Annotated in this window: 820 protein-coding genes, 1 tRNA gene, 6 pseudogenes and 6 riboswitches (2 of these 833 cut by a window edge); of the genes and pseudogenes, 360 read left to right on the forward strand and 467 right to left on the reverse strand. The window is 73.6% G+C overall.

Annotated elements, in window-relative coordinates:
* The 5 genes in view from O7611_RS13470 to O7611_RS13490 are tightly spaced (at most 35 nt apart) and all read left to right on the forward strand, a layout consistent with a single transcriptional unit that may run on beyond the window.
* On the forward strand, positions 1-32 hold the end of the coding sequence (locus O7611_RS13470) for an ABC transporter permease (RefSeq protein WP_269696946.1). It extends 913 nt beyond the left edge of the window; the window shows 32 of its 945 coding nt (coding positions 914-945); its start codon lies off the left edge, out of view; its stop codon occupies positions 30-32.
* Positions 29-910, forward strand: a complete 882-nt coding sequence (locus O7611_RS13475; protein ID WP_269696947.1) for an ABC transporter permease — start codon at positions 29-31, stop codon at positions 908-910. Before O7611_RS13470 ends, O7611_RS13475 begins: the two co-directional genes overlap by 4 nt.
* Before the next feature lie 35 nt (positions 911-945).
* Positions 946-1,941, forward strand: coding sequence for an ABC transporter ATP-binding protein (locus O7611_RS13480; RefSeq protein ID WP_269698095.1), 996 nt, complete (start codon positions 946-948; stop codon positions 1,939-1,941).
* Positions 1,938-2,975: an ABC transporter ATP-binding protein gene (locus O7611_RS13485; RefSeq protein ID WP_269696948.1), complete on the forward strand. Its 1,038-nt coding sequence runs from the start codon at positions 1,938-1,940 to the stop codon at positions 2,973-2,975. The genes O7611_RS13480 and O7611_RS13485 overlap by 4 nt, the downstream gene beginning before the upstream one ends.
* 11 nt (positions 2,976-2,986) lie before the next feature.
* On the forward strand, positions 2,987-4,774 hold the full coding sequence (locus tag O7611_RS13490; RefSeq protein WP_269696949.1) for a gamma-glutamyltransferase family protein: 1,788 nt from the start codon (positions 2,987-2,989) through the stop codon (positions 4,772-4,774).
* 44 nt (positions 4,775-4,818) lie between these two features.
* Here O7611_RS13490 and O7611_RS13495 read toward each other — a convergent pair whose 3' ends face one another.
* Positions 4,819-5,898, reverse strand: coding sequence for an IS110 family transposase (locus tag O7611_RS13495; RefSeq protein ID WP_194802082.1), 1,080 nt, complete (start codon positions 5,896-5,898; stop codon positions 4,819-4,821).
* 391 nt (positions 5,899-6,289) lie between these two features.
* On the reverse strand, positions 6,290-7,693 hold the full coding sequence (sthA, locus tag O7611_RS13500) for a Si-specific NAD(P)(+) transhydrogenase (protein WP_194802489.1): 1,404 nt from the start codon (positions 7,691-7,693) through the stop codon (positions 6,290-6,292).
* An 82-nt stretch (positions 7,694-7,775) separates the two neighbouring features.
* Here sthA and O7611_RS13505 point away from each other — a divergent pair, with 82 nt between their 5' ends.
* On the forward strand, positions 7,776-9,254 hold the full coding sequence (locus O7611_RS13505; RefSeq protein WP_269696950.1) for a M1 family metallopeptidase: 1,479 nt from the start codon (positions 7,776-7,778) through the stop codon (positions 9,252-9,254).
* A gap of 45 nt (positions 9,255-9,299) precedes the next feature.
* Here O7611_RS13505 and O7611_RS13510 read toward each other — a convergent pair whose 3' ends face one another.
* On the reverse strand, positions 9,300-10,661 hold the full coding sequence (locus O7611_RS13510; protein ID WP_269696951.1) for a glycosyl hydrolase family 18 protein: 1,362 nt from the start codon (positions 10,659-10,661) through the stop codon (positions 9,300-9,302).
* A 142-nt stretch (positions 10,662-10,803) separates the two neighbouring features.
* Here O7611_RS13510 and O7611_RS13515 point away from each other — a divergent pair, with 142 nt between their 5' ends.
* Entirely contained in the window at positions 10,804-12,048 is a 1,245-nt protein-coding gene (locus tag O7611_RS13515) for an ROK family transcriptional regulator (protein WP_269696952.1), read from the forward strand.
* Between the two features lie 25 nt (positions 12,049-12,073).
* Here the strand turns inward: O7611_RS13515 and O7611_RS13520 are convergent, their stop codons facing one another.
* The 14 genes from O7611_RS13520 to O7611_RS13585 form a co-directional block, all read right to left on the reverse strand.
* Positions 12,074-13,486 (reverse strand): GH1 family beta-glucosidase, encoded by a 1,413-nt coding sequence (locus O7611_RS13520; RefSeq protein WP_194802493.1) that lies wholly within the window; start codon positions 13,484-13,486, stop codon positions 12,074-12,076.
* A 39-nt stretch (positions 13,487-13,525) separates the two neighbouring features.
* Complete coding sequence (locus O7611_RS13525) at positions 13,526-14,533, reverse strand: ABC transporter ATP-binding protein (RefSeq protein ID WP_194802494.1); 1,008 nt, start codon at positions 14,531-14,533, stop codon at positions 13,526-13,528.
* The gene (locus O7611_RS13530; RefSeq protein WP_194802495.1) at positions 14,530-15,576 is read right to left on the reverse strand and encodes an ABC transporter permease; all 1,047 of its coding nucleotides are present in this window, start codon (positions 15,574-15,576) and stop codon (positions 14,530-14,532) included. Before O7611_RS13530 ends, O7611_RS13525 begins: the two co-directional genes overlap by 4 nt.
* Before the next feature lie 3 nt (positions 15,577-15,579).
* On the reverse strand, positions 15,580-16,557 hold the full coding sequence (locus O7611_RS13535) for an ABC transporter permease (protein ID WP_269696953.1): 978 nt from the start codon (positions 16,555-16,557) through the stop codon (positions 15,580-15,582).
* A complete protein-coding gene (locus O7611_RS13540; protein WP_269696954.1) occupies positions 16,554-17,642 on the reverse strand; it encodes an ABC transporter ATP-binding protein in 1,089 nt (362 codons plus the stop codon). The genes O7611_RS13535 and O7611_RS13540 overlap by 4 nt, the downstream gene beginning before the upstream one ends.
* Positions 17,643-17,729: 87 nt before the next feature.
* Positions 17,730-19,406: an ABC transporter substrate-binding protein gene (locus O7611_RS13545; protein WP_269696955.1), complete on the reverse strand. Its 1,677-nt coding sequence runs from the start codon at positions 19,404-19,406 to the stop codon at positions 17,730-17,732.
* A gap of 117 nt (positions 19,407-19,523) precedes the next feature.
* On the reverse strand, positions 19,524-20,525 hold the full coding sequence (locus O7611_RS13550; protein ID WP_194802499.1) for a LacI family DNA-binding transcriptional regulator: 1,002 nt from the start codon (positions 20,523-20,525) through the stop codon (positions 19,524-19,526).
* Positions 20,526-20,753: 228 nt separating this feature from the next.
* The gene (locus tag O7611_RS13555) at positions 20,754-21,476 is read right to left on the reverse strand and encodes an FkbM family methyltransferase (RefSeq protein WP_269698098.1); all 723 of its coding nucleotides are present in this window, start codon (positions 21,474-21,476) and stop codon (positions 20,754-20,756) included.
* A 650-nt stretch (positions 21,477-22,126) separates the two neighbouring features.
* A complete protein-coding gene (locus O7611_RS13560) occupies positions 22,127-22,507 on the reverse strand; it encodes a YccF domain-containing protein (protein WP_175438877.1) in 381 nt (126 codons plus the stop codon).
* Between the two features lie 41 nt (positions 22,508-22,548).
* Positions 22,549-25,353 carry a DUF5682 family protein gene (locus O7611_RS13565; protein WP_269696956.1) on the reverse strand — a complete coding sequence of 935 codons (2,805 nt, stop codon included), beginning with the start codon at positions 25,351-25,353 and terminating at the stop codon, positions 22,549-22,551.
* Entirely contained in the window at positions 25,350-26,462 is a 1,113-nt protein-coding gene (locus O7611_RS13570; protein WP_120569954.1) for an ATP-binding protein, read from the reverse strand. Before O7611_RS13570 ends, O7611_RS13565 begins: the two co-directional genes overlap by 4 nt.
* Before the next feature lie 13 nt (positions 26,463-26,475).
* A complete protein-coding gene (locus O7611_RS13575; RefSeq protein WP_269696957.1) occupies positions 26,476-27,798 on the reverse strand; it encodes a vWA domain-containing protein in 1,323 nt (440 codons plus the stop codon).
* The gene (locus O7611_RS13580; RefSeq protein WP_269696958.1) at positions 27,795-29,192 is read right to left on the reverse strand and encodes a hypothetical protein; all 1,398 of its coding nucleotides are present in this window, start codon (positions 29,190-29,192) and stop codon (positions 27,795-27,797) included. Before O7611_RS13580 ends, O7611_RS13575 begins: the two co-directional genes overlap by 4 nt.
* Positions 29,192-29,662 (reverse strand): hypothetical protein, encoded by a 471-nt coding sequence (locus O7611_RS13585; RefSeq protein ID WP_269698100.1) that lies wholly within the window; start codon positions 29,660-29,662, stop codon positions 29,192-29,194. The genes O7611_RS13580 and O7611_RS13585 overlap by 1 nt, the downstream gene beginning before the upstream one ends.
* A gap of 225 nt (positions 29,663-29,887) precedes the next feature.
* Here O7611_RS13585 and O7611_RS13590 point away from each other — a divergent pair, with 225 nt between their 5' ends.
* From O7611_RS13590 to O7611_RS13610, 5 genes are read left to right on the forward strand one after another with little or no spacing between them, the layout of a single operon-like run.
* Entirely contained in the window at positions 29,888-31,048 is a 1,161-nt protein-coding gene (locus O7611_RS13590) for an FUSC family protein (RefSeq protein WP_269696959.1), read from the forward strand.
* Between the two features lie 10 nt (positions 31,049-31,058).
* The gene (locus tag O7611_RS13595) at positions 31,059-32,168 is read left to right on the forward strand and encodes a M24 family metallopeptidase (RefSeq protein ID WP_194802505.1); all 1,110 of its coding nucleotides are present in this window, start codon (positions 31,059-31,061) and stop codon (positions 32,166-32,168) included.
* On the forward strand, positions 32,165-33,307 hold the full coding sequence (locus O7611_RS13600) for an acyl-CoA dehydrogenase family protein (RefSeq protein ID WP_194802506.1): 1,143 nt from the start codon (positions 32,165-32,167) through the stop codon (positions 33,305-33,307). The genes O7611_RS13595 and O7611_RS13600 overlap by 4 nt, the downstream gene beginning before the upstream one ends.
* 9 nt (positions 33,308-33,316) lie before the next feature.
* On the forward strand, positions 33,317-33,532 hold the full coding sequence (locus O7611_RS13605; protein ID WP_269696960.1) for a DUF433 domain-containing protein: 216 nt from the start codon (positions 33,317-33,319) through the stop codon (positions 33,530-33,532).
* 59 nt (positions 33,533-33,591) lie between these two features.
* Positions 33,592-34,095: an Lrp/AsnC family transcriptional regulator gene (locus O7611_RS13610; protein WP_128138189.1), complete on the forward strand. Its 504-nt coding sequence runs from the start codon at positions 33,592-33,594 to the stop codon at positions 34,093-34,095.
* On the opposite strand, the gene O7611_RS13615 is transcribed toward O7611_RS13610, so the two are convergent.
* The gene (locus O7611_RS13615) at positions 34,028-34,639 is read right to left on the reverse strand and encodes a histidine phosphatase family protein (protein ID WP_194802507.1); all 612 of its coding nucleotides are present in this window, start codon (positions 34,637-34,639) and stop codon (positions 34,028-34,030) included. The two genes, O7611_RS13610 and O7611_RS13615, sit on opposite strands and share 68 nt — an antisense overlap.
* Before the next feature lie 160 nt (positions 34,640-34,799).
* On the opposite strand from O7611_RS13615, the gene O7611_RS13620 reads away from it, so the two are divergent.
* Entirely contained in the window at positions 34,800-34,994 is a 195-nt protein-coding gene (locus O7611_RS13620) for a CsbD family protein (protein ID WP_073829538.1), read from the forward strand.
* 64 nt (positions 34,995-35,058) lie between these two features.
* Here O7611_RS13620 and O7611_RS13625 read toward each other — a convergent pair whose 3' ends face one another.
* On the reverse strand, positions 35,059-36,465 hold the full coding sequence (locus O7611_RS13625; protein ID WP_194802508.1) for a KamA family radical SAM protein: 1,407 nt from the start codon (positions 36,463-36,465) through the stop codon (positions 35,059-35,061).
* Positions 36,466-36,608: 143 nt separating this feature from the next.
* On the opposite strand from O7611_RS13625, the gene O7611_RS13630 reads away from it, so the two are divergent.
* From O7611_RS13630 to O7611_RS13655, 6 genes are read left to right on the forward strand one after another with little or no spacing between them, the layout of a single operon-like run.
* The gene (locus O7611_RS13630; RefSeq protein ID WP_269696961.1) at positions 36,609-37,670 is read left to right on the forward strand and encodes a zinc-binding alcohol dehydrogenase; all 1,062 of its coding nucleotides are present in this window, start codon (positions 36,609-36,611) and stop codon (positions 37,668-37,670) included.
* Positions 37,671-37,674: 4 nt separating this feature from the next.
* Positions 37,675-39,246, forward strand: coding sequence for an amidohydrolase (locus O7611_RS13635; RefSeq protein WP_269696962.1), 1,572 nt, complete (start codon positions 37,675-37,677; stop codon positions 39,244-39,246).
* A complete protein-coding gene (locus tag O7611_RS13640) occupies positions 39,243-40,802 on the forward strand; it encodes a lysine 5,6-aminomutase subunit alpha (RefSeq protein ID WP_269696963.1) in 1,560 nt (519 codons plus the stop codon). The genes O7611_RS13635 and O7611_RS13640 overlap by 4 nt, the downstream gene beginning before the upstream one ends.
* Positions 40,799-41,554 carry an OAM dimerization domain-containing protein gene (locus tag O7611_RS13645; protein ID WP_030502414.1) on the forward strand — a complete coding sequence of 252 codons (756 nt, stop codon included), beginning with the start codon at positions 40,799-40,801 and terminating at the stop codon, positions 41,552-41,554. Before O7611_RS13640 ends, O7611_RS13645 begins: the two co-directional genes overlap by 4 nt.
* On the forward strand, positions 41,551-41,943 hold the full coding sequence (locus O7611_RS13650; RefSeq protein WP_194802511.1) for a hotdog domain-containing protein: 393 nt from the start codon (positions 41,551-41,553) through the stop codon (positions 41,941-41,943). Before O7611_RS13645 ends, O7611_RS13650 begins: the two co-directional genes overlap by 4 nt.
* Positions 41,944-41,957: 14 nt before the next feature.
* A complete protein-coding gene (locus O7611_RS13655) occupies positions 41,958-43,280 on the forward strand; it encodes a glutamate mutase L (RefSeq protein ID WP_442929345.1) in 1,323 nt (440 codons plus the stop codon).
* A 417-nt stretch (positions 43,281-43,697) separates the two neighbouring features.
* Here the strand turns inward: O7611_RS13655 and O7611_RS13660 are convergent, their stop codons facing one another.
* From O7611_RS13660 to O7611_RS13670, 3 genes are all read right to left on the reverse strand, one after another.
* Positions 43,698-44,480: an ABC transporter permease gene (locus O7611_RS13660; protein WP_194802513.1), complete on the reverse strand. Its 783-nt coding sequence runs from the start codon at positions 44,478-44,480 to the stop codon at positions 43,698-43,700.
* Positions 44,477-45,451 (reverse strand): ATP-binding cassette domain-containing protein, encoded by a 975-nt coding sequence (locus tag O7611_RS13665; protein WP_269696965.1) that lies wholly within the window; start codon positions 45,449-45,451, stop codon positions 44,477-44,479. Before O7611_RS13665 ends, O7611_RS13660 begins: the two co-directional genes overlap by 4 nt.
* Positions 45,452-45,519: 68 nt before the next feature.
* Positions 45,520-48,630 carry an ATP-binding protein gene (locus O7611_RS13670; RefSeq protein WP_269696966.1) on the reverse strand — a complete coding sequence of 1,037 codons (3,111 nt, stop codon included), beginning with the start codon at positions 48,628-48,630 and terminating at the stop codon, positions 45,520-45,522.
* Between the two features lie 110 nt (positions 48,631-48,740).
* Here O7611_RS13670 and lnt point away from each other — a divergent pair, with 110 nt between their 5' ends.
* The 3 genes from lnt to O7611_RS13685 are packed head-to-tail and all read left to right on the forward strand — an operon-like array spanning position 48,741 to position 51,737.
* The gene (lnt, locus tag O7611_RS13675; protein ID WP_194802517.1) at positions 48,741-50,330 is read left to right on the forward strand and encodes an apolipoprotein N-acyltransferase; all 1,590 of its coding nucleotides are present in this window, start codon (positions 48,741-48,743) and stop codon (positions 50,328-50,330) included.
* A 22-nt stretch (positions 50,331-50,352) separates the two neighbouring features.
* Positions 50,353-51,144 (forward strand): polyprenol monophosphomannose synthase, encoded by a 792-nt coding sequence (locus tag O7611_RS13680; RefSeq protein WP_194802518.1) that lies wholly within the window; start codon positions 50,353-50,355, stop codon positions 51,142-51,144.
* 53 nt (positions 51,145-51,197) lie between these two features.
* Positions 51,198-51,737: an FxsA family protein gene (locus O7611_RS13685; RefSeq protein WP_194802519.1), complete on the forward strand. Its 540-nt coding sequence runs from the start codon at positions 51,198-51,200 to the stop codon at positions 51,735-51,737.
* Positions 51,738-51,899: 162 nt separating this feature from the next.
* On the opposite strand, the gene O7611_RS13690 is transcribed toward O7611_RS13685, so the two are convergent.
* Positions 51,900-52,241, reverse strand: coding sequence for an RNA polymerase-binding protein RbpA (locus O7611_RS13690; protein WP_007070998.1), 342 nt, complete (start codon positions 52,239-52,241; stop codon positions 51,900-51,902).
* Positions 52,242-52,464: 223 nt separating this feature from the next.
* On the opposite strand from O7611_RS13690, the gene O7611_RS13695 reads away from it, so the two are divergent.
* Complete coding sequence (locus tag O7611_RS13695; protein WP_194802520.1) at positions 52,465-53,946, forward strand: peptide MFS transporter; 1,482 nt, start codon at positions 52,465-52,467, stop codon at positions 53,944-53,946.
* 6 nt (positions 53,947-53,952) lie between these two features.
* On the opposite strand, the gene O7611_RS13700 is transcribed toward O7611_RS13695, so the two are convergent.
* Genes O7611_RS13700 through O7611_RS13710 form a run of 3 tightly spaced genes read right to left on the reverse strand, consistent with a single transcriptional unit; the run spans position 53,953 to position 57,141 of the window.
* Positions 53,953-54,543 carry a pyridoxamine 5'-phosphate oxidase family protein gene (locus tag O7611_RS13700; RefSeq protein WP_194802521.1) on the reverse strand — a complete coding sequence of 197 codons (591 nt, stop codon included), beginning with the start codon at positions 54,541-54,543 and terminating at the stop codon, positions 53,953-53,955.
* 60 nt (positions 54,544-54,603) lie between these two features.
* Positions 54,604-55,776 carry a hypothetical protein gene (locus O7611_RS13705; RefSeq protein ID WP_269696967.1) on the reverse strand — a complete coding sequence of 391 codons (1,173 nt, stop codon included), beginning with the start codon at positions 55,774-55,776 and terminating at the stop codon, positions 54,604-54,606.
* 12 nt (positions 55,777-55,788) lie between these two features.
* Positions 55,789-57,141, reverse strand: a complete 1,353-nt coding sequence (locus O7611_RS13710) for an MFS transporter (RefSeq protein WP_269696968.1) — start codon at positions 57,139-57,141, stop codon at positions 55,789-55,791.
* A gap of 73 nt (positions 57,142-57,214) precedes the next feature.
* On the opposite strand from O7611_RS13710, the gene O7611_RS13715 reads away from it, so the two are divergent.
* From O7611_RS13715 to O7611_RS13730, 4 genes are read left to right on the forward strand one after another with little or no spacing between them, the layout of a single operon-like run.
* Positions 57,215-57,877, forward strand: a complete 663-nt coding sequence (locus tag O7611_RS13715) for a TetR/AcrR family transcriptional regulator (RefSeq protein WP_228532688.1) — start codon at positions 57,215-57,217, stop codon at positions 57,875-57,877.
* A gap of 54 nt (positions 57,878-57,931) precedes the next feature.
* The gene (locus O7611_RS13720; protein WP_194802524.1) at positions 57,932-59,239 is read left to right on the forward strand and encodes a flavin-containing monooxygenase; all 1,308 of its coding nucleotides are present in this window, start codon (positions 57,932-57,934) and stop codon (positions 59,237-59,239) included.
* On the forward strand, positions 59,236-60,108 hold the full coding sequence (locus O7611_RS13725; protein WP_194802525.1) for an SDR family NAD(P)-dependent oxidoreductase: 873 nt from the start codon (positions 59,236-59,238) through the stop codon (positions 60,106-60,108). The genes O7611_RS13720 and O7611_RS13725 overlap by 4 nt, the downstream gene beginning before the upstream one ends.
* A 10-nt stretch (positions 60,109-60,118) precedes the next feature.
* Entirely contained in the window at positions 60,119-60,628 is a 510-nt protein-coding gene (locus O7611_RS13730; RefSeq protein ID WP_194802526.1) for an NUDIX hydrolase, read from the forward strand.
* On the opposite strand, the gene O7611_RS13735 is transcribed toward O7611_RS13730, so the two are convergent.
* The 5 genes from O7611_RS13735 to O7611_RS13755 form a co-directional block, all read right to left on the reverse strand.
* Positions 60,625-62,802: a glycoside hydrolase family 95 protein gene (locus O7611_RS13735; RefSeq protein ID WP_269696969.1), complete on the reverse strand. Its 2,178-nt coding sequence runs from the start codon at positions 62,800-62,802 to the stop codon at positions 60,625-60,627. The two genes, O7611_RS13730 and O7611_RS13735, sit on opposite strands and share 4 nt — an antisense overlap.
* Positions 62,799-63,818, reverse strand: a complete 1,020-nt coding sequence (locus tag O7611_RS13740) for a LacI family DNA-binding transcriptional regulator (RefSeq protein WP_269696970.1) — start codon at positions 63,816-63,818, stop codon at positions 62,799-62,801. The genes O7611_RS13735 and O7611_RS13740 overlap by 4 nt, the downstream gene beginning before the upstream one ends.
* Positions 63,815-66,223, reverse strand: a complete 2,409-nt coding sequence (locus O7611_RS13745; protein ID WP_269696971.1) for a glycoside hydrolase family 3 C-terminal domain-containing protein — start codon at positions 66,221-66,223, stop codon at positions 63,815-63,817. The genes O7611_RS13740 and O7611_RS13745 overlap by 4 nt, the downstream gene beginning before the upstream one ends.
* 241 nt (positions 66,224-66,464) lie before the next feature.
* Positions 66,465-67,661, reverse strand: coding sequence for an ROK family transcriptional regulator (locus O7611_RS13750; RefSeq protein WP_269696972.1), 1,197 nt, complete (start codon positions 67,659-67,661; stop codon positions 66,465-66,467).
* A 47-nt stretch (positions 67,662-67,708) separates the two neighbouring features.
* Positions 67,709-70,072, reverse strand: a complete 2,364-nt coding sequence (locus O7611_RS13755; RefSeq protein WP_269696973.1) for a TIM-barrel domain-containing protein — start codon at positions 70,070-70,072, stop codon at positions 67,709-67,711.
* 115 nt (positions 70,073-70,187) lie between these two features.
* Between O7611_RS13755 and O7611_RS13760 the strand changes: the two genes are divergently transcribed.
* Positions 70,188-72,188: a beta-galactosidase gene (locus tag O7611_RS13760; RefSeq protein ID WP_269696974.1), complete on the forward strand. Its 2,001-nt coding sequence runs from the start codon at positions 70,188-70,190 to the stop codon at positions 72,186-72,188.
* Between the two features lie 49 nt (positions 72,189-72,237).
* Here the strand turns inward: O7611_RS13760 and O7611_RS13765 are convergent, their stop codons facing one another.
* Positions 72,238-72,888, reverse strand: a complete 651-nt coding sequence (locus tag O7611_RS13765; protein ID WP_269696975.1) for a LysE family translocator — start codon at positions 72,886-72,888, stop codon at positions 72,238-72,240.
* Positions 72,889-73,072: 184 nt separating this feature from the next.
* Here O7611_RS13765 and O7611_RS13770 point away from each other — a divergent pair, with 184 nt between their 5' ends.
* On the forward strand, positions 73,073-73,609 hold the full coding sequence (locus O7611_RS13770) for a GNAT family N-acetyltransferase (RefSeq protein WP_194802534.1): 537 nt from the start codon (positions 73,073-73,075) through the stop codon (positions 73,607-73,609).
* A 13-nt stretch (positions 73,610-73,622) separates the two neighbouring features.
* Here O7611_RS13770 and O7611_RS13775 read toward each other — a convergent pair whose 3' ends face one another.
* Positions 73,623-74,009 carry a YkvA family protein gene (locus tag O7611_RS13775; RefSeq protein WP_135240145.1) on the reverse strand — a complete coding sequence of 129 codons (387 nt, stop codon included), beginning with the start codon at positions 74,007-74,009 and terminating at the stop codon, positions 73,623-73,625.
* A gap of 133 nt (positions 74,010-74,142) precedes the next feature.
* Between O7611_RS13775 and O7611_RS13780 the strand changes: the two genes are divergently transcribed.
* Positions 74,143-74,613 (forward strand): J-domain-containing protein, encoded by a 471-nt coding sequence (locus O7611_RS13780; protein ID WP_194802535.1) that lies wholly within the window; start codon positions 74,143-74,145, stop codon positions 74,611-74,613.
* A 6-nt stretch (positions 74,614-74,619) separates the two neighbouring features.
* Here O7611_RS13780 and O7611_RS13785 read toward each other — a convergent pair whose 3' ends face one another.
* Both O7611_RS13785 and O7611_RS13790 read right to left on the reverse strand, forming a co-directional pair.
* Positions 74,620-75,186, reverse strand: a complete 567-nt coding sequence (locus O7611_RS13785) for a maleylpyruvate isomerase N-terminal domain-containing protein (protein ID WP_269696976.1) — start codon at positions 75,184-75,186, stop codon at positions 74,620-74,622.
* Positions 75,183-75,959, reverse strand: a complete 777-nt coding sequence (locus O7611_RS13790) for a class I SAM-dependent methyltransferase (RefSeq protein ID WP_269696977.1) — start codon at positions 75,957-75,959, stop codon at positions 75,183-75,185. Before O7611_RS13790 ends, O7611_RS13785 begins: the two co-directional genes overlap by 4 nt.
* Before the next feature lie 223 nt (positions 75,960-76,182).
* Between O7611_RS13790 and O7611_RS13795 the strand changes: the two genes are divergently transcribed.
* Entirely contained in the window at positions 76,183-77,115 is a 933-nt protein-coding gene (locus O7611_RS13795) for a TerC family protein (RefSeq protein WP_194802538.1), read from the forward strand.
* Between the two features lie 29 nt (positions 77,116-77,144).
* Positions 77,145-78,002, forward strand: coding sequence for an MBL fold metallo-hydrolase (locus O7611_RS13800; protein WP_194802539.1), 858 nt, complete (start codon positions 77,145-77,147; stop codon positions 78,000-78,002).
* Here the strand turns inward: O7611_RS13800 and O7611_RS13805 are convergent.
* Positions 77,999-78,595 (reverse strand): hypothetical protein, encoded by a 597-nt coding sequence (locus tag O7611_RS13805; protein ID WP_228532689.1) that lies wholly within the window; start codon positions 78,593-78,595, stop codon positions 77,999-78,001. The genes O7611_RS13800 and O7611_RS13805 overlap by 4 nt on opposite strands.
* A gap of 205 nt (positions 78,596-78,800) precedes the next feature.
* Between O7611_RS13805 and O7611_RS13810 the strand changes: the two genes are divergently transcribed.
* A complete protein-coding gene (locus O7611_RS13810) occupies positions 78,801-79,262 on the forward strand; it encodes a tetratricopeptide repeat protein (RefSeq protein WP_194802540.1) in 462 nt (153 codons plus the stop codon).
* A gap of 15 nt (positions 79,263-79,277) precedes the next feature.
* On the opposite strand, the gene O7611_RS13815 is transcribed toward O7611_RS13810, so the two are convergent.
* Positions 79,278-79,871 carry a TetR/AcrR family transcriptional regulator gene (locus tag O7611_RS13815; protein WP_194802541.1) on the reverse strand — a complete coding sequence of 198 codons (594 nt, stop codon included), beginning with the start codon at positions 79,869-79,871 and terminating at the stop codon, positions 79,278-79,280.
* A gap of 127 nt (positions 79,872-79,998) precedes the next feature.
* Between O7611_RS13815 and O7611_RS13820 the strand changes: the two genes are divergently transcribed.
* Positions 79,999-81,186, forward strand: coding sequence for a macrolide family glycosyltransferase (locus O7611_RS13820; protein ID WP_228532734.1), 1,188 nt, complete (start codon positions 79,999-80,001; stop codon positions 81,184-81,186).
* A gap of 43 nt (positions 81,187-81,229) precedes the next feature.
* On the opposite strand, the gene O7611_RS13825 is transcribed toward O7611_RS13820, so the two are convergent.
* On the reverse strand, positions 81,230-81,751 hold the full coding sequence (locus O7611_RS13825) for a DUF1062 domain-containing protein (RefSeq protein ID WP_269696978.1): 522 nt from the start codon (positions 81,749-81,751) through the stop codon (positions 81,230-81,232).
* Between the two features lie 348 nt (positions 81,752-82,099).
* On the opposite strand from O7611_RS13825, the gene O7611_RS13830 reads away from it, so the two are divergent.
* Together O7611_RS13830 and O7611_RS13835 are read left to right on the forward strand one after the other, a co-directional pair.
* Positions 82,100-82,708: an acyl-CoA-like ligand-binding transcription factor gene (locus O7611_RS13830; protein ID WP_194802544.1), complete on the forward strand. Its 609-nt coding sequence runs from the start codon at positions 82,100-82,102 to the stop codon at positions 82,706-82,708.
* A gap of 51 nt (positions 82,709-82,759) precedes the next feature.
* Positions 82,760-84,328, forward strand: a complete 1,569-nt coding sequence (locus tag O7611_RS13835; protein ID WP_194802545.1) for an MDR family MFS transporter — start codon at positions 82,760-82,762, stop codon at positions 84,326-84,328.
* A gap of 66 nt (positions 84,329-84,394) precedes the next feature.
* Here O7611_RS13835 and O7611_RS13840 read toward each other — a convergent pair whose 3' ends face one another.
* The 4 genes from O7611_RS13840 to O7611_RS13855 all read right to left on the reverse strand — a co-directional run bounded on the left by O7611_RS13840 (position 84,395) and on the right by O7611_RS13855 (position 87,202).
* On the reverse strand, positions 84,395-84,703 hold the full coding sequence (locus O7611_RS13840; protein ID WP_194802546.1) for a hypothetical protein: 309 nt from the start codon (positions 84,701-84,703) through the stop codon (positions 84,395-84,397).
* 135 nt (positions 84,704-84,838) lie between these two features.
* Complete coding sequence (locus tag O7611_RS13845; protein WP_194802547.1) at positions 84,839-85,657, reverse strand: TIGR04222 domain-containing membrane protein; 819 nt, start codon at positions 85,655-85,657, stop codon at positions 84,839-84,841.
* 13 nt (positions 85,658-85,670) lie between these two features.
* The gene (locus O7611_RS13850) at positions 85,671-85,898 is read right to left on the reverse strand and encodes a hypothetical protein (RefSeq protein ID WP_269696979.1); all 228 of its coding nucleotides are present in this window, start codon (positions 85,896-85,898) and stop codon (positions 85,671-85,673) included.
* Positions 85,856-87,202: an ArnT family glycosyltransferase gene (locus tag O7611_RS13855; protein WP_269696980.1), complete on the reverse strand. Its 1,347-nt coding sequence runs from the start codon at positions 87,200-87,202 to the stop codon at positions 85,856-85,858. The genes O7611_RS13850 and O7611_RS13855 overlap by 43 nt, the downstream gene beginning before the upstream one ends.
* A gap of 108 nt (positions 87,203-87,310) precedes the next feature.
* On the opposite strand from O7611_RS13855, the gene O7611_RS13860 reads away from it, so the two are divergent.
* From O7611_RS13860 to O7611_RS13875, 4 genes are all read left to right on the forward strand, one after another.
* Entirely contained in the window at positions 87,311-87,799 is a 489-nt protein-coding gene (locus tag O7611_RS13860) for a GNAT family N-acetyltransferase (protein ID WP_194802549.1), read from the forward strand.
* Between the two features lie 58 nt (positions 87,800-87,857).
* Positions 87,858-88,382, forward strand: a complete 525-nt coding sequence (locus O7611_RS13865; RefSeq protein ID WP_194802550.1) for a DUF2087 domain-containing protein — start codon at positions 87,858-87,860, stop codon at positions 88,380-88,382.
* Entirely contained in the window at positions 88,379-88,888 is a 510-nt protein-coding gene (locus tag O7611_RS13870) for a GNAT family N-acetyltransferase (RefSeq protein WP_269696981.1), read from the forward strand. The genes O7611_RS13865 and O7611_RS13870 overlap by 4 nt, the downstream gene beginning before the upstream one ends.
* Before the next feature lie 74 nt (positions 88,889-88,962).
* Positions 88,963-89,397 (forward strand): Hsp20/alpha crystallin family protein, encoded by a 435-nt coding sequence (locus O7611_RS13875; protein ID WP_013286325.1) that lies wholly within the window; start codon positions 88,963-88,965, stop codon positions 89,395-89,397.
* 5 nt (positions 89,398-89,402) lie between these two features.
* Here O7611_RS13875 and O7611_RS13880 read toward each other — a convergent pair whose 3' ends face one another.
* The gene (locus tag O7611_RS13880; RefSeq protein ID WP_194802551.1) at positions 89,403-90,416 is read right to left on the reverse strand and encodes a helix-turn-helix transcriptional regulator; all 1,014 of its coding nucleotides are present in this window, start codon (positions 90,414-90,416) and stop codon (positions 89,403-89,405) included.
* A gap of 83 nt (positions 90,417-90,499) precedes the next feature.
* On the opposite strand from O7611_RS13880, the gene O7611_RS13885 reads away from it, so the two are divergent.
* Together O7611_RS13885 and O7611_RS13890 are read left to right on the forward strand one after the other, a co-directional pair.
* Positions 90,500-91,489: a tyrosine-type recombinase/integrase gene (locus O7611_RS13885; protein WP_194802552.1), complete on the forward strand. Its 990-nt coding sequence runs from the start codon at positions 90,500-90,502 to the stop codon at positions 91,487-91,489.
* A gap of 31 nt (positions 91,490-91,520) precedes the next feature.
* Positions 91,521-92,366, forward strand: coding sequence for an LLM class flavin-dependent oxidoreductase (locus tag O7611_RS13890; protein ID WP_194802553.1), 846 nt, complete (start codon positions 91,521-91,523; stop codon positions 92,364-92,366).
* A 4-nt stretch (positions 92,367-92,370) separates the two neighbouring features.
* Here O7611_RS13890 and O7611_RS13895 read toward each other — a convergent pair whose 3' ends face one another.
* A complete protein-coding gene (locus tag O7611_RS13895; RefSeq protein WP_194802554.1) occupies positions 92,371-92,742 on the reverse strand; it encodes a VOC family protein in 372 nt (123 codons plus the stop codon).
* A 117-nt stretch (positions 92,743-92,859) separates the two neighbouring features.
* Between O7611_RS13895 and O7611_RS13900 the strand changes: the two genes are divergently transcribed.
* Complete coding sequence (locus O7611_RS13900; protein WP_194802555.1) at positions 92,860-93,318, forward strand: Rv0361 family membrane protein; 459 nt, start codon at positions 92,860-92,862, stop codon at positions 93,316-93,318.
* 3 nt (positions 93,319-93,321) lie between these two features.
* On the opposite strand, the gene O7611_RS13905 is transcribed toward O7611_RS13900, so the two are convergent.
* The 3 genes from O7611_RS13905 to O7611_RS13915 all read right to left on the reverse strand — a co-directional run bounded on the left by O7611_RS13905 (position 93,322) and on the right by O7611_RS13915 (position 96,280).
* The gene (locus tag O7611_RS13905; RefSeq protein ID WP_442929390.1) at positions 93,322-94,008 is read right to left on the reverse strand and encodes a thymidine kinase; all 687 of its coding nucleotides are present in this window, start codon (positions 94,006-94,008) and stop codon (positions 93,322-93,324) included.
* A gap of 92 nt (positions 94,009-94,100) precedes the next feature.
* Positions 94,101-95,492 carry an MFS transporter gene (locus O7611_RS13910; protein ID WP_194802556.1) on the reverse strand — a complete coding sequence of 464 codons (1,392 nt, stop codon included), beginning with the start codon at positions 95,490-95,492 and terminating at the stop codon, positions 94,101-94,103.
* A gap of 20 nt (positions 95,493-95,512) precedes the next feature.
* Positions 95,513-96,280 carry a glycerophosphodiester phosphodiesterase family protein gene (locus O7611_RS13915; protein WP_194802557.1) on the reverse strand — a complete coding sequence of 256 codons (768 nt, stop codon included), beginning with the start codon at positions 96,278-96,280 and terminating at the stop codon, positions 95,513-95,515.
* 88 nt (positions 96,281-96,368) lie between these two features.
* Here O7611_RS13915 and O7611_RS13920 point away from each other — a divergent pair, with 88 nt between their 5' ends.
* Both O7611_RS13920 and O7611_RS13925 read left to right on the forward strand, forming a co-directional pair.
* Positions 96,369-96,818 carry a helix-turn-helix domain-containing protein gene (locus O7611_RS13920; RefSeq protein WP_228532690.1) on the forward strand — a complete coding sequence of 150 codons (450 nt, stop codon included), beginning with the start codon at positions 96,369-96,371 and terminating at the stop codon, positions 96,816-96,818.
* Positions 96,811-97,179 carry a DUF4180 domain-containing protein gene (locus tag O7611_RS13925; protein WP_194802558.1) on the forward strand — a complete coding sequence of 123 codons (369 nt, stop codon included), beginning with the start codon at positions 96,811-96,813 and terminating at the stop codon, positions 97,177-97,179. The genes O7611_RS13920 and O7611_RS13925 overlap by 8 nt, the downstream gene beginning before the upstream one ends.
* Before the next feature lie 107 nt (positions 97,180-97,286).
* On the opposite strand, the gene O7611_RS13930 is transcribed toward O7611_RS13925, so the two are convergent.
* On the reverse strand, positions 97,287-97,859 hold the full coding sequence (locus O7611_RS13930; protein WP_269696982.1) for a transposase: 573 nt from the start codon (positions 97,857-97,859) through the stop codon (positions 97,287-97,289).
* A gap of 170 nt (positions 97,860-98,029) precedes the next feature.
* Between O7611_RS13930 and O7611_RS13935 the strand changes: the two genes are divergently transcribed.
* Complete coding sequence (locus O7611_RS13935) at positions 98,030-98,341, forward strand: transposase (RefSeq protein ID WP_194803493.1); 312 nt, start codon at positions 98,030-98,032, stop codon at positions 98,339-98,341.
* Entirely contained in the window at positions 98,338-99,264 is a 927-nt protein-coding gene (locus O7611_RS13940; RefSeq protein WP_194803492.1) for an IS3 family transposase, read from the forward strand. The genes O7611_RS13935 and O7611_RS13940 overlap by 4 nt, the downstream gene beginning before the upstream one ends.
* A 27-nt stretch (positions 99,265-99,291) precedes the next feature.
* Here the strand turns inward: O7611_RS13940 and O7611_RS13945 are convergent, their stop codons facing one another.
* The 3 genes from O7611_RS13945 to O7611_RS13955 form a co-directional block, all read right to left on the reverse strand.
* The gene (locus O7611_RS13945) at positions 99,292-99,534 is read right to left on the reverse strand and encodes a hypothetical protein (protein ID WP_269696983.1); all 243 of its coding nucleotides are present in this window, start codon (positions 99,532-99,534) and stop codon (positions 99,292-99,294) included.
* Between the two features lie 337 nt (positions 99,535-99,871).
* Positions 99,872-100,522: a flavodoxin family protein gene (locus tag O7611_RS13950; RefSeq protein ID WP_269696984.1), complete on the reverse strand. Its 651-nt coding sequence runs from the start codon at positions 100,520-100,522 to the stop codon at positions 99,872-99,874.
* Positions 100,523-100,584: 62 nt separating this feature from the next.
* Complete coding sequence (locus tag O7611_RS13955) at positions 100,585-101,352, reverse strand: lysophospholipid acyltransferase family protein (RefSeq protein ID WP_269696985.1); 768 nt, start codon at positions 101,350-101,352, stop codon at positions 100,585-100,587.
* Between the two features lie 209 nt (positions 101,353-101,561).
* Here O7611_RS13955 and O7611_RS13960 point away from each other — a divergent pair, with 209 nt between their 5' ends.
* Positions 101,562-102,974 carry a cytochrome ubiquinol oxidase subunit I gene (locus tag O7611_RS13960; protein WP_194803384.1) on the forward strand — a complete coding sequence of 471 codons (1,413 nt, stop codon included), beginning with the start codon at positions 101,562-101,564 and terminating at the stop codon, positions 102,972-102,974.
* A gap of 17 nt (positions 102,975-102,991) precedes the next feature.
* Positions 102,992-103,990, forward strand: coding sequence for a cytochrome d ubiquinol oxidase subunit II (cydB, locus tag O7611_RS13965; RefSeq protein WP_013286337.1), 999 nt, complete (start codon positions 102,992-102,994; stop codon positions 103,988-103,990).
* Positions 103,991-104,060: 70 nt separating this feature from the next.
* Here cydB and O7611_RS13970 read toward each other — a convergent pair whose 3' ends face one another.
* Both O7611_RS13970 and O7611_RS13975 read right to left on the reverse strand, forming a co-directional pair.
* Complete coding sequence (locus O7611_RS13970; RefSeq protein WP_194803383.1) at positions 104,061-104,750, reverse strand: hypothetical protein; 690 nt, start codon at positions 104,748-104,750, stop codon at positions 104,061-104,063.
* Between the two features lie 65 nt (positions 104,751-104,815).
* Entirely contained in the window at positions 104,816-105,280 is a 465-nt protein-coding gene (locus O7611_RS13975; protein ID WP_194803382.1) for a peroxiredoxin, read from the reverse strand.
* Between the two features lie 90 nt (positions 105,281-105,370).
* Between O7611_RS13975 and O7611_RS13980 the strand changes: the two genes are divergently transcribed.
* Complete coding sequence (locus O7611_RS13980) at positions 105,371-105,763, forward strand: YciI family protein (protein WP_194803381.1); 393 nt, start codon at positions 105,371-105,373, stop codon at positions 105,761-105,763.
* A 19-nt stretch (positions 105,764-105,782) separates the two neighbouring features.
* Positions 105,783-107,006, forward strand: a complete 1,224-nt coding sequence (locus tag O7611_RS13985; RefSeq protein WP_269696986.1) for an RNA polymerase sigma factor — start codon at positions 105,783-105,785, stop codon at positions 107,004-107,006.
* A gap of 6 nt (positions 107,007-107,012) precedes the next feature.
* On the opposite strand, the gene O7611_RS13990 is transcribed toward O7611_RS13985, so the two are convergent.
* Positions 107,013-107,846, reverse strand: a complete 834-nt coding sequence (locus tag O7611_RS13990) for a patatin-like phospholipase family protein (protein WP_194803379.1) — start codon at positions 107,844-107,846, stop codon at positions 107,013-107,015.
* A gap of 75 nt (positions 107,847-107,921) precedes the next feature.
* On the opposite strand from O7611_RS13990, the gene O7611_RS13995 reads away from it, so the two are divergent.
* On the forward strand, positions 107,922-108,650 hold the full coding sequence (locus tag O7611_RS13995; protein WP_269696987.1) for an SDR family NAD(P)-dependent oxidoreductase: 729 nt from the start codon (positions 107,922-107,924) through the stop codon (positions 108,648-108,650).
* A gap of 51 nt (positions 108,651-108,701) precedes the next feature.
* Here the strand turns inward: O7611_RS13995 and O7611_RS14000 are convergent, their stop codons facing one another.
* Both O7611_RS14000 and O7611_RS14005 read right to left on the reverse strand, forming a co-directional pair.
* Positions 108,702-108,827 carry an MFS transporter small subunit gene (locus O7611_RS14000; protein WP_255533244.1) on the reverse strand — a complete coding sequence of 42 codons (126 nt, stop codon included), beginning with the start codon at positions 108,825-108,827 and terminating at the stop codon, positions 108,702-108,704.
* On the reverse strand, positions 108,824-110,233 hold the full coding sequence (locus O7611_RS14005) for an OFA family MFS transporter (RefSeq protein ID WP_269696988.1): 1,410 nt from the start codon (positions 110,231-110,233) through the stop codon (positions 108,824-108,826). Before O7611_RS14005 ends, O7611_RS14000 begins: the two co-directional genes overlap by 4 nt.
* 179 nt (positions 110,234-110,412) lie before the next feature.
* Between O7611_RS14005 and pdxY the strand changes: the two genes are divergently transcribed.
* The 5 genes from pdxY (at position 110,413) to O7611_RS14030 (ending at position 115,103) form a co-directional block, all read left to right on the forward strand.
* Complete coding sequence (pdxY, locus tag O7611_RS14010; protein ID WP_194803377.1) at positions 110,413-111,264, forward strand: pyridoxal kinase PdxY; 852 nt, start codon at positions 110,413-110,415, stop codon at positions 111,262-111,264.
* Between the two features lie 99 nt (positions 111,265-111,363).
* The gene (locus tag O7611_RS14015; RefSeq protein ID WP_013286348.1) at positions 111,364-111,828 is read left to right on the forward strand and encodes a helix-turn-helix transcriptional regulator; all 465 of its coding nucleotides are present in this window, start codon (positions 111,364-111,366) and stop codon (positions 111,826-111,828) included.
* A gap of 5 nt (positions 111,829-111,833) precedes the next feature.
* Positions 111,834-112,247: a VOC family protein gene (locus O7611_RS14020; RefSeq protein WP_194803376.1), complete on the forward strand. Its 414-nt coding sequence runs from the start codon at positions 111,834-111,836 to the stop codon at positions 112,245-112,247.
* 3 nt (positions 112,248-112,250) lie between these two features.
* Positions 112,251-112,700 carry a pyridoxamine 5'-phosphate oxidase family protein gene (locus tag O7611_RS14025; RefSeq protein WP_269696989.1) on the forward strand — a complete coding sequence of 150 codons (450 nt, stop codon included), beginning with the start codon at positions 112,251-112,253 and terminating at the stop codon, positions 112,698-112,700.
* Positions 112,701-112,727: 27 nt separating this feature from the next.
* Entirely contained in the window at positions 112,728-115,103 is a 2,376-nt protein-coding gene (locus O7611_RS14030; protein WP_194803374.1) for an ATP-binding cassette domain-containing protein, read from the forward strand.
* Between the two features lie 82 nt (positions 115,104-115,185).
* Here O7611_RS14030 and O7611_RS14035 read toward each other — a convergent pair whose 3' ends face one another.
* Positions 115,186-116,994: a hypothetical protein gene (locus O7611_RS14035; protein WP_269696990.1), complete on the reverse strand. Its 1,809-nt coding sequence runs from the start codon at positions 116,992-116,994 to the stop codon at positions 115,186-115,188.
* On the reverse strand, positions 116,991-117,815 hold the full coding sequence (locus O7611_RS14040) for a hypothetical protein (protein ID WP_269696991.1): 825 nt from the start codon (positions 117,813-117,815) through the stop codon (positions 116,991-116,993). Before O7611_RS14040 ends, O7611_RS14035 begins: the two co-directional genes overlap by 4 nt.
* A 786-nt stretch (positions 117,816-118,601) precedes the next feature.
* Here O7611_RS14040 and O7611_RS14045 point away from each other — a divergent pair.
* Positions 118,602-119,588 (forward strand): tyrosine-type recombinase/integrase, encoded by a 987-nt coding sequence (locus O7611_RS14045; RefSeq protein ID WP_269696992.1) that lies wholly within the window; start codon positions 118,602-118,604, stop codon positions 119,586-119,588.
* Here O7611_RS14045 and O7611_RS14050 read toward each other — a convergent pair.
* Positions 119,578-120,612: a beta family protein gene (locus tag O7611_RS14050; protein ID WP_269696993.1), complete on the reverse strand. Its 1,035-nt coding sequence runs from the start codon at positions 120,610-120,612 to the stop codon at positions 119,578-119,580. The genes O7611_RS14045 and O7611_RS14050 overlap by 11 nt on opposite strands.
* A gap of 123 nt (positions 120,613-120,735) precedes the next feature.
* On the opposite strand from O7611_RS14050, the gene O7611_RS14055 reads away from it, so the two are divergent.
* Complete coding sequence (locus O7611_RS14055; RefSeq protein ID WP_269696994.1) at positions 120,736-121,755, forward strand: hypothetical protein; 1,020 nt, start codon at positions 120,736-120,738, stop codon at positions 121,753-121,755.
* Positions 121,753-121,834, forward strand: a riboswitch (ZMP/ZTP riboswitch). (Overlaps the previous gene by 3 nt.)
* Positions 121,835-121,847: 13 nt before the next feature.
* Positions 121,848-122,714: a bifunctional 5,10-methylenetetrahydrofolate dehydrogenase/5,10-methenyltetrahydrofolate cyclohydrolase gene (locus tag O7611_RS14060; protein WP_194803368.1), complete on the forward strand. Its 867-nt coding sequence runs from the start codon at positions 121,848-121,850 to the stop codon at positions 122,712-122,714.
* Between the two features lie 3 nt (positions 122,715-122,717).
* Here O7611_RS14060 and O7611_RS14065 read toward each other — a convergent pair whose 3' ends face one another.
* Complete coding sequence (locus O7611_RS14065; RefSeq protein WP_194803367.1) at positions 122,718-123,497, reverse strand: endonuclease/exonuclease/phosphatase family protein; 780 nt, start codon at positions 123,495-123,497, stop codon at positions 122,718-122,720.
* A 174-nt stretch (positions 123,498-123,671) separates the two neighbouring features.
* Between O7611_RS14065 and O7611_RS14070 the strand changes: the two genes are divergently transcribed.
* Complete coding sequence (locus O7611_RS14070; RefSeq protein WP_194803366.1) at positions 123,672-124,445, forward strand: sulfite exporter TauE/SafE family protein; 774 nt, start codon at positions 123,672-123,674, stop codon at positions 124,443-124,445.
* The gene (locus O7611_RS14075; RefSeq protein ID WP_269696995.1) at positions 124,430-125,233 is read left to right on the forward strand and encodes a GNAT family N-acetyltransferase; all 804 of its coding nucleotides are present in this window, start codon (positions 124,430-124,432) and stop codon (positions 125,231-125,233) included. Before O7611_RS14070 ends, O7611_RS14075 begins: the two co-directional genes overlap by 16 nt.
* Here the strand turns inward: O7611_RS14075 and def are convergent.
* The gene (gene def / locus O7611_RS14080; RefSeq protein ID WP_269696996.1) at positions 125,213-125,722 is read right to left on the reverse strand and encodes a peptide deformylase; all 510 of its coding nucleotides are present in this window, start codon (positions 125,720-125,722) and stop codon (positions 125,213-125,215) included. The genes O7611_RS14075 and def overlap by 21 nt on opposite strands.
* Before the next feature lie 21 nt (positions 125,723-125,743).
* On the reverse strand, positions 125,744-126,241 hold the full coding sequence (locus tag O7611_RS14085) for a MarR family winged helix-turn-helix transcriptional regulator (RefSeq protein WP_269696997.1): 498 nt from the start codon (positions 126,239-126,241) through the stop codon (positions 125,744-125,746).
* Between the two features lie 48 nt (positions 126,242-126,289).
* Here O7611_RS14085 and pip point away from each other — a divergent pair, with 48 nt between their 5' ends.
* On the forward strand, positions 126,290-127,255 hold the full coding sequence (pip, locus tag O7611_RS14090; RefSeq protein ID WP_269696998.1) for a prolyl aminopeptidase: 966 nt from the start codon (positions 126,290-126,292) through the stop codon (positions 127,253-127,255).
* Between the two features lie 43 nt (positions 127,256-127,298).
* Here the strand turns inward: pip and O7611_RS14095 are convergent, their stop codons facing one another.
* Entirely contained in the window at positions 127,299-128,492 is a 1,194-nt protein-coding gene (locus O7611_RS14095; protein ID WP_194803361.1) for a chorismate-binding protein, read from the reverse strand.
* Positions 128,493-128,615: 123 nt separating this feature from the next.
* Here O7611_RS14095 and O7611_RS14100 point away from each other — a divergent pair, with 123 nt between their 5' ends.
* On the forward strand, positions 128,616-128,816 hold the full coding sequence (locus O7611_RS14100; protein ID WP_013286363.1) for a DUF5999 family protein: 201 nt from the start codon (positions 128,616-128,618) through the stop codon (positions 128,814-128,816).
* Between the two features lie 94 nt (positions 128,817-128,910).
* On the opposite strand, the gene gcvP is transcribed toward O7611_RS14100, so the two are convergent.
* Both gcvP and O7611_RS14110 read right to left on the reverse strand, forming a co-directional pair.
* The gene (gene gcvP, locus O7611_RS14105) at positions 128,911-131,733 is read right to left on the reverse strand and encodes an aminomethyl-transferring glycine dehydrogenase (protein ID WP_269696999.1); all 2,823 of its coding nucleotides are present in this window, start codon (positions 131,731-131,733) and stop codon (positions 128,911-128,913) included.
* A 73-nt stretch (positions 131,734-131,806) separates the two neighbouring features.
* Positions 131,807-131,897: riboswitch (glycine riboswitch) on the reverse strand.
* Between the two features lie 56 nt (positions 131,898-131,953).
* A complete protein-coding gene (locus O7611_RS14110; protein WP_269697000.1) occupies positions 131,954-132,796 on the reverse strand; it encodes an NAD-dependent protein deacetylase in 843 nt (280 codons plus the stop codon).
* Between the two features lie 166 nt (positions 132,797-132,962).
* Between O7611_RS14110 and O7611_RS14115 the strand changes: the two genes are divergently transcribed.
* Positions 132,963-133,619, forward strand: coding sequence for an SDR family oxidoreductase (locus O7611_RS14115; protein WP_194803358.1), 657 nt, complete (start codon positions 132,963-132,965; stop codon positions 133,617-133,619).
* A gap of 50 nt (positions 133,620-133,669) precedes the next feature.
* On the opposite strand, the gene O7611_RS14120 is transcribed toward O7611_RS14115, so the two are convergent.
* From O7611_RS14120 to O7611_RS14190, 15 genes are all read right to left on the reverse strand, one after another.
* Positions 133,670-134,347 (reverse strand): DivIVA domain-containing protein, encoded by a 678-nt coding sequence (locus O7611_RS14120; protein WP_269697001.1) that lies wholly within the window; start codon positions 134,345-134,347, stop codon positions 133,670-133,672.
* A gap of 55 nt (positions 134,348-134,402) precedes the next feature.
* Positions 134,403-135,578, reverse strand: a complete 1,176-nt coding sequence (locus O7611_RS14125; protein ID WP_269697002.1) for a globin domain-containing protein — start codon at positions 135,576-135,578, stop codon at positions 134,403-134,405.
* A 2-nt stretch (positions 135,579-135,580) separates the two neighbouring features.
* Entirely contained in the window at positions 135,581-135,970 is a 390-nt protein-coding gene (locus tag O7611_RS14130) for a group I truncated hemoglobin (protein WP_194803355.1), read from the reverse strand.
* A gap of 436 nt (positions 135,971-136,406) precedes the next feature.
* Positions 136,407-136,994: a MerR family transcriptional regulator gene (locus O7611_RS14135; RefSeq protein ID WP_194803354.1), complete on the reverse strand. Its 588-nt coding sequence runs from the start codon at positions 136,992-136,994 to the stop codon at positions 136,407-136,409.
* A gap of 144 nt (positions 136,995-137,138) precedes the next feature.
* Positions 137,139-137,603, reverse strand: coding sequence for a bifunctional nuclease family protein (locus O7611_RS14140; protein ID WP_036311069.1), 465 nt, complete (start codon positions 137,601-137,603; stop codon positions 137,139-137,141).
* 211 nt (positions 137,604-137,814) lie between these two features.
* Positions 137,815-138,516: a transcriptional regulator FtsR gene (gene ftsR / locus O7611_RS14145; protein WP_194803353.1), complete on the reverse strand. Its 702-nt coding sequence runs from the start codon at positions 138,514-138,516 to the stop codon at positions 137,815-137,817.
* Positions 138,517-138,566: 50 nt separating this feature from the next.
* Positions 138,567-139,019, reverse strand: coding sequence for an oxoglutarate dehydrogenase inhibitor Odhl (gene odhI / locus O7611_RS14150; protein WP_107076656.1), 453 nt, complete (start codon positions 139,017-139,019; stop codon positions 138,567-138,569).
* A 216-nt stretch (positions 139,020-139,235) separates the two neighbouring features.
* The gene (gcvH, locus tag O7611_RS14155) at positions 139,236-139,616 is read right to left on the reverse strand and encodes a glycine cleavage system protein GcvH (protein WP_135240202.1); all 381 of its coding nucleotides are present in this window, start codon (positions 139,614-139,616) and stop codon (positions 139,236-139,238) included.
* Between the two features lie 54 nt (positions 139,617-139,670).
* Positions 139,671-140,603, reverse strand: coding sequence for a DUF881 domain-containing protein (locus tag O7611_RS14160; RefSeq protein WP_194803352.1), 933 nt, complete (start codon positions 140,601-140,603; stop codon positions 139,671-139,673).
* A 10-nt stretch (positions 140,604-140,613) separates the two neighbouring features.
* Complete coding sequence (locus O7611_RS14165; protein WP_007071104.1) at positions 140,614-140,946, reverse strand: small basic family protein; 333 nt, start codon at positions 140,944-140,946, stop codon at positions 140,614-140,616.
* A complete protein-coding gene (locus O7611_RS14170) occupies positions 140,943-141,935 on the reverse strand; it encodes a DUF881 domain-containing protein (RefSeq protein ID WP_269697003.1) in 993 nt (330 codons plus the stop codon). The genes O7611_RS14165 and O7611_RS14170 overlap by 4 nt, the downstream gene beginning before the upstream one ends.
* The gene (locus O7611_RS14175) at positions 141,932-142,570 is read right to left on the reverse strand and encodes a CDP-alcohol phosphatidyltransferase family protein (RefSeq protein ID WP_442929346.1); all 639 of its coding nucleotides are present in this window, start codon (positions 142,568-142,570) and stop codon (positions 141,932-141,934) included. Before O7611_RS14175 ends, O7611_RS14170 begins: the two co-directional genes overlap by 4 nt.
* Positions 142,571-142,877: 307 nt before the next feature.
* Complete coding sequence (locus O7611_RS14180; RefSeq protein WP_194803349.1) at positions 142,878-143,348, reverse strand: MarR family transcriptional regulator; 471 nt, start codon at positions 143,346-143,348, stop codon at positions 142,878-142,880.
* A 48-nt stretch (positions 143,349-143,396) separates the two neighbouring features.
* Positions 143,397-144,584: a PP2C family protein-serine/threonine phosphatase gene (locus O7611_RS14185; protein WP_194803348.1), complete on the reverse strand. Its 1,188-nt coding sequence runs from the start codon at positions 144,582-144,584 to the stop codon at positions 143,397-143,399.
* A gap of 99 nt (positions 144,585-144,683) precedes the next feature.
* Positions 144,684-145,430, reverse strand: coding sequence for an SAM-dependent methyltransferase (locus O7611_RS14190; protein WP_194803347.1), 747 nt, complete (start codon positions 145,428-145,430; stop codon positions 144,684-144,686).
* Positions 145,431-145,557: 127 nt separating this feature from the next.
* On the opposite strand from O7611_RS14190, the gene O7611_RS14195 reads away from it, so the two are divergent.
* The 3 genes from O7611_RS14195 to O7611_RS14205 all read left to right on the forward strand — a co-directional run bounded on the left by O7611_RS14195 (position 145,558) and on the right by O7611_RS14205 (position 147,207).
* Positions 145,558-146,391, forward strand: coding sequence for a universal stress protein (locus O7611_RS14195; RefSeq protein ID WP_194803346.1), 834 nt, complete (start codon positions 145,558-145,560; stop codon positions 146,389-146,391).
* A 136-nt stretch (positions 146,392-146,527) separates the two neighbouring features.
* Complete coding sequence (locus O7611_RS14200) at positions 146,528-146,737, forward strand: hypothetical protein (protein WP_013286381.1); 210 nt, start codon at positions 146,528-146,530, stop codon at positions 146,735-146,737.
* Positions 146,734-147,207, forward strand: coding sequence for a hypothetical protein (locus O7611_RS14205; RefSeq protein WP_269697005.1), 474 nt, complete (start codon positions 146,734-146,736; stop codon positions 147,205-147,207). The genes O7611_RS14200 and O7611_RS14205 overlap by 4 nt, the downstream gene beginning before the upstream one ends.
* On the opposite strand, the gene O7611_RS14210 is transcribed toward O7611_RS14205, so the two are convergent.
* Positions 147,204-147,404 carry a hypothetical protein gene (locus tag O7611_RS14210; protein WP_269697006.1) on the reverse strand — a complete coding sequence of 67 codons (201 nt, stop codon included), beginning with the start codon at positions 147,402-147,404 and terminating at the stop codon, positions 147,204-147,206. The two genes, O7611_RS14205 and O7611_RS14210, sit on opposite strands and share 4 nt — an antisense overlap.
* A gap of 127 nt (positions 147,405-147,531) precedes the next feature.
* Between O7611_RS14210 and O7611_RS14215 the strand changes: the two genes are divergently transcribed.
* Positions 147,532-148,188, forward strand: a complete 657-nt coding sequence (locus O7611_RS14215) for a hypothetical protein (RefSeq protein WP_269697007.1) — start codon at positions 147,532-147,534, stop codon at positions 148,186-148,188.
* A 3-nt stretch (positions 148,189-148,191) separates the two neighbouring features.
* Here the strand turns inward: O7611_RS14215 and O7611_RS14220 are convergent, their stop codons facing one another.
* From O7611_RS14220 to O7611_RS14265, 10 genes are all read right to left on the reverse strand, one after another.
* Entirely contained in the window at positions 148,192-148,374 is a 183-nt protein-coding gene (locus tag O7611_RS14220; RefSeq protein ID WP_194803387.1) for a hypothetical protein, read from the reverse strand.
* A gap of 66 nt (positions 148,375-148,440) precedes the next feature.
* Positions 148,441-149,718, reverse strand: coding sequence for a hemolysin family protein (locus tag O7611_RS14225; RefSeq protein WP_269697008.1), 1,278 nt, complete (start codon positions 149,716-149,718; stop codon positions 148,441-148,443).
* Complete coding sequence (locus O7611_RS14230; protein WP_030503909.1) at positions 149,718-149,915, reverse strand: hypothetical protein; 198 nt, start codon at positions 149,913-149,915, stop codon at positions 149,718-149,720. Before O7611_RS14230 ends, O7611_RS14225 begins: the two co-directional genes overlap by 1 nt.
* A gap of 45 nt (positions 149,916-149,960) precedes the next feature.
* Complete coding sequence (gene selB / locus O7611_RS14235) at positions 149,961-151,724, reverse strand: selenocysteine-specific translation elongation factor (RefSeq protein ID WP_269697009.1); 1,764 nt, start codon at positions 151,722-151,724, stop codon at positions 149,961-149,963.
* A 5-nt stretch (positions 151,725-151,729) separates the two neighbouring features.
* Positions 151,730-153,022, reverse strand: a complete 1,293-nt coding sequence (gene selA, locus O7611_RS14240) for an L-seryl-tRNA(Sec) selenium transferase (RefSeq protein WP_269697010.1) — start codon at positions 153,020-153,022, stop codon at positions 151,730-151,732.
* Positions 153,023-153,046: 24 nt separating this feature from the next.
* A tRNA-Sec gene (locus O7611_RS14245) sits at positions 153,047-153,142 on the reverse strand.
* A 45-nt stretch (positions 153,143-153,187) separates the two neighbouring features.
* On the reverse strand, positions 153,188-154,363 hold the full coding sequence (nrfD, locus tag O7611_RS14250; RefSeq protein ID WP_194803339.1) for an NrfD/PsrC family molybdoenzyme membrane anchor subunit: 1,176 nt from the start codon (positions 154,361-154,363) through the stop codon (positions 153,188-153,190).
* A complete protein-coding gene (locus tag O7611_RS14255) occupies positions 154,360-155,403 on the reverse strand; it encodes a 4Fe-4S dicluster domain-containing protein (protein WP_269697011.1) in 1,044 nt (347 codons plus the stop codon). Before O7611_RS14255 ends, nrfD begins: the two co-directional genes overlap by 4 nt.
* The gene (fdh, locus tag O7611_RS14260) at positions 155,396-158,719 is read right to left on the reverse strand and encodes a formate dehydrogenase (protein ID WP_269697012.1); all 3,324 of its coding nucleotides are present in this window, start codon (positions 158,717-158,719) and stop codon (positions 155,396-155,398) included. The genes O7611_RS14255 and fdh overlap by 8 nt, the downstream gene beginning before the upstream one ends.
* A gap of 299 nt (positions 158,720-159,018) precedes the next feature.
* Positions 159,019-159,609, reverse strand: coding sequence for a hypothetical protein (locus O7611_RS14265; protein ID WP_269697013.1), 591 nt, complete (start codon positions 159,607-159,609; stop codon positions 159,019-159,021).
* An 874-nt stretch (positions 159,610-160,483) separates the two neighbouring features.
* On the opposite strand from O7611_RS14265, the gene O7611_RS14270 reads away from it, so the two are divergent.
* Positions 160,484-160,810 (forward strand): hypothetical protein, encoded by a 327-nt coding sequence (locus tag O7611_RS14270; protein WP_135240221.1) that lies wholly within the window; start codon positions 160,484-160,486, stop codon positions 160,808-160,810.
* On the forward strand, positions 160,807-161,457 hold the full coding sequence (locus tag O7611_RS14275) for a nucleotidyl transferase AbiEii/AbiGii toxin family protein (protein ID WP_194803490.1): 651 nt from the start codon (positions 160,807-160,809) through the stop codon (positions 161,455-161,457). Before O7611_RS14270 ends, O7611_RS14275 begins: the two co-directional genes overlap by 4 nt.
* Positions 161,458-161,519: 62 nt before the next feature.
* Here O7611_RS14275 and O7611_RS14280 read toward each other — a convergent pair whose 3' ends face one another.
* Positions 161,520-162,422: an SDR family oxidoreductase gene (locus O7611_RS14280; RefSeq protein WP_269697014.1), complete on the reverse strand. Its 903-nt coding sequence runs from the start codon at positions 162,420-162,422 to the stop codon at positions 161,520-161,522.
* Between the two features lie 151 nt (positions 162,423-162,573).
* On the opposite strand from O7611_RS14280, the gene O7611_RS14285 reads away from it, so the two are divergent.
* Positions 162,574-164,364, forward strand: coding sequence for a bifunctional metallophosphatase/5'-nucleotidase (locus O7611_RS14285; protein ID WP_269697015.1), 1,791 nt, complete (start codon positions 162,574-162,576; stop codon positions 164,362-164,364).
* A 40-nt stretch (positions 164,365-164,404) separates the two neighbouring features.
* Here O7611_RS14285 and O7611_RS14290 read toward each other — a convergent pair whose 3' ends face one another.
* Positions 164,405-164,590, reverse strand: coding sequence for a hypothetical protein (locus O7611_RS14290; protein WP_269697016.1), 186 nt, complete (start codon positions 164,588-164,590; stop codon positions 164,405-164,407).
* A 95-nt stretch (positions 164,591-164,685) separates the two neighbouring features.
* Between O7611_RS14290 and O7611_RS14295 the strand changes: the two genes are divergently transcribed.
* Entirely contained in the window at positions 164,686-165,720 is a 1,035-nt protein-coding gene (locus tag O7611_RS14295) for an NAD(P)-dependent alcohol dehydrogenase (protein ID WP_269697017.1), read from the forward strand.
* Here the strand turns inward: O7611_RS14295 and O7611_RS14300 are convergent.
* The gene (locus O7611_RS14300) at positions 165,707-166,834 is read right to left on the reverse strand and encodes a geranylgeranyl reductase family protein (protein ID WP_269698103.1); all 1,128 of its coding nucleotides are present in this window, start codon (positions 166,832-166,834) and stop codon (positions 165,707-165,709) included. The two genes, O7611_RS14295 and O7611_RS14300, sit on opposite strands and share 14 nt — an antisense overlap.
* 143 nt (positions 166,835-166,977) lie before the next feature.
* Here O7611_RS14300 and O7611_RS14305 point away from each other — a divergent pair, with 143 nt between their 5' ends.
* Positions 166,978-167,214 (forward strand): hypothetical protein, encoded by a 237-nt coding sequence (locus O7611_RS14305; protein WP_013286401.1) that lies wholly within the window; start codon positions 166,978-166,980, stop codon positions 167,212-167,214.
* Between the two features lie 71 nt (positions 167,215-167,285).
* Entirely contained in the window at positions 167,286-168,740 is a 1,455-nt protein-coding gene (locus tag O7611_RS14310) for an MFS transporter (protein ID WP_194803485.1), read from the forward strand.
* Here the strand turns inward: O7611_RS14310 and O7611_RS14315 are convergent.
* Positions 168,713-169,270: a helix-turn-helix domain-containing protein gene (locus tag O7611_RS14315; protein ID WP_194803484.1), complete on the reverse strand. Its 558-nt coding sequence runs from the start codon at positions 169,268-169,270 to the stop codon at positions 168,713-168,715. The genes O7611_RS14310 and O7611_RS14315 overlap by 28 nt on opposite strands.
* 71 nt (positions 169,271-169,341) lie before the next feature.
* On the opposite strand from O7611_RS14315, the gene O7611_RS14320 reads away from it, so the two are divergent.
* Together O7611_RS14320 and O7611_RS14325 are read left to right on the forward strand one after the other, a co-directional pair.
* Positions 169,342-169,683, forward strand: coding sequence for a hypothetical protein (locus O7611_RS14320; protein WP_269697018.1), 342 nt, complete (start codon positions 169,342-169,344; stop codon positions 169,681-169,683).
* Positions 169,680-170,597 carry an alpha/beta hydrolase family protein gene (locus O7611_RS14325; RefSeq protein WP_194803482.1) on the forward strand — a complete coding sequence of 306 codons (918 nt, stop codon included), beginning with the start codon at positions 169,680-169,682 and terminating at the stop codon, positions 170,595-170,597. Before O7611_RS14320 ends, O7611_RS14325 begins: the two co-directional genes overlap by 4 nt.
* Positions 170,598-170,648: 51 nt before the next feature.
* Here the strand turns inward: O7611_RS14325 and O7611_RS14330 are convergent, their stop codons facing one another.
* From O7611_RS14330 to O7611_RS14350, 5 genes are all read right to left on the reverse strand, one after another.
* The gene (locus tag O7611_RS14330; protein WP_269697019.1) at positions 170,649-171,200 is read right to left on the reverse strand and encodes a hypothetical protein; all 552 of its coding nucleotides are present in this window, start codon (positions 171,198-171,200) and stop codon (positions 170,649-170,651) included.
* Positions 171,201-171,637: 437 nt separating this feature from the next.
* Positions 171,638-172,363 carry a hypothetical protein gene (locus tag O7611_RS14335; RefSeq protein WP_030275023.1) on the reverse strand — a complete coding sequence of 242 codons (726 nt, stop codon included), beginning with the start codon at positions 172,361-172,363 and terminating at the stop codon, positions 171,638-171,640.
* Positions 172,364-172,574: 211 nt separating this feature from the next.
* Complete coding sequence (locus O7611_RS14340; protein ID WP_269697020.1) at positions 172,575-173,675, reverse strand: DUF3626 domain-containing protein; 1,101 nt, start codon at positions 173,673-173,675, stop codon at positions 172,575-172,577.
* Positions 173,676-173,778: 103 nt separating this feature from the next.
* Positions 173,779-174,408 carry an MBL fold metallo-hydrolase gene (locus O7611_RS14345; RefSeq protein ID WP_194803479.1) on the reverse strand — a complete coding sequence of 210 codons (630 nt, stop codon included), beginning with the start codon at positions 174,406-174,408 and terminating at the stop codon, positions 173,779-173,781.
* On the reverse strand, positions 174,405-175,493 hold the full coding sequence (locus O7611_RS14350; protein WP_194803478.1) for an S-(hydroxymethyl)mycothiol dehydrogenase: 1,089 nt from the start codon (positions 175,491-175,493) through the stop codon (positions 174,405-174,407). The genes O7611_RS14345 and O7611_RS14350 overlap by 4 nt, the downstream gene beginning before the upstream one ends.
* 139 nt (positions 175,494-175,632) lie before the next feature.
* Here O7611_RS14350 and O7611_RS14355 point away from each other — a divergent pair, with 139 nt between their 5' ends.
* A complete protein-coding gene (locus O7611_RS14355; protein WP_013476735.1) occupies positions 175,633-176,046 on the forward strand; it encodes a hypothetical protein in 414 nt (137 codons plus the stop codon).
* 39 nt (positions 176,047-176,085) lie between these two features.
* Here O7611_RS14355 and O7611_RS14360 read toward each other — a convergent pair whose 3' ends face one another.
* The 6 genes and pseudogenes from O7611_RS14360 to O7611_RS14390 all read right to left on the reverse strand — a co-directional run bounded on the left by O7611_RS14360 (position 176,086) and on the right by O7611_RS14390 (position 181,377).
* Positions 176,086-177,369: an MFS transporter gene (locus O7611_RS14360; protein WP_194803477.1), complete on the reverse strand. Its 1,284-nt coding sequence runs from the start codon at positions 177,367-177,369 to the stop codon at positions 176,086-176,088.
* Complete coding sequence (locus O7611_RS14365; RefSeq protein WP_194803476.1) at positions 177,366-178,016, reverse strand: GntR family transcriptional regulator; 651 nt, start codon at positions 178,014-178,016, stop codon at positions 177,366-177,368. The genes O7611_RS14360 and O7611_RS14365 overlap by 4 nt, the downstream gene beginning before the upstream one ends.
* 69 nt (positions 178,017-178,085) lie before the next feature.
* Positions 178,086-178,262 carry an alpha/beta fold hydrolase gene (locus O7611_RS14370; protein WP_442929391.1) on the reverse strand — a complete coding sequence of 59 codons (177 nt, stop codon included), beginning with the start codon at positions 178,260-178,262 and terminating at the stop codon, positions 178,086-178,088.
* Positions 178,180-178,926: pseudogene (locus tag O7611_RS31995) on the reverse strand (alpha/beta fold hydrolase); the annotation flags it as partial. The pseudogene O7611_RS31995 and the gene O7611_RS14370, both read right to left, overlap by 83 nt.
* The gene (locus tag O7611_RS14385; protein ID WP_269697021.1) at positions 178,923-179,888 is read right to left on the reverse strand and encodes an SDR family NAD(P)-dependent oxidoreductase; all 966 of its coding nucleotides are present in this window, start codon (positions 179,886-179,888) and stop codon (positions 178,923-178,925) included. The pseudogene O7611_RS31995 and the gene O7611_RS14385, both read right to left, overlap by 4 nt.
* The gene (locus tag O7611_RS14390; RefSeq protein WP_269697022.1) at positions 179,881-181,377 is read right to left on the reverse strand and encodes a flavin-containing monooxygenase; all 1,497 of its coding nucleotides are present in this window, start codon (positions 181,375-181,377) and stop codon (positions 179,881-179,883) included. Before O7611_RS14390 ends, O7611_RS14385 begins: the two co-directional genes overlap by 8 nt.
* A gap of 116 nt (positions 181,378-181,493) precedes the next feature.
* Here O7611_RS14390 and O7611_RS14395 point away from each other — a divergent pair, with 116 nt between their 5' ends.
* Positions 181,494-182,174: a TetR/AcrR family transcriptional regulator gene (locus O7611_RS14395; RefSeq protein ID WP_194803472.1), complete on the forward strand. Its 681-nt coding sequence runs from the start codon at positions 181,494-181,496 to the stop codon at positions 182,172-182,174.
* Here O7611_RS14395 and O7611_RS14400 read toward each other — a convergent pair.
* Positions 182,149-182,604, reverse strand: coding sequence for a hypothetical protein (locus O7611_RS14400; RefSeq protein ID WP_269697023.1), 456 nt, complete (start codon positions 182,602-182,604; stop codon positions 182,149-182,151). The two genes, O7611_RS14395 and O7611_RS14400, sit on opposite strands and share 26 nt — an antisense overlap.
* A complete protein-coding gene (locus tag O7611_RS14405; RefSeq protein WP_269697024.1) occupies positions 182,604-183,080 on the reverse strand; it encodes a hypothetical protein in 477 nt (158 codons plus the stop codon). Before O7611_RS14405 ends, O7611_RS14400 begins: the two co-directional genes overlap by 1 nt.
* Positions 183,081-183,124: 44 nt before the next feature.
* On the opposite strand from O7611_RS14405, the gene O7611_RS14410 reads away from it, so the two are divergent.
* Positions 183,125-184,114, forward strand: a complete 990-nt coding sequence (locus tag O7611_RS14410; RefSeq protein WP_269697025.1) for a helix-turn-helix transcriptional regulator — start codon at positions 183,125-183,127, stop codon at positions 184,112-184,114.
* A gap of 54 nt (positions 184,115-184,168) precedes the next feature.
* Here O7611_RS14410 and pdxR read toward each other — a convergent pair whose 3' ends face one another.
* Positions 184,169-185,653 carry a MocR-like pyridoxine biosynthesis transcription factor PdxR gene (gene pdxR / locus O7611_RS14415; RefSeq protein WP_194803468.1) on the reverse strand — a complete coding sequence of 495 codons (1,485 nt, stop codon included), beginning with the start codon at positions 185,651-185,653 and terminating at the stop codon, positions 184,169-184,171.
* Positions 185,654-185,682: 29 nt separating this feature from the next.
* On the opposite strand from pdxR, the gene O7611_RS14420 reads away from it, so the two are divergent.
* Together O7611_RS14420 and O7611_RS14425 are read left to right on the forward strand one after the other, a co-directional pair.
* Positions 185,683-186,291, forward strand: a complete 609-nt coding sequence (locus tag O7611_RS14420) for a LysE family translocator (RefSeq protein ID WP_194803467.1) — start codon at positions 185,683-185,685, stop codon at positions 186,289-186,291.
* A gap of 35 nt (positions 186,292-186,326) precedes the next feature.
* Positions 186,327-187,034, forward strand: a complete 708-nt coding sequence (locus tag O7611_RS14425; protein ID WP_269697026.1) for a B3/B4 domain-containing protein — start codon at positions 186,327-186,329, stop codon at positions 187,032-187,034.
* Between the two features lie 95 nt (positions 187,035-187,129).
* Here O7611_RS14425 and O7611_RS14430 read toward each other — a convergent pair whose 3' ends face one another.
* On the reverse strand, positions 187,130-187,522 hold the full coding sequence (locus O7611_RS14430; protein ID WP_269697027.1) for a hypothetical protein: 393 nt from the start codon (positions 187,520-187,522) through the stop codon (positions 187,130-187,132).
* A gap of 93 nt (positions 187,523-187,615) precedes the next feature.
* Here O7611_RS14430 and O7611_RS14435 point away from each other — a divergent pair, with 93 nt between their 5' ends.
* Together O7611_RS14435 and O7611_RS14440 are read left to right on the forward strand one after the other, a co-directional pair.
* Complete coding sequence (locus tag O7611_RS14435) at positions 187,616-188,422, forward strand: SDR family oxidoreductase (protein ID WP_269697028.1); 807 nt, start codon at positions 187,616-187,618, stop codon at positions 188,420-188,422.
* Positions 188,423-188,479: 57 nt separating this feature from the next.
* Entirely contained in the window at positions 188,480-189,049 is a 570-nt protein-coding gene (locus tag O7611_RS14440) for a GNAT family N-acetyltransferase (protein WP_194803463.1), read from the forward strand.
* Here O7611_RS14440 and O7611_RS14445 read toward each other — a convergent pair.
* From O7611_RS14445 to O7611_RS14465, 5 genes are all read right to left on the reverse strand, one after another.
* Positions 189,038-190,159: an ABC transporter ATP-binding protein gene (locus tag O7611_RS14445; protein WP_269697029.1), complete on the reverse strand. Its 1,122-nt coding sequence runs from the start codon at positions 190,157-190,159 to the stop codon at positions 189,038-189,040. The two genes, O7611_RS14440 and O7611_RS14445, sit on opposite strands and share 12 nt — an antisense overlap.
* Entirely contained in the window at positions 190,156-191,220 is a 1,065-nt protein-coding gene (locus O7611_RS14450; RefSeq protein ID WP_269697030.1) for an ABC transporter ATP-binding protein, read from the reverse strand. The genes O7611_RS14445 and O7611_RS14450 overlap by 4 nt, the downstream gene beginning before the upstream one ends.
* A gap of 16 nt (positions 191,221-191,236) precedes the next feature.
* The gene (locus tag O7611_RS14455; RefSeq protein ID WP_269697031.1) at positions 191,237-192,226 is read right to left on the reverse strand and encodes an ABC transporter permease; all 990 of its coding nucleotides are present in this window, start codon (positions 192,224-192,226) and stop codon (positions 191,237-191,239) included.
* Positions 192,227-192,289: 63 nt separating this feature from the next.
* Entirely contained in the window at positions 192,290-194,038 is a 1,749-nt protein-coding gene (locus O7611_RS14460) for an ABC transporter substrate-binding protein (protein ID WP_269697032.1), read from the reverse strand.
* A 57-nt stretch (positions 194,039-194,095) separates the two neighbouring features.
* On the reverse strand, positions 194,096-195,103 hold the full coding sequence (locus tag O7611_RS14465; RefSeq protein ID WP_269697033.1) for an ABC transporter permease: 1,008 nt from the start codon (positions 195,101-195,103) through the stop codon (positions 194,096-194,098).
* Positions 195,104-195,511: 408 nt separating this feature from the next.
* Between O7611_RS14465 and O7611_RS14470 the strand changes: the two genes are divergently transcribed.
* The 4 genes from O7611_RS14470 to O7611_RS14485 all read left to right on the forward strand — a co-directional run bounded on the left by O7611_RS14470 (position 195,512) and on the right by O7611_RS14485 (position 197,619).
* Positions 195,512-195,913, forward strand: coding sequence for an SSI family serine proteinase inhibitor (locus O7611_RS14470; protein ID WP_194799429.1), 402 nt, complete (start codon positions 195,512-195,514; stop codon positions 195,911-195,913).
* Positions 195,914-196,026: 113 nt separating this feature from the next.
* Positions 196,027-196,929 (forward strand): pentapeptide repeat-containing protein, encoded by a 903-nt coding sequence (locus O7611_RS14475; protein ID WP_269697034.1) that lies wholly within the window; start codon positions 196,027-196,029, stop codon positions 196,927-196,929.
* A 138-nt stretch (positions 196,930-197,067) separates the two neighbouring features.
* Entirely contained in the window at positions 197,068-197,322 is a 255-nt protein-coding gene (locus tag O7611_RS14480) for a hypothetical protein (RefSeq protein WP_013286432.1), read from the forward strand.
* Between the two features lie 36 nt (positions 197,323-197,358).
* On the forward strand, positions 197,359-197,619 hold the full coding sequence (locus O7611_RS14485; protein WP_013286433.1) for a hypothetical protein: 261 nt from the start codon (positions 197,359-197,361) through the stop codon (positions 197,617-197,619).
* Here the strand turns inward: O7611_RS14485 and rnhA are convergent.
* Entirely contained in the window at positions 197,538-198,104 is a 567-nt protein-coding gene (gene rnhA, locus O7611_RS14490) for a ribonuclease HI (protein ID WP_194799427.1), read from the reverse strand. The two genes, O7611_RS14485 and rnhA, sit on opposite strands and share 82 nt — an antisense overlap.
* A gap of 70 nt (positions 198,105-198,174) precedes the next feature.
* On the opposite strand from rnhA, the gene O7611_RS14495 reads away from it, so the two are divergent.
* Both O7611_RS14495 and O7611_RS14500 read left to right on the forward strand, forming a co-directional pair.
* Positions 198,175-198,963 carry a tyrosine-protein phosphatase gene (locus O7611_RS14495; RefSeq protein ID WP_194799426.1) on the forward strand — a complete coding sequence of 263 codons (789 nt, stop codon included), beginning with the start codon at positions 198,175-198,177 and terminating at the stop codon, positions 198,961-198,963.
* An 89-nt stretch (positions 198,964-199,052) separates the two neighbouring features.
* A complete protein-coding gene (locus O7611_RS14500) occupies positions 199,053-200,168 on the forward strand; it encodes a serine hydrolase domain-containing protein (protein ID WP_269697035.1) in 1,116 nt (371 codons plus the stop codon).
* Here O7611_RS14500 and O7611_RS14505 read toward each other — a convergent pair.
* The 6 genes from O7611_RS14505 to O7611_RS14530 all read right to left on the reverse strand — a co-directional run bounded on the left by O7611_RS14505 (position 200,165) and on the right by O7611_RS14530 (position 205,528).
* Complete coding sequence (locus O7611_RS14505) at positions 200,165-201,349, reverse strand: lycopene cyclase family protein (RefSeq protein WP_194799424.1); 1,185 nt, start codon at positions 201,347-201,349, stop codon at positions 200,165-200,167. The two genes, O7611_RS14500 and O7611_RS14505, sit on opposite strands and share 4 nt — an antisense overlap.
* A 48-nt stretch (positions 201,350-201,397) precedes the next feature.
* Positions 201,398-202,645 carry an MFS transporter gene (locus O7611_RS14510; protein WP_269697036.1) on the reverse strand — a complete coding sequence of 416 codons (1,248 nt, stop codon included), beginning with the start codon at positions 202,643-202,645 and terminating at the stop codon, positions 201,398-201,400.
* Between the two features lie 43 nt (positions 202,646-202,688).
* Positions 202,689-203,360 (reverse strand): uridine kinase, encoded by a 672-nt coding sequence (locus O7611_RS14515; protein WP_194799423.1) that lies wholly within the window; start codon positions 203,358-203,360, stop codon positions 202,689-202,691.
* A complete protein-coding gene (locus O7611_RS14520) occupies positions 203,357-204,514 on the reverse strand; it encodes an RNA polymerase sigma factor (protein ID WP_194799459.1) in 1,158 nt (385 codons plus the stop codon). Before O7611_RS14520 ends, O7611_RS14515 begins: the two co-directional genes overlap by 4 nt.
* 8 nt (positions 204,515-204,522) lie before the next feature.
* Positions 204,523-204,930, reverse strand: a complete 408-nt coding sequence (locus O7611_RS14525) for a YciI family protein (protein ID WP_194799422.1) — start codon at positions 204,928-204,930, stop codon at positions 204,523-204,525.
* Between the two features lie 181 nt (positions 204,931-205,111).
* Complete coding sequence (locus O7611_RS14530; RefSeq protein WP_269697037.1) at positions 205,112-205,528, reverse strand: DUF6069 family protein; 417 nt, start codon at positions 205,526-205,528, stop codon at positions 205,112-205,114.
* Positions 205,529-205,697: 169 nt separating this feature from the next.
* Between O7611_RS14530 and O7611_RS14535 the strand changes: the two genes are divergently transcribed.
* From O7611_RS14535 to O7611_RS14550, 4 genes are all read left to right on the forward strand, one after another.
* Entirely contained in the window at positions 205,698-206,801 is a 1,104-nt protein-coding gene (locus tag O7611_RS14535; protein WP_194799420.1) for a sensor histidine kinase, read from the forward strand.
* Entirely contained in the window at positions 206,798-207,466 is a 669-nt protein-coding gene (locus O7611_RS14540; RefSeq protein ID WP_194799419.1) for a response regulator, read from the forward strand. Before O7611_RS14535 ends, O7611_RS14540 begins: the two co-directional genes overlap by 4 nt.
* A 243-nt stretch (positions 207,467-207,709) precedes the next feature.
* Entirely contained in the window at positions 207,710-208,192 is a 483-nt protein-coding gene (locus tag O7611_RS14545) for a hypothetical protein (protein ID WP_194799418.1), read from the forward strand.
* A gap of 73 nt (positions 208,193-208,265) precedes the next feature.
* Entirely contained in the window at positions 208,266-208,907 is a 642-nt protein-coding gene (locus tag O7611_RS14550; protein WP_194799417.1) for a class F sortase, read from the forward strand.
* Positions 208,908-208,910: 3 nt separating this feature from the next.
* Here the strand turns inward: O7611_RS14550 and O7611_RS14555 are convergent, their stop codons facing one another.
* Positions 208,911-209,912, reverse strand: a complete 1,002-nt coding sequence (locus O7611_RS14555) for a phosphotransferase family protein (protein WP_269697038.1) — start codon at positions 209,910-209,912, stop codon at positions 208,911-208,913.
* Positions 209,913-209,991: 79 nt separating this feature from the next.
* Between O7611_RS14555 and O7611_RS14560 the strand changes: the two genes are divergently transcribed.
* The gene (locus tag O7611_RS14560) at positions 209,992-210,390 is read left to right on the forward strand and encodes a YchJ family protein (protein WP_269697039.1); all 399 of its coding nucleotides are present in this window, start codon (positions 209,992-209,994) and stop codon (positions 210,388-210,390) included.
* Between the two features lie 18 nt (positions 210,391-210,408).
* Here the strand turns inward: O7611_RS14560 and O7611_RS14565 are convergent, their stop codons facing one another.
* The 9 genes from O7611_RS14565 to O7611_RS14605 form a co-directional block, all read right to left on the reverse strand.
* Positions 210,409-210,798: a DUF2267 domain-containing protein gene (locus O7611_RS14565; protein ID WP_194799414.1), complete on the reverse strand. Its 390-nt coding sequence runs from the start codon at positions 210,796-210,798 to the stop codon at positions 210,409-210,411.
* 81 nt (positions 210,799-210,879) lie between these two features.
* On the reverse strand, positions 210,880-212,742 hold the full coding sequence (locus O7611_RS14570; RefSeq protein ID WP_269697040.1) for a transketolase: 1,863 nt from the start codon (positions 212,740-212,742) through the stop codon (positions 210,880-210,882).
* Positions 212,743-212,822: 80 nt separating this feature from the next.
* Positions 212,823-214,019: an MFS transporter gene (locus O7611_RS14575; protein ID WP_269697041.1), complete on the reverse strand. Its 1,197-nt coding sequence runs from the start codon at positions 214,017-214,019 to the stop codon at positions 212,823-212,825.
* A 202-nt stretch (positions 214,020-214,221) separates the two neighbouring features.
* Entirely contained in the window at positions 214,222-215,238 is a 1,017-nt protein-coding gene (locus tag O7611_RS14580; RefSeq protein WP_269697042.1) for a mechanosensitive ion channel family protein, read from the reverse strand.
* A gap of 73 nt (positions 215,239-215,311) precedes the next feature.
* Positions 215,312-216,268 (reverse strand): hypothetical protein, encoded by a 957-nt coding sequence (locus O7611_RS14585; RefSeq protein ID WP_269697043.1) that lies wholly within the window; start codon positions 216,266-216,268, stop codon positions 215,312-215,314.
* 54 nt (positions 216,269-216,322) lie between these two features.
* The gene (locus tag O7611_RS14590) at positions 216,323-217,957 is read right to left on the reverse strand and encodes a serine/threonine-protein kinase (RefSeq protein WP_269697044.1); all 1,635 of its coding nucleotides are present in this window, start codon (positions 217,955-217,957) and stop codon (positions 216,323-216,325) included.
* Positions 217,958-218,241: 284 nt separating this feature from the next.
* Positions 218,242-220,029 carry a hypothetical protein gene (locus O7611_RS14595; RefSeq protein WP_269697045.1) on the reverse strand — a complete coding sequence of 596 codons (1,788 nt, stop codon included), beginning with the start codon at positions 220,027-220,029 and terminating at the stop codon, positions 218,242-218,244.
* Between the two features lie 43 nt (positions 220,030-220,072).
* The gene (locus O7611_RS14600) at positions 220,073-220,513 is read right to left on the reverse strand and encodes a DUF4395 domain-containing protein (protein ID WP_269697046.1); all 441 of its coding nucleotides are present in this window, start codon (positions 220,511-220,513) and stop codon (positions 220,073-220,075) included.
* Between the two features lie 114 nt (positions 220,514-220,627).
* Positions 220,628-221,074 (reverse strand): TlpA family protein disulfide reductase, encoded by a 447-nt coding sequence (locus O7611_RS14605; RefSeq protein ID WP_269697047.1) that lies wholly within the window; start codon positions 221,072-221,074, stop codon positions 220,628-220,630.
* Positions 221,075-221,297: 223 nt separating this feature from the next.
* Between O7611_RS14605 and O7611_RS14610 the strand changes: the two genes are divergently transcribed.
* The 7 genes from O7611_RS14610 (at position 221,298) to O7611_RS14640 (ending at position 230,498) form a co-directional block, all read left to right on the forward strand.
* A complete protein-coding gene (locus O7611_RS14610) occupies positions 221,298-222,431 on the forward strand; it encodes a peptidoglycan recognition protein family protein (protein ID WP_269697048.1) in 1,134 nt (377 codons plus the stop codon).
* Positions 222,432-222,689: 258 nt separating this feature from the next.
* Complete coding sequence (locus O7611_RS14615) at positions 222,690-225,875, forward strand: penicillin acylase family protein (RefSeq protein ID WP_269697049.1); 3,186 nt, start codon at positions 222,690-222,692, stop codon at positions 225,873-225,875.
* A gap of 98 nt (positions 225,876-225,973) precedes the next feature.
* Positions 225,974-227,161 (forward strand): DNA polymerase IV, encoded by a 1,188-nt coding sequence (gene dinB / locus O7611_RS14620; RefSeq protein ID WP_194799404.1) that lies wholly within the window; start codon positions 225,974-225,976, stop codon positions 227,159-227,161.
* A gap of 105 nt (positions 227,162-227,266) precedes the next feature.
* Complete coding sequence (locus tag O7611_RS14625) at positions 227,267-228,199, forward strand: hypothetical protein (RefSeq protein WP_194799403.1); 933 nt, start codon at positions 227,267-227,269, stop codon at positions 228,197-228,199.
* On the forward strand, positions 228,196-228,648 hold the full coding sequence (locus tag O7611_RS14630; RefSeq protein ID WP_194799402.1) for an ABA4-like family protein: 453 nt from the start codon (positions 228,196-228,198) through the stop codon (positions 228,646-228,648). Before O7611_RS14625 ends, O7611_RS14630 begins: the two co-directional genes overlap by 4 nt.
* Positions 228,649-228,657: 9 nt before the next feature.
* Positions 228,658-229,875 (forward strand): sensor histidine kinase, encoded by a 1,218-nt coding sequence (locus tag O7611_RS14635; RefSeq protein WP_269697050.1) that lies wholly within the window; start codon positions 228,658-228,660, stop codon positions 229,873-229,875.
* Positions 229,872-230,498, forward strand: coding sequence for a response regulator (locus O7611_RS14640; RefSeq protein WP_194799400.1), 627 nt, complete (start codon positions 229,872-229,874; stop codon positions 230,496-230,498). Before O7611_RS14635 ends, O7611_RS14640 begins: the two co-directional genes overlap by 4 nt.
* A 5-nt stretch (positions 230,499-230,503) precedes the next feature.
* Here the strand turns inward: O7611_RS14640 and O7611_RS14645 are convergent, their stop codons facing one another.
* From O7611_RS14645 to O7611_RS14655, 3 genes are all read right to left on the reverse strand, one after another.
* The gene (locus O7611_RS14645; RefSeq protein ID WP_194799399.1) at positions 230,504-231,217 is read right to left on the reverse strand and encodes an RraA family protein; all 714 of its coding nucleotides are present in this window, start codon (positions 231,215-231,217) and stop codon (positions 230,504-230,506) included.
* Positions 231,218-231,226: 9 nt separating this feature from the next.
* Positions 231,227-232,525 carry an FUSC family protein gene (locus O7611_RS14650; protein WP_194799398.1) on the reverse strand — a complete coding sequence of 433 codons (1,299 nt, stop codon included), beginning with the start codon at positions 232,523-232,525 and terminating at the stop codon, positions 231,227-231,229.
* Positions 232,526-232,589: 64 nt separating this feature from the next.
* Entirely contained in the window at positions 232,590-233,342 is a 753-nt protein-coding gene (locus tag O7611_RS14655; RefSeq protein ID WP_269697051.1) for a dienelactone hydrolase family protein, read from the reverse strand.
* 113 nt (positions 233,343-233,455) lie between these two features.
* Between O7611_RS14655 and O7611_RS14660 the strand changes: the two genes are divergently transcribed.
* Together O7611_RS14660 and O7611_RS14665 are read left to right on the forward strand one after the other, a co-directional pair.
* A complete protein-coding gene (locus tag O7611_RS14660; protein WP_135240288.1) occupies positions 233,456-233,854 on the forward strand; it encodes a DUF2267 domain-containing protein in 399 nt (132 codons plus the stop codon).
* A gap of 10 nt (positions 233,855-233,864) precedes the next feature.
* A complete protein-coding gene (locus O7611_RS14665; protein ID WP_194799396.1) occupies positions 233,865-234,125 on the forward strand; it encodes a hypothetical protein in 261 nt (86 codons plus the stop codon).
* A gap of 5 nt (positions 234,126-234,130) precedes the next feature.
* Here the strand turns inward: O7611_RS14665 and O7611_RS14670 are convergent, their stop codons facing one another.
* Positions 234,131-235,060, reverse strand: a complete 930-nt coding sequence (locus O7611_RS14670) for a diacylglycerol/lipid kinase family protein (RefSeq protein ID WP_194799395.1) — start codon at positions 235,058-235,060, stop codon at positions 234,131-234,133.
* Between the two features lie 115 nt (positions 235,061-235,175).
* On the opposite strand from O7611_RS14670, the gene O7611_RS14675 reads away from it, so the two are divergent.
* The 5 genes from O7611_RS14675 to O7611_RS14695 are packed head-to-tail and all read left to right on the forward strand — an operon-like array spanning position 235,176 to position 242,276.
* A complete protein-coding gene (locus O7611_RS14675; protein WP_269697052.1) occupies positions 235,176-236,882 on the forward strand; it encodes a sugar ABC transporter permease in 1,707 nt (568 codons plus the stop codon).
* 47 nt (positions 236,883-236,929) lie between these two features.
* Positions 236,930-237,499, forward strand: coding sequence for a hypothetical protein (locus tag O7611_RS14680; protein ID WP_269697053.1), 570 nt, complete (start codon positions 236,930-236,932; stop codon positions 237,497-237,499).
* A gap of 11 nt (positions 237,500-237,510) precedes the next feature.
* Complete coding sequence (locus O7611_RS14685; protein ID WP_269697054.1) at positions 237,511-238,059, forward strand: hypothetical protein; 549 nt, start codon at positions 237,511-237,513, stop codon at positions 238,057-238,059.
* 8 nt (positions 238,060-238,067) lie between these two features.
* Positions 238,068-239,486 carry a hypothetical protein gene (locus tag O7611_RS14690; RefSeq protein WP_269697055.1) on the forward strand — a complete coding sequence of 473 codons (1,419 nt, stop codon included), beginning with the start codon at positions 238,068-238,070 and terminating at the stop codon, positions 239,484-239,486.
* A 48-nt stretch (positions 239,487-239,534) separates the two neighbouring features.
* Positions 239,535-242,276 (forward strand): AAA family ATPase, encoded by a 2,742-nt coding sequence (locus O7611_RS14695; RefSeq protein WP_269697056.1) that lies wholly within the window; start codon positions 239,535-239,537, stop codon positions 242,274-242,276.
* Positions 242,277-242,281: 5 nt separating this feature from the next.
* Here the strand turns inward: O7611_RS14695 and O7611_RS14700 are convergent, their stop codons facing one another.
* On the reverse strand, positions 242,282-242,860 hold the full coding sequence (locus O7611_RS14700) for a TetR/AcrR family transcriptional regulator (protein ID WP_269697057.1): 579 nt from the start codon (positions 242,858-242,860) through the stop codon (positions 242,282-242,284).
* A 70-nt stretch (positions 242,861-242,930) separates the two neighbouring features.
* On the opposite strand from O7611_RS14700, the gene O7611_RS14705 reads away from it, so the two are divergent.
* Complete coding sequence (locus tag O7611_RS14705) at positions 242,931-243,476, forward strand: hypothetical protein (RefSeq protein ID WP_269697058.1); 546 nt, start codon at positions 242,931-242,933, stop codon at positions 243,474-243,476.
* 3 nt (positions 243,477-243,479) lie between these two features.
* Here O7611_RS14705 and O7611_RS14710 read toward each other — a convergent pair whose 3' ends face one another.
* The 7 genes from O7611_RS14710 to O7611_RS14740 form a co-directional block, all read right to left on the reverse strand.
* Positions 243,480-244,397, reverse strand: coding sequence for a carbohydrate ABC transporter permease (locus O7611_RS14710; RefSeq protein WP_194799388.1), 918 nt, complete (start codon positions 244,395-244,397; stop codon positions 243,480-243,482).
* Positions 244,394-245,347 carry a carbohydrate ABC transporter permease gene (locus O7611_RS14715; RefSeq protein WP_269697059.1) on the reverse strand — a complete coding sequence of 318 codons (954 nt, stop codon included), beginning with the start codon at positions 245,345-245,347 and terminating at the stop codon, positions 244,394-244,396. The genes O7611_RS14710 and O7611_RS14715 overlap by 4 nt, the downstream gene beginning before the upstream one ends.
* Before the next feature lie 6 nt (positions 245,348-245,353).
* Complete coding sequence (locus O7611_RS14720; protein ID WP_194799386.1) at positions 245,354-246,706, reverse strand: extracellular solute-binding protein; 1,353 nt, start codon at positions 246,704-246,706, stop codon at positions 245,354-245,356.
* Between the two features lie 69 nt (positions 246,707-246,775).
* The gene (locus O7611_RS14725; protein WP_194799385.1) at positions 246,776-248,002 is read right to left on the reverse strand and encodes a low temperature requirement protein A; all 1,227 of its coding nucleotides are present in this window, start codon (positions 248,000-248,002) and stop codon (positions 246,776-246,778) included.
* Between the two features lie 168 nt (positions 248,003-248,170).
* Positions 248,171-249,067, reverse strand: a complete 897-nt coding sequence (locus tag O7611_RS14730; protein WP_269697060.1) for an SIR2 family NAD-dependent protein deacylase — start codon at positions 249,065-249,067, stop codon at positions 248,171-248,173.
* A complete protein-coding gene (locus tag O7611_RS14735) occupies positions 249,064-249,351 on the reverse strand; it encodes a DUF1905 domain-containing protein (RefSeq protein WP_013476678.1) in 288 nt (95 codons plus the stop codon). Before O7611_RS14735 ends, O7611_RS14730 begins: the two co-directional genes overlap by 4 nt.
* Before the next feature lie 4 nt (positions 249,352-249,355).
* The gene (locus tag O7611_RS14740; RefSeq protein ID WP_194799383.1) at positions 249,356-249,997 is read right to left on the reverse strand and encodes a DUF998 domain-containing protein; all 642 of its coding nucleotides are present in this window, start codon (positions 249,995-249,997) and stop codon (positions 249,356-249,358) included.
* Positions 249,998-250,130: 133 nt separating this feature from the next.
* On the opposite strand from O7611_RS14740, the gene O7611_RS14745 reads away from it, so the two are divergent.
* Both O7611_RS14745 and O7611_RS14750 read left to right on the forward strand, forming a co-directional pair.
* Positions 250,131-251,414 (forward strand): sensor histidine kinase, encoded by a 1,284-nt coding sequence (locus O7611_RS14745; protein ID WP_269697061.1) that lies wholly within the window; start codon positions 250,131-250,133, stop codon positions 251,412-251,414.
* On the forward strand, positions 251,402-252,061 hold the full coding sequence (locus O7611_RS14750; RefSeq protein WP_269697062.1) for a response regulator transcription factor: 660 nt from the start codon (positions 251,402-251,404) through the stop codon (positions 252,059-252,061). The genes O7611_RS14745 and O7611_RS14750 overlap by 13 nt, the downstream gene beginning before the upstream one ends.
* Positions 252,062-252,069: 8 nt before the next feature.
* Here the strand turns inward: O7611_RS14750 and O7611_RS14755 are convergent, their stop codons facing one another.
* Entirely contained in the window at positions 252,070-252,492 is a 423-nt protein-coding gene (locus O7611_RS14755; protein WP_194799380.1) for an acyl-CoA thioesterase, read from the reverse strand.
* Positions 252,493-252,564: 72 nt separating this feature from the next.
* Between O7611_RS14755 and O7611_RS14760 the strand changes: the two genes are divergently transcribed.
* The gene (locus O7611_RS14760) at positions 252,565-253,308 is read left to right on the forward strand and encodes an N-acetyltransferase (RefSeq protein WP_269697063.1); all 744 of its coding nucleotides are present in this window, start codon (positions 252,565-252,567) and stop codon (positions 253,306-253,308) included.
* A 13-nt stretch (positions 253,309-253,321) separates the two neighbouring features.
* Here O7611_RS14760 and O7611_RS14765 read toward each other — a convergent pair whose 3' ends face one another.
* On the reverse strand, positions 253,322-253,627 hold the full coding sequence (locus O7611_RS14765; protein WP_013286485.1) for a DUF1330 domain-containing protein: 306 nt from the start codon (positions 253,625-253,627) through the stop codon (positions 253,322-253,324).
* Positions 253,628-253,790: 163 nt separating this feature from the next.
* Between O7611_RS14765 and O7611_RS14770 the strand changes: the two genes are divergently transcribed.
* The 3 genes from O7611_RS14770 (at position 253,791) to O7611_RS14780 (ending at position 255,589) form a co-directional block, all read left to right on the forward strand.
* A complete protein-coding gene (locus O7611_RS14770; RefSeq protein ID WP_269697064.1) occupies positions 253,791-254,753 on the forward strand; it encodes a hypothetical protein in 963 nt (320 codons plus the stop codon).
* Between the two features lie 39 nt (positions 254,754-254,792).
* Positions 254,793-255,131 carry a putative quinol monooxygenase gene (locus O7611_RS14775; protein ID WP_194799377.1) on the forward strand — a complete coding sequence of 113 codons (339 nt, stop codon included), beginning with the start codon at positions 254,793-254,795 and terminating at the stop codon, positions 255,129-255,131.
* Positions 255,132-255,229: 98 nt separating this feature from the next.
* Positions 255,230-255,589 carry a hypothetical protein gene (locus O7611_RS14780; RefSeq protein ID WP_194799376.1) on the forward strand — a complete coding sequence of 120 codons (360 nt, stop codon included), beginning with the start codon at positions 255,230-255,232 and terminating at the stop codon, positions 255,587-255,589.
* 42 nt (positions 255,590-255,631) lie between these two features.
* Here the strand turns inward: O7611_RS14780 and O7611_RS14785 are convergent, their stop codons facing one another.
* A complete protein-coding gene (locus O7611_RS14785; protein WP_194799375.1) occupies positions 255,632-256,477 on the reverse strand; it encodes a S1 family peptidase in 846 nt (281 codons plus the stop codon).
* Between the two features lie 382 nt (positions 256,478-256,859).
* On the opposite strand from O7611_RS14785, the gene O7611_RS14790 reads away from it, so the two are divergent.
* Both O7611_RS14790 and O7611_RS14795 read left to right on the forward strand, forming a co-directional pair.
* Positions 256,860-258,305 carry an endo-1,4-beta-xylanase gene (locus O7611_RS14790; protein ID WP_269697065.1) on the forward strand — a complete coding sequence of 482 codons (1,446 nt, stop codon included), beginning with the start codon at positions 256,860-256,862 and terminating at the stop codon, positions 258,303-258,305.
* A 116-nt stretch (positions 258,306-258,421) separates the two neighbouring features.
* On the forward strand, positions 258,422-259,357 hold the full coding sequence (locus O7611_RS14795) for a superoxide dismutase (RefSeq protein WP_269697066.1): 936 nt from the start codon (positions 258,422-258,424) through the stop codon (positions 259,355-259,357).
* A 42-nt stretch (positions 259,358-259,399) separates the two neighbouring features.
* Here the strand turns inward: O7611_RS14795 and O7611_RS14800 are convergent, their stop codons facing one another.
* Both O7611_RS14800 and O7611_RS14805 read right to left on the reverse strand, forming a co-directional pair.
* Complete coding sequence (locus tag O7611_RS14800; RefSeq protein ID WP_269697067.1) at positions 259,400-260,974, reverse strand: Na+/H+ antiporter; 1,575 nt, start codon at positions 260,972-260,974, stop codon at positions 259,400-259,402.
* A gap of 76 nt (positions 260,975-261,050) precedes the next feature.
* Positions 261,051-261,671, reverse strand: coding sequence for an L-threonylcarbamoyladenylate synthase (locus O7611_RS14805; protein WP_194799371.1), 621 nt, complete (start codon positions 261,669-261,671; stop codon positions 261,051-261,053).
* A gap of 96 nt (positions 261,672-261,767) precedes the next feature.
* Here O7611_RS14805 and O7611_RS14810 point away from each other — a divergent pair, with 96 nt between their 5' ends.
* Positions 261,768-262,112, forward strand: a complete 345-nt coding sequence (locus tag O7611_RS14810) for a hypothetical protein (protein WP_194799370.1) — start codon at positions 261,768-261,770, stop codon at positions 262,110-262,112.
* Positions 262,113-262,372: 260 nt separating this feature from the next.
* The gene (locus O7611_RS14815; protein WP_194799369.1) at positions 262,373-265,384 is read left to right on the forward strand and encodes a glycosyl hydrolase; all 3,012 of its coding nucleotides are present in this window, start codon (positions 262,373-262,375) and stop codon (positions 265,382-265,384) included.
* A 61-nt stretch (positions 265,385-265,445) separates the two neighbouring features.
* Here the strand turns inward: O7611_RS14815 and O7611_RS14820 are convergent, their stop codons facing one another.
* From O7611_RS14820 to O7611_RS14835, 4 genes are all read right to left on the reverse strand, one after another.
* Complete coding sequence (locus O7611_RS14820) at positions 265,446-266,312, reverse strand: SDR family NAD(P)-dependent oxidoreductase (RefSeq protein ID WP_269697068.1); 867 nt, start codon at positions 266,310-266,312, stop codon at positions 265,446-265,448.
* 659 nt (positions 266,313-266,971) lie between these two features.
* A complete protein-coding gene (locus tag O7611_RS14825; RefSeq protein WP_269697069.1) occupies positions 266,972-269,767 on the reverse strand; it encodes an FAD-binding and (Fe-S)-binding domain-containing protein in 2,796 nt (931 codons plus the stop codon).
* A gap of 46 nt (positions 269,768-269,813) precedes the next feature.
* Positions 269,814-270,584 (reverse strand): nucleotidyltransferase domain-containing protein, encoded by a 771-nt coding sequence (locus O7611_RS14830; protein ID WP_269697070.1) that lies wholly within the window; start codon positions 270,582-270,584, stop codon positions 269,814-269,816.
* A gap of 29 nt (positions 270,585-270,613) precedes the next feature.
* Complete coding sequence (locus tag O7611_RS14835; protein ID WP_194799366.1) at positions 270,614-271,555, reverse strand: diacylglycerol/lipid kinase family protein; 942 nt, start codon at positions 271,553-271,555, stop codon at positions 270,614-270,616.
* Between the two features lie 149 nt (positions 271,556-271,704).
* On the opposite strand from O7611_RS14835, the gene O7611_RS14840 reads away from it, so the two are divergent.
* From O7611_RS14840 to O7611_RS14855, 4 genes are all read left to right on the forward strand, one after another.
* Complete coding sequence (locus tag O7611_RS14840; protein ID WP_228531461.1) at positions 271,705-272,793, forward strand: hypothetical protein; 1,089 nt, start codon at positions 271,705-271,707, stop codon at positions 272,791-272,793.
* Positions 272,794-272,923: 130 nt separating this feature from the next.
* The gene (locus O7611_RS14845) at positions 272,924-273,586 is read left to right on the forward strand and encodes a hypothetical protein (protein WP_194799365.1); all 663 of its coding nucleotides are present in this window, start codon (positions 272,924-272,926) and stop codon (positions 273,584-273,586) included.
* A 147-nt stretch (positions 273,587-273,733) separates the two neighbouring features.
* On the forward strand, positions 273,734-276,046 hold the full coding sequence (locus O7611_RS14850; protein WP_194799364.1) for a transglycosylase domain-containing protein: 2,313 nt from the start codon (positions 273,734-273,736) through the stop codon (positions 276,044-276,046).
* A gap of 388 nt (positions 276,047-276,434) precedes the next feature.
* Positions 276,435-278,498 (forward strand): M4 family metallopeptidase, encoded by a 2,064-nt coding sequence (locus O7611_RS14855; RefSeq protein WP_269697071.1) that lies wholly within the window; start codon positions 276,435-276,437, stop codon positions 278,496-278,498.
* Between the two features lie 75 nt (positions 278,499-278,573).
* Here O7611_RS14855 and O7611_RS14860 read toward each other — a convergent pair whose 3' ends face one another.
* The gene (locus tag O7611_RS14860) at positions 278,574-279,023 is read right to left on the reverse strand and encodes a YbaB/EbfC family nucleoid-associated protein (protein WP_269697072.1); all 450 of its coding nucleotides are present in this window, start codon (positions 279,021-279,023) and stop codon (positions 278,574-278,576) included.
* A 185-nt stretch (positions 279,024-279,208) separates the two neighbouring features.
* On the reverse strand, positions 279,209-279,853 hold the full coding sequence (locus tag O7611_RS14865; RefSeq protein WP_194799361.1) for a LysM peptidoglycan-binding domain-containing protein: 645 nt from the start codon (positions 279,851-279,853) through the stop codon (positions 279,209-279,211).
* Positions 279,852-279,997, reverse strand: a riboswitch (cyclic di-AMP (ydaO/yuaA leader). It overlaps the preceding gene by 2 nt.
* 171 nt (positions 279,998-280,168) lie before the next feature.
* On the opposite strand from O7611_RS14865, the gene O7611_RS14870 reads away from it, so the two are divergent.
* Genes O7611_RS14870 through O7611_RS14880 form a run of 3 tightly spaced genes read left to right on the forward strand, consistent with a single transcriptional unit; the run spans position 280,169 to position 282,985 of the window.
* Entirely contained in the window at positions 280,169-281,731 is a 1,563-nt protein-coding gene (locus O7611_RS14870; protein WP_194799360.1) for an LLM class flavin-dependent oxidoreductase, read from the forward strand.
* Positions 281,732-281,778: 47 nt separating this feature from the next.
* Positions 281,779-282,255 carry a winged helix-turn-helix transcriptional regulator gene (locus O7611_RS14875; RefSeq protein WP_194799359.1) on the forward strand — a complete coding sequence of 159 codons (477 nt, stop codon included), beginning with the start codon at positions 281,779-281,781 and terminating at the stop codon, positions 282,253-282,255.
* A gap of 31 nt (positions 282,256-282,286) precedes the next feature.
* Entirely contained in the window at positions 282,287-282,985 is a 699-nt protein-coding gene (locus O7611_RS14880) for an SDR family oxidoreductase (RefSeq protein ID WP_269697073.1), read from the forward strand.
* A gap of 609 nt (positions 282,986-283,594) precedes the next feature.
* Here O7611_RS14880 and htpG read toward each other — a convergent pair.
* A complete protein-coding gene (gene htpG, locus O7611_RS14885; RefSeq protein ID WP_269697074.1) occupies positions 283,595-285,487 on the reverse strand; it encodes a molecular chaperone HtpG in 1,893 nt (630 codons plus the stop codon).
* Positions 285,488-285,624: 137 nt separating this feature from the next.
* On the opposite strand from htpG, the gene O7611_RS14890 reads away from it, so the two are divergent.
* From O7611_RS14890 to O7611_RS14930, 9 genes are all read left to right on the forward strand, one after another.
* Positions 285,625-286,353, forward strand: coding sequence for a FadR/GntR family transcriptional regulator (locus O7611_RS14890; protein ID WP_194799356.1), 729 nt, complete (start codon positions 285,625-285,627; stop codon positions 286,351-286,353).
* Entirely contained in the window at positions 286,350-287,177 is an 828-nt protein-coding gene (locus tag O7611_RS14895; RefSeq protein WP_194799355.1) for a sterol desaturase family protein, read from the forward strand. The genes O7611_RS14890 and O7611_RS14895 overlap by 4 nt, the downstream gene beginning before the upstream one ends.
* A complete protein-coding gene (locus O7611_RS14900; protein WP_194799354.1) occupies positions 287,174-287,848 on the forward strand; it encodes a lysoplasmalogenase in 675 nt (224 codons plus the stop codon). The genes O7611_RS14895 and O7611_RS14900 overlap by 4 nt, the downstream gene beginning before the upstream one ends.
* Positions 287,821-288,312 carry an SsrA-binding protein SmpB gene (gene smpB, locus O7611_RS14905; protein ID WP_194799353.1) on the forward strand — a complete coding sequence of 164 codons (492 nt, stop codon included), beginning with the start codon at positions 287,821-287,823 and terminating at the stop codon, positions 288,310-288,312. Before O7611_RS14900 ends, smpB begins: the two co-directional genes overlap by 28 nt.
* Before the next feature lie 42 nt (positions 288,313-288,354).
* Positions 288,355-288,903 carry a DinB family protein gene (locus O7611_RS14910; protein WP_194799352.1) on the forward strand — a complete coding sequence of 183 codons (549 nt, stop codon included), beginning with the start codon at positions 288,355-288,357 and terminating at the stop codon, positions 288,901-288,903.
* Between the two features lie 47 nt (positions 288,904-288,950).
* Complete coding sequence (locus O7611_RS14915) at positions 288,951-289,526, forward strand: helix-turn-helix domain-containing protein (protein WP_269697075.1); 576 nt, start codon at positions 288,951-288,953, stop codon at positions 289,524-289,526.
* On the forward strand, positions 289,523-290,803 hold the full coding sequence (locus O7611_RS14920) for an MFS transporter (protein ID WP_194799350.1): 1,281 nt from the start codon (positions 289,523-289,525) through the stop codon (positions 290,801-290,803). The genes O7611_RS14915 and O7611_RS14920 overlap by 4 nt, the downstream gene beginning before the upstream one ends.
* A gap of 115 nt (positions 290,804-290,918) precedes the next feature.
* The gene (locus O7611_RS14925; RefSeq protein WP_194799349.1) at positions 290,919-292,154 is read left to right on the forward strand and encodes a ricin-type beta-trefoil lectin domain protein; all 1,236 of its coding nucleotides are present in this window, start codon (positions 290,919-290,921) and stop codon (positions 292,152-292,154) included.
* 209 nt (positions 292,155-292,363) lie between these two features.
* Positions 292,364-293,011, forward strand: a complete 648-nt coding sequence (locus tag O7611_RS14930) for a GNAT family N-acetyltransferase (RefSeq protein ID WP_194799348.1) — start codon at positions 292,364-292,366, stop codon at positions 293,009-293,011.
* 30 nt (positions 293,012-293,041) lie between these two features.
* Here O7611_RS14930 and O7611_RS14935 read toward each other — a convergent pair whose 3' ends face one another.
* The gene (locus O7611_RS14935) at positions 293,042-298,816 is read right to left on the reverse strand and encodes a TIR domain-containing protein (RefSeq protein WP_194799347.1); all 5,775 of its coding nucleotides are present in this window, start codon (positions 298,814-298,816) and stop codon (positions 293,042-293,044) included.
* Positions 298,817-298,924: 108 nt separating this feature from the next.
* On the opposite strand from O7611_RS14935, the gene O7611_RS14940 reads away from it, so the two are divergent.
* Genes O7611_RS14940 through O7611_RS14950 form a run of 3 tightly spaced genes read left to right on the forward strand, consistent with a single transcriptional unit; the run spans position 298,925 to position 301,446 of the window.
* Positions 298,925-300,157, forward strand: coding sequence for an SLC13 family permease (locus tag O7611_RS14940; RefSeq protein WP_269697076.1), 1,233 nt, complete (start codon positions 298,925-298,927; stop codon positions 300,155-300,157).
* A gap of 10 nt (positions 300,158-300,167) precedes the next feature.
* Positions 300,168-300,491, forward strand: a complete 324-nt coding sequence (locus tag O7611_RS14945; protein ID WP_194799345.1) for a nuclear transport factor 2 family protein — start codon at positions 300,168-300,170, stop codon at positions 300,489-300,491.
* 55 nt (positions 300,492-300,546) lie between these two features.
* Entirely contained in the window at positions 300,547-301,446 is a 900-nt protein-coding gene (locus tag O7611_RS14950; RefSeq protein WP_194799344.1) for a GNAT family N-acetyltransferase, read from the forward strand.
* On the opposite strand, the gene O7611_RS14955 is transcribed toward O7611_RS14950, so the two are convergent.
* Positions 301,386-302,303 carry a helix-turn-helix domain-containing protein gene (locus tag O7611_RS14955; protein WP_269697077.1) on the reverse strand — a complete coding sequence of 306 codons (918 nt, stop codon included), beginning with the start codon at positions 302,301-302,303 and terminating at the stop codon, positions 301,386-301,388. The two genes, O7611_RS14950 and O7611_RS14955, sit on opposite strands and share 61 nt — an antisense overlap.
* 137 nt (positions 302,304-302,440) lie before the next feature.
* Here O7611_RS14955 and O7611_RS14960 point away from each other — a divergent pair, with 137 nt between their 5' ends.
* Positions 302,441-303,124 carry an SDR family NAD(P)-dependent oxidoreductase gene (locus O7611_RS14960; protein ID WP_194799342.1) on the forward strand — a complete coding sequence of 228 codons (684 nt, stop codon included), beginning with the start codon at positions 302,441-302,443 and terminating at the stop codon, positions 303,122-303,124.
* 8 nt (positions 303,125-303,132) lie between these two features.
* Here the strand turns inward: O7611_RS14960 and sigJ are convergent, their stop codons facing one another.
* Positions 303,133-303,999 carry an RNA polymerase sigma factor SigJ gene (sigJ, locus tag O7611_RS14965; protein WP_269697078.1) on the reverse strand — a complete coding sequence of 289 codons (867 nt, stop codon included), beginning with the start codon at positions 303,997-303,999 and terminating at the stop codon, positions 303,133-303,135.
* A 139-nt stretch (positions 304,000-304,138) separates the two neighbouring features.
* Between sigJ and O7611_RS14970 the strand changes: the two genes are divergently transcribed.
* Positions 304,139-304,915 (forward strand): SDR family oxidoreductase, encoded by a 777-nt coding sequence (locus O7611_RS14970; protein WP_194799340.1) that lies wholly within the window; start codon positions 304,139-304,141, stop codon positions 304,913-304,915.
* 14 nt (positions 304,916-304,929) lie between these two features.
* Here the strand turns inward: O7611_RS14970 and O7611_RS14975 are convergent, their stop codons facing one another.
* The 6 genes from O7611_RS14975 to O7611_RS15000 all read right to left on the reverse strand — a co-directional run bounded on the left by O7611_RS14975 (position 304,930) and on the right by O7611_RS15000 (position 309,839).
* On the reverse strand, positions 304,930-305,340 hold the full coding sequence (locus tag O7611_RS14975) for a VOC family protein (protein ID WP_194799339.1): 411 nt from the start codon (positions 305,338-305,340) through the stop codon (positions 304,930-304,932).
* 24 nt (positions 305,341-305,364) lie between these two features.
* A complete protein-coding gene (locus O7611_RS14980) occupies positions 305,365-306,267 on the reverse strand; it encodes an inositol monophosphatase family protein (protein WP_013286528.1) in 903 nt (300 codons plus the stop codon).
* A gap of 15 nt (positions 306,268-306,282) precedes the next feature.
* Positions 306,283-306,936 (reverse strand): hypothetical protein, encoded by a 654-nt coding sequence (locus tag O7611_RS14985; RefSeq protein WP_194799338.1) that lies wholly within the window; start codon positions 306,934-306,936, stop codon positions 306,283-306,285.
* Positions 306,933-307,934, reverse strand: coding sequence for a hypothetical protein (locus tag O7611_RS14990; RefSeq protein WP_091418084.1), 1,002 nt, complete (start codon positions 307,932-307,934; stop codon positions 306,933-306,935). The genes O7611_RS14985 and O7611_RS14990 overlap by 4 nt, the downstream gene beginning before the upstream one ends.
* Positions 307,935-307,989: 55 nt before the next feature.
* The gene (locus O7611_RS14995) at positions 307,990-308,766 is read right to left on the reverse strand and encodes a methyltransferase domain-containing protein (RefSeq protein WP_269697079.1); all 777 of its coding nucleotides are present in this window, start codon (positions 308,764-308,766) and stop codon (positions 307,990-307,992) included.
* 110 nt (positions 308,767-308,876) lie between these two features.
* The gene (locus tag O7611_RS15000) at positions 308,877-309,839 is read right to left on the reverse strand and encodes a TolB family protein (protein WP_269697080.1); all 963 of its coding nucleotides are present in this window, start codon (positions 309,837-309,839) and stop codon (positions 308,877-308,879) included.
* Between the two features lie 139 nt (positions 309,840-309,978).
* Here O7611_RS15000 and O7611_RS15005 point away from each other — a divergent pair, with 139 nt between their 5' ends.
* The 5 genes from O7611_RS15005 (at position 309,979) to O7611_RS15025 (ending at position 312,186) form a co-directional block, all read left to right on the forward strand.
* Positions 309,979-310,572, forward strand: a complete 594-nt coding sequence (locus O7611_RS15005) for an HD domain-containing protein (protein ID WP_135240342.1) — start codon at positions 309,979-309,981, stop codon at positions 310,570-310,572.
* Positions 310,573-310,654: 82 nt separating this feature from the next.
* Complete coding sequence (locus tag O7611_RS15010; RefSeq protein ID WP_194799335.1) at positions 310,655-311,296, forward strand: dihydrofolate reductase family protein; 642 nt, start codon at positions 310,655-310,657, stop codon at positions 311,294-311,296.
* 31 nt (positions 311,297-311,327) lie between these two features.
* Positions 311,328-311,807 carry a DUF2975 domain-containing protein gene (locus tag O7611_RS15015; RefSeq protein ID WP_135240344.1) on the forward strand — a complete coding sequence of 160 codons (480 nt, stop codon included), beginning with the start codon at positions 311,328-311,330 and terminating at the stop codon, positions 311,805-311,807.
* Complete coding sequence (locus O7611_RS15020) at positions 311,807-312,025, forward strand: helix-turn-helix domain-containing protein (RefSeq protein WP_013476639.1); 219 nt, start codon at positions 311,807-311,809, stop codon at positions 312,023-312,025. The genes O7611_RS15015 and O7611_RS15020 overlap by 1 nt, the downstream gene beginning before the upstream one ends.
* On the forward strand, positions 312,022-312,186 hold the full coding sequence (locus tag O7611_RS15025) for a hypothetical protein (RefSeq protein ID WP_269697081.1): 165 nt from the start codon (positions 312,022-312,024) through the stop codon (positions 312,184-312,186). The genes O7611_RS15020 and O7611_RS15025 overlap by 4 nt, the downstream gene beginning before the upstream one ends.
* Before the next feature lie 32 nt (positions 312,187-312,218).
* On the opposite strand, the gene O7611_RS15030 is transcribed toward O7611_RS15025, so the two are convergent.
* From O7611_RS15030 to O7611_RS15040, 3 genes are all read right to left on the reverse strand, one after another.
* On the reverse strand, positions 312,219-313,418 hold the full coding sequence (locus tag O7611_RS15030) for an RtcB family protein (protein ID WP_269697082.1): 1,200 nt from the start codon (positions 313,416-313,418) through the stop codon (positions 312,219-312,221).
* Positions 313,419-313,789: 371 nt separating this feature from the next.
* Positions 313,790-314,692: an IS5 family transposase gene (locus O7611_RS15035; RefSeq protein WP_269697083.1), complete on the reverse strand. Its 903-nt coding sequence runs from the start codon at positions 314,690-314,692 to the stop codon at positions 313,790-313,792.
* 117 nt (positions 314,693-314,809) lie between these two features.
* The gene (locus O7611_RS15040) at positions 314,810-315,202 is read right to left on the reverse strand and encodes a hypothetical protein (protein WP_194799332.1); all 393 of its coding nucleotides are present in this window, start codon (positions 315,200-315,202) and stop codon (positions 314,810-314,812) included.
* A gap of 147 nt (positions 315,203-315,349) precedes the next feature.
* Between O7611_RS15040 and O7611_RS15045 the strand changes: the two genes are divergently transcribed.
* On the forward strand, positions 315,350-316,123 hold the full coding sequence (locus tag O7611_RS15045; RefSeq protein WP_194799331.1) for an alpha/beta hydrolase: 774 nt from the start codon (positions 315,350-315,352) through the stop codon (positions 316,121-316,123).
* 27 nt (positions 316,124-316,150) lie between these two features.
* On the opposite strand, the gene O7611_RS15050 is transcribed toward O7611_RS15045, so the two are convergent.
* The 3 genes from O7611_RS15050 to O7611_RS15060 are packed head-to-tail and all read right to left on the reverse strand — an operon-like array spanning position 316,151 to position 318,539.
* Positions 316,151-316,657: a DinB family protein gene (locus O7611_RS15050; protein WP_194799330.1), complete on the reverse strand. Its 507-nt coding sequence runs from the start codon at positions 316,655-316,657 to the stop codon at positions 316,151-316,153.
* 44 nt (positions 316,658-316,701) lie between these two features.
* Positions 316,702-317,514, reverse strand: coding sequence for a M15 family metallopeptidase (locus O7611_RS15055; RefSeq protein WP_194799454.1), 813 nt, complete (start codon positions 317,512-317,514; stop codon positions 316,702-316,704).
* 59 nt (positions 317,515-317,573) lie between these two features.
* On the reverse strand, positions 317,574-318,539 hold the full coding sequence (locus O7611_RS15060) for an acetylxylan esterase (RefSeq protein ID WP_194799329.1): 966 nt from the start codon (positions 318,537-318,539) through the stop codon (positions 317,574-317,576).
* A 199-nt stretch (positions 318,540-318,738) separates the two neighbouring features.
* Between O7611_RS15060 and O7611_RS15065 the strand changes: the two genes are divergently transcribed.
* Positions 318,739-319,764, forward strand: a complete 1,026-nt coding sequence (locus O7611_RS15065; RefSeq protein ID WP_194799328.1) for a LacI family DNA-binding transcriptional regulator — start codon at positions 318,739-318,741, stop codon at positions 319,762-319,764.
* A gap of 16 nt (positions 319,765-319,780) precedes the next feature.
* On the opposite strand, the gene O7611_RS15070 is transcribed toward O7611_RS15065, so the two are convergent.
* The 8 genes from O7611_RS15070 to O7611_RS15105 form a co-directional block, all read right to left on the reverse strand.
* Positions 319,781-321,061: a D-alanyl-D-alanine carboxypeptidase family protein gene (locus O7611_RS15070; protein ID WP_194799327.1), complete on the reverse strand. Its 1,281-nt coding sequence runs from the start codon at positions 321,059-321,061 to the stop codon at positions 319,781-319,783.
* A 100-nt stretch (positions 321,062-321,161) separates the two neighbouring features.
* Entirely contained in the window at positions 321,162-321,884 is a 723-nt protein-coding gene (locus tag O7611_RS15075; RefSeq protein WP_194799326.1) for a polysaccharide deacetylase family protein, read from the reverse strand.
* Positions 321,881-323,044 carry an MGDG synthase family glycosyltransferase gene (locus tag O7611_RS15080; protein WP_269697084.1) on the reverse strand — a complete coding sequence of 388 codons (1,164 nt, stop codon included), beginning with the start codon at positions 323,042-323,044 and terminating at the stop codon, positions 321,881-321,883. Before O7611_RS15080 ends, O7611_RS15075 begins: the two co-directional genes overlap by 4 nt.
* A gap of 54 nt (positions 323,045-323,098) precedes the next feature.
* A complete protein-coding gene (locus tag O7611_RS15085) occupies positions 323,099-324,397 on the reverse strand; it encodes a D-alanyl-D-alanine carboxypeptidase family protein (RefSeq protein WP_194799324.1) in 1,299 nt (432 codons plus the stop codon).
* A gap of 101 nt (positions 324,398-324,498) precedes the next feature.
* Positions 324,499-324,915: a protein-tyrosine phosphatase family protein gene (locus tag O7611_RS15090; protein WP_194799323.1), complete on the reverse strand. Its 417-nt coding sequence runs from the start codon at positions 324,913-324,915 to the stop codon at positions 324,499-324,501.
* A gap of 99 nt (positions 324,916-325,014) precedes the next feature.
* On the reverse strand, positions 325,015-325,635 hold the full coding sequence (locus O7611_RS15095; protein WP_128138550.1) for a hypothetical protein: 621 nt from the start codon (positions 325,633-325,635) through the stop codon (positions 325,015-325,017).
* A 13-nt stretch (positions 325,636-325,648) separates the two neighbouring features.
* Entirely contained in the window at positions 325,649-327,433 is a 1,785-nt protein-coding gene (locus O7611_RS15100) for a DUF4012 domain-containing protein (protein WP_194799322.1), read from the reverse strand.
* A gap of 103 nt (positions 327,434-327,536) precedes the next feature.
* Positions 327,537-328,778: a glycosyltransferase family 4 protein gene (locus O7611_RS15105; RefSeq protein ID WP_194799321.1), complete on the reverse strand. Its 1,242-nt coding sequence runs from the start codon at positions 328,776-328,778 to the stop codon at positions 327,537-327,539.
* 144 nt (positions 328,779-328,922) lie between these two features.
* Between O7611_RS15105 and O7611_RS15110 the strand changes: the two genes are divergently transcribed.
* A complete protein-coding gene (locus tag O7611_RS15110) occupies positions 328,923-329,483 on the forward strand; it encodes an arsenate reductase/protein-tyrosine-phosphatase family protein (protein WP_194799320.1) in 561 nt (186 codons plus the stop codon).
* On the opposite strand, the gene O7611_RS15115 is transcribed toward O7611_RS15110, so the two are convergent.
* Positions 329,464-330,912, reverse strand: a complete 1,449-nt coding sequence (locus tag O7611_RS15115; RefSeq protein WP_194799319.1) for a polysaccharide biosynthesis tyrosine autokinase — start codon at positions 330,910-330,912, stop codon at positions 329,464-329,466. The genes O7611_RS15110 and O7611_RS15115 overlap by 20 nt on opposite strands.
* Positions 330,913-331,097: 185 nt before the next feature.
* Here O7611_RS15115 and O7611_RS15120 point away from each other — a divergent pair, with 185 nt between their 5' ends.
* Together O7611_RS15120 and nhaA are read left to right on the forward strand one after the other, a co-directional pair.
* Positions 331,098-332,945 (forward strand): nucleoside-diphosphate sugar epimerase/dehydratase, encoded by a 1,848-nt coding sequence (locus O7611_RS15120; RefSeq protein ID WP_269697085.1) that lies wholly within the window; start codon positions 331,098-331,100, stop codon positions 332,943-332,945.
* Positions 332,946-333,106: 161 nt separating this feature from the next.
* On the forward strand, positions 333,107-334,408 hold the full coding sequence (gene nhaA / locus O7611_RS15125) for a Na+/H+ antiporter NhaA (protein WP_194799317.1): 1,302 nt from the start codon (positions 333,107-333,109) through the stop codon (positions 334,406-334,408).
* A 60-nt stretch (positions 334,409-334,468) separates the two neighbouring features.
* Here the strand turns inward: nhaA and O7611_RS15130 are convergent, their stop codons facing one another.
* The 8 genes from O7611_RS15130 to O7611_RS15165 form a co-directional block, all read right to left on the reverse strand.
* Complete coding sequence (locus O7611_RS15130; protein ID WP_194799316.1) at positions 334,469-334,672, reverse strand: hypothetical protein; 204 nt, start codon at positions 334,670-334,672, stop codon at positions 334,469-334,471.
* A gap of 122 nt (positions 334,673-334,794) precedes the next feature.
* The gene (locus O7611_RS15135; protein ID WP_194799315.1) at positions 334,795-335,382 is read right to left on the reverse strand and encodes a TMEM165/GDT1 family protein; all 588 of its coding nucleotides are present in this window, start codon (positions 335,380-335,382) and stop codon (positions 334,795-334,797) included.
* Positions 335,383-335,609: 227 nt separating this feature from the next.
* The gene (gene egtD, locus O7611_RS15140; protein ID WP_269697086.1) at positions 335,610-336,575 is read right to left on the reverse strand and encodes an L-histidine N(alpha)-methyltransferase; all 966 of its coding nucleotides are present in this window, start codon (positions 336,573-336,575) and stop codon (positions 335,610-335,612) included.
* A gap of 32 nt (positions 336,576-336,607) precedes the next feature.
* On the reverse strand, positions 336,608-337,354 hold the full coding sequence (gene egtC, locus O7611_RS15145; RefSeq protein WP_194799313.1) for an ergothioneine biosynthesis protein EgtC: 747 nt from the start codon (positions 337,352-337,354) through the stop codon (positions 336,608-336,610).
* Positions 337,355-337,363: 9 nt separating this feature from the next.
* Positions 337,364-338,671 (reverse strand): ergothioneine biosynthesis protein EgtB, encoded by a 1,308-nt coding sequence (gene egtB, locus O7611_RS15150; protein WP_194799312.1) that lies wholly within the window; start codon positions 338,669-338,671, stop codon positions 337,364-337,366.
* Positions 338,668-339,903, reverse strand: a complete 1,236-nt coding sequence (egtA, locus tag O7611_RS15155) for an ergothioneine biosynthesis glutamate--cysteine ligase EgtA (protein ID WP_194799311.1) — start codon at positions 339,901-339,903, stop codon at positions 338,668-338,670. The genes egtB and egtA overlap by 4 nt, the downstream gene beginning before the upstream one ends.
* A 154-nt stretch (positions 339,904-340,057) precedes the next feature.
* Positions 340,058-340,801, reverse strand: a complete 744-nt coding sequence (locus tag O7611_RS15160) for a hypothetical protein (protein WP_269697087.1) — start codon at positions 340,799-340,801, stop codon at positions 340,058-340,060.
* Between the two features lie 19 nt (positions 340,802-340,820).
* On the reverse strand, positions 340,821-341,456 hold the full coding sequence (locus tag O7611_RS15165) for an RNA polymerase sigma factor (RefSeq protein ID WP_194799309.1): 636 nt from the start codon (positions 341,454-341,456) through the stop codon (positions 340,821-340,823).
* A gap of 507 nt (positions 341,457-341,963) precedes the next feature.
* Here O7611_RS15165 and O7611_RS15170 point away from each other — a divergent pair.
* On the forward strand, positions 341,964-343,349 hold the full coding sequence (locus O7611_RS15170) for a serine/threonine-protein kinase (protein ID WP_269697088.1): 1,386 nt from the start codon (positions 341,964-341,966) through the stop codon (positions 343,347-343,349).
* Positions 343,350-343,410: 61 nt separating this feature from the next.
* Here O7611_RS15170 and O7611_RS15175 read toward each other — a convergent pair whose 3' ends face one another.
* The 5 genes from O7611_RS15175 to O7611_RS15195 all read right to left on the reverse strand — a co-directional run bounded on the left by O7611_RS15175 (position 343,411) and on the right by O7611_RS15195 (position 349,429).
* Complete coding sequence (locus O7611_RS15175; protein ID WP_194799307.1) at positions 343,411-345,891, reverse strand: ABC transporter permease; 2,481 nt, start codon at positions 345,889-345,891, stop codon at positions 343,411-343,413.
* Between the two features lie 5 nt (positions 345,892-345,896).
* The gene (locus tag O7611_RS15180; protein ID WP_194799306.1) at positions 345,897-346,661 is read right to left on the reverse strand and encodes an ABC transporter ATP-binding protein; all 765 of its coding nucleotides are present in this window, start codon (positions 346,659-346,661) and stop codon (positions 345,897-345,899) included.
* Positions 346,662-346,809: 148 nt separating this feature from the next.
* Positions 346,810-347,472 carry a response regulator gene (locus tag O7611_RS15185; protein WP_194799305.1) on the reverse strand — a complete coding sequence of 221 codons (663 nt, stop codon included), beginning with the start codon at positions 347,470-347,472 and terminating at the stop codon, positions 346,810-346,812.
* A complete protein-coding gene (locus tag O7611_RS15190) occupies positions 347,469-348,683 on the reverse strand; it encodes a sensor histidine kinase (protein ID WP_269697089.1) in 1,215 nt (404 codons plus the stop codon). The genes O7611_RS15185 and O7611_RS15190 overlap by 4 nt, the downstream gene beginning before the upstream one ends.
* A 50-nt stretch (positions 348,684-348,733) precedes the next feature.
* The gene (locus O7611_RS15195) at positions 348,734-349,429 is read right to left on the reverse strand and encodes a DUF305 domain-containing protein (RefSeq protein ID WP_194799304.1); all 696 of its coding nucleotides are present in this window, start codon (positions 349,427-349,429) and stop codon (positions 348,734-348,736) included.
* Positions 349,430-349,567: 138 nt separating this feature from the next.
* Between O7611_RS15195 and O7611_RS15200 the strand changes: the two genes are divergently transcribed.
* Both O7611_RS15200 and O7611_RS15205 read left to right on the forward strand, forming a co-directional pair.
* Complete coding sequence (locus O7611_RS15200; RefSeq protein ID WP_194799303.1) at positions 349,568-351,019, forward strand: LVIVD repeat-containing protein; 1,452 nt, start codon at positions 349,568-349,570, stop codon at positions 351,017-351,019.
* Positions 351,020-351,130: 111 nt separating this feature from the next.
* Positions 351,131-351,574 carry a hypothetical protein gene (locus tag O7611_RS15205; protein WP_269697090.1) on the forward strand — a complete coding sequence of 148 codons (444 nt, stop codon included), beginning with the start codon at positions 351,131-351,133 and terminating at the stop codon, positions 351,572-351,574.
* Here O7611_RS15205 and O7611_RS15210 read toward each other — a convergent pair.
* Together O7611_RS15210 and O7611_RS15215 are read right to left on the reverse strand one after the other, a co-directional pair.
* A complete protein-coding gene (locus O7611_RS15210; RefSeq protein WP_269697091.1) occupies positions 351,528-352,520 on the reverse strand; it encodes a carcinine hydrolase/isopenicillin-N N-acyltransferase family protein in 993 nt (330 codons plus the stop codon). The genes O7611_RS15205 and O7611_RS15210 overlap by 47 nt on opposite strands.
* A gap of 48 nt (positions 352,521-352,568) precedes the next feature.
* The gene (locus O7611_RS15215; protein ID WP_194799301.1) at positions 352,569-353,042 is read right to left on the reverse strand and encodes a DUF1203 domain-containing protein; all 474 of its coding nucleotides are present in this window, start codon (positions 353,040-353,042) and stop codon (positions 352,569-352,571) included.
* Positions 353,043-353,164: 122 nt separating this feature from the next.
* Between O7611_RS15215 and O7611_RS15220 the strand changes: the two genes are divergently transcribed.
* On the forward strand, positions 353,165-354,040 hold the full coding sequence (locus O7611_RS15220) for a transglutaminase domain-containing protein (RefSeq protein WP_194799300.1): 876 nt from the start codon (positions 353,165-353,167) through the stop codon (positions 354,038-354,040).
* Positions 354,041-354,046: 6 nt separating this feature from the next.
* Here the strand turns inward: O7611_RS15220 and O7611_RS15225 are convergent, their stop codons facing one another.
* The 5 genes from O7611_RS15225 to O7611_RS15245 all read right to left on the reverse strand — a co-directional run bounded on the left by O7611_RS15225 (position 354,047) and on the right by O7611_RS15245 (position 359,365).
* Complete coding sequence (locus tag O7611_RS15225; RefSeq protein WP_194799299.1) at positions 354,047-355,657, reverse strand: asparagine synthetase B family protein; 1,611 nt, start codon at positions 355,655-355,657, stop codon at positions 354,047-354,049.
* 4 nt (positions 355,658-355,661) lie between these two features.
* Positions 355,662-356,618, reverse strand: coding sequence for a hypothetical protein (locus O7611_RS15230; protein ID WP_269697092.1), 957 nt, complete (start codon positions 356,616-356,618; stop codon positions 355,662-355,664).
* A gap of 102 nt (positions 356,619-356,720) precedes the next feature.
* A complete protein-coding gene (locus O7611_RS15235) occupies positions 356,721-357,515 on the reverse strand; it encodes an isocitrate lyase/PEP mutase family protein (RefSeq protein WP_194799297.1) in 795 nt (264 codons plus the stop codon).
* Positions 357,512-358,516: a cytochrome P450 gene (locus O7611_RS15240; RefSeq protein ID WP_269697093.1), complete on the reverse strand. Its 1,005-nt coding sequence runs from the start codon at positions 358,514-358,516 to the stop codon at positions 357,512-357,514. Before O7611_RS15240 ends, O7611_RS15235 begins: the two co-directional genes overlap by 4 nt.
* 105 nt (positions 358,517-358,621) lie before the next feature.
* Entirely contained in the window at positions 358,622-359,365 is a 744-nt protein-coding gene (locus O7611_RS15245; protein WP_269697094.1) for an ArsR/SmtB family transcription factor, read from the reverse strand.
* Between the two features lie 16 nt (positions 359,366-359,381).
* Between O7611_RS15245 and O7611_RS15250 the strand changes: the two genes are divergently transcribed.
* On the forward strand, positions 359,382-359,615 hold the full coding sequence (locus O7611_RS15250; RefSeq protein WP_269697095.1) for a hypothetical protein: 234 nt from the start codon (positions 359,382-359,384) through the stop codon (positions 359,613-359,615).
* 194 nt (positions 359,616-359,809) lie between these two features.
* Here the strand turns inward: O7611_RS15250 and O7611_RS15255 are convergent, their stop codons facing one another.
* The 4 genes from O7611_RS15255 to O7611_RS15270 form a co-directional block, all read right to left on the reverse strand.
* Positions 359,810-360,304 carry a hypothetical protein gene (locus tag O7611_RS15255; RefSeq protein ID WP_269697096.1) on the reverse strand — a complete coding sequence of 165 codons (495 nt, stop codon included), beginning with the start codon at positions 360,302-360,304 and terminating at the stop codon, positions 359,810-359,812.
* A 222-nt stretch (positions 360,305-360,526) separates the two neighbouring features.
* Positions 360,527-361,060 (reverse strand): 2'-5' RNA ligase family protein, encoded by a 534-nt coding sequence (locus tag O7611_RS15260; RefSeq protein ID WP_194799295.1) that lies wholly within the window; start codon positions 361,058-361,060, stop codon positions 360,527-360,529.
* Positions 361,061-361,104: 44 nt separating this feature from the next.
* Positions 361,105-361,710 (reverse strand): response regulator transcription factor, encoded by a 606-nt coding sequence (locus tag O7611_RS15265; RefSeq protein ID WP_013286580.1) that lies wholly within the window; start codon positions 361,708-361,710, stop codon positions 361,105-361,107.
* Positions 361,707-362,852, reverse strand: coding sequence for a sensor histidine kinase (locus O7611_RS15270; RefSeq protein WP_269697097.1), 1,146 nt, complete (start codon positions 362,850-362,852; stop codon positions 361,707-361,709). Before O7611_RS15270 ends, O7611_RS15265 begins: the two co-directional genes overlap by 4 nt.
* Positions 362,853-362,984: 132 nt before the next feature.
* Here O7611_RS15270 and O7611_RS15275 point away from each other — a divergent pair, with 132 nt between their 5' ends.
* Positions 362,985-363,812: a hypothetical protein gene (locus tag O7611_RS15275; protein WP_269697098.1), complete on the forward strand. Its 828-nt coding sequence runs from the start codon at positions 362,985-362,987 to the stop codon at positions 363,810-363,812.
* Positions 363,813-363,951: 139 nt separating this feature from the next.
* Positions 363,952-365,712 carry a DEAD/DEAH box helicase gene (locus O7611_RS15280; protein ID WP_269697099.1) on the forward strand — a complete coding sequence of 587 codons (1,761 nt, stop codon included), beginning with the start codon at positions 363,952-363,954 and terminating at the stop codon, positions 365,710-365,712.
* Positions 365,713-365,756: 44 nt separating this feature from the next.
* Here the strand turns inward: O7611_RS15280 and O7611_RS15285 are convergent, their stop codons facing one another.
* The 3 genes from O7611_RS15285 to lon all read right to left on the reverse strand — a co-directional run bounded on the left by O7611_RS15285 (position 365,757) and on the right by lon (position 369,240).
* Positions 365,757-366,221 carry an SgcJ/EcaC family oxidoreductase gene (locus tag O7611_RS15285; RefSeq protein ID WP_269697100.1) on the reverse strand — a complete coding sequence of 155 codons (465 nt, stop codon included), beginning with the start codon at positions 366,219-366,221 and terminating at the stop codon, positions 365,757-365,759.
* 32 nt (positions 366,222-366,253) lie between these two features.
* Complete coding sequence (locus tag O7611_RS15290) at positions 366,254-366,679, reverse strand: MarR family winged helix-turn-helix transcriptional regulator (protein WP_228531456.1); 426 nt, start codon at positions 366,677-366,679, stop codon at positions 366,254-366,256.
* Between the two features lie 239 nt (positions 366,680-366,918).
* Complete coding sequence (gene lon, locus O7611_RS15295) at positions 366,919-369,240, reverse strand: endopeptidase La (protein WP_194799290.1); 2,322 nt, start codon at positions 369,238-369,240, stop codon at positions 366,919-366,921.
* A gap of 234 nt (positions 369,241-369,474) precedes the next feature.
* Here lon and O7611_RS15300 point away from each other — a divergent pair, with 234 nt between their 5' ends.
* Positions 369,475-369,822 (forward strand): histone-like nucleoid-structuring protein Lsr2, encoded by a 348-nt coding sequence (locus O7611_RS15300; RefSeq protein ID WP_194799289.1) that lies wholly within the window; start codon positions 369,475-369,477, stop codon positions 369,820-369,822.
* 204 nt (positions 369,823-370,026) lie between these two features.
* Here O7611_RS15300 and O7611_RS15305 read toward each other — a convergent pair whose 3' ends face one another.
* Both O7611_RS15305 and O7611_RS15310 read right to left on the reverse strand, forming a co-directional pair.
* Positions 370,027-371,259, reverse strand: coding sequence for a hypothetical protein (locus O7611_RS15305; RefSeq protein ID WP_194799288.1), 1,233 nt, complete (start codon positions 371,257-371,259; stop codon positions 370,027-370,029).
* Between the two features lie 310 nt (positions 371,260-371,569).
* Positions 371,570-372,436 carry a DUF2726 domain-containing protein gene (locus tag O7611_RS15310; protein ID WP_269697101.1) on the reverse strand — a complete coding sequence of 289 codons (867 nt, stop codon included), beginning with the start codon at positions 372,434-372,436 and terminating at the stop codon, positions 371,570-371,572.
* 106 nt (positions 372,437-372,542) lie between these two features.
* Between O7611_RS15310 and O7611_RS15315 the strand changes: the two genes are divergently transcribed.
* Both O7611_RS15315 and O7611_RS15320 read left to right on the forward strand, forming a co-directional pair.
* Entirely contained in the window at positions 372,543-373,634 is a 1,092-nt protein-coding gene (locus tag O7611_RS15315; RefSeq protein ID WP_194799286.1) for a DICT sensory domain-containing protein, read from the forward strand.
* Positions 373,635-373,667: 33 nt separating this feature from the next.
* Positions 373,668-374,390 (forward strand): helical backbone metal receptor, encoded by a 723-nt coding sequence (locus O7611_RS15320; protein WP_194799285.1) that lies wholly within the window; start codon positions 373,668-373,670, stop codon positions 374,388-374,390.
* 24 nt (positions 374,391-374,414) lie between these two features.
* Here O7611_RS15320 and O7611_RS15325 read toward each other — a convergent pair whose 3' ends face one another.
* On the reverse strand, positions 374,415-375,113 hold the full coding sequence (locus O7611_RS15325; RefSeq protein WP_194799284.1) for a CBS domain-containing protein: 699 nt from the start codon (positions 375,111-375,113) through the stop codon (positions 374,415-374,417).
* 218 nt (positions 375,114-375,331) lie between these two features.
* Between O7611_RS15325 and O7611_RS15330 the strand changes: the two genes are divergently transcribed.
* Both O7611_RS15330 and O7611_RS15335 read left to right on the forward strand, forming a co-directional pair.
* Entirely contained in the window at positions 375,332-375,913 is a 582-nt protein-coding gene (locus tag O7611_RS15330; protein ID WP_442929348.1) for a hypothetical protein, read from the forward strand.
* Between the two features lie 152 nt (positions 375,914-376,065).
* A complete protein-coding gene (locus tag O7611_RS15335) occupies positions 376,066-376,434 on the forward strand; it encodes an FKBP-type peptidyl-prolyl cis-trans isomerase (RefSeq protein WP_013286592.1) in 369 nt (122 codons plus the stop codon).
* Positions 376,435-376,548: 114 nt separating this feature from the next.
* Here O7611_RS15335 and O7611_RS15340 read toward each other — a convergent pair whose 3' ends face one another.
* Positions 376,549-376,977, reverse strand: coding sequence for an STAS domain-containing protein (locus tag O7611_RS15340; protein WP_194799282.1), 429 nt, complete (start codon positions 376,975-376,977; stop codon positions 376,549-376,551).
* A gap of 155 nt (positions 376,978-377,132) precedes the next feature.
* Here O7611_RS15340 and O7611_RS15345 point away from each other — a divergent pair, with 155 nt between their 5' ends.
* Entirely contained in the window at positions 377,133-378,152 is a 1,020-nt protein-coding gene (locus tag O7611_RS15345) for an SMP-30/gluconolactonase/LRE family protein (RefSeq protein WP_194799281.1), read from the forward strand.
* 60 nt (positions 378,153-378,212) lie between these two features.
* On the opposite strand, the gene O7611_RS15350 is transcribed toward O7611_RS15345, so the two are convergent.
* The 4 genes from O7611_RS15350 to pdhA form a co-directional block, all read right to left on the reverse strand.
* Positions 378,213-379,484 (reverse strand): L,D-transpeptidase, encoded by a 1,272-nt coding sequence (locus O7611_RS15350; RefSeq protein WP_194799280.1) that lies wholly within the window; start codon positions 379,482-379,484, stop codon positions 378,213-378,215.
* A 486-nt stretch (positions 379,485-379,970) separates the two neighbouring features.
* Entirely contained in the window at positions 379,971-381,317 is a 1,347-nt protein-coding gene (locus tag O7611_RS15355) for a dihydrolipoamide acetyltransferase family protein (RefSeq protein ID WP_269698106.1), read from the reverse strand.
* Positions 381,318-381,427: 110 nt separating this feature from the next.
* Positions 381,428-382,432: an alpha-ketoacid dehydrogenase subunit beta gene (locus O7611_RS15360; protein WP_194799279.1), complete on the reverse strand. Its 1,005-nt coding sequence runs from the start codon at positions 382,430-382,432 to the stop codon at positions 381,428-381,430.
* A complete protein-coding gene (pdhA, locus tag O7611_RS15365; protein ID WP_269698108.1) occupies positions 382,432-383,631 on the reverse strand; it encodes a pyruvate dehydrogenase (acetyl-transferring) E1 component subunit alpha in 1,200 nt (399 codons plus the stop codon). The genes O7611_RS15360 and pdhA overlap by 1 nt, the downstream gene beginning before the upstream one ends.
* Before the next feature lie 72 nt (positions 383,632-383,703).
* Here pdhA and O7611_RS15370 point away from each other — a divergent pair, with 72 nt between their 5' ends.
* Positions 383,704-384,210: an Lrp/AsnC family transcriptional regulator gene (locus tag O7611_RS15370; protein WP_013286599.1), complete on the forward strand. Its 507-nt coding sequence runs from the start codon at positions 383,704-383,706 to the stop codon at positions 384,208-384,210.
* Between the two features lie 4 nt (positions 384,211-384,214).
* Here the strand turns inward: O7611_RS15370 and O7611_RS15375 are convergent, their stop codons facing one another.
* The 4 genes and pseudogenes from O7611_RS15375 to O7611_RS15390 form a co-directional block, all read right to left on the reverse strand.
* The gene (locus O7611_RS15375; protein WP_269697103.1) at positions 384,215-385,195 is read right to left on the reverse strand and encodes a DNA polymerase domain-containing protein; all 981 of its coding nucleotides are present in this window, start codon (positions 385,193-385,195) and stop codon (positions 384,215-384,217) included.
* A 34-nt stretch (positions 385,196-385,229) separates the two neighbouring features.
* A pseudogene (locus O7611_RS15380) lies at positions 385,230-387,235 on the reverse strand (hypothetical protein).
* A 9-nt stretch (positions 387,236-387,244) separates the two neighbouring features.
* Positions 387,245-387,712 (reverse strand): annotated as a pseudogene (locus tag O7611_RS15385) (VWA domain-containing protein); the annotation flags it as partial.
* Positions 387,711-388,301 (reverse strand): annotated as a pseudogene (locus O7611_RS15390) (ABC transporter ATP-binding protein); the annotation flags it as partial. The pseudogenes O7611_RS15390 and O7611_RS15385, both read right to left, overlap by 2 nt.
* Positions 388,302-388,501: 200 nt before the next feature.
* Here O7611_RS15390 and O7611_RS15395 point away from each other — a divergent pair.
* On the forward strand, positions 388,502-389,755 hold the full coding sequence (locus tag O7611_RS15395; protein WP_269697104.1) for a sensor histidine kinase: 1,254 nt from the start codon (positions 388,502-388,504) through the stop codon (positions 389,753-389,755).
* Positions 389,752-390,419 (forward strand): annotated as a pseudogene (locus O7611_RS15400) (response regulator). The gene O7611_RS15395 and the pseudogene O7611_RS15400 overlap by 4 nt, the downstream one beginning before the upstream one ends.
* A 26-nt stretch (positions 390,420-390,445) precedes the next feature.
* On the opposite strand, the gene O7611_RS15405 reads toward O7611_RS15400, so the two are convergent.
* Complete coding sequence (locus O7611_RS15405) at positions 390,446-390,775, reverse strand: hypothetical protein (RefSeq protein WP_135240406.1); 330 nt, start codon at positions 390,773-390,775, stop codon at positions 390,446-390,448.
* Between the two features lie 135 nt (positions 390,776-390,910).
* Here O7611_RS15405 and O7611_RS15410 point away from each other — a divergent pair, with 135 nt between their 5' ends.
* The 4 genes from O7611_RS15410 to O7611_RS15425 all read left to right on the forward strand — a co-directional run bounded on the left by O7611_RS15410 (position 390,911) and on the right by O7611_RS15425 (position 394,729).
* Entirely contained in the window at positions 390,911-391,642 is a 732-nt protein-coding gene (locus O7611_RS15410) for a histidine phosphatase family protein (protein ID WP_194799276.1), read from the forward strand.
* On the forward strand, positions 391,626-392,489 hold the full coding sequence (locus tag O7611_RS15415) for an NAD(P)H-hydrate dehydratase (RefSeq protein WP_194799275.1): 864 nt from the start codon (positions 391,626-391,628) through the stop codon (positions 392,487-392,489). The genes O7611_RS15410 and O7611_RS15415 overlap by 17 nt, the downstream gene beginning before the upstream one ends.
* Positions 392,490-392,637: 148 nt before the next feature.
* Entirely contained in the window at positions 392,638-394,122 is a 1,485-nt protein-coding gene (locus O7611_RS15420) for a S8 family peptidase (RefSeq protein WP_269697105.1), read from the forward strand.
* Positions 394,123-394,228: 106 nt separating this feature from the next.
* Complete coding sequence (locus O7611_RS15425; protein ID WP_194799273.1) at positions 394,229-394,729, forward strand: hemerythrin domain-containing protein; 501 nt, start codon at positions 394,229-394,231, stop codon at positions 394,727-394,729.
* 66 nt (positions 394,730-394,795) lie between these two features.
* Here O7611_RS15425 and O7611_RS15430 read toward each other — a convergent pair whose 3' ends face one another.
* Positions 394,796-395,602, reverse strand: a complete 807-nt coding sequence (locus O7611_RS15430) for an SDR family NAD(P)-dependent oxidoreductase (RefSeq protein WP_194799272.1) — start codon at positions 395,600-395,602, stop codon at positions 394,796-394,798.
* A 107-nt stretch (positions 395,603-395,709) separates the two neighbouring features.
* A riboswitch (ZMP/ZTP riboswitch) is annotated at positions 395,710-395,799 on the forward strand.
* Between the two features lie 18 nt (positions 395,800-395,817).
* Here O7611_RS15430 and O7611_RS15435 point away from each other — a divergent pair.
* Positions 395,818-397,254, forward strand: a complete 1,437-nt coding sequence (locus O7611_RS15435; protein WP_194799271.1) for a glycine hydroxymethyltransferase — start codon at positions 395,818-395,820, stop codon at positions 397,252-397,254.
* Positions 397,255-397,319: 65 nt separating this feature from the next.
* On the opposite strand, the gene O7611_RS15440 is transcribed toward O7611_RS15435, so the two are convergent.
* The 6 genes from O7611_RS15440 to O7611_RS15465 form a co-directional block, all read right to left on the reverse strand.
* Complete coding sequence (locus O7611_RS15440) at positions 397,320-397,571, reverse strand: hypothetical protein (RefSeq protein WP_013286617.1); 252 nt, start codon at positions 397,569-397,571, stop codon at positions 397,320-397,322.
* 27 nt (positions 397,572-397,598) lie between these two features.
* A complete protein-coding gene (locus O7611_RS15445; protein ID WP_194799270.1) occupies positions 397,599-398,942 on the reverse strand; it encodes an aminotransferase-like domain-containing protein in 1,344 nt (447 codons plus the stop codon).
* A gap of 1 nt (position 398,943) precedes the next feature.
* A complete protein-coding gene (locus O7611_RS15450) occupies positions 398,944-400,047 on the reverse strand; it encodes an alpha-hydroxy acid oxidase (RefSeq protein ID WP_194799269.1) in 1,104 nt (367 codons plus the stop codon).
* A complete protein-coding gene (locus O7611_RS15455; RefSeq protein ID WP_194799268.1) occupies positions 400,040-401,008 on the reverse strand; it encodes an alpha/beta hydrolase in 969 nt (322 codons plus the stop codon). The genes O7611_RS15450 and O7611_RS15455 overlap by 8 nt, the downstream gene beginning before the upstream one ends.
* Positions 401,005-402,228: a cytochrome P450 gene (locus tag O7611_RS15460; protein ID WP_194799267.1), complete on the reverse strand. Its 1,224-nt coding sequence runs from the start codon at positions 402,226-402,228 to the stop codon at positions 401,005-401,007. Before O7611_RS15460 ends, O7611_RS15455 begins: the two co-directional genes overlap by 4 nt.
* A gap of 67 nt (positions 402,229-402,295) precedes the next feature.
* On the reverse strand, positions 402,296-403,621 hold the full coding sequence (locus O7611_RS15465) for an SGNH/GDSL hydrolase family protein (protein ID WP_228531453.1): 1,326 nt from the start codon (positions 403,619-403,621) through the stop codon (positions 402,296-402,298).
* Between the two features lie 285 nt (positions 403,622-403,906).
* Between O7611_RS15465 and O7611_RS15470 the strand changes: the two genes are divergently transcribed.
* The 5 genes from O7611_RS15470 to O7611_RS15490 all read left to right on the forward strand — a co-directional run bounded on the left by O7611_RS15470 (position 403,907) and on the right by O7611_RS15490 (position 408,514).
* On the forward strand, positions 403,907-405,469 hold the full coding sequence (locus O7611_RS15470) for a class I adenylate-forming enzyme family protein (RefSeq protein WP_269697106.1): 1,563 nt from the start codon (positions 403,907-403,909) through the stop codon (positions 405,467-405,469).
* Entirely contained in the window at positions 405,466-406,686 is a 1,221-nt protein-coding gene (locus tag O7611_RS15475) for an MFS transporter (protein WP_194799265.1), read from the forward strand. The genes O7611_RS15470 and O7611_RS15475 overlap by 4 nt, the downstream gene beginning before the upstream one ends.
* Positions 406,687-406,770: 84 nt before the next feature.
* Positions 406,771-407,163, forward strand: a complete 393-nt coding sequence (locus O7611_RS15480; RefSeq protein ID WP_194799264.1) for an MmcQ/YjbR family DNA-binding protein — start codon at positions 406,771-406,773, stop codon at positions 407,161-407,163.
* Positions 407,160-407,792: an HAD family hydrolase gene (locus O7611_RS15485; RefSeq protein ID WP_269697107.1), complete on the forward strand. Its 633-nt coding sequence runs from the start codon at positions 407,160-407,162 to the stop codon at positions 407,790-407,792. Before O7611_RS15480 ends, O7611_RS15485 begins: the two co-directional genes overlap by 4 nt.
* 41 nt (positions 407,793-407,833) lie before the next feature.
* Entirely contained in the window at positions 407,834-408,514 is a 681-nt protein-coding gene (locus O7611_RS15490) for an SGNH/GDSL hydrolase family protein (RefSeq protein WP_194799262.1), read from the forward strand.
* A 247-nt stretch (positions 408,515-408,761) separates the two neighbouring features.
* Here the strand turns inward: O7611_RS15490 and O7611_RS15495 are convergent, their stop codons facing one another.
* The 13 genes from O7611_RS15495 to O7611_RS15555 all read right to left on the reverse strand — a co-directional run bounded on the left by O7611_RS15495 (position 408,762) and on the right by O7611_RS15555 (position 421,600).
* The gene (locus O7611_RS15495; RefSeq protein WP_269697108.1) at positions 408,762-410,111 is read right to left on the reverse strand and encodes a hypothetical protein; all 1,350 of its coding nucleotides are present in this window, start codon (positions 410,109-410,111) and stop codon (positions 408,762-408,764) included.
* A gap of 3 nt (positions 410,112-410,114) precedes the next feature.
* A complete protein-coding gene (locus tag O7611_RS15500; protein ID WP_194799260.1) occupies positions 410,115-411,080 on the reverse strand; it encodes an alpha-ketoacid dehydrogenase subunit beta in 966 nt (321 codons plus the stop codon).
* On the reverse strand, positions 411,081-412,052 hold the full coding sequence (locus O7611_RS15505; RefSeq protein WP_194799259.1) for a thiamine pyrophosphate-dependent dehydrogenase E1 component subunit alpha: 972 nt from the start codon (positions 412,050-412,052) through the stop codon (positions 411,081-411,083).
* Positions 412,049-412,846 (reverse strand): DUF3050 domain-containing protein, encoded by a 798-nt coding sequence (locus tag O7611_RS15510; protein WP_194799258.1) that lies wholly within the window; start codon positions 412,844-412,846, stop codon positions 412,049-412,051. Before O7611_RS15510 ends, O7611_RS15505 begins: the two co-directional genes overlap by 4 nt.
* A 2-nt stretch (positions 412,847-412,848) precedes the next feature.
* Complete coding sequence (locus O7611_RS15515) at positions 412,849-413,772, reverse strand: phytanoyl-CoA dioxygenase family protein (RefSeq protein ID WP_194799257.1); 924 nt, start codon at positions 413,770-413,772, stop codon at positions 412,849-412,851.
* Entirely contained in the window at positions 413,769-414,845 is a 1,077-nt protein-coding gene (hppD, locus tag O7611_RS15520) for a 4-hydroxyphenylpyruvate dioxygenase (protein WP_269697109.1), read from the reverse strand. Before hppD ends, O7611_RS15515 begins: the two co-directional genes overlap by 4 nt.
* Positions 414,846-414,907: 62 nt before the next feature.
* Positions 414,908-416,170, reverse strand: a complete 1,263-nt coding sequence (locus tag O7611_RS15525; RefSeq protein ID WP_269697110.1) for a beta-ketoacyl-[acyl-carrier-protein] synthase family protein — start codon at positions 416,168-416,170, stop codon at positions 414,908-414,910.
* On the reverse strand, positions 416,167-417,786 hold the full coding sequence (locus O7611_RS15530; protein ID WP_194799254.1) for a class I adenylate-forming enzyme family protein: 1,620 nt from the start codon (positions 417,784-417,786) through the stop codon (positions 416,167-416,169). The genes O7611_RS15525 and O7611_RS15530 overlap by 4 nt, the downstream gene beginning before the upstream one ends.
* Entirely contained in the window at positions 417,783-418,283 is a 501-nt protein-coding gene (locus O7611_RS15535) for a hypothetical protein (protein ID WP_269697111.1), read from the reverse strand. Before O7611_RS15535 ends, O7611_RS15530 begins: the two co-directional genes overlap by 4 nt.
* Positions 418,284-418,390: 107 nt before the next feature.
* Positions 418,391-419,521: a beta-ketoacyl-[acyl-carrier-protein] synthase family protein gene (locus tag O7611_RS15540; RefSeq protein WP_194799252.1), complete on the reverse strand. Its 1,131-nt coding sequence runs from the start codon at positions 419,519-419,521 to the stop codon at positions 418,391-418,393.
* On the reverse strand, positions 419,514-419,759 hold the full coding sequence (locus O7611_RS15545) for an acyl carrier protein (RefSeq protein ID WP_194799251.1): 246 nt from the start codon (positions 419,757-419,759) through the stop codon (positions 419,514-419,516). The genes O7611_RS15540 and O7611_RS15545 overlap by 8 nt, the downstream gene beginning before the upstream one ends.
* On the reverse strand, positions 419,759-420,022 hold the full coding sequence (locus O7611_RS15550; RefSeq protein ID WP_120569629.1) for an acyl carrier protein: 264 nt from the start codon (positions 420,020-420,022) through the stop codon (positions 419,759-419,761). The genes O7611_RS15545 and O7611_RS15550 overlap by 1 nt, the downstream gene beginning before the upstream one ends.
* A 180-nt stretch (positions 420,023-420,202) precedes the next feature.
* Positions 420,203-421,600: a class I adenylate-forming enzyme family protein gene (locus tag O7611_RS15555; protein WP_194799250.1), complete on the reverse strand. Its 1,398-nt coding sequence runs from the start codon at positions 421,598-421,600 to the stop codon at positions 420,203-420,205.
* 204 nt (positions 421,601-421,804) lie between these two features.
* Between O7611_RS15555 and O7611_RS15560 the strand changes: the two genes are divergently transcribed.
* Entirely contained in the window at positions 421,805-422,293 is a 489-nt protein-coding gene (locus O7611_RS15560; protein ID WP_228531452.1) for a GNAT family N-acetyltransferase, read from the forward strand.
* Positions 422,294-422,296: 3 nt separating this feature from the next.
* Here O7611_RS15560 and O7611_RS15565 read toward each other — a convergent pair whose 3' ends face one another.
* From O7611_RS15565 to O7611_RS15600, 8 genes are read right to left on the reverse strand one after another with little or no spacing between them, the layout of a single operon-like run.
* The gene (locus tag O7611_RS15565; RefSeq protein ID WP_194799248.1) at positions 422,297-423,544 is read right to left on the reverse strand and encodes a beta-ketoacyl synthase N-terminal-like domain-containing protein; all 1,248 of its coding nucleotides are present in this window, start codon (positions 423,542-423,544) and stop codon (positions 422,297-422,299) included.
* On the reverse strand, positions 423,541-424,812 hold the full coding sequence (locus tag O7611_RS15570; protein WP_194799247.1) for a beta-ketoacyl-[acyl-carrier-protein] synthase family protein: 1,272 nt from the start codon (positions 424,810-424,812) through the stop codon (positions 423,541-423,543). Before O7611_RS15570 ends, O7611_RS15565 begins: the two co-directional genes overlap by 4 nt.
* Positions 424,809-425,219 carry a cupin domain-containing protein gene (locus O7611_RS15575; protein WP_013286648.1) on the reverse strand — a complete coding sequence of 137 codons (411 nt, stop codon included), beginning with the start codon at positions 425,217-425,219 and terminating at the stop codon, positions 424,809-424,811. Before O7611_RS15575 ends, O7611_RS15570 begins: the two co-directional genes overlap by 4 nt.
* Complete coding sequence (locus O7611_RS15580; protein WP_269697112.1) at positions 425,216-425,923, reverse strand: SRPBCC family protein; 708 nt, start codon at positions 425,921-425,923, stop codon at positions 425,216-425,218. The genes O7611_RS15575 and O7611_RS15580 overlap by 4 nt, the downstream gene beginning before the upstream one ends.
* Positions 425,920-427,401, reverse strand: a complete 1,482-nt coding sequence (locus O7611_RS15585; RefSeq protein ID WP_194799245.1) for an acetyl-CoA carboxylase biotin carboxylase subunit — start codon at positions 427,399-427,401, stop codon at positions 425,920-425,922. The genes O7611_RS15580 and O7611_RS15585 overlap by 4 nt, the downstream gene beginning before the upstream one ends.
* Complete coding sequence (accB, locus tag O7611_RS15590; protein ID WP_194799244.1) at positions 427,401-427,886, reverse strand: acetyl-CoA carboxylase biotin carboxyl carrier protein; 486 nt, start codon at positions 427,884-427,886, stop codon at positions 427,401-427,403. Before accB ends, O7611_RS15585 begins: the two co-directional genes overlap by 1 nt.
* Entirely contained in the window at positions 427,886-429,607 is a 1,722-nt protein-coding gene (locus tag O7611_RS15595) for an acetyl-CoA carboxylase carboxyltransferase subunit alpha (RefSeq protein WP_194799243.1), read from the reverse strand. Before O7611_RS15595 ends, accB begins: the two co-directional genes overlap by 1 nt.
* Positions 429,604-429,957: a TcmI family type II polyketide cyclase gene (locus O7611_RS15600; RefSeq protein ID WP_194799242.1), complete on the reverse strand. Its 354-nt coding sequence runs from the start codon at positions 429,955-429,957 to the stop codon at positions 429,604-429,606. Before O7611_RS15600 ends, O7611_RS15595 begins: the two co-directional genes overlap by 4 nt.
* Positions 429,958-430,368: 411 nt before the next feature.
* Here O7611_RS15600 and O7611_RS15605 point away from each other — a divergent pair, with 411 nt between their 5' ends.
* From O7611_RS15605 to O7611_RS15630, 6 genes are all read left to right on the forward strand, one after another.
* A complete protein-coding gene (locus O7611_RS15605) occupies positions 430,369-431,211 on the forward strand; it encodes an AfsR/SARP family transcriptional regulator (RefSeq protein ID WP_269697113.1) in 843 nt (280 codons plus the stop codon).
* A 62-nt stretch (positions 431,212-431,273) separates the two neighbouring features.
* A complete protein-coding gene (locus O7611_RS15610) occupies positions 431,274-431,621 on the forward strand; it encodes a TcmI family type II polyketide cyclase (RefSeq protein WP_269697114.1) in 348 nt (115 codons plus the stop codon).
* A 250-nt stretch (positions 431,622-431,871) separates the two neighbouring features.
* Positions 431,872-432,780 carry a helix-hairpin-helix domain-containing protein gene (locus tag O7611_RS15615; RefSeq protein WP_269697115.1) on the forward strand — a complete coding sequence of 303 codons (909 nt, stop codon included), beginning with the start codon at positions 431,872-431,874 and terminating at the stop codon, positions 432,778-432,780.
* Between the two features lie 287 nt (positions 432,781-433,067).
* Complete coding sequence (locus tag O7611_RS15620) at positions 433,068-434,270, forward strand: low temperature requirement protein A (RefSeq protein WP_194799239.1); 1,203 nt, start codon at positions 433,068-433,070, stop codon at positions 434,268-434,270.
* Between the two features lie 108 nt (positions 434,271-434,378).
* A complete protein-coding gene (locus O7611_RS15625) occupies positions 434,379-434,585 on the forward strand; it encodes a hypothetical protein (protein WP_013286658.1) in 207 nt (68 codons plus the stop codon).
* 177 nt (positions 434,586-434,762) lie between these two features.
* Complete coding sequence (locus O7611_RS15630) at positions 434,763-435,722, forward strand: TIGR03557 family F420-dependent LLM class oxidoreductase (protein ID WP_269697116.1); 960 nt, start codon at positions 434,763-434,765, stop codon at positions 435,720-435,722.
* A 27-nt stretch (positions 435,723-435,749) separates the two neighbouring features.
* On the opposite strand, the gene O7611_RS15635 is transcribed toward O7611_RS15630, so the two are convergent.
* The 4 genes from O7611_RS15635 to O7611_RS15650 form a co-directional block, all read right to left on the reverse strand.
* Positions 435,750-437,846 (reverse strand): amino acid transporter, encoded by a 2,097-nt coding sequence (locus tag O7611_RS15635; protein WP_269697117.1) that lies wholly within the window; start codon positions 437,844-437,846, stop codon positions 435,750-435,752.
* 63 nt (positions 437,847-437,909) lie between these two features.
* Positions 437,910-438,347 carry a hypothetical protein gene (locus tag O7611_RS15640; protein ID WP_269697118.1) on the reverse strand — a complete coding sequence of 146 codons (438 nt, stop codon included), beginning with the start codon at positions 438,345-438,347 and terminating at the stop codon, positions 437,910-437,912.
* Positions 438,348-438,443: 96 nt separating this feature from the next.
* A complete protein-coding gene (locus O7611_RS15645) occupies positions 438,444-439,214 on the reverse strand; it encodes a DUF5995 family protein (protein ID WP_194799235.1) in 771 nt (256 codons plus the stop codon).
* Positions 439,215-439,331: 117 nt separating this feature from the next.
* Complete coding sequence (locus tag O7611_RS15650; protein WP_194799234.1) at positions 439,332-442,271, reverse strand: helix-turn-helix transcriptional regulator; 2,940 nt, start codon at positions 442,269-442,271, stop codon at positions 439,332-439,334.
* 267 nt (positions 442,272-442,538) lie between these two features.
* On the opposite strand from O7611_RS15650, the gene O7611_RS15655 reads away from it, so the two are divergent.
* A complete protein-coding gene (locus tag O7611_RS15655; protein WP_269697119.1) occupies positions 442,539-444,539 on the forward strand; it encodes an adenylate/guanylate cyclase domain-containing protein in 2,001 nt (666 codons plus the stop codon).
* A gap of 80 nt (positions 444,540-444,619) precedes the next feature.
* Here the strand turns inward: O7611_RS15655 and paaI are convergent, their stop codons facing one another.
* Both paaI and paaK read right to left on the reverse strand, forming a co-directional pair.
* Positions 444,620-445,027 carry a hydroxyphenylacetyl-CoA thioesterase PaaI gene (gene paaI, locus O7611_RS15660; RefSeq protein ID WP_269697120.1) on the reverse strand — a complete coding sequence of 136 codons (408 nt, stop codon included), beginning with the start codon at positions 445,025-445,027 and terminating at the stop codon, positions 444,620-444,622.
* A 1-nt stretch (position 445,028) separates the two neighbouring features.
* The gene (paaK, locus tag O7611_RS15665; RefSeq protein ID WP_269697121.1) at positions 445,029-446,336 is read right to left on the reverse strand and encodes a phenylacetate--CoA ligase PaaK; all 1,308 of its coding nucleotides are present in this window, start codon (positions 446,334-446,336) and stop codon (positions 445,029-445,031) included.
* Positions 446,337-446,549: 213 nt separating this feature from the next.
* Between paaK and O7611_RS15670 the strand changes: the two genes are divergently transcribed.
* On the forward strand, positions 446,550-447,032 hold the full coding sequence (locus tag O7611_RS15670; protein WP_194799230.1) for a FluC/FEX family fluoride channel: 483 nt from the start codon (positions 446,550-446,552) through the stop codon (positions 447,030-447,032).
* Positions 447,029-447,391, forward strand: a complete 363-nt coding sequence (locus O7611_RS15675) for a fluoride efflux transporter FluC (RefSeq protein WP_269697122.1) — start codon at positions 447,029-447,031, stop codon at positions 447,389-447,391. Before O7611_RS15670 ends, O7611_RS15675 begins: the two co-directional genes overlap by 4 nt.
* A gap of 9 nt (positions 447,392-447,400) precedes the next feature.
* On the opposite strand, the gene O7611_RS15680 is transcribed toward O7611_RS15675, so the two are convergent.
* Both O7611_RS15680 and O7611_RS15685 read right to left on the reverse strand, forming a co-directional pair.
* Positions 447,401-447,733, reverse strand: coding sequence for a hypothetical protein (locus O7611_RS15680; protein ID WP_120569611.1), 333 nt, complete (start codon positions 447,731-447,733; stop codon positions 447,401-447,403).
* Positions 447,734-447,821: 88 nt separating this feature from the next.
* Positions 447,822-449,081: an MFS transporter gene (locus tag O7611_RS15685; RefSeq protein ID WP_194799228.1), complete on the reverse strand. Its 1,260-nt coding sequence runs from the start codon at positions 449,079-449,081 to the stop codon at positions 447,822-447,824.
* A 118-nt stretch (positions 449,082-449,199) separates the two neighbouring features.
* Here O7611_RS15685 and O7611_RS15690 point away from each other — a divergent pair, with 118 nt between their 5' ends.
* The 17 genes from O7611_RS15690 (at position 449,200) to O7611_RS15770 (ending at position 465,572) form a co-directional block, all read left to right on the forward strand.
* On the forward strand, positions 449,200-450,189 hold the full coding sequence (locus tag O7611_RS15690) for a LacI family DNA-binding transcriptional regulator (protein ID WP_194799227.1): 990 nt from the start codon (positions 449,200-449,202) through the stop codon (positions 450,187-450,189).
* 371 nt (positions 450,190-450,560) lie between these two features.
* The gene (locus O7611_RS15695; RefSeq protein ID WP_269697123.1) at positions 450,561-451,025 is read left to right on the forward strand and encodes a nitroreductase family deazaflavin-dependent oxidoreductase; all 465 of its coding nucleotides are present in this window, start codon (positions 450,561-450,563) and stop codon (positions 451,023-451,025) included.
* 145 nt (positions 451,026-451,170) lie between these two features.
* Positions 451,171-451,998: an LppM family (lipo)protein gene (locus O7611_RS15700; protein WP_228531451.1), complete on the forward strand. Its 828-nt coding sequence runs from the start codon at positions 451,171-451,173 to the stop codon at positions 451,996-451,998.
* Between the two features lie 138 nt (positions 451,999-452,136).
* Positions 452,137-452,481, forward strand: a complete 345-nt coding sequence (locus tag O7611_RS15705) for a hypothetical protein (protein WP_194799225.1) — start codon at positions 452,137-452,139, stop codon at positions 452,479-452,481.
* A 13-nt stretch (positions 452,482-452,494) separates the two neighbouring features.
* Positions 452,495-453,103 (forward strand): glycine zipper family protein, encoded by a 609-nt coding sequence (locus O7611_RS15710; RefSeq protein WP_269697124.1) that lies wholly within the window; start codon positions 452,495-452,497, stop codon positions 453,101-453,103.
* The gene (locus O7611_RS15715; protein WP_194799223.1) at positions 453,100-453,780 is read left to right on the forward strand and encodes a carboxypeptidase-like regulatory domain-containing protein; all 681 of its coding nucleotides are present in this window, start codon (positions 453,100-453,102) and stop codon (positions 453,778-453,780) included. Before O7611_RS15710 ends, O7611_RS15715 begins: the two co-directional genes overlap by 4 nt.
* A 16-nt stretch (positions 453,781-453,796) precedes the next feature.
* Positions 453,797-455,044, forward strand: coding sequence for a phage tail sheath family protein (locus tag O7611_RS15720; RefSeq protein WP_269697125.1), 1,248 nt, complete (start codon positions 453,797-453,799; stop codon positions 455,042-455,044).
* Position 455,045: 1 nt separating this feature from the next.
* On the forward strand, positions 455,046-455,528 hold the full coding sequence (locus O7611_RS15725; RefSeq protein WP_013286679.1) for a phage tail protein: 483 nt from the start codon (positions 455,046-455,048) through the stop codon (positions 455,526-455,528).
* Positions 455,529-456,944: 1,416 nt separating this feature from the next.
* Positions 456,945-457,703 (forward strand): CIS tube protein, encoded by a 759-nt coding sequence (locus O7611_RS15730; RefSeq protein ID WP_269697126.1) that lies wholly within the window; start codon positions 456,945-456,947, stop codon positions 457,701-457,703.
* A gap of 49 nt (positions 457,704-457,752) precedes the next feature.
* Positions 457,753-459,324, forward strand: a complete 1,572-nt coding sequence (locus O7611_RS15735; RefSeq protein WP_269697127.1) for a phage baseplate assembly protein V — start codon at positions 457,753-457,755, stop codon at positions 459,322-459,324.
* Complete coding sequence (locus O7611_RS15740; RefSeq protein ID WP_269697128.1) at positions 459,324-459,662, forward strand: hypothetical protein; 339 nt, start codon at positions 459,324-459,326, stop codon at positions 459,660-459,662. The genes O7611_RS15735 and O7611_RS15740 overlap by 1 nt, the downstream gene beginning before the upstream one ends.
* Positions 459,659-460,099, forward strand: coding sequence for a GPW/gp25 family protein (locus O7611_RS15745; RefSeq protein WP_269697129.1), 441 nt, complete (start codon positions 459,659-459,661; stop codon positions 460,097-460,099). The genes O7611_RS15740 and O7611_RS15745 overlap by 4 nt, the downstream gene beginning before the upstream one ends.
* Positions 460,096-462,717, forward strand: a complete 2,622-nt coding sequence (locus O7611_RS15750; protein WP_269697130.1) for a putative baseplate assembly protein — start codon at positions 460,096-460,098, stop codon at positions 462,715-462,717. Before O7611_RS15745 ends, O7611_RS15750 begins: the two co-directional genes overlap by 4 nt.
* Positions 462,698-463,399 carry a phage tail protein gene (locus O7611_RS15755; RefSeq protein WP_269697131.1) on the forward strand — a complete coding sequence of 234 codons (702 nt, stop codon included), beginning with the start codon at positions 462,698-462,700 and terminating at the stop codon, positions 463,397-463,399. Before O7611_RS15750 ends, O7611_RS15755 begins: the two co-directional genes overlap by 20 nt.
* Complete coding sequence (locus O7611_RS15760; protein WP_269697132.1) at positions 463,396-464,316, forward strand: hypothetical protein; 921 nt, start codon at positions 463,396-463,398, stop codon at positions 464,314-464,316. Before O7611_RS15755 ends, O7611_RS15760 begins: the two co-directional genes overlap by 4 nt.
* The gene (locus O7611_RS15765; RefSeq protein WP_269697133.1) at positions 464,313-464,789 is read left to right on the forward strand and encodes a hypothetical protein; all 477 of its coding nucleotides are present in this window, start codon (positions 464,313-464,315) and stop codon (positions 464,787-464,789) included. Before O7611_RS15760 ends, O7611_RS15765 begins: the two co-directional genes overlap by 4 nt.
* Positions 464,790-464,807: 18 nt before the next feature.
* Complete coding sequence (locus O7611_RS15770; RefSeq protein ID WP_194799213.1) at positions 464,808-465,572, forward strand: hypothetical protein; 765 nt, start codon at positions 464,808-464,810, stop codon at positions 465,570-465,572.
* On the opposite strand, the gene O7611_RS15775 is transcribed toward O7611_RS15770, so the two are convergent.
* From O7611_RS15775 to O7611_RS15810, 8 genes are all read right to left on the reverse strand, one after another.
* A complete protein-coding gene (locus O7611_RS15775; protein ID WP_194799212.1) occupies positions 465,565-466,179 on the reverse strand; it encodes a bifunctional 4-hydroxy-2-oxoglutarate aldolase/2-dehydro-3-deoxy-phosphogluconate aldolase in 615 nt (204 codons plus the stop codon). The genes O7611_RS15770 and O7611_RS15775 overlap by 8 nt on opposite strands.
* Positions 466,176-467,171, reverse strand: a complete 996-nt coding sequence (locus tag O7611_RS15780) for a sugar kinase (protein ID WP_194799211.1) — start codon at positions 467,169-467,171, stop codon at positions 466,176-466,178. Before O7611_RS15780 ends, O7611_RS15775 begins: the two co-directional genes overlap by 4 nt.
* A complete protein-coding gene (locus tag O7611_RS15785) occupies positions 467,168-468,010 on the reverse strand; it encodes a PmoA family protein (protein ID WP_269697134.1) in 843 nt (280 codons plus the stop codon). Before O7611_RS15785 ends, O7611_RS15780 begins: the two co-directional genes overlap by 4 nt.
* The gene (locus O7611_RS15790; protein WP_194799209.1) at positions 468,007-468,651 is read right to left on the reverse strand and encodes a hypothetical protein; all 645 of its coding nucleotides are present in this window, start codon (positions 468,649-468,651) and stop codon (positions 468,007-468,009) included. Before O7611_RS15790 ends, O7611_RS15785 begins: the two co-directional genes overlap by 4 nt.
* On the reverse strand, positions 468,648-469,517 hold the full coding sequence (locus O7611_RS15795; protein WP_194799208.1) for a carbohydrate ABC transporter permease: 870 nt from the start codon (positions 469,515-469,517) through the stop codon (positions 468,648-468,650). The genes O7611_RS15790 and O7611_RS15795 overlap by 4 nt, the downstream gene beginning before the upstream one ends.
* Complete coding sequence (locus O7611_RS15800) at positions 469,514-470,494, reverse strand: carbohydrate ABC transporter permease (protein ID WP_269697135.1); 981 nt, start codon at positions 470,492-470,494, stop codon at positions 469,514-469,516. The genes O7611_RS15795 and O7611_RS15800 overlap by 4 nt, the downstream gene beginning before the upstream one ends.
* Positions 470,495-470,515: 21 nt before the next feature.
* On the reverse strand, positions 470,516-471,859 hold the full coding sequence (locus O7611_RS15805; RefSeq protein WP_194799206.1) for an ABC transporter substrate-binding protein: 1,344 nt from the start codon (positions 471,857-471,859) through the stop codon (positions 470,516-470,518).
* A 97-nt stretch (positions 471,860-471,956) separates the two neighbouring features.
* Complete coding sequence (locus O7611_RS15810) at positions 471,957-473,003, reverse strand: LacI family DNA-binding transcriptional regulator (RefSeq protein WP_194799205.1); 1,047 nt, start codon at positions 473,001-473,003, stop codon at positions 471,957-471,959.
* Positions 473,004-473,244: 241 nt separating this feature from the next.
* Here O7611_RS15810 and O7611_RS15815 point away from each other — a divergent pair, with 241 nt between their 5' ends.
* The 8 genes from O7611_RS15815 (at position 473,245) to O7611_RS15850 (ending at position 482,800) form a co-directional block, all read left to right on the forward strand.
* Positions 473,245-474,573, forward strand: coding sequence for a Gfo/Idh/MocA family protein (locus tag O7611_RS15815; RefSeq protein WP_194799204.1), 1,329 nt, complete (start codon positions 473,245-473,247; stop codon positions 474,571-474,573).
* Between the two features lie 17 nt (positions 474,574-474,590).
* On the forward strand, positions 474,591-476,024 hold the full coding sequence (uxaC, locus tag O7611_RS15820) for a glucuronate isomerase (protein ID WP_194799203.1): 1,434 nt from the start codon (positions 474,591-474,593) through the stop codon (positions 476,022-476,024).
* Positions 476,021-477,322, forward strand: a complete 1,302-nt coding sequence (locus tag O7611_RS15825; protein WP_269697136.1) for an enolase C-terminal domain-like protein — start codon at positions 476,021-476,023, stop codon at positions 477,320-477,322. Before uxaC ends, O7611_RS15825 begins: the two co-directional genes overlap by 4 nt.
* Positions 477,313-478,797: a mannitol dehydrogenase family protein gene (locus O7611_RS15830; protein ID WP_194799201.1), complete on the forward strand. Its 1,485-nt coding sequence runs from the start codon at positions 477,313-477,315 to the stop codon at positions 478,795-478,797. The genes O7611_RS15825 and O7611_RS15830 overlap by 10 nt, the downstream gene beginning before the upstream one ends.
* A 34-nt stretch (positions 478,798-478,831) precedes the next feature.
* Positions 478,832-479,998, forward strand: coding sequence for a Gfo/Idh/MocA family protein (locus tag O7611_RS15835; RefSeq protein ID WP_269697137.1), 1,167 nt, complete (start codon positions 478,832-478,834; stop codon positions 479,996-479,998).
* A gap of 28 nt (positions 479,999-480,026) precedes the next feature.
* Positions 480,027-481,370: a pectate lyase family protein gene (locus O7611_RS15840; protein ID WP_194799199.1), complete on the forward strand. Its 1,344-nt coding sequence runs from the start codon at positions 480,027-480,029 to the stop codon at positions 481,368-481,370.
* Between the two features lie 235 nt (positions 481,371-481,605).
* A complete protein-coding gene (locus tag O7611_RS15845; RefSeq protein WP_194799198.1) occupies positions 481,606-482,064 on the forward strand; it encodes an ATP-binding protein in 459 nt (152 codons plus the stop codon).
* Positions 482,065-482,071: 7 nt separating this feature from the next.
* Positions 482,072-482,800, forward strand: coding sequence for an HD domain-containing protein (locus O7611_RS15850; RefSeq protein WP_194799197.1), 729 nt, complete (start codon positions 482,072-482,074; stop codon positions 482,798-482,800).
* A gap of 178 nt (positions 482,801-482,978) precedes the next feature.
* On the opposite strand, the gene O7611_RS15855 is transcribed toward O7611_RS15850, so the two are convergent.
* From O7611_RS15855 to O7611_RS15880, 6 genes are all read right to left on the reverse strand, one after another.
* Positions 482,979-483,395, reverse strand: coding sequence for a barstar family protein (locus O7611_RS15855; RefSeq protein ID WP_194799196.1), 417 nt, complete (start codon positions 483,393-483,395; stop codon positions 482,979-482,981).
* A 61-nt stretch (positions 483,396-483,456) separates the two neighbouring features.
* Positions 483,457-483,897 (reverse strand): ribonuclease domain-containing protein, encoded by a 441-nt coding sequence (locus O7611_RS15860; protein ID WP_194799195.1) that lies wholly within the window; start codon positions 483,895-483,897, stop codon positions 483,457-483,459.
* Positions 483,898-484,083: 186 nt separating this feature from the next.
* Positions 484,084-486,993, reverse strand: a complete 2,910-nt coding sequence (locus tag O7611_RS15865; protein ID WP_269697138.1) for a M36 family metallopeptidase — start codon at positions 486,991-486,993, stop codon at positions 484,084-484,086.
* 251 nt (positions 486,994-487,244) lie between these two features.
* Entirely contained in the window at positions 487,245-488,498 is a 1,254-nt protein-coding gene (locus tag O7611_RS15870; protein WP_269697139.1) for a hypothetical protein, read from the reverse strand.
* Between the two features lie 164 nt (positions 488,499-488,662).
* Complete coding sequence (locus O7611_RS15875) at positions 488,663-489,508, reverse strand: alpha/beta fold hydrolase (protein WP_194799192.1); 846 nt, start codon at positions 489,506-489,508, stop codon at positions 488,663-488,665.
* 56 nt (positions 489,509-489,564) lie between these two features.
* Positions 489,565-489,804 carry a winged helix-turn-helix domain-containing protein gene (locus tag O7611_RS15880; RefSeq protein ID WP_064445718.1) on the reverse strand — a complete coding sequence of 80 codons (240 nt, stop codon included), beginning with the start codon at positions 489,802-489,804 and terminating at the stop codon, positions 489,565-489,567.
* 298 nt (positions 489,805-490,102) lie between these two features.
* On the opposite strand from O7611_RS15880, the gene O7611_RS15885 reads away from it, so the two are divergent.
* Together O7611_RS15885 and O7611_RS15890 are read left to right on the forward strand one after the other, a co-directional pair.
* Positions 490,103-490,378 carry a DivIVA domain-containing protein gene (locus O7611_RS15885; protein WP_194799191.1) on the forward strand — a complete coding sequence of 92 codons (276 nt, stop codon included), beginning with the start codon at positions 490,103-490,105 and terminating at the stop codon, positions 490,376-490,378.
* Between the two features lie 2 nt (positions 490,379-490,380).
* The gene (locus tag O7611_RS15890) at positions 490,381-490,686 is read left to right on the forward strand and encodes a hypothetical protein (RefSeq protein ID WP_194799190.1); all 306 of its coding nucleotides are present in this window, start codon (positions 490,381-490,383) and stop codon (positions 490,684-490,686) included.
* Here the strand turns inward: O7611_RS15890 and O7611_RS15895 are convergent.
* Complete coding sequence (locus tag O7611_RS15895; RefSeq protein WP_194799189.1) at positions 490,614-491,159, reverse strand: hypothetical protein; 546 nt, start codon at positions 491,157-491,159, stop codon at positions 490,614-490,616. The genes O7611_RS15890 and O7611_RS15895 overlap by 73 nt on opposite strands.
* 342 nt (positions 491,160-491,501) lie before the next feature.
* Here O7611_RS15895 and O7611_RS15900 point away from each other — a divergent pair, with 342 nt between their 5' ends.
* Positions 491,502-492,404 carry a hypothetical protein gene (locus O7611_RS15900; RefSeq protein WP_194799188.1) on the forward strand — a complete coding sequence of 301 codons (903 nt, stop codon included), beginning with the start codon at positions 491,502-491,504 and terminating at the stop codon, positions 492,402-492,404.
* 32 nt (positions 492,405-492,436) lie between these two features.
* Here the strand turns inward: O7611_RS15900 and O7611_RS15905 are convergent, their stop codons facing one another.
* From O7611_RS15905 to O7611_RS15915, 3 genes are all read right to left on the reverse strand, one after another.
* Positions 492,437-493,066 carry a VOC family protein gene (locus O7611_RS15905; protein ID WP_269697140.1) on the reverse strand — a complete coding sequence of 210 codons (630 nt, stop codon included), beginning with the start codon at positions 493,064-493,066 and terminating at the stop codon, positions 492,437-492,439.
* 77 nt (positions 493,067-493,143) lie between these two features.
* Complete coding sequence (locus O7611_RS15910) at positions 493,144-493,701, reverse strand: M23 family metallopeptidase (RefSeq protein ID WP_269697141.1); 558 nt, start codon at positions 493,699-493,701, stop codon at positions 493,144-493,146.
* A gap of 102 nt (positions 493,702-493,803) precedes the next feature.
* Entirely contained in the window at positions 493,804-495,594 is a 1,791-nt protein-coding gene (locus O7611_RS15915; protein ID WP_194799185.1) for an ABC transporter ATP-binding protein, read from the reverse strand.
* Positions 495,595-495,674: 80 nt separating this feature from the next.
* Here O7611_RS15915 and O7611_RS15920 point away from each other — a divergent pair, with 80 nt between their 5' ends.
* The 4 genes from O7611_RS15920 (at position 495,675) to O7611_RS15935 (ending at position 499,210) form a co-directional block, all read left to right on the forward strand.
* A complete protein-coding gene (locus O7611_RS15920; RefSeq protein WP_194799184.1) occupies positions 495,675-496,091 on the forward strand; it encodes a MarR family winged helix-turn-helix transcriptional regulator in 417 nt (138 codons plus the stop codon).
* A gap of 72 nt (positions 496,092-496,163) precedes the next feature.
* A complete protein-coding gene (locus O7611_RS15925; protein ID WP_269697142.1) occupies positions 496,164-496,532 on the forward strand; it encodes an SCP2 sterol-binding domain-containing protein in 369 nt (122 codons plus the stop codon).
* A complete protein-coding gene (locus O7611_RS15930; protein ID WP_269697143.1) occupies positions 496,525-498,612 on the forward strand; it encodes an amylo-alpha-1,6-glucosidase in 2,088 nt (695 codons plus the stop codon). Before O7611_RS15925 ends, O7611_RS15930 begins: the two co-directional genes overlap by 8 nt.
* 10 nt (positions 498,613-498,622) lie before the next feature.
* Positions 498,623-499,210: a cysteine hydrolase family protein gene (locus tag O7611_RS15935; RefSeq protein ID WP_194799181.1), complete on the forward strand. Its 588-nt coding sequence runs from the start codon at positions 498,623-498,625 to the stop codon at positions 499,208-499,210.
* 38 nt (positions 499,211-499,248) lie between these two features.
* On the opposite strand, the gene O7611_RS15940 is transcribed toward O7611_RS15935, so the two are convergent.
* The 8 genes from O7611_RS15940 to O7611_RS15975 form a co-directional block, all read right to left on the reverse strand.
* On the reverse strand, positions 499,249-499,875 hold the full coding sequence (locus O7611_RS15940) for a TetR/AcrR family transcriptional regulator (protein ID WP_194799180.1): 627 nt from the start codon (positions 499,873-499,875) through the stop codon (positions 499,249-499,251).
* 90 nt (positions 499,876-499,965) lie between these two features.
* On the reverse strand, positions 499,966-501,237 hold the full coding sequence (locus O7611_RS15945; RefSeq protein ID WP_194799179.1) for an ABC transporter substrate-binding protein: 1,272 nt from the start codon (positions 501,235-501,237) through the stop codon (positions 499,966-499,968).
* A gap of 52 nt (positions 501,238-501,289) precedes the next feature.
* Positions 501,290-502,435 (reverse strand): branched-chain amino acid ABC transporter permease, encoded by a 1,146-nt coding sequence (locus O7611_RS15950; RefSeq protein ID WP_194799178.1) that lies wholly within the window; start codon positions 502,433-502,435, stop codon positions 501,290-501,292.
* Positions 502,432-503,310, reverse strand: coding sequence for a branched-chain amino acid ABC transporter permease (locus O7611_RS15955; RefSeq protein ID WP_194799177.1), 879 nt, complete (start codon positions 503,308-503,310; stop codon positions 502,432-502,434). Before O7611_RS15955 ends, O7611_RS15950 begins: the two co-directional genes overlap by 4 nt.
* 13 nt (positions 503,311-503,323) lie before the next feature.
* Positions 503,324-504,040, reverse strand: a complete 717-nt coding sequence (locus O7611_RS15960; protein ID WP_194799176.1) for an ABC transporter ATP-binding protein — start codon at positions 504,038-504,040, stop codon at positions 503,324-503,326.
* On the reverse strand, positions 504,037-504,855 hold the full coding sequence (locus O7611_RS15965) for an ABC transporter ATP-binding protein (RefSeq protein ID WP_194799175.1): 819 nt from the start codon (positions 504,853-504,855) through the stop codon (positions 504,037-504,039). The genes O7611_RS15960 and O7611_RS15965 overlap by 4 nt, the downstream gene beginning before the upstream one ends.
* 141 nt (positions 504,856-504,996) lie before the next feature.
* The gene (locus O7611_RS15970; RefSeq protein ID WP_194799174.1) at positions 504,997-506,205 is read right to left on the reverse strand and encodes an RNA polymerase sigma factor; all 1,209 of its coding nucleotides are present in this window, start codon (positions 506,203-506,205) and stop codon (positions 504,997-504,999) included.
* Entirely contained in the window at positions 506,202-506,552 is a 351-nt protein-coding gene (locus tag O7611_RS15975; RefSeq protein WP_064445706.1) for a YciI family protein, read from the reverse strand. The genes O7611_RS15970 and O7611_RS15975 overlap by 4 nt, the downstream gene beginning before the upstream one ends.
* Before the next feature lie 122 nt (positions 506,553-506,674).
* On the opposite strand from O7611_RS15975, the gene O7611_RS15980 reads away from it, so the two are divergent.
* The 7 genes from O7611_RS15980 (at position 506,675) to O7611_RS16010 (ending at position 512,231) form a co-directional block, all read left to right on the forward strand.
* On the forward strand, positions 506,675-508,000 hold the full coding sequence (locus O7611_RS15980) for a flavin monoamine oxidase family protein (RefSeq protein ID WP_194799173.1): 1,326 nt from the start codon (positions 506,675-506,677) through the stop codon (positions 507,998-508,000).
* Between the two features lie 126 nt (positions 508,001-508,126).
* On the forward strand, positions 508,127-508,873 hold the full coding sequence (locus O7611_RS15985; protein ID WP_194799172.1) for a lysozyme: 747 nt from the start codon (positions 508,127-508,129) through the stop codon (positions 508,871-508,873).
* A 72-nt stretch (positions 508,874-508,945) separates the two neighbouring features.
* Positions 508,946-509,620, forward strand: a complete 675-nt coding sequence (locus O7611_RS15990; protein WP_194799171.1) for a peptidoglycan recognition protein family protein — start codon at positions 508,946-508,948, stop codon at positions 509,618-509,620.
* Positions 509,621-509,712: 92 nt separating this feature from the next.
* Positions 509,713-510,078, forward strand: coding sequence for an ArsR/SmtB family transcription factor (locus O7611_RS15995; RefSeq protein ID WP_194799170.1), 366 nt, complete (start codon positions 509,713-509,715; stop codon positions 510,076-510,078).
* Positions 510,075-510,716 carry an SRPBCC family protein gene (locus O7611_RS16000; protein ID WP_194799169.1) on the forward strand — a complete coding sequence of 214 codons (642 nt, stop codon included), beginning with the start codon at positions 510,075-510,077 and terminating at the stop codon, positions 510,714-510,716. The genes O7611_RS15995 and O7611_RS16000 overlap by 4 nt, the downstream gene beginning before the upstream one ends.
* Positions 510,717-511,090: 374 nt before the next feature.
* Positions 511,091-511,687, forward strand: coding sequence for an NADAR family protein (locus tag O7611_RS16005; protein WP_194799168.1), 597 nt, complete (start codon positions 511,091-511,093; stop codon positions 511,685-511,687).
* 34 nt (positions 511,688-511,721) lie between these two features.
* Positions 511,722-512,231 (forward strand): NUDIX domain-containing protein, encoded by a 510-nt coding sequence (locus tag O7611_RS16010; RefSeq protein WP_194799167.1) that lies wholly within the window; start codon positions 511,722-511,724, stop codon positions 512,229-512,231.
* A gap of 66 nt (positions 512,232-512,297) precedes the next feature.
* Here the strand turns inward: O7611_RS16010 and O7611_RS16015 are convergent, their stop codons facing one another.
* Complete coding sequence (locus O7611_RS16015) at positions 512,298-513,464, reverse strand: LLM class flavin-dependent oxidoreductase (protein WP_269697144.1); 1,167 nt, start codon at positions 513,462-513,464, stop codon at positions 512,298-512,300.
* Between the two features lie 143 nt (positions 513,465-513,607).
* Here O7611_RS16015 and O7611_RS16020 point away from each other — a divergent pair, with 143 nt between their 5' ends.
* The 6 genes from O7611_RS16020 to O7611_RS16045 all read left to right on the forward strand — a co-directional run bounded on the left by O7611_RS16020 (position 513,608) and on the right by O7611_RS16045 (position 519,531).
* Complete coding sequence (locus tag O7611_RS16020) at positions 513,608-514,576, forward strand: sulfonate ABC transporter substrate-binding protein (RefSeq protein WP_194799165.1); 969 nt, start codon at positions 513,608-513,610, stop codon at positions 514,574-514,576.
* Positions 514,573-515,409 (forward strand): ABC transporter permease, encoded by an 837-nt coding sequence (locus O7611_RS16025; RefSeq protein WP_194799164.1) that lies wholly within the window; start codon positions 514,573-514,575, stop codon positions 515,407-515,409. The genes O7611_RS16020 and O7611_RS16025 overlap by 4 nt, the downstream gene beginning before the upstream one ends.
* Entirely contained in the window at positions 515,382-516,107 is a 726-nt protein-coding gene (locus O7611_RS16030; protein ID WP_194799163.1) for an ABC transporter ATP-binding protein, read from the forward strand. Before O7611_RS16025 ends, O7611_RS16030 begins: the two co-directional genes overlap by 28 nt.
* Positions 516,108-516,123: 16 nt before the next feature.
* Complete coding sequence (locus O7611_RS16035) at positions 516,124-517,530, forward strand: selenium-binding family protein (protein ID WP_194799162.1); 1,407 nt, start codon at positions 516,124-516,126, stop codon at positions 517,528-517,530.
* Positions 517,527-518,165, forward strand: a complete 639-nt coding sequence (locus O7611_RS16040; RefSeq protein WP_194799161.1) for a hypothetical protein — start codon at positions 517,527-517,529, stop codon at positions 518,163-518,165. The genes O7611_RS16035 and O7611_RS16040 overlap by 4 nt, the downstream gene beginning before the upstream one ends.
* Positions 518,166-518,247: 82 nt before the next feature.
* On the forward strand, positions 518,248-519,531 hold the full coding sequence (locus O7611_RS16045; RefSeq protein ID WP_194799160.1) for a sulfite oxidase: 1,284 nt from the start codon (positions 518,248-518,250) through the stop codon (positions 519,529-519,531).
* An 18-nt stretch (positions 519,532-519,549) separates the two neighbouring features.
* On the opposite strand, the gene O7611_RS16050 is transcribed toward O7611_RS16045, so the two are convergent.
* The 3 genes and pseudogenes from O7611_RS16050 to O7611_RS16060 all read right to left on the reverse strand — a co-directional run bounded on the left by O7611_RS16050 (position 519,550) and on the right by O7611_RS16060 (position 523,400).
* On the reverse strand, positions 519,550-520,092 hold the full coding sequence (locus O7611_RS16050; protein ID WP_194799159.1) for an RNA 2'-phosphotransferase: 543 nt from the start codon (positions 520,090-520,092) through the stop codon (positions 519,550-519,552).
* 215 nt (positions 520,093-520,307) lie between these two features.
* Positions 520,308-521,357, reverse strand: a complete 1,050-nt coding sequence (locus O7611_RS16055; protein ID WP_194799158.1) for an aldo/keto reductase — start codon at positions 521,355-521,357, stop codon at positions 520,308-520,310.
* A 77-nt stretch (positions 521,358-521,434) separates the two neighbouring features.
* Positions 521,435-523,400: pseudogene (locus O7611_RS16060) on the reverse strand (ABC transporter ATP-binding protein).
* A gap of 244 nt (positions 523,401-523,644) precedes the next feature.
* Here O7611_RS16060 and pgi point away from each other — a divergent pair.
* Positions 523,645-525,279: a glucose-6-phosphate isomerase gene (gene pgi / locus O7611_RS16065; RefSeq protein ID WP_269697145.1), complete on the forward strand. Its 1,635-nt coding sequence runs from the start codon at positions 523,645-523,647 to the stop codon at positions 525,277-525,279.
* Positions 525,280-525,323: 44 nt separating this feature from the next.
* On the opposite strand, the gene O7611_RS16070 is transcribed toward pgi, so the two are convergent.
* Together O7611_RS16070 and O7611_RS16075 are read right to left on the reverse strand one after the other, a co-directional pair.
* Positions 525,324-525,734, reverse strand: coding sequence for a hypothetical protein (locus tag O7611_RS16070; RefSeq protein ID WP_013286745.1), 411 nt, complete (start codon positions 525,732-525,734; stop codon positions 525,324-525,326).
* Between the two features lie 38 nt (positions 525,735-525,772).
* Entirely contained in the window at positions 525,773-526,315 is a 543-nt protein-coding gene (locus tag O7611_RS16075; RefSeq protein WP_194799155.1) for a GNAT family N-acetyltransferase, read from the reverse strand.
* Positions 526,316-526,374: 59 nt separating this feature from the next.
* Between O7611_RS16075 and O7611_RS16080 the strand changes: the two genes are divergently transcribed.
* The gene (locus O7611_RS16080) at positions 526,375-527,709 is read left to right on the forward strand and encodes an SWIM zinc finger family protein (RefSeq protein ID WP_269697146.1); all 1,335 of its coding nucleotides are present in this window, start codon (positions 526,375-526,377) and stop codon (positions 527,707-527,709) included.
* Positions 527,706-530,255 (forward strand): hypothetical protein, encoded by a 2,550-nt coding sequence (locus tag O7611_RS16085; RefSeq protein WP_194799153.1) that lies wholly within the window; start codon positions 527,706-527,708, stop codon positions 530,253-530,255. The genes O7611_RS16080 and O7611_RS16085 overlap by 4 nt, the downstream gene beginning before the upstream one ends.
* 107 nt (positions 530,256-530,362) lie before the next feature.
* Here the strand turns inward: O7611_RS16085 and O7611_RS16090 are convergent, their stop codons facing one another.
* On the reverse strand, positions 530,363-530,815 hold the full coding sequence (locus tag O7611_RS16090) for a hypothetical protein (RefSeq protein ID WP_269697147.1): 453 nt from the start codon (positions 530,813-530,815) through the stop codon (positions 530,363-530,365).
* Positions 530,816-530,879: 64 nt separating this feature from the next.
* On the reverse strand, positions 530,880-532,157 hold the full coding sequence (locus O7611_RS16095) for a hypothetical protein (protein WP_269697148.1): 1,278 nt from the start codon (positions 532,155-532,157) through the stop codon (positions 530,880-530,882).
* Between the two features lie 408 nt (positions 532,158-532,565).
* On the opposite strand from O7611_RS16095, the gene O7611_RS16100 reads away from it, so the two are divergent.
* From O7611_RS16100 to O7611_RS16125, 6 genes are all read left to right on the forward strand, one after another.
* Positions 532,566-534,041: an NAD(P)/FAD-dependent oxidoreductase gene (locus O7611_RS16100; RefSeq protein WP_194799150.1), complete on the forward strand. Its 1,476-nt coding sequence runs from the start codon at positions 532,566-532,568 to the stop codon at positions 534,039-534,041.
* Positions 534,042-534,149: 108 nt separating this feature from the next.
* Entirely contained in the window at positions 534,150-534,800 is a 651-nt protein-coding gene (locus O7611_RS16105) for a hypothetical protein (protein ID WP_194799149.1), read from the forward strand.
* Positions 534,801-534,855: 55 nt separating this feature from the next.
* A riboswitch (SAM riboswitch) is annotated at positions 534,856-534,966 on the forward strand.
* Between the two features lie 33 nt (positions 534,967-534,999).
* Positions 535,000-535,125: a hypothetical protein gene (locus O7611_RS16110; protein WP_013286752.1), complete on the forward strand. Its 126-nt coding sequence runs from the start codon at positions 535,000-535,002 to the stop codon at positions 535,123-535,125.
* Positions 535,126-535,236: 111 nt separating this feature from the next.
* Positions 535,237-536,091 carry an ABC transporter substrate-binding protein gene (locus tag O7611_RS16115; RefSeq protein WP_194799148.1) on the forward strand — a complete coding sequence of 285 codons (855 nt, stop codon included), beginning with the start codon at positions 535,237-535,239 and terminating at the stop codon, positions 536,089-536,091.
* Between the two features lie 38 nt (positions 536,092-536,129).
* On the forward strand, positions 536,130-536,906 hold the full coding sequence (locus tag O7611_RS16120) for an amino acid ABC transporter permease (protein ID WP_194799147.1): 777 nt from the start codon (positions 536,130-536,132) through the stop codon (positions 536,904-536,906).
* Positions 536,903-537,643 carry an amino acid ABC transporter ATP-binding protein gene (locus tag O7611_RS16125; RefSeq protein WP_194799146.1) on the forward strand — a complete coding sequence of 247 codons (741 nt, stop codon included), beginning with the start codon at positions 536,903-536,905 and terminating at the stop codon, positions 537,641-537,643. The genes O7611_RS16120 and O7611_RS16125 overlap by 4 nt, the downstream gene beginning before the upstream one ends.
* 13 nt (positions 537,644-537,656) lie before the next feature.
* Here the strand turns inward: O7611_RS16125 and O7611_RS16130 are convergent, their stop codons facing one another.
* From O7611_RS16130 to O7611_RS16235, 22 genes are all read right to left on the reverse strand, one after another.
* Complete coding sequence (locus O7611_RS16130) at positions 537,657-538,577, reverse strand: carbohydrate ABC transporter permease (protein WP_194799145.1); 921 nt, start codon at positions 538,575-538,577, stop codon at positions 537,657-537,659.
* Complete coding sequence (locus tag O7611_RS16135; RefSeq protein ID WP_194799144.1) at positions 538,574-539,599, reverse strand: ABC transporter permease; 1,026 nt, start codon at positions 539,597-539,599, stop codon at positions 538,574-538,576. Before O7611_RS16135 ends, O7611_RS16130 begins: the two co-directional genes overlap by 4 nt.
* Positions 539,596-541,275, reverse strand: a complete 1,680-nt coding sequence (locus tag O7611_RS16140; RefSeq protein WP_194799143.1) for an extracellular solute-binding protein — start codon at positions 541,273-541,275, stop codon at positions 539,596-539,598. Before O7611_RS16140 ends, O7611_RS16135 begins: the two co-directional genes overlap by 4 nt.
* A gap of 107 nt (positions 541,276-541,382) precedes the next feature.
* The gene (locus O7611_RS16145) at positions 541,383-542,072 is read right to left on the reverse strand and encodes a RibD family protein (protein WP_194799142.1); all 690 of its coding nucleotides are present in this window, start codon (positions 542,070-542,072) and stop codon (positions 541,383-541,385) included.
* A complete protein-coding gene (locus O7611_RS16150; protein ID WP_135240544.1) occupies positions 542,069-542,698 on the reverse strand; it encodes a GTP cyclohydrolase II in 630 nt (209 codons plus the stop codon). Before O7611_RS16150 ends, O7611_RS16145 begins: the two co-directional genes overlap by 4 nt.
* A gap of 69 nt (positions 542,699-542,767) precedes the next feature.
* Entirely contained in the window at positions 542,768-543,664 is an 897-nt protein-coding gene (locus tag O7611_RS16155; protein ID WP_269698109.1) for a lysylphosphatidylglycerol synthase transmembrane domain-containing protein, read from the reverse strand.
* 141 nt (positions 543,665-543,805) lie between these two features.
* A complete protein-coding gene (locus O7611_RS16160; protein ID WP_269697149.1) occupies positions 543,806-544,615 on the reverse strand; it encodes a class I SAM-dependent methyltransferase in 810 nt (269 codons plus the stop codon).
* Positions 544,612-545,649 (reverse strand): glycosyltransferase family 4 protein, encoded by a 1,038-nt coding sequence (locus O7611_RS16165; RefSeq protein WP_269697150.1) that lies wholly within the window; start codon positions 545,647-545,649, stop codon positions 544,612-544,614. The genes O7611_RS16160 and O7611_RS16165 overlap by 4 nt, the downstream gene beginning before the upstream one ends.
* Before the next feature lie 4 nt (positions 545,650-545,653).
* Complete coding sequence (locus O7611_RS16170; RefSeq protein WP_194799138.1) at positions 545,654-546,052, reverse strand: 6-pyruvoyl trahydropterin synthase family protein; 399 nt, start codon at positions 546,050-546,052, stop codon at positions 545,654-545,656.
* 2 nt (positions 546,053-546,054) lie between these two features.
* Complete coding sequence (locus O7611_RS16175) at positions 546,055-547,074, reverse strand: zinc-dependent alcohol dehydrogenase (protein WP_442929349.1); 1,020 nt, start codon at positions 547,072-547,074, stop codon at positions 546,055-546,057.
* Between the two features lie 49 nt (positions 547,075-547,123).
* Complete coding sequence (locus O7611_RS16180; RefSeq protein ID WP_194799136.1) at positions 547,124-547,396, reverse strand: hypothetical protein; 273 nt, start codon at positions 547,394-547,396, stop codon at positions 547,124-547,126.
* A 95-nt stretch (positions 547,397-547,491) separates the two neighbouring features.
* Positions 547,492-548,547, reverse strand: coding sequence for an ABC transporter ATP-binding protein (locus tag O7611_RS16185; RefSeq protein ID WP_269697152.1), 1,056 nt, complete (start codon positions 548,545-548,547; stop codon positions 547,492-547,494).
* Positions 548,544-549,341, reverse strand: a complete 798-nt coding sequence (locus O7611_RS16190) for an ABC transporter permease (protein ID WP_194799134.1) — start codon at positions 549,339-549,341, stop codon at positions 548,544-548,546. The genes O7611_RS16185 and O7611_RS16190 overlap by 4 nt, the downstream gene beginning before the upstream one ends.
* Positions 549,338-550,120: a molybdate ABC transporter substrate-binding protein gene (gene modA, locus O7611_RS16195; RefSeq protein WP_194799133.1), complete on the reverse strand. Its 783-nt coding sequence runs from the start codon at positions 550,118-550,120 to the stop codon at positions 549,338-549,340. Before modA ends, O7611_RS16190 begins: the two co-directional genes overlap by 4 nt.
* Complete coding sequence (locus O7611_RS16200) at positions 550,117-550,521, reverse strand: TOBE domain-containing protein (RefSeq protein WP_194799132.1); 405 nt, start codon at positions 550,519-550,521, stop codon at positions 550,117-550,119. Before O7611_RS16200 ends, modA begins: the two co-directional genes overlap by 4 nt.
* A 94-nt stretch (positions 550,522-550,615) precedes the next feature.
* Positions 550,616-552,661: a heavy metal translocating P-type ATPase gene (locus O7611_RS16205; RefSeq protein ID WP_269697153.1), complete on the reverse strand. Its 2,046-nt coding sequence runs from the start codon at positions 552,659-552,661 to the stop codon at positions 550,616-550,618.
* A gap of 74 nt (positions 552,662-552,735) precedes the next feature.
* Positions 552,736-553,203, reverse strand: coding sequence for a macro domain-containing protein (locus O7611_RS16210; RefSeq protein WP_269697154.1), 468 nt, complete (start codon positions 553,201-553,203; stop codon positions 552,736-552,738).
* 30 nt (positions 553,204-553,233) lie between these two features.
* Positions 553,234-553,617 (reverse strand): DUF1622 domain-containing protein, encoded by a 384-nt coding sequence (locus tag O7611_RS16215; protein WP_194799129.1) that lies wholly within the window; start codon positions 553,615-553,617, stop codon positions 553,234-553,236.
* An 85-nt stretch (positions 553,618-553,702) separates the two neighbouring features.
* Complete coding sequence (locus O7611_RS16220) at positions 553,703-554,368, reverse strand: TcmI family type II polyketide cyclase (RefSeq protein ID WP_269697155.1); 666 nt, start codon at positions 554,366-554,368, stop codon at positions 553,703-553,705.
* Positions 554,369-554,420: 52 nt separating this feature from the next.
* Positions 554,421-555,647: a cytochrome P450 family protein gene (locus tag O7611_RS16225; RefSeq protein WP_194799127.1), complete on the reverse strand. Its 1,227-nt coding sequence runs from the start codon at positions 555,645-555,647 to the stop codon at positions 554,421-554,423.
* Entirely contained in the window at positions 555,644-555,964 is a 321-nt protein-coding gene (locus O7611_RS16230) for a putative quinol monooxygenase (protein ID WP_194799126.1), read from the reverse strand. Before O7611_RS16230 ends, O7611_RS16225 begins: the two co-directional genes overlap by 4 nt.
* Positions 555,961-558,228 (reverse strand): FAD-dependent oxidoreductase, encoded by a 2,268-nt coding sequence (locus tag O7611_RS16235; protein ID WP_269697156.1) that lies wholly within the window; start codon positions 558,226-558,228, stop codon positions 555,961-555,963. The genes O7611_RS16230 and O7611_RS16235 overlap by 4 nt, the downstream gene beginning before the upstream one ends.
* Before the next feature lie 194 nt (positions 558,229-558,422).
* On the opposite strand from O7611_RS16235, the gene O7611_RS16240 reads away from it, so the two are divergent.
* Positions 558,423-559,181 (forward strand): class I SAM-dependent methyltransferase, encoded by a 759-nt coding sequence (locus O7611_RS16240; protein ID WP_194799124.1) that lies wholly within the window; start codon positions 558,423-558,425, stop codon positions 559,179-559,181.
* Positions 559,182-559,246: 65 nt separating this feature from the next.
* Here the strand turns inward: O7611_RS16240 and O7611_RS16245 are convergent, their stop codons facing one another.
* Both O7611_RS16245 and O7611_RS16250 read right to left on the reverse strand, forming a co-directional pair.
* On the reverse strand, positions 559,247-561,961 hold the full coding sequence (locus tag O7611_RS16245; protein ID WP_269697157.1) for a helix-turn-helix transcriptional regulator: 2,715 nt from the start codon (positions 561,959-561,961) through the stop codon (positions 559,247-559,249).
* Between the two features lie 94 nt (positions 561,962-562,055).
* The gene (locus O7611_RS16250; RefSeq protein ID WP_269697158.1) at positions 562,056-562,958 is read right to left on the reverse strand and encodes an alpha/beta hydrolase family protein; all 903 of its coding nucleotides are present in this window, start codon (positions 562,956-562,958) and stop codon (positions 562,056-562,058) included.
* Positions 562,959-563,090: 132 nt separating this feature from the next.
* Here O7611_RS16250 and O7611_RS16255 point away from each other — a divergent pair, with 132 nt between their 5' ends.
* Positions 563,091-564,416, forward strand: coding sequence for an aminotransferase class V-fold PLP-dependent enzyme (locus O7611_RS16255; protein ID WP_194799121.1), 1,326 nt, complete (start codon positions 563,091-563,093; stop codon positions 564,414-564,416).
* Between the two features lie 13 nt (positions 564,417-564,429).
* Here O7611_RS16255 and O7611_RS16260 read toward each other — a convergent pair whose 3' ends face one another.
* The 8 genes from O7611_RS16260 to O7611_RS16295 form a co-directional block, all read right to left on the reverse strand.
* Positions 564,430-565,311: a YwqG family protein gene (locus O7611_RS16260; protein WP_269697159.1), complete on the reverse strand. Its 882-nt coding sequence runs from the start codon at positions 565,309-565,311 to the stop codon at positions 564,430-564,432.
* 47 nt (positions 565,312-565,358) lie between these two features.
* Positions 565,359-566,513, reverse strand: a complete 1,155-nt coding sequence (locus O7611_RS16265) for a glycoside hydrolase family 26 protein (RefSeq protein ID WP_269697160.1) — start codon at positions 566,511-566,513, stop codon at positions 565,359-565,361.
* On the reverse strand, positions 566,507-568,375 hold the full coding sequence (locus O7611_RS16270; RefSeq protein WP_194799118.1) for a glycosyltransferase family 2 protein: 1,869 nt from the start codon (positions 568,373-568,375) through the stop codon (positions 566,507-566,509). Before O7611_RS16270 ends, O7611_RS16265 begins: the two co-directional genes overlap by 7 nt.
* A 101-nt stretch (positions 568,376-568,476) precedes the next feature.
* Positions 568,477-569,583: a glycosyltransferase family 39 protein gene (locus O7611_RS16275; RefSeq protein WP_269697161.1), complete on the reverse strand. Its 1,107-nt coding sequence runs from the start codon at positions 569,581-569,583 to the stop codon at positions 568,477-568,479.
* A 149-nt stretch (positions 569,584-569,732) separates the two neighbouring features.
* The gene (locus tag O7611_RS16280; protein ID WP_269697162.1) at positions 569,733-572,057 is read right to left on the reverse strand and encodes a beta-glucosidase family protein; all 2,325 of its coding nucleotides are present in this window, start codon (positions 572,055-572,057) and stop codon (positions 569,733-569,735) included.
* 39 nt (positions 572,058-572,096) lie between these two features.
* Positions 572,097-572,963, reverse strand: a complete 867-nt coding sequence (locus O7611_RS16285) for a carbohydrate ABC transporter permease (RefSeq protein WP_269697163.1) — start codon at positions 572,961-572,963, stop codon at positions 572,097-572,099.
* A complete protein-coding gene (locus tag O7611_RS16290) occupies positions 572,960-573,961 on the reverse strand; it encodes a carbohydrate ABC transporter permease (RefSeq protein ID WP_194799114.1) in 1,002 nt (333 codons plus the stop codon). Before O7611_RS16290 ends, O7611_RS16285 begins: the two co-directional genes overlap by 4 nt.
* Positions 573,958-575,226 (reverse strand): extracellular solute-binding protein, encoded by a 1,269-nt coding sequence (locus O7611_RS16295; protein ID WP_269697164.1) that lies wholly within the window; start codon positions 575,224-575,226, stop codon positions 573,958-573,960. Before O7611_RS16295 ends, O7611_RS16290 begins: the two co-directional genes overlap by 4 nt.
* A gap of 177 nt (positions 575,227-575,403) precedes the next feature.
* On the opposite strand from O7611_RS16295, the gene O7611_RS16300 reads away from it, so the two are divergent.
* Both O7611_RS16300 and O7611_RS16305 read left to right on the forward strand, forming a co-directional pair.
* The gene (locus O7611_RS16300; RefSeq protein WP_269697165.1) at positions 575,404-576,408 is read left to right on the forward strand and encodes a LacI family DNA-binding transcriptional regulator; all 1,005 of its coding nucleotides are present in this window, start codon (positions 575,404-575,406) and stop codon (positions 576,406-576,408) included.
* Positions 576,409-576,618: 210 nt separating this feature from the next.
* Positions 576,619-577,812, forward strand: a complete 1,194-nt coding sequence (locus tag O7611_RS16305) for an endo-1,4-beta-xylanase (RefSeq protein WP_194799112.1) — start codon at positions 576,619-576,621, stop codon at positions 577,810-577,812.
* A 64-nt stretch (positions 577,813-577,876) separates the two neighbouring features.
* Here the strand turns inward: O7611_RS16305 and O7611_RS16310 are convergent, their stop codons facing one another.
* From O7611_RS16310 to O7611_RS16325, 4 genes are all read right to left on the reverse strand, one after another.
* Positions 577,877-578,437, reverse strand: coding sequence for a DUF5872 domain-containing protein (locus tag O7611_RS16310; RefSeq protein ID WP_194799111.1), 561 nt, complete (start codon positions 578,435-578,437; stop codon positions 577,877-577,879).
* 37 nt (positions 578,438-578,474) lie between these two features.
* Positions 578,475-579,002 (reverse strand): hypothetical protein, encoded by a 528-nt coding sequence (locus O7611_RS16315; RefSeq protein ID WP_194799110.1) that lies wholly within the window; start codon positions 579,000-579,002, stop codon positions 578,475-578,477.
* A 67-nt stretch (positions 579,003-579,069) separates the two neighbouring features.
* Positions 579,070-579,783 (reverse strand): hypothetical protein, encoded by a 714-nt coding sequence (locus tag O7611_RS16320; protein ID WP_269697166.1) that lies wholly within the window; start codon positions 579,781-579,783, stop codon positions 579,070-579,072.
* On the reverse strand, positions 579,776-580,387 hold the full coding sequence (locus O7611_RS16325) for an RNA polymerase sigma factor (protein WP_269697167.1): 612 nt from the start codon (positions 580,385-580,387) through the stop codon (positions 579,776-579,778). Before O7611_RS16325 ends, O7611_RS16320 begins: the two co-directional genes overlap by 8 nt.
* 40 nt (positions 580,388-580,427) lie before the next feature.
* On the opposite strand from O7611_RS16325, the gene O7611_RS16330 reads away from it, so the two are divergent.
* Both O7611_RS16330 and O7611_RS16335 read left to right on the forward strand, forming a co-directional pair.
* Positions 580,428-582,002: an FMN-binding glutamate synthase family protein gene (locus O7611_RS16330; protein WP_269697168.1), complete on the forward strand. Its 1,575-nt coding sequence runs from the start codon at positions 580,428-580,430 to the stop codon at positions 582,000-582,002.
* Positions 582,003-582,059: 57 nt separating this feature from the next.
* On the forward strand, positions 582,060-583,262 hold the full coding sequence (locus O7611_RS16335; protein WP_269697169.1) for a sugar efflux transporter: 1,203 nt from the start codon (positions 582,060-582,062) through the stop codon (positions 583,260-583,262).
* A gap of 6 nt (positions 583,263-583,268) precedes the next feature.
* Here O7611_RS16335 and O7611_RS16340 read toward each other — a convergent pair whose 3' ends face one another.
* A complete protein-coding gene (locus tag O7611_RS16340) occupies positions 583,269-583,919 on the reverse strand; it encodes a class I SAM-dependent methyltransferase (protein ID WP_194799105.1) in 651 nt (216 codons plus the stop codon).
* Positions 583,920-584,116: 197 nt separating this feature from the next.
* Between O7611_RS16340 and O7611_RS16345 the strand changes: the two genes are divergently transcribed.
* From O7611_RS16345 to O7611_RS16370, 6 genes are all read left to right on the forward strand, one after another.
* A complete protein-coding gene (locus O7611_RS16345) occupies positions 584,117-584,431 on the forward strand; it encodes a rhodanese-like domain-containing protein (RefSeq protein WP_194799104.1) in 315 nt (104 codons plus the stop codon).
* Positions 584,432-584,481: 50 nt separating this feature from the next.
* The gene (locus O7611_RS16350; RefSeq protein ID WP_194799443.1) at positions 584,482-584,826 is read left to right on the forward strand and encodes a rhodanese-like domain-containing protein; all 345 of its coding nucleotides are present in this window, start codon (positions 584,482-584,484) and stop codon (positions 584,824-584,826) included.
* A gap of 69 nt (positions 584,827-584,895) precedes the next feature.
* Positions 584,896-586,245 (forward strand): MBL fold metallo-hydrolase, encoded by a 1,350-nt coding sequence (locus tag O7611_RS16355; protein ID WP_269698110.1) that lies wholly within the window; start codon positions 584,896-584,898, stop codon positions 586,243-586,245.
* Positions 586,246-586,373: 128 nt separating this feature from the next.
* Positions 586,374-586,604 (forward strand): DUF2188 domain-containing protein, encoded by a 231-nt coding sequence (locus O7611_RS16360; RefSeq protein WP_013286814.1) that lies wholly within the window; start codon positions 586,374-586,376, stop codon positions 586,602-586,604.
* 235 nt (positions 586,605-586,839) lie between these two features.
* A complete protein-coding gene (locus O7611_RS16365; protein WP_269697170.1) occupies positions 586,840-592,305 on the forward strand; it encodes an ATP-binding protein in 5,466 nt (1,821 codons plus the stop codon).
* Between the two features lie 139 nt (positions 592,306-592,444).
* A complete protein-coding gene (locus tag O7611_RS16370) occupies positions 592,445-592,837 on the forward strand; it encodes an SCO5389 family protein (RefSeq protein ID WP_194799100.1) in 393 nt (130 codons plus the stop codon).
* A 39-nt stretch (positions 592,838-592,876) separates the two neighbouring features.
* Here the strand turns inward: O7611_RS16370 and O7611_RS16375 are convergent, their stop codons facing one another.
* Positions 592,877-593,281 (reverse strand): Fur family transcriptional regulator, encoded by a 405-nt coding sequence (locus O7611_RS16375; RefSeq protein ID WP_194799099.1) that lies wholly within the window; start codon positions 593,279-593,281, stop codon positions 592,877-592,879.
* Positions 593,282-593,509: 228 nt separating this feature from the next.
* On the opposite strand from O7611_RS16375, the gene O7611_RS16380 reads away from it, so the two are divergent.
* From O7611_RS16380 to O7611_RS16390, 3 genes are read left to right on the forward strand one after another with little or no spacing between them, the layout of a single operon-like run.
* A complete protein-coding gene (locus tag O7611_RS16380) occupies positions 593,510-594,103 on the forward strand; it encodes a copper chaperone PCu(A)C (RefSeq protein WP_194799098.1) in 594 nt (197 codons plus the stop codon).
* Positions 594,100-595,332 (forward strand): Dyp-type peroxidase, encoded by a 1,233-nt coding sequence (locus O7611_RS16385; protein WP_194799097.1) that lies wholly within the window; start codon positions 594,100-594,102, stop codon positions 595,330-595,332. The genes O7611_RS16380 and O7611_RS16385 overlap by 4 nt, the downstream gene beginning before the upstream one ends.
* Before the next feature lie 20 nt (positions 595,333-595,352).
* The gene (locus O7611_RS16390) at positions 595,353-595,958 is read left to right on the forward strand and encodes a copper resistance CopC family protein (protein WP_194799096.1); all 606 of its coding nucleotides are present in this window, start codon (positions 595,353-595,355) and stop codon (positions 595,956-595,958) included.
* A gap of 22 nt (positions 595,959-595,980) precedes the next feature.
* On the opposite strand, the gene O7611_RS16395 is transcribed toward O7611_RS16390, so the two are convergent.
* The 9 genes from O7611_RS16395 to araB all read right to left on the reverse strand — a co-directional run bounded on the left by O7611_RS16395 (position 595,981) and on the right by araB (position 608,254).
* A complete protein-coding gene (locus O7611_RS16395) occupies positions 595,981-596,970 on the reverse strand; it encodes a LacI family DNA-binding transcriptional regulator (RefSeq protein WP_194799095.1) in 990 nt (329 codons plus the stop codon).
* A 316-nt stretch (positions 596,971-597,286) separates the two neighbouring features.
* Positions 597,287-599,365 carry an RICIN domain-containing protein gene (locus O7611_RS16400; RefSeq protein ID WP_370584840.1) on the reverse strand — a complete coding sequence of 693 codons (2,079 nt, stop codon included), beginning with the start codon at positions 599,363-599,365 and terminating at the stop codon, positions 597,287-597,289.
* Positions 599,366-599,611: 246 nt separating this feature from the next.
* Positions 599,612-601,114: an L-arabinose isomerase gene (araA, locus tag O7611_RS16405; protein ID WP_194799094.1), complete on the reverse strand. Its 1,503-nt coding sequence runs from the start codon at positions 601,112-601,114 to the stop codon at positions 599,612-599,614.
* Between the two features lie 26 nt (positions 601,115-601,140).
* The gene (gene yjfF / locus O7611_RS16410) at positions 601,141-602,133 is read right to left on the reverse strand and encodes a galactofuranose ABC transporter, permease protein YjfF (RefSeq protein ID WP_128137185.1); all 993 of its coding nucleotides are present in this window, start codon (positions 602,131-602,133) and stop codon (positions 601,141-601,143) included.
* Positions 602,130-603,200, reverse strand: coding sequence for an ABC transporter permease (locus O7611_RS16415; RefSeq protein ID WP_194799093.1), 1,071 nt, complete (start codon positions 603,198-603,200; stop codon positions 602,130-602,132). The genes yjfF and O7611_RS16415 overlap by 4 nt, the downstream gene beginning before the upstream one ends.
* Complete coding sequence (locus O7611_RS16420; protein WP_194799092.1) at positions 603,197-604,738, reverse strand: sugar ABC transporter ATP-binding protein; 1,542 nt, start codon at positions 604,736-604,738, stop codon at positions 603,197-603,199. Before O7611_RS16420 ends, O7611_RS16415 begins: the two co-directional genes overlap by 4 nt.
* A gap of 72 nt (positions 604,739-604,810) precedes the next feature.
* Positions 604,811-605,806 carry an ABC transporter substrate-binding protein gene (locus O7611_RS16425; protein ID WP_194799091.1) on the reverse strand — a complete coding sequence of 332 codons (996 nt, stop codon included), beginning with the start codon at positions 605,804-605,806 and terminating at the stop codon, positions 604,811-604,813.
* A gap of 97 nt (positions 605,807-605,903) precedes the next feature.
* Positions 605,904-606,575: an L-ribulose-5-phosphate 4-epimerase gene (locus O7611_RS16430; RefSeq protein WP_269697171.1), complete on the reverse strand. Its 672-nt coding sequence runs from the start codon at positions 606,573-606,575 to the stop codon at positions 605,904-605,906.
* Positions 606,572-608,254: a ribulokinase gene (gene araB / locus O7611_RS16435; RefSeq protein WP_194799089.1), complete on the reverse strand. Its 1,683-nt coding sequence runs from the start codon at positions 608,252-608,254 to the stop codon at positions 606,572-606,574. The genes O7611_RS16430 and araB overlap by 4 nt, the downstream gene beginning before the upstream one ends.
* Before the next feature lie 638 nt (positions 608,255-608,892).
* Between araB and O7611_RS16440 the strand changes: the two genes are divergently transcribed.
* On the forward strand, positions 608,893-610,548 hold the full coding sequence (locus O7611_RS16440; protein ID WP_194799088.1) for a glycoside hydrolase family 27 protein: 1,656 nt from the start codon (positions 608,893-608,895) through the stop codon (positions 610,546-610,548).
* A gap of 59 nt (positions 610,549-610,607) precedes the next feature.
* On the opposite strand, the gene mmsB is transcribed toward O7611_RS16440, so the two are convergent.
* The 7 genes from mmsB to rph form a co-directional block, all read right to left on the reverse strand.
* Positions 610,608-611,855 carry a multiple monosaccharide ABC transporter permease gene (gene mmsB / locus O7611_RS16445; protein WP_194799087.1) on the reverse strand — a complete coding sequence of 416 codons (1,248 nt, stop codon included), beginning with the start codon at positions 611,853-611,855 and terminating at the stop codon, positions 610,608-610,610.
* Positions 611,852-613,390 carry a multiple monosaccharide ABC transporter ATP-binding protein gene (gene mmsA / locus O7611_RS16450; protein WP_269697172.1) on the reverse strand — a complete coding sequence of 513 codons (1,539 nt, stop codon included), beginning with the start codon at positions 613,388-613,390 and terminating at the stop codon, positions 611,852-611,854. The genes mmsB and mmsA overlap by 4 nt, the downstream gene beginning before the upstream one ends.
* A gap of 84 nt (positions 613,391-613,474) precedes the next feature.
* Complete coding sequence (gene chvE / locus O7611_RS16455) at positions 613,475-614,614, reverse strand: multiple monosaccharide ABC transporter substrate-binding protein (RefSeq protein ID WP_071094585.1); 1,140 nt, start codon at positions 614,612-614,614, stop codon at positions 613,475-613,477.
* 200 nt (positions 614,615-614,814) lie between these two features.
* Entirely contained in the window at positions 614,815-616,167 is a 1,353-nt protein-coding gene (locus tag O7611_RS16460; RefSeq protein ID WP_269697173.1) for an endo-1,4-beta-xylanase, read from the reverse strand.
* A 170-nt stretch (positions 616,168-616,337) separates the two neighbouring features.
* Positions 616,338-617,432, reverse strand: a complete 1,095-nt coding sequence (locus O7611_RS16465; RefSeq protein ID WP_194799084.1) for an oxidoreductase — start codon at positions 617,430-617,432, stop codon at positions 616,338-616,340.
* Positions 617,433-617,474: 42 nt separating this feature from the next.
* Positions 617,475-617,843 (reverse strand): MerR family transcriptional regulator, encoded by a 369-nt coding sequence (locus O7611_RS16470; protein WP_269697174.1) that lies wholly within the window; start codon positions 617,841-617,843, stop codon positions 617,475-617,477.
* 48 nt (positions 617,844-617,891) lie between these two features.
* Complete coding sequence (rph, locus tag O7611_RS16475) at positions 617,892-620,510, reverse strand: rifamycin-inactivating phosphotransferase (protein ID WP_269698111.1); 2,619 nt, start codon at positions 620,508-620,510, stop codon at positions 617,892-617,894.
* A gap of 293 nt (positions 620,511-620,803) precedes the next feature.
* On the opposite strand from rph, the gene O7611_RS16480 reads away from it, so the two are divergent.
* Together O7611_RS16480 and O7611_RS16485 are read left to right on the forward strand one after the other, a co-directional pair.
* Complete coding sequence (locus O7611_RS16480) at positions 620,804-624,949, forward strand: SpoIIE family protein phosphatase (protein WP_194799082.1); 4,146 nt, start codon at positions 620,804-620,806, stop codon at positions 624,947-624,949.
* Positions 624,946-625,245 carry an STAS domain-containing protein gene (locus tag O7611_RS16485; protein WP_194799081.1) on the forward strand — a complete coding sequence of 100 codons (300 nt, stop codon included), beginning with the start codon at positions 624,946-624,948 and terminating at the stop codon, positions 625,243-625,245. The genes O7611_RS16480 and O7611_RS16485 overlap by 4 nt, the downstream gene beginning before the upstream one ends.
* Positions 625,246-625,320: 75 nt before the next feature.
* Here the strand turns inward: O7611_RS16485 and O7611_RS16490 are convergent, their stop codons facing one another.
* Entirely contained in the window at positions 625,321-626,202 is an 882-nt protein-coding gene (locus O7611_RS16490; RefSeq protein ID WP_269697175.1) for a universal stress protein, read from the reverse strand.
* Between the two features lie 33 nt (positions 626,203-626,235).
* Entirely contained in the window at positions 626,236-628,896 is a 2,661-nt protein-coding gene (locus tag O7611_RS16495) for a cation-translocating P-type ATPase (RefSeq protein ID WP_269697176.1), read from the reverse strand.
* Between the two features lie 109 nt (positions 628,897-629,005).
* Between O7611_RS16495 and O7611_RS16500 the strand changes: the two genes are divergently transcribed.
* From O7611_RS16500 to O7611_RS16515, 4 genes are all read left to right on the forward strand, one after another.
* A complete protein-coding gene (locus tag O7611_RS16500) occupies positions 629,006-629,818 on the forward strand; it encodes a hypothetical protein (RefSeq protein ID WP_269697177.1) in 813 nt (270 codons plus the stop codon).
* A gap of 41 nt (positions 629,819-629,859) precedes the next feature.
* Positions 629,860-630,048 (forward strand): hypothetical protein, encoded by a 189-nt coding sequence (locus O7611_RS16505; RefSeq protein WP_013286843.1) that lies wholly within the window; start codon positions 629,860-629,862, stop codon positions 630,046-630,048.
* A gap of 34 nt (positions 630,049-630,082) precedes the next feature.
* On the forward strand, positions 630,083-630,556 hold the full coding sequence (locus O7611_RS16510; RefSeq protein ID WP_194799079.1) for a hypothetical protein: 474 nt from the start codon (positions 630,083-630,085) through the stop codon (positions 630,554-630,556).
* A gap of 79 nt (positions 630,557-630,635) precedes the next feature.
* Positions 630,636-631,856 (forward strand): MFS transporter, encoded by a 1,221-nt coding sequence (locus tag O7611_RS16515; RefSeq protein WP_194799078.1) that lies wholly within the window; start codon positions 630,636-630,638, stop codon positions 631,854-631,856.
* Here O7611_RS16515 and O7611_RS16520 read toward each other — a convergent pair.
* A complete protein-coding gene (locus O7611_RS16520) occupies positions 631,784-634,558 on the reverse strand; it encodes a helix-turn-helix transcriptional regulator (protein WP_194799077.1) in 2,775 nt (924 codons plus the stop codon). The two genes, O7611_RS16515 and O7611_RS16520, sit on opposite strands and share 73 nt — an antisense overlap.
* Positions 634,559-634,752: 194 nt before the next feature.
* Between O7611_RS16520 and O7611_RS16525 the strand changes: the two genes are divergently transcribed.
* Positions 634,753-635,274: an RICIN domain-containing protein gene (locus tag O7611_RS16525; protein WP_194799076.1), complete on the forward strand. Its 522-nt coding sequence runs from the start codon at positions 634,753-634,755 to the stop codon at positions 635,272-635,274.
* Between the two features lie 53 nt (positions 635,275-635,327).
* Here the strand turns inward: O7611_RS16525 and O7611_RS16530 are convergent, their stop codons facing one another.
* The 4 genes from O7611_RS16530 to O7611_RS16545 all read right to left on the reverse strand — a co-directional run bounded on the left by O7611_RS16530 (position 635,328) and on the right by O7611_RS16545 (position 641,775).
* Positions 635,328-637,541 carry a carbohydrate-binding module family 20 domain-containing protein gene (locus O7611_RS16530; protein ID WP_269697178.1) on the reverse strand — a complete coding sequence of 738 codons (2,214 nt, stop codon included), beginning with the start codon at positions 637,539-637,541 and terminating at the stop codon, positions 635,328-635,330.
* A 369-nt stretch (positions 637,542-637,910) separates the two neighbouring features.
* Entirely contained in the window at positions 637,911-640,187 is a 2,277-nt protein-coding gene (gene katG / locus O7611_RS16535) for a catalase/peroxidase HPI (protein WP_269697179.1), read from the reverse strand.
* A 23-nt stretch (positions 640,188-640,210) separates the two neighbouring features.
* Positions 640,211-640,639 (reverse strand): Fur family transcriptional regulator, encoded by a 429-nt coding sequence (locus O7611_RS16540; protein ID WP_135240611.1) that lies wholly within the window; start codon positions 640,637-640,639, stop codon positions 640,211-640,213.
* A gap of 134 nt (positions 640,640-640,773) precedes the next feature.
* Positions 640,774-641,775 carry a glycoside hydrolase family 11 protein gene (locus O7611_RS16545; RefSeq protein ID WP_194799073.1) on the reverse strand — a complete coding sequence of 334 codons (1,002 nt, stop codon included), beginning with the start codon at positions 641,773-641,775 and terminating at the stop codon, positions 640,774-640,776.
* A 525-nt stretch (positions 641,776-642,300) separates the two neighbouring features.
* Here O7611_RS16545 and O7611_RS16550 point away from each other — a divergent pair.
* Entirely contained in the window at positions 642,301-643,884 is a 1,584-nt protein-coding gene (locus O7611_RS16550) for a ricin-type beta-trefoil lectin domain protein (protein WP_269697180.1), read from the forward strand.
* 19 nt (positions 643,885-643,903) lie between these two features.
* On the opposite strand, the gene O7611_RS16555 is transcribed toward O7611_RS16550, so the two are convergent.
* The 5 genes from O7611_RS16555 to O7611_RS16575 all read right to left on the reverse strand — a co-directional run bounded on the left by O7611_RS16555 (position 643,904) and on the right by O7611_RS16575 (position 649,208).
* The gene (locus O7611_RS16555) at positions 643,904-644,383 is read right to left on the reverse strand and encodes a hypothetical protein (RefSeq protein WP_194799071.1); all 480 of its coding nucleotides are present in this window, start codon (positions 644,381-644,383) and stop codon (positions 643,904-643,906) included.
* Positions 644,384-644,427: 44 nt separating this feature from the next.
* Entirely contained in the window at positions 644,428-646,080 is a 1,653-nt protein-coding gene (locus tag O7611_RS16560; RefSeq protein WP_370584838.1) for a class I adenylate-forming enzyme family protein, read from the reverse strand.
* Positions 646,081-646,196: 116 nt separating this feature from the next.
* Positions 646,197-646,961, reverse strand: coding sequence for an ABC transporter permease (locus O7611_RS16565; RefSeq protein ID WP_013476421.1), 765 nt, complete (start codon positions 646,959-646,961; stop codon positions 646,197-646,199).
* A gap of 23 nt (positions 646,962-646,984) precedes the next feature.
* The gene (locus O7611_RS16570) at positions 646,985-647,962 is read right to left on the reverse strand and encodes an ATP-binding cassette domain-containing protein (RefSeq protein WP_194799069.1); all 978 of its coding nucleotides are present in this window, start codon (positions 647,960-647,962) and stop codon (positions 646,985-646,987) included.
* Positions 647,963-648,047: 85 nt separating this feature from the next.
* Complete coding sequence (locus tag O7611_RS16575; RefSeq protein WP_194799068.1) at positions 648,048-649,208, reverse strand: glycosyltransferase; 1,161 nt, start codon at positions 649,206-649,208, stop codon at positions 648,048-648,050.
* A gap of 71 nt (positions 649,209-649,279) precedes the next feature.
* On the opposite strand from O7611_RS16575, the gene O7611_RS16580 reads away from it, so the two are divergent.
* The gene (locus O7611_RS16580; protein WP_194799067.1) at positions 649,280-650,218 is read left to right on the forward strand and encodes a 3-oxoacyl-[acyl-carrier-protein] synthase III C-terminal domain-containing protein; all 939 of its coding nucleotides are present in this window, start codon (positions 649,280-649,282) and stop codon (positions 650,216-650,218) included.
* A gap of 15 nt (positions 650,219-650,233) precedes the next feature.
* A complete protein-coding gene (locus tag O7611_RS16585; protein WP_194799066.1) occupies positions 650,234-651,226 on the forward strand; it encodes a 2-hydroxy-acid oxidase in 993 nt (330 codons plus the stop codon).
* On the opposite strand, the gene O7611_RS16590 is transcribed toward O7611_RS16585, so the two are convergent.
* The 6 genes from O7611_RS16590 to O7611_RS16615 form a co-directional block, all read right to left on the reverse strand.
* Complete coding sequence (locus O7611_RS16590) at positions 651,131-652,156, reverse strand: histidinol-phosphate transaminase (RefSeq protein WP_228531443.1); 1,026 nt, start codon at positions 652,154-652,156, stop codon at positions 651,131-651,133. The two genes, O7611_RS16585 and O7611_RS16590, sit on opposite strands and share 96 nt — an antisense overlap.
* On the reverse strand, positions 652,156-653,430 hold the full coding sequence (locus O7611_RS16595) for an FAD-dependent oxidoreductase (RefSeq protein ID WP_269697181.1): 1,275 nt from the start codon (positions 653,428-653,430) through the stop codon (positions 652,156-652,158). Before O7611_RS16595 ends, O7611_RS16590 begins: the two co-directional genes overlap by 1 nt.
* A complete protein-coding gene (locus O7611_RS16600) occupies positions 653,427-655,127 on the reverse strand; it encodes a prenyltransferase/squalene oxidase repeat-containing protein (RefSeq protein ID WP_194799063.1) in 1,701 nt (566 codons plus the stop codon). Before O7611_RS16600 ends, O7611_RS16595 begins: the two co-directional genes overlap by 4 nt.
* Positions 655,124-656,161 carry a UbiA family prenyltransferase gene (locus O7611_RS16605; protein WP_194799062.1) on the reverse strand — a complete coding sequence of 346 codons (1,038 nt, stop codon included), beginning with the start codon at positions 656,159-656,161 and terminating at the stop codon, positions 655,124-655,126. Before O7611_RS16605 ends, O7611_RS16600 begins: the two co-directional genes overlap by 4 nt.
* A complete protein-coding gene (locus tag O7611_RS16610) occupies positions 656,158-657,177 on the reverse strand; it encodes a polyprenyl synthetase family protein (RefSeq protein ID WP_194799061.1) in 1,020 nt (339 codons plus the stop codon). Before O7611_RS16610 ends, O7611_RS16605 begins: the two co-directional genes overlap by 4 nt.
* Before the next feature lie 252 nt (positions 657,178-657,429).
* Positions 657,430-658,455 carry a methyltransferase gene (locus O7611_RS16615; RefSeq protein ID WP_194799060.1) on the reverse strand — a complete coding sequence of 342 codons (1,026 nt, stop codon included), beginning with the start codon at positions 658,453-658,455 and terminating at the stop codon, positions 657,430-657,432.
* A gap of 161 nt (positions 658,456-658,616) precedes the next feature.
* Here O7611_RS16615 and O7611_RS16620 point away from each other — a divergent pair, with 161 nt between their 5' ends.
* Positions 658,617-659,480 carry a TauD/TfdA dioxygenase family protein gene (locus O7611_RS16620; RefSeq protein ID WP_269697182.1) on the forward strand — a complete coding sequence of 288 codons (864 nt, stop codon included), beginning with the start codon at positions 658,617-658,619 and terminating at the stop codon, positions 659,478-659,480.
* 7 nt (positions 659,481-659,487) lie between these two features.
* Here O7611_RS16620 and O7611_RS16625 read toward each other — a convergent pair whose 3' ends face one another.
* Positions 659,488-660,699 (reverse strand): cytochrome P450, encoded by a 1,212-nt coding sequence (locus O7611_RS16625; RefSeq protein ID WP_194799058.1) that lies wholly within the window; start codon positions 660,697-660,699, stop codon positions 659,488-659,490.
* A gap of 157 nt (positions 660,700-660,856) precedes the next feature.
* Between O7611_RS16625 and O7611_RS16630 the strand changes: the two genes are divergently transcribed.
* On the forward strand, positions 660,857-662,020 hold the full coding sequence (locus tag O7611_RS16630) for a nucleotide disphospho-sugar-binding domain-containing protein (protein ID WP_269697183.1): 1,164 nt from the start codon (positions 660,857-660,859) through the stop codon (positions 662,018-662,020).
* A 10-nt stretch (positions 662,021-662,030) separates the two neighbouring features.
* A complete protein-coding gene (locus O7611_RS16635; protein WP_269697184.1) occupies positions 662,031-663,233 on the forward strand; it encodes a cytochrome P450 in 1,203 nt (400 codons plus the stop codon).
* Between the two features lie 16 nt (positions 663,234-663,249).
* Here O7611_RS16635 and O7611_RS16640 read toward each other — a convergent pair whose 3' ends face one another.
* Positions 663,250-664,659 carry a condensation domain-containing protein gene (locus tag O7611_RS16640; protein WP_194799055.1) on the reverse strand — a complete coding sequence of 470 codons (1,410 nt, stop codon included), beginning with the start codon at positions 664,657-664,659 and terminating at the stop codon, positions 663,250-663,252.
* Positions 664,660-664,724: 65 nt separating this feature from the next.
* On the opposite strand from O7611_RS16640, the gene O7611_RS16645 reads away from it, so the two are divergent.
* The 3 genes from O7611_RS16645 to O7611_RS16655 all read left to right on the forward strand — a co-directional run bounded on the left by O7611_RS16645 (position 664,725) and on the right by O7611_RS16655 (position 667,099).
* Complete coding sequence (locus O7611_RS16645) at positions 664,725-665,405, forward strand: 4'-phosphopantetheinyl transferase family protein (protein ID WP_269697185.1); 681 nt, start codon at positions 664,725-664,727, stop codon at positions 665,403-665,405.
* Positions 665,406-665,479: 74 nt separating this feature from the next.
* Positions 665,480-665,773, forward strand: a complete 294-nt coding sequence (locus O7611_RS16650; RefSeq protein WP_232236583.1) for a phosphopantetheine-binding protein — start codon at positions 665,480-665,482, stop codon at positions 665,771-665,773.
* A 12-nt stretch (positions 665,774-665,785) separates the two neighbouring features.
* Positions 665,786-667,099, forward strand: a complete 1,314-nt coding sequence (locus O7611_RS16655; protein WP_269697186.1) for a glycosyltransferase family 2 protein — start codon at positions 665,786-665,788, stop codon at positions 667,097-667,099.
* A 29-nt stretch (positions 667,100-667,128) separates the two neighbouring features.
* Here the strand turns inward: O7611_RS16655 and O7611_RS16660 are convergent, their stop codons facing one another.
* The 4 genes from O7611_RS16660 to O7611_RS16675 form a co-directional block, all read right to left on the reverse strand.
* On the reverse strand, positions 667,129-668,367 hold the full coding sequence (locus O7611_RS16660) for a beta-ketoacyl-[acyl-carrier-protein] synthase family protein (protein WP_194799052.1): 1,239 nt from the start codon (positions 668,365-668,367) through the stop codon (positions 667,129-667,131).
* Between the two features lie 65 nt (positions 668,368-668,432).
* A complete protein-coding gene (locus O7611_RS16665; protein ID WP_013286876.1) occupies positions 668,433-668,693 on the reverse strand; it encodes an acyl carrier protein in 261 nt (86 codons plus the stop codon).
* Positions 668,694-668,789: 96 nt separating this feature from the next.
* Entirely contained in the window at positions 668,790-670,043 is a 1,254-nt protein-coding gene (locus O7611_RS16670) for a cytochrome P450 (protein WP_194799051.1), read from the reverse strand.
* On the reverse strand, positions 670,034-670,996 hold the full coding sequence (locus O7611_RS16675) for a PaaX family transcriptional regulator (protein ID WP_194799050.1): 963 nt from the start codon (positions 670,994-670,996) through the stop codon (positions 670,034-670,036). Before O7611_RS16675 ends, O7611_RS16670 begins: the two co-directional genes overlap by 10 nt.
* Before the next feature lie 236 nt (positions 670,997-671,232).
* Between O7611_RS16675 and O7611_RS16680 the strand changes: the two genes are divergently transcribed.
* Positions 671,233-672,600 carry an extracellular catalytic domain type 1 short-chain-length polyhydroxyalkanoate depolymerase gene (locus O7611_RS16680; protein WP_269697187.1) on the forward strand — a complete coding sequence of 456 codons (1,368 nt, stop codon included), beginning with the start codon at positions 671,233-671,235 and terminating at the stop codon, positions 672,598-672,600.
* Positions 672,601-672,678: 78 nt separating this feature from the next.
* On the opposite strand, the gene O7611_RS16685 is transcribed toward O7611_RS16680, so the two are convergent.
* From O7611_RS16685 to O7611_RS16730, 10 genes are all read right to left on the reverse strand, one after another.
* Positions 672,679-673,434 carry a GntR family transcriptional regulator gene (locus O7611_RS16685; protein ID WP_194799048.1) on the reverse strand — a complete coding sequence of 252 codons (756 nt, stop codon included), beginning with the start codon at positions 673,432-673,434 and terminating at the stop codon, positions 672,679-672,681.
* Between the two features lie 88 nt (positions 673,435-673,522).
* On the reverse strand, positions 673,523-674,725 hold the full coding sequence (locus tag O7611_RS16690) for a dipeptidase (protein WP_198033260.1): 1,203 nt from the start codon (positions 674,723-674,725) through the stop codon (positions 673,523-673,525).
* Between the two features lie 30 nt (positions 674,726-674,755).
* Complete coding sequence (locus O7611_RS16695) at positions 674,756-675,745, reverse strand: ABC transporter ATP-binding protein (protein ID WP_269697188.1); 990 nt, start codon at positions 675,743-675,745, stop codon at positions 674,756-674,758.
* A complete protein-coding gene (locus O7611_RS16700) occupies positions 675,729-676,712 on the reverse strand; it encodes an ABC transporter ATP-binding protein (protein ID WP_194799046.1) in 984 nt (327 codons plus the stop codon). Before O7611_RS16700 ends, O7611_RS16695 begins: the two co-directional genes overlap by 17 nt.
* Positions 676,709-677,545, reverse strand: a complete 837-nt coding sequence (locus O7611_RS16705; protein ID WP_194799045.1) for an alpha/beta fold hydrolase — start codon at positions 677,543-677,545, stop codon at positions 676,709-676,711. Before O7611_RS16705 ends, O7611_RS16700 begins: the two co-directional genes overlap by 4 nt.
* Positions 677,542-678,723 (reverse strand): M24 family metallopeptidase, encoded by a 1,182-nt coding sequence (locus tag O7611_RS16710; RefSeq protein ID WP_194799044.1) that lies wholly within the window; start codon positions 678,721-678,723, stop codon positions 677,542-677,544. Before O7611_RS16710 ends, O7611_RS16705 begins: the two co-directional genes overlap by 4 nt.
* 2 nt (positions 678,724-678,725) lie before the next feature.
* A complete protein-coding gene (locus tag O7611_RS16715; RefSeq protein WP_262011951.1) occupies positions 678,726-679,607 on the reverse strand; it encodes an ABC transporter permease in 882 nt (293 codons plus the stop codon).
* Positions 679,608-679,668: 61 nt separating this feature from the next.
* Complete coding sequence (locus O7611_RS16720) at positions 679,669-680,622, reverse strand: ABC transporter permease (protein ID WP_194799043.1); 954 nt, start codon at positions 680,620-680,622, stop codon at positions 679,669-679,671.
* A gap of 34 nt (positions 680,623-680,656) precedes the next feature.
* Entirely contained in the window at positions 680,657-682,282 is a 1,626-nt protein-coding gene (locus O7611_RS16725; protein ID WP_269697189.1) for an ABC transporter substrate-binding protein, read from the reverse strand.
* Positions 682,279-683,481: a dipeptidase gene (locus O7611_RS16730; protein ID WP_194799042.1), complete on the reverse strand. Its 1,203-nt coding sequence runs from the start codon at positions 683,479-683,481 to the stop codon at positions 682,279-682,281. The genes O7611_RS16725 and O7611_RS16730 overlap by 4 nt, the downstream gene beginning before the upstream one ends.
* A 358-nt stretch (positions 683,482-683,839) precedes the next feature.
* On the opposite strand from O7611_RS16730, the gene O7611_RS16735 reads away from it, so the two are divergent.
* From O7611_RS16735 to O7611_RS16850, 24 genes are all read left to right on the forward strand, one after another.
* Positions 683,840-684,220, forward strand: a complete 381-nt coding sequence (locus O7611_RS16735; protein ID WP_194799041.1) for an ArsR/SmtB family transcription factor — start codon at positions 683,840-683,842, stop codon at positions 684,218-684,220.
* On the forward strand, positions 684,174-684,641 hold the full coding sequence (locus O7611_RS16740) for an SRPBCC family protein (RefSeq protein WP_269697190.1): 468 nt from the start codon (positions 684,174-684,176) through the stop codon (positions 684,639-684,641). Before O7611_RS16735 ends, O7611_RS16740 begins: the two co-directional genes overlap by 47 nt.
* On the forward strand, positions 684,634-685,059 hold the full coding sequence (locus O7611_RS16745; RefSeq protein WP_194799039.1) for a DUF6069 family protein: 426 nt from the start codon (positions 684,634-684,636) through the stop codon (positions 685,057-685,059). The genes O7611_RS16740 and O7611_RS16745 overlap by 8 nt, the downstream gene beginning before the upstream one ends.
* A gap of 136 nt (positions 685,060-685,195) precedes the next feature.
* Positions 685,196-686,326 (forward strand): ABC transporter permease, encoded by a 1,131-nt coding sequence (locus O7611_RS16750; protein ID WP_269697191.1) that lies wholly within the window; start codon positions 685,196-685,198, stop codon positions 686,324-686,326.
* On the forward strand, positions 686,323-687,048 hold the full coding sequence (locus O7611_RS16755) for an ABC transporter ATP-binding protein (RefSeq protein WP_194799037.1): 726 nt from the start codon (positions 686,323-686,325) through the stop codon (positions 687,046-687,048). Before O7611_RS16750 ends, O7611_RS16755 begins: the two co-directional genes overlap by 4 nt.
* 60 nt (positions 687,049-687,108) lie before the next feature.
* Positions 687,109-687,693 carry a TetR/AcrR family transcriptional regulator gene (locus O7611_RS16760; RefSeq protein ID WP_194799036.1) on the forward strand — a complete coding sequence of 195 codons (585 nt, stop codon included), beginning with the start codon at positions 687,109-687,111 and terminating at the stop codon, positions 687,691-687,693.
* A 474-nt stretch (positions 687,694-688,167) separates the two neighbouring features.
* On the forward strand, positions 688,168-690,195 hold the full coding sequence (locus tag O7611_RS16765; RefSeq protein ID WP_194799035.1) for an oxidoreductase: 2,028 nt from the start codon (positions 688,168-688,170) through the stop codon (positions 690,193-690,195).
* A gap of 63 nt (positions 690,196-690,258) precedes the next feature.
* Entirely contained in the window at positions 690,259-691,335 is a 1,077-nt protein-coding gene (locus O7611_RS16770; RefSeq protein ID WP_194799034.1) for a class I SAM-dependent methyltransferase, read from the forward strand.
* Entirely contained in the window at positions 691,335-691,646 is a 312-nt protein-coding gene (locus O7611_RS16775; RefSeq protein ID WP_194799033.1) for a hypothetical protein, read from the forward strand. Before O7611_RS16770 ends, O7611_RS16775 begins: the two co-directional genes overlap by 1 nt.
* Positions 691,646-692,032, forward strand: a complete 387-nt coding sequence (locus O7611_RS16780) for a nuclear transport factor 2 family protein (protein WP_194799032.1) — start codon at positions 691,646-691,648, stop codon at positions 692,030-692,032. The genes O7611_RS16775 and O7611_RS16780 overlap by 1 nt, the downstream gene beginning before the upstream one ends.
* A 99-nt stretch (positions 692,033-692,131) precedes the next feature.
* The gene (locus O7611_RS16785; protein WP_194799031.1) at positions 692,132-693,241 is read left to right on the forward strand and encodes an ABC transporter substrate-binding protein; all 1,110 of its coding nucleotides are present in this window, start codon (positions 692,132-692,134) and stop codon (positions 693,239-693,241) included.
* Positions 693,242-693,266: 25 nt separating this feature from the next.
* A complete protein-coding gene (locus O7611_RS16790; RefSeq protein ID WP_181726621.1) occupies positions 693,267-694,097 on the forward strand; it encodes an ABC transporter ATP-binding protein in 831 nt (276 codons plus the stop codon).
* Between the two features lie 12 nt (positions 694,098-694,109).
* Positions 694,110-694,970 carry an ABC transporter permease gene (locus tag O7611_RS16795; RefSeq protein ID WP_091417004.1) on the forward strand — a complete coding sequence of 287 codons (861 nt, stop codon included), beginning with the start codon at positions 694,110-694,112 and terminating at the stop codon, positions 694,968-694,970.
* 100 nt (positions 694,971-695,070) lie between these two features.
* On the forward strand, positions 695,071-695,817 hold the full coding sequence (locus O7611_RS16800) for an SDR family NAD(P)-dependent oxidoreductase (protein ID WP_194799030.1): 747 nt from the start codon (positions 695,071-695,073) through the stop codon (positions 695,815-695,817).
* Positions 695,818-695,852: 35 nt separating this feature from the next.
* Positions 695,853-697,217 (forward strand): M20/M25/M40 family metallo-hydrolase, encoded by a 1,365-nt coding sequence (locus tag O7611_RS16805; protein ID WP_194799029.1) that lies wholly within the window; start codon positions 695,853-695,855, stop codon positions 697,215-697,217.
* Positions 697,214-698,041 carry an alpha/beta fold hydrolase gene (locus tag O7611_RS16810; protein ID WP_194799028.1) on the forward strand — a complete coding sequence of 276 codons (828 nt, stop codon included), beginning with the start codon at positions 697,214-697,216 and terminating at the stop codon, positions 698,039-698,041. The genes O7611_RS16805 and O7611_RS16810 overlap by 4 nt, the downstream gene beginning before the upstream one ends.
* Positions 698,038-698,502, forward strand: coding sequence for an Ohr family peroxiredoxin (locus tag O7611_RS16815; RefSeq protein ID WP_194799027.1), 465 nt, complete (start codon positions 698,038-698,040; stop codon positions 698,500-698,502). Before O7611_RS16810 ends, O7611_RS16815 begins: the two co-directional genes overlap by 4 nt.
* Positions 698,489-699,478: an EamA family transporter gene (locus O7611_RS16820; RefSeq protein WP_194799026.1), complete on the forward strand. Its 990-nt coding sequence runs from the start codon at positions 698,489-698,491 to the stop codon at positions 699,476-699,478. Before O7611_RS16815 ends, O7611_RS16820 begins: the two co-directional genes overlap by 14 nt.
* A 45-nt stretch (positions 699,479-699,523) precedes the next feature.
* Positions 699,524-700,381 (forward strand): IclR family transcriptional regulator, encoded by an 858-nt coding sequence (locus tag O7611_RS16825; RefSeq protein WP_135240658.1) that lies wholly within the window; start codon positions 699,524-699,526, stop codon positions 700,379-700,381.
* The gene (locus O7611_RS16830; protein ID WP_194799025.1) at positions 700,374-701,573 is read left to right on the forward strand and encodes a CaiB/BaiF CoA transferase family protein; all 1,200 of its coding nucleotides are present in this window, start codon (positions 700,374-700,376) and stop codon (positions 701,571-701,573) included. The genes O7611_RS16825 and O7611_RS16830 overlap by 8 nt, the downstream gene beginning before the upstream one ends.
* A gap of 31 nt (positions 701,574-701,604) precedes the next feature.
* Entirely contained in the window at positions 701,605-702,444 is an 840-nt protein-coding gene (locus O7611_RS16835) for a cyclase family protein (RefSeq protein ID WP_194799024.1), read from the forward strand.
* A complete protein-coding gene (locus O7611_RS16840) occupies positions 702,437-703,843 on the forward strand; it encodes an MmgE/PrpD family protein (protein ID WP_194799023.1) in 1,407 nt (468 codons plus the stop codon). The genes O7611_RS16835 and O7611_RS16840 overlap by 8 nt, the downstream gene beginning before the upstream one ends.
* Before the next feature lie 22 nt (positions 703,844-703,865).
* On the forward strand, positions 703,866-705,329 hold the full coding sequence (locus tag O7611_RS16845) for a dihydroorotase (RefSeq protein ID WP_194799022.1): 1,464 nt from the start codon (positions 703,866-703,868) through the stop codon (positions 705,327-705,329).
* 12 nt (positions 705,330-705,341) lie between these two features.
* Positions 705,342-706,199: an HpcH/HpaI aldolase/citrate lyase family protein gene (locus tag O7611_RS16850; RefSeq protein ID WP_228531439.1), complete on the forward strand. Its 858-nt coding sequence runs from the start codon at positions 705,342-705,344 to the stop codon at positions 706,197-706,199.
* Between the two features lie 58 nt (positions 706,200-706,257).
* Here the strand turns inward: O7611_RS16850 and O7611_RS16855 are convergent, their stop codons facing one another.
* The 13 genes from O7611_RS16855 to O7611_RS16915 all read right to left on the reverse strand — a co-directional run bounded on the left by O7611_RS16855 (position 706,258) and on the right by O7611_RS16915 (position 717,505).
* Complete coding sequence (locus O7611_RS16855; protein WP_013286904.1) at positions 706,258-706,893, reverse strand: GntR family transcriptional regulator; 636 nt, start codon at positions 706,891-706,893, stop codon at positions 706,258-706,260.
* A 29-nt stretch (positions 706,894-706,922) separates the two neighbouring features.
* The gene (locus O7611_RS16860) at positions 706,923-707,672 is read right to left on the reverse strand and encodes an SDR family NAD(P)-dependent oxidoreductase (protein WP_269697192.1); all 750 of its coding nucleotides are present in this window, start codon (positions 707,670-707,672) and stop codon (positions 706,923-706,925) included.
* Positions 707,669-708,826 (reverse strand): CaiB/BaiF CoA transferase family protein, encoded by a 1,158-nt coding sequence (locus tag O7611_RS16865; RefSeq protein ID WP_269697193.1) that lies wholly within the window; start codon positions 708,824-708,826, stop codon positions 707,669-707,671. The genes O7611_RS16860 and O7611_RS16865 overlap by 4 nt, the downstream gene beginning before the upstream one ends.
* Positions 708,823-709,707: a hydroxymethylglutaryl-CoA lyase gene (locus O7611_RS16870; protein ID WP_194799019.1), complete on the reverse strand. Its 885-nt coding sequence runs from the start codon at positions 709,705-709,707 to the stop codon at positions 708,823-708,825. Before O7611_RS16870 ends, O7611_RS16865 begins: the two co-directional genes overlap by 4 nt.
* Positions 709,704-710,135 (reverse strand): GlcG/HbpS family heme-binding protein, encoded by a 432-nt coding sequence (locus O7611_RS16875; protein ID WP_013286908.1) that lies wholly within the window; start codon positions 710,133-710,135, stop codon positions 709,704-709,706. The genes O7611_RS16870 and O7611_RS16875 overlap by 4 nt, the downstream gene beginning before the upstream one ends.
* A gap of 10 nt (positions 710,136-710,145) precedes the next feature.
* Positions 710,146-711,354 carry a CaiB/BaiF CoA transferase family protein gene (locus tag O7611_RS16880; RefSeq protein WP_194799018.1) on the reverse strand — a complete coding sequence of 403 codons (1,209 nt, stop codon included), beginning with the start codon at positions 711,352-711,354 and terminating at the stop codon, positions 710,146-710,148.
* Complete coding sequence (locus O7611_RS16885) at positions 711,351-711,650, reverse strand: NifU family protein (protein WP_194799017.1); 300 nt, start codon at positions 711,648-711,650, stop codon at positions 711,351-711,353. The genes O7611_RS16880 and O7611_RS16885 overlap by 4 nt, the downstream gene beginning before the upstream one ends.
* Positions 711,640-712,680, reverse strand: a complete 1,041-nt coding sequence (locus O7611_RS16890; protein WP_151498808.1) for an amidohydrolase family protein — start codon at positions 712,678-712,680, stop codon at positions 711,640-711,642. The genes O7611_RS16885 and O7611_RS16890 overlap by 11 nt, the downstream gene beginning before the upstream one ends.
* Positions 712,677-713,774 carry an ABC transporter permease gene (locus O7611_RS16895; RefSeq protein WP_194799016.1) on the reverse strand — a complete coding sequence of 366 codons (1,098 nt, stop codon included), beginning with the start codon at positions 713,772-713,774 and terminating at the stop codon, positions 712,677-712,679. Before O7611_RS16895 ends, O7611_RS16890 begins: the two co-directional genes overlap by 4 nt.
* Positions 713,771-714,547, reverse strand: coding sequence for an ATP-binding cassette domain-containing protein (locus O7611_RS16900; protein ID WP_194799015.1), 777 nt, complete (start codon positions 714,545-714,547; stop codon positions 713,771-713,773). Before O7611_RS16900 ends, O7611_RS16895 begins: the two co-directional genes overlap by 4 nt.
* Positions 714,544-715,752 carry a substrate-binding domain-containing protein gene (locus O7611_RS16905; RefSeq protein ID WP_269697194.1) on the reverse strand — a complete coding sequence of 403 codons (1,209 nt, stop codon included), beginning with the start codon at positions 715,750-715,752 and terminating at the stop codon, positions 714,544-714,546. The genes O7611_RS16900 and O7611_RS16905 overlap by 4 nt, the downstream gene beginning before the upstream one ends.
* A gap of 269 nt (positions 715,753-716,021) precedes the next feature.
* On the reverse strand, positions 716,022-716,399 hold the full coding sequence (locus O7611_RS16910) for a metal-sulfur cluster assembly factor (protein WP_194799013.1): 378 nt from the start codon (positions 716,397-716,399) through the stop codon (positions 716,022-716,024).
* Positions 716,396-717,505 (reverse strand): amidohydrolase family protein, encoded by a 1,110-nt coding sequence (locus tag O7611_RS16915; RefSeq protein WP_269697195.1) that lies wholly within the window; start codon positions 717,503-717,505, stop codon positions 716,396-716,398. Before O7611_RS16915 ends, O7611_RS16910 begins: the two co-directional genes overlap by 4 nt.
* 336 nt (positions 717,506-717,841) lie before the next feature.
* Between O7611_RS16915 and O7611_RS16920 the strand changes: the two genes are divergently transcribed.
* From O7611_RS16920 to O7611_RS16945, 6 genes are all read left to right on the forward strand, one after another.
* Entirely contained in the window at positions 717,842-718,687 is an 846-nt protein-coding gene (locus tag O7611_RS16920; protein WP_194799011.1) for an ATP-binding cassette domain-containing protein, read from the forward strand.
* 44 nt (positions 718,688-718,731) lie between these two features.
* A complete protein-coding gene (locus tag O7611_RS16925) occupies positions 718,732-719,841 on the forward strand; it encodes a sugar ABC transporter substrate-binding protein (protein ID WP_194799010.1) in 1,110 nt (369 codons plus the stop codon).
* A gap of 61 nt (positions 719,842-719,902) precedes the next feature.
* On the forward strand, positions 719,903-720,829 hold the full coding sequence (locus O7611_RS16930) for an ABC transporter permease (protein ID WP_194799009.1): 927 nt from the start codon (positions 719,903-719,905) through the stop codon (positions 720,827-720,829).
* Entirely contained in the window at positions 720,826-721,845 is a 1,020-nt protein-coding gene (locus tag O7611_RS16935) for an ABC transporter permease (RefSeq protein ID WP_194799008.1), read from the forward strand. The genes O7611_RS16930 and O7611_RS16935 overlap by 4 nt, the downstream gene beginning before the upstream one ends.
* A 46-nt stretch (positions 721,846-721,891) precedes the next feature.
* Positions 721,892-723,097 (forward strand): CaiB/BaiF CoA transferase family protein, encoded by a 1,206-nt coding sequence (locus O7611_RS16940; RefSeq protein ID WP_194799007.1) that lies wholly within the window; start codon positions 721,892-721,894, stop codon positions 723,095-723,097.
* Between the two features lie 41 nt (positions 723,098-723,138).
* Entirely contained in the window at positions 723,139-723,558 is a 420-nt protein-coding gene (locus O7611_RS16945) for a GlcG/HbpS family heme-binding protein (RefSeq protein ID WP_194799006.1), read from the forward strand.
* Positions 723,559-723,611: 53 nt separating this feature from the next.
* Here O7611_RS16945 and O7611_RS16950 read toward each other — a convergent pair whose 3' ends face one another.
* Both O7611_RS16950 and O7611_RS16955 read right to left on the reverse strand, forming a co-directional pair.
* Positions 723,612-724,241 (reverse strand): enoyl-CoA hydratase/isomerase family protein, encoded by a 630-nt coding sequence (locus O7611_RS16950; protein ID WP_194799005.1) that lies wholly within the window; start codon positions 724,239-724,241, stop codon positions 723,612-723,614.
* 9 nt (positions 724,242-724,250) lie between these two features.
* Positions 724,251-725,018 (reverse strand): enoyl-CoA hydratase-related protein, encoded by a 768-nt coding sequence (locus O7611_RS16955; RefSeq protein WP_194799004.1) that lies wholly within the window; start codon positions 725,016-725,018, stop codon positions 724,251-724,253.
* Positions 725,019-725,234: 216 nt separating this feature from the next.
* On the opposite strand from O7611_RS16955, the gene O7611_RS16960 reads away from it, so the two are divergent.
* Genes O7611_RS16960 through O7611_RS17010 form a run of 11 tightly spaced genes read left to right on the forward strand, consistent with a single transcriptional unit; the run spans position 725,235 to position 736,966 of the window.
* Positions 725,235-726,389 carry an acyl-CoA dehydrogenase family protein gene (locus O7611_RS16960; RefSeq protein WP_194799003.1) on the forward strand — a complete coding sequence of 385 codons (1,155 nt, stop codon included), beginning with the start codon at positions 725,235-725,237 and terminating at the stop codon, positions 726,387-726,389.
* Positions 726,386-727,219, forward strand: a complete 834-nt coding sequence (locus O7611_RS16965; protein ID WP_194799002.1) for a cyclase family protein — start codon at positions 726,386-726,388, stop codon at positions 727,217-727,219. Before O7611_RS16960 ends, O7611_RS16965 begins: the two co-directional genes overlap by 4 nt.
* On the forward strand, positions 727,216-727,854 hold the full coding sequence (locus O7611_RS16970) for a TetR/AcrR family transcriptional regulator (protein WP_194799001.1): 639 nt from the start codon (positions 727,216-727,218) through the stop codon (positions 727,852-727,854). The genes O7611_RS16965 and O7611_RS16970 overlap by 4 nt, the downstream gene beginning before the upstream one ends.
* Positions 727,851-729,185 (forward strand): phenylacetate--CoA ligase family protein, encoded by a 1,335-nt coding sequence (locus tag O7611_RS16975; RefSeq protein ID WP_194799000.1) that lies wholly within the window; start codon positions 727,851-727,853, stop codon positions 729,183-729,185. Before O7611_RS16970 ends, O7611_RS16975 begins: the two co-directional genes overlap by 4 nt.
* Positions 729,185-730,351, forward strand: a complete 1,167-nt coding sequence (locus O7611_RS16980; RefSeq protein ID WP_194798999.1) for a thiolase family protein — start codon at positions 729,185-729,187, stop codon at positions 730,349-730,351. Before O7611_RS16975 ends, O7611_RS16980 begins: the two co-directional genes overlap by 1 nt.
* Positions 730,348-731,751: a 3-hydroxyacyl-CoA dehydrogenase NAD-binding domain-containing protein gene (locus O7611_RS16985; protein ID WP_194798998.1), complete on the forward strand. Its 1,404-nt coding sequence runs from the start codon at positions 730,348-730,350 to the stop codon at positions 731,749-731,751. The genes O7611_RS16980 and O7611_RS16985 overlap by 4 nt, the downstream gene beginning before the upstream one ends.
* Positions 731,748-732,593 carry an SDR family oxidoreductase gene (locus O7611_RS16990; protein WP_194798997.1) on the forward strand — a complete coding sequence of 282 codons (846 nt, stop codon included), beginning with the start codon at positions 731,748-731,750 and terminating at the stop codon, positions 732,591-732,593. The genes O7611_RS16985 and O7611_RS16990 overlap by 4 nt, the downstream gene beginning before the upstream one ends.
* Positions 732,590-733,384, forward strand: a complete 795-nt coding sequence (locus O7611_RS16995; protein WP_194798996.1) for a CoA transferase subunit A — start codon at positions 732,590-732,592, stop codon at positions 733,382-733,384. Before O7611_RS16990 ends, O7611_RS16995 begins: the two co-directional genes overlap by 4 nt.
* Positions 733,381-734,109, forward strand: coding sequence for a co-chaperone HscB (locus O7611_RS17000; protein ID WP_194798995.1), 729 nt, complete (start codon positions 733,381-733,383; stop codon positions 734,107-734,109). Before O7611_RS16995 ends, O7611_RS17000 begins: the two co-directional genes overlap by 4 nt.
* Entirely contained in the window at positions 734,106-736,220 is a 2,115-nt protein-coding gene (locus tag O7611_RS17005) for an acyl-CoA dehydrogenase family protein (protein WP_269697196.1), read from the forward strand. The genes O7611_RS17000 and O7611_RS17005 overlap by 4 nt, the downstream gene beginning before the upstream one ends.
* Positions 736,217-736,966, forward strand: a complete 750-nt coding sequence (locus O7611_RS17010) for an enoyl-CoA hydratase (RefSeq protein WP_269697197.1) — start codon at positions 736,217-736,219, stop codon at positions 736,964-736,966. The genes O7611_RS17005 and O7611_RS17010 overlap by 4 nt, the downstream gene beginning before the upstream one ends.
* Before the next feature lie 69 nt (positions 736,967-737,035).
* Here the strand turns inward: O7611_RS17010 and O7611_RS17015 are convergent, their stop codons facing one another.
* The 7 genes from O7611_RS17015 to O7611_RS17045 all read right to left on the reverse strand — a co-directional run bounded on the left by O7611_RS17015 (position 737,036) and on the right by O7611_RS17045 (position 745,622).
* Positions 737,036-737,935: an ROK family protein gene (locus tag O7611_RS17015; protein ID WP_194798992.1), complete on the reverse strand. Its 900-nt coding sequence runs from the start codon at positions 737,933-737,935 to the stop codon at positions 737,036-737,038.
* Between the two features lie 95 nt (positions 737,936-738,030).
* Positions 738,031-739,485 (reverse strand): argininosuccinate lyase, encoded by a 1,455-nt coding sequence (locus O7611_RS17020; RefSeq protein ID WP_194798991.1) that lies wholly within the window; start codon positions 739,483-739,485, stop codon positions 738,031-738,033.
* A 41-nt stretch (positions 739,486-739,526) separates the two neighbouring features.
* Complete coding sequence (locus O7611_RS17025) at positions 739,527-740,348, reverse strand: creatininase family protein (protein WP_194798990.1); 822 nt, start codon at positions 740,346-740,348, stop codon at positions 739,527-739,529.
* The gene (locus tag O7611_RS17030; protein WP_194798989.1) at positions 740,336-742,084 is read right to left on the reverse strand and encodes an ABC transporter permease; all 1,749 of its coding nucleotides are present in this window, start codon (positions 742,082-742,084) and stop codon (positions 740,336-740,338) included. Before O7611_RS17030 ends, O7611_RS17025 begins: the two co-directional genes overlap by 13 nt.
* Positions 742,081-743,154: an ABC transporter ATP-binding protein gene (locus O7611_RS17035; protein WP_194798988.1), complete on the reverse strand. Its 1,074-nt coding sequence runs from the start codon at positions 743,152-743,154 to the stop codon at positions 742,081-742,083. The genes O7611_RS17030 and O7611_RS17035 overlap by 4 nt, the downstream gene beginning before the upstream one ends.
* A gap of 61 nt (positions 743,155-743,215) precedes the next feature.
* Positions 743,216-744,268 carry an extracellular solute-binding protein gene (locus O7611_RS17040; RefSeq protein WP_194798987.1) on the reverse strand — a complete coding sequence of 351 codons (1,053 nt, stop codon included), beginning with the start codon at positions 744,266-744,268 and terminating at the stop codon, positions 743,216-743,218.
* 205 nt (positions 744,269-744,473) lie between these two features.
* Positions 744,474-745,622, reverse strand: a complete 1,149-nt coding sequence (locus tag O7611_RS17045; RefSeq protein ID WP_269697198.1) for an ROK family transcriptional regulator — start codon at positions 745,620-745,622, stop codon at positions 744,474-744,476.
* 524 nt (positions 745,623-746,146) lie between these two features.
* Here O7611_RS17045 and O7611_RS17050 point away from each other — a divergent pair.
* Complete coding sequence (locus O7611_RS17050; RefSeq protein ID WP_269697199.1) at positions 746,147-748,864, forward strand: sugar-binding protein; 2,718 nt, start codon at positions 746,147-746,149, stop codon at positions 748,862-748,864.
* A 94-nt stretch (positions 748,865-748,958) separates the two neighbouring features.
* On the opposite strand, the gene O7611_RS17055 is transcribed toward O7611_RS17050, so the two are convergent.
* The 10 genes from O7611_RS17055 to O7611_RS17100 form a co-directional block, all read right to left on the reverse strand.
* On the reverse strand, positions 748,959-749,537 hold the full coding sequence (locus O7611_RS17055) for a VanZ family protein (protein WP_269697200.1): 579 nt from the start codon (positions 749,535-749,537) through the stop codon (positions 748,959-748,961).
* A gap of 83 nt (positions 749,538-749,620) precedes the next feature.
* Positions 749,621-750,922, reverse strand: a complete 1,302-nt coding sequence (locus O7611_RS17060; RefSeq protein WP_228531437.1) for an MFS transporter — start codon at positions 750,920-750,922, stop codon at positions 749,621-749,623.
* Positions 750,919-752,184, reverse strand: coding sequence for a KamA family radical SAM protein (locus O7611_RS17065; RefSeq protein ID WP_228531436.1), 1,266 nt, complete (start codon positions 752,182-752,184; stop codon positions 750,919-750,921). Before O7611_RS17065 ends, O7611_RS17060 begins: the two co-directional genes overlap by 4 nt.
* Before the next feature lie 100 nt (positions 752,185-752,284).
* Positions 752,285-752,497, reverse strand: coding sequence for an MbtH family protein (locus O7611_RS17070; RefSeq protein WP_135240728.1), 213 nt, complete (start codon positions 752,495-752,497; stop codon positions 752,285-752,287).
* A gap of 94 nt (positions 752,498-752,591) precedes the next feature.
* Complete coding sequence (locus O7611_RS17075; protein WP_194798983.1) at positions 752,592-753,815, reverse strand: cytochrome P450; 1,224 nt, start codon at positions 753,813-753,815, stop codon at positions 752,592-752,594.
* The gene (locus tag O7611_RS17080) at positions 753,812-760,990 is read right to left on the reverse strand and encodes a non-ribosomal peptide synthetase (protein ID WP_269697201.1); all 7,179 of its coding nucleotides are present in this window, start codon (positions 760,988-760,990) and stop codon (positions 753,812-753,814) included. The genes O7611_RS17075 and O7611_RS17080 overlap by 4 nt, the downstream gene beginning before the upstream one ends.
* Positions 760,987-768,873 (reverse strand): non-ribosomal peptide synthetase, encoded by a 7,887-nt coding sequence (locus tag O7611_RS17085; RefSeq protein WP_269697202.1) that lies wholly within the window; start codon positions 768,871-768,873, stop codon positions 760,987-760,989. Before O7611_RS17085 ends, O7611_RS17080 begins: the two co-directional genes overlap by 4 nt.
* Positions 768,870-775,175, reverse strand: a complete 6,306-nt coding sequence (locus O7611_RS17090; RefSeq protein WP_332367421.1) for an amino acid adenylation domain-containing protein — start codon at positions 775,173-775,175, stop codon at positions 768,870-768,872. The genes O7611_RS17085 and O7611_RS17090 overlap by 4 nt, the downstream gene beginning before the upstream one ends.
* 606 nt (positions 775,176-775,781) lie before the next feature.
* On the reverse strand, positions 775,782-776,798 hold the full coding sequence (locus tag O7611_RS17095) for a cupin-like domain-containing protein (protein WP_269697204.1): 1,017 nt from the start codon (positions 776,796-776,798) through the stop codon (positions 775,782-775,784).
* The gene (locus O7611_RS17100) at positions 776,795-776,974 is read right to left on the reverse strand and encodes a hypothetical protein (RefSeq protein ID WP_194802816.1); all 180 of its coding nucleotides are present in this window, start codon (positions 776,972-776,974) and stop codon (positions 776,795-776,797) included. Before O7611_RS17100 ends, O7611_RS17095 begins: the two co-directional genes overlap by 4 nt.
* A gap of 279 nt (positions 776,975-777,253) precedes the next feature.
* Between O7611_RS17100 and O7611_RS17105 the strand changes: the two genes are divergently transcribed.
* The 4 genes from O7611_RS17105 to O7611_RS17120 all read left to right on the forward strand — a co-directional run bounded on the left by O7611_RS17105 (position 777,254) and on the right by O7611_RS17120 (position 781,525).
* Positions 777,254-779,209 carry a sensor histidine kinase gene (locus O7611_RS17105; protein WP_194802815.1) on the forward strand — a complete coding sequence of 652 codons (1,956 nt, stop codon included), beginning with the start codon at positions 777,254-777,256 and terminating at the stop codon, positions 779,207-779,209.
* Positions 779,206-779,883 (forward strand): response regulator transcription factor, encoded by a 678-nt coding sequence (locus tag O7611_RS17110; RefSeq protein WP_269697205.1) that lies wholly within the window; start codon positions 779,206-779,208, stop codon positions 779,881-779,883. Before O7611_RS17105 ends, O7611_RS17110 begins: the two co-directional genes overlap by 4 nt.
* A 417-nt stretch (positions 779,884-780,300) precedes the next feature.
* Positions 780,301-780,597: a DUF1540 domain-containing protein gene (locus O7611_RS17115; protein WP_135240735.1), complete on the forward strand. Its 297-nt coding sequence runs from the start codon at positions 780,301-780,303 to the stop codon at positions 780,595-780,597.
* A gap of 151 nt (positions 780,598-780,748) precedes the next feature.
* Positions 780,749-781,525, forward strand: coding sequence for a DUF2470 domain-containing protein (locus O7611_RS17120; RefSeq protein WP_194802814.1), 777 nt, complete (start codon positions 780,749-780,751; stop codon positions 781,523-781,525).
* Positions 781,526-781,703: 178 nt separating this feature from the next.
* Here the strand turns inward: O7611_RS17120 and O7611_RS17125 are convergent, their stop codons facing one another.
* Positions 781,704-783,119: an FAD-dependent oxidoreductase gene (locus O7611_RS17125; RefSeq protein WP_269697206.1), complete on the reverse strand. Its 1,416-nt coding sequence runs from the start codon at positions 783,117-783,119 to the stop codon at positions 781,704-781,706.
* Positions 783,120-783,193: 74 nt separating this feature from the next.
* Positions 783,194-783,520, reverse strand: a complete 327-nt coding sequence (locus O7611_RS17130) for an ArsR/SmtB family transcription factor (RefSeq protein ID WP_442929352.1) — start codon at positions 783,518-783,520, stop codon at positions 783,194-783,196.
* 172 nt (positions 783,521-783,692) lie between these two features.
* On the opposite strand from O7611_RS17130, the gene O7611_RS17135 reads away from it, so the two are divergent.
* From O7611_RS17135 to O7611_RS17155, 5 genes are all read left to right on the forward strand, one after another.
* Positions 783,693-784,076 carry an ArsR/SmtB family transcription factor gene (locus tag O7611_RS17135; protein ID WP_269697208.1) on the forward strand — a complete coding sequence of 128 codons (384 nt, stop codon included), beginning with the start codon at positions 783,693-783,695 and terminating at the stop codon, positions 784,074-784,076.
* A gap of 69 nt (positions 784,077-784,145) precedes the next feature.
* A complete protein-coding gene (gene arsB / locus O7611_RS17140) occupies positions 784,146-785,231 on the forward strand; it encodes an ACR3 family arsenite efflux transporter (protein WP_194802810.1) in 1,086 nt (361 codons plus the stop codon).
* 58 nt (positions 785,232-785,289) lie between these two features.
* Positions 785,290-785,697 carry an arsenate reductase ArsC gene (locus O7611_RS17145; protein WP_194802809.1) on the forward strand — a complete coding sequence of 136 codons (408 nt, stop codon included), beginning with the start codon at positions 785,290-785,292 and terminating at the stop codon, positions 785,695-785,697.
* A 68-nt stretch (positions 785,698-785,765) separates the two neighbouring features.
* Positions 785,766-786,128 (forward strand): ArsR/SmtB family transcription factor, encoded by a 363-nt coding sequence (locus O7611_RS17150; protein WP_135240741.1) that lies wholly within the window; start codon positions 785,766-785,768, stop codon positions 786,126-786,128.
* A 64-nt stretch (positions 786,129-786,192) separates the two neighbouring features.
* Positions 786,193-786,867: a pyridoxamine 5'-phosphate oxidase family protein gene (locus O7611_RS17155; protein WP_194802808.1), complete on the forward strand. Its 675-nt coding sequence runs from the start codon at positions 786,193-786,195 to the stop codon at positions 786,865-786,867.
* Positions 786,868-786,885: 18 nt separating this feature from the next.
* On the opposite strand, the gene O7611_RS17160 is transcribed toward O7611_RS17155, so the two are convergent.
* Complete coding sequence (locus tag O7611_RS17160; RefSeq protein WP_269697209.1) at positions 786,886-787,794, reverse strand: NB-ARC domain-containing protein; 909 nt, start codon at positions 787,792-787,794, stop codon at positions 786,886-786,888.
* A 315-nt stretch (positions 787,795-788,109) separates the two neighbouring features.
* On the opposite strand from O7611_RS17160, the gene O7611_RS17165 reads away from it, so the two are divergent.
* Genes O7611_RS17165 through O7611_RS17190 form a run of 6 tightly spaced genes read left to right on the forward strand, consistent with a single transcriptional unit; the run spans position 788,110 to position 793,198 of the window.
* A complete protein-coding gene (locus tag O7611_RS17165) occupies positions 788,110-788,490 on the forward strand; it encodes a cupin domain-containing protein (protein WP_194802806.1) in 381 nt (126 codons plus the stop codon).
* Complete coding sequence (locus O7611_RS17170) at positions 788,483-789,841, forward strand: class I tRNA ligase family protein (protein WP_194802805.1); 1,359 nt, start codon at positions 788,483-788,485, stop codon at positions 789,839-789,841. The genes O7611_RS17165 and O7611_RS17170 overlap by 8 nt, the downstream gene beginning before the upstream one ends.
* Positions 789,834-790,877 (forward strand): NAD(P)/FAD-dependent oxidoreductase, encoded by a 1,044-nt coding sequence (locus tag O7611_RS17175; protein WP_194802804.1) that lies wholly within the window; start codon positions 789,834-789,836, stop codon positions 790,875-790,877. The genes O7611_RS17170 and O7611_RS17175 overlap by 8 nt, the downstream gene beginning before the upstream one ends.
* Complete coding sequence (locus O7611_RS17180) at positions 790,877-792,136, forward strand: lysine N(6)-hydroxylase/L-ornithine N(5)-oxygenase family protein (RefSeq protein WP_194802803.1); 1,260 nt, start codon at positions 790,877-790,879, stop codon at positions 792,134-792,136. Before O7611_RS17175 ends, O7611_RS17180 begins: the two co-directional genes overlap by 1 nt.
* On the forward strand, positions 792,127-792,516 hold the full coding sequence (locus O7611_RS17185; RefSeq protein ID WP_269697210.1) for a hypothetical protein: 390 nt from the start codon (positions 792,127-792,129) through the stop codon (positions 792,514-792,516). The genes O7611_RS17180 and O7611_RS17185 overlap by 10 nt, the downstream gene beginning before the upstream one ends.
* Positions 792,509-793,198, forward strand: coding sequence for a LysE family translocator (locus O7611_RS17190; RefSeq protein ID WP_269697211.1), 690 nt, complete (start codon positions 792,509-792,511; stop codon positions 793,196-793,198). The genes O7611_RS17185 and O7611_RS17190 overlap by 8 nt, the downstream gene beginning before the upstream one ends.
* Before the next feature lie 44 nt (positions 793,199-793,242).
* Here the strand turns inward: O7611_RS17190 and O7611_RS17195 are convergent, their stop codons facing one another.
* The 3 genes from O7611_RS17195 to O7611_RS17205 are packed head-to-tail and all read right to left on the reverse strand — an operon-like array spanning position 793,243 to position 798,300.
* On the reverse strand, positions 793,243-794,766 hold the full coding sequence (locus tag O7611_RS17195; RefSeq protein WP_194802800.1) for a class I SAM-dependent methyltransferase: 1,524 nt from the start codon (positions 794,764-794,766) through the stop codon (positions 793,243-793,245).
* 34 nt (positions 794,767-794,800) lie between these two features.
* Positions 794,801-796,582, reverse strand: a complete 1,782-nt coding sequence (locus tag O7611_RS17200; RefSeq protein WP_194802799.1) for an ABC transporter ATP-binding protein — start codon at positions 796,580-796,582, stop codon at positions 794,801-794,803.
* Complete coding sequence (locus O7611_RS17205) at positions 796,579-798,300, reverse strand: ABC transporter transmembrane domain-containing protein (RefSeq protein ID WP_194802798.1); 1,722 nt, start codon at positions 798,298-798,300, stop codon at positions 796,579-796,581. Before O7611_RS17205 ends, O7611_RS17200 begins: the two co-directional genes overlap by 4 nt.
* A gap of 170 nt (positions 798,301-798,470) precedes the next feature.
* Between O7611_RS17205 and O7611_RS17210 the strand changes: the two genes are divergently transcribed.
* The 4 genes from O7611_RS17210 (at position 798,471) to O7611_RS17225 (ending at position 806,419) form a co-directional block, all read left to right on the forward strand.
* Positions 798,471-800,462: an acyl-CoA dehydrogenase family protein gene (locus O7611_RS17210; protein ID WP_269697212.1), complete on the forward strand. Its 1,992-nt coding sequence runs from the start codon at positions 798,471-798,473 to the stop codon at positions 800,460-800,462.
* A gap of 222 nt (positions 800,463-800,684) precedes the next feature.
* Entirely contained in the window at positions 800,685-801,917 is a 1,233-nt protein-coding gene (locus O7611_RS17215) for a cellulose binding domain-containing protein (protein WP_194802796.1), read from the forward strand.
* Positions 801,918-802,205: 288 nt separating this feature from the next.
* The gene (locus O7611_RS17220; protein ID WP_194802795.1) at positions 802,206-804,398 is read left to right on the forward strand and encodes a BTAD domain-containing putative transcriptional regulator; all 2,193 of its coding nucleotides are present in this window, start codon (positions 802,206-802,208) and stop codon (positions 804,396-804,398) included.
* Positions 804,395-806,419 carry a BREX system ATP-binding domain-containing protein gene (locus O7611_RS17225; protein ID WP_269697213.1) on the forward strand — a complete coding sequence of 675 codons (2,025 nt, stop codon included), beginning with the start codon at positions 804,395-804,397 and terminating at the stop codon, positions 806,417-806,419. Before O7611_RS17220 ends, O7611_RS17225 begins: the two co-directional genes overlap by 4 nt.
* Before the next feature lie 4 nt (positions 806,420-806,423).
* Here the strand turns inward: O7611_RS17225 and O7611_RS17230 are convergent, their stop codons facing one another.
* The 13 genes from O7611_RS17230 to O7611_RS17290 form a co-directional block, all read right to left on the reverse strand.
* Positions 806,424-808,904 carry a hypothetical protein gene (locus O7611_RS17230; protein ID WP_269697214.1) on the reverse strand — a complete coding sequence of 827 codons (2,481 nt, stop codon included), beginning with the start codon at positions 808,902-808,904 and terminating at the stop codon, positions 806,424-806,426.
* Between the two features lies 1 nt (position 808,905).
* Positions 808,906-809,541, reverse strand: a complete 636-nt coding sequence (locus O7611_RS17235; RefSeq protein ID WP_194802792.1) for a helix-turn-helix transcriptional regulator — start codon at positions 809,539-809,541, stop codon at positions 808,906-808,908.
* A gap of 119 nt (positions 809,542-809,660) precedes the next feature.
* Positions 809,661-809,981, reverse strand: a complete 321-nt coding sequence (locus tag O7611_RS17240; RefSeq protein ID WP_194802791.1) for a YbaB/EbfC family nucleoid-associated protein — start codon at positions 809,979-809,981, stop codon at positions 809,661-809,663.
* A gap of 32 nt (positions 809,982-810,013) precedes the next feature.
* A complete protein-coding gene (locus tag O7611_RS17245; protein ID WP_269697215.1) occupies positions 810,014-813,298 on the reverse strand; it encodes a right-handed parallel beta-helix repeat-containing protein in 3,285 nt (1,094 codons plus the stop codon).
* Positions 813,299-813,302: 4 nt separating this feature from the next.
* The gene (locus tag O7611_RS17250; RefSeq protein WP_269697216.1) at positions 813,303-816,356 is read right to left on the reverse strand and encodes a hypothetical protein; all 3,054 of its coding nucleotides are present in this window, start codon (positions 816,354-816,356) and stop codon (positions 813,303-813,305) included.
* A 7-nt stretch (positions 816,357-816,363) separates the two neighbouring features.
* Positions 816,364-817,719, reverse strand: a complete 1,356-nt coding sequence (gene eccB, locus O7611_RS17255; protein ID WP_269697217.1) for a type VII secretion protein EccB — start codon at positions 817,717-817,719, stop codon at positions 816,364-816,366.
* A 6-nt stretch (positions 817,720-817,725) separates the two neighbouring features.
* The gene (gene eccD / locus O7611_RS17260) at positions 817,726-819,135 is read right to left on the reverse strand and encodes a type VII secretion integral membrane protein EccD (protein ID WP_269697218.1); all 1,410 of its coding nucleotides are present in this window, start codon (positions 819,133-819,135) and stop codon (positions 817,726-817,728) included.
* Between the two features lie 13 nt (positions 819,136-819,148).
* Positions 819,149-823,108, reverse strand: coding sequence for a type VII secretion protein EccCa (gene eccCa / locus O7611_RS17265; RefSeq protein ID WP_370585013.1), 3,960 nt, complete (start codon positions 823,106-823,108; stop codon positions 819,149-819,151).
* On the reverse strand, positions 823,105-823,503 hold the full coding sequence (locus tag O7611_RS17270; protein ID WP_194802787.1) for a hypothetical protein: 399 nt from the start codon (positions 823,501-823,503) through the stop codon (positions 823,105-823,107). Before O7611_RS17270 ends, eccCa begins: the two co-directional genes overlap by 4 nt.
* Before the next feature lie 2 nt (positions 823,504-823,505).
* A complete protein-coding gene (locus tag O7611_RS17275; RefSeq protein ID WP_269697219.1) occupies positions 823,506-826,865 on the reverse strand; it encodes a hypothetical protein in 3,360 nt (1,119 codons plus the stop codon).
* 42 nt (positions 826,866-826,907) lie between these two features.
* Positions 826,908-827,744: a hypothetical protein gene (locus O7611_RS17280; RefSeq protein WP_194802785.1), complete on the reverse strand. Its 837-nt coding sequence runs from the start codon at positions 827,742-827,744 to the stop codon at positions 826,908-826,910.
* Positions 827,745-827,876: 132 nt separating this feature from the next.
* On the reverse strand, positions 827,877-828,179 hold the full coding sequence (locus O7611_RS17285) for a WXG100 family type VII secretion target (protein ID WP_194802784.1): 303 nt from the start codon (positions 828,177-828,179) through the stop codon (positions 827,877-827,879).
* A gap of 37 nt (positions 828,180-828,216) precedes the next feature.
* Positions 828,217-828,537 carry a WXG100 family type VII secretion target gene (locus O7611_RS17290; RefSeq protein WP_091416604.1) on the reverse strand — a complete coding sequence of 107 codons (321 nt, stop codon included), beginning with the start codon at positions 828,535-828,537 and terminating at the stop codon, positions 828,217-828,219.
* A 252-nt stretch (positions 828,538-828,789) separates the two neighbouring features.
* Between O7611_RS17290 and O7611_RS17295 the strand changes: the two genes are divergently transcribed.
* The 9 genes from O7611_RS17295 to O7611_RS17335 all read left to right on the forward strand — a co-directional run bounded on the left by O7611_RS17295 (position 828,790) and on the right by O7611_RS17335 (position 853,912).
* Complete coding sequence (locus tag O7611_RS17295) at positions 828,790-829,200, forward strand: YbaB/EbfC family nucleoid-associated protein (RefSeq protein ID WP_091416601.1); 411 nt, start codon at positions 828,790-828,792, stop codon at positions 829,198-829,200.
* Entirely contained in the window at positions 829,197-830,081 is an 885-nt protein-coding gene (locus O7611_RS17300) for a WXG100 family type VII secretion target (RefSeq protein WP_194802783.1), read from the forward strand. The genes O7611_RS17295 and O7611_RS17300 overlap by 4 nt, the downstream gene beginning before the upstream one ends.
* A 28-nt stretch (positions 830,082-830,109) precedes the next feature.
* Positions 830,110-849,729 carry a DUF6531 domain-containing protein gene (locus O7611_RS17305; protein WP_269697220.1) on the forward strand — a complete coding sequence of 6,540 codons (19,620 nt, stop codon included), beginning with the start codon at positions 830,110-830,112 and terminating at the stop codon, positions 849,727-849,729.
* 76 nt (positions 849,730-849,805) lie between these two features.
* Positions 849,806-850,129: a YrhB family protein gene (locus O7611_RS17310; RefSeq protein WP_194802781.1), complete on the forward strand. Its 324-nt coding sequence runs from the start codon at positions 849,806-849,808 to the stop codon at positions 850,127-850,129.
* Positions 850,130-850,188: 59 nt separating this feature from the next.
* Positions 850,189-850,554 carry a hypothetical protein gene (locus tag O7611_RS17315; protein ID WP_194802780.1) on the forward strand — a complete coding sequence of 122 codons (366 nt, stop codon included), beginning with the start codon at positions 850,189-850,191 and terminating at the stop codon, positions 850,552-850,554.
* Positions 850,551-851,051 carry a type VII secretion system-associated protein gene (locus O7611_RS17320; RefSeq protein ID WP_194802779.1) on the forward strand — a complete coding sequence of 167 codons (501 nt, stop codon included), beginning with the start codon at positions 850,551-850,553 and terminating at the stop codon, positions 851,049-851,051. The genes O7611_RS17315 and O7611_RS17320 overlap by 4 nt, the downstream gene beginning before the upstream one ends.
* Positions 851,048-851,962, forward strand: coding sequence for a hypothetical protein (locus O7611_RS17325; protein ID WP_269697221.1), 915 nt, complete (start codon positions 851,048-851,050; stop codon positions 851,960-851,962). The genes O7611_RS17320 and O7611_RS17325 overlap by 4 nt, the downstream gene beginning before the upstream one ends.
* A 121-nt stretch (positions 851,963-852,083) precedes the next feature.
* Entirely contained in the window at positions 852,084-853,016 is a 933-nt protein-coding gene (locus tag O7611_RS17330) for a hypothetical protein (protein ID WP_194802777.1), read from the forward strand.
* The gene (locus O7611_RS17335) at positions 853,013-853,912 is read left to right on the forward strand and encodes a GlcNAc-transferase family protein (protein ID WP_269697222.1); all 900 of its coding nucleotides are present in this window, start codon (positions 853,013-853,015) and stop codon (positions 853,910-853,912) included. Before O7611_RS17330 ends, O7611_RS17335 begins: the two co-directional genes overlap by 4 nt.
* A 13-nt stretch (positions 853,913-853,925) precedes the next feature.
* Here the strand turns inward: O7611_RS17335 and O7611_RS17340 are convergent, their stop codons facing one another.
* The 3 genes from O7611_RS17340 to O7611_RS17350 all read right to left on the reverse strand — a co-directional run bounded on the left by O7611_RS17340 (position 853,926) and on the right by O7611_RS17350 (position 857,200).
* Complete coding sequence (locus tag O7611_RS17340; protein WP_194802775.1) at positions 853,926-856,067, reverse strand: S8 family serine peptidase; 2,142 nt, start codon at positions 856,065-856,067, stop codon at positions 853,926-853,928.
* 258 nt (positions 856,068-856,325) lie between these two features.
* The gene (locus tag O7611_RS17345) at positions 856,326-856,757 is read right to left on the reverse strand and encodes a hypothetical protein (RefSeq protein ID WP_194802774.1); all 432 of its coding nucleotides are present in this window, start codon (positions 856,755-856,757) and stop codon (positions 856,326-856,328) included.
* Between the two features lie 41 nt (positions 856,758-856,798).
* Positions 856,799-857,200 carry a hypothetical protein gene (locus O7611_RS17350; RefSeq protein ID WP_194802773.1) on the reverse strand — a complete coding sequence of 134 codons (402 nt, stop codon included), beginning with the start codon at positions 857,198-857,200 and terminating at the stop codon, positions 856,799-856,801.
* Positions 857,201-857,709: 509 nt separating this feature from the next.
* On the opposite strand from O7611_RS17350, the gene O7611_RS17355 reads away from it, so the two are divergent.
* Entirely contained in the window at positions 857,710-860,397 is a 2,688-nt protein-coding gene (locus O7611_RS17355) for a CHAT domain-containing protein (RefSeq protein ID WP_269697223.1), read from the forward strand.
* 28 nt (positions 860,398-860,425) lie between these two features.
* Here O7611_RS17355 and O7611_RS17360 read toward each other — a convergent pair whose 3' ends face one another.
* Positions 860,426-861,697, reverse strand: a complete 1,272-nt coding sequence (locus O7611_RS17360) for an FAD-dependent oxidoreductase (RefSeq protein WP_269697224.1) — start codon at positions 861,695-861,697, stop codon at positions 860,426-860,428.
* 87 nt (positions 861,698-861,784) lie between these two features.
* On the opposite strand from O7611_RS17360, the gene O7611_RS17365 reads away from it, so the two are divergent.
* Entirely contained in the window at positions 861,785-862,414 is a 630-nt protein-coding gene (locus O7611_RS17365) for a TetR/AcrR family transcriptional regulator (RefSeq protein WP_194802770.1), read from the forward strand.
* 35 nt (positions 862,415-862,449) lie between these two features.
* Here the strand turns inward: O7611_RS17365 and O7611_RS17370 are convergent, their stop codons facing one another.
* Positions 862,450-864,483 (reverse strand): hypothetical protein, encoded by a 2,034-nt coding sequence (locus tag O7611_RS17370; RefSeq protein ID WP_194802769.1) that lies wholly within the window; start codon positions 864,481-864,483, stop codon positions 862,450-862,452.
* A 165-nt stretch (positions 864,484-864,648) separates the two neighbouring features.
* Here O7611_RS17370 and O7611_RS17375 point away from each other — a divergent pair, with 165 nt between their 5' ends.
* On the forward strand, positions 864,649-867,408 hold the full coding sequence (locus tag O7611_RS17375) for a matrixin family metalloprotease (RefSeq protein ID WP_269697225.1): 2,760 nt from the start codon (positions 864,649-864,651) through the stop codon (positions 867,406-867,408).
* Between the two features lie 13 nt (positions 867,409-867,421).
* Here O7611_RS17375 and O7611_RS17380 read toward each other — a convergent pair whose 3' ends face one another.
* From O7611_RS17380 to O7611_RS17400, 5 genes are all read right to left on the reverse strand, one after another.
* On the reverse strand, positions 867,422-867,886 hold the full coding sequence (locus O7611_RS17380; RefSeq protein WP_269697226.1) for a hypothetical protein: 465 nt from the start codon (positions 867,884-867,886) through the stop codon (positions 867,422-867,424).
* The gene (locus O7611_RS17385; protein WP_269697227.1) at positions 867,874-868,365 is read right to left on the reverse strand and encodes a GIY-YIG nuclease family protein; all 492 of its coding nucleotides are present in this window, start codon (positions 868,363-868,365) and stop codon (positions 867,874-867,876) included. The genes O7611_RS17380 and O7611_RS17385 overlap by 13 nt, the downstream gene beginning before the upstream one ends.
* Positions 868,366-868,401: 36 nt before the next feature.
* On the reverse strand, positions 868,402-870,033 hold the full coding sequence (locus O7611_RS17390) for a bifunctional 3-(3-hydroxy-phenyl)propionate/3-hydroxycinnamic acid hydroxylase (protein WP_269697228.1): 1,632 nt from the start codon (positions 870,031-870,033) through the stop codon (positions 868,402-868,404).
* Between the two features lie 188 nt (positions 870,034-870,221).
* Positions 870,222-873,320, reverse strand: a complete 3,099-nt coding sequence (locus tag O7611_RS17395; RefSeq protein ID WP_269697229.1) for a BTAD domain-containing putative transcriptional regulator — start codon at positions 873,318-873,320, stop codon at positions 870,222-870,224.
* A 31-nt stretch (positions 873,321-873,351) separates the two neighbouring features.
* Positions 873,352-873,891 carry a DUF1697 domain-containing protein gene (locus O7611_RS17400; protein WP_194802765.1) on the reverse strand — a complete coding sequence of 180 codons (540 nt, stop codon included), beginning with the start codon at positions 873,889-873,891 and terminating at the stop codon, positions 873,352-873,354.
* Positions 873,892-874,043: 152 nt separating this feature from the next.
* Here O7611_RS17400 and O7611_RS17405 point away from each other — a divergent pair, with 152 nt between their 5' ends.
* Positions 874,044-874,457 carry a DUF4260 domain-containing protein gene (locus O7611_RS17405; protein ID WP_269697230.1) on the forward strand — a complete coding sequence of 138 codons (414 nt, stop codon included), beginning with the start codon at positions 874,044-874,046 and terminating at the stop codon, positions 874,455-874,457.
* Between the two features lie 9 nt (positions 874,458-874,466).
* Here the strand turns inward: O7611_RS17405 and O7611_RS17410 are convergent, their stop codons facing one another.
* Positions 874,467-875,093: a M23 family metallopeptidase gene (locus tag O7611_RS17410; protein ID WP_194802763.1), complete on the reverse strand. Its 627-nt coding sequence runs from the start codon at positions 875,091-875,093 to the stop codon at positions 874,467-874,469.
* A gap of 185 nt (positions 875,094-875,278) precedes the next feature.
* Here O7611_RS17410 and O7611_RS17415 point away from each other — a divergent pair, with 185 nt between their 5' ends.
* Positions 875,279-876,535 (forward strand): hypothetical protein, encoded by a 1,257-nt coding sequence (locus O7611_RS17415; RefSeq protein WP_269697231.1) that lies wholly within the window; start codon positions 875,279-875,281, stop codon positions 876,533-876,535.
* A 24-nt stretch (positions 876,536-876,559) separates the two neighbouring features.
* Here the strand turns inward: O7611_RS17415 and O7611_RS17420 are convergent, their stop codons facing one another.
* From O7611_RS17420 to O7611_RS17430, 3 genes are all read right to left on the reverse strand, one after another.
* Positions 876,560-877,021, reverse strand: a complete 462-nt coding sequence (locus O7611_RS17420; RefSeq protein ID WP_194802761.1) for an HAD domain-containing protein — start codon at positions 877,019-877,021, stop codon at positions 876,560-876,562.
* Between the two features lie 47 nt (positions 877,022-877,068).
* Positions 877,069-878,016: a hypothetical protein gene (locus tag O7611_RS17425; RefSeq protein WP_269697232.1), complete on the reverse strand. Its 948-nt coding sequence runs from the start codon at positions 878,014-878,016 to the stop codon at positions 877,069-877,071.
* Between the two features lie 89 nt (positions 878,017-878,105).
* Complete coding sequence (locus tag O7611_RS17430; protein WP_269697233.1) at positions 878,106-878,963, reverse strand: SDR family NAD(P)-dependent oxidoreductase; 858 nt, start codon at positions 878,961-878,963, stop codon at positions 878,106-878,108.
* Between the two features lie 294 nt (positions 878,964-879,257).
* On the opposite strand from O7611_RS17430, the gene O7611_RS17435 reads away from it, so the two are divergent.
* Entirely contained in the window at positions 879,258-880,037 is a 780-nt protein-coding gene (locus tag O7611_RS17435) for a helix-turn-helix transcriptional regulator (protein WP_269697234.1), read from the forward strand.
* A gap of 18 nt (positions 880,038-880,055) precedes the next feature.
* Here O7611_RS17435 and O7611_RS17440 read toward each other — a convergent pair whose 3' ends face one another.
* Both O7611_RS17440 and O7611_RS17445 read right to left on the reverse strand, forming a co-directional pair.
* Positions 880,056-880,895, reverse strand: a complete 840-nt coding sequence (locus tag O7611_RS17440; protein ID WP_194802758.1) for an ergot alkaloid biosynthesis protein — start codon at positions 880,893-880,895, stop codon at positions 880,056-880,058.
* Positions 880,892-881,305 carry a nuclear transport factor 2 family protein gene (locus tag O7611_RS17445; protein ID WP_269697235.1) on the reverse strand — a complete coding sequence of 138 codons (414 nt, stop codon included), beginning with the start codon at positions 881,303-881,305 and terminating at the stop codon, positions 880,892-880,894. The genes O7611_RS17440 and O7611_RS17445 overlap by 4 nt, the downstream gene beginning before the upstream one ends.
* A 107-nt stretch (positions 881,306-881,412) precedes the next feature.
* Here O7611_RS17445 and O7611_RS17450 point away from each other — a divergent pair, with 107 nt between their 5' ends.
* A complete protein-coding gene (locus O7611_RS17450) occupies positions 881,413-881,961 on the forward strand; it encodes a TetR/AcrR family transcriptional regulator (RefSeq protein ID WP_194802756.1) in 549 nt (182 codons plus the stop codon).
* Between the two features lie 60 nt (positions 881,962-882,021).
* Here the strand turns inward: O7611_RS17450 and O7611_RS17455 are convergent, their stop codons facing one another.
* The 3 genes from O7611_RS17455 to O7611_RS17465 all read right to left on the reverse strand — a co-directional run bounded on the left by O7611_RS17455 (position 882,022) and on the right by O7611_RS17465 (position 885,414).
* The gene (locus tag O7611_RS17455) at positions 882,022-883,158 is read right to left on the reverse strand and encodes a hypothetical protein (RefSeq protein WP_269697236.1); all 1,137 of its coding nucleotides are present in this window, start codon (positions 883,156-883,158) and stop codon (positions 882,022-882,024) included.
* 147 nt (positions 883,159-883,305) lie between these two features.
* Complete coding sequence (locus O7611_RS17460) at positions 883,306-884,346, reverse strand: DUF4034 domain-containing protein (protein ID WP_194802754.1); 1,041 nt, start codon at positions 884,344-884,346, stop codon at positions 883,306-883,308.
* A 42-nt stretch (positions 884,347-884,388) separates the two neighbouring features.
* On the reverse strand, positions 884,389-885,414 hold the full coding sequence (locus tag O7611_RS17465; protein ID WP_194802753.1) for an acetylxylan esterase: 1,026 nt from the start codon (positions 885,412-885,414) through the stop codon (positions 884,389-884,391).
* A gap of 67 nt (positions 885,415-885,481) precedes the next feature.
* On the opposite strand from O7611_RS17465, the gene O7611_RS17470 reads away from it, so the two are divergent.
* From O7611_RS17470 to O7611_RS17495, 6 genes are read left to right on the forward strand one after another with little or no spacing between them, the layout of a single operon-like run.
* On the forward strand, positions 885,482-886,411 hold the full coding sequence (locus tag O7611_RS17470; RefSeq protein ID WP_194802752.1) for an ABC transporter permease: 930 nt from the start codon (positions 885,482-885,484) through the stop codon (positions 886,409-886,411).
* Positions 886,408-887,346: a carbohydrate ABC transporter permease gene (locus tag O7611_RS17475; protein ID WP_269697237.1), complete on the forward strand. Its 939-nt coding sequence runs from the start codon at positions 886,408-886,410 to the stop codon at positions 887,344-887,346. Before O7611_RS17470 ends, O7611_RS17475 begins: the two co-directional genes overlap by 4 nt.
* 42 nt (positions 887,347-887,388) lie before the next feature.
* The gene (locus tag O7611_RS17480; protein ID WP_269697238.1) at positions 887,389-889,032 is read left to right on the forward strand and encodes an ABC transporter substrate-binding protein; all 1,644 of its coding nucleotides are present in this window, start codon (positions 887,389-887,391) and stop codon (positions 889,030-889,032) included.
* Positions 889,029-890,555: a GH39 family glycosyl hydrolase gene (locus O7611_RS17485; RefSeq protein ID WP_269697239.1), complete on the forward strand. Its 1,527-nt coding sequence runs from the start codon at positions 889,029-889,031 to the stop codon at positions 890,553-890,555. The genes O7611_RS17480 and O7611_RS17485 overlap by 4 nt, the downstream gene beginning before the upstream one ends.
* Entirely contained in the window at positions 890,552-891,241 is a 690-nt protein-coding gene (locus O7611_RS17490) for a hypothetical protein (protein WP_269697240.1), read from the forward strand. Before O7611_RS17485 ends, O7611_RS17490 begins: the two co-directional genes overlap by 4 nt.
* The gene (locus O7611_RS17495; protein ID WP_269697241.1) at positions 891,238-893,349 is read left to right on the forward strand and encodes an alpha-glucuronidase; all 2,112 of its coding nucleotides are present in this window, start codon (positions 891,238-891,240) and stop codon (positions 893,347-893,349) included. The genes O7611_RS17490 and O7611_RS17495 overlap by 4 nt, the downstream gene beginning before the upstream one ends.
* A 10-nt stretch (positions 893,350-893,359) precedes the next feature.
* Here O7611_RS17495 and manD read toward each other — a convergent pair whose 3' ends face one another.
* The 8 genes from manD to O7611_RS17535 form a co-directional block, all read right to left on the reverse strand.
* Complete coding sequence (gene manD, locus O7611_RS17500; RefSeq protein WP_269697242.1) at positions 893,360-894,568, reverse strand: D-mannonate dehydratase ManD; 1,209 nt, start codon at positions 894,566-894,568, stop codon at positions 893,360-893,362.
* Positions 894,569-894,650: 82 nt separating this feature from the next.
* Entirely contained in the window at positions 894,651-894,821 is a 171-nt protein-coding gene (locus tag O7611_RS17505; protein WP_184686617.1) for a hypothetical protein, read from the reverse strand.
* 63 nt (positions 894,822-894,884) lie between these two features.
* On the reverse strand, positions 894,885-895,115 hold the full coding sequence (locus O7611_RS17510) for a hypothetical protein (protein WP_194802745.1): 231 nt from the start codon (positions 895,113-895,115) through the stop codon (positions 894,885-894,887).
* A gap of 207 nt (positions 895,116-895,322) precedes the next feature.
* Positions 895,323-896,483, reverse strand: a complete 1,161-nt coding sequence (locus O7611_RS17515) for an alkaline phosphatase PhoX (protein ID WP_194802744.1) — start codon at positions 896,481-896,483, stop codon at positions 895,323-895,325.
* A 109-nt stretch (positions 896,484-896,592) separates the two neighbouring features.
* Positions 896,593-897,444 (reverse strand): nuclear transport factor 2 family protein, encoded by an 852-nt coding sequence (locus tag O7611_RS17520; RefSeq protein WP_269697243.1) that lies wholly within the window; start codon positions 897,442-897,444, stop codon positions 896,593-896,595.
* 39 nt (positions 897,445-897,483) lie between these two features.
* The gene (locus O7611_RS17525) at positions 897,484-898,506 is read right to left on the reverse strand and encodes a sigma-70 family RNA polymerase sigma factor (RefSeq protein WP_370585015.1); all 1,023 of its coding nucleotides are present in this window, start codon (positions 898,504-898,506) and stop codon (positions 897,484-897,486) included.
* A 190-nt stretch (positions 898,507-898,696) separates the two neighbouring features.
* Complete coding sequence (gene metE, locus O7611_RS17530; RefSeq protein ID WP_269697244.1) at positions 898,697-900,946, reverse strand: 5-methyltetrahydropteroyltriglutamate--homocysteine S-methyltransferase; 2,250 nt, start codon at positions 900,944-900,946, stop codon at positions 898,697-898,699.
* A 116-nt stretch (positions 900,947-901,062) separates the two neighbouring features.
* Positions 901,063-901,281, reverse strand: a riboswitch (cobalamin riboswitch).
* A 111-nt stretch (positions 901,282-901,392) separates the two neighbouring features.
* Positions 901,393-902,985 (reverse strand): beta-1,3-glucanase family protein, encoded by a 1,593-nt coding sequence (locus O7611_RS17535; RefSeq protein ID WP_194802741.1) that lies wholly within the window; start codon positions 902,983-902,985, stop codon positions 901,393-901,395.
* A 167-nt stretch (positions 902,986-903,152) separates the two neighbouring features.
* Between O7611_RS17535 and O7611_RS17540 the strand changes: the two genes are divergently transcribed.
* Positions 903,153-903,593, forward strand: a complete 441-nt coding sequence (locus tag O7611_RS17540; RefSeq protein ID WP_194802740.1) for a hypothetical protein — start codon at positions 903,153-903,155, stop codon at positions 903,591-903,593.
* Positions 903,594-903,665: 72 nt separating this feature from the next.
* Here the strand turns inward: O7611_RS17540 and O7611_RS17545 are convergent, their stop codons facing one another.
* The 3 genes from O7611_RS17545 to O7611_RS17555 all read right to left on the reverse strand — a co-directional run bounded on the left by O7611_RS17545 (position 903,666) and on the right by O7611_RS17555 (position 908,297).
* Positions 903,666-905,369, reverse strand: a complete 1,704-nt coding sequence (locus O7611_RS17545) for a tetratricopeptide repeat protein (RefSeq protein WP_269697245.1) — start codon at positions 905,367-905,369, stop codon at positions 903,666-903,668.
* Positions 905,370-905,623: 254 nt separating this feature from the next.
* On the reverse strand, positions 905,624-906,949 hold the full coding sequence (locus O7611_RS17550) for a polysaccharide pyruvyl transferase family protein (protein WP_194802738.1): 1,326 nt from the start codon (positions 906,947-906,949) through the stop codon (positions 905,624-905,626).
* Between the two features lie 151 nt (positions 906,950-907,100).
* The gene (locus O7611_RS17555) at positions 907,101-908,297 is read right to left on the reverse strand and encodes an alkane 1-monooxygenase (RefSeq protein WP_269697246.1); all 1,197 of its coding nucleotides are present in this window, start codon (positions 908,295-908,297) and stop codon (positions 907,101-907,103) included.
* 129 nt (positions 908,298-908,426) lie between these two features.
* On the opposite strand from O7611_RS17555, the gene O7611_RS17560 reads away from it, so the two are divergent.
* A complete protein-coding gene (locus O7611_RS17560) occupies positions 908,427-909,026 on the forward strand; it encodes a TetR/AcrR family transcriptional regulator (RefSeq protein WP_269697247.1) in 600 nt (199 codons plus the stop codon).
* Between the two features lie 65 nt (positions 909,027-909,091).
* Here O7611_RS17560 and O7611_RS17565 read toward each other — a convergent pair whose 3' ends face one another.
* From O7611_RS17565 to O7611_RS17600, 8 genes are all read right to left on the reverse strand, one after another.
* Positions 909,092-909,676 (reverse strand): hypothetical protein, encoded by a 585-nt coding sequence (locus O7611_RS17565; RefSeq protein WP_269697248.1) that lies wholly within the window; start codon positions 909,674-909,676, stop codon positions 909,092-909,094.
* A gap of 91 nt (positions 909,677-909,767) precedes the next feature.
* The gene (locus O7611_RS17570; protein ID WP_194802734.1) at positions 909,768-910,835 is read right to left on the reverse strand and encodes a lytic polysaccharide monooxygenase auxiliary activity family 9 protein; all 1,068 of its coding nucleotides are present in this window, start codon (positions 910,833-910,835) and stop codon (positions 909,768-909,770) included.
* A gap of 185 nt (positions 910,836-911,020) precedes the next feature.
* A complete protein-coding gene (gene urtE, locus O7611_RS17575) occupies positions 911,021-911,713 on the reverse strand; it encodes an urea ABC transporter ATP-binding subunit UrtE (RefSeq protein ID WP_064446439.1) in 693 nt (230 codons plus the stop codon).
* Positions 911,713-912,489, reverse strand: a complete 777-nt coding sequence (gene urtD, locus O7611_RS17580; protein ID WP_269697249.1) for an urea ABC transporter ATP-binding protein UrtD — start codon at positions 912,487-912,489, stop codon at positions 911,713-911,715. The genes urtE and urtD overlap by 1 nt, the downstream gene beginning before the upstream one ends.
* The gene (gene urtC / locus O7611_RS17585; protein ID WP_269697250.1) at positions 912,486-913,619 is read right to left on the reverse strand and encodes an urea ABC transporter permease subunit UrtC; all 1,134 of its coding nucleotides are present in this window, start codon (positions 913,617-913,619) and stop codon (positions 912,486-912,488) included. The genes urtD and urtC overlap by 4 nt, the downstream gene beginning before the upstream one ends.
* A complete protein-coding gene (gene urtB / locus O7611_RS17590) occupies positions 913,616-914,503 on the reverse strand; it encodes an urea ABC transporter permease subunit UrtB (RefSeq protein WP_194802731.1) in 888 nt (295 codons plus the stop codon). Before urtB ends, urtC begins: the two co-directional genes overlap by 4 nt.
* Positions 914,504-914,580: 77 nt before the next feature.
* The gene (urtA, locus tag O7611_RS17595) at positions 914,581-915,825 is read right to left on the reverse strand and encodes an urea ABC transporter substrate-binding protein (RefSeq protein WP_194802730.1); all 1,245 of its coding nucleotides are present in this window, start codon (positions 915,823-915,825) and stop codon (positions 914,581-914,583) included.
* Positions 915,826-916,225: 400 nt separating this feature from the next.
* Positions 916,226-917,308 carry a substrate-binding domain-containing protein gene (locus O7611_RS17600; RefSeq protein ID WP_269697251.1) on the reverse strand — a complete coding sequence of 361 codons (1,083 nt, stop codon included), beginning with the start codon at positions 917,306-917,308 and terminating at the stop codon, positions 916,226-916,228.
* 96 nt (positions 917,309-917,404) lie between these two features.
* On the opposite strand from O7611_RS17600, the gene O7611_RS17605 reads away from it, so the two are divergent.
* Positions 917,405-917,833, forward strand: partial view of a MarR family winged helix-turn-helix transcriptional regulator gene (locus O7611_RS17605; RefSeq protein WP_194802728.1) — the 5' portion only. The gene runs 48 nt beyond the window's last position; 429 of the gene's 477 nt are visible here — the first part of the coding sequence; it begins with the start codon at positions 917,405-917,407; the stop codon falls past the right edge of the window.

A 917,833-nucleotide genomic window follows, 5' to 3' on the forward strand; every position in this document is an offset into this window, starting at 1 on the left:
CCCGCCTCGACCCGAGGATCACGGTCAAGTGAGCGCCACGACCGAGAGCACCGGACGCCGCGTCCTGGACGCGCTGCGCCGCGACCCGCTCGCCGTCGGCGGCACGATCGTGCTCGTGCTGCTCGTCGTGGTCGGCGTGGCCGGCCCGTGGCTCGCCCCGGCCGGCGTCAACGACGTCGACGTGGACCAGATGCTGCGACCGCCCAGCGGCGCGCACCCGTTCGGCACCGACGAGCTGGGCCGCGACGTGCTCAGCCGGGTGCTCGTCGCCGCCCGCGTGTCACTTCAGGTCGGCGCCGTCAGCGTCGGCATCGCGCTGGTCGCCGGCGTGACGCTCGGGCTGTTCGCCGGCTACTACCGGGGCTGGCTGGACAGCGTGCTCATGCGCTGCATGGACGTGCTGTTCGCGTTCCCGGTGCTGCTGCTGGCGGTCGCCATCGTGGCGGTGCTCGGCCCCGGCCTGCTCACCGCGATGGTCGCCATCGGCGTGGTCTACACACCCATCTTCGCCCGGATCACCCGCGCCGGCGTGCTCTCCGTACGCGAGCAGGTGTTCGTCCGGGCCGCCGTCTCCATCGGCGCGTCCGACCTGCGCATCATGCGCCGGCACGTGCTGCCGAACATCGCCGCGCCGCTGATCGTGCAGACGTCGCTGTCGCTGGCGTTCGCGATCCTCTCGGAGGCCGCGCTGTCCTTCCTCGGCCTCGGCATCCAGCCGCCCGCGCCGGCCTGGGGCCGGATGCTGTTCGACGGGCGCGGTTTCGTCACCGACGCGTGGTGGCTGGGTGTGTTCCCGGGCGCGGCGATCTTCCTCACCGTGCTGGCGTTCAACCTGGTCGGCGACGCGCTGCGCGACGTGCTCGACCCGCGCCAGCTCACCCTGGGCGAGGCCCGCAGGAGCACCGCATGAGCGAGCGCACCGAGCGGAGCGAGGGCCACGAGCGAATGCCCAGCCAGCGCAGCACGACCCTTTCGACAGTACTGTCCGTTGAGGACCTCACCGTGACCGTCGGCACCCGACGCGGCCCGGTCCGTGCCGTCGCCGGGGTGTCCTGGCAGGTGCGGCAGGGGGAGACGTTCGCACTGGTCGGCGAGTCCGGAAGCGGCAAGAGCATGACCCTGCTCGCCGCCACCGGCCTCGCGCCGCGCGCCGCCACGGTCACCGGCCGGGTGCGGCTGCTCGACACGGAACTGACCGCGCTGCCCGACGACCGCCGTCGCAAGGTCCGCGGCCGGCACGTCGGGTTCGTCTTCCAGGATCCGATGACCTCGCTCAACCCGGTGCTGCCGGTGGGGCGGCAGGTCACCGAGGCGGCCGAGGAGCACCTCGGCCTGACCCGGCGCGCCGCCCGCGACCGGGCGGTGGAGCTGCTGGAACTGGTGGGTATCCCGTCGGCCGCCCAGCGGGTCGACGCGTACCCGCACCAGTTCTCCGGCGGCATGCGCCAGCGTGTCGCCATCGCGATGGCGCTCGCCTGCGAGCCGGACCTGCTGATCGCCGACGAGCCGACCACAGCGCTCGACGTCACCACGCAGGCGCAGATCATCGAACTGGTCGCCGACCTGCAGGCACGGCTGGGCACCGCAGTCGTCTGGGTCACCCACGACCTGGGCGTGGTCGCCGGTATCGCGGACACAGTCGCAGTCATGTACGGCGGACGGATCGTCGAGCAGGGCCCCGTCGACGCGGTGTTCGACACGCCCACCCATCCGTACACCCGGGCGCTGCTGGCGGCCCGGCCGGACCCGTCCCGCCGCGGCGAGGACCTGGCGGCCATTCCCGGGTCGCCGCCGAGCCCGCTGGACCTGCCGGCCGGCTGCGCGTTCTGGCCGCGCTGCCCGGTCCGCGCGGACCCCCGCTGCGAGCACGAACTGCCGCCGCTGACGCCGGTCGGCGACGGGCACACGGTCCGCACCTTCTACCGTGGAGAGGCCGGATGAGCGCCGACACCCCGGACGTGGTCGCCGAACTGGACGACCTGAAGGTGCACTTCCCGACCCCGGCCGGCACGGTCCGCGCGGTGGACGGCGTCAGCCTCGCCGTACGCCGGGGCGAGACGCTCGGGCTCGTCGGGGAGTCGGGCAGCGGCAAGTCCACAGCCGGTCTGGCGCTGCTGCGGCTCGTCGATCCGACCGGCGGACGGGTCCGGGTGGCGGGCGAGGACGTGACCCGCTGGTCGCGCCGCCGCCTGCGCGCGACGCGCCGCCGCGTGGCGATGGTCTTCCAGGATCCGCAGGCGTCCCTCGACCCACGCCGGACGGTCGGTGACAGCATCGCCGAGCCGCTGGTCGTGCACCGGCTCGCCGCGTCCGCCGCCGCCCGGCGGGCCCGGGTCGCGGAGCTGCTGGACCTGGTCGGCCTGCGCGCCGACACCGCCGGCCGCTATCCGCACGAGCTGTCCGGCGGCCAGCGCCAGCGCGTCGGCGTGGCCCGGGCGCTGGCCGGGGAGCCGGACCTGCTCGTCCTGGACGAGCCGATCGCCTCGCTGGACCTGAGCGTGCAGGCGCAGATCATGAACCTGCTCCGGCACCTGCAACGCGACCTCGGGCTGACCTACCTGTTCATCGCGCACGACCTGGCCGCCGTCGAGCACATGAGCGACCGGATCGCGGTGATGTACCTGGGCCGCATCGTCGAGACCGGCCCACCGGAGCGGATCTACCGGCACCCGGCCCACCCCTACACGGCGGCGCTGCTGTCGGCGGTGCCGGTGGCCGATCCGCGCGTCGAGCGGGAGCGCCGCCGGATCGTGCTCACCGGCGACATCCCCAGCCCGGTCGACCCGCCGAGTGGTTGCCGCTTCCGTACCCGATGTCCCCAGGCCCGACCCGCGTGCGCCGAGACCGATCCGACGCTCGCCGAGGTCGGCCCGGGCCACCACGCGGCGTGCCTGTTCCCGCTCGACGCCGAGCGCGACGGCGGCCCGGGGGAGGAGGGCGCGACGACCCGCGCGGACGCCGCCGGCACCGCGTAGGCTCACCGCCGATGACGTTCACCACCCGGCCGACGCTGCGCGGCACGTTCGGCATGGTCTCGTCCACGCACTGGCTGGCCAGCCAGTCCGCGATGGGTGTGCTGGAACGCGGCGGCAACGCCTTCGACGCCGCTGTCGCCGCCGGGTTCGTGCTGCACGTCGTGGAGCCGCACCTCAACGGCCCGGCCGGGGAGGTGCCCGCGATCCTCGCCACCGCGACCGACCCCACCCCGCGGGTGCTCTGCGGCCAGGGCCCCGCGCCGGCGGCCGCCACTGTGGCGCACTTCCGGTCGCTCGGCCTTGACCTCGTGCCGGGCGCCGGCCCGCTCGCCGCCGTCGTGCCGGGCGCCGTCGACGCCTGGCTGTTGCTGCTGCGCGACCACGGCACCCGCACGCTCGCCGAGGTGCTGGAACCGGCGATCGGCTACGCCGCCGCCGGCCACCCGCTGGTCGGCGCCGCGGGGCAGACCGTCGCGCGGGTCCGGTCGCTGTTCACCGACCACTGGCCGACCTCCGCGCGCCTCTGGCTCCGCGACGGCCGCCCGCCCACGCCGGGGGAGATGGTCACCAACCCGGCGTACGCGGACACGCTGCGCCGCCTCGTCGACGCCGGACGGGCCGCCGGTACGGACCGCCAGGCGCAGATCGAGGCGGCCCGGCGCGCCTGGCGGGAGGGCTTCGTCGCCGAGGCGATCGACGCGTTCAGCCGGCTGCCGTTCCGTGACTCCAGCGGCCGCGCGCACGCCGGGCTGGTCACCGGCGACGACCTGGCCGGATGGTCGGCCACCTGGGAGGAACCGGTCACGCTGGACTGGCACGGGCACACGATCGCCAAGACCGGCTTCTGGGGCCAGGGCCCGGTGCTGCTCCAGACGCTCTCGATCCTGGACGCGCTCGACGACCCGGCCGTCTACGATCCGTCCAGCCTGGACGGCATCCACGCGCAGGCCGAGGCGCTGAAGCTCGCGTTCGCCGACCGGGAGGCGTGGTACGGCGACACCGACGTGCAGGGCTCCGCGCTGCTGTCGGCCGGCTACGCCCGTTCGCGGGCCGCGCTGGTCGGTGACCGCGCCGACACGTCGCTGCGCCCCGGCAGCCCGGCGGGTGAGTCACCCCGGCTGCCGTCGCACCTGCGCGACCACGCCGTCGGGCGGGCCGTCCCGCAGGACCCGAGCACCGGCGAACCCACGGTACGGGCCGACGGAGTGACCCGCGGCGACACCTGCCACGTCGACGTGGTGGACCGGTGGGGCAACATCATCTCCGCCACGCCCAGCGGCGGCTGGCTGCAGAGCTCGCCCACCATTCCGGAGCTGGGCTTCCCGCTCGGCAGCCGGTTGCAGATGTGCTGGCTGGAGGAGGGGCTCACCTCGACGCTGCGGCCGGGGCGGCGCCCGCGTACCACGCTCAGCCCGACTCTCGTGCTCCGCGACGGCGAGCCGGTGATGGCCTGCGGCACGCCCGGCGGTGACCAGCAGGATCAGTGGCAGCTGCTGTTCCTGCTGCGGCACCTGGCCGGCGGCCAGGAGTTGCAGGAGGCCATCGACGCCCCGACGTGGCACACCACGAGCTTTCCGGCGTCGTTCTATCCGCGCGAGGTCGAGCCGGGCGTGCTGGTGCTGGAGGACCGCATCGACCCGGATGTGCTGTCCGGCCTGCGCGCCCGCGGCCACACCGTCCGCCTGTCCGACCCGTGGAGCCTGGGCCGCATGTGCGCGGTGACCCGCGACCCGCGTACCGGGGTCCTGTCCGCCGCGGCCAATCCCCGAGGCGCCCAGGGCTACGCCACAGGCCGCTGACCCCCGCCCCGCCCCCTCTCCCCGTCGATCTGTGAGTGGGGTTGTCAAGTGGTGCGGTGGTGGTTGGTGATGGTGCGGTAGATCTGTCGGGCGATGTAGCGCTTGAGGCAGCGGGTGATTTCTTTGGTGGTGCGGCCTTCGGTGCGGCGGCGGGTGATGTAGTCGCGGGTTTCGGGGTGGATGCGGCGGCGGGTGAGGGCGATGGTGTGTAGGGCGCTGTTGAGGGTTCTGTCGCCGCCGCGGTTGAGGCGGTGTCGGTTGGTGCGGCCGCTGGCCACGGGGATGGGGGCGGTGCCGGCGAGGGTGGCGTAGGCGGCTTCTGATCGGACGCGGCCGGGGTGGGACCAGGCGGTGAGGGCGATCGCGGCGGTGACGGGTCCGATGCCGGGTTGGTCGAGCAGGGGTGGGCACAGTTCGGTGACGAGGGTGCGTAGGCGTTGGTGGTTGTCGGCGAGGGTGGCGTCGAGGGTCTGGATGTGCCGGGCGAGGGTGGTCAGTTCGCGGCGGCGGGTGTGTTCCTCGCAGGGCAGGTCGGTGTGCTCGGGTAGGTCGAGGGCGGCCAGGCGGGCGATCTGGGTGGTGGTGGATAGTCCGCGTAGCGCCTCGCGCAGGGTGTCGTCGGCGGTCAGGATCAACGCTTTGACCAGGTTGACTGCTGCGGTGCGGGCATCGGTGTGGTGTCGGCGGCAGATCAGCAGCAGACGCAGTGCCTCGCGTGGTCCGTCGCTTCGGGGCACGGCGATGCGCTCAGCGGGCAGGGCAAGCACCGTATGGGCGGCGGCGACCGCATCCAGGTGGTCGGACTTGCCGCCCCGACGACGGGACGCGGCGGGGGGTTTGGGTGCCTCGCAGACCGCTTCACCGGCAGCGTCCAGCACCCGGCACAGCCCTTGCCCGTGCGATCGGGTGCCTTCCACCGCCCACAACCGGCGCCCCTGCGGTGGGGTGTGCGCGACGGCGAAGGTCAGCAACCGGGCCAACCCGTCCGGGTCGGTGGGCACGGTGACCTGCGCCAACACGGCGCCGAGACGGTCGACCACGGCGGCGGTGTGCGTGTCGGTGTGGGTGTCGACCCCTACCACCACGTCGTAGCGATCCGCGACTCGCTCTACGATCCTTGTCATCTCGGATTGTTGCTCCTTTGCCAGCGACGACCGGGACAGTCGGCGTCGGCTCGGGAAGCAGTCACCTCGGCGGCAGATCTGTGATGGGCCACGTGTGCTCGCACGGGCAGGCTTCTGATCAGGCCAGCAGGGTGGGCCGGGCCGGCGCCGACGATCACCCGGGGACAGGTCTTGCACAAGGCACACCCACACCACGGGCAGCCGGATCAACGGAGAGTCACCCGAGTGATCACCAACGCCGAACCCTAACGGCAACCAGCCGAACCGATCACCACACACATAGAAGCGTCTTGCACTTGCTGCCCAGGCATAGCCGGCATAACGGGCGCGAACTGGGCTCAAAGTGCAAGATCAACGAAGGTGGGGCGGGACGGGCGGGGCGGGGGCGGGATCAGGTGTCGATGCGGGTGATGTTGCGGATCTTGTTGGCGGCGTCGAGGGCGGCCACCTTGTACGCCTCCGCAAGCGTCGGGTAGTTGAAGACGGCGTCGAGCAGGTAGTCGACGGTGCCGCCGCAGCCCATCACGGCCTGCCCGATGTGGACGATCTCGGTGGCGCCGGTGCCGAACACGTGCACCCCGAGCAGCCGCCCGTCCTCGGGTGAGACCAGCAGCTTCAGCATCCCGTACGAGTCACCGACGATCTGGCCCCGGGCCAGCTCCCGGTAGCGGGCGATGCCCACCTCGAACGGGACGGACGCCTCCGTCAGCTCCTCCTCGGTCTTCCCGACGAAGCTGATCTCCGGGATGGTGTAGATGCCGATCGGCTGCAGGTCCGACATGCCGCGCGCCGGTTCCCCGCAGGCGTGCTGGGCGGCCAGCCGGCCCTGTTCCATCGAAGTGGAGGCCAGCGCGGGGAAGCCGATCACGTCGCCGACGGCGTAGATGTTCTCGACGGTGGTGCGGTAGTCGGCGTCGACGGTGATCCGGCCCCGGTGGTCGGCGGTGAGCCCGGCCGCCTCCAGCGCGAGGTCGTCGGTCTGCCCCTGCCGGCCGGCGGAGTACATCACCGTGTCGGCGGCGATCTTCTTGCCGCTGCGCAGGACGCAGAGTGCGGCGCTGCGGTGCTTCTCCACGGCGGCCACCTCCTCGCCGAAGCGGAAGGTCACCGACAGGTCCCGCAGGTGGTACTTCAGGGATTCGACGATCTCCTCGTCGCAGAAGTCGAGCATCCGCGGGCGGCGCTCGACCACTGTCACCTTGGTGCCGAGCGCGGCGAACAGGGACGCGTACTCCATGCCGATCACCCCGGCGCCGACGACGACCATGCTGCGCGGGACGGCCTGGAGGTTGATGACGCCGTCGGAGTCGACGATCGTGCGGTCGTCGAAGTCGACGCTGTCCGGGCGGGCCGGGCGGGTGCCGGCGGCGATGACCGCCTTGTCGAAGCTGACCCGGGTCTCCCGGCCAGAACCGGCGTCGACCCAGACGGAGTGGGCGTCGGCGAACCGGCCGGTGCCGGTGATCAGCGAGACCTTGTTGCGGGCCAGCTGGTTGCGGATGACGTCGGTCTGCCGGGTGATCACGTGCTGGGTGCGGGCGGCCAGGTCGGCGACGGTGATGTCCTCCTTGACCCGGTAGCTGCTGCCGTAGAGGTCGCGCTGGCTCAGCCCGGTCAGGTAGAGGACCGCCTCGCGCAACGTCTTGGACGGCACGGTGCCGGTGTTTATGCACACCCCGCCGAGCATGTCGCGGCGGTCCACGATCGCGACGCGGCGGCCCAGCTTCGCCGCGGCGATCGCCGCCTTCTGTCCACTCGGGCCGGAGCCCAGCACCAGCAGGTCGTAGTCATACACGAGCGCCAGCCTCGCAGGGTCTCGCAACCTGTGCCAGCCGAGACGCCCCCACGAAGATCGAAAACTGCCGTAGGGTGCGCTGATGCGCCGCCCCGTAACCCTGATCATGGTCCTCGGACCGCTGCTCGTCGCCGGGTGCACCACCGCTCCCGCCGCCCCGGCCGCGACCCCCTCCGCCTCCACTCCGCCGAGCCCGGCCGCGCCCGCCGTCGACTACGCCGCCTGGCAGGCGGGGCGGTCGACGCCGGTGGCCGACCCGGTCTATCCGGCCCGGGGCACCGATGCGCTGGACGTCCTGCACTACGACCTCGCGCTGGAGTGGGCGCCGTCGACCACCACCCTCACCGGCACCGCCACGCTGCGGATCCGGCCGGTGAAGGACGCGCCGAACCTGGTTCTCGACTTCATGCCCTACCAGCTCGACAGCGTCACGATGAATGGCGCGACGGTTCCGGGCGTGGTGGCGAAGGAGAAGCTGACCGTGTCCGCCCCGGTGGTGGCGGACGAGCCGGTGACCCTGGTGGTCACCTACCACGGCCGGCCGAAGACGACCCCGATGCCGTCGCGCCGCAAGGACACCGAGGCCCTGGGTCTCACCGTCACCAAGGAGGGCGGCCTCTGGACCATGCAGGAGCCGTTCGGGGCGTTCACCTGGTATCCGGCGAACGACCAGCCGTCGGACGAGGCCCTCTACGACATCAAGGTGACAGTGCCGGCAGGCTGGTCCGCAATCGCCGGCGGCACGCCCGCCGGTCAGTCCGGCACCACGTTCAGCTACCGGAGCACCGACCCGGTCGCGACCTACCTGACCACGCTCGCGGTGGGGAAGTACCAGAAGCTGACCGCGGCGGGGCCGCGCGGCGTGCCGCTGGCCTACTGGTACCGCAAGGGCGCGGACGACAAGCTGCTGCCGTACCTGAAGAAGTCCCCGCAGTACCTGACCTGGCTGGAGAAGAAGTTCGGCCCGTACCCGTTCCCCTCCGGCGGCGTCGTGGTGGTGGACTCGGCGTCGGGCATGGAGACCCAGCAGATGATCACGATGGGCCGGAAGATCGAGAACACCGCGGCCCGCCGGGACCGCTGGGGCAGCGACCTGCTGCACGAGTACGCCCACCAGTGGTTCGGCAACTCGGTCACGCCCACCACCTGGACGGACCTGTGGCTCAACGAGGGCTGGGCGACGTACATCCAGGACCTGTACACCAAGGAGACGCTGAAGCTCAGCGAGGCCAGCCTGGACCGGTACCTGCGCGAGGGTGACGCCGCGCTGCGCAAGAAGCTGGGCCCGCCCGGCCGGCCCGACCCGAAGCGGTTCGCCGAGGGGAACGTCTACCTGTGCCCGGCGGCGATGCTGCGCGAGATCCACCGGACGGTCGGCGACAAGGCGTTCTTCGCGCTGGCCCGCGCCTGGGTCCAGGAGCAGCGCAACACGCCGCAGGACCGGGCCTCGTTCATCGCCTTCGTCAACAAGGAGACCGGCCGGGACTTCACCGCGCTGATCAACGCCTGGCTGGACTCCCCGACCACCCCGAAGAAGATCACCCCGAAGAAGATCGGCTGACCCGCCGCGGGGCCCCGCCCGTCCGGCGGGGCCCCACGCCGCGTCTCAGCGGCCCTGCAACGAGCGGACGTTGTCGGCGAACGTCCAGCCCTTCGAGCCGTCCCAGTTGACCGACCAGGTCATCAGGCCCTTCAGGCGGCCCTGGTAGGTGTTCCACGCCTGGGCCACCAGCGCCGGGCTCATGTAGCCGCCACCGGCGCCGACCTGCGCGGGCAGCCCGGGGACCTGCCGGTCCAGCGGTACGCGGACGGTGGTGCCGTGGATGACCAGGCCGGCGTCGAGGCAGTTGGTCTGCGCGACGAAACCGGCAACGGTGCCGGCCGGGTACGAGTCACCGGCGCAGCCGTACATCGAGCCGTTGTAGTACTGCATGTTCAGCCACCACAGCCGCCCGTTGTCGGCGTACTTCTTGACGATCGGCAGGTACGCGCCCCAGATCGAGCCGTAGGTGACGCTGCCTCCGGTGACGTACGCGGTCTCCGGCGCCATGGTGAGCCCGAAGCCGGCCGGCATCTGGGCCAGCACCCCGTCGATGATCCGGATCAGGTTGGCCTGCGAGGGGGAGAGCTGGTTGATGTTCCCGCTGCCGGTCAGGCCGGTCTCGATGTCGATGTCGATGCCGTCGAAGTTGTGCCGCTTGAGGATCGGCACCACTGTGGCGACGAACCGGTCGGCGACCGCGCTGGAGCTGAGGTCGATGCCGGCGGTGGCGCCGCCGATGGACAGCAGCACGGTGAGCCCGGCGGCCTTGGCCTGGCACACCTGCGCGGGGGTGGGCACCTTGACGCCGGCGTCCATGCCGTCCTCCCAGAGCACTGTGCCGTCGGCGCGGATGACCGGGAACGCGGCGGTCACCACGTTGTAGCCGTGGCCGGTGATCCGGGAGTCGGTGATCGGGATCCAGCCGAGGCCGGGGTGCACGCCGTTCGCGGCGCCGTCCCAGTTCTCCCAGTAGCCCTGGAGCACCTTGCCGGTCGGCCGGGACCGCAGCGCGCAGGTGTCACCACCGGGCGTCGTCGGACTCGGGGACGCAGTCGGCGTGGGGGAGACCGTCGGGGAGGCGGAGGCGGACGGGGAGGGCGACGGCGGCCGGGTGGTGGGGCTCGGCGACGGCGTGCCGCCGGTGCAGGCGCCGAGGTCGGTCCAGAGTGCCGGTACGGCAGCCGGGGTCCAGCCCGCGCCGGTCGGCGGGGTGTGCGTGACGAGCGCCTGGTAGAGCCGGCCGCCGTAGGTCACCCGGCTGCCGGCGGTCCAGGTGACGCCCTCGGCCCAGGCCGGCGCGTCACAGGCGACGAGCGCGCCGACGGTGCCGGTCGGTGTGGCGGCGGTGGCGGGCAGGGCGGCGGCGGTGGCGGCGAGCAGCGCGACGCCACCGAGCAGAGCGGTCATCCCACGTCCGAGTCGCATGACATACCTCCTCATCGATGCGCCGGAGGTTATCAGTTAACTTTGTTAAGTGTAAATGCGGCGTACCCTGTCACCACCCCGCTCAGGGCGTGACGCAGGAACGAAAGCCGCTCGCGGGCGGCCGGGAAGGACGGCGGCGGACGTGGACGCCAGACGCACCACGGTGCGCGACATGCGCCGGGCCAACAGGTCGGTCCTGCTGACCCGGATCTGGCTGGACGGCCCGCTCAGCCGGCACGAGCTGGGCCAGTCCACCGCACTGAGCCTGGCCAGCGTCAGCAACCTGGTCGGCGAGATGATCAACGAGGGCCTGGTCGAGGAGGCCGGCTCGGTCGAGTCCGACGGCGGCCGTCCCCGCGTGCTGCTGCGCGTCGCGCCCGGCTACGGCTACCTGGTCGGCGCCGACGTCGGCGAGACCCGCGTCCAGGTGGAGCTGTTCGACCTGAGCATGACCGCGCTGGCCAAGGCCGAGTACCCGATCGCCGCCGCCGACCCCGACCCCGAGCGGGTCGCCGCGCACCTGCGGCACGGCCTCGCCGCCGTCACCGAGCAGGCGGGCGTCGACCCGGCCGCGGTGCTCGGCTTCGGCGTCGCCGTCGCCGGAACGGTCGAGCGCGCCGCCGACGCCGTGGTGCACGCCCAGACGCTCGGCTGGGACGGCGTGCCGCTCGGCGCGATGCTGCGCGCCGGCACCGACGTACCGGTGCACGTGGACAACGGCGCGAAGACGCTCGGCCAGGCCGAGATGTGGTTCGGCGCCGGCCGCGGCGTCCGGCACGCGGTGGTCGCCCTGGTCGGCTCCGGCGTCGGCGCGAGCGTGGTCGCCGACGGCGTCGGCTACCGCGGCGCGCACAGCAGCGCCGGGGAGTGGGGCCACACCACCATCGTGTACGGGGGCCGCCGCTGCCGCTGCGGCAACCTCGGCTGCCTGGAGGCGTACGTGGGGGCGGAGGCGGTGCTGGACCGGTTCCGCCACGCCAACCGGGGCCGCCCGGCACCGGGCGCGGACGAGGAGACCGCCTTCGGTGAGCTGCTGCGCTCCACCGGCAGCACCGCCGCGAAGGTGATCGACGAGACGGTCGGCTACCTGGGCGCCGGGGTGGCGAACCTGGTCAACCTGTTCAACCCGGAGCGGGTGGTGCTCGGCGGCTGGGCCGGGCTGGCTCTGGGCGAACGGCACCTGCCCGCGATCCGCGCGGCCACCGCGCGGCACGCGCTGCGGCAGCCGTACGCGCAGACCTCGATCGAGCTGTGCCGGCTCGGACCGGACGCGGTCGCGATGGGCGCGGCCACCCTGCCGATGACCCGGCTGCTGCGCGACGGCGGCGTGCCCCGCGACCCGGCCGCCCGCCCGGGCCCGGCGTGGGGGCCGGGCCGCCGTCACTGACCGGGCCCGGCCCCACGCGGCGGCGTCAGCGCCGCCCGCGGACCCGCCGCACGGTGTCCCGGTACCACAGCGCGCTGCGCTTGGGGGTGCGGCGCTGCGTGTCGTAGTCGACCCGGACGATGCCGAACCGCTTGTCGTAGCCGTACGCCCACTCGAAGTTGTCCAGCAGCGACCAGGCGAAGTAGCCGCGCACGTCGGCGCCGGCCACCCGGGCCCGGGCCACCGCCCGCAGGTGCTCGGTGAGGAAGCCGACCCGGTCGTCGTCGTTCACGAATCCGTCGGCGTCCGGCTCGTCGTCGAACGCGGCGCCGTTCTCGGTGATCACCATCGGGGTGCCCGGGTAGTCGCGGTGCAGCCGCACCAGCAGGTCGGTGAAGGACTCCGGCACGATCTCCCAGTCCATCGCGGTACGCGGCAGGTCGCGGCGGACCACCCGGCGCACCGGCCTGCCGTCGTCGTCGCGGTCCCGGCCCTGCTCGTCCACGCCGGAGTGCAGCTGCCCGAAGTAGTAGTTGACCCCGAGCACGTCGATCGGGGTGGCGATGACGTCCAGGTCGCCCTCCTCGACGGGGATGCGTACCCCCTCGGCGGCCAGGTCCGCGATCACGTCCTGCGGGTACTCCCCGCGCAGCACCGGGTCGAGGTAGAGCCGGTTGGCCAGCCCGTCGGCGGCCCGCGCCGCGTCCCGGTCCGCCGCGCTGTCGGTGGCCGGGTCGGCGGTGGACAGGTTCAGCGTCAGGCCCAGCTCGATCGGGGACCGGGCCGCCTCGCGCAGCCGCCGCGTGGCCAGCCCGTGCCCGAGCAGCAGGTGGTGCGCCGCGGCGATGCCGTCGCCAAGGTTCCGCCGGCCCGGGGCGTGGTCGCCGTAGGCGTACCCGAGCATCGCCGAGCACCACGGCTCGTTGAGCGTGGTCCAGGTGCGGACCCGGTCGCCGAGCGCGGCGAAGACCAGCTCCGCGTAGTCGGCGAACCGGTACGCGGTGTCCCGGTTCGGCCAGCCGCCCGCGTCCTCGAGCTCCTGCGGCAGGTCCCAGTGGTAGAGCGTCACCCACGGCTCGACGCCCCGGCCGAGCAGCTCGTCCACCAGCCGGTCGTAGAAGGCCAGCCCGGCCACGTTCGCCGGACCGCGCCCGCCCGGCTGCACCCGCGGCCAGGCCACCGAGAACCGGTACGTGTCCAGTCCCAGGTCCGCGATGAGCGCGACGTCCTGCGGCATCCGGTGGTAGTGGTCGCACGCCACGTCGCCGTTGTCGCCGTTCGCCACCGCGCCCGGCACCCGGCAGAACGTGTCCCAGATGGACGGGGTGCGGCCGTCGGAGGCCACCGCGCCCTCGATCTGGTACGACGACGTCGCCACCCCCCACCGGAAGGTCGGCGGCAGCGTGTCGATCGGGTCCGCGCCGGCGACCGGCGACGGGCGGGTGAGATCGGTGTCCATGGTTCTCCTCGCGGGTAGCGGGTGGTGGTGTCGGGCGGGTCAGCGGGACAGGGGCGCGACGGCCGGGTGCAGCCGGCACGCGACGGCCCGCGCCGGGTCGTCGACGCGCGGGGCGCCGAGCACCGGCACCTGCTCGTCGCACCCGTCGAACGCCTTCGGGCAGCGGGGATGGAACGCGCAGCCGGACGGCATGGCGCGCAGGTCCGGCGGGGAGCCGGGGATGCCGGTCAGTTCGCGGCGCGGTCCGTGCAGCGCCGGGAACGAGTGCAGCAACCCCTCGGTGTACGGGTGCAGCGGTTCGGCGTACAGCCGGGCGGCGGGCGCCTCCTCGACGATCCGGCCGCCGTACATGATCGCGATCCGGTCGGAGAACTCGACAAGCAGCGACAGGTCGTGGGTGATGAACAGGACCGCGAAGCCGAGGCGTTCGCGCAGCTCGGCGAGCTGGCCGAGGATCTGCCGCTGCATCACCACGTCCAGCGCGGTGGTCGGCTCGTCCATGATGACCACCTGCGGTTCCAGCGCCAGCGCCATCGCGATCATGACCCGTTGCCGCATGCCGCCGGAGAGCTGGTGCGGGTAGCTGTCCAGCCGGTCGGCGGAGATGCCGACCAGGCGCAGCAGATCCTTCGCGCGGGCCAGCCGTCCCGCCGCCGTGCTCTTCGGCTCGTGTGCCCGGATCACGTCGAGCAGCTGGGTGGAGACCTTGTGGACCGGGTTGAGCGAGTTCATCGCGCCCTGGAACACGATCGACGTCTCGGCCCAGCGGAACTCGCGCAGCTTCGCCGGGCTGAGCGTGAGCACGTCGACCGGCGGGCCGTCGGCGGGGTGGTAGATCACCTGGCCGCCGCTGACCACGCCGGGCGGGGGCAGCAGCCGGGTCAGCCCGTACGCGAGCGTGGACTTGCCGCTGCCGCTCTCCCCGGCCAGGCCGAGCACCTCGCCGCGGTGCAGCGTCAGGTCGACGTCGCGGACCGCGCGGACCGCGTCCGCACCGACGCCGTAGTCGACGCACAGCCCGCGGATCTCCAGCACCTGGTCGCTCATGCGCTCGCGTCCTCTCCGATGGGGTCCGCCGTCCGCTGCATCGGGACCGGCGCCGGGTTCGGTGCGAGCACCGGGGTGAATCCGACGCGCATCGCGACGGTGCGGCCGTCGGCGGTACGGATCCGGGTCCGGCCGCCGGTGCGCAGCCGCGGGCTGACGAACTCGTCGATGCCGAAGTTGATCAGCGCGAGCGCGGTGCCGAGCAGCGCGATGGCCAGCCCGGCCGGGACGAACCACCACCAGGCGCCCTGCGCCAGGGCCTGCTGTCCCTGCGCCCAGAACAGGATCGTGCCCCAGTTCCACGACGACACCGACGAGACACCGATGAACGCCAGGGTGATCTCCGACATCACCGCGAAGATGACGGTGCCGACGAAGCCGGAGGCGATGATCGCGGTCAGGTTGGGCAGGATCTCGAAGCCGATGATCCGCCAGGTCCGCTCGCCGGTGGCCCGTGCCGCCTCGACGTAGTCGCGGCGGCGCAGCGACAGCGTCTGGGCGCGCAGCACCCGGGCGCCCCACGCCCACGACGTGAGGCCGATGATGAGCGCCACGAGCGTGTCGCTGGCCTGGTCGACCAGGGACGTGACGATGATGATCAGCGGCAGCGCCGGGATCACCAGGAACACGTTCGACACCGCCGACAGGCCCTCGTCGGCTGCGCCGCCCAGGTAGCCGGCGGTCACGCCGATGAGGACGGACAGGATCGTGGCGAGCACGCCGGCGGTCAGGCCCACCACCATCACGCTGCGCGCGCCGACCAGGATCTGGCTGAAGATGTCCTGCCCGAGGTGGGTGGTGCCGAACCAGTGCCGGGCCGAGGGCGCCTGGAGCACGTCGGCGCTGCGCGCGTCCGGGTCGTACGGCGCGATCCACGGCCCGATCACCGCCAGGAGCACGTAAACCCCGAGGACGGCGAGGCCGGTCGCGGCCTTGGCGTTTGCGACGAAGCGGAACCGGCGGCGGCGGGCCCGGGCCGACGGCTGCGCCATCGCTCCCTGGCCGGGGATGACCTGCTCGATGCTGGACGGGGAGAGTGTCATCGCTCAGCTCTTTCGGGTCCGCGGGTCGAGAAGCAGGTACGCCACGTCGGCGAGCAGGTTCGCCACCAGCACGGAGATCGTGATGATCAGGAAGATGCCCTGCATCAGCGGGTAGTCCTTCGATCCCACCGCCTGGAAGAGCTGGAACCCCAGCCCCGGGTACGAGAAGACGATCTCCACGAGCAGCGTGCCGCCGACGATGAAACCCAGCGACAGCGCGAACCCGGACACGTTGGGCAGCAGCGCGTTGCGGGCGGCGTAGCTCAGCGCCACCCGGCGTTCGGACAGCCCCTTGGCGTGCGCCACGGTGATGTAGTCCTCGCTGGCGACGGTCACCATCATGTTGCGCATGCTGAGGATCCAGCCGCTCATCGACGACACCAGGATGGTCGCCGCGGGCAGGATGCTGTGCTGGATCGCGCTCGGCACGAAGTACGCGTCGAACGCCGGCACCAGGCCCGGCTCGTAGCCGCCGGAGGAGGGGAAGAAGCTGCCCGGCCCGGCGAACAGGGCGATCGCGACCAGGCCCAGCCAGAAGTACGGGATCGAGGACAGGAACGTGGTGGCCGGCAGCAGCCCGTCGATCCACGAGCCGCGCCGCCAGCCGGCGCCGACGCCGAGCGCGGTGCCGAGCAGGAAGCTGACGATCGTGGTGACGCCGACCAGGCCGACGGTCCACGGCAGGCTGCTCCCGATCACCTCCGACACCGGGGCGGGGAAGAACGTGAACGACAGGCCCAGGTCGCCGCGCAGGAGCTGTCCCCAGTAGGCGACGTACTGCTCCCACAGCGAACGGTCGGAGTCCAGCCCGAACAGCACCCGCAGCGACGCGATCGCGTCGGCGCTGATCCGCCCCTGGTTGCGAGAGATCAGCGACTGCACCGGGTCGCCCGGCACCATCCGCGGGATGAAGAAGTTGAGCGTGATCGCCGCCCAGGCGGTGAACAGGTAGAAGGCCACCCGTTGCAGCAGGAACCTCATCGGGCCGCCTCCGTTCCGGCCTTTTGCGTCGCGACGGTCTCGGCGTCGAACAGCCAGCACGCGGCCCAGTGGCCGGGCGCGTCGTCAACCGGGATCGGCGGCGGCAGGTCGGTGGCGCAGCGCGGCATGGCCGCCGGGCAGCGCGGGTGGAACCGGCACCCGGCCGGCGGGCGGATCAGGCTGGGCGGCTCGCCGTGCCCCCGCTCGCCCGCCGCCGCGCCGTCGCCGCCCGCGCCGGTGATCCGCTCCGGGTCCGGCGCCGACTCGATCAGCAACCGGGTGTACGGGTGGGCCGGGCGCTGGGTGACCGTCTCGCTGTCGCCGCCCTCGACCATCCGCCCGGCGTACATGACGATCGTCTCGTCGGCGAAGTAGCGGGCCGAGGCGATGTCGTGGGTGATGTAGAGGATCGCCAGGTCGAGCCGGCCCTTGAGGTCCTGGAGCAGGTTGAGCACGCCGAGGCGGATCGACACGTCGAGCATCGACACCGGCTCGTCGGCGAGCAGCACCTCGGGGTCGGCGCCGAGCGCCCGCGCGATCGCGACGCGCTGGCGCTGCCCGCCGGACAGTTCGTGCGGGAACGCGTCCAGGTAGCGCTCCGGCGGGGTGAGCGCGACCCGGGTCAGCAGGTCGGCGAGCGCCTTCTCCAGCCCGTCCGGCCCGGTCCCGGCGTTGCCGTGGATGCGCAGCGACCGGGTCAGGTGGTAGCGGACCGTGTGCACCGGGTTCAGCGAGGCGAACGGGTCCTGCAGGATCAGCTGCACCCGGCGCACGTACGCCCGGAACCGGCGCCCGCCGCGTACCCGGATCGATTCGCCGTGCAGCCGGATGTCGCCGGCGGTGCGCGGGTAGAGCTGGGCCAGCAGCCGGGCCACTGTGGACTTGCCCGAGCCGGACTCGCCGACGAGCGCTGTCACCCGGCCACGCCGCAGCGCGATCGATACGTCGTCGACGGCGTGCACCACCGCCGGGGTGCGGGAGAGGAGGTCACGCAACCGCCGGCGGACGGGGAAGTGCTTGGTCAGGCCGACGGCCTCCAGCACCACCTCGTCGGCCGGCGCCGGTGCGCTCTCGGTCAACGTCATGCCGCATTCCTGTCTGGGGTTGCCGGTAGCGAGGGGCGAGTGCCGCCGGCCCGGCCGGGCGATCGTGGCCGGGCCGGCGGCACCGGGTCAGCCGTTGGCCGGCTCGAGGTGCAGCACCACGTCCACCGCGTTGGGCTGGGTGGGCTGGAGCGCGCCGTACGGGTTCGAGTCGTCCGGCCAGCCGGTCCAGTTCTTCGTGCTGTACGCGCCGCCGATGTTGTCCGCGCCGACCGGGATCATCGGCATCTGCTCGACGAAGATCTTCTGCAGGGTGGCCAGCGCGGTGGTGCGGGTGGCGTCGTCGGTGGCGTTGGCGTACGACACCAGCGCGTCGGTGGCCTCCTTGCTCTGGAACCGGCCGAAGTTACCCGCCGGGGAGGCGGTGCCGATCGGCTTGAGCACGCGGCCGTCCATGACGGTCCGGTAGATGTCGTACGGCGTGGCGCCGCTCTCGGTCCACCGGAACGTGGCCTCGAAGTTGCCCTGCTCGACGTTGCGGAACCAGGCGTCCTGGTTGGCCTTGTCGACGGTGGCCGCGATGCCGATCTTCGCCAGGTTCCCCTTCACGATCTCCAGGCTGGTCTGGTAGTCGGACCAGCCGGCCGGGTCGGTGAGGCGGATCGTCACCGGCTTGCCGCTGCGGTCCTTCAGCGTGGTGCCGTCCAGCTTGTAGCCGGCGCCGGTGAGCAGCGCCTTGGCGCCCTCGACGTCGACCTTGTGCTCCTGGCCCTTGTACTCGGGCGCGATGAACGAGTCACCGGCGGGGCTGGGCAGGCCGGTCACGCTCTTGACCTCGGGGTGGAAGTAGCCGGCCTCGGCGGTGGTGAAGATGTCCGCCCGGTCGATGACCATGTTCATCGCCTTACGCAGCGTCGGGTCGTCGAACGGCTTCTTCGTGGTGTTCAGGTAGAGGCCGTGGATGCCCAGCACCGGCGGCGCCCACATCTTGTGGTTCTTCTGGTCCTTCGCCACGAACACGGTCTGGTAGTTCGGGATGAAGACGAAGCTCCACTCCGACTCGCCGTTGGCGAGCGCGGTGGTCTGCGCGCTGTTGTCGGTGTACGACGTGTACCGCAGCTCCTTGACCTTCGGCGCGTCCTGCCAGTAGCCGCTGTCGCGTACCGCGAGCGTCATGCTCGCCGGGGTGAACGACTTCAGCGTGTACGGGCCGCTGCCGACGGGCTGCTTCACCGGGTCGGTGGCCGGGTCGGCGATCTTCTCCCACAGGTGCTTCGGCACGATCGGCACCCGCCACAGCACCTTCTGCTGGTTGACGAACTGCGGGCTGGCCATCGAGATGGTGACCTCGTTGCCGCTGGCCACGGCGTCGGTGTACGGCACGCCCTGGTCGTTGAGGGCCGGGAACTTCTTCACCAGGTTGTAGGTGAACGCGACGTCCTCGGCGGTGACCTTCTGCCCGTCGGACCAGGTGGCGTTCTCCCGGACGGTCACCTTGACCGTCTTGTAGTCCGACGACCACTCGGCCTTGGTGGCCAGCCACGGCTTGAACGGCTCGGCCGGCTTGACCGGGTTCCACATCATCAGCGGCTCGTAGATCTGCCACCGGTAGCCCAGCGACGCGGCGGCCGAGGTGGTGAGGAACGGGTTGTTGTTCTCCGCCTGCGGGCCGTTGGGCATGCCGACGTTCAGCACTGTCGCGGCCTGGCCGCTCTTCTTGTTCGCGTTCGGGCTGTCGCCGCAGGCGGCGGCGCCGGTGACCATCGCGCCGGCCAGCGCGAGGGCGAGGAGTTGCCGTCTTCTCATGGAGGTCTCCCTCGGTGGTCCCGCAGTCCTCGGGCGGGATGTGGTGGATGGAGGGTGTGCGGTGGTGCCACCGGCGGGCGGGTCCGCCGGCGTGGTCGCCGGTACGGCGGGGTGGGGTCAGGTGACGCGGGTCGAGTCGCGGGCGGTGAAGCCGGTCGGGATGACGGTCGGGGTGTCCGGCAGCGGGGTGCCGGTGAGGTGGCCGATGAGCAGGCGGGCCGCTGCCGTACCCATCTCCCGCAGCGGCTGGCGCACGGAGCTCAGCGGAGGGTGGGTGTGCCCGGCCAGCGGAAGGTCGTCGAAGCCGACCACCGCCACGTCCTGCGGGACGCGCCGCCCGGCGTCGCGCAGCGCCTGCAACGCCCCGGCCGCCGACAGGTCGTTGTGGGCGAAGACGGCGTCGAACGGTACGCCGTCGGCGAGCAGCCGCCGCACCGCCGCGCGCCCGCACTCGAAGGTGAAGTCGCCCTCCACCACCCGGTCCGGGTCGACCGGTACGCCCGCGTCGGCATAGGCGCCGGCGAACCCGGCGAGCCGTTCCCGGGTGCAGCCGAACCGGCGCAGGCCGGTGACGACGAGCGGCCGTCGCCGGCCGAGTGCCAGCAGGTGCGTGGCGGCGGCCCGTGCGCCCGCCTCGTTCGTGGTCCGCACCGACGGGAAGCCGGGCTGGTGGCCCCGGTCGTCGATGAGGATCACCGGCAGGCCGCGCCGGTGCAGCTCGGTGATGTAGTCGAGCGTCCCCTCGGGTTCGACCACGAGCAGGCCGTCGAACGACTTGGCCGAGACCTGGGAGGCGAACCGGCGCATCGACTCGTCGCCGTGGGTGCAGGTGAACAGCAGCATGCCGTAGCCGGCGGCCTCGACCACGTCGGCCGCGCCCTGGAGCACCTCGCCCATCCAGGGCCAGGTCAGCGCCGGGACCAGCATCCCGACCACCCGGGTACGGCCCCGGGCCAGCCCGACCGCGCGGGCGCTCGGCACGTATCCGAGGTCGCTGATCACGGCGCGGACACGGTCGGCGGTGCGCATGTGCACCTCGCCCTTGCCGTTCAGCACCCGGGAGACCGTCGTCTTGCTCACCCCGGCGCGGGTGGCGACGTCGGCGATGGTGATCGGCACGTGACGCTCCCGGGTCGCAGGGATGAGCGGGGTGTTTCGGAACCGGTTGCGGAAGCGGTTCCGTGGCAGTCAACCCAAGTGGCGCGGCTCACGTCAATCACAGATGAGTAACGATGCACTGCTAAGTTCGAGCCTTGAAAAAAGTGCCCGGGCTGCTACTCCGCCGATCACGGCGATGAGCAGGGTCGATGCCTTGTTTCCTCGTCTAGGACTGTCCGAAATGGACGCTCAGGGACGGGCGTACACGTCCCCTGAGTTGGCCTCGTCCGGCAGCGTGCGCAGGTACGCGGCCACAGCGGCGGCCTGACGCCAGCCGGGTAGCGCGAATTCCATCTCGTCACCGATCGCCACGGTGAACCGGGTGAAGCCGAGCGCGGTGAGCCGGTCCAGGCAGCGCGCCGCCGCCACCCGCGCGATGGTGGTGAACTCGAACGACAACGCGGGGACCGGCCGGCTCAGCCCGGCCAGCACGGCGTCCTCGAAGCCCTCCACGTCGATCTTCACGAACGCCGGTACGCCGTACGCGGCCACGAGCGCGTCCAGCGTGGTGCCGGGCACCTCGATCTGCGCGTCCCAGGTCTCGCCCGCCCAGCCGGGCGCCCCGTCGGCGGCGCGGACGAACCCGGGGGAGGCGGTGGAGACCGTCGGGTTGGCCGAGTTCACGTGCAGTCGCACCGGCCCGGCGGTACGCCCGCACGCCGCCTCCACCACTGTCACGCCGTCGTCGCCCGCGTACATCTCGCGCAGCACCCGGGCGCACAGCGGCTGCGGCTCGACCGCCACCACGCGCGCACCGAGGCGGCGGAAGCTGCCCAGCCGGTCGCCCACGTGCGCGCCCACGTCGAAGACCAGGTCGCCGGCGCGGACCAGCGGGGCGTAGAACGCGTCGAGGGCGGCCTCGCGTGCCGGGTCGCCGTGGTAGAAGTCCAGCGACCGGCGCAGACCGGACATCGCCGGGTCCGCCTTGAGCGCCTCGATCACTCCGTCTCGCACCCCCTCGACGCTAGCCAGCGCCGCGCTGGTGCGAGCCGCATTCGCATCCTTCCCGCCGCCGACGTTGCGAGATCACCCCACCCTCCTAGGATGCTCCAGAGGTGGTGAGGCCGCTCGCACGGTTAGCAACGCCGATCGCCCGCCGCGAACGGGGAGCTGGCCGCTGCGGTGAGGTGCCGGTCTCGCGGCGGCTGGGCCCTCGTCGCGGTCGGGGGGCCCGCGAGATCTTGGTACGAAACGGCCCTCAGAGGGGCCACTTCGTACCGAGATCTCGATGCCGTCCCGCATCGCAGGACACGGATCCTGGTTGCCGAGATGCTCGCGAGTGGTCCTCGGCCGCGAACGTCACGTCGCCGCGCGACTGTGGTGTGAGTGGAACGCCGTGGGTGTCAAACAGGGCGGGAGACACCCATGGCGTTCCAGTGGCCGGCGAATTCCCCGTGGCTGGGAAGGGTGGACGGCCGGGGCAGGGGATCGGCGGGCCGATCCGTCAGCCGCGCCGACTGGCGGCGACACCGCCGCCTGCCTGCAACTGGCGGTCGGCCCTTCGGCCGTGCCGGCCTATGCTGGTCAGTCGGCACGGTGAGGCGGGCGGCCCGACGGTGCGGTTACGGCGTTTCGACGACCTCCTGGCCGAGTGGCCACAGCGCCGCCGGGACCAGCTTGAAGTTCGCCACCCCGAAGGGGATGCCGATGATCGTCACGCAGAGCGCGATGCCGGCGAGGATGTGCGACAGGGCCAGCCACCAGCCGGCCAGCACCAGCCAGAGCACGTTCGCCAGTCCGGAGGGGAGCCCGGCACCCGGCTTCGACACGAGGGTGCGGCCGAACGGCCACAGCGAGTACGAGGCGAGCCGCAGCGAGGCGACGCCGAACGGGATGGTGACGACGAGGACGAAGCAGATCAGGGCGGCGATGCCGTAGCCGAGGGCCAGGACGAAGCCGCCGCCGAAGACGAGCCACAGGAGGTTCAGCAGAAAGCGGATCACCACTCCATGGTCGCCTGCCCTCGCAAACCCGCCGACGTCGATCAGTCCGCCAGCAGCGCCGCCACCGCGTGAGCCGTCGCCGGGTGCGCGGCGAGCAGCACCGACGCCCCGTCATCCGGCGATGTGCCGTCGTCGGCGAGCGGCTGCCAGTCGCCGGAGCAGCCGAGCAGCGCCGCCACCGCGTCGACCGCCTCCGGGTAAGCGACCAGCAGACCGTGTACCGGACCGGTTCCCGGGGACGGCGCGGACGCGGCGGACGGGGTGGGCGCGGCCGCCCACGGCGGTGACCAGGCGTCCAGCGCGGGCAGCGTGGCGGGGAATGTGCGTTCCGCCTCGCGGACCAGCAGCGGCACCAGCTCCGGACCGTGTTCGCGCAGTGTGGTGATCAGCGTCGGCAGCCAGGGCAGCAGCACCGGGTCGGGCAGTCCGGCGAAGGCGGACGACATGGTCTCCACCACGAACGGCGCGAGCCCCGGCACCGGTTCGAGCGCGTGCACGAAGCCGGACAGGTACTGCGGGAACGCGGGCACCACGAGCGGATTGGCGAGCAGTTCGGCGCATTGTTCGCGCAGGCGCGCCAGCGGCAGCAGGCCGAGCTGGTGGCGGGCGGCCCAGAGCAGCGCGAGCTTGGCCGGCGCCTCCGGGTGGGCCTGCGCGACGGCCAGTTCGAGCTGGGTGCGGTCGCACCCGAGCGACAACGCGAGGCTCTCCATGCTGAACAGGAAGCCGAGCATCGCGCCGACCTGCCGTACGCCGGTGGACTCGTCCACGAACGCGGTGGGCAGCAGCGTGCAGTAGTGGGCGTATCCGGTGGTGACGAACGTCCGGCACCAGGCGGGCAGCACCGGTCCGGTGGTGCGGTGGTGGGCGAGCAGCCGCCGGATGCGGCGCAGCACCTCCGGTGCGTCGTCCACTGTGCGTTCGGCGGCGAGCAGCTCCACCGCCCGCGCGCCGAGTTCGTCGACCAGGCGCGGGCTGTCCAGCAGCCGGATGGCGTCCTCGACGGCGGCGAGCGCGCGGGCGGCTGTCGCGTCGGGGCCGCGTACCGCCCGCCGCAGCCGTTGTTCCAGCACCTGCTCGACGGTGACGCCCTCGTAGCCCAGCTCGATCAGGGCGCGCTGGTTGCGACCGAGCGCGAGGTCCCAGCTCTCCTGTTCGGAGCGGTGACCGAGGCGGCGCTCGCCCATGATCGGGCGGACCGCGTCGGCCGGCAGCAGGTGCCGCAGCATCCACAGCAGGTCGGAGCAGGGTGCCAGCGCCGGGTCGGCCCGCAGGTCGAGCAGCGCCCGCTGCACGGTGCGCCGTTCCAGGTCGAGGCCGAGGGGGCGCAGCCGGTCCAGGACGTCGCGGGCCAGCGGCGGCAGGGAGTCGTACCCGACCTGGCCGACGCGGTCGCCGCCGAGGAGGATCTCGCAGAGCCGGCGGACGTCGCGGCGGCCGGGCACCACGTCCTTCTCGATGCAGGTCACGGCGGCGTCGGCGAAGTCGTACGGCGTGGGCCGTGCGCGGTTGCGCATGGTGGCGAGCAGGATCGACGTCTCGAACACGGCGATCGCGTCGGCGGTGCTGGCGAGGTAGCCGTTGCGGCGGGCGAGCCGGACGATGTCGACGCACCAGCCGCGCAGTTCGGCCTCGTCCAACTCGTCGAGGACGGGCGGGGCGGCGAGGAACCCGCTGAGCCGGTCGGTGGCCGGGCCCGCCGGGACCGGTGCGGCGGAGCGGGAGCGGCGGCCCTTCTTCTCGGTACGCTGCCCGGCCAGCCGGTACGGAGTGAGCCGGGTGCGGCCGACCGCTGCCGTCCAGTTGGCGGCGGCGATGGACACGGTGCCCGGGGCCAGCCCGAACTGCGCCTCGATGGCCGAGTGGCTGGACGGGATGAGGCCGTAGCGCCAGCGGGTGCCGGTGCGCGGGCTGATCGGGAAGTCCGGCGCGGTCGAGTCGAGGCCGAACTGTTCCACATGGCTGGCGGCGTGGAAGGCGCCGCAGACGTAGAGGCAGTCGGCCGGGTCGGCGCCGCTTTCGGCGAGGTGCTGCCGCATCCGGGTCCACATGTACCGTTCGCGGTCCTCGTCGCGTTCGTCGCGGGCGGACCGGGACGGGCGCAGCCGCCGGAACAGGCTGCCGATCAGCACCATGACCTGCCGGTAGGTGTCGTGGTCGGCGTCGGCGAGCGGCCGTTCGACGTACTGGTCCCACCATTCCGACCAATGGCGCACCTTGCCGTGGTGCAGCAGGTGGGCCTCCAGCTCGGCGAACCGGGGGCGCAGGTCGCCGATCTCCACGCCGACCGCGTCGCCGTGCAGTCCCGCGTCCTCATCCGAGGACGGAGCGCCGGAGCCCCACTCCGGGCCGGTGTCGTCGCGGTGCGTCCACTGGAACACGTGGTCGGTGGAGCGGTCCACGAGCACCAGCTCCACGCCGGGGGTGTCCAGGGCGTACGCGATGGCCTGGTATTCGGCGGACGCCTCGGTGACCGGCGCGACAACGCTCAGTGGGCTCCACTCGGCGGGGAAGCCGTCGAGTTCGGTGGCGAACGCCTGCACCGCGACCGGCAGGCGGCAGTTGCGCAGCTCGTCGAGCAGCGGTCGCAGGTCCTCGCACAGCTCCAGGTAGATCACCTTGGGTGGCCGGGCGCGCAGCCGTCGCGCCATGGCCAGCGCCGAGGCGGGGGAGTGGTGGCAGACCGGGAAGATCTCCAGCCGTTCGCGGAGCGCCCGGTCGACGTCGTTGACCATCCCGGCGAGGATGCCGGCGAGCGCGTCCGGGGAGCCGGCGAACGCGGCGGCTGCTTCGGTGAGCTGCTCGCGCAGCGGGCCGAACAGTCCGGTGGGTGCGGGCGCGGTCATGACAGCGACGCGATCGCCTGGCGGCCGCCGTCGAGGAAGCCCTCCCAGTCGCCACCGTCGGCCTTGGCGCGGGGTTCGACCACGCCGTGCAGGTACTTGTTGAGGATGGCCAGGTCCTCCGGGGCGCGGCGGGCCAGTGAGCCCATCAGCGAACCGGCGAGCGTCTGGGCGCGCAGGGTGCGGTCGCCGAAGAACTGGCTGTGCAGGATCGCGTCCTCCAGCACGCCGATCTGCTCGGCGGTGGACAGCGCCGACTCCAGCTTCTCGTCGTCGCTGGTGGCGGCGGACGCGGCGGCGCGCAGGTCGGCGAAGCTCTGGAGCAGGATGTCGAGCAGGGTGGGCGGCACGTCGAGTTCGATGCGGTGCCGGCGCAGCAGTTCCTCGGTGCGGAAGCGGACGATCTCGGCTTCGCTGCGCTTGTTGGTGACCACCGGGATGCGGACGAAGTTGAACCGCCGCTTCAGCGCGGAGGAGAGGTCGTTGACGCCCCGGTCGCGGCTGTTGGCGGTGGCGATGATCGAGAAGCCGGGCTTGGCGAAGACGATGTTGTCGTGGTCCAGCTCGGGGATGGAGACGTACTTCTCGGACAGGATCGAGATGAGTGCGTCCTGGACGTCGCTGGTGGAGCGGGTCAGCTCCTCGAACCGGCCGATCACGCCCTGCTCCATCGCGGTCATGATGGGGGAGGGGATCATCGAGTCGCGGGACTGGCCGCGGGCGATGACCATGGAGACGTTCCACGAGTACTTGATGTGGTCCTCGGTGGTGCCGGCGGTGCCCTGCACGACGAGCGTGGAGTTGCGGCAGATCGCGGCGGCGAGCAGCTCGGCGAGCCAGCTCTTGCCGGTGCCCGGGTCGCCGATGAGCAGAAGGCCGCGGTCGGAGGCGAGCGTGACGATGCTGCGTTCGACGAAGCTGCGGTCGCCGAACCACTTCTGCGGGATCTCCCGGTCGAGGCCGTCGGCGCGTTCGGAGCCGAGCACGAACAGCCGGACCATGCGAGGGCTCAGTCGCCAGGAGAACGGCTTCGGCCCGGTGTCGACCGATTCCAGGTAGGCGAGCTCGTCGGCGTACTTGACCTCGGCCGGGGCGCGGAGCATGTCGGACATCAGGGGTGCTCTCCTAGGTGAGGAAGTTCTTCAGCTCGGCGACGAGCTTGCGGATGTGGCCGGAGATGACGGGGGTGCCGAGGTCGGAGAAGCGCTGCCGGAACCAGGGGTTGACGCTCTGGTTGCCGGAGCTGTTGACCGAGCCGACCGGGATGAACTTCACCCCGGAGCGGTGCACGGCCTCGATGCCGTCGAACAGCGGCTGGGACCTGTCGAACTCGTAGAAGTCGGAGATCCAGACCATGACCGTGTTGCGCGGCTCGACGATCTTGGGGCGGGCCAGGGCCATGGCGACCGGGCCGTCGTTGCCGCCGCCGAGGTTGGTGCGCAGCAGCACCTCGAACGGGTCGTGCACCCACGGGGTGAGGTCCAGCGCCCGGGTGTCGTACGCGATCAGGTGCACGTCGACCTTGGGCAGGCCGGCGAAGATCGAGGCGAGGATGGTGCAGTTGACCATCGAGTCGACCATCGAGCCGGACTGGTCGACCACCACGATCAGCCGCGACGGGGTGGTCCGCCGGGCGGTCTGCCGGTAGTAGAGCCGGTCGACGTAGAGGCGCTCGTCGTCCGGGCTCCAGTTGGTGAGGTTCTGCCAGATGGTGCGGTCCAGGTCGAGGTTGCGGAAGACCCGCTTGGGCGGCACGGACCGGTCGACGGCCCCGACGGTGGCCTGCGCGACCTGGGTACGCAGCACCTCGGCGACCTGGTCGACGTAGCGGCGGATCAGCGACTTGGCGTTCGCGAGCGCCACTCCGGACAGGTTGGACTTGTCCCGCAGGAGCTGCTCGATCAGGGACATGCTCGGGGTCAGCCGGGCGGCCAGCGACGGATCGGCGAGCACCTCGCGCAGCCGCATCCGGGCCACCAGGTCCCCCTCCAGCCCGGCGAGGGTGGCACCCAGGCCGGTGCCCCCGCGGCGCAGCTCACCGGCCTGCGCGCCGCACGCCTGCTCGAACCAGCCGGCGTCGGCCTGCCAGCGGGCGAGCTGCCCGGCGCTGACCTCACCGCCGCCGGTGGCGAAGACGTTGAGCAGCAGCTTGGACGCCAGCGCGGCGCGGCGTACCTCGGTCTCGGCCGGCTGGAACGGCCCGGCGGCGGTGGTGTCGTCGCCGGGGGTGAGCAGGCCGCGCAGCTCGTCGGCGAGGGCCGGGAAGCGCTGGACGACGGTGTCGACGGAGACGGCCGGGTCGAGCAGCGCGGCGGGCAGGCCGAGGTCGTCGACGACGGCGACGCTCGCCGACTCCAGCCCGGGCTGCTCGTCGGGGCTGAACAGGCGGGCGAGCAGCCGCCAGTAGAGCACCTGGCGGCGGTTGGCGTGGGTGCGGTCGTCGGTCATCGGCGCAGCAACCGTCCCGCGCGTTCGCGCAGCACTGCCACGGCGTCGCCCGCCTTGGCCTCGGCCTTCGCCGTCTTCGGGTCGGTGACGCCGCACGCCCAGTCGCCGTTGTGCGCCTCGACGGTCTGCTTCCTGACGGTGGCCCGGACCGCGAGGGGTTGCAGCAGCCAGCGGCCGTCGTCCCAGCGGAGCAGGCCGAGGCAGGCGGTGGAGGCGGCGACGAGCGCCGGGGTGAGCGGCCCGGCGGCGGGCAGCCGGCCGGTGGCCAGGCGCAGGGACCGGCCGTCGAGGTCGAGCGCCGGGGCGCCGTCGTCGTCGCGGACAATGTAGCCCTCGACCAGGACCGGTTCGGCGATGGCGGCGGGATGGCGCAGCAGCGGTGCTGTCGCCGCGGCGGTGGCGCCGGTGAGCAGCACCCGGGCGGTGGCGAACGGGTCGGCCGGCTCGCCGAGCGTGGCCCGCTCCTCGGCCCAGCGCAGGTCCGCGCCGTGGGCGGTCAGGTCGGTGACGGTGATCGACCGCCGCTGGGCCAGGGCGGTGAGCAGGATCGGGTACGCCTCCAGCAACCGCCAGCCGGCCGGGCCGACGATGGTGGCGACCTTCGCCGCGACCACTGTGACCCGGACCAGCCGGACGGTGCCGCCGCCGGCCGGTTCGAGCAGCGCGTGCACCTGTGCCTGGAACGCGGTGTCGTGCTCGTGCACGTCGACGCCGAGGGGGAGCAGCCGTCCGGAGACCGGCTCGCCGGGCGCGGTCTCGCCGTGCGCACCGTGGCTGAGCAGGACGGCGCGGGTCCACAGGTCGGCCCACCGGCGGGTGGGCACCTGCGGCAGGGCCGCCACCGGCAGGGCGGCGCGCAGCTCGGCGGCGAGGCCGTCGAGCAGCACCGCGATGCGGCGCAGTGCCGGTTCGGCGAGCGCGGCTTCGACCGGCGCGGCGGCGCCGGAGAGCAGCTCGTGGTCGGCGCCGCGCCAGCCGGCGAGTGCCAGCTCGTGCAGCCAGGCTTGTGCGCCGGCCAGGGCGGGAGGAGGCGCCGCCGGGGCCTCGGGCGCGGCGGCCCACGGGGCGCGGAGCCGGCCGAGCGCCGTGTCGAGGCGGTCGAGCAGGGCGTCGTGTGCCGCGCCGAGCAGTGCGGCGCGGGCCCCGGCGAGGGCGGCCAGGTGGTCCTCGGTGAGCGCGCCGGTGCGCACCGCGCCGGCCGCCTCGGTGACGCGGGCGCCCAGCGGCGTGCCGCCGACCGCGCCGGCCAGTGCGGCCCAGGCGGCGGCGCCCGGCTCGTCGAGGCGGGCCAGGCCGGCGGTGAGTGTGTCGTCGGCACCGTCGACGACGGCGAGCGTCTCGGCCAGCGCGGGGATCGTCCCGTCGTGGAGCTGCGTGAGCTGTGCGGCGAGCATCAGCGCACCGCCGCAGTGGCCGGGAACCAGTGCAGCTCCGGCACCGCTGCCGTGTCGGCGGGTATCTCGAGGTAGGCCAGGTGGCGCAGGAAGCGGCTGAACACCACGGCGGCCGGGCCCGGCTCGTGCCGTGCGTCGGTGCGGGCCAGCAGGGCGGTGCCGCTGTCGACGCCGTCGCCCACGTCCACCCGCAGGTAGCGGGCGACCTGCTCGGCGCCGTACTGGAGGACCGCCTCGTCGGCCAGCGCGTGCAGGTGCTTGCAGAGCATGGTGCCGCGCAGGCCGCCGCAGGGCCGGTTGTTGTTGGTGCTGCAGTTGACCGCGTGCGTGCCGGCGGTCACCGAGGAGACGTAGACCCGTTCCACGTCGGAGCCGCTGGACACCACCCCCTGCAACCGCCCGTCGGCCAGCTCCACGAAGGGCACCTTGGCCAGCTTGCGGGCCCGCGCGGGCGGCGCCACCCGCAGCACGCTGCGCCGTCGCCACGAGGCGTCAGTCGCCTCCGTCATCTTCCCGACCTCCCCGCCGGCCGGCCGCCGCCGGGCACGCCGGGACGCCGTCGCCGGCCGTGATCCGTGCCGCTGTGACGACAAGGATCATGGACCACGGGTACGACAGGAGCGCCGTCGCGGGCGGCGCCGGGAATACCGTGCGGCCCGGCGGGTAGAGGGGGGCGTTATCGAGCCGGAGCCGTCGTGCCTGTGGCGCCCGGGCAGGCGGGTGGTGCGGTGACCCCGGTGGCTCCGGCGGCGCGCCGCGAGGTCCGGGAGGCGTACGAGCGGCTGCGCCGGTACTTCATCGTGGCTCTCCAGGCCGGTCTGGCCGCCGGTCTGGCCTGGTACGTGGCGAGCACGCTGCTCAAGAACCCGCAGCCGCTGTTCGCGCCGGCGGCTGCGGTGGGCACCATCGCGGCGGCGATCGGCAACCGGATCCGCCGTACCGCCGAACTGCTCGGCGGTGTGATCGTCGGCGTGCTGGTCGGCGACCTGATCATCAAGCTGATCGGGGCCGGTCCGGTGCAGACCGGCCTGGTGGTCGCGCTCGCCATCTCGCTGGCGGTGGTGATCCGGGGCAACGGCGCCGTGATGGTACAGGCCGGCAGCACCGCTGTGCTGCTGGGCACCGTGGAGCCCAACGCGCCCGACCTGGCCGTGCCGCGTACCGCGAACGCGCTGGTGGGCGGCGCGGTGGCGGTGGTGGTGGCGCTGCTGCTGTTGCCGCTGAACCCGGTCCGGGTGGTGCACCGCGCGGCCGGGCCCACGCTGGACCTGTTCGCCAACGAGCTGACGGCCACGGCGGACGCGCTCACCGCCCGGGACGCCGGGGCGGCCGAGGCGGCTCTGGGCCGGCTGGAGGCGGCCGAGGCCGAGCGGAAGCAGACCACCGAGATCGTCGCGGCGGCCCGGGAGGTGACGTCGCTGTCACCGTGGCGGTGGCGGCGACGGGCCCAGTTGCGCCGCTACGAGAACGCGGGCGCCCACCTGGAGCTGGCGTACACGAACAGCCGCAACATGGTGCGCCGGGTGGTGGCGTTGCTGGAGGCCGGGGAGCCGGTTCCGGCGGCCCTGCCGGCCGGGGTCGAGGCGTTCGGGCAGTCGCTGCGGCTGCTGCACCGGGACTTCCTCGCCGGGCGGCCGCCGGACATCGCGCGGGCGCGGGCGCGGGACGCCGCGCGGGACGCCGGCCGGGCGCGTGCCGCCGGTCTGGGTTTCTCCGGCACGATCGTGGCCTCGCAGCTGTTCATCGTGGTCGGCGAGTTGCTCCAGGCATCGGGCATGACCAAGATCGAGGCGGACCGGCTGGCCGGCGTCTGCGGGCATCGTCCGGACTCCCGCCCGGACCCAAACGACCGTTAAGCTTCGGGGTGTGGGAATCGAGGAACTGTACCCCGCCGGGCGTCTCGTCGCGGCCCAGCGCGCCACCGCCGCGGCGGGCCTGGACGCGCTGCTGCTCACCCCGGGTTCCGACCTGCGCTACCTGACCGGCTACGACGCCCGCGAGGGTGAGCGGCTGACCTGCCTGGTGCTGCCCGCCGAGGGGCAGCCGACGCTGATCGTGCCGGTGCTGGAGCGGCCGGACGCCGAGGCCGCGCCCGGCACCGGGTACCGGATCGTCGACCACGCCGACGGCACCGACCCGTGGCCGCTGGTGCGCGCGGCGCTGCCCGGCCCGGTCCGCGCCGTCGGGCTGGCCGACCGGATGTGGGCGCAGCAGGTCCTCGCGCTGCGCGACGCGCTGCCCGGTACGGCCCAGCGGCTCGCCTCCGACGTGCTGCGGGAGATGCGGATCCGCAAGTCGCCGGCCGAGGTGGCGGCGCTGGCCGAGGCGGGCGCCGCGATCGACGCGGTGCACCTGCGGATGGGGGAATGGCTGCGCCCCGGCCGCACCGAGCGCGAGGTCGCCGCCGACCTCGCCGCCGCGATCCGGGCGGCCGGGCACGCCGCCGTCGACTTCGTCATCGTCGCGGCCGGGCCGAACGGCGCGAGCCCGCACCACGGCACCTCGGACCGCCCGATCGGCGCCGGCGAGCCGGTGGTGGTCGACATCGGCGGCACCATGCCGTCGGGCTACCGCTCCGACTGCACCCGCACGTACGTCGCCGGCGGCCCCGCCCCGGCCGAGTTCGTGGACTACTACGCGGTGCTGCGGGAGGCGCAGCGCGCCGCCGTGGCCGCCGTCGCGCCGGGCGTGACAGCCGAGGCCCTCGACGCGGTCGCCCGCGACGTCATCGGTGCCGCCGGATTCGGCGACGCCTTCCTGCACCGCACCGGTCACGGCATCGGCCTCGACGGCCACGAGGAGCCGTACGTGGTGACCGGCAACCCCCGGCCGCTTCAGGCCGGCATGGCTTTCTCGGTCGAACCCGGTATCTACCTCGCCGGGCGGCACGGAGCCCGGATCGAGGACATCGTCGTCTGCACGACGGACGGCGGGCAACGGCTCAACACCACCCCCACGGAGCTCATCGCGCTATGAACGTCGACCGGATCCTGCCCACCGACGAGGCCCACGACCTGCTGGACCTCGCCACCGAACTCGCCGACCGGGAGCTGGCCCCGGCCGCCGCCGGTTTCGAGGCCCGCGCCGAGTTCCCCCGGGAGGTGCTGCGCACCCTGGGCCGGGCCGGCCTGCTCGGCCTGCCGTACGCGGAGGAGCACGGCGGGGCCGCCCAGCCGTACGAGGTGTACCTCCAGGTGCTGGAGATCCTCGCCAGCCGGTGGCTGGCAGTGGCCGAGGCGGTCAGCGTGCACACGCTGTCCTGCTACCCGCTGGCCCAGTTCGGCACCGACGAGCAGCGCAAACTGCTGCCGGACATGATCGGCGGGGAGTTGCTCGGAGCGTACTGTCTCTCCGAGCCGCAGGGTGGCTCGGACGCGGCGGCCCTGACCACGCGGGCGGTACGCGACGGCGACGCGTACGTGGTCACCGGCACCAAGGCGTGGATCACACACGCCCGGGTGGCCGACTTCTACAACATCTTCTGCCGCACCGGCGGGCCCGGCCCGAAGGGCATCTCCTGCCTGCTGGCCGACCGGTCCACGCAGGGCATCCACCCGCAGGCCGCCGAGCGCACGATGGGCCTGCACGCCTCGCCGATCGCGCAGATCGCCTTCGACGACGCCCGGGTGCCGGCGGAGCGGCTGATCGGCGGCGAGGGCGCCGGGTTCACCATCGCGATGTCCGCGCTGGACTCCGGCCGCCTGGGCATCGCCGCGTGCGCTGTGGGCCTGGCGCAGGGCGCGCTGGACTACGCGGTCGGCTACGCCCGGGAGCGCCGCCAGTTCGGCCGGGCGATCATCGACTTCCAGGGGCTCGGGTTCAACCTGGCCGACGCCGCCACCCAGATCTCCGCCGCGCGGGCGCTCACGCTCGCCGCCGCGCGGCTGCGCGACGCCGGACGCCCGTACTCGATCGAGGCGGCCAAGGCGAAGCTGTTCGCCACGGACGTGGCGATGCGGGTGACCACCGACGCGGTGCAGGTGCTCGGCGGCGCCGGGTACGTCGCCGACCACCCGGTCGAGCGGTACATGCGGGAGGCCAAGGTGCTCCAGATCGTCGAGGGCACCAACCAGATCCAGCGGCTGGTCATCTCCCGCGCGCTGGCGAAGGGCTAGCCTGTCGCGGTGACCTTCCCCCGGATCACCGTGGACCCCGACGTCATGGGGGGTGCGCCCTGCGTACGGCAGTCGCGCATCCCCGTGGCCACCCTGCTGGCCATGATGACCGAGGGCATGTCCGTCACGGACATCCTCACCGATCTGCCGTTCCTGGACGAGGAGGACATGGCGGAGGTGCTGAACTACGCGGCGGACGCGGTGCGCGACCGGACGGCGCGCTGAGCGTCACCGCGGCGGGCCGGGTACGGCGTGGGAGCGCTTTTCCGGCTACTGTGCAGCGCGTGGAGGAGATCGACCGTGCCATCGTCGCCGCGCTGACCGGGGACGGTCGGCTGTCGTACACGGATCTGGCCGAGCGGGTGGGCCTGTCGGTGTCGGCCGTGCACCAGCGGGTCCGCCGGCTGGAGCAACGCGGGGTGATCAAGGGGTACGCCGCGCGGGTGTCGTTCGAGGCGCTGGACCTGCCGCTGACCGCGTTCGTGGCGATCCGGCCGTTCGACCCGTCGCAGCCGGACGACGCACCGGAGCGGCTGGCGCACCTGCCCGAGATCGACTCGTGCTACTCGGTGGCGGGGGAGGACTTCTATCTCCTGCTGGTGCGGGTGGCCGGCCCGGCCGACCTGGAGCGGGTGCTGCAGGAGATCCGTACCGCCGCGAACGTCACCACGCGCACGACAGTGGTGTTGTCCACGCCGTACGAGAACCGGCCGCCGAAGATCAGTGGCGAGCTGACCGGCCGGGGGCGTCCCCGCCCGTCGGCGGAGCCGGCAGGTTCCACCGCCTGAGCACCCGTCGGCCGTGCTCGTGCCCGAGCACGCTGAGCGTGGCGGTGTCCAGCCGCAGCAGCGCCCCGGCCGAGGGCGGCAACCCGATCCAGCGCGCCCCGAGCACGCGCAGGCTGTGCCCGTGTCCGACGAGCGCGACGTCGCCCTGCTCCAGCAGCGGCGCGATCCGGTCCAGCACGCCGTCCAGGCGGGTGCCCACCTGCTCCGGTGACTCGCCGCCGGGGCCGCCGTCGGCCCAGATCGACCAGCCGGGCCGGTCGGCCTGGATGTCCGCGGTGGTGCGGCCCTCGTACTCGCCGTAGTTCCACTCGGCCAGGTCGGGCTCGATGGCGTCCACGGTGAGCCCGGCCAGGGCGGCGGTGCGGGTGGCGCGCTGCCGGGGGCTGGACAGCACCCGGGCGAATCGCCGGCCGACGAGCAGCGGGGCCAGCGCGCCGGCCTGCCGCTCGCCGTCGGGGGTCAGCTCCAGATCGGTGTACGAGGTGTGCCGGTGCGCGGCGCTCCAGGTGGTCTCGCCGTGCCGGATCAGCAGGATCTCGTTCACCGGCTCAGTCAACCACGCCGGGGACTTCCCGACCGGGCGAGGATTCTCCAACCTATTATCCTAGGACGCCCTACGCGATGTGCGCCGGTCAACAGCGTTTGACCCGACAGTCACCGGGGACGCGACAAGGGCAAGGCGTAGCCGGACGAGGGAGGGCGACATGAGCTTCACCGACAAGGCGAAGAACAAGGCCCAGGAGATGAGCGGCATGGCCAAGGAGCGGATCGGCGACGTGACCGACAACGAGCGGTTGCGGGCCGAGGGCGCCTCCGAGCAGAGCACGGCGCGCGCCCGGCAGGCCGGGGAGCACGCCAAGCAGGCGGGCCGCGACGTCAAGGACGCCTTCAACAAGTGAGTACGCGAAACGGCGGGCCACCTCTTGCAGAGGTGGCCCGCCGTCGTGGGTCTGGCGGCCGAGGTCAGTCGTCGCGGTGCGCCAGCCACCAGGCCTGGCCGGCCTCGGGCAGCGTGTCGATCGGGTCGTAGTAGGCGTAGCGCTTGTTCAGCGCCTCCAGGTCGGCCGACTCGATCGAGGTGCGGTAGTTCTTCGTCCAGTACGAGATGCCGCGCTCACGGTCGTAGTCGGTGAGCATGTGCACCCAGCGCTTGCCGACGAACGGCACGTCGCAGACGATCCGCGGGGTGGCGTAGCCGGGCAGGTAGCCCATGATGTCGTGCTGGAGCTGCTGGGCGTGCCAGACCGGGACGCGCCAGTGCTCGGCGTTGGGGATCATGTCGCACATGTAGAAGTAGTACGGCAGGATGCCCGCCTCGCCCTGGAGCGCGAAGCAGAGGTCCAGCAGGTCGGCGCTGGTGGCGTTGACGCCGCGCATGAGCACGCCCTGGTTGCGGACGTCGCGGACGCCGACGTCGAGCGCGGTCTGTGCGGCCTTGGCGACCAGCGGGGTCAGCGACTGGGCGTGGTTGACGTGGGTGTGGATGGCCAGGTTGACGCCGCGGCGGGCGGCGGTGCGGGCGACGCGTTCGAGGCCCTCGACCACGTCGGGCTGGAGCCAGTGCTGGGGCAGGCCCATGAGTGCCTTGGTGGCGAGCCGGATGTCGCGGATCGTCTCGATCTCCAGCAGGCGCATCAGGTACGACTCGAGGTTGCGCCACGGCACGTTGGCGACGTCGCCGCCGGAGACGACAACGTCACGCACACCGGGGTGGGCCTTGAGGTAGGTGATGTGGGCGTCGTAGCGGTCGACCGGCTTGAGGGTGAGCTTGAGCTTGTCGACGGCGGGGGTGGAGTTGCCGACGAGGTCCATGCGGGTGCAGTGGCCGCAGTACTGCGGACAGGTGGAGAGCAGCTCGGCGAGGACCTTTGTGGGGTAGCGGTGGGTGAGACCCTCGGCGACCCACATGTCGTGCTCGTGGAGGCTGTCGCGGCTGGCGTACGGGTGGGACGGCCAGTCGGTGCGCCGGTCGGAGGCGACCGGGATCATGTAGCGGCGGATCGGGTCGGCGAGCAGCGCCTCGGTGCTCATCGGCTCAAACGGCACCATGGTGTTGAGCATCTGCGGCGGCACCAGCATGGACATGGTGGCCAGCGCCTTCTGGTCGGCCTCCAGGTCGGCGTAGAAGGTCTCGTCGACGGTGTCGCCGAGGACGGCGCGCAACTGCTTGATGTTCTTGACGCAGTTGACCCGTTGCCACTGGGCGCTCTCCCACTGTTCGCGGGTGATGTGGCGCCAGCCGGGGAAGCGGGTCCAGTCGGGTTCGACGAGGGGCGCGCGGCGGTATTCGTAGGGCTGTCCGGCGGTCGGGACGGCGACCGGCGCGGGGCGGGGCGTCGGGATGGTCTCCACCGGTTGGGTCTGGGTCACGGCCCCTCCTCGTCAGCGTGCGGGTTGATCAACGGATGCGTAGGCTACTGGAAAATCTGCGGTGAAGAAATTAGTCTGCCGGAAGTTTTCCCGCGACGCGACCCCTGGCCGGGGGTTCGGGCGGCTGGACATAGGGGGTCGGCGTGACGTCACCGGTGGGTCTGCACCGAGTCGTGGAACCGGTGGGTGTGCTCCCGCAGGCGGCCTGGCGGCTGGACCCGGACCCGCGGATCGCGGCGAACGAGGTGCGGATCCGGGTCGAGCGGCTGAACCTGGACGCGGCGAGTTTCCGGCAGTTGGCGGAGAAGCACGGCGGCGACGGGGAGAAGGTCCGCGCCGAGGTGCTGGAGATCGTGTCGGCCCGGGGGAAGATGCAGAACCCGGTGACCGGTTCCGGCGGCATGCTGATCGGCACCGTCGAGGAGGCGGGCCGCCGCTCGCCGCTGGGGCTGAAGGCGGGTGACCGGGTGGCGACGCTCGTGTCGCTGACGCTGACGCCGCTGACGATCACCGACGGGCTGGCCCGCTGGGACGGGCGCAGCGAGCAGGTGCCGTGCGACGGGTACGCGATCCTGTTCGCCCGGTCGATCGCGGCGGTGCTGCCGCCGGACCTGCACCCCGAGCTGTCCCTGGCGGTGCTGGACGTGTGCGGGGCGCCGGCGTTGACGGCGCGGGTGGTGGCCGAGCAGGTGGCGCGGCGCTCGCGTGAGGGTGATCCGCGTCCGGTGTCGGTGGCGGTGATCGGTGGGGCCGGCAAGAGCGGGTCGTTGTCTCTCGCGGCGGCGCGGCGGGCGGGTGCCGCCCGTACCGTCGGGGTGGTTCCGGTGGACTCGGAGCGGGACGCGCTGACGGCGGTCGGGCTGGCCGACGTGGTGGCGCTGGCGGACGCGCGGGATCCGGTGGGGCTGTCGACGGCGGTGACGACGGCGCTGGGTGTGCCGGCAGACGTGACTGTGGTGTGCGTGGACGTGCCGGGGTGTGAGCACGGCGCGGTGCTGGCCACGGCGGACGGCGGTACGGTGATCTTCTTCTCGATGGCGACGAGCTTCGCGGCGGCGGCGCTTGGTGCGGAGGGCCTGGCGGCGGACGTGACGATGCTGGTGGGCAACGGGTACGTGCCGGGACACGCGGCGCTGGCGCTGGATCTGTTGCGGGCCGAGCCGGGGGTGCGCGGCCTGTTCGAGGCGCGTCTGACGGCAGACTGAGACCATGACGAACCCCTCGACGCTGTATCGCGGCGGAGTGCTGCACTGTCCGGCCGACCCGAGCGCGACGGCGCTGCTGGTACGGGACGGGCGGATCGCCTGGTTGGGAACCGACGCGGAGGCGCCGCGGGCGGACCGGGTGGTGGAGCTGGGCGGTGCGCTGGTGACGCCGGCGTTCGTTGACGCGCACGTGCACGCGACCGACACCGGGTTGGCGTTGTCGGGGCTGGATCTGTCGGCGGTGCGGTCGGCGGATGGGCTGCTGGAGGCGGTGTCGGCGTTCGCGGCGGGCCTGCCGGGTGACGCGGTGGTGCTGGGGCACGGCTGGGACGAGTCGGGCTGGGCGGACGCGACGTTGCCGGACGCCGCGGCGCTGGACCGGGCGGCCGGTGGGCGGCGGGTGTATCTGTCGCAGGCGTCGATCCATTCGGCGCTGGTGTCGGCGGCGCTGCTGGCTGCGTGCCCGCAGGTGGTGTCGGCGGCCGGGTACGAGGCGTCGGGGTGGCTGCGGCGCGACGCGCATCACGTGGTGCGGGCGGCGGCGTTCGCGTCGGTGACGCGGGCGCAGCGGGTGGCGGCGCAGCGGCGGGCCCTGGAGCACGCGGCGTCGCTGGGTATCGCGGCGGTGCACGAGTGCGGTGGTCCGGACATCTCCGACGAGGAGGACTTCACCGGGCTGCTGGCGATCTCGGGGGCGGGGGTGCCGGAGGTGTACGGGTACTGGGGTGAGCTACTGGGTGCGGCGAAGGCCCGGGAGTTGGGCGCGGTGGGCGCGGGTGGTGACCTGTTCGCCGACGGGGCGCTGGGGTCGCGGACGGCGCACGTGTCGGCGGCGTACCTGGACGGTGAGGCGGGGGCGTGCGGGCACGGGTACGTGTCGGCGGAGCAGGTGCGTGATCATCTGCTTGATTGTGCGGCGCACGGGTTGCAGGGCGGGTTCCACGCGATCGGGGACGCGGCGATCGGGACGGTGCTCGCGGGGTTCGGGCTGGCGGCCCGGTCGGTGGGTGTGGACCGGTTGCGGGCGGCCCGGCACCGGGTGGAGCACGCGGAGATCATGAGCAAGGCGTTGATCGCCGGGTTCGTGGAGTACGGGATCGTGGCGTCGATGCAGCCGGCGTTCGACAGGTTGTGGGGCGGCGCGGGCCGGATGTACGAGTCGCGGCTGGGGTTGGCGCGGTCGCTGGAGTCGAATCCGATGGGTGCGATGCACGGCGTCGGGGTGGCGCTTGCGTTCGGGTCGGATGCGCCGGTGACGCCGCTGGATCCGTGGGGGTCGGTGCGGGCGGCGGCGGCGCATCACAACCCGGCGCAGCGGATGAGTGTGCGGGCGGCGTTCGCGGCGCACACGCGCGGCGGCTGGCGGGCGGTGCACCTGGACAACGAGGGTGTGCTGGCGTTGGGGGCGCCGGCGACGTTCGCGGTGTGGGACACCCCGGCGGGCGTCGAGCGGGGGCTGCCGGTGGTGCTGGCCGAGGATCCGGAGTTGCGGGGCGCGGACGATCCGACGCCGCTGCCGGTGTGCCGGGCCACTGTGTTGCGCGGTGACGTGATCTATCAGGAAGGGTCTTCGTGACAGGGAAGCTTGGGCTGGATCCGGCGCTGGTGGCGCGGGCGCGGGAGTTGGCGCGCCGCGCCGGGCAGCCGGTGGTGGATCTGGCGCGTAGTCACACCACGGTGTCGGTGGAGCGGGCGGTGCTGCGGCTGGCCGGGGTGACCGGCGCGGACCCGGACGGTATTCCGTGGGTGAACCGGCTCGTGGACGCGGTGGTCGCGGACGTGGGGCTGGGGCACGGGGTGGCGGCGCCGGTGTTCGACGCGCTGGCGCGTGAGGGCATCACGGATGTGACGTTGCTGGCGCAGAAGGCGGCGGCCGGGTCGGTGCGGTTCGCGCAGCCGTCGGGGAAGGCGGCGACGGCTGCGCGGCGGGCGTCGCGTAAGGCGGTCGCGGCGGGGATCCGCAGTATCGACCGGCGGCGCGCGGAGCGGGACCGCCTCGTCAAGCGGTTCGGGGATCCGGCGCGGCGGCCGTGGATCTACCTGATCGTGGCGACGGGTGACATCTATGAGGACATTCCGCAGGCGCAGGCGGCGGCGCGGGCCGGCGCGGACGTGATCGCGGTGATCCGGTCGACGGGGCAGTCGCTGCTGGACTACGTGCCGGAGGGGGCGACCCGGGAGGGGTTCGCCGGCACGTACGCGACGCAGGAGAACTTCCGGTTGATGCGGGCGGCGCTGGACGAGTCGTCGCGGGAACTGGGCCGGTACGTGCGGCTGACGAACTACGCGTCGGGTCTGTGCATGCCGGAGATGGCGACGCTGGCCGGGTTGGAGCGTCTGGACATGATGCTCAACGACTCGATGTACGGGATCCTGTTCCGTGACATCAACCCGATCCGTACGTTCGTGGACCAGCGGTTCTCGCGGCAGGTGCACGCGAGGGCGGGGATCATCATCAACACCGGTGAGGACAACTACCTGACCACCGCTGATGCGGTGGACGAGGCGCACACGGTGACGGTGTCGCAGTTGCTGAACGAGTTCTTCGCGCACGAGGCGGGGCTGGCGGACTGGCAGCTGGGGCTGGGGCACGCGTTCGAGATCAACCCGGATGTGCCGGAGTCGTTCCGGTTGGAGCTGGCGCACGCGTTGCTGGCGCGGGAGTTGTTCCCGGACGCGCCGTTGAAGTGGATGCCGCCGACGAAGCACATGACCGGGGACGTGTTCCGGGGCAACCTGCTGGACGGGTTCTTCAACCTGGTGGGCACGATGACCGGGCAGGGGATTCTGCTGGTGGGGATGATGACCGAGGCGGTGGTGACGCCGTGGTTGTCGGACCGGGACATCGCCCTGCAGAACGTGCGGTACGTGCTGGGCGCGGCGGGCGGGTTGCACGAGGACTTCGTGCCGGCGCCGGGCGGGTTCATCCAGGAGCGGGCGCACCGGGTGCTCGGTGAGGCGGTGGACCTGCTGGAGCGCATCGGGGACCAGTCGTTGCTGACGGCGATCGCCGAGGGCACGTTCGGGATCATGAAGCGGCCGGCGGACCGCGGGAAGGGCCTGTCCGGGGTGGCGCGGCACGAGGCGGACTACTACAACCCGGCCACGGAGATCCTGGAGCAACCCTCATGAGCGAGAAGACGGTCGTGCGGCCGTACGGGGACACCACCGGTGACGGCATGGTGCAGGTGTCGTTCACGTTGCCGGTGCCGCACGACAAGCGGGCCGAGGGCGCGGCGGTGCAGCTGGCAAACAAGATGGGCATGGACCCGGCGATGCTGGTGCACGCCAAGCCGATCGGTGACGGGTTCACGTTCTTCGTGGTGTACGGGCGGGTGAACCACCTGGTGGACCTGGCGAAGGTGCAGGTGGTGGAGCGCGACTATCCGCTGCTGTCGGCCAAGGAGGTCAACGCGGTGGTGAAGCGGCAGTTGCGCCGCAAGCTGTCGGTGGTGGGCGCCTGCATCGGCACCGACGCGCACACCGTGGGCATCGACGCGATCCTCAACGTCAAGGGCATCGCCGGCGAGAAGGGCCTGGAGTACTACCGGGAGCTGAAGGTCACGAACCTGGGCGCGCAGGTGAGCGTGCCGGAGCTGGTCGAGGCGGCCCGGCGGGAACGCGCCGACGCGGTGCTCGTGTCGCAGGTGGTGACGCAGCGCGACGCGCACCTGCACAACACGCGGGAGATGTCGGCGGCGTTCCGGGAGGCGATGCCGGCCGGGCGGCGGCCGCTGCTGATCGTCGGCGGGCCGCGGTTCGACGAGACGATGACCGGTGAGCTGGGCGTGGACCGGATCTTCGGCCGTGGCACCACCCCGGGTGAGGTCGCCAGTTACCTCGTCCACGCTTTGATCACCTCCAGGAAGGCGAACGTCGCATGAGCGATCCGCGTGTCGGTCTGACAGTCACCCACCGCCGGTATGTGCCGTACTCCCACGCCCACTACGCGGGCAACCTGGTCGACGGGGCGTACGCGCTGGGGTTGTTCGGGGACGTGGCGACCGAGGTGTGCATCCGCACCGACGGCGACGAGGGGTTGTTCGCCTCGTACGCCGACGTGCAGTTCCGGGCGCCGATGAGGGCCGGTGACGTGCTGGAGGTGACGGCGACGGTGACCCGGGTGGGCACCCGCAGCCGCACCATCGACTTCGCCGCGACCGTGGTGTGCCGGGGCCGCCCGGACAGGGGCGAGTCGGCCGCCGAGGTGCTCGACGAGCCGATCGTGGCGGTCACCGCGACCGGCACGGTGGTCGTGCCAAGTCCGGCGTGAGCCCGAGGAGCGTCGTGTGCGCCGATGTCGGGTCGACGTACACGAAGGCCGCGGTGGTGGACCTCGACGGCGGCCGGCTGGTCGCGGCGGCGTCGGCGCCCACCACGGTGGGCACTGACGTCCTGCACGGCCTGGACGCCGCGGTCGGCGCGGCCACCGCGTCGGCCGGGGTCGCTGAGGTTCCCCGGTACGTGTGTTCGTCGGCCGGGGGTGGGCTGCGCCTGGCGGTGGTGGGTTACGAGCCGCTCGTGACCGCTCAGGCGGGCCGGCGGGTCGGTCTGTCGGCGGGCGCGAACGTGGTGCACGTGGCCGCGGGTCGGCTCGCCGGGGCGGACGTGGCGGCGTTGCGGGCGGCCCGCCCGGACGTGGTGCTGCTGGTGGGCGGCACCGACGGCGGCGACGCCGAGACGGTGACGCACAACGCGACGCGGCTGGCGAAGGCCCGCTTGCGGGTGCCGGTGGTCCTGGCGGGCAACGCCGACGTGCGCGACGAGCTGCACGCGCTGCTGGCCGGTGCGGGGGTGCCGGTGACGGTGGCGGACAACGTGCTGCCCCGCATCGGGGTGCTGGAGCCGACGTCGGCGCGGGCGGCGATCCGGGAGGTGTTCCTGCGGCACGTCATCGGCGGCAAGAAGCTGTCCCGGGGTACCCGGTTCGCGCGGCTGGTCCGCGCCGCCACCCCCGACGCGGTGCTCACCGGCGTGGAGGTCCTCGCCGGCACGCTCGGCGGTGACCTCGCGGTGGTGGACGTCGGTGGGGCGACCACCGACGTGTACTCGGTGCTCACGCCCGACGAGCGGGACAGCGGCCCCAGTCAGGAGGTCGCCGGGACGCTGTGGCGGGCCCGCACCGTCGAGGGGGATCTGGGCATGCGGTGGAGCGCGCCGGGTGTGGTGCGCGCCGCGGCCGAGGAGCGGCTGCTGGACGCGGCCGAGGAGGCGGAGCTGACGGTCGCGGCGGCGGTACGGGCCGCCGACCCGGGGTTCCTGCCCGCCGGTGACGGTGAGCGGGCCGTGGACCGGCGCATCGCGGCCCTCGCCGCGACTGTGGCGTTGCGGCGGCACGCGCGTGGTGCGGCGACGGGGGAGCGGGCCGGGCGGGACCTGCGGGAGGTGAAGCTGCTCGTCGGTTCCGGCGGGGTGCTGCGGCACGCCGACCCGGGCGACGCGGCGGCGGTGCTCGACGCGGTGCTCACCGACCACGCCGGCGGGTGGGCGTTGCCGCGGGCGGCCCGCCCGGTCGTCGACGTGGACTACGTGCTGGCCGCCGCGGGGCTGCTCGCCGACGACCATCCGGGTGCGGCGGCGGCCATGCTGCGGCACCACCTCGGCGCCTGAACCGGCCTCACGAATCGAGACGCGCCGACGCGACACGCCGTGTCGCAACACACGACAGGCCCGGGTGGGTTGACAGCGGCGGGGGTCTACGCCGTACCGTCTTTGAGTCCTACCACGGGAAGCGGCTGTTGTTCGCTTCGTCCCTTCGTCCGCTGGCCGAGCGACCGGAAGGTTGCGGCGGCCAGGTCCAGCGGGCGGGGGTCGGCGGGGCGGCGCGAACCGGCCGCGGTTACCGGTGTACGGGCAGGATGAGAGGCACGGCCAGTAGACAACGGCCAGGCGGGGGCAGCCAGTCCACGTCGGGTCGGTCCGAAGGTCGGCGCCGATCGTCTTCGCCCCACCGGCCGGGAAGGGCCTGGGAGCATCGGGGCGCGGCTTCGGCCGCGCCCCGATTTCATCCCCCCGATGGTCCCCGTGTCAGCGGCCCAGCCGCCGGTAGCGGCGCACCGCCGCGGGGGCGGCCACCGCGATCAGCGCCAGCGGCCAGGCGATCGCCAGTTCCAGCGCGTGCCGGGCCGGCCATGAGTCGCCGCTCAGGCCCGGGTTGCCGAACAGGTCCCGGGCCGCCGCCACCGTGGCCGACAGCGGGTTCCAGGCGGCGATCGCGCCCAACCAGTCCGGCATCAGCTCCGGCGCGACGAACACGTTGGACAGGGCGGTCAGCGGGAACGCCAGCGGGAACACCACCACCGCTACCGTGTCCGGGTTCGGCACGAGCAGCCCGAACAGGATGCCCACCCAGGTCATCGCGACGCGCAGCAGCAGGATCAGCGCCACCGCGGCCAGTGCCGGGCCGGCGCCCTCGCGCCACTGCCAGCCGACCAGCAGCCCGCACACCACCAGCGTGGTCATCTCCAGGCAGGCCCGTACCAGGTCGGCGCCGGCGCGGCCGGACAGCAGCGCCGAACGGGCCATCGGCAGGGACCGGAACCGGTCCACCACACCCCGGCCGGCGTCGGCCGCGATCGCCGACGCGGTCGCGCCGAGGCCGTACAGCATCGTCATGACGAACACGCCCGGCAGCAGGAACTCCCGGTAGCTGCCGTCGCCCGGCACGGACATGCCGCTGCCGAACACGTAGCCGAACACCAGCACGAACATGATCGGCAGGCTGAAGTAGATGATGATCTCCTCGGGGGCGCGGACCACGTGCCGCATGTTCCGCCCGGCCATCAGCCACCCGTCGGTCAGCGCCCTCACGACGCCACCCCCACCCGCTGTGCGTCTGCGTGGCCGCCGGTGAGCCGCAGGAACGCCTCGTCCAGTGTGGGACGGCGGACCAGGACGTCGTCCACGGCGATCCCGGCGTCGTCGAGGGCCCGCAGCACGGCGGTGAGCACGGCGATCCGGTCGGCCACCGGCGCGTCCACGCGCCGCAGCTCGACGTCAACAGTCGCGGTCGTGCCGGTGGCGCGTTCCACGACGGCTGCCGCCGCGGGCAGGTCCGCCGCGTCGCGGACCACCAGTTCCAGCCGGTCGGCGCCGATGCGGGCCTTCAGCCGCTCCGGGGTGCCCTCGGCCACGACCCGGCCGGAGTCGATGACGCACACCCGGTCGGCGAGATGGTCGGCCTCCTGCAGGTACTGGGTGGTCAGCAGCACGGTGGTGCCGTCGGCGACCAGTTCCCGCACCGCCGTCCACAGGCCGTTGCGGCTGCGCGGGTCCAGGCCGGTGGTCGGCTCGTCGAGGAACAGCACCCGCGGCGGCACCACCAGGCTCGCCGCCAGGTCCAGGCGGCGGCGCATCCCACCGGAGTAGCCGCCGGCCGACCGGTCGGCGGCCTCGGTCAGGCCGAACCGGTCCAGCAGCTCGTCGGCGCGGCCGCGGGCCCGGCGCGCGGACAGCCGGCGCAGCCGCCCGAACAGCACCAGGTTCTGCCGTCCGTTGAGCACCTCGTCGACCGCCGCGTACTGCCCGGTCAGGCTGATCGCCTCACGAACCCGGTCCGGTTCGGCGGCGACGTCATGCCCGGCCACCCGGGCCCGGCCGGCGTCGAAACGCAGCAGCGTGGTGAGGATCCGCACCGCCGTGGTCTTGCCCGCCCCGTTCGGGCCGAGCACGCCGTACACGGTGCCGGCCGGCACGGCCAGGTCGAAGCCGTCCAGCGCGGTGGTGCGTCCGTACGTTTTTCGTATCCCGTCGGCCAGTACGGCCGTCGCGTCGTCGGTCATGGCGGTCAGCGTCACCGGCGGCGCTGACCGGGCGCGTACCGCGCGCGCACCGGGCGGCGCCGCGCCGGTCAGCGCCCGTCGACCAGTGCCAGCGCCCGCTGCCGGGGCAGGTCCGCACCCCGGGCGTACGCGGTGGCGAACGCCGCCTCACCCAGGTGTTCCCGCAGCTCGGCGGCGGTGGGTGTGCCGGCCGGGGCGTCGGCCGCGCCGGTGCCGGCCAGCAGCGCCGCCGCCGCGCCCAGCAGCCGGGCCGCCGACTCGGGATCGCCGTCGCGCAGCAGCGGCCCGGCCAGCCCGTCCGCGGCGGCGGCCACCACCGGCACGTCCCACACCCCGACACCGGCGGTGAGGACCTGCCGGTAGTGGGCGCGGGCCCCGGCCGGGTCGCCGGTGGCGTCGGCGAGCTGCCCGAGCGTCACCAGCGCCGCGAGCCGCACCACATCGGCGCCGAACCAGCCCGACGGGCACTCCGCGACCGCCCGCTCGCACAACGTCCGTGCCCGCTGCGGGTCGCCGTCACGGCGGGCGATCTCGCCGAGCCCCAGGTACGCGGCGGCGACCAGCTCCGGCGCGCCGGCCGGCCCGGCGATGCGCCGCACCCGCCGGAAGTCCTCGGCCGCGCCGGTCAGGTCACCGGCGGCGAGCCGCCCGTCGGCGCGGGTCCGCAGCAGTTCCGCCAGGTCCAGCGTGGAGCCGAGCTGCTCGGCCAGCTCCAGCGCCTCCGCCATCGGCGCGGCCGCCGACGCGACGTCACCGGTGCGGTAGGCGGCCTCGGCGTGGGTGGACAGCGTCACGATCATGCCCCAGCGGTCGTCGAGGGCCCGGAAACCGGCGAGCGCGCCGTCCAGGTCGGCGTGGGCCTGGGCGTGACGGCCGTGCAGCAGACTGACCATCGCGGTGCCCAGGCGGCCCAGCGCCCGGCTCCACGGGTCGGTGCCGAGCAGCCGGTCCCGGACGGCCTGCTCGTGCAGCGCCGCCGCGTCCTGCGGCGACGGCGGGCCGCTGGCCATGCCGGACAGGTAGAGCAGGAACGGATGCCGGGGCGGCCGGGCCAGGGTCCACAGGATCCGCGACGCGGCGTCCACGTCGCCGCGCTCGCCGCCGCCGGCGAGCGTGGCGACCAGCAGGGCCAGCGCGTACTCCTCGGCCAGGCCGTCGGGCGGGCCGCCGAGCCGGTCGACCAGCCGCCGGGCCAGCGCCGCGCCCTCCCCGCGCAGGCCCCGCAGCCACCAGTAGAACGCCAGCGCCGCGACCAGCCGCAACCCGGTCGCGGTGTCCGCGTGTCGCAGCGCCGCGTGCAGGTCGTCGCGGGCGGCGTCGAGGCGGCGCAGCCACCGCTCCTGACCACCGCCGCGCAGCGCCGCGTCGCCGGCCTGTGCCAGATCCAGGAAGTACGCGGCATGCGCGTCGCGCACCCGCCCGGTGTCGCCGTGCTCGGCCAGCCGGGCCGCCGCGAACTCGCGGATCGTCTCCAGCATCCGGTAGCGCCCGCCGGTGGCCTCCACCAGCGACTTGTCCACCAGGCCGGTAAGCACGTCCAGGACGTCACCGGCGTCCGGCGCGCACACCGCCTGCACGGCGGCCAGGTCGGCGGCGCCGGCGAACACGCTCATCCGGGCGGCCAGCCGCCGCTCCGGCTCGTCGAGCAGGTCCCAGCTCCACCCGACGACCGCCTCCAGCGTGCGGTGGCGGGGCGCCGCGGTGCGGTCGCCGCGGCGCAGCAGCCGGAACCGGTCGTCGAGCCGGGCCGCGACCTGCGTCACCGGCAGGGCCCGCAGCCGCGCCGCGGCCAGCTCCAGGGCCAGCGGCAGCCCGTCGAGGGTACGGCAGATCCGCAGCACCGCCGGGGTGGTGGCGTCGTCGAGGGTGAACCCGGGCGACACGTCGGCGGCGCGGTCGGTGAACAGCCGCACCGCCGGGTACGCGGCAGCCGCCTGCGGCGCGGCCGGCCCGTCCGGGGCGGGCAGCCCACCGACCGGGCACAACGCCTCGCCGGTGAGGCCCAGCGGTTCCCGGCTGGTGGCGAGCACCCGCAGTCCGGGCGCGGCGGCGAGCAGCCGGCCGGCCAGCCGGGCCGCGTCGTCGATCACGTGCTCGCAGTTGTCCAGCACCAGCAGCAGCCGCCGGTCGGCCAGCGCCGCCACCAGCCGGCCGGTCAGGTCGGCGGGGCCGCCGGGGGTGCGCAGGGCGGCGTCGCGCAGGTCCAGCGCGGCCAGCACCGCGGGCGCGACCGGCGCGCCGGTGGCCACGGCGGTCAGCTCCACCAGGCACACCGGCCCGTCGCGGCCGGACGCGACGGTGGTGGCCAGGCGGGTCTTGCCGGCGCCGCCCGGGCCGTGCAGGGTGACCAGCCGCGCCGCGCCGAGCAGTTCGTGCACCCGCCGTAGCTCCGGTTCCCGGCCGACGAAGCTGGTGAGCGGGCTGGGCAGCCGGACGGCCGGCGCGGGCTCGTCGCGCAGCAGCGCCGTGTGCAGCGCGGCCAGTTCCGCCGACGGGTCGGTGCCCAGTTCCTCGGCCAGCACCCGGCGGGCATCGGCGTAGACGGCGAGCGCCTCGGCGCGGCGGCCGGCACCGTGCAGGGCCCGCATCAGCTGCCCGTACAGCCGTTCCCGCAGCGGATGCGCCGCCACCAGGTCCCGCAGCTCGGCGATCAGCGGCGCCCCGGCTGGCGCCAGCGCCAGCTCCGCCTCGACCCGGTCCTCGACCGCGGCCAGCCGCGCCTGCCGCAGCCGGGCCGCCTCGGCGTCGGCGAACGGCGCGCCGGTCACGTCCGCGAGGGGTTCGCCGCGCCACAGCCCGAGCGCGTCGCGCAGCAGCGCCGCCGCGCCGGCCGGATCACCGGCGGCGAGCGCCGCCCGCCCGGCCGCGGCCAGCCCGGTGAACCGGTGCACGTCGACGCGCTGCGGGTCGACCGCCAGCCGGTAGCCGGCCGGACCGAACTCGATGTGCGCGTCCGGCAGCAGCCGCCGCAGCCGCGACACCTGCGACTGGAGGGCGTTCGCGGCCTGTTCGGGCGGCCGGTCGCCGTACACGCCGTCGACGAGGCGCTGCGGCGCCACGGTGCGGTCCGCGTCGAGCAGCAGCAGCACCAGCAGCGCGCGCAGCCGCCCACCGGCGACGGGCAGCACGCTGCCGTCGGCCGCGTACGCCTGGGTCGCGCCGAGCACACCGAACCGCATGCGCCCGATTGTCGCCTGTTCCCGCCGCGCCGGTGGCACGCCCCACACCGGTTCGGCCGCCCGCCGGTACGGGCGGGTAGCCTTCGGCCCGTGATCGTGGGGAGAAGCCGGTGACGACGCTGGAGCAGGAGCAGTCGCGCACCATCGCCGAGGGGGCGCGTCCCCTGCCGCTGACGCTCGCCGTGCCGGCCGCCGTGCTGGCCGGGCTGGCGCTGCTGCTGGCGTTCCCACCGTACGGGATGTGGCCGCTCGCGCCGGTCGGGGTGGCGTTGCTGGCCGCCGCGGCGCACCGGCGCCGGCTGCGCGCCGGCGCGGGACTGGGCTTCCTGACCGGGGTGGCGCTGTTCGCGCCGCTGCTGGAGTGGACGAACCTGCACACCGGCTACCTGCCGTGGGCTCTGCTGTCGCTGCTGCAGGCCGCGTACCTGGCGCTGCTGGGCGCCGCCACCGCCTGGGTGTCGCCGCTGGCCGACCGGCACCGGGCGTCGTGGCCGCTGCTCACCGGTGTGCTGTGGGTGGGGCAGGAGGCGCTGCGTGACCGCACCCCGTTCGGCGGGTTCCCGTGGGGCCGGCTGGCGTTCAGCCAGGACACGTCGCCGCTGCTGAAGCTCGCCGCGCTCGGCGGCGCTCCGCTGGTCACGTTCGCCGTCGCGGTCGCCGGTGGGCTGCTGGTCACCGCCGCGTGGCGGGACTGGCGGCGTGCGCCCGGGCAGTGGCGGCCGGTCGCCGGGCTCACCGCCGCGCTGGTGGCGCTGCTCGCCGCCGGCACGGCCGTGCCGACCGGGGTACGCGGCGCGGGCGACACCGTCACCGTCGCGATCGTGCAGGGCAACGTGCCGCGCCTCGGGCTGGACTTCAACGCCCAGCGGCAGGCGGTGCTGAACAACCACGTCGACGCGACGCTGGAGCTGGCGCGGCGGGTCGCCGAGGGCGGCCAGGACCGTCCGGACGTGGTGGTGTGGCCGGAGAACTCCAGCGACATCGACCCGCTGCGCAACCCGGGCGCGGGGGAGCGGATCTCCCAGGCCGCCGACGCGATCGGCGCGCCGATCCTGGTCGGCGCGGTGCTGGTCGGGCCCGGGCCGGGTGAGGTGCGCAACGCGGGGCTGCTGTGGCGGCCGGGCACCGGCCCGGATCTGGACCAGGTGTACACGAAGCGGCATCCGGTGCCGTTCGCCGAGTACGTGCCGCTGCGCTCCATCGCCCGCAAGGTCAGCTCCCAGGTCGACCGGGTCCGGTCCGATTTCGTAGCCGGTGACCGTCCCGGCGTGCTGAACACCGGCCCGGCCGTGCTCGGCGACGTGATCTGCTTCGAGGTCGCCTACGACGGCATCGTCCGGGACACCGTCACCGGCGGCGCGCAGCTGCTGGTGGTGCAGACGAACAACGCCACGTTCGACGTGGCCGAGGCCCGCCAGCAGCTGGCGATGGTGCGGCTGCGGGCCGTGGAGCACGGCCGGGCCGCGTTGATGGCATCCACTGTCGGTGTGTCCGGGTTCGTTTCCCCGGACGGGCGGGTAGACGGTGCGACCGGGTTCAACACCGCCGCGGTGGTGGTGCGGCAGATGGAACTCGGTGACGGGCGTACCCCGGCGACCACGGCCGGGGTGTGGCCGGAGGTGGCGCTGACGGCGCTGGCGGTCGCGGCCCTGGCCGGCGCGGCCGTGCTGCGCCGCCGCCGGGAGGTCGCTCCCGGCTGAGCCGACGAGAGGCGGTGCGACGGTGGGCGTGGCAGCCGACAGGCGGACGGTCGGCCATCCCGGGGTGGGGCGGGTCCTGGTGGTCATCCCCACCTACAACGAGGCCGACAACGTCGGGCGCATCGTCGCCCGGGTACGCGAGGCGGCACCGGCGGTGGACGTCCTCGTCGCCGACGACAACAGCCCCGACGGCACCGGCGCGATCGCCGACACGATCGCCGACGGCGACCCCGGGGTGCACGTGCTGCACCGGGCCGGCAAGGAAGGACTCGGCGCGGCCTACCTGGCCGGGTTCGCCTGGGCGCGCTCCCGCGGCTACGACGCGGTGGTGGAGATGGACGCCGACGGCTCGCACGCCCCGGAGGATCTGCCGGCGCTGCTGCACGCCGCCCGCGACGCCGACGTGGTGATCGGCTCCCGGTGGACGCGCGGCGCGCGGGTGCTGAACTGGCCGTGGCGGCGGCTGCTGCTGTCCCGGGTCGGCAACCTGTACGCGCGGCTGGCGCTGGGCATGCCGGTCAGCGACGCCACCGGCGGCTACCGGGTGTACCGGTCCAGTGCGCTGGACGCGATCGACCTGGATTCGGTGCGGTCTCAGGGGTACGCGTTCCAGGTGGAGCTGTCGCGGCTGGCGCACCGCGCCGGGGTCCGGATCGTGGAGGTGCCGATCACGTTCGCCGAGCGGGAACACGGCGACAGCAAGATGAGCCCGCTGATCGTGGCGGAGGCGTTGTGGCGGGTCACCCGCTGGGGGGTGCGGGACCGCCTGGCGACCGCTCCTGCCCGCCCGGACGCGCTCGCGCGCTGGCCTTGAGCGAGGGCGTGTCATGCTTGAGGGGCGTGATGACCCCGGGCTGATGAGGTGAGATGCGCCGAGGACTGAAGTACGTACCACCGGCCCTGCTGCTGTTCGCGCTGCTGGAGCTGACCGTTTTCGTGCTGGTCGGCCGGGCCGTCGGGTTCGGCGCGGCGGTGCTGCTGGTGTTCGGGGCGTCCCTGCTGGGGCTGGTGCTGCTGCGCCGCGAGGGCATGCGGGCGTGGCGCGGTTTCCGCGCGGCGGCGCAGGCCGGCCGGCCGCCGGGTGCCGAGGTGACAGACGGCCTCGTCGGTCTGCTGGGTGCGCTGCTGCTGGCTATGCCGGGCCTGGTCAGCGGCGTGGTGGGCCTGCTGTTGCTGGTCCCGCCGCTGCGCCGGCTGGCCGGTGGCGGGGTGCGCCGGGCCACCGAGCGGCGGGTGTCGTCGATGGTCGCCGGTGACCTGTTCGGGCCGCGCCGGGTGCGTGTGTACCGGGGTGCGCCGCAGCCGACCCCGGAGCCCGCTCCGGCCCCGTCGCCTGGTCCCGTGCCGTCGCCGCAGCCGGTCACCGACCCGGGCAAGGCCATCGAGGGCGAGATCGTCGACCGCTGACGCGCGCCCCGCCACCCCGCTCGCTTGATCGACACCAGTTCGGGGAGGTGGCGGCATCAGAGCGCGTGCGATACCGCCACCTCCCCGAACTGGCGGGGCTTCGCCCGGGCAACGACAACGCCCCCGGGTGATCCCGGGGGCGTTTCGGCGCGTTACGGACGGTCAGGCACGACCGCGGCGGGTCCGGACCTCCTGGAGCCGCTCGGCGAGGATGTCCTCCAGCTCGGCGATCGAGCGCCGCTCCAGCAGCATGTCCCAGTGGGTACGCGGCGGCTTGGCCTTCTTCTGCTCCGGCTCGGTGCCGTCGACCAGGCGGGCGACGCTGCCGTCGAACTTGCACTCCCAGGTCGTCGGGACCTCGGCGTCGACGGCGAACGGCACCTCGAACTGGTGGCCCTTGGCGCAGAGGTACTCGCGGGTCTGGCGCGGCGCGAGCTCCGTGTTGCGGTCGGACTCGTAGCTGACCGCTCCCAGCCGGCTACCGCGCAGCATGCGCTCGCCCATGATCGACTTCCCCTCGTTCGTGGTGCTGGTCTTCAGGTGTAACGGCCGGTCACCGCTCGCCCATTCCCGGCCCACGCGGCAGGGCCGTACGCGGGTCGGGAGTGTCAAGGGTAACCGGCCATGACAGCTGCCCGGCGGGGTCGTCCCCGGCCGGGCCGAATCGGTGGAGTGTTTCGCCTGTCAACGGGGATGTTACCCACCTGTTTGCGTGCCGGAGGTGACGATGAGCAGTGACGCGCCGGTCGGGGCCCGACCACCAGCCGGGAAGACCTTCTTCGGTCACCCCCGCGCGCTGTCCACGCTCTTCCTCACCGAGATGTGGGAGCGGTTCAGCTTCTACGGCATGCGGGCGATCCTCGTGCTGTACCTGACCGCCGCGGTCGCCGACGGCGGACTGGACCTCGGCGAGTCCAGCGCCAACGCGGTGTACGGCACCTACAACGCCATGGTCTACCTGATGGCGCTGCCCGGCGGCTGGGTCGCCGACCGGCTGATCGGCGCGCGGCGCAGCGTGCTGTGGGGCGGCGTGGTGATCGCCGCCGGTCACTACGTGATGGCGATCCCTGCCGGGTGGAGCGTGTTCGCCGGCATGGCGCTGATCGTGCTCGGCACCGGCCTGCTCAAACCGAACATCTCCACCATGGTCGGTGACCTGTACGAACGGGACTCGCCGCGCCGCGACGCCGGGTTCTCCATCTTCTACATGGGCATCAACCTGGGCGCGTTCATCGCGCCACTGATCACCGGCTTCCTCGGCGAGAAGATCAACTGGCATCTGGGGTTCGGCGCCGCCGCGGTCGGCATGACCTTCGGCGTGCTCCAGTACGTGCTGGGCCGCCGCAACCTCGGTGACGCCGGCGCGCGTCCGGCGGACCCGCTGCTGGGCGCCGACCGGCGGCGCGCGCTGACCCGCATCGGCGTGGCATCGGTGGTGGTGCTCGCCGTCCTGCTGGTGCTGCTGGTGGCCGGCTGGTTCACCGTCGACACGGTGGTCAACCTGCTCACAGTGGTGACGGTGCTGGTCACCGTCGGCTACTTCGCGCGGATCCTCACCGACCGGGAGATCAGCGACACCGAACGCAGCCGGATGAAGGCGTACGTGTGGCTGTTCCTGTTCGCCGCCTCGTTCTGGCTCATCTACGACCAGGCCGGGTCGGTGCTGAACATCTTCGCCGCCGACCAGACCGACAGGTCGGTGGGCGGGTTCACGTTCCCGGCGTCCTGGTTGCAGTCGGTGAATCCGATCCTCATCATCATCGGCGCGCCGCTGGCCGCCGCGCTGTGGCTCAAACTCGGCCACCGGGTGTCCACGCCCACGAAGTTCGCCGTCGGCCTGGTACTCAACGGCCTGTCGTTCGTACTGATGGCCGCCGCCGCGCAGGCCGCCGTCGGCGGCGACCTGGTCTCACCGCTGTGGCTCGTCGCGGTGTACGCGGTCCAGGTCGCCGGTGAGCTGTCCCTGAGCCCGGTCGGCCTGTCCGCCACCACGAAACTCGCCCCGGTGAAGTACGCGAGCCAGATGCTGGGCCTGTGGTTCCTCGCCACCGCCGTCGGCGACGCCATCGGCGGCCAGGTGGCCCGGCTGGCCGGCACGTGGTCCCAGCCGGTGTACTTCCTGACCTTCGGGCTGGCCTCGGTGGTGCTGGGCCTGGCCGCGGTGATGTTCACCCGCCAGATCCGGCACCTGATGGCCGGCATCCACTGACCGCGCTCAGCCCGCCGGGGTCGGCGGCAGCGGCAGCGGCAGGCCGGGCAGCCCGTCGATGCTGGTGGCGACGTGGTCCTTGCCGGCGAAGTATGCGCTCAGCGACGCGTCGTCCTCCCGGGAGAACCGCCGTTCGTGCAGGTCACGGTCGGCGTCGTAGGTCATGAACGGCACCGCGTAGCCGCAGGTGTCGCGGACCAGCTCGGCGCGCACCACGATGATGGCCCGCAGGCCGTGCGGGCCCGGGTCGATGTCCGGGAAGCGGGTCAGCAGGCCGGGCCAGCGCGGGTCGTCGCGGAACACCGGCTCGCCTCGGCCGTGCACCCGCACGATGTTCGGCGGGCCGGCGAACGCGCACCACATCAGCGTGATCCGGCCGTTCTCCCGCAGGTGGGCGATGGTCTCGGCGTTGCTGCCGGCGAAGTCGAGGTACGCCACGGTGTGCTCGTCGAGCACCGCGAAGCAGCCGCGCAGCCCCTTCGGGGACAGGTTGACGGTGCCGTCACCGGACAGCGGGGCGGTGGCCACGAAGAACATCGGCTGCGCCTCGATGAAGTCCCGCAGCCGGCCGTCGATGCGCTCGTACGTCTTTCCCATGCCCCGATCCTCGCCGCCGGCCCGGGTGTGGCGCTGCCCCGTTCCCAGCCCGTGGCGGCATCAGCCGGTACGCGTACCGAGTCGCGCCAGCGCCGTCGCCAGATCGCTGACCTGGTCGGCGAGCTGCCCGGCCCGGCGCTGCGCGGCGTCCCGGTCGGCCTCGATCACCGCCGTCCGCGCGGCCAGGTCGGCCGCCCGGGCCTCCGCGGCGCTCGCCGCCCGCCGCGCGTCGGCCAGCTCCGCGGCCAGCGCGTCCCGTTCGGCGGTACGGGCGGCAGCCTGCTCGACGGCGGCGGCCACGTCGGCACGGGCGCGCTCGACGGAACCGGCAGCCTCGGCGTGGGCTCGTTCCAGTGCCGCCTCGGCGTCGGCGCGTGCCGCGTCGGCGCGGTCCCGCTCGGCGACTGCTTGCCGCGCGGCGGCGGCCTCGGCGTCGGCACGTTCGGCGGCGGCCCGGGCCGCGCGTTCCGCCTCGCCGGCCCGGGCCTGGGCGGCCTGCGCCTCGGCGCGGGACTGTTCGGCCCGGTCCAGGGCCTCGGTGGCGGAGCGGGTGGCCCGCTCGGCGTCGGCCCGGGCGGCGTCCCGTTCGGCGGTCAGCTCGGCCGCGCGGCGGCGTTCGGCGTCGCGTTCGGTGCGTACCGTGCGCAATTCGTGCCGGGCGGCGTCGCGGTCGCGTTCGGCCTGCACCCGCAGCGCCTGCGCGGCACCCGCCTCGGCGCGCGCGGCGTCGCGGGCTTCCTCCGCGGCGGCGGCCCGCTCGGCGGCGGCGGACGCGGTGGCCTGCGCCCGTTCGGCGCGGTCGGCGGCGGCGTCGCGGTCGGCGTATGCGGCTTGGGTCTGCTGCCGGTCGCGGGCCGCCGCGGCGGTCGCGTCCTCGGCCTCACGGCGGGCCTCGTCGCGTTCGGCGTGCGCGGCGGCGACCTGCGCGGCGGTCTCCGCGCGCAGGTCGGCGAGCTGCCGCTCCACACCGGCAGGGGACAGTTCGGCGTGCAGCGCCTCGGTGAGCGTCTCCACGATCTGATCGAGCCGGTCCACCGCCTCCCAGGTGCGCGCCACCTGCCCGGGCAGGCCGGGGGAGTTGCGGTGACGCATCCGCGAGTTGCGGGCGGCCCGCTGGCAGGCGCCGTCGTTGTCCCGGCAGTAGCGGAACGGGCGGCCCGCGCCGACGCGCTGCGGGACGTCGCGTCCGCAGTGGGCGCAGGGTCGGGTGTCGGTGGCGGGCTCGGCGTCCATCGGGGGCGAAGTCTAGTGGGCCGCGTCCGCGCGGGCCGCGCCGTCGAGGGTGTAGCGGCGTTGCAGCAGCACCGCGACCACCATCACGGCGGCGGGCAGCAACCCGAAGCCGTAGCGCAGCGCGTCCAGCGCGGCCGGGGACTGGGTCACGCTCTGCCCGGCGGTCGAGGCCACGAACCCGCCGGCGGCGAGGCACAGCGCGTACGCGTAGGGACCCAGCGCCGCACCGGTGGCCTCGGTGGCGGTCCACACCCCGGTGTACGTGCCGGCCCGCTCGGTGCCGCCGGCCGCGCGGATCACGTCGGGCAGCATCGAGAATGGCAGCAGTTGCATGCCGGCGAACGCCACCCCGAGCACCGCCACGGCGGCCACCAGCACCGGCAGCCCGGCGGGGCGGCCGATCGCCAGCACCAGCGACCCGGCGGCGAACGCGGCCTGCGCGGCGAGCAGGGCGCGTTGCTTGCCGATCCGCCGCGCCACCGCCAGCCAGCCCGGCGTGACGAGCAGCGCCGGTGCGACGAACGCGGCCACCAGCACCGTCGTGAGCCCGGGGCGGCCCAGCTCGTACTCGGCGTAGTAGGGCACCCCGGCGAGCACCAGGTGGGTGGTGGTGGACATGGCCAGGTACGCGCCGACCAGCCAGCGGAACTGCCGGTCCCGCAGGCTCGCCGCCAGCGCCCGCCACCCGCCCGGGCCGTGCGGCGGGGCCGTGTCGGCGGCGGTACGGCGCAACCGGCCGATCCCGGCGACGCCGACCAGCATCGCGGCGAGCATCCCGGCCGCCAGCACCACGCCCATCCGCAGGTAACCGTCGCGTGTGGCGTCGTCGCCGCCGGCCAGCAGCGGCGCGAGCAGTCCGGAGACCAGGATGCCGAGCGTCAGCACCACCATCCGGAACGCCATCAGCCGGGTCCGCTCGTGGTAGCCGATCCGCAGGTCCGCCGGGGTCGCCAGGTAGGGCACCTGGTACGCGGCGAACAGTAGGTTGCCGGCGACGAAGAACACCGCCACCCAGCCGGCCGCGGCGGCGCCGGTGAGGCCGCCGGGCACCGCGAACAGCGCGGCGAACGCCAGCGGCAGCACACATCCGGCCAGCAGCAGCCGGCGGCGGTGGCCCCGGCGGGCCTGCTCGACGTCGCAGCGGTGCCCGATCCACGGGTGCAGCAGCACGTCGGCGATCTTCGGCAGCAGCAGCGTGAGCCCGGCGAGCCACGGCGCGACGGCCAGCACGTCGGTCAGGAAGTAGAGCAGCAGCAGCCCCGGCACGGTGACCCAGACGCCCATGCCGAGCGAGCCGGTGGCGAACCCGACGAGCGGGCCGCGCGGCAGGGTGACCGCGTCGGAGCGCTGATCCAGCCCGGTCATGGCGGTCTCCTGTCCTCGGGGCACGCCGTCCCCAATCCAACGGTTGCTGGATTGTAGGGGGAACAATGGCCGGATGACCATGCCCCGCCGCCGGCCCGGTCGGCCCCGCCGCGACGACCAGCGGCCGACCCGTGACCTGGTGCTCGCCGCCGCCACCGCGTTGTTCGCCGAGCGGGGCTTCGACGCGGTGAGCGTCCGCGACGTCGCCGCCGCCGCGGGCGTGGACGCGGCCACCGTCGTGCACCACACCGGCACCAAGGCGCAGCTCTACGACGCCTGCTTCGCCCGGGTGTTCAGCGCCGAGCGGCAGGTCGTCGAGGCGGCGGGGGAACGCGCCCGGGCGGCCCTGGCGGCGGGCCCGCAGGACGCGCTGCGCGCGCTGCACGACCTGCTGGACGTGTTCGTCGACTTCCTGGAGGACCGGCCGGAGACGACAGCGCTGTGGCTGCGCCGCTGGCTGGAGCCGCAGCGGCACGGCGAACTGGACCGCCGCTACGCCGCCCCGCTGTACGGGCTGGTCGAGGAGCTGCTGGTGGCGGCGTCCGGAGCGGGCGCCCTGACCGAACCGACCCCGCACGTGACGGTGCGTTCCCTGGTCTGGGCGGTGCACGGGCACGTGGTGGCGCTCGCCGCCGGGACCGGCTCGGATGCGCGGGAGCGGCGGGAGTTCCGGGCGTTCGTGCACCGGTTCCTCGACGCGCTGTACGCCGGCGGCGCGGGAGGCACCCGCCCTTGACGCCGGCCCGCGCTCCGGGGATTATCCATCGGTCGTTGGATTAAGGAGGCGGGCATGGCCGCACCCAGGGTCGCTGTCGTCGGCGCCGGAGCCGCCGGCCTGGCCACACTCAAGGCGCTCGCCGACGCCGGTGTCCCGGCCGTCGCGTTCGAGACGGCCGACACGCTCGGCGGCCTCTGGGTGTACGGCGCACCCGGCTCGCCCGCGTACCGCACGCTGCACCTGAACACCAGCAGGGGACGCACCGAGTTCGCCGACCACCCGATGCCCGCCGACTGGCCGGACTACCCCGACCACACCCGGATCGCGGGCTACCTCGGCGACTACGCCGACCGGTTCGGGCTGCGCGAGGCGGTACGGCTGCGGCACACCGTCGACCGGGTCACCCGCACCGGCGACGGCTGGCGGGTGCGGGCCACCGGACCGGACGGCCCGGTCGCTGTCGACGTCGAGGCGGTGGTGGTCGCCAACGGGCACAACCGGGTGCCGAAGCGGCCCGAGCCGTACCCGGGCGAGTGCACCGCCGAGCAGATGCACAGCCACGACTACCGCGGCCCGGAACAGCTCGCCGGCCGCCGTGTCCTCGTGGTCGGCGGCGGCAACTCCGCCATGGACATCGCCGTCGACGCCTCGTACGCCGCCGCGCGGACGCTGCTGTCGCTGCGCCGCGGCGTCTGGGTGGTACCCAAGTACCTGCTCGGCCGCCCGTCGGACACGCTCAACGGCGCGCTGGCCCGCCGGCTGCCGTGGCGGCTGCGCCAGCGGATCAGCCAGACCATGATCACCACAGCGGTCGGGCCGCCCACCCGGTACGGGCTACCAGCACCGGCGCACGGCTTCCTCCAGGACCACCCGACGCTGTCCGACGCGCTGCTGTCCCGGCTCACCCACGGCGACATCCAGGCCCGGCCCGGCATCGCCCGCTTCGACGGCGACCGGGTCGAGTTCACCGACGGCCGCCACGACGACGTCGACCTGGTCGTCTGGTGCACCGGCTACCGGGTCGAGATGCCGTTCCTCGACCCGGCGCTGCTCGGCGACGGCGCCGACCGGCTGCCGCTGTACCGGCACGTGTTCCACCTGGACGCCCCTGGCCTGGCGTTCGTCGGGCTCATGCAGTCCACCGGCGCGGCGTTCCCCCTGGTCGAGGCGCAGGCCCGGCTGGTGGCCGCGCGCCTGGCCGGCACCTGGGCGCCACCGGACCCGGCCCGGCAGGCCGCCGCCTGCCGCGACGAGCTGCGCGCCGCCACCGCCCGGTGGGGGCAGCGCCGCCCGCACATGCGCGTCGACTTCGACGTCTACCTGGCCGAGCTGGGCCGCGAACTGGCCGCCGGTCGGCGCCGCGCGGGAGCGGGACGATGAGCGCGGCAGGCAAGGGGCGGGCCGGAGTGGACGCGTCGGTCCGTGGCAGCGGGCTGGCCGGACGGCGGGTGCTGGTCACCGGCGCCCGGGGCACGTTCGGGCAGCACCTGGGCGCGGCGCTGACCGCCGCCGGCGCGCAGGTGGTCGGGCTGGACCTGCACGCCGACCTCGACGCCACGCCGCCGGTGCTCGGCGTCGACCTGACCGACCCGGCCGCGACGCCACCGGCGGTGGCTGCAGCGGTCGACCGGCTCGGCGGGCTGGACCTGCTGATCAACAACGCCGGGGTGGGCGGGCCCGCGCCCGCCGAGCTGCCGCCGGACGAGGTGGTACGCCGCCAGATCGAGGTGAACCTGCTCGCCTCCTGGCGCACCACCGCCGCCGCGATGCCCGCCCTGGAGGCGGCCCGCGGCCGGGTGATCTTCGTGGCCAGCCGGATGGCGGTGCTGCCGCTGCCCCTCGCAGCCGCGTACGGCGTCAGCAAGCGGGCGCTCGTCGCGTACGCCGACGCGTTGCGCCACGAGGTAGGCACCCACGTCGGCGTCAGCGTCGTCTACCCGAGCATGGTCGCCTCCCCGATCCACGACAGCACGGTGGCGGCCGGACTGTCGCTGAGCGGGGTGTCCCGCCCGGAGCCGGTCGAGGGGGTGGTGGCGGCGATCCTGCGCGCCGCCACCGCCCGGCGCGCGCCACGGGACGTGGCCACCACCCGGCGCGGCCGGATCGAACTGGCGCTGGCCCGCCACGCTCCGGCCCTCGCGGACCGGATGGTGCGCCGTACCGTCGCCACCCGGCTGGCCGCCGGTGACCTGGACGGTGCGGCGCTGGCCGAGGGCATGGTCCGGCGGCACCGGCAGGACCGCCGGTAGCCTGCTCGGCATGGCCGTCTCGCCCTACATCGCCCGGCTGCGCCGCCACGTCGGCCACGACCTGCTCATGCTGTACGGCGTCAGCGGCGTGGTCACCGACGACGCGGGACGGGTGCTGCTGGCCCGCCGGGGCGACAACGGCCGCTGGTCCGTGCCGGCGGGCACCGTCGACCCGGGCGAGCAGCCGGCCGACGCGCTGGTGCGCGAGGTCCACGAGGAGACCGGCGTCAAGGTGGCGATCGACCGGCTCGCCGGCGTCGCCACCCACCCGGTGGTCTACCCCAACGGCGACGCCTGCGAATACCTGAACATCTGGTTCCGCTGCCGGGCGGTCGGCGGCGCGCCGACCGCCGACGGCGACGAGTCGCTGGCGGTGGCCTGGTTCGCCCCGGACGCACTGCCCGACCTGGACGACTGGGCACGGCTGCGGATCGGCACCGCGCTGACCGACGACGCCCCGCCCTGGTACGCCGCGCCGGGCGAGAGCCACCCGGCGCTGCACCAGCCCGACAACCTCTAGGCGAACAGCACCTCGTACGGCCGGTCCGGGGCCAGATCCACCGCACAGTGGCCGCCGGGCGCGTGCACCACCACGCGCTGCGCCACCGGCGACACCAGCCGCGCCCGGATCCGGCCCGGCGCCCAGGTCAGCTCCTCGACGGTGACCCGGCCCCGGCAGGTGATGCCGCGCAGCGTCCCGGCGGGCAGATCCGGCAGCGGCGCCGGCAGCAGCCGCAGCGTTCCCGGGCGCGACTGCACCAGCGACTCGATCAGCACCGCCGGCAGCGCGTGCGCGGCGTCGGCGTTGTACGTGGTCCGGCCCGGGTTGTGCGCGCTCATCAGCGACCGGAAGAACATGTCCGCGCCGACGATCTTGCGCAGGTTCGCCGCGACCAGGTCGCCGTCACGCAGCCGTGCCGCCGCCAGCGCCCGGTGCAGGCTGCCGTGCGCGGACCGGTTCTCGTCGCCGCGCAGCGTCAGTGCCCGGTGGGCGGCGACGGCCAGCTCCGGGGTGTCGTCCCTGTCGATCTCGTGCAGCGGCCACACCGGATACAGGTGGCTGACGTGCCGGTGGTCCTCGTCGCCGGTGCTGCCGGGCCACGCCCACTCGGCGAGCGCGCCGCGCCCGTCCACCAGGTAGTCCGGCGGTCGCACCCCGGCCCACCTGTCGTCGCCTGTCACCTCGGCGGCCAGCCGCAGCGCGTGCCGGGCCGCCGCGACGTCCATCGTGGCGTTCACCGCGACCGGCGCGATCCGGCGAGTGCCGTCGTACGGGCCGGTCTCCGGCGAGTACGACGGCACCAGCGCCGGCCGGCCGTCCACTGCGGTCAGCACGTCGGCGAAGAAGTCCGCCACCTCGGCCAGCCAGCCGGCCACCTCGCCCAGCGGCTCACCGGTGACCAGGTGGTGTTCGTGCAGCGGGTGCAGCAGCCAGTCCGCGCCGGCCAGCCACGCGGTGAACGGCCAGTCGGGGTGGACGTGGAACAGGTGCCCGTGCTCGCCGTCGGTGCGGCTGGGCGCCAGCAGCCCGCGTGCCCCGTACACCACGCGGGCGTTGGCACGCCAGTGGTCCACCTGGGCGGCGACCAGCCGGGCGTGCGCCGCTGTCACCTCCGGCAGCGCGCCCACGTTCGCGCCTGCCAGTTGGAGGTTCAGGTTCGCGTCGGTGGTGAAGTCACCGGCCCACGCCGCGTCCCAGGAGCCCAGCCACAGCCCGGTCAGCCGGGGCGGCAGCACCCCGCTGGCGCTGAACAGCAGGTACCGGCCGGCATGGAACAGCCGTTCCAGCAGCGCCGGGTCCAGCCGGTCCGGCGTTGCGGCCTGCCTGGCCAGCAGCTCACCGACTGGTAACGCCCGGTCGGCGGCGGGCACGCCGAGGTCCAGGCCGACCCGGGTGTACGGACCACGATGGCGAGGTACGTGCCGGGCCAGCAGCGTGCCGTAGTCGGCGGCCACCGCGGCGAGCCGCCGCTCCGAGGCCCGGGTCCGCCAGGGCGGCGCGTCGGGCCGGTCGACGAGCGTGGTGAGCAGCGCCGGTCCGCGTACCCGCACCCGGTCGCCGTCGACGGTCACGTCGCCGCGCAGCAGGGTCAGCCCCTCGAACCCCCACGCGCCGCCGGCGTCCGGGTAGCGTGCGCGTACGCGCAGGAACACCAACCCGTCGCGGCGGTACGCGGCGTGCTCGTAGACCACGTCGGCCGGCTTGCCGGGCAGCTCACCGGTCGCCCCCACCACGCAGTCGCCCTGGTCGAGGTGCAGCACCGCGACGCCGTCGGCGCGGGAGGCGAAGCAGCGCCGCCGCCCGCCCGACCACTCGACGGTCACCTCGCCGTTGGTGAAGTCGGTGTCGCGCCGGTAGTCGCATACCGGTCCGGGCGGCGCGTCGACCGTGAGCGCGTACCCGGGGTGGAACGACTGGGTCCACTTCAGTTCCCGGCCGCCGGTGAGCAGCCGGGCGGCCTCGGCCCGGCGCCCGGCGAGCACCAGCGCGCGGATGTGCGGCATCCGGTCGGCCAGCTCGGGCGCGCGGGCGTTCCGGGTGCCGTTGGGCAGGACGAGCCGGTGGTGGTTCACCACGATCCGTTCCGCGTGCGGCCGCCCGTGGACCATGAGTCCCAGCTCGCCGTTGCCGGTGAGGAACGCGTCCGTCCAGTCGCCTGCCGGTGCGGTGTCGTGGATGCGGTGCGCCGTCACCGGGCGGCGCTGGTGTCTCGCACGGTGAGGTGCGGCTCCAGCAACGTCACCTCCGGCACTCCCTCGCCGCTCAACCGCCGCATCAGCAGCGCCACCGCCTGCTTGCCGACCTCCTCGGCGGGCACCGGTACGCAGGTGAGTCCCGATTGTTCGGCCAGCTCGTCCGGGCAGATCGCGACCACCGACACGTCGCGGGGCACCCGGCGGCCCAGCAGCGGCAGCGTGGCGAGCACCGGCCCGACCGCCGACTCGTTCTGCACCACCAGCCCGGTGACGTCCGGGTGGTCGGCGAGCAGCGCCTCCAGGTCGTGGCGTACCGCGGCCGGTCCCTCCTCGCAGGGCCGGGTCACCGCGTCGACGCCGAGCCGCTCGGCGGCGGCGCGTACCCCGGCGCGGGTGCGGTGGGCGAACCCGGTGCCCCGGTCGTAGACCGCGGCGGGCGCGCCGAGCAGCGCGACCCGCCGGTGCCCGGCGGCGGCCAGGTGCTCCACGCACAGCTCACCGGCGCGCCGGAAGTCGAGGTCCACACAGGCCAGTCCGGTGCTGTCGGCGGGGTGCCCGATCAGGACACCCGGCAGCGCCAGGTCCCGCAGCAGCGGCACCCGGGAGTCCTCCAGCTCCACGTCCATCAGCAGCACGCCGTCGACGAGTGCGCTGCCGGCGATGCGGTGCAGCCCGGCCGGTCCCTCGTCGGCGGTGACCAGCAGCACGTCGTGGTCGTAGCTGCGGGCGGTGGTGACCACTGCGGTGGCGAAACGCATCACCACCGGCACCTGCATGCCGGTACGCAGCGGCAGCACCAGCGCGATCACGTTCGCCTTACGGCTGGCCAGCGCGCGGGCCCCGGCGTGCGGGTGGTAGCCCAGCGCGCGGACACTGGCGAGCACCCGGCCGCGGGTGGTGGCCGAGATGGTGCGTTTGCCGCTGAGCACGTACGACACGGTGCTGGCGGCCACCCCGGCGTGCCGGGCCACGTCGGCGATGGTGACCTGCTCACCCGGGGTGCGCCCGCTCACCGGGCCGCTCCGATGCGGGAGTCCGCCGGCTCGGCCGTGGCGTCGCCGCCGGTGACGGTCAGCGTGCCGGCCAGCCGGATGTCGCGCGCGGACCGGCCGACGAGCACGGAGTGGACGGCGTCCTCCACCACCATCGCGGCGCGGGTCTCGTCCCACCAGGCCAGATCGGCGGTACGCAGCCGCAGCGTCACCCGGGCGGCGCAGCCCGGGTCGAGCGTGACGCGGGCGAAGTCGCGCAACTGCCGCAGCGGCTGCTTGACCCGGGAGTGCCGCTGCCGGGTGTAGAGCTGCACGACCTCGGTGCCCGGGCGGCGGCCCGTGTTGGTGACCTCGACGCTCACCTCCACCTCCTCGCCGGCACGCGCCGTGGTGGTGCTCAACCGGAGGTCAGCGTAGTCGAACGTGGCGTAGCTGAGCCCGTGCCCGAACGGGTACAGCGGCTCACCCCGGTGGTACAGGTAGGTGGCGTCGGCGCCGATGACGTCGTAGTCGAGCAGGTCGGGCAGTTCGGCGGCGTCGGCGTACCAGGTCTGGGTGAGCCGCCCGCCCGGGTCGGCCGCCCCGAGCAGCACGTCGGCGAGCCCGTTGCCGTGTTCCTGTCCACCGTGGGCGCTCCACAGCACCGCCGGCACGTGTTCCTGTGCCCAGCCCGCCGCGTACGGGTAGCTGCTGGTCAGCGCCAGCACGGTACGCGGGTTCGCGGCGTGCACGGCCCGCAGCAGTTCGGCCTGGCCGGTGGGCAGCGCCAGGTCGGCGCGGTCCTCGGTCTCCCGGCCGTTGACCATCGGGTGGTTGCCGAGCACCACCACCGCCACGTCGGCGGCGGCGGCGAGCGCGGCGGCAGCGGCAGCTCCGTCGACGAGCAGCGTCACGGTGAACACGGCCGGGTCGCCGGTGGCGACGTTCAGCCGTCCGTCCGGTGCGACGCCGACGTGCCGGCCGGTGGAGAGGTGGTGCAGCAGCGCGGTGCCGTCGGGCCGGTGGTGCAGGCGGAACGTCTCGCGGACCACCCAGCCGCCGGGTCCGTCGCGGTCGGCGACGAGCGCTCCGGTGTCGTCGGCGCCGACGTAGCGGCCGGTGTCCACGGCGCGCAGCGCCACCACGTCCTGCCCCCAGTCGACCACGTCGAACTCGGCCGGGCTGTCGCCGAGCGCCAGCGGGCCCTCGTCGCCCTGGCGTACCGCCCGGTCGCCGACGTGCAGGGTGATCCGGTCGGTGCCGGGGTGGGTGGTCACAGCGGGCAGCCGCCCGAGCAGCCCGCCGTACGGGCTGATCGCGTACGGCGGGGTGCCGCTGTACCAGTCGGTGAGCACGGTGTCGGCGAGCGGGCCGAGCACGGCGACCCGGGTGCCGGGGCGCAGCGGCAGCAGGCCGTCGTTGCGCAGCAGCACCACCGACTGGCGGGCGGCCTCGCGGGCGAGTTCCCGGTGGGCGAGGCTGTCGAGCGTGTCCGGCGGCACGTCGTCGTGCGGGTCCGGGGCCAGGTCGCCCAGCCGCGACCGGACGGACAGGATCCGCCGCACCGCCCGGTCCACGTGGGAGGGCTCGATCAGCCCGCGCGCCAGCGCCTCGGTGAGACGCTCCACTGTGGGGGCGCTGTCCTCGTCGTCCTCGGTGAAACTGTCGATGCCGGCGCGCAGCGCAGCGGCGAAGCCGGCCACGTGGTCGGGCAGGTACTCCTGCACGCCGGCGATGTTGCCGACCGCCCCGGCGTCACCGACCACCATGATCTCGTCGTCGGCGTAGCCGCGCAGCTCACCCTCGATCAGTGGGCTCAGGTGCGCCGGTACGCCGTCGACCAGGTTGTACGACGCCATCACCGCCACCGCCGCGCCCGCCGCCAGGGGAGCGCGGAACGCGGGCAGCTCGTACTCGTGCAGCACCCGCGGCGGCAGGTCGCTGGAGGTGGTGGCCCGGTCGGTCTCGTTGTTGTAGCCGAGGAAGTGCTTGAGCGTCGGCGCGGTCCGCAGCCGGATCGGGTGGTCGCCGCGCAACCCCAGCGCGTACGCGGTGGCGAGCCGGCCGGTCAGCCACGGGTCCTCGGACCAGCCCTCCTCGTTGCGCCCCCACCGGGGGTCGCGCAGCGGGTTGACCACCGGCGCCCACACGTTGAGGCCGACGCGGTCCGGGTCGGCCCGGTGCTTGACCCGCACCTCGTCGCCGACGGCGGACCCGACCGCCCGGATCAGGTCCGGGTTCCAGCTCGCGGCGAGGCCGATCGCCTGCGGGAAGACGGTGGCGGTGCCGAGCCACGCGACGCCGTGCAGCGCCTCGGTGCCGGTGCGGAACGCGCGCAGGCCGAGCCGGGGCACCGGCGCCTGCCACTGGTGCAGCAGGCCGAGCTTCTCCGGCAGCGTGAGCCGGGCCAGCAGGTCGTCGAGACGGTGGGGGACGAGGTCGGTCATGGTGGGCGCCTCCGGTCGGCGTTCGGGCCGCCGCTCCTTCGTCGAAGCGCTTCGACGAACGAGCCGGTGATGCGGCGGCGCGTACGCGAGAAAGGGGTGGTGGTGGGGGTCGGCGGTGTCGGCCCGGAGCGGTGGTGAAGCGCTTCGACAATCGCCGAAAAATACGCCGCTTCGCAGGTTGCCCGGTCCCGGAACGCGGCGCTACCGAGGTTGACACCTTCCGGCGGGTGCGGTCAAGGGGTTATCCGGCGGGCAGGCGTCCCGCCTCCACGGTGGCCAGCGCGGCGGTGGCCCCACCCAGCGCGCCGGCCGCGGACCCGAGCGTGCTGACCTCCAGCCGTACGCCGGGCGGGACGGGTGTGCGGGCGGCGAGTTCGGCGTGGGCGGCCGGCAGCAGCCACGGCGCGAGCGCCGCCAGGTGGCCGCCGACCACCACCACCTCCGGGTCGAGCAGCCCGGACAGCACCGACACCGCCTGCCCGAGCAGCCGGCCGATCTCGGTGAGCCCGGTCCGTACCGGCTCGTCCCCGGCGCGGGCCACGGCCTGGATCCGCTCGATCTCCGGCAGGTGGTCGGTGACCGGCCCGGCGTCCGGCAGCAGCCGGCCGATCACCGCGTCCACGCCGAGGAGCGCGGTGAGGCAGCCGCGCCGCCCGCAGTCGCAGGGCGGGCCGTCGGCGGCCAGCGGCAGGTGCCCGATGTCGCCGGCGAAGCCGCGGCCGCCGCGCAGCAGCCGGCCGCCGCTGATCAGGCCCGCGCCGATCGTCGGGCCGCCGGTGAGGTGCACCAGGTCGGTGGTGGCGGCGTACGGGCCGTGCCGCCGCTCGGCCAGCACGGCGAGGTTGGCCTCGGTGTCGACGGTGACGGGGAAGCCCCTGTCGCGCAGCGCGCGGCGCACCGACGCGGCAAGCGGCACACCGCGCCAGCCCAGCGCCGGGGCGGCCGGCACGTCGCCGTCCGGATCGACCAGCCCTGGTACGGCAACGGTCAGGCCGAGCACGGTGCGGTCGGCGCCGATGCGGGTGACGGCCCGCCGGACCAGGGCGGCGAGCGCCTTCACCGTCTCCTCCGGACCGGCGGTGGCGGCGGGGAACGCGCGCCGCCAGGTGAGCACCGGGTCGCCGCCCAGCCCGGCGGCGACCGCCACCAGTTCGTCCGCGCCGACGCGCAGGCCGAGCCCGGCGTAGCGGGAGCCGTCGAGCACGAGCATGGTGGCCGGGCGGCCGACCCGGTTCTCGGTCAGCCCGGTCTCGCGCAGCAGACCGTGCTCGATCAGTTCGGCGACCAGGCTGGAGACGGTGGCCTTGTTCAGCCCGGTGCGCGCGGCGACGTCGGCCCGGGAGCAGGGGGCGTGCCGGCGGACGTGCCGGAGCACCGCGGCCCGGTTGGTCACCCGCACGTCGCCGAGATCGGCCGTCGGCCGGTCGATGCTGATCACGTACTGCCCGCCTCCTGCGCCCGGCCCGAGTTCGGCTACAGCTTAAACTAAATGGGCGAGATTCCGGCCGGCCGGTCTCCGCCGCCGAACCACGGCGCGAACGGCGTCACCGGGACCGGCTCGCCGCCGAGCACCACCCGGCGCGGCGGATCCTCCCCGACCACGCTGACCCGCCGCACGTCCAGCGGCCCGTCCACGCGTACACGCAGCGTGTCCCCGTCGCGTGCGGCGGTGATCGTGGTGTCGCCGTCGGGGTCCCGCACCACGCCCACGCCGTCGCCGCCGCCCCAGGCCACCAGCGTGACGTCCCGGAACGGGCCGGTACCGACCGTCGCCGCGGGCGCCACCGTGGGGATCAGCGCGCCGTGCCGCACGTACAGCGGCAGCCGGTCGATGGGTACGCGCACCCGCAGGTGCTGGCCGCCGGGGTGCCGCTGCCCGGTGTACGCGTCCAGCCAGTCGTCGCCCGCCGGCAGGTACACGGCGCGTTCGCCGGACGGGTCGAGCACCGGCGCCACCAGCAGGTCGGGGCCGAGGCGGTACTGGAGGTCGGCGGTCCAGGCGGCCGGGTCGTCCGGGGTGTCGACGAGCAGCGCCCGCAGCATCGGGCCGCCGGTGCGGGCGCTCGCCACCGCCGCCGACCAGAGGTACGGCAGCAGCCGGTAGCGCAGCCGCAGCGCATCCACCGCGTGCCGTTCCGCCTCGGGCGGGAACTCCCACGGCAGGCGGCTGGTGGTGCCGTGCAGCCGTACCAGCGGGGAGAGCGCGCCGAACTGGGTCCAGCGCACGTACAGGTCCGGTTCGGGGGTGCCGTGGAAGCCGCCGGTGTCGTGGCTCCAGAACGGCACGCCGGACAGCCCGTGGGACAGGCCGCCGCGCAGCGTGCTGGCCATGCCGGGCCAGGTGGCGTTGACGTCGCCGCTCCACTGGGCGCTGTGCCGCTGCCCGCCCAGGTACGACGAGCGCGCCCACACGGTACGGTGCCCGGCCACCTCCTCGGTGACGTCGGCGACCGCGTCGTTGAACAGCAGCGCGTAGACGTTGTGCAGTTCCACACCGGTCATGCCGTTGTGGGCGACCGCGTCGGCGGGTACGCCCTCGGCGAAGTCGGTCTTGAACACCGCGACGCCCTGCGCCAGCAGTGGCCGCAGCAGGCCCTGGAACCAGCGCACCGCGGCCGGGTTCGTGAGGTCCACGACGGCGCCAGCCGGGTAGCTGCCGTGCCAGGTGTCGGCGACGTACGTGCCGCCGTCGGGATGGCGCAGGAAGTACCCGGCGGCCTCGGCCTCGGCGTAGAGCGGGCTGCCGGTCATCAGGTACGGGTTCATCCACAGGCACACCCGGAAGCCCTGCTCGGTGAGGTCCTTGAGCATGCCGTCCGGGTCGGGGAAGGCGTCGGCGTCCCAGCGCAGGTCCGACCAGTGCCCGGCGACCTGCCAGTAGCAGTCCAGGTGCAGCACGTCGCAGGGGACGTCCCGCTCGCGGAGGCGCCGGGCCCGCTCCAGCACCCGCTGCTGGCTGTCCGGGAAGAAGCCGGACGAGATCCACGCGCCGAACGCCCACCGCGGCGGCAGGTACGGCCGCCCGGTCAGCGAGTCGAGCCGGTCGAGCACCCGCTCCGGGGTGGGCCCGGCCAGCACGTAGTAGTCGAGCAGGTCGTCCGGGACGAGGATCTGCACGCTGCTGTGGGTGCTCGCGCACACGTCGAACTGCACCGGCAGCCCGCTGTCGACGAGGACGCCGTAGCCGCGGTCGGACAGGTAGAACGGCACGTTCTTGTGCGAGCGGTCGGACTCGCCGCCGAAGGCGTCGAAGTTCCACATCAGCGGTCGCTGGCCGCGCTTGTCCAGCGGCGTGAACTTCTCGCCGAAGCCGACGAACCGTTCGTCGCCGGGTGCCACGAAGCTCTCGTGCCAGGCGACCGGCTCGCCGTCGACTGTGGAGCGGCCGAGCGGCAGCGTGCGGCGGCGGCCGCTGATGTCCCGCGTACCACCGTCGGAGGCCAGCAGCAGCCGCCCGTCGGAGGCGAGGAAGCGCAGCCCCCACGGGTCCAGGCGCACCTCGGCGACCACGCCGCCGGCGCCCACCCGGACGTGCCCGTCGGCCACGGTCACCGTCGCCGGGTGCGGCTGCGGGTGGACCAGCGTCAGCGCGGCCGCGGACCGGCTGCGGACGGAGAGGTCGTCGGCGAGGCGTACCCGGATGATCCCGTCTCCGGCGGCCTCGACGCGCGCGACCAGCGTGCGGCCGGACGCGCAGGTCGCGGTGAGCGTGACGCCGTGCGCGTCGGTCGCGGCGACCTCGGCCCGCAGCACGTCGTCGGCGCCCTCCTCGCCGGGGGCGCGGACCGGCAGGTCGGGCGGGTCGGCCACGAACGTCTCGTACGGGACCAGCGGCGGGCGGTACGGCATGGGCGTCTCCTCGCGGCGTCCACGGGCGGTCCCGCCAGTTTCTTTGGAAGCCCAACTAACTGTCAATGATCGACGGCATTGACTTTCCTTCTCACCTGTTCCTATTTTGGCCGGGATGCCAACTAAAACGCCGTGGGACGACGGCCGGCTCTGCTACGGCGGGGACTGGAACCCGGAACAGTGGCCGCCCGAGGTGTGGCGCGAGGACGTCGCCCTGATGCGCGCGGCCGGGGTCGACCTGGTCACCGTCGGCGTGTTCGCCTGGTCCCGGCTGGAACCCGAACCCGGCCGCTACACGCTCGGCTGGCTCGACGACGTCCTGGACCTGCTGCACGCGGCCGGCATCCGGGCCGCCCTGGCCACCCCCACCGCGTCGCCGCCACCCTGGTTCTCGCTGCGCCACCCGGACGCGCTGCCGGTCACCGCCGACGGCGTCCGCCTGACCCACGGCAGCCGGGACACCTACTGCGCCGCCGCGCCCGCGTACCGGCACGCCGCCCGCAGCATCGCCGAGGTGCTGGCCGCCCGCTACGCGCACCACCCGGCGCTCGCGCTGTGGCATGTGCACAACGAGTACGGCACCACCTGCCACTGCCCGCACATCGAGGCGGCGTTCCGCCGCTGGCTCACCACTCGCTACGGCGACCTCGACGCGCTGAACGACGCCTGGGTCACCAGCTTCTGGAGCCAGCACTACTCCGACTGGGCTCAGGTCGGCACACCCCGCGCCACCCAGTACCTCGCCAACCCCGGCCAGCTGCTCGACTTCCGCCGCTTCTGGTCCGACACGTTGCTGTCCGCGTACATCGAGCAGCGTGACCTGCTCCGCGTGGCCAACCCGGCGGTGCCTGTCACCACCAACTACGTGCTCGGCGACTGGGTGCCGGTCGACCACGCCCGCTGGGCGCGCGAGGTCGACCTGGTCGCGATCGACCACTACCCGTCCGCGACCGGCATGGGCGCCGAGGAGCAGACCGCGTTCGCCGCCGACGTGGCCCGCGGCTGGGCCCGTCACGGTGCCGGCCGTCCGGTGCCGTGGCTGCTGATGGAGAGCGCGCCCAACCAGATCCACACCGCCGGGCGGATGCACACCAAGGAACCCGGCCGGATGACCCGGCACAGCCTCGCCCACGTGGCACGCGGTTCCGCCGGGGTGATGTTCTTCCAGTGGCGGGCCCCGGCCGGCGGGGCGGAACGCTTCCACTCGGCTGTGGTGTCGCACGCCGGGGCGGATACCCGCGTGTTCCGCGAGGCCGCCGACCTGGGCGCCGCGCTGGGCCGCCTCGCCGGAACCGTGGCGGGCCGCGTCCGGGCGGCGGTGGCCATCGCGTACGACGCGGCGAGCGGCTGGGCGCTGCGGCACCCGGGGATGCCCCGCGACGCACTCGACCACCCCGGCGAGGCCGCCGCCGCGCACCGGGCCCTGTGGCACGCGGGCGTCACCGCCGACGTGGTGCCGCCCGGCACCCCGCTCGACGGTTGCCGGCTGCTCGTGCTACCCGCCCTCTACCTGGCCTCGGACGCCACAGTCGACTGGGTACGCCGGCACGTTCACGACGGTGGGCACCTGCTGGTGACCTGGCTCAGCGGCGTCGCCGACGAGCACGCCCGGGTACGCCTCGGCGGCTACCCGGGCGCGTACCGGGATCTGCTCGGGGTGCGGGTGGAGGAGTTCCACCCGCTCGCCGACGACGATCACGTGCCGCTGAGCGGGGGCGGGACCGGCCGGATCTGGTCGGAGACGGTGCACCCGGCCGGCGCGGAGACGGTGCGCGCGTACGCCGGGGGAGTGCTGGACGGGCGGCCCGCGATCACCCGGCACCGGGTCGGTGACGCGTACGCCTGGTACGTCTCCACCCGCCCCGACGACGACACCTACCGGCGGCTGCTCACCAAGGCAGCAGGGCTCGCCGGTGTGACCCCGGCCTGTTCCGGCGCGCCCGAGGGCGTCGAGGCGGTACGCCGCCACGACGGCCTGCTCTACCTGCTCAACCACACCGACCGGCCGCAGCGGGTGCCGACTGCCGGGTTCGAGCTGCTGACCGGCGCGACCGTCGACGGCGAGTTGACGGTGGCGCCCGGTGGCGTGGCGGTGGTACGCGAGGAGATCCCGTGACGCGCTCCGGCGGTGGGACTGCGGCGGGCGCTGACGCGCGTACCCCGGGTCAGGGGGTGGCGACGGCGGCGCGGGAGCGGTCGGCGGCGATCCGCACCGCGAGCGCCGCCAGCACCGTGCCCATCACCCACCGCTGCACGCGCGCCCAGCCCGGACGGCGGGTGAGGAACGCCGACACCGAGCCGGCGCTCAGCACGATGAGCGCGTTCACGGTCAGCGCCACGGCGATCTGGGTCAGGCCGAGCAGCAGACTCTGCACCGCCACGTGCCCCCGCGCCGGGTCGACGAACTGCGGCAGCAGCGACACGTACAGGATGGCGATCTTCGGGTTGAGCAGGTTGGTGACCAGGCCCATGATGAACAGGCGCCGGGGCCGGTCCGGCGGCAGCGGCGCCGGGGTGAACGCCGACGTGCCACCGGGGCGCATCGTCCGCCAGGCCAGCCACAGCAGGTACGCCGCGCCGGCCAGCTTCACCGCCGTGTACAGCGGCGGGACCAGCACGAACACGGTGGCGATGCCGGCCACCGCGGCGGCCAGGTAGACCAGGAAGCCGACCGCCACGCCGAGCAGCGACACCAGCCCGGCCCGCCGCCCCTGCGTCACCGACCGGGACACCAGGTAGACCATGTTCGGCCCGGGCGTGAGCACCAGACCAAGCGCCACCAGGGCGATTCCCATGACCGCGCCGACAGTGACCACGTCGCCTCCCCGTTGCCGCCTTCCCGGACCCTACGCCCACCCGCCGCCCCGCACTGTCCCCGCCCGCCCTCACTGCGTCGATCATGAAGTTGACTGCCGGCGGTGCCCGATTTGTCGCCGCCAACCTCATGATCGCCGGGGCGGGGGGCGGTGGTGCCGGTGCTGCGGCGGTGATACTTGCCGCATGTCGATCGTGCTGTCCGCACCGGCCACCCCGACCGCTCCCGCCCTGCTGCTGCGCCCGTGGCGCGACGGTGACGCCGACGCGCTGATCGAGGCGTACCGGGATCCGGTGCTGCGCGCCTGGACCAGGCATCCGGTGACCGGACCGGCGCAGGCGCAGGTGTTCCTGCGGCGCAGCCACCAGGGCTGGGCGGCCGGGCACCGGTTCATGTTCGCGGTGCTGGAGGAGGACCGGGTGGCGGCCTGCGTGGTGCTCAAGGACGTCCGTCCGGGACGCCCGTCCGCCGAGATCGGCTACTGGACGGCCGCGCCGGCACGCGGCCGCGGCGTCGCGCCACGGGCGGTCGAGGCGGTCACCGCGTGGGCGTTCGCCCGGTTCGCCGCCGCCGGCCTGACCCACCTGGAGCTGCTGCACCAGGTCGACAACCCGGCCTCCTGCCGGGTGGCGGAGAAGAGCGGGTACGTCTTCACCGAGGTGCTGCCGGCCCGCGCGCCGTTCCCCCGGGACGGCCACCGCCACGTCCGCCGCCTGCCCTGACGGCGGCCCGGTCTCAGCGGCCGAGCAGGCGCAGCAGCAGCCTTGGCTCGCCCGGCCACGCGTCGAGCAGCACTTGCCGGGGCATCTGCCGGGCGGCGTAGCGCAACGCGAGCGCGACCACCACGATGTCGTCGAGCGGGCCGATCACCGGCAGGAACTCCGGGATCAGGTCGATCGGGCTGGCCACCCAGATTCCGGCGACCACGATCGCGACGCGGGCGCGGCGCGGCACCCGCGGGTCGCGGCGCAGCCGTCGTACCGCTGTCACGCAGTCGGGCACGAACGCGGCCAGATCACGCAGGATCCCCGGTGGCAGGCGCCGGGCCAGCAGCACCAGCACCGCCCAGCTCCCGACCAGGCAGGCCGCCGCCACCGCGAGTCCGATGAGCCAGTCGCGCACGCCGCCACCCCTTTCGGTACCCGGTGGCACGCTACGCGGCGGACCCGCCCGGCGCGCGGGAACAGCCCGGCCCCGCGCGACGCTGACTCTTGTCGGACGGTGGCGGTTACCGTGGGTACGGGAGGTGACGGCGGTGACGACAGGCTGGGAGGCCGCGGTCGAGGCGCAGATCCGCTCGGCCCAGGAGCGTGGCGAGTTCGACAACCTGCCGGGCGCGGGCAAGCCCATTCCGGGGCGCGACATGCCCTACGACGAGGGCTGGTGGATCCGCAGCTTCATGGAGCGCGAACAGATCCCGTCCGACCTGCTGCTGCCCACACCGCTGCAGCTGCGCCGCCGCATCGAACAGCTTCCGGCCGAGCTGCGCGACCTGCCCACCGAGGACGCCGTCCGCTCGTACGTGGCGGCGCTCAACACCGAGGTGGTGGCCTGGCTGCGTACCCCGACCGGGCCGCGCGTGGTGGTCCGCCCGGTGAACGTCGAGGAGGCGGTGCACCGCTGGCGCACTGATCGGGAACGTGCCGCGCCGGTCGTCGCGGCACCGGAGCCGCAGCACGCCACCTCGGCCCGCCCGCGCCGTCGGTGGCGCTGGTGGCGTCGCTGAGAGCGTTCAGGGACGTGCGGCCTGCCAGGTCCACGCGGTCCGCCGCGGCCTGCCGCCGAGCGGCGCGCGGCCGGTCAGCCACAGCAGCACCGGCGCCGGGTCGCCGTCCGGCGCGTCGGGGAACAACCGGCGCACCACCCGCGCGCACAGCCCGGCGGGCGGCGACCAGTTCAGGTCGAGCCCTCGGGTCAGGTCGTGCGTGTGCAGCAGGATCTCGGCCACGCCCATCGCGGCGAACCCAGCCGGATCGCACGGGCCGAAGTGCCATGCCCGGTCGTCCGGGCTCGCCTCGTCGATGGTGGCGGCGAGCATCCCGGCCGCGGCCGCCGCGACGGTGAGCACCTCGGCGGGCGCGGCGTCGGCGCGTACCCGCAGGTCGAACGGGAGGTAGCCGCCGTCGGGCCGGCCGGACACCTGACCGGCGTACGCGACCAGGTCGTGCGCGATGTGCGCGGCCGTGGTCCAGCAGGACCAGTCCAGGTCGCCCGCGCGTACCGTCCAGTCCCGGTCGGCGGCGGGCCGCAGCACGGCGGTCATCGCGTCAGCGGCGGCGCGGACGTCGCCACCGTTCACCTGCGCCGAACCCGCAGTACGCAGGTGAGCATCGGCAGCGTGAACTCCCCGTCGGCCGTCTCCGGCCGGCTCGCCAGGTACGCGCGGATGCGGTCGAGCGTCTCGGTGCGTTCCCGTTCCGGCATGACGAGCATCCCGGCCCGGGTGGCGAGCGTCGCCACGAGCGAATCGGCGGTGCGGCGCTGCCCGTGCGGGAACTCCGCCTGCTCCGGCGAGCCGAACCGGGCCTCGCCGCTCTTCGGCAGGTGCATGGCCGCCGTCGCGGCGCGCCAGCTCGCGGGCGTGTCCCGGGGGCCGATGGCGGCGCTGCCGCTGACCGCCGCGAGCCCGGCGACCCAGTCGACCCGGTCGTCCACGACGTTCCACAGTCCGGCCAGGACACCGCCGGGGGAGAGGACGCGGGCGATCTCCGGCCCGGCCACGGACATGTCGAACCAGTGCATGGCGTTGCCGGCGACCACGGCGTCGACGGAGGCGTCCGGCAGCGGGATCGCCTCGGCGCTGCCGGACAGCGCACGTACGCCAGGCAGGGTGCGGCGGAGTTCGGCGAGCATCGCCGGGTCCGGCTCCACGGCCGCGACGTCGTCGCTCACCTCGGCCAGCGTGACGGTGAGCTTGCCGGTGCCCGCGCCGAGGTCGAGAACCCGCGCACCGGGTGCGCCGTCGAGCGCCCACCGCAGGGCGGCCCGCGCGTAGTCAGGGCGGTGTTCGGCGTACGCGGTGGCCGCCGCGCCGAACGAGGTGGAGTGCCGAAGTCGTGCGTCTTCGTCCATCCGGTCACCCTAGCGACGGCCCGGACTCCTTGACGTGCGAACACCACTTCGTGAATACTGGATCGTAGTTCGAGGGGGAGTACCCGACGTACCACGCACCGCCGTCAGTACGGGCCCGGCCCATCCGGATCCCGGCGGTGCAGCCACCGCCGTCAGTGGCCCGGGGAGACCTTCGTCCAGCAGCGCCGGCACCCGCCGGCCCGGGCGAGAGGTCTCCTTCGGTATGTCCGTGTCCTGGTGGATCTGGGCAGTACTCATGCTGGCGATCGCGGCGATGCTCGCCGTGGACCTGTTCCTGCACCGCGACAACCACGTCATCGACTTCCGTGAGGCAGCGGTCTGGTCCGGTATCTGGATCGCGGCCGGCCTGCTCTTCGGCGTCGTCCTGTGGGTCTGGCAGGGCGGCGACGTGGCGGGCACCTACTACGCCGGCTACCTGATCGAGAAGGCGCTGTCGATCGACAACGTCTTCGTCTTCGCGCTGATCTTCACATCCTTCGCCGTGCCCGCCGCGTTCCAGCACAAGGTGCTGTTCTGGGGGGTCATCGGCGCCCTGGTGTTCCGGCTGGTGTTCATCTTCGTCGGTGCCGAGCTGCTGGAGACGTTCTTCTGGACCGCGTACGTGTTCGGCGCGTTCCTCGTCTACACCGGCTACAAGATGGCGTTCCGCCACGGCGAGCAGACCCCGCCGGACCGTAACCCGGTCGTCCGGCTGGTCCGCCGGATCGTTCCGACCGACCCGGCCTTCCACGGTGACAGGTTTTTCACCCGGGTCGACGGGAAGCGGGTCGCGACCCTGCTGTTCGTGGTCCTGATCGCGGTGGAGGCCACCGACCTGATCTTCGCCGTCGACAGTGTCGCCGCGATCCTGGCGATCACCACCAGCACGTTCATCGTCTGGACCGCAAACGCCTTCGCCATCCTCGGCCTGCGCAGCCTCTACTTCTGCCTCGCCGGGCTGCTGCGCCGCTTCGTGCACCTGCACTACGGCCTGGCCGTTCTGCTCGCCTTCGCCGGCGTGAAGTTGATCCTCTCGGAGACGCCCGTCGGCAAGCTGCCCATCCCGGTCACCCTCGGCGTGATCGTGGTGACGATCGCGGTGTCGATCGTGTGGAGCCTGCGCAGCACCCGCGGCACCGCGCCGGACGGCAGCTGACGCGAGGACGGGCGCACTACCATCTGCGCATGGGCTCGGGCGGGGCGTCTGTCGAAGCCGTCTTCTTCGGCACCTCGACCGTCCACGTGTCCGACGGCAGCTCCGGAATCCTGATCGACGGTTTCCTGAGCCGGCCCTCACTGCTGCGCGTCGCGCTGGGCCGCGTGGCCCCCGACCTCGGGCGGATCACCGCCGCGCTCTCCCGGGCCGGCGTGACTCGTGTCGACGCGCTCTTCGTCTCCCACTCCCACTACGACCACGTCATGGACGCCCCCGAGGTGGTGAAGCACCTCGGGGGACGTCTGTTCGGCTCCGAGTCCACTCTCAACGTGGGACGCGGCGCGGGCCTCGACGAGCAGTCGATGACGCGCATCGCCGACGGCGACGAGTACCCCGTCGGCGCGTTCACCGTGCGCGTGTTCGTCGGCGACCACAGCCCGGGCAACAGGTTCCCGGGTGTGATCGAGGCGCCGCTCGTCCCGCCGGTCAGGGCGAGCAGATACCGCGACGGCGGGTGCTTCTCGTTCCTCGTCACCCACCCCGGCGGTTCGCTGCTGATCCACCCGAGCGCCAACTACGTGCCGCACCGGTTCGACGGGCTCGACGTCGACGTCCTCTACCTCGCGATCGGCGCCCTGGGGGTGCAGCCGCAGCAGTTCCAGAGCGACTACTGGCGGCACGTGGTGGACGCGACCCGGCCCGGCCTGATCGTACCGATCCACTGGGACGACTTCTTCGTCTCCCTGGACCGCGGGCTGCGGCCGCTGCCGAGGTTCTTCGACAGGTTCGCCGTGGCCAGGGCGTTCCTCGACCGCAAGAGCCGGGAGAGTGGCATCGCCGTACGGTTCCCGAAGCCCTTCGAGGTCGTCAGGCCGTTCGTACGCTAGGTGCTCTCGTCGCACGCGGCGCCGATCGCGAGTCGCACCTCGACCTGCCGTCCGGGCGACTTGATCACCAGCGGTACGCACGCCGGGCCCGCCACCCACGTGCCGCCGGTGTAGACCGACCATGCGGTCGACGCGCTCGCGGCCGGGCACGCCTCGACCTGCACAGTGGTCGCCGGGACGGCGCCCGGGCCCCACCCGATGCGGGCGCGGTCCTCCCAGCCGGGCGCCACCCGCACCTCCACGGCCGCTCCGGCCCGTACGAGCAGGCCCCATTTGGCGAAGAGCCGCGTCGGCCCTCGGTCATCGGACGACCCGGTCGGTTGCACCACAGTCGACGACACCGCCACGGTGTCAGCCACGACGCGGTACCCCTCACCCGGTTCCGGTGTCGTGGCGATCGAATCGGCGCACCGCAGGCGCTGCCCGCCCTCGGGCAGTGGTGGCAGCGGCGCGGCCTGCGCGCCGGGAGAGGAGGGGTCCGGCGCGGCCGGTGCAGGTCGCTCCGCATCGTCCTCGCTCGTACAACCTGCGGCTGCGAGCAGCAGGCAGGTGGTCAGGGCGACGTGCCCCCATCTCCGGTTCGCGGCGCGCACGCCTCGATCCTCCCAAACCTCGCCTTCGAGGCAAGCCCACGCGGGGATCTGTTTAACGGATTACCGGTAACAGCAATCCGATAAATCATGTGGTCAAACAGGACGAATCGACACCGCACCATAATGACAGTTATGTGCGCGCGGGTTCAGGAGGCCGCTGTCGGCGTACGATCAGGCCACCGCAGCCGACCCCAGAAAGCAGGCGATGGTGTTCGACGCGACGCTGACCCGGATCAACGACGGCGTGCAGATGCACCACCAGCACGGCCGACGGGAGGACGCCCGCGACCTGTTCGCCCGGATCTGGGACGAGATCGGCGGGGAACAGGGCGACCCCCTGCACGTCTGCGTCCTCGCCCACGCGATGGCCGACGTGCAGGACGACGCACGTCAGGAGCTTGCCTGGGACCGGCGGGCGCTCGCGGCGGCCGACCTGCTCACCGATGCCCGGGTCGCACAGGCCGGGGTGCCGATGTCGGTCGCCGGGCTGTACCCGTCGCTGCATCTGAACCTGGCGGAGTGCCACCGCAAGCTCGGCGAACTCGACCAGGCCCGGGACCACCTCCAGCGGGCCCGGGAGGGGATCGGCGCGCTCGGCGACGACGGCTACGGAAAGCTGATAAGGGCTGGACTCGATCGGCTGTCGCAGGAACTGGCCGCCGGATAGGCCGCAGACGACTGGCTAGCCGCTGGTGCGCGCTGACGGGGTGACGGCGGCGACGACCAGGTCGACGATGCCGTCGGCGTAGTCGTCGGTCAGTGGGCCGTTGCGCAGCAGCCAGCGGTGGTAGAGCGGGCCGAACAGCAACTCCACCACCTGGTCCAGGGCGGCGTCGGGGCGCACCTGGCCGGCCTCGCGGGCGGCCTCCAGGCGGGCGCGGACCGCGTTCAGCTGGGGACGGAGCAGCCGGTCGCGCGCCTGGCCGCCCAGGTCCTCGTCGGCGAGTGTCTCGATGGTGACGGCGCGGGTGGTGGCGGACAGCCGTGGATCGGCGAACTCGGCGACGGTGGCCCGGAGCACCTGGCGCAGATCGGCCCGCAGGTCACCGGTGTCGGGAAGGGTGATGACCTCCGGCATGTCGTCGGCGAGCGCGTCCAGGATGACCGCGCCCTTGCCGCGCCACCAGCGGTAGATGGTCTGCTTGCCGACCCCGGCACGGGCGGCGATCGCCTCGACGGTCAGGGCCTGGTAGCCGGTCTCGGTCAGCAGCTCCAGCGCGGCGGCGAGGATCGCGCGGCGGGACTGCTCGTTGCGGCGGGTGGGCTGCGGGGTCACAGCGAGAGCCTACAACGAGACGAGACGTATCGTCTTGACGGCCACGTCGAGCTGTGCTCTGCTTTGGCAAGCGAGACGGGACGTCTCGTCTCAACAGAGATCAGGAGATCACGTGCCGCACATCGCAATGGTCAGCATTCCGTTCCACGGCCACGTCAACCCGAGCCTGGAGATCATCAGTACCCTCGTGCGGCGCGGTCACCGGGTCACCTACGCCAACGATCCCGCCTTCGCCGAGGTCATCCGGGCCACCGGCGCCGAGTTGAAGCCGTACACGTCGACGCTGCCCGCCGACGGCGGCGCCGGCATCGACGACCCGATCGCGCAGCTCACGCCCTTCCTCGACGATGCGATCGCCATGCTGCCGCAGCTGCGGGCCGCCTACGCCGACGACCGGCCGGACCTGTTCCTCTACGACATCGCCGGCGCGCCGGCCCGGCTGCTCGGCGAACAGTGGGGGATCCCGGCCGTCCAGCTCTCCTCGACGTTCGTCGCCTGGGACGGCTACGAACAGGAGATGGCGCCCGCCGTGGAGGCGATGCGGGCCGATCCGCGCGGCGCCGACTACTACCGGCGGTTCACTGAATGGCTGACCGCCGAGGGTTCCTCGGTCACCGACAGCATGGCGTTCCAGGGGCGGCCGGTGCGCAGTCTCGTCCTGCCACCGGAGGCGCTCCAGCCGAACGCCGACCGGGTGGACCGGTCGGTCTACAGCTTCGTCGGCCCGGTGCTGGGCGACCGCTCCGGCCAGGGTTCCTGGGTACGACCGGAGCGCGCCGAGAAGGTCCTGCTCGTCTCGCTCGGCTCTGCCTTCACCCGGCAGCCCGAGTTCTACCGCCGCTGTGTCGCCGCGTTCGGTGACCTGCCCGGCTGGCACACCGTTCTCCAGATCGGCAAGCACGTCGAACCCGCCGAACTCGGTCCCGTCCCGGACAGCGTCGAGGTGCACCGGTGGGTGCCGCAGCTGGCCGTACTGGAGCAGGCGGACGCCTTCGTCACCCACGCCGGCATGGGCGGCAGCAGCGAGGGTCTCTACTGCGGGACGCCGATGATCGCCGTACCGCAGGCGGCCGACCAGTTCGCGAACGCCGAGCAGCTGGCCGCGCTCGGCGTCGCCCGGGTCGCCGACTCGGCCGGCGTCACCGCCGCGGAACTGCGCGAGACGCTGCTCGCCCTCACCTCGGACCCCGTCGTGGCCGCCCGCAGCGCGGAACTCAAGCGGCAGGCCCGCGCCGCCGGCGGCGCCGACCGGGCCGCCGACCTGATCGAAGCCGAACTCGCCGCGGTACGGGGCGGCGCCGCGAGCGGCGGGTGAGGCGTGGTCGCGGCGGCACCCGGCCGCCGCGACCACGCCCCGGTCAGTCCTCCGCCAGCACCGTGAAGGTGAAGGCGGAGCTCGTCGGACGCTTCAGCGGAATGTCGCACTTGACCCGGCGCAGCACCTCGGACCGGGTGAGCCCGAACCGGCGGGCGATGAGCCGGTCCGGGCGTACCGGCACCGGGTCGGCGAAGGTGACGTCCACCTGGACGGGCCACCGGTCCAGCGGCACCGTGGGCGCATCGAGCGTCCACGCGTCCGTCCAGTCCAGGGTGAAGCGGCAGCGCCGGGCGAACGCCGGATCCAGCAGTGTGGCAGCCACCAGGGCGGGGTCGTTGAGCTGGTGGCCGTGCAGCTCGGTGGGATCGAACGAACTGACGGCCGCCCGCTCCCGGACGGTGAGCTTGACGGTGCGGTCGCAGGACACGCACCGGACGAGCAGCCACACGTCCAGCAGCTTGCCGTTGGCGTTGACGCGGAACCGGCCCTTGGCGGCGGTGGCCGACTCGGCCCGGCAGACGGCGCAGCGCAGCGACAGCAGCGGAAGGCGGGTCCGGCGCACGACCCAGGGCAGCACGATATGCGGTTGGGATGACATGGAGACCTGATCTCTGAAGACCTGACGCGAGGCCGATTACGCGCGGCCTCGGACGCTGTGGCCGGGCGCGCGAGGGCAGCCCGGGGAGCCGGCGCGCAACGGCCGGCTACAGGCGTGGGGAACGTGTCAGGTTCTAGAGAGCAGGAGGGGTCACGCGAAATCGTCCTTCTTCGCTGCGGCAGGAGTGCGGGAAACGTACGGGACGTCCGGAACCGCTCTCAACCCGTTTTCCGGCGCCGCTGCCATGCGGCGCCCGTCACTTCACTCACTAAAAGTTTGCACTGTCTGCAAGATCACTCGTAGAGTCGGCGCGTGACCCCGGATCAGAGCCGCCCCGGCCTGCGTGACCGCAAGAAGCGCCAGACCCGCGCCGCCCTCAGCGCCGCCGCGCTGCGCCTGGTCGCCGAACGCGGCCTGGACCAGGTGACGGTGGAGGAGATCAGCGAGGCCGCCGACGTGTCGGCCCGCACCTTCTTCAACTACTTCCCCAGCAAGGACGAGGCGCTGCTCGGCGACCAGCCGACCGACCGCGAGGTGCTTGCCGCCCGCATCGTCGCCGCCCCGCCGGAGCTGTCCGCGTTCGACGCGCTGCGGCAGGCCTTCGACGACGTGGTCGAGGCCATCGAGGCAGATCGGGACGTGTGGCTGCTGCGCCTGCGGGTGATCGCGGCGAACCCGTCGCTTCTTCCGCGCCTGATCAGCGGCAACGCCGAGACCGAGCAGGTGATCGTCGCGGCGGTGGCCACCCGGCTGGGGCTCGGCCCGTGCCACGGCCACCCGACGCTCGTCACCACAGTCGCCGGCGCGGTCTTCCGCACGGCCCTCATGCAGTGGGTCGAGCGACCCGGCACGGCGACGCTGCGCGAACTGACCGCCGAGGCGTTCGCCGCCGTCGCCGCCGGCCTGCCCGACCCGTACTGACCCCTCCCGCCCGCGCACGGCCGCTCGCCTGCGCACACGACAAGGAGTTCGATGACCACCGCCACTGTTCCGCCCGCCGAGACGGGTACGCGGATGTCACGCCGGGAGGTCCTCCAGGCGTTGTCCGGCCTGATGGTCGGCATGTTCGTGGCGATCCTCGCCTCGACGGTGGTGGCGAACGCGCTGCCCCGGATCATCGCCGACCTCGACGGCAGTCAGACCGTCTACACCTGGATCGTCACCAGCGAGCTGCTGGCGATGACCGCGACGGTGCCGCTGTGGGGCAAGATGGCCGACCTCTACAGCAAGAAGCTGCTGATCCAGTTGTCTCTCGGCCTGTTCGTGGTCGGCTCGCTGGTCGCCGGCTTCACCCCGAACGTCGAGGTGCTGCTGTTCAGCCGGGTCATCCAGGGCATTGGCGCGGGCGGCATGACCGCGCTCGCCACGATCGTCATGGCGGCCATGATTCCGCCGCGTGAGCTGGGCCGGTACGCCGGAATCTTCGGCGCCGTCTTCGGTGTCGGCACCATCGCCGGCCCGCTGATCGGTGGCGTCCTGGTCGACACGTCCTGGCTCGGGTGGCGCTGGTGCTTCCTGATCGGCGTGCCGTTCAGCCTGCTGTCCATCGCGCTGCTGCAGAAGACGCTGCACCTGCCTGTGGTACGCCGCAAGGTCCGCATCGACTGGCTCGGCGCCCTGCTGATCACCTCGGGCGTGTCCACGCTGCTGATCTGGTCGTCGCTGGCCGGCAACAAGTTCGACTGGGCGTCCGGCTGGACCGCGCTGCTGGTCGGCGGCGGGCTGGCGCTGCTCGCGCTCGCCGTGTTCGTCGAGTCCCGCACCGAGGAGCCGATCATCCCGCTCGGCATCTTCCGCAACCGCACCGTCAGCCTCACCACGATCGCGAGCATCCTCGTGGGCGTGGCGATGTTCGGCGGCACCGTCTTCCTGTCGCAGTACTTCCAGACCTCGCTCGGCAAGTCGCCGACGGCGGCCGGCCTGATGAGCCTGCCGATGGTCCTCGGCCTGCTGGTCTCCTCGACGGTGGCCGGCCAGCTGATCACCAAGTACGGCCGATGGAAGATGTTCCTGGTCGCCGGCGCCGCGGTGATGACGGTCGGCATGCTGCTGCTGAGCACCATCGACGCGAACACGAGCGTGCCGATGCTGTCGGTGTACATGGCGGTGCTGGGTGTCGGCGTCGGCATGCTCCTGCAGAACCTGGTGCTGGCCGCGCAGAACGACGTACCGGCCGCGGAACTCGGCGCGGCCACCTCGGTGCTGACGTTCTTCCGCAGCATGGGCGGCGCGGTCGGCGTGAGCGCGCTCGGCGCGGTCCTGGCGAACCGGGTGACCTCGCTGACCGTCGAGCGGCTGGGCCCGATCGCGACCGGCGGCGGATCGGCCGAGGTGCCGGACCTGTCCGCCCTGCCGGAACCGGTGCTGCGGATCGTGCAGGACGTCTACGGCATCGCCACGTCGGAGATGTTCCTCATCGGCGCGCCGTTCGCGCTGCTCGCCCTGATCGTCGTGCTGTTCATCAAGGAGAAGCCGCTGAACACGCTCAGCGGAGACGAGCGCCGGGCCCGCGAGGAGGCGGCAGCAGCCGGCATGCACTGACCGCGTCCGGTCGAGCGTGACGGACCGCCCCCGGCCACACCGGGGGCGGCCCTTCCTCGCGTACGGTCAGCGTTCGGTGCGGTCGTTGATCTCGGTGCCGGACTCGCCGGGCATGGCGCCGATCGCCTCCTCGGCGGCCCGGCCGCCGGTGCTCTCGTCGCCCTGCGTCAGCGAGCTGCGGGGCAGCCCGGCCAGGTGCGCCGGGTCCTCGATCGGCTGGGGCGGCCACTGGTCCTGCGTACCGTTCGTCACCCCGGCGCGGCGTAGCGCCTCGACCAGTTGGTCCGGCGACAGGCGGTCGACCTCCTGTATGCCGGCCCCGCGCGCAATCGCCTGCAGTGTCTTCAGGTCTTCGCTCACGAATGTCTCGGCCATGCCCGAGCCTTCCCGGCCCCCAAGACAAGGAAACCGGCGGGCCTGCCCCGTCCGGGTCGATCATGAAGTTGTACCGGACAAACCGGGGCGCCGGACACCGTCAACCTCATGATCGACGCGAAATGGGGGGTTCGGTCAGCGGCGGGCGGGTTTGCGGTCGGGGCGAGGACGGTCCCGTTCCGGGTCGACGCCCACCTGCACGGCGAACGCCGGGTCCACCGCGAGCAGGGGACGGGGGCCGAACAGGGCCATTCCGGTGAGCAGCGTGTCGGTGTCCCGGCCCTGCCAGACCGGGCGGCGCTCGGGGTCGAGGTCGGCGTGCTCGCGGCGCAGCCGTCGCAGCAGCGCGCGGGCGGCGGCGCCGGTCTCCGGCACCTCGGTCAGCCACCAGCCACCGAGCGCGGTGGCCAGGCAGCACAACAGCAGCCCGGCGACCGACGCCGGACCGCCCGCCGAGCGCCCCTCGACAGCGCTGTCCACGAGCCGGGTCAAACCGACCGCGGCGACCGCGAACAACGGCACCGTGCCCAGCGCGATACGCCGCCGCTGCCCGGGGGTGAGCAGCCAGCCGTCGCGGACCAGCCGCCCGACCGTACGGCGCAGCGCCCGGCCCACCGCCGGGTCGGCGAGCACCGCCGCCCAGGTCTGCGGGCGGCGCAGCGCGGAGTGCAGGGCGCGCACCAGCGCGGGCGAGCCGGCCGGGGGCGGTCCCTGCGCGTGCAGGGTGGCGAGTTCGCCGACGTCGACCCCGCCTGCGCGGCGCAGCGCGGCCACCCCGACCTGGCAGGCCAGCAGCGCCCGGTCGGTCAGGTACGCCAGCTCGACCCGGTCGGGTGTCGCACCGCGGGTACGGCGGCCGGTCAGTTCGCGTACCGCCACGGCGATCACGACGGCCACGGCGACCGCGCCGAGGTAGTCGAGGAGGAAGATCGGCCCGCTGACTCCCCAGAGCATGGCGGCAATTATCTCAGGAGCCGTGGCGTACCTCGGTGTCCCAGATCTGTGACCACGGACGCCGCAGGCCCCGGGCGAGGAAGATCGGCTCGCCGTTCTCGTCGTTGTCGACGTCGACCCGCTGGTCGACCCGGCCCGCCTCGGTGAGCTCGGTGAACCAGGCACGCAACGGCTCCGGCCGGGACCAGCCGACGACGATCACCACGTCGGCGTCGTCGGGCGGCCGGCCGAACGTGGCCATGCTGTTGTGCCCGGAGTACGCGCGGGGCAGTCCCCGGGCCGGGCCAGCGCGCCGGCCTCGCCGTAGTTGCCGGTCAGCACCACCGCCCGGTCGCGCTCGGCCGGCGGCAGCGCGCGGTGCACGGCGGCCACCGAGTCGGCGAACTCAGGCCAGCCGATGGTCTCGCCCGCGTCGTAGTTGGCCGCGACCACGAACCCGGGCAGCCGGTCGGCCGGCAGCGTGGGCAGCAGCAGCACCGCGCTGCTCGCGGCCATCAGCACGGCGGCGGTGACCAGCAACGCCTGCCGGACCCGGGGCGCGCCCCGCCGCGCCCACGCGACGACCGGCACCACCCCGGCGGCGGCGAGTACCAGCAGCAGCGGCGCGTCGTAGTAGCCCTTGCCGCCGGCCACCACCACGATCGCGACCACCACCAACCACGCCCAGGCAAGCGACCGGTACGCCGCCCAGGCCGGCCGGCGCAGCAGCGCCACCAGCCCGGCGACCCACACCGGAACAGCGAACGGGCTGATGATCAGGAACTGGAGCACCACCGCGTCGATCCGGCCGCTGTAGGAGCTGTCCCCGTCGGCGATCGACGCGGCGACGTCGAGCTGCGGGAAGCCGTGCGCGGCCTGCCACGCCGCGTACGGCACGGCGAGCAGCGCGGCGACGCCCGCACCGGCGAGCACCCACCGGTCCCGCAGCAGCCCGCGCGGCCCGGCGATCAGCAACCCGGCGACCAGGCCGACGCCGAGCAGCGCGGGCAGCGGCTTGTTGAGCAGGCCGACACCGAGCGCGAGCCCGGCGCCGAGCGCCCACCGGGTGTCGCCGGTGCGCAGCATCCGTACCACGCACAGCGTGGCGGCCAGCCACACCAGCAGGTCGACGCTCGTGGTGCTGAGCAGATGGCCGCCGGCCAGCACGATGCCCGAGGCGGCGGCGAGCACCGACGCGGCCGTCTGGGCGGCGCGGCCGGCGCCGAACTGCCGGGCGGTCGCGGCGACCAGGACCACCGCCGCGCCGCCGATGAACGCCGACGGGGTACGCAGCACCACCAGGTTGCCCGGCGCGATCGTGTCGGCCAGCCGGGCCAGGGCCGGCACGAGGGGCCCCTGGTCGACGTAGCCCCAGTCGAGGTGCCGGCCGCACAGCAGGAAGTACAGCTCGTCGCGGTGGTAGCCGTAGCGGCCGGCCAGCGACAGCAGCACGACAGTGAGGACCGCGCCCACCACCAGGGACGCGGCGGTACGCGGACCGGCGGGCGGCGGGCCGCCGGGTGCGGCGGCCTCGCTCCGATCGATGTCGGCGACTGATTCGGCCACCCGTCCATGATGGCCCCGGCCGGTGGTCCGTCGATGCCCCGCCACCCTCGGCCGGGTGGACGGAAACCGGTGGCCGGACGGCCGGGGCGGCGGCTAGCGTGCGCGCCGATGCTGATTCGTGACTACACAGACGCCGACTGGGCCCCGGTCCGGCCGATCCTCGCCGACGTCATCACCGCCGCCGACACGTTCCCGTACGACCCGGACTGGCCGCCGGAGACGTTGCGGGAGGTGTGGGTGGAGCGCCCGCCGGGGCGTACCTCGGTCGCGGTGGACCACGACGGCGCGGTGTGCGGCACCGCGAAGATGGGCCCGAACCGGCCCGGGCCGGGCTCGCACGTGGCGACGGCGAGCTTCATGGTCGCGGCGGACGCCCGCGGCCGGGGTGTGGGCCGGGCGCTGTGCGAGGAGGCGCTGGACTGGGCCCGGCGGCAGGGTTTCGCCGCGATGCAGTTCAACGCCGTAGTGGAGACCAACGCGGCAGCCGTGGAGCTGTACCGGCGGCTCGGCTTCACCGTCATCGGCACCGTGCCGGAGGCGTTCGCGCACCCGACGCTGGGACGGGTCGGGCTGCACGTGATGCACCGGCGGCTGTGAGCCCGGCGGCCGGAAAACGCCTCGCCGGATCCGGCGGGTTGCTGACAGGCTGCCCGCCATGACCGCTCAAGCCCTCGCCGGGGCGCTCGCCGACGAGCGCCGCCGGACCGTGTTCGCCGCGATCGTGCTCGGCGCCCGGGACGTGCCGGCCGTGGTGGCCCGTACCGGCCTGCCCGCCCGCGACGCCGCAGTGGCCGTCCGCCGTCTCACCGACGCCGGGGTGCTCGCCGACGACGGCGGCCTGCGGGTCGACGCCGAGCGGCTGCGCGAGTTCGCGCGGGCCGGTGCGGCGGCTTCGGCGGCGCCGGCCGCGAACCCGCGCGAGACGATCCTGCGCACGTTCCTGCGCGACGGCGCGCTGACCCGGCTGCCGGCGCAGCGGGGGCGCCGCCGCGTGCTGCTGGAGCACATCACCGAACGCACCTTCGAACCCGGGCGGCGCTACCCGGAGCGGGAGGTGGACGACGCGCTGCGCCGGTGGTGCGAGGGCGGCGAGGCCGACCACGTGACGCTGCGCCGCTACCTGATCGACGACATGCTGCTCACCCGCGAGCAGGGCGTCTACTGGCGGACCGGCCCGTGACCGGCTGGAGCACGCGGGTCGTGCACCCGGACGAGCCGGACGCGGCGCTGCTGCTGCGCGAGTACATGGCGGAGATGGTGCGCCGCTGGTATGGCCGTCCGGAGCGGCCCGCTGAGGTGGACGCCGCGCTGGCCGAGGACCCGAGCGACGACCTGGTCCCGCCAGCCGGGCTGCTGGTGCTGGCCCGGCGCGACGGCCGCCTCGCCGGGTGCGCCGGGCTGCGATGGCAGCCGGACTGGGCCGAGCTGACCCGGGTGTACGTGCGCCCGGAGCACCGGGGTGCCGGGGGTGGGGCGGCGCTGATCGCCGCGATCGAGGCGTACGCGACCGCCGGCGGGGTGACGCGGATCCGGCTGGACACCCGCTCCGACCTGGTCGAGGCGCGTGCCCTGTATGCCCGGCACGGTTACCGGGAGATCCCCGCCTTCACCAGCGGACCGTACGCGCAGCACTGGTTCGAGAAGACGCTTGCGGGACGAGTTGACGAGGCGGCGCAGGCGCGCTAAAACAGAACCAGGAACTTGAGTCACTTAGACTCAACTTGAGACCTTGGGCCAGGAGAACCGAGGAGGCAAGAGCCATGTTGATGCGTACCGACCCGTTCCGCGAGATCGACCGGATCGCCGAGCAGTTCTTCGGCACCACCGCCCGGCCCGCCGTGATGCACCTCGACGCGTACCGCGACGGCGACCACTTCTACGCGGCGTTCGACCTGCCCGGTGTGGACCCGGACAGCATCGACTGCACCGTCGAGCGCAACGTGCTGACCGTCCGCGCCGAACGCCGCCGCCCCACCGGCGAGAACGTCGAGCTGGTCGCCGCCGAGCGTCCGATGGGCACGTTCACCCGGCAGCTGTTCCTGGGCGACACGCTCGACACCGACCGGCTTGAGGCCGGCTACGACAACGGGGTGCTGACGCTGCGCATCCCGATCGCCGAGCGCGCCAAGCCGCGCCGGATCACGGTGAGCACGCCCGCCGAGAGCAACGGCCACCGTCAGCTCACCACCGCCTGAGCACGTCACGCCGACGCGGGGGAGGCCGGAGCACCGGCCGACCCCGCGTCGCCGTAGAGCCGGGCCAACGCATGCGCGGTCGCGATGAACCGTTCGCGCAGGTCGGCCGGGGTCAGCACCTCGACCTCCGCGCCGAGCTTCAGCAATTCGGCGTGGGCGTGCCGGACCGACTCGATCGGCACCGTGGTCTCCAGCCATCCGTCCGGGCCGGGCTCACCGGCCGCGGCCCGGGCGGCGCGGCTCATCTCCGGCGGGAACACGTACGGCATGAACTCCAGCGCCGCCACGGTGAGCCGGATGCGGGCCTGGTCGCGGTATACGTCGCGTTCGTAGCGGGCGGTCCACTCCCGCCAGTACGCGGCCAGGTCGAAGTCGTCGGACCGCGCGTACGGCTCGTCGGTGACCTCGACGTCGAGCACCGCACCGACCCGGTAGGTGCGTACCTGTTCCTCGCAGCGGCCCACCAGATACCAGCGGCCGGCCTTGAGCACCACGCCCAGCGGGGCGACGAGCCGGGTCACCTCCCGCGGCGCGCGCCAGCGCCGGTAGCGCAGCCGCACGAGCCGGTCCCGCCAGACCGCGCCGGCCAGCGCCTCCAGGTGCGGGGTGGCTTCGGGGTGCCGGAACCAGCCGGGTGCGTCCAGATGGAATCGTTGCCGGATCCGGCCGCTGCGGTCGGCCAGCTCACCGGGGAGCGCAGCGCGCACCTTCAACTCGGCGGCGGCCACCACCGACGCCAGTCCCAGTTCGGCGGCCGGGCCGGGCAGACCGGCGAGGAACAGCGCCTCGACCTCCGGGCCGGTCATCCCGGTGAGCCGGGTCCGGTAGCCCTCCAGCAGTCGGTATCCGCCGGCCGGCCCCCGATCGGCGTACACCGGCACACCGGCGGCGCCGAGCGACTCGACGTCGCGGTAGACGGTTCGCACCGACACCTCCAGGGCGTCGGCGAGTTCCGGGGCTGTCATCCGCCCCCGGGTCTGCAGGAGTAGCAGCAGGGAGACCAGCCGGCTGGCACGCACCCGGTGACGGTAACCCGGCCCGGGCGGCCGGGAACGGGCGCGCCTCGTCGCCAAACCCCCCACTTACTGAGAACCTTTCTCACATGCTTCGCCCCGAGGTGCTGCCCCGCGCCCGCCCCGCCGCCCTGCCCGCCGGCCCGGCCGACGTCACCGAGGCGTGGCTGCGCAACCGGCGGCTGTCCGAGCACACCCGCGACGCGTACCGCCGCGACGTCACCGGCTGGCTGAGCTGGTGCGCCGAACACGGCGTGGATCCGCTGCGGGCGACCTTCCTCGACGTCAACACCTACGGCCGCGAACTGGAGACCACACCCCGCGGCCGGGCCGGCCGCCCGCTCACCCCGGCCACCGTCGCGCGCCGGCTGTCCGCGCTGTCGAGCTGGTACGACTTCCTGGTCAAGCTGGGCGCGGTGCCGGCCAACCCGGTGTCGGCGGCGGATCGTCCGCGCGTGGACCGGGACCACTCCGCCACCGTCGGCCTGACCCCCGAGGAGGTCGACGCGCTGATCGCCGCCGCCGAGGCCGACACCGGCCCGGCCGCCGCCCGGAACCGGGCCGCCGTCGCACTGCTGGCCGACCTGGGCCTGCGGGTCGGGGAGTTGGTCGCGCTGGACGTGTCCGACCTGGGCACGGAGCGCGGTCACCGCAGCGTCCGCTTCGTCGGCAAGGGCGGCAAGGTACGCCGGCGCGCACTCACCCCCGGCACCGCGTACGCGGTCGACGCCTACCTGGCCGTGCGGGCCGCCGCGCAGGTTGTCACGGTGCCGGAGCTGACCGGTCCGCTGCTGGTCACCTCCACCGGCGGCCGGCTGGACCGGCACGCCGTGTTCAGGCTGGTGCGCCGCCTCGCACAACGTGCCGGGATCGCCGCGTGGGCGAAGCTGTCGCCGCACTCGCTGCGCCACGCGTTCGCCACCACGGCCCGCTCCGAGGGGGTTCCGCTGGAGGACGTGCAGGACGCGATGGGGCACGCCGACCCGCGTACCACCCGCCGCTACGACCGGGACCGGCACAACCTGGACCGCGACCCGGCGTACGCGATCTGGGCCGCGCGGGCCCGCCGGCGCGGCTGAGCCCGTCGTAGCCCCGCCGTAGGGTGCCGGCATGCGACACGGACTGGAGATCGCCTGCGGCGGGGCGGCACTGACGGTTACCGACCTGGTGGCCCTCGGTGAGCTGGCCGAGCGGGTCGGCTGGGACGGGATCTTCCTGGAGGACTACCTCGTCCACCACTCCGGCGACGACCCACCCACCTGGGATCCGTGGCTGGTGCTGGCCGCGATCGCCGGGCGCACCGAACGGGTACGGCTCGGCACCACTGTCACCGCGCTGCCGCGGCGCCGACCGGCCAAGCTGGCGCGCGAGGTGCTCACCCTCGACCACCTCTCCGGGGGCCGGGCCGGCGTCGCGGTCGGAGTCGGCGACCCCGCTGACCCGGGTCTGGCCGCGTTCGGCGAGCCCACCGACCTCAAGACCCGCGCCGCGATGCTCGACGAGGGCCTCGACCTGCTGGTCGGGCTCCTCGGCGGCAAACCGGTCACGCACCGCGGCGTCCACTACCGGGCCGAGGGCGTGGCGTTGCGTCCGGCGCCGGTGCAGTCGCCCCGGGTGCCGGTCTGGGTGGGCGGCAGCACCCAGGCGAAGGCGGTGCTGCGGCGCGCCGCCCGGGCGGACGGGATCGTGCCCTACAAGCTGACCGACACCGAGGGGTGGTCCGACTTCACGCCCGACGAGGTGGCCGAACTGGTCGCCGCACTGCCGGCCCGCCGGGCGGACGGCCAGGCATTCGACGTGGCCCTCGGCGGCCGGCGGCGGAGTCCCGACGAGCGGGCCGAGCGGGCCTACCTGGCGCAGGTAACGCAGGCGGGCGCCACCTGGTGGCTGGAGTACGTCCCGGCCGCCGATCCGGCCGCGATGCGGGCCGCGGTGCTCCGCGGCCCGCTGCGCTGACCGGTCAGCCCTGCGGGCGGGGGCAGAGGCAGAACGGCTGGCCGATCGGGTCGAGCAGCACGGTCCACCGCTCACCGCCGGGCTGGAACCCGGGCCGGGTCGCGCCGGCCGCCACCAGGTCCTTCTCCGCGACCGTCACGTCGTCGACGTAGAGGTCGAGGTGGTACCGCTTTCCGCCGCTCTCGTCCGGCCAGGCCGGCGGCGCGTAGCCGGGCACCAGGCCGAAGCCGATCGACGTGCCGTCCTTGACGATCATCGCGTACTCGGCCTGACTGTGGGTGATCTCCCAACCGAGCGCGTGGGCGTAGAAGGCCGCGTGTGCGGCGGGGTCGGAGCTGTCCAGGTTGATCATGGCGATGTCTGCGTGCGTGGTCATACCGGGAGTCTGCCGCTCGTACCTGCCACCTGTTGTCAGGTACGAGCGCGAGGCCGGCTCGGCCGGAGCACCGCAAGTGCCTGCGCGCCGCTGCCCGGTTGCCTACCGTCGTCGGTGATGGGCAGGCAACGGGAGTGGCAGCACCCGGCCCGGCGTCGCCGCCCGCTACGCGCGGGCGTGCTGATCGCCGGTCTCGGCGTGGGCACCTGCCTGATCGGGGTGGCCGGTCTGGCGGCGTGGAACGCGCAGGTGGTGCTCCAGGCCGACGGGCCGGTGCGGGAGACCGCCGACGGGTTCTTTCGCGACGTCGCGTCCGGGGACACCGACGCGGCGTACGAGCGGCTGTGCGCCGAGGCCCGGGGCAAGTGGAGCAAGTCGGGCTTCGGCAGTTGGGTCCGTACGCCACCGCAGGTCAGCGGCTACGAGATCGTCGACGTGTCGGTGGCGACCCGGTCCGGCAAACCGACGGGGACGGTGATCGTGCGGATCAACCGCGACGGCGGCGGCAGCGAGGAGCGGGAGCTGCCCGTGGTGCCGGAGGGCGGCGGCTGGCGGGTGTGCGGAGACCCGTTCTGACGTTCAGCCGCGCGGGCCGAGGTCGCCGGAGCGGTAGTGGCGCCGGCACAGCACCTGGTAGCGCACGTCGGCGGTGTCGACGGTGTCGCCGATGACGACCTGCGCGCCCTCGCGCACCACCCGGCTGTCCACCACGCGGGCGTTGAGCAGCCCTTCCCGGCCGCACCAGCAGAGCACCTCGACCTGGATGCGGGCCACCTCGTCGGCCAGCTCGAACAGCCGCTGCGCGGCCGGGAACAGACAGGAGCGGAAGTCGGTGGCCAGGCCGAAGGCGTAGACATCGACGTCGAACCGGTCGACCAGCTCGGCCATCTGCTCGATGTGTTCGAGGTTGTAGAACGACGCCTCGTCGCAGATCAGGTAGTCCACGCGTACCCCCTCGGCCCACGCGTCGCGGACCAGGGCGCGCAGGTCGAGGTCATCGGTGACCTCGACCGCCTCGTGGGCCAGGCCGATGCGGGTGGTGACCTGCGGGCCCAGCGAGCGGTCGATACGGGTGGTGACCAGGCCGCGGCGGCCCTGCCGGGCGTGGTTGTGGTTCATCTGCAACGCCATGGTGGACTTGCCGCAGTCCATCGGCCCCCAGAAGAACTTCAGCGCGGCGGCGTGCAGCGGCCGGCCGTCGACGCCGCGGGCGGCGGCGCAGCCGGCGGCCCGGTCGTCGCCGGGCCCCGGCAGGGGGCGGGCCAGGCAGGTCTGGGCGGCGTCGTCGGTCACGTCGGGGCAGCCTAGTCCATCGACACCACCCGATCAGGCCCCCGATGATCGACGGGCACGGCGGGTCAGAGCACCCGGGGCGGGGTGTTGCCGGCGGCGATGATGGCCCGGCGCATCGGCACGGCGGCCAGCAGCGCGAAGCCGACCACGAAGAAGATCAGCAGAGACACCAGGCCCACCCGGTATGACGAGGTCAGCTGGAAGACCAGGCCGAACGCCAGCGGGCCGAGCCAGCTGGTGCCCTTGTCGCTGATCTCGTAGAAGCCGTAGTACTCGCCCTCCTTGCCGGCCGGGATGAGCTGACTGAACAGTGAGCGGCTCAGCGCCTGGCTGCCGCCGAGCACCAGGCCGATGCAGCCGCCGAGGATCATGAACGGCACCGGCGCCTCGGCGGGCAGCCGGAACGCGGCGATGATCACACCGGTCCAGAGCACCAGCGACAGCAGCACGGTCTTCCAGGCGCCGATGCGCTTGGCGAGCGAGCCGAGGGCGAGGGCGCCGCCGAAGGCGAGGAACTGCACCAGCAGGATGGTCACGATCAGGGTGCTCTGCTCCAGCCGCAGTTCCTCGGTGCCGTACTGGCTGGCGAGCGTGATGACGGTCTGGATGCCGTCGTTGAAGACCAGGAACGCGAGCAGGAAGAACAGCGTCAGCGGGTACGTCTTCAGTTCCCGCAGGGTGCGCCCGAGCTGCCGGAACCCGTCGGTGAGCACGTTGCCGCCCGCCTGCAGGGCTGCGGCGGTGGGGTGTTCGCGCAGCCAGCGCAGCGGGACCAGGGTGAACGCGGCCCACCACACGCCTGCCGACACGATCGACCAGCGGGCCAGGTCCAGCGTGCGCTGGGCGTTGCCCTCCTCGCTGAGCATCGTGACCGCGACCAGGTTCAGCGCGAGCAGCAGGCCGCCGCCGAGGTAGCCGATGGCCCAGCCGCGGCTGGAGATGCCGTCGCGTTCGTCCGGGCCGCCCAGTTGCGGCAGGAACGAGTTGTAGACGACCACGGCGGCGCCGAAGGAGATGTTCGCGATCAGGAACAGCGCGCCGCCGAGCAGGTAGCGCTCGCCGGTGACGAACGCGAACGCGATGGTCGCGCCGGCGCCGGTGAACGCCGCGGCGGCGAGCAGCCGCTTCTTGTGCGCCGACCGGTCGGCGATCGCGCCGATCACCGGCAGCACGAACACGGTGAGGAAGACCGACAGCGAGATCAGGTACGGGTAGAACGAGCCGGCGGCGACCTTGATGCCCAGCGGGTACACCGCGCCGTCGCAGCTGTCCGCGCCCAGTTCGCACCCGGCGGCGAGTTCGGTGACCGTGGTGAGGAACGGCCCGAGGAAGACCGTGATGACAGTGGTCTGGAACGCCGAGTTCGCCCAGTCGTAGAAGTACCAGCCGGTGCGCTCGCGGCGGGTGCTGCCCGGTCCGGCGGGGTCGGCGACGGCGGGGGTGACCGTATCGGCCATCGGGGGTCGTCCTCGGGGGCTCAGGCGGCCCAGTGGCCGCGACTGCGATAGACGTCACGGAGCACGCTGACGTGATCGGTCATGATGCCATCCACACCAAGATCAAGTAAGTGGTGCATCTGGGTGGGATCGTCGATCGTCCAGACGTGCACCTGCAACCCGAGCCGGTGGCAGTACGCGAGGAACCGCCGGTCGGCCACCGGCACCCGTCCGAAGGCGACCGGCACCTGCGCGGCCACCACCGACGGGGGCAGCCGTAGCGGCCGTCCGTGCAGCGAGGCCAGCCGCAGCCGGGCCACGCCGCGCATGCCGAGGCTGGTGGCGACCTTCGGCCCGGCCAGCGCCCGCAGCCGGGCCAGCCGGGCGTCACTGAACGAGGCGAGCAGCACCCGCTCACCGGCGCCGGTCCGGGTGACCGTGGCGACGGTGGGCGCCACGCCGCCGTCGGACTTCACGTCGATGTTGAAGCGCACCTGCGGCCAGGCGCCGAGCACCTCGTCCAGGCGTGGCACCAGGGCGGCACCGCCGACCCGTACCGAGGACAGGTCGGCCCAGCGCAGGTCCGCGATGCGGCCCGGCTCGCCCGTGACGCGGCGCAGCGTCGGGTCGTGGAACACCACCGGTACGCCGTCGGCGGTGGCGTGCACGTCGGTCTCCACGTACCGGTAGCCCAGGGCGACGGCACGGGCGAACGCGGTGGCGGTGTTCTCGTCGCCGTCGGCCGCGCCGCCGCGGTGGGCGAACGCCAGCGGCGCGGGCGCGTCGAGGTAGCCGTGACGGGGCTGCACGCGGGCAGTATGCCCGGCCCGGGTGACGCGCACATGGCCAGGCAGTGAAATTACCTATCGTTCCCTATCGTCGCTAAGATAGGGTGCGATGAGTAACGACATGTATTCGGTGGAGCAGGTTGCTGACCTGCTCGGCCTGCACGTGCGCACGGTGCGCGGCTACATCCGCTCGGGCCGGCTGCGGGCCACGCGGATCGGCAAGCAGTACCGGATCGCCCGCGCGGACCTGGACGCGCTGACCGGCCGGCCCACGGCGGCTGCTCCGGCGCCGGGAGCGGAGGTGTCCAGCGTCGTTCGCCTCGACGGCGTCGACCGGGCCGCCGTCGACCGGCTCGCCACGCTGGTGCTGGCGGGCGTGAACACCCACCACGACCCGGACCGCCCGCTGCGCGTGCAGACGGTCCACGACGAGGAGCGGCACCGCATGACCATCGTGATCCTGGGCGATCTCACCGCCACCGCCGACCTGCTGCGCCTGCTCGACGGCGTGCTCGACGGCGGCAACGGCCTGCTCGGCGGGGAACGCCGCGATGGCTGACCTGATGCAGGAGCGCGCCGGCGTGCCGGTGCTGGTCTGCGGCCCGGACGGCCCGCCGATCGCCACCGAGGCCGACGCGCTGGACCTGATCGGCGCGGCGTTCCTCGGTGCGACCGTGGTGGCGGTGCCGGCCGAACGGCTCGACCCCGGCTTCTTCACGCTCGGCACCCGCTTCGCCGGTGAGGTGATGCAGAAGTTCGTCAACTACCGGCTGCGCCTGGCGATCGTCGGTGACATCTCCGCGCACCTGGAGCGCAGCGGCGCGCTGCGCGCGCTGGTGGCCGAGTCGAACCGGCACGACCAGGTGTGGTTCGTGCCCGACCTGACCGCCCTCGACGAACGTCTGCGCGCTACCCCCTGACCCACCCTGCCCACCCCCGCCTCGCCGATCCTGCACTTGCGGCCCTCGTCGAGGGCGGTTGGCCGGATTTGCCGGGGCGCCAACTGCAAGATCTGTGAAGGTTGCTGTCAAGTGGTGGCTTCGAGGGTGCGCCAGATTTGGCGGGCTATGTAGCGTTTGAGGCTGCGGGTGATCTCGGCTGGGGTGCGGCCTTCGGTGGTGCGGCGGTTGATGTAGTCCTTGGTGGGCTGGTGGCATCGTTGGCGGGTTTTGGCGATGGTGTGCAGGGCGGCGTTGAGGGTGCGGTCGCCGCCTCGGTTGAGGCGGTGGCGGGTGATGCGCCCGGAGCTGGCGGGGACGGGGCTGACGCCGGCGAGTGAGGCGAAGGCGGCTTCGTTGCGGAACCGGCCGGGGTGTGACCAGGCGGTCAGCGCGATCGCGGCGGTGACGGGGCCGATGCCGGGTTGGTCGAGCAGGGTGGGGCAGAGTTTGTCGACCAGGGTGCGGATTTCGGTGAGGTTGGCTTTCAGGAGCCGGTCGAGGGTCTGGATCTGCTCGGCGAGGGTTGCCAGGTGAGTGCGGCGCAGCCGGTCGAGACCGCTGCCGCTGGTGGTGGTGAGGGTGGTGGCGTGCTGGACCTGTCGCAGGGTGCTCAGTCCTCGCATCTGTGTGCGGAGGTCGTCGTCGGCGGTGAGGATCACCGATTTGAACAGGTTGATGGTGGCGGTGCGGGTGTCGCTGTAGTGGCGGCGGCAGACGTGCAGCAGGCGCAGGGCTTCCCGGTCGCCGTCGGTGCGGGGTGAGGTGAGCCACCCCCGCTTTCATGGAGCTTCTTGATCATGGTCTTATGGCCGTGGGGAGGAAGTCGTCCGTGGCAGCACCGAAGAAGTACCCCGACGAGCTACGTCAGCGCGCCGTGCGCCTGTATCGCGAGTCGGACCCGAAGCCGGTGATCCGGCGCCTGGCCGAGCAACTCGGCGTGCATCACGAGGCGTTGCGGAACTGGATCCGCCAGGCCGAGGCCGACACGGGTGAGCGTCACGACCGGCCGACCAGCGAGATGGCGGACGAGAACCGGCGGCTGCGCAAGGAAGTTGCCGAGTTGCGGCGGGCGAACGAGATTCTGAAGGCCGCGAGTGCGTATTTCGCGGCGGAGCTCGACCCGACCCGGCGACGGTCATGAGGTTCATTCACGAACACCGTGACCAGTTCGCGGTCGCGCTCCTGCTACGGGTCCTCAACATCGGCGCTTCAACCTACTACGCGTGGGTCAAGCAGGCCGAGCAGCCCTGCGACCGGGACGTCGTCGACCTGGGGCTGATCTCCAACATCCACGAGATCTGGGAGACCTCCGGGCGCACCTACGGCGCTGACCGGGTCCACCGGCAGCTGCGCCGTGACGGCATCCGCGTGGGCCGCAAGCGCGTCGAGCGGCTGATGGCCGAGCAGGGCTGGCAGGGGGCGTTCCTGCGTCGAGGCTGGCGTGGTGGCTCCACGAAGCAGGATCCCCGGCACACGCCGGCGCCGGATCTGGTCAATCGGCAGTTCACCGCCGACGGGCCGAACCGGCTCTGGGTTGCCGACGCCACCCGCATCCCGTGCGGTGAGGGTGTGTTCTGGTTGGCTGCGGTCCGCGACGCGTTTTCCCGCCGGATCGTCGGGTGGAAGACGTCTGACCGCTGCGACACCGACCTGATCCTCGCCGCCCTCGAATACGGCATCTGGTCGCGCGACGTCCGCGACGGCCAGTTGATCCACCACAGCGACCGCGGGTCGAACTACACGTCGTTCCGCTTCGCGGAACGCTTGCAGGACAACGGGATCCTGCCGTCGATGGGCTCCGTCGGCGACTCGTACGACAACGCCCTGATGGAGAACTTCTGGTCCACGCTGAAGATCGAACTCGTCTACCGCACGTCCTGGCGGACCCGCGACGAGGCCGAGAACGCGATCTTCGCCTACATCGACGGCTGGTACAACACCCGCCGCATACAGAAGGAACTGGGCTACCTCAGCCCGAACGAGTACGAGACCGCCTGGCACACCCGCCAGCCGCAACCAGCCGAGCCACCTATCGCCACCCCTGCGCCAGCCGGCAGCAGGTAACCACCGCTCCATCAAAGCGGGGGGAACTCAACCGTGACAACGAGCGCCGTCCAGGGCCCAGGCCCGCCGGCCCGTTCCCAGCACGGCCGTCTGCCGGCCGGCCCAGGCCAGCAGGACAGCGGCGCCGTCGTCGGTGGCCGGCACGGTGATCTCCGCCAGCACGGTGCCGACCGCGGTGAGCACCGCGGCGGTGTGCGTATCGGTATGGGTGTCCACACCGACGACCGCGTCGACACGCTCGGCCAGACGTTCTGCCAGGATGGGAAACACGGACGGTTCTCCCTTGCACGGGACGACGTTCGGACGGCGTCGGCCCGGGAGCGATCATCCAGCGGCACATCTGTGATGAGTCACGCGACACGGGCTGCACACCCCTTCGCGGACAGGCTTCTGATCAGGCCAACAAGGTGGGCCGGGCCGACGCCGGCAACCCACGAGGACAAGTCGACGCCACGGCACACCAACTGACAGCGGCCAGATCTTGCATGAGTCACCCATAGATCACCAACGTCGAACCCTACCGATACCAACCTCCCGGAACCGGCCCACCTATAGAAGCGTCGACCGCGGCGGACGCGGCCAGCCGGAGTGGGTAGGGGGCGTCGGGTCAGCCGGGCCGGCTGCTGGGGCCGGTGGCCGCGTTGCGGGTTCCGGGGGGCGGGTAGGGGCTCTCCGCGAGCAGCCGGGCCAGGTGGGCGCTGTTGAGCGCCAGCGCGGCGGTGGTGCGGCCGGTCGTGTCGGGCTTGGGGCGGGCGTCGATGTAGTCGGTCTTGTGCAGCGCCTCCCCGACCCAGTAGGTGGCCCCGGCGGCCGGGCAGGTGAACCCCACCTCGTTGAGGGCCTGCTGCACCTCGGCGATGGTGTGGTGCGCGCCGTCCTCGTTGCCGACCACTGCCACCCCGCCGACCTTGCCGTAGGTGCACAGGCGGCCCTGGTCGTCGGTCTCGGACAGCTCGGCGTCCAACCGTTCGAGGACCATCTTGGTCACCGACGAGGGCTGACCGAGCCAGATCGGCGTGGCGATGATCAGGATCTGGGCGGCGAGCAGCTTGGCGCGGATGGCGGGCCAGCCGTCGCCGTCGCCCTCGTCGACGGAGACCCCGAAGCGCACGTCGTGGTCGACCACCCGGACGATCTCGCCGTCGACGCCCTGCTCGGCCAGCGCGTCGAGCACCTCCTGGCCGAGCACCTGTGAACTGGACGTCGCCGGGGAGTGCTTCAGGGTGCAGTTGAGAACGAGTGCTCGAACAGCGGTCATGACCGGGTCCTCTCCGCGTACGGGATGCGCGGCTTGATACCCGCCACCGCGCCCACGATGCGTCAGCCGGTACGGCGGCGGTGCGCGCGGCTGTCGTCCACCGGGCGGCCGGGGTCGACGTGCCGGGGCCGATCGGGCTCGTCGGGACGCAGCGGCACGAGGTCCTCGGTGATCGCGTCGATGATCCGGTCGGTGGCCTGCCGGGCCGCGCCGGGGGAGCCCGGCCGCAGGTCGTCCAGCGGCACCGGGGCGCCGAAGTGCACCCGGATGGCCGGTCGGCGCACGATCGCCCGGGCCACCGCACGCAGCATCCCCTTGGGCGCCCGGTAGGGCAGCACCTCGTGCGAGCCCCATTGGGCCACCGGTACGACGGCGGCGCCGCTGGCGAACGCGAGGCGGGCCGCGCCGGTCTTGCCCCGCTCGGGCCACATGCCCGGGTCGAGCCCGATGCGTCCCTCCGGGTAGACGAGCACCACCGACCCGCCGGCCACGGCCTGGGCGGCGACCTCCAGCGAGCGGTGCACCGCGGCGGTGCCCCGGTCGACGCGGATGTGCCCGGCGTGGCGCATCAGCGAGCCGATCAGCGGGGCGCGGAACAGCCCGCCGGTGGCCATGATCCGGGGTGCGACGCGCCGGACCTGGCAGGCGGCGGCGAGCACCACGGGGTCGAATGGGCTGATGTGGTTGGCGGCCAGGATCAGCGGGCCGTGGCGCAGCGCGTCGGGCACGTCGCCGGTGACCTCCAGCCGGCCGACCAGCCCGACGACGGCGCGGGCGAGCGTCTGCGCGCCCCGCCACAGCAGCGGCGCACGCCAAGGGGTGCTGTTCATCAGTGCTGGATGGTCGCACGTGCGGGCACGGGCCGGGGAGCCGGTGGGGGTCCTCCGGCAGGGGTGATCCCGGGACCGCAGGTCCTCCGGCAAGGGTGATCAGGGTCATTGGTCCCGGGCCGGGTGGGGCCCTGCGGCCCTGCTGCTTTCGCTACGACGCCGAGTAGTATCTACTACGTCTCGTAGTATGCACAGCTGGGGGTTTTCTGGTGGACGCGTTGGACGTCGCCCGCTGGCAGTTCGGTGTCACCACCGTCTACCACTTCTTGTTCGTGCCGTTGACCATCGGCCTGTCCGTGCTGGTGGCGATCCTCCAGACCATGTGGCACCGCACCGGCAACGAGCGGTACCTCAAACTCACCAAGTTCTACGGCAAGCTCTTTCTGATCAACTTCGCGATGGGTGTGGTCACCGGCATCGTGCAGGAGTTCCAGTTCGGCATGAACTGGAGCGACTACTCCCGCTTCGTCGGTGACATCTTCGGGGCGCCGCTGGCCATCGAGGCCCTGGTGGCGTTCTTCCTGGAGTCCACGTTCATCGGCCTGTGGATCTTCGGCTGGGACCGGCTGCCCAAGCGCCTGCACCTGGCCTCGATCTGGGCCGCCGCGATCGGCACCAACCTGTCGGCGTACTTCATCCTCGCCGCGAACTCGTTCATGCAGAACCCGGTCGGCTTCCGGATCAACCCGGAGAGCGGCCGCGCCGAGCTGACCGATTTCGTCGCCGTGCTCACCAACAAGGTCGCCCTGGTGACCTTCCCGCACACCCTGGCCGGCGCGTTCCTGGTCGCCGGGTCGCTGATGGTGACCGTGGGCCTGTGGCACGTGATGCGCAACCGCGACAGCGCCGACACCGGCGCGTACCGCTTCGCCACCAAGCTCGGCTCCTGGACGGTCCTGGTCTCCTCGGCGCTGGTGATCCTCACCGGCGACATCCAGGGCAAGATCATGACCGAGGTGCAGCCGATGAAGATGGCGGCCGCGGAGGGCCTCTACACCACCGAGAGCCCCGCCTCGTTCTCCGTGCTCACCGTCGGCAGCCTGGACGGCAGCCGCGAGCTGTTCGCCGTCAAGATCCCGTACCTGCTGTCGTTCCTCGGCACCGGCGACCCCAACGGCACCGTGCAGGGCATCAACGACCTGCAGGCCCAGTACGCCAGCCAGTACGGCCCCGGCAACTACGCCCCGATCATCCCGGTCACCTACTGGAGCTTCCGGTTCATGATCGCCTTCGGGCTGGCCGCCGCCGCGATCGCGCTGCTGGTGCTGTGGAGCCAGCGCAAGGGCCGCACCCCCACCAGCAAGTGGCTGCTGCGCGCCGGCCTGGTCATGCCCGTGCTGCCACTGCTGGCCAACTCCTTCGGCTGGATCTTCACCGAGATGGGCCGTCAGCCGTGGATCGTCTTCGGCGAGATGCTCACCCGTGACGGTGTGTCCCGCAGCGTCTCCCTGACCGAGGTGCTCACCTCGTTCACCGCGTTCACCCTCATCTACGCCGTCCTCGCGGTGGTCGAGTTCAAACTGCTGGTCCGCTACGCCCGCGCCGGCGTACCGGACGTCACCCCGCAGACCGACGACGACGACACCGACGACGCCGAGCGCCCGCTGGCGTTCGCCTACTGACACCCCGGAGCCCAACCGTGGAACTGACGACCGTCTGGTTTCTCCTCGTAGCGGTGCTCTTCACCGGCTACTTCATCCTCGAAGGCTTCGACTTCGGCGTCGGGATGCTGCTGCCGGTGCTCGGCCGCGACGACAGGCAGCGCCGCGTCCTGATCAACACCATCGGCCCGGTCTGGGACGGCAACGAGGTGTGGCTGATCACCGCCGGCGGCGCCATGTTCGCCGCCTTCCCCGAGTGGTACGCCACCCTGTTCTCCGGGTTCTACCTGCCGCTGCTGCTGATCCTGCTGGCCCTGATCGCCCGCGGTGTCGCCTTCGAGTACCGCCACAAGCGGCCCGAGGCGTCCTGGAAGCGCCGCTGGGACCAGGCCATCTTCTGGGGCTCCGCGATCCCGGCGGTGCTGTGGGGCGTGGCGTTCGCGAACATCTTCCGCGGCGTGCCGCTGGACGCCGACCACGAGTACGTCGGCGGCCTGCTCGACCTGCTCAACCCGTACGCGCTGCTCGGCGGCCTGACCACGCTGGGGCTGTTCCTCACCCACGGCGCGGTGTTCCTGGCGCTCAAGACCACCGGTGACATCCGGGAGCGCGCCGGCGCCCTCGCCGTCAAGCTCGGTGTCGGCACCGCCGTGGCCGCCGTGGCGTTCCTGAGCTGGTCGCTGAGCATCCGCTCCAGCGCCGCCGCCGTCGTGCTAGCCGTCGGTGCCGCCCTCGCCCTGCTCGGCGGTCTGGCCGCGGCCAAGGTACGCCGGGAGGGCTGGGCGTTCACCGGTACGGCGGTGGCCATCGCCCTGGCCGTGGCGACGCTGTTCGCCGCGCTGTTCCCGAACGTCATGCCGTCCACCCTCGACGCGGCCGGCACGCTGACCGCCACCAACGCCGCGTCCACCCCGTACACCTTGAAGATCATGACCTGGGTCGCAGTGGTGTTCACGCCGATCGTGCTGGCGTACCAGGGTTGGACGTACTGGGTGTTCCGCCGCCGGATCGGGGTACAGAACATTCCGCAACACTGATCGACCTGTGGGCGCAGGGGCGCGGGGCCGGTGCGAGGGGGTCGCACCGGCCCCGCGGGGCGTTCCGGGGTCAGCGCGCCTCGCGCAGTTCCGCCAGCCGCGCCTCGATCTCGGCCAGCTCGGCGCGCAGCTTCTCCGCCTGCTGTTCGGCCTCGGCCCGCTCGGCGGCCAGGATCTGCTCCACCGCCTCCTGCACCCCCGGCACGTCGACAAGCGCCACCATCCGCAGCGCCTCGGCCGGCTTCACCACGTACGGCCGGGCCAGCGCCTTCGTGCCCTGCTGCGCGGCCACCGTCCACTCGCCCTCGGCGTACGCGAGGGTGACGGTCAGCCCCGGCGGCGTCTTCGGCTTCGCGGCCTTCACCGCCCGCTTCGCCGGCTTCGGCTCCGCCGCCGGCTGCTCGGCCTTCGGCTCCTCCCGCCGCGGCGCCGGCACCCGCGGCGTGTCCAGCACGAACTCCGGCTCCGGCGGGGCCGCCGGTGGCTGCTCCGGTTCCGGCTTCGCCTCGGCGGCCGGACGCCGCCCGGCGCCCTTGGGGGCGATCGCCACGTCGGCGGGGGAGAAGGGCAGCTCGTCGCGGCCGAACCGCACCACCACGAACTCCTCCGACGCCGCCGGGTCGGTCAGCTCCACCACCTGCCCGAGCTGCCCGGCCATCTGCCCGGCCGCCTCGGTGAACACCACCCGGGGCTTGCGGCCCGCCGCAAGGGCCTCCCGGATTCCCTGAACCTCGTCAGTGGACAAACCCTGACCCGCCATCACGCCCTCTTCCGTACACCTGTTTGACGCAGCCTTGATACCAGCCGGCTGCGACACCGCGATGATCAGCCCCCGAGGGCCCGCAACGCCGCGTCGGCGTGCTCGTTCATGTTCAGCTCGTTGTGCACCACGGCGAGGACCCGCCGGTCGGTGCCGATCACGAACGTCATCCGCCGGGTGCTCAGCGCGCCCAGCGGCAACCGCCGCCGCACCCCGAACGCCCGCGCCACCGTCCCGTCGGCGTCGGACAGCAGCGGATAGTCGAACCCGTGCCGGCGGGCGAACTCGGCCTGCCGCTGCACCGGATCCCGGCTGATCCCCACCCGAGACGCGCCCACCGCCGCGAACTCCGCCGCCAGGTCCCGGAAGTGGCAGCTCTGCGCCGTGCAGCCCCGCGTCATCGCCGCCGGATAGAAGAACAGCACCACCGGACCGGCGGCCAGGAACTCCGACAGCCGCCGTGGCGTACCCGTCTCGTCCGGCAGCGTGAAATCCTCGACCAGGTCACCGACACCAACCGCGTCACTCATGACGCGAGGATATGTAGACATCGGCGATCCCGCTCCGTCGTACCGGGCGAGCGGCGGGGAGGCACCGCCGCACGACGCGAAGGACCGACAGTGAAGTACGTGATCATGATCCACTCCAACCCGGAGCCGTGGGGCCACCCCACCTCCGAATACCTCGCCGCCCACCAGGAGCTTCCCGCCGAGGTACGCGACCGGCTCAACGCCGACTTCGAGCAGGTGATGACCGAGCTGCACGCCAACGGGGAACTGGTCGTCGGCGAGGCGCTCGCCGACCCCCGCACCGCCCGGCTCTACCGGTGGCGCGACGGCGCACCGCTGGCCACCGACGGCCCGTACTCCGAGGCCAAGGAACACCTCGCCGGTTTCTTCCTCATCGACGTCGAGGACCAGGCCCGCGCCGAGGCCGTCGCCGCGAAGTTCGCCGGCCCGGGCGAGACCGTCGAGCTGCGGCCCCTGATGTGGCCGGGCGGCTCCGATCAGTGACGCCACGCCCCTCGCGGACGTGTGGCGCCGGGAGGCGCCGCACGTCCGCGCCGCGCTGCTGCGCCGCTACGGGCACCCCGACGCCTGCGAGGACGCCCTCCAGGACGCGGCGGAAGCCGCAGCCGCGCGGTGGCCGCTCACCGGCGTCCCCGACGAACCCCGCGCCTGGCTCATCCAGGTCGCCTCGCGGCGGCTGATCGACCGGATGCGCGCCGAGGCGGCCCGAACCCGCCGCGAGCGGCTCGACGCGGGCCGGCAACCCGGCGCCGGCGTGGTACCGCCCGTCGACGACGACACGCCCGTGACCGGCGCCGACGACACGTTGCGGCTGCTGTTCCTGTGCTGCCACCCGGCGCTGAGCCGCCCCTCCCAGGTCGCGCTGACCCTGCGCGCCGTGGCGGGACTGCGGGTGGAGCAGATCGCCGCGGCCTACCTGGTTCCGGCCCGGACCATGACGCAGCGGCTGAGCCGCGCCCGCGCGACACTGCGCGAGGCCGGCGCCCGGTTCACCATGCCGCCACCGGACGCGCTGCCCGACCGGGTGGCCGCCGTGCTGGACGTGTGTCACCTGGTGTTCAGCGAGGGCTACACCCGCACCTCCGGCGACCAGCTCCTGGACGTCGAACTCGCCGAGGAGGCGATCCGGCTCACCCGGCAGGTCCACGCCGCCCTGCCCGGCCACCACGAGGTCACCGGCGCGCTGGCGCTGATGCTGCTCACCCACGCCCGGTCGGCGGCCCGTACCGACGCCGCCGGTGACCTCGTACCGCTGGCCGACCAGGACCGCTCCCGCTGGCGCGGCGACCTCATCGACGAGGGCGTAACGCTGCTCGGCCGGGCCCTGCCCCACGGCCCGGTGGGCCGCTACCAGCTCCAGGCGGCCATCGCCGCCGTGCACGCCGAGGCGCCGGCCTTCGGCGACACCGACTGGCTGCAGATCAGCGTCCTCTACGACATGCTGAGCCGGGTCGCCCCCAGCCCGTTCGTCACGCTCAACCAGGCCGTCGCGGTGGCCATGGCGCACGGCCCCGCCGTCGGGCTGGCCCTGCTCGACCCGCTGCTGGCCGACCCGGCGATGCGCGGCCACCACCGGCTGCACGCCGTGCGCGCGCACCTGCTGGAACTCCGCGGCGACCCGCAGGCCGCCGCCGAGCACTACCGGCTGGCCGCCCGGCTCACCGGCAGCCTGCCCGAACAGCGCTACCTCAACCGGCGGCTGGCGCGCCTGATCAGCGGCTCCTGATCGCGGTCACCGCCACACCCCGGCCACCTCGGCGGCCACCGCGTCGGCCTGCGCGAACCCGGCCCGCGCCGACGCCGCCCGCCGCGCCGGGTCCAGCACGTTACGGCCGATCGCCGTCCGCGCCGCCCGGTCCGGCGACACCACCGCCACCCGCGCCCCCGCCTCCCGCAACGCCGCCACCTGCGCCGCCAGCCGAGGCATCGGCCCCACCGCCGCGCGCGTCGGCGCCAGCACCACCACCCGATCGCACCCGGCCGCCAGATCCGCGTTCACCGGCGAGCGGACCCCACCGTCGACGTAGCGCCGGCCGCCGACAGTCACCGGCGGCCACACCCCCGGCACCGCGCAACTCGCGCCGACGGCGTCCACCAGCGGCACCCCGCCATCCGCGTCGAACACCACGAACTCGCCGGAGGCCGCGTCCACGGCGGTGACCAGCAACCGCGCCGCCGGCCACTGCGGTGACGGCAACCGGGCCGCGATCACCGCCCGCCGCGACTGCTCCGACGGGGTACGCGCCGACAACGCCATCGCGCCGATACGCGCCCGGGCCCGCGCCGCGTCCCGGCCCCGCCCACCGGCCCACGCCCAGCGCAACAGCACGCCCGTCCCGAGCCGCGCCGGCACCTCCTCGCGGGGCGGCCGCAGCTGCGCCTCGTACAACTCCGCCAGAGGCGTACCCGAACGCACCTGCGCCCCGACCACCGACCCGGCCGACGTGCCCACCACCAGGTCCGCCTCGTCCAGCCGCAGGCCGTGCCCGGCGAGCCCGGCCAGCAGACCCAGCTCCCAGGCCACCCCGGTCACCCCGCCGCCACCCAGCACCAACGCGCGCCCCATGTGACAGTCCTCTCCACCCCGGATGGTCCCGCCCACGGTAACGTCGCCCCCACCGCACGACAGGGGAGAAGGGCATTGACCTCCGTCACCATCGTCACCGGGGGAGGACGCGGCATCGGCGCGGCCACCGCCCGCCGGCTCGCCACCGAGGGCCACGACCTGGTCATCGGCTACCGCGCTGACCACGCCGCCGCCGAATCCGTGGCCGCCGACGTGCGCGCCGCCGGCCGCCGCGCGGTCACCGTCGCCGCCGACACATGCGACCCCGACCAGGTACGCCGCATCTTCGACGCCGCCGACCGGCTCGGCCCGCTCACCGGCCTGGTCAACAACGCCGGCGTCACCAGCCCGATCGGCCCGTTCACCGACCTGCGCGTCGAGGACCTGCGCGAGGTCGTCGACGTCAACCTCATCGGGTACGTGCTGTGCGCCCAGCAGGCGGCCCGGCGGCTCACCCGCGGCGGCGCCATCGTCAACGTCTCCTCCGTCGCCGCCACGCTCGGCTCGCCCGGCGAGTACATCCACTACGCCGCAGTCAAGGCCGCCACCGACACCCTCACCGTCGGGCTCGCCAAGGAACTCGCGCCGCACGGCATCCGCGTCAACGCCGTCGCCCCCGGGATCATCCGCACCACGATCCACGCCCGCTCCGGCGTGCCCGACCGCCCGGACAGCGCCGCCGGGCGGATCCCGATGGGCCGCGCCGGCGAACCCGGGGAGGTCGCCGGCGCGATCGCGCACCTGCTCGGCCCGGACGCCTCGTACACCACGGGCGCGGTCCTGCGCGTCGGCGGCGGTCTCTGACCCGGCGGCGGCCCGGGGGTTTCCCGCCCCCAGGCCGCCGCGTCGCGTCTCCTACCGGGTGAACAGCTTCGCCGCCGTGATCAGCGTCTGCACCACCCCGTAGCCCAGCAGCACCGACACCACCAGCCACGACACCACCAGGCGGACCTGCTGCCCGCCTCCGCTGCGCTCGTTCACGATCCGCTCCTCTCCGTGGTCCCCTGCACCGTCTCGTCCCGCCCCGACGCGGGCTCGTGGTAGCGCTGCGGCACCGGCCGCACCAGCAGGTTCGCCACCAGACCCACCGCCAGCACCCCGACCATCGTGAACAGCGCCGGCCGGTACGCCGCCGCCGTCAGCGTGCCCGGCTCGCCCTGCGCGTCGAGGAACGCGTTGACGATCAGCGGCCCGGCCACGCCCGCCGCCGACCACGCGGTCAGCAGCCGGCCGTGGATCGCGCCGACCTCGAACGTGCCGAACATGTCCCGCAGGTACGCCGGAATGGTCGCGAACCCGCCACCGTAGAACGACAGGATCACGGCTGCCAGCAGCACGAACAACGCCGTCGAGGTCTGCCCCACCAGCGCCAGCAGCAGGTACAGCACCATGCCCACACCCAGGTACACCACGTAGATCGGCTTGCGGCCGATCAGATCCGACGTGGACGACCACACGAACCGGCCCGCCATGTTGAACAGCGACAGCACTCCCACGAACCCGCCGGCCGCCGCCACCGACACCGCCGAGGTCCCGTTGTCGCGGAAGAAGTCCTGGATCATCGGGCTGGCCTGCTCCAGGATGCCGATACCCGCCGTCACGTTGCAGAACAGCACCACCCACAGCAGCCAGAACGACCGCGTCCTCACCGCGTTGGCCGCCGACACGTTGGCGGTCGTCACCAGCGGCTTCTCCGCCACCGTCGCCGGGTCGAAACCGGCCGGCCGCCAGCCCGGCGCCGGGACCCGCACGTTGAACACCCCGAACATCATGATCACGAAGTAGCCGACGCCGAGCGTGACGAACAGCCACACCAGTGCCGAACCCGACGCCGTGGAACCGCTGTTCGACGGGTCGTAACCCGAGTCGAAGAACGACAGCAGCTGCCGGGACAGGGGAGAGGCCACCATCGCCCCACCACCGAATCCCATGATCGCGAGCCCGGTCGCCAGACCCGGCCGGTCCGGAAACCACTTGATCAACGTGGAGACGGGGGAGATGTACCCGATTCCCAGACCGATCCCGCCCAGCACCCCGTACCCCAGATACAGCAGCCACAGCTGCCCGGTCGCGATGCCCAGCGCCCCGACCAGGAACCCCGCCGCCCAGAAACACGCCGAGACGAACATCGCCTTACGCGGCCCGTTCGCCTCCACCCACGTACCGGCCACCGCGGCCGACAACCCCAGCATCACGATCGCGATGCTGAAGATCACCCCGATCGCCGTCTGACTCGTGTCGAAATGCGCAATCAGGGAGTTCTTGTACACGCTCGTCGCGTACACCTGCCCGATGCACAGATGGATCGCCAGCGCCGCCGGAGGTATCAGCCAGCGGCTGTACCCCGGCGGCGCGACGGTGTGCCGACGATCGAGTGCGGAAAGCATCAACGCTTCCTCCGTCCAGAAGGCGAGAACACCGGAGTTCATGCCCCCACCGCACGCTGCGCCCAAACCCGCCCCGCGCCCGGCGGTCGAAACCCTGAGCCGAACGGTCACCGCCGTCCCGGCCCGTCATCACCCCACCACCAGCGGTCACGCCCGTCCGGAGATGCGACGATGACCAGGTGAAGATCCTGTCCATCCAGTCGTCGGTCGCCTACGGCCACGTCGGCAACTCCGCCGCCGTGTTCCCACTGCAACGCCTCCGACACGAGGTCTGGCCGGTCCTGACCGTGCACTTCTCCAACCACACCGGCTACGGCGCCTGGCGCGGCCCCCTGCTCGCCCCCACCGACGTCGCCGACGTCATCGCCGGTATCGCCGACCGCGGCGTACTGGGCACCGCCGACGCCGTCCTCTCCGGCTACCAGGGCGACCCCGCCGTCGGCGCCGTCATCCTCGACGCCGTCGCCCAGGTCAAGGCCGCCAACCCGGCCGCCCTCTACTGCTGCGACCCGGTCATGGGCGACGTCGGCCGCGGCATGTTCGTCCGCCCCGGCATCCCCGAATACCTCCGCGACACCGTCGTCCCGCGCGCCGACATCGTCACCCCCAACCAGTTCGAGCTGGAGTTCCTCGCCGGCCGCACCACAGACACCATCGACGACCTGCTCGCCGCCGTCGACGCCGTCCGCGCCACCGGCCCCCGGCACGTCCTGGTCACCAGCGTCCTGCACGGCGACCTGCCCGCCGGCCACCTGGAAGTCGTCGCCGTCTCCGACGACGGCGCCTGGGCCGTCACCACCCCGCTGCTGCCGATCGCACCCAACGGCGGCGGCGACGTCACCGCCGCCCTCTACCTCGCCCACCTCGCCACCACCGGCTCACCACAGACCGCCCTGGAACGCACCACCAACTCGATCTACGCCGTACTCGAGGCCACACTCGAAGCCGGCACCCGCGAACTGCAGATCGTCGCCACCCAGGACGCCATCGCCGACCCACCCACCCGCTTCACCGCTCGCCGGCTGCGCTGACCGACAGCGCGGGTGCACCCGCCGCCCGGGTGCACCCCGGCGGCGACTCGCCGCTCGAACAGGTGGACGACCCCACCGCCCACCAGGCAGGATGCGGACGTGCCACCGCACCCGGCAACCGACGACCCCGCGTTCGCCCAGCGCCTGCGCGACCTCACCCGGCTACGCCGCGTCCGCGACCGCATCGACCGCGAATACGCCAAACCCCTCGACGTCGAAGCCCTCGCCCGCGGCGAACACATGTCCGCCGGCCACCTCAGCCGCCAGTTCCGCCAGACCTACGGCGAATCCCCGTACGCATACCTCATGACCCGCCGCATCGAACGCGCCATGGCCCTGCTGCGCCGCGGCGACCTCAGCGTCACCGACGTCTGCTTCGCCGTCGGCTGCCAGTCCCTGGGCACCTTCAGCACCCGCTTCACCGAACTCGTCGGCGAACCACCCAGCGCCTACCGCGCCCGCCACGCCCCCGACACCGCCGAACCACCACCCTGCCTCACCAAACAAGCCACCCGACCGATCAGGAATCGAGAAGCCCGCACCGGCCGACCACCACTAGCGTGACCACCATGACGATCACCATTCACTACGCATTCCTGCCCCACACCGACGCCGACACCGCCATCGCCTTCTACCGCGACACCCTCGGCTTCGAACTCCGCAACGACGTCGGCCAGGGCGACACCATGCGCTGGCTCACCGTCGGCCCACCCAACCAGCCCGAGACCGGCATCGTCCTGCACCCACCGGCCGTCGACCCCGGCATCAGCGACGACGAACGCCGCACCATCCTCGAACTCATCGCCAAGGGCAGCTACGGCGCACTCACCCTCGCCACCGACGACCTCGACGGCCTGTTCGACCGCCTCCAGGCAAGCGGCGCCGACGTCGTCCAGGAACCCACCGAACAGCCCTACGGCGTCCGCGACTGCGCCTTCCGCGACCCCACCGGCAACCTCATCCGCATCAACGAGCAGCGCTGACCCGTGACCGACGCGCCCCGCCCCCGCGCCCAGCGGCGCCACGACACCACCCACCGCCTCGACCACGACGTCGACTGCTGGGTCGCCACCGCCGGCCCCGACGGCACCCCGTACCTCGTGCCCCTGTCCTTCGACTGGGACGGCCACACCCTGCTCGTCGCCACCCCGGCCGACAGCCCCACCGGCCGCAACCTCGCCGGCGGCCGCGCCCGCGTCGGCCTCGGCCCCACCCGCGACGTCACCATGATCGACGGCCACGTCGAAACCCTCACCATCGACGCCCTGCCCACCGACCGAGGTGACCGCTTCGCCACCCGAACCGGCTTCGACCCCCGTACCCTGACCACGCCCTACCACTGGTACCGCATCACCCCACACCGCATCCAGGCCTGGCGCGAAGCCGACGAACTACCCGGCCGCACCCTGATGCGCGACGGCCGCTGGCTCGACTGACACCCGCACCACCGGACGGAGAGCACAATGAGCAAGGCCACCACCGGCCTGCACCACGCCGACAGCCACGACATCATCCGCGTCCACGGCGCCCGCGAGAACAACCTGCGCAACGTCGACGTCGAGATACCCAAACGCCGCCTCACCGTCTTCACCGGCGTCTCCGGCTCCGGCAAGAGCTCACTGGTCTTCGGCACCATTGCCGCCGAGTCCCAGCGCCTCATCAACGAGACCTACAGCGCCTTCGTCCAGGGCTTCATGCCTACCCTGTCCCGCCCCGAAGTCGACGTCCTCGAAGGCCTCACCACCGCCATCATCGTCGACCAGGAACGCATGGGCGCCGACCCCCGCTCCACCGTCGGCACCGCCACCGACGTCAACGCCATGCTCCGCATCCTGTTCAGCCGCCTCGGCGACCCCCACATCGGCCCACCCAACGCCTACTCCTTCAACGTCCCCTCCGTCCGCGCCGCCGGCGCCATCACCGTCGACCGCGGCCCCGGCAGGACCCAGACCAAGAAGGGCACCTTCAACCGCCTCGGCGGCATGTGCCCCCGCTGCGAGGGCCGCGGCGCCGTCACCGACTTCGACCTCACCGTCCTCTACGACGAGAAGCTCTCCCTCAACGAGGGCGCCATCACCATCCCCGGCTACAGCATGGACGGCTGGTACGGCCGCATCTTCCGCTCCAGCGGCCTGTTCGACCCCGAAAAGCCCATCCGCGACTACACCAAACGCGAGCTGAGCGACCTGCTCCACAAGGAACCCACAAAGATCAAAGTCGACGGCATCAACGTCACCTACACCGGTCTCATCCCCGCCATCAGCAAGTCGATGCTCGCCAAGGACGTCGACGCCATGCAGCCGCACATCCGCGCCTTCGTCGAACGCGCCATCACGTTCACCACCTGCCCCGACTGCGACGGCACCCGCCTGGCCCCCGAAGCCCGCTCCTCGAAGATCAACGGCATCAACATCGCCGACGCCTGCGCCATGCAGATCAGCGACCTCGCCACCTGGGTACGCGACCTCCACGAACCCTCCGTCGGCCCGCTGCTCAAAGCACTGGGGGACACCCTCGACTCCTTCGTCGAGATCGGCCTCGGCTACCTCAGCCTCGACCGCCCCGCCGGCACCCTCTCCGGCGGCGAGGCCCAGCGCACCAAGATGATCCGCCACCTCGGCTCGTCCCTCACCGACGTCACCTACGTCTTCGACGAACCCACCATCGGCCTGCACCCGCACGACATCGCCCGCATGAACAACCTCCTGCTCCAACTCCGCGACAAGGGCAACACCGTCCTCGTCGTCGAACACAAACCCGAGACCATCGCCATCGCCGACCACGTCGTCGACCTCGGCCCCGGCGCCGGCACCGCCGGCGGCACCATCTGCTACGAAGGCACAGTCGCCGGCCTGCGCGAAAGCGGCACCACCACCGGCCGCCACCTCGACGACCGCGCCACCCTCAAGGACAAGCTGCGTACGCCCACCGGCGCCCTGCCGATCCGCGGCGCCCGCACCCACAACCTGCGCGACGTCGACGTCGACATCCCCCTCGGCGTCCTGGTCGTCGTCACCGGCGTCGCCGGCTCCGGCAAGAGCAGCCTCATCCACGACTCACTGGCCAAACGCGAGGACGTCGTCAGCATCGACCAGACCGCCATCCGCGGCTCCCGCCGCAGCAACCCCGCCACCTACACCGGCCTGCTCGACCCCATCCGCAAAGCCTTCGCCAAGGCCAACGGCGTCAAACCCGCCCTGTTCAGCGCCAACTCCGAAGGCGCCTGTCCGACCTGCAACGGCGCCGGCGTCATCTACACCGACCTCGGCATGATGGCCGGCGTCGCCAGCACCTGCGAGGACTGCGAAGGCAAGCGCTTCCAGCCCGCCGTCCTCGACTACCACCTCGGCGGACGCGACATCAGCGAGGTCCTCGCCATGTCCGTCGACGAAGCCGAGACGTTCTTCAGCGACGGCGACGCCCGCACCCCGGCCGCACACACCATCCTCGACCGGCTCGCCGACGTCGGCCTCGGCTACCTCACGCTCGGTCAACCCCTGACCACGCTGTCCGGCGGCGAACGGCAACGCCTCAAGCTCGCCACCCGGATGGGGGACAAGGGCGGCGTGTACGTCCTGGACGAACCCACCACCGGCCTGCACCTGGCCGACGTCGCCCAACTGCTCGGCCTGCTCGACCGGCTCGTCGACGCCGGGAAGTCCGTCATCGTGATCGAGCACCACCAGGCCGTCATGGCACACGCCGACTGGATCATCGACCTCGGCCCGGGCGCCGGTCACGACGGCGGCCGGATCGTGTACGAGGGCACCCCGGCGGATCTCGTGGCGGCCCGGTCCACACTCACCGGCGAACACCTGGCCGACTACGTCGGCGCCTGACCGCCGTACCAGGAGCAGGGGAGAGGCACCGACAACACTCAGCGGAGGACCCCACGACGAGGACGCGCGGGCACACCTCCGTTCAGGGCTCGAGCTGGATGTTCACCGGATCGACGAACTCGACCCGCAGCCGATCATCGGACAGGATGTCGACAACCCGCTGCCAGTGCGCGGCACGCCGGCTGCAGACCGCGCGCAGGTGCTCGACGCCCGGCCGGTCTCCTTCCGCATCGACCCGCCTCAAGGTCGCCAGGCCGAACTCTGCGGTGGCGGCGCTCAGCTTCGCGGTCACGCGGCCCACCTGCTGGACGACCTCGTCCACGTGCCGGGTCAGCTCATCCACCCGGGCTTCGACGGATTCGTCGCGTCGAGACAGCGACTCCAGGCCGTCCGGCTTCTCGATGACCAACTCGTCGAACACCGGCACGGGTGGCGGGAAGCGGAGATCCGCGACGTACACAAGCTCCACCGCCTCGGTGACGAGGCGACAGAACTCCGCCCGGTGCAGCCAGTACCAAGCGCGGTCCTCCGCCATCCTCGCCAGCAGGCGCCATGTCCGGTCGTCCACGTCGAGCCACTTGATCAGATCGTGGACATCCCCTGGCCACGGTGGCTCACAGCGCTGGTGCCAGTTTTGCTCCAGCAGCGCCGCCCCGTCGTGGAGCAGCTTCTTGACGTACGCCGCGATCCGGATACGGGTGACGTTCTCGGGGCGACGCAGGACCGATCGCATCGGCTGGTACAGGTCCAGTTGAAGGAACCGGAACTCGTCACTGCCGCGGAGGCGACCGAAGTCCGGGTCACTGCTGGCGATCCAACTGCGCAGCCGTGAGGCCACACCGGTCTGCGTGGTGGCCTGCAGCGAGACCTGCCCGGCTACCTTGCTTCCAGCGCTGGCCAGAGCGGCCTGGAGTTCGATCACCGCGTACTCGGTCAGCAGGTGCTGACGCCGGTCCTCGCCGAGATCGCCGGGAGGAATCGGAGCCACCTCCGCCTCCGGGCTCGGTGGGGGAACAGGGAGATAGCCGTACAGGCCGTAGGCATAGGCAGTCGCCGCCTGGTAGTAGTCCAGGTAGCCAAGCCGTCCCGGGCCGAGCCGATGACGACGCTGCGCGCGGGCGACTGCGTCGCGAAGCAACACCGGCTGGACGGGCCAACTCCCCACCATCGTCTCGACTCGCCGGTACAGGCGTCGTGGCCACCAGGGTCGCAGGTTCCGCATCGCGACCAGCCTCTGCTCGGCGAACCAGCCGACCTCGACACCCGCAACAGTGAGCTGGTCCTGGGCCAGATCATGTACGGCGCGGGCGAGCCGGAGCGGCGCCCACACGTCCCGCGCGAAGCGAAGCGCGCCCCTGGTCACCTCGGAGCGGGTACCGGGGACCAACCACGCCAGCAATGCGTCCTCGTGCAGCCGGTGAAACTCCTGGAGCGCGGCCAGGTTGAGCAGCACCCGAGCGGTGGCCGGAGTGCCCAGCATCTCCTTGACCTGCCGCTGCGCCTCGGCACGGTCCGCTGCATCGCGAAAGGAAGACAACAACGGCCAGTACCGACCCACGAAGGCCGCGATCAACCGATCCTTGATCTGGTCACGGAGAACCTTCCGCTCGCCGACGGCATCGGTGGCGAGCGGAAGGTTCTCCACGGTGCGTTCCGAGTACGCCAGAGTCTTCGCGTACTGATAGCGCAGGCGAATGAGTTCCCGGCGCCGACGGATGGCCCACAGCATCGAGATGGGGTAGCGGAACGGGTGCCTCCACCGATCTCGTCTGCGGGTCCAGAGTGAGGCGGTGTAGCGGCTCTCCAACTCACCGAGGCAGAGCGCGCCGTGGTACGTGTCCAGGGCGGCGAGGAACAGACCCAGGTCCTCCTGAACGCTGGCCACCATCATGCGGATATCGGAGTTGAAGGGTCCAGGCGAAGGGCTTCCCGATACCACCAGAGCGCGTCGTCGAGACGCCGCTCGTCGTGCCGCTTCTTGGCCTCGTTGTACGCCTCGAAGAGTCCGGTCGGCAGGTCCCGGAGCCGCCACGTCCGCCACGGCGCCTCATCAGCCAGGCGGGTCACTGGCAGGATCTTGGCCATCGTCCAGTAGGCCGCCTTACAGGTTGCGTCTTCCCATGTCATGCCCCACTCGGTAGTCGTCGCACTGCCTGTGGCACCCGCGAACGACGTGACCGTGACCGAGACGCCGCAACAGGGCTCCTGCTTCCGCTCCTGGAGAGTTGCCCTGATCATGTAACCCGTCCGAGGCCAGAGCCGTGCCATGAACTTGGGCAGGACCGCCAACGGGTTCGTCAACGTTCCCGGCTCCTCGCCGAGGACATCGAGGAAGTTCTGCGCAGGGAGAGTCGTCGGGCCCGCATATGGCGGGTAGATGCTGGTGGTGGCGAGCTGACGGCAGAACCGGCTCTTCAGGTACGCCGCCCGGCCGGTGTCTTTCGCGTCCGCGGCATTCTCGAAGTCACGCACGTCGACCGCCCCGGGGCGGTGTGCGAGCCACTCACGGCGAAAGTTGCGCCACGCGACGAAGGCCGCCAGGAACAGGATCAGGATCCCGAGCCGTTGCCACAGCTCAGTGGGCGGGTTGCCGAAGGCACGAGCCACGCCGATCAGAAGAAGGCGGAACGGCTCCAGGAACCCCCAACCACTGTGATCCGCCGGGACGGCAGCGGACCGCGCAAGGCCACCGAGTGCCAGAAGCAGCGTCACCGTGCTGAGAGTTCCGAGGACCAGCCAGGGCACTGGTTTCGGGATCGGCAGGGGCGAGGGCGCGACTCGGGCTTTGCTGAAGATCCGATGCGGGGACCGGACCTTCCAGGACTCGGGGCGTGGGTCCCGCTGCTCGGCGTCATCGTGCCGGTTGTCCATCGAAACGCTCCTGACGACCGCCCGGGACTGCGGTTTCAGGCTAAGTGGTCGGCTAGCGAGCAACTGGAATTCGGCGGGATCGGTGTCGTGCCCGAACCTGACCTCACTGTTCGATAATGTACATTATGTCAAGTACAGCTGAGGCGGGAGCTCCCCGAGCGCCCGCGCGAGGCAGGTGACCGCCTTTGCGGGCTTTCGGGGGCGCCGGAGTGTCACGCAGTCACCCCCTGTCGTGCCGCCGGGCCGCGTGCTCAATGTGGCGCGCGTTGGCAGCGGCAGCGAGCTCGCCGCGAGCCGGCTCACGCCTCCAGACACGATGTCGCCGCCGTTGCGTCCAGGCACCGGTCATCGGGCCGGCCCATCCACCGGCCGACCCGAGCGCCCCCGCCGAATCCCACCTCACTCCACCCGCCGTCCGCCGATCATGAAGCTAGCGGCGACACATCAGACAGCACTTCCGGTCAACCTCATGATCGCTGGCGCGGCGCCAGTTCGCCGATGTGGCTGCATCGGAGCACTGGGGTTACCGCCATCTCGGCGAGATGGAGTTGATCATGGCGTTGGTCGCCCCCGCCCCCCTGTTGTGAACTCCTGGCGGGAACGCGAGAATCATGCATAATATCCCTTATGCATGACAAACCGGACGAAACGTTGGAGACCCTGATCAAGGAGTTCCTGACCGCCCGGGCCACCCGTAAGCCCTCCCCCCACACCCAGGCCGCGTACCGCAGGGATCTGACCACGGTGGCCGAGCTGGTCGCCACCGATGGTGATGCCTCTCCCCTGCACGTACCCGTCAGCGCCCTCTCCCCCAAGGTGATGCGCGCGGCGTTCGCGCGGTTCGCTGCTCCCCGGGCCGCCGCCTCGGTCCACCGTGCCTGGTCGACATGGAACAGCTTCTTCACGTTCCTGGTGGCCGAGGGTGTCGTACCGGGAAATCCGATGCCGGCGGTGGGGCGGCCCCGCACGCCGCTCCCCCGGCCCAAGCCGCTGCGCGGCGAGGACACCCCGGAGGAGCTGCTGTCGGCGGTGGCGCGCGCGGAGGGCCGGCAGCGCGATCCGTGGCCGGAGCGCGACCTGGCGGTGCTGGCGCTGGCGTTGTGCGCGGGATTGCGGCTGTCGGAGCTGCTGGCGCTGCGGGTGTCGTCGGTGGCCGGGCGCGACGGCGAGCGGCGGGTGGACGTGGCGGGTAAGGGTGGGCGGCCGCGTACGGTGCCGATCGAGGACGGCGTCGACCGGGTGCTCGCGGGTTACCTGGACAGCCGGCGGCTCCGGTTCGGGTCGCGCAGCGTGCGGCCGGATTCGCCGTTGCTGGTGGATCGTCAGGGTGAGGCGTTGCGGCGGGGCGGTCTGCAGTACCTGGTGGAGTCGTGTTACCGGCGGGCGGGCATCGGTGACCGGGTGCCGCGGGGTGCGCGGTTGCACGCGTTGCGGCACACGTTCGCGACGCGGTTGGCGGAGGACGGGGCGAGCGCGGCGGAGATCATGCGGTTGCTGGGGCATGCGTCGTTGGCGTCGTCGCAGACGTACATCGAGGTGACGGCGGGTCAGCAGCGGGCGGCGGTGGCGGCGAACCGTACCAACAGGGCGTTGTCGGGGTTGGTCAAGCGATAGCTGTCAGGCCGAGTTGGTCGGCGACGTACGACAGGTGGTGTGACGTTGCCCAGGCGATCCATTGGGTGGCGGTGCCGGGGCCGGCGTGGCGGGCGGCGCGCAGGGCGATCTGCTCGTCGCCCCAGGAGAAGTGACGCCCGGTGGGCGGCCAGTGGTCGGCGGATACGAGGGCCTGGCAGATGTCGTAGATGCCGGTGTTGCCGCTGTCCATGCCGTCGCTGGGCGCACGGTAGGTCCACCAGGTGTCCTGGTGGGTGTAGCGGATGTTGGGTGCTGGCCCTCGGCGTCCCGATCCGGCGCCGGGGTGAGTGACGCCGTAGTCGGCGAACTGGATGTCATGGTCCTTGAGCCGCTGCCAGAGGTCGAAGTCCCGCCTGCGGAGCGGGATGGCGGTGCCGGCTGGTACGTGGGAGATCGTGGCGGGCATGGCTCCGGCGGCGACGACGACCGCCTTCCAGGGGTGGCGTCCGGCCCACACGAGGTGTTTGCGAACGAGGGGTTCGGCTGTCGTGAGGTGCCGGTCGGATGCCACCTCGGCGACGTCGATGACGAGGGTGCAGTTCTCGGGTCGCAGTTCGGTGGCGGATAGGACTTGGCTCAGTCGTGCGTCGGTTTCGGCGTCGTCCGGTTCGGTGTGGTGGGCGGCGAGCCGGAGAACGCCACCGTAGGGCGCGGCGGCGTAACGGACGTCGGCCAGTTGTGCGGGGGTGTCGTTCAGGTGGGCGACGGGCAGCGCGGGGATCCCCCACGGGTGCAGGTCGTCGGCGATGTCGCGGAGTGGCCGGCGGGTGCCGGTGGTGGGTTCGGGGAGGTGGCGCACGTCGACGGCGATGGCCATGTCACGCGGGATGCTGTCCTGTGCGCGTTGACTGAAGGTGCATGCGTCGGTGATCGGACCGTGCTTGGAGGGTGGCAGGTCGAAGATCGGGAGGATGTGTGGTGCGAGTTCGTCGGGGACGTGGCTGACGGCCTGGAGTTCGGCTTGGCGTCCTTTGAGGATCGGGTGGTAGCCCGTCATTCGCATCGCCCCACACGATTTCGACGACAGTCACTTACGTCGATATTCCACGTTCTGTGCCCGATCGACAACCGTACGTATCCAGAATGGGGTCTGTCGGTGCGCTGCCGGGCTGGCAGGATCGGGCGGATGCGGGTGGATGCGGCGCGTGCGGTGGCGGTCGAGTGGGTGCGGGAGCGGATGCGGGCGGATCCGTCGATCGAGGGGGCGTTGTTCAGCGGGTCGACTGTGGGGTTGCCGGACGACGCGGTGCTGCCTGTGTGGTCGGACGTGGACGTGTTGCTGGTGCGCCGGGAGCCCGGTGTGAAGGTGGGCAAGTTCGTGCACCGGGGGGTGTTGCTGGAGGTCAGCACTGTCACGTGGGCGGAGTTGGGTGGCCCGGAGGATGTGCTGGGGTCGTGGGTGTTCGCGCCGATGTTCCGTACCGATGGGGTGATCGCGGATCCGTCGGGGCGGCTGGCGGCGGTGCGGGAGCGGGTGGCGGCCGGGTTCGCGGATCCGGTGTGGGTGCGGGCGCGGTGCGCCGGGGTGCGGCGGCGGATCGAGGGCGGGCTGCGGGCGGTGGGCGGTTCGGCGCCGGCGCCGGTGGCGGAGCAGGTGCTGGCGTGGGTGTTTCCGACGTCGTTGCTGGCGGTGTGGCCGGCGGTGGCGGGGCTGGCGGATCCGACGGTGCGGCGGCGGTATGTGCGGGCGGAGCGGGTGTTGTCGCGGTTCGGGTTCGCGGATCGGTACGCGGGCCTGCTGGACACGCTCGACGGCGGCGGTGTGGACGCGTCGCGGGTGCGGGAGCATCTGGCCGGGTTGGCGGTGGTGTTCGACGAGGCGTCGCGGCTGCCGCGGGACGGGTTCGCGTTCGGGGCGGATCTGGGTCCGGCGGGTCGGCCGGTGGTGTTCGACGGTGCGGCTGAGCTGATCGAGGCGGGGCGGCATCGGGAGGCGATGTTCTGGGTGCTGGTGACGTACGCGCGGTGTCATGTGGTGTTGGGTGCGGTGGCGCCGGAGCGGGAGCGGGCGTTCGGGGCGGCGCTGGCGGATCTGGGGGTGGCGTCGGCGGCGGATCGGCGGCGGCGGGCGGACGGTCTGCTGGCGGCGTTGCCGGGGTGGCAGGCGGTGGTGGATGCGGTGGCGGCGGAGGCTGTGGCAGGCTGAGGGGAACGCGACTGGCGGCACGGGGATGGGTGAACCATCGGGGAGCTCGTCGCGGGGGTCGACCGCCTGGGCCTCCGCGGGCGAGGTGTCGTATGTCTTCTGCGCGGTTGCTGCCGGGTGCTCCGGTGGCGGAGCGGGTGTTGTCGGAGGTCGCCGCGTCGGTGGCGGAGCTGCGTGCGGCGGGGGTGACGCCGGCGCTGGCGACGGTGCTGGTGGGTGACGACGACGCGAGCGCGGGTTATATCCGGATCAAGCAACGTCAGGCGGCCGACCTGGGTTTCGTGTCGCCGCACGTGCATCTGCCGGCGTCGGCGTCGCAGGTGGATCTGCACGCGGTGCTGGCGGATTTCAACGCGGACAAGACGGTGCACGGGGTGCTGGTGCAGTATCCGATTCCGGGTCATCTGGACTACGACCGGGCGTTGGCGGAGCTGGATCCGGACAAGGACGTGGACGGGATGCATCCGGTGAACATGGGCCGGCTGGCGTTGGGGTTGCCGGGTCCGTTGCCGTGTACGCCGGCGGGGATCGAGGCGTTGCTGGCGTTCCACGGTGTGCCGGTGGCGGGCCGGGAGGTGGTGGTCCTGGGCCGGGGTGCGACGTTGGGGCGGCCGCTTGCGATGTTGCTGGCGCAGAAGCGGCCGACGGCGAACGCGGCGGTGACCGTGGTGCACACGGGTGTGGCGGACTGGCCGCGGTACGCGCGGCGGGCGGAGATCCTGATCGCGGCGGCGGGGGTGCCGGGGATCGTGCAGCCGGAGCATGTGCGGCCGGGCGCGGTGGTGGTCGGTGGTGGGGTGCGGTACGAGGGACGGCGGTTGCTGCCGGACGTGGACGAGTCGTGTGCCGCGGTGGCGGGTGCGATCACGCCGCGTGTGGGCGGGGTGGGTCCGACGACTGTGGCGATGTTGTTCCGTAACGCGGTGGACGCGGCGCGGCGGCAGAGTGGGCTGGGCTGAGCGTCAGCCGAGGTCGACGACGAGGGGCCGGTGGTCGGAGATGGTGGCCAGCGGTGTGTGGACGGCGGTGACGGGCGGGAGCCGGTCGAGGCCGTGGCGGTCGGCGAGGATGTGGTCGAGTTGGACGCGGGGTTGCCCGGCCGGGTAGGTGGGGCGCCTCGCGAGGGGCCGCCAGCGGGTGAGTGCGGCGGCGGGTCCGGCGGGCAGGTTGAGGTCGCCGAGCAGGACCCGGGGCGCGGGCAGGGTGCGCAGGACGCGGACGACGCGGCGTAGCTGCCAGACGTTCCAGCCGGGGACGAAGGACAGGTGGGTGGCGGCGACGGTGAGGGGGCCGTGGGGGGTGTCGAGGACGGCGGCGAGCACGACGCGGGGTTCGTCGCGGAGCAGGACGAGTCCGCCGCCGGGGCCGGGTGCGTAGATGGGTGAGCGGACGGGGGCGGCGCGCAGGCGGGTGACCTGCCAGGAGCGGACGGGGTGGCGGCTGATCAGGCCGATGCCGTAGAGGGGTTCGCCGTGGCCGTCGTCGTCGTGGGTGAGGGGACGGAACTGTTCGCCGGGGGTGCCGACGACGGCGGCGGCGAAGCGGTGGTGGTCGGCGTGCAGGGCGCGGGCGGCCACGGCGGTGAGGTCGAGTTTGCCGCTGCGCGTCTGGTCGCGGTCGACTTCCTGGAGGGCGAGGACGTCGGCGTCGAGGTCGGTGACGGCGGCGGTGAGCCGGTCGGGGTCGACGAGCCCGTCGGTGAGGGATCGGCCGTGCAGCAGGTTGAAGGTGGCCAGGCGCACCTGGACACCCTACGTCGTCGTGGGAGTCTTGCCGGGTGCTGAAACTGTTGTGCTGTTCGATGCTGGTGTTCGTGGCGGTGGGGTCGGTGGGGGTGTGGTTGCGGCGTCGCCGGGGGCGGTGAGGCTGGCCACAGGGGGCCTTGTCGCTGGTGGTGGCGTGGGCAGAATGCGGCGGTGGATGCGCTGTCGTTGACGACGTTGCTGACTGCTGCCCTGCTGGCCGGGTGGGTGGACGCGGTGGTGGGTGGCGGTGGTCTGTTGTTGTTGCCGGCGTTGCTGGTGGCGGCGCCGGGTGTGCCGGTGGCGACGGCGTTGGGCACGAACAAGCTGGCGGCGATCTTCGGTACGTCGACGGCGGCGGTGACGTATGCGCGGCGGACGAAGCTGGACTGGGCGGTGGCGGGTCCGGCGGCCGGGTTGGCGGTGCTGACGGCGGGGCTGGGTGCGGCGTTGGCGGGTGCGGTGCCGGGTAGCGCGTACCGGCCGGTGGTGCTCGTGGTGCTGGTGGCGGTGGCGGTGTTCGTGCTGGCGCGGCCGTCGCTGGGTGTGGTGGCGTCGCCGCAGCGACGGACCCCTCGGCGGGTGGTGGTGGCGGTGGCGGTGGCCGGTGTGGGCATCGCCCTCTACGACGGGTTGATCGGGCCGGGTACGGGGACGTTCCTGGTGCTGGCGTTCACGGCGATTCTGGGTTCGGATTTCGTGCACGCCTCGGCGATGGCGAAGGTGGTGAACGCGGGCACGAATCTGGGTGCGCTCGTGGTGTTCGGGTTGACCGGGCACGTGTGGTGGGCGTTGGGTGCGGCGATGGCGGTGTGCAACGTGGTGGGGGCGGCGGTGGGCGCGCGGATGGCGTTGCGGCGGGGTGCCGGGTTCGTGCGGGTGGTGCTGCTGGTGGTGGTGCTGGCGCTGGTGGCCCGGCTGGGTTACGACCAGTGGATGGCGGGCTGATCGCGGTGGCGGTGCGGGCGGAGCACGACCGGGCGGTGCTGGCGGGTCTGCTGGGCCGGGATCCGGTGTTGCACGCGTACCAGTTGGGTGATCTGGACGATTTCTTCTGGCCGTACACGTCGTGGTTCCGGCGTGGCGACCAGGTGGTGTTGCTGTATCACGGGGTCGAGTTGCCGACGTTGCTGGCGTTCGCGGCGCCGGATCGGGTGCCGGACCTGGCGGGGTTGCTGGCGGAGGCGGCGCCGGTGTTGCCGGCGCGGATGTGGGCGCACCTGTCCCCCGGTCTGGAGGCGGTGGTGTCGCGCTGGTTCGTGGTGTCGGAGGCGGCGGCGCATCACCGGATGGCGTTGACGGATCCGGGCCGGCTGGCGGCGGTGCCGGCGGTGGGTGAGCCGTTGGGGCCGGCGGACGCGGCGGAGCTGGCCGGGTTGTACGCGGTGGCGTATCCGGGGAACTGGTTCGATCCGCGGATGCTGGAGACGGGCCAGTACGTGGGGGTTCGGGAGCGTGGCCGGCTGGTGGCGGTGGCGGGGGTGCACGTGTTCTCGCCGCGGTGGCGGGTGGCGGCGCTGGGGAACGTGACGACGCATCCGGACGTGCGGGGGCGGGGTCTGGGTGCGGGTGTGGTGGCGGCGTTGTGCGCCCGGCTGCGCGCGTCGGTGGATCACGTGACGTTGAACGTGCGGGCGGACAACGCGGCGGCGGTGCGGCTGTACGAGCGGCTGGGGTTCTCCCGGGTGGCCGGGTTCACCGAGTGCGCGTTGACGTCAGCGGCCGCGGCTGGGTGAGTCGAACCGGCCGGCGCGGATCTCGCGCAGGGCGCGGCGGCGGGTGTCGCCGCGCAGCGTGTCGACGTAGAGGCGGCCGCGCAGGTGGTCGGTCTCGTGTTGCAGGGCGCGGGCGAGGAAGCCGCTGCCGGTGACGGTGAGCGGTTCGCCGTGCTGGTCGTAGCCGTGTGCGGTGGCGTGCAGCGCGCGGGGGGTCGGGAAGTACAGGCCGGGGATGGACAGGCAGCCTTCCTCGTCGTCCTGGAGTTCGTCGGACACCTCCAGGGTGGGGTTGACCATGTGGCCGCGGTGGCCGTCGGCGTCGTAGACGAACACCTGGGCGTTGACGCCGATCTGGGGTGCGGCGACGCCGGCGCGGCCGGGTGCGCCGAGCAGCGTGTCCATGAGGTCGGTGACGAGGGCGCGCAGTTCGGCGTCGAAGCTGGTGACGGGTTCGCTGGGGGTGCGCAGCACGGGGTCGCCGATGATCCGGATCGGGCGCATAGTCATGTCCGGAAGGCTATCCGTTGCTTACCGTTCGCGGGTGTCCGGTGGGGTGTCCAGCAGCCCGGTGTCGGCGATGCGGTCGCGCAGGGGCCGGCGGCGCAGGGCGGCGAGGACCGCGTGCAGCTCGTCGGCGAGTGGTACCGGCAGTTCGGTGTCGAGGTGGCGTACGGCGGCGGTGGTGGCGGCCCATTCGGCTTCGACGGCGGGCAGCAGGGCGCGGGCGCGGTCGGTCAGGGTGACGATGCGGTGGCGGGCGTCGGCGCCGGGGCTCAGGTCGACGAGGCCGGCGCGGCGCATCTGGGCGACGGTCTGGCTGGCGGCGGAGTGGGTGACGCCGACGCGGGCAGCGAGGTCACGGATGGACAGCGGGCCGTCGGCGACGAGCGCGCGGACGACCGGCGAGTAGCGGGGCCGGTAGTCGGTGAGGCCGAGCCGCTGGTGGACGGCGGCGACGTCGCCGTCGAGGACGTCCAGGACGTGGCGCAGCAGGGTGCCGAGGGCGTCGCGGTCGGGGGCGGTCACGTCCACTAATGTAACAGCACTGTTGTATCTGCTCCGGGGAGGCCACTGATGTATCCACCGATCGAGCCGTACGCCCACGGCATGCTGGACGCCGGGGACGGGCAGCGCGTGTACTGGGAGACGTGCGGTGATCCGGACGGCCGGCCGGCGCTGGTGGTGCACGGCGGGCCGGGTTCGGGCGCGGGCGCGTCCTGGCGGCGGCTGTTCGACCCGGCCGCGTACCGGATCGTGCTGTTCGACCAGCGTGGCTGTGGGCGCAGCACTCCCCCGGCGTCGGATCCGTCCACCGACCTGTCGGTGAACACCACCGGGCATCTGCTGGCCGACATGGAGGCGCTGCGGGCGCACTTGGGGATCGACAGGTGGCTGCTGTGCGGCGCGTCGTGGGGGTCGTCCCTTGCCCTGGCGTACGCGCAGCGGCACCCGGGTCGGGTGAGCGCGCTGGTGCTGTTCAGCGTGGTCGCCAACACGAACCGGGAGATCGAGTGGGTGACCCGGGACATGGGGCGGGTGTTCCCGCAGGAGTGGGCGCGGTTCCGTGACGGGGTGCCGGAGGCCGACCGTGACGGTGACCTGTCGGCGGCGTACGCGCGGCTGGTGAACGACCCGGACCCGGCGGTGCGGGACAAGGCGGCGCGGGACTGGTGCGGCTGGGAGGACGTGCACGTGTCCCTCGCCGGCGGGTACGCGCCGAGTCCCCGGTTCGCCGACCGGGTGTTCCGGTACGGGTTCGCCCGGCTGGTGACGCACTACTTCGCGAACCGGGGTTTCCAGCCGGATGGGCAGGTGCTGCGCGACGCGGGCCGGCTGGCCGGCATTCCGGGGGTGCTGGTGCAGGGGCGGCTGGACGTCAGCGGCCCGCCGGACATCGCCTGGCAGCTGACCCAGGGCTGGCCGGACGCGCGGCTGGAGATCGTGGAGTCCGGCGGGCACGGTGGCGGGCACGGTATCGGCGAGCGGGTCGTCGCCGCCCTGGACGCGTTCGCCGCCGGCCGGAGCCCCGCCGACGGCTAGAGCCGCCGCCCGGGGCCGGGCAGCCGGGGCGGCGGACAGCCTGTCAGCCGGCGAGCAGGGCGCGGATCGGGGCGGCCTTGGCGGCGGCCTCGGCGACCTCGGCGGCGGGGTCGCTGTCCCAGGTGATGCCTCCCCCGGCCCACAGGTGCAGCAGGTTCCCGTCGGCGGCGGCGGTGCGGATGGTCAGGCCCAGGTCGAGGCAGTCGGGTCCGACCCAGCCGAGCGCGCCCATGCTCGCGCCGCGACCGACCGGCTCCAGCGCGGCGACCTGCGCCAGGGCGGCGTGTTTGGGTGCGCCGGTGACCGAGCCGCCGGGGCAGACGGCGCGCAGCAGGTCGGCCAGGCCGAGGCCGTCGGCGGGCGCCGCCGACACCGTGGACTCCGCCTGCCACAGGTCACACCAGCGGCGTACGGCGAACAGCTCGTCGACGCGCACCGACCCGGTGCGGGCGACGCGGGCCAGGTCGTTGCGTTCCAGGTCGACGATCATGACGTGTTCGGCGCGTTCCTTGGCCGAGGCGAGCAGGTCGCGGCGTCCGGCGGGGGTGGCGGGGCGGGTGCCCTTGATGGGGCGGGTGACCAGCCGGCCGTGCTCGACGGCGATGAGGGTCTCCGGGGAGGCGCAGCCGAGCGTCCAGCCGGGGCCGTGCAGGGTGCCGCCGTAGCGGGCGCCGGGCAGCGCGGCGAGGCGGGCCAGCGCGGGGCGCGGGTCGCCGGTGTAGCCGGCGGCGGCGTGGCCGACGATGTTGACCTGGTAGACGTCGCCGCGGGCGATGGCGGCGCGGACCGCGCCGACGGCGTCGGCGTGCGCGGCCTTGGTCCAGCTGTCGCGCCAGGGCCCGAGCCGCCACGGTGCCGGGGCCGGTGGCCGGGGTGCCGCCGGGCGGTCGGTGTGGTGGTAGACGACCACGACCAGGTCGGGCAGCGCCGGCGCGGGACTCGGCGCGCCGGGCGACACGCCGATGGCGTACGCGCCGGCGGCGGCGGACAAATACAGCGCGGCGCCGCACACCGCGGCGCCGGGGTCGTGTCGGCCGGGCCGGGCGAGGTCGCTGCGGTCGATGCCGTGTGCGGCGAGGAAGCGTTGTGCCAGGTCGGCGGGGTCGCCGCCGTCGCCGATCGACCAGTGCAGCCGGGCGGTCTCGACGAGCCAGCGGCGACATCCGGGCGGCGCGCCGGGTGCATCGACCTCCACCTGTGGGAGCGCTTCCACGACGTCCGGGCCGTTACGGGTCATCCGTTCAGCCCATTCTGGGTGAACAAGACGCATCCTTGCTCGTTGCCGCTCAGTTTTCCTTGGTACTGTGCGTCACTGGTCATGTGAACCATGACACAGTGCCCCCACAGTCCGGAGAACCCGATGTGTCAGCACCAGCCCACCTGCCCCTCCGCCGACGCAACCGACCGAGAGGCCGCCCGCGTCCTCGCCTGCTTCCCTGAGCAGGGCTGGAGCCTGCTCTGCAACGGTGTCATCGTCTTCGAGGACACCGGTGAGCTGCTCCCCGACGGGCGCACCATCGCCCCGCACCGGGGTCCGGCCCGCCACGCCCTCGTCGCCTGAGCGATCACGCAGCGTCAGTGAGCGTACGCGCCGGTCATGACCGGCGCGCGCACCGGCCGGGGCGGCGACAGCCCACCGCCCCGGCGTCAGCCGCTCAGTCCTCGAACGCCTCCGGCGCGGGGCACGAGCAGACCAGGTTCCGGTCGCCGTACGCGCCGTCGATGCGCCGCACCGGAGGCCAGTACCGGCCCGCCCGGTCCACACCCGCCGGGTAGGCGCCCACCGACCGCGGGTACGGGTGCGGCCACTCGTCGGCCGACACCATCGCCGCCGTGTGCGGCGCGTTTGACAGCGGGTTGTCCCCCGCCGGCCACTCCCCCGAGCCGACCTTGTCGATCTCCGCCCGGATCGCGATCATCGCGTCGCAGAAGCGGTCCAGCTCGGTCAGGTCCTCGCTCTCGGTCGGCTCCACCATCAGCGTCCCGGCCACCGGGAACGACATCGTCGGCGCGTGGAAGCCGTAGTCGATCAGCCGCTTCGCCACGTCGTCGACGCTCACGCCGGTGGCCTTGGTCAGCGGACGCAGATCCAGGATGCACTCGTGCGCGACCAGGCCCTTGTTGCCGGCGTACAGCACCGGGAAGTGGTTGCGCAGCCGCGCCGCCACGTAGTTCGCCGCCAGGACCGCCACGCCGGTGGCGCGGGCCAGCCCGTCGGCGCCCATCATCCGCAGGTACGCCCACGGGATCGGCAGGATCCCCGCCGACCCGTGGTTGGCCGCCGAGATCGCCGGCCGCCGGTCGGCGCGCGCACCGAGCGGGTCACCGGGCAGGAACGGCGCCAGGTGCGAACGCACCGCCACCGGCCCGACGCCGGGGCCACCGCCGCCGTGCGGAATGCAGAACGTCTTGTGCAGGTTCAGGTGCGACACGTCCGCCCCGAACCGGCCCGGCTTGGCGAACCCGACAAGCGCGTTGAGGTTCGCGCCATCGACGTACACCTGACCGCCCGCGTCGTGGACCCTCGCGCACAGCTGGGCGATGCCGGTCTCGTACACGCCGTGCGTCGACGGGTACGTCACCATGATCGCGGCGAGCGCGTCCCGGTGCTTGTCGATCTTCGCGTCGAGGTCGACCAGGTCGACGTTGCCGTCGGCGTCGCAGCCGACCACCACGACCCGCATGCCGGCCATGACGGCGGACGCGGCGTTGGTGCCGTGCGCCGACGACGGGATCAGGCACACGTCCCGGTGGGCCTCGCCGCGCTCCCGGTGGTAGCCGCGGATCGCCAGCAGCCCGGCCAGCTCGCCCTGCGATCCGGCGTTGGGTTGCACGCTGACCGCGTCGTAGCCGGTGACCTCGGCCAGCCAGCCCTCCAGCTGCGCGATCAGCTCCCGGTACCCGGCGGTCTGCGCGTCCGGCGCGAACGGGTGCAGGTGCGCGAACTCCGGCCAGGTGATCGGTTCCATCTCGGTGGTGGCGTTGAGCTTCATCGTGCACGAACCCAGCGGGATCATGCCGCGGTCCAGCGCGTAGTCGAAGTCGGCCAGGCGGCGCAGGTAGCGCAGCATCGCCGTCTCCGAGTGGTGGCTGTGGAACACCGGGTGGGTGAGGAAGTCCGACGTGCGGGCCAGCCCGTCGGGCAGGGCCGCGTCCACCTCCCCGTCGAACCCGTCGACGCCGAACGCCGCCCACACCGCGGCGAGGTGCGCGGGCGTGGTGGTCTCGTCGCAGGAGATGCCGACCCGGTCGGCGTCGACCAGCCGCAGGTTCACGTTGCGTTCGGCCGCGGCGGCGACCACCTGCGCGGCCCGGCCCGGCACGGTCGCGGTGACGGTGTCGAAGAACGCGACGTCCGCGACCCGCACGCCCCCGGCGCGCAGCCCGGCCGCGAGCCGAGCCGCCGCCTCGTGGGTACGCCGGGCGATGGCGCGCAGCCCGTCCGGGCCGTGGTAGACGGCGTACATGCCGGCCATCACCGCGAGGAGCACCTGGGCGGTGCAGATGTTGCTGGTGGCCTTCTCCCGGCGGATGTGCTGCTCGCGGGTCTGCAACGCCAGCCGGTACGCCGGGTTGCCGTCGGCGTCGCGGGACACCCCGACCAGCCGGCCCGGCAGCATCCGCTCCAGGCCCGAGCGCACCGCCAGGTAACCGGCGTGCGGACCGCCGAAGCCCATCGGTACGCCGAAGCGCTGGGTGGTGCCGGCGGCGATGTCGGCGCCGATCTCGCCCGGCGGGCGCAGCAGCGTCAACGCCAGCAGGTCCGCCGCCACGGTCACCAGCGCGCCCACGCCGTGCGCCGCGTCGACCAGCGCACGGTGGTCGCGGACCGCCCCGGACGCGGCCGGGTACTGCAGGTGCAGGCCGAAGAACTCCGCCGGCAGGTCGTCGCGCTCCACGTCGACCACGCGCACCTCGATGCCGAGCGGCTCGGCGCGGCTGGCGATCACCGCGACGGTCTGCGGCAACGCGTCGGCGTCGACCACGTACACCGGGCTCTTGCTCTTGGACGCGCGGCGGGCGAGCGTCATCGCCTCGGCCGCGGCGGTGCCCTCGTCGAGCATCGACGCGTTCGCGACTGGTAGCGCAGTGAGGCCGGACACCATGCTTTGGAAGTTCAGCAGCGCCTCCAGCCGGCCCTGGCTGATCTCCGGCTGGTACGGCGTGTACGCGGTGTACCAGGCGGGGTTCTCCAGCACGTTGCGGCGGATCACCGCCGGGGTGTGCGTGCCGTGGTACCCGAGGCCGATCATGGACACGGCGACGGTGTTGCGCGACGCGAGGGCACGCAGCTCGGCGATGGCCTCCCGCTCACCGGCCGGGGCGGGCAGGTCGAGGGTGCCGTGCCAGCGGATCACCTCGGGGATCGCCGCGTCCATCAGCTCGTCGACGGAGCCGTAACCGACGGTGTCCAGCATCCGGCGTTCGTCGTCGCGGCCGGGACCGATGTGCCGGTCGGCGAACTGCTCTGCGGTCATGCGCTGCGCTCCTTGGTGGGGCGAGGTCGACGGGTCGGCCTCCCCCTGAGTCGCGCTGACGCGCTCCACAGCGCCTGCCCACGTGGTCCTTTTGCCTGAGAGGTTCCGGGGAGAATCTGCCCCTTCGGCGCCGTCAGGTCGACGGTCTCTCCCACGTGGGTGGTACCGGCACCCCCAACGCTACCAGCGGGCGTGTTTCCGGCTCATGTCCCGGGGTTGGTCACACCGGCGCCGGAGCCGCCGCCACCCGGTCGGCCAGCGCGCACAGGGTGGCGCCCAGCGGCGCGTCCAAACGCAGCGCCGCGTAGGGGTCGCCGCGGGTGACGCCCTGGTTGACGATCGCCACCGGGATGCCGTGGCGGGCCGCCCGCAGCACGAACCGCCGGCCCGACATCACCGTCAACGACGACCCGAGCACCAGCAGCGCCCGGGCCCGCTCGACCAGCGCGAAACAGTCCGCGACACGCGGCGCGGGGACCGTCTCGCCGAAGAACACCACGTCCGGTTTCAGCGTGCCGGTGCCGCACAGCGCGCAGTCGACGGTGCGGAACCCGGTCACCGCCTCGTCGGGCAGGTCCACGTCACCGTCGGGGTTGACGCGCGCCACCCGGGCGTCGAATCCCGGGTTCGCCTCCGACAGGCGCCGGTGCAGCTCGTCGCGGCCGGTGGCGTTGCCGCAGTCCAGGCACGTCACCTCGTCGAGGCGGCCGTGCAGCTCGATCACGCCGGTGGCGCCGGCGGCGGTGTGCAGCCCGTCGACGTTCTGGGTGATGATGCCGCCGAGCAGCCCGGCCGCCTGCAGCCGCGCCACCGCCCGGTGCCCGTCGTTGGGCGCCGCCCGGGCGATGGTCCGCCAGCCCAGGTGGCTGCGCGCCCAGTACCGCCGCCGGGCCAGCGGATCCCGGGTGAACTCCTGGTACGTCATCGGGGTGTGCCGGCGCGCCGCGCCGCTGGGCCCCCGGTAGTCCGGGATGCCCGACTCGGTGGACAGGCCCGCACCGCTGAGCACCACCACGTCCCCGGCCGTCACCAGCCGCGCCAGTTCCTCGAACGCCTCACTCACCCGTCCATCGTCCCTCGCCGGCCCCGCACCTCCCACCCGCTCACCCGACCGATGCCGTCGATCATGAAGTTGGCGGTGGTCCGGCCCGGCGTGTCGCACCGCCAACCTCATGATCGACGAGGCCGGTCACCCGGCGGGGCCGCCGGGTCCGGGCTAGGTTGAGCCCATGCGCGTCGTCATCGCCGGAGGGCACGGAAAGATCGCCAAGCTGCTGGAGCGGGAACTGGCCGGACGCGGAGACACCGCGCTCGGGCTGATCCGCAACCCCGACCACGCCGCCGCGCTGCGCGCCGCCGGCGCCGAACCCGTCGTGTGCGACCTGGAACACACCGACGCCGGCACCCTCGCCGCCCACCTGGCCGGCGCCGACGCTGTCGTGTTCGCCGCCGGCGCCGGACCCGGCAGCGGCGCCGGCCGCAAGGACACCGTCGACCGGGGCGCCGCCGTGCTCCTCGCCGACGCCGCCACCCGCGCCGGCGTACGCCGCTACCTGCTGGTCTCCTCCATGGGCGTGGACGCCGCGCCGTCCGAGGGCACCGACGACGTGTGGGCGGCGTACCTGCGGGCCAAGAAGGCCGCCGAGGACGACGTCACCGCCCGGGACCTCGACGTGACGGTGCTGCGGCCCGGCCGCCTCACCGACGACGAACCCGAAGGCCGGATCACCCTGGCCCGGCACGTCGAAGCCGGCGCGATCAGCCGCGCCGACGTGGCCCGGGTCCTGCTCGCCCTGCTGTACGCCCCCGCCACCGCCGGGCACACCCTGGAACTCGTCGGCGGAGACACCCCCATCGCCGACGCGATCACCGCCGTCACCGCCTGACACCCGCCCGCGCGTCCCGGCCCGCGATCACGCGCGGGCCGGGACACCGCTCAACGCTGGTGCCGCGACAACGCCGGCTGCGGCGCTCCCCCGCCCTGCGGCAACTCCCGGGCGATCCGCTCCATCGTGCGCGACAACTGCTCACTGCCGTCGTCGAGGTGCCGGGCCGCCGCCTGCATGTGCGAGATCATCATCTCGCCGAAGATCCGCAACGCCTCACGCGTCGCCACCGAGTCGTCGAAGCCGCTCCCGGCCGCGCTGCGGTACTCCGTCACCGCCCGCTCGGCCTCCCGCTTCGCCTCCTCCGCCGCCGCCCGCATGTAACTCTCATACTGGGTACGGGCGTACTCGGCGACCCGGCGCGCGTAGTCGTGGGCCTGCGCGATGATCTGCTCGGCCTCCCGCTGCGCCGCCGACAACAGGTTGACCTCCTTCGCCGCCGGCGCCCCCGCCGCCTCCGTGCTCGGGATCACCCCGTGCCGGTGCAGCTCCAGATGATCGTTGAGCCGCTCGTTCTCCGCCCGCAGGTTCGCCACCTGCGCCGCCAGCAGATCCAGCTCGTCGGCCACCTGCAACCGGAAGCGGTCCACATCGGTCTGGTCGTAGCCGCGGCGGGTGAACGCCGCCGACCCGAACTCCCACCGCCGCACCCGGTCCGAGGTCAACCGCACCTGCACCGGACCGGACACCTGCTGCGCGTCGTAACTGCTGATCGGACCCGCGCTCACCGGCACACCTCCGTTCGCGACTGCGGGGCTCGCAACACCGGCTCACTCCTCGCGCTCACCGGCTCACCTCCGTCGTTCCCGGCCCGTCCGCGCCGGTCATCGTCCGCCACGCCGGGCCGTACCAGTGCTTGCCGTAACCCTCGTGATGCACCTGACCCGGCTGGAACCCGGCGCCGGTCAACGCCGCCACCGAATGACCCACCATCTCGTCCGAGCCGCACACGTACACGTGCCGCGACCGCCAGTCCCCGTCGGCCAGCGCCCGGTCGGCGATACGCACCGACTCACCCGGCCGGGCCGGATCCGCACCGGCCACGTACGACACCCGCAGCCACGGATGCGTCGCCGCCAGCTTGTCGATCGCCTCGCTGTCGTAGAACTCCGTCCGCGACCGGGCACCCACGTACAGGTCCACCCGCCGCCCCGAACCCTCCGCCGCGACCTGCTCCACCAGCGCCTTCACCGGCGCCCAGCCGGTACCACCGGCCAGCAGCAACAGATCCGACGCCCCGGCCTGCCACAACGTCAACCGGTCACCCACCGGCGACGCCAGGTGGATCTGGTCACCGGCCGCGCACCCGTAGACCAGACGCGACGACACCACACCACCCGGCGCGGCCCGCACGTGCAACTCCACCGTGCCGTCCGGACGGGGCGCGTTCGCCGGCGAGTAGTACCGCCACGACCGCACCGCCGGATGCGACACCCCGATCGACTGGCCGGGCGTGAACGGCAGCAGATACTGCGGACGTACGGTCAGCACCGCCACGTCGAACGTGCGCTGCTCATGTGTCAGCACCTCCGCCACCCACCACGGCGGCGACTTCGACTCCGCGGCCTGCGCGCCCTCGGTCATCACCTGCGCCACCAGCCCGTACGCGGCGGCCCAGTCGGCGGCCAGCTCCTCGGTCCACGCGTCGCCGCAGAAGTGCCGCAACGTCGCCAGCAGCGCCTCACCGACCGCCGGGTAGTGCTCGGCGCGCACCGCGAACTTCCGGTGATCCGCGCCGAGGTCCCGCAGGAACCCGACCAGCCGGTCCACCTGGTCCACGTGGGACACCACATGCCCCAGCGCGGCCACCAGACGGTCCCGCTGCCCGGCCATGTTCGTGGGGAACATCTGCCGGGTCTCCGGATGCGCCAGGAACAGCGTCGAATAGAAGTAGAGCGGCACCTGGTCGCCGTGCGCGGCGACCAGGGACCAGCTCTGCTTGAGCCGTGCGACGTCCACGCTCAGGCGTCCCCCGCCGACACGACCTGCTCCCGCACCTGCCCGAGCACGACCTGCACATCGGCGATCACGTCCGCCGGCACACCCAGCTCCACCAGCGTCGCGGTCAGGTGCTCACCGACCTTCGCGTAGTGCTCACCGGTGATGTTCAGCGGCTGGTGCGCCTCGTCCAGCCCACGGCCCGCGTACTCGTTGGGGCCGCCGAGCACCACCGCCAGCATGAGCGCCAGGTGCCGCCGCTGCTCCACCATGTCCACGTCGGCGAAGTAGCCCGCCAGATCCGGATCGGCCAGCACCTTGTCGTAGAACAGCTCCACCGCGGCCTTCACCGCGGCCGCGCCGCCGATGCGCTCGTAGTGGGAGATCGGGGTGGTCTCGCTCGTCACCGTCATGCTCGGTCCTTCCACCAGGGGTCCGCGGGCAGCGCCGCGGCAGGGGCTCGCCGTCCGGCGCGGGCGTCACACAGCGTTCCACCGTGACGTCGACACGCCGACGACCGGAACGGACCATAGCGCGCCCGCTGGCACACTTCACGACCACCCTGTGCCGATCCCGAGAACTGTCAATCACGGACAGTGAACGACACCGCGCCAATCGATGGACGCACCGCAGCCAGGCGGACACGCAACGTCAACGTGGACGACACACCGTCCTTTTCGGACATCCCGCACGCACGGGCCGTGACCTGCGACGACTCACACCCGCCCCGGCCCGCGCCGTCCACCCGCCCCGGCACGCCAGAAAGGACCACACCCCGTCACCAAAACACGAATCGCGCCACACCCTTTTCGGGCGCGGCGCGATCCCGTCACCGAGACGCGACGCAGGTCACCCGGCCCGGCGCCGCGCCCGCCGCGCCGCCAGCTCGTCACCCACCGAGTCCGACTCCGGCTCCGCCGCCGGCACGGCCGGCTCCTGCCCACCCACCGGCTCCGCCGGAAGATGCGACAACGAACCCTGGATCTCCTTGAACGCACCACCGATCGCGATGCCGAACACGCCCTGGCCGCCCTGCAACAGGTCGACCACCTCCTCCGGCGACCGGCACTCGTACACAGTCGTCCCGTCGGAGATCAACGTGATGCCCGCCAGATCGTCCACCCCACGCGACCTCAACGCCTCGATCGCCTTACGGATGTTCTGCAACGACACCCCGGCGTCCAGCAGCCGCTTCACGACCTTCAACACCACCAGGTCGCGGAACGAGTACAACCGCGACGTCCCCGAACCCGACGCGTCACGCACACTCGGCACCACCAGCGCCGTACGCGCCCAGTAGTCGAGCTGCCGGTAACTGATCCCCACCGCCGAACACGCGGTCACACCCCGGTAGCCGACCTCGCCGTCACCAGCCGGATCGAGCCCCACACCCGCCTGCTGTTCCACACCCGGACCAGGATCCCGCGGCTCGTGCATCGGACCAACCTCCCCGCGCCCGTGGCGGTGCCGCGTCGATTCCCCGTACGCGCACCACTCGACACGGCAACCCTAACGCCGCCCCCCGCACTTCACCCGCAGGAGACACCGCGACACGCCGCGCCACCACCCGGGCGGGACACCTCAACCCGCGAAGTCCTCCGGACGCACCTGCTCCAGGAACTCCCGGAACTTCTCGACCTCGTCCTCCTGCTCGTCCGGAATCACGATCCCCGCCTCGCTGAGGACCTGCTCCGCACAACGAATCGGAGCACCCACCCGCAACGCCAACGCGATGGAGTCACTCGGCCGCGCCGACACCCGCACACCGTCACCGAGGAGCAGATCCGCGTAGAACACGTTCTCCTTCAACTCGGTGATCTCCACCGCCCGCAACGGCGCCTGCAACGCCGTCAGCACATCCCGCAGAAGATCGTGCGTCAACGGCCGGGCCGGCTTGACCCCCTGCTGCTCGTAAGCGATCGCCGTCGCCTCGACCGCGCCGATCCAGATCGGCAGATAGCGGTCCCCCTCGACCTCCCGCAGCAGGACGATCGGCTGGTTGCTGGGCAACTCCACCCGAACTCCGACCACGCTCAGCTCGCGCACCGCCGCCTCCGTGTCGTCGTCACCTTGCACCGCGCCCTTCCCTGCACGGTACACGGACCAGGACACGGGAGTCCCACGCGCTACGTGCACCACGCCTCGCCGGACGGGCATACCCCGGCAAGCCTACGACACGCTCCGCGGACCAGATCTTTCCGCGCCCACACACGACGAAGGGCCGGGCGCACACCGCACCCGGCCCCTCGCACCGACCTCACCGGCCCAACGTCGACCGCAGCCCCACCCGCACCAACGCCGCGTGCAACCGCTGCGACAACGCCACCAACTCCCGCGCCGTCTCCGCCGCCCGAGCCCGCGCCGCCGGATCACTCTGCCGCGCCAACGGCGCCACAAGCTGCGCGAACAACCCGACCTCACGATCCGCCGCCGACCGGTACGCCCGCAGATGCCGAGGCTCCAGCCCGTACGCCGCCAGACCCGCCACCGCACTCGCGATGATCAACGCATCCGCGTCGTACCACCCCGGCGGATCCGACACCAGCACACCCAGCCGCTCCAACTCCGCGAGCGTCGACTCCTCCACACCACTACGGGCGATCAGACCCGCCCGGTCCAGCCGCACCTCCGACGACTCGACCGACTCCACCGGCTCCCGGCCCGGAACCTCACCACCCGGACCCACAGCCACCAGATTCGGCCGCCCCCGCCCCGGCGACGGACCAGACCCGTCCCACTGGGCCAACTGCTCCCGGATCACCCGCAACGGCAGGTACTGATCCCGCTGCGCGGTCAACACGAACCGCAACCGCGCCACATCGTCCCAGCCGTACTTCCGATAACCCGCCGGCGTCCGCTGCGGCTCCACCAGGCCCTCGGCCTCCAGGAACCGCAACTTCGAGATCGTGACGTCCGGGAACTCCGGCCGCAACTGCGCCAGCACCTCGCCGATACTCATCAGCGCAGGCGCCCGCGCCGCCCCGGACGGCGTCGAAGCCGCAGGCTCGTTCACCCCCGGCCGGCCTCCTCCTCCGGGCGCGGACCGGCGATGAACACCACCCGGAACTTGCCGATCTGCACCTCGTCACCGTTGCTCAGCGTCGCCGCCTCGACCCGCTCACGATTCACGTACGTGCCGTTCAGGCTGCCCACATCCCGCACCGTGAACGTCCCGGCGTCACGGTGGAACTCCGCGTGCCGCCGCGACACCGTCACGTCGTCCAGGAAGATGTCACTGTCCGGGTGCCGCCCACTCGTCGTCACATCGTGGTCCAACAGGAACCGGGCACCCGCATTCGGACCCCGGCGAACCACCAGCAACGCCATACCCGGCGGCAACGAACCGGACATCCGGCTCGGCACCACATCGGTGTCCGGGCCCTCCAGCACTTCGTCGAGCGAGCCGAGATTGAGCGTCGAAGTGACGTCGAGCGGGGGGAACTCGTCGTCTGGGCGCGTCATGGGACCACCTCACGGATCTGTTCGGTCGGCGTCAGGGAATGGCGGGTCTGGCCGCCGGGCAACACCACACCCGGCGGCTGGCTCCCCGTGCCCGGGAAGGCGCATTCCGCAACGCTCAAACTATTGGTTCTCGGTCGACTGGGCGAGCCTAGCCAGCGCCGAAATGCAGGGCAACCGGACGCGCGGAACCTCGCCGCCGCCCGGACAAGCACGAACTCAGCTCTCGGTGAGCTCGCGGTACGCATCGGCGGTCAGCAGACCCTCGACCGCCGCCGGATCGTCCGGAGTGATCTCCACCAACCACCCCGCACCGTACGGATCCGTGTTGATCACCTCAGGGGTGTCGGCCAGCGCCTCGTTGCGCGCCGTCACCGTGCCACTCAGCGGCGCGTAGATCTCCGACACGCTCTTCGTCGACTCGATCTCGCCCAGCGACTCACCAGCCGCCACCACGGCACCGGCGTCCGGCAGCTGCACGAACACGATGTCACCCAGGGCGTCCTGCGCGAAGTGCGTGATACCGACGCGGACGACACCACCGTCACCACCGACCACCCACTCGTGCTCGGCGGTGTACCGCAGATCCTCAGGAATCACCAACTGCGTCCTTCGTCATCGGTGCACCGGAGAAACCGGCGCGGCCGCGACCGGTCACGAGACCGGCCGGGCGTGGTCCAGCTTGATCGGCGCGTGCAGCTGCGAAACCTCCACAACCTCACGATCCTCGGAGGTCACGTTACCGCCGGCCTTCCCCACCGATGCGACCACCCCGCCGGGAATGTTCAACGCCGTACGCATCGTCGCCGGGTCACCGATCACCATGATCGTGAACGGACCCGTCAACCGCCGCCCGTCCACCACCAGCGCACCGTCCGGCCCGTCCACGAAATACGTCGACGCGATGATCCGCGCCGCCGTACCGTCCGCACCCTGGATCTGCATCGCCTCCGCGCCCGCACCCCGCAGCTCCTGCACCGCATCCAGGATCCCGGCCGACGACACCGCCTCGGCCGGCCCCGAGAACCGCACCTCAAGACCCGGACCCACCGCCGGCAACGTCCCCGCCAGAATGCCCAGCTCGTCCGCCCGCCGCGTCGCCTCCTCCAGCGCCGCCTGCCGGCCCTGCTCACCCGACCGCAGCTGCCGCTGGCTCTCCTCCAGCAACTCGATCTCCTGGCGCAGTCGCCGCTCCCGCGAATCCAGATCCGACGAGATCCGCACCAGGTCCTCCTCCCGCGCTGCCGCGAGCGTCGGATCCGTCGACGTCGTCTTGAACTGCACCACAAGCGTGAAACCCAGCAACGCCAGCAACACCGCGATCATCGCGCCCGCCGACGAGAACCGCCGCGCCAACGACGGCGCACCCGCGGCCGCACCCGGCTCCGGCTCGGACTCCGGCACCGCCTCCCGCTCCGCGGGCTCCACCGCCTCGTCCGGCACCGGCTCCGCCGGCGCCAACGGGCTCAACTCGTCCGGATCGGGCGCATCCGGGCGCGGATCCGGCTCACCCGCCGGACCCGACGGCCGCGCCGGCTCCCCCGGCCGCGGCCACCCGGTACCCGTCTCCCTGTGTTCCTCGCTCATCGCCACAAACCTACGCCCGGAACAGGTGCCGGCGGATCGCCGCCACGTTTCCGAAGATGCGCACCCCGAGCACGACCACCACACCCGTGGACAACTGACCGCCCACGCCCAACTGGTCACCCAGATACACGATCAGACCCGCCACCAGCACGTTCGAGATGAACGACACCACGAACTGCTTGTCGTCGAAGATCCGGTCCAGCTTCGCCCGCACCCCACCGAACACCGCGTCCAACGCGGCCACCACAGCGATCGGCAGATACGGCTGCAACGCCGCCGGCACCGTGGGGTCCAGATACACCCCGAGCACCACACCGGCGAGCAACGCCAGCACCGCGATCATCGGCCACCTCCCGAAGGGCTGGAAGAACCACCCGGGCCGGACGACCCGGGACTCGACGAACCGGCGGCACCCGAACCCGACGGGCGCGCACCCGCACTCGCACTCGCACTCGCACTCGCGCTCGGACCCGGGGTCGCCGGAGGCTCGGCGTAGCGTAGCCGCGGCTGCGGCGCCGCCGGCAGGGTGAGGTCACCGACCCGCTTCACCCCGAACGACAGACCCGTCTTCCGCGCCACCTCACGCATCAACGCAGCCGCCCGGCTCTCGTCGAACCGGTCCCGCATCGACCGCGGCCCGATCGCCTGCACCTCGTACGGACCCGTCACCGGCCGGTAGTCCACCAGGATCGCCTCACCCGCCGACCGGATCGTCGACGTCGCCGTCAACCGCTGGCCGTTCACCGCCACCGCCTCGGCACCCGCCGCCCACAACGCGTTCGCGACCTTCTGCAGATCCGAATACAGCACCCGTGACGGACCCGCGTCCCCGTTCGTCACACCGTCCTGGTCCGCCGCCGCGTCGGCCAGCCGCACCACCACGCCGTCCCCGCGCACCCGGGCCAGGCCGGTACCCGCCTCCAGCGTGCGCAGCCGGGACGCCTGCGAACCGCTCAACGTCGCGTCCCGCTGCCGGCTGACATCCTCGCGCAACTGCTCGGCCCGCTCGGTCAACCGGTCGGTCTCCGCCTCGCGCCCCTTGATCTCCGCGACCAGGCCCGCCCGCGCCGTCGCGCGGCTCGGCTCCTCCGCCATCGTCTCCCGGTACGCCACCGCGAACAGGAACCCGATCAGCGCCAGCACCAGCAGGCTCACCGGCCGGCCGAGCACCTCCCGCACCCGCGACATCGAGCCCGTCGCCCGACGCGCGGCCGCGTCCCCGTATCCCGGGTCCAGCGGATTGCGGAACAGCTCGGTCAGGAAGTCCGGCGCGTACACCCGGTTCGAGGGGTCGCGCTCGTTCTGAGCGTCCCGCGGCGGCGACGTGGTCATGCCGGTGCCTCCGTACGCCGAGCCCGCATGGCCCGCACGAGACGGCTCGCCTGCACCACGTACATCGCGCCGGCGACCCAGTAGAGGACCAGGCCCCACCAGGCCAGCCCCCAGCCGATCGCGCCGGCCGCGGTGCCGGCGTCCGGCACCGCGTCTGCGAGCAGCAGGATCGGGAACGCCGCGAGCAGCAGGAACGTCGCGGTCTTGCCGACGTAGTGCACCGGCGGCGGGCCGTAGCCGTAGCGGCGCAGCGCACCGAGGGACACCAGCAGCAGCAGTTCCCGGGCCAGCAGCGCCCCGGTGAACTGCCAGGGCACCACCTCGCGGGCGGTGAAGGCGAGCAGCGTGGCGAGGATGTAGAGGCGGTCGGCAAGCGGGTCGAGCAGCTCACCGAGCCGGCTCACCTGGCCCAGACGGCGGGCGATCCAGCCGTCCACCCAGTCGCTGGTGCCGCCCACGGCGAGCACCGCGATGGCGGCGACGTCGGCCCGGACCACGAGGAACAGGTAGAGGAAGATCGGCACGCCGACGAGCCGGACGAAGCTGATCAGGTTGGGCAGCGTGAGGACGCGGTCTCCCACGACCGTGGCGGTCCCGGAATCCGGTTCCTCCGCTGGAGCCGGCCGACGCGACACCGAACCCTCCCTTCGCAGCACGGTCCGGCAGCCGGATGAGCGGCCGCTGGAGGGACGTGCGCGTTGCCGGCCGGTCAGACGCCGGCGCCCTCTGTGATCCCGGGCTGGGACCTCCCCGACGCGGCCCGTCCTCGTGGTGATCACGGGCCGCCCAGTTGCGCTGCCACTATATCGGGCTCGCTGTTCTCGCCCGGATGCCCGCTGCGTGGTTGCTCAGTGGTGTCACGGTGTCGACCGTCACAACCGCTAAGGCATCCTAGGACACTAGTTGAGCAGTGGAAGGAAGGCCGGACGACGGTGCGAGTGGTCAGGCGGTACGGGCGGTCGAGTCCGAGCCGGCCTGCGGGGCGGTGGCCGTCGCAGCCTGGCTGAACGCCACCAGCGCCAGCAGCAGCTCGTGCTGCACCCGGTTCGGCATCCGGTCGAGCACGGCCTGCACCGCCCGGTGCCGTCTCTCCTGGAGGTCGCGCAGCAGCGTGTCGGCGGCAGCGGTCGGGATCAGCCGCACCTCCCGCCGGTCGCGCGGGTCGGCCACCCGGCGCAGCAGGCCGACCGCCTCCAGGCGGTCGCAGAGCCGGCTCGCCGACGACGGGACCACGTCCAGCAGCTCGGCCAGCCGGTTCACGTTGGTGTCCGGATGCGACACGATCAGCGACAGCACTCGCAACTGGGTGGGCGAAACGCTGACGGTGTGCCGGGAGGTCGCGGAGTCGAGCACACCGATGAGCGCCTCCGCAGCCGATTCGATGGCCGCGGCAAGATTCGGAGGTCGCTCCACTCGCTGTCCCCTGCGATCGTCCCGCTCGTGTCCGCTCCGCCGCCCCCGTCACTGCCCCGTCACGTCGTCGGACCGGCTGGAGCCGCGCCAGTCCAGGCAGACGACGACCGCGTCGTCACGGAGATCCGCGTCGGCATGGTACGCATGCAGTTCGCGCATCACCGTACCAACTGCCTCGGTCGCCGGCTGCAGCCGAGTCGACCGCATCGCGCGCGCCATCGCCCGGACACCGTACGGCTCCTGCTCGTCGGGCTCCGCCGCGTACACGCCGTCGCTGACCACGAAGAGGCGATCGCCCGGCTCCAGAGTGAACTCCTGCACGTCGTAGCGGGTCTCGGCGAACATGCCCAGCGGCAGTTGCTGCTCCAGCGCGATCGGTGTGACACGGCCCCCGCGCAGCCGCAGCAGTTGCGGCGACCCGGCGTCCACCGCGCGCATCACGCCCCGCCGGCTGTCCAGCTCCAGCAGCAGCGTGGCCACGTGCCGGCTCCCCCGGTGCTGGTAGTAGATGGTGTCCGAGGCCAGCTCCGCCTGTTCCACCAGGCTGCCGCCCGAACGCCGGGCGTTGCGCATGGCGTTCACCGTCATCGCCGTGAGCATCGACGCGGCCAGCCCGCTGCCGGTGCCGTTGAGCACGGTGAGGGTGAGGCGGTCGCCGTCCACCGACCAGTCGAAGTGGTCACCGCCCACGGTGTACGCCGGTTCGAGCTGCCCGGCGAGCAGCGCGTCACCGAGCCGTACGCTGCGCCCCGGCAACAGGTCCCACTGCATCTCGGCGGCCATGCTCAGCCGCTCCCGCCGCCGGGCGCGCCGGTAGCGGTCGGTCTCCCGGTCGGCCGCGCGGATCGCCACGGCCAGCTCACCGGCGGCGTCGCGGGCGGCCTCCACAGTGGCGGCGTCCGGGTCGCCGGGCAGCTCCACCATCAGCACGCCGAGCCGCTCCCCCCACACCGACAGCGGCAGGTAGGCGCGGCAGCGGCCCTCCTCGACGATGTCCAGCACCGGCTCCTGACTGCTGAAACAGCGCTGCGCGACGCTGTGGGCCAGCAGCGGGCCGCCGTCGGGCACGTCCGGGTCGAGCACCGGCCAGAGCCCGCTGGCGCGGTAGTCGGCGACGAACACCTCCGCCCGCGCGGCCCCGAGCGTCTGGCGCAGCACCGCGTCCGCGGTCTCCGCCAGCTGGTCGGGTGGCGCCGTGCGCAGGGCACGCGACACCGATCCGGACGCCTCCGGCATGCTCATCCTCCGATGACGACTATTGCTACAGGGCAAACATCATACGAAGGCCGCCCGACGGCGAACGCCCCGCCTCGGCCGGGCGTGACGGGGACCGGCTCAGCCGGCCGGGCGCACCGCCAGCGCACCGTGGAACGCGTCCGGCACCGGCTCGGGCTCACCGGCCGGCCGCCACCGCGCCACGGCCACGATGCCGTCGCCGGTCGGCTGCCAGCGGCCCAGCAGCGGCGCGAACCGCTCCGGCGCCCGCATCCGGAACGCCGGACCCATCATGGCCAGCGCCTCCGGGTGCCCGGCCAGTTCCTCGGTGTCGAAGTCGATCGCCAGCCGGCTGCCCGGCGCCACCGCCTGGTACAGCTCGTCGAGCGTACGGGCGAGCGTGTCGTCGTCAAGGAACGCCGCCAGCCCGAGGAAGACCACCCCCACCGGCCGTCTCCCCCAGCCCGGCACGAACCGGTGCAGCAGCGCCCGGTCGACGGTCCCGATGTCGGTGGCGTCGCCGTAGCCGTACCCGGCCCGGTCGCTGCCGTCGAGCAGGCTCCGGCCCAGCCGGACCGTCTCCGGGTCCACGTCGGTGTAGAGCACGGTCGCCTCCGGCGCGACCTCGTGCACGTTGCCGCAGGTGGGCACGCCCGCGCCGAAGACCAGGAAGCCGTCGATCCCGTCGGCCGTCATGGCCCGCACGGTGCGGCCGAGGAATCCGCGCAGCGACCGGAAGATCGCCGCGCAGGGCCCGTACGCCGCCTCGAACGCGGCGGCCGCGGCGACGTCCACCGGGCGGTGGTGCCGGCCGCCGAGCCAGTAGTCGATCATGCGGGCGGTGCTCGGTCCGTCCGGCTGATCCATCGACGGGGCTCCCTCCCCTGGGCGCTGCACGCCAGCGTACCCACCGGGCGACCCCGGGCGGTATCGCCCCGGGCCGCCGTCCGGGCCGCGATACTGGCCGCGGGAGCGCCGCCACGAGGAGGTACTGGTGAACTCGGCGAACGGGGCCGCGGTGGTGGTCGGGGTGGACGGCTCCGAACCGGCCACCCGGGCGGTCCGCCTGGCGGCCCGGGAGGCGCGGCTGCGCAACCGCCCGCTGCGGGTCGTGCACGGGTTCATCTGGCCGCTGCTGCGCGTACCGGTCTCCGCGCCGGCCGGCTCACCACCCGGCGCCGGGCTGCGCAACCAGGCCGAGCAACTGGTCACCGACGCGGTGGCGGTGGCCGAGGCCGAGTCGCCGGGGCTGCGCATCACCGGCGAGATCATCGACGGGGAGGCGGCAGCGGTGCTGCTCGGCGAGTCCCCCACCGCCGCTCTGGTCGTGCTCGGCGATCGGGGCCTGGGTGGCTTCGCCGCGCTCGTGATCGGGTCGGTGGCGGTGCAGGTCGCCTCGTACGCCGACTGCCCGGTACTGATCGCGCGCGGCACCGCCCACGACGGCGGCCCGGTCGTGGCCGGCCTGGACGGCTCGACGCCGTCGCGCGCCGCTGTCGAGTTCGCCGCCGAGACCGCGTCCGCGCGCGGCGCCGCGCTGCGCGCGGTGCACGCCCGCCCGCACGGCCGGGACGACGCCGAGGCGGAGCGGGTGCTCACCGAGGCGCTCGCCGGGATCGGCGAACGGTGGCCGGACCTGCCGGTGCACGCCGAGGCGGTACGCGCCAAACCGGTCGCGGCGCTGACCGCCGCGTCGGCCGAGGCCCAGCTGGTCGTGGTGGGCCGGCAGGGCCGGGGCGAGCTGGGCGGGCTGCTGCTCGGCTCGGTGAGCCAGGGGATCCTGCACCGCTCCGCCTGCCCGGTGGCTGTGGTCCGCGCGGCCGACTGAGCGGCGGCCCGCGCGCCCGGCTGAGCGGCGCCCGACCGCCCGACCGGCCTGGCGGGGATCCGCCCGGCAACGGTTGGTCCCGGCCCGGGCGGGTAGACGCCTACGGTCAGCCGACAGCGATCCGCAGGAGGCAGAGATGCCAGGACCACGGCCGGGCAGCAACGCGTACGACAAGCAGCGAGCACGCCTTCGCGACCTCGTCGAGCAGTCCGGACGGGCGTCCGACAAGGAGGCGAACCAGGTCGCCAACCGGATCCTCCAGGACGACAGGGGCCAACGCGGTGTGGTCCGGGGCGAACGGACCTACGGCCCCAAGGGGAACCGGGAACCGGGTGACCCGAAGTGAGGACGGCAGCGGTTGTCGACGGCGTCATCGCGGGCGCCGTCGGCAGCGCCGTCCTCAACGCGGTCTCGTACCTCGACATGGCGCTGCGGGCCCGGCCGGCCAGCAGCACCCCCGAATCGGTCGCCGGACGGCTGGCCGACGTCACGCACGTCGATCTGGGCCCCGGCGACGAGGCGGCGAACCGCCGCTCCGGTCTGGGGCCGTTGCTCGGCTACGCCACCGGCATCGCCGCGGGCGCAGCGTTCGGCCTGCTCGCCGCACGGCGGCGGATGCCGTTGCCGCTGGCCACGGTGCTGCTCGGCGGTGGGGTGATGGCCACCTCGGACGGCTCGATGACAGCGCTCGGCGTGACCGACCCACGCACCTGGCGGCGCAGCGACTGGATCTCGGACCTGATCCCGCACCTGGCGTACGGGCTGTCGGCCGCAGCCACCTGGCGGCGGCTGCGGCCGACGTCGGCTCGCGGTTAGCTCTCGTCGTCGGCCACCGGCTCACCGGCCGGGCCGTACGGCGACACCTGTCCCCTGGGGACCGGGCGTCCCGCGTCGGCGTTCGACGTGCCCCGGCTGCGCGAACGGCCGCCCGCCTGGGTGGCCGTCTTGCGGCTGTCCTGGCTGGTGGCGCCGAGGTCGTTCCGGCGCAGTTCCTCCTGCTGCGGCTTGACCACGGGTCTCTCCTTCCCGGTGGGGCGCACGGCCGTCGACCGCGCACCCGGCCCGCGTACCCGTCGCCGCCCGGCGCATTCCGGATCGGCTCGGGGGTCTGGCCCGGGCCGGGGCGGGTAACCCGGGTGGATGCCAGACGATCGCAACGTCGCACGGGCCCTGCTGGACCGGCAGTCCCGCACGTACGCGGAGGAGGCCGGCATCGCCCTCGCGGACCGGCCCGGCCCGCTCTACCAGCTGCTGGTGCTCACCACGCTGCTGAGCACCCGGATCCGGGCCTCGGTGGCGGTGGCCGCCGCCCGGGAGCTGTTCACGGCGGGCTACCGCACCCCGCAGGCGATGGAGGCGGCGACCTGGCAGGACCGGGTCGACGCGCTGGGCCGGGGCCACTACCGGCGCTACGACGAGCGGACCGCGACCATGCTCGGCACCGGCGCCCGGCTGTGCCTGGACCGCTGGCACGGCGACCTGCGCCGGCTGCACAAGGAGGCCGGCGCGGACCGGGCCGTGCTGCGCCGGCTGCTCACCGAGTTCCCCGGCATCGGCCCCACCGGTGCGGACATCTTCCTGCGCGAGGCGCAGTCGGTGTGGCCGGACGTACGCCCGTACGCCGACCGGCGCACGCTCGCCGGGGCGAAACGGCTGGGCCTGCCCGCGAGCCCTGGTGAGCTGGTCGGGCTGGTCGGCGAGGCCGACTTCGGCCGGCTCGCGTCGGCGCTGGTGCGGGTCGCCCTGGGCGAGGAGTCGGCGGGCGAGGTGAGCCGCAGCGCCGCCACGGCCCACTGAGGGCTACTTGGCCGGGCCGGGTTTGGTCAGGTTCCAGGCCAGCAGCGAGGCGAGCAGCGCGAGCAGCACCACGCCGCCGGAGACGCCGCCCTCCCCGCCACTGTCGCGGCTTCCGGTGAAGCCGAAGTAGATCACGGCCAGCCCGGCGAGCACGGTGATGAACGTCCGCATTCCTCGGTCCTTCACGCCCGCACCGTACGATCGGCGGCCGGGCGCGGGACGGGGATCGGGCGGTTGTCCCCCGTCCGGGTGTCAGTCCGGGCTGCGGCCGACGGCGGGGCCGCGCAGCCGGACCCGGCGGATCGCCCGTCCGGCCACCTCGACCACCTCGACGGTGAGGCCGGGCAGCCGCACCCGCTCCCCCGGGCCCTCGGGCAGCCGGCCCAGCCCGGCCAGCACCAGCCCGGCCACCGTGGTGTACTCCCGCGACAGCGGGAACGTCACGCGGACGCCCACGTCGGGCAGGTCGTGCAGCGGGAAGTCGCCCGGCAGCAGCAGCGCGCCGTCCGGCTCCCGCACGGCGCGGCGCACGTCCCGGTCGGTCTCGTCGTACAGCTCGCCGACGACCTCCTCGAGCAGGTCCTCCATGGTGACCAGGCCGTCCACGCCGCCGTACTCGTCGACCACCAGCGCGAGCTGCTCGTGTCGCTGGCGCAGCTGCCGCATCGCGTCGGCCACCGGCAGCGTGCCCGGCAGGAGCACCGGCGGGCGGGCCCGGTCGCCGACGCGCGCCCCGTCGGCGTCCACCAGGTCGCGGATGTGCACGGTGCCGCGGACGTCGTCGAGCCCGCCGGGTCCGATCACCGGCGCCCGGGACCGGCCGGTGGCCGCGAGGCGGCGCATCGCCTCGGCCGCCGGCAGGTCGGCGGGCAGCGTGGTCACGTCGCGGCGCGCGACCAGGATCTCCCGCAGCGTACGGCCGGCGATGTCGAACGCCCCGGCGAGGATCTCCCGCTGCTGGGCGGACAGGCCACGCTGGCTGACCAGCATCTCCCGCAGTTCCTCCTCGGTCACCTCCTCCCGGCTGGCGCGCGGGTCGCCGCCGGCGAGCCGGACCAGCAGGTCGGTGGAGCGGCCGAGCAGCCACACCGCCGGCCGGGACAGCCGGGCCAGCAGGTCCAGCGGCGCGGCGCTGATCAGCGCCCACCGTTCCGCCGTCTGCATGGCCAGCCGTTTGGGCGCCAGCTCGCCCACCACGAGCGTGAGGAACGTCAGCAGCAGCGTCACCAGGAACACCGCGACCGGGCGGGCGGCCCCGCCGAGGAGGCCCAGCGGGCCGACGAGCGGCTCGGCGAGCGTGACCGCGGCGGCGGCCGAGGCGAGGAACCCGGCGAGCGTGATGCCGAGCTGGATGGTGGCCAGGTAGCGGTTCGGTTCGCGGGTTAGGCGGCTCAGTCGCGCCCCGGCCCGCCCGGAGCGCGACAGCCGGCGCAGCTGCCCCTCCCGCAGGCTCACCAGCGCCATCTCGCTGCCGGACAGGGCGGCGTTCACGAGGATCAGCAACAGCACCAGCGCGACCTGGACACCCATCAGTCCGTCTCCAGGTCGTCCAGTGAGATCGCGTGGGTCATCAGCCAGCGGGCCAGCGCGGCCATCCCGAACAGCCACAACGGCGCCGACTCGGTGGGGCCGTTCGTGGCGTAGATGGCGAAACGCAGGTCCGGTGCCCGGTACGCCTCGATCCGCCACTTGTGGTTCTTGTCCCGCCAGACCGCGGAAGGGTCCATGGCGCCACGGTAGGTGACCGGGGCGGGCGGGCGACGCCTGTTGGCTCACCCGGGCGGGTGGACCACCTCGCGGGCGTCGTCGGGCAGCCGGCGGGTGGCGCCGCGCCGGTCCAGCAGCTCCAGCAGCGGCACCGCAACCCGGCGGGTGGTGCCGAGCGCCTGCCGGGCGGCGCTGAGCGTGAACGGCTGCGGCAGCCCGGCGAGTACGCGCACCGCGTCGTCCGGGGCGCCGGGCAGCAGCACCACGTTCTCGGCGAGCTTCAGCAGCGCGCCGGCGCGTACCGCGGCGCCGATCTCGCGCGGACCCAGCCCGAGGTCGGCCAGGTGGTGCGCCTCGGGGGCCTGGAACGGGCGGTCGCCGTACTCGGCCCGGACCCGGTCCACCGCCCGGGCCACCGGGTCCGGCAGCGTGCCCTGCGGGGCGGCGGTGACCAGGCCGTCGCGCAGCCGCAGCGGCGGGCGCAGCAGCGCCGTCACCAGGGCACGGTCGGGCAGGTCGAGCCGGTGCCGCAGCACGTCGACGGGTACGCCCGCGGCGAGCGGATGCTCGGCGGCGTACCGGGTCACCTCCTCGGTGAGGCGGCGGCCCAGGTCCCGCCAGTGCTCCGGGTCGGCAAGCCACTGCCCGGCCACCGGCGTCGCGACCGGCGCCACGCCCATCCGGGTCAGGTCCCCGGCCCGGATCAGCCGCCGTCGCCGCAGCTCGCCGGGCAGGTCCGGCCGCCCGTCCAGGCCGGCCAGCACCGCCGCGCGGGCGGCGGCCGCGCCCCGCCGGCGCAGCGGCGGCGGGTCCACGTCCAGCACCGTCACGCCGCCCGCGACGTGGTGCCGCCCGGGGTCGCGCAGCAGCGCCCGGTCGCCGATCAGCAGCGGCAGCGGACGGGCCAGGCGCAGCCGTACCGTGTCCGGGCCCAGCGGCCGGACCCGGGCGGGCACCGCCGCCGCGCCCACGTGCAGCGTGAGCGTGGCCGGCAGGTCGGCGGCCGGGTCGCCGGACAGCCGCACGTCGAGCAGGTCGGTACGCCCGAACCGGCCGGGGCTGAGCAGCGCGTCGCCGCGCCCGACCCGGTCCCGGGGCAGGCCGCGCAGGTTCACCGCGACCCGGGCCACCGCGTCGACCTCGGTATGCGCGACACCGAGGGAGTGCAGTCCGCGTACCCGCACCGCCTCGCCGGTGGCGGCCAGCTCCAGCTCGTCGCCCACACGCAGCCGGCCACCGCCGAGCGTGCCGGTGACCACCGTGCCGCTGCCGCGCACGGTGAACGCGCGGTCCACCCAGAGCCGCACCGGGGTGTCCCGGGCCGGGTCGGGCAGCCGGGCGGTCAGGCGATCGAGCGCGGCACGCAGCTCGGGCAGCCCGGCGCCGGTGACCGCGGAGACCGACACCGCCTCCACAGCGCCCAGCGATGTCGCGGCGATCTCCGTGCGGGCCCGCGCCGCCGCCGGCCCGGGATCGGCCAGGTCGGCGCGGGTCACCGCGAGCAGCCCGTACGACACGCCCAGCGCGTCCAGCGCGGCCAGGTGCTCGGCGGACTGCGGCATCCAGCCCTCGTCGGCGGCCACCACGATCAGCGCGGCCGGGACCGGGCCGACGCCGGCGAGCATGTTCGGCACGAACCGCTCGTGCCCGGGTACGTCGACGAACGCGATCGTGCCGCCCGACGGCAGCGTGGTCCAGGCGAAGCCCAGGTCGATGGTCATGCCGCGGCGGCGTTCCTCCGCCCACCGGTCCGGTTCCATCCCGGTCAGCGCCCGCACCAGCGTGGACTTGCCGTGGTCGACGTGCCCGGCGGTCGCCACCACGAACATGCCGGTCAGTCCTCCACGCTCAGCACGGCGGCGCGGACCCGCTCGTCGGCGCCGTCCGGCACGGCGCGCAGGTCCAGCAGGAGCCGCCCGTGCAGCACCCGGCCGAGGATCGCCGGGTCGCCGGTGCGCAGCGGCTCGGCGTACCGCTCGGGCAGGCTCAGCGCCCACGAGTCCAGTTCCACGCCCGGTGCCCCGCCGCCGCCGACGACCGCAGCCGACGGCACCACCTCGGCCTTGCAGCCGTCCTCACCGAGCCGGTCCCGCAGCCGTTCCAGCCGCTCCCGCAGCCGGACCGGGTCGGCGTGCAGCGCGTCCCGGGTGGGCGTGGACGGCGCGTACAGGGTCGCGGCGAGCGCGGCGAGGGTGAGCTTGTCGACCCGCAGCGCCCGGGCGAGGGGGTGCCGGCGCAGCCGCTGCACCAGGTCGGCGTCGCCCAGCAGCAGACCGGCCTGCGGGCCGCCGAGCAGCTTGTCGCCGCTGGCGGTGACCAGGTGCGCGCCCGCGCGCAGCGTGGTGGCCGCGTCCGGCTCGTCGGGCAGCAGCGGGTCCGGTGCGAGCAGGCCCGACCCGATGTCGGCCACCACCGGCACGCCGAGCGTGGCCAGCTCCGCCACCGGCACCGCCGAGGTGAAGCCGGTGACCACGAAGTTCGACGGATGCACCTTCAGCACGAACCCGGTGCGCTCACCGATCGCGGCTTCGTAGTCGGCACGGCTGGTGCGGTTGGTCGTGCCCACCTCGCGCAGCCGCGCGCCGGTGCTGGCCAGCAGGTCGGGCAGGCGGAACCCGTCGCCGATCTCGACCAGTTCACCGCGGCTGACCACGATCTCCCGGCCGGCCGCCAGCGCGGTCGCGGCCAGCACCAGCGCCGCCGCGCCGTTGTTCACCACGTGCACCGCCCCCGCGTCGGGCACCGCCGCGGCGAGCGCGTCCAGCGCCTCCCGGCCGCGCCGTGCCCGCCGGCCGGTCCGCAGGTCCAGCTCCACGTCGGTGTGCCCGGCGGCGGCGACCAGCGCATCCACCGCCGACGGGGCGAGCGGGGCGCGGCCCAGGTTGGTGTGCAGCACGACGCCGGTGGCGTTGAGCACCGGGCGGGGCGTACGGCCGGGCAGGTCCGCCAGCGCCGCGTCGCGTACCTGATCGGGGGTCAGCTCGCCGCGCCGCGCGCGGGTCTGCGCGCTGACGATCGCGGCCTTGACCCGGTCGCGGCCGAGCGTCGCGGCGGCGGCGGCCAGCGCGGGATCGGCGAGCAGCGCGTCGGTGCGCGGCACCCGCCGTCGCGGGTCGACCTCACGCATCGGCGCACTCCCGGGAACGGTACTTGGCGGAGACGGACGGGAATCGAACCCGCCTGGCCCGGGTCCCGGACCACACCGGTTTTGAAGACCGGGAGGGGCACCAGCCGCCTGAACGCCTCCACTCAGCAGTCAACCACAGCGCGGCGCGGGCCGCCCGGGGAGGTGTCAGACCTGGTCGGCGGCCCGCCGGTCGGCGCGTTCGCGCTGCGGCACGACCGTGTACCGCGGGTCGCGCGCCGACGCGACCCCACCGTGGAAGATCCCGAACCGGGTGCACACCGACGCGGCGATCAGCGCACCGCCGGACAGCGCGGACAGCATCCGGCTGCGCCGGCCGACCAGCGCGCCGACGACACCGGCGGCGGTAAGCGCCCGGCCCGCGCGCAACAGCTTGCCGGGCGTGCCCTGCGTATAGGGCTCGCTGAGCAGGCCGAGCCGGTTCTCCACCCGGTGCGAACCCCACAGCTCCATCGCCGCGCCCGCGACCGCGAGGCGCCGCGCCGCACCGGCCTGGGCGCAGGGCGCGGCCACCAGCCCGACACCGGCGCCGCTGGCCAGCGCGCTGCCCGCGAAGATGGCCGGCAGTTCCGGGTACGCCTCGTGCCACGACGGCACCGCCGTGTCCGCCAGCAGCACACCGGTGTACGTGGCGAGCGCCGGCGCGGTGACGGCGGCGACCACACCGGCGGCGTGCCCGGCCGGCGGCAGCAGCCGGCGGCTGAGCCCCAGCACGCCACGCTCGGGCAGCAGCGGAGCCGCCTCGGCGATCGCCGCGACCCCGGCGGCCGGGCCGAACACGCTGAGGATCCAGGTGCCCACCGACATCGGTGAGGTCACCTTCGCCACCCGCAGCATGTGGTGGAAGCGCGACGGCCGGCCCAGGTCGTTCACCAGGAAGTACGTGCTCGCGCCCACCGCCGCCAGGGCGGTGACCCGGCCGGCGCGGCGCAGCGCCGGGCGGCCGGTGAGCTGCCCGCCCGCGGCCAGCAGCGACGAGCCGGCGGCGAGGCCGCCGGTGAACAGGTACGCGGCGATGTCCCACCGCCACACCGGCGGCTTGAGGACGGGCCGGCCGTAGTAGGAGGTGAACTCGGCCGGCGGGACGTTGAGCTGCTCCCCGCCGCCCTTGCCGCCCCGGCGTCGGCGCGGGGCCGCGTCGCGGGGCGGGTGCGGGGCCAGGCCGGCGTCGCGGGAACCCGCGTCGGTGCGTCCCACACCGGGACCGGCGGCGGTGGCCCGGCTGCCGTTCTCCCGCTCGGCGGCGCCACGGTCCTCCGGTCCCGTGGACAGGCGCTCGCGGAAGCGGCGGAACAGGTCACCGACCGGGCGGTCCGGGCTCACGACGATCCTCCGACGAACGCGGCGACGGCAGCCGCCGCCATGGCCAGGGCGGCGAACCCGGCCCGCTTCCACATCTTCGGCAGGTCCCGGGTGGTGACCACCGGGTCCGGCGGCAACCCGTACACCTCCGGCTCGTCGAGCAGCAGGAAGAACGCGCCGTCGCCACCGACGCCATCGGTCGGGTCGTGGCCGTACAGCCGGGCCTCCGGCACGCCGCGCTCGTGCAGCGCGGCGACCCGCGTGGCGGCCCGTTCCCGCAGCTCGTCGAGCGGGCCGTACTGGATCGACTCGGTCGGGCACGCCTGCGCGCAGGCGGGCGTCATGCCCGCGCCGATCCGGTCGTAGCACAGCGTGCACTTCCACGCCCGGCCGTCGCCCTTGCGCTGGTCGATCACGCCGTACGGGCAGGCGGAGATGCAGTAGCCGCAGCCGTTGCAGATGTCCTCCTGCACCACCACCGTGCCGAACTCGGTGCGGAACAGCGAACCGGTCGGGCACACGTCCAGGCAGGCCGCGTGCGTGCAGTGCTTGCACACGTCGGACATCATCAGCCAGCGGAAGTCGGTGCGGGACTCCGCGCCGCTGTCCCGCCCGGGCGGCTGGGCGCCGGGCATACCGAGGAACTCCGGACCGGCCGCCATCCGCGCCGCCGCCTCCGGCCGCCCCGGCGGCAGACCGGGATTCGTACCCGTGTCGGGTGCCGTGCCCGCCCCGGCCGCCGCCGACGCCGGGCTGATCGCCGGGCCGGTCGGGTCGCCGGCGAACGGCGGCGTGCGGTGCCCGGCCGGGCGGGGCTGCTCGATGAACGCGACGTGCCGCCACGAGTTCGCGGTGAGCGCGCCGGTGTTGTCGTACGACATGCCGAGCAGGTCGAAACCCGAGTCCGGGACGCCGTTCCACTCCTTGCAGGCCACCTCGCACGCCTTGCAGCCGATGCAGACGCTGGTGTCGGTGAAGAAACCCATCCGGGGCGGCGCGTCGACCCAGCCCGCGTCCGGGGCCGGGTCGAGCGGGCCGTACAGGCTGTTGGCGTCAGGCATCCCGATCCCCGTCCTGGTGCGCGGCGGCCGACTGCTCGTCGGTGCTGCCGGCGGCGTCGTCCCCGCCTACGGCGTCGGTGGTCACCACCGGGATCTTCCGATCCGGCGTCATCCCGGCCCGCCGCTGGTAGTCGCCGACCAGGTCCAGCAGCGGCGGACCGGTGGGACGACGGCCGGGCCGGATGTCGCAGGTGCCGACCTTGCTCTCCTGGATGAGCACGTTCGGGTCCAGCGTGATGCCGAACAGGTCGTTCGCCGAGTCGCCGGTGACCAGGCCCTCGGTGCCGAAGTGGTACGGCAACCAGGCCTGGTGGATGATCCGGCCGTCCACCCGCAGCGGGGTGAGCCGGTCGGTGACCAGTACCCGCGCCTCGATCACCGCGCGGCCGCTGATCAGATGCGCCCAGCCCAGGTGGGCCAGCCCGAGCTCGCCGGCCAGCTCCGGGGACACCTCGACGAACATCTCCGGTTGCAGCTCCGCCAGGCGCGGCACGGTACGGCTCATCCCACCGGCCGTGTGGTGCTCGGTGAGGCGGCTGACCGTGAACACGTACGGGAAGACCTGGCTGTGCGGCTCCGGCGGACTCGGGTTCATCCGGTTGATCGGATGCTCGTAGATCTTGCGGGTCGGGTTGGCCTGCTGACCGTAGAGCGGGTTGCGCATCGGCGACTCGGCCGGCTCGTAGTGCGTCGGTAGCGGGCCGTCCAGGACGCCGCTCGGCGCGTACAGCCACGCCTTGCCGTCGCCCTGCATGACGAACGGGTCGTCACCGGCGAGCGCGGCCGGGCCGGAGGCGCCCTCGGGCGGCCGGTACGACGGCGGCTTCGTCTTCTCGAAGTCCGGCACGTCGTACCCGGTCCACTCGCCGGCGTCCGGATCCCACCAGACGTACTTCTTCCGCTCGCTCCACGGCCGGCCCTCCGGGTCGGCGGAGGCGCGGTTGTAGAGCGTGCGGCGGTTCGCCGGCCACGCCCAGCCCCACTCGGCGGCCACCCAGTCCTGCTCGTGGCGGGACCGGCGGCGGGCCGCCTGGTTCACGCCGTCGGCGTAGACGCCGGAGTAGATCCAGCAGCCGATCGCCGTGGAGCCGTCGTCGCGGGCCTCGCCGAACGCGTTCAGCAGGCGGCCGGTCGCCACCTCGTACCCGTTGATCTCCCTGAGCACCGCGTCGGCGCTCGGCTCCGCGTGCGGACCGTGCGTGGGGTAGTCCCAGGCCAGGTCCAGCAGCGCCCGGTCGCGGCGCGCGGTGGAACCGGCCAGCTTCTCCCGCAGCACCCGGCCGAGGTGGTAGAAGAACCACAGCTCGGAGCGGGCGTCGCCCGGCGGGTCGACGGCCTTCTCCCGCCACTGCAGCAGCCGCTGCGTCTGGGTAAAGGTGCCCTCCTTCTCCACGTGCGAGGCCGCCGGCAGGAAGAACACCTCGGTCCGGCACTCCTCCGGCACGATCTCGCCGGTGGCGACCTCCGGGCCGTTCTTCCAGAACGTGGCGCTCTCGATCATGAACAGGTCGCGGACGACGAGCCAGTCCAGGTTGGCCATGCCCAGACGCTGGGCCCGGCCGTGCGCGGAGCCGACAGCCGGGTTCTGGCCGAGCAGGAAGTAGCCCTTCACCTTGCCGTCGATCATGTTCAGGACCTGCTGGTACGTGCCGTGGTCGCCGGTCATCCGGGGCATGTACCCGTAGCAGAAGTCGTTCTCCGGCGTCGCCGCGTCACCCCAGTACGCCTTGAGCAGGCTCGCCGCGAACGCCCGCGAGTTGCCCCAGAAGCCCTTCTGGCCCGGGTGCCGGATGCTGTCCACCCACTTGTCGAACGTCGGGTGGTCGGCGTGGTGCGGCATCGGCAGGTAGCCGGGCAGCAGGTTGAACAGCGTCGGGATGTCGGTGGAGCCCTGGATGCTGGCGTGCCCGCGCAGCGCCAGGATGCCGCCGCCCGGGCGGCCCATGTTGCCCAGCAGCGTCTGGATGATCGAGCCGGTCCGGATGTACTGCACGCCCACGCTGTGCTGCGTCCAGCCGACCGAGTAGACGAGCGCGCCGGTGCGTTCCCGGCCCGAGTTCTCCGTCCAGGCGCGCGCCAGCTCGAGGAACTTCTCCTCCGGGATGCCGCACACGCGCGCCACCATCTCCGGGGTGTAGCGGGCGAAGTGCCGCTTCAGGATCTGGTAGACGCAGCGCGGGTGCTGCAACGTCTCGTCCCGCGGGGCCTGCGCCGGCACCGGCTCGCCGTGCGACTCGTGCTCCAGCCCGGAGGCCGAGTCACGTTCCTTGCCGGTGCCCCGGGCCTTGGCATTGTCCTCCTGGCCCTCGTACTGCCAGCTCGCGTGGTCGTACGAGCCGGTGTCCGGGTTGTAGCCGGAGAACAGGCCGTCCAGGTCCTCGGTGTCGGCGAACTGCTCGCTGACGATGTTCGCCGCGTTGGTGTACGCCAGCACGTACTCCCGGAAGTCCAGCTCGTTCTCCAGGATGTAGCGCACCACGCCGCCGAGCAGCGCGATGTCCGTGCCCGCGCGGATCGGCAGGTACGTGTCGGCGAGCGCGCTGGTACGTGTGAACCGCGGGTCGACGTGGAAGACCTTCGCGCCGCGCTTCTTCGCCTCCATCACCCACTGGAAGCCCACCGGGTGGGCCTCGGCCATGTTCGAGCCCTGGATGATGATGACGTCAGCGTTGGCGAGATCCTGCTGGAAGTCCGTCGCGCCGCCGCGACCGAAGCTGGTCCCCAGACCGGGGACGGTGGCGGAGTGTCAAATACGGGCCTGGTTCTCGATCTGGAGTGCCCCCATCGCGGTGAACAGCTTCTTGATGAGGTAGTTCTCCTCGTTGTCCAGCGTCGCGCCGCCGAGGCTGGAGATGCCCAGCGTCCGGTTCAGCGGGCGGCCCTCGTCGTCGACGTCCTCCCAGGTGTCCGCGCGGGCGGCGAGGATCCGGTCGGCGATCATGTCGAGCGCGACGTCGAGGTCCAGGTCTTCCCACTCGGTCGCGTACGGCCGGCGGTAGCGGACAGTGGTCTGGCGCAGCGGGCTGGTCACCAGGCTCTTGCTGGCCGAGCCCTTCGGGCAGAGCCGGCCGCGCGAGATCGGGCTGTCCGGGTCGCCCTCGATCTGGGTGACCTTGCCGCCGGAGTGGAAGACGCGCTGCCCGCAGCCGACCGCGCAGTACGGGCAGACCGAGCGGGCCATGCCGTCGGCGGTCTCGGTGCGAGGGCTCAGCTCCGCGGAGCGGGCCGACTGGGCGGCGGCGCCGCGACCGAGCGGGTCGGTGCCGGTGAGTTGCCGGTAGACCGGCCACCCCTGGATGAACGTCTTGAAACCCATCCGCGCACCCCCTCTCCGTCGAGAACGGCTCACCTCTGCCTGTAACCCTAGGCCAGCGACCAGGGGCGTGCGACTCGAGCCCACAGACAGAGCCGCCCCGGCCGGATGGCCGGGGCGGCTCTGGGCGTCGGTGTGCATGTCGCCTCTCGGCGAGTGGCGCGACGCGGCTCCAGCCGAACGGTATTCCGCGAAGGCAATTTAGGTGAGGCCCGGGGACACTGGACACACCGACGCTCTGCACAACGGTACCGGGGTCACGGTTCTTCCGCTCGCTCGTCGTGACCCCGGTCACCGCCGGGTCAGCTGTTCCAGTGCTGGGCGACCAGGTCAGCGGCCTGCTGCTCCCACTGGGCGTAGTGGTCCGGGTAGGCCGACACCTGGACGGTCTGGGCGGCGACGGTCAGCGGCATGTCGCGCCAGCCGTCGACCTGCTTCAGGCCCTTCAGGAAGGCGGTGGTGGAGTACTCGGGGTCGGTGATCTGCTCGACCGTGCCCCAACCACTGGACGGGCGCTGCTGGAACAGGCCCTGCGAGTCGTGGTCGTTGCGGTCACCGAGGTGGCCGAGGTTCTCCAGCTTCGACTCCTGCAGGGCGGTGGCGATGGAGACGACCGCGGCACGCTCGTCCATGCCGGCCTTCTTCGTCGCCGCGATGATCGCCTTGACGTTGGCGGTCTGCTCGTCGTTCAGGTCGATGTGGGACTGGGCGCCCTGAACACCGTGCGGGATGAGCGCGGCGCTGTCCAGCTTGCCGGCGGCCTGCGTCGTGGTGACCGCGGCGTCCCGGGCGGTGGGGGTGCTGGTGTCGTGGTTGAGCGGGCCGGCGGCGAGGCCACCGGCGACGGTCAGACCGGCGATACCGAGGATGCTCTTACGCAGGATGCTGTTCATGGTGGGCTCCGTTCGGGGGTCGACGCACCCGGGGGTGGATGCGTGGGCACCGTCAGGCGCTCAAGGAAGTCTTCGGGGGGATCCGGCGCCTTGCTCTCACGCGGCCCGCGGACGCCGGGGGTGGCGTGCGGGGCGCACTGGTCGCGCCGGAGACATGTCCAACGACCGCCGGCCCGGGATCATTCCCGGACGCTGCCGCCCGCGTACTCGGGGTGCGGGGGCCGCTGCTGCGGTCGTTCACCAGGTATAACGCCCCGGCCCCGCCGCCGATTCCGCCGCCCGGGTGTCCCCGACCACCCCGAAACGGACACCGGACTCACCCCGGACACCGCCCTCGACCCGCCCGCTCCCCCACTCCGCCGACGCACACTCCCGCCGTCCGCCGCCTGCTCCCGCCCCCACTCACGTCGCGCCCGACCCCCCGCCCCGGCTCACGTTGCGCCCGTCCCCGCCCGCTAGCCGACTCGCGTCGCGCCCGCTCACGTCGCGCCCGCTCGGCCGCCCCTGCCGCGTCGATCATGAGGTTGGCGGCACATGATGTCCGATCTTGGAAGGAAACGGCCCTCATGGGGGCCGAAATCCTCCAAGATCTCCGGCGGAGAGCCGCGCGAGGTGAACAAGCTGAAGGCACGACGGGCGATCATGAAGTTGGCGGCACGAGCTGACCGGTTTGTCCGGTCCAACTTCATGATCGACGGGGCGAGGCGGGACAGGGCGGGGCGAGGCCGGGGGCGGCGGGGCGGCGTGGGGCGGGGCAGAGTGAGGCGGGCGGGGAGCGGGTGGCGGGCGGTCAGGCGGGGCGGGGCGGGTGCTGTGGGGGAGCTACGCGGGAACGATGGGGGGAAAGGGGCCGGGTTGGGGTTACCCTGATGCCATGTCGGTCACCGCGCACGCGTACCTCGCCCGCCCCGGGCGACCCGCCGTGGTGGCGCGCACCCTGGACGAGCTGACCGGCCCCACCACCGGCATCGTCGAGCTGCCGGTACGCCTGATGTGGAGCAGCGAACGCGCGTTCGACCTGGGCGACCCGGACGAGTTGCTCTGGATGTACGAGAACGTGCTGCGCGAGACGACCCGGGTGGAGGATCTGCGCGAGCTGATCCACGCGGGCACGTTGCGCCGGTTGTGGCCGCTGCTCAACCTGCCCCGGGGCGTACGCCTGGCCTGGGAGGGCCGGCACCGGAGCCTGCGCGCCGCGTGACCCATCCGCACGACTTCTACCGGCAGGTGGCCCGGGTGGCGCTTGCCGCGGCCGGCCCGCACCGTTTCGTGCTCGGCGGCGGGGTGGCGTGGGCCGTGCACGGCCTGGTCACCCGCCCCACCGAGGACGTCGACCTGTTCGCCGACGTGGAGGGCGCCGCCGCGGCGGCGGCCGACGGTGTACGTGCGGCGCTGGAACGGGCCGGTTACCGGGTGGCCGAGGTTGACCCGGGCGGGCTGGGTGAGGTGTTCGACGGCTTCGACCGGGACCTGCGCGACTTCGTGGTGAGCCGGGACGGCCGGCAGATCCGGCTCAGCCTGGCCCGCCTGGACCGGCACCGCAGCCCGGTGGTGATGGACCTCGGCCCGGTGATGGACGTACGGGACCTGATCGCCAACAAGACCGCCGCGCTGGTCAACCGGCGGGAGGTACGCGACTACATCGACGTCTCCGCCGCGCTGGACCGGTACACGGTCGCGGAGCTGCTGGAACTGGCCCGGCAGGTCGACCCGGCGCTTGATGACGAGGACGTGCGCGCGGCGGGCCGCTACCTCGACGGGCTGGCCGACCGCCGGTTCACCCGCTACGGCCTGGACGCGTCGCGGATCGCCGAGGTCCGCCGCCGGATGGCCACCTGGCCCCGCTGAGCAGCGGAACCAGGCGGCCGAGGGCGGGACCAGAAGGCCACGACGGCACCAGCCGGGGCGGCTCACTTCGTCGGGCGGCCACCCGTGACGCCGAGGATCTCGCCGGTGACGTAGCTGGACTCCTGGGAGGCGAAGTAGACGTACGCGGGCGCCAGCTCGGCCGGCTGGCCGGGACGGCCCAGCGGCGTGTCGGTACCGAACTGCTTCACCTTCTCCTCCGGCATGGTGGCCGGGATCAGCGGCGTCCAGATCGGGCCGGGCGCGACCGCGTTGACCCGGATGCCGCGCTCGGCGAGGTTCTGCGCGAGCGCCTTGGTGAAGTTGGCGATGGCGGCCTTTGTGGTGGCGTAGTCGAGCAGCTGCGGCGACGGGTCGAACGCCTGGATCGACGACGTGTTGATGATCGTCGAGCCTTCCTTCATGTGTGGCACCGCGAACTTGCAGAGCCAGAACATGGCGTACACGTTGGTCTTGAAGACCCGGTCGAACTGCTCGGTGGTGATGTCGAGCAGGCCGTTGTCCTGCGACATCTGGTACGCCGCGTTGTTGACCAGGATGTCGACGCCGCCGAGGTCGCGCAGCGCCTGGTCGACGAGGGCGCGGCAGTTGTCCTCCTCGCGCAGGTCGCACCGGACCGCGACGCCGGTGCGCCCGGCCTGCTCGATCAGGGCGACCGTCTCCCGGGCGTCCTTCTCCTCCTCGTCGGCGAGGTAGGTGACGAGCACGTCGGCACCCTCGCGGGCGAAGGCGATCGCCACGGCCCGGCCGATGCCGGAGTCACCGCCGGTGATGATCGCGCGCTTGCCGGTGAGCCGGTCGCTGCCCCGGTACGACTCCTCGCCGTGATCGGGCTTCGGCCCCATCTCCTGCTCGTTGCCGGGCGGCGTCTGCTGTTGCGACGGCTGTCCCTCACGCTGTCCGTACTGCTCGGCCGGGTGCTGCTGGGTGAACTGGTCCTCGCTCATGGATGCGCCCCTACCCCGGTGGCTGCCGGGAAAACAGCAGCGCGTGACCGGAAGGGAAACAATTCGGGCCGGTGTGGCGCACGCGACATGTGGTGGTTATGGTGCGCAACGGCGCCCACGAAGCGCGCACCCCCCATTGGAAAGGCACCTCATGACTTCCTCCTCCGGCGCCTCCCGGCGCCAGGTGCTGGCCGTCGCGGCCGCCGCCGCGACCGCTCCCCTGCTGGCCGGCGCGCCCGCCGAGGCGAAGCCGAAGCAGCCGAAGACCTGGGACCTGACGATCCTCGGCACGTCGGACACCCACGGCAACGTCTACAACTGGGACTACTACAAGGACGCGGAGTTCGACGACAGCAAGCACAACGACGTCGGCGTCGCGAAGCTGGCCACCCTGGTCAACCAGATCCGCGCCGAGCGCAAGGGCAGGGCCACGCTGGTCCTCGACGCCGGCGACACCATCCAGGGCACGCCGCTGGCCACGTACTACGCCAAGCAGGAGCCGATCACCAGCACCGGTGAGACGCACCCGATGGCCCGCGCCATGAACATCCTCAAGTACGACGCGGTGACGCTCGGCAACCACGAGTTCAACTACGGCCTGCCGCTGCTGGCCACCTGGATCGAGCAGCTCGGCTTCCCGGCCCTGGCCGCGAACGCGCTCAACGCGAAGACCGGCAAGCCGGCGTTCCTCCCGTACGTGATCAAGGAGGTCAAGCTCGGCGGGCACGGCGCGCCGAAGCTGCGCGTGGGCATCCTCGGCCTGACCAACCCCGGCGTGGCCATCTGGGACAAGGGCAACGTCGAGGGCCGCCTGGTCTTCGCCGACATGGTCGCCACCGCCACGAAGTGGGTGCCGGAGATGCGCCGCCGCGGCGCCGACCTGGTCGTCATCTCCGCCCACGGCGGGGACAGCGGCACCTCCAGCTACGGCCCGGAGCTGCCGAACGAGAACCCGACCGCGCTGATCGCCGAGCAGGTGCCCGGCATCGACGCGATCCTGTTCGGCCACGCGCACAACGAGGTGCCGGAGAAGTTCGTCACCAACCTCACCACCGGCGAGCGCGTCCTCACCTCGGAGCCGTCGAAGTGGGGCCAGCGGCTGACCCGGATGGACTTCACGCTGACCCGGGAGAAGGGCCGCTGGACGGTGACCGCCAAGTCGGCCACCACCCTGAACACCAACACCGTGGTCGAGGACCCGGCGGTGCTCGCGGCCGTGCGCGGCCAGCACGCCACGACCGTCGAGTACGTCAACCGGGTCGTCGCGCAGTCGAGCGTGGAGCTGTCGGCCGCCGAGTCGCGGTACAAGGACACGCCGATCCTCGACTTCATCAACCACGTCCAGACCGAGGTGGTCACCGAGGCACTCGCGGGCGGCGAGTACGCGGGCCTGCCGGTGCTGTCCATCGCCGCGCCGTTCAGCCGTACCGCGGTGTTCCCGCAGGGCGACGTGCGGATCCGCGACGTGGCGGGCCTCTACGTGTACGACAACACGCTGGAGGCGGTCGTGCTGACCGGCGCCGAGGTGAAGGCGTACCTGGAGTACTCGGCGAAGTACTTCGTCACGCTGCCGGCGGGCGCGCCGGTGAACCCGGAGACGATCAGCGATCCGGCGGTGCCGGACTACAACTACGACGTGTTCTCCGGCGTCGACTACGACATCGACATCGCCAGGCCGGTCGGGCAGCGGATCACCCGCCTGGTGCTGGCCGGCACGGACACGCCGGTGGCGGCGGACGCCCGGTTCGTGGTGGCGGTGAACAACTACCGGCGCAGCGGCGGCGGCAACTTCCCGGGCATCGTGAAAACCCAGGTCTACAACGCCCAGCAGGAGATCCGCCAGCTGCTCATCGACTGGGCACAGGCCAAGGGCGTCATCGACCCGGCCGACTTCTTCGTGCCCAACTGGAAGCTGGTCCGCGACGGCGTGCCGGTCTTCTGATCGTCCGGGCGGCGGGGTCCGGGCAGGTGCCCGGGCCCCGTCAGCCGCCCGCGCGCAGGTGCCACTCCGACTCCCCGCCGACCGGGTCCGGCCGGTCCGGCGGGAACTCGGTCTCGGCGGCCTCGATCCGCTCCTCCGGGCGTACCCGGGCCGGCAGTTCGCCGAAGCGGACGTGCCGCAGGAACGCGTACTCCTCGTCGGTGAACGACTCGGCCGGCTCGCTCATGACCGCATTGTGCGCCTGCCCGTCCCGTCTCCGCATCAACCGCTACGGCAGGGGTATGCCGCCGCGACGACCGTGGGCGACGAGGTGGAGGAGACATGCGCGCAGTACGGATGACCGCACCCGGTGTGCTGGAGCACACGGAGGTGCCCACGCCGCAGGCCGGCCCGGGTGAGGTGCTGGTGCGCGTCGGCGCGGTCGGCGCCTGCCACTCCGACCTGCACATCCTCGACGCGCCGGCCGGGGTGTTCCCGATGCCGATGACGCTCGGGCACGAGATCGCCGGCACCGTCGACACGGTCGGCGCCGGGGTGGACGGCTGGTCGCCCGGCGACCGGACCGCGGTCTACGGCATCATCGGCTGCGGCTACTGCCGGGCCTGCCTGCGAGGCGAGGAGAACCGGTGCCGGGTCACCCCGGTCGGCGGTATCGGGCTCAGCCGCGACGGCGGACTGGCCGATTACGTGGTGGTGCCCGCGTCCCGGCTGCTGCCGGTCGGCGACATGGACCTGACCCAGGCGGCGCCGCTGACCGACGCCGGGCTGACCCCGTACCACGCGGTGGACCTGGCGCGGCCCCGGCTGCGGCCCGGCACCACCTGCGTGGTGATCGGCATCGGCGGCCTGGGGCACATGGGGTTGCAGATCCTGCTCGCCACCACCGCGGTACGGATCATCGCGGTCGACACGAACACCGCCGCGCTGGACCTGGCCGGGCGCCTCGGCGCCCACCACACGGTGCAGGCCGGCCCGGACGCGGTGGACAGGATCCGCGAACTGGTCGGGCCGGCGCCGGATGGCGCGGACGTGGTGCTCGACTTCGTCGGCGCGCAACCCACGCTGGACACCGCCCGGCAGGTGGTCGCCACCGGCGGCCAGATCCTGCTGGTGGGCCTGGCCGGCGGCACGCTACCGGTGCGGCCGGTCGCCGACGAGCCGCCGCCGGTGCCGCTGGAGACCGGCGTGGTGGTGCCGTTCTGGGGCACCCGATCCGAACTGCACGAGGTGATCGCGCTGGCCCGCGACGGCCGGCTGCACGCCGACGTGCACACGTTCCCCCTCGCGGAGGCGCCGCAGGCGTACGAGGCGCTGCGCCGGGGCGAGGTACGGGGGCGGGCGGTCATCGTCCCCTGAGCGGGGGCAGCCGGTCGAGCAGCGCCAGACCGGCCCGTACCGGCCGCCGGTCGAGCACCTCGGCGAAGCTCGCCCGCCCCTGGCAGAACCGGACGAACATCCGCCAGCCGAGCGGGCTCGCCAGCATCGCGTGGAACACGTCGGGCCGCCGCTCGAACACCTCCAGCAGCCGGTGCCCGGCGCGCATCTCCGGCGTCAGCCGCCGGTCGACCTCCCGGGCGTACGCGTCGAGGTCACCGGCGGCCACCGCCTCACCGGCCAGCCGGCCCGAGCGCAGCGCGTAGCTGATCCCCTCCCGGCTCCACGGCTCCAGCAGCCCGGCGGCGTCCCCGGCGACCAGCACCCGGCCGTGCCGCAGCGGGGAGTCCCCGGTGCGGCAGCGGGTCAGGTGGCCGGAGTCGTGCTCCGGCCTCACCCCGGACAGGCCGAGCCGATCGGTGAAGTCGCGCAGGTAGGCGCGGGTCCGGTCGCCGTCGCCGCGGGCGGATATGACACCGACGGTGAGACGGTCGCCCTTGGGGAACACCCACGCGTACGAGCCGGGTAGCGGCCCCCAGTCGAGCAGCACCCGGCCACGCCAGCGGTCCCGCTCGGCGGCGTCCACCGGCAGTTCCAGTTCCAGGCCGAGATCGACCTGCCGGAAGCGCACCCCGACGTGGCGTGCCGTCACGCCGGACGAGCCGTCCGCGCCGATGACGGTACGGGCGCGTACCGTCTCACCGCCGGCCAGGCGCAGGCGTACCTCGTCGGGGTCCTGCTCGATCGCGCGGACCGCGACGCCCTCGCGGACCTGTGCCCCGGCGGCTACGGCGGCGGCGCGCAGCCGGTCGTCGAACTCCTCCCGGCGGATCATGGTGACCAGCGGTGCGGGGTGCCGGCGGGTGAACGCGCGTCGCCCGTCCCGGGTGAACGTGATCCGGTCGACCCGGTCGTGGGCGGGCACCTCGACACGCTCGGCGACCTCGGCGAGCGAGGTGCCGATCAGGCCGCCGCCGCACGTCTTGTACCGGGGGTGGGTGGCCCGTTCCACCACGAGCGTGCGGACGCCGGCCCGGGCCGCGGCGTGCGCGGCGGAGAGTCCGGCGGGCCCGCCGCCGACCACGACGAGATCCATGATCACGGGTGCAGCCTAGGGCACCGCCGTGCCGCGCCGCCCGGTACGACAGTCGAACGGGTGAGCATCATCGGGGCTCGTCCGGGTAACCGCCGGTCGCCGGCCGTCCGCGGGTCGGGCGGTCCACGCCGAGGAGGGAAGCGATGCCTCAGGTCCAGCTGTCTGCGGTCGAGGAACGGGTCTACCAGGCGGTGTCCGCGCTGGAGGTGCAGGGACACGTCCCCTACCCGGACCTGATCGCCCAGGAGACCGGGATGACCGAGGAGGAGCTGCGCGAGCCGCTGCACTCGCTCACCGAGCGAGGGCTGCTGCACCGCGAGGACTCCCCGATGTCCGGCCTGGACTTCGGACCCCGGTGGTGCGCGCGCCAGATGGCGTGATCGAGTCGTTTGCCCCACCGGGCACCGGGTAGCGATCGGAGTCGGGTGATCGACGGTCAGCGGGGGGCACGATGAGCGAGGGCCGGTCGTCGACGCCGGTGCAGGACACCGGGTACGACGGCCGGCGTCGCTGGCGCGCGCTGAGCGTCGGCCTGATCGCGGCGTTCATGACGCTGCTGGACGTCAGCATCGTCAACGTCGCGGTGCCGTCGATCGATCGTGCGCTGCACGCCACGCCGAGCGACCTGCAGTGGGTGCTGTCCGGGTACGCGCTGACGTTCGGCCTGGTGCTGGTGCCGGCCGGGCGGTTCGGCGACGCGCGCGGGCGGCGTACCGCGTTCGTGGTCGGCGTCGGCCTGTTCACGCTGACCAGCGCGCTGGCCGGGCTGGCCCGCTCGCCGGAGTGGCTGGTCGTCGCCCGGCTCGTCCAGGGTGCCGCCGCCGGTGTGGTGAACCCCCAGGTCAGCGGCATGATTCAGGAGCTGTTCCGGGGCTCCGACCGGGGCCGGGCGTTCGGGCTTCTGGGCGCGACGATCGGTATCTCCACCGCCGTGGGTCCGCTGCTCGGCGGTCTGCTCATCCAGCTCGGCGGCGCCGAGCACGGCTGGCGGTGGGTGTTCTTCGTGAACATCCCGGTCGGGATCGTGGCGATGCTGCTCGGCTGGCGGCTGATGCCGTCCCGGCCGACGAATCCGGCCGGACGGGGCCGGCTCGATCCGCTCGGGGTCCTGCTGCTCGGCGCCGGGGTGACGGTGATCCTGCTGCCGCTGGTGCAGCGGGAGCAGTGGCGGGGCCCGGGCAAGTGGCTGCTGATCCCCGTCGGCCTGCTGCTGCTCGCCGGATTCGCGCTCTGGGAGCACCGGTACGGCCGGCGCGCCCAGCCGCTGTTCGACCTGCGGCTGTTCACGGTGCGCTCGTACACGCTCGGCGCGCTGATCGGCCTGATCTACTTCGCCGGGTTCACCGCGATCTTCTTCATCTTCACGCTCTACCTCCAGATGGGGCTCGGCTACAGCGCGCTCGTGGCCGGTCTGGCGATCACGCCGTTCGCGCTCGGTTCGGCGCTCGCCTCCGCGCTCGGCGGCCGGGTGGTCACCCGGTACGGCCGTCCGCTGGTGGCGATCGGGCTGGTGGCCGTGGTGGCCGGGCTGATCGCCACCGACCTGGTGCTGGCCGGCGGGCCGCACGAGAACGTGCCGCTGCGGACCGCGCTGCCGTTGCTCGTCGCCGGGCTGGGCAGCGGCCTGGTGATCGCGCCGAACCAGACGCTCACGCTGTCCGAGGTGCCGGTGCCGATGGCCGGCAGCGGCGCGGGCATGCTCCAGACCGGGCAGCGCATCGGGTCGGCCGCGGGCATCGCCGCGGTGGGCGCGCTGTTCTTCTCGACGCTGGCGCAGGACCGCGGCGACTGGGGTGCGGCGTTCCGCCACTCACTGCTGCTCGCCGCCGGGATAATCGTGCTGGCGCTCGGCGCCGCCGTGGCGGACATCGCGCTCGGTCACCGGCGCTCCGCGGGCCGCTCCTGATCGGCGGCGGGCAGCAGCACTGTGGTGAGCAGCCGCCGGGTGCGGCCGGGCCCGGGGCCGCGCGCCGCGTACTCGGCGAACAGTTCGCGGAACCGGGTGACGAACTCGGCGGTCTCGGCGTCGGTGGCGTGGAACGCGTTCTGCCGGTAGCCGGCCACGTCGCGGGCCAGGTCGGGGTCGCCGCGGTCGAGGTAGACGTCGAAGTCGGCGAGCAGGCCCGCGACGAAGGTGAGGAACGCCTGCCGGTGCCGTTGCGGGCTCATGGCCCGGGCCTCGTCCGGGTCCACCGACGCGGCTGCCTCGACAAGCCGGTAGCTGCGCTCGGTCGCGCCGCGGGCCCGCCGCTCCCCCACCGTGTGCAGCACGCCGTGGTCGGCGAGCGTGGCGACCTGCCGGTAGAGCGTGGCCGGTGGCACGTCGCTCAGCGCGGCGCGCAGGTCGGTGGTGGTGAGCGTTCGGCCGCCCAGGAACGCCTGGACGATGCGCAGCCGGACCGGGTGCAGCAGCAGCTCCACGGTGTCGAGTGCCACAGCGGCTCCCCTTTTTGTTATCGCCTCCGGTAATGTTCTCACTGACGATAACAGAAGCGAGGAGTCCGCCGATGGCCACCATCGACATCACCGCCGACCGCATCGACGTCCGGCTCACCACCGCCGAGAAGATCTGGGCCCTGCGCGGTGACCTGTCGTTCCCCCTATCCGCCGTCAGCGGCGCCGTCGTCGTACCGGACGGTGCCCGCGCCACCCGCGGCATCCGGGCGCCCGGCCTCGGCGTGCCCCGCACGCGCAACGTCGGCACCTGGCGCGGCAGGGCCGGCAAGGAGTTCGTCAGCGTCCGCGGCGGGCAGCCGGCCGTCCGCATCACCCTCACCGGCCAGGCGTACGACTCCCTGCTCATCGGCACCGACGACGCCGACGCCCTGGCCGCGGCGGTGCTGCCGTGACGATCGACAGTCCGCTCGCCGTCGAGTCGGCCGGGCAGCGGCTGTCCGGCACGCTCACGCTGCCCGACGGCGCCGGTCCGCACCCGGCGGCGCTGCTGCTGCCCGGCTCCGGGCCGATCAACCGCGACGGCGACCACCGCCGCCTGCCGCTCGGCATCCAGCGGCACCTGGCCGCCGCGCTGAGCGGGGCCGGGATCGCTGTCGCCCGGTACGACAGGCGGGGCGTCGGCGAGAGCAGCGGCGAGTTCCTGCGTACCGGCTTCCACGACAACGTCGACGACGCGGCAGCGGTGTTCGCGGCGCTGCGCGACGACCCGGCCGTGGACGCCGGGCGGATGTTCCTGGTCGGGCACAGCGAGGGCGCGCTCACCGCTGTCGCGCTCGCCGCGCGTGGCGTACCGGTGGCCGGTCTGGTCCTGCTCTCCGCGCCCGGGCGTACCGGCGCCGAGGTGCTGCGCCGGCAGGCCGGGCGGCTGCTGCCCACCCTGCCCGCGCCGGTACGCCTGGTGTTCCGGCTCACCCGCACCGACCTGGTGGCGAAGGTGGCCCGCAACCACGAGAAGATCCTCGCCACCGACAAGGACGTGGCGTGGGTCGGCGGGCAGCGGCTCAACGCCCGCTGGTTCCGGGAGTTCCTGCGCTACGACCCCCGCCCGGACCTGGCCCGGATCGACGCCCCGATCCTCGCGCTCACCGGCGACAAGGACCTCCAGACCGACCCGGCCGACCTGCCGGTCATCGCCGCCCACGCCGGCGGGCCGGTGCAGACCGGGGTCCTGCCGGACGTCACCCACGTGCTGCGCCGCCAACCAGGTCCGCCGTCGCTGCGGGCGTACCGGGAGGAGGCGAAGCAGCCGCTGGACCCGTCGGTGGTCGAGCCGGTGCTGTCGTGGCTCGCCGCGCACAGCGGCTGAGAGCACGCGAAAGGCCGGCACCCGGGTCGGGTACCGGCCTTTCGTCGGGTCTTACTTGTTCCAGTGCTCGGCGACGATCTCGGCGGCCTGCTTCTCCCACTGCGCGTACGCGTCGGGGTAGGCGCTGACCTGCACGGTCTGCGCGGCCTCGGTCAGCGGCATGTCCTGCCAGCCGTCGACCTGCTTGAGGCCCTTGAGGAACGCCAGCGTCGAGTACTCGGGGTCGGTGATCTGCTCCGGCGTACCCCAGCCGCTGGACGGCCGCTGCTGGAACAGGCCCAGCGAGTCGTGGTCGTTGCGGTCACCCAGGTGACCCAGGTTCTCCAGCTTCGACTCCTGGAGCGCGGTGGCGATCGAGACGACCGCGGCGCGCTCGGGCAGGCCCGCCTTCTTGGTGGCCGCGATGATCGCCTTGGCGTTGGCGAGCTGCTCGTCGTTGAGGTCCACGTGCGACTGCGCGCCCTGCGGGCTCACGCCCTGGACCGCGACGGCGGCCGGCTTGGTGGTCTCCGCCGCGTGGGCGGCGACCGGGCCGGCGAACACGCCACCGGTGAAGGCGAGACCGGCGATACCGAGGATGCTCTTGCGCAGGATCGTGTTCATGGTGGGCTCCGTTCGGGGGTCGACGCATCCGGGGGCGGATGCGTGGGCACCGTCAGGCGCTCAAGGGGATCTCGGGGGTTCGGCAGCGCGGGGCGTGCCGGGTGCATCTGCAACGACCGGCCACCCGGGGTTGTTCCCCCGGGGGCGCTCGGCGGCGCCACTCCGGTCGCGCACCGGGTTACAACGCCCCCCACCCGCCCCCGATTCCGCACGCGCGGTGCCGCCCACCACACCCGAACCGGACACCGCCACCCACCGGCCCGCCCGCCCCGCCCTCGCCCCGGCTCTGCCCCCTCGATCTTGGAGTTGTGGCGCCCAGGATGTCCCGTATCCGAGGTATGCGAGGCACCACAACTCCAAGATCGGCGGGGAGGTCGCTCCCACGCGAGAACGGCCGGCCCCACGAAAGGGCCGGCCGTTCTTCTACGGGTGTCGGGTCACCAGACCTGCTGGACGATGTCCGCCGCCTGCTCCTCCCACTGCGCGTACGCGTACGGGTAGGCGGACACCTGAACGGTCTGCGCGGCGGTGGTCAGCGGCAGCTCGTGCCAGCCGCCGACGTTCTTCAGCGCGTTGAAGAACGCCTTGCTGGAGTACTCCGGGTCGGTGATCTGCTCGGACGTGCCCCAACCGGACGACGGGCGCTGCTGGAACAGGCCCTCCGAGTCGTGGTCGTTGTACGCGCCGAGGTGACCCAGGTTGTACAGCTTCGACTCCTGCAGCGAGGTCGCGACGCCGATCACGGCGCCCCGCTCCCCCACGCCGGTCTCCTTGGCCGCCTCGACGATGGCCTTGGCGTTGTCGAGCTGCGCGTCGTCGAGCGGGATGCGCGACTGCGCGCCCTCGACGCCGTGCGGCACGAGCTTCTCCTTGGCCGGCCGGTCGGCCCGGGTCGGCACCTTGTCCAGGCCGGTGGTCTGGCCGGGCTTGACCGCCTCGGTGGAAGTCTTCTTGCCGGTCGCCAGGTCGATGGCGGCCTTGGCGCCGGCGTGCGGCCCGCTGGTCACCGGCGCGGCCACTGCGACGGGGCCGACGGCCAGCCCGCCCAGAACTGCCACACCCGCCACGCTCAGCGCGGCACGGCGGTTACGGGTGACAGCGGCGGTCTTCGCGACGGCGGTCTTCGCGATGGCGGGGAGCCATCGAGTGAAGTGCTGCTTCACGATGGTTGCCCTTTCGATCGTTACGACGCGCTCCGGGGTGAGCGCCCCTCGAGGGACTACCGCCGGGTAGGTGTTTGGGTTCCGGCGGTACGGGGGACACAACGAGCCCGCCGTGTCGGTCATTCCGGAAATGCCGGGCACGGCGAAGGCTGCGGTCCACGTCACCCGCGATTCCGGACAAGCACGCCGTTCAGCAGGCAGAGCGGGATGATCAGGCCGGACCGCCGAACCGGACCAACACGTGCCAGAGCTGTTTCAGGTGCTGCAGCGTCACCGCGGCCGGTCCCCGGTCGGCCCAGCGCTGCGGCTCGCGTACCACCGAGGCTGCGGCCCGGCCGACGAGCGCCGCGTGCAGCGGCTCCCCCGGGCGGGCGAACTCGGCGTGCACGCGCGCGGCGAGCGGCGGGATGTCCGGGCCCCGGAACTCGGCGTCGACGGCGTCGACCGGCAGCACGAAGCCCGGGTGGAAGCGCAGCGCCATGCCGTGCCGCGCGGCGATCCCCGCCAGGCGCCGTCCCACGTCGGTGCCCCGGAACGACGGGTCGACCACGAGCGCCTCGACGTCGCGGGACAGGTTGATCTCGCCGTGCACCTGCGCCTCGACGTAGTCGTCGAGCGCCCGGCCGACCCGGCCGGACTCCCGTTCCCGGCGGCGCAGCAGCGTCCGCAGCAGTGTGCCGGTGTCCATGCCCGCCACGCCCAGGGCGACGCCGGTGCCGGCGGTGGCGGTCAGAAGCGCCGCGAACACCGGCTCGAAGACGTCGACGGTGCCGAACTCGGTGGGCTCGAGGTGGCTGTCACCGAAGCTGAACGTGGCCCGGGCCAGCACCTCCGGGCGCAGCCGCAGATGGCAGGACCCGAAGCGGGGGCACGCGCCGTCGGCGTGGTCGAGCAGGTTCAGGCCGCCGTACTTCGGGCGCTGCGCCGGCGGCACGCCGGGACGCTGGTACGCGCCGCCGAACATCGCCTGCTCCCACACGTCCCGGTCGCCACCCGGGTACGCGGTCAGGCCGCCGTTGGAGATGCCGGTCTCGAACTGGCTGCGGTAGACGCCCTCCTCCTCGAGGGCCTCGACCACTGTGCGGCCGTCGCGCAGGACCCGGTCGGGGTGGAAGTTCAGCGTCAGGCGCCCGTACCCGGTGATCGCGGCGACGACCTCCTCGTACCGGTAGGTGGTGCCGGAGGCGGCGAGGTGGCGGGCGATGACGGCGAGCGCGGCGGGGCGGTCGCGCAGCGCGACGTCGCGGACGTGGCGCAGCGCGGCGGACTGGGCGTCGGTGAGGGTGGCGACGGGCACGGGCCCGAGTATCACGGGTCGCGCCGCCGCGCGGCCACACGGTTTCCGGGCCGGGCCGGGACGCGCGAGCGGGCCCGGACCGGATCACTCCGGCCGGGCCCGCTCGGGCGTACGGTCCTCAGTGGCCCCGGGCGATCCACTCGTCCAGGTGCGGCGCCTCGGCCCCGATCGTGGTGTCGTCGCCGTGCCCGGTGTGCACCACCGTCTCCGGCGGCAGCGTGAGCAGCCGGGTACGGATCGACTCGACGATGGTGCCGAAGTCGCTGTACGACCGACCGGTGGCGCCCGGTCCCCCGGCGAACAGGGTGTCGCCGGTGAAGACCGCGCCCAGGTCGGGGGCGTGGAGGCTGCAAGCGCCGGGGCTGTGACCGGGCGTGTGCAGCACCCGCAGCGTGGTGCCTCCGACGCTGATCGTCTGCCCGTCGGTCAGCTCGCCGTCCGGTGCCGTGTCCGGGTGCACCATGTCCCACAGCACCCGGTCGGCCGGGTGCAGCAGCACCGGCGCGCCGGTGGCCCGGGCCAGCTCGGGCGCGACGCGGACGTGGTCGTCGTGGGCGTGGGTGGCCACGATCGCGACCACCCGCCGGTCGCCGATCACCTCACGGATGGCGGCCACGTCGTGCGGCGCGTCGAGGACGACGCACTCGGCGTCGTCACCGACCACCCAGACGTTGTTGTCCACGTCGAACGTCTGGCCGTCCAGCGAGAACGTGCCGGAGGTGACGGCGTGATCGACGCGGGCGGTCACGGGAAGACCACCACCGAGCGCAGCACGTCGCCGTGGTGCATCCGGGCGAATGCCTCCTCGACCTGGTCGAGGGCGATCTCCTCGGTGACGAACGCGTCCAGGTCCAGCCGGCCCTGCCGGTACAGCTCGGTCAGCATCGGGAAGTCGCGGCTGGGCAGGCAGTCGCCGTACCAGCTGGACTTGAGCGCGCCGCCGCGGCCGAAGACGTCCAGCAGCGGCAGGTCGACTGTCATCTCCGGGGTCGGCACGCCGACCAGCACGACGGTGCCGGCCAGGTCGCGCGCGTAGAACGCCTGCTTCCAGGTCTCCGGGCGGCCGACCGCGTCGATCACCACGTCGGCGCCGAAGCCGCCGGTGGCCGCGCGGATGGCCTCCACCGCGTCGTCCTCGGAGGCGTTGACGGTGTGGGTGGCGCCGAACTTGCGCGCCCAGTCGAGCTTGCGGGAGTCGGTGTCCACCGCGATGATCGTGGTCGCGCCGGCCAGGGCCGCGCCGGCCACCGCCGCGTCACCGACACCACCGCAGCCGATCACCGCGACCGAGTCGCCCCGGGTCACGTTGCCGGTGTTCATGGCCGCGCCGAGACCGGCCATCACGCCGCAGCCGAGCAGGCCGACCGCCGCCGGCCGGGCCGACGGGTCGACCTTCGTGCACTGCCCGGCGTGGACGAGCGTCTTCTCGGCGAAGGCGCCGATGCCGAGCGCCGGGGTCAGCTCGGTGCCGTCGGTGAGCGTCATCTTCTGCTTCGCGTTGTGGGTGGCGAAGCAGTACCACGGTCGGCCGCGCCGGCAGGCCCGGCACTGCCCGCAGACCGCGCGCCAGTTGAGCACCACGAAGTCGCCGGGCGCCACGTCGGTGACGCCGTCACCCACCTGCTCCACGATGCCGGCGGCCTCGTGGCCGAGCAGGAACGGGTAGTCGTCGTTGATGCCGCCCTCGCGGTAGTGCAGGTCGGTGTGGCAGACGCCGCACGACTGGATGCGGACCACCGCCTCGCCCGGCCCCGGGTCCGGCACCACGATGGTGGTGACCTCCACGGGCGCGCCCTTGCGCCGCGACACGACTCCCCGGACTTCCTGGCTCACAGTGCCTCCCTTGTTGCGTGCTTCTGCACCCCGAACCTACCGCTGATCATGACCCGCGAACCAATGAAGCCCGGCGGATTGTCCTGGTCATGACCGGGTACCCGGTGTGCCGGTTCTACCAGGTGGGACGGGAGTGATCATGAGGCTGTCGCATGCGCCGCTGCGGGTCGCCATCGGCGCGTACATCCTGAACTCCGGGCTGGGCAAGCGGGGCCTGGAGGGTGAGGCCGCCGCGGGCATGCACGGCATGGCGGCCGGCGCGATGCCGCAGTTGCGGCAGATCCCGCCGGACCGGTTCGCGGTGCTGCTGTCGCGGGGCGAGGTCGCGCTCGGCGCGGCGCTGCTCGCCCCGTTCGTGCCTTCGCTGCTGGCCGGGGCCGCGCTCACCGCGTTCGGCGCCGGCCTGGTGCAGCTCTACCTGAAGACGCCGGGTATGCGTGAGGGCAGCAGCCTCCGGCCGAGTCAGGAGGGCATCGGCCTGGCCAAGGACGTGTGGCTGGTCGGCGCGGGGCTGACCCTGGTGCTCGACTCGCTGGTGCGGCACCGGCCCTGAGCGGCCGCGCGCCGACGCCGCGCCCGGCTGCCCGCGTACTCAGGCCGCCGCCGGCACCGCGGCGGCGGCCCGCTCGTCGGCGAGCCGGCGACGGGCGGCGTTGCGGTAGCGCAGCACCTGCGCCGCGCCGAGCGCCCAGAGCAGGAACTGGACGGCGAACGCCCAGCGGAACGCGGACAGCGGCGGCGCGTCGTACCCAGCGGGGGTGGCCAGGTCGAGCACCACGCCGACGCCCAGGATCAGCACGATCGAGGCGACGAAACCGCCGACGTTGACGATGCCGGTGGCACTGCCGATGCGGTGCACCGGGTTGAACGACCGGGCGTAGTCGAACCCGATCATCGAACCGGGGCCGTTCACCGCCAGCACCACCACGAGCGCCACCAGCAGCCAGTGCGGCGCGCGGCCGGGCCAGGCGAGCACCACCGCCCACATCCCGGCGGTGGCGGCGGTGATCGCGAAGACCAGCACCGAGCGGTGGAACGGGTAGCGGCCGCACAGGTGCGCGAGCACCGGCCCGCACACGAGCGTCACCATCGTCATCACGGTGAGCAGCCCGGCCGCCGCGGTGGGCGAGAAGCCCTGTCCCTGCACCAGGAACGGGTAGCCCCACAGCAGCGCGAACACCGCGCCGGAGAACTGCGTGACGAAGTGCGTCCACAGGCCCAGCCGGGTGCCCGGCTCGGCCCAGGCCTCGGCGAGCCGGCGGCGTACGGTGGCCAGGTCGGGGGCGAGCGCGGTGGCGTGCTCGGCGTGCGGGGTGTCGCGGACCGCGACGAGGACCAGCAGCACCACCGTCGCGCCGAGCGCGGCGGCGGTCAGGAACGCCGGGGTCCAGCCCGCGCGGTGCAGCAGCAGCACCAGGGGTACGGCGCCGAGCACCGCACCGAGCTGGCCGACGGTGCCGGTGAGCTGCACCAGCAGCGGGTTGCGGCGGCCGGGGAACCAGAACGCGACGATGCGCAGCACGCTGATGAAGGTCATGGCGTCACCGAGGCCGACCAGCACCCGCGCGGCGACCGCGGCCGGTACGTCGGTGGCGACGGCGAACAGGAGCTGTCCGGCCACCATCAGCGCGCCGCCGGCCAGCAGCAGCCGGCGCGAGCCGTAGCGGTCCAGCAGCACGCCGACCGGCACCTGCATGGCGGCGTAGACGGCGAGCTGGGCGACGGAGAACGTGGCGAGCGCCGCGGCGTTGATGTGGAAGCGGTCCGCCGCGTCGACCCCTGTCACGCCGAGGGAGCTGCGGTGGAACACGGCCGTCAGGTAGGCGGTGACGGCTACCGCGTACACCAGGGCGGCGGGGCGGCGACCCGCGTTCACCGCAGCGTCCCGAGCATCCGCGCGGCGGTGTCGATGTGCGCGGCGACCGCGTCGTGCCACGCCTGCGGGTCGTCGCCGTCGAGCGCGGCGAGCTGACCGGCGTGCTCGGCGAGGGCGACCTCGGCCCAGCCTGGCGAGAGCCGGAAGCTGGCCTCACCCATCCGCAGCTGCCTGTCGCGCAGCCGGTGGTACAGCTCCGCCAGGATCTCGTTGCCGGCCGCCTCGACCACCGCGGCGTGGAACGAGCGGTCGGCGGCCATCAGGGTGGTGATGTCACCGGCGGCGTGCGCGCGGCGCATCTCGTCCAGCCAGCGGGCCAGGTCGGCGCGCAGCTCGGCGCGGCGCGGCCAGACCCGGTCGGCGGCGTGCAGTTCGACCAGGCGGCGGGCCTCGATGACGTCGGCGATCTCCCGGGCCGACACCGGCCGGATCAGCGCGCCGCGTTTCGGGTAGAGCTTGACCAGCCCTTCGGTCTCCAGCCGCAGCAGCGCCTCCCGGACCGGGGTGCGGGACACCCCAGTCGCCTCGGCGATCTCGCCCTCGCTGACGAGCTGGCCACCCGGGTAGACCTGTTCGAGGATCGCCTGCTTGAGGTGCCGGTACGCCCGCTCGGCGGCGGACGGCGCGGTCCGGCTGGGATGCGTCATGTATCTAAGCTTGCTCCCCGGGCTCCCCGGGCGGTCCGGCGCGGGCCGGGACAGTGGCGCGGGCCACGGTCAGGCCCACAGCTCCCGCAGCAGCGCCTCCACCTCGGCGGTCCGCTCGATCTGCGGCATGTGCCCGGTGTCGCGGAACAGGTGGCTGCGCGCGTGCGGCAGCCGGGTGCGGGCGTACGCCAGGTGCGCGGCGGGAAGGATGAGGTCGCGCTCGCCCCAGACGAGCAGTGTGGGCAGGTCGAGCGCGGCCACCGCGTCGAGCAGGTCGGTGCGCCACTGCGGGCGTACGCCGCGCCAGGTGCCCAGGTCGCGGACCAGCTCCAGCATCACCCGGGCGGAGTGCGGCTGCCCGGCCACCGCGAGCGCGACGGCGAGCCGCTCCTCGGTGACGTACGCCGGGTCGTGGAAGATGGCCCGCTCGGTCCGGCGGATGATCCTCGGATCCGGGGCGCAGCAGCAGGCGGGCCAGCGGGCGTACCGCCAGCAGCCGCAGCGCCACAGTCACCTCGCGGCCGAAGCCGGCGCTGTTGAGCAACGCCAGGCTGGCGACGCGCTGCGGCGCGTCGGCGGCCAGCCGCATCGCCACCGCCCCGCCGAGGGAGTTGCCGACCAGGTGCGCCGGGCCGGTCACCCCGGCTGAGTCCAGGAAGCCGGCCACCGCGGCGGCCAGCGCCGGAAGCGTGTGCGGGCCGTCCAGCGGCGCGGAGCCGCCGTGCCCGGGCAGGTCCACCGCGAGCACCAGGTGGTCGCGCGCCAGCGCCGTGTGCAGGGCGGTGAAGTCGTCGAGGGTACGGCCGATGCCGTGCAGCAGCACCACGGGCGGCCCGTCGCCGCTGATCCGGCAGCGCACGCGCCGGCCGTCGACGGTGCGCTCGCCGGCCGGGGGCAGGACGAGCGTCACGCCCGGCGTCCGGGCTCCGGCGCGGTCTCCTCGACGGTCCGGGGAGACGGAACCGGCACGGCGGCGTCGGGCGCCCCGGCGGCGGGCCGGGCCGGGACGGCGGGCGGCGTTTGGGGTGCGGCGCCGGGGCGGGCGGGGCGCTGCCGCATGCCCAGGGCCAGCACCCTGCCGTATCCGGCCGGCGCGACGCGGGCGAGCAGGTCGGGCAGCTTCGCCGACCAGCCGATCAGCACCCGGCCGCGGCGTCGCTGCGCGCCGCGCAGGATCACCTCGGCGGCGGTGGCCGGGTCGATGGTGAGCAGCTTCTCGAACTGCTTGCGCCCGGCCTCGTACTCCTCCCGGGAGACGCCGCTGCCCACGCGGGCGCTGGCCGCGATCCGGGTGCGGATGCCGCCCGGGTGCACCGAGGTGACACCGATGCCGTCGTCGACGAGTTCGTGCCGTAGCGCCTCGGTGAAGCCGCGTACGGCGAACTTGCTCGCCGCGTACGCGGCCTGCCCGGCGGGCGCGATCAGGCCGAACAGGCTGGACACGTTCACCAGGTGGGCGCCGGGTTCGGCCTTGAGCGCGGGCAGCAGCGCGTGGGTCAGGCGGACCACCGCCCGGAAGTTGATCTCGATGACCCAGAGGAACTCCTCCACTGTGACCTGGTCGAAGCGCCCGCCCAGCGCCACACCGGCGTTGTTGATCAGCAGCCGGATCCGGGGGTGCGCGCGGTGGATCTCGGCGGCGACCCGGTCGGTGGCGTCGGCGTCGGCCAGGTCGACCACGTGGGTCTCCACCCGCCGGTCCGGATACGCGGCCCGGATCGCGGCGACGGTGGCGGCCAGGCCGTCGGCGTCCCGGTCGAGCAGCACCAGGTCGGCGCCGCGCCGGGCCAGCCCGCGGGCCAGCGCCGCGCCGATGCCGCTCGCCGCGCCGGTGAGCACCGCCGTGCCGCCGGGGAGGACGAGGTCACGCATCGGTTCCTCCCGAGGTGGTGGCCGCGGTGGCGGGTACGCCGGCGCGGTCGAACCGGACGCCGTCGGTGAGCGGGCCGTGCCGCATCAGGCGTACGTCGCGGGGATAGTTCTGGTGCAGCCGCCACGGCGCCTGCGGTCCCTGCTTGGGCAGCTGGTCGACGGCGCGGAGCACGTAGCCGGACTGCAGGTCGATGATCGGCACCAGGTCGTCGGTGTCCGGGGCGAGCGGTGTGACGATCTGCCGGCCGGTGTCGTCGAGGTGGCGCAGCAGCCGGCAGACGTACGTGGCGACGAGATCGGCCTTGAGCGTCCAGGAGGCGTTCGTGTAGCCGATGGTCATGGCGAAGTTCGGCACGCCGGACAGCATCATGCCCTTGTAGGCCACAGTCGAGGCGAGGTCGACCTCGGCGCCGTCGACCACCAGCGTCATGCCGCCGAGCGCGAGCAGGTTGAGGCCGGTGGCGGTGACCACCACGTCGGCGGGCAGCTCCTCACCGGAGGCGAGCCGGATGCCCCGCTCGGTGAACGTGTCGATGGTGTCGGTGACCACCGACGCGCGGCCCGCGCTCAGCGCGGCGAACAGGTCCCCGTCCGGCACCACGCACAGGCGCTGGTCCCACGGCTTGTAGCGGGGCGAGAAGTGCCTGTCGACGTCGTACCCGGACGGGAGCCGGCCCTTCGCGGCGCGGCGCAGGAACCGCTTCACCACGCCCGGGGCGCGGCGGCTGAGCTGGAAGTTCGCCACGCCGAGCGTGACGTTCTTCCACCGGGCCACCGCGTACGCGGCCTTCGGGGGCAGCCAGCGCCGCGCGGCGTCGGCGAACGGGTCGCGCGAGGGCAGCGCGATCACGTACGTGGGTGAGCGCTGGAGCATGGTGACGTGGGCGGCCCGCTCGGCCATGGCCGGGACCAGCGTGACAGCCGTGGCGCCGCTGCCGATCACCACGACCCGCTTGCCGGTGTAGTCCAGGTGCTCGGGCCAGTGCTGCGGGTGCACGAGCGTGCCGGCGTACTTCTCGATGCCGGGGAACCGCGGCGTGTAGCCCTCGTCGTAGCGGTAGTAGCCGGAGTTGGTGAACAGGAACCCGCAGGTGATGGTGACGTCCTCGCCGGTGTCGTCGCGGTGGGCGTGCACCGTCCAGCGCGCGGTGGCGCTGTCCCACTCGGCGCGCACCGCCCGGTGGTGGAAGCGGATGTGCCGTTCCACGTCGTACTCCCGGGCGGTCTGGCGCACGTACGCCCGGATGGAGTCGCCGTCGGCGATGGCCTTCGGGTCGGTCCACGGCTTGAACGAGTAGCCGAGGGTGTACATGTCGGAGTCGGAGCGGATGCCCGGGTAGCGGAACAGGTCCCAGGTGCCGCCGATGGCGCCCCGGGCCTCCAGTACCGCGTAGGTCTTGCCGGGGCATTCGCGTCCGAGGTGGACGGCGGCGCCGATGCCGGACAGGCCGGCCCCGACGATGAGGACGTCGACGTGGTCTGCGGCCATCGGTTTCTCCCGTTCGCACCGGCGGTGGACCGGACACTATCCATCGCCGTCGACCGCAGTCAACACCGTGTCGAGTCGAATCGACACGGTGTCGAGCGGGTGTAGCATCTGCCGACATGACTACCGCCCGTACGCCGACCGGCGCCGCGCCGACGCGCGGGCGGCGGGCCGGCCGGTCCACCGGCGACGACCGGGAGACCGCGATCCTGGCCACGGCCGAGCGGTTGCTGGCCGAGCGTCCCTTCGCCGACATCTCCATCGACGACCTGGCGCGTGGCGCGGGGATCTCCCGGCCCACGTTCTACTTCTACTTCCCGTCCAAGGACGCGGTGCTGCTCACGCTGCTCGACCGGGTCACCGAAGAGGCCGACGCCGCCGCCGGTGGCGTGTTCGAGCGGCTCGCCGAGGATCCACGCGCCCACTGGCGGGAGCTGATCGCCCGGTTCCACGCCACGTTCGGCGGGCACCGTGACGTGGTGCTGGCCTGCGCCCAGGTGCGCGGCACCAACGCCGAGGTGCGGCGGCTCTGGGCCGAGGTGCTGGAACGCTGGGTCCGCGCGGTGCAGGCCGCGATCGAGACCGAACGCGCCCGCGGCGCGGCCCCGGACGGGCTGCCCGCCCGGGACCTCGCCATCGCGCTGAACTCGATGAACGAGCGCGTCTGGTACGCCACGTTCGCCGGGGACGGCCCGGCGGTGGCCGAGCGGGACGTGGTGGACGTGCTGCTCGACGTGTGGCTCACCGCGATCTACCGGACCACCACGCCGCCGGTCATGCCGTCCGGCGGAACTCCATGATCCAGTTGGTCTCCCAGGTGCGCTCCCCGTCGGTGGAGAACGCCTGTTCCCAGCGGCAGGAGCCGGCGGTGATCGCCGACCAGAGGAACCGGCAGCGCACCGGCCGCCCCTCGTCGGTGTCGTCGGCGTGGAACTCGCCGATGCCGTCGGTGAACCGGCCCACCACCGGCGGCTGCTCCAGCACGCCCCGCGCGCTGTGCATCCAGTAGATCGACCACAGCCCGGTCGACGGGTTCAGGATGCGTACCGAGGAGCCGGAGAAGCCCCGGCTGGGGCAGCGCATCTCGTCGAAGCTGCCGGCGCCGTCGAAGAACGAGTGGGCCTCGCTGACACCGGCGAACTCGTCCCAGTCGTCGCCGCCGACGTGGCGCTGCCGCAGGCGCCGGTTTGTCACGTCCCAGGTGCCGACGAGGAAGTCGAAGTCGCCCATCAGAATCCCACCGGCCCTTCGGGCCGGGCGTCGGCCAGGTAGCCGGCCAGGTCCGGCCGGTCCGGCGCGAGCACGTGCCGGATCCAGGCGGTGCGCTCGTGTTCCAGCACGCCCAGTTCCCAGACGCATCCGACGCCGGGGCGGGTCAGGTCGACGAAGTGCGCCGGGTCGTCGTCCGGGCAGTCCAGCGCGGGCTGCCCGGCGATCGCGATGCGGCACTCGACCACGTTGTCGAAGAACCAGCTGTACGCCAGCAGGTACGCGCCGCTGTCCGCGCCCCGGTGCAGCACCACCCAGCTCGCCGGCGGGGTGGCGCCGTCGGGACCGGGCAGCAGCTTGGGAAGGTACGCGTACGCGGCGTCGACCACCCGCGGTTCGAGGCGGCGGTCCGGCTGGTCCATGTGGTAGCGCTTGACGTGCCGGCCGGCCACCTCGACGGCCCCCGGCACTGTGAGCTCCTTGTCGTGAAAAGCCATGTGGGCACGCTAGGACCGCTCCCCTGACAGCTAGTGTCAGTAGAATGCGGGCCAGTCGACTTCTGTCCATCCTCCTGCTCCTCCAGGCGCACGGCCGGCTCACCGCCGCCGACCTGGCCGCCCGCCTCCAGGTGTCGGCGCGCACCGTCTACCGGGACGTCGAGGCGCTGCACGCCGCGGGCATCCCGCTGTACGGCGAGGCCGGACACGACGGCGGCTACCGGCTCGTGGAGGGCTGGCGGACCCGGCTGACCGGGCTGACCGCCGAGGAGGCCGACCGGCTGCTCTTCGCCGGGCTCCCCGGACCGGCGGCCGAGCTGGGCTACCAGTCGGTCGTCACCGCCGTCCAGCTCAAGCTGCGCGCCGCGCTACCAGCGCCGCTGGCCGACCGGGCGGCCCGGCTGGAGCAGCGGTTCCACCTGGACACGCCGGGCTGGTACTCCGACGGCGACCCGTCGCCGTACCTGGCCGAGGCCGCCGAGGCGGTGTGGCGGCAGCACCGGGTCCGGGTGCGCTACCGGGGCTGGCGGGGCGAGACGACCCGGGTCCTCGAACCGTACGGGCTGGTGCTCAAGGGCGGCCGCTGGTACCTGGTCGCCGCCCGGCCGGACCGCGCCGATCCGGCCACCTACCGGGTCAACCAGATCCTCGACCTGACCCCGCTGGACGAGCCGTTCGAGCGGCCCGAGTTCGACCTGCCGGCCTGGTGGCGGGCGCACGTGGTGGAGTTCCGGGCCGGGCTGCACCGCGACGAGGCGCGTATCCGGCTGTCGCCGCACGGGTTCGCCCGGCTGCGCGAGGTCGGCAGCGACGTGGTGGTGGCCGCCGCCGAGGCGAGCGCCGGCCCGCCCGACGCCACCGGCTGGGTGCACGCGGTCATCCCGATCGAGTCGCTCACCCACGCACACGGCGACCTGCTCCGGCTCGGCGCCGACGTGGAGGTCCTCTCCCCCGCGCCGCTGCGCGCCCGCCTGGCCGAGACCGCCACCGTCCTGGCCACCCTCTACCACCCGCCCACCCCGCCCCTCCGTTGATGATCAAGGACTTCGTGTCCTTCGAGGAGATCGACTCGGACACGAACTCCTTGATCACCGGGGCGGGGTGAGGGTGCGGAGGGCCTCGGCCACCGTGGAGAGGGCTCGGTCGAGGTCGAAGGGCGGGGTCGCCGCGTAGCCGAGGACCAGGCCGGGTGGCTGCGGGCGCTGGCCGTGCCAGGACAGCGGGTGGACCTTCACGCCGCGGCGCAGCGCCGCCGCCGCGAGCGCCCGGTCGTCGACGTCGCCGGACAGGGTGACCATCAGGTGCAGCCCGGCCGCCGCGCCGTGCACCACCGCCCCGGGCAGGTACGCGCGAACCGCGCGGATCATCGCGTCCCGGCGGCGTACGTGCCGGTGCCGCAGCAGCCGCAGGTGCCGTTCCAGCGCCCCGGACTCCATCAGCTCGGCCAGCACGAGCTGCGCCAGCGCCGCGTTGCCGAGGTCGGCCGCCCGCTTCGCGGCCACCGTGTCGGCGTGCAGCGCGGGCGGCACCAGCAGCCACCCGATCCGCAGCGCCGGCGCGAGCAGCTTCGAGATGCTGCCGACGTAGCAGACCCGGTCCGGCGCCATGCCGCGCAGCGCCGGCACCGGCGGACGGTCGTAGCGGTGCTCGGCGTCGTAGTCGTCCTCCACCACCAGGCCGCCGTCGCGCGCCCACCGCAGCAGCCGCCGGCGCCGGTCGCCGTCGAGCACCACCCCGGTCGGGAACTGGTGCGCCGGGGTGAGCAGCACGGCGGGCGCGCCGGACCGCTCCAGCTCGTCGACGCGCAGGCCCCTGTCGTCCACCGGGACCGGCGGTGTCGCCAGCCCGGAATAGGCCAGGTGCTGCCGTACGCCGAGCGAGCCCGGGTCCTCCACCGCGACGGTGTGCGTACCCCGATCGCGCAGCACCCGCGCGAGCAGGCCGAGCGCCTGGGACACCCCGGCCACGATCACCACCTCGGCCGGGTCGGCGCGGACGCCCCGGCTGCGGGCCAGCCAGTTCGCCACCGCCGACCGCAGCGCGGGCGCGCCCGCCGGGTCGCCGTAGGCGAGCGCGGCGGGCGTCATCCGGTGCAGCACGGCCCGTTCGGCCCGCAGCCAGGCCGCGCGGGGAAAGGCCGCCAGATCGGGTACGCCGGGAGTCAGGTCCACCTCGGCGGGTACGGCGCGCAGCTCGTCGAAGGCGTCGAGTCCGGGCCGGCCGGCGAACACCTCCGCCGCTCTCCTGGGCCGGGGCGGCCGGGTGACCACGGCGGCCGGTGAGGCGACCACCACCGTGCCGGCCCGGCCGCGCCCGGCCACCTGCCCGTCCTCGGCCAGCCGCTGGTACGCCTCGGTCACCACGCCCCGGGAGACACCCAGCTCGGCGGCGAGCACCCGGCTGGCCGGCAGGCGGGTGCCCACCGGCGCCCGGCCGTCGGCGATGGCCGATCGCAGCCGGGCGGCCAGCCAGTCCGCGCGGCCGCCTGGGGGCGCCTCGCCGACGTCGAGCTGGAGGAAGTCCGCACCGGCCGTTTTGGACTTCTCGATGACGACAGCTTTGGCCCTGTCCATCGGACCATTATGGTCACAGGCTGGACCTTATGACAGTCGCCTTCCTGCTGACCTCGCTCGTCGTCGCGATCACGCCGGGCACCGGGGTGATGCACACGCTCGCCAACGCCGTGACCGGCGGACGCCGGGCCGGGCTGGCCGCTGCCGCCGGCGGCACGCTCAGCCTCGTCCCGCACGTGATCGCCGCGGTGACCGGCCTGGCCGCCCTGCTGCGCGCCGGCACGCCGGCGTTCCGCGTGGTGACCTGGCTGGGTGTGGCGTACCTGCTCTGGATGGCCTGGTCGGCGCTGCGCGACCGGGGCACGCTCACCGTCGGCGGCGACCGGCCCCCACGTCCGACGTCAGCGGTGTTCCGGGACGGGGTGCTGCTGAACCTGCTGAACCCGAAGGTGACGGTGTTCTTCGTGGCGCTGCTGCCGCAGTTCGTACCGCCGGACGCGCCCGCCGCCACCGTGCGCATGCTCGCCTGCGGCCTGGTGTTCATGGCTGTCACGCTGCTGGTGTTCGCCGGGTACGCCCTCCTGGCCGGCGCGCTGCGCCGCCGGGTGCTGTCCCGGCCCCGGCTGACCGGGCTGCTGCGGCACGCCTTCGCCGGCGGTTTCCTCGTCCTGGGCCTCGGCCTCGCGTTCACCGCCTGACCCGTACTCGCTCGCCCGTAGAAGGAGTCTTTCCCGTGCGCTTCCGGCACTCCCCCGAGATCTGGTCGGCCTATCCGGAGCTGACCTGCGGCGTCCTGCACGCCGGCGGCGTCACGCCGGACGTCGACGTCACACCACTGTCCGCCGGGCATCTCGGCGCCGCCCGGGACCGGCTCGCCGCCGGGCCGGAGGGTGGCTTCCCGGAGATCCAGGCGTGGCGCCGCGCGTTCGCCCGGATGGGTTGCCCGCCGACCCGCTACCGCTGCGCGGCCGAGTCACTGCTGCGCCGGTTGCGGCGCGACGGCGACCTGCCCCGGCTGCACCCGCTCGTGGACCTCGGCAACGCGCTCTCGGTCCGGTACGCGGTCCCGGTCGCCGTGCTCGACCTGGCCGGGATCGACGGCGACCTGACCGTCCGCGCGGCCGACGGCACCGAGTCCTACCTGGGCCTCGGCGGGGAGTCCGAGCAGCCCGCGTCCGGCGAGGTGATCTTCGCCGACCAGGGCGGGAACGCGCACGCCCGGCGCTGGTGCCACCGGCAGAGCGGCACGTCGGCGGTACGGGCCGGCACCGCCGAGGTGCTTATCGTGGTCGAGGCGATGCACGACGGGGCGGCGCCGACCGTACGCCTGATGCTGGACGAGCTGGCGGCGGCCCTGGACGAGCTGTGGCGCGTGCCGTCGCGGACGGCGCTGCTCACCGCTGACGCGCCCGAGTTGGCCGTGCCGGTCCGGACGGGCTGACCCGCCCTCGTAAGCGACGGCCGGTCGCGCGGCGTGCCGCCGGTGCGCAGGTTCCGGGCGTCCGGCGACGACGCCGGCAGGTGCCCGGCTCGTCGTCAGGCGTCGGGGGCGTCGGTGCGGTCGCGCGCCATCAGCTCGTCGAACTCGGCCGGGGTGATCTCGCCGGTGCGCAGCCGCCGGGCGTTGGCGGCGAACCGGGCGATCGCCGCGCCGCGCGGATCCGGCTCGGTCAGCACACCGGCGTCGGCGGTCAGGGCGCTCGCGGCACCCGCCACGTCGTGCGGATCGGCCAGGTCGACCGGCTCGCCGTGCAGCTCGCGCAGCGCGTCGGCGAGGCGCGCGTCGGCGGCGTCGCCGGTGCCCCACCAACGCCGGGCGAGATCGGCGGTGCGGCCGAGCGAATCCTCGCCCACCCGTTCGGCGCCCATCTCGGCACGCATCATGCGCAGGAAGCGGACTGTCACGGCATCGGAGTCATCGGCGATCACGCCCGTACCCTAGCGAGCGGGTCCGACGAAACCGCCGGGTGAGCCGGGGTCGTCCGGCCGGTTGAGGTGGCCGCCCGCGGGTAGTGCGCGGACATGCCCGAACGATACGAGGACTACGACCGCGTCGCGATCGTCACCGGCGCGGACTCCGGCATCGGCAAGGCGTGCGCGGTGGCGCTCGCCGAGACCGGTTACGACATCGGCGTCACCTGGTACGGCGACGCCGCGGGCGCCGGCCGCACCGCCACCGAGGTGCGTGCCACCGGCCGCCGTTGCGAGACCGTCGAGCTGGACCTGACCCGGCTCCCCGAGGCGGCGGCGGTCGTCGACGAGCTGGCCGACCGGCTCGGCGGCCTGGGCGTGCTCGTCAACAACGCCGGTACCGGCCTGTCCGAGCCGTTCGTGGACGTGAGCTGGGCGAAGTGGCGCGAGGTGCTGGCGGTCGACCTGGACGGCCCGTTCCTGTGCTCGCAGCGGGCCGCCCGGCGCATGCGCGCGGCCGGACGGGGCGGCCGGATCATCAACATCACCAGCGTGCACGAGCACGCGCCCCGGGTCGGCTCGTCGGCGTACTGCGCGGCGAAGGGCGGGCTCGGCCTGCTCACGAAGGTGATGGCGCAGGAACTGGCGGCCGACGGGATCACCGTCAACGCGGTCGCGCCGGGTGAGATCGCCACGCCGATGACCGGGCAGGAGGACGTCGACCCGTTCACGCAGGACCGGCCCGGCGTGCCGGTGGGACGTCCCGGTGACGCCCGGGAGGTGGCGGCGGTGGTGGCGATGCTCGCCTCGCCGGCTGCGGCGTACGTGACGGGCGCGTCGTGGGCGGTGGACGGTGGGATGCTGGTGATGGGGCCGCAGGCGTCTGCGCTGCCTTCTGATTCGTGGCGTTCCGTCTAGGCGGTCAGCCCGGCGCGGGGGCAGCGGGCGGCCCGGCCCGTCACTACGGTGCGGAGGATGCAAAGTTCCGATCCGCTGGTGGCCGGCGTCGTGCACAAGGCGCCCGGCTCGACCGTACGACTGCGCCCGGTGGCCGAGGACGACCTGGCGATGCTGCGCCGTTTCGCTGTCGAACCCGGGCTGATCGGGCTCGACTGGGCCGGCTTCCGGGACGCCGCCGCTCCGGCCCGCCGCTTCGCCGAGGACGGCTATCTCGGCGAGCAGGTGGGCGGCCTGATCGTCCAGGTCGAGCCCCCCGACGTCGCGGCCGGATTCCTCAGCTATCGCCAGGGCCAGCACGGCGGGCGGGCACCGTACTGGGAGATCGGCATCGTGCTGCTGCCCGAATGGCGCGGCCGGGGTCTCGGCTGGCGGGCCCAGGCGCTGCTCTGCGACTACCTGTTCAGCCACACCCCGGCGCAGCGCATCCAGGCCGGCACCCACCCCGAGAACCTTGCCGAGCAGCGATCGCTGGAGAAGGCCGGCTTCCAACTGGAGGGGGTCTTGCGGGCCTGTGAGTTCCGGGCCGGCGCCTGGCGTGACGGGTGGCTCTACAGCCGGCTGCGCGACGACCCGTCACCGCTGTGACCGCTCGGCGTCCCCTGGCCAACGTGCGGGCTCGGCTCCCATGACCGCATCGAATGGCGTGTGCCTCTCCGGGTAGTGGCAGGCGGTGAGCTGCCCGCCGTCGTCGCGGGTGGTCAGTGCGGGTTCTTCGGTGGCGCAGTGGTCGGTGGCTTTCCAGCAGCGGGTCCGGAAGCGGCAGCCCGATGGTGGGTTGAGTGGGGTGGGCACGTCGCCGGTGAGGCGGATGCGGCCGGCGGGTCCGAGGGTGGTGACGTCGGGGATGGCGGACAGCAGCGCCCGGGTGTAGGGGTGCTGGGGGCGGGTGTAGATGGTGTCGCGGTCGCCGATCTCGACGATCTTGCCGAGGTACATGACGGCGACGCGGTGGCAGAAGTGCCGGACCACGGCCAGGTCGTGGGCGATGAACACGAACGCCAGGTCCAGGTCGCGTTGCAGGCTGCGCAGCAGGTTGATGACCTGCGCCTGGATCGACACGTCCAGCGCCGAGACGGGTTCGTCGGCCACGATCAGTTTCGGCTTCAACGCCAGGGCGCGGGCGATGCCGATGCGCTGGCGTTGCCCGCCGGAGAACTCGTGCGGATACCTGTTGTAGTGCTCCGGGTTCAACCCGACGAGTTCGAGGAGTTCCTGGACGCGGTGTTTGACGCCGCCGGGTGGGGTGATCCGGTTGACCTGCAACGGCATCGCCACGATCCGCCCGACCGTGTGGCGCGGGTTCAGCGACGCGTACGGGTCCTGGAAGATGATCTGCAGGTCCTGCCGCAGCCCGCGCAACTCACCACGTTTCGCATGCGTGATGTCCCGCCCCGCGAACGCGATCGACCCGGCCGTGGGCTCCAACAGGCGGACCAGCATCCGCCCGGTCGTGGTCTTCCCACACCCCGACTCCCCCACCAGCCCGAGCGTCTCGCCCGGCCGCACGTCGAAGTCCAGCCCGTCGACCGCCCGCACCGCACCCGTGCTGCGCAGGCCCTGCCGGACGGGGAAGTGCTTCGTCAGACCGCGCACCGACAGCAGCGGCTCGGCCGCGAGCCGGGCTGCGTCGCCCGGGCCGCTTACCGCCCCCGAGGCGCCCACCACCGGCGCCTGTCCGTTCGCCACCACGTTCATCGGGCCACCCCCACCTGTGCGACCTCGTCGCGGTAGATCCGCTCCCGCGCGGCGACCGGCAGGTGACACGCCACCAGATGCCCGGCCGTGCCCGCCGAGACCAGCTCGGGCACCTCGGTACGGGACCGGTCGCCGTTGACGTCGGCCCACCGGCACCGCGGATGAAACGCACACCCCGACGGCAGATTGATCAGACTGGGCGGGTTACCCGGGATCGGCACCAGGTCCGCATCCGCGTCACCGTGCAACGACGGCACACTCGACAACAACCCCCACGTGTACGGATGCTGCGGCGCCCGCAACACCCGCTCCACACTCCCGTGCTCCACCCCCCGACCCGCATACATCACCAACACGTCATCAGCCACCTGACTGACCACACCCAGATCGTGAGTGATCAACACGATCGCCGACCGGAACTCCTCCTGCAAATCCGCCAACAGATCCAGGATCTGCGCCTGCACCGTCACATCAAGCGCCGTCGTCGGCTCATCCGCGATCAACAAATCCGGATCGTTCACCAGCGCCATCGCGATCATCGCCCGCTGCCGCATCCCACCCGAGAACTCATGCGGATACTGCTCGAACCGCTTCGCGGGCTGCGGGATACCGACCCGCCCCAGCATGTCCACCGCCCGGCTGCGGGCCTCGCGTCGGCCGGCCTTCGGGTGATGCACCCGATACGCCTCCGCGATCTGCCTACCCACCGAGTAGTACGGATGCAACGCCGACAACGGATCCTGAAAGACCATCGCCATGTCCCGGCCCCGCAGCCGCCGCACCTCCTCCTCACCCAACCCCACCAACTGACGCCCACCCACCGAGATCTCCCCCGAGATGGTCGTGCGCTTCGCGTTGTGCAAACCCAGAATCGCGAGGGAGGTGACGCTCTTACCGGAACCGGACTCACCCACGATCCCCAACGTGCGACCCCGCTCCACAGCGAACGACACCCCGTCCACCGCCCGCACCACACCGTCCTCGGTGTCGAACCGCACCCGCAGATCCTCGACCCGCAGGTACGGGCCCTCGCCGCGACGCGGCGCCGGAAGCTCCACCATGTCCGTCTCCTCCTCCTCAGCCCAGCCGGACCCGTGGGTCGATCACCGCGTACAGCACGTCGACGACGATGTTGGCGACCACGATGAACACCGCCGCCAGCAGCACCGTCGCCATCACCACCGGCAGGTTGAGGAACTGCACCGCCTCCACAGTCGCCTTCCCGAGACCCTGGAGGCCGAAGATGGTCTCGGTGATGAACGTGCCGCCGAGGCTGGTGCCGATGTCCAGCCCGGCGATCGTGACGATCGGTGTGATCGCCGCCCGCAGCGCGTGCCGGGTGTGCACCGTCCGGGCGGGTAGGCCCTTCGCCCGGGCGGTACGGACGAAGTCCTCCGACAACGTCTCCAGCATCTGGGCCCGGGACAGCCGGGCGTACAGCGCGGAGTTGAGGAAACCGAGCGTCATCCAGGGCAGCAGCAGTCCGGCCGCCCAGCGCAGCGGACTCTCGGTCAGCGGCGTGTAGCTGGGGAACGGCAGCAGGCCGGTGGAGTAGACGAGCAGGTAGAGCAGGATCAGACCGAAGAAGTAGACCTGCATCGACGCCCCGGCCAGGGTGACGCCGATGGCGGCGCGGTCAAACGCCGTACCCCGGCGCAGTGCCGACACCATGCCCAGCGAGATACCGAGGCCGAGCCAGAGCACGGCGCCGCCGAGGACGATGCTGAACGTCACCGGGGCGCGCTGGGCGACGATCTCGGTGACCGGCTGGTTGTTGCGGAACGAGTAGCCGAGGCAGGGCGCCGGGCAGTCCTGCCGGAAGTCGCCCTCGCCGTAGGTCCGGCCGGCGAAGACGCCGCCGACGAAATCGGCGTACTGCCGGGGCAGCGGCTGGTCGATGCCGAGGCGGCGCTCGACCTGGGCGATGTCCTCGGCCGTGCAGTTCTTGCCACACATCACCTTCGCCGGGCTGCTCGGCACCGCGAAGAACAGGCCGAACGTGACAAGGCTGATGACGACCAGGGTCAGGGCGGCGACGAGCAGCCGCCGTACGACGAAACGGAGCACGGGAGCACCTCCCCCGGGGTGGGCGCGGGGGCGACCGCCGTGACAGCCGCCCCCGCGCGGCTGTCACTTCTTCACATAGATGCCGTTGAGCGAGATGATCCCGAACGCGTCGCTGAGGAAGGCGTTGCCGACCTTCGAACCGTGCAGCTCGTAGGTGGCGTCGTAGTAGCAGGGCACCACAGGCGCGTACTTCTCCATGATCATGCGGTCGAGCGCCATCCAGCCGGCGTCCTGCTCCGCGGCCGGCAGGTCGCGAACCCGGTCGATCTCCGCGCTCACAGACGGTTCATTGAGGTACGACAGGTTCTGGTTGCCCTCGGCCACGATCTCCCGTCCGTCGTAGACCGGCGGGATGACAGTCGAGCCGGTGGGCCAGTCCGAGCCCCAGCCGGTGAGGTACATGTCGTACGGGTTGTCCTTGCGGCCGACCTCGTCGTAGTAGCTGCTGTTGTCGATCGGCTTCATCACGATGTCGAAGCCCATGTCGGTGAGGTTCTTGCGCAGTGCCTCGGCCTGCTGGGTGCGCAGTTCCAGGTTGGAGTGGGCGAGGACCAGCTTCGGCCGCTTGCCGGCGAGCAGCTCGGCGGTCTTGGCCTTGTCGCCGGTGACCGGGGCGTTGAACAGGTCGTAGGGGACGAAACCGGCGGTGGTGGGTGACATGAGCGTGGTCGCCGGGGTGCCGGCGGCCTGCCCGCCGAGCACCTTGAGCAGGGCGTCCTTGTCGACCGCGTAGTTCAGCGCCCGCCGTACGCTCAGGTCGGTGACCCGCTGGGTGTTGATGCTCAGCACCCAGTTGTACTGCGTCGGACCGCGCACCACCCGGTCGGCGACGCCGGATCCGGTGGTGCGGGGCAGCACCGACGGCGGCACGTCCGACCAGCTCAGCGCCGCCTGGTCGGCCGGCCCGTCGGCGACCAGGCGCTCGGCGATCTGGGCCTGCTCCAGGCCGAACGTCATCCGGATCGCGTCCGGGTACGCGTTGCGGATCGGGTCGGTCGCCGGATCCCAGTTCGGGTTGCGTTCCAGCTCCAGCGACACGTCGCGCTGGTAGGTCTTCACCCGGTACGGCCCGGACGAGAACGGCCGCAGGTCGTAGTTGGCGCGGGTGTCCTTCGCCGCGGGCACGGGCGCGCTGGTGGGCAGCGCCGCGGCGTACGGCAGGTCGCAGTGCGGCTGCGGGAAGGTGAACCGGATGGTCCGGTCGTCGGGGGTGGCGACGCCGTCGGGCACCGGCTTGCCACCGTCGTACGGTCCCTTGTAGGTCGCGTTGTACGCCCCGCCCGGGTAGAGCCACTGCTGGATGTAGTGCGGGCCCTCGTTGAGGTTCGCCGCGAACGACCTGGCGATGCCGTGGGCGACGTCCTTGCTGGACACGGGCGTGCCGTCCTCGTACTTCACGCCGTCGCGGAGGGTGAACTCCCAGACCTTGCAGTCGCCGTTGACGTCCTTGCCGGGGTTGGTGGCCAGGTCGCCGACGAGCAGCAGCTTGCCGGTGCCGTCCTCCTTGTAGCCGTTGAGCGAGCGGTAGAGCAGCCCACCGGCGACCTGCTGCACGTTGACGTAGTTGCGGGCCGGATCGAGGTGCTCGAAGTCGGCCGGCTGCATCACGGTGAGGGTGCCGCCGCGGGTCGCCCCGGCGACGTCCTTCGCCGGGCCCTGGTTGTCGGCGGCCTCGTACGAGATCGATCCGCTCTGGGTCTTGGTCTTCTGGTCGTCGCCGCCCCCGCCGTCGTCGGTGGTGGGGCTGCAGCCGGCGGCGGCCAGCGCCGCCGCGGCGAGGACACCTGTCAGTGTCCGGGTTCGTGCGCGCACGGTGTGCTCCTTCCTGCCCGGCGGCCCCCGCCGGCCGGGCACTGATGGCCGTGGGGACTACCGGGTGGAGCGGGGGTCCAGCGAGTCGCGCAGCGCGTCGCCGAGCAGGTTGAACGCCAGGACCAGCAGGAAGACCGTCAACCCGGGGAACAGGGTGTACCAGGGGTCGCTCGCGACGTAGCCGATGCTGTTGAAGATCATGCGGCCCAGGTCGGGCGTGGGTTCGGTGACGCCGATGTTGACGAACGCCAGCGCCGCCTCGATGGCGATGAACTGCGGCACCATCAGCGAGACGGTGACCAGGATCGGCGCCCAGATGTTCGGCAGCAGCTGCCGCAGCATGATGTGCGCGGTGCCGGCGCCGGCGGCCCGGGCCGCCTCGACGAACTCCCGCTCGCGCAGCGAGATCACCTGACCGCGGACCAGCCGCGCGGTGTACGTCCAGCTGAACAGGCCGAAGGTGGCGACGATCAGGGCCACCCGGAAGGCCGGCGACGGTGCCTCCCGGTCGGAGTAGAAGCGGTCCTGGAGGATCGGGATGACCGCGAGGGCGAAGATGAGGAACGGGAACGCCAGCGTGAGGTCGATCAGCCAGTTGACGACGCTGTCCAGCCAGCCTCTGGCCCACCCGGCCAGCACACCCACGGCGACACCGATGCCGGATGCCAGCAGCGCCGAGGCGAACGCGATGAACAGGGACGTCCGCAGGCCGTAGACCAGTTGCATCAGGATGTCCCGCCCGCTGCCCGGTTCGAGCCCGAGCCAATGGTCGGCGCTGATTCCACCGGCATACCCGATCGGCATTCCGAAATCGTTCAGGCGGTCGGCGAACTTGTCGGTCGGGTCGATTCCGGTGAGCCGTTCCAGCAGTGGCGCGCCGAGCGCGACAAGGGCGGCGACGGCGAGCGTGACGGCGCTGGCGCGGGCCGTACGGTCGCGTTTGAGCCGCAGCCAGGCGAGCCGGCCGGGTGACCGGCCGACGAATTCGCCGGGCCGGCCGGCAGGGCCAGGAACGGCCTCGACATCGGGGCCGGGAGCGGCCGGTGAGTACGACAGTTCGCTCATGAGCAGTCCTCCCGACGGGGACGAAAACGGCCTGCCACCCGACGGTAATGCGCTATGACGCACTGGAAAGAATCGTTCCGGTAACGGCCGTTCCGGTTGTCGTGCATTGACAACGATCCGGCGTACGGAATGCATCGGCGCAATAACGGCTCGATTCGGTTGTCAGCCTTTCAGGTGGCCGTTCCACGAATTCGGAATGCGTTGCCGCAAGGCACTCGGGCGGTTGTCAGCCGTTCGGGCATTCCCGTACGCCGATGTCACACCAGCCGGGCGGCAGCGTCGACCGGTGTAACACTTCGTGACTCTTCGCGTTCACACCGTCCACCTAGGGTTCTCGGCGGTCCGGTTCGCACGACGTGCCGGGCCGTCCACCGGCCCTCACCCGGGGCCCCGACGGAAGGACCACCCATGCCCTTCGCCCGACGTACCGCCGCTGCGGCCCTGGCCGCCGTGCTCGGCGGCCTCGCCGCGCCGGCCTCCCCCGCGCAGGCCGCGCCGCGCCCCGGCCCGGAGACCCCCTCGGTGCTGCTGCTCACCGTCGACGACGGCGCCGGCCCGCGCGCCACGGTGCTGACCTGCGGGCCCACCGGCGGCCTGCACCCCGACCCGATCACCGCCTGCCGGCTCGTCGCCCGCGTCGACGGCGACCTGGACGCGCTCGACGTGCACGGCGCGCCCTGCACGTCCCAGTACGCCCCGGTCGTCGCGCGTGCCGTGGGCATCTGGCAGACCCGCCCGATCTCCTACACCCGGACGTTCGGCAACGCCTGCCTGATGCAGCGCACCACCGCCTCCCTCTTCACCTTCTGACCCCCTCCTTGTCGCGTTGATCATGAGGTTGGCGGCGGTTCCGGTCCGATTTGTCGCCGTCAACCTCATGATCGACGGGGTGGGTCGGGAGGTGGGCCGGTGGAGTGGGGAGAATGGGTGCCGTGCCGGGAGGAGGACGGGTGGGTGACGGGCGGGAGTTGCGGGCGGACTGCTCGCGCTGCGCCGGAGTGTGCTGCGTCGCTCCCGCGTTCACCGCGTCGGCCGACTTCGCCATCGACAAGCCCGCCGGGCGGCCCTGCCCGAACCTGGGCGCCGACTTCCGCTGCGGCATCCACACCGAGCTGCGGCAACGCGGCTTCCCTGGATGCACCGTGTTCGACTGCTTCGGCGCCGGTCAGCACCTCACGCAGCACACGTTCGCCGGCCGCGACTGGCGCGCCGACCCGGCTACCGCACAGCGCATGTTCGGCAGCTTCGCCGTGCTGCGGCCGCTGCACGAGCTGCTGTGGTACCTGACCGAGGCGGTACGCCTGACCCCGCCCGGCCCGCTGCGCGACGAGCTGACCACCGCGCTCGACGAGACCGGCCGGCTCACCGACGGCACCCCCGACGACCTGCTCGCGCTCGACGTCGACGCGCACCGGGACCGGGCCAACCGGCTGCTGTCCCGTGCCGCCGAACAGGCCCGCGCCGGGAAGGCCGGGCCGGACCGCCGGGGCGCGATGCTGATCGGGGTGGACCTGCGCCGTACCCCGCTGGCCGGGGCGAACCTGCGCGGCGCCTGCCTGATCGGCGCCGACCTGCGGGGCGTACGCCTCGGCGCCGCCGACCTGACCGGCGCGGACCTGCGCGGAGCCGACCTGCGCGGCGCGGACCTGGGCGAGTGCCTGTTCACGCACCAGTCGCAGCTCGACGCCGCACGCGGCGACCACCGCACGGTCCTGCCGCCGGGCCTACGCCGCCCGTCCCACTGGTCCCTGACCCTGACCCCGACAAACCCCCAGCCCCGCCACCCCCACCCCCACCCCCGCTCCCGACCCCGACCTCGGCGTTGATCAAGGAGTTCGTGTCCGGTTCGGGGCCGGATCGGAACACGAACTCCTCGATCACGGCGTGATGGGGCGGGGGCGGTTTGGTGGGGGTGGGGTGGGGAAGGCGGTGCGGACGAGTGTTGCCGACGGGAGGGGCCCCCGGTGGGATATCGGGCACGCGACGGTGAGGAGCCGGTCGACCCGGCGCACGCCGAGGACGAGGCCGGGCAGGTGCCCCTGGTGCAGACGGCCGCGGACACCGACGTGCCGGCGCCCGCTCCCGGTGCGCCGAAACCGGACGAGGTGACCGAGGACGACGGATCCGGAATGGCTGGCGGCGCCTCCGGCAGCAGCTCGGGCGGCTCCTCGATGCCGACCCACCCGGACGCGGCCCGCGGACGGGACGCCGCCCGCTGAACGTTTGCCGTCACCCGCTGCGGGCAGGAGTGCGACATGACCAGTGAAGAGTCCTTCGGCCGCGCGGCCGGCGACGAACCCGACGGCGCGACCGCGTACGAGGCGTCCCTGCGCCCACCGGGCGAATCCCTGCACACCACCGACGACACCGGTGACGACTTCGCCGATCTGCCCGCCGAGGACCGGCGCTCTGCACGCGAGGTCAGCCGGGCCGGTTACGACGTCGACGCGGTCTCCGGCACCGGCGACCCGTCCGAGGAGCCGGAGGAGATCGAGGAGGGCCGGCCGCTGCGCTGACGCGCACGCGGGGTGGCGGCCGGGCCGGCGCCCCGCGCCTCGGTCATGCCCCGGTTCGCCAGCGCGTCCGCGCGCTCGTTCTCCGGGTGCCCGTTGTGGCCCTTCACCCACAGCCACGTCACGTCGTGCCGGGCGCAGGCCGCCTCCAGCGCCTGCCACAGGTCGGCGTTCTTCACCGGCTGCTTCGCGGCGGTCAGCCAGCCGTTGCGCTTCCAGGCGTTCAGCCAGCCGGTGATGCCGTTGCGCACGTACGTGCTGTCGGTGTGCAGCCGTACCGTGACCGGGCGGGTCAGGCTCTCCAGCGCCCGGATCGCGGCGGTCAGCTCCATCCGGTTGTTGGTGGTCGGGGTGGCCTCGCCGCCGCACAGCTCCCGCTCGTGCCCGCCCCAGCGCAGCACCGCACCCCACCCGCCCGGCCCGGGATTGCCGCTGCACGCGCCGTCGGTCCAGATCTCCACGATCCGGCCGGTCTCCGCCTCCGCCATGCCCGGCAACCTACCGGGTGCGCGGGCGCGCGGGACCACCCGACCCGCCGCGCCCGGCTAGCGTGCGAGCATGACCACTCCCCCGGACTTCGCCACGCTCTGCAACTTCCGTGACCTCGGTGGCTGGCGGACCGGGGACGGCCGCGCCGTCGCCCGGGGCCGCCTATACCGCTCCGACTCGCTGGCCAAGCTCGCCGGTGCCGATCTGGAACGGTTCGCGGCGCTCGGCGTGCGCACCGTGATCGACCTGCGGTACCCGTGGGAGATCGCCGACCGCGGCCGGGCCCCGGAGAGCCTCGGCGTCACCTGGCACAACCTGAGCATCGAGCACCGGCCGTACGTGCAGGCCGACATCGACCCCGACGTGGACCCGTGGCGCTACCTGGCCGACCGGTACGCCGAGGTGGCCGAGGACGGCGTGGCCGAGCTACGGCAGGCGATCGAGGTGATCGCGGACGGCGAGCACCCGCTGGTGTTCCACTGCGCGTCCGGCAAGGACCGCACCGGGCTGCTCGCCGCGCTGGTGCTTTCAGTGCTCGGCGTGGACGACGACCAGATCGCTGCGGACTTCGCGCTCACCGAGCACGCCACCGACCGTCTGGTGGCCGAGTGGCGGGACCGCAACGGCGGCGCGACGCCGGGCTGGCCGGCGTACGGGCGGGCACCGGCCGAGATCATCCGGCTGGTGCTGGCCGAGCTGCGGGCCGCGCACGGTTCGGTGCACGGGTACGTGACCGGCCGGCTCGGTGTCGGCGAGGAGACGATCGACGCGCTGCGCGCCCGGCTGCTCACCGGTGACTCCATCCCGCTGCCCACCCAGGGCACCACCGGCAGTACGCCGACGCCGGCCGCCCGGTAGAGCACCTCCGGCCGCCGATACCGGGCGCCGTCGCCGTTCCCACGAAAAGCAGACGACGCCGCTGCCACGGTCTGGCACGCTGCGGGATCGTGGACACGCGGTGGGACGGCCTGCGGGCCGAGGTACGGGCGACGCTCGACGAGCTGGTCTCCTCCGGCCGGGAGACCGGTGTGCAGGTGGCCGCGTACCTGGGCGGGGTCGCGATCGTCGCCGAGCAGGCCGGGCTCGCCGACACCACCACCGGCCGGCCGATGACCGCCGACACGCCCGTGCACGCGGTCTCCACCGGCAAGGGCCTCACCGCCACAGTGGTGCACGTGCTGGCCGAGCGGGGACGGCTCGACTACGACCTGCCGCTGGCCGCCGTGTGGCCGGAGTTCGCCCGGCACGGCAAGGACGGCATCACGCTGCGGCACGTGCTCACCCACACCGCCGGCCTGCCAGCGCTGCCCGCCGACGTCACACCCGAGGACTTCACCGACTGGACGCGCATGTGCGAGCTGCTCGCCGACGCACGGCCGCTGTGGGCACCCGGCGAGCGGCTGGCGTACCACGCCTGGACGTGGGGCTGGCTGGTCGGCGAGGTGGTGCGGCGGGTCACCGGCGCCCCGGTGTCGCGGGTGCTCGCCGAGGAGGTGTCCGGGCCGCTCGGCGTGGACCGGGAACTGTTCCTCGGCGTACCGGAGGCGGACCTGCCCCGGTTGGCGCGGCTGGAGGACGCCGGCCTGTCCGCGCTGATGACCTGGGCCGGGGCCAACCTGCCGCACTTCGACGCGGTCGCGCCACCCGGCGTACGGCCGGACACCGTCATCGGTTCCCGCCCCGACGTGCTGCGCGCCGACGTGCCGTCGGTCGGCACGATGAGCGCCCGCGCGGTGGCCCGGATGTACGCGGCGCTGCTCGGCCCGGTCGACGGGGTGCGGCTGATCTCCGCCGGGCGGATGCGGGAGGTGTCCGCCCCGGCGGTCCGCGCACCGGAGTGGGTGTTCGGGCAGGAGAGCACGTTCGGGCTCGGGTACGCGGTCGACGACGGATCGTTCGGCACCGCGGGTAGCGGCGGGAGCCTCGCGTTCGCGTACCCGAACCTGGGGTTGACGGTGGCGGCGGTGCGCAACCGGCTCGGCGCGGGCGACGGCGACCCGATGGAGAGGCTGCGGACGCTGGTACGCGACCGCGTCGCCGAGGCGACCGGCCACCGAGGCTAGCGGCGCAGGCGGGCCCGCAGCCGCCCGGCCGCGTCGCCGAGCACCGCGCCGGTCATCGGCAGCAGCGGGCTGGACCGCATCACCGCCAGGTCCTCGGCCGGGCTGGTCACGCCGTCGAGGAAGCGCAGCACCCGCTCCGGCGGGTTGCGGTCGAACAGCCGCTCGAAGAACTCCACCCCGCCGACGTGCCCGCGATCCAGTGCGCGCAGCGCCACCGCGTCCATCCACAGGTGCCGTCCCGGGTACGCGGGCGCCGGCACCGGCGGGCGGCCGGCGGCGAGCGCCAGTGCCACCTGGTCGGCCTGGCGCAGCATCGCGGAGAACGTGAATCCGGTGGACGGGCGGGTCGCCCCACCCGCGGTGCCCAGCCGCGCCACTCGAGGGCTGGGACGGGACTCGAACGGTCCGTCGGTCATCGGGATCACACCGTCCTCGACCTCCCGCACCCGCAGCGCGGTCAGGTCCAGGCCGAGCAGGTCGGCGTACCCGCGCAGCGCCGCGTCGTAGCCCGCGTCGTCGAGCAGTTCCGGCCCGAACTCGGTGTACTCGACCAGCGCGAACCGGTCGTCGACAGGCAACACGTACCCGAAGGAGACGCCACGCTGCGGCTGCGGCGTGCGGAAGTCCATCAGCACTGCCCGCTGCGGATCGAACGTCGGCCGGTCGGCGGCCAGCCACCAGCCCCGGAAGTGCTGCAACCAGCTGGTCCGCCCCGGCCGCCGGGGCCGCCGGGGCCGCGAGTCGAGCACCCACCCGGCCCGCACCAGGTCCCGCCCGTCCGGGTCACGGACCGTGACCCGCTCACCGTCGTCGTGCAACTCCCCCGCCGGGACGCTGATCCGGACCGCGTCCAGCCGCCGCTCGGCCGCGGCAGCCCGGTCGTAGACCGGGGCGGAGCGGAGCATGGCGTACCGCAGGGGGTCGAGCGTGAGGACGCGGCGGCCGGCCGGCGTGACCACGTCGACCCGCGACCAGCTCGCGCTCAGCAGTGGGTCGAGGTCGTCGCCGGGCAGACCCCAGAACGCCCAGGTGCGGTCCTGGCCGCGCTTGTGCACCGGGTCGACCACCGCGACCCGCAGCCCGGTCACGCCGTGGCGGTCCAGCGCGGCCAGGACCAGGGATGCGGCGCCGCCGCCGCCGACCAGCGCGAGGTCGACGTCGACCGGGAAGGAAGCGTGCATCCGGCCACGCTGCCACATCGGCGCATGCGGTCACCGGCCGACCCGCGCTCAGGCCACCGGCGCGGGCTTCTGCGGGGCCGGGTCGGCATAGGCGGCGGCCACCGTCGCCCGGTCGAAGACCCGCCACGTCGCGGCGATCACCGCGACCGCCACCGCGAAACCCACCCAGTACGGCGCGGTGATGCCGAACCGGGCCGCCACCACGCCACCGAGCAGCGCGCCGACACAGTTGCCACCAGCCGCGACGAACAACGTGGTGCTGCCGACCCGGCCCATCAGCTCCGGCGGGGTGAGCCGCTGCCGCAGCGAGTTCGCCACGATGTTCCACAACGCGCTGTGCGCCCCGAACGCGAACAACGCGAACCCGACCACGGCCGCACTGCGGGACGCGGCGAGCGCCAGGTGCAGTCCCGCCTCGACCAGCAGCCCGGTCCGCACCGTCCAGGTGGGCGTGATCGCGGCGATCAGCCGGTCCCCCACCAGCGAGCCGAGCACCCCGCCGACCGCCATGCAGGTGAACAACGCGCCGTAGCCGACCGAGCCGAGGCCCAGCCGCTCGGTGGCGAGCAGCACCAGCACCGCCACGGCGGCGGTGAGCGTGACGTTGAGCAGGCCGATCAGCACGGTCATGGTGCGCAGCAGCCGCTGCCGCCACAGCCAGCGGAACCCCTCCGCGACCTCCGCCCGCACCGACCGCCGCCCGTCCGGCGCCGGCCCGCCGCGGTACGTCCCGGCGAGCAGCCCGACCAGCACGGCGCTCAGCGCGTACGTGCCGGCGTTGAGGGCGAACGGCAGCGACGCCGCCAGCACGAACAGGAACCCGCCGAGTGGGCCGGCGATCATGTTCTGCATCACCTGGGTGCCGCCGCCCAGCCAGCCGTTCGCGCGTTCCAGCAGGGAGCGCGGCACCACCGCCGGCAGCACCGCCTGCGCGGCGGTCCGGAATACCACCTCACCGGTGTTAACCACGAACAGCACCGCGTAGAGCAGCGCGATCCCGGCCCGGTCGGCGAGCATCGCCGCGGCGAGCACCGCGAGCGCGCCGACGCGTACCCAGTCGATGAGCACCATCAGCCGCCGCCGGTCCACCCGGTCGGCCAGCACGCCACCGGGCAGCGCGAACAGCAGCCACGGCAGCCACGACACCGCCGCCCCGGCCGACACCACAAGCGGATCGTCGGTGATCGACGCCACGTACAACGGCGCCGCCACCGTCGCCGTCCCACTCCCCAGCGCGGACAGCGTGCTCGCCGTCCACAGTCGGGCGAAGCGCCCGCCGAGCCGTTCCCCCGTCACGGCGAGGCAACCTACCAGCGGCGATGAACCCTGCCGACCGGTTTTACGCCCGCCAGGCGAGCACCACCGGCGCGAGCGGGTCGGCCACGTCGAGCACCACGTCCGCGTGCCGCGCCGGGTTCGCCTCGGCCCGGTACCGCGCCTGCCCCGGCAGGTAGCGCGCCCGGTACCGGCGGCGCACCTCCTCGGCCGAGCCGAACACCTCCAGGTCGCGGATCAGTGCCCGGCGCAGCGTCTCGGCCGGCTCCACGTGCAGGTAGACCGTCACGTCCCAGTGCGACCGCAACTCCGGCCGGAGCAGGAACACCCCGTCGAGGAGCAGCACCGCGTCCGCCGGCGCGGTCACCCGCGCCGCGGGAACCGGCTTCTCGGCGCGCAGGTCGTACGCCACCCGCAGGTACCGCCGGTCACCGCCGGGTCCGAGCGGGCGCAGCACCCGCTCCACCAGCGTCTCGTGGTCGAACGCGTCCCGGTAGTAGCCCTCCGGCGACAGCGGCCCCCGCGCCCGGCGGACCGCGGCGGGCCGGTGGAAGCCGTCGACGCTCACCCGGAGCACCGGCCTCCGCTGCCCCAGCACCTCGGCCAGGTCATCGGCCAGCCGGGTCTTGCCCGCCGCATCAGGGCCGTCGACGGCCACCCGCAGCGGGTGCGGCGGACGGCGCGCGGCGAGGTCGTCGGCGAGCCGGGCCAGCACCCGCGCCCGCGTCCCGGTCATCCGTCGGCCCGCGCCGGGCGGCGGCTGTTGAGGCGGGCCGCCTGCCGGTTCAGGTGGTCGCGTTCGGCCAGGCTGGACGCCCGGCGGGCCGCCTCCGCGTACAGCGCGGCCGCCCGGTCCGGGTCGCCGTCGCGTTCGTGCAGGTAAGCGGCCACCGCCGTGTACCGGGGCAGCGTGTCGTCCAGCGCCGCGAGCGCCGCCAGCCCGGCGCGCGGGCCGTCCGCCTCGCCCACCGCCACCGCCCGGTTGAGCCGGGCGATCGGGCTGCCGGTCAGGCGGACCAGTTCGTCGTACCACTCGACGATCTGCACCCAGTCGGTCTCCGCCGCGGTGGGCGCGTCGGCGTGCAGCGCCGCGACGGCGGCCTGGGCCTGGAACTCGCCCAGCCGATCCCGGGACAGGGCGGTCTGGAGGATGCCCACACCCTCGGCGATCAGCGTCGTGTCCCACCGGCCGCGGTCCTGCTCGGCCAGCGGCACCAGGCTGCCGTCGGGCGCGGTCCGCCCGGCCCGGCGGGCGTGGTGCAGCAGCATGAGCGCGAGCAGCCCGGCCACCTCCGGATGGTCGATCGCGGCGGCGAGCTGCCGGGTGAGCCGGATCGCCTCGGCCGCCAGGTCCACGTCGCCGGAGTAGCCCTCGTTGAACACCAGGTACAGCACCCGCAGCACGGTGGCGACGTCACCGGGCTGGTCGAACCGGACCCCGGAGACGGTGCGCTTGGCGCGGCTGATCCGCTGCGCCGTGGTGGCCTCCGGCACCAGGTACGCCTGCGCGATCTGCCGGGTGGTGAGCCCGCCGACGGCACGCAGCGTCAACGCGACGGCCGACGACGGGCTCAGCGACGGATGCGCGCAGAGGAAGTAGAGCCGCAGCGTGTCGTCCACCGCCGGCACCGGGCCGGGTGGCGGCTCCTCGTCCACGAGGTCCTCACGCCGGCGCCGGGCGGCGTCGGCGCGGACCACGTCGAGGAACCGCCGCCACGCCACTGTGACCAGCCAGCCGCGCGGATCGCGGGGCGTGTCGGCCGGCCAGACGCGCAGCGCCTCGATCAGCGCGTCCTGCACGGCGTCCTCGGCCGCCGCGAAGTCGGCTCCGCGGCGGACGAGGACACCGAGCACGCCCGGGATGAGGCTGCGGAGCGCGACCTCGTCCATCGGACGGATCACTCGGTGATGGTCGGCGGCGCGGTCAGGAACGGGCGCAGCTCCAGCCACTCGTGGATCGGCTTGCCGCCCTGCCCCGGCGCGGCCGACAGCTCACCGGCCAGTTCGAGCGCGCGCTCGTAGCTGTCCACGTCGATCACCATCCAGCCGGCGATGAGGTCCTTCGTCTCGGCGAACGGGCCGTCGGTGACCGGCGGGCGTCCCTCGCCGTCGTAGCGGACGAACGTGCCCTCCGGGGCGAGCGCCTGGCCGTCGACGTACTCGCCGCTCTCCTGGAGCCGCGCCGCGAACTCCTGCATGTAGTTCACGTGCGCGGAGATCTCCTCCGGCGTCCACTTGTCGATCATCGGCATGTCGGTGACCGGAGTCGGGCCGCCGCGGTAGTGCTTCAGGAGCAGGTACTTCATGAGTGTCTCCTCGTGGAGTCGTGCGGCCCATTCTGGCCGCGTTCACTCCGGGGACGAAGCTGCCCGTCCGTTCTCGACATCGGTGGCGGAGGAATTTCGGGCGTCACCTCGTGTAGGGCATCCTAGGAGGCTGGTTCTGGTGGTCCGAGCCGCCCGCCCCCGTCGCGGCGGCCCGGACCCGTCAGCGGGCGGCGGTCCGGCGCAGGCCGGTGATCAGCACCGCGGCCGCGACCAGGTGCAGCGCCACCAGCGTCAGCGTCGCCGCGCCCCCCACTCCCCCGCCCAGCGGCCCGAGCAGCGACACCAGCAGCACCAGGCCCGCGACCACCGTCCAGGCCGTCCGGGCGCGGGCGGTGAGCCGCTCCAGCAGGGCCAGCAGCGCCCAGCCGGCCAGCCCGGCTAGCAGCGTGCTCACCACCACCGCCACCGGCGTCACCCGCTGGTCGGCGGAGCCGCTGCGCGTTATCAGCTCCACCCCGGCGACCGGTACCGCGACCACCCATCCCAGCAGCGCGGCGACGGTCGCCGCGAACACCGCGAGCAGACGGTCCCGGCGGCGGTTCGGGCGGGCGGCGACGGTCGGGATCGTGGTCTCCATCGGTGACTCCTCCACATCGGGACGACTGCCGGAAACGCTAGGTCCGGCCTGCCGCCGCGCGGATCGGGCCACGGAGCGGTTCCCGGCTCCGCCGCCGGACCGACCACCGGCCCGGATCTCCGTCCGGCGACCGATGAGAAGCGGTGGACCGGCGGCCTAGCATCCGGACATGAGGTGCGCGTCCCGGTCCCGGTTCCTGCTGCTGCTCGACGGCGGCATCGCCACCGCGAGCCTCGCCGTGTGCCTGCTCGCGCTACTGGCCTCCGACGCCGGCCCGGACACGCCCGGCGCGACCGCCGTCGCGGTCGGCCTCGCCGTCGCGCAGGCGAGTTGTCTGCTGTGGATCCGGCGCCACCCGGGGTACGCCGCCGGCGTCGCCGCGCTCGCGGGCGTCGGCCTGGAGGCGCTCTGCCCGCAGCTCGGCTGGCTCGGCCTGGTCGCCATCCCGATGGCGTACGTGGCCCGGCTGCGCCCGCCCCGGTACTCGCTCGTCGCACTCGGACTGCTGCTGGCGCCCACACCGTGGAAGCTGGTCACCGGCGGCTGGCGGGACCTGCTGCTGGCGGTGACCGCGCTGGCCCTGAGCTGGACGCTCGGCGAACTGCAACGGGGCCAGGCGCAACGGCGCTGCGCGTGGGAACGGCAGGTGCTGGCGGCCGAGCGGGAACGCATCTCCCGGGAACTGCACGACGTGGTGGCGCACCACGTCGCGGTCATCGCGGTGCAGGCCGGCGCCGCCGAGGACGTGTTCGACGAGCACCCGGCGCAGGCCCGGGCCGCGCTCGCCGCGATCGACACGGCGGCCCGGTCGGCGCTGACCGAACTACGGTCCATGCTGCACGCGCTCGCCGTCGACGACGGGTCCGAGCAGGGCGGGCCACAGCCGGGGCTGGCGCAGCTCGACGCGCTCGCCGACGCGGTACGGGCGGTCGGTCTGCCGGTGACGCTGCACCGGGAGGGCGACGGCGAGGCGCTACCCGGCGGGGTGCAGCTGTCGGCGTACCGGATCGTGCAGGAGTCACTGACGAACGCGCTGCGCCACGGGCACGCCACCCGCGCCGACGTGGACGTCCACTACCGCGACGGCGTACTGCGGCTGGAGGTCGTCAACGACGGCCCGGCGCCCGCCCGCCGGCCCGGTACGCCCACCGGGCGCGGCATCGTCGGCATGCGGGAGCGGGCCCGGCTGCTCGGCGGCACGCTGGACGCCGGCCCGCTGCCGGCCGGCGGGTTCCGGGTCCACGCGCGACTGCCGGTCGGAGCGGGCCGGTGACCGTGCGGGTGGTGGTCGCCGACGACCAGGAGCTGATCCGCGCCGGGCTGCGCACAGTCCTCGACGCGCGGCCCGACCTGAGCGTGGTCGGCGAGGCCGCCGACGGCGTCGAGGCGGTCGCGGTGGCGACGCGGACGAGGCCGGACGTGGTGCTGATGGACGTGCGGATGCCCCGGCGCGACGGCATCGCGGCCACCCGGGACCTGGTGGCCGCCGGCAACCCGGCCCGGGTGGTCATGCTGACCACGTTCGACCTGGACGAACACGTCTACGCCGCGCTGCGCGCCGGGGCGAGCGCGTTCCTGCTCAAGGACACCCGCCCGGCCGACCTCGCCGAGGCGGTACGCGTGGTGGCGCGCGGCGAGGCCCTGCTCGCGCCCACAGTGACCCGGCGGCTGCTGGACCGGTACGCCGAACGCCTGCCCGCGCCCGCGCCCACCGGCGACGTGCTCGCCGTGCTGACCGCGCGCGAGCGGGAGGTGCTGACGCTCACCGCGCGGGCACTGTCCAATGCGGAGATCGCCGCCCGGCTGCACCTGAGCACCGCCACCGTGAAGACCCACGTCTCGGCGATCCTCACCAAGCTGGGCCTGCGCGACCGGATCCAGGCGGTGGTGCTCGCGTACGACACCGGACTGGTCCGGCCGGAGCCGCCGGTCCGGTAGGCAACCGAACCGGACAGCGGACCCAGACGTACCGAACCGGGACGGTTCGCCGCCCGGCCTGGCCCGGCATGTCCGCCGTCTCGCGGCGGCAGGGAGCACACCGGACGGCAACGAAGATTTCTCAATTACCCCCAGTGACCGCCGCAACCCTCCTAGTGTTGGCCACACCGGTGCTCGTCACGGAGTTGGCCACCCGAACGACGTCCCACGCCTACAGCGGACGAAAAGTGAGGGAAGACGCGGATGAAGGCACAGTCATTTCTCGGATCGGCGGCGTTCGGCGTGGGCCTCGGCGCACTGCTGCTCCCGGCCGCCGCGCTGGCGGACACCAGAGTCTCACCCGCCACCACCCCGGTCGGCGGCACCGTCGTGCTGACCACCACGTGCAACCCGAACGCCGGTGACGCGATCTTCCGGGTCACCGGCCCGGACCGGGACCAGAACGTCCGGTCCACCACTGCGGCCGCGGGCGGTGGCCTGAGCGCCGAACTGTTCACCGCCGGGTTCACGCTCGGCACGTACACCGTGGCCACCACCTGCGGCGACGGCAGCGACGGCGGCAGCGCCACGTTCACCGTCACGCCGATCGGTGGTGCGCAGGCCGGTGGCGGCGGGCGCGACGGCGACACCGGAGTGCTGATCGCCGGTGGCGTGCTGGCCGCCGGGGCGCTCGCCGGTGGCGCGTACGCGGTCATCCGCCGGCGCCGCGCGGACGCCGTAGCCTGACCGGCTCGCCGGGCGGTCCGCCCGCGCCGGATGCTCCGGCGCGGGCGCCGCGTCTCCGTCGAACGGAGGTGGGATGCTGTCGGAGTCGCAGCGCCGGTCGCGCCTGCACACCGCCGTCCTGGTCACCGCCGTCACCGTCGCCGCCGCCACCGGCACCGGCCTGGTCTCGGCCGGGCTCGGCACCACATCGGCGTCACCACCGCAGCCCGGCGTCTCCGCCGCGCCCGCCACCGAACGGCCGGGTACGGCAGGTCCGGCGCTCCCCCGGTCCACGCCGGTCCGGGTCACCGTCCCGCGCATCGGCGTCGACGCCGAGATCGTCCCGGTCGCCACCGACGCGGACGGCGCGCTCGAGGTGCCACCGCTGGACCGCCCGGAGGTCACCGGCTGGTACCACCCCGGTCCCGCCCCCGGCCAGGCCGGCAACGCGGTGCTGGTCGGGCACGTCGACTCGCAGCACGGCCCGGCGGTCTTCTTCGACCTCGGGCGGCTGCGCGGCGGCGACACGATCCGGGTGCTGCGGGCCGACGGCCGGACCGCGACGTTCACTGTGGACGGCGTCGGGGCGTACCCGAAGGAGCGCTTCCCCACCGCGCGGGTCTACGGCGGCGACGCGGCGGCGCGGCTCCGGTTGATCACGTGCGGCGGGCGGTTCGACCCGCGCACCGGCAGCTACCCGGACAACATCGTCGTCTTCGCCACCGCGACCCGGTGACGCTCAGTCCGCCAGGTCGGCCAGCTCCGCGCCGAGGAGTTCCGCCAGCAGCTCCACCCGGCCCGGGTCTTTGTCGGCGGTGATGTTCCGGCTGGGCATCTCGACGGTCATCAGCAGGTAGAGGTAGAGCCGGTAGAGCCCGAGCCGCCGCCGCGCCCCGGCGTCGAGCGGGAACGGCGCCGCCGCCCGGTAGGCGCGCACCAGCGGGTCGTCCGGCTCGTCCTCGGCGCGGCGGAACAGCAGCGGCGACACCAGGTCCATCAGCGGGTCACCCCACAGGTACCGCTCGCCGTCGACCAGGCCGCTCAGGCGCGGCGTGCCGTCCGGCCCGTCGACGGCGAGCACGTTCCCGGCCCAGCCGTCGAAGTGCAGCAGCGCCGGGCGGTCGACCGCGTCGAGCACCGCCGCGTGCCGCGCCACCAGCTCCCGGATCCGGGAGGCGGGCACCGGCAGCGGCACCGCCCAATCCGCGGCATCGGCGAGCATGTCGTCCACCATCGCCGTGTACGCGTCCCGCCACGTCGCGCCGGAGGCCCGGTCGCCGTCGTAGCCGTACCGCTCGCCGGTGACCGTGTGCAGCGCGGCGAGCGCGCGGCCGAACTCGGCGCGCAGCGGACCGACGTCCGCGCCGGCCTGGCTCAGGTCCCAGAGGGTACGACCCGGTAGCCGCGCCATGAGCAGCCAGTCGCCCAGCTCGGGGTCGGTTCCGTGCCGCAGCAGCGCCGGCGTCGGCACCCCCGGTGCGCGGTCGGCCACCAGGCGCAGGTAGTGCGCCTCCGCGCCGATCATGTCCCGCTCGTAGCGCAGCAACGGCACGTGCGGCGGCGGACCGACCTTGAGCACCACCTCGCGGCCGTCGGTGAGGCGTACCCACCAGACGGCGGCGAAGCCGCCACCGGTCAGCGGCCCGCAGTCGGCCACCTCGGCGCCGGATCCGAGCGAGGCGGTGAGGTAGCGGCGGACCTGCGCGGGGTCGAGAGCACGCTGAGTAGGACTCACGCTCATGGTCCGGGGAGCCTAGTGCGTCGAGGTGCCGGGAAGGGCCCCTGCTGGGCACCGCCCCGGCGCTTGGGAGAATCGTGGCATGGCGAAACGGGGTCAAAGTCCGGCGGTGTGCCCGTGCGGCACCGGCCGGCCGTACGCGGACTGCTGCGCCCCGGTCCACCGGGGCGAGGCGACGGCGGCGACCGCGGAGGCGCTGATGCGGTCCCGGTTCAGCGCGTTCGCGCTCGGCGACGCCGCGTACCTGCGGCACAGCTGGCACTCCAGCACCCGCCCCGAGCGGCTGGAGCTGGACCCGGGCACCCGCTGGACCCGGCTGGAGATCGCGGAGACCGGGCAGGGCGGCCTGTTCGACAGCGCCGGTACGGTCCGGTTCCGGGCGCACTACCGCGAGAGTGGCCGGGCGGGCGTGCTGGCCGAGCACAGCCGCTTCGCCCGCGAGGACGGCCGCTGGGTCTATCTGGACGCACTGCCCGAGTGACGGTCAGGCCGGGCGCGGTCAGGCCGGGCGGGGGGTGGGCTGGGCAAGCTCGGCGATCTCGCGGGGTAGCTGGGACAGCGCGCGGTTGAACTGGGCCGGCCCGATCACCCGGTGCAGCGCCTGCAACACCGCCCGCGCGCCGCGCTCGGCGTCGGACGGGGTCGCGCCGGAGCGCTCGGCGACCCGGCGCAGGAACTCGTCGTACCCGAAGACCTCCGGGTCCTCGACCCGGGCGCGGGCCAGCAGCGGACGCAGCTCGTGCGCGAGGTGCGCGGACAGGTCGTCGGCCTCGCCGCCGCTGATCCGTTCGGCGAGCGTGCGCAGCGTCGCCTCGGTCAGCGCGCGGGCCGTCTCGACCGGCACGCCGGCGCGGGCGGACACCCGCGCGTAGAACTCCGGTTCGGCCATCGTCCGTCCTCCCGTCGCAACGGCAGCGTGGCTACCCGCCGCCGGCCGCCGCAAACACCGCCGGCCCCGGCGAACAGGCGCTCAGGCCAGGGCCCGCGCCGCCGAGACGATCGCGCCGACGCCGATACCGGCCCGGTCGAACTGCTGGGCAGGGGTGCCGGAACCGGGCAGCCCGCGTACCGCCAGGTGGTTGACCCGGGCCGGTTCGCCCAGGTCGGCGAGCGCCTCCAGCACCGCGGAGCCCAACCCACCTTCCGGGTAGTGGTCCTCGACCACTACCAGCCGCCCGCCGGTCTCCACGACGGTCTCGGCCAGGCGTTGCCGGTCCACCGGCTTGATCGAGTACATGTCGATCACCCGGGCGTCGATGCCCTCGCGGGTCAGTTCGTCGGCGGCGGCGAGGCACAGGTGCACCGTCACGCCGGTGCCGAGCAGCGCCACGTCGCCGCCGTCGCGCACCATCCGGCTGCCGCCGATCGGGAACGGCTCGGCGTCGTCGTAGAGCACCGGGTACTTGCCACGCGTGGTGCGCAGGTAGGTGATGCCCGGGTGGTCGGGCATCTGGGCGACGAGGGCCGCGCAGGAGACCGCGTCGGCCGGGCAGAGCACCGTGGAGCCGGGCACGGCCCGCAGCGCGGCGATGTCCTCCAGCCCCATCTGGGACGGGCCGTCCGCGCCGATCTCCACCCCGGCGTGCGACCCGACCAGCGCGATGTCGGCCCGGGACACCCCGGCCATCCGGATGAAGTCGTAGGCCCGGGACCAGAACGCGGCGAACGTCGCCGCGAACGGCCGGTAGCCGCGCACCGCCAGGCCCACCGCCGCAGCGGTGAGCTGCTGTTCGGCGATGAACATCTGGAAGAACCGATCCGGGTACGCGGTGGCGAAGCGCTCCGCCCGGGTGGAGTCGCTGACCTCGCCGTCGAGCGCGACCACGTCGGGCCGGGCGGCGCCGAGGGCGCGCAGCGCGTCACCGTACGCGTCCCGCGTGGCGACCTTCGCGCCACGCTCGTATCGCGGCAGCTCCGGCTGCCCGTGCTCGGCCGGGGCGGTGCGCGGCGCGGCCGGTGGTTTCGGTCCGGCGACCCGGATGCGCCGGGGCCCGCCGAGCGCCCGGACGGCCCGATCGGCCAGCTCCGGGTCGAACGGCTTGCCGTGCCAGGTCGGGTCGTTCTCCACCGCGGGTACGCCCTTGCCCTTGACCGTACGGGCCAGGACCACTGTCGGCCCGGTCGCGTCGCGGGCCTGCCCGTACGCCTCGTCGATCGCGCCCAGGTCGTGACCGTCGACGACTATCGCCTGGCAGCCGAACGCCTCGACGCGCCGCCGGTAGGTGTCCAGGTCCCACTCCAGTTCGGTGGGGCCGCGCTGGCCGAACCGGTTGACGTCCACGATCGTGGTGAGGTTGCGCAGACCGTAGTGGCCGGCCTTGTCCAGCGCCTCCCACACCGACCCTTCGGCGGTTTCGCTGTCGCCGCAGAGCACCCAGACGTGTGCTGGTGACCGGTCGAGGTACTGGGCGGCGAGCGCCACCCCGACGCCGACCGGCAGGCCCTGCCCGAGCGAGCCGGTGGCGACGTCCACCCAGGGCAGCACCGGCGTGGGGTGGCCCTGCAGGCGCGACCCGGATCGCCGGTACGTCTCCAGCAGCTCCTGCTCGCTGATCGCGCCGGTGGCGCGGAACACCGCGTACAGCAGTGGGGAGGCGTGTCCCTTGGAGAAGATCAGGTGGTCGTTGCCGGGGTTGCCCGGGTAGGACCAGTCGTAGCGCAGGTGCCGGGCGACGAGCACGGCGAGCAGGTCGGCGGCGGACAGGCTGGACGTGGGATGCCCGGAGCCGGCCATCGTGCTGCACCTGATCGCGTCCACCCGTAGCTGGGCGGCCAGGTCCGCCAGCCCGGTCAGCTCCTCGTCGCGCAGCGTGCGCTCTGCTTCCAACGTCACCGCGATCGTCTCCCGGGGTCGCCGAATTCCCGGACCAACGCTAGGCCGCGCACGCGACCATTGGTCCCCTTTCTGGCGATTCATGCTCGACCGGTGAGCAGCCAGAGCGCCACCAGCAGGTACGGCAGCACCGCGACCGCGAAGGCAGCCGGGTTCCCCACCGCGCCGGCGAGCAGCCCGTACCCGGCGTAGAAGGCGACGATGGTCAGGTCGGTGGCCATTCCGGCGGCCGAGGTGACGGTGGCCCGGGCCGATCCGGTGATCCGGGCCTGGAGCCGCACGTCGGCGAGCACGGTGGCCAGTTGGAACGCGGCGAACGCCGCCGCCAGCAGCACGAACCCCGCCGGGTGCCGCAGCAGCGCCCCGGCAGCGGTCGCCGCGGCCGCGAACACCAGCAGACCGGCGTACCCGCGGTGGGACAGCCGCTCGCCCAGCGGCGCGAGCAGCCCGCCCACAGTCATCCCGGCCCACACCAGCAGGAGCAGCAGCGGTACGCCCACCTCGGCCATGCCGGTGTCGGCGGCCAGCAGGCCGGTGTACTCGTCGAGCCCGCCCCAGATCGCGGTGACCGCCGCGACCAGCAGCACGGCGGCGCGGACGCGGCGGTCGGCCCGCACCTCGCGCAGGCCCAGGCGCAGGCTGTCCAGCCAGCCGGGCTCATCGTCGTCCACCGCCGGGACCGGAGCGGCCGGCGGCCGGCGGTGTTCCGGGAAGCGGGCCGCGACAGCAGCCGCCAGCAGGCACGCCGCCACGCTCGCCGCGCCGACGGCGAGGTAGCCGCCGAGCGCGAACACCGGCCCGGCGAGCACCCCCGAGCCGACCGCGCCGAGCACCTCGGCGGTGCGGGTCCGGCCGATCAGCCGGGCATACCTGTCGGCCGCGCCGAGGCGTTGCAGCTCGGTGAAGACGAGCGCCTCCAGCGCGCCGGAGCGCAGCGCGCCCCCGGCGCCCCAGAGCAGGAAGCCGGCGGCGAACGCCGGATAGGACGGCAGCAGCACCCAGAGTGCGAACCCGGCGGCGGCCAGCAGCGGCGCCAGGCAGAGCAGCAGGCGGCGCGACACCGCGTCGGCCCATACGCCGGAGGGCACCTCCAGCACGATGCCGGCGGCCGCCCAGAGCACGAACAGCGAGGAGATCTGCCCGACCGACAACCCGGTGTCGGCGAACAGCAGCACGTAGAGCGGGTAGAGCAGGACGAGGTCGGTGAGGAACGCGTACCCGTAGAGCGTCGCCGCCAGACGGCGGGTCGCTGGTACGCGGGCAGGAGCGACGAGCATGGAACCTTCCCACGGGGCGTGACGGACACCGGTCGGAAAGCACGGCGTCCGCGGCGGCCCGCGGGCTCGTCGTTCAGAAAGGCATCAACATCGCCAGGTCATGCCGGGATCCTATCCGCCGAGAGGCGGTCGGGTGGTCCCGGCGGGCACGCGATCGGGGCGGGACCGTGCGGTCCCGCCCCGATTCGTCGCCGCTGTCGGGTCAGCGGCGGAACTTGTCCACGTCGGCCTGCGGAATGACCATGGTGGCCTCGCTGTCCGCGGCCTGCTCGGCCGTCGGCTGGCGTGGCGTGGTCGGCTGGGTGCGGTCGGAGTCGGCGTACGCCGGAATGTGCTGCGTGGCCTCCGCGCCCGCCGGCGAGGGCACCGGCTCGGTGGCGTCCGCACCGGCGGCGGCCGGGGTGGCCGGGTAGGCCGGGACCGGCTGCGTGCGGTCCGCCTCGGCGTCGCGGCTCACCGGCTGGGTCAGCTCGGAGTCCGCGTACGGGCCGGTGGCGGCCAGGCGGGCCTCGACGTCACGCCGTCCGGCCTGGTACGCGCGGGCGTGCGTGGCGATCGTGCGCGACTCCTCCTCGGCCCGGGTCAGCCAGTTCTCCCAGCGGCTCTGCATCGGCCGGACCAGCCCGCCGCCGACGCCGACGACCAGGATGCCGCCCACGGTGGCGAGCACCGCGATCAGCACCGGGGTGGTGACCGTGGTGGCGACGCCGATCTGGTTGAGCGCGGCGATGACGCCGAGGCCCAGGATGAACACCGAGGCGAGGTTGGCAAGCACCCGGCCGTAGGAGAGGCCGCCGAGCGCGCTGGAGATGATGTCCTTCACCGCGCGGGCGATGGCCGCGGCGACCACCACGATGACGATCGCGACGAACGCCCGGGGCAGCCAGGCGATCACACCGGCGATCAGGTCGGAGATGGGGTTCGGGCCCCAGATGCCGAACGCGAGCTGCAGCGTCACCAGCAGCACGCCGTAGTAGGCCAGCTTCGCGACGATGTCGCTGGCGTCGTACTTCGAGCGGGCCAGCGCGGTCTTGATCCCGCCGCGCTCGACGGCCCGGTCGAAGTGGACCCGCTCCAGGACCTTGTCCACGAGCTTCAGCACGGCCTTGGCGATCAGCCAGCCGACGATCAGGATCGCGACGAACGCGACCGCCTTGGGCAGGAACAGCATCACCGAACGGAACGCGTCGCCCACCGCGTCCCCGAAGTTGTCTCTCATCGAAGGGCCTCCACGTACGTGGTCCAGGTTTGTTCGGGTGGGGCTACCCGGACCCGCGCGCGGGGAAACGCGGTCAGCCGCCGGGACAGCGGTAGACGACGCGGGTGCCGGCCTGCGCCGTCGACGGTTCGATGATGTTGACGGTGGCGATCCCGGTGGTGGTCCCGGCCCCGGTGAACGTCCACTTCAGGGTGAGCGCCGCCGTGTGCTGCCCGCTGCCGACCCGCTCGGTGAGAACGGCACCGGGTGGCGCGTCGGAGCGGAACCACTGGTACCTGATCGTCCCGCCGCGCCCGTTGGTGCGCACGGTGGCCACCACGTCGACTGTCACGTCGCAGGCGACACCCGCAGGCCGGGGCACCGCGACGGTGACCCCCTCGACCTCCAGCGGGCGCAGCCGCTGCCACAGATAGAGGCCGACAGCCAGCAGCAGCACCACGGTGAGCAGCGTGGACAGCACCGAGACGACGCGACGCCAGACCGGGCGCGGGCGGATCGGAGGCGCGGTGGGCCAGGGCGGCGCGGGCGGCGGCGTCGCCGGCACGCCCGGCCCGAAGCGCAGCTCACCGCCGGGGGCCGGCACGCCACTCGCCGCCCGCGTGTGGCCGCTCCGATCCGGGTACGCCCCGGCGCCCGTCGCCGCCGTCCCTGTGGTGTGACAGTGATGCGGTACGCCGGTGGGCTGCCAGGAGGCGGTGGGCTGCCACGCTGCGGTCGGTTCCGCGCCGGGGCGCTGGGCCGTTTCCGCGCTCGGACGCGGGTAGACGGTGGCCTGCCCCGCCCCGCTGTCCGAAGCGGCCGGAAGATGAACGGTCGCCTCGCCCGCGTCGTCTGCCCGGCCTGGGCGCAGGTGCACAGTCGGTTCGGCATCCGGCGGTGTCGGCGTGGCCGAGGCGGCGAGGTCTGCGGTGCGGTCGTCCCCGCCGGGGATCGCGGCCAGGTGGACCGTGGGTTCGGCGGCGTCCGCCTCGCCGGTGATCGGCAGGGCGCGGGTGGGCAGCGCCTCGGTGGGCTCGTCGGGGCGGGTCACGCCGACCGTCCCCGGGACGGGCTGCGGTGCGGGGCAGCGGGCACTGTCGTACTCCTAGCCGGGGGTGCAGTCGTGGTAGAGCGTCACGTACACCGGTGACGTCGAGGTGGTCGTGTTGCCGGCGGCGTCGGCGGCGGTGACCCGGACGGGGATGCGGGCGCTGCGCTTGGGCGTGGACAGCGGGCCGAGCGTGCCGGTGAACAGCCCACGCCCGGTGGCGGCCATCCGGATCGTGCCGGTGGCGCCATCGACTGTGTAGCCGAAGGTGACTGTGAGCGCGGCCGGGCCGCTGCGGTCGTCGGTGACGGTGGCGGTGACGGTGCTGCTCTTGGCGCCGTAGGGGCAGCCCTTCGGGTCCAGCTCGCCCGGGTCGGCGCTGACGCCGTCCACGACCGGCGCGGTCACGTCCGGTGGCGGCGGGCTGGTGGTGCGTGACGCGCTGGGGGTGGGTGTGCCGGTGCGGGTCGGCGTGCCGGTCGGGTCGGGGGTGGCCGACGGCGCGGGTGGTGGCGGCGCGGCGGACACGGTGGACGGGCCGGGTGTCGGTGACGGGCTGGGCGTCTCGGCGCCGGTCGGGTCCGGTACGGGTGCGCCGGTGGTGACGGGGGCGGCGCTCGCGGAGCCGGTCGGACCCGCGGCGGACGTGTCGTCGTGGGCGGCGTAGCTGTAGCCGGCGCCCCCGGCCAGGACGGCGGCGACCAGGGCGCCCGCCGCCAGGGCGGTACGGGTGCGGCCCTTGCGGAACCGTCCGCCCCGGCCGGTGGTGGTCGTGCCGAGTTCGGTGTGCGCGACGGCGGTGCCGCCCTCGGCCCGCTCCGGGAACGGCCACAGCGCGGCCAGCAGCACTGCCCGCCGGGCCAGCTCGCGCAGCCCGCGTTCCTCCCATTCCGGGCCGTAGCCGGTGCCGGCGACCCGTTCCAGCAGTTCCAAGAACGCCTCGGCGGACGGCGGGCGCTCGTCGGGGCGTTTGGCCATGCCGTGGCGCAGCAGTTCGTGCACCGGCGGGGGTGCCGCCTCGGCGGGGATCGGCGCGCTGGCGTGCTGGTCGCGCAGGGAGAGCAGGTCCGGTCCCTGGTACGGGGGACGGCCGGTGAGGCACTCGAAGAACGTGGCGGTGGCGGCGTAGACGTCGCACGCGGGGCTTGCCGGGGCACCGGTCCACTGCTCGGGGGCCATGTAGCGGGGCGTGCCGGACACCGTGGTGTCGGAGCCCTGGCCGATCGGCATGGCGATGCCGAAGTCGGCGAGCTTGCTCAGCCCGGCACCGGTGACCAGCACGTTCTCCGGTTTGTAGTCGCGGTGCACGACACCGTGGCCGTGCGCGGCGGCCAGGCCGGCGAGTGAGCCCTTGAGGACGCAGAGCGCGGCCTCGGGTGTGGTCGGGCCGTGTTCGCGCAGCATCTGGCGCAGTGAGACACCGTCGACCAGTTCCATCACGATGGCCGCGCCGTGCGGGCTCTCCACGTACTCGTAGAGGCGGCTGACGTGCGGGTCGTCGATCTCGCCGAGGAGCCGGGCCTCGGTGCGGAACGCGCTCCGGAACGCCGAGTCCTCGCCCAGGTCGCGGATCAGGTACTTGATCGCGACGGGGGTGCCGGTCGCGTCGTGGGTGGCGAGCACGACGCTGCCCGACGCGCCGGCGCCGAGCCGGCGGACCGGGGTGTATCCGGACAGTTCCCAGCCGCTCATGCGACAGACTCCACGGCGTCCCACGGGCGGATGTCGGACGCCGCCTCGCTCGTCATTCTCACCGTGGCGCAGCCACGGGCCATCGCCGCAACGGCTGCTTCCGGGCGCCGACCGGCGCTCGGGCGGCACGGCGCGGCACGACAGGTGGTCGGTATCGGACACACCGCCACGACTACCAGACCCCGGCAACCACAGTCAGCTCGTCGATCATGAAGTTGACAGGAACAAAAAGGACAGACATCGCCGCCAACTTCATGATCGACGGAGAGGTAGCGGGGCGCGGGTCAGCGGCGGCGGGGTGGGGGGATTCCTGCGGGTGGAGGGGTGCGGAGCAGCCAGAGCGGGTTGCTCGCGCCGACGATCTCGCCGTCGCGGTCGCGGACCTGGGTGCGGACGTACGTGCCGGCGCCGACGCGCACCGGCAGGTCGTACCAGCCCTGCCGCAACTGCCGCCAGGGCACCTGATCGACCCGGACCGCCGGTGTCGGGTCCGCGACACCGGCCCGGTCGACCTCACCGGTGACCGTCTCCAGCGTGGCCCCGGCGGGCAGGTCGGTGGCGCGCAGCCGCACCGTGACGGTGTCCTCGGTGAGCACGGCGAGCGCGCCCATCGTGCTGCGGCCGCCCAGTTCCAGGTCCAGCGCGCCCCGGTAGCCGGCCAGGTCGGCGAACCACGCCTGCCCGGCGCGCAGCGCCGCGACCAGGTCGTCCCGGCCGGTCGAGGCCGCCCACACCGACGTGACGTTGCGGTCCCGGCCGGCCCGCCAGTCGGTGCCGTCGTGGTCGTCGGTGACCCCCACGGCGGTGAGCGGGATCGCGTTGCGGGCCGCCACGTCGTACGCCCAGAGGTGGTCCTCGACCGGCCGGCGTCCGATCTCGATCAGGTCGACGCCGAGCGCGTCGCGGCTGACCAGCAGGCGGGCCAGGGACTCGCGCCGCTCCACGTCCAGCGGGTGGTTCCAGCACACCACGCCGCCGTGCGCGTGCAGGAACTCCACCATCCGCTCGGTGGCGTCGACGTCGTTGTCCCGGTACGGCGGGGACGGGAAGCGCGGCAGCGTGCCGTCGCCGCCGAACCAGTTGAGGTGCCGCACCATCGACACCTCGTACGCCCGGTGGTGGGTGACGCCGGGGTACGCGCCGTCGTAGCCGCGCAGCACCTCGGCGCGCATCTCCTCGCCCGCCTGGCCGGCGCGGCGGGCGCGGTCGAAGACGAGCCGGTCCACCAGGTAGGCGCCGCGCCCGCCACCGGCCACCGTCACGCCGAGGCGCAGTCCGCGCAGCGAGTTGTCCCCGGCGACGATGTCGGGCCAGAGCCGCCGTACGTCGGCGAGCAGGCCGAACGTGTGCCGCCGCCACGCGCCGGGCGGGGCGGGCAGCTCGACGGTGCCGTGCCGGCCGTCCACCGTGTGCCGGACCGTGTCGACGCCACCGAGGCGGTAGCGCAGCACGAGCTGCCCGGCGGGCCGCCCGGGTCCGGCCGGGTGGTGCGACAGTGCGAGTTCCACGGTGAGCGTGGCGTCCCGGCCGGCGGCTTCGGGGCGTACGTCGAGGTGCAGTGTGGTGTCGGAGATGTTTGAGGTGTGCGTCCAGTTCCACGCCTTGCCCGCGTACCAGTGGGTGCCGGAACCGGCGGCGGTCAGGCGCAGCGCGCGGCCCGGGCCGTCGGGGGCGTCCGGCGCGTCCACGAAGTCGGCGGCCGAGCCGGTCAGCCGTCCCTCGGTGGCGGGCTGCCAGGTCCAGGCCAGGCCGCCCTCGCGTTCCTCCGGGCCGTCGAAGTGGACGACCCGGCGGTGGTCGTGGGCGGCGACCCGGAAGTCGTGGTCGGTCCACCACAGCACGTCGACGCCGTTGCGCCGGGCCTGGTCGAGGTGGGCGGCGTAGCTGGCCACGCCCTCGCTGAACGAGGCGTGCAGGTGCATCGCCATGCTGACCGGCCGCCGGCCGCGCGGCGGGGGCGGCGGCCTGTCGTTCGTGGCGGCCAGCCCGACCGGCACGCCGATCCCGGCGACCGCCAGCCCGCCCGCGGCGACGAGCACGCTGCGCCGGTCCAGCCGCCCGCGACCCGCCATGCCACTCCCCCCGTCCGCCCGGGGCCAGCGTACGGGCGGAACCTCAGCGCGGGGGCACCGCCACCCGGGCGGCGAGCGGGCGCCCGGCCAGCCGCCGGATCGTCAGGTACGCCTCGCAGCCGAGGCAGAGCCCGAACGCGGCGTTGAGGAACGCGGCGGCCAGCGCCGCGCCGGTGGCGGCCAGGCCGAGCGCGGGCAGCCCGGCGAACCAGCCGGCCGCGCCGACGACACTGAAGGCCAGGCCGACGACCTGGGCGAAGCGAACCGGCGCGACCGGCTCCAGCTCCGCCGGCGGGTCCAGCCGGGGCGCCACCAGGGCGCGGAACAGCAGGCCGTACGGGCCGACGCGCGGGTTGACGGCGGTGCGCGCGAACACCAGGGCCTGGGCGAGCAGGAGCAGCCCGGAGCCGGTGACGAGGACGATCGCGAGGACGACTGTGGTGAGGACGGCGGCGAAGCGCGGTCCCCGGGGGTCGAGCAGCATGGGATGGGTCCGTTCGTGCGGGGCGGGTCGGTCAGGCGGGATGCGCCGCCGCACAGAGGCTCGTGGCGAGCCGGCCGTGGTCCACCACCCGGCGGCGGGTCAGCCGTACGCCGGTCATCGCGCCGCCCCGGCCGTGAGCGCGGCGATCAGGTCGTCGCGGTCGGGCACGCCGGCGGCCCGGCGCACCACGCGACCGGCGGCGTCCACCACCAGCACCGTCGGGGTACGCCACACGTCCAGTTCCCGGGCCGCGTCGAGGTGTTCGTCCACGCCCACCTCCCGCACCGCGACCCCGTCGAGGCGGGCGGCGACCTCGGCGAGCACCCGGCGGGCGGCCCGGCAGGGCGCGCAGACCGGTGCGGAGAACTGCACCAGCGTGACCTCGCCGGGGCGTACCCCGAGGGCGGTGAGGGTGGCGAGGTGCGGCGCGTCGGCGGCCGATGGGCGCTTCCGGACGGCGCGCAGCCGCCCGTCGTGGCGGCGGCGCCACCAGCCGAACGCGGTGGCGGCCGCGAGCACCGCGACGAGCACGAGGATCCCGGTCGGGCTGGGCGACTGCACCGGCCCAGGCTGCCACGGCGGGTCGCGGAAGACGATGGTCCGTCCCGGTCAGCGGACGTGAGATCGCCTACTCCGGCGGTAGGAGCAACCGGCTCACCGGCCGGCGAACGTCGCTTTTGTCCTCTGGCGCGCCGCGCGAGCTTGGCAATATTCTCCACCACGCGCGCAGTCGTTGCAGTTCCTTTACATCGCCCGGCGCCGGCCGGGCCATCGAGGAGGCGAGATGCACTTCGACCACCCCGAGCTGGACCGCCGTACGCTGCTGCGGGCCGGCCTCGGCGCCGCAGCGGTCGCGGTCGTCGGCAGTGAGCTCGCCCGGCCGGCCGCCGCGCAGGCCGCGCCGGGCGCGGACCTCGACTGGATCATCAGCTGTGACGAGTGGGCCGCCCGCCCGCCGGCCGACCCGCTGTCGGTGAGCGCGATCCCGACCAACAAGATCATCGTGCACCACATGGCGTTCCCGAACGTCACGGACTACTCCGAGGAGCACGCCAAGCAGCTCGCCCGCGACTGCCAGGACCTGCACATGGACGGCAACGGCTGGTCCGACACCGGGCAGCACTTCACGGTGAGCCGCGGCGGTCACGTCCTGGAGGGACGCCACGGCAGCCTGGACCGGCTGCGGGCCGGCGACCGGCAGATGATCGCCGCGCACTGCCCGGGCGAGAACGGGCGGGCCATCGGCATCGAGAACGAGGGCACCTACGTCACCGAGACGCCGCCGGAGGAGCTGCTCGACTCCCTCGCCCGGCTGTGCACCGCGATCTGCCGGCAGTACGGGCTGCACGCGCACGACATCTTCGGTCACTGGGACTTCCGCGCCACGCTCTGCCCCGGCGCGATGTTCTACCGGGAGTTCCCGGCGCTGCGCCGCGCGGTCTTCCAGAAGCTGGGCACGAAGCTGGGCGACGTGCTGGCCCGTCGCTGGCCGGACATCTGGCGTTTCGTCGGCGGCCCGGTGGTCCAGGTCGCGCAGTACCTGCTCACGTTCCGCGGCTACGCCGTGCCGGTGAACGGCGTGTTCGACGCGGCCACGGTCGCCGCGGTGCAGGACTGGCAGGCGCGCAACGGCATCCCGGTCGACGTCGACGCCACGCTCACGGCGCCGACCTGGGAGACCCTGGCCCCGGAGCTGGACCAGAAGTCGTCGGGCGTCCCGGTGGTGGCCGCGCAGTCCATGCTCGCCTCCAAGGGCTACGCCGAGGTCACCCCGACCGGCGAGTACGACCACGCGACCCGCACGGCGGTGAAGGACCTCCAGCGCCTGCACGGACTACCGCCCAACGGCAAGATCAGCACCACTACCTGGTGCGCGCTGGTGGGGGGTGTGGTGCGCCAGTCGTTCCACAAGCACTGACGGCGCACCGGCGGGGAGAGCGGTGGGGGTGGCAACGGCGCCACCCCCACCGCGTCGTTGCGGGACGGATCGCGGCGAAACGTCGGCATTGACGACTGGTGAACGACGGCTATCCCGGACGGCTGTGGTGCGCCGATCATTGCCCGCAGATAGATATGAGTCATTCTCACCTCCGGGCAGAACGCCCGGGCACGGAGGCCGAGACGCCGTCAGCCGGGCGTACCGAACGGCCCTACTCCGCGTCCCCGGAGGATCGCCATGCCATTACCCGCCATCCGTGCCCGCCTCGCGGCGCTCACCGCCGCCGCCCTCACCGCGAGCGTCCTGACGGTCATCCCGCCGTCACCGGCGCTCGCCGCCACCACGTTCACCCCCGACGACTACTGCCTCGGTCAGTGCGCCGACATCCTGCCCCCCGGGCAGAACGGCAACGCCACGCTGGCCGGCATCCTGGCCCACCAGGCGCTCGGCACCCGCCCCGCGCACTCAAGCGACCAGCTCGACGAGTACGCCAACCTGGTCTACAACTACGCCGGGTTGACCGACGAGCAGATCGCCCACTTCTACAACGACGCCTCGTTCGGCGTCCCCGATGCGCAGGTCGAGAGCAGGATCTCGCCGCGTTCGGACGTCACCATCGTGCGGGACAAGGCCACCGGCGTCCCGCACGTCACCGGCACCACGCGCTCCGGCACCATGTTCGGCGCCGGGTACGCCGGAGCCCAGGACCGGCTCTGGGTGATGGACCTGCTGCGGCACGTCGGCCGCGGCAACGTCAGCTCGTTCGCCGGCGGCGCGCCGGGCAATCGCGAGCTGGAGCAGAGCGTCTGGGCCAACTCGCCCTACACCGAGGCGGACCTCCAGGCCCAGGTGGACGCGCTGCGCCTCAAGGGCACCCGGGGCCAGCAGCTCTACACCGACGTCGTCGACTACATCGCCGGCATCAACGCCTACATCGACAAGTCGATCGCCGACGACAACTACCCCGGCGAGTACGTGCTCACCGGCGCCGGGAAGCCGAAGCACTTCACCATGACCGACCTGATCGCCACCGCCGGTGTCATCGGCGGGCTGTTCGGCGGGGGCGGCGGCAGCGAGGTGCAGTCCGCGCTGGTGCGGGTGGCCGCCCGGGCCAAGTACGGCCCGACCGAGGGCGACCGGGTCTGGGCGGCGTTCCGCTCCCAGAACGACCCGGAGACCGTGCTGACGCTGCACGACGGGCAGAGCTTCCCGTACGGCGCGACACCGCCCGGTGCCACCAGCGCGGTGCTGCCCGACGCCGGCACCGTGGTCGCCGAGCCGCTCGCGTACGACGCCACCGGCGGGGCCGCCGCCCGCACCGGCACCAGCGCCGCCACCAAGGACCTGGTCGGCGGCCTGTCCAACCTGCGGGCGCACGGCATGTCCAACGCCGTGGTGGTCTCCGGCCGGCACACCACCACCGGCAACCCGGTGGCCGTGTTCGGCCCGCAGACCGGCTACTTCGCTCCGCAGCTGCTCATGCTCCAGGAACTCCAGGGGCCGGGGATCAGCGCCCGCGGCGCGGCGTTCGCCGGGCTGAACCTCTACGTGCTGCTCGGCCGCGGCCAGGACTACGCGTGGAGCGCCACCTCCGCCTCGCAGGACCTGACCGACACGTACGCGGTGCCGCTGTGCACCACCGACGGCAGCGCGCCGACGCTGCGCTCCAACCGCTACCTCTTCCGCGGCCAGTGCGTCGCGATGGAGGTGCTGGAGAAGCGCAACTCCTGGTCTCCGACGCTCGCCGACTCCACCCCGGCCGGCGCGTACACGCTGCGCGCGCTGCGCACCAAGTACGGACTGGTGTCCTACCGGGGCCTGGTGAACGGGCAGCCCACCGCGTTCACCAAGCTGCGCTCCACCTACCGGCACGAGGCCGACTCGGCGATCGGCTTCCAGGCGTACAACGACCCGGCGGCGATGGGCAGCGCGGCGGCGTTCCAGGCGTCCGCGGCCAGCGTCGGGTACGCGTTCAACTGGTTCTACGTCAACTCGACCGAGGCGGCGTACTACAACTCCGGCTCGAACCCGGTGCGCTCCTCCACCTCCGACCCGAACCTGCCGATGAAGGCGGAGCCGGCGTACGAGTGGGCCGGCTGGAACCCGGACACCAACGACGCCACGTACGCCCCGGCGTCGGCCCACCCGCAGTCGGTCAACCAGGACTACTACGTCAGCTGGAACAACAAGCAGGCGCGTGACTTCGGCGCGGCCGACGGCAACTTCAGCTACGGCGCGGTGCACCGGGGTCAGCTGCTCGACGGTCCGGTGAAGGCGGCCATCGCCCAGCGCAAGGTAGGCCGCGCCGACATCGTGCGGATCACCGCCGAGGCGGCGGTGACCGACCTGCGCGGCCAGCAGGTGCTCGGCGAACTGCTACGGGTGCTCGACAGCACGCCGGTCACCGACCCGACACTGGCCGCCGCGGTGACAAAGCTGCGGGCCTGGCAGCAGGCCGGGTCGCGGCGGGTGGAGACGTCACCCGGGTCGAAGGTCTACCAGCACGCCGAGGCGATCCGGATCTTCGACGCCTGGTGGCCGCTGCTCGCCGCGGCGCAGTTCCGCCCCGGCCTCGGCCCCGACCTGTACGGCGCGCTCGTCGGCGCCCTCCAGGTCAACGAGGCGCCCTCGGGCGGCCAGAACGGCGCCCGCGACGGCACCGTGAGCTGGGCGGCGCAGGGCCAGGCGCACAAGGGCTCGGCGTTCCAGTACGGCTGGTGGGGTTACGTCGACAAGGACCTGCGGGCCGTGCTCGGCGACCCGGTGGCCGGCGGCCTCGGGCGCACGTACTGCGGCAACGGCAACCTGGGCGCGTGCCGGCAGGCGCTGCTCGACACGCTCGGCCAGGCCGCGGCGGCGCCGGCGACCACCGTCTACCCGGGCGACTCGTCGTGCGGTGCCGGCGACCAGTGGTGCGCCGACTCGATCGCCCAGTCCGGGCTCGGCGGCATCACCCACCCGCTGATCGCCTGGCAGAACCGGCCCACATACCAGCAGGTCGTCTCGTTCCCGGCGCGCCGGGGCGACGCGGTGACCAACCTGGCGCAGGGCCGTACCGCCACCGCGTCCAGCACGCAGTTCCTGACCAGCAACACCCCGGCGAAGGCGGTCGACGGCAGCCTCGGCACCCGGTGGGCCAGCAGCTACAACGACAACCAGTGGCTGCGGGTGGACCTCGGCTCGGCCCGGACGATCAGCCGGGCGGGGCTGCGGTGGGAGGCCGCGTACGCCACCGGCTACCGGATCGAGGTCTCCGCCGACGGCAACTCCTGGCAGCCGGTGTTCAGCACCACCACCGGCAACGGCGGCGTCGACAACGTGACGTTCGCCCCGGTCAGCGCACGATACGTGCGGATGTACGGCGTCACCCGGGCCACCTCGTACGGCTTCTCGCTCTACGAGTTCGAGGTCTACGGACGGTGAGGCGCACGCGACCGGCCGGCGGGTGCTCCCGTCGGCCGGTCGCGTGTATCAAGGCAGGTCAGCCGCGCTCATTCGAACATGTGTGCGAGTATGGCGGGGTGTCGAGCGAGGCCACCATCCTGCACGCCGACCTGGACGCGTTCTACGCCTCGGTCGAGCAGCGCGACGACCCCCGGCTGCGCGGCCGGCCGGTGATCGTCGGCGGCGGCGTGGTGCTCGCGTGCAGCTACGAGGCCAAGGCCCGGGGCGTGCGCAGCGCGATGGGCGGCCGGCAGGCGCGGCGGCTCTGCCCGGACGCCGTCGTGGTGCCGCCCCGGATGGCCGCGTACACGGCCGCCAGCCGGGCGGTGTTCGAGATCTTCCGGCACACCACCCCGCTCGTCGAAGGGCTCAGCATCGACGAGGCGTTCCTCGACGTGGGTGGGCTGCGGCGGCTCGCCGGAACGCCGGCCGCCGTCGCGGCCACGCTGCGGGAGCGGGTACGCCGAGAGGTCGGCCTGCCGATCACCGTCGGCGTGGCCCGGACGAAGTTCCTGGCGAAGGTCGCAAGCGGCGTGGCGAAGCCGGACGGGCTGCTGGTCGTGGAGCCGGACCGGGAACTGGCGTTCCTGCACCCGCTGCCTGTCGAACGGCTGTGGGGCGTCGGCCCGGTCACCGCCGCGCGGCTGCGCGACCGCGGCATCCGTACCGTCGGGCAGGTGGCCCGGCTGGACGAGCCGGCGCTGGTGTCGCTGCTCGGCGCGGGCGCCGGCCGGCACCTGCACGCGCTGGCCCACAACCGCGACCCACGGGCGGTTCAGGTGGGCCGCCGCCGCTCCTCGATGGGCGCGCAGCACGCGCTGGGACGCGGCCCGCACTCCCCCGCCGACCTGGACGCGGTGCTGGCCGGGCTGGTCGACCGGGTCACCGGCCGGATGCGCGCCGCCCGCCGCACCGGCCGCACGGTGACGCTGCGGCTGCGCTTCGCCGACTACACCCGCGCCACCCGGTCGCACACGCTCGACGAGCCGACCGCGCAGACCGGGCCGCTGCGGGCCGCCGCCCGTGACCTGCTGCGCGCCGCGCTGCCGCAGATCGCGGAGCGGGGCGTCACGCTGCTCGGCGTCTCGGTGGGCAACCTCGGTGCCGGGCACACGCAGCTCACCCTGCCGTTCACCGCCGAACCCGGCCCGGCGCTGGACGCCGCCGTCGACGCGGTGCGGGACCGCTTCGGCTCGCGGGCGCTGACCCGCGGGGTGCTGCTCGGCCGCGACCCGGGCGTCGAGATGCCCCGGCTGCCGGACTGACCGTCCGGCCTCCTCCCCGGGTAGGAGACGCCCTCCGACCCGTGGCCGCGAACGCGGCCTGCGGGCGGGCGCGATCGGCCCGGTCCGTCACGAGCATCTAGAGGCATGACTACCGTACGGAACCGGGCGGCCGGATGGCACCGCCCCCTGATGCTCCTCGTGTCCGCGATGACGGTGCTCACCGTCGTCGCCGCGGTCGGCGTCGTGGCCGACCCGCGCGTGTTGACCGGCGCGCCGATCTGGCTCAAGCCGCTGAAGTTCGCGATCTCGTTCGTCCTCTACGGCGTCACGCTGGCCTGGATGCTGTCCCTGCTGCCCCGCCGCAGCCGGGCGGCCGAGCGGGCCGCCACCGTGATCGTGGCCATGTCCGTGGTGGAGATGGTCGTCATCGTGGGTCAGGTGCTCCGGGGCACCACCAGTCACTACAACGAAACCACCACGCTGGACGCGGCGCTGTTCAGCGTCATGGGCGCAGCGATCACCGTCCTGTTCGCCGCCCAGCTCGTGCTGGCGGTCGTGCTGTCCCGCCGGTCCCTCGCCGACCGGGCCGGCGGCTACGCGGTCCGGCTCGGCCTCGCCGTGTCCCTGCTCGGCATGCTCGTCGCGTTCCCGATGGTGGCGCAGCAGCCGGCCGGCGCGCCCGCCGGGATCAGCGGAGCGCACAGCGTCGGTGTACCGGACGGCGGCCCGGGGCTACCGCTGGTCGGCTGGAGCACCACCGGCGGCGACCTGCGCGTCGGGCACTTCGTCGGCATGCACGCGTTGCAGGCGCTGCCGCTGCTGGCGATCCTGCTCGACCGGTTCCTCGGCAGGCGGCTGGACGAGCTGACCCGGGCCCGGCTGGTGCTCGTCGGCGGGGCCGCGTACGCGGCACTGACGCTGCTGGTGACCGCCCAGGCCCTGCGCGGGCAGCCGCTGCTCGCGCCGGACGGGCTCACGCTCGCCGCGGCGGCCGCGCTGGTCGTGGCCACGGCGGCGGCCACCGCGCTGGTGCTGGCCCGCCGGGCCCGCCGTACCGAGGTGGTGCTGGTCGGATGAGCACCGCGCTGTTCAGTCTGACGTTCGCGCTCGCGGCCCCGTTCTGGGCGCTGATGATCCTGGTGCCGCGCTGGTCCTGGACCGGCCGGATCGTCGGCTCGCCGCTGATCGTGGCGCCGGTGCTGCTCGTCTACGCGGCCCTGGTGCTCCCCGCGCTCGGCACGGTGCTGCCGGTGGTGACCGCGCCCACGCTCGACGGCCTGCGGGACCTGCTCGGCACCGCCGACGGCGCGGCGGCAGCCTGGGCCCACATGATCGCCTTCGACCTGTTCGTCGGCAGGTGGATCTGGCAGGACGCGCGGGAGCGAGGGCTGCCGGCCCTGCTCACCGCCCCGGTGCTGCTGCTCACCGTCCTGCTCGGCCCGATCGGGCTGGCCGTCCACCTCGGACTGCGCTCCGCGTGGCGGCGGCCGGCGAACGCGGTGGCTGCGGCCGCACCGGTTGCCTAGGCTGACGCGGTGAGCTGGGCCGGTCGGTTGTTCGACGCGCGGGACACGTTCGCGCGTGTCCTGCTGCTGGATCTCAGCGGCATCGGCTACCTGGTCTTCGGTCCGCACGGGAACTCGGCCGCCACCGGTACGCAGTGGGCGCTGGCGGTCCCGGCGTTCCTGCTGGCCCTGCTGTGCCACCGCCGGCCGCTGCTCAACCTGCTGCTCCAGTCGGCGCTGCTGGTCGCCGCGCTCGTGCTGGTCGACGACGTGGTGATCAACCAGGTCGGTGCGAGCTGGGCGCTGCTGGAGCTGACCATGCGGGCCACCCGGCCACGCACGATCTGGCTCGGCGCCGGGCTGCTCGCCGCCGTCGACCTTACCGACCTGATCGGGCTACCGGTCCGCGCGGCGTTCACCGGCCTGTTCGGGCTGGCCGTCACCGTCGGCCTGCCGCTGCTGCTCGGACTGGTCGTGCGGACCACCCGGGAACTCGGGCGGCAGGCCGAGGAGCGGGCCGAGGCGGAGCGGCGCCGGCGCGAGTCGGAGAGCCGGGCGGCCCGCGCCGACGAGCGCGGCGCCATCGCCCGCGAGCTGCACGACGTGCTCGCGCACCACGTCGCGTCGATGGTGCTGCGGGTCGGGGTGGCCCGGCACGTCCTGCCCGACCTGGATCCCCGGGTCGGCGAGGTGTTCGACGACGTGCACGCCACCGGCACCGCCGCGCTGACCGACCTGCGGCGGCTGGTGGCGGTGCTGCGCGACCCGGACGGCGTCCGCGGCGACGCCGCGCTGACCGCGATCGAGCCGTCGGCGCTGCCGGCCGCGCTCGGCGCGGCGGTCGACCGGGCCCGGCAGGCCGGCGTCGTCGTCGAGGCCGACATCGACCCGGCCGTCGGCACCCTCGACGCGGTACGCGGCCAGGCGGTGCTGCGACTGACCCAGGAGGCGTTGACGAACGTGGCGAAGCACGCCGGCGCGGCGGCCCGCGCACACCTGAGCGTGTCGGTCGAGGACGACGCGGTGCACTGGGCGGTCACCGACGACGGCCGGGGCGCCGCGCCGGCCGGGGTGCCCGCAGGCGGCGGCCACGGCATCGTCGGCATGCGGGAACGGGTCGAGGTGCTCGGCGGGCGGCTGGAGGCCGGGCCCACCGGGTCCGGCTGGCGGGTCCGTACCGTGCTGCCGGCGGCCGGGCCCGCCCGCCAGGCGCCCCGGCCCCGCGCGGGCACGCCGGAGCCGGCGTGATCCGGGTGCTGCTGGTCGACGACCAGCACCTCATCCGGGCCGGCCTGCGGATGCTCTGCGACGCCCAGCCCGACCTCGAGGTGGTCGGTGAGGCCGACAACGGCCGGGACGCGGTCGCCCTGGCCGCCCGGCTACGCCCCGACGTGGTGGTGATGGACCTGCGGATGCCCGGCGTCGACGGGATCACCGCGACCAGCCGGATCCTCGCCGACCGGCCCGTCACCCGGATCATGGTGCTCACCACGTTCGGCGACGACGACCACCTCTATCCCGCGCTGACCGCCGGCGCCTGCGGGTTCCTGCTCAAGGACGCGCCCCCGGCCGACCTGCTCGACGGCGTCCGCCGCGCCGCCGCCGGCGACAGCCCGTTCAGCCCGGACGTGCTGCGCCGGCTGGTCGACCGCGCGGTGCACGCCCGCGCCGGCGCGCCCCGGCGGACGGCCGACCTGACCGCCCGCGAGCGGGACGTGCTGGACCTGGTCGCCGACGGCCTGTCGAACACCGAGATCGCCGAACGGCTGCACATCGGGGTGACCACAGTGAAGACGCACATCACCAGCCTGATGACCAAGACCGGCAGCGCCAACCGGGTACGCCTGGCGCTGTGGGCGCGCGGCGGCTGACCGGGTCACTCCTCGATCGCGCCGCCCACCGTCCGCAGGTGCGCCCGGAACGTCAGCGCCGGATCCGCCTCCCGGGCCGCCAGGTAGGCGGCGAAGCCGACCTGCGACCGCAGCGACTCGCCGGCCCGGATCCGGTCCGCCTGCCGCCGCTCGGTGTCCCGGATGGACTCGGCTAGGTCGAACAGCTCCCCGGCCCGGTCGGCGGGTACGAACAGCACACCGTCGTCGTCGGCCAGCGCCAGATCCCCCGGGCCGACGGTGAACGGCCCGACCCGGGCGTGCGCCAGCGCCCCGTCCGGGCGCGGGTCCAGCTCCAACGGCCCGCTCGGGGTGGCGCCGAGGCTGAACACCGGCAGCCCGACCGCGACCAGGTCCGCGGTGTCCCGGTGCGCGCCCCACACCACCAGCCCGGCCAGGCCGGCGGCCCGCGCCTCCAGCACCACCAGGTCGCCGACGCAGGCCCGATCGGTGCGCCCGCCGTCGTCGACGACGAGCACGTCCCCCTCGGCGGCCTGCTCGATCGCCTCCAGGAAGACGTCCACGCTGCCGACGTGCCGGGCCGGGCGCACCCGGCCGGCCAGGCGCCGCCCGGGCAGCACCGGGACGACGGCGGCCGGGGCGCAGCGGACGGGGACACCGGCGCGCAGGCAGGCGTCGGCGACGTGGGCGGTGCTCAGCGCGGCGAAGCGCGCGGCCGGCGCGTCGTGACGGATGTCCATACGCCGACGCTAGCCAGCCGGACCGGCCCGGGCAGGTGCCAGTTGACGCCCGGTGGCCTTCGGCCGGTGCCGGACGCCGGACCGGCGCGGGACCGGCCGGCTCATCCGGGCGCGGGCCGGCGGGCGCGCCTCCGACTCCCCCGCGCCGGCGGCCCGGCGCACACTGCCGTTTGCGTCCTCGGGCCGGCAGCCGGTGGCCCGCAGCAGCTCGCTCTGCGCGGTCCGCAGGTCGCTGATCATCGCCTCGCCGAACGCGCGAACGCCCTGCGACCAGGCTCGCCCGGCCAGCTCGGCGCCGGACCGGACCAGTTCCCGGGTGCTTTCCAGGTCCGCACCGGACTTGCAGGCCCGCTTCATCTCCCGTACCGCCTGGCCGAGGCGGGCCACCGCGTCGGGCAGCGCGGGCGGAACCGGCTCGTCGTACTGCAGCGCGGTGGCGGAGCGGCGGGCGATCGAGCGGGCGTACAGCACCAGGCGTTCGAGGTGCCGGGTCGCTTCGGCGTACCTGTGGAACTGGGCGCGGCGGTGCCAGCGGGCCGGCGCGATGGTGACCACCTCCTCGGCCCCGCTGAGCGCGTCGTTGAGCCGCCCGATGTCCGGTTCGATCCCGCGCAGGTCCTCCAGGGCGCGCTGGGCCGCGTCGGCGTCGCGGCGGGTCAGCGCGTGGGCGACGGCGTCGAGCCGCTCGGTGAGCCGGGCGACCACCGGTTCCACCGCCCGGTCCAGCACCCGGATCGGGTTGACCGGCAGCAGCAGCGCCACCACGAACAGGCCGACCAGGCCGCCGACCAGCGCGTCGAAGATACGGGGCAGCTCCAGGCCGGGCTGCACCGGCGCGAGCGTGGCGATCAGCACCGCCGTACCGCCGGCCTGGCCGACGAGCGCGCCGCCGCGCCCGGCCACCAGCAGCGCGGTGGCGATGGCCAGCGTGACCACCAGGCCGGTCTGCCAGGATCCGCTGCCCAGCAGCGCGCGCAGCAGGTCACCGACCAGGATGCCGAGGCCGACGCCGATGAGCAGCTCGAACGTGCGCCGGGCACGCTGGCCGATGGCGGTGGCGATGGTGCCGACCGCGGCCGCGGGGGCGAAGACGTGCGCGCCGGAGCCGAGCAGCTCGTCGGCGAGCAGCGCGGCGAGCGCCGCGGCCAGCCCGGCCTGCACGGAGATCACCACGGTGATCTCCAACTGGCGCAGCCGGTTGCGGCCGGCCGCGCCACCCTCGGCCCGGGCCCGGGACAGCGCGAGACCGCCCCGCTCGACCGCCCGGTCCAGGGGCGAGCGGACGGTGTCGGCGCGGCGGTCGGCCATGACGGCGGTTACCCGCCTCCGGGCCGGTGAATCGTCCGCCGTGCTCCCGCGCGCCTTGTGCGGGTCAGCTGCGGAACGTGCGGTCGAGCAGGTCGAACAGCGCCGTCCAGTGCCGCTTCGTGGCCTGCTCGTCGTACATCGGGGTGTCCGACTGGGTGTAGCCGTGGCGGGCACCGGCGTACACCTCGGAGCGGTACGTCACCCCGGCCGCGTCGAGCGTCTTCTCCAGCGTGGCGATCTGCTCGGCGGTCATCGACGGGTCGGCGTCGGCGTGCCCGAAGTAGAGCTCACCGGTCACCGCGCCGAGCGCCAGGTGCGGGCTGTCCGGGGCGTCGGTGACCACCCGGCCGGCGTGGAACGCTGCTACCGCGGCGATCCGGTCCGGCAGCGCCTCGATCGCGCGCAGCGCGTTCGTGCCGCCCATGCAGTAGCCGGTGATCACCGCCGGTCCCGGCGCGACGTCCGGCCGGGCGGCCAGGAAGTCCAGGTAGGCAGCGGTGTCGCGGGCCACCGCGTCCGGCGTCAACGCGGCCATCATCGGCCCGATGCTCTCGAACAGGGCGCCGCGGCGGCTGTCGTCGGCGAGCGCGCCGAGGTCGATCAGCGGGGCCCGGCCGGCGCGGTGGAACAGGTTGGGCGCCAGCACGACGTATCCGCGCTCGGCGATCGTCGCGGCCATCTCCGCCACCCGGGGCCGCAGCCCGAAGGCGTCCATGAACAGCAGGACGGCCGGGAAGGGCCCGCCGGCCTCCGGCACGGCCAGGTAGGCGTCAGCGGTTCCGTCGGGGGTGGGCACGTCCACGGTCGTCGGCTGCACTGTCGGGGCCTCCTCGCTGCGGGTTCCGCGCTGCAGGCTACCCCCCGGCCCGGCGGCCGTTTGCGGAGGTCCAGCGTGGGAATCCGGCGATCCCGGCGGAGGAAGGCGGCGAGATGGACCAGGATCAGTTCATCGGCGCGGTGGCCCAGCGGTGCGGCGCGTCCGCGGAGCAGGCCACCGCGATCACCCGGGCGACCTTGACCACGCTGGCCGAGCGGATCGACGGCGGGGAGGCCCGTGACCTCGCCGATCGGCTGCCGGAGGCGCTGCGGGCGTACGCGTTCGGCCCGGCCGAGGACGCCGAACCGTTCGGGCTCGACGTGTTCGTGGAGCGGGTGAGCGGACGCGCCGACGTCGACGTGGACGCCGCCCGGGACGGCATCACCGCCGTGTTCGACGTGCTGCGCGACGCCGTCGATCCGGCCGCCTACGCTCAGGTCGTCACGCAGCTCCCGGCCGAGTACGGCGAGGTGGCCGACCAGAGCGCGCCGTACGTGCGGCGTACGGCGTGACGGGCGCGCGATGAGCGAGGACGCGCTGCGCCGGCCGCCCGCGGCCGACGCGCAGGAGCAGCGGCAGGACGAGACGCTCGTCGGCCCACCCGACACGGTCGACGCGGCGGTGCCCGAGGCGAGCGAGGCGGACCTGGCCGAGCAGGGTGTGCTGCGCGCGCCGAGCGACCGGGCGGGCCTGGGCGAGTCGGTGCGCGACGACCTCACCGCCGCCGACGCGGTGGAGCAGAACACGGAGATTCCGCTGCCCGACGAGGAGCACTGGGCCTGACCGCCTCAGTGGTCCGGGCTGTCGGAGCGGGCCATCAGCCGCAACGCGTTCGGATCCAGGCCGATGCGGACCGGCGTCTGCCCGTACGGCTCGCCGTCGACCTCGATGCGGGCCGGCCGGTCGGTGTCCAGCCACAGCTGGCGGACCGCCAGGAACGGCTCGTCACCGAGGGTGCGGCGGTGGCCGGCCGCCGCGTTGCGCGCCGTCTCGCGCAGCAGCCCGCGCCGGGTCGGCCCACCCACCGGGTACGCCACCAGCAGCCGGTCGTCGGCGGTGGCGTCGGCGGTGATCGGCCGGCCGGCGTGGAAACCGCCGTTCGCCACATACACCTGGTGCGTGGTGAACGTGTGCTCGCGGCCCTCGGCGCGGACCGTCACGGCCAGCGGCCGGTGCCGGGCCAGCAGCCCCAGCCCGGTCATCGGGTACGCGAGCCGCCCGACGACCCGCTTCAGCCCCGGCGGGGCGGCCTGCATGATGTCGGCGGACAGCCCGATCCCGACGTGGTTGGTGAACCGGGTGTCACCGATCAGGCCCAGGTCGACGTCGATCACCTTGCCGCCGGTGAGCACCGCGATCGCGGCGTCGAGATCGAGCGGGACGCCGACCGTACGGGCGAAGTTGTTAGTGGTGCCCAGCGGCAGCAGGCCCATCGCGATGTCCCGGTGGGCTAGCAGCCGGGCCGCCGCGCCGACGGTGCCGTCACCGCCGCCGGTCACCAGCAGGTCCGGGCCCAGGTCGGCGGCCTCGGCGAGCACCCGGTCCAGCTCGCCGGGCCGGTCGACCGGGTACGCGCCGAGCAGCACGAAACCGGCCGCCCGCAGGCGTTCGTGGACGGTGTCGTAGAGCCGCCGGCCCCGGCGGGAGTGGGCGTTGACCACCAGCGCCGCCCGCCGTCGTTCCCGGATCGCCGTCGACAGCTCCTGCTTGGTCCGCACGGTTGCGACCCTATCCGGCTGCGCCGGGTCGCCGGTCGGCCGCCGCGCGCTGGTGGACGGCATCGGTTATCGTCGCGACGGCCGTGATCGTCGATCTTCGAGGGTGGATGTCCCGATGAACCAGCCGGCCGCGCCGCAGGTGACAGCGTCAGTGCCCCCGCTCACGCCGCCGACCCGTCCGGGGAGGGCCCTGGTCGGGCTGGCGCTGATCGTCCCGGCGGTGATCGTCTGGGTCTGGTCGTACGTCCTGCCCACGCTGTCCACTGTGTCCCGCAGCTTCCAGGCCGACGGGCCGCGCCGCTCGGGTGAGTCGGCCGGTACGGCGAACTACGAGGCCGCCTTCACCTCCGGGTTCGCCGGGCAGGTCGGGTTCGCGGTGCTGCTCGCCCTGATCCCGCTGGCGGTGGCGCTGCTCGCCGCGCCGCTGCTCGCGGTCCTCGCCGACCGGGCCGGCCGGGTCACCCGCCTGGTCACCCGGGGCGTGCTCGCGCTGCCGCTGGCCGCGTACGCACCGGTCGCGGTGTACCTCGGCCGGCGCGCCGAGGGCATCGAGAACGGCACTCTCACCCAGGATCTGCAGTCCCCCCGGGCGTTCCTCGTCTCGGCGCTGGCCCAGGTGACGTTCGGACTGGTCGTCGCGGTGGCCGCGACGCTGTACCTGAGCGCCCTGCGCCGCCGCGAGCCCGACCAGCGGCCCGCGCCCGCGATGCTGGCTGCCGGCGGGCTGCTCGGCCTGGGCGTCCTCGCCGCCGGCCTGCAGACCTACACCGCCCCGTCCATCCTGACCGGCGGCGGGCCGCGCGGCGACTACACGGCGACGCCGGTGTTCACCGCCGTGCAGACCTCGTTCCGGACGTTGCGCCTGGGCGTCGGATCGGCCACGTCGACGCTGCTGCTGGTGCTGCTCGGGCTGCTCGGGCTGGCCGCGGTGGCGCTCATCCTGGCCACCCGGCTGCGCATCGAGTTCGACGGCTGGCGGGACGGCCCGGCCGCCCGGGAGGCGGAGTCCTTCACCGGCCGCCGGCCGCTGCTCGTCGGGTCGACCGTCGCCGCGCTCGTCGTGGTCGTCGGCGTGACCGTCTGGGCGTCGCTGCCGTGGCTGCGGAACTTCTCCGCCGACACCGGGCCCCTGCCGCGGGGGGTCGAGACCTCGAACCTGTTCGCCAACACCTGGGTGCCGCCGCTGCTGTCCACACTCGTCGCGGTGACGCTCGCCGCGCTGGCCGGATTCGGGATCGGCGCGCTGCGGCCGCTCGGACGCTGGAGCGAACTGCTGCTGGTGCCGTTCGCGCCGTGGTTGTTCGTCGGTGCCGGCCCGCTGGCCATCGCCAATTTCGAACGCACGATGGAACGCGAACAGCTGGGCCTGTTCCTCGGCCTGGTGCCGCCCACCTGGCTGTCGGTGCCCGCGCTGTTCGCGTTCACGCTGCTGTTCCGGGGCCAGCACGAGCGGTGGCGCTCCGGCGGCGGCATCGGCCGTACGCTGCTGCTGCCGGCGCTGCCGATGCTGGCCGTGACCGCGTTGCCGACCTGGCTGGCACACGCCCAGTCGCCACTGTGGGCCACGCTGGTGGGCCGGGGCCCGGACAGCCTCACCGCGCCCGCGCTGGTGACGATGATCGCGAACCGTGCTTTCGGCGGCGGCGGCGAGCTTCCGCTGGGCCTGATCCTGCCGCTGCCGATGCTGATCCTGTTCGTGGTGCTGTTCGTCGCGCTCCTGGTCGGCTACGTGGAGCGGCTCGCCATCCGGGTGGGACGGCGCAGCGGCACGGACGCGCCGCCCGCCGGGGCGGACGAGCCGGTTCGCAAGGTCATCGCATAGGGAAACCCCCGATTACGCGCGGTGACGACGCGCCTAGCGTCAGGGGCATGGCATCTGACGCGCTCACACCGGTCCGGACCGCCCGTTCCCGCCGCGACGGCGGGCTCCCGCTGGGGCTGATCCTGCCCCTGCTCCTGCTCGCCCTGCTCGCGCCGGCCGGGTGCGACTCCGGCGGCGGCGGGATCGTCGACGCCGGGTCGGCCGACACCGCGGCGGACGGGGACGGCGGCGACCCGGACGCGGGCGCGGTGGACGACGTGCGGCCGCCGTGCCCGTTCACCGCCGCCCAGGTCTCCGAACTGGTCGACCGGAAGCTGCGCGACGAGGGCAACTGCTCGTTCGGCGACGGCGTCGCCCAGCTGGCGGTCACCACCGCCTCGGCGACCGCCGGCAAGGCCACCTACGACTACCAGTACGACCAGGCCGGCCAGCAGTACGAGAAGGTCGTCGACCTGGACCGGGGCGAGCGGGGCTACCTCGCGGTCAAGGACGTGCGCGGCGAGGCGGTGCTGATCGACGGCAAGGGCACGTACACGGTGACCATCAGCAGCTTCGAAGGCGGCACCGCAGGTAACGAGCAGATCCTGCGCCGCACGCTCGACGCGATCCCGGCCTGAGCGGGGCAGGCATGCGAACCCGCCGACTGGTCGCGCTCGCGCTGGCCGCGGCCCTGCTCACCGCGTCCGCCGGTTGCGGCGGCGACGAACCGCCGGCCGCCGGTGGCGCCGTACCCGGTGCGGGCACGCCGGTCGCGGACCCAACCGGGGAGGCGCCGGCCGAGCCGAGCGCCGGACCGGTGGACGACGCCGCCGATGCGCCGCAGGCGTGCACGCTGGTGTCGAAGGACGACGCCGAGCGCCTCGCCGGCACGCCGCTGGAGGAACCGGTGGCGGCCGGGCAGTCCTGCACCTACACCGGCCCGGTGAGCGGGCCGACCGCCCAGGTCGAGGTGTTCGTGGGTGACGGCGCCAAGAAGTACCTCGACATCGAGCGGCAGCTCGGGCACGAGATCCGGGAGCTGACCGGCACGGCAGACGAGGCCCTGCTCACCTACGAGGCGTTCTTCCTGCGCAAGGGCGAGCTGTGGGTCGCGGTGCGGCTGATGCGGCTCAACGACCCGCAGGAGAACCGGGCGCCGCTGGAACGGCTCGCCCGTACCGTCGCCGGCCGGATGTGAGGCGGCCGGTGCGCGGCCGGCGGCTGCTCACGGCCGGCTTGGTGGTGCTGCTCGTGGTGACCGGCTGCGGCGGCCCCAGACCAGGCCCGGCCGACGCGGGCGACGGGGAGCCCCGGTACGGGCAGGCGCCGGTCCCGGGCAAGGACGTCACGCTGCAACCGGACGTGGTGCTCGTCGGCGGGGGCAGCCGCACCGTGCGGTCGGTGAGCCCGGACGGGCTGATCTGGCGGCTCGACCCCGGTGCCCGCGACGCCGACCGGCTCGCGCCCGGCCGGGTCATGTTCCTCACCGGACGCGGCGTGGGACGCGTGCTCGACCTGGCCGAGGAAGGCGGCGACCTTGTCGTCACGATCGGCCCGGTCACGCTCACCGAGGTGATCCGTGACGGCACGTTCGGCGGGGACGACGTCACGCTCGACCGCCCGACCGTCTACGTGGCCGGCGAGCCGTCGTGGACCCGGGACGCCGCGGCGGCCGGCGGCACGCTCGGCCGGGCCCGCCCGCTCGCCGTCGCGCCCGCGCAGCCGCCACCCGCGCCGGGCGGGCAGGCCGCCGCGAGCGCCCACGGCTACCGGGTCCGGACGTTCTGCTGCGCCGGTGGCGTCGGCACGCACTTCACGTACGACGACGGCGGCCTCCGGCTGGCCGGCACCGTGACGCTGACCGTGGGCCGACCGGCCGCGTCGTTCCACCTGGCCATCGGCGCCGGCAAGGTGACCCGGGCCGAACTGGAGATCGGTGGCGGCTTCGGCATCAAGGTGGACTTCACCGCCGGGATCGACGGCGGGCAGAACCACCGCCGGACGTTCCCGGTCCCGGTCGACATCGCGTTCCCGATCGGGCTGGTCGCCGGCCTGCCGCTGTCGTTCACGGTGAGCCAGACGCTTGAGGTGGCCACCGCGTTCGGCGCGAAACTGGGCACGTTCCGCGGCTCCGGCGAGTACGCCCTCGCCGGCAAGCTCGGGTTCGGCTACGCGGGCGGCCAGGTGGGCTCGCGCGTGACCGAGGGCTTCGCCCGCCGGGTGAGCCTGCTCGACTCGCTCACCGGTGTGCCGGTCGGCGTGATGGGGCTTGTCGTCCGGCACGGCGTGCGGTTCACCTTGGGCATCAGCGCGTTCCTGTTCACCGCCGGGATCTGGTTCGAGCTGGTCACCTCGTACGGCGCCACCATCGGGTCCGCGCTCGGCGCTCCGTACGCGCTGTGCCGGGGCGTCGGGCTCGGCGTGCGGGCGCGGTTCGGGATCGGCTACCGGATCCTGGAACCCGTCGTCCAGGTGATCAACAAGTTCCTCAGCCTGCTCAGCCCGTCCCGGGCCCCGCGGATACCGCCGATCGTGGCGTCCGCCGGACCGAGCTGGAGCGCCGACGTCTACCGCAACCAGGAGGTGATCCCGCGCGTCTCGATATGCGGACAGGTTCCCGGCTAGGCCGCGCCGACGCTGGGTCCACGGGCGCCGCTGTGCCACCATCCCGCCATGGACGCCGCACTGGTCGGCCGCGACGCGGTCGTCGAGCGGGTGTGGCGTGCCCTGACCGCCGGTGCGCCGGTGCTCCTCGACGGCCCGAGCGGCATCGGCAAGACCGCGCTCTGGCGGGCGGTGGTCGCCCACGCCGGGCGGACCGGCTGGCGGGTGCTGTCCGCCGCACCCACCGAGGCCGAGAGCGCGCTGCCGTACGCGGCACTCGCCGACGTGCTGCGCCCGCTCGCGGACGCGCTGCCGGGGCTGCCCGCACCGCAGCGGGCCGCGGCCGACATGGTGCTGCTGACCGGTGAGCACGACGGCGCGGTGGACGAACGGGCGGTGGGCGCGGCCACATACACGCTGCTCGACGCGGCGGTCACCGGCGCGCCCCGGGTCCTGCTCGCGGTCGACGATCCGCAGTGGCTGGACCCGCCGAGCGCCCGGGCACTGCGGTTCGCGCTGCGCCGGCTGAACCGGTGGCCCGCCGTCCTGGCCACGCACCGCACCGGGGACGACCCGCCGTTTCCGGTGCCGCTCGGGCTGGACGACGACCCGGCCGGACGGCACCGGCTGCTACGCGCCGACGTACCGCCGCTGGCCCCGGCGGACCTGCACCGCGTCCTGGCGGCCCGGCTCGGCGGCACGCTCAGCCGGCCGCTCACCGACCGGCTGGCCCGCGACGCCGACGGCAACCCGCTGCTCGCCATCGAGCTGGCCCGGGCGGTGCTGCGGCTGCCCCGCCCGCCCGCGCACGACGAGGACCTGCCCGTACCGTCGTCGCTGCGCCTGCTGCTCGCCGAGACGCTGCGGGCGCTGCCCGGCCCGAGCCGCGACGCGGTGCGGCTGGCCGCGCTGCTGACCGTGCCGACGGTGCGCGACCTGGCGTCGGCGGACGTGCCGGCCGGGGCGCTGGACGCGGCCGAGGACGCCGGGCTGGTCGCGGTCACGGCGAGCCGGATCGATTTCGCGCACCCCCGGTACGCGGCGGCGGTGCGCGAGAGCATCCCGCCGGGAGCCCGGCGGCGGCTGCACGCGCTGCTCGCCGGCGCGGTCGCCGACCCGGACGAGCGGGCCCGGCACCTGTCCCGGTGCACCGTCGCGCCGGACGCCGCCGTCGCGGCCGACCTGGCCGCGGCGGCGGCCCGGCAGCGGATGCGCGGCGCGTCCGCGCTCGCCGCCGACTGGTACGCCCGGGCCGCCGAGCTGACCCCGCCGTCGGCTGCCGCCGAGCGGAACCGGCGCCGCCTCGACGCGGTGCAGTGCCGCATCGACAGCGGCGACTACGCGGCGGCCGGGCGGGCTGCCGAGGTGGCGGCGGGTGAGCTGACCGGCGCCGAGCGGGGCGAGGCGCTGCTGTTGCGCGCGCTCGTCGCCTGGTGCGCCGACGACCTGGTCACCGCCGTCCGCGTCGCCGAGCAGGCGCTCGCCGCCGCCGGGCCGGACGGCGACCTGGCCGGGCGGATCCACACCCACCTGACCATGTTCCACGACCAGCCGGAGCCCGCCCGCCGGCACGCGCGGGCCGCGATCGCCCGCCTGTCCGACCGCGACGAGCACCGCCCGCTGCTCACCGCCGCGCTGCTGCTGCTGTTCTTCCACGAGGTACGCGCCGGCGGCCCGGCGTCCACCGAGCTGCTGGACCGGGCGCTGGCGCTGGAGGGCGGTGAACCGTCCTTCCTGGCCGGTTCGGTACCGGCGATCTGGTGGAAGTCGGTCGACGACCACGACCGGGCGCGGGCCCGGCTGCACCTGATGCTGGACCTGGCGGTGGCGCGCGGCGACGATCCGCTGCGGCACGAGGTGCTCACCCACCTCGGCGAGACGGAACTGCTGGCGGGACGCTTCGCCGAGGCCGGGACGCACATCGCCGCGGCCCGTGACCTGGGTGAGCAGCTGGGCACCGGGCTGGTGGGCGAGAGCTGGCTGGGCGGCGTGCTCGACGCGCACCGGGGACGGCTGGCTCAGGCCGGCGCGGCAGCGGCCGGGCTGCGCCGCGACGACGACCTCGGCGACGCCTGGAGCCGCCGGCTGCACCACCAGCTCACCGGGCTGGTGGCGCTTGCGTCCGGGGAGTGGGCCGCCGCCGCGGCGGCGTACGGCGCGCTCGCCGCCGACCTGGACGGATCGGGCATCGCCGAACCGCTGGGGCAGCGCTTCGAGCCGGACTGGATCGAAGCGTGCGTGGGCGCCGGTGACCTGGACACCGCGCACGCCGCGCTGGACCGGCTGGCCCGGCGCCACAGCCGGCTGCCGCGTCCGTGGACGACGCTGGGTCTGGCCCGCAGCCGGGTGCTGCTGGCCGGGGCCACCGGGACGGATCCGGGCACGGCGCTGGACGCGCTGACGCAGGCCCGGGCCGCGGTGCCGGAGGCGGTGCTGCCGCTGGACCGGGCCCGCTGCCTCCTCGCCGCCGGGCGCGCGTACCGGCGGGTGCGGCGACGCCGGGAGGCGCGGGAGGCGCTGGACGCGGCAGTGGCCGAGTTCGACGCGCTCGGCGCGTCCGCGTTCGCCGACCGGGCGCGGACGGAGCTGGGCCGCATCGGCGCCCGCACCCCGGCGCCGACGACGCTCACCGCGACCGAGGAGCGGGTGGCCCGGCTCGCCGCGCGGGGGCAGACGAACCGGCTCATCGCCGACGCGCTCTACATCAGCCCGAAGACGGTCGAGGCCAACCTGGCCCGGGTCTACCGCAAGCTGGGCATCACCAGCCGCGCCGAGCTGGGCGCGGCGATGGGCCGGCCGCCCGGCGACTGAGACGGTCAGGACGCGGCGAGCGCGTCCAGGTGCGCGCCGAGCAGTTCCCGGGCGCGCCGGGGCGGCATCCGGTCGGGGTGCAGCAGCGCGTGCAGCGCGAGCCCGTCGAGCACCGCGTGCAGCCCCGCGACCGCCTCGGGGTCGGCGACCGGTTCCCCGGTGAGCAGCGTGACGGCGAACTCGACGGCGCGTCGGATGCCGTCGTCCGCCTCGGCCGTCCGGGCGCGGGCGGCCGGGTCGGTCGGGGCGCGCGCGGCGAGCAGCAGCCACACCTCGGCCTCGCGGACGCGCTGGCGGTCGAGCGGCAGCAGTTGTTCCAGGATCCGCTGGGCGACCTCGCGCGGGCTGCCGCTGCGGTCGCCTCCGGTGATCCGCGAGGCCGCCTCGGCCTGCACGTGCTCCATGGCGAACACCAGCAGCTCGGTCTGGGTGGCGAAGTAGTGCCGCAGTGCGCTCGGTGACCAGCCCGCCTCGGCCGCGATGCTGCGGACGGTGGCGGCGCCGACGCCGTCGCGGTAGACGACCCGCCACATCGCCCGCGCCAGTTCGGCACGTCGCGCGTCGTGGTCGACGATCTTGGGCACGGGCCCCTCCGGAACCTGGTCGACGAGCGCTGTTACGGTTATCGCACAGCGTACTAAAAAAGGAGACCGCATGCTCGTGGCAGTGATCGTCGGATGCGAGGTGGCGTTCTGGGTGGTGCTGCTCGCCGGACTGATCGCCCGGTACCCGCTGCGCCGGCCCCGCCTCGGCGCCGCACTGCTGATCGCCGTGCCGGTCGTCGACCTGGTGCTGCTGGCCGCCACGATGATCGACCTGCGCCGGGGCGCGACAGCCACGTTCGCCCACGGCCTCGCCGCCGCGTACCTCGGGTTCTCGGTGGCGTTCGGGCACAGCATGGTGCGCTGGGCCGACCAGCGGTTCGCGCACCGGTTCGCCGGCGGTCCTCCCCCGAGCCGGGCGCCCCGGTACGGAATGGCACGGGCCCGGCACGAGTGGCGCGAGTGGGGCAAGGGCATGCTCGGCTGGGCCGTCGCCTGCGCGGTGCTGCTCGCCGGCATCGCCCTGGTCGGCGACACCGACCGGACCGCCGAGCTGTGGGCATGGACCGGACGGCTCAGCGTGGTGATGGCGGGCTGGCTGGTGTTCTGGCCGCTCGCGTACACCGTCTTCCCGAAACGGGCGCCGCGCGACGCGTGAGGCTCACCCCTTGCGCCCGCCCGTCGCAATCCCCTCCACGAAGTGCCGCTGGGCCAGGAAGAACAGGACGATCATCGGTACGGTGGCGATCACGCTGGCGGCGAGGACGACCTCCCACTGCTGCTCGCCGCCGTAGCCGAACCGGTCCAGGATCACCTTCAGCCCCCGGGGCAGCGTGTAGAGCTGCTCGTTGCGCAGATAGATCAGCGGCTTCACCAGGTCCGTCCAGCTCGCCTTGAACTCGAACACGAACGCCACCAGCAGGGCCGGACGGACCAGCGGGAACGCCATCCGCCAGAACAGCTGCGGATAGCTGGCCCCGTCGACCCGGGCCGCCTCGAAGTACTCCCGGGGCAGCGACAGGAAGAACTGGCGCAGCAGGAAGATGTAGAACGCCGAGCCGAACAGGTTGCCGGCCCAGAGCGGCACCTGTGTGTCGACCAGGCCGAGCCGGTTCCAGATCAGGTACGTCGGGATCATGGTGACCGCGAACGGCAGCATCATGGTGGCCAGCACCAGCCCGAACAGCACGTTGCGGCCGGGGAACCGGAAGTACGCGAACCCGAACGCGACCCAGGCGCTGGACAACGTAGCCGCGGCCGCCGCCGCCACGCCCACCACGACGCTGTTGAACAGCCAGGTGAACAGCGGCATCGCGTCCCACGCCCGGGCGTAGTTGTCCGGCGCGAACGGCGTGGGCAGCAGGCCGGGCGCGAAGACGTACTCCCGGGGTCGCAGCGACGCGCCGACCAGCCAGACGAACGGCAGCAGGAAGACCACGGCGGCGGCCACCAGGGCGAGCACGAACAGCACGCGCTGCCAGCGGGGCCGGCGGCCGTCGTCGGCCTGCCGCACCGGTCCGGGTACGGTCACCGGCGCCACCACGGCGCCGGCAGCCGGCGGCTGACTCGTGGTGGTCACCGGTCCTCCCCCTCGTAGTAGACGAACCGGTTGCCGAGCTTCACCTGTACCAGCGTGATCACCAGGATGATCAGGAAGAGCAGCCAGGCCATCGCCGAGGCGAAGCCCATGTGCAGGAACTGGAACGCCTCCCGGAACAGGTGGATCACGTAGAACGACGCCGCGTCGCTGCTGAACGAGCCCGCGGTCTGCCGGTTGCCGAAGTACATGGTGTAGACCTCGGTGAACATCTGCAGCGACGCGATGGTGTTGACGATCAGCGTGAAGAACAGCGCGCCGGAGATCATCGGCAGCGTGACGTGCCGGAACCGCGCCCAGGCCCCGGCACCGTCGAGCTGGGCCGCCTCGTACAGGTCGCGGGGCACGCCCTGCAACGCGGCCAGGTAGATGATCACGGTGGAGCCGAGGCTCCACAGGCTCATCAGCACGATGCCCGGCATCACCCACTCCGGGTCCGTGGTCCAGCTCGGACCGTCGATCCCGACCAGCGCCAGGCCGCGGTTGATCAGGCCGTCCTGCGTGTTGAGCAGCAGCAGGAACAGGATGCCGACCGCCACCGCCGGGGTCATCACCGGCAGGTAGAACACGGTACGGAAGAAGCCGGAGAGCCGGCCGACGCGCTTGAGCAGCAGGGCCAGCCCGAGCGAGATCGCCATCACCAGCGGCACGTGCAGCGCGGTGTAGTAGACGGTGTTGCCGAGGCTGCGCGCCACCTGCGGGTCCGACATCAGCTGCCGGTAGTTGTCCAGCCCGGTGAAGCGCGGTGGGTTGATCACGTCGTACTCGGTGAAGCTGAGCCACAGGCTGGCGAGCATCGGCCCGGCGGTGAACGCCAGGAACCCGACGATCCACGGCGCCAGGAACAGGTACGCCCAACGAGCCTCCCGCCGGGCCAGCGACGTGCGGCGCCGCCGGCCCGGTACGGCAGGGGTGACGGTGGTGGTGGCCATGGCGGGCTAGTCCGCGGCCTTGTCCAGCGCGGCGGTCGCCTCCCGCTGCGCCCGGTCGAGCGCCTGCGCGGGCTGCTCCTGACCGGACAGCACCCGGTTGACCGCGTCCGTCCACGCCTTGTCGAACTCGGCGCCGGCGGGCGAGGCGGGCATCGCGAACGCGGCGTCCTGCGCCTGGCGGATGGTCTGCACCGCGTCGTCGAAGCGCTTGTTGCCGGTGGGCTTGTACACCTCGTCGAAGATCTTCTTGTCGGCTGTCGTGTTGCCGGTCCAGAGGCCGGTGAAGGGCAGGTTGGCGGCCTTGCGCGCCTCGGCGCGGGCCTGGGCGGCGGCCAGCCAGGTGTCGGTGGCGGTCATCTGCTTGACGAACGCGCAGGCGGCCTCCGGGTTCTTCGCCCCCTTGGTGATCACCCACGCCTGCCCGGAGGCCAGGCTCAGCGGCTTGCCCTGCCGGTCGACGAACGGCTTGACCACCAGCTCGGCGTCCGGGCTGTTCTTCGCGGCCTGGTTGAGGAACCACTCCTCCATCGGCCACGCGGCGATCTGGTTCTTCGCGAGCGGGTTCTGCGCGCCGAAGAAGTCGAACGTGTCCCGGAACGACTTGAACTTCCCCCAGCCGCCCTGGGCCCGGATGAGCCCGACGCCGGTGGTGAGCGCCTCGACCACCTTCGGGTCGGTGAGGTTGGCCCGGGTGCCGTCGGCGGAGATCATGTCGGCGCCGTTGGCCTTGGCCCACATCGGCAGGAACTCGGGGATCTTCGGGTCGATGCCGATGCGGCTGAGCCGGCCCCCGGAGACGGCGGCGAGCCTGGCGTTGAGCGCGGGCAGGCCCGCCCAGTCGGCCAGGTTCACGTCGTCGGCGCCCAGCCCGGCCCGTTTGAGCAGCGCCTCGTTCAGGTAGAGCACACGGACCTGGGAGAACTCGGGAATGCCGTACACCGTGCCGCCGAGCGTCACCTGTTCCCGCGCGGACTGCCGGTACTGCGCCATGTCGATCCGCTGCTTCTCGACGCAGTCGGTGAGCGGCTGGATCGAGCCGCGCTCGGCGTACGTGCCGATGAGCTTGCGGTCCATGTAGACCAGGTCCGGTGGGTTGCCCGAGGCAACCGCCGACAGGAACTGCTGCTCGTCGAACGCGCCCTCGGTGATCGTCAGCCGGACGTCGCCGTGGTCACGCTTGAACGCGTCCACCCGGGTGGTGGCGATCTCGTCGGACAGGCTGAAGCCCATGGTGCTCAGCGCGCCGCTGCCCTCGGCGCCACCGCCGCCGGAGTCCCCTCCCCCGCCGACGCCGCCGCAGCCGCTGATCGCCAGGGTCAGCACCCCGGCCAACGCGGTCGCCCGCAGTTTCCGTGACATCGCCACCTCCCGTGATCGCGCCGGCCACTCTGCCGGGCGCGACCTGCACTTCTCCGGTGGGTGCGGCTTTCAAACCGGTTGATGCGCATCGGTTACCGTCGACCGCCCGGCGGCGGACGGCTCACCGCGCCGATCGACGGCGATCGCGACCAGCAGCAGCCCGGCCAGCGTCGCCAGCGCCAGCGCCGGCGGCAGTACCGTCCCGAGCGCGGCCAGCGGCAACGCCGCACCGGCGACGGCCAGCCGGGCCGCACCCACCGGCTGACCGGTCAACCGCCGGAACAGCAGCCGTCCGGCCAGGTAGACGGCCGCGCCGCCGAACAGCGCCACCGCCGCCGAGCCGTTCAGCCGGGGCCCGGCCTGCGGATCGGCGACGTGCTCCAGCACCTGTTCGACGCCGAGCGCCAGGAAGATGATGCCGGCGACGAGCAGCAGATGGGTCTGGCTGTAGGCGTCCGCGGCCATCCGGTCCCGCTGCGCCGCCGGTGCGGCGGCGAGCGTCCGGGCCGCCGCCGGGGACGTGCGGCGGAAGTAGAGCCACCAGAGGCAGACGGTCACCACGAAGGCGACGAGCGCCGCGGCGAGGACCGGCGGCTCGGTGACCGCCGAGGCCGCGCCCACCCCCGCGGCCACCAGCGACTCCCCCAGCGAGATGATCAGCACCAGGCCGTACCGCTCGGCGAAGTGCGTCGGGCTGCGCAGCGGCCAGGCGCCCCGGCGGGCGTACGACAGTCGTTGGCCGGCCACCTCGACGGCGAAGCCCAGCACCCACAGCGCCGCGTGCGCGGCACCGTCCATCAGCGCGCCGAGCAGCAGCGGCACCCAGCCGACGGCGCTGACGAACGCGAAGAACCGGATCCGGGCGCGCAGTTCCGGGTCACCCGCCGCGGCCCAGTGGAACAGCGTCAGGTGCACCACGCGCAGCACCACGTAGGCCAGCACGACGATCAACGGCCCGTCCAGCCCCGGACCGGACGTCCACGCCTCCGGCATGGCGAGCGCGGCCAGGAACAACGCGGCCATCGCGACCAGGAACCCGCCGCGCACCACCCCGACGTCGGCGGGCGTGTGGTTGCCCAACCAGGTGTACGACAGCCACGCCACCCAGAGCAGCACGAGCAGGAGCAGCCCCTTGGCCATCCCGGCCGGGGTCGGGTGCGGCTCGATCAGCGCCATGATCCGGGTGAGCGCGAAGACGAAGACCAGGTCGAAGAAGATCTCGAAGGGGGTGACCCGGCGCTGGTCCGGCCCCGGCCGGGGCGCGCGCAGCCGCCCTCGCACCCGTTCGCGTCCCACGTCCGCCGCCCTCCGCCGGTCCACCTCCTGCGCCGACGGTAGGCGGCCCCGGACGGTTGAATCGGGTGATTCCCGCGATCACGCCCGGCTCGGTCTGCCGACCGGTGCCCGCCCGGCGGTACGACGAGGCGGCGGCGCCGGGCTGTCCCGCCGGTCGGTGGCCGCAGCTCAGCCGGCGTCGGCGTCCGGCCAGGCGGCGCAGACCAACGCGGGCAGCACCTCGCCGGCCGGGCCACGCAGGTTCACCGCGCAGATCGCGTCCAGCGGCGTCGGCACCGGGTTCACCTGCACCACGGGCGCGCCGAGGCGGGCCGCCACGAGCGGGATCTCGGCGGCCGGGTGCACGAGCGCCGAGGTGCCCACCGTCAGCAGCAGGTCGCAGCCGGAGGCCGCCTCGACCGCCGCGTCGAGCGCGGCCGACGGCAGCGTCTCGCCGAACCACACCACTCCGGGCCGCACGGGCGCGCCGCATCCGGCGCAGGCGGGCGGGGTCAGCGGCCCGTCCTGCGATTCCGCCGCATGCGACACCGGCCCGCCGGGCGGTTCCGCCTCGTCATGCGCCTCCCGCCCGCCGAGCGGTTCCGCCTCGTCGTGCGCCTCCGGGCCGCCGGGCGGCACCGGCGCGCCGGAGGGTGGCGGCAGGTCGGGCGGCAGCGGCGCGGGCCGGGCGCAGGCCGAGCAGCGGGGCGCGAACAGGCTGCCGTGCAGGCGTACCGGGGCGGGCACACCGCCGCGCTCGTGCAGGTCGTCGACGTTCTGCGTGATCACCACGGTGTCCGGCAGCCGGGCCGCGATCGCCGCCACCGCCCGGTGACCCGCGTTCGGGAGCGCCCGGCGCACCCCGCGGCGGCGTGCCTCGTACCAGCCCCAGACCAGCGCCGGGTCGGCCCGGAACGCCGCCGGGGTCGCCAGCTCCTGCGGGTCGTACCGCTGCCAGAGCCCGGTCTGCGCGTCGCGGAACGTCGGCACGCCGCTCTCGGCCGACATGCCGGCCCCGGTGAACACCACCGGCCGCCGCGCGGCGGCGAGCAGCCGGCCCGCCTCGGCCAGCTCCGGCCCGGTCACACGTCCACCGTCAGCCGCACGTCGACCCGGTCACCCAGCTCGATCCCCTCCGCCCGGCGCGCCGCGACCCGCAGCGGCACCACGTACCGGCCGTCCTTGGGCCACAGCGACGTCCGCCAGCCGGTGTCACCGATGCGGACCGTCACCGGGATCATGCCCCAGCCGTAGGTGACCGACGCCGAGGCGGCCTCGATCGCCGCGCTCTGCTCGTCGGGCACCGTGACGAAGTGGTACGGCGCCGGGCCGCGCCAGAACCACACCTCGCCGCTGAACGCCAGCTCCATCCGGTCAGGATAGGGGCCGGGACCGACGCGACGGCAGCAGCCGCAGCCCGGCCACCGTCACCCAGGCGAACAGCGGGAACACGGCGACGCGTTCCATGCCGCCCACGCCGATGCCGGCGTCCACCCGGGACAGGAACAGCACGGTGCCGGCCAGGCCGAGCAGGCCCAGGAACGCGCTGACGATCCGCAGCTCGCGCAGCAGCGGCGACCGGCCGAGCGCGGCGGCCAGCAGCGCCGCGTTGCCGAGCGCGAAGACCAGCAGCGCGCCGAGCACGTGCAGGTTCTCGTCCACGTCGGCCGGGTGGAGACCGGCCAGCACGTACCCGGACCCGGCGGCCACCGCCGACGCCACGGTGACGGTCGCGGCGCGGCCCGGGCGCAGCGCCCGGTGTGCGAGCAGCGCGCCGACCGCGAGCAGCAGCCCGGCGCCGACGAGCACCGTGTTCATGGCCGGGTGCCACGGCGAGCAGACCGGACGCGGGCGGCTGCTGTCCCACACGCCGCAGGTCACGTTGCCGAGGTCGCTGATGTTGTGTTCGGCCCAGCTGAACCGGGGCTGGTCCCAGACCAGGCCGACGACCACGTTGGCGGCCAGGAACGACACGGCGGCGAGCAGCCAGCAGGCGCCCGCGAGGCGGTTTCTCATCCGCCGAGTGCACCGTCGGCGGGCGCCCCGGCGCACGGGGCGTGGCGGGCCGGTTCGGGGTAGGGCCAGACCTACCCGGGAAGCGGGGTCCAGCCGGCTGGGAAGCACGGTGTGGCCTGGCTAGCGTCGGGCCATGACCGTTGATCACGGGTTGGCCGGCGCGTTGCGCCGCCGCCGCTACCTGCTGTCCGCGTGGCCGTGGCGGGCCCTGGCGTACGCCGTCACGACGCTGCCCCTGGCCGGCGCGGCGGCGCTCGGCGCGGCGGTGGTCGCCGCGCCGCTGCTGCTGGTGGCCAGCGCGCTGCGGCGGGGCCGCCCGGTCGACGCCCGGGCGCTGGCGGTGCTGGCCGTGCTGGCGCTCGTGGTGGTGGCGCTCGCGCCGCTGGCCGGCGCGCCGGTGGCGGCGGTCGAGCGGTGGCGCCTCGGCCTGGTCGACGACCGACCGGTGACCGCGCCGCGGTGGCGCGGGATCACCGCCCGCCTCACCACCGCCGCCGGGTGGCGGGAGGCCGCGTACCTGGCCGTGCTGGGCGTGGCGGTGCCGCTGGCGTACGGGATGGTCGGTCTGCTCGTGCTGCTGGACGCGGTGCTGGTCGCCGGTCCGTGGCTGGCCGGCGGCGAGGACCGGATCGTGCTGATCTGGGCCACTGTCGACTCCCCGGCCGAGGCGGTGCCGTACGCGCTCGCCGCTCTGCTGGCGGTCCCCGCGCTGGTCTATCTGGCCGGCCTGCTCGTAGCGGTCCAGGCGACGGCGGCCCGCCTGCTGCTCAACGACGCACCCGCCGGGACGGCGCTGCGCGAGGTGACCCGTTCCCGGGCCCGCCTGATGAGCGCCTACGAGGCCGAGCGCCGCCGCATCGAGCGGGACGTGCACGACGGCGTGCAGCCGCGCCTGACCAGCCTCACCCTCCAGCTCGGGCTGGCCCGCCTCGACGTGCCGGACGGCTCCCCGGCGGCGGGGCCGCTCGCGTCCGCACACGAGCAGGCCAAGGAGCTGATGGTGATGTTGCGCGGGATCGTCCACGGCATCCGCCCGGCGCAGCTCACCGAACTCGGCCTGGCCGCCGCCGTCGGTGACCTGGCCGCCCGGTCGGTCGTCCCGGTCGCCGTGCACGCCGACCTGACCCGCCCGGTGCCGGAGCTGGTGGAGACCACCGCCTGGTACGTGGTCTCGGAGACGCTCGGCAACGTGGCCCGGCACTCCGGGGCCACCCGGGCCGAGGTGCGGCTGATCCGCGACGAACGGCTGCTGGTGGTGGAGGTACGCGACGACGGCCGGGGAGGCGCCGACCCGGCGCGCGGCACCGGCCTGACCGGGCTCGCGGACCGGGTGGCCGCGGCGGACGGGCGGCTGCTGCTGTCCAGCCCGCCCGGTGGGCCTACCCTCGTGCGGGTGGAGCTGCCGTGCCGTCCGTGACCCGGGTCGTCCTGGCCGAGGACGAGGTCCTGCTCCGGGAGGGCCTGGTGGGCCTGCTGACCCGGTTCGGCTTCGTGGTGGACGCCGCCGTGGGTTCCGCCCCGGAGCTGCTCGACGCGGTCCGCACGCACCGCCCCGACCTGCTGGTGACCGACATCCGGATGCCGCCGCAGCACCGCGACGACGGCCTGCGGGCGGCGGTCGCGTTGCGCGCCGAACGTCCGGACCTGGCCGTGGTGGTGCTCAGCCAGCACGTGCAGAGCGCGTACGCGGCTGCGCTGCTCGACAGCGGCGACGGCAACCGGGTCGGCTACCTGCTCAAGGACCGGGTGGCAGACGTCGCCGAGTTCGCCGCCACGCTGCGCCGGGTGGCGGCCGGCGGCACCGCCGTCGACCCGGACGTGGTGCGGCACCTGCTGCGCCGCCCCCGCGACCCGCTCGGCGCGCTGTCTCCCCGGGAGCGGGAGGTGCTGGGCCTGATCGCCGAGGGACACTCCAACAGCGCGATCGCGGCGCGGCTGCACGTCACCGAGGCGGCGGTGGGCAAGCACGTGGGCAACATCCTGGCCAAGCTCGGTCTGCCGCCGGACGAGGACACCAACCGGCGGGTGCTGGCAGTGCTGGCCTGGCTGCGCGCGGCGGGCTGACCGGGGCCCTACAGGTTCATCGGCACGGGGTCGGTGGCCAGCGCCCGGAACCGCTCGCGCGGGTCGGACACCAGCCGCCGCTCGGTGAGGTCGAGCAGGCCACCCACCCCGGTCACCGAGGCCACCGGGATGCCGTCGGCGCGGGTGAACTCCTGGCCGATCCGGAACGTCTTGCCCTCGCCCCAGTGGAACTCGCAGGTCACGTCCACCTCGTCGCCGCCGCGCAGCTCCCGCAGGTAGCGCACCGTCACCTCCAGCGCGACCGGCCCGACGCCGCCGGCGAGCAGCCGGTCCTGGCCGATGCCGGAGGCGCGCAGGCACTCCCAGCGGGCGTGCTCGGCGTACTGGAGGTAGACCGCCTGGTTGAGGTGTCCCTGCGTGTCGAGTTCGTAGCCGCGCACGGTGACGCGTACCCGGAACGGATCTGCCATGCCGGCAGCCTAACCAGGGGCGCAGCGGTAATCCGCGTGCGGTCCGGGCCGTGTGGTCCTAGCCTCCCCGGCGTGACCCTGGAGATCGTGACACTGGCGCAGCGGCCCGGCCTGGCGCCGCTGCTGGACACCGACTTCGACGGCGCCTGGCCGCCGTTCATGCTCTGGGATCCGATGGGCGCCCTCTACTACGGCGTCGCGCACGAGCTGTACCCCGAGTTCGTCTTCGCCGCCGTCGACCCGGCCGAGCCGGGCCGGGCCGTCGCCCGCGGGTATGCGGTGCCGCTGCGCTGGACCGAGGACGAACTGCCCGACGGCGGCTGGGACCGGGTGATCCAGCGGGCCACGCTCGGCCGCCTCACCGGGTCCACCCCCAACCTGGTGTCCGCGCTGGAGATCTGCGTGCGCCCGGACCGGCGCGGCGGCGGGGTGTCCGGGCTGATGCTCGCGGCCATGCGTGCGGCGGTGGCCCGCGCGGGCTTCGACACGCTGGTGGCGCCGGTGCGCCCGAGCGGCAAGGCCGCCGTCCCGGACGTGCCGATGGCCGAGTACGCGGCCCGGCGCCGCCCCGACGGACTGCCGGCCGACCCGTGGCTGCGGGTGCACGTCCGCGCGGGCGGGGTGATCGAGCGGGTCGCGCCCCGGTCGATGACGGTGACCGGCACCCTCGCCGACTGGCGGCGCTGGACCGGGCTGCCGTTCGACACCTCCGGCCCGGTACGCGTGCCCGGCGCGCTGACGCCGGTGCTCGTCGACGCCGGCCACGACCACGCCGCGTACGTCGAACCGAACGTGTGGGTGCGGCACCGGCTCTGAGCGGGCCCGCCGGTCAGGCCGGCCAGGCGTGACCGATCCCGTCGAGCAGCAGCACCACGCCCTCGGTGGCCGCCTCCCGGTCGCGGGAGATCTCCCGGTACTCCGGTGAGGTGGACCAGCGCTCGAAGTCCTCCCGGCTGTCGAACGACAACAGCACCGCCTTCTGGTGCGGCCACTCCCCCTCGACCACGCGGGGGGCGGTGTCGGCGGCGAGCAGCTTCCCGCCGTAACGGGCCAGCACCGGCGGGAAGGCGGCGGCATACCTGTCGTAGCGCGCCCGGTCGTGGATGGTGAGCTGTGCGAGGGCGTAGACGGTCACCGGCCCAGGCTACCGACGTCCGACGGCTGCGGCCTCGTCCGTCGGGCCGGATCCCGCGCCGCCGCGAGCCGGGCCGACTGTCCGGTGTGCTCTAGCCATTATGGCTCTGACCTGCGAATACTGGTAGCAGGACCGCGCGGCGTGGGGAAAGAGGTGGGGCACGATGATCGAGCAGGAGACCCAGCCGGAGGCCATACCGGAACCCCGGAACGCGCCGGAGGGCGCGCCGTCCCGGCCCGCGACGCCGGTTCCCGGCGCGGTGTGGCAGGTCCGCGTACGGACCAAGCTCGACGACCTGTACCAGCAGCTCGCGGTGCTGTCCCCGCGCGACCCCGAGCGGGCCGAGGCGCTGCGCGCGCAGCTGTCCCGGGTGGAGGTGGTGCTCGGGCGCAGCGGCGTGGTCGAGTGGTTGCGCGGCGGCAACCTGGAGTACGCGTGGCAGACGATCCACTCGGTGGAGCGGGCCACGGTGGCGCTGCGCTCCGCGGACGAGCTGACCGGGCTGCTGCCCGCGTACCGCAGCGCGGCGGCGCAGGTGCTGCCGGCCGACGACAAGGTGCTCACCGACCTCGACACCGTGACCGGCGGGGTGCCCGCGGACCTGCTGCGCGCCCGGGTGCAGGCGTTGCTGCTGCGCTACCACTCCGCGTCCGACGAGTTCCACGAGTCGGCGCGCCGGCTGCGCAACCGGATGCTGGGGCTGTCGGTGTTCGCGCTGGTGGCGGAGGTCCTCGTGGTGCTGGTGCAGTGGCTCAGCCGCGACGTCCGGCTGCTGGAGGCGCCGACCGACGCCGGTGGCGTACCGGCCTGGCGGCTGCTGTTCTTCGTGCTGATCGCCGGGGCCCTCGGGGCGTTCCTCAGCGCGCTGCCGTCGATGATCACCTCACGGTCCGGCGGGCTGCCCTACAAGCTGCCGTTCCAGCAGGGGCTGCTGAAGCTCGCCGTCGGCCCGCTGGTCGCGGTGGTCGGCATCATGCTGGTCATCGGCGGCCTGGTGGAGACCAGCGTGAGCAGCACGGCCGCGCTGCTGGGCCTGGCGATCGTGTTCGGCGCCGGGCAGCAGGCGGTCACCGCGTTCGCCGACCGGCGGGCCGCCGAACTGCTCGGGCCGGGGGCCAAGAGCTGATGCCGGACGGCGGCCACCCGGCCTGGGTAGCCTGATCCCATGATCTTCATTACCGCGAAGTTCCGGGTCCGTCCGGAGGACGCCGACAACTGGCCGCAGATCGCCGCCGACTTCACCGCCGCGACCCGGGCCGAGCCCGGCTGCCTGTGGTTCGACTGGTCCCGCAGCCTGGACGACCCGACCGAGTACGTGCTGGTCGAGGCGTTCCGGGACGACGAGGCGGGCGCGGCGCACGTGCAGTCGGAGCACTTCCGGACCGCCCAGCGCACGCTGCCGCCGCACCTGGCCGAGACGCCCCGGATCGTCAACGTGACGGTGCCGCAGCAGGACTGGTCGCGCTTGGGCGAGATGGCGGTGCCCGGCGACGCCGCGAGCTGAAGATTTCCCACGGTTTACCGCTCAGGGATTGAAGCTTGTTTTCAGCTCCCGCTACCCTCGGCGGAAAGATCCACCATCCACCGTGGAGGAGCTGAAGCATGCGCAAGCTGATGGCGGCGCTCGGCGCCGGGGCGATGACGGCCGCGGGCCTGCTCGCGGTCGCGACACCGGCCCAGGCCGCGGCCTGCACCCTGGTGCAGTCGGAGATCTACAACGGGGCGAACCTGATCGCCTGGTCGCGCGGCCTGGACGGCTGCTCGGGCGACGTCTACTGGGAGATCCAGTCCGGTGACGGCGGCACGTGGCAGGTGACCGACAGCGGCACCACGCACTACGACGACCAGGTGGTCAGCTACTACGGCGACGTGGACCTGCCGTGCTACCTGCGGGTGTACGCGGCGTACGGGGACCAGGAGCGGCTGACCCGGCCGGTGCGCAACAACAACTGCGCGGGCTGACCACTGGCCGGGGCGCGTCGGGCGCCCCGGCCGCACCGCCGGTCAGGGGATGGTCAGGCCGTACGCGGCGAGGATCTCCAGGATCGGCTGGTAGTAGCTGGTGCCGCCGCTCGTGCAGTTGCCGCTGCCGCCGGACAGGACGCCGATGACGGTGCCGGTCGCCGCCACGTAGAGCGGGCCGCCGCTGTCGCCCGGCTCGGCGCAGATGTTCGTGCGGATGAGCCCGGTGACGCTGCCCTCGGCGTAGTTGACTGTGGCGTTCAGCCCGGTGACGGTGCCGCACCGCACGCCGGTGGTGGCGCCGCTGCGGCAGACCGCCTGTCCGACGTACGCGCTGCCGGCGGCGGTGACGGTGATCTGCCCCGGGTAGGTGTGGATCGCGCTCGGGTGGGCGACGGTGCCGGTGTAGCGGACCACGCCGTAGTCGTTGCCGGGGAAGCTGCTGCCGGTCCGGCTGCCCAGCACCGTGGTGCCGGCGCTGTCGGCGTACCAGGTGGCGGCCAGGCGGGTGCAGTGCCCGGCGGTCACGAAGTACCAGGTGGTGCCGCGGCGCACGTTCGCGCCCAGCGAGCAGCGCCCGCCGCCGCCGTAGATCGCCTGACCGCCGGCGATCAGCGTGCGCAGGCGCCCGGGTTCGTGGCGCAGCACCGCGCCGGCCCGGTCGGCGGTCCGGCGTACCGCCGCCAGCTCGCGCCCGCGTACCGTGTCGTCGGCGGTGACCGTGAGCCGGCCGGTGGCCGGGTCGTGCTCCCAGGCGGTGCCGGGCGTGCGGATCCCGGCGAGCGCGGCGGGGTCGGGCGGCGGTGCGGCGGCGCCGGCGCGGGCGACCGCCGGGGCGCCGGCGAGCAGGGCGGCGAGGACGAGTACGACGAGCGCGGGTCGGCGCATGCTCCGGCACCTCTTCCATCGTCTACGGTCGATTCACCAAGCATCGGTCCGCAGGCTCGATCGACTCAACCGGCAGAACTGGCGACCCCCGAAACTTCCGGAGCCACGGCGGGCGGCACGGGCGCGCCCGCAGGCCGCGCCCACACGCGGATCCCGCCCGCCCACCCGGCACCGCGTGCCCCGATGTCGACATATCGAGGTGATTAAGTTTTCGGAACGCTTCCGGTAGGCTCCGGGCAGAGATTCGCTTCGATCACCCACGATGTGCCGGGGAGTCCCTCCCCCACCTGGCGCGGCCACCGGGCGGCCGCGCGGAGCCGACATCGTGGCGGGCGGTGGCCGAGGCGAGCCGATCCCATTGACAGGCTAGAGAGGCGTTCAGATGGACAAGGTGCTCGCCCGCGGCAGCGGGAGCGCGGCAGCCCGGTCACGCCCGCGGACCGCAGTGGTCGCGATGGTGGCGGGGGCCGCGGTGGTCGCCGCCACGATAGCGGTGGCGACAAGCGCCAGCGCCGGCACGACGCTCGGCGCGTCGGCGGCGGAACAGGGCCGGTACTTCGGCACGGCGGTGGCGGTGAACAAGTTGTCCGACAGCACGTACGTCGGAATCCTGAACCGCGAGTTCAACATGGTCACCGCCGAGAACGAGATGAAGTGGGACGCCACCGAGCCGTCCCGGAACCAGTTCAACTTCAGCGCCGGCGACCGGCTCGTCGCGCACGCTCAGGCAAACGGCATGCGGGTACGCGGCCACGCGCTGCTCTGGCACCAGCAGCAGCCCGGCTGGACGGGAGGCCTGTCCGGCAGCGCGCTGCGCGACGCGATGATCAATCACGTCACCCAGGTCGCCACCCACTACCGGGGCAAGATCCACTCCTGGGACGTGGTGAACGAGGCGTTCGACGACGGCAACAGCGGCGCCCGCCGCAACTCGAACCTCCAGCAGACCGGCAACGACTGGATCGAGGCCGCGTTCCGTGCCGCGCGCGCCGCCGACCCCGGCGCCAAGCTCTGCTACAACGACTACAACACGGACAACTGGAACTGGGCCAAGACCCAGGGCGTCTACAACATGGTGCGGGACTTCAAGTCCCGGGGCGTGCCGATCGACTGCGTCGGTTTCCAGTCGCACTTCAACAGCGGCTCGCCGTACCCGAGCAACTACCGCACCACGCTGCAGAACTTCGCCGCGCTCGGCGTCGACGTGCAGATCACCGAGCTGGACATCGAGGGCTCGGGCAGCAGCCAGGCCACCACGTACGGCAACGTGACCCGAGACTGCCTGGCCGTGCCGCGCTGCAACGGCATCACGGTCTGGGGCATCCGCGACACCGACTCGTGGCGGGCCAGCGGCACCCCGCTGCTGTTCGACGGCAGCGGGAACAAGAAGCAGGCGTACACCGCAGTGCTGAACGCGCTCAACGAGGGCGGCACCCCGCCGCCCACGACCGCGCCGCCGACCAGCACCCCGCCCACGTCGACGCCGCCGACCAGCACGCCGCCGACCAGCGAGCCGCCGACGACTCCCCCGCCGACCGGCGCCTGCACCGCCACGATCACCACCAACCAGTGGCCGGGCGGCTTCGTGACAAACGTGCGGATCACCGCGGGCTCCAGCGGGCTCAACGGGTGGGCCGTGTCGCTCACCGTGCCGTCGGGCTCGGCGGTCACGAACACCTGGAGCGCCCAGGCCAGCGGCACCAGCGGTGCGGTGACCTTCCGCAACGTCGACTACAACCGCCAGGTCGGTGCCGGTGGCACCACCGAGTTCGGATTCCAGGGCACGGGTACCGCGCCCTCCGGCACGCCGACCTGCGCGGCCGGCTGACCGTCGGCGCGACCCGGCACGGGACCACCGTGCCGGGTCGCGTCCCGGGCGGACACCGGCCCGCGACCGTACAGTGGGGCAGGTCCTGTTCCACCGTTTCGCCCGGAAGGACCACAGTGAACCGACGCATCAGGACCACCCTCGGCGTCGCCCTGGCCGCCACCCTCGTCACCACCGCCGCGCCGGCCCCCGCCGCCGCTGCCCACGACCGACGTCCCACGGTCATCGCGCTGCCGGACGGCTTCCAGCCGGAGGGCGTCGCCACCGCCGGCCGGTACGCCTGGTTCGGGTCGCGGGCCACCGGTGAGATCTACCGCGCCGACCTGATCACCGGGGCGGGCAAGCAGGTCAGCCCCGCCACCGGCACCCCGTCGCTCGGCCTGAAGGTCGACCCACGGGGCCGGCTCTTCGTCGCCGGCGGCACCGCCGGTGACGCCCGGGTCATCGACACCCGTACCGGCGCCGTGCTCGCGAGCTACCGGTTCGCCGAGGCGCCGACGTTCGTCAACGACGTGACGCTCACCCGCGACGCCGCCTGGTTCACCGACTCGAACCGGCCGGTGCTCTACCGCCTGCCGCTGGGACGCGGCGGCACGCTGCCGCCCGCCGGCGGCTTCACCACGCTCCCGCTGACCGGCGACTTCCAGCAGAGCGGCACCGGCGTCAACCTCAACGGCATCGTGCCCACCCCGGACGGGCGGGCGCTGATAGTTGTGCAGTCGAACACCGGCACGCTGTTCCGGGTGGACCCGGCCACCGGCGTCACCACCGCCGTCGACGTGCCGGGCACCACGTTCGTCAACGGTGACGGCCTGCTGCTGCTCGGCCGCACGCTGTACGTGGTGCAGAATTTCCTCAACCAGGTCGCCGTGGTCGACCTGAACCGCTCCGGCACGGCCGGCGTCGCGCGCGGCGTCATCACCGACCCGGGCTTCGACGTGCCGACCACGGTGGCCGCCGCGCTCGGCCGGCTCTACCTGCCGAACGGCCGGTTCACCACCCCGCCGACGCCGACCACCCCGTACACGGTCGTCGCTGTCGACGCGCGCTGAGCCACGCCGGCCGCCACCCGTCCGGGTGGCGGCCGGCCCGGTTCACTCCTCCATCTCCGGCCCGAGCAGCCGGATCTCCTCGATGTCGATGGCCGCCTGGAGCTGCCGCAGCACCGCGTCGTCGATCTGCCTGGTGTTGCGCAGCCGGGTGATCTCCTGCCGCTTGTGGTCGAGCACCCGCAGCCGCAGCCGCCGGGCCATCTCCCGCTCCGCCTCCGCGTCATCACCGCCCGGGTCGCGGGCGTCGGCCAGGTGCTCCTCGTAGTCGGCGCGCAGCCGGTCCACCGTGTCCTGCGTGGCGCCCACGTCGTCGGCGGCCCGGGGCAGCGCCTCCAGGGCGGCCTCGGTGGCCCGGATCCGGGCCCAGCGCACCTCGTCGTCGCGTTCCCGATCGCCGGTCAGGCCGGCCCAGCTCACGACAGCGGGCAGGGTGGTGCCCTGCACCAGCATGATCAGCACGATCACCACCACGGTCACGAAGATGATCAGGTCGCGTTCGCGCACGGCGCTGCCGTCGTGCATGGTGACCGGCACGGCGAGCGCGGCGGCGAGCGAGACGGCGCCGCGGAACCCGGCCCAGCCCACCGCGGTACGCATCCGGCCGTCGAAGTGCCGCGCGCGGCTCGACTCCCGCCGGTCCACCCGTTGCAGCGCCGACACCGACAGGTGCACCCAGACCAGCCGGATCACCACCACGACCAGGGCGACGAGCGCCGCGATGCCGAGCGACGCGGCCGGCGAGTGGCTGGTGATGCTGCGCAGCGAACGCGGCACCTGCGTGCCGAGCAGCACGAACAGGCCACCGTTGACCATGAAGGTGGAGAGGTCCCAGAACGCGAACGCGGTGACCCGGGAACGGGCCCGGATCACCCGGGGCGCGGCGTACGACAGCAGCAGCCCGGACACCACCACCGCGAGCACGCCGCTGGCGTGCACCGCGTCGGCGAGCAGGAAAGCGACGAACGGGGTGAGGATGCTCAGCCCGCCCTCGCGCATCGGATCGTCGACGTGTTTGCGGATCAGCACCACGACCGTGCCGACGAGCAGGCCGGCGGCCACCCCACCGGCCGACTTACCGACGAACTCGCCGGTGAGCGTCAGCGCTCCGGGCACCGTCCCGCCCGCGACAACGCCGGCCGCCACGGCGAACAGCACGAGCGCCGTACCGTCGTTGACCAGGCTCTCCGCGCGCAGTGTGGTGAGGATGCCACGCGGCATCCGCTTGGCCAGGCCGGCCACGGCTGCTGCGTCGGTCGGCGCCAGGACCGCGCCGAGCACCCACGCGGCGGCCGGCTGCACGCCGAGGGCCTGCGCGGTGAACGCGACGGCGGCCATCGTGACGATCACCAGCACGACGGCGAGGCCGATGATCACCACCAGGTTGGCCCGGATCTCGCGGAGGCTGATGACCAGGCTCTCCCGGTAGAGGATCGCCGGGAGGAACAGCACCAGCACGACCTCGGGTTCGAGGATCAGGTCGTCGAACGGCGGCAGCAGGCCGATCAGCGCGCCCATGGCGATCAGCAGGACCGGGGGCGCGACGCTGTAGCGACCGCCGATCGTGGTGCCGACGAGCACGGTGGCGCCCAGCACCGTGATCAGCACGAGTGCTTCCACGCCGTACCCCCGTCACCGTCCGCCGGGAATCACGGTGCCGTACGGCGGCGGCCGGGCGGGACGGAATCGGTGATCGCTACTCGAAGCGGGACGGATCTCCGGCGCCGTGGCGCAGGATCTCCGGCTCCGGGCCGGACAGGTCGACCACGGTCGTCGGCTCCAGCCCGCAGTCCCCGGCGTCGACCACCGCGTCGACGAGGTGGTCCAGCCGTTCCTTGATCTCCCAGCCCTGGGTCATCGGCTCGTCCTCGCCGGGCAGCAGCAGCGTGCTGGTCAGCAGCGGCTCGCCGAGTTCGGCGAGCAGCGCCTGGGTCACCGTGTGCCGGGGTACGCGCGCGCCGACCACCCGCCGCCGCGGGTCCTGCAACCGGCGCGGCACCTCGGCGGTGGCCGGGAGCAGGAACGTGTAGCTGCCCGGGATGACGGACTTCACCTGCCGGAAGACCGCGTTGCTGAGCTTGACGAACTGGCCGAGCTGGGCGAAGTCGGCGCACATCAGCGTGAACGGATGGCGGTCGTCGAGCCGCCGGATCTCCCGGATCCGCTCCACGCCGTCGCGGTTGCCGATCCGGCAGCCGAGCGCGTAGCAGGAGTCGGTCGGGTAGGCGATCACTCCGTCGGCGCGCAGCAGGTCCACCACCTGCCGGATCACGCGGGGCTGGGGGTTGTCCGGATGCAGGTCGTAGTACCTCGCCACGCCGGTCAGCCTATGTCCGCGCCCGGGCGGGCGCAGGTTTGGCCCGGGCGGTTTCCGGAAACAGGTGGGGGCCGTTCACGACAGGGGGACCGAATCATGTCCGAAGCCAGCACAGACCGCGTCGCCGACCGCCCCGCGGAGGTGACCGATCCGCTGCTGTGGGACCTGGCCGCCGCGGTGGCCGACGCGCACCAGCCGGACGACGAGCGCGTCTGCGCCAGCCCGAGCTGCGCCGGGGCGGCGTGGCCGTGCGCGGCCTGGAACAACGCGCAGGCGGGGCTGAGCGCCGCCCGGACGCCCCGGCAGTCCGCCGGCTCGCCGCAGTCCGCCTCGCGGCCGATCGCCGGGCAGCCGGGGACCGGCCGGGCCGGTGCCGCCGGCGAGCCGGGCACGGCCGCGGTACGCACCGACGCGCGGAGCCTCGCCGCCACCGCGGCCTGACTCAGCGTAGGCGCACACGTCCTCGCGCCGCCTCCGGTCGCCTCGGCCGGAGGCGGCGCTCGTGCGCGCCGTCGACGCTGGTCAGCGCGCTTCGCGAGGTGACCGGTGGAAGTTCCTCGCGCTTGGGAGAGCGCTCTCTTTGGTAACAAGACATTGACGGATCCGTAACCCGAACCTTACTGTCCCTTCTCAAGAGAGCGCTCTCACAACTGCCGGACCACCACTCCGTACCCCGCCTTCTCCTCGTGAAGGGGACCTCCATGACCCTCCTGCGGGACTTCTCCCCCGACCCCGTACCCCCGGCCCCGCCCGTCCCGTCCCCGGCCCGCCGGCGCGGCCTGCGGGCGACCGCCCTCGTCGCCGCGTCGGTGCTCGCCGCCGGCCTGCTCGGAGTCGTGGTCGGCGGTGGCGGCACCGCCACCGCCGGCGCCGTCGGCGCGGGCAGTTACACCGAGACCCGGCCGCCCGGCACCCTGCTGCCGAAGGGCTGCGGCGCGATCAGCACCGACCCGAGGACGTTCGTCACCGCCGACGCGCCGTCCGGCGCGATCCCCACGAACGACTGGTGGTCGTCGCTGATCTGGAAGCGCAACAACTGCACCGGCAGCGAGATCCTGCACGCGCACCCACTGGCCTTCAAGGCCGAGAACAACGGGCTCGGCCTGTCGTACACCACCACGCCGGCGATCAGCGGCACCGCTACCGGCGTCGGCGAGTTCCACTACCCGTACGGCGAGGACGTCCGCGTCGGGATGCCCGGGCTGTCCGCACCCGTGGTGAAGGCCGCCGGCTGGAGCGACTGGACGGTCACCGCCGACTGGAGCGACGGCAGCCGCACCATGCGCGCCACCATCGGCCACGGCCTGCCGTTCAGCTACTACACGGTCAGCGGCGGCACCGCGCAGCTCACCGCCACCGCGACGCCCACCGTGTGGCGCAACTCCGGCGCCACCATCGGCTTCACGGTCAACGGCCACGACTACGTCGCGTACGCCCCGGCCGGCGCGACCTGGACCGTCAACGGCGCCGGCATCAGCTCGACGCTGGCCGGCAAGGGGTACTTCTCCGTCGCGGTGCTGCCCGGCGGTGGCGACCGGGCGGCACTGGCCGACACGTACGCCCGGTACGCCCACGCCCACGTCACCGGCACCCGGATGAGCTACGCCTACGACCCGTCCGCCGGCACCGTGCGCACCACGTACGCGTTCACCACCACGCCCCGCGAGGGCAGCGAGACGAAGACAGTGGTGGCGCTCTACCCGCACCAGTGGCGCAGCCTCACCGGCGCCACCCCGATCAGCCCGACCTACGTCTCGGCGCGCGGCGCCATGCGGGTGCTCACCGGCGTGCCGTCGTTCACCACGTCCATGCGCTTCACCGGTGTGCTGCCCGAGGTGCCCGCCGTGGGCGACTCCAGCGGCGCGGACCTGTCCACGGTCACCGGCTACCTCAACGCCGAGCAGGGCAACCCGGAGGGCGTCAGCGGCACCGACACCTACTGGGCCGGCAAGGGACTCGGCCGGGCCGCCCGGATCGCCGAGATCGCCGACCAGCTCGGGCAGACCTCGGTCCGCGACGCGGCGCTGACCGCGATGCGGAACCGGCTGACCAACTGGCTCACCGCCGGCTCCGGCGAGACCGGGCAGCTTTTCTACTACGACCGCAACTGGGGCACGCTGATCGGCTACCCGGCCTCGTACGGCTCCGACGAGGACCTCAACGACCATCACTTCCACTACGGCTACTTCATCGCGGCCGCCGCCACGCTCGCGAAGTTCGACCCGGGCTGGGCCGACGACAGCCGCTACGGCGGCATGGTCGACCTGCTGATCCGCGACGCCAACAACTACGACCGCGCCGACAGCCGCTTCCCCTACCTGCGGGACTTCGACATCTACGCCGGGCACGACTGGGCCTCCGGGCTGGCGCCGTTCTTCGCCGGCAACAACCAGGAGTCCTCGTCGGAGGGGATGAACTTCGCCAACGCGCTGATCCAGTGGGGCCAGGCCACCGGCGACACCGCCGTCCGCGACGCCGGTGTCTACCTGTGGACCACCCAGTCCGCAGCGATCTCCGAATACTGGTTCGACGTGTACGACCAGAACTTCCCGGCCGCGTTCGGGCACAAGACGGTCGGCATGGTCTGGGGCGACGGCGGGGCCTACTCGACCTGGTTCTCCGCCGCGCCGGAGATGATCCAGGGCATCAACATGCTGCCGATCACCGGCGGTCACCTCTACCTGGGTGACTTCCCGGAGTACGTCAAGGCCAACTACGCCGAGCTGGTCACCAACAAGGGCGGCCCGCCGACCGTGTGGCAGGACATCGTCTGGGAGTTCCTGGCCCTCGGCGACGGCGAGCAGGCGCTGCGCAACTTCCGCGCCAACAGCGGGTTCACCAGCGAGGAGGGCGAGAGCAAGGCACACACGTTCCACTGGATCCGCAACCTGGCCGCGCTCGGCACCGTGGACACCACAGTCACGGCGAACCACCCGCTGGCGAAGGTGTTCGTCAAGAACGGCGTCCGCACCTACGTGGCCTCGAACATCACCGCCCGGCCGCTGACCGTCACGTTCTCCAACGGCACGACGCTCGCGGTGCCGGCCGGGAAGACCGCGACGTCCGGGGCGTACACGTGGAGCGGTGGCAACGCCACCGGCGGCGGCACCGTGCCGACCGGTCCCCCGCCGACCACGACGCCCACCCCGACCCCGACGGCGACCACCGCGAGTCCCACGCCGACCACCGCGAGTCCCACGCCGACCTCCGCGAGCCCCAGCCCGACGAGTACGGCCGGCCCGCTGACGCCGGTGCGGTACCTGCGGTCCGGCGGCGGGCTGGACGGCACCGCAGGCACCGCCGGCACGGTGAACGTGGCGGCGGCGACCGGCAACTCCGACGGCACGCCGACCAACCCGCAGGTGTTCACCGCCACCGGGCTGACCGGCACGTACACCGGCGGGGCGACCGCCTTCGACCTGGCCGTCGACGCGGGCACCGCGGTCGGCAACGGCGTCCAGATCCGGGTCTCCTACGACCTGACCGGCAACGGCAGCGTCGAGCGGGTGGAGACCTACAGGTACTTCGCCACCGACCCGATCCCGGGTGCGGAGCGGTACCGGCAGACCCAGGGCCTGCTCTCGTCCACCGGCACGCTGGGCAACCTGGCCGGCGGCACGGTACGCGTCGAGGTGTGGAACGCCATCGGTGGCGCACCCACGATCGTCGGCGTCGGCAACGCCTCGACGGTCACGCTGCCGTACGGCTCCTGACCCACGGTTCCGGCGCCCCGGCCCTCGCGGCCGGGGCGCCGGCGGCGGCAGCCCGGCGAGGTCAGGCGGTCACGTGGGCGCTGTCGCCCGCCGTCGCGGCGAACGACGTGCCGCTGACCATCCGCGCGGCGTCGGAGGCGAGGAACACGACGAGTGGCGCGACGTCCTCCGGTTCCACCCACGGCACGCCCAGCGGCGTCTTCGACCGCAGCGCCTGAATCGCGGCGTGTTCCACCTCGGCGAGGTCACCGGAGGCCGGCTTCCCCGCCTCGACCAGCGCCTGCACGTACCGGTCCCGATGCCGGGTCAGCGCGGTGTCGACCAGCCCCGGGATGACCGCGTTCACCGTCACGCCGTGCGGCCCGAGTTCCAGCGCGGCGGACTTGACCAGCCCGATCAGCCCCCACTTCGACGCCGAGTACGCGGACCCGTTCGTGGTGCCGTGCTGCCCCTGGGTGGACGACGTGACCACGATCCGGCCGCCGCCGCGGCGTACCAGCAGCGGCGCGAAGACCCGCAGCACGTTCGCCGCGCCCGTGAGGTTGACGTCGATCTGGTCGTGCCAATGCCGGTCGGTCATCTCCAGCAGCGGCGCGAACGCCTGGATACCGGCGTTGGCGAACAACACGTCCACGCCGCCGTGTTCGCGTTCCACCGCCTCGGCCACAGCGCGTACCGCGCCGATGTCGCGCTGGTCGGCCACGTGCGCGGACCAGCGGGCACCGGCCGCCGTCACCCGCCGGCCGGTCTCGGTCAGGTCCTCCGGGCCGGCGGGCGGCAGGTCCAGGATCGGGCTGACCGGCCCCGCGATGTCCATCCCGGCCACGTCCGCGCCCGCCTCGGCCAGCGCGACCGCCGCGGCCCGGCCGATCCCCCGCGCCGCGCCGGTGACCACAGCGACCCGTCCCGACAACATCCCGGCCGCCACCGCGTCACCCCTCCCGTGGACTCCCCTCTCGCACCGTAAGCCCTGCCGCCCCCGCCCCGCCCGCAATCGAGACCCCGGTACGCCCGCCCAGCTCACGGCGCCCGCTCCCCTCATCACCGACGCCTCCCTCAACCGGCACACCGCCCCACCGGCGGCGGCATCCCTTGGACGAAGCCAGCCGCCCCGCCCGACCTGGTGTCGATCACGCAACCACGCGCGCCCGGCCCGGCCAAGGTCAACACCATTACGGGGATGTGGTGCCATCCAACCCACCTGGACCCCGCCACCACCCCGAACTGGTGTCGATCATGAACCCCAGGGCGCACCCGGCCACGCGAAGATCAACACCATTGCGGGGAGGTGACCGCGTCCACCCCGCCCGGACCCCACCACTCCCCCGATCTGGCGTCGATCACGCGAGCAGTCGGCACCCACTCGACCACGGCCAAGGTCAAGGCCACCGCGGGGAAGTGGCGGTGTTGGCCCCGCGCGAACCAGACCACCTCCCGGACTGGTGTCGATCACGCGAGCAAACGGCACCCGGTCGAGGCCAAGGTCAACACCAGTACGGGGAAGTGGTGCCATCCAACCCACCCGGACCCCGCCACCAGCCCGAACTGGTGTTGATCACGCGAAAAGCCGGCACTCCGCGGACGTCGCTACGGCGAGGTGGCCTCGGCCAGCAACTCCAGCAGGTGCCGGTACGGCTGCCCGGTGGCCCGCGCCAGCCCGATCTCGCAGGTCCGGTTCACCGAGGCGTACCCGTCGAAGGGGCGTGCCGTGACGGCGGCGGCCTCGGCCCGGGTGGCCGACGCGGTCAGCTCCGGATGCAGCAGCCCCCGGTCCCCGGCGAAGCCGCAGCACTGCCAGCCCTCCGGGACCACCACCTCGTCGGCGACCGCGCGGGCCACTGTGAGCAGCGCGTCGTCCAGGCAGAGCCGGACCGACGAGCAGGTCGGGTGCAGCGCGAGCGAGCCGATCCGGCGGCGCACCGTCAGCCGGGGCAGCAGCGTGCCGGCGGTGTACGCGACCGCGTCCACGACCCGCACGTCCCCGGCGCCGTCGAGCAGCCGTTCGAAGCCCTCGGTGCAGGACGCGGCGTCGCTGACCACCGGCAGCGCACCGTCCCGGCTGGCCGCGCGCAGCACCGGCGGTACGCGGTCGCGCACCGCCCGGTAGCCCTCGGTGAGTCCCTTCGACGACCAGGGGGTGCCGCAGCACAGGTCACCGATGCCGTCGGGCACGAGCAGCCGTACGCCGGCCCGCTCGGCGAGCGTGAGCAGCGCGGCTGCCACGCCGGTGCCGCCCCGCTCCGGGGCGAACAGGGTGCCCAGGCAGGACGGGACGAACACCGCGTCCGGGTCGTCGGCCCGGTGCGGGCGGCGCGGGGTGCCGCCGCGCGGCAGGTCCCGTTGCCACCGCGGTACCCGGTCGGCGCCGAGCACCGCGCGGGCGGCCCGGGTGGCGGTCTCGGGCAGCGCGGGTGGCAGCGCCCCGGCCAGGTCGAGTCCCCGGGCCATGCCCCGGGTGGTGGCGCCCCAGCGGCGGGCGGCGCCGCGCCAGGCGGTCCCCGCCGCCCGGCCGTGCTCCTGCGCGCGCAGCCGCTTCACCAGGTCACCGGTGTTGATCAGCACCGGGCAGGCGGTGGCGCACATGCCGTCGACGGCGCAGGTCTGCACCGCGTCGTAGTCGTAGGCGTCGGTCAGTTCCCGGGCCAGCGCGGTGTCGCCGGCGGCCTGCGCGGCGGCGATCTCCCGGCGCAGCACGATGCGCTGCCGGGGCGTGGTGGTGAGGTCGCGGCTGGGGCAGACCGGCTCGCAGTAGCCGCACTCGACGCAGCGGTCCACCTCCTCCTCCACCGTCGGCACGGTCTTGAGGTGCCGCATGTGGATCTCCGGGTCGTCGCTGAGCAGCACGCCCGGGTTCAGCACACCGTCCGGGTCGCAGAGCCTCTTCAGCTCGCGCATCACCTCGTACAGCTCGTCACCGAACTGGCGGCGCACGTACGGGGCCATCACCCGGCCGGTGCCGTGCTCGGCCTTGAGCGTCCCGCCGTGGCCGAGCACCAGGTCGACCATCTCCTCGGTGAAGTCGGCGTAGCGCGCCGGGGCCTCACCGCCGTCGAACCGCTCGTTGAGCATGAAGTGCAGGTTGCCGTCCTTGGCGTGGCCGAAGATGACGCTGTCGGCGTACCGGTGCCGGTCGAACAGCTCGGCCAGCGACGCGCACGTGCCGGCGAGCGCCTCGACCGGGACGGCGATGTCCTCCAGCAGCGCCGTGGTGCCGGACGGGCGGGCGCCGGCCACGGCCGCGTACAGGCCCTTGCGGATGTGCCACAGCGCGGCGCGGGCAGCGGGCTCGCCGCTGAGCCGGGCCGGTGCGCTCAGCGGCAGGCCGGCGAGCACCGGTTCGGCGCCGGCGACCCGGTCGGCGAGCGCCGCCGGGTCGGACTCCTGCCACTCGGCGAGCAGCGCGGCGTGCCCGCGCACGGCCAGGCCGCGCAGCGTGGCGTCCGCCTTCGGGTCGCGCTGGGCCACCCGCAGGGCGGCGGCGTCGAGCAGTTCGATCGCCGCCGGGCCGGCGGCCACCAGCGCCGGCATGGCGGCCATCGCCGCGCCCAGGGAGTCGAAGACCAGCAGGCCGGTCGCGGCGTGCCGGTGCACGGGTACGGTCCGGAACGTCGCCGAGGCGACGAACGCGAGCGTGCCCTCGCTGCCCACCACGAGCCGGGTGAGCAGGTCGGCCGGGTCGTCGTGGTCGAGGAACGCGTTCACGCCGTACCCCATGGTGTTCTTCATGGCGTACTGGGCGCGGATGCGGCGCACCGAGTCGGGGTTGCCGCGTACCCGGTCGCGCAGCCGCAGCAGCCCGGCGTGCAGTGCCGGTTCGGCGGCGCGCAGCCGGGCGTCGGCGTCCGGGGCGCCGGTGTCCAGCACGGTGCCGCTGGGCAGCGCGAGGACCAGCGACTCCAGCGTCCGGTACGTGTTGAACTCGGTCCCGCAGGTCATGCCGCTGGAGTTGTTGGCGACCACGCCGCCGACCGTGCACGCGGACTCGCTGGCCGGGTCGGGGCCGAGCTTGCGGCCGTACGGCGCGAGGCGCGCGTTCACCTGCCGCAGTACCACCCCGGGCTGCACCCGTACCCGCCGCCCGTCGTCGAGGACCGTCAGGTCGCGGAAGTGCCGCCGCACGTCGACGAGCAGCCGGTCGGTGACCGCCTGGCCGCTGAGGCTGGTACCGCCGGAGCGGAACGTCAGCGGGGTGCCGGTGCGGGCGCCGTACGCCAGCAGCGCGGCCACCTGACCGGCGTCGACCGGCGTGATCACCGCGCCGGGGTGCAGCAGGTAGTGCGAGGCGTCGTGGGCCATCCGCAGCCGGTCCGCGGCCCGGGTCGCCACGCCACCGGGCAGCACCGACTCCAGTCCGGCCCGCGTGGACGCGCTCAGCTCCGTCATGATCACCGCACCTCCCCCGGCTCACAGTAGTCACGCGCGGCGGGGCTCACCGCGCGGTGATCCGGTCCAGCACCCGCCGCTGGAACGCGCGGGCGGCCGGGCCGGACGGCGGCGTGCCGCCGCCGCGTGCCTCGATCGAGGCGCGGATCAGCGCGGCGTCCGGGTCGTCGGCGGCGACCCGGAGCCCGGCGTCGACCTTGCCCAGCCAGACGCCGTCGCGGATGCGCACCAGCGCCCGGCAGGCGCCGAGCACCGCGTCCTCCGCGCCGGGGGCGGGTTCGTCGCCGGATGGCGTGGGCAGCGCCAGCCACCAGCGCAGCGCGTCGGCAAGCAGTGCCCGCAGCGCCGGCGGGGACGGGTCGGCGAACACGTCGGCGGCGGGCGGGCCGAGCAGCGTCAGGCCGGACTGGCGCAGGATGCTGCGGTCCAGCGCGTACCAGAACCGCCCGTCGGCGGCCGGCCGGTCGGCCGGGTCGTAGGTGGCGCGGAACGGCATGGTGGCGCCGGTGTTCAGCTCGACCTCGAAGCCCGGCTCCGCGGTGCCGGAGGCGGCCACGTCGCGGCGGTAGACGACCAGTTCCAGGCCGCGTGCCGGGCAGGGCAGCGACCCGTGCCGCAGCCGGTCCACGAGCAGGCGCTTGTCCGGCTCCGGCATCGGCCCGGCGGCCACCAGCGCCACGTCCACGTCGCTGCGGCCCGGCTGGTACGCACCCAGCCCGACCGACCCGGCGGCGTACGCGCCGACCAGGTCGTCACCGAGCACGTCCCGGGAGCGGCGGACCACTTCGGCCAGGTAGTCGCGGATGTCGTCGCGCATTCCGGCATCCTGCCCCGGCCCGGGCGCGGTCAGTCCGCCGGGTCGGGACAGCACACGGTCAGCGCGCCCGGCACCACCTTGACCTTGAGGCGTTTCGCCTTGCCCCGGGCGCCGCCGTCCAGCTCGTACGTCTTCGGCGCGTCGAACCGCACCCTGATCTTGCGACCCCGGGTGATCCGCACGAACGGCGACTCCTCGGAGCGCCCGGCGGCCATCCGGCCCAGCGTGCGCGCCCAGTCCACCGCGCCGCTGGCGGTGGACACGCCGATCTCCAGCGCCCCGTCGTCCGGGCGGGCGTCGTCGAAGGCCGGGATGCCGCCGGTGATGGTGCCGACGTTGCCGAACAGCACGCAGCTCGCCTCGTCGTCGAACCAGTCGGCGCCGTCGACCCGGATCCGGGTCCGTACGCACTCGCCGCGCACGTGCCGCAGCCCGGTCCAGACGTACGCGATCCGGCCGAACCGGCCCTTGAGCTGCCGGTCGGCGTCCCGGATCAGGTCGCCGTCGAACCCGGCGCCGGCCATCACCGCGAAGTGCTCGCCGTTGATCCGGCCCAGGTCCAGCTCGCGCCGGCGGCCGTGCAGCGCGATGCGTACCGCCTCCGGCAGGTCGACCGGGATGCCCAGGTTCACCGCGAACAGGTTGGCCGTGCCGGCCGGCAGGATGCCCATCGGCACGCCGCTGCCGGCGAGCGCGTCGGCGCACCGCTGCACCATGCCGTCGCCGCCCCATACCAGCACCAGCTCGGCGCCCTCGTCCAATGCCGCGCGGACCCGCCTGGGTGCCTTCCGGCTCTTCGGCACCTCGTACCAGAGCAGCCGCCCGACCCCGGCGGCGACGAGCCGGGAGCGCAGCTCGTCGAGCCCTCCCCCGAACGTCTTCTTCCGGTGGGCGACGACAGCGACCACACCGGCCGGGGGCGCGGCGGGTGCGGGGGTGGTGTCCGGGCGTTCGGCCGTGCGCGTGTCCATGACCCGGCTGGTACCCGGACGCCGCGGATCCCACGCCTGCGCGCGACGCGCCCGACACCCGTCGGCGGCGTACTGTGCCCGGGCCGCCACGTTCGGTACAGTGCGGGACGTCGATCCGTGCCGCCGGGTGCGGGCGCGAAAGGTGTGGAATGTCGGGACAGGCCGGGCGGGTGGCGCGCTGCACGCTGCGCCTCGGTCTGCTGCTCGGCGGCGTGGCAGTGGTCTGGGGCGCCCACGAGGCCGCCTTCGGCTCGGCCGCCCACGCCGCCGAACGTCCGTCCGGCCCGCTCACCGCCACCGTCGGGGTGCTCACCCACACGCTCGGGACGGTGCTCGGCCTGCCCACGTCCGAACCCGGCGAGGCGCCCACCGCCGGTTCCGGCGGCGCCACGGCGGAACCGGCGACGCCAGCCGCGTCCGCACCTGCGCCCGCACCCGACGCGACCACGCCGAAGCCGGACACACCCGCGTCCGGCACGCCCGCGTCCGGCACCGGTCGGCCGAAGGCGCCGCCGGCCCCCGCGACCCCGGTCACCGGCCGGGTGGTCGAGGCGGTGGTGACGCCGGTACGCGACCGCGTGCTCGCGCCGGTCGCCGAGGGCCTGAGCCCGGTCACCGATCCGGTGCAGGCAGGCGTGCTCGACCCGGTGGCGGACCTGCTGTCGCCGGTCGTGGAGCCGCTGCGCCCGATCCTCGGCCCGGTCTGGCGGGGCCTGGAACCGGTACTCGACCCGCTGGCACCGGTGCTCGACCCGCTCAGCCCGGTGACCGATCTGCTCGACCCGCCGTCCGCGCCGGACCCCGGATCGCCTCCGGCACCCGGCGAGCCCGGGCCGGTCGAGCCGGGCCCACCGGCCGAGCCCGTTCATCCGGCCGACCCGGCCGCGACGCCCGCGCCCGCCGCCGAGCGTGCGCACGACAGACCGTCCCGCCTCGGCGGTCCGGTCCTCGCCGCCCCGGCGGCGCGCACCCTGACCGTCGTCGGCACCCGGTGGGCCGACCCGGCACAGAGCCGGGCACCGGCGGCTGTCGGCCCGGCGGTGCACGTCACGACCACGCCCGCCGTACCGCTGCCACCGCACGGCCTGAGCCACGGCGGCGGCGCGGTGCACAGCGAGGCGGCCGACGCGGACACGAACCGCTGGCGGCTGCCGACCCTGGCCCACCGTTACGCGCGGCCGACGGCCGATCCGCTGCCGCCGTCGCGTACGTCGCGCCCCGGCACCAGACCCGCCTGAGCGGACCCCACAGGCACCACCTCCGATCCGGAGCACGGGCGTGTCCCGCCCGTCTGCCGCATGCCGCGGCGGCGCCGTCGTCCGGCGCCCGCAACCGACCCGATCACGCCTGGACAACAGGAGTTCGTTCATGAGCACAGCCCTGCCCGTCGTCCGCGCCCGGTGGTGCGACATCGGCCGCATCGCCGATCTCGTCGCCGAGGCCCTCGCGCCCACCGCGCTGGCCGCCTGGCTCGTCCCCGACACCTCCCGCCGCCTGCCGGTCCTCGCCGCCGTGGCGCGGATCTGGACCGAACACGCGTTGCTGTTCGGCGACGCGTTCCTGCTGCCCGACGGCAGCGCCGCCACCGTGTGGTTCCACCGCTACCGCCCGATCCCCGCCCCCCACCGGTACGCCGACCGGCTCGCCGGCGCCGCCGGGCCGGACGAGGACCGGTTCCGCCGCCTCGGCGCGGAGCTGGCGGCACGCCGTCCGGCCGAGCCGCACAACCATCTGGCGCTGCTGGCCGCGCCCCGGGGCGGCGCGACGCAGGCGCTGTCCTCGGCGCAGCGCCGGATGGACACGTTGAGCCTGCCCACGTACGCGCATCCGTGCGCCGGTGAGCAGACGGAGGAGCTGCTGCGGCGGCACGGCTACGCCGAGCGGGAGACGTTCGCCGCCCCCGACGGCACGCCGGTGCGGTCCTTGTGGCGGTCGGCGCCGTTCCACGCCGGCGGCAACGACAGGTGGCGGACCCGCCGGGCCGCCCGCCGGGAACGCGACGGCCGCGCCGCCGGACGGGCGGCGCGCTGACCGGGTGAGCCCTCCGGGCCGGGGCGGCGCCCGTGCGCCCCGGCCCGGAGCACGCCACACCATGCGGGTTCTTCGGCCGGTGCCGTCGGCGCTGCTCGGTTAGCCTGCGAGCCGGGCACGACTCAGCCGAGCAGTCGGAGGTAACGCATGCGGAACAGCGGATCCACAGCGGCACCGGGCGGCGCGGCACCGGTGCGCCCGAAACGCAAGCGGCGGCGTCTGCTCGTCGTCCTCGCGGTCTGCACGCTGCTGGCCGGCTGCGGGCTGGTCGCCGGCGGCTACTACTTCGACAGCGTGCCGACGCCCAGCGACCTGAAGCTGCCCGAGTCCACCACCGTCTACTACGCCGACGGCCGCACGCCGATGGCCAAGCTGGGCGCGCAGAACCGCACCATCGTGCCGTACGACGAGATGAACGACTCGGCCAAGCAGGCGATCGTGGCGGCCGAGGACCGCACGTTCTGGACGAACCAGGGCATCGACGTCAAGGGTGTGCTGCGGGCGGCCTGGGCCAACATCAGCGGCGGGCAGCGGCAGGGCGCGTCCACCCTCACCCAGCAGTACGCGCGCATCGCCGCGGACCTGCGCGGGGTCACCTACTCCCGCAAGCTGCGCGAGGCGGTGATCGCGTGGAAGCTCGACGACGCGTACTCCAAGGAGGAGATCCTCGGTTTCTACCTGAACACGGTGCCGTTCGGGCGGGGCGCGTACGGCATCGAGGCGGCCGCGCAGACGTACTTCGGCAAAACGGTACGCCGGGACGCGCCCGCCGCGCGGCAGCTCACGCCGGCCGAGGCGATGGTGCTCTGTGCGATGGTGAAGCAGCCGGAGGCGGACCCGGCCGACCCGGAGGGCTCGCCCGGCTACGACCCGCGCCGCAACGCGCTGGCCCGGCAGAACTCGATCGACAGGTGGAACTACATCCGCGACGGCATGGTCAAGCTCGGCTACCTGACGCCGCAGCAGGCGGCGGATCTCGCGTACCCGGACACGGTCCGGCCGATCGACAAGGACGCGGGCCGGTCCGACCTGGACCGGCCGACCGGCCTGGTGGTCAACCACGTGCTCGCCGAGCTGCGCGAGACCGAGCCGTTCCGCGGCAAGCCCGACGAGGTGATCCGCGACGGCGGCTACCGGATCGTCACCACCATCGACAAGCGGGTGCAGGACGCGGCCGAGGCGGCGGCGGACATCCGCCGCGACACCGCGCCGCAGGCGGTACGCGGCCAGCCGCGCAACTGGCAGGCGGCGCTGGTGGCGGTGGAGCCGGGCACCGGCCGGGTGCTCGGCTACTACGGCGGCGACAAGGGCTCGGGCGCGGACTACGCGGGGTGGTACTACGACGAGAACGGCGAGACCCGCGGGTTCGGCCAGCATCCGCCGGGGTCGTCGTTCAAGGTGTACGACCTGGCGGCGGCCGTCCGCGACGGGATCTCGGTGAAGCAGCGGTTCGACTCGCCGGACACCAAGGAGTTCCCCGCCTCGGGGCGCACCAAGGGCAGCGCGGCGGGGCCGATCCGCAACGCCGAGCGTGCGCCCTGCCAGCCGGACTGCGCGCTCTGGGAGGCGACCGTCGCCTCGCTGAACGTGACCTACTTCGAGCTGACCGAGAAGCTGGGCACCGACAAGGTGATCGAGATGGCCCGGCAGGCGGGCGTGGAGTCGATGTGGGAGACGGTCCGGGGCAATCCCCGGCCGCAGCGCGTCGACCTGCGCAGCGACCCGGCCGACGAGGTGGCGAAGCGGTTCTCCACCGAGGTCGGGATCGGGCAGTACGGCATCACCGTGCAGGACCACGCGAACGGCATGGCCACGTTCGCCGCAGGCGGCAAGCGTGCCGACGCGCACTTCGTCCGGTCGGTCGGCAAGGACGACGAGGACGTGTGGACCGAGCAGCTCCGTACGACGGATCTGGGCCTGGACCGGGAGGCGATCGACCAGCTCGACTGGACGCTGCGCCGGGTGCGGTCCGCCGAGCTGGGCAACGGCTGGGACTCCGCCGGCAAGACCGGCACCTGGCAGGCCGGGCAGAGCACCACGCAGAACGTGCACACCTGGATGGTGGGCTGGACCGGCGCGCTCGCCTCGGCCGTCTGGCTGGGCACCACCGACGGCAAGCCGCTGCGGACCAGGGGCGGCAGCTACGAGGTGTACGGCTCGACCGGTGCCGCGCCGATCTGGCGGCAGTTCATGACCCGGGCCACCGCGGCGATGAAGCTCGACCCGGACAAGTACCGCTTCGGTCAGCCGGCGTTCCCCGGCGAGACCCCGGAGCCGACGCGGTCGGCGCCGCCGCCGACCACCGCCGCGCCGACACCGTCGGAGTCGCCGAGCCCCAGCCCGTCCTCGTCGAGCCCGAGCCCGGATCCGACCGGGCGGCCGACCTCGCGGCCGACATCGACGCCGTCGCTGCCACCGCTGCCCACCGTGTCGCCGACGCGGACCCGCGGCCCGCGCTGACCCGCCCGGGCGCAGGGCGGCGGCCTCGCGTCTATGCGCGCCATTCGCACACAGCGGCAACGTCCGCAATTTGCACCGGCACCCATCCACCGTCGGCGATATTCGCCCTGATCAGGGCCTATTGAAGATCATGGTTGCCTGAATCGACGCGCGCGGCGACACGCCCGACTGTCAGTCGTTGCCCAGGTCACTTATTGCTCCGGCCTCGCACGGCGTGTGATTGTGCACCAGCGAGCCGCCGACCCCCGGCGAATCGCGACGGTCGATCTGTCGACCCGGAGCCACGCCGGCAGCTCCGGTGACCGGCCGTCACCCTGCCTCGCACCACCGCGCCGCCCGTCCCCACCGGGCTCCGTGCGGCGCACCTGTAGAACAGGAGCAAACCCCCGTGAAACTCTCACCTCGCCTCGCCGCGCTCACCGGCGCGGCCGCGGCCGGCCTGCTCGCCGCAGGAACCGCCGCCGCCGTGCAGGCCGCGCCACCCGGGCCCGCCGCCCCGAACCCGGCGCAGGCCCGCGCGACCGCCGCCGACTCCGCCCGCGCCCTGGTCGCGAACCGCCCCGCCTACCTGCAGGCCGGCTCCGACGACGCGTTCGTCCAGAAGCCGGTCATCTCCTCCGAGGGCACCCAGTACGTGCCCTACGAGCGCACCCACAAGGGCCTTCCGGTGGTCGGCGGCGACTTCGTGCTCGCCACGGACTCGGCCGGCAACCTGAAGTACGCCTCGGTCGCCCAGCAGCGGCCCATCGGCGCCCTCGCCACCACGCCCGCGCTGACCCCGGCCGCCGCCGCGAGGACGGCGCGCGCACAGCTCAAGACCGTCGACGCGGTCGAGGGCACCACGCTCGTGGTCTACACGCTAGGCGCCGCACCGGCGCTGGCCTGGGAGAGCACTGTGCGCGGCACCGGCGCGGACGGCCCCAGCCGCCTCACCGTCGACGTCGACGCCCGCACCGGCGCGGTCCTGCGCAAGCAGGAGCACGTCGTGCGCGGCACCGGCACCGGCGCCTGGAACGGGCCCAGCCCGCTCACCCTCAACACCACCCAGTCGGGCTCCACGTACACCATGAAGGACCCGACCGTCACCAACCTGAGCTGCCAGGACGCGGCGAACAACACCACGTTCAGCGGCTCCGACGACGTGTGGGGCAACGGCACCGCCACCAACAAGGAGACCGGCTGCGTGGACGCGTTGTTCTCCGCGCAGACCGAGCACAAGATGCTCGCCCAGTGGCTGGGCCGCAACGGCGCCAACGGCAACGGCGGCTACTGGCCGATCCGGGTGGGCCTCAACGACCAGAACGCCTACTACGACGGCAGCCAGGTGCAGATCGGCAAGAACACCGCCGGCCAGTGGATCGGCTCGCTGGACGTGGTGGCGCACGAGATCGGCCACGGCATCGACGACAACACCCCCGGCGGCATCTCCGGCGGCGGCACGCAGGAGTTCGTGGCTGACACGTTCGGCGCGGCCACCGAGTGGTTCGCCAACGAGCCGTCCAGCTACGACGCGCCGGACTTCCTGGTCGGCGAGAAGATCAACCTGGTCGGCTCCGGCCCGATCCGCAACATGTACAACCCGTCCGCGCTCGGCGACCCGAACTGCTACTCCAGCAGCATCCCGTCGACCGAGGTGCACGCCGCGGCCGGCCCGGGCAACCACTGGTTCTACCTGCTCGCCAACGGCAGCAGCCCGACCAACGGGCAGCCGTCCAGCTCGACCTGCAACGGCAGCAGCGTGACCGGCCTGGGCATCCAGAAGGCCATGAAGATCATGTACAACGGCATGCTGCTGAAGACGTCGTCCTCGTCGTACCTGAAGTACCGCACCTGGACGCTGCAGGCGGCGAAGAACCTCTACCCGGGCAGCTGCGCGGAGTTCAACACGGTCAAGGCGGCCTGGGACGCGGTGAGCGTGCCGGCCCAGTCCGGCGACCCGACCTGTGCCGGCGGCACCCCGACGCCCACGCCGAGCACCACGACCACCCCGCCGTCGGGCGGCTGCTCCGGCAACAAGCTCGCCAACCCGGGCTTCGAGTCGGGCAACGTGAACTGGAGCGCCTCGTCCGGCGTCATCACCACCGACAGCGGCCAGGCCGCGCACGGCGGCTCGTACAAGGCGTGGCTGGACGGGTACGGCTCGTCGCACACCGACACGCTCAGTCAGTCGGTGACGATCCCGGCCGGATGCCGGGCGACGTTGAGCTTCTGGCTGCACATCGACAGCGCGGAGTCGACCACCAGCACCGCGTACGACAAGCTCACCGTCAAGGCGGGCAGCACCACGCTGGCCACCTACTCCAACCTGAACAAGGCCACCGGCTACGTGCAGCGGTCCTTCGACATCTCTTCGCTGGCGGGCACCACGGTGACCATCTCGTTCACCGGCGTGGAGGACAGCTCGTTGCAGACGTCCTTCGTCGTCGACGACACCGCGGTCACCCTGAGCTGACAGTGGCGTAGCGCGGCCGGTCGTCGTCCTCCCGGCGGCCGGCCGCCTCGTCGTGCCGGGGCGTGTGCGGTCGGGTCAGACCGCGCGCCCGGCCCGGGACCCGGCACCGCGGTCGCGGTGGATCCGCGCGGCCGCCTCGTGCATCGCGCGGCCGAACAGCTCGGCCTGGTCGCCCATGTTGCCGAGGCGGGCGGCGAGCGCGTCGGCGTCGGCCCGGGCCGACGCGCTGACCCGGTCGTCCAGCTCGGACAGCGCGGCGTTGGCGGCGGTGATGAGGTGTCCGCAGAGGACGTCGAGGGGCTCGCCGGCCAGCTCCGGGTCGATCGTCACGGACTCGAGCCGGCCACCCTGGACGGCGACCGCGCGAACCCGGCCGCCGGCTGCGGTGCCCTCGGCGAACAGCAGCTCACCCGGCTCGCCGTCGGCATGCGCCGAGGCCCGGGAGCGCATCGCGGTGAGCGCCTGCTGCGTGCGGGTCAGCAGCTCGTCGATGCTCGCGGCCGCCGAGAACGGGTCGTTGGTCATATCCGCGCTTTCTTCACGTCTTAGCCGAGCATGCGTGACCCTAGCAACCGGCTCCGACGAATCGCGGTCACCGGCCGGTCCGGGTCGCGTCCCGGCCCCGCGAGCAGGCCGGACACCGGCCACGCGGCGTGTCGCGGACGGCCGAGCGCCCGGCCGGGGCGAACCGGCCGGGCGCTCGGACGAGGTCAGCGCAGGCGCAGCTGCTGACCGGGGAAGATCAGGCCCGGGTCGTCGCCGACCACTGCCCGGTTGCGCTCGTGCAGGGCACGCCAGCCGCCGTCGACGCGCTGCGCCACGGCGATCTCCGACAGCGTGTCCCCGCGCCGGACCACGTACGTCCCGGCAGCGGAGGACGGCCGCGGCACCGCCTTCGTCGTGGCGCGTTCCGGCGCGGCCTTCGTCGCGGCGGCCCGCTTCGGCGCCGCCTTCTTCGGTGCCGCCTTCGTGGTCGCCCGCTCGGACCGGGTCGCCGCGCTCGCCGAGCCGCCCTTCTTGCCGCAGACCGGCCACGCGCCGATGCCCTGGCCGCGCAGCACCTTCTCCGCCACGGCGATCTGCTCGGACCGGCTGGCCAGGTCGGCGCGCGCGGCGTACTTCTGGCCGCCGTAGCCGTTCCAGGTGGCGCGGGAGAACTGGAGCCCGCCGTAGTAGCCGTTACCGGTGTTGATCTTCCAGTTGCCGCCGGACTCGCAGCGCGCGACCGCGTCCCAGTTGACGCCCGCGCTGGCCGGAGCGGCCGGGCCGAAGAGGGTCGCGGCGCCGACGGCGGCGCCGGCCAGGACCGCCCCGAGAGCGGTACGGCGGCTTCGGGCTGAGTATTCAGTTGCCATGTGGATTCCTCCACGCCGACGAGGTGAGCTGTCGGGTTCGGGCCGAGGAGCCCGGCCGCCGGTGGCGGCTTCACCCCGAGGTGACGATGCACCGTGGAACGTGTGGTTCCCCCGCTCCCGCACGAGGTTCGGTTACCGGGGCCGGCGGCGGGATTTGGCGTTTCCGGCACTCGGTGTCCGCGTCTGCGAACGAAACCGACGCTAGGAGCGATTTGCGACGATCGTCCACTTCTTGTGACGCTCTTCACCCGGCCGGGCGACCGGCGGCGGCGCTACGGTGGCAGGGCCAGGCAAGATCACGGGAGGGCTTGACGGATGACCGATCACGGACACGAGCTGACCTTCGGCGGCTTCATCACCCCCGCCGCCGCGCAGCCCGACCAGGTGGTGGCGCTGGCCCGGCTCTGCGAGCAGGTCGGGCTGGACCTGGTCACGTTCCAGGACCACCCCTACCAGCCGGGCTTCCTGGACACCTGGACGCTGATGTCCTACGTGGCCGCCGCGACCGAACGTGTCCGCCTGGCCGGAAACGTCCTCAACCTGCCGTTGCGCCAGCCGGTGGTGCTGGCCCGCAGCGTCGCCAGCCTGGACCTGCTCACCGGCGGCCGGGTCGAGCTCGGGCTCGGCGCGGGCGCGTTCTGGGACGCGATCGAGGCGGCCGGCGGGCGACGCCTGTCCCCCGGCGCCGCCGTCGAGGCCCTCGACGAGGCGATCCGGGTGATCCGCGAGGTCTGGGACACCGACCGTCGCGGCATGATCCGCGTCGACGGCGAGCACTACCGGGTGGTCGGCGCCAAGCGTGGCCCGGCGCCCGCGCACCCGGTGGGCATCTGGGTCGGCGCGTACAAGCCGCGCATGCTGCGCCTGGTCGGCCGCGCCGCGGACGGCTGGCTGCCGTCCCTGTCGTACCTGCCGAAGGGCCCCGACGAGCTGCCCGCCCTCAACGCGCTGGTCGACGAGGGCGCGGCGGCCGCGGGACGCGACCCGGCCGCGATCCGCCGCATGCTCAACGTGACCGGCACGTTCGCCCGCTCGTCGGCCGGTTTCCTGGCCGGGCCGCCGGAGCAGTGGGTGGAGGAGCTGGCCGGGCTCACCCTGGAGCACGGCATCACCACGTTCATCCTCGGCAGCGACGAGCCGCGCGCGATCCAGATCTTCGGCCAGGAGGTCGCGCCCGCCGTGCGGGAGCTGGTCGCCGCCGAGCGCGCCGCGCCCGCCGGCGGAACCCGCACGGCCGCCGACGAGCAGACCTCCGCCGGCGGCCCGAGCACGCTCGGCGTCACCCCCACCCCCGACCCGGGGGTACGCCTGAGCGCGCGCCGCCCCTGGGACGAGTCCACCCGCCCGAGCGCCCCGCCGCCGCCGGCCGGGCACGTCTACCCGGCCCGTGGACAGGCCGCCGGCCAGCACCTGGTGGACGTGCACGACCACCTGCGCCAGGAGCTGGCCCAGGTGCGCGACCTGCTGGAACAGGTCAAGCAGGGCTCTGTCACGCCGGGCCGGGCGCGGGCCGCGCTGAACGAGATGACCATGCGGCAGAACAACTGGACGCTCGGGGCGTACTGCGCGGCGTACTGCACGATGGTCACCCAGCACCACGGGCTGGAGGACGCCTCGATCTTCCCGCACCTGCGCCGCTCCGAGGCCGGGCTGGCGGCGGTGCTGGACCGCCTGGAGGAGGAGCACGTGGTGATCCACGGCGTGGTGGAGAGCGTCGACCGGGCGCTCGTGGAGCTGGTCCGCCGGCCCGGCGACTTCACCGGACTCCAGGAGGCGGTGGACCTGCTCACCGACACGCTGCTGTCGCACCTGTCGTACGAGGAGCACCAGATCGTCGAGCCGCTGGCCCGGCACGGATTCTTCCCCGGCCAGCTGTGAGGTAGCTGGCTTTTGCTTTCCTAAGTCAGGTGGGTACCGTCGACGCCATGACGGACCTCCTCGCGCAGCGTGACTCCTGGTCCACCGCCAACTGCTCGATCGCCCGGGCGCTGGAGGTGGTCGGCAACCGCACCACGCTGCTCCTGCTGCGGGAGGCGTCGTTCGGCACCCGCCGCTTCGACGACTTCGCCCGGCGGGTCGGCGTCAGCGAGCCGGTGGCCGCCGCTCGCCTCAAGCAGCTCGTCGCCGACGGGCTGCTCGACCGGCGTCCCTACCGCGAGCCCGGGCAGCGCACCCGCGACGAGTACGTGCTCACCGCCAAGGGCAGCGACCTGATCCCGGTGCTGGTCGCGCTGCGGCAGTGGGGCGACACGTACGCCGCCGACGAGGCGGGCCCGGCGGTCCGGGTGGCCCACGACGAGTGTGGCGCCCCGGTGCACGCCCGGCTGCGCTGCGACGCCGGGCACGACGTACCGCCCGGTGAGCTCGCCGTCCTGCCCGGTCCGGGCCTGCTGTCCGCCTGACTCCCTCCCTCACCACACCTCGGAGCGACACATGAAGATCGCTGGAAGCACCGCCCTGGTCACCGGCGCCAACCGCGGCTTCGGCCGGCACCTGGCCGCCGAACTCGCCGCGCGCGGCGCCACCGTCTGGGCCGCCGCCCGCAACCCGGACACCGTGGACCTGCCCGGCGTTACCCCGGTGCGCCTGGACGTCACCGACCCCGCGTCGGTCGCCGCCGCCGCGGAGCGGGCCGGTGACGTGACGCTGCTCGTCAACAACGCGGGCGTGAGCACCGGCACCGACCTGCTCGACGGCGACCTCGACAAGATCCGGCTGGAGCTGGAGACGCACTACCTCGGCACACTGTCGGTGGTACGGGCGTTCGCGCCCCGGATCGCCGCGAACGGCGGCGGCACGATCCTGAACGTGCTGTCCGCGCTGTCCTGGTTCACGTTCCCCGGCGTCGGCGCGTACGGCGCGGCCAAGGCCGCCGAGTGGTCGATGACGAACGCCCTGCGCCTGGAGCTGGCCGGCCGGGGCGTCCGCGTCGCCGGCCTGCACGTGGGCTACATGGACACCGAGATGGCCGCCGCCGTCCCCGGCCCGAAGGCGCACCCGGCCGACGTCGCCCGGCTCGCCGCCGACGGCATCGAGTCCGACAGCTACGAGATCCTGGCCGACGATATCGCCCGCCGGGTCCAGGCCGGACTGTCCGGCGGAGTGGCCGCGCTCTACCCAGCGCTCCCCTGAGCCGACCCGTCGTCGCCGAGGTGGCGGCGCCACCTCGGCAAGACAGTTCCGCTGCCACAACTACCGCCCGAGGTCCCTCCATCTGGGACCAGCCTCCCCCACTTTGGGACACCCCAGCGTCATCGACACCAGCTCGCCGAGGTGGCCGGGTCAGAGCCCGTGGGATGCCGCCACTTCGGCGCAGTGGTGTCGATCAAGCGGCTGCCACGACTACCGCCCGGGCACAGTCGATCAACAGCGGCGCTCCGCCATCCACCCCGACCCACACCTGTGCACCGGGGCAGCCCTGCCGATGCGGGCGGAAGCCCTCACCGCCCCGGGCATCCCTCCAGGTGGGATCGATCTTCCCCAGTCTGGGATACCCACCGTGATCATCACCAGTACGGCGAAATGGCGGGGTCAGAGCTCGTCCGATACCACCACTTCGGCGAGCTGAAGTGGATCATCAGCTGACCCGACACCCGCCCGACCATCGACTTTCCGAGCGGGGTCGACACCGGCTCGGCGAGGTGGCGGTATCGGAGGCATGCCGATACCGCCACCTCGGCGTCATGGAGTCGATCACGCCGGCCCGCCGGGGTTGGTCGGGCGAACCGGGTCGGGGTGGGGCTACAGGCCGCGGGCCAGGCGGTCGGCGAGGATGCGGGTGAACCGGGCCGGGTCGGCCAGCTCGCCGCCCTCGGCCAGCAACGCCATGCCGTACAGCAGCTCGGCGGTCTCGGTCAGCGCGGCCGTGTCGCCGCCCTCGCCGTGCGCCTTGCGCAGCCCGGTGACCAGCGGGTGGGCCGGGTTCAGCTCCAGGATCCGCTTGACCTGCGGCACCTCCTGGCCCATCGCCCGGTACATCTTCTCCAGCGTCGGCGTCATGTCGTGCGCGTCGCCCACCACGCAGGCCGGCGAGGTGGTCAGCCGGGTGGACAGCCGCACCTCCTTGACGCTGTCGGCCAGCGCGCCGCCGAGGAACGTGAGCAGGTCGGCGTACTCCTGCCGCTCGGCCTCGGCCTTCTCCTTCTCCTCCTCGGTCTCCAGGTCCACCTGCCCCTTGGCGACCGAGCGCAGGGTCTTCCCGTCGTACGCGCCGACGCGCTCGACCCACACCTCGTCCACCGGGTCGGTGAGGATCAGCACCTCGTAGCCCTTGGCGCGGAACGCCTCCAGGTGCGGCGAGTTCTCGATGGTGGCCCGGTTCTCGCCGGTGGCGTAGTAGATCTCGCTCTGGCCGTCCTTCATCCGCTCCACGTAGTCGCGCAGCGTGGTCGGCTCGGCCGGGTCATGGGTGCTGGCGGCCCGGACCAGCTCCAGCAGCGTCTCGGTGTTGTCCGGGTCCTCCAGCAGACCCTCCTTGACCACCGCGCCGAACTCGGTCCAGAACGTGCGGTACGACTCGGCGGACATGTCCTTGAGCGTGGCGAGCACCTTCTTGACCAGCCGGCGGCGCACCGCGCGGATCTGCCGGTCCTGCTGGAGGATCTCCCGGGAGATGTTCAGCGACAGGTCGTGCGCGTCCACCACGCCCTTGACGAAGCGCAGGTAGTTGGGCATCAGCGCGTCGCAGTCGTCCATGATGAACACGCGCTTGACGTAGAGCTGCACACCGCGGCGGCCCTGCGGGGAGAACAGGTCGAGCGGGGCGTGCGAGGGCAGGAACAGCAGCGCCTCGTACTCGAAGGTGCCCTCGCCGCGCATGTGGATCGTCTCGAGCGGGTCGGCCCAGTCGTGCGCTACGTGCCGGTAGAACTCCTTGTACTCGGCCTCGTCGACCTCGTCCCGCGAGCGCGCCCAGAGCGCCTTCATCGAGTTGAGCGTCTGTTCCTCGCGGGTGGTCGCGCCGTCCTCGCCGGGCTTGTCGACAGTCATCCGGATCGGCCACGAGATGAAGTCGGAGTACCGCTTGACGATCTCGCGGATCGTCCACTCGGCGGTGTAGTCGTGCAGGTTGTCCTCGGTGTCGACCGGCTTGAGGTGCAGCGTGACCGAGGTGCCCTGCGGGGCGCCCTCGACCTCCTCGATCGAGTACGTGCCCTCGCCCGCGGACTCCCAGCGGGTTCCGCCTGACTGCCCGGCGCGGCGGGTCAGCAGCGTCACCTTGTCGGCCACCATGAACGTGGCGTAGAAGCCGACGCCGAACTGGCCGATCAGCTCCTGGGACGCGGCGGCGTCGGCGGACTCGCGCAGCTTGCGCAGCAGCTCGGCGGTGCCCGACTTGGCGATCGTGCCGATCAGGCCGACCACCTCGTCGCGGGTCATGCCGATGCCGTTGTCCCGCACGGTGAGCGTACGGGCGTCCTTATCGACCTCGATCTCGATGTGCAGGTCGGACGTGTCGGCCGGCAGCTCCTTGTCGACGAGCGACTCCAGCCGCAGCTTGTCCAGCGCGTCGGACGCGTTCGAGATCAGTTCGCGCAGGAAGACGTCCTTGTTCGAGTAGATCGAGTGCACCATCAGCTGCAACAGCTGACGAGCTTCGGCCTGGAACTCCAACGTCTCGACCCGGTCGCTCACACCGACTCCCTTCCCTCTGGCGGGCCTACGGCGCAAAGGATACGAGGGGTGACCAAGGAGGCACGCACCGGCCGTCCTCGAAATCGACTGGTACAACCAGTTGACGGGTTGATGTGTTCGGGGCCACACTGCTGCACATGACCTTCGATCCCGCTCCCCGTGTCTCGGTCTCCGACCACGTCTTCGGGCGGCTGCGCGACGCGATCGTGTCCGGTCGCTACGCGCCGGACGAGACGCTGCCCGGCGAGCGGGAGCTGGCCGGGGCGTTCGCGGTCAACCGGCACGCCGTCCGGGAGGCGCTGCGCCGCCTGCAACAACTCGGCCTGGTCCGGGTCAGCCAGGGCGACGCGACCCGGGTGCTGGACTGGCGGGTCCACGCCGGACTGGACCTCGCGCTGTCCCTGGCCCGCTCCGGCGACGTACTCCCGGTCGAGACGCTGGTGCGCGACATGCTGGAGATGCGGGCGTGCGTCGGGATCGACGCGGCCCGGCTCTGCGCCGAGCGCGCGGACGCGGCGGTCGTCGCCGCCCTGGTCCGGGCCGCCGAGGAGTACGGCGACCTGGCCCCCGACCTGGACCTGATGAACGAGGCGAACATCGCCGTCTGGCGGCTGATCGTGCGCGGCAGCGGCAACACCGCCTACCAGCTCGCCTTCAACAGCCTGGTGGCCGGCACGTTCGCGGTCGGTGACGTCCCCCCGGACGCCCGAGCGGCCGAACTGCTCGACGTGGCCGGGCACCGCCGTCTCGCCGCGTCGATCGCCTCCGGTCAGGGTGCGGCGGCGGCCCGGCACGCCCGGGAGCTGCTGACCGCGCCGGTCACCACCCCCACCACCCCCGTCCCCGGAAGGGAAGCGCGCGCATGATCCCCGCCGTGCTGTACGCCGTCCCGGCGTTCCTGCTCCTGATCGTCATCGAGGCGGTCTCCTACCGCTTCCTGCCCGACGACGACGAACGCGGCTACGAGCTGCGCGACACCACCACCAGCCTGTCGATGGGGCTGGGCAGCCAGATCATCGGCTTCCCGTGGAAGCTGCTCACCGTCGGTGCGTTCGCCGCGCTGTGGACCGTGGCGCCGGTGCACCTGTCCCCCGGCGACTGGTGGACCTGGGTGATCCTGTTCTTCGCCGACGACCTGGCCTACTACTGGTTCCACCGCTCGCACCACGAGGTACGCGTGCTCTGGGCCAGCCACGTCGTGCACCACTCCAGCGTCTACTACAACTTCTCGACCGCGTTGCGGCAGAGCTGGACGCCGATGACCTCGCTGCCGTTCTGGCTGGCGCTGGCGCTGCTCGGCATCCCGCCGTGGATGATCTTCCTCCAGCAGTCGGTCAGCCTGCTGTACCAGTTCTTCCTGCACACCGAGCGGATCAGGGTGCTGCCCCGGCCGATCGAGTGGATCTTCAACACGCCGTCGCACCACCGCGTGCACCACGGCTCGAACACCGAGTACCTGGACCGCAACTACGGCGGCATCCTGATCATCTGGGACCGGCTGTTCGGCACGTTCGAGCCGGAGCGGGCCACCGCGCGCTACGGCCTGACCAAGAACATCGGCACCTACAACCCGCTTCGGGTGGCCACCCACGAGTTCACCGCGATCTGGTCCGACGTACGCCGGGCCGACTGCTGGCGGCACCGGCTGGGCTACCTGTTCGGCCGTCCCGGCTGGCAGCCGGCCCGATGAGGCGCTCCTGGCTGCTGCCCCTGTTCGGGCTGGTCGCGGCCGTCGAACTGGTCGGCGTCGCGCTCGACTCGGCAGCGCTCCAGTGGGTGGCCAAGCCGCTGCTGGCGCCGGTGCTGCTGGCGTACCTCTTGACGCACCGGCGCCGCGTCGACGCGGTGGCGGTCGGCCTGGTCGCCGCCACCGCAGGCGACGTCGCACTCCTCGTGGAGGGCGACACCGCGTTCCTGGCCGGGATGGGCTTCTTCCTGGTCACCCAGATCGCGTTCATCACCGCCTTCATCCGGCACCGGCGCGCGCCGGTCGTGGCCTGGGCCGGTTACCTGGTCGCCTGGGCCGGCGCGAACGCGCTGCTCTGGAGCATGCTCGGGCCGCTTCGGCTGCCGGTGCTCGGCTACAGCCTGGCCCTGTGCCTGATGGCCGCCGCCGCGACCGGGGTGTCGGCGCCTGTCGCCGCGGGCGGGGCGCTCTTCCTCGTCTCCGACCTGCTCATCGGCGTGGGCGCGGCCGGCGTGGACCTGCCTGGGCGAGGGCTGCTGGTGATGGTCACCTACTGCGCCGCGCTGCTGCTCATCACCACCGGCTGGGTGGCCGCGACGCGCCCGGCGACCGGCCCGCAACCGCCGCCTGCGGGTACCCTGCTCGCGTGGCCAGGGAGAACGGGCGCAAGCTGATCGCCTCGAACAAGAAGGCGCGGCACGACTACGACATCCTCAAGACGTACGAGGCGGGCATCGTGCTGGCCGGCACCGAGGTCAAGTCGCTGCGCGAGGGGCGGGTGTCGCTTGTCGACGCGTTCGCCCAGGAGCGCGACGGCGAGATCATGCTGTACGGCCTGCACATCGCCGAGTACGGCTTCGGCACCTGGACCAACCACGCGCCCCGGCGCACCCGCAAGCTGCTGCTGCACCGGGTGGAGATCGCCCGGATCCTGGAGAAGCTGCGCGACGGCGGCGTCACGCTGGTGCCGCTGTCGATGTACTTCGCCGACGGCTGGGCCAAGGTGGAGCTGGGCCTGGCCCGGGGCCGCCGGTCGTACGACAAGCGCCAGGCGCTGGCCGAGCGGGACGCGAAGAAGGAGATCGCCCGGGAGATGGGCCGCCGCCTCAAGGGCCGGACGGCGGCGCGGCGGGGCTGAGCGGGCCGTTTTCTGTCCCAGGGCGGTGGCACGCTGAGGCGCATGACCGATCTGACCTGGAACCCGCTGCTCCGCGAGCAGCTCACCTGGCACTGGACGTACCAGTTGCGCGATCGCCTCGCCGGGCTCACCGACGCCGAATACCTCTGGGAGCCGGTCCCCGGCTGCTGGAGCGTGCGGCCGCGCGGCGACGACGGCACCCCGGCGATCGACTTCGCGATGCCGCAGCCGGACCCGCCGCCGTTCACCACCATCGCCTGGCGGCTCGCCCACGTCGTCGTCGGCGTGCTGGCCATGCGCAACGCGTCGCACTTCGGCCGCGCGCCCGCCGACTACGCCTCGTTCCCCTACTCCCCGACCGCGGCCGGCGCGCTGGCCCAACTCGACGAGGAGTACGCCGCCTGGACGGCGGGGGTCGAGGCGCTCGGCGAGGAGGGCCTGGCCCGCCCCTGCGGCCCGGCGGAGGGGCCGTTCGCCGATGTCCCGATGGCCACGCTCGTGCTGCACATCAACCGGGAGGTGATCCACCACCTGTCCGAGGTGTGCCTGCTGCGCGACCTGTACCGCCACACGCCGGAGCCGACGCGATAAATACAAGACTCCTTGTACATCGTGTCTTGTAGGTCTAGCCTGGCGTCATGACTGACGGAACCGGCAACCGGCGCGTGAGCGACCCGCGAGCCATGCGGGCGCTGGCCCACCCCACCCGGCTGCGGCTGCTCGGCGAGCTGCGCCTGCGCGGCCCGCAGACGGTCGGCATGCTGAGCGAGCGGACCGGGGAGGCGATCGGGTCGGTCAGCTACCACGTCGGCAAGCTGGCCGAGCACGGCTTCGTGGCCGAGGCGCCCGAGCTGGCCCGGGACCGGCGCGAGCGGTGGTGGCGAGCCGCGCACGCCACCACCGACTGGGATCCCCTCGAACTGCTCGACGACCCGGAGCGCCGGCTCGCCGGCAACATGCTGCGCCAGGCCGCCATGCAGCGCTACGTGGCCCGCTACCAGGCGTACCTGGACTCCGAGGCGAGCCTCGACCCGGCCTGGGTACGCGGCACCACCAGCAGCGACATCGTGCTGCGCCTGACGCCGGAGGAACTGGTCGAACTGCGCGACGAGTTGTCCGCACTGGGCCGGCGCTGGCAGGAGCGCGGCGCGCCCGGCCGGCCCGGCGCCGAGATGGTCACGCTCATCTGGCAGGCGTACCGGGGGCCGCAGTGACCCGCGACCGCCGGCCCCTGGCCGGACTGCTGATCGGGCACGCCGTCTCGCTGACCGGCAACGTGCTCACGCTCATCGCACTGCCGCTCTACGTGCTGGCCGAGACCGGCTCACCCGCCGCCACCGGGCTCGCCGGGGCGTTCGCCACCGCGCCGGTGGTGCTCGGCGGCGCGTTCGGCGGCGTCCTCGTCGACCGGATCGGCTACCGGCGCTCCAGCGTGCTCGCCGACGTGATCTCCGGCGTGACGATCGCCGCCGTACCCCTGTTGCACGCCACCGTCGGCCTGCCGTTCCCGGCGCTGCTTGCCCTGGTCTTCGCCAGCGGCCTGCTCGACACGCCGGGGCAGACCGCGCGCACGGCGTTGCTGCCGGAGGCCGCGGCGGCGGCCGGGGTGCCCATCGAGCGGGCGGTCGGCTGGGCGGAGGCGACCTCGCGCGGCGCCCGGATGATCGGCGCGCCGGTGGCCGGCCTGCTGGTCGGCGTGTTCGGCGCGCTGCCGGTGCTGGCGGTGGACGCGGTGACGTTCGCCGTGTCGGCGCTCGTGGTGGCGCTGCTGGTGCCGCGCGGCCTGAGCCCGTCCGGCGAGGAGAGCGAGCCGGAGACCGGCGGCTACTGGCGGCAGTTCGCCGCCGGGCTGCGCTTCCTGGTCCGCGAGCCGCTGCTGCGCGCGATGGTCCTGCTGGTGCTGGTGACCAACCTGTTCGACGCGGCCAAGAGCCAGGTGCTGCTGCCGGTGGTCGCCGACCGGGAACTCGGCGGACCGGCCGCGTTCGGCCTGCTGGTGGGTGTCATGGGCGGCGGGGCGCTGGTGGGCTCGCTGGTGTTCAGCGCGATCGGGCACCGGCTGCCCCGCCGGGCCACGTTCGTCACCGCGTACGTACTGTGCGGCGCACCCCCACTGTGGGCGCTCGCCGCCGCGCCGCCGCTGCCGGTGGTGGTAGCCGTGGTCGCGGTGGCCGGGCTGGCCGCCGGCTCGCTCAATCCGCTGATGGGCGCCGTCGAACTGGAGCGCGTGCCGCCCGCCATGCGGGCCCGGGTGTACGGGGTGATCGGCGCGGGCGCGTGGGCGGCGATGCCGGCCGGCGCGGTCGGCGCGGGATTCGCCGCGGACCGGTTCGGCCCCACGTCCACGCTCGTCGTGATGGGCGCCTGCTATCTGCTGGTGGTGCTGACGCCGCTGCTGGGCGGCCCGTGGCGGGACATGCGCCGGCCCACTGTGGTGCGGCAACGCGACCCGGAGCCCACATCGGAGCGACAGCGGGAAACGCTCTCTTGACATCGACCGACTTCGTTCATACCTTCATCGAAGTCTATCTGTATGGTTTGTTAACCGTTGGGCGGGGCCGGCCGCCGTGACGGGGAACGGCCACCGCCCCCGCAGGAGGCGCCCCGTGCGCACCATCCGTACCCTCGCCGCCCTGACGGTGACAGCGGTCGGTCTCACCGCCGCCCTCGCCGCCGTCCCCAGCACCCCGGCCGCCGCCGCCCCCGGCGCGGTCACCTGGTCCGACGACTTCAACGGCCCAGCCGGCGCCGCCCCCGACGCGAGCAAGTGGCGCTACGACATCGGTGGCGGCGGCTGGGGCAACAACGAGCTGCAGTACTACACCAACAGCACCCGCAACGCCGCGCTCGACGGCAACGGCAACCTGGTCATCACCGCCCGCAAGGAGAACCCGTCCGGCTACTCGTGCTGGTACGGAAGCTGCCAGTACACCTCGGCCCGGCTGCTCACAAACGGCACGTTCGCCCAGGCGTACGGGCGGTTCGAGGCGCGCATCAAGGTCCCGCGTGGTCAGGGGCTGTGGCCGGCGTTCTGGATGCTCGGCAACGACATCGGCACGAACCCGTGGCCCGGCAGCGGCGAGATCGACATCATGGAGAACGTCGGCTACGCGCCGTCGACCGTCTGGGGCACGCTGCACGGTCCCGGCTACTCCGGCGGCAGCGGCGTCGGCGCGTCCACCTCGCTACCAGGCGGCCAGGCGCTCGCCGACGCCTTCCACACGTTCGCGGTGGACTGGGCGCCGGACTCGATCACCTGGTACCTCGACGGCGTGGCGTACTCGCGCAAGACGCCCGCCGACATCGGCGGCAACCGCTGGGTCTTCGACCACCCGTTCTTCATGATCATGAACGTGGCGGTCGGCGGTAACTGGCCCGGATCGCCGGACGGCAGCACCACGTTCCCGCAGACCATGACCATCGACTACGTCCGGGTGCAGGCGTGGGACAACGGTGGCGGGGGCACCGGCGGGCAGATCGCCGGGTACGGGAACAAGTGCGTCGACGTGGCGAGCGCCGGCACCGCGAACGGCACAGCGGTGCAGCTGTGGACCTGCAACGGCACCGCCGCCCAGCGCTGGACCTGGAACGCCGACGGCTCGGTACGCGCGCTCGGCAAGTGCCTCGACGTGGCCGCCGGATCGACGGCGAGCGGCGCCAAGGTGCAGCTCTACGACTGCAACGGCACCGGCGCGCAGAAGTGGGTGTTCAGCGCGGCCGGGGACATCGTGAACCCCCAGGCGAACAAGTGCCTGGACGCCACCGGTCCCAGCTCGGCCGACGGCACCCGGCTGCAGATCTGGGACTGCACCGGCGCCGCCAACCAGAAATGGCGCCGCTGACCGGCGTCCCGCCCCGCCACCCCTCCCCCGCGATCTTGCACTTTCGGCCCGAGCGGTGACGCGAATGTCCCATTCGCCCGGGCACAAACTGCAAGATCGCGAGGGCTGACCGCCTCGCCGGGGGCACGAATGGCGTTGCGGGCTGGGATACCGTGAGGTCCGTTTCGCTCCCGCGAGACCAGGTCATCGATCCCCTGGGAAGCGCCATCATGGATGAACCGACCGGCGCGCTGCCGTCGACGAGCGGGTTCACGCCGGAGCCGATCTCCACCGCACGGCTGGACCTGCTGCCCCTGGCCGTCGAGCACGCCCGGGAGATGGCCGCCGCCCTCGCCGACCCGGCGCTGCACACGTTCATCGGCGGCGAGCCCGCTTCCCCCGCGGCGCTGCGGGCCCGCTACGAACGGCTGGTCGCCGGCTCCCCCGACCCGGCCGAGTCGTGGTGCAACTGGGTGATCCGGCTCCGGGACGACGGCCGGCTGGCCGGCTTCGTCCAGGCCACGGTCACCGGGCCACACGAGCCGGTGACGGACGCCGCCACGGCGGGCGCGCGGGCAGTCGGGCACCGGCACCTCGACGAGGCGACACCGGCCACCGCGGGACCGGTCGCGGAGATCGCATGGGTGGTGGGAACACAGTGGCAGGGCCGCGGGATCGCCACCGAGGCCGCCCGTGGGATGGCCGGCTGGCTGGGCCGGCGCGGTGTGCGTACCCTCGTGGCCCACGTCCATCCCGACCACCGCGCGTCGGCGGCGGTGGCCACGGCCTGCGGCCTGGCTCCCACCGACGTGTGGCAGGACGGCGAGGTCCGCTGGACCGGACCGGCTGCCCCGCCTCCCCCGCCTGCCCGGGGTTGACCAAGGGGTTCGTGTCGGAGACGGCGGGGATCAGAAGGGGGCGTCCACCGACAGGCGGCGGACCTGGGTCAGGTAGGGGTCCAGTTCGCCCACCTCGAAGCGGCACGTGCCGATGACGTGCCAGAACTGGCCGCCCGGGTCGCCGTCCAGCTTGTACCGGCCGTCCGGGCTGACCGCCGCCCACCCGTCGGGCAGGCCGATGAGCGTGGTCCGCAACTGGGCGTGCTCCGGGTCGGCCACGTCCCACAGCCGTACCGTGCCGTCGTCACCGGCGCTGGCGAGCAGGCTGCTGTCCGGGCTGAAGTGCACCGACCAGACGCGCCGGGTGTGTGCCGCAAGGGTGCCGTGCAGCCGGCCGGTGACCGGATCCCACAGCCGGATCACCAGGTCGTCGCCGGCGGTGGCGAGCAGGTTGCCGTCCGGGCTGAACGCGCAGGACCAGAGCCGCCCGTCGTGTTCGGTGAGCACGAGGCGCCGCTCGCCGGTGACCGCGTCCCAGACCACCGCCGTGCCGTCGTTGCCGGCGCTGGCGAGCAGCGTGCCCTCGCTGTTGAAGCCGACCGAGTAGACCCGGTCGGTGTGGTGTTCGAGGGTGAGCCGGCAGGTGGCGGTGGCGGCGTCCCAGAGCCGTACCGTCTGGTCGTCGCAGCCGGTGGCGATGGTCTCGCCGTCGGGGCTGAACGCGACGGTGCGCACGCGCCCCCGGTGCGGGGTGAGCGTGGCGAAGTGGCGGCCGGTACGGCGGTACCAGAGGCGCACCGTGTCGTCGTCGTTCGCGGTGGCGAGGGCGTCGCCGTCGGGGCTGAACGCGACCGCCCACACGTGGTCGGTGTCCACGTTGAGTTCCCGCTCGTCGGCGCCCGTGTCGGTGTTCCACAGATGCACGCCGCCGTCGCCGCTGGGCGTGGCCACCAGCGGCTCGTCGGGGCAGAACACCACCGACAGCAGCCGGTCGGCCGGGCTGGCGAGCTGCCGCAGCAGGCGGCCGGTACGCGGCTCCCAGAGGCGGATGACGCCGTCGTTGCCGCAGGCGGCCAGCACCTCGCCGTCGTCGCGGAAGGACAGCGCGGTGACCTTGCGGCCGTGCCCGCGCAGCGTGTGCTGGAGCTGCCCGCTGCGGACGTCCCACAGCCGGGTGGTGCCGTCGTTGCTGCTGGTCGCCACCTGGTTCTGGTCCGGCCGCCAGACCACCGGCCACACCGAGCCGCGGTGCCGGGTCAGCTCGTGCCGCACCTGCCCGTCGTCGGTGTCCCAGAGCTGGATCGCGCCGTCGCTGGCGGCGGTGGCGAGCAGGCTGCCGTCGCCGTTGAACCGGACGCTGTAGATCGCGCCGCGCTGCCGGCCGAGCACCCGCACCGGCCGGCCCGTCTCGGTCTCCCACAGCCGCAGCGCGCCGTGCGTGTCGCCGGTCGCCATCAGCGTGCCGTCGGGGTGGATGTCGAGGGCGTACACGTCGGCCTCGTGGCCGCGCGGCGCGCGCAGCAGCTCACCGTCGGTGGCCCGGCGGATCCAGATGCGGCCGTGCTGCCCGACGGCGGCCAGCAGCCGGCCGTCCGGTGAGTGCACGACCCGGTAGACCACCTCGGGCTCCTGCACCTCGAACGCCAGCTTGCCGGTCGGGATGTCCCACCCACGGACCGTGCCGGCGCTGTCGGCCACCACCACACGCCGTCCGTCCGGGCTGAACGAGGTGCCCCAGATCGGCGCGGAGTGGCCGGGCCACTCGTGGCGCAGCCGGGCGCCGCGGGTGTCGTAGAGCCGCACCACGCCCGCGGCGTCGCCGACCACCAGGCGGCCGCGGCGGCCGTCGGTGAGCAGCGGCCACACCCAGCCGGTGAACACGTCCTCGATGACGTGCCGCACGTCGCCGTGGTCGGCGTCCCACAGCCGTACGGTGAGGTCGGCCGAGCCGGTGACGAGCTGGTGGGACGCGGCGTCGTAGCGGACCGCGTACACCCGGGACCGATGTCCCTGGAGCGTGCGTACCGGCAGCCCGGTGGCGGTGTCGCAGAGCAGCACACCGCCGTCGTCGCTGCCGACGGCGAGCACCGCGCCGTCCGGGCTGTACGCCACCGGCACCGGCAGCCGGCCCACCTCGAAGCCGTACCCGACGCCCACGGCGGGCGGGGCGAGGCCCGGCGCGACCGGCCGGCCCGGTGCGACGACGGCGCCGCGCAGTTCCGGGGCGCGCAGCAGCGCCGGGTCGGCGCTGACGTCGATCAGCGCGGTGCGGTGCCAGCTGCTGCCGGCCACGCGCGCGCCCCGCAGGTCGGTCCGGAACAGCCGGGCACCGGCCATCTCCGCGTCGCGCAGGTCCGCCCCGGCGAGGCGGGCCTGGTCCAGCCGGGCGCCGCGCAGCCGGGCGTGCTCCAGCCGCGCCTCGGTCAGGTTGGTGGCGATCAGCCGCGCGTCGGTCAGGTCGGCGCCGGTCAGGTCGGCGCCGGCGAGTTCGCGGTGCGACAGGTCCTCGCCGCGCAGCACCGCGCCGCGCAGGTCGGCCCGGTCCGGCAGGCGCAGCCGAGCGGACAGCCGCAGCGCGTTGGCGCGCAGCGTCTCCCCTGCCGACTCGTCACCGAGCACCCGCGCGGTCCACGCGGTGCAGCGGGCCGGGTCGGCGAGGTCGCCGAGGAACTCCACCGCGAGCGCGGACAGCGACCGTACCGCCAGCGCGCCCGGCTCCTCGCCCCTGTTGATCTGCTCGGCCACCCCCTCGGCGACGAGCCACTCCATCACCGAGGTGTGGATGAACCCGAACAGCCCGTCGTCGGTACGGACGAGCAGGCTGCCCGCGCCGACCGCGTGCGCCGCCTGCGGGCCGGACAGCCGCGAGTCGGCCCGGCCGGCGAGCCGGCCGGTGGACTCGGCCAGCTCGGCCAGGCGCAGGTACGCCTCGCCGCTCTCCCACAGCTGGAACGCCAGCCGGCTCACCGCCTGCCACAGCTCGGGCCGGCGCAGGCTCACCGGCGCGCCCGGGATGCCCTGGGTGCGGCGCTCCTCGAAGTCCAGCCAGGACTCCAGGATCTCCCGGTACAGCGCGGCGGCGCTGAACGTGCCGCCCGCCCCGGCCACGGCGGCGAGCCGCCCCTCGTCCAGGTTGGCGATGAAGCCGAGCATGCGGGGGTTGCGGGAGAGCCCGAGCAGGTCCTTCACGCCGGCGAGCAGGTCCATCCGCTCGCGGGCGGCCCGCTCGTCGCCGCCGTACCGGTTGCGCAGGAACGCCTCGATCTGCCCGGGGGTGAAGTCCTCCACGGCGAGTACGCGGCGGTGCGGCAGCAGGCCGACCCGCTCGCCGAGCGCGGTCAGCACCTGCGAGTTGGTCTTGAAGTGCTGGGTCCGGCTGCTCACCACGATCTTCGCGTTGCCCTCGGCGGCTTGGAGCAGCGTCTCCAGGTGGTCGGCCGCCCGGTCGTAGGTCACCCGGGCCACCAGCTCGTCGAAGCCGTCGAACAACAGCACGATGCGGCCCTGGCGCAGCATGTAGCGGAACGCCTTGAGGTCGATGACCTGCTCGCCGTGGTTGGCCAGGTGCGCGGCGACCAGGCCGTCCACGGAGTGCGCCTTGTCCAGCGCCCGCAGCTCGACCAGGATCGGGATCAGGTCCGGCGCGGCGGTGGGCAGCCGCCGGGCCACCTCCCGCAACGCGAACGTCTTGCCCCGGCCGAAGTCACCGAGCACCAGCACGAACCGGCCGTCCGGCGCGGACACGGTCTCCAGCAGCTCGTCCACCACGTCGTCGCGGACGCGCTGGTCGGCGCCGACGAGGTGGCGGTAGCGCTGCGGCACGTACTGCCCGGGCGGGTAGAGCCGGTCGGCCTGGAGCCGGGCGGTCTGCGCGGCGACGTACTCGCGCAGGTCGAGCAGGCCCTGGAACTCGGTCAGGTGCAGCACGCGTACGCCCCGGCGCTGCGCCTCCTCGGCCAGCCCGCGCGGCACCCGGTCGCCGTCGTAGACCAGCTCGGAGGCGATGTCCGGGTCGGTGGCGTGCACCCGCCGGGCGAAGACGTCCACGTCGGCGGCGGTGGGGGTGCCCACGTGCGCGCCGACGCGCTGCTGGCGGACCACCCCGTCGGAGCGGTAGCTGATGTACAGGTGCGGCGGGTCGGTGCCGACGCGGCGTACCACCACCCGGTCGTAGCGGGCCTCGCAGACCTCGGCTAGCCGGTCCAGCAGCCGCTGCACCGGGGCGACCGGCGCGGCGGCCACCGCCGCGCCCTGGGTGGCCCCCTCGACGGCGGCCGGGCGGCGCGGGTCGGGCACCTGCGCCGGGCCGGACGCGCCGAAGGTGGCCTCCGCGTGCGGCCAGGACACGGCGGTGACAGTGCCGCCGTCGAGCCGGTCGTCGCGGCCGAGCACCCAGCGGGTCATCCCGTCGCCGCCGAGCCGCAGCACCTGCGCCCGGCCGTCGCGGGGCGCGGCGGCCAGCGGCACCACCGGGTCGACCCGGGCCGACGGCGCGGCGTCGGAGAGCAGCAGGTTGAGCATCGGGCCGACCAGCCGGTTGACCGAGCCGCGGTCGCGCAGCGACACCGGGTCCGGGGGCACCTCGTCGGCGTACGGGCTGCGCGCCCCCGGCGCGTGCGCCATCGCGCCCAGCCGCAGCCAGCCGGACTGCTGGTAGTGGCGCAGCCGCTGGGCGAACCAGCTGGACTGCGCCTCGCCGAGGAAGCCGTACCGGTCCTCCTCGCGGTGGGTGATGGCGATGGTGGAGTTCAGCCCGGCCACCACCACCCGCAGGTCGGGTACCGGGAACAGTGTCCAGGGCTGCTCGCTGTCGAAGATCCGGTCGTCGAGCCCCTGGTAGAGGTCGTCGAACAGGCGCGCGTAGTGCCGCCACTTCGGCCAGTACGGCGGCTGCGGGTCGACGTCGTCGGCCTCACAGGTGGCGAAGTACGCGCGGCACGCGGCCATCGTCACGTCGCGCGGGCCGGGCACCACGACGAGGCGGTGCGGTTCCAGCCCGAGCAGCACCCGCAGGCCGGTGAGGAAGCTCAGCGCGTCGGAGAACTCGCGCGGGCTGCCCGACTCGGTGAGGTTGCCGGCGACGACGAGCAGGTCCGGCCGGGGCACGCCGTCGTTCATCAGCAGCGTGAGGTCGCCCATCAGGTGTTCCTGCACCTCACCCGGGGTGACCGGCGCGCCGGGGGTGATCACGCCCCGGCCGAAGCGCGGCCCGGCGACCTGGAGCACGGTGACGGTGTCCCGGGTGGTCGGTGGCGCCACCGCGGCGGGCGGGAACGGCGGCGGGTTGATCGGGGTACGCCGGGCGCGGCGGGGCGCGGGCGCGCCGGCGGCCGGCGCGGCGAGCACCCCGTGCGGGTCGGCCGGGTGGTGCGGGAACGCCGGCTGCCGCATCGGCTTGGCGCGGCCGTCGAGCGCCTCCCGGATCCGGTCGAGCACCCGGTTGCGGGCCTGCACCGGGTCGTCCACGCCGACCAGGTCCACATAGGTGATGGTGGCGAGGAGGCCGTCGATCGGGCAGTCCTCGACTCGTACCGTGACGAGCTTGTTGCCGGTGCCGTCCGGGTCGGCGCGCAGCGCGGCCTGCCACTCCAGCTTGCCGTACGTGGAGTGCAGGTAGCGTTCGGACAGCACCGCCACGACCACCTCGGCCTCGCGGACGCCGCGGTCCATGAAGTCGATGAAGTTGGTGCCGGCGACGAAGTCCCACGCCTGCAGCAGCGTGCGATAGCCGGCCGCCTCGAACTCCCACGCCAGCCACGTGGCCCAGCGTTCGTCGGCCGGTGAGTAGCTGATGAAGAAATCGATGGGTCGGTCGGACCGGGTGGGGTGCGCGCCTACAACCACATGGTCATTATGGCCACCGACGGTCAACAGATCGACACCCTCGGCAGCCCGGTTCGCGACCGCGTCGGGCTCCTGCCTCCGCACCGGCGTGTGGGAGGATCATCCCTCGTGGAGACCCCCGGCGATCCGCCGAACGCCGTGCCCGACCGCTCCCGCTGGGGCCGCCTGCACGTGCTGGACTGGATCGCGATCGGGCTCGCAGTGCTCGGCGTGGTGTTCGTGCTCACCGGGCTGCTGCCCCGCGCCGACGCCGAGGGCACGATGCGCCGGATCATCCCGATCCTGATCTTCCTCGGCACGGTCGTGGTGCTGGCCGAGCTGACCGCCGTGGCCGGGGTGTTCGACGCGCTCGCGACCCGGGTGGCGGTGACCGCGCGGGGCAGTTTCCGGGCCCTGTTCTGGCTCTGCGTCGGCTTCGCCTCGGTGACCACCATCGCGCTCAACCTGGACACCACGGCGGTGCTGCTCACGCCGGTGATGATCGCGCTGGCCCGGGCGCTGAACGTGCCGCCGACGCCGCTGGCGATGACCACCGTGTGGCTGGCGAACACGGCGAGCCTGCTGCTGCCGGTGTCCAACCTGACGAACATCCTGGCCAGCGACCGGGTCGACCTGGACCCGGTGCCGTGGGCGGCCCGGATGTGGTGGCCGCAGCTGGTGGCCGTGGCGGTGACCGCGCTGCTGCTCTGGTGGTGGTACTGGCGTCCGGCGCGCGCCGGGGCCGACCCGTTCGTCCCGCCGCCGTCGTACGTGCCGCCGGACCGGGTGCTCTACCGCACCGCGCTCGCCGCCTGCCTGCTGTTCGTCGCCGGGATCCTCGCCGGGGTGGAGATCGGCATCGCCTCGGGGGTGGCCGCCGCGATCCTGGTCGCCGGCTTCGCGGTGCGGGCCCGGCACCGGCTGCGGCTCGCGCTGGTGCCGTGGCGGCTGCTGGTCTTCGTGACCGGGCTGTTCCTGGTGGTGCAGACCATCGGCCGGCACGGCCTGGACACGGTGATGGGCACGCTCATCGGCACCGACCCGGGCGCGGAGGGGGCGCTGCGGGCGGGCGCGGTCGGCGCGCTGTTCAGCAACGTGGTGAACAACCTGCCCGCGTACCTGGCCGGCGAGGCGGTGATCGCGGCCGACCGGCACACCCAGTTGCTGGCGCTGCTGATCGGCACGAACGTGGGCCCGCTGGCCACGCCGTGGGCGTCGCTGGCCACACTGATCTGGTACGAGCGCTGCCGGGCCGCCGGGGTGGCCGTACCGCTGGGCCGGTTCGTGGCCACCAGCGCCGCGCTCGCCGTGCTCGCCACCGCCGCCACCGTGACGGCGCTTCTTGTCGGTCCCGGTGCCTAGCATCGCGACCATGAGCAACGCACCCGAGATCGTCCGCCGCTACTTCGCGCTCGCCGGCCAGGCCGACAAGGAGCCCTACCTCGCGCTGTTCGCCGACGACGCGGTGGTCGAGGACGAGGGACGCACCCACCGCGGCATCGACGAGATCCGCGCCTGGCGCAGCGGCACGCCGCTGGTGTCGTACGAGATCACCGACGTGGAGCAGACGCCGGCCGGGACCGTGGTGACGGCCACGATCAGCGGCGACTTCCCCGGCAGCCCGTTCGCCGGGCTGCGGTTCCGGTTCGAGGAGTACGACGACACCCGCATCCGCCGGCTGCGCATCGCCCCCTGAGCCGGGGCGGGAAAACCGGTACGGCCCGATCCCGGCCGGTGGCTACCGTGCCCACATGACCGCCGCGCCCACGCTGCACTTCTGCACCGACCCGGGCGAGTTCCTCGACGCCGCCGAGGCGTACCTGGCCGCCGACCCGGTGATCAACACGGTCGTCGCCAGCGTGACGCGCCGGATGGCGGCCCGCCGCGCCGAGGGCGTCGCGCTGCCCGAGGACGACTGGTGGCTGGTGGTGCGGGACGGCTCCGGGGCGGTGGTGGGCGCCGCGATGCGTACCGCGCCGTCCCCACCGCGACCGCCGTTCCTGCTGCCGATGCCACGGGAAGCAGCCGTGGCGCTGGCCCGGGCGTGGCACCGGCGCGGCGAGCGGGTCCGCGCGGTGAACGGCGCGCTCCCCGCCGCGCGCGCCTGCGCCGACGAGGTCGCACGCCTCGAGGGCGGGCGGGTCGCTGTGGCCCAGCACACCCGGCTGCACCTGCTCGGCCACCTGACGCCGCCCGCACCGGTGCCCGGCGCGCTGCGGAGCGCCACCGTCGACGACGCCGACCTGGTCGCCGCGTGGTTCGGCGCGTTCATGGCCGATGCCGACGAGCAGGCGGGCCGTCCGCGCGGGACGAGCGCCCACGAGGCGCCCGACCACGCCGAACTGCTGCACCGGATCCGGGACGGGCGGGTCTGGTTCTGGACCGACGGGTCGGGTGCTCCGGTACACCTGACCGCCGCCAACCCGACGTCGTTCGGCGTGGCCCGCGTCGGCCCGGTCTACACGCCACCCGAGCAGCGCGGGCGCGGCTGGGCCGGAAACGCCGTCGCCGAGGTCAGCCGGCTGCTCACCGCCGAGGGCGCACGGGTGTGCCTGTTCACCGACCAGGCCAACCCGGTGTCGAACCGGCTCTACGCCCGGCTCGGTTTCCGGCCGGTGGTCGACATGGCCAACCTGGTCGTCGCCGGCTGATCCGGGCGCCTCACGCCCCGGCCCGCTGGAGCGTCCGGCGCGTCGAGCGTCGCGGACGCCAGCAGCGCCAGCTTCTCGGCGTCGCCGGACCCGGCCTCCGGGTGGAAGACCACGAGCATCAGCGTCTCGGCGCCGCCGATGGCCAGCCGCTCCCGGTTGAGGGTCAGCTCCCCGAGCTGCGGGTGCCGCATCCGGATCGGCCCGCCGCTCTGTCCGCGTACCTCGTGCCGGGCCCAGAGCTGGCGGAACCGGGCGCTGGCGAGCGCCAGCTCCCCGGTGAGCTCGATGAACCGGGGGTCGTCCACGTCGGTGCCGACCGCCTGCCGCAGGTTCGCGACGAGGCATTCGGTGAGGTCCTGCCAGTCCGGGTAGCGGGCCTGCTCGGCCGGGTCCAGGAACATGTCCCGGAGCTGGTTGCCTCCGACGGCGAGCCGGGGCGACAGCGCGCGGGCGAGCGCGTTCGAGGCCAGGATGTCGAAGTACCGCCCCTCGATGTACGCGGGCTGGGCGAGTGAGTCCAGGAGCTTGAGCGCGCCCGGCGGCGGTGTCTCCCTCGGCGACCGGCGGCGCCGCCGGGGCTGCTCCGCGACGAGCGTCAGCAGGTGGGCGAGGTGGTCGTCGTCGAGGCGCAGCACCCGGGCGATCGACTCCAGCACCTGCACCGACGGGCGGCGGTCCCGGCCCCGCTCCAGCCGCAGGTAGTAGTCGGCGCTGATGCCGGCCAGCATGGCGACCTCCTCGCGCCGCAACCCGGGCACCCGCCGCACTCCCCCGTCCGGGATGCCCGCCTGCCGCGGGGTCACCAGTTCCCGCCGCGCCCGCAGGTACGCGCCGAGCGCGTTCGTCGTCTCGCTCACCGGACCACCGTACGGCGCGGCGACGCCCTCAGAGGGGGCCCTGTCAGGACCCCGGTCCGACAGGGCTCTGGCCGGTGCGGACGGCCGTTCGTAGCGTTCCCCGCGGCCAGTCCGGCCCACGTACCGCGAGGAGAGACATGACCGTCACACTGATCACCGGCGCCAACAGGGGCATCGGTTTCGAGACCGCCCGGCAGCTGCTCGACCTGGGCCACGTCGTGTACGTCGGCGCCCGGGACGTCGAACGGGGCGAGACGGCCGCGGCGACGCTCGGCGCGCGCTTCGTGCAGCTCGACGTGACCGACGACGCCTCGGTCACCGCCGCGCTGGCCGCGATCGACGCGGCCGAGGGCCGGCTCGACGTGCTCGTGCACAACGCGGGAGTGCTCGACGAGGCCGTCAGCGGCCCGACCGCCCTGCGTGTCTTCGACACCAACGCGGTGGGCGTCGTCCGGGTCACCGAGGCGGCGCTGCCCCTGCTGCGCCGGTCGCCGAACCCCACAGTGGTCACGGTGTCCAGCAGCGCCGGGTCCTTCTGGGCGACGACCAACCCGCAGCGCCCGGAGTACGGCATGCCGGCCCTGCTCTACGCCTCGTCCAAGGCGGCGGCCACCATGCTGACCCTCCAGTACGCCAAGGCGAACCCGGGCATCCGGTTCAACGCGGTCGAGCCCGGCTTCACCGACACCGACATGACCGCCGCGATGGCCGGCGGCCGGTCGCCGCGGGACAGCGCCCGGGTGATCGTACGGCTGGCGACGCCGGACGCGGACGGCCCGACCGGGACGTTGCAGGACGAGCACGGCGAGCTGCCCTGGTAGGACGCGGCTCAGCCGGCGAGGCCCAGCGCGGCCAGCCGGTGCGGGTCGGCGATCACGTCCACCGCCGCGATCCGGCCGCCGGTGACGGTGAACGCCATCACCGACAGCGGGCGGTCCCCGGCGCTCACCAGCACCCCGGCGGCGCCGTTGACGAGCACCGGCCGGGCGTGCGGGAAGAGCCGGCCGAACGTGGTCGCCTGCGCCGCCACGGTCGTCGCGCCGGTGAGCACGACCGTGTGGCGGGCGCGGGCGGTCCCGGCGTCGGAGCGCAGCACCACATCCGGGTGCAGCACCGCGATCAGCGCGTCGAGGTCGCCGTCGCGGGCGGCGGCGAGGAAGGCGTCCACCACCGCCCGCTGCCGGGTCAGGTCGGGATCGGGGGTGGGCGCCTGTCCGCGTACCCGGCGGCGGGCCCGGCTGGCGAGTTGCCGGGCCGCCGCCGGTGAGCGGTCGACGAGCGGGCCGATCTCGTCGAACGGCACGCCGAACATGTCGTGCAGCACGAACGCGAGCCGCTCGGCCGGGGTCAGCGTGTCCAGCACCACCAGCAGCGCCAGGCCCACCGAGTCGGCGAGCACCGCGGCGTGCGCCGGGTCGTCGGCGCCGGTCTCCACCACCGGGTCGGGCAGGCGTACGTCGAGGGGGTCCTCCCGGCGGGCGGCGCGGGACCGCAGCGTGTTGAGGCTGACCCGGGCGACCACAGTGGTGAGCCAGGCGTCCAGGTTGTCCACCGAGGCCGCGTCGGTACGGGACAACCGCAGCCAGGTCTCCTGCACCGCGTCCTCGGCGTCGGTGAGCGACCCGAGCAGCCGGTACGCCACCGCGCGCAACCGCTGCCGCTCCCGCTCGAACCGTTCCGCCAGCCCGGTGTCCATCACCTGAGCCTCCCCTCCCACACGCCGTCTCGACCCGCACCGGGTCACCGATGTGACCAGACGTGACGGCTGTCACATCCGTCACGTCGGCGGGCCGGCGCGGGTCGACGTGACAGCGCAGGCGACGGAAGGCGACACGATGAACAAACAGATCCTGGTCACCGGCGGCACCGGCACGATCGGCCGGCACGTCGTACCGCTGCTGCGCGCCTCCGGGCACCCCGTGCGGGTGCTCAGCCGGCGCGGCGGGCGGTCCGGCGACGGCGTCACCCATGTGACCGCCGACCTGCTCGGCGGCGCCGACCTCGGCCCCGCCCTGCGCGGGGTGTCCACGGTGCTGCACCTGGCCGGCGGCGCGAAGGGCGACGACCGCGCCACCGTACACCTGGCCCGCGCCGCGCACCGGGCCGGTGTGGCGCACCTGGTGCACATCTCGGTGACCGGCGCCGACCGGGTGCCGCTGGCCTGGATCCGGTCCAAGCTCGACGCCGAGCGCGCGGTGACGGACTCCGGCGTCCCGTGGACGGTGTTGCGCGCAGCGCAGGTGCACGACCTGGTGCTGACCATGCTGACGGCGATGGCCCGGCTGCCCGTGGTGCCGGTGCCGGGCGGGCTGCGGTTGCAGCCTGTCGACGCCGCCGAGGTGGCGGCCCGGCTGGCCGAGTTGACGCTGGGCGCACCGGCCGGGCTGGTGCCGGACCTGGCCGGGCCGGGCACCCACGGCATCGGCGAGCTGCTGACCGGCTACCTGACCGTCACCGGGAAGCGCCGGGCCCGGCTGCCGGTACGCATCCCCGGGCGAGCCGGCCGCGCGTACCGGGACGGCGCGAACCTCGCCCGGCCCGGTGCGGCGAGAGGCGTGCGGACCTGGGCCGACTTCCTGGCCGAGCGGGCGCCGTCGCGGCCGGTCAGCTGACGCGCTGCGGCAATTCAGGCGTCGGCGGCACGCGTGACGGGATGGAACTGCTCGAACATGACCTCGTAGCCGTCCGGGTCGAGCCCGTAGAAGATCCGCGCCCAGCCCACGTCCTCCGGCTCCAGCGTCACCGGCAGCCCTTCGTCGCGCCACAGCGCGTACGTGGCGTCCAGGTCGGCGGTGGGCACGGTGAGCACGACACCGAGCCCCGGCGGCCCGGCCTTGACCTCGCGTTCCCGCTCCGCGTTGTGGTGCCCGTGGCGGTGCAGGTCGGACAGGATCAGCCAGGTGTGGCCGAACGTGAGGTAGCGCAGGTTCGGCTGATCCGCGTTCGGGATCTCCTTGAAGCCGAGTCGCAGGTAGAGCCGGTGGGAACGGTCCAGGTCACGGACCCGGAGCCCGAGCTTGAGCTGTCTGGCGGCCATCCGGCCGAGGCTAGCCGACCCGGGTCACCAGCCCACCGAACCGAGGCCGACCGGGGTGAGGCGGCGCACCTGCGGCTCGATCCACTGTGCCGCGGTGACCAGCTTGACCAGCCGGTCGATGGTCTCCGGCGGCCCGGCCACGAAGCTGCGCCGGTCCGCCGGGCAGCCGTACCTGTCGTCGAACGTGCCGCCGTCGAGCGCGCGTACCGCCATGCCGGCCTCGACGGCGAGCAGCATCCCGGCGGGCAGATCGACCGCCTCGGGGCGGTAGCCGACGATGCCGTCGATGTCGCCGCGGGCCAGCATCACCCAGGACAGCAGCGGCGCCCACAGTTGCAGCACCCGGCGTGCGCTGGTGTCCAGCACCACCTTCAGCGCCCGGGCGGTGCTGTCGTCCCGGCGTACCTCGTGCCCCTGGGTCCAGGCCAGCACGGGCGCGGACGGGACCGGACGCTGCGCGGCGCGCAGCGGCCGCGCGGCCGGGCCGGACGCGTGCACGAACGCGCCCCGGCCGCGCACCGCCGACCAGGTACGGCCGGCGACCGGGTCGTGCACCACGCCGAGCACCGGCGAGCCGTTGTCGCACAGGGCGATCCCGACCACGTACGCGGGCAGCCCGATCGCCACGTTGTTCGTGCCGTCGAGCGGGTCGACGAGCCACGCCCAGGCGGTGTCCGGGGCGTACTCGCCGCCCTCCTCGGCGATCACGCCGTGCTCCGGCCAGCGGGCCCGGATCCGGTCGACGATCAGCCGCTCGGCGGCCAGGTCGAGGTCGGTCACCAGGTCACCGGTGTCGTTCTTGGCCCGGGCGTGCACCTCCCCCCGGGTGCCCCGGCGCAGCAGTCGGCCCGCCGCCTGCGCGGCCTCCACCGCGAACCGGTGCGCGTCGCGCAGGTCGGGCCCGCCTCTGCTCGGCTCCACGTCCATGGCTCCTCCAGCCAGTCAGCCCCGTGCCACAAGTCGCGCGATCTGCCGCGCCATCCGCGCGGTCTCCGCCGCGTCGCAGCGGTCCCGGCGAACCCGGTGGCTGCGCCCGTCCACCGCGCCGAGGCTCAGGTCGCACGCGCCGGGAGTGGTCCGGCCGAGCGCCACAGTCACCGCCGGCTCACCGGCGTCGACCTCCGAGGTGTGGAAACCGCCGGCGCGCAGCGCGTACGAGTCGCCTGCGGAGTGCGTCTCCACCGTCGCGGTCATCGCGGTCACCAGCCGGTCGGTGGCGGCCATCTCGTCCACCTCGCCGAGGCTGTGCACCTCGTAGATCCGCCAGGCCGGGTCGGCCGGCGCGTCGTCGACCTCGATCAGCTCGTTGCGGACGGTGCCGTGCAGCACGTGGCTGAGCAGGTCCCAGCTGTGCGAGTGCATGGTGGACGTGGTCGGGCGAACCGGCGGCGGGTCGGCCGGCCAGGCGTGCACGCAGATGCCGTCCGGGCCGTCGCGTTCCACCGGCAGGCAGGTGAAGCCGAGCGGATGCCGGACCGCGCGCAGCGGCCGACGCCCTTCGGCGACGTCGCCGAGCACGTCCAGCACCCAGCCGCGCAGCATCTCCGGCCGGGTGCCCCGGTCGATCTCCCGTTCGAGGTCGGCGTAACTGGTCATGAGTAGGGGTTCCTCGCCTGGACGGCCTTGCCGATGATGTCGGCGACCTCACGGTCGCCGAAGGACCGGGGCAGCGTCAGGCCGAGGGCGGTGAACAACCGCCGTACCTGCTCGACCGACGGCTCGTCGTCGAGCTTGACCTGGGCCGCCGCCTCGATCGGCACGCGCCGGCTCTGCCGGCGGCTGTAGTCCAGCTCGATGTTGAAACGGTTGTAGTAGACCTCGCCGCGGTCGATGCGCAGCGCGGGCGTCTGCGGGTTCTCCTGGGTGATGACGACGCAGGACGAGGAGAGGTCGTAGCGGAACGTGGTCATCTGCGCGGAGAGCCGGACGTCGACGGTGAGCAGGCCGGACCGCTGCAGGTGCCAGCAGGCGGCCAGCACCGTCGCGTACGACTCCTTGCGGGTGCGGTCGACGGTCCACGGTTCGCCCGGCGCGTCCGGGTCGAGGCTGCGCCGGAACCGCGCGTACCGTTCGCAGACCTCCTCGTCGGTCGGATCGATGATCTCGATCGCGACGGTGAGCGTGGCGTTGCGCCGCCGGGCGTGTTCCAGGCAGTCCGGCAGCGTGACCGCGCGCAGGAAGGTGCCGGTGCCGCCCTTGAAGCTCCACTGGTCGGTGTGCCGCCGCGCCTCGGCCAGCGCCTGCCCGACCTCGCTGCCGTGCAGCACGCGCACCATCGAGACACTGTCGATGGCCTCGCGGGCCCGGTTCAGCGCGCCTTCCGGCCCAGTGATCTCCTGCATCTGCGGGACCAGGTCGGTCAGCCGGTCACGGGTGTCCGAGATGACCTGACGGACCTCCCGCTCGGTGGTGCGCCGGCGCAGCCGGTCGCGCAGCATCGCCTGCGCGAGCAGGCCCAGGACCAGCAGGATCGCGCTGTTGACGACCTCCTGGTCGACCGCGTTGGTGAGGCCGAGCACGGACACCGTGAGCGCCAGGACGAGGCCGATGAACGCGTCGAGATTGGTCACGACCCAGGCGAGCAGGCGCGTCATGACATCCCCCGGTCGACGACGGAACCTCCATGATAGCCCGCTGTCAATGTCGCCATCACACCCTGTTTCGGGCCGGTGGCGGTCCGCCCTGCCGGCGGGCGGCGCAGATCAGCGAACCGCCCAGGCCGGGCGCGGCGCGGGCCAGCCGGCGCGAGGTCACCCACCGGCCGCCCGGCAGCCGCCAGCCGACCTCGTTCGAGCGCAGCGCCACCGGCGTGAACCCGGCCCGGCGCAGCGTCCGGCGCAGCAGCGAGGCGGTGAACGGGCGGATGTGCAGCCACAGGTACGGATGCAGCGGGTCGACCTGGCGCGGCGCCCGGCCGGCGAGAAACGCCAGCCGGTCCTGCACCGGCGCCAGGTTCGGGGTGGTGAGCACCAGCAGGCCGCCGGGCGCCAGCACCCGGTGGCACTCCCGCAGCAGCGCCAGCGGGTCGTACACGTGCTCGATCAGCTCCCCGGCGAGCAGCCCGGCGAAGCTGCCCGCCCGGAACGGCAGCCCACGGGTGGCGTCCAGGCAGACCGGCAGCGCCCGTCCGCAGGCCGCCGCGCGAGCAGTGCGCAGCGCCGTCTCGGCCGTGTCGGCGAGCACCACCGGGCCGGGCAGCGCAGCCGGGTCGAGCATGCCGCGCGGCCCGCAGCCCAGTTCCAGCACCGGCCCGCGGCCGGTCACCCCCTCGGCCATCAGCCGGGCCGCGACCGCGCGGCGCACCCGGTGGTACGGGTCGTCGACGTACCCGTCGACCTCGGCGCCGTCGTGGTAGCGGCGGTGGTTGGCGTGCCTGCCGTGCGCCTGCGCGCGGTGCGACGACGTCCCGGTCGGCGGCTCGGCCATCACCCCTCCACAGCGGACGCCGGCCCCGTCGGCGGCGTCCGCTCCAAGCCTCGCACCGGTCGCGCCCGGCGGCGCGCACATCCGTCGCCGGATGTGCGCGCGGCGGTACGTCAGATCGCCCGCGCCCAGTCCAGCCGGGTGCTGTCGTCGTACTCGTCGCCGGGGATCCACCACTGCTCGCCGAAGCCACTGGTGGACACGATGATGTTGCCGCCGTCCGGGTACTCGTTCTCCGGCGGGATCGACAGCGCGGCGCAGTAGCGGCCGTCCGGGGAGAACACCGGCGACAGGTAGAACCGGGGCTCGTCGGTGAGCTTCTTCAGCCCGGTGCCGCCGATGCGCACCGACGCCAGCGACTGGTTGTAGACCTCCCGGTCCAGGTGCCAGCGGTTGGTGCAGAAGACGACGCGCCCGGAGTCGGGCATGAAGACCGGCGAGATGAACATCTCGCCCGCCACCGGCGTGTAGACGGGCCGCACCGTGCCGGTCGCGAGTTCCAGCACCCGCAGTTGCCAGCCCTGCGAACGGCTACGCCACTTCACGACGATCATCGAGCCGTCCCGGGACCAGTCCGGGTCCCTCATGGAATGCCCCTCGACCAGCACGCGGGTGGCGCCGGTGACCACGTCCACAGCGATCAGCCGGTCGTCGTCCTGCCCGGTGACGAGCGCGATCTCGGAGCCGTCCGGTGACCAGGTCGGCGCGCCGTAGCGGACACCGAACGGGTCGGCGAGCAGAGTGCGCTTCTGGCCGGTGACCCGGTCGTACACGGCCACGAACGGCTCGAGCGTGCCGTCGCCCGAGCGCGCCGTGTTGACCCAGGCCACGTACCGGCCGTCCGGCGAAGCCTTCGCGTGGTCCCCGTTGGGCAGCAGCTCCCGCGGCGTGGTCCGGCCCGGGTCGACCTGGAGCACACCCCAGCCGACGCTGACCAGCCACGACCCGTTCACCGCGTCGGCGGCGGACACCGGTGCGGCGGACGCGGCGGAGGGCGCGGCTGCCAGCCCGGTCGCGGCGGCGAGCCCGGTCAGCGCGGCGGTACGCAGCAGGGCACGACGATTCAGTGCGGTCATTCGACAACCCCCGTGAGAGACGTGGCCCCAACCCTCCCGAGTGGATCGACGCACCGGAATCGGACGAGCGGCCGCTTCACGTTCGGCTGCTCGTCCATCACCGCCGGTGAGCCCGGAGCGGCCCGGTACGCTCGCCCCGATGACCTCCGACGCGCTGCACCGCGCCCTCACCGAGGCGGGCGACCCGCCGCTGCTCCCGCTCCCGGGCGTGGCGGTCGAGCTGCTGGCCGCGCTGGCCGCCCCGCCGCGCCTCGGCGCGCACCTGCGGCTGGTGCACGACGTCGCCTGGCACCTGACCGCCGCGTTCGCCGACCGCTTCGCCGCGGTGCCGTTCGACAGGCAGGCGGTGCTGTTCGGCGCCGCCGTGCACGACCTGGGCAAGGTCGAGCATCCCGGCGAGCTGACCGGTCCGGGGTCGGCGCACGAGGAGGCGGGCTACCAGTTGCTGCTGCGCTTCGGCGTACCGGAGGAGCGGGCCCGTTTCGCCGTCACCCACGCCGCCTGGCACTCCCCCGGCGTGCAGCTGGAGGACCTGATGGTCAGCCTCGCCGACAAGGTGTGGAAGGGCCGCCGGGTCACCGACCTGGAGCAACTCGTGGTCGACCGGCTCGCCGGCATCACCGGCCAGGAACGCTGGCAGACGTTCCTGGACCTCGACGACGTGCTCGCCGAGCTGGCCGCCGGCGCGGACCGCCGGCTGGCGTTCCAGGCCGAACATCCGGTGTACGGCTGACGCCGGACCGACGGCGGCGATGAGTCCGGCACCGGCCGGTGGTCTGCCCTGAGTCGGTGTTCTCCGATCTCCGGGAGGAAACATGAGCACAAGCGAAGCGCGGGGCCGGGTACGGGCGTTCGTCACCGTGTCCCTGGACGGCTACGTCACCGGTCCGGACGACCACGCCGGCCAGGGGCTCGGTGTCGGCGGCGAGCGGCTGCACCACTGGGTGATGGGTGGGCCGTGGACCTACGACACGCCACGCGAACCCGGCACCGGCATGACCGGTGCGGACCGCGCGTACTTCGACGAGCTGCTGGCGGGCGTCGGCGCCGCGCTGTGCGGCCGAGGCATGTACGACGCCGCCGGCGCGTGGGGCGGCCGCAACCCGTTCGAGGCGCCCCTGGTCGTGCTCACCCACCGCACCGCCGACCAGCCCGACCCGGACGCCGGCTTCCTCATGGTCGACGGGTTCGACGCGGCGCTGGCGGCGGCCCGGCGCACGGCCGGTGACGGCGCGGTGGTCATCGGCGGGGGCGCCGACGTGATCCGGCAGGCGCTCGCGGCCGGCGTGGTCGACGAGCTGGGCCTGTCCACCGCGCCGGTGATCCTCGGCCGCGGGAAGCGGCTGTTCGAGGGCTTCGACCGGGACGTCGACCTGGAGATCCGCGCCGTGCACCATTCGCGCCACGCCGTGCACGTCCGCTACGCCGTCGGCCGCCACGCGAGCGATACCGATTGACTTTCGATAGGTTCCGCGCGATAGTCGATGCATGCTTACGGCGCAACGCGCGGTCACACCACTCCGCGCCTTCCTGGTCCTGCTGTTCGCGATCCTGGTGCTGTTCCAGACCATGTCGCTGCCCGGGCAGTTCGCGCACATGGCGCGCGAGAACCCGGACATGGCGTACCTGCGGTGGCCCGCCACCGCGGTGACGATCTTCTGGGTGCTGTGCGTGCAGGTGGTGATCGTCTGCACCTGGCACCTGCTCACCCTGGTCAAACGCGACCGCATCTTCACCGAGGCGTCCCTGGGCTGGGTCGACGGGATCGTCTGGGCGGTCGCCGCCGCCTGGGTGGTGCTGGTCGGTGTGTTCCTCTACGTCGGCTTCAACGCCGACGACCCGGGCCTGCCGCTGCTGCTGTTCCTGCTGGTCACCGGCGTCAGCGTGCTGGGGCTGCTGATGGTCGTGCTGCGCGCGCTGCTGCGCCAGGCCACCACGCTGCGCACCGACATGGAAGCGGTGATCTGATGCCGATCGTCGTGCGCATCGACGTCGAACTGGCCAAGCGCAAGATGAGTGTCGGCGAGTTCGCCGAACGCGTCGGGCTCACCCCGGCCAACGTCGCCGTGCTCAAGAACGGCCGCGCCAAGGCCGTCCGGTTCAGCACCCTGGAGGCCATGTGCCGGGTGCTCGACTGCCAGCCCGGCGACCTGCTCGAATGGGTCGCCGACGAGGAGGAGCGATGAGATACCTGGCCGCCGTCGTCGCCCTGCTCGCCGTCGCGCTCGGCGTCGCCGGCTTCGTGTACGGAGAGGCCGACGACTCCCCCGGCCTGCAGCTCCTGTCCGCGCTGCTCGTCATCGGCGCGGTCGCCATCGGCGTACGCGTCGCCCGGCGTACCCGATAGGGCCGGCGCCCCCTCGACGCCGGCCCTGCCACTCAGCCCTTCACGCAGACGACCTGCTTGAGGTGGGCGACCACCTCGACCAGGTCGTCCTGCTGGGCCATCACCTCGGTGATGTCCTTGTACGCGCCGGGGATCTCGTCGACCACACCGGCGTCCTTGCGGCACTCCACCCCGGCGGTCTGCGCGGCCAGGTCCGCCGTGCTGTACGTCCGCTTCGCCTGCCCCCGCGACATCCGCCGCCCGGCGCCGTGCGACGCCGAGCAGTACGCGTCCAGGTTCCCCTTGCCGCGCACGATGTACGAGCCGGTGCCCATCGAGCCGGGGATGATGCCCAGGTCCCCCTTGCCGGCCCGGATCGCGCCCTTGCGGGTCACCAGCACGTCCACCCCGTCGTAGCTCTCCTCCGCCACGTAGTTGTGGTGGCAGGAGATCGGCTCGTCGTAGCCGACGTGTGGGAACGCCTCCCGGACCACCTGGCTCAGCAGCGCGAGCATGACCGCCCGGTTGCGGCGGGCGTACTCCTGCGCCCACCACAGGTCCCGCCGGTACGCCTCCATCTCCGGCGTGCCGGCGAGGAACACCGCGAGGTCCCGGTCCGGCAGGTCGGTGTTGTGCGGCAGCCCTCGAGCCACCGCCATGTGCCGCTCGGCCAGTTCCTTGCCGATGTTGCGGGAGCCGGAGTGCAGCATCAGCCAGACCCGGCCGTCGTCCGGGCCGCCCTGCTCCAGGCAGACCTCGATGAAGTGGTTGCCGCCGCCGAGCGTTCCGAGCTGACGCTGCGCCCGCGTCTGGAGCTGGGCCACCTTCCGGTCCAGCGTGCCGAACCGCCGCCAGAAGTCGTCCCAGCCCGCCTGCTCCAGGCCCCGGATCCGGCGCGGATCGACAGCGTCGTCGCGCATCGCGAAGCCGACCGGGATCGCCGCCTCGATCGCCGACCGCAGCGGCGCGAGGTCGTCGGGCAGGTCGGCGGCGGTCAGCGAGGTGCGCACCGCGGACATGCCGCAGCCGATGTCCACGCCGACCGCGGCCGGCGACACGGCCTGCCGCATCGCGATCACCGAGCCGACAGTGGCGCCCTTGCCGAAGTGCACGTCCGGCATCACCGCGACGCCCTGCACCCACGGCAGTGCGCCGATGTTGCGCAGCTGCCGGGCCGCCTGCGCCTCGATCGCGTACGGGTCGGTCCAGACCCGGACCGGTGCCCGGGTACCAGCCAGCGGGGTGAAACCCATCGTCGTCTCCTTGTTCGTGTCCGTCCTGGACAGGTGCCCCGGACACGGAGAACCGCCCGGCTCCGGTGTCGGGGCGGGCGGTTCGCGCGGATCGTCGCGCCGGCGCTAGACGCGCCACCACCCGGGTTGCCACTGCCGTCGCCGGCCCGTGCCCGATTCGGACAGCAGGACACCGGCGCGCGGCGCTTGCCGCTCGGCGCGGGTGCGGTTCTGCTGCGACACGGCAGGCTCCCTGGTGGATCGGATCGACGTTGCCCGTTCACCGTACGGGCGCCGCACACGGGCAGCAACGCGATATTCCTTCGCGCACGGATGAGCGGCGCAGGCGCGACGTGATGAGCGCCGGGCGGGTCCGGCGGCTAGCCCGTGTTTCATAAGGCTCGGAGGTACTGGTTGATGGCGGCGATGGTCAGGGTGGCTTCGTAGCGCACGGCGAGTTTGTCGTAGCGGGTGGCCATGGCGCGGTGTTGTTTGAGCTGGTTGATGCCGCACTCCACGGCGTGGCGTCGGCGGTAGGTGTCAGGGTTGAAGGCGGGTGGCCGGCCGCCGCGGGAGCCTTTGGCTCGGCGGTGGGCGTCTTGGTCGGTCTTGCTCGGGATGCAGGCCTTGATTCGCCGTCGGCGCAGATAGGCACGGTTGGCCTTGGACGTGTAGGCCCGGTCCGCCAGAACCTGCTGCGGGCGAGTCCGGGGCCGGCCGGGACCGCAGCGGGTAACTCGGATGCGGTCGAGGACTGTGGTGAACTGCGGGCTGTCACCGCGATGCCCGGCCGTGACGACGGTGGCCAGAACCTTGCGGCCCTGTTCGCAGGCAAGGTGAGTCTTGGTGGTCCACCCGCCCCGCGAACGGCCCAGCGCATGATCCGCGGGCTCGGCGTAGATCCCGCCCGGTGGTTCTTTCTGCCGGTCGCCGTCACGACGGGCACCGGCGGCGTGTTGATGGGCGCGGCTGATCGTGGAGTCGACGCTGACGGTCCAGTCGATCCGCCCGGCCGCATCGGCGGCAGCTTGCAGCCCGGCCAGGATCCGGGCCCAGGTGCCATCACGCTGCCACCGGCGGAACCACCGATACAGCGTCTGCCACGGGGCGTAGTTCGCGGGCACGTCACGCCATGGCGCACCGGTACGTACCCGCCAGCGTATGCCGTCGATGATCTGTCGCCTGGTCCACTTGCACGGCCTTCCCCGCGACGATTCCGCAGGCAGCAACGGGCACAGGTGCTGCCACTGGATGTCGCTGAGGTCATGCCGCGCCGCCGCCGCTAGGCTGGCCACGAGGTCTCCGGTATTCAGGTTTGCTTGGTCGCTAACCCACTTACCGGAGACCTCTTCAGTTATCGATCACCGCCACGCCGTGATCTCACCCGGCCAACGCGACTTACGAAACGCGCCCTAGCCGGCGTGCGCCACCGGGTGGCGGCGCATCTCCTCCATGAACGGGTAGCGCGCGGTCAGCTCGGCGAGCGTGATGCCGGCCCGCCACGCGGCGGCGACCTGCGCGACCTGGAGCAGGTCGGTGGCGTCACCCCGGGCCTGGACGTCGCCGTCCACCCGCAGGTCGATCATGAAGTAGCGGGCCTGGGAGCCGAGGCTGACGCAGACGACGCCCCGGGGGGAGGCCATCTCGGCGCAGGTGAACCGGCTGCGTCCCTGCTCGGGCGCGGTCACCTCGCCGACGTCGAGCTGGTTCGCGGCGGCGGTCGCCACGAGCGCGGGGGCGAGACCGCCGGGCTCGACCAGATCCGGGTAGAGGCGCACACCCAGTGCGGCGGACACGTCGCTCATGCCTGACTCCCACTTCCTCGTGACAGAGACCAGCAGCGCGCAGGTTACGAGTGTGTTTCCGGCACGCACGGCCATCCTTTCCCGTACGACCGTCCCGGGGCAATAGGAACGCCCTCATCGAACCCCTCCGAGGTACGCTGCCGCCTCATGGCGCTGATCCGGTGTGACTTCTTCTCCGAGGCGTTGGGCATGGGCACGTCGATGACGGTGCTGCTGCCCGATCGCGGCGCGGCCGGGATCGGCGTGCCGGGCGCGGCCGCCGACGGCGATCCGCCGGTGCTCTACCTGTTGCACGGCCTGACCGACGACGACACGGTGTGGACCCGGCGTACCGCGATCGAGCGGTACGTGGCGCCGCTGGGGCTGGCCGTGGTGATGCCGCAGGTGCAGCGGAGCTTCTACTGCGACGAGGCGCACGGCAACCGGTACTGGACGTTCCTCAGCGAGGAGCTGCCCGAGGTGTGCCGGTCGTTCTTCCGGCTGTCCGACCGGCGGGAGGACACGTTCGTCGCGGGCCTGTCGATGGGCGGCTACGGGGCGATGAAGTGGGCGCTGCGCCGCCCGGAGCGGTTCGCGGCGGCGGCGAGCCTGTCCGGCGCGCTGGACGTGACGCGCCGCCGCCACCATGCGACGCATCCGGTCGACCCGGCGGTCTGGCGCACCGTCTGGGGTGACGGCCCGGTGCCCGCCGACGACGACACGGTGGGGCTGCTGGAGCGCTCCGGCGAGGACCGGCCGGCACTCTACGTCGCCTGCGGCACGGAGGACTTCCTGTACGAGGACAGCATGCGGTTCCTGGACGTGGCCCGGAAGCGTGACGTGCCGGTCACCGTCGACTTCGGTCCGGGTGACCACGACTGGGCGTACTGGGACGCGCGGATCCAGGATGTGCTGGCCTGGCTGCCGCTGCGCACGCGCTGACCGGTGTGCGCGGGCGTCCGAGCGGGCTCAGACGCCCACGGTGCCGTCGATCGCCTCGCGGATGAGGTCGGCGTGCCCGTTGTGGCGGGCGTACTCGTGCAGCATGTGCAGCATGACCAGGCGCAGCGAGACGTCCTCGCCCCAGCGGGCCTGGTGACCTGTCACGTCGAGCGACTCGGCCTCCCGTTCGATGCGCCGGGCGTGCTCGATCTCGCGCCGCCACGCCTCGAACGCCTCCGCCACGTCGGCGTCGCGGGCGTCGTACGCCTGCTGGAAGTCGCCGCTGTCCGACCACACCAGCGGCACGTCCTCGGCGGCGATGACCCGGCGGAACCAGGTGCGCTCCACCTCGGCCATGTGCCGGACCAGGCCGAGCAGGGACAGCGCGGACGGCGGTGACGCCGCCCGGCGTAACTGCTCGTCGGTCAGGCCCTCGCACTTGAGGGCCAGCGTGGCCCGGTGGAAGTCGAGGAAGGCGCGCAGCGACTCCCGCTCGCCGGCGAGCAGCGGCGGGCCGATCCGTTCGGTCTCCATGAGCGCCGAGCCTAGCCGCGATCGATCTTGGTGGAACGACCGCGTCACCGCAGTGACGAACCGGCCACCGGGAAGTCGAACCAGGTGTCCGGGTACGGCTCGTCGACGTACCGGTAGTGCCACCACTCCAGCGGATAGTTCTCGAAGCCCTGCGCGGACATCAGCCGGCGCAGCAGGTCCCTGTTGTTCCGGGCGGTGTCGCTGATCCGCGCGTCGGCGGTGTGGGCGCGCGGGTCGAAGCAGTCGAACCCGGTGCCCATGTCGATCGAGTCGTCGGCGAAGCGGCGCCCGGCCGGTTCGGTGCAGGGCACGAGCGCCTGACCGGGCGTGTACGCCGGCTGCGGGGGCCCGGAGACCGGGACCAGGGTCAGGTCGACGGTGCTGCCCCGGCTGTGCGCGGTGGGGGCGCCGATGTAGCCGTCGGCGAACAGCCGGTCCTTGGGCACGCCGGGATAGAACTCGCCCTTCATCCGCTGCTCGCCGGGGAGTTTCGCCCAGGCGACGAAGTCGTCGGCGGCGCGCTGCGGGCGGTAGCAGTCGTACACCTTGAGGCTGTGCCCGCCGGCGAGCGCGGCGGTCTGCACCCGGTGCAGCGCCTGCGCCGCCGGGCGGGTGAGCAGGCAGCGCGGCTCGGCGTACCCGTCGATCGGGCGGCCGACGAAGTTGTGCGGACCCGCGTACCGGATGTCGGTGCGGACGGTGGGGTCGACGGCGGTGAGGTCCACGATGTCCGCCGGGGCCCGCGGGCCGGTCGGGGTTGGTGACGGCTGCGCGGACGGCGACGGCGACGGCGCGGGCCGCTGGCAGGCGGTGGCGATCAGCGCGGCCGCGACGGCCAGGACCGCCGTCGCGCGCATGCCGGTGCCCATCCGCCGTGTCTACCAGCCCTCGCGGGCCGGCGTCGGCGGAACGGTGGTCAGCCGCCCAGCACGGTACGCAGGAAGTCGACAGCGGCGGCGTCGTCGTCGATCGCGCCCGCCTCGTGGCCGTTGAACCGCCACACCGTCAGGTCCTTGTCGCCCCGGTAGTCGTGGTAGGCGGCGTAGACCGTCGACGGCGGCACGATGTCGTCCATCAGCGCGACGGAGAAGCGGACCGGCACCGTGGCGCGGCGGGCGAACGCGACGCCGTCGACGTAGCCGAGCGTGCGCAGCACCTGCTCCTCGCGGTCGCGGTGCACGGCGAGGTAGTCGCGGATCTCCCGGAACGGCGTGGTGTCGGTGATTGTGATCGCGCGCGGGATGTCGCAGAGGAACGGCACGAGCGCCACCGCCGCCCGCACCTTCGGCGCCAGGGCGGCGGCGGCGAGCGCGGCCGCGCCGCCCTGGCTGTGCCCGAGTACGGCGATCCGGTCCGGGTCGACGCCCGGCAGCTCGCACGCGGCGTCCACGGCGCGGACCGCGTCGGTGAGGAAGCGCCGGTAGTAGTACCGGTTCGGGTCCTCGATGCCGCGGGTGGCCATGCCCGGCGCCTGCGGTCCGGCGGCGGCGATGTCCGGCGTGTCGCCCCGGCTCCACCCCGAGCCCTGACCGCGCGTGTCCATCTGGAGGTGGGCGAAGCCGGCGGCGGACCAGAGCAGGTTCTCCAGCGCGTGGCCGCGCCCGCCGCCGTACCCGACGTACTGCACGATCGTGGGCAGCGGCTCCGTCGCGCCGCGCGGCACCCGCAGCCAGGCGCGGATCGGCTGTCCGGCGAAGCCCGGGAAGGTCACGTCGAAGACGTCGACACCGGTCAGCGGCGTGGACAGCGGGGTCGCGGACACGGGGTCGCCGCAGGAGCGCGCCTGTGCGAGAGTGTCAGCCCAGAAGGCGTCGAAGTCCGGCGGTTCGTGCAGGTCGCTGCGGTAGGTGCGGAGTTCGGCCTCGGTCAGGTCGGTGAACACGCCTCGGTTTTCCTCGTCGTTCGTCGGGGGTGGACGGCGACTCGCCGGAAGATGACTGGCGCATTTCCGGAACGTTTCCGCAACTCGTGCGAACGCTAGGGCCGGTCCGGCCTGTCGTCAAGCCCTCGCCGTACGGCAAGATGTGCGTGGGGCGGGACGGTCTACCGGTCGGTTCCGGCAGCCGGCGAAGGGAACACGGGTGAGCGCGGACGACGAGCGCAGGGTGACCATCACCGCGATCGCACGGGAGGCCGGCGTCTCGGTCCCGACCGTGTCGCGCGTGCTGAACGGGCGTTCCGACGTCGCACCGGACACCCGGGAGCGCGTCGAGGAACTGCTGCGTCACCACGGCTACCGGCGCCGCGGCAGCCGTACGGTGCGCCGGGCGGACCTGGTCGACCTGGTCTTCAACGACCTGGACAGCCCGTGGGCCGTGGAGATCATCCGCGGCGTGGAGGACGTCAGCCACGCCGCCGGGGTGGGCACCGTCGTCTCGGCGATCCACCGCGAGTCCAGCTCCACCCGGCAGTGGCTGCACAACCTGCGCGCCCGCGCGTCCGACGGCGTGATCGTGGTGACCTCGCACCTGAGCCCGGCCGTGCAGGCCCAGCTGCGGCGCCTCAACGTGCCGGTGGTGGTGGTCGACCCGGCCGCCGGCGTGGCCGCCACGGACGTGCCGGCCATCGGCGCCACCAACTGGACCGGCGGCCTGGCCGCCACCGAGCACCTGCTCAAGCTCGGCCACCGCCGGATCGGGTTCGTGGCCGGCCCGCCGCACCTGCTGTGCAGCCGGGCCCGGCTGGACGGCTACCGGGCCGCGCTGGCCGCCGCCGGTGTGGCCGCCGACGACCGGCTGGTGCAGCCCGGCGACTTCTACCACGCCTCCGGGTTCACCGCCGGTGGCGCGCTGCTCGACCTGGACGACCCGCCGACCGCCATCTTCGCCGCCAGCGACCAGATGGCCTTCGGCGTGTACGAGGCGGTACGCCGCCGCGGACTGCGGGTCTGCGACGACGTGAGCGTGGTCGGCTTCGACGACCTGCCCGAGGCGCGCTGGGCCTCCCCGCCGCTGACCACTGTGCGCCAGCCGCTGGTCGAGATGGGCCGGCTGGCCGCACGTACCGTGCTGCGGCTGGCCCAGGGCGAGGAGATCGACTCGCCCCGGGTCGAACTGGCCACCGAACTGGTGGTGCGGGACAGCACCGCAGGACCCGCCTCCCGCTGATCCGGGCCCCCTGCTTTCACTCCTGTTCCGGAATTTCCGGCTCCCGCAGCGCCGACCCGGTCGACATGGCTACCACGGCGGCGTGGCGGCGCCGCCGGGCCAGCAGCAGCGCTCCCCCGGCCGTCAGCACCGCGCCCACCGCCACCGTCACCCCCGCGCCGGGCCGCGGCCCGGGCGCCGCCCCGCCGCCGCGCAGATCGGCGTGCCCGGCCAGCGCAGAGGCCGCCCCGCCCGCCGGTGGCGCCGAGCGCTCCAGTTCCCCCGGCTCGACGAGCCGGCCGACCTGCGCGTCGCGGGGCTGCGCGAACCCCCAGTCGAGCAGCGCCGCGCCCTGCTGCCAGCCCCGCTGGGTCGTCACCTCGGCACCGAGCAGCGTGACCACGAGGCGTCGGCCGCCGCGCTCGGCCGCGCCGACATAGGTGTGCCGGGCCAGGTCGGTGAAGCCGGTCTTGCCGCCGAGCGCGCCCGGATAGTGCTCCAGCAGCATGTTGTCGTTGGAGATGGCGAACCCCTTCGCCCGCTGCGCCGGCTGGGCCGGGATCTGCGCGACCCGGGTGGCGGCGTATTCGCGGAACGCCGGGTCGGCGAAGCACGCCCGCGCGATCAGCGCCATGTCGTACGCGCTGGTGAACTGCCCCGGTCCGTCCAGCCCGGACGGGGTGACCGCGTGCGTCTGCCGGGCCCCGAGCCGGTGCGCCTCCTCGTTCATCGCCCGCACCCCGCCGGCCAGCCCGTCCGGGCCGCCGCCGAGGCGGGCCAGCGCGTTCGCCGCCTCGTTGCCGGAACGCAGCAGCAGGCCGAGCCAGATCGTCTCGATCCGGTAGTGCCCGCCCTCGACCAGCCCCACCGCCGAGCTGCCCGGTTCCACGGCCAGGTCCCCCGCGGTCACAGTGACCTCCCGGTGCGGATCCAGCCGGGGCAGCATCGTGGCGGCGAGCAGCAGCTTCTGCACGCTCGCGGGCACGCCGTACTCGTGCGGGCCGCAGCCGCCGAGCACCGCGCCGCTGTCCAGGTCGGCGACCACCCAGGAGGTGGCGGTCACCGCCGGCGGCGCGCTGGACGCGGGCGGGACGACGAGGCCGGCGGTGTCGAGCGCGGCGCCACCGACGGCGCGCGCGGCCGGGTCGGGCGCGGGCGGCGGCTGCGGCGGCCGGGTCGCCGGGGCCGGCACGTTCGGGCAGGGCGGCGCAGCCGGCAGCCGGCGTACCGGCGCGCGGGCGGCGGCCGCCGCCGGTGTCACGGAGGCCGGCAGCAGCAGGGCGGCGGCCAGCGCCACGAAGGGTCCCCAGGTCCTCATGACCCGGACGCTAGCCACGCCGACCCGAACGGGTCACCGGCTCCGGGATTCGGGCCCCGGCACCGAGGTAAGGCGGTAGGCTCCGCGGCTCGCTCGCGGCTCAGCGCGCGCGGAGCCCGTGCCCGGCGAGCGGGCCGACCTGCCATCCACGGCGGCGGCACTCGGCCAGCACACGCGGGAGCGCGGCGAGACCGGCCCGCCAGGCGCCCGGCGCGGCGGTACGGGAGGAGTCGTGCAGCAGGATCGTCCCGCCTGCGTCCAGTCCGGCCAGCACGGTGCGCGCGACGGTGTCCGCGGTGGCGGTGGCGGTCCAGTCCCGGCCCCAGCAGCTCCACAGCACCGGCCGCAGCCGCAGCCGCCGGGCGGCCACCAGCGCGGCGGTGGTGAGCACGCCGTACGGCGGTCGCATGAACCCGGGCGGACGGCCGGTCACGTCGGTGACCAGGTCGTAGGCGCGGGTCAGGTCGCTGACGGTGCGGGCCGGGCCGCTCAGCAGCAGGTTGTCGTGCGTCCAGCCGTGCACGGCGATCTCGTGGCCCTCGCCGGCCGCCCGGCGGCCCAGCGCGGGGTGGCGCCGCAGCATCGCGCCGAGCACGAAGAACGTGGCGCGGACCCGGTGCGCCGCCAGCACGTCCAGGACGTGCCCGGTGGACTCCGGGTCCGGGCCGTCGTCGAAGGTCAGCGCGACCCGGCCGGGCGTCCCGAGCCCGTGCAGCCCGGGCAGCAGCCGTCGCCGCAGCGCGGGCAGCGCCGTCACCGCCGGTGCCGCGTGCAGCACCGGCAGCGCGAGCGCGGCGGCCCCCGCCAGGGTGACCGCTCTCATCGCAGGCCGCCGGTGGACTGCAGCAGCGCGGCGAGCACGGCGACGGCGTCTCCGACCGGGTCCAGCAGCGGGCGGCGCTTACCGGCCGGTCCGGCCGGCGGTGCCCGGCGCGCGGCCTCGGCGACCAGGCCCGCCGGGTCGCGGTACACGTCGTCGCGGGACGGGCTCACCGGTCCGGTCCCGATCACGGCCGCGAGGACCGGCCCGAGCTGCTGCGGTGTGGCCGCCCACCGGCTCAGGCCGGCCCGGGCCAGGATCGCGGCGTTGGCGCGCCCGTGCCCGGCGATGGGCCGGTACGTGACCACCGGCAGCCCGGCCGCCAGCGCCTCCTGGCAGGTCAGCCCGCCGGCGTTCTCCACCATGACGTCGACCGCGCGCATCAGCGCCGGCATGTCGTCGACCCAGCCCAGCACGTGCCGCCCGGCGCCGCGCAGCCGGTGACGCAGCGCCGCGTTGTGCCCGCACACCACCACCGGCCGGACGCCCGCGGCGGCGACCTCGGCCACCGTGGCCGCCACCTCGCCGGCGCCCCAGGAACCCGCGACGACCAGCGCGAGCACCCCGTCGGCCGGTAGGCCGAACCGCTGCCGGGCCCGCCGACGGTCCTCCGGGGCGGGCCGGGCGAAGGCGCGGGACACCAGCGGCTGCACGGCGGTGACGTCGGCGGCGCCGGCCCGGTGCGTCTCGGCGTGGCGGACCGCGCAGTACACGTCCACGCCCGGCGCGAGCCAGGTCGGGTGCACCACGAAGTCGGTCACATAGGTGATCACCGGGACACGGAGCCGCCCGCGCCGCCGCAGCGGACCGAGGAGCTGGTTGGCGAACGGATAGGTGGTGACCACGGCCCGGGTGTCGGGCGGGATGCGGCGGCGCAGGCGGCGGCGGAACGGCCGCATCAGCGCGCGGATCGCGCGTACGGCGGTCCGCGAGTTGCCGGTCAGCCGGAACAGCGCGTGGTAGCCCCAGGGGAGCCGGTGCAGCACCCCCCGGTACGTCTCGCGTACCGCCCGGTGCACCGGGCTGGGCAGCAGGTGCAGGAGGTTCAGCCGGTCCACCGCGAAGCCCCGCGCACGCAGCCGGTGCGCCAGCTCGTCGGCGGCCCGGTCGTGTCCGGCGCCGATGTCCGCCGAGACCACCACGATCCGGCCCGGGTGCTCCATGCCCGGCGCATACCCACGGAATCGGTGTCCACGCGATCCGCCGGGACGCCGGGTTCAGGCGCGGCGGCGTCCGCGACGGCGTGACCGGCTCCGGCGGGCGGCGAGCACCGCCGCCACCCCGCCGACGGTCAGTGCCAGCAGACCGGCGAGCGGCACGATCATCCGCCAGTCCCCGTCGCCGACGCGGCGCAGCGCGGTCCCGGCCGGTCCCCGCCAGGGCGGGGATGCGGTACGGCTCGGCTCCGCGGCCGCCGCCTGCTTGGGCTCCGCCGCCTCGGCGTCCCGTTCGCCCGGTTCGACCAGCCGGCCGACCGAAGCGTCCCGGGGCTGCCGGAAGCCCCAGTCGAGCAGCTGGGCGCCCTGCTGCCAGCCGCGTACCGGGCGGGCCTCGGCGCCGAGCAGCGTCACCACGAGGCGGCGTCCGTCGCGCTGGGCGGCGCCGACGTAGCTGTGCCGGGCCAGCTCGGTGAAGCCGGTCTTGCCGCCGAGCGCGCCGGGATAGCGGTAGATGAGCTGGTTCTCGTTCTGGATCTGGAACCCGCCCTTCTTCAGCGCGGGCTGGGCCGGGATCTGCGTGCGCTCGGTGCGCGCGTACCGGCGGAACGCGGCGTCGGCGAAGCAGGCCCGCGCGATGAGTGCCAGGTCGTACGCGCTGGTGAACTGGCCGGGGCCGTCGAGGCCGGACGGGGTGACCGCGTGCGTCTGGCCGGCGCCGAGCCGGCGGGCCTGCGCGTTCATCTCGGCGACGCCGGCCTGGGAGCTGCCGGCGCCGAGACGGGCCAGCATGTTCGCGGCGTCGTTACCGGACTGGAGCAGCAGGCCCAGCCACAGCGTCTCCACGCTGTAGCGGCCGCCGACGAGCAGGCCGACGGCCGAGCTGCCCGGCTCGATGTCCAGGTCGGCGCGGGTGGCGACGGCGACCTGCCTGGGGTCCAGTCGGCTCAGCATGGTGGCGGCCAGCAGCAGTTTCTGGGTGCTGGCCGGGGTGCCGGGGACGTGTGGGCCGCACGCGCCGAGGACCGCGCCGGTGTCCAGGTCCGCCACGAGCCAGGTGGCGGCGGTGACCGCCGGGGGCGCGGGGCTGCCGGGTGGCGTGACCAGCCCGGTACCGGCCAGCGCCTCGCCGCCCACCGCCGCCTGTTCGGGCGTCGTGGCCGGCGGCGTCGGGCGGGGCGGCCGGCTGACCTTCGGCGCGGGCAGGCGCGGGCAGGGCACGGGTGCGGCGGCCGGAGCGGCGGGTGCCGCGGCCGGCGCAGCCGCGGGCGTGCCGGCCGGGGCGCCTGTGGCCGGGGCCGGAACGCCGGTGGTGAGCAGGGTGACGGCGGTGGCGGCGGCCAGGACCCGGGCTCTCATGAGATGGCACCCTACCGAGCCGGATGATCAGGTCCGGACGGCTCACCGGTGTCGTGACACGGTGCCGATCACGCGGTCCCGGTCGGTGACCGATTGGCGCGTCAGCGCACGCCGCGCAGCCACCACCGCTGCCACGGCGTCTCGACCGCGCGCCTGTGGTAGCCGGACCGCACCCAGGCCACCGCCCGCGCGGGGGGCAGCCCGTCCAGCACGGCGAGGGCGGCCAGCGCGGTGCCGGTGCGCCCGACTCCGCCGTGACAGGCCACCTCGACCCGCTCCCCCGCGTACGCGCGCCGCCGCGCCTCCCGGAGCGCGTCCAGGGCATCGGCCCGGTCGGCCGGGATCCAGAAGTCGGGCCAGCGGACCCGCCGGGCCGGCCACTCCGGCTCGGGACCGGGCGCCAGCAGCAGGGCGAAGTCAGCCGGTGACGCGGGCCCGGCGACCCGGCGACCGCGCACGGTGGCGCCCCCGGGGAGCGTGAGCAGGCCGGTCCGGTCGGTCCACGGTGTCGCGTCCATCGGGTCATTGTGTCCCGGCGTCCGGACACGTGAGTGCCCGCCGGACGAGGTCCGGCGGGCACTCACGATCGAGCCGGGTCGTCCCCGGCGCACCCCGGATCAGCCGAGGCGACGGCGACGCCAGGCCATCGAGGCCAGAAGCAGCACCGCACCGGCGGCGGCGAGGCCCCCACCGAGCTTCAGCGGCGTGCCGATGCTGTCACCGGTGACCGGCAGCCCGCCGTGGTGCGGCGACTTGGTCGGCCGCGGCGGCAGGACGGTGCCGGTCGCGCTCGCGATCCGCCCGGACGTCAGGCCGGTGGCGGTGAACGTGTACCGGCCCGGCCGGGTCGGCCGGTAGGTGACGGTGAAGTTGCCGCTGGCGTCGGCCGTCACGGTGAACGTGGTCGGCGCGGGCTGCGGCTGGGCGCGGTTGGGCGTGTAGGCGACCGGCGCCATCGCCACCGTGCTGCCGTCGCTGCGCCGCGCGGTCCCCTCGGCCGGGGCGGCCGCGGGCAGACCCGAGATCGCCACGTCGATCCGCACCGACTCGTTCGGCGCGAAGTTCGAACCCCGCAGGGTGAACGTCTCGCCGAGCCGGATGGTCGTCGGTGAGACGGTCAGCGACGCGACCTCGGGCGGGTAGACCGGGGGCTGCGGCTGCGCCGCCCCGGCCGCGGTCGGCACGGCCGCTACGGCCAGGCCCACCGTGAGCGCCATGATGATGCGGGATAGCCGCATGATGGATTCCCTCCTACTGTTCACAGCTTGGTGCGTTGACTACTTGGGTGGTCCATGGGGTGACGGTGGGCGTGTGCACCAGCTCGGCGGTCCCGGCGCCGGTCTGGCCGGTGAGCACCGTGACGTCGAGCGTCCGGGTCTGCCCCGGGCGGGTCTCCACGTTCGCCACCGCCACCTGGCGGCGGCCGTCGGTGCCGCTGCCCATCGCGGTGTCCCGTCCGTCCAGCCGGCCGGTGAGCACGGCGCCGCCGGTGGGCGTGTGCACGGAGACGAAGGTGCGTGCGGTGTACTTGTCGCCGGCCAGGGCCAGCCCGGTGACCGACTTGCTCAGGCCCGACTTCGGGGCGGTGGAGTGCACCGTGACCCGCAGCCGCAGCTCGCGGCGCCCGTCCGGATGGCATTCACCGACCGTCACGGTGGCCGAGAACCTGAGGTAGTAGCCGAGCTTCGCGCCGCTGCCGTCGTTGAGGAACACGCCGACCGTCGGCACGGTGTCCTTCTCCGGGAGTTGACCGGCCAGCCGGCTGCCGGCCAGTGCGCGTTGCTCCTCAGATCGGACACTCCAGAACAATATCCGACGTTCATTGATTGAACGGGTAAAAACGGTCAAAAGCGCCCTCGGGTCTACCGTCTTGGTGAACAGCGTGTCGAAGACGCCCGACGCGGATCTGCTGAAGAACTCGTCCTGGTCCTTCGTCTCCAGATCCCGGTACGAGTCACTGAGCAGCGTCCGTACCGCGGTGGCGGCGGCCAGCGACGGCCCGTCCGGCACGGGCACCGGACCCACCACGCCGAGCAGGTACGACAGGACCACCGGGTCCACCGCCAGCACCCCGTCCACAGTGGTGCCGGTCCGTCGGCGCACCATGTCCCGGTAGAGCGCGGCGGCGGCCGGGAAGTCCGGCGTGAGGTTCACGTCCGCCGGATAGATGCCCGGCAGCTCACCCCAGAGCCGTTTCGCCTCCGCGCCGACCTTCAGCGGCGGGTCGAAGAGCCGCAGGTCGGACGAGCTGCCCTGCTTCACCAGGCGAATCCCTCCACCCTCGGCGCGCAGCACGGCGTACGCACCGAACATGCCGCCGGTGGCGCGCAGCTCGGCCGGGTTCTGCGAGACCAGCAGGTAGGTGCGCGGCCCGTCCGCGCCGAGCAGCGGCGGCAGCAGCCGGGCGCCCCGGTCGGCGGCCGAGGTCAGCTCGCCGAGCTGGTCCAGCTCGGTGCGCAACGCGACGACCGCGTCGCGTACCTGCGTCACGAGGTCGCCGGTGGGCACCTGCCGCAGCCGGTCGGCGGTGCGGCGCACGGCCTGGTCGGCGGCGGACACCTCGGCCGAGACGGCGCGCAGGCGGGCGAGATCCAGCTTGCCCTGCTTCGGCACCAGCGAGGCGAGGTCGACGCGCAGCAGCGTGGGGAACGCGAGCCGGGCCAGGTCGTCCACCGCCACCGAGATCTGCCGGACCGCGGCCAGGTTGTCCCCCGCGTACGGCGTCTGCTGGCCCACCCACCACACCGGATCGCCGGTCTCGCCGCGCGCGGCGGCGGCCTGCTCCTGCAACGCGGCGAGCGTGCGCTGGGCGCGGGCCACGTCGCCGTCGAGCACCTGGGCGCTGAGCTCCCGGGCCAGCCCGGCGGCGTTCACCAGGTGGGCGCGGGCCTGCCAGCCCCGGAACGCGACCCAGCCGCCGGCGCTGAGCAGCACCGACACGACGACCAGCCCGGTCAGCAGGATCCGGCGGACCCGGGCGCGCCGGCGCCGTCGCGAACGGCGCCGCCGGCCGGGCGTGGCACCAGGTCCGGTCACGGATTTCCCCCTACGTGTCGGTCGAATCGGACACAATTCGCGATCGAGTGCTTTTTAGCACGAGAAAGTCCCTGTTCGAGGCGTTATTCGACACTCTGCCGACTTATCGGCTGGGTGCGAGCTTCGTTCGGTTCGAGGACCGCTCGGCCGCCTCGTGCAGCAGCGCCTCGATCCGGTCCACCCCGGCTCGCAACGACATGTCCCGCAGGTACGCGTCGCGGCCCCGCCTGCCCATGTCGAGCCGGGCGGCCGGCGGAATGGCGGCGGCCAGCCAGAAGCGGTCGGCCAGCGCCGCCCAGTCCTCCGGCGGGCAGGACAGGCCGGCGCGGGCCCGCTCCACCAGCTCCGCCGTCTCCCCCGCCGCGGAGGCGACCACCGGTGCGGCGCAGGAGAGCGCGGCCTGCAGCTTGCCGGGCACCCGGCCCCGCAGCTCCGGCAGGTCGCGCTGGGCCACGAGCTGGTAGTCGGCGGCGGCGTACAGCTGCGGCATGTCCACCGCGGACCGTCGCTCCAGGAACCTGACGTTGTCCGCGCCGAGATCGGCGGCGAGCCCCCGCACCCGCCGCTCCTGCGGACCGGAACCGACGAGCACCAGATCCATCCGGTCGCCGAGCGCCGCAGCCGCCCGGACCGCCGTCTCCAGATCCTGGTGCGCGCCGATCGTCCCGGCGTGCATCACCACGCAGCGGTCGTCCCGGCGGACCAGCCGCCGCACCGCCGGACCGGCCTGGGTGGGGCGGAAGATGCGCTCGTCGGTCCAGTTCGGCACCGTGCGCACCCGGCCCGGGGCGGCCCCACCGGCGCGGACCAGATCCGCCATCGACGGCGAACCGACGGCCACCACCGCCGCCTCCCGGTAGAGGCGGCGGGAGGCGGACTCCAGCCGCGCCGACCAGCCGCCGTCCGGCGCCGCACGACCGTCCCGCTCCGTCCACACGTCCTGCACGTGCAGGACCGTCGGCGTACGGCCGAGCAGCCGCAGCAGCCCGGTGGCGGCGAACGTGACCGCCGGGTGCCCGTAGACGTAGAGCACATCGACGTCGCGCAGCAGGCCCCGTCCGGCGAGCGCGGCGCTGCCGGCGAAGGAGAGCCAGCTCGCGGTACGGGCACGGGCGGAGCCGTCGCCCGCGGCGTAGCGGGGCACCCGGCGCACGGTCAGCCGCTCGCTGTGCGTCTGGTGCCGCCAGCGCTGCCGCCAGCCGGGATAGACGTGACCGCCCGGGTAGTCCGGGAAGCCGGTGAGCACCCGTACCTCGTGACCCCGGGCCACCAGCTCCTCGGCCAGGCTGCCCGGGACGAACGCCGGCTCCGGCGGGAAGTGGTAGGTGAGGATGCCGACCCTCATGACCGCGCTCCCGGCGCGGCTTTCCGGACGGCCGGGCGCCGCACCGCGTACCATTCCCGCATCCCCTCTGCGTCCGGCCGCGACCGCCGGAAGAACGCCGTCGCGGCACCCTCCGTCGCGACCCTGCCGACGAGAGGGGTGCAGATGGTCGACGAGGTGCTCTTCGTCTGCCACGCGAACATGTGCCGGTCACCGATGGCGGAGTTCATCGCCCGCCGCATGCTGGCCGGCCTGCCGCTGACGGTGGCCAGCGCGGGAACCGACGCGATCGACGGGGCGGTCATGCACCCGTACGCGGTCGAGGTGACCGCGGCCACCGGCGCGGACCCGGCGGCCTTCCGGACCCGCCGGCTGCGCGCCGAGCACCTGACCGGTGCGGCGCTGGTGCTGACCGCGACCCGCCGGCAACGCTCGGCCTGTACCTCGCTGGCGCCGGCCGCGCTGACCCGGACGTTCACGCTGCGGCAGTTCGCCCGGCTGGCCGCGGAGGCCCGCCCTGCCGAGGCGGAGGCGGACGCGGGCACGCCGTTGCGCGCGGCGGTGTCGGCCGCGGTCCGCGCCCGGGGGCGGCTGCAACCCGCCGCCCCCGACGCGGAGGACCTGCACGACCCGATCGGCGGCTCGCCCGCCGACTTCCGGCGGTGTGCCGAGGAGATCGAGCGGTCGATCCGGCCCGTGCTCGCACTCATCGCGAAAGCCGGGTGAGTTCCTGCGTCCGGTCGCCCACGGCCTTCGCGCCCCGCCGGGTGCCGGCCCGGTCGGCCGGTACGGAGGGCGCCGCGGGTGGCACGACCACCTTGTACGCCTCGTACTGGTAGGCGTCCGCCTTGGCCACCTTGGCCATGTTGAGCACGCAGCCGAGCAGGCGCACCGACACCGAGCTGAGCGCGTGCGCCGCCGCGGCGACCTGGCTGCGGGAGGTACGCCCCTGCTGGGTCACCAGCAGCGCGCCGTCGGCCTGCACGGCCACCACCACACCGTCGGTGACCGCCAGCAGCGGCGCGGTGTCGATGACCACGATGTCCGCCGAGTCCCGCAGCGCGACCAGCAGGTCCGCCATGGACTTGGAGCCGAGCAGCTCGCTCGGGTTGGGCGGGGTGGCGCCGCTGGGCAGCACCAGCAGGGACTTCTCGCCCCAGCGCTGCACCACGTCACCGACCTGGACGTCACCGACGAGCACGTCGGTGAGGCCGACACCGCCGTCGAGCCCGAGGTAGTCGGCGACCTTGGGGCGGCGCAGGTCGGCGTCGATCAGCAGCACCCGCCAGCCCGCCTCGGCCAGCGCGATGGCGGTGTTGCAGGCCATCGTGGTCTTGCCCTCGCCCTGCAGCGCGCTGGTCACCGCGATGACCCGGGCCGGCTCGTGCACGTCCACGAAGCGCAGGTTGGTACGCAGCTTGCGGACCGCCTCGGCCCGGGCGGAGGTGGCCGCGTCGCCGACGATCAGCGGCGCCGACCGCGCGCCGGTCTCGTACGGGATCTCGCCGAGCAGCGGGCTGCCGGTCACCCGTTGCAGCCCGGCGCCGTCGCGCATCCGGACGTCGGCCACCCCGCGCAGCACTGCGAGGCCGGCGCCGAGCAGCAGGCCGAGCAGACCGCCCAGGACCAGGTTGCGGGTGGGCTGGGGCGAGACCGGGTCGGAGGTGACCCGGGGACCGCTGACCACCTCGATCTTGATGGGCGGGGCCTTGCCGTCAGGCGGCGTCTCGACCTTGCGGACCAGCTCGGTGAACTTGGTCGCGAGCATCTCGGTGGTCTTCAGCGCCCGGGTCTGGTCGGTGTCGGTGATCGTCGCCTGGAGCAGGACCGTGCCGGTCGTGGCGGTGGTGTGGATCCGGCTGCGCACCTGGTCGGCGGTCAGGCCGAGCGGCGCGTCGGCCACCACGCTCTGCGCCAGCCGGTCGCTGGTGAGCAGGTCACCGTAGGACTTCACCCGCTGCTGGAGGAATAGGCCGCCCTGGTAGGCGTCGGTGACCCCCTGGCTGGGCGTGGTGACGAAGAAGGTCACCGAGGCCTCGTACCGAGGCGCCGTCCGGACCGTCACCAGCGCGGCGGCGCCCAGACCGAGCATCACCGTCACCAGCACGATCCACCAGTGGCGTCGGACCAGGCGCAGGTAGCCGAGAACGTCCATCACGCTCCCCCTCGCGACACGCCGGTCTGCCGATGAAACTGCACGAAAGCCCCCTAAAAACCCCAGTTGCCGTGCCAGGATCGAATCGCCTATTCACGACGTTACGTGACTGGACGACAGTAAACGACCGAACAGGCACAGACGGTCTAATCCTTTCAATACGGATAGGACGTAGAGGGCAGCTCATGGATCGTGATGCGATCACAGCCGTTCGACCCCCCGGCCGGATCACCCACCGCGCCGCCACCCTTTCCCTGTTAACGCTGGACACGGCCGCGTGGTGCGGCGGTTTTCTCGGTGCCGCCTGGACGCGGTACGAGTTCGACCTCACCGCCGCCGCCAGCGCCCGTACGCTCGGCGTGGCGCTGGCCTGCGCCGCGCTGTACGCCGCGCTCACGCTGCTGCGGTCCCGGCTCTACGGCCGGTATCCGATCGGCAGCGCCGGCGACGCGCAGGGCCTGGCCACCACCGTCGCGCTCGTCGCGGCCGTCGGCTTCGTCGCCCTGCTGCCGTGGACGGAGCACCCGGTGCCGGCCAGCACGCCGCTGGTCGGCGGCGCGGTGGCGCTCGTGGTGATGGCGACCGCTCGCGGGCTCTGGCGGGCCCACGCCGACCGCCGGCCACCCGCCGCGGGACACGCCGAGCGCTGCCTGATCTACGGGGTGGACGCGGCGAGCGAGCGGCTCGTCCGGGCGCTGCTGCACGACCCGGACAGCAGCTACCGGCCGGTGGGTCTGCTCGACGACGCACCCGACAGCCGCGGCCTGCGGCTGGAGCGGCTGCGCGTGCTCGGCGGCCGGGAGCAGATCGGCATCGCCGTCCGGGCCACCCGGGCGAGCACCGTCATCTTCTCGATGAGCGGCTCCGACCCGCAGCTGCTGCGCGACGTGCGCACCCGCACGCTGGAGGCCGGGGCGGCGTTCAAGGTCCTGCCGCCGGTACGCGAGGTCCTCGACCGTCCGGTGGCCGCCACCGACGTACGCGACCTTCAGCTCACCGACCTGCTGGGCCGCGCGCACCGGGTGGCCGAGCTGAGCGTCGAGCGCGGCGGGCTGGCCGGACGCCGGGTGCTCGTCACCGGCGCCGGTGGCTCGATCGGCTCGGAACTGTGCCGGCAGATCGCCCGCTGCGAGCCGGACGAGCTGATGATGCTCGACCGGGACGAGTCCGCGCTGCACGCCCTGCAGATGTCCCTGCACGGGCGCGCGCTGCTGGACGGGCCGGAGCTGATCCTGGCCGACATCCGCGACGCCGAGGGCATCGCCCGGGTGATCGCCGACCGGCAGCCCGACGTGGTGTTCCACGCCGCGGCGCTGAAGCACCTCACGCTGCTCCAGCGCCACCCCGGGGAAGCGATCAAGACCAACATCCTGGGTACGCTGAACGTGCTGGAGGCGTGCCGGGACGTCGCCGAGTTCGTGAACATCTCCACCGACAAGGCGGCCAACCCGGCGAGCGTCCTCGGCTACTCCAAGCGGATCACCGAGCGGCTCACGGCGTACCACGCGCAGCGGCTCGGCGGCCGGTACCTGAGCGTCCGGTTCGGCAACGTGCTCAGCAGCCGCGGCTCGGTGCTCACCGCGTTCCAGGCGCAGATCCGCGCCGGGGTGCCGATCACCGTCACCCACCCCGACGTGACGCGGTACTTCATGACCGTGCAGGAGGCGGTGCACCTGGTGCTCCAGGCCGCGATGATCGGCCGGGGCGGCGAGGCGCTGGTGCTCGACATGGGCGAGCCGGTCCGGATCGCCGACGTGGCCCGCCGGCTCGCCGCCGAGGCGGACCGCCCGGTGGAGATCGTCTTCACCGGTCTGCGGCCGGGCGAGAAGCTGCACGAGCACCTGTTCGGCGCCGACGAGGTGGACACCCGGCCGCTGCACCCGCTGATCTCCCACGTACCGGTGCCCGAGCTGGACCCGGACGAGGTGCGCGGGCTCGACCCCTACGCCGACGCGGACGAGCTGATGAAGTGGATGGCCGCGTTCTGCGACCCGGTCGGGGCGTCCCTGCCGGCTCTGCCCGGGCAACGCTGACCCGCCGGCCGATGGGACGCTCCGCCCGAGTGGTGAGACGGGCGTCCCATCGGCCGGCTCGGCTCGCCGCGGGTGGCGGCGCCCGTTAGGGTTGATCCCGGTGTGCCGGGAAGCCTGGTCGGCGATGGTTCCGCCGACCCCAGCTCCCGAACGGACGCCACATGCCCCAGCACACCCCGCACCGCTCGCGCCTGCTGTCCCGCCGCTCCTGGCCGGAGGCCCGCTTCCTGGCCGACGTACTGCGCACCGAGACCGTCGGCGGCGGCCTGCTGCTGCTCGGCGCGGTCCTCGCCCTGATCTGGGCCAACTCGCCGTGGCGCGCCGCGTACGCCGAACTGAGCCACTGGGTGCCCTGGCCCGGCGGCGCCGGGCTGCACCTCGACCTCGACCTGCGCACCTGGGCCGCCGACGGGCTGCTGGCGATCTTCTTCTTCGTGGTCGGCCTGGAGCTCAAGCGCGAGTTCGTCGCCGGTGACCTGCGCGACCCCCGGCGGGCCGCGTTGCCGGTGGTCGCCGCGCTCGGCGGCATGATCGCGCCGGCGTTGATCTACCTGGCCGTGACGCTCAGCGCCGGCGGCGCCGGCCTGCGCGGATGGGCCATCCCCACCGCCACCGACATCGCTTTCGCGCTCGCCGTGCTCGCCGTGATCAGCTCCCACCTGCCGCAGGGGCTGCGCGCGTTCCTGCTGACCCTCGCCGTGGTCGACGACCTCTTCGCGATCACCATCATCGCGGTCTTCTACACCGACGCGTTCCACCCGCTGCCGCTGCTCGCCGCGCTGCTGCCGATCGCCGCGTTCGGGCTGCTGGTGCAGCGGCGGCGGACCTGGTGGTGGGCGCTGATCCCGCTCGCGGTGGCCGCCTGGACGCTCGTGCACGCCTCCGGCGTGCACGCCACGGTGGCGGGCGTGCTGCTCGGTTTCACAGTGCCGGTGCTGCGCAGCCGCGACGGCGCGCCCGGCCTGGCCGAGCGGCTCGAGCACCGCTGGCGGCCGGTCTCCGCCGGCCTGGCCGTGCCGGTCTTCGCCTTCTTCGCCGCCGGGGTGACGCTGGTCGGCGTGGACGTGGGCGGCGTGCTCACCAACCCGGTGGTGATCGCGGTGGCCGCCGGGCTGGTGCTCGGCAAGGTGATCGGCGTCTTCGGGTCGACGTACCTGCTCGCCCGGTTCACCCGGGCCGAACTGGACGAGGAGATCACCTGGGCCGACCTGCTCGGGCTGGCGTTGCTGGCCGGCATCGGCTTCACCGTGTCGCTGCTCATCGGCGAACTGGCGTTCGGTGCCGGCAGCCCGGAGGAGGACGGCGTCAAGGTGGCCGTGCTGCTCGGCTCGTTGATCTCCGCCCTGCTGGCCTCGGTGGTGCTGGTGCGCCGCAACCGGGTCTACCGGCGGATCAGCGAGCGGGAGAGCCGGGACGCCGACGGTGACGGCGTACCGGACGTGTACCAGGAGGGCCCGGCCTGAACCGGCACGGCGGGCGCGACCATCCGGTCACGCCCGCCGCCACCCTCGACGCGGTACGCCTCAGCGACGGCGCTCGGCCGGCCGCGGCTCGCGCTTGCGCTCCGGTTCCTCGAGCGCCTCGGCGGCCGGCCCGGTGAGGTCGTCACCGGGCACTGCCACCTGCTCGGCGCGGTCCTGCTCGTCCTCGCGCCCGCCCGGCGGCGGCTCCGGCGCGGTGGCGCCTCCGGCGAAGCCGTACTCGTTGGGCTCGTCGTGCCTGCTCATGGGCGGAACCTCCCGGTCGTGCCGATTCGTCCTCCGCCGGGCGGTCACCGCCACGGCGCTCACCCGGGCTGCTTACCCACCGGAGCGCTCTCCGATCATCGGGCGCCGCCGCACCACTCACGTCAGGTCAGCTCGGAGACCGCCTCGAAGATCAGCCAGAGGCCGCAGATGGCGAACAGCACCGCCGCGCCGTAGCGGATGGTCCGCTCCGGGAGGTGCCGGCCGAGCATCCGGCCCACCAGGATCGCCAGCGCGTCCGCCGCCACCATGCCGAGCGTCGAGCCGAGCCAGGTGCCGAACCAGCCGTACTTGGTGGCCAGCGTGATGGTGGCGAGCATGGTCTTGTCGCCCAGCTCGGCCAGGAAGAACGCCACACCGACGGCGATGACCGCGGACCGGCCGCCGCGCTCGGCCTTGCGCTTCTCCTCCTCGGTCAGCTTGTCGCCGCGCAGCGTCCAGGCACCGAAGCCGAGGAACGCCAGACCGGCGATGAGCGAGATCCAGTCGGTGGGCAGGGCCGCGTTCAGGCCGTACCCGATGGCCACCGAGGCCAGGTGGACGACGGCGGTGGCGACAGTGATGCCGATGAGCACCGGCACCGGCTTGAACCGCGTGGCGAACGTCAGAGCCATGAGCTGGGACTTGTCGCCCAGCTCGGCGACGAAGATGACGCCGAAGCTGACCACCAGCGCGACGAGGAAACCCTCCATGTGAACCTTCCCGATCAAGCCGGGAGGAGGAACGGGGGCGCCCTCGACCCGGCTGCGACAGCCTGAGTCGAAGGTCTCGCCCGCCCCGGAGACCGGGGCCGCGTGGCCGGATGCGGAACGCACCAGTGTGTCGACCACGACATTGGGGGCTACTCCCCTTCGCGCCGCCAGCCTAACCGATCACCCGCCGCCCCGGTCACCGGGTGTGGCCGGGGCCACTGCGGCCCTCAGTCGGCGCGGGCCAGGTTCACCCCGAACAGCCCGTCCGGATCGGTCCAGAACGCCCGCCTGTCGAACCCGGCGGCGGTCAGCTCGGCCGCGATCCCCTCCGGCCGGAACTTGGCCGACACCTCGGTCCGCAGCTCCTCACCGGCGGCGAACACCACGTCGGTGTCCAGCACCCGCACCCGGGTCGGGTGCTCGGCGCGCAACCGCATCTCGATCCACTCCCGCTCGGGATCCCAGACCGCCACGTGCCGGAACGCGTCGACGTCGAAGTCCGCGCCCAGCTCGCGGTTGATCACCCGCAGCACGTTGCGGTTGAACTCGGCGGTCACGCCCGCCGCGTCGTCGTAGGCGGGCACGATCACGCCCGGGTCCTTGACCAGGTCGGTGCCGACCAGCAGCCAGTCGCCGGTCTCCAGCGCCGCGCGCATCGCGGTGAGGAACTCGGCCCGCTCCATCGGCAGCAGGTTGCCGATCGTGCCGCCGAGGAACGCCACCAGGCGCCGGCCGCCGGTGGGCAGCCGGTCCAGGTGGCGGGTGAAGTCGCCGACGATCCCCCGCACCCGCAGCCCCGGGTACGCGGCGGTGATCTGCTCGGTGGACGACCGCAGCGCGCTCACCGACACGTCCAGCGGCACGAACGTGCCCAGGTCGCCGTGGCGGGTGAACGCGTCGAGCAGCAGCCGGGTCTTCTCCGACGAGCCCGAACCCAGCTCGATCAGCGTCTTCGCGCCGGTCATGGTGGCGACGTCGTCGGCGTGCGCGGCCAGCACCGCCCGCTCGGCCCGGGTCGGGTAGTACTCCGGCAGGCGGGTGATCTCCTCGAACAGCTCGCTGCCCCGGGCGTCGTAGAACCACTTCGGCGGCAGCCACTTCGGCGCCGCGGCCAGCCCGACCCGTACGTCCTCCCGCAACCCACGGTCGAGGTCCTGCTGCTCCAGGTGGATCTCCAGCGGCTCCGCGCTCATCGAGTGTCCTCTCTTGCGGTGGGTACTGATCGTCAGGCGGCGGTCGTCTCCCGCACGTCGAGCCCGCCCGTGGTCGCCACCACGAGCCGGCCGTCCGGCACGGCCCGCCAGGCCGGGTCGTCGTCGAACGGTTCGGACGCCAGCAGCACCGAGTCCGCGCCGCGGCGCACCGACAGCGCGTGCCCGGCCGTGCTCGCCACCACCGTCGTACCGTCGGTGAGCAGCAGGTTCAGCCGCGAGCCGGGAGCGGCCGCGGTCACCGCCGCGACGGTGTCCGCCACCGCCTCGTCCGGCGGCACGCCGGCCCGCAGCCGGTGCCGGACCAGCGCCCACAGCAGCGCCGAGTCGGTCGGCACGTCCAGGGTGATCAGGTCGCGGACGGGCAGGCCGGCGGCGAGCGGGACCAGGCTGTCCGGCCAGCCCCGCACCACGCCGTTGTGGCTGAACAGCCACCGCCCCTCGGCGAAGGGGGCGGCGGCGGTCTCGTGCAGCGGCATGCCGACGGTGGCCGAGCGGACCGCGGCCAGCACCGCCCGCACCCGCGTCACGGCGGCCAGTTCCGGCAGCGTGGTGTCGCTCCACATCGGCTGGGCCCGCCGGTAGCGGACCGGGTCGCCGTCACCGGGATACCAGGCGACACCGAAGCCGTCGGCGTTGATGGTGCCGCCGCCGCGCATGTCACGCGGCGCCCACGACTGGCGCAGCAGCCCGTACGGCGGGTCGAACAGCAGGCTGGACAGCAGCACGGGTGGACCGAGGTACGCGAGGTGACGGCACATCGGGCCGGCTCACTCCTCCGGGCCGGCGTCACGGGCGCAGCGGAAACCGCTGAAGATCTGCCGCCGGATCGGGTAGTCCCAGTTGCGGAACGTGCCCCGGCAGGCGGATCGGTCGGTGCCGAACGAACCGCCCCGCAGCACCCGGTGGTCGTCCCCGAAGAAGACCTCCGAGTACTCCCGGTACGGGAACGCGGTGAAGCCCGGGTGACCCCGGAACGGCGAGGAGGTCCACTCCCACACGTCGCCGACGAGCTGGTGCACGCCCAGCGGCGAGGCGCCCGCCGGGTACGCGCCCACCGGCGCCGGCCACAGGTGACGCTGCCCCAGGTTGGCGTGCTCGGTGCCCGGATCCTCGTCCCCCCACGGGTAGCGCCGGGACCGGCCGGACGCCGGATCCCAGCGGGCCGCCTTCTCCCACTCCGCTTCAGTGGGCAGCCGCTTGCCGGCCCACGCCGCGTACGCCTGCGCCTCGTGCCAGCAGACGTGCACCACCGGCTCGTCGTCGCGTACCGGCGACCAGCGGCCGAACCGGCGGTACGCCCACCCGTCCCCGTCGCGCCGCCAGTGCATCGGCGCGCTCAGGTCCGCCTCGACGCGGTGCCGCCAGCCCGCCTCGCTCCACCAGCGCGGCTCGTCGTACCCGCCGTCGGCGATGAACGCCCGGTACTGACCGTTCGTCACCGGCGCGGCGTCGATGACGTACGCGGGCAGGTCGACGGTGTGCGCCGGGCGCTCGTTGTCCAGCGCCCACGGGTCGGTGGAGGTGCCCATGGTGAACGGCCCGGCCGGCACCCGTACCTCGCCGCCGACCCGGGCCCGGGGCTCCGGCGGGGGCGGCGCGTCCAGCACCGGGGCGCCCGCGCGTAGCTGGTGGGTGGCGAGCATGGTCTCGTCGTGCTGCTGCTCGTGCTGCACGATCATGCCGAACGCGAACCCGTCGGCGACGAGCGGACGCTCGGTGAAGCGGATGCCGTCGAGCAGGTCGAACACCTTGTCGCGGACCGTACGCACGTAGGCGCGGGCCTCGGCCGGCGGCAGCAGCGGCAGCGCCGGGCGGTCCTTGCGGGGCTGCTTGAACGCGTCGTACAGGTCGTCGATGTCGTGGCGCACCGGTTCGCGGCCGCCGACGTCGCGGACCAGCCACAGCTCCTCCTGGTTGCCGACGTGCGCCAGGTCCCAGACCAGCGGCGACATCAGCGTGGAGTGCTGCCGCACCAGGTCGTCGTCGTCCACCGCGTCGGTCAGCAGCGCGGTACGGGCCCGGGTCCGCTCCAGTTCCGCGGCGATCCGGTCGCGTAGTCGCTCGATGGTGGTCACCGGTGTCCCCTCTCCGCGGCGGCGCGGTGCCGCCGGATCGCTCGATCGGTCTCGTCGTGGATGCCCTCCGGCAGGCCGAGCCTCGGCAGGGCCGTCAGGGCCAGGTCGAACAGCGCCGCCGCGGCGCTCGCCAGCGGACGCTCGGCCAGCCCGCACCGGGCCGCCGCGCGCCACCGGTCGGCGACCGGGCCGGCCGCCGCCAGCGCGTCCCGGGTGGTGGCCGGGTCGGTGAAGAGCGACGTGAGCACGGCCAGCGGCACCGTCCACTCCGGGCCGGGCTGGGTGTCCAGGTAGCGCAGCTCCAGGTAGCCGCGCGGGCGGACCGGCGGGAACAGCGTGCTGAGGTGGTATTCCAGGTCGCCGGTGGTGGGCGGGCGGGGCAGTGCCCCGGCCAGCCAGTCGGCGAACGTGACACCGGGCGGCGCGGTCCAGTCCGGGCCGTCGCCACGTACGCACAGCAGCGGCGCGGCGAGCGCGTACCGGGTCCAGGTCGCCACCGGGTCCTCGTCGGCGCGCTCGGGCGACCAGACCGGACGGGTGCGGGCCGGGTCGATGGCCAGCCAGGTGGCCATCCGGGCGGAGGCCCAGCCGGTGCGGCGGCCCGCGTGCCGGTCGGCGGTGGCGAAGGCGGCGAGCAGCGGCGGGCCGACGGCGTGCGCGGCGGCCCAGCGCTGCGCCAGGTGCTCCGGCTCGCCCGCGTCCAGGCAGACCTGGAGCCCGGCGGTGCTGTACATCATCGCCCGTCCCGCCGGGCCACGCCGGTCGAAGGCGCAGCGCATGGCGCGGTACCGGGGGGTCTCCACGACGGGCCGGGGAAGGCGCCACGGGTCGATGCCGCTGCGGCCGAGCACCAGGCCGGCGGCGTCGAGCCGGGCCCGCAGCTCGGCGACGTCGGCCTCGGTGGCCAGGATGAGGGCGCCGACCGACGATCGCGGCGTCGCGGAGATCTCCACCTGCCCGCCGGGCTCCACGGTCACGGCGCCGCCGTGCCGGAGCTCGTCGGCCGGGCTGGTGGGGTCGAGGGTCACCGGGCTGTGCCGCCCCAGCGCCTCGCGTAGTCGCTCGCGGTCGACCGGCCGGGCCGGGTCCGCGGCGTCGTGCACGGTCCATTCCAGTTCGACGCCGACGAGTGCGGGTGGGCCGGTCTTGAAGCAGATCCGGGCGAGGTGGCCCCGGGCCGCCTCCTCGTCCCCCAGGACGACTGCGCGGTCCAGGTCCGGCGACATCACCACGGGACGGCTCCTCCTCGGCGATGGGCGACGACGTCGTCGCGACGCGCCGGCCGGGACGGCACGGCACGCCGCCCCACCATCCTCTGTCTAGCAGACGAGATCCGCTTGCCCGGAGAGATGAATTTTTGTCCGGAATCTGATTGCGCCGCGCCGCTCAGTCGTCCGCTTCCCGGCCCGGGCGCTCGGGCTCCGGCGCGTCGTCCGGGCTCTCCGGCGACGCGCCCACGAGGTTGCGGCAGTAGCTCTCCACCTGCTCGGGGCCGCCGGCGGCGGCCACCAGGTCGGCGAAGCCCGGCTTGGTGAGCGCCTTCTCCCGCTGTCGTTCCGGCTTGGCCAGGTAGGCGCGGCAGTGGCCGGCCAGGCTCGCCCCACCGTCCGGGGGCGCGGATGGCCGGCCCTTGGCGCTCGGCGTGCCGGACGGGGCCGGCACCGGCGGGGACTCCGCGCCGGACGCGTCACCGGCCGGCGTGCTCGGTGCCGGCCGGGACGGCCCGGTGACGGCGGGGCCGGTCCCCGTCGGTCCGGCGCCGGTGGGGGCGGCCGTCGTCGCGGGCGGCACCACCGGCTCCGGGTCGTGGTCCAGGCGCACGGCGGCGAACGCCACCCCGGCGACGGCGGTGGCGGCGAGACCGGCCAGCGCGGCGGCGATCCGCAGGCGCCGGCGCGGGCGCGGCGCGATCACCGGCGCCGGCGCGGTCCCGGCGCGGGCCGCCCGGAAGGCGGCGAGCGCCTGCTCCTCCCCGGCGACCTCGTCCGGGCCGGCCGGTCCGGCCGCAGCGGACAGCAGCCGGGTCAGCGGGTCGGCGTCGGCGCCCGGCGGCGTGCCGGCGCGAGCGGCGTCGAGCAGCCGGTCGGATTCCGCCCGGTCGGCGGGCCCGACGGACCGGCGAGCGTGCATGCCGTCGTCTCCCCTCACGTCAGCCCTCCGCCGGTTCGGCCTCGGGCGCGTGCGGCACCTGGCGCTCGGTCCGGGGACGCGGCGCGACGGCGTCCCGGGTGTCCGCCGGCGCGGCCTGCGCCGCCGAGCGCTCCAGCAGCGCGGCGAGCCGGCGCAGGCCGCGGTGCGCGGCGGTGCGCACCGCGCCGGCCCGCCGGCCCAGCACCCGCCCGGCGGTCTCCGCGTCCAGGCCGATGACGGCCCGCAGCATCACCGCCTCGGCCTCGGCCGGCGGCAGCGTACGGATCAGCGCGAGCGCGCTCTCGGTAGCGATGGCCTCACCGGCCCGGTCGGCGGTGTCGACGTCGGCGACCAGGTCGTTGAGGGCCTGCACCGGCACCGGCACGGAGGGCCGCCGCCGCTGCCGGCGCAGATGGTCCATGGCCCGGTTGCGGGCGATGGTGACCACCCAGGCGCGGAACTCGCCACCGGTGAACGACGGCAGGTCGCGGGAGATCTGGAGCCACGCCTCCGAGGCCACGTCCTCGGCGTCGGCGCCGACGAGGGCGGTCAGGTAGCGCAGCAGCGCGGGTTGCAGGCTGCGGTAGAGGAACCGGAACGCCTCCTCGTCCCCCGCCTGCGCCGCGGCGACCGCCTCGTTCAGTTCGGCCGTCACGCGCGCCGCCCCGGCCGGATGACGACCCGGAGCCGGGCGTCAACGGGTGCCAGTGACCACACCGCCATCCGCACTCGGCCCCCCGGTGAGCTGAATCAGGCACCCGCACGAGGGTGCGGTGCGCCGTGGACACTGCCGCGCGGCACGGGCGTCGGCGGGACATACCGTACCGGCGTCCGGGTGCGGCCGGGAGTCGGGCCGACGCCGGGGCGGGCGGGTCGCGTCGGCAAGCCTCCGCACGGCGGAGAAACAGAGAGAAATGTCTACCTGCATCACCGGCGTGTCGGGGTAACACCGACGGCGGTCGCGACGCTCCCCGGATCGGAACCCCGCCGGGGGCGGCGGGCCGCGAGCGCGGGGGCGCGTCACTTTCTGGCCGATCGTACCGGGTCGATCACGATCAGCCGATCGGCGTCCCGGGTGCCGGACACCCGGCCGAACGGCCGGCCGGACCGGCCACGGATATCGCGGGAAATACTTCGCGCCTGCTGTGGGTACGGTATGGGGGTGCTGTCCTCAGACGTCGTACTCAGCGGTCGGTACCGCCTCGATGACCGTGTCGCCACCGGCGGCATGGGCGACGTCTGGCGTGCCACCGACCTTGTCCTCGGTCGCCCGGTCGCGGTGAAGGTGCTGCTTCCCGCCCTGGTGTCCGACCCCGACTTCATCGCCCGGTTCCGTTCCGAGGCCCGGATCATGGCCTCGCTGCGCCACCCCGGCGTGGTCCAGGTCTTCGACTGCGGCGAGGACGACCTGCCCGGCGGCGGCCGGGCCGACTACCTGGTGATGGAGTTCGTCGCCGGTGAGCCGCTGTCGCGGCGGATCGAAACCGCCGGACAGCTCGAGGTCGCCGAGACCATGTCGATCGTGGCGCAGGTGGCGCAGGCGCTGCACGCGGCGCACGGCCGCGGCATCGTGCACCGGGACGTGAAGCCGAGCAACCTGCTCGTGCAGGACGACGGCACCGTGGTCCTGGTCGACTTCGGCGTGGCCCGGTCGACGAACGTCACGAGCATCACCAGCACGAACGCGGTGCCGGGCACCGCCCTCTACATGGCGCCGGAGCAGGCCGCCGGCCGGCCCGTCTCGGGCGCCACCGACGTGTACGCGCTCGGCGCCGTCGCGTACTGCTGCCTCACCGGCAGCCCGCCGTTCACCGGCGACAATCCGCTCCAGGTGGCCGTACGCCATCTCGACGACGAACCGCCGGAGCTGCCGGCGGAGATCCCGGCGTCGGTGCGGGAGCTGGTCTCCCGCGCGCTGGCCAAGGATCCGGCCGACCGTTACCCGAGCGCCGCGGCGATGGCCGACGCGGCGCGGGCCGCGCGTACCGACTCGCCGACCGCGACGGTGGCGCTGCGCGGCGCGGCGGGCTCGGCGCGGTCCCGCGACGACCAGCCGGCGGTCCGCCCGGGCGCCGCGGTGGCGACGTCGCGGCGGCGGGGCCGGCGTGGCACGCTCGTCGGCGCGCTGGGCGCGGTGCTGGTGGCGATGGGCGCGCTGGGCGCGCTCGTGGCCGCCGCCAACGACACCGCCGAACCGGCCACGAAGATCGACAAGACGGCGCCCGCGGTGGCGCCGAGCGACCCGGTCGCGGAGCCGGTCGCCGACGAGCCGTCGGCCGACGACGAGTACACCTACCGGCCGGTCGGCCCGGGTGGCCGGCCGTCGGCCACGCCCTCGGTGACGCCGAGCACCTCGGCGACCCCGTCGGCGCAGCCGAGCGTGACCGACGAGCCCGCCCCGTCGGCCGAGCCGAGCAGCACGCCGTCGAGCGCGCCGACGACGACGGCACCCACCACGGCGCCGGCACCGGACCCGACCACCGCCGACCCGGGCACCGGCACGGGCGGCGGTGGTGACACCGGCGGCCAGCCGGCCACCCAGCCCTGACTCACCACGAGCCGGCCCCGCACACGGCGGAGCCGGCTCGTCCGTGTCCGGGCGGCGGTGCTCAGTCCGCGCCGAGCGACGCCACCACCGGCCGGGACAGCGCCCGGCGGGCCGGCAGGACCGAGGCGAGCAGCGCGGCCACCACCGCCACCGCGACGATCAGTCCGATCCGTCCCCAGGGCAGCACCAGCGTGAAGTCGCCGCCGATGCGGGCCACCACTGCCATCGCCCCGGCCGCCGCTCCGGTGCCGAGCGCGATGCCGAGCAGCGTGCCGACGAGCGCGGTGAGCACCGCCTCGACCGCCAGCACGCCCCGCATCCCGGCCCGGCTCAGTCCGACCGCGCGCAGCACCGCGGTCTCCCGGGTGCGTTCCACCACCGACAGGCTGAGCGTGTTGGCGACCCCGACCAGCGAGATCACCACGGCCAGGCCGAGCAGCGCGGTGACGAACCCCAGCACCATGTCGACGGTGCCGGTGAGCATCTTCTTGTACGCGGCCTGGTCCATCACGTTCACCGTCGGATAGCGGGCCAGCACCGACTCGACGGCGGTCCGGGCGGCGTCGACACCCACCCCGGGGGCCGGGTCCACCTCGGCCAGGTAGCCGCGCTCGCTGGGGAACATGGCGGTGAAGTCGGTGTCCAGCACGTCCACCAGGTGACCGGCGGGCACCGGGCTGCCGGCCAGGACCGGCTCCTCGTCGGCCACCACCGCGACGACCCGGAACGGGCGGCCGGCGAGCGTGATCGCGGAGCCCGCCGTCCAGCCCCGCGCCGCGGCCAGCTCGCGGTGCACCAGCACCGAACCCGGCCCCAGGTCCGCCGGGTCACCGGCGTCCACCGCCGACAGCGTGCGCCGGACCAGCGCCGGATGCGCGGCGCGCAGCTGCACGTCGCCGACCACCCGGCTGCGCTGCTCGTGCACCACACCCAGCTCCGGGCGGGCGGCCAGATCGTCGGCGACGGTGGCCGGCAGGTCGCCCCCGATGCCGGTGACCAGGAAGTCCACCCCGATCCGGGCGTCCACCGCGCGTTCGATGCCGGACTTGACGCTCGCCGCGCCGACGACGAACGCGGAGACCAGCCCGATGCCGATCACCATGGCCGTCGCGGTGGCGGCGACCCGGCGCGGGTTGCGCACCGCGTTCGACACGGCCAGCCCGCCGGTGGCACCGAACGCCGCGCGGAACGGCCCGCCGAGCACCCGTACCAGGGCCGGCACCAGCACCGGGCCGAACGCCACGATGCCGCCGAAGGCCAGCAACGCGCCGGCCGCGACCAGCACCACCTGGCCGGTGGCACCCGCGCCGGCCAGCGCCGCCACACCGGCGGCGAGCGCCAGCGCGCCGACCGCCAGCCGGACCCGCCCGGCCGGGCGTACCGGGTTGATCGCCGCGTCGGTGAGCGCGGCAACCGGGGCGACGCGGGTGCCCTGCCAGGCCGGCAGCGCGGCCGACGCCACGGTGAGCAGCGTCCCCAGCCCCAGCGAGAGCAGCAGCGTCCGCGGGGTCAGGGTGAGCCCGCTGCCGAGCGGCGCGCCGGTGCCGGCGAGCAGGACGCCGAGACCGCCGGCCACCGCCGCGCCGGCCAGCACCCCGGCCGCGGAGGCGAACAGGCCGGTCACCGCCGCCTCGGACAGCGTGGCCCGGTAGATCTGCCCCCGGGTGGCGCCGACCAGGCGCAGCAGCGCGGTACGCCGGGAGCGCTGGGCGAGCACGATGGCGAAGGTGTTGGCGATCACGAAGCCGGCCACCACCACCGCCACCGCCGCGAACGTGCCCAGCAGCATGCCGAACTGCCGCAGGTCGCGGACCGCGTCGTCGACTGCCGCGTCGAGGATGGCGTCGCGGTCCCGGACCGTCACGTCCGGTCCCAGCACGGCACGGATCCGGTCGGCCAGCGCGGCCGTGTCCACCCCGGGCCGCGCCGCCACCATGATCCGGCCGTAGCCCTTCTCGCCGCTGACGGTGAGCGCGTCCGGTCCGATCAGCCCGATGTACGGGCCGCCGACGTCGCGGGAGCTGCCGTCCACGTCGACGGTGCCGACCAGGGTGTACGGGCGGGCCGCGCCGTCCTGCCCGCCGATCGACACCGGCCCGCCGACGGTGAAGCGCTGCTCGGCGACGGTCTCGTCGTCGAGCACCACCTCGCCGGGGCGCTGCGGCAGCCGCCCGGCGACCACGTCGTAGGACTGCAGGTCCGTCTCGGTGGGGATCGCGGCGAGGACCGCGTACCCGAGCACGGGACGGCCGTCGCGGCCGACCACCCCGGCGGAGCCGGTCAGTTCGCCCGCGGCGGCGGCCACCCCGTCGACGGCGCGCACCCGGTCCACGAGCGCCGGGGGCAGCGGGCTGGTCTCGGCGTACGCGGCCAGGTCGGTGTGCCTGTCGAACTCACCGGCCCGCTCGTACGCCCCGGCGCGCATGCCGTCGATGAACATCAGCGTGCCGGCGACGAACGCGACGCCGAGCACGATCGCCAGCGAGGACAGCAGCAGGCGCAGGCCGTCGGCGCGGACCTGGCGCAGGGTCAGGCGCAGCATCCCGGTCACCGCCCCGCCGGGGTCACGGCCGGGTCGAGCCGGCTGAGCGCGTCCCGGACCGCGCCGACCGTCGGCGCGTGCAGTTCGTCGACCAGCCGGCCGTCGGCGAGGAAGACCACCCGGTCGGCGTACGCGGCGGCGGCCGGGTCGTGGGTGACCATGACGACGGTCTGGCCGAGCGTGTCGACCGCCTCGCGCAGCAGCCGCAGCACCTCCGCGCCGGAGCGCGAGTCGAGGTTGCCGGTCGGCTCGTCGGCGAAGATCACCCACGGCCGGGTGATCAGGGCGCGGGCCACCGCGACGCGCTGCTGCTGGCCGCCGGACAGCTCCGCCGGGCGGTGCCCGAGGCGATCGGTCAGGCCCACCGCGGCCACCACCTGACGCAGCCAGGTCGCATCCGGCCGGCGGCCGGCGATGGCCAGCGGGAGGACGACGTTCTCCTCGGCGGTGAGCGTGGGCAGCAGATTGAACTTCTGGAAGACGAAGCCGATCCGGTCCCGGCGCAGCCGGGTGAGCCGCCGGTCGTCCAGGCCCGTCAGGTCGGCGTCGCCGATGTGGACCGCCCCGGCGGTCGGCCGGTCGAGGCCGGCGAGGCAGTGCAGCAGTGTGGACTTGCCGGAGCCGGACGGGCCCATCACGGCGGTGAACCGGGCGGCGGCCAAATCGAGGTCGACGCCGTCGAGCGCGACGACGCGGGACTGGCCGGCGCCGTACTCCTTGCGCAGCGCGCGGGCGGCGAGGGCGACGCCTGTGGTCGGTGGTGCGGACACTGTGGTGCTCCTGTCGGACACGGTCTGAAGACAGTTCCGACGCTAGGCCCGGCACCGCTGAGTCGATCTCCACCTGCGCGCTCGACCTCGGTGCGACCACGGTCGTCCCCCACCGGGGGAACCCGTACGACCTGAGACGTACGGCCGGTCAGCCGCCGGGCGTGACCAGGCCGCTCTCGTACGCCAGCACCACCGCCTGGACCCGGTCGCGGAGCTGGAGCTTGGCCAGGATGCGGCCCACGTGGGTCTTCACCGTCGCCTCCGCGACGTGCACCCGGGCGGCGATCTCGGCGTTGGAGAGCCCCTGCGCCACCAGCAGCAGCACCTCTCGCTCCCGCTCGGTGAGCTGGGCCAGCCGGGGGTCGGTGGCCGGCGCGGGACCGAGCTGCCCGGCGAACCGGTCGAGCAGCCGCCGGGTGATCGACGGTGCCACCACCGAGTCGCCCTGTGCCACCACCCGGATCGCCGCCATGAGTTCCTCCGGCGGCACGTTCTTGAGCAGGAACCCGCTCGCCCCGGCACGCAGCGCGGCGAACGCGTCGGCCTCGGTGTCGAACGTGGTGAGCACCAGCACGCGCGGGCCCCCGGCCGGCCGGGCGCAGATCCGCCGGGTCGCCTCCACCCCGTCCATGGTCGGCATCCGCAGGTCCATCACCACCACGTCGGCCTCGATCCGGTCCAGCACCCGCAGCGCGTCCGCGCCGTCGATGGCCTCGCCGACCACCTCCAGGTCCGGCTGGGAGTCGAGCACCATCCGGAACCCGGCCCGCACCAGCATCTGGTCGTCGACGATCATCACTCGCACGGTCACGCCGCCGCGCTCCCTTCCTCGGTGCCGGCGCCCGCCGGCAGTGGCAGCCGCGCCTGTACCCGCCAGCCACCGGCGAGTGTGGGTCCGGCGGCGAGGCTGCCGTCGTACACTCCGACCCGTTCCCGCATGCCGACCAGGCCGTGCCCGCCGGACGGCGCCGGCCGGACCACCGGAGCGCCGCCGCCGTCGTCGACCGCCCGGACCACGACGGCGTCGGCGGCCCAGTCCAGCGTCAGCTCCACCGACGCGCCGACGCCGGCGTGCTTGAGCGCGTTGGTCAGGCTCTCCTGCACCACCCGGTAGAGGGTCAGCTCCAGGCCGGGCGGCAGCGCCCGCGGTGTGCCGGCGCCGCCGCAGGTGATCCGCAGCCCGGCGGCGCGGAACCGGTCGAGCAACGCGGGCAGCTCCACCAGCGCGGGCCGCCGGTGCGCCGGTTCGGCGGCCGGCTGGTCCGCCGGCGCCGGCTCCGGGCGGTCCGGTTCCCGGAGTACGCCGACCAGCCGCCGCATCTCCTCCAGCGCCGCCCGGCCGGTGTCGGCGACCACCTTGGCCGCCTCCCGGGCGGTGGCCGGATCGCGGTCGAGCGTGAACCGCACCCCGTCGGCCTGCACGATCATCACGGCCATGCTGTGGGCGACCACGTCGTGCAGCTCACGGGCGATGCGAGTGCGTTCCTCGGCGACGGCGGCGCGCGCCTCGGCCTCCCGTTCCCGTTCCAGCGTGGCGGCGCGTTCCTCCAGGCTGAGCACGTAGAGCCGGCGGGTCCGCAGGTTCAGCCCGGCCAGGAAGACCGCGCCGACGATCAGGGTGTAGAAGACCGCGCCCATCCACCAGGGACCGGTGCCGGGCGTCTGGAGCGCGGCGAGCACCCCGCCGATCAGGGCGACGATCCCGGCGGCGATGCCGTCGCGGAGCCGGTCGGCGTACTTGACCACGCTGTAGAGGGCGATCAGCACGGCGATGTCGTAGCTGAGCGGGCCCCAGCCGGCGATCACCTGGACCAGCGCGAGCGCGGCCACCAGGGCGCCGACCGCCGACGGGTGGGTACGCCGGAGGAACAGCACCGCTGCCATCGCCAGGCCGACAGCGGTCGCCGGGATCCCGGTGTGCCCGGCGACGAAGCCGGACAGCGCGAAGAACGCGACGAGGCCGCAGACTGCCGCGTCGAACGCGACACCCCGCAGCGGTCGACCGAGGATCAGGCGGTTCACGACCTCCCAGCCTAGGCCCGCCCTTCGCCCCTCCCCCGCCCGCTCCCAGGTCAGCGGGTCAGGAGGGCCTGCATGCGGCTGATCTCGGCGGACTGCTCGACGGCCACCGAGGTGGCGAACTCCTGCATCGGCTGGTCGACGCCGACCTTCAGCAGGTCGGTGGACATAACGATCGCGCCCCGGTGGTGGTCGGACATCATCTGCACGAACAGCTTGTCGAACGCCGTGCCGCGGGCGTCGGCGAGCCGCCGCATCGCCTCCGGGGACTGCATCCCGCGCATGCTGCCGTGGTCGTGCCCGGGTACGTCGGCGGGCAGGTCGCGCGTGCTGAGCCAGGCCCGCAGCAGGCCGACCTCCGGCCCCTGCGCGGCACGGATCCGGTCGGCGACGGCGCGCACCCGTGCGTCGGCGGCGCGCCCGGGCGCGAGGGCGGCCATCTCCAGGGCCTGCTCATGGTGCGGGATCATCATCCGGACGTACCAGACGTCGAGGCTGTTCCAGCGCGGCGTGGTGGCGCCCCGGACCTGTTCGGCCGGGCGGGTCGCGGCGGGCTCCCCCGGGCGCCCCGGCACCACCACGGGCGGCGCCGACCCGGCGGCGCTCGCGCTCGGCGCGGCCGGCGCGGCGGTTCCGGCCGCCTCCGGGGTACGGGTGTCCTCGCGCCCGGTCAGCGCCAGTGCGCCGACCACCAGGAGGGTCACCAGTGCTGTGACGCCCACCCACACACGCGCCTGCCGGCTGGTCATACGACGCCTCCTCCGGTCAAGGTGAAAGCGATCCTATCCATAGACGAAAGTTCCCAAGTGTGACCCAGCTCACATTGATGACCGTCTCAAATAGGTAAGGTGTGGCGAATCATGACCCCCTTTCGAAGGGCGTTGCCGATGATCAGCCTCCGCACGTCCCGAATCCGGACCGTCAGCCTGGCCGCCGCCGGCCTGCTGCTCGCCGGTGTGTTCACCGCGCCCCCGAGCAGCGCGCAGGAGATCCCCCGCGCCCAGGCCGCGCCGGCCACCGTGGACAACGCCGTCCCCGGTGTCGACGAGATCTCCAGCAGCCCCAACCTGCGCCAGGTGGCGAACCTGCCGAAGCAGGCGCCGTTCGACACCACTGCCGCCCTCGGCACCGACATCGCCTTCCAGGGGCGGTACGCGTTCGTCGGCAACTACGACGGGTTCGTCGTCTACGACGTCTCCCGCCCGAACCGCCCGGCGATCGTGTCCCAGGTGCTCTGCCCCGGCTCGCAGAACGACATCTCGGTCCACGGCGACCTGCTGTTCCTGTCGACCGACTCCTCCCGCAGCGACGACTCCTGCGCCAGCACCACCCAGCCGGCGTCGGTGAAGGAGTCCTGGGAGGGCATCAAGATCTTCGACATCCGGGACAAGCGCAACCCGCGCTACATCAAGTCGGTGGAGACGGCGTGCGGCTCGCACACCCACACCCTGGTGCCCGGCAAGGACAAGCGGAACGTCTACCTGTACGTCTCCTCGTACAGCCCGCGGGCCGAGTTCCCGGACTGCCAGCCGCCGCACGACTCCATCTCCATCGTCAAGGTGCCGGTGAAGAACCCGACCACCGCCTCCGTGGTCGCCACGCCGAACCTGTTCCCGGACGGCGGCTACCCGGGCATCCCGGGTCAGTCGTCGGCCACCACCGGCTGCCACGACATCACCGCGTACCCGTCGAAGGACCTGGCCGCGGGCGCCTGCATGGGTGACGGCATCCTGCTGGACATCAAGAACCGTGAGGCGCCCCGGGTGATCGAGCGGGTCACCGACGCGGAGAACTTCGCGTTCTGGCACTCGGCCACGTTCAACAACGCCGGCACCAAGGTCGTCTTCACCGACGAGCTGGGCGGCGGCGGCGCGGCCACCTGCAACGAGGTGGTCGGCCCGAACCGCGGCGCGGACGCCATCTACGACATCACCGGCCGCGGCGACGCCCGCAAACTGGAGTTCCGCAGCTACTACAAGATCCCCCGGGTCAACGCCGACACGGAGAACTGCGTGGCCCACAACGGCTCGCTGATCCCGGTGCCCGGCCGCGACATCATGGTCCAGGCCTGGTACCAGGGCGGCATCTCGGTGTGGGACTTCACCGACTCGCGCAAGCCCAAGGAGATCGCCTACTGGGAGCGCGGGCCGCTGGACGCCTCGCAGCTGCGTACCGGCGGGTCGTGGTCGGCCTACTGGTACAACGGCCACATCTACTCCAGCGACATCCAGAAGGGACTGGACGTGCTGGAGCTGCGTGACCCGCGCACCTGGCTGGCGCAGTTCCTGCTGGTGCCCGAGCTGAACGTGCAGACCCAGGCCGGTTACCTGAGCTGGTGACCCGCTGACCCGTCCCGGGCCCGGCGCTCCCCTCGCGGGACGCCGGGCCCGGTGCGTGCGGCGGCCCGGAAACCCCTGGCCGCGCCGCCCGGCGCGGGCAATGCTGTCCGCGTGAAGCGGTACGTGAGCGACCCGCTCGACGGCGCCGCCGTCGTGCTCGTCGGGCTCTTTCCGGCCAAGGACAAGGACTACGAGGCCCGCCTCGACCGGCTCGCCGCCGTGGCCGAGGAACGCGGCGCCCGGGTGGTGGACCGGTTCGCGCAACGCCGAGGCGTCTCCGATCGGTGGCACGCGCGTCCCGGCGGGGCTGCCCGGATGTCCCGGCCCTTCTCCCGCCGGACACTGCTCACGCACGGCCGGATCCGCGAGATCGCCGACGCGTGCCGGGAGGCTGGCGTCGACGCCGCCATCTTCGTGAACACCCTGACGCCGGTCCAGCGGACCGTGCTCGCCGACCTGCTGGGCTGCCTCGTGATCAGCGGCGACGACCTGGGCCGGAGAGGCCGGGTCAGCTCATCGGCAGCCGGTAGTCGCGGGTGCCGCCGCCGGCCGTGACCACGCGCACCTCGCCGCTGCGCAGCCCGTACGTCACCGACCAGCGGGTGTGCGACTGACGTACCGCGTTCAGCAGCCGCAGCGCACCGGCGGCGTCGACCACCCCGCCGGTGCGGTCCAGCTCCTTCGCCAGCACCCCGTACCTGCGGTCCTGGCGCAGTTCCCGGTCCGGCACACCGACGGCCGGCACGTTCGTCAGCGCCTGCCACGGGCCGCTGCGCCGGTCCACCGTCATCTTCCCGTCGACGAACTCCACCACCGCGGACGCGCCGGTGGCGTCGGCCAGCAGGTAGTGCAGCGGCGGCCCGCCGTCGAAGTCCAGGTTGTAGCGCTTGAACACGGCGACCGCCTCGTCCACGGTCGCGGCCGAGTCGAGCACCAGGCGCAGGATGCGCACCGAGCCGACAGTCGGCAGGCCGGGCACCGGCTCGGCGCGGGCCCCGTCGTCGGCGGCCAGCCCGACCGCGAGACCGCGCTCGTTCATGCCGTCGAACGGCAGCAGCGGCGCGTCCAGCAGCCGCCGGTCCCCGGTCGGGTCGGCGGACACGCCCAGGTACGAGATGTCGACGAGGGAGATCGAGGCGTACCCGTCCGGCGGGTCGGTGCGCAGCACCAGCGCGGGATTCGGCTCCCAGTCGAAGTTGCGGGCGAACAGCGGGCGCTCCCGGTCGGCGAGCGCGGCGAACAGCGAGCAGCCGAACGGGCTCGGCGGCGTGGACCCGGCCAGCCCGGCGGTCGGGTCGTAGTCGCCGTCGTACGTCATCTCGTACATCGGCAGATCGTCGATCTTGCGGAGGCTGGCCAGCGTCCGTTCGACCTGGCCCGGGTCCTGCCGCGAGGAGGTCGGCGAGCCGGCCGCGGCCGGTGGGTCGGACCGGCGGCTCTCCCCGCAGGCCGTGGCGAGCAGGAGCAGCGCGAGCCCGCCGGCGATGAGGGTCCTCCGCATGACAGCGACGCTAGAAGAGGCGTGCGCCGATGTCCATCGGGGACCCGGTCAGCTCCGCACGACAGCGAACATCCAGCAGCCGTACACCACGTTGCGGCTGTGCAGCTGGTCCACCGCCGGGTCGGCGAACAGCTCCGCGATCACCGCCTCCGGATCGCCGCCGTCGTGTCGCCGTCCGCCCACGATGCGGCCCCGGCTGTCGTACGCGCGCAGCACCTGCTCCCGTCCGCGCCACCGCGACGGGTACGTCGTCACGTCGTCCGGGCCGGCGCAGCCGGCGGCGTGCGCGAACACCGGCCCCACCTCGCGGTACGGGCCGGGTGGCAGCGGCGGGGCGTACCCGAACAACAGCAGCGCCTCGTCCGGCCGGGCGTCGCGCAGGCAGCAGCGCAGCGGCTCGCCGCCGGTGGCGCGCCGGTGCTCGGGCGGCTGGCCGGTGGCGTCGCGGCCGGTGCGTCGCAGCTCGGCGAGCGTGCCGGCGGGCAGCGGGCGGATTCCGAACGCGGTACGGGTGGTCGTCACGGTCCCAGCCTGGCGCGGCCCCGGCCGCGGCGCTGGCGGCGATCGGACCTGGCGCTCGGGCGCCGCGAGATTGCGCGCCGAGCGGGCACCCGCCGGCCGCGTCCCACGCCGACAATGGCCGGATGGACGTCGACGACTACCGGACCCACTCGCCGTACAGCGATCCCCGTCACCACGCGGCGCTGCTCGACGCCGTGCCCGCCGACCTGCCGACCGTCGCGGCGACCGCCCGCAACGTGATCGTCCACTACCGCGCCGGCGGCGTGGAGCTGCCGGACGTCCGCCAGGCCGAGGTGAACCTGCGCTGGATGGACCGCATCCTCGACACCGACCAGTCTCGGTTCCCGCTGCCGCTGACCGCCGAGCGCCCGGCCGCCGAGCGGGTCGCCGGCTGCTGCCGGGACCACACGCTGTTCACCGTCGCGGCGCTGCGCGGGCACGGGATCCCGGCGCGCAGCCGGGTCGGGTTCGTGAGCTACTTCGCCCCGGACTGGCACCACGACCACGTGCTGGCGGAGTGGTGGAACGGCGAGCGCTGGGTCTGGTCCGACCCGGAGCTGGACCCGGCCGGCGAGCAGCCGTTCGACGGCTACGACATCGACCCGGAGGCGGGGCACTTCGAGTCGGCGGCCCGGGTGTGGCTGGCGTACCGGGCGGGCCGGATCGACCCGGACACCTATGGCGTCGACCCGTCGCTGCCGAGCCGGGGCGACTGGCTCGTCCACGCCTATGTGCTGCTGGAGCTGGCCCACCGGCACAAGGACGAGGTGCTGCTCTGGGACGGGTTCGGGGCGATGACCGAGGACCTGACCGGCGTCGATCTCACCCTCGTCGACGAGGTCGCCACGCTGCTGGTGGCCGCCGACCGCGGCGACGCCGCCGCCGGGCGTGAGCTGGCCCGGCGGTACGCCTCGGACGCCCGGTTGCGTCCGGGCCCGACGGTGCACTGCATGGACCCGGTCTCCGGGGTGGCCGCCGACGTGGACCTGCGACGCTGACCGGGCTCACCCGGGCAGGGGCGCCTCGTCGCCTCGGGTGCGGCGCGGGTTGACCAGCCGGCGGACCATCGGCGCGGCGTTCCACCGGGCAGCGCCGACCAGGTCCCGGGCGTGTTCCAGCACTGTGTAGTCGGGCCGGGCGATGCCCTCGGCGATGGCCCGGTCGAGGTCGTTGCCGCAGCGGGTGAGCACGCTGTCGAAGTCCCGGCGGACCGGTTCGAGCAGGTCGTAGCCGAAGGAGCGGTGCAGCCGGGCGAACAGCGGCTTGTAGAGGCGGGCGCGTTCGTGCAGTCCGGACGAGTACGACATCGGGTTCTTCGGCCGCTGCCGCACGTAGGAGGGCAGCAGGTCGGCGAAGGCCCGCCGGACGATCCACTTCTCCTGCCCGTCGCGCAGTTTCAGGTCCAGCGGCAGCCGCATGGCCAGTTCGACGACGCTGAGGTCGAGGAACGGCACCCGGGCCTCCACGCCGTGCGCCATGCTGGCCCGGTCCACCCGCTGCAGCTCGGTCCGGCACAGGTTGCGGATCTTGTGCAGGAACAGCCGTCGGGACCGCTCCGGCCCGACCTGGTGGTACATCGGGTACCCACCGAACAACTCGTCGGAACCGTCGCCGGTGAGCACCACCCGGACGCCCAGCTCGCGCAGCCGCCGGAAGATCGGCACCGAGACGACGGCGTTGATGATGTCGCCGTACTCGGTCAGCTCGGAGATCCGGATCGCCTCGCGGACGTCGGCGAGCCGGATGTCACGCGGCCGCAGCTCGATCACCTCGTGCGGGACGCCGAGGTCGGCAGCGAGCCGCCGGGCGTACGCGACGTCCGGGCTCTCCGGCACGCCGATGGTGACCGCCACGCAGTCCGGGTGCAGTTCCCGGGCGTGCAGCAGCGCCAGCGAGCTGTCCAGGCCGCCGGAGAGCACCACGCCGACGGTGAGGTCGGTGTCCAGCCGGGCGCGCATCGCGTCGGTCAGCGCGACGCGGACCAGCAGGGCCGCCTCGTCCGGGTCGTCGATCACCGGCAGGCCGTCGCCGAGGGTGAGCAGGTCGACGTGCGGGCCCAACCGGACCGGCCGGCCGGGCTCGACCCAGCCGTGGTGCCCGGGCGCCACCTCGCCGATCGGCGCGCCGTGCCCGACCAGCGCCTTGACCTCGGAGGCGAGGTGCAGGCAGCCGGGCAGGCGGGACCAGTACAGCGGCTTGACGCCGAGCGGGTCGCGGGCCAGGTACGCCCGGCCGGTGTCGCGCTCGACGATGACGAACGCGTACTCGCCGCGCAGCCGGCGGACCGCGTTCTCGCCCCACTGGCGGAACGCGGCGAGCACCACCTCGGTGTCGCCCGCGGTCCTGAACCGGTGCCCGAGGCGGGTCAGCTCGGCGCGCAGCTCGTGGTGGTTGAAGACCTCGCCGTTGAAGCAGAGCAGGTGCCGCTCGTCCGGCGACATCCACGGCTGGACGGACCGTTCCCGGTCCACGATCCTCAGCCGCCGTACGCCGGCGAGGAGGCCGTGTTCCTGCCGGGTCTCGGTGACCTCACCGCGCGGTGCTAGCGCGGCGAGCATCCGCCGGAATGTTGCCGGGTCCGCCTCGGGGCCGATGCTCAGCGCGATGCCGCACACCGGGTCACACCCCCATCTCGGCCTCGTACGCCCGCCGGTAGCGGCGGCGGACGGCCGGGGCGAGACACACGTGCCAGGCCTGTCCCTCGTCGACCACGTTCACCTCGCCCGCGTCCTGGCGGGCCAGCAGCAGCCCGGCCAGCGCCGGGCGGGCACCGAAGCGGTCGTACCACTCCAGTTCGACGTCGGCGGCCCAGCCGAGGCAGTGCCCGCTGGGCACCATCGCCGCGTACCCCAGGCGGCGCAGCCGGTACTGGTGCTCGGCGCTGCGGGCCAGGCTGGTCACCCAGAGCGGTGGCGTGCCGGCCGGCGCGGTCGCGGTGAACTCGCGGGCCAGGTCGTTGAGGAACGCGATCATCTCGCGGCGGGCCCGGCGGAACAGCAGTCCGGCGGTACGCGGGGTGGCGTCCGGGCGCAGCCGCCGCCGGACCGCCCGCAGCCCGCGTCCCACCACTGTGGCGGGCTGTTCCTGGTATCGGAACTCGACCAGGCCGCGGCGGCGCAGCCATTCCAGGTCGACCAGTTCGGTGCTGGTGCGGACCTGGTCGTCGGTGAGGAACGTCGGGCTGTCCCGCCACCAGAGCACGTCGACGCGGGAGAGCAGGTAGATGCGGACCAGCGCGGTGAGGTCCTGCGCCGAGCTGCGCGCGTTGGGCTGGTAGCGGGCCATCTCCAGCAGCAACGTCTCCCGGGCGCCGATCAGGCCCTGCGGCGTGGCGTCGAGGACGGCGGCGACGGCCGGTTCACGCAGGCGCTGGTCGAGCAGCACCTGGCGGGCGGTGGTGGACGGCGCGTCGGCGAGCGCGCCCACCTCGACCAGGAGTTCCGCCACCGCCGCCCGGTACGCGGACAGGTCCGGCTCGGCGCCGGCGCGCCGGCCGCCGGGCACCCGCCGGGCGGGAGCGGTGGACGTGACGGCGGGACCGGGCTGGCGACCTGGGCTGCGGCTGGGCACTCGCATGGTCTCCGTCCCCTCTCGTTCAGGACACGGCGTGATTGGGCCTGCACACACCGTAAAGACCGGAGAAGGCGCGATTCCTCCCATCTCCCCCGAAGTGCCCGATCAGGTGGCGGACGGCGACACCAGGGCCTGCACCTCCTCGTATCCGGGCGGCGCCGGCAGGCCCGCGTCGCGCCCGGCGCCGATCGCGTCGGTCAGGTGCAGCGCGGCACCGAGCGCGGCCCGGAACAGCAGCGAGCCGGTGCTGACCCGGGCCACGCCGAGCCGTCCGAGGGCGGCGAGGTCCGGGCCGCCCGGCCGGTACAGCACGTTCAGCGGCAACCCCGCCTCGGCGGCGAGCAGGCCGACCAGGTCGTCGGGGGCGCCCGGCACGAACAGGCAGTCGGCCCCGGCGGCCCGGAACGCCGCCGCCCGCCGCCGTGCCTCGTCCAGCGGCGCCGGCACGCCCAGCCACCAGGCGTCGGTGCGGGCGTTGACGACCATCCGCGGCACTGCCGCGCGGACGGCCGCGATCACGGCGGCGACGTGCTCGGCCGGGGCCAGTCGCCCGTCCGGGCGCCCGTCCTCCAGGTTCACGCCGACCACGCCGAGCGCGGCCAGCTCGCCCACGAACCCGGCGACCTCCGCCGGGTCGTCGTGGAAGCCGTCCTCGATGTCCACCGTGAGCAGCGTCGGCAGGCCCCGCAGCCGGTACGCCAGATCCAGCGTCTGCGCGCGGGTCGCCCGGACGGCATCCGGCTGCCCGGCGGCCGCCGCCACGCCCAGGCTGGTAGTGCCGATCGCCTGATGGCCCCGGGCGGCGAGCGCCGCGGCGGAGGCGTGGTCCCAGGCGTTCGGCAGGAGCAGCGGTTCACCGGGCCGGTGCAGGTCACGGAATGCGCGGTACCTGTCGGTCATCGGAGGATCACCTCGAGTGGGATCGGCGGGACGTCAGGGGTAGGGCCGGCGGGACGGCAGCGGCGGCGCAGCACGCCGACCACGCCGGCGGCCAGGGCGAGCGCGTGCCGCTGCCCGGGGCAGCCGCGGGGGCCGGTGCCGAACGTCAGCGCGGCGTTCGCCCGGCCGGCGCGGAAACGGTCCGGCTCCGGAAAGACCGCCGGGTCGCGGTTGGCGGCGTCGAACCGCAGCAGCAGCCGCTCCCCCGCGCGTACCACCTGGCCGCCCAGGCTCAGCGGGTCGGCGGCGACCCGGCGGGTGACCCGTACCGGCGGGTCGAGGCGCAGCACCTCGGCCAGCAGCGCGTCGGTCCCGAGCCCGTCCGGCGCGTCGAGCCCGTGCCGGACGGCGGCCACGATCAGCCCGGCGGTGGCGTCGGCGGCCTGCACCAGCAGCCCGAGCCGGTTCGCTGTCACCTCGGCCGGAGCGGGCGGCGACATGGCCAGCAGCGCCGGCACCGCCCGGTCCGCCCGCCGCACCGCCGCCGGGCCGGCGCCCGGGTGGTAGGCGGCGGCCACGGCCGTCACCTCCGCGACGGCCGCCGCCGGGTCGGCCAGGCCGAGCCGCTCCGCCAGCACCACAAGGGGTACGCGCCGAGCCAGGTCACCGGTCACGTCCACCCGGTCGCCGCCGTTGTCCGCGGTCGCGGCGCGGTCGAGGGTTCGCCCGGTCAGCCGTTCCGCGGCCACGCGCAGTTCCCGTGGGTCGAGCGTGTCGAGCGCCGCCACCCCGACGGCTCGCCGCGCGGCATGCCGGTCCGGCGGGCTGAATCGGCTCACCGAAGCGCGCAGCCATGCCAGGCCACCCTCCGGCGCCTCCTCGGCGGGCGGCACCACGCAGCGTGGATCGGTCAGGACGGAGACGACGTCCGCGTACCGGCTGACCACCCAGCCGCCGTCGCCCGAGGTCGGCGGCCCGCAGGGCGGTGTGCCCGGAGCAGCCGTGATCGTCGGTGAATCCATCGCCCGACCGTAGGGCGCCGACAGTTCGGCCCGGACCGAACGGTCCGGCCGGGCACACCCGGCGGTCAGTCGCGGGCGGGACCGGTGCCGCGGGGCACGGGCGGGTCAGGCGCGCGCCGGGCCGGTGTCGCGGGTGGCGGGCGGGGCCAGCAGCGCCGGGTCGAGCCCGAGTGCCTCGGCCAGCGCGTCCCGCCCCGCCGGGGTGACCCGTACCGCCCGGCCGTTGCCGCGCGCGGTCCAGCCGAGGTCGAGGAAGCGCCCGCACAGCGCCGCCCCGACCGCGCCGGCCAGGTGCGGGCGCCGTTCGGTCCAGTCCAGGCAGTCGCGGACGAGCGGTCGCCGGGTGCCGCGCAGTGGTTCGACGGGTACGCCGAGACGGTCCAGCCAGCCCATGCCGGTCTCGGTCAGCGCGAGGCCGCCGGTGCGGTCGAGCACGCCACGCTCGAGCAGGGCGTCGTGCAGCAGCACGCCGAGCCGCCCGGCCAGGTGGTCGTAGCAGGTGCGCGCGTACGCCAGGGCGGCGCCGGCCGACGCGGCGCGCAAAGTGCGGGGCGGGGTGACCGGTGCGGGCGCCCGCGCGGCCAGGTCCTCGACGAGCTGGGCGACGCCCGGGTCGGCGAGGCGGACGTACCGGTGGCGGCCCTGCCGCTCCTCGACCAGCAGACCGCCCGCCACCAGACGGGTGAGGTGGCCGCTCGCGGTGGACGCGGCCACCCCGGCGGCGCGGGCCAGCTCCCCGGCGGTCCAGGCGCGGCCGTCGAGCAGGGCCAGGCAGAAGCCGGCCCGGGTGGGGTCGGCGAGCAGCGCGGCGAACCCGGCGAGTCCGCGGCCGTCGGCACCGGTGGTCATCGACCCATGCTGACACGTGACCGGCGCGGCCACCGCCGGGCTGCGGCTGGGTGGCGTGGGCGTCCGCGCCGGGCGCGGCCGGCTGAGCGCCGGCGCCGTGTCCACCGCGCTGCCCGCCAGCCCCGACCTGCGCGACCGGCACGATCTCGCGATCGAGGTACGCGGGCGGCGTCGCCACGCTCGGCCCGTCCCGCCTCGGCGGCCCGGTCGCCCAGGTGTCGCTGCGGCTGCCGCGCCCCGCGACGGGTGAGCTGTCAGTGCGCGGCACCGGTGGTGACGGCCGAGTTCGACTACCTGCGCTTCCACCGCTGATCCGCACGGTACCCACAGCGGTTGCGGCCCTCGCCCCATACCGGGGGCGAGGGCCGCAGCGCGGCGGCTGCCAGCACAAGAGCCGAGATCGTAAGCGTCTGTGAGCAGGACCCAACAACGGCTCCACGCAGTTCAGGGTCGTCGCAAAGACCTCCGCGCGGACTCCATCGCATCAAGCCTTTGATTCAGTGCAGGCGGGAGCGCGTTGCGGCATTTCATGGCGATCTGCTCAACAGCTGTCGCAGCCACGATCAGTCGTCCGGTGTCAGATCCGTCTACCACCGGATCACCCAAGACCGACAGCGCCGGTCCGAGGTTCTCCTGGACCTCGTCGGGCATGGAGTCGAAAAGCTTCATGTCGTCCGTGAACATCAGATCAACGACCGCCTGTGCTGCTTCGCGAAACCTACGCTCATCGCTCACGATCACCTCCCTGCTCCTCGAACCTTCGCCGTTCACACCCAACAGCCTCTCCACGAGGTCATCGCTCGACCGGCAGCTCACCGCATCCGCCACCGCTTCAGCAGGCACCACCTCGGCTATCGGTGCGGGAACGCCGCCTCCCCACGTATCCCACCCCTCGACGAAAACGTGATCATCGAGAAACGCGCCGAGCACGCCCCGCACGCCCCACTTCCATCTCGAGTTCTCCGAGCACCCGTCGGAGAGACTTCGCCGTTATCGCTTTCCCGGCGCCGATGCTCCAGCAGCCGAGCCAGCCACTTCCGGCCACCGGATCCTCCGGTGCCACGCACACCCAGAACCGGGTGGCGACAGCGGCGTCACCAGCGACGACTACAGCGATCAACCGCTGCTCGACGTGGAGCAAGACCTTGTACGTCGCCACGCTCAGCCGCCGGAACGCGGGCAGGCGGTGGTCAGCTCGCTGACGGTGCGGGTGTCGCCGTCGTAGCTGCGCGCCGCCACGAACGCCCCGGCCGGCGGGTGCGCACCGGCGACCGCCCGGGCCCGGCGCCGGTCGGCCGCGCCGAACCGCAGCGCCAGGCTCAGGTGCGGCACCCACCGGCCGGGCTGGTGCCACGAGTGCCCGCCGGACGCCTCGGCGAGCACGTCCCAGACCGCGCCGTGCAGCGCGACGAGCTGCGGTGTCGGGCGGACCAGCCACACCAGCGGCGCGCTGCCGTCGAGCACCGTCACCCGGCCCAGCCGCACCGGCAGCGGGAGCGCCGCGTCGCAGAGGTCGGCCAGGCGCTGCTCGGCGCCGGGCGGGAACTCCTCCACCGAGGCGAGCGTGAGGTGCGGCCGGTTCGTCTGGTGCGTGTTGCGGGCCAGGCTGGGCAGCCCGGCGGCGGCGAGCCGGTCCCAGGCAGCGCGAACCGCCGCTTCCAGTTCGGGAGAGCAGAGCAGTTCGACCGTCCGCACGTGATCAGGCTAGTCGCCGACGACCGCCCGCGACGCCCCGTACGTCAGAGCCAGCCGGCCTCCCGCGCCCGCCGGACCGCCTCGGCCCGGTCGGCGGCGCCGAGCTTCTGCACACAGGCGCTCAGGTGGTTGCGGACCGTGCCGGCGGCCAGGTGGGTCCGCCGGGCGATCACCGCGACCGGCGTACCCAGCTCGGCCAGCCGCAGCGTCTCTAGCTCACGCGGCGTGAGCGGGCACTCCGGCAGGGTGAGCGCATCGGCCGCCAGCGCGGGATCGACGTAACGCGCCCCGGAGTGCACCCGGCGGATCACGTCGGCCAGCGCGCCGCCCGGGGCGCCCTTGGCGAGGAACCCGCGTACCCCGGCGGTGAGCGCCGGGCGGAGCTGGGCGGGCCGGCCGTGTCCGGTGAGGATCACCGGCGCGCAGCCGGGCAGCGCGCGGGTCAGCTCGGCGGCGACCTCGACGCCGCCGGGCGGCGGCATCTCCAGGTCGAGCACGGCGACGTCCGGGCGGTGGGCGAGCGCCGCGTCCAGGGCGCTGCGCCCGTCGCGGGCGTGCGCGACCACCTCGATGTCCGGTTCCAGGTCGAGCAGCGCGGCCAGGGCGAGCCGGATCAGCTCCTCGTCGTCGGCCAGCAGCACCCGGATCACGGCGTCACCGGCACTGTCGCCACCAGGCTGAACACGCCGTCGGCGGCCTCGGCCCGGACCCGTCCGCCGACCGGGGCGAGCCGGTCGGCCAGGCCGCGCAGGCCGCCGCTGAGCCGGTCCGGTCCGGCGTCGTCGCGGACACCGTCGTTGCGTACGGTCAGCGTCACCACGCCGTCCTCCCGGGTGATCTCGATCCGGCACCAGCCGGCCCGGCTGTGCCGCAGCACGTTGGTTCCGGCCTCACGCAGTACGGCGGCCAGGTCGGCGGCGACCGGCGCGGGCACCTCAGCGGCGGGCGGGACCACTGTCGTGCGGACGCCGCTGGAGCGCAGCACCTCCCCCACCGCAGCGGCCTGTTCGGCCAGGTCGACGGCGCGGTAGCCGTGCACCGCCGCCCGGACCCGGGTCAGCGCCGAGCCGGCCAGCCGCCGCGCCTCGGCCGCCTCGCGGGCGGCCCGGCCGGCGTCACGCGGCGCCAGCCGCTCCGCCAGCTCGGCCTTGAGCGCGATCACCGTGAGGTCGTGGCCGAGCAGATCGTGGACGTCGCGGGCGAAGCGCAACCGTTCCTCGGCGGCGGCGAGCCGCGCCTGGGCGGCCTGCCCCTGCCGGGCCTCGACGAGCAGGTCCCAGAACCAGACCTGGACCCAGGTGAGCGCGCCGATCCCGGCACCGACCAGGCCGGTGACCAGCAGCGCCGTGGTCACCGGCCCACCCGTCGCCCCGGTGACGGCGGCGGACACCGCGAGGACGCCGGCCGCCGCCACCGCCGCGACGGCGGGCCGGAACAGCAGCGGTGTCATGCCGACCAGTGAGGCGCCGAGCCACGCCCAGGTGGGCCAGGAGCCGGCCGCGACCGGGCCGAGCAGCGGCAGGCTGAGCAGCGCCGCCACGGTGAGCGCGGCGTGCCGGCGGCGGCGGGCCGGTACGGGCAGCCACGGCGTGACGGCCGCGTGCAGCACCGCGATCTGGGCGACGGTGAACGCGAGGAGCCCGGCGGCGCCGAGTGCGACGCGTCCCGGGTCGGGTTCGCGGGCCAGGCCGACGGCGGGCAGCAGCACCGTGGTCCACACGTTGGTGGCCAGCGACAGCAGGGTGACCCGCCGGGCCCGGCGCAGCCGGTGGTCGGCGGAATCGACTGTCATGCCCGCCGATCCTAGGGCGTGCGCCGGCCCGCCCGCCCCTGCGAGATGTCACGGCCCGGTCGTGCGTTCCGCACGGTTTCCCGGTGACGGACGCGCCTTCTCCGGTGCGCCGGACGGCGGCAGGGTCGGGGCATGACGGAGATGACTGTGGTCGTACCCCGGCGGTGGGCCGGGTGGGCGCGGACCCGGCTCCTGGCCGGGATGGTGGTGGCGATGCTGGCCGGGATGGTGCTGCTCGGGCCGCTGTGGCAGGTGGGCGGGAGCCTGCTGGGCGGCGCGGCGGTGCTGGCGCGGCCGGACGTGGGCGCGCTGGTGATGGCGACGAACATGGCGGCGGGCATGGCCGCGTGGATGTGGTACCGGGGGGACGGCCGGGCCGCCACCGCCGAGATGTCGGCGGCCATGTACGTGCCGTTCCTGCTGCTGCTCCCGCCCTGGTGGGCCGGGTGGGTCGGGGACGACACGCTGCTGCTCGGCGGCCACCTGCTGATGGTGCCGGCGATGCTGCTGGTGGCGCTGCGGCACCGGCACACGCCCGCGGCGCCGCCGCGCCGGCACCCGGTCGCCGCGGCCCTGGCGCGCGGGTGGCCGGCCGGGCTGGCGCTGCTCATGACCGTGGACATGTGGTTCGCGCCCACCGTCTTCGCGCCGTGGACGCTGCTGGTCCTGCCGGCCGGCTACCTGCTGATCGGCACCTGGCGGCGGCAGTGGGGCGACCGGCGCGCGCTGGCCGCGCAGCTCGCCGGGGCGGCCGTGTGGGGCGGCCTGGCGGTCGTGGCGATGATCGCGTCCGCCGACGTCGCCGGGGTTCTCGTCGGGGTGGGCTGGCTCGTCCACGCCGCCTGGGACGCCTGGTACCACCGCACCGGCGCGGTGGTGCCGCGCGGCTACGCGCTGTGGTGCGCGGTGTTCGACGTCGGTGTGGGCCTCACCACGCTCCTGGCCGTCCTGTCCCGGTGATCCGCTGCCCTGTCCGGGTGATCCGGCGAGGGCACGGGGCCGCGCCGGATCACCCGGAGGGGACGGCACCCGGGTGGCGCGGCGAACGTTTGCCCCGGTCGCCGCGACCGCCGCGCGGCGGTGATGAAAAACTTGTCGCATGACCGCCGCACCGACCCCGACCGACCCCGCCGTTCCCGACGACGCCGAGGACGCCATCGCCTTCGCCGATCTCGGGCTGCGCACCGAGTTGCTGGGCGCGCTGTCCGCGCTCGGGTACGAGGAACCGACGCCGATCCAGCGGGAGGCCATCCCTCCCTTGCTGGCCGGGCAGGATCTGCTGGGGCAGGCGGCGACCGGTACGGGCAAGACCGCCGCGTTCGCGCTGCCGCTGTTGCAGCGGATGCCGGTCGGCCGGGCCGAGGGCGACCCGGTGTCACTGGTGCTGGTGCCGACCCGTGAGCTGGCCGTGCAGGTCTCCGAGGCGTTCCACCGCTACGGCAAGGACCTGGGCGCCCGGGTGCTGCCGATCTACGGCGGGCAGCCGATCGGCCGGCAGTTGCGCGCGCTCGACCACGGGGTGGACGTGGTGGTGGCGACGCCGGGCCGGGCCCTGGACCACATCGCCCGGGGCACGCTGCGGCTCGGCGCGCTGAGCACGGTGGTGCTGGACGAGGCGGACGAGATGCTCGACATGGGCTTCGCCGAGGACATCGAGGCGATCCTGGAGCACGCCCCGGCCGGCCGGCAGACGGTGCTGTTCTCGGCCACCATGCCGGCCCGCATCGACGGGCTGGCCCGGCAGCACCTGACCGACCCGGTGCGCATCCGGATCGAGCGGGAGCGGCCGGTCGCCGGAGAGGCGCCCCGGGTGCGCCAGAGCGCGTACATCGTGGCCCGGGGGCACAAGCCGGCCGCGCTGGGCCGGGTGCTGGACGTGGAGTCGCCGACCGCGGCGATCGTGTTCTGCCGCAGCCGCGAGGAGGTGGACCGGCTCACCGAGACGATGAACGGCCGGGGCTACCGGGCGGAGGCGCTGCACGGCGGGATGAGCCAGGAGCAGCGGGACCGGGTGATGGGCCGGCTGCGCGCCGGCACGGCGGACCTGCTGGTCGCCACCGACGTGGCCGCCCGAGGGCTGGACGTCGAGCAGCTCACCCACGTGGTCAACTACGACGTGCCGTCGGCCCCCGAGTCGTACGTGCACCGGATCGGGCGGGTCGGCCGGGCCGGACGGGAGGGTGTGGCGATCACGCTCGCCGAGCCGCGTGAGCACCGGATGCTCAAGACCATCGAGCGGGTCACCGGGCAGCGGATCGCCATCGACAAGATCCCCACTGTCGCGGACATGCGGACCCGGCGGCTGGAACTGACCCAGGCCGCGCTGCGGGAGAGCCTGCTGGAGGACGACCTCGACCCGTACCGGGCGATCGTGGAGTCGCTCACCGACGAGTTCGACCTGGTCGAGGTGGCGCTGGCGGCGGTGAAGCTGGCGCACGAGGCGACGTCACCGGGCTCGGACGACGAGGAGGAGATCCCGCAGGTTCCGGTCCGCGGCCCGCGCGAGGGCCGGCCGGAGACCGGCGGGCGGGGCGAGCGCCGGGGGCCGGGCCGTCCGCGTACCGGCGGGACCACCCAGGTCTTCATCGGGCTGGGCCGGCGGGCCGGGGTGCGGCCGCAGGACCTGGTCGGCGCGATCACCGGGGAGACCCGGATCAACGGCCGGGACATCGGCTCGATCGAGATCGCCGACCGGTTCTCCCTGGTCGAGGTGCCGCAGGCGGTGGCCGACGAGATCATCGCGGGGCTGCGCGGCACCACCATCAAGGGCCGCAAGGCGACGGTACGCCGGGACCGGGACGGCGGCGAGTCCGACGGCCGGGAGCGTCCCTTCGACGCCGGCCGCCGCGGCCGCCGCTGAGGCGTCCACCGCCGGCGGGTGCCCGCCACCGCCGGCGGTGACGGTCACCGGCCGTTCCCACCCGCCATGCGGTTCGTCAGCCGCCCGACGACGGTACGCGACCACGGACGGTACCTGGTGTTCTGGAACGCGGTCACGAGCCAGTCGTCCCCCTGGTGGACGAGGACGAACGTGACCGCCGAGTGCCGCTTCGCCGACGGCTCGGTACGGCCGCGCTGCCAGCGCATGATGATCCCGCCCAGCGCCCACACCACGGCGACGTCGGTGGCGACGTGCCGGATGCGCGGCTCTCGGACGGTCATGCGCGAGCCGCGCATGACGCCCCCGAACAGCGCCCGGTGACCGTCGGCGATTGCGCGCCGACCCGCCATCCGGGTGCCGTCGTAGGCCGTGTAGTCCGCGTCCTCGCTGAAGAGGGCCGCGTACCGGTCCGGGTCGCCCTCACCCCAGGCGTCGGCGACCCGGGCCAGGGCGCGGCGGACGCCGGCTTCCGTAGATTGATTCAGCATGCTAAACATTTTAGCGCACTGAAATGTTTTTGTCAGGCCCTGTCAGTCGAGGAGTCGGAGACACGGGAGGTCTGCTCCTGGAGGATGACCACCACGTTGCGGACGAAGTGCTCGACGGTGGCGAGCTGCGCCTCGGTGTACCCGCGGGTCAGCTCCCTGATCGCCGCACCCAGCGGCGCGAAGACCGGGCCCATCTCGGCGTCGAGCCGCTCCACGTCGGCGACGACGAACGTCTTGCGCCGGTCCGTCGCGTCCGGGCTGCGCCGTGCGTACCCGGCGCGGGAAAGCCGGTCCACCAGCCCGGTGACCGCTCCCGGCGTGAGCCCGAGCTGACGGGCGAGATCACCGGAGGTGAGCGGGCCACGCCGGGCCAGCAGATCGAGCGCCTTGTTCTCCGTGGCCGTCAGGCCACGCCGGGCGGCGACCGCCTCGTGGAACATCACCACGGCGGTGCTCAACTCCCGGCCCAGAAGATCGCCGAGGTCCGGAGTTCCGCTTCCCGGCGGATCCCCGTCAGTTGCTCTGCGCGCCACCTGACCAGCCCTCTCCGTGCGGCGTCCGTCGGTCCTGGCCGCACGCCGGCCAGTATGCCGGGCCGGGAACGGCTGTCGACGCTCCGGCCGGCCGGGGTGCCGGACGGACCATCCGGTCGCGCCGTGGAGCGGGGGTCCGGCTGTCACCGGACCCCCGCCCCCGCTCAGGCCGCGGCGAGCGTTCCCGCCTCGATCTCCGCCGGGCGCAGCGCCAGCGCGAGCACGTCCGCCACGTCGGACAGCGTGTGCACGGTCAGCGCCTCCCGCACCTGCGCCGGCAGGTCGTCCAGGTCCGGCTCGTTGCGCTTCGGGATGATCACCTCGGTGAGGCCGGCCCGGTGCGCGGCGAGCAGCTTCTGCTTCACCCCGCCGATCGGCAGCACCCGGCCGGAGAGCGTCACCTCGCCGGTCATCCCGAACTCGGGCCGCACCGGACGCCCGGTCACCAGTGAGGCCAGCGCGGTCACCATGGTGATGCCGGCGCTCGGGCCGTCCTTCGGCACCGCGCCCGCCGGGACGTGCAGGTGGATCCGCCGCCCGGCCAGCGCGTTCGGGTCCAGCCCGTAGCGCCGTCCGTTCGACCGCAGGTACGACCACGCGATGTGCGCGGACTCCTTCATCACGTCGCCGAGCTGGCCGGTCAGCGTCAGTCCCGGCTCACCCTCCATCGTGGTGGCCTCGATGAACAGCACGTCGCCACCGGCGCCGGTGACGGCCAGGCCGGTCGCCACGCCGGGCACGGCGGTGCGTTCGGCCGACTCCGGGGTGAACTTCGGCCGGCCCAGGTAGCGGGCCAGGTTCCCGGCGTCCACGTGCACCGGCGCGGGGTCCGTGGCGAGCGCGACGGCCACCTTGCGCAGGATCTTCGCCAGGGCTCGTTCGAGCTGCCGGACGCCGGCCTCCCGGGTGTACTCGCCCGCGATCAGCGCCAGCGCCTCGTCGGCGACGGTGACCTCCTCGCCGGTCAGCCCGGCCCGCTCCCGCTGCCGGGGCAGCAGGTGGTCCCGGGCGATGGCGACCTTCTCGTCCTCGGTGTAGCCGTCCAGCGCGACCAGCTCCATCCGGTCCAGCAGCGGGCCCGGGATCGCCTCGACCACGTTGGCGGTGGCGAGGAACAGCACGTCGGACAGGTCGAGGTCGACCTCCAGGTAGTGGTCGCGGAACGTGTGGTTCTGCGCCGGGTCGAGCACCTCGAGCAGGGCCGCCGCCGGGTCGCCGGAGTAGCCGGCGGCCAGCTTGTCGACCTCGTCGAGCAGCACGACCGGGTTCATCGAGCCGGCCTCGCGCAGCGCACGCACGATCCGGCCGGGCAGCGCGCCGACGTAGGTGCGCCGGTGGCCGCGGATCTCCGCCTCGTCCCGGACGCCGCCGAGGGAGACGCGGACGAAGTTGCGGCCCAGCGCCCGGGCGACCGACTCGCCGAGGCTGGTCTTGCCGACACCGGGCGGGCCGGCCAGGGCCAGCACCGCGCCGGAGCCGCGTCCGCCGACGACGCCGAGGTTGCGCTCCGCGCGCCGGTTGCGCACCGCGAGGTACTCCAGGATTCGGTCCTTCACGTCGGCCAGGCCGGCGTGGTCGGCGTCGAGCACGGCCCGGGCCGCGGCCAGGTCGGTGTTGTCCTGGGTACGCGTGCTCCACGGCATCTCCAGGACGGTGTCCAGCCAGGTACGGATCCAGCCCGCCTCGGGTGAGGCGTCACTGGCCCGCTCCAGCTTGCCGACCTCGCGCAGCGCCGCCTCGCGTACCTTCTCCGGCAGGTCGGCGGACTCCACCCGGGAGCGGTAGTCGGCGGAGCCGTCCGGCTCGTCCTCGCCGAGTTCCTTGCGGATCGCGGCGAGCTGCTGGCGCAGCAGGAACTCCCGCTGGGACTTCTCCAGCCCCTCGCGGACGTCGCTGTTGATCTGCTCGGTGACCTCCTGCTCGGCCAGGTGTTCCTTGACCCAGCCGACGAGCAGGTCCAGCCGGGCGGTGACGTCCGGCGCGGCGAGCAGTTCGGTCTTCTGGGTCAGGCTGAGCCAGGGCGCGTAACCGGCCGAGTCGGCCAGCTCGGACAGGTCGGTCATCCGCTCCATCGCGTCGATCACCTGCCAGGCGCCGCGCTGCTGCAGGACCGAGGTCATGAGCGCGCGGTACTCGCGGGCGAGTTCCCGGGCGCGGCCGGCCGGGGCGGGTTCGTCGAGTGTGGTCGCCTCGACCCAGAGCGCGGCGCCGGGACCGGGCACGCCGGAGCCGATGCGGGCACGGGCGAGACCGCGGACGACCGCCGCCGGTTCGCCGCTGGGCAGCCGGCCCACCTTCTCGATCGTGGCGACCACGCCGACGGAACCGTACTCGCCGTCGATGCGGGGCACGGCCAGGAGTTCCTTGTCGCCGGTGGCGCGGGCCGCGTCGACGGCGGCCTGGGTGGTCGGGTCGAGGGTCACCGGGACGACCATCCCGGGCAGCAGGACGGCGTCGGTCAGTGGGAGTACCGGAAGAGTTGCCATCGAACACCTGCCATCACGTTGGTTGAGCGTGTCTGGCTCAAGTAACAAAAGATGCCCCTTGTTCCTGGTTGTGACCCACGCCACGCCGAGCGCTCCCGTTCCGGCGCTCCGCGCCCAATGGCGGCACCGTTTACCGCGACCCGCCGAATGGAAACAGTCGGCTATTGTTGCGGGATTACCGCGCGGTAGGTCAAACTCTTAGCCACACCCCGCCCGACACAGGGAGTAATGGCGATGGCAAGGAAAGTAATCACCGTTCTGACCGACGACCTCGACGGCGGAAAGGCCGATCGGACCGTCGAGTTCAGCCTGGACGGCGTGGCGTACACGATCGACGTCTCCGACGAGAACGCGGGCGTCCTGCGCAAGGCCCTGGATCCGTACATCAGCGCTGGCAGGCGAATCGGCCGGGGAGCCGCCGAGATCACCCGCGGCGCCCGTCGCACGACCCGGCCGAGCACCTCGGGAATGGACCGCGAGCAGAACCGCGCCATCCGGGAATGGGCCGCCAAGAACGGGTTCGAGATTTCCGAGCGCGGGCGCATCCCGGTGTCGGTGGTCGAGGCGTACAAGAACCGCTGACCGTCACCGGTTCACCGTCGGGCATCCCGGGGTCACGCTGAGAAATCGGCGTGGCCCCGATCGGCATTCTCCGCACGGCGCTTTTCGTCCGGCGGATACCCACGGCACGAGATTTCCTCCGGGATCGCCTCCCACCGTTCCCGTACGCGGAAAGGCCGCGGCCGCCCGGAGGAGTCCCCCGGACGGCCGCGGCCGTCGCGTCGCTCAGTTGACCCGGATGCGCACCACGTCGATCGCGGGGGTCTGGTTCGCCCGCTCCATCATCGGGATGCGGTGCGAGCCGTCACCGGCCCAGACCGCGCACTGCGCCACGCCCGACTGCGCCAGGCCCGGGATCTGGATCAGCACGTCGTCCGGCTGGTTGCCACCCCGGCCGTCCTCGGTGGCGACGAAGAACGCCGGCACGTCCTGCGGGTTCGGGGGCTGCCGGGTGCTGCCGAGCATCCGGCAGGCGGTGTGGAAGTGACCGCGTACCAGGCCCTGGCCGTTGAGCAGCGAGCTCTCCAGGTAGTAGCCGCCCTGACCGGCGGCGAGGAAGCGGTCCCGCACCAGGTTCTTGGTGGTGACCCGGAGCGTGAACGGCTGGTTGCGCCGCACCTGGTTCGGGAACTGCGTGATCAGCAGCGACGGGTTGTTCGCCGCGGCACCCACCTCACCGAATGCGGTGCTCACACACCGGTTGCCGTTCTGGAAACCGTCGTGCGCCTGGAGCTGGCTGCCGGAGCAGTCCTTGGCGAGCACGTTCAGGCCGTTGTTGCCGCCGTTGTTCTGGCCGCCGCCGTTGTTGTTCCCGCCGCCGTTGTTCCCGCCGTTGTTCCCGCCGTTCTGGCCTCCGTTGTTGCCGCCGTTCTGACCGCCACCGTTCTGACCGCCGCTCTGCGGCGTGTCGCTCACCGCGCACCGGGCGAACTGGTCCAGGCCCTGCGGGCGCTGCGCGAACCGGCCGATGGCGGTGGCGATCCGGTTGAGCGCCGCGGTCCGCTTGTCCGCGAGCGGACCGAGGATCGCGTTGTCTATGAACTCACCGCCGTTGCGGCCCTCCGCCGCGAGCCGCCGGTTCGCCTCGGCGATCTGGCTCTCCAGCAGCGCCAGCGTGCGGTCCACCTCGGCACGGGCCCGGCCGGGCACCTGCGGCAGCCGGCCGCGGACGTCCGGGCAGGCCACCGTCGGGGTGCCGGCGCCGGCACCACCCGCGTTGGTCTGCTGGCACTCGGCCGGCGACATCTGACCGTCGCCCCAGTGGTTGCGGACCCAGCGGCCGTTCTGCCAGGTACGGGTGGTGCTGCCCTGGCCGTCCGGGGCGGTCGCCCCCGGGCTCGCGGGCACGCAGGACGCCGAGGCCGCGCGGGTGGTCGTCCGCCGGTCCTGGGCGGACGAGATCTGGGTGACGGCGACGATGCCGCCGAAGACCGCGAGCGTGCCGACCACTGCCAGCATCCGCTTGCTCCGCGCGTTACCGGATGACCGGCGCGCCCGTGTGGACCTGCGCATCGAATTGCTCTCCTTCTCGATCCGGTAGTTGACTGGTGATCCCGGCGGACCGACGAATTCGGGGTGTGAGATCACTGCGACGCTCAGTCGCGCGCCAATGGCCGACGGTGCCCTTTCCGCACCGTCTCCGCGCCGTCCGGGCGCGGCGGGGAAGATCTGCGTCCATTCCCGATGAGGTACGGAGCGCCGTCGGCGAAGGTTCAACCGGAGATCGGAAAAAAATCGAAAAGTCGCCGTCCGCTCCGGCGAGGACGGTTCAGTCGGCGCAGAGGTGGTCGAAGGCGAAGCCGCCGTCGAAGGAGTCCCGCCGGGCGGCGAGCGCACGGACCTGCCGGAGAAGCTCGTCCCGGTCCAGCAGGGACGGCACGGCGCCGTCGAGGCCTCGCAGCCGCTCCCCCAGCGCCACCACGGCCAGATCCTCGGCGAGCCGCCCCGCGTCGACCCCGCAGGCGAAGCCGCGCGAGGTCAGCCGGACCCGCTCCAGCAGGCAGCGGCCGGGCCGCACCTCGGCCCAGGCCCAGCCCTCCGCCGGCCCGTCGGTCCAGCGCACGTGCAGTCCGCGCACGATCGGGTCGGCGATCCGGCCCGCCACGTACGCCTCGACCGCCTCGACCCGGGCCAGCGCGCCGAGGTCGTTCACCGGTCCGCGCCGGCCGTCCGGCAGCCGGCCGATGATGTCCCGGAACCCGACCGCGTCGTCGGCGTCCGGGTCGGTGCCGTCGGCGTAGGCCCGCGCGTCCAGCACGTACCCGGCGAACCGAAGGACCTGCTCCGCGCCGCCCAGCGCCGGCGACTCGACGCGCACCAGCGGCAGGCCGACGGCGGCGCAGACCGCGTCGGTGAGCCGTTCCTCCCGCCGGGCCGGCGACCCGTCCGGAGCGGGCGTGGTGAACCGCACCGCGAAGCGCGGCAGCTCGGTGTCGGCGGCGCAGACCACCAGGTCGAGCGACGCCCGCCCGGCGGTGCTCCACTGACTGCCGGTGACCCCCGGCGGGCGGCCCTGCACCAGGTCACCGAGCCGCCGGCCGGCGTGACCGAGGTGGCCGGCCCGGACCAGGGACGGCGCGACGCCGGGCGGGACCGGCCGCAGCCAGGAGGCGGTCACGCTGCCTGTGCTCGTCATCTCGCCCCGATCCCCCTCGTCCGGTCGACCCCCGAGTCTAGGCGGTGCGGCGCAGTCGGTACGGCCGCCCGGTGCGCTACCGCGTCCGTCCCTCTAGGCTCTGCCCGTGCCCAGCGGACGGACCCCGGAACAGTTCACCAAACGCAGTCTCGTCGCCGTCTCCCACGCCATCGAACGCGCCGCGCTCGCCGAGGCCGAGGACGGCCCGCTCGTCGTGCTCGCGCTGTTCCAGCGGCTGCCGTACTTCGCCCGGGAGCGCGAGGTCTACCGGCGCATCGCCGGCCGTGCCGCCGTGACGGTGGTGGCGATGGTCGGCGGACCGCCGCCCGACCTGCCCGAAGGGGCGTACGGCGTGACCCTGGACGAGGCGGAGGCGCTGGCCCGGGAGTGGACGGTGGTCGCGCTGAGCCCGCGTTTCGGCGCCACACTCGTCGCGCACGACCGGGCCGAGGTGGCGCCCGCGCCGACGCTGGAGGCCGGCCGGCTGTTCGAGGGCCGCTGGGGTTTCCGCCGCGACGAGGCGCTGCACGAGGTGATCCGGCTGCGCGAGCAGCTCGCCGAGCGGCTGCCCGCCGCGGCGCGCACCGCGCTGGACGAGGCGATCGCCCGGGTGCGGGACATCCCGGCCGGGCCGGGCGAGCCGCGCGCCGAGGCGGCGCTGCGGATGCTGGCCCGCCGCGGCGACCGGAACCACCAGCCGGTCGAGCCGGCCGAGACCATGCTGGACGAATCAGGCCTGGCCCGGTGGTCCGGCGCGGACGGGGTGACCGCCTCCGGCACGCTGCCGGTGGCGCTGGTCGGCCTGCGGGTCGAGGCGCCGCCCGGCTCGCCGGAACGCTTCGGCCGGCGCGGTGTCGCCCGCGAGGGGCACGCCGTGCTCACCGCGATCACCGCCGTGCTGCGGCCGGTCGACCGCGCGGTGCGCGTCACCGAGAACGAGTTCCAGCTCGTCCTGCCCGGACTCGACGAACCGGCCGCGCTGGACGTGGTACGCCGGTTGCACGACGCGATCGGCGCGCTGGCCCGGTCGTACCCGTTCATGGCGTACATCGTGCACGCGGCGGTCGGGGTGACCACCCGGCGGCCGCTGCCCACCGCGGACCTGCGCGCCGCCGTCGACTGGGCGGTACGCAAGGGCCTGCCCGTGGCGGGCCTGCCGCCGGAGAACGCCGACGCCGTGCCCGCGCCGGCCCGCTGACCGGCCGGTCCGGTTCGAGGAGAGGGAGACGCGGTGCGGGTGGTGTCGCTGGTGCCGTCGCTGACCGAGGCGGTCGCGGCCACCCGCCCGGAGGTGCTGGTCGGTGCGACCGACTGGTGCACCCATCCGGCCGGGCTGGACGTCGCCCGGGTCGGTGGGACGAAGTACCCGGACCTGGAGCGGGTGCTCACGCTCGAGCCGGATCTGGTGCTGCTCAACGAGGAGGAGAACCGGCTGGCCGACGCCGAGGCGCTGCGCGCGGCCGGGGTGCCGGTCCGGGTCACCTTCCCGCGTACCGTGCCGGAGGCCCTCGACCAGCTGGGTGAGCTGGTCGTCGCGCTCGGCGTGCCGGCCGAGCCGCCGTGGTTGCGCGAGGCCCGCCACGCCTGGGCCGCGCTGCCCTCGCCGGGACACGTCCGCACCGCCGTGGTGCCGGTGTGGCGGCGCCCGTGGGTGGTGCTGGGACGGGACACGTTCGCCGGGGACGTGCTGGCCCGGCTGGGTGTGCGCAACGGCTGGGCCGGGGACGCGGAACGCTATCCCCGGCCCGGCCTGGACGAGCTGCGCGCCCGCGCGCCGGAGCTGGTGGTGCTGCCCGACGAGCCGTACCGGTTCACCGCCGACGACGGGCCGGAGGCGTTCCCCGGCGTGCCCGCGGCGCTGGTCTCCGGCCGGCACCTCACCTGGTACGGCCCCTCGCTGGCCGAGGCCCCGGCGCTGCTGGCCGCCCAGCTCGCCGCCGCGGGCCCCACCTGACCGGTGAGGCCCGGGTGACGGCGCTCAGGCGACCGGGGTGGCGTGCACCGGGTCCAGCTCCATCAGCGTGGTGTCGTCCACGTCGTACCCGATCGCGTTGTGCACCGCGACCACACCCGCGACCTGCGCGGCGAGGCGGCCGGCCAGCTCGACGGCGCTGCGCCGGTCCAGCCGCCCGTCCATGGTGACCTCGCCGCCGCGGACCTGGACCGTGACCAGGCCGTCGCGCACGGACAGCACGCGGCGCAGCACCTCGTGCACGACCTCCTCGCGGATCTCCGCGTCGGTACGCAGGTGCACGCGCAGCAGGTCACCGCGGGTGACGATGCCGGCGAGCCGGCCCAGGTCGTCCAGCACCGGGAGCCGCTTGACGGCCTCGTGGTCCATCAGCCGGGCGGTCGCCGCGAGCGACGCCCGCTCGTGGGTGGTGACCGCGGGCCCGGTCATCAGGTCCCGGGCGACGAGCGCGCCCGCCTTCTCCCGCGCGGTACGGCGGCGCCGTCCCTCGAAGACCCGCCGCTCGTCCGGGTGACCGGACCGCTCCACCTTGTGCAGCAGGTCCGCCTCGGAGATCACCCCGAGCACCCGGCGGAACGAGTCCACCACCGGCACACCGCTGATCCGCTGCCGCACCAGCACGTCGACGACCTCGCGGTACGGGGTCTCCTCCGTCACCGTGGCGACGTCCCTGGTCATCACGTCGGTAACCTGCCACGCCCTCATCACGACCTCCTCGTACCGGGTCTCCACCTACGACGGTAGGCCGCAGGCGTACGGCCTGGTCAGGGGCGGCGGACCGGCTGCGAGGGGCCGACCGGACCGGGTACGGACGGGACCAAGGACCCGGTCACGAGGGCACCTCTCGGCCCTGCTCCCGGACGCCGCGCGGCGGTGGAATGAATGTGCCACCGGGAAGCGCGGTGCGAGGCACAGGAAGGGACGTGGACACCATGACCGCGACAATCGAGCGGACCCCCGCCGTCAAGCGGACCCCCGCCGCCACCATCGCTCCGGCGGCGCACATCGAGACCACCCGGCAGAAGGCCACCCGGTACGTGTGGGCCGGTCTGCGGCTCGCGCTGGGCTGGATCTTCCTCTGGGCCTTCCTCGACAAGATGTTCGGCCTCGGCCACGAGACCCCGGCGAAGAACGCCTGGATCAACGGCGGCAGCCCGACCAAGGGCTTCCTGGGCAACGCGGTCGAGGGCCCGTTCGCGGACCTCTACCGGAACATCGCCGGCGCGGCCTGGGCGGACACCCTGTTCATGGTCGGTCTGCTCGGCATCGGTGTCGCCCTGATGCTCGGCATCGGCATCCGGATCGCCGCCGTGGCCGGCGGACTGCTCCTGGTCCTGATGTGGACGGCCGTGCTGCCCCCGGCGAACAACCCCTTCATGGACGACCACCTCATCTACGCGGGCCTGCTGGCCGGTCTGGCCCTGGTGGGCGCCGGCAACACCCTCGGCCTCGGCCGGATCTGGGCGAGGCTCCCCCTGGTCCAGCGTCTCCCCTGGCTGAAGTGACCAGCTCGCCCCGGGGCGGGCGTCGCCGACAGGCGACGCCCGCCTCTTTCGTGTCCCCGCCACGCCGGTGTGCGGGGACCGGCGCGTATCGGCCGGTCGCGATCCGGCAGGATCGACTGTGACCACACCGTCAGCACCGAGGAGACCCGCTCATGGACAAGCCCCAGATCGGCCCGATCGAGGGCGCGCCGCCCGCCGATCTGGTCGTCGAGGACATCACCGTCGGCGACGGCCCGGAGGCCCGCGCGGGCCAGCTGGTGAGCGTGCACTACGTGGGCGTGGCCCACTCGAACGGCCGCGAGTTCGACGCCTCGTGGAACCGGGGTGAGACGTTCGAGTTCCCGCTCGGCGGCGGCCAGGTCATCGCCGGCTGGGACCAGGGCGTCGTGGGCATGAAGGTCGGCGGCCGGCGCAAGCTCACCATCCCGCCGCACCTGGGCTACGGCGCCCGGGGCGCGGGCGGCGTCATCAAGCCGAACGAGACGCTCGTCTTCGTGGTGGACCTGCTCGGCGTGCGCTGAGCGCGACACCGTTCCCGTCGGGCCGCCGGCTTCCGGGCCGGCGGCCCGCCCTGTGCCCGGGCCGACGGTCCGCCGTTGCTCCGGCGGGCCGCCCGCGCCCGGGCCGCCGGCTGTTCAGGCCGCGCAGGCCACCAGCTCGCGAGCGCGGCCGGGCAGGTCCGGCGCGCGGTCGGGCAGGTTCTGGGCGCGGTCGGAGCAGCGCACCGGGAGCACCCGGTGCAGGCCGGTCACCCGCAGCACCCGGGCCACCACCGGGTCGGGGTCGGTGAGCACCAGCTCGCCGCCGCGGGAACGGACCCGCAGGTGGGTGGCGACCAGCGCGCGGACCCCGGCGGCGGAGAGCAGCCGCACACCGGACAGGTCGACCCGCAGCACCGGCCGGGCCGGCGCCGCCCAGAGCGCGGCCCGGAACGCCGTCACGGAGGCGATGTCGATCTCGCCGACCGGGCGCAGCTCGACCACGTGGTCGTGCACGTCCATCGCCACGTGGAAGCGCTCAACGCTGTGTACCATGCGGCCAAACCTACCCGGCCCCACCGACATTTCCGGGCCTCCCGGCGGGGGTTCCGGGTACTGTCCGGGACCCGACCCCGAGCCGCCTCAGGGTCATCCCGCAGCCGCCACGCCACGCCGCGCGGAACGCCGCGAAACGCCGTCGGGGACTGCCCGGCGCGACGCCGCCGGGCCACAATGAGCCGATGGTCGTCCCCCGCCCGCGCGCCCCACTGCTGATCCGGCCGGTCCGCGAGCCGGCGACGGTACCGCCGCCGCTCACCGGCCCCTGGTCGCCCGCAGACACCCGGCTCGACCGGGCCGACCTGCTGCCGCTGCCGGCCGGCGGGCACGGCCCGGAGGACGTCGTGGTCGACGGCGACGGCCGGGTGGTCAGCGGCGACGAGGACGGCCGGCTCTGGTGGTGGCCGGCCGACTCCCCGCCCGGCACGCCGCCGACCCTGCTGGCCGAGACCGGCGGCCGGCCGCTGGGCATCGAACGCGATCCGGTCGACGGCGGGTTGCTGGTCTGCGACGCGTACCGGGGGCTGCTGCGGGTCGACCCGGCCGGCCGGGTGCACGAGCTGACCGGGACCGCGCCGCCGGTGCACCTGGCCGACAACGCGGCGGTGGCGCGCGACGGCACCGTCTACTTCACCGACTCGTCCGACCGGTTCCCGCTCTCGCACTGGAAACGCGACCTGCTGGAGCACCGGCCCAACGGGCGGGTCCTCGCGTACGACAGGCGCACCGGGCGCACCGACGTGGTCGCGGACGGGCTCTACTTCCCCAACGGGCTCGCGCTCACCCCGGACGAGTCGGCGCTGATGCTCGCCGAGACCGCCACCCATCGGCTGCTCCGCCTCGACCTGCCGAGCGGGCGGGCCACGGTGCTCACCGACCTGCCCGCGTATCCGGACAACGTCTCGGGGGTCGGCGACGGCACGTACTGGGTCGCGCTGCCCAGCCCTCGGCTGCGGGCGATGGAACGGCTGCTGCCGCATCCCCGGGTCCGGCAGATCGTGGCCCTGCTGCCCGGCGCGGTGCAGCCGCAGCCGCGCCGCTACGGGCTGGTCGCGCTGGTCGACGGCGACGGCCGGGTGCTGCGCACGCTGCACGGCCCGAGCGGGGCGTACCCGATGGTCACCGGCGTGCGGCAGCACGGCCGCCACCTCTGGCTGGGCAGCCTGACCGCGGCCGGGGTGGCCCGCGTCGGCCTGGACTGAGACGACGCGGGGCCGGCCCGCGCGGACGCGGGCCGGCCCCGTGGCCGTTCCTCCCCAGGTTCAGCCGCCGCTGTTGCTCCGCGAGGGGGCCGGGGCCGGTGACGACCCGCCGGCCACCGCGCCCGGGTGCGGCGTGGCGCTCTGTGTGGGCTTCAGGCCCGCCGGTACGGGCAGCGCGCTGCCCTTGGCGAACTCGTCCCAGCTGACGTTCCAGGCGGTGAAGCCGTTGCCCTGGTCCAGCTTCACCTCGGTGCCCTTGACCGTCACCAGGTCACCGACCTGCGTGAAGCCCATCAGCCAGTCCGCGGCGGTGGCCGAGACGTTGGTGCAGCCGTGCGAGACGTTGGTGCTCCCCTGGTCGCCCTCCGACCACGGCGCCGAGTGGATGAACTCGCCGCCCCAGGTCAGCCGCTGGGCGTCGTCCACGTCGACCACGTAGCCGCCGTTCGGCTCACCCCGGGTGTCGAACGTGGTGTGCTCGTGCTTCTCCATGATCACCATGGTGCCGCTGGACGTCGGCGTGCTCTCCTTGCCGAGGCTGACCGGGATCTTCTTGAGCACCTTGCCGTCCTCGTAGACGGTCATCTGCTTCGTCCCGTTGTCGATGTCCAGGGTCACCTGCCGGCCGACCTTGGCGCTCGCGACCCGGTCGGAATCGCCGACCGCCTCCTTGCCGATGGGCAGCCCCTGCAGCGCGCTGCGCACGCTGATCTTCGTGCCCGGCTTCCAGCGGTCCGGCGCGCGGTACTCGGCCTGCTTGCCGTCGGCCACCCAGGACCAGGTGCCCGGCTGCGGCGGGTCGGTCTTCACGAACAGCCGGCGCTGCACGTCCGCGCGGGCCTCCTTCGGAATCGGCGGGTCGAATCCGAGCACGACCGGCATCGCCGTCCCGTACGTCTGATTCGGCCGGAAATACAATTCGCTGGTGACTGCCGGTTTGGTGGATTTGGCCATCGTCGTGAACGTCGTCTTCTGCGTGGCGGTCTTGCCGGAATCGCCGGTCGCGGTCACCTCCGCGGTGTACGTCCGGGAATTGGCGAGCGGCCGGTCCGGCACCCAGCCGGAACCGTCCTCCCGCGGCTGGGCCGGCACCGCGTTGCCCTTGTCGTCGGTCAGCTTGACGGCTGTCACCTTGCCGTTGCTCACCTTCGTGCCCACCTCCGCGCTGATCGGCACGTCCCGGGTACTGTCGGCCGGCGTCACGGAGACCGACGGCGGCGCCGCCTCGGCCCGCTTCGCCACCGACTTCGGGCCGGCGGTGCACGCGCCGACCGCCAGCGGCGCGGCTGCGACGGTCATCGCGAAAAGCGTCAGTCGGCGCCTCGCAAACATATTTCGCCCCCCATTTCCGAACCCTCTCGCCCACATTCTGTAGGCCCGGGATCGCGCCGTGGCACCTTCGGCGGAATTGCTCGGAAACGGTTGCGGAGAATCATGCCGGACAGGTAATTCCCGTCCCCGCTTGCGCCCCACGCGCCCTCCGCCCGGTTCGCCACCCCCTCGCTCGCCTCCCAGCACGCCCCGGCCCGTCGATCATGAAGTTGACGGCACACGGCGTCCGTTTTGTCCCCGCCAACCTCATGATCGACGGGACGGAGGCGATCCCACGCACCGGCACAACGGTCTCGCAAAGCGGGCAGCGCTGGAGGTGATCACCCCACGCCGCCCGCGTCATCGCCGCGATCTTGCAGTTGCAGCCCCGGACAAGAGTGCGAATCGGGCATATCGTGGACCGAAAGTGCAAGATCGCGGACGGGCTGCGGGGACGGGCGCGGCCCCGGCCCTCCCACGGAGAGCCGGGGCCGGGAGCCGGACCGGTCAGACGTTGGCTACCAGGAGGGCCGGCTGCTCGACGCAGTCCGCCACGTGGCGCAGGAAGCCGCCGGCCACGCCGCCGTCGCAGACGCGGTGGTCGAAGGTGAGGCTGATCTGGGTCACCTTGCGGACGGCGAGCTGCCCGTCCACCACCCACGGCTTGTCCACGATCCGGCCGACGCCGAGCAGCGCCGCCTCCGGGTGGTTGATGATCGGCGTGGAACCGTCCACGCCGAACACGCCGTAGTTGTTGAGCGTGAACGTCCCGCCGGTCAGCCGCGCCGGCGGCAGCGTACCGGCCCGGGCCGCCGCAGTGGTCTCGGCGAGCGCGGCGGCCAGCTCCCGGGTGGTCAGCCGCTGCGCGTCGCGCAGCACCGGCACGACCAGGCCCCGGTCGGTCTGCGCGGCGATGCCCAAGTGCACGCCCCCGGACTGGACGATCCGCTGGCCCTCGGTGTCGACGTGCGCGTTGAGCTGCGGGTACCTCCGCAGGCCGCTGAGGCAGATCCGGGCCAGCAGCGCCAGGATGCTCACCGGCGAGTCCGGGTTGGCCGCGTTTATCGCGGCGCGCGTCTCCAGCAGGCCGGTGGCGTCCACGTCGACCCAGATGGTCACCTCGGGGATCTCCCGCCGGCTGCGGGAGAGCTTGTCGGCGATCACCTTGCGGATGCCGGTGAGCGGGATGACCGTGTCCCCGTCGCCCGCCGGGGCGAGCCCGACGTGGGCGGCCGGGGCGTCCGGCACCGCTGCGGGCCGGGCCGCCGGAGCGGAGGCGGCCACGGCGGCGTCCAGGTCGGCCCGGCGGATCACGCCGCCCGGCCCGGTGCCGCGCAGCGACGCCAGGTCGATGCCGTGCTCCTTCGCCAGGCGCCGCACGATCGGCGAGATGACCAGCGGCGCCGAAGCCGGAGAGCCAGTCGCCGGACCGGAGGCGGGGCCCGTCGAGGCGGGCGTACCGGGCTCGGGGGCCAGCGCCAGCCGCGGCCGGCGCCGCCGCCGGCCCGATCCGCCGTGGCCGGTGCCGTAGCCGATCAGGACGTTGCCGGACCCGGCCCGCTCCTCCTCGCGGTAGGTGGCGTGCGGGTCGGGGGCGTCGTCGAGCGGGGCGATGGTGATCAGCGGCTGGCCGACCGGGCGTACCTCACCCGCGGCGCCGTGCAGGGCCACGACCCGTCCGGCGTACGGGCACGGCACGTCGACGACGGCCTTGGCGGTCTCCACCTCGACCACCGTCTGGTCCACGGTAACGACGTCGCCGACGGCGACCCGCCACTCGACGATCTCCGCCTCGCTCAGACCCTCGCCCAGGTCGGGAAGAAGGAAGTCGCGGGTCCCAAGGGCCGTGCTCATGCCGTTCCGGCCGGGCATGCCCTCACGGCCCTCGCTCCGCTCGGTGCGTTCGGTCAGGCTGTGCTGACCGGGCATGCCCTCATGGCCCTCGCTCCGCTCGGTGCGTTCGGTCATGCCGCCACCCACCTCGTGTCGGGCTGGTCGTCCCACTGGAGCCGCGCCACGGCGTCCAGCACCCGGTCGACCGAGGGCAGGTGGGTGTGCTCCAGCATGGGCGCCGGGTACGGGATGTCCAGCCCGGACACCCGCAGCACCGGCGCGTGCAGCGCGTGGAAGCAGCGCTCCTGCACCCGGGCGGCGATCTCCGCGCCGACACCGGCGAAGCCCTGCGCCTCCTGGATCACCACGCACCGGCCGGTACGGCGGACCGAGGCGGTGACGGTGGCGTCGTCGAACGGCACGATGCTGCGGACGTCGACGACCTCCAGGTCCCAGCCCTCCTCGCGGGCGGCCTCGGCGGCGGCGAGCGCGACCGGCACCGCCGGGCCGTACGCGATCAGCGTGGCGTCGGTGCCGGGGCGGCGCACGACGGCGCTGCCGATCGGCGCGGTACGGGCCGGCAGTTCCGCTTCGGCGCTGGTGAAGTAGAGCTTCTTGGGCTCCAGGAACACCACCGGGTCGGGGTCGTCGATGGCGGCGCGCAGCAGCGAGTACGCGTCGTCCACAGTCGCGGGCGTGACCACCTTCAGGCCGGGCGTGTGCGCGTAGTACGCCTCGGACGAGTCGCAGTGGTGCTCCACGCCGCCGATGCCTCCGGCGTAGGGCACCCGGATGACGATCGGCACGCTCAACGCGCCACGGGTGCGGTTGCGCAGCTTCGCCACGTGCGAGGCGATCTGCTCGAACGCCGGGTACGCGAACGCGTCGAACTGCATCTCCACGACCGGCCGCAGCCCGGACATGGCGAGGCCGACGGCGAACCCGACGATGCCGGCCTCGGCGAGCGGGGTGTCGAAGCAGCGCTTGTCGCCGAACCGGGCCTGAAGCCCGTCGGTGATCCGGAAGACGCCGCCGAGCTGGCCGACGTCCTCACCAAAGACGAGCACGCGCTCGTCGTCGAGCATCGCGTCGGCGAGCGCCGCGTTGAGCGCCTTCGCCATGGTCATGGTGGCCATCAGGCGCTCCCCTCCGCGTCGGCGGCCAGCTCGGCCCGGACCATCTCGCGCTGCTCGACGAGTTGCGGCGTCGGCTCGGCGTACACGTGGTCGAACAGACTCAGCGGGTCCACGCTCGGCTGGGAGTCCATCCGGCGACGCAGCGTCGCGGCGTACTCCTCGGCCTCCTCGGCGACCGCCGCGACGGCGGCGTCGTCGAGCACGCCCTTGGCCCGCAGGTACGCCTCGAGCCGGGCGACCGGGTCGCGGTCGCGCCACGCCTCGACCTCGTCGGCGTCGCGGTAGCGGGTCTGGTCGTCGGCGTTCGTGTGCGGTTCCATCCGGTACGTGTGCGCCTCGACCAGGTAGGGGCCCTTGCCGGCGCGGGCGTGCGCCACGGCGCGCTGCAGCACCGCCAGGACGGCCACCGGGTCGTTGCCGTCGACCTGCTCGCTGGGTACGCCGTAGCCGACGCCCTTGTACGCGAGGCTGGGCGCGGCGGTCTGCCGGGACAGCGGCACGCTGATCGCGTACTTGTTGTTCTGCACGAGGTAGACGACGGGCGCCTTGAACACGGCGGCGAAGTTGATGCCCTCGTGGAAGTCGCCCTCGCTGGTGGCGCCGTCGCCGATGAACGCCAGCGCCACGGTGTCGCGACCCTGGTACGACTCGCCGTAGGCCAGCCCGGCGGCGTGCACGCACTGGGTGGCGAGCGGGGTGCACTGCGGCGCGGTGTGCGTGGCGGCCGGGTCGTACCCGCAGTGCCAGTCGCCGCGCAGCAGCGTGAGCACCTCGACCGGGTCGAGGCCGCGCGCGGTCAGCGCCATCGACTCGCGGTAGGTGGGGAACACCCAGTCGGTGTCGCGCAGCGCGAGGACGCCGCCGATCTGGCACGCCTCCTGGCCGCGCGCGGACGGGTAGACGGCGAGGCGGCCCTGCTTGGTGAGCGCGGTGGCCTGCACGTCGAAGCGGCGGCCGACGACCATCCGCCGGTACATCTCGCGCAGCGTCTCGACCGGCGGCTCCGGGTAGTCGTCGCGGGCCGGCAGCGGCGTCCCGTCGGGTTCGAGCAGCCGGACCGGTTCCCGCTGCGGCATGAAGCCGGCCGACGGGTCGGGTGCGGCCGGGGTGGTCTTCCGGCGGGTGCGCGGGGATGCCCTGCGGACCGCCTGGGGTGTGGTCGTCACGGCGGGGACCTCCTGGACGTGTGGTGGCCCTATGCTCCCGGTCGTGGATGATTGACTCAACATGCGGGATGAACGCGGGACGAATGGCACAGGAGGGCGGCTGAGATGAGCCAGGAGACCGGCGCCACACCGGGCGCGGCGGGCGGAACGGGACGTTCGGCCGGGCCGCTGGACGAGGTGGACCGGCGGATCCTCCGCGAACTGGTCCGCGACGCCCGCACGTCCATCCGTACGCTCGCCGAACGGGTGCACGTCTCCCGCACCAACGCGTACGCCCGGGTGGAGCGGCTGCTGCGCGACGGCGTGCTGACCGGGTTCACCGCGCGGGTCGCACCGGAGCCGGCCGGGCTGGGCACGTCGGCGTACATCGCGCTGACCATCGAGCAGAACACCTGGCGGGAGGTCTCCGCCGAGCTGGCCCGGGTGCGCTACATCGAGCACGCGGCGCTGCTCAGCGGCGAGCACGACGTCCTCGCCCTGGTCCGGGCACCGGACAACGCGACGTTGCGGGACGTGGTGCTGGACCGGGTGCAGAGCATCGCCGGCGTGCTGTCCACACGTACCTGGCTGGTGTTCGAGGAGTTCGACGGCACGCAGAGCCCCTGGGACTGACCGGTCAGCGCTCCGGCGGCGACTCCAGCCCTTCGGCGTCGGCCCGCTCCAGCAGCGCGTCCAGCGAGTACCGCCGCCCGTCCAGCCCGGCGTGCGGGTCGCCCCGCCCGGCGAACCGCGCGGGCATGCTGAGCACGTCGAAGTCCTCCGGCCGGGCGTCGTCCAGCTCGGCCCACTCCAGCGGCGCCGAGACCAGCGCCGCCGGGGTCGGCCGGATCGAGTACGCCGAGGTCATGGTGTGGTCGCGGGCCATCTGGTTGTAGTCGACGAAGACCGGCCGGTCCCGCTGGTCGCGCCACCACGTGGTGGTGACCAGGTCGGGCAGGCGGCGCTGCATCTCCCGGCCCAGCGCCAGCACCGCCCGCCGGCACTCGCCGAAGCTCCAGCGCGGCTCGATCGAGACGTAGACGTGGATGCCGCGCCCGCCGGTGGTCTTCGGGAAGCCCTCCAGGCCCAGCTCGGACAGGAACGCGCGTACCTCGTGCGCCACCGGCACCACCCGCGCGAAGTCGACACCGGGCATCGGGTCGAGGTCGATGCGCAGCTGGTCGGGGTGCTCCACGTCGTCCTTCGACACCGGCCACGGATGGAACCGCAGCGTGCCCAGGTTCGCCGCCCAGATCACCACGGCCAGCTCGCTCGGGGCGACCTCGTCGGCGGTACGCCCACTGGGGAACGTGATGTGCGCGGTACGGACCCAGTCGGGCGCGCCGGCCGGGAGCCGCTTCTGGTAGAACGCGTCACCCTTGTTCGTCTGCCGGGTGGCCACCTTGGCGCCCTCGAACACGCCGCGCGGCCAGCGTTCCAGCATGGTCGGCCGGTCCCGCAGCGCGCGCAGGATGCCGTCGCCGACGGACAGGAAGTAGCTGATCACGTCCAGCTTGGTCAGCCCGCGCTCCGGGAAGTAGGGCTTGTCGGGGCTGGAGACGCGGACCAGCCGCTTCCCCACCTGGATCTCCTGCGCCGCCGTGGTCGCCACCGTCACACCGTAGCGACCCGGCGCGGCCGTGGGGACCGGCTCACCGGGACTCCGCCGTCACCGACAGCCGGATCCAGGCGTCCACCCAGGCCCGTCCCGCCGGTTCGCCCGGGTCGGCGCCGAGCGCACCGGCCAGGCCCGCCACTGCCGCGCCGCAGCGATCCAGGCCGACTGCGGCGAGCCCGGCCGCCGTCGCGCGCAGCCGCTCCGGGAAGCCGGCCGGCAGGTGCCGCAGGCCGGTGTGCGCCGCCTGCGCGAGCAGCGCCGACGCCGCACCCAGCGCCGCGGCGACCGGGTCGGGCCGGGTGTCGACCGCGCCGGCCAGCCGGCCGTCGCCCACCCCGGGTGCCAGATCGGGTACGACCACCGCGTCGGCGACCACCGCCAGCGGCTCGACGACGAGTCCGTCGGCGCCCCGGCGCACCGTCCCGCTGACGTAGCGCGGCGGCCCGTGCGTGCCGTCCAGCGCCGCCGCGAGCGCGTCGAGTGCACCAGGGGCGGCGGCGTGGTGGGTGGCGGTGATCGTCGCCGTGCCGCCGTCGGCCCCGGTCACCGTGGCGTGCAGGCGCTGCTCGCCGGCCGCGTACCCGATGGCGCGCACCTCGCCGAGCGCGAGGACCCGCACCGACTCGGCGGCGGTGCGGGGACGCAGCGGCCGGGGTGGCCGCCCGGCCAGCTCGGCGGCGAGCGCGTCCGGGTCGCGGGTGAGCAGGCCGGGCGGCAGGCCGGACCACTCCCCCGCGCCGGGGGTGACAGTGGTGCGGGCCAGCCGGCCGGCGGCGATCCGGAGCCGGTGCGCGGCGCTGCGCACCGCCGACTCGGAGACCACGTTGCCGGTGGCCAGCGCGCCGAGCGTGGCGCCGGTGACGCGCCGTCCGGCCAGCTCGTGGCCGGTGGGCGGGCCGTCGTCGCCGGCGGGATAGGCGCGGTGCAGCACCAGCACGGAGACGGCCGCCGGGTGGGCGAGCACCACGTCCACGCCCACCTCGCCGCCGCTTTCGCGGACGCGGGCGCCGAGGCCGGTCAGCCGTACCCGCCGCAGCGGCGTCTCCGCCGGCTCGTGGGTGCCGAGTACCCGCTCCGCCGGAGTGGCACCCGCGTTCACCACCGCGCGCCGCCGGGCGGGCAACTCGGCGAGCAGGTCGGCGAGGGTCTCCGGCCGGTACCGGGCGCCGCGCGCGGCGTACGCCTCCAGCTGCCCGGCCAGGTCGTCCACCGCCAGCAGCGGCCAGCGCAGACCGGCCGCGTCGAGGTCACGCCGGACCGCCGCGAGCCGGGCGTCCACGCCGGAACCCAGGTGCGCGGCCCCGGTCAGCAGCACGTCGGCGGCCAACGCCACCGCCGCGTCCAGCGCCGGATGCTCCGTCACGGTGGCGGTTCCGCCGACTCGTACCTGCGCCTCGGGCCGGTCCGGCTGCTCCCGGTCGGCCGTCCGGCACGCCCACACGGCGAGGGCGATCGCCTCGCCGCCGTCGTCGGCCGCGTCGCCGCGCGCGTACCCGATCTGGCGCGGCACCAGGAAGCGCACAGTGCCGGTGGGCAGCTCCACGCGCGGCACCGGGTCGGCGGCGTCCGGCCGGTGGACCACGGCGGCGTAGCCGCGCCGCAGCCGCCGTCGCGCGGCGGTGAGCGCCGGCGCGCCGATCGCAGCGGCCAGTTCCTCGTCGGTGACGTCGCCCGGCGACCACCGCCACGGCTCGCTCCCGGCTGTGGCGTCCTCCCGGGCCGGCGCCGCAACCCGGCCCGGCGCGGCCTCGCGGTCCGGGGCGGCGGCGTGCGTGCGCTGGTAGGTCAGCACGACGGCGAGCAGGTGCCGGCACACGCCGGGCGCCGGGCAGGAGCAGATCCCGGCCGCGAGGCCGCCGCCCCGGGCAGCGTCACAGTCACCCCGTCCGGGTACGCGGCACACACCGCACCGTCGGCGTCCTCGGTGAGCATCGGCCGCTCACCGGCGTCGACCTCCTTCGTGGCGCGCTTCACCAGGCCCCTGTTGCTCAGCGCGGCCAGCACGTCCGGGGTGAGCGCGATCAGGTCGTCACGGGTCATCCGGTCCCCCTACCGGCCCACGTGCTCGGCCACGAAGGCGGCCAGCTCGCCCGGCGTCATCGCGCCTACCGCAGCGCCCACGTCGGCCAGCCGCTGGGCGGTGGCCCGGTCGTACGCCGGGTCGGCCTCCTCGTCCAGCGCGGCCAGCGCGAGCACGTGCGTGCCCTGCTCCACGAGCTGCTTCACCGACCGGATGAGACGTCCGGCGTCGCCGCCCTCGTAGAAGTCGGACACCAGCGCGACGATCGTCCGGCGCGGGTTCTCCACGAGCTGCGCGCCGTACGCGACCGCGCGGGCGATGTCGGTGCCGCCGCCGAGCTGCACCTTCATCAGCAGCTCCACCGGGTCGTCCACGTCGGAGGTCAGGTCGACCACGTCGGTGTCGAAGGCGACCAGGTGGGTGCGTACGCCCGGCAGCCCCCACAGGCAGGCGGCGGTCACCGCGGCGTGGATCACCGAGCCGAGCATCGAGCCGGAGCACGATGGTCTGGCCGCTGCGGCGCAGGTCGTCGAGCAGGCGCCGGACGTCCTCACCGGACGCGGTGTCCAGCGCGCCGGTCGGCTCGTCGGCCAGCAGGAGCGTGGGCCGGTTGACCAGGGCGCGGGCGACGGCGACGCGCTGGCGCTCACCCCCGGAGAGGCGTCCCGGGTACGCGTGCGCGTGCCGGGCGATGCCGAGCGAGTCCAGCAGGGAGGCCGCGTGTTCGCGCGCCGCGCGGGCCGGCGCGCCGGCCAGTTGGGCGGGCAGCAGGACGTTGTCCAGCACGGTCAGGTCGTCGAGCAGGTTGAAGAACTGGAAGACCAGTCCCACGTGCGCGCGCCGGAACCGGGCCGACGCGGCCTCGCCGAGCTTGTCCAGCCGGGTGCCCGCGACGGTCACCATGCCGGCGTCCGGCCGGTCGAGCGCGGCGAGCAGGTTGAGCAGTGTGGACTTCCCGCTGCCGGAGGGGCCGAGTACCGCCACGCACTCGCCGGGCCGGACGGTCAGCGACACGTCGTGCAGCGCGGGCGGTCCTTCGCCGTAGCGGCGGGTCACCCCGCGTACGTCGATCACCGGATCGGTCATGTGTCGCCCCTTGCGGTCGGGTCGGGCCGGTCTACTGGACGCCGTGACGTTAGGGGCGGATCCGGGGGCCGGGCATCGGTCCGGCGACGCATCGCCGTACCGCCGGAGGTGGATCTTCGCCCGGGGTCATCCCTGCGATGTAGTCGCACTGCACACCGGGGCCGATGCCCCGGCCGGGCACCGGCGGCGAGAATGGACGCGTGAGAGGCATCGTGGCGACCGGGCCGCTGCCGCGGCCGGGCTGGCGCGCGCTGCTGCTCGACGCGGCGCTGGCGGGGGTGCTCGGGCTGGTGTGCTTCCAGGCCGCCACCGACGACGTCGGCGTCCCGCCCCCGCCGTTGCCGCCGCCACTGCCGCTGCCGCCGTTGGCGGTCCCGCCGGAGACGCAGCCGGCGCAGCCCGGGTCGACGCTCGGGGCACTGCTGCTGGTCTTCGTCATGTGCGCGCCGCTGGTGCTGCGCCGCCGGTATCCGCTCGCGGTGCTCTGGGCGACGACGGCCGCCGCGTCACTGGTGCTGGTGACCGACGGGGAGCGGCAGCCGGCCCTGTACCCGTGCGTGGTGCTGACCTGCCTCGTCGCCGTCTACAGCGCGGCGGCGCACAGCCCGTACCGGCTGCCGGTGCTGGCATCGGTCCCGGCGGTGGCGCTGCTCGCCCTGGGGCTGCGGGAGCTGATGCCGGTCACGGTGCCCGCGGCCAACCTGCCGTTCGTCGTGCTGGCCCCGCTGGTGGCCGCCGCGGGCGGCCACCACGTGTGGCGGCGACGGGCGGGTGAGGACCGGCGGCGGCTCACCGCCGAGGCCCGCGCCCACGAGCAGGCGCTGCGCGACGCGGTCGCCGGTGAACGGGCCCGCATCGCCCGGGAACTGCACGACGTCGTGACGCACCACGTCAGCGTGATGGTCATCCAGGCCGGCGCCGCCCGGACGGTGCTCGCCGCCGCCCCGGATCAGGCGCGGGAGGCGCTGCTCGCCGTCGAGTCGACCGGCCGGTCCGCGCTCACCGAGCTGCGGCACGTCATGGGCCTGCTGGCGGATTCCGAACCGGACGACCCGGAGGACCCGCAGCCCGGGATCGAGGGCCTGCCCGAGCTGATCGAACGCGTGCGTGACGCCGGTATGCCGGTACGGCTGACCATCTCCGGCGAGCGCCGGCCGGTCATCTCCGGTGTCGGGCTGACCGCCTACCGCGTGGTGCAGGAGGCGCTGACGAACATGGTCCGGCACGCGCCCGGCGCCGCGGGCACCGTCGTCGTCGAGTACTCGCCGGATAGCCTGCGGATCGAGGTCGGCAACACCGAGCCCGGCGTCCCGGCCGCCATCGGGGTCTCGGGCGGGCGCGGCCTGATCGGGCTGCGGGAGCGCCTCGCCGTCTACGGTGGGACGTTGCGCGCCGGCGCCCGGCCGGGCGCCGGCTACCACGTCGAGGCACTGATCCCGTGGGAGGCGCCATGACGGTACGAGTGGTGGTCGCCGACGACCAGGCACTGGTCCGTACCGGGTTCCGCATGATCCTCACGGCCGGTGGGGTGGACGTGGTGGCCGAGGCGGCGACGGGCGCGGAGGCGGTGGACGCGGTCCGCCGTACCCGGCCCGACGTGGTGCTCATGGACGTGCGCATGCCCGAGCTCGACGGTCTCGAGGCCACCCGCCGCATCCTCACCGGGGCCGTCGCGGCGCCCCGGATCATCATCCTCACCACGTTCGACCTGGATCAGTACGTCTACGCCGCGCTCGCCGCCGGGGCGAGCGGCTTCCTGCTCAAGGACGTGACGCGGAACACCTGGTCGCGGCCGTACGCATGGTGCAGGACGGTGACGCGCTGCTCGCGCCGGCCATCACCCGCCGGCTGGTGCGGCGCTTCGCCCGCCGCGACCCGGAGACGGCGGCGGTGCACCGCGACCTGGCCACGCTGACCCGTCGCGAGACGGAGGTCCTGCGCCTGCTGGCCGGCGGCCTGAGCAACGCCGAGCTGGCGGCGGCGCTGCACCTGTCCGAGGCGACGGTGAAGACCCACGTCGCCCGCATCCTCGCCAAGCTCCGTCTGCGCGACCGGGTCCAGGCGGTGGTGGTCGCCTACGAGACGGGCCTCGTGAGTCCCGGTTCGCCGGGGGACTGATCGGTCCGGCGACGGCCGTCACGTGCTCAGGTGATCAGCAGCGCACCGACGACGATCAGCGGCACCGAGACGAACAGGAAGATGCCGACGCCGGTGAGCACCCGCCCGCCGCCGCCGTCCTCCCGCTCGGGCGCCAGACCGAAGGTCGAACGGGCCGGCAGCATGCCGATGCGGCTCAGCGTGAGGTCGCCGGTCATCCCGATCACGGCGCCGACGATCATGAACGCCACGCCCAGCCGGTGCGTGAAGTCGCCGCCGCCGACCGCCACCCAGATGCCGACCGCCGCCGCGATCACCACGGCGGCGATCAGGAAGAGCACCAGCGCCTCCCGCAGACCCCGCACCACAGTTGCCATGTGCGCCTCCCTCGGACCCGAGCCGTCCGTCCCGCGTCGTGGGACATTGTGCCGGGTCGATGCACGGCGGCGTAGTCCCGCGCCGGGCCGGTCCGGCACGGTTATCCCCGGTCGAGCCCGGGTACCGGGAGCCGCATGGCGGAGTTGGGATCGCTCTGGATCGTCCGGCACGGCGAGAGCACGGCGAACGTGGCGGCCACGGCGGCCGAGACGTCCGGCGCCGAGCTGATCGACCTCAGCCACCGGGACGCGGACGTGCCGCTGTCGCCGACCGGCGAGGAGCAGGCGCGGGCGACCGCCCGCTGGCTGGCCGGGCTGCCGGAGTCGAGGCGGCCGGACGTGGCGGTGGTGTCGCCGTACCTGCGTGCGGTGCGCACGGCCGAGCTGGCGCTCGACGGCACCGGGATCCCGGCGAGCGTCGACGAGCGGCTGCGCGACCGGGAGCTGGGCGTCCTCGACGGGCTCACCGGCCACGGCGTGACCCGGCGCTACCCGGAGGAGGCGCAGCGGCGTACCCGCCTCGGCAAGTTCTACTACCGCCCGCCCGGCGGCGAGTCCTGGACCGATGTGGCGCTGCGGCTGCGGGCGCTGCTCGGCGACCTGCGCCGCGACCACGAGGGGGGCCGGGTGCTGCTGTTCGGCCACGACGCGCTGGTCTTCCTGCTGCGCTACCTGGTGGAGGGGCTCACCGAAGCGGAGCTGATGGCGCTGACCCGCGAGCACGTGATCGCCAACTGCTCGGTCACCGCCTGGCACGCCGACGACGCCGGCCGGCTCGTGCCGGAGGTGTTCAACGACGTCGCCCACCTGCACCGGCAGGGGGCGAAGCCCACCAGGGAGGACGAGGTCAATGCCGAGCCGGTCTGACGTGATCACCCCCGCGCTGCTGCGGGACTGGGCGCTGCCGGTGCCCACCGGCGGCAAGGAGGCGCGCGGCACCGTGCTGGTGGTCGGCGGCTCCCGGTTCACCCCCGGCGCGGTGCTGCTGGCCGGGGTGGCAGCGCTGCGGGCCGGCGCCGGCGTGCTCCAGCTCGCCGCGGCCGAGTCGACTGCGGCGTCGCTGAGCATCCAGGTGCCCGAGGCGCTCGTGATCGGCCTGCCGGAGACCGGCGACGGCGCGGTCCGCGGCGACCCGGGCGACCTGCTCCGCGGCCTGGTCACCGAGGCCGACGTGGTGGCGGTCGGACCCGGCCTGACGGACATCGAGGCCACCGGGGAGCTGCTGCGCCTGGTCCTGGACGCGGCCGGCCGGGAGACCGCGCTGGTGCTCGACGCGTACGCGCTCGGCGCGCTCAGCCACGCGCCGGACCTGCTGGCCGGGTCCGGCCGCAAGGCGGTGCTCACTCCCAACCTGACCGAGGCGCGGCACCTGCTGGGCCGCGATCCGGGCGACGACCTGGACGCCGAGGCGGTGGAACTGGCCGGCCGGTACGACGCGGTCGTCTCGCTGTACGGGCACATCGCGACGCCGGACGGCCGAGCCTGGCGGGAGGAGAGCGGAGACGCCGGACTGGGCACCTCGGGCAGTGGCGACGTGCGGGCCGGACTGCTCGCGGGTCTGCTTTCCCGGGGCGCCGACCCGGCGCAGGCGGCCTGCTGGGCGGCGTTCGCGCACGCGGTGAGCGGGCAACGGCTGGTCCCCCGGTACGGGCGGATCGGCTTCCTCGCCCGGGAACTGCTCGACGAGATCCCCTGCACGATCGCCACCGTCTGACGATCCACTTCACCGGGCTCCCACCACGTGTAACACCCCGGGAGGCGGTGGCGCTGGTCCGGGCGAGGCCGGTACTTCGCCGTGCCTCCGCCCGGACCGCAGCCCGCTCAGGGGTGCGGTCCACCCGCACGAACCCCTGGGAGTCTGTGTGAACAACCTCCGTCGCAAGACACTCGCCGCGGCGTCGGCAGTGACGCTCGGCGCCGGGCTCGCCCTCGTCGGCGCCACGGCACCGGCCGCGGCCGTCGGACCGGAAACCTCTTACATCGTGCTCGCCCCGCAGGGCAACAGCACCGCCAAGGCCGCCGCCCGCGTGGCGGCCGCCGACGGCACCGTGGTGGCCGCGTACGACAAGATCGGTGTGCTGGTCGTGCGCTCGTCCGCCCCGGACTTCGCCACCCGGGTGGCGGGCGCCGGCGTCGAGTCGGTCGCCTCCACCGCCGGCCTGGGCACCGCCCTGGACGAGGGCGAGACGGTCGAGGTGCCGGCCGCCGCCGTCGCCGCGGCCACCGGCGACCCGACCGCCGAGCCGCTCTACAACCTGCAGTGGGACATGCCCCAGATCCGCGTCCCGCAGGCGCACGCCGTGACCGGCGGCAGCCCGTCGGTCGTGGTGGGTGTGCTGGACAGCGGCATCTCCAGCAGCCACCCGGACCTGGCGACCCAGATCGCCAAGGACAAGAGCGCCTCCTGTGTGGGCGGCGTCCCGAACACCGCCGAGGCCGCGTGGAACCCCACCACCAGCGACCACGGCACGCACGTGGCCGGCACCATCGCCGCCGCCGTCAACGGCGTCGGTGTCACCGGTGTCGCGCCGGGCGTGAAGGTCGCCGCCGTCAAGGTGGTGAACGACGACGGCTACATCTTCCCGGAGGCCGCGGTCTGCGGGTTCATGTGGGCCGCCGAGCACGGCATGCAGCTGACCAACAACAGCTACTACATCGACCCGTGGGAGCTGAACTGCCGCAACGACGCGCGTCAGCGCCCGGTGTGGAAGGCCGTGCAGCGGGCCCTGCGCTACTCGCAGTCCCAGGGCGTGCTGCACGTCGCGTCGGCCGGTAACTCGAACTACGACCTCGCCCACAAGATCACCGACACCGGCAGCCCGAACAACGGCACGCCGGAGGAGCGCGAGAACCTCACCAACGCCTGCCTCGACCTGCCGGCCGAGGCGCCGGGCGTGGTGACCGTGGCGGCCGTCGGCCCCACCGGGGAGAAGAGCTACTACTCCTCGTACGGCCAGGGCGTGATCGACGTGACCGCGCCGGGTGGCGACACCCGGTTCCGGACCCAGGGCGCCCGCTCGACGTCCGCCGACGGCATCCTGTCCACCACCTTCAACACCGCCACCCGCACCAACGGGTGGGGCTACAAGCAGGGCACCTCGATGTCCAGCCCGCACGCCACCGGCGTCGCGGCGCTGGCGCTGTCCGCGCACCCGGGCATGACGCCGGGCCAGCTGGCCTCGTTCCTGGAGCGCACGGCGGTCGCGAAGTCCTGCCCGTCGGGCGTCTACAACCCCGTTCCGCTGATCCCGGCGGGCCCGAACGCGTACGACGCGACCTGCTCCGGCGGGAACCGCAACGGGTTCTACGGCGCCGGCGTCGTGGACGCGTACAACGCGGTGAAGTAACCGGTATCCGCGTGGACCGGGCCCGGCGATCACGCCGGGCCCGGCCTGTTTGTCCTGGTGGGGCGCCGGGTAGGGGGGCACCGTCAGCCGACTTAGGAGGTAACCGGTGTCCACCGATGCGATCGTCCTGCTCAAGGAGGACCACAAGGAGATCCGCCGCCTGTTCAAGGCCTTCCAGGAGGCCGAGGAGGGACCGGCGAGCAAGCGCGGGAAGATCGTCGGGCAGATCCTCGAAGCCCTCACGGTGCACACCTACCTCGAGAACGAGGTGATGTACCCGGAGGTCCGCGAACTGGTGCCCGACGTCGAGGACGACGTCCTGGAGTCGTACGAGGAGCACCACGTCGCGGACGTGCTCTGCTTCGAGCTGTTCACGATGGACGCCGGCGACGAGCGGTACAACGCCAAGACGACGGTGCTGATCGAGAACGTGCTGCACCACATCGAGGAGGAGGAGCAGGAGTGGTTCCCGAAGGTCCGCGAGGCGCTCGGCCGTAACCGGCTCCAGGAGATCGGCCGGCGGATGCTCGACCTGCGCCCGAAGGCGCCGAAGACGCCGACCGCCCCGAAGGCGCTGAAGAAGTCGCTGGACGCCGTGGTCGCCTGACACCGGCCGCGTTACGCGAGCGGGACCGCCCCTCGGCGAAGGGGCGGTCCCGCTCGCATGGTGGGGTCAGTCGCCGGAGCCGGGCTCGGCCATCTTGCGGTGCTGCTCGGCCTTCAGCCGATCCGGAACGATCTTCCCGGCCGCCACCTGGATCTTGTTGACCAACGAGCCGGCCGCGACCTTGTGCTCCCCCTTCATCAGCGCCTCGAACGCGTCCTCGGCCACCTTCCGGGGGTCGTCCTTGGGCCCCTGGCCGACCCGGGTGTCGGTCATGTCGGCACGGTCGAAGAACTCGGTGTCGGTCGGGCCCGGCATCAGCGAGGTGACCGTGACGCCGGTGTCCTTCAGCTCGTTGCGCACCCCCTCGGCGAAGGACTGCACGAACGACTTCGAGGCGTTGTAGACCGCCTGGTACGCCCCGGGCATGGTGGCGGCGATGGACGAGGTGAACAGCACCCGCCCGGCGCCCCGGCGGACCATGTCCGGCAGCAGCAGCTTCGCCAGGTGCACGGTCGATCGGACGTTCAGGTCGATCACGGTGAGCTCGTCGGCCAGGTCGGTGCCGCCGACGAAGTCGCCGCCCTCGCCGCGCCCGGCGTTGAGCGCCAGCGCGTCGACCGGCCGGCCCAGGCCGGTCACCTCGCCGGCCAGCCGGGTGACGCCCTCGGGCGTAGCCAGGTCCACCCGGACCGGGTACACCTCCGGGCCGCCGTCGCGCCGCAGGTCACCGGCCGCGCGCTCGATCGCCGCGTCCTCGGCGGCGACCACCACGTCGTAGCCGTGCTCGACGAACTGGACCGCAAGCTCGTACCCGATGCCGCTGGACGCGCCGGTCACCACGGCGAGCGGCCGTCCGGTGCTCGGTGTGGTCATGGTCGTGCCTCCTCTCCCCCCGGGCCGGGTCGGGGCCGGCCCTCCCCCACGGTGTGCCCCGGGACGGGCGGCCCAACCCCGCAGGTCCCGGCCGGGCCGGTAGGATCGGCACGGGCCGTGACTGGCGCGTGGAGATGGAGCACCATCGGGGAGCGGCCTCGTCATGAGGACGCATGCCGAGCGCCTGGGCCTTCCGCACGTCACCTGGAGGTCGCATGTCGCGCAACGCCGAGTCCACCGCCTTCCGCAGCGCGCTGGAGGTCGTCCGCGGCGTCGAGCCGCGCGTGGCCGACGCCATCGCCGCGGAACTGGCCGACCAGCGCGAGTCGCTCAAGCTCATCGCCAGCGAGAACTACGCGTCGCCGGCGACGCTGCTGGCGATGGGCAACTGGTTCAGCGACAAGTACGCCGAGGGCACGGTCGGGCGCCGGTTCTACGCCGGCTGCCAGAACGTCGACACCGTCGAGGCGCTCGCCGCCGAGCACGCCCGGGAGCTGTTCGGCGCGTCGCACGCGTACGTGCAGCCGCACTCGGGCATCGACGCCAACCTGGTCGCGTTCTGGGCGATCCTGGCCGACCGGGTCGAGTCCCCCGCGCTCCGCAAGGCGCAGGCGCGGCAGGTCAACGACCTGACCGAGGCGGACTGGTTCGCGCTGCGCCGTGAGCTGGGCAACCAGCGGATGCTCGGCATGTCGCTCGACGCCGGCGGGCACCTCACCCACGGTTTCCGGCCGAACATCTCCGGCAAGATGTTCGACCAGCGCAGCTACGGCACCGACCCGGCCACCGGCCTGATCGACTACGACCGGGTGGCCGAGGCGGCCCGCGAGTTCAAGCCGCTGATCCTGGTCGCCGGTTACTCCGCGTACCCGCGGAAGGTCAACTTCCGGATCATGCGGGAGATCGCCGACTCGGTCGGCGCCACCTTCATGGTCGACATGGCCCACTTCGCCGGGCTGGTCGCCGGCAAGGTCTTCACCGGCGACTTCGACCCGGTGCCGCACGCCCACATCGTCACCACCACCACGCACAAGTCGCTGCGCGGCCCGCGCGGCGGCATGGTCCTCTGCGGGCCGGAGCTGGCCGACCAGGTCGACCGGGGCTGCCCGATGGTGCTCGGCGGGCCGCTGCCGCACGTGATGGCCGCCAAGGCGGTCGCGCTGGCCGAGGCGCGCCGCCCCGACTTCGCCGACTACGCCCAGCGGATCGTGGACAACGCGCAGGCGCTCGCCGACGGGTTGCTGCGCCGGGGCGCGACGCTTGTCACCGGCGGCACCGACAACCACCTGGTGCTCATCGACGTGTCCGGGTACGGCCTGACCGGCCGGCAGGCCGAGCAGGCGCTGCTGGACTCGGGCATCGTCACCAACCGCAACTCGGTGCCGCAGGACCCGAACGGCGCGTGGTACACCTCCGGCATCCGCATCGGCACCCCGGCGCTCACCACCCGGGGCCTCGGCGCCACGGAGATGGACGCCACCGCCGAGCTGATCCACACCGTGCTCAGCCAGACCACGCCCGGCACCGGCCCGGACGGCGCACCGTCGAAGGCGAAGTACGTGCTGGACCCGGCCGTCGCCGAGTCCGTCGGCAAGCAGGCCGCCGACCTGCTCACGCCGTTCCCGCTCTACCCCGCCGTGGACCTGGGCTGAGCCCGGCCGACACGACGGCGGCGCCCCGGGAGAACGAGTCTCCCGGGGCGCCGGTGTGAACGGGGTCAGCGCAGCGGGCGCTTCAGGTGGTAGCGGTGGACCTCGGTGCTGCCCTGCACGTTGTTCACGTCCTCGGCGGCGGAGACCAGCTCCCAGCCCTCCCGGCCGACCCGGTTGAGGTGCGCGATCGCGGTGTCGCCGTACGCGGTCACGTCGGTGCGTGACCCGTCCGGGCCGTACCACACGAACGAGACGTGGAAATTGCGACCCTGACCCTGATACCGACGAACGAGCAACGCGTACTCCCAGGCAACCATTCGTCCATTATCAACAGACGAACGGCATCAGGAAACACGCACTGTGCCGGAACCCTGACACTCCGGCGTCGCATCGCCGTTCATGGTGTCCGTGACCAGCGCGGCCAGCCGGTCCAGGCCGACATCGATCGACTCCGGTGTGACGGCGCTCACCGACAGCCGTAGCGCGTTGACCGGTGTGCCCGCGTCGTAGAAGTGCGCCATCGGCGTCCAGAGCACGCCGTACTCGCGGGCCGAACGGTGCAGCAGCGCGTCGTCGACAGCGAACGGCACGCTCACCACCACGAAGAATCCGCCCGCCGGCACCGTCCAGGTGACCGGCCCGCCGGCCGGGAAGCGCCGGGCCAGGCCGTCGGCCAGATGGCGCAGGTTGCGGGCGTACGCGGCCCGCTCCCGCACGTTCGCGGCCACCAGCGAGCAGTCGTGCGCCAGCAGCGCGCCGCCGATCACCGCCTGGCTGATCGGCGACGTGTTCACGGTGACCATGCTCTTGATCTTCGCGAGATGGTCGGCGAACGGGACCACGGTGCCGTCCGCCTCCCCCACCCGTTGGTCGGCGACCACGTAGCCGACCCGGGCGCCTGGCAGCACGGTCTTGGCAAACGACCCGAGGTAGACCACCCGCCGCGCGGTGTCGAGCGCCTTCAGGGTGGGCCGCCGCTCGGTGCCGTCGGCCGGGAACAGGCCGTACGGGTTGTCCTCGATCAGCAGCAGGTCCTCCTCGGCGGCCAGCTCCAGCAGCCGCCGCCGCTGCGCGGTGTCCATGCTGACGCCGGACGGGTTGGCGAAGTCGGGCATCACGTAGCAGCCCCGGGGCCGCAGCCCCTCCGCGCGGGCCCGGCGCACCCCGGCGCGCAGGTCGGCCAGGTCGACGCCGCCGGGTCCGCCGCCCACCGGGCGCACCGGCAGGTCGACCAGGCGGGCCGCGCCGGTGAGCCCGACGTACGTGGGCGCCACCGCGAACAGCACGTCGGCCGGACCGGTCCGCAGGGCGCGCAGCACCAGGAACATCGCCTCCTGGCAGCCGACCGTCACCACCATCGACTCCGGGTCGACGGCGAGGCCCTCGTCCACGGCGAGGTGCCGGGCGATCAGGTGGTGCACGATCCCCTTGGTGCGCCCGTACTGCAACAGCGTCCGGTCCACGCCGGCCCGGTCCAGCCCGACGTCCTCGGCGAGGTGGCGGCGGAAGCGGTCCAGGTGCGTGTGCAGCAGCGCGGAGTCGAAGAACTCCTCGTACGGCCGCCCGGCCGCCAGCGACACCGCGTCCGGGTAGTGCTGGGCCACCTCGTTGAGGAAGTTCATCGAGTTCAGCGCCGGGTCGCCGACGCTGCCGTGCAGCGCCGAGACGGCCAGGTCGACGGGTTCCACGTCAGCCTCCGATCCGGGTACGCAGCCGCCGGGCCGAGGCCGGGTCGGGGCAGCCGCTGAGGATGAGGGCGTCACGCAGCTCCGCCGCGAGCAGCGCCAGTGCCGCCTCGGCGCCGGCCCGGCCGCCCGCCGCGAGCGCCCAGAGCAGTGGCCGGCCCAGCAGCACGCCGTCCGCGCCGAGCGCCAGCGCGCGCAGCACGTCGACGCCGCCGCGGACGCCGCTGTCCAGCAGCACCTCGCACCGCTCGTCGACCGCCTCGACCACCTCGGGCAGCACTGCCGCGCTGGCCGGGGCGGCGTCGAGCTGCCGTCCGCCGTGGTTGGAAACCACCACGGCGTCGACGCCGGCGTCCGCCGCGCGGACCGCGTCGCGCGGGTCCAGGATGCCCTTGACGAGCAACGGCACCCGGGTACGCTCCCGCAACCACTCCAGGTCCGCCCAGCTCAGCGCCGGGGCGAACACCGCGCCGGTGTGCACCGCCACCGCCGAGACGCCGGGGGTGCCCTGGTGCGCCAGGTCGTCCCGGCCGCCGGGCAGGTTCGCGGCGGTGACGTGCGGCGGCAGCGCGAACCCGTTGCGGGCGTCGCGCAGGCGCCGCCCGAGCACCGGCACGTCCACAGTCACCATCACCGCCGCGCAGCCGGCCGCCTCCGCCCGGTCGAGCAGGTCGGCCACCAGCGCCCGGTCGCGCAGCCAGTAGAGCTGGAACCACACCGTCGCGCCGGTCGCCGCGATCTCCTCGATCGGCGTGCTGGACAGCGTGCTCGCCACGTACGGCACGCCCGCCGTCCGGGCCGCCGCCGCGAGCGCCGGCTCGCCGTCGGGGTGCAGCAGCCGCTGGTACGCCATCGGTGCGACAGCCACCGGCAACGCGGCCCGGCCGCCGGGCAGCACCGCCTCGGTGGACGGGTCGTCCACCCCGGCCAGCATCCGGGGCAGCACCGCCACCCGGTCCAGCGCGGCCCGGTTCGCCGCCAGGGCGGTCTCGGTGCCGCTGCCGCCGTCGACGAAGTCCCACACGTCGGCCGGCAGGACCGCCCGGGCGAGCGCGGCGAACTCGGCCAGGCTGGCCGGCGACACGAACCCGTCCGCCGGGTCAGCCATGATCGGCACCCGTCGCCACGTGCGCCGGGTCGAGCCCGAACACGCGGCGCAGGAAGGCGGCGGCCCGCTCCTGGGCCTGCCGTCCGGCGCCGAACACGCCGGGCATGGCGAAGAACCCGTGCACCATGCCCGGGTAGTCGTCCGTCTCGGTGGGCACACCGGACTCGCGCAGCCGCTCGGCGTACCGCAGGCCCTCGTCGCGTAGCGGATCGTGCCCGGCGGTGACCACGAACGCCGGGGGCAGGCCGGACAGGTCCTCGGCGAGCAGCGGCGACGCGAGCGGGTGGGCGGCGTCGCCGGGGTCGACGAGGTAGTGGCCGCGGTACCAGCCGACCGAGTGCCTGTTGAACAGCATCGGGTCCTCGTCGTCGCCCGGCCGGTGCCCGGGCCGCTGGTCGGTGTTCGGGTAGACGAGCAGCTGGGCGGCGAGCCGGGGACCGCCGTCGGCGCGCGCCAGCAGCGTCACCGCGGCGGCCAGGTTCCCGCCCGCGCTGTCCCCGCCCACCGCCAGCCGGTCGGCGTCGACACGGAACTCGGCGGCATGCGCGGCGAGGTGCCGCAGCGCGGCGTGGCAGTCCTCCACCGCCGCCGGGAACGGGTGCTCCGGGGCGAGCCGGTAGCCGACGGTCACGGTCTGGACGGTGGCCAGGTTGACCAGCCGCCGGCAGATCCCGTCGGCCGTGTCGACACTGCCGAGCGTCCAGCCGCCACCGAAGAAGTAGACGAGCGTGGGCAGCGGACCGTCACCGTCCGGCCGGTGGATCCGCACCGGCAGCGGCCCGGCCGGGCCGGGCACCGTCGTGTCGCGTACCTCGGCGACCGGCTCGACCGCGCCGGACCCGGCGCGGATCGCGGCGAGGTCGGCGGCGCGGGCCTCGGCCAGGGTCTGGGTGTAGAGCGGCACGGTGCCGGCGGCGGCGCGCGCGGCCCGCCACGCGACCACCTGCGGATCGAGTGTCATCCGGCCTCCCCGGTGGTGACGAAGAGTTTGTCGATTCCACGCAGGAACAGGCTCCCGCTGTACGTGTAGGGCTGGGTGACGGCGAGCCGGGGAAAACGCGCGAACAGGCGCGGCAGCGCCAGGCGGCCCTCCAGCCGGGACACCGCCGAGCCGAGGCAGAAGTGCAGCCCGACGCCGAAGGCCAGCGACGGCGGGCCGGCGCGGTGCGGATCGAAGCGGTCCGGGTCGGGGAACCGGGCCGGGTCGCGATTGGCGGCGGCGATGAGCAGCAGCACGTTGTCGTCGCGGCTGATCGGCACGCCGCCGAGGTCGACGCCGGCCGGCGCGGAGCGGGCCAGGAAGTGCACCGGACTCTCCATCCGCAGCACCTCCTCCACGCAGCCGCGCGCCAGCTCGTCGTCGCCTGGCAGCGCGGCGGTGACGTCCGGGTGGTCAAGCAGCAGCGGCAGACCGTTGCTGAACATGTAGACGGTGGTGACGAAGCTGGCGTTGAACAGCACGATCAGGTTGCTGATCAACTCCTCCTCGGTGAGGTCGACGCCACCCGCGTCGAGCACCTCGACCAGCCCGCTGATCAGGTCGTGGCCGGGCGTGCGGCGGCGGTGGGCGATCAGGTCCCGGTAGTAGACGCGCAGTTCCTCGGCGGCCTGGTTGGCCCGAGCCAGCCGCTCCGGCGTCTTGCCGGACACGTCCATGTACTCGTCGATCCAGTCGACCCGCTGCCGGTACCAGGTCAGGTCGGCCGCGGGCAGGCCGATGAACTCGGCCATCACCAGCGCCGGGACCGGGTACGCGAAGTCGGCCACGAAGTCCACCTCGTGCCCGCCCGCGCCCGCCTCGGCCAGGTGGTCCAGGCGTTCGGCGACGATCCGCTCGATCACCGGCTCCAGCGCGCCGAGGCGGCGCGGGGTGAACGTCTTGGCGAACACCGCGCGCATCCGGGTGTGGTCCGGCGGGTTGACGAACATCATCGAGGTGAGGAACGTGCGCAGGATCTCCTGCTCCTCCCAGCCGGGCGGGAAGCCCTTGTACCAGCCGGGATCGCGCAGGATCTGGTCCACCACGTCGTACCCGCCGGCGACCGCGCTCACGGTGCTGTGCTCGGCCCGGGCCGGCACGGCGTTTATCGGCCCGTGCTCGTGCAGGGCCGCGTAGAAGGGATAGGGGTTCTGCCGGCCCTGCTCGCTGTACAGGCCGGTCAGGATCTCGCTGACGTCCACTGTCTCTTCCTCCCCAGGAAAACGGTGGCGGGGGCGGCGTCGTGTCGACCGCCGCCCCCGCCCGGTGTCACAGTCCGAGCAGCTTCAGTGGTACGGCGTTGGCCATGACCGCGGCGCCCGTGTCGTTCGGGTGGATGTGGTCACCCGAGTCGTACGCCGGCAGCAGCCGACTCGGCTGGGCCGGATCCCGCATCACCGCGTCGAAGTCGACGATGCCGTCGAACTCGGCCCGGCCGGGCCCGCGCAGCCAGGTGTTCACCGCCTGGCGGGTGGCGTCCTTCTCCGGGGTCCACACGCCCGGCCCGCCGTTGCCCTCGTACGGCATGAGCGTGCCGGCGATGCTGGTCAGGCCCCGCGCCTGGACCTGCCGGTTGAGCTGGCGCAGCGCGGCGATGATCGCCTCGGGGCTGTCGCCGTTCATCCAGATGTCGTTGATGCCCAGGTGGGTGATGACGGTCCGCACCCCGGTCTGCGGGAACACGTCCTCGTTGAGCCGGGCCAGCGCGTTCGGGCCCAGCTCGTAGTAGCCGGGGAAGTTGTCCGCGCCGGGCTCGGTGCCCTCGTGGTTGAGCCGGTTGCCGGCCAGGCTGAGGTTGAGCACACCCGGCGTACGCGGCTCCGGGCGGGCGTCGATCAGCCGCTTGGCCAGCAGGTCGGACCAGCGCTGGTCGGCGTTGACGGTGCTGCCGTTGCCGTCGCTGATGGAGTCACCCAGCACCACCACCGAGCCGGGCGTGGCCTTGCGTTCCACGTCGATGCCGGACAGGAACATCCAGCAGCAGTTGGGCCGGATGGTGAAGCCGGTGCCCTCGGCCGCCGAGGTGAGGTCGGTGGCGCCGATGAAGTTGGTGACCCGGGACTGGCCGTGGAACGTGACCGGCCCGGTGAGCACCGGGAAGTACAGGGTGACGACCAGGTCCTCCTGCTCGGCCACCGGGAAGGCCACCGGGTCGCTGAGCAGTTCGGCGCCCTTGTTGATGGTCGCCGAGCCGGCGCCGGAGAACGTCAGCTGGCGGACGCTCGACCCGACGATGTCGGACAGGTCGTCCGGGGTGGCGGTGTTCGGCCGGGCGATGGTGGCGCGGCCGACCTGGACGGCCTGCTCGCCGTACAGGTTGGTCAGCCGCACCCGCAGGCGCGGGCCGCCCACCGAGGTCTGCACGGTCATCCGGATGCTCTGGTTGTTCAGGCCGGTGTTGGTCAGGCCCACTGTGTTCCCGCGGGTCACCGCGGCGGCCCAGGTCCCGGCCCACTCGGCGCGCCCGTGCCCGGCGCGCCCGTGCCCGGCGCGGTCGTTCCCGGTCGGGCCGGCGCTCGCCGTGACCGCCGGGGTGGCGGCGATCAGCAGCGTGACGGCGGAAGCTATGACGTGCCATCTCTTCGGGGTCGGCATCGATCCTCCATGGTCGGCAGCCCCGGGCGTGACGCGGTCGGCGGCACCGGCCCGGGCGATGGACCGGAAACTAGCTTCCGGCTGTGACGAGCGTCAATCAACCTGATCGACATGATCAAATGCCCGCGGGACGGGACGCAGCGACGATCGGCTCTGTCCGCCGTGGACCGCGGCTGCCTAGGCTCGGGGCTGGCGGCGGTGCGGTCGCCGACCCTGGCACCTGCCGTCTTGTCCCGGCCCTGACCTGGCCGGACGCCGCTCGCGGACCATGATGGGGGCTGCCCGATGACCGACCGGCCGAACTATGTGCACGAGGCGCTGGAGCTGTTCGCCGGGTTCGGCGACCGGGAGGCGCTCGTCGGCGGCGGACGCCGCCTCACCTACCCCCAGGTCGCCGCCGAGGTACGCGGCCTGGCCGCCGCGTTGCACCACCACGGGGTACGCCCCGGCGCCGCGGTGCTGGTGATGCTCGGCAACACGGTCGAGGGGCCGCTGCTGCAACTGGCCCTGCACCTGCTCGGCTGCCGGAGCATGTGGGTCGCCCCGGTGACCTCGCGGCGGGAGGTCGACGAGTTCGTCGCGCTGTCCGCGCCGGAGGCGTTCGTCCACGACCCACGTGACGCGCAGGCGGTGGAGATCGCGGCGGGCCTGTCCGGCGTACCGGTGCTCTGCCTCGGTCCCGGCGGCGCCGGACCGGACCTGACCGCCCGGGCCGCCGGGCCGGTCGCGGAACCGCCCGCCGGGGTGCCCGCGCCGGAATCGTTCCTGCAGACCAGCGGCACCACCGGCACGCCGAAGCTGGTGCACCACCGGGAGAGCTTCTACCGGCAGGTGCTCGCCCTGGCCGCCGACTTCCGGGGCGCCGGGTACCCGCTGCTGCGGCACCTGTCGCACTCCCCGATGTGGCTGGCCAGCGGCCAGATCACCACACTGTTCAACCTGTTCACCGGCGGCGTGCTGTTCCTGCGCGAGCAGTGGGATCCGGCCGCCTTCATCGCCACCGTGGACGCCGAGCGGCTCACCTCCACCTTCGTCACCCCGCCGATGCTCTACGAGGTGCTCGACCACCCCGACCTGCCGGGCGCCGACTTCTCCGCCATGTTCATGTTCAACGTGGGCGCCGGGCCCGCCGCGCCGGCCCGGCTGCGCCAGGCCATCGCCCGCTTCGGCCCGTGCCTGCGCATCGTGTACGGGCTCAGCGAGGCGGTGGTCATCTGTGCGCTGCCGGGGCTCACCGAGGACCCGGAGCACCCGGAGCGGCTGCGGTCCTGCGGCCGCCCGTACGGCGACGTGACGGTGGAGATCCGCGACGCCGACGGCCGGGCGCTGCCCGCCGGTTCCGACGGCGAGGTGTGGGTACGCACCAAGCTGAGCTTCGCCGGCTACCACGGCCGGCCGGAGCTGACCGCCGAGACGCTCGTCGACGGGTGGGTCCGCACCCGCGACATCGGGCACCTCGACGCCGACGGCTACCTCTACCTGGTCGACCGGTTACAGGACCGCATCCTCACCCGGCAGCGCAGCTGGCCGATCTACTCCCGCCCGATCGAGGACGCGCTCGCCGGCCACCCCGAGGTACGCGCCGCCGCCGTCATCGGCGTACCGGACCCGGTGGCCGGGGAACTGCCGCACGCGTACGTGGTGCCCGCGCCGGACGCGTCGGTGACCGGCGAGGAACTGATCGCACTCGTGGTCCGGGAACTGAGTGAGACGTGGGCGCCCGGCGCCGTCGAGTTCGTCGACGCGCTGCCGCTGAACCGGTCCGCGAAGGTGGACAAGCGCGCCTTGCGTGCCCGGTACGCCGCCGGTCATCCGGCCGGCGCCGACCCGATCGGCAGTCCGGCGTGAACCCGCGCCGGGAGTTGTACACCCTGGTCGGCGCCGACCTGCTGTCCAACCTCGGCACCCGGATCTCGGTGGTCGCCATCCCCTGGCTCGTGCTGGAGACCACCGGCAGCCCCACCAAGATGGGGCTCGTCGCCGCGGCGGAGACGCTTCCGTACATGCTCTCCAGCGCGCTCGCGACCCCGTGGGCGGACCGGTTCGGGGTACGCCGTACCTCGGTGTTCGTGGACGCGGCGAGCGCCGTCGCGATGGCCGTGGTGGCGCTGGCGCCCTGGCTCGGCTTCGGCACGCTGCTGGTGCTGGTGGCGATCGCCGGCGGGCTGCGCGGCATCGGCGACCGGGTCAAGCACGTGCTGTTCAAACCGGCGGCCGAGCGGGCCGGCGTGCCGCTGATCCGGCTCACCAGCGCCTACGACGGCCTGGCCCGGGGCATGACGCTGTTCGGCGCGGTGCTCGGCGGGCTGCTCATCGACTGGGTGGGGCTGACCCGGGCCATCTGGATCGACGCGGCCACGTTCGCGGTCTGCGCGCTGCTGATCGGCGTGCTGGTCCGGCCACCGGCACCGGCGCAACCGGCGCCCCGGGAGCCCTACCTGCGGGCGCTGCGCGGCGGCTTCGCGTACCTGCGCACCGACCGGACGCTGATGATCATGCTGATCGTGGTCTCGGTGTCGAACATGTTCGCCAACGCCAGCGTCGCGGTCTGGATCCCGCTCTGGGTCAACCAGGTGCTCGGCGACCCGGCCGGATTCGGTCTGCTGCTCGGCGTCTTCTCGGCCGGCGCGCTGCTGGGCAACCTGCTGTTCACGATGTTCGGCACCCGGCTGCCGGCCGGGACGACGTTCGCGCTCGGGCTGACGCTCAGCGGCGCACCCCGGCTGCTCGCACTGGCACTCAGCGACGACCTGGTCGTGGTGCTCGTCGTGACGTTCCTGTCCGGCATCGGCATCGCGGCGGTCAACCCGCTGCTCGGCGCCGCCCTGTACCAGCGGGTGCCGGGCGAACTCCAGACCCGGGTGCTGGGCATCTCCGGCTCGGTGGCGTTCCTCGGCCTGCCCGTCGGCGCGCTGCTCGGCGGCTGGTCGGTGGCGCTGCTCGACCTGACCCCGGCGCTGCTGGTGATGTCGGTGGTCTGCCTGGTGCTGACCGTCGGACCGCTGCTGCTGAATCGCGCGTCCCGCCGCCCAGCTGCGGAACCGGCCACGCCCACCCCGGTCTGAGCCCGCCGGGTCCGAGCCTGCCGGTCCGCTCTGAGCCTGCCGGTCCGGGCCGCGGTGTCGGGGGGCGGCGGTAGGGTCGGGGCTATGGCGACCTGGGACGACGTGCGGCGCATCGCGCTGGCGCTGCCGGAGACCACCGAACGACCCACGTACGACCAGGCGCCGGCCTGGCGCGTGCGCGACAAGTCGTTCGTCTGGGAACGGCCGCTGCGGCGCGGCGAACTCGAGTCGCTCGGCGACGCCGCGCCGGACGGCCCGATCCTCGGCGCGCGGGTGCCCGACCTGGGCGCAAAGGAGGCGCTGATCGCCGACGACCCGGCGGTCTACTTCACCACGCCGCACTTCGACGGCTACCCGGCAGTGCTGGTCCGGCTCGACCGCATCGGCGTGGACGAGCTGACCGAGCTGGTCACCGAGGCGTGGTACGCGCGTGCCCCGAAGCGGCTCGCCACCGCCCACCGGGCGGAGACCGCGTGACCGGCCCGGTGGAGGCGATCGTCTTCGACATGGACGGCACGCTCGTCGAGTCGCACGCGGTCGTGCCGGCGGCGTACCGGGCGGCGGTGCGGGCCGGCGGCGGCCCGTCGTACACCGACGCCGAGGTCATCGCCGGCTACTCGATCGGCTCCCCGGCGGACCTGCTGACGCACCTGCTGCGGCGGCCGGCCTCCGGCGACGACCTGGATCGCTACCACGCCGAGCTGGATGCGCTCGCCGGGCGGGTACGCGTCTACCCCGGCGTCGCGGACGCGCTCGCCGAGATCGCCGCCCGGGTGCCGGTCGGCGTGTTCACCGGCGCGAGCCACCGGGCCGCCGAGATCCTGCTCGACCGGGCGGGCCTGCTCGGCCACTTCCAGGTCGTCCTCGGCGGCGACCAGGTCGACCGCCCGAAACCGGCGCCCGACGGCGTGGAGGCGGCCTGCCGGCACCTCGGCGTGCCACCCGGCCGCGCCGCGTACGTGGGTGACTCACCACTGGACGTACGCGCCGCCCGGCACAGCGGCGCGGTCGCGGTGGCCGCCGCGTGGGGTCACCAGTACGACCCCGACGAGCCGGCCGACCTCAGCCTGTCCCGGCCCGGGGAGCTGCTGGCCCTGCTGCCCTGAGCCTCTTTCCCGGCGCGGGACGCTCGGCTAGCCTGCCGGTCATGCCATCGACGTTGACCGAGGCGACCGACCCGTGGTGCCTGCGTCCGGGAGAGGCCGCCGACCTGCTGCGCGGGCACCCGTGGCGCCGGTTCGTGGTGCTGGGCGACAGCGTCGCGGAAGGGCTGTGCGAGCCGGCCGACGGCTACCCCGACCTCCAGTGGGCCGACCGGATCGCGGCCGAGCTGCGCGCGGTCCGGCCGGAGCTGGCCTACCTCAACCTGGGCCGGCGCGGACTGCGCGCGCACGAGGTCCGGGCCACCCAGCTCGCCGACGCGCTGGCCTTCGAACCGGACCTGGCCCTGGTGGTGTGCGGCGGCAACGACGCGTTCCGGTCCGCCTACGACGCCGAAGCGGTCGACGCCGAGCTGACCGCCATCATCACCGCGCTACGGGAGGCGGGGGCGGACGTCATCACCGTGGGCATGTTCGACGTGTCGCACAGCCCGGCGGTGCCGGAGACGCTGCGCGCGGCGCTCGGCGAGCGGATGCGCCGGCTGTCCCGGCACACCCGGGGCGTGGCCGAACGGCTGGGCACGCTGCACGTCCACCTGACCGACCATCCGCTGGTGGCCGACCCGTCGCTGTACAGCAGCGACGGCCGCCACGGAAGTGCCCGCAGCGACGCCATAGCCACCGCCGAAACCCTGAAGGTCCTCGCCACCCACCTCCCCCACCCCTGACCCGCCCTCCCCCTGCCCGGCCCGGCCCAACCCAATCCGCCGATCATGAAGTTGGCGGCGCTGAGCGTCCGATTTGTTCCCGCCAACTTCATGATCAGCGGGGCCGGGGGCAAGGGTCGAGCGCCCGACCCCGGATCCACGTTGTTGACCAAGGAGTTCGGGTCGCTGACGCCTCCCCGTGAGGACAGAAACTCCTTGATCAACGCTGGGAGGGAGGGGGACGGGGGTGGACGGGGAAGGACCGGGGTCAGTCCGTCAGGAGGATGCCGGTCAGGAGGACGCCTCTCGCCAGGTTGAGCACCTCGTCGCAACCCGGGTAACCGACCCGCGCGAGCGCGCCGGACCCGGTGCGGTCGAACAGGTACGGAGCGAGGCTGTACGGGACGTCGGCGGTGACCGTCTCACCGGTCTCGATCTGCACGAAGTCCATCGCCACCCGGTCCGCCTCGTGGTAGCGCTGCAGGATGTTGCCGCCCTCGTCGATCGCCGCGCGTACCCCGTCCGCCCACGCCACAGGTGTCATCTCCCGGCCGATCAGCACGCCATGCCCGGCCGAGCCACCCGCCGGCTTGGCTACCAGGTCGGCCTGTTCGGCGAGCGCCCGGTCGAGCTGGTCGGCGGTGAGCGCTACGGTGTGCGGCACGTACCGGCGGATCAGCGTCCGGTCGTCCGCCGGCAGCAGGTCCAGGTCGTCCCAGAGCCAGGCGTAGTTCAGCTTGTTGCTGAGAAGCCAGGCGGCGCTGCTGACGAACATCGGCAGCGTGCCCGCGGCGAGCGCACCGGCCACCGCGTCCAGCCCGGCGCTCGGCGTGACCCGGTTGGGCACGAACAGCCGGAACAGGGCGTCCACCGGCGCGCCGCCGACGACCAGCCGGCTCTGCGCGTCCAGGGTGGCGGTGGCGACCGGGGCGATGACCAGGTCGATGCCGAACGGGCGGGCCTGGTCGATCAGCGGGGACAGGATCCGGATGAACGTCTCCGGGTCGTCCAGTCCCGGGTAGTCGGCGTCGAAGTCCATCAGCAGCGCCACCCGGGCGCCGTCGGGCAGGCCGAGCGTGTCCCGGATGGCCACGAACCGCTGGTCCAGCAGTGAGGGCGCGGGCCGGGTGCCGTCGAGCAGGTCATGGGTACGGTACAGCTCGGCGTACCGCTGGATCACCGTGTCGGCGTCGAAGCCGCCGCCGAGGCTGCTGTCGATGTTGTACTCCACGATGCACGGCACGCCGCCGGAGAACAGCACGTCCGGCCGGTACGCGGCGAGCAGCCCCTCGTGCAGTTCCTCGTCCGGATCGAGCAGCCGGGTCTCGCCGTCCGGCACGTCGAGCAGCAGGCGCAGCTCACCGGCGGTGCGGGCACGGCGCCGGCAGGCCTCCAGGATGAGCTGCGCGATGCGGTCGCAGACCTCGTTCAGCTCGCGGAACGCGTCGGCGGTGAACACCGGCGGGCGGGCCAGCCGCCACTGTTTGTTGTACGTGGCCCGGCCGTGGAAGATCTTCTCCCACGCCGCGGCACCGGTGGTCACCATCGCGGTACGGGTGGACTCGGGCAGGTCGGTCCACGCCTGGCCGAGCGGCGGCCACGTGTAGTTCGGGTCCATCGTTCATCCGTCCTTGAGGGTCAGTTGGATGGCGGCGGTGAGCTGTTCGCGGCCGGGTTGCACGGCCCGGTCGAGGGCGGGCGCGAAGGGCAGCACCGCGCCGTCGGGGCGGGTCACCCGGCGGGGCGGCGCGGCCAGCCGGACCCGCTCGACCACCGTGGCGATGATCTCCCCGGCGATGCCGCAGGAGCGGTTGCCGTCGTCGACGACGACGAGCCGCCCGGTGCGGCTCACCGACTCGACGAGACCGTCCCAGTCGAACGGGTAGAGCGTGCGGGGATCGAAGACCTCCACCGAGGCCTGTCCGGCGAGTTCCTCGGCGACGGCGAGCGCGTCGTGCACCAGGTGCCCGACGGCCACCACCGTCACGTCGGTACCGGCGCGGCGGACGATCCCGCGACCCAGCGGCACCGGCGCCGGGTCGGTGACGTCGGCGCGCAGGTCCAGGGCGCCGGCCGGGGCGAAGACCACCACCGGGTCGTCGCAGCGGATCGCGGAGACCAGCAGCCCGTACGCGTCGGCCGGGGTGGCCGGTACGACTGTGGTCACGCCGACGTGGGCGAACAACGCGTACGGGTGGTCGGAGTGCTGCCCGGCCCAGCCGGTGCGGGAGCCGGAGCCGGGCACCACGTAGGTCACCGGCACCGCACACTGGCCGCCGGTCATCAGCGGGAACTTGTGCGCGTGGTTGACGATCTGCTCGAAGACCAGGAACAACAGCGACGGGATCTGGAACTCCACCACCGGGCGGGCCCCGGCCAGCGCCGCGCCGGTGGCGAAGCTGGTGAACGCCTGCTCGGACAGGGGTGTGTCGCGGACCCGTTCCGGGCCGAACTTCTTCAGCAGGCCGGTGGTGACGTTCGCGGCGGCCACCCGGATGTCCTCGCCGAGCACCACGACCGACTCGTCGCGGGCCATCTCGTCGGACAGCGCCCGGGTGAGCGCCCTGCGGTAGGAGAGCCGGGGCATTCAGCCACCTCCGGTCCGGGCGGTGAGCCCGCTGGCGTACAGGTGGTCCAGGGCGGTGGCCGGGTCGGGGTGCGGCCCGGCGAGCGCGTAGGCGACGGCGGCGTCCAGTTCCGCCTCGACGGCGGCGTCCACCTCGGCGCGTGCCGCCGGGTCGAGTCGTGCGCCGGCGATGTCGACGGGATCGCGGGACCGTCCCTCGGCCACCTCCTCCGGCGGCCGGTAGTCGAGGCGTACCTGATGTTCGAAGGTGTGGTGGGCGTCGAAGCGGTAGGTGCGGGCCTCAACCAGCTCGGGGCCGCCGCCGGCGCGCATCCGCGCGACGGCGGCGGCGGTGACCTCGCGTACCGCCTCCGGGTCCTGCCCGTCGACGACGGCGGCCGGCATGCCGAAGGCGGCGGCCCGCCCGGCGATGGTGCCGGCGACCGCGCCGTCGACCGGCATGGTGGTGGCGTAGCCGTTGTTCTCGCAGACGAACAGCACCGGTATTCGCCAGAGCGCGGCCAGGTTGAACGCCTCCAGCAGCATGCCCTCGTTGACCGCGCCGTCGCCGAAGAAGGTGGCGCCGACGATGTCGGCGCCGCGCCGCCGGCGCTCCCACACCGCTCCGGTGAGGATCGCGCCGGCGGCTCCGACGATGGCGTTGGCGCCGAGGACGCCGACGCCGAAGTCGGCGGCGTGCATCGACCCGCCCCGGCCCCGGTTGAGCCCGGTGACCCGGCCGCACAGTTCGGCCAGCATCCGGGCCGGGTCGGCGCCCTTCGCGAGCACGTGCCCGTGCCCGCGGTGGGTGCCGGTCACCAGGTCCTCGGCGCCCAGCGCCGCGCAGACGCCGGCGGCGATCCCCTCCTGGCCGAGGTACGGGTGGATGCCGCCGACGATCTCGCCGGCGCGGACCAGCTCGATCGCGCGTTCCTCGAAGCGGCGGATCAGCCGGACCGTCCGGTAGAGCCGGAGCGGGTCGGAGCCGGTCACGCCGGACGGCCCTCCTTGACGGCGGCGAGGATGTCGTCCCAGAGGCGGGCGCGGGCGGCCAGCGCGGCGTTCACCGTGTCGGCGCACTCCTGCCACTTGGTGTCGTCGTCGCCGCACAGGTCGGCCAGCATCTGCATGGCCATCGGGGTGTGCTGCTCGCCGTCGACCTCGATGTGCCGCTCCAGGTAGTCGACGAACTTGTTCAGCCGGTTGCTGCGTTCGTTGACGGCGACGACCTGGGTGAACATCTCCGGGATGAGATCCTCGCGGCCGAACGCGAACGCCGCGGCCTGGCAGTGCACCGGGGTGGTCTCGATGATCCGCCAGGTGGTGCCGGCGAACGCGGCGGACGCCGCGGGGACGCCTGCGGCGCCGAGCGCCTCGGTGACCGGGGTGCCGTCGCGCAGCAGGTCGACCAGCTTGTCGACGGCCGTGGTGTCGGCGCCGGCCTCGGTCATGCCCTGCACGTACAGCTCGAAGTGGCTGATGTAGCCGTCGCCGAGTTCGTCGCTCTCCTCGACCATCACGATGTCGTTGATCAGGCGGCGGCTGCCGGTCGGCCCGGTCGGGATCCACGGCACCGTGACGCAGGTGAGCTGCCGCTGCAGCGACTTCAGCAGGGACATGAAGTCCCAGACGGCGAAGACGTGGTGCTCCATGAACGTGACGAGCGCGTCGTGGGTGTCGAGGTTGGCGTAGAGGGGGTGCTTGACCACCACGTCGCGGCGCTCGGTCACCGCCCGCTCCAGCCGCTCGATGCCCGGGTGCGTCTTACCCCAGTCGTACCGTGACATTGTCAGCCTCCCTGCTGGGCGCGGTCGCGCCAGATGACCGGGCAGTAATCGGGGTCCGCGTAGTCCGGCCGACCCTCGTGGGTGCGGCGGACCAGCACGTCGTGGTTGTACGCGGCGAGCGTGCCGTCGGAGAGCGGATACTCCCGCCAGGCGTTGTCGCCGTCCTGCAGGTGCAGCGAGATGGCCCGGCGGGGCCGTCCGCTGACGTTCGCACCGCTGCCGTGGTAGGTGCGGCAGTGGTGGAAACTCATGTGTCCCTTGGGGATCACCATGGGGATCTTGCGGATCTGCGCGCCGTTGTACGCCGCGTTCTCGGCGAGCATCGCCTCGAGCTGGTCGCGGTCGCGGTCGGCGAAGTGCCGCACCACCGTGTCGTCGGCGCCGATCTCCCGCCAGCGGTGGGAGCCGTCGACCATCGTGATCGTGCCCATCTCCTCGCCGCAGTCGTGGAACGGGATGAACGCGGTGAGCATGTTCTCCGACGACGAGGACGCCCAGTAGTGCTTGTCGAAGTGCCAGGGCACGATGTTCGACGGCTCACCGGCGATCGGCGGCTTCCAGATCAGCGTGGACTGGAAGATGCGAATCTCGGCGGCGCGGGCCAGCCGGGCGGCGACCGCTCCGATCAGCGGCTTGCGCAGGATGCGGGCGATGCCGTCGTGCTCGTGGTGGACGTAGTCGTTGTGCCGCTGCACGTCGCCCTTGGAGGGCTCCCAGTAGGCCAGCTTCGGCGGGCGTACCGGCAGGCGGCGGTCGCGTTCCCCGGCGTAATAGCCGTCGGTGGCGGCGACCAGCTCGTCCACCTCGTCGTCGGTGAGCAGCTTCTTCGACAGGTACCAGCCGTGCTCGGCGTAGTGCCGGACGTCCTCGTCGGAGGGAAGCAGCGCCTCCTCCTCGGCGGTCAGCCCGGGATCGATCGTGGTCATGCCGTAACCCCTTCCGCCGCGGCCAGCTCGCGTTCCTTGGCCTCGTAGAGCGCCTTGATGTTGCCGCTGCCGAAGGTGCGCGCCCCGCGCCGCTCGATGAGTTCGAGGAAGAGGGTGCGGCGCACGTGCATCGACTCGGTGAAGATCTGCAGCAGCTGCCCGTCGTGGTCGGAGTCGACCAGGATGCTCAGCTCGCGCAGCCGGTCCACCGGCGCGTCCAGCCGGCCGACCCGCTGCTCCAGGCCGTCGTAGTAGGCGCCGGGCGTGCTGGCGAAGCGCACCCCGCGCCCGGCGAGCGCGCCGACGGCGGTGACGATGTCGTCGGTACGCAGACCCAGGTGCTGCACCCCGGCGCCGGCGTGCCAGCGCAGGAAGTCCTCGATCTGCCCCGGCCGGGCGCCGGTGTCCGGCTCCAGCAGCACGAACGTGACGGTCCCGGAGGGGCTCTGCACCACCTTGGAGTTCATCGCCTGGCCGGCGACCTCGATGTGCTCGGTGAAGATGTCGGCGAAGCCGAACACCTTCTCGTAGTGCGCGACGGTCTCGTCGAGCTGCCCCGGCGGCACGCAGATCGCCAGGTGGTCCACCTCGGCGAGCAGTGTGTCCGTGCCGTCCGGCGCGGTCACCGGCTCGATCGCGCCGGGCAGGAACACATTCGGGTCGCCGCGCCGCTCGACGAGGCGGTGCACCACGTCGCCGAAGCCGCCGACCTCGGCCACCACCACCTCGGCGTCCGCGCCGGTGAAGGTGCGCGGCCGGCTCAGCGCCGTCGCGCCACGGTCCACCAGTTCCGCGTACGCCCCGGCGGCGTCGTCCACGGCGAGGGCCACCACGGCGATGCCGTCGCCGTGCCGGTGCACGTACGTGGCCGCCGGGTGCTCGGCGGACAGTCCGGTGGTCAGCAGCAGCCGGATGCCGGCCTGGGCCAGCAGCAGCGACCGCTGCCCGTCCAGCCCGGTCTCCGGACCGCCCTGCCCGCACAGCCGGAAACCGACGGCGTTGTCGAAGTAGAAGGCCGCCTGCCGGGCGTCCCCCACGTACAGTTCGAGATGATCTATCCCGTTGATGGTCATATGGGCTTCCCCTGTTCCCCCCGTGATCGCGACCCGGACGGACGCCCGGGACTGGAGTCCGGTCAGCCCGCGGCCGGGGTGGCGGCCCGGCGGGCCGGCCCGGAGAGCCGGCGCAGGAGCAGACTGACGTTCTGGCCGCCGAACCCGAACGAGTTCGTCAGCGCGTGGCCGGCCCGGGTGGGCCGGGGCACGGCGCGGACGTGGTCCGCCTCGCACTCCGGGTCCGGGTCGTCCAGGTGGTAGGTGGGTGGCAGCAGGCCACTGTCGAGCGCCAGCGCGGTGGCGGCGGCCTCCAGCACCCCCGATGCGCCGAGCAAATGCCCGGTGAGCGCCTTTGTGGAGCTGACCGGCACGCCACCGGTGCCGAACACCTCGGCCAGCGCGACCGTCTCGGCGACGTCACCGAGCTTGGTGCCGGTGCCGTGCGCGTTGACGTACCCGACGTCGGCGGGCTCGACCCCGCCTGCCGCGAGGGCCCGGCGCATGCACGCCGCCGCACCGGCGCCGTCCGGCCGTGGCGCGGTCGGGTGGTATGCGTCGGTGTTCGCCCCGAAGCCGGCGACCTCGGCGTAGCCGCGCACACCCCGGCCGTCGGCGTGACCGGCGCGCTCCAGCACCAGCAGTGCCGCTCCCTCGGCCAGTACGAACCCGTTGCGCCGCTTGTCGAACGGGCGGCTCGCCTCGGTGGGCTCGTCCCAGCCCCGGGCCAGCGCCCGGGCGTTGCCGAACGTGTCGGCGAACGTGCCGAACAGCGGCGCCTCGCTCGCCCCGCACACCACCACGTCGGCCTCGCCGGCGCGGATGAGGCGTACCCCGTCGGCGACGGCCTGGGCGCCGGAGGCGCAGGCCGTGCCGACCGACGAGCTGTAGCCGCGGATGCCGTGCGCGATGGCGATCCGCGCCGACGGCATGTTCGGCAGGATGCCGGTGAGCAGGTACGGGCTGACCGCCGCCCGGCCCCGGGCGGCCCGGGCGAGCACCTGGCCCTCCAGCGTGGACATTCCGCCGACACCGCCGACGATCACCGCGACGCGCTCCGGGTCGACGTCGCGGCCCACCTCGATGCCGGCGTCGGCGAGCGCCTCGGCGGCGGTGATCAGGGCGAGCAGCACCACCCGGTCGAGCACCTTCGTCTCCGGTCCGGAGGCGACGCTGCGCGGATCGATGTCCGGCAGCACCCCGGCCACCTCCAGGCTGCCCGCCGCCGGGTGTCCCTCGGGCGGGCGGCGCAGCCCGGACCGGCCGGTGAGCAGGGCGTCGAACGTGTCCGCCGCGCCGCGCCCGGCCGGGGTGAACAGGCCCATACCGGTGATGACGGCGGTCACGACGGCGCCTCGGTCAGGTAGCGCTCGCGCAGCGCCACCTTGCGCACCTTGCCGGTGACGGTGACCGGGATGTCGTCGGCGCGTACCGGCACGATCCGGCGCAGCGTGGCGGCCACGTCCGGGCCGAGCGCGGTACGGATGCGCTCGGTGCGGTCCGCGTCGGGGTCGGCACCGGCGGCCAGTTCCAGCAGCACGTCGGTGGTGACGGTGCCGTCGTCCGCCTTGACGATCACCACTGTGCAGTCGGTGACGTCGGGGCTGGCGGCGAGGATGCGTTCCTCGGACAGCGCGGTGAAGAACCGCTTCCCGTCGCCGGTCTCGACCGAGTCGACCGCCCGGTCCAGGTGGTAGTAGCGGCCGTCGTCGTCGGCGTACACCAGGTCGCCGGTGAGGTACCAGCCGCGCAGCCGGAACCGGTACGTGGTGACCGAGTCGTTCCAGTAGCCGCGGAACAGCGACGGCGAGTCGATGCCGAGCCAGCCCACCTGCCCGGGCGGCAGTTCGTTGCCGTCGGCGTCGAGCACGGCGACCCTGGTGAACCGGTACGGGCGGCCGACGCAGCGGCCGTACCTGCCGGTGTCGGTGGTGTGGGTGATGTGGAACATCGAGTGGCCCATCTCGCTGGAGCCGAGGCCGTCGATGAACACCGACCCGGGTACCCGGGTGACGCCCTGACGGGTCACCACGTCCCGGGAGCCGACGGCGACCAGCCGCCGTACGTGCGGCTCGTGCGAGCAGTCGCCGGTGTTGAACCACAGCCGCACCGAGTCCAGGTCGTAACCGGACAGGTCGAAGCGGGCCAGCTCGGCCCAGGTGACCGAGAAGCCGAACACGCCGTCCGGGCGCCACCGCTGGATCGCGTCGAGCACCCGTTCGCCGCCCTGCTCGGAGAGCAGGAACATCTCCGCCCGGTTGCCGAGCGCCTGGTTGACCATGAGCACCGTGGCGGTGTGCGGTGCGGGCAGGGCGTTGAGGATGCGCGTGGTCCCCTGCGCCTGCGGCATGGACAGCAGGTGGCGGGTGGCGGCGAACAGGCTGGCGTGCGAGTGCAGCACCGCCTTCGGCACGCCTGTGGTGCCGGAGGTGTGGGTGATGACGATCGGGTCGTCCGGGTGGTGCCGGTAGTGCGCCGGTGCCGCGTCCGGGTCGCCGGTGCCCGCCTGCGCGGGTTCGCCGATCATCGGGGCGCCCAGGTCGTGCCCGGCCAGCGCCTGGGCGTGCGCGGCGTCGGCGAGCACCCCGGCGGCGCGTAGCCGGCGGATGTACTCGGCGGCGATCTCGGGGCGCAGCCTGCCGTTCATCAGCGCCGGGATGGCACCCAGGCGGGTCAGCGCCAGGAACGACAGCACCATGTCGGCGGCCGTACCGGCCCAGACGGCGATCGGGTCACGGGGTTTCACCCCGCGTTCGTGCAGCCAGGCCGCCCGGGCGGCGACCATCCGGTCGAGCCGGCCCAGGGTCAGCGGGGTCTCGGCCGGGTGGCCGTCGATCTCGGTGTCGAACGTGAGCCCCGGCCCGTCCGGGTCGGCGCCGTGCGCCAGCACCCGGGCGAGCACGTTGCCCGCGCCCAGTTCCGCGTCGGCCGCGAGCGCGCCGCGCAGTCCCTTCGTCCTCATTGACGTGTTCCCTCCCCCAGCAGCACCGCGGTCGCCTCGCCCGGCGTACCGTCCGGTGCCAGTTCGATCAGGATCAGCAACGCCTGTGCGGCGTCGCCGTCGTACAGCAGCAGGTCCGCCTCGGCCTCCCCGTCGGCCCGCGGGTCGCCGGTCGGGCTCAGGCACACCACCGGCCCGTCCAGTCCCCAGCGCGCCGCGACGTGCCCGGCCACGCTGTTCGGCACCGACTGGAAGAAGAACAGCGGCCCGATCCGCCCGCCCGCGTCCACAGTGGCGCGGACGTGCGCCGCCCCGGCGGTGTCCCCGCCCGCGCTGACCAGCACCACAGCGATGCGGTTGCCCGGCGGCAACGGCCCGTCGCCGTACCGCCGCGCGAGGCACCGCTCGGCGACCGCGACCACGAGAGGCGCGAACGGCGAGTGCACGAACCCCGGCACCCCCGCCGGCCCTGCACCCTCATCCCCCGCCTCGGGCCACCGCGCCTCCGCGAGCACCACCACCCCGTCGTTGCGCGATCTTGCGGTTGGTGCCCCCTCGGCGGGCGTTGTGCCCGTTTCGCCGGGGCCGGAAGTGCAAGATCGCGGAGGGCTGGGCACGGAGGCGGTCATGGGACGCTCACCAGGAGTGCGGTGTTGGCGCCGCCGAAGGCGGCGTTGAGGGTCAGGGCGTGTCCGGTGCGCGCGGGGCGCGGGGCGTCGCGGATGACGTCCAGCGGGCACTGCGGGTCGGGGCCGAGCCAGCCGGCGGTGACCGGCAGCTTGCCGTGCCGCAGGGCCAGCACGGTGACGAGCAGCTCCAGCAGCCCGGACGCCTCCAGCGCGTGCCCGTGGACCGACTTCGTGGAGCTGACCGGCAGCCGCCCGGCGTCCTCGCCGAACACCCGGACCAGCGCCGCCGCCTCGGAGGCGTCGCTGAACGGGGTGCCGGTGGCGTTGGCGTTGACGTAGCCGATCGCGTCCGGGGGCAGCCCGCTGCGGCGCAGCGCCGCCTCGACCGCCCGGGCCAGCCCGAGCCCGTCCGGGTGCGGCTGGCACGGGTGGTACGCGTCCCCCGCCCGGCCCCACCCGGCCACGCTCGCCAGCGTCTCGGCGCCCCGCCGGGCGGCGGCACTCGCCGACTCCAGCACCACGGCGGCCACCCCGTCGCCCAGCAGCAGGCCCTTGCGGCCGGCGCTGAACGGGCGTACCGCGCCGTCGGCGGCGAGCGCCCGCCCGGCGTCGAACAGCGCGTACTGGTCCGGTTCGACCAGGTAGCCGGCCGCGACCACGACCCGCTCCAGGTCGCCCCGGCGGATCAGCGCCGCCGCGTCGGCGACCGCGCTGCTCGCCGACACGCAGGCGGTGGTGTAGATCCGGGTCCGCCCGCCCAGGCCGCACCGCGCAACCAGGTGACCGGCCAGCGCCGGCACGGTCGGCTCCTCCCATCCCTGCGGTACGGGCAGCGAGTACGGCCCGCCGTGGGTGGCCAGGAACAGCGCCGACTCCGCCCGCCCGGCCCGGTCCAGCCCGGCGGCCCGGGCGGCGGCGTCGATCGCCTCGGTCAGCTCGCCGGCGAGCGTGCCGACGTCGGGCACTGTGGCCGCCACCGTCACCCGGCGGCCGGTGGTGTCGAAACGGCGCACCGGCGCGAACGCCGGGGTACCGGTGAGCACCCCGGCCAGCAGCGCGTCGGCGCCCCTGCCGAGGGCGCTGAGCGCGTACGTGCCGGTGATCCGTACGGTCTCCCGCTCAGCCATCTGCGGGAGCGGTCAGAGAGCCACGGAACACCGCGAGCGCGTCGTCGACGGTGCGGATGCCGGCGAGTTCGTCGTCGCCCAGGTCCAGCCGGCGGTCGTACCGCTGCTCGACCATGTGCACGAGCCAGGCCAGCTCCATCGAGCCGAGCCGGTCCGGCACCTGGTCGGCGGGTTTCGCGGTCAGTTCGGCGAGCATGCTCACCAGGTCAGCTCGCCCCAGGTCGGGCTGACCGGACATCAGGACTTGTCGCTGTTCGCGGCCACCCGGTCGGCGACCATCGTGGTGAACTCGCCGACCGTCATCAACGCCATCTTCTCCGACTCGTCGTCGGCGAACTTCAGGCCGTACCGGTCCTCGACGCGGACCGCCAGGTCGGCCAGGGCCAGCGACTCCAGGTCGACGCCGGAGGGGCCGAGCGTGGTGTCGTCGTCGAGCTCCTCCACGTCGTAGTTCATGTCGGCGAGCTGTTCGACGACGAAGGTGCGGACCTCGTCTCGCATGGGTTCAGACCTCTTCTCCGTGTACCGGCTGACGGTGCCCGGTCGGGACACCGTGTGCGTGGGAACCGGCGGGGTCGGGCGCGCGGGTGGCGCGTTGCCCGGCCGGTCCGGGGCGGGAATCGGGGTGCACGGGACGCCCGGCGGGCGTCCGGTGGGTGTACGGCTCGTACAGCGGGCCGGTCACGACGCCGCGTCCCGCAGCGCCGGTACGGACCGGACCAGCTTCCCGGTGGTGGTGCGGGGCATCTGGTCGAGCAGCCGCAGGGTGCGGGGACGTTTGAAGCCGGCCAGCCGCTCGGCGATCAGCTTGTCCAGCGTGTCCTCGGTCAGTGAGCCGTCCGTCTGGACGTACGCGGTGATGCCGTCGTCCCAGACCACCACCGCGGCGGTGACGCCGGGCAGCCCGGCGACAGTGGCCTCCACCTCGGTCAGGTCGACCTTCAGGCCGCCCACCGACACCTGCGAGTCCAGCCGGCCCTTGATGGTGACCAGACCGGTGCCCGGGTCGACCACGCCGGCGTCGCGGGTGTGCAGCCAGCCGTCGGCCCACCGGGTCGGGTCGGCCAGTCCGACGTACGGGTTGTCCGGGCAGCTCACCCACAGCTCGCCGTCGCGCTCCCGCACCTCGATGCCGGGGGCGGGCGCGATGGCGGGACGGTGCCGCCCGTACAGGTCGGTGCCGATGACGCCGACCTCGGTCATCCCGTACATGTTGCCCAGCGGCACGCCGTAGCGGTCGGTGAACGCGTTCGCCACGGCGGCGGACACCAGCTCGCCGCCGGTGGTCATGCGCTTGAGCTGCGGCAGCGGCCCGGCGGGTGTGGTGGAGGCGAGCAGCCCGATGTGGAACGGGACGCCGAGCACCGTGGCCGGGGTGTCCTGGGCGGCGACGGCGGCGAGGATCGCGTCGCCGCTGAGCCGCTCCGGCGGGCACAGCTCGACGCCGGCGTGCAGCCCGTAGAGCAGGCCGCCGACCAGGCCGAGCACGTGCACCATGCTGGGGAGCAGGATGATCCGCTCACCGGGCAGCGCGACGCCGTCGATGCGGGTGTAGCGGTGCACCTCGCCGATCAGGTCGGCGGCGGTACGGCCGATCACCTTGGACGGCCCGGTGGAGCCGGAGCTGAGCTGGATCACCGCGTGCGGGCTGCCCGCCGGGCGGTCGGAGTACGCGCTGACCCCGGCGGTGACGTCGACGAAGATCCGCAGCGCGCCGCCGCCGGAGCGGACCGGTGCGACCACCACCTGCGGGCTGAGCCGGCGCAGCGCCTGGTCGACCTCGTGGTCGGTGAGCCGGTGGTCGAGCAGCACCGCCTGGGCGCCGGTACGCCAGGTGGCGAGCAGGTACGCCACGTACGCCAGCGAGGGCGGCAGGCGCAGCGCGGCCGCGCCTCCGGCACGGAGCCCGGCCCCGGCGAGCCGGTCCTGCGCCTCGCCGACGAGCCTGCGCAGCGTGCCCTTGTCGACCGGTTCGGGCAGGCGCAGGCAGACGTCGGTGTCGCGGCCGGTGAACAGGATGTCGTCCACCCAGTTCACCGTCGTCGAGGCAGGATCTTCCGCCACGGGATGTGCAGTCACGACCAGCCACCGTTCCACTGAGGAACTGGGCGGATCCGCCCAGCGGGTACGTCGTTCGGGGTATGGCGGAACCCTACGACGGCCCTCTTCTGCATCGCCAGATGCAAATGGCTAGATCCAAAACAGCGGCTGGGTGGATTGCTCAGGCTCGATCGGACAGGCAGGATCGAGGCCACGCCGGCAAGGTAGTCCGCCGGCCGCCGGATGCTGTGCGCGCGGGCTCCTGCGCGGACGGCCGGCGACTACGCTCCCGGTATGTTCCGTACCGCCCGGCCCGACGACTTCCCGCAGCTCATCCGCCTCTACCGGCAGCTGAACCCGGACGACCCGCACCTGAGCGACGGCTCCGACGAACGGGCCTTCTCGCGGATCCTGTCCACCGAAGGGCTGCACCTGTTCGTGCTCGACCTGGACGGCACGGTCGTCGCCACCACGTACCTCAACGTGATCCCCAACCTGAGCCGGTCGGCGTCGCCGTACGCGGTCGTCGAGAACGTGGTGGTCGACGAGTCGCGGCGCGGCACCGGCCTGGGCAGGCAGATCATGGCCGGCACGCTGCGGGCCGCCTGGGACGCGGGCTGCTACAAGGCGATGCTCATGACCGGGTCGCGCTCGCCCGCGACCCACGCCTTCTATCTGGCCTGTGGGTTCTCCGGCGACGCGAAGACCGCGTACCTGGCCCGGCCGTCGTGACGGTCAGCGTTCGCCGGCCGGTGGGGGCGCGGCGCCGCGCAGCACCAGCGCGCTGTTGAACCCGTCGAAGCCGCGCGCCCCGACCAGCGCGATCCGGCTGCGCGGCGGGCGGGGCCGCCGCAGGAACGTCAGCTCGCAGCCAGGCGCCGGCTCGTCCGGGCCGGCCGAGGCGGGCAGCATCCCGTGGCGGAACGCCAGCAGCGCGGTGGCCGCGTCCAGCGCGGACCCGCCCTGGTGCGCCCGGCCGGTCAGCGGCTTCTGCGTGGTCACCGGCGGGGTCCGGTCGCCGAACACGGTGTGCAGTGCCGCCGCCTCGGCCCGGTCGTACGCGGGCACGCCGAGCGCGTCCGGCCAGATCACGTCCACGTCGTGCGGCCGTACCCCGGCGCGCTCCAGCGCCAGCCGCAGCGCGCGGGCGTAGTGGGCCGGGTCCGGGCCGACCGCCGGGTCGGTGGGCGCGGCGTCGTGGGTGGCGGCCCAGCCGGTGACCTCCCCGTAGACGCGGGCACCCCGGGACAGCGCGTGGCCCAGTTCCTCCACCACGAAGACCGCACCGCCCTCGGCCGGCACGTACCCGCTCGCCGCGACGTCGAAGGGCCGGTACGCCCGCTCCGGGTCGGACACGTCGCTGAGCAGGCCGGAACGGAGCTGGCAGGCCAGCGCGTACGGGCTCAGCGGGCACTCGGTCGCCCCGGCGATCACCACGGGTGTGCCCCGGCGGATGGTGCGCACCGCGTGCGCCAGGCTGTCCAGCCCGCCGGCGGACTCGGACACGGTCACCCCGGACGGCCCCTTGAACTGGTGGCGGATCGACAGCTGCCCCACGCTCGCCGCGTAGAACCAGGCGATCGACTGGTACGCCCCGACGGTGCGGCTCGGCCCGCCCCAGAGCCGTTGCAGCTCCCGCTGCCCGAACAGGTTGCCGCCCGACGAGCTGGCGAGCGTGACCGCCCACTTGTACGGGTCGGGCGACACCTCGGGCAGCCCGGCGTCGGCGAGCGCCAGCTTGGTGGCGGCGAAGCCGAGGTGCGTCCACCTGTCCGTCTGCACCCGCTGCCGGGTGTCGCTGAACCCGGCCGGGTCGAAGCCGGCCACCTCCCCGGCCACCCGGGTCGGGTACCGCTCCGGGTCGAACAGCGTGATCGGCCCGGTGCGCCGGGTGCCCGCGAGCACGGTGTTCCAGTGCGCCTCGGCGCCGACGCCGCTGGGCGCGACCACGCCGATGCCGGTCACCACCGCACGCGCGGTCATGTCGGCACCGCCGCCAGCCGGCGGAACACCATCGCCGACTGGAAGCCGCCGAACCCGCTGCCCACCGACAACGCCACGTCCACCGGCACCTCCCGGGCCTCGTTCGGCACGTAGTCCAGGTCGCACTCCGGGTCGCGGGTGGTCCAGTTCGCGGTGGGCGGCACCACGCCGTACTCGATGGCGAGCGCGCAGGCAGCCATCTCGATCGAGCCGATGGCGCCGAGCGAGTGGCCGACCATCGACTTGATCGAGCTGATCGGCACCCGGTACGCCGTCTCCCCCAGCGCCCGCTTGAACGCCGCAGTCTCGTGCCTGTCGTTCTGCCGGGTGCCGGAGCCGTGCGCGCTGACGTACGACACGGCCGTCGGGGCCAGCCGGGCCTGCCGCAGCGCGTCGCTGATAGCCACCGCCATCTCCGCGCCGTCCGGGCGCAGCCCGGTCATGTGGAAGCCGTTGCTGCGGCTGGCGTACCCGGCGACCTCGCAGTAGACGTGCGCGCCCCGGCGGCGGGCGTGCTCGGCCTCCTCCAGCACCAGCACCGCGGCGCCCTCGGCGAGGACGAACCCGTGCCGGTCGGCGTCGAACGGCCGGGAGGCGTGCTCCGGGTCGTCGTTGTCCGGACTGGTCGCGCCGATCGCGTCGAACGAGGCGACGGTGACCGGGGAGATCGGCGAGTCGGCCGCGCCGGCCAGCACCACGTCGGCCTCGCCGTCGGCGACGAGCTGGTGGGCATACCCGATGGCGTCGATGCCGGAGGTACAACCGGTGGAGATCACCTGCGCCGGGCCGTGCAGGCCGTGCCGGCAGGCCACGTCGGCGGCCAGGCTGCTGGGCACCAGCGCCTGGTAGAGGTACGGCCCGCCGAGCGCGTGGTCGACCAGCCAGTGCCGGCCGGAGTCGCTGACCCGCACGTACTCCTGCTCCAGCGCCATGGTCCCGCCGACGGCGGTGCCGAGCACCACACCGGCGCGTTCCCGTTGCGCGTCGCTGAGGGCGAGGCCGCTGTCCGCGAGCGCCTCGGCGGAGCAGGCGAGCGCGAACTGCACGTACCGGTCGGCGCGCTGCCGTTCGGCGAGCGTGATCCCGGCGGCGTCCGGGTCGAAGTCGCACTCGGCGGCGATCTGCGACCGGAACGGCGACGGGTCGAAGAAGCTGATCCGTCGGGTCGCGGTACGTCCCTCGGTGATCGTCTTCCAGAAGCGGTCCCGGGTGGCTCCGCCGGGTGCGACGACGCCGATGCCGGTGACCACGGTACGGCGGCCGGTCACGACGGCTCCCGTGGCGGCGGTGCGGCGCTCTCGGTGTCGACGTGGCCGAGTTCCGGGCGGGGGGCGAGCGGTCCGAGGTGGAACACCACCTCGGCGGGCTCGTCGCCGGTGTTGCGCAGCCGGTGCCGCACGTCCTTCGGCACGTAGAGCGCCTCCCCGGCGGCGACCGGCACCGGCGTGTCGTCCAGGTCGACGGTGATCGCGCCGCGGGCGACGTAGAGGAACTCCTCGCTGTACGGGTGGTAGTGCTCGGCGATCCGCTCCCCCGGCGCGAGCGTGGCGACGCCCATGAATCCGGAGGTGCTGCCGACCGTCTTCGGGCCGAGCAGCACCCGCAGTTCCCCGCCCCGGCGGCGGTCGGCGGGTACGTCGTGGACGGAGACCCGGGCGGTGGTGGTGTCGGTCATCGCGCGCCTCCCGCGTGCGCCCGCTCGATCTTCTCCTTGATCACGGCGAGCTGGATCGTGCTGTTGGTGTTGATCCGGTCGGTCATGCCGGCGTTGTCGATGGGCGCGTCGGGCTTCATCGCGAAGTCCTGCGTCCAGGTCATCCGGGTGCCGCCGGGCGTCTCGTCGTAGCGCCAGTGGATGCGCATGTACTCGAACGGGCCGGTCTCGACGCGCCGGGCGTGCACCTCGCGGGTGGCCGGGTCGGCGGTGCGTTCGCTGACCCAGCTCCACGCCACGCCGTTGGAGTCCGGGTGCATGGTGAGCCGGAAGCGCACGGTGGCGCCGTCGCGGTGCAGGATCTCCGCGGTCGCGTACTCGGTGAACAGGTCCGGCCACCGGGCCACGTCGTTGGTGATCTCCCAGACCAGCGGCAGCGGCGCGGCGATCTCCACGGCGTTCTCGGTGTGCCCGGGCGGGTCCGCCTTGCGGGCCACCAGGTCGGCGACGCCGGCGATGCTGAGCTGCCCGGCCTGTTCGGGGATCTTCACCCGCCACCTGTCGGCCACCACCGCTGACAGTTCGAGCAGCGCCAGCGAGTCCATGCCCAGCTCCTCCAGGCTCGCGGCGGGCGCGCCGGCGGCGGCGTCCGGGTCCAGGCCGCAGTGCGTGACCAGGATGTCGGTGATCTCACGGGCGAGCGGGCGGTCGGGGGCGACGGTCATCGGTTCCTCCAGGTGGTCGGGCCGGCGGCGGGCACGGCGCTGACGGGGGTACGGCTGCCCGGCTCGGCCGCAGCGCGCGGGTCGGGCACGACGGCCCGCGCCGGGGGCGCCCCGGCCGCGTCGTCGGCGGGCGGGGCGAGCAGGCGTTCCACCAGGGCGGTGGTGTGCCGGGCGGCGCGGAACGCCGGGTCGCGCAGCACCCGCCGGGCGAACGGGATGGTGGTACGCACGCCGGGACCGGCCACGTCGAACTCGGCCAGCGCCCGGTCGAGCCGGTCCAGTGCGGCGTCGCGGTCCGGCGCCCACACCGCCACCTTCGCCAGCAGCGAGTCGTAGTGCGGGCTGACCAGGTAGCCGACGTGCCCGTGGGTGTCGACCCGGGTGAACGGGCCGCCCGGCGGGCGGAACCGGTCCAGCCGGCCCGGTGCGGGCGCGAAGTCGCGGTCCGGGTCCTCCACGTTGACCCGGCACTCGATCGCCACGCCGTCCAGCCGTACGTCGGACTGGCGCAGCCGCAGCGGCGTGCCGTACGCCACGTGCAACTGTTCCTGCACGAGGTCGATGCCGGTGACCATCTCGGTGACCGGGTGTTCCACCTGGATCCGGCAGTTGATCTCCAGGAAGTGGCAGCGTTCGGCCTCGTCGACCAGGAACTCCACCGTCCCGGCGCCGGTGAAGCCGACCGACAGCGCGCCGCGCAGCGCCACCTCGGCGACGGTGTCCAGGGTGGCCTGCCGCAGCGCGGGCGCGGGCGCCTCCTCGATCAGCTTCTGGTGCCGGCGCTGCACCGAGCAGTCCCGGGTGCCCAGGTGCACACCGTTGCCGTGGCCGTCGCAGAGCACCTGCACCTCGACGTGGCGCGCGTCGGCGAGATACCGCTCGACGTACACACGGTCGTCGCCGAACGCGACCTGCGCGGCCGCGCGGGTGCGGGCGTACGCGCGGGGCAGCTCGGCGGCCGAACGCACCACTGTCATGCCGCGCCCGCCACCGCCCGCCGCGGCCTTCACGATCACCGGGTAGCCCACCTCGGCGGCCACCTCCTGCGCCTCGCCGACGCTGGGCAGTGTCCGGACGCTTCCCGGCGGCAGCGGCAGCCCGGCTGCGCTCATCAGCGCGCGGGCGGTCGACTTGTCCGCCAGTGCGGCCATCACCTGCGGCGGCGGGCCGACGAAGACCAGCCCGTTCTCGGCGCAGATCTCGGCGAAGTCGGCGTCCTCGGACAGGAAGCCGTAGCCGGGGTGGACCGCCTGCGCGCCGGTCTGCCGGGCGGCCTCCACGATCGCCGCCGCGTTGAGGTAGCTGCGCCGGCTGGCCGCCGGGCCGATCCGTACCGCCTCGTCGGCGAGCCGTACCGGCAGCGAGTCGGCGTCGGCGCTGGAGTGCACCACCACCGTGCGCACGCCGAGTTCCCGGCAGGCGCGCAGCACTCGCAGCGCGATCTCGCCCCGGTTGGCGATCAGCACCTTGTCGAACATCAGGAGTCCTGTCCGGTGACCGGTTCCAGGGCGATCAGCGGCTGGTCGTACTCGACGGGCTTGCCGTCGTCGACAAGCACCTCGACCACCCGTCCGGCCTGGCCGGCGGTCACCTCGTTCATCAGCTTCATGGCCTCGACGATGCCGACCACCTGGCCCGGGCGGACCATGTCGCCGACCGCGACGAACGGCATCGCGCCGGGTTCGGGAGCGCGGTAGAACGTGCCGACCACCGGTGAGCGAACGACCGGCCGGTCGGTCGACGGCGCCGCACGCGCGGCGGGTTCGGCGGCCCGTGCCGGCAGCGCCCCGGCCGGTTCGGCGGCGCGCTGCGCCGGTGCCGCCGGGTCGTGCCACTCGACCTCCAGCACCGACTCGCCGGTGCGCAGCCGCACCCGGCGCACCGGCCCGGCCAGGTCGGCGACGAGCTTGCGGGCCTGCCGGCGCAGCCCGTCGAGCACCTGCTCGGCCTCGGCGTCCGCCATCACGCCACCTCCGCCCGGCCACCGGCCGGGGAGGCAGCCGGGGACGGTCCGGCCGCGCGGGCCGCGCCGAAGCGGCGGAAGCGCTGCCGGCGGCGGCGGACCAGCGTGGCCGGAGGGACGGTGAGCAGCGGGGCGAGGTTCGCCGCCACGGCCCGGCGCAGCAGCTCGGCCGCGCCGCCCGGGTCGGCGTGGGCGGCCGGGCGCGGCTCCGGCACCAGCTCGTCGACGACGCCGAGGCGGCACAGGTCGGCGCCGGTGAGCCGCAGCGCGCGGGCCGCCTGCGGGGCGGCCGAGCTGTCCGGCCAGAGGATCGCGGCGCAGCCCTCCGGGCTGATCACCGAGTAGACGGCGTGTTCCAGCATGAGCACCCGGTCGGCGACCGCGAGCGCGAGCGCGCCGCCGCTGCCGCCCTCCCCGGTGACCACCGCCACCACCGGCGTGGGCAGCACGGTGAGCGCGAGGATGTTCTCCGCGATCGCCGCCGCCTGGCCCTGCTGCTCGGCGCTCACCCCCGGGTCCGCGCCGGGCGTGTCCACGAGCGTCACCACCGGCAGCCGCAGCCGCGCCGCGAGACGCATCAGCCGCAGCGCCTTGCGGTGACCGGCGGGGCTGGCCATGCCGAAGTTGCGGGTCACCAGCTCGGCTGTGGTGTGCCCCTTCTGGTGGCCGATCACCATCACCGGCCGTCCGTCCAGGCGGGCGATGCCGCCGACGACAGCCGGGCAGTCCGCGCCGAGCCGGTCGCCGTGCAGCTCCACGAAACCGTCGAACGCGGTCTCCAGGTAGTCCAGTGTGGTCGGCCGGCCCGGGTGCCGCGCCGTGCGTACCGTCTCCCAGGGGTCGCGGTCCGGCCGCGTGGTCGCTGTGGGCGCGGTGGCCGGCGGGCGCGGGGCGGGCGCGGTCTCCGGGGCGCGGCGGCCCGCCTCGGCGGCGGCGAGCAGCGCCGCGAGCCGGCCCCGCAGCGCGTGCCGGGGCACCACCATGTCCACCTGGCCGTGCCGCAGCAGGTATTCCGCGGTCTGGAAGCCCTCCGGCAGCTTCGCGCCGGTGACCTGGCGGATCACTCGAGGGCCGGCGAAGCCCAGCCGGGCGCCGCTCTCGGCCAGCACCAGGTCGGTGTTCGTAGCGAAGGAGGCGGCCACCCCGCCGTACGTGGGATCGGTGACCACGCTGACAGTGAGCAGGCCCGCCTCCCGCATCCCGGCGAGGGCCTGGCTGACGGTGGCCATCTGCATCAGCGACAGCGCGCCCTCCTGCATCCGCGCCCCGCCCGACGCGGTCACCAGCACCAGCGGGATGCCGTCGGCGAGCGCCCGCTCGGCGGTCCGGGTGATCAGCTCACCGACCGCGCAGCCGAGGCTGCCGCCGAGGAAGCGGAAGTCCATCACCGCCAGCGCGACCGGGTGCCCGCCCAGCCGGGCGGTGCCGCAGAGCACCGCCTCGTCCAGGCCGGTCGCCGCGCGGGCCGCGCCGAGCCGGTGCGGGTACGGCAACTCGTCGACGAACTCGATCGGGTCGACGCGTACCGCCCGGTCCGGCAGCGGGACGAACGAGTCCGGGTCGGCCAGCTGCGCCACCCGGTCCGGCGCGTCCAGCCGCGCGTGCGAGCCGCACTCCGGGCAGACGTCCAGGTTCCGGCGCAGCCGCTTGCGGTAGAGCAGCGACGCGCATCCGTCGCACCTCGACCAGAGCTGCTCGTCGCGCGGGGCGGTCGTGGTCACAGTGGCCGCCCGGCGGTGTCGTACCGGTGGGCCGGCGCGTCGTAGCGGTAGAAGCAGTGCGCCATCGCGTCGCGCGGCGACCGCCAGGTCGGCAGGTACGGCGAGATGTACGGCCGCAGCCGCTCGCTGATCCGGATGAACTCCGGATGCCCGCGGTTGTCCTCCACCGCGCCCTGCGCGGGCGTCTCCGTCTCCAGCAGATGGACGTAGAGGTCGTGCAGCCGGTACAGCGAACGGTGCCGGACCCCGACCAGGCCGGGCAGCTCGGTCGCGTCGGACTCGGCGAAGATCTCGGCCACCCGGTCCTCGGCCGTCGGCACCACCTTGGCGACGATGAGCGAACGGTCCATTCGCGCCTCCTGGACGTCCCGGTGCGCGGCGAACCGGTCGCGCCGCACGGATTGCCACACGGTCGCGCCGACGGCGTCTACCGGGCGTCAACCGGGCCCCATCGGGCCACAAACATGGTGACGCTGCGTTGACGCAAGCTGTGCGCGAGCTATGGGAAGATCGCTTTCCGGCCCCCGGGTGACGACACTTCTTCGCAGATCACGGGCGTATTACCGAGCCCACTACGGATAGTCAGGTGACCGACCGACCGTTGACTGAGAGTAACAGGCGTTGATATTCTGCGTCTCGGTCAGCCCGGCCACGGTGGAGCTTCCGGCCGTGGCGGAGGCGTTCCGACACCGGCGTCGCGGGCGGCGGTCCGGGCAACGCGAAACGGTCGGGACGAGGGTTCCGGTGCTGGGGGGTGCGCCGTGTCGGGTGGATCGAGAATGCCGACGGCGGGCGAACCCGCCCCACGGGTGTCACTGCATCTGCTGGGCGGCTTCCGGCTGCTGCACGACGGCACGCCCGTGGTCGTACCCCGGGGGTTGCAACGCGTCATCGCGCTGATCGGCCTGCGCCCGGCCGCGACCCGCAGCCACCTCGCCGGGCTGCTGTGGCCCGAGACGCCTGAAGAGCGGGCGCTGTCGTCGCTGCGCACCGCGCTGTGGCGGCTGCGGCAGGATCCGTGCTGCCCGCTGCGCACCGACGGCGACACCGTCCGCCTCGGACCGACCGTCCGCCTCGACGTGGACGACCTGGTGGAGACCGCGGCGCTGGTCCGCGAGGGCGCCGTCCCGCGCGGCGCCGCCGGCGCCGGACGCCACGACCTGCTCCCCGGCTGGTACGACGACTGGGTGCTGCTGGAACGCGAACGGCTGCGCCAGCTGCGCCTGCACATGCTGGAGGAACTCGCCGGCAACCACCTCACCGCCGGACGGCACGGCGAGGCGCTGGAGGCGGCGCTGGAGGCGATGGCCGCCGAACCGCTGCGGGAGACCCCGCACCGCCTGGTGGTCCGCATCCACCTGGCCGAGGGCAACGCGTTCGAGGCGGTCCACTCCTTCTACGTCTACCGGGACCTGCTGCTGCGCGAGCTGCGCCTGGAGCCGTCCCCGGCGATGACCGCGCTGCTCGACGACACCCTCGCGCCGATCCGCCGGGCCAGCCGCCCGGAGCCGCCGCCGCGCCGCACGGACCGGACCGCCAAGCCGGCGCCGCGCGCCCCCGCCTCACCATCGCCACCACCATCAATGCCCCGGGGTACGCGGTGACGGCGAGGTGACAGCGCGACCGGCACGGTGAAGCCAGCACCGCGGCGGCGAGAGGGGTCACTATGAGTCGACTGTTGGTGGTCAGCCGGATCGTGCCGGGCGCACAGGGACGGGTGGCGCAGATCTTCGCCGAGGCCGACGCCACCGAACTGCCGCACCTCACCGGCGTCCGGCACCGGTCGCTGTACTACCTGCACGACCTGTGCGTCCATCTGATGGAGACCGTCGACGTCGCCCCCGGCCTGACCGCGGAACTGCGCGACAACCCGCTCTACGAACAGGTGAACAAGCGGCTGTCCGCGCACACCTCCCCGTACCTGCCGACCTGGCACTCGCCCCGCGACGCCGTAGCCGGCTGCTTCTACAGCTGGGACTGTGCCGACACCCCTGCGCCCGACCGGATCCACTGACCGGCCACGGGCGACGGACGGGACGCCCCGGAACCACGCACGGCACCCAGGTTCCGGGGCGTCTCCCCGTTCTCCGAGCCGTTCGACCCGCCTTCCGGCACACGCTCGGTCATCCTCCGGGCACCGGCCGACACCGCCGGTCCCACCGCTGCGGCCCGACCCCGGGCTGCCTGTCGTGCGCCGCGCGCGTGTGCGAAGCTGCCCCGAGTCTTTCGCCACCGTCGTGCACGTACATAGAAGGAGGTTGGCCATGCCGTCGAGCTTCGGGCAGTGGCTGTTCGTCATCCTGGCCCTGCTCATCGGATTCGGCGTCGGCTGGTTCTTCGTCGGCCGCCGCCGGTCCGGCACTCCGGCGACGCCCACGGTGGAGACCGCCCCCGCGGTGACCGCCACCGTCGACGAGCCGCGTCCGGTGGCTGTGGTCGACGAGCCCCCGGCCGCAGCCACCGTGTCCGAGCCCGCCCCCGCCGAGTCCCCGACCGCCGAGCCGGCCGTCGCCACCGCCGCCCGTTCCGACGACGAGCCGGCCGCGTCCTCCCCCGCCGCCTCCGACGCGGCCGTCTCCGACCCCGTCGTATCCGACGCGGCCGTCTCCGAGCCCGTAGTGTCCGAGCCCGTAGTGTCGGAGCCGGTCGCCTCGGAGCCGGTCGCCTCGGAGCCGGTCGTGTCCGAGCCGGTCGTGTCCGAGCCGATGTCGGCGACGTCCGAGACCGAGCCGGTGTCCACCGAACCGGTTGCCGCGCCCGTGGCCGACGCCGAGCCGGTGACGGCTCCGGCCACCGTCGACGTGGACGAGCCGGTCGCGGAGAAGCAGCCCGCGATCGGCGCAACCATCGACGCGCCGGCCACCGAGCCGGTCGCCGTGCCCGCCCCGCGTACCTCGGTCGAAAACGACGTACCCGCCGCGGCGGACACCGACGCGCCGGACGACTTCCGGCGGATCCAGGGCATCGGGCCGAAGCTGGCAACCGCCCTGCAGGACGCCGGGATCCGCACCTACCGGCAGCTCGCCGAGCTGGACGAGGCCTCGCTGCGGCAGACGGTGAAGGCCGCCGGCCTGCGCTCCGCGCCGGGTCTGGCCACCTGGCCGCAGCAGGCAAAGGTGCTGGCGGGTGCCGGCGCGGACGCCGACCGGGTGCTCCCGGCCGGCGCCGAGTAGACGCTCCCCCGTGTTCCAGGCCGGTGGTGACGATGGTCGCCACCGGCCTGGCGCGTTTCCCACCCGCCAGTACCGGACCGGCTACATCATCACCCCACCGACCCCGCCACCTCCCCGAACTGACGCACCGCCCACCAGAACCCCGAAGTGGTGACACCACCACCCACCCCATCACCCCAAGCCTGACCGGTATGCCGGAAAGCCGACCGTGCGGGGACGGGCGTCGCTACCGTCGGTGAAGGGCCGGGACGGCCCGCCGCGCGTACCGCCACCCGCAGGAGCATCTCGTGCCCACCGCAGCGCCGGAGCCCGCCGACCGGCGACCGCCGGTCCGCGATCCGGAGGCGCCGCGCCGGGTGACGCTGCTCGAACTCTTCTTCGACCTGGTCTACGTGGTGGCGCTGGCGTTGATCTCGCGCAACCTGGTCGGGTCGGTCACCTGGGAGCGGGCCGCCGAGTCGCTGGTCATGCTGATGGCGATCTGGTGGACGTGGGCGATCACCACGCTGGTCACCGACATCTACGACCCGCGGCGCACCGAGATCAAGCTGCTGATCGTGGCGGTGATGTTCGGCGCCCTGCTGATGACCACCGCCATCCCGGAGGCGTTCGGCGCCCGAGGGCTGGTGTTCGCCGGCACGTACGTGGCGATCCATCTCGGACGCGGCCTGTTCCTGATGCCCGCCGTACGACGGCACCCGCAGAGCAGCCGCCGGGCCATCCGCATCTTCGTCTGGTTCGCCGTGTCGGCCGTACCCTGGCTGGTCGGCGCGCTCGCCGCGCACGGCACCACCCGGCTGTGGTTGTGGGCGGGTGCACTGGCGATCGACTACCTGGGGTTCCGGCTGGCGTACCCGGTGCCGGGACTGGGCGCGGTGCCGGAGGCCCAGCGCAACGTGACCGCCGAGCACCTGTCCGAGCGGTACCAGCAGTTCTTCATCATCGCGCTCGGCGACGCCGTGCTGGTCGCCGGCACCGTGTTCAGCCTGCACCACTCCGAGCTGGAGAACCTGGCCGCCTTCACCATCGCGTTCGCCACCACGCTGCTGCTCTGGCGCGTCTACGTGCACAAGTCCGGTGAGCTGCTGCCGAACGCCATCGCCCGGGCGGCCCAGCCGAGCCGGTTCCTCAACACCGCGCCGTACACCCATCTGCTGATGGTGGCCGGCGTGGTGACCACCGCGGCGGGCTTCGACCTGGTCCTGCTGGAACCGACCGGCCACACGCCGCCCGCCTGGCTGGCGGTGATCCTCGGCGGGCCGGCGCTGTTCCTGATCGGCCGGGGCGCGTTCGAGTACGAGGTGTTCAGCCGGGTGTCGGCGTCCCGGCCCGGCGGGATACTGGCGCTGCTCACGATCGCCCCGGCCGGGTTGTTCCTCGCGCCGGTCTACGCCTCCGCCGGGGCGTTGCTGGTGCTGGCCGGGGTGGCGTTCGCCGACTACCGCCGCAGCCGGGGCCGGCCGCCCGAGGAGCCGATGCCGCCGCACTGAGGTAATCGGAATCGGCCGTGCCGGCACCGGTGCGCCGTTTGGCGGATCACCCGCACGGGGTACAAGGCCTCCACCTCGAATCCACCACGACCCCAGTGGAGGCAACTGATGCGCGGCACCTCGATAGTCGGCGTCCTGGTCGTCATCTGGCTCATCATCGGCGCCATCGCCGCCGGTCAGCGCGGCTACTACGGCAACGACGAAACCAACTGTGCGGAGGCGGGCACGATCCTGGTCACCATCGTGGCCGGCCCGCTGAACTACATCGGCGCCAACCCGAAGGTGGACTGCAAGCTTCCCGAGCCGTCGAAGTAGGCCACCACCCCCGTACCTTCCGGCCCGCGCCCGCCCGGCGAGCGCGGGCCGTTTCGTGTCCGCGGCGCGGACCGTCACCACTCCTACGGCGTCCTAGGAGGCTGGGTTCCGCCTGGTTTGCCGCCGGAACCGGTGGGAACGGCAGCGGTTCCGCGACGACGGAACGGAGAACCGGGCATGCGCATCGGCTACAAGCTCGCCTCGGAGGCGTTCGGGCCCCAGGAACTCATCCGGCAGGCGATCCGGGCCGAGGAGGCCGGCTTCGACTTCGTCGAGATGAGCGACCACTACCACCCCTGGCTGGAGGCGCAGGGGCACTCCTGCTTCACCTGGAGCGCGCTCGGCGCGATCGCCGCCCGCACCACCACCCTCGGCCTCGCCACCGGCGTCACCTGTCCATCGGTCCGCTACCACCCGGCGATCGTCGCGCAGGCCGCCGCCACCATGGCGCTGATCTCCGACGGGCGGTTCACGCTCGGGGTGGGCGCCGGGGAACGACTCAACGAACACGTCGTCGGGCAGGGGTTCCCCAGCGTACGGGGGCGGCACGAGCGGCTGCGCGAGGCGCTGGAGATCATCCGGCTGCTCTGGCAGGGCGGCTACCGCTCGTACGGCGGCCGGCACCTGCAACTGGAGGACGCCCGCATCTGGGACCTGCCCGAGCAGCCGCCGGTGATCGCCGTGGCGGCGAGCGGCCGGGAGTCGGCGGGTCTCGCGGCCGAGCTGGGCACCGGCCTGTTCGCCACCGAGCCGAAGTCGTCGATCGTCGACCAGTACCGCAACGCCGGCGGCCAGGGCCCGCGCTACGCCGAGGTGCCGATGGCCTGGGCCACCGACGAGGAGACGGCGGTGCGCGCGGCACGGGAGACCAGCCGCTGGGCGATCACCGGCTGGAAGGTGATGAGCGAGCTGCCCAACCCGGTGAACTTCGATGCCGCCACCACCTGGGTCGAGGACCACCACATCCGGCAGCAGTTCTCCGTCGGCCCGGACGTGGCGCCGCACGTGGAGAAGGCGCGGACGTACGTGGAGGCCGGCTTCGACCACATCGTGCTGCAGAACGCCGGGCCGGACCCGGACGGCTTCCTGGACTTCTGCGCCAGCGACCTGCTCGCCCGGGTCCGCGCGCTCGGCTAGTCCCGCTGCTCGCCGGTCACTCGCGCGTCAGCCGCCGACGTGGATGCCGGGGCGGCGGGTCGGGTCCGGCTCGGACTTGCGGATGATCTCCCGCACCACCGGCGGGGTGTCGCCCCGGCCGAGGATGAGGTAGCGCAGCAGGTGCGCGATCGGGTTCCCCTCCGACCACTCGAAGTGGCAGTGCGGGCGCACCCCCGTCGCGTCCCGCAACGCGAGCAGGATCGCGGCTATCGCGTTCGGTGCCGCCGGGCTGCTGGTACGCAGGATCCGGTAGCCGCCGGACTCCACGCCGTGCACCCGCAGTACCTGACTGAACTGGGACGGATCGCTCACGTCGATCTCCAGGAACAGCACGTCGGCGGCGCCCGGCACCGGGTTCATCGACCGCTGCGCCCGTTCCTTGACCCGGTACTCCTTGACCGACCCGCGCTGCCGCTTGTTGGCGATCAGGTGCAACCGCCCGTCCCGGGCCACCGACTCGTCGACGAAGCGGCGGGCCGCCTCGTCGAACTCGATCCGCTCGGCGCGCAGCTCGGTGGTCCGGGTGACCCGGGAGATCAGCGACACCGCGACGATCCCGGCGATGAAGAACCCGGAGATGGTGATGCCGTCGGGCTTCTCCACCACGTTCTCCACCAGCGCGTACAGCAGCACGGCGGTGAGCAGCGCGAACCCGGCCCCGGCGGCGCGGCTGCGGGCGCGCACCGCCGCGATGGTCACCGCTATCGCGCCGGAGACCATCATCGCGAGGATGCCCGTGGCGTACGCGCCGGCCTGGGCGTTCACGTCGGCGGAGAAGGCGATCGTGATGGCGATGCTGATCGCGGTGTAGACCAGCACCACCGGGCGCACCGCCCGCCCCCACTCCGGGGCCATGCCGTACGACGGCAGGTAGCGGGGCACGATGTTGATCAGCCCGGCCATCGCCGAGGCGCCGGCGAACCAGAGGATGAGCACGCTGCTGATGTCGTAGACAGTGCCGAACGCCTCGCCGAGGTGCTCGTGGGCGAGGAAGGCCAGCGCCCGGCCGTTCGCCGGACCGCCCGGGTCGAACGCCTCGGGCGGGATCAGCACGGTGGTCACGAACGTGGTGGCGATCAGGTAGACCGACATGATCAGCGCGGCGGCGGTGAGCAGCCGGCGGGTGTTGCGGATCCGGGCGTCCAGCCGCCGCTGCGCGTCCTCCCCTTCGCCCCGCACCAGCGGCATCATGCTCACCCCGGTCTCGAACCCGGACAGGCCGAGCACCAGCAGCGGGAACGCGAGCACGCTGGTGACCAGGACGTCGCCGGGCCCGCCGGCGTCGGTCAGCCGGCCCGTCCAGTCACCGAGCAGGCCCGGATCGGCGACGACCTCGGCCACCCCGGCGACCACCACCACCGCGTTCAACGCCAGGAACACGGCCACCAGCGGAATGGCGACCTGCACAGCCTCGCTGAACCCGAGCAGGAACACGCCGCCGAGCACGAGCAGCAGCGCCACGGTGACCAGCACCGCCGCGGTGCCGCCGTGCGGGAACGACCCCGGCAGCACCGGGTTCTCCAGCAGGTGCACGCTGGCGTCGGCGGCGGACAGCGTGATCGTGATGATCCACGAGGTGGCGACGAAGCCGAGCAGCACCAGCACGAAGATCTTGCCGCGCCAGAACGGCAGCAGCCGCTCCAGCATGGCCACCGAACCCTGCCCGTGCGGGCTCTCCCGGGCCACCCGGCGGTACATCGGCAGCATCCCGAGCAGCGTCAGCGCCACGATCAGCAGCGTGGCCAGCGGGCTGAGCGCGCCGGCCGCGACGGCGGCGATGCCGGGCAGGTAGGACAGCGTGGAGAAGTAGTCGACGCCGGTCAGGCACATCACCTGCCACCACGGGTGGGACCGGGTCTGGTGCTCGCGGACCTCCGGGCCGACCGGCTCGACCCGGTGGGCGAACAACCACCGGTGCAGGCGGCCCGCCGGTGCCGCCGGCCGCGTCGGGGCCGCCACCCGTTCCGGCAGCTCCGGCACGGTACGGCCGGCCCGCTCGGCGTGGTCGCCGTGCCGACCGGCCCGGGCCGCGGCGGCAGCGTGCGCCTCCCGGCGCCGCTCCCGCGTACGCCGGGGCTGTTCCGGCTCCCCCGCCTGCCCCATCTGCTCCCCTTCGTCCCTATGAAGACGGTAGGGGTTGTCCCGGGCGCGGCCCGGCCGAACCGGTCAAAGATCCGGTCCGCGGGTCAGCGCGGCGCGCACCGCCGCCGGGTCGGCCAGCGTCACGGTGACCGCCGGGTGCCGCAGCCAGGGGCCGGGGGCCAGCGCCGGCACCGGCTCGGCGAAGCGCAGGCAGAGCCCGCCGGCCACGCTGGTGCCGAAGGTCACCCCGCCGTCGGCCGCCGACAGGTGCGGGCCGATCGCCCGCCACCAGCGGTACGGCCCGCTCACCTCGGCTCCGGTCACGTTGCCCGGCGTGGTGCGCAGCAGCCACGGCCCGAACCGGACGACGAACGCGTCCGGGCCCCAGTCGAGCCAGGCCGTGGCGGGCCGGACGCCGAGCAGTGCCAGCGGCAGCCGGAACGCCGGGTCGAAGCGGAACGGGAAGCGGCGGGCCGGGCCCGGCGGGAACGCCCCGGGGCCGGCCGGTTCGTCTGGTGGCACGGCGCCGAGGTACCCGGTGCGGCGGGCTCGACACCCCCGGGCGGCGTTCCCGCGTCCCGCGCCCGGACGGCGGGACGCGGGAACCCCCCGTCCCGGCTACTGCAGGAACGCCCCGAGGGGCGACAGCAGCAGCCGGCCGAGCAGCGCGGCGTTGTCGTCCAGCCGCGTCCGCTCACACTCGCGGGCGTCCGGGTCGTGCCGGCAGCGCCAGATCTTCTGCGCGTTGCGCCAGGCCACGTTCCGGGTGTACTCCACCAGTTCGCCCTGGTACCAGTCGTCGATCTCGCCGTTCACCATGTCGATCATGAGCTGCCAGTTGTCCAGGTAGCCACGGCGCAGGTCCGGGATCCGCTCGGCGAAGATCTTGTTGATCTCCAGGTAGTCGCGGTGCTGGTCGCTGCCGTCGATCGGCTCGGACTCCAGGCTGTCGAACGTGGTCACCAGCGCGAACGGCAGGTCGTAGTTGATGTGCGCGTTGACGCCCGCGGCGGCCGACGGCAGCGGTCGGGCGTCCGGGCCGCGCATCCGCTTGAACAGGCACGACCACGCCTTCGGGGTGCTCGGGCTGGAGTCGGTCCAGAACCGCAGCGCCTCGAAGTAGCGGGCCGCGAACTCCACGTCCAGCCGGGCCAGGAACGCCGGGTCGCAGAACCGGTCGTCGTACAGGCCGTCGAGCACGGTGCTGGTGATGACCAGGTAGAGCTTGTTGAAGTCGGCGAGCGGGCAGCTCTCCTCCAGCGGCGGCAGCCGGACCAGCAGGTCCTGCAGCTTGGTCAGATGGTCCACGACCGCCGGCACGTCGGCGGGGTGGTCGGCGAGCAACCCGACGATGTCCTGGTGCACAGGACCCCAGACCGGTTCGGTCATCTCTCCTCCACCGCGCCCCCGGCGCCCCCACGACGCCACCACCCCTGTTCCGCGGGACAGCCTGCCAGGCGCCGTCCACCCGGCGGATCCGTCGAACGACGTATTGGCGACGTACGCCTACTCCACGCCGTTGCGCAGGAAGATGGCGCTGGCCTGCACCCGCGTGCGTACCTGGAGCTTGTCGAAGATGTGCGAGACGTGGACGCCGATGGTCCGCTCGCTGATGAACAACCGCTGGCCGATCTCCCGGTTGGTCAGCCCCTCGGCGACCGCGGCGAGCACCTCCCGCTCCCGGGCGGTGAGCGTCGCCAGCTCGTCCACCGCCGGTCCGGCGGGCGCCGCCGCCCGCTGCCGGGGCACCGGCGCGGGATCCGGCGCGGCGTCCAGGGGCACCCGGGCCCGCGAGGCGATGGTACGGATCTCCGCGGTCAGCGGCACCGCGCCGAGCGACTGGGCCATTGCGTACGCCCGGTGCAGCAGCTTGCCGGCGGTGGCCACCCGGCTGCGGCGGGCCAGCAGCGCCTCGGCCTGCCGCAACCGCGAGTACGCCGCCGGGTAGGGGTGGTTGCGCCGGTCCCATTCGAGCGCGGAACGCTCCCACAGCGCCGGGTCGCCACGGCCGTCGTCGAGCCGGCTCAGCTCGGCGTCGCAGAGCGCGAGGAACCCCTCGGCGACGTACCGCACCGGCGCGCCCGCCTTGGCGCTCTTGCCGGTCACCCGGTCGACCACCTCGCGCAGCCGGCGTACCGCGTTGGGGTCCACCTCGATCGTCCGGCCGGCCGCCGCCTCGGCCTCCGCGCGCAGCCCGTGCCAGGCCAGCGTGGCCAGCACGATCACGTCGTCGGAGCGGCTCTCGGTCAGGCCCCGCTGCACCGCCTGCCGGGCCAGGTCGTGCCGGCCCTGCCACATGGCCAGGCCGGCGCGCAGGATGAGCATCGGCAGCACGTGCCGGGCGCCGCCGCCGGCCAGCACCGTCGCCACCGCCTCCAGATCGCGGTCGGACGCCTCGACGTCGCCGTACCCGACGGAGAGCCGGCACCGGGCCAGCAGCAGCTCGACCGCGTCGGCCCCGGAGGGACGGTGCCGCAGCGCGGCGGCGACCACCTTCTCCGCCTCGGCCCACTGCCCCACCCGGAACAGCCCGTTCGTCGCCACCGCCAGCAGCCGGGTCTCCCAGGTGCGGCCGAGCCCCAGCTCGGCGACCCGGTCGGCGCCCCGGCGGGCCACCACCACCCCCTCCTCGAGGATGTTCAGCGGGCCGGTGAGCAGCTCGGCCAGGTGCAGATACGCGCAGGCCACGTCCTCCGGCCGGCCGGACCGTTCGGCGGTGTCCAGCGCCCGGCGCATCACCGCCAGCCCGGCGGCCGGATCCTCCAGGAACGCCTCGCTGAACCCGAGCGCGGCGCTGGCCATCACCACCTCGGAGGTGGTACCGGGCACGTCGGCGGCGAGCGTGAGGGCCTCCCGGGCCTGGTCACCGGCCTCGGCGTAGCGGCCCAGGTGCAGCAGCAGCTCGGCCAGCCGGGCGGCGGCCGTGCACCGCTCCCGCGGCGTGCAGTCGGGCGAGTCCAGCACCTGCCGGTACTCCTGCTCGGCGGGGGCGGACCGGCCGGCCGCGGCCAGGTAGCGGGCCCGGCGGATACGCAGCGCGCAGACCGGCGGGCCGGACGGGTCGTCGGCCAGCTCCTCCAGCAGCGTCAGGGCGCGGGCGTGCTCACCGCTGTGGTGCGCGGCCTCGGCGGCGTGGCTGAGCAGCTCGGCCCGGTCCACCTCGACCGGCTCGGGCCGCGCCCCGTCGGGCAGCACGGCGGCCGGCTCGGTGGCCAGGGTCAACGCGGCGGACCAGTGGCGGTGCGCCTCGGCGTACCCGTGCAGCCGTTCCGCCTCGCGGGCCGCGGCCATCGCGGCGGGCAGCGCCCGGCCCGGCTCCCCCGCGTGCCGCCAGTGGTGGGCCAGCCGGGCCTGGTGCAGCTCGGCCGGTACGGCGGTGAGCGCCTCGGCGTAACGGCGGTGCAGCGCGGCCCGCTCGGCGGGCAGCAGTTCGTGGGCCAGGACCTCGGCGACCAGCCGGTGCCGTAGCCGGTAGCCGTCGTCGGCGCCGACCAGCAGCCGGTGCGCGACCGCCTCCCGGACCGCGTCGAGCAGCTCGTCCTCGGGCAGCCGCACCACCTGTGCCAGCAGCCAGTGTTCGACCGGCTCGACGCCGACCGCCACCGCGTGCACCACCGCGTGCGCCGGCTGCGGCAGCGCGTCGACCCGGTCGAGGAACACCTCGCGCAGCGTGTCGGAGAGACCGTCGCGGCCGTCGCGCCGGTCGCGGGCCAGTTCCTCCACCACGAACGGGTTGCCGCCGCTGCGCTGCCAGAGCTGGTCGGCGGCCTCCGGCGGCAGCGGCGCGCCGACCACGGCGGCGGCCAGCTCGTCGGTGGCGGACCGGTCCAGCGGCAGCAGGTCGATCACCCGTACCGAGCGCAGCCGGCGGAGCTCGGTGAGCACCCGGCGCAGTGGATGCGCGCCGCGCAGCGACTCCGCCCGGATCGCCGCCAGCACGGAGAGCTGGAGGTCGCCGAGGCCGGCCAGCAGGTAGAGCAGGAGCTGGCGGGTGCTGCGGTCGACCCACTGCAGATCGTCGAGGACGAGCACCAGCGGCCGTCCGCCGGCCACCACGTGCAGGCCCTGCGCGACGCGTTCCAGCAGCGCACCGGCCCCGTCCGGGCCGGGGGTCTCCTCGTCGAAGACCTGCAACACCCCGCGGATCGCGGAGGTGGTGCGCGCCTCGGACTGCTCGGCCTCGAGCCGGCGCAGCGCCTGCCGTACCGGATGCAACGGCGAGGCGTCTCCGATGTCGAGGCAGGTGCCGGTGAGCACCAGCGCGCCGGTCTGCCGCAGCTGCTCGCCGACCTCGGTCAGCAGGCGGGTCTTGCCCACTCCGCTCTCTCCGGTGAGGAACACCGCGCCGGTCTGCCCGGGCCGCAGGTCGTCGTAGAGCGCCGACCGCAGCGTCGCCATCGTCCCGGTACGGCCGACGAGCGGTGCCGTGTCCACGTCGCTGGCCATGGAACGCAGCCTAGTCACAGGTCCCCGCACCGTTCTACGGCCTCCGGGCCGGACTCGTACCTCTCGCGTCGACTACACGACTAATGGTTGCGGGTGCCCGACATACGTCGTCCTACAGATCCCCCGAGAACCCGGTGGTGAAAGTCTGCGGAGGTCGTCGGGCACCGCTATCGGGAAAGGGTGGGTGCGATGTTGATCACCACGCCCGTGGGGAGTCGGGAAGCCGTCATCGCGGCGTGCCGGCCGGTGCCCGAGGAACGACGGATCGTGACCGTCCTCTTCGTCGACATCGTGGGCTCGACCCGGCTGGTCGAGCAGCTCGACCCGGAGGACGTGCGCGCCTTGCAGCGCGCCTACTTCGGCACCGTCGCCTCGGTGCTGCGCCGCTGGCGGGGCGTGGTGGAGAAGTACGTCGGCGACGCGGTGATGGCGCTGTTCGGCGCGTCCGGTTCGGACGGTCTCGACGCGTACCGGGCGGTGCGGGCCGGGTTGGACATCCAGGCCGCGCTGGCGCGGCGGCGCCCGGCCGGCGTCCGGCTGAGCGTGCGGGTCGGCGTGGCGACCGGTGAGGTGCTGCTGGACCTGGCCGGGGTCCGCGACGGCGGCCACGGCGCGGCCAGCGGCGCGGTGATCACCACGGCGGCCCGCCTCCAGGAGCACGCGCCGCCCGGCGGGGTCGTGGTCTGCCCGGCCACCCGGGACGCGGTGGCGGGGCTGGTCGAGCAGCGTCCACTCGCCACCCTGACGCTCGCCGGCAAGACGCTTCCGCTCGACGTGTGGCGGGTGACCGGGCCGGCCGGGAGCCGGCCGGCCCGGCACCGCGTCCCGCTCGTGGGCCGCCGCCGGGAGCTGGCGAGCGCGGCCGACGAGGTGACCCGGGCGCTCCGCGAGCGGCGTCCCCGCTGGATCTCACTGGTCGGCCCGCCGGGCAGTGGCCGCAGCCGGCTGCTGCACGAGGTGACCCGCGCCGTGTCGAGCGTGGACGGCGTGCCGGTGCGCCGGCGGGTGACGGCCTGCCCGCCGTACCCGTGCGGGGAGCTGGCGCCCCTGGCCGGCCTGGTGCGGCCCCGGCCGGACGCGACGGGCGTGGACGGCCCGGGCGACGTGCTGGCGGCGTTCCTGGCCACGCCGGACGACGACACGGTGGCGCAACGCGCCGTGGTCGCCTGCCGCGAGGCGCTGCTCGGCCTGGCCGCCGAGGCGCCGGTGGTGGTCGCGGTGGACGACCTGGACCGGGCCGCCCCGGCGCTGCGCCTGTTCCTGCAGCAGCTCCACGTGGCGGCCGGTGAGCGGGGACTGCCGCTGGCGGTGGTCACCACCTGCGGATCCGGCTCGGCCGACCCGCTGCCCGCGCCGGCGCGGCGGATCCCGCTGGAGCCGCTGGGCCCGCTGGACACCGGGCGGCTGCTGCGGCACCTGCTCGACCGGGCCGGGCGGCCGGCCGCGCTCGCCGCGCGGCTGGTGACGCTCGTCGGCGGCAACCCGGCGGTCGCGGCTGCGTACGCGGGCGCGGAACCGTCCGGCGTACCCGCCGCCGCGCGCCGCCTGGTGGACGCCCGGCTGGACCGGCTCGACGGTACGCACCGGGCGGTGCTGCTGGCCGCTGCCGCTCACGGCGGTCCGGCCGGGGCCCCCGCGGTGGAGGCGATGCTCGGCTGGCCCGCCGGCCGGGCCGAGCCGGTGCTGCGGGAGCTGGCCGCGGCGGGGCTCCTGTACCCGGTCGCGGCGGGCGGCTGGGCGGTCGACGCGCTGGTGGCGCGAGTGACCGCGCTGCGGCTGTCCCGTGCGGTACGGGCGGACTTCGCCCGCCGCCTGCGTGCCGCGAAGGACACCGCTGCCGGCCGTGTGCCGGGAGCGGCGACCGGCGTCCCGTCCCGGGGCGCCGGCGAGCGGGAGGTCTGCCCGCTCGGGGCGGGGCGGTCGCGCCGGTCGGGTGGAGGGGCCCGACCGGCGCCCGTCCCGCCGGACCGGACCGATGCCTGCGACACGGCGCCCGGGCAGCCGGGCCGGGCCGGCGGACTCCCGGCGGAGCCCGGACGGGCGGGCCAGCCGGTGCGTGCCGGACCGGCCGCCGCCGCGACACGGATCGTCCCGGGTGTCAGGGCGTGGCCGGGGTCGTCGTCCACGGTCGCGGCGCGGCCCGGGCGGTCCGATCCGGCACCTGTGGTCACGGCGTGGCGGGAACGGCGGACCGGTCCGCCCGGGCGGGTGGGCCGGAACCGGCGAAGAACCGAGCCCGGCGGGCACGCGCTCGGGCTGGCGGCATGACGTCCGGGTCGGAGCGGGCACGGGGCCACTCCGGCCCGGACGTCACTCGGCGGGCAGGTCGGCCGGGCGGGCCGGACGGATCAGTCGCGGGCGATGGTGCGGCTGCGGCCCCGGAACTCGGCCACCACCTCGTCGCCGCGCCGTACCGTCACGTCGTAGATGCCGCTGCGGCCGTGCCGGACCCGCTCGGTGGCGTACGCCTCCAGGAGGTCGCCCTCGCGTACCGGGCGCAGGAAGCTGATCTCGCCGCCGGCCGCCACCGTCGCCGGGCCGTGGCTGTTGCACGCCAGCGCGAACGCGGTGTCGGCGAGCAGGAAAACGAAGCCGCCGTGCCCGATCGCGTGCCCGTTGAGCATCGACGGGGTGACCCGCATCCGGGCCACCGCCGCGCCGGCGCCGGCCGAGACGAGCTCGATGCCGAGCCCCTTGGACGCCACGTCGGCGTCGAACATGTCGTGCGCCGCGGTACGGCCGCCGTCACCGCTCATCTCAGGACTCCCGCCGCTGGTCGACGATGCGGCGCATCTTGCCCATCGAGCGTTCCACCCCGTCCGGCTCGACCACCCGTACCGCCACCGACACTCCGATCGTGTTCTTGACCTGCTCGACCAGCGTCGCGCCGGCCCGCTCGGCCTCGTCGGCGGCGGCGCCCGCCCGCCGCTCCACGTGCACGGTGAGCGTGTCGAGCCGGCCCCGCCGGTCGAGCACGCACTGGAAGTGCGGCGACAGGGCCGGGGTACGCAGGATCAGCTCCTCGATCTGGGTCGGGAAGACGTTCACCCCCCGGACGATCATCATGTCGTCGGTACGTCCGGTGATCTTCTCGATCCGGCGCATCGGGCGGGCGGTGCCGGGCAGCAGCCGGGTCAGGTCGCGGGTGCGGTAGCGGACCACCGGCATGGCCTCCTTGGTCAGCGACGTCAGCACCAGCTCGCCCCGCTCCCCGTCGGGCAGCACCTGGCCGGTCATCGGGTCGATGATCTCCGGGTAGAAGTGGTCCTCCCAGAGGTGCAGGCCGTCCTTGGTCTCCACGCACTCGACCGCCACGCCGGGGCCCATCACCTCGGACAGGCCGTAGATGTCCAGCGCGTGCATGTCGAGGCGCTGCTCCAGCTCGCGGCGCATGTCCTCGGTCCACGGCTCGGCGCCGAAGACACCCACCCGCAGCGAGGTGGTGCGCGGGTCGACGCCCTGGCGTTCCATCTCGTCGACGATGGCGAGCATGTAGCTCGGGGTCACCATGATGACCTCCGGCTCGAGGTCGCGGATCAGCATCACCTGGCGCTCGGTCATGCCGCCGGACACCGGGACGACGGTGCAGCCCAGTTCCTCGGCGCCGTAGTGCGCGCCGAGGCCACCGGTGAACAGCCCGTAGCCGTACGCGACGTGCACCCGGTCGCCGTGTCGGCCCCCGGCGGCGCGGATCGAACGGGCCATGAGCGTCGCCCAGGTGGCCAGGTCGGCGCGGGTGTAGCCGACCACTGTGGGACGGCCGGTCGTGCCGGAGGAGGCGTGCAGCCGGGCGACCCGCTCGCGGGGCACCGCGAACATGCCGAACGGGTAGTTCTCCCGCAGCTCCGCCTTCGTGGTGAACGGGAAGCGGGCCAGGTCGGCCAGTTCACGCAGGTCATCGGGGTGCGCGCCGAGGGCGTCGAAGGCGCGCCGGTAGTGGGGCACGTTGTCGTACGCGTGCCGCAGCGAGTGCCGCAGCCGGTCCAGTTGCAGCGCGCGCAGCTCGTCGACGCCGATCCGCTCGACGGGATCCAGCTCGTCCGGACGGGGCGTGCGCTCCTCCACGGTGACCTCCTGGCACGACGGGCCCCGGACGCCGCGCGCCGGGCGCTGCGCCCACCGTACGCCCGCCACCCCGTCCCCCACCCCCCTCCCCCGCGATCTTGCACTTGCCGCCCCTCGGGTGCCCCCCTTCGCACCCTTTGCCGGGGCCGAAACCGCAAGATCGCCGGGAGCGGGGCGAGGGGCGGGAGGGCGGGGTTATGCTCTCGGGTGCTGGTGGGAGGTGTCGTGTCGGATCCCCGGGTCGATCCGGATGTCGACCTGCGCGTACCGGCGGACCGGTCGGAACTGTCCGCGCACCCGGCGGCCGTGCTCGGCGTGATCGCCGGCGGTGGCGTGCTCGGTGCGCTGGCCCGGGCCGGCGCGCAGGCCGCGGTGCCGCAGCAGCCCGGCGAGTTCCCGTGGGCCACGTTCGCCGTCAACGTCGCCGGGTGCCTGCTCATCGGCGTGCTGACGGCGGTGCTCGCCGCCCGCCCGGCCCACCCGCTGACCCGGCCGTTCCTCGGGGTCGGCGTGCTCGGCGGGTTCACCACGTTCTCCGCGTACGCGGTCGACGCGCAGCGGCTGCTGACCGACGGCGCGGCCGGTACGGCGGGCGTCTACCTGGCCGCGACGATGCTCGGCGCGCTGGCGGCGGTCGTCGCCGGGGACACGGTGACCACCCGGCTGCTGCCCGCCCGGGACGGGGGCCGACGGTGACCGTTCTGCTGATCGCGCTCGGCGCCGCGATCGGCGCGCCGCTGCGCTACCTGACCGACCGGGCGGTGCAGGCCCGGCACGGCTCGCCGTTCCCGTGGGGCACGCTCACCGTCAACGTGGCCGGGTCGCTGCTGCTCGGCGGCCTGCTCGCGGCACCCGTCGACCCGGGCGTGACAGCGCTGGCCGGCACGGGCTTCTGCGGCGCGCTGACCACCTGGTCCACGCTCAGCTACGAGACGCTGCGCCTGGCCCGCACCGGGAAGCGCCACCTCGCGTACGCGAACGTGGCGCTCAGTGTGGCCGCCGGCCTGGGCGCGGCGTTCCTCGGCTACGCCGTCGTCACCGCGCTGACCGGCTGACCGCGCCGGTCAGCGGGCCCGCCGTTCCGGGTGGGCCCGGTTCCATGCCCGCATCCGCTCCGGGTAGCCGGTGCGGGCCGCCTCGTACAGCGGCACCGCGTGCTTCTGGGCGATCCGCCCGGCGACGCGGGGCGAGCCGGTACGGCGGCGGATCCACTCGCCGTCGTGCGCGATGGCGACGACTGTGGTGTCGGTGGCGGTGGTCTCCGGTTCCAGGTAGAACTCGACCCCGCGCCGGCTGGTGACGAACGCCTCCAGCTGCGCCAGGTCCTCCTTGGTCGCCTCGCGGTCGAGCTTCGTGGGCGTCGTCGGGTCGGCGGCCCGGCGGCTGAACCAGCCCATGCCCGCCTCCTCTCCTCGGCGTTCGCTCCAGTGCAGCACGCCCGCCTGGCAGGCGGCTGGGAGCACGGTGGGAGTCGGCTGGAGCGGCTCAGCCGACCTTCGCCGCCGGGGTGCCGGCCTGCGCGTCCGGCGCGGCGGGGCGTTCCCGCAGCACCGGCACCAGCGCGAGCGTGGGCAGCAGGAGCAGCGGCACCACGACGAGCGCGGACAGCACGCCGAAGTGGTCGCCGAGGAAGCCGAGCAGCGGCGGCCCGGCCAGGAAGGCGGTGTAGCCGATCACCGCGACCACGCTCACCCGGGCCGGGGCCTTGTCCTCGTCGTCGGCGACGGCGCTCATCCCGACCGGGAAGCCGAGCGAGGCACCGAGTCCCCACAGCGCGACGCCGGCCACCGCGAGGGGGCCGTTCCCGGCCAGTACGGCGAGCGCCGCGCCGGCGGACGCCATCGCGATGGTGGTGAACAGCACCGGCACCCGGCCCCACCTGTCGATGGCGACGGTGCCGACGGTGCGGCCGATCGTCATGCCCACCACGAACACGCCGAACACTGCGGCGCCGACCGCCTCGTCGACCCCGTACCCGTCCACGAACGCCACCGCGAGCCAGTCGTTGGCACTGCCCTCGGTGAACGCCATGACCAGCACGAGCAGCCCGATCAGCAGCGTGCGGGGCTCGCGCCAGGCGGCCAGCAGCGCCTGCCGCCGGGCCGCCGGCTCCCCGGCCCCGGCCGCCTCGGCGGTAGCCGCGAGGAACGCCCGGGCGCCGACCAGCGTGCCGGCCAGGATCAGCACGGACAGGACCGGCAGGTGTACGCCGACGGGTACGCCGAAGTGCGCGGCGCCGGCGCCGAGCCCGGCCCCGGCCACCGAGCCGAGGCTCCAGGCGGCGTGGAACCGGGGCAGGATGGTGCGACCGAGGCGCTTCTCCACCGCGGCGCCCTCGACGTTCATGGCCACGTCGCACAGGCCGGAGCCGAAGCCGAACGCGGCGAGCCCCAGCCCGACGCCGGCGGCCCATCCGGCCAGGCTGGCGGCGAGACCGGCCACGGTCAGGCCGAGCGCGACGAGCACGACCGAGACGGCCACCGTGCGCGCCGGCCCGAGCCGTTGGGTGACCAGGCCCGCGGTCGGCATCGCCAGCAGGGAGCCCGCCGAGGCGCAGAGCAGCAGCAGGCCGAGCCCGCCCGGGTTGAGGTCGAGCGCGTCCTGAGCCGCCGGAACCCGGGAGAACCAGCTCGCCACCGCGAGCCCGTTGAGGGCGAAGACGGCGGCGACGCCGTTACGGGCGGTCAGCACCGCCCGGGGCGCCGGTGGCCGCTTGCCGGCCGGTGCGTCGATGGTGCTGCTCACGGTGCGGTGGTCCCTTCCCCCGTCTGGTTCCCGACGACAATCGCACACCTGAGAGCGCTTCCACCACAAGCGCCGTTAAGGCTTCGCCCATCCACGCCGGAGCAGGCATGATGCGGACATGGGTACGCCGACCGCACGTCCCGCCACGCTCGAAGACGTCGCCCGCGACGCCGGGGTGTCCCGGGCCACCGCCTCCCGGGTGCTCGGCGGCTACGGGTTCGCCTCGGCGGACGCCCGCGCCCGGGTGCGGGCCGCCGCCGAGCGCCTCGACTACGTGCCGGATCTCGCGGCCCGGTCGCTGGTGCGCGGGGCCGGGGTACGCCTGGTGGTGGCCGTGGTGGGCCGCGACGACACCGTGCTGGACGACCCGTACGTGCATCGGGTGGTGGGCGCGGCGTCGCGGGTGGGCGCGCCGCACGGCGTCGGGGTGGCGCTGGAGTGGCTGCCGCTGGCCGACCCGTCGGGGCTGGCGCGGCTCGGCGCGGACCGGGGCGTTTGCGGGGTCATCCTGGTCAACACGACCCAGGCCGCGCTGGACGCGGTGCCGCCGAGGCTGCGCGGCCGGGTCGTCTCGATCGGTCAGGGCTCGCCGGCGGTGCCCTCGTTCGACGTCGACAACGCCGGCGGCGCGGGCGAGGTGCTGCGTCACCTGTACGCCACCGGCCGCCGCCGCATCGTCATGGTCACCGGGCCGCGCTGGCTGAGCTGCGCGGAGCGCTCGGTGACCATGTACCGGGAACTGATGCGGGAGTCGGGGGCGCCGGAGCGGCTGGTCACCGGCGACTTCACCACGGCGCGGGGCGGCCGGGCGGCGCTGGAGGCGCTGCGCCGGTGGCCGGACGCCGACGCGGTCTACGCGGCCAGCGACGCCACCGCGTTCGGCGTGATCGCCGCGCTGCGCGGGCGCGGCGTGCGGGTGCCGCACGACGTGGCGGTGGCCGGGTTCGACGACCTGCCGTACGCGGCGATCAGCAGCCCGCCGCTGACCACCGCGACCCACCCGGTGGACCGGATCGCGGCCGCCGCGGCCACTGCCGTGCTGACGCGCGAGCCGGCCGCCCCGAGCACCGCGTTCCCATCGACGCTTGTCGCCCGGGAGAGCGCCTGAGCGCCGGTCGGTGCCCGGCGGCCGCGGCGTCGACCCGGTCGGGGATCGTGTCGTCGTCGCCGGCGTCCACGGCGCGCAGCAGGTGGACGGCGGTGTCCCGGACCTGACCGGTCACCATCGCCAGGGGCAGCGTGGCGTCGCCGGTGAACAGCCGCCCGGCGCTCCGGACGGCGTCCAGGCGTCGCCCGCCGCGCGGACGGCCCGGCCGAGGGTACGAAGCGCATCACCCATCTCGGCCTGGACGGGCGTACCGCCACTCAGGGGCGTCCGGTGGCGGGCGGTTCACGCTGCGGTGACGCGTTACGGGCCGGTCGGCCCTGGCCGCCGCCGGGCGGACGTCCGTCAATGGGTACGGGAGAAGGAGAGGTCCGATGGGCGGGGTCATGACGTGGATGTACCGGGGCGGCCGGCCGAACCGGCTGGCCCGGATGATGAACGCGCTGTCGGCCTGGCAGTACGGCGCCGGCCTCGCCCCGCGGCACTGGGTGACGATGGAGGTGCCGGGCCGCCGGACCGGCCGGACCGTCTCGGTGCCGATAGTGGTCGCCGACCTCGACGGCGAGCGGTACGTGGTGTCGATGCTGGGCGCGGGTGCCAACTGGGTGGCGAACGTGCGTGCCGCGGACGGGCGGGTGGTGCTGCGGCGCCGCCGCCGCGAGCCGGTGCGGCTGGTCGAGGTGCCGGTGGCGCAGCGGCCGGCGATCCTGCGGCGGCACCTGGAGCTGGCCCCCGGTGCCCGGGCGCATGTGCCGGTGGACCGGCACGCTCCGCTCGCCGAGTTCGCCCGCGTCGCCGCGGACATCCCGGTGTTCCGGGTCGTGGCGGGCACCGGATGAGAACATCCGGACACAACATTCCAGAATATCGAGCGCGACGGTTTCCCGGGGTCGGCCGAATGGGAGAGACGGCCGGTAAGATCGGCGACACGAAGGCGGCTGATCGCTGACTGTCGCGCCCGCCGCGGGCGCTCACACTTGCCGCATGAATACGAGACTCCGCCGCAGCCGGGCATTCGGCCTCGCGGTGTGTCTCGCCCTCGTGGCGATAATGAGCGGCTGCATGCAGCTCAATCTCGGGCTGACCGTGAACGACGACGACACCGTCTCCGGCCAGCTCCTGCTCACCGCACCGAAGTCCGTGCTCAAGCAGCGGAACCCGGATCCGGCGGTGGCGTTCGCCGAACTGCGGCCGAACATTCCCTCACTTCCGCCCGGGGCGGAGACCCGGTACGAGGACGCCACCTCGTACGGCATTCAGATCACGTACCGGAAAACGCCACTGGCACAATTCACGAGCGAAAGTGTGAATCTCGCCCGGGACGAGGATCTCATTCGCTTCTCGCTCCCGCTGGACCCGAAGAAATACGGCGGCAAGTTCGGGCAGCAGGATCCGCGCCAGCAACAGGCGTTCATGACCTTGATGGCGTTCGAGATCTCGGTGACGTTCCCCGGCCGGGTGCTCGACACCAACGGCACGGTCACCGGACGCTCGGTCAGCTGGAAGGTGATCGCCAACCAGCCCAAGCCGGCCGAGTTGCGCGCCGTCGCCCAGGCGCCCCCGCCGCCCGCCACCAGCCCGGCCGCCGTGGTGACCGGGAACGGTTCCTTCCCCTGGGTGCCGGTCGTCGGCGGCGTGGTCGTCCTGCTGCTGGCCGTCGCCGCGGTGGTCGTGCTCCTGCTGCGCCGCCGGGGCTCCCGCGGCGGCCCGGACGCGACGGCGACCGCCGGCCCGGGTGCACCCGCCGGCCCCGCGCCTGCCGCCACCACGGGCCCGGCCGCACCGGTACCACCCGGCGGTCCGCCGGTCTGAGACCCACCGACCACCGACGGCGCCCGCGCCGGCGGCCCACCAGCACACCGGGCGGAACCCGGGTCCAGTGAATCCGGTCGCCGCCGCACCACTCCACCCCGACCGCACCACCGCACCATCGAAAAGAGGGGGATCGCCGTGAACGATCTCTTCACCTGGGCCGCCCTGGGCAGCCTCACCGGCGCCAGCGCCGCCACCCTGCTCGCCACGAACGTCATCGGCGGGCTGATCGGACCGAGCGGCGACAAGGCGCGCAAGTGGATCGCGCTGGGCTTCGCGCTCCTGCTGTCCTACCTGACCGCCGCGTTCGCCACCGACGCCGGCCCGGAGAAGTGGATCATCGCGTTCTTCAACGGTCTGGTGATCTTCTCCGCCGCGCTCGGCATCAACCAGCTCCCCCCTGGCAACCGGCAGCCCACGCAGGCGTCGCCGAGCCAGCTCGCCCAGGGGCGCGAGCCCCGCTACGTCCGCTCCTGGGTCTGAGAGAGGTGACCCCATGATCTTCGGCATCCTCAGCGCCGCCGTCCAGGTCCTCTTCGGCGCCCTGCTCGGGCAACTCGCCGCCGGCACCGTCGGGCTGCTGGTCGGCGCGGTCGTCGGACTGCTCCTCGGCGCGCCCTTCGGCTGGGCGTCCGCCTCCGCCGGGACGTACGGCGCCGACCCGAAGGGGATCTTCCTCTTCGTCGTCGACCACACCTGGAGCCTGCTCAACACGTTCGCCGGGGCGCTCTTCCTGGCCCTGCACCTGGTCTTCGGCCACCAGCTCGACCGGATCGTCTCGGCCGGCAGCGGCCGGGTCAACGTCGTCGAGGGCGTCTCCCCCCGGTACGCCACCACCATCGGCACCGTCTGCGCCGGGTCCAGCCCGGGCATCCAGCGGCACGAGGACGTGCACGTGTTCCAGGCCCGGCTGCTCGGCCCGTTCTACCTGCCGCTGGTGGCGCTCAACTACGTGCTGTTCACCGTCGCTCCGGTGTGGCTGCTCTGGCACGACCACACCAACGCGCCGATCAACCGGTTCACCCGCTACTTCGAGATCGGCGTCTACCCGCACGTGTGGAACGAGGCCATCGCGTACCGCATCCAGGGGACGCCACCGCGATGACCGGCGCGATCGAGGCGGCCGTCGCGGACGTCGCAAGCTGGCTGGCCGGGGCCGCGGGTGAACCCGTACCGGTCGGTCCGCCGCGCGACGACCCCGGCGGCGGTCTCACGGTCTGGCCGCTGGAACTGCGACCGGCCCGGCAGACCGCGACCGGCGGCGCGACCCGCGAGCCGTACCGGTTCGTGGTCCGCCTGCTTGTGGCGGGTGGCGGGCCGGCGGCGCTGGCGGCGCTGGACCGGGTGCTCGCCGCCGCCACCACGGCGGGCCGGCCCGAGCTGGTGCTGGCCGCCGGCGACCCGGCGTTGTGGCGGGCGCTCGGCGTGGCGCCCCGGCCCGCGCTGCTGCTGGACGCGCCGGCCCGGGTGGAGCGGCCGGTCCCGGTCGCGCCGCCGGTACGGCAGCCGCTGCGGTTGCGGCAGCTCGGCATGCGCACGCTGCACGGACGGGTGGTCGGGCCGCAGGACCAGCCGCTCGCCGCCGTCCGGGTGGAACTGGTGGGCGCCGCCCAGGCCACCGAGACCGACGCCGCCGGCCGGTTCCGGCTGGCCGGCGTGCCGCACGACCCCGACGCCCCGGACGCCCCGGTGCGGATCCGGCTGGTCGGCGCGGGACGCGTCCACACCGCCGAACTCGATCCGGACGGCGACGGGCTGATCGTCGTCCGCGCGCCCGACTGACGTCCGAGGAGGACCGATGCCCACCTACTTCTCCCCCGGCATCTACGTCGAGGAGGTGCCCAGCGGGGCCCGCCCGATCGGGCCGGTCGGCATGAGCACCGCCGCGTTCGTCGGGGTCGCACCCGACCGCGGCGCCCACGTCGGCGAGGCGCTGGCGGTGAACAGCTGGACCGAGTTCCTGCGGCTGTACGCCGACGGCGAGCACCTGGAGAGCACCCCGCTGGCCCGCGCCGTGTTCGGCTTCCTGGACAACGGCGGCACCCGCTGCTGGGTCGTCAACGTCGGCGAGGGCGGCCGGCTCACCGGCACCGGCGGGCGGCGCGGCGGCCTGGAACTGCTGGAGGCGATCGACGAGATCTCCATCCTGGCTGCGCCCGGCTACCACGATCCGGTCTCGCACGAGGCCCTGATCAGCATGGCCGAGCGGCTGCGCACCATGGTGGCGATCTGCGACCCGCCGCCGGAGGTCACCGACGTCTCGCGACTCACCCGCGTCGCCACGCCGGGCCGGCCGCCCAAGCCCGCGTCGTCCGGGTCGTCCGACAAACCCGCCGAGGGTACGCCGGGCGACGCCGACGACGAACCGCCCGGCACCGGCGGCGACCGGCCCCGGCAGTCGGACTTCGCCACCTTCTACTTCCCGTGGATCCGGGTCCGCGACCCGCTCAGCGGCGACCTCGTGCTCACCCCGCCGAGCGGGCACGTCGCCGGCATCTGGGCCCGCACCGACGCGCTGCGCGGCGTGCACAAGGCGCCCGCCAACGAGCCGGTACGCGGCGCCGTCGACCTCGCGTACCGGGTGACCCGGCCGGAGCACGACGTGCTCAACCCCAAGGGCGTCAACGTGATCCGGTTCTTCGCCGGGGAGGGCATCCGGCTGTGGGGCGCCCGTACGCTCGCCGCCGAGGCAAGCGAGTGGCGCTACCTGAACGTGCGGCGGCTGTCCATCTCCATCGAGCAGGCCATCGCGGGCGGCACCCGGTGGATGGTGTTCGAGCCGAACGACTTCACGCTGTGGCGCTCGATCCGCCGCGACATCGGCGCGTTCCTCACCCGGGTGTGGCGCGACGGCGCGCTGCTCGGCCGTACGCCCGAGGAGGCGTTCTTCGTCAAGTGCGACGAGGAGACCAACCCGGCCGACGTCCGCGACGCCGGAATGGTGGTGGCGCACATCGGCATCGCCGTGGTCAAGCCCGCGGAGTTCGTGGTGTTCAAGCTGAGCCAGTGGGCCGGCGGCACCGAGACCGAGACGATCGGAGGCTGACATGCCCACCACTGCGACGCCGCAGCCGGGCGCACCCGTCGACCCGTACCGGGCGTACCACTTCAAGCTGCTCATCAACGGCATCACCAACGGGCACTTCACCGAGGTCAGCGGCTTCGAGGTGGCGATTCCGGCGCTGTCGTACCGGGAGGCGGGCAACGAGCGCATCCGGGCCGTGCCGGGCCAGGTCGAGTACGCCCCGGTCACCCTCCACTTCGGCCTGACCAGCTCGCGGGAGCTGTGGGACTGGGTGAACGCGGCGGCGAAGGGCACCGTCAACCGGCGCAACGTGTCGGTGGTGCTGCTCGACCCGGCCGGCACCGCCGAGGTGCTGCGCTGGAACATGATCAACGCGTGGCCGACCCGGTGGCGGGGCGCGCATCTGAACACCCTGTCGCAGGAGATCGCCATCGAGGCGCTGACCCTGGCGTACGAGGGCCTGGAGCTGGAGGCCGGCGGTGCCGCCGCCCCGGCGACCGCGTGACCGGCTGGCCCGCGTCCTGCGGGCCACCGCGGATCGCCTGTCCGGACCGGCCCCGGCCGAGGACGCGCCATCCTCCCCCGGACAGCCGCCCGAGCACTGGCGGCTGCTGGTGGCGGCGCACGCCCCCGGCCTGCTGCGCGACCTTCCGCCCTCCGCTCCTCCCCCGCGCTCCGACGACTTGCGCCAGAGGAGCCGGTGGCGCTGGATGGCACGTTTGATGAACGGACTCGCCGCTTTCCGCAACAGCCCGCCGAGATCTTGGTACGAAAGGGCCCCTATGGGGGCCGCTTCCTACCAAGATCTTCCGGAGGTCCTGGGAGGCGGGACGGGGATCTCGGGAAGCGGGAACTCGGGGCCGGGGCACGGTGCGCGGTCGCCGGGAGCGACGAGTGCCGAGTGGGAAGTGAGCGGGGCGACGCCTTCCACGCCGACGCCGGGCGCCCGGTCCCGCTCGGACGGGGCCTCGCGGTCGTGGGACAACGGGGCGTCTGCGGGTGAACCCGCGAACCGGTTCGTGACGGAGCAAATCGGCGTGGCCGGGGCACCGGAGAGGACGAGAGCGGCGCGTATGTCGGACCGGACCGGATCACCGAGCGCCGTCGGTCCGACCGGTACCACAAGCACCACGGAAGCCATCGGTGGCGCGCCCCCGGCACGCTGGCCGGCGGTGACTCGCGCCCTCAGGCCGGCCCTCACCGGCACGAGGGGCGCGAGCAGCGACGGCACCGAGAGCACCCGCACCGGTCGGTCCACCGACCCGGGCGTGCCCGCTGGCACCGCCGGGCCCGTACACCCCGCCGGCAGCCGGGACACGATCGGATCGCCGGGTCGCGTGAGCTCCGGCGAATCGGACCGGCCGTCACCGTCCGAGCGGAGGCCCGACCCCGATCGGGTGGACCCGCTCCGGAACCTCCCACAGGTCGACCGGAGCCGGCCGACGCGCAGGGACGACATCGCCGGAGCGGACGTGCCGTCCGATCGAGGGGACATGCCGCCGCTCGCCTTCGCGGCTGCGCCATCGTCGTTGCCGCGCGGGCCGGCCGCACGCACCAAGGGCGGTCGAACCGGATCAGCGAACGGTCGCGACGGGACAAGGGACGGATCCGTCGCCCAGTACCCGGGGCGCGCCGCCGCTTTGCCGTACCCGGGCGGACGCGACCCGGCGTCCGGCGGCGAGTCCGGGGAGAGGCAGGGGCGGTGGCCCGCGCGTCCCACGTACAGCGGCCCGTGGCCGACCCTGCCGGACGGTTCCGACCCGATCCGCGCGACGGGTCAGGTGGCGACCGGGATGGCCGAGGGCGGCGGGACGCAGGCGGACCCGTGGCCGATGCTCCCGGCCGAACCGGCGTGGCTACCGGCACGGACGACGCCTTGGAGCGACACGGCCCGGCTGGACCGGGAACAGGCGGGTGACTGATGGAACGCGTCGCCTTCCTCGTGGACGAGTCCGGCACCCGGGTCGACTGCCTGCTCAACCCGGAGACCGTGCAGGTGACCCGGCTGGCCGGGGTACGCCCGCGCGGCGGACCAGACGGATCGCTCACCGGTGCCGGGCTGGCCGACGACCCCCTCGTCTTCACCGGCGGCGGGCGTACCGAACTGGTCCTCGATCTGCTCTTCGACGTCGACTTCGTGGAGTCGCCGGCCCGGCCGGAGGACGTACGCGCGCTGACCCGGCCGCTGTGGATGCTCGCGGAGAACTCGGCGGTCGAGCACGGCTGGCTGCGCCCGCCGCTGGTCCGCCTGGTGTGGGGCAAGACCTGGAACGTCCCCGGCGTGATCACCGCGATCGCGGAACGCTTCGACGCGTTCACCCTCACCGGTACGCCCCGGCGGTCCTGGCTGCGGTTGAAGCTGGTCCGCGTCGCGGAGGGCGCGGAGGCGGCGCGCGCCGGATTCGAGGAGGAGCTGGCCGCCGCGAGCACACCCGCTGTCGCGCCCGGGTCGGCGGTGGTCGCCGCCGCCGACGGCGCGGCCGAGCCGGGCTGGTCCGGAGTGCGCTTCGACCTGCTCGCCCACGACGCGCTGGGTTCGCCGCTGCGGTGGCGGCTGCTCGCCGAGCACAACCGGATCACCGACCCGCTCACCGTGCCCGCCGGCACCGCGCTCGCCGTCCCGCCGGTCGGCGCCGCCACCGTCGCGCCGGACGCCGTCACCACGGGAGGCACGCCGTGACCCGCCACGCGACCAGTCCGGCGCGGCGAGCGGCCGCCGGGGGCAGGCCGTGAGCCGGGCCGCCCTGGTCACAGTCGACGGTCGGCCGCTGGCCGACCCGGCCCGGCTGCGCGGCATCCGCGTCGCCGCCCGGCTGGACCGGCCCGCGCAGTGCGAGCTGACGCTCACCGCCGCCCCCGGTGCGGGCCCGCTCGACCCGCCGGTACGCCCCGGCGCCGCCCTCGACGTGCGCCTCGACGGGCAGGCGGAGGCGCTGTTCACCGGCGAGGTGACGGCAGTCGAGCGGGAGTACGCGGGTGACGGCGCCGCGCTGGCCCGGATCCGGGCGTACGACCCGCTGCACCGGCTGCGCAAGCGGCAGGAGCTGCGGGTGTTCGAGTCGGTGACCGCCGCCGAGCTGGCCGCCGACCTGTGCGCCGGGCTGGGGTTGAGTGTGGATGCCGAGGACGACGGGCCGCGCCTGGACCGGCTGCTCCAGCACCGGCACACCGACCTGGACCTGCTCTGCGAGGTGGCCGGCCGGGCCGGACTGCACCTGGGCGTGAACGGGGATCGGTTGCGGCTGTTCACGCTGGACGGCTACGGGGAGCCGCTGCCGTTGACGCTCGGCGAGACGGTGCACGCGTTGCGGGTCACCGAGAACCTGGACCGGGCGGGCGCGGAGTGCGCCGTGCTCGGCTGGCATCCGCAGCGCGCCGAGCCGCTGAGCAGGCGGACGGACGAGGCGCGCAGCGGGCGGCGCATCCCGCTGCGCCCGGACCCGGGCGACGTCGGCGCGGACGGCGTGCGCACCGCCGTCGACCAGCCCGGCCGCAGCGACGACGAGCTGGCCGCGCTGGCCCAGGCCGGGCTGGACGCCCGGGTGGCGGCGCTGGTCACCGCCGAGGGCACCGCGGAGGGTGACCCGGCGCTGCGGCCCGGCCGGCGGATCGCCCTGGCCGGCGTCCCGGAGCCGCTGGCCGGGGTGTACGTGCTCACCGAGGTGGTGCACACGGTGGACGCGGACGGGCACCTGAGCCGGTTCTCCACGGCGCCGCCCAGCCCGCCGCCGTCGGCCGCGCCCCTGGCGGCCACTGTCACGCTCGGCACCGTCACCGACATCGACGACCCGGACGGGCTGGGGCGGGCCCGGGTGACGCTCCCGGCGTACGGCGATCTGGACGCCGGCTGGCTCGCGGTGCTCTGCCCGGGCGCGGGCCGGGGCAAGGGCATCGTCGCGCTGCCCGACCCGGACGACACCGTGCTGGTGGCGCTGCCCGGCGGCGAGCCGGCCTCGGGCGTGGTGCTCGGCTCGCTGTTCGGCGCGGTCGAGCCGTACGACACCGGGATCGTCTCCGGACGCTCACGCCGCTGGTCGATGCGGACCGGCACCGGGCAGTCCATCGTGATCGACGACGACGGGCGGACGCTGCGCCTGGCCACCGACGCGGGCAGCTTCGTCGAGCTGCGTCCCGAGCTGACCACCGTGCACGCCGCCGGTGACCTGGTGCTCTCCGCGCCCGGCCGGGCCGTCGTGGTGCGCGGCCGCACCGTCGACTTCCTGCACGCCCCGGCGGCCGAGGACGCCGAGACCGCCGCCGCGCAGGCCCGTACCCTCGCCCGTTCCGCCGGAGGTGGCTGATGCGCTGGATCCACCGCGACTCGCTGATCACCTGCGGACACGACGGGCGGGTGACCAACCGCCCGTCCCAGCGGTGGGTGACGGTCCAGGCCGTGCCGGTGCTGATCCGCCCCGACCCGGAGGGGCGCGACATCACCGCCTGCCCCAACTACGGCCCGACGATCAAACCCTGCCTGCACACGCTGGCCGTCACTGTGGGTTACAGCACGTGGGTGCGGGTGGACCGGCAGCCGGTGGTGCTGTCGCACCTGGACGGCCTGACCGACGGCACCCCGCCGGGCACCGTGCACCACCAGGTCCGCGACGTGCGGCAGGGTTTCCTGGGTGCGGACGCATGAGGGCCTTCCGCTTCGTCGGCGCCGGCTTCGACGCCGGCCGCGCCGGTGGTCTCGCGCTCACCGCCGCAGGCTCGCTCGCCATGACCGACGGCGACGAGACGGTACGCCAGGCGCTGCACCTGCTGCTGTCCACCACACCCGGGGAACGGCTGATGCGCCCCGGGTACGGGTCGCGGCTGCACCGGCTCGTCTTCGCGCCGAACGACGACACCACCGCCGGGTTGGCGATCCACTACGTGCGGCAGGCGATCCGGCGCTGGGAGCCGCGGGTCGAGGTGCTCGACGTGGACGCCGGTCCCGACCCGGACGACAGGTGGCGCCTGGTGATCCGGCTGGACTACCGGGTGCGGGCCAGCCTCTCTCCCGGCCACCTGGTGTTCTCCGTGGACCTGCTGCCCGCCGACGAGGAGACCGGAGACGAGGAGGGCACGCCATGACGCTGCCGGTGCCGCACCTGGACGACCGCGCCTTCCTCGACCTGGTCACCGAGGCGCGGGAACGCATCGCCCGGTCCTGCCCGGACTGGACCGACCTGTCCGCGCACGACCCGGGCATGGCGCTGGTGGAGGCGTTCGCCTACCTGACCGAGGTGATGATCTACCGGCTGAACCAGTTGCCGGAGAAGGCGTACGTCGCGTTCCTGAACCTGCTCGGCGTCACCCGGCACCCGCCGGCGGCGGCCTGGGCGGACGTGCGCCTGACCCGCACCGGCCCGGACCGCGGCCCGGTGCGGGTGCCGGCCGGCACCCGCGTCGCCGCGGCCCGCGGGGCGGACCCCCGGCCGGTCGTCTTCGTGACCACCGAACCGGCGGTGCTGCCCGCCGGGGAGACCACTGCGACGGTACGTGTGCACCACTGCGAGCCGGTCGAGGCGGAGCTGCTCGGCACCGGCACCGGGCAGCCCGGTCAGGTGTTCCGGGCCGCCCGCGCGCCGCTGACCCGTACCACCGAGGCGCTCGATCTGCTGCTCGGCGTGGAGGTGCCGGCCGGTTCGGTGGAGCTGGGCGCCGCGGCCCGGGAGCACGAGGGGCGCACGTACGAGATCTGGCGGCCGGTGGACAGCTTCGCCGGTGCCGGGGCGCAGGCGAAGGTCTACCTGGTGGACCGGGCCTCCGGGGTGGTCACGTTCGCCCCGGCGCTGGACCTGCGCCCGGACGGTGGCGCCCCGGCCGTCGAGGGGGCGGCCGGGGCGACCACGGTGGCGGCGGTGCCGCCGGCCGGGCGGCAGGTGCGGCTCTGGTACCGCTGCGGCGGCGGGCCGGCCGGCAACGTGGCGGCGGGCGTGCTGACCAGCCTGCGTGATCCGCTGCCGGGGGTGAAGGTGGACAACCCGGAGCCGGCCACCGGCGGCCGGGACCTGGAGTCGCTGGAGTCGGTGCTGGCGCGCGGGCCGTACGAGTTCTTCGCCCAGCAGCGCGCGGTGACCGCCCGGGATTTCGAGATCCTCGCCACCGGCTCCGGCGCGGTGGCGCGGGCGCGAGCGTTCACCAGGGCCTCCGTCTACAGCTTCGCCCGGCCCGGCGAGGTCGAGGTGGTGCTGGTGCCGTCCGTGCCGGACGCGGCCCGCCCCGGCGGGCGGCTGCCGGTGGCGGTGCTGCGCGAGCACGAGGTGGAGGAGGCCCGCCGCCGGGTCGAGGCCGACCTGGAGCGGCGCCGCGCCCTCGGTACGGCGGTGCGGGCGGGCTGGGCCCGGTACAAGGCGGTGTCCATCCAGGCGCGGGTGGTGGTGCGCCGCGAGGAGGACGTGGACGCGGTGCGCCGCCGCATCCACGACCGGCTGCACCAGACGCTCAGCCCGCTGCCGACGCCGCTGAACCCGGCCGGCTGGGCGTTCGGCGAGCCGCTGCGTGCCTCAAACGTGTACCGGATGCTGGAGCACGCCGAGCCCGGCGTGCGCTACGTCGAGTCGGTGCGGTTCGTCGTCGACGAGGCGCCCGACGCGCAGGTGCGCACCGTGGCGGTGGACCAGTACCAGGCCGACACCTGGTACGCCGGCGGCGGCCCGGTGCTGTTCCGCTCCACGAACGCCGGGGCCGGCTGGGAACCGGCCGGCCGGTTCGACGACGAGACGGTTGTGCGGGTGGTCCCCGCGCCCGCCCCGGTACGCCCCGGCGTGGTCCCCCGGGCCGGTTCGGTGGCGGTGGTGACCACCCGCGACGCCGGTGGCTCCCGGGTCCGGCTGAGCACCGACCTGGGCGAGACGTGGACGCTGCTGACCGACCTCGACTCCGGCGTCCGCGACCTGGCCTGGATCGACCGGGACGGCACCGGTGCGCTGCTGCTGGCCACCGACACCGGCCTGTACGAGGTGCCGCTGCTACCAGGCGCGGTGCCGCTGCAGATCCTTGTCGACCCGGCCGACGCCGACCGGGGCTTCTACGCGGTCCGCGCGTTCGTCTCCGAGCGCGGCGCACCAGGGGTGGCGGTGGCCGCGCAGGCCGGATTCGGGGTCTACCTGTCCACCGCTGCCGGACGGCCCGGCACGTTCGCCCACGTCGGCCTCGCCAACGTGGACAACCGGGTTCTCGCCGTGCAGTACGACGGCCCGGCCACGCTGCTGTGGTGCGGAGCGGGCGAACCGGACCCGAAGAAACCCGGCCAGGGCTGCCACCGCACCCGGCTGTTCGAGTCGGACGTGAAGTGGCAGTCGATGGCATCAGGCTGGATCGGCGGCACCTGCCGGGACCTGACGTTCAGCGGCCCGCTCGCGCTGGCCGCGACGCAGAGCGGCGGCGTGGTCCGGCTCGACACGCTCGCCGGGCAGCCGCAGTGGTCGCCCGTCATGGTCAACTGCGGCCTGCCGCTGCGGGACCGGACCCGGTTCGTCCCGGTCGACGCCATCGCCGCCACCGCGCCCACCGGCACCTCCGGCACCGGGCGGCTGGTGCTCGCCGGCGGCGAGCGCGGCGTGTTCCGCAGCGGCGACGGCGAGGACTGGACGCCCAGCGCCAACCAGGCCACCACCGACGTGGTCACCGTCCCCGGCACCTGGCTGCTCTGCTCCGGCGAGCACGACATCGAGGTGGTGCGGCAGGATGCGCCGAGCGGCGATTGAGCGGCTGCTGCCGGCCGCGTACCAGCGGGCCGCCGGCCCGGGCAGCGTGCTGGGCGCGCTGCTGGACGTGATGGAGGCGCTGCACGCCCCGGACGAGGCGGTGCTCGCCGACGTCGACGCGCTGTTCGGGCCGTACCGGACGCCGGACGGGTTCGTGGCGTACCTGACCCGCTGGGTGGCGATGGACCACGTCGTCGCCGCGCCCCGCGCCGACGCGCCGCTGCCGTTGCCGGTGGGCCGGCTGCGGGACCTGGTGGCGCACGGCGCGCTGCTGGCCCGGTGGCGCGGCACCCCGTACGGGATGCGGACCGCGCTGGAGCTGGCCACCGGCGTGACCGGCTTCGTGCTGGACGAGCCGCCGGAGCGGCCGTTCCACCTGGTGGTGCGGGTGCCGCCGGCCGCCGCCGACCGGCTGGCACTGGTCACCCGCATCGTCGAGGCGGAGAAACCGGCGGCGGTCACCGTCGAGGTCGTCGCCGCCCCGGCCGACCGGCCCTCCGACCCGACGCCGGCCGAGCCAGGCCCGTCCGGCACAGGGCCGTCCGAAGCGTCGCCGTCCGACCCGGTGCCGCCCGAGCCGGACGCCCCCGAGCCCGCCGCCGGGGTCGCGACGGTACGCGCGGTCGGCCGGGCGCACGTACCCGCACCCCCGCCCCACGATCCGCCCGAGGAGCCGTCATGACCACCGAATGGACAGTCGTCGCCGCCGCCGAACAGTTCACAGTGGACGCCCGCAACAGCGGTGAGCTGACGTTCACCGTGTCGAACCCGGGTACCGCGCCGGACACCGTCGTCTTCGACGTCGCGCCCGGCGAGGGCAGCCAGCGGGCCTGGTTCACCGTGGCCGAGCCGCAGCGGGTGGTGCCCGGGCAGGGCTCGGTGTCGTTCCTGGTACGCCTCGCCGTGCCGCCCGGCACGCCGCCCCGGCGCTACGACATGACCGGGTTCGCGTACTCGGCCAACACCGCACCGGAGGAGAGTTCCCGCTCCAGCGGCCGGGTCACGTACGACGTGCGGGCCGTCGTACCTCCGAAGCGCGCGCCGTGGCCGTGGATCGCCGCCGCCGCGGCGCTGGTGCTGGTCGTGGGCGGGGTGGTGGCCTGGCTGGTGACCCGCGGCCCGGACACCCCGGCCCCGCCGCGCGCGGACGCGGTGACGGTGGAGGCGGAGACACTCGTCTCCGGTGCCGCGGTGCAGTCCACCACCGGCGCGAAGGCGGAGGTGGTGGCGCAGGAGAACTGCTGCGACGTGGTGTGGTCCGGCGACGCGCAGCTGTTCTTCCTGGGCCGGGGCGTGGGCGACCGGGTGACGGTGCAGGTGGACGTGCCGTCCGACGGCACCTGGCGGTTCTCCACAGTGCGCACCACCTCGTTCGACTACGCGAACACGATCTGGCTGGTCGACGGCCGGCAGGTCGGCGACACGTTCTTCGGGTTCAGCCCGACGGTGGTCCGCACCGACGAGGTGGACGTGGGCACGGTGGAGCTGACCCGCGGGCCGCACAAGCTGACGCTCGTGGCGGTGAGCAAGACCCAGGGCACCGACAGGTACTTCGCCGGGGTGGACGAGATCCGCTTCACGCCCGTCGTCCGGCCATGAGTACGAAGCAGAAGGTGCTGCTGGTGGCGGTGGCCGTGCTGCTGGTGGCGCTGTACGTGGTGGCGGTGGCCGGGCGCTCCGGCGACAGGGGCGACCCGGCGGCCGGGCCGGGCGCGCTGGCCCGGCTGGGACGCGGATCCGGGACCGTGGACCCGGCGACGGTGGCCGTGACCTGCCTGCCGCCGGCCGCCCAGCCGGCCACCACCGCCGACGGGGTGACGCTCGCCTTCGGCACCGTGTGCCGGCTGCGGGTGGCCGACCCGGGCGCGCTGCGCACGCTCGTGCTGCGCGGGGCGACGCCGTTCGAGGTGACAGCCCGCGCACCCGGCGACGCGGACGTCACGGTCACCGACGAGGTCGCCCCGGACGCGGACGGCCCGGCGGTGGCGAAGGTTGCTGTGGACCGGGAGACCGAGGTGCTCCTGCGGTGTCCGGGAGGTGGCGGATGTTCGGTCACGCTGGCCCGGTCCTGACCGGGACGGAGACGCGGCATGGGTGAGTTGCGCAAGCCGTTCCTGCTGCTGGCCCTGCTCGCGGTGGCGCTCGTGGTCGGCGTGGAGCTGGGCGCGGCGGCCCTGACCGGCGGTGGCGACGCGAGCGGCGCGCTGCGGGACAACGCCGGCCGGCTCGGCGTCGAGCTGGGCGACGTCGGCGCGGTGTCCGAGCCGTCCGGCCGGGGCATCGGCTACCTGGCGCTGATCGACGTGGTGGCGCTCTGGACGACCGGACTGTTCTGCCTGAGCCTGGTGCTGCCGGACCGGATGCAGGGCCGGGTGCAGGGCGTGGCCACGCTCGTCTTCTCGATCGTGCTGCTGCTGGTGTCGCTGGTCCTGCTGATCGTCGCGTTCGTCGAGCTGACGGTGATGGTCTCGCTGTTCCTGGCCCCGCCGTTCGGCACGCTGGCGTACCTCGCGGTGTGGGGGTTCTTCCCGGTCGACGACGCGGCGGTGCTGCTCGGGCTGACGCTGCTGCTCAAACTGGTCTGGGTCGCGCTGCTGCTCGCCGCCCAGCCCCGGTTCCTGCGCAACAAGGGCCTCGTCGCGCTGGCGCTGACCACGCTGCTGTGCACAGTGGTGCTGCAGTTCCTGCACGGCCTGGTGCCGGTGATCCTGGTCAGCATCCTGGACGACGTTGGCGCCGTGGTGTTCGCCGTGGTGGCGCTGATCTGGGCGCTGGTGCTGCTGATCGGGTCGATCCCGGCGATCGTGAAGGCGATCCGGACCACCGCCACCACGTCCGGCCGTACCGTCACCTGACCGCGCCGCCGGCGGCGAGCGTGGCCAGGCGTGGCAGCTGCTCGGGGTCGGTGAGTGCCGACCCGACGGCCACCACGCGCGCCCCGGCGGCGAGGAAGTCACCCGCGTTGCCGGCGTCGACGCCGCCGGTGGCCACGAAGCGGGCCTCCGGCAGCGGCCCGGCCACCGCCCGGAACCAGGCCGGGCCGAGGCTGACCGCCGGGAACGCCTTGAGCCACACCAGGCCGTGGTCGAGGGCGCGCTGCGCCTCGGTCGGCGTGGCCACACCGGGCAGATGCGGCACGCCGAGACCGGCCGCCGCGTCGGCCACCGCCAGGTCCAGGCCGGGCGCCACTGTGAACGCCGCCCCGGCGGCCACCGCGTCGTGCACCTGCGCCGGGGTACGCACAGTACCCGCGCCCACGATCCGGTCCCGCCGCCGCCCGGCCGTCACGGCGGCGCGCAGCGCCGGCACCGCGTCCGGGGTACGGATGGGCACCTCCACCACGGCGATACCGAGATCCCAGGCCAGTTCCGCCAGCCGGACCGTCTCGTCGGCGGGCAGGTCGCGCAGGATCACCATCACCCGCGCGTCGCCGAACAGGGCCTCGAAGTCGTGCCCGCTCATCTGTCGCTCCCTCCCCTGACCGGCGCTCGCGCATCCTCGGGCCACGCCTCGTCCGGCAGCGCCAGTGCCCGCGCGATCGTCTCCGCGTCCGGTGGCGGCGCGGTGTCGCCCGGCACGGCCAGCACCGGCGCGGCGGTCAGGTGCCCCAGCCGCAGGCAGGCTCGCAGGTCGAGGTCGCGCAGCAGCCCGGAGAGGAACCCGGCGGCGAACGCGTCACCCGCGCCGACCGGCTCCACCACGTCCACCGGCAGCGCCGGCACGACCACCGCCGGCCCGGTACGCGGCAGCGCCGTCGCGCCGACCGGCCCGTCCTTCACCACCACCAGTTCCGGGCCCGGCAGCAGCGCACGGACGGCGGCCGGATCGCCCGCCGACCAGAGCACTGCCGCCTCGTCCCGCCCGACCAGCACCACGTCGGCGCGGTCGGCCAGGTCACGCAGGACCGGTCCGGCCCGGTCGGCGGGCCAGAGCGCCGGGCGGTGGTTCACGTCGAAGCTGACCCGGGCGCCGGGCAGCGCGCGCCCGTCCAGCGCTGACACGAGCAGGTCACGGCAGGTGCCGGAGAGCGCGGCGGTGATCCCGGACAGGTGCAGCAGGCGTGCCCCGGCCAGCCCGGGACACGCGAGGTCGGCGGTGCCGAGGCGGCTCGCGGCCGACCCGGCGCGGTGGTAGTGCACGCGGGTGCCGTCCGGCCCCGGATCCTTCAGGTAGAGCCCCGTCGGCGCGTCCGGATCCACTGTGACCAGGCTGACGTCCACGCCCGCGGCGGCGACATCGGCCACCACCCGCCGCCCGAACGGGTCGTCGCCGACCCGGCTGACCCACGCCGCGCGGTGCCCGAGCCGGGCCAGCCCGGCCGCCACGTTTGACTCCGCGCCGCCCACGCCCACCCTGAGCCGCGCCACGCGCTCCAGCGACCCGCCGTCGTCAGGGGCGAGAACCACCATCGTCTCGCCCACGCACACCACCTCCGGCCCGCCCGTCGGGCTCATGGCGTCACTCCCAGGCGGGCCGACACGTCGGCCGGGTCGAGGTCGCCGTCGGCGACGAGCACGCGGTGCCGGTTGTGCCGCAGCTGCCCGGCCGCGACCACCGCCGGGGCGTCGAACGCGTACGCGACGCAGACGCCCGGGTACATGGCGGTGCGTACGAACCACCTGTCACCAGGCCCCAGACCGGTGAACACCAGCGTGTACGCGCCACCACCGGGAGCGGTGGCCGACAACGCCAGCCAGGGCGCGGCCGAGCCGTTCACGTCGCCCTCACCGATGGCGTCGGCGGTGCGGACGCGCGGTTCGTCGTCGGCCACGGCACGCCAGAAGAAGCCGCCGTAACCGGCGCCGCCCGGGCGGCCGTTCGTGGCCGGGCTGCCCAGGTGCACGTCGGCGCCGGTGGCGGAGGTGAGCGTGGCGGACAGGTCCAGCCACCACGCGTCCTCCCCGGCCGGCGCGGCGGTGATCCGCCGGTGCTCGCGCAGCAGCACCCGGCCGTGCCGGTCCCGCCACTCCAGATCGTGGTCGAGCCGGTCGGCGGCCCGCTCCCGCCAGCCGGTGTGCGCGATGACGCCGTGGTCGTCGCGCCAGGTGTAGCCGGTGCCGCGCACGTACGTCCGGCCGCCCCACAGGTTGACGCCGTCCACGTCCTGCACCGCAAGTGACGCCCCGAGGTGCCAGACGTGGTCGGCCGGGAGCGCGTCGGTGACCGGGGTGCCGGCCCGGGTGCGCACCGGATGCAGGTACGGCCGAGGGCCGTGGCGGGGATCCAGGTCCGGCCGGACCAGGTACCGGGCCACCTCGACGCCGCCCACTACCAGCCGGGGTTCGGCGGTCACGACGGCTCCGGGGCGGGGACCGGGCGGCGGGCGTCGAGCGCGTGCAGCGCCGCGAGGGTGTACCCGCCGAGGATCGGTACCGCGACCGGCGTGACCAGCACACCCAGCACCACGGCGAGCGCGCAGACGCCGGAGGCGGCGGCCCACACGCCGGGGCGCTGCGGGCAGGTGCGGGACACCTCACGGGCGGCCGTCCGCCAGCCCCGGCCGCCGGTGCGCCCGACGGCGACGGCGACCAGGCCCGCGTACCCGAGCAGGACCGCCACCACGACGGCGGTGAGCGCGAGCGCGGGCCCGCCGCCTGGTACCCGGCCGGTGGTGAGCGCGGACAGGTCGGCGGCGAGCAGCGCGGCGGCGGCCAGGGCGACGGCGCTCACCGCCAGCCCGGCGGGCAGCGCGCGGCCGAACCGGGTCAGGCTGGTCCGCGCGTCGGGCCAGGCGCCGGTGACCGACCTGTCGTGCAGCGCGGCACTGGCGGTGGCGACCGCCGGGGCGAGCGTGAGCACCGGCAGCGCGGCGAGGGCCACGGCGAAGCCGAGCAGCGCCAGGTCGGTCGCCTCGCGCAGCGTGTCCCGCCAGTCGGCACGGGCCGGCGCGGGGTGGGCGGATACGGCGTCGGTGGGTACAGGCACGGCGGTCATCCCTTCAGCCCGCTGGTGTTGATGCCCTCGACGAGCATCCGCTGGAAGGCGAGGAAGAACAGGAACACCGGCAGCAGCGACAGCACCGACATGGCGAACATCGGGCCGACGGCGCTCTGGCTCGTCGAGTCGATGAACAGGGTCAGCGCCACCGGGACCGTGTAGTCCTCCAGGCTGGACAGGAACACCAGTTGGCGGAAGAAGTCGTTCCAGGTCCAGATGAACGAGAAGATCGCCGTGGTGACCAGCGCCGGGCGGCTCAGCGGCAGGATGACGTGCCGGAACACGCCGTACGGGGACGCGCCGTCGATGGTGGCCGCCTCGTCCAGCTCGCGCGGGATACCGCGCATGAACTGCACCATGAGGAAGACGAAGAACGCCTCGGTGGCCAGGAACTGCGGCACCAGCAGCGGCAGGTACGGCCAGTCGCCGCCGACCAGGCCGAGGCTGCGGAACAGGATGTACTGCGGCACGATCAGCACGTGCCCTGGTAGCAGCAGCGTCCCGATCATCACGGTGAACCACAGCTTGCGCAGCCGGAACCGCAGCCGGCCCAGCGCGTACGCGGCGAGCAGGCAGGACAGCGCGTTGCCGACGACGGTGAGTGCGCTGACCACTGCGCTGTTGAGGAAGAACCGGCCGAAGCTGATGTCGAAGTTGGTCCAGCCGTCGAGGTAGTTGCCCGGGGTGAACTCCTCCGGCAGCAGGCCGACGTTGTTGACGATCTCGGCCTGCGACTTGACCGACGTGCCGAGCATCCAGAACAGCGGGTAGAGCACCACCGCGACGATCACCACGAGCACGACGAGCCGCAGGACGTTCCGGCCGCTGCCCGGCCGGCGGCGAGCGACAGTGAGCGCGGTCATGAGTCGTCTCCGTCCGAGTAGTGCACCCAGAACCGGCCGGTGCTGAAGAAGACGGCGGTGATCACGCCGATCGCCACCAGGAACACCCACGCCATCGCCGACGCGTAGCCCATCTCCAGGTCGGTGAAGCCGGAGATGTAGAGCTTCAGCGTGTACATCAGGGTGGAGTCGACAGGGCCGCCGGTGCCGTTGCTGAGCACGAACGCGGCGGTGAAGCCCTGGAAGCCGTTGATGGTCTCCAGCACCAGGTTGAAGAAGATCACCGGGGAGAGCATGGGCAGGGTTACCGCGCGGAAGCGCCGCCACGCCCCGGCGCCGTCCACGGCCGCCGCCTCGTACAGCTCGGTGGGCACCTGCTTGAGCCCGGCCAGGAAGATCACCATCGGCGCGCCGAACTGCCAGATCGCCAGCACCATCAGTGTCTCCAGCGCCCAGTCCGGGTCGCTGACCCAGGGCAGCCCCTCGACGCCGAACAGGGCGAGGAACGAGTTGAACGCGCCGTCCCGGTTGAACATGTTTACCCAGACGATGGCCAGCGCGACACTGCCGCCGAGCAGCGACGGCAGGTAGAACAGGCTGCGGAACAGCCCGACGCCGCGCCAGGCCCGGTTGAGCAGTAGCGCCACGCCGAGGGCGGCGGCCAGCTTCAGCGGTACGGCGACCAGCGCGAACGTCAGCGTGACCCGCACCGCGTGCCAGTACGACGGGTCGGCGGTGAACATCCGCTCGTAGTTGGCCAGCCCCACCCACCGCACCTCGGACAGCGGGGTGAGGATGTCGTAGTCGGTGAAGCTCAGCCAGAGCGACAGCAGCATCGGGATCGCCGTGACGCCCATCAGTCCGATGAGCCAGGGCGAGAGGAAGACGTACCCCGCCAGGCCCTCGCCGAGCCGGGCCCGGCCGGCCCGACGCCGCGTGGGGCGAGGGCCGGCCGGTCCGGTGCGCGGGGTCCGGCCGGGCGCCGTGGTGAGAGCCACGGGACCGGTCCTTTCGTGGGGTCAGGCGATCGCGGACTTGCAGGCGGTGACGAACTGCTCCGCCGCCTGGGCCGGGGTGGCGCGGCCGTACTGGGCGTTCTCGGCGGCCTTCACGAGCTCGGACTTGACCTTGCTGTGGCCCTTGATCGGCACCTGGGGCGAGGCGCCGAACTTCTGCGCCAGGTCGGACTCGACCTGGATGGACTGCTTCATGGCCGGGTCGGTGGCGGTCTCGCTGACCTTGGCGCGCAGGTCCATGTTCGACGGCAGACCGCGGTCGGTGCCGAGCAGCGCCACCGCCTCCGGGTCGTTGTTGAGGAAGTTGATCACGTCGACGGCGACGTCCTTGTGCTTGCTGCCCTTGAACACCGACCAGTACATCGAGGCCCGAGCCCACTGGGCGCTCGGGTCACCCGGGTAGGCGATCACGCCCAGTTCGTCCTTCGTGTTCTTCTTCAGGTCCGGCATCTGGTTGACCCAGACCCAGGAGGTGGCCGACTTGCCGGTGACCACGAGTTGCTTGGTGATGTCGCTGGAGTTGCCCTCGTGGATGACGTCCGGCGTCGGGGTGGCGCCCCGGTCCCGCGCGCCCTTCCACAGCTCGAACCACTTCGTCACGTCCTCGGCGGTGAAGCCGAGCTCCTTGCCCTGGTACAGGTCCTTGCCCTGCTGGCGCAGCCACACCCAGAGCGCCTTGTAGTCGGCGCTCGGGTCCTGGGTGCCGGGAACCTTCGTCTTCTTCGCCACCTGCTCGGCCCAGGCGATGTGCTCCTCCCAGCTCATCCCGGTGGTCGGCTCGGGCAGCCCGTTCTTGGTGAGCAGCGTCTTGTTGTAGACCAGGCCCTGGGTGTTCTCCCCGGCGGCCACCCCGGCGAGCTTGCCGTCGACCACGCCGTACTCCAGCAGGCTCTTGGGGAACTTCGACACGTCGAGCTTGCCGGAGTCGCGGTAGCTGCCCAGGTCGAGCGTGGTGCTGCGGCCGGCGTACTCGGCCAGGTAGTTGTCGTCGATCTGGAACAGGTCCGGCGGGTTGCCGCCGGCGGTCAGCGTGGCGAGCTTGTCGAAGTAGCCCTGGTTGGCCTGCCAGGTCTTCTCGAACGTCACCTCGGGGTGCTTCTTGGTGTAGAGGGCCAGGGCGTCCTCGGTGAGCTTCGCCCGGGCCTCACCGCCCCACCAGAAGACGGAGAGTTTGACCGGGCCGCCGTCGCCGCCGGCGTCGTCGTCGCCGCAGCCGGCCGCGCCCAGGGCGAGCGGCACGGCGAGCGCGACGGCGGCCAGGCCGCGCACGAGTCGGCGTCGGGTCAGGGGGGTACGGTGATCCCGCCCGGCGGGTACGCCGGCGGTGGGGGACGTTGCGGGGTGCATCTGCGCTCACTCCTCGGCTGTGGGAGGCGACGACGTCACCGGCGGCCGTCCACGGGCCGCCCGGGTCCGCAGTGCTGTGCGGGCCCGGGCCACCTGCTCAGGCTCCGGTGCCGTCCCGGCCGGGCGCGGGGACGGGCCCGGTCGAGTCGCGGACGACCAGTTCGGTCTGGAGCATTACCTGTGCGGTGGTGCGACGGTCGCCGGCCGCCGCGCCCCGGCCCCGGGCGCCACGCGGCGCGTCGGAGTCGAGTTGCAGCAGCATGTCGACGGCCGTCCGGCCGGCGGCCGCGGTCGGCGTGGCCACCGTCGTCAACTTGGGGCGGGTGAGCCGGCTCAGCGCGATGTCGTCGACGCCGACGACGCTCACGTCGTGCGGCACCCGCGCCCCGATCGCGTCCAGCCCCTCGATCAGGCCGATCGCCATCAGGTCGTTGTAGGCGAGCACGGCGGTGACGCTGCTGCGGCGTACCTGTTCGGCGAGCGCGCCGCCGCCGGTCTCGGTGGGCTGGTTGGGTCCGAGGACCGTCAGTTCCGCTCCCCCGCCCCGGGCGGCGGCGGTCGCGGCGCGGCGCATCTCCCGGGCGGTCCAGGAGCCGCGCGGGCCGCCGAGCAACGCGATCCGGCGGTGACCGAGCCCGAGCAGGTGCTCGATCGCGGCCCGGGCGCCCTGCCCGACGTCCATCATCACGCAGGGCAGGCCGGCGACCTGGCGGTTTATCACCACCACCGGGACCTCGCGGCTGACCTGCTCGATCAGGCTGTTGCTCATCCGGGGGCTGCACAGCAGCACGCCGTCGACCTGCTTGGCCAGGGCGTGGACCAGATCCTCCTCGGCGACCGGGTCCTCGTTGGTGTCGGCCACGAACACGTGGTAGTCGCGGTGCCGGGCCTGCCCCTCCGCCGCCTTGATCAGCGGCGGGAAGAACGGGTTGGCGATGTCGGCCACGATCAGGCCGATGTTGTGCGTACGGCCGGTGATGAGGGCCCGGGCCGCCCGGTTGGGCCGGTAGCCGAGGTCCTCCGCGCAGGCCAGCACCCGGACCCGGGTCTCCGGGTTGACCAGGTGCGGGGCCGAGAACGTCCGGGAGACGGTGGAGATGTGCACACCGGAGGCGCGGGCGACGTCCCGGATGGTGGCTGGCACGGCGGGCTCCCTCGTCCGATGTGGTGGGCGTCACGGGTGCCGCCCATTAATGCAAACGGTTGCGCCCGTGTCAACGGTCCATTGTTGCAGCTCGATTGCGCAGACGTTCCCGCCACGTGCATGAATGCCCATCAATACGGATGGATAGGGCGGCTTGGGCGGCAACCGTTGACGACGCATCCACAGTCATGGTTTCTTCGGCTGCAAACCTTTGCAGCCGACTGGCGGGGAGGCCGACGTCATGTCACCACCGGCCCGGGAACGGGTCCGCCACGCCCTGGTGGGTGCCGGGGCACGCGCCGAGATGTTCGTCAGTGCCCTCGCGCTCGACCACGCCGACACCGCCGAACTGGTGGCGCTCGCCGACGTCAACCACACCCGGATGGACGCCCACAACCGCTGGCTGGCCGAGCTGGGCCACCCGCCGGTGCCCACGTACGCCGCCGGTGACTTCGCCGCCATGCTCGCCAAGGAGCGGGTCGACGTGGTGCTGGTGACCAGCGTGGACGCCACCCACGACGAGTACGTGACGGCGGCGCTGCGGGCCGGCTGCGACGTGGTCGTCGAGAAGCCGATGACCGTGGACGCGCAACGGTGCCGCCGCATCCTCGACGCGGTCGCCGAGACCGGCCGGCGCGTCACCGTCGCGTTCAACTACCGCTACAACCCGCTGCACGAACAGGTCCGCCGGCTGCTCGCCGACGGCGCGGTGGGCGAGATCGGGTCGGTGCACTTCGAGTGGCTGCTCGACGTGCGCCACGGCGCCGACTACTTCCGCCGCTGGCACCGGGACAAGTCCGTCTCCGGCGGGCTGCTCGTGCACAAGTCCGGCCACCACTTCGACCTGGTCAACTGGTGGCTGGACGCCCGCCCGGTCGAGGTGCACGCGTACGGCCGGTTGTTCTTCTACGGCGCGGACGGCCGCCGGCACGGCTACGCCCGCGACTACGACCGGGCGCACGGCTCCCCTGCCGCCGACGGGGACCCGTTCGCGCTGCGCCTGGCCGACCACCCGCGCCTGCGCGAGCTGTACCTCGACGCCGAGGCCGAGGACGGCTACCACCGCGACCGCAACGTGTTCGCCCCCGGCGTGACCATCGAGGACGACCTCGCGGTGCTGGCCCGCTACGACACCGGCGCGACCATGACCTACCACCTGACCGCGTACGCCCCCTGGGAGGGCTACCGGGTCATGGTCAACGGCAGCCGGGGCCGTCTCGAACTGGAGGTGACCGAGAGCGACCACGTCAGCCCGTCCGTCGCCGGTGCGCTCAAGGGCGCTGCGCTGCACGGCGACGAGGCGGCGGTGGAGCAGGGCACGGCCCGGCTCACGCTGCGCCCGTTCTGGGCGCCGCCGCAGGAGATCCCGGTCGAGGGCTGGACCCGGCGCGGGCACGGCGGCGCTGATGCCCGGATGACCCGGGTGCTGCTCGGCGGCGAACCCGACCCGCTCGGCCGGGCCGCCACCGCCCGGGACGGCGCGCTCGCCCTGCTCACCGGCCTGGCCGCCAACCGCTCGCTGGAGACCGGCGCACCCGTCCGGGTCGCCGACCTGCTCACCCTGCCCTGACCGAGGAGCCCGCACCCGTGCCGATCATCTCCCCCAGCGATCTGCTGCTGCCCGCCGAGCCCGGCCTGCGCGCCCTGGCCCGAGAGCTGTACGCGCTCGCCGCCGAGCAGCCGCTCATCTCCCCGCACGGGCACGTCGACCCCGGGCTGCTGGCCGAGGACCAGCCCTTCCCCGACCCGGCCCGGCTGCTCGTCGTACCCGACCACTACCTGACCCGGATGCTGCTCAGCCAGGGCGTACCCCCGGCCGACCTGGGTGTGCCGAGCGTGGACGGCAGCCCGGTGGAGACCGACGGGCGGACCATCTGGCGGCGCTTCGCCGCGCACTGGCACCTGTTCCGCGGCACCCCGTCGCGACTGTGGCTGGAGCAGACGTTCCGGAACGTGTTCGGCGTCGACACGCCGCTGAGCCCGGACACCGCCGACACCGTCTACGACGCGCTCGCCGCGCGCCTGGCCGAACCGGGGTTCCGGCCCCGGGCGCTGTTCGAACGCTTCGGCATCGAGGTGCTCGCCACCACCGAGTCGCCGCTGGACGACCTGGGCCGGCACGCCAAGCTCGCCGCCGACGGCTGGGGCGGGCCGGGCGGCCGGGTGGTCACCACGTTCCGGCCCGACGACGTGGTGGACATGGAGTTCGGCAACTGGTCGGCCAACGTGGACCGGCTCGCCGAGCTCTCCGGCGAGGACACCGGCACGTACGCCGGCTACCTGGCCGCGCTGCGGGCCCGGCGGGAGGCGTTCGCCGCCGCCGGCGCCACCTCCACCGACCACGGGCACCCGACCGCCCGTACCCTCGATCTCAGTCCGGCGCAGGCCGCGGCCCTGTTCGACAGGGGCCGGCGCGGCCTGGCCGACGCCGCCGACGCGGAGGCGTTCCGGGCCCACATGCTGCTGGAGTTCGCCCGGATGTCGCTCGACGACGGCCTGGTCATGCAGCTGCACCCGGGCGCGGTGCGCAACCACAACCGGTGGCTGCACGCCCGGCACGGCCGCGACGTGGGCGGGGACGTGCCGCAGGCCACCGAGTACGTGCACGGCCTCGCCCCGCTGCTCGACGCGCACGGCAACGACCCCCGGCTCACGGTGGTGCTCTACACGCTCGACGAGGACACGTTCACCCGGGAACTCGCCCCCCTGGCCGGCGGCTACGCGGCGCTGCGCCTCGGCGCGCCCTGGTGGTTCCTGGACTCCCCCGAGGTGCTGCGCCGGTTCCGCGAGGCGGTCACCGAGACGGCCGGCTTCTACAACACCGCCGGGTTCGTCGACGACACCCGCGCGTTCTGCTCCATCCCGGTACGCCACGACGTGGCCCGCCGGGTCGACGCCGGTTTCCTCGCCCGCCTCGTCGCCGAGCACCGGATGACCGCGGACGACGCCGCCGAGACGATCGTCGACCTGGCGTACCGGCTGCCGAAGCAGGTCTTCAAGTTCGGAGGTGGGCCTTCATGACCACGATCGTCGACGTCGAGGTGCACGACGTGCGCTTCCCCACCGCCGCCAGCGGCGACGGCTCGGACGCGATAAACAGGGGCGACTACTCGGCCACGTACGTGGAGCTGACCACCGACGGCGGGCCCACCGGCACCGGGTTCACGTTCACCAACGGCCGGGGCAACGAGATCACCTGCGCGGCGGTCCGCGCGCTCGCCCACCACGTCCGCGGACGCACCGTCGCCGAGATAGCCGCCGGACCCGTCGCGTTCTGGCGCTCCCTGGCCGCCGACGTGCAACTGCGCTGGCTCGGGCCGGAGAAGGGCGTGATCCACATGGCCACCGGCGCGCTCGTCAACGCGGTCTGGGACCTGCGCGCCAAGCTCGCCGGCAAGCCGATGTGGCGCCTCCTCGCCGAGATGCCCACCGACGAGCTGGTCGCGACAGTCGACTTCCACCACATCACCGACGCGCTCACCCCCGACGAGGCGGCGGCCATCCTCGACAAGGGACGAGACGGCCTGGCCGACCGGCTGGCCGCGCTGGAACGCGACGGGTTCCCCTCGTACACCACGTCGGTGGGCTGGCTCGGCTACCCGGACGAGCAGGTGCGCGCGCTGACCCGCGACGCGTACGCGCAGGGGTGGCGCGCGATGAAGATGAAGGTCGGCGGGCGGATCGAGGACGACCTGCGGCGGGCCCGGATCATCCGGGCCGAGATCGGCCCGGACGCGCTGCTCATGATGGACGCCAACCAGGTATGGGACGTGGACGAGGCGATCGCCGCGATGGGCGTGCTCGCCGAAGTCGACCCGTACTGGATCGAGGAGCCCACGCACGCCGACGACGTGCTCGGGCACGCCCGGATCGCCCGCGCGGTGACCGAGCTGACCGGCGGCCGCTGCCGGGTCGCCACCGGCGAGGTCGCCGCCAACAAGGTCATCTTCAAACAGCTGCTCCAGGCCGAGGCGATCGGCGTGATGCAGGTCGACGCGTGCCGCGTCGGCGGCGTGGACGAGGTGCTCGCCGAGCTGCTGCTGGCGGCGAAGTTCGGCGTGCCGGTCTGCCCGCACGCCGGCGGCGTGGGCCTGTGCGAGTACGTGCAGCACCTCGCGATCTTCGACCACGTGCGGGTCGGCACGAGCCTGGACGGCCGCATGGTCGAGTACGTCGACCACCTGCACGAGCACTTCACCGACCCGGTCCGCACCCGGGGCGGGCGCTACCTGCTGCCCACCGCGCCCGGCTACAGCGCCACCATGCGCCAGGAGTCGATCGCGCGGTACCGGTTCCCGGACGGCCCGGCATGGCGCTGACCCCCGACCGGCTCGGCCTGGCCACGCTGCGCCACCTGCCGCCGGAGTCCCGGCCGCTGCTGCGCCCCGGCACCGTACCGGCCGGCATCGTCCACCTCGGCCTCGGCGCGTTCCACCGCGCCCACCAGGCCGTGCACACCGAGGCGGCGGTCGGCGCGGCCGGCGGCGACTGGGGCATCGTCGGCGTCGCGCCGCGCAGCACCGACGTGGTCGACGCCCTGGCCGCGCAGGACTGCCTGTTCAGCGTCACCACGCTCGCCCCCGACGCCGCGACGACCCGGGTGGTCGGTGCGCTCGCCGGGGTACGGCACGCCGCGAGCGACCCGGACGCGGTGGCCGCCCTGCTCGCCGACCCGGCGATCCGGGTGGTCACGCTGACGGTGACCGAGAAGGCGTACCGGCTCGATCCGGTGACCGCCGCGCTGACAGTGGACGCGGACCTGACCGCCGACCTCACCAGCGGCCGTCCCCCGCGTACCGTGCCCGGTCTGCTGGTGCGTGGGCTGCTCGCCCGCGCCGCCGCCGACGCCGGGCCGATCGCGCTGGTGAGCTGCGACAACCTGCCCGCGAACGGGCGCCGCCTGCGCGGCCTGGTGGAGCAGTGCCTCGCGCTGGCCCGGGTGCCGGACGCGACAGCCGAACGGGTGCTCACGGCGGTGACCTGCCCCGGCACCATGGTCGACCGGATCGTGCCGGCCAGCACCGACGAGACCCGGGACACCGCCCGGCGGGCGCTGGGCGTGACCGATCTGGCGGCGGTCGCCGCCGAACCGTGGTCGCAGTGGGTGATCGAGGACGACTTCCCCGGCGGCCGCCCGGCCTGGGAACGCTCCGGCGCGATCCTCACCGGCGACGCCGGCCCGTGGGAGCGGCTGAAACTGCGGGCACTCAACGGCGTGCACTCCGCCACCGCGTACCTCGGTGCGCTGGCCGGCGCGGAGACGGTGGCCGAGGCGCTGACGCTGCCGCACCTGGACGCGGTGCTGCGGCGGCTGCTCGCCGAGGAGATCGCGCCGAGCTTCACCCCGCCGCCCGGCGCCGACGTTGCCGGCTACGGCGAGCAGGTGCTCGCCCGGTTCGGCAACCCGGCGATCCGGTACCGGACGACGCAGGTCGCCATGGACGGCTCGCAGAAGCTGCCGCAGCGGGTGCTGCAGACAGTCGCCGACCTGCGGGCCGCCGGCCGATCGGCGCGGTGGAGCGCGCTCGTGGTGGCCGCCTGGCTGCGGTTCCTGCTCGGGTACGCCGACGACGGCCGGCCGCTGCCGCTGGACGACCCGCTCGCCGACCGGCTGCGCACCGCCCTCGCGGCCGGAGCGCACACCCCGGCCGGGGTGGTGGACGCGGTCTTCGCGCTCCGCGAGGTGTTCCCGGCCGACCTGGCCGACGACGACGAGTTCCGTGCCGACGTGACCGGCTGGCTCACCGCGCTGGAACGCCACGGCGTCCGGGCGACCCTGGCGGACGCCCGGTGACCGGCGGCGCGCCGCGACCGGCGGGGTTTAGCCGGTGAGTGGCAACGACCCGCCGCGGGTGGCGCTGATCGGGGCGAACGGGCACGGCCGCTGGCACCGCCGGACCATCGCGGAGCTGCACGCCGCCGGGCGTGCACGCCTGGTCGCGCTGGTCGACGTGCGGCCGCTGGAGGCCGAACCGGAGGCGCCCGTCCCACCGGAGGCGGCCGTCCTCACCGACCACCGGGACATGCTCGCCGCGTGCCGCCCGGACGTGGTGGTGATCTGCACGCCACCGCACACCCACCTGCCGATCGCGCTCGACGTACTGGCCGCCGGGGCGGACCTGCTGCTGGAGAAGCCGCCGGTGCTCGACCTCGCCGAACACCTGATGCTCACCGAGGCCGCGCACGCCGCCGGCCGGGCCGTGCAGGTCAACTTCCAGGCGCTCGGCTCGGCCGCGCTGACCGAACTGACCGGCGCGCTCGGCCGGCTCGGCCCGGTCACCGGCATCGCCACGCTCGCCGCCTGGCAACGCCCGGACGCCTACTACGCCCGCTCCCCCTGGGCCGGACGGCGAACCGTCGACGGCCGCCCGGCGCTGGACGGCGCGCTCGCCAACCCGCTCGCGCACGCGCTCATGCAGTGCCTCGCCGTCGCCGAATCGGTCACCGGCGCACCGGTACGCCCGGCCCGGATCGCTGTGGAGCGCTACCGGGTCCGCCCGATCGAGGTGGACGACACCACAGTGCTGCGGCTGACCCCGCACGCCGGGCCGCCGGTGCTGGCCGCGCTCACCCTCGCCGCCGAGGAACACGTCCCCGGGGAGGTACTCGTCACCGGCGAGCGTGGACGGGCGCTGCTGGAGTACCCGACCGACCGGCTGCGGCTACCAGGCGACGACGCGCCGCGCCCGGTGCCCGGCCGCCGGGGGCTGCTGGCGAACCTGCTCGACCACCGCGCGGACGGCACGCCGCTGATCGCGCCGCTGGCGCGTACCGAGCCGTTCACCGCGGTGCTGGACGCGCTGCGGGACGCACCCGTTCCGACGCTGCTCGACGGGGACCTGGTAGGCGAGGCGGGCGACGGCCCGCAGCGGGTGCGGATGGTGCGGGGCGTCGGCGCGGTGCTGCGGGCCGCCGCGCAGACCGGCGCGCTGCCGTCCGAGGCGGGCGTGCCGTGGGCGGTCAAGCCCCATGTGGTGGACCTGCCAGTGCAGTGAATGTCCCTCCAGGAGAACGGAACGAGTCATGCGTACCCGAACCGCAGTCGTCGCGGCGCTGACCGCCGCGCTCGTCCTCACCACCGCCGCGCCCGCACCGGCCGCACCCGGTGAGCCGTCCCGGGCCGCCGAGCTGATCGGCCGCCAGGCCCTCGCCGCGAACGACGGCTGGGCCGCCGCCGGCACCGGCACCACCGGCGGATCGGCCGCCACGCCGGACCGGGTACGCGTCGTGCATACCCGCGCCGAGCTGGTCGCCGCGCTCGGCGGCGACAACGCCACGAACGCCGCCGACGGCACCGCCAAGATCGTGTACGTGGCCGGGACAATCGACGGCTTCGAAGGCCCGGACGGCACGCCGCTGGACTGCGCCGACCTGGCCGACCCGGAGTACTCGCTGGCCGCCTACCTGGCCGCGTACGACCCGGCGACCTGGGGCCGGACGAACCCGAGCGGGCCGCTGGAGGCCGCCCGGGTGCGGTCGGTGGCCGCCCAGACCCGGCAGACCCAGATCAACGTCGGCTCCAACACCACGATCATCGGTTTGCGCGGCGCCCGGCTCACCGGCCTGACGCTGATGATCGACCGGGTGGACAACGTGATCGTGCGCAACATCGAGTTCACCGACGCCCGGGACTGCTTCCCCGCCTGGTCCCCCACCGACGGCGACACCGGCAACTGGAACTCCCAGTACGACCAGATCTCGGTGCGGCGCAGCGAGCACGTCTGGATCGACCACAACACGTTCACCGACGGCGACAACCCGGACAGCGCCCAGCCCGTCTACTTCGGCCGGCCCTGGCAGGTACACGACGGCTCGGTGGACGTCACGCACACGGCCAGCCTGGTCACCGTCTCCTGGAACCGGTTCACCGGCCGGGACAAGGTGATGCTGATCGGCTCGTCGAACACCGTCGGCCCCGACGTGGGCCGGCTCGACGTCACCGTGCGGCACAACCTGTTCGACGGCACGCTGCAACGCCTGCCCCGGGTGCGGTTCGGCCGGGTCGACGTGCACGAGAACCACTACCGGCTCGGCGGGCCCGGCTTCGCGTACGCCATCGGCGTCGGCGTGCAGTCCGCCCTGTACGCGGAGAACAACTTCTTCACCCTCACCGGCGACACCGCCCCGGCCGACCTGCTCTACGACTGGGGCGGCACCGCCCTCACCGAGCGCGGCAGCTGGGTCCGGCAGGGTGACCGCCTGCCCCGGCCGGTTGACCTGCTCGCCGCGTACAACGCCGTCCACGACCCGGACCTCGGCGGCGACGCCGGGTGGGCGCCCACGCTGCGGGCCGCCCGGCCGCTGCCGACCCCGCTGGTCCCGTTCGTCGTGGACGCCTTCGCCGGGGCCGGCAGACTGCCGCTCTGACCTGCTCCGGAGCCCACCCGGCGACCGGGCCGGCGTCCCTGCGGGGATGCCGGCCCGGCGTCGTCATCGGCCCGCCGGCTGACACGCCGCCGCCGATGCGCGATGATCACGTTGACGGACATCGCCGCCGGGGGAATGAATCGGCGGCCACCGGGGACAACAGGGTGAGAATCAGGCGGTGAGAGCGCGAGTGGGCGCCCAGGCCCGGGGACGGGCACGGGACGGAGGGCCGGACGTGACGGGTGGGACATCCGGCGACGTCGGCCCGGTCCTCACCATCGACCTACCGGCCGACCCGGCCCGGCTCGCCGCCACCCGGGAACGGTTGCGCGGCTGGCTGCACGCCCAAGGCGTGAGCGAGTGGGACGTCGACACCGTCCTCATCGCCACCGGCGAGGCGTGCGCAAACGCGATCGAGCACGGGTACCGCTTCGCGCCGGAGGGGATCACCACGCTGCGGGCCGAGCTGCGCGGCGACCGGTTGGAGATCGAGGTACGCGACCAGGGCGGCTGGCGGGCAGCCGACGGCGACGACAGCGGCGACCGGGGGCGCGGGCGGCTGATCATGGCGCGGGTGATGGACGAGGCCACCATCGTCGGCACGCCGGAGGGCACCTGCGTACGCCTGGTCAAGCGCCTCACCGGCGACGTGAGCGGCCCGGCGGGCACCGGATCTAGCGAAGATCAGCTATAAGGGACGCATGGAGTTCCCCGCGTACCTCGCCACCATGCCGATGCACGCGATCACCGAGATCCACGGCGAGCCCGGCCTGCTGGCCCGGTTCCGGCTGGAGATCGAGGCGTTCGACGAGACCGCCCGCGACCGGCTGACCGAGGCGCTCGACCTGGCCGCCGACCTGCACCGCGACGACCGGCGGGTACGCGAGCCGTACCTCAACCACCTGCTGCGGGTGTCGATCCGGCTGATGCACCACTACCAGGTGCGGGACGTGGACGTGATCGTCGCCGGGCTGCTGCACGACGCGGTCGAGGACCACCCCGCCGAGCTCGCCGGGCTCGACCCTTCGGCCACCGGGCCCGACGTGACCTCGGCGGCACTCGCCGCGCTGTCCGGCCGGTTCGGGTCGCGGGTCGCCCGGCTGGTCGCGGCGGTCACCAACCCGGCGTACGACCCGGGCCGGGACCGCGACGAGCAGTACCGGGAGCACGTGGCGGCGAGCCTGGAACGGGAACCCTGGGCGCGGGTGATCAAGGTGTCCGACTTCACCGACAACGGCGTGGGCGTGATCCACACGGTCGGGCCGAAGGTGGCCCGCGCCGCCGCCAAGTACCGCCCGCTGGTGCCGCTCTTCCGTGACCTGGTCACCCGGCCCGACACACCGCTGTCACCACCGGTCAAGCAGCACATCCTGGCCCAGCTCGACCTGGCCGAGGAACGCTTCAGCGCCATCCTCGACCACCCCGCCTGACGCCACCCGCGCACCACCCGGCTCGCACTCATCCTCACCTCGCCACTTCCCCGACCTGGCGCCCGGCTCGCCAGTTCCCCGAAGTGGCCGCATCCCCACTCACCGGACCCCACCACTTCCCCGACCTGGCGCACGGCCCACCACTAGGCCGGGGAAGTGGCGGGGAAACGGCACCCGGTCAGGCGGGCGCGGGTGGGCCGGCGAGCCGTCCGCCGAGCACGGCGGCGACGCGGTCGCGCAGGGCGGGCAGGCGGTCGGGGTGGTCGTGCAGCACCACCCGCAGCGTCTCGTGGCCACCGGCGGCGACCGCGCCCAGCACGTCCAGCAGCGTGCCGAGCTGGGCGGGCGGCTCGTCGGCGAGCAGGTCCGCCGCGTCGGTCACGACGACTGTCAGCGGACCGGCGTCGAGGCGGTCGGCGAGCGCGTCGGCGAGGGCGTCCCAGTTGCGGCCGTACCAGTCGGGCAGTTCCAGCGCACCGGCCAGCGTCTCGTGCAGCCCGGCCCGGGTGCGGCCGGCCGTACCGGAGACCGGCACACCGTCCGGTTCGGACGGAGTGCCGACGTACACGAGCCAGGCCGGCAGCCGCGTACCCATGATCCGTCCTTTCCCGACGGCGCCGACCGGGCACTGCGGGCCCGGCCGGCGTCGAGGCTGCTCAGAGCCGGTAGAAGTTGGCGTAGTGGTCGGGTGAGAACCAGGTCGCCCCGGTGCTCTTGTTGACCACGATCCGGTACGCGTCCCGGGAGGCGTTGCAGGCGCGCGGGTACACGTCGTACTCGTAGTAGGTGGCGCCGGTGGGCAGCTGTCCCTCGTAGTTGTAGAACCGGCCGCCGGCGAAGTTGCACTTGCCGCCGCTCCACGAGTACCAGCCGCGGCTGGTCGGGAAGCTCTTCGCGGACCAGCCGGATCGCGCGGTGCGCGCGTCGGCGCAGCGGGACTGCGTGCAGGAGCCGTAGACGGCTGCCGCAGCGGGCTCGGCGAGGCGGGTGGAGACCGTGGACGGTGCGACGAGCGCGGCGGCGGCCACGGCGGTGACCAGGGCGGACGCGGCGAGGGCGCGGCGTACGCGGGCGACGGCGGCGCGGAGCGGGGTCAAGGGATCCTCCTTGAACGGGACGACAGCGCATCGATCAGCATTGATGGCCGAACGATGCTCAGTCTGTCCGGGATCCTGCCCGCCGTACAGTCCCGATCCGGCGACGGCGATCCGAACCGCGCGTGAACACACGGTGGCGGGTGCGGACGGACGACAACGGCCGCCCGTCCGCACCCGCCGTGTGTGTCAGCGCGTGAACGCCTGGAACTCGGCGATCCGCACGTTCTGCGCCTGCGGGCTGGCGGTGGCGCAGTCGGTCGCCGCCCGCGGGTCGTCGTCCTGCTCACCGGCGTAGTCCGGCGCGCCCGTGCACTGGTTGGTCAGCACCTCGACGCGCAGGTGCGTGGCAGTGGTGCGCGGGATGTCGAACGACCGCATGATCAGCTCCGGCGCCCGGGGACGCGGCGCGACGGCCGGGAACGCGTCCGGCCGGCTGGTGTAGACCGGCCGGAAGTCCGCCGCGTCGGCGCAGGTCACCGGCCCCGTCGCGGTGCACGCCAGGACCCGGAACTGCCGCACCGCGGAGTACCGGCTCTGGGTGCCGGCGTCGGCGTCACCGGCGACCGGCGGGCGCAGCATGGCGCTCACCTGCACCCGGCGTACCTGCTGGACGTCACCGGCCAGGTCGACTGTGACCTGCCGGCCGGCGACCGGCGCGCCGAGCGCGGCCCAGTTGGTGGCCTCGTCCTCGTCGGCGATCTGCGGCAGGTTGATCCCGTCGCCGCTGACCGCCGCGCCCGCGGTGGCCGAGGCCAGGTTGGGTCGCAACGTCACCGGCAGTGTCCGGCTCTGACCCGCCTTTACGGTCACCGGGCCGATCCGGGTGTGACCGTAGCCGGGCGCCCGTACCACGAACTCGTACGTGCCGGGCACGAGGTCGACCCGGTCGGTGAGCGGGGTGGCCGCGTCGGTGTCCGCCACCGGCACGGCCCGGGCCTGGTAGCGCCCGACGAACAGCTGCGCGCCGGCCACCGGCCCGCGCTCGCCGACCGGCAGGAACCGCAGCGCGGCCTCCCGCGCGTACGGCGAGGTGAAGCCCGGCGTGGGGTCGGCGTCGGTGTGGCCGACGCTGGCCGCCGTCTCGCCGAGACCGCGCTTGGCGAACGCGTTCCAGAGCAGGTCCTGGTTAGCCCCGCCGAAGCGGATCCGGTCGGCGGCGAGCATCGCGTCCCGGGCGTCGACCATGCTGACCTGGCTGACCGACATCAGCAGGAACGAGTCGAAGACCAGCTGGATCCAACGCCGGTTACCGGGGCAGGCGGTGACGTCGCGGGTGCCGGTGGCGCACGCCTTCTGCACGGCCGGGGTGCCGCTGCCCCAGCGGCGCATCATGCCAGCCCGGATGTCGGCGTTCGTCGCGCTCCACAACTCGCCGGAGGCGTGCACCTGGAGGCCGACGAAGTCGTAGTCGACCGAGCTGTAGTTGAGCGGGCTGTCGCTCATGTTGTAGTTGCGGATACCCGCGTTCGGGTCCCCGGTGGTGTACTCGCCGATGGTGAAACCGCGCCGGCCGGGCGCGGCGTACCCGTGCTCGAACAGGTACTCCATGGCGAGCTGGTCGGACCAGCTCTCGCTCATGCCCTGCGGCGAGCTGACCCCGGCGCTCGGGCCGGCGATCATGCGGTTGGTGACCGCGTGGCCGTACTCGTGGGCGATCACCGACATGTCGAAGTCGCCGTCGACGCACGGCGCGTAGAACGAGCCCGCCATCGGCTGCCACAGGTACATGTTGGTGGTCGGCGCGACGCCGTCCGGCGGGGTGATCTGGTTGGCGTTGTTACGCGCCGCGAACGCGGGCGGACCGCCGCTGATGCCGCCGGCCTGGGCGTTGCCCTGCTCCGGGTCGTTACCGAGACCACCACGGCCGAGGTTGTCCTGCTGCATGTTCCAGGTCTCCTCGGTGAACCCGAGGTGATAGGTCCAGTCGTGCATCCGGTTGTGCATGGCGAACAGGTTCGCCCGCGCCGCGTCGATGTCGTTCGCCTGCGGCGACGTGAACACCTCCGGGTTGCAGCGCTGCTCCTGCCACTGGTTCGTCCACGGGTAGTCGTACCGGCGGTCCGGGCGGGGCGTCGCGGTCTCGGTGCCGACGCTGAACGGGTCGTTGCTGTTCCAGTTCTGCACCGCGATCGCGTTGTTGCCCTTGGTCGTGGTGGTGGACTGGCCGGTGGCCGGGTCCACGTCCCACGCCGGGTGCCCGGGCACGCCCACCACCTCGGCGCAGCCGCGCGCCGGCACGGCGCACCACCGCTTGCGGGTGTCGGCCGACGACTTGTCGACACGCGGCGAGTTCGGGAAGACCTCCCACGAGGGGTGGTCGGCGTCGTGGTCGATCAGGTCCTCGCGGACCAGCACCGCGCCGTCGCGGGCGTCCACGTAGGTGGAGTAGGCAGCCGGGTCCGCGCCGGTGGTGTCCGCGCCGAGGACCACCTCCCACGCCGCGCGCGGCCCACGGTCCGCGGTGGGCACCGCGACCAATGAGGTACGCACGACCTGCGCGTCGGCACGGCCGGCGTCGGCGATCGCGGCCTGGCGGGCCTGCTCGGCGCTGATCGTGGCGGGGGCCGGTGTACCGGCGTCACGGGCGAGCGAGGAGCTGACGTGCCACACCGCTCCGTCGCGTACGCCGATCGACAGCATGCCGTCGACGGCGGCCGGCAGATCGCCGAAGCGCTGCCGGAACAGTACGGTGGCGCCCTGCCCCATCGGCGCCACCGTCAGCAGCTCCAGCGCGGCGGCACCCTCGGCGGTCAGGCCCAGCACGTCCCGGTTGGCTGCGACGTACGCGCGCGCGGCGGCGGCCGGGTCGGCGGGCAGCCCGGTGGCCAGGGGCTTGCCGGTGGAGGTGAGCGTGGCGGGCGTGCCGAAGTCGGTCCAGCGCACGCGGGCGCCGAGCGCGGCGGCGCGGTCGCGCTGCCGGTCGCTGGCGAGAACGCGGCCCTTGCGGTTGTCAGTGGCCTTGGTGTCGTGCCGGTCGCCCGGCAGGTGGTCGGGTGGCGCCTGGGTACGGGTCTGTTCCCGGGGTGCCGCCTGGCCGCCGCCAGCGGCGGTCAGGACCAGACCGGCTGCCATCAGCAGCGCGGTGGCCCCCGTCAACGCACGGGATGGTGTGCGCACGGTCCCTCCTGTCATCGTCGAACGGCGATGTCCGTTCCGCCATCCGACCAGGACGATCAACCGTCCGACACCAGCCGAACATCCATAAATGTTGCTGCGTCGATTTCTCTGCGGCGCTGTCTCACCAGACGAGACACGAATAGATCTTGGTACGAGACGGCCCCCATGAGGGCCCTTTCGTACCAAGATCTCCACAGCGTCAGCAGCTATCAGGTCACGTTCTCTCCTGATCAAGCGTCGCCACTCTTCTCCTTGAGTTCGTCGTCCTCCCCGCGCCGACGCAGTGCCCACCCGCCGACCCGCCCGGAGAGCTTGCCGGTCGCCCATTTCGCCCGGTCGAAGGTGTCGTTGCCGAGGCGCCGAGCGGCGTCCACGCCGTCTGCTCCGGTCTCGAGAGCCTTGTCTCTCGCCTCCTTGGCCGCGTCCGTCCATCGTCTCGCCTCCGACGACTGCCGATCACCCTCGATCCCGAGCCGCCCGTGGAAGGTGACGATGGCGGCGGAGACGTGGTTGCTCGACTTCACCACCGCCGGTGAGTCCATCGGGTTCAGCAGCACCTTGGCGTTCGCCCTGCCCGCGGCCGCTTCCATGCGAGCCAGCAGACGCTCGGTGCACCGGGAGATGAGTTCGAGCCGGTTCTGCCGGGCGTTCCTCAGCCCGACGCGATGCCCGTCCAACTCGTCCGGCGACGCATCCAGCACCCGGTCGAGTTCGAGCACGGCGATCGCGTCCTGCAGCTGGAAGCAGCGGGCCAGGACGACGAGCCACTCCTGCGCCTTGGACTCCGCTTCCCTGGCCGCCTTGGCGAGATCACCGATAGCGGCTTTACGCTCCAACTTCTCCGCGAGCGCGTCGAGCTGACGCAACGCGTACGCCTGGGTTTCTGCGATCGTCGCCGGCGCGCCCTGCACCTTCGACCACGTGACCTCGTCGACCCGACCCCGCTGCTCGCGAATGGTCATGGACTCCTCGATGACGAAGCCCACGCCGATCATTCGGGCCAGCACCGCGTCCTTCTGGGCGCGGAGCACATCGTCGACCTTCTCGTCGATTGTGGCGAGATAGTCGGTGATCTCCTTCATGCTCTGCTGCATCGCGAGCTGCGCCATGAGTCCGGCGGCGCCGGCCAGCAGCGCCGGATTGCCGACCATCGACGCCTTGTCGATTTGGAGCCATTTGTGGATCGAGCCCGGATCGCCGACCATCGCGTGGCTGACACCTGGAGTCTTGGTCGGCATCAGCCCGTGCTTGTGCACGAGTTGGGCCGATTCCTTTGTCAGCTGCACCCAGCGGCCCGAGTTGGCGGCGATCTCGGAACCGGCCTGAGCCGCTGCCGTCCCCACCGTGAGCACAGACCCGAGCCGAGGCAGCCCGAGGTCCTTCGACGGCAGGCCCTCGGAGACGAGGAAACGTTCGACAGCCCTCGGATCTCCGATGACCGCCAGTCCGTCGCCGTCGCTGATCAGCTGAATCTCGTTACCCATTGCCGGCTCCTGACAGCTGGGAGGGGAGAGCGACCCTGTCCGCTCTGTTCGCTGTGGCCTTGGGACTCTAGCCGTCCCGCCGACGGGACGGGTGTACCCGTACGTATCGATCTCCGCGACACGCCGCTACCGATGGCTCCCGCTTTCAGGTTCCGGACGTCGGCTCACACCGTCGCATCGAGGAAGGTGGCCACGACCCGACGGAAGCCGTGTGGATTCTCGACCCACGGCAGGTGACCGGACCCGGGGAGGCTGACCCGCTCGCAGTTCGGCAGCGCCTGCTCCAGCGAGTCGACGCCCCAGCGGGGACGGATGTCCTCGGGTCCGTCGATGATCAGCACGGGCAGGTCGAGTGTCCGGCACCGCGCCGCGATGTCGCAGGTGCGGAGTTCCTGCTTGACCTCGGCGTTGATGGCCCGGTTGCAGTCGTGGTTGATGCCCAGCCACGGCGTGGCCATGCCCTCGGCGTGCGTCATGGAGGCGTCAGGGTCGGCGAAGTCGGCCGACCATTGCAGGACCGCCCGTTCGCGTTCCTCCGCAGGAGTGAGGGTGCGCGCACCCAGCGCCTCCCACCGGTTCAGATGGGGCCCGAGCCGCCGCCGGAGATTCCGCTCGTAGTGCGGGTGCCAGCCGCGATCGGGGTCGATGCCGGTGCCGGACACGTAGATCAGGTGACTGACCCGTTCCGGGTGCTCGATCGCGTACCGCAGCGCCAGGTGCGCGCCCCACGAGTGGCCCAGCACCGCCGTTCGCGGTCCGGCCAGGTGTTCGCGTACCACGTCGAGGTCGGCGACGAAGCGGTCGATCGTGTACGGACCGCGCCGCTCGGAGCGCCCGCAACCACGCTGGTCCCACCGGATGACGCGGGCGCGATCGTCGAGCAGCCGGGCGACCGGGCCGAGGTAGTCCCACATGCCTGGGCCGCCGTGACAGAGCACCAGCGGCGCGCCGGCGCCGACCCGGTCGGCCCACAGGCGACAACCGTCTTCGGTACGCACGTCCGCAGTCATCGCCGACAGTATGGCGAGTCGCGCGCCCGCCGGTGGACCTGCCGGGCTGACGCCGGTTACGGCTCTCTCATCCAGGTCTTCGGGTCGGTCACGAAGACGCCCTTGCCCTGCTGCCGCCGGATCACCCGCAACGCTTCGAGACGCGCATACGCCATCTGCACGGTCCCATGACTGACGTCGTAGCGATCGCGCAGTTCAGCGATCGAGGGCAGCTTGTCCCCCGGCTTCAGCTTCTTTCCCCTGACGTCGGCGATCACATCGTCGGCGATGCGCCAGTAATCCGGCACTTCTCGCATGGCACTCCTCGCGTGGCGATCCGATTCGATCACACCGCGACTCGCCTAACAAGCAGCGTTGACTCATCTGACATGTCTAGTTAAGTTGCTTCCGGGCCGTTCCTCGCGTGGCAACGAGTTCGGCTCATCCCCCGGTCGGGGCGGGTGTGCGTACCCGTCCCGACCCTCCGGACAGCTCCGCCTCCGTACCGCCGATCCGGGCTGCGGGGGCGGAGCGGGCGGGCCGCCCGCGGCCGGCGTGCGGACGGCCCGCCGTTCCAGACCCACCGCGTCTCCGCCTGCCCTGGAAAGGACCGAAGTGACGCAGTATCGATCCGGCCGGATCTACTTGACCGGCCTACCGGCCCGGATGACCCCGCACGAGGTGCGCACCCACGTCTTCGACGCCCGCAGGCGCGGCGTCGACCCCGATCAGGTACGCGAGTTCCAGGCCCGGGTCGCCGACGAGCTGACCGAGCTGAACCGGCAGGTACGCCTGCTCGCGCAGGAGAACGAAAGGCTGAAGCGCGCCCTGCGGGACTGGCAGACCATGCACGCCCGGGAGTGCCGCCCGCCGAACGACGGCCACTGGTAGCGGTGCGCCCACAGCCCGGCGACCTGCTGCGCGTCGACGGCCGCGCGTCGGTGCAGTTCGGCGGCGACCGGGAGCTCACGTTCCGGGTCGTGTCGGTCGGCGCCGAGATGACGCACATGGGCTGGATCTGGCTGACCGGCTACGTGCTCAACCGCCGGGGCACCGCGACCGCGAAGCGGGACATCTTCGTGCAGCTCGCAGGGCTGCGCCGGGCCGGCGAGCCGATGCCGCACTGTCAGTCCTGGGTGCCGGCGAACAGCATCCAGGCGTCGATCTCGGTCGGTGCCAGCGGCCGCGCCGGCAGATAGGACGCCAGATCACGGAAGTCCGCCACGGCGTTGTGCACGCACACCGCGAGCGAGAAGTGCAGCAGTTCCCGCGCCACCTGCGCGTCGGGCGCCGTGACGTCGCCGAGCAGCGGGCTGCGCACGTCGAGCGCGAACACCACGTGACAGGCGCTCTGGTCGGCCTTCACGACGCAGTAGTAGCGCCCCGCCTCCGCCAGCCGGTTACGGATGTTCGCCCAGGCCATCGCCCCGGAGATGTCCGGCACGTCGGCGCCGGCCACGCAGGCCATCCGGAACACCCAGCGGGCCGGGTCATCCGGCGAGACCGCGCCGTAGACCAGCACCAGGCCGCCGCGGTGGAACACGGCGAAGCCCTGCACGTCGGGGGTGAGGTGCAGGAAGTCCGGGATCCAGACCCGGTCGTACTGCCGCTCGGCCAGGGACCGTAGGTATGTCACGGCCTGGCCGGCGGCCTGACGAGCGTCTACGCCCATGCGTTCTGGTCCTCCCCGAAGGATCGCGGAGCCTCACGCTACGAAGCGCTTCGATCACGGATCAAGGTGCGCCGATCGACTCTGGATGGTCGGTCCCGTGAACGGGACCGAAACCGCCCCGAGTCCCACGGATAGGACTACGGGACGGCTCGTCCGATCGGTCAGCGCCCGCCCCTGAGCCGGGCGGAAGCGCCGTGCGCGCGGCTGCGCGCGTACACCGGTCGGGGTTGTTAGCGTGGATCGCGGACCGCCACGGCGGTCCGGCCACCCCTCGCCCGACGGCCCGCGCGTCCCGGTGACGCCGCGGGACGCGGTGCTGCGATCCGGCATGGAGGGGGTGCGATGACCGCGGTGCCGGAGGGGCCCGAGCCGGGCGGCGGCCGGCCGAAGCCCGGCGCGCCGGTGGACAGCCGGCGGCGGCGGTGGGCCGGACGGGCGCGGGCGCTGGGCGAAGCGGCGCGCGTGCGGACCCGGCGTTTCTGGGACGGCGCGCAGCCGACGCTGCGGCAGCTCTGGTGGACCGAGGAGCCGGTGACGGCGGTGACCACAGTCGACCGGCGCGTCCCGGAGCCGCTCGCGGTGCCGGCGCAGGGCCAGGTGTACGTGTTCCTGGTGCGCGCCACCTACACCTGGTCGTCGGAGACGGCCCGGCCGGAGTTGTTCGGCTGGTACGTGGACTACTTCCAGCAGCAGGCCACGCAACGCCTGCACCGGCTGGCCGTGCGGTGCGCGGCGGAGGTGCCGCCGCACCGCCCGCGCGACCTGCACGCCGCGTTGACCGCCGCGCTCGCCGACGAGGATCCGCCGCCCTGGACGTACGCGCGCGGCGAGGTGACGTTCGCCTGCGAGCCGGACGTCACCGTCCACCTGGACGAGCGGGTGCGCAAGCTGCTCCAGCCGTACTGGGAGCAGCGCATCGCGCTGGAGTGCGAGCGTGACCTGGCCCGGCGTCGCGCCGAGTACGCCGAGGAACGCGACCGGCGTGAACGACCGACGACGGCGCGGGCCGGGAAAGACGGCGAGCCGGCCGCCACGGCACCGCCTGCCGACGGGAGCGGACCGGCGGGAGCGGTACGGGACGCGCGAGGGAGGCCCGGCGAGGCGGGGCGGGCGCGGCGTGGAGCGCGGCCGGACGGACCGGTGGAGTCGTTCACCCCGCTGGAACCGCTGCTCCCCCCGCCCGTGCCGCGCACCGCTCCGGGACAGCGGCCCCGCCCGGGCGAGCCGGAGCCGCCCCAGGGCTGAGCCGGGACTGGCCCAGGTCCGAGCCGCGACGGTCAGCCCGGAACGGCGGCCGCCTCGGGGCGGGCCTGCCGGGCGGCCAGGTACGCGGCGAGCCCGGTGGCGTCCTCGGTGGCCAGGAACGCGCCGCGCGCGTTGACCAGCGTCTCGTCGGCGTGGGTGAGGCAGCCCCAGACCGTGTCGCCCCACGAGTCGGCGAGCTTGACCTCGGCCGGCTCGGTGCAGGGCTCGCCGCGCGGACCGCCGATCTGGCAGTGCGCGGGCGCGCCGTCGCGCCGGGCGGCGACCTGAGCGGCCCGGCGGACCGGCGCGGGCCGCCCGTCCGGTTCGGCCTGGGGTGCGGGCACTTCGAGCGCGCGGGTGAACAGGATCGTGTTGCCGGCGGGGTCGACTGTGCGGCACTCGCCGCCGGGAGCGGTCTCGACCCGGTGACCCGCCGCGACGAGGCGTTCGGTGGTCGCGGCGACGTCGTCGACGTGGAGGTACAGCGTGGCCGGGGCCGGGGCGCCCTCGACGATCAGCAGGTTCAGGTCGCCGCAGCGCAGGCGCGACCGGCCGTCCTCGCCGGGCTGCCCGGTGTAGCCGAACAGCGCGTAGAACCGGCCGGCCGCGTCGGCGTCACCGACGTTCAGCACCGGGACCTGACCCTGAACTCCGCTGCGCACCGCGCCACTCTACCCATTGGTGCTCTGTAAATCACGTCTTGCAGATCGGGTTTCTGCCCCGGCGGCCCGACCCCGGATCAGCAGCCGTTGGTGCTGGTCTGGTTGCGCTTCAGCCCGTCGGACCAGGTGACGCCCTGGACGACGGCCACCACCACGCTGCCGTCGTGGATCTGCTCGTAGTGCAGGTGCGGGCTGAGGTCGTACTTCGCCGACGTCGCGCCGACCCGGCCGATGACGTCTCCGCGCTTCACGGTGTCGCCAGTGGCCACGGCGCGCGAGTCGAGGTGGGCATATCGGGTGCGCCAGCCGTCGCCGTGTCCGATGACGATGGTGTTGCCGTAGCCGGAGGTGGTGGAGTAGTACGACTCCAGCACGGTGCCGGCGGCGCTGGCGACGGTACGGCGACCGAGATCGTCGGGGCTGCCGTTGGCGTCGTAGTGGTTCCAGTCGATGGCGTGGGCGGGGCTGTGCCCGTTCCAGTTGTTGCCCTGCCAGGTCTGGCCGCACAGGAACGGCATCCGGAAGCCCGGCCGGGCGGCCTGCGCGGGCTGCACACCGAGCATCGCACCGGCGACGACGGCGGTCGTGAGCAGCGCCGGCACGCGCCGCCGGGCGGCGGTGGTCATCAGCGACATCGTTCCCCTCCTCGCATCGAGTGACACGGATCGATGCTAGGGGTGGCGCAGGGTCAGGTAAATACCTACAGCAATGAACGCCCGATCAAAACTTTCCTACGTTCAACCGACCAGGGCGGCGTAGCGGCCGCGACGGTCCAGCAGCGCGTCGTGGGTGCCTGATTCGACGATCCGGCCGTGGTCGAGCACCGCGATGCGGTCGGCGCCGCGGACGGTGGAGAGCCGGTGCGCGATGGTCACCACCGTGCGGCCCCGGGCCAGCTCGTCCAGCGCCCGCTGGACCGCGCGTTCGGTCTCGGTGTCCAGCGCGCTCGTCGCCTCGTCCAGCACCAGGATCCGCGGGTCGCGCAGCAGCGTGCGGGCGATCGCCAGGCGCTGCTGCTCGCCGCCGGAGAACCGGTGGCCGCGCGAGCCGACCAGGGTGTCGTACCCGTCGGGCAGCGCGGCGACGAGGTCGTGGATGCGGGCGGCGCGGGCGGCGGCCTCGATGTCGGCGTCGGTGGCGTCCGGGCGGGCGTACCGGAGGTTGTCCCGCACGGTGCCGTGCAGCAGGTACGTCTCCTGGCTGACCACGCCCACGACGGCGGCCAGGTCGGCCGGGCGCAGGTCGCGCAGGTCGATCCCGTCGATGGTGATGCGGCCGGCGTCCGGATCGTGCAGCCGGCTGATCAGCGCGGCGAGTGTGCTCTTGCCGGAGCCGGTCTCCCCCACCAGGGCGAGGCTGGTGCCGGCCGGGACGTCCAGGCTGACGCCCGCGAGGGCGGCGGTGTCGCTGCCCGGGTAGCTGAAGGTGACGTCCTCGATCCGCAGGTGGCCGCGGGCGGTGGCCGGGTCCAGCGGGACCGGGCGGGCCGGCTCGGCGACCTCGACGGGCAGGTCGAGGTATTCGAAGATGCGGGCGAACAGGGCGAGCGACGCGGTGAGCGTGACGCCGACGTTGAGCAGGCCCATCAGCGGCCGGAACAGGTTGCCCTGGAGCGCGGTGAACGCGACGAGCGTGCCGATGGTGAGCGTGCCTGCGGTGCCGGGCAGGCCGGCGCTCAGGTAGATCACCGCGGGGATGGCGGCGAAGACGATGCTCATGGCGGCCATCCGCCAGCGCCCGGCCAGCTCCGAGCGCAGTTCCAGGTCGACCAGGCGGGCCGAGGAGGCGGTGAACCGGTCGACCAGGGCCGGGCCGGTGCCGAGCGTCTTGGCCAGCCGTACGCCGCTCACCGACAGCCCTTCCTCGATGGTCACGGTGAGGTCGGCCAGTTCACGCTGGCGCTGGGCGGTGATCTCCCGGCGCAGCCGGGCGACCCGACGGGTGAGCCAGAGCGCGGGCGGCAGCACGACCGCCGAGACGAGGGTGAGGCGCCAGCTCAGCGCCAGCATGGCGATGGTGGTGGCGACCACTGTGGTGAGGTTGGCGGCGATCGAGGTGGCGGTGGAGGTGACGACCGACTGCATGCCGCCGATGTCGTTGGTGATGCGGGACTGGACCTCGCCGGTGCGGGTGCGGACGAAGAAGCCGATCGACTGGCGCTGGAGGTGGGCGAAGACGTCGGTGCGCAGCCGGTGCATGACCTGCTGGCCGACGCGGGTGGAGATCAACGTCTGGGCGACGCCGAGTACGGCGGTGACGGCGGCGACCGCGACCATGCCCGCGACCAGCCAGGCCAGCAGCGTCAGGTCACGCTCGGGCAGGGCCCTGTCGATCACGGTACGCAGCAGGAACGGCGTGGCCATCGCGATGATCGAGGACGCCACGATGATCGCCACCACGGTGGCGAGCGGGCCGCGGTGGGCGGTGAACAGGCCGCCGATGCGGCGCAGGGACACGTCGCGGGCCTGGGCCTTCTCGGCGGGGGAAACGGTGCGGCCGTCACGGCGGCCGTCGGGGATGCGATCCAACTGTGCTCCTCGTGTGGGGGACGATGCTGAGGTTACCTCAACATGAGGGAACAACACGAAAGCCTGTTACCGTATTCCCCGTGGACGGCAGCGACGAGAGCCTGGCCGAGACGTTCTGGGCGGTGACCCGGCGGCTGCGGCACCAGACCAAGCGCGCGCTGGAGCCGTGGGAGATCAGCCCCGGGCACGCGCGGGCGCTCGGTGTGCTGATGCGTCACGGCGCGCTGCGGCCCGGCGCGCTCGCCGAGCACCTGCGCATCGCCCCGCGCTCGGCAACCGAGGTGGTCGACGGGTTGCAGGAGCGTGGCCTGGTCGAGCGCCGGCCCGACCCGGCCGACCGGCGGGCCACGCTGGTCGCCCCGACCGCCGAGGGCGAGCGGGTGGGCACGGCGATCCGGCAGGCCCGGGCCACCGAGGCGGAACGGTTCTTCGGCGCACTTTCGCCGGAGGACCGCGGCGAACTGACCCGCATCCTGCGCCGCCTGCGCGAGGACTAGCCCCGATTTCACCCGTTCCGGGTGAGGCGACGGGCCCCCTGGCGGGGAATAGCGCCATCGGGAGGAGGGCCGATGGCCGACGCCACCGAAGAGTTCTTCCGGGGCCTGGGGCAGCGCAGGCAGCGTGGGCTGACAGCGCTCCACGAGGGCACCGTCCGGTTCGACATCGCCGGTGACGGGTCGGTCGACCACTGGCTGGTCTCCATCGCCCGGGGCGAGGTCACCGCGGCACGGCAGGCCACCGGCGGGGACGCGGTCGTCCGGGCGGACCGGGCCGTCTTCGACCGGATCGCCCGGGGCGAGGCGTACTTCCTGACCACCGTCCTGCGCGGCGAGGCCGAGGTGGAGGGCAGCCCCCGGCTGTTCGCGACCGTACGCCGGCTGTTCCCCTCCCCGCCCGGCTCGCGCCCGGAAGGACACCGGGGAGACGAGCATGGGTGACGACCACGTCGGCATCTTCGACGGGACGATCTTCCTGGTCTGCGACCGGGCCGGCGACATCGTCCCGGCGGCCGACGGCACCCACGGCCTGTTCGCCCACGACACCCGCCTGCTGTCCCGGTGGCAGCTCACCATCGACGGCGAGCGGCTCAGCACGCTGTCCATCGACGACATCCAGTACTTCGAGAACCGGTTCTACCTGGTCCCGGGCGCGCAGGACGTCTACGTCAACAGCACGCTCGAGGTGCGCCGCACCCACAGGCTGAACAGCGGACTCCACGAGGAACTGGTCCTGGTCAACAACGACCGGCGAGCCGTCGACCTGACCGTACGGATCGAGGTGGACGCGGACTTCGCGGACCTCTTCGCGGTCAAGGAGGGCACGACGAACCGGGAGGGGCGGCACTACCGGCGGGTCGACGGCCCGCGACTCGTCCTGGGTTACCAGCGCGAACGCTACCGCCGCGAGACGATCGTGTCGGCGACGGCTCCGGCGGAGGTGGACGAGAACGGCCTGACGCTGCGCGTGCACATCGAACCGCACGGCCGGTGGCAGACCCGGCTGACCGCCGAGCCGGACCTCCCCCTGCCCCGCGGGCTGGAACGGCTCAGCCTGCCCGGACGGGTCGAGGGCAACGCCCGGGACAAGCCCGCCGAGCTACGGGAGTGGCTGGACCGGGCGCCGCGACTGGAGACCAGCTGGGGGCCGTTGCAGAACACCTACCGGCAGAGCCTCATCGACCTGGCCGCGCTGCGGTTCAGCCCGTTCCTCGCCGGGACCGGGTGCGTGCTGGCCGCCGGGCTGCCCTGGTTCATGAGCCTGTTCGGCCGCGACAGCATCCTCACCAGCCTCCAGGCGCTGCCGTTCGCACCCGAGCTCGCCGCCACCACGCTGACAGTGCTCGCCTTCCGCCAGGGCAGCCGGATCGACGACTTCCGGGAGGAGGAGCCGGGCCGGATCCTGCACGAGATGCGCTACGGCGAGCTGACCGTCTTCGACGAGACGCCGCACAGCCCCTACTTCGGCAGCGCGGACGCCACTCCCCTGTTCCTCGTGCTGCTCGACGAGTACGAGCGGTGGACCGGCGACGCCGCCCTCGTGCGCGCGGTGGAGCAGGAGGCGCGGGCGGCCGTCGACTGGATCGACCACTACGCCGACCGGGCCGGCAACGGCTACGTCTCCTACGAGCGGCGCAACCCGGTGAACGGCCTGGAGAACCAGTGCTGGAAGGACTCCTGGGACAGCATCTCCTACCGCGACGGCCGGCTGCCGGGCTTCCCGCGCGCCACCTGCGAACTCCAGGGGTACGCGTACGACGCGAAGGTGCGCACCGCCCGGCTGGCCCGCGAGATCTGGCACGACGCGGCGTACGCGGACCGGCTGGAGCGGGACGCCGCCGACCTCAAGCGCCGCTTCAACCACGACTTCTGGATCGACGACGGCGAGTACATGGCGCTGGCGCTGGACGGCGACGGCAGCAAGGTGGACGCCCTGTCGTCGAACATCGGCCACCTGCTGTGGAGCGGCATCGTCGAGGAGCCGAAGGCCGAGGCCCTGGTGCGGCACCTGATGTCACCGGCGATGTTCAGCGGCTGGGGTGTCCGCACGCTGGCCGAGGGCGAGGCGCGCTACAACCCGGTGGGCTACCACGTCGGGACCATCTGGCCGTTCGACAACTCGTTCATCGCCTGGGGACTGCGGCGCTACGGGTACGCCGAGGAGGCGGCCCGCGTCGCGGCCGGCATCCTGGACGCGGCGGCCTTCTACGACGGCCGGCTGCCGGAGGCTTTCGCCGGGCACGCCCGGTCCGAGACCCGCTACCCGATCCGGTATCCGACCGCGTGCAGCCCGCAGGCCTGGTCGGCCGGGGCTCCACTGCTGCTCCTGCGGACGATGCTCGGCCTGCGGCCGGTCGGCGACGATCTCGTGGCCCGGCCCGCCCTGCCTGCTAGCCTCGACTACGTGGCATTGCTCGACGTCCCCGGCCGCTGGGGGCGCCGGGACGCCTTCGGCAGGAGCACCGCCGCCGGCGGCCTGAGCCGCTACGAGCTGGCGCCGCAGCAGCTCTCCGCACCCTGACGGGACCGACATGCAGCGCATCGACTGGGCATACACCGCAGTCGTGGGCGTCCACTGGCAACCCGAGGTGGTCAGCCCCGACGGCGTCTTCGGCGCGTACTTCGCCGACCAGGTGGCCCGGCACGGCGTGGCGGCGAACGCGGCGCGGGTCGCCGCAGCCGCTCGGGCCGCGGGCGGTCTCGTGGTCTTCACCCGGGTCGCCTACCGGCCCGGCTATCCGGACCTGATCGCCAACACCCCGAGCTTCGCGATGATCGCCGAACGCGGGGCGTTCCTGGAGGGCGACCCGAAGACCCGGATCGTCGACGAGGTCGCGCGGCAGCCCGGCGACGTGGTCGTCACCTCCACCCGGCTCGGCGGGTTCACCGGCACCGACCTGGACCTGATCCTGCGCGGCCGGGGCGTGCGGACCGTGGTGCTCACCGGCGTCGCGACGAACCTGGCCGTCGCCTCCACCGCCTACCAGGCGGTCGACAACGGATATCGCATCGTCACCGTCGCCGACGCGTGCACGGCGGCCACCGACGAGCTGCACGACGCCTACCTGAGCACGCTGGGCCAGCTGGGCGAGGTGGCCACCACCGGCGAGGTCGCCTGACCGGCCGCCGGAACGCTCAGCGCGGGCCGGCGGGGCGCTCAGCGCAGGCCGGCGGCGATCGCGTCGACCAGCAGCGCGCCCAGCATGCGCGCCATCACGGCGCGGGCGGTCTCCACGTCGAGCCCCATCGAGTCGCGCATCATCGACCACGAAGACCAGGTGCCGGCCACCGTCAGCGCGTCCAGCAACTGCGCCCGCCCCGGCCCGGCCTGCGCCAGCTCCGGGGCGAACACCGCCTCGATCTCCTGCCGGACCCGGGTGACCGCCGCCTCCCGGTTGCGCCGCAACTGCGGGGAGAACGGCTCCCGCAGCGCCGACGCGCGGGCCGAGGGCGCCAGCACCTCCAGCAGCCGGGCGCGCTGGTCGCAGAACGCGGCGATCCGGGCGGTCAGCGGCAGCTCCGGCGGCACCGGCTGCCAGAGCGCGGCCTGCCGTTCGCCGACCCGCCGCCCGGTCGCGGCGAACAGCGTCTCCATGTCCTTGAAGTTGGTCCAGAGCGTACGCAGCGACACCCCGGCCCGCTCGGCGATCCGTTCCCCGGTGGGCCGCAGGTCACCGGAGTCGATCAGGGCCAGGTGCGCCTCCACGATCGCGGCCCGGGTCCGCTCGGCCCGCGCCGCCCGGCCGTCCACCCGCTCCGGCGGGTCGGCCTCCACCTCGATCATGGGTACGGAATCTCCTGTTGCTCGGGTACCGGCGGCCACTCTACGTGCGTGCCACCGGGCGACCGGCACCCGGCCGCCCGGCGGGACGCCTCAGGCGGTCGGCACCGCGTCGGCGGGCGGGTTCGTCGGCGGCTCGGTGAACTCGGTGACCGCGCCGTCGCCGTCGTCCGTGGTGTACGCAGGGCCGAAGTACTCCTGCACGCCGTTGCTCACCTTGGTGAGCCGCACACCGCCGTAGCCGGCGTGCACGCCGTCGGCGTACCGGAAGGGGACCAGGCCGGGCCCGCGGAAGCCGCCCTTGCGCACGGCCTCGACCAGCTTCTCCCGGGTGGGGTCGGGCCCGGCGGCGAGCATCGACTGCACGAACGTGTACGCCATCGAGTAGCCGTAGATCGCGTTGCCGTCGACCGGGTTGCCCGCGTTGTACTTCTGGTGGATCTTGGTGAACTCCCGGATCCACGGGTTCGCGGTGTCGGCCACGTTCGGCAGGTAGTTGTCGGCCACCATGCCCTCGAGGATCACCTTCTTGTCGCCGAGCTGGGCGGCCAGCGTGGTGTAGTCGGCGCCCACGTTGGAGACCACCCACTGCGCCTTGAAGCCCTGTCCGGCGGCCTGGCCCATGGCGAGCGCGGTGAAGCCGGGGATGGTCGCCGAGATGACCACCTGGCAGCCGGCCGCGCGCAGCGCCCCGATGGCCGGGCCGACCTGCTGATTGGTGGTGGTGTACGTCTGCTTCGCCGCGACCGGGCCGAGGATCTGCTCGACGCCGGCCAGGGAGTCCCTCCCGAAGTCGTCGTTCTGCCCGAAGTGGCAGACCTTCGCGCCGGGGAACTCCTTCTTGACGTAGGTGGCCAGGATCTTGCCCTCGACCGTGTAGTCGGGCTGCCAGCCGAACGTGGTCGGGTACTTGTCCGGCTGGTTCCAGTTGCGGCTGCCGGAGGCGACGAACAGGTCCGGCACCTTCTGCGTCTTGACGAACTCCAGCACGTTCGTGTGCGTCGGCGTGCCGAGGCCGCCGAGCAGCGCGAAGACCTTGTCGTCGAGCACCAGCTTGCGAACCACGTTCTCGGTGTTGGCGGGGTTGTAGCCGTCGTCCATGACCTTGTAGACGATCTTCCGGCCGTGCACACCGCCCTTGCTGTTGACGTGCTCGAAGTACGCCTTGGTGGCGGCGGAGATCTTCGAGTAGCCGGGGGCGGCCGGTCCGGTGAGCGGTTGGTGGGTGCCGATGACGACCTCGGAGTCGCTGACGCCGGGGACGTTCTCGGCGGCCTGCTTCTCGTCGTCGGCGCAGGCAGGCAGCGCGGCCAGCAGGGCCAGGCCGGCGGCGGCCGCGAGAACGCGGCGGGTGGTGGGGCGCATGGTTCTCCAATCCGGTGCGACGGTGCGAACGGTGTGGGTGGAACCGGTGAGGTCAGCGGTCCGGCGACCGGCGGGTGGCGGGACGACGGCGGACGGCCCTGCGCAGGCGGGTGGAGAGGGCACGCACCCCGCCCTGGAGGCCGCCCGGGGCGGCGAGCATGACGACGATGAGGATCAGACCGAACACGGCGAGCGCGAGGTTGCCCTCGAGCCGCTGGGTCAGCCCGGCGGAGAGGCTGAGGTGTTCGGTGAGCAGGCCGGGCAGGTCCTGGAGCGCGACCAGCAGCACCGCTCCCCAGACCGCACCGGCCAGGCTGCCCAGCCCGCCGATCACGATCGCCATGAGCAGGAAAAGCGACAGGTCCAGCGGGAACTTGCCGGGCGCGACGGTGGCGGTGAGCATCGCGTACACGCCGCCGCCGAGGCCCGCGCAGGCGGCGCTGACCACGAACGCGAGCACCTGCGTGCGGGCCACCGGGATGCCGGCGAGCCGGGCCGCGACCTCGTCGTCGCGGACCGCCCGCAGGGACCGGCCGAAGCGGCTGCGCACCAGGTTGGCCAGCAGCAGCATGGTGAGCAGCGCGGCGGCCAGCGCGATCCAGGCCAGCCAGCGTTCCGGCTGGAAGTAGGCGCCGAGCGCCGCCGGTGGCGTCGGCGCCGGGAACCGCAGCCCCTGCTCGCCGTTGAACACGCCGGTGAAGATCGTGGTGACCGCCGGGACGAGCGTCGCCACCGCCAGGGTCACGCCGGCCAGGTAGGGGCCGCGCAGCCGGGCCGCGGCCAGCCCGACGACCAGCCCGCCGAGCGCTGTCACCGCGACGGCGACGAGCAGCGACGCCGGCAGCGTCCACCAGCCGCGTACCGCTCGCTCGTCGAGGGCCTGCTGGGTCAGCGCCACGGTGTACGCGCCGGTGGCCATCAACGCGCCGTGCCCGAGCGAGAGCTGGCCGTTGAGTCCGACCAGGACGGTGTGCCCGGCGGTGACGCAGAGGAACGCGCAGACGCGCGCCACCTGGAGGTTCTGGTACGGCGCGAGCTGGTTGGTCACCAGCACCACGAGCGTGCCGGCGAACACCGCGAGCGCCAGGTGGCGCAGCAGCGTGGAGCCGCGCGCCTCGCGTCCGGCGGGGGCGCCGGGGAGCAGCCGCCGCAGCGGGGACGGCGCGGCGGGCGCGATCTCGGTGGGGGTGCTCGTCACACGTGCCTCGCTCTCGCCGCGGAGAAGAGCCCGCCGGGGCGGACCAGCAGGACGGACAGCAGCAACACCAGGACGGCCAGCGGGGTGGTGTCCGGTCCCAGGTAGCCGGTGACGTAGGACAGGATCAGCCCGACCAGCAGGCCGCCGACCACCGCGCCCACCGGGCTGTCCAGGCCGCCGACCACGGCGGCGGTGAACGCGACCACGAAGACCAGGTCCATGGCGTGCGAGTGCAGGCCGAGTCCGGTGGGGACGACGAGCATGCCGGCGAGTGCGCCGACCCCGGCGGCGAGCGCCCAGCCCAGCGTGAGCATCCGGCCGACGCTGACGCCGAGCAGCCGGGACACCTCGGGCGCGAACGCGGCGGCCCGCATCCGCAACCCCACCGGGGTACGGGTGAACAACAGCGCGAGCAGCGCCACCACTGTGAGCGCCGCGCCGAGCACCCACAGGTCGTACGGGGACAGCGCGGCCACCCCGCCGATGGTGAGCGCGTCGGTGTCGAACGGCGCAGGCGCGGGCCGGTAGTCGTTGCCGAAGACCATGCCGAGCACCGCCTGGATGACGAGCACCAGGCCGAGCGCGACGATCACCTGGTTGAGCGGGCCGCCGGGGCCGGCGAACCGCATCAGCACCCGCTCCACGAGCGCGCCCAGGGCCAGTCCGGACAGGATCGCGGCGGCCAGGCCCAGCCAGTACGAGCCGGTGGCGGACACGACCGCGTACCCGACGTAGGCGGTGGCCACGGCCATCGCGCCCTGGGCGAAGTTGACCACCCGGGCGGCCCGCCAGATGAGCACCAGCGCGAGCGCGAACGCCGCGTAGACCGCCCCGGAGGCGAGCCCGTCGAAGGTGAGGAACCAGAACCGCTCCATCCGCGACCCCTTCCTAGAATCCGAGGTACGCGTGCCGGAGCTGGTCGTCGTCGCGCAGCCGGGCGGCCGGCGCGGCCGTCACCACCCGCCCGAGCGACATGACGATGCCCTGGTCGGCGACGGACAGCGCGGAGCGCACGTTCTGCTCGACGAGCAGCACGGTGAGCCCCCGCTCGTCGCGCAGCCGCCGCAGCAGCGCCATGATCTGCGCGGCCACCTTGGGCGCCAGGCCCAGCGACGGCTCGTCGAGCAGCAGCAGGCGGGGCCGGGCGATCAGCGCGCGGCCGATCGCGAGCATCTGCCGTTCCCCACCGGAGAGCTGGTGCCCGGCGTGGTCGCGGCGGCGGGCCAGCGCGGGGAACAGCTCGTACACCTCGTCCTGCGCGCGCCGGGCGTCGGCCCGGTCGCGCCGCCACAGCCCGCCCAGGCGCAGGTTCTCCGCCACTGTCAGCTCGGTCACCACGCCGCGGCCCTCGGGCACGTGTGCCAGGCCGCGCCGGACCAGGTGTTCCACCCGGACGCCGCGCAGGTCCTCGCCCGCGTACCGGACCCGGCCGGCGGTGGGCCGCAGCAGACCCGAGAGGGTCCGCAGCAGCGTGGTCTTCCCCGCGCCGTTGGCGCCGAGCACGGCGGTGACGGTGCCGGCCGGGACGGTGAAAGCGACGTCGCGCAGCACCGGCACGGGCCCGTAGCCGCAACTGAGCGCCTCCACCTCCAGCACGGCGGTCACGACGCGCTCCCGGTCGGCTCGGCCGGCACGTCGGCACCCAGGTACGCCTCGGTGACCCGGGGGTCGTCGCGGATGCGCTCCGGCGGCCCGGCCGCGATCACCTTGCCGAAGTCGAGCACCACCAGCTCGTGGCAGACCGACATGACCAGGTCCATGTGGTGCTCGACGAGCAGCACGGCGCAGCCGTCGTCGCGTCCGGGCAGCGCGCGGACCAGGTCGGCCAGTTCGGCCACGTCGTCGGCGCCGAGACCGCCGGCCGGTTCGTCGAGCAGCAGCAGCCGGGGCCGGGCGATCAGCGCGCGGGCCAGCGCGACTCGCTTGCGCACCGGGTACGGCAGGGTCGCGGGCGCCGCGTCGGCGTACTTCTCGATGCCCAGCTCGGTGAGCAGGTCCAGCGCCCGGGCGCGCAGCCGCCGTTCGTCGTTGTCGCTGCGGGGCAGGCCGAACAGGGCGGCGGTGAAGCCTGCGCGGGCGGTGTGGCTGGCACCGGCGACCACGTTCTCCAGCACGCTCAGCCCGGCGAACAGGCCGACGCCCTGGAGGGTGCGGGCGATGCCGAGGCGGGTGAGGGCGTGCGGGCGGGGCCGGAACGGCCGCCCGTCGAGGGTGAGCGAGCCCTCGGTCGGCCGGACGAAGCCGCAGACCACGTTGAACAGCGTGGTCTTGCCGGCGCCGTTGGGGCCGATCACGCCGACGATCCGGCCGGGCGGCACCCGCAGCGAGACGTCGTCGAGGGCGACCAGGCCGCCGAAGCGTACGCCGACGTGGTGCAGCGCCAGGCCCGGTTCGTCGGTGGCTGTGGCCGGTGGGCTCATCGTCACCTCGTGCCGGTCGACGGAGCGCGGAAAAACTAATTACATCGGGAGTGTACTTTTCTCTGCCGCCGCGTCAATGCCCAGGCAATCGCCGCTCGCTTCTGGGGCGTTGCCGGCCTCCTACGTGCACTGTCGGTGTGATCATCCCGGCATGCGGTCGCGGGCGCGGCGCAGGAACGTCTGCTCCGCCGCGTTGCCGGTGCCGGCGATCGCCGCGTCGTACGCCGTCCGCGCCTGCGCCGGGCGGTTCAGCCGGCGCAGCAGGTCGGCCCGGATCGCGTGCCACACGTGGTAGCCGGCCAGGTCCAGACGCTCCACCTCGGCCAGTCCCGCCGCCGGTCCGCGTACCTCGGCCAGGGCGACCGCCCGGTTCAGCGCGACCACCGGCCCGGGCGCGACGGCGGCGAGCTGGTCGTAGAGCGCGAGGATCTGTCCCCAGTCGGTGGCGGCGGCGGTGGGCGCGTCCGCGTGCACCGCGCCGATCGCGGCCTGGATCTGATACGGGCCGGGCCGGCCCCGCCGCAGGCACCGGCGGACCAGGTCCTGCCCCTCGGCGATCAGCTCCCGGTCCCACCGGCCACGGTCCTGCTCGGACAGCGACACCGGCACGCCGTCCGGGCCGGTACGGGCAGCGCGGCGCGCCTCGGTGAGCAGCATCAGCGCGAGCAGGCCGAGCGCCTCCGGCTCGTCCGGCATCAACGTCACCAGCAGCCGGCCCAGCCGGATCGCCTCGGCGCCCAGCTCGGCGCGGCCCAGCCGCTCCCCCGCGCTCGCCGTGTGCCCCTCGTTGAAGATCAGGTACACCACGGCGAGGACCCCGCGCAGCCGGTCCGGCAGGTCGGCGTCGCGCGGCACCCGGTACGGGATACCGGCGTCGCGGATCTTCGCCTTGGCCCGGACCAGGCGCTGCGACATGGTGGGCTCCGGCACCAGGAAGGCGCGCGCGATCTCGGCGGTGCTCAGGCCGCCGAGCAGGCGCAGCGTCAGCGCCACCCGGGCGGGAGCGGCGAGCGCCGGGTGGCAGCAGGTGAAGATCAGGCGCAGGCGGTCGTCGGGCACGGGCCCCTCCTCGGCGGGCGGGTCGTCGTCGGCGTGCAGCAGGGCGGCCTCGGCGTGCCGGGCGGCCCGGGTGGCCTCGCGCCGCAGCCTGTCGATCGCGCGGTTGCGGGCGGTGGTGATGATCCAGCCGGCCGGGCTGGCCGGTGGCCCGTCGGCGGCCCACCGCGACACGGCGACGGTGAACGCCTCCTGGACCGCCTCCTCGGCGAGGTCGATGTCGCCGAGGAGACGGACCAGGACGGCTACCGCGCGGCCGTACTCGGCCCGGAAGACCCGTTCGACGTCGGTCATCCCTCGCCCTGGAACGGGCGGACCTCGATCGGCAGCGTGGTCGCGAGGGCGTAGCGGCGGCCCCAGTCCAGCGCGGCGTCCAGGTCGGGCGCCCGGATGATGGTGACGCCGCCCAGGTACTCCTTGCCCTCGGCGAACGGCCCGTCGGTGACCAGTACCTCGTCACCGGCCGGGCGCAGCACGGTGGCGGTCTGCGGGTCGTGCAGGCCGTTGCCGAACACCCAGCACCCCGCCTCCCGCAGGTCCCGGCCGATGGCCTCGACCTCGCGCATCACCCCGGCCAGGAACTCCGGGTCGGGACGGCCCTGACCGGCCGGCTGGTACATGCTGATCAGGTACTGCTTCATCGGTGTCTCCTCACCGCCGGGGACGGCCCCGCGCCGCCCTCTCACCCTCCACACGAACGACTGATGCCGGTTTCGACACGCCGGGCCGGGTGAATCCGGCCGGGAGCGGGGTACGCCGTTGCGTGCGCCGTCACCGGGTCGTCGTCGTGGGCGCCGGGTTCTCCGGTCTGGCCTGCGCGCTCGCACTGGACGCGGCGGGCGCCGAGGTACGGGTGCTGGAGGCGCGGGACCGGGTGGGCGGCCGGACGCGCAGCCGCCCGCTACCAGACGGCGGCTGGCTGGATCTCGGCGCGCAGTGGATCGGCCCGACCCAGGACCGGATGTACGCGCTCGTCGCCGCGTACGGCCTGACCACCTTCCCCTCCCCCGCGCAGGGTGCGGCGGCGCTGCTGCTCGGCGGACGTCCGGCCACCGGCGAGCCGCCGGGGCTGTCCGCGCTGCTGGGCACGCTCGACGAGATGGCGGGCACGCTCGACCCGGCCGCGCCGTGGCGGGCCGCCGAGGCGGCACTGTGGGACCGGATCACGTTCGGCGGCTGGCTCGACGCGAGCGCGGCCGGCCCGGTCACCGCCGGATACGCGGGCCGGATGCTCGCCGGTGGCCTGCTGGCCGCCTCGGCGGACGAGGTCTCGCTGCTGCACATGCTGTTCTACCTGCGCAGCGGCGGCGGCACCCGGTCGCTGCTGCGCATGGCCGGTGGCGCCCAGCAGGACCGGATCGCCGGTGGTCCGGCCGCGCTGGCCGAGCGGATGGCCGCCGCGCTGCCGCCGGGGAGCCTGTGCCTGCACGCCCCGGTGGACGGCGTCGCGCAGGACGGCGACGGCGTGCGGGTGCGCGCCGGCGGCGAGACCTACCGCGGCGACGCGGTGGTGGTCGCGCTGGCACCGACGCTGGCCGGGCGCATCCGGTACGACCCGCCGCTGCCCCCGCTGCGCGACGGGCTGACCCAGCGGATGCCGATGGGTGTGGCGCTCAAGGTGCACGCGCTCTACCCGGAGCCGTTCTGGCGCGCCGACGGCCGCTCCGGCGTGTCCAGCACCGACACCGGGCCGCTCACCGAGACGGTGGACAACTCGCTGCCGGACGCGCCGGGCGGGGTGCTCACCGCGTTCAGCTACGGCGCGCAGGCCCGGGCGCTGCGCCGGCTTCCGCCAGACGCCCGCCGGGACGCGCTGTGCGAGGCGCTCGCCGCGATCTTCGGCCCGGCCGCCGCGCACCCCGACGACCTCGTCGAGTACGACTGGTCGGCGGACGAGTGGACGCGCGGCTGCTTCTGCGGTGTCCTGCCACCCGGCGCGTGGTGCGCGTACGGCCCGGAACTGCGGACGCCGGTGGGCCGGGTGCACTGGGCCGGCACCGAGACCGCGACCCGGTGGAGCGGCTATCTGGAGGGCGCGGTGACCGCCGGCGAGCGCGCCGCCGCCGAGGTGCTCGCCCAGCTCGGCTGAGCACCCGATTCAATGAGATTCTTCGATGCAGTCTATTGAAAAGTTTCTCCGCCCTGTGCCCTAATGACGACAGTTCCTTTCGTCATACTCCCGCCGCCGGAGCGCGGCAACCCCCAGGGAGGACAGATGCACAGTTCGATCCGATCGGCGCTGCGCGCGGCCGGAGCAGCACTGCTCGCCACAGTCACCGTCGCCGCCGCGGCCCTGACCGGGGCGGCCCCCGCCGGCGCCGCCCCGGCCGGGCTACCCGGCATGGACGTCTCCAGCTACCAGGGCAACGTGAACTGGTCCGGAGCGTGGGCCAACGGCGCCCGGTTCGCCTACGTCAAGGCGACCGAGGGCACCTACTACACCAACCCGTACTTCGCCCAGCAGTACAACGGCTCGTACAACGTCGGGATGATCCGCGGCTCGTACCACTTCGCCCGCCCCGACACCACCAGCGGCGCCACCCAGGCCAACTACTTCGTCGACCACGGCGGCGGCTGGTCGAAGGACGGGCGGACGCTGCCCGGCGCGCTGGACATCGAGTACAACCCGTACGGCGCGACCTGCTACGGCCTGAGCCAGGCGTCGATGCGCAGCTGGATCGCCTCGTTCGTCAACCAGTACCACGCCCGCACCGGCCGGTGGGCCACCATCTACACCACCACCGACTGGTGGAGCACCTGCACCGGTAACACCTCGCAGTTCGCCGCAAACAACCCACTGTGGATCGCCCGCTACTCCAGCAGCGTCGGCACGCTGCCGGCGGGCTGGGGCACGTACTCGTTCTGGCAGTGGTCCTCCTCCGGGGTCTTCCCCGGTGACCAGAACGTGTGGAACGGCTCGCTCGACCGGCTGCGCGTCCTGGCCTGCAACGGACCCTGCTGAGACCGGCCCGGGCGTGGCGGGCGGTGCCGGTCCCGCCACGCCCGGCCGCCCCTCTCTCCCGAGGAGGTTGCGATGTCCCTTCCCGTACCCCGGCGGACCGTGCTGCGCGGCGCGGTCCTGCTCGGCGCCGCCGCCGGCGTCGGCGCGCTGACCCAGATCGGCTCCGGCCCCGGCGCGCGGGCCGCCGCCACCCGGGTCGACCAGCCGACCATCGCCAACTGCGCGACCTGGGGCGCCCGCCCGCCCTCGTCGCCGGTGAGCGTGGTGACCAGCCGGCCCAACAAGATCATCGTCCACCACACGGCGTTCCCGAACACCACCGACTACAGCCTCGCCCAGGCGTACCGCAACTCCCGCGACATCCAGGACCTGCACATGGACGGCAACGGCTGGCTCGACTCCGGGCAGCACTTCACCAACAGCCGGGGCGGCTACCTGACCGAGGGCCGGCACGGCAGCCTCTACGCGCTGCTGCACGGTCAGACGATGGTGCAGGGCGCGCACTGCGTCGGGCAGAACAGCCAGGCCATCGGCATCGAGAACGACGGCATCTACCTGGACGTGCAGCCGCCGCAGGCGCTCTGGAACAGCCTCGTCACGTTCTGCGCGTTCACCTGCCAGCAGTACGGCATCGCGCCCACCGAGATCTACGGGCACAAGGACTTCAACGACACGCAGTGCCCGGGCCTGCTGCACGACCGCCTGCCGGAGCTGCGCCGTACCGTCGCCGCCCGTCTGGGCGGCTGACCCACGGGGGTACGCGGGGCGCCCGGGTGCGACGGGCGCCCCGCGACGCGTCAGTCCTCGCTTATATAAGCTACCCGTGATACAAAGGGGTCGTGCACGCCTTCGACGTTCTCGGCGACCCGGTCCGCCGCCGGATCCTGGAGCTGCTCGCCGACGGCGAGCAGCCCGCCGGCGCGCTCGGCGAGACCGTGCGGCGCGAGTTCGGCATCAGCCAGCCCGCCGTCTCCCAGCACCTCAAGGTGCTGCGCGACCACGGCTTCACCACGGTACGCGCCCAGGGCACCCGCCGCCTCTACGCCGTGGATCCCGGCCCGCTGCGCGAGATCGACGCGTGGCTGGACGGGTTCCGCCGCTTCTGGACGCCACCACTGGCGGCGCTCGCCACCGAGCTGGCCCGGGGCCGCCGCGAACGACGGCTGCGCGAGGACACCACAGACGACGAGAGGACCGAACCATGATCGACGTGACCGGACAGATCAGCGCCGTCGAGCGCCGCATCGGCGACCGCACGCTCCCCGCCGGGCAGGCGCGGGTGCTCACCATCGCCCAGACGTACGACGCACCCGTCGCCGACGTCTTCGACGCCTGCACCAACCCGGAACGGATACCCCGCTGGTTCCTGCCGGTCTCCGGTGACCTGAGCCTCGGCGGCCGGTACCAGCTGGAGGGCAACGCCGGCGGCACCGTCGAACGCTGCGATCCGCCGCACGGCTTCGCCGCCACCTGGGAGTTCGGCGGCGAGGTGAGCTGGATCGAGGTGCGGCTGCGCGAGGCCGGTCCGGGGCGTACCCGCTTGGAGCTGGAACACGTCGCGCACGTCGACGACCAGCGGTGGGCCGAGTACGGTCCGGGCGCGGTCGGCATCGGCTGGGACCTGGCACTGGTCGGCCTGGCCTCCCACTTCGCCGCCGACGGCACGGGCGTCGATCCGGCCACCGCAGCCGACTGGATGGCCTCGGAGGAGGGCCGCAGTTTCGTCACCGAGTCGAGCAACAGCTGGACAAGGGCAAGCATCGAGTCCGGCACCCCCACCGAGCAGGCACAAACCGCAGGCACCCGAGTAACCGCGTTCTACACAGGCGCCCCCACTCCCTAACCCTCCCGCCCTCGCCTCGCCTCGCCGATCTTGCAGTTCGGGCCCTTGTGATGCCCCTTTCCGCCTGGATTGCGGGGCACTAAAGCGCAAGATCGGCGAGGACCACGGGGCGCGGTGGAGAGTTGGCGCCCGCCCCGGCGAGAGATCTTGGTAGGAAATGGTCCCTACAGGGGCCTCTTCCTACCAAGATCTCTCGCGATCCCGGGATGCGGAACGCGTTTCCCTCGGCGTGGGACGTCGCGCCTCGTGAGGCGGGTAGGAGGCAGGCTTCGGGCGACTGCGTCGACGGGTGACGCGCGACGGGCCGCGAGACGGTCAACGTCGGTGCGCGGGAGGCGCGCGGTGCCTTGCCGGGGGCGAAAAGCGGCGGTGGGATGTCGGTGGGTTCGGGCAGACTGCGGGGCATGTCGATCCGTACCGTCGCCGACCTGACCGCCGCGCTCGACGCCGGTCGGACGGTCAAGTACCTGCACTTCTGGGGGCACCGGCCACGGCCTGACGGCAGCATCGGCGCGAGCTGCCTGAGCCAGTGGTGGCCGGCGGCGTTCACTGTGGACGGCCGGGAGTTCGCCACCGCCGAGCACTGGATGATGTGGCACAAGGCGACCCTCTTCGGTGACCACGCGATCGCCGAACGCGTGCTGGCGGCCGGGCATCCGCACCGGGCGAAGGCGCTCGGCCGGCAGGTCCGCGACTTCGACGAGGCGACCTGGACGGCCCGCCGGTACGAGATCGTGGTGGCCGGCAGCATCGCCAAGTTCGCCCGGCACGAGCCGTTGCGGCGGTTCCTGCTCGGCACCGGCGACCGGGTGCTCGTCGAGGCCAGCCCGACCGACCGGGTCTGGGGCATCGGCCTGACCGCCGACGATCCGCGCGCCGACGACCCGGCGACCTGGCGGGGCGACAACCTCCTGGGGTTCGCCCTGATGGAGGCGCGCGCCGCGCTCGTCGCCCCGAGGGGTGACGCCTGACCTCGGGCGACAGGTGCGGGTAACGTGCTGCGGCGTGACCGCGTACTCGCACTGCTCGTTCTGCGGCGCGGCCTACCCGGCGGGCGCCGGGTGGCCGCGTGTCTGTTCCTCCTGCGGGGAGACGGTGTGGCGTAATCCGCTGCCGGTGGCGGTGGCGGTGCTGCCGGTCCGCACGCCGCAGGGGCTCGGGGTGGTGGTGGTGCGCCGCGACATCGAGCCGGCGCGTGGGCAGCTCGCGCTGCCGGGCGGCTTCATCGAGTACGGCGAGGAGTGGTCCGAGGCGCTCGTCCGTGAGCTACGCGAGGAGACCGGGCTGCGAGCCGAGGCCGGCGAGGCGCGCCTGTTCGCGGTGCACGGCGCCCCGGCCGGCGGCACCATGATGGTCTTCGGGGTGCTGCCCGAGCGGCCGGTCGGCGACCTGCCGCCGTCGGCGCCGACCGAGGAGGCCACCGAGTGGCTGGTGCTCACCGATCCGGTCGAGCTGGCCTTCTCCACGCACACCCGGGTGCTTGCCGACTTCCTCGCCGGGCAACGCCCGCTCTGACCGGACCGAGCACGGCAGTGGCCGCCGTCGCCACACCACACAGCGGCGGCCACGAATCCGCGACGGTCAGCCGCGGGCCGGGACGGGCTGGGGTGAGAACGGCACGGCGGCCGGCGCCTCGGCCTCCGGCTCACCGGCCGGGTGCCGCCACAGCCCGCGCCGCCGCAGGATCGGCAGCACGCCCTCGCCGAACCAGTACGCCTCCTCCAGGTGCGGGTGGCCGGAGAGGATGAACTCGTCCAGGCCGAGCGCGTGGTACTCGGCGATCCGGTCGGCGACCTCGGTGTGGCTGCCGACGAGTGCGGTGCCCGCGCCGCCGCGTACCAGCCCGAATCCGGCCCACAGGTTCGGCGAGACCTCCAGCCCGTCGCGGGAGCCGCCGTGCAGGTCGAGCATCCGCCGCTGCCCCTCGGACTCGCTGCGCCGCAGCCCTTCCTGCACGGCGCGCACGTCGGCCTCGGGGATGCCGTCGAGCAGCCTGCGTGCCTGGGCCCACGCCTCCTCGGCGGTGTCCCGGCTGATCACGTGCAGCCGGATGCCGTACCGCAGCTCGCGACCGGCCTCAGCGGCGAGCCCGCGGATCCAGTCCAGCTTGCCGGCCACCTGCGCGGGCGGCTCGCCCCAGGTCAGGTACACGTCGCTGTGCCGGACCGCCACCGGCCCGGCCGCGCCGGACGACCCGCCGAAGTAGACCGGCGGCACCGGGTCGGGCACCCGGCTGAGCCGGGCGCCCTCGACCCGCACGTGGGCGCCGTCGTGGTCGACCGTCTCGCCGCGCCACAGCGCCCGCACCACGTGCAGGAACTCGTCGGTACGCGCGTAGCGGGCGTCCTTGTCCAGGAAGTCGCCGTACGCGCGCTGCTCGGCGGACTCGCCGCCGGTGACCACGTTGAGCAGCAGCCGCCCGCCGGACAGGCGCTGGAACGTGGACGCCATCTGCGCGGCGAGGGTGGGTGAGAGCAGGCCGGGCCGGAACGCGACGAGGAACTTCAGCCGCTCGGTCACCTCGGTGAGCATGGCGGTGGTCAGCCAGGCGTCCTCGCACCAGGCGCCGGTCGGGGTGAGCGCCCCGGCGAAGCCGAGCTGCTCGGCGGTGCGGGCGATCTGCCCCAGGTACGCGACGCTGGCCGGTCGCGCGCCACCGGCCGTGCCGACCGGCACGCCGTGACCGCCGCCCACGATGTCCCGGCTGTCGCCGTAGGTCGGCAGGAACCAGTGGAAGGTGAGCGACATGGTGTACCTCCGGTGCGTGGTCGGACGGGCCGCCTCCTGAGTGGTGGGACGACCACGCCGACACACTACCCATAAAACCTATCGGGTTGGTAGGTTGCTGTCGCCCGCCGACGGCCGGGCCCATCCCTCCCCGAGGAGTCGCCATGCGTACCCCCAGATCGCGCCGCCGGCCGGTGGCCGCGCTGCTCACCACCCTCGCGCTGCTCGCCGCGACGGCGCTGACGGCCTGCGGCGGCGAGGCGGCCGACGCCAGCGGCGGCGACGGTCCGCTGCGGATCGGCTATCAGCGCTTCGGCGGGCTCAGCCTGGTCAAGGCGCGCGGCGACGCGAAGAACGTCACCTGGTCGCTGTTCGAGAGCGGCCCGGCCCTGACCGAGGCGCTCAAGGCCGGCTCGATCGACATCGGCCAGGTCGGCGAGGCGCCGCCGGTGTTCGCCGCCGCCGGGAAGATCCCCTTCTCCGTGATCGGCACGTCGGCGCCGATCCCGCAGGGCGAGGCGGTGCTGGTCAAGGCGGACAGCCCGTACCGCGGCTTCACCGACCTGCGCGGGAGGACGGTCGCGCTGAACAAGGGCTCCAACGTGCACTGGCTGCTGGTGAAGCTGCTGGAGGCGAACAGGATGACGCTCGCCGACATCAAGGTGAAGTACCTCAAGCCCGCCGAGGGGCGGCCCGCGTTCGACAACGGGCAGGTCGACGCGTGGATCATCTGGGATCCCTACTTCGCGCTGGCCGAACAGCCCGGCGTACGGGTACTGGCCGACGCCACCGGCCTGGCCGGCAACCGCGAGTACGTGCTGGCCGCACCGGACGCGGTGAAGAACCGCACCGACGACGTACGCGCGTTCCTGGACACGTACCGGCAGACCACCGACTGGGGCATCGCCCACCCGGGCGAGCGGGCCGCCGTCCTCGCACCGGAGCTGAAGATCCCGCTCGACGTGACCACCCGGGCGCTGGCCCGCAGCGCCAAGCCGCTCGCCCCGGTCACCCCGGAGATCGGCGCGGAGTTGCAGGCCATCGCGGACAGCTTCGTGGAGCTGAAGCTCGTGCCCGGACCGGTCGACATCGCCGGACGGGTGGACGGCCGGTTCAACGAGGCGTTCCAGTGAGCGGTCCGGCGCTGGCCGAGGCCGCCCCTGCTCTCGTACCCGATCGGGTGTCGCCGCGGCGGTCGCGGGCCCGCGCGTCGCTGCGGTGGCGGCGCGCGGTGAGCCCGGTCGTGCTGGTGCTCGCCTGGGAGGTCGCCGCGCGGACCGGGCTGCTCGCCCCGGAGAAGCTGCCGGCGCCCAGCGCGGTGCTGGCAACCGGGTGGCGGCTGGCGCGCGACGGGACGCTCGGCGTGCACCTGCTCGACTCGCTCACCCGCGCCGCCCTCGGCCTGCTCATCGGCGGCGGCCTGGCGCTGGTGCTCGGCGCGGCGGCCGGGCTGCTGCGCCTCGGCGACGACCTGGTCGACCCGCCGGTGCAGATGGCCCGGATGCTGCCGCACCTGGGCCTGGTCCCGCTGCTGATCATCTGGGTCGGCATCGGCGAGTCGCTGAAGGTCACGCTGGTCGCGCTCGGCGCGTTCTTCCCGATCTACTTCAACACGTACGCCGGCATCCGCGACATCGACGAACGCCTGGTGGAGGCGGCGCGCACCTGCGGTCTCGGCGCGGCGGCCCGGCTGCGGCACGTGGTGCTGCCCGGCGCGCTGCCGTCGCTGTTCCTCGGGCTGCGGCTGGCCATCGGCGCGGCCTGGCTGAGCCTGGTCGTCGGTGAGCAGGTGAACGCGCAGACCGGCGTCGGGTTCCTGATGATGGAGGCGCGCGAGTTCAGCCAGACCGACGTGGTGGTGCTCGGCCTGCTCATCTACGCGCTGCTGGGCCTCGCCTCCGACCTGCTCATCCGGTACGCGGAGAGGAGGACGCTGGCGTGGCGACGCGGACTGCGCGCGACCTGACCGGGCCGGTGCTCACCGCGCGGGCGGTGACCCGGTCCTTCGGCCCGGCCGTGGTGCTGGCCGGGGTGGACCTGACCATCGCCGCCGGGGAGACGGTGGCGCTGCTCGGCGGCAGCGGATCCGGCAAGAGCACGCTGCTGCGCGTGCTGGCCGGGCTCGACGGCGACGCGGGCGGCGAGCACGCGGTGCACGGCACCGCCGCCGTCGTGTTCCAGGAGCACCGGCTGCTGCCGTGGAAGCGGGTCGCCGACAACGTGGCGCTCGGCCTGACCGGGCCGGACGTGAACGACCGGGTCGGTCGCGCGCTGGCCGAGGTCGGGCTCGCCGGCCGGGGCCGGGCCTGGCCCGCCGAGCTGTCCGGCGGGCAGGCGCAGCGCGTCGCGGTGGCCCGCGCGCTGGTCCGCGAACCGGACCTGCTGCTGCTGGACGAGCCCTTCGGCGCACTCGACGCGCTGACCAGGCTGCGCATGCAGGGGCTGCTGCGGCGGCTGCGCGCCCAGCACGGCTTCGCCGCACTGCTCGTCACACACGACGTGGAGGAGGCGCTGCTGCTGGCCGACCGCGTACTGCTCCTCGACGACGGCGTGATCGCCGAGGAGGTGCCGGTACGCCTCGGCCCCACCCCGAGCCCCGACGACCCGGCCCTCGGCGCGCTGCGCCGCCACCTGCTCGACCGCCTCGGCGTACCCGCCGGCTGACCGCGAGGGAGAACCGATGACCCGCTGGACACCCGACCCGACCTTCTACCCCTCCCCCGCGCTCGCCGCCACCGCGCCGGCCGAGAAGCTCGCGTACGTCGCCGCGTTCGACCGCGCCGGGCAGCGCCCCGACGCCATCGCGGTGCTCGACACCGACCCGGACTCCGGCTCGTACGGCCGGGTGGTGGGCTGGACCGAGCTGCCGAACACCGGCGACGAACTGCACCACTTCGGGTGGAACGCGTGCAGCAGCGCGCTCTGCCCGACCGCGCCGCACCCGCACGTGGAACGCCGCTACCTGATCGTGCCGGGGCTGCGCTCGTCCCGGATCCACGTGCTCGACACCAAGCCCGACCCGCGCCGGCCGAACCTGGTCAAGGTGATCGAGGCGAAGGAGCTGGGCGAGCGTGCCGGGTACTCCCGCCCGCACACCGTGCACTGCGGGCCGGACGGCATCTACGTCTCCGCGCTCGGCGGCGCGGACGGGCAGGAGGGGCCCGGCGGCATCGCCGTGCTCGACCACACCACGTTCGAGGTGCGCGGCGCGTGGGAGGCCGACCGGGGGCCGCAGTTCCTGGCGTACGACTTCTGGTGGCACTACACGCAGGACGTGCTTGTCACCAGCGAGTGGGGCACGCCGTCGATGATCGAGGACGGCATCATCGGTGAGCTGCTGCTGGGCCGCAGGTACGGGCACGCGATCCACTTCTGGGACCTGCCCAGGCGCCGGCACGTGCAGCGCGTCGACCTCGGCGACCAGTACCAGATGCCGCTGGAGCTGCGCCCCGCGCACGACCCGACGAAGTCGTACGGCTTCGTCGGCGTGGTGATCAGCGTCGAGGACCTGTCCGCCTCGATCTGGCTGTGGCACCGCGACGGCGACACCTGGGCGGTGACCAAGGTGATCGACATCCCGGCCGAGCCGGCCGACCCGGCCGACCTGCCGGACCTGCTCAAGCCGTTCGGGGCGGTGCCGCCGCTGGTCACCGACATCGACCTGTCGGTGGACGACAGGTTCCTGCACGTCTCCTGCTGGGGCACCGGCGAACTGATCCGCTACGACGTCAGCGACCCGTTCCACCCGGTACGCGTCGGCTCGGTGCGCCTGGGCGGCATCGTCAACCGCACCCCGCACCCGGCGTACCCGGACGAGCCGCTGGCCGGCGGCCCGCAGATGGTCGAGATCAGCCGCGACGGCCGCCGCGTGTACGTCAGCAACTCGCTCTACGGCGCCTGGGACGACCAGTTCTACCCCGACGGCGTGGGCGCCTGGGTGGCGAAGCTGGACGTCGACCCGGCGACCGGCGGCCTCGTGCCGGACCCGCGGTTCTTCCCGCGCGGCGAGGAGTTCCGCGGCCTGCGCGTGCACCAGACCCGGTTGCAGGGCGGCGACGCCTCGTCCGACTCGTACTGCTTCCCGTGACCGGCGCGACCTGGGCGGCGCTGGCCGGACTCGGCGCGTTCCACGGCCTGAACCCGGCGATGGGGTGGCTGTTCGCGGTGGCCCGGGGCCTGCAGGAGCGCCGCCGGGCCGCGCTGCTGGCGGCCCTGCCGCCGATCGCCGCCGGTCACCTGGCGTCGGTGGCGGTGGTCGCCGCCCTGGTCAGCGCCACCCGGTCGGTCACCGCGAGCACACTGGTCGCGGTGACCGGCGGGGTGCTGCTTGTCGGGTTCGGGATGTGGCGGCTGCTGTCCCAGCGGCACTTCCGGTGGGCCGGGATGCGGCTGTCGGCGGCGCAGCTCACCGCCTGGTCGTTCCTGATGTCGGCGGCGCACGGCGCGGGCCTGATGCTGCTGCCGGTGCTGCTCGCCGAACCGGCGGCCGGCGGAGGCCCGCACGCCGGGCACCTCGCCGCCGCGCCGGCCGGCGCGCTGACCGGCCTGCTCGCCGCCGCCGTGCACACAGTCGCCATGCTCGCCGTCGCGCTGGTCGTGGCCCTGCTGGTGTACGAGGTGCTCGGCGTCGGTGTGCTGCGCCGGGCCTGGTTCAACGTCGACCGGCTCTGGGCCGGTGTGCTCGTGGCGGCCGGGGTGGTGACGCTGATCGCTGCGGCGTGAGTCGCCACCACCTGCGACGGATCGACGAAAAGTCCTACTGATTGAATAGGAAAGGCAGCGTCGCCTACCCCGGAGGTCAGCAGTGAGTCACTCCCCGTCCCCCGCCGAAGCCGTCCACGACGCCGACCGGAGCCGGCAGTGGCTCGCCGGGCAGGCACACGGGCCGGGCGTCGACCGCGACCGGCTGCTGGAGGTGGGTGCGGCGATGGCCGCGGTGACCGCCGCCGCCGCGGAACGCGAGCCGGTCGCTGTGGCGTCCGCGCCGGTCGGCGTCGACCCCGGCGCGCCGATCGTCAAGCCGCTGCCGGCGGAGCTGCTGCGCCCGCTGGACACCAACGCCGAGATGCGCTGGCCGTCGATGGCCGGCCAGGGGTACGTGGTCCCGATCGACCGCTTCTTCGTCCGTAACCACACCGTCACGCCGCACCTGGACGCGGCCACCTGGCGGCTGCGCCTGTTCGGCGACGGCCTGCGCGGCGCGCCGACCCGCGACAATCCGGTCGAGTTCGACTTCGACGAGCTGCGCCGGCTGCCCGCCGAGGAACACGCGGCGCTGCTGGAGTGCGCCGGCAACGGGCGGCGCTACTTCGCCGAGCAGCAGGACGAGCCGGCCCCGGGCGTGGCGTGGGGGCTCGGCAGCGTCGGCGTGGCCCGGTGGCGGGGCGTGCGGCTCGGCACGGTGCTGCGCCTGGCCGGGCTGCGCGACGAGGCGGTCGACGTGATGCCTGAAGGACTCGACCCGGACTACGTCAGCGGCGGGGTCAACCTCGGTCGGGTACGCCGGCCGATGCCGGTCGCCAAGGCGCTCGACGACGTGCTGCTGGCGTACGAGATGAACGGCGAGCCGCTGCCAGCCGACCACGGCTTCCCGGTACGCGTCGTGGTGCCCGGCTGGGTCGGCATCTCCTCGATCAAGTGGGTGGGCGCGATCGAGGTCTCCACCACTGCCCTGTTCTCGCCGTGGAACACGCAGTTCTACCGCATGTTCGGCCCCGGTCACCCGGCCGACGGCACCGTGCTCACCGTCCAGCCGGTCCGCAGCGCGTTCGAGCTGCCCTGGGACGCCCGGGTGCCGGCCGGCGAGGAGATGCTGCTGACCGGCCGTTCCTGGTCCGGCAACGGCCCGATCGCGCACGTCGAGGTGGACACCGGCGACGGGTGGCGCCCGGCCGACCTGGTCGCCGCCGACCGGGGTGGGGCCTGGCAGCGCTGGACCGTCCGCTGGTGCCCGCCGGCCGCGGGCCGGCACGTGCTGCGCGCCCGCGCCACCGACTGCACGGGCGCGGTCCAGCCCGACCGGGCCGCGCCGAACGACCTCGCGTACCTGTTCGACGCCGTGGTGGCCCACCCGGTGACCGCCTGCTGACCGCCTGCTGACCGCCGCTCAGGTGGTGCCGAGGTAGGGCGGCGGTACGGTGTCGGTGAGCCACACCCCGTTCGCCGAGCGGTAGAACAGGTACCCGGCCTCCGCCATCGCCGCCGCGTCCACGGTCAGCACCACCACCGCGCCGCCCCGGCGCGCACCGACGCGCCGGGCCGTCGCCACATCAGGCGACAGGTGTACGTGGTGCCGCCCGCCCCGGCGCAGCCCCTGCGCCCGGATCGCGTCCAGCACTGCCTCGCCGGTGCCGTGGAACAGCCGGGGCGGCGGCGCGGCCGGGGTCAGACCGAGGTCGACCGGGACGGAGTGCCCCTGGTTGGCGCGGATCCGGTCGGCCCCGTCCGGGCCGGCCTCCACCGCGAAGCGCTGCTTGTCGTTACCCGCGACCACGGCGTCCAGTTGGGCGCGGCTGATCCTCAGCCCGGCGAGCACGTCGGCCACCGGCACCCAGCCGGCCCGGTCGAGTCGCAGCCCGTACGCGTCGGGCCGGTGCCGCAACGCCAGCGACAGCCGCTTGCTCACCCGAACGAGATCCCGATGTTCCACCGGCCCAGTGTGGAGCCACCCCCGTCCCATGTCGACGCAGTTCCCCCGCCCGCCCTCGCCCCGCCTCGCCTCGCCCCGCCTCGTCGATCTTGCGGTTTGCGCCCCTCGAGTGTCCGGTTCGCGCTTACTGCCGGGGCCGGAACTCCATGATCGACGGGCTGGGGAGCTGAGGGCGGAGGCGGGGGACGCGACCGGGGTTGGCGGGAGGAGCGGGGTCAGGCGGCGGCCCGCTCGGGGAGGGGACGGCGGCGGTGGGACGGGTCGGTCAGGGTGGGCGGGGACCAGGCGCCGTCGGGCTGGTAGAGGTTCGTACCGGGCGGGACGATCTCGTCGATACGGTCCAGCACCGCGTCGTCGAGCGTCAGCTCCGCCCCCGCCAGCAGCGCGTCCAACTGGTCCATCGTGCGCGGCCCGATGATGGTCGACGTGACCGCCGGGTGCACGGCGGTGAACGCCACGGCGAGCTGCGGCAGCGTGCAGCCCACCTCGTCGGCGAGCGCGACCAGTTCCTCGACGGCGGCGTACTTCGCGGTGTTGCCCGGTAGCGCCGGATCGAACCGGGCCGGGGTGAGTGCCGGACGGCCCGCGCCGAGGTCGACGGGCCGCCCCTGCCGGTACCGGCCGGACAGGAACCCGGAGGCCAGCGGGCTCCACACCAGCACACCCATCCGGTAGCGGCGGCAGACCGGCAGCACCGACGTCTCGATACCACGCGCCAAAATCGAGTACGGCGGCTGCTCGGTGCGGAACCGGGCGAGCGCCCGCCGTTCGGCGACGTGGTGCGCCTCCACGATCTCCTCGGCCGGGAAGGTCGAGCAGCCGAACGCACGGATCTTCCCGGCCCGGACCAGGTCGGTGAGCGCGCCGAGCGTCTCCTCGACGTCGGTGGTGTGGTCCGGGCGATGCACCTGGTAGAGGTCGATCCAGTCGGTGCCCAGCCGGCGCAGGCTGTCCTCGACCGCACGGACGATCCAGCGTCGCGAGTTGCCGCCCCGGTTGGGCCCCTCCCCCATCGGGAAGTGGACCTTCGTGGCGAGCACCACGTCGTCGCGGCGGCCGCGCAGGGCCTTGCCGACGATCTCCTCCGACTCGCCGGCCGAGTACATGTCGGCGGTGTCGACGAAGTTGATCCCACGGTCGAGTGCCGCATGGACGATCCGGGCGCAGTCGTCGTGGTCGGGGTTGCCGACCGCGCCGAACATCATGGTGCCGAGGCAGTGGACGCTGACCTCGATGCCGGTGCCGCCGAGGACGCGATAGCGCATGTGAACTCCCTGGGTCGCACCGCGCCGGCCGGGTGGCGCGCGGTCCGGTCACGGTAGGAGTTCGAGTGCGCTGGAGGTCAACCGTCGGCGGGTTCCGCGCTGCCGGCGAGGTAGCCGGCCGCCTGCAACTCGAACAGCTCGCGGTAGAGCCCGCCCTGCGCCATCAGCGTGTCGTGGTCGCCTGACTGCACGAGCCGGCCGTGGTCCATCACGAAGATCCGGTCGGCGTGCCGGACGTTCGCCAGGCGGTGGGTGATCAGCACGACGGCCCGGTCCGGGTGCCGCCGCAGATGCTGGAAGAGGGCGTGCTCGGCACGCGCGTCCAGCGCGGCGGACGGCTCGTCGCAGATCAGCAGCCGGGCGTCGCGGTAGAGGCCGCGTGCGGCCACCAGCCGCTGCCACTGCCCGCCGGACAGGTCCTGGCCGTCCTTGAACTGCCGGTCCAGCAGCGTGTCGTATCCGAACGGCAGCTCGCTGATCATGTCGTGCGCGGCGGCGTCGCGGGCGGCGGTCTCCACGCTCGGTCCGGGGCCGTCGGCGCGGTCGTGGCGGCCGACGCGAATGTTCTGCCGGGCGGTGAACGGGAACTTCCACCAGTCCTGGCTCATCACCGCGACCTGGGCGGCGGTCTGGCGTGGGTCCAGTTCGGCGGTGTCCACGCCGTCCCAGCGGATCGTGCCGCCGGTGGGCCGGTAGAGGCCGGCGATCAGCTTGGCGAGCGTGGTCTTGCCGGAGCCGTTCTCCCCCACCAGCGCGATCACCTCACCGCGCCGGAACGTGAGGCTGACCTCGTCGACCGCCGCGCTGTCGGTGTCCGGGTAGCGCAGGCTGACCCGGTCGACGTCGATGCGCGTGAACCCGTCGACGGGCAGGTGCCCGCCGGCCGGGATCCGCCGTGCCGCCCGGTCGAGGAAGTCGCGGTAGTCCTGGTAGTAGAGAGCGTCCTCGTAGAGCGAGTTGGTGGCGAAGATCGCGGTGCGCAGGCTCGTACGCGGCCTGGAGCGCGAGCAGCGCGGTGGCCGCCGCCGCGAGCGCCACCACGCCGCCCATCAACAGCCCGCCCAGTACGGCATAGACCGCGAACGCGGCCACGCCGGTCACCGACAGGCCGAGTCCTCGGGTAACGGTCTGCGAACGGGCCAGCCGGAGCTGCGCCTGGGTCTCGACGGTCATCATCCGGTGGTACTCGGCCAGCAGGAAGTCCCGCATCTGGTAGGCACGGATCTCGGCGGCGGTGTGCCGATCGGCCATCAGACGGGCCAGCAGGTACATCCGGCGGCGACGGGTGATCCAGGCCAGCAGCGCCAGGTACTGCCGCCGCGCCAGTTTGACCGCGGTGACGGCCTCGGGCACCGCGGCGAGCAGCAGGCACGGCAGCAGGACGGGCTGGATGACGGTGACCGCGGCGGCGGTCGCCAGCACACCCACGACGCCGGTCACCAGGTTCACGGTGTGGTCCACGATCGACGCGGCCTCGGCCATGCCCCGATCGCGGGCACGATCCATCTCCTCGGCGAAGCCCGCGTCGTCGAACGCGGCGAGTTCCACAGCGGTGGTCGCCTCGAACAGCCGGAGTTCCACCTGGTAGTTGATCTGCGGGATGAGCCGCGCCTGCGCCCAGCCGGCGGCGACAGTCAGCGCTCCCCGGGCCGTCACGGCGGCGGCCGCGAGCAGCAGCGCGGGCAGGGCCGCCCGGATCCGGTCCGGTGTGGGCCCGTCGGCGAAGAGTTGCTGGAGCACGCCGGTGGTGGCGAGCAGCCCGAAGGTGGTGAGCAGGCCGGCGACCACGTTGAGCCCGATCGAGGCGAGCGTGTCCCGGCGGCTGGTCGCCCAGGCCAGGCCGATGGCCTCGCGGACGAGGGCGGGCAGCCGGCGCGCCACCGACCAGAAGCTGGTGTGGGCGAACTCGGTGGCGCGGTTCATCCAGTGCCCGTCCGCCAGCTCCGGCAGCGGCGTTTCGTCGCCTGCCGCGCTCCCGGCCGGGGCGGATTCGTCCGGCGGGTGCTCGTCCGAGGGGCGCCGAGGACCGAAAACCGCTGCCATACGCGTCTCCTCCGGTACGCCGACGACTCCGGAGCTTACGTTCCGCAATCGACAGATGTCTCCCCGTGTTCGGCGTGTCGTACAGGCGTCCCAACGGCGTGTCCCGTGGCGGTGGCCGGAAAGACCCGCCCGCACGGTGGTCGCCGCCGGGTCGCGTCGCGCGCGACCAGTCCGGGTGGCAGGCTTGTGGGGTTCGCCGGCGTGCGCCGGCCGACCGCCCGTCGTGAAGGAGAAGATCGACCCGATGGCTGTGGACGTCACCACCACCGACGAATGGCAGGCGCTGCGCAAGCACGCCGAGGCGATGCGCGCCACGCACCTGCGCGACCTGTTCGCCGCCGACGGGCAGCGGGGTGAGCGGCTCACCGGTGAGGTCGCCGACCTGCACGTGGACTACAGCAAGAACCTCGTCACCGACGAGACGATCGCGCTGCTCGGCGCGCTCGCCGAGCGGGTCGGCCTGACCGACCGGATCGCGGCCATGTTCGCCGGACGGCACATCAACGTCACCGAGGACCGGGCCGTGCTGCACACCGCGCTGCGCCTGCCGGCGGACGCGTCGCTCACCGTGGACGGCCAGGACGTGGTCGCCGACGTGCACGCCGTGCTGGACCGCATGTCGGCGTTCGCGCAGCGCCTTCGCTCCGGCTCGTGGCGGGGCCACACCGGCGAGCGGATCACCACAGTGGTGAACATCGGCATCGGCGGGTCGGACCTCGGGCCGGTGATGGCGTACGAGGCGCTGAAGGCGTACCGGGATGCGGGCATCAGCTGCCGGTTCGTGTCGAACATCGACCCGACCGACATCCACGACAAGACCGCCGATCTGGACCCGGCGAGCACGCTGTTCGTCGTGGTCTCAAAGACGTTCTCCACCCAGGAGACGCTCGCCAATGCCGACCAGGCGCGGCGCTGGCTGCTCGCCGGGCTGGACGCCGACGACGACGCGGTGGCGCGGCACTTCGTCGCGGTCAGCACCAACGAGCAGCGGGTCCGGGACTTCGGCATCGACCCGGAGAACATGTTCGGCTTCTGGGACTGGGTGGGCGGACGCTACTCGCTGCCGTCGGCGGTCGGCCTGTCGGTGATGCTGGCGATCGGGCCGGACCGGTTCCGCGAGATGCTGGCCGGCTACCACGCGGTCGACGAGCACTTCCGGTCCGCTCCGGTGGAGCGCAACGTGCCGGCGCTGCTCGGCCTGCTCAACGTCTGGTACACCGACTTCCTCGGCGCGGAGACCCACGCGGTGCTGCCCTACTCGCAGTACCTGCACCGGTTCCCCGCCTACCTCCAGCAGCTCACCATGGAGAGCAACGGCAAGTCGGTACGCGTCGACGGCTCGCCGGTGACGTACCCGACCGGGGAGATCTTCTGGGGCGAGCCGGGCACCAACGGGCAGCACGCCTTCTACCAGCTCATCCACCAGGGCACCCGGCTGATCCCGGCGGACTTCATCGCGTTCAGCCGGCCCAACCACGACCTGGGCGACATGCACGACCTGTTCATGTCGAACTTCTTCGCCCAGACCGCCGCGCTGGCGTTCGGGCGGACCCGGGAGCAGGTGGAGGCCGAGGGCACCGCGCCCGAGGTGGTGGCGCACCGGGTGATGGCGGGCAACCACCCGACCACCTCCATCCTGGCGCCGAAGCTCACCCCGGCGACGCTGGGTCAGCTGATCGCGCTCTACGAGCACATCACGTTCACCGAGGCGGCGATCTGGGACATCAACGCCTTCGACCAGTGGGGCGTGGAGCTGGGCAAGGTCATGGCCAATCAGCTCGCGCCGAAGCTCACCGGGCCGGACCCGGACCTGGACGACGTGGACACCTCGACCGCCGAGCTGATCCGCCGCTACCGGGCCGAGCGCGGCCGGAGCTGACCGCACCCCGTGGCGTCCCGCGTACACAGGCGGGACGCCACGGGTCAGCGGCGCAGCAGGTCGGCGTGGGCGGCGCGCAGCCGGGTCAGCGCCGCGTCGCCGGCCGGCGCGCGGCGGTCGAGTTCGGCCCACGCCTCTGCGAGCGCGTCGGCCAGCGCCCGCAGCTCGGCGGCGTGCCGCCGGCTGGACTGCCGGTGCAACTCCTCCAGGCGGCGGGCCCATCCGGCGCTGATCGCGGCGACCCGTTCGGCGTCCGCGCGCGCCTGGGCGCCGGTGCGGGCGGCGGACGCGGGCACGATCGCGGCGACCGGCCGCGGATCGCCGTCGCGGGTGACGACTGTGACGGTGTCGGTCAGCTCGGCCAGGGAGACGAGCTGGGTGAGCCGGGTGCGGACCTCGCGCAGCGGCAGGGCGCGCGGCTGGGGGGACCGGTCGGCCAGTGCGGGGACAGCCATGGACAGATGTTCACGTCCGGGTACGACAATTTCGGCGGTCAGCCGGTCCACTCCGGCGCCAGCACGGACCAGACCTCCAGGTCGGCGCGGCCGTCGGGCGTCGGTGCGGCGCCGCGCATGACGCCGTCGCGGCTCATGCCGAGCCGTCGCGCGACGGCGACGCTGCGATCGTTGCCGGCCTTCGTGACCCACTCGACGCGGTGGATGCCGCGCTCCCGCACCGCCCAGTCGATGACGAAGCGGGCGGCGCGGGTGACCAGGCCCTGCCCCTCGGCGCCGGGTTCCAGCCAGCAGCCGGCCTCGCACACCCCGCGTTCGGTACTCAGCGACACGAACAGCACGCCGCCGACGAGCGTGCCACGCTGCCAGATGCCCCAGATGCCGCCGTCGTCGCGGGCCCACCTGTCGGCGTACGCCTGGAGGACCTTGCGGGCCGACGCGGCGTCGGTGGCGACGAAGGACGCGCCGACCCAGGGTGAGATGTGGTCGCGGCAGCGGTCGAGGTTGGCCAGGAACTCGTCGGCGTGCCAGGGCGACAGTGGACGCAGCTCGGCGTCGTCGGTGAGAGCGTGGGCGAACATCAGGGGAAGCTAGCAGGACCGTTCCGCTTTTGTCGGTCGGTCCCTCTACGGTCTGCGCCGTGAACGCCGTCCAGACGTACCGATACCTTCAGCCGTCCGCGCTGCGCGCCGCCGGTCTCGATCTGCAGACCTGTGGCGGCCCGGCGGCCAACCCGCGCTTCTTCGCCGGGTTCCTCACCGCCCCGGCCGCGTCGGCGGCCGGGCTGCTCGCCGTCGCCGAGGTGGCCCGCACCCGCTACCACCAGCCGGTCAACCCGGCCAGCCTGGACCCGGTGGTGACCGGCAGCCGCGACCGCCTGCGGTTCGAGTCGTTCTCCGGCTGCTGCGGGGTGTACGCGCGGATGGACGTCCTGCCGGCCGGGCTGGACGGGGAGATCAGCGGCCACGGCACCACGAACGTGGATGTGAACCCGCCGCTGCGGGAGGCGCTGGCCCGGGTGGGTGGCATCGAGCCGCTGCACGTGGCGGTCGGCCCGGACGACCTGACGGTCTCCACCGTGGACGGCGCGGTGGTCGAGCGGAAGGTGCCGCTGCCCGGCCGCTGGCTGCGCGGCTTCGCCGAGGTGCACGTGCTCACCGCCGGCTTCGAGCCGCGCGCCGAGATCGCGGCGGCGGAGGCGGCGGCGTTCCTGCGCCGGCTGCCCGCCGCGAACGACCGAAGCGTGCTGTGGGCGGTGCCCGCCGGGCGTACGCTGCGGCTGACGTCCCGCCCGGTGCCGGGCGCTGTCTGCCTGGCCGGTGCGGGCCGGCTGGCGGCGCTGCGCGGCGTGCTGCGCCACGCCCGCACCCTGCGGGTGTACGGCCCGGCGGTGCGCACCGGGTCGCCGGCCGTGCCGAGCACCTGGGAGCTGGACGCCGGGGCGCTGCGGGTGTCGCTGACGCTGTCCCCCGAGCCGTACCGGGGGTTCTCCGGTGAGGGCGCCGCCCTGGCGGCGCTCGCCGGTGACGACGTGTTCGACGACGCGGAGCTGGTGGGCGCGCTGCTCAACTGGGATCCGGCGATCGACGTGGCCGCGCTGGCCGACGCCGCCGCGCTGCCCGACGAGCGGGTGCGGGCCGCGCTCGCCCAGCTGGGAACCGCCGGGCGGGTCGGATACGACGTGGCGGACGGGGCGTACTTCCACCGGGTTATGCCCTACGACGCGGGCCGCGCGGAGCGGGACAACCCGCGGTTGGTCGGCGCGCGTGCGCTGGTCGAGCGCGGCGCCGTCGAGCCCGACGGCGCCGACGCGACGGTCCGCACCGACGCCGAGACCTACCGGGTACGACGGCACCCGGACGGCGCGTACTCCTGTTCCTGCCGCTGGTGGGCGCGGCACCGCGGGCAGCGGGGGCCGTGCCGGCATGCGCTGGCGGTGTCGATGGTCGCGGCGCCGGTGGGGGCGCTGTCGTGAGCGGCTTCGTCGAGGCTGTGGTGCGCGGCCGGATGTCGGAGGTCCGGTCGGCCCTGGCCGGGTTGGACGAGCCGGCCCGGCGGGCACTCGGCGACGACCTCGTCGCCGACGTGCGCCGCAGGCGGGACGCCTGGTGGTGGCAGGGCGAGGCGGCCACACTGGCGGTCGCAGCGGTGGGGACGCTGAGCACCCCGACGAAGGTGGCCGCGCTGCTCGGCCGCCGCTCGGTCTGGCTGAGCGGCGTCGACGCGGCGCCGGTGGTCGACGTCGCCCGGGAGCGCGGGGTGACCTGGCTGGCCGACGTGGCGTACAAGCTGGCCGACCGGCTCCCCCGGGACCGGATGGTCGCGGGCTGGCGGTTCGTCGCCGGTCTCCTGCTGGCCGAGAAGGCTCCGCCGCCGACGGGGGACGACTTCGTGCGAGGCTGGGCCGCTGCGCAGGGCTGGCCGGATCCGCGCGGAACGCGTCCGCCGACTGTGGACCGGCTGCGTGCGGACCCGTTCCTCGACGCGCTGTTGCCGCGCCTGTTCGAGGTGGACGGGGTCGGCACCGAGCTGGCCCGCGGCGACGGCGCGGGCACGGAGGCGCTGCCCCGGGCGCTGGCGGCGCTGGCGGCGGAGGGCCGGCTCGACCGGGCGGTCCTGCTCAACGGCGTCCTCGGCCGGCTGCTGCGCGGCGACCGTCCGGGCGCGCTGCGCCCGTTCCTGGTCCTGCACGACCTGCTGACGCCGACCCCGGACGAGGTGGCCGTGCGGTCGAGCGCCTATCTGCGGCTGCTCGCCGACGGTCCCGGGCCGGTGGCCCGCGCCGCACAGCGGACGCTACGGCAGGCCGGTGACGCCGCCGAGCCGGAGGCGCTGTGGGAGACCGCCCGGACGGTGCTGGCCCGGCCGGAGAAGGCACTGGTCCGGGCGCAGGTGTCCTGGCTCGACCGGCTGGCCCGGCAGCACCCGGACCAGGCTGCGGAGATCGGCGCGGTGCTGGCCGTGGCGGCCGGCCACCCGGACGCCGGCCTGCGCGAACGCGCGCTGACGCTGGCGGCGCGCCACGGTCACCGGCCGGTGGCCGTCGCCACCGTGGCCGAAGCCCGCGACGACCTGCCGCCGCCGCTGCCGGCGGCGGCCGCGCCGCCACCGATCCAGGATGTGGACGAACTGGTGGAGGAGATCGCGGCGTCGCTCGGCCGGCGCTGGCCCGCGCTGACGACGGAACGCGTCATGGACGGCCTGGTCCGGCTCGGCACCGCCGACCGCGAGCGGCTCACGGCGGCGCTGCTGCCTGTGGTGCGCCGCGAGCAGGTCGGCGCGTACGACCATCCCTGGTCGGTGTTCAACATCTCGGTCCAGATGCACGGGCTCCTGCTGGCCGTCTGCGGCGACGCCGAGGCGGCGACCCGCCGCGACCAGTGGAGCACGCTGCTGGCCGAGTCCCGCCCACGCGCGCCGCTCCCGTTCCGGGGTGGTCCGCCGGTGCCGGCCACACGCCGGCCCGCGCCCGTCCAGCTCGCCTGCGCCCGCCTGGCCGAGATCGGGCAGCGCCTGGACGGCCGCGACGACCCGGGCCTGCTGTCCACGCCGACCTCGGTCACCGGGGCGATCGAGCCGGTGGCGCTCTACGAACGGCTGGCCGCGCTGGGTGGCCGTCCGGTGTGGCGCTGGGATCTCGCGCAGGCCCTGCTGCGCCTGCCGACCGGCGTCGACGGGCCACTTGCCGAACGTGCCGCGGCGCTGCGCACGCCGGCCGGTGACGAGCTGGCCCGCTGGCTGCGTGGCGACGCCGTGCCGGCCCCGGCGCAGCAGGTGGTGACGGTGGGCCGGCGGGCGCGGTCGGCCGGGTACGACTGGGGCTACGACCGGCTACCCGAGGGCCGGACGCTCGTCGCGCTCACCCCGCCGGATGGCGTCGAGGACCGGCTCGGCCTGCTCACCCTGACTCCCACGCCGATCGGCCGGTGGACCGACGGCTGGGGTGACGTCTGGCCGGCCGTCCTGCCCGGGCACCGGGGCGTGGTCGCCGCCCACCTGCTGCCCGAGGTGGCCGGCGCGGCGCAGGAGGACACCCTCGGGCACGCCGCCGCCCTGCCGGTGCTGGCCGAGTGCACGGGCGCGGGCGGACCGGCCCTCGACCTCGCGCTGGCCTACGGGTTGTGCGCCCGCCACGAGGCGGACCGGGTGGCCGCGCTCGACGCGGTGCTGATCCTGGCCGCCGCCGGTGACCTGGACGCGCCGGCGACCGGCGAGCACCTCGGCACGCTGGCGGCCGGCGGGCAGGTGACGCTGACCCGGGCGGTCACGCCGCTGCGCGACGCGGTGGCGGCGGGTGCTCCGCTGAGCGTGTGGCGGCTGCTCGCCGCGGCGTTGCCGCCGTTGCTGACCGCGCCGACGCCGCCCCGGGGCACGCCCGACCTGCTGGCGCTGGCAGCGGAGACGGCGACCGCGACGGGTGTCCGGACCGAGGTACCCGGACTGGCCGACGTGGTGGCGCGGGGCGGTGGCAGCCGACTGGTCGCCGAGGCCCGCCGGCTCGCCGCCACCCTGGCCGCCTGAAACGGGGCCGCACCGCCCGAGCGGCCACGCAGTGCCGAACGGGCAGCGGGCCGGCATGCGGACGTGTCGGTCCGCCGCGCCTACCTGCCCCGCGCCGGACGGGCCGGTCAGCCGCCGCCGTCGCGGGGCAGGTAGGCGCGCAGCGCGTCGAACTCGGCCACGGTCAGGTAGGACGGGTTCGCCGCCTGCGGCTGCCGGAGCACCTCCGCGCCGGCCAGCCGCGGGTCTGCGCGCAGCACCTCGCGGCGTACCCGCAGCGGCTCGTCCAGGATCGTCAGGTCCAGCGGCGCGGTCCACGCCTCGCCCGGCGCACCTGGCTCCGGCGGGGCGGCGATCCGGCCGACGCCCCAGACGCCGTACAGCGCCCGGCCCCTGCTGCCGCTGGCCCAGAACACGACCGGCTGACCGGCGCGCATCAGCCGTAACCGGTAACCCGGGCGGACGCACCAGCCGGTGACGCGCGGGTCGGCGGAGAAGCGGGCCGTCAGGTCCACCGCGTCCGCGTTGCCCTTGATCAACCAGGCGCCGAGGTCGTCGACTGTCACCCGCCGCTCGGTCATCCACCCATTCTGCGGCCCGCCCCGCGAACCCGCCGGGCAGCGCCCACGGCCACAGCCGCGGCGGTCAGATGATCAGGTGAGTCCAGTAGGTGAGCCACACCGCGAACAACGCGCCCTGCAGCAGCGTCAGCGCGGCGGTGAGCCAGCCGTCGAGGCCGGGCCGCCGCGCCCAGCGGGCCAGCACGAACGCGACCGGGAAGGCGGCGAGCAGGTAGCGCAGCAGGCTCTTGTACACCGGCGGGCCCATCGACAGCGGCACCAGCACCATGACGAGCGTGTAGACCAGGTATGGCCAGTCGGCGCGCCGGCGCAGCCCGACGACCGCCACCGCCAGCATCGCCACCGCGATCCAGACCCGCAGCGCGTCGGCCGAGTTGCCGCCGGTCAGCGCGGACGCGGCGGTCCCGAGCGGGCTCTGCAGCCGGATCCCCCAACCCGTCTCCTGGGCGTGCTGGTAGGCGAACCAGTCGCCGCTCTGCCAGCGGCAGAACGCCATGAACGTCAGCCAGCCCGCCGGGACCAGCAGCAGCGGCCAGCCTTGCCGCAGCAGGCGCGGCCACGCCCGGGGTCCGGCCCGCCAGCCGTGTTCGCGCAGCAGCACCAGCGTCAGCGGCACCACCACGAGGAAGCCGACCGAGCGGCTCATCGCCAGGAAGTAGCCGACGACGCCGACGAGCAGCCAGCGGCTCCGCTCGGCGTACCAGAAGGCGGCCAGCGTCAGACAGACGAACAGCGACTCGGTCAGCGCCGCCTGGAACAGGAACGCCGTCGGCAGGAGCAGCAGGTACCGGACCGCTCGCCGGCTGCCGGCCGGTCCCGCGCCGCCGAGCAGCAGGCCCCCCAGCCGGTACGCGTAGTAGAGCTGGAACACCAGCGCCACGTTGCTCACGAGCAGCAGCGCCCACGCGGTGTGCCCGCCGAGCAGCGGTGCGATCGGCCGGGCCAGGAACGGGTAGAGCAGCGGGAAGCCGAAGTCCGGCCAGGGCCGGTCCAGCGGCAGCCGGGCCAGGTGCTCGTAGAGGAACGAGTCCCAGGCGAACCAGAGCGAGAACCAGCGGTGCGGCGAGATCGCGTCCTGCTGGGCCCGCATCGAGGTCTCGCCGGGCGGCGGCGCGCCCGGCACCCCGTCCCAGGCGGTGAGCACCAGCACGCCGATCAGGCTGAGCACGAGCTTCGAGCCGGCGAAGACGGCGAGCACGAATCCCCACGGCTCAGGCAGCCGGCGGACCGGAGACCCGCGCGACCACCACCGGGTACGCCCGGAGCGCGCAACGCCGCGGAGGCCGCCCACGCGGCCGGCCTCGGCCGTGCCGCCGGCGTCGGCCCGCCGCTCCTCCGCCATCGCGCTCCCACCGGTCGACCCTGGCCGAACGTGCCCGGCCGGAAACCCGGCCCGCATTCCCCATCCCACCCCGCCCACACCCGCCCCGCCTCGGCCCCGGCCCCACCCCCGGCCCGGCCCCGGCCCCGGCCCCGTCGATCATGAGGTTGGCGGCGACAAATCGGACGCCAACCGCCGCCAACTTCATGATCGACGGGCCCGGGGGGTGGGGCCGGGCAGGGCCGGGCGGGGCCGGGCAGGGCCGGGCGGGGCCGGGCAGGGCCGGGCGGGGCCGGGCAGGGCCGGGCGGGGCCGGGCGGGGCGGTGAGAGGGCTGGGCGGTCGGCGGATCGGTATGGACCGGCAGGTGAGAACGCGGTCAGGGTGGGTATGCGCGCTGCCGCATCGGCAGGCGGGGGGCACGCACGGCATGAGCGACGGCGACGGGACCGTGGTCATCGGGGCGGGGCCGGCCGGGCTCACCGCGGCGTACGAGTTGCTGCGGCACGGCGAGCCGGTCCGGGTCTACGAGGCCGACGACGTGGTGGGCGGGATCAGCCGGACCGTGGAGCGCGACGGCTGGCGCTTCGACATCGGCGGGCACCGCTTTTTCACAAAGGTGTCCCGGGTCGAGGACTTCTGGCACGAGATCCTCCCCGACGAGGACTTCCTGCTCCGGCCGCGGATGAGCCGGATCTACTACCGGGGCGCGCTGTTCGACTACCCGCTCAGCGCCGGCAACGCGCTGCGCAACCTCGGCCTGCTGGAGGCGGTGCGCTGTCTGGGCTCGTACGGCCGGGCCCGGCTGCGGCCACCGAAGGACCAGTCGCACTTCGAGGGGTGGGTGTCGGCGCGATTCGGCTGGCGGCTCTACTCGATCTTCTTCAAGACGTACACGGAGAAGGTCTGGGGGATGCCGGCCGACCGGTTGCAGGCCGACTGGGCCGCCCAGCGGATCAAGAACCTGTCGCTTGCCACGGCGATGCGCAACGCGCTGCTGCCCCGGCGCAACCGCACGGACGTGACCAGCCTGATCGAGGAGTTCCAGTACCCGAAGCACGGCCCGGGGATGATGTGGGAGCGCTGCGCCGAGGAGGTCGTCAAGCGGGGCGGCACGGTGCGTACCGGTGCCTGGGTGACCGAGGTGCACCGCTATCCGGCCGCGCGGCGGGCCACCGCCGTGACGGTGGCCGACGCGGGCGGGGAGCGCACCGAGCCGGCCGACCACGTGATCTCCTCGATGCCGATCTCCGCGCTGGTGCGGGCCATGCGCCCGGAGGCGCCGTCCGAGGTGCGGGCCGCCGCCGACGACCTGCGGTATCGGGACTTCCTGACCGTGGCACTGGTGGTGCCGGAGGAGTTCTCGTTCCCGGACAACTGGATCTACGTGCACGACCCGGCGGCCCGGGTGGGCCGGATCCAGAACTTCGGCTCGTGGTCGCCGTACCTGGTGAAGGACGGGCGGACCTGCCTGGGGCTGGAGTACTTCGTGTTCGAGGGTGACGAGATGTGGCGGACGCCGGACGCCGAGCTGATCGCGTTCGCCACCGCGGAGCTGGAGCGGCTGGGCCTGGTCAAGCCCGGGTGCGTCGAGGCGGGCTACGTGGTCCGGATGCCGAAGGCGTACCCGGTCTACGACGAGCGGTACCAGCACAACGTCGACGTGATCCGGGACTGGCTCGCAGCGAACGTACCGAACGTGCACCCGGTCGGCCGCAACGGCATGCACCGGTACAACAACGCCGACCACTCCATGCTGACGGCGATGCTGACCGCGGAGAACATCGCGCACGGCGCGGAGCACGACGTCTGGACCGTCAACGTCGAGCAGGACTACCACGAGCAGCGCAGCCCGTCGCGGCACGGCACGGGCCGGGACGCGCCTGTCGTCCCGGCCCGGCGGTGAGGCCCCGGGCGTGAGGTGGTCGTGACGGGCGGCGTTGTGCCGGTCACCTAGTGTGGATCGGGACCGGCCCCCTTCCGGCGTCGCCACCTCCGGGCCCTGCGAGGACTGATGACCTTCAGCATCGGCATCTTCGACCTCTTCACCTACCTCACCCCCGGGTCGCTCTACCTCACATTGACCGCCTACCTCGCGGTCCGGCAGGACTGGGTGCGGCTTGACGACCTGAGCCGACAGCCCACGCCGCTGCTCCTGCTCCTGGCCCTGCTGCTCGCCTACGTGCTGGGCAATGCCACGTACGGCCTCGGTCGTGTCGTCGACCGGGCGCTGCCGTTCTGGAACTGGGGCCGATTCGACGCCCGCCGAGTGTTCGCGGAGCAGGCCCTCGGCGCGGCCGGCTCGCGGATGCTCACCGCGCCCTGGGGGGTGCTGCTCGCCGCGGCCGAGTTGCACAACCGCGAGGTGGCCGCCGAGGCGACGCGGATGCGGGCGATCGGGTTGATGATGCGGAACGCCACGGTGCCGCTGCTTCTCGGCGCGGTCCTGGCCGTGGTCGAAGCCGGTCGCGGGTTCGGCGGGACCGCGGCGGTCCTCGCCGGGCCGGCTCTGCTCGCCGTCGCGGGTGGCGCCGCCTGGCGGAGCGTGGTGCTGCGGTTCTGGGCCGAGTTGAAGACGTTGGAGATCTGCTTCGTCATCCCGGACATCGAGGACCGGCTCCGCGGTCCGGCCGGAACGGAACCGGCTGGAGGCCCCCGCGCGTGAGGGTGGTCATAACCGCTGGACGACCGCCGCGGCGGTGCTGCTAGCCTTCTGGGCAGGTCATGAGCGCCAGCGCGAAGCCCCGGCTCGCTGGCCGGCAACCCTCCTCCGCGGTGGGGTGCCCCGGGTGAAGACCAGGCACCGGCAGCCGCCGGTGCAAGCGTGGCCTGGCACCCAGGTCAGCAACAGACCAGGGAGACCGATGTCCGCACCACCCTCCACCCCGTCCGGCGATGTCGCCGCGTACCCGGCCCGCTTCGCGCTGGTCAAGCGCCGCCACGTCGACCTGATGCGGGTGTGCAGCGACGCCTGTCGCCTCGCGCGCTGAGCGAGCGCCACCCCTCCTTTCCCCGTTCCACCCTTCTCCGGCCCGGCCGTCCGTCCGGCGGGCCGGCGCCGACGCGCACCTCCGCGCGTCCATCCACTCTGGAGAGACATCGTGCGTTTCCGTACCGTCCTGACCCGTGCCGCCGCCGTCGGCGCGGCCGCCCTGCTCGCCGTCACCGCGCTCACCGCCTGCGGCAGCGACGACACCGCCGCGGCCGACAACCCGTACGGCCTGCTCCAGCCCGGCGTGATCCGCGCCGGCACGCTCACCGACGCCCCGCCGAACGTCTTCCTGAAGGACGGGAAGTTCACCGGCTTCGACAACGAGCTGCTGCGTGCCGTGGCCGACAAGATCGGCCTGAAGGTGGAGTTCGTCGGCACCGACTTCTCCGGCCTTCTCGCCCAGGTCAACAGCGGCAAGTTCGACGTGGGCAGCTCCTCGATCACGATCACCGAGGCGCGCAAGAAGACAGTCGACTTCGGCAACGGCTACGACTTCGGCTACTTCGGCCTGGACGTGCCGGCCGGCTCCTCGATCACCGGCTTCGACCAGCTCGCCGGCAAGCGCGTGGTGGTGGTCCAGGGCACGGTGCAGGACGACTACGCCACCAGGCAGAACCTCGACCCGGTGCGGGTGCCCGACTACAACAGCGCGATCAACCAGCTCAAGGCCGGTACCGCTGACGCCTGGATCGCCCCGGCCGAGATCGGCGACAAGTCCGCCGCCGACAGCAACGGCAAGATCAAGGTCGCGGCGAAGCAGCTCAGCCCCACCCCTACCGCGTACGCGGTGGCGAAGGGCGACGACAAGCTGCGCGAGGCGCTGAACAAGGGCCTCGACGAGGTCATCGCCGACGGCACGTGGAGCCGCCTGCAGGCCGAGTACTACCCGGGGCGGCCGATCCCGGCCGACTTCAAGCCGGGCAGCGGGTCGGTGGCGGTGCCGTCGCCGTCGGCCGCCTCCTGAACCGGTAACCGAGCACGAGCGGGGCGGACGGAGCGGACATGGATCCACTGAGCACGCTGTGGGAGACGTTCTTCGACTGGGACTCGATGCGCGAGGCGCTGCCCGAGATGCTCACCGTCGGGCTGCCCAACACGCTCACCCTGGCGGTCTCCGCCGCCCTGCTCGGCTCGGTGCTGGGCATGCTGCTGGCCGTCGCCGGCATCTCGCGTACCCGATGGTTGCGGTGGCCGGCACGGGTCTACACCGACGTGTTCCGCGGCCTGCCGGCCGCGGCGACCATCCTCCTGATCGGCGTGGGCCTGGCGCCGCTCGGCATGCAGGTGTGGGGCCCCAACCCGTATCCGCTGGGCGTGCTGGCGCTGTCCCTGATCGCCGCCGCCTACCTCGGTGAGATCTTCCGGGCGGGCATCCTCAGCGTGGAGGCCGCCCAGTTGGAGGGCGCGCGGGCGCTCGGCTTCTCCTGGGGCGAGGCGATGCGCCTGGTGATCATCCCGCAGGGCGTACGCCGGGTGCTGCCCGCCTGGGTCAACCAGCTCATCGCGCTGATCAAGGACTCCAGCCTGGTCTACTTCCTCGGCCTGCTGGCCAGCCAGCGGGAGTTGTTCCGGATCGGGCAGGACTACGCGGCCAACACCGGCAACCAGTCCGCGCTGCTGCTGGCCGGGCTGTTCTACCTGGTGCTGACCGTGCCGCTGACCCACGCGGTCAACTGGCTGGACCGGCGGCTGCGGCAGGGCCGCCCGGCCGCGCCGCCCGAGCCGGAGCCGGATGCCGAGCCGATCGACCTCACGCCGTCCGGAAGGGACCCGCGATGACCACCACCACGACCTCGGTCAGCCTGGCCGTCCGCGACGTGCACCTGGCCTTCGGCGCGCACCGGGTGCTGCGCGGCGCGGACCTGGACGTGGCCCGGGGCCGGGCGGCCTGCGTCATCGGCCCGTCCGGCTCCGGCAAGTCGACTCTGCTGCGCACCATCAACCGGCTGATCGAGCCGGACCGGGGTGACGTGCTGCTGGACGGGCGCAGCGTGCTGCGCGACGACCCGGACGCACTGCGTCAGCGCATCGGCATGGTGTTCCAGCAGTTCAACCTGTTCCCGCACCTGAGCGTCCTGCGCAACATCACGCTGGCGCTGCGCAAACTCAAGAAGCTGAGCGAGGACGAGGCGGTGGCGCTGGCCCGCGCCCAGCTCGACCTGGTGGGCCTGGCCGGCAAGGCGGACGCGCGACCGGCGCAGCTCTCCGGCGGCCAGCAGCAGCGCGTCGCCATCGCGCGGGCGCTCGCGTTGCGCCCGCAGGTGATGCTGTTCGACGAGGCGACCAGCGCGCTGGACCCGGAGCTGGTCAAGGGCGTGCTGGCGGTGATGGCGGACCTGGCCGCCGCCGGGATGACGATGGTCGTGGTGACCCACGAGATGGGGTTCGCGCGCAGCGTCGCGGACACGGTGGCGTTCATGGACGCGGGCGTGGTGCTGGAGTCCGGCCCGCCGGAGGCGGTGTTCGAGGCGCCCGAGCATCCGCGGCTGCGACGCTTCCTGTCCCAGGTGCTGTGACAGACCCGCGGCCTCAGCCCTTCACCGCGCCGATCAGCACGCCCTTGACGAAGTGCCGCTGGATGAACGGGTAGACCGCGACGATCGGCGCGACGGTCAGCACCACCACCGCCATCTTGACCGCCTCGGTCGGCGGCATGGTCACCCCGCTGCTGCCGCCGGAGGTGTGCGGGGCCTGCCCGGCCAGCAGGTAGCTCTGCAGCACCCGCTGGATCGGATACATGTCGTTGCGGTCGATGAACAGCAGCGCGTCGAACCAGACGTTCCAGTAGCTGACCGCGTAGAACAGGCCGACCACCGCGATCACCGCGCGGGACAGCGGCAGCACGATGCGCGCGAGCGTCCGGAAGTCGCTCGCGCCGTCGATGCGGGCGCTGTCCAGCAGTTCCGACGGGATGCCCTGGAAGAACCCGCGCACCACGACCAGGTTGAACACGCTGATCGCCGGTGGCAGGACCAGCGCCCAGATGGTGTCCTTCAGCCCCAGCCCGGTGACCACCAGGTAGCGCGGCACCAGCGGCGGGTAGACCAGGAACGGGATCAGGAAGTACGCCAGCAGCCAGCGGTGTCCCAGCGAGCCGGGGCGGGACAGCCCGTACGCGGCCAGCACGGTGACGGTCAGTGCGATGGCGGTGCCGAAGACGGTGACCAGCGTGCTGATCCACAGCGCCCGGGTCACAGCGCCGCCGGCGAAGATCGTCTCGTACGCGGACGTGTCGAGGCCCCGGGGCACGACCACCAGGCCGCCGGCCCGGGCGATGGTCTCCCGGGAGGAGAGGCTGGTCACCAGGATCACCCAGAGCGGGAAGAGTACGCCCGCGACCAGCACGGTGAGCATGACGGCCTTGAGCCCCTGCCCGACCGGGGTGGGTGGTTCCTGCCACACCGGCCGGCGGGATCGGTCACCGGCGGCCCGGCGGATGAGCGTGGTCATGACTTCGAGTAGATCCCTCGTTCGCCGAGCATGTGCGCCACGCGGTTCGCGGCCAGGATCAGCACCAGCCCGATGACGGCCTTGAACAGTCCGGCCGCCGCGCCGTAGCCGTAGTTCCCGGTGGCGATGGAGAAGTGGTAGACGAAGGTGTCGAGCACCTCGGCGGCCTGCCGGCCGACGGCGTCACGTTGCAGCAGGAACTGCTCGAAGCCGACCGAGAGCGCGTCGCCCAGCCGCAGGATGAGCAGCAGCACGATCACCGGGCGCAGGCCGGGCAGCGTGACGTGCCACAGCCGCCGCCACCGGCCGGCGCCGTCCGCGGCGGCGGCCTCGTAGAGGTTCTGGTCGATGGTGGACAGCGCGGCGAGGAAGACGATGGTGCCCCAGCCGACGTCCTTCCACACCGCCTCGACGGTGACCAGGACGATGAACGTGTCCGGGTTGGTCATCACGTTCCACGGTTGCATCCCGGCCTCGCGCATGCTCTGGGCGAGCAGCCCGGCGCCGCCGAGCATCGCGACGAAGAACGTCACCACCAGTACCCAGCTGAAGAAGTGCGGCAGGTAGACGATGGTCTGGATCAGGCCGCGCAGCCGGCTGGACAGCAGGTTGTGCAGCGCGATGGCCAGCAGGATCGGCAGCGGGAAGAAGAACACGAGCTGGAACGCGGTGATCGCCAGCGTGTTGCGGAACGCGTCCCAGAACGCCGGGTCGTCGAACAGCAGCTGGAACTGCCCGAAGCCGATCCAGTCGCTGTGCAGGAACGCCTGCCACGGGTTGTCGCCCAGGTAGGGATTGTAGTCCTGGAACGCGATCACGTTGCCGGCGATCGGCAGGTAGCTGAAGATCAGCAGGATGAGGAAGCCGGGCGCCACCATGGCGAGCAGTTGCCAGTCCCGGCGCAGCCGGGTGCGCAGCGGCACACGGCGGCGGGACGGGCGGCGTCGGGGCGGGCGGCCCGGTGGGGCCGGCGCGTCCGGCCGGGCCTGTTCGGGCCCGGCCAGGACGGCCGGCTCATTCACCGGCCCTCCTTGGGCAGCGAGTCGGCGAGCAGCTTGCGGGCCTCCTCGCCGCCGTTCGCCTTCCACTCCTTGACGATGGCGTCCACGTCGGCGAGCGGCCGGCGGCCGCGCAGCACGTCGGTGAACTTGTCCTCGGTGGGCACCTGGTTGGCCTTGTAGGCCGCGGGCATCTCCAGCTTCACCCCGGCCCAGGGGTTGGGCTCCATGTGCTTGACCATCTCGTTGGAGTACGCGAGCACGTCCGGCACGAAACGCGGGGTGTCCGGGAACGGCCCGATGGTGGGGTTGCGGCCGCTGATGAAGAAGTACTGGTTGGCGATCTCCTTGAACGCCAGGTCGGTCTTGACGGGCCCGTTCGGCGACGGGGTGTGGTGCTTGCCCGCCACACCGAAGTCCCGCAGCTGGGCCTCCTGGCTGCCGAGCGGCGCGGAGCACCAGTTGATGATCCGCAGCAGCTCCTGGACCCGGTCCTTGCCGAGGCCCTTCTTGACGAACGTGTAGGAGATCGGCTCGTCGTCGCCCCAGACCAGCGGGTCGCCCCCGGTGGCGGAGAAGACCGGCACCGGCTGGATGTTCAGCTTGGGGTTGGTCTTCTGGTGCTCGGCCTGGGCGCCCTGCCAGAAACCGACGCCGTCCTGGAGGAACACGATCGCGCCGTTCTTGGCGAACAGCTGCTTGGCGTCCGCGCCCTTGCTGGCCACGACGTCCGGGTGGACCAGGCCGTCCGCGTAGATCTTGGCCATGACCTCCAGCGCGCGGCGGAACTCCGGGGTCTCGTACTTGAACTCGGGCGTACCGTCCGGCTTGACCCGCCATCCGCCCTTGTGGCCCGGCACCTTGTGGAACATCTGGATCATGGCGAACACGTCGTTGAACGCCCACACCTTGCGCGCCGGGTCGGTGACCTGCTTGGCCGCAGCGAGCAGGTCGTCCAGGTTCGACGGAACGCCCAGGCCGCGGGCGTCGAGCACGTCCTTGCGGGTGAACAGCGCCCACGGGAACGGCCCGTCCGTGGGGTTGGGCACGGACATGATCCGCTCGTTCCACACCGCCCGCCGCCAGGCCCCGGTGGGGAAGCTCGCCAGCATCGGGTACGCGGCGGCGGCGTCGCCCTTCAGGTGGTCGGTCAGGTCCTCGAAGAGCACCTTGATCGCCTCGGCGAAGCGCGGGATCTTCTCCACCTCCCACCCCGGCACGCACAGCAGGTCCGGTACGTCCCGCGCGCCGAGCATCGCATTGAGCTTGTCGGCGTACGTGTTGCCGTCCTGGATGGTGAAGTTGACCGGCACGCCCAGCTCGGCGTTCACGGCCTGGAGGTAGGCGCTCTGCGCGGCTCCGGGCGGCGCCGGGCCCCAGGCGGGGGTCATCGCGGTGACCTGCTTGCCGCTGGTGCCGGGCTTGTCGGTGATGGCGTCGACGAGGTTCGCCGGGTAGCTGGTGTAGCCGTCGGGCACCGGGCGCGTACCCGTGATGTCGGGTTTGATGCCGCCGGGCAGGTCCTTGCGGGTGGGCAGCAGGCCGGAGACGGCGTCGAGGTTCTGGGCGGCGCCGGAGCCGGCCGGCTTCTCCGAGCAGCCGGCGAGCAGCGGGCCGGTGGCGGTGGCGGCCACGCCGAGGCCGACCAGGCCGAGGAAGCGGCGGCGGGAGGAGCCCGGGTCGGGGTGGTGCGCGGTCATCGGTCCCCCTTCGGGAAGGGAAGCGCAGTGGATTAGTTCGTATGGATGGTCAACAAACTAATCACGACCGTGAGCTTGCACAAGGGCGGACCGGATCGACACGGCGGTCAGGCCGGGCAGCGGTCGGACAGCGCGTACCGGGTGAGGACCACGTCGCCGATCTGGCGCACCTCGACCACCCGGGCCCGACGCCCCGGGTGCCACGGGAAGCGGCCGTCCCCGACGAAGCGCGGCGCACGCCCGTCCCCCACGAAGAACGGCGCCACGACCAGGTGCAACTCGTCGGCCAGGCCGGCGGTGAGGAACTGGCGGTGGACCGTCCCGCCGCCCTCCACCATCAGGCGCGTCACCCCGCGCCCGGCCAGGTCGGCCACCACCGCCTCCGCGGTGGCCGGATCCCCCGCGTCGACCACCGTGGACACCGCGCCCACCTGCTCGCGGGCCTTGTCCACCACGCCGCTCGGGCAGTACACCAGCTTGAGCCCGTCGCCCGCGGTGAAGAACCGGGCCCGCGGGTCGAGGTCGCCGCTGCCGGTGACGGTCACCTTCACCGGCGACGGCGGCAACCCGCGCGTCACCCGCGCGGCGCGCCGGTGCTCGCTGCGCACCAGCAGGCGGGGGTCGTCGCGGCGCACTGTCGCCGCGCCCACCAGGATCGCGTCGCATCCGGCCCGTGTCGCGTCCACCCGGTCCAGGTCGTCGTCGTTCGACAGCAGCAGCCGCTCGGTGCTCGCGTCGTCGATGTAGCCGTCGATCGACATCGCGCAGCTGAGCAGCACGTACGGGCGGGTGGTCACGGCACGAACGGCAGGTCGAGGGCGTGATCGGCGCGGGTCACCTTGGCCGCCAGGTAGCCGGCGTTGGCGGGCGACAGGTGCACGCCGGTGGACACCCGGTCGGCCACCGTCACGCCCAGCCGTTCGAGCTGGGCCGCCTTGTCCGGGTTGTTGCTGAGCAGGGACACCCGGTCCACGCCCAGCGCGGCGAGCATCTGCGCGGCCACCGTGTAGTCGCGCTCGTCCGCGCCGCGCCCGAGCGCCAGGTTCGCCTCGTACGTGTCGAGGCCGCCGTCCTGCAGGGCGTACGCGTCGAGCTTGGCGTACAGGCCGATGCCGCGCCCCTCCTGCCGCAGGTAGAGCAGGTAGCCGCCGGCCTGGGCGATCCGCTCGACCGCCTCGCGCAACTGCGGGCCGCAGTCGCAGCGCTGGCTGCCGAACACGTCCCCGGTGAGGCACTCGCTGTGCGGGCGGACCAGCGGCGGGTCGGCGTCGGCGTGCTCACCGAGACCGAACGCCAGGTGCTCGCGGCCGTCGACGAGTCCGTGGAAGGTGTGCACGCGGGCCGTGGTCACGTAGCCGTCGGGGAACCGGAGCGGAACCGTCACGCGGGTCCGGACCGTCGCGGTGGGCAGCGTTTCGTCCATGGTTCTCCTGTCGTCCGGTCGCCGGGCGGACCCGGCGACGCACACCTCGCTCCCCCACCGTAGGCGGGATCACCGACAGTTGCCGGGCTCGCGCCGGGGCAGCCGCCGTGCGAGCAGCACCGCAGCGCCGGGGAGGCTGGCCACCAGGACCAGCGCGCCGTACACCGTGCCGGTCGCCACACCCTGCGCGGCGGTCAGCCCGGCCGAGGCGAACGCCCACGCGGCCACCCCCTCGCGCGGCCCGAAACCACCCACGTTCAGCGGCACCGCCATCGCCAGCAGCGCCAGCAGCGTCAGCGGCAGCAGGTGCGACAGCGGGGCGTCCGCGCCGGCCGTGCGCGCGGCCACCACGAACGTGGCCAGGTGACCGGCGAACACCACTGTCGAGGCGATCACCACGCCGGCCCAGGTCCGGCGGCCCAGCACCCCGGAGCGCACGTCGGTCAGCGCGGTGCGGGCCGCCCGGGCGAACCGGGACGCCCCGGAGCGGGGCACCGCGCGGGCGGCCAGCACCAGCGCCAGCGCGACCACGGCGAGCACTGCCGCCAGCGCCGGCAGGTACCGGCGGACCGGCGACGGGAACGCGGCGAGCAGTGCCACCGCGATGACCACCTGCACCACCTGCCCGGCGGTGCGCTCCCACACCACCGCCCGCACGCCCCGGGCCACGTCCCCGGCGTCGCGGCCGTGCCGTACCGCCCGGTGCACGTCGCCGAGCACGCCGCCGGGCAGTGTGGAGTTGAGGAAGACCGCCCGGTAGCAGTGCGCCACCGCGGCGCGCATCGGCAGCCGTACGCCCAGCCCACCGGCGACCAGCGACCAGCGCCAGGCGCAGCAGACGGTGGTGATCACGCCGATGCCGAGCGCGGCGGCCAGCGCGGGCGCGTCGATCAGCCGCAGCCCGGCCAGGAACGGGCCGGTGCCCACCGAGGCGACGAGCGCGGCCAGCAGCGCGAGCCCGAGCAGCGGGCGGAGCCAGGCCCCGCCCGTCCGGGCCCGGCGCGGTGGCGCGGGCGTGACAGCCGGTACGGGTCCGGCAACGGCGACGTGTGACAAACGGTCCTCCCTCGTTCCCACCGGTTGTCACGTGCCAGCAGCCGGTTCGGTTCAGCCGGTGAGCAGGTCCGCGTGGTGCAGCACGACGTCGAGCCGCCCGGCGGCGGCCTCGGCGAGCCGCCACTTCTGATACGTCGCGGCGGGTCCGGACAGATGCGGTCGTTCCTCGATCGCCGCGTCGACCCAGCCGGTGAGCCACTCGGCGGCCAGTTCCGCCTGCTCCGGGCCGAGCCGCCAGGGGGTGGATCGCACCAGCGTCTCGACCCCGTGGCGGCGGAACGCGGCCACCGTGACGTCCACGGCATCCGGCCCGAGCAGCACCCGGCCGTCGACGGTGCGGCGCTGGTGGGCGTTGAACGCCGCGGTCAGCTCGGCGTCCAGCGGATCCGGCGGGGTGAAGTCGACCCGTCCGGTCACGGTGAGCGCGAACAGCGTCGGGTGGCCGGCGCAGGCCGCCGCCATCCGCTCGATCTCCTCGGCGGTGAGCATGTCCAGCAGCGCCGACGCGGTGATCAGGTGGGCGTCGGCCAGGTCGGCGGCGGTCAGCCGGGTCACGTCGGAGCCGCGCGTGGTCACGGTGACCTCGGCGCCGTCGGCGGCGGTGAGCCGCCCGGCCCGGGCCACCGCCAGCAGGTCCGCGTCGCGTTCGTGCAGCACCCAGCGCTGCGGGCCGGGCAGCCGGGGCGCGAGCCAGCGCGCCATCGATCCGGTGCCGCTGCCCAGGTCGTGCACGACGAGCGGCCGGCCGGCGGGCAGCCGGTCGCGGACCGCGTCGGCCAGCTCGGTGCTGCGGGCCGCCGCGTCGGCCGGCTCGCGCAGTCGCAGCCAGTCCGCGAAGCCGGGCGGGAGTGAGGTGGTCATGCCGCGGTCGCCTCCTTCAGTGCCGTCGCCAGCCGGTCCACGGTGACCGGCCAGCCGGTGAGGGTGTGCCGCCGCTGCCGGGCGGCGCGGCGCAACCGGTCCCGCAGGCCCGGGTCGGTGAGCCAGCGGCGCAGCGCCGCGGCGGTCGCGCCCGGGTCGCCCGGCGGCACCAGCAGGCCGGGCCGGCCGCCGCCGGGGGCGTGCCCGAGCGTGTCCGGCAGGCCGCCGGTGTCGCTCGCCAGCACCGGTACGCCCCGGGCCAGCGCCTCGGTGACCACCATCCCGTACGTCTCCCGCCGCGACGGCTGAACCAGCAGATCGGCTGCCGCGTACGTGGCGGCCAGGTCGGGGCCGGTGCGCGGCCCGGTGAGCCGGACCCGGCCGGCAAGACCGGTAGCGGTGAGCCGTCCGCGCAGCCGGTCGGCGAACGCCCGGTCCCGGTCCGGTGGACCGACCCAGTCGCAGGTCCAGTCCAGGTCGGCCACCTCGGTGAGCGCGGCGGCGAGCACGTCGTGGCCCTTCACCGGGGTGACCGCGGCGACGCAGAGCAGCCGTCCCCCGCCGGGCGTGCCGTCGGCGACGGGCGCCGGGTCGACCCCGGGTGGCGCGACAGTCACCCGTTCGGGGCGCAGCCGGTAGCGGTCGAGCAGCCGGTCACGGGTCCACGCGCTGGTGGCGACCACTACGGTGGCCGCCGCCAGCGACCGTGCCTCCGTCTCACCCTCGATCGGCAGGTGCACCAGGATCACCAGGCGCAGCCGCGCGGCGTGCGGGGCGAGCACGTCCGGCACGGTCGAGGCGACCAGGCCGTCGAGCAGCACCGGTACGCCATCGGGCAGCCCGCCGAGCAGCCCGGCCAGGTCGGCGCGTTCCCCCGGCCCCGGATGCGGCCAGCCACCGGGCACCTGGTGTTCGCGTACCGTCCAGCCGCGCGCGGCCAGGCCCTGGCAGACCCGGCGGTCGTAGGCGTTGCCGCCGCTGGGGTCCGCCGGGTCGTCGATGTCGCCCGGCAGCACCACGTGGACGACTGTCATCCGGTCAGAGCGACCGCTCGTAGCTCGCCCAGGCGATGTGCGACTCGTGCAGCGTGACGGTGATGCCGGCCAGGCCGCGCGCGCCCTCCCCCAGCCGGCCGTCGTGCACCGCGTCGGCGAGCCGGTCGGCGATCGTCCGCGCGAGCACCTCGGTGGTGGTGTTCACCCCGGCGAAGGCGGGCTCGTCGTCGAGGTTGCGGTAGTTCAGCTCGGCGAGCACGGCCTTGAGCTGCTCGGTGGCCAGCCCGATGTCGACCACGATGCCGTCGTCGTCCAGCTCGGCGCGGCGGAACGTGGCGTCGACGACGAACGTCGCCCCGTGCAGTCGCTGGGCCGGGCCGAAGACCTCGCCGCGGAAGCTGTGGGCGACCATCATGTGGTCCCGGACGGTCACGCTGAACACGATCACTCCTCGCCGTAGGTGATGAGATGACACAGCGCCGGCAGCTCACCGGAGGCGAGCCGGTCCAGCACGTCGGGCAGGTCGTCGAAGCGGGACCGGCCGGTGAGCAGCGCGTCGAACGCCGGGTCGGCCAGCAGGTCCAGGGCGAGCGCGAGCCGGTCGGCGTAACTGCGGTCGGCCCGCCGGGGCGACACGGTGCCGACCTGGCTGCTGCGGATGCCCAGCCGTCGGGAGTGGAACGCGCCGCCCAGCGCCAGCGTGACCGGCCGGTCGCCGTACCAGCTCAGTTCCAGCACGGTGCCCTCGGGGCGCAGCAGTTCCAGGCCGCGTTGCAACCCGTCGGCGGTGGCGCTGACGTGCACCACGAGGTCGCGCTCGCCGGTCGCGTCGGCGGGCGTGGCGAAGTCGGCGCCGAGCGCGGCGGCCACCTCGGCGCGGGCCGGGTCGATGTCGACGAGTTCGACCCGTACGCCGGGGAAACGGGTCAGCAGCGCGGTGACCGCGCAGCCGACCATCCCGCCGCCGATCACCGTGACCCGGTCCCCGACCAGCGGGGCGGCGTCCCAGAGCGCGTTGACAGCGGTCTCCACGGTGCCGGCCAGCACCGCGCGCTGCGCCGGCACGGCGTCCGGCACGACGGTCACGGCGTCGGCCGGGACCACGTACGCGCTCTGGTGCGGGTAGAGGCAGAACACGGTACGGCCGAGCAGCCGCTCGTCGCCCGCCTCGACGGTGCCGACGCTGAGGTAGCCGTACTTGACCGGTGCCGGGAAGTCGCCCTCCTGGAACGGCGCGCGCATGGCGTCGTGCTGGTCGGCCGGGACGCGGCCGGTGAACACGAGCGTCTCGGTGCCGCGGCTGACGCCGGAGAAACGGGTCCGGATCAACACCTCACCGGGGCCGGGCGCGGCGAGCCGGACCGGCCGGATCTCGCCCTGGCCGGGCGCGCGGAGCCAGAACGCGTGGGCGTCGACCGTCACGAACTCTCCTCTTCCCCGCATTCCGACCGAGTTGTCGATCATAAACACGGAAGCGGGGCGTCAGCGGTTCGAACCGCCCGCGACCCGATGCTCAGGCGGCACGCCGGCGCTGCTCCGTACGCCAGGTCTCGGCCTCGACCCGGTCGGAGTCCCGGTCCCCGGCCAGTTCCATGGCCCGGTGGGCGGCGGTCAGCGCGTCACACGGCGCGACCTGACCGTCACACAGCAGGCTCTCGCACCGTCCGGACCGGTCGGGCCGGTGGGCGACTGCAACGTCGTACGCGGCCCGCCAGAGCAACGGGTCGGTGACTCCCCGTGGCAGGTCGGCGTCCAGACTGGACCTGTTGCGGATCGTGTCGGGCACCGTGTCCCCCTTTGCGTCGTCGCTACCGTCCCAGTGACCGGTTGAGCGCAGATCAAACCTCTCACCTGCGCACATGCTCTGACCAGCGGTGTTTGTCACGCCGGATAGGCGCGCGTCTCGGCTGCCTTGACCGCCGCCCACACCGGGCGACCGGGGATCAGTCCGAGATGGGCCGCGGCGGCGGGCGTGACGTCGGCGGCGACCTCGACCGGCCCGGCGAGCTGCACGCGCAGGTTGTCACCGTGGCGTTGCACACCGCTCACGGTGGCCGCCCACACGTTGCGCGGGCTGCCCTCGGGCCGGGACGGGTGCAGCGCGACGGCAGCCGGCCGGTATGCGACGAACGCCTCACCGTGGACGGTGTCGGCGGTGGTGAGTGTCAGCTCACCGACGGTGACCGTGCGCCCGTCGGCGCGGCCGCGGTGCAGGTTGAGGCCGACCAGCCGGGCCACATAGTCGGTGCGCGGCCGGCCCGTGACGGTTGCGGCGTCGCCCTCCTGCACCACCCGGCCGTGCTCCACGATGACCAGTCGGTCGGCGAGCACCAGGGCGTCGAGGGGGTCGTGGGTGACCAGCAGCGTCGCGCCGGAATGCGCGCCGAGGTGGCGCTGGAGTTCGGCGCGGGTGTCCAGCCGGGTCCGGGCGTCGAGCGCGGCGAGCGGCTCGTCGAGCAGCAGCAGCGCCGGGTCGACGGCGAGCGCGCGGGCCAGCGCGACCCGCTGCGCCTGCCCGCCGGAGAGCTGCCGGGGCCGGCGCCGGGCCTGGTCACCGAGGCCGACCCGGTCCAGCCACTCCTGGGCCCGGGTGCGGGCGGCACGCTTGCCGGCGCCCCGGCGGCGCGGCCCGAACGCCACGTTGTCCAGCGCGCTGAGGTGCGGGAACAGCAGGTAGTCCTGGAACACCACGCCGACCGGCCGGCGTTCCGGCGGCGTCCACACCCGGCGGTCCGGCCGGTCCAGGTCGGCGCCGCCGAGCGTGAGGTGACCGGCGCTGAGCGGGTGCAGCCCGGCGAGCACCCGCAGCGCTGTGCTCTTGCCGGCACCGTTGGGGCCGAGCAGCGCCACCACCTCACCGGCGGCGATGCGAAGCCGCACGTCGAGGGTGAACCCGTCCCGCTCGGCGACCAGATGCGCGTCCAGCAGCGCGCTCATGTGCTTCCGACCCACCTGTCGCGCAGCGCGGCGAGGATGACCACGGAGACGGTGAGCAGGATCAGGCTCAGCACGATCGCCGCCTGCAGGTCGGTCTCCAGCGCCAGGTACACCGCCAGCGGCATGGTCTGGGTGCGGCCGGGATAGTTGCCGGCGAACGTGATGGTGGCGCCGAACTCACCGAGCGCCCGGGCCCAGCAGAGCACCGCCCCGGCCGCCACGCCCGGGGCGACGAGCGGCAGCGTGACCCGGGTGAAGGTGGTGAACCGTCCGGCGCCGAGCGTGGCGGCGGCCTCCTCGTACCGGGGGTCGGCGCCGCGAAGCGCACCCTCGACGGCGATGACCAGGAACGGCATCGCCACGAACGCCTCGGCCAGCACCACTCCGGCGGTGGTGAACGGCAGCGTCACGCCGAAGGTCTCGTCCAGCCACGACCCGATCAGCCCGCGCCGGCCGAAGACCAGTAGCAGCGCCACGCCGCCGACCACCGGCGGCAGCACCAGCGGCACCGTGACCAGCGCCCGGACCAGCCGCCGGCCGGGGAACTCCACCCGCGCCAAGAGCCAGGCCAGGGGTACGCCGAGCGCCACGCAGAGCAGCGTGGCGACGGTGGCGGTCTCCAGCGACAGCCGCAGCGCGGTGAGCACGCCCGGTTCGGTCAGCCGCCGGGGCAGCGTGGTCCAGGGTGCCCGGAGCAGCAGGCCGGCGAGCGGCAGGACGAGGAAGGCGAGTCCGAGCCCGGCGGGCACGAGCAGGGCGATCGGCACCCGCTGCCGGCGTACGGTGCGGCTCATGCGCCGGGCGGCGCCTGGAACCCGGCGGCGGTGAGCACGGCGAGCCCGGCGTCGGAGCGGACGAAGTCGACGAAGGCGCGGGCGCCGGCCGGGTTGCCGGCGGTGCGCAGCACCACGATCGGGTAGTCGTTCACCGCGCGCGCCGACTCGGGGAACTCGACGGCGTCGAGTCCGGGGGCGGCGCGGACGTCGGTGCGGTAGACCAGTGCCGCGTCGACCTCGCCGAGGCGCAGCTTGGCCAGCGCGCCCTTGACGTCCTGTTCGAGCGTGGCAGGCGTGAGCCGCACACCAGCGGCGTCCAGCGCGGTGCGCGCGGCGGCGCCGCAGGGCACCTGCTCGGCGCAGATCGCCACCTTCACTCCGGGGCGGGCGAGGTCGGCCAGGCCGCCGACCCGGGCCGGGTTACCAGCAGGTACGGCGACGACGAGCTGGTTGCGCACCAACACGGCAGGTTCACCGGCCGCGTCACCGGCGTCGGTGACCGTCTTCATGGTGGCCGGGGAGGCGGCGGCGAACACGTCGGCGGGCGCCCCCTGGGTGATCTGGGTGGCGAGCCCGGAGCTGCCGCCGAAGTTGAACGTGACGGTGCTGCCGGGGTGCGCGGCCTCGTAGTCCTTGCCGAGCCGGGTGAACGACTCGGTGAGCGAGGCGGCGGCGAACACCGTCACCGGGCCGGCGCCGTCCGGATCGGCCGGCCCGTCGGTGCTGCCGCAGGCGGTCAGGCCGAGCGTCGTCACCAGCGCGGCGGCGAGCGCGGCGCGGATCCACCGTACGGTCACGGGCTCGTCCTTCCCCTGGGGGTGGCGGGGGCGCGCTCGACCACGACGGTGGTCGACTTGATCACCGCGACGGCGACGGAACCGACCTGGAGGTCGAGGTCGTCGACGGCCTCGCGGCTCATCAGCGACACCACCCGGAACGGCCCGGCCTGGATGTCCACCTGGGCCATCACGGTGTCCTTGACGACGGCGGTGACGATGCCGCGCAGCCGGTTACGGGCCGAGGACAGCTCGGGGTGGCCGGGCGCGCGGACGAACGCTGCCACGTCGGCGCCGTCGAGCACCCGGTGACCGTGCTCGTCGCGGGTCGCAGGCAGCTTGCCGGCGTCGATCCAGCGGCGGACCGTGTCCGCGCTGACCCCGAGCAGCTCGGCCGCCTCGCCGATCCGGAACACCGTCACGCGCTCACCCTAGCGGCCCGCAGGTGCGAGCCGGAAGGGGCATCCTCGCTCGCATCGGCGAGCCGCCAGGCGGATCGGGACCCGGAACTGCGGTTCAGTCGGCCGGGGTGATCCGGACCCGGCGCAGCAGCTGGGCGTTGAGCGCGACAACGATCGTGGAGGCGGACATCAGCACCGCGCCCAGCGCCGGGCTGAGCGCGATCCCCGCCCAGGCGAGGACGCCGGCGGCGAGCGGGATCGCCACCACGTTGTAGCCGGCCGCCCAGGCCAGGTTCTGCCGCATCTTCCGGTACGAGGCGCGGGACAGCCGGATCACGCCGCCGACGCCGCGCGGGTCGGAACCGGCGAGCACCACCCCGGCGGACTCGATCGCCACGTCGGTGCCGGCGCCGATGGCCAGCCCGACGTCGGCGCGGGCGAGCGCCGGCGCGTCGTTCACTCCGTCGCCGACCATCGCCACCGTCAGTCCCCGGCCGCGCAGCTCGGCCACCGCCTTGTCCTTGTCGGCGGGGAGCACCTCGGCGAAGACCTCGTCGACGCCGGGCCGGAACCCGAGGTCGGCGGCGACCGCCTCAGCGACCGGGCGCGCGTCGCCGGTGATCATCACGATCTTGCGTACGCCGAGGTCGCGCAGCTCGGCCACGGCGGCCCGCGCCTCCGGGCGGACCTGGTCCTCCAGCCCGAACGCGGCGGTCACCTCCGGCGGGCCGCCCTCGGGCAGCCGGACCAGGTGCAGCACCGCGGCACCGCGACCCGACCACTCCTGCGCGGCCCGGGCCAGGTCGTCCGGCACCGGGGCGCCGAGTTCGCGCAGCAGCGCCGGCCCGCCGACCGCCCAGTCGACGCCGTCCACCGTGGCGCGCACGCCCCGGCCGGTCAGCGCCCGGAAGCCGCGCGCGGCCGGGCGGGCACCACGGGCGTCGGCGGCGGTCACGAGCGCCCGGGCCAGCGGGTGCTCGCTGTCGGCCTCCACCGCGCCGGCCAGGGCCAGGGCGGCCGTCTCGTCCGTCCCGCCGGTGGCGGCCACCCCGGTCACCGTGTGCCGGCCGGTGGTGAGCGTGCCGGTCTTGTCGAACAGGACGGTGTCGACGGTGCGCATCCGCTCCAGCGCGAGCCGGTCCTTGACCAGGATGCCGGCGCGGGCCGACAGCGCTGTGGACAGCGCCACCACCAGCGGGATCGCCAGACCGAGCGCGTGCGGGCAGGCGATCACCAGCACGGTCACGGTGCGTACCACCGCCTGGTCGGGGTCGCCGAGCAGCGCCCACACCGCGAACGTCGCCAGGCCGGCGAACGCCGCCAGGTAGAACAGCAGCGCGGCGAACCGGTCGGCGAGCACCTGCGCGCGCCCGCCGGAGGCCTGCGCCTGCGCGACGAGCCGCCCGATGCCGGCCAGCGCGGTGTCCGCGCCGACGGCCTCGACGCGTACCCGGAGGGTGGAGTCGGTGGCGACGGTGCCGGCCACCACCCGGTCGCCGGCGGCGCGGGCCACCGGCCGCGACTCGCCGGTGATCATCGACTCGTCCAGCTCGGCGGCGCCCTCGACGATCCGCCCGTCGGCCGGCACCCGCCCGCCGGGGCGCACCAGCACCACGTCGTCCACCCGCAGCTCACCGACGGGCACCGGATGCGGCTGCCCGGCGTCGTCCAGGCGCTCGGCGTCGTCGGGCAGCAGCGCGGCGAGGGCGCCGAGCGCACCACGCGCCTGCCCGACCGCCCGCATCTCCTGCCAGTGGCCGAGCAGCATGATGGTGACCAGCGCGGCGAGTTCCCACCAGAAGTCCAGGTCGAACAGGCCGAGGCTGGTGGCGGCCGAGGCGAGGTACGCGACCACGATCGCCATCGAGATCAGCAGCATCATCCCGGGGGCGCGCTCGCGCAGCTCACGCAGCCCGCCGGTGAGGAACGGCCAGCCGCCGTACGCGAACACCACGGTGCCGAGCACCGGGCCGACCCAGCGCACGCCGGGGAACTCCAGCGAGTAGCCGAACCAGTCCATCACCATGTGGCTGGTGGCGACGATCGGCACGGTCAACGCGAGGCTCAGCCAGAACCGGCGGCGGAACTGCTCCGGGTCGTGCCCCGCGTGCGCGCCGTGGTCGCCGTGGTGGGCGGTGTCGTGACCGGATCCGTGCTCCATGCCGCCCACCATACCCCCTGGGGGTACCCGTCCACATCAACTCGGCGAAGTGGCGTGGGCGACAGCGGAGGTCACTACCTGTCGTAGACGGTCACCGGGATGCCGCGGTCGGACAACGCACGCCGGATCAACGGCTCGATCCGTTGCCACGAGCCGCCGGCCAGCCCGCAGCCGATGCGCGGCATGTGGACCGACGCGCCCAGTTCCTCGGCGTGGCCGGCAACTGTCGCGAGGCAACGCTCCACCGCGTCGTACCGGATCGGCGGCCCGGCGCTGCCCCGGCGCATCCCGCGCTGGCCCAGCATGTTGGCCACCCACAGGTCCGGCGCGACCCGGACCAGCCGGACGGCACCCAGCCCGAAGTCGTTGCCGGCCCGGTGCCACTCCCGGTAGTCGCGTTCCGGCTCCGGCCAGCGCCGCGAGACGGCGAGCACGAAGCCCTTCCCCCACCCGCCGAGATCGTTGCAGACGTGGGCGACGATCTTGGGGCCCTTCGCCTGCGGGCTCGTCGCGTCGCCGCGCACGATCCGGAACTCCGCCATGCCCCGCATGCTGCCGCAGGGGTACGACGCTCAGCGCTGGGGGCGGGCGCCGACGCTCGGCCGGTCGGCCGGAGTCCGGCCCTGCCAGGGCCAGCGACCGTCCAGCTCCACCTCGAGGGAGAAGCTGAGGAACGTGCGGACCAGCACGATCAGCGCCAGCACGCCGACGCTGGTGAACGTGGGCGACACCGCTACCGTCCGGATGATGTCGCCGCCGACCAGGAACTCCAGGCCGAGCAGGATGGCCCGGCCGACCCCCTGCCGGTACGCCCGGTAGTGCGCGACCACCTGACGGGTCCGGGCGCAGCGCACCGCGAACACCGCCGTGGCGACCGCGACGCCGACCGCGATGACGAACACCCCGGCCAGGTCCAGCAGCGCCCCGACGTGCTGGACGATCTCCTTCGTCGACACCCGGCACCCCCGCACCAGCCTGGCGTACGGCCGGTCGCGGGGGCGGCGTTTCCGCGCTCCCGGTCGACGGGAGCGCGGAGCATGCTCAGTCCTGAGCCTGCCAGCGGTAGAAGACGGTGGCCACCGAGTCCTGCGGGCCCTGCCACTTCTCCGGCCGGTACGGCTCGATGTACGGGCCCAGGTCCTGCATCACCTTGCCGAAGGCGGGCTTGTCGCCGTGCTGGTCGCGGGTCGCCTCGGCCGCCGACGACTCCTGTTCGAGCAGGTGCACGTAGACGTCGTCGATCGAGTAGAGCCAGCGCCCGGTGACGCCGAGGTCGGTCGGGAGCGACCCGGCGTCGGACTCGCCGAAAACCCGGGCCACGTCCGGCTCGGCGCCCGGCTTGATCCGCCCGACGATCACGGTGAGCGTGGTGTCGACTGGCGGCGCCCCCTCGGGCGCCCAGTGGTAGAACTCCTTCGCGACCGAGTCCGACGGGTTCTTCCAGTAGCGCGGGTACGGGGTGACGTACGGGCCGATCTCCTCGGCGATCTTCTGGAAGGCGGGCAGGCCACGGGTCTGCCCGGAGATCCGCGGGTCCTGCTCCCGCTCGATCACGTGGATGTAGAGGTCGTGGTGCGACAGCAGGTACCGGCCGATGACGCCCAGGTCCTGCGGCCGGGTGGCCTGGTCGTAGTGGCCGAACACGCCGCCGACGATCTGTTCGCTGCCGGGGACCATGTGACAGACGATCACGTTGCGGAAGACCATGACTGCTCCTTGATGATTGCGACGAGGACGGGGGCGCGCGACGGCGGCGCCGTCATGCGGTGAAGGTGACGGGAAGTTCCAGCAGGCCACGGAACGGCGAGGCGGCGGGGAGTCGGCGCACCTCGGCCAGCGGCACGCCGAGACGCAGTCCGGGCAGCCGGCGCAGCAGCGCGCCGAGCGCGAGTTCGGCCTCCATCCGGGCCAGCGAGACACCGAGGCAGTAGTGGACGCCGTGCCCGAACCCGAGGTGCGGGCCCCGGACCCGGCGCAGGTCCAGCCGGTCGGGGTCGGCGAAGTGCGCCGGGTCGTGGTTGGCCGCGTTGATCGCCACCCCGACGATCGCGCCGCGCGGGATGCGTACGCCCTGGTAGTCGACGTCCTCGGTGGCGATGCGCGGGCTGGCCACGGGCAGCGGCCCGTCGAAGCGCAGCAGCTCCTCGATCGCGGCGGGCAGCAGGCGGGGCGAGTCGCGCAGCAGTTCCATCTGCTCGGGGTGGGTGAGCAGGGCCAGCACGGCGTTGCCGAGGAAGTCGGCGGTGGTTTGGTGCCCGGCGAACAGCAGCAGGAACGTGGTGGTGACCAGTTCCGCCTCGGACAGCGTCCCGTCCTCGTCGACGGCCTTGATCAGCGCGGCGATGATGTCGTCGGCCGGGTCGTCGCGCTTGGCGCGGACCAGCCCGGCCAGGTAGTGGTGCAGCCGGAGCTGGGCCTCCTGCACCGCGGCCCGTTCCTGCGCCGGCGGCCGGCTGGTGGAGCCGGAGGTGCGGATCACCTGGGTCCAGTCGAGCACCCGGTCGTGGTCGGCCGGCGGCACGCCGAGCAGTTCGCAGATGACTGTCATCGGGAGCGGGATGGCGAACTCGTGCATCAGGTCCGCCTCGCCGTGCGGCGCCATCTTGTCGATGAGCTGGTCGACGGTCGACGCGATCCGGGGGCGCAGCGCCTCGATCCGCCGCGGCGCGAACGCCTGCGACACCACCCGGCGCAGCCGGGTGTGCTCCGGCGGGTCGGAGTTGAGCATGTTGCGGTTCAGGCCCTCGGAGTTCGGGCCGAAGATCTTCAGGTAGTGCTGCCCCGGGCCGTACAGGTCCTTGGACAGGCGCGGGTCGGTCAGCGCGGTGCGGGCGTCGTCGAATCGGGTGATCAGCCAGGAGTCGAAGCGCGGCGAGCCGACCGGGCAGACCGGCCGGTCGGAGCGCAGCCGGGCCAGCGCGGGGTACGGGTCGGCGGCGAACGCGTCGGTGTAGAGCTCGTTCGCCGGCATCACGTCGTCGGTCATCGCCTCTCCCCCGGCTCGCCGGCCACGCTGTGCAGCACCTGGTAGGTGTGCCGGTCGGCGGACTCGCGCAGCTCACGGATCATGCTCAGCAGCCGGTCGCGGTGCGTGCTGCGGCCGAACGCGTCGAGCCGCTCGCGGTCCGCCCAGTCGCTGATGATCAGGTAGCTGCGCGGGTCGTCGGCGTCGCGAACCAGGTCCTGGTGCAGGCAGCCGTCCAGCGTGCGGATCTGTTCGGCCGCGGTGAGCCACTCCGCCTCGAAGCGCTCCTCGCAGCCCTCCCGGGTCCGCATCGACAGCACGGTCCGGACCCGGCTCACCGGACACTCCCGAAGACCAGGTGCAGGTGCTTGCGCAGCGCGTCCGGGTCGACCGGCGCGCCCCGGAACCCGATGTGCCCGTCCGGGCGGATCAGGTACAGACCGGTGCCGGCCAGCCCGTACGCGCCGCGGAAGCGGCGCTCGGCGTCGCGCACCACCGGCGGGTCGAGCAGTCGCGGTTCGTCGGCGTCCGGGTCGAGCAGCAGGTACGCGTCGAGTTCCCCGCCGGCGAGCCGCCGCGCGTCGGCGCACAGGCCGGTGACCGCGGTCAGTTCCTCCGTGCCGGCCGTGCGGTCGGCGTAGAGCAGCAGTGTGTGCCGGGTGCCCCGGGTCAGGTCACGCAGCCGCAGCGGGTGGCCGACGCCGCGCCGGCGCAGCCCGTCCACGTCGGGCGCGATGTCGCCGGGACGGGGCGCGTCGCCGAGCGCGGCCGGGTCGGCGACGGTTTCCCCGACCAGTGGGCTGCCGGCGTAGCTGAGCAGCATGGACATCTCCTGGAGGAACTGCCGTTCCAGGTCGGCGCGGTCCACCTCCTCGGTGCCGGCCATCCGTACCGCCCGGCCGACGATCTCCTCGCCCTCCGGCCGCCGCTCGGTCTCGTAGCTGTCCAGCAGGCCGGGCGCGGCCAGCCCGCGTACCGCCAGGGCGAGCTTCCAGGCCAGGTTCCAGGTGTCCTGGATGCCGGTGTTCATGCCCTGGCCGCCGGCCGGCGGGTGCAGGTGGGCGGCGTCCCCGGCGACGAACACGCGGCCCTCGCGGTAGCGGTCGACGATGCCGTGGCTGATCCGGAACACCGACGACCAGCGCAGGTTGCTCGCCCGGGTGCCGGGCGGCGCCAGGCGGTCCAGCGCGGCCTGCACGTCCTCGATCGTCGGTTCGTCGAGTTCCTCGCTGAACCCGGGCGGGGCGTCGCGGCCACCGGTCTGGGCGAAGAAGCGGGGCGGCGCGAGGGTGGCGATGCGGTAGCGGTGCTCGCCACGCAGCGGTACGCAGACGAGCATCCCGTCCATCTGCCCGTCGGTCATGTGCAGGAACCGCAGCAGGTGCCCGTCCGGCATATCCCAGTCCACGTCGACGTCCACCAGCATGAACAGTTGCGGGAACCGGCCCAGCCCGCCGGTGAAGGTGAGCCCGAGCCGCTCCCGTACCCGGCTGTGCGCGCCGTCGGCGCCGACCAGGTACGCCGCGCGTACCGTCTCGGTGCCGCCGTCGGCGGTGCGGACGGTGGCGGTCACGCCGTCGGCGTCCTGGGTGAAGTCGACGAGTTCGGCGCCGCGCTGCGGGCGGACGCCGAGGGTGGCCAGCCGGTCGGTGAGGATCCGTTCGGTCTCGTACTGCGGCAGGCCGAGGTGGTCGTACGGCAGGCCGGGCAGTTCCCAGCTCATCCGGTGGGTCTGCTCGCCGTTGACGAAGACCGTGTTGCCGGTGAGCCAGATGCCGGCGTCCATGGCCTCCCGGACGACGCCCTGCTCCTCCCAGATCTCCATGGTGCGGCAGTGCACGCCGATCGCCTTGTCGGCGTGGCCGGGCGGGGTGGCCTGCTTGTCGATCACCAGGCAGTCGATGCCCCGCCGGGCCAGCTCGACGGCGGCGGTCAGCCCGGTGGGACCCGCCCCGACGACGAGTACGTCTGTTGTCCTGTGCACGTCGGCCTCCCAGCCCGTGGTGGGGTGTCGGCGGCCGTCCGCGTCTGGCACGACGTGGAACAGCCGGCGCCGGATGTCGAGAAGGAACGGCGCGATCGGCCCGGCCTGCGCGGAGGCGTGGGCCGGGTCGCCGATCCAGGCGAGGAACGGCGCGGAGCCGTCCCACTCGGCGAAGATGTGGTGGATGTCCGAGCCGGGCGCCCGCAGCAGTTGTTCGCGGCGGTAGCCGGGTATCGCCGCCATCCGCCGGACCACCTCGGGGTAGCCCTTGTGGAACTCGGCGAGCCGGTCGAGCGGCACTGTGAGTTCGACGTCCACGTAGACCGGACCCGTCCCGTCCCCGGTCTCCCGCATCAGGGGGTAGCCGGGATCGCCGTCCGGCTCGGTCAGCGGCCGGAACAGGTCGGCCAGGCGGGCCGCCACCGGCCCGCGCCGGTACGCGCGCAGCGCCGCGTCGTCGGCCCACTCGGTGACGACGACGAAGCCGCGCGGGTCGAGGGCGTCGCGCAGCAGCTCGTGCCGCAGGTTGCCGGGCAGTGCGCCGAGCTGCCCGGCGACCGTCTCGAAGGCCGGCCCGACCGCGGGCTCGCAGCCGGGGCGCGCGCGCAGCCGGAGCATCGTCCTGATCATGCAGCCCCCTCGAACGGTGCGGTCGTCGTGCCGCGACCCTGCCGCAGCGCGCGTCACCGCCTCGTCACCGTCGGCCCGCCGGACGTCCGGCCCCGGTGACGCCGCCGGGACGGCGCACGCTTATTGCAAAGCTTTGGCAACAAGCCTCGACAGGGCCGCGGTCGGTAACTATCGTGAGGGGCATGACTCCTTACGATCTGGATGTACGGGCCTGGCAGGAGAGCTGGGACCGGCAGCAGGAGGCGTACCTGCCCGACCGGGAGCACCGCTTCGCGGCGATGCTCGACGCCGTCGAGGCGGCCGCCGGCGACCGGCCGCCACGCGTCCTCGACCTCGCGGGCGGCACCGGATCGATCAGCCTGCGGACGCTGGCCCGCCGGCCCGACGCCGAGGTGACGGTGCTCGACCTCGACCCGGTGCTGCTCACCCTCGCCGAGGCGGCGCTGGCCGGGCGGGCCACAGTGGTCACCGCCGACCTCAACCGGTCCGACTGGGCCGCCGCGCTGCCGCACCGCGACTTCGACGCCGTGCTCACCGCCACCGCCCTGCACTGGCTCGACGGCCCGCGCCTCGCGCGGTTGTACGGCGAGATCCGCGACGTGCTGCGCCCCGGCGGGGTGTTCGTCAATGCCGACCACATGCCCGACGAGGCGCTGCCGACGCTGACCGGCCGGCTGCACACCCGGGCGGGCGCGCTGCGGGCGGCCCGGCACCGCGCGGGCGCGGCGCTGTCCTGGTCGGACTGGTGGGAGCGGGCAGCCGACGATCCGGTGCTCGGTCCGCTGGTGGAGAAGCGACGGCAGATCTACCCGACCGGGCACAGCCCGGAGTGGAACCCGCCCGCGGCATGGCACCTGGACGCGCTGCGCGCGGCTGGCTTCACCGAGGCCGGCGTGCTCTGGCGCGGCGGCGCGGACGCCGCCGTGGCGGCACTGCGCTGATCCCGGCGGCACGCCCGGCGCGGCGGCCGACGCCACGCGTGCCGAGAGCGGCGGGCGGCGGGCGGTCAGGACAGCAGGCGGGCCAGTTCGGTACGCGAGCGCACGCCCAGCCGGTGGAAGACGTTGCGCAGGTGGTGGTCGACGGTCCGGGTGGACAGGCACATCCGGGTGGCGATCTCCCGGTTGGTCGCCCCCTCCGCGACCAGCCGGGCGATGTGCAACTGCTGCCCGGTCAGCAACTGCTCCGGGCCGCGCCGCACCGGCCCGACCGACTCCCCCGCCGCGCGTAGCTCCTCCCCCGCCCGCTCGGCCCACACGGTGGCGCCGAGCAGCGTGAACGCCTCCCGGGCCCGGTGCAGGTGCGCCCGGGCGTCCCGGGGGCGGCGCCGGCGGCGCAGCTCGCGACCGAACAGCAGCTCGGTGCGGGCGCGCTCGAACCGGTCGGTGTCGGCCGGGTGCAGCCGCAGCGCCGCGTGGAACTCCCGTTCGGCCTCCGGGCCGCCGCGCGGCGCGAGCAACGCCCGGCAACGCGCCGCCAGCGCCCGCCGCGACGGGCTCGCCGTGCTGCTGGCCCAGTGGTCGAACACGGCGAGCGCGGCGGCCGGCCGCCCGCCGTCGTGGGCGGCGGCCTCGACGAGGTACGGCGTGGCCATCACCTGGACCAGCACCTGCCCCCGGCCGGTGCCGGTACGGGCGAGCGCGGACAGCCGGGCCACCGCGTCGGCGTACCGGCCGTCGATCAGGTCCAGCACGCCCAGCGCCCAGCGGGCGTACGCGTCCGGCCGGCTTCCCGGTGCGGCGCCGTCGCCGATCTCGGCGATCCGGGCCAGCGCGGCGTCCCGGTCGGCGCGGACGGCGGCCAGCACGGCGAGGATGCCGAGATGTACCTGGGCGCAGACGTGCTGGCCGGTGGCGCGGGCGGCGCGCACGCCCTCGCGGGCGGTCTCCGCCGCCGCCTCGTGCCGGCCCAGCCAGTACTCGGCGACTGCTCGCAGTTCCAGCGCTCGGGGCAGCAGGGACAGCTCGCCGCGCGCGCGGGCCACCTCGACCGCCCGGCCGGCGAGCCGGTGCGCGGGACCGTCCACGGCGACGAGCAGGGCGGCCGCGGCGGCGCAGACGAGCGCGCCGGGAGTGAGCGCGGGCCCGGTCAGCCGGCCGCCGAGGACGACGACGCGGCGCAGCGCCGGGCCGCCACGGGCGTGGTCGCCGCGCAGCGTCGCGCCGACGCCCGTAGCGAACGTGGCCAGCAGGTCGAGGTCGGGCGGGTCGCCGGGCCGACGCAGCGCCTCGGCCCGGCGGGCCACTTCGGCGTACCGGTACTGGTCGCCGGTGACGCAGATGGCCTCGCCGGCGCGGACCAGCGCGAGCAGCGCGGCCCGCCGGTCGGTCGGCGCGACCACGTCGGCGGCGGCCAGCAGCGTGGCGACCGCGGCGGCAGGCGCGTCGCAGCGCAGTTGCATCTCGCCGCGGAGCAGGTCCGCCCGGCTGTGCGCCGGCCCGGCGGTCAGGCGGCGCAGCAGCCCCCGGGCCTGGTCCGGGTCGCCGGCGGTCCAGGCACATCGCGCGGCGGCGATGGTCAGCTCGGCGGCGCGCCCTGGGTCGGGGCTCAGCTCGGCGGCCCGGCGCAGCACGACCGCCGCGGCGGCGCGGTCCGGCACCTCGTCGACCGCCGCGCTCAACTCGGCGGCGAGCGTGTCGGCCGGACAGTCGGCGGCGATGGCGTGGCGCAGCGCCCGGCCCAGCGCACCCTCGGCGAGCGTGCCGGCCAGCAGCAGGTGGGCCGTGCGCAGGTCGGCGAGCGGCGCGACGGCGGTGATCATCGTGCGGGCGAGCGGGTGCGGAAACGTCACCCCGCCCGGCCCGGTGCGCAGCAGGCCGGCGGCCTCGGCGGGCGCGAGCGCCTCGACGGTCAGGCCGGCCGCCCACGCGGCGCGGACCAGCGTGGCCGGGTCGTCGCCGGGGTCGAGCGCGGCGAGCAGCACCAGGCGGCGGGTCGGTTCCGGCAGCAGGTCCAGGCGAGCCCGGTACGCGGCGGCGAGCGTGCCGTCCACCGGCGGCGTGCCGGGCAGCGGCGCCTCGCCCCGCCACTGGACCGGGGTGAGCGTGCCGGCCAGGTCGGCCAGCGCCGCCGGGCTGCCCCGGCTGAGCGCGGCCAGCGCCGTGGCCACCGCCGCGGGCGGCCGCTCCCGCAGGCCGGCGAGCATGGCGTGGCACTCGTGGGCGTCCAGCGGGCGCAGCCGGTGGGCGGGTACGCCGTCGACGGTGGCCGGTGCGGTGGCGGTCAGCAGCATCGCCACCGGCAGCCGGCGCAGCCGGCGCGCCACCACCGCCAGGGTCCAGGCGCTCTGCGGATCGCCGATGTCGAGGTCGTCCACCGTGCACAGCAGCGGCCGGTCCGCCGCCGCGGCGGCGAGCAGGGACCGCACCGCCGCGGCCAGGGCCAGGCGCTGCTCGGCCGGGCACCCGTCGCCGCCGAGCGCGCGGCGCAACAGCCGGCGTTGCCGCACCGGGAGCGCGGTGTCCGCGTCCAGCACCGGGTCGAGCAGGCGGTGCAGCCCCGCGTAGGGCAGTGTCGCCTCGTCGGCCAGGCCCGCACCGGCGAGCACCGTGCGCTCCCCCGCCCACCTGCGGGCGTACGCCAGCAAAGCGCTGCGCCCGGAGCCGGGCGGCCCGTGGAACAGCAGCGCACCGCCGTCCTCGCGGTCGAGAAGCCGGCGGATCGCGTCGCACTCCTCGTCCCGGCCCCACAGGCCTATATGCACTGTCGATGCAGAAACCATGCATGCAGTGTCACAGATGGGCAACCCGTCGGAAAAGAGGCGGACACGCTCCCGGGGTGGTCGCCGTGGCGACCACCCCGGGAGCGGACCGGATTCAGGCGCTCGGGCAGGTGTTGCGGTACTCCTGGATCGCCGACCCGCTCGGGCCGGGGCAGAGGAACTGCTCGTAGCGGGTGTCGTCGTCGACGAACCGCTTCAGCCAGGCGACCATCTGCTTCGCCGTCGGCGTGTTCGTCGTCTGCGGGAAGAAGTGGCTCGCGCCGTCCAGCTCCAGGTACGCCTTCTCGGACGACGCCGGGATGCTGTTGTAGAACGGGATCGAGTGGGTCGCCACCGGCGCCACACTGTCGGTCTCGCCGCCGATGATGAGCGTCGGCACCCGCACCTCGGACCAGGTCTTGTCCAGGTTCCACGGCGCCAGCGGGACGGCGGCCTGCAACGACGGCCGGGCCGCCGCCGCCTCCAGGCTGCCGCCGCCACCCATCGAGTGCCCGGCCACGGCGAGCCGGGACGAGTCGATCCGGCCGCGCACCGAGCTGCGCTCGGTCAGGTAGTCCAGCGCGGCCAGGAGCTGGCGGCCCCGGCTGTCCGGCTGGTCCAGCCGGGTGTTGGTCTCGATGCCGATCACCACGAAGCCGTGCGAGGCGATCCGCGGCCCGAGCCAGCTCAGGCTGGACCAGGAGGCGGTGTAGCCGGGCGAGATGGCGACCGCGCCGAAGGTGCCCTCGGCGGTGCTGGTCGGGTAGTAGATGACGCCGCCGCCGAAGCCGGTAACGCTCAGCGAGGAGACGTTTATCGACGAGGTGGCGAACGGGCCGCGGCTGGCCTCCAGGATGGCGCTCGTGGGCGCCGGGCCGCGCTCGTAGGGGCTGGCGGCGTTCGCCGCGGCCGGCACGGCGAGGGCGCCGCCGGTGGCGAGCAGCGCGGCCACGGCGAGGCGGGCGAGGGCACGGACGGGGGTACGGACGGGGGTACGGGAACGGGTGGTGGTGGGCACGTCGGTCACTCCTTGCGCCGGAATTACATCGACATGCGTCAGCATCGATGCCCGGCCGCCGGTGCGCATCGGTGAAATCACCGGTCCCCGGGCGGTGACCCGGCCGTGACATGCACGGCGGACGATTGCCCCATGCATCCGACGCGACGGCACCTGACCCGGCGGCACCTGCTCGGCGCCACAGCGGCAGCGGGCGTCACCGGCCTGGCCACCGGCTGCGACCCGGACCGCCCGGCGGGCGGGACCGCGGCGTCCGACGACGCGCCCGCCCTGGATCCGGCCAGTTGGGACAACGTCCGCGCCCAGTTCGCGCTCGACCCCTCCCGGGCGCACCTGGCCACGTTCGTCTTCGCCCCGCACCCGGCCCCGGTACGGGCCGCCGTGGCCGTCCACCGGGCCGGCCTCGACCGGGACGCTTCCGGCTACCTGGCCGCGCACGAGGAACGGCTGGACCGCGCGGTGCTCGCCGCGGCGGCCGGGCACCTCGGCGCCCGCTCGGACCACATCGCGCTCACCGACTCCACCACCATGGGCCTCGGCCTGGTCCACAGCGCGATCCGGCTGCGACCGGGCGAGGAGGTGCTGACCACCGAGCACGACTTCTACGCCACGCACGAGGCGCTGCGGTTGCGCGCCGAACGCGACGGGGTGACGGTGCGCCGGGCCCGCCTCTACCGGGACGCGGCCACGGCCACGGCGGACGAGATGGTCGCCGGCCTGACCGCGGCGCTCACGCCCCGCACCCGGGTGGTGGCGCTGACCTGGGTGCACTCCAGCACCGGCGTGAAGCTGCCGGTACGCCGGCTGGCCGAGGCGGTCCGCGAGCGCAGCCCGGAGGCGTTGCTCTGCCTCGACGCGGTGCACGGCTTCGGCGCCGACGCGTCCACACCCGAGCAGCTCGGCTGCGACGTGCTGGTCTCCGGCTGCCACAAGTGGCTGCTCGGGCCGCGCGGCACCGGCCTGGTCTGGGCCGCCGAGCGGGCGTGGGCGCGGATGACGCCGGTGATCCCGACCTTCGACGGGCGGGCCATCGGGCGTTGGATGGCCGGCGGGACCGGCGGGGCGCCCGTGCCGCCGGGCCTGGCGCACACGCCCGGCGGCTACCACAGCTTCGAGCACCGGTGGGCGCTCGCCGACGCGTTCGCGTTCCACCGGCGCATCGGCCCGGCCCGGGTCGCCGAACGCACCCGGGAGCTGGCGAACCGGCTCAAGGATGGGCTGGCCGGGATCCGGGGCGTCCGGCTGGTCACGCCGCGCGCAGCCGACCTGTCCGCCGGGGTGGTCTGCTGCGAGGTGGCGGGCGTGCCGGCGGACCGGGCGGTGGACCGGCTGCGGTCGGCCGGCGTGATCGCCAGCAGCACCCCCTACCGGCCGTCCTACCTGCGCTTCGGCGCGACGATCGCCAACGGCGAGCAGGACGTGGATTCGGCGCTGCGGGCGGTCCGCACGCTGGTCTGAGCCGGCCCGGCTGTCACTCGGTGAACTCGCAGAAGGACAGCACCCTGTCGAACCGCCGTGCGGCGAGGTCGTCGTGGCGGATCAGGAACCGCGCGTTGACGTACTCCTCGTCCGGTACGCCGAACTGGGCCAGCGGCACCCATTCGCGCATCACCCGCTGTTCTTCCTCGTACCGGGCCACCATCCGCTCCGCGCGGGGCAGGGACCACCCCTGCTGAACCCGCTCCGGGTCCATCATGATCACCTCGGGCGGATCCTGCGCGGAGATGGTGTAGCCGCCGACGAAGACGTCGTGCTGAATCCACCAGTCCCGCTCCGGCCAGAGCTGCTCGACCAGCGCGCTCATCTCCTTGCGATGCGGCATGTCGCGCAGGAGCTGGATCTGGGTGTCGCACAGCCACTCCTCCGAGCGGTCGAGCCAGTCCGGCAGCTCCGCCTGGACGGCCGCGTACATCTCGTGCTCGGGGGTGAGGAAGGACTCCCGGGCGGTCCCGGCGGGTAGGACGTACTCGCCGTCGGCCGTCTCGGCGCCGGCCGGGACGTACACGACCCGCGAGTACGCCTTCTCGTTCTCGATGCCGCAGGCGTCCTGTGCGCCCTCCTGGTCGAGGAAGAACAGCAGCGTGCCGTCGGCCGGCAGGGCGAGGTCGGGAACCCGGGGCAGCGCCGCGCAGTCGAGCCGGAGCAGGAACGGCAACGGCAAGCCCGCCGGGCACGTGGGCCACGGCATGCCCACCGGCAGCCGCGGCCGCCCGCCCCGCCGCCCGGCGTGCACGCCCTCCTCGCGCTGCCAGGCGTGGATCCGGAACCGGATCAGCTCCGCGAAACGGGCCACCTCGTCCTCGGGCACACCCTGCTCGATCGCCGTCCGCCGGAATTGATCTCTCTCGTTCATGATCGTGGAGGGTAGCCGCACCGTCCGACATGGAGCGTGGACCGGGATCAGGGCCCGGTACGCGGCCGCACCGCCGGCGACCAGGTCACGTCGTAGCGGTCGGCTGCCACCGCCTCGGCGAACGCGGTCGCCGCCGCCGGTGAGCCGGCGATGCGCCAGTCCTTCTCCTTGTCCACCTCGAACCAGATCAGCCCGATCAGGCCCGGATAGCGGGGCAGGGCGCGGAACGTGTCCCGGATCCACCGCGCCTTGTGCCCGGCGGCGTCGGCCGCGCCGGTCTCGGTGACCACGAGCGGCTTGCCGGTGACCTTGCGGACCTCCGCGATCGTCGGGCCGAAGATCTGGTCGAACGACCAGTACGTCTTGGTGAACGCGCCGCTGCCGTAGTAGCCGGTGACGCCGACCCAGTCGACGTACTCGTCGCCCGGGTAGAGCCCGGTGACCCCGGCGGTCGTCTTGTCCCAGCGCGCGTTCGGGCTCCACACCCAGGTGACGTTCGTGGCGCCGGCGGCGGTGAAGACGTCGTGCACGTGCCGCCAGGCGCGGACGTAGTCGCCGGGGCGGTTGCCGTTGGCCCGCTCGCACCAGGGGTACCAGTCGCCGTTCATCTCGTGCGCGAAGCGGATCGCGACCGGGTAGCCCAGCGACCGCACCCCCTCCGCCCAGGAGCGCAGGTACGCGTCGAAGTCGCCGCGCGCGATCCGGGACAGCCGGTAGTCCGGCTGGGTGGCGCGCAGCCGGTCGATCTGCCTGTCGGTCAGGTCGGTGCGGCGGGCCGCCTTGTCGACCGTGTGGTCCCACGGCTCCCAGCCGAGCATCGGCATCATGCCCCGCTCGGCGATCCGGTCGAACAGGCTCCGGTCGAACTCGGCCGACGCCCAGTCGGCGCCGAAGAGCATCACCTGCGGCGCGCGCCCGGCCGCCTCGGCGAAGCTGTCGACCGGCGCGAAGTCGTACGGTCCCTTGTCCGTCATCACGCCGAAGAACGCCTGCCCGGGCGGCGGGAACGGGCCGCCGCGCGGGCTCGGCACGACCGCCGCCGGCACGTCGGTGCTCGCCTGCGGCGTCGCCGGGGCGGGCCGTTGCGCCGAGGCGTCGGTGCCCGGGTCGCGCCACGCGCCCGGCGCCACCACGAAGGCGTACGCGAGCAGCAGCAACCCGGCCAGCGCCAGGCCCATCCGGGGCAGCGTCGGCCTCAGCACGGCACACCGCCCTCGGTCACGGTCCGGGGTACCACCTGCGGTTCCCGGGCCGGTTCGGCGGCCCGGTCCCGGCGGGCCCGCAGACTCTCCGCCCAGGAGATCAGCGGCGGGGCGAGCCCGGTCAGCAGCGTCAGCACCGGCCAGACCCGCAGCAGCGGGTAGTCGTGATCCAGCGCGAAGCTCGCCGCGAGCAGCCCGGCGGCGGCGAGCGCCCAGCACAGGTGCAGCCGGAACGTACGCGCCGACTCGACAGTGCGCAGCGCACCCTTGGCGGTGACCACGAAGCCGAGCTTGCGGCGCAGCAGCGCGCCCACCGCGGCGGCCACGTACACCGGCCCGGCGAACAGGGCGAGCGCCATGCCGACCATGCCCACCTCCTCCCGCTCGTGCGGGGCGATGTTGAATCGGCGCAGCCACAGCCAGAGCAGGAACCAGGTGCCGATGGTGGAGCCCCACAGCGTTGCCCAGATCTGCGGGTCGAGCCGGCCCGCGTCGACGCCGGTCAGCAGGTAGAGCGCGGTGGCGGCGTTGCCGAGCAGCAGGCTCACCGCCACGCTCGGGTAGTAGAACTGGAGCAGGCGGTACTGCCAGCGGCGGCGGGACGGCAACTCGCGCGGCGTACGCAGCTCGCGGCGGAGCAGGATCTCGCAGATCCCGGCCGCCCAGCGCTTCTGCTGGTTGAAGTAGTCCGCCCAGGAGGTCGGTCCCTCGCCGAGCGCCACCACGTCCGGGGTGTAGACGCCCTTCCACCGGTTGCCGGTGGCCGGGTTGACGGCGGCGTGCACGCGGATGCTGGTGAGGTGGTCCTCGATGATCGAGTCCTGGTAGCCGCCGATGGTCCGCCAGGCCGCCGGGCGGTAGAGGTGCCCGGTGCCGGTCAGCAGCGGCGCGTCCAGTCCGTTGCCGCCGCGGGCGATCAGCCCGTTGTAGAGGTACTGCTGCACCGAGGCGCCGTGGGCGACGAAGTTCTGGTGCATGTTGCCGTACACCTGGGGGGTCACCACGAACGCGACGTCCGGGTCGCGGAAGTAGCCGAGCGTGCGTTCCAGGAAGTTCGGCAGCGGCACGTGGTCCGGGTCGACGTTCGCGACCACGTCGTAGCGGTGCTCGTGCTCGGCCCGCCAGGCGTTGTGGTTGCCGGACTTGGTCCGGGCCCGGAACTCGCCGCCGGGCCGGTTGTACTCGGGCCGGCCCTTGCGGGTGAAGTGGCGGACGCCCAGCCGCGCGGCCATCGCCCGGACCGCCGGGTCGTCGCCCTCGTCGAGGATCCACACGTCGACGTGCCCGCAGTAGACGATCTCCCGCAGCCGGCGCAGTGTCCGCTCGGCGACCTCGATCGGCTCCTTGCTCGGCACGATCGTGGTGAGCAGGGCGACCCGCAGGCCGACCGGCGGGTCGACCGGCACCGGGTCCCGGGCGTGGTAGGCGAAGACCCAGACCACCACGTTCTGCGCCAGGCGGATCAGTTCGACGCCGACGACGACGCAGAACGCGAGCCGGGCGGCGACGGTCTGCCAGCCGCCGAGGCCGACGACGCCGGGCCCGGGCACGTGCTGGGGCAGCAGCAGCCAGCCGACGAAGACCAGGCCGGCGGCGCTGTTGACGAGCACCAGCAGCGTCAGCACCAGCCGCGCGGCGACCGAGGCGGTGGGGCGGAACTCGACCGCCGCGTCGGGGCGGCGGGGCGGTCGCAGCGGGCCGGCGGTGGCACCGCAACGGGCGTACGCGAGGCGGGCGCGGACGTTGCGCTGCCGGCGGTCCGGATCGGCCGGCGTCCCGGGCGGGACGGGCGCGATCGGGCGGGCACCCGGCGGCCCGGCCGTCGTGGCGCGGGACGGGCGTGTATCGGCGGCGACGGCCACGTTTCCCCCATGGTCTGCAGGCTCTGGAGCCGACCGAATGCTAAGCCGACAATTAACCGCAAAAGGGGCGAATCAGGCGGAGGTCGCCCGATCGTCGACGGTCACCACGGGAGCTGGTCCGCCACGGCGAGCAGCGCGACGAGAGCCAGCACGGCGACGGCCCCGGCGACTCGTGCCCGGGACAGGGCGACCCCGCCGAGCACCGCCCAGGCCGGCACCGTGAACAGCAGGTTCGCCGCCGACCAGACCGGCGCGGCCTGCGCCAGCGCCAGCAGTCCGAGCGCCGGCACCAGCGCCCAGGCGGTGCAGATCGCGGCGGCGTACCGCAGCGGAAGGCTGAACAGCGCCAGCCCGGCCAGCACGCCGCCGAGCACGGCGACGCCGAACAGGTCACCGGGCGTGGCCGCCAGCACGGCGGCGCCGGGTCGCACGCCGGACGCCAGATGACCGCCGTCGCGCAGGCCGGCGGCGAGCAGCGCGGCGGCCGGGAGCAGCCCGAGGACCACCGCGGCCAGCCACCTGACGGCGACACGGCGACGGAACGCCAGCACGATCCAGCCGTGGCCGGCGAGCAGCAGCAACGCCACCGGCTGGCAGAGGCCCAGCAGCAGCACCGCGCCCGCGTAGGGCATGAGCCGCCGCAGGGCCGGCCGGTCCAGCGCGGGCACCAGCAGCCAGGTGGCGAGTACGGCGGCGAACACCGCCAGGGCGTACGGCTGCGCCTCCTGCGCGTACCGGATCGAGGTCGGCAGCACCGCGAAGATCGCCCCGGCCGCCAGGCCGGCGGCGGGCGTGGCGATCCGGGCGGCGAGCGCGCCGACGAGCGCCGCGGCCCCGATCATGGCCAGCAGCGACGGTACGCGCAGCGCCAGGTCGGCCGCGCCGAACAGCGCCGCCCAGCCGCGCAGGAAAAGGTGGTACGGCCCGAGCGCGACCTCGTCGCCGGTCAGGGCGGCACCGATCCCCGGCCACGGCGACGTGATCGCGCGCCGGGTCGCGAGTTCTCCGGCGCTCGGCGCCGACGCGGTGATCCGGGCGACGCCGAGCGCACCCGTGAGGGCCGCCGGCAGCAGCCAGGCCGCGATCCGCCAGCGCCACGCGGCGGTCGCGGCGCGGGCGGTGGCCCGGCGCGGCCGGTCCTCGCCCCACGGGTCCTCGACCGCGGCGTCCCCGAGCCGGGGCAGGACCATGGTGTCCGCGTCCATCATCGTGACTCACGCATCCCTGTGGGTGCCGGCGACCGGGATCCAGCCGGGGCTGGATGACATCCTGGAGCCTACTGAGCCAAAAACGACATAACGCCAATATGAGATGAAAGGGTCCGCCGATCGCCCCGTGGACGACCGGCGGACCCGGCTCAGCGAAGGTCGACGGTCGTCCAGCGGGGCGAGGCGGCGGTGATCTCTACGGTGTCGCCGGTCAGCGTCGTCCGCGCCTGGACGTCGCGCCGGGCGCTCGTGCCCACCCAGACATCGACCTCTCCGGGCTCCACCACGCGCGTGAGCGTGCGGTCGGTGAAGGCCAGCCGCGTGTTCGGCACGGTCAGCTCGACGGTCACCGAGGCGCCCGGCTCCAGGCGCACCCGCCGGTAGCCGAGCAGCTGCGCCACCGGCCGGGTCACCGAGGCGACCAGGTCACGGCCGTAGAGCTGCACCACGTCGTCACCGGCGACCGGGCCGGTGTTCGTCACCCGCACCGACACCTTCAGCGCCTCGCCGGTCGGCACCTCGGCCGGCACGGTCAGGTCGGTGTACGCGAACGTGGTGTAGGACAGCCCGTGCCCGAACGGCGCGACCGGCGTCGCCGGCAGGTTGGTGCCGTTCATGCCCGCCCCCAGCTTCGGGTGCAGGTACGAGTACGGCTGCGCGCCCGCCGAGCCGGGCAGGGTGACCGGCAGCCGGCCGGACGGGTTGACCCGTCCGGAGAGCACACCCGCGATCGCCCCGGCGCCCTCCTCGCCCGGGAAGAACGTCTGCACCACCGCCGCGCACCGGGACAGCGCCCAGCCGAGTGCGTACGGGCGGCCGGTGAGCAGCACGAGGACGACCGGGGTGCCGGTGTCCAGCACCGCCTCGACGAGCTGGCGCTGCACGCCGGGCAGCTCCAGGTCGTCCCGGTCGCAGCCCTCGCCGACGGTGCCGCGCCCGAACAGGCTGGCGTGGTCGCCGACCACGAGGACCGCCACGTCGGCGGCGGACGCGGCGGCGAGCGCCTCGTCGAACCCGGACCGGTCCGCCGAGTCCACCTCGCAGCCGGTCGCGAAGGTGACCCGGTCGGCGCCGAACTCGGCGCGCACCGCCTCCAGGACGGTCGGCACCTCGAAGCCGGTCTCCACGCCCGGGTGGTGGGCCAGCACGTGGTTGAGGAACGAGTAGCAGCCGAACAGCGCGCCCTGCCGGTCGGCGTTCGGCCCGACGACCGCCACCCGGCGGCCCGCCGGCAGCGGCAGCACGCCCTCGTTGGCGACCAGGACGACCGACTCCTCGGCGAGCCGGCGGGCGATCGACCTGTGCTCCGGCGAGTCGAGGTCGATCGCGCCCGGCGGCTCGTCGTCGAACGTGGCGTCGAGCAGCCCGAGTTCCTGCTTCTGGCGCAGGACGCGCAGCACCGCCCGGTCGACGAGCGCCTCGTCGACTCTGCCCGTCCGCACCGACTCGGTCAGGGTCAGGAAGGCGTCACCGGTGGGCAGCTCGATGTCGAGGCCCGCGCTCAGCGCCTGCACGGCCGCGTCCGCGTTGTCGGCCGCGACGTGGTGCAGCAGGTTGAGGAAGGCCACGCCGTAGTAGTCGGCCACCACCGTCCCGTCGAAGCCCCACCGCTCCCGCAGCAGATCGGTGAGCATGGTCGGATCGGCGGCGACCGGCACGCCGTCGATCTCCGCGTACGAGTGCATGACGCTGCGCGCGTCGCCGTCCCGGATCGCCATCTCGAACGGCGGCAGCAGCACGTCGGCGAGTTCCCGGGGACCGGCGTGCACCGGGCCGAAGTTGCGCCCGGCCCGCGAGCCGGAGTAGCCGGCGAAGTGCTTCAGCGTCGCGAGCACGCCCTGCGACTGGAGTCCCCGCACGTACGAGGTGCCGATGGTGCCGACGAGGTACGGGTCCTCGGCGATGCACTCGTCGACCCGGCCCCAGCGGGGATCCCGGATCACGTCCAGCACCGGGGACAGTCCCTGGTGGATGCCGAGCGCGCGCATCGAGGCCCCGATCGCCGCCGCCATCTCGGTGACCAGCTCCGGGTCGAACGCGGCACCCCAGGCCAGCGGCGTCGGGAAGGTCGCCGCCTTCCACGCCGACAGGCCGGTCAGGCACTCCTCGTGCACGATGGCCGGGATGCCCAGCCGGGTGCCCGTCACCAGGTCCCGCTGGAACTTCCACAGCCAGGCGGCGCGGGCGGCGGCGTCGACCGGACGGGTGCCGTAGGCGCGGGTGAGGTGACCCAGGCCGTGCCGGGAGAAGTCGTCGAGCCGGCCGCTGTCGGCGAACTCGCCCTGCAGGGGCGCGACCGCCTCACCGTCCTCCTTCTCCCAGAACCCGACGAGCTGCGCGACCTTCTCCTCGATCGTCATCCGAGCGAGCAGTTCCCGTACGCGCGTCTCGGCGTCGTGTCCGTCCGGCCGGTCGTGGTCCGAACCTGCCTGAGCCGGTACCGGCCCGTCCACCACCGCGTGGACCTCTGTCATGGTGTGCCTTTCCACTGGTTGTGCTGGTGCCGCCGCCGCTCAGCCCTTGACCGCGCCCTGGAGACCGCCCACGATCTGCTTCTCCGCCAGGGTGAAGAACAGCAGCGCCGGCAACATCGCCAGCGACGTGAAGGCGAGGACTCCCGCGGTGTCGGTGGTGTACTGGCTGGAGAAGTTCTGCACGCCCAGCGGCAGGGTGTGCAGGTTGACGTCCCCGAGGACGAGCAGCGGCAGGAGGAACGCGTTCCAGCTCGCCACGAACGCGAGGATGCCGACGGTGACGACCGCGGGCCGCGACAGCGGCAGCACGATCCGCCAGAGGAAGCCGAGCCGGCCGGCGCCGTCGATGGCGGCCGCGTCCTCCAGCTCCCGCGGGATGGCCGACAGGAACGGCCGCAGGATGACGATCGTCAGCGGCAACGAGAAGGCCACCTGCGGAAGGATCACCGCGTAGTAGGAGTTGATCAGGTTCAGGTCGCGCAGCATGAGGTACAGCGGCAGGATCGCCGCGCCGGCCGGGAACAGCAGGCCGAGGGTGAAGAAGGTGTAGAGCCCTTCGCGGCCGCGGAACGTGTAGCGGGCGAGCACGAACGCGGCGGTCATGCCGAGCACCACCACGCCGAGCGTGGTGCCGAGGGCGACCACGGCGCTGTTGAACGCCTGCTTCCAGAAGTCGCTCTGGGTCAGCACCCGGTAGTAGTTGTCCCAGACCCACGGGTCCGGCAGGCCGGCCGGGTCGTCCACGATCTGCGGCGTGGTCCGGAAACCGCCGACGACGACGTACACGACGGGTGCGATCGACACGGCCGCGACCGCGAGCGCGATCGCGTACGTCAGCGGCGAGCTCCACTGCACCGGCCGGCGCCCGGCCGAGGGGGCGGATACGGAGTTCACGGCCACTGTCACTTCCCCTTCCGGGTGATGGCACCCTCGATGTCCCGGCGGAGCAGGAACCGCTGGAACAACAGCGCCGCGACGAACGAGATGGCGAACAGGATCACGGCCACCGCGTTGCCGTAGCCCCAGAGCCGGGCGAAGAAGCCGTTGTCCACCATGTACGTCGCCATCGTGGCCGAGGCGCCGAGGGACCGTACCGCCGGCACCGAGGTCACCCAGATCATGTCGAAGACCTGCAGCGAGCCGATCATCGACAGGAACATCCAGATCCGGATGGTGGGGCCGAGCAGCGGCAGCGTGACGTGGCGCTGGATCTGCCACCAGCTCGCGCCGTCGATCTCGGCGGCCTCGTTCAGCTCCTGCGGCACGTTCGACAGGCCGGCGAGCAGCAGGATGATGGCGAAGCCGACGTACTTCCAGGTGAGGACGAACAGCAGCGTCCAGATCACCACGTCCAGGTCGGCCAGCCACGCCTGCACCAGGCCGCCGAGCCCGATCGACTGCAGCAGCGCGTCGAGCGTGCCGTTCTCGGTCAGGATCAGCTTCCACATGATGCCGACGGTGACCTCGGCCAGCACGTACGGCACGAACACCAGCAGGCGGAACGCCGAGCGCCCGCGGAAGCGGCGGTTGAGCAGGAGGGCGATGCCCAGCGCGACCGGACCCTGGATCAGCAGCGACCCGAACACGATGATCGCGTTGTTGCGCAGCGCGTCCAGGAAGATCGGGTCCTGGAAGGCGAGCGTGTAGTTGCGGAAGCCGACGTACTCGGTGGGCGGGCCGACGCCGCGCCAGCGGAACAGGCTGTAGTAGAACGCGAAGCCCATCGGCACGAGCACGAACATCACGTAGATGACGACCGCGGGCGTGGTCAGCCCGATGATCTCGTACCACTTGCGACGGGTCTCGGCGCGGCGGGAGGCGGCCCGTGCGCCGCCGGGCCGGAGGCCCGCCGGCGGCGCTTTCGCGCCGACGGCGGGCGTACGGGTCTGCGATGCGGACGTCACTTGCTTGCGGCCGCCTTCATGGCCGAGACGACCTTCTCAGGTGTCCCGTTGCCGGCGAAGATCGCGACGATCGCGTCGTTCATCGCGGTGCCGACGGTGCTGCCGAAGGCCGTGTCCAGCCAGAGCTGGACGTAGGTGGCCGACGCGGTGGACTCCAGGATGGACTTCAGCGCCGGGTCGGTGACGCCGTCGGCAGCACCCTTGGCGACGGGCAGGCCGGTGCCGGTGGCGGCGTAGCCCTTCTGCACCTCGGGGCTGACGATGTACTTGAGGAACTCGACGCACTCGGCCGGGGCGTTCTTGGCGCAGGCGAAGCCGTCGCCGCCGCCGAGGGCCGCCTTCGGGTCACCGGCGGAGCCGGAGATCGCCGGCACCGGGAACCAGCCGAGGAACTTGCCCAGGGCCGCCTTGTCGGTGGCGACGGTGTCCAGCGTGCCGCGGTTCCAGTCGCCCATCAGCTCCATCGCGGCCTTGCCGTTTGCCAGAAGGCCGTTGGCGCTGGTCGGGTCGTTCTGACCCGGTGTGGCGATGAAGTTGTTCTGGAACGGCTTGGTGTCGATGAAGGTCTTCAGGTCCTGGCCGGCCTTGACGAAGCACGGGTCGTCGAAGGTCCGGTCCTTGGAGGCCTTCTTCAGCGTGTCGACCGAGCAGGCACGCAACGCGAAGTTGTACCACCAGTGCGCGGCCGGCCACTTGTCACCGGCGCCGAGGGCGATCGGAACGACGTTGATCGCCTTGAGCTTGGTGACGGCGGCGTTGAGCTCGTCGAAGGTGGTCGGCGGCGCCGTGATGCCCGCCTTCGCGAACATGTCCTTGTTGTACCAGATGCCCTCGATGCCCATCCGGAACGGCAGGCCGTACTGCTTGCCCTCCACCTGCCAGATCTCGGCGGCGCTGCCGATGTCGGCCACCTCGCCCTTCACCTGGTCGGTGATGTCCTTGAGGTAGTCGGCCTCGACCTGCTCGCGCATCTCGCCGCCGCCCCACGCCTGGAAGATGTCCGGCGGGTCGTTGCTCAGCAGCGCGGCGGGGAGCCGGGTGCGCTGGAGCTGGTTCGTCTCGATCGCCTCGATCTCGATCTTGACGGTCGGGTGGGCCGCGGAGAAGTCCTTGGCGACCTTCTCCCAGTACGTCTTGCCGGGTCCGTCCTGCGACGCGTTGTGCCACCAGGTCAACGTCACCGGGTTCTTGTACAGCTCGCTCTCGGCGGCCTTCTCCTCGTCGCCACCACCACTGCACGCGGAGGCCAGCAGAGCGCTTGTCACAAACAGTGCCAGGGCGGCACCAGCACGGCGCTTCATCACCACAGATGTCTCCTCGACCACTCAGTCGGGTTACCTGCCGGGGAGTTTTACAGGGCCGTAACGTGAAGTCAATCGGTATCGATAACGTTTTCGACATCGTCTTCGATCCCCCTGGAAGTGCCCTCTATCATCGTCGGCGTGGTGTTCCAGGAGCGCGTCAAGATGTCGGACGTGGCACGTACGGCCGGCGTCTCGGTGGCAACTGTATCGAAGGTTGTCAATGGTCGGTACGGCGTCGCGCAGGCCACCGTCGAACGCGTCCAGCAGGTGATCCACGAGCTGGGGTACGAGGCCAGCCTGGGGGCGCAGAGCCTGCGCAGCCACCGGACGAACGTGCTGGGCATCCTGGTCGCCGAGTTCGAGCCGTTCTCCACCGAGCTGCTCAAGGGCGCGTCCCGCGAGGTCGCCGGCAGTGGCTACCAGTTGCTCGCCTACTCCAGCGGTGACGGCGAGGGCGCGGCCATAGGGTGGGAGCGGCGCTCCCTGGCGCGGCTGTCCGGCACGCTCATCGACGGCGCCGTGATCGTGACGCCGACAGTGGTCGAGACCAAGCACGGCTTTCACGTGGTGGCCGTCGACCCGCACACCGGCCCGTCCGGCCTGCCCACCGTCGACTCCGACAACTTCGCCGGCGCGGTACTGGCCACCGACCACCTGCTGTCGCTCGGGCACCGGCGGATCGCGCACATCAGCGGCCGCCCCGACCTGGAGTCGGCCCGGCTGCGCGAGGCCGGGTTCCGCAAGGCGATGGCCGACGCGAGCGTGCCGGTGGACGAACGGCTCGTGCGGGTGGGCGGTTTCCGCACCGAGACCGCCGCCAGCACTGCGGCCGAGCTGCTCGCGCTCGCCGACCGGCCGACCGCTATCTTCGCCGGCAACGACCTCTCGGCCATCTCCACGGTTGACGTGGCCCGCGGCCTCGGCCTGCGCGTACCGGAGGACCTGTCGGTCATCGGCTTCGACAACATCCCCGAGTCGGCGCTCGTCGACCCGCCCCTCACCACGATCCGGCAGCCGCTGCAACGCATGGGCGCCGAGTCGCTGCGCCTGCTGATCGACCTCATCGCCGGCGTCGAGCGGGACACCCACATCCAGCTCCCCACCGAGCTGGTCGTCCGGGCCTCCTGCCACCCGCTGCGCTGACGCGCCGGCTCACCCTTCTCGCGCAGGTGATTGACGGACGGCTATCGGCGTCCGTAATGTTTCGGGCTACTTCCGGAAGGTTGATCGGAAGTTTCGGAAGCCGCATCGTCAGTCCACCCTGGCGCCCGCCGAACCGTTCCACGGCGCGGCGTCTCCGGCACCGCCACCGCCGGCCCCCGGGCCGCGCGCACCCTCCCGAAAGGAACGACCATGAAGCTGAGACGATGGCTCGCCGCCGGCGCCGTCGCCGTCGCGACCGCCACCGCCCTCAACGTCGTCCCCGCGACGGCCGGACGCCCGTACGACCCGGCCGCGCAGAGCCTGCGTGAGCTGGCCAAGCGCCACGGCCTGTACGTGGGCACCGCCGTGGACATGGCCGCACTCAACGACGCCTCCGAGCCGCGCTACCGCGAGCTGGCCGCGTCGGAGTTCTCGACCGTGACCGCAGAGAACGTGATGAAGTGGGAGAGCCTCGAGCCCACCCGGGGCACCTACAACTGGGGCCCGGCCGACGAGCTGGTCGAGTTCGCCCGCAAGAACAACCAGCGGGTCCGGGGCCACGTGCTGGTCTGGCACAACCAGCTGCCCGCATGGCTGACCAGCGGTGTCGCGGACGGCTCGATCAGCAAGGCCGAGCTGCGCCAGATCCTGCGCAACCACATCACCGCCGTGGTCACCCACTTCAAGGGCAAGATCTGGCAGTGGGACGTGGTGAACGAGGCGGTCAGCGACCCCTGGGACACCCCGTCCACCCTGCACTACAAGGGGTTCTGGGCGCAGAACCTCGGGCCCGGCTACATCGCCGACGCGTTCCGCTGGGCCCGCGCCGCCGACCCGAAGGCGCTGCTGTTCTACAACGACTACAACATCGAGGCGTTCGGCTCCGGCAACCCGGCCGACGACAAGACGCAGTTCGTCTACAACATGGCCCGTGACCTGCGGGCCAAGGGTGTGCCGATCGACGGCGTGGGCGCACAGGGCCACCTGGGCACCCAGTACGGCAACTTCAGCACGCTCCAGGTGGTCGCGGCGCTGCGCAAGTTCGCCGGGCTCGGGCTGGCCACGGCCCTCACCGAGGTGGACGTGCGCAGCCAGATCACCGAGGGGGTGGAGGCCGGCGACTCCGCGGAGATCAACCCGCGCCTGCAGGCGTCCGCGGCGGGCTTCAGCGTGCTGATGCAGGCCTGCCTGGCCGAGCGGCACTGCCTGTCGTTCACGCTCTGGGGCTTCACCGACAAGCACTCCTGGGTGCCCGGTGCGTTCTCCGACCCGCCGGAGGGCCTGGCCACCGTCTACGACGAGAACTACCAGCCGAAGCTGGCGTACCACGAACTGAAGGCCGACCTGATGTTCTCCGGTCCGCCCTACGTGCTGCCGCGCATCCCGCAGCACCCGCGCCGCTGACTGTCGCGCGGAGGGGCCGGCCTGCGGGCCGGCCCCTCCGTCGCGGTGCGCCACGGGATCACGCTCACGCCGCCCGGCGCCGGCCCAGTTCCGACTCCAGCCGTCCGATGAGCGTCTTGCGGGCCTTGCCGCCGCGTTCCCGGCGCAGCGCCGCGTCGAGCTGGCGGGTGTCGAGGTCGCGGACCAGTTTGACCGCCTCGGTCACCGGCAGCTCGTTGATCTGCTCGGCGGCGGTGGCGTCCCGGCGGGCCCGCTTCGCCGGGCCCGTGTTCGGCACGTACTGGCGGCCGGAACGCGACGCGCGGCGCTTGCGGGTGTCGGTGGCCCGCCGTTCGGTCTCCGACAGCTCCTCCCACGCCCGTTCAGGCAGGTAACGGCGCGTTTCGCCGCCGCTGCGGGCACGCGTGTCACCGCTGCGGGTCTGCCACTTCTCGCCGCCCCAGCGTTGCAGCGAGCGCTGCCGTGCGTCCTTCGGACCCTCGAATCCCCCGCCGGCCTTCTTGTACTCGTTCGTCAGCAGCTGCGACTTGCGGGCCGACCACTGCCCGGGCCGTCCGCCCTTGTCGGAGGCGCGGATCTCGGCCTTGAGGCGCTCCCGCAGTTCCGGCTCGGTGTACTTCGCCATGACGCAGCGTTACCCGGACCGGCAGCGGCCATGCCGGTCAGCGGGACGACGGCCGGTAGACCAGATCCATCGTGTCGCTGCGGCCGGACCAGTCCAGCCGCAGCCGCCAGCACCCGGCGGCCGGCAGGTCGACGATGGACGGCCCGGGCCCGCCCGCCACCTCCCGGACGACCGGGGTGTCCGTCCCGTCCCGCGTCGCGGTGATCACCAGCGGGGTCCGCGGTGCCGGCTCGGACCGGCCGGGCTCGGGGCGGGACACCCAGAGGATCTTGTTGTTCGCGCCGTCGCCGCGCGCGTGCACCAGCGGATACGCGAACAGGATCGCCACGATGTCGCCCCGGGTGCCGAAGACGTGCCGGATCCGGGTGTCGCCGGTGAACCCGGCATCCGCCCAGTCCGGCAGCCGGCCGGTCTCCAGTCGCTCGGCGCAGGCCGCCGGCGCGGCCGGTCCGGTGGCGGGCACGGTGCCCGTGGCCGGCCCGCCGGCCGGTTGCGCGGCCGGGCCGGCGGTGCACCCGGCCAGCAGCAGGACCGGCACCAGTAGGACTCTTCTCGGAACGGACATCCGGCCTCCCCCGTTGACGACTCTCGTCGACAGGACACCGCCCGGCGTCCCGAGGTTCCCGCCGCACTCACTCGAGCGAGGACGCGATGTCGAGCGCCTGCTCACGGGTCAGGTCGCCCTCCAGCCGGTAGCTCACCCCGGCCCGCTCCCAGATCAGCGTGGCGGCGGACAACCGCGCGGTGGCGACCCGTTCCGTGCCCGAGCGGTCCACGTACGCGAGCGCGTGCGGACCACCGACCCAGATCGCGAACTCGCCGCCGACGTGGGTGAGCGTCACGTCCGCCCCGAGGGACCGCTTGTGGAACACGATGTCGAGCGAGCCGTCGAAGGCGTCCAGCCGGACCGTCCCGCCCCGGTAGAGCAGGCTGGCGACCCGGTGGGCGCCGGTGCCGTCCGGATCGGCGACGAGCACGTGTTCCGGTGCGCCGAGCCGGGCCGGTACCCGGATCGGGAAGCGGACCTGCCGCTGTGCCTCGGCCAGGGCGATCTCGTGCTGCGCGGGCAGCGGCGACGGCGTACCGGTCGGCGGCAGGGCGGGCGCGGTGTCCACGACCACCCCGGAGAACCGCAACAGCCCGGTCACCGCGTCGGCGAGCGCGGCCCGCCCCGGCGGCAGCGCCGCCACGAGCACGGTGGCGAGCGCGGCGGCCAGCACGTACCGCCACCGGCGGCGCGGCGCGGGCACGTCGAGCCGGGCCCGCACCCGGGCGGTGAGGTCAGGTGTGCGCGCCGGCTCCAGCCAGCCGGTCAGATCCCGCAGCTCCCGTTCCAGGTCATCCACGGTGCGCCACCTCCCGATCCAGCAGGGCACGCAGCTTCGCCAGCGCCCGGTGGGTCCGCGACTTCACGGTGCCCCGGGCCACCCCCAGCACGGTCACCGTCTCGTCCTCGCCGAGGTCGAGCAGGTAGCGGCAGACGATCACCTCGCGGTCGCGGGCGGGCAGCCGGCGCAGCGCCCCGACCAGCTCGGCCCGGCGCTCGGCCGCCAGCACCGCGTCGAGCCCGTCCTCGGCGGTGACCGCCGCGACCGGGTCCGCCGCCGCCGCGCGCAGCGTCAGCCCGTCCCGCCGGATCCGCGTCCGGTGCAGGTTCCGGGTCTCGTTGGCGACGATCGCGAGCAGCCAGGACCGGAACGACGCCTCGGCCCGGTAGCGGGACAGTTTCCGGTACGCCTTCACGAACGCCTCCTGGACCACGTCCTCGGCGTCCGGACCGGCGCCGAGCAGCACCGCCGTCCGGTACGCGGACGCGGTGTGCCGGGCGACCAGGGCGTCGTACGCCTCCCGGTCGCCGGCGCGTACGCGGGTGACGAGGTCGTCGTCGTCCAGGGCAGCCTCCGCCGTCGGTCCGCTTCCATGACACCGCTCGGGGCGGCCGGGTTCCATCAGGCGTTTGACCGGGTGCCGGGCCGGAAAGAGTGGCGGGATGAGCTGGGCGAAAAGAGCCGTACCCGCAGCCGTCGCCGCCGTCGCCGCGCTGGCGGCGCGGGACCTGCTGCAACGCGACCACGCGCTGCGCCGCAACTTCCCCGTGCTGGGCCGGGCCCGGTACCTGATCGAGTCGATCGGCCCGGAGCTGCGGCAGTACATCGTGGCCGGCAACGACGAGGAGCGGCCCTTCACCCGCGACCAGCGGCGCTGGGTGTACGCCTCGGCCAAGCAGGAGAACAACTACTTCGGGTTCGGCACCGACAACGACATCGAGCACACCTCCGGCTATCCGATCATCAAGCACCGCACGTTCGGCCGGGCGGTGCCGCCGTCGGCGCCGACCGCCGGGCACGACGTGACGCTGCCCTGTGCCAAGGTGCTCGGCGCGGCGCGCGGCCGGGCGCGGGCGTTCCGCCCGGAGTCGGTGGTGAACATCTCCGGGATGAGCTTCGGCTCGCTGTCCGCAAACGCGGTGGAGGCGCTCAACCGGGGCGCCGCGCTGGCCGGCTGTCTGCAGAACACCGGCGAGGGCGGGCTGTCGCCGTACCACCGCAACGGCGGTGAGTTGGTCTTCCAGCTCGGCACCGCGTACTTCGGCTGCCGCGACGAGCAGGGCCGGTTCAGCCTGGAACGGCTCAAGGACCTGGTGGCGTCGGCGCCGGTACGCGCGCTGGAGATCAAGCTCAGCCAGGGTGCCAAGCCGAGCCTCGGCGGCCTGCTGCCGGCGGCGAAGGTCTCCGCCGAGATCGCCGCCACCCGGGGCATCCCGGCCGGCCGCGACTGCGTCAGCCCGTCCCGGCACGCCGAGTTCTCCGACTGCGACAGCCTGCTGGACTGGGTGGAGCTGCTCGCCGCCGAGACCGGCCTGCCGGTCGGCATCAAGTCCGCCGTCGGTGACCTGGGGTTCTGGGAGGATCTGGCCACGCTGATGCGCGACACCGGGCGCGGCGTGGACTTCGTGACCGTCGACGGCGGCGAGGGCGGCACCGGCGCCGCACCGCTGATCTTCAGCGACTCTGTCTCGCTGCCCTTCCAGCAGGGCTTCTCCCGCGTCTACCGGACGTTCGCCGAGCGCGACCTGCACGAGAGCGTGGTGTTCGTCGGCGCCGGCAAGCTGGGCCTGCCGGACAACGCGGTGGTGGCGTTCGCGCTCGGCGCCGACATGGTCAACGTCGGGCGGGAGGCGATGCTGGCGATCGGCTGCATCCAGGCGCAGAAGTGCCACACCGACACCTGCCCGACCGGCGTCGCCACGCAGAACGCGTGGCTGGCCCGGGGCCTGGACCCGGCCCGCAAGTCGGTGCGGGCCGCGAACTACATCCGTACGCTGCGCCGCGACCTGGTCAAGGTGGCCGAGGCGTGCGGCGTCGAGCATCCCGGGCTGATCGGCACCGACTCGGTGGAGATCCTCGACGGCCGGACCTCGTCGATCCCGCTGGACCGGGCGTTCGGCTACCGGCCGGAGTGGGGGATGCCGTCGGCCGCCGACCGGGCGGAGATCGTCCGGCTGATGACGGCCGAGGCGCCGCAGGGCGGCAGCGCGCCACCCTCCCCCACCGCCGTCGGCTGACCCGGACCGCGGGAAATCCGGTCGGCCGCCGCGCCGCCGCCGCGTACAGTCCGCCGCATGGCTGTGGACACCAGGCCGGCGGTACGCGCCGGCCCATTCCGGCTGCTCCCGCTGGGTGTGGTCTTCCTGACCGTCGGTCTGTCCACCGCCGTGGTGCTGCCGTTCCTGTCGCTGTTCCTCGACCGGGAGGTCCACGCCAGTCCGTTACGGGTGACCGTGTTCCTGGTCGTCGCCCCGCTGTCCGGGGTGGTCGCCTCCGCGCTGATCGGCCGGCTGTCGGACCGCCTGCCGATCCGGCGCGCGCTGCTTGTCGGCGCCGCGCTGGCCGGTGTGGTGGGCGCGGGCCTGACCGCGTACGTCCGCGACTACTGGATCCTGCTGGGGCTGACCGCGACCGCCACGGCACTGGCGAACTCGCTGTTCCCGCAGTCGTTCGCGTACACCCGGGCGCTGTTCGACAGGGACGATCCGACGCGGGCCGCGTTCGGCGTCAGCCTCATGCGTACCGTCTTCTCGTTCGCCTGGGTGGCCGGGCCGGCGCTGGCCGCGGTGCTGCTCGACATCGGCGGCTTCCGCCTGGTCTACGGCATGGCCGCCGTCATGTACGCGCTGGCCGCGCTGGTGGCCGCGTTCCGGCTGGAGGAACTGCCGCTGCCGGCGCGGCCGGTCGCGGCCGATCCGGGCGGCGCCGCGCCCGGCCCACCGGGCGCGTCCCGGCTGCGGCTGGCGTCGACGGCGCTCGCGTTCGTGCTGCTCCAGTGCCCGCTGACGGTCGGCGTGCAGGCGATGCCGCTGTTCATCGACACCGAACTGAACGACGATCCCTCCCGCGCCGGCCTGGTGCTGGGCCTGTGCGCGGCGCTGGAGATCCCGCTGATCCTCGGGCTGGGCGCGCTGACCGCGCGGGTCCGGCTGCGGCCGCTGATCCTGGTCGGCGGTGCCTGCGGGGTCGCCTACTACGCGACCGCCGCGCTGGCGCCGAGCGTGCCGGTCCTGCTGTTCGCGCAGCCGGTGAACGCGCTGTTCATCGCCGCGGTGTCCGGCGTCGGCATCGCCTACGTGCAGGATCTGCTGCCGGGCGAGCCGGGCCGGGCCACCACGCTGTTCACAAACACGTTCCCGATCGGCGCCATGCTCGCCGGGCCGCTGCTCGGGCTCTCCGCGCAGGTCGGCTACCGGTGGGCGTACGGCATGAGCACCGCGCTGTGCGCGGCCGGGCTGCTGGTGCTGCTGCTGACCCGGCCGACGGCCCGGGCCTGACCGGGGTCAGCGACGCCGCACCAGGACCACGTGGTCGATCAGCTCGCCGGTCCGGCCGTCCGGGCCGGTGGCGGTACGGCGCGCCGCGCCCAGCCGCTCGGTGTCCCAGCCGTCCGGGTCGAGGTTCATCGCGGCCAGGATCTCCTCCGGTTCGGCGAACCGGTGGTGGCCGGTGTCGGGCCCGGCCCAGGGCGGCGGCGCGCCGTGCTCGACCACGAGCAGCCGGCCGCCGGGCGCGACCGCCTCGGCCGCCGGGGGCAGCACCGTCTCCCGGGGCAGGACCAGCGGCGACTGGAAGAACTGCGCGGACACCAGGTCGTACCGGCCGGGCGGGAAGCCCTGGGTGAGGTCGTGCCGGACGGTGGTGATCCGCTCCGCCACCCCGGCCCGCTCGGCCTCCACGGCGAGGCGGTCCAGCGCGACTGACGAGATGTCCACGGCGGTGACCCGCCAGCCGCGCGACGCCAGCCACACCGCGTCGCCGCCCTCACCGCTGCCCAGGTCGAGCGCGGTGCCCGGGGGCAGCGTGCCGGCCACCTCGGCCAGGACCGGGTTGACCCGGCCGCTCCAGATCCGGTCCCGCTGGCCGTACCGCTCGTCCCAGAACCGGGCCGGGTCGGTGTCCGCCGCCGGGTGCTCGTGGTGGTGCCCCGTCATGTCTGCCTCCTCGCCGCCGGGCGTCTCCCGCCCGAGCCCCGCCATCGTGCGCCGCAACTCAGCGGACAGCAAGGGACCTTGCCGTTCCGGCAAACGAGCACAACTGCACGAGCAGGGGGTAGCGGACGGCCGGACGCCGCGCTACCGTCGAGAGCAGATACCCCCGGGGGTATAGCCGATCCGGAAGGAGAACGCCCATGCGCGAGGTCGACCTGACCACGTTCGCCACCGCCCACGCCGACGGGGCGACGGTCATCGACGTCCGGGAGACCGCCGAGTACCTCGGCGGCCATGTCCCCGGTGCCCGTTGTGTGCCGCTGGGTCATCTGCCCGCCCAGATGACGCAGGTGCCCCGCACCGGCCCCGTCTACGTGATCTGCGAGGCCGGCGGACGCAGCCGGGTCGGCGCCGAACTGCTCGAACGCGCGGGCATCACCGCCCTCTCGGTCACCGGCGGCACCTCGGCCTGGGTGCGCTCGGGCCGCCCGGTCACCGCGGGCAGCCGGCCGTGACCGGGCGCCCGGAGACGGCGGCCGCTCCGCGCACCGGATTCCTCCGCCGCCTGCTCGGCCCCCGCGTCGCCCGGGTCACCCCGGCGGAGGCGGCGGCGCTGTCCGGCGCGGGCGCGCTGCTGCTCGACGTCCGGGAACCCGCCGAGTGGCGGGCCGGACACGCCCCCGGCGCCCGGCACATCCCGCTCGGCCAGCTCGCGGACCGGCTGTCCGAGGTGCCGGCGGACCGGCCAGTGGTGACCGTCTGCCGGTCCGGCGCGCGGTCGCGGCGGGCGGCCAAGTTGCTCGCCGCGGCGGGCCACGAGGTGCACGACCTGACCGGCGGCATGCGGGCGTGGACGAACGCCGGGCTGGCGGTACGAGCCAAGGGCGGCAGGCCGGGCCACGTGGCCTGAGCAGACCCCTCATCACCAGGAGAAGGAGCACGGCCGATGTTGTTCACCCAGTAGTACTACCTCGACTGCCTGTCCCAGGCCTCGTACCTGATCGCCGACGACCGCACCGGCCGGGCCGTGCTCGTCGACCCGCGCCGGGACATCGACGAGTACCTCACCGACGCGAAGGCGCACGGCCTGACCATCGAGGGCGTCGTCAACACCCACTTCCACGCCGACTTCCTCGCCGGGCACCTCGAGGTGGCCGCCGCGACCGGCGCCTGGATCGGCTACGGGAGCCGGGCCGAGACCGAGTACCCGAGCCGCAAGCTCACCGACGGCGAACGGATCAGCCTCGGCGACGTGACCCTGGAGATCATGGAGACCCCGGGCCACACGCCGGAGTCGATCAGCATCCTGGTCTACGAGCGCGCCGACGACCCGGTCCCGTACGGCGTGCTGACCGGCGACGCGCTGTTCATCGGCGACGTGGGCCGCCCCGACCTGCTCGCCTCCTTCGGCGTGACCGCCGAGGAACTCGGCCGGATGCTCTACGACAGCGTGCAGCACAAGCTGATGGGCCTGCCCGACGAGGTGCGCGTCTTCCCCGCCCACGGCGCCGGCTCGGCCTGCGGCAAGAACCTGTCCACCGAACGGCAGTCCACCATCGGCGAGCAGCGCCGCACCAACTACGCCTGCGCGCCGATGAGCGAGGAGCGCTTCCTCGCCCTGGTCACCGGCGGGCAGCCGGCCGCGCCCGGCTACTTCGCCTTCGACGCGGTGCTCAACCGCAAGGCGCGTGAGCTGTTCGACCACGCCCGGCCGGCCCGCCCGCTCACCCCGGCCGAGTTCCTGGCCGCCCGGGCCGACGGCGCCGTCGTGGTCGACGCCCGCGACCCGCAGGAGTACGCGACCGGGCACCTTCGCGGTGCGCTCAACGTGCCGGCCGACGGCCGGTTCGCCGAGACCGCCGGCAGTGTCGTCGCGCCCGACCGGCCGGTGCTCGTGGTGGCTCCGCAGGACCGGGAGGAGGAGATCGTCGTCCGCCTCGCCCGGATCGGCTTCGACCGGGTGATCGGCTACCTGCGCGAGCCCGAGGGCGCCTTCCTGGAGATGGTCGCCGAGATGACCCGGGCGAGCCGGGTCACCGCCACCGAGCTGCGGGAAGCCCTCGACGGCCCGGACACCCCGGTCGTGCTCGACGTCCGCAACGCCGGTGAGCGGGAGCAGGGCGCCGTCCAGGGCTCCCTGCACATCCCCCTCGCCGAGTTGACGCGGCGCCTCGACGAGGTGCCGGCGGACCGGCCGGTCGTCGTGCACTGCGCCGGCGGCTACCGCTCCTCGGTCGCGGCCAGCCTGCTGCGCAACGCCGGGCACGCCGACGTGTCCGACCTGCTCGGCGGGTACGGCGCCTGGCAGGGCCTGCACGCCGCCGCGTGACCAGCAGTCCGGGCCGGGCGGGGCCCCCTCCCCCGCCCGGCCCGGGTCGTCCGGCGCCGTCAGGATTAGCACTCCCCTCGCATGGGCAGACAATTGTCATCGGACACGCGAACGAGGGAGCTGACGGCATGGCGAAGGGCGACATCGACACCTACCAGCAGGACGGGCAGTGGAAGAACCGCCCGGAGGGCAACGAGCGCGCGACCAGCCGCCACGACACCAAGGCGGAGGCCGAGGCGGCCGGCCGGGAGATGGCGGCCGAGCGCGGCGCCGAGCACGTGATCAAGAAGCAGGACGGCACCATCGGCGAGAAGAACACGTACCCCCGCAGCCGCGACCCCCGGGAGATCCCGGGCTGAGCACGCAGCGCAGGCAATATACGGCGCCGGACCCGCTCGGGTCCGGCGCCGTATCGCGTACCGGCGGGTAGTGAGTGGCTGGCTAAAAACTTTTGTTCGGTTCCTACAACGGTCCCCGCTCAGGCTTCGGCCGTTACGACATGGCGCCGCCCGCGCACAGCCGGAAAGGTGAGGCGAGCCGGGGGCATCGCCGCGCCCGGCGCGCAGGAGTGGGTCAACCGAAGGGGACGGTCACGTGTTCACCCGTGTCGCCATCGTCAACCGTGGTGAGGCCGCGATGCGGCTCATCCACGCGGTCCGGGAACTGGCCGCGGAGACCGGCAGCCGGATCGAGACCGTCGCGCTGTACACCGACGTCGACCGTACCGCCACCTTCGTCCGGGAGGCGGACGTCGCCTACGACCTGGGGCCCGCGTCCGCCCGCCCGTACCTCGACCTGAAGACCCTGGAGCGCGCGCTGGTCGAGACCGGCGCGGACGCCGCGTGGGTGGGCTGGGGTTTCGTGGCCGAGGATCCGGCGTTCGCCGAGCTGTGCGAGAAGGTCGGCGTGACGTTCGTCGGGCCCAGCCCGGACGCCATGCGCAAGCTCGGCGACAAGATCGGCGCGAAGCTGATCGCCGAGGAGGTCGGCGTGCCGGTCGCGCCGTGGAGCCGCGGCGCGGTGGAGAGCCTGGACGACGCGCTGCGCGCGGCCGCCTCGATCGGCTACCCGCTGATGCTCAAGGCGACAGCAGGTGGCGGCGGGCGCGGCATCCGGGTGATCCGCAGCGACGCCGAGCTGGCCGACGCCTACGAGCGCACCAGCCAGGAGGCGGCGCGGGCGTTCGGCAGCGGCGTGGTCTTCCTGGAGCGCCTGGTCACCGGCGCCCGCCACGTCGAGGTCCAGGTCATCGCCGACGGTCAGGGCACCGCGTGGGCACTCGGCGTACGGGACTGCTCGGTGCAACGGCGCAACCAGAAGGTGATCGAGGAGTCCGCGTCGCCGGTGCTGAGCCCGGAGCAGACCGCGGAGCTGAAGGCGTCGGCGGAGCGGCTGGCGGTCGCGGTCGGGTACCGGGGCGCGGCCACCGTCGAGTTCCTCTACCACCCGGGCGACCGGCTGTTCGCGTTCCTGGAGGTCAACACCCGCCTTCAGGTCGAGCACCCGATCACCGAGTCGACCACCGGGTTCGACCTGGTCAAGGCGCAGCTGCACGTGGCCGGCGGCGGCCGCCTCACCGGTGAGCCGCCGGTCGAGCGCGGGCACGCGATCGAGGCGCGGCTCAACGCCGAGGACCCGGACCGTGACTTCGCGCCCTCCCCCGGCCGGATCACCCGGCTGGATCTGCCCGCCGGACCGGGCATCCGGGTCGACACCGGGGTCAGCGAGGGCGACACCATCCCGGCCGACTTCGACTCCATGATCGCGAAGATCATCGCGTACGGCCGGGACCGGGACGAGGCGCTGGGCCGGCTGCGCCGGGCGATGGCGAACACCACTGTGGTCATCGCCGGTGGCGCGACGAACAAGAGCTTCGTGCTCGACCTGCTCGACCAGCCCGAGGTGATCGACGCCAGCGCCGACACCGGCTGGATCGACCGGGTACGCGGCGAGGGCCGCCTAGTCGCGCACCGGCACTCCGCCGTGGCGCTGGCCGCTGCCGCGATCGAGGCGTACGAGGAGGACGAGACCGCCGAACGGCAGCGGCTGCTGTCCACCGCGGCCGGTGGACGCCCGCAGGTGCAGCACCGCAGCGGCCGGCCGCTGGACCTGAAGCTGCGCGGCGTGACCTACCGGATGCGGGTCGCCCGGGTCGGTGCGCACCGGTTCCGGGTCGGTGTCGAGGCCGGTGGCGACGTGCGCACCGCGGATGTCGAGCTGGACCGCTTCGACCGGCACACCGGCCAGATCGCCGTCAACGGCGCCCGGTTCCGCCTGCTCACCGACACCCACGGCCCGGTCCACCTGGTCGAGGTGGACGGCGTGACGCACCGGATCAGCCGCGACGAGGGCGGCGTGCTGCGCTCCCCCATGCCGGCGCTGGTGGTCGCCACGCCGCTCGCCGTCGGTGCGGAGGTCGAGGCCGGCGCGCCGGTGCTGGTGCTGGAGGCGATGAAGATGGAGACGGTGCTGCGGGCGCCGTTCCGGGCCCGCCTCAAGGAGTCGTCGGTGGCGGTCGGCACCCAGGTCGAGGCCGGTGCGCCGCTGCTGCGCCTGGAGCCGATCGCCGAGGAGGGCGCCGAGGCGGCCGCCGGCCCGGCCGGACCGGCTGTCGAGCTGGACCTGCCCACGGCGCCCGCGGACGTGCCGGCGCGGTCCCGGGCCGAGCGCGGCCAGGAGGACCTGTGCGCGCTGTTGCTCGGCTACGACGTGGACCCGCACGACGAGCGGCGGGTGCTCGACGACTACCTGGACGCGCGGCGGGCGGCCACCGAGGCCGGGCACCGGCCGCTGGCCGAGGAACTGGAACTGGTGAACGTCTTCGCCGACCTGGCAGAGCTGAGCCGTAACCGGCCCGGCGGCGACGACGGGCCGGGCGGGCACGTGCACAGTGCCCGCGAGTACTTCCACACCTACCTGCAGAGCCTCGACGTCGAGCGGGCCGGTTCGCCGGACTCGTTCCGGGCCCGCCTGGCGAAGGCGCTCGCCCACTACGGCGTCACCGAGCTGGACCGCTCCCCCGAGCTGGAGGCCGCGGTCTTCCGGATCTTCCTGGCCCAGCAGCGGGCCGCCGCGGACGCCACGGTGATCGCCGCGCTGCTGCGTTCCTGGCTGCGCGAGCCGCCGCCGGACGAGGCGCTGCGCGAGCCGGCCGGCCTCGCGCTGGAGCGGCTCGTCGCGGCCACCCAGGTCCGCTTCCCGGTGGTCGCCGACCTGGCCCGGGGCGTGGTGTTCGCCTGGTTCGCCCAGCCGCTGCTGCGCCGCAACCGGGCCCGGGTCTACGCCCAGGTCCGCACCCACCTGCGGCACCTCGACGCCCAGCCGGACGCGCCGGACCGCGCCGAGCGGATCGCCGAGATGGTGCGCAGCACCGAGCCGCTGGTCCGGCTGCTCGGCCAGCGCCTGGTCCGCAACGACGTGGACAACGCGGCCATGCTGGAGGTGCTGACCCGCCGCTACTACGGCAACAAGGCGCTCACCGAGGTGCGCACCCGCACCGCCGGTGGCTGCACGTTCGTGGTGGCCGGGCGGGACGGGTCGAGCGTGGTCTCGGCCGCCGTCCGGTTCGACGCGCTCGGCGACGCGCTGCGCGGGCTGGCCGAGGTGGCCCGGGACTGCGAGGCCGTCGACGCGGACGTCTACCTGGCCTGGGAGAACCAGCCCGACGACCTGGACGCCACCGCCGCCGCCCTGCTGGAGGTGGTGAACGCGCACCCGCTGCCGCAGCAGGTGCGCCGCCTCACCACCACCGTCGCCGGGCGCGCGGGCGCGGTGATGCACCATCACGTCACGTTCCGCCCCGCCGAGGGCGGCGGGATGGCCGAGGAGCGCCTGATCCGCGGCCTGCACCCGTACATCGCGCAGCGGATGCAGCTGGAACGGCTGCGCGAGTTCGACCTGACCCGGCTGCCGTCGCTGGACGAGGAGGTCTACCTGTTCCAGGCGGTCGCCCGGCAGAACCCGTCCGACCAGCGGCTGGTCGCGTTCGCGCAGGTGCGTGACCTGACCGAGCTGCGGGAACAGGACGGCCGGCTGGTGGCGCTGCCGACCACCGAGGACACCGTGGCGGCATGCATCGACTCGATCCGCCGGGCGCAGTCGCGGCGGCCGTCGAAGTCGCGGTTCCCGACCAACCGGATCGTCGTCTACGTGTGGCCGCCGAGCGAGCTGACCCGCGAGGAGATGGAGCTGATCGCCGGGCGGGTACGCCCGACCACTGTGGGCGCCGAGCTGGAGGAGATCCTGTTCATCGCGCGGCAGCGCGACCGGCGTACCGGCGAGCTGACCAAGGTCGGCGTGCGGATCACCTTCGACGTGAGCGGGCACGCGCAGCTGACGGTGGGCGAGCCGCCGGCCGAGCCGGTCGAGCCGCTTGACGACTACCGGCTGAAGGTGCTGCGCGCGGCCGGCCGCAACACGGTCTACCCGTACGAGCTGACCGGTCTGCTCGGTGACTTCGTCGAGCACGACCTGGACGCCGGCCACCAGCTGGTGCCGGTGGACCGGCCGAAGGGCCGCAACACCGCGGCGATCGTGGCCGGCGTGGTGACCACCCCGACGCCGCGGCACCCGCAGGGCGTGACCCGGGTGGTGCTGCTCGGCGACCCGACCAAGTCGCTGGGCGCGCTGTCCGAGCCGGAGTGCCGGCGGGTGATCGCCGCGCTGGACCTGGCGCAGCGGATGGGCGTGCCGCTGGAGTGGTACGCGCTGTCCGCCGGCGCCCGGATCTCGATGACCTCCGGCACCGAGAACATGGACTGGGTGGCCGCGGCGCTCAAGCGCATCGTCGAGTTCACCCAGGACGGCGGTGAGATCAACATCGTGGTGGCGGGCATCAACGTCGGCGCGCAGCCGTACTGGAACGCCGAGGCGACGATGCTCATGCACACCAAGGGCGTGCTGGTCATGACGCCGGACTCGGCGATGGTGCTCACCGGCAAGCAGTCGCTCGACTTCTCCGGCGGCGTCTCCGCCGAGGACAACTTCGGCATCGGCGGCTACGACCGGGTGATGGGGCCGAACGGACAGGCGCAGTACTGGGCGCCGGACCTGCCGGCCGCGCGGGACGTACTGATGGCGCACTACGACCACACGTACGTCGCGCCGGGCGAGGAGGCGCCGCGCCGGGCCGTCACGATGGACCCGGTGGACCGGGACATCTGCGGCTACCCGCACGCGGTGGCCGGCAGCGACTTCGCCACGGTGGGCGAGATCTTCTCCGCCACCGCCAACCCGGACCGCAAGAAGCCGTTCGACATCCGTACGGTGATGCGGGCCCTCGCCGACCAGGACCACCCGGTGCTGGAGCGGTGGGCCGGCATGGCCGACGCGGAGACCGCTGTGGTGCAGGACGTACACCTCGGCGGCATCCCGGTGTGCCTGCTCGGCATCGAGTCCCGCTCGGTGCCCCGGCACGGCTTCCCGCCCACCGACGGCCCGGACACGTACACCGCCGGCACGCTGTTCCCGCGCTCGTCGAAGAAGGCCGCGCGGGCGATCAACGCGGCCAGCGGCAACCGGCCGCTTGTCGTGCTCGCCAACCTGTCCGGCTTCGACGGCTCACCCGAGTCGATGCGCAAGCTGCAACTGGAGTACGGCGCGGAGATCGGCCGGGCGATCGTCAACTTCCGCGGCCCGATCGTGTTCTGCGTGATCTCGCGCTACCACGGCGGCGCGTTCGTGGTCTTCTCCAAGGCGCTCAACCCGGACATGACGGTGCTGGCGATCGAGGGGTCGTTCGCCTCGGTGCTCGGTGGCGCGCCCGCCGCCGCCGTGGTGTTCGCCGGCGAGGTCGCCGCCCGCACCGCCGCCGACGCGCGGGTACGCGACCTGGAGGCGAAGGTCGCCGCCGCGGCCGGCACCGAGCGGGCGACGCTCACCGCCGAGCTGGACGAGCTGCGCTCGTCGGTGCGGGCGGAGAAGCTGGGCGAGGTGGCCGCCGAGTTCGACCGGGTGCACAGCATCCAGCGCGCGGTCGAGGTCGGCTCGGTCGACGCGGTGATCCGCGCCGCCGAGCTGCGTCCCCGCGTCATCGAGGCGATCGAGGCGCGTCTGCGCTGACACGTCGCACCGCCGGACGGCGGGTGGGCCTTCGGGTCCGCCCGCCGTTTCGCGTGCGCCGGTAGTTGACGGACCGTCAGTCGCATGGTGTGCTCAATCGGTAATGGAAACCGTATTCGTTAGCGATGACGGAGGACCCATGTCGCTCACCGTTCCGCCCGCCCTGCTGCACGCCGCCGAGACCGGTCCCGTGAACGAGGAGGAGTTCGTCGCCTGCGTCCGCGACTCCCTGCCGTACGCCTGGGAGACGGTCAGCCGGGTCGCATCCGACCTGGCCGCGTCCGACGCCGAGTTCGCCGACAACGTGGTGCCGCCGCCGGGCGACGCCGAGCGCGGGCAACTCCTGCGCGCACTCGCCAGCGACGCGATCCGCGCCGGCCTGGAACGGCACTTCGGGGTGACGCTGGCGTTCCAGAACTGCCACCGGGTGGCAGCGTTCCGCCCCGGCGCGGCCGGCTCCGAGGCGTACCGCCGGTTCACCTCCAGCCGGGGCCAGTTGCTCAACCAGTCACCGACGCTGCGCAACTGCTGACGGTGGCCCGCCGCGGGCGGGTCACCGCCCGCGGCCGGCTCACGCGGCGCAGCGGTCGCAGGTGCCGAAGATCTCCAGGGTGTGCCCGACGTCGGTGAAGCCGTGCTGCGCGGCGACCTGGTCGGCCCACCGCTCCACGGCCGGGCCGGCCACCTCCACGGCCCGGCCGCAACGGCGGCAGACCAGGTGGTGGTGATGGCGGCTCTGGCTGCACCGCCGGTAGAGGTGCTCGCCGCCGGGTAGCCGCGCCGAGTCGATCTCGCCGTTGTCGACGAGCATCTGCAGCGTCCGGTACACCGTGGTGAGGCCGACCTTCGCCTGCCGCTGGACGAGCATCTGGTGCAGCTGCTGCGCGCTGTGGAAGCCGTCCAGCTCCCGCAGCAGCGCGAGCACCTCGGCGCGCTGGCGGGTGTTGCGGGTCGCCCCGGTCGTCACCTGGCTCACCGTCGCCTCCCTCGTCCGGGCACCCGCCCGGCACCCTCGTCCGGCCGCGGCCGTGCCCGGCGCGCCACTGACACCCGGAACCATTATGCCTTCCGGGCGCACCGCCGATCCCCGGTCGGCGACGGTCCGCCGGGCGGGGTGTGACGTGATCGACCACCCGGGCCGGAACTATCCGGCGTACCGCGCCGACAAACGGTACGAACACCGGATCTTCGAGGGGACGACGTCATGCCCAGCACCACCAGCCGCCGCTTCCTGCGCCCGGCGGCCCTGATCGGCGCCGCCGTGCTCGCCGCGTCGGTCACCGCCTGCGGGTCCTCGGACACGCCGTCCGCCGCCACGCCGTCCTCGGCTTCGGCGTCGGCCTCGGCCCCGGCGAGCGCGGCGGCGGGCGTGCTCACCGTCCGCGACCCCTGGGTGAAGGCCGCCGACAAGGGCATGACCGCCGCGTTCGCCACGCTCGCCAACGACGGCGACACCGACGTCACGATCACCGGGGTGACCACCGACGTCTCCCGGGCCGAGATCCACGAGATGGCCATGACCGACGGCAAGATGGCGATGCGACAGAAGCAGGGCGGCGTCGTGGTCGCTGCCCGCTCCCAGGCCGCCCTGGAGCCCGGCGGCGACCACCTGATGCTGATGGACCTGACCCGCCCGGTGCGCCCCGGCGACCAGCTCGACATCACGCTCACCTTCGCCGACGGCCGGACCCAGACGTTCACCGCGGTGGCGAAGCCGTTCACCGGCGCCCAGGAGTCCTACGCACCCGGCCACGGTGAATCCCCGATGCCGGAAATGAGCATGAGCCCGGCGTCATGAGCGACAGTCCCGCCACGCCCCGCCGGGTGAGCCGGCGTGGCCTGCTCACCGGCGGCGCGATGGCCGCCGGGGGCGCGCTGGCCGGCGCCGGCGCCCTCACCGCCGTCCGTTCCGGCACTGCCGGGGTACGCCCCGACGACGCCGTCCCGGTGGCCCAGGTCGGCAGCGCGGTCGAGCCGTTCCACGGCACCAGGCAGTCCGGGGTCACCACCGACCCGCAGGCGCACGCCGCGTTCGTCGCGTTCACGCTGCGCCCCGGCACCGACCGGGCCGCGCTCGGGCGGATGCTGCGGCTGCTCTCCGACGACGCGGCCCGGCTCACCCAGGGCCGCCCGGCGCTGGCCGACACCGAGCCGGAACTGAGCGTCCTGCCGGCCCGGCTGACAGTCACGTTCGGCTTCGGTCCCGGGCTCTACGCCGCCGCCGGGCTCGACGATCGGCGGCCCACCTCGGTGGCCGACCTGCCCGCGTTCGGCATCGACCGGCTGCAACCCCGCTGGTCCGGCGGGGACCTGCTGCTGCAGATCTGCGCCGACGACCCGCTCACAGTCGCCCACGCCCAGCGGGTCCTGGTCAAGGACAGCCGTCCGTTCGCCGTCGTCCGCTGGGTGCAGCAGGGCTTCCGCCGGGCCGCCGGCGCCGAGCCCGGGCGTACCCAGCGCAACCTGTTCGGGCAGCTCGACGGCACCGCCAACCCGAAGCCCGGCAGCCCGGCGGACACCGCGGTGTGGGTGACCGACGGACCGGACTGGCTGCGCGACTCGACCACGCTCGTGGTGCGGCGGATCAGCATGAACCTGGAGACCTGGGATCTGCTGGGCCGCGCCGACCGGGAACTCGCCGTGGGGCGGCGCCTCGACACCGGCGCGCCGCTGACCGGCCGGGCCGAACACGACGAGCCCGACTTCGCCGCGCTCGGCCCCGACGGGCTCACCGTCATCCCCGACTTCTCGCACCTGACCCGGGCCCGCGTCACCGACGACCGGCAGAAGATCCTGCGCCGGCCGTACAACTACGACGGCGTGCCGACGCCCGAGGGCGACGCGGACAGCGGGCTGGTCTTCGCCTCGTACCAGGCCGACATCGCCGCTCAGTTCCTGCCCATCCAACGCCGGCTCGCCGAGCGCGACCTGCTCAACGAGTGGACCACCCCGATCGGCTCCGCCGTGTTCGCCGTACCGCCCGGCTGCCCCGAGGGCGGCTGGATCGGCCGGCAACTGCTCGGCTGACCAGCACAGGAAGGCGCGTCATGCGTACCCGTTCCGTCACCGCGCTGCTCGCCGCGGTCTTCACCGCCCTGCTGCTGGTTCCGGCCACACCGGCGGCGGCGCACAACTCGCTCCAGGAGGCCACGCCGGCGCGCGACGCCCGGCTCACCGCCGCGCCGACGCAGGTCACGCTGCGGTTCATGCAGGGACTGAACCCCTCCTTCACCACGATCACGGTCAGCGATGCCGGTCAGCGCAAGGTCCCCACCTCCGCACCGGCGGTGAACGGTGCCACCGGCACCGTGACGATCGACGAGCCGCTGGGCAACGGCACCTACACGGTCGCGTACCGGGTGGTGTCCCGCGACGGCCACCCGGTCCAGGGGTCGTACCGCTTCACCGTGGCCGACCCGGCCGCGCCCGCACCGTCGGCTCCCGCGTCGTCGCCGGCTCCCGCATCGTCGCCGGCTGCCGCGTCGACCGGCGTGGACGCCGCGGGCGGGCCGGACGCCTCGGGCGCGCGGCCCGGCGACGACGGCCCGCCGGTCGCGCTGCTTGCGGGTGGGGCGGCCGCCGGTCTGCTCGTGGTCGCCGGAATCGTGCTGCTGATCGCGCGCCGGGTGCGCGCTCACCGCACTGACCACTGACGGCGAGAGGGCCGCGCGCGCCTCAGCGGGCGGGCGGCGGGCCGACGCTGCGGCGCGGCACCAGCGTCGGCGCGATCGTCTGCCGCAGCGGCCCGACGGTCTGGGACTCGATCTGTGCCAGGAGCAGGTCCAGGCTCGCCGCGGCGACAGCGCCGAAGTCCGGCCGGACGGTGGTCAGCGGCGGGATGAAGTATGCCGCCTCGGGCACGTCGTCGAACCCGACCACGCTGATGTCGTCGGGGACGCGGCGGCCGTGCTCGTGCAGCGCCCGCAGCACGCCCAGCGCCAGGTGGTCGTTGGCGGTGAAGACGGCGGTGACCTCCGGCATCCGGGCCAGCATCTGGCCACACCGGTAGCCCGCCGCAGCCGACCAGTCGGCATGGACCAGCGGCGGGATCTCGGCGCCGGCCAGCCGCAGCGCCTCACGCCACCCCTCGATCCGGCCGGCGCTGTCGAACCAGTCCGACGGCCCGGACACGTGCCACACCGTGCGGTGCCCGGCGGCCAGGAGGTGCTCGGTGGCGGCCCGGGCGCCGGCGACCTGGTCGACGGTGACAAGCGGGATCGGCCGCCGCGGGTCGCCGTCGACAGTCACCAGCGGCACGTCCTGGGGCAGCCGTTCCAGCGCCTCCCCGGCGGACTCGACCGGCGCGATCACCACGATGCCGGCGACCCGGTGCGCCAGGTGCCGTTCCACGGCGGCCGAGATGGAGCGGTGGTCGAGGTCGCGGACGCTGCCGACGCTCACCGCGAAGCCGGCCTCGGCGGCGGTCTGCTCCAGCGCCGCGAGCAGCGACGCCGGGCCGTAGAGCGTGGTGTTCTGCGCGACCACGCCGATCACCTGGGACCGGCCGGTCACCAACGCGCGGGCCGCGCGGTTGGGCCGGTAGCCGAGTTCGGTGATGGCGGCCTGCACCCGCAGCCGGGTCTGCTCACGCACGTTGGGATGCCCGTTGAGAACCCGGGAGACCGTCTGGTGCGATACCCCGGCGAGGCGGGCCACGTCCGTCATCGCAGGACCGCGCACGGCCACCTCACTTTCGCCACTGCCCGCGGCCACACCCGGTCGATCTCGACCGGACCGTCCCGGGTGGCGACAGTCTACGCCAGCGGTCCCATCGGTATCGGCACCGTCGATCGCCCGTTCCCACAGTGGCGCGGCGATAACGGGGAATCGGCAGGCGGCTCATTCCCTTCCGTTACGCAGGGCACGAACAGGCAGCTCGGAGCGGGTGGAATTGCGCCCGGGGTGCGGCATTTCCGGCGATTGCCGGAGCCGCACCCCGGGTTGTCGAAGATGTGTCAACGGCCGCGAATGGTGACCGTTGTCACGGTGTCGTCAGCGAGAACTGCCGCACCGTCACCGCGCCGCCAAGGGATTGGGTGGCGTAGTTGAAGAAGCCGAACCGGTAGCCCATGAAGAACTGCCACGCGTTGTTGAGCGTCAGCGCGTTGCCCAGCGACACGAAGTTCACCCCGTCGGTGCTGTAGGAGAACCGCGCCTGCCGCCCGGAGCCGGGCCGGATGTCGGCGTTGGCCCGCAACCAGATCCGCCCGCCGGACACCGCCGCGCCGGCGATCTCCGTCCCGGTGCTCGTGGTGTTCCAGTTCGAGCCCATGGTCAGACCGTTCGTCATCACCACCCGGGTCGCGCCGTTGTCCCGCCGTACGCCGATCCAGGCCGAACTGTCCCGCAGCATCGCCAGGCCGGCCCGGTCACCGTCGCGCATGGTCGAGTAGTCCAGCTCGATGGTGCCGGTCGAGGTCGGCCCCTGGATGCGGTGGGTGAGCGTGTTGCGGGCCCGGTACAGGTCGTTCGTGACGGTGGCGGTCTGCAACCGCAGGCCGTTGTTCACCGACCACCTGCTGTTGTCCGGGTTGTGGTTCCACTCGTACTGCACGCCGAGCGTGGTGCCGGAGAACGTGTCGGTGCCGGTGAGCGGCTTGACCGGACGGGTCGGCAGCGGGTTGGGGTAGCTCGCGCCCCAGGCCCCGTTGACGGTCTGCAGCTGCGGCCAGCCGTCGGAGGTCCAGGTGATCGGCGCCAGCGTCGGCATCCGGCCGCCCGGGTACGCGTCGGTGAACGCCATGTAGTACCAGGCGCCGGTCTGCGTCTGCACCAGCCCGCCCTGGTGCGGTACGCCGCCACCGGAGATCGGGCCGGGCAGGTTCAGCAGCACCTGCCGCTGCTCGTACGGGCCGAACGGGCCGTTCGTGGACTTCAGCACGTACTGGCCGTTGGCCGGCCGGGTCAGCCAGATGTAGTACGCGCCGTTGCGCTTGTAGAAGCGCGCCCCCTCCAGCGTGCCGATGCTCGACGGCGTCTGGTAGACCTGCTGGGCCCGGACCTGGCTGCGCCCGTCGGCGGACAGCTGGGCCACGCTGATCGTGCCGTTGCCGTACGCGACGTACATGGTGTCGTTGTCGTCGATCAGCATGCCGGCGTCGTAGTAGCAGTTGGGGATGGTGCTCAGGCGGCTCCACGCCCCGTCCACGGCGGTGGCGGTGTAGATGTGGGTCTGCGCGAAGTCGATGCACCCGGCCCAGTAGAACGTGCGGTTGCTCGGCCGGTAGTTCAGCGTCGACGCCCAGATGCCGTCCACGTACGCCTGCTCGCTCGCGCTCAGGTCGTACTTGGTGCCGAACTCCAGCCGCGGCACCGAGTGCCCGGCGAACTCCCAGTTCACCAGGTCCCAGGAGCGCAGCACCGGGGCGCCCGGCGAGTAGTGCATGGTGGAGGCGGACATGTAGTAGACGTCGCCGACCCGAATGATGTCGACGTCGGCGAAGTCCTGCCAGACGGCCGGGTTGGTGAAGTTGCCGCTCGGCGTGCCCGGGTCACCCGGGTTGCCGCCGACCCGCACCAGCTGCCACTGCTGGTTCGCGCCGTTCCAGTCGTCGTACTGCACGATGTTGCCGCCGTCCGCGGTGGAGGCGTTCTGCACTTCCATCACCTTGTTCGAGTTCCGGTTGATCAGCCGGACGTACCCGCCGTCGGAGTCGGCCAGCCGGAACTGCTGGTTGGTGCCGCCGTGGTCGGTCCACTGGACCACCGCCGCGCCGTTGGCGGTGGACGCGCCGGTCACGTCCAGCACCTTGCCGGAGTGCCGGGACCGCAGCCGGTAGTAGCCGCCGCCGGAGTCCACGAACTGCCACTGCTGCCAGGCACCGTCGTTGCGCGTCCACTGGGTGATCCGCGCCCCGTCGTTGGTGGCCTGGTTGTACAGGTCCAGCGCCTTGCCGCTGTTGCGGTTCACCAGCACGTAGTACGCGCTGGTGTCCACAGTGGCCGCCGAGACGGGCGCGGGCACGGCGCCCACCACCACGCCACCGACAAGCAGCGCCACCACCCCGGCCATCAGCCGGGACAAGCGCCCACGTCCACGGGACAGTCGAGCCGTCACCATGATCCTCCTTCGTCGACCGGAGCCCGGGCACGGCGGCACGCGCCGACGACGTCGGCGTTATCGCTAACAGCGATGCCCACCCAGGCGGGAGTCGGATCCCTGGCAACTGCGGCGCAGATCGCGCCCGGAACGGCCCGCGAGCGGTGCCGGTGACCCTATCCATCGACTGTGAGCGATAACATGTCGTTCGTCAAGCCGTAACGAGGGGCACCGCCGCGCGGGCCGGCACGATCGGCCGGCGAGGGCTCAGAAGCCCCGGGCGAGCCGGTAGTACGCCTGGTTCCAGCGCAGTTCGTCGGCGAAGCGGTGCGGACGCGTCTCGGCGTCGATGACCACCAGCTCGGTGCGGGCCATCGCGGCCAGGTCGCGCAGCTCCTCCACGCCGACAGCCTGGGACAGCACGGTGTGGTGCGGCGCGCCCGCGGTGATCCACGCCTCCGCCGAGCCGGCCAGGTCGGGCTGCGGACGCCAGACAGCGCGGGCCACCGGCAGCCGGCGCAGCGGGTGCGGCGGCGGCACCACGTCCACCGCGTTGGCGACCAGCCGGAACCGCTCCCCCATGTCCGCCATGCCCAGCACCACGGCCGGGCCGGGCGCGGCATCGAAGACCAGGCGTACCGGGTCCTCCCGGCCGCCGATGCTCAGCGGGTGCACCTCCGCGCTCGGCACGTCGGCGGCGATGCTCGGGCACACCTCCAGCATGTGCGCGCCGAGGATCAGCTCCTGGCCGAACGTCAGGTCGTAGGTGTAGTCCTCCATGAAGGAGGTGCCGCCCGGCACGCCGACGGCCATCGCCTTGAGCGTGTGCACCAGCACCGAGGTCTTCCAGTCCCCCTCGCCGCCGAAGCCGTAGCCCTCGGCCATCAGGCGCTGCACCGCGATCCCGGGGAGCTGGCGCAGCCCGCCGAGGTCCTCGAAGTTCGTGGTGAACGCCCGGAACCCGCCGGCGTCGAGGAACGCGCGCAGGCCCAGCTCCTGGCGCGCCGCGTACCGCAGCGAGTCGTGCCGGTCCCCGCCGGGCCGCAGCTCGGCGGCGACGCGGTAGGTGTCGTCGTACTCCTTGACCAGGTCGTCGACCTGGGCGTCGGGCACCTGGTCGACGGCGGCCACCAAATCGTTGACGCCGTAGGTGTTGACCGAGACGCCGAAGCGCAGCTCCGCCTCGACCTTGTCCCCCTCGGTGACCGCGACGTCGCGCATGTTGTCACCGAAGCGGGCCAGCCGCAGCGTCCGCACCGCGGACCAGCCGATCGCGGCGCGGGCCCAGGCCGCGACCCGCCCGACGACCCGCGGGTCGGTGACGTGCCCGGCGACGGTCTTGCGGGCCACCCCGAGCCGGGTCTGGATGAACCCGAACTCCCGGTCGCCGTGCGCGGCCTGGTTGAGGTTCATGAAGTCCATGTCGATGTCGTCCCACGGCAGCGCCACGTTCGCCTGCGTGTGCAGGTGCAGCAGCGGCGTGCGCAGCGCGTCCAGCCCGGAGATCCACATCTTGGCCGGGGAGAACGTGTGCATCCAGGCGATCACCCCGACCGCGCCCTGCGTGGCCGCGTCCCGGCAGGCGGCGAGGATGTCCGCGCTGGAGGTGAGGACCGGCTTCCAGACCACGCGTACGGGGATGTCCGGCGACTCGTCCAGGCGCGCGGCGATCTGCCGGGACTGCTCGGCGACCTGCCGCAGGGTGTCCTCGCCGTAGAGGCCCTGGCTGCCGGTGAGGAACCAGACCTCGGGCTGGGGGTGAGTTGCCATGTTGTTGCCTTCCGCGCTAGGAACCGTCACTTGAACCGGATGCCGATGAGGCGCTGGAGGAGGATGAACGCGAACAGCAGGCCGCCGATCACGATCTTGGTCCACCAGGAGTTGAGGCTGCCGTCGAACGTGATCAGCGTCTGGATCACGCCCAGCACCAGCACGCCGAGCACGGTGCCGAAGACATATCCGGAGCCGCCGGTGAGCACGGTGCCGCCGATCACCACGGCGGCGATCACGTCGAGCTCCATCCCGACGGCGATCAGCGGCGCGCCGGACAGCGTGTAGAACGACAGCAGGATGCCGCCGATGGCCGAGCAGAGCCCGCTGATCGTGTAGACGGCGATCCGGGTCCGCGCCACCGGCAGGCCCATCAGCAGCGCCGACTGCGCGTTGCCGCCGACCGCGTACACGTTGCGGCCGAACCGGGTGTACGCCAGCACGTACGCCGCGATCAGCACCACGGCGAACGCGATCAGCACGCTGATCGACACGAAGTTACCGGCCGGGTCGCCGATGCGCTGCTGCGACATCGAGGTCCAGAAGCCGTCGGTGATGGAGATCGAGGCGTCGCTGATGAACGTGCACATGCCCCGGGCGAAGAACATCCCGGCGAGTGTCACGATGAACGGCTGGATCTCGAAGAAGTGGATCGCGCAGCCCATCAGGAAACCGAGCGTCGGGCCGATCAGCAGCGCGATCACCAGCACCAGGGCGGCGGGCAGGCCGTCGCGCAGCAGCGACGCCGACACCATCGCGGTCATCGCCACCACCGAGCCGACGGACAGGTCGATGCCGCCGGTGAGGATCACGAACGTCATACCGACCGCGACGACGAGCAGGAAGCCGTTGTCGATGAAGACGTTGAAGACGACCTGGACGTTGGAGAAGGCGCGGTACTGGGACACGCCGATGCCGTACATGACCAGCAGCAGGGCGAGCGTGGCCAGCACCGGGACGTGCCGCCGGGGCAGGCTGGGCCGCCACGACCGGCCGGTGGTCAACGACGTGCTGCTCATGCCGGCACCTGCTCCTTCTCCCGCTGCGGTGCCGCCGGGCCGGGTTCGGCCCCGCGCCGTCGCCGGCGCAGCCGGGCCCGGAACGCCGGGGCCTGCACGAGGCAGACGGCGATGACGACGACGGCCTTGAACAGCAGCGACGTCTGCGGCGAGATGTTCATCGCGTACACGGTGGTGGTCAGGGTCTGGATGATCAGCGCGCCGAGCACGGTGCCGCCGAGGGAGAACCGGCCGCCGGCCAGCGACGTGCCGCCGATGACGACGGCCAGGATCGCGTCGAGCTCGATCCACAGGCCGGCGGCGTTGCCGTCGGCGCTGGAGACGTTCGCGGTGACCATGAAACCGGCGAGCGCGGCACAGGCGGCGCTGATCACGTAGACGAGGAAGACGATGCGCCGCGACCGGATGCCGGCGAGTCGGCTGGCCTCGGCGTTGCCACCGACCGACTCGACGATCAGGCCGAGCGCGGTGCGGCGGGTGAACGCGGCCACGAGCAGCGCGGCGGCGAGCGCGATCAGGATGGCCAGCGGCAGCGTCAGGAAGTGCCCGAGCCCGATCGCCCGGTACGGACCGGAGTTGATGGTGATGATCTGGCCCTCGGTGACCAGCTGGGCGATGCCCCGCCCGGCCACCATGAGGATCAGCGTGGCGATGATCGGCTGAATGCCGATGACCGCCACGAGTATCCCGTTCCAGGCGCCGAGCACGAGCGCGGCGCCGAAGGCCAGTGCGAGCGCGGTGGCCACCGTGGCCGGGCTGTTCTGGTCGGCCGCCCCGCTGATGTGCAGGCAGGCGATCGCGCCGCTGATCGCGCAGAGCGAGCCGACCGACAGGTCGATGCCGCCGGTGGCGATGACGAGCGTCATCCCGAGCGCCACCAGGATCAGCGGCGCGCTCAGCCGGAGGATGTCGATCGGCGTGCCGTACAGGTGGCCGTTCTTGACCTCGACGGCGAGGAAGCCGGGACGGTAGACGGTGTTCGCGGCGATCATGACCACGAGTACGAGTGCCGGCCAGAACAGGCGGTGGCCGGTCAGCGGGCGGAGGCGGTCGGCGACGGCGGTCACGGGGTCACCTCCTCCCGGGGCGTTCCACTGGCGATGGTGCGCATGACGCGGTCGGCGTCGAGCGTGTCGTCGTTGTCGAGCTGGGCGACCATCTCGCGGTCGCGCATCACCGCGACCCGGTGGCTCAGGCGCAGCACCTCCTCCAGCTCGGCGGAGATGAACAGCACCGCCATGCCGCCGTCGGAGAGCTGCACCACCAGCTTCTGGATCTCGGCCTTGGCACCGACGTCGATGCCACGGGTCGGCTCGTCCAGGATCAGCAGGCGCGGCTCGGTGATCAGCCAGCGGGCCAGCAGCACCTTCTGCTGGTTGCCGCCGGAGAGGTTGCGCACCGGCAGCTCCGGGTTGGCCGGGCGGATGCTCAGCGCCTCGACGTACCTGCGGACCAGCTCGTCCTGGCGGCGGCGCGGAATCGGACGCAGCCAGCCACGCGCGGCCTGCATCGCCAGGATCATGTTCTCCCGGACGGTGAGTTCCGGGACGATGCCCTCGGCCCGGCGGTTCTCCGAGCAGAACCCGACGCCCTGACCGATGGCCTGGATCGGGTTGCGGACCGGAGCCCGGCCGCCGTCGAGCCGGACCTGGCCGTGGTCGGCCCGGTCCGCGCCGAAGATCAGCCGCGCCACCTCGGTCCGGCCGGAGCCGAGCAGGCCGGCCAGGCCGACCACCTCGCCGGCGTGGATGCGCAGGCTGAACGGGGCGACCGCGCCGCGCCGGCCGAGTTCGGCGGCGTCCACGAGCGGCGCCGCGCCGCCGGCCTCGACGGTGGCGCGCTTCTGCTGCTCGTCGAGCCGCTCCAGCACGTCCAGCTCCTGCCCGATCATCTTCTCGACCAGGCTGAACTGCGGCAGCTCCTCGGTGCGGTACTCCCCCACCAGCGTGCCGTTGCGCAGCACCGTGATCCGGTCCGCGATGCCGTAGACCTGGTCGAGGAAGTGGGTGACGAACAGGATCGCGATCCCCTCGTCACGCAGCTGCCGCATGATCCGGAACAGCTGCGCGACCTCGCCGGCGTCCAGGCTGGACGTCGGTTCGTCCAGGATCAGCACCCGGGCCCGCACGTCGATCGCCCGGGCGATGGCGACCATCTGCTGCACCGCCAGCGAGTACGAGCCGAGCGGCGCGGAGACGTCGAGGTCGAGGTCGAGCCGGGCCAGCAGGTCGCGGGCCCGGCGGCGCATCTCGCCCCAGCGCACCGCGCCGAACCGGCGGGGCTCCCGGCCGATGAAGACGTTCTCCGCCACCGACAGGTTGGTGCAGAGGTTGACCTCCTGGTACACGGTGCTGACACCGGCCGCGGCGGCCTGCATCGGACCGGAGAACGAGACCTGCTCGCCGTCGAGCGTGACGACGCCCGCGTCGGTCCCGTAGACGCCGGTCAACACCTTGATCAGGGTGGACTTGCCGGCGCCGTTCTCGCCCATCAGGGCGTGGACCTCGCCCGGGAACAGCCGGAAGTCGACGTCGTGCAGCGCGCGGACCCCGGGGAAGGTCTTGCTGATGCCGGTCATGGTCAGGACCGGACGGTTACCCGTCATCCCATCGGACCTCTTCTTCGACGGTGGTGGTACGGGGGCCGCCGTCGGTTGCGACGGCGACCCCCGGGTGACTCAGTACTTGCGGTTGGGCAGTGCCTCCTTGGCCTGCTCCTGGGTGAACGTGGTCTCCTCGGTCTCGATCCGGGCGGGCACGTCCTCGCCGGCCTTGACCTTCTTGACCAGGTCCATCAGCTGCGGGCCGAGCAGCGGGCTGCACTCCGCGATGAAGTTGAACTTGCCGTCCGCGAGGGCCTGCATGCCGTCCTTCACCGCGTCGACGGTGATGATGGTGATGTCCTTGCCGGGCGTCTTGCCGGCCGCGGTGATCGCCTCGAGCGCGCCCAGGCCCATGTCGTCGTTGTGCGCGAAGAGCACGTCGATCTTCGGGTTGGCCTTGAGGAACTGCTCCATCACCTGCTTGCCGCCGGCGCGGGTGAAGTCACCGGTCTGCGAGGCGACGATCTTCAGGTTGGGGTTGGCGGCGATCGCCTCGGCGAAGCCCTTCTTCCGGTCGTTTGCCGGCGCCGAGCCGGTCGTGCCCTGCAGCTCGACGATGTTGACCGGGCCGGACGCCGACTTCTTCTGCTCCACCAGCCACTCGCCGGCGAGGCGGCCCTCCTTGACGAAGTCCGAGCCGAGGAACGTCTTGTAGAGCGACTTGTCGGCCGAGTCGACGGCGCGGTCGGTCAGGATCACCGGGATCTTGGCGTCCTTGGCCTCCTTGAGCACGGTGTCCCAGCCGGACTCCACCACCGGCGAGAAGGCGATCACGTCGACCTTCTGCTGGATGAAGTTGCGGATCGCCTTGATCTGGTTCTCCTGCTTCTGCTGGGCGTCGTCGAACTTCAGCTCGATGCCCGCCTCGGCCGCCGCCTCCTTGATCGAGGTGGTGTTGGCGGTGCGCCAGCCACTCTCGGCGCCCACCTGGGAGAAGCCCAGGACGATCTTGTCGTTGCCGTCGCCGGAACCGCCGCCGGTGTCGCTGTTGCCGCACGCGGCCATGCTGGCGGCGAGCAGCACGCCGGCGAACGCCGCGATGACCGTGCGTGCCGTGCTCCTGCTTCTCATCGATTCTCCTCCGGGGTTGGATGTTCCGGGCACACGGCCGGCGGGAGCCGGAGCGGCCCGGGTGTGGTGGTGGGGGGGTGCGCGGCGCGGTCCGAGGTCAGTGCGCCGGCGGGCGTTGGCCGTACACGTTCTGGTAGCGGTCGTAGAGCGAGTCGATGTCGGCCGGCGCGATCGGCACGGGCTGCCCGAGCGCGCGGGCCAGGTGTGCGGTACGGGCGACGTCCTCGCACATCACCGCGGCCTTGACCGCCGCCCGGGCGTCCTTGCCGATGGTGAAGACGCCGTGGTTGCGCATGAGCACCGCGGGTGAACGGTGGCCGGACAGCGTGCTGACGATGCCCTTACCGATGTCGTCGCCGCCGATCAGCGCGAACGGCCCGATCGGGATCTCCCCGCCGAACTCGTCGGCCTGCGCGGTCAGCCAGCACGGGATCGCCTCGCCGCGGGCCGCCCAGGCGGTGGCGTACCCGCTGTGCGTGTGCACGACGCCGCCGACCTCGGGCATCGCGCGGTAGACGTAGGCGTGCGCGGCGGTGTCGCTGGACGGGGCGCCGTCGCCGTCGACGACGGTGCCGTTGAGGTCGCAGACCACCATGGCCGCCGCGGTCAGGTCGTCGTAGTCGACGCCGCTGGGCTTGATGACCATCAGGTCCTGACCGGGTACGCGGGCCGACACGTTGCCGGCCGTCCAGGCGACCAGGTCGTAGCGGGTCAGTTCGCGGTGCAGGCGCGCCACCGTCTCGCGCAGCGCGTCGACCTGGCTGTTCATCCGACCACCTCCAGGGTCGCGGCGGCGCGGTCCGCGGCGGCGTCGACCGCCGCGTTGCGGATCGCCCGCAGGCGGAGCATGACGTCGTTCGCGCCGCGGCCGAAGTGGTCGTGCAACGCGCGGTACTCGGCGTACAGGGCGTCGTAGGCCCGGACGTTCTCCGGTACGGGCCGGTAAACGGCCTCGTCGATGCGCCCCATCACGGCGGACGCCTCGTGGATCGTCGGGTACGCACCGGCGGCCACCGCCGCGTGGATGGCCGAGCCGAGCGCCGGGCCCTGGGCGGAACCGATGATGCTCAGCGGCCGGTTCGTCACGTCGGCGTAGATCTGCATGAGCAGCCGGTTGGAGGTGAGCCCACCGGCCACCACCAGATCGTCGACCGGCACACCGGCCTGCGCGAACGCCTCGACGATCATCCGGGTGCCGTACGCCGTGGACTCCAGCAGCGCACGGTAGACGTCCGGCGGCCGGGTGGCGAGCGTCAGCCCGACGATCATCCCGCTCAGGTCGTGGTTGACCAGCAGGGACCGGTTGCCGTTCCACCAGTCCAGCGCCACCAGGCCATGCGCGCCGACCGGCTGGGCGGCGGCGGCCTCGGTGAGCCGCTCGTGCGAGTCGAACCCGGCCGGGGCGGCGTGCCGCACGAACCAGCCGAAGATGTCCCCCACGCCGCTCTGCCCGGCCTCGAAGCCCCAGGCGCCGGGGCTGATGCCGCCGTCGACCACGCCGCACATGCCCGGCACCTCGGCCGGGTGGGTGCCGTTGAGGACGTGGCAGGTGGAGGTGCCCATGATGGCGACCAGCCGGCCGGGCCGCAGCGCCTGGGCCGACGCGGCGGTGACGTGGGCGTCGACGTTGCCGGCCGCGACCGCGATGCCCTCGGGCAGCCCGGTCCAGGCGGCGGCGCGGGCGCTGAGCGTGCCGGCCCGCGCGCCCAGCGGCAGCAGCGGACCGTCCAGCTTGGTCACGAAGTCGGCGAAGCCGGGGTCGAGCGCGGCCAGGTAGTCCGCCGACGGGTAGCGGCCGTCCTGCCGGATGCCCTTGTAGCCGGCCGTGCAGACGTTGCGCGTCTCGGCGCCGCAGAGCTGCCACACGATCCAGTCGGCGGCCTCGATGAACCGCTCGGCCCGCCGGTAGACCTCCGGGTCCTCCTCCAGGATCTGCAGGCCCTTGGCGAACTGCCACTCCGCGGAGATCTTGCCGCCGTAACGGCCGAGCCACGGCTCGCCGCGCTCGGCCGCCAACGCGTTGATCCGGTCGGCGTGCGGCTGCGCGGCGTGGTGCTTCCAGAGCTTCACCCAGGCGTGCGGGCGGTCGCGCAGTTGCGGGATCTCGCACAGCGGCGTGCCGTCGGCGAGCGTCGGGAGCACGGTGCAGGCGGTGAAGTCGGTGCCGATGCCCACCACCCGGGACGGGTCCACGCCGGCTTCGGCGAGCGCGGCCGGCACCGCGTGGCGCAGCACGTCGCGGTAGTCGTCCGGGTCCTGGAGGGCCCAGTCCGGGGGCAGCGCCGGGCCGCCGTCGGGAAGCGCGGTCTCGATGACCCCGCGCCGGTACTCGTGCACCGCCGTACCGAGTTCGGCGCCGTCACGGACCCGGACCACGAGCGCCCGCCCGGACAGTGTGCCGAAATCGACCCCGATCACGTACCGATCCGACGCGTCCACTTCGCTCATTTGCACCTCCGCCGTGTCACGGGGTTAGTGTTAGCGCTCACATATACATCCGTCAAGACACCTCCGGGCAACAGCTGCGTAACGAGCAGCGACACTCGGAACCGACGTCCGCCGCCCCGCGCGGACCGGCCCCGCCGCCGGCCGGGAGATCCACGCCAACGGTGCGGCCAAGCCGCGGGCCGACGCCCTGTTAACGACAACAACCGATGGAACTTCCGGAAATTCTCTCGGCGCTCCGGCCGCCCCGGGCCCCGGCGTCCAGACGCCGCCGCCGAGCCGCTCAGAGGGCCACTCAGCGGCTCTTTTTCTCGCCGCGACGCCCGCGGAGAACGGTCGCCGAGGGCCGCCCGCAGGCCGCCAGCCTATTTACAGTGTTTGATGTCAGCGATAACATTTCGCCATCCCCACATGTGGCGCCGCTGTCCGGGAAACCCCGGCGCCGCAGCCGGGCGGCGACGGACGGCGACCCCGTCGACCGCCGGAACCCCACCACCCACGAGCGCCCGCCGGCACCGACCGGCCGCTGGAACTGCCGTGCCGCGTCCGTCCCCGTGGACCACGGGCGACGCCGTGCGACCGGCGGGCCGCTCCCTTCCGGGCACCGCCACGGACGGCGCCCGGCCACCGAGGAGGACCCAGTGCGCAGATGGACCCGACGGACGCTCGCCGTCCTGGGCGTCGCGGCGGTGGCACTCGCCGCGACAGTCACCGACCAGGCCGTGGCACCGCATCCCGCCCGGGCGCTGGACAACGGCGTCGCCCGTACCCCGCCGATGGGGTGGAACACCTGGAACACCTTCGGCTGCAACATCAACGAGACCCTCATCCGCCAGACCGCCGACGCGATGGTCAGCAACGGCCTGCGCGACCTCGGCTACAAGTACGTCGTCGTGGACGACTGCTGGTTCGACCCCAACCGGGACGCGCAGGGCAACCTCCAGGCGCACCCGCAGCGGTTCCCCAGCGGGATGAAGTCGCTCGGTGACTACCTGCACGCCCGGGGCCTGCTGTTCGGCATCTACCAGGTGCCGCTGGACAAGACCTGCGCCCAGGTCGGCGGCACGTTCCCCGGCGCCACCGGCAGCCTCAACCACGAGTACCAGGACGCGCGGCAGTTCGCCGCCTGGGGCGTGGACTACCTCAAGTACGACTGGTGCTCCGGCACCGGCACCATCAACGACCAGGTGGCGCGGTTCGGCATCATGCGCGACGCGCTGGCCTCCACCGGCCGGCCGATCGTCTACAGCATCAACCCCAACAGCTACCACGCCAAGACCGGGCCGCTGCGCAACTGGAGCGACGTGGCGAACCTCTGGCGAACCACCGAGGACATCACCAACGCGTGGAACACCGGCCAGGCCAACGGCTACCCGATGGGCATCCAGAACATCGTCGACGTCACGGTGCCGCTGGCCGGATACGCCGCGCCCGGCGGGTTCAACGACCCGGACATGCTCGAGGTGGGCAACGGTGGCATGAACGACACCGAGATGCGCAGCCACTTCGCGCTCTGGTCCATGCTGGCCGCGCCGCTGATGATGGGCAACGACGTGCGCTCGGCGAGCGCGGCCACCCTGGCGATCCTGCGCAACGCGAACCTGGTCGCGATCAACCAGGACACGCTCGGCCGTCAGGCGGTCCAGGTCTCCTTCGACGGCACGCGGCGGGTGCTGGCCAAGCCGCTGGCAAACGGCGACGTGGCGGTTGCGCTGTTCAACCAGGGCGGCTCGACCACCACCGTCTCCACCACGGCGGCGGCCGTGGGCAAGAGCGGCAACTCGTTCACGCTGCGCGACGCGTGGACCGACGCCACCTCCACCAGCACCGGCACGATCTCCGCCAGCGTGCCCGCGCACGGCACCGTGGTCTACCGGGTCAGCGGGGGCGGCACCACCACCCCGCCGCCGGTCCCGACCACGTTCCGGCTGCGCAGCGAGTCGTCCGGCCGGTGCCTCGACGTGGACAACGCCGGCACCGCGAACGGCACCGGGACGCTGATCTGGGACTGCCACAACAACGCCAACCAGCAGTTCACCGCCAACGGGCAGGCGTTGCAGGTGCTCGGCAAGTGCCTGGACGTGCCGACGAACGCGACGGCCGGCACCCGGGTGCAGATCTGGGACTGCAACGGCGGCACCAACCAGCAGTGGACCGTCAACGGCAACGGCACGGTGAGCAACGGGCGCTTCCCGTCGCTGTGCCTGGACGTCGACAACGCGGGCACCGCCAACGGCACCCGGGTGATCGTCTGGACCTGCCACGGCAACGCCAACCAACGGTGGAGCCGGGCGTGAGCGGCTACGGCCGGTGAACGGCGGCCGGCCGGACGAAGGGGCGAGCGTCCGGCCGGCCGTCACCGGGCGCCGGCCGCCCGGCGCTTGTTCCAGATGTCGAACGCCACGGCGACGAGCAGCACCAGGCCCTTGACCACCGACTGGACGGACTGGTCGACGCCCATGAGCTGCATGCCGTTGCTCATCACCGCCATGATCAGGCCACCCACCATGGCGCCGACCACGGTGCCGACGCCACCGGTGACGGCCGCCCCGCCGATGAACGCCGCCGCGATCGCGTCCAGCTCGAACATGTTGCCGGCCGCCGGCTGGGCCCCGTTGGAGCGGGACGAGTAGATGACGCCCGCCACGGCGGACAGGAAGCCCATGTTGACGAAGATCCAGAAGTTGACGCGCTTCACCCGTACGCCGGACAGCATCGCCGCGGGCAGGTTGCCGCCGATGGCGTACACCTGGCGGCCGAACACCGTACGGCGGGTGAGCAGGCCGTAGACGAGCACGAGCACGGCGAGCACGATCAGCACGATCGGCAGGCCCCGGGCGTGGGCGAGCTGCCAGGCGAACCACATGACCACGGCGCCGACCACCACGATCCGCAGGACGAACAGCGGGAACGACTCCACCGGCTGCTCGTGGCGCACCCGGGCGACCCGGGTCCGGAACACGCTCACCGCGTACCCGACCACGGCGAAGGCGCCGATGAACAGCGTGAAGGCGTCGTAGCCCTGGCCGCCCAGCAGGCCGTTGAGGAAGCCGGCCGCGACCCGCTGGTACTCCTCCGGGAACGGCGACAGCGAGATGTTGTCCAGCACGCGCAGCGTCAGACCGCGGAACAGCAGCATGCCGGCCAGGGTGACGATGAACGCCGGGATGCCGGCGTACGCGACCCAGAGCCCGTGCCACGCGCCGACCGCGACACCCACCGCGAGCGCGGCCAGGACGCCGGCCCACCAGGGCATGCCCTCGCGGATGACCAGCACCGCCGAGACCGCTCCGGTGAGCGCCACCACCGATCCCACGGACAGGTCGATGTGGCCGCCGATGATCACGATCACCATGCCGATCGCGAGCACCAGGATGTAGGAGTACTGCAGGACGATGTTCGTCAGGTTGCCGGGGCTCAGCGAGACGCCGTCGGTCAGGACGGCGAACAGCGCGACGATCACCACCAGGGCGATGTAGATGCCGCTCTGCCGCAGGTTGCCCAGGATCAGCGCGCGCGGGTCGCTGGTGCCGGTGTGCAGGCTCGCCGCCGCGCCGGTGTCCGGCGCGGCGACCTTCTGGGGCGTGGGCTTCGTGCTGGTCATCGGACGAGATCCCTGTCCTTGGTCATGAGTTCCATCAGGTTCTCCTGGGTGGCGTCGGCCACCGGCGTCTCCCCGGTGATCCGCCCGGCCGCCAGGGTGTAGATGCGGTCGCACATGCCGAGCAGCTCGGGCAGTTCGGAGGAGATGAGCACGACGGCCTTGCCGTCTGCCACCAGCCGGTTGACGATCGTGTAGATCTCGAACTTGGCGCCCACGTCGATGCCCCGGGTCGGCTCGTCGAGGATCAGCACGTCCGGGTCGGTGAACAGCCACTTCGCCAGCACGACCTTCTGCTGGTTGCCGCCGGAGAGCTTGCCCACCACCGACATCACCGTCGGCGCCTTGATGTTCATGTCGCGCCGCCCCCGCTCGGCGACCTGAATCTCCCGGTTGCCGTCGATCCAGCCACGGCTGGCCAGCTTGTGCAGCGCGGCGGCGGGGACGTTGCCCCGCACGTCGTCGATCAGGTTGAGGCCGTAGTGCTTGCGGTCCTCGGTGGCGTACGCGATGCCGTTGGCGATGGCCTCGGCCACAGTGCGCGCCCGTACCTCACGGCCCCTGACGAACAGCCGGCCTCTGATGTCCCGGCCGTACGCCCGGCCGAACACGCTCATCGCCAGCTCCGTGCGCCCGGCGCCCATCAGGCCGGCGATGCCGACGACCTCACCGGCGCGTACGTGCAGCGAGGCCCGGTCGACGACCAGGCGGTCCTGGGTCGGGTGGCGCACCGACCAGTCCTCGATCCGCAGCACCTCGTCGCCCGGGGTGACGCTGCGGCTCGGGTAGAAGGCGGCCAGGTCGCGCCCGACCATGCCGCGGATGATCCGGTCCTGGGTGACGGCGCCGTCGGACATGTCCAGCGTCTCGACGGTACGGCCGTCGCGGATGACTGTGGTCGAGTCGGCGACGGCGGTGATCTCGCCGAGCTTGTGCGAGATCATGATGCAGGTGATGCCCTGGTCGCGCAGGCGGCGCATCAGGTCCAGCAGGTGCGCCGAGTCGACGTCGTTGAGTGCGGCCGTGGGCTCGTCGAGGATCAGCAGCCGTACCTTCTTGGACAGCGCCTTGGCGATCTCCACGAGCTGCTGCTTGCCGACGCCGAGCTGGATGACCGGGGTGACCGGGTTCTCGTGCAGCCCGACCGACCGCAGCAGCGCCGCGGCCTCCGCGTTGGTCCGGTGCCAGTCGATCAGCCCGCCGCGGCCGCGGCGCTCGTTGCCGAGGAAGATGTTCTCGGCGATCGACAGGTAGGGCACCAGGGCGAGTTCCTGGTGGATGATGACGATGCCGCGGGCCTCGCTGTCCTGGATCCCCCGGAATCCGACCGGCTCGCCGTCGAAGACGATCTGGCCGTCGTAGCTGCCCGCCGGGTAGACCCCGGACAGCACCTTCATCAGGGTGGACTTGCCGGCGCCGTTCTCACCGCAGATCGCGTGGATCTCGCCGCGCCGTACGGCGAGCGAGACGTCCTGGAGCGCGGCCACGCCCGGGAAGGTCTTCGTGATGCCCCGCATCTCGAGGATGTGATCGCTCATGGGTATCCGTCCTGCTCGTGGTCGAGGTGTCCGGAGCGGACGGGCCCGGTGGCGCGGTGGCCGCCGGGCCCGTCGCCGCGCGGGTCAGCCGGCCCGTCCGGCGGCGACCTCCTGCTCGGTCAGGTAGCCGGAGTCGATCAGGACGGACTTGATGTCCTCCTTGTAGACGGTCTGCACCGGCAGCAGGAACGCGGGCACGACCTTGACGCCGTTGTTGTACGCCTTGGTCTCGTTGGCCTTCGGCTCCTCCTTGCGCAGGAACGCCTCGGCGGCGATGACCGCCTGCTCGGCCAGCAGCCGGGTGTCCTTGAACACCGTCGAGCTCTGCACGCCGTCGTTGATCAGCTTGACCGAGGCGACCTCGGCGTCCTGGCCGGTCACCACCGGCATCTTCTTGGCGCCGCCGCGGTAGCCGGCGTTCTGCAGCGCGGTGATGATGCCGCGGGACAGGCCGTCGAACGGCGACAGCACGCCGTCGACCTTGCTGCCGTCGTTGTAGCTGGAGGTGAGCAGGTCCTCCATCCGCTTCTGCGCGGTCTCCTGCTGCCAGCGCAGGATGGCCGCCTGCTCGATCTTGGTCTGCCCCGACTTGACCTTCAGCGTGCCGGCGTCGAAGTACGGCTTGAGCGTGTCCATCGCGCCGTTGAAGAAGAAGCCGGCGTTGTTGTCGTCCAGCGACCCGGCGAACAGCTCCACGTTGAACGGGCCGGTCGCGGTGCCCTTGGCGCCGTCCTTGGTGAGCAGGCCGAGGCCGACCAGGAGCGCGTTGGCCTGCGCCACGCCGACCTTGTAGTTGTCGAAGCTGACGTAGAAGCTCACGTTCGGGCTGTTGCGGATGAGCCGGTCGTAGGAGATGACCGGGATCTTCGCGGCCGCGGCGGCCTGGAGCTGGCCGCTGAGCGCGGTGCCGTCGATCGGGGCGATGACCAGCACGTCCGCGCCCTGCGTGATCATCTGGTCGATCTGCTGCGACTGGGTCGGGATGTCGTCCCCGGCGTACTGCAGGTCGACCTTGTAGCCCTTGGCCTGGAGCTTCTCCTTCACCGAGTTGCCGTCGGCGATCCATCGTTCCGAGGTCTGCGTCGGCATCGAGACGCCGATCGTCAGGTCGCCGGGCTTGGCCGAGCTGGTGTCTCCGCCGCCTCCCGCGCCCTCGCCGCTGCAGGCGGCCAGGCTGATCGCGAGCGCGGCACCGCTGAGTGCGGCCAGAAGTCGTCTGCGCACGAGCGTCCTCCCTGTCGTGGCGGTCCCTGTGACACAGGTAACCCTCACGGGGAGTGTTAACGCTCACAAGTTGCCCCGTCAACCAAACGCGCGAAATGCGCATGTCTCTTTCTCGTAACAGAGACGGCGGTCCAGGTCGGACGGGACGGCGTGACGGAGCACCGCGGGGGCGGCGCGCGCCGCCCCCGCGGTGGCCCGGATCAGGTCGCGGAGCAGGTGGGTGTCATGCCCGATCCGCTGCCGTTGCCTTGGAACCCGAACTCGGCGCTCTGGCCGGCGCCGAGCTGGCCGTTGTAGTCCACGTTCGTGAACCGCACCGTGCCGCTGTTACCACTGGCCGTCGCGCTCCAGGTGTTCGTGATGCTCGCGCCGCCCGGCAGCGTCATGCTGACCGTCCATCCCCGGGTGCCCGACGAGCCGGCTGTCACCTTCACGTTGGCGACGAAGCCACCGGTCCAGGAGTTCAGCGTCACCGAGGCCGAACATCCACCCTGGCCCGGCGGCGGGGTGGTCGGGTTGTTCGGCGGCGGCGTCGTGGTCGGCGGCGGGTTGTTGCCCCCGGCGTTCAGCGCGTCGAGCACCGCGTTGTACGCCGCCTTCTTGTTGCCCGAGCAGTCGAACAGCAGCGCGTTGTCCGAGCCGCGCCACGAGTCGCAGTCCCGCACGCCCCACACCGTGATGCCGGTGCAGCGCGACACCGCCAGGCAGGCGCGGGTCACGGCGGCGTAGATGTTCGCCTGGTTGCCGCCGGTCATCACGTCCAGCTCGGTGATCTGCACCTCGACGCCCAGGTCGGCGAAACGCTGGAGGTTGGCCTGGTAGTCACCGGGGATCGTGGTGCCCAGGTGCGACTGGAAGCCGACGCAGTCGATCGGCACGCCCCGCGACTTGAAGTCGCGGACCATGTTGTAGATGCCCGTCGACTTCGCGTTGATGCCGTCGGTGTTGTAGTCGTTGTAGCAGAGCTTCGCGCCCGGGTCGGCGGCGCGGGCGGCCCGGAACGCGGCCTCGATCCAGTCGTTGCCGGTGCGCTGCAGGTTCGAGTCGCGGCGCCCGCCGCTGCCGCCGTCGGCGAACGCCTCGTTCACCACGTCCCAGGCGTAGATCTGCCCGCGGAAGTGGGTGGCGACCTGGGTGACGTGGTTGATCGCGGCGTTGCGCAGCGCGCTGCCGGACAGGCCCTGCGCCCACGACGGCTGCTGCTGGTGCCAGAGCAGCGCGTGCCCGCGCACCGACATGCCGTTCGCGCGGGCGTGGCTGACCAGCCGGTCGCCACCGGTGTAGCTGAACCGCCCCTGCTGCGGCTCGGTGGCGTCCCACTTCATCTCGTTCTCGGCCACCACGGAGTTGAACTCGCGGTTCAGCACCATGGCGTACGTGTTGTCGGACAGCTTGTTGGTGGCGACCGCGGCGCCGAAGTAACGGCCCTTCTCGGCCGCCGCCGCGCGCAGCGTGGTGCCGGCGCTCGCGGCCGGCGCCAGGGCCACGGCCATCCCGGCGGCGAGCGCGCCGGCCAGGATGCCGGTGGTCAGCAAGGCTCTCTTTCGTCTCATGCGGATTCCTCTTCCGGGGGTTACGCGATGGTGGTGGTGCGAATCCCCGACCCCGCGTCCGGTGGCGGTGTCGGGGTACGCCCAGCGCGGCTCGCCCGGTGAGCCTTGCGGCGCTCGTGCCCTGCCATCGACTGTGAGCGATAACATCCCCCGGCGTCAACCCCTGCCGCCTAGGGATAGACGTCCTCGTGCGCCTTGCGGTAGTCGACGATCTCGTCCAGCCGGCCGGTAGCGGCGTGCGTCACCCAGGCCGGGTTGCCCAGCAGCGCGCGACCCAGCGCGACCAGGTCGAACTCCCCGTCCGCCAGCCGCGCGGCCAGGCCCGCCACCGACTCCGGGCCGTCCGGGCGCAGGAAGTCCCGCCGCAGCCCGACCGAGCCGACGGTGATCGACGGCAGGCCGGTGAGCCGCTTCGCCCAGCCGGCCAGGTTCAGCGCCGAGCCGGGGAACGCGGGCTGCCAGAAGCGGCGCTGCGAGGCGTGCAGCACGTCGGCGCCGGCCTCGGCGAACGCGCCGAGGATTCGCGCCAGCTCGGCCGGGGTCTCGGCGATCCGCGCGTCGAACGCGCGCTCCTTGAACTGGGAGAATCGCACGATCACCGGCCGGTCCGCCGGGACCTGCGCGCGGACCGCGCGCACCACCGCCGCCGGGAACGCCGCCCGCCGCTCCGGTGAGCCGCCGAACGCGTCGGTCCGGCGGTTCGTGTACGGCCACAGGAACTCGTCCAGCAGGTAACCGTGCGCGGCGTGGATCTCGATCGCGTCGAACCCGGCCCGGACCGCGACCCCCGCCGCGTCCGCGTACGCCGCGAGCAGGGTGTCCACGTCGGCGGCGGTCATCGCGTACGGCGCCGGGCGGCCCGGCTCGCGTACCCCCGAGGGGGTCCACGCCGGACGGCCGTCCACCGGCTCACGCAGGCTGCCCAGGTGCCACAGCTGCGCGGCGATCCGGCCGCCGGCGGCGTGCACCGCCTCGACCACGCCCCGCCAGCCGGCCTCGGCCGCGCCGGCGGTCATCCGCGGCACGGTGTCCTCGTGGCCGGCGCTGGGATGGTCCACCAGCACGCCCTCGGTGACGATCAGGCCGATGCCGGCCGCGGCGCGGCGCCGGTAGTAGTCGGCCATCTCGGGCGTCGGCACGCCGCCCGGCGCGCGGTTACGGGTCATCGGCGCCATGACGAAGCGGGACGGCAACGACAGGCCGGCGACGGTGACCGGCTCCAGCAGCGGCGTCACCGGCGATGCGGTGTCCAGTGTCGCGTTCATGACCCGACGCTAGGAGTTGACACCGGTGTCAAGGGCAAGCGCTCAGGCGGCCGGATCCCGGGTGTCCTCGGTCACCGTCATGTCGGACACCACGTCGTCGAGCACCGCGACGGCGTGCGCGAGCCGCGCCATCTCGGCGGTCATCCGAGCCCGCTCCTCGCGCAGCCGGTCGGTGAGCCACGACGTGCGGATCTCCGGATCGGTCACGCAGGGCAGCAGCTCGGCCATCCGGCGGCTGCTCAGCCCGGCGTCGAACAACCGCTGGATGAGCCGGACCCGGTCCACCGCCGAATCGGCGAAGACCCGCTGCCCGCTCGGCGTCCGCAGGGCGGCGAGCAGGCCCTGCTGCTCGTAGTACCGGATGGACCGGGCGCTCACCCCGGTACGCGCCGACAGCTCCCCGATCCGCATCGCGCCTCCCCGCTCGCCGGACCTCCATCATCGAGCATGCCGCGCCGGTCAGGACAGCAGCTCGACGTACCCGTCGGTGCCGTGCACGCGGATCCGCCCGCCGTCGGGGATCAACCGGGTCGCGTCCGGCACCGCCACCACCGCGGGCAGGCCGTACTCGCGGGCGATCACCGCGCCGTGCGTCATCAGGCCGCCCACCTCCGTCACCAGGCCCGCGACTGCGACGAACAGCGGCGTCCAACTCGGGTCGGTGTGCGCGGTGACGAGGATGTCGCCCGGCTCCAGGTCGGCACCGGCCAGGTCCGTCACGACCCGCGCCCGCCCCTCGACGACGCCGGCCGAGACCGCCAGCCCGGCCAGGGCGCCCGGCGGCACGTCGGCGCGCCGGTACGAGCCGTTCAGGGCCTCGCCGTCCGAGGTGAGCACCCGGGGCGGGGTGAGCGCCTGGTGCGACCGGAACTCCTCCCGGCGCCTGCGGATCAGCCCGGCGTCCACCCGCCCGGTGGCCGCGACCTCCCGGAACTCGTCGAAGGTGAGGTAGAAGACGTCCTCCGGATCGGCGAGCACACCGGCGCGGGCCAGCCGGTCGGCCTCCGCCATGAGCGCCTGCTTGTACACGGCGTAGCGGCTGACGATGTCGTACTTCGGGTACTCCCGGTAGCCGGCGAACGTCCGTACCCGGTCGATCATCGCCTGCGTCTCGGCGGCCTTGCGCTCGCCGTCGGGCAGCGCGCGCAGGCGGTCGAGCACCTCCCGGGCCTTCGCCCACGCCCGCTCCCGGCCGTCGGCGAAGCGGCGCGCGGCGGCGCCCGGGGCGAAGGTGCGGACGTGGTCCAGGATCAGCGGCACGAGCGTGGCCGGGCACTCGCTCCACCGTGGCCGGGTGATGTCGATCTCGCCGACGCAGCGCATGCCGTACCGGTCCAGGTAGCCCTCGACGGCCGCGCGTGCCTCGACGCCGCCCGGCAGCTTCGGCAGTTCGTCCAGGAACCCGTCGTCGGCGCCGTCCCGCAGGAACGCCACCACCTCGGGGTACGCGCGGACCACGTCGGCCACGTCGAGCAACGCCAGGCCCATCTCGGCGGTGACGTTGCCGGGCGCGGACAGCGTGAGCGTGTCGGCGGCGTCGCGTTCGCCGAGCCACTCCCCCAGCTTGTCGTTGAGCCACCAGGTGGCCTGCATCCCGGCCATGATCACCTGAGCGCTCACCGGATCGGTGAGCACCCGCTTGTGCTCGGCGAACGCCTCGTCCAGGAAGTCGAACAGCCCGGACCCGGACCGGCCCCGGATGTCGCGGCGCAGGGCGGCGACCGACTCCCGGCTGCGCTCGATCAGCGCGGTGACGATCGCCGGGTCGGTGTCGATCGAGGGCGGCGGCCCGCTCGCGGGCGGGCCGGCCGGTGCGGGGTCCGGCGCGGCCGGTGCAGGGTCCGGCGCGACCGGCACCACGTCCCGGGCGAGGACCGTCTCCAGCGCGTCCCGGGTGAGCGGGTCGGCCCGGCCGATCATGCCCAGGAACGCGGCCCGGCCCGCCGCCGTGGACAGGTGCGGCGTGGCGTCGACGAACAGCCGGCCGCCCGCCTCGTGCATCGGCGCCATGGCGGTGAGCCGCCACATCGACAGGCCCAGCGGCCTCATCGCGTCGGTCATCATCTGCTGGTGGCCGACCGACAGGTAGACGTGGAACCGCCCGTCCGCGGCGGCCGCCGGCACCGGGAACAGCGTGGTGATCGGCCGGCTCTGGAGGATGTGGACGTCGTCCCCGGTCACTGCCCACTCGACGTCCTGCGGGCAGCCGAAGTGCGCCTCGATCCGCCGGCCCAGCCCGGCGAGGCGTACCGCCTGCGCGCCGGTCAGCGCGGGCTGGGCCTGCCGCGCCGGGTCGACCGGTGTATCCCGGGTGCCGCCGCCGGGTGCCGCGTGCACCGCCCGCGCCTTCGCGCCGATCGTCCGGCCGGCCACCACGCCGTCGCGCACCGTGAACACGTCCGGGTTCACCAGGCCGGAGACCAGGGCCTCGCCGAGACCGAAGCCGGCCTCGATCGACACCACCGTCCGGTCGCCGGTGACCGGGTCGGCGGTGAACATGACCCCCGCCGCGTCCGGGACGACCATCCGCTGCACCACCACCGCCATCTCCACGGCGCGGTCGTCGATGCCGTGGCGCCGCCGGTAGGTCACGGCACGGTCGGTGAACAGCGAAGCCCAGCAGCGGCTGACGTGCCGCAGCACCTCGGCCGTGCCGACCACGTTGAGGTAGGTGTCCTGCTGGCCGGCGAACGAGGCGTCCGGCAGGTCCTCGGCTGTCGCACTCGACCGCACGGCGTACGCGGCCTCCGTGCCGAGCCCGGCCAGCGCGGCGGTGACCGCCGCCGCGACCTCGCCCGGCAGCGGGGCCCGCTCGACCGCGCGACGGACCTCGGCGGCGGCCGCGCGGATCGCCGCCGGGTCGTCCGCGTCCGCGCGGGCGAGCCGCTCCAGCGGGCCGGCCAGCGCCGGCGTCCGCGCCACGGCCAGCCGGAACGCATCGGTGGTGACGCAGAAACCCGGAGGTACGCGCACCCCGCCGAGCCGCGTCAGCGCCCCCAGGTGCGCACCCTTGCCCCCCACCGCGGCGATCCGCGTCTCGTCCACCTCGTGCAGTTGCCACACGTACCGTCCGGTCATGCCGTGCCCCCGTTTTCGCAGCTCGACCCGCATCGGCCGATGATTCTGCGGCATCACCGGGGCCTTGCGGCAAGACCCGGGGTGCGATATACGTTGATAGTGGCGAGGAGAGGTGTCTCCTTGCCTTTAGTTTTTCCGCACCACCAACCCTTGCCCTGACCCGCTGCCGTCGCGTGAGTCAGATCTCCCCGCCCCGGGTGGAGTGCCGGGGGCGCGACGGGGCAAGAAGCGACCACGAGGCCGCGACGCGGCCCGGACGAGCGGGACCGGACGGGGTGGGGGAGACTCGGGCGATGAGCGGCGCTGACACCGACCCGCGTACGCGTGCCGACGTCTTCGCCGTCGACGGTGAGATCGGGCCGGACCTGGCGCGGATCGACTGGTCGGCGCACCCACTGGGCCCGCCGGACACCTGGCCGCAGAGCCTGCGGACCGCGGTGCGGATCCTGCTGTCCTCCCGGTTCCCGATGTGGATGGCCTGGGGGCCGCAGCTCACCTTCTTCTGCAACGCCGCCTACCGGCGGGACACGCTCGGCCGCAAGTACCCGTGGGCGCTGGGGCTGCCGGCGAACGAGGTGTGGGCGGAGATCTGGGACGACATCGGCCCCCGCGTCGACACCGTGCTGCGCACCGGCGAGGCGACCTGGGACGAAGGGCTGCTGCTGTTCCTGGAACGCGCCGGCTACCGCGAGGAGACCTACCACACGTTCTCCTACAGCCCGCTGCGCGCCGACGACGGCGGACTGGTCGGAATGCTCTGCGTGGTCAGCGAGGACACCGAGCGGGTCATCGGCGAGCGGCGGATGGCGACGCTGCGCGACCTCGGCTCGGACCCGAGCGTCATCCGCACCGAGCAGGAGACACTCGCGTTCGTCAGCCGCCAGCTGGCCCGCAACCCGCAGGACCTGCCGTTCACCCTCACCTACCTGTACGACGACGGCGGGGCCCGGCTGGTGGAGGCGACCGGCCTGCCGGACGGGCACCCGGCGGCCCCGGCCACGCTGTCGCTCGATGACCCGGCCGCCCCGTGGCCGGCCGGCGCCGTCGGCGAGGGCGAGTCGGTGCGGGTCACGCTCGACGGCCCGGCCTTCGCGGACCTGCCGACGGGCGTCTGGCCCGCCGCGCCGGCCGAGGCGCTGCTGGTGCCGCTGCGCCAGCAGGGCGGTGCGCCGTACGGCTTCCTGGTCGCCGGGCTGAACCGCTACCGGGCGCTGGACGACGGGTACCGCGGCTTCGTGGAGCTGACCGCGGGGCATCTGGCCACCGGCATCGCCAGCGCCCGCAGCTACCAGGCGCAGCAGCGGCGGGCCGAGGAGCTCGCCGAGCTGGACCGCGCGAAGACCGCGTTCTTCTCCAACATCAGCCACGAGTTCCGCACCCCGCTGACCTTGATCATGGGACCGCTGGACGAGCTGCGCAGCCGGTTGCCGGACGCCGACGAGCGGGTCCGGGCCGAGCTGGACGTGATCCGCCGCAACGGCCTGCGCCTGGGCAAGCTGGTGAACAGCCTGCTCGACTTCTCCCGGATCGAGGCCGGGCGGATGCAGGCCCGCTACGAGCCGGTGGACCTGGCCGCGGTGACCGCCGACCTGGCCAGCGTCTTCCGGTCGGCGATCGAACGGGCCGGCCTGTCCTTCGAGGTCGACTGCCCGCCCCTGCCCGAGCCGGTACACCTGGACCTCGGCATGTGGGAGAAGGTGGTGCTGAACCTGCTCAGCAACGCGCTGAAGTTCACCTTCGACGGCACCATCCGGGTGGAGCTGCGCGGCGAGGGCGACGCGGCCGTGCTTCGGATCTCCGACACGGGCATCGGCGTACCCGCCGACGAGATGCCGCGCCTGTTCGAGCGGTTCCACCGCATCGAGAACGCCCGCTCCCGTTCCGACGAGGGCAGCGGCATCGGCCTCGCCCTGGTCAAGGAGCTGGTCACGCTGCACAGCGGTGACATCGACGCGCACAGCACGGTGGGCCGGGGCACCACCTTCACGATCCGGCTGCCGTTCGGCACCGCGCACCTGCCCGCCGACGCGCTCGCCCCGGCGGGCACCGACCGGACACCGGCGTCCGCCGAACCGTTCGTGCAGGAGGCGCTGCGCTGGCTGCCGGCCGAACCGGACGGCGCCGTCGGCGGGGACGACCCGGCCGGCGGAACACTCCAGCCACTGCGCGGCGGGGCACCGGCCCGCATCCTGGTGGCCGACGACAACGCCGACATGCGGGAGTACCTCACCCGGCTGCTGCGCTCGGCCGGGCACGAGGTGCACGCGGTCGCCGACGGGCGGGCCGCGCTGGACGCAGCCCGCGCGCACACTCCCGACCTGGTGGTCAGCGACGTGATGATGCCCCGGCTCGACGGCCTGCAACTGGTCGCCGCGCTGCGCGCCGACCAGCGGACGGCCGGCACCCCGGTGCTGCTGCTGTCCGCCCGCGCCGGTCAGGAGGCCTCGATCGAAGGGCTGGAAGCAGGCGCCGACGACTACCTGGTCAAGCCGTTCCCGGCCGCCGAACTGCTGGCCCGCGTCCGCGCGAACGTGGAACTGGCCCGGCTGCGCAACCACCACGCCCGCTGGCGTACCGCGCTCGTCGACTCGTTGCAGGAGGCGTTCTTCGTCTGCGACGAGGACGGCGCGGTCGTCGAGATCAACGCGGCGTTCACCGGCATCCTCGGGTACGGAACCGAAGGGCTGCCCTATCCGGCGGTGCACCCGTGGTGGCCGGACCGGGAGGCCGAGCCCGAGGCGCACCGCCAGGTGGCGGAGGCGTTCTCGACGCTCGTGGGGCAGACCCGTGGCACGTACACCGTGCCGGTGACCCACCGCGACGGGCACCGGATCTGGATCTCGGCCGCGTTCAACCAGGTCGACGACCCGGACAGCGGCCGCCGGATGATCGTCGGCACGTTCCGCGACGTCACCGCCGAGCACTACGCGGTGCAGCGGGAGACCGCCCTGGCCGGTCTCAGCATGCGACTGTCGGAGGCCGACGATCTCACCGACGCGCTGCTCGGGGTGCTGGACGAGCTGCGCAAGCTGTGGCGCGCCTCCGGCGTGCTCACCGCCGTCTTCGGCGACCTGCCCGCCCCCGAGGTGACCGCCACCGACCCGGCGGCACGGTGGGACACGCTGCCGCCGGAGCGCCGGCAGGCGCTGCTCGCGCTGCGGGACACTCCGCTGCTGACGCCGGTGGCGACGCGTACGCACGGCGCCGGCATCGCCGTCGAGCACCCGCACGGCACCATGGCGCTCTGGATCGACCTGGGCGAGAAGCGGCCCTTCACCGAGCAGGACCAGACGCTGCTGGCGCTGCTGGCCGGCCACATCGGTCAGGGCCTGCACCGGGTGCACCAGATCGACCAGCAGCGGGAGACCGCGCTGGCCCTGCAACGGGCCATCCTCGGCCCGGCGCAGCTCCCCGCCGGTTTCGCGGTGCGGTACTCCCCCGCCGCGATGCCGCTCAAGGTCGGCGGCGACTGGTACGACACCGTGGAACTGCCGGACGGGCGCATCGGCATCGTGGTCGGCGACTGCGTGGGACACGGCCTTCAGGCCGCGACGGTGATGGGTCAGCTGCGCAGCGCCTGCCGCGCGCTGCTGTTGCAGGACCCGAGCCCGGCCCGCACGCTCGTGGCGCTGGACCGGTTCGCCGCGCTGCTGCCGGGCGCGTCCTGCGCCACCGTCTTCTGTGGTGTGCTCGACCCGGCCACCGGCCTGATGCGCTACTCCAGCGCCGGTCACCCGCCGGCCATCGTGGTCCGCGCCGACGGCACTCCCGAGCTGCTGCAGCACGGCCGGTCCCGGCCGCTGGCCGTACGCCTCGGGCAGGAACGTCCGGAGGCGGAGACGTCGGTGCCGCCGCGCGCCACCCTGATGCTCTACACCGACGGCCTGGTGGAACGCCGCCGTCAGCCGATCACCGCCGGCATCGCCCGCGCCACCGACGCCATCCAGCAGGGCCACCACGCGCCGGTCGAGGTGCTGGCGACCGAGATCATGGACCGGCTCACCCCGGACGGGGGCTACCACGACGACGTGGCCCTGCTGCTCTACCGTCACCCCGGGCCGCTGGAACTGGAGTTCCCCGCCGAGTCGACGCGCCTGGCCGAGGTCCGCACCGCGCTGCGGGGATGGCTGGACCGTTGCGGGCTGGCCCCGGGTCACGCGTACAACATCCTGGTGGCGGCCGGGGAGGCGTGCGCCAACGCGATCGAGCACGGGCACCGCGACAACCCGGGCGGACGGATCCGGCTGCGCGCCGCCGCCACCGCCGGCGCGCTGCGCCTGAGCGTCACCGACAGCGGCCACTGGCGCGACCGGGACCAGCCTCCCGACCCGCACCGCGGCCGGGGACTCGTGCTCATGCGCGCGCTGATGGACAGCATCAGCGTCACCCCGGGGGCCACCGGCACCACCGTCGACATGCAGGCGAGGATCACGCCATGAGCACGTCCCTGACTCTGACCACGAGCGACAGCCCGGACGGCGTCCGCGTCCTGGCCGCCGTCGGTGAGATCGACATGAGCAACGCGTCCACCTTCGCCGACGCGCTGGCCGACGCCGTACGCCCCGACGGCGAACCCCTGGTCGTGGACCTCACGAAGGTGGAGTACCTGGACAGCGCCGGGCTGGCCGCGCTGTTCCCGCACGCCGACCGGATCACGCTGATCGCCGGCCCGCTGCTGGAGCCGCTGCTGACCATCTCCGGGCTGGCCGACCTCACCACGGTCCGCAGCGCCTGACGCCGCAGCGGCGTCAGGCGCTCTCGCGGGCCGGGCGCCGTCGGCCTTGTCGCCTGGCCGGGCGCTGCCGCGGGGTCAGGCGCCGTTGCGGACGATCACCAGCGGCGAGTGGGCGTGGTGCAGCACCGCGTGGCTTACCGAGCCGAGCAACAGCCCGCCCAGCGCGCCCCGGCCGTGCGCGCCGACCACCACGAGCTGGGCGTCCTTCGACTCCTCCACGAGCACCCGGGCCGGGGCGCCGCGCAGCGACCGCTGCCGTACCGGCGCGTCCGGGTAACGCTCGGCCCAGCCGGCGATCGACTCGGCGAGGACGCGCCGGGACTCCTCGGCGAGCGCCTCCGGGTCGTACACCAGCGGCAGGATGTCGCCGGGGCCGATCGGGGTGGGGTACAGCCAGGCGTGCACCACGATCAGCGACGCGCCCCGGCGGGCGGCCTCCTCGTACGCGTACCCGACCGCCGCGGTGGACAGCTCGGAGCCGTCCACGCCGACCACGACCGGGCCATCGGCGCGCGCCTCGCCGCGCGTCACCAGCACCGGGCAGTGTGCGCGGGCCGACACCTGGAGCGTGACCGAGCCGATCAGCAGGCCGGCGAACCCGCCCAGGCCCCGGTGGCCGAGCACGATCAGCGCCGCCTCGCGGGACTCGGCGACCAGCACCGCAGCCGGTGCGCCGTCGACCACCACGCCGGTGACCGGGACGTCCGGGGCGACCTTGCCGGCCTCGGCGACCGCCTCGGCGACGACCCGTTCGGCCTGGTTGCGCAGGCCGGCGCCGGCGGGCGCGCCCGGGGCCGGGGTGAGCGGCGCGCGGGTCAGCGGCCAGATGAACGCGTGGACGACCTGCAGCGGCCGGTTGCGGTCGGCGGCCTCGCGGGCGGCCACCCGGACCGCGTCCAGCGAGGCGGCGGAGCCGTCCACGCCCACCACGACGGGGGCCTGCGAGTGGATCGTCATGTCGTCCTCCTTCACTCGTGCTCAGCCTGCCGGTCAGGCGGCCGGCCCGGCAGGGTCCGGGGTCACGGCGTGCGGGCCGTTGGTCCCGCGGAAACGGCGGGTCAGCCGCAGCACCAGCCCCGGCAGTACGCCGATCGCGGCGCAGGCGAGCAGGTCGAGCGCGCTGAGCGGGGACGTGCCGAGCAGCTCGCGCAGCGGCGGCAGCAGCACGCCCGCGACCTGAAGCACAGCGGAGATCGCCACCGCCACCGGCAGCGCGAGGTTGCGCTCGCGCGAGCCCGGGGTACGGATCGCGCGGACCGCCAGCGCCACGCCGAGCTGGGCCAGGCCGAGCACCACGAACACCACCGACTGCCACGGCCGGTCGGCCGCCGCGGCCCACACCCCCGCGCCCAGCGTCGCCGCGGCGATCAGCCCGCCGGTGACCAGCACGTCCCGGCCCAGGCCGGCGCCGAGCACCGACTCCTGCGGCGAGCGGGGCGGCCGGCGCAGCGTGCCCGGCTCGGCCGGCTCCGCGCCGAGCGCCACCCCGGGGACGCCGTGGGTGAGCAGGTTGATCCAGAGGATCTGCGCCGGCAGCAGCGGCACCGGCAGGCCGAACAACGGGCCGAGCAGCATCACCGCGATCTCGGCCACGCCACCGGCGAGCGCGTAGCGCAGGAAGCGGCGGATGTTGTCGTAGATCCGGCGGCCCTCGCCGATGGCGGTCGCCACGGTGGTCAGGTCGTCGTCGACGAGCACCAGATCGGAGGCCTGCCGGGCCACCTCGGTGCCGCCGCCCATCGCCACGCCGATGTCCGCGCGGCGCAGCGCCGGGGCGTCGTTGACGCCGTCGCCGGTCATCGCCACCACATGCCCCCGGTACTGGAGGCCGGCGATGATGTCGAGCTTCTGTTCCGGCTGGGTCCGCGCGTACACCCGGGTCTCGGGGTGGGCGCCGCCCGGGTCGCCGTCGTCGCCGTTGGCGAGCGGGTCGCCGTCGCGCCAGAGCCCGAGCCGTCCGCCGATGGCGGCAGCGGTCGCCGGGTGGTCGCCAGTGATGAGGACCAGCCGGATGCCGGCCTCCTCGAAGCCCGCGGCGATGCCGGGCGCAGCGGCGCGCAGCGGGTCGCCGACCGCGACCAGGCCCAGCGGGCGCAGGCCGGTCGGCCGGGCCGGGTCGGGCAGGGTGTCGACCACCGCGGAGGCCACCGCCAGCACGCGCAGCCCTTCGGTGGCGAGCCGGTGCGCGGCGTCGGTCAGCTCGGCCAGTTCCGCGGCGTCGGCGTCCACCAGCGGCGCGGCCAGCAGGTTCTCCGGCGCGCCCTTGCAGACCACCAGGTAGCGCCCGTCGCAGCGGCGGTGCACGGTGGTCATCCGGCGCAGGTCCTGGTCGAACGGGGCCTCCGCGACGCGGGGCCAGGCGTCCCGGGTGGTGTCCGGGTCCAGGCCGCAGCGGGCGCCGAACGTGACGAGCGCGGCCTCCAGCGGGTCACCGATCGCCGTCCACTCGGGCCGCTCGTCGGTCGGCGGCGTCACAGTGGCGTCGTTGCAGAGCAGCCCGGCGCGGGCGAGGGCACGCAGCTCGTCGGGGGCGCTCACCGGCTCGCCCCGGTGGTGCACCTCGCCGTCGGGCGCGTAGCCGGTGCCGGTGACGGCGTAGCGGTCGCGGCCGGGGACGACCGCGTACTGCACCGCCATCCGGCCCTCGGTGAGCGTGCCGGTCTTGTCGGAGGCGATCACGGTGACCGAGCCGAGGGTCTCCACCGCGTGCAGCCGGCGGGGGATGGCGCGGCTACCGGCCATCCGGCGCGCCCCCAGGGCGAGCGCCAGCGTGACGACGGCGGGCAGCGACTCCGGTACGGCCGCCACCACGAGGCTGACGGCGGTGACGGCCATCTGCGTGACCGGCCGCCCGTCGAGCACGCCGATGGCGAAGACCAGCCCGGAGAGCACCACGGCGGTCAGGCCGAGCACGCGGCCGAGCGAGGACAGGCGTCGTTGCAGCGGGGTGGGCGCCGGCCGGGTCGCCGCGACCAGGGCGCTGATCCGGCCCAGCGCGCTCGCCGCGCCGGTGCGCGCCACGGTTCCGGTGGCGCGGCCGGTGGTGACCACGGTGCCGGCGCTGGCCTCCTCCCCCGCGACCCGGGCCACCGGCACCGACTCGCCGGTCAGCGCCGACTCGTCCAGGCTGAGGCGTACCGCGTCGGTGAGATCGAGGTCGGCGGGCACCACGTCGCCCGCCTCCAGCCGGACCAGGTCGCCGCGCACCAGGTCGGCGGCGGGCAGCACGAGGTCACGGCCGTCGCGGACCACACGCGCGGTCGGTGCGGCGAGCCGGTCCAGCGCGGCGACGGCCCGGTCGGCGCGTACCTCCTGCACCACGCCGATCGCCGTGTTGATCAGGACTACCAGCACGATCACGGCGGTGTCCGGGTAGTCGCGCAGCAGCGTGGTCACCACGGCGGCGGCGAGCAGCAGCGCCACCAGCGGGTCGGTGAGCTGGCGGAACACCCGGCCGGCCAGCCCGCGTTTGCGCGGGGCGGCAACGGTGTTCGGGCCGTCGGCGCGCAGCCGGGCGGCCGCCTCGGCCGAGCCGAGCCCGGTCGCGGGGGCCGGAGAGATCTCGGTGGGCGTCGTCGCTGTCGCCGGCCCGCCGTTGATCACCACATCGTCCTCCATGTCGTCGCCGCCCGCGCCGGGCAATCCCAGCATGCCGCGCGGGCGGGCACGGATCGCAGGGCCGAGGGCCTGTCGGATCCGGGACCAACGGCCCCCGCGTACGGGGCAGCGCGGCGCCCGGCGCGCCGGTAACGTCCGCTCGGTGAACCGGACACGCGCCGCCACCGGGCCGACACCTCCGTCCCGTCACCGGTGGCTCCGGTGGACGCTCGCGGTGCTCCTCCTCGCGTCGGCCGGGTGCGGGAGGGGGATCGGGGAGGAGAACGGCGACGCGCTGGCGCGCGACGCCGCGGCGGCGGAGGCGAAGCAGCTCAACACGGAGCTGGGGCACCGCAACCGGGCGCGGGACGCCGGGTCGATCGCGGCGGCCGAGATCGTCCAGGAGCCGACCGACGCCGCGTCCGGCGGTGGTGTGACAGTCCGGCGGGAGGCGCTGGCCTGGTCCGGGCGCACCTCCGGGAACGAGCGGGCCACAGTCGACGTGCGGTTCGTGGTGACGGTGCCGGAGCAGCCGCCGGTGTCGATCGGTGGCGCGAGCAACAGCGCCGGTGAGGCCGTGCGCTGCTACCGCTACGAGTTCGAGCTCTACCGCTACACGACGTACCACGAGATCGACTGTCCGAGCGGCCCCGCTCCCTCGCCGCCCACCGCCGCGCCGGTGCCGAAGGTGCCCGAGGACGGGCGGCAGCGACTCACCGCCGTGCTGCGCACCGCCACCGCGGAGACGCTGGCGGACGCGGTGCGGGCGGCCTTCCCGCAGGACTGGATCACCGTCGACACGACGGTGCACGAGGGCGCGCTCGTCGCCGCCGTCGGCGTACCGGCCGAACGGGACTGCCTTCTGCTCGTCCGCACGCCGGCCGGGAAGATCGAATCCCCCGGGTACGACCGGATCTGGCTGGAGCCGGGCGAGACCGGCTGCAAGACCGCCCTCTACGTGGCACCGCCGCGCTGACGTACCGGTTTGCCGCGTGGTCGCCGGGGCACCTGACGGTCATGACTGATCCGGAGCAGTTCCAGCGGCAGCAGGAGGGCGCGCTCGAGCGCGGGCAGGTGTTCCAGGACGCCGAGGGGCGGCGTACCCGGGACCCGGGTGCCGGGGCGGAGAACGCGGAGAGCGAGGCCGACCGCAACGCCGAGCGTCTGGCACGCGGCGAGGTGGGCCCGGGCGTGCCGGAGGACTGACGTGCCGAGGCGGGTGTCAATGTAGCGTTGACAGGTGACCCTGGACCACCTGTCCGAGATCGCCGCGGCCCGGGTCCGGCTGGACGACCGCGAGCTGGACCTGATCGACCGGGCCCGGCACGGCGGCGCCACCTGGGCCGAGATCGCGCGGGCGCTGGGCCTGGGCAGCCGGCAGGCCGCCGAGCAGCGCCGGCAACGCCTCGTCGCGGCCCGGCGGGCCCGCCTGTCCCGGCTCGATCCGGCCGGTGCCCCCGACCTGCCCGTGCTGCGGGCGGCGGTCACCGACCTGCACCGCTGGATCGAGGCGGACCGCGCGTGGGACGGCCGTTTCCCCAGTGCGGCGTTGACGCGCCGCACCTGCGCGCTCGCGCTGGACGCCGGCGCCGGGCCGCTGCACACGCTGGCCGCGCATCTCGCCGACGACCTGGCCGGGGCCGGGAGGCGGCTGCCCGCACCGGCATGCGACGCCGCCCGGCGCATCGTCGCCGCACTGTCAACGTCGCATTGACGTACGCCCGAGGCATTGCCTCTTGGCGGCTCAACTCCGGAGGATGTGAGTCCACCAGACTCAATCTCTCGGGGGATCCATGCGTCGCAACGCCGTCCTGTTCGTGGCCGTCTCGCTGCTGTCCGGTCTCGGCGGCAGCGCCATGGCCCTGGTCTGCGGCATCTGGATCCTGGACCTGACCGGCTCGACCGGGCTCGCCGCGCTGGCCGGGCTCTGCGTCTACGCCCCGACGCTGGCCGGCCCGTGGCTCGGCGGCCTGCTCGACCGGGTGCCCCGGCGTCCGCTGGTGATCGGCGTCAACCTGGCGCTCGCCGCCGCGCTGCTGAGCCTGCTGGCGGTACGGGGGCCCGGCGAGGCGTGGCTGATCTACGCGGTCTCGCTCGCCTACGGGATCGGCTACGTGCTCGTCGACGCCGGCGAGACCGCGCTGCTGCCCGCCGCGCTCCCTCCGGCCCGGCTGGCCGACGTCAACGGCTGGCGGTCGAGCGCGCAGGAGGGCGTGAAGCTGGTGGCGCCGCTGGCCGGGGCGGGCCTGTACGCGTGGCGGGGCGGGCACGTCGTCGCGGTGCTCGCCGCCGTCGTACCGGTGCTCGTGGCCGTGCTGTACGGCGCGTTACGCCTGACGCGGACCGTCCCCGCTCCCCCGGCCGCCCGCCCGGCGGGGGTTCGGGACGGGCTCGCCGCGCTGCTGGCCCGGCGGGCGGTACGCGTACCCGTGGCGCTCGCGGCGGTGTCCATCGCGATGTCCGGCTTCACCACCGCGGCGCTGTACGACGTGGTGGTCACCGGCCTCGGGCTGCCGTCCACCTTTCTCGGTGTGCTCGCCGGCGCCCAGGGTGCCGGATCGCTGCTCGCCGGGCTGGTGGTCGGCCGGCTGGTCCGCCGCCACGGCGAGATCGCGGTCGGTGCCGCCGGCACGGTCCTGTTCGCGGTCGGCTGTCTCGGGCGCTGCCTGCCCTGGTGGCCGGGCACCGTGGCCGCCTCGGTGGTGATCGGCGTCGGTCTGCCGTGGACGCTCGTCGCGGCGGTCACCGCCGTGCAGACGTACACGCCGCAGGCGATCCTCGGACGGGTCGCCGGGACCGCGAACACCGCGATGTTCGGCCCGATCACGCTGGCCATCCCGCTCGGGTCGGCGGCGGTCGCGGCCGGCGGCCGGCCGCCGCTGGTGCTCGCCGCCGTGGCGTGCCTGGCCGCGGCACTGGCGGCGGCCGTCCGGCCGGGTCGTCAGCCCGCGGCCGGCGGGCCGGACAGGTGGCGGATCAGCTCCGGCCGGGAGCGCAGCCGAAGCTTCCGGTAGACGTTGCCGAGGTGGTACTCGACGGTCTTCGGTGACAGGAAGACCCGGGCCGCGATCTCCCGGTTCGTCAGGCCCTCCGCCACGTGCAGGGCGATCAGGCGTTCCTGGCCGGTCAGCCGGTCGACGGTCCGGTCGCCGGGTTCGGGCGGCCGCCGGCCGGTGGCGTCGATCTCGGTGCGGCACCGCCGCGCCCAGCCCTGCGCACCGAGCGCCTCGAACAACCGCAGCGCGGCGTGCAACTGGACCCGCGCGTCCCGGCGGCGCCGTGCCCGGCGCAGCCGCTGCCCGTAGCTGAGCAGCGTCCGGGCCCGTTCCAGCGGGACGACGGCGGGATCGCACCGGGCCAGCGCCGCCGCGAAGACCTCGTCCAGGTCCGGTTCGCCGGCGAGCAGGCCCTCGACGCGCGCGGCGGCGGCCCGGGCGGCGGCACCACCCGTACCGGCCAGGTCGCGCAACCGCCGCACCGACCGCTGCGGGTCGGACAGGTGCGCGTACGCCTCGGCCAGCTCGGCCGCGACGGGCAGCCACCCCGGTTCGGCGATGCCGCCGTCGCGCTGGGCCCGGCGGACCCGTTCCAGCTCGGTCACGGCGTCGTCCCAGCGCGCCCCCACCACCGCCACGATCCCGGTGGCGTATCGGAGCCGGACCTCGATCTCCCGGAACTCGCCCGGCAGGAGCCGGCGGGCGTCGCCGACGTGCGCGAGCGCCTCCGGCTCCTCGCCGAGCAGCGCCTCCACCAGGGCCAGCGCGGCCAGCGCCTCCGCCCGCAGCACCGGAAGCGCCACCTGCTCGGCGATCCGGACCGCCTCGGCGGCGGCCTGGTACGCCGCGTGCAGCCGGCCGGTGCGCCACTCCAGCCCGGCGAGCCGGGGCAGGGCGTACGCCAGCAGGAACACGTCGTCGGCGGCGCGGGCCCGGTCGATCTCCGGTTCCAGCAGCGCCCGCGCGGTGTCGTGGTCCCCGATCCAGCAGAACACCTCGGCCAGCTCCGCCGCCGATCCGTCGGCGTGGCCGGCGCAGGCGGCGAGCAGGGTACGGGCCGACGCGACCCCCTCGGGCAGCCCGGCCAGCACCTGCGCCGCGGCCAGCCGGATCGGCCCCTTCGGCCAGGTCGCGCCCGTATCAGCGGCGGCCAGCTCGGCCACCCGCGCGCACAGCGGCACCATGCCGGTGACGTCCAGCCGCGCCCAGAACTGGTTGACGCGGGCGCTCATCAGCCGGGCCGCGCCGAGCGGATCCGCTTGCGCGTACGCCTGCGCGTCTGCCACGTACGCCTCGGCGCCCGCCATGTCACCGTGCTGCTGCGCCAGGTGGGCGAGCAACGGCTTGACCCGGCAGCGCAGGTCGGCGCGCCGGGTCAGCCCGATCGCCTCCTCGCCCAGAGTGACGGCGTGCCGGCTCGCGCCGGCGTTGGCCCAGGCGCGGGACGCGGCGGCGAGCCGGGACGCGCGTACGTCCGGGTCGGGGGTCAGACGGGCGGACCGCTCGTACGCGCGGGCCTCGGCCACCACGCCGCCCCGGCGTTGCGCCCGCTCGGCGGAGCCGGCCAGCAACGCGGCGACGCCCTCGTCGGGCACGGTGGTGGCGGCCGCGAGATGCCAGGCCCGGCGGTCGGCGGTGTCGTCGCCGGTGAGCGCGGCGGCCACCGCCAGGTGGGCGGCCCGCCGCCGGCCGGGGCCGGCGACCGAGTGGACCGCGGCGCGGGTCAGCGGGTGGCGGAACGTCACCTCGCGGTCGGTCACCCGGATCAGCCCGGCGTCGACCGCCGGGTCCAGCACGCCCAGGCGCAGCCCGTCCGCCGCCAGGATCCGCTCCAGCAGCGCCGGGGTGGTGGCCTCGGTGACCGCGCAGGCGACGAGCGCACGCCAGGTGTCGTCGGGCAGCCCGCGGGCGTGCGCCAGGACGGTCATCTCGATGCGGTCGACGAGCACGAGAGGCTCCCGCAGCGGCAGCCATCCGTTGCGGTGCTCGTCGGACAGCGTCGCCGGCAGTTCGGTCAGCGCGAGCGGGTTGCCGGCGGTGGCCGCCGCCAGGTCGGCGGCGACCCGGCGGTCCAGGCCGGCGCGCATGGCGAGCCGGATCGCGTCGTCCCGCGCCAGACCGGTCAGCGGCAGCTCCGGCAGGCCGGGCGCGGGGAACGCGGGGGCGTCGCGGGCCGCGAAGACGACGGCGACCCGGTCCGCGAGCAGGCGCCGGGCGGTGAACAGCAACGCCTCCGCCGAGGCCGGGTCGATCCAGTGCGCGTCGTCGACCAGGCAGAGCACCGGCGTGTCCTCGGCCGCCGTCGTGAGCAGGCTCAGCGTCGCCACGTACGCGGCGAGCCGGTTGACCGGACCGGAACCGCCGCCGATGGCGAAGACGGTACGCAGCGCGTCGGCCTGCTGAGCGGGCAGATCGCCGAGGCGGTGCAGCAGCGGGCGCGCCAGTTGGTGCAGCGCGGAGAACGGCAGCTCCGCCTCGAACGGGGCGCCGGTGGCGCGCAGCACCCGCATCCCGGTGGACCGGGCGGCACAGTGCTCCAGCAGCGCCGTCTTGCCCACGCCCGCCGCGCCGCGCAGCACCAGGGCACCGCCGTGACCGTCGACCGCGTCGGCCAGCAGCGCGCCGAGCCGCCGGCACTCGTCGGCGCGCCCGAGCAGGGCGTCCTCACCGGTGTCCGTGGCCGTGCCGACGGCACCGGCCGGCGCCGGACCGCTGCCCATGACCGCACGCTAGCCGCCGGTGTGGTCCGGGCGGGCGGGCGCGACGCGAACCCGACAGGGTGCCCGCGCGGCCTCGTCGACTAGGAGGAACCCGGATCCGGGGGCCGTCACGGATCCCTAGCGTCGTCCCCAGTCGTCCGGCCGGTGACCACCGGCGGAAGCGGGACGGCGACACGACTCCGAGGGGAGACACCATGATCGGGAAGAGAGCGGCCGGGGTGCTGGCGGCGGGACTGCTCGCCACCGGGTTCGGGGTGGCGTCCGGCCCGCCGGCGCAGGCCGCGACCGGCCACTACGCCATCGTCAACTACGGCAGCGGCAAGTGCCTCGAGGTGGACCGGTCCGGTGCCCCGTCGTCGCTCGGCGGCCGGGTCGTGCAGCGCACCTGCGACGGCCAGGCCGTGCAGCGCTGGTCGCCGGTGGGCCGGGACACCTACACGTTCGTCAACCAGTTCAGCGGCATGTGCGTGGACGTCCGCAACGGGGTGAACGCCGACGGCACGCCGTTGCAGCAGTGGGCCTGCACCGGCACGTCGAGCATGAAGTGGACGGTCGACCCGAACTCGTTCGCGGGGGTGCACCAGATCAGGTCGCAGATCGGTGGCCGGTGCATGGACGTGCGGAGTGGATCGGACGCCGACGGCGCGACCGTCCAGATCTACCGCTGCACCGGGTTCGGCAACCCGGCCCAGGTCTGGTCGTTCGCGGCCGTCTGACCGGCGCGGATGCGGCCCGTCCCCAGGGGTGAGGGGGACGGGCCGCACGATCGTCAGCGCCAGGTGTCGCTGACGGCCCGGGTGCCGGCGGCCGGCGTGGTGAGCGTCCGGTTCGCGCCGGACTCCCAGATCACCGTGCCGTCCGGGTTCTTCTTGACGTACTTGTACTCGACAGCGGTGTTCGCGGGCAGGTCGACTGTGGCCCGCCAGACCGGGTAGGCGGCCGGCGAGAGGGCGACGGCGGCGGCCGGGTTCCAGCCGCCGAGCGCCGGGATGTTGCCGACCACGAACACGTTCTGCCCGTAGACGGTGGTCGCGGTGGCGGAGAACGTGGTGGCCACAGTCGTGCTGACGGTATCGCCGCGGAACGTCTCGGTCACCGCGTACGTGCCGCCGGCCGGGGTGGTGAACGTCCGGTTCGCACCGGACTCCCAGGTGACGGCGCCGGCGGCGGTCAGCTTGACGAACTTGTACTCCGCCGCGGTGGACCGGGGCAGGCTGACGGTGGCGCGGTAGGTGCCGCCGCCCTGCGCGGCGAGCTTGACGCCGTTCGCGGGCGTCCACGAGCCCAGCTCGGGGATGTTGCCGACGACGTGGACGTCCTGCCCGGCGGCCACGTTCGCGGCGACGGTGAACGTGGTGGCGATCCGGTCAGCCGGGCTGACGGTGGGCGACGCCGTCGGCGAGGCGGTCGGCGAGACCGACGGGGACGCGGTCGGGGAGGCCGTCGGAGACGGGCTCGCGCCCGGCCGGGCGTTCACGTGGATCGCGACCGCGTCGTCGGCCGGGAGGGTCACTGTGGCCCGGCCGCCGGACACGGTCACCGTGGAGCCGGTGCAGCCGCTGCCGGTGGCGACGCCGGAGATGACGTCGCAGTACCGTCCGTCGGCGAGCCCGGTGACGAAGGTGGCGGTGGTGGCCGAACCGGAGTCGTTGATGCCGATCCACGCCCGGTCGCCCCGGTGGAAGCCGATCACGTTGCTGTTCACCGTGGTGAAGTCCGAGACGGTCCTCACCGGGCGGGCCGCGTTGGCCCAGCCGACCATGCCCTTGACGCCGGTGGTGCGGCTCAGGCAGTTCCAGGCGGCGCCGCAGACGGTGTCGGTGACCCGGCCGGTGCCGTCGTGCGGCGGGGACTGGTTGCGGTTGGACCAGGTGAAGCTGTCGTAGACCGACGGCTTGCCGTGCGGGTAGGCAAGCGCGAAGTAGTTCGCCAGCACGTAGTCGGTGCCGTTCTTGTACGACAGCACCACGCCGTCGCGCTCCAGGTCGTGGTTGGTGACCATGGCGAAGACGTTGGCGCCGGGCGCGTCGAGGTTCCAGTTCGGCACGTTCGCCAGCGCCGAGATCGAACCCTGGAACGCCGAGCGGATGCCCTTGGCGTACGCGAAGTCGAGCACGTCGCCGTTGCCGATGTAGGCGCGGGCCTGCAACGCCGGGTTGCTCGCACCGTCGAAGATCTCCTGCGCGACGTACGGGCGCCGGCCCTCGGCGACGGTGTCGTTCAGCTTGCCGAGGATTGCCGCGAAGTCGTCCTTGCGGATGTGCTTGACCGCGTCGACCCGGAAGCCGTCGACGCCGAGCCCGATCAGGTCGTTCAGGTAGCCCGCGATCTTGTTGCGGACCGCTTCCTTCTCGGTGTAGAGGTCGGACAGCGACAGCAGCTCGCAGCTGGTCACCTGGGCCTCGTTGTTCCAGTCGCTGATCGTGCCGCCGGTCGGGCAGTTGTCGCCGGGGCGGTGGAAGTCACCGTCGCCGTACGGCACGGCCGGGTAGCTGTAGCCGGAGAACTCGGTGCCGGCGTAGCCGCGGGTACCGGCCGGGTTGTTGGTGCCGGCCATGTGGTTGACCACCGCGTCGACGTAGACGCGCACACCGGCGTTGTGACACGCGGTGACCATCGCGGCGAACTGCTGGCGGTTGCCGAACCGGCTGTCCAGCTTGTACGACACCGGCTGGTACACCTCGTACCAGGGGTACGCGCCGTCGGCACTGGCGGGCAGCTTCACCGACTCCTGCGGCGGCGCCACCTGCACCGCACCGTATCCGGCTGGTCCGAGGTGGTCGGTGCAGGCGGCGGCGACCGAGGTCCAGTTCCATTCCCAGAGGTTGGCGGTCACCTCGCTGTCGTTGAGGACGACGGCGGCGCGGGCGGGGGCGGGGGCGGTGGTGGCGGCGGCGACGGCCACCGTGCCGCCGGCCGCGACGAGCGCGGCGGCGAGCAGCAGACGACCGGCGCGGCCACGGTGTGGCCTGGCGGAGTGCATGGCTGGGGGACCTCTTCCGTGGGTTCGAAAGGGTGAGCGGGGGTGGGGCGGCCGTCCCGGGTAGCGAACACCATGCGCCATCCATGAAAGTCTTTGCAAGGGCTTGCGGCAAAGTTTTCGAAACCAGCAGGCAACACGAGTAGGCTCGGATTCGCGACCACCAGCGACGATCCACGCTGGACCGAGTGGGCCGACGCTCAGCCGAGATCCCGCTGCTCGGGACGGGACGAACCGCTGCGCGGGACGACCGCAACTTCCGAGCAGATTTTCCAACGTTTGCGGGCCGGCGCGTGCTGCTGATCCCCCGGACACGGACGAGCCCCGGCCCGTCGCGGCGCGACGGACCGGGGCTCGCTCGGATGTGGCGGATCAGGCCAGGTCGAAGCGGTCCAGCTCCATGACCTTCGTCCAGGCGGCGACGAAGTCGCGGACGAACTTCTCCCGCGCGTCGTCGCTGGCGTAGACCTCGGCGAGCGCCCGCAGCTGCGAGTTGGAGCCGAAGATGAGGTCGACCGCGGTGGCGGTCCACTTCACCTGGTCGGTCGCCAGGTCGCGGATCTCGTACACGTGCTCCTCGGACTCCGCCGCCTTCCACCGGGTACCCGGGGAGAGCAGGTTGACGAAGAAGTCGTTGGTGAGCACGCCGGGCCGGTCGGTGAGGACGCCGTGCGCGGCGCCGCCGACGTTGTTGCCGAGCGCGCGCAGACCGCCGACCAGGACGGTCATCTCCGGCGCGGTCAGGTTCAGCATGTACGCGCGGTCGACGAGCAGCACCTCCGGCTGGGTCTTCTCGCCCGGCCGCAGGTAGTTGCGGAACCCGTCGGCGCGCGGCTCCATCACCCGGAACGACTCGACGTCGGTCTGCTCCTGGGTGGCGTCGGTGCGACCCGGGTGGAACGGCACCGTGACCTCGACGCCGGCGTCGCGCGCCGCCTGCTCGACAGCGGCCGAGCCGGCCAGCACGATCAGGTCGGCGAGCGAGATCTGGGCGCCGCCGGCGGCGTTGAACTCCTGCTGGATGCCCTCCAGGGTGGCCAGCACGGTGGCGAGCTGCTCGGGCTGGTTGACCTCCCAGTCGCGCTGCGGCTCCAGCCGGATCCGCGCGCCGTTGGCGCCACCGCGCTTGTCGGTGGAGCGGTAGCTCGCGGCCGAGGCCCAGGCGGTGGAGACCAGCTGGGCGGTGGTGAGGCCGGACTCCAGCACCTTCGCCTTGAGCGCGGCGACGTCGGCGTCGTCCACCAGCTGGTGCGCGGCGGCCGGCACCGGGTCCTGCCAGAGCTGGGCCTCGGGCACCCACGGGCCGAGGAAGCGGCTGACCGGGCCCATGTCACGGTGCAGCAGCTTGTACCAGGCCTTGGCGAATGCCAGCGCGAACTCGTCCGGGTTCTCCAGGAAGCGGCGGGAGATCTTCTCGTACGCCGGGTCGACGCGCAGCGACAGGTCGGTCGTGAGCATGGTCGGCTTGTGCTTCTTCGACGGGTCGTGGGCGTCCGGGATGATCGCCTCGGCGTCCTTGGCGACCCACTGCTTGGCGCCGCCGGGGCTGGTGGTCAGCTCCCACTCGTAGCCGAAGAGGATCTCGAAGAACCGGTTGCTCCACTGGGTCGGCTTGTCGGTCCAGGTGACCTCGAGGCCGCTGGTGATCGTGTCGCCGCCCTTGCCCTCGCCGTACGTGCTCAGCCAGCCCAGGCCCTGCGCCTCCAGCGGCGCGGCCTCCGGCTCGGGGCCGACGTGCCGGTCGGCCGGGCCGGCGCCGTGGGTCTTGCCGAACGTGTGGCCGCCGGCGATCAGCGCGACGGTCTCCTCGTCGTTCATCGCCATCCGGCGGAACGTCTCACGGATGAAGTGCGCCGCCGCGAGCGGGTCGGCGTTGCCGCGCGGGCCCTCCGGGTTGACGTAGATCAGACCCATCTCGGTCGCGCCGACGCCGGCCACCATGTCCTTCTCGGAGGCGTAGCGCTCGTCACCCAGCCAGGTGTCCTCGGGACCCCAGAAGATCTCCTCCGGCTCCCAGACGTCCTCCCGGCCGAAGCCGAAGCCGAAGGTCTTGAAGCCCATCGACTCCAGCGCCACGTTGCCGGCGAGCACCAGCAGGTCGGCCCAGGAGATCTTCTGGCCGTACTTCTGCTTGACCGGCCAGAGCAGCCGGCGGGCCTTGTCCAGGTTGGCGTTGTCCGGCCAGCTGTTCAGCGGCGCGAACCGCTGCCCGCCGTCGCCGGCGCCACCGCGGCCGTCCTCGATGCGGTAGGTGCCCGCGGCGTGCCAGCTCATCCGGATCATCAGGCCGCCGTAGTGGCCGAAGTCGGCCGGCCACCAGTCCTGCGAGGTGGTGAGCACCTCGCTGATGTCCCGCTTGAGCGCCTCGACGTCGAGCTTCGCGAACTCCTTGGCGTAGCTGAACTCCGGGCCCAGCGGGTTGCCCTTGGACGAGTGGGCGTGCAGCACCGACAGGTCGAGCTGGTTGGGCCACCAGTCGCGGTTGCTGCGCGGACGACCGCCGGTCTTCGGGGTCGGCGAGTCGATCGCCGGGTTCTCGCTCTCGCTGCCGTGCGCGGTCACCGAGTCGTGCGCGACCGGGCAGCCGGCCGCCTCCTTGGCGTCCACGCCCTGCGGGCTGACGGGCCGGTTGTCCTGGGTGTCGCTCATCTGCTTCCTTCCGAACTGGCGGATCACTGGGCGGTGCGGTCGGCCGCGCAACCGGGGCAGGTGCCCCAGTAGACGACCTCCGCCTCGTCCACCACGAAGCCGTGGTCGTCCGAGGCGGTGAGACAGGGGGCGCGGCCGACGGCGCACTCGACGTCGGCGATGGCGCCGCAGGAACGGCACACGACGTGGTGGTGGTTGTCTCCCACCCGCGACTCGTAGCGGGCCGTGGCGCCGGCCGGCTGGATGCGCCGGATCAGCCCGGCGTCGGTGAGGGCCCGGAGCACATCGTAGACCGCCTGGTGGGACACGGTGGGCTGCTCGGCGCGGACCAGGGCGATCACCGTGTCGGTGTCGACGTGCGGGTGGTCGCGCAGCGCGGACAGCACCGCCAGGCGGGGCCGGGTCACCCGCAACGAGACCGCCCGGAGCTGCGTCTCGAAGTCGGCCGTCATGCGACGACCTTAGTCCGGTCTTTTGGAATCAATCAAGTTTTTGCCCAGGTGTGTCGGCCGTCACATCATGGCACTCCCGGCGCACGAAACGGGGGTGCCGCGCCAGGCGCGGCACCCCCTCCCCGGAAAAGGGCTCAGGCGGCGGAACAGGTCGCCGTCGGGGTGTTGCTGTTGCCGTTCTTGTAGAGCGTGATGCCGAAGTTGTTGCCGTTGCCGTTCGGGCGCGCGGTGAGCGTGCCGCTGGTGCCGCTGATCGACGCGTTCCAGCTGTTCTGCAGGCTCTGCCCGCCCTGGGTCTGGATGCTGACCACCCAGTTGCTGGTGCCGCTGACCGAGAAGGTCACGTTGAACCGGTCGCCCCACTCCTCGGCGCGGCTGACGCTGACCGTGCAGCCACCGTTGTTCGGCGGCGGGGTGGTCGGGTTGCCACCGCTGGTCCCGCCGATCGTGATGTTGGAGTTGCCGCTGCTCTGGTAGCCCTCGGTGGCCAGGATCTGGTAGTCGTGCGAACCGAGGTTCATGCCGTAGCGCGACCAGGCGTCGAAGTGGTTGCCGGAGGTGATGGTGCCGCCCACGCGCTTCGACTGGCGGACGCTCCAGTACTGGTAGAACGTCCGGGTGCCCTCGATCGAGGGGGCGTTGACCCGCTGGGTGCGGTAGATGTCGTACGTGCCGCCGTCGGAGGACACCGAACCCATGTAGCCGCTGCCCGGCGGGCGCCAGCTACCCCAGCTGTCCACGATGTAGTACTCGACGAGCGGGTTGCGCGTCCAGCCGTAGAGCGTCAGATACGCGTTGCCGGACGGGTTGAAACTGCCGGAGTAGCTGACCGTGCGGCGGCCGCCCGGGTTCCAGCCCTTGCCGGCGACGAAGTTGTTGATGTTGCTCCACTGGGTGCTGTACTGACCACCGTTGCCCATGGTCATGGAGACGTTGCCACTGTCCTTCCAGAAGGAATAGAAGTAGCCGTTGTTGGTGCCGGTGGAGTTCGACGTGACGGTGGTGTCGGCGTAGGCCGGACCTGACGCGACGGCCGTCGCCCCGGCGGCGATCAGCGCCACGGCACAGGCACCGCCGAGGGCCATCCTGAGGCGTCCGCGCCTGCGGATGCCCGTACGGACGGGGGCGTCTTTCATGGACGGGTTTCCTCCCTGTGACGGCTGGCGGGCGGCCAGCTTCCGGTGGCGCGAGCCGCGGGTGCTCGCCCGCCCGCGGACGGCGGGACCGGGGCGACAGCCGCGCCACGGGTGGTGGTCGGACATCGACGTCAATCGAGATACGCCGATGGCCACAGTATTGGAGCCCTGGTTCATCCTGTCAACAAGTTCCGGAAATGTTGTGGTAACCCCGGCCCGGACCCTGAACGGCCGTTACGGCTGCCGAAAAGCGCCTCCGAACAGCATCGACGGGCCGGCGACAGCTGCCCGGACGTCATCGGAGGCGATGGGATCCCGAAAACTTTCGGTTCTGTTCCGGATCAACACCGCCACCGCCGGTAGGCGCGCGCGAGCGGGCGGGGCCGGGCCGGACCGTCCACATTTGACGGCTCGCCGGACGCTCGGTTCAATGACGGCCGGACCGGATCGGACCCGATTCCGGCCGGGTGAACCGAGGACGCCGCGCACCGGCAGGGCGTCCGTCATCACCGGAGGGACCGCCCTGTGACACCCGATGCCCCCGGCGCGCGCCCGCGGCCGCGCCGGATCCCGCGCGGCGTCGTCGCCGCCGGCGCCGCCGGGCTGGCGGCGCTGAGCCTGGCGGTCGCCGCCCTCAGCGGGAGCGTCGCCACCGCCCGCGACGACGAGCCGGCCGGCCGGGCCGTCTCCGCCGAGCACCTGGCCGCCATCCGGGCCGCTGCCCGCTCCTGCCCCGCGCTGACCCCGGCGCGGCTGGCCGGGCAGCTGATGGCCGAGTCGGGTCTGGATGCGCGGGCCGAGCGGACCGCGTCCGGCGGCCGGGGCCTGGCCGGACTGGACGACGAGCGGTGGCGGACCTGGGCGCCGTGGCCCGACGCGCAGCGCACCGACGGCGCGGCCAACATCCTCGCGCTGGCCCACCACATGTGCGACCTGGCCGGGCAGGTGCGCGCGGCTGCCGTCCCCGGCGACCCGTGGCGGTTGTCGCTCGCCGCGTTCCACACCGGGTTCGAAAAGGTACGCGCCGCCGAGGGGGTGCCCTCGGCGGCGGTCCCGTACGTCGACGAGGCCGGCCGGTACGCCGCCTACTACGGGCGGCAGGACGGCTTCGCCGAGACCGGCCCAGCCGGCGGCGAGGGTGAGCGCCGGCAGCCCAGGGCGGTCCCCGCCGCGTACGTCCGCCTGGTGGTACGGGCCGGCTCGGTGTGCCCGCAGGTGCCCCCGGCCGCTGTCGCCGCGCAGCTGATGGCCTCCTCCGGTTTCGACCCGAACCTGCTCGGCGACGGTGGCCGAAAGGGCATCGCCCAGTTCCGGCCCGAGCTGTGGCGTGCGTACGGCCCGTCCGGCGCCTCGCCGTGGGACCCGCAGGCAGCGGTACCGGCGGCCGGCGCCACGCTCTGCGCGCTGCGGCGGGAACTGGCCGCGCTCGACGGCGACCCGGACCTGCTGGCGCTGGCGGCGTACCGCGACGGGACCGACGCCGTGCGCCACACCGGCGGCGACTTCGACGCCGGGACGCAGGCGTTCCTGCGCACGGTCCGGGAGTTCACCGACTTCTACGCCCTCGACGGCCGGCTGCGCGGCACGCCGGCGAGTTCCGGCACCCCGTCGCCCGGTACCCGGACGCCGAAGCCGCCTGCGTCGTCGGCCGTGCGCCCGTCCACGTCGGCGCCGGCGGCGGGCACGTCGAAGGAACCGGCGAAGCCGGCCGCGCCGGTCCGCCCGGCCGGCGCGAAACAACTCGTCGGCAAGGAGACCGGCCTGTGTGCCAGCGGCGGCAGCGGGGACGGCGTACGCGTCGTGCTGCGGGCCTGCCGGGAGGAGCGCGCCCAGTGGTGGACGTTCGCGTCCGACGGCAGCGTCCGGGTCGAGGGCGGCCTCTGCCTGGACGTGGCGTGGGGCGAGAAGCGCGACGGCGTACCGGTGCAGACGGCGTGGTGCAGCGGCAACCCGGCGCAGAAGTGGGAGTGGATCGAGAGCCAGGGCCGGCGGTCGCTGTTCAACCGGGCGACCGACCGCTGCCTGGACGTCGACGGGCACGCCGCGGGCGCGCCGCTGAACGCCTGGACCTGCGTGTTCAACGTGAAGCAGACCTGGTCGCTGCGCTAGCCGGGCGACCAGGCCCGGATCAGGGAGTCGAGCCGAGGACCAGCCCGAACGCCCCGCAGCAGGCCAGGCCGACCACCGGCAGCAGGACCAGCATGACGCTGTAGTTGGACCACAGGCCGAACCGGGTGACGTCGGTGCCGTAGCCGTCGTACACCCGGTTGCGCCACCCGCCGAAGCGGAACGCGAGGTGGTGCGCGGCCCCCGGCTGTACCGCGAGCGTCGTGGTGACGAGCGGGACGCCCATGAAGTCGGTGTACCTGACGTCGTGCGCGCCGGCCGGCACCGCCACGTGCCAGGTCCCCTCGCCGGGGATGGCGACCACCTGACGGTTGATCTTGAAGCGGCTGGTCACCGGCACCGGGATCAGGTACGGCCCGCGGTTCACCGAGACGACGAGCACCCCGCAGCCGGGCGGCGGGGTGATCGGGTGCGGGTAGGCGATCAGCGGGCTCACGCCGCCGGGCATCGGCGGGTACGGCTGCGAGGGGAGGTAGGACACGGCTGGATTCTGGCACGGCCGCGCCAGCCGTCGATGTCCCCCGGTCAGCCGGTGCCGGGCGCTCCGGCGCCGGCGAGCAGCCGCTGTCGCATGAGGAACTTGCGGACCTTTCCGGTCGGCCCGGTGACCACGTCGTCGTCGGGGACCGTCACGACCCGCCGCAGCGTCGCGGCCACCGCCGGCCCCAGCGCGGCCCGGACCCGTTCGGTACGGTCGTGCGCCGGATCGGCGTCGGCGGCGAGCAGGAGCAGCACGTCGGTGACGGTCGTGCCGTCCTCCCCCGCCGCCGCGAGGACTGTGCAGTCGCGGACGTCCGGGCAGTGCCGGAGGATGCGCTCCTCGGACAGCGCGGTGTACAGCCAGGTGCCGCCGCCCAGGTCGACCGCGTCGCTGGCCCGGTCGACGTGGTGGTAGTCGCCGGCCGCGTCGCGGTACATCAGGTCGCCGGTCAGGTAGTAGCCGCCCAGCCGGGTGCGGTACGTGGTGACCGAGTCGTTCCAGTAGCCGAGCGCCAGGGTCGGCGACTTGAGGCCGACGTGCCCCACCTGCCCCGGCGGGACCTCCTCGCCGGTGTCCACGTCGAGCAGGGCGATCTCGGCGAACGGGTACGGCTTGCCGACACAGCGGTCGTAGCGGTCGCTGCCGAGCCGGTGGGTGATCCGGAACGCGCCGTGCCCCATCTCGGTGGAGCCGAGCATGTCGACGAACTTGGAGCCGGGAACGTCGACCATGCCGTCGCGGGTGTACGCGGGATGGCTGCCGACCGCGACGAGCCGGCGGACGTGCGCCTCGTGCGCGCAGTCACCGGTGTTGAACCAGTTGCGCACCGAGCTGAGGTCGCGGGTGGTGAGGTCGACCCGGGCCAGCTCGGACCAGGTCACCGCGAAGCCGAACACGCCGGTGGGGCGCCACCGTTCGATCGCGGAAAGGATCGTCTCGGCGCTGCGCGCGAACGGGCCGCCCTGCGCGGACAGACACAGCAGCTGGTAGCCGTTGCAGAGCGCCTGGTTGAGCGTGATGATGCCGGCGGCGTGCGCGGCCGGCAGCGCGGACATCTCCCGCACCTCGCCGTACGGCCGGGACTCGGTGAGCCGGACCGCGCGGATCGCGGCGAACAGCCCGTGGTGCGAGTGGACGATCGCGGCGGGCACCCGGGTGGTGCCCGAGGAGTGGGTGATGACCACCGGTTCCTGCGGGTGGTGCCGGTGGTGCGGCGGCGCCTGCGCCGGGTCGCCGGTGCCGGTCTGCGCCGCGTCGCCGAGGATCGGCGCGCCGAGGGCGTGCTCGGCCAGGGCGGCGTGGTCGGCGTCGACCACCACCCCGGCCCCGCGCAGCCGCCTGACGAACTCGGCCGCCAGCTCGACCGGCATGTTGCCGTTCATCAGCGCCGGGATCGCGCCGAGCCAGGTCAGCGCCAGGAAGTTGAGGAACACGTCTGGTGCGGAGGTCACGTACACCGCGACCGGGTCGGCCCGGCCGACGCCGCGCGCCCGGAACCAGGCGGCCCGGGCCGCGACCCGCTCGGTGAGCGTGGCGAGCGACAGCGGCGTCCAGGCGGGGATGCCGTCGACGTCGGCGTCGAACGTCACCCGGGGCATGTCCATGTCGGCGCCGTGTTCGGCCAGCCGGAGCAGCACGTTGCCCGCGCCCAGCTCCATGTCGGCCGCCAGCGTCGCCCGGAAGTTGTCGGCACCCAACGAGTGGCCTCCTCAGCTGACACGCGTCACGGCCGCGCCCCGTACCGGCCGCCGAGCGGGGACACGATCAGGCTAGAGCGCCCGCCACGCTGAGACAATGGTCGATGCACGGACGGTCAGGAGACCTCGCGGTTGAACAGGTGCGACGACCAGAACAGACTGGCGGCGGCCAGCCCGGACATGATGAGCGCGCCCTGCCACACCACGGTCTGGGTGATCTGGCCGGCGAACAGCGCGCGCATGCCGTCGGTGGCCCAGGCGAACGGGTTCCACACCGCGACCCGCTGGATCCACATCGGCGCCAGCACGAGCGGGATGAGCACGCCGGCGAGCAGCGACACCGGCTGGCCGACCGTGTTCACCAGCACGCCGAGGCTGTTCTCGTTGCGCACCAGCAGCGCGATGTCGTACGAGATCGACGTGCTGAGCAGCACCATCACCGACAGCAGCGCGTACGACACCAGCAGGTTCGCCAGGTGCACCCGCAGGCCGAACGGCAGCGCCACCAGCGTGACCACCACCGCCTGCACCACGTTGAGGCACACGTGCATCAGCGCCCGGCCCAGCAGCAGGCCGGTCCGGCTCACCGGCGTCACCCGGCACCTGTCGATGATGCCCGCGCGCAGCGCGCTGAGCAGCCCGTACCCGGCGAACAGGCCACCGAACAGGCCCATCGCCACGAACAGGCCGGGCACGTAGATCCGGTACGCGTCGGCGTACGACGCGGCGCCCCGGTCGACCATCACCACCTTGAGGAACGGTGCGAACAGGATCAGGTAGGTGATCGGCTGGGCCAGGCTGAACGCGACCATCACCGGGTTGCGCACCATCAGGCCGGCCTCCTGCTGGAAGATCAGCCAGGTGTCGCGGACGAGCTTCACGCCGTACTCCTCTCGGCGTCCGGTCACTCGGCGAGCGACCGGCCGGTCTTGGCCAGGAACACGTCGTCGAGGCTGGGTCGGCGGGCCTCGATCGCGCCGGGCTCGATGCCCCTGTCGTAGAGCGCCCGCATGATCTGCGGGATGGCCGTGGCGGCGCTGTCCACGTAGAGCCGCAGTGTGCCGTCGACCGGCTCGGCCGCGTGCACGTACGGCGCCTCGGCCAGCAGCTTCGTCGCGGCCGGCAGGTCGCCGCCGGTCTGGTCCGCGACGTCGGCGGTGGCGAAGTCGATGGCGACCACGTCGCCGGAGATCTCGCGTTTGAGCGCCGACGGGGTGCCCTCGGCCACGATCCGCCCGGCGTCGATGATCGAGACCCGGTCGCAGAGGCTGTCGGCCTCGTCCAGGTAGTGGGTGGTGAGGAAGATGGTCATGCCCTCCTCGCGCAGCCGCCGTACCTCCTGCCACATCCGGACCCGGCTGGGTGGGTCGAGCCCGGCGGTGGGCTCGTCCAGGAACATGACCTGCGGCGAGTGGATCACGCCGAGCGCCACGTCGAGGCGGCGGCGCTGCCCGCCCGAGTACGTCTTGATCTTGCGGTCGGCGAAGTCGTCGAGCTGGAACGCGCGGATCGCGCCGGCGGCCAGGTCCTGCGCCACCGACTTGGACAGCCCGTGCATGCGGGCCTGGAGCACCAGGTCACGCCGGGCGGTGGAGTCGTCGTAGGTGCCGCTGGCCTGCGCCACGAAGCCGATCCGCCGCCGGACCTGCGCGGGTGCGCGCAGCAGGTCGACCCCGGCGATGGTGGCCGCTCCCCCGCTGGGCCGGATCAGCGTGGCGAGCATCCGCAGCGTGGTGGACTTCCCGGCGCCGTTCGGGCCGAGGAACCCGACGATCTCGCCGCGCCGTACCGCGAAGTCGACACCGCGCACGGCGTCGACTGTGGTGGCGCCGCGCCCGCGTCCGACCCGGAAGGACTTGCGTAGGCCGGTGGCCTCGATCATCGAGCCTCCTCGTGCGGCAGGACGCCGGCGCGGGTGCGTCAGGTCAGGCTAGTTCCGCGCCGACGGTTGGACAACGGTCGATGCGTCAGGCGTCGGCAGCCGTGCGTGCCAACGCGGCGAGGTGCGCCGCCGCCGCCCGCGCGCCGCCGGCCGCCGCGAACGACTCACCGACCCGGCGCGCCCCGGCCCGGTACGCCGGTTCGTCGAGCACCGCGCTGAGCGCGGCGGTCAGCTCCGCCGGGGTCGCCGTGCCGAAGGAGACCGCCAGACCGGCTCCGGCCCGGCACACCTGACTAGCGACCGCCGGGTGGTCGTGCCGGATCGGCGCGACCACCACCGGCACGCCGTGGGCCAGCGCCTCGGACACCGTGCCCAGCCCGCCGTGGGACACCAGCGCGTCCAGTCGCGGCATCAGTTCCAGCACCGGCACCCGCGGCGCGACCAGCACGTGCGGCGGCGGGTCGGGCACCAGGCCGGGCCCGGCGGTGAGGATCACCTGGACCCGGCCGGCGAGCGGCGCGGTCGCCGCCGTCATCCGCCGGAAGAAGTCGGCGGCGAGATGCTCGGCCATCGTGCCGACGGTGACCAGCACGTGCCGGCGGCCGGGATCCCACGCCTCCCAGGCGAACGCCGGCGCGTTCGGCCGCCGTCCCAGTGCGGGCCCGGTGAGCACACAGCCCGGCGGCAGCGGCGCCGGGCCGGTCAGCGCCGCGGTGGTCAGCCCGATCACGAGGTACGGCGAGAAGCGCAGGTCGATCGTCTCGCCCACGGGGACGTCGGTCATCGCCCACACCCGGCGGATCTGGGCGCGCACCCAGTCGGTGAACTCGGGCATCTCCTCCGTGGGCGGCGTCAGCTCCAGCATGCCGACGCAGAACGTCGCCCACGGCAGCCCGCGGCGGTGCGCGGCGAGCGCACCGGCCAGCGCGTACTGGTCGGCCACCACCACGTCCGGCTCGTACCGCTCGACCGCCGCGTCGGCGGCGTCGCGGATGAATCGGTTCGCCGGCAGCACGTGCCCCTCCCAGAGGCTGCGCACCGAGGCCGCCCCGGACGCGCCGTCGGGCCGGTAGTAGCGCTTGCCGGTCGGGAACAGCACGGCATCCGGGCCGACCAGCGGGCGCAGGTCGCTGCGCGGCCCGACCCAGGCCACCTCGTGCCCGGCCACCTCCAGTTGCTGGGCGATGGCGACCGGGGCGTGCAGGTGGGACTCCACCGGCAGCACGACGAACAGAAAGCGAGCCACGTCGATATGATCGCACGCGCGTTGACATCCACCGGCGTCACTGATCTGATCCGTGTCGTGACGGTACGCGTATGACGGCGATCGACGCCGTCTCGGTGTTCCTGCCGCAGCGCCGGGTGCCGGTCGAGAGCCTGGCCGCGCCGCTGGGCCTGACCGACATGCAGGTCCGCCTGTTCGGCCGCTTCCACGGCCTGACCGAGGTCCGCCGCGATCCCGGGTTGTCCCTGACCGACCTGCTGCTGCGCGCGGCGGGCGGCCTCACCGCGCTGCCCGCGCTGCGGCAGCGGGTGCGGTTCGTGGTGTACGGGCGGGCGTTCCCGGTGGTCACCCCCTATCCGGTCAACCCGCTGCACGAGGTGTGCCGCACGCTCGGGCTGAGCCACGCGCTCGCGTTCACGCTCACCCAGCAGTCCTGCGCGAGCGCGCTCGCCGCGATCGACGTGGCCGGGCGGCTGCTCGCGTCCGAACCGGACACGCCGGACGGCCCGCCGCTGGCCCTGGTGCTCACCGGGGAGAAGGCGTTCACCCGCGACGCCCAGTTCATCCCGGAGACGTCGGTGTTCAGCGAGGGCTCGTCGGCCTGCCTGCTCAGCGCCGGTGGCGGCCGGGACCGGCTGCTCGCGTACGCCTGTCACCAGCGGGGCGAGTTCGACGTGGCCGGCGGCGAGTCCCCGGCGCGGTTCCAGCGGGCGTACCGGCCGGCGCTGGCCGAGGTGATCGGCCGGGCGCTGGACCGGGCCGGGACGGCGCTGTCCGAGCTGCGGCTGGTGCTGCCGCACAACGTGAACCTGATGACCTGGAAGCGGTTGTGCCGGCTGATCGGGCTGCCGCTGGACCGGGTGCTGCTGGACAACGTGACCGAGACCGGCCACGTGTTCTGCGCCGACGCGTTCGTCAACTACCGCACCGCCCGGCAACGCGACCTGCTCCGGCCGGGTGACCGGTACCTGGTCGCGGCGGTCGGTGCCGGGGACGGCGCGACGTTCGCCGCCATGGTGTTCGAGCACTGAGCGGCGGTGGTCACCGTGGAGAGCGGACTCCGCCTGCTGCGGGCCGCCCGTCAGACGGTCACCGGCCCGGCCGCGCTGCTCGGCGATCCGGTGCTGCGCGAGCGCAGCGCCGGCTACCTGAGGGACCTGGCCCGGCCGTACGGGCTGCGGGTGCCGGACGGCCTGTTCGACGCGCCGTCGGCGGCGCTCGGGCAGTCCTACGGGGAGATGGCCGCCGAACTGATCCCGGCGGTCGTGCCGCCGGACGAGCCGGTGGACCTGCTGGTGCTGGCGTTCGCCGTGCACGACGTGCTGCCCGGCCGGGCCACCGCGGCGTACCTCAGTCACGTGTGCCCTGGTACGCCGATGTCGTTCGCGCTCTGCGACCAGGGTTCGGCGGCGGCGTTCACCGGGCTGCGGATCGCCCGCGACTACGGCTGCCGCCGGGCCCTGCTGGTCACCGTCGAGCAGGCGGTCCTGCCGTACGACGCGGCGGTGCCCGTACCTGCCCGCCACCGGGCCGTGGCCATGCTCTACGGCACCGCGGCCGACGACAACGCCGACAGCGGGACCGGCGGCGGTCCGGAGCGGATCGGGCTCGGCGCCGGTGCGCGGCTGACCGGGCTTCGCCAGCACGCCGACGTCGGCCCCGGCGAGGTGGCGGCGCTCGCGGCGGCCGAGGTGCGCGAGCTGACGGCCGGGCGTACCGATGTCGCGGTCGTGCTCGGCGCTGAACTCGCGGCTGTGTGGCCCGGTCCCGGCGGCGGCGCGGTGACGACCGGTCCGGAGCGGCAGCCGTCCACCGGCCTCTGGTGGGCGCTGCTGGACCGTCTCGCCGGGGACGCGGCGCGGCCCCGGCCGGTGGTGGTGGTGGCCGACTACGAGCCCGGCCTGGGCTACCTGAGCGTGGCCGCGCTGGCGCCGGCGGGCCGGTCAGAGCCCGTCGGCGAGCGCGGCGCGGACGAACGCGCAGAGCCGCTCGTTCGCCTCCGGAGCGCCGACGGTGATCCGGACCCCGGCGCCCGGTAGCGCCATCACCAGGATGCCCGCCGCCCGGGCCCGCTCGGCGAACGGCACGGCCCGCTCCCCCAGCGGCAGCCACACGAAGTTGGCCTCGCTCGGCGCGACGGTGAGCCCGAGGCCGCGCAGCGCGCCGATCAGGCGGGTACGCGCCGCCACCAGGTCGGTGCACCGCCGGGTCAGTTCGGCGCCCACCTCCGGTGTCAGGCTCGCCACCGCGGCCGCCTGGGCCAGCGCGGAGGGAAAGAACACCGCACCGGTGAGCGCGGCGGCCCGGGTGAGCCGGGGCGGCACCACGGCGTACCCGACGCGCAGCGCGGCCAGGCCGTACGCCTTGGAGAACGTGCGCAGCACGCAGACGTTGTCGTACGCGCGGTACAGGTCCATCCCGTCCGGCGAACGCGGATCGGTGACGAACTCGCGGTACGCCTCGTCCACGATCACCGGCACGTCGGCCGGGACGCGGTCCAGGAACGCCTCGACGTCGTCGCGGCGCAGCGCCGTACCGGTCGGGTTGTTGGGGTTGCACAGCAGCACGCACCGGGTCCGGTCGGTGACCGCGTCCGCCATCGCCGGCAGGTCGTGGTCGTACCCGCGCATCGGGACGGGCACGGCACGGGCGCCGGCGTTGCCGACGATCAGCGGGTAGCCCTCGAACGACAGGGCCGGGTGGACGACGTCCGGGCGCGGCCCGAGGGACTGCACGAGGTGCTGGCACAGCCCGGCCGAGCCGGGGCCGACGAGGATCGCCTCGGGGCCGACACCGAGCCGCGCCGACAGCGCCGCCACGAGCGCCGACGACGTGCGGTCCGGATAGCGCTGGAGCGTCGCGGCGGCGTCGGCGACCACCCGCCGGATCCCCGGCAGCGGCGGGTAGGGCGTCTCGTTCATGGACAGGTCGGCCGGGGGTTGCGTCCCGACGGCGGTGGCAGGCGTCATCATCGTTCACTTTCCGACGGGACCGGTGGGGACGGGGTGTGCGCGTGCCGGTCGGCCAGCAGCCCGAGCTGGTAGAGCCGGTCGACGGCGGACAGCGGCCGCACGTCGGTGCCGGAGAGGTTGCCGGCGGTGAGCCCGAGCAGCCGGGGGTTCGCGGCGGTGCGGCGCATCATCCGCGCGCCGAGCAGCCTCGGCAGCCCGGACACGGCGGTGATCATGCGGGAGGCGTTGTGGCTGACGGTGGCGACGTGGTCCAGCCGGGGCCGCCGCGCCGCCTCGAAGGCCCGCAGTGCCCGGTCCACGGCGGCCGGTTCCGGCGCGCCGCCCTCGGCGGCCAGGCAGGCGGCGAGCGTCTCGGCGTCACCGAGGGAGCTGTTGACGCCCTGCGCCGCCATCGGGTGCACCGCGTGGGCGGCCTCACCGGCGAGCGCGAGACCCGGTACGGCCAGTCGCGCGCTGCGCAGCCGGTAGACCGCGAGCAACTGGCGCCGGTGCAGGCTCGCGCGCACGGCCGGGCCCAGCGGACGGATCGCCGGCACGTCGGCGAGCAGCCGTCCGCACCACGCGTCGAGGTCCACGCGGCCCCGGAACTCGTCCGGTGTGACCTGCACATAGAGGCGGCACCGCCCGCCCGGCAGCGGGTAGACCAGGCAGAGTCCCCGGGCGGTGCGGTAGGCGGACACCTCGTCGGCCACCTCGGCGCCGTCCACGTCGACCGCGACCAGGCCGTGCGGGTACTCCCGGCGTTCCACGCCGATCCCGGCCGCGCGGCGCAGCGGCGAGGACATGCCGTCGGCCGCGACCACCAGCGGCGCCGCGACGTCCCGCTCGGCGCCGTCCGCGACGACCCGGACGCCGTCGATCCGCCCGCCGCTGTCGCGCCGGACGCCTGTCACCCGCACGCCCCACCGGACCTCCACCGTGGCGGGGAGCCGGCCGGCCAGCACCGCGCGCAGGTCGCCGTAGTCGGCGCAGAGGATCTGCCGGTACGCCCCGGGCAGGCCGGCGTAGTCCAGGCAGAGCAGCGGCTCGCCGTACGCGTCGCGGATGGCCAGCCGCCCGACCGGGCGCGCGCCGGTGGCCCGCAGAGCGCCCAGCGCGCCCCAGGAGTCGAGGATGCGTACCGTCTCGGGCTGGAGGATCTCGCCCTTGGCGATCGACGCCGGAGCGCGCTGCCGGTCGAGCACGAGCACCCGCAGGCCGAGCGCGCCGAGCGCGTGGGCGCAGGCCAGCCCGCCGGCGCCGGCACCGGCCACCACCACGTCGGCGCTCATCGGGCCACCGCGCCCGGTGCGGCGCCGGACGGCGCGGCGGCGGCCCGGCGGTACTCGCCGAGCGTCCGCAGCGCGAGCGCCTGGGTGATCACCGCGTTCGGGTACCGCATGTGGTGCCGGATGTAGTTGCAGACCCGGGCGGCGGGCCAGGCGCCGTCCGGTCCGGCGGCGGCCACCAGCCAGGCGACGCCCCGGTCCACCGCCCCGGCGGCGTCCGGGTCGCCGGTCGCGAGCAGGCCCTGCACCGCCCAGGACGTCTCCTCGACGGTGCCGCCGGTACCGTCGCCCGGGCCCCACGAGCCGTCGGGCAGCTGGGTGTCCCGCAACCACCGGGCCGCGCGGCGCACCACGTCGTGCCGGGCGTGCCCGACCCGGGACAGCGCGGCGACCACCACGGCGGTGCCGGAGGTGTGGTCGCGGTACCAGAGGTTCTCGAACGTGCCGTCGGGCGCGGCCCGGGTCAGCAGCCAGGCCGCCGCGCGGGCGATCGCCGGGTGGTCGTCCGGATGCCCGGCGTCGTGCAGCGCGAGGATCGCCTGGCTGGTGATGGCCGGGCAGGGTCCGTCGTTGGCGAGCCGGGTGTCGCGGACCCACAGGCTCCACGAGCCGCGGCTGTCCTGCCGGCCGACGAGCCACGCCAGGCCCTGACGCAGCACCGGGTCGGCGCCGGCGCCGGGGAGTCCGGCGAGCGCGGAGAGGATCTCGGCGGACTCCAGCGTGACCGGCCAGCCCCGGGCGTTCGAGTAGCTCCACCCGCCCGGCGGCACGTCCAGGACCTCGAACGCCTCCGTCTTGCGGGCGGCGTGCAGGAACTGCCGGGTGGCGTGCAGCTGGGGGTCGTCGGCGTAGCCGGCCGCGATCAGCCCGGTCGCCGCGTACCCGGTACGGGTGAGGTCCAGATTGGTGACCGCGTCCCAGGAGCCGTCGGGGCGTACCGCGCGGCGCAGCCAGCCGACGACGGCGCGGGCGATGTCGGGGGCCTCGCCGCTGCGGGCCAGGCCGAGCAGGACGAGCGCGGCCGGCCACGGGTCCTCGCTGAGCGCGCCGGTGCGGCCCTCGTGGTCGTGGATGGACCGCAGCAGCCGTACCGCCGCCGGACGGGCGCGGCGCAGCGTGGCCCGGCGCAGCCGACCCGCGGGCAGCATGCCGGCCTGCATCAGGGCGAGCCCGACGAACGGCGCGGTACGGAACGACAGGCGCTGCCGGCGCACCCGGTCGAACAGCACGATCTCCAGCGGCAGCCGGCGCAGCGGGCCGGCCTCGGCGGTCATCCCGGCCATCGTGAGCAGTTGCCGGCACAGCAGCGAGATGGCCGGGTCGGTGATGGTGTCGACGCCGCCGAGCGCGGCCAGCCGGGCCCGGCCCGCCGCGATCGCGTCGGCGCTGTCCGCCGGTGCGCTCAGCGCCAGCGCGGCGACCGCCACGGCGGTGGGTACGACGGCGGTGCCGGCGCCCACCACGCCACCCCAGCCGCCGTCGTCGTGCTGCGCGCGGCGCAGCCAGGCGGTTCCGGCGTCGACCAGGTCGGCGCAGCCGGACGGGTCGGCGGCGTGCACGGCGGCTACCGCGCCGGCGGTGCCGAGCACCGAGGCGGGCGGGTCGTCGCCGAAGGCGCCGTCGGGGCGGCGGCGGCGGAACAGCGCCTCGGCGCCGTCGGTGAGGGCCTTCCCGACGGCCTCGGCGGTCACAGCGGTCATGGCGCGTCCTCCAGCGGCAGTCGACTGCGGGTGGCGAGGGTCAGGCCCGCCACCGGCGGGCCGAGTTCGTGTCGGACGCGCATGCCGCGCTGCGCCAGCCAGGTCAGCAGCACCATCGGCAACGCGAGCGCGAGCTGCACGGCGACGCCGAGGCCGAGCCCGACCGCCGCCGAGGCCAGCACGACCCGCTCGACGACCAGGACCGAGTGGGCGCGCAGCGCCACCAGGACGGGCATCCCGTCGCGGCGCGCCACCAGCGGGGCCAGCGCGACGACGCCGGTGGCCAGGACGACGAGCACAGTCGCCAGGTACGACATCCGCGTGCCCGTGCCGGCCAGCAGTCCGGCGGTCACCGCGGCGCCGATCGTGACGGCGTAGAGCGCCACCACGGTCCGCACGGCCACCGGCACGCCCCGGCCCACCGGCAGCGTGCGGTAGCCGCCGGCACGATCGCCGTCGATGTCGCGCAGCGCGCCGACCAGGTTGGACATGGCGTCGTGCGACCAGAACGCGACGACGAGCGCGAGCAGCACCGGCACCGCCCAGGCACGGTCCGGCGCGATCCCGGCGGCGAGCGCGCCGTAGCCGAGCGCGACCGCGCCGAGCGCGCCGCGGACCAGGTTGCCGGCGATCCCCCGGGCCTTGAACCACCTGCTGTACGCCACGATGCCGCACCCGGCAAGCAGCGCCGCCAGCGTGGTGCCCCATCCGTCCAGCACGGCGAGGACGCCGAGCGCGGCGAAGCAGGCGCTGCCGCACCACAGGGCCGTGCCCGCGCGCAGCCGGCTGGACGGGATCGGCCGGTGCGGTTTGCTGCCGGCGTCGAGATCCCGGTCGAAGTAGTCGCCGAGGTAGTGGCCGCCGAGCCAGCCGGCGGTGGGCGCGGCCCAGGCCGACAGCAGCAGCCACGGGTCGTGCCGGCCACCGGCCACTGCGGCGCCGGCGAGGCCGACCAGTCCGACGTACCAGAGGGTGTAGGGCCGCCAGGTCTCCACGTGAGCCCGCAGTGCTCGCACGGCACCGGCCGTGCTCACGCCATCTCGCTCGTCATCCAGGCCGCGATGCCGGTGAGCACGTCCGCGCTCGCGGACGGGGTGAGCGCTGCGAGTTCGGCGCGGGCCCGCTCGGCGTGCTCCACCATCCGCCGCCGGGCGCCGGCGACCGCGCCCACGTCGTCGAGCAGGGCGGTGACCCACTCGACGTCGCCGGGGCCGGCGCCGCGGCGGTGCAGCACCGCCAGCAGCTCCACCCGTGCGGTGTCGCCGATCGCGTCGTACGCCAGCAGCAGCGGCAGCGTGGGCCGGCCGTTGTTGAGGTCGCTCGTCGCCGGTTTGCCGGTCTGCTCCGGGGTGGACAGGTAGGACAGCAGGTCGTCGCGGATCTGGAACGCGGTGCCGAGGTGCTCGCCGTAACGGGCCAGTGCGGCGGAGAGCAGCGGGTCGGCGCCGCCGAGCAGCGCGCCGATGTGGCACACGGCGCGGAACAGCGAGCCGGTCTTGAGCCGGATCATCTCCGGATACCAGCGGGCGCCCGCGTCCAGGTCGCCGACGAGCCGCGCCTCCAGCGCCTGGCCCCGGCACAGGTCCTGGCCGGCCTCGGCGAGCGCGGTGACGGCGGCGACGACCGAGGCCGCGGGGACCGCCCGGCCGCTCTCCACGATCGCCTGGAAGGCGTGGAAGATGAGGTGGTCGCCGGCCACGATGGCGCCGGGGATGCCGTACGCGACAGGGACCGCCGGGCGGCCGCGGCGCAGCGTGTCGGCGTCGATGATGTCGTCGTGCACGAGCGTCGCGACGTGCAGGTACTCGGTGCCGAGCGCGGCGGCGAGGACGTCCCGTGGCGATCCACCCACCGCCTCGGCGGCGTGCAGCGTCATCATCGGGCGGAGCATCTTTCCCGCCGGCAGCAGCGCGTAGCGGACGATCGCGTCGAGCTGGTCGGGCGTCTCCGGCCACCGCCGGCCGAGTTCGGCGCGCAGCAGCCGCCCCGATTCGCTACGGGCCAGGTCGTCGATGAAGGGCGGATATCGCGTGGAGCCAGCAACCGTCATGACGCGTCGACCCTTTCGCCAGGGATCGGCTAGTCGCCACGCGAGACGTTACCGGTAGGCCCTCCCCGGAACAACCATTGATAAATGCGCATGGACATGGGTGGCCACAAATGTCGTGACAGCATTCTTCAGCACATTGACCGAAGCACCGAGAAATCCACCGTTTGACCCACGGCCGCCATCTCGATGCATATACGTCAATGTTCGGGCGCACGGGGCGGCACCGGACAGGTACCACCCGCTCCGCCCGGGTCAGGCGCCGGCGGCGAACTCCATGAGCGTCAGCCCGTCGGTGCCGTGGTAGGTACGCCGGGGCGTCAGACCCGCGGCGGCGGCCAGCGCGGTGAACTCGGGCACCCCGCGCTCCCGGCCGCCGACGAGCACCAGCATCCGCAGGTCGTACGGCGACAGGTGCGGCACGTGCGGCATCGTCGGCAGCACCTCGATGACGAGCACCCGGCCGGTGGTCCCGGCCGCCTCGGCGCAGCGCCGCAGGATCGCGGTGGCGTGGGCGTCGCTCCAGTCGGTGAGCGCGCGGGAGACCACGTACACGTCGGCACCGGGCGGCAGCGGGGCGAAGAAGTCCCCGACCACGGTCTCGGCCCGGTCGGCCAGCCCGCACGCGGCGAACGTCGCGGCGGCGGTGGCCACCGGCTCGTCGCGGTCGACGAGGGTGCCGCGCAGGTGCGGATGGGCGCCCAGCACCTCCCGCAGCAGCCCGCCCGCGCCGCCGGCCACGTCGACCACGTGGCCGGCCTCGTGCCAGGGGTAGAGCGCGGCGACCTCCGGCGCGGTGAACCGCTGCTGGCTGAGCATCAGCGCGTCGAAGTAGGCCCGGTGGTCCGGGTGGGCGTCGAGGTCGGCCCAGAAGTCGCGCCCGTGCACCTCCCGGTAGCCGGGCCCGCCGGTGCGGATCGCGTGCGGCAGGCCCGTCCAGGCCAGGTCCATCCGCGCGCCGAGCCCGGCGAGGTCCAGGTAGGCGCCGTGGCCGCCGCCGTCGCGGTCGCAGAGCAGCTCGCCGACGTCGGTCAGGCCGAACACGTCCGGCGACACCTCGACGAACACGCCCCGGTGCACGAGGTAGCGCAGCAGGCGGCCCAGCGCGGCGGCGTCCGCCCCGCAGGCGTCGGCCAGCTCGCCCAGACCGGTGACGCCCGCGGCGATCCGGTCCGGCACGCGCAGCGTCACCGCCGTGCGGACCGCGAACGGGGTGGCCAGGTCGGTGAGCCGGTCGAGCCGCTCCCGCGCGTCACCCTCGATCCGGGCATCGATCGACACCGGCGCCTCCTCCCGCGTCGCGGGCCGGCACCGCCGCCCCCGCCGGTGCGCATGCTTCCAGGCGTACGGCGGGTGAGTCAACGACGACGGCTGGTGAGGACATTCATGGACGTGGAACAATTCGCGGGCCAGCGCAGGCGCGCAGACCGGAGGGATCATCGATGACCACATCCATCGCGGCCGAGGTCCGGCTCGTCTCCGGCGCGCTGGGCGCCGAGGTCCACGGCATCGACCTGAACACGCTCACCGACGAGGGCTTCGCGCTGATCCACGACCTGCTGCTCAAGCACCAGGTGATCTTCCTCGCCGGCCAGACCGGGCTGACGCCGCAGGCGCACGTCGCGTTCGGCCGCCGCTTCGGCGAGGTGGAGCTGCACCCGTACCTGCCCCGGCTGGACGGGCACCCGGAGATCGTCGTCATCGACTCCGCCGACGGCGGCAAGGTCGACGTCTGGCACACCGACATGACGTTCCACCAGAGCCCGCCGATCGCCTCGATCCTGCACCTGATCCAGCTGCCCGAGGTCGGCGGCGACACCATGTGGACCAACCAGTACCGGGTCTACGAGGCGCTCTCCGCGCCGATGCGGGACCTGCTCGACGGGCTGACCGCCATCCACGTCATCCGGATCGGCACCGAGTTCACCAGCCGCGCCGAACACCCGGTGGTCCGGGTGCACCCGGAGACCGGGCGCCGCTCGCTGTACGTCAACCGGTTGTTCACGTCGCACATCCCGCAGCTGACCCGCAACGAGAGCGACGCGCTGCTGGAGCACCTGTTCACCTTCTCCGAGAGTCCCCAGTTCACCTGCCGCTACCGGTGGCGGACCGGAGACGTCGCGGTGTGGGACAACCGGGTCACCCAGCACTACGCCGTGAACGACTACGACGGGCTGCGGCGCGGGCAGCGGATCACCGTGCTCGGCGACCACCCGACCGGCGACGAGCCCCGGTGGGAGCACTACGTCCCGGCGCCGGGCGAGCGCTACTGGCCGGGCCGGGTCAACGCGGTGGAGAGCTACTGACCGGCGGTCACCAGGTGACCGGGAAGGAGGCGATGCCGCCGTTCATCCGGTCGTGCCGCCACGGGATCTCCGCCAGCGGCACGGCCGGCGACAGCGCCGGCATCCGGGTCAGCAGCGCCCCGAGCGACAGCTCCACCTGCATCCGGCCCAGCGCCGTGCCGAGGCAGAAGTGCGGCCCGAAGCCGAAGGTCAGGTGCGGTACGCCGGGCCGGCGGTCGATGTCGAAGACGTTCGGCTCGGGGAAGAACCGGGGGTCGCGGTTGCCGGCCCACGGGATCGCCATCACGCAGTCGCCGGCCCGCATCCCGACCCCGCCGAGGACCAGGTCCGCACGGACCACCTGCACCCGGAACATGGCGCTCACCGACGTGTAGCGCAGGATCTCGTCGGTGGCCGTGGCGAGCTTGCCCGGCGCGGCGCGCAGCTTCGCCAGCTGCGCCGGGTGCTGGAACAACGCGCGCAGGCCCGCGCTCGTCGAATTGATCTCCAGCCCGCCCAGCAGCACGCCCATGGCCAGCTCGACCAGTTCGGCGTCGACCAGCTCGTGCGCGCCGCCGCCGCGGACCCAGGCCGAGAGCAGGTCGTCGCCGGGCTCGGCCCGCTTGCGCGTCAGCTGCCCGGCCAGGTAGTCCCGCAGCTCGGCCTGCGCGGTCGCGGCGGCGGCCGAGCCGTACGCGGTGACCGAGTTCAGCCCCTCGATCCAGGCGTAGAACCGGGGCCGGTCGGCGGCCGGGACGCCGAGTACGTCGCACACCACGAGCACCGGCAGCGGCGCCACCAGTGCGGCCACCACGTCGGCCGGGCGCGGACCGGCGAGCATGGCGTCGACCAGCTCGTCCACCAGCCGCTGCACGCGGGGCCGGAACGTCCCGATGCGCCGGGCGGTGAACGCGCGGCCGGCCACCCGCCGCACCACGGCGTGCGCCGGGCCGTCCATGTTCAGCTCCCGGGGACCGCCGCCGTCCGGTGTCGCCGTCGCGCCCAGCGGCAGCCGGGAGAAACGGGGGTCAGCCAGGACGGTGCAGCAGTCCTCGTAGCCGAGCACGAGCCAGGCCGCCCGCCCGTCGGGCAGCCGAACCCGGCTGACCGGCTCGGCGACGACCATCTCCAGCAGCTCGGCGGGAAGGTCACCGGTGAACGGTTCGAACGGATAGGAACGCAGCCCGGAATTGACTGTCACCGGGCCACCGGGCGGCTGATCGCGGTCCACCTCGGACATCGGCTAAGAGTCCAGCATCGGTTAGTCCGGCGTCAATATCCGCCGCGTGCGTCCGCAGCCTTCCGCGTACCGGCGTCGATCCCCTAGCATCGGTTCTCCAGGGCTGCCGTTTCGCCGCGCGGATTGGTGGGTTTTGACTGCGCCGCTGCGAATTCTGATGTCGACGTGGGGCTGGCGGTCGCATTTCTACAGCCTGGTCCCGCTCGGCTGGGCGTTGCAGGCCGCCGGTCACGAGGTACGGGTGGCGAGTCATCCGTCGATGGCCGCCACGATCAGCGCGGCCGGGCTCGCCGCCGTACCGCTGGGCGCGGACGTCGACTTCGCCGAGGCGTTCGCCGGCCGGATCGGCGCGGTGGCCCCGCTCGCCGGTTCCGCGCCGGCCGGCGCCGTCGAGCCGGCGATCACCGCCGACGGCGGGGTGGTCCGGTTCGCCGACGCCGTCCTCGACGACCTGGTCTCCTACGGCCGGTCCTGGCGGCCGGACCTGGTCCTCTGGGAGCCGTTCAACCTGGCCGCGCCGGTGGCCGCCGCCGCGCTGGGCGTGCCGGGCGTGCTGAACCTGTGGGGGCCGGACTCCTCGACCACGCTGCGCCTGGACCCGGACGAGGTGGTCGGGCCGCTGGCCGCCCGGTTCGGGCTGCGCGCCGCTGACGTACCGCTGGACGGCGTCCTGACGCTCGACCCGGTGCCGCCGCCGATGCAGGTGCCGATGCGGCGTCCCGGCCGTCCGGTGCGATTCGTGCCGTACAACGGCCCGGCCGTGGTGCCGGACTGGCTGCGCCGCCCGGCGGAGCGGCCCCGGGTGTGCGTCACGGCGGGCACCATGATGGCCGGCGCCGGGTTGCACGACCGGCTCGACCTGGGCGGGGTGATCCGTGCGGTGACCGGGCTCGACGTGGAGGTCGTCGTGGTGGTCGAACCGCGCCAGCACGAAGGGCTGGGCCGGCTGCCGGCCCGGGTCCGCCTGGTCGACGGGCCGCTGGCGGTCCGCCTGGTGCTGCCCACCTGCGCCGCTCTCGTGCAGCAGGGCGGGGCCGGCACCACCATGACCGCGCTCGCGTACGGCGTGCCGCAGCTCGTCCTGCCCCGGGTCAGCGACCAGCACTTCAACGCCGGGCGGCTGGCGGTCACCGGCGCCGGCACGTGGCTGGCGGGCGAGCAGGCCACCGCCGACGCGGTCCGGGACCACGTCGCCGGCCTGGTCGGCGACGGGCCCCGGCGGCGGGCCGCGGCGCTGATGCGTGACCGGGTCCGCGCCATGCCCGCCCCCGCCGGCCTGGTGCCGACGCTCGCCGCCCTGGCCCGGGGCGGCCCGATCTGAGGAGTCGCAGATGACGCAGGACCCACCCGCCATCCCGTACCCGCTCGCGCCGGCTCCGACGATCTACCACCCGTCGCCGGACTACACCCGGATGCGCGAGTCGTGCCCGGTGGCCCGGATCGAGCTGCCCGACGGGGCGTGCGCGTACCTGGCCACCCGGCACGCCGACGTGCGCCGGGTCTTCACCGACCAGCGGTTCAGCCGGGCCGCCGCGGCCGGCCCGAACCGCCCGACCCGGGAACTCGGCTCGCTCGCCGAGGACTCGCTGATCGGGATGGACCCGCCGCGGCACACCACGATGCGCCGCGCCGTCTCGCACGCGTTCACCGTCCGCCGGGTGGAGGAGCTGCGCCCGACGGTCGCGGCGCTGGTCGACCGGATGATCGACGACCTGGAGGCGGCCGGGCCGCCGGCCGACCTGATCACGCACGTCTCCGGTCCCCTGCCGATCTCCGTGATCAGCACGCTGTTCGGCATCCCGGAGCGGGACCGGGAGCGGGTACGCCGGTGGTCGGACGCGCTCGTCGGCGACTGGGACGCCGACCCGGACGCGCCGCGGGCGGCGCTGGAGGCGTTCCGCGAGCTGATCGACCTGCGGCGGCGCGAGCCCGGCGACGACCTGATGAGCGCGCTCATCAAGGTCTGGGACGACCACGACGACCTGACCGAACGGGAGCTGGTGTCGGTCACCGCCGGAATCTTCGTGGGCGGGCACGAGACCACCACCAACCAGCTCAACCTGTTCCTGCTGGTGCTGGCCCGTCATCCCGAGCAGCTCGCCGGGCTGCGCGGCGACGATCCGGTGGCGGTGGCCCGGGCGGTCGAGGAGCTGTCCCGCTTCATCCAGCTCGGCGACAACGGGGTGCTGCTGCCCCGGGTCACGACCGAGGAGGTGGAGCTGGGCGGCGTACGCCTGCCGGCCGGCGCCGCGGTGCTGCCGGCGATCGCGTCGGCCAACCGGGACGCCACTGTGTTCCCGGGCGCGGACACGCTCGACCTGGGCCGCGTGCACAATCCGCACCTGGCGTTCGGCGCCGGCCCGCACCACTGCCTGGGCGCGGCGCTGGCCCGGATGGAGTTGCAGGAGGCGCTGGGCGCGCTGCTGCGAAGGCTGCCAGGGCTGCGGCTCGCCGTCGACGAGGCGGAGCTGCGGTTCCGGCCGGGGCTGGTGGTGCGCAGCCTGGAGTCGCTGCCGGTGACCTGGGACGCGTGACCGGAGGGGTGGCCGGTCAGCCGCCCGCCGATCCGGGGACGACCCGGGTCGGCGCGGCGGGGTCGAGCGCCGCCTCCACCGCCACCTCCTCCACGCCGCGCAGCAGCCGTTCCGCCTGCTCCTCGGTGAAGCAGCCGAAGTCGAAGATGACCTGGAGGTGGACCGTCTCGGGCTGGTCCTCGACGGTGATGAAGACCTGCTCGGGCAGGTGGTCCAGCGGGCCGTCCCAGACCAGGAACGTCTCGTCGGCCCGGCGGCGGATCCGCTCGGCGGTCACCGGGTCGTCGTGCAGCCCGCCGTCGGCCGCCTGCCGGGTGGTCACCCGCCGGTCGTTGATCCGGCAGCTGATCCGGGCCGGGTACCCGCGTTCGGCGTCCAGCCGGTCCGAGACCTCGGCGAGCTGTGCCGGGTCGTAGTAGGCGTACTTCCCGGCGGAGACGGCGGCCCGTCGGGCCCGCGCCACCACCTCGTCCACAGTGGTGTCCGCGGTGTCGACGCGCAGCACGCCGTTCTGGCTGAGCGGGGCGATGGCCTCGGCGAAGCCCGGCCGGAACCGGTTGCCGACGATGAGCTTGGCGGTGAGCGGGCTGACGCCGGTGGCCCGGCCGATCGCGATCGCGATGACCGCGAGCAGCACGCGCGAGGTGTCCGTGCGGGTCCGCGCCGCGATGGCCCGCACCGCCAGGTACGCCGCGGGCGAGCTGAACCGGCCGTGCCAGTACCGGTGGCCCCGGCGCCCACCGGCCGCCGGCTCGCCGAACGTCAGCGGCGGGACGTCCCGCAGGTGTTCGGCCCAGTGACGCACGGCCCGGTCGCTGAGCCGGCGCAGCGGCGGCGTCTCCTCCCGCCGGCCCAGTTCGAGGATCTGCACGGTACGCGGGTCGGCTACCCGGCGGACCGGCCGGCCGGCCAGGCCGAGGTCGGCCAGGATGAGGGACGTGGCGGTGCCGTCGACCACGAGGTGGTCGATCGTCAGCACCCGGTGCACCAGCGCGCCGCGGTGCCGGATCACCGCCATCTTCACCGACCAGTCCCGGTAGAGGTCGTAGTGGCTGAGCAGGCGGGCGTGGCCCAGGTCGTAGGCGAAAGCGGCCACGTCGGCCGGGTCCGCGTCGTCGGGCACGTCCATCACGTCCAGGACCGTCTCGCCGCTCGCCGACACGACCTGGCACGGGCCGCCGCCGTCGCCCGCGCCGAGCCGCATCCGCAGCGCCGGGTGCCGGGCCATCAGCGCGGCGAACTCGGCCGCCACCTGCTCGATCGTGACACCGGCGGGCATCGGGTGGGCGCCGCTGACGTTGTGCGTCCAGCCGGTCTCCCGCATGTCCTGCATGATGGCCTTCTGCCCCCAGGTCAGGGGCGCGGTGCCGGCGCCCGGCCCGGCGAACGCCACGGGAACCTGGGCCTGGACCGTCTGCGCTAACACCCGCTCATCAGAGCAACGCGCATCGGTGTGTGTCAACGTGACGGCGCAGGGTTACGCTGCCGTCCATGCGGGACGCCGTCCGGGTCTGGATCGTCGCGGCCGCGGTGCCGGCGGACGAGCTGGCCCGGTACCGGGCGGTGCTCGACGCGGACGAGCGGGACCGGGCCGCGCGGCTCGGCGCCGGGGCGCTGCGGGACCGGTTCACCGTGGCGCACGGCGCGCTGCGCGTCCTCGCCGGGCGGGCCACCGGCGCGCCACCGGCGGCGCTCACCTGGCGCCGCGGCCGGTACGGCAAACCGGCGCTGACCGGCCGGTGGAGCGGCCTGCACACGAGCCTGTCGTACTCCGGCGACCTGGTGGCGGTCGCGCTCAGCGAGGGCCGCCCGGTCGGGGTGGACATCCAGCACGTCGCGCCGGGCGGTGACCCGGTGTCGGCGTCCGCGCGCTTCTTCGACCCGCGGGAGGCCCGGCACGTCGCCGCCGGACCGGACCCGGACGGCCGGGCGCTGCGGTTCACCCGGCTGTGGGCGCGCAAGGAGGCCGCGGTCAAGGCGGCCGGGGGCCGGCTGTGGCCCAACCTCGCCGTGCCGGTGCACCGGGTCGACGTGGTCGAGTGCGTCGAGCCGACCGGCCCGCACCGGCTCGCCGACCTGCCCACACCCGCCGGGTACGCGGTGGCGGTCGCGCTCGCCGGCGACCGGCCGTACGACGTCGAGTGCCACACCGGCCTCCGTCACGATCGGTGACGATCGCCGCACCCGTTGACACCTGCCGATGTCCCCTGCTCTGATGACTCCATGCCGACGCGCATGATCGACTCGTGGGACGCCCGGTGCTAGAACACGACGCGCCGGCCGACGCGCCGCCCCGTGACCAGGTCGTCGACCGCCTGACCGTCCTGCTGACCCGCATGCTCCGGCCGGACGCGCCGGTCACCGAGCAGACCCAGCTGATGGACGACCTCGGCCTCAGCTCCTCGCTCGGCCTGGAACTGCTGCTGTCGCTGGAGGACGAGCTGGAGATCCAGATCGACGTCGAGGAACTCGACGAGGATCGGATGGCCACGCTCGGCGACCTGGCCGACTACATCACCGCCAACTCCACCCCGCGCTGAGCAGGCCGAGACGTGGACCGGCCCGGCCTGAGTGTGGTGGTGCCCGCGCACGAGAACGGCTCCGCGCTCGACGCGACGCTGCGGTCGCTGACCCGGCAGACGCTGCCGCCCGGCGACTTCGAGGTGATCGTCGGTGACGACGGCTCGGCCGTGGCGCTGGGCCCGGTGGTGGACGCCTACCGGGACCGCCTGCGGATCGACTACGTCCGCAGCGAGCGGAACCGGGGCCGCAGCACCAACCGCAACGCGGCGGCGGCCCGGGCCCGCGCGGACACGCTGATGTTCCTGGACGCCGACACGGTGGCCCATCCCGGGCTGCTGAAGCGGCACCGCGACTTCCACGCCGGGCGCGCCGGGCGGCCCGGGGTGCTGCTCGGGCAGCGGTACGACCTGGACTGGGCCGGCGCGGACGCGCTGCGCCGGGGTGAACCGGTCGCCCCGGCGATGCTCGACGCCGAACGCGGCGACCCGCGGCTGGAGGACATCGCCCTCCCCCAGCGGACGGACGACTTCCCGAGCGCGCCCTGGGTGCTTGGCCTGACCCACAACGCCTCGGTGGACCACGAGTCGTTCCGGCGGGTCGGCGGCTTCGACGAGGCGATGGTCAAGTGGGGCTTCGAGGACCTCGACTTCTTCTACCGGGTGTTCCACCTGCACGGCGCGCCGCCGGAGCTGTTCCGGCTGGACGTCGACGCGCTCTCGTACCACCTGCCGCACTTCCGCAGGACGTCGAACGGGCTCGCCTCGATGGACAACATGAAGTACCTGCTGCGCAAGCACCTGCGCTACGACGTCGAGGTGCTGTACGGGCTCAACACGTTCGGCCGGCACCTGGGCCGGATCCGGCTCTACGGCCAGGCCATCGAGGCGTACCGGGCCGGTGGGCTGGGCCGGCCGGACGTGCTGCCCGCGTCGTTGCGCGAGGAACTGGCGGCGAGCGCGGCGCTGGTCGTCGGCAACGGCGTGTCCGCACTGGACCTGGGCGCCGGGTCGCACACGTACGACCACGACGCGCCGGTCGGCGAGACGAACTCCCACCTGCTCGGCACCGTGCTCCAGCAGTTCAAGGCCGGTGCGCTGGACCTGATCGTCAACGTCGACATGTGGCGGTGCCTGCTCCCCGAGGACCTGCCCGCGTTCCTCACCCGAGGGCTGCTCAAGGCCGACCGGATCGAGCTGGTCGCCACCCGGACCGGCCCGGACCAGCGCGCCCTGCTGCCGGTGCCGCTGGTCGCCGACCTCGACTACGTGGCCGAGATGCTGCGCCCGCACTTCACCGTCGCCGTCGCCGCGTCCGACGCAGCGACCGTGATCACGCTCCGCTGAGATCCCGGCCGGGCGGGCGGGCCGGCCGCTCAGGCGGGGCGGGCCAGCACGAGGCTCACGTTGTGGCCGCCGAAGCCGAACGAGTTGGACAGCACCGCGTCCACCGCCACCGCCCGCGCCTTCTCGCGGATGTGGTCGACCTCGCCGTCGCGCTCCGGGTCGTCCAGGTTGTGGGTCGGCGGCAGCAGGCCGCGACGCAGCGCCTCGACCGCGATCGCCGCCTCGATCACGCCGGAGACCCCGAGCATGTGCCCGGTCACGCCCTTCGTCGAACTCAGCGGCGGCGGGGCGGCGCCGTACACCTCGGCGAGCGCGGCCAGCTCGGCGGCGTCCCCGGCCCGGGTGCTGGTGCCGTGCGCGTTGACGTACCCGATGTCGCCGGGCACCAGCCCGGCGTCGCGGACGGCCATCCGCATGCAGCGGGCCGCGCCGGCGCCGTCGGGGCGCGGCGTGGTCGGGTGGTGGGCGTCGTTCGTGGCGCCCCAGCCGAGCACGTCGGCATGCCGGTGGGCGCCCCGCGCGGCGGCGTGCGCGGCACGTTCCAGCACGAACACCCCGGCGCCCTCGCCGAGGACGAGCCCGTTGCGGCGCCTGTCGAAGGGGCGGCTCGCGGCGGCCGGGTCGGCCCAGCCGCGGGCCAGCGCGCGGGCGTTGCCGAACGCGTCGGCGAACGTCGGGAACAGCGGCGCCTCGGCGCACCCGGCGAGCACCACGTCCGCCTCGCCGGCGCGCAGGATGCGCAGCGCCTCGCCGATCGACTGCGCCCCGGCCGCGCACGCCGTGCCGATCGACGACGTGTAGCCGTGGATGCCGAACTTGATCGCGATGCGGGCCGCGCCCATGTTCGGCAGCGTGCCGGGCAGCATGTACGGGCTGACCCCGAACCGGCCCCGCCCGGCGCGGGCGAGCACCTGCTCCTCCAGCGTGGACAGACCGCCGACGCCGGAGACGACGACCGCCACCCGGTACGGATCGACGTCCCGGCCGATCCGCAGCCCGGCGTCGGCGAGCGCGTCCTCGGCGGCGCGCAGCACCATCACGATCGACCGGTCCACGACGCGGGACTCCGGGCCGGGCAGCACGCTCGCCGGGTCGATCGCCGGAGCGAACGCGGCGACGTCGACGACGCCGTGCAGCGGATGGCCGGCCGGCGGCCGGGTGAGCCCGGACCGGCCGTCGCAGACCGCGTCGAACACCTCGGCGGCGGTCGCGCCGACCGGGCTGACCAGTCCGATCCCGGTGACGGTGACCGGTTCGCGCACGCTCACCGGACCCGCCGCGCCGGCGTGGGCGCCGGGACGCCGCGCGGCCGGGTGCCGTGCCCCGACATCGGTCAGTGCGCCGAGGCCGGTGCGATGCGCGCCGCCACCGTCCGGCTGAACTCGCCGACGGTCATCATGGCGAGGTCCTCCGCCTCGTCGTCGTCGAAGGCGACCCCGAACCGGTCCTCCACGCGTACGGCCAGCTCGGCCAGGCCGAGGGAGTCCACGTCGAGCCCGGCCGGGCCGAAGACGGTGTCGTCGTCGACGTCGGAGACGTCGTACTTCATCTCGGTGAGTGCGGCGAGGAGGAACGCGCGGATCTCGTCGGTCATGTCCGGTGTTTCCCTTCCACGGTGTCCTGGCGGCGCGCTCGACCTGCTCGACGGAACCTGTGAGGCGCGGAGCGGACACTCCGCGTAGCATCGACCTTACTCGATCGGCTTGGTTTGGCAAGGTGCCCGGTCGGTCAGCCGTACCGGAAGCCGGTCGTACCCGCGCAGCATCAGCGCGCGGCGCGGGCCGGGCTCGGCGGTCAGCGCCGGGAAGCGGTCCAGCAGCCGGGGCAGCACCAGCCGCCCCTCGGCGCGGGCCAGCGTCGCCCCGAAGCAGTAGTGCGGCCCGGCGCTGAACGCCAGGTGCCGGTTGTCGGCGCGGGACGGGTCGAAGCGGTCCGGGTCGGGGAAGCGGCGCGGATCTCGGTTCGCGGCGCCGGTCAGCACCACCACGGTCCGGCCGGCCGGCACCGGCAGACCGGCGACCTCGGTGTCCACGGCGGCGTAGCGGACCGCGAAGTGCACCGGCGGCTCGTATCGCAGGATCTCCTCGACGTACGACGCGGCCAGCGACGGATCGGCGCGCAGCGCGTCCCGGGCGTCCGGCCGCTCGGTGAGCAGCACCAGCCCGTTGCCGAGCAGGTTCGCGGTGGTCCGGAACCCGGCGTTGTACATGATGATGAGGTTGGCCAGCAGTTCGTCGGAGGTCAGCCGGCCGGGTTCGTCGTCCAGGCCGCGCAGCAGCGCCGAGACGAAGTCGTCGCGCGGCGCCGCCCGGCGCGCGGCGACCAGGTCGGTGAAGTACGCGGTCAGCTCCGCCGCCGCCACGTTGGCGGCCCGGACCTCGCGCATGGACCGGCGGCCGATCTCCAGCACCGCGTCGAACGCGCGGACCCGGGACGGGAACCACTCCCGGTCCGCCCGCGGCACGCCCAGCAGCTCACCGATGACGTCACTGGGCAGCCGGAGCGCGAAGCGCGCCATGAAGTCGACCGTCCGGCCGTCCGCGCCCTCGGCGGCGAGCCCGTCGAGCAGGTCGTCGGCGATGCGCCCGATGGCCGGTTCCAGCGCGGCGACCCGGCGCGGGGTGAGCGCCTGGGAGAACAGGTGCCGGATCCGGAGGTGGTCGCCCTCGGCGGCGTTGAGCATCGACGACTGGAGGATCCGGATCACCTGGTGCTCGCGCCAGCGCACGCCGGTCCGGTCCAGGTACTCGGCGCCGAGCACCCGGAAGACCGGGTCGCGCAGCACCCGGTTGACCGCGTCGTACCCGTGCACGACGAGCGCGTGCGGGTCGGCGGGCCGCAGCGCGACCGCCTCCCCCGCCTCGTGCAGCCGGGCGTAGAACGGGTACGGGTCACGCCGTACCTCGTCACCGAGCAGTTCGTCGAGGGAGATGGTCACGCGCACGGCCGCTCCTCGCGAATGCCGGCGAGCATGTCGGCGGTGGTGTGCGCCCGGATGCCCGGCGGCACCGGCTCGGCGAACCGCGCGACGACCGCCCGGACGTGCGTCTCGGCGGCCTCGGCCAGTCCGTCGTAGACGGCCGCGAACACGTCCCGGGCCGCCCGGCGCGGCCACCCGGCCGGGAGCAGTTCCAGCGGCAGCCGCGGGTCGAGCGTGGGGAACCGCCGGTACGTGTCCATCACCTCGGTCCGGGCCCGTACGGCCGCGGCGCCGTCGACGGTGCCGAGCCGCGACACCATCGGGGTCCACCGGCGCAGGAAGGCCTCGTACTGTCCGCTGATCGCGTCGACGTCCCAGGCGTCCACGGGGGCGCGCTGACCGATCGCGTCCAGCGCGTCCTGCCGTCCCCGGAACACCGTGACCGCGCCGAGGGCGAGCGGGGCGAGCCGGGCCCGGGCGGGCGCGGTCAGCTCGTACGGCGAGATCCACAGCCCGTCGTAGAGCGGAGCGAAGCCGAGCCAGCGCAACTGGCCCCGCAGCGCCCGGCGTTGCGTCCCGTGGTCCTGCGGCAGCGAGAAGGCGACGACGGTCCAGCATCCGTCCCACGTCTGGACGTCGGCCGTGGAGGCGATGATCCAGTTCCCGCCGGCGGACAGGTACTCGGCGGCGGAGCGGCTGAGCCGGTAGAAGCTGTTGCGGCCCCGCCGGCTGCCCTCGAGCACCCCCCGGCGGGCCAGCCGGCTGATCGCGGTACGCGCCCCGGCGCTCGTCACCCCGGCCTCGCCGAGCAGGGCGACGATCGCCGCGGACGGCAGGTCGGCGCGGGTGCGCAGCGTGTAGTCGGCGAGCAGGGTCACCGCGACGCTCTGCGGCGAGGTGCCGGCCTGCCGCCGGGGCAGCCGCGCGGCGGGCCCCTCGTCCGGGTAGATCTCCTCGATGTCGAACGGGTTTGCCACACGCGCTCCGGCTCGGCTCAGGGACGGTGCACCGACTGTAGACGAACGCCGCCGCAGCTCATCGGAGCACATCGATTGACACTTCAGCGCCCGACGGGAACACTATGTGCCACACGACGGAGCCAGGCCGGGCGAGACACGTCAGTGGGCGAGACGCGACACCGCGGCGGTCCGGGCCGCCGACGCGGCGCGCACCCGCCCGTCACCGCCCGCACAGGGCGATCGAAGGAGATTCCGTGAGAATCAGAGCCAAGATGGTGGTGGCCCTGGCCGCGTCGCTGGCGGCGGCCGGCCTGGTGATCCCCACCGTCCAACCCGCGTACGCGGCGTCGCTGACCGAGGTGACCAGCTTCGGCGACAACCCCGGCCGGATGCGCATGCACGTCTACGTGCCGGACGCCCGCCCGGCCCGGCCGGCCACAGTGGTGGCCATGCACGGCTGCGGCGGCTCCGGCCCCGGCTTCTACTCCGGCAGCGAGTTCGCCGGACTGGCCGACCGGTACGGCTTCATCGTCATCTACCCCAGCGCGACCCAGCAGGCCGGCTTCGGCAACTGCTTCGACACCTGGTCCGACGCGGCCAAGCGGCGCGGCGGCGGCAGCGACCCGGTGTCGCTCATCTCGATGGTCCGCTACGTCCAGCAGCAGTACGGCGCCGACCCGGACCGGGTGTACGCCACCGGCAGCTCGTCCGGCGGCATGATGACCAACCACATGCTGGCGCTCTACCCGGACGTCTTCAAGGCCGGTGCGGCGTTCATGGGCGTGCCGTTCAACTGCTTCGCCGGCGCCGCCGACTATCCGCCCGGCTCCAGCCAGTGCACCGGCGGGAACATGAACCGCACCCCGCAGCAGTGGGGTGACGCGGTCCGCCAGGCGTACCCCGGCTACACCGGCCCCCGCCCCCGGGTGCAGTTGTGGCACGGCACCAACGACACGCTGGTGCCGTACTCGCTGCTCCAGGAGACGATCGAGCAGTGGACGAACGTGTTCGGGCTCAGCCAGAACCCCACCTCCACCGACACCCCGCAGTCCGGCTGGAACCGGCGGCGCTACGCCGACTCCACCGGCACCGTGCAGGTCGAGGCGTACAGCATTCAGGGCGCCGGGCACAGCCTGCCGTCGTCCGGCATGGCCGCGGCGGCGATCGCCTTCTTCGGCCTGACCAGCACGCCCGGGCCGACCACGCCCCCGCCGGGCCCGACCACGCCGCCGCCGGGCCCGACCACGCCGCCGCCCGGCCCGACCACACCTCCGCCGGGCCCGACCACGCCCCCGCCCGGCACCGGTGCCTGCTCGGTGCGGATCGAGCTGAACGCCTGGAACAACGGCCTGACCGAGAACATCACCATCAGCAACACCGGCTCGACCGCGGTGAACGGCTGGTCGCTGGCGTTCACGCTGCCCGGCGGCCAGACCATCACCTCCGGCTGGAACGCCTCGTACTCCCCCTCCTCGGGCCAGGTGACGGCGCGCAACGTCTCCTACAACGCGGCCATCCCGGCCGGCGGCTCGACCACCATCGGCTTCCAGGCCACGCACACCGGCAACACCGCCCGGCCCGGCTCGTTCAGCCTCAACGGCGCACCCTGCACACTCGCCTGACCGGCACTCCACACTCCGGCGTTCCTTCCCACGGCGCCGGGGGCGGCCCCGCGACCCGAGAGGTCGCGGGGCCGCCGTCTACTCGGCCGGCGAGGCCGGTTCCGGCTCCCCGCCGCGACTGATCCGCAGGGTCAACACGTCGGTGCGAACCGTGATGTGGCCGTGGAACAGCGGCGCGCCGCCCGTCCCGTAGCCGACCTGGGTCGCGGTGACCAGTGGGTGTCCGATCGCCACGCCGAGCCGCTCGGTGGCCTCCTCGTCGGCGAGCACCGCGGAGAGTTCGATCTCCGCCCGCCGCACCGGCATGCCGGTCGCGCTGGCCAGGAACTCGAACATGTCCAGGTCGATGCTGAGCAACCCGGACGGGTCGAGGTCGCGGCCGTCGAAGCGCAGCGGCAGGTGATCACGGATCCAGGCCGCCGGTACCCCGTCCACGGCGAAGAGCCGGTCGACCCGCCACACCGGCGAGTCCGGCTCCAGGCCGAGGACGCGGGCGCAGTCGGCCGGGCACTTCGCCCGGCTGACCGCCGCGTCCTGAAGCGTCGGACGGTGGCCCGAGGCGGTGATCCGGTCCCGCAGCGCGGTGACGTCCCCGATGGACACCGGCACCCGTTCGGCGTCGTCGTGCACGAAGGTGCCGATCCCCCAGGTCCGGGTGACCACCCCCTCGGCGACGAGCTGCCCCAGCACCTCGCGTACGGTCGCGCGACTGACCTCCAGACGCTCGGCCAGGTCCCGCTCGTTGGGCAGCTTCTCCCCCGACCGGAACTCGCTGCCGATCAGCTGCCGTAGCCGGCCGTGCGCCGCCTGTAGCGCGGTCTCCCGCCGAGCCATCCGCCCTCACCTCATCACTGCCCGCCGCCGCGTCGGCGTACGGAGTGTAGTTCGTCCGCGTGCGCTCAGCCGATCACCCGGGACGGCGTCACCAGACCTGCTCCAGCACCCGGATCGTGTTGCCGCCGATCACCTTGGCGATCTCGTCGTCGGAGTAGTCGTGCGCCACCAGCCAGCCCACGATGTTGCCGAACGCCTCGCCCGGATTCTCCAGCCCGGACACGTACTCCACCCGCGGGTGCTGCGGACGGTTGCCGGCGTCGTGGGCGTAGTTGCCGGCGTAGGTGTCGTGCACCCCCACGTGGTCGCCGAACATGGTGTCCGGGCCGAACGTGACGTGGTCGATGCCGACCAGGTCGACGCAGTAGGTGAAGTGGTCCATCACCGACTCGATCGAATGGTGCTGGTGCGCCTGCGAGAGCGTGGTGTGCGGGGCGGCCTCGATGCCGATCACGCCACCCCGCTCGGCACAGGCCCGGATCACCTCGTCCGGCTTCATCCGGGAGGTGTCCCAGACCGAGCGGGCACCGGCGTGGGTGATGAACACCGGCACCCGGCTGGCCTCGATCACATCCAGGCAGGTCTGGTCGCCGGAGTGCGAGATGTCGATGGCGATGCCGAGCTTGTTCATCCGGTCCACCGCACGCCGGCCGAAGTGCGTCAGCCCGCCGTCGTGCTTCTCCGACAGGCCCCCGCCCAGCATGTTCGCCTGGCTGTACGCGATACCGAGCTGGCGTACGCCGAAGCCGTAGAGGATGTCGATCCGGTCCAGCTCGTTCTCGATCGGACTGCTGCACTCCAGGCCGGCCACCAGGGCCAGCCGGCCGTCCCGCTTCGCGGCGTGGATGTCGTCCAGGGACGTGGCCAGGAAGACGTGGTCCTGCTTGTAGAGGTCGCTCATCCGCATCCCGAGGGCGTAGACGAGGTCGTTCCACTTCCAACCGTTCTCGCTCGTCACACAGGAGGCGCCGGCCATGAAGTTGTCGAAGACGGCGGTCAGGCCCGAGCGCGCCAGCCCCTCGTACCCGGTGCGCTGGCGGGCGGTGCGGTTGTAGGCCCGCAGCTCACTGACGTCGGCGGGCAGGACCACCGGATGCTCGTGCAGCGAGATGGCCGCGTGCTCGGTGAGCAGCCGCGTCACCCGCGCCCGCTGGGCGTCGGTCAGGCCGAGGTCGTGCTCCGGCACCCGGCCGATCTCCTCGGCCAACGTGAACACCCGGTAGTCCGAGTGCGGCTCCAGGTACGAGTACGACCTGTGACCCTTGTACCGGGGGGCGGGTTCTTGCAGCAAGACGCTTCTCCTTTGGGCGATCGCCGGCCGTCACGCGGCCAGCGGGAAGTGGCAGGCAACCGGATGCGGCCCGGCGGCCAGCGGCGGCTCGGTGCTGGCACAGGTGTCGGTCGCCTGCCAGCAGCGGGTCCGGAAACGGCAGCCGGAGGGTGGGTCGACCGGGCTGGGCGGGTCGCCGGCCAGCAGGATGCGCTGCCGCTGCCGCCGGCCGGCCGGGTCCGGCACCGGCACGGCCGACAGCAGCGCCCGGGTGTACGGGTGCCGGGGCGACTCGTAGAGGTTGGCCTCCGGGCCGGTCTCCACGAGCTTGCCCAGGTACATCACGGCGACCCGGTCGGAGATGTGGCGCACCACGGACAGGTCGTGGGCGATGAAGACGTACGCGACGCCGAGTTCCTCCTGGAGCCGCTCCAGGAGGTTGACCACCTGCGCCTGGACCGACACGTCCAGTGCGGAGACGGGCTCGTCGCAGACGATGACGTCGGGGTTAAGCGCGAGCGCCCGGGCGATGCCGATGCGCTGACGCTGCCCGCCGGAGAACTGGTGCGGGTAGCGGTCCAGGTGCAGGCCGGGGTCGAGACCGACCAGGTCGAGCAGCTCCTTGATCCGCTCGACCCGGCGCCGGCGGTCCAGCACGTCGGGATGGATCTCGAACGGCTGGAGCAGGATCTCCCGGATCGTGCGGCGGGGGTTCAGCGAGGTGTACGGGTCCTGGAGCACGATCTGGATCCGCCGGCGCAGGGCCCGCAGCTCCCGCCCCCTGGCCTGGTGCACCACTGACGTGCCGAAGCGCACCTCGCCGGAGGTGGGCTGCTCCAGCCCGACGAGCATGCGCGCCAGCGTGCTCTTGCCGCAGCCGGACTCGCCCACCACGCCGAGTGTCTCGCCCCGGCGCAGGTCGAAGGAGACACCGTCGACGGCCTTGACCACGCCACCGGAGGTGAACGGGACCCGTCCCTTTACCGGGAAGTGCTTGACCAGGTTCTCGACCCGCAGCACGACCTCATCGCCGGGTGGCATCGAGCACCTCCTCGTGGTGGTGACAGGCGCTGGCGCGGTCGGCCGGCAGCGCCAGCAGCGGCGGCAGGACGACCCGGCACTCGTCGGTGGCCCGGGGGCAACGCAGGTGGAACGGGCAGCCGGTGGGAAGCCGAGCCGGGTTGGGCGGAGCGCCGGGAATCGCGTAGAGCTGCTCGTCGCGCCGGTCCACCCGGGGCATCGAGTTGAGCAGCCCTTCGGTGTAGGGGTGCGCCGGGCCGGCGAAGATCTGCTCGACGGTGCCTCGTTCGACGATCCGGCCGGCGTACATCACCGCCACGTCGTCGGCGACCTCGGCGACCACGCCCAGGTCGTGAGTGATCAGGAGCAGGCCCATTCCGCTGTCCCGCTGGATCTCCGCGAGCAACTCCATCACCTGGGCCTGCACCGTCACGTCCAGCGCGGTGGTGGGCTCGTCCGCGATCAGCAGGTCCGGTTCCAGGGCGATGGCCAACGCGATCATGATGCGCTGGCGCATGCCCCCGGAGAACTGGTGCGGATAGTCCCGGATCCGGTCCTTGGCCGCCGGGATCCGCACCCGGTCGACCAGTTCGACGGCGCGGCGGCGGGCGTCGGCCCGGGACATGCCCCGCCGGACCCGCAGCACCTCCACGATCTGGTGTCCGACGGTGAAGACCGGGTTGAGCGCGGCCATCGCGTCCTGGAAGACCATCCCGATCTCTTCGCCACTGACCCGCTCCCGCTGCTTGCGGGGCAGGGTCAGCAGTTCCCGGCCCCGCAGCTGGACCGAGCCGGTGACCGTCGCCGGTGGCACGTCGAGGATGCCCGTCACCGCCTGCGCGGTGACGCTCTTGCCGGAGCCGGACTCACCGAGGATGGCAAGGGTCTGGCCCGACTCGACACGCAGCGACACCCCGTTCACCGCGTTCACCGGGCCGGTCGGGCCCGGGAACGCGACCCGCAGGTCGGCGATCTCCAGCAGGCTCATCGGAGCACTCCGGCCCGGCTGAGGAAGTCCCGCACCACCTGCTGGAACCGCTCCGGCTCCTCCAGCTGCGGCGAGTGGCCGGAGGACTCGAAGACCACCAGCTCGCCACGGGGCACCAGGTCCGCGATGACCTGCGAGGCGGCCACCGGGGTACGCCAGTCGTGCCGGCCCACAGTCACCAGGGTCGGGCACGTGATCGACGGCAGCTTCGGCTTCAGGTCGTAGCGCGGCATGTTCTGCCCGAAGGCGGCGTTGTGGGTGCGGTAGTGGAACCGGGTGGCGGCCAGCCGCGCCTCGTCCTTGGCCGGATCGTGCTGGTGGTCGTAGAGCGGCAGGATCGCTCGCCAGTACTCGCGCAACTGCTCGTTGCTCTCGAACCGGCCGGTGCCGATCCGTTCGATGACCCACTCCGGGATCACCGAACGGTCGGTGTTGCGGGCCCGCTCCACCGCCAGGTGGTCGTGCGCGGTGTCCGCGGCGGTGTCCCGCAGCACCAGCGCGGAGACCCGGTCCGGGTGGGCGATGGCGTACTCCATGGCGATGAACCCGCCGTACGAACCGCCGGCCATGACGATGGTCTCGTAGCCGAAGTGCGCGCGGATGGCGTCCACGTCGGCCACCCACTGCTCGTGGGTGAACGGTCCGTCGTCGCTGGACTCGCCGGAGCCGCGGGCGTCGAAGACGATGACCCGCATCCGGTCGGCGAACGGGCCGAACGAGCGCTTCGGCTCCTGGCGGGAACCGAGGCCCGGGGCACCGTGGTGCACGATCATGGCCGGGCCGTCGATCGGGCCGAACGCCTCGACGACCAGTTCCGCTCCGTTGATTCTCATCGGATCCCCTCGATGATGTTGGATGCCAGGTCACGCGGGTACCGGGTGAGCCGGCGCGGGCCGTCGTCCTGCACCAGGACCGTGTCGGAGATGCGGTAGCCGGCGTGGCCGGGCACGTAGACGCCTGGCTCGCTGGACAGCAGCATCCCGGGGGCGAGGACCGTGTCGTCGCCGTCGGCGACCCACGGCGCCTCGTGGTTCTGCAAGCCGATGCCGTGGCCCTGCCGGTGCCGGATGTAGTCGCCCAGCCCTCGTTCCCGCAGTACGTCCAGGCAGATCCGGTTGACCTCGGCGCAGGTACGCCCGGCGACCATCGCCTGGGTGCCCACCTCCTGGGCCTCCTGGTCGGCCTCGTAGTAGCGCACCTGCTCGGCGCTGGGCTCGCCGATGACGAACGTCCGTTCGCTCTCCACGAACCGGCTGGCCACCGCCGCGCCGAGGGAGAGGATCAGGGTGTCGCCCGGCTGGAGCCGACGACGGGTCGGCAGGCCGTGCGGCAGGGCGGAGTTCGGGCCGGCGTAGACCAGCCCGCCGGCCAGCTTGGTGGTGTAGACGACCAGGTCGTACTCGGCGTACATCCGGTCGGTGCCGTAGCCGATCACGTGCCGGGCGATCTCGTCCTCGCGCGGCAGCGGCCCTCCGGCGGCGAGCGCCTCCTCGATCAGGGCCCGTCCGGCGGCCAGCATGTCGTCGCAGATCCGCGCGGCGGCCTCGTGAAACGGGATCTCCTCGGGGAACTTGCGCAGCCGCAGCTCGGCGACCGCGTCCGTGGTCTCCAGGGTGGCCCCGTCGATGGCCCCGGCCAGCGCCCGGAACGTGCCGACCGAAAGGCCCGCGCCCACGCCGATGCGGCGGACCGGGCCACCCGGGCGGGACAACGCCGAGGCGAGCGTCTCCTCGGCGGTGACCACGCCCGGGTACTCGAAGTAGGTGACGGTCGGGACCGTCACGCCCTGCTGGGCCGCGTACTCCTCGTCGAGGCGCGGGATCACCAGCAGCGGATCCCCCACACGCGGCAGCCAGAGATACACCGGACGTTCGGTGGCGATGTAGAAGAAGCCGCTGAGGAAGGCGACCTCCGCCGGCGAGGTGGCCAGGAACCCGTCCAGACCACGTTGTTCGAGCGCCTCGGCGAGCCGGCTTCGGACGCTGTGGTAGAAGCTCTCGGGCAGTCGCATGGTCAGCCTCCGTTGCGACGGGGGTCGCGGGTGTCGTTGAACCGGGTTCCGGCGAGGGTCGCCGCCAGCACCAGGAACAAGATCGCCAGGGACGGGAAGAGCGTCTGCCACCAGGCGATCGCGATCGTGCCGCTGCGCTGGGCGTTGAGCAGGATCCGCCCCCAGGACCAGGCGTCCGGGTCGCCGAGGCCGAGGAAGCTCAGGCCCGCCTCGGAGATCACCGCCCGGGAGGCGGTGAGCAGCACGCTGACCACCATCAGCGAGACGACGGCGGGCAGGATCTCCCGGGTGACGATCCGCCAGCCGGTGGCCCCGAGCACCCGGGCGCCGTCGATGTAGGGCATCGCGCTGATCACCAGGCCCTGCGACCGGATCAGCCGGGCGACCTCGGGCCAGGCGAAGAACCCGATGATCAGGGTCAGCGTCGTGACGCTCGGGCTCACCACCGCCGCCAGCATGATCATCAGCGGCAGGGTGGGCAGCGCCAGCATCACGTCGGTGATCACCGTGGCGACCGCGTCGAACGGCCGGAAGTACGCCGCGGCCAGCCCGATCGCGGTGCCCAGCACGATGGCGAGCAGTGACGCGGCCAGGCCGATCACCATGCTGGTCCGGGTGCCCCAGACCACCTGGGCGAAGATGTCCTGCCCGAGGTCGTCGGTGCCGAACCAGTGCGCCCCGGAGGGGGGTTGCAGCACGTCCGCGCCGGCGCCGGCGGGCTCGTCGGCGATCAGCGGCGCGAAGATCGCCAGCAACGCCATCACGAGCAGCACCAGCACGGACAGCGCCACGACGGGCTGACGCAGGTAGCCGGAGAGGAAGGACCGCTTGGGCGCGGCCGGGGCCGGCGGCAGCGCCTGCTCGGTCAGCACGGGGGCACTCACGGCACCCTCCCTTCGGTGGCGGCGGACGGATCCGGGCGACGTGCCGCGACGCTGCGCGCGTTCACAGCCGGATCCGGGGATTGAGGACCGCGTAGAGCATGTCGGTCAGGGCGTTGGCGATCACCACGGTGACGGCGAGCATGATGAACGCACCCTGGATCACCGGGTAGTCCTGCTGCCCGACCGCCTCGTAGATCAGCCGGCCGACCCCGGGGTAGGCGAAGACCGTCTCGGTCAGCACCGCACCGCCGACCAGGGTGCCCAGTTGCAGGCCCATCAGGGTCAGTGCCGGCAGGATCGCGTTGCGCAGGCCGTGCTTCCACACCCGGCGCCGGGCCGAGAGACCACGCGCCTGCGCGGCGCGGATGTAGTCCTCGCCGAGGACTTCGATCATGTTGGTACGGAGGGTCAGCGCGTACGGGCCGAGCTGCACCAGGACCAGCGAGAGCACCGGCAGCACCAGGTGGTGGGCCAGGCTCAGGTAGGCCGCCGCGCCCCGGGTGTCCGGGTCGATCGCCCCACCGATCGGGAACCAGCCGAGCTGGGCGCCGAAGAAGACCAGCAGCAGGATCGCGACGCTCGGCACGAACAGCGCGTTCGCGCTGATCCCGAAGCCCTGCAACGCGCGGTCGAGCCACTTGCCGCGGTTGACCGCGGCGGCCACGCCGATCGGGATACCGACGGCGATGGTCAGGACGAACGCGCTGCCGGCCAGCAGCAACGTCCAGGGCAGCCGGTCGAGGATGATGTCGGTGACCGGCTGGATCTGACGGAACGAGATGCCCAGGTTGCCCTGGACCAGCTCGCGCAGGTACGACACGTACTGCTCCCACAGCGGACGGTCCAGTCCGTACGTCTTGAGCAGCGCCGCCTGCATCTCCGGTGTCATGTCGCCCTCGACCATGAGGGTCGTGGGGTCCCCCGGCAGGAGCCGGAGCAGAAAGAACGTCGAAGTGATCGCAATCCACACGGTCAGGACGGCCTTCAGTGCCCGGCTGAGCACGAAACGCGCCACGGGGGACCCCTCCTCTCCCTCTAGGTTGGGTGGGTTACTTGACCGGAGTGACCTGGGCCAGCGAGTACGCGGTGACCATGCCGAGCAGGTCCGACGGCGACGGGACGAAGCCGGTGAACTTGCTGGCGTTGTAGGCGAACTGGAAGTTCTCCACGTACAGCGGGGTCAGGTACGCCTGCTCGTGCACGACCTTGTCAATGTTCTTGATCTTGGTCTTGAACGCCTCCGCGTCGGTGGTGCCGGCCGCGTCGTTGATCAGCGCGTCCATCTCCGCCGACTCGAGCAGGTTGTAGTTGATGCCACCCGGGTTGCTGGACAGGTAGGTGCTGCGCAGCTGGTCCATCGGGTTGTCGAAGACACCCCACTGCGAGGCGTCGATGTCGTACTCGCCGTTCTTGGTGCGGGTGAGGAAGGTGTTCCGCTCCACGCACTCGTTCTCCAGCTTCACGCCGGCCTTCGCCGCGCTCTCCCGGAACAGCTGCACGACCCGGGTGATGTTGGCGTTGGACTGGTCGCACGCCACGCCGAACGTCAGCTCGTCGAAGAAGCCGTCGTTGTTGGCGTCCTTGTAGCCGGCCGCGCTCAGCTTGGCCTTGGCGCCCGCCGGGTCGAAGGGGTACGGCTGCAGCTCGGTGTTGTCGTACTCGGAGAAGATCGGCGAGATCGGGCCGGCCATCTGCTGGCCGTCGCCCTGCAGCACGGCCGAGATGATCGCCTTGGTGTCGACCGCCATCGACAGCGCCTGCCGGACGTCCTGGTCGGCGAGGTACTTGTTCTTCATGTTGTAGGTCAGGTGCGCGAAGCCGAGGGCGCCGACCTTCTTCAGCTTGATCTTGTCGTCGTTCTCGAAGGTCTTCGCCGCCGAGACCGGCACCGGGGTACCCATCATGTCGATGTCACCGTTGCGCAGCGCCAGCATCATGGTGTTCACGTCCGGGTAGACCCGGTACTCGACCTGGCTCACCGCGGCCTTGCCACCCGGCGCGAGCGGGTAGTGCTCGTTGCGCTTCATGACGTAGCGCTGGCCCTTGGTGATGCTGTCCAGGACGAACGGCCCGGCGCCGACCCAGTTGGAGTCGTTGGCGTACTTGGACAGGTCACCGGCCGGCTCGAAGATGTGCTTCGGCACGACCGACATCCAGAAGCCGACGCCCTCGGCGAACGGCGCGTACGGCTGGGAGAGCTTGAACTTGACGGTGGTGGCGTCCGGCGCCTCGACCGACTCGACCCAGGTCAGCTTCGCCGCGACGTTGCCGAGCTTGTACTTCATGATCGACTCGGCGGAGAACTTCACGTCCTCGGCGACCACCGGCTTGCCGTCGGTCCACTTGAAGTCGTCGCGCAGCACGAAGACGGCGGTCTTGCCGTCGTCCTCGTAGCGGTACTCCTTGGCCAGCTCCGGCGACTTCTTCGCGTTCTCGTCGATCCGCAGCAGGTGCGGGTACATCGCGTTGAGGATCCACGAGTCCGTCTTGCTCAGCGACTGGAGCGGGTTGAAGTTGCTCACGTCGGTGGTGGTGCCGATCCGCAGCACCGAATCCGACGACGAACCGCCGGAGGAGGACGTCTCCTCGTTCAGGCCGCAGCCGGAGACACCGAGCGTGGCCGCCATGCCGAGCGCGACAGCGAGCCGCCACCGACCCTTGACTGTCTTGTTCACCAAACCTCCTGAAGAACCCGGATGATGTTGCCGCCGATGACCTTGGCGATCTCCTCGTCGGAGTAGCCGTGCGTGACCAACCACCCGACGATGTTGCTGAAGCACTCCGCCGGGTTCTCCATGCCACTCACGTACGGAACCCGGGGGTGGTCCACCACGCCGTGGGCCTTTCCGATCGCCAGGTGCTGGGTAAAGCTGTCGTGCAGTCCGACGTGGTCACCGAAGTTGGTGTCCGGGCCGAACGCGACGTGGTCGATGCCGACCAACTCCACGCAGTAGGTGAAGTGGTCCATCACCGACTCGATCGAGTGGTGCGGGTGGTCGCCCGAGAGGGTGGTGTGCGGAGCGGCCTCGATGCCGATCACTCCACCCCGCTCGGCACAGGCCCGGATCACCTCGTCCGGCTTCATCCGGGGGGTGTTCCAGACCGAGCGGGCACCGGCGTGGGTGATGAACACCGGCACCCGGCTGGCCTCGATCACGTCCAGCGACGTCTGGTCGCCGGAGTGCGAGATGTCGATGGCGATGCCGAGCTTGTTCATCCGGTCCACCGCACGCCGGCCGAAGTGCGTCAGCCCGCCGTCGCGGTCCTCGGAGAGGCCGGAACCGAGCATGTTCGCCTGGCTGTACGCGATGCCCATCTGGCGTACGCCGAAGCCGTAGAGGATGTCGATCCGGTCCAGCTCGTTCTCGATCATCGTGGCTGCTTCCAGGCCGGCCACCAGGGCGATCTGCCCGTTGCGCTTGGCCTCGAAGATCTGTTCGAGCGTGGTCGCCACCACCACGTGGTCCTGCTTGGCGACGTCGGCGAAGCGCAGGCCGATGTCGTAGATGACGTCGTCCCACTTCCAGGCGTGCTCGCTGGTCACGCAGCCGGTGCCGTTCATGAAGTTGTCGAAGACCGCGGTCATGCCGGAGCGGGCCAGGCCCTCGAAGCCGAAGGCGTTGCGGCCGGTCCGGTTGTAGTCGCGCAACTGCGTCACATCGGCCGGCAGGATCTTCGGGTGCTCGTGGAGCGAGATGGCCATGTGCTCACGCAGCAGCCGGGAGACCCGGGCTCGCTGCTCGTCGCTCAGGCCGAGGTCGTGTTCCGGCACCCGGCCGATCTGCGGCGCGAGCTCGAAGACCTTGTAGTCCACATGCGGCACCAGGTAGTCGAAGGACCGGTATCCGGCGTAGCGGGGGGCGGGTTCCTGCACTGGTCTGCTCACCTCGTCAGCTAGAGGCATGAGGATCGAGGTCTGACCTCATGCCTCGTGGAACGTACCGAGCACGACCGCGCCGCAGGAATACCTCGTGACCTTTCCGTTACCCGAATCGGGGAACATTCCCGCAGGTCGGGACAGGTGTTGCCGCCCAGGTCAACACAACCGAGCCAGACCGGACCGAACGCCCGAGGCCGTCGCGCCGAACAGGTGAGCGACCGCGATCCACCCCACCACCACCCGCGATTCCTCAAGGTGGTCAGACCACTGCGCAGCGGCTCGCAACCGAGGCGGGTAGCCCCGGACCGGCAAAACGTTGAACCTATCGGTTCAGTGTCGTACGGTGAACCTTGTGGTTCAGCAAGAGACGCTCGACCGGGTGTTCGCCAGCCTGGCCGATCCGACCAGGCGCGACATCCTGATCCGGCTCGGCGCCGGCCCGGCCACCATCAGCGAGCTCACCGAGCCCACCGGGATGACCCTCACCGGCATGCGCAAGCACGTCCGCGCGCTGGAGGACGCGGGCCTCGTGGTGACGTGCAAGGTCGGCCGGTCCCGGCAGTGCCGGCTCAGCGAGGCGCCGCTGGACTCGGCGATGGCCTGGATCGCCTTCTACCGACGGCTCTGGGCCCGTCGTCTCGACGGCCTCGACGCCTACCTCACACTCACCACGGAGGACCGCGACCATGACGCTCCACATGCGAGTGACACGACACCTTCCGGGCACCCCTGACGAGGCGTTCGACGCCTACACCGACGCCGGCAAACAGAAGATCTGGTTCGGCATCCTCGACGAGGAGCCCGGCATCGTGGAGATCGACGTCGACCTGCGGGTCGGCGGAAGGCAGACCGCGGTCTGGGGTCCCTCCCCCGACATGCTGTTCCGCGAGACGCAGACGTTCCTGGAGATCGACCGCCCGCACCGGCTGGTCACCGAGTCGACGGGCACCGGCCCGGACGGCACGACCATGACCACACGCATCGAGGTCACCTTCGAGGCGCGCGACGGCGGCACGCTGATGACTGTGGTGCAGAGCGGCTTCCCCACCCCGCAGCTGCGCGACTTCTTCGTCGACGAGGTCTGGACCGGGGCGTTCGCCCGCATCGAGGCGTACCTGACCCGAGCGCACGCAGAGGAGACCTCCCGTGGCTGACCTGTCCCGTACCGCCGTCGTCGCGCTCGCCACCGCCGTCGCGGTGGTCGTCAACCTGATCATGTACGGGATCGGCCGCGCGGCCGGCGGCAGCTTCCTGTTCACCGCCGACGACCGGCGGGTCGAGGTCGACGCGGTGACCGTCGCGGGCTTCAGCGCGCTGCCGCTGGCGCTCGGGCTCACCGCCGTCGCCGTGCTGGCGCCCCGATTCGCCTGGGTGGTCCGGGCGGCGCTGATCATCGGCCCGGCGCTCGCGGTCCTCACGATCGCCACCATGACGCTGCCCGCCGACCTCGACACCACCAGCACGATCACGCTGGCGGTCTGTCACCTCACGCTCGCCCCGATCATCGTGGTCGCGGTGACCGCTCTCGGCCGGCGCGCGCGTCGCGCCGCCGCGGGCCCGGTCGCCGCCTGACGCCGGGCACGACAGGCCGCGCATCACCGGCCCCGTCACGGAGTGTGGCCGGGTAGACAACCACCACCACCATCTTGCCGACACCGCGTTGCTAACATGGCGACATGGTGTCGACAAGTTTGAGAGGTGGCGGCTGATGTTCCTGGCCATTCGCGAGCTGGGGTTCGCGCGGCTGCGGTTCGCCCTGATGGGGGCCGTGATCGCGCTGATCTCGGTGCTGATGGTGATGCTGTCCGGCCTCTCCGTCGGGCTGGTCCGCGACGGCGTCTCCGGCCTGCAGAACCTGCCGGTCACGTCGTTCGCCTTCGCCCACGGGGTACAGCACGACTCGGCGTTCTCGCGCAGCGTGGTGGACGCCTCGGCGGTGGACACCTGGCGTGACCAGCCGGGCGTGGCGGAGGCGACCCCGTTCGGCAACACGCTCGTCAACGGGCGTACCGACGGGGGCACCGAGGTCGACCTGGCGCTGTTCGGCGTCGAGACCGACTCGTTCCTGTCGCCCGCCGTCAGCGAGGGCGACCGGCTCGGCCCGGCGGACGGGATCGTGGTGAGCCCCACCGCCATCGACGCGGGCCTGCGCGTCGGCGACACCGTGACGGTGGACCGGCTGGGCACGCGTCTGCGCGTCGTCGGCGTCACCCAGCAGCAGGACACGTTCGGCCACGTCGACGTGGCGTACGTGCCGCTGGCGACGTGGCAGGCGGTCAAGTCCGGCACCCCGGCCGGCGCGCAGACGCCGGCGCAGGCGGCCCAGGAGATCACCGCCGTCGCGGTCCGCGCGGCCGACGGCGCCTCGGTGGACCTGGCCGCCGGCGACAAGGCGGCGGGCACGGAGAGCCTGACGCTCGACGAGTCGTACGGCGCCTCGCCCGGCTACACCGCCGAGACCACAACGCTCCAGCTGATCCAGGGCTTCCTCTACGCGATCTCGGCGCTCGTGGCCGGCGCGTTCTTCGCGGTCTGGGCGATCCAGCGCAGGCAGGAGGTCGCCGTGCTGCGGGCACTTGGCGCCTCGACCGGCTGGGTGCTGCGCGACGCGCTCACCCAGGCGCTCATCCTGCTGGCAGTCGCCATCGCGGTCGGCATGGGGATCGGCCTCGGTCTCGGCGCGCTGATCTCGGGCGGCAACGTCCCGTTCGCGCTGCACCCGCAGAGCATCGCCGCCGCCGCGGCCGGCCTGCTCGTGCTCGGCCTGGTCGGCGCGGCAGCCGCCGTCGTCCGCCTCACCTCCATCGATCCGGCGACCGCCCTGGGAGGCAACCGATGAGCAGCCGGCCCACCTCGTCCCCCTCGACGGCGGGCACCGCCCCGGCCGACCTCGGCCTGGTCATGCGCGGCGTCCACCTGCGGCACGGCGACGGCGCGGAGACCGTGCACGCGCTCGACGACGTGGACCTGACCGTCGCGCCCGGTGAGCTGGCCGCGATCGTCGGGCCGTCCGGCGCGGGCAAGTCCAGCCTGCTCGCCGTGGCCGGCGGGCTGGCCCGCCCGGACGAGGGCACCGTCACCGTGGCCGGGCACGACATGACCGTGTCCAGCCGCCGGGCGCGCACCGAGCTGCGCCGCCGGCACGTGGGGTTCGTGTTCCAGTCGGGCAACCTGCTGCCCGCGCTGACCGCCGCCGACCAGCTGCGCCTGCCGCTGCGGCTGGGCGGGCGGCGGGAACGGGCCGGTCGTGACCCGCTGGAGATGCTCGCGCACGTCGGTCTGGCCGGTAAGGCCGACCGGCGGCCGCACCAGCTCTCCGGCGGCGAGCGCCAGCGCGTCGGCATCGCCCGGGCGCTGATGACCGAGCCGTCGGTGCTGCTGGTGGACGAGCCGACGGCGGCGCTGGACCGGGCCCGCAGCCACGACATCGTGCAGCTGCTCGCCCAGGAGGCGCGGGAGCGCTCGGTGGCCGTCGTGATGGTCACTCACGATCACGACGTGCTGCAATACTGTGACACCATCTACGAGATGATCGACGGCAAGCTCGCCACCAGCAGCTGACCGACGACCAGGGAGCGACGCGGGCCGGACACGGGCGGCGGGAGACACGGGGAGGTCGCGGTGCCGAAGATCCAAGCCTCGACCGTCGCGGAACACCGGGCCGCGCAGCGGGCGGCGTTGCTCGACGCCGCCCGCGCCCTGCTCTCCGAGCATCCGGAGCAGATCCCGAGCCTGGCCGACGTGGCCCGGCACGCCGGGCTGGCCCGGTCCAGCGCGTACTCGTACTTCAAGTCCCGCACCGACATGTTCGACGTGCTGGTCGCCGACACCTTCCCCCGGTGGTCGGCCTTCGTCGAGGAGCGGATGGCCGAGGCCCGCACGCCGGGGGCGAGGATTCTGGCGTACGTCGAGGCCAACCTGCAACTGGTTGCCCGGGGCGACCACGCGCTGGCCCGGGCACTGGCGTCGGCGGGCAACAGCGAGGTGTTGGCGACCTCCAGCCGGCTGCTGCACGACAGCCTCGAGGCGCCGTTGCGCGCTGCGCTCACCGAACACGGGGCGAGCGACCCGGACCGGATGGCGGAACTCGTCCAGTCGGTCGTCTACGCCCTGAGCCGCATGATCGAGAACGGTCTCGACCTTCCGGCGGCCACGGGCCTCGCCCGCGAGCTGCTCACCCCGTACCTGCGTCCGGACGCCGGCTGACCGCGCCCCTCCGGAACGGCCGGCGACCGCGCCTCCACCACATCCGCTGACGGGCGACGGCCCGGGTCGTCGCGCCGGCCGCACCCACCGGCACGGCCGGGCGACGGCCCGGGCCGCTGCGTGCCCGCAGCCGCGCCGGGGAGACCTGCCGGCGCTCCCGGCGAGGGCCGCCGACGCGTCCGGTGCGGCCGTCCGAACGATCGGCACGGGCCGCCGACCGGCGAGCGGCGGCCGGCACTGTCGTCCGATCAGGAGGAACCGAACGATCGACCGCCGCATCGACGGTCATCATCGGTCAGCGTTCCGCCTAGTGGAACAGCAGCTCAGAGGCGGTGCGGTGAACTAAGTTACTGATCAGTAGCCCGTTGACGGCATGTGAACCCGGCCCTACCGTTCCACTCAATCGAACGGCGTACGGTTCATCCGAACGCTCTCGGCCTCGCCGAGTGCGGCCCGAAACAGGAAGTCCGAGGCATGCCTGACGACAAGCTTCTCGCTCTTCTCTCCCCCACCCGGCTCGGTCGTCTCACATTGCGGAACCGGGTCTTCGTCCCCGGCCACACCACCAACTTCGGACTGAACAACGTGCCCACCGCCCGCCACGTCGCCTACCACGCGGAGCGGGCGCGCGGCGGCGCCGGCCTGATCATCACCGAGGCCATCCGTGTGCACCCCACGAGCGCGGGCCGCAGCATCAGCCTCGGCAGCTTCGACGACTCGTCGATCCCGGCGTACGCGGCGGTGACCGAGGCCGTGCACGAGCACGGGGCCCGCATGTTCGCCCAGATCATGCACGCCGGACGCCAGGCCAACGGCGACGCGACGCGTACCGCCGCCTGGTCCTCGTCGCCGGTGCCGTGGGCGGCCGGCTCGCACGTGCCGCACGCGATGGGACGCCGGGACATCGCCGTCGTCGTCGAGGCGTTCGCCGCCGCCGCGCGGCGCATGCGCGAGGCCGGCTTCGACGGCCTGGAGGTGCACGCCGGCCACGGCCACCTGCTCCAGCAGTTCCTCTCGCCACACACGAACACCCGCGACGACGTGTACGGCGGCAGCCTCGACAACCGGATGCGCCTGACCCGCGAGGTGCTCACGGCGGTTCTCGCCGCCGCACCCGAGCTGCCCGTCGGGCTGCGGGTCAGCGCCGACGAGTTCCTGCCCGGCGGCCTCGACCCGGCCGCCGTGCTGGAGATCGTCGGGAAGCTGCGCGCCGAGTTCCCCCTCGCCTACGTGCACGTCAGCCACTCCGCCTACCACGGCAGCTTCTCGCTCGCGACGCAGATGGCGGACATGAGCTTCGGCCACGCCCCGTTCCGGCACCACGCGGCGCTGTTCAAGCAGGAGTTCCCGGACCTGCCGGTGCTCGCGGTGTGCCGGCTGGACAGCCTGCCGGAGGCGGCCGAAGTCGTCGCCGCGGGCGAGGCCGACCTGGTCGGCCTGGCCCGCCCGCACATCGCCGACCCGCACCTGGTCCGCAAGGCCGAGCAGGGCCGCCAGCACGAGGTACGCGCCTGCCTGGCCTGCAACCAGGGTTGCATCGGCCGGCTGGAGACCAGCCTGCCCATCTCCTGCGTGGTGAACCCCGAGGTCGGCGCCGAGCGGGAATGGGCCGACGCCTGGCCGGAACTGCCCGGGCCGTCCGGCGCGCGGGACGTCCTGGTCGTCGGCGGCGGTCCGGCCGGCTTGGAGGCAGCCCTCTCCGCGCACCGGGCCGGGCACCGGGTGACAGTGGTCGAGGCACGCGACCGGCTCGGCGGGCAGGTCGAGGTGGCCGCGCGCGTACCCGGACGGGAGCGGCTCGGGCTACTCACCCGTGATCTGGCCCGCGACGTCGAGGCCGCCGGCATCCCGGTCCGGCTCGGCCACCGCGCCGCCGTCGAGGACGTGCTGTCCGGCGGCTACCAGGACGTCGTCCTCGCCACCGGCTCCCGGCCCGCCCGGCGGGAGCTGCCCGGCGGTCCGCCGGTGATCGACATCTGGCAGGCCGTCGACCACCTGGCCGACCCCGGCTACCGGCCGGCCGGCACCGTCGTCGTGCTCGACGACGAGGGCACCTGGTCGGCGGCGTCGGTGGCGGAGGCGTTCGCCCGGCGGGGCGCCCGCGTCCACCTCGTCTCCCCCACCGCCACGGTGAGCGCCAAGATCACCACGTACTCACGGCTGGCGCTGCTCAAGCGCTTCGCTGACCTGGGGATCGCGGTCCACCCGATGCGGGCCGCCCGCGCCGCGGGCGCCACCGCGGTGGCGCTCGGCGGCCCGCTCGCCGGCGGCGACACGATCGTCGAGGACGTCACCACTGTCGTCGACGGCGGTTCGGCGCAGGCCGCGGACGAGTTGTACCGGCAGCTCGACGCGCTGCCCGACGGACCCCGCATCCACGTCGTCGGCGACGCGAACGCCCCCCGCACCGCCTTCGAGGCCGTCTACGAGGGACGGATGGCCGGCGCGTTCCTCGGCGCCTTCGACACCGCGTCCGCCCAGCGCGTGCGGTACGCCCACTGACCCGTCCACCCCGGTCGCGGTGCACCGCGGACCGGACCTCCCCCACCTGTAGAGGAGACAAGCATGCTGGACATCGAGGAGCGCCTCACCCTGGATGAGCGTTCCGCCGTGGACTTCGTCCTCGGCCTGCGCAAGCGATGGGCGGACACCGTCTACCCGGCGCTGCGCGACGAGTACGGCGCCACCGGGGCGTCGGCCACGACGATCGCCGACGCCGGTCAGGTGCTGCGTGGTCTTCCGCTCTACCCGTGGTTCAGCCACCTGGAGCGGGTGCAGCAGAAGATGCTCTGGAAAGTCGCGGGCGACGCGGTGCTCAGCCGCCGCGAGGAGCTGACCGACCAGCTCACCTCGCTGCCCGAGCAGCCGAAGGGCTCGCTGGAGCTGAACCCCGACCTGGAACTGCCGGACTGGTACACCGACTACGACATCCACATCCAGCCCGGCAGCTTCTTCTCCGACGACATGTCGGCCTACGTGTACGAGTTCGGCGCGCGCATCGTCATGCTGCGCGACAACGACGGCTACAAGTTCCACACGCTGTTCGCCAAGACCGCGCTGCCCGAACTGCCGGCGGCGACCCGGATCGTCGACATCGGGTGCGGTTTCGGCAAGAGCACCCGCCCGCTGCCGGCCAAGTACCCGACCGCGCAGGTGATCGGCGTGGACCTGGCCGCGCCGGGTCTGCGCCTGGCCCACGCCGAGGCCGAGGCGACCGGACTCGCGATCGACTACCGGCAGGCCGACGGCCGGGCCACCGGCATCGAGTCGGACAGCTGCGACGTGGTCACCGGCACGATGGTGCTGCACGAGATGCCGGCCGCCGCGATCCGGGAGACGATCCTGGAGGCCGCGCGCCTGCTCAAGCCGGGCGGCTCGCTGCGCTTCCTGGAGTTCATGCTCACCGGCGACCCGCTGCGCGACGCCACCGTCTACGAGCACGCCGAGCGCAACAACGAGCCGTTCTTCCACGACCTGTTCGGCTCCGACCTGATCGAGGTCTGCACCGAGGCCGGTCTGACCGACGTGTCGTGGACCCCGTTCGACGAGCGCCGCAACGGTGTCCAGCCGCAGGGCTGGGGCGACCGTCCCGAGTGGCACTTCCCCTGGGCCGTACTGGCCGCGACCAAGCCGGAGGCGTGATGAGCAACGAGTTCGACTACTTCGGAGACCCCAAGGTCGGCAAGCTGCTCGACCTGGTGCTGCAGCTCTCCACCGAGCTGCACGTGACCCGCCAGCGAGTACGCGTCGTCGAGGCGCTGCTGACCCGCTCCGGCGCGCTCACCGCGGGCGCCGTCGACGAGTTCGTCTCCACCGAGGAGGAGCAGCAGGTCCTCGACCGGGAGCGGGACGCACTGCTGGCCCGCCTGATGCGCATCCTCACCGAGCACGGCCCCGCGGAGCACCCGCTGCGGGACCAGTGGGAGGCGGCGCTGAGCGAGAAGACCGGCTGATGAGCACACCGGACGCGCCCGGTCTGATCGACAGCTACCTGCAGCTGTGCGAGGACCGCGAACTCGACGAAGCGGGGCGCTTTCTCGCGGACGGGGCGCGGTTGGTCTTCCCGGGCGGCCGGGAGTACTCGTCGCTGCGGGAGATGGCGGCCGCGTCGACCGGAACCTACCGGTGGGTGCGCAAGCACCGGGACCGCTACCTGGTGGGCGAGACCGACGGGCGGGTCACGGTGACCTCGCTCGGGCGGCTGTACGGGGAATGGCTCGACGGCACTCCGTTCGAGGACATCCGCTACGCGGACGTCTTCGTGCTCGACGGCGGACTGATCGTCGAGCAGCACGTCTACAACGATCTGGCACTCGTCGCGCAGCAGCGCGACGCCTGACGGACAACGGTCGCGCGGCAGCGCGACAGCTGATTCCCCCACCTCCGCCGCTCCGGCGGCGGAGGTGGTCTCCCCCGACTCATGACGAGGTGTGTGCATATGAAACGAAAGTGGGCTCTGCTCCCGGCGGCGTTGGCCACCGCGCTGGTCCTGGCCGCGTGCGGCGGCGGCTCCGACGACGAGGCCGGTGGCGAGGGCAAGGAGGCGAAGCTGACCATGGCCATCGCCTCCGCCGTGATCGGCCCGAAGGAGGAGGTGGCCGTCTACGCGGTCGCCAAGGAACTCGGCTACTTCGCCGAGGAGAAGCTGACCGTCGAGACGATCAACGCCGACGGCTCGGTCGCCGCCCTCCAGGCGGTCGCGTCCGGCAGCGGCGACATCACCCCCGCCGACGCCGGCTCGGCGCTCGGCGCGGTGGAGAAGAACGTGCCGATCAAGGCCGTCGGCGGCCTGGTGCAGAACTGGCCGTGGGTGATGGCGGTCAAGCCGGACTCCCCGATCACCGGCGGCGCGGACCTGCGCGGCAAGAAGATCGGCGTGATCAGCCTGGCCTCCGGCTCGGCCCCGTACGCCCGCGCCTACGTCAAGGCCGCCGGCCTGGACCCGGCCAAGGACGTCGAGCTGCTGCCGGTGGGCGTCGGCGCGCAGGCCGCCGCCGCGCTCAACGACGGCAAGGTCGACATGCTGGCGCTCTACACCCAGGCGTACGCGGTCATCGAGAACGCCGGCACCGAGCTGAAGTACCTGACCAACCCGGACGTGTTCTCCGGCATCCGGTCGCTCACCTTCAGCGTCGGCGCCCGTGACTTCGACGCCAAGAAGGACTCGTACGAGCGGTTCCTGCGCGCGGCGTACAAGGCGATGCTCTTCTCGGCCAAGAACCCCGAGGCCGCCATGAAGATCGGCTACAAGGTGTTCCCGCAGATCCTCGCTGGCAAGTCCGCCGACGAGCGCCTCAAGGCGGACACCGAGAGCCTGGCCGCCTGGCTGAAGACGGCCACCCCGGCCAGCGGCGACCCGGAGCAGTTCGGCGACTGGGGCGCGATCAGCGACGAGGAGTGGGCGAAGACCCAGGCGTACACCAAGGAGGCCGGGCAGATCACCGGCGAGGTCGACCTCAAGAAGCTGTGGGACCCGAGCCTGCTCTCCGGCGCCAACAACTTCGACAAGGCCGCGGTGCTGAGCAAGGCCGCGAACTACACCGCCTAGGCAGCGGACAGCGGAAGGGATTTCGATGGCCATCAAGGCGACGGCCCGCCGGGCGCAGACGCAGGCTCCGGCATCGGTGTCGGAAGACTCCTGGATCGAGATCGACGGGCTGGACAAGGAGTACCGGCCCCGGAAGTCGGCACCGACCCAGGCGTTGAGCGACATCAACCTGACGGTACGTCGCGGCGAGTTCATCTCGGTCGTGGGACCGTCCGGGTGCGGCAAGACCACTTTGCTGAAGATCCTCGCCGGGCTCAGCCCGAAGTCCGGCGGCGCGGTACGGATCGCCGGGCGGGACGTGACGAAGCCCCTTCCCGAGGTCGGGATGGTGTTCCAGGCACCGACGCTGCTGCCGTGGCGCACCATCTTCGACAACGTGATGGTGCCGGCGGAGATCCAGCGACTGGATCCCCGCCGGCACCGGGAACGCGCCCAGCAACTGCTCGAGATGGTCGGTCTCAACGGCTTCGAGCAGAAGTACCCGCACGAGCTCAGCGGCGGCATGCAGCAGCGGGCCGGCATCTGCCGGGCGCTCGTGCACGACCCGGCGGTACTGCTGATGGACGAGCCGTTCGGCGCGCTCGACGCGATGACCCGCGAGTACATGAACGTGGAGCTGCTGCGCATCTGGCAGGAGAGCAACCAGACGATCGTGCTGGTCACGCACTCCATCCCGGAGGCGGTCTTCCTCTCCGACCGAGTGGTGGTACTCAGCCCCCGGCCGGGCCGCATCGCGGAGGTCATGGACATCGACCTGGAACGGCCGCGTGACCTCGGTGTCATGTCGTCCGACCGGGCCGGGGTCTACGTGGAGCGGATCCGCCGACACTTCAACGCCGCCGGCGTTATCGACTGACGAGGGACAGCCATGGCAACAAGCAACCTGGTCCGCGAGCCGGCCCAGCCACCGGCGCCGTCCGCCCGGCCCGCCCGGCCCGCCCGGCGCAAGTTCGACCTCCGCGAGAAGCCCCAGCTCTGGCTGGTCCCGACGGTCTTCGTCGTGGTCGTGCTGGCCTGGGAGTACGGTGTCCAGCTCATCGGCGTCGACGAGTACGTCCTGCCGCTGCCGTCGAGCGTGGTCGAGTCGCTGTGGCAGCAGCTCGGCGACGACCAGTTCTGGGGTCACTTCTGGGTGACCACCCAGGAGGCGCTGCTCGGGTTCGTGATCGGTGTCGGGGCGGCGCTGCTCCTCGGCACGTTCATCTCCCAGATCAAGATCGTCGAAGCCACCCTGATGCCGTACATCGTGGCCTTCCAGACCGTGCCGAAGGTCGCCCTGGCCCCGCTGTTCGTGGTCTGGTTCGGTTTCGGCCTGACCAGCAAGGTGGTCATGGCCGCGGTGATCTCGTTCTTCCCGATGCTCGTAAACGTCATCGAGGGCCTGCGGGCGGCCGACGCCGACAAGATCCAGATGCTGACCGTGTTCGGCGCGAGCAAGACCCAGATCTTCCGGATGGTCCGGCTGCCCAGCGCACTGCCGTTCATCTTCGCCGGCCTGGACATCGGCATCGTCTTCGCCATCCTCGGCGCGGTCGTCGGCGAGTTCATCGGCGCCAAGGAGGGCCTGGGCTACCTGCTGCTGCAGACCAACTACAACTTCGACATCGCCGGCATGTTCGCCGTCCTGGTGGTGCTGTCGGTGATGGGTCTGGTGGCGCACTTCGTGATCCGGCTGCTGCAGAAGCGGCTGGCCTTCTGGGCCGAGGACACGAAGGTGATCGGCGCGTGACGACAGCTGACGGGACCGCCGTCACGCGTGCGGAGCACCGGCCGGGCGTGGTTCACGCCCGCCCGGCCGGTGGCCGAACGGGAAAGGCAGGACACAAGACATGAACACCGATCCGAACCGGTTCGACGGGCGGGTGGCACTGGTCACCGGCGCGGCCCGCGGCATCGGCGCCCGCATCGCCGCGACCCTCGCCGAGCGCGGCGCGACGGTGGCGCAGGCCGACCTGCTCGACGACTGGGCGGAGGCCGAGCTGACCGGCGGCGCGCACACCCGCCACCGGGTGGACGTCCGGTCGGCCGCCTCCTGCGCCGGCCTGGTGGCCGAGGTCGTGGACGCCCACGGGCGCCTGGACCTGCTCGTCAACAACGCCGGGATCGTCCGGCGCGGGCCCGCCGCGACGATGTCCGAGGAGGACTTCACCACCGTCCTGGACGTCAACCTGACCGGCACGTTCCGGATGAGCCAGGCCGCGTACCCGGCGCTGCGGCAGACCCGCGGCGCGGTGGTGAACATCGGCTCCACGAACGGGCACATCGCGGTGCTGAACACGCTCGGGTACTGCGTCAGCAAGGCCGGCGTGATGCACATGGCACGCGTGCTGGCGCTGGAGTGGGCGCCGGACCGGATCCGGGTCAACGCCGTCGGACCCACGATCGTGCCCACCGACATGACCGCCGACGTCCGCGGCGACGACGCGTACCTGGCCGACAAGATGGCCTCCATCCCGCTGGGCCGGATGGCGCAGCCGCAGGACGTCGCGAACGCGGTCGCCTACCTGCTCAGTGACGCCGCCGCCATGACCACCGGGCAGACGATCTTCGTCGACGGCGGCGTCACCATCCACTGACTTCCCCCTCTCCGACCCCTTCTGTGAGGACCACCATGCCCAAACCGGATACCGCGGCCGCCCTGGCGGCCGTCGACAAGCACTTCGACGAGTTCGTCGAGGAGCTCCAGCAGCTGTGCCGCATCCGCAGCCGCCGCCAGGAGCCGGAGCAGATGGAGGCCACCGCCGAGTTCATCGCCGGGTCGGTCCGCCGCTGGGGCGGCGAAGCCGAGATCATCCCGTGGGAGCAGTCGTACCCGTACGTGCTGGCCGAGGTGCCGGGCGAGGGTGACAAGGCGCTGCTGCACTTCACCCACTACGACGTGGAGGTCGAGCCGGCCGGTGACGACGCCGACTGGATCAGCCCGCCGTACGCGGCGGAGATCCACGACGGCCGGCTGTACGCCCGGGGCGTGGCCGACGACAAGGGCGTCGTCATGTCCCGCATCCACGCGGCGGCGGCCTGGAAGCTGGCCGGGCTGACCCCGCCGGTGACCAACCGGATCATCTTCGAGGGCAAGAAGTGGCTGCACAGCCCGGGTCTGGGCTCGTTCGTGCAGGCGCACGCCGACCGGCTCGCCAGCGACGCGGCCCTGTGGGAGAACTCCTGGCTCGACGGCGAGGATCGGCTGCTGCTCAAGCTCGCCGAGAAGGGCGTGCTCTACCTGCGGCTCACCGCGCAGACCCTGCCGCGCGACCTGACCAGCCAGAACACCGCGCTGCTGCCGGCCGCCACGGCCCGGCTGGCCGCCGCCCTGGCGCAGTTGCAGCGGCCCGACGGCACCGTGACGATCCCCGGTTTCGCCGACGACGCCCGGCCGCCGACGGACGAGGAGCGGGCGCTGCTGGAGAAGGTGGCGTTCGACGGGGACTTCCTGCGCAAGCGGGCCCAGGTCGACCGGTTCACCGGTGACCTGGACGACCAGGGCGCCGCGGTCGCCATCCGGACCGTGCCGACGCTCACCGTCGCCGGTTTCGCCGGCGGCGACATGCGCGACGACGTGACGCTCGGCATCCCGTCGACCGCCTCGGCGAAGCTGGAGATCCGGCTGGTGCCGGGCCAGGACCCGGACCGGGTGCTCGGCTGCATCCGCGACCACCTGGCGGCGACCGGCTTCGGTGACCTGCGCATCGAGGTGATGGCGACCAGCCGGCCCAACCTCACCGACCACCGGGACCCGTTCGTCGCGCTGGTCGCCGACGCGGCCCGCCGGGTGTACGGGACCGAGCCGGTGATCGAGCCGTACACGCAGTGGATCGGCAACCAGGGCGTGATCGCCGACCGGCCGATCGTCGGCGTCGGTGTGTCCCGCGCCGACTCCGGTGTGGACGGCCCGAACGAGAACATCCGGCTGGACGACTACAAGGCCGGCATCAAGCACGTCATCGAGGTCATGGCGGCGCTGGCGGTGACGGAGTGACCCGGGCCCGCGGCGTGGCCCGCCGCGCCTACGTCGACGTGCCGTGGGGTCAGGTGCACTACCGGCACGGCGGCGACGCCGACGCCCCGGTGCTGCTGATGCTGCACCAGTCCCCGCTCTCCTCGGCCACCTACGACGCGGTGATCGAGCCGCTGGCCCGCCGCGGCCTGCGGGTGATCGCCCCGGACACGCCGGGCTTCGGCATGTCCGACGCGCCCCCGCGCCCGTGGTCCATCCCGGAGTACGCGGCCGGGGTGTGGCAGTTCGCCGACGCCCTCGGGCTGTCCCGGGTGCACCTGCTCGGGCAGCACACCGGCGCGATCGTCGGCGCGGAGGCGCTGATGTCGGCGCCGCAGCGGGTGCACCGGCTGATCCTGCAGGGCATCCCGCTCTACGACGAGCAGGAGCGGGCGGAGAAGAAGCGGTCGTACGCGCCCGGCTACTCCCCGGCGCGCGACGGCGGGCACCTGAAGGTGATCTGGGACCGGGTGTACGGCCTGTACCCGCGCCTGACCCCGGAGGAGGCGAACCGCCAGGTCACCGAGTACCTGCTGACCGGTCCGGACTACGCCACCGCGTACCGGGCGGTGTTCGACCACCACGTGGACACCGCCGCCCTGGACGCGCTGCCCATCGTGCTGCTGCACGGCGCCGACGACCTGCTGGACCGGATGACGCCGCAGGTGCGGGCCGCGCTGCCCGGCGCCGAGCTGGTGACCATCCCCGGCGGCACCGACTTCGTGGCCGACGAGCAGCCGGAGGCGTTCGCCGACGCGGTCGCCGCGCAGGTGCACGCCGACCTCGGGCGGGAGGTGGCGGCATGAGCGCCGGCACCCCGGCCGCCGACGCGAAGGTCGTCCCGGCGAACACGCTCTACACCGCCACCGTCGAGGTCTCCGGCGGCCGGGGCGGCAGCGCCCGGTCGCGGACCGGGTCGCTGCGGGTCGACCTGACCCGTCCCGCCCAGCGGGGTCCGGACGCGCCCGGCACCGACCCGGAGGAGCTGTTCGCGGCCGGCTACGCGGCCTGCTTCGACAGCGCGCTCGCGGTCGCCGCCCGGCAGGCCGGCGTCAAGCCCGGCCCGACGACGGTGACCGCCTCGGTCTCCCTCGGGCAGACCGAGGACGGCCGGTACGCGATCGCCGTGGTGCTGGACGTGTCCGCGCCGCAGTGCCCGCAGGCCGACCTGGAACGCGCCGTGGAGCTGGCCGACCAGATGTGTCCCTACTCGAACGCCCTGCGGGGCAACACCGCGGTGGCGATCCGGGTCGATGGCCACCGCTGACCTGACCGAGCCCGCAGCGGTCCGCCACCCGGCGGATCCGCAGCGGCCCGCCGGCCCGATGGCCCTCGCCGTCGGGCTCGGCGCGGTCTACCTGATCTGGGGCTCGACCTACCTGGGCAACCGGGTGGCCCTGGACAGCATCCCGCCGCTGGTCGCCACCTCGGCCCGGTTCCTGGCCGCCGCGCTGCTGCTGTTCGCGGTGGCGGCGCTGCGCCGGGGACCGGCCGGGCTGCTGCTGCCCCGGCAGCAGTGGGGCGGGGTGGGCGCCAGCGGGCTGCTGATGGTCGGTGCGGGCAGCGCACTGCTAGCCCTGGGCCAGCAGTACGTGCCGACCGGGCTGACGTCGCTGGTGGTGGCCGGCATGCCGCTGTGGGTGCTGGTGCTGCGGCTGGCGGTCGGCCCACGGCCGTCGGCACTCGCGGCGGTGGGCGTACTGGGCGGTGTGGCCGGGCTGGCGCTGCTGTTCTCGGTGCCGACGAAGGGATGGCACCTCGGCGGGATGCTGCTGCTGGTGGTCTCCACGATGGTCTGGGCGCTGGGCTCGACGCTGTCGCAGCGGCTGCACATGCCGGCCGACCACCTGGTCGGCACCGGCTGGCAGATGCTCGTCGGCGGCGTCGCGGTGGCGGTGGCGAGCGTGGTCAGCGGTGAGCTGGGACGGTTCGACCCGGCCGGCGTCACCGGCCGGTCCTGGCTGGCGTGGACCTACCTGATGCTGGTGTGCACAGTGGTCGGCTTCAGCGTCTACACGTGGCTGCTGCGCAACGCGCCGATCCAGCTCGCGTCCACCTACGCGTACGTCAACCCGGTGGTGGCGGTCCTGCTCGGCATGATGGTGCTGGATGAATCGTTGTCCGGACGACAGGTGCTCGCCGGTGCCGTGGTGCTCGCCTCGGTGGCGCTCGTCATCGCGCGGGAGCGACCCCGGCAGGCCGACGGCCTTCCGCCCGGGAAGACCCCCGTCGCGCCCGCCTGACGCCCGGCGACCCCACGCACGTACGTCGACAGTGGAGGAACAGAGATGATCACGACAGCGGTCGTCGAGAGCACCGCCGGCCGGACCCGGTCCGGTCTGGGACGCGCCCTCGACATCGTCAACATCATCGCCGAACGGGCACCGGAGACCCTCGGCGTGTCGACGATCGCGCGGGAACTGGGCCTGCCGAAGGCGGTCGCGCACCGCATCCTCAAGGAGCTGGTGGCCGACAACTTCCTCACCTTCAACGAGGAGACCAAGCGGTACCGCCTCGGCACCGGCGCGCTGGCGGTGGGCCTGGCCGCGCTGCGTGCCCTGGACGTGCCGGACATCGCGCGCCGGTACCTGGTCCGGCTGGTCCGCGACAGCGGCGAGACCGCCACGCTGTCGGTGCGGCAGGGCTGGTCGCGCGTCTACATCGACCAGGTGCTCTCGCCGCACGAGGTCCGGATGTCGGTGTCCCTGGGCACCAGCCACGCGCTGCACTCCGGGTCGTCGTCGAAGGCGATCCTGGCCGCGCTGCCGGACGCCGAGGTCGACGACTACCTCGGTCACCACCCGCTGGACGCGGTCACCCCGGCCACCATCACCTCCACCGCCAAGCTGCGGGCCGACCTGGCCCGGATCCGGCGTCAGGGGTACGCGGTGAGCATGGGCGAACGGCAGAACGGCGCGGGGAGCGTGGCCGCGCCGGTGCGGTACGCGACCGGGCAGGTGTTCGGCTCGATCTCGCTGTGCGGGCCGCAGAACCGGTTCACCCCGGAGGTGTGCGCGGCGCACGGCGCGCTGGTCGCCGCGGCGGCGGCGGAGATCTCCGCCGAACTGGGTTTCCGGCCGCCGGCGCAGCGCGTCGCCGGCCGGACGGGTCAGGAACAGAACTGGGGAGGTGGAACAGGTGAGTGACGGACCGCTGACGGGCCTGCGGGTGCTTGACGTCTCGACGATCCTCGCCGGGCCGCTGTGCTGTCAGATCCTCGGCGACTACGGCGCCGACGTGATCAAGATCGAGCACCCGACCATGGGTGACAGCATGCGCGGCCACGGCAAGGCCAAGGACGGCCATCCCCTGTGGTGGAAGGAGATCTCCCGCAACAAGCGGCTGGTCGGGCTGAACCTGTCCGCGCCGGAGGGCGCGGCGCTGCTGTTGCGGCTGGCCGAGCGGGCCGACGTGCTGGTGGAGAACTTCCGGCCGGGCACGCTGGAGCGCTGGGGCGTCGGCCCGGAGGAACTGCACCGGGTCAACCCCGGTCTGGTGATCGCCCGGATCACCGGTTTCGGGCAGACCGGCCCGTACGCCTCCCGCGCCGGGTTCGGCACGCTGGCCGAGGCGATGAGCGGCTTCGCCCACCTGACCGGTACGGCCGACGGCCCGCCCACGCTGCCCGCGTTCGGGCTGGCCGACAGCATCTGCGGCATCGCCACCTCGTCGGCGGTGATGATGGCGCTGTGGCACCGGGAGCGCTCCGGCGGCCGGGGCCAGGTCGTCGACATGAGCCTGCTGGAGCCGATCATGACCGCTGTCGGTCCCGGCCCCACGGTCTACGACCAGCTCGGCGTGGTGGAGCAGCGGCAGGGCAACCGCTCGACGAACAACGCGCCGCGCAACACGTACCAGACCAAGGACGGGTCGTGGGTGGCGATCTCCACCAGCGCCCAGGCCATCGCCGAGCGGGTGCTGCGGCTGGTGGGCCACCCCGAGGTGATCGACGAGCCGTGGTTCCGTACCGGCGTCGGGCGGGTGGCGCACGCGGACCTGCTCGACGAGTACGTGGGGTCCTGGATCGCCGAGCGCACCCGCGACGAGGTGACCGCGGCGTTCGCCGAGGCCGGCGCCGCTGTCGCACCGGTCTACAGCGCCAGGGACATCGTCGAGGACCCGCACGTCCGGGCCACCGAGATGATCACCACGGTCGACGATCCGGACCTCGGCCCGATGCGGATGCACAACGTCATGTGGCGGATGTCGGAGACGCCGGGCCGGATCCGGTTCACCGGCCGCTCCCCCGGCGCCGACACCGACGCCCTGCTCGTCGAGGAACTCGGCTGCGACCCGGCCGAGATCGCCGACCTGAAAGCCCGTGGCGTCGTCGCCTGACGACGCCGACAGCCGAAACGCGAGGAACCCCGTGGGCACCACAGCCAGAACCGCCGACCGCCTGCTCGACGCCGTGCAGGCCGGTGTCACGATCTACGACCTGGGCCGGCGGCTGACCGTCGGCATGCCGCAGTCACCGAACCACCCGGCGTTCGGGCTCACCCTGCCGCGCCGCCACGGCGACATGGTGCGCGCCGACGGCGGCTCCGCCGCCAACGACCTGCTGGTGATGGGCACGCACGTCGGCACGCACGTCGACGCGCTCGCGCACGTCTCCCAGGACGGCCGGCTGCACGGCGGCGCCGACGCCGCCGCCGCGCAGGTCGGCGGCCGGTTCGACGAGCTGGGCGTGCACACCGTCGCGCCGATGGTCCGCCGGGGCGTGCTGCTGGACGTGCCCGCCGCGCTGGGCGTGGAGGCCTGCGAGCCCGGCTACGAGATCACCCCCGCCGACCTGGACGCCGCGGAGTCCCGGCAGGGCACGCCGGTGGGCGCCGGTGACGTCGTGCTCATCCGCAGCGGGTGGGGCCGGCTGTTCGACCACGAGGACCGCAACCAGTACATCGGCAAGGACTCCGGCGTGCCGGGGGTCGGCGCGGACGGCGCGACCTGGCTGGCGCAGCGCCAGGTGCACGCCGCCGGCGCGGACACCATCGCCTTCGAGTGCCTGCACCCGGGCAAGGGCCACAGCTCGCTGCCGGCGCACCGGATCCTGCTGGTGGAGCACGGCATCTACCTGATCGAGACGATGGCGCTGGAGGAGCTGGCCCGCGACGAGGTGCACGAGTTCACCTTCGTCATGGCGCCGCTGCCGCTGTACGGCGCCACCGGCTCCCCGGTGCGCCCGCTGGCGGTGATCAGCCGTGGCTGAGCCGACCCTGGGCCGCCACCTGGCCACCTTCGCCGCCGACACCGCCGCCGAGACGCTGCCCGACGAGGTGGTCGCCAGCGTCCGGGCCCGCGTCCTGGACGTGCTCGGGCTCTGCGTGGCGGCCCGGCCGCTGCCGACCAGCCAGGCGGCCCTCGCCTACGTCGAGGAGCAGGGCGGCCGTGGTCAGGCCACCGTCGTCGGCCTGGACGAGAAGGCACCCGCGGCGCTGGCCGCGTTCGCCAACGGCGTGCTGGCGCACTCGCTCGACTACGACGACACGCACCTGCCGTCGGTGCTGCACCCCAGCGCGTCGGTGGTGCCGGCCGCGCTGGCCGCCGCCGAGGCGTCCGGTGCGTCCGGGCAGGAGACCGTCGCGGCCATCGCGGTGGGCCTGGAGGTGTGCGTGCGGCTCGGCATGGCCGGGTACGACCCGGCCGCCGGCAACTCCGTCTTCTTCGAGCACGGGCAGCACGCCACCTCGATCTGCGGCACGCTCGGCGGCGCGGTGGCGGCGGCCCGGCTGCTGAAGCTGGACGCCGACGGCGCGCTCGACGCGCTCGGGGTGTCCGCCTCGATGGCGGCCGGTCTGATCGAGTCCAACCGCAACGGCGGCACCGTCAAGCGGATCCACTGCGGCTGGGCCGCGCACGCGGCGGTGAGCGCCGCGCAGCTGGCCCGGCACGGTGTGACCGGCCCGCCGACCGTGCTGGAGGGACGCTTCGGCTTCTTTCAGGCGTTCCTGCGCGGCGAGTTCGACGGCGACGAGATCGTCCGCGGGCTCGGCACCGACTGGGCGGTACCGGGCATCTTCTTCAAGCCGTACCCGGCGAACCACTTCACCCACGCCGCCATCGACGCGGCGATCGCGCTGCGCGAGCGCGGGTTGCCGCTGGACGAGATCGAGTCGATCACGCTCGGCGTGCCGACGCCGACGGTGCGCACCATCGGCCAGCCCATCGAGCGCAAGCGGGCGCCGCAGACCGGCTACGAGGCGCAGTTCAGCGGCCCGTACGCGGTGGTCGCCGGCCTGATCGGCGGCGGCGGTCTGGGCGTGGACCTCGCCGACTTCACCGACGCCCTGGCGCACGACCCGCAGCGGCGGGCGCTGATGGCGCTTGTCGACGTGGTGGGCGACGAGCGGTGCGACGCGATCTTCCCGCACCAGTTCCCGGCCGTGCTGCGGGTGGTCACCCGCGACGGGCGGGAGTGGGTGCAGGAGGTGCTCGCCAACCGGGGCGGGCCGCAGCGTCCGCTCAGCGACGCCGAACTGGCGGTCAAGTTCCGCACCAACGCCGCCGCCCTGCCGGCGGCGACCGCCGACCGCATCACCGAGGAGGTCCACCGGCTGGACCGGGCCCCCGACGTCCACGGCCTGATGGGCCTGATCAACCGCCGCTGAACCGAGCACGAGGAGCAACACCATGAGCACGTACGACCTGCTGCTGACGAACGTCCGCGTGGTCCGGCACGACCGGCCCGAACCCGAGCTGATGGACATCGGCGTCACCGACGGGCGGATCAGCCGCGTCGCGCCGCAGATCGACCGGGCGGAGGCCGCCCAGGTCGTCGACGGCGGCGGCCGGCTCGCCTTCCCCGGCGTGGTGGACGCGCACCAGCACTGGGGCATCTACAACCCGCTGAGCGAGGACGCCGTCTCGGAGAGCCGCGCGTCGGTGCAGGGCGGCGTCACCACGGCGCTGAACTACATGCGCACCGGGCAGTACTACCTCAACCGCGGCGGCCGGTACGCCGACTTCTTCCCCGAGGTCCTGGCCGCGACCGAGGGCCGCTCCTACATCGACTACGGCTTCCACCTGGCGCCGATGTCGCGGGAGCACATCGGCGAGGTGCCGTCGCTGGTGGAGGAGCACGGGGTCACCTCGTTCAAGATCTTCATGTTCTACGGCAGCCACGGCCTGCACGGCCGGTCCACCGACCAGAACTCGTTCCTGATGATCCCGGAGGGCGAGCGGTACGACTACGCCCACTTCGAGTTCGTGATGCGCGGCGTCCAGGCGGCCCGGGAGCGTTTCCCCGAGCTGGCCGACGAGATCTCGCTGTCGCTGCACTGCGAGACCGCCGAGATCATGAGCGCGTACACCAAGCAGGTCGAGCAGGACGGCACGCTGCGCGGGCTGGAGGCGTACCACGCGTCGCGGCCGCCGCACTCCGAGGGACTGGCCGTGTCGATCGCGTCGTACCTGGCGCACGAGACCGGTCTGCCGAAGATCAACCTGCTGCACCTGACCTCGGAGAAGGCTGTCGACGCGGCGCTGCGGATGGCGCGGGCGTTCCCGCACATCGACTTCCGCCGCGAGGTGACCATCGGCCACCTGGTCGCCGACATCGACACCGCGCACGGGCTGGGCGGCAAGGTCAACCCGCCGCTGCGCCCGCGCGCCGACGTCGAGGCGCTCTGGGGGTACGTCCTGGACGGCAAGATCGACTGGGTGGTCAGCGACCACGCCTGCTGCAAGGACGAGGTCAAGTTCGGTGAGCCGCGCGACGACATCTTCGTCGCCAAGTCCGGCTTCGGCGGCGCCGAGTACCTGCTGCCCGGCCTGGTCACCGAGGGCAACCGGCGCGGTCTGTCGTACCAGCGGGTGGCGGAGCTGACCTCGTGGAACCCGGCGCAGCGCTTCGGCCTGCGCAACAAGGGCGCGCTGCTGCAGGGCTACGACGCCGACATCTGCCTGGTCGACCCGGACTCGACCTGGACGGTGCGCGCCGAGGACTCCGAGTCGACGCAGGAGTACACGCCGTTCGAGGGCTTCGAGCTCACCGCCCGGGTCACCGACACCTTCGTCCGCGGGCAGCACGTGCTCGTCGACGGCAAGGTGACCGGCGAGCCGGCCGGCCGCTACCTCGCCCGCCCGCAGCGGTAGGGGGAACGACTGATGGCGGTGGCGCGCAGTTACCTGTACGTGCCGGGCGACCGGGCGGACCTGCTGGACAAGGCGGCCGGGCGGGGCGCGGACGCGCTCGTGCTCGACCTGGAGGACGCGGTCACGCCGGCCCGCAAGGCGCAGGCCCGGGAGACGGTCGCCGGGTTCCTGGGCGCCGCCGCGCCGTCCGCACCCGAGCTGTGGGTGCGGATCAACAGCGACCAGGTCGAGGCGGACGTCGAGGTCCTCTCCCCCGCCGCGGCCGGGGTGTGGGTGCCGAAGGCCGAGCCGGAACTGCTCGCCGAGGTCGACGCCGCGCTGACCCGGGTGCAGCGGCGGCTCGGCCCGGACGCCCCGGCGTTCCGGGTGGTGGCGCTGATCGAGACCGCCCGGGGCGTGCTCACCGCGCCGCGGGTGGCCGCCGCGCCCCGGGTGCTACGGCTCGGCCTCGGCGAGGCGGACCTCGCCGGTGAGCTGGGGCTTCAGCCGGGGCCGGACCGGGCGGAGTTCGCCCCGATCCGCTCCCAGGTCGTCGTCGCGTCGGCGGCCGCCGGCATCGCCCCCGCGGTGGGGCCGGTGGAGACCACGCTGCGCGACCCGGAACGGCTGGAGCGGACCACCCGGGCGCTGCTGCGGCAGGGCTTCCGGGCCCGCAGCGCCATCCACCCCGGGCAGATCGCGACGATCAACGAGGTGTTCACCCCCACCGAGGCCGAGGTGGCCTCCGCCCGGGCCGTGCTGGCGGCGCTGGAGCAGGCCGAACGCGGCGGCTCCGGGGTGGCCACCGACGCCGGCGGGCGGCTGCTGGACCGGGCGGTGGTGCGCGCCGCCACCGAGGTGGTACGCCGCGCCGAGGCGTCCGCCGGATGACCCGGAACGCCGGGCCGGGGACCGTCGACGGGTACGACGTGTCCCGGCCCGGCGTGGGTCAGGGCGTGCCGAGGGTGGCGCGGGCGGCCAGGATGTGCGCCCGCATCACCGAGCCGGCCCAGGCCCGGTCGCGCGCCTCGAACGCGTCGATCAGCTCCCGGTGGTGCGACATGCTGCGCGCCATCGCCGCCTCGTCGTACCGGCGGAACGTACGGTTCACCAGCGGCGTCTGCACCACCGCCCCGAGCAGCGCGCTCAACCGGCGGTTCCGCCCGGCGCCCAGGATGATCTCGTGGAACTGCGCGTTGCAGACCGCGATCCGGTCCGCCCGGTCCCGCCGCTGACCGGCCGCGTAGCCCTCCATCTCGGCGCACAGCTCGCGCAACCGGGCGATCTCCTCCGGCGTGATCCGGGTCGCGGCCAGCTCGGCGCCGTACCCCTCCAGCAGGGCGCGCAGCTCGAAGATCTCCTCCAGGTCCTGCTCCCGCCAGGCCGGGACGGTGGCGCCCCGGTTGGCCTCCCAGTCCACCAGGCCCTCGGCGTGCAGCCGGCGCAGCGCCTCCCGCACCGGGGTGCGGCTCACCCCCACCGCGGCGGCGAGATCCTCCTCGGAGAGCTTCTTCCCCGGCTCGTACGCCCCGCCGAGGATGCGCGTCTTGATCGACTCGTACGCCGACTGCGTGGCCCGGCCCATGCGTCCCCCTCTGTTCACCGATGGTGAACCTACATCGACGCGGTGGAACCGCCGTCGACGGCGTACTCGGAGCCGGTCACCTGCCGGGCCCGGTCGCCGGCGAGGAACAGCACCACCTCGGCGACGTCCTCCGGCTCGTTCATCCGGCCCAGCGGCAGCCGGCGCAGCTCGTGCACGACGTGGTCGGCGGCGGCGGAGACGTCGATGCCGAGCCGGAGCGCGACCGACTCCAGGTAGGCGTGCATGGTCGCGGTCCGGGTCGGGCCGGGCGCGACGGTGTTCACCCGCACGCCCCGGGAGCCGTACTCCAGGGCGAGGCCCTTGGCGAGGCTGAGCAGCGCGGCCTTGCTGACCGCGTAGTCGAGCATGTGCGGCTTCGGGTGCCGCGCCGCCTCGGAGCCGATGGTGACCACGCTGCCGCCGCCCCGCTCGACCATGAGCGGCACGAGCGCGCGGCACAGACGTACGCAGGACATCACGTTCACGTCCCAGGTGCGCTGCCAGGCCGCGTCGTCGATGTCGGTGAACGCGTCCCGGTACGGTGCGAGCGCCACGTTGTTGACGAGCACGTCCGCGCCGCCGTACCGGCTGGTCACCTCCCGCACGACGGCGGCGACGCCGACCGGGGTGCCCAGGTCGGCGGTGACCGGGACGCCCACGCAGGCGGAGACGTCCAGGTCGGCGGAGAGCACCTCGGCGCCCTCGTCGGCCAGCCGCCGGGCCACGGCGAGCCCGATCCCCGATCCGGCGCCGGTGACGACCGCTACCCTGCCCCTCATCCGCTTCCCCCCTCGGTGCCGCCACCGGCGAGCACCTCGTCGGTGTGCTCGCCGAGCGTGGGTGCGAGCCGGCCGGACGGCAGCGGCGAGGCCGACATGACGATCGGCGAGGCGATGCTGCGCAGCCGCCCGGCCACCGGGTGCTCGACGATCGACACCAGGCCGGTCCCGGCCGCTTCCTCCGCGCGCAGGATCTCCTCGTAGCCGGCCAGCGGCGCGCACGGCACGTCGATCGCCGACAGCTCCGCCAGCCACTCGGCGGTGGTACGCCCGCGCAGCACCTCGGCCACCACCCGGTAGAGCCCGTCGGCGTTGGCGATCCGCTTGCCGACGGTGTCGTAGTCGGGGTGGCGCAGCAGGTCGGCGCGCCCGACCAGGGTGAGGAACCGGTCCCACTGCCGGCCGGTGTAGATCAGCACGCACAGGTGCCCGTCGGCGGTGGCGTACGGACGGCGGTTCGGCGCTGCGGTACGCGGGTAGAGCGGCGGCCCGGTGGGTGGGTCGAACGTCCAGCCGTCGAGCTGTTCGAGCAGGCCGAAGGCGACCATCGTGTCGTACATCGGCACCTCGACGCGCTGCCCCTCGCCGGTGGCGTCGCGATGGCGCAGCGCGGCTAGCACGGCGGTGGACGCGGTGAGCCCGGTGATCTTGTCGGCGAGCGGCGTGACGACGTACCCGGGCTGGTCCTGGTTGACGCTCTGCAGCCGGGCGATCCCGGAGGCGCCCTGGATCACGTCGTCGTACGCGGGCCGGTCGGCGTGCCGGCCGGTGCCCCGGAAGCCGGGGATCGCGCAGTAGACGATCGCCGGATGCAGCGCGCGTACGTCGTCGTAGGTGAGCGCGAGCCGGGCCACGGCGGCCGGGCGCATGTTGTGCACAAGCACGTCCACCGTCGGCACCAGCCGGTCGAACGCGGCCCGGTCGGCGGGCGCCTTGAGGTCCAGCAGGACGCTCTTCTTGCCCCGGTTCATGTTGAGGAACACCGCCGCCATGCCGGGGGTGCGGGCGGCGCCGAGCTGGCGGGCGATGTCGCCGCCCGGCGGCTCCACCTTGATCACCTCGGCGCCCAGGTCGGCCAGCATCAGCGTGCAGTACGGACCGGAGAACGTGCTGGTCAGGTCCAGCACCCGCACTCCGGCCAGCGGCCCGGTCACGGGAACCCACCGGCCCGGCTCAGCATGCCCGGCAGCTCGGCGCCGAACACCTCGCCCAGCCACCTGGCGTTGCCGATCGCGGCCTCCTGCGACACCCCGGTCGGTGTCCCGGAGCGTTCCAGCGCGTACACCACGTCCTCGGTGGCCACGTTGCCGGTGGCGGCCGGGGCGAACGGGCAGCCGCCGATACCGCCGACGCTGGCGTCGATCGCCCGCGCCCCGGCCCCGACGGCGGCCAGGACGTTGGCCAGGCCCAGGTTGCGGGTGTTGTGGAAGTGCCCGCGCAGGCTCGCGCCGGTGCGCTCGCGCACGGCCGTGAACAGCCGCTCCACCTGGGACGGCACGGCCACGCCGATGGTGTCGGCGAGCGCCACCTCGTCCGGTGCCACCGGTGCCAGGTCGTCGACGACGCGCAGCACGCGCTCCGGCGGCGTCTCCCCCTCGAACGGGCAGCCGAACGCGGCCCCGACCGTGACCGACGCGCGCAGCCCCTGCTCGCGGGCGCGGGGCAGCAGCCGCCGCACCTCCGCGACCGCCTCCGCGGTGGTCGTGCCCTGGTTGCGCCGGCAGAACGTGTCGGTGGCGACCACCACGAAGTTGACCTCGGTGACGCCTGCGGCGACGGCCCGGTCCAGGCCGCGTCCGTTCATCACCAGGCCGATCGAGGCCAGGCCCGGCTCGTCACGGACCAGCGCCATCAGCGCGTCGGCGTCGGCGAGCTTCGGCACCTTCGCCGGGTTGACGAAGCTCGTCACCTCGACCCGCCGACTGCCCGCCGCGACGGCCCGGCGTACCAGTTCGGCCTTCTGCCCGGTGGTCAGCTCCGCCGGGTGGTTCTGCAGGCCGTCCCGGGGGCCGACCTCGACGATCTCGACGCTCAAGACAGCGCCTTCAGTCCGGCCTGCGCGACCTCCATGTCCTGCGTGTAGTGGCCGCCGCTGACCCCGATGCCGCCGACCAGCACGTCGTCGACCTTGACCGGATAGCCGCCGCCGAAGGTCACCAGCCGGTCGATCGCGGGCGGGGCGCCCATCGCCAGCGGGCCGTCGTCCTTGATGAAGTCGTACCAGCCGTCGCTGCTCAGCCCGAAACCGACTGCCGTGTACGCCTTGTCCTGCGCCAGCTGCACGCTCACCAGCGGCGCGCCGTCCATCCGCTCGTACGCCTTGAGCACGCCGCTCTCGTCGCACACCGCGACGGTGACCGCGAAGCCCATCTCCTCGGCCCGGGCGACGGCGGCGGCCACCATCGCCCGCGCGGCCGGCGCGGAGATCGAGCGCTTCTTCACCACGTACGGGTTCTTCGCCATGACTGCCTCCTCAGATCGCGCCGGCGGCGCGCAGTTCGGTGATCCGGTCGTCGGCCAGGCGCAGCACCTGGCGCAGGACCTCGTCGGTGTGCTCGCCCAGCCGGGGGCCCACCGAACGCAGCCGGCCCGGCGTGCGGGACAGCCGGGGCGCGACGTTCTGCATCGGGAACGCGCCCATCTCCGGGTGGTCGAGTTCGACGATCGCCTCGCGCGCGGCGAAGTGCTCGTCGGCCAGCATCTCCCGGGCGGTGTAGACCGACCCGGCGGGTACGCCGCCCAGATGCAGCAGCCGCAGCAGCGCGGCCGGCTCGAACGTGACGGTCCACGCCGCGATCAGGTCGTCCAGTTCGGCCTGGTGCGCGCCGCGGGCGGCGTGGGTGGCGTACCGCGGGTCGTCGGCCAGGTCCGGGCGGCCCATCACCGCCGCCAGGCGGCGGAACACCGTGTCCTGGTTCGCGGCGATCAGCACCGTGGCGCCGTCGCGCGTCGGGTACGCGTTGCTGGGTGCCACGTTGGGCAGGATCGAACCGGTCCGCTCCCTGACGTAGCCGGTGAGCGCGTACTCCGGCACGAGCGACTCCATCAGCGCCAGCACCGACTCGTAGATGGCACTGTCCACCACCTGCCCCTGGCCGGTGCTGCCCGCCACCCGCAACGCCATCATGGCGCCGAGCGCGGCGAACGTGCCGGCCAGCGAGTCGCCGAGGCTGACGCCGATGCGGCTCGGCGGCGTGGACGGGTCGCCGGTGACGTGCCGGATCCCGCCCATCGCCTCGCCGATCGAGCCGTAGCCGGCGCGGGAGGCGTACGGGCCGTCCTGCCCGAACGCGGTGACCCGCACGACGACCAGCCTCGGGTTGATCCGGTGCAGTTCCTCCGGCGCGAGCCCCCAGCGCTCCAGCGTGCCGGGGCGGAAGTTCTCCACGAACACGTCGGCGTCGGCGAGCAGGTCGCGCATGAGCTGCTGCCCCTCCGGCACCCGCAGGTTGCAGGTGACCGACTTCTTGTTGCGGGCCACCACCGGGAACCACAGCGACTTGCCGTGCGGCTTCTCCCGCCCCCACTGCCGCATCGGGTCACCGCCGTCGGGCTGCTCGACCTTGATCACCTCGGCGCCGAAGTCACCGAGCAGTTGCGCGCAGAACGGCCCGGCCAGCAGCACGCCGGCCTCCACCACCCGTACGCCGGTCAGCGGCCCGTCGGGAAAGCCGCCGGTCATCCGGCCGGCTCCGACAGTCCGAACATCTTCTCGATGCGCGCCTCGGCGAACCGGGAGACCGCGCCCGCCCGGGTCACCGAGCGGACACCCTCGATCTTCAGCAGCGCCGGGCGGACCAGCGAGCCCATGGTGACCGGCGCCGACGGGCAGGCCGCGCAGCGGCCGTGGAACGTCACCCGGGCGTCGCCGCGGGCGTCCACGTCGACTGTGACGCCGCCGCCGTGCGCCTCGACGAGCTGGCGTACCTTGCCGTCGAGCGCGCGGTCGGCGGCCTTCGCCGTCTTGTCAGCGCCCATCCTTGCGGCCCTTCTTCGCGGACTTCTTGCCGCTCTTGCCGTACAGCTCCTTCTTCTTGGCCTTCACGTCGATGCCGAGCACCCGGGCGAAGTTCAGGCCGAAGATCTTCTCCTTGATCTCGTCGGTCAGCTCCGGGTAGCCGTAGCCGTCCTGGAGGTCCTCCGGCATCTGCATCTCGGCGAACAGGTCGATGTACGCCTGCACCTTCGGCCAGACGAACGCCTCGGAGCCCCACAGCAGCCGGTCCGGGCCGACGTGCAGCAGGCACTTGCCGATGGCGTGCAGCGCGGCGCGGGGCGCGACCGGGTACTGGTTGATCCAGGCGGTGAGCGCGAGGTGGATGTTCTCGTACCGGGCGGCGATGTTGATCGTCTCGTTGATGAACGGCTCACCGAGGTGGTGCACGATGAACGTCATCTCGGGGAAGTCCTGCGCCGCGCGTTCCAGGTCGTACGGCGCCAGGTCGGCGATGTGCTGGGTGTTGAACGCCAGCCCCTTGTGGAACTGCACGTTCGTCACGCCGTGTTCGAGGGCGGTCTCCCACAGCGGGTACGCGACCTGCCGGTCGTCGATCTTCCAGGACAGGCCGCCGGAGTGCGCCTGGTAGAACTTGAAGCTGGTGGCGCCCCACTCCTCGATCTGCCGGATCATCTCGGTCACCGCGCCGTAGCGGCCGTGGGTGATCGGGTCGACGCCGCCGCAGAACAGCACCCGGTCCGGGTACGCCTCCTTGAGCTTGTAGTTGTTCTCCGCCGGCGAGAAACCCAGCTTCCAGCCGCCGTGGCTGGGCACCGTCTGGGCCATCGCCATGTCGGTGTCGGACTCCTCGAACATCAGCCGGTACGCGTCCTCGACGGACAGTTCGCGGCCGGAGATGTCGTCGTACGGGTAGCCCGGGGCGGAGTACTTGCGGGCGTACTCGACGAGCGCGTTCGTCGACTTCTTCCCGCCGTGGTTGAAGTCGATGTTCTCGTCGGTGAGCTTGTACATGTGGATGGCGTTGTCGAGGACGAAGAAGCCGTTCTTCATGGGGTGGGACGTCCCTTCGGGGTGGTGTCGTGCTCCAGGCGTTCGACGTGCCGGACCGCGAGCTGTCGGCGGCGCCGCACCGACCAGGCGGCGACCGAGACGCCGGCGATGACGGCGAGGCCGTTGAAGACGCGCTCGATCCAGGTCGCGGCGCCGAGGTGTTGCAGGCCGGCGATGGTGAAGGTGATGAAGTACGCGGCGATCACGGTGCCGAGGATGTTGACCCGGCCGGGTCGCAGCGCGGCGGCGCCGAGGAAGGCGGCGGCGAAGGCGGGCAGCAGGAACTGCTCGCCGACCGTGGGCTGGGCCGAGCCGATCCGCGAGGCCAGCAGCACCCCGGCGAGCGAGGCGAGCACCGCCGCGCCGACGAACGCGCGGACGGTGTAGCTGCGGACGTCGATGCCGGCCCGGGCGGCGCCGCGCAGGTTGCCGTCCATCGCGTAGAGCCGCTGCCCGAACGGTGTCCAGACGACGATGAACTCCAGTGCCAGCACCAGCACCACGAGGTAGATCAGCGGCAGCGGGATGCCGCCCAGGTCGCCGCGGGCGATCTCGGTGAACGCCGGCGGCACGTTCTGGTACAGCACCCGGCCGCCGGTGACCATGTAGAGCAGACCCATCAGCAGGCTGCCCACGGCGAGCGTCGCGATGATCGAACTCATGCCGAACTTCAGCACCAGCAGGCTGTTGAGCAGGCCCACGGCGACGCCGACGGCGAGCACCGCCAGCAGGGCCAGCCAGATCGGTACGCCCTGCACCGCGATCAGCCAGATGCTCACGCCCTGCGCCAGGCCGAGCATCGGGCCGACCGACGCGTCCAGGTAGTGCGCCAGCAGCGGCAGCGTGGCGGCCATCGCCACGATCACCGTCACGGTCTGGTTGACCAGGATCAGCCGGAAGTTCGTGGTGGTGAAGTAGGTGTCCGGGGTGAGCACGGAGAAGACCGCGATCACCAGGACGAGCATGCCGAGCAGCCCGAACCGGCTCACCCCCTCGACCGCCCGCTCCCCGGCCCCGGCGCGGGACCGGTCGGCGCTCTGCTTGACGACGGTCCGGCCGCCGCCCGGGGGCGTCTGCGTGGTGGCGGTGGTCATCGGACCGCCTCCCCCGCCGTGGCGAGCGTGCCGGCGACGATCAGCTGCACGCACCGTTCGACGTCGAGCCCTTCGGTGGGGCCGTGGTAGACGTTGCGGCCGCCCTTCATCACCAGCAGCCGGTCGGCCATCGACAGGATCTCCGGAATCCGGTGGCTGATCACGATGACCGCGTAACCACGGTCGCGCAGCCGGCGGATCAGCGCGTTGACGCCGTCGGACTCGGTGGTGCCGAGCGCGGCGGTCGGCTCGTCCATCACCATCACGCGCGGCTCGTTCTCGGTGACCAGCGCGCGGGCGATGGCGACCATCTGCCGCTGCCCGCCGGAGAGCCCTTCGACCAGCACGTTCATGTCGTGCAGGTCGATGCCGAGTTCCTCCAGCACCGCGCGGGTGCGCTCGCGCATCGCCCGCTTGCGCAGCACCGGCAGGCCGCGTACGCCGCCGGTCCACTCGCGACCGAGGAAGACGTTCTCGACGATGCTCAGGTTGTCGGAGAGCCCGAGGTCCTGGTAGATCATCTCGATCCCGGCGGACCGGGCCGCGCCGATGGTGTGCGGCGTCAGGTCCCGGCCGGCCACCCGCAGGCGGCCCGTGTCCGGCGCCAGCGCACCGCTGACCATGCTCATCAGCGTGGACTTGCCGGCGCCGTTGTCCCCGACGACGCCCAGGATCTCGCCCGGGCGTACGTCGAAGGAGACGTCGGTGACGGCGCGTACCCGCCCGTAGGACTTGCTGACGCCCACCGCCTCCAGCACCGGGGCGGCACTCATCGGGCTTCGCTCCACATCTTCTCGTAGCGCTCGGCGTAGTTCACGTAGCTGTTCCAGTCGACAGCGCCGTCCTTGGGCGCGTTCGACTTGTCGAAGACGGTGGCCGGGATGCCCTGCTCGGCGTCGGGCAGCGCGGGCTGACCGGCGGCGAGCCGGCCGACCTGGTCGATGGCGGCGTAGGCGTTCCAGCCGCGGATGGCGCCGAAGTCGGCGAGCTGGTCACCGGCGGCCACGCTGCCCAGCCGCTCCGGCTCGGCGTTCTTGGACAGCACCTTGATGTCGTTGCGCCCGGCGGCCCGGATGGCGGCGATGACGGACTCCACCCCGTTGCCGTACGGCGTGAGGATGTACTGCAGGTTGTCGCCGTGCTTCTGGATCAGCGAGGTGGTGATGTTCTGCATCTCGATCGGGTCGACCGCCTGCGCCAGCGTGCGCTCGCGGACCTCCAGCAGCTCGCAGCCGGTGCAGCCGGCGAGCACGCGCTTGCTGGCGTTGAGCGCCTCGACCAGGTGCGGGTAGCCGACGTCCCAGAGGAAGACGACCTTGGCCTTGCCGTTGGAGTCGGCGACGGCCTTCGCCGTGGCCAGCACCGCCTGGAACGTCTCCCGGCTGGACACGTGCGCGTCGTAGCCGACCGCGCCGCCCTCGGCGACGGCGGAGACGCCCACCACCGGGATCTTCGCCTTCTGCAGCTCGGCGATGCCGTCGGCGACCTGGTTCTCCGGGATGGCGACGGTGATGACGGCGGTGGGCTTGTTGGCGGCGGCGGTGGCCAGTGCCTTCTGGTGGCCCTCCGGGGTGCCCTGGCCGTCCAGGATCTCGGCGCTCCAGCCGAGCTTCTCGGCGATGGCGGTGGCGCGCTTGCCGACCTCCTCGCAGGAGGTGCCGATCTTGCAGACGATGATGTTGAGCTTGCCGTTCGCCGGCGGCTTCACCGAGGTCGTCGGTCCGGACCACTCCTCGTAGACCTTGATCTTGTCGAGGGTGATGTCGGCTTCCTTGCCCTCGAAGTAGAGCATTCCGCCGGTGCCGGCGGCGATCAGCTTGCGGGCCGTCTCGGTGTATTCGTCGTTGACCGCGGCGGGCGTGTCGGAGGCCGCGCTGTCCTCACCCGATCCGCAGGCGGCGGTGGTGAGCAGAAGGGCGGCCACCCCGAACGCGGCGGCGGCGGCGCGGAGCCGGCGGGCTCCGAAAGTGTGTGTCACGGTGCTACTCCCTCGGTGGGTGGCAGTCGTCGAAAGAAGCGAATCGATGAATCGGCGCAGGGAGGGGCGAAAATGAACCCGGCGCGTGACGGGCGCTTCGGGTTGCATGCAATCGCAGTCCAACACGATCAACATCGACAGTCAATAGTTCACAATGCCGAAACATAAGCCCTGTTAGCGAGCGTTTCGCCAGCCCACGAGGGAGGCGCATTCGCCCCGACCGGGCGGAGAAATTGTATTTTTCCGACGTGGAGCTCTCGGGGTACGCGTCAGCGGACGGGTGCTGCGGAACGCCCGATGCGCAGGATCGCGCGGCCGTGCTCGGTCATCAGCGCCTCGGACCAGCCGGTGCTGTCGCCCCACTCGACCTCGACGTCGTCGACCTCCGGCGCCACCCGTCCGACCTCCCGGCGCACGCTCTGCTCGAAGAACGGCGTGTACATGCAGAACGGACCGGTGGTGATCAGGTCGAGCGTCACCCGCAGCCGGCCGTCCGGCTCCCGGTGCGCCCGCACGTCGCGTACCAGCCCCATGTCGACGATGCCCACCCGCCGGCCGACGCCCAGCCCGCAGGGGTCGTACACGGCGTTGCACGCGGTCAGCAGCCGGGACCGCAGGTCGGCGGCGACCGGGTCGACGCCGTTCACGCGGCCAGCCGTTCCCGGTGCAGCGCCCAGGGCCGGGGCGCGTGCGCGAGGTAGTCCTCGCGACGCCGGGCCAGGTCGTCCCCGGCGACCGCCGCGCGGACCGCGCTCTCGTCCAGGCCGTGCAGGCGCAGCGCGTTGCCGCCCATCAGCTTGGCGAGCACCTCCGGGGTGAACTCCGGGAAGCCCCACCCCTCGACCAGGTCCCGGGGCATCTCGAACGCCGTCAGCGCCTCGATGATCGGCTGCGGGTGCGCGGACGGCACGCCGGTGGCGAACATGATGCGATCCGTGCCGCCGTGCACCATGAGCATGCCGACGATCTCGGCGAACCGGCGCGGCTTGCGCACGATCATGTTCGACACCGACTCGATCGTCGCCCAGATGTTCGGGTGCGTCCGCAGTTGCAGCGCGCAGTCCTCCAGGAACGCCCAGCCGCTGTGCACCACCTCGAACGTCAGGTCCGGGAAGGCGATCGCCGCGCAGGTCACGTCGTCGACGTGGTTGAGCACCCGCGGACCGGCTCCGGCCGGCACCGCCTTGTGCGCGCCGATGTGCCGGACGCCGAGGTCGAGCGCCTTCTGCAGGTAGGGGAACGCCAGCTCGCGGTCGTCGAGCAGCATCAGCTTCGAGGAGTTCACCTCCGGGTCGATCAGCCCGTTCGTCGGATAGAACTTGAACCCGTCGATGTCGTCCTCTTCGGCGCGCTGCTGCATCAGGTCCAGCTCGGCGGGACCGCGCAGCGGGTCCACCGGCGCGAACAGCAGCACCCGGTCCGGGTACCGCCGCTTCAGCTCGCGGCCCAGCTCGTACGGCGAGGCGCCGCCGTCGAAGAACCCGTCGATCTCCACGCCGTGGTAGATCATCACATCGACGGCGCTCTCCACGAACACGATGTCCGCCAGCTCCTCGGCGGTCCAGCCGGCGGTGAACTCGTCCCGCGTCATGAGGTAGCCGGGCGCCGGCGACTCGACCGAGGTGTGGCCGATGCGGTACAGCGCGTTCACCATGCCGTCGTACGCGGCCTGGGAGCAGTGCGGCGCCCGGTTCCCGGGCCGGAAGTCGTACCCGTGGACGACACCGTCCACCACGACCATCCCATTGATCATGTCAACTCCGTTCTCCTGTCGACGGGAGCGTGACGAGCGGTGGACGGGCGCGGCCGGTCACCGCACCGGCCGCCCGTCGCGGCAGTGCGCGGCATGTGATCGCGGCCACCATCGGCCCGAGAATGTACACAACATAGGGGCGCAGGTCGGAGCGGTCAAGACGGTCTCGTCGTCGGTGCATGGGGCGAGCCCGCACCTCCACCGGCATCCTCACCTCGGAGTTTTCCCGATTTTCTCGACACGTCGGGTCGAATACGACTCGACGGTGAGCGCTGCGGCCATTGGCCTGCCGCAGATCCTTGACAGTGATTGCATACATTGCTTGACTCTCTCGCCATGACAGAGCAGGCAGCGGCAGTCTCTCGTACCGGGGACGTCGAGCGCCGCCGGGACGAGGTCCCATCCCCCACCACCACACCGGTCCTGCAGGCGCGCGGCATCGCCCGCAGCTTCGGTGCCGTACGGGCCCTGCGCGACGCGTCGCTGACGTTGCGGCGGGGCGAGGTCATGGCGCTGATGGGCGACAACGGCGCCGGCAAGTCGACGCTGGTGAAGACGCTCGCCGGCGTGGTCACGCCGGACCGCGGCGAGATCCTGGTCGACGGCGCGCCCCGCCGCTTCGCCGGTCCCGCCGACGCGCTCGACGCCGGCATCGAGACCGTCTACCAGGACCTGTCGCTGATCGACTCGATGAGCGCGGCGGAGAACGTCTTCCTGGGCCGGGAACCACTGGGCCGCGGCCCGATGTCCCGGCTGCTGCGCCTGGTGGACCGCCGCGCGATGGCGGAGCGGACGCAGCAGGCCGTCGACCGCATCGGTGCCCGGCTGCCCTCGCTGTCCTCGCACGTGTCCTCGATGTCCGGCGGACAGCGCCAGGCGCTCGCCGTCGCGCGGGCGACCATGTGGGGCCGCAACATCGTGATGCTCGACGAGCCGACCGCGGCGCTCGGCGTCACCGAGTCCGGGCACGTCCTGGAGATCATCACCGCGCTCAAGCAGCAGGACGTCGCGGTGTTGATGATCTCACACAACCTCGAACACGTCTTCCGCGTCGCGGACCGGGTCACGGTCATGCGACAGGGACGCACTGCCGGCGAGCTGACCACCGCCGAGGCGTCCTCCGGCGACATCGTCGCCCTGATCACCGGTGCGGCGCCCGCCGTGCCGGTGCCCGAGTCATGACACCGGCCACACCGGCCGAAGCAAGCCCGAGAGAAGGGATCAGAGTGAGACGCAGATCGTTCGCGAGCGCCGCGCTCGTCGTCGCGCTGGGCATGACGGCGACGGCCTGTTCCACCGAGGGGGCCGCCCCGGCGGCCCCCGCGGAGGGCAAGGCGCTGGAGGCCAAGGACGTCCGGATCGGGTTCGCCAACTTCGCCGAGCCGGCCAGCCCCGTGCTCGGGGCCATCGACGTCGGCATGCGCAAGGAGGCCGAGAAGCGCGGGTGGGAGATCCTCGTGCTCAACAACGACCGGGACGGGCCGACCGCGGTGGCGAACGCCGAGACCATGGTCTCCCGCGGCGTCACCCACGTCGTGGAGTTCCAGGGCGATGGCAAGGTCGCGCCGCAGATCATGGACATCTTCAACAAGGCCGGCATCCCGGTCATCGCGATCGACATCGCCCACCCGGGCGCGCACTTCTTCGGGATCAACAACGTCGAGTCGGGACGGCTGTCCGGCCGGGCCGGCGGGACGTACGCGAAGGAGAAGTGGGGCTGCAAGCCGGACCTCGTGACGGTGCTGGAGAACGAGGAGTCCGGTGACGTGGCGCTGCTGCGCACCGAGGGCATCCTCAAGGGACTCAAGGAGGTCTGCCCGGACATCGACGGCGTCATCACCCGGCGCAACTCGCCGACGACGCCGGACGGCGCCCAGGGCGTCGCCCGCGACATCCTGGTCTCCAAGCCCGACGCGAAGAAGATCCTGGCGCTCGGCGGCAACGACAACATGATCATCGGCACCATCAACGCCGCGGAGCAGCTCAGCCGCGCCGGTGAGATCTACGGCTACGGCCTCGGCGCCGACCTCATGCTGTTCGGTGTCGACACGCCGGGACTCGGCGGCTCGACCGCGTTCTGGTACGAGGGCTACGCCAAGCAGATCTACACGATCCTCGACCGGATGGTCGGCGGCGAGAAGATCCCCGTGGTCGACTCGCCGAAGGATCCGAACGCGCTGTTCAACCCGGTCTGCGCGTTCCCGAAGGACGCCGTGTCGTCCATCCCGCCGCTCAAGGAGCGGATCGACGCGCTCTACGCCAAGGACGCCCCGGCCAAGTCTGCCGCCGAGCAGTACTGTCCCGCGGGCACCGAGACGTACGGGCTCGGCAAGTGAGCACCTGACCATGTCCGTGTCTGCCCCGCAGGCAGCCGTCCGGCGGAGCACGGGTCTTCCCGTGCTCCGCCGCCACGGCGCCACACTCGCCCTGGCCGTGCTCTGGGTGGCGCTGGTGCTGGCCACCGCCGTGAAGTCGCCGGCCTTCCTGTCCCACCAGACCGTCATCGCGGTGGCCTTCAACATGGCGTTCATCGGCGTCCTGGTCGTCGGCGTCAGCCTGGTGATGCTCAGCGGCGCCGAGTTCGACCTGTCCGTCGGCGTGACGGCGGTGGCCGCCGCGCTGATCGCCGCCCAACTGCTGACCGACGGCGCGCCGTTCGCCCTCGTGCTGGTCGCGGCGCTGGTGTTCGGCACGCTCATCGGCGTCGTCAACGCGGTGCTGATCGTGCGCGTGCGCATCCACCCCATCGTCGCCACCCTCGGCACGATGTTCCTGGTCAGCGGCACCACCCGGCTGTTCATCGAGTTCGTGCCGATCCCGCGCGACAGCTTCCTGCGCCGGCACGTCGCCGGCGACCTGTTCGGCGTACCCCGGGTCTTCTGGGTCATGGTGGTGCTGCTCGCCGCCGTCGCGTTCGTGGCCGGCCGCACCCGCCTGGGCCGGCACCTCGTCGCGGTCGGCGGCAACCGGCAGGCCGCGCTCGTGCGCGGGCTGCGGCCGGACCGGATCCAGGCCGGCGCGCTGGTGTTCTGCGGCCTGGTCGCCGGCCTGGCCGGGCTGGTCCTCGCGTCCCAGGGCGACATCGTCCAGTCCACGCTGACCCCCGGTACCGAGTTCCGGGTGATCTCGATCCTGCTGCTCGGCGGGATGGCGCTCACCGGCGGCCGGGGCAGCTTCCTCGGCGTCGCCGCCGCGCTGCTGCTGCTCAACACGCTGCCCACAGCGATCGTCACCTGGGGCGTCTCGTCCAGCTGGCAGCCGGTCGTCGAGGGAGTCGTGCTCGCGGTCGCGCTCGCCGTCAACAGCGTCAGGAGCGCACCGTGACGACCACCGGTACCCGGCCCGGATGGACCGCGCTGCTCAGCCGCCCGTCCACCACGAGCGTGCTGCTGTTCGTGGTCGCCGTGGCCGCCGCGCTGAGCTTCGCGCCCGACTTCGCCACCCGCGCCAACATCTCCAGCATGCTCGGCGACCTGCTCGCCCCGGCGATCGTCCTGCTCGCGGCGAGCCTGGCGATGACCGGCGGCGTCGCCGACCTGAGCGTGGGCTCGGTCCTCGGCCTCGGCGCCGTCGTCTACGCCACCGTCTACACCGTCTCCGGCTCGTGGCAGATCGGCGTGCTCGCCGCTCTCGGCACCGGGCTGCTGGCCGGACTCACGAACGGCGGCCTCGCGCTGGTGTTCGGCGTCTGGCCGCTGATCGCCACGCTGGGCATGCTCGTCGCCGCCCGCGGCCTCGCGAAGGTGATCAGCGACGGCAGCTCGGTGGCCGCGTACACCCCGGAACTCAGCACCGCGCTGAAGACCACGATCGGGCCGCTGCCGGTTCCGGTCCTGGTGGTGCTGGGGCTCGCCCTGGTGTGCGGCGCGCTGGTCCGCCGGTCCCGCTGGGGAACCCACCTGCGCGCCACCGGCGGCGACGAGGTGGTCGCCGCCCGCGCCGGCATCCGGGCCGGCCGGGTCCGGCTGGCGCTGTTCGTGCTGACCAGCACCGCCGCGGCGGTCGCCGGCTGCATCCAGGTGATGCGCACCGGCGCCTCGGCCGTCACCCTCGGCGAGGGCACCGAACTGTACGTCTACGGCGCGCTGCTGATCGCCGGGTTCCGGCTGGCCGGCGGCGGGCACGGGAACCCGATCACGGCGTTCCTGAGCCTGCTCTCGCTGAGCATCGTGCTGAACATCTTCCGGCTGCGCGGCATGCCGTTGCCGCTGGGCGACATCCTGCTCGGCGTCACGCTGCTCGGCGCGGTGTCGCTCGGCTGGATCCGCCAGCGCACCCAGCGGCACTCCCCCGCGCCGGAACCCGAGCCGGAGGCCCGGCCGCACACCGTGCCGGCCTGACCTCCACCCGCACCACCGGAACGACCGACGAGAGAACAGGGACGACATGAACGACTATGCCCGCGGCCCGCTGTCCGGCTTGCGCGTGATCGAAGCCGGGGTCCTGCTGGCCGGGCCGTTCTGCGGCCAGATCCTCGGCGACCTGGGCGCCGACGTGATCAAACTGGAGGAGCCGGGCCGGGGCGACCCGATGCGCGAGTGGGGACGCGAGCGCCCGTACGGCAAGTCGCTGTGGTTCCCGGTGCTCGGCCGCAACAAGCGCTCGGTCACCCTCAACCTGCGCGTCCCGGAGGGGCAGGAGGTGCTGCGCCGGCTCGCCGCCGAGGCCGACGTCCTGGTGGAGAACTTCCGGCCCGGCACGCTGGAGCGCTGGGGCGTCGGCCCGGACGTGCTGTGGGACATCAACCCGCGGCTGGTGATCGTGCGGGTGTCGGCGTACGGGCAGTCCGGACCGTACGCCGAACGCGCCGGGTACGGCTCGATCGGCGAGGCGATGGGCGGCATCCGCTACACCACTGGTGACCCCGAGTCGCTGCCCAGCCGGGTCGGCATCAGCATCGGCGACTCGCTGGCCGGCACGTTCGCCGCCGTCGGCGCGATGGGCGCGCTGCGGGTGGCCGAGGCGACCGGCCGGGGCCAGATCGTCGACAGCGCCATCTACGAGTCGGTGCTCGCGCTGATGGAGTCGCTGGTGCCGGAGTACGCGATCGGCGGCTACATCCGGGAACGCACCGGCTCGATCCTGCCGAACATCGCGCCGAGCAACGTCTACGTCGCCTCCGACGGCGGCATGGTGGTGATCGCTGCGAACCAGGACACCGTGTTCCGGCGGCTGGCCGAGGCGATGGCGCAGCCGGAACTGGCCACCGACCCGCGGTTCACCGGCCACACCGACCGCGGCCGGCACCAGCGCGAGCTGGACGAGCTGATCGCCAAGTGGTGCGCCGGATACGCCGGGGACGAACTGCTGGAACTGCTGCACCGCCACGGCGTCCCCGCCGGCCGGATCTACACCGCCAAGGAGATGCTCACCGACCCGCACTTCACCGCCCGGGAGGCGATCGTCCGGCTGGAGCACCCGGACCTCGGCGAGTTCCCGATGCAGAACGTCGTGCCGAAGCTGACCGCGACGCCCGGCGGCATCCGCCGGGTCGGGCCCGAGCTGGGCGAACACACCGACGAGGTGCTCCGCGACGTCGCCGGACTCGACGGCGACGAGATCTCCCGCCTGCGCGCCGCGGGCGTCGTCTGAGCCCTGGCCCACCCCACCCACCACCACGGAAGGAACCTCTCATGGACAACTTCACCAAGACGTCGGTCACGATCGGCGCCGCCCAGCGGATCCTCGCCGCCGCGATCGCCAAGGCCGAGCAGATGACACTGCCCTGCGTCATCGCCGTCGTCGACGAGAGCGGCGTGCTGAAGGCGTTCGCCCGGATGGACGGCGCCGCGCTGCTGTCGGTGCAGGTCGCGCAGGACAAGGCGTACACGGCGGCGGGCTTCGGCATGCCCACCGACGGCTGGTACGACTTCATCAAGGACGACGCGCCGCTGGCCACCGGTGCGACCACCGGCATCGACCGGCTCGTCGTCTTCGGCGGCGGCTACCCGATCACCGCCGACGGCGCGGTGATCGGCGGCATCGGGGTCAGCGGCGGCCACTACACGCAGGACATGGAGGTCGCGCGCGCCGGCCTGGAGGCCGTGGCCTGATGCGCCGGCACCGGACTCGGGGGACCGCCGCAGCGGCGGTCCCCCGCCCCGGTTCACCCGACGCCGGCCAGCCAGGACTCGTAGTCCAGCGCGGCGGTCAGCTCCGGCCGGTCCCGGCCGCGCAGCGCGCGGGCCAGCGCGGACGCCGTGCCCGCGCCGATCGCGCCGACCCGTGCGGCGAGCGCGGCCCCGGCGTCCGGGTCGGCGGACACGGACCCGACCAGGCCGTGCCGCAGCGCCTCCTCGGCGTCGAGCGTGGCGCCGGTCCAGGCCAGGTGTGCCAGCACGCCGGTGCCGGCGACACCGGCGAGCAGCCGTCCGGCGCCGCCGGCCAGGAACGCCGCGGGCGAGCCGGTGCCGAACGTGGCGGTGGGCGCGGCGACGCGCAGGTCCGCCGCGAGCGCCAGGCCGAGCCCGAGGCCGCGTACCGCGCCGTCGACGTGGACGATCACCGGGCCGGGCGCTGCGTGCATCCGCAGCACCAGCTCGTGCAGCTGTCCGCGTACCACCGGCTGGGCCAGGTCGTCCGGCTCGTGCCGCCAGGCGTCGCCCTCCACGCGGATCAGCAGCGGCTCCCCCGGCGTACGGGCGTGGCGCTTGAGCGCGTCGAGCAGGTCGGCGCGGGCGGCCGGGCCGAGCCGTTCGCCGGCGCCCGGGTCGGTGGCCTCGTGTACCTGCGTCACGTGTCTCTCCTATCTGCCGGTGAAGCGGGCCGGACGCTTCTCCAGGAACGCGTCGATGCCCTCGATGTGGTCGTCGGTGGACAGCAGCGTCAGCAGCAGCGAACGCTCGTGGGCGAGGCCGGCGGTCAGGCCGACCTCCTCGGCGGTACGCAGGGCCTGCTTGCCGAGGCGGGCCGCGACCGGGCTGCGGGCGGCGATCGAGGCGGCCAGCGCGATCCCCGCCTCGACCACCCGTTCGGCGGGCACCACCTGGCTGACCAGGCCCATCCGCTGCGCGGTCCAGGCGTCCACCAGCCGGCCACCCAGCACCAGTTCGGCGGCCCGGAACCGGCCGGCGACACGCGCCCAGCGCTGGGTGCCGCCGGCGCCGGGGATGATGCCGAGGTTGATCTCCGGCTGGCCGAACACGGCGGAGTCGGCGGCGACCACCGCGTCACACGTCATGGCCAGCTCACACCCGCCACCCAGGACGTATCCGGCGACCGCGGCGACGGCCGGCTTGCCGAAGCGGGCGAACCGGTTCCAGCACTCCAGCCGCTCGGAGAGCAGGTAGTCGGCCGGGGACGTCCGGCGCAGTTCGCGGATGTCGGCGCCGGCGGCGAACAGCCGCGGGCCGCCGGTCAGTACCAGCACCCGTACCTCCGGGTCGGCCTCGGCCCGGTCCATCGCCGCGGCGAGCGCGCGCAGGACGTCGGCGCTGAGCGCGTTGCGTGTCTGCGGCCGGTCGATGGTGGCGACCGCCACCGCGTCGTGTACCGCGTAACCGACGGGTTCCACGGATCACCTCCCTGTCGTCCGCATCAGGCGAACATACTCACGGGTATGTCGTCAAGATCCGCGCTGCCGTCGCAGGATGCCCGGCTTTACAAGGGAAAACAGCATCCGGGATGCGCTTGACACCGACAACAAGCACCGCCTAGACATCTCGACATACGCAACGGTATGGCGCGGCGCGCAACGACCGGCCCGCGCCGGAGAACCGGGAGGCACCACGTGTCCGTGATCTGGGAGCCACGCCTGGACGACGAGGGACGCCACTGGCGCGACCTCGCCCGGGACGTGGCGGCGCGCCACTTCGCGCCGCTGGCCGAGGAACTCGACAGGGAGCAGCGCTACCCGTGGGAGAGCGTTCGGGTGCTCGTCGAGGAGGGGCTGGCCGGGCTGCTCGTGGAGCGCGAGCACGGCGGGCGGGGCGCGTCGTTCGTCACCGCCTGCGCGGTCATCGAGGAGGTCTCCCGCGCCTGCCCGTCGACCGGCGCGATCCTCACCGCGTACGCGCTGGGCGCCACCCCGCTGGTGCTGGCCGGCACCCCCGAACAGCGCGAGCGCTACCTGGGCGGTCTGGCCCGGGGCGAGGCGATCAGCTTCGCGCTGACCGAGGAGGGCGCCGGCAGCGACGCCGCCCGGATCCGCACCACCGCCGAGCGTGAGGGCGCGGGCTGGCGGCTGCGCGGCGAGAAGATCTACATCGGCAACGGCGGCGCATCGCGGTACTACGTGGTCTTCGCGCTCACCGACCCGCAGGCCGGCACCCGCGGCATCACCGCGTTCCTGGTGGACAAGGACGCCGACGGCGTGGTCATCGACAGGTACGAGGACAAGATGGGCATCCGCGGGACGCTCACCAGCAACCTCAAGCTGGACACCTGGGTGCCCGACGGCGACGTGCTCGGCGACCTCAACCGGGGCATGCGGCTGGCCATGCAGACGCTGTCCGCCGGGCGGATCAGCGTCGCGGCCCAGTCGCTCGGCGTCGCCCTGGCCGGCTTCGACGTCGCGTCGCGGGAGGCGACCCGGCGGGAGACGTTCGGCCGGCCGATCATCGACAACCAGGGCATCTCTTTCCCGCTGGCGGACGTCGCCACCGGCATCACCGCCGCCCGGATGATCACCTTCGAGGCGGCCCGGACGCACCAGGAGGGCGGCGACGTCGGCATCCTCGGCGCGATGGCCAAGCTGTACGCCAGCGAGGTCGCGCACCGCGCGGTCGACACCGCGGTGCAGGTGTTCGGCGGCGACGGCTTCTGCAAGCCCTGCCCGGCCGAGCGGCTCTACCGGGACCAGCGGATCCTGGAGATCTACGAGGGCACCTCGGAGATCCAGCGGCTGGTGCTGGGCCGGGCGATCAAGGCGTCGGTGGCGGCATGAGCGCGCCCTGGCGGCTGCGCGTCGACTGGCCCGCGTCCGGCCCGACCCGGGTGTTCGACCTGGCGCAGCAGATGTACACAGGCATCCCGCACCACCCGAACCACCCGCCGTACAGCTTCACGCTGACCAAGCGGCACGGCGAGATCATGTACCCGGACGGCGTCTCCGCCGCCGCCGAGATGATCACCACGGGCGGGCACGTGGGCACCCACGTCGACGGCCTCGCCCACGTCTCCCGGCTCGGCAAGGTGTACGGCGGCGTGGACGTCACCGCGAGCCAGTCGTACGCCGGCGGGGTGCCGGACGTGTCGGTGCACGAGCTGCCGCCGATGCTGGCGGCCGGTCACCTGGTGGACGCGACAGTCGCGCTCGGCCGGCCGCTGACACCCGCCGACGGCGTCGGCGCGGAGCTGTTCGAGCGCTGGTTCGCCGACCGGCCCCGCCCCCGCCCCGGTGCCGTGGTGCTGGTGCGCACCGGCTGGGACGAGAAGTGGACGGACAACGCCGCGTACCTCGGTGTCGCCACCGGCGCACCCGGCGTGGACGTCAGCGGCGCGCGCTGGCTCACCGACCACGGCGTGGTGGCGGCAGGCGCGGACACCATCGCGTTCGAGCACATGCCCAGCCCCGCGCTCGCGGTGCACTGCCACCTGCTCGTCGACCACGGCGTACCGATCATGGAGGCGATGAACCTCGCGCCGCTGGCTGCCGAGGAGGTCTGGGACTTCTTCTTCATCGCCGCCCCGCTGTCCATCCGCGGCGGCACCGGATCACCGATCCGCCCGCTCGCCGTCGTACCCGACACCACCGCACCGGAGACCACCGCATGACCGCCGACGACGACGCCACCGCGCGCCCGGCCGCCCCCGGCCGGCGGGACATCCTGGAAGCAGCCGCCACCGCGTTCACCCGCAACGGGTACGCGGCCACCACCATCGACGACATCGCCCGCGAGATGGGCGCCACGAAGGGGCGCGTCTACCACTACTACCGGGCGAAGGCGGACGTCTTCCTGGACATCGTCACCACCGGTATGCAGGAGCTGATCGACGGCATCGAACCGATCGCCGGCAACGGCGGCCTCGACCCGGCCACCCGGCTCTGGCGGATGGCGCACCACCACGCCGGGCTGATGATGACCCGCAACTCGTTCCAGCGGGTGGCGATGCGCGCGGTCGAGATGCGCCGCCTCGGTGAGGCCCCGGCCCAGCAGCAGGCGTTGGAGACCGTGATCGCCATGCGCGACCGGTACGAGCAGATCTTCGCCGACGTCATCGACGAGGGCCGGCAGGCCGGGGTGTTCCGCGAGGTGGACAGCCGGCTGGCCACCAAGCCGCTGCTCGGCGCGCTGAACTGGATCAGCCTCTGGTACGACCCGCAGCGCGGCGACTACAACACCCGTCAGCGGCTCGCCGACGAGTACGCCGACTTCATCGTCGGCGGGCTGCGCCGGAGCCCGCGATGACCGGGCCGTTCTCCGCGCGCCACTGGCACGAGGCCGAGACGTGGCCGCGCGAGCGGCTGGCCGCGTACCAGCTCACCCGCCTGAAGGCGCAGCTGTCCTACGTGTACGCTGCCAGCGACTTCTACCGCACCCGGTGGAACGCGCTCGGCTTCCACCCGGGCGACGTCCGGGACCTGGCCGACCTGCGCCGCCTGCCGCTGGTCGGCAAGGCCGACTACGTGGCCGATCTGGCCGCCCACCCGCCGTGGGGCAGCGCCGTCGCCGCGCCGGTGGCCGACCGCCGCCGGGTGCACTTCTCCTCCGGCACCACCTCGAACCCGACCCCGGTGCTGTGGACCGCGCACGACCTGGACCGTTGGGCCGACCTGTACGCGCGGGCCGCGTACAGCCAGGGCGTGCGGGACACCGACGTCTACCAGTGCCTGTTCAGCTACGCCTGGTTCGTCGGCGGGCTCGGCGCCACGGCGGGCTACCAGCGCATCGGCGTGACGCTGCTGCCCGCCGGGTCCGGCGACACCCAGCGTCAGATCGACACCATCTTCCGGTACGGCACCACAGCCGTCGGCGGCACGCCGTCGTTCATGCTGCACCTGGCCGAGACGGCGGAACGGGCCGGCACGCCGCTGCGCGACTCACCGGTGCGGCGGATCCAGGTCGGCGGCGAACCGGGCGCCGGGGTGCCGGCCACCCGCGCGCACATCGAGCAGCGGTGGGGCGCGAAGTGCTTCGACGGCTACGGCAGCCTGGAGTTCCAGCCGATCGCCTGGGAGTGCGAGGAACAGGCCGGCGGCCACCTGGCCGAGGACTTCGCGTACGCCGAGGTGCTCGACCCGTACACCCACGAGCCGGTGCCCGACGGCACCCCCGGCCTGCTGGTGCTCACCCACCTGGACAAGCGGGCGAGCCCGCTGGTGCGGTGGGCGACCGGCGACGTGGTGGTCCGCGACAGCACGGCCTGCCCGTGCGGGCGCACGCTCGCCCGGCTGCCCGGCGGCGTCGTCGGCCGGGCCGACGACATGCTGGTGGTACGCGGGGTCAACCTGTTCCCCTCCGCCGTCGAGCAGGTCGTCCGCGCCACGCCCGGCACCTGCGGCGAATACCTCATCCTCCTCGACGAGGACGTCACCGACCCGGCGACCGGCTACCTCACCGGCATCAAGCTGCGCGTCGAGGTGACCGGGGACGACAAGCGGGTGGCCCGCGAGCTGGCGCACGCCGTGCGCGCCGAGCTGACGGTGCGCGCGGTGGTGGAGACCGTCCCCGAGGGCACGCTGCCGCGCAGCACCCACAAGAGCAAGCGCGTCGTACGCGCCGACCGAGAGGCTCCGTGATGGACAGGCAAGCGTTCCTGGTCGGCGCCGTGCGCACCCCGCACGGCCGGTACGGCGGCGCGCTGCGCGACGTACGGGTGGTGCGCCTGGGCGGGCTGGCCGGCGCCGAGGCGCTGACGCGGGCCGGGGTGCCCGCCGAGGCGGTGGACGAGACGGTGGTCGCCAACTGCCGCCAGGCCGGCAACGGCCCGAACCCGGGTCGGCAGATCTCGCTCGCGGCGGGCGTGCCGGTGCCGGTGCCGGCCCAGACGATCAACATGGCGTGCGCCTCCGGCCTCAAGGCGGTGCAGCTCGCCCACCGGTCGGTGCTGGCCGGCGAGGCCGACGTGGCGCTCGCGGTGGCCGCGGAGAGCATGAGCACGATGCCCTACCTGGCGCCGTACACGCTGCGCTGGGACGGGGTGCGGCGCGGCGACGTCCTGCTCCAGGACGGCTGGCGCGACGGCGGCACCGACCCGATCTGCGGCATGAGCATGGGCGAGACCGCGGAGAAGGTGGCCCGTGAGTTCGGGGTGTCCCGCGCCGACCAGGACGCCTGGTCGGCGCGCAGCCACCAGCGGCTGGCCCGGGCCTGGGAGTCCGGCGCGGCGGCGCGGGAGGTGCTGCCGCTGGACGAGCTGGACCGCGACGAGACGGTACGCCCCGACACCACACCGGACCGGCTCGCCCGGCTGCGTCCGTCCTTCACCGACGGCGGCACGGTCACCGCGGGCAACGCCAGCCAGATGGCCGACGGCGCCGCGGCGGTCGTGGTGGCGAGCGGCGAGGCGGTACGGCGGCACGGGCTGACCCCGCTGGGCCGGATCGTCGGGTTCGCGGCGGTCGGCGTGGACCCGACGATGATGGGCGTCGGACCGGCCGAGGCCATCCCGCTCGCGCTGCGCCGGGCCGGGCTGACCGTCGGCGACGTGGACCTGTTCGAGATCAACGAGGCGTTCGCGGCGCAGATCGTGCAGAACGTCCGCGCGCTCGGCCTGGACGAGGAGCGGGTGAACGTCAACGGCGGCGGAATCGCCCTCGGTCACCCGACCGGCCAGAGCGGCGCCCGGCTGGTCGTCTCGCTGCTGCACGAGCTGGCCCGCCGCGACGGCCGATACGGCGTGGCGAGCCTGTGCGTCGGCGGCGGGCAGGGCATCGCCGCCGTGATCGAGCGGGTGACCCGGTGATCGCCGTCGTGGTCGGCCTGGGCCCGATGGGCCGGGGCATCGCACAGGTCCTCGCCGCGGCGGGGCACACCGTCCGGGTCGTCGACGCCACCGCCGAGCTGGGCCGCGCCGGCCTGGAGCGGATCCGCGCCGACGGCGCGACCGGCGACCTCGACGCCGCCGCCGACGTCGAGACCGCGCTCGCCGGGGCGGACGTGCTGGTCGAGGCGATCCTGGAGGACATGGCAGCCAAGCGCGACCTGCTCGCCCGGGTCGCCGCCGCGGGCGGCCCGGACCTGCTCGTCGCCTCGAACACCTCGTCGCTGAGCGTCAACGAGATGGGCCGCGCGTTCGGCGCCCCGAAACGCCTGCTCGGCCTGCACTTCTTCAACCCGCCCACCCGGATGCGCCTGGTGGAGGTGATCGTCGGCGCGGCCACCGACGCGACGACGGTGCGGCGGGCGCTGGCGCTCGTGGAGTCGCTCGGCAAGACCGCCGTGGTGTGCCGGGACTCGCCGAACTTCATCGTCAACCGGATCTGCCGGCCGCTGTACTACGAGGCGCAGCTCCTCCTGGCGCAGGGCGTCGAGGCGGCGGTGGTGGACGCGGTCGCCCGGGGCGCGCTCGGGCACCCGATGGGACCGCTGCAACTGCTCGACTTCACCGGGCTGCACACCCACCTGGCATCCTCGGAGACCGCGCTGCGCGAGTTCGGCGACCCCCGCTACCGGCCCATCCCCCAGGTGCGCGGCCTGGTCCGGGCCGGCCTGACCGGCAAGGCGGCCGGCCGCGGCTTCTACGACTACGCCACCGAGTCGCCGCGCGACGCCAACGCCCGGGTGGTCCGGCAGCCGGGGCAACCGAACGGCCCGGCGGCCCCCGTGGTCAGCCTCGGCGCGCCGACCCCGCAGCGGGTGTCGGAGCTGGCCGGGCTGGCGGCCCGGCAGAACGTGGTGCTGGACAGCTCGGACGCCGGCTGGGCCGACGTGCTTCCCCCGGAGGTCGGCTGGATCCGGCTGCACCGGCGCGCCGACGACGCCGTGTTCGCCGAGGTCGTCGAGGACCCGGTAGCGGGCATCACCGTCCCCGCCTTCGTCGACCGGCTGCTGGATCACCTCGGCGCGCCGTCGGTGCGGGTGCCGGCGCTGCCCGGCCTGGTCGGCGACCGGCTCGCCCACTGCCTGGTGAACGAGGCGGCCACGGTGGTCGAGGAGGGCACCGCCACCGCCGAGGACGTGGACGTGGCGTTGCGCCTGGCGATGAACCATCCGCGTGGGCCGTTCGAGACGCTGCGGTCCGCCGGGGCGGGGACGGTGTACGAGGCCCTGCGGTCGATGGCTGACGCGTTCGGCGACCCCCGCTACCGGCCGGCGCAACTGCTGCGGCGGCAGGCGATCGGCGAGGCGAGGGCCGCCCGGTGACGCGGGACGACGACAGCGACGTGCGCGTGCTGCGCCCGGGTGTGCTCGCCGGACGGCACGCGGTGGTCACCGGCGCCGGCAGCGGCATCGGCCGGGCGGTGGCGGTACGCCTGGTCGAGCTGGGCGCCCACGTCACCGGACTGGGCCGGCACGCCGACACGCTCGCCGCCACCGGAGAGCTGGCCAACGGCGGGGCGGCCACCGGCGAGGCCGCCGGCGGGGACGGCCGATACGCGTACGCGGTCTGCGACGTCCGCGACCACACCCGTACCGCCGCCACCGTCGCCGAGGTGGGCGACGCCCACGGGATCGACCTGCTGGTGAACAACGCCGGCGGGCAGTTCTTCGCCCCCGCCGCGCGGATCTCGGCGCGCGGCTGGGCCGCGGTGGTCGACCTGAACCTCACCAGCGTCTTCCACCTCACCACCGCCGCGTACCCGTACCTGCGGCGCAGCCGCGGCGCGGTGGTGAACATGTCGCTGTCCGGGGTGGAACGCGGCGGGCAGGGCATGGCGCACGCGGTCGCGGCCCGCGCCGGCGTGCTCGGGCTGACCCGCACGCTGGCCCTGGAGTGGGCCGCCGACGGCATCCGGCTCAACTGCCTCGGGCCGGGTACGGTGCTCACCGCCGCGCTCGACGCGGAGGCGGACCGGCACGTGCGGGACAACCTGGTGGACCGGGCCACGCCGCTGCGCCGCCCGACACGCGCCGAGGAGGTCGCCGAGCTGGTGGCGTTCCTGGCCGGCCCGGCCGCCGCCATGATGACCGGTCAGCTCGTCCAGCTCGACGGAGGCGCGCACCTGGGCCCGGGGCTGCACATGCTGGCGGAGGCGTACCGGTGAGCCGCGCCCTCGCCGACGCCGTCGCCGAGCACGTCGGCCCCGGCCGGCGGGTCTACCTGGGCAACTTCGGCGCGCAACTGTTCGCCGTGGGTCACGAGATGATCCGGCAGCGGATCCGGGACGTGGACGTCGTGATCGCCTCCGGCGGGCTGCTGATGGACCAGCTGCTCGGCGCGGGGGTGCTGCGCTCGGCCACGTACGGCCACTGCTGGAGCCCGGTCGGCCCGGCGCCGGCTTGGAACTTCCGGCGGGCCGCGCAGGACGGCGACGCCCGCGTCACGCTGCACGAGCTGAGCCTCGGGCTGCTCACCGCCGCGCTCACCGCCGGCGCCTGGCGGGTGCCGTTCATGCCGGTGCCGGACCTGCCCGGCACCGGCTACCTGGACGAGGACTGGAGCCGGGGCCGGCTGTCCCGGGTGGACTCGGCGTTCGGGGCGGCCCGGGTGGTCCGGGCCGAGCGGCCCGACGTGGCGTTCGTGCACGTGGACCTGGCTGACGAAGACGGCAACGGGGTGATCCGCGGTCCGCTGGGTGAGGTGCTCGTCGCCGCCCAGGCGGCCCGCCGCACGGTGCTCGTCGCCGAGGAGGTCACCGACGCCGAGACGGTACGCGCCGCCGGGATCAGCATCCCCGGGCTGCTCGTCGACACGGTGGTCGAACACCCCGGCGCGGTACGCCCCGACGGCGCGGTCGGCCGGTACCCGCGGGACGTGCGGGCGTACGAGCGGTACGCCCGCTGCTCGGCCACCGTTGACGGTTTCCGGCGGTGGCTGGCCGAGGAGGTGCGGTGAGCACCGCGGACTTCCTGGTCCGGGCGGCGCGCGAGTTCCGGCGCGGCGGCTGGGTGTTCACCGGCTTCCACTGGCCGGTGCTCGCCGGCCAGTGCGCGTACGCGCTGCCCGGCGAACCGTTCAGCCAGGTCTTCGAGGCCGGCGCCAGTGCGCACCGGCCCGGCGACGACGTGCCGACGAGCACCACCGACTACCCGGCGTACGCCGGCGGGTTCGGCTGGCTGGGCGGCACCGCCGACGTGCTGCTGGCGATGGGACACCGGTTCGACCGGGTGGTGCTCGACGCCGGCAACGTCGACCTGCGCGGCCGGATCAACTCGTCGTACCTGGGCCCCCGGGAGCGGCCCACGGTACGGCTACCAGGTGGCGGCGGCGCGGCCGACATCGCGGCGGCGGCACGGGAACTGGTGCTGCTGCACGGCGCCCGGGATCCGCGCCGGATCGTGCGGGCGGTCGAGCACGTGACCGCCGCGCCCGCGCCGGACGCGCTGGTGCGGCTGCACACCCGGTGGGGCGTGGTGCGGCTGGGCGCCGATCCCCGGCTGGAGGAGGTCACCGCGGACGGCGAGGTGCTGCGCGCCCACCTGGCCGCGCTCGGCGTACCGGTCGACGGCGCGGTGCCCCGGCCGCCGGTCGGCACCGCCGAACGCGCCGCGGCCGTGGACGTGCTGCGGCGGGCCGCCGTACGCGGCTACTCAGTGGCGAAGGGAACGGACAGAGGATGACTGACGACGATCTCGGTGAGCTGCGCCGGCAGGTGCGGAGCCTGGTCGGCGAGTGGCGCGACGGCGACCGGTTCCGACCGGTGTGCGACGCGTGGCTGCGCTCGTACGACACGGAGTTCAGCCGCGCGCTGGCGGACCGGGGCTGGATCGGCCTGACCTGGCCGCGCGAGTACGGCGGGCAGGCCCGCTCGAACCGGGCCCGGCTGGTGGTCACCGAGGAGCTGCTGCGCGCCGGGGCGCCGGTGGCCGCACACTGGATCGCGGACCGGCAGATCGGCCCGGCCGTCCTGCGGTACGGCTCCCCCACGCTGCGCGAGCGGTACCTGGCGGCGATCGCCGCCGGGAAGGTGACGTTCTGCCTCGGCATGAGCGAGACCGAGTCCGGCAGCGACCTCGCCTCGGTGCGTACCACCGCCCGCCCGGACGGCGACGGCTGGCGGCTCACCGGCGGCAAGATCTGGACCAGCCACGCCCACCGGTCCACGCACGCGTACGTGCTGTGCCGCACCGGCACCGGCGGCGACCGGCACGAGGGCCTGACCGAGCTGATCGTGGACATGTCCGCGCCCGGCGTGACCGTCCGGCCGATCGTCGACCTGCGCGGCGAGCACCACTTCAACGAGGTCCTCTTCGACGACGTGCACGTGCCCGGCGACCACGTGCTGGGCACCGCCGGCAACGGCTGGACGCAGGTCACCGAGCAGTTGTCCTTCGAGCGCGGCGGGATGGAGCGGGTGCTGAGCACGTACCCGCTGCTGGCCGCCACCGTCGATGCGTGCGCCGCGCGGCGGGACGCGGACGCCGCGCTGGGCGAGGCGCTGGCCCGGCTGGCCGGGCTGCGCGGCCTGGCCTGGCGGATCGCCGGTGAGCTGGACGCCGGGCAGGCCCCGGTGCACGCGGCGGCGGTGCTGAAGGACCTGGGCACCGAGTTCGAGGCCGACGTCAACGAGATCGCCCGTGCCGTGCTCGACGTCGAGCCCGACCCCGACGGCGACGGACCGGCCGGGTTGCTCGCGCAGGGGCTGCTGGCCGCGCCGGGCTTCTCCATCCGCGGCGGCACCACCGAGGTGTTGCGCACCATCATCGCCAAGGGTGCCGCCCGGGCGCCCCGGCACGGCGGCGACGAGCTGCGGGAACTTGCCGACGACGTGCTCGGCGGGCACGGCGGCGACCCGGAGGGCCTGCCCGCGCTCTGGTCCACGGTGCACCGGCTGGGCTGGACCGGCGTGTCGGTGCCGGAGGGCGCGGGCGGCTCGGGCGGCACGCTGACCGACCTGGCGGCGCTCGTACGCGGGCTGGGCCGCCACGGCGTCTCCCTGCCGCTGGCCGAGACCGTGCTGGCCGCCCGGCAGCTCGCCGCCGCCGGTCGCGGCCTGCCCGACGGCGTCGCCACGGTGGTGACCGGCGACGGGCTCGCGGTGACCGGCGGGCGGCTGCGCGGCACCGCCGCCCGCGTGCCGTGGGCCGCCGCCGCGCGGACATTGCTGGTGTACGCGGGCGACGACGCGTTCGTGGTGCCCGCCGACCACCCCGGCGTGCGGGTCACCCCCGGCCGCAACCTGGCCGCCGAGCCACGCGACGACATGACGCTCGACGTGCCGGTCACCGACGGCGTGCGGCTCACCGGCGTCGCGCCCGCCGCGACGGTACGCGCCGAGGCGGCGGTGCTGACCGCCGCCGCGCTCACCGGCGCGCTGGAGACCGCTGTGGAGCACACCCGGCAGCACGTGACGACGCGGGAGCAGTTCGGCCGGCCGCTGCTGGCGTTCCAGGCGGTCGGCCAGACGCTGGCCCGGATGACCGCGCACACGCTGCTGGCCGGCACCGCGCTGGACTCCGCGCTGGCCGGCCCGGACCCGCTGCGGGTGGCCGCCGCGCGGGTGCTCACCGGCCGGGCCGCGACCCTGGTGGCGCGCGGTGCGCACCAACTGCACGGGGCGATGGGCGTGACCCGCGAGCACCCGCTGCACCTGTCCACCCGCAGGCTCTGGTCCTGGCGGGACGAGAACGGCACCCAGCGGTTCTGGGCCGCCACGCTCGGCGCGGCGCTGGTGCCGCGCGGCAGCGCAGGCGTCTGGTCCTGGCTGACCGAGCAGGAGGATGAGTCATGAGCAAAGTGGAACTGCACAACGCGGACGGGCGCTGGACGCTCACGCTGAACGACCCGGACCGGCGCAACGCCATCGACGCGGAGATGCGCGACGCGCTCGGCGACGCGATCGCCGAGGTGGCGGCCGACCGGCACGCCCGCACGCTCGTGGTCACCGGCGCGGGTACGGCCTTCTGCGCCGGCGCCGACCTGCCCGCCATGTTCGGCGAGCCCGGCCGGAGCGTCGCGGAGATCCGCGCCGACCTGCACCGCGTCTACGACAGCTTCCTGCGGGTACGGGCGCTGCCGATCCCGACGATCGCCGCCGTGCAGGGACCGGCGGTGGGCGCCGGGCTGAACCTGGCGCTCGCGTGCGACACCCGGATCGTCGGGCCGAAGGCGAAGCTGATCGCCTCGTTCACGAAGCTCGGCCTGCACCCCGGCGGGGGCTGCACCTGGTTCCTCACCCGGGCGCTCGGCCCGGAACGCGCCCTGCAACTGCTGCTCGACGGCGGGAGCGTGGACGGCCCCGAGGCGGTACGCGTCGGGCTCGCCGCGACGCTCGCGGACGACCCGCTGGCCGCCGCGCACGAGCGCGCCGAACGGTGGGCGGCGCTGGACCCGGCGCTGGCCCGGAACATCAAGACGTCGGTGCGCACCGCGGAGACGGCCGGTTTCGCCGCCGCCCTGGAGTTCGAGTCGTGGGCGCAGGCGTCCTCGGCGACCGGGCCGGCGATCCAGGAGGCGGTAGCCGCGTTCCGCAGGTGATCCGGCCGCACCGGACCGGGCGGGGCGCACCGCTGCGCCCCGCCCGGCGGCGTTCCACGGTGGTGGCGGTCAGACCGCGGCGGGCTGGGCCTCAGTGGCCAGGGCGAGCGCGCCGAGCAGCGCGGCGTCCTGCGCGAAGTCCGACAGCACGACCTCCGGCGGGTACGGCAGCGTGTGCGTGAGCCGTTCGGTCAGCAACTCCCGCACCAGGTCGTTGCCGGCGACGCTGCCGACCAGCACGATCCGCTGCGGGTCGAGCAGCAGGCAGCAGGTGACCAGCTGGCGGGCCAGTTCGTCGACGCGCAGGCGGAGCTGCTCGCGTACCGGGCCGGGCTGCTCCGCGGCGGCGCACAGGCCGGCCGCCCGGCCGTCGACGCCGAGGCGCTGCGCCAGCTCGTCCAGGGCCCGGCCGGAGAACGTCGCCTCCAGCATCGGTTCCAGCCGGGGCGGCCAGCTGAGGTCGGTCAGTCCGTAGGCGATCTCGCCGGCCGCGCCGTGGCGGCCCGGGAGCACCTCGCCGTTCACCGTCACCGCCGCGGCCACCCCGGTGCCGAGCCCGACGACGAGTCCCGGATCGGCGTCGCGCAGCGCACCGAGCCGCAGCTCGGCGTGGGCCGCCGCCTTCAGGTCGTTCGTCACCCGCACGTGCGCCAGGTTCAGGTGGGCGCGGACCGCCTCGGCCAGCCGCAACTGCTCCCAGCCGGGCACGTTCGGCGCCAGTTCGATGCCGTCGTCGTGGACGACGCCGGGCGAGGCGATGCCCGCCGCGACGATCGTGCCGCCGGTCTGCTCGGCGAGTTCGCACGCCCGGTCCAGGGCCCGGGAGAGGGCCTGCTGCGCGCCCTGCTCGGCGATCGTGGGCAGGCGCTCGGAGACGAGCAGCCGGCCGTCGGTGTCGCCCACGCCGATGGCCATCTTGGTGCCGCCGAAGTCGATGCCGAGCAGGCGCGGATTTGCCGGTCGTTCCATGGTGATGTCAGATCGCCCTTCGGGCCGTCGGTCCAGATCACGTGGTCGCCGCGACACGACGTCCGCGACCACGGCCAGCTGCGTCTGCCGCCCCGTCACGGGCCTACCCTCGCCGCGACCGCCTCGGCGAGAGCCGCGTCGGCACGGGTCAGCCGCTCGCGCAACGCCTGCGCCCGCTCCTGCACCGCGTCGAGCATTGTAGACAGTCGTCCGACCTGGTCCCGGACGGCCGCCTCGCCGGGGCCGTCGGCCTGGGCGCGGCGCAGCACGAGTTCGGGGCGGACCGCGGCGGCCAGCAGGTCCCGTACCGCGGCGTCGTCGAGCGCCAGGCCGAGGTCGGCGGCGGTGGACCGGACCAGTTCCTCGGTCCAGGTCGCCGGCGCGCCGCCGCGGACCAGCCGGCCGAGCAGCGAGTGGGCGCCCCGGAACGGCACGCCGTGGCGGGCCAGCGCGTCGGCCGCCGCGGTGGTGGTGGCGCCGGAGGCGACGATCTCCTCGCCGGACGGCGGGCGCTGCGGATCCAGCTTCTCGATCAGGCCACCGAGCAGGGAGAAGAAGCGGTACGCCCGGTCGTCGCCCTCCCAGAGCCGGGACTGCACGTCGGTGGTGGCGTTGTTCGAGTCCTCCCACCAGGCGGCGCCCACGTTGTTGAGCACGCTCGCCGCGTCGGCCGCGGCGGCGCCGGCCATCGAGACGAGGTGTTCCAGCACCACCGGGTTGCGCTTCTGCGGCATGATGCTGCTGCCCTGGGTGAACTCGCCGGGCGTGACCACCCAGCCCCAGCTCAGCCAGTCCATCAGGGTGCGGGCGAGCCGGGCGCCGGTGGCGAGCGCCTGCGCGTTGAGCGTGGCGACCCGGACCAGGTGGTCGGCGCCGGCCACCGCCTCGTACGAGTTGACGATGAGCTGGTCGAAGCCGAGCAGGTCGGCCAGCCGGCGCGGCGAGATGTCCAGGTCGGTGCCGGCGAAGGCGCAGGAGCCCAGCGGCGAGCGGTTCATCTCGTCCAGCAGGCCGGCGTACGCGGCGGCCTCGCCGGCGAGCGCCTCGGCGTAGCCGGCGAAGACGTGCCCGATGCTTGTCGGCTGGGCCGGGCGGCGGTGCGTGTAGCCGGTGATCACCACGTCGGCGTGCCGGTCCGCGCGGTCCAGCACGGTACGGCCGGTGGCCAGCAGGGCGTCGAGCACCTGGAGCAACTGGTCACGCAGCACCATCCGGAAGACGCCGGCGTCGAGGTCGTTGCGGCTGCGCGCGAGCTGCACGCTGAGCTGCGACACCTCGATGCCGGCCGCGGCGGCGAGGCGCTTCTCCAGCGTGTAGTAGACGTCCTCGACGCTGCCGTCGTACTCCAGTTCCTCGGGCCGGTCACCGGTGAGGGTGACCAGGCCGCGCAGCATCGTCGCGGCGGCCTCGTCGGAGATCAGTCCCTGCTCGGCGAGCATGACGACGTGGGCCTTGCTGGCCGTGACCATCGCCGGGTAGAGGTTGGCGACGTGGTGGTCGAACACGACGCGCAGGTGGTGCTGTTGGTAGACGGTCAGTGACGGGCTCATGGAGGCCTCCCGAGGTGGTGCGTGGTCCTGGGGCGTGACTGTCATCCGGTCGGCTGGTCGGGCCGGTCGGCGCCGGGCGGCCCCGGCAGCGGCGCGGCGAGCCACGCCCCGACCAGCTCGCGCAGGCGGGCGCCGGCGGTGGCGCGGATCCGGCCGCCGGCCTCCTCACCTGCCAGCGAGACGTGGCCCGACCAGCCCTGCCAGGGGTCGGGGCGCGACTCCACCAGCACGTACGGGTACGGGGTGGGCAGTTTCGGCTTGGGCGGCAGGTCCGGCGCCGCGTCCAGGCGTACCGCGGCCGGGTCGAAGCCGAGCACCGCGGAACTCTCGTACGCGCCGCCGTGTCCCCGGGCCGGCAGCTCACCGAACATCTCGGTGGTCTCGTCCGGGCCGACGAGCTGGAACCAGTTCACCAGCATCATGCTGGCCCGGTGCCGGCCGGACACCCACTCCATCGCCGCGCGGACGGTGGACATGTTGGCGTCGTGCCCGTTGACCACGAGCACCCGGGTGAAGCCCGCCTCGACGATGCCGGCGAGCACGTCGGCGAGGTAGCCGACGGCGATCTCCGGCCGCAGCGCCACGGTGCCCGGCCACGGGCGGGTCTGGCCCGGGCAGGCGGCGTACGGCGTGGCCGGGAACAGCACCGCCCGGGCGGACCCGGTGGCCAGTTCCCCGGCGAAGCCCTCGGCCAGGATCAGGTCGGTTCCGATCGGCAGATGCGGACCGTGCCACTCGACCGCGCCGACCGGCAGCACCGCCAGGTCGGCCGCCTCGGTCACGGCGGCGAACGCGTGCCCGGGTACCCGGGTGACCGGGAGCAGCCCTCCCCCGGTCCGCCACCGCTCGATCAGTTCGTCCACTGCTCGGCCCTCCGGGTCGCGGTGCGGCTGCTCTCCAGCCGCCCGGAGAACCACATCACCACGAAGATGAGCAGCACCTGGAGCATGCCGTAGGCGGCCGCGGTGCCCAGCTCGAAGCTGTACATGCGGTTGTTGATGGCCACCGAGATCGGCACCGTCGACGAGGTGTAGATCAGCACCGAGGCGACGAACTCGCCGACGCCGTGCACGAACGCCAGCAGCGCGCCGGCGAGCACACCGGGCAGCATCAGCCGCACGGTGATCGTGTAGAAGGCGCGCAACCAGGAGGCGCCCAGGTTGCGGGCGGCGTCCTCCAGCGACGGGTCGATCAGCGCCAGCGTCGCCGAGCTGGACCGGAACACGATCGGCAGGAACCGCACGAAGTAGGCGAGCGGCAGGATCCAGAACGTGCCGACCAGCACCTGCCCGAAGCTGAACGCGTTGCCGGTGCTGAACGCCGAGATCAGGTTGATCGCCACGACCGTGCCGGGCAGCGCCCAGGCGATCATCACGGCCACGTCGAGCAGGCCGCGTCCGACGAACGTGAGCCGCCGCACCGCGTACGCGATGAGCACGCCGATCACCACACAGCCGACGACCGCCAGCAGGCTCATCTGCACCGAGTTCAGGATCGGCTCGAACGCCTTGGGGTCGGTGAAGATGGTGACGAAGTTCTCGAACGTGTACGTCGGCGGCAGCACCTCGGTGGTCCAGGACCGGTCCTCGGAGAACGCGACGAGCGCGATCGCGCCGACCGGGGCGAGCAGCACCAGCGTGGCCAGCACCGAGGCGAGCGGGGCGAGCCAGCGGCCGATCGGGTTGGTGATCTCCCGCCGGACCGCCGAGACACCCTTGGACTGCGACTGGTAGTTGCGCCGCCCCTCGTACCAGCGCATGGCCAGCAGGAAGATGATCGACACGATGCCGAGCACGGAGGCGTACGCCGAGGCCATCGGCAGGTCGCCGTTGGTGCGGTTGATGTAGATCTGCATCGTCATGGTCTGGCTGACGTTGAACAGCAGTGGCGCGGTGTAGGACGCCAGCGACGTCATGAAGACCAGCAGCGACGCCGAGATCAGCGCGGGGGTGAGCATCGGCAGCAGAACGGTGCGCCACACGCGTACCCGGCCCGCGCCGAGGTTGTACGCCGCCTCCTCGACCGACGGGTCCATCCCGGCCAGCGCCGCGGAGGCGGCCAGGTAGAAGAACGGATACATGGTGAACGTGTGCACCACGAGCACACCGGCGATGCCGTCGAAGGCCAGGACCGGCTTGTCGGTGCCGAGCAGCGCCTGGAGGCCACGCGGCACGATGCCGATGTTGCTGTAGAGAAGCTGGAAGGACACGGCGCCGATCAGCGGCGGCAGGGCCGCCGGCACCAGGATGAACGCCTCGATGAGCCGCCGGCCGCGGAAGTGGAACCGCTTGAGCAGGAAGGCCATCGCCACGCCGACGATGCCGCAGAGCAGCACGCTCGCCGCGGAGATGAACAGCGAGGTGAACAGCGACTCGCGGGCCACCCCGGAGGAGGAGAGGAACTGGAGGTAGTTGTCGGTGCCGTTGGCGCTGACGCTCTCCCGGAAGGTGGCGAACATCGGCTGCACGACGAAGCCCCACAGCACCAGGACCAGCGGCAGCACCAGCAGGTAGGGGAACCACCGGGAGTTCGCCCCGCCGGCTAGGCGCCGGCCGAGGGCCGCCGCCCAGCCGGGGGCGGTCGGCGTCGCCGCGGTCACGGCTTGACCACCCAGAGCCGCTCCGGTACGAGCCGCAGGCCCACGACGTCGCCGAGCGCCATCCCGGCGGGCGCGTCGACCAGGGCGGCCATCACCTCGTCGCCGTCGACGTCGACGGTGACGTGGGTGGCCATGCCGGTGAACTCGACGTGGCTGACCCGGCCGCGCATGGCCGCCGTGTCGTCGTCGCCGCCGAGCGCGATGTGCTCGGGGCGGGCGGAGACCAGGGCGGTGTCGCCCTCGGTGAGCCCGTGTCCGGTGGGAGCACCCACCTCGATCGTGGCGCCGCCGGGCAGGCGTACCTGGACGCGCTGCTCCGTCGCGCCGGTCACCGGCAGGCTCAGCACGTTGCTGCGTCCGATGAACCGGGCCACGAACGCGTTCGCGGGCTGGTAGTAGACCTCGTGCGGGGTGCCGACCTGCTGGACCCGGCCGGACTCCATGACCGCGATCCGGTCCGACATCGCCATCGCCTCGGCCTGGTCGTGCGTGACGTAGATCGAGGTGGTGCCGCTCTCCCGCTGGATGCGCCGGATCTCGGCGCGGGTCTCCTCGCGCAGCTTCGCGTCGAGGTTCGACAGCGGCTCGTCGAGCAGCATGGTGCGGGGACGGATCACCAGGGCCCGCGCCAGCGCGACGCGCTGCTGCTGGCCGCCGGAGAGCGCGTCGATGCGCCGGTCACCGTACCCGGCGAGGTGCACCTGCTCGAGCGCCTCGGTGACCCGGCGGGCCTGGTCGGCGCGGGAGACCCGGCGGACCTTGAGCCCGTACGCGACGTTCTGCGCCACCGTCATGTGCGGGAACAGCGCGTAGTTCTGGAACACCATGCCGGTGTCCCGCTTGTTCGGCGTCCAGTGGGTGACGTCGTCGTCGCCGAAGTGGATGTGACCGGAGGTCGGGAAGTAGAAGCCGGCCACCATGCGCAGCGTCGTCGTCTTGCCACAACCGCTCGGCCCGAGCAGCGTGAAGAACTCGCCGGCCCCGATGGTGACGGTGACGTCATCGACCGCCGCGGAGTCGCTCGACTTGGCGAAGCGCTTACTGACCGCCGTCAGTCGGACATCGATCATTTCGTGGGTCCTTCCAGGACGAAGCCGGGCCGTGCCGGAGCACGGCCCGGTTCCGAGCGTCTTAGCCCTTGCCCTTGATCTGGGCGTTCCAGTGGGTGATCCAGGCGGTCTCGTTCTTGCCGATCACGTCCCAGTCGACGTCCATCGGCTTGAGGTCGAGCTTGGTCAGCCACTCGGGCTTCTCGGCGATCTCGACGGCGGGGATCTGGAAGTAGTCCTTTGCGAGGCTGGCCCGCAGCGAGTCGTCGAACAGGAACTCGAGGAACTTCTTCGCGCCCTCGCTGTTGCCGCCCTTGACCGCGGCCACACCGTCGACGAGCACCGGCGCGCCGGAGGCCGGCATCACGTAGCCGAACGGCATCTTCTCGTTGGCCTGCAGCAGGATGTCCTGGAGGTTCCAGGCACTGACCACGCCCTGCTCACGCGACATCTTCAGGTAGAGGTCGCTGGGGTTGGCGGCGTACTCGACGGTGTTGGCGTCGAGCTTGCGCAGCCAGTCGTAGCCGGGCTGCGGGTTGGATCCGTCGGCCGTGTAGCGCTGGATCATCGAGGCGTAGATCGAGCGCATGGTGCCGGAGGCGGCCACGTCCCGGATGATGATCTTGTCTTTCCACTTCGGGTCGATCAGGTCGTCCCAGTCCTTCGGCGCGGTCTCCGGGGTCAGCGCCTTGTTGTTGTACATGATGACCTCGGGCAGCAGGATCTCGCCGAACCAGCGGCCCTCGGCGTCCTTGTACCGCGCGTCGATCTTCGAGGCGAACGACGGCTGCCAGGACTCCAGCAGGCCCTCGGACGCGCCGGCGGCGAGGCCCTGCTGGGTGCCGCCCCACCAGACGGACGCCTGCGGGTTGGCCTTCTCGGCGCGGACCCGCTCGAGCACCTCCTGGGCGCCCATGTTGAGCACCTCGACCTTGCCCTTGTACTCGGGGTTCTTGTTAGTGAACTGCTCGACGACGTAGTCGGTGACCGACTTGTCGCGGGCGCTGTAGATGACGACCTTCTCGGCGGACGCGGAGCCGGAGGAGCCGGTGTCCTTGTCGTCGTCGCTGCTGCCGCATGCGCTGACGGCCAGCAGCGCGCTGAACGCGACGGCCAGGGCCAAACGACGTTTCATTGGTACCTCCACTGTGCGGGGGAACTATCGGAAGCGGGAAGGAAGATCAGCGCGTCGCGCCCGGACCGGGGCGCGACGCATCGCGCCGCGACCTGTCGTCGGTGGGTACGACGCGGGTCGCCGCGACGGCGTTCGGTGAGGTGGGTGGTGGGTCGGGGTGGTGGGTGCCGGGGTCGGGGTCGGGGGTCGTCGGGGCCGGGTTCGGTCAGGGAAGCGAGGGGCGGGGCACCGCTGCCGAGAGCGCGTAGCTGATCGCTCCGTGCAGCACTGCCTGGTCGCCGAGGGTGGCCCGGCGTACCTCGGTGGGAGCCGGGGTCCGGGCCGAGACGAGGGTCTGGAGCTGGTCGAGGGCCGCGTCGTCGAGTTCGGCGGCGGCGCCGCTGAGCAGCACCAGCCCCGGATCGACGACGCAGGCGCAGGAGAGGATGAGCCCGGCCCAGGCGCCGAGGACCTCGTCGAGGTAGTCGCGGGCCGGCGCGGAGGTCGCGGCGAGCCGGCTCAGCTCCCGTACCGGTGACTCGGGCCGGCGGCCCGGGTTGAGCGCGACGACCCGCTCCGCGATGGCGTTCACCGACCACCGGGCCTCGAACTCGCCGACGCCGCTGTAGGGGCGCTCGGCCGCGCCGCCCAGCGGCAGGAAGCCGACCTCGCCGGCGGCTCCGCTGGCGCCGCGGCGGACCTTGCCGTCGAGCACGAGGCCGGCGCCGATGCCGTCGGCGACGTGGATCAGCAGCAGGTTCGCCACGTCCGCGCCGGCGCCGGCGACACACTCGCCGGCGGCCATGAGGTTGACGTCGTTGTCGACGACCACGGGTACGCCGAGCCGCCGTTGCACGGATTCGCCGATCGGCCACGCCTCGACCAGTCCGACCGACGGCGCGAGGCGTACCGCGCCGTTGCTGGACACGCCGGGCACCGCGATGGCGACGCCGCGCAGCGAGGGCAGATTGTCGCCGACCAGGTCGAGGACGAACTCGCAGACGGTCTCCACCACGTTCGCGCCGAGCCGCGCGACGCGGTGCGCGATGACCGCGCCCTCGCTGTCGGCGATCTCGCAGCTGATCCGGGGTGGCTCCAGTGACACCGCCGCGACGAGCTCGGCGCGGGGGTTGAACTCGAGCATCTCCCGGGGCCGGCCGGTGGTGGGCGCGCCGGGCCCGCGTTCGATGAGGTAGCCCTCGGCGACGAGTTCCCGCACGAGCGCGGTCACAGTGGCCGCCGAGAGGCCGGTCATCTCGGCCAGGTCGACTCGGGACAGCCGCCGGGCCTGCCGGGCGGCCAAGATCACCGAGAGACGCTTGATCTCACGGGACCGCTCACGGCTGACCGGGCTGGTCGGGGCTTTGTCAGACACACTTTCTTCCTAGTGAGAAAAAATTCTGCCGTCAAGTAACGAGATGATCTCGGTCCGCCGACCAGGGAAAATTCTGCGACCGACAAGCCGGTCGGGCCGGGGCCAGCCCGACATGATGCGCAAAACCGAGCCCTACGGTCCACATTGGGGTCCCAAAACCGGACATAGCCTGTCCACAGGTCATGGCCGACCCCCCGATGATCGCCCTGAGCAGGCACGATCGTTTATTCGGATAAGGAAGAAAGTCGTCCGGAGCTATTGACGACGCCTCCGCAAGATCCCTAGGTTACGGCCCGAAGGCCTTCCGGTGGACCGACGTCGCCACCGTGCGTACCACTCACCCCGTGACGGTGCGCGAGCACCACCATCCCGTTGTCGAGCACCACGACCCCCGAGGACCTCACGGTCCTCTGTGGACAGCTGTCTGCAACACGGCCCGGCACGAGCCACCGTGTCAGCCGGCCCGTGCCGGGCCGACCGTCCCCAGCCGCAGCACTCTCGCTTCGAGACGAAGAGGTATGCCCATGAGATGGCGCACCAGCGCAGCGATCGCCATGTGCGGTCTGCTGTCGTTGGGCCTGGCCACTCCGGCCCAGGCCAACCCCCAGCAAGCAGCACCGAAGCCCCAGGCCAAGAAGTCCGACAAGCCGGTCGACCTGGACATCATGTTCATCGGCGCCCACCCGGACGACGAGGCCGGCCAGCTCGGCATGCTCGGATACTGGAACGAGTATCACGGCATGAAGGCCGGCGTCATCACCACCACCCGCGGCGAGGGCGGCGGCAACGCCACCGGCCTCGAGGAGGGCCCGGAGCTCGGCATCCTGCGGGAGGCCGAGGAGCGCAAGGCCGTCGGCTGGGCCGGCGTCGAGCACATCTACAACCTGGACGCGCTGGACTTCTGGTACACCGCCAGCGCTCCCCTGACCGAGGAGGTCTGGGGTCACCAGGAGACGCTGTCCCGGATCGTGCGGGTCCTGCGGACCACCAAGCCCGAGGTCATCCTCACGATGAACCCCTCGGCGACGCAGGGCAACCACGGCAACCACCAGAAGGCGGCCATGCTGGCGGTGGAGGCCTTCTACGCGGCGGCCGACCCGAAGGCGTTCCCGGAGCAGATCAAGAAGGAAGGGCTCAAGCCCTGGCGGGTCTCCCGCATCTTCCAGACCGGCGGCAGCGGCACCACCGGCACCAACGGCCCCGCCTGCGAGACCACGTTCACGCCGGCCGAGGCCAGCAACGTCATCTTCGGCACCTGGCAGGGCTACGAGTCGGCGCGCCACGACGGCAACCGGTGGAACACGGTCCAGACCTGGGCCCGCCGGGAGTACGTGTCGCAGGGCTGGGGCAACAGCTCCTTCCCGTCGACCGACCCGAACGCCATCGGCTGCAACCGGCTGACGCTGATCGACACCCGCACGCCGTACCCGGACCCGAACGTGGGCGCCAGCACCGGTGCGCTCCAGGGCGCCACCCTGCGCGCTCCGGGCGGCCTGCCGCTGGGCACCGAGGTCCACGTGCGTCCGCGCACCTGGGAGGCCGTCGGCGGCCAGCCCATCAAGGTGGACACCGTCCTGTACGCCGAGAAGGCAGTTCCGGGGGCCAAGGTCACCCTGAGCGTCCCGGCCGGCTGGACGGTCAGCGGCAACGGCAACGTCGGCACGCTGACCCCGGGCAAGGAGGTCGTGAAGACCTTCACCGTCACCCCGCCCGCGCAGGTCGAGGTGGGCACCCGCTTCAAGCTCGACGCCACGCTGACCAGCAAGAAGGACGGCAGCGGCACCAGCAGCGCCCGGGTTCAGGGCACCGCGCCGGTGCGCGGCACCCTGGAGCCGCTGGAGGAGATCGCCGACTTCCGCGCGTGGACCGTGCGGAACAAGACCCAGCAGCTCGACGCTCTCATCGAGTCCCTGCTGAACATCCCCAGCGGGGGCACCCGCAGCGTCAAGGTCAACCTGACCAACCACGGCACCCGGGTCGAGTCCGGCGCGGTCAAGCTGAACGTCCCCGCCGGCTTCTCGGTGGCCGAGCAGCAGGTGCCGTACAGCGGCCTCCAGCCGGGCGCCAGCACCTCGGTGACGTTCACCGTCTCCAACACCGACACGTCACTGCCGACGGCCAACCGCGCCCCGGACAACGGCGCCTACCGGGTGCAGATCGAGACCAGCTACACCGGTGGCAGCGCGAGCGAGCCGGGTGCGTTCAACCTGGTCCCGGTCACCACGATCCCGAAGGCCGCCACCGCGCCGACGGTGGACGGCCACGGTCACGACCACGAGTACACCGGCGAGGTCATCGACATCTCCACCCGCTGGGAGGGCACCGCCGCCCCGGCGTCGGACATCTCCGGCACCGCCCAGCTCACCCACACCGATGACGCCCTGTACGCCATCTTCAACATCACCGATGACGTGCTCGGCACCGTCCTGCCGCCGGAGGACTGCAAGCGTCCGCGGCGTAACGACAACATCGAGTTCGGCATCGACCCGCGCGGCAACTCGGCGAACACCTCCACGGTGTTCAACATGGCGCTCTTCCCGGCCACGAACGACCCGGCCAACGGAAACCCGCCGTGCTTCGCCCGGGAGCGGGACAACCACCAGGGCGGCCCGGAGACCGCTCCGGGTGTGGAGATCGCCTCCGTGGTGACCAGCCCGTACACGGGGTACCGGATCGAGGTCAAGATCCCGTTCAGCGTGCTGCCGGACACCATCGACCCGAACCGGATGGGCCTGAACATCCTGGTCAACGACTCGGACACGCAGGACCTCAGCTCGCAGACCCGGGTCGGCTGGTCGACCTGGAGCGGCGTACGGGCCGACCCGTGGCGCTGGGGCAACGCGACGCTGCCGGACCTGGCGGCCAAGCCGTCGGCGCCGAAGGCTCCGATCATGCCCGACACCGCGGCGCTGAGCGTCGACTCGCCGCAGACCCTGCTGCAGTCCGTCTCGGACGGGGTTGCGCCGGGTGGTTACGCCAAGCTGGCGGACAACACCGTGAAGATCAAGAAGGTCACCCGCACCGCGAGCAAGGTGTCCGTGCAGCTCCAGGTGAAGAAGGCCGGCACCGCCCGGGCCTTCCTCTGGGACGGCACCCGGGTCGTGGCGGAGGCCAAGGCCGAGTTGCGTAAGGACGGCACCCTCGTCCTGCCGCTGAGCGGGTCGCTTCCGGCCGGCACCTCGCTGCTCGTCTCGTACGAGCACGGCGGCGCCACCACCGCTGCGGCCAAGAAGATCTGCTGAGCGGACGATGATCGCGTCGACCTGACGCACGCGACGGGCCGGGCCGGCAGGTCCGGCCCGTCGTGCGTCCCGGGCGGTCCGGGCCGCGGCCCGCTCAGCGAACCGGTGCCGGGCCGGTCGCGACCGGTGACGACTCGGCCGGTGCACGCCACCAGCGGCGCGACGCCAGCGCGGCCAGGCCGGCGCCGGCGGTGTTGAGCAGGACGTCGTCCACTGAGGACACCCGGTCCAGCCGCAGGGCGTACTGCGCGACCTCGACCAGGACCGAGCAGCCGGCCGCGAGCACCAGGATCCGCGACACCGACGCCAGCGCCGCGAACCGCAGCGGGCCGAAGAACCCGAGCGCCGCGAACACCAGCAGGTTGCCGACGATCTGGACCGTCACGGTCAGCGGCCCGCCCGCGAGGACGGTGAGCAGGTCCCGCAGCGGCACCAGGCGCACCCGGCCGGGGACCACACCGGCGCCGTCGCCCGGCAACATGATCATCCAGACCCACGGCACGGTCCCGTAGACGATGCCCACCTCGGCCAGCGACCGCCGCCACGCCGGACCGCCGCCGCCACGCCGGCGGGCCAGGACCCACACCAGCAGCGCGGCCGCCGGCAACGCGGCCACCGTGAGCAGCACGACCCCGTTGATCGTGCCGAACCAGCCGTGCCACCCCTCGATCACGCCGCCCCCACCTCCGTCCGGCCGACGGCCGTCCGGAGCCATCCTGCCTCCCGGCGGGCCGCCGGCCGCGGTCGCCTGCTCGGTTACGGCGATTCCTGCGTGTTCATCGACCGGATCCCACTGCTCAGCGTCGCGGTCACCGCCGAGACCGCGACGAGACCGGCGAAGACCAGCATGGTCACGGCCACCGGGAACCGGGCCAGCAGCAACCCGGCCAGACCCGGGGCGAGGGCGGCGGCCGAGGTGGCGGCCAGGAAGATCACGCTGACCACCCGGCCCTGCAACCGGTCCGGAGTGATCGCCGCCTGGTAGCCGAAGAGCACCGCGTTGGCTGTCGGCGCGAGGAACACCGCAGCCGCCAGCGGCACCGCGGCGAGCACGCTCGACGGCACCAGCGCGCTCGCCGCCATCAGGACGGTGGTGGCCCAGCACAGCACGATCACCAGGGTCGGCAGCCGCAGCCAGCGCTGGACCGCCGGCGCGGCCAGCGCGCCGAGGAACCCGCCCAGACCGAAGATCGTGCTGGCCAGGCCGACCACCACCGAGGCGGTGCCGGCCCGCTCCAGGGCCACGATGATCGTGAATATCATGCCGGTGAAGGCCATGTTCAGCGGCGCCGCGATCACCAGCAGCGCCCGGAGGAACGGATTGGCCAGCACGAACCGGATGCCCTCGGCCATCGCCGCGCCGCCGGACTGCGGCGCCTGCTCGGTGCGGGGCTGCTCCATCGGCCGGCGGATGAGCAGCACCGCCAGCAGCGAGAGCAGATAGGACGCGGCGTTGCCGACGAACGGCAGGGACCGGCCGAGCCCGTAGAGCAGGCCACCGAGCGGCGGCCCGGCGAGCTGGGTTCCGTAGGAGCGGGCCTCGTTGCGCGCGACAGCGGTGGTGAGCTGCTCGGCGGGCACCAGGTTGCGGACCGCCGCGTGTTCCGCGGTGCCGAAGACCGCGTTGGCCGCGGCGCCGACCACGGTGACCACGATGATCATCGGCAGGCCGGCCACCCCGGCGAGCACCGCGCCGGCCAGCCCCAGGTACGCCACCAGCCGTACCACGTCGCAGACGATGAGCAGCGTACGGCGGGAGAACCGGTCGGCCACGACGCCGGCGGGCAGCCGGCAGGCCAGCGTGGTGAGCAGCCCCAGGCTGCCGACCAGACCGGCCTGCGCGGCCGAACCGGTGAGGAAGAGCACCAGCAGCGGCATCGCCAGGTTCGACATCGCCGCGCCGAGGTCGGACAGGCACTGGCTGATCCAGAGCAGGTTGAAGTCGCGGTTGCGCCAGAGGCTGACCGGGCGCTCCGGCCCGGTCACCGGCGGATCGGTGACGGTCGGCATCTGTTCCTCGTCGGTCGCGGTCAGGGTCGGTTCGGTGGCGGCGGTCATGCCGGCCACCAGGAGCCGGGAGCGGGGCGCAGGTCGTCGAACCACTCGGCCGCCGGGTCGTGCCGGGCGAAGAACTGCCGGCCGACGTGGGCCGCGTCGCGGGCCTGGAGCATACGCAGGCTGAACATCTCGGTCCCACCGACGCGCACGACGCCGTCCACGAGCACCTTGCCCGGGGCGGCCGACATGACCGGCCCCCGGGCCGTCCGCGCCAGCCCGGACACCGACCGGACGGCGTCGGTGTAGATCTGCCAGGCCCGGGTCAGCGGCAGGCTGAAGTAGCTGCGGGCGCCGGTGTCGCGTTCCACGAACATGTAGTACGGGACGACGCCCAGCTCCACCAGGCGCTGCCACATCGTGGCCCAGTCCCCGGCCCGGTCGTTGACGTGCGCGATCAGCGGCGCCTGTGCCCGGATCACCGCGCCGGTGGCCCGGATCCGGGCGATCGCCCGGCGGACCTCGCCGGTGGCCAGTTCCCGGGGGTGGGAGAAGTGGGCCATCACCGCGACGTGCCGGCCGGCGGCCGTGATCCGCTCGAAGAGACGCAGCAGGTCGTCGGCGTCCGGGTCGGTGGTGAACCGGGCCGGCCAGTACGACAGCGCCTTGGTGCCGAACCGCAGCGTGCGGATGTGGTCGAGGGCCGGGTCCAGCAGGGGCGACACCCAGCGCTCCAGCACCGCCGCGCTCATGATCATCGGGTCGCCGCCGGTGAACAGGACGTCGGTGACACCCCGGCTGTCCTCCAGGTACGCGACCACGTCGCCGACGTCCGAGGCGGCCTGCCGGATCTCGGCGTTGCCGACGAACTGCGCCCAGCGGAAGCAGTAGCCGCAGTAGGAGTGGCAGGTCTGCCCCTGGGACGGGAAGACCAGCACCGTCTCGGCGTACTTGTGCTGCACGCCGAGCAGCCGGCGTCCCCGGTGGGTCGGCACGTTCGCCTCGAGCTGGGCGCCCGGGTTCGGGTTGAGCCGGGCGTGGGCGTCGCGGGCCGCCTTGCGGATCACACCCGGCTCGGCGGCGGACAGGTGCAGCGCCGACAGGTGGTCGAAGATCTCCGGCGGCAGCATGTCCCGGTGCGGGAACGTGAGCCGGAAGATGGGGTCGTCCGGGACGGCGGACCAGTCGATGAGCTCGTCCACGACGTACTGATTGACCTTGAACGGCAGCACCGAGGAGACGACCCGCAGGTCGTGCAGGTATTCCTCGGGCATGCCACGCGCGCCGGCGAGCCGCGCCAGACGTTCGTGGGAGTAGACCTTCATCACCGTCGCCTCGTTGTCAGCGGGATGGGACAGGGGTGGCCGCCGGACGGCGGCCGGGCCGGGGCGGATCCGTGCGGACCCGCCCCGGCCGGTGGGCGGTTCAGCCCTGCGCGGCGGCCATCCGCTCGCGCAGGCTCTTGGGACGCATGTCGGTCCACACCTCGTCGATGTGGGCGAGGCAGTCCGCGCGGTTGCCCTCGAAGCCGGTGGCGGTCCAGCCCGCCGGGAGTTCGCGGTCGGCGAACCAGATCGAGTACTGCTCCTCGTGGTTCATCACGACGCGGTAGGTGCGGTCATCGTCGTCGACGGCCATCGCCGTTCTCCTTCTCGTTCGGTTCCTCGGTTGGGACGGATCCCGGCCGGGCGGCCGGGGGGTGTGCGGCGCGGGCCCGGACGGCCCGCGGGTGTCAGAGCCGGACCGGCAGCGCGGCGAGGCTGCGGTTGAGCAGCGACGGCTGCCACCGCACCTCGGTGCCGGCGGGCGCCAGGCCGGGCGCCGCGGCCAGCAGGTCGGTCAAGGCGGCGCCGGCGACCAGCCGGGCCAGCGGGGCGCCCAGGCAGAAGTGCCCGCCCTGCCCGAAACCCAGGTGCGGGTTCGGGTGCCGGCGCAGGTCCAGCTCGTCCGGGCGGTCGAAGCGGGCCGGATCCCGGTTCGCCCCGGCGGTGACCACGTAGAGCCGCTGGCCGGCGCGCAGCCGCTGCCCAGCCAGCTCGACGTCGTCCTTGACGTGCCGGATGGACATCTTGGACGGCCCGTCGAAGCGCAGCAGTTCCTCCACCGCCACCGCGGCCAGCTCCGGTTCGGCCCGCAGCAGGGCGAGCTGGCCGGGGTGGCGCAGCAGGTTCCAGGTGCCGACCGCGATCAGGTTGCTGGTGGTCTCGCCACCGGCGAACGCCACGTGGGTTAGCATGGCGACGAACTCGTCCTCGCTCACCGAGTCGCCCACCAGGCCGTTGGCGAGCGCCGCGCTGATCAGGTCCTCGCGGGGCGCGGCCCGCCGGGCCCGCACCAGCACCCGCAGGTAGTCGAACAGGTCCAGCAGCGCCTGCTGCGAGCGCTCGTGCTCCTCCGGCGACTGCACCGAGCCCAGGGCCAGGTCGCCCACCTCGATCGCCCAGCGCTGGAACATCGCGGTGTCCTCGGCCGGCACGCCCATCCAGGCCGCGGCGACGGTCGCCGGGAGCGGGCGGGCGAAGTCGGCCACCAGGTCGATGGTGCCCTCGCCGCCCCCGGCCCGGGCGGCCAGCCGGCTCACCGCCTCCTGCACCATCGGGCGGTTGCGCCGCACCTGCCGGGCCCCGAACGCGCCGCGGAAGACGCTGCGCAGCCGGCGGTGCTCGGGCGGGTCCACGAAGACCATCCAGCCGGCCATGATGGAGAACGCCCGGGCCGCCTCGGGGCTGAGCAGTTCCAGCGGCGTCCGGGCCAGCATCGGGCTGATCCGGTCCGCGGAGATCTCCGGCATCGTGTAGCAGGCGGCGGCGGGCTCGTAGCCGGTGACCAGCCAGGCCCGGTGCACCGGGCTCCAGTGCACCGGTTCGGCGGCCCGCAGCGCGGCCAGGTACGGGTACGGGTCGGCGACAAGGTCGTCGTCCAGCAGATAACGGTCGGTCAGGATCGCGGTGCTCATGCCGTACGCTCCAGCAGCTCGGCGGCGAGGGCGGCGACGGCCGCCACGCCCGGTTCGGTGACCATGCTCCGGTGGGTGCCGGGCAGGTGGTGGACGGTGAGCGCGTCCGGGAACATCTCCCGGCAGCGCCGCTCGTAGGCGGACCCGTTCTCCCCGGCGACCACCGAGGGGCGGCCCGGTCCGGCGGTGGCCGCCTCGGCGGTGACCAGCAGGTGCGCGGGCCCGCGGTAGGGCTGCGGGCGGTAGCCGGCGGCGGCGCGCAGCAGCGCCGTCCACATCGCCACCGGCCAGTCGGCGCCCAGCGCCGCCTCGGACTCGTCGACGCCGGCCGCCAGCAGGGTGGCCACCAGCTCGCGCTCCTGGCTGAGCCGGGCCGGGGTGCCCGGTGTCAGCTCCCGGATCGCGGCGCGCATCGCGACCGCCCGGTCGAGCAGGTCCAGCGCCTCGGTGACGGCGAACATGCCGGTCTCGTCCGGCACCGCCGGTTCGAGCAGCAGCAGGACGTCCGCCTGCTGGCCGGCGGCGGTCAGCCGGATCGCCATCTCCTGGGCGATGTTGGCGCCCATCGACCAGCCGAGGAGCGCGTACGGGCCGTGCGGCTGGTGCGCGCGCAGCTCACGCAGGTAGTCGTCGGCCAGGCCGGTCATCGTGTCGGCGTCGACGCCGCCGTCGATCCCCCGGGCCTGGAGGCCGCGCACCGGGCGGCCGGCGGGCAGCGCCTGCGCCAGCGGCAGGTACCAGGCGACGCTGCCGCCGCTGGGGTGCACGCACCACAGGGGGCGCAGGCCGGGGTCGCCGTCGCGCAGGGTCACCACGACACCGCCCTCGTGCCGTACCGCCGCTCCTTCCGGACCGCGGTCGCGGGCGGCGATCGCGGTGGCCAGCGCCGCGACGGTCGGGTGCTCGACCAGGTCCGCCACCCCGACCGGCAGGCCCAGGTCGCAGGCGCGGGCGGCGAGCCGCACGATGGCCAGCGAGTGCCCGCCGAGGTCGAAGAAGTCGTCGTGCACGCCGACCCGGTCCAGTCGCAGCGTCTCCGCCCACAGCTTCGCCAGCGTCGCCTCGACCTCGGTGCGCGGCTCCACGTACGGGCGTTCCGGCGCCGCCGTCGGCTCCGGCAGCGCGGCCCGGTCGAGCTTGCCGTTGCCGGTCACCGGCAGCGCGTCCAGCGCGACGAACGCGGACGGCACCAGGTAGGCGGGCAGCCGCTCGCGCAGCCAGCGGCGCAGCACGTCGGCCTCGGGCAGGTCCAGCCCGGCGACCGGCACCAGGTACGCGACGAGCCGGGCGTCGCCGGGCTCGTCGGCGCGGGCGGCCACCGCCGCCATCGCCACGTCGGGACGTGCGGACAGCGCCGCCTCGATCTCGCCGAGCTCGATGCGCCGGCCGCGGATCTTGACCTGTCCGTCGACCCGCCCGCCGAAGTCCAGCGTGCCGTCGGCCCGCAGGCGTCCCCGGTCGCCGGTGCGGTAGAGCCGCCGCCCGCCACCGGCCGGGTCCGGCACGAACCGGTCGGCGGTCAGCCCCGGCTGCCCGAGGTAGCCGCGCGCCAGCGCGTCGCCGCCCAGGTAGATCTCGCCGGCCACGCCGACCGGCGCCGGGCGCAGCGCGTCGTCGAGCACCAGCACAGTGGTCCGGGCCAGCGGCCGGCCGATCGGCACGCTGACCGCGTCCGCCGGCAGGTCACGGACCTGGTGCGCGGTGACGACGAAGATCGTCTCGACCGGGCCGTACCCGTTCACCAGGCGCAGGTGCGGCCAGCGCGTGGCCAGGTCCCGGCAGTGCGGCGCGGACGCCGCCTCCCCGCCGAAGACGATCTGCCGCAGCTCGCCCAGCTCCGCCGGCACCTGCTCGACCGCCAGGTTGAACAGGGTGGTGGTGAGGAACGCGGTGGTCACGCCGTGCCGGCGGATCGCGGCCACGATGCCGGCCGGGGTGAGCGGTTGCGCCGGATAGAGCGCACAGGTGCCGCCGTGCAGCAGCGGGCCGAAGATCTCGAACAGCGCCGCGTCCCAGTTGACGCTGCTCAGGTGCAGCACCGTCTCGTCCGGGCCGAGGTGGGCGAAGTCCTGCCCCAGCAACGAGTCCACGATCGCCCGGTGGGTCACCGCGATGCCCTTGGGCCGTCCGGTGGAACCGGAGGTGTAGAGCACGCAGGCCACGTTGTCGGCGTCCGGCCCCGGCGCCGGCGGCCCGGCCGGCTCCCCGGCGAACGTCTCCTCGGCCAGCGTGACCACGGCCCCGGCCGGCACCTGGTGCCGCCAGGCCGGCTGCGCCAGCACCAGGTCCGCCCCGGCGTCCGCCGCGAGCAGTTCCAGACGGGCGCGCGGGTCGCGCGGGTCCAGCGGCAGGTACGCCGCGCCGGACTTGAGGATGCCGAGCATGCCGACGATCAGGTCCACCGAGCGTTCCGCGCAGAGCCCGACGACCCGCTCCGGGCCGGCGCCGTGCCGCCGCAGGTGGTGCGCGACGCGGTTGGCGCGCGCATCCAGCTCGGCGTAGCTCAGCGTCGTCCCGTCGAGGACCAGCGCGACCCGCTCCGGCCCGGCGGCGACCCGGGCGGCCAGCACGTCGACCACGCTGCGCGGGTCCGCCGCGGCGGCCGCGGCCGGCGTCCGGGTCGCGCCGTCGGCGGCCGGCAGACCCGGCGCCGCCTGCGGGTCGGCGACCATCGCGGCCAGCAGCGCGCAGTACGCGTCGGCGAGCCGCTCCACCTCCCCCGGTGACATCCGCCCGGCGTCGGCCTCGACGGACACGCCCTGCGGGCCGGTGGTGACCATCAGCCCGAAGTTGGTGCGGGCGATCTCCTCGATCTCCTGCTTGTGCTCGCTGCCCAGCGCGTGGAAGTGCACGTAGTTGAAGGCGGTGTCGACGAGCACCTCACCGGCCCACCGGCCGCGCTGCACCTCGGCGAGCGGGAACCGGCGGTGCGGCAGCAGGTCCCGTTCGGCGGCGAACACGTCCCGGAGCAGCCCCAGCCAGGTCGTCGCGGACGACCGGACGCCGAAGGGCACCACGTTGAGGAACAGGCCGCGCATGCCCTCCGCGCCGGCCCGCTCGGGCCGCCCGTTCGTGGCGAAGCCGGTCGAGTACGCCTCGCCGTCGGCGAGCTGCCCCATCAGGTGGTAGTAGGCGGTGAACAGGACCGTCTTGCGGGGCACCCCGGCGCGGGCGGCCAGCGCGTCGATGCCGTCGCGCAGGTGCGCGTAGTCGCGTACCACCTCGCACGTCGACTTGTCGGCGGGTGCCGCGCCGACCGAGCGGGGCACCCGTACCGGCGGGAACCGCTCCACCATGTCGTCCCAGAACGCCCGGGCCGCCGGGTCGTCCACCGCGGCGCGTTCCAGCGCCACGTACTCGGCGAAGCGCGGCACCGGACCGGCCGCCGGCTCCGGGCCCGCGCCGGTGACCGCACGGCGGTGCCGGTCGACCAGCTCGGCGATGAGCGAGGTCAGGCTCCAGCCGTCCAGGACGGCGTGGCAGTCGGTGATGGTGAGCCGGTACTCGGCGTCGTTCAGCACGTGCACGTGCAGCCGGATCAGCGGCGGCTCGGCCAGTTCGAACCAGCGCACCGACTCGGCGTGCAGGTACTCCCGGACCCGCCGGGCCTGCTCCGCCCCGGTCAGGCCGCGCAGGTCGTCCACCCCGACCGGCAGCGCGGCCCGCTCGTGCACCAGTTGCAGCGGCTCCTCGTAGGAGCTCCAGTCGAAGCCGGTGCGCAGGATCTCGTACCGGTCGGCCACCGCGTCCGCCGCGGCCTGCATGGCGGCGGCGTCGAACCCGGCCGGCTCCTGCACCCGGAAGCTGGTCACGTTGTGGTACGCGCCCTTGCCGGCGTCGGCGAGCAGCTCGTAGAGCATGCCCTGCTGCATCCGGGTCAGCGGGTACGCGTCCGCCAGGCCGGCGGGCAGCCGGTCCCGGTCGGCCGGCGCGACCATCGCGAACGGCTCCACCGGCCCGGCCGCGGCGGAGCCGCCGTCGGCGGCCGCGTCGACGGCCCGGGCCAGCTCGCCGAGTGCCTGGTGGGCGAAGACGTCGCGCAGCGCCACGGTGAGACCGCGCCGCTCGGCGAGCCCCACCACCCGCAGCGCGAGGATCGAGTCCCCGCCCAGGTCGAAGAAGCGGTCGGTGACGCCGACCCGGTCCACCCCGAGGGCGGCGCACCACACCTCGGCCAGCGCCCGCTCGGTGGGGGTGGCCGGTGGGACGTACTCGCGGGTGGCGTCCAGCGCCGGGCCGTCGGTGTCGGGCAGCGCCCGCCGGTCCACCTTGCCGTTCGCGGTCAGCGGCAGCGCCGGCAGCACGGTGAACGTGGCGGGCACCATCGCCTCGGGCAGCCGGTCGCGCAGCCAGCGCCGCAGTTCCTCACCGGTCAGCCCGGCACCGACCACCAGGTACGCGTGCAGCCGGTGCTCACCGCTGCGGGTGCCCCGGGCCACCACGGCGGCCTGCGCGACGGCGGGATGGCGCAGCAGCGCGGCCTCCACCTCGCCCAGCTCGATCCGGTGCCCCCGGATCTTCACCTGGTCGTCGGCGCGTCCCCGGTACTCCAGTTCGCCGCCGGGCAGGTGACGCGCCCGGTCGCCGGTGCGGTAGAGCCGCGCCCCCGGGACGGTGGAGAACGGGTCCGGCACGAACCGCTCCGCGGTCAGCCCCGGCCGGCCCAGGTAGCCGCGGGCCAGTCCGGCGCCGCCGACGTACATCTCGCCGGTGGCCCCGATCGGGACCGGCCGCAGGTGCCGGTCCAGCACGTGCACGGTCAGGTCGCCGAGCGCCCGCCCGATCGGGGAGACGGCGTCGCCGGTCAGGTCCGCGGCGGTCACCAGGCGGTGGGTGACGTGCACTGTGGTCTCGGTGATGCCGTACATGTTCACCAGCCGCACCCCGGCGCCCGGGCCGTCCAGCCAGCCGTCCAGTTCGGGCAGGTCGAGCTTCTCGCCGCCCAGCACCACGTGCCGCACGCCCAGGCCGGCCAGCGGCCGGTCGCCGAGCGCCGCGCGCAGGTTGCGGAACGCTCCCGGGGTCTGGCTGAGCATCGTCACGCGCTCCCGTGCCAGCAGGCCGGCGAAGCGCTCCGGGTCGCGGGCGGTGTCCCGGTCGACGAGCACGACGGTGCCGCCCCGGGTCAGCGCGCCCCACAGCTCCCAGACCGAGAAGTCGAAGGCGTACGAGTGGAACAGGCTCCACACCCCGCCCGGCGGCAGGTCCAGCGCGTCCACGCAGGAGTCGAGAAGGCGGACCACCTGCCGGTGCGCGACGCCCACGCCCTTGGGCCGGCCGGTGGAGCCGGAGGTGTAGATGACGTACGCGAGGTGGTCGGCGTCGGTGACCGCCTCCGGATCCGTCGTCGGCTCACCGTCGAGCGTGTCCAGGCGCAGCACCCCGGCCGGCGCCACCGGCACCCGGTCGGCGAGCTCCGGTGAGACGACGGCCAGCCGTACGCCCGCGTCGGCTACCACGTACGCGAGCCGGTCCCGCGGGTGCTCGGGGTCCAGCGGCACGTACGTCCCGCCGGCCTTGAGGATGCCGAGGATGCCGACGGCCAGGTCGGCGTCGCGGCGCACGCAGAGCGCCACAGTCGTCTCCGGTCCGACGCCGGCCGCACGCAGCCGGTGCGCGAGCTGGTTCGCCCGTGCGTTCAGGCCGGCGTAGTCGACCCGCTGCTGTCCCGCCACCACCGCGATCCGGTGCGGGTCGGCGGCCACGTGGCGGGCGAACCGCTCGTGCAGCAGGTCCGGCGAGGGGTACTCGCGGACCGGGGCGGTCCAGCCGGCGATCAGGTGCCGCTCGTCGGCGGGCAGCAGGTCCAACTCGGCCAGCGGGGTGTCCGGGTGGGCGACCGCCTGTTCCAGCAGCCTCAGGTACTGCCCCGCCCAGCGCCGCGTGGTCTCCGGGTGCCACAGGTCCGCCCGGTGGAAGAAGGCGGCGGCCAGCCCGTCGGGACGGCGCGCGGTCTGCAGCATGAGGTCGAACTTGACCGCGTCGAGGTCCAGGTCGAACCGCGCGCCGCTGACCGCGCCGAGGCGTACCGGGCGGTCGTCGGCGTCGTCGTCGAGGCTGAACATGGCCTGGAACAGGGGTGTGCGGTCGAGGCTGCGGTCCGCGCCGACCCGGTCGACGACCCGCTCGAACGGCGTCTCCTGGTGGTCGTACGCCCCGAGGGCGTCGGCGCGGACCCGGTCGAGCAGGTCGCCGAAGGACGGGTTCCCGGCCAGGTCGGCCCGCAGCACGAGCGTGTTCACGAAGAAGCCGACGACCTGTTCGACCTCCGGCCGGGTCCGGCCGGCAACCGGGGTGCCGACACCGAAGTCGACCTGCCCGCAGAGCCGGGACAGCAGAACCTCGAACGCCGCCAGCAGGACCATGTACAGGGTGGCGCCGCGCTCCTTGGCGAGCTGCTCCAGCGCGGTCACCAGCTCCGGCCCGACGGTGAAGTCGCAGGTGGCCCCGGCGGTGGAGCGTCCGGCCGGGCGGTCGCCGTCGGTGGGCAGCGCCAGCGGCGGCAGCCCGCCCAGCCGGTCGGCCCAGTACGCGAGGTCCCGCTCCACCCGCTGCTCGGTGGCGGTGCGGCGCTGCCAGGCCGCGTAGTCGGCGTACCGCACCGGCGGCTCGGGCGACGGGTCGCCGGTGTAGAACGCCTCCAGGTCGCGGACCAGCACGCCCATCGACCAGCCGTCGGCGACGATGTGGTGCAGGGTCAGCAGCACCACGTGGTCGGTGGGCGTGAGCCGCCACCCGGTGACCCGGAACAGCGGGCCGGTCTCCAGGTCGAACGGCTCCCCCGCCGCCGCCCGGGCCGCGGCGGCGACCTCGGCGGCGTCGGTGGCGACCCGCCAGTCGACGCCCGCCCAGCCGTCCACGATGTCCTGCCGGACCACCCCGTCGACGACGGTGAACCGGGTACGCAGCGACTCGTGCCGCCGGACCAGGGCCGCGAACGCCGCGTCGAGCCGCTCCCGGTCCAGCGGCCCGGTGAGCCGCCACGCGACGGGGATGGTGTACGCCGCGCCGGCGCCGTCGAGCCGGTCGAGGAAGACCAGGCGTTCCTGCCCGAAGGAGACCGGCAGGTCGCGGGTGCCGCTGCCCCGGATGATCCCGGCCGGGGCGGTCGCGGGGGCCGCTCCGGCGAACCGCCGGCGGAGCAGCTCGTGCTGGGCGGGGGTGAGGGCGGTCATCGGGTCTCCTCCAGTTTCCGGGCGAGCCGGGCGATGGTGCGGGCTTCGAAGAAGGCGCGCAGGGTGATCGGGGCGGCCAGCCGGTCGCGCAGCCGGGAGATGACGCGCAGCGCGGTGAGCGAGTGGCCGCCGAGGGCGAAGAAGTCGTCCTCGACGCCGACGTCGGGCCGGTCCAGCAGCTCGGCCCAGATCTCGGCGACGACCCGCTCGGTGCCGGTGCGCGGGGCCACCCGGTCCACTGCGGGCCGCCCGGCCCGGATCTCCGGCAGCGCCGCCCGGTCGACCTTGCCGTTGCCGAGCAGCGGCAGGGCGTCGAGGAGCAGCAGCTCGGCCGGGATCATCGCGTACGGCAGGCGGTCCTCCAGGTGGCGGCGCAGATCCGCCTCGGTGACGCCGGCGCCCGGGATCCGCTGGGCGTAGCCGGCCAGCCGCCAGCCGTCCGGCCCGTCCGGGCGGGCCACCACGGCCGCGGCGCCGACCGCGGGGTGAGCGGCCAGGGCGGCCTCCACCTCGGCCGGTTCGACCCGGACGCCGCGTACCTTGACCTGCCGGTCCAGCCGGCCCCGGAACTCCAGCGTCCCGTCCGCCAGCAGGCGTGCCGCGTCGCCGGTGCGGTACATCCGCGCGCCGGGCGGTCCGGCCGGGTCCGGCAGGTACGCCGCCGCGGTCAGGCCGGGCCGGTTGCGGTAGCCGCGGCTGACCCCGGTGCCGCCGATGTGCACCTCGCCGAAGACGCCCACCGGCACCGGGCGCAGCGCCTCGTCGAGCACCCGCACGTACGTGCCGGGCATCGGCACGCCGATGGTGACCGACTCGTGGGGCGTCCCCGGGTCGAGGTCGGCGACAGTGGTGGTGACGGTTGCCTCGGTGGGGCCGTACTGGTTGACGACCCGGCGCAGCGCGGGCAGCGCGGTGTGCACCTTGGCGAGCAGCTCCGAGGTGCACGGCTCGCCGCTTAGCACCAGCAGCCGCAGCGCGGGCAGCGTCGCCGCGGCGACGTCACCGGTGTCGAGGAGCTGGTGCAGCAGCGACGGGACCATGCTCAGCAGCGCGGTCGGCGCGGGCCGGCCGGGCAGGTCGGTGGCGATCGTGGACAGGTCGGAGCGTTCGGCGATCAGGACCGTCGCGCCGACGGTGAGCGGGCCGACGCAGTCGCGCAGGAACGCGTCGAACGCGGGCGAGGCCCGTTGCAGGACGACGTCGTCGGCGCCCAGCAGATAGTGGGCCAGGATGGTGTCGAGGTACGCGGTGACCGCGCCGTGCTCGGCCAGCACGCCCTTGGGCCGTCCGGTGGATCCGGAGGTGTAGACCAGGTAGGCGAGCCGGGCCGGGTCGGCGGCGACGGCCGGCGGGTCGGCCGGCAGGACTTCGGTCCGGCTCCGGGCCAGCGTCTCCGGGTCGAGCACCAGCCGTACCCCGGCGTCGTCGGCGAGTTGCGCCAGGCGGCGCGGCGGCAGGTCCGGGTCGAGGCCGACGAACGCCGCCCCGGCCTTCCAGACGCCGAGCACGGCGACCACCGTGTCGACGCCGCGGGGCAGCCGCAGGCCGACCCGGTCCTCCGGGCCGACGCCCCGCGTGCGCAGGTGGTGGGCCAGCTGGTCGGCGCGCCGGTCCAGCTCCGCGTAGGTCAACTCGCCGCCGGGGCCGACCAGCGCGGTGGCGTCCGGGGTGGCTCGCGCCTGGTCGGCGATGCGGTCGGGCAGCGACCGGAACGGCGTGGCCGGCCGGGTCACCGCCGCCGGCGCGACCGGGTCGGCCAGCGGCAGGTCGCCGATCCCGGCCGCCGGGTCGGCGGCCACGGCCCGCAGCACCCGCTGGTACGCCCCGGCCATCCGCCGGATCGTGTCGGCGTCGAAGATGTCCGTGGTGTAGTCCAGCGAGCCGGTCAGCCCGTCCGGGCCGTGCACCAGCTCCAGCGTCAGGTCGAGCTTCGCGGCGCCCCGGTCGACCGGGTGGACGGCGCCGGCGGCGGATCCGAGCCGTAGCGTGTCGAGCGTCCAGTCGTTGTAGCTGAACAGCGCCTGGAACAGCGGCGACCGGCTCAGGTCCCGGTCCGGGCTCAGCTCCTCGACAAGCCGCCCGAACGGCAGCTCCTGGTGCTCGTACGCGGCGAGCGCGTCGTCGCGGACCCGGCCGAGCAGCTCGGTGAAGGTGGGGCGGCCGGTCAGGTCCGCCCGCAGCACGAGCGTGTTGAGGAAGAACCCGACCACGTCGCGGACCTCCGGTCGGTCCCGCCCGGCCACCGGCGTGCCGACGGCGAAGTCGGTCTGGCCGCTCCACCGGCCCAGCAGCACCTGGTAGGCGGCGAGCAGCGTCATGAACAGCGTCGCGCCGTGCGCGGCGCCGAGCCGTTCCAGCGCGGCCACGGTGTCCGGCTCGACGTGGAAGCCGACGCTCGCGCCGGCGCCGTCGCGCACCGCCGGCCGCGGCCGGTCGGTGGGCAGTTCCAGCGTCGGCAGGCCGGCCAGCCGCTGCCGCCAGTGGGCCAGCTCCCCGCGCAGCCGGTCACCGGCGAGCCGCTGCCGCTGCCAGGCGGCGAAGTCGGCGTAGCGAACCGGCGGCCGGGGCAGGGCGGTCCCGTCGTACCCGGCCTCCAGCTCTCGGACCAGCACCGCCGCCGACCAGCCGTCGGAGACGGCGTGGTGCATGGCGAGCAGCAGCAGGTGGACGTCACCGGCGTGCCACAGCACGGCCCGGAACAGCGGGCCGGTGGTCAGCGCGAACGGCCGCCGGGCCTCCCGGGCCAGCGCGTCCGCCGCCTCGGCCTCGGTGGCGGCGACGCGCCGGTCCAGGCCGTCCCAGCCGGGCAGCACGTCCTGGCGGACCACGCCGTCGGCGAGCGTGAAGCGGGTACGCAGCGACTCGTGCCGGTCGACGAGCGCGTCGAGCGCGGCGGCCAGCCGGCCGGCGTCGAGCGGTCCGGTCAGCCGCCAGGCCAGCGGGATCGTGTACGCCGGGCCGGCGCCCTCCAGCCGGTCGAGGAAGACCAGCCGTTCCTGCCCGAAGGAGACGGGCAGCCCGGTGGTGGCGGTGTCCCTGCCGATCGGGGTGACGAGCGGCTCGGCCTCGTCGAGCAGGCGGGCCAGCCCGGCGATGCTGCGGGCGGTGAACAGGTCCCGGAAGGTGAGTTCCCGGCCGGTGCGCGCGGCGACCGCGCCGACCACCTTGATGGCCAGCAGCGAGTGTCCGCCGAGGGCGAAGAAGTCGTCGTCCATGCCCGGGTCGGCGACGCCGAGCACCTCGGCGAAGATCTCCGCGAGGTGCCGTTCCAGTTCCGTGGCCGGTTCGCGCCGGCCCGCGCCGGCGGCGTACGACGGTTCGGGCAGGGCGGCCCGGTCGACCTTGCCGTTGCGGGTCAGCGGCAGCTCGTCGAGGACCACCACGGCGGCCGGCACCAGGTACGCCGGCAGCGTCCGTCCGAGGTGGGCCCGCAGGTCGCCCAGTTCCGCCGGGTCGGCGGCGACGTACGCGACCAGGCTGAGCACACCCGCCCGGTCGGGGCGGGCGAGCACCACCGCGTCGCGGACCGCCGGGTGGCGGCGGACCGCCGTCTCGATCTCGCCGGGCTCGACCCGGAACCCGCGGACCTTCACCTGGCCGTCGGCCCGGCCGACGAACTCCAGCACCCCGTCGGCGGTCCAGCGCACCAGGTCACCGGTGCGGTAGACCCGGCCTCCCGGCGCGCCGAACGGGTCCGGCAGGAACCGCTCGGCGGTGCGGGCGGGCGCGCCGACGTACCCGCGGGCCAGCCCGGCGCCGCCGAGCATCAGCTCACCGACCACCCCGACCGGGACGGGCCGCAGCGCCGGGTCCACCACGTACGCGGTGGTGTGGTGCATCGGGCGGCCGATCGGGACGCTGCCCGCGCCGGCCGGCGCGGTGACCTGGTGCCAGGTGCCGAAGGTGGTGGACTCGGCCGGGCCGTACATGTGCAGCAGCCGGCCGGGGCCGCCGTGGGCGAGCAGGCCGTCCACCGCGGCCGGGTCGGCGGCCTCCCCGCCGAACAGCACGTGCCGCAGGCGGCCCAGGACGTCCGGGCGTTCCCGGGCGACCTGGTGGAACAGCGCGGTGGTGAGGAACAGCGTGGTGACCCGGTGCCGCGCCAGGTGCGCGGCCAGGGCGGCGGTGGACAGCGCCACGTCGGGCGGGGTGACCACGAGCGTCGCACCGGCGACCAGGGTGGCCCACACCTCGAAGGTGGCCGCGTCGAAGACCGGGTTGGCGGCGAAGGCGACCCGGTCGTCCGGCCCGAGGGTCAGGTACCCGCCGTCGTGGACGGTACGGACCAGACCGCGGTGGGTGATCCCGATGCCCTTGGGGCGGCCGGTGGAGCCGGAGGTGTAGACGACGTAGCCGAGCTGTTCCGGGTCGACCGGGATCGCCGGGTCGGTCGCCGGCCGCCGGTCCACCTCGGCGGCGTCGCGGACCAGGTCCACGACGCGGCAGTCCAGGCCCGCGCCGTCGTGGTGCCCGCCGCCGGTGACGAGCACCGTGGCGCCGGTGTCGGCGATCATGTGCCGGCTGCGCCCGGCCGGCTGGTCGGCGTCCAGCGGCAGGTAGGCGCCGCCGGCGCGGAGCACGGCGAGCTGCGCGCGGACCAGGCCGGCGCCGCGGGGCAGGCTGACCGCCACCACGGTCTCCGGGCCCACGCCGAGGGCGATCAGGTGGTGGGCCAGCCGGTTCGCCTGCCGGTCCAGTTCGGCGTACGTCCACACGACCGGGCCGTCGACCACGGCGGCACGGTCGCCGCCGGTGGCGACCCGGTCGGCGACGAGGTGGTGCAGCGGCCGGGCGGGCAGCTCCGGTGCCGCGGCGGTGCCCGCCGCGCGCAGCGCGTCCCACTCGGCGGGGTCGACGGCCGGCCAGTCGCCGAGCCGGGTGCCGGGGTCGTCGGCCAGCGCGTCGAGCAGCCGGGCGTACGCACCGGCGAGCCGGTCCACGGTGGCCGGGGTGAACAGGTCGGTGGCGTACTCGAACAGACCGGTGAGGGTGCCGTCGGGCGCCTGGTCGACGAAGAGGGTGAGGTCGAACTTGGCGGTACGCCAGCCCAGCGGCAGCTCGGTCACGGTCCGCCCGGGCAGCCGCAGCGCGGTCACCGCGGTGTCCCGCAGCGCGAACATGGTCTGGTAGACCGGGGTGCGGCTGAGGTCCCGCTCGGGCCGCAGCTGCGCGACCACCTGCTCGAACGGCACGTCCTGGTGGTCGTAGGCGCCCAGGGTGGCCGCGCGGACCCGCCCGACCAGCTCGGTCAGCGTGGGGTCGCCGGTCAGGTCGGCGCGGACCGCGAGCGTGTTGACGAAGAAGCCGACGACGTTCTCCAGCTCGCCGCGTGTCCGGCCGGCGACCGGGGTGCCGACGGCGAAGTCGTGCTGGCCGCTCCACCGTCCGAGCAGCGCCTGGAACGCGGCCAGCAGGACCGTGTGCACTGTGGTCCGCTGCTCCCGGGCCAGCGCGGCGAGCCGGGGCAGCGCGTCGTGCGGCAGCGCGAAGCGGTGGGTGGCGCCGTCCGCGCCGAGCACCGCCGGCCGGGGCCGGTCGGTGGGCAGTTCCAGCGCGGGTACGCCGTCGAGCGTGTCGCGCCACCAGTCCAGTTCGGCGGCGACGCGGTCCGGGCTGAGGTCGGCGCGCTGCCAGCGGGCGAAGTCGGCGTAGCGCACCGGCGGTGCGGGCGGCGTCGCGCCGGCGTACAACTCGGCGAGTTCGCGCGCGACGACGCCGAGCGACCAGCCGTCGGCGACCAGGTGGTGCAGCACGAGCAGCAGCACGTCGTGCCCGGGCAGGCGGACCAGCGTGGCACGCCACAGCGGCCCGGCAGCCAGGTCGAACGGCTCGCGGATCAGCGCGGCGGCCGCCTCGTCGGTCCAGGCGGCGGCGTCGAGCCGGGTCAGCGCGACGGTGGGCTCCGGGTCCACCACCGGGGTGTCGCCGGTGAAGCGGGTACGCAGCGCGTCATGCCGGGCGGCGAGCCGGTGCAGGGCCCGGCGCAGCGTGTCCTCGTCGAGGTACCCGTCGACGCGCCAGGCGACCGGGATGACGTAGCTGGGGCTGTCCGGATGGATGCGGTGCAGGAACAGCAGCCGCTCCTGGCCGAACGACGCCACCGCCGGGGCGTCGTCGGCTCCGGCGACCAGTGCCGGCGCCGGGTCGGTGGCGGGCGCGTCCGCGACGGTCTCGGCCAGGGCGGACACGGTAAGTCCTTCGAACAGGTCGCGCAGCGACACCTCCACGCCCAGTTCCTCGCGCAGGCGGGCGATCAGCCGTACGGCAAGCAGGGAGTGCCCGCCGAGGGCGAAGAACGTGTCGTCGACGCCGACCCGGGCGACGCCGAACACGTCGGTCCAGACCTTGGCGAGGCGTTCCTGGACCGGGTTCTCCGGGGCCCGGTACGCCACGGCCATGTCCGGGCGGTCCGGGGCGGGCAGCGCCTTTCGGTCCAGCTTGCCGCTCGGGGTCAGCGGCAGCTCGGCCAGCGGCACGAACGTCGACGGCACCATGTAGCCGGGCAGCCGTCCGGCCAGCCGGTCCCGCAGCTCGCCGACGTCGAGACGGTCCCCGACGACGTAGGCGACGAGGCGCTTCTCGGCGGCCTCGCCGGTGGCCACCACCACCGAGGCGCGTACGCCGGGCTGGTCGTCGAGCACCGCCTGGATCTCGCCCAGCTCGACCCGGTTGCCGGCGAGCTTGACCTGCTCGTCGACCCGGCCGAGGTAGTCGACCACGCCGGGTCGGTGCCAGCCGGCCAGGTCGCCGCTGCGGTACATCCGCCCGCCCGGCTCGCCGTGCGGGTCGGGCAGGAACCGCTCGGCGGTCAGGCCCGGCCGGCCGACGTAGCCGCGTGCGAGCTGCACACCGGCGAGGTACAGCTCTCCCGGGTCGTCGCCGGTCACGGGACGCAGTTCGGGGTCCAGGATGTGCAGCTGGGTGTTGTCGACGGCCGCGCCGATCGGCACACTCGCCCCGGTCCACTCCGGCCGGCAGGCCCAGGCGCTGACCTCGATGGACGCCTCGGTCGGGCCGTACAGGTTGTGCAGTTCGACGTCGGGCAGGACGCGCAGCACCCGGTTCTGCAGGTCGGTGGGGAGCGCTTCGCCGCTGGCGAGGATGCGGCGCAGGCTGTGGCATTCGGCGACGCCGGGTTCGCCGGCGAACAGCGCCAGCATGGTCGGGATGAAGTGCACGCTGGTGATCTCCCGGCTGCGGATGATCTCCACCAGGTACCGGGTGTCCCGGTGCCCGCCGGGCCGGGCGAGGATCAGCCGCGCGCCGACGGTCAGGGGCCAGAACAGCTCGTGCACGGACACGTCGAAGGCGTACGGGGTCTTCTGGAGCACCCGCTCGTCGGAGGTCATGCCGTACTCGTGCTGACCCCAGCGCAGCCGGTTGACCACGCCCCGGTGCTCGACGACGACGCCCTTGGGCCGCCCGGTCGAGCCGGAGGTGTACATGACGTAGCAGGCGTTGCGCTCGTCCACGGCGACGTCGCACGGCTCGGCGGACTCGTCGGCCGTGTCGGCGACAGTCAGTTCCGGCAGGCCGGGCAGGCCCAGGTCGACGTCCATGCCGGGGCCGCGGACCACTGCCACCGCGCCGGCCTGGCCGGCCATGTAGGTCAGCCGGTCGGTGGGCAGCTCCAGGTCCAGCGGCAGGTACGCCGCGCCGCTCTTGAGGACACCGAGCAGGACGACCAGCAGGTCCAGGGACCGCTGGGCGCCGACGGCGACGACCGTCTCGGGCCCGGCGCCGCGGCGGCGCAGGGCGTGGGCGAGCCGGTTCGCCCGCCGGTCCAGCTCGCGGTAGGTCAGCTCCGCGCCCTCGAACTCCAGGGCGACCGCGTCCGGGGTACGCCGGACCTGCGCCTCGACCAAGCCGTGGATGGTGCTCATGCCTGCTGCTCCTTCAGTGCCTGCTCGACGTCCTCGTCGCTCATCGCGGCGATCTCGGCCATCAACCGGTCCTCGACTGCTACCGCGAGTCGCGCCACGGTGGGCTGTTCGAAGAGGGTGCGGACGGCCACCTCGCAGCCGAAGACCGCGCGCAGCCGGATGGCGACCCGGGTGGCGAGCAGGGAGTGGCCGCCCAGGTGGAAGAAGTTGTCGTGGATGCCGATCCGGTCGACGCGCAGCACCTGCCGCCAGACGTCCGCGATCGCCTCCTCGGTGGGCGTACGCGGCGGTTCGGTGTCGGCGCCGGGCGCGGCCCGGTAGCCGGCCGGGTCGGGAAGCCGGTCCCGGTCGACCTTGCCGCCGACCGTGCGCGGCAGTTCGTCGAGGACGATGACCACGGCGGGCACCATGAACCCGGGCAGCCGCTCGCCCAGCCGGTCGCGCAGGTCGTCGACGGAGACCGCGTCGCCGGCCAGGTAGGCGACGAGCCGGTCCTGCCAGGCGATGACCACGGCGTCGCGTACGCCCGGGTGTTCCCGCAGGCGGGCCTCGACCTCACCCACCTCGACCCGGAACCCACGCACCTTCACCTGACCGTCGGCCCGCCCCCGGAACTCCAACTGCCCGTCCGCACGCCACCGCACCAGATCCCCGGTCCGATACAACCGGCCACCCGGCTCACCACCGAACGGGTCCGGCACGAACCGCTCCGCCGTCGCACCCGGCCGGCCCAGATAACCCCGCGCCAACTGCGTGCCACCGACGAACAACTCACCCACCGCACCCACCGGCACCTCGGCCAGCGAACCGTCCAGCACGTACAACGCCCGGTCCCCCACCGCCCGGCCGATCGGCACCGCGCCGTCCACTGCGGACGGCACGTCGTAGACGGTGGCGCTGATCGTGGTCTCGGTCGGGCCGTACGTGTTGACCACTGCGACGTCCGGGTGGTGCCGCCGCCACCAGGCCAGGTCGGCCGGGCGTACCTCGTCCCCGCCGAGCACCAGCAGGCGCAGCGCGGCCGGGCTCCAGGTGGGCGCGGAGGTGCCGTCGGCGGTGACCTCGGCGATCAGCTCGGTGAGGTAGCCGGGGACGACCTCCATCACCGTCACCCGGTGCCGTTCCACGTCGGCGACGAGCTGGGCCGGGGCGACCAGGCCGTGCTCGGGCAGCACCAGCGCGGCCCCGCAGGTCAGCGCCGGGAAGATCTGCTCGATCGAGGCGTCGAAGGCCAGCGCGGCGAACTGCAGCACCCGGTCGGCCGGCCCGAGTCCGAACCGGCGTCGCATCCGGGACACGTGCGCGGCCATCGCCGCCCGCGACACCCCGACACCCTTCGGCCGTCCGGTCGACCCCGACGTGTAGATGACATACGCCAACTGCCCGCCGTCCACCGGCACACCCGGGTCGTCGTCCCGGCCACCGTCCGGCAGCTCGCCGTCCAGCACCACGCTCACGCCGAGGTCGGAGGTCAGCAGCTCCCGCCGCTGCGCCGGCCAGGACGGGTCGATCGGCACATACGCCCCACCCGCCTTCAACACACCCAACACCGCCGCCAGCATGTCCACCCCACGCGGCAACCGGACACCCACAAGCGACTCCGGACCCACACCACGGCCCCGCAACCACCACGCCACCCGATTCGCCCGCGCGTTCAACTCCCCGTACGACACCACCCCACCAGCAGCAACCACCGCCACCGCACCCACACCACGACGCACCCGCTCCTCGAACCCCACCACCGGATCCACCACCCGGCCCACCACCTCCGGCGCACCGAAACGCCGCAACACACCCCGCTCCCCCGACGGCAACCCCAACCCACCAACCCGCACACCCGGATCAGCCACCACCGCCACCAACAACTCCCGACACCGACCCACCAACCGACCGATCGACACCGCATCGAACAGATCCGTCCGGTACTGCACGAAGCCGCCGGCCGCCCCGGGGTCGGTGGTGAAGGTGACCATCAGGTCGAACTTGGTGACGTCGAACGGGATCTCGGCGGGACGCAGCCGCGCGACGCCGAGCCGGGGCGCCGCGATCGAGCGCACCTCCAGGTCGAACATGGCCTGGAACAGCGGGGACCGGCCGGCCTCCCGGTCGGGGCGCAGCTCCTCCACCACCCGCTCGAAGGGGAGCTCCTGGTACTGGTAGGCGTCCAGCGCCCGGTCACGGACCCGGCCGAGCAGCTCGGTGAACGTCGGGTCGCCGCTCAGGTCGGCGCGCATCACCAGTGTGTTGACGAAGAAGCCGATGACGTTCTCCACCTCGGGCCGGGTACGCCCGGCCACCGGCACCCCGACGCCGAAGTCGTCCTGCCCGGTCCAGCGAGCCAGCACCGCCTGGAAGGCGGCCAGCAGCGTCATGTAGAGCGTGGCGCCGTGCGCGCGGCCGATCCGCTCCAGCGCGGCCACCAGTTCGGGGTCCAGGGTGAACTCGTGGGTCGCGCCGGCCCAGGACGGGCGGGCCGGCCGGGGCCGGTCGGTGGGCAGCTCCAGCGCGGGCAGGCCGGCCAGCCGCTCCCGCCAGTGGGCCAGTTCGGTGTCGAGCCGCTCGCCGGTGAGTTCCCGGCGCTGCCAGCCGGCGTAGTCGGCGTACTGCACCGGCAGTTCCGGCAGCGACTCCCCGGCGTACGCGGCGCCCAGTTCGCGTACCAGCACGCCCATCGACCAGCCGTCGGAGACGATGTGGTGCATGGCCAGCACGAGCAGGTGGTCCTCCGGCCCGAGCTGCCAGACCAGGGCCCGGAACAGCGGGCCGGACGCCAGGTCGAACGGGCGGTGCAGCTCCCGCTCGGCCTGCGTCACCGCCTCGGTGTACGGGTCGGCGGCGGATCGGGTGTCGTACCAGTCGGCGGTCACGTCGCCGATGGCGGCGACCCGCTGCACCGGCTGCGTGTCGACCACCGGGAAGGTGGTCCGCAGCGACTCGTGGCGGTCGACGAGCTGCCGCAGCGCCCGGTCGAGCCGGTCCCGGTGCAGCGGTCCGTCCACCCGCCAGGCCAGCGCCGCCATGTAGTCGGGCGCGTCGGGCTCCAGCCGGTGCAGGAACCACATCCGCTCCTGCGCGAACGAGAGCGGGAAGTCGCCGCTGCGCCGGAGCCGGGTGATCGCGGGCGCGGCGCCGGCGGTGGACGCGGGCAGCGCGGCGGCGAACTCGGCGATGGTCGGGTGGGCGAAGAAGGTCCGCACGTCGACGGGACGGTCGAGCGCCTTCACCAGGCGGGCCACCGCGAGGGTGGCGAGCAGGGAGTGGCCGCCCAGGTCGAAGAAGTCGTCGTGGATGCCGATCCGGTCGACCCGCAGCACCTGCCGCCAGACGTCCGCGATCGCCTCCTCGGTCGGGTTACGCGGGCCCTCGAAGCCCACGCTCACGTCCGGACGGTGGCCCTCCGGGTCCGGGAGCCGGTCCCGGTCGACCTTGCCGCCGACGGTGCGCGGCAGTTCGTCGAGGACGATCACCACCGCCGGCACCATGAACCCGGGCAGCCGCTCGCCCAGCCACCGCCGTACCTCGTCGGCGGTCACGCCGTCCGCGGCCAGGTAGGCGACCAGGCGGTCCTGCCAGGCGATGACCACGGCGTCGCGTACGCCCGGGTGTTCCCGCAGGCGGGCCTCGACCTCACCCACCTCGACCCGGAACCCACGCACCTTCACCTGACCGTCGGCCCGCCCCCGGAACTCCAACTGCCCGTCCGCACGCCACCGCACCAGATCCCCGGTCCGATACAACCGGCCACCCGGCTCACCACCGAACGGGTCCGGCACGAACCGCTCCGCCGTCGCACCCGGCCGGCCCAGATAACCCCGCGCCAACTGCGTGCCACCGACGAACAACTCACCCACCGCACCCACCGGCACCTCGGCCAGCGAACCGTCCAGCACGTACAACGCCCGGTCCCCCACCGCCCGGCCGATCGGCGGCGTGCCGGTGAGGCCCGGCGGAAGGTCGGCGACCGTCGTGGTGACTGTGGTCTCGGTCGGGCCGTACGCGTTGAGCACCGTCACGTCGGGGCACCGGGACGCGAAACGGTCCACGTCGCCGGGGCGGACACGGTCGCCGCCGAGCACCATCAGCCGCAGGTCTCGCGGCACCTCGCCGTCCCGTTCGGTCAGCTCGGCGACCAGCTCGCCGAAGTACGCCGGCGGCAGGTTGGCGAGCGTCACGCCGTGCCGGGCCAGCAGCGGCAGCAGGGTGGCCGGGGCGACCAGGCCGTGCTCGGGCAGCACCAGCGCGGCCCCGCAGGTCAGCGCCGGGAAGATCTGCTCGATCGAGGCGTCGAAGGCCAGCGCGGCGAACTGGAGCACGCGGTCGGCCGGCCCGAGTCCGAACCGGCGTCGCATCCGGGACACGTGCGCGGCCATCGCCGCCCGCGACACCCCGACACCCTTCGGCCGTCCGGTCGACCCCGACGTGTAGATGACATACGCCAACTGCCCGTCCGCGACCGGCACACCCGGGTCGTCGTCCCGGCCGCCGTCCGGCAGCTCGCCGTCGAGCAGGAGTTCGAGCCCGGCGTCCGCGCGGACGACGTCGACCCGCTCGGCCGGCCAGGACGGGTCGATCGGCACATACGCCCCACCCGCCTTCAACACACCCAACACCGCCGCCAGCATGTCCACCCCACGCGGCAACCGGACACCCACAAGCGACTCCGGACCCACACCACGGCCCCGCAACCACCACGCCACCCGATTCGCCCGCGCGTTCAACTCCCCGTACGACACCACCCCACCAGCAGCAACCACCGCCACCGCACCCACACCACGACGCACCCGCTCCTCGAACCCCACCACCGGATCCACCACCCGGCCCACCACCTCCGGCGCACCGAAACGCCGCAACACACCCCGCTCCCCCGACGGCAACCCCAACCCACCAACCCGCACACCCGGATCAGCCACCACCGCCACCAACAACTCCCGACACCGACCCACCAACCGACCGATCGACACCGCATCGAACAGATCCGTCCGGTAGACAAGCGTCATGGCGAGTTCGTCGCCGCGCGGCTGGGCGAACAGCGACACCGCGAACAGCGCCTTGGGGCGGTCGGTCTCGAAGTCGGTGAAGCGCAGCGGTCCGGCCGAGGGGCCGTCGCCCGGCACGTTCTGCATCGCGAACCAGGCGTCGATAAGCGAGTCGGTGTCCGGCCGCTCGGGCCGCAACTCGCGGACCACCCGCTCGTACGGGACCTCCTGGTGGTCGAGCGCGTCGAGGGCGTCGTCGCGGACCCGGCCGAGCAGCTCGGCGAACGTCGGGTCGCCACTCAGGTCGGCGCGCGTGACCACCGTGTTGACGAACAGTCCGATGAGGTTCTCCACCTCGGGCCGGTCCCGGCCGGCCACCGGCGAGCCGATGCCGAAGTCGTCCTGCCCGCTCCACCGGCCCAGCAGCACCTGGAACGCGGCCAGCAGCGTCATGTAGAGCGTGGCGCCGTGTTCCCGGCCGACGCGGTGCAGGCCGGCCACCAGGTCCGGGCCGAGGACGAACTCGGTGGTCGCCGCCGCGTGCGACGGTCGCTCCGGGGCGGGCCGGTCGGTGGGCAGGGTCAGCGCGGGCAGGCCGGCGAGCCGGTCACGCCAGTAGTCCAGGTCGGCGCGGAGCCGGTCGCCGTCGAGCTCGCGGCGCTGCCGCTCGGCGTAGTCGACGTACCGGACGGGCAGGTCGGGCAGGGTTTCCCCGGCGTACGCGGCGGCCAGCTCGCGGGCCAGCAGGCCGACCGACCAGCCGTCGGAGGCGATGTGATGCGTCGCCGCCAGGACCACGTGCTCGGTGTCGGTGAGCGTCCAGACGACGACCCGCAGCAGCGGTCCGGTGGCCAGGTCGAACGGCCGCTCCGCCTCGACCTCGGCCGCCCGGGCGACCTCGGCGGCCGAGCCGGCGGTGCGCCAGTCGACGGGGGTGCCGGCCGATGGCGGCAGAACGACCCGGGGCATGCCGTCGCGTTCCACGAAACGGGCGCGCAGCGCGTCGTGCCGGTCGACCACCGTGTCCACCGCCGTCTGGAACCGTTCCCGGTCGAGCCGGCCGTGCACCCGCCACATCGGAGTGGTGACGTACGCGGTGTCGCGACCACCGGCCAGCCGGTCGAGGAACCACATGCGGTGCTGGGAGAACGACGGAGAGTAATCAACCTGGACACAGTTCTCTAGCTGGCGCAATTCGAATTCTCCTCGACTGGAAACCGGCAGGCGACAAGCGATTACCGACGCATGCGAGTTGCGTCGGCGCGCAATTCGGTCAGACATCCCGAAGCGCCATGCCCATTCATTCACCCATCGGGCGAAATGCATGGCAAGGCGGAAAACGGTCGCATGCACGACCTATTCCACCGCTCGCACTGATCAGAGGTAGGGCCTGGCTGGACGCCATCCCACGTAGCCGTATGTCGGATTTGGTCCCGCTACGACCACAAACGAGAGATCACAGAATCACTCCCAAGCGACCTTTACGATCCTTAAGTTCGTTTCCGGACGCAGATCCCCCGACACCTCCGGACGGACTCATTCTGCAACGCCGTCCAACGCTCTCGCAAACCCCATCCTGTCGGGAAGCCGATGATCGATGGACGACAACTCGACGTGGATCTTCGAGAACGGACGCCCATTCAGGGGCGCCTTTTCACGCATCGCCGCAGATGGCGGCGGGGGCGGGCGCCGGGGCGTCGCGGCCTCCCCGGGGCGCCGCCGTGCCGGGCAACCCGGCGAAAAAATTCTTCGCGTACGGTTGCCCGGGTGGCGACGGTGGACATGAACGGGGGACCGGGGGTGCGCCCGTCGTACCACGCGCGCCTCCCCCGGACGGCGGACGCGGTCGGCCGACCGGCGGACGCGGTCGACCGACCGGCCGACCGTGCCGGCGACGCCGCAGCGTCCACTGTGGCTGGAGTGTGATGCTCGCTACACGGCCTCGGCACCGGCCGCCGGCGGCGTGGCCATCCGATGGTTCCGGCCGGGCACCCGGAAGTGGTGGAACGTGACGGTGGCGCTGACGTCCAGCGCGTGCACCCAGTGCCACCAGCCGACCGGCACCAGCAGCATCTGCCCCGGTTCGAGCACCGTCTCCAGCACCGTCGCCTCGGCGTACCGGGGATGCCGGTCGAGGTCCGGTCGTGCCGCGTCCACCGCACTGAACGTCCCGCCGCGGGGATAGACGAGGTGCCGCTGGTACGACGGCACCAGCCGGACGTGCTTGCGGCCGAGCACCTGGCAGAGCAGCACGGTGCTGTTGTCCACGTGCAACGGCGTCACGGTACCGGCCGGCCCCAGCAGCAGGTGCCCGCCACCGGCCGGGTCGACGAGGTGCGCCGGCGGCCGCACGTCGGCGGCGAGCGCCCGCAGCGCGCCGTTCCAGTTCTCGTTGCGCGGCACCATGTAGTAGTCGTTCGTCCGCGCGCCGGAGTCCAGCAGCGCCACGTAGTCCGCGAACGGCATGGTGGTGCGGTGCCTGTCGTACTGCCAGGCGTGGTCGGGGTTCGCCTCGCGGCCGGTCATCACCTCGACGACCGCGTCCGGGCACCTGCGGGCCATCCGGGCCGGGGTCCAGTCCCGCGCGGGCCAGTCCTCCATCAGGCCGTCGAGCACTACCGGCCGGTTGCCGTAGTAGTAGCGGGCGAAGAACTCCTCGGCGCCGGGGTCGGACCGGCGCTCCAGGACACGGCCCCCGTCGTCCTCGCGCAGCACCCGGTAGGTGTCCAGCACCGACTCCATCCAGTCGTAGCGAAGCGCGAGCCGCCGGCACACGGCGAAGTACGGGTGGCCGGCGAGCGTGGCCAGCTCCGCGTCGACGGCGTCGGCGTCCGCGCCGGCGGCGACGGCCGCCGCGCGGGCCTGCCCGGCGGCGACGCCCATCGCCAGGTTCTCGGCGAGCCACTCCCGCCAGGCGGGGAGCAGGCCCGGCGCGGCGGCCAGCGTCACCGGGTGACCTCGACGGGCGGAGCGGCCGGCGCGGCCGGGCGGAGCGACAGCACCACGGCGTCGCCTCGGGCGTCAGCGGGCGGCGGCGTGAGCCGGGGCGCCCGGCTGTACTCGGAGCAGTTGACGTAGGAGTTCTTGACGTGGGCCGGGATGTGGTCCGGCGTGTTCTCGGTCATGCCCGGCAGTCAACCGGCGCGGCGTCCCGGCCCGCCAGGGACGCCGATCCCGTCCGGCCCGGGACGCCGTCGCCGCACCGCACGGCCGATCCCCCCGTCCCGGCCGGACCGGGACATCCGCCCCTGGCCGCCGGGACACCGCCGCCCGCAGGGTGACGGCGGCGGGCCGCGCCGGCGCGGGAACGGTACGGCGGGCCCGCGCACCGCCCGGCCCGCCATCCGGCTCACGCCGTTCAGGTGGTCCCCCGACGCCTCCCGGCCTGACACAGTGGACCCGACATGCGTGACGAACTCCTCACTCCGCGTCGAACGGCCTGGGCCGTCCTCGTCGCCACCGGCGTGCTCACGCTCGGCGCGGTCGCCGGCTGGGCGGTGGCGACTCCCCCGTTCACCGCCGCCCAGCTCTACTCGCTCGTCGACCTGCTCGACGGCGTCGTCTACGGCGCGGCGGCATGGCTGATCCTGAGCCGCCGGCGCAGCGGCAGCCGGCTTCCGGGGTGGATCGCCACGGCGGCGGCGCTCGGCGGCGCACTCGCCGCGTGCTGTGCCCAGTGGCAGCTCGCTGTCGGTGGGCCGCCGCTGCTGACCGCAGTGCACCAGTGGGCCTGGGTGCCCGGCCTCTACTCGCTCGTCGTGGTCATGCCCTGGCTGCTGCCCGAGCGGCCGCCGAGCCGGCTCGACCGGGTCGCTGTCGCCATCGGCCTCGGATACGTGGCGCTGACGGTGGCCGTCCTCGCCACCGCGCCGCCGCCGGTGGGAGTGGTGCCGCTGACGCCGGAGCTGCGCGACGCCCGCGCCGCGCTGCTGCGACAGTTGTCCCCCGTCCTGCCGTACGCGCTGGTCGGGCTCGGCGCGCTCGCCGCCGCCGGCGTCGCGTGGCGGTGGCGGCGCGGGGAGCCCGCGCGGCGCAACGGCCTCGGCTGGGTGACAGCGGGCAGCGCGTTGCTCACCCTGGCCTTCCTGGCCACGCTTCTGCCACCGGCGGTGGTGCCGCCGGCCGCGCCCGCGCTGCTGATGCTCGCCTCCCAGGCGTTCTTCCCCGCGGCGGTGGCAGTGGTGGTGCTGCGCCAGCAGTTGTGGGGCCTGCGGCTGGCCGTCCGGCGCACCCTGGTCTGGTACCTGATGACCGCGACGGTGATCGCCGCCTACTGCGCGGCGGTCGCCGTGTCCGACCGGCTGCTGCCGCACGCCGCGCCGCTGCCGCAACTGCTGGTCACCGGCGTGATAGCGGCGGCCTTCCAGCCGGTCCGCGCGCTCGTGCAGCGACGCGTGGACGGGCTCGTGCACGGCGAGCCGCCCGAACTCCTGCTGCACCGGGTGGTGCGCAGCGGCGGCAGCACGACCGACATCGGCGCGACGGTGGCCACCGCGCTGCGGCTGGCCGACGTGCGGATCACCGAGGACGGGCCGCAGCCGCCGCCGCACGAGGGCGGGCCGCCGGTCACCGTGCCACTGGTCCGCGGCGACCGGCTGGTCGGCCACCTGCACGCCTGGCCCCGGCCCGGCGAACTGCTGGACGACCGGGCCGGGGAGGCGCTCGCCGTCCTCGCCCCGGTGGTCGCCGCGATGGTGGACCTCGCCGGCACGAACCGGGACCTGGCCCGGTCGCGGCAACGGCTGGCGGAGGTACGCGACGAGGAGCGCCGCTCGCTGCGCCGGGACCTGCACGACGGCCTCGGGCCGGCGCTCAGCGGCATCGGGCTGGGCCTGGCCGCCACCCGCAACCTGCTGCGCCGCGACCCGGACCGGGCCGAGGATCTGCTGGACCGGCTGACCGAGGAGCTGACCGCACGGGCGGCGGAGGTGCGGGAGCTGGCGCACGGGCTGCTGCCGCCGGTGCTCGCCGACGGCGGGCTGCGTCCCGCCCTGGACCTGCTGCGCACCCAGTACGCGCGGGCCGGGCTGCGGATCGTGATGCGCGCACCCGCCTCGCTGGACCCGCTGCCGGAGCGGGTCGCCACCGCCGCGTACGGCGTCACCGCCGAGGCGGTGCGCAACGTGCACCGGCACGCCGGGGTGGACACCTGCACCGTGTCGCTGGACCGGCGACCGGACCTGCTCCGGGTCACCGTCACCGACGAGGGCCGGGGCGTGGCCGCCGGGCCGGTCCGCCCCGGCGTGGGGCTGCACGCCATGCGGGAACGGGCGCAGGCGGTCGGCGCGACGCTGACCGTCGGGCCGGCCCCCTCCCGTGGCACCACCGTCTGCCTGACCGTCCCCCTGGAGTGCCGGTGACCGACCGCCCGATCCGCGTCGTCGTGGTGGACGACCACCCGGTCTTCCGGCTCGGCATGAGCGCGCTGCTGGACACCCTCGACGGCATCGAGTGCGTCGGCGAGGCCGCCGACGCGTCCGAGGCCCGGGCGCTGGTCGGCAGCACCCGGCCGGACGTGGTGCTGATGGACCTCCATCTCGGGCCGGGGTCCGGGATCGAGGCCACCCGGGCGTTGAGCCGTGACCACCCGGAGGTCCGGGTGCTGGTGGTGACCATGCTCAACGACGACGCCTCACTCGTCGCCGCGGTACGTGCCGGAGCGCGTGGATACGTGCTCAAGGGGGCCTCGGCCGCAGACGTGGAGCGCGGCATCCGGGGTGTGGCCGGCGGCGACCTGGTCCTCGGCGGCCCGCTCGCCGACCGCGCCGCCGCCCTGCTGGGCGCCCGCGCCGACGGCCCGTTCCCGGAACTGACCGACCGGGAACGCGAGGTGCTCGGCCTGCTCGCCCGGGGCCTGTCGAACCCGCTCATCGCGCACCGGCTCGGGCTGAGCGCCAAGACCGTACGGAACAACGTCTCCGCCATTCTGGTCAAACTCCGTCTCGGCAGCCGCGCCGAGGCGATAGCCCGGGCGCGGGACCACGGAATGGGTAATCCGAACGCCGCCGAGCTGCCGCCGTCCCCGGCCCGCTGACCGGCGCCGCCGATTTCGAATCGGCACCCCGGGTCTCGATTCCGATGCGGGCGGCGGAGACGATTACCGCCCGCTGTTCCGGATGACGGTCCCGGCACCGGCCGGTCGGCTTCGTGGCTGCTCAGAGGTGCTGCGCCGGCCGCCCTGTAGCGCCCGAAGCGGGCGGAGAAAGACGTCTCCCCACCTGGAAAGAAAGCCTTCCCTAACCAAGGTAAGGCTCATCTTCGCCGGTCCGGGACTCGGCGCGGAAACGACTGCTTACGGCCGCCAACCCCGCATTCCGTTGTTAAGGTGAGCATGATCCTCACTGACGGCGGACGGGTTTGCGGACCGGACCGCCCGGCAAATACCCGATGGCATTCGAGCACCACGAGGCCGGCCGTTCGTGTCCGCCGGCCCGCATGACTTGGAGGCACCATGAAGACCCTGTTGCAGTCTCCGCCGGTACGTGAATGCGCCGCCACCGCGTGCAGCTTCAACGACAACGGCTGTCACGCTCCCGCGATCACCGTGGCGGCGTCCGCCGACGCGGCCTCCTGCGCGACGTTCGTCGAGTCCTCGCTCAGCGGCGGGATCGCCGAGGTCACCGGCGCGGTCGGCGCCTGTGCGCGGGCCGAGTGCGTGTACAACACCAACCTCGCCTGCACCGCCGAGTCGATCACGGTCGGGCCGGGCGCCACGGTCAGCGACTGCCTGACCTATCAGCCCGCCTGACGAACCGGACACCACGCCCGTACGGGTCACGGCGCCACCGTCGTGACCCGTACGGCATGTGCGGCATCCGACCCGCCGTTGCACAGGTAAGCCTTACCTACTACCGTCTGACCTGGGCCGACTTCACCCCTTCCCGGCCGAGGAGACAGACATGGCGTTGCACCCCGCCGGGCGCCCGGCCCCGTCGGCCGGCGTCGCCCCGGTCACCGCAGGGCCGTCGGCGCTTCCCGCCACGCCCCGCGACGCCGTCTCCGCCCGGTGCGTGCTGAGCGCCGCCTCCTCGGTGCGGCTGACGCTCGGCGACACCACCGCCGATCTCCTCTCCGCCCACGCCGTCCTCCCCGACGGCACGATCGTGCTCGCGGTCGACGCGATGAGCCGCACCGGTGGCCTGCTGGTCGCCGCGCGCGGCCACAGCGGTGCGGTACGCCTCGACGTGACCCACCTCGCCCCGGTCGCCGTGCGCTCCCGGGTGCGCGCCCGGCTGCGGATCGTCGGCACCGCCCGCCGCTTCGACCCGGCCGCGCTCGACGCCTGCGACCCGGCCACCGTGATGTCGCTGCTGGATCTGCCGCCGGTGGCGCTGTGGGCACTCGCGCCGGACGAGATCGTCCTCGACCGGGCCGCCGAGCCCGTCGCGGTGGACCTCGGCACGTACCGCGCCGCCCGTCCGGACCCGATCGCCGTCGACGAGGCCGCCCACCTCGCGCACCTGGCCCGGTGCCACGGCGACCTCCTGGACCGGCTCGGCACGCTCGTCGACAGGGGCGCCGACGGGACGCGGATCGTCCCGGTCGCGCTCGACGCCGAGGGCATCGTGCTGCGCGCGGAGCGGTCGGGCGGTCACACCGACACCCGGTTGTCCTTCGCCCGGCCGGTCACCGCCGGCGCCGGCCTCGCCGAGGCGCTGCGGACGCTGCTCGCCTAGGGCGCCCGGGCGGACCTCGCCCGCCCGGATCGAGGCTGCTCACGAGCGTCGCAGATCAGCCGGCTTCGCCGTCGTACCCGCCGCTTCCGCTCTGTACCGAACGCATCGCAGCGGCGGCGGCGCGCCCACCCGTGGCGCCCACCGACGGTGGGGTCGGCGGGCACCGTCGTGGTGGTCGTCAGCTGGTGCAGCAGACGCCGGCCTGGCCGCCGGCCGGGGTGTCGAGACTGACCAGGCTGAGCGGTGCGGAGAGCAGGCCCCCGGAGATTCCGGTCGCCAGCCCCTGTGCGGCCGGCGGGGCCGCGGGGTCGGGGCCGCAGCAGCCGTCGGTGCCGGTGGAGTCGGCGGGGTTGCTGTTGCAGACGCCGGTCTCGGGCAGGTCGAGCTGGACGTCGCGGGCGGCGTCCCAGTCGCCGGCGAGAGCGGCGGCGACGGAACGGACCTGCTCGTATCCGGTGGCCATGAGGAACGTCGGTGCGCGGCCGTAGCTCTTCATGCCGACGGCGTAGTAGCCGGCCTCGGGGTGCGCGAGTTCGGCGGCACCGTGCGGGGGAACGGTGCCGCAGGAGTGCTCGTTCGGGTCGATCAGCGGGGCGAGGGCGCGGGTCGCGCCCATGACCGGGTCGAGGTCCAGCCGCAGCTCGGCCGCGATCGAGTGGTCGGGGCGGAAGCCGGTGGCGGCGACGACACGGTCCACGGTGACGGACTCGTCGGTGCCGTCGGCGTGACGGACGACCACGGCGACCCGGCCCTCGGCCGGGGTGAGGGCGTGCACGGAGAAGCCGGTGAGCAGCCGGATGCGGCCGGCGTCGACGTGGTCACGCAGCCGGGCGCCGAGCGCGCCGCGGGCGGGCAGGGCGTCGGCGTCTCCGCCGCCGTAGGTGCGGGCCGGGCTGGACGAGCGGATCGCCCAGATCACCTCGGTGCCGGGTTCGGCGGTGGCCAGCTCGGCCAGCGACAGCAGGGTGTTCGCGGCGGAGTGGCCGGCGCCGACGACGAGGGTGCGCCGGCCGGCGAAGCGGTGCCGGTCGCCGCCGAGCACGTCGGGCAGCGCGTGGTCGAGGAACGCCGCCGCGTCCTCCTCGCCCCGGGCGGGCAGGCCGGAGGCGCCGAGGACGTTGGGGGTGCCCCAGGTGCCGGAGGCGTCGATGACGGCGCGGGCCAGCAGCTCCTCGCCGTCGGCGAGGCGGATCAGGAACGGCGTCTGTTCGCGGCCGGCGGTACGCAGCCGGTCCAGGCCGAGCCGGCTGATCGCCGTTACCCGCGCGCCGTAGCGCACGTGGGGCTTGAGCTGCGGCAGCTCCGCGAGAGGCTGGAGGTAGCCGGTGACCAGCTCTGCGCCGGTGGGCAGGACGTCACCGGCCGGTGCGACCCAGCCGGCGTCGTCGAGCAGCCGGCGGGCGGCCGGGTCGACGTTGTACCGCCACGGGGAGAACAGTCGCACGTGCCCCCACTGCCGCACGGCCGCGCCGGCGGTGTCACCGGCCTCCAGGACGAGGAAGGGCAGGTCACGCTCGCGCAGGTGGGCGGCGGCGGCCAGACCAACCGGGCCCGCGCCGATCACCACGACGGGCGACTCGTCCAGGACACTCATCGGGAACTCCTCTGTATTGACAGTTTTCGAATCAGTCAGGTGCGGTGACGTCACGTCGCGCCACCGGGCAGCCGTCAGCAGACTCCGACCGGATCGGGCGCCGGGCGACCCATCACGACGTCGGCGGCGGACGGGAAGCAGCCGACACAGGCGTCGTTGATGCGATAGTGGCGTGCGGTGCCGACCGGCTCGACGAGCACGAACCGCACCTCGGTGAGGATCTTCAGGTGCTGGGAGACGGTGGACTGGGCGAGCCCGACCGCGGCGACGAGTTCCCCCACGCTCATCGGCCGGGCGTGGCGGGCCAGGTACTCCACGATCTGCACCCGCGTCGGGTCCGCGAGCGCCCGGAACCACGAGGCGTAGATCTGCGCGGTGTCGCGGTCGAGGAGGTCGCCCACCACCACTCCTTCAATCGTTTATCGCCGATCGACGATGAAGCCTAGCAGGCGCCGGAGCTGACGACCGCCGGACGGGCACCGCGTGACGACGCCCTCCCCGGCGGGCACCCTGTCTTGATGTCGTTCTAAACAAAGACTTGCACGCTGATTAGATAGATGTCAACCTAGAGACATGCCGAAGCAACAGGCGCCGATCCCCCTCGTCGACCTCAGCGCCGACGCGCCGTGCTGCCCCCCGCTGGCGCAGCGCCGGGTCCCGGCCGAGACCGCGGCGGTGCTCGCGCCCGCGTTCAAGGCCCTCGGCGATCCGGTACGGCTGCAGCTGATGTCGATGATCGCCTCCGCCGAGGGCGGCGAGGTGTGCGTGTGCGACCTGACGCCGGCGTTCGACCTGACCGGGCCGACGATCTCCCACCATCTCAAGACGCTGCGCGAGGCGGGCCTGGTGGACGCCGAGCGGCGGGGCACCTGGGTCTACTACCGCGCGCGGCCGCAGATCCTGCGCCGGCTCGCCGGCCTGCTGTCGATCGAGCCGGCCGCCGCAGAGCAGCGGTAGCCCTCGAGGGAGCGGTCCGATCACCGCCGAGCCCCGTTGCCGCCACACCGACACCCCACTGGAGCGTCCATGAGCACCGCCACCAGAGCCGACCATGCCACGCCGGTGGTGGCACGCCTGTCGCGCCTCGACCGGTTCCTGCCGGTCTGGATCGGTCTGGCAATGGTCGCCGGTCTGCTGCTCGGTCGGATCGTCCCCGGCCTGGACGACGCTCTCGGCGCCGTCGAGGTCGGTGGCATCTCCCTGCCCATCGCCCTCGGCCTGCTGATCATGATGTATCCGGTCCTGGCCAAGGTCCGCTACGACCGCCTCGACACCGTCACCGGTGACCGGCGCCTCCTGGTCTCGTCGCTGGTCCTCAACTGGATCGTCGGTCCCGCCGTCATGTTCGCCCTGGCCTGGGTGTTCCTGGCCGACCAGCCGGAGTACCGCACCGGTCTGATCATCGTCGGCCTGGCCCGCTGCATCGCGATGGTCATCATCTGGAACGACCTGGCCTGCGGTGACCGGGAGGCAGCGGCGGTCCTCGTCGCCGTCAACTCGGTGTTCCAGGTCGTCGCCTTCGGCCTGCTCGGCTGGTTCTACCTGTCGGTGCTGCCGGGCTGGCTGGGTCTGGACGGCGCCGCGCTGGATGTCTCCGGCTGGGACATCGCCGGTAACGTACTCGTCTTCCTCGGCATCCCCCTGCTCGCCGGCTACCTCTCCCGCCGCCTCGGCGAGCGCACCAGGGGCCGCGACTGGTACGAGCGGCGGTTCCTGCCCAGGGTCGGGCCCGTCGCCCTGTACGGACTGCTGTTCACCATCGTCGTGCTGTTCGCCCTGCAGGGCGAGGCCATCACCGACCGGCCGGCCGACGTGGCCCGCATCGCTCTGCCGCTGCTGGCCTACTTCGCCCTCATGTGGGCCGGCTCCTACCTGCTCGGCCGGGCCATCGGTCTCAACTACGAACGCACCACCACCCTGGCGTTCACCGCGGCGGGCAACAACTTCGAACTGGCCATCGCGGTCGCGATCGGCACCTTCGGGATCGCCTCCGGCCAGGCCCTCGCCGGTGTCGTCGGCCCGCTGATCGAGGTCCCGGTCCTCGTCGGCCTGGTCTACGTGTCGCTGTGGGCCCGCGCCCGCCTGTTCCCCGCGCCGGGCACCCGGCCGTGAGACGCCCCGACCGCGCTGCGGCACGCCGCGCGGCAACCACCCGTATCAGGGAGACCCGATGAGCGGCAAGCCCAGCGTCCTGTTCGTCTGCGTGCACAACGCCGGCCGTTCCCAGATGGCCGCCGGGTGGCTGCGCCACCTCGCCGGCGACACCGTCGAGGTGCGCTCCGCCGGCAGCGCGCCGGCCGGCCAGGTCAACCCGGCCGCCGTCGAGGCCATGCGGGAGGTCGGTATCGACATCACCGGCCAGACCCCCAGGCTCCTGGAGTACGAGACGGCGGAGTCCTCGGACGTCATCGTCACGATGGGCTGCGGCGACGCGTGCCCCGTCTTCCCGGGCAAGCGGTACGAGGACTGGAAGCTCGACGACCCCGCGGGCAAGGACGTCGACGCGGTACGCCCCGTCCGGGACGAGATCCGCGCCCGGGTGGAACGGCTGCTCGCCGAACTGCAGTCGACACCGTAGTGGTAACCGACGATGATCCGGTCCTGATTGCACCGGCGGGCGGCCGCCGTTGGTGCGACGATGCAAGCGTGGGAACTGCGAAGACTGCCACCCCTGCCATCTCGCCGCTCACCGGCGAGCCGATCAAGCGTGCCGACGCCGAACGCCTCGCGGGCGTCCTGAAGGCGTTGGCCGACCCGGCCCGGCTGCGCCTGCTCAGCCTGATCCAGTCCGCGCCGGAGGGCGAGGCGTCCGTCAGCGACCTCACCGCGCCGCTCGGTCTCTCCCAGCCGACCGTCAGCCATCACCTCCGGATCCTCACCGAGGCCGGCCTGATCGAGCGGGAGAAGCGGGGTGTGTGGGCGTACTACCGCCTGGTGCCGTCCGCGATCTCGGCGATCGCCGAGTTGCTGACGCCGCCTCGTAAACGGCCGACGAAGAAGGTCCGCTGACCCGGCACCCTTGAGGTGCGCGGCCCGAGCCGGTAGAAACGGCGGGGCCGACAGGAGGTCAGTCATGACCGACACCGACGGGCGGTTGTCCGCGACGCCGCGTACGACCCTGCGCCGGATGAAGGAAAAGGGGCACCGCGACCGCGCCGCCCTGTTCGACGTGCTCCGGGCCGCCGCCGTCTGCCATCTGGGCGTGCTCGTCGACGGCGGACCGATGGTCGTGCCGACCGTCTACGGCTTCGACGACAGGCACCTCTATCTGCACGGCTCGGTGGCCAGCCGGAGCCTCACCACTGACGCCGAGGTCTGCGTGACGGTCACCGTGGTCGACGGGCTGGTCCTGGCGCGCTCGGTGTTCGAGCACGGGATCAACTACCGCAGCGCGATGATCTACGGCCGGCCCCGGTGGGTGACCGACGCCGAGGAGAAGGTGTACGGCCTGCGGCTGCTGACCGAGCACGTCGCCCCCGGCCAGTGGGACCACGCCCGCCGGCCGAACCGGCGGGAACTGGCGGCCACCGCGCTGCTGGCGCTTCCGCTGACCGAGGCGTCGGTCAAGACGCGCAGCGGACCGCCGGACGACGGCGACAGCCCGGACGCCGCCCTCGGGCTCTGGGCCGGCGAGCTGCCGCTTGTCGCGCGCTGGGAGCAGCCGGTGACCGACCCGGCGCTGCCGCCGGCGACGCCGGTGCCGGCGCACGTCGCGGCGCGCGCCGGCACCCGCGCCGACCAGGGCTGACAGGCGGCACCCGGTCCGTCACCGGAGCTGGCGGGCCACCTCCGCCAGCGGCAGCCGGGGCTGGACGGCCGCGCGGGCGGCCACCACGGCGAGCGCTCGGGGCACACCGGCGCAGTGCGCGATGATCTCCCGTACCGCCGCGCGCTCGGCGGTGAGGCGACGCTCGCCGAGGCGCGCCGCCAGCAGGTCCCACGCCTCACCGGCGGCCAGCTCGTCGACCACGACCGGGCACGCGGCCTCGCCGACGACCAGGCCGGTGAGGCGGTGCCGGCTGGTCACGACCACCATGCAGCCGGGTACGCCGGGCAGCAGCGGCCGCACCTGGTCGGCGTCGCGGGCGTCGTCGAGGACGATGAGCATCCGGCGTCCGGCGAGCGCGCTGCGGTAGAGCCCGGTGCGCGCCGCCGGTCCGCACGGGACCCCACCGGGTACGTCGAGCGCCTCGATCAGGCCGCCGAGCGCCTCGGCCGGCGCCACCGCCGGCCGTACCGGGTCGCTGCCGCCGAGCTGGACGTGCAGCACCCCGTCGGCGAACCGGGCGGCCGACCGGTGCGCCCAGCGCAGCGCCAGCGCCGTCTTGCCGATGCCGGACCGGCCGGACAGCACGCACACCACCACGCTCGACATCCGCCGCGGCCCGCCGTCGAGCAGCCGGTCGAGTTGCCGCAGTTGTGCCGAACGGCCGGTGAAGCCGGGGATCTCCAGCGGCAGCTGCATGGGACGGATCCGGGCCGCGACCGCCGGGTGGGCGGGCAGGCCGAGGACCTCGCGGAGCAGCCGGACGGTCGCGGGCCGCGGACGGGTCACCCGCGACGACTCCAGGTTGCGGATGCTCCGGACGCTCAGTCCGGTGCGGGCGGCCAACTCCTCCTGTGTCAGGTTGGCCATTCGCCGTGCGGTAGCGATCTCATGACCCAACGTATCCATGTAGCCGATCACAGCGTCGTCTCCGTACCGGTTCTGGTGGATTCATGACGGTGGACCACCGAAGCCGCGGCCGCTGAGCGGGCAGTCAGCAGCGACATTGCCGGTGATCTGCCGGTGAAGCTCCTGTTGGCCAGACGAGGTTAAGTCCACAGTGGGTCCGACGCTATCGACCGGAGTCGAATCGACGGTCGACGAGGCGGGTGCTTCCCGGCATCGGTGCAGCGTCGCAGAAGCAGCACTTCCGGTCACTCTCCGCAAACCTCAGACCCGTCCGGCGCGGGCCCGGCGGGCAGCGCGCCGACCAGGAGGACGAACATGCGAAGGTACGTCAGCGACACCGCCGAACTCACCGACGAGTACGGCATCCGGATCGGCCGCTGGACGCAGTACCGCGATCTCGGCCCGTTGCCGTTCGACGCCATGTGGTGCGTGATCCCGCCCGGTGGCAGCAGCAGCGAGGACATCCACCCGGAGGTCGAGTTCGCCGTGGTGACCCGCGGCACGGCCATCTACGAGGCGGGTGGCGAGAAGGTCGAGGTGCCGACCGGCGGCGTGATCCTGCTCGAACCCGAGCAGAGCCACGTCATCCACAACCCCTCGCCGGAGCAGCCGCTCACCATCCTCAGCATCTACTGGATGCCCCGGCCCGGCGACTCGGCGCAGCCCGGCGCGGACGACGGAGCCGGCCGTGACTGACGCCGCCACCGGCGCGGTGCTGGTGGTGACGCCGCCACCGACGCCGAACGGGCCACTGCACCTCGGGCACCTCAGCGGCCCGTACGTCGCCGGGGACATCGCGGCCCGCGCGCTGCGTGCCGCCGGCCGGCGGGTGGTGACCCAGTGCGGCCTGGACGCGCACCAGAACTACGTGCTCGCCCGGGCGGAGGCGCGGGGCGAGACTCCCGCCGACACCGTCGCCCGCTACGGCTCGTCGATCCACGCCGCGCTGCGCGCCGCGCGCATCCGGTACGACGTGATGGCCGACCCGTCTGCCGACGCCGGCTACCGCCGGGCGGTGGCGCACCTGCTCACCGAACTGGTGGAGGCGAAGGTGGTGGAGGTCGCCCCGGTGTCGCTGCGCGCCTGCGCGGCCTGCCGCCGGACCCTGCACCACGTGCGGGTCGCCGGGCGCTGCCCGGCCTGCGGCGCCGGCGCGAACGGCGGCACCTGCGAGGGCTGCGGCGGGTTCTGCACCGCCGCGAACCTCGTCGGCGCGCGCTCGACCTGCTGCGAGGCGGAGCCCGAACCGGTCACGCACACGGTCCCGGTGCTGCGGCTCGACGAGCACCGGGAGCGGCTGGCCGAGTTCTGGTCGCGCGCGGTGCTGCCGCCCCGGCTGCGGCGCCTCGTCGCGTCGTACCTCGACGGCGGGCTGCCGGAGGTGCCGCTGGCGTACCCGACGGACTGGGGCATCGAGTGGGACGACGGCCTGCGCGTCGACGTCTGGGCCGAGATGGCCCTGGCCAACCTGGTGCTGCCCGCCCGCCACCTGCGGCCGGACGCGGACACGCTGGCCGGGTACCTCGACGCGTGGCGGGACGTGGACGAGCAGTGGATCTTCCTGGGGGTCGACAACGCGTTCTACTACGCGCTGCTCATCCCGGCCCTGCACCTGGCCGCCGGCCTGCCCGACCGGCCGACCGGGCTGGTCGTGAACGAGTTCTACCGGCTCACCGGCGCGAAGTTCTCCACCAGCCGCGAGCACGCGATCTGGGCGCACGAGTTCCTCGCCACCGAGGACCCGGCGGTGGTCCGGGCGTTCCTGAGCTGGGACCGGCCGGACAGCTACGAGTCGGACTTCCGGCCGGAGGCGTACGAGGCGTTCGCCGCCCGGTACGCCGCGACAGTCGCCGGAACCACCGCCGGGCTGGACGGCATGCTCGCCGACACCGAGCTGACGCGCGGTGAGCAGGCGCTGCGGCCGGAGCACTTCGACCCGGCCACCGCGGTCCGGGCGGCGCTGGCCGCGTACCCCGGTGCGCCGGAGCGGGCGGCCCGCCTGCTCGGCGTCGTCGGCGGCGCGGAACCGGCGGGTTCGGATGGGTGAGCCGCGCGTGCTCGTCGTCGGCGCGGGCGTGAGCGGCGTCCTGCTCGCCCGGCGGCTGCGGGACGCGGGCGCCGACGCGGTCCTGATCGGTCCGCACGGCGGCGGTCCGGACGGGCGGCCCGCCGACGCGACGGCCGCGTCCGGTGGGCTGGTGCGGGCCTTCGAGCCCGATCCGGCCGCCCGGTCCCTCGCCGCCGCGAGCCTCGCCGAACTGCTGGCCGATCCGTCCCTCGCGACCGCGGCCGGGTGGCGGCGGACCGGCTCGCTCTACCTGCTCGACGCCGGGTCGGCGGCCGGCGTGGACGGCGCCGAGGTGCTGACCCGGGGCGAGGTCGCCCAGCGGTTCGGTTTCGCCGGGCTCCCGGACGGCACGGTGGGGATCTGGGAGGACCGGGCCGGCTACCTCGATCCGGACCGGCTGCGCCGGGCCGTCCTGCGTGGCCTCGGCCGGACCGAGACCACACCGGTGGCGCGCCTCGACGACCGCGTGGTCGAGCTGCGCGACGGCCGCCGGCTCACCGGCGACCTCGTCGTCGTGGCCGCCGGGGCCTGGACCCCGCGCCTGCTGCGCGCCGCCGGGCTGCCGGCCTCGCTGCGCACCAAGCACATCCAGTACGCCCACCACGTCACCGGCCGCGGCGACCTGCCGTGCTTCGTGGACGAGACCAGCGGCCTCTACGGCCGGCCGGCCGGTCCGGGGCGGGTGCTGCTCGGGCTGCCGAGCGACAGGTGGGACGTCGACCCGCCGGCCCCGGAGCCGGACGCCGCGCTGGCGGCACGGGTCCTGACCGTGGCCGCGCGGCGGCTGCCCGGCCTGGATCCGCGACCGGCCGGCCCGCCGGTGAGCGCCGCCGACTGCTACAGCGACCCCGCCGGCCTGGCCCTGCGCCATGTGTCCGGTGCGGTGCACACCTTCACCGGCGGCAGCGGCGGCGCCGCCAAGACCGTCCTGGCCGCCAGCCGGCTCGCCACCACCGCCCTGCTGAACACCCGAACCGCGATCCCTGTCCCCCACGGCCAGACAGAGGAAGACTGATGACGCAGACCTTTCACACAGTGGGAATCGGCGCCGGGCCGGCGAACCTGAGCCTCGCGGCGATGTACGACACCCTCGCGCCGCACGACATCGCGCTGTTCGAGGCCCGCGACCGGCCGGGCTGGCACGACGGGATGCTGCACAGCGGCGTCCGCATGCAGACCGGCTGGGTCAAGGATCTTGTCTCGCTCTACGACCCGACCCACCCGCTGTCGTTCCTCAACTACCTGGTCACCACCGGCCGGGTGTACGCCCTGCTGGGCGCCGGGTTCGACACCATCCCCCGGATCGAGTACCAGCAGTACCTGGTGTGGGCGGCGGGTCAGCTGCCGCGCATCACGTACGGCACCCGCGTCGACCGGGTGGAGTTCGACGGCGCGCTGGTCAGCCGCAGCGGCGGTGCGGAGGTCGCCCGCTCCCGGCACCTGGTGCTCGGCAGCGGGACCGTCCCCTTCGTACCGGAGTTCCTGGACGCCCTCGACCCCCGGCACCTGTTCGTCGCCGACGAGCTGCACCAGCGCCTCGCCACCGTGCCGGACGAGCCGGACCTGCCGTGGATCGTGATCGGCAGCGGCCAGACCAGCGCGGAGTGCGTCGCGGCGCTGCTCGCCCGCGGGTGCCGCGACATCAGGTGGATCGGACGGCGGTCGTGGTTCGCCCCGCTGGAGGACTCGCCGTCGGCGAACGACCTGTACCGGCCCGCCTACCAGGAGGCGTTCCTCACCCTGTCCCGGGACGTGCGGGAACGCCTCGTCTCCGGCCAGATCCTGACCAGCGACGGCATCTCACCCGGCACGTTGCGCGGCATCTACCAGCACAACTACGAGGAACGGCTGCGCACCGGCCGGTTCCCGGTGACGATCATGCCGAGCCGTACCGTGACCGGCGCCCGGCAGCTCGACGGGGAGGTCGAGCTGGAGTGCCTGACCGCCGGCAGCGGCGAGGAACGGCACCGGGCGGTGAACCTGGTCGTCGCGGCGGGGCGCCGGCAGGCGCCGCTGCCCTTCGACCCGGAGCTGACCGCGCTGATCGACCTGGACGAGCGCGGCGAACCGGTCATCGAGTCGGACTACTCGATCCGGTGGAAGCACGCCGACGACCACAAGATCTTCGTGCTGAACCGGGGGCGGTACGTCCAGGGGCTCGTCGACTCCAACCTGAGCATCCTGCCGATCCGCAGCGCGATGATCCTCAACTCGATCGCCGGCCGTACGGTCTGCCGGTTCCGCGACGACTACCTGAGCACCCGATGGGCGTGAGCGCGATGACATCGTTCGACTACGACGACCGGATCTTCGTCTCCGTCGACCACGCCGGTGACGCCGACCCGCTGCGGGGCCACTACCACCAGCGCGGCGACCTGGTCTGGGCGGAGATCTCCGGCGGCCCGGTCCGGCACGGCCGGCTCGCCGGCACCTGCGACGCGCAGGGCGTGGTGCGCTTCGCGTACGTGGAGGTGCTCACCGACGGCAGCATCGTGGTCGGCGAGTGCGAGTCGCGGCCCGAGCGGCTGCCGGACGGCCGGATCCGGCTACGCGAGCAGTGGCGCCGGCACGGGCCGCGCCGCGACAGCGGTGTCTCGGTCATCGAGGAGGCCGCCCCGGCGCGCGCCGAGGCGCGGGAGGAGCAGCGTGTCTGACATCCAGATCGTCAGCTTCGTCGCCGCGAGCCTGCTCATCATCATCGTGCCGGGCGTCGACTTCGCCCTGGTCACCCGGCAGACCGTGCGGTACGGGCGGCGGGCCGGGTTCGTGGTGCTGGCCGGGCTGTTCGCCGCCGCGCTGGTGCACGCCTCGCTCGCCACCGCAGGCCTGTCCGCCCTGCTCGTGTCCTCGCCGGCGCTCTACACGGTGCTGCGCGTCGCCGGTGCGCTGTACCTGCTCTACCTGGGCGGCACCATCCTCTGGGCCACCCGGCCCCGCCGGAGCGCCCCGGTGGCGCAGCCGGTCCCGGTCGGCGCGGGCGGGGCCGGCACAGGGGCCGCCGCGCCGGTTCAGGACGTCCCGGCCGACGACGAGCCGCACGTGGCCCGGCGCTCGTTCGTCATGGGCGTCACCAGCCAGCTGCTGAACGTCAAGGTGGTCGTCTTCTACGTCTCGTTCGTGCCGCAGTTCGTCAAGCCCGGCGACGGCGCGGCGGCCCGTACGGCGGTGCTGGCCGCCACGTTCATCGGCCTCGCGGTGCTCTGGTGGGCCTGCTACATCCTGCTCATCGACCGGTTGCAGCCCTGGCTGACCCGGCCGTCGGTGCTGCTGGTGATCGAACGGCTGACCGGGCTGATCCTGATCGTCCTGGCGGTACGGATCGCGCTGAGCCACTGAGCCGCACCCCGTGGGCGCCCGCCGGTCCGGTGGGCGCCCACGGGTCAGGCGTTGCGCGGGCGGTGGGCGACGGTGAGGACGTGGGTGGTCGGCCAGTCCAGCGGCCGGCCGTCCAGGTCGGTCAGGGACGCGACCGGTGCGATCCGGTTGTCGATCACCCAGTCGTTGCGGACCGGCGCCGAGGCGGGGCCGATCTCGAAGCCCACCTCGGCGAGCAGCTCCGACCAGTCGGCGAAGCTCAGGCCGCAGAACTGCTCCTTCGTCTCCGACAGCCAGTTGTCGGTGTAGTCCTTGCGGGTCAGGTAGTCCATCGCCGCACCCAGGCCGAGGCGTACCGCGCCGTCGGCGAGCGGCTCGTAGTCGAAGCCGAACGCGAAGTCCACGGCGAACTGGTCCAGCCGGGCCCGCGTCGACAGTCTCGAGACGTACCGCCGGACCTCGGCCGAGGGCAGATCGGCCAGGTCACGGCGGGGCGAGGCGGGGTTGTCGCCGTCGTCTGTGGTCAGCCGCAGGATCACCGGCCGGTCCGGCTCGTCCGGCCCGCACACGTCGCTGTTGATCCAGACGCCGCCGGGCACCGTGTGGTCGTGGATGCGGCGGGCGAACTGGAGCAGCGACTCCCGCTGCCGCCCGTACGACCAGATCTCGTGGGTGAGCGCGAAGGTGAGCGTGGTGTCGACCGAGCGGTCCTTGAACACCGCGCCGCCGAGGACGTTGCGGTGGAAGAAGTAGACGTTGGCGTTGCGGAACACGCCCTGCGCCTTCTTGTGCAGGCACTCCTGGTAGAGGTGGCGGGCCACCTCCACGCCGATCAGGTCGCTCTCCCGCAGCGTGGCCTCCCGGTCGGCCAGTTCCAGGACGGCACCCGCCCCGCAGCCGATGTCCACGATGCGGCCGGGCTGCACGTACCGGCGAACCGAGTCCCACTTGCGTTCGGCGGCCGAGGCGAACGCCTCCACGTAGGTGCGGTAGTCGCGGGTGACGGTGAGGCCGCCCTCGTCGCCGACGAGCGGGTCGTTGACCACCGACCGGATCGCCTCGACCAGGCGGTAGCGCTCGAACACGTCGATCGTCGCCGGATGGGTGAGCGACCGCCAGCTCTCGTCGCCGGCGGCCAGGCGCAGCAGCACGTCCCACGGCCGTTCCGGGGTCTCGGGCAGGTCCGGGTCGGCCTCGACCTGCGCGATCGCGAAGCCGAGCCGCTCGTACAGCTTGGCGACCTCCGGCGTGGAGCAGGCCACCACGGTGTCGGCGGGGGTGAGTTCGAGTCCGGTGGCCACCGCGATGCTCTTGAGCGTGACCTCGGCGAACGCGTCGGTGTACGCGGTGTCGAAGATCGGTACGGCCAGCGAGCGCAACCCGGTCAGCACGCTGAACCGCTCGATCGCGGCCTCCCGCCTGTGGTACGCGACGGGGTTGCGCCTGGTGTTCTCGTGGTTGGCCGACGTCACCGCCCAGACCACTGTGGCCTCGTCGCCGGCGAGCCGGCTCAGGTAGTCGGCCTGGAACCGGGTCAGCAGGTGGTGCCGCCCCGGGAACAGCACGAAGCGGGTCGGCAGGTCGGTCATGGTCACCTCGCCTGGGCGGTGGAGCGGGCGGTGATCATACCGGGACGCGCCAGGAACGCCAGAGATGGCCGTACCGGCCGTCGGCGGCGAGCAGTTCCTCGTGCGTGCCCTGCTCCACGATCCGGCCGTGGTCGAGTACGACGATCCGGTCCGCGCTCACCGCCTGGCTGAGCCGGTGCGCCACGATCAGCGTGGTTCGCCCCTGCGTGGCCGCGAGGGCCGCCCGGTCCAGGTCGCGGGCCCCGGCGCTGCCCGCCTCGGCGGTCGCCTCGTCGAGCACGGCGACGGCGGGCGCGGTGAGCACCAGCCGGGCCAGGGCGACCTGCTGGGCCTGCGCGGCGGTGAGCCGGTGGCCGCCCTCACCGACCGGCGTCGCCAGCCCGTCCGGCAGGGCACGCAGCCAGCTAATGGCGCCGACCCGCTCCAGCGCGTCGAGCAGCTCGGCGTCGGTCGCCTCCGGGGCGGCCAGGCGCAGGTCCTCGGTGAGCGGGCCGGCGAAGACGTGCACCTCCTGGCTGACCAGTGCCACGTCCCGCCGGGAGGTGGCCTCGTCCGTCGCGGTCAGCGGCGCGCCGTCGAGGCGTACCGATCCGTCGGTGGGCGCGATGATCCCGGCGGCGATGCCGGCGAGCGTGCTCTTGCCGGCGCCGCTGGCGCCGACCAGCGCGACCCGCTCCCCCGGTGCCAGGCGCAGCTCGACGTCGGCGAGCACCAGCGGCCCGTCGTCGTAGTGGTGCCGGCGCACCGTGACGTCCAGCGCGGCCGGGCCGCGCGGGCCGGCGGGCGGGGCGGACGCGGTGGCCGGTGCGGTGTCGGGCAGGTTCGCCACGCCGACCAGCCGGGCGAGGCTCGCGCCGGCCTGCAGCACCGAGTCGGACTCCATCAGCAGCAGGCCGATCGGGTTGAACAGCCGGTGGAAGTAGAGCGCGGCGGTGGTCGCCGCGCCGACGGTGACCAGGTCGTCGCGGACCAGGAGGAAACCGGCCACGAGCACCGCGGCCAGGCCGAGGAACTCCGACCTGTTGATCCGCAGCCCGAAGCGGGTGTGCAGGTTGAAGATCTCCAGCGACAGGTCGCGGGCGAGGCCGGACCGCTCGGCGATCGCTGCCACGTGCGCGTCCTCGGTCCGGTACGCGCGCACCGTCGCCGCGCCGCGCAGCGCACCGGCCATCGCCTGCGTCCGCTCACCGGTGGCGACCCGCTCGCGGGCGTAGTACGGCATCGAGCGCCGCAGGTACCAGCGCAGCGCCAGTGCGTACGCGGGCGCGGCGACCAGCCCGGCGAGGCCGAGCCGCCAGTCCAGCGCGACCAGCCCGAACACGGTGAGCACGACGGACAGCAGCGCGCCGACGAACGCCGGGCCGCTCACCGCGATCACGTTCGTCACCACCGCCACGTCGTCGCCGACGCGGGCCAGCAGGTCGCCGGTGCCGGCCCGCTCCAGCGTCACGGACGGCAGGTGCAGCGCCCGGTCGAGGACGCGCTCACGCAGCCGGGCCAGCACCGTCTCGCCGAGCCGGGCCGCGAGCGCGGCACCGAGCGCGGTGAGCAGGCCGGTGAGCACGGCGGCGGCGGCGATCACCGCCACCCGGCCGGCGATCCGGGAGGCCGGGGCGTCGGCGATGACGTCGTCGACCAGGCGGCCGAGCACCCAGGGTGCGACCAGGCCACCGGTGGCGGCGGCGACGAGCACCGTCGCGGCGGCGGCGCTGAGGCCGGGCCGGTCGCGGAACCGGGCGACGAGCGTGGTCCAGGTCTGGCGGGCGGACGCGACGGGCAGCAACGTCCGGCCGGGGGTACGCGGTTCGGCGGTCACCGCAGCGTCTCCTCGCGGTAGCGGGGGTCCTCGGCGAGCAGGCGCTCATGTGGTCCCTCGGCGGCCACCCGGCCGTCGGCGATCACCACCACCCGGTCGGTGATGCGCAGCAGGGCCGGGCTGCTGGTGATCAGCAGCGTGCCCCGGGGCGCCGCCCGGCGCGCTTCGGCCAGCCCGTCGGCGAGCTGCGCCTCGGTGGCCGCGTCGACGGCGGTGGTCGGGTCGTGCAGCACCAGCACGGGCGGGTCGGCGTGCAGCGCCCGGGCCAGCCCGAGCCGCTGACGCTGTCCACCGGAGAGGTTCGCGCCCCGCTCGACGAGCCGGTGGTCGAGGCCGCCGGGGTGCGCGTCCACCACGTCCTGGGCGGCCGCAGCCCGGACGGCGGCGTGCAGCCGTGCCTGGTCGGTACGGGCGCCGGCGGCGAGGTTCGCCGCCACTGTGCCCTCGAACAGCGTCACGTCGTGCGGTTCGACGAGCACGGTGCCGCGCAGCGCGTCGACGTGCAGGTCGTCGGCGGGCACGCCGTCGACACGCACGGTGCCCCGGCGCACGTCCGGCGGCACCCGCCCGGACAGCAGCGCCACCAGCGCCTCGGCGTCGGCCGGGTCGTACGCGAGCACGCCGACCACCTCGCCGGGGCCGACGCGCAGGTTCACCCCGTCCAGTCCGGCGTGCCCGACGTCGTCGAGGGCGAGCCGGGGCCCGTCCGGGTGGGCCGGGGCGGGCGCGTCGCCGGGCCGGGTGAGCGGCTCGGCGCCGAGCACGCGCGCCACCCGGGCGGCGGAGGCGCGGGCCATCGCGAACAGCTGCACGCACCAGCCCATGGTCTGCACCGGCTCGGCGATGAACTGCGCGAGGCCGACCACTGTGACCAGCTCGCCGATGGTGAGCCGGCCGCGCAGGGCGAGCCAGCCGGCGACACCGGCGACCGCGGCGAGGAACAGGCCGTTCGCGGCGGTGGTGAGCCCGAGGTGCAGTCCCTTGGTGTTCGCGGCGCGCAGCGTCACGGCGAGCGCGTTGCGGCTGGCGGCGGCGTACCGGCCGGCGGCGTGGTGCTGGGCGCCGATGCCGCGCAGCACGCGCAGGCCGGAGACGAGGTCCACGGCGAGCGCCGTGGTCTCCGCCAGGGCCTCCTGCTGGGAGGTGCTGCGCCGGGACAGCAGCGGCGCCATCCGTTGCAGCACCAGCACCAGCACGGGTACGCCGACGAGCACGCCGAGCCCGAGCGGGATGTCGATGACCAGCAGCGCGGTCGCCGCGACGGTCAGCGCGGTCACCGCGGCGACACCGAACCCGGCGACCCGCACCACGTACGCGGAGAGTTCGGCGTCGGAGGCGGCGACCGAGAGCAGTTCACCGTCGCGCAGCCCGGAGCGGTGCCCGCGCGGGTCGAGCGCGCGCTCGGCGATCTCCACCCGGAGCAGGTGCGCCTCCCGTTCGACGGCGGCGAACGCCTGGCGGGCACCGTTGCGGTAGGCGAACGCCAGCACGGCGAACAGGGCGGCGAGGCCGGCGACCGAGTACGCGAGCGCCCACGGGTCGCCGGTCACCACGGCGCGGTCGATGATGACGCCGATCGCCACCGGCACGAGCGCCTCGGCGACCTGGTGCAGGCCGAGCAGCGTCACGCCGATCAGCACCGGCCGTCGCTGGCGGCGCAACGCCTGACGCAGCACGTACCGGGCCGTGACGACGCCGGCGGCGGGTTGCGGGGACACGAGGGGAGGCCTCCAGTGCTCGAAGTGAGGACAGCCTAACCTCAGCACGCGCGGTGACCGAGTCGGGTGGCACGGCTCACCACGGCCTCCGCCAGCGGGGCACGGTGACCGCCGGTAATGTTGATCAGGCCGAGAGTGCACCCATATGTCCGCTGCCCCGAGGAGCGACCATGCTCGATCACGCGTCCGGCCGCATCGACATCGCCCGCCTTCAGGAGACGCTCGACGGACCGTGGGCCGCGGTCCGCCGGGCTCACCGCGAACATCTCGACGAACGGTTCCTGCCGGTCTACGGCGAGACCGGCGACCAGGCGCGCGAGCGGATCACCCGGCTGCTCGGCGAACTCCCGGTCGAACTGGGTATCGCCGCGGGCTTCCCGGCCGAGTACGGCGGCCGGGCCGACGTGGGCGCCTCGATCGTCGCCACCGAGATGCTGGCGCAGGTCGACCTGTCACTCATGGTGAAGGCCGGCGTGCAGTGGGGCCTGTTCGGCGGCGCGGTCGCCGCGCTCGGCACCAAGCGGCACCACGACGCCTACCTGCGGGACATCGTCTCCGGCCGGATCTTCGGCTGCTTCGCGATGACCGAGACCGGCCACGGATCGGACGTACAGCAACTGCGCACCACCTGCGTGTACGACCCGCAGACGCAGACCTTCGACCTGCACACGCCGCACGAGGCGGCCCGCAAGGACTACATCGGCAACGCGGCCCGGGACGGGCGGATGGCCGTGGTCTTCGCCCAGCTGATCAGCGACGGGCGCCGCCACGGGGTGCACGCGTGGCTGGTGCCGATCCGCGACGAGCACGGCAACCCGATGCCCGGCGTGACCATCGGCGACGCCGGGCCCAAGGCCGGCCTGCTCGGCGTGGACAACGGGCGGCTCAGCTTCGACCACGTACGGGTGCCGCGGGACATGCTGCTGGACCGGTACGCGCAGGTGGCCGAGGACGGGACGTACTCCAGCCCGATCGAGAACGACTCCCGCCGGTTCTTCACCATGCTCGGCACGCTGGTGCGGGGCCGGGTCAGCGTGGGCGGCGCAGCGTCGGCGGCCACCAAGGCGGCGCTGGCCATCGCGGTGCGGTACGGCGACATCCGCCGCCAGTTCAGCGACGCCGAGGGTGACCGCGAGGTGCTGCTCAACGACTACCTGGCCCACCAGCGCAAGCTGCTGCCCGCGCTGGCCACCACGTACGCGCTGCACTTCGCCCAGACCGAGCTGGTCGCCGCACTCGACGAGATCCAGGGCGGCGACGGGCCGGTCGACGAGCACCGGCAGCGGGAGCTGGAGTCCCGGGCCGCCGGACTGAAGGCGGCGCAGACCTGGCACGCCACGCGCACCATCCAGATGTGCCGGGAGGCGTGCGGCGGCGCCGGCTACCTGTCGGAGAACCGACTGCCCAGCCTCAAGGCCGACACCGACGTGTTCACCACGTTCGAGGGCGACAACACGGTCCTGCTCCAGCTGGTCGCCAAGGGCATGCTGACCGGCTACCGGGACGAGTTCGGTTCGCTGGACGGCTGGGGGCGCGCCTCGTTCGTGGCCGAGCAGGTACGCGAGATGGTGCTGGAACGCACCGCCGCGCGGGCACTCATCGCGCGGCTGGTCGGCGCGGTGCCGGGCCGGGACGACGAGGTCGCCGTCACCGACCGGGGCTGGCAGCTCAAGGTGTTCGAGGATCGGGAGGAGCACCTGCTGGACAGCGCGGTCCGCCGTCTGCGCGGTGGTGCCTCCACCAAGAAGGACCGTCCGTTCGACATCTTCAACGACGTGCAGGACCACGTCCTCGCCGTCGCCGCCGCGCACGTCGACCGGGTGACCCTGGAGGCGTTCGTCGCGGGCATCGACGCCACCGCCGACCCGGCGGTCAAGGAGCTGCTGTCCCGGGTCTGCGACCTGTACGCGCTGAGCGTCATCGAGGCGAACAAGGGCTGGCTGCTGGAGCACGGCCGGCTCACCCCGGCCCGGTCGAAGGCGATCACCGGCGTGGTGAACGGGCTGCTCAAGGAGCTGCGCCCGTACATGCGCACGCTTGTGGACGGCTTCGCCATCCCTGATGCGTGGCTGCACGCCGCGATCCTGCGCGAGGAGCCGGAACGGCAGGAGAGGATGGCCGCCCACGACGCCACGGGCGACCCGCAGGCGGTCGCCGCATAGCCGGCCGGCGCCACGGCTCCCGGCCGCGGACCGGTAGCCGAACCGGCGGCAGACATCGACCGGCATGTATTGACACATTTCGTTACGGCGGTGATAGTAACTGCAAAAGCTCCCGCCGGTCCCTCCGCTGGGACGCATCGCGGCGGCGCCACACCGACGTGGCCGGCACACCGCCACCACCACCGTCCAGGGAGCGCCGTCACGACGTCCCCTGGAGGACGCATGAGAAGAAGATCGAAGATCTACGCGGCGCTGGCGGCCGCCATCGTCCCGCTCGCCTCCGTGGTCGTGGCGCTCGGCGCGACACCCGCGGGCGCCGCGATCGGCGGCTCGGGGCCCTACCCCGCCGACTACGAGACCTCGTCGAGCCTGCCCAACCACACCATCTTCCGTCCCCAGACGCTCCCGTCCGAGCGCCTTCCCGTCCTGGTCTGGGGCAACGGTGCCTGCTCGGCGAACGGGCTGTCGCAGGGCAACTTCCTGCGCGAGATCGCCTCCCACGGCTTCCTCGCCATCGCCAACGGCGCACCGAACGGCTCCGGCTCCACGAGCGCGCAGATGCTCACCCAGTCCATCGACTGGGCGGTGGCGGAGAACTCCCGGTCGGGGAGCAAGTACTACAACCGGATCGACACCACCAAGATCGCCGTGGCCGGGTTCTCCTGTGGCGGCGTCGAGGCGTACGCGGTCTCGAACGACCCGCGCATCACCACCACCGGCATCTTCAGCAGCGGCCTGCTCAACGACGCCGACGACTACCAGTTGCGGCGCCTGACCAAGCCGATCGCGTACTTCATCGGTGGGCCCAGCGACATCGCCTACCCGAACGCGATGGACGACTGGGGCAAGCTGCCGGCCGGGCTGCCCGCCTTCATGGGCAACCTGAACGTCGGGCACGGCGGCACGTACGACCAGCCCAACGGCGGCGAGTTCGGCCGGGTCGCGGTGCTCTACCTCAAGTGGCGCCTGAAGGGCGACATCAGCGCCGGCGCCAACTTCGTCGGCCCCGACTGCGGTCTGTGCCGCACCCAGTGGAGCGTCCAGCAGAAGAACCTGACGCTGGACGGCCCGGCGCCCACCACTCCCCCGCCCACGACCCCGCCGCCCACCACGCCCCCGCCGCCCACGACCCCGCCGCCGACCACGCCACCGCCGGGCGGGGCCTCCTGCACCGCCGTCTACACCGTCCAGGACCAGTGGAACGGTGGCTTCGTCGCAGGCGTGACGGTCACCGCCGGGAGCGCCGCGCTGACCGGCTGGCGCGTGACGCTCACGCTGCCCGGCGGCGCCGCGATCAGCTCGCTGTGGAACGGCGTGCCCAGCGGCACCAGTGGCACCGTCACCGTGGCCAACCAGAGCTACAACGGACAACTGGCCGCGGGGCAGACCACCACCTTCGGATTCCAGGGCACCGGAACCGGCGGCGGAGCCACCGCCACCTGCGCCGGAAGCTGAGCCACCTCGACGGGGGCCGGCGCCGGACGCCGGCCCCGTCGAGGTGAGTATCGTCTCGCCACGCCCCCCGGCCGCCGACCGGTCCGTCGTGGACGGTCCGCACAGGGCCCGGCAAGACTGCCTGCTAGCACCACCGGCAGCGGGCCGAGCTGAACGCCGCATGCACCAGGAAGTCCTGTGCCGTAAGCCTTTCCGCCATCCACACGAAGTTGACATGGTTGATGGTTGGGCTAGGGTTCCGCCGAACGGTTGTCACCGAGGCAGATATCCGGTCACCACGAGGACGGCATGACGGCACAGTGCAGTGGCTTCGACGTCCGCTTGCTGGGCAATCTCCGGATCACGTACGCCGGGCGGGAACTGCCACTGCGCTCGGCCCAGCGCCGGGCCGTCTTCAGCGCGCTGGCGCTCACCCCGGAGCGGGGCCTGTCCCGGGACGAGCTGATCACCGCCGTCTGGGGTGACGACCCGCCGGCCAGCGCGACCGGCAACCTCTACACGTACGTCTCCGCCCTGCGCCGGATGCTCGAACCGGACCGCGACAGGTGGTCCTCCGGCCGGGTGCTCACCTCCGAGGGCGGCAGCTACCGGCTGCACCTCGACGCCGACGCCGTCGACGTGCACCGCTTCGAGCGGTTGCGCGAACGCAGCCGCGCGCCCCGCGCCGCCGGGGACACCGCCGGTGAACTGGCCGCGCTGGACGCCGCGCTGGCGCAGTGGCGGGGCGACGAGGCGCTCGTCGGCGTACCGGGACCACGGGCCGCCGGCCACCGGATCCGGCTCGGCGAGCTGTACCTGACAACTGTCGAACGGCAGGCCGAACTGATGCTGGGCCTCGGACGCGGTGCCGAGGTCGTCGACCGCCTGCTCACGCTCGTCGACCGCCACCCGGCCCGGGAGAGCCTGTACGCGGTGGCGATGCGGGCGCTGGCCGCGCAGGGCCGTACCGCCGAGGCGCTCGCGCTCTACGTCACGCTGCGGGACCGGCTGGTCGAGGAGTCGGGCACCGAACCCGCCGCCGCCGTCCGGCAGATCCACGACCAGCTGTCCGGCGCCACCGCGGCCCCGGTACGCGGCCCGGGACCGGCCCCGGCAGGGCACCCCGGCTTCCGGGGCCGTTCCGCGGCGCTGGCCCGGCTGCGGTCGGCGGTCACCGGCCTGGCCGACGGGCGCGGTGGCAGCGTCTGGATCAGCGGCGAGGCGGGCATCGGGAAGTCGGCGCTGCTGTCCGAAGGACTCAGCGGCGCGGCACCGCTCGGCGTCCAGGTCGGCTGGGCCGTCGGCGACGAGCTGGCGTACCGGATGCCGTTGAGCATCGTGCTGGAGTGCCTCTCCCTGGGCAACGACGCGGACGGCCTGCCCGCCTCGCTGCACGCCTGCTCCGGTGGGGCGCCACCGACCATGACCGTGATCGACACCGTCCAGCGGTTCGTGGTCGAACGGTGCGCCGAACGGCCGCTGCTGCTGGTCCTGGACGACCTCCAGTGGGCCGACGACATGTCGCTGCTGGTCTGGCACGCGCTGCACAAGCTCACCACGCGGCTGCCACTGCTGCTCGTGTCCGCCGCCCGCCCGGTCCCGGCCGGATACGAGGTGCGGCTCCTGCGCCGGGTGCTGCCCCGCGACGGCACCACGCTCGTCGACCTCGGCCCGCTGGACGACGACACCGCGACCGCGCTCGTACGCGACTGGTCCCGCTCACCCGGCCCGGGTGCCGGCACCGTGCGCTCGTTCGTCGCGGCCGCCGCCGGGAACCCGTACTACCTGCGGCATCTCGTGCTCGCCGACCACGACGGCCGGACCGCCGACACGCCCGGCCCCGAACTGACCGACGCGGTCTCCCGGCACCTGCAACCGCTCGCCGACGACACCCGCCAGTTGCTGCGGGCGATCGCGTTCCTCGGCAACAACTACCTGGTGGCCGACCTCGCCGCGGTCACCGGCAGGTCGGCGCCGCAACTCGTACCGGCGGTGGAGGAGGCGCTGGCCGCCGGGATCCTCGTCGAGGACGGGCGCCGCCTGCGGTTCCGGCATCCGGTCATCCGCCGGGTCCTGCGCGGCGCGATCCCGACCGCGCTGCGCGTGCTGATGCACAGGCAGTTCGCCCAGCGGCTCGCCGAAGCCGGCGGCGACCTCGGCCGGATCGCGGGCCAGCTGCTGGCCGGGCCGGTGCCGGTCGACGCCTGGGTGCAGGACTGGCTGACCGCGCACGCCGCGCAGCTGGGCGCCACCGCACCCGCGCCCGCGATCGCGGTGCTGCGCCACGCCGTCGCCTCGCCCGGCCTCTCCGCGTCGTCCCGCGAGCTGCTCACCGCGGAACTTGCCCGGGTCCTGCACCGCTGCGGACTGCCCGCCGGTGCCGAGGCGACCTGGGTGTCGGCGCACACCGGGGACGCCGCGACGCGCGCCGAGATGAACCGGATCGCCGGCCCGCAGGGGCCGGCGGCGGACGTCGGCCCGGCGGTCGTCGGGCAGCGGTGAGGAGACTGCGCGTCACCGTTCTGGGCCCGGTACGAGCCTGGAACGGCGAGGTCGAGATCGACCTCGGACCGGCCCGGCGGCGCGCCCTGTTCGCGATGCTGGCCGCGAACGCCAACCGCCCGGTCACCCGCGCCGAGCTGATCCGGGCGCTGTGGGGCGAGTCGGCGCCGAGCGCCGCGGTGGGCAACATCTACACCTACGTCTCCGGTCTGCGGCGCGCCCTGGGCCCGGCCGGTGGGCTGCTGCGTTCCGGCCGGGCCGGGTACACGTTGCGCCTCGAACCGGGCGCGCTGGACGCCGACCGGTTCGACGCGCTGTGCGAGGCGGCGGTGGAGCCCGCTGCCGCCGGGCGGCCCGGCCAGGCCGTCGCCCTGCTCGACGAGGCGCTCGCGCTCTGGCGGGGCGAGGCGTACGCGAACGTCACCGGACTCTTCGCCGACCTCGACCGGCACCGCCTGACCGAGCTGCGGATCGCCGCGGCGGAGCGGCGGGCCCGGCTGGCCCTGGCCGGCGACGACGACGCGCTGATCGCCGACCTGACCGCCCTGGTCCGCGACCATCCCCTGCACGAGCCGTTCCACGAGCTGCTGATGCGCGCGCTGCACCGAGCCGGCCGGGGCACCGAGGCCCTGGACGTCTTCCACGCGGCGCGCCGGGTGCTGGTGGACGAACTCGGCGTCGAGCCCGGCCCGGCCCTGCGCGAACTGCAGAGCCGCATCCTCGCCGAGCCGGCGCCGCCCGTACCGGTGGCACCGGCAGCGGTGGCGGCGCCGACCGTACCGGGACGGGGACGCCTGGTCGGACGCGACGCCGAACTGGCGCTGCTGCGCGACCTGCTGGACGCGGTGGGCGAGGGCCGCAGCGCGATCGTGTGGATCGAGGGCGAGCCGGGCATCGGCAAGTCCGCGCTGCTCGACGCGGCGCTGCACGAGGCGCGGGCCCGGGGCCACCGGGTCGCGCGCGGCAGCGCCGAGGAACTCAGCAGCCGCATCCCGCTGCACGTGATGCGCCGCGCGCTGCGTCTGGAGGACGCGCCGCACGACGACCCGGCCGCTGCCGTCGACCGGGTGCTCGACCACGTCCGCGGGCTCACCGCGACGGGCCCGCTGGTGCTGGCCGTCGACCACCTCCAGTGGGCCGACGAGGTGAGCCTGCTGGCCTGGGAGCGGCTGGCCGCGCTGACCCGGTGGCTGCCGCTGCTGCTCGTCGCGACCGCCCGGCCCGAACCGGGCCGACGCGACCTGGCCCGGGTACGGCGCGGCGTGAGCACCCGCGACGGGCACCTGATCCGGCTCACCCCCCTGCCCCCGTCGGACATCGAGCAGATCTTCGGCCGGACGGTGGGCGTGCCACCCGGCGCCACGCTGCGGTCGCTGGCGCCGCTGGCCGCCGGCAACCCGCTGTACGCCCGGGAACTGGTCAGCGGCCTCGTCGCCGAGGACGGGGTACGCGTCGTCGACGGGCTCGCCGAGGTCGACGCGCGGGCCGACGACATGCCGCGCGCGCTGCTGGACACCGTGCGGGCCAGCCTCGACCACCTCTCCCCCGGCGCCCGGGAGTCGCTGCGCTACGCCGCCCTGCTCGGCGACGAGTTCGCCGTCGCCGAGGTCGCGGCGGTCACCGGGCGGTCGCCGTTCGACCTGATGGCCGAGCTGGAGGAGGCGGTCGCCGCCGACGTCCTCGTGGACGCGGGCAGCGAGCTGGCGTTCCGGCAGCCGGTGCTGCGGCGGGCGCTCGCCGGCGGCATCCCCGCCGCGCTGCGGCCGACGCTGCACCGGCACGCGGCACAGGCGCTCGCGGACAACGGCGGCGACGTCACCCGGATCGCCGACCACCTGCTCGCCGGGCCGCCCGAGGTGGACGAGTGGCTGGTGGACTGGCTGGTCGCGCACGGCGCCGAGCTGTCCCGGCGCGCCCCGGAGGCGGCCCGCGAGCTGGTACGCCGGGCCCTGGCGGGGCACCGGTTGCCGCCGGCACAGCGGGCGACGCTCACCGCGCTGCGCGACGGTCTCGACCGGTAGCGCCTCAGCGCAGCCCCGGTACGCCCACGAACCGGCGGGCGGCTGCTGCCGGGACCGGCGCACCCGGGCCGGTGCGGCGCGCCAGATGCTGGCGCAGGGCGGCAAGGGCGAGGGCGTCGAAGCGTACCCGCCCCTCCACCGGCGGCTCCTCCACCGCCAGTTCCCGCACCAGCAGCCGGGCGGGGGCACCGGCGTCCGGCTCCTGCACCTGGAGCACCGTGAACGCGGTACCGGGGAGGAACAGGACCCGGGCCGGGACGCCGTCGCCGGTCTCGAACGCCGCCGTGCGCCGCGCGGTGGCCGACCAGATCAGCACCTCGACCGTGCCCGGCAGGTCGGCGGGCGGCTCGGCGAGCGCGTTTGTGAAGCCCCAGTCGGTGAGCACCCGGCGCTGCGCGATCCGCCGCAGGTCCGCAGTGGTCAGCTCGGCGCCGGCGTACGCGACGCCGCGGTGCACCGGCAACCGGCGTACGCCCGCCGACACGCACCTGGCGAACGGCACGTGCCCGCCCGGCTCGGCGGACCGCAGCGCCTGGTCGAGGCCGTCACCGGCGGCGGAGAGGTAGAGGCGGACCGCTGTCGCGTACTCCGCCGCGCCGGCGCCGGCCGCGAGCGCCGGATGCGCGGCGAGCACGTCCGCCACGTCCGCGGCGACGGCGGCGATCTCGCGGCGGAACGCCCGCCGGAACCAGGTCCGCTCCTCGTCCAGGTCGGGGCCGGGGCGTACGCCCCGCGCGTCGTCGCCGGGGGTGCGCTGGAAGCGGACGGGCGCCGGTGCGGGGCGGTGTACCGGCAGCGTCATCGTCGGGCTGGTCGCCCAGCCCGCGCCGCCGCCGAGCACCGGCCCGGCCACGTCCCGCGCCGTCGCATCCGGTCCGTTCGCGTCCGGCCCGATGTCGTCGAGCCCGGCCGCCTCCGCCCCGACGGCGCTCAGCCCGGCCGCGACCGGCCCGGCCGCGTGAGGCCCGGCCACGTGCGGCCCGGCCACGTTCGTCCCCGCCGAGTGAAGCCCGGCCGCCTCCGACCCTGGGCCGGGAAGCCCGGAGCCGTCCGGCAGGGTCGTGTCCGGCGGGGCGGCGGGACGTGCGACTGCGGGAACGGCAGCGGCCACCTCGGCGGCCGACGGCGCGGGCGGGCCCGCCACGGCGACGGGCACCGGCTCCGGGACGGGTGCCGGCACCGACGGCGCGGGCGGCAGTCCGGCGGCGTGACCCGTCGTGTGCCGGTACGTCCCGGCCTCGATCCCGCGTGCCGAGAGCCCCGGGCGTCCCGGCGCCACGAGCGAGGACGGCTGCACCGCCGCCCGCTTGCGGGTCGCCGGGTCCAGCCGCGCGGCCAGGTCACCGGCCAGTTCCCGGTGGCGGTCCGCCACGGCCGGCGCCGGGTCGTCCACGACGAGCCGGACGCGGTTCGGGTCCACCGGCACCGCGCGGATCCGGTCGGCGTGCCGGGGTGGCTCCGGGGCGCGCAGCCAGAGGCCGGACGGGATCACCTCGACCACCGCGTCGTGGGCGTACCGGTAGACGCGCGGACCGACCGGCTCGCCGAGTTCCGGCGGCGCACGGTGGCGCAGGATGCGCGGCGTAACCGCCTTCGCCCCGAGCGTCTCCCGGGGCCGGTAGGCCAGTTCCTCGGCGAAGACCTGCCAGCCGGGCCGCCCGTCGGCGTCGACTGTGAACAGGGCCGGGCCGTCCGGGCGGCCGCTCGGCACGCCGGTGAAGACCCGCACCGGGCAGCGCAGCAGGTCGGCCAGCGCCTGCCCGAACGGCTCGCCGTCGGGCAGCGCGACCGGGCCGTACTGGACGAAGCGGGCGTGCTCGCGCCCCTCGGGCGCCAGGCCGCGCCAGAACCTGGCGATGTCGTCCAGACGCAGCGGCGCCGTCCCGGGGCAGCCGACCAGGACCGGCATGGCGTCCGGCAGGCACGGCATCGTCGAGGTGAGGTGACTTCCGTGTACGGCGACGGCGGCCTCGTCGCGGCTCTCCCGGAGCCAGACGCCGCCGGGCAGCGGCTCGGCGGCGCAGGTCGAACTGATCGTCAGGTGGTCGACGGCGGCGCCGTCCCAGGCCGGTACCGGATAGCGCTTCGACTGCCAGACCGGCGTGTGGCCGCGCCGGTAGCAGACCCAGCCGCCGAGATCCGTCGCGTGCACGAACAGCAGGCCCGCCGCGCCCGGGATCATCCGTCCGAACGGGGCGATCACCGGCCGGCCCAGCCGGTCGGAGAGCCACTGGCCGGCGAGCGCCCCGGTCTCCGGGCGGGCGCCGCACACCACCAGCCGGATGCCCCGGCGCAGGCGCTGCCGGCGCAGCTCGGTCGCGACCGTGTCCCAGATGTCGAACGGCAGCTCGTGTTGCAGGTCCAGGATCACGATGTCGTTGTCGGGATCCCGGTCCACCGACAGCGCGACCGTACGGGCCTCCGTGCTGATCCGCTCGCTGGCGTGCAGCACCAGGGCGTTGCCCACGGTGTGGCGCGTGATCACTTCAGATCATGCCGGAGCGCAGGGCGTAGGCCACCGCGTGCGAGCGGTTGCGCAGCTTCAGCCGGTGGTTGAGGCCGTAGATGACGTTCTTCACGGTGCGTTCGGAATAGCGCAGCTCGTCGGCGATCTCGTTGGTGTCGAAGCCCTCGGCCATCAGCCGCAGCACGTCGATCTCGCGCGCGGTCAGGCCGGAGGCGTTGAGCCCGTTGGGGTTGAGCACGTCGCGCTGGAGCCGTTCGATGTGCTTGAGCAGCTCGCCCACCAGGTTCGGGGGCAGCACGCCGCCGCCGGAGGCGGCCGCCCGGACGCTGTGCACGAGGCGTTCGGCGGTGACCGCCGCGCGTGGCAGGACGGCCACGACCCGGCACTCCACGGCGGTGAGGAGTTCCTGTTCACTGACCTCGGTGGTGATCAGGACGACCGGGGCGCCGATCTCGGTCGCCGCGAGGCGCAGCATCGCGATCACGTCGGTGGTGAGCCGCTCGGCGGCGACGACGAGAACCTGCGCCCGCGTCCGGTCCGCGCTGTCCAGCAACGTGATGTCGGAGCGGGACCGGAGGTGGGCGGTCAGGCCGGTGTGGGTCAGCGGGTCGGGCGCGTGCACAAAGACGGCAACTTGCTCCACAGCCATCTCCATCACTGTCAGTAGGGGCTGACAGTCTCATGGAGAGTCCTTCAGGAAACCTCCACACTCTCTTTCCCGAAGGCGCCAAGCCGTGAAGATCTGCCCATAACCGCTGGTCAGACTTTTTTCAGTCAGTGAAGATTGATTTCGACGGGGCCCATCTTCTCCGTCGCAAGCTTCCCGGCGTTCGCGGCGGCGGCCTGGATCGCCTCCATGATCGCCGTCTGCAACGACGCTGCGTCACGCTGCTCGTACACCCGGGGGTCGACCCGGACGGTCTGGACCTTGCCGAGGCCGCTGGCCATGACCACGACGGTGGCGTCCTGCGAGCGGCCGGTGACGATCGCCCGCTCCAGCTCCGACTGCGCGTTGCGCATCTGGTCCTCCAGGCGCTGCGCGTTCTCCATGAACTCCTGGAACGAGGGAGGAACGGGCTTGGACTCGGGTTGCATGCCGGGCCTTTCTGTGTGTGACGGTCGGGTGGTCAGCCGACGGCGGCCAGGCCGCCGAGCCGCTCGCCGGCCGCCGGGCCGGGCGCGGCCAGGTCGGCGAGCGCGAGGGTACGGGAGCCGGTGCGCCGGGTCAGCGCGAGCGAGAACTGGTGGGCGGCGTGGACGGTGCGCTCGGGCAGCCGGCCGGCCAGCTGCGTCAGCGCGGCCCGGACGTCGTCGGGCACCTCGTGACCCCGCCGCACCAGGTGTCGCAGCACGATCGCGGCCAGCTCGTCGGTGCTGAACTCCGGCACCGACCACTGCTGGCCGAACACCTCGTTCACCGCCGGCACCGCGGCCCGCAGGCTCGCCAGGGCCGCCGCCTCGCCGGTCAGCACCACCACCGGGTCGCCGAGCCGGGAACGCATCCGGCCCACCAGCGCCTCGGCGATCTCCGGCGCGACGCCGGAGGCGTCGTCGACGTAGTCGAGCTGGAGCACGCCACCGGCCGCGTCGTCGAGGACCGCGTCCACCAGGCTGCCGGCCTGGCCGGGCCACTGCGGCGCCAGTTCCCGGCTCGTGCTCACCCGCACCAGCTGGCCGACCGGCACCAGGCCCAGCTCCGACAGGCATGCGGCGTAGAGCCGGGCGTACTCGCTGCGGCCGCTGCCGGCCCGGCCGGCGAGCAGCACGTTGCCGGTGCGGCCGGGGCCGCGCCGGCGGTTGCGGCCCTCGCAGAGCTGCAACAGCGTCTGCCCGGCCGCCTCCTTGACCCGCTGCCCGCCGACCAGGCCGCAGATCCGCTTCCAGCTGCGGGCCGCGTTTATCGCGCCGGTCGGGTCGGTCGCCGCGTCGGGCTGCTCGCCCTGCTCGACCGGCAGGTCCTCCAGCAGCGCCAGCTCGGGTTCGACGTCGGCGGCGGTGAGCCGGTTGAGCTCGTTGTCCTTCGTGGGCGGCGTGGTCGCCAGGCGCGACGCCTGGTTGTTGATCAGCGCCTCGAACAGCTTGCGGGCCACCCGGCCGTTGCCGAACGTGGCGTTCTTCGGCACCCGGGTGAAGTACGCGGTGAGCGCCTCCACCGCGTCGTCGGTCAGCTCGTAGTAGTGCTTGCTGACCAGGTTCGAGGTGATGGTGACGAGTTCCTCGACGGAGTAGTTGGGGAACTCGATGGTGCGGGTGAACCGCGACGCCATGCCGGGGTTGGAGGCGAGGAACTGCTCCATCAGCTCGGAGTAGCCCGCGACGATCACCACCAGCTCGTCGCGGTGGTCCTCCATCATCTTCATCAGCGCGTCGATGGCCTCCTGGCCGAAGTCCGGCCCGGAGCCGCCCGAACCGCTGGACAGCGTGTACGCCTCGTCGATGAAGAGCACGCCGCCGAGTGCCTTGGTGACCAGCTCGGTCGTCTTGATCGCGGTGGAGCCGATGTACTGGCCCACCAGGTCGGCCCGCGCCGCCTCCACCATGTGGCCCTTGGACAGGATGCCCAGCTCCTTGAGCACCGAGCCGTACAGGCGGGCCACAGTGGTCTTGCCGGTGCCGGGCGGGCCGGCGAAGACCAGGTGCCGGCTCATCGGCGGCATCGGCAGACCCATCTGGAGCCGGACCTGCGACATCTTGATCAGGTTGATCAGCGCGGTGACCTCCTGCTTCACCCCGCGCAGGCCGATCAGCCCGTTCAACTCGCGGAGCGGCTCACTCAGCTCGTCCGCGCCGTCCTCCGCCGTACCCCCGTCGTCGGCGACCGGGACCGGCGCGGCGGCCGGCGGGCCGGCGGGCGCCGGGGTGGCCGGCGGACGGCCCACCGTCAGCGCCTCGGTGGTCACTGTGGCGCCGGGGGCGCGGCGGACGTCCTCGGTGCCGCTGTCGCGCACCACGCACCGGGTGAGCGCCACCGGCTCCACGGTGTCCACGCCGATGCCGGCCGCGCCGCTGCCGAGCACCTCCCCGTCGCTCACCGACCCCCGGGAGCCCGCCTCGAAGACGATCCCGTCGGCCCGGGCGTCCCGCACCCGGGTCTGCGTGACGGTCGCCGACCCGGTGACCCGCAGGCCGTCGCGGACCGCGCCGACGATCTCGCTGTCCCCCAGCCGGAGGGCACCCTCGGCCAGCGCGCCGGAACCGCGCAGCAGGGCCGCGCGCAGCGTCAGGTCGGCGCCGGTCCCCACCCGGACGCAGGCCGCGCCCGTGCCGGTGAGGCGGGCCTCGTGGACGACGCCGCGCGCGGGGCCGGTCAGCGCGAGCGCCGTCGCCTCGCCCGCGTCCACCACCAGGTCGGTGCCCTCCAGCGAGGCGCCGTCCTGGACCAGCACCCCGCCGCCGGTGGTGATCTCGGCGCGTAGCCGCTGGAGCACGACAGCCGACTCACCGGCGAGCACGGCGACGTGGTCGCGCGTGCCCCGCACGGTCAGCCCGAGGAACCGGGGCGCACCACCGTTGACGGCGATGCCCACCGGCGTGTCCTCGACGGTGCAGTCGGTGAAGGTCGGCCGGCCGCCGCCGAGCACCTGCACGGCGGTGTGGCCGGCGCCGCCGAACGTGCAGTTCCGGAACTCCGGCGACGCGCCCTCGGCGATGTGCGCCGACTGCACCGCGGCGCCGGTGAACGTCGAGTCGCTGATCTGCACGTCCGCCTCGCCCCGGACGAAGACGTCGACGTTGCCGCTGCCGGTGACGGACAGGCCGCGGATGCGGGCCCAGGCGCGCTGCTCGACCACCAGGGCGGGCTTGCCGGCGCCGGTGATCTCGCACTGCTCGATGGTGAGTCGGGCGTCGCCGCCGGCGCAGACGCTGTTCGCACCCGCCGTCCGCAGCCGGCAGCGGCGCAGCGTCAGCGCGCTCTGCTCCCCCGCCACCACGCTGCTCGTGGCGACGTCGTGGACGTCGGTGTCCTCGATCGTGCTCGACCCGGCCGACATCACCACCACGCCCGCGCCGGCCGAGCTGGTCACGTCGCAGCCGCGCAGCGCGACGGTGCCCTGCATGCGGGCCAGCAGCGTCACCCAGGAGGCGCCGCCGACCCGGCAGTCGTCGAGCGCGACCTCGCCCGCGTACACGTCGACTGCGGCCAGCGTCGTGTCGGCGCTGCTGAGCGTGATGCCGCGCAAGTGGGCGCCCTCACCGCGGACGACGAGGACGCTGCCCTCCTCCACGTGCACCTCGACGGTGCCGGGCTGGGCGGCGCTGATCGTCACCCGATCGCCGACCACGAGCTTCTCGACGTACCGGCCGGGGTGGACGTCGATGGTGGCGCCGGGCTCGGCCCGGGACAGCGCGGAGCCGATCGTCGGATAGGAACCCGGCTTCCGGTCACCCACCACAAGAACCTGCCGACTCACCGCGTCATCCCTTCCGGTCCAGCCCGGGCAGCACCCGCAGGCGCCCGCGGGCCGCCGCGCCGATGCGTACCCGGGGCTCGGCCGAGGCCCAGCGGTCCACGCTGCGCCGCAGCGACGTGAGCGCCAGCTCGTCCAGCGACACCCGGTTGGAGTCGACCCGGCCGGTGTCGTCGATCTCGTTGGCGCCGATCTCCCGCAGCAGGACCGCGCCGCGCTCGTCCGCGGAGGGCCGGCGCAGGTCCAGCACCTTGAAGTTCGTGCCGGGCAGGAACAGCACCCGGTCCTCGACGTGCTCGTCCCCCTCCGGTTCCAGCAGGCTGGTCCGGCGGGCGGTCATCGACCAGATCAGCACGTCGGTGTCGCCGTCCTCGGACGCGCACGGCTGGGTCAGCGCGTTGACGAAGCTCCAGTCGGTGACCAGCCGCCGGTCCTGGTAGAGCGCCCACTCCCCGTCGGTCGGCGACAGCCGGTAGACGGTGGTGCCCCGGAACGACGGCATCCGGGAGACCCCGGCGACCACGCACCGCGCGAACGGCACGTGCGGTCCCTTGCGGCCGGAGCGCAGTCCGGCGTCGACGCCCGGTCCCCGGCCGGTCAGGTAGAGCCGCAGCGCGACCGTGTCGGCGAGCACGTCCTCGGTGGGCACGCCGGAGCCCTGCATGCCCGGGTGCTCGGACATGATCCGGGACACCGAGCTGGCCATCACGTCGAACTCGCGGCTGAGCGTGCGGCGCAGCCAGGCGCGCTCGTCGGCGAGTCCCTTCTTCTCCGAGAGCAGGGCACCGGCGCCGGCCGGGGGCACCGGCTGCACGCGTGCCTCGGCGGCCACCTCCGACGGTTCGGCGGCCTCCGACGGTCCGGCGTTCCCGGAAGACGGCTCGGCGGCGTCCGACGGCTTGACGTGTCCGGCGGGTGCGGCCGGTCCGGTAGGTGCGGTCGGTCCGCCGGGCTCGACGGTCCGCGCGGGCGCGGTCACGGGCGACGGACCGGCGCCGGCGGACGGCAGGTCGACCGCGACGACCGGCATCGACGGCGCGGCCGTGAGCGGCGCCGCCGGCCCGGCCGCCACCGGCGGGGCCGCGAACGCATGGCCGAACCCGGCAGGCATGGTCGGTGGTGCCGGCTCGCCGAAGCCCGCCGGCATGGTGGGGGGCGCGGGGTACGCGTCGCGCCCGGCGTCCTCGACGGGTGCCGCCGAGGGCCCGTCACCGGAGTCGGCAGCGGCCACCGGCCCGACCGGCGGCGCGGGTGCGGACACCACCACGGGCGCCACCGGCGGCGGCACCGCGGGCGGAGGCGGCAGCTCGGACGCGATCGGCACCGTGGGAGGTTCGGGCAGGTCGGACGCGATCGGCACCGGCTTCGCCGCAGGTGGCCCGGACGCGACCGGCGGTACGGGCAGCTCGGAGACGACCGGCACCGCGGGCGGTTCCGGCAGCGTCGCCACGACCGGCGGCGGGGGCAGCTCGGAGACGACCGGAGGCGCTGCCGGCAGCGGCACCGCGGGCGGATCCGGGAGCGCGGAAACGAACGGTATCGCGGGCGGCGCCGGCAGTTCCGGGACGAGCGGCGCGGCCGGAAGCGGCACCGCGGGAGGTGCGGCCGGCTGGTCCCGATCGGCGGGGACGGCCGGGACCGGGGCGGGAACGGCGACCACCACACCGTCCGCCGCGGGCGGTGCGACAGGCGCGGGCGGGGCGGCCTCCACGTACGCGGGCACCGGCACGGTCGTGCCCACCGCCCGCGTCTCGGCTTCCAGGTCGATGACCACCTCGGCCCGGCTGGCCGGTTTCGCGCCGGGCACCAGCACCGACGCCGGCATCAGCGCCCGGCTCGTACCCGCCATGCCGTCGACGCGTGCGGCCAGGTCGAGCGCCAGTTCCCGCATCCGGTGGGCGGTGGAGTGGACGGTGTCGTCGAAGACCAGCGTGCCGCTGCCCGCGTCGAGCATCGCGGACCGGACCTGCTCGGCGTTCTTCGGCTCGACGGTGGAGCGTACCCAGAGACCGGTCTGCACCACCTCGACCACGGCGCCGGGTGCGAACCAGTAGACCCGGGGCGCGACCTCCTCGGCGCCGGGCAGCGGCGGGCGGTGGCTGAGCACGGCGGGCCGGCGGGCCCGCGAGTTGGGGTGCGCCCGGGGCGTGTAGGACAGTTCGAGCGCGTACGGCGCCCAGCCGAACGCGCCGTCCGGCAGCACGGTGCGGATCTCGTACCGGTGCGGGCTGCCGATCGGTACGCCGGTGTAGCAGGTGACGTCGGTGTTCAGCAGGTCGGCGAGCGCTTGGCCGAACGCCTCGCCCTCGGGGATGCGGACCTCGCCGAACTGCACGAAGCGCACCCGCTGCCGGTTCTCCTCGTCGAGTCCGCGCCAGAAGCGCACCACGTCGTCGAGCGACAGCGGCGGCGTGCCGGGGCAGCCCAGCAGCACGGTCATGGTCGCGGCCTGACACGGCACGTACGCGGTGAGCCGTTGGCGTTGCGGGTCGACCACCTGCGGGTCGCGGTTGCTGTGGATCCAGACCCCGGCGGGGATCGGCTCGATCTCGGCGGTGGCGCTGGACGGCCGGGTGTCGATCGCGGCCCGGTCCCATCGCGGCGTCGGGTAGCGCTTGGCGTCCCAGGCGGGCGGACGGCCGGGCCGGAACCGCACCCAGCCGCTGCCCGGTGCGGAGTGGACGAACAGCGTTCCGGCGGAGCCGCGTACCAGGTCGCCGTCCGGGGCGATGACGGTGCGGTTGAGGCGTTCGGAGAGCCACTGACCGGCCATCGCTGCCGAGTTGCCGTGCCGGCCGCAGGCGATGAGCCGGATGCCGCGGCGGCGGCGCGGCAGCACACCGGCCATCGACTCCCACGCGCTGATCGGCATGCCGTCGCCGAGGTCGAGCACGACCACGTCGTTCTCCGCGTCCTCGATCATGGACAGCGCCAGCGACTGGGCCTCCGGGCTGATGGCGTCGTCGGCGTGCACCACCAGGGCGTTGCCGACGGTGTGCTGGACGACGCCCTCGGGGCGGTCCTTGCCGCCGCCGAACAGGTCCCGGAACCGGGTTGCCATGATCGACCTACCCCACTTCTGCGGCCGCGAGGGCCCTCATGCTCAGCGCCGGGCCCTGGGGCACCAGCGCGAGCAGTTCTCTCGGGAAGGGAACGTTCACGACCCGGTCGAGCTTGAGCGCCCGTACCGCGTCCTGGTCGCCGATCGGGTACGCCTTTCCGTCGTCCGCGATGTACGTGGGCAGGGGTTGCGCCGCGCCGGAGCCGACCGGCGCCGGAAGCACCGCCATGCCGCTGCCGGGCGCGGTGAGCACCGTCGCGCGGCCGTCGGGGCGGACACCGGAGCGGGCCAGCGGGGCGAGCACGGCGGTGCTGTCGAACCGTGTCCCGTCGACCGCGCTCTGGCGCAGGCACAGCGCGTACGGGCCGGGTTCCTGCGGGGTGAGGCCGGTCAGATCGGGCAGCCGGGTGAGCAGTGACCGGTCGGCCGACATCCGGGCCGCGGCCAGGTCGGCGGCGCTCAGCTCCACCGGCTCCTCACCGGAGGTGGCGGTGGCGAGCAGGAACTCGGTCCGGCTCAGCGGCGCGAGGCCGTCGCGGCGCAGCACCAGCATCTGTTCGGCGCCGGTGTCGGGCCGCTGCCGGAACAGTGTGCCGATCGGGTACGTCCGGTCGCCGACCCGCCCGGAGCGGCCCGCGCCGGGGATCGTGGCCGGGGCCAGGTCCGGCCCGTCGGGCAGGAAGTCGAGCCAGTCCTGCGGTGCGGGCACCTTGCGGGTGGTGGTGGCGCCGAGCGCGACGAGCACCGCCGGGTCGACGACCCGGTGCCTGCGGCCGGCGGTCACCAGATAGGTGGGTCCGTCGGCGGCGCGGACGACGGCGAAGCGGTCGGCCGGCAGCGGTACCACCTCGGCGCGCGGGTCGAGGTTGAGGCCGAGGCGGTCGCCGGGTTCGTCGGTGACCGAGCCGGGCAGGCAGGCCAGCCACGGACCGGCGACCATCTGCCCGGTGGCGACCGACTGCGGGGCGCCGTCGATGCCGATCGACGGTCCGCGCGGGACGTCCTTGATCGACTCCTTGGAGATGAGCTTCACGGTGGCGCCGCTGCCCTGGATCAGCATGGCCGAGGTCAGGTTCGGCGTCGGGCGCAGCATCCCGTCGAGGTAGACGTACCGGTTGCCGCTCTCCTTCTCGACCAGGATCACGCCGCTGCGGGTGTACGCCTTGCTGCCGCCGGGGACGATCCAGCCGTAGACGGCGAACCCGGCGACGACCAGGACGCTGATGAGCACCCCGAAGGCCAGGCCGGTGACGGCACGCTGCCCGGGTATCTCCGCCGTGGACGGGTCGCCCTGCACCAGGGCGGAACTCAACCGGCCCATCATGAACTGGTGGGCGTGGACGTGGTCGCGCTGGGTCTGCACGGCCGGCTACCCGAAGAGTCCGCGGGCCCAGGCGTAGAGCCCGAGCACCTGGGCGAGCACCGGCAGCACGGCCAGGCCGGTCGCGACGTCCAGCCCGCCGGCGGTGTACTCCCAGAACGGCAGCATGCGTCGCGGCCACGGCCGCAGCGCGGCCATCACCAGCGGCACCAGGAGGGCGACGAGCCCGCCGAGCAGGACGTACCGGCCGGTCGGGGCGAGCTTGTCGGAGAACATCAGGGCCACCATGAGGTAGCCGACGGTACCGGCCGCGACCAGGGCGACCCGCTGCCAGAAACCGAAGAAGGTACGCGAGCGCAACAGGATTGCACTCGATGTCACCAGCACGAGCGTCCACCCGGACCAGCCCGGCGCCCGCATGGTGTGGTGCATCAGCACCGGCAGGACCAGCGCGGACGCGGTCATGCAGGCGGTCAGGTAGGTGTCCGCCTCGTCGGCGCGCGACTTGACCAGGTCGGAGTCCTCCGGCTCGATGTCGTACGACATGTCGGCGCCGGTCTTCGGCAGCTGCGGTCCGCGCAGCCGGGCCAGCTTCACCGCCGCCCGCGGCGCGATCACGATCAGCACCAGGATCACCGACACCGCCACGGCGGACACCTGCGGCGCGGTGAGCGCGAACCCGTCGCCGGCCAGCAGGACGAGCACCACCATCGCGGCGGTCAGCGCGACGATCAGCAGCGGGGCGAACGGCATGACCGGTGTGACCGTCCGCTGCGCGATCAGCAGGAACGCGGTCACCCCGACGGCCGCGACGGCGGCGGCCAGCCCGGCGGCGGCGGTCCAGGCCACGCCGTCCGGGTCACCGTCGACGGCGCTGGACGCGGCCACCGCCGCGAAGAACGCCGCGCCGCCGCCGAACAGCAGCGGGAACGCGCCGTCGGTCTGCTGGCGGGCGCTGACGATCGCCGCGGTGAACAACCCGGCCGCGAGCACCGCGCCGGCGATCACCTGGGGCAGCACCGGGCCCCGGTCCACGAGGACGGCGGCGATCAGGCCCATCGCCACCAGGGAGAGCACCAGGAACAGCAGCCGGCGGTACTCCGGCTGCCACCTGTCGGCCCGCCGGTTGACCACTGTGGCGACGCCCTCGGCCAGGTCGTCGAAGTCGAGTTCGGGCAGCGGGTCCTGCGCCGGGCGCAGGTGCAGTTCCTCGCCCTCCAGCCAGTCCAGGCTCTCCGGCGTACCGGACAGCTCGAACGGCGCCTGACCGAGGCGTTGCAGCACCCACGACTCGTCGGGCACCTCGCCGTCGGGCACCCGGGCCAGGTCGGTGGTGTGCCGCACCAGCAGCGGCATCAGGTTCGCCACCGGCATCCGGGCCGGTACGGCCAGATCGGCCCGGCGCGCCGGGCCGATCACCGTGATCCGGCACAGTTGGTCGTTGAGCGCTGCGGTCACCAGCGAGCCTCTCTCATCGGGCCGTGTCCGACACGAAACCGGTCTGCATCAGGCGTACGCCGCGCCGGGTGACGAGCTGGGCGCGTCCGGGCGGCAGTTGGCGGGGCTTCGCCTCGCCGAGGAACTTGCCCTCCTCCTTGGGGTAGGAGAAGAGCGTCGCGGGCGTGCCCAGCTCCCACATCCGCCGGATCACCGGGTCCATCATGGCCCGCATCGCGCCGGAGGTGCTGCGCGCGACGATCACGTGCAGGCCGATGTAGGCGCCCTGGGCCAGCAACGGCAGAAGCGGGTCGAGCGTCGAGCCCATCCCGGTGCTCTTGGTCATCAGGTCGTAGTCGTCGACGATGACGAACAGCTCCGGCCCCTCCCACCAGTCGCGTCTGCGCATCCGCTCGGACGAGACGTCCGCACCGGGCATCCGCCGGTTCATCGAGACCGACGCCTGGCCGGCCAGCTCGTGCATCTTGTCGCCGGTGAACGCGAAGCCCACCTGGTACGCGGCGCCGATCGCGGTGTCCAGGTCGCGGCGCGAGTCGCCGAGCACGACCTTCGCCCGCTCCGGCGGGTAGTGCTGCTGGATGGACCGCAGGACGAGCCGGAGCATGTTGGTCTTGCCGGTCTCGCTGTCGCCGAGGACCAGCATGTGCGGGGTGGTCATGAAGTCGTGCCAGACCGGGGCGAGACGCTGCTCGTCCTGGCCGATGACGAACTTGAAGTCGGACTCGGGCGGCGGCAGTGTCTCGACCATCAGGTGCGCCGGGAGCATCCGTACCGGCGGGGCGGCCGGGCCGGGCCAGAACGTGCCGATCTCCTCGACCACCGACTTGGTCGCCTCGGCCAGGTCGCCCACCTCGGAGCTGCCGTCCATCCGGGGCAGCGCGGCCAGGAAGTGCAGCGCGCCGCCGGTGAGGCCGCGGCCGACCTGGTTGGGCACGGTGGCCGCCTTGCGGGAGCCGTGCTCGGACTCCATCGCGTCGCCGAGCCGCAGCTCCAGCTTCGTGCCCAGCAGGTCCCGCATCCAGGTACGCAGCTCCGACCAGCGGGTCGCGGTGACGATCACGTGCACGCCGAAGGACAGGCCACGCGAGGCGAGTTCCTGGAACTTCTGCTCCAGCTCCTGGAAGTCCTGCTTCATCGTGTACCAGCCGTCGATGACCAGGAAGACGTGCCCGAAGCCGTCCTCGATCACCCCCTCGGCGACCTTGGCCAGGTAGGTGGACATGGAGTCGAGGCCGTGCCGCGCGAACTCGGCCTCGCGTCGCTCCATGACCTGGAGGACCTCCTCGACCGTCCGGACGACGCGGTCGCGTTCCATCCGGGTGGCGATCGAGCCGACGTGCGGCAGGCCGGCGATCGAGGCGAGCCCGCCGCCGCCGAAGTCGAGGCCGTAGAACTGCACCTCACGCGGCGTGTTCGCCAGCGACAGCGCCAGGATCAGGCTGCGCAGCAGCGTCGACTTGCCGCTCTGCGGGGCGCCGGCGATGCCGACGTGGCCGTCCGCTCCGTTCAGGTCGACCACCAGCAGCTCGCGCAACTGCTCGGCGGGCCGGTCCACCACACCCACCGGAACCCGCAGCCCACCCTGGACGGCCGGGTCGTCGATGGTCATGCCGCGTACCGGGTCGGGCAGCACGCTCGGCATGAGCGAGTCCAGACTGGGCGCGCTGGACAGCGGCGGCAGCCAGACCTGGCGGGCCGGCGGGCCCGAGCCGGCGAGCCGGTCCAGCAGCACCTCGACCAGGCTCGGCCCGTTCGCGTCGGCGGCGGGCTCCTCGACCTGCTCGGCCACGCGATCCGGCCCGGGGTCGTGGCGCACCGCCACCTGCCGGGTGGTGAACGGCACCACGTCCGCGGTGGGCTCGTCCCCGGCGTCCGCGACGCCGCCGCGGCGTCCACTTCCGGTGTACGCGCCGGAGACGTACGCCGCCTTGAAGCGCACCAGGTTCGTGGTGTCCACCTTCAGGTAGCCGTTTCCCGGCTCGGGCGGCAGCTCGTACGCCGCGCCCACGCCGATCACCGACCGCGACTCCATCGAGGAGAACGTGCGCAGCGCCAGCCGGTACGACAGGTGCCCCTCGACCCGGTTGATCCGCCCCTCGTCCAGCCGCTGGGAGGCGAGCAGCAGGTGCACGCCGAGCGACCGGCCGAGCCGGCCGATGGACACGAACAGGTCCATGAACTCGCTCTTGCTGGACAGCAGCTCGCTGAACTCGTCCACGATGATCAGCAGCACCGGGAACGGCACGAGCTGGGCGCCGTTGCCGCGCGCCTTCTCGTAGTCGAACAGCGAGGCGTAGCCGCTGGCCCGCAGCATCTCCTGCCGCCGGGTCATCTCGCCGTTGAGCGCGTCCTGCATCCGGTCGACGAGCGGCAGCTCGTCGGCCAGGTTGGTGATCACCGCCGAGGTGTGCGGCAGCTTGTCCATGCCGAGGAAGGTGGCGCCGCCCTTGAAGTCGACGAGCACCAGGTTGAGGATCTCCGAGCTGTGCGTCGCGGCCAGGCCGCAGACGAGGGTACGCAGCAGCTCCGACTTGCCCGAGCCGGTGGCGCCGATGAGCAGGCCGTGCGGTCCCATGCCGCCCTGCGCGGACTCCTTCAGGTCCAGCTCGATGACCTCACCCTCCTCGGTGACGCCGATCGGCACCATGAGGCGGTTGCGCTGCGGCGTCCGGGTCCGCCACAGCGCCGGAACGTCGAAGGTCATCGCGTCGCGGATGCCGAGCAGCGTGGTCAGCTCGAAGCTGGTGTCCAGCGGCTCGTCGGAGACCTCCAGCGTGCCGCTGGTCCGCTTCGGCGCGATGATCCGGGCCAGCGCCTCGCACCGGGTCCGGTCCAGGCCGTCCCGCTTGGCCGAGCCGGTCGTGGCGCCGGCCGGGAACTCCACGACGTCGTCGGTGACGGTCAGCCGCAGCACCTTGGGACCGCCGGGCATCGCGCCGGTCAGGTCGAGCAGCACCACGTTGCGGATGCCCGCGCCGAGCAGGCGGGAGCTGTCCGGCAGGTCCACCAGGTGCGCGACGATCACCAGGAACGGCTCGGTGGTGGTCGACTTGACGGCCCGGTCGTGGTCGCCCCGGTCGGTGATCTCCGGGCCGAGCATGTCCATCAGCGCGTCGTGGCTGCCGGCGAACATCCGGACCGGGCCCGCCGCGTCGTACGCGGTGGGATGGGCGTTGTGCGGCAGCCACTTGACCCACTCCCACGGACCCCGGTGCACCTCGGCGGCGAGCACCGCGATCCGCAGCTCGTCCGGGGCGTGGAAGGTGGCGAGCTGCGCCACCACGGCGCGGGCCAGGTCGATCGCCGGGTCGATCGCCCCCTCGAACTCGACGCTGGTGAAGCTCGGCAGGCCGACGGAGGTGGGGATGCCGGACACCGTCCGGTACGCCTCGGAGAACCGGCGCAGCGAGATCGACGACAGCGGTTCGAGGTCCTCGATCGGCTTGGTCGACGGCGGGTTGAACTTCAGCATCGCGGTCTGCCGGCCGAGACCGATCCGGACCCGGCCGAAGTCGTCGTGGCTGGGCCGGCGCTCCCACAGCCGGCTGCCCATCGCGATCGACCACAGCCAGCCCGGCTGCGGGTTGTTCCACAGCACGTGCCGGCGCTGCTGGTCGGCGGCCTCGCGGGCCTGCTTGCGCAGCTGCCCGATGTAGCGCAGGAAGTCACGCCGCTCGCCGCGCATCTTGCGTTTGCGCTCGGCGGCCGCCCGGCCGATCTGCATGACGCCCATGAGCAGCATGCCGCCGGCCATCGCGCCGCCCATCACGTACATGATCGGGGTGCGGTTGTAGAGGCCGAACATGGCGAGCATCGCGCCCATGCCGAGGCCCATCGGCACGACCATCGCGAACGAGCGGAAGTCGAGCGGGGCCTCCTCCGCCATCAGCGGCGGCTCCTGGAGCTCGATGGAACCTTCCGGCGCCTCCGGGCCCGGCGCGCGGGGCGGTCGCTTGACGGTGACCGTACTCATCCGAGTGTCCCCGCGTCCGCGCCGTCGCCGCCCCAGACGGTGCGCTCCTGGCGCAGCAGCTTCACCGCGTAGCGGTCGTTGCGGTAGCGCTCGGCCACCTTGACGTCGTCGTCCTCCTCGGCCTGGCGCTTCTTCTCCTTCTTCGCCCGCTCCTCCTCGTCCCTGCGGCGTCGCTCCTGCTCGGCCCAGAACGCCTCGGCGCGGGCGGCGGCAGCCTTCTCCTCGTCGGCGAGCGACGCCGTGAACTCGGCGTCGCTGACGCCGGGCTCACCGCACCGCCGCATCTTCTCCAGGTCGGCGCTGAAGAAGTCGATTGTGCCGTCGGACGGCCGGGGCGCCTTCGCGGGCGCCACGCGCCGCCAGACGGCGCGCGGGGGCTGCGGTGTCTCCGACATGGTCACCCTTCCCTGCCGTCGTCAGCTGACGGTCCGGTCAGCCAGTCCGCGTCGCTGAGGTCGTCCCAGCCCGCCGTGTCGTCCGGGTCGTCGTCCGGGCGGACCAGCGGCACGTGGTCGTCGGCCGCCGGCCGGGCGTGGTCACCGCCCCAGACGGCGTCGTCCTCGCGCAGCCCGGCGGGCTCCCGGCCGGCGCCGGGTTCGCTGTCGTCGTCGCGGTCGGAGGGACGCCGGACCGTGCCGGCCCGGGCCGGGTCGCCGGGGTCCGCGCCGACCGTCGCGCGGCCGGACGTCTGCGGTCCGGGACCGGCGAGTCCGGCCACGGCGGCGGCGGCCAGCCCGAGGGCGCCGGGGACCGCGACCGCCACCTCACCGTCGGCCACGGCAGCGGCCACGCCGGTCTTCCGGTGCGTCCCCTCCGGACTGCCGCCTCCCGGCGACGCCGTCTGGTTCGCCTGCGCGGGCGGGTTCCCCTGCCCGGGCGGGTTCGGCTGCGCCGGCGGATTCGACTGTGCCGGCTGGTTCGGCGCGGCTGCCTGGGCGGGTGGGTTCGCCACCGGGCCGGGTTGGGCGGGCAGGCCCGGCTGGCCGGGCACGCCCGGCTGGCCCACGATCACCGGAGCCGCCACGACACCGCCGACCACCGGCTCCGCCGGAGCCGACACGACGGCCGGAGGCGACGCGACGGCTGGAGGCGGCGCAACAACCGTGGGCGGTGCGCCGGCCGCGGGCGGCTCGGCCCGCGGCGGCGGTTCCACCGCTGGGGACAGGTCGACCACGGTCGGCACCTCCACCGCCGTCGGCGGTGCGATCACCTCGGGTACGGGCGCAGCCGGCGACGTACCGCCGATGCCGGGCACGGGCGCTGCCGGAACCTCCGGCGCGGCCGGTTCCTCGGCGGCGGCCTCCGGCCCGCCCGGATCCGGGCCGGCGGGCGGACCGTCCGGGCCCGGTTGCGAGCCCGGCACGCCGGCGACCGGCGCGGAGCCGTCGAGTCCCGCGCCACCGGCCGCCGTGCCGCCACCCGTCTCCGGCGCGCCGTCCCCCGGTCCGGCCGGGGTCCAGTCGGCCCCGTCCGGCCGGATCAGGCCGGACGCGTCGGGCGCGGTCCGGGGTGCGGTGCCAGCGGGCGCGTTGCTGCCCGGCGGGCCGGCCATCGACGGCACCACACCGGCCGTCGGCGGCGTCGCACTGGTCCTCGGCGGCACGGGAGGCGCGGAGTGGGCCGGCTCCCCCAGCCCGGCGCCGCCGGTGTCCACCCCCGTCGGCGCGTGCGGTGTGCCGGTGTCGGGGGTCGACGGGCGCCAGTCGTCGAGGTCGGCCTGGATCAGCCCGGAGGCGTCGGGCGCGTCCGGGACACCGCCGCCGGACGTGCCGGCGCCCGGCGCACCCGGCGCTCCGGGCATCATCGGCATGGCGGGGCCGGCCGGCGAGTCGACGCCCGGAACCACGGGCGGGGCGGTGGGGATCTGCGGGCCGTCGACGCCGAGCCCGTCACCACCGGCCGGCGCACCGCCCGACCCGTCCGGTACACCCGCGTCCACGCCCACCGGTCCCCAGGCCTCCGGATCGCCGCTGACGAGTCCCCGGGCGTCGGGCGACTCGGCCCCGCCGGGATTGTTCGCGCCGCCCGCGGGCCCCGGCATGCCGGGCATGGGCGGCATGCCCGCACCGAGCCCGGCGCCGCCGGACGAGGCGCCGGCCGGCGCGCCGGGGACCTGCACGCCGTCGAACCCGGGTGACCGCCAGTCCGCCTCGTCGCCCTCCACCAGGCCCTTGGCGTCAGGGGCCTCGGGGACACCGGATCCGCCGCCGGCACCGGCACCGGGAGCGCCCGCGCCGGGCATGCCCGGCATCATCGGCGACTGGAAGCCGCCGCCACCGGGCACGGCGCCGCCGGGGGCAGCCGGGATGTCCACACCGTCGACGGCGCCGGGGACGAAGTCGTCGCTGTTGCCGAGCAGCCCGTTCGCGTCCGGCTTCTCCGGCAGGCTCGGGCTACCACCTGCGCCGGGGCCGGCGCCGCCGGGTGAGCCGAAGCCGGGGACGCCCGGCGCGGTGAAGCCGCCGCCCGGTCTGCCGATGCCTGCGCCCGTGCCCGCCCCGGGCTTCGGGCCGCCCACGTCACCCGGTCCGGAGAACGACGGCGGCCTGACCGAACCGGCGCCGCCCGCGCCGCCGCCCAGGTTGGCCGAGCCGGGCGGCTTGATGCCCGGCGGAACCACACCGGGGACGAACCCGCCCGGCAGGCCGCCACCACCCGGTAGGCCGCCACCGCCCGGGAAACCGGCTCCCCCCGGCCCGTTGATGCCCGGGGCGTCGAAGCCGGGCAGCCCGCTGCCGCCGCCGCCGGGCGTGGGGCCACCGATCTCACCGGGACCCGAGAACGTCGGCGGGGTGATTCCTCCCGGCCCCTGGCCGGGACCCGGGCCACCGATGCCGGCCAGGTTCGGCGGGGTGATCGTGGGCACCGTGATGTTCGGCGGCGCGCTGACGGCCGGCGTGGTGATGCCGCCGATGTGCGGCGTGGTGAAGCCCGGCGGGGTGAGCCCCGGCGGGGTCGTGAACGTCGGCGTCGTGAAGGTCGGCGACGGGATCGGCGGGCCCGTCGGCACGTTGATGCTGGGCGTGGGCATGCTGACCGTGGACGTCGCCGCCTTGTCGGTGGTCATCCGGTACTTCTCGGCGACCGTGTGGACGACATCGGCCATCTGCAGGGCCATCGGCTTCTCGTACTCGGTGCCGCTGATCGGCACCGGGCCGTCGCCGCTGCCGACGCCGTTCTGGGAGGCGATCGTCGCCCAGGCGCCGTCCAGGTAGGCGATCGTCTGCTGGGCCCAGGAGAGGTGGTTGGCGGCGTCGTAGAGCTGCGACGGAAGCGACGTGACGTTCGTCGACGAGTTGATGTCGTTGGACACCGTGGTGGAGTCCGGAACCGCGCCGCCGGCCAGGTGCTCGGCCTGCTTGCCGAGCAGGTCGGCGTAGTAGTTCATCTTGTCGCGGAACCCGTTGGCCGCCGGCCCCTTCCACGCCTTGTCGTCGCCGACCATCGAGGTGACAGCGGTACGGATGGTCTGTTCGAGCCAGATCAGCAGGTCCTGGGTCGCCTGGAAGGCCTGCGCGGTCTCGACGACGGACCGGACGCTCACCAGCGTTTCGGCGTGGTCCCGCCCGCTCTCGGTGGTCAGCGCGGCGCCACCGTTCACCGCGGCCTCGAGCTTCCGCCAGCCCCGGGTCTCCTTCGCCCAGGTCTGGTAGTCGTACAGGTCGCTGACGGGGACCGCCTTCGGTGGGAAGGTGGCCGCCTCCTCCGCGGGGTCGTTCCACCCGTCGAGCTTGCTGTCACCGAGACCGTTGCCCATGCCCTGTCCCTCTTCGCGAGCGGCGAGACCTGTTCGCCCGCGTCAGTTTCCGTCGGTCTTGACGACCTTCTGGCCGTAGGTCTTCAGGTTGTCCAGGCCATTGAAGGAGTCACCCATGATCTCGCTGAGCTTGTCGGTGGTGAGCGCGTTGAGCTCTTCGAGGTTCTCGTACTCCGCGGCCATCTTCAGCAGGGCGGTCTGCACCGCGAGCAGGGCGGTGTTCATGTTGACGAGCATGTCCTTCATGTCGCCCTTGACGCCGCCGTCGTGGGCCGTCGCCCCGACGATCGCCTGCCGCAGCACCTCGGCCCGGGCGAAGGCACCGGGCCGCGGGTCGATCGCGCTCAGCTTGTCGGCCGTGGTGAGCAGGATGTTCCCGGCGCCGGTGATGCGGCCCAGCACGTCCTCCGCGAACCACTTCAGCGCGGCGGTGTTGACCGCCACGCCACTGGTCGAGGCGGTGTCACCCTTGAACGTCGGGTTGATCGCCGGTGGTTCGAAGCCCGAGCCGGTCGAGATCTTGTCGTCGATCCAGTCGGACTGGTCGGTGAACGCGGGCGGCTTCACGTTCGACGGGTCGGTGATGTTGTCCTTGTACGTCTTGACGAGGTTCTTCCAGCCGTCGGTGTCGAGGATGTTCTTGTCGTACCAGTCGCGGGCCTCGATCCACTCCGGATGCTCCGCGCGGACCTCGTCCTTCCACTTCTCGAAGTTCACCCCGGTGCGGCTGTTCTGGTGCTTGTTGTAGAAGGCCATCCAGGAGTCGTACGCCGCCTGCACGGTGCCGTCCGGCTTCTTGAGGACGTCGTCACCCATGCCGTAGGCGTCCATCGCGCTGATGGCTTTGTCGTTGGGATATCCCCAGTCAATGGTGGCCAAGGAACTCACTCCACTCGAATGTCGACGGCGGAACGAAGGCGCAGACCCCAGCGGCCCGGGTCGTCAAGCTCACCGGGCCGGGGACGGACAACGTGGTAGGCCGCCACGCGTCCGCGGCGGCCGTCGAGCGGATCAGCCGCCGCGGACGTCGTTCCAGATCATGGCGTGACGCTGCTCGGTGGTGCCGTAGTTGTCCGAGATCTGCAGCAGAGTCTGGCGGGCCTGCTCGAGGTAGGCGACCATCGAGTCGGCCGCCTGGTTCCAGGCCAGCTTCGAGACCTTGTACTGCTCCTGGGCGGCACCGGTCCACTGGGCGAGGCTGGCCTCGACCGTTTGCTCCATCCCCTCCAGCGACGACTGGATCTGGCCGTTGATGCGGTTCATGTCGGTCAGCACGGCGTCTGCCTGCACGAAATCGAAGGTGTAGTTGGACATGTCGGTCCTCTCGGGAGATCGGGGGTCGGGGTGCGGCTCAGATGCCCGGCAGGGCCGCACCGAAGGAGTTGGCCACGCTCGACGCCTCGTCCTCTGCCGTCTGGTAGCCCTTGGTGGTGACACCCATGACCTCGAGCATGTTGAGCAGCTCGTTGATCACCCGCTGGAAGGCGTTCTCCCAGTTGTCCATGGCCTGGTTGAATCCCTGCGACGCCTGGCCGGTCCAGGAGGAGATCAGGATGGCCATCTGGCCGTTGACCGCGCGCAGCTGGCCGGTGAATTCGGTGGCCTTGTCGGAGAACTCCTGGGCAGCCCGCTGCATACCCTCTTCGGTGGTGCTGACGATCGGCATCGTCACGGTCGGACTCCTCGTGTCAGGGAAAGGTGGCAGGGAAGAGTGTTGATCCGCGGCCGTGCCCCGCGGCAACCCGGTCGCGCCACCATGTCCGAACGTCACCCAACATTGCACGGCAGCGCCCCCGGAACGGGCGGCGCCGGCCGACAGCCCGGGAAGAGTGGTTGCACTTTCATGCACTGATCCCCGGCCGGAGTTCCGGCTCGACCGCGGCGGCGTCTTCACTGGACCGCGACGTCGAGGGAGTGGTCCGTCGTGAACTACAGCGAGCGCATCGAAGGCCTGTTCCAGGAGTACGAGCGGCAGCGCAACAGCCTCGCCGAGATGCAGGCCCGGATGAGCGCCCTCTCGGCCACCGCGACGTCACCGCGGCGGGAGGTGAGCGTGACCGTCGGCCAGAACGGCGTGCTGACCGACATCCAGTTCCCCTCCGGCGCCCACAAGCGGCTCACCACCGCCGACCTGACCCGGCTCATCCTGGAGACCTACGCCGACGCCAAGGAACAGGTCATGAACCAGGCGGCCGAGGTGCTGGCGCCGGTGCTGCCGGACGGCCTCGATGCCCACAAGCTGGTCCGGGGCCAGGCCGGGGCCGACGCGTTCCTGCCCAAGGAACCCCGCATGGTGACGAGCGTGCGGGAACTCCTGACCCGGGGGCCCGAATGATCAGCAACAATCCCGGCGGACGGCTGTGGGTCGACCCGGACGGCGTGGAAGGGCTCGGCAAGGCGTACGAGTCGCACGTGCAGCTCTACGAGTCCTACCTCGCCCAGTTGACCGCCCTGCGCGCCCGGTACGCCAACGCCTGGGGCGACGACGACATGGGCGAGCAGTTCTCGACCAAGTTCCTGGAGGGCCTGGACAACCTCGAAGCGATCATCGGCGGCGTCAAGGGCACCCTGCGCTACACCGCCCAGGGCCTCACGGAGAGCGGCCGGGCGTACCGGGAGGCCGACGAGGCCGCCCTGGACGTCAGCCGGAAGATGGCGAAGGACTTCGACGACCTGGACCGCCCCCCGTACACGACGCGGGCGGCGGTCACGAACCCGGCGCTGGAGCCCGCCGCGGAGGGTGAGCCGCGCCGGCAACATCTGCTGTCCCGCCGCCTGGCGGTCGGCGAGCCGGTCGGCGAGCGGGCCCGGCTCCTTCCGCAGCAGCAGGGCACCCCGATGCTGCCGCTGGAGCCCGCCGAGGCGCCGACCCCGCTCACCGCCGCCCACCCGGCGATCTCGTCCTACTTCACGGCTCCGGAGTACGCGACCGCGCACGTCGGCGGCCGGCCGCTGCCCGAGGAGTACCGGCTGATCGCGCTCAACCCGTTCGAGGACGGCACCACCCGGGTGGACGCGAACCTGTACGACTCGATCACCCCGCTTACCGGCACCCCCGTCACCACGCCCGACGGCACGACGATCGATCCCGGACAGGGCCGGTTCTTCGTGGTCAAGGAGAACCCGGCCGTGGACCCCACCGCGCCCGGCTACCAGCCGTTGTACCTGAGCTACGCGCCCGACGGCACGCCCACCCCGATCATCCCCGGCGCCTGAGCGCCACCCACCCGCGCCTCGCTAGGACATGCCCGACTTCCACATCCCCAACGACCCGCAGTGGCAGTGGGCGTACGACCTGATCCTCGTCGCCGTCGGCGAGGAGTATCCGAAGGCCGACCCCGCCGCCCTGCGGGCCATGGGCGACGAGCTGTACGCGCTCAGCAGCACCATCCTCAACGGGATGGGCGCGACCGCCAACCTCGGCTACGGGCTGGCCGGGAGCCTGTCCGGCCCGGCGATGGACGCGTTCCAGCAGTACCAGGTCGGGATCACCAAGAACGTGCCGGCCGGCGGCAACATCGCGCTGGCGCTGGGCGGCTCGGCCTACAACTTCGCGCTGGACTCGGAGAACACCCAGTACAACATCGTCATCGCGGCCTTCACGCAGGTCGTCGAGATCGCCATCGCGCTGGCCTCGGGCTTCGGCGCGGCGGCGGTGCCGGCACTGATCAAGATCGGTCAGGAGATCGTCGGAGCGTTGATCAGCCTGTTCCGCCAGCGGCTACGGAACATGCTGATGCGGCTGGCCTGGGAGGCGTTCCAGGAGGGCCTGGAGGAACTCTGGCAGAGCGCCGCCGCCCAGGTCACGCAGATCATCGAGGGCAACCGCAAGTCCCTCGACTACAAGGACCTGGCGATCGCGTTCGCCGGCGGCGCCTTCATCGGGGCCGGCGTCAGCGGCGTGCAGATGATCGGCGGCAAGTTCTTCCCGAAGATCAACAACAACGTGCTGTCGCGGGAAGGGCTGTCGGCGCTCGCCGAGACGCTGTTCGAGGGCCTGTTCACCATGATGGTCGGCGGCGGCGGCTTCAACCCGTGGGCCACCATGAGCTCGTCGATGATCGGCGGGATGGCTCACCACTACGCCACAGTGGTCGGCCAGAGCTACGGCCCGGGTGCCGGTGCCGGTGCGCCACCGCCGACGATCGAGACGAACAACCTCACGACCACCGCGCCCACGCCTCCGCCCACGTCCGTGGACGGACCACCAGTTCCCCCACCCGTCGGCTCCTCCGCCGGCCCGGGCGGCGGTCAGGGCGGCGGCCCGGGTCCGCAGCCCTCGGGCGGCCCGGCTGCCGGAGGCAGTTCCGGTCAGGGGTCCGGCCCAGGCGAGACCGGGGGGCAGGGGCCTGCGCATCAGGGCTCTGGGGACCAAGGTCCGGGCAACCAGGGCACCGGTCAGGGCAGCGCCGGAAACACCACCACGGGCAGCCAGCCTCCCGGGGGCCAGACCGCGGGCGCTCAGACTCCCGGCGGTCAAACCGCTGGCGCTCAGAACGCGGGAGGTCCAACCGCGGGAGGTCCAACCGCAGGAGGTCCAACCGCGGGAGGTCCAACCGCGGGAGGTCCAACCGCGGGAGGTCCAACCGCAGGAGGTTCAACCGCAGGAGGTCAGACCGCGGGAGGTCCAGCCGCGGATGGTCAGACCGCCGGTGGTCAGGTCCGCGACGGGTCGCAGGCGGGCGTACCCAACGGCAGCACGAGCCCCGACGGCGTCGGAGGTCAGACGACGAGCGGGCCAGGCCCGGCCGCAGGCGGCGAGGCCCCGCGCGCCGATTCGACGGGTACGCCGGGCGGCAACCCGGCGAGCGCCGGCACCGGTACGCCCGCGACCGGCATCCCGGCGGCAGGCGCCGACGTCGCCGCGCCCTACGGCGGCGGGCTCCCCGGGTTCGACACTCCAACGTCGAGCGGCGGAACAGCCGGTGTCGACACCCCGGCACCCGTGACCTCGCCCGCCACCACTGCCGACCCGGTGGCCGTCCCGGCCGGTCCCGCACCGTCCACCGCCACGCCGAGCGCAGGCACACCGACAACCACCACGCCGGGCACGGCCACACCGAGCACCGGCACACCGAGTGCCGGCACCGGCATGCCGTCTACGAGCACGTCGACCACGAGCACATCGACCACCGGTACGCCGTCGTCGGGTTCGGCCACCAGCGGCCAGCCGATCGCTCCCGCACGCGACGTCGTCGGCGCCGCACCCCCACCACCGATGGCGCCCGTCGACGGCATCTCGGTCGACGCTCCGGCCGTGGTCACCTCCCCGGCCGTCGATCCGAGTGTCGGCACGCCGTCCCCACTGGAGCAGGCGGTCGCGGGAGCCGTCGACACCGCGCCGACGCCGGACGGACCGACGGCCGCGCGGGACGACACCGCCGAATCGACGCCGGACGGGTCGCGAGGTGTGCAGGCGCCGCCGCTCGCCGTCGCGGACCCTTCCGCACATACCCGGGCCGAGCCGAGCCCGCAGTTCCGGCAGGCCAAGGCGGGCGCGGAGCCGAAACGGCTGCGCACCGAACGGTACGTGCCCTGGAAGGACACCGTCGTCCCCGGCACGCACCTGCTGCGTGGCGAGATCACGACGATCGACTTCACCACCCGGGAGTTCACCGCCGACGGCAGGGACTACCGGTCGTTCGACGTACACCTGGATCTGGTCTCGAGGAACGACCGGATGTCCCCCCGGGAGTTGCGGGACTTCGCGGCGGCGGTGCAGCGCACCGTCGACGAGATGGTCAACGGCCGGTACACGCTGCCCGACGGCCGGCTGCTGCACATCGACCTGGTCGTCGACACGCCGCCGTGGCGCGACGGCATGACCCGCGACTGGCAGGCGGATCCACGCCGCAACCCGCCGGTCGAGGTGACCTCGGAGACCGGGGTGAGCACCGACCAGCACCTGTGGAACACCGGGGACCGCCTCCCGGTGATGGTGCACGAGGTGATGCACTACCTCGGCGCCAAGGAGGGTCACCAGGCCCCCGAGCACCTGTTCACCACAGTGAACCGGCCGGGGGTCATGGGTGTCGAGGTCGACACGCTGCCGACGTCGTCGCAGCAGGCGGCCACCTCGACCGGGCCGACGGACTATCTCACTCCGCAGGATCTGGCGACGATCCACGACGCCGCGCTGACCGCCGGCCCGGTACGCGACCTGCCGTCCCCGCGGACGTCGCACGACCGGACGCCGGACCCGCGTCCGAACCCGCAGATTCCGTCCCGCGCCCCGGCCCCGGCCCCGCCACCACCGCCACCACCGCCCGGCATGACGAGCATGCCGCCACCACCGCCACCACCGCCCGGCATGACGGGCATGCTCCCACCACCACCACCGCCGGGCATGCCGCCACCACCCGGCGTGGCGCCACCGCCGTCGGCCGGTCCCACGACCCAGGCCGTCGACCTGACCCCGACGGACCTCTCACCCGCCACGCTGCGGCACCGCGACCCGAGGCCCTCGCCCACCCCGGTCGGCCAGAGGCTGAACGAGAAGTACGGCGTCGTGCACGTCGTGGATCAGGGGTCGCCCGGTCTGGGCCACCAGGCCGCGACGGTCGCGATGCTCGACGGGCTGGCCGCCACCGGCTACCGAGGCACGGTCGTGTTGACCTATCCCGGCAACAAGACGCCCTACTACGCCGAGCAGCTCGGCCGGCAGCAGGAGTTCGAGACCCCGGCGGGCTCGTACGACCTGTTCCACCGGGAGTGGACCGGCCACCGCGGCGGGATGGACGTCGTCATGCGACCGCAGGGGCCGCAGGGCACGCGGGAGGAAGCCTGGAAGACGACGGACTGGCCCGGCGCGCCACGGGCCAAGGCGTGGCAGGTGGACCGGCAGAAGGAGTTCCGGGAGAAGAAGATCCGCGAGCAGGGCAACACCCAGAGCCTGCGCATGGACGAGCTCGCCACCAGCCTGCTCCCCGAGGGCGACGTGCTGACCGTGCTTCCGGCCGTCGACGTACCGAAGAACGACGACGGCTCGGAGTGGACCGCGGAGCAGAAGCAGGAGTGGTTCCAGCAGGCGTGGGCCGGTCCGCTGCGCGACGCCGCCGGCGGCCGGGACCACGACGTCGTCACGCTCCAGCCGTTCCTGTGGGACCAGTTCCCCCGGCAGGTCCGCAGCGCCGACGGGACGATCACGGATCTCGACCGGGCCTCGACCGGGGTCCCGGCCTACCGCCGCCCGCCGCCCGCCGATCCGCCGCCCGCCCGGGACGTCATCACCGCCACCGGCATTCCCGGAGCCGACGACCTCGCGGCAGTGGTCGACGACCACGCCACCGACGTGGTGCTCGTCTACTACGGCGACACGCCTGACACGCCCCCGCACCAGGAGGTCGTCGACCGGCTGGCCGCCGCGGCCCGGCCCGACCGGAAGACCGTCGTCCTGGTCCTCGGCAACGACAAGCGAGCCCTCACCACGAGCAATGCCGGCGTCCACGTCGCCGCGCTGCCCCGCGTCACACCTGAACAGATGGCCGGGCTCCAGAACCGCGCCACGCTCGTGGTCACCGAGGGCGCGAACACGTGGCAGGAAGCGCTCACGGCGGGCAAGCCCACGCTCTCCGTGACCGGGTCCGCGGGTGACACCCGGCCGTGGGATCACGAGCCCGCGTCGTTCCCCCAGGACGGCCACGACCTGCTCGTGAACGCGTCGGAGTACCTGCGCAGCGGCGGTGATCCCGCGACGGTGCGGGACTTCGTCCAGGACGACGACGGCGGTGTCCGCACGTACTTCGACGGGTGGCGGGACGCCCTCGGCCAGACCGGCTCCGACCAGGTCGACCAGGCCCTCGCCACGGTCACCGGCCTGCCGCTGGACCCGGACGCCCGCCCGCGCACCGACGCCGCGCCCGGCGCTCCCCCGGCCGACAACACCCTGCGCGTCCCGGGAGTCCTGCCGGACGGGTTCCCCACGCCCAAGACCCGCGACGAGATCGCCCAGGCCCGCGCCGAACAGCACGACACCGCGCCGCGGCGGATCGCGAACACCAGCGCGTACGACGTCATCGACCGCGGGCTCCATCCCGACACCCGCGTGCCCGACGTGGTCGCGCGCTCGTACGAGCAGGCCGGCCTGACCGTTCCGGCGGGCGACCGGCCCCGCCCGCGCCTCGACGCGGTCGACAACCGCATCGCGTACGACCATCGGGTGCTGGACCTCGGCGACCGCAACGTGCAGGACTTCACGGTCAAGGTCTTCCTGGACGCCCGGGACGACGCGGCGGCGGATGCCCGGCCGGACGTGGAGACCCGGGTACGCGACGCGGTCGACGCGATCTACAACCAGGGCTTCCGGATCGGCGCCGATCAGCTCAACGTCACAGTGGAGTTCGTGACCCGGCCGGGCGAGGCGCACGCCGTCGTGGCGCTGCACGGCACCCCGGCACCGACCACCCAGACCGCCTGGTCGACGCACTCCTCCGACCTCGACCTCGCGCACGAGATCGGGCACTTCCTCGGTCTGCGCGACGAGTACTCGGTGGCGGACCGCGCCCTGGACGGCACCTTCGTCAAGGGCGACAACTCGCTGATGGCGACCACCACGCGGCAGCCCGGCAACGATCCACTGTTGCTGGCGCGCAACGTCCACCGGATCGCCGGTCAGCAGCGCGACGTGCTCTCGCCCGACCGTGGCGGGTTGCCGCCCCGCGCGCGGCCGGTCCGCTTCCAGCCCGTACGGGTGCCCGGCGGCCGCAACGCGCGGTTCGACGAGCTGACCCGGCACACCCGCGACGTCGGCCCGGGCAACTACCGGCAGGAGACGGCCGACCTCAAGGACGACGGCGCGCCCATCGGGTTCGTCGTCAACTCGATGCTGCCCGCCGACGACGTCGACCAGATCCCCGAGGTGGTCCGCGCCGTCACCGAAGGGCTCGCCCCGGGCACCACAGTCGCGTTCGTCTTCGGCGTCAACACCACCGCCGAGGTGCCCGACCTCGCCTTCCGGGACGCGGTCGCCCGGGCCGCCCGGCTCGCCGAGGACCTCGACGTGCCGGTGGCTGTCAACGGCTACGCGGTCGGGACGAAGAACGACAAGTTCCCGTACGGCCGCACCCGCAACCAGGTGCTCCGCGACCCCGACACGGTCGCCGCGATCCAGGGACTCGCCCAGGGCGGCCCCGACGGCGACGCCCGGCGCTACCCGTACGTGTCGATCCAGGACTTCGACAGGGGTGCACGGACGACGGCCGACGGCACCCACGTGTTCGACCGCATCGACCGCCGGACCCGTTTCGACCCGGAGTCGGCCGGACCGCAGGACGAGCCACCGGCCCGCCCTTTGATGATCTCCGGCGGTTACCGTGTCGGCGACACCGCGGAGCTGGTCCGGCGTACCCGGGAGCGGCTGGAGCGACGCGCACGCGACCACCAGGCGAGGATGGACGACCTCCCTGCGGGCAGCGAACGCACGACCGAGCAGCAGAAGCTGGCCGCCGTGCGCAACGGCCTCGCCAAGCTCGACACGCAGGCGGGCCGGGACGCGTTCGTCCGGGACTTCACCACAGCCGTGGACGAGGACATGCGCTCCCGGGACCGGCAGGCGAGGGTCCACCCGATGCTGCCGTACTCGCCGGAGCCGAACCTGTTCGTCGACGGCCTGCTCACCCTGGGCCGGCCCGAGGTCCGGTTCGGCGACGCGGGCGCGGAGTTCCTCCTGCTGGCCGAGAGCCTGCACCAGGCGTACGGCGAGGAGCTGGCCGTCGCCCACGGCGCGGCGACACCGGCCGGCCTCCCCGCGGACGTCCTCGCCGTCGACGTCCAGGTCGAGTCGCAGAACAACAGGCATCCCGACCGGGACCTGGCGTTCATGACGGACTTCGTGGGCGCCGCCACGCCCACCGACCTGTCCCGGCTCGCGGCCGACTTCGCAGTCGGCAACTTCCTGCCGCAGTCGCACGCCGTGCCGACGAACGTCAACCGGCAGCTGTTCTACACCGAGGGCACCGGCTTCAAGGAGTACCGGGCCGAACTGCGCAAGCCCGCCGTCGCCGCCCCGAAGCCGTTCGCCGCGCCCACCGACCTGGTGCCCGGCCCGTCGTGGACGTGGCAGCAGACGCTCACGCCGCAGCAGCTGCGGCAGCTCGGCGCGCAACCACATAACAGGTACGTCACCGCCGTCTCGCTGCCGGCGCCGGACACCGCCCCGGCGCCGGACGTCCCGCCCGAGGTCGATCCCGACCTGGACCCGGCGCGGCCGGCCCGGACCGTCGGCCTGCCGAACAGCCAGCGCCTCGTCGCCGCGCACCTCGTCGCGACGTCGAACGACCCCGGAACCATCCAGCAGGAGTTCGCCGCCGCCACCGCCGTCGCCGACCGTGGCGGGCTCGGCCGGCAACCGGGGTCCCTCTACGACGCGATCGCCGGCGGCCTGCCCGGGAGCGACGCGGACGCCCTGCGGACGAGCACACTGCACGCCGGCCGGGACACGATGAGCCTCGACGAGGCCGCGGCGATGCGGCAGCGCAACCCGTACGACAACGGCCATTTCGTCCGGGCCGTGCTCGCCCCCGACCCCGGACCGCAACGCCGCGACACGCCGATCGACGACGCCGAGCGGCAGCGCATCGCCAACGCGCACGACGTGGTCGAGTTCGCCGCCGCCCGCGGCACCCAGGTGCACCTGATCGTGTACGACGACCAGGGCGGGCCGCCGCGCGACCACCCGGTGGTCGGCGCCAAGCCGCGGGGCCGGCTGGAACTGGTCCGCACGATCGACCCGGCGGGCCACGTCACCTACGCGCCCCACGTGCCGGCGTCGACGACCTCGACGAGCGATACCGACGACGACAACGAATCCGACGACGGCAGCGACTCCGGCGGCTTCGACCTGTTCGGCGACGACGACTTCGGCGGCTTCGCCGGCCTCGGCGAGCACGACGGCGACGGCGTCCGCGACGGCGATGAGAGCAGCGGCGTCCACGACAGCGACGACGGCCCCGGCACGCCCGACGACCCGGCGAACCCGCCGACCGACACCCCGGCCACCCGGTCGGCCGACGAGGACAGCACCGCGGCCGAGACCACCACCGCGGAGGGCACCAGCGCCGAGAGGGACAGCGCACGAGAGACCACCGCGGAGGAGACCGCCGCCCGGGAGACCACAGAGGGTGGGACCGGCACGTCGTCGGCCACCGGGACCACTGCGCCGCTGCCGTCGCCCGACGCGGTACGCCGGGGCCTGCCGTCGTACCTGCGGGACAGCCGCACCCTCGGCCTCGCCGAACAGTTGCGCGCCACCGAGAACGCGACGCTCGGCGCGGCGCTGCGGACCCTCGACCCCGGCCTGTCCGACGACGTGGTCGCCACCGTGGAGGCGGACAGCCGCGACGACGTGGACCAGTTCCTCGGCGAGGGCCGCCCGTACCCGGTGACGATCGACGGGCGCCCGGCGGAGCTGCGGGTCACCGCCGTCCTCGACTGGGACGCGCTCACAGTGGACCGGGCCCACGACGACCCGCGCAAGGTCACCGCCAAGAACCGGGAGAACCTCACCCACAAGCTGCGCCACAACCGGGACCGGCGGGTCGAGCCGAAGGTGACAGTCACCGCGATGCCCGGTGTCGTCGTCGGCGTCGGCGGCTCGGTGCCGACGGCACCGGTCACCGAGCACTCCGCCGACCGCAAGGACACCTACACGTCCACCACCACGGTCAAGGTCACCGGGCTGACCGAGGTGACGGTGCCGATCCGGTTCGTCGCCAGGCTCGTGCGGCCCGGCCGTCCCGCCGTCGACCCGGTCGAGACGTCGGGCACCGTCGCTCTCGCCGTACACACGGGGTTGCGGACGGCGGACGCGACAGCGCCGGCCGCCGCGGACCGTGCGCTCGACGCGCCGGTGCCGGGCCGGTTCGGGGTGGAGAGCGTCCGGACCCGGCCGGCCGATCCCGGCGCCACGTTCTTCGACCAGGTGGAGGCGATCCTCGCCGAGGACGGCATGGCCGACCTCGTGCGGATCGGCGCACCCGGCCGCCCGGTGATGCAGAAGCTGCTCAGCGACGCGGCGTTCTCCGGCAGCCTGCCCACGATGGTGGTCACCGATCCGGCGAACGTCCACGACGGCTGGTTGCGGTCGGGTTCGCTGCCGCGCGCCGCGCGCCGCGGCTGGCGGCGGTTCTTCCCGGGCCGCGCCCGGCAGGTCGAGGTCCGCCTGGTCGCCCGGCGCGTCGAGGAGGTGGAGCGGGTCGACGGGCTCACGCACGTCGACACGTCCGCGCTCGGCGCCGAGAGCACCAGCGCCGCCGCCACCAAGCGGCCGTTCGGCCTGTGGGGCCTCGTCGGCGCGGGTGTGGACACCGCGCCGCTGAGCCTGATCGTCGGGCCGCGGATCGGCGGCGGCCGGGAGCGTGGCGCCACCCGGACGATCGCCGAGCGGACCGGCGGCAAGCAGACGGTGACCGGCACCGCGCCGGGCGTCCGCTACCGGGTCGAGTACGGCGTCCAGGTGCGCGTCCTGGGCCGCGCGCCGCGGATGCTGTCCGGTTCCGTCGACGCGCTCCAGTGGACCACCGGCGACCGGCTGCCCGGCACCGCCCTCGACCCCGACGGCCGGGAGTGGCGCGGACGGCACGGCGCCGACCGGACCCACTTCGCACCGGCACGCATCGAGCGGGGCGAGTCGTTCGGCGGCGCGTACCTGACCCGGGTCGGCGACCGGGGCCTGTACGAGACGGTCGCCGACGCGGTTCGGTCGGTGCCCGGCCACGACCGGTTCCGCCTGGCCACCCGCGACGAGATGCTGCGGCACTTCGGCGACGCGCAGCTCGCCGACGGGCTGACCCCCGAGATCCAGGCCGCGCTGAACCGGGGCACGGACCTGCGGACCCAGCTCTCCCCAGACCAGTTGCGCCACCTGGCGGACCGGATCGTCGGGCCCGGGCTGAAGATCCCGCTGATCCGCACCGGCACGTTCCACGACCACGTCACAGTGGTGACCGTCCAGGGCAGCCTCCGCGACGTGTCCGACGGCGACCTGCTCGGCCACGACAAGATCGGCACCGCCGACAAGCGCACCGCCAGGTCGACGGTGACCAGCGCCCGCGACGACAGCCGGTCGGTCGAGCTGAGCCTGGAGCCCCGCGTCCTGGGCCCGCTCGGTCAGGCCGCGTCGACGCTGCTCGGCGGCCCGCGCGCCGCGTTCAGCTGGGGCACCACCGACGAGAGCGCCGTCACCGGCGGGCAGTCCACCGAGAGCGACCACGGACCGGCGCTCGACGACGAGGGCAAACCGGCTGAGGTACGGCTGCGCGAGTTCGCCGCCACCCTCGATCTCACCGTCAGCACCCGGTCCACGGTGCGGGTCAACCAGGCGGGACGGCAGCTGTCGTTCGGGGCGTACGGCCGGGGGGTGCCCGCCGTCGTCGCCGCGTCCGAGACCCGGCCCCGGACGGACCGCCTCGACGTGCGCATGCTCGTGCCGGAGACGCGCGTGTCCCGGCAGCGCCCGGACGCCGAGCCCAGCCCGGTCCCCCGCGACGTGGAGAGCATGGCGTACCCGCCGCCGCTGAGCCGGATGACCGGCGGGCCGCACGACCTCGACGGACGCCGGGTGGAGTCGTTCGTCGGCGCCGACCGGTTGCAGGAGGCAGTGGCCGAGACGCTGCGCGAGGCCGCCCGGGACGACATCTACGCCGCCGAGGACGGCCTGATCTCCACGGTGATCGCCGACGAGCTGTCACCCGAGCGCCTCACCGGTGACGCCGAGCTGTTCAGCCGCCCGCTGGCGCTGAGCAACCTGTGGCACGGCCGCCGGGCCGCCGACGCCCGCGCCGACGTGCGGGTACGGCTGCGCCCGACCAACCCGACGGTGCTCGACGGCGCCGAGTTCGCCCGCGTCAAGCGGACCTTTGCCAGCGGCACCGCCCGCAAGACCACTCACGCGCGCGCGGTCGAACTAAGCGTCTCCGCGACCGGCGTCGCGTCGGGCAGCGGGCCGGTCGCCGACCACGGCGGCAGCACCGGCCGGTCCGGCGGCGCGGTCATCCTGTCCGTCACGCCGTGGCGGCGGGCGTGGGGCCGGATCAGCGAGCGCAGCGCCTCCGGGGTCTCCAAGCTGCGCCTCGGCGGCGGCCGGGCCGAACGTGAGCTGCTGGTACGGGTGGACGTCGAGGCCGAGGTGGTCGCCGAAGCCCGCCACGACAGCAACCTGCGTCCGCTGGGCCGCTGGCCCGGCACACCGGCCCGGCGGGCCGGCCGGCGGCTCACCCTGCCCGGCGCGGTCGTCATGCGGATGACCCCGGCGGAGCTGAAGCGACTCCAGGACCGCGACCGTGCCCGCCGGCACGGCACCGCCGACGTGCGGCTGCACCTGCGGCACGCCGAGAACACCGAGACGCTCCGCGCCGGCCAGCGCGAGCAGGTCGCCCGGCTCAGGAGCGAACAGGCCACGGAACTGGCGAGCCTGCTGCGGCGGCAGCACGTCACCCCGGACGCCGGCCCCGCCCACCAGCACGAACGCGACGAGCTGGCCGCGCAGCACGACGCGGACATGGCCGCGCTGCTGGCGAAGCAGGATCAGGAGCGCGCCGAGCAGGCCGAGCACCAGCAGCGGGAACGCGACCTGGTGCGCGAGGCGCAGCAGCGGCAGAACGAGGACGCCGCCGAACCCGGCGCACCGGCCCACGCGGCACAACCGGAGTTCCGGCCCGGACCGGCACGGTCCCTCGGCATCGGCGGCGTCACCACCCACGTCGACCTCACCGACCGCATCCCGCACCTGCGGCGTGCCCTGGCCCGCGCGTCGAGCGAGGAACTCGCCCGGGCGATCCTGCCGCCCGCCCGGGACCGCGGCCCGGACGACCCGATCCGAGGGCTCGGCAGCACCGGCTTCCTCGGCGCCGCCCACCTGCACCTGGCCGACGCCCTGAACGGCGGCCGGAGCGGGACGGTACGGCTGGAGCGGCGGTTCCGGGGTGCCACGTACCACGTCACGCTCACCGCCGAGCCGGTCGGCGAGCCGAGCTTCACCGGCATCGACCTGGTCGACGATCTGTCCGTCACCGACCGCACGGTGGTCGGCGAGGCGCATACCCGTACCACCTCGCAGACGGCGGCGCAGGTCACGCTGACGGGGCGGGCACAGGGCACCGAGACCGACCGGGTCCAGGACGACGCCACCCGCACCACCGGGCACGGCCCGGCCTCCGGCACCGTCGCCGCCGGCCTGACCGGCACCGCCGCCGTCGGCAACCGGGCCACCAAGGCGATCGAACGCACCGCCCGCACGTACGAGCAGTCGCTGACCGTCTCCGGCCCGGTGCCCACGTACCGCGGGCCGGTCCGCCTCACCGTCACTGTCACCGGGCGCGGGCTGCCCGAGGGCGGCGTGTCGGTCCACGCGGTCCACGACGTCACCACGTACTCGGCGACCGAGGGCCGGGAGCTGGCCACGTCGGGCCCGGTCACACCGGTCGCTGCCGGGCAGACCACCGACGAGGGCCGGCGGCGGTGGCGCGAGGAGGCCGGGTTCGACCGGCTGCCCGAGCCGGGCCGGTACGCCGTCGAGGACGTCCTCGTCGACCTGTCCGACCTGCACGACGCGGCGCGGCAGGCGCTCGTCGCCTCCGGCGCCGCACCCGGCCGGGACGTCGACGCGGCCCTGCGCGACACGCTGACGGTGAGCCGGATCAAGGCGCTGCCGGCGATGCTGAACGGCGCGTACCCGCTGCCGATGCCGGCCGGACCGGGCCGCGACCTGTTCCTCGACGCCCGCCTGGTGGCCCGCCCGAAGCTCCTGCGCGCGGACGCCACGGTGAAGATCGGCGGCTCGGCGAAACGCGCCGCGGACACCGAGTACGAGCAGACCGCGGGCCGTTCGTTCGCGCTGAAGACGGCCGGGCCGCTCGTCGTCGGCGGCGTCGGCCATCCGGGCGGTGCGAGCGCTGTGGGCGAGCGGCAGGAGTTCGCCGCCGTCAACGCGGCCACGCTGGTCGAGCAGCAGCTCTACCGGACCGACCCGGGCGCCCAGGTGAAGGACGAGGGCAAGGTCTCGGTCAGCGCGACCGGCAAGCCGGCCCGGCGCGCCGACCCGGACGACAAGCTCACCGCGGCTGTCGAGTACGACGTCGAGTTCCGTTTCGTCGCGCGTTCCCGCGACGCGGCCGGCAGGCACCGGGCCGGCACGGAGGTCAGAGTGCCCGGCGGCTTCGTGGTCCGGCTGGACGAGGCGGCGGCCCGGGACGTCACCGGCCGGGATCTCCCTCCGGGTCTGCGTACGTCGGCGCTCGCCGTCGCCGACGCGGCGAAGAAGCTGTCCGCCGCGGCGGCCCGCCTGGACGGGCTGACCTCCCGGGCCGACGCGGACCCGGATGCCGTCGCCGCTGCCGAGCTGGCCCTGACGGACGCCGAGAACGCCTGGTGGGACGCCTACCGTGCGCACGAGGCCGAGGTGGCCCCGCCACCACCGGCCCCGGCCCCGCCGGTGGACGTGCGCGCCGCCGAGGTGGCGACGCCCACCGCGCAGGCCCCCGTGGTCGGCGATCCGGTCGACGTCACCACCGGCCGGGTCCTCTACACCGAGGTCGACGCCCGCCTGCCGGGGCTCACCCTGGAACGGACCCACCGCTCCGACTACCTCTGGGGCCGCTGCTTCGGCCCGACCTGGGCGTCCACGCTGGACCAGCGCGTCGTCACCGACGACACGTACGCGCGGTTCCTGGCCGCCGACGGCTCGATCCACACGTACCCGATACCGGCCGAGGGCGACGAGGCGCTGCCGGTCGCCGGACCGGGCGGGCCGCTGCGCCGGCTGGCCGGCGGCGGCTGGCTGCTCACCGAGCCGGGCCGGTCGCTGCTGTTCGCGCCCGCCGACGCGCACGGCGACTCCTGGCTCACCGACGTGGTGACCGACCGCACCGGGTGGCGGATCGAACGCTCCGGCGACGGCACGCCCGAACTGCTGCTCTCCGCGTCCGGCCTCGTGGTGGTGCCGCACCTGGCCGGCGGCCTGGTCGTCGGCGCGCACGTCCGCGCCGCGGGCGACACGGTCCACCTCCCCGCCTTCGGGTACGACGAGCGGCGGCGCCTGGTCGAGGTCCGCAACTCCTCCGGTCACGAGACGCGGCTGCGCTACGACGAGGCGGGCCGGCTCGTGCGCTGGCAGGACCGCAACGGCGAGTGGTTCGGATACCACTACGACGAGGCGGGCCGCTGCGTCCGGGCCGGCGGCGGCGGTGACGTCCTGCGCTACTCGCTGCGCTACGGCGACGGCGTCACGCACGTGACGAACTCGCTGGGCCGGGTGACCCGGTACGAGTTCGACGAGCGCCGGCTGGTCACCGCGATCGTCGACCCGCTGGGCGCCACGGTCCGGCAGGAGTGGGACGCGGCGCACCGGCTGCTGTCGCGCACGGACCCGCTCGGTCGCGTCACCCGGCTAGACCACGACGCGCGCACGCTCACGCTCCCGGACGGCTCGACCCACCCGGTCCCGCCGCGCCCGCCCGCGCACGCGGACGACATCGAGTTCGACGCGCTCGGACGGGTCCGGGCGACCCGGGACCCGGACGGCGCGGTCACGACGTACGGCTGGACCGCCGAGGGGGATCTCGCGTGGCGGGTCCGCCCGGACGGCTCCACGCAACGGTGGTTCTACGACGGTGAAGGGAATCTGGTGGACGTCATCGACGCATCAGGAAGGGCGGTGAGCTTCGAGTACGGCCCCTTCGATCTGCCCACGGCACGGGTGGATCAGGCGGGGAACCGCACCGAGTTCACGTACGACACGGAACTACGGCTCATCGGGGTGACGAACCCGGCGGGCCGGACGTGGCGCTACGAGTACGACGCGGCCGGCCGCCTGTGCGGGCAGACCGACTTCGACGGCCGTACCCAACGCTACGAGCACGACGAGGCGGGCCGGCTGGTCGCGCACACCGACGCCGCCGACACCGTCACCCGCTACCGCTGGGACGCGCTGGGCCGGGTCGTCGAACGCCGGGTCGGTGACGCCGTCACCCGCGTCGAGTACGACGCCGACGGCCACGTGGCAGCCGTGCTCAGCCCGGACGCGCAGGTGCGGTTCACCCGCGACGCCGAGGGCCGGGTGCTGTCCGAGACGATCAACGGCCGGACGGTGCACACCTCGTACACCGACTCCGGCGCGGTCGCGGCGCGCACCACGCCGTCGGGCCGGTCGAGCCGGTGGACGTTCGACGCCGCCGGCCGCCCGGAGAGCCTGACCGCCGGGGAGCACCTGCTCGGCTTCACCCACGACGACGCCGGCCGGGAGATCGGCCGGACCGTCGGCGGCCTGGTCGCGCTGCGGCAGACCTTCGACGCGGCCGGGCGGCTCACCGGGCAGCACATCGCCGACGACGCCGAGCGCAGCTACACCTACGACGCCGCCGACCGGGTCACCGCCATCGCCGACTCGCTCGCCGGTGACCAGTCCTTCACCGCCGACGACACCGGCCGCATCCGGGCCGTCGACGGCGACGTCCCGCAGCGGTACGACTACGACGAGGCCGGCAACCTGGTCGGCGCCGGCGGCGGGCGCTGGGAGTTCACCGGCACCATGCTCGTGCGCTCCGACGACGCGTCGTTCTCCTACGACGCGAAGGGCCGCCTCACCGGCCGGGTCGACGACGCGGGCGCGTGGCGCTTCGAGTGGGACGCCGAGGACCGGATGGTGCTGGCCGTCACGCCCGGCGGCGACCGCTGGCGCTACCGCTACGACGGCTTCGGCCGGCGCATCGCCAAGCAGCGCCTCGGCGACGACGACCGGGTGCTGGAGGAGGTGTCCTTCGCCTGGTCCGGTGACCTCATGCTGGAGCAGACGCACCGCGACGCCGCCGGCGCCACCACGACGACCACGTGGGACTACCGTCCGGACGCGCCGGTGCCGGTCGCGCAGACCGACGACGGCACGCTCCGCGCGGTGATCACCGACACCATCGGCACCCCGACCCACCTGGTCGAGCCGGGCGGCGGGCTGCGCTGGTGGTCGCGGGGCGACCTGTGGGGACGCGGCGCGGACCGGACCGCGACGCCGCTTGCGTTCCCCGGCCAGTACGTCGACGCCGAGACCGGCCTGCACTACAACCGGTTCCGCTACTACGACCCGGCCACCGGCCGGTACGTCAGCCCGGATCCGCTGGGCCTGTCCGGCGGCCCGAACCCGACCGCGTACGTGAGCGACCCGCTGACCGTGGCCGACCCGCTGGGCCTGACCAGTTGCACGCCCGCTCCGACCACGCCGCACCCGCTGGCCGCTGTGGAACCGGCGCTCGCCGCGCCCTCCGACCAGACGCCCAGCAGCCTGCCTGCGAACGCGGCACCGCCGCCGCCGAGCGCGCTCTACGGCATGCCGTTCCAGATGCAGGTCGCCATCCTGGACGAGCACGGCCGGGTCCTGCGGTACGAGACCCGGATGCGCGACACGCCGTCGCCGCCGCCGGTCTCCACCCCGGCCGGCGCCGTCGGATATCACGCCCGCCAGTGGTTCGACGACGTCGCGCCGGCGTCGCGGGCCGACCTCCAGGATCCGAACTCCGCCGCGTTCCAGAGCTACCAGGAGATCCGCGAAGCGGTGTTCCCGCACATCGGCACGCGGCCCTACACGGGTGTCCGGTCGGACGCGATCGGCCACCAGAACGAGCCGCTGGTCGGCGCGCTGAACTACTACAACACCACCACGACCACGCGACGGGGTGTGACGCGGACGCACATCGGCCTCGGCAACCGCATCGCCGAGGAGCGCGGCGGCGGCCGGCGGACCGCGAGCCAGATCGCCAGGTACCTGCGCGGCCAGATCCGGCTGGACCAGATCGAGTCCGAGGCCGGGCGGGACTTCGCCCGGATCGTGAGCTTCGCGGAGAACGCCCGCGGCTACGAGTCGGAAGTCAACTCGCTGCCCATCGCGCTGGACTACATCGCGCACGCCGAGCACAGGCAGGACGCCGCCGACCAGTGGCGCGACATCCCGTCGTGGTTCCCCCCGGCCGCGCCGGGATACGCCGGCGACGAGTTCGTGCCCCGCGAGAGCCGGCCCCCGGTGGCGAGCATCATGCCGCGCCAGCGGCCCAACGCGATCACCGACACCGCCCCGTACTACACCGAGACCGAGTTCACCGGCACGCCGGCCCCGGCGGCGAGTTCGTCGAACGCCCGGATCGTGACCGTCGCGCCGCGCAGCGACAGGTCACGCAGCCCGGAGCGCCGGGGCGGCAGCAGCCGTCGCGGCCGCCACGGCGATCCCCGGTACGGCTTCCAGGGCCCGCAGACCGGCACCGCCGACGTCCGGGGCGCCGTCGCGCCGGTCACCGACCCGTTCCGTACGCCGCTCGCCGACCAGTTGACGGCGGCGCAGGGCGACCCGAACACGCAGGCCCGGATCCTCGACTCGTTCCGGGACCAGTTGTCGTACGAGTACACGTTGACCGACGGGTCGACGCTGCGGGTGCTGGCCGCCAACCTGCACGGTGCCACCGCCGCCACGGACGCGGACCTGGGCACGCTCAACGCCGTCGACCGCGACCACCTGCGCCGGATCAACGACAATCGGGACGCCGGCAGCGTCGCCGCCAACGTCGACTGTGTGCCCCTCACCCTGGCCGTCGACGCGTACCGGCAGACCGGCGCGGTCACCCAGGTGCCGGCGCAGACCCAGCCGATGGAGATCGGCGAGGTCATGAAGCGGTACCCGGGCCGCAGTGTCGACGAGGTCGGCAGCATCCGCGGTCTGATGGAGGCCCTCGGCGCCATGCCGAACGGCACCACCGCGATCGTCGGCCTGCGGCCCGGTGGTCCGGGGACCGTCGGGCACGTCATCAACGTGTCGAAGGACGGGCAGGGCCGGGTCACCTTCGAGGACGCCCAGGTCCCCGGGCTCGCCACGCTTCCGTCGATCTCCCCCGACGGCTCGGTCGTCGTCATCCGGACCAGCGACCCGGCACCCGGCAGCGACGTGGACATGGCCTCGGTCCGCGACGCCGACTCCGACACGGACATGGCCTCGGTCCGCGACGCCGACAGCGACGTCGACATGGCGGACTTCTCGCCGACCACTGAGACGTTCGCCGGTGTGGCGCCGGAGGCGGTGGCGAAGACCACCGCGCAGACGCCGACGGTGGGCGACCCGATCGACGTCACCACCGGCCGGATGATCCTCACCCACACGGACGCGGTCATGCCGGGGCTCACGCTGGAGCGGACGTACCGCTCCGACTACCGGTGGGGCCGGTCGTTCGGCCGGGCCTGGGCCTCCACCCTGGACCAGCGGATCATCGTCGACGGCGAGCAGGTCCGCTACCTGGCCGCCGACGGCTCGCTGCTCACCTACCCGCTGCCCGCCGAGGGCGAAGTGGCGCAGCCGGAGACCGGCCGGACGCTGCCGCTGCGCCGGCTGGTCGGCGGTGGCTGGCTGCTGACCGATCCGACGTCCGGCCGCAGCCTGCTGTTCGCCGCGGCGTCGGACACCGAGTCGCTGCTCACCGACGTCACCGACGGCGGCGTCCGCTGGACGATCCACCGCGACCGCCGGGGTACGCCGACGCACCTGCTGTCGTCCACCGGCGCCACCATCGCGCTCACCTCGTCCGCCGGGCTGGTCACGATGGTCTCCCTGCCCAACGCGGCCGGTGACCTGATGGCGGCGTCGCAGTTCGGCTACGACGGCGACCTCAACCTGATCGAGGTGACGAACTCCTCGGGCGACCCCGAGCGCTTCACGTACGCCGACGGGCGGCTGGTGCGCTGGGAGGACCGCAACGGCGAGTGGTACACGTACACCTACGACGAGGCCGGGCGGTGCGTGGCCACCGACGGCAGGGGCGGCTACCTGCGCTACCGGTTCGACTACCGGCCGGGCCGCACGGTGGTGACCGACTCGCTCGGCGCGGCGCGCGTCTACGAGCTCAACGACCGCTTCCAGGTGGTCGCGGAGACCGACGCGCTCGGCGCGACCACGCGCAACGTCTGGGACGAGGCGTACCGCCTGCGGTCCACGACCGACCCGCTGGGCCGCACCACCACGAGCGAGTACGACGCGCTCGGGCGGCTGGTCGCTGTCGTCCGGCCGGACGGCAGCCGGTCCGTCACCACGTACGACGAACTCGGTCGCGCGGTGTCCTGGACCGACTTCGACGGCAGCACCCGCAACCGCCAGTTCGGCCCGGACGGCCTGCTGATCGCGGAGGTGGACGCCTCCGGTGAGGTGGTCCGGTACGAGCAGCCGGCCGCCGACGGGCGGGGCACGACCACCCACGTCGGTCCGACCGCCGTCGTGCACGACACGGCCCGGCAGATCACCGCGGTGCGCACCGGTCAGGGCGAGACGGAGTACGTCTACGACGCGCTCGGCCGCCTGTTCAGCATCCAGGACGACACCGGTCTCACCGAGTTCGGCTGGACGCTGGAGGGTGACCTGGCCTGGCGGGAGAACCCGGACGGCTCGGTCGAGGAGTTCCTCTACGACGGCGAGGGCAACCTGGTCGAGTGGGTCGACGCCACCGGCCGCCGGACGATCCGCGAGTACGGCGCGTTCGACCTGGTCACTGCCGAGATCGACGACGAGGGCAACCGCACCGAGTACGCGTACGACACCGAGCTGCGGCTGGTCCGGGTCACCAACCCGGCGGGCGCGACGTGGAGCTACACGTACGACCCGAACGGCCGGATGGTGTCCGAGACCGACTTCGACGGCCGCACCCAGCGGTACGTCTACGACGCCGCCGGGCAGCTCGTCGAGCACACCGACGCGGCCGACGAGGTCACGCACTACGCGTACGACCTGCTCGGCCGGGTGGTGGAACGGCGCACCGGCGAGTCGGTGACGCGCTTCGCGTACGACGCGGCGGTGTCCACCTCGTCCGGCGGTTCCCTGCCGGAACCTCGCCCCGCGCCGGTACCCCGGCGGTAACCCGCCGCCCGCCCCGGCCGTCACGGCGGCCGGGGCGGGCACCGTCCGACCACCATCGACAGACAAGGACTACCCGATGAACGCCGACGACGCCCGCAACCGGGCGCAGGCCGCGCTGCGCGGGCTGGAGAACCCGGAGCAGCCGCTGACGCTGCTCGCCCCGGACGCCCCGGCCGAGTACGAGTGGTGCTGGGTGTACCCGTTCAACACGGTCCGGGCCACCGAGACCGGCAGCATTCTGGACGCGCTCGCGGTGGGACCGCTGGTCGTACCGAAGAACGGCGCCGAGCCGTGGGTGGCGCCGTCCGGTCCGCCGCTGGAGCGCTGGCTCAACGAGTACGCCGCGCGGGAAGGGCTGCCGGCGGTGCCGGTCCCGGCCGCACCGGACCCGTTCGCCTGAGCCCCGGACGGACGGCCCGCCGTGACCCTCGCGGCGGGCCGCCGCCACCTGGAGGAACCATGACCGACAGCGCCGAGCCGCTCGGCGTGCTGCTGCGCCGGATGATGCGCGGTGACGCCACGATCGAGCAGGTGCAGTCCGCGCTGCGCGTCGCCCGGCTCGACCTCGCGATGAACGGCGACGGTCGTCCGCTCGTCGTCCGTTCCTTCGACGACGAGCCGTGCGTGGCGGTGGCGACCACGGCCGAGGAGCGCGCGCGTACCTTCGCGCCCGAGTGGCGCCGGGTCGAGGCGGTCGAGCTGGCCGAACTGCTGCCGGACGGCATCGACGTCCTGGTCGACCCGGACGGCACCGAGCCGGTACGGCTGGCCGCCGCGCTCGTCTGGCACGCGCTCCGGTACGCGGACGAGGACACCGGCGGATGAGCGACGACGAGTTCGTGTTCCTGCTCGACCCGGAGTGGCCGGCAGGCGACGACGAGCCGCCGTTCGAGGCGGTCCTCGGGGTGTGGCAGGTCGGCGAGGACGGCGAGGTGGGCGAGTTCCGGGGCAACCCGGACTACCGCCGGCACTTCCCGGACTCCCCCGCCGACCCGCTCGACGCCGTGCTGCGCCTGATCGCGGCCGCCGGTGCGGTGCGGCCGGCACACCTGCGGGCGGTGCTACGCGCGTCCACCCTGCACCTGGCGGTGAACGGCGACGGGCGGCCGCTCGTCGTCCACGCCCCGGACGACGAGCGGTGCGTGGTGGTCGCGACCGGCGAACCCCACCGGGAACCGGTGCCCGCGCCCGGGTGGCGGCTGCTCGACCTGGCGGGACTGGCCGCCGTGGCCGGTGACCGTGACGTGCTCGTCAACCCCGGCGGCCCGGCGCCCGCCCGGCTGGCCGCCGCGTTCCTGCGCGAGACGGCGGCGACGCGATGACCGGCCTTCTGCACCTGTTCTGCCTGCGCGCCGCCGGCCGGATCCCGGACGACGACCTCGCCGGCCTGCGTACCCTGCTCGCCCGTGGCGACCACGGCGCCTGCGCGGCCGGGTTGCTGGGCGCGTTCCCGCAGTCCGCGGCGGAGATCACGGCGCTCGCCAGGCTGCTGCCCCCGCAGACGCCGCTGCCCGGCCCGGCGGCGGACGAGGAGGTGGACGCCGATCCGGTGGCCGTGTTCGTCCCGTTCCCGCCGGTCGACCTGCCGCTGTACGCGACGGCCGGGCCACCGGTGGTGGACGAGACCGCCGGCGGCACCGTGGACGGCCTCGACCTGGTGCTGCTCGACGTGCTGGACCCGGTCCGCACCACCGGGGTGTGGCGCTGCTGGCGGATCACCCGGGAGCCGGACGGCACCGTCGACGCCGTGCGCGTCTACCTGGTCGAAGCCACGGTGCCCGACGACGAGCTGCCCGCCGTCGCCGACCGGGCACAGCGGGCGCTCTCCGACGCCGGGCACGACGCGCCGGTCGAGGTGTACCGGCCCGATCTGCCGCTGCCCGCGTACCAGTGGACGGCCCGGTCCCGGTCCGCGCTGATCTGGGCCCCGCAGCCGCCCGGCGAGGTACGCCTGGCCGCCGGCGGGGACGCCCGGCTGCCGGTCGACGACGACGAGGTCGCCGCGTTCGTCACCCACCTGCGGTCGGCGCCCGCCCTGACCGCGCACCTGCGCACCGACGGCGCCTGGGTCTGGCCGGCCGACGTGGCCGACCGGCTGCTCGACGAGGGCGCGATGGCCGACGAGGGCCTGCTGCGGCACCTGCGGCGCTGCCGGGCCGACCCACCGGAACCGGCCGGCGCGGTCGCCGTCCACCGGGCGCTCGCCGCCCTGGTACGCGCGGGCGCGCTCTGACCGGATGCACGAACGGCCCCGGTCGCGGTGTTTCTCGGGCACGAGCCCGCGCGCGGCCCGGCGCTCCCGGCTGCCGCCGTGGTCGAATGCGCCCGCCGACGAGGACGCGAGGAGGCCGGGAATGACGGAGCAGGACGAGCTGCACACCGCGCTGCTGCACCTCGGCGGCCGGGTGCCGGACGCCACGCTCGCCGAGGCGCGGCTCCGGCTCGCCGACACCGGCACGGTGTGCCTTCCCGAGCCGCCCGGACCTGTCGACCTGCCGTTCACGTTCGCGTCGGCCGTACCGAATCCGCGTGTCTTCGGCGGGCGGGTGCCGCCGCCGGCCGACCTCACCGGCCGCGACGGCCTGATGGACGACACCGACCGGGTCGCGGTCGCGGCGGTCCGGCAGCAGCCCGGCGCGGTGGCGCTGTGGCGCGGATGGCGGATCGCCCCGGAGTGGGCCGCCGCGGCGATCCCGCCCGCGCCGGTGTACGTGCTGGAGACCGCCGGCCCGCAGGCCGCGACGGCGGCGACAGTGATGCGGGCGCTGGCCGGGGCCGGGATCTCGGCGCCGCTGGTCGAGGTGTACCGCCCCGGCGACAAGCTCCCGGCGTACGCGGCCGCGGCCCGCCGGTCCGGCGCGCTGCTCTGGGCCGACCGGGACACCGAACCCTTGCGGATCGCCCGCGTCTTCGACGAGGTGGACGACGACGGCGCGCGCTTCGCGCCGGACCGGGAGCGGTTGTCCGGCACCGACCTCGCACGCGCGGCGGCGTACCTGGAGGCGGGCACGCCGGTGCTCGCCACCACCGCACGCGGGCCCGACGTGGTGGAGCCCGCACGCGGCCTGGTCGTGCCGATGACCTACCGCACCGACGGGCGCTGGCTCTGGCCCGAGTCCGTCGCCTACTACCTCCAGGCGTACGGGCTGGCGCCCGAGCCGAACCTGCTGGCCCACATCCGGTCGCGCGGCGACCTGCTGCCGGCCACCGACCCCGCCGACGAGCACCGCGCGCTGGCGCTGCTGTTCCAGTCGTACGCCCTCGTCCCGGCGGAGGCCCACGCGTGACCATCTTCGTGGCGATCGCGTCGTACCGGGACCGGGAACTGGTGCCGACGGTGCTGGACTGCCTGGCCAAGGCCGCGCACCCGGAGGACGTCCGCATCGCGGTGTGCTGGCAGCACCTCGGCGACGAGGACATCTCCGCCATCCGGGGCCTGCCGCAGGTGGACGTGCAGGAGTACGACGCCCGGGACAGCCGCGGCGCCTGCTGGGCTCGGGACAGGACGTTCCAGCAGTACCGCGGCGAGGACTGGCTGTTGCAGGTGGACAGCCACACCCGGTTCGCGCCGGACTGGGACGTGCGGATGATCCGGATGGCGCGGGAGACCGGAGCGGCGAAGCCGGTCCTGACCGCGTACCCGCCGAGCTACGAGCCCGATCAGGAGTTCACCGGCGCGGGCGCGCCCGCCGAGATCGTCGTCAGCGACTGGACGAACGTCGGCGTACCGGTCTTCGGTCAGCGCCTGATCGAGGGGGCCGCGCCCGGCGTACCGCCCAAGCCGGCGCTGTTCCTGGCCGCCGGGTTCCTCTTCGCACCCGGGTCGTTCGTCACCGAGGTCCCCTACGACCCGGGCATCTACTTCCACGGCGAGGAGATCACCCTGGCTCTGCGCGCCTTCACGTGGGGCTACGACCTGTTCCACCCCACCGAGGTGCTGACCTGGCACTACTACATCCGGCAGGACAGGCCGCGGCACTGGAGCGACCACGTCGAGGCCGACTGGGCCCGCTACGAGGAGCTGAGCCGCCGCCGGGTGCTCTACATGCTGCACACGCCGCCGGTGGACCGGCTCGGCATCGGGCCGGTACGCACCCTGGAGGAGTTCGTGGCGCACACCGGCTGCAACTTCACCCGGCGCACGTGGACCGACATGCTGGCCCAGGAACTGGTGGTGCTCTGACCGGCCGGTCTGGTCAGGTGCCCCGCGCCGGTTCCTGGGCGCCGCTCGACCAGCGGGTCTCGGCGATGGCGGTGGCGAGCCGCGCCAGCTCCGGATACTGCCGCGCGTACGACGCCACGTGCTCGGCCAGCTCGTACTGGGACTGCCACCGGACCTTCCCGGCCCGCACCAGCGCCCGGTCCAGCGCGAGCGGGTCGCCGCGCAGGTGACGCCGGACGTCCACCAGGACACCGGTGAGCGACTGTTCCTGCTCGTCGGTGCCGGGCAGCGCCGTCACCATCGCCGGCAGCGCGGCGACCGTCTCGTCGTCCATGCCCGGCACCAGGCCGATGAGCGCCTTCTCGCGCGCCTCCGGCCGGGTCTCCGCCAGGTACGCCATCCCCGCCTCGTCGGCGGCCAGGTGACGCAGCGCAGGGTCGCGGCTCAGCTCCGCCACCGCCGCCGTCACGGCCGGCCCGGTGTCGCCCGGAACGGTGTCCTCGGGGGCGGGGTCAGCCGGCACGGCGCCGGCGGTCGACCCGGTGTCGGCGGGCCCGGTGTACTCGGCAGCGGCGACGATCGGCCGGGCGGATGCCGGGGCGGCGTAGGCCCGGTCGGGGCCGGCCTGCTCGGCGAGCGCCGCCTCGGGGACTGCTGGATCCACACGGGTCACGGGGGGTTCCACCGGGACCGCGCCTGCGGACCCGGCAGTCGTGGCGCCCGGTGCCGCCGCGGATGATCCGGCATCGTCGCCCGCTCCCGCCCGGCGGCGCGCGCGCAGGCCCAGCAGGACGGCGGCGAGCGCCGCCAGCCCCGCGAGCGCCAGCAACGCCGCCCGGCGGCCGATCCCAGCCGTGGAGCCGGACGCCTGCTCGGCCGCCTGCGCCCGGGGCGCCTCCTCGGGCAGCACGGCGGTGACGGAGGCGGTCAGGTCGATCTCCGGCGCGACGCCGCCGGTGGTCTTCGCCGTCCTCAGCACCCGGTTGCGGACCTGCGCCGGGTCGAGGTCCGGGTACGCCGACCGGATCAGCGCCGCCTGCCCCGCCACGTACGCGACTGCGTGGTGCGTGCCGGAGCCGGTCACCGGCCGGGTGCCGGTGATGCCGAGGCTCGTCACGTCGACGGCCGGCGCGACCACGTCCACGCCCCCGGACCGGTAGCTGCCGGTGGTACCCCCGTCCGGCCCGATCCCGCCCACGCGCAGCACCGCCTCGTGCAGCGGCACGTCCGGATCCGCCGGCTCCTGCTCGCCGGCGGCGCCGACCACGACCACCACGCCCGCGTCGACCGCCTCGTTGACGGCGGTCACCACCTCGGCCTGCCCGAGGTCCACCTGCGGCCCGAGCGCGATGACGGAGGCGCCGGAGCCGACCGCCGCCCGGATGCCCGCCGCGCTGGCCGCGGCCGAGGCGCCGGCAGTCCTGCCCGCCACCCGGACCGGCATGACCGCCGCGTCGGGCGCGACGCCGGCCACCGCCGACCCCTTCACCGGCTGCGCCACGATCAGCCCGGCCATCGCCGTACCGGTGCCCAGACAGTCGGTGTCACCGCGGGCGCCGCCGGTCGCCCGGTCGACGCCCGTCGTCACCCGGCCGGCGAGCGGGGCCAGGCCGCCGGCGACACCGGAGTCGACGACTGCCACGAGCTGGTCCCGGCCCCGGCTGTGCGCCCACGCCCGGTCGGCGGCGACGCGCGGACCGGCCCACGATGACGTGGCGCGCGACGTCGCGACGGTGCGGCACCCCTTCGGCGGGCGGGCGACCGCGTCACCGTCGGCGGTGCGCTGCCTTTCGTCCGGCGTGGACGTGCCCGGCGCCGACTTAGGGGCCGGCGGGACGCCCTGGCGGACCTCGCTGCCGTACGCGTCCCACGGCAGCACGAGCACCCACCCGGCCCGGAGCCGAACACCGTCGGTGAGGGTGCCGCCGTCCGGCTGGATCCGCCCGCTGTTGAGCGCGAACAGTTCCGCCGCCCGCGCGCCGTCCCCGAGGAACCGCTCCGCGATCTCGGTGAGGTTCTCCGGCTCGCCCTGGTGGGCCGCCTCGACGGTGTAGAACTTGACCGGCTCACCGCCGGGGCGGGCCGCCGACGCCGGGAGGGGCGTCAGCGCGAGCACCGCCGACGCGACGACGGCGGCGAGCGCGGCCCGGGCGGCTGCCCGTACGGACCGGGTCACCCGCGACCACCTCGGGTGCCGGTCACGGGAGTGGCCCCGGACGCTGCGTGGTGCCGCGGACGCCGGGCGCCCGAACCATCCGTCATCGATCCACTCTTGAACCCGGTCGAGAAGACTGTCCATACCAGACGGGCAGGCTAGCATCGCGGGTCCCGATGCACGGCGGTGGTGCACCAGCCGGGTGCTCCGGTCGAGTAGGCGCTCATTCGCGGAGGGCCTACAGCCCTCCGCGAATGAGCGGGACCTACCGCTCCGGTGTCACCGTCCTACGCTGCCCGTCGCCCCCGTGCTCTCCGCATCGGCCAGCAGCCGCCCGATCACGGTCTTCCGCCGGTTTACGACACCGGCGAAGTTCACCAGGATCCCCAGGTACTCGACCGTTCTCGACGCCCACATCTCCACCCGGCAACCCCCGCCCGGGTGTGGTTCGATGTCGATCGACATCGTGATACCACCCCGCATCCCACGTCGCCGCATATTGATCATTCCCGGACCGCTCGTGCCGGTCCACAGCACGCTGCGGGGGCCGCCGAACGCCTCTCGTACGACCTCGACCGCCTGGGCGGGATCGCACGTCGTGTCGACGACCGTGGTAGCGACGGCCTTCCGCGTCTCGATGAACTGCCACACGAAGAAGCCGATCAGTGCGGCCACGATGCCGAAGCAGACTAGACCTTCCACGGTTTTCATTTCCTCCTTGCGATCGGATGACGTCGTCGCCGACTACGGATTCAGCCGCGCTGTGCGCGGATCTGCTGGAGCCGTTGCTGCTCGTAACCGGTGAGCAGGAAGACCGGAAGCCCTCGGGAGGCCTTGAAGGCGATGCCCGCGTCGATCAGCGGCAACGCCGCGGGAATCGTCAGCGCGTCCCCGCTGAACATCTCCCAGACGAGCCGGGCCGCACCGAAGGTCGCGAAACCGCCCTCGTCGTCGGCGACGAGATCGCCCAGGGCGGCCAGGAAGCCCTCCCGGTCGCTGGTCGCGTACTCGTACAGCGATCCGAAGCGGTCCCACATGCCGCTGTCGTCGATGCCGCTGCCGTGCACGTCGAACGAGTACCGGCCGAAGAGATCGAGCCACCGCACCATGTCGTCCGGAAACGGCGAGCTGGGCGGTCGTCGGAAGAATGCCATGCCCGGTGCTGACGGACAGCTGTCCGTCAGCAGACCGATGAGGACCGGCAGTCGGTGCCGGCGACGCGAAGAGGACGGTTGCCGCGTTGGTTCGACGCCCGCCACGTACCTCCTACGGATACCTGGCGCCACCCGAGGCGGAGGTACGAGGTTGGGAGTGCCGCAACGACGGCTGCGGGACCGGTGACACACCGGCGCCCCGGTCGTGGCCGCACCCGTGTCCGTTGTGCGGAAGGGCGACCGACCCCACCTTCGAGGAGCCGTGGGCGCACGAAGCCAGGGGACATCGGATCAGGCACGACCTGAACGGCTCGGACGACACCCAACGGTGGACGGCCGAGGTCGAGCGGCATGTCTGGGCGTACAAGGACGCGCACCTACGAGGTGACCCGGCCGCCGCCCGCCGGGCGTGGCTGGCGCACCGTCAGGCCCGGCCGCCGCGCTGGCAGAGCACCGAGGGCTTCAACCGCACGTTGTGGAGTCTGCACGAGCTGGTCCTGGTCGCCAGCGTGTTCGACGACCTCGACCTCGCGATACATGACCTGCTGAGCCTTCATCCGTTCATCGACACCCGGAACGTGGACGAGGACAACAGCACGCGGACGGCGGCTCGCGGCTACGTATCCATGTGCCTGACGGTGTTGAAGCGCGAATCCTCGCTCGGCCACCCGCAGGAGAACGCACTGCTCACCGCGCTACGCGACGTCGCGGACCGCATCTCCGGCGTCCTGATGAACGACCATCACCGCGACCTTCGGCGCATCGCCGAGATGCGGGCACTGCACGACACTCGTGCCGCTCTCGAACGGAACAGGTCATCGGCCTCCGCACTCGTGGAGGGCATGCCGCCCGTCCTGGCACCGCGTGTCTTCCGCTCGAGGCACGCGACAACGGGAGACACGGCGCACCTCGCCGCCGAAGCCCTGACCGACGAGAACCACGTCCTCGCTGTCGCCGAAGCAGCCATTGCCACGGCGGAGACCCACGGCGACACCGCGCCGCTCGATCAGTTGATCGACCGGCTCGACCTCGCCGGTTCCAGCACCGGTCTCGTACGTCTGCTGCGGGGCCGACGCAACGTACTGACCGGGGACCTCGATGCGGCAGTCGCGGAACTGACGATCGGCGCGCAGGCCGAGGACAGGCTCTCCCGGGCATTGCGGCCACAGATCCTCGCCACGCTCGGACTGGTCGTGGCGGGCTGCCGTCCGCATCGACTCGACGAGGGCATCGGATGGTGCCGGTCAGGCCGCGCCGCCGGCTTGCGTCCGTGGCGCCGTACCACTGCCGCAGACACCGCTCTGGCCAGACTGCTGCTGCGGCGGGCCCTGTCGTCCGCGGCTCCGTCCGCCGACGGCGACATACGCGAAGCGGTGCGCCTGATCAATGGCCGGCGCCGCCCCTGGCACCACCCTGACGCCGACGATCGCCAACTGCTCCAAGAGGCGTTGTCCGCCCTGGACGCGCTGGCCGACACTACGAAGGACGAGCACCGGCACCGGGCGTGGCGCGAGTCCATGCATGTCTCCGGGACCATTGCGGCGCGGGCCCGCCTGGCGGTGGCATGGGCGGAGTGGGCTGTCGGCACCGGTGATCCCGAGTACGCCGCCGAGGCGTACCAGCACCTGGTGGATCTGGCCTCCCAGGACGCTGTCACGCGGTACGGCGCACGCGCGAAGCAACGGGTCCTCGCCGCCGCGCAGGAGTACGCCGAGGAGGCCGGATACTGGCTGGCCCGCACCGGACGCTACCGGGAGGCGGTGCTCGCGCTGGAGACCGGCCGGGCGGTGGGACTGACCGAGGTGATCGGCCGGGACGACGCGGCGGTGCTCCAGCGCCTCCGAGCGGCCGGCCGGGCGGAGCTCGCGGAGGAGTACACGCATGCCGTCGAGGACTTCGACGATCGCACGCGTCTCTCGTCCCCCGATCTACGGCAGTCGTGGTCGCACCTCCGTGACGTCGCCGGGCGCGTCGCGGCGGTGACCGGAGCAGACCCGCTCGCCCTTTTCGCCGACTACGACACCATCGCCGCCGAGACCGACGACGGCGCCTTGGTCTACCTCGGCGCCGCGAAGGCCGGCGGGTACGCGCTCGTGGTCGCCGCACGGCACGACCCGCAGTACGTCGACCTCCCCAAACTGGACCGCGCCACGGTCGCCGAACTGGTCCGCAACGTGGCCGCCGGGGACGGGACGGCATTCGGGCGCACCGTCGCTCTGCGGACGAGCCCACTCCTGCCCGGGCTCCGCGACATCGAACCGCTCGAAGCCAGAAGCGTCGACCGGACGGCCGGGGCGCTTCGCACGCTCTGGGAGGCAGGGCTGAGGGACGTCGTCCTGTGGAGCGCGAGGGGAGAGGTGGTCACGCTGGTGCCCGTCGGCCTCCTCAGCCTCCTGCCGCTGCATGCCGCCGGCGTGCCCGGCATCACTGGTGACGAGGACACCGAGTGGCGTCACGTCGGACAGTTCTCCGCGATCCGGTACGCGCCGAACGTCCGGAGCTTACGACGATGCCGCAGCACGGTCCGACAACTCGCCGGCCCGGAGCAGACACTGCTCGCCATCGACGTGCCCGACGGGCACGGCACGAGCGCAGGCGAACACCTCCGGTATGTGGGCCGGGAGACCGCCGAGATCACCCGCCATTGGAACGGCAGACCGACATGGCCACGGCACGGCTGCACGTGGGCGGAGTTCCACGCCGCAGCTGACGAACACACCGTGTGGCACATCGCCTGCCACGGCAGCGTCGACAGTGATTCGATCATGGACAGCAGGCTGTACTTCGCGGACCGGCAGGTCACGCTCCAGGAGCTACGCCGGACCTTGAAGCCGAGCCGCCGCCGTCTGGCGGTCCTGTCCGCCTGCCAGACCAACCGCAGTGGATCAGCCCTGCCCAACGAGGCGGTCGGGCTGCCGTCCGCCTTGGTCCAGATCGGGTTCGCCGGGGTGATCGCGACCGCGTGGTCTGTCGACGATCTCGCCACCACATATCTGATGATCATGTTCTATCGCCTGTGGCGCCAGGAGGGTTGCGAGCCCGCGGTCGCGCTCAACCGTGCCCAGCTGTGGCTCCGTACCGCCACGCGGACCGATCTGGCCGCCGTGCTGCCCGATGCCGACCCGGCCGGCGAGGCCGGCGACCGCCCCTACGTCGATCCCAGGTACTGGGCCGCGTTCGCCTACACGGGAGCGTGACCGCGATCCCTCGCACCCGGCGGCGGCATCACCGGCCGAGTTGCGCGGCCATCCGGCGGCGCATCGGTGGCACCGCGCCGGCGAGGCGCATCATCGTGCGGAAGGCGGCCCGGCCGAGGCGGCTGTCCGACCCGGCCTGGCGGGCGTTGCGCAGCGACTGCCGTACCGCGGCGAACCCGTAGTCGAGCATCCGCCGCTCGTAGTCCCGCAGCGCCGACAGCAGCGCGGAGCCACCGGCGGCGACCTCGGTGAGGCGGTGACACAGCAGTTCGGCGTCACGCAGCGCGGTGTTGGCGCCGATGCCGGCCATCGGCGTCATGTTGTGGATGGCGTCGCCGAGCAGCGTCACCGACGTGGTCGGCCAGGCGTCGACCGGCGTGGCGCTGCGGAGCCGCAGGGCGTTCACGGTCAGCGGATCGGAGCCGTCGATCAGGTCCCGCAGGGCCTGCGCCCAGCCGTCGATGCGGGCCAGCACCAGTCGCCGCAGGTCCGCCCCGGTCAGCGACTCGACGTCCGCCGGGAAGGCGGCCGCCACGTCGGAGTAGCCCCAAAGGACGAACGGCGCGGCGTTGTCCAGCAGGAACTCCGCCGGCGCGTCCCGATCCGGTACGACGACCCGCCGGTCCGGATGCCACACGGCGGTGAACAGCGACCCCCGGTCCCGTGGGATCACCAGGTTCGTGTCGTGCGTCAGCGCGCGGGGCAGCGTCGCGCCGTCGAGCCGCCGCTTGCCGGCGATCGCCACGACGCCCGTGTCGATCCGGCGGGCGTGCGGCAGCAACTGCCGGCGTACCCGGGAGTTGGCGCCGTCGGCGCCGATCAGCACGTCGGCGGTGGCGCTGCCGCCGTCGGTGAAGTGCGCGGTGACCCGGCCGTCGGCCGTCGTCTCGTAGTGCGTGAACTCCCGGCCCAGGTGGATCACGTCGTCCAGACCGGACAGCAGCACCTCACGCAGGCTGATCCGGCTGACGCCGTAGTGCCGTTCACCGGGGTCGCCGCTGGGCGCGATCTCGTCGGCGGTGAGGCGGACGAGGTCGGTGAGCTGTTCGGTGGTGAACGCGAAGCCGCCCCCGTCCACCGAGACGGTGTCCAGGAACGCCTGCCAGTTCGCGGCCGGGAGGCAGGCGCGCAGTGCGCGGGCGCCGTCGGGGTTGATGTGGATGCGGTAGCCCTGCAACCAGTCGGTGCGGGCCCGGGTGCGTTCGTGGACGGTCACCGCGACGCCCGCCCGGCGCAGGCCCTGCGCGAGGCACAGGCCGCCGACGCCGCCCCCGATGATCATGACGGTCAGGTTCTCCATGACCCGATGGTCATTCGCGCGAGTCAGTATGTCAACCATCTGATTGAATAAATCAGGCAGACAGGTGACACTGATAGGATCTTCGGCATGTCACGGCGGTCTCCCAGCGGCGATCAGCGCAGACGCGACGCCGAACGAACGCGCGAGCGCATCCTGGACGCGGCGCTCGTCGAGTTCGGCGAATACGGCTTCGCGGGCGCCCGCACCGGCGCGATCGCCGCTCGCGCGGGCGTCAACCAGCAGCTCATCTCCTACTACTTCGCCGGCAAGGAGGGCCTCTACCAGGCCCTCCACCAGCGCTGGCGCAGCACCAGCGGCGCCGCCCGGCCCGACCAGCCGCTGGCCGACGTGGTCGCCGGTTTCGTCCGGCTGGGCGCGACGCAGCGGTCCTGGGCGCGGCTGCTCGTCTGGGAAGGACTGGCCGACGCCGGCACCACCGACGCCGACGACGACGAGAGCGACAGTCAGGCGTACTTCACGGCGATGGTCGACGACGTACGCCGCCGGCAGCGCGAGGGCGAGCTGTCCGCCGACCTGGACCCGGCGTACGTGGTGCTGACGTTCTTCGCGGCGGCGATGGCGCCGACGGTGCTGCCACAGGTCGTCCGCCGGCTGACCGGTCTGGACGCCGGCTCACCCGAGTTCCTCGACGCGTACGCCGCCCAGCTCGGCCGGGTCCTCGGTCACCTCGGCGGGGACACTCCCCCGCCGGACTGACCGGGCGTGCCGCGCGGCACGCCCGGCCGGGCGCGTCACGGACAGGGGCCGTCCGCGCAGACGTCGATCACCTTCCCGGTGAGCAGGAACACCGCCTTCTGCCGCTGGGCCCCGGGCTGGGCGCGCGGGAACTCGTGCGAGTCCTCGCCGTACTCCGGTCCGGCGGGCGCGAGGTTGGTCGGCGGCGGCGCGTACGCGGCACCGCTGTTCCACACCACCATCGCCGAGCCGGCGTACGGGTACCTGCGGATCGGCGCGATGCCCCAGAACGGCCGCACGTCCGGTGACCAGCCGTCGGCGAGCGCCGGGGTGTGCAGCCGGGCGCCGATGGTGCGCGCCTGGACCTCCGCCGCGACGGTCGAGACCTGCTGGTCGGCGAAGGCCACGTGCATCAGCACCCGGTGCGCCGGGGTACGCGGCAGCGGCCGGTCGGTCATGTGCTGGGCGTACCCGTTGGCCTCGGACCGGTCCCACAGCATCTGCAGCAGGCCGAAGACGATCTGCTGGTCGATGCGGTCCGGGTAGTAGCCGTCCAGGACGGTCTGGAACGGGGCGAAGTCGACGCTGCGTTGCAGCAGCGTGGAGTAGTTCATCGCGGGCACGCCGAGCACGGAGCGAGTCCAGTCCTGGGCGATGGCGGTGAGCGCGCCGCCGTTGATGCCGCCCTGGCTGTTGCCGTCGTAGTGCAGCCCGCCGGCCACGTCGATCAGCGGCCGACCGGCGGCGTCGCGGAACGCCGGGTGGGCGGCGAACCCGTTGCGGTGGATCATCGTCCGGCCCAGGAACAGGAAGTTCAGGAAGCTCTGCTGGAGCCGGTCGGCCACCGCGGGGAAGGCACTGAGGTCGGTGAAGGCACCCGCCACGTACGGGACGTCGGCGGCGGCCATCCCGATCCAGCTCGTCGCGCAGAAGGTGAAGTCGTACGTCTGCGACATGGTCTTGACGTTGCCGGCGTTGATCTCGGTCGGCCGGCCCAACAGACCGTGGCCGTAGAGCGAGAGGTGCGCCGGTCTCGTGGCGGACGCGCTGCGCGGAATGTTGCAGACGAAGTCGGCCGCCACCGTCGTGCCGGACGGTGTGGGCAGGGCGCTCGGCGTCGGCGGGGTGCCGTCGCCGCCGGGCGGCCCGTAGTGCAGCCGGGAGCCCGGCCCGCCGTCGCCGGTCAGGTAGGACGGTACGGCGACGGTGCCGGTGACCTGCCGGGCGATCAGCGGGTCCTGCTCGGGCGTGTAGTCGGTGACCTGGGTGACGGTGAACGATGGCGCGCGGCGGCCGAGCGCGGCGAACGCGCCGTCCCGGACCGCCAGCATCCGCCCGGTCAGCCCCTGCCGGCTGGCGACGGTGAAGTCCCAGGCCAGGTAGAGGCTGTGCCGCTTGACGCCGGCCCGGGTCAGGTCGGCGAGGATCCGCTTCATCTGGAGCGCGCGGGGGTCACGCCGGTCCAGGCCGGCACCGGTGACGTACGCGCGGAACGCCTTCGGCGCCGGGATGAGCGCGCCGTCGCCGTCGCGCATGCCGCGCAGGCCGACGACGTACCTCGTGCCCTCGGTCAGCGCGACCGCCGGCCGGATGATCAGCGCCTGCCGGTCCGGGTTGCCGGCGGCGTGCGCGTCCAGTTCGGCCCAGTACGGCGTACGCCGCCCGGTGCGGGCGTCGAGCAGCACGATCGGCGCGTCCGGCGCGAGCGAGCGCGCGACGTCGGTGACCGGCGCGATCCGGGTCCGCGCGGCGTCGAGGCCGGGTACGCGCGCCAGGATCGGCGAGCCGGGGCTGAACCCGTCCTGCCGGTTCCACTCCGCCGGGGCGATCGGCACACCGAGCACGTTGGCGGGCATCGCGGAGGCCGCGAACCGGACCCGCTTGCCGGTCGGCGTGCTGCGGTCCGGCACGGTGAAGTAGTCGTTGGGGAACGGCAGCAGGCAGGCCGCCGGGTCGATCGGGTCGCAGGACCGGTTCCCGGCCGGGGCGGGAGGCGCGGACGGCGCCGCGGCGGCCCCGGAGCCGAACAGCACGGCCGACGCGGTCACCAGCGCGGACACGGCGAGACGGAGCCGTCGGGGTGTGCGCACGCGCGTCTCCTTCGACATCGGACGGTGGTGTTCTTCCTACGCTCGTGAACGGATCTCGGCAAGGCCCCGCACATCGACACTGCCGGATCAACGACGAAGAATCCGCAGGTCAGGCACATAGTCCTACGGTGAGTCGCGAAGCGCTCACGTCCAGTGGAGAACGTCATGACCACTCCCGCCCCCACCCCACCACCTCAGCTCCAGGTCGCCCTCGGCACCCCCGGGGACCCCGGCTCGGTGCACGCCGTCACCGACACCGGCACGGCGTTGCTCGTCGCCCATTACCCCGCGTCCGGCGCCGGCCGGCTGCACGTCCTCGACCCCCGTACCCTCGCCCCGGTCCGCCCGTCCCTGCCGGTCGGCCATGAGCCCCGCGCGGTGGCCTGGCACCCCGGACGCGGGCAGGCGTACGTGATGAACCGGGGGGTGCAGAGCTACAGCGTCTCGCGGTGCGACCTGGCCACCGGGACGGTCACCGACATCCCGATCGGCTTCGGGCTGATCGCGATCGCCGTGGACCCGGTCGCCGACCTGCTGTACGTCGCCGACTGGGCGCACAAACGCCTGCAGGTCATCGAGCTGGCGGACACCACCCGGCGGCGCTTCGTGTCGCTGCCGTCGGCGCCGAACCGCCTCGCGGTGGCCCCGGACGGCACCGTCTACGCGGCGCTGTACGTCAAAGGCCTCGTGCCCGCCGACGACGCGCTCGCCGTGCTGCGCCCGGACGGCACGCTCACCGTGGCGCCGGTCGAGCCCGCCCACCTCCAGCCGGGAGAGCTGGCAGTCGCGCACGACGGGATGATCTACCTCGGTTCGCTCGGCGGCGGCACCGTGCATCCGCTGGTCGGCGTGCACGACCCGGACACCGGCCGGCGGCTCGGCGCGGTGGGGAGCGCGGCCGGCGTCCGCGACCTGGCGGCCGTGCCGGGACTGTCCCGGGCGTGGCTGGCGACAGACAAGGGCGTCCAGCTCGTCGACACCACCAACCCGTACGCGCCGCGCACGCTCGATCCGGTCACCACCGGCCACGGCCCGTACGCGGTGGCGGTCACCGCCGACGGCACGGCGTACGTGGGTGACGTGGCGGACGGCACCGTGTCGCTGATCCGTCCGGACGTGGCGGACCTGCCCCTGGACGCCGTCGCCACGCTGCTCACCGAGGCGGGCTTCGCCCCCGCCGCCGGGCTGGGCACGGCGATCCGGGCGTACCAGACGTTCCACGAGCTGCCGGTGACCGGGCGGCCCGACGCGGTCACCGCCGCCCACCTGACCGCGCCCGGCTGCGGCACCCCGGACCGGCCGGCGGCAGCGAGTTTCGTCCTGGAGGGACACCACTTCCGGCACACGAACCTGACGTACCACCTCGGTGACATGACGATGCCGTACGCCCGCGACGAGTTCACCGACGCGCTGAAGCACGAGCTGATCCAGGTGTCGTTCGACGTGTGGCGCGAGGTGCTGGGCGAGAACTGGTACGAGCCGTTCGAGTTCACCCGCGTCTTCGACCCGGCGCAGGCGGACATCGTCTTCTCCGTCGGCGACGACCCGGTGTTCCACGACACCGGCTGGTTCCGGACCGTCTACGCGGTGACCAAGTGGGGGGCCGCTCCGGGCTGGCCGGACACGGGCGGCCAACTTCCGGTCATCTTCAACCGGAAGATCAACTGGGACGCGCACGGGTACTTCGACGTCGACCTGCACGGGCCCGACTTCCGGCACGTCGCCACGCACGAGATCGGCCACGCGTTCGGGCTCAACCACGGCAAGAGCGGCAACGTGATGCACCGCAACGCGAGCTGGTACCGGGTGCCCAAGTCCGACGACCGCAACGGCCTGTTCGCCATGTACGGGCGGCTGCCGTTCACCGACGGCGTCGGCATCCGGGTGCTGCCCGGCGTGGATCATGTCGCGTACTCCGACTGCGAGCGGCACCTCGTGGTGCACTACCCGTCGGGCGACGGGTGGACGTGGACGCGGCTCACCGCGGACGTGGGCGCGCCCCGGATGGCCCGCGGCAGCGCCCCGTCGCCGTTCTTCGCCCACGACGACGTGCCGTCGTACGTCTACGCCGGGGACGGCGGCCACGTCCACCAGATCTGGTACGACCAGGGCCAGTGGTGGTGGGGTGACCTGACGCAGGACAGCGGCGGCCCGCCCGCCGTGCGGTACGGCCCGCACGCCTACCGCAACGGCGACACCCAGCGGGTCGTCTACAGCGCCACGGACGGCCGGACGATCCGGCTGTCCCAGGCGCCCGGCCAGGGCTGGGTCTGGCAGGACGTGTCGGTGGAGGGCGCGGTCGCGGCCGACGGCACGCCCTACGGGTACGTCGACGGCGTCACCGGCCTCGACGTGATCATCTACCGGGACGCCGAGGAGCACCTGCGGATGCTGTGGGAGGGCCCCGAGGGCTGGGGGCAGATCTCGCTGACCTGGGCCACCCAGGCGGAGAACCCGCTACCGCTGACCATGATGCCGGTCTGGGGCGAACACCGCGCCGGCGAGCGGCACCGGGTCTTCGGCCTCGACCACCGGCAGGACATCCGGATGTACGGCGTCGGCGACGACGGCGCCTGGCACACCCGCTCGCTGACCGCGGAACTCGGCCTGCCCGAGTGCAGCGCGTCGGCGGTGCAGCGGCTGCCCGGCGTGGACGGCGCGCCCGACGGCTGGCTGCTGGTCTTCGCCGACTTCGACGGCGGCCTGTGGGAGCTGACCGGGGACGGTGACGCGTGGCAGGCCGAGCGGGTGCAGATCGACGGGATGCCGCCGGTGGGGCGCAGCGTGCTGTCGGTGTGGCTGGGCGGCGACCGGCTCCAGATCACCTACACGGCCGCGAACGGCAACATCCAGTTGCTGTCTCGTTCGCTCGGCGACCACGACTGGCAGCGCACCAACCTGACCCGGGTGTCCGACGTGGTGTGAGCGGTTCCCGTGCTCAATCGGACAGCACGTGCCGGACGAGGTCCGGGCAGTGGGTCTTCCAGTTGAGCGCGGGTCCCTTCCTCATCAGGTCCAGGTTGAGCCGGCGGGCCGCCTTGACGATCCGCGGCCGGGTCAGCGCGTCGTACGCGGCGTCGACCGATCCGAACCGCAGCGCCAGCACGCCCGGCCGGACCCGGTAGTGCGCTCGGGCCGCGCCCATCGCGCGCAGCCGGAGCCGGGTGCGCAGCTGTGACCGAGCCGCAGCCTCGTCGACGTTCAGGCGGATGTGCAGATCCTGCGGCCGCCGCCGGTCGTGGCAGACGAACAGCGTCTCCAGCGAGTGCACGGAGACGGTGAACAGGCGCGGGAAGCTGGCGGAGTTGGTACCCGGCAGCGCGGTCAGTGTCCAGAAGTCGCGCTCGGTCTGCTCCGGTACGGGCATCGTGAGGCGCAGGTACGCCCCGATCAGGCGGGCCATCCCGTCGGTGAACCGGGCGTCGGCGCGCAGCCGGTCGAACTGGTGGGGGTCCGGCGGCGCAGGTCGGCGTCCCCCTCGCGGAGCGCGAGGGGGATCGGGCAGGGCTCGTCGCCGGCCAGCCGGGGTTCCTGCTCCGACGGGGGCAGGATCAGGTCCAGTTCGGCGGCGCCGAGCCGGCCGGCGGTGTGCACGACGTTGCGCAGCCGCACCCCGGCCGACTCCCGCCTGCGGATCTGCTCCCGCTCCTCGTCGTCGAGCCGGTCGCGGGGTACGCGCCGGAAGGCGATCTCGACGATGTCGTGCCACTTCTGGCGGTGCATGCCGAACCGGGCCACCACGTCGACGGCCTGCCCCACGTACCGCTCGCCGTCGGCGAAGGTCAGCTCGTAGATGCCGCACCGACCGCGTGACCTCGGCAGCAGGTGCGCTATCGAACCCACCCCGTCGACAGTCAACCGGTCGACCTCCGCACCGTCCACAGTGCGCGATGATAGGCACTGCTCCCGGACGTCAGGTCACGAGCCCGGGGCCGCCGCGAGTCCCGAGGTGTCCGCCCGGGTCCGGTCTCCGTCCGGCGGTACGCCGAGGGCGGCCGAAAGGTCCCGTGCGGCCTGCTCGACGCCACCGGCCGTGACCACGGCGAACACGAACCGGTCCGGCCGCAGCACCACCAGGTCGGCGCCGTGCCGCCGCAGCCACCCGCCGAGCACCCCGTCGGCGTCCACGACGTCGACCCGGTCCGGACCGCCGGTCGCCGGTGGGCCAGCGGGCGGATCCGGCAGGTCGGCGAGCCGCGTGCCGGACGGGTGGACCGCGACGAACCGCACCGGCAGCCCCGGTCGCCACGCGCCGAGCGGGTCGGCCACACCGGCGCGGCCCAGCACGGCGAAGCCGTCGCCGAGCACCTCGTCGAGCAGACGCTCCCCGGGCGCGCCCGGAACGAGGACCCGCGGCTGGGGGAACATCGTTCCGACCACCCCGTCGCGCCGCCCGCCGGCCATCAGGCCCCGCCGGTACGCCGGCACCGGCTTGAACTCGAACCGTTCCACGAACCGCCGTACCCGGGGGATCGTCTGGACCGCCCGCAGCGCGGCGTCGCGTACCCCGGCGGTGACCCGGTTGCGGGCCAGGAAGACGCGTCCCAGCCGGACGCTCGTCTGCGCCATCTCCACGGTGTGCGGACGCCGCTCGGACTCGTACGTGTCGAGCACGGCGGCGTCGGCGGCGCCGGACAGCACCAGCGACAGCTTCCACGACAGGTTCGCCGCGTCGCGCAGGCCGCTGCACAGGCCCTGGCCCATGAACGGGGGCATCTGGTGGGCGGCGTCGCCGAGCAGGAACACCCGTCCCTCCCGCCACCGCTGCGCGACCAGGTGGTGGAAGGTGTAGACCACCGCCCGGGTGACGGCGAACCGGTCCGGGTCGACATACGGCGAGACGAGCGCGGCGATGGTCTCCGGTCGCCGCATCTCGTCCTCGGTCTCGCCCGGGCGCAGCATGAACTCCATCCGGTAGCTGCCGGCCGCCCCGGGGGACACGAAGGCCGGGCGCCGCCAGTCGCAGACGAACGTGGTGTCCGGCACCCGTACCGCGTCGGACGGCACGTCGCCGGAGACGGCCAGCCACGGCTCGGCGTAGCTCGCCCCGGACAGCGGGATCCGGACGGCGGCGCGGGTGGCGCTGCGAGCGCCGTCGCAGCCGAGCACGTACCGGGCGCGGACCGCCCGCCGCTGCCCGGTGACCACGTCGGACAGCAGCACCGTCACGCCGTCCTCGTCCTGGGTCAGGCCGACCAGCTCGGTGCCGAGCGCGAGCCGCACGTGCGGGAAGCGGTCCAGCCCGGCGCGCAGCGTGTGTTCCAGTCGCGGCTGGTCGAAGAAGCGCAGCGGCGCGTGCCCGTACCCGAAGTCCGTCTCGGACAGCCTCATCCGGGCGAACACCCGGCCCGCGCCGTTCACGTACTCGACGAGCGGCGGCGCGATCGTCTCGTCGCGTATCTCGTCGAGCAGGCCCGCCTGCTGGTAGATGCGCAACGCCTCGTCGTCGCAGGAGAAGGCCCGCGGCTGGCCGTGCGGCGTCGCGCTGCGCTCCACGACCAGCGTGGTGACGCCGCGGGCGCCGAGCAGGTTGGCGGTGAGCGCGCCCACCGGCCCTCAGCCGATGACGGCGACCTCGACCTCCTGGACCTCCTGGTGAGCCGGCGGCTGAACTGATTCCATCGTGGTGCCCCTTCGGAACGTGGTCCGGACGACTCTGCGCCGTCCGGCACCGGTCAGGGCACCAGTCCGGTGTGGAAGGGGTGTGGAGACGGCGTGGAGGCGGGCCTCCACGCCGGTCAGAAGGCGGCGAACCGGGGCAGCAGCAGACCCGCGCCCTGGCCGGCGGCGATCCGCGCGCCGAGGTCCCACTCCGCGCGGTCGCGCCGGGCCGCGCCGCGGATCCGGTGCAGCTCCGCGACGAAGACGCGCTCACCGACCCGGTCCGCCACCGCCAGCGCCTCCCCGGCCAGCGTCGCCGCGGTCTCCGGACGACCGGCGGCCAGGTACGCCTCGGCCATCGCGCACAGCGTGATGGTCCGGGTGGACCGCAGCCCGGGCCGGTAGAACTCGTCGGCGGCGGCGCGCATCGCGTCGAGCCGGCCGTGGTCGCCGCCGCGCGCCGCGGCCCACTCCAGGAAGTACGCGCCGGTAGCGGTCATGTGCGGCAGACCGGTGTCCCGCCCGATGTCCCGGCACCGCCGGCCCGCCGCGTCGGCCGCTGCCACGTCGTGTTCCTGCATCGCCAGCCAGGCCGCGTAGAGCGCCGCGTTCGCGCGGCCGTACGCGTCGTCGAGTTCATCGGCGAGGGCTTCCGCGGCGGCGATGTCCGCCCACGCACCGGCCGGATCGCCGCGCATCGAGCGTACGAGCGCCCGGAAGTTGTGGCAGGCCAGCACCGGACGCCGGCCCACCTCGCGGCGCAGCAGCGCCCGGTCGACGGTACGCAGCCGCTCGATCCCGGCGGTGAGCCGCCGCTCGCCGTCGGCCTGCCGGCCGGTGAAGTAGCCGACCGCGCCCAGCAGGTACTCCCCGGCGACGGCGAGCAGCCCGCTGCCGTCGTCGGGCGCCCGGACGAGCCGCCCGGCGAGGTCGGCGCAGATCGCGAACTCGGCCCGGTTGGCGGCCAGCTCACCGAGCGCCCACAGCGCGTGGCGGATGTCCGCGTCCGGCCCGACGAGCGCCAGCAGCTCGCGGGCCCGGGCGCAGACCCGGTCGACCGCGTCGCTGCCGACGCCCACAGTCATCTGGAGCAGGGCCGCGCGGTGCAACTGGACGGTCAGCTCGGTGTGCGCCGCGTCCGGCGACACCCGCGCGGCGGGGGCGAGCCGGAGCGCGGCACGTTCCAGGTGGCCCAGGGCGTCCTCGTAGGCGACCCGGCGGGTGGCGTCGTCGGCGGCGCGCAGCGACCACCGCAGGTGGTCCTCGCCGTGGCCCAGCCCGATCGCCTCGCCGTAGTGGTGGGCCAGTTCCGCCGGTGCGGCGCCCGCGGTCCGCTCGTACGCGGCGGCCAGCCGGGCGTGCAGCGCGGCCCGGCGCGGGGGGACCAGCTCGGCGTAGGTGACCTCGGCGATCAGCGGATGGCGGAACGCGAGCGCACCCGGCCCGGTCTCGACCACCAGCGCGGCCGGGTACGCCGGGGCGAGGTCCTCGGCGACAGCCTCGGCCGTCCTGTGCAGCGCCGCCGCGAGCACCGCCAGGTCCACGTCGTGTCCGGCGACGCTGAGCAGGTCGAGGCAGCGCCGGGTGGCAGCGGGCAGCCCGGCCAGCCGCAGCCGTACCGTGTCCCGGATGCTCGGCGGCAGCTCCGCGTCGGCGCCCGCGCCGGCCCGGGACCGCAGCAGCTCGGTGAGGAAGAACGGGTTCCCGCCGGTGCGGGTCACGAGCCGGGTCACCTGCGGCTCCGGCGGCGCCACGCCGGTGCGGTCCCGGACCAGGTCGGCGACCGCCGCGGCGTCCAGCCCGGCGAGCCGGACCTGACCGAAGCCGCGTCCGCGCGCCAGCTCGGCCACGGTCGCCACCAGGGCCGGATCGTCGTCGTACGGGCGCAGCGTGGCGACCACCAGCGCCCGGGACGCGGGCAGGGCGGTGGCGAGGAACCGCAGCAACAGCAGCGAGTCCGGGTCGGCGGCGTGCAGGTCGTCGAGGACGACGAGCAGCCCGCGTTCCCGGGCCGCCGCGTGCACGAGGTCCGCCACCGCCTCGTACACCTGGAACCGCGCCGTGGGGTCCAGTCCGCGACCGTCGGCCGGTCCGCTCGGCGCGCCCGCGGCGAACCCGTCCAGCCGGCTCGCCGACCCGGCGGCGCGGGTGTGCGGCAGCGCCAGCAGCGCGCGTACCACCTGGCTCCACAGCCAGAACGGCGGCGCCTGCCCGACGTCCGGACAGCGACCCCAGACCACCGGGACGCCGGCTGCGGCGGCGCGGGCGCCGAGCGCCGCGGCGAGGCTGGTCTTGCCGATGCCGGCCTCCCCCACCAGCGTCAGCACCCGCCCGCCCTGCCCGGTCGCCGAGTCCATCGCCCCCCGCAGGCGGTCCAGCTCCGCATCCCGCCCCACCAGCGCCTCGACGTCCCGCTCCGGGGCCGTCTCGGCGGCCGCCCGGACGCCGGTGTCGGCAGGGCTGCCGGCGTCCTGCGGTACGGCCTGCTCCAGGATCAGCCGGTGCGCCGCCCGGATCTGCTCCCCCGGGTCGATCCCGTACTCGTCGGCCAGGATCCGGCGGCCCTCGTCGAAGACGGCGAGCGCCTCGGTCTGCCGCCCCGACCGGTACAGCGTCAGCATCAACTGCGCCCGGGCGCCCTCGCGCAGCGGATGCGCCGCCACGAACCGGCGCAGCTCCGGCAGCAGCGTCGCGTGCCGGCCCGCGGCGACGGCCGCTGTCAGCCGCCCCTCCTCGGCGCTCACCCGCAGCTCGGCCAGCCGGGCCGCCTCCGGGCGCACCGCGGCCAGGTCGGCCACGCCCGCCAGCGGCTCACCACGCCACAACGCCAGCGCCTCGGTGTACGTCCGTTCGGCGGACTCCGGCCGCCCGCCCGCGAGCGCGTCCGCCGCCCGGTCCACCAGGGCGCCGAACCGGACCGCGTCCACGGCGTCGGCGTCCACCCGCAGCTCGTACCCCCGGGGGTGGCTGCGCAGGACACGCGCCGGCTCGCGGTGGGAGCGTTGCGGTTCCACGGCCCGGCGCAGCCCGGCGACGTAGGTGCGCAGCGTGGTCTGGGCGCTGGCCGGCGGCCGTCCGTCCCAGAGTGCGTCGACAAGCCAGTCGGCGGCGACGAACCGGTTCGGGCGCAGCAGGAACAGGGCCAGCAGTGCCTGCTGCTTCGGCCCGCCGAGGGGCACCACCCGGCCGTTCCGGACCACCTCCGGCGGGCCCAGCACCCGGAACTGCACAGTCACCTCGACGACGCCCCTCGCGCCCGGCGCCGGGTCAGGCCGCCGCCATCTCACGCAACTTCAGCACCGAGCGCCAGTTGCGGGTCGTGCCGACCACACCCGTCTTCCTCTCCACGAAGGCGTTGCCGAGCTTGCTGCGCCCGTACCCGTCGGGCACGTGCACGAACACGTCCCGGCCGACGAGCGTCAGCGTCCCGGTCTCGCCGGGCGGGGACGCGAGCGCCGCCTGCTTGTCCGCGCCGGGGTCGCTGCTGAGCATCGTCACCAGCAGCTTCGTCGGATCGGTCTGCGCGTCGACGTACGGATTCGCGGCGATCATCGCGTCCAGCTCGGCCAGGCTGCGCAGCAGCACCGGCACGTCCCGGCCCCACCGCCGCGTGATGCCCCGGCCGATCTCGGCCAGGATCGCGGCCTCGTCGGTCTCCGGGCAGCCGAACACCACGTTGCCGCTCTGGATGTAGGTCGCCACCTGGTCGAAGCCGCAGGAGACGAAGACCTCCTTCAGCTCCGCCATCGCCATGGAACTGGCGCCACCGATGTTCACCGCGCGCAGCAGAGCGACGTATCTCGCCATGACTCGGGATGGTAACCGGCCGTGGCGTCACCGTGGTGCGTCAATGACCTCGACGCACCGGCCCACAGTCGCCTGCGTACGCTGTCCGGGCAGGCCGACGGCGCGAGCCGGCCGCCTCCGCGCCGGCCCCGGCACCGACATCGAGGTGGGAGATGCCGCAGCTCAACCCCGTGACGACGCAGCGCGTCGAGGCCGCCGTCGTCGCTGTCCTCGCCGTCGTCGTGACCGTCGCGGCCGGATACCCGTGGTGGTCGCTGCTCGCCCTCTTCCTCGTCTTCGACCTGTCCATGCTCGGCTACCTGCGCGGGCCGCGCCTCGGTGCCGCCTGCTACAACCTGGCGCACTCGTACGCGCTGCCGGCGGCGCTCGGCGCGGTGGCCGTGGCGGCGGCCGCGTCCGACGACCGGATCGACTGGCTCGGCGTCCTGGCCGTCGCGTGGGCGTTCCACATCGCCGTCGACCGCGCGCTGGGGTACGGCCTCAAGACGGGCGAGGGGTTCGAGCACACCCACCTCGGCCTAATCGGGAAGGCCCGCCGCACCCGGGCCACCACCGACGGACGCTGACCGCCCCGGTCACTGGCGCGGCGGCGCGCAGTTCGCGCTCGTCAGCCGCACCGAGTACTCGCGGTCGTCGGACGTGATCCCGGAGGGCACGCCGTCGAAGTGGGCCTCCACCTTCTCCCAGCCGCGGCGCTGCTCGTAGTGCAGGTGCGGGGCCCCGGAGTTCCCGGTGCTGCCGACCCGCCCGAGCTGGTCGCCCCGGGCCACCCGCTGACCGGCCTGCACCGACGGCGGTTCGAGCAGGTGCAGGTACTGCGTCTCCCACTTGCCACCGTGGTCGATCTTCACCCAGTAACCGCCGCCGCGCCCGCGCGGCCCGTCCGGATCCTGCGGGGTGCGGCCGCCCAGCGAGCCGTTGATCCCCGCGACGGTGACGGTGCCGTCGGCGGAGGCGAGCACCGGCCTCCCCCAAGCCTCCCCCGAGGTCGGGAAGAGGTCGACGTCGTAGTCGTCGTGCCCCGGATAGGTGGACAGCCGCCACGTCTCGCCGCACGCCACCGGGAGCTGGAAGTCCGGTCGCGGGCCGGGCGGCCGCACCAGCGGCACCACGACCGCCGCGACGGCAGCGAGCGCCCCGAGGACGCCGACGATCAGCAGGACGCGCGGGAGACGGGAGCCGCGTGGGCGCTCGGTGGTCATCGTTTCGAGCATGACAGGCCGTGTCCGGTGGCAGACACGGGTCTGCCGATCAGCGACGCACTGGCTAGTCTCATGGCGCTCGCCACGACTAGGAACGGCGGAACGGCGTGACGGACCATCAGCAGGTGCCGGTGTGGACCCTGGCGACGGAGCCCGGGAAGATCTCGCGGGCGGCGGAGCTTCCCGTGGACCACAAGGGCATGTCACCGGAGCGGCTCGCCGGGCTGCGGCAGGCGCTCGCCGCCTTCCTCGACACGCCGCTCGTCACGGTGGAGGCGTACCCGCTTCCGCCGATGACGGACGTCCGAGGGGGACGACTCCTCGACGCCGCGTCGCCGCTCGCGATGGAGCTCCGACGACTGCTGAAGACGCCGAATGCCGGGTCCGCGGCGACGGCCGCCGCAGGGTCGACGGAGACGCTGTACCGCATGGTGGTGCCGAGGTCGGTGGCCTCGCAGCTCGGTGACGGTCTCGTCCGGTCCATGCCGTCCAAGGCCGTCGCGGGTGGCATCCACGGCGACATCCTCGGCAAGACGGGCATCGTGCAGAAGGCCACCTTCGTACCGGTGGCGGCCGACGCGTCCCGGCCAGGCGTCACGGGGGCGGTGAGCGGCACCGCGAAGGCGGCGACCACCGCCGGTATCGTCACCGCCGCGGCATCGTTCATCCTGCTCGCCGTGGCGACCGCCGCGAGCGTCTACGCCGAAGAGCAGCGTCGTAAGGCCATGGAAAGGGTCACCGAGCTTCTCGAGGAGCTGACCGCCGAGAACCTCGACGCGGAACGCGACCGCCTCCACGGCGCGACGGCGGCCGTCGAACGGGCGACCGCCCTCCTGCTCGACAAGGGTGAGGCGGGACATTCCCTCGGGCTGGACGCGGCCGTACACACCGTCGACACCGCCATCGCCGCGGCCCGACGCAGGGCGGGCGCATGGCGGGCGAAGGTCGCGGCGTTCTCCTCCGACGGGGTGGAGGTCGCCGACCTCATCAAGGCCTTCCCCGGGATCGACAAGCCCGACGGCGCCTTCCGCGTCGAGCTCCGGCTGGCTTCACTGGCCATCGCGACGAAGCGACGGGTCGCGGTGCTGCAAGCCGTGGAGCACGCCCAGAAGTCGCCCGAGCTCAGTTTCCGCCGCTTCACCGCCATGCTGCAGGACGAGCAGCGGAGCGTGGACGAACTACAGGACGAACTGCACGCGCTCCTCGGCGCCCTCGCGGACCTGCGGCTGCGGGCACCCACCAAGAGCTTCACCGATCGCCTGCTGACCCAGGGCGAGGTGAACAACCTGCTCGAATGGCCGGGCCGCCTGCGTCAGCTCGCGGCCGAGGAGACCGTGTCCGTGTCGGACCTTCCCGATGTCGAGATCGGCCTCGTCGAGAAGGAGGACGGGAAGGTCCTGGTGCTGCCCACCCGGGCGTTGCCACGAGACCGGGTCGCTTAGGGCGCGCGGACGCCGGCACAAGGCCTATCCCCTCAGCCATCGCGCGACAGCCTGGTGGTCCGCGTCGGTGAGGCCTCGACGCGCATCGACGCGGTGCATGAGCGCCGGCGCGCCGTGATTCCCTGCTACCCACCTCCGGTCGGCGTCGGTGATCTCGTCGTCCAGCCAGACGAACCGGCGTCCGGCGGCCCACTCGACGAGTCGCCGCGTCTTCCAGTGCAGCCGACCGTCGTCGTCCTCGTCGTCCGGCCAGTCGACGACCGGCAGCGGAGGCAGGCCGAGCCGCGGCGCGAGCACCTCGTTGGCATCGTGCATCCAGGTCGTGGCCCACACCAGATCGCACGGCAACGCGGCGAGCCGGCGGCCGTGCCCGGCGTCCAGACCGGCCAGCAGCGGGTTGACACCGTCCTCCGGCGGCCCGGCGGAGCCGCCGAAGGGCAGGAGCGTCCCGTCGACGTCCAGGAACAGCAGCGGACGATCAGTCATCGCCCACCGGGCGGAGGGGTTCGCCGGTCCTGGCGTCCATCCGGGCCTCAGCCCAGCTCGACGACGGGCCGGGTCAGGATCTCGTCGGCGTACCCGTCGTCGGAGGCGGTCCACCGGCCGAAATCCTCGTCGCGGTACGCGGTCGCCAGGGTGAGCCAGCCCAGGAAGAAGCCGCTGCCGCCGCAGGTGGCACCGCCGCCGTCGCCACCGCACACGACGGTGCGCTCGGTCGTCGCCTCGTGCCGGTAGGGATCCTGCCCGATCGCCAGACCCCAGAGGTTCTCCTGCCGGTGCGGGCCGGTCCTGTGGTCGTACGGGTAGCCGTCGCCGGGGCAGTCGTCGCCCCAGCGGAACAGCGTCGCCGCACCGGCGCCACACGCCCACTCCCACTCGTCCGGAGTGGTCGTGCGCAGGCCGAGGTCGGCCAGCCCGGCCATCGCGTCGTCGTAGGAGACCTCGCGGATCGCCCGGGCGCGCACCACCTTCCCGGTCGTCCGGTCGAACTCCACGGTCAGCCCGTCACCGGACCGGAAGGTGCGCACCCCGCCGAACCGGCCCCCGGCCGCCGCGACCAGCTCGCGCACGCGCGGGTCGTCCGGCGCCAGCGGCACCTCGCACGGGTCGAAGGCGTCCACCGCGACCAGCATCGCCCGCATGTCGACGTCGCGGACGGGCGACGTCATCGAGTCGACGTACTCGGTCAGCGACGGGAGGCCGAACTCGGCGGCGCTGTCGGCGTAGTCGGCGGTCTGGTGCGCCGCGGGACGGAACCGGGCCGCGTCGTAGCCGAGCGCCGGGCGGCCGCCGGGGACGAGCGCGAACCGCATCCCGCCGCGGTCGAACAGGGCCGTGCGGTGCGACCGGCCCGCGTACGCCCTGTTCTCCACACCGGCCACTGTCAGCTCGTGCCGGCCGGCGATGTCCTGCGCCAGCCGGCCGGCGGCGCTGTCGGAGAGGTCGTTCCACTGCGCGGAAGTGAGATCGGCGTACGACACCGCGAAAGGATAGCCACGGCCTCCGACAACACCGGATCGACGCCGAGCTGTCCGGCTGCACGTCAGCGCGCGACCCGTCGGCGAGACGGTCAGGCGCCGTCGGCGTCAGTGGTGAGCGCGAGTTCGCGGCCTGCTTCGATGTCGGCGAGCAACGTCGCCACGCGGGCCTTGGCCAGGTCGTAGGAGTCGGAGCCGAGCACCTGGTGCAGCGGGGCCTTGCCGCCCACCGCCACCTCGACGACGGCGGCCGCGGCCTTGACCGGGTCGCCGAGCTGGGTGCCGGGCATGGCCAGGTGCGCCTCGGTCATCTCGCGGACCGCCTCGTAGCCGTCGGTGGTGGTCGCCGGCAGGCCGAGCGACGAGGGGCGCAGGAAGTCGGTACGCGTGTACCCGGGTTCCACGACGGTGACAGTGATGCCGAGGTGCGCGACCTCGGCCGCGAGCGCGTCCGACAGGCCCTCCAGGGCGTACTTCGCCGAGCAGTAGAGGCCCCAGCCGGGGAAGGCGGTCAGCCCCAGGATCGAGGAGACGTTGACGATGTGGCCGCTGCGGGCGGCGCGCATGCCGGGCAGGACCGCGCGGAGCACGTTCCAGACGCCGAAGACCTGCACCTCGAACATCGTCCGGACCTCGGCGTCGCCCGCCTCCTCGACCGCGCCGAGGAAGCCGTAGCCGGCGTTGTTGACCACGACGTCGATCCCGCCGAAACGGTCGGTGGTGGCCCGGACTGCCGCCCTCACCGCCGCCTCGTCGGTCAGGTCGAGTTCGAGGGGAAGCAGCCGCTCGCTGTCGACCGGGCCGAGGGCCGCGGCGAGACGCTCGGCCGAGCGGGTCGTCGCCGCGACGTTGTCGCCCCGCTCCAGCAGCTGCGTGACCAGTGCGAGGCCGATGCCGCGGGACGTGCCGGTGACGAACCACGTGGCCGGACCTGCGGTGGGGTAAGGCATGGGAACTCCCGATCTCGATGTCGTCGTGTCCCCGGGCTGGGACACAGATCAATCGTGGGTACGACAGACGGCCGAGAACACAGCCGGACGAGCCCAGCGCTGCCTGGGAACGGCGTACCCACCCAGACGGTGTCGCGGACGGCGTTCGCGGCGGATCATCGAGTCATGGCGGGACACTCAGACCTGGGGCGGTTCCTCCGTCAGTGCCGGGCCGACCTGACTCCGGAGGCGGCCGGCATCGCCGCCGCGGCGCAGGGACGCCGGGTCCGCGGGCTGCGCCGCTAGGAGGTGGCGATGCTCGCCGGCGTGAGCGTCGACTACTACACCCGCCTCGAACAGGGCCGGCACGCCAGCCCGTCGGCGGCCGTCGTCGACGCCCTGGCGCGGGTCTTCCAGCTCGATGCCGCCGCCCGCGCCCACCTCGCCGACCTCGCGCGGCCGGCGAGGCGCAGCAGCCGGCAGACGCCGGCCCAACGGGTACGCCCGGCGATGCACCAACTGCTCGCCTCGATGACCGAACACCCCGCGCTCATCCTCGGCCGCCGCACGGACGTACTCGCCTCGAACGCCCTCGCCCGCGCGCTCCTCACCGACTGGACGCTCCTGCCGCCGAGGCACCGCACCTACATCAGGTGGGTCTTCCTCGACCCGGGCGCCCGCGACGCCTTCCTGGACTGGCCCACGGTGGCCGCCGACGTGGTCGGCACGCTGCGTCTCTACGCCGGGCGTAATCCCGACGATCCGCAGCTCAGCGAGCTGGTCGGCGAGTTGAGCATCAAGAGCCCGGAGTTCCGGACCTGGTGGAACGGCCGCCACGTGCACGAACGCACGCACGGCACGAAGCGGATGAACCATCCGGCGGTCGGGCCGATCACCCTTCACTACGAGGCACTCGCCCTGCCCGGCGACCCGGACCAGACACTGTTCGTCTACACCACCGATCCCGGCAGCCCGTCACACGACAACCTGCGGCTGCTGGGTTCCCTGGCCGCCCGGGCCGCGTCGACGCGTGGCCGCACACCGCCGCACGAGGCGCCCGACGCGAGCAGGACCGAGCCCTCCAGCCCCGCCTGACGGCGGCCGGGGCCGATCTCAGACGTCCACGGCCCGAGATGCCCCGGCCGGCCGGTCGCGGCAGAAGTCCCGGAACGTCCGGGGTGGCCGGCCGGTCACGTCCGCGACGGTCGTCGTGACCCGGTCCTCCGAGCCCGCGGCGACGGCCGTGTCCAGGCCCGCGAGGAAGCGGGCGTAGTCGGGCGCGAGGCCGTGAGCCTCGTGGTACGCGGTGAGCGCGTCCTCGTCGACCGCGCGGTGCCGGACCGGGCGGCCGAGGAGGTCGGTGAGCGTGGCGGCGACGTCGGCGTAGCTCAGCCGCTCGGGACCGGTGATGACGTGCTCGGTGTCGTGGGGCGCCGGGTCGGTGAGGGCACGCACCGCCACCTCGGCGATGTCGGCCGGATCGACGAAGCCCACGCGGGCGTCGCCGGTGGCGCTGACGATCTCGCCACGGTCCCGGGCACTCGCGGCGTGCGGATGGTCGCCGACGAAGTTCTCCATGAACCAGGACGGTCGCAGCACCGCCCACTCGGGGATCATCTCGCCGAGCTGGGCCTGCACCTCGCCCAGTCCCGGCGTGCCGGCCTCGATCGCCGACGAGCTGAGCAGGACGGCCCGCCGTACCCGGGCGCGGCGGGCCAGGTCCAGGAACGGCAGCATGGTCGGCGCCGGGTCGGCGTCGCCGAGGGGCGCGATCAGGTAGAGCCCTGTCACCCCGTCCAGCGCCGTGTCGTGCGTGCTGCGGTCGTACCAATCGAAGCGGACGCCCTCGGCGGACGCCCGGCGGCTGGCGACGCGGGCCCGGCGGCCGGCGGCGGCGAGTCTCGCGGCGACGAGCCGGCCTGTCGTTCCCGTGCCTCCGACGACGAGGATCATGCCCGCACCCCCTCGCCGAACAGTTCCCGCACGGCCAGGGGGTTCCAGTAGTCGCGGTAGCGCACGATCCGCCCGGCCCTGATGGTGAGGACGGCGATGTAGCGCAGGCGGTACGGCTCGCCGGTGGCGACGACGACGCCGGTGGCGGTGAACTCGGCGACGATCACCTCCGGGTCGGCGGTCTGGTGCACCGTGACGTCGGCGATCTCGCGGATGTCCAGGGTCCGCGGGTAGTCGATGAGGTAGTCGTGCAGCTCGGCGCGGCCGGCCACCCGGCTGGGCCGCCCGGCCGGCGCGAACGGGAACTCCATGACGGCGTCGTCGGCGAACAGGGCGATGAAGCTCGGCATGTCCTTGGCGAGCAGACGGTCCAGGGCCTGGTGGAACACATCGGTGGCGGTACTCGGCACTGCTGTTCCTTCCTGTCGGCGGGCCGCCCGCGGTGATCTACGATAAGCGGACGGCCGGTCCGCTTCACCATAGCGGACTGACGGTCCGTTTGCGAGAGGGGGCAGGAGTGCGTGCTGACGCCGCGCGGAATCGGGAGGCGGTGCTCGCCGCGGCCGATCGGCTGTTCGAGGCGGCGACCGACCCCGACCGGATCTCCATGGACGACGTCGCCGCTGCCGCCGGCGTGGGCAAGGGCACGCTGTTCCGCCACTTCGGCGACCGGCTGGGCCTCGTCCGCGCCCTCTACGGCGCACGCGGCGAACAGCTCCAGGCGTCACTCGCGACGAGCCTGCCCGGCGACTCGCCGGCGGACCGCGCCCTGCATCTGCTGCGGGAGCTGGTCCGGTTCAAGCGGGCCAACCGGGTCCTCACGCTGGCCCTGGAGAACGCGGGCAGCGGAAGCCCCTATCGCAACGAGTCGTACGAGGAGTGGCACGCGAGACTGACCGCCATCGTGTCCGAGGCCCGGGGCCCCGAGTCGGCGGAGTTCCTCGCGCACGCCCTGCTGGCCGCGGTGCGCAGCGATCTCGTCGAGCACCTCCGCGACTGGCCCGACGAGCGCTGGGATGCCGGGCTGACCGCGCTGACGCGCTCGGTGCTGACCCCCGGGCGGTAGTTCCTCCGCCGGGTGCCAGGGTGGCGGGGCGTGAGCGGTGCCGCGCTCACGCCCCCACCCTCACCTGGTCCGCTCGATCACTGCGGTGAGGCGGAGCCCGGCTGTCGACACCGTGCCGCTCCCCCAGAACGACGAGGTCCCCGGGATGTTGGCCAGGGCGTCCAGGCTCGGATCGTTGCCCTCGACCTTCGGCCCGTACGCGACGCTCCAGCGCCCGGCGGTGTAGCGCAGCAGCAGCGTGCCCGGGTACTCGACGTACGGCGGAATCGGGTTCGTGCCGCTGATCCAGACGTTTCCGTTCGCGTCGCCCGCGACCGCGTAGGCCCAGCCGGCCGGTGCCGGTCCGGCCACCCGCTGCCACGTCCGGCCGTCCCAGTGCAGGATGACCGGCTTGGGGGCGGAGTCGTAGTCCTGGGTGCCGACCGCCCAGGCGTCGGTCGACGAGCGGGCCCACACGCCGGTGAGCCGGGCGCTCGGGATCGACGGCAGCGGCGCCACCCGCCACGACCCGCCGACGCGCTGCGCGATCATCGGCTCCGGGTAGGGCGCGTCGGCGACGTACCGCTCCCCGGCAGCGAACACGCCACCGTCCGCGGTGCGCGCCACCCCGCGCAGGACACCGTTGATTCCCTCCGTCCCCGGCACCGCGACCCGGCCGAACTGACCGGTGCCGCCCTCGACGACCAGCGGCCGGCCGCCGTCGTGGCCGACGAACACGGCCCGTCCGCCGCCGGTCGCGGCCACGTCCAGCAGCTCCGAGGTTCCCGCCGGGGCGGGCCACGGCGCGTGCGCCGTCCAGGTCACGCCGTCGAAGTGCCCGGCGTACGACTCGCCGAGGCGCCGGGAGCCCACCGTCCAGACGTCCCGGGCGCCCGCCGCGTCCACCTTGTACAGCAGATACGCCTGGTGCGGCAGACGCCGTTCCGTCCACGTCCGCCCGTTCCACCGCAGCAGGGCGTACGGCTGGTCGATCGAGTACCCCGTGTATGTCGACGCCTGGTAGCCCACGGACCAGGCGTTGTTCGGGCCGGCGGCGGCCACGTCGGTCAGCCGGCTCTCGTGGATCAGCGTGGGGATCGTCGCCGTCCACGTAGAAGGGGTCGCGGCCGCGACCGGCGTGACCGGTAGGAGCAGCACACCCGCCGTCAGAGTGGAGACCGTCGCTATCGACAACCCGTGCCGTGCCAGTGATCCCATGTGGTGGCCCTCTTCCCCGATCGGTGGTCGGACCTCAGCATCGCGTTCCGCAACGCTGCGCGTGCGCCCCAGCGCGGTCCCGTAAGAGAGTGGTAAGAACGGCTCCTCCGATGGGAGTCGAATGCGGCCGTGACGGCGTCGCCGTGGTCAGGCGGCGCGGCGGGCGCGGCGACGGGCTCGGAGGAAGACGGCGTCGTACCGCTCGTCGCCCCACCAGGCCCACGGAACGCCTGTCGCGTACCGGCCGATCGAGGCGAACACCGGCGCGGCCTCGGCGTCGCGGCCGGTGCGCACCAGCCCGTACGCCAGGAAGTTCGCGTCGTCGAGCCAGTCGGCGTGCCGGGTCGCCGGCTGGTGGAACCACCGGTTCAGCGCGTTGTCGAGCTCCGACTGCATGACCGGATCCTGTCGCCACCGCTCGCCGATCTCGTCGGCGGTACCGCCGTGAGGTTCGCGATCCTGCTCCCACAGCGCCCACTCCGCGGCGGCCCGGACCGGCAGCACGAGCAGTGGTGAGCCGGTAGGCGCCGTGGCGGCGACCGAGCGGGCGAAGTCGAACATCGCCTCGTGCGAGCCGCTCCACTTCCGGCAGTGGTAGGTCAGCCGGAGCACGTGGCCCTGGTGATGCCGGGGATCCCGCTTGGTCAGCTCACGCCACGTCTCCTCGACCTCCTCCAGTGACGCACTCTCGTCGATCATGAGGCGCAGCCGGTGCGCCCACGGCGTGGGGTCGTCCGGTGCGAGCCGCATCGCGAGATCGTTCACCTGCCGGGCCAGGTCCAGCAGGCGGCTGAACTCGACCCACTGCTCCCGACGGACGTTGGAGGCCCAGTCGCCGCCGCGCACCTCCCACGCCCGCGCCATCAGGGAACCGGCACGGACGAGTTGGGCGTCCGGATCGGCGGGCGCGCGCGACACCCAGCGGTCGGTCCACGCGTCCGTGGTGTCGACCCGGCCGGTCGTACGGTCGATCCGCGATCCCAGCCCACGAGCTGTCGATTCGGCGAGCACACGGACGTACCGGGCCCGGCGGTCGTAGTCGTTGCGGGTGGCGATCAGCGCCTTCCGGGCCGGTCCGATGTCGGAGCCGTACCGCGCCTGTGTGCACGCCTCGCGCAGCACGGCGTCGTCCTGCGCCGGGTTGAGGTCGATCTGGCGGGTGAGAATCCGCCACATGGTCGAGATCATGATCAGGGATGGTAGATGTCGCGGGCCCTGCCGGTGGGCCCGTCAGCCGGCTGCCGTCCCGGCGGGGCGGAGCACCGTGTCGAGCCAGCGCAGCTGCCGCCGGACGTGGACGGCCTCCCCGCCCTCGTGGCCGTTGAACGGGTACGTGTGCATCTCCCGTAACGGCACCGTCGATCCGGCGGCGGCGTACTGGTTGTACGCGGCGAAGCCGGTGCTCGGCGGGCAGACCTCGTCGCGCAGACCGATCCCGAAGTGCGCCGGGGCGGTGGCCCGCCGGGCGAAGGTGACGCCGTCCACGTACGACAGCGTGCGCCGGACCGGTTCCTCGGCCTCGCGGTGCACCGCCAGGTAGCTGGCGATCTCGCCGTACGGGGACGCCTCGGTCAGTTCGATGGCGCGCTGGATGTCGCACAGGAACGGGGCGGTGACCAGAAGCGCGGCGAGGCCGTCCACGAGGCCCGCCGCCGCGAGTGCGAGCCCACCGCCCTGGCTGTTGCCCACCGCGGCGACGCGGGCCGGGTCCACCCCGGGCAGGACGCGGACGGCGTCGATCGCGCGGACCGCGTCGGTGATGAGGCGGCGGTAGTGGTAGTCGTCCGGGGAGAGGATCCCCCGCGTGGCGGGGCCGGGCCCACCGGGCGCGTCGTGCGGGTCCGGGGTGTCGCCGCGGCTGTACAGGCCGGCCTGTCCCCGGTTGTCCACCAGCAGGTGGGCGTAACCGGCCACCGGCCAGGTGAGCCGCTCGCCCGGCAGGCCCCGGCCGCGCCCGTAGCCGGGGTACTCCACCACTGCCGGCAGCGGCGCCGGTACGCCCGCGGGACGGGTGTACCAGGCCCGGACCGGTTCGCCGTCGAACCCGGCGAACGTCACGTCCCACACGTCGACCAGCCGCAGGTCGGTGGGTTCGCAACGGACGTCGACGAGCACCGGGGTGGCCGCGGCGGCGGCGAGGGTGGCCCGCCAGAACCGGTCGAAGTCGGCGGGCTCGGCAACGGCCGGTGCGTAGCGGCGGAGCTGCTCGAGGGAGATATCAATCGACGCTCTTGACACGCTGATAACGATACCCATAAATTTCCGAAAGGCTTACGACGTATTACCGGAAAGTTCCAGGCGACGGTCAGGCGGGAGGACGAGTTTGGCAGCCCCGATCCCGCGCAGTCGCCGTACGCCCTGGCGGCGGGCCCTGCGCCGGGACTGGCAGCTCTACTCGCTCGCCGTCCTGCCGCTGCTGTTCTTCCTGACGTTCCGCTACCTGCCGATGCTCGGCAACGTGATCGCGTTCCGGCGCTTCCAGCCGGGCGGCAGCATCTTCGGCGAGTACTGGACCGGGCTGCGGTACTTCCGGCTGTTCTTCACCGACCCGACCTTCTGGAGCGTTTTCACCAACACGCTCGTGCTGGGCGCGCTGACCCTGCTGTTCTGCTTCCCGCTGCCGATCGTGCTGGCGCTGCTGCTCAACGAGGTGCGCAACCGCGCCCTCAAGCGGTTCGTCCAGTCGGTGTCCTACCTGCCGCACTTCCTGTCGATCGTGATCGTGGCCGCCACGGTCCTCCAGTTGCTGTCGGTGGACGGCACGGTGAACCAGATGGTGCGCGCCGTGGGCGGTGAGCCGATCCCGTTCATGCAGCAGGCCGGATGGTTCCGGACGATCTACGTCTCCTCCGAGGTCTGGCAGACCGTCGGCTGGGGCACCATCCTCTACCTCGCCGCGCTCACCACGGTCGACGGCGACCTGTACGAGGCGGCCCGCATCGACGGCGCCAACCGGTGGCGGCAGACCTGGCACGTCACGCTGCCGGGGATCCGGCCGACGATGGTGACCCTGCTGATCCTCAACATCGGCACCTTCATGGCCGTCGGCTTCGAGAAGATCCTGCTGCTGTACAACCCGCTCACCTACCCGACGGCGGACGTGATCTCGACCTACCTGTACCGGGTGGGCATCGTCTCCGGGAACCTCAGCTACGCCGCCGCGATCGGCCTGTTCGAGTCCGTGATCGGGCTGACGCTGGTGCTGTCGGCGAACGCGATCTCCCGGCGCACGGTGGGAACGAGCCTGTGGTGAGCACGCGGGCCCGTACCCCGGCCCGTACGCGGGAACCGGCGGCCCGGCCGCGTGGCCCCCGGCCCAGCCGGGGCTACCGGGTCTTCCAGGTGGTGAACGCCGTCGTGCTGACCGGCGTCGTGGTGGTGACCCTGTATCCGTTCCTCACCATCGTGGCCCGCTCGCTCAGCGACAACGCGTACATCGTCGCGGGTGAGGTGAACCTCGTGCCGCGGGGGTTCAACCTCACCGCCTACCGGGTGGTGACGTCGGACCCGACGTTCTGGGTCAGCTACCGCAACACCGTCTTCTACACGGTGGTCGCCACGCTCATCTCCGTCGTGCTGACCACCTGTTACGCGTACGTGTTGTCGAAGAAGCACCTGCGGGGCCGAACCGCGCTGGTCGGGATCGCCGTGTTCACCATGTTCTTCACCGGTGGCCTGATCCCCAACTACGTCCTGGTCACCAGCCTCGGGCTGAAGAACACCGTGTGGGCGATCGCCCTGCCCAACGCCATAAACGTGTTCAACCTGCTGGTGATGAAGGCGTTCTTCGAGAGCCTGCCGGTCGAGCTGGAGGAGGCCGCGGCCGTCGACGGGCTGAACACGTACGGCACGCTGCTGCGGATCGTGCTGCCGCTGTCGAAGGCGATGGTCGCCACGATGGTGCTCTTCTACGCCGTCTCGTTCTGGAACTCCTGGTTCGCCGCGTTCCTCTACATGGACCGCCAGGACCTGCTCCCGGTGACCGTCTATCTGCGCAACCTGATCGCGGGCGCGACAGACGCCACGCAGACCGGCGGCGGCCTCGGCAGTGCCGGCGACGTCGTCCAGTCCGCCGCCACCATCCAGTCCGTGACCATCGTGCTGACGATCCTGCCGATCCTCGCGGTCTATCCCTTCATCCAGCGCTATTTCGTCTCCGGGATCATGCTCGGCGCCGTGAAGGGATAGCCGCCACCCGCACCACCACCCCACCACCGGAAGGAAAGATTCATGGCCAAGCTGTCCCGGCGCCAGGTACTGCTCGCCACCGGCGCGGCCGCCGTCGTCTCCCTGGCGGGTTGCGGCGACGACGCCCCGGACAAGAAGGACCTCGATCGCAACCGCGCCGGCGCGATGGAGAAATACGGTGTCGGGGACCAGTTCAAGGCCACCGCGCCGGTCACGTTCTCGATCCTCTACAACAACCACCCGAACTACCCGCTCAAGCCGGAGTGGCTGTTCTGGACCGAGCTGGCCGGGCGGACGAACGTCAAGCTGGACCCGGTCGCCGTGCCGCTGAGCGACTACGAGCAGAAGCGCAGTGTGCTGGTCGGCTCCGGCGACGCCCCGATGATCATCCCGAAGACCTACCACCCGCAGGAGAACTCGTACGTCTCCTCCGGCGCCATCCTGCCGGTCAGCGACTACCTCGACCTGATGCCGCACTTCAAGGACAAGATCGAGAAGTGGAACCTCAAGCCGGAGATGGACACGCTCCGGCAGGAGGACGGCAAGTTCTACCTGCTGCCCGGCCTGCACGAGAAGCCCTGGCAGGACTACACGCTCGCGGTCCGCACCGACGTGCTGGAGCAGTTGAAGATCCCGTCCCCGACCACCTGGGACGAGGTGTACGCCATGCTCAAGGCGATGAAGGCGGCCCACCCGGACGTCATCCCGTTCTCCGACCGGTTCGGCAAGCCCAACCCGGCCGGCAACCTGCTGAACATGCTGGCCCTCGCGCACGGCCTGCCCGGCGCCGGCTGGAACTACCAGCCGACGAGCTGGGACGAAGGGGCCGGGAAGTACGTCTTCACCGGCGCCTCGGACGGCTACCGGCAGGTGGTGGAGTACCTCCACAAGCTGGTCGCCGAAGGGCTGCTCGACCCGGAGACGTTCACCCAGACCGACGACCAGGCCCGGCAGAAGCTCGCCAGCGGCAAGTCCTTCGTGATCAGCACGAACGCACAGACCCTGGTGAACGACTACCGCCCGGACATCGCGAAGATCAACCCGAACGCCCGGCTCGGCAAGATCCTCTTCCCGGTCGGGCCGGCCGGAGCCGTCAACCCGGCGAGCCGGCTGGAGAACGGCGTGATGATCTCCAGCAAGGCGCGCGACGGCAAGAACTTCGTGGCCATGATGCAGTTCGTCGACTGGCTCTGGTACTCCGACGCCGGCCAGGAGTTCGCCAAGTGGGGCGTCGAGGGAACCACGTACACCACTGACGGCTCGGGCAAGCGCAGCCTCGCCCCGGACGTCAACGTCATCGGCCTCAACCCCAAGGGCACCAAGCACCTGCAGAAGGACTTCGGCTTCTACAACGGCGTCTTCGCCTACGGCGGCAAGCTCGACCTGGTGCAGTCGTTCTTCTCGCCCGAGGAGCTGGAGTTCCAGAAGGAGATGAACGCCCGCAAGGCCGCGCCCTGGGTGACTCCGCCGCCCGCGCCGCTCAGCGACTCCGAGCGGGAGCAGACGACGCTGTGGGCGACCGCGCTGAAGGACCACGTCACCCAGAACACGCTGAAGTTCGCCCTCGGCCAGCGGCCGCTGAGTGAGTGGGACGCCTACGTCTCGGAGCTGAAGGGCAAGAACGCGCAGGCCTACATCGACCTGGTCAACAAGGCGTACGACCGGTACCGCAAGAACCACGGATGACGCGGCTCCTCGTCCCCGACCGGCCCGTCGGGCGGCTGACCGACGCCTGGCGTACCTGCGTGGGCACCGGCCGGTTCGACCTGGCGCTGCGACGCGACTATCAGGACTCGCTGGCGCTGGTGCAGCGGGACATCGGGTTCCGGCACATCCGCGGGCACGGGCTGCTCAGCGACGGCGTCGGCGTGCACCGCCCGTACGACTACCGGGGCGAGCGCCGGGTGCGGCACGCCTTCACCTACGTCGACCAGGTCGTCGACGCCTACCTCGCACTGGGCATTCGGCCCTTCGTGGAGCTGGGGTTCATGCCCTCGGCGCTCGCCTCCGGCGACCAGACGGTGTTCTGGTGGCGGGGCAACGTGACGCCTCCCCGGTCGTACACCGAATGGGGTGACCTGGTCCGCGCCACGGTGGCCCACCTGGTCGACAGGTACGGCCTCGACGAGGTGCGCGGCTGGCCGGTCGAGGTGTGGAACGAGCCGAACCTGACGGCGTTCTGGTCCGGCGCCGACCAGGACGCCTACCACCGCCTGTACGAGGTGTCGGCGCACGCCGTCAAGGACGTCGACGCGGCGCTTCAGGTCGGCGGGCCGGCCCTCTCCCCCGGCGCCGACGAGTGGCTCAAGCCGTTCGCCGAGTTCGTCACCGACCGCGACGTGCCTGTCGATTTCGTCAGCCGGCACGCCTACACCTCCGGCCCGGCGCGGCACCTGCCGTTCGGCACCCGGCAGACCCTCGCCCCGGCCGCGGACCTGCTGGAGCAGTTCGCCGCGCCCCGGCGGCACCTGGCCGGCACCGCGCTGGCCGACCTTCCGGTGCACATCACCGAGTTCAACTCCTCCTACCGGCCGGACAACCCGATCCACGACACGGCCTTCCACGCCGCCTACCTCGCTCCGGTGCTGGCCGGCGGCGGGGACCTGGTCGACTCCTTCTCCTACTGGACCTTCAGCGACGTGTTCGAGGAGGAGGGGGTGCCGACCGCGCCGCTGCACGGCGGCTTCGGCCTGCTCACCCACCGGCAGATCAAGAAACCCACCTACCACCTGTACGCGTTCATGGCCCGGCTCGGCGACGAGGTGCTCGCCCGCGGACCGGACCACCTCGTCACCCGGCACCCCGACGGCCGGATCGCGGTGCTGGCCTGGGCCCCCGTCGACGGCACCGGCCGGGAGCCGGCACCCGAGCGGCACACCCTGTCGCTGTCGGTGCCGATCGGCCCTCCCGGCACCGCGTCGGCGTTCCTGCTCCGCTCGTCGGTGGGCGAGGACGCCGGCAACGCCTTCGCGGCCTGGCGCGAGATGGGCAGCCCGCACTCGCCACGGCCCCGGCAACTCGACGCGTTGCGGGAGGCCGCCGAGCCGGCCCGTACCCATCGGGCAGTGCCGGTCGCGGCCGGGCGGGCCGACCTCGACCTCGTCCTCACCCGGCACGAGGTGACAGTCGCCGAGCTGACGCCGGTGGTGGACGAGACGCCGCCGTGGTGGGACGACAGGTTGCTCGACCCGCCCGGGGACCGACGGTGACCGGCGCGACCGGCGGGCTGCGGGAGTTCGGCGACGGGCCGTTGTCGCGGGCCGCCGCGAGGGTCCACACCCTGCTCGTGGTCGAACTGCTGCTCCTGGTGAGCGTGCTGCCCGGCCTGGCCGTGCTCGTGCTGCTCGACCGCGACAGCAGCAACCTCCCGCTGGTCGCCGCCGCCGCGCTGCCGGTCGGTCCGGCCGTCTCGGCCGCGCTGTACACGCTGCGGCACCAGCGCCCCGACCTGACCGATCTCCGGCCCGCCGCCGCGTTCCGCCGGGCCTACCGGGCCAACCTGCCGGGCGTGCTGCGCGTCTGGACGCCGACGCTGCTGTGGCTGGCCGTCATCGCTGTCAACCTGGCGAACCTGCCCGCCGCCGCCGTCCCCGGCTGGTGGGCAGTGCCGCTGGTGGTGGTCGGGGCGGGGGTGGTCCTGGTCGGGGTCAACGCGCTGGTGATCGTCTCCCTGTTCGCCTTCCGCACCCGCGACGTGCTCCGGCTCGCCGTCTACTACGTGGCGCGCAAGCCCGGCGTCACAGTCGGCAACGTCGTGCTGCTGGCCGCCGCCGCCGGCGTCACCGCGGTGTTCTCCGAGGCGGTACTCGCCCTGCTCGCCGCGCTCCTGGTGCTGGCGCTGCTGCGGATCGGCGACCCCATGATCGACGAGATCCGGGCGGAGTTCACCGCATGAGCGTTCCGGTCACCGGCCGGGCGTCCGCCGACGCCGGCGAGTCGGCCTGGCACGCCGCCTGGCTCCCACCAGCGGCGTTCCGCGAACTCGGCTCGCGCGGGGTGCTGGTGCACGGCGACGGCCTGCTGGTCGACACCGTCCTCGACGAGGTGAGCCGGGCCTGCACCCGGTACGGCGGACGGCTCTGGCACGGTCCGCCGTGGCAGGTCGACGCCGACCTGGTGCTGGCCCTGCGCGGCGCCGGCCCGGTGCCGAACGCGGCAGCCGAGACGGCCCGGCTCGGCGCGACACCGGCGGTGAACGGCACCGGTGACGGCTCCCTCGGCGACGAGGGGTACCTGCTGGCGCGGGTGGACGGCGTGACAGTGGTCCTGGCCGACGCGCCGGCCGGCCTGCTGTACGGGATGTTCCACGTGGTCCGGCTCGGCGCGGCGGCCTTCGACGACGACCTCCCGGCGCGGCGGCACCGACCGGCACTGGACCGGCGGATGCTCGACCACTGGGACAACGTGGCCGTACACCCGGTGTCGGGCCAGGTCGAGCGGGGCTACGCCGGCGGCTCCCTGTTCTGGTGCGACGGCGCCGCCCGGCGCGAGCCCGCCCGGCTCCGCGACTACGCCCGCCTGCTCGCCGCCTGCGGCGTCAACGCGATCTGCGTGAACAACGTCAACGTGCACGACACCGAGGCGCGGCTGCTGACCGACCGGCTCGGCGACGTCGCGGAGATCGCCGAGGTGCTCCGCCCGTACGGCATCCGGGTGCATCTGTCGGTGACCTTCGCCGCCCCGGTGGTCCTCGGCGGCCTGTCCACCGCCGATCCGCTGGACGAGCGGGTACGGGCCTGGTGGGCCGCCGCCACCCGGCAGGTCTACCGGCGGATCCCCGACTTCGGCGGTTATCTGGTCAAGGCCGACTCCGAGGGCCGGCCCGGTCCGTTCGCCTACGGGCGCGACCACGCCGACGGCGCGAACCTGCTCGCCGAGGCGCTCGCCCCGCACGGAGGCGTGGTGCGCTGGCGGGCGTTCGTCTACGACCACCACCAGGACTGGCGGGACCGGTCGACCGACCGGGCCCGGGCCGCGCACGACCACTTCGCGCCGCTGGACGGACGGTTCGCCGACAACGTGATCCTCCAGGTGAAGTTCGGCCCGATCGACTTCCAGCCACGCGAACCGGTGTCCCCGGTGCTCGCCGCGATGCCTGCGACCCGGCTGGCGGTGGAGGTGCAGGCGACGCAGGAGTACACCGGCCAGCAGCGGCACGTCTGCTACCTCGCGCCCTGGTGGAGCGAGGTGCTGCGGTTCCGGCCGTGGGGCGAGGCCGGCGGCACGATCGCCGACGTGGCGGCCGGCCGGGCGGGCACCGGCGGCGGCCTGGTCGCCGTGTCCAACGTGGGCGACGACAGGTTCTGGACCGGGCACCCGCTGGCCCAGGCGAACCTGTACGCCTTCGGCCGGCTCGCCTGGGATCCGCTGCTGGATCCCGGCGCGATCCTCGACGAGTGGATCGAGCTGACGTGGCTGCCGGTCAGCACCGGCGATCCGGAAGCGGTGCGGCGGACGATGCACGCGATCATGGACGATTCCTGGCGCACCTACGAGCGCTACACCGCCCCGCTCGGCGTCGGGTTCATGGTGCGGCCCGGTCACCACTACGGCCCGGACGTGGACGGCTACGAGTACACGCCGTGGGGCACGTACCACTTCGCCGACCGTGACGGCGTCGGGGTGGACCGGACCCGGGCGACCGGGACCGGCTTCACCGGCCAGTACCCGCCGCCGTGGGCAGAAGTGTACGAGTCACGCGAGCGCTGCCCCGACGAGCTGCTGCTGTTCTTCCATCACGTCCCGTACCGGCACGTGCTGCACAGCGGCCGCACCGTGATCCAGCACATCTACGACACGCACTTCGCCGGGGTCGAGGAGGTGGCGGCTATGCGGGAGCGGTGGCGGCTCCTCGCCGGGGCGGTCGACCGGGCCGTCCACGACCGGGTGGCCGAGCGCCTCGACGAACAGTTCCGCAGCGCCGTCGAGTGGCGGGACCAGATCAACACCTACTTCTTCCGCAAGTCCGGGGTGCCGGACGCGCACGGTCGCCGCATCCACTGAACCGGCGCGCTCACCAGGGGTGCACGGTGCCGTCCGCCAGCCGGTTCACCGGCAGGTAGGCCGGCGCGTACGGGTAGCGGGCCGCCGCCTGCTCGTCGATGTCCACCCCGAGCCCCGGAGTCTCGGCCGGATGCAGGTAGCCGCCGTCGTAGTGGTAGCCGTGCGGGAACACCTCGTCCGTCTGCTCGGTGTGCCGCATGTACTCCTGCAGGCCGAAGTTGGGGATGGCGATGTCCAGGTGCAGCGCGGCGGCCATGCAGACCGGGGAGAGGTCGGTGGCGCCGTGCGAGCCGCTGCGGACGTGGTGCAGCGCGGCGAGGTCGAAGATGCGTCGCAGGTGGGTGATCCCACCTGCGTGGACCACAGTGGTGCGGACGTAGTCGATGAGCTGTTCCCGGATGAGCTGGGCGGCGTCCCAGATGCTGCTGAAGACCTCGCCGACCGCGATCGGCGTGGTGGTGTGCGAGCGGATGAGCCGGAAGCCCTCCTGCAGATCCGCCGGGACGGGATCCTCCATCCAGGTCAGCGCGTACGGCTCCAGGCTCTTGCCGAGCCGCGCCGCCTCGATCGGGGTGAGCCTGTGGTGCACGTCGTGCAGCAGGCGGAGGGTGGGGCCGAACTCCTCGCGGACCCGGGCGAACACGCCCGGCACGTGGGCCAGGTAGGCCTCGGTCGACCAGGTCGTCTCGGTCGGCAGCGCGGCGTCGGCGGGCTCGTAGAACATCTTGTCGGCGCTGACGCCGTACGTCCGGGGCAGGCCGGGCACGCCGCACTGCACCCGCACCGCGCGATAGCCGAGGTCGACGAAGCGGGCTACCTCGGTCAGCACCTCGTCGACGGTCTCGCCGTTCGCGTGCCCGTACACGGTCACGCCCTCGCGGGACCGGCCGCCGAGCAGCTGGTAGACCGGCAGCCCGGCGACCTTGCCCTTGATGTCCCACAGCGCGGTGTCCACGGCGGCGACGGCGCTCATCGTGACCGGCCCGCGCCGCCAGTACGACCCCTGGTAGAGGTACTGCCAGGTGTCCTCGATCCGGGCCGGGTCGCGCCCGATCAGCAGCGGCACGACATGGTCCCGCAGGTAGGACGCGACGGCCAGCTCCCGGCCGTTGAGGGTGGCGTCGCCGACGCCGGTGACTCCCTCGTCGGTGACGACCTTCAGCGTCACGAAGTTGCGGCCGGGGCAGGTCACGATCACCCGGGCGTCGACGATCCTCATCCGGTCTCCCCTGCGGTCGGCGCACCGGTCACCACAGGATTATCCATCATCGTCGATCTATGGGTGCCCCGGCGGCGGCCGGTCAGGCCGGTTCGGGTACGCCCCCGGGCTCCCCGTCGTCGGGCATCGGCTCGACCGGCGCCTCGGGCAGTTCGCCGGGCGTGTCCGGGAGGAGCTCGCCGGGGTCGTCCGGCACGTCCTCACGCGGGTCGATCGGCGGGTACAGCTCGGGATCGAGGTCGGGGTTGGTCATCGGCTCAGTATCCGACGCCGCCGCCGGGACCGCGCGCCGAGCACGCCGGCCCTGCCGCCTCCGTCACGGACTCCCACCGTCGCCGGCCGACGGCGCGGACGACCGGTCCACCGGCTTGCGCCACCACAGCCACACCCCTGCCAGCAGGCACGCCGCGCCCCCGATCGCGACCGCCGACTCGGCCGGTTCGGAGAGGTCGTCGAGGAACGGGAAGGTGTGGGTGGCCGCCATCGCCAGAAGCCCGATCAGCAACAGGAGGCCGGCCGCGATGCGCTGGAGAATCATGCGCTTCATTGGATCATGACCTCGCCACAGCCGGCGGACACGGTGCCGCTCCCGCAGAAGGACGAGGTCCCGGGATGTTGGCCAGCGCGTCTGTCCCGTAAGACAGTGGAAAGAACGGCTCGTCCGACCTCGGCCGCCGGTGGCACGGGGCGCTGACCGGAGCGCCGACCCAGCCGTACGCCGGCCCCGTGGTGGCCGGCCGCGGCCGGGAGCCGGTCATCGGCGGAACGGCCCGGTGACGCAGTAGGTGATGCCGCCGGACGACGAGCCGGTCGTGCCGCGTTGCGAGGAGAAGTACAGCCGGTCCCCCGCCGGGGTGAACGCCGGCCCGGTGATCTCCGAGCCGCTCTGTCCGGTGATCCGCAGGAAGACCGAGATCTTGTCGTCGGGCGTGATCATGCAGATCTCCATGTTGCCGCCGTCCTCGGCGACGTACAGGTCACCTGCAGTGGACCCGGTGATGTTGTCGACCCCGGTCAGCGGAGGGGTGCCCGGACTGACCAGGTTGTCGTCGTAGGCGAGCTCGTACGTGCCGGAAGCCAGGTTGACCTGCCAGACGCGGTTGTCGCCCTTCGTGGTGAACCAGACGGTGTCGTCCGCGTAGTGACAGCCCTCGCCGCCGTTGAACGTCTTCGCGCCGGACACCTGCTGCCGGGTCGGGGTGGGCGAGCCGTCCGGATCGGGCACCGTGGCCCAGGTGAACGTGCCGGAGGTCGCCGTACCGGCGCGGAAGACTTGGAGGGTTCCGGCGGAGAGGTCGCCCCAGGTGGCCGGCACGAACCGGTAGAACTTGCCGTCGGTCTCGTCCTCGGTCAGGTAGACGACCCGGCGGACCGGGTCGGCCGCTGCGGCCTCGTGCTTGAACCGGCCCATCGCGGGACGCGCCACGGCGGTCCCGCCGAGGGGGTACGTCTCGAAGACCCGGCCCAGGGACACCTCCTCGCAGGAGAGCCAGGTGTTCCACGGTGTCTTCCCGCCGGCGCAGTTGTTGTCGGTTCCGGCGAGGATCCGCGACGCCCCGATCACGGCACCGCTGGAGTCGAAGACGAGTCGTGAGGCACCGCCGCCCGCCCCGGCTGACACCTCGGAGTTCGACACGTAGATCCAGCCGGTGCCGTTCGGGAACACGGCGCCACCGTCCGGAGCGTCGTGCCAGGTGTACGACGTCCCCGGCACCGTCCGACGGGACCGCGCGACGATCGAGCTGGTGAAGCCGGCCGGCAATTGGATGCCGTTGGCGTCGGCGGGCTGGAGCCCACCGTAGGGGCCCGCCGCGTTCTGCGCCGGGGCTCCGTACGCGGCCGACCATGCCGTGAACGGCAGGGCGACAGCGCCCGCACCGACAACAGTGGCCCGCAACATCGTTCGACGATCCATGGAACCTCCTCCGTAGGTTCCCCAGATCCGACCGTGCGGAGCTTACGCGCGCCGATCTGTTGGATGAACGTCGATGGACGACTCGGTGTGCGACGTCGTGCTCGCGCCGCTACGGGCGCAGATCCGTCCGCGCCGTCCCGGTCGAGGGGTCGTACGGGTAGGAGAGGTGCTGGTGGGTCATCAGCCAGGCCCCGTCGCGTCGCTGGAAGACCCGGGTGCCCCGGGACCAGCTCTCGATCGACGGACCAAGGTTCGGGCGTACCGAGACGTGGTTGAGGCCCCACGCGACGGCGAGGTCGCCGTCGACCACGATCGTCAGGTCGGGCACGTCCCAGGCGACTGATCCGTCACCCGACGCCGCCAGGCCCGCCGCGCAGATCTCGCGGACCGCGTTCACGCCGACGTGTCGCAGCGGCTGGTCGTGCTCGTACGAGACCACGTCGTCGGCGACGGCCTCCATCAGGGCATCGAGATCCTTGGCCGCGGTGCCGTCGAACCAGCGCCGGTGGAGCCCGCGTACCTCCGCCTCGGCGACGGCCGCGTCCGGAGCCGCCTCGGCGGCGGGATCGGCGAGCGGGAAGGAGTGGTGTTCGTGGGTGACGACCCACCGGCCCTCCCGCGTCCGCAGGCCGAACGTCACCCGCAGGCGGTTCGCCGGACGTGCGGCGAAGTCGGCCGCCGTGCCGCAGCGCACGAGCGCGTACGCGAAGGCCACGTCCTCGCCTGCGACGACGTCCAGCGACTCGACCTCGAACGACGCGCCCTGTGCCTGCCACCTGAAGAAGGGCGGCCAGATCTCCCGGTAGGCGTCCAGCCCGCGTACGCCCTCGTACGGCGGCGGCACGTCGAACATCACCAGGTCCTCGGCATGGTCGGCCAGGACGCCGGCAAGGTTCCCGTCGTGAACCGCGGCGGCCCAGCGCTCGACCAGGGCGCGGATCTGTTCTTCGTTGCTCGGCATGTCGGCTCTGCCCTTCGTGGCTGGTGAAACCCGTCAGGACTACAACCCCGACCGGACCGCGAACTCATCGCGTCCGCGCGAACTTTCCGGCAGCCGATCCGGCAGGTCGAAGGCGGGCAGGCGCGCGTCGAGGAACGAGACGACCTCGGCCACCCGGCGCCCCCGCAGCACGAGCAGGTCCAGCCCCGCCGGCAGGTAGGCGGCAGCCGAGTCGTCCCACAGGTACGTCCCGAAAGCGAGCTGCCCGTTGGCACTCGCCCGCCGGAACCGCCACCTTCGCCCCGCGGTCACCTCAGCCAGGAAACCGCGGATCTGCGCATGGCCCTCGTACCAGATGGTCAGCGGCGGCATCGAGTACCGCGCGTCCTCCGTCAGCATCGCCACGATCGTCTCGACGTCGCCGGACTCCCACGCCTCGGCGTACCGCCTGGCCACCTCCCGCTGCCCCGCGTCGCCCAGGTCGGCGAGGATCCGCTGCTGACTGTCCGGCGGCGTCAGCCCGGCGACGATCCGGCGGGCGCGCTGCATCGCGCTGTTGACCGCGGCGACGGTGGAGACCAGCATCGCGGCGGTCTCCTCGGCGGAGTACCCGAGAACGTCGCGCAGCAGCAGAACGGCACGTTGTCGCGGTGGCAGATGCTGCAACGCGGCGACGAACGCGAGTTCCACGGCCTCCCTCGCGATCACGTGGGCCTCCGGGTCCGGCTGGACGGACGGGGCCGCGAGGCGGTCCGGGTACGGTTCGAGCCAGCTCACCTCGGCCCGGGACACGCCCTGGGCGGTGAGATCGGTGGGCAGTTCACGCCGCCCGCGCGAGTGGAGGAGAGACAGCGACCGGTTGGTGGCGATCCGGTAGAGCCATGACCGGATCGAATGCCCCTCGAACCGGTCGACAGCCCGCCACGCCCGGTCCATAGTGTCCTGAACCGCGTCCTCCGCGTCGTGGAAGGAACCGAGCATCCGGTAGCAGTGCGCACGCAGCTCGTCCCGCAGCGGCGCGACCAGGCGACTGAAGGCCGCGCCGTCGCCCGCACGCGCCGCAGCCAGCAGCGTTGCCGTCAGGTCCTCGCCCGACGGACCGGCCTCCACCGATGGTTCGCCCCGGCTCACCGCCTCAATCTAGTGCCGGACACCGTCCTGCGTGCCTGGTCTCTGCCCCCGGCGGACGCCGGCGGTCGGGGCACGGTCTGTCAAGGGCTGAACCGGGTCCGGGCCGGGCGGAACGGCGCGGCGTTCCGCCCGGCCCGCCGGCTCAGCGTCCGCGCAGCTCGGCCGCGGCGGCGACCAAGTGCTGGAGGGACGCCTCGACCTCGGGATAGCCGCGCGTCTTGAGGCCGCAGTCGGGGTTCACCCACAGCCGCTCGGCCGGCACCGCGGCCACCGCCCGGCGCAGCGCGCCGACGACCTCGTCGTGGGACGGCACCCGGGGTGAGTGGATGTCCCAGACGCCGGGCCCCACACCTCGGCGGTATCCGATCGCAGCGAGGTCGTCGAGGACCTCCATCCGGGAGCGGGACGCCTCGATGCTTGTGACGTCGGCGTCGAGGGCGTCGATGGACGTGATCACCTCCCCGAACTCCGAGTAGCACAGGTGGGTGTGGATCTGGGTGTCGTCGGCGACTCCGCAGGTGGCCAGGCGGAACGCCCCGACTGCCCAGTCCAGGTACGCCTTCTGGTCCGCCCTGCGCAGTGGCAGCGTCTCACGCAGCGCCGGCTCGTCGACCTGGATGACCCGGATACCGGCTGCCTCGAGATCACGGCACTCGTCGCGCAGGGCGAGCGCGACCTGGTCCGCGGTGTCTGCCAGTGGCTGGTCGCTGCGGACGAACGACCAGGCCAGGATCGTGACCGGGCCGGTGAGCATGCCCTTGACCGGCCGGTCGGTCAGCGACTGCGCGTAGGTGGACCAGTTGACGGTCATCGGTGCCCTGCGTGCCACGTCGCCGTAGATGACGGGCGGACGCACGCATCGGGAGCCGTAGGACTGGACCCAGCCGTGTTCGGTGGCGGCGAACCCGTCGAGCTGCTCGCCGAAGTACTGGACCATGTCGTTTCGTTCCGGCTCGCCGTGCACGAGCACGTCCAGACCCAGCCGCTCCTGAAGCCGGACGACGTGCTCGACCTCGGCGCGCATTCGCCGGGTGTAGGCGGTGTCGTCGAGGCGGCCGGCTCGATGCTCGGCACGCGCGCGGCGCAGCTCGTCGGTCTGCGGGAACGATCCGATGGTCGTGGTCGGCAAGGGCGGCAGATTCAGCCGGGCCTGCTGTGCCGCCGCTCGCTCCGGGTACGCGCCGCGCCGCCGGTCCCCGGCGCGCAGTGCGGCGAGCCGGCCGCGTACGGTGTCGTCGCGCCATGCGGCGGGGGTGGGCGGCAGCGGCTCGGGCAGGGACGTGGTGCCGTTGCGCAGCGCGCGGCCGAGCCGAACGACCTCATCAACCTTCTGCCGGGCGAAGGCGAGCCGCTGAACCAACGCCGGGTCGAGGGCGGTCTCGGCGGACAGGTCCTCCGGCACGTGCAGCAGCGAGCACGAGGTGGACACGGCGACGTGGTCGGCGAGGGCGGCAACGGCGGCACCAGCCGCAACGGCGGCGCGCAGGTCGGTACGCCAGACGTTGCGGCCGTCGACGAGGCCGGCCACGATCGTCTTGCCGCGCAGCGGTCCCGCACCGGCCAGCCGCCGCAGGTTGCCGGGCCCGGCCACCAGATCCACGCCGACCGCTTCGACCGGCGTGTCGAGCAGGGCGGGCAGCGCGTCACCGAGCTCGCCGAAATAGGTGGCGACGAAGATCGCCGGCCGCTGTTCCACCGCGCCGAGCCGGGTGTACGCCTCCCGCAGCGCGTCGATCTCGGCGGTGCTCCGGTCGGCGACGTAGGCGGGCTCATCCAGCTGCACCCACCGCACGCCCGCCGCAGCGAGGGATCGCAGGATGTCGGCGTACACGTCGACCAGGTCGGTCAACCGGTCGAACGGTTCGCCGCGCGCCTCGGTGGGCTTGGCCAGCAGCAGGAATGTGGCCGGCCCGACCAGCACCGGCCGGCTGTCGATTCCCAGCTCGCGGGCCTCACGGTACTCGCGCAGCGCCTTGTCGGGATTCGCCGCGAAGGCGGTGTCGGAGCCGATCTCGGGAACCAGATAGTGGTAGTTGGTGTCGAACCACTTCGTCAGTTCGAGCGCCGGCTCGGCATCGACGCCCCGGGCCATGGCGAAGTAGGTGCCGAGATCGCCGAGGCCGAGCCGGGCGAACCGGTGCGGGATCGCGCCGACGGCGACGGCCGTGTCCAGCACGTGGTCATAGTAGGAGAACGTGTTGGACGGGATCGCGTCCAGGCGCGCGTCGCGCAGCGTCCGCCAGACCTTCGCCCGTAGCGCGGCAGAGGTCGCCGCCAACTCCTCGGCGTCGATCCGGCCCGCCCAGTAGGCCTCGACGGCCTTCTTGAGTTGCCGGTTGCCCCCGATACGCGGATAGCCCAGCACGGTGCTCTGACCGAATGCGGTACTCATGGAGATCCCTTCCCTCGAAGCACACGAGGCCGATCGGGGCAGGGAGGGAAGAGGTACAGGCGGCGTACCGGCTTCCGCACCGGCCGTCCCGAGCGACCGTCGGCGGCGCACACCGGACGGTGCACGCGGTGCGGGCAGGTCTTCGGACTCGCGGGCGCGACCGGATCCACCCGGTCACCTACTGGCCGTCGCTTCCCAGACCTCACGGTCCAGTGCTTCGATGACGGCTGTCGTTCCCACTCACCGCTGCGGGGCAGTCCCGGACTCACACCGGGTTCCCTCTTACGACGCCACACCCGTCACGGGCACGGCGAACCAGCACCGTTGTTCATCGTATGGGGCGGTGAGCCGACGTGGCCGGCGCGTCCGCCCTGCGGGACGGCAAGCCGTCGCGGCGGGTGGCGGGAGCGACTCGCGGTCGGCCCCCGCCCTCGTCGCAGGGCCGGTCAGCCCTTGCGCCACTTCTGGTTGGCCGTGCCCCCGCAGTCCCAGAGCTGGAGCCTCGCGCCGTCGCCGCCGTTCCAGTCCTTGATGTCGACGCACTTTCCGGCCTGGAGGTTGACCAGGTCTCCGGCCGCGTTCAGGGTGAACTGCTGGGCGCCGGTGCCGTTGCAGGTGTAGAGCTGCACCGCCGCCCCGTTCGCGGTGGAGCCGGCGTCGATGTCCATGCACTTGTTGTTCTGGCTCTTGAGCGCCGTGCCGCTGAACGTCCACTTCTGCGCGCTGGTGTTGTTGCAGTTCCACATCTGCAGCGGCGCGCGGTCGACGAAGTTGGAGCTCGGCACGTCGATGCACTTGTTGTTCCAGTTGCTGACCACTGGCACCCCGGTGGCCGGGGTGCCGCCGCCACCGCCGGTGAACGGGCTGAGGATCAGTCCGGCCGAACGGGGGTCGCCGTCGTGCACCAGCGACTCGAATCCGCCGACGTCGTCGAAGGCGAACGCGTACGCCCGGCCGTCGGTCATGTTGGCGTGGATCAGGCGGGCGTACTGGTTGGTGGGGTTGCTGCGGTAGAAGTCGGCGGCGTTCGTGCTGGGCTGGGTGTCGATGGTCCCGAGTGTGCCGCGGTTGAGGGCGGCGCAGAGCGTACGCGAGATCGGGCCGACCACCTGGTCGTTCGGCGCGGGCAGGTCGCCGTCGCAGCCCCAGACGCTGGCCGAGGAGGGCCGGTTGAAGGAGGCGACGACCTGGCCGCTGCCGTCTGTGAAGGTCATGGTGTTGCCCGAGGTACGGCCGTAGTACCGGATGGCCGGCTGGTCGGCGAAGGGCGCCACGGTCAGGGTCTTCGTGGTGTACGCGTTCCACGCGGACGCGATGTACGAGTCCAGGTACGTGGTGCTGAGCAGGCCGGCCCCGGCCGCCTTGCCCGGAGCCAGGACGCGCAGCACGGTCCCGTCGGAGCGGGTGTGGACGGTGCCGGCCCAGCCCGGCTGCGCCCGGATCCCGTCGATGACCGCGTTGCGTCCGTTGGCCACCACGTCGCCGGTGCGCTTGGTGACGCCGTTGGCGCCGGTCACGGTGACCGCGTGCGGGATCGCGAACATGTCGACCTGGGAGCTGTTGAGCCACAGCCCGGAGTCGTTGTAGGTGAACTCGCTCCAGTCGAACAGGATGTCGCGGTTCGCGTCACCGGCCGCCCAGGGCGCGGGCTGCACCAGTCCGTCCGGGGTGAGGAAGAACGTCAGCTTCTGCCCGAGGGAGAAGTAGGCCCGGCCGGAGAAGCCGCGGGGGAACTGGATCGTGGTGCTGCCGCCGTTGCCGGGGCCCGGTATGGAGACGTCCGGCGCGGGCGACGGCGGGATCTGCCCGCCGGTCCACGGCACGAAGGCACCGCCGGAGGTGACGTAGCCGAGCCGGCCGGAGGACAGCTGGACGCCGATGACGTAGAGGTAGACCGGGTCGCTGCGGCCGGTGGTGTTGGTGACGGTGACCGGTAGCAACGCCGGTCCGACCGCTTGGGCGGGCGTGGCGACGACGGCGCCGGTGAGCCCGGCGAGCAGGGCGGACGCGGCGGCGAGCAGCCTTCTTCGGAGACGCATGGCGACACCTCGCTGGAGACAGGGGGGACGGGAGAGCGCTCTCTCAGCAGGGTCCAATTGTTAATATTGTTTGTCAATAGGTGGTTGGCTATGGATCGGGGCCACGGTGAAGGTCACCGGTTGATTAAGATCCACTCCGGAACAGTCGACTGTGGATTGGGTGGTTCATGAGACGCATGCTTTCGGCGCTGACCGCGCTGGTGACCGTCGCGGCGGGCCTGACTGTCGGCGCCCCCGCCGCCCAAGCGGCCGGCTCCTGCTCGGGGACCATCACCTACAGCCAGGTGCAGTCGTCCGGGCTCGGTGAGCTGGTGATCTACTACAACAGCAGCAACGGCGGCACCAACAGCGCCTGCTTCTACCACCGCGGCGCGGCGTACGGGAAGTCGGCGCCCACCTTCGTGCAGATCTACCGCTGCGCGGAGCGGTCGGGCGAGGGCGCGCACTGCACCCGGTCGGGCGGCGCGGACACCAATTCCGGTGACTTCAGCTATTACGCCGGCCCGGTCGCCGTCACCGGCACGGCGAACTACTGCGTCGAGGCGGTCGGCTACATCGGATGGGCCGGTCAGCGCCACCAGATCTACAGCCGCCGCCAGGGCTGCTGAACCCGCTCCCCTCCCCCCGGCCGGGGCCGGGGGGAGGGGCACGATGAGCGCCGGTTCCCCGGCCGGGCCGGGTCAGACGGCCAGCGCCCGGCGGCACCGGGCGAGTTCCGCTCGCAGATCCCGCCGTAGGGCCCGGTCCAGGCCGGGCTGGGCGAGCGCCTGGGCGAAGTCGCGGGCCGCCTCGTCCCACCGGCCCAGCCGGGCCAGGGCCGTACCCCGGTTGTAGCGCGGCACGGGAGCCTCCGACAGCGCCACCGCCCGGTCCAGGTCGTCGAGCGCGGCGGCCACGTCGCCGCGCTCGAACCGGGCGGCGGCCCGGTTCGTCCACGCCTCCACCAGCTCGGGGTCCCCGCTCAGTGCCCGAGTGAGCAGTTCGTCGGCCTCGGCGGCCCGGCCACGCTCGGCGAGTACCAGGCCCAGGGTGCACAGCAGCGCGGGCTCCTGCGGAGCGCCGGCCAGCCCGGCCCGCGCGCTCGCCTCGGCGGCGTCCAGCGCGCCGCGCTCCACGTGCAGGTTGACCAGGGCGATCCGGGCGTCGAGGTGCCCCGGTTCGATGGCGAGCACCCGCACCAGGTCGGCGCGCGCCCGCTCGGGGCGGCCCCGCTCCTGCTGGAGCGCGGCCCGGTTGTAGTACGCCTCGGGCAGGTGCGGTCCCAGCCGGATGGCGGCGTCGTAGTCCCTGATCGCGGCTCGGGTCCGGCCCGCTGCCCGGTAAAGGGCGGCGCGGTCCACGTAGTACTCGCAGTTGCCGGGGTCCTGAGCGATCACGGTGTCCAGGTCGGCCAGCGCCCGCGCCGGGTCGCCCAGCGCGAGGTACACCTGCGCCCGGTTGTGGCGCAGCCGGGCCAGGTCCTGCGGGCGTTCACCGGGACCGAGCGCGGCCGTCAGCCGGGCCAGCCCGTCGTCCACGAGCCGCAGCGCCCGGTCGGGCCGGCCTGCCCGGCTGTCCAGCAGTGCCAGGCCCTGCTCGTAGAAGACCGTCGACAACAGCCGCTGGCGTGGATCGGCCAGCTCGGCGGCGAGGTACAGCGCCCGCTCCAGCCACTGCCGGGCCAGCGCCGGGTCCTGGTCGGCCGCCGGCAGGTGCCGGGCGTGCAGCATGGCGGTGGCGTACGCCGCCGACATCGTGATCTTCGGATCGTCGGTGGCGGCCCGCGCCTCGTCGTAGAGATCGAGCGCCTCGGCGGCCCGGTTCAGGGCCGCCAGGGCGGTGGCCAGGCCGGTGGTGAACGCCCACCAGTGCCGCAGGTCGCCGTCGGGGGTGACCGCCGCCCGCCCGCGCCGGGCGACCCGGGCCGCGTGGTGGTAGTAGCCGCTGGCCAGGCTGTCGCCCAGGGCCCGCCGCAACGCCTGCGGGGTGCGCTCGTCGGGCGCCGGGCCGGGGGCACCGTCGTCGCGCAGGTCGAGGCGCAGCGGGGAAGGCCCGAGCCGGCGGGCCAGCGCGCCCAGCAGTTCGGCTGTCGTCTCGTCGGCGCCGGCGACGTGATCGAACCGGACGGTCACGGGCCGCCGGCGTGTGCCGGCCCAGGCTGCCACGAGTTCCGCCGCACCGTAGGCCAGGCAGGCGGTACGACGAGCCGGGTGGAAGCGGATCGGCTCCTCCTCGCCGGCCGGCCGGGCCGCCGGATCGAGCCGGGGAACGATCGCGTGCAGTTCGACCGCGTGCCGGGCCGCCAGGCGGGGCCGGTCGGCGGCGACGCGACTGAGGAAGGCCGAGACTCCGGCGTACGGTCCGTGGTCGCGGTGGCAGTCGTAGCGCTCCGCGCCGTCCGTCACCGCAGGGCCCGGCGCCGCAGGGGCGGGCGCCCGGAAGCGCCCGCCGGGCCGGCAGTTACCAGCACCACTCGATCCACAGCCGGCGTGCGCCGGACACCAGACGGAGTGCAGTCGTGCGACGGATGGTCATCGTCCTCATAGGAACCTCCGATGTGATGCACCTCAGGGCTGGCCCAGAGCGTAATGCCGGTCGATGGGAATAAGAAGGGTTCTCGCGATTCGCGGCCGGCGGAGCCTGCGCAGGCGTACGACGGTCAGCGCGACAGCATCCGGCGGACCCGGCTGCCCACCGCCTGCTTGACCTGGTCGCGCAGTGGCTGCGCGCGGCGTGCCTTGAGCTTCTGCTGCAACGTCTGGTTCTCGTCCCGCAGCCACTGCATGCGCGCCAGCAGTTCCTCGGCGGTGTAGGCGGAGGCCGGCCGGACCGCCGGCGGGTAGACGGTTCGGCGGACCTGCTCGTCGAAGCGGACCGCGCTGTCCCCGTCGGCGAACGAGAGGCCGAGGTCGTGCTTGGCGAGGAACGCGCTGATCCGCGCGAACCGCTCCTTGTGGCCCTCGTTCAGTGCCGAGTAGTCGGCTTCCTCGTAGAGCTGGGCGGCGTCGACGTCGGCCGGCACGTCGCGCATCAACCGGTGCGGGATGTCGAAGTAGCGGGCCAGTTCCAGGGTGCGCGAGTCGTGTGCGAGGAGATAGCCGGGAGTGCCGGAGATCAGCGCCGTGATGGTGCCGTGGATCCTGGTGCCGAAGGCGAAGTCGAATCCGGCGAGATACTCCATCCAGGGCCACGGGTCCATGAACATCCGCACCTTGTCCTCGACGAAGAGCGGATGTGAGGTGTGGATCGGCATGTCGTCGGTCTTGCCGCGCAAGTTCGGTGCGTCGCCGTAGAGCAGGGTGCCCAGGGCGTACAGGCCCTGCGCGATGTAGCGCAGGTTCGGGTAGCGCTGGTGGTGGTGCCGGACGAGCGGGGCCAACGCGCGGACGTAGGGCGAGATGACGAACGCGAGCCGGTCCTCGGTCCTCAGGGCCGCCTTCGCCTTCTCGACCCGGAGGCTGTCGCCGTGCAGGAACATCGACGGGCAGCCGATCTGCTCGACGGCGGAGAAGCCCAGCTTCCGCAGGTAGTTCTCGCTGATCTCGCCGCGTACGCCGATGCTGTGCGACCGGTCCAGCACCGCCCGGCAGAACGCCTTCACCGGCTCGTCGATCGGGCGCAGGGACTCCAGGCCGCCGTCCACGTCGGTCTGCGCCCCGACCCCGAGCACCACCACCGGGATCTTGAGTCGCTCGATCAGCCGGGCCATCGACATCAGCCGGTTCGCGTAGTCGTGGCGGAACGCGTTCGCCAGCGGGATCACGAAGACGTCGTACTTCTCGTTGATCTCGTCGGCATCGCGCGGGTCCGCCCGGAACCGCGACGGGGTGATCTCCGCCGTCGAGGTGGCCAGCAGCTTGTGCGCGGCGTGGCTGAAGACCAGGTTGCCGCTGTTCTTGCCGATCCAGTCCCGCTCGTAGGTCTCCTCGGCGGTGACGACGTCGAACGGGCCCTTGCGGGCTCGCAGCAGTATCCGCTGGTGCATCCGGGGTGTCCACCCTTCGTCCCGGACGCCGCGGCGCCCGGCGAGGCCGAGGCGGCGCGATCGGCCGGGCGCGGCCCCGTTCCGTGCAGGAACAGAGATCCTACGCCTTGACACAGAGAGGTGCCGTCAGCCCCACACTCCCCGGGTCGGGTCAGGCGGCGTGAACCGCTGTGGTGTCCGCTGCGGGCCGGCCGTAGCGGCGACGCAGCCGGGCCTCGGCGCGGGGGTTGCGATTGGCGAGGTTCAGGTCGCCGCCGTAGTGCGCCAGAACCCGTGGGTTCATCACCCGATACCACAGCGGCGGGACGAGAGCGAGCAACACCATCGAGGCGTAGCCTCCGGGCAGTCGCGGCGAGACGTCGAAGCTGCGCAGCGTCTGGTAGCGGCGCAGCGGGTTGGCGTGGTGGTCGCTGTGGCGTTGCAGCTGGAAGAGGAACACGTTGGTGACGACGCGGTCACTGTTCCAGCTGTGCCGTGGGTCGACCTTCTCGAAGCGGCCGGTGGCGGTGCGCCGGCGGCACAATCCGTAGTGCTCGAGATAGTTGACCGCTTCCAGCAGCGAGAAGCCGACGATCGCCTGCAGGAACAGGAAGGGCACGAGCCGCCACCCGAACACCGCGATCAGCAGGGCGAAGAGTACGACGGTCATGAGCCCGGCGTTGAGCAGGTGGTTACGCAGCGTCCACGGGCTCTTGTGGCGCAGCCGGAAGCGGCCGGTCTCCAGCCGCCACGCCGAGATGAGGCTGCCGCAGACCGTACGTGGCCAGAACGAGTAGAAGCTCTCCCCCAGCCTGGCGCTGGCCGGGTCCTCCGGTGTGGCGACACGGACATGGTGTCCGCGGTTGTGCTCGACGTAGAAGTGGCCGTACCCGGTGGGCGCGAGTGCGATCTTCGACAACCACCGCTCGACCGTCTCGCGCTTGTGGCCGAGCTCGTGTGCGGTGTTGATGGCCAATCCGTTGACGATCCCGATGGTGGCGACCAGGCCGGCGGCGCCGGCGGCACCGAGACCGCCACGCGTCCAGACCCATGCGCCGAGCAGCAGTGCGGCGTACTGCACCGGTAGGAACAGGAACGTGATCCAGCGGTAGTAACGGACCTCCTGCAACCGCCGGGCGATGTCGTCGGGCGGGTTCTCTCCGTCGTCACCGAGCAGCACGTCGATGATCGGGATGAGTCCGAAGACCACCGCCGGGGTGAGCCACCAGGCAGCGGGGCCCGCGCCGGCCCGCGACAACGCGTACGCCAGAAACGGCAGCACCGGCACGAGGAGAGCCAGTGGCCACAGGTGCTTCTTGCCGTCACGCCAACCGGCGGCGACTGCTGGAGCATCGGTCGAGGTCTGCATGTCCCGCCTCCGGAGTGTCGAGCGCTGCGTCGACTGTCACACGGATAACCACGCTTGACAATATCTGCCGCTGCGTCAATTCGGTGGACACAGAAGGTGTGTGTGTCCAGTCGATAGACTCGGCGCACCATGGCCGCCCCTCCGCCTTATCGCCACACCGCCCGCCGGCACCTGCGTGACGCGGTCATCACGGCCGGTCGCGACCTGGCGATCGACAGCGGCTGGGACGCGGTACGAATGGCCGACGTGGCAGCCCGCGTGGGCGTGAGCAGGCAGACGCTCTACAACGAGTTCACCAACAAGGCCGGACTGGGCGAAGCCATCGCCCAGCGCGAGATCGACCGGTTCATGGACGGTGTGCGGGAGGCGTTGTCCGCCCACGGCAGCGACGTGCGAGCTGCCGTCCATGCCGCGGTCACGTTCGTGTTGACGCAGGCCGGGACCGATCCGCTGGTCAAAGCCGTCCTCAACAGCGCCCGAGGCACCGACGCCCTGCTCCCCTACCTGACCACCCGCGCCGACCTGGCCCTGGCCGCCGCCGTCACGGTGCTGAGGGAGTGGGCGGACACGCACCTGCCCCGGGTGCCGCCCGATGACGTCACCGTCGGTGCCGAATCCCTCGCGCGACTGGTCGTCAGCCACATCGTGCTGCCGACCGCGCCCGTCGACCACACCGCCGACACCCTCGCCGACCTGGCGCAGCGCTTCCTGGACCCGCCGCGCGCGTGAACGAGCGCCACAGCTACCCCCGCGCCTCGCACGGTCTCGGTCCGTTGCCCGCCGATCCGGCGTGGTCAGAGGCCGGCGGCGGCGTCGTACCGGCGCCGCAGGTCGGCCATCTCCGATGGAGGAAGCGCTTCCCTGAGTGCCAGTTCCTCGTACTTGTCGGGGAACATCTCCCGTAGCCGGTCGACGAACCTGACGTCGGCGGCCGCCTCGACCACCTGAATGCCGGGAGGTCGGGTGGTCATGTCCATGATCACCGGACCGACGAGTTTGACCGCTCCGTCCCAGTGGCGCTTCTGTTCGGCGACGCCGCAGAGGTGGAAGCCGTAGACCGTCGCGACGTCGGCCAGTGTGGCGGCCCCGGCGGGCTCGTAACCGTAGACATGGACTCCGCAGACGATCGCCGGCGCGCCCTGCTCTCCGGCCGGTACCTGGGCAGCGGTGTGCCCGGCGTGTTGATGCTGCGCCGGGTCCGCCTGCTCGAGGGTCGTACGCATCCGGGTCAGGATCTCTTGGTGGAGAACCGCCCGGTCCGTCTTCGGGGTGGTCGCGGTGACCACGGCGGCCACACCGATCGACGCGGCCAGCAGGCACACCTCGATCCACACGACGTGGCTCCGGTACCAGCCGCCGACGCCTACCCGGGAAATCATGATCGTTCTTCACCTCGTCGCGGTTCCTGATGGTGGCGGAGCGCGCCGACGGTGGGGTGGCGCGTGCCGCGCCACCCCACCGCAGATGCTGTTACCGGGCGGTGCAGGTGAGGGTGGGTGTGGAGTTGGTGCCGTTCCAGGAGGCGTTGAAGCCGAAGCTGGTGCTGGCGTTGGCGCTCAGGGAACCGTTGTAGGCGACGTTCGACGCGGAGACCGACGAACCGCTCGACGTGACCGTCGCGTTCCAGGAGTTGGTGATGCTCTGGCCGTTGGGCCAGGTCCACGCCACAGTCCACCCGGAGATGGCGGCGTTGCCGGCCCGGACGGTGACCTCGGCGCCGAATCCACCGGACCACTCGTTCGTCTTGCGGAAGGTGGCGGTGCAGGCACCGTTTCCGGCCGGCGGCGGCGTGGTGGGCGGCGGAGTCGTCGGCGGCGGGGTGGTGGGCGGCGGCGTGGTGGGCGGCGGGGTCGTCGGCGGCGGGTTGCCGCCGCCGCCGAAGATCACGTCACTGCAGAGGTAGTACGGCTGGTCGAGGTGGGACGCCTGCCAGATGGTGTAGACGACGTGCCGCCCGGTGCGGTTGCCCGCGTTCACCTGCGCCTCGTAGAGCCCGGTGGTCGGGTAGCTGCCGGTGCGGAGTACCAGTTCGAGGCTGTTCCAGGTGAGGGGCTGGGTGGTCGGGTCGAAGCCCTGCTTGGTGATGTAGATCAGCATGTAGTCGGCACCGTGCTTGGCACCGTCGGTCAGCGTCAGCGTGAAGTTGTTCGGCATCGGCTTCGCGGTCCACGCGCCGACCGCGTCGAGCGAGGCGTACAGGCCGTTCTGGGTGCGGCCGCCGCTGCACAGCTGCCCGTCCGGCACGGCGGCCTGGTGGTTGCCGCCGACATTCTCGCGGTACAGGCCGTTCCAGTTCCACATGGTGTTCGGGTTGGCCTGCCACGCCTGCCAGCACATCGGGTCGGTCTGGGCCATCGTGGGGTTGAGGTGGTCGGAACCCCAGCGCTCGTAACATCCGTAGTTGCGTGACGGCGGGTTGGTGACCGATCCGTGCGCCGAGGCCGGACCGGCCTGGTTGACCACGACCATCGTGAACGAGGCGACGAGAACTGCGACCCCGGCCAGTCCCAGACGGCGTGCTGTCCGTGAGATTTTCATGATGCTCCAGTGGATGCGCCGACGCCCAGTGACCCTCGCTGGGTGCCCACCCCGGAGAAGATGACGCCGATCGGTTCAAGCCGCCCACCAGGTGGACGGCACTGCTGCCCAGCAGCGCTTGGCGACTCCCAGCCACGATGGTAGTGAAGACGGCTGTCAATGTAAATCGATACCGACGTATCGGGTCAGACCGCGAGGGCCGCGCGTACCTCCCGCTCCGCCGTCACTCCCCCGTCGCCGTGCGAGGTGACCCGGCCGGATTCGAGGACGTGGTAGCGGTTCGCCACCCGCAGCGCGAACCCGAGGTGCTGCTCGACGAGCAGCACGCTGAAGCCGGACTGCCGGGTCAGCTCGACGATCCGCTCCTGGATCTCGGCGACCACCGACGGCTGGATGCCCTCGGTCGGTTCGTCGAGCATGAGCAGTCGTGGCCGGGTGATCAACGCGCGGGCGATGGCGAGTTGCTGACGCTGGCCACCGGAGAGCAGCCCGGCCCGCCGCCGCAGCAGCGGACGCAGCGCCGGGAACAGGTCCAGCGCCTCCGCCGTCGCCACCGCGCCGTCGCGCCGGGCGTCGGCGACGAGGCGCAGGTTCTCCGCCGCCGTCAGGTGCGGGAAGCACTGCTGGCCCTGCGGGACGTACGCCATGCCGCGCGCCACCCGCTCGTGCGGCGCGAGCCGGGTGACGTCCTCGCCGTCCAGCTCGACGGTGCCGGCACTCGGGCGCAGCAGGCCCGCCGCGACCCGCAGCAGGGTACTCTTGCCGGCGCCGTTGTGCCCGAGCACCGCGGCCACCCCGTCGGGCGGGACGGCGAGGTCCACGCCGTGCAGCACCCGGGAACGCCCGTATCCGGCGTGCACCCCGCGCAGAGTCAGCATCATGCCTCCAGAGGGCTGGGGACCGGCCCGGCGTCGACCGGGTGGCCGAGGTAGACCTCCTGCACGCGCGGGTCCGCCTGGACCTGCGCCACGGTGCCCTCGCTGAGCACCTTCCCCGCGTGCAGCACGGTGACGCTGCGCGCGAAGCGACGCAGGAAGTCCATGTCGTGCTCGATCACCACCACCGTGCGGTCCCGGCTCACCGTCTCCAGCAGGGCGCCAGTGGCGTCGCGCTCCTCGTGACTCATCCCGGCGACCGGCTCGTCGAGCAGCAGCAGCCGCGCGTCCTGCACAAGCAGCATGCCGATCTCCAACCACTGCTTCTGGCCGTGCGCGAGGGTGCCGGCGAGCTGGTCGGCCCGGCCGGTGAGCCCGACGGTCTCCAGCGCGGCGGCCACCTCGTCGGGGATCCCCCGCCGGCGCCGGGCCAGGGTGGCCCAGCTCCGGCGTGCGCCCGCGGCGATGTCGAGGTTCTGCACGACCGACAGCTCCTCGAAGACCGTCGACGTCTGGAACGTCCGGCCGATACCGAGCCGGCTGATCCGGTGCACCGGGCGGCCCAGCAGCTCCTGGTCGCCGAAGCACACCGAGCCGGTGGCCCGCACGAGACCGGTGATCGCGTCGACCACTGTGGTCTTGCCGGCGCCGTTCGGCCCGATCAGGAATCGGATGTCACCGGCGGGCACCTCCAGCGAGACGCCGTCGACGGCGGTGAAGCCGTCGAAGCTGACCCGCACGTCACGGACGGACAGCCCGTCCAGTCGGTCGTCGCTCACGGTGTCTCCACCTCCGCCCGCTTCGCGGGGCGGCGGGCCAGCGCCCACAGCGACGCCAGGCCGCCGGGAAGGAACGCCACCACCACCACGAACAGCAGACCCTGCAGGTACGTCCAGGTGCCCGGGAAACGTTCGGAGAGGGCGGTACGCGCCCAGGCGACCGCCACCGCGCCGAGCACCGGCCCGAGCAGCGTGGCCCGGCCGCCCACCGCCACACCGATGACGAACTCGATCGACGGGACGATGCCGATGAGGGCGGGCGAGATGATGCCCACCGCCGGCACGAACAGCGCGCCGGCGAGGCCCGCCATGCCCGCCGCCACCACGTAGGCGACGAGCTTGACCGACGCCGGGTCGTAGCCGAGGAAACGGACCCGCTCCTCGCTGTCCCGCACCGCCACCAGCAGTTCCCCGTAGCGGCTGTGGACGATCTGGCGGGCCAGCGCGAGCAGCGCGAGCAGGACGCCGGCGATGATGAAGTAGACCATCCGCTGGTTGACCGGGTCGTCCAGGTCGTAGCCGAAGAAGCCCTGGATGTCGGTGAGCCCGTTGGTGCCGCCGGTGGTCCCCTGCTGGCCGATCAACAGGATCACCATGGCGGCGGCGAGCGCCTGGCTGAGGATGGCGAAGTACGCGCCCCGCACCCGGCGGCGGAACACCAGTGAGCCGAGCCCGAAGGCGACGGCCATCGGCAGCAGCACCGTGGCCGGCAGCGCGAACCACGGGCTGGCGAACGGCCGCCACCAGACCGGCAGTTCGTCGAGCTGCCCGTACAGCTGCATGAAGTCGGGCATCCCACCGGGACCCGCGTCGGCGAGCTTGAGATGCATGGCCATCGCGTAGCCGCCCAGGCCGAAGAAGACGCCCTGGCCGAGGGTGAGCATGCCGCCGCGTCCCCAGGCGATGCCGATGCCGACGGCCACCATGGCGACGCACAGGTATTTGGCGAGCAGGGACAGCCGGAAGTCCGACAACGCCAGCGGCGCGACGGCGAACAGCAGCGCCGCGCCGAACGCGAACCCCGCCGCCGCGCGCAGCCGGGACCGGCCACCGGGCCGGCTCGCCGGCGCGACGTCGGCCGGGGCCGGTGCGCCGGCGGTGCTCGTCGGCGCGGGTGTCACGGCGGTCATGCGAGGCTCCTGGTCCGCAGGGTGAACAGGCCCTGTGGCCGCCACTGGAGGAACGCGACGATCGCCACGAAGACGATCACCTTGGCGACGCTGAGGGTGGTGAGGTACTCCCCGGTGGCCTGGAGGACCCCGAGGGCGAAGGCGACGATCACGCTGCCCTTGAGCTGGCCGATCCCGCCGACCACGACGACCAGGAAGGCGTCGATGATCAGGTTGGTGCCCATGGTCGGGCCGATCGGGCCGAGCAGGGTGAGCGCCACCCCGGCGAGCCCGGCCAGGCCCGAGCCGAGGAAGAAGGTCGTCCGGTCGACCCGGGCGGTGGGGATGCCGGACACCGCGGCGAGGTCGCGGTTCTGCACGACCGCGCGGATCCGGCGTCCCAACGGGGTGAGCCGCAGCGCCAGGGTGAGGGCGGCGACGGCGGCCAGGGCCAGGGCCAGGATGAACAGCCGGTTGTTGGCGACTGTCAGCCCGCCGGGCAGGGCCACGTTGCCGGTGAGCAGCTCCGGCGCGCGGGTCTGCACGTTCGGACTGCCGAAGACGTCCCGGGCGAGCTGCTGCAGCATCAGGGACACGCCCCAGGTGACCAGCAGGGTGTCCAGGGGACGGGCGTAGAGCCGGCGGATCAGCAGGACCTCCAGCAGCACCCCCATCGTGCCGGCGACCACGAACGCGACAGGCAGCGCGACCAGCAGCGACAGACCGGCGCCGGTGATGCTCTGTTGCAGCACGTACGTGGTGTAGGCGCCGGCCATGATGAACTCGCCGTGCGCCATGTTGATGACGTTCATCTGGCCGAAGGTCAGCGCCAGCCCGAGCGCGATGAGCAGCAGCACCGCGCCGATGCTGATGCCGGTGAAGAGTTGACCGAAGAGGACTGTCACGGTGGGTACTCCCGTACTGCTGGTCGGTGGCCCCGGGCGGGCCGCGTCGTCGCGGTGCCCGCCCGGGTCCGGCGTCGTCAGCTCAGGCCGCTCGCCCACGGATAGGTCTTGAGGTACGGATCCGGCGCGATCGGCTTGCCGGAGTTCCACACCTCGGTGATCAGGCCGTCCGCGCCGACCTTGCCGATGCGGGCGGTCTTGGCGATGTGCTGGGTCTTGCCGTCGACGGTGACCAGGCCCTCCGGCGCGTCGAAGGTGATTCCGTCGGAGGCGCCGCGGACCTTCTCGACGTCGAACGCGCCGGCCTTCTCGACCATCGCCTTCCACAGGTAGACGCTGACGTAGGCGGCCTCCATCGGGTCGCTCGTCGGCTTGTCCGCGCCGTACTTCGCCTTGTACGCGGCCACGAACTTGCCGTTCGCCGTGCCGGGCGTGGTCTGGTAGTAGTTCCAGGCGGTCAGCTGGCCCTCCAGGTACTGGGTGCCGATGCTCTTGACCTCCTCCTCGGCGATGGACACCGACACCACCGGCATCGCGGCGGCGGTCAGCCCGGCCGACTTGTACTCCTTGAAGAACGCCACGTTGCTGTCGCCGTTGAGGGTGTTGAAGACCGCCTTCGCGCCGGACGATTTGACCTTGTTGACGATCGTGCCGAATTCGGTGGACCCGAGCGGCGCGTAGTCCTCGCCGACCACAGTCATGCCGTTCGCCGCCGCGTACGCCTTGATGATTTTGTTGGCCGTCCGTGGGAAGACGTAGTCGCTGCCGACCAGGTAGACCGATTTCGTTCCCTGAGCCTTGAGGTAGTCGAGCCCGGGGACGATCTGCTGGTTGGTCGTCGCGCCCGTGTAGAAGATGTAGGGCGACTGTTCCAGACCCTCGTACTGCACCGGGTAGAACAGCAGCGCCTTGTTCTTCTCGAACACCGGCTTGACCGCCTTGCGGCTGGCCGACGTCCAGCACCCGAAAACGGCCGCGACCCGGTCCTCGGAGATGAGCTTCTCGGCTTTCTCCGCGAAGGTGGGCCAGTCCGAGGCGCCGTCCTCCCCGACCGGCTGGATCTTCTTGCCGAGGACGCCGCCAGCCGCGTTGATCTCCTCGACGGCGAGCATGATGGAGTCGCGGACGGTGACCTCGCTGATCGCCATGGTGCCGGAGAGCGAGTTGAGCAGGCCCACCTTGACGGTGTCGCCGGAGACGTCGGCGGTGACGCCGGCCGCGCCGCCCTCGTCGCTGGTCTTGCTGCCGCACGCGGTCATGGCCGCCGCGGCGACGAGGGTCATGGCACCCGCCAGGATGCGGCGGCTCCGAAGAAGTGACATCTAATCTCCCTGCGGTGCACTCAAGAAGCGAAAGGACGGGCGGTGCGGTCCGGTGGAGTCGGCGATGCGGGGTCGACGGGTGGACGTCGCCTGTGGTCATCGCGTCGGTCATGGGCACGCAAAGCGTCGACCGGCATGATTGCGTTAACGTTTCCCAGCCCTTAATTGACTGTTTCCCACGCAGCGGAGAGAGAGCACGCCACGACGACTGAAACCGTCGGATGCAAGACGGTTTCAGCCGTGGTCAGTGCGGTGAAGAATTGCCACCACGAGGTCGGCGGACGCATTTCGCCGACGGTGGACAGAAGATCGCGGTATCCATCCTCCGGGACAGATACTTCACACAGGAAGTATCTTAGGGCCGGGCCGGGTGGACGTGTCAAGGGTCCGCATCGGACGGTCAGATCTGGGCGAGCACGGTGAAGTCCAGGCCGTCGGCCTCGGCGAGGTAGATCCGCTGGCGCACGTGCCGCCGGCGCAGCTGCAGCCGGCCGCGCGGCCCGTGGTACGCCACCGTGTCGGCAGCCGTCTCGATCGCCCGTACGTCGAGGGTGCGGGCCTGCCCGATCAGGGCGGCGAGCAGCATCACGCCCTCGTAGCAGGACTCCCCCAGGCTGCCCAGCGGCGGCGCCTCCACCCCGAACCGGTGGGCGAGCTCGCCGTGGAAGTCGAGGTTCTCCTGCGTCACGAGGCCGGCGAAGAAGCCCGCCGCGCTGTAGAGCCGTCGCGTCGCACCCGCCCCGCTGGCCAGCAGCATGTTCTCGTCCATCAGGGTGCTCAGCCGCAGGCAGCGCTGGTCCATCGCGGCACGCGCGAACGCCCGGTTGAACCGCACCGCGTCCGCGCCGACGAGCAGCATCACCACGGCATCGGCCTCGCTGCGCTCGATCCGGCGCAACACGTCGTCGAAGTCGTGCGTCTCCAACGGCAGGAACGCCTGGCCCACCACGCGGCCACCGCCGCGCAACGCGTACCGCTGAGCCGCCCGCGCGGTGCGCCGGGGCCACACGTAGTCGTTGCCGACCACGAACCAGCGGCGCACGCCCTGCTCCCCCGCGAGCAGCCGCATCGCCGGCCACAGCTGGGCGTCCGGCGTCTCGCTGGTCAGATAGACCCCCTCGGTACGCTCACCGCCCTCGTACAGGGCGGTGTAGACGTACGGCACGCGGTGCGCGACCCGGGGCGCGAGCGCCTGCCGCACCGAGGAGATGTGCCAGCCGGTCACGCCCTGCACGGCACCCACCGACACCAGCGCCTCCACCTGGGCGGCCACCTCGGCCGGCGGGGCGCCACCGTCGACCGGCACCAGCCGCACCTCGCGGCCCAGCACCCCGCCACCGGCGTTGATCTCCTCGACCGCGAGCTGGGCACAGAGTTCGCAGGCCGGGCCGAACATTCCCGCCGGCCCGCGCATCGGGTACACCAGCGCGATGCTTACCACGGTCCGATCGACTGTGAGCCACGGCGGTGCCGGCGCGGACATGAGCCCATGATTGCCCGGCCGACGTGGGAAAACCACAGCTCTCCACGGAGCGGGACGAGTCGCTACCATGACAGGGCCACCGGCCCAGGGAGTTCCATGTCAGACGTGCCCGGGGCGCCAGCCGATCTGCTGCGCTCGCTCACCCGCGCCGAACGGCTGCTCTCCCGCCGGTTGGCCGCCGTGCTGGCCGACGACGACCTGACCACCGAGGCGTGGCGGGTGCTCTGCCTGCTCGCCGACGGTCAGGGCCATCCGATGAGCGAGGTGTCCGCCGAGGCGTCGCTGCCGCCCGGGACCCTCACCAAGCTGGTCGACCAGCTCGTCGACCGTAACCTGGTGTTCCGGCGGATCGACCCGCTGGACCGCAGACGTATCCGGGCCTACCTGACCACCCGGGGCCGCCGCGAGCACGCCCGCCTCGACGAGCGGGTCCGGACCTGCCTCGCCGAGGCGGGCGTACCGGCCGGCACCGCCCTGCTCGACCATCTCGCCGACCTGATCGCCCGCCTCGACCCGGCGGGTCGC

The organism is Micromonospora sp. WMMC273 (assembly GCF_027460285.1).
In the GTDB taxonomy this organism is placed as follows: Bacteria; Actinomycetota; Actinomycetes; order Mycobacteriales; family Micromonosporaceae; genus Micromonospora; species Micromonospora aurantiaca.

Excerpts from the sequence above, each read along its gene's own strand:
- O7611_RS17080 (WP_269697201.1), bottom strand. The coding sequence starts at position 760,990 with ATGACCGCCCTCACCCCCGCCCAGCACGAGCTGCTCCGCCGGCGGTTC.
- O7611_RS16545 (WP_194799073.1), bottom strand. The coding sequence starts at position 641,775 with ATGAAAGACGCCCCCGTCCGTACGGGCATCCGCAGGCGCGGACGCCTC.
- O7611_RS17455 (WP_269697236.1), bottom strand. The coding sequence starts at position 883,158 with ATGGGATCACTGGCACGGCACGGGTTGTCGATAGCGACGGTCTCCACT.
- O7611_RS17535 (WP_194802741.1), bottom strand. The coding sequence starts at position 902,985 with ATGCGTCTCCGAAGAAGGCTGCTCGCCGCCGCGTCCGCCCTGCTCGCC.
- O7611_RS14385 (WP_269697021.1), bottom strand. The coding sequence starts at position 179,888 with ATGCGTGACCTCGTCCTCCCCGGCGGCACGGCGGTGCTCACCGGCGCG.
- O7611_RS16620 (WP_269697182.1), top strand. The coding sequence starts at position 658,617 with ATGACCACATCCATCGCGGCCGAGGTCCGGCTCGTCTCCGGCGCGCTG.
- O7611_RS16940 (WP_194799007.1), top strand. The coding sequence starts at position 721,892 with ATGAACGACTATGCCCGCGGCCCGCTGTCCGGCTTGCGCGTGATCGAA.
- O7611_RS15940 (WP_194799180.1), bottom strand. The coding sequence starts at position 499,875 with ATGATCGAGGTGGAGGCCGACCCGCCGGAGCGGGTGGACGGCCGGGCG.
- O7611_RS17315 (WP_194802780.1), top strand. The coding sequence starts at position 850,189 with ATGACCGACAGCGCCGAGCCGCTCGGCGTGCTGCTGCGCCGGATGATG.
- O7611_RS17240 (WP_194802791.1), bottom strand. The coding sequence starts at position 809,981 with ATGCAACCCGAGTCCAAGCCCGTTCCTCCCTCGTTCCAGGAGTTCATG.
- O7611_RS17435 (WP_269697234.1), top strand. The coding sequence starts at position 879,258 with ATGCTCGCCGGCGTGAGCGTCGACTACTACACCCGCCTCGAACAGGGC.
- O7611_RS16220 (WP_269697155.1), bottom strand. The coding sequence starts at position 554,368 with ATGGTCTTCCGCAACGTGATCGTCTGTCACATGGTCCCCGGCAGCGAA.
- O7611_RS16005 (WP_194799168.1), top strand. The coding sequence starts at position 511,091 with ATGTCGGTGGGTTCGGGCAGACTGCGGGGCATGTCGATCCGTACCGTC.
- O7611_RS17310 (WP_194802781.1), top strand. The coding sequence starts at position 849,806 with ATGAACGCCGACGACGCCCGCAACCGGGCGCAGGCCGCGCTGCGCGGG.
- O7611_RS15110 (WP_194799320.1), top strand. The coding sequence starts at position 328,923 with ATGGTCGACGAGGTGCTCTTCGTCTGCCACGCGAACATGTGCCGGTCA.
- O7611_RS13895 (WP_194802554.1), bottom strand. The coding sequence starts at position 92,742 with ATGACCACGCACGCAGACATCGCCATGATCAACCTGGACAGCTCCGAC.
- O7611_RS14270 (WP_135240221.1), top strand. The coding sequence starts at position 160,484 with ATGTCGGTCACCGCGCACGCGTACCTCGCCCGCCCCGGGCGACCCGCC.
- O7611_RS17305 (WP_269697220.1), top strand. The coding sequence starts at position 830,110 with ATGCCCGACTTCCACATCCCCAACGACCCGCAGTGGCAGTGGGCGTAC.
- O7611_RS17220 (WP_194802795.1), top strand. The coding sequence starts at position 802,206 with ATGACGGCACAGTGCAGTGGCTTCGACGTCCGCTTGCTGGGCAATCTC.
- O7611_RS16490 (WP_269697175.1), bottom strand. The coding sequence starts at position 626,202 with ATGACGATCCACTCGCAGGCCCCCGTCGTGGTGGGCGTGGACGGCTCC.
- O7611_RS16875 (WP_013286908.1), bottom strand. The coding sequence starts at position 710,135 with ATGGCGAAGAACCCGTACGTGGTGAAGAAGCGCTCGATCTCCGCGCCG.
- O7611_RS16495 (WP_269697176.1), bottom strand. The coding sequence starts at position 628,896 with ATGCTGGGATTGCCCGGCGCGGGCGGCGACGACATGGAGGACGATGTG.
- O7611_RS15790 (WP_194799209.1), bottom strand. The coding sequence starts at position 468,651 with ATGACCGCCGTGCCTGTACCCACCGACGCCGTATCCGCCCACCCCGCG.
- O7611_RS16020 (WP_194799165.1), top strand. The coding sequence starts at position 513,608 with ATGCGTACCCCCAGATCGCGCCGCCGGCCGGTGGCCGCGCTGCTCACC.
- O7611_RS15715 (WP_194799223.1), top strand. The coding sequence starts at position 453,100 with ATGACCGGCGCGATCGAGGCGGCCGTCGCGGACGTCGCAAGCTGGCTG.
- O7611_RS14400 (WP_269697023.1), bottom strand. The coding sequence starts at position 182,604 with ATGGGCGACTTCGACTTCCTCGTCGGCACCTGGGACGTGACAAACCGG.
- O7611_RS16100 (WP_194799150.1), top strand. The coding sequence starts at position 532,566 with ATGAGCGACGGCGACGGGACCGTGGTCATCGGGGCGGGGCCGGCCGGG.
- O7611_RS14310 (WP_194803485.1), top strand. The coding sequence starts at position 167,286 with ATGAGCGAGGGCCGGTCGTCGACGCCGGTGCAGGACACCGGGTACGAC.
- O7611_RS13835 (WP_194802545.1), top strand. The coding sequence starts at position 82,760 with ATGACCACCGCCACTGTTCCGCCCGCCGAGACGGGTACGCGGATGTCA.
- O7611_RS15310 (WP_269697101.1), bottom strand. The coding sequence starts at position 372,436 with ATGACGAGCACAGGCAGCGTGACCGCCTCCTGGCTGCGGCCGGTCCCG.
- urtA (WP_194802730.1), bottom strand. The coding sequence starts at position 915,825 with ATGTCACTTCTTCGGAGCCGCCGCATCCTGGCGGGTGCCATGACCCTC.
- O7611_RS15050 (WP_194799330.1), bottom strand. The coding sequence starts at position 316,657 with ATGGAGACCGAACGGATCGGCCCGCCGCTGCTCGCCGGCGAGCGGGAG.
- O7611_RS17210 (WP_269697212.1), top strand. The coding sequence starts at position 798,471 with ATGCTCGATCACGCGTCCGGCCGCATCGACATCGCCCGCCTTCAGGAG.
- O7611_RS15895 (WP_194799189.1), bottom strand. The coding sequence starts at position 491,159 with ATGGGCGTAGACGCTCGTCAGGCCGCCGGCCAGGCCGTGACATACCTA.
- O7611_RS13885 (WP_194802552.1), top strand. The coding sequence starts at position 90,500 with ATGCTTCGCCCCGAGGTGCTGCCCCGCGCCCGCCCCGCCGCCCTGCCC.
- O7611_RS13650 (WP_194802511.1), top strand. The coding sequence starts at position 41,551 with ATGAGCGATCCGCGTGTCGGTCTGACAGTCACCCACCGCCGGTATGTG.
- O7611_RS13670 (WP_269696966.1), bottom strand. The coding sequence starts at position 48,630 with ATGCGGTTCGGTGTGCTCGGCGCGACCCAGGCGTACGCGGCCGACGGC.
- selA (WP_269697010.1), bottom strand. The coding sequence starts at position 153,022 with ATGCGTGAGGTCGACCCGCGACGGCGGGTGCCGCGCACCGACGCGCTG.
- yjfF (WP_128137185.1), bottom strand. The coding sequence starts at position 602,133 with ATGAGCAGCACGTCGTTGACCACCGGCCGGTCGTGGCGGCCCAGCCTG.
- O7611_RS15345 (WP_194799281.1), top strand. The coding sequence starts at position 377,133 with ATGGTCGTCCCCCGCCCGCGCGCCCCACTGCTGATCCGGCCGGTCCGC.
- O7611_RS15455 (WP_194799268.1), bottom strand. The coding sequence starts at position 401,008 with ATGACACTCGATCCGCAGGTGGTCGCGTGGCGGGCCGCGCGCGCCGCC.
- O7611_RS17540 (WP_194802740.1), top strand. The coding sequence starts at position 903,153 with ATGAGACGCATGCTTTCGGCGCTGACCGCGCTGGTGACCGTCGCGGCG.
- O7611_RS17420 (WP_194802761.1), bottom strand. The coding sequence starts at position 877,021 with ATGACTGATCGTCCGCTGCTGTTCCTGGACGTCGACGGGACGCTCCTG.
- katG (WP_269697179.1), bottom strand. The coding sequence starts at position 640,187 with ATGAGCGACACCCAGGACAACCGGCCCGTCAGCCCGCAGGGCGTGGAC.
- O7611_RS17440 (WP_194802758.1), bottom strand. The coding sequence starts at position 880,895 with ATGATCCTCGTCGTCGGAGGCACGGGAACGACAGGCCGGCTCGTCGCC.
- O7611_RS13495 (WP_194802082.1), bottom strand. The coding sequence starts at position 5,898 with ATGACAAGGATCGTAGAGCGAGTCGCGGATCGCTACGACGTGGTGGTA.
- O7611_RS15040 (WP_194799332.1), bottom strand. The coding sequence starts at position 315,202 with ATGAGCGACGTGTCCGCCGCACTGGGTGTGCGCCTCTACCCGGATCTG.
- O7611_RS17065 (WP_228531436.1), bottom strand. The coding sequence starts at position 752,184 with ATGAAGGTCTACTCCCACGAACGTCTGGCGCGGCTCGCCGGCGCGCGT.
- O7611_RS13480 (WP_269698095.1), top strand. The coding sequence starts at position 946 with ATGCCCAGCCAGCGCAGCACGACCCTTTCGACAGTACTGTCCGTTGAG.
- O7611_RS15730 (WP_269697126.1), top strand. The coding sequence starts at position 456,945 with ATGGAACGCGTCGCCTTCCTCGTGGACGAGTCCGGCACCCGGGTCGAC.
- O7611_RS16210 (WP_269697154.1), bottom strand. The coding sequence starts at position 553,203 with ATGGCGGAGTTCCGGATCGTGCGCGGCGACGCGACGAGCCCGCAGGCG.
- O7611_RS16420 (WP_194799092.1), bottom strand. The coding sequence starts at position 604,738 with ATGACGGGTAACCGTCCGGTCCTGACCATGACCGGCATCAGCAAGACC.
- O7611_RS16610 (WP_194799061.1), bottom strand. The coding sequence starts at position 657,177 with ATGACGGTTGCTGGCTCCACGCGATATCCGCCCTTCATCGACGACCTG.
- O7611_RS15855 (WP_194799196.1), bottom strand. The coding sequence starts at position 483,395 with ATGGGTACGCGGCTGCCGGCCTGGCTCGTGTACGTCGGCACTCCGTCC.
- O7611_RS14095 (WP_194803361.1), bottom strand. The coding sequence starts at position 128,492 with ATGACCCGTAACGGCCCGGACGTCGTGGAAGCGCTCCCACAGGTGGAG.
- O7611_RS14560 (WP_269697039.1), top strand. The coding sequence starts at position 209,992 with ATGGCGAAACGGGGTCAAAGTCCGGCGGTGTGCCCGTGCGGCACCGGC.
- O7611_RS17300 (WP_194802783.1), top strand. The coding sequence starts at position 829,197 with ATGATCAGCAACAATCCCGGCGGACGGCTGTGGGTCGACCCGGACGGC.
- eccCa (WP_370585013.1), bottom strand. The coding sequence starts at position 823,108 with ATGAGTACGGTCACCGTCAAGCGACCGCCCCGCGCGCCGGGCCCGGAG.
- O7611_RS14595 (WP_269697045.1), bottom strand. The coding sequence starts at position 220,029 with ATGGCGGGTCGCGGGCGGCTGGACCGGCGCAGCGTGCTCGTCGCCGCG.
- O7611_RS15780 (WP_194799211.1), bottom strand. The coding sequence starts at position 467,171 with ATGAGCCCGACGGGCGGGCCGGAGGTGGTGTGCGTGGGCGAGACGATG.
- O7611_RS16175 (WP_442929349.1), bottom strand. The coding sequence starts at position 547,074 with ATGATCGACAACTCGGTCGGAATGCGGGGAAGAGGAGAGTTCGTGACG.
- O7611_RS15350 (WP_194799280.1), bottom strand. The coding sequence starts at position 379,484 with ATGTTTGCGAGGCGCCGACTGACGCTTTTCGCGATGACCGTCGCAGCC.
- O7611_RS16845 (WP_194799022.1), top strand. The coding sequence starts at position 703,866 with ATGAGCACGTACGACCTGCTGCTGACGAACGTCCGCGTGGTCCGGCAC.
- O7611_RS16850 (WP_228531439.1), top strand. The coding sequence starts at position 705,342 with ATGGCGGTGGCGCGCAGTTACCTGTACGTGCCGGGCGACCGGGCGGAC.
- O7611_RS13755 (WP_269696973.1), bottom strand. The coding sequence starts at position 70,072 with ATGCCGTACCGCCCGCCGCTGGTCCCGTACGAGACGTTCGTGGCCGAC.
- O7611_RS14550 (WP_194799417.1), top strand. The coding sequence starts at position 208,266 with ATGCTGTCGGAGTCGCAGCGCCGGTCGCGCCTGCACACCGCCGTCCTG.
- O7611_RS16855 (WP_013286904.1), bottom strand. The coding sequence starts at position 706,893 with ATGGGCCGGGCCACGCAGTCGGCGTACGAGTCGATCAAGACGCGCATC.
- araA (WP_194799094.1), bottom strand. The coding sequence starts at position 601,114 with ATGGCAACTCACCCCCAGCCCGAGGTCTGGTTCCTCACCGGCAGCCAG.
- O7611_RS15500 (WP_194799260.1), bottom strand. The coding sequence starts at position 411,080 with ATGCCCCGGCTCTCCTACCGCAGGGCGCTCACCCGGGCGCTGTCCGAC.
- O7611_RS15510 (WP_194799258.1), bottom strand. The coding sequence starts at position 412,846 with ATGTCACGGTACGACTGGGGTAAGACGCACCCGGGCATCGAGCGGCTG.
- O7611_RS16945 (WP_194799006.1), top strand. The coding sequence starts at position 723,139 with ATGGACAACTTCACCAAGACGTCGGTCACGATCGGCGCCGCCCAGCGG.
- O7611_RS14840 (WP_228531461.1), top strand. The coding sequence starts at position 271,705 with ATGTCGGGACAGGCCGGGCGGGTGGCGCGCTGCACGCTGCGCCTCGGT.
- O7611_RS14495 (WP_194799426.1), top strand. The coding sequence starts at position 198,175 with ATGACCACTCCCCCGGACTTCGCCACGCTCTGCAACTTCCGTGACCTC.
- O7611_RS14280 (WP_269697014.1), bottom strand. The coding sequence starts at position 162,422 with ATGAGCGAGGACCAGTTCACCCAGCAGCACCCGGCCGAGCAGTACGGA.
- O7611_RS13770 (WP_194802534.1), top strand. The coding sequence starts at position 73,073 with ATGTCGATCGTGCTGTCCGCACCGGCCACCCCGACCGCTCCCGCCCTG.
- O7611_RS17115 (WP_135240735.1), top strand. The coding sequence starts at position 780,301 with ATGAAGACCCTGTTGCAGTCTCCGCCGGTACGTGAATGCGCCGCCACC.
- O7611_RS16150 (WP_135240544.1), bottom strand. The coding sequence starts at position 542,698 with ATGGACGAAACGCTGCCCACCGCGACGGTCCGGACCCGCGTGACGGTT.
- O7611_RS13510 (WP_269696951.1), bottom strand. The coding sequence starts at position 10,661 with ATGCGACTCGGACGTGGGATGACCGCTCTGCTCGGTGGCGTCGCGCTG.
- O7611_RS15585 (WP_194799245.1), bottom strand. The coding sequence starts at position 427,401 with ATGTTCGACAAGGTGCTGATCGCCAACCGGGGCGAGATCGCGCTGCGA.
- O7611_RS17375 (WP_269697225.1), top strand. The coding sequence starts at position 864,649 with ATGACCACTCCCGCCCCCACCCCACCACCTCAGCTCCAGGTCGCCCTC.
- O7611_RS14990 (WP_091418084.1), bottom strand. The coding sequence starts at position 307,934 with ATGACGCGCCTGCTCGCCTGGGTCGTGACCAATCTCGACGCGTTCATC.
- O7611_RS13760 (WP_269696974.1), top strand. The coding sequence starts at position 70,188 with ATGCCAACTAAAACGCCGTGGGACGACGGCCGGCTCTGCTACGGCGGG.
- O7611_RS15300 (WP_194799289.1), top strand. The coding sequence starts at position 369,475 with ATGGCAAGGAAAGTAATCACCGTTCTGACCGACGACCTCGACGGCGGA.
- O7611_RS15850 (WP_194799197.1), top strand. The coding sequence starts at position 482,072 with ATGGAGTTCCCCGCGTACCTCGCCACCATGCCGATGCACGCGATCACC.
- O7611_RS13940 (WP_194803492.1), top strand. The coding sequence starts at position 98,338 with ATGAGGTTCATTCACGAACACCGTGACCAGTTCGCGGTCGCGCTCCTG.
- O7611_RS14875 (WP_194799359.1), top strand. The coding sequence starts at position 281,779 with ATGACGGACCTCCTCGCGCAGCGTGACTCCTGGTCCACCGCCAACTGC.
- O7611_RS14930 (WP_194799348.1), top strand. The coding sequence starts at position 292,364 with ATGGATGAACCGACCGGCGCGCTGCCGTCGACGAGCGGGTTCACGCCG.
- O7611_RS16190 (WP_194799134.1), bottom strand. The coding sequence starts at position 549,341 with ATGAGCCGCACCGTACGCCGGCAGCGGGTGCCGATCGCCCTGCTCGTG.
- O7611_RS14580 (WP_269697042.1), bottom strand. The coding sequence starts at position 215,238 with ATGAGAGACAACTTCGGGGACGCGGTGGGCGACGCGTTCCGTTCGGTG.
- O7611_RS15805 (WP_194799206.1), bottom strand. The coding sequence starts at position 471,859 with ATGCACCCCGCAACGTCCCCCACCGCCGGCGTACCCGCCGGGCGGGAT.
- O7611_RS15160 (WP_269697087.1), bottom strand. The coding sequence starts at position 340,801 with ATGCACGCTCGCCGGTCCGTCGGGCCCGCCGACCGGGCGGAATCCGAC.
- O7611_RS14825 (WP_269697069.1), bottom strand. The coding sequence starts at position 269,767 with ATGACGGAGCTGAGCGCGTCCACGCGGGCCGGACTGGAGTCGGTGCTG.
- O7611_RS16785 (WP_194799031.1), top strand. The coding sequence starts at position 692,132 with ATGAAACGAAAGTGGGCTCTGCTCCCGGCGGCGTTGGCCACCGCGCTG.
- O7611_RS13800 (WP_194802539.1), top strand. The coding sequence starts at position 77,145 with ATGGGCTCGGGCGGGGCGTCTGTCGAAGCCGTCTTCTTCGGCACCTCG.
- O7611_RS15105 (WP_194799321.1), bottom strand. The coding sequence starts at position 328,778 with ATGAGGGTCGGCATCCTCACCTACCACTTCCCGCCGGAGCCGGCGTTC.
- O7611_RS13575 (WP_269696957.1), bottom strand. The coding sequence starts at position 27,798 with ATGACCGACGACCGCACCCACGCCAACCGCCGCCAGGTGCTCTACTGG.
- O7611_RS16790 (WP_181726621.1), top strand. The coding sequence starts at position 693,267 with ATGGCCATCAAGGCGACGGCCCGCCGGGCGCAGACGCAGGCTCCGGCA.
- O7611_RS16425 (WP_194799091.1), bottom strand. The coding sequence starts at position 605,806 with ATGAGAAGCAGGAGCACGGCACGCACGGTCATCGCGGCGTTCGCCGGC.
- O7611_RS14525 (WP_194799422.1), bottom strand. The coding sequence starts at position 204,930 with ATGAAGTACCTGCTCCTGAAGCACTACCGCGGCGGCCCGACTCCGGTC.
- O7611_RS17035 (WP_194798988.1), bottom strand. The coding sequence starts at position 743,154 with ATGATCGATGTCCGACTGACGGCGGTCAGTAAGCGCTTCGCCAAGTCG.
- O7611_RS13540 (WP_269696954.1), bottom strand. The coding sequence starts at position 17,642 with ATGACGTTGACCGAGAGCGCACCGGCGCCGGCCGACGAGGTGGTGCTG.
- O7611_RS14755 (WP_194799380.1), bottom strand. The coding sequence starts at position 252,492 with ATGGCAGATCCGTTCCGGGTACGCGTCACCGTGCGCGGCTACGAACTC.
- O7611_RS15450 (WP_194799269.1), bottom strand. The coding sequence starts at position 400,047 with ATGGCTGACCCGGCGGACGGGTTCGTGTCGCCGGCCAGCCTGGCCGAG.
- O7611_RS13490 (WP_269696949.1), top strand. The coding sequence starts at position 2,987 with ATGACGTTCACCACCCGGCCGACGCTGCGCGGCACGTTCGGCATGGTC.
- O7611_RS15580 (WP_269697112.1), bottom strand. The coding sequence starts at position 425,923 with ATGACCGTCGCCCCCGACCGCCCGCTCGCCCGTGAGATCACCGACATC.
- O7611_RS15325 (WP_194799284.1), bottom strand. The coding sequence starts at position 375,113 with ATGAGGGCGTGGCAGGTTACCGACGTGATGACCAGGGACGTCGCCACG.
- O7611_RS14785 (WP_194799375.1), bottom strand. The coding sequence starts at position 256,477 with ATGCGCCGACCCGCGCTCGTCGTACTCGTCCTCGCCGCCCTGCTCGCC.
- O7611_RS13745 (WP_269696971.1), bottom strand. The coding sequence starts at position 66,223 with ATGACCGACCTCGTCCCCCACCGTCTCGACGACCTGCTGGCCCGGCTC.
- O7611_RS14165 (WP_007071104.1), bottom strand. The coding sequence starts at position 140,946 with ATGATCGCGGTGCTGGCGTTGCTCGCCGGTGTGGTGCTCGGGGTGTAT.
- O7611_RS13865 (WP_194802550.1), top strand. The coding sequence starts at position 87,858 with ATGACCGCTCAAGCCCTCGCCGGGGCGCTCGCCGACGAGCGCCGCCGG.
- O7611_RS16695 (WP_269697188.1), bottom strand. The coding sequence starts at position 675,745 with ATGCCACCCGGCGATGAGGTCGTGCTGCGGGTCGAGAACCTGGTCAAG.
- O7611_RS15880 (WP_064445718.1), bottom strand. The coding sequence starts at position 489,804 with ATGCGAGAAGTGCCGGATTACTGGCGCATCGCCGACGATGTGATCGCC.
- O7611_RS14115 (WP_194803358.1), top strand. The coding sequence starts at position 132,963 with ATGCGCGTCGTCATCGCCGGAGGGCACGGAAAGATCGCCAAGCTGCTG.
- O7611_RS15910 (WP_269697141.1), bottom strand. The coding sequence starts at position 493,701 with ATGTCGCTGATGACCACCGCCGCCCGGCGGCGCGTGCCGGCGCTGCTC.
- O7611_RS16770 (WP_194799034.1), top strand. The coding sequence starts at position 690,259 with ATGCTGGACATCGAGGAGCGCCTCACCCTGGATGAGCGTTCCGCCGTG.
- lon (WP_194799290.1), bottom strand. The coding sequence starts at position 369,240 with ATGGCAACTCTTCCGGTACTCCCACTGACCGACGCCGTCCTGCTGCCC.
- O7611_RS15405 (WP_135240406.1), bottom strand. The coding sequence starts at position 390,775 with ATGGCAACTGTGGTGCGGGGTCTGCGGGAGGCGCTGGTGCTCTTCCTG.
- O7611_RS15630 (WP_269697116.1), top strand. The coding sequence starts at position 434,763 with ATGCGCATCGGCTACAAGCTCGCCTCGGAGGCGTTCGGGCCCCAGGAA.
- O7611_RS15070 (WP_194799327.1), bottom strand. The coding sequence starts at position 321,061 with ATGAGGACCTGGGGACCCTTCGTGGCGCTGGCCGCCGCCCTGCTGCTG.
- O7611_RS14685 (WP_269697054.1), top strand. The coding sequence starts at position 237,511 with ATGCGAACCCGCCGACTGGTCGCGCTCGCGCTGGCCGCGGCCCTGCTC.
- O7611_RS16750 (WP_269697191.1), top strand. The coding sequence starts at position 685,196 with ATGTTCCTGGCCATTCGCGAGCTGGGGTTCGCGCGGCTGCGGTTCGCC.
- O7611_RS14535 (WP_194799420.1), top strand. The coding sequence starts at position 205,698 with ATGAGGTGCGCGTCCCGGTCCCGGTTCCTGCTGCTGCTCGACGGCGGC.
- rnhA (WP_194799427.1), bottom strand. The coding sequence starts at position 198,104 with ATGGCGGAGGCGGAGACCGGCCGGATCGTGGAGATCTGGACCGACGGC.
- O7611_RS15495 (WP_269697108.1), bottom strand. The coding sequence starts at position 410,111 with ATGGACCCGAACTACACGTGGCCGCCGCTCGGCCAGGCGTGGACCGAC.
- O7611_RS16035 (WP_194799162.1), top strand. The coding sequence starts at position 516,124 with ATGACCCGCTGGACACCCGACCCGACCTTCTACCCCTCCCCCGCGCTC.
- O7611_RS15015 (WP_135240344.1), top strand. The coding sequence starts at position 311,328 with ATGCTTACGGCGCAACGCGCGGTCACACCACTCCGCGCCTTCCTGGTC.
- O7611_RS14170 (WP_269697003.1), bottom strand. The coding sequence starts at position 141,935 with ATGACCACGTCGCCGCCGCGGGACGCTCAGAACGAGCGCGACCCCTCG.
- mmsA (WP_269697172.1), bottom strand. The coding sequence starts at position 613,390 with ATGAGCGATCACATCCTCGAGATGCGGGGCATCACGAAGACCTTCCCG.
- O7611_RS16345 (WP_194799104.1), top strand. The coding sequence starts at position 584,117 with ATGCGCGAGGTCGACCTGACCACGTTCGCCACCGCCCACGCCGACGGG.
- O7611_RS16885 (WP_194799017.1), bottom strand. The coding sequence starts at position 711,650 with ATGGGCGCTGACAAGACGGCGAAGGCCGCCGACCGCGCGCTCGACGGC.
- O7611_RS16075 (WP_194799155.1), bottom strand. The coding sequence starts at position 526,315 with ATGTTCGCCCACGCTCTCACCGACGACGCCGAGCTGCGTCCACTGTCG.
- O7611_RS14130 (WP_194803355.1), bottom strand. The coding sequence starts at position 135,970 with ATGACGGTGACGAGCGAGACCACCCCGATCTCCCACTACGAGCGCATC.
- O7611_RS13710 (WP_269696968.1), bottom strand. The coding sequence starts at position 57,141 with ATGACCGGGCTGGATCAGCGCTCCGACGCGGTCACCCTGCCGCGCGGC.
- O7611_RS13620 (WP_073829538.1), top strand. The coding sequence starts at position 34,800 with ATGAGCTTCACCGACAAGGCGAAGAACAAGGCCCAGGAGATGAGCGGC.
- O7611_RS14675 (WP_269697052.1), top strand. The coding sequence starts at position 235,176 with ATGAACCAGCCGGCCGCGCCGCAGGTGACAGCGTCAGTGCCCCCGCTC.
- O7611_RS13665 (WP_269696965.1), bottom strand. The coding sequence starts at position 45,451 with ATGACCGACGACGCGACGGCCGTACTGGCCGACGGGATACGAAAAACG.
- O7611_RS14890 (WP_194799356.1), top strand. The coding sequence starts at position 285,625 with ATGACCTTCGATCCCGCTCCCCGTGTCTCGGTCTCCGACCACGTCTTC.
- O7611_RS15135 (WP_194799315.1), bottom strand. The coding sequence starts at position 335,382 with ATGGAGGGTTTCCTCGTCGCGCTGGTGGTCAGCTTCGGCGTCATCTTC.
- O7611_RS15825 (WP_269697136.1), top strand. The coding sequence starts at position 476,021 with ATGACCACGATCGTCGACGTCGAGGTGCACGACGTGCGCTTCCCCACC.
- O7611_RS14450 (WP_269697030.1), bottom strand. The coding sequence starts at position 191,220 with ATGGTGGAGCTTCCGGCGCCGCGTCGCGGCGAGGGCCCGTACCTGCGG.
- O7611_RS16165 (WP_269697150.1), bottom strand. The coding sequence starts at position 545,649 with ATGACAGTCGTCCACGTGGTGCTGCCGGGCGACATCGACGACCCGGCG.
- O7611_RS14780 (WP_194799376.1), top strand. The coding sequence starts at position 255,230 with ATGCGCAAGCTGATGGCGGCGCTCGGCGCCGGGGCGATGACGGCCGCG.
- O7611_RS14960 (WP_194799342.1), top strand. The coding sequence starts at position 302,441 with ATGACCGTCACACTGATCACCGGCGCCAACAGGGGCATCGGTTTCGAG.
- O7611_RS14365 (WP_194803476.1), bottom strand. The coding sequence starts at position 178,016 with ATGACGCATCCCAGCCGGACCGCGCCGTCCGCCGCCGAGCGGGCGTAC.
- O7611_RS15440 (WP_013286617.1), bottom strand. The coding sequence starts at position 397,571 with ATGGTTGCCTGGGAGTACGCGTTGCTCGTTCGTCGGTATCAGGGTCAG.
- O7611_RS14020 (WP_194803376.1), top strand. The coding sequence starts at position 111,834 with ATGACGATCACCATTCACTACGCATTCCTGCCCCACACCGACGCCGAC.
- sigJ (WP_269697078.1), bottom strand. The coding sequence starts at position 303,999 with ATGGACACCGGGCTGGCGGAACGGTTCGAGCGGGAGCGGCAGCGGTTG.
- O7611_RS14215 (WP_269697007.1), top strand. The coding sequence starts at position 147,532 with ATGCCAGACGATCGCAACGTCGCACGGGCCCTGCTGGACCGGCAGTCC.
- O7611_RS17380 (WP_269697226.1), bottom strand. The coding sequence starts at position 867,886 with ATGGCCCGCCTGATCGGGGCGTACCTGCGCCTCACGATGCCCGTACCG.
- O7611_RS17145 (WP_194802809.1), top strand. The coding sequence starts at position 785,290 with ATGAGCGGCAAGCCCAGCGTCCTGTTCGTCTGCGTGCACAACGCCGGC.
- O7611_RS15700 (WP_228531451.1), top strand. The coding sequence starts at position 451,171 with ATGAATACGAGACTCCGCCGCAGCCGGGCATTCGGCCTCGCGGTGTGT.
- O7611_RS17090 (WP_332367421.1), bottom strand. The coding sequence starts at position 775,175 with ATGCATTTCGCCCGATGGGTGAATGAATGGGCATGGCGCTTCGGGATG.
- O7611_RS17215 (WP_194802796.1), top strand. The coding sequence starts at position 800,685 with ATGAGAAGAAGATCGAAGATCTACGCGGCGCTGGCGGCCGCCATCGTC.
- O7611_RS16015 (WP_269697144.1), bottom strand. The coding sequence starts at position 513,464 with ATGTCGCTCACCTTCCACTGGTTCCTGCCGACCTACGGCGACAGCCGG.
- O7611_RS14975 (WP_194799339.1), bottom strand. The coding sequence starts at position 305,340 with ATGGCCGCCAGACAGCTCAAGCTCGGGCTCCGGGTCCGTGACCTGGAC.
- O7611_RS16595 (WP_269697181.1), bottom strand. The coding sequence starts at position 653,430 with ATGAGCGCCGACGTGGTGGTGGCCGGTGCCGGCGCCGGCGGGCTGGCC.
- O7611_RS17550 (WP_194802738.1), bottom strand. The coding sequence starts at position 906,949 with ATGCACCAGCGGATACTGCTGCGAGCCCGCAAGGGCCCGTTCGACGTC.
- O7611_RS14740 (WP_194799383.1), bottom strand. The coding sequence starts at position 249,997 with ATGAGAAACCGCCTCGCGGGCGCCTGCTGGCTGCTCGCCGCCGTGTCG.
- O7611_RS14465 (WP_269697033.1), bottom strand. The coding sequence starts at position 195,103 with ATGAGCGAACTGTCGTACTCACCGGCCGCTCCCGGCCCCGATGTCGAG.
- O7611_RS16380 (WP_194799098.1), top strand. The coding sequence starts at position 593,510 with ATGCCCAGCACCACCAGCCGCCGCTTCCTGCGCCCGGCGGCCCTGATC.
- O7611_RS14410 (WP_269697025.1), top strand. The coding sequence starts at position 183,125 with ATGCGGGCCAGTCGACTTCTGTCCATCCTCCTGCTCCTCCAGGCGCAC.
- O7611_RS15335 (WP_013286592.1), top strand. The coding sequence starts at position 376,066 with ATGGACAAGCCCCAGATCGGCCCGATCGAGGGCGCGCCGCCCGCCGAT.
- O7611_RS17325 (WP_269697221.1), top strand. The coding sequence starts at position 851,048 with ATGACCGGCCTTCTGCACCTGTTCTGCCTGCGCGCCGCCGGCCGGATC.
- O7611_RS17105 (WP_194802815.1), top strand. The coding sequence starts at position 777,254 with ATGCGTGACGAACTCCTCACTCCGCGTCGAACGGCCTGGGCCGTCCTC.
- O7611_RS13530 (WP_194802495.1), bottom strand. The coding sequence starts at position 15,576 with ATGACACTCTCCCCGTCCAGCATCGAGCAGGTCATCCCCGGCCAGGGA.
- O7611_RS13860 (WP_194802549.1), top strand. The coding sequence starts at position 87,311 with ATGCTGATTCGTGACTACACAGACGCCGACTGGGCCCCGGTCCGGCCG.
- O7611_RS16095 (WP_269697148.1), bottom strand. The coding sequence starts at position 532,157 with ATGGCGGAGGAGCGGCGGGCCGACGCCGGCGGCACGGCCGAGGCCGGC.
- O7611_RS14910 (WP_194799352.1), top strand. The coding sequence starts at position 288,355 with ATGACCGATCTGACCTGGAACCCGCTGCTCCGCGAGCAGCTCACCTGG.
- O7611_RS14615 (WP_269697049.1), top strand. The coding sequence starts at position 222,690 with ATGCCATTACCCGCCATCCGTGCCCGCCTCGCGGCGCTCACCGCCGCC.
- O7611_RS15750 (WP_269697130.1), top strand. The coding sequence starts at position 460,096 with ATGACGCTGCCGGTGCCGCACCTGGACGACCGCGCCTTCCTCGACCTG.
- O7611_RS16125 (WP_194799146.1), top strand. The coding sequence starts at position 536,903 with ATGACCACCACCACGACCTCGGTCAGCCTGGCCGTCCGCGACGTGCAC.
- O7611_RS13920 (WP_228532690.1), top strand. The coding sequence starts at position 96,369 with ATGAGTAACGACATGTATTCGGTGGAGCAGGTTGCTGACCTGCTCGGC.
- O7611_RS15235 (WP_194799297.1), bottom strand. The coding sequence starts at position 357,515 with ATGACCGACAGGTACCGCGCATTCCGTGACCTGCACCGGCCCGGTGAA.
- O7611_RS16820 (WP_194799026.1), top strand. The coding sequence starts at position 698,489 with ATGGCCACCGCTGACCTGACCGAGCCCGCAGCGGTCCGCCACCCGGCG.
- O7611_RS16070 (WP_013286745.1), bottom strand. The coding sequence starts at position 525,734 with ATGGCTGTCCCCGCACTGGCCGACCGGTCCCCCCAGCCGCGCGCCCTG.
- O7611_RS15130 (WP_194799316.1), bottom strand. The coding sequence starts at position 334,672 with ATGAGCAGGCACGACGAGCCCAACGAGTACGGCTTCGCCGGAGGCGCC.
- O7611_RS13695 (WP_194802520.1), top strand. The coding sequence starts at position 52,465 with ATGAGCAGTGACGCGCCGGTCGGGGCCCGACCACCAGCCGGGAAGACC.
- O7611_RS16600 (WP_194799063.1), bottom strand. The coding sequence starts at position 655,127 with ATGACCGCTGTGACCGCCGAGGCCGTCGGGAAGGCCCTCACCGACGGC.
- O7611_RS15635 (WP_269697117.1), bottom strand. The coding sequence starts at position 437,846 with ATGGGGCAGGCGGGGGAGCCGGAACAGCCCCGGCGTACGCGGGAGCGG.
- O7611_RS15740 (WP_269697128.1), top strand. The coding sequence starts at position 459,324 with ATGCGCTGGATCCACCGCGACTCGCTGATCACCTGCGGACACGACGGG.
- O7611_RS16880 (WP_194799018.1), bottom strand. The coding sequence starts at position 711,354 with ATGACCGGCGGCTTTCCCGACGGGCCGCTGACCGGCGTACGGGTGGTG.
- O7611_RS17250 (WP_269697216.1), bottom strand. The coding sequence starts at position 816,356 with ATGGCAACCCGGTTCCGGGACCTGTTCGGCGGCGGCAAGGACCGCCCC.
- gcvP (WP_269696999.1), bottom strand. The coding sequence starts at position 131,733 with ATGACCGCAGAGCAGTTCGCCGACCGGCACATCGGTCCCGGCCGCGAC.
- metE (WP_269697244.1), bottom strand. The coding sequence starts at position 900,946 with ATGAGTACCGCATTCGGTCAGAGCACCGTGCTGGGCTATCCGCGTATC.
- hppD (WP_269697109.1), bottom strand. The coding sequence starts at position 414,845 with ATGACCATCAACGGGATAGATCATCTCGAACTGTACGTGGGGGACGCC.
- urtE (WP_064446439.1), bottom strand. The coding sequence starts at position 911,713 with ATGCTGACTCTGCGCGGGGTGCACGCCGGATACGGGCGTTCCCGGGTG.
- O7611_RS14895 (WP_194799355.1), top strand. The coding sequence starts at position 286,350 with ATGATCCCCGCCGTGCTGTACGCCGTCCCGGCGTTCCTGCTCCTGATC.
- pdxR (WP_194803468.1), bottom strand. The coding sequence starts at position 185,653 with ATGGACAGGGCCAAAGCTGTCGTCATCGAGAAGTCCAAAACGGCCGGT.
- O7611_RS13890 (WP_194802553.1), top strand. The coding sequence starts at position 91,521 with ATGCGACACGGACTGGAGATCGCCTGCGGCGGGGCGGCACTGACGGTT.
- ftsR (WP_194803353.1), bottom strand. The coding sequence starts at position 138,516 with ATGAGTATCGGCGAGGTGCTGGCGCAGTTGCGGCCGGAGTTCCCGGAC.
- araB (WP_194799089.1), bottom strand. The coding sequence starts at position 608,254 with ATGAGCGAAGTGGACGCGTCGGATCGGTACGTGATCGGGGTCGATTTC.
- O7611_RS13850 (WP_269696979.1), bottom strand. The coding sequence starts at position 85,898 with ATGGCCACGTTCGGCCGGCCGCCCGACGACGCCGACGTGGTGATCGTC.
- O7611_RS16520 (WP_194799077.1), bottom strand. The coding sequence starts at position 634,558 with ATGGGCAGCGGTCCGGCGCCGGCCGGTGCCGTCGGCACGGCCACGGAC.
- O7611_RS15725 (WP_013286679.1), top strand. The coding sequence starts at position 455,046 with ATGCCCACCACTGCGACGCCGCAGCCGGGCGCACCCGTCGACCCGTAC.
- O7611_RS17520 (WP_269697243.1), bottom strand. The coding sequence starts at position 897,444 with ATGCCGAGCAACGAAGAACAGATCCGCGCCCTGGTCGAGCGCTGGGCC.
- O7611_RS17235 (WP_194802792.1), bottom strand. The coding sequence starts at position 809,541 with ATGGAGATGGCTGTGGAGCAAGTTGCCGTCTTTGTGCACGCGCCCGAC.
- O7611_RS16915 (WP_269697195.1), bottom strand. The coding sequence starts at position 717,505 with ATGATCAATGGGATGGTCGTGGTGGACGGTGTCGTCCACGGGTACGAC.
- O7611_RS16260 (WP_269697159.1), bottom strand. The coding sequence starts at position 565,311 with ATGAACGAGAGAGATCAATTCCGGCGGACGGCGATCGAGCAGGGTGTG.
- O7611_RS14880 (WP_269697073.1), top strand. The coding sequence starts at position 282,287 with ATGAAGATCGCTGGAAGCACCGCCCTGGTCACCGGCGCCAACCGCGGC.
- O7611_RS17565 (WP_269697248.1), bottom strand. The coding sequence starts at position 909,676 with ATGATTTCCCGGGTAGGCGTCGGCGGCTGGTACCGGAGCCACGTCGTG.
- O7611_RS15210 (WP_269697091.1), bottom strand. The coding sequence starts at position 352,520 with ATGCGGAGGACCCTCATCGCCGGCGGGCTCGCGCTGCTCCTGCTCGCC.
- O7611_RS14600 (WP_269697046.1), bottom strand. The coding sequence starts at position 220,513 with ATGCTGCTCGACCCCCGGGGACCGCGCTTCGCCGCCGTCCTCACCACA.
- O7611_RS15200 (WP_194799303.1), top strand. The coding sequence starts at position 349,568 with ATGATCAGCCTCCGCACGTCCCGAATCCGGACCGTCAGCCTGGCCGCC.
- O7611_RS14030 (WP_194803374.1), top strand. The coding sequence starts at position 112,728 with ATGAGCAAGGCCACCACCGGCCTGCACCACGCCGACAGCCACGACATC.
- O7611_RS15600 (WP_194799242.1), bottom strand. The coding sequence starts at position 429,957 with ATGGACCGTTCGCTCATCGTCGCCAAGGTGGTGCCGACGGCCGAGGAC.
- O7611_RS14005 (WP_269696988.1), bottom strand. The coding sequence starts at position 110,233 with ATGCTTTCCGCACTCGATCGTCGGCACACCGTCGCGCCGCCGGGGTAC.
- urtC (WP_269697250.1), bottom strand. The coding sequence starts at position 913,619 with ATGACCGCCGTGACACCCGCGCCGACGAGCACCGCCGGCGCACCGGCC.
- O7611_RS15710 (WP_269697124.1), top strand. The coding sequence starts at position 452,495 with ATGATCTTCGGCATCCTCAGCGCCGCCGTCCAGGTCCTCTTCGGCGCC.
- O7611_RS14035 (WP_269696990.1), bottom strand. The coding sequence starts at position 116,994 with ATGATGGTGGCCAGCGTTCAGGAGGACCTGGGTCTGTTCCTCGCCGCC.
- O7611_RS16530 (WP_269697178.1), bottom strand. The coding sequence starts at position 637,541 with ATGCACTCCGCCAGGCCACACCGTGGCCGCGCCGGTCGTCTGCTGCTC.
- O7611_RS17510 (WP_194802745.1), bottom strand. The coding sequence starts at position 895,115 with ATGAAGCGCATGATTCTCCAGCGCATCGCGGCCGGCCTCCTGTTGCTG.
- O7611_RS14865 (WP_194799361.1), bottom strand. The coding sequence starts at position 279,853 with ATGGCAACTGAATACTCAGCCCGAAGCCGCCGTACCGCTCTCGGGGCG.
- O7611_RS14830 (WP_269697070.1), bottom strand. The coding sequence starts at position 270,584 with ATGCGCGACGACATCCGCGACTACCTGGCCGAAGTGGTCCGCCGCTCC.
- O7611_RS15930 (WP_269697143.1), top strand. The coding sequence starts at position 496,525 with ATGGGTGACGACCACGTCGGCATCTTCGACGGGACGATCTTCCTGGTC.
- O7611_RS15770 (WP_194799213.1), top strand. The coding sequence starts at position 464,808 with ATGGGTGAGTTGCGCAAGCCGTTCCTGCTGCTGGCCCTGCTCGCGGTG.
- O7611_RS16920 (WP_194799011.1), top strand. The coding sequence starts at position 717,842 with ATGACAGAGCAGGCAGCGGCAGTCTCTCGTACCGGGGACGTCGAGCGC.
- O7611_RS15220 (WP_194799300.1), top strand. The coding sequence starts at position 353,165 with ATGGACGTCGACGACTACCGGACCCACTCGCCGTACAGCGATCCCCGT.
- O7611_RS14445 (WP_269697029.1), bottom strand. The coding sequence starts at position 190,159 with ATGAACGTGGTGGCGAACGGACAGGCGCCGGTGGTGGGCGCCTCGGGG.
- O7611_RS14505 (WP_194799424.1), bottom strand. The coding sequence starts at position 201,349 with ATGCACGCTTCCTTCCCGGTCGACGTCGACCTCGCGCTGGTCGGCGGC.
- O7611_RS17600 (WP_269697251.1), bottom strand. The coding sequence starts at position 917,308 with ATGTCCGCGCCGGCACCGCCGTGGCTCACAGTCGATCGGACCGTGGTA.
- O7611_RS13840 (WP_194802546.1), bottom strand. The coding sequence starts at position 84,703 with ATGGCCGAGACATTCGTGAGCGAAGACCTGAAGACACTGCAGGCGATT.
- O7611_RS16710 (WP_194799044.1), bottom strand. The coding sequence starts at position 678,723 with ATGCGACTGCCCGAGAGCTTCTACCACAGCGTCCGAAGCCGGCTCGCC.
- O7611_RS16625 (WP_194799058.1), bottom strand. The coding sequence starts at position 660,699 with ATGTCCGAGGTGGACCGCGATCAGCCGCCCGGTGGCCCGGTGACAGTC.
- O7611_RS14050 (WP_269696993.1), bottom strand. The coding sequence starts at position 120,612 with ATGCGAATGACGGGCTACCACCCGATCCTCAAAGGACGCCAAGCCGAA.
- O7611_RS15230 (WP_269697092.1), bottom strand. The coding sequence starts at position 356,618 with ATGCGAGTGCCCAGCCGCAGCCCAGGTCGCCAGCCCGGTCCCGCCGTC.
- O7611_RS15815 (WP_194799204.1), top strand. The coding sequence starts at position 473,245 with ATGTCACCACCGGCCCGGGAACGGGTCCGCCACGCCCTGGTGGGTGCC.
- O7611_RS16540 (WP_135240611.1), bottom strand. The coding sequence starts at position 640,639 with ATGACGGCCGACTTCGAGACGCAGCTCCGGGCGGTCTCGTTGCGGGTG.
- O7611_RS13685 (WP_194802519.1), top strand. The coding sequence starts at position 51,198 with ATGCGCCGAGGACTGAAGTACGTACCACCGGCCCTGCTGCTGTTCGCG.
- O7611_RS17275 (WP_269697219.1), bottom strand. The coding sequence starts at position 826,865 with ATGGGCAACGGTCTCGGTGACAGCAAGCTCGACGGGTGGAACGACCCC.
- O7611_RS16305 (WP_194799112.1), top strand. The coding sequence starts at position 576,619 with ATGAAGCTGAGACGATGGCTCGCCGCCGGCGCCGTCGCCGTCGCGACC.
- O7611_RS14100 (WP_013286363.1), top strand. The coding sequence starts at position 128,616 with ATGTGTCAGCACCAGCCCACCTGCCCCTCCGCCGACGCAACCGACCGA.
- O7611_RS15435 (WP_194799271.1), top strand. The coding sequence starts at position 395,818 with ATGTCGCGCAACGCCGAGTCCACCGCCTTCCGCAGCGCGCTGGAGGTC.
- O7611_RS15025 (WP_269697081.1), top strand. The coding sequence starts at position 312,022 with ATGAGATACCTGGCCGCCGTCGTCGCCCTGCTCGCCGTCGCGCTCGGC.
- O7611_RS15115 (WP_194799319.1), bottom strand. The coding sequence starts at position 330,912 with ATGGACGTTCTCGGCTACCTGCGCCTGGTCCGACGCCACTGGTGGATC.
- O7611_RS15410 (WP_194799276.1), top strand. The coding sequence starts at position 390,911 with ATGGCGGAGTTGGGATCGCTCTGGATCGTCCGGCACGGCGAGAGCACG.
- O7611_RS14405 (WP_269697024.1), bottom strand. The coding sequence starts at position 183,080 with ATGGCTTTTCACGACAAGGAGCTCACAGTGCCGGGGGCCGTCGAGGTG.
- O7611_RS15575 (WP_013286648.1), bottom strand. The coding sequence starts at position 425,219 with ATGACCGACACCACCACCGCCCGGGTCTCCGTCCACGACGTACCCGCC.
- O7611_RS13925 (WP_194802558.1), top strand. The coding sequence starts at position 96,811 with ATGGCTGACCTGATGCAGGAGCGCGCCGGCGTGCCGGTGCTGGTCTGC.
- manD (WP_269697242.1), bottom strand. The coding sequence starts at position 894,568 with ATGAGGATCGTCGACGCCCGGGTGATCGTGACCTGCCCCGGCCGCAAC.
- def (WP_269696996.1), bottom strand. The coding sequence starts at position 125,722 with ATGACTATGCGCCCGATCCGGATCATCGGCGACCCCGTGCTGCGCACC.
- O7611_RS14225 (WP_269697008.1), bottom strand. The coding sequence starts at position 149,718 with ATGGGTGTCCAGGTCGCGCTGGTGCTGTTGCTGATCCTCGTGAACGCC.
- O7611_RS16795 (WP_091417004.1), top strand. The coding sequence starts at position 694,110 with ATGGCAACAAGCAACCTGGTCCGCGAGCCGGCCCAGCCACCGGCGCCG.
- O7611_RS16280 (WP_269697162.1), bottom strand. The coding sequence starts at position 572,057 with ATGACAGAGGTCCACGCGGTGGTGGACGGGCCGGTACCGGCTCAGGCA.
- O7611_RS13545 (WP_269696955.1), bottom strand. The coding sequence starts at position 19,406 with ATGAGAAGACGGCAACTCCTCGCCCTCGCGCTGGCCGGCGCGATGGTC.
- accB (WP_194799244.1), bottom strand. The coding sequence starts at position 427,886 with ATGGCGGACGCCGAGGCCGAGCAGGTGCTCGACGGGCTGCGCCGGCAG.
- O7611_RS16685 (WP_194799048.1), bottom strand. The coding sequence starts at position 673,434 with ATGGCTCGGCGGGAGACCGCGCTACAGGCGGCGCACGGCCGGCTACGG.
- O7611_RS17125 (WP_269697206.1), bottom strand. The coding sequence starts at position 783,119 with ATGAGTGTCCTGGACGAGTCGCCCGTCGTGGTGATCGGCGCGGGCCCG.
- O7611_RS16240 (WP_194799124.1), top strand. The coding sequence starts at position 558,423 with ATGACTCCTTACGATCTGGATGTACGGGCCTGGCAGGAGAGCTGGGAC.
- O7611_RS15900 (WP_194799188.1), top strand. The coding sequence starts at position 491,502 with ATGACCGCGGTGCCGGAGGGGCCCGAGCCGGGCGGCGGCCGGCCGAAG.
- O7611_RS13570 (WP_120569954.1), bottom strand. The coding sequence starts at position 26,462 with ATGTCCGACATGCTCCGCGCCCCGGCCGAGGTCAAGTACGCCGACGAG.
- O7611_RS13700 (WP_194802521.1), bottom strand. The coding sequence starts at position 54,543 with ATGGGAAAGACGTACGAGCGCATCGACGGCCGGCTGCGGGACTTCATC.
- O7611_RS17020 (WP_194798991.1), bottom strand. The coding sequence starts at position 739,485 with ATGAGCCCGTCACTGACCGTCTACCAACAGCACCACCTGCGCGTCGTG.
- O7611_RS16900 (WP_194799015.1), bottom strand. The coding sequence starts at position 714,547 with ATGAGTGCCGCCCCGGTGCTGGAGGCGGTGGGCGTCAGCAAGTCCTAC.
- O7611_RS17465 (WP_194802753.1), bottom strand. The coding sequence starts at position 885,414 with ATGGGTATCGTTATCAGCGTGTCAAGAGCGTCGATTGATATCTCCCTC.
- O7611_RS16980 (WP_194798999.1), top strand. The coding sequence starts at position 729,185 with ATGGACAGGCAAGCGTTCCTGGTCGGCGCCGTGCGCACCCCGCACGGC.
- O7611_RS16765 (WP_194799035.1), top strand. The coding sequence starts at position 688,168 with ATGCCTGACGACAAGCTTCTCGCTCTTCTCTCCCCCACCCGGCTCGGT.
- O7611_RS17345 (WP_194802774.1), bottom strand. The coding sequence starts at position 856,757 with ATGAAAACCGTGGAAGGTCTAGTCTGCTTCGGCATCGTGGCCGCACTG.
- O7611_RS15550 (WP_120569629.1), bottom strand. The coding sequence starts at position 420,022 with ATGCGAGACGAGGTCCGCACCTTCGTCGTCGAACAGCTCGCCGACATG.
- O7611_RS13975 (WP_194803382.1), bottom strand. The coding sequence starts at position 105,280 with ATGAGTGACGCGGTTGGTGTCGGTGACCTGGTCGAGGATTTCACGCTG.
- O7611_RS16895 (WP_194799016.1), bottom strand. The coding sequence starts at position 713,774 with ATGACCACCGCCACCACGCAGACGCCCCCGGGCGGCGGCCGGACCGTC.
- O7611_RS15935 (WP_194799181.1), top strand. The coding sequence starts at position 498,623 with ATGCAGCGCATCGACTGGGCATACACCGCAGTCGTGGGCGTCCACTGG.
- O7611_RS16245 (WP_269697157.1), bottom strand. The coding sequence starts at position 561,961 with ATGGTTTCTGCATCGACAGTGCATATAGGCCTGTGGGGCCGGGACGAG.
- O7611_RS15755 (WP_269697131.1), top strand. The coding sequence starts at position 462,698 with ATGCGCCGAGCGGCGATTGAGCGGCTGCTGCCGGCCGCGTACCAGCGG.
- O7611_RS14135 (WP_194803354.1), bottom strand. The coding sequence starts at position 136,994 with ATGCACGAGCCGCGGGATCCTGGTCCGGGTGTGGAACAGCAGGCGGGT.
- O7611_RS13875 (WP_013286325.1), top strand. The coding sequence starts at position 88,963 with ATGTTGATGCGTACCGACCCGTTCCGCGAGATCGACCGGATCGCCGAG.
- O7611_RS15020 (WP_013476639.1), top strand. The coding sequence starts at position 311,807 with ATGCCGATCGTCGTGCGCATCGACGTCGAACTGGCCAAGCGCAAGATG.
- O7611_RS16390 (WP_194799096.1), top strand. The coding sequence starts at position 595,353 with ATGCGTACCCGTTCCGTCACCGCGCTGCTCGCCGCGGTCTTCACCGCC.
- O7611_RS16340 (WP_194799105.1), bottom strand. The coding sequence starts at position 583,919 with ATGACGGGGCACCACCACGAGCACCCGGCGGCGGACACCGACCCGGCC.
- O7611_RS15515 (WP_194799257.1), bottom strand. The coding sequence starts at position 413,772 with ATGACCACGATCGATCCCGGGCTGACCGCCGAGGAGGAGGCGCTGCTT.
- O7611_RS17270 (WP_194802787.1), bottom strand. The coding sequence starts at position 823,503 with ATGTCGGAGACACCGCAGCCCCCGCGCGCCGTCTGGCGGCGCGTGGCG.
- O7611_RS14265 (WP_269697013.1), bottom strand. The coding sequence starts at position 159,609 with ATGAACAGCATCCTGCGTAAGAGCATCCTCGGTATCGCCGGTCTGACC.
- O7611_RS16525 (WP_194799076.1), top strand. The coding sequence starts at position 634,753 with ATGATCGGGAAGAGAGCGGCCGGGGTGCTGGCGGCGGGACTGCTCGCC.
- O7611_RS14815 (WP_194799369.1), top strand. The coding sequence starts at position 262,373 with ATGACCCTCCTGCGGGACTTCTCCCCCGACCCCGTACCCCCGGCCCCG.
- O7611_RS15245 (WP_269697094.1), bottom strand. The coding sequence starts at position 359,365 with ATGACCACCGGTGCCGACGGCCGCGGACTCGCCGGGTTCGCCGCGCTG.
- selB (WP_269697009.1), bottom strand. The coding sequence starts at position 151,724 with ATGTTCGTGGTGGCGACCGCCGGGCACGTCGACCACGGCAAGTCCACG.
- O7611_RS13690 (WP_007070998.1), bottom strand. The coding sequence starts at position 52,241 with ATGGGCGAGCGCATGCTGCGCGGTAGCCGGCTGGGAGCGGTCAGCTAC.
- O7611_RS16470 (WP_269697174.1), bottom strand. The coding sequence starts at position 617,843 with ATGCGGATCGGGGAGCTGTCGGCGCGTACCGGGGTGAGCGCCCGGTCC.
- paaI (WP_269697120.1), bottom strand. The coding sequence starts at position 445,027 with ATGAGCGGTGACGGCGGCCGTACCGCGGCGCACGACATGTTCGACGCC.
- O7611_RS15095 (WP_128138550.1), bottom strand. The coding sequence starts at position 325,635 with ATGCGGCTATCCCGCATCATCATGGCGCTCACGGTGGGCCTGGCCGTA.
- O7611_RS14720 (WP_194799386.1), bottom strand. The coding sequence starts at position 246,706 with ATGTCACGGAAACTGCGGGCGACCGCGTTGGCCGGGGTGCTGACCCTG.
- O7611_RS13725 (WP_194802525.1), top strand. The coding sequence starts at position 59,236 with ATGAGCGCGGCAGGCAAGGGGCGGGCCGGAGTGGACGCGTCGGTCCGT.
- O7611_RS16330 (WP_269697168.1), top strand. The coding sequence starts at position 580,428 with ATGAGCTGGGCGAAAAGAGCCGTACCCGCAGCCGTCGCCGCCGTCGCC.
- O7611_RS17330 (WP_194802777.1), top strand. The coding sequence starts at position 852,084 with ATGACGGAGCAGGACGAGCTGCACACCGCGCTGCTGCACCTCGGCGGC.
- O7611_RS14995 (WP_269697079.1), bottom strand. The coding sequence starts at position 308,766 with ATGGCCGAGCCGCCGACCGGGACGTCGTCGCACCGCGCGCAGGCGCAC.
- O7611_RS15120 (WP_269697085.1), top strand. The coding sequence starts at position 331,098 with ATGGATCGTGATGCGATCACAGCCGTTCGACCCCCCGGCCGGATCACC.
- O7611_RS14625 (WP_194799403.1), top strand. The coding sequence starts at position 227,267 with ATGACTACCGTACGGAACCGGGCGGCCGGATGGCACCGCCCCCTGATG.
- O7611_RS15490 (WP_194799262.1), top strand. The coding sequence starts at position 407,834 with ATGCCATCGACGTTGACCGAGGCGACCGACCCGTGGTGCCTGCGTCCG.
- O7611_RS15340 (WP_194799282.1), bottom strand. The coding sequence starts at position 376,977 with ATGTCGGTGGGGCCGGGTAGGTTTGGCCGCATGGTACACAGCGTTGAG.
- O7611_RS14200 (WP_013286381.1), top strand. The coding sequence starts at position 146,528 with ATGCCAGGACCACGGCCGGGCAGCAACGCGTACGACAAGCAGCGAGCA.
- O7611_RS17195 (WP_194802800.1), bottom strand. The coding sequence starts at position 794,766 with ATGACCGACCTGCCGACCCGCTTCGTGCTGTTCCCGGGGCGGCACCAC.
- O7611_RS17135 (WP_269697208.1), top strand. The coding sequence starts at position 783,693 with ATGCCGAAGCAACAGGCGCCGATCCCCCTCGTCGACCTCAGCGCCGAC.
- O7611_RS15370 (WP_013286599.1), top strand. The coding sequence starts at position 383,704 with ATGAGCCAGGAGACCGGCGCCACACCGGGCGCGGCGGGCGGAACGGGA.
- O7611_RS14295 (WP_269697017.1), top strand. The coding sequence starts at position 164,686 with ATGCGCGCAGTACGGATGACCGCACCCGGTGTGCTGGAGCACACGGAG.
- O7611_RS15175 (WP_194799307.1), bottom strand. The coding sequence starts at position 345,891 with ATGCTGCGCCTGACCCTGCGCCAGGTCCGCGCCGACGGCCTGCGCCTG.
- O7611_RS15055 (WP_194799454.1), bottom strand. The coding sequence starts at position 317,514 with ATGCGCGCGACGGCGGTCCTGGCCGTCGCGGCCGCGCTGATCGCCACC.
- O7611_RS14470 (WP_194799429.1), top strand. The coding sequence starts at position 195,512 with ATGCCCTTCGCCCGACGTACCGCCGCTGCGGCCCTGGCCGCCGTGCTC.
- O7611_RS17410 (WP_194802763.1), bottom strand. The coding sequence starts at position 875,093 with ATGACCACCGAGCGCCCACGCGGCTCCCGTCTCCCGCGCGTCCTGCTG.
- O7611_RS15690 (WP_194799227.1), top strand. The coding sequence starts at position 449,200 with ATGGGTACGCCGACCGCACGTCCCGCCACGCTCGAAGACGTCGCCCGC.
- O7611_RS17360 (WP_269697224.1), bottom strand. The coding sequence starts at position 861,697 with ATGGAGAACCTGACCGTCATGATCATCGGGGGCGGCGTCGGCGGCCTG.
- O7611_RS16225 (WP_194799127.1), bottom strand. The coding sequence starts at position 555,647 with ATGACCGACGACGTGATGCCGGCGAACGAGCTCTACACCGACGCGTTC.
- O7611_RS15275 (WP_269697098.1), top strand. The coding sequence starts at position 362,985 with ATGACGGAGATGACTGTGGTCGTACCCCGGCGGTGGGCCGGGTGGGCG.
- O7611_RS16630 (WP_269697183.1), top strand. The coding sequence starts at position 660,857 with ATGTCGACGTGGGGCTGGCGGTCGCATTTCTACAGCCTGGTCCCGCTC.
- O7611_RS14845 (WP_194799365.1), top strand. The coding sequence starts at position 272,924 with ATGAGCACAGCCCTGCCCGTCGTCCGCGCCCGGTGGTGCGACATCGGC.
- O7611_RS15005 (WP_135240342.1), top strand. The coding sequence starts at position 309,979 with ATGACCTCCGACGCGCTGCACCGCGCCCTCACCGAGGCGGGCGACCCG.
- O7611_RS14055 (WP_269696994.1), top strand. The coding sequence starts at position 120,736 with ATGCGGGTGGATGCGGCGCGTGCGGTGGCGGTCGAGTGGGTGCGGGAG.
- O7611_RS15840 (WP_194799199.1), top strand. The coding sequence starts at position 480,027 with ATGCGTACCCGAACCGCAGTCGTCGCGGCGCTGACCGCCGCGCTCGTC.
- O7611_RS15925 (WP_269697142.1), top strand. The coding sequence starts at position 496,164 with ATGGCCGACGCCACCGAAGAGTTCTTCCGGGGCCTGGGGCAGCGCAGG.
- O7611_RS16570 (WP_194799069.1), bottom strand. The coding sequence starts at position 647,962 with ATGATCGAGGCCACCGGCCTACGCAAGTCCTTCCGGGTCGGACGCGGG.
- O7611_RS15195 (WP_194799304.1), bottom strand. The coding sequence starts at position 349,429 with ATGACCAGCCGGCAGGCGCGTGTGTGGGTGGGCGTCACAGCACTGGTG.
- O7611_RS13535 (WP_269696953.1), bottom strand. The coding sequence starts at position 16,557 with ATGAGGTTCCTGCTGCAACGGGTGGCCTTCTACCTGTTCACCGCCTGG.
- O7611_RS14860 (WP_269697072.1), bottom strand. The coding sequence starts at position 279,023 with ATGACCAACGACCCGTTCTCGGCGGCCGCGAGCATCGACGAGCTGCTG.
- O7611_RS16090 (WP_269697147.1), bottom strand. The coding sequence starts at position 530,815 with ATGACCGAGCGGCGGGTGACAGTCGACGACCTCGGCGCCTGGTTGATC.
- O7611_RS14440 (WP_194803463.1), top strand. The coding sequence starts at position 188,480 with ATGCAAAGTTCCGATCCGCTGGTGGCCGGCGTCGTGCACAAGGCGCCC.
- O7611_RS13600 (WP_194802506.1), top strand. The coding sequence starts at position 32,165 with ATGAACGTCGACCGGATCCTGCCCACCGACGAGGCCCACGACCTGCTG.
- O7611_RS15645 (WP_194799235.1), bottom strand. The coding sequence starts at position 439,214 with ATGACCGAACCGGTCTGGGGTCCTGTGCACCAGGACATCGTCGGGTTG.
- O7611_RS17185 (WP_269697210.1), top strand. The coding sequence starts at position 792,127 with ATGGGCGTGAGCGCGATGACATCGTTCGACTACGACGACCGGATCTTC.
- O7611_RS15305 (WP_194799288.1), bottom strand. The coding sequence starts at position 371,259 with ATGCTGGCAGTGGTCGGCACGCTCGCGGTCTTCGGCGGCATCGTCGCC.
- O7611_RS17480 (WP_269697238.1), top strand. The coding sequence starts at position 887,389 with ATGGCCAAGCTGTCCCGGCGCCAGGTACTGCTCGCCACCGGCGCGGCC.
- O7611_RS13820 (WP_228532734.1), top strand. The coding sequence starts at position 79,999 with ATGGTCAGCATTCCGTTCCACGGCCACGTCAACCCGAGCCTGGAGATC.
- O7611_RS17160 (WP_269697209.1), bottom strand. The coding sequence starts at position 787,794 with ATGGATACGTTGGGTCATGAGATCGCTACCGCACGGCGAATGGCCAAC.
- O7611_RS16860 (WP_269697192.1), bottom strand. The coding sequence starts at position 707,672 with ATGAGGGGCAGGGTAGCGGTCGTCACCGGCGCCGGATCGGGGATCGGG.
- O7611_RS13565 (WP_269696956.1), bottom strand. The coding sequence starts at position 25,353 with ATGACCGCGCCCGCACCCACCGGACTGTTCGGCCCGCTGCGCGAGCAG.
- O7611_RS17005 (WP_269697196.1), top strand. The coding sequence starts at position 734,106 with ATGACTGACGACGATCTCGGTGAGCTGCGCCGGCAGGTGCGGAGCCTG.
- pip (WP_269696998.1), top strand. The coding sequence starts at position 126,290 with ATGTATCCACCGATCGAGCCGTACGCCCACGGCATGCTGGACGCCGGG.
- O7611_RS17085 (WP_269697202.1), bottom strand. The coding sequence starts at position 768,873 with ATGAGCACCATCCACGGCTTGGTCGAGGCGCAGGTCCGGCGTACCCCG.
- O7611_RS13970 (WP_194803383.1), bottom strand. The coding sequence starts at position 104,750 with ATGGCGGGTCAGGGTTTGTCCACTGACGAGGTTCAGGGAATCCGGGAG.
- O7611_RS15085 (WP_194799324.1), bottom strand. The coding sequence starts at position 324,397 with ATGAGAGCCCGGGTCCTGGCCGCCGCCACCGCCGTCACCCTGCTCACC.
- O7611_RS13705 (WP_269696967.1), bottom strand. The coding sequence starts at position 55,776 with ATGGACGCCGAGCCCGCCACCGACACCCGACCCTGCGCCCACTGCGGA.
- O7611_RS14900 (WP_194799354.1), top strand. The coding sequence starts at position 287,174 with ATGAGGCGCTCCTGGCTGCTGCCCCTGTTCGGGCTGGTCGCGGCCGTC.
- O7611_RS14660 (WP_135240288.1), top strand. The coding sequence starts at position 233,456 with ATGGACCAGGATCAGTTCATCGGCGCGGTGGCCCAGCGGTGCGGCGCG.
- O7611_RS14665 (WP_194799396.1), top strand. The coding sequence starts at position 233,865 with ATGAGCGAGGACGCGCTGCGCCGGCCGCCCGCGGCCGACGCGCAGGAG.
- egtC (WP_194799313.1), bottom strand. The coding sequence starts at position 337,354 with ATGTGCCGTCACCTCGCGTACCTCGGTCCACCCGTGCTGCTGTCCAGC.
- O7611_RS14255 (WP_269697011.1), bottom strand. The coding sequence starts at position 155,403 with ATGCCTGACGCCAACAGCCTGTACGGCCCGCTCGACCCGGCCCCGGAC.
- O7611_RS17165 (WP_194802806.1), top strand. The coding sequence starts at position 788,110 with ATGCGAAGGTACGTCAGCGACACCGCCGAACTCACCGACGAGTACGGC.
- O7611_RS16805 (WP_194799029.1), top strand. The coding sequence starts at position 695,853 with ATGCCCAAACCGGATACCGCGGCCGCCCTGGCGGCCGTCGACAAGCAC.
- O7611_RS14745 (WP_269697061.1), top strand. The coding sequence starts at position 250,131 with ATGACCGTTGATCACGGGTTGGCCGGCGCGTTGCGCCGCCGCCGCTAC.
- arsB (WP_194802810.1), top strand. The coding sequence starts at position 784,146 with ATGAGCACCGCCACCAGAGCCGACCATGCCACGCCGGTGGTGGCACGC.
- O7611_RS17010 (WP_269697197.1), top strand. The coding sequence starts at position 736,217 with ATGAGCAAAGTGGAACTGCACAACGCGGACGGGCGCTGGACGCTCACG.
- O7611_RS16890 (WP_151498808.1), bottom strand. The coding sequence starts at position 712,680 with ATGAAGAACGGCTTCTTCGTCCTCGACAACGCCATCCACATGTACAAG.
- O7611_RS17350 (WP_194802773.1), bottom strand. The coding sequence starts at position 857,200 with ATGGCATTCTTCCGACGACCGCCCAGCTCGCCGTTTCCGGACGACATG.
- O7611_RS14835 (WP_194799366.1), bottom strand. The coding sequence starts at position 271,555 with ATGGACACGCGCACGGCCGAACGCCCGGACACCACCCCCGCACCCGCC.
- O7611_RS15465 (WP_228531453.1), bottom strand. The coding sequence starts at position 403,621 with ATGCCGACCCCGAAGAGATGGCACGTCATAGCTTCCGCCGTCACGCTG.
- O7611_RS16800 (WP_194799030.1), top strand. The coding sequence starts at position 695,071 with ATGAACACCGATCCGAACCGGTTCGACGGGCGGGTGGCACTGGTCACC.
- O7611_RS14160 (WP_194803352.1), bottom strand. The coding sequence starts at position 140,603 with ATGAGCGAGGAACACAGGGAGACGGGTACCGGGTGGCCGCGGCCGGGG.
- O7611_RS16130 (WP_194799145.1), bottom strand. The coding sequence starts at position 538,577 with ATGACCACGCTCATCCGCCGGGCCGCCGGTGACCGATCCCGCCGGCCG.
- pgi (WP_269697145.1), top strand. The coding sequence starts at position 523,645 with ATGGCTGTGGACGTCACCACCACCGACGAATGGCAGGCGCTGCGCAAG.
- O7611_RS15000 (WP_269697080.1), bottom strand. The coding sequence starts at position 309,839 with ATGACCGCACTGAATCGTCGTGCCCTGCTGCGTACCGCCGCGCTGACC.
- O7611_RS13845 (WP_194802547.1), bottom strand. The coding sequence starts at position 85,657 with ATGCTCTGGGGAGTCAGCGGGCCGATCTTCCTCCTCGACTACCTCGGC.
- O7611_RS16740 (WP_269697190.1), top strand. The coding sequence starts at position 684,174 with ATGACGCTCCACATGCGAGTGACACGACACCTTCCGGGCACCCCTGAC.
- O7611_RS16965 (WP_194799002.1), top strand. The coding sequence starts at position 726,386 with ATGAGCGCGCCCTGGCGGCTGCGCGTCGACTGGCCCGCGTCCGGCCCG.
- O7611_RS14435 (WP_269697028.1), top strand. The coding sequence starts at position 187,616 with ATGCCCGAACGATACGAGGACTACGACCGCGTCGCGATCGTCACCGGC.
- O7611_RS16185 (WP_269697152.1), bottom strand. The coding sequence starts at position 548,547 with ATGAGCGCGCTGCTGGACGCGCATCTGGTCGCCGAGCGGGACGGGTTC.
- O7611_RS13645 (WP_030502414.1), top strand. The coding sequence starts at position 40,799 with ATGAGCGAGAAGACGGTCGTGCGGCCGTACGGGGACACCACCGGTGAC.
- O7611_RS13520 (WP_194802493.1), bottom strand. The coding sequence starts at position 13,486 with ATGGACACCGATCTCACCCGCCCGTCGCCGGTCGCCGGCGCGGACCCG.
- O7611_RS17175 (WP_194802804.1), top strand. The coding sequence starts at position 789,834 with ATGGGTGAGCCGCGCGTGCTCGTCGTCGGCGCGGGCGTGAGCGGCGTC.
- O7611_RS13635 (WP_269696962.1), top strand. The coding sequence starts at position 37,675 with ATGACGAACCCCTCGACGCTGTATCGCGGCGGAGTGCTGCACTGTCCG.
- O7611_RS16360 (WP_013286814.1), top strand. The coding sequence starts at position 586,374 with ATGGCGAAGGGCGACATCGACACCTACCAGCAGGACGGGCAGTGGAAG.
- O7611_RS17120 (WP_194802814.1), top strand. The coding sequence starts at position 780,749 with ATGGCGTTGCACCCCGCCGGGCGCCCGGCCCCGTCGGCCGGCGTCGCC.
- O7611_RS14980 (WP_013286528.1), bottom strand. The coding sequence starts at position 306,267 with ATGGACGTGGAGCCGAGCAGAGGCGGGCCCGACCTGCGCGACGCGCAC.
- O7611_RS15720 (WP_269697125.1), top strand. The coding sequence starts at position 453,797 with ATGCCCACCTACTTCTCCCCCGGCATCTACGTCGAGGAGGTGCCCAGC.
- O7611_RS13715 (WP_228532688.1), top strand. The coding sequence starts at position 57,215 with ATGACCATGCCCCGCCGCCGGCCCGGTCGGCCCCGCCGCGACGACCAG.
- O7611_RS14590 (WP_269697044.1), bottom strand. The coding sequence starts at position 217,957 with ATGAGCGGCTGGGAACTGTCCGGATACACCCCGGTCCGCCGGCTCGGC.
- O7611_RS13580 (WP_269696958.1), bottom strand. The coding sequence starts at position 29,192 with ATGCTCGCCGCACAGCTCACGCAGCTCCACGACGGGACGATCCCCGCG.
- O7611_RS16665 (WP_013286876.1), bottom strand. The coding sequence starts at position 668,693 with ATGACCGACGAGATCCGCGCGTTCCTCCTCGCCGCACTCACCGAGATG.
- O7611_RS14190 (WP_194803347.1), bottom strand. The coding sequence starts at position 145,430 with ATGGATCAGCCGGACGGACCGAGCACCGCCCGCATGATCGACTACTGG.
- O7611_RS16315 (WP_194799110.1), bottom strand. The coding sequence starts at position 579,002 with ATGTCCGTTCCGAGAAGAGTCCTACTGGTGCCGGTCCTGCTGCTGGCC.
- O7611_RS17100 (WP_194802816.1), bottom strand. The coding sequence starts at position 776,974 with ATGACCGAGAACACGCCGGACCACATCCCGGCCCACGTCAAGAACTCC.
- O7611_RS17075 (WP_194798983.1), bottom strand. The coding sequence starts at position 753,815 with ATGAGCACCGCGATCCTGACCGACCGTTATCTGCTGGACGACGACCTT.
- O7611_RS15695 (WP_269697123.1), top strand. The coding sequence starts at position 450,561 with ATGGGCGGGGTCATGACGTGGATGTACCGGGGCGGCCGGCCGAACCGG.
- O7611_RS13795 (WP_194802538.1), top strand. The coding sequence starts at position 76,183 with ATGTCCGTGTCCTGGTGGATCTGGGCAGTACTCATGCTGGCGATCGCG.
- O7611_RS16400 (WP_370584840.1), bottom strand. The coding sequence starts at position 599,365 with ATGGTGACGGCTCGACTGTCCCGTGGACGTGGGCGCTTGTCCCGGCTG.
- O7611_RS15565 (WP_194799248.1), bottom strand. The coding sequence starts at position 423,544 with ATGACCGCGCGTGCGGTGGTGACCGGCATCGGCGTGGTCGCGCCCAGC.
- O7611_RS16385 (WP_194799097.1), top strand. The coding sequence starts at position 594,100 with ATGAGCGACAGTCCCGCCACGCCCCGCCGGGTGAGCCGGCGTGGCCTG.
- O7611_RS15625 (WP_013286658.1), top strand. The coding sequence starts at position 434,379 with ATGCGCGGCACCTCGATAGTCGGCGTCCTGGTCGTCATCTGGCTCATC.
- O7611_RS15955 (WP_194799177.1), bottom strand. The coding sequence starts at position 503,310 with ATGGAGCGGTTCTGGTTCCTCACCTTCGACGGGCTCGCCTCCGGGGCG.
- O7611_RS15985 (WP_194799172.1), top strand. The coding sequence starts at position 508,127 with ATGCACAGTTCGATCCGATCGGCGCTGCGCGCGGCCGGAGCAGCACTG.
- O7611_RS13900 (WP_194802555.1), top strand. The coding sequence starts at position 92,860 with ATGGGCAGGCAACGGGAGTGGCAGCACCCGGCCCGGCGTCGCCGCCCG.
- O7611_RS14485 (WP_013286433.1), top strand. The coding sequence starts at position 197,359 with ATGACCAGTGAAGAGTCCTTCGGCCGCGCGGCCGGCGACGAACCCGAC.
- O7611_RS15795 (WP_194799208.1), bottom strand. The coding sequence starts at position 469,517 with ATGACCGCGCTCACTGTCGCTCGCCGCCGGCCGGGCAGCGGCCGGAAC.
- O7611_RS15560 (WP_228531452.1), top strand. The coding sequence starts at position 421,805 with ATGCTGTGCGCGCGGGCTCCTGCGCGGACGGCCGGCGACTACGCTCCC.
- O7611_RS15610 (WP_269697114.1), top strand. The coding sequence starts at position 431,274 with ATGAGTCGACTGTTGGTGGTCAGCCGGATCGTGCCGGGCGCACAGGGA.
- O7611_RS14475 (WP_269697034.1), top strand. The coding sequence starts at position 196,027 with ATGGGTGCCGTGCCGGGAGGAGGACGGGTGGGTGACGGGCGGGAGTTG.
- O7611_RS14950 (WP_194799344.1), top strand. The coding sequence starts at position 300,547 with ATGACCGCCGCGCCCACGCTGCACTTCTGCACCGACCCGGGCGAGTTC.
- O7611_RS14645 (WP_194799399.1), bottom strand. The coding sequence starts at position 231,217 with ATGGACATCCGTCACGACGCGCCGGCCGCGCGCTTCGCCGCGCTGAGC.
- O7611_RS16635 (WP_269697184.1), top strand. The coding sequence starts at position 662,031 with ATGACGCAGGACCCACCCGCCATCCCGTACCCGCTCGCGCCGGCTCCG.
- O7611_RS14915 (WP_269697075.1), top strand. The coding sequence starts at position 288,951 with ATGACTGACGGAACCGGCAACCGGCGCGTGAGCGACCCGCGAGCCATG.
- O7611_RS15030 (WP_269697082.1), bottom strand. The coding sequence starts at position 313,418 with ATGGGTTTCACCCCGCTGGCTGGTACCCGGGCACCGGTCCGGGTCTGG.
- O7611_RS14790 (WP_269697065.1), top strand. The coding sequence starts at position 256,860 with ATGGACAAGGTGCTCGCCCGCGGCAGCGGGAGCGCGGCAGCCCGGTCA.
- O7611_RS15830 (WP_194799201.1), top strand. The coding sequence starts at position 477,313 with ATGGCGCTGACCCCCGACCGGCTCGGCCTGGCCACGCTGCGCCACCTG.
- O7611_RS16825 (WP_135240658.1), top strand. The coding sequence starts at position 699,524 with ATGATCACGACAGCGGTCGTCGAGAGCACCGCCGGCCGGACCCGGTCC.
- O7611_RS15360 (WP_194799279.1), bottom strand. The coding sequence starts at position 382,432 with ATGGCCACCATGACCATGGCGAAGGCGCTCAACGCGGCGCTCGCCGAC.
- O7611_RS15765 (WP_269697133.1), top strand. The coding sequence starts at position 464,313 with ATGAGTACGAAGCAGAAGGTGCTGCTGGTGGCGGTGGCCGTGCTGCTG.
- O7611_RS16000 (WP_194799169.1), top strand. The coding sequence starts at position 510,075 with ATGATCGACGTGACCGGACAGATCAGCGCCGTCGAGCGCCGCATCGGC.
- O7611_RS16815 (WP_194799027.1), top strand. The coding sequence starts at position 698,038 with ATGAGCGCCGGCACCCCGGCCGCCGACGCGAAGGTCGTCCCGGCGAAC.
- O7611_RS14185 (WP_194803348.1), bottom strand. The coding sequence starts at position 144,584 with ATGCCGGAGGCGTCCGGATCGGTGTCGCGTGCCCTGCGCACGGCGCCA.
- egtD (WP_269697086.1), bottom strand. The coding sequence starts at position 336,575 with ATGAGCGCGGAGCCGCTGGAGATCCACCTGGAGCAGCAGGACCTCGAC.
- O7611_RS15680 (WP_120569611.1), bottom strand. The coding sequence starts at position 447,733 with ATGGGCTGGTTCAGCCGCCGGGCCGCCGACCCGACGACGCCCACGAAG.
- O7611_RS13990 (WP_194803379.1), bottom strand. The coding sequence starts at position 107,846 with ATGGGGCGCGCGTTGGTGCTGGGTGGCGGCGGGGTGACCGGGGTGGCC.
- nhaA (WP_194799317.1), top strand. The coding sequence starts at position 333,107 with ATGCCCCAGCACACCCCGCACCGCTCGCGCCTGCTGTCCCGCCGCTCC.
- O7611_RS16430 (WP_269697171.1), bottom strand. The coding sequence starts at position 606,575 with ATGAACAGCCAGGTCGACGCGCTGCGCGAGACGGTGGCGCGCCTGCAC.
- O7611_RS15615 (WP_269697115.1), top strand. The coding sequence starts at position 431,872 with ATGCCGTCGAGCTTCGGGCAGTGGCTGTTCGTCATCCTGGCCCTGCTC.
- O7611_RS14775 (WP_194799377.1), top strand. The coding sequence starts at position 254,793 with ATGATCTTCATTACCGCGAAGTTCCGGGTCCGTCCGGAGGACGCCGAC.
- O7611_RS14530 (WP_269697037.1), bottom strand. The coding sequence starts at position 205,528 with ATGGAGACCACGATCCCGACCGTCGCCGCCCGCCCGAACCGCCGCCGG.
- O7611_RS13955 (WP_269696985.1), bottom strand. The coding sequence starts at position 101,352 with ATGAACAGCACCCCTTGGCGTGCGCCGCTGCTGTGGCGGGGCGCGCAG.
- O7611_RS15430 (WP_194799272.1), bottom strand. The coding sequence starts at position 395,602 with ATGACCACACCGAGCACCGGACGGCCGCTCGCCGTGGTGACCGGCGCG.
- O7611_RS17285 (WP_194802784.1), bottom strand. The coding sequence starts at position 828,179 with ATGTCCAACTACACCTTCGATTTCGTGCAGGCAGACGCCGTGCTGACC.
- O7611_RS15090 (WP_194799323.1), bottom strand. The coding sequence starts at position 324,915 with ATGGACGCGACACCGTGGACCGACCGGACCGGCCTGCTCACGCTCCCC.
- O7611_RS15045 (WP_194799331.1), top strand. The coding sequence starts at position 315,350 with ATGGCGCTGATCCGGTGTGACTTCTTCTCCGAGGCGTTGGGCATGGGC.
- O7611_RS13485 (WP_269696948.1), top strand. The coding sequence starts at position 1,938 with ATGAGCGCCGACACCCCGGACGTGGTCGCCGAACTGGACGACCTGAAG.
- O7611_RS14715 (WP_269697059.1), bottom strand. The coding sequence starts at position 245,347 with ATGGCCACCACCACCGTCACCCCTGCCGTACCGGGCCGGCGGCGCCGC.
- O7611_RS14810 (WP_194799370.1), top strand. The coding sequence starts at position 261,768 with ATGTCCGAAGCCAGCACAGACCGCGTCGCCGACCGCCCCGCGGAGGTG.
- O7611_RS14565 (WP_194799414.1), bottom strand. The coding sequence starts at position 210,798 with ATGGCCGAACCGGAGTTCTACGCGCGGGTGTCCGCCCGCGCCGGCGTG.
- O7611_RS17405 (WP_269697230.1), top strand. The coding sequence starts at position 874,044 with ATGCCGCAGCTCAACCCCGTGACGACGCAGCGCGTCGAGGCCGCCGTC.
- O7611_RS16705 (WP_194799045.1), bottom strand. The coding sequence starts at position 677,545 with ATGAGAATCAACGGAGCGGAACTGGTCGTCGAGGCGTTCGGCCCGATC.
- O7611_RS14680 (WP_269697053.1), top strand. The coding sequence starts at position 236,930 with ATGGCATCTGACGCGCTCACACCGGTCCGGACCGCCCGTTCCCGCCGC.
- O7611_RS13730 (WP_194802526.1), top strand. The coding sequence starts at position 60,119 with ATGGCCGTCTCGCCCTACATCGCCCGGCTGCGCCGCCACGTCGGCCAC.
- O7611_RS16235 (WP_269697156.1), bottom strand. The coding sequence starts at position 558,228 with ATGCTCCGGCTGCGCGCGCGCCCCGGCTGCGAGCCCGCGGTCGGGCCG.
- O7611_RS15010 (WP_194799335.1), top strand. The coding sequence starts at position 310,655 with ATGAGCACAAGCGAAGCGCGGGGCCGGGTACGGGCGTTCGTCACCGTG.
- O7611_RS16310 (WP_194799111.1), bottom strand. The coding sequence starts at position 578,437 with ATGGCGAAGTACACCGAGCCGGAACTGCGGGAGCGCCTCAAGGCCGAG.
- O7611_RS17485 (WP_269697239.1), top strand. The coding sequence starts at position 889,029 with ATGACGCGGCTCCTCGTCCCCGACCGGCCCGTCGGGCGGCTGACCGAC.
- O7611_RS14985 (WP_194799338.1), bottom strand. The coding sequence starts at position 306,936 with ATGACCAGTTACGCCGACCTCGAACGGGAGATCGACCGGGGCACCCGG.
- O7611_RS15075 (WP_194799326.1), bottom strand. The coding sequence starts at position 321,884 with ATGAGAGCGGTCACCCTGGCGGGGGCCGCCGCGCTCGCGCTGCCGGTG.
- O7611_RS15650 (WP_194799234.1), bottom strand. The coding sequence starts at position 442,271 with ATGGCCAGCGACGTGGACACGGCACCGCTCGTCGGCCGTACCGGGACG.
- O7611_RS17015 (WP_194798992.1), bottom strand. The coding sequence starts at position 737,935 with ATGGAACGACCGGCAAATCCGCGCCTGCTCGGCATCGACTTCGGCGGC.
- O7611_RS17555 (WP_269697246.1), bottom strand. The coding sequence starts at position 908,297 with ATGCAGACCTCGACCGATGCTCCAGCAGTCGCCGCCGGTTGGCGTGAC.
- O7611_RS17060 (WP_228531437.1), bottom strand. The coding sequence starts at position 750,922 with ATGACCGCCGCCACCGAACCGACCCTGACCGCGACCGACGAGGAACAG.
- O7611_RS13555 (WP_269698098.1), bottom strand. The coding sequence starts at position 21,476 with ATGTCCGGTCTGCGCCGGTCGCTGGACTTCTACCACGGCGACCCGGCA.
- O7611_RS15990 (WP_194799171.1), top strand. The coding sequence starts at position 508,946 with ATGTCCCTTCCCGTACCCCGGCGGACCGTGCTGCGCGGCGCGGTCCTG.
- O7611_RS16975 (WP_194799000.1), top strand. The coding sequence starts at position 727,851 with ATGACCGGGCCGTTCTCCGCGCGCCACTGGCACGAGGCCGAGACGTGG.
- O7611_RS14945 (WP_194799345.1), top strand. The coding sequence starts at position 300,168 with ATGAGCAACGCACCCGAGATCGTCCGCCGCTACTTCGCGCTCGCCGGC.
- O7611_RS16480 (WP_194799082.1), top strand. The coding sequence starts at position 620,804 with ATGAGCGGCGCTGACACCGACCCGCGTACGCGTGCCGACGTCTTCGCC.
- O7611_RS16140 (WP_194799143.1), bottom strand. The coding sequence starts at position 541,275 with ATGACCGCGCACCACCCCGACCCGGGCTCCTCCCGCCGCCGCTTCCTC.
- O7611_RS17070 (WP_135240728.1), bottom strand. The coding sequence starts at position 752,497 with ATGGCCGTCGACGACGATGACCGCACCTACCGCGTCGTGATGAACCAC.
- O7611_RS14695 (WP_269697056.1), top strand. The coding sequence starts at position 239,535 with ATGGACGCCGCACTGGTCGGCCGCGACGCGGTCGTCGAGCGGGTGTGG.
- O7611_RS16515 (WP_194799078.1), top strand. The coding sequence starts at position 630,636 with ATGCGTCGCAACGCCGTCCTGTTCGTGGCCGTCTCGCTGCTGTCCGGT.
- O7611_RS17515 (WP_194802744.1), bottom strand. The coding sequence starts at position 896,483 with ATGGATCGTCGAACGATGTTGCGGGCCACTGTTGTCGGTGCGGGCGCT.
- O7611_RS16460 (WP_269697173.1), bottom strand. The coding sequence starts at position 616,167 with ATGAGACGAAAGAGAGCCTTGCTGACCACCGGCATCCTGGCCGGCGCG.
- O7611_RS17365 (WP_194802770.1), top strand. The coding sequence starts at position 861,785 with ATGTCACGGCGGTCTCCCAGCGGCGATCAGCGCAGACGCGACGCCGAA.
- O7611_RS14420 (WP_194803467.1), top strand. The coding sequence starts at position 185,683 with ATGACAGTCGCCTTCCTGCTGACCTCGCTCGTCGTCGCGATCACGCCG.
- O7611_RS15760 (WP_269697132.1), top strand. The coding sequence starts at position 463,396 with ATGACCACCGAATGGACAGTCGTCGCCGCCGCCGAACAGTTCACAGTG.
- O7611_RS14320 (WP_269697018.1), top strand. The coding sequence starts at position 169,342 with ATGGCCACCATCGACATCACCGCCGACCGCATCGACGTCCGGCTCACC.
- O7611_RS15470 (WP_269697106.1), top strand. The coding sequence starts at position 403,907 with ATGACCGACCGGCCGAACTATGTGCACGAGGCGCTGGAGCTGTTCGCC.
- O7611_RS13950 (WP_269696984.1), bottom strand. The coding sequence starts at position 100,522 with ATGACCGCTGTTCGAGCACTCGTTCTCAACTGCACCCTGAAGCACTCC.
- O7611_RS16275 (WP_269697161.1), bottom strand. The coding sequence starts at position 569,583 with ATGATGGACGCGGACACCATGGTCCTGCCCCGGCTCGGGGACGCCGCG.
- O7611_RS14520 (WP_194799459.1), bottom strand. The coding sequence starts at position 204,514 with ATGGACGAGGTCGCGCTCCGCAGCCTCATCCCGGGCGTGCTCGGTGTC.
- O7611_RS16580 (WP_194799067.1), top strand. The coding sequence starts at position 649,280 with ATGACGGCGATCGACGCCGTCTCGGTGTTCCTGCCGCAGCGCCGGGTG.
- O7611_RS14330 (WP_269697019.1), bottom strand. The coding sequence starts at position 171,200 with ATGAACACGATCCTGCGCAAGAGCATCCTCGGTATCGCCGGTCTCGCC.
- O7611_RS14230 (WP_030503909.1), bottom strand. The coding sequence starts at position 149,915 with ATGGACCCTTCCGCGGTCTGGCGGGACAAGAACCACAAGTGGCGGATC.
- O7611_RS14045 (WP_269696992.1), top strand. The coding sequence starts at position 118,602 with ATGCATGACAAACCGGACGAAACGTTGGAGACCCTGATCAAGGAGTTC.
- O7611_RS15285 (WP_269697100.1), bottom strand. The coding sequence starts at position 366,221 with ATGCTGAATCAATCTACGGAAGCCGGCGTCCGCCGCGCCCTGGCCCGG.
- O7611_RS15745 (WP_269697129.1), top strand. The coding sequence starts at position 459,659 with ATGAGGGCCTTCCGCTTCGTCGGCGCCGGCTTCGACGCCGGCCGCGCC.
- O7611_RS14545 (WP_194799418.1), top strand. The coding sequence starts at position 207,710 with ATGAAGGCACAGTCATTTCTCGGATCGGCGGCGTTCGGCGTGGGCCTC.
- O7611_RS17400 (WP_194802765.1), bottom strand. The coding sequence starts at position 873,891 with ATGGCGAGATACGTCGCTCTGCTGCGCGCGGTGAACATCGGTGGCGCC.
- O7611_RS17570 (WP_194802734.1), bottom strand. The coding sequence starts at position 910,835 with ATGAAAATCTCACGGACAGCACGCCGTCTGGGACTGGCCGGGGTCGCA.
- O7611_RS16110 (WP_013286752.1), top strand. The coding sequence starts at position 535,000 with ATGTCCGCACCACCCTCCACCCCGTCCGGCGATGTCGCCGCGTACCCG.
- O7611_RS16780 (WP_194799032.1), top strand. The coding sequence starts at position 691,646 with ATGAGCACACCGGACGCGCCCGGTCTGATCGACAGCTACCTGCAGCTG.
- O7611_RS16505 (WP_013286843.1), top strand. The coding sequence starts at position 629,860 with ATGACTGATCCGGAGCAGTTCCAGCGGCAGCAGGAGGGCGCGCTCGAG.
- O7611_RS14555 (WP_269697038.1), bottom strand. The coding sequence starts at position 209,912 with ATGAGCGTGAGTCCTACTCAGCGTGCTCTCGACCCCGCGCAGGTCCGC.
- O7611_RS15875 (WP_194799192.1), bottom strand. The coding sequence starts at position 489,508 with ATGACTGCGGACGTGCGTACCGAAGACGGTTGTCGCCTGTGGGCCGAC.
- O7611_RS16465 (WP_194799084.1), bottom strand. The coding sequence starts at position 617,432 with ATGAACGCGACACTGGACACCGCATCGCCGGTGACGCCGCTGCTGGAG.
- O7611_RS14515 (WP_194799423.1), bottom strand. The coding sequence starts at position 203,360 with ATGACCGGGACGCGGGCGCGGGTGCTGGCCCGGCTCGCCGACGACCTC.
- O7611_RS16590 (WP_228531443.1), bottom strand. The coding sequence starts at position 652,156 with ATGACGCCTGCCACCGCCGTCGGGACGCAACCCCCGGCCGACCTGTCC.
- O7611_RS17495 (WP_269697241.1), top strand. The coding sequence starts at position 891,238 with ATGAGCGTTCCGGTCACCGGCCGGGCGTCCGCCGACGCCGGCGAGTCG.
- O7611_RS14060 (WP_194803368.1), top strand. The coding sequence starts at position 121,848 with ATGTCTTCTGCGCGGTTGCTGCCGGGTGCTCCGGTGGCGGAGCGGGTG.
- O7611_RS16255 (WP_194799121.1), top strand. The coding sequence starts at position 563,091 with ATGCATCCGACGCGACGGCACCTGACCCGGCGGCACCTGCTCGGCGCC.
- O7611_RS15480 (WP_194799264.1), top strand. The coding sequence starts at position 406,771 with ATGGCGACCTGGGACGACGTGCGGCGCATCGCGCTGGCGCTGCCGGAG.
- O7611_RS16325 (WP_269697167.1), bottom strand. The coding sequence starts at position 580,387 with ATGGAACCCGGCCGCCCCGAGCGGTGTCATGGAAGCGGACCGACGGCG.
- O7611_RS13790 (WP_269696977.1), bottom strand. The coding sequence starts at position 75,959 with ATGGACGAAGACGCACGACTTCGGCACTCCACCTCGTTCGGCGCGGCG.
- O7611_RS15540 (WP_194799252.1), bottom strand. The coding sequence starts at position 419,521 with ATGGCTGAGCGGGAGACCGTACGGATCACCGGCACGTACGCGCTCAGC.
- O7611_RS17050 (WP_269697199.1), top strand. The coding sequence starts at position 746,147 with ATGAGATGGCGCACCAGCGCAGCGATCGCCATGTGCGGTCTGCTGTCG.
- O7611_RS15545 (WP_194799251.1), bottom strand. The coding sequence starts at position 419,759 with ATGTCCGGTCAGCCCGACCTGGGGCGAGCTGACCTGGTGAGCATGCTC.
- O7611_RS14610 (WP_269697048.1), top strand. The coding sequence starts at position 221,298 with ATGCACTTCGACCACCCCGAGCTGGACCGCCGTACGCTGCTGCGGGCC.
- O7611_RS16105 (WP_194799149.1), top strand. The coding sequence starts at position 534,150 with ATGACCTTCAGCATCGGCATCTTCGACCTCTTCACCTACCTCACCCCC.
- O7611_RS14970 (WP_194799340.1), top strand. The coding sequence starts at position 304,139 with ATGAACAAACAGATCCTGGTCACCGGCGGCACCGGCACGATCGGCCGG.
- O7611_RS14735 (WP_013476678.1), bottom strand. The coding sequence starts at position 249,351 with ATGGAGCTGGCGTTCAGCGGCGAGGTGTGGTTCTGGCGCGGCCCGGCG.
- O7611_RS14870 (WP_194799360.1), top strand. The coding sequence starts at position 280,169 with ATGACCGATCACGGACACGAGCTGACCTTCGGCGGCTTCATCACCCCC.
- O7611_RS13720 (WP_194802524.1), top strand. The coding sequence starts at position 57,932 with ATGGCCGCACCCAGGGTCGCTGTCGTCGGCGCCGGAGCCGCCGGCCTG.
- O7611_RS14770 (WP_269697064.1), top strand. The coding sequence starts at position 253,791 with ATGATCGAGCAGGAGACCCAGCCGGAGGCCATACCGGAACCCCGGAAC.
- O7611_RS16120 (WP_194799147.1), top strand. The coding sequence starts at position 536,130 with ATGGATCCACTGAGCACGCTGTGGGAGACGTTCTTCGACTGGGACTCG.
- O7611_RS15080 (WP_269697084.1), bottom strand. The coding sequence starts at position 323,044 with ATGGAGCACCCGGGCCGGATCGTGGTGGTCTCGGCGGACATCGGCGCC.
- O7611_RS13505 (WP_269696950.1), top strand. The coding sequence starts at position 7,776 with ATGCGCCGCCCCGTAACCCTGATCATGGTCCTCGGACCGCTGCTCGTC.
- O7611_RS16205 (WP_269697153.1), bottom strand. The coding sequence starts at position 552,661 with ATGGAGCACGGATCCGGTCACGACACCGCCCACCACGGCGACCACGGC.
- O7611_RS17460 (WP_194802754.1), bottom strand. The coding sequence starts at position 884,346 with ATGATCTCGACCATGTGGCGGATTCTCACCCGCCAGATCGACCTCAAC.
- O7611_RS14650 (WP_194799398.1), bottom strand. The coding sequence starts at position 232,525 with ATGGCCGACCGCCGCGCCGACACCGTCCGCTCGCCCCTGGACCGGGCG.
- odhI (WP_107076656.1), bottom strand. The coding sequence starts at position 139,019 with ATGACGCGCCCAGACGACGAGTTCCCCCCGCTCGACGTCACTTCGACG.
- O7611_RS16755 (WP_194799037.1), top strand. The coding sequence starts at position 686,323 with ATGAGCAGCCGGCCCACCTCGTCCCCCTCGACGGCGGGCACCGCCCCG.
- O7611_RS14390 (WP_269697022.1), bottom strand. The coding sequence starts at position 181,377 with ATGGCCGCAGACCACGTCGACGTCCTCATCGTCGGGGCCGGCCTGTCC.
- O7611_RS16395 (WP_194799095.1), bottom strand. The coding sequence starts at position 596,970 with ATGACGGACGTGGCCCGCCTCGCCGGGGTATCGCACCAGACGGTCTCC.
- O7611_RS17505 (WP_184686617.1), bottom strand. The coding sequence starts at position 894,821 with ATGACCAACCCCGACCTCGATCCCGAGCTGTACCCGCCGATCGACCCG.
- O7611_RS15240 (WP_269697093.1), bottom strand. The coding sequence starts at position 358,516 with ATGGATTCACCGACGATCACGGCTGCTCCGGGCACACCGCCCTGCGGG.
- O7611_RS14305 (WP_013286401.1), top strand. The coding sequence starts at position 166,978 with ATGCCTCAGGTCCAGCTGTCTGCGGTCGAGGAACGGGTCTACCAGGCG.
- O7611_RS15775 (WP_194799212.1), bottom strand. The coding sequence starts at position 466,179 with ATGAGCGGGCACGACTTCGAGGCCCTGTTCGGCGACGCGCGGGTGATG.
- O7611_RS15530 (WP_194799254.1), bottom strand. The coding sequence starts at position 417,786 with ATGAGGACGAAGGGACTGCGCGGCGCGCTCGCGGCCGACGCGGAACTG.
- O7611_RS15945 (WP_194799179.1), bottom strand. The coding sequence starts at position 501,237 with ATGCGCCCCACCACCCGCCGCGTTCTCGCGGCCGCCGCCGGCCTGGCC.
- O7611_RS15270 (WP_269697097.1), bottom strand. The coding sequence starts at position 362,852 with ATGACAGTCGATTCCGCCGACCACCGGCTGCGCCGGGCCCGGCGGGTC.
- O7611_RS16335 (WP_269697169.1), top strand. The coding sequence starts at position 582,060 with ATGGCTGTGGACACCAGGCCGGCGGTACGCGCCGGCCCATTCCGGCTG.
- O7611_RS17560 (WP_269697247.1), top strand. The coding sequence starts at position 908,427 with ATGGCCGCCCCTCCGCCTTATCGCCACACCGCCCGCCGGCACCTGCGT.
- O7611_RS16370 (WP_194799100.1), top strand. The coding sequence starts at position 592,445 with ATGTCGCTCACCGTTCCGCCCGCCCTGCTGCACGCCGCCGAGACCGGT.
- O7611_RS14290 (WP_269697016.1), bottom strand. The coding sequence starts at position 164,590 with ATGAGCGAGCCGGCCGAGTCGTTCACCGACGAGGAGTACGCGTTCCTG.
- O7611_RS16055 (WP_194799158.1), bottom strand. The coding sequence starts at position 521,357 with ATGCGCTATCGCGTCCTCGGCGGCACCGGCATCGAGGTCAGCGTCCAC.
- O7611_RS16775 (WP_194799033.1), top strand. The coding sequence starts at position 691,335 with ATGAGCAACGAGTTCGACTACTTCGGAGACCCCAAGGTCGGCAAGCTG.
- O7611_RS15975 (WP_064445706.1), bottom strand. The coding sequence starts at position 506,552 with ATGAAGCAGTACCTGATCAGCATGTACCAGCCGGCCGGTCAGGGCCGT.
- rph (WP_269698111.1), bottom strand. The coding sequence starts at position 620,510 with ATGACCGGACGGTACGTGTGGCAACTGCACGAGGTGGACGAGACGCGG.
- O7611_RS14850 (WP_194799364.1), top strand. The coding sequence starts at position 273,734 with ATGCGGAACAGCGGATCCACAGCGGCACCGGGCGGCGCGGCACCGGTG.
- O7611_RS13525 (WP_194802494.1), bottom strand. The coding sequence starts at position 14,533 with ATGAGCGACCAGGTGCTGGAGATCCGCGGGCTGTGCGTCGACTACGGC.
- O7611_RS14630 (WP_194799402.1), top strand. The coding sequence starts at position 228,196 with ATGAGCACCGCGCTGTTCAGTCTGACGTTCGCGCTCGCGGCCCCGTTC.
- O7611_RS14705 (WP_269697058.1), top strand. The coding sequence starts at position 242,931 with ATGCTCGTGGCAGTGATCGTCGGATGCGAGGTGGCGTTCTGGGTGGTG.
- O7611_RS14355 (WP_013476735.1), top strand. The coding sequence starts at position 175,633 with ATGAGGCTGTCGCATGCGCCGCTGCGGGTCGCCATCGGCGCGTACATC.
- O7611_RS15415 (WP_194799275.1), top strand. The coding sequence starts at position 391,626 with ATGCCGAGCCGGTCTGACGTGATCACCCCCGCGCTGCTGCGGGACTGG.
- O7611_RS15355 (WP_269698106.1), bottom strand. The coding sequence starts at position 381,317 with ATGAGCACGGCCCTTGGGACCCGCGACTTCCTTCTTCCCGACCTGGGC.
- O7611_RS14395 (WP_194803472.1), top strand. The coding sequence starts at position 181,494 with ATGACTACCGCCCGTACGCCGACCGGCGCCGCGCCGACGCGCGGGCGG.
- O7611_RS17320 (WP_194802779.1), top strand. The coding sequence starts at position 850,551 with ATGAGCGACGACGAGTTCGTGTTCCTGCTCGACCCGGAGTGGCCGGCA.
- O7611_RS16700 (WP_194799046.1), bottom strand. The coding sequence starts at position 676,712 with ATGAGCCTGCTGGAGATCGCCGACCTGCGGGTCGCGTTCCCGGGCCCG.
- O7611_RS13810 (WP_194802540.1), top strand. The coding sequence starts at position 78,801 with ATGGTGTTCGACGCGACGCTGACCCGGATCAACGACGGCGTGCAGATG.
- O7611_RS15280 (WP_269697099.1), top strand. The coding sequence starts at position 363,952 with ATGACCGCCGCACCGACCCCGACCGACCCCGCCGTTCCCGACGACGCC.
- O7611_RS17180 (WP_194802803.1), top strand. The coding sequence starts at position 790,877 with ATGACGCAGACCTTTCACACAGTGGGAATCGGCGCCGGGCCGGCGAAC.
- O7611_RS17430 (WP_269697233.1), bottom strand. The coding sequence starts at position 878,963 with ATGCCTTACCCCACCGCAGGTCCGGCCACGTGGTTCGTCACCGGCACG.
- O7611_RS17040 (WP_194798987.1), bottom strand. The coding sequence starts at position 744,268 with ATGAAACGTCGTTTGGCCCTGGCCGTCGCGTTCAGCGCGCTGCTGGCC.
- O7611_RS16970 (WP_194799001.1), top strand. The coding sequence starts at position 727,216 with ATGACCGCCGACGACGACGCCACCGCGCGCCCGGCCGCCCCCGGCCGG.
- O7611_RS15870 (WP_269697139.1), bottom strand. The coding sequence starts at position 488,498 with ATGGGTAACGAGATTCAGCTGATCAGCGACGGCGACGGACTGGCGGTC.
- O7611_RS14300 (WP_269698103.1), bottom strand. The coding sequence starts at position 166,834 with ATGGATCTCGTCGTGGTCGGCGGCGGGCCCGCCGGACTCTCCGCCGCG.
- O7611_RS15970 (WP_194799174.1), bottom strand. The coding sequence starts at position 506,205 with ATGACCGACGTCGAACGGGTCTTCCGGGCCGAGTACGGCCGCGCGGTA.
- O7611_RS16645 (WP_269697185.1), top strand. The coding sequence starts at position 664,725 with ATGCGGGACGCCGTCCGGGTCTGGATCGTCGCGGCCGCGGTGCCGGCG.
- mmsB (WP_194799087.1), bottom strand. The coding sequence starts at position 611,855 with ATGACCAGCACGAAGCCCACGCCCCAGAAGGTCGCCGCGCCGGACACC.
- O7611_RS15965 (WP_194799175.1), bottom strand. The coding sequence starts at position 504,855 with ATGAGCCCACCGGCCACAGCCACCGACGAACCGGGCCTGGCGCTGCAC.
- O7611_RS16160 (WP_269697149.1), bottom strand. The coding sequence starts at position 544,615 with ATGACCACCTCACTCCCGCCCGGCTTCGCGGACTGGCTGCGACTGCGC.
- O7611_RS13910 (WP_194802556.1), bottom strand. The coding sequence starts at position 95,492 with ATGGCCGATACGGTCACCCCCGCCGTCGCCGACCCCGCCGGACCGGGC.
- O7611_RS16485 (WP_194799081.1), top strand. The coding sequence starts at position 624,946 with ATGAGCACGTCCCTGACTCTGACCACGAGCGACAGCCCGGACGGCGTC.
- O7611_RS14285 (WP_269697015.1), top strand. The coding sequence starts at position 162,574 with ATGACTTCCTCCTCCGGCGCCTCCCGGCGCCAGGTGCTGGCCGTCGCG.
- O7611_RS17155 (WP_194802808.1), top strand. The coding sequence starts at position 786,193 with ATGACCGACACCGACGGGCGGTTGTCCGCGACGCCGCGTACGACCCTG.
- O7611_RS14575 (WP_269697041.1), bottom strand. The coding sequence starts at position 214,019 with ATGCTCGTCGCTCCTGCCCGCGTACCAGCGACCCGCCGTCTGGCGGCG.